The 922,746-nt window shown below is 58.6% G+C and carries 775 protein-coding genes, 7 tRNA genes, 3 rRNA genes, 72 pseudogenes and 2 riboswitches (1 of these 859 cut by a window edge); of the genes and pseudogenes, 412 read left to right on the plus strand and 445 right to left on the minus strand.

Annotated features, from left to right (window positions below):
* Window positions 1-255 precede the first annotated feature (255 nt).
* The 5 genes and pseudogenes from ACYZT3_RS14430 to ACYZT3_RS14450 all read left to right on the plus strand — a co-directional run bounded on the left by ACYZT3_RS14430 (window position 256) and on the right by ACYZT3_RS14450 (window position 6,556).
* Window positions 256-3,747 (plus strand): response regulator, encoded by a 3,492-nt coding sequence (locus ACYZT3_RS14430; protein ID WP_462030145.1) that lies wholly within the window; start codon window positions 256-258, stop codon window positions 3,745-3,747.
* Complete coding sequence (locus tag ACYZT3_RS14435) at window positions 3,747-4,580, plus strand: CheR family methyltransferase (protein ID WP_462030146.1); 834 nt, start codon at window positions 3,747-3,749, stop codon at window positions 4,578-4,580. Before ACYZT3_RS14430 ends, ACYZT3_RS14435 begins: the two co-directional genes overlap by 1 nt.
* Window positions 4,577-4,926 (plus strand): annotated as a pseudogene (locus tag ACYZT3_RS14440) (chemotaxis protein CheB). Before ACYZT3_RS14435 ends, ACYZT3_RS14440 begins: the two are co-directional and overlap by 4 nt.
* The gene (locus tag ACYZT3_RS14445; RefSeq protein ID WP_282377931.1) at window positions 4,920-6,101 is read left to right on the plus strand and encodes a hybrid sensor histidine kinase/response regulator; all 1,182 of its coding nucleotides are present in this window, start codon (window positions 4,920-4,922) and stop codon (window positions 6,099-6,101) included. Before ACYZT3_RS14440 ends, ACYZT3_RS14445 begins: the two are co-directional and overlap by 7 nt.
* Window positions 6,102-6,178: 77 nt before the next feature.
* Window positions 6,179-6,556, plus strand: a complete 378-nt coding sequence (locus ACYZT3_RS14450) for a response regulator (RefSeq protein ID WP_008146959.1) — start codon at window positions 6,179-6,181, stop codon at window positions 6,554-6,556.
* 35 nt (window positions 6,557-6,591) lie between these two features.
* Here the strand turns inward: ACYZT3_RS14450 and ACYZT3_RS14455 are convergent, their stop codons facing one another.
* The 7 genes from ACYZT3_RS14455 to mexE all read right to left on the minus strand — a co-directional run bounded on the left by ACYZT3_RS14455 (window position 6,592) and on the right by mexE (window position 18,098).
* On the minus strand, window positions 6,592-7,506 hold the full coding sequence (locus tag ACYZT3_RS14455; protein ID WP_282377948.1) for a halovibrin HvnA: 915 nt from the start codon (window positions 7,504-7,506) through the stop codon (window positions 6,592-6,594).
* Between the two features lie 205 nt (window positions 7,507-7,711).
* Complete coding sequence (locus ACYZT3_RS14460; protein WP_462032370.1) at window positions 7,712-9,364, minus strand: ATP-binding protein; 1,653 nt, start codon at window positions 9,362-9,364, stop codon at window positions 7,712-7,714.
* Window positions 9,365-9,378: 14 nt separating this feature from the next.
* Entirely contained in the window at window positions 9,379-10,881 is a 1,503-nt protein-coding gene (locus ACYZT3_RS14465) for an ATPase domain-containing protein (protein ID WP_462030147.1), read from the minus strand.
* 115 nt (window positions 10,882-10,996) lie between these two features.
* A complete protein-coding gene (locus ACYZT3_RS14470) occupies window positions 10,997-12,052 on the minus strand; it encodes a tetratricopeptide repeat protein (RefSeq protein ID WP_282377952.1) in 1,056 nt (351 codons plus the stop codon).
* A 179-nt stretch (window positions 12,053-12,231) separates the two neighbouring features.
* On the minus strand, window positions 12,232-13,653 hold the full coding sequence (locus ACYZT3_RS14475; protein WP_462030148.1) for an efflux transporter outer membrane subunit: 1,422 nt from the start codon (window positions 13,651-13,653) through the stop codon (window positions 12,232-12,234).
* Complete coding sequence (locus ACYZT3_RS14480) at window positions 13,650-16,829, minus strand: efflux RND transporter permease subunit (protein WP_462030149.1); 3,180 nt, start codon at window positions 16,827-16,829, stop codon at window positions 13,650-13,652. The genes ACYZT3_RS14475 and ACYZT3_RS14480 overlap by 4 nt, the downstream gene beginning before the upstream one ends.
* 15 nt (window positions 16,830-16,844) lie before the next feature.
* On the minus strand, window positions 16,845-18,098 hold the full coding sequence (gene mexE / locus ACYZT3_RS14485) for a multidrug efflux RND transporter periplasmic adaptor subunit MexE (protein WP_462030150.1): 1,254 nt from the start codon (window positions 18,096-18,098) through the stop codon (window positions 16,845-16,847).
* A 368-nt stretch (window positions 18,099-18,466) separates the two neighbouring features.
* Between mexE and ACYZT3_RS14490 the strand changes: the two genes are divergently transcribed.
* Both ACYZT3_RS14490 and ACYZT3_RS14495 read left to right on the plus strand, forming a co-directional pair.
* Window positions 18,467-18,784 carry a helix-turn-helix domain-containing protein gene (locus ACYZT3_RS14490; RefSeq protein ID WP_282377961.1) on the plus strand — a complete coding sequence of 106 codons (318 nt, stop codon included), beginning with the start codon at window positions 18,467-18,469 and terminating at the stop codon, window positions 18,782-18,784.
* Window positions 18,777-20,036, plus strand: coding sequence for a type II toxin-antitoxin system HipA family toxin (locus tag ACYZT3_RS14495; protein ID WP_282377963.1), 1,260 nt, complete (start codon window positions 18,777-18,779; stop codon window positions 20,034-20,036). Before ACYZT3_RS14490 ends, ACYZT3_RS14495 begins: the two co-directional genes overlap by 8 nt.
* Window positions 20,037-20,141: 105 nt before the next feature.
* Here ACYZT3_RS14495 and ACYZT3_RS14500 read toward each other — a convergent pair whose 3' ends face one another.
* Window positions 20,142-20,285 (minus strand): hypothetical protein, encoded by a 144-nt coding sequence (locus ACYZT3_RS14500; protein ID WP_282377965.1) that lies wholly within the window; start codon window positions 20,283-20,285, stop codon window positions 20,142-20,144.
* 253 nt (window positions 20,286-20,538) lie between these two features.
* On the opposite strand from ACYZT3_RS14500, the pseudogene ACYZT3_RS14505 reads away from it, so the two are divergent.
* A pseudogene (locus tag ACYZT3_RS14505) lies at window positions 20,539-20,670 on the plus strand (Arm DNA-binding domain-containing protein); the annotation flags it as partial.
* Between the two features lie 244 nt (window positions 20,671-20,914).
* Here ACYZT3_RS14505 and ACYZT3_RS14510 read toward each other — a convergent pair.
* Complete coding sequence (locus tag ACYZT3_RS14510; protein ID WP_282377967.1) at window positions 20,915-21,829, minus strand: LysR family transcriptional regulator; 915 nt, start codon at window positions 21,827-21,829, stop codon at window positions 20,915-20,917.
* A 267-nt stretch (window positions 21,830-22,096) separates the two neighbouring features.
* Between ACYZT3_RS14510 and ACYZT3_RS14515 the strand changes: the two genes are divergently transcribed.
* The 4 genes from ACYZT3_RS14515 (at window position 22,097) to pgm (ending at window position 28,413) form a co-directional block, all read left to right on the plus strand.
* On the plus strand, window positions 22,097-23,128 hold the full coding sequence (locus tag ACYZT3_RS14515; RefSeq protein WP_282377969.1) for a zinc-dependent alcohol dehydrogenase family protein: 1,032 nt from the start codon (window positions 22,097-22,099) through the stop codon (window positions 23,126-23,128).
* A 569-nt stretch (window positions 23,129-23,697) separates the two neighbouring features.
* On the plus strand, window positions 23,698-25,188 hold the full coding sequence (locus ACYZT3_RS14520; protein ID WP_282377971.1) for a hypothetical protein: 1,491 nt from the start codon (window positions 23,698-23,700) through the stop codon (window positions 25,186-25,188).
* A 67-nt stretch (window positions 25,189-25,255) separates the two neighbouring features.
* Complete coding sequence (locus ACYZT3_RS14525) at window positions 25,256-26,656, plus strand: aminotransferase-like domain-containing protein (RefSeq protein ID WP_282377972.1); 1,401 nt, start codon at window positions 25,256-25,258, stop codon at window positions 26,654-26,656.
* Window positions 26,657-26,766: 110 nt separating this feature from the next.
* The gene (gene pgm, locus ACYZT3_RS14530; protein WP_462030151.1) at window positions 26,767-28,413 is read left to right on the plus strand and encodes a phosphoglucomutase (alpha-D-glucose-1,6-bisphosphate-dependent); all 1,647 of its coding nucleotides are present in this window, start codon (window positions 26,767-26,769) and stop codon (window positions 28,411-28,413) included.
* Window positions 28,414-28,482: 69 nt separating this feature from the next.
* On the opposite strand, the gene ACYZT3_RS14535 is transcribed toward pgm, so the two are convergent.
* Entirely contained in the window at window positions 28,483-29,178 is a 696-nt protein-coding gene (locus ACYZT3_RS14535) for a pirin family protein (RefSeq protein ID WP_462030152.1), read from the minus strand.
* Between the two features lie 279 nt (window positions 29,179-29,457).
* Here ACYZT3_RS14535 and ACYZT3_RS14540 point away from each other — a divergent pair, with 279 nt between their 5' ends.
* Window positions 29,458-31,932 (plus strand): UvrD-helicase domain-containing protein, encoded by a 2,475-nt coding sequence (locus ACYZT3_RS14540; protein ID WP_462030153.1) that lies wholly within the window; start codon window positions 29,458-29,460, stop codon window positions 31,930-31,932.
* 64 nt (window positions 31,933-31,996) lie between these two features.
* Here the strand turns inward: ACYZT3_RS14540 and ACYZT3_RS14545 are convergent, their stop codons facing one another.
* Entirely contained in the window at window positions 31,997-32,269 is a 273-nt protein-coding gene (locus tag ACYZT3_RS14545; RefSeq protein WP_033054957.1) for a DUF1652 domain-containing protein, read from the minus strand.
* 264 nt (window positions 32,270-32,533) lie between these two features.
* On the opposite strand from ACYZT3_RS14545, the gene ACYZT3_RS14550 reads away from it, so the two are divergent.
* From ACYZT3_RS14550 to ACYZT3_RS14615, 14 genes are all read left to right on the plus strand, one after another.
* Entirely contained in the window at window positions 32,534-33,349 is an 816-nt protein-coding gene (locus tag ACYZT3_RS14550) for a helix-turn-helix domain-containing protein (protein WP_282378179.1), read from the plus strand.
* Between the two features lie 50 nt (window positions 33,350-33,399).
* Window positions 33,400-34,803: an NAD(P)/FAD-dependent oxidoreductase gene (locus tag ACYZT3_RS14555; protein WP_462030154.1), complete on the plus strand. Its 1,404-nt coding sequence runs from the start codon at window positions 33,400-33,402 to the stop codon at window positions 34,801-34,803.
* A 43-nt stretch (window positions 34,804-34,846) separates the two neighbouring features.
* Window positions 34,847-35,188, plus strand: a complete 342-nt coding sequence (locus tag ACYZT3_RS14560; RefSeq protein ID WP_449645508.1) for a cupin domain-containing protein — start codon at window positions 34,847-34,849, stop codon at window positions 35,186-35,188.
* 60 nt (window positions 35,189-35,248) lie between these two features.
* Window positions 35,249-36,334, plus strand: coding sequence for a polyamine ABC transporter substrate-binding protein (locus ACYZT3_RS14565; protein ID WP_462030155.1), 1,086 nt, complete (start codon window positions 35,249-35,251; stop codon window positions 36,332-36,334).
* Window positions 36,335-36,426: 92 nt separating this feature from the next.
* Window positions 36,427-36,885: an REP-associated tyrosine transposase gene (locus ACYZT3_RS14570; RefSeq protein WP_282377994.1), complete on the plus strand. Its 459-nt coding sequence runs from the start codon at window positions 36,427-36,429 to the stop codon at window positions 36,883-36,885.
* Window positions 36,886-37,366: 481 nt separating this feature from the next.
* Entirely contained in the window at window positions 37,367-38,824 is a 1,458-nt protein-coding gene (locus ACYZT3_RS14575; protein WP_462030156.1) for a serralysin family metalloprotease, read from the plus strand.
* A gap of 68 nt (window positions 38,825-38,892) precedes the next feature.
* A complete protein-coding gene (locus ACYZT3_RS14580) occupies window positions 38,893-39,315 on the plus strand; it encodes an AprI/Inh family metalloprotease inhibitor (RefSeq protein ID WP_462030157.1) in 423 nt (140 codons plus the stop codon).
* A 157-nt stretch (window positions 39,316-39,472) separates the two neighbouring features.
* Window positions 39,473-41,248 carry a type I secretion system permease/ATPase gene (locus tag ACYZT3_RS14585; protein ID WP_462030158.1) on the plus strand — a complete coding sequence of 592 codons (1,776 nt, stop codon included), beginning with the start codon at window positions 39,473-39,475 and terminating at the stop codon, window positions 41,246-41,248.
* 11 nt (window positions 41,249-41,259) lie between these two features.
* Window positions 41,260-42,594 (plus strand): HlyD family type I secretion periplasmic adaptor subunit, encoded by a 1,335-nt coding sequence (locus tag ACYZT3_RS14590; protein WP_462032371.1) that lies wholly within the window; start codon window positions 41,260-41,262, stop codon window positions 42,592-42,594.
* Window positions 42,595-42,596: 2 nt separating this feature from the next.
* Window positions 42,597-43,961 carry a TolC family outer membrane protein gene (locus tag ACYZT3_RS14595; RefSeq protein WP_282378006.1) on the plus strand — a complete coding sequence of 455 codons (1,365 nt, stop codon included), beginning with the start codon at window positions 42,597-42,599 and terminating at the stop codon, window positions 43,959-43,961.
* Between the two features lie 195 nt (window positions 43,962-44,156).
* Entirely contained in the window at window positions 44,157-47,120 is a 2,964-nt protein-coding gene (eprS, locus tag ACYZT3_RS14600) for an autotransporter serine peptidase EprS (RefSeq protein ID WP_462030159.1), read from the plus strand.
* 221 nt (window positions 47,121-47,341) lie between these two features.
* Window positions 47,342-50,389, plus strand: coding sequence for an autotransporter domain-containing protein (locus ACYZT3_RS14605; protein ID WP_462030161.1), 3,048 nt, complete (start codon window positions 47,342-47,344; stop codon window positions 50,387-50,389).
* Between the two features lie 23 nt (window positions 50,390-50,412).
* A complete protein-coding gene (locus tag ACYZT3_RS14610; RefSeq protein ID WP_462030162.1) occupies window positions 50,413-52,101 on the plus strand; it encodes a polyurethane esterase in 1,689 nt (562 codons plus the stop codon).
* 96 nt (window positions 52,102-52,197) lie between these two features.
* On the plus strand, window positions 52,198-54,051 hold the full coding sequence (locus ACYZT3_RS14615) for a polyurethane esterase (protein WP_462030163.1): 1,854 nt from the start codon (window positions 52,198-52,200) through the stop codon (window positions 54,049-54,051).
* A gap of 53 nt (window positions 54,052-54,104) precedes the next feature.
* Here ACYZT3_RS14615 and ACYZT3_RS14620 read toward each other — a convergent pair whose 3' ends face one another.
* Window positions 54,105-54,329 carry a YgdI/YgdR family lipoprotein gene (locus ACYZT3_RS14620; protein WP_449645517.1) on the minus strand — a complete coding sequence of 75 codons (225 nt, stop codon included), beginning with the start codon at window positions 54,327-54,329 and terminating at the stop codon, window positions 54,105-54,107.
* A 207-nt stretch (window positions 54,330-54,536) separates the two neighbouring features.
* On the opposite strand from ACYZT3_RS14620, the gene ACYZT3_RS14625 reads away from it, so the two are divergent.
* The 5 genes and pseudogenes from ACYZT3_RS14625 to ACYZT3_RS14645 form a co-directional block, all read left to right on the plus strand.
* A complete protein-coding gene (locus tag ACYZT3_RS14625) occupies window positions 54,537-56,204 on the plus strand; it encodes a VRR-NUC domain-containing protein (RefSeq protein ID WP_282378018.1) in 1,668 nt (555 codons plus the stop codon).
* A complete protein-coding gene (locus ACYZT3_RS14630) occupies window positions 56,201-58,480 on the plus strand; it encodes an ATP-dependent DNA helicase (RefSeq protein ID WP_462030164.1) in 2,280 nt (759 codons plus the stop codon). The genes ACYZT3_RS14625 and ACYZT3_RS14630 overlap by 4 nt, the downstream gene beginning before the upstream one ends.
* A gap of 126 nt (window positions 58,481-58,606) precedes the next feature.
* Window positions 58,607-59,515 carry a zeta toxin family protein gene (locus ACYZT3_RS14635; RefSeq protein ID WP_282378024.1) on the plus strand — a complete coding sequence of 303 codons (909 nt, stop codon included), beginning with the start codon at window positions 58,607-58,609 and terminating at the stop codon, window positions 59,513-59,515.
* Between the two features lie 82 nt (window positions 59,516-59,597).
* A pseudogene (locus tag ACYZT3_RS14640) lies at window positions 59,598-60,640 on the plus strand (PAS domain S-box protein); the annotation flags it as partial.
* A pseudogene (locus ACYZT3_RS14645) lies at window positions 60,628-60,900 on the plus strand (hypothetical protein); the annotation flags it as partial. The pseudogenes ACYZT3_RS14640 and ACYZT3_RS14645, both read left to right, overlap by 13 nt.
* 58 nt (window positions 60,901-60,958) lie before the next feature.
* On the opposite strand, the gene ACYZT3_RS14650 reads toward ACYZT3_RS14645, so the two are convergent.
* From ACYZT3_RS14650 to ACYZT3_RS14665, 4 genes are all read right to left on the minus strand, one after another.
* A complete protein-coding gene (locus ACYZT3_RS14650) occupies window positions 60,959-61,435 on the minus strand; it encodes a hemerythrin domain-containing protein (RefSeq protein ID WP_282378026.1) in 477 nt (158 codons plus the stop codon).
* Window positions 61,436-61,689: 254 nt separating this feature from the next.
* Window positions 61,690-61,986 (minus strand): hypothetical protein, encoded by a 297-nt coding sequence (locus tag ACYZT3_RS14655; RefSeq protein WP_282378182.1) that lies wholly within the window; start codon window positions 61,984-61,986, stop codon window positions 61,690-61,692.
* 188 nt (window positions 61,987-62,174) lie between these two features.
* A complete protein-coding gene (locus ACYZT3_RS14660; RefSeq protein ID WP_282378027.1) occupies window positions 62,175-63,518 on the minus strand; it encodes a cation:proton antiporter in 1,344 nt (447 codons plus the stop codon).
* A 46-nt stretch (window positions 63,519-63,564) separates the two neighbouring features.
* The gene (locus tag ACYZT3_RS14665; RefSeq protein ID WP_462030165.1) at window positions 63,565-64,176 is read right to left on the minus strand and encodes a Yip1 family protein; all 612 of its coding nucleotides are present in this window, start codon (window positions 64,174-64,176) and stop codon (window positions 63,565-63,567) included.
* 311 nt (window positions 64,177-64,487) lie between these two features.
* Between ACYZT3_RS14665 and ACYZT3_RS14670 the strand changes: the two genes are divergently transcribed.
* Complete coding sequence (locus tag ACYZT3_RS14670) at window positions 64,488-65,006, plus strand: hypothetical protein (protein WP_282378033.1); 519 nt, start codon at window positions 64,488-64,490, stop codon at window positions 65,004-65,006.
* A 7-nt stretch (window positions 65,007-65,013) separates the two neighbouring features.
* Window positions 65,014-65,463: a DUF421 domain-containing protein gene (locus tag ACYZT3_RS14675; RefSeq protein WP_282378035.1), complete on the plus strand. Its 450-nt coding sequence runs from the start codon at window positions 65,014-65,016 to the stop codon at window positions 65,461-65,463.
* On the opposite strand, the pseudogene ACYZT3_RS14680 reads toward ACYZT3_RS14675, so the two are convergent.
* Together ACYZT3_RS14680 and ACYZT3_RS14685 are read right to left on the minus strand one after the other, a co-directional pair.
* Window positions 65,444-65,554, minus strand: a pseudogene (locus ACYZT3_RS14680) (SDR family NAD(P)-dependent oxidoreductase); the annotation flags it as partial. The gene ACYZT3_RS14675 and the pseudogene ACYZT3_RS14680 sit on opposite strands and share 20 nt — an antisense overlap.
* Before the next feature lie 41 nt (window positions 65,555-65,595).
* Window positions 65,596-66,750 (minus strand): MalY/PatB family protein, encoded by a 1,155-nt coding sequence (locus tag ACYZT3_RS14685; RefSeq protein ID WP_462030166.1) that lies wholly within the window; start codon window positions 66,748-66,750, stop codon window positions 65,596-65,598.
* Between the two features lie 220 nt (window positions 66,751-66,970).
* On the opposite strand from ACYZT3_RS14685, the pseudogene ACYZT3_RS14690 reads away from it, so the two are divergent.
* Window positions 66,971-67,082, plus strand: a pseudogene (locus ACYZT3_RS14690) (hypothetical protein); the annotation flags it as partial.
* Window positions 67,083-67,130: 48 nt separating this feature from the next.
* Here the strand turns inward: ACYZT3_RS14690 and ACYZT3_RS14695 are convergent.
* The 5 genes and pseudogenes from ACYZT3_RS14695 to phbB form a co-directional block, all read right to left on the minus strand.
* Window positions 67,131-67,473 (minus strand): annotated as a pseudogene (locus tag ACYZT3_RS14695) (RES family NAD+ phosphorylase); the annotation flags it as partial.
* Window positions 67,470-67,880: an antitoxin Xre/MbcA/ParS toxin-binding domain-containing protein gene (locus tag ACYZT3_RS14700; RefSeq protein WP_462032372.1), complete on the minus strand. Its 411-nt coding sequence runs from the start codon at window positions 67,878-67,880 to the stop codon at window positions 67,470-67,472. The pseudogene ACYZT3_RS14695 and the gene ACYZT3_RS14700, both read right to left, overlap by 4 nt.
* Before the next feature lie 332 nt (window positions 67,881-68,212).
* On the minus strand, window positions 68,213-69,916 hold the full coding sequence (phaC, locus tag ACYZT3_RS14705) for a class I poly(R)-hydroxyalkanoic acid synthase (RefSeq protein WP_282378039.1): 1,704 nt from the start codon (window positions 69,914-69,916) through the stop codon (window positions 68,213-68,215).
* A gap of 95 nt (window positions 69,917-70,011) precedes the next feature.
* Complete coding sequence (locus ACYZT3_RS14710; protein ID WP_282378041.1) at window positions 70,012-71,190, minus strand: acetyl-CoA C-acetyltransferase; 1,179 nt, start codon at window positions 71,188-71,190, stop codon at window positions 70,012-70,014.
* Between the two features lie 64 nt (window positions 71,191-71,254).
* Window positions 71,255-72,001 carry an acetoacetyl-CoA reductase gene (gene phbB / locus ACYZT3_RS14715; RefSeq protein WP_282378043.1) on the minus strand — a complete coding sequence of 249 codons (747 nt, stop codon included), beginning with the start codon at window positions 71,999-72,001 and terminating at the stop codon, window positions 71,255-71,257.
* Window positions 72,002-72,320: 319 nt separating this feature from the next.
* Between phbB and ACYZT3_RS14720 the strand changes: the two genes are divergently transcribed.
* Entirely contained in the window at window positions 72,321-73,358 is a 1,038-nt protein-coding gene (locus ACYZT3_RS14720) for an AraC family transcriptional regulator (protein ID WP_348775352.1), read from the plus strand.
* Window positions 73,359-73,381: 23 nt separating this feature from the next.
* On the opposite strand, the gene ACYZT3_RS14725 is transcribed toward ACYZT3_RS14720, so the two are convergent.
* Window positions 73,382-75,811, minus strand: a complete 2,430-nt coding sequence (locus ACYZT3_RS14725; RefSeq protein ID WP_462030167.1) for a DUF3141 domain-containing protein — start codon at window positions 75,809-75,811, stop codon at window positions 73,382-73,384.
* A 254-nt stretch (window positions 75,812-76,065) separates the two neighbouring features.
* Between ACYZT3_RS14725 and phaP the strand changes: the two genes are divergently transcribed.
* On the plus strand, window positions 76,066-76,632 hold the full coding sequence (phaP, locus tag ACYZT3_RS14730) for a TIGR01841 family phasin (protein ID WP_282378049.1): 567 nt from the start codon (window positions 76,066-76,068) through the stop codon (window positions 76,630-76,632).
* 93 nt (window positions 76,633-76,725) lie between these two features.
* On the opposite strand, the gene ACYZT3_RS14735 is transcribed toward phaP, so the two are convergent.
* From ACYZT3_RS14735 to ACYZT3_RS14780, 10 genes are all read right to left on the minus strand, one after another.
* Window positions 76,726-78,747, minus strand: a complete 2,022-nt coding sequence (locus ACYZT3_RS14735) for a nitric oxide reductase activation protein NorD (protein ID WP_462030168.1) — start codon at window positions 78,745-78,747, stop codon at window positions 76,726-76,728.
* Complete coding sequence (locus ACYZT3_RS14740) at window positions 78,748-79,563, minus strand: CbbQ/NirQ/NorQ/GpvN family protein (RefSeq protein WP_282378054.1); 816 nt, start codon at window positions 79,561-79,563, stop codon at window positions 78,748-78,750.
* Window positions 79,563-80,933, minus strand: coding sequence for a cbb3-type cytochrome c oxidase subunit I (locus ACYZT3_RS14745; protein WP_282378056.1), 1,371 nt, complete (start codon window positions 80,931-80,933; stop codon window positions 79,563-79,565). The genes ACYZT3_RS14740 and ACYZT3_RS14745 overlap by 1 nt, the downstream gene beginning before the upstream one ends.
* A 15-nt stretch (window positions 80,934-80,948) precedes the next feature.
* The gene (locus tag ACYZT3_RS14750; protein WP_282378059.1) at window positions 80,949-81,806 is read right to left on the minus strand and encodes a c-type cytochrome; all 858 of its coding nucleotides are present in this window, start codon (window positions 81,804-81,806) and stop codon (window positions 80,949-80,951) included.
* 378 nt (window positions 81,807-82,184) lie between these two features.
* Window positions 82,185-82,700 (minus strand): polyhydroxyalkanoate synthesis repressor PhaR, encoded by a 516-nt coding sequence (gene phaR, locus ACYZT3_RS14755; protein WP_282378061.1) that lies wholly within the window; start codon window positions 82,698-82,700, stop codon window positions 82,185-82,187.
* 112 nt (window positions 82,701-82,812) lie between these two features.
* Complete coding sequence (locus ACYZT3_RS14760) at window positions 82,813-84,081, minus strand: OprD family porin (protein WP_462030169.1); 1,269 nt, start codon at window positions 84,079-84,081, stop codon at window positions 82,813-82,815.
* A 128-nt stretch (window positions 84,082-84,209) separates the two neighbouring features.
* The gene (locus ACYZT3_RS14765) at window positions 84,210-85,982 is read right to left on the minus strand and encodes an acyl-CoA dehydrogenase C-terminal domain-containing protein (RefSeq protein ID WP_462030170.1); all 1,773 of its coding nucleotides are present in this window, start codon (window positions 85,980-85,982) and stop codon (window positions 84,210-84,212) included.
* A gap of 70 nt (window positions 85,983-86,052) precedes the next feature.
* Complete coding sequence (locus tag ACYZT3_RS14770; protein ID WP_462030171.1) at window positions 86,053-87,723, minus strand: cation acetate symporter; 1,671 nt, start codon at window positions 87,721-87,723, stop codon at window positions 86,053-86,055.
* On the minus strand, window positions 87,723-88,049 hold the full coding sequence (locus ACYZT3_RS14775) for a DUF485 domain-containing protein (RefSeq protein WP_461971771.1): 327 nt from the start codon (window positions 88,047-88,049) through the stop codon (window positions 87,723-87,725). The genes ACYZT3_RS14770 and ACYZT3_RS14775 overlap by 1 nt, the downstream gene beginning before the upstream one ends.
* A gap of 131 nt (window positions 88,050-88,180) precedes the next feature.
* Window positions 88,181-89,803 (minus strand): acyl-CoA synthetase, encoded by a 1,623-nt coding sequence (locus ACYZT3_RS14780; protein ID WP_282378074.1) that lies wholly within the window; start codon window positions 89,801-89,803, stop codon window positions 88,181-88,183.
* Between the two features lie 230 nt (window positions 89,804-90,033).
* On the opposite strand from ACYZT3_RS14780, the gene ACYZT3_RS14785 reads away from it, so the two are divergent.
* From ACYZT3_RS14785 to ACYZT3_RS14810, 6 genes are all read left to right on the plus strand, one after another.
* Window positions 90,034-92,310, plus strand: a complete 2,277-nt coding sequence (locus tag ACYZT3_RS14785; RefSeq protein ID WP_462030172.1) for a PAS domain-containing sensor histidine kinase — start codon at window positions 90,034-90,036, stop codon at window positions 92,308-92,310.
* A 4-nt stretch (window positions 92,311-92,314) separates the two neighbouring features.
* Window positions 92,315-92,950: a response regulator transcription factor gene (locus ACYZT3_RS14790; protein ID WP_282378080.1), complete on the plus strand. Its 636-nt coding sequence runs from the start codon at window positions 92,315-92,317 to the stop codon at window positions 92,948-92,950.
* Window positions 92,951-93,028: 78 nt separating this feature from the next.
* The gene (locus ACYZT3_RS14795) at window positions 93,029-94,129 is read left to right on the plus strand and encodes an AI-2E family transporter (protein WP_462030173.1); all 1,101 of its coding nucleotides are present in this window, start codon (window positions 93,029-93,031) and stop codon (window positions 94,127-94,129) included.
* Window positions 94,130-94,195: 66 nt separating this feature from the next.
* Window positions 94,196-94,660: a MaoC family dehydratase gene (locus ACYZT3_RS14800; RefSeq protein ID WP_282378085.1), complete on the plus strand. Its 465-nt coding sequence runs from the start codon at window positions 94,196-94,198 to the stop codon at window positions 94,658-94,660.
* A 102-nt stretch (window positions 94,661-94,762) separates the two neighbouring features.
* A complete protein-coding gene (locus ACYZT3_RS14805; RefSeq protein ID WP_462030174.1) occupies window positions 94,763-95,947 on the plus strand; it encodes a patatin-like phospholipase family protein in 1,185 nt (394 codons plus the stop codon).
* Window positions 95,948-96,077: 130 nt separating this feature from the next.
* On the plus strand, window positions 96,078-96,674 hold the full coding sequence (locus ACYZT3_RS14810; RefSeq protein ID WP_462030175.1) for a flavin reductase family protein: 597 nt from the start codon (window positions 96,078-96,080) through the stop codon (window positions 96,672-96,674).
* On the opposite strand, the gene ACYZT3_RS14815 is transcribed toward ACYZT3_RS14810, so the two are convergent.
* Entirely contained in the window at window positions 96,658-97,527 is an 870-nt protein-coding gene (locus ACYZT3_RS14815) for a LysR substrate-binding domain-containing protein (RefSeq protein WP_462030176.1), read from the minus strand. The two genes, ACYZT3_RS14810 and ACYZT3_RS14815, sit on opposite strands and share 17 nt — an antisense overlap.
* 132 nt (window positions 97,528-97,659) lie before the next feature.
* Between ACYZT3_RS14815 and ACYZT3_RS14820 the strand changes: the two genes are divergently transcribed.
* Together ACYZT3_RS14820 and ACYZT3_RS14825 are read left to right on the plus strand one after the other, a co-directional pair.
* Window positions 97,660-98,274, plus strand: a complete 615-nt coding sequence (locus ACYZT3_RS14820; RefSeq protein WP_282378097.1) for an urea carboxylase-associated family protein — start codon at window positions 97,660-97,662, stop codon at window positions 98,272-98,274.
* An 85-nt stretch (window positions 98,275-98,359) separates the two neighbouring features.
* Window positions 98,360-99,301 carry a LysR family transcriptional regulator gene (locus tag ACYZT3_RS14825; protein ID WP_282378099.1) on the plus strand — a complete coding sequence of 314 codons (942 nt, stop codon included), beginning with the start codon at window positions 98,360-98,362 and terminating at the stop codon, window positions 99,299-99,301.
* Here the strand turns inward: ACYZT3_RS14825 and ACYZT3_RS14830 are convergent.
* Together ACYZT3_RS14830 and ACYZT3_RS14835 are read right to left on the minus strand one after the other, a co-directional pair.
* Window positions 99,272-100,633 carry an amidase family protein gene (locus ACYZT3_RS14830; RefSeq protein WP_462030177.1) on the minus strand — a complete coding sequence of 454 codons (1,362 nt, stop codon included), beginning with the start codon at window positions 100,631-100,633 and terminating at the stop codon, window positions 99,272-99,274. The two genes, ACYZT3_RS14825 and ACYZT3_RS14830, sit on opposite strands and share 30 nt — an antisense overlap.
* Before the next feature lie 36 nt (window positions 100,634-100,669).
* Window positions 100,670-101,338 (minus strand): FMN-dependent NADH-azoreductase, encoded by a 669-nt coding sequence (locus ACYZT3_RS14835; RefSeq protein ID WP_282378104.1) that lies wholly within the window; start codon window positions 101,336-101,338, stop codon window positions 100,670-100,672.
* Window positions 101,339-101,670: 332 nt separating this feature from the next.
* Here ACYZT3_RS14835 and ACYZT3_RS14840 point away from each other — a divergent pair, with 332 nt between their 5' ends.
* From ACYZT3_RS14840 to ACYZT3_RS14850, 3 genes are all read left to right on the plus strand, one after another.
* Window positions 101,671-103,101 (plus strand): purine-cytosine permease family protein, encoded by a 1,431-nt coding sequence (locus tag ACYZT3_RS14840; protein ID WP_462030178.1) that lies wholly within the window; start codon window positions 101,671-101,673, stop codon window positions 103,099-103,101.
* A gap of 52 nt (window positions 103,102-103,153) precedes the next feature.
* Complete coding sequence (locus ACYZT3_RS14845) at window positions 103,154-103,705, plus strand: VOC family protein (protein ID WP_462030179.1); 552 nt, start codon at window positions 103,154-103,156, stop codon at window positions 103,703-103,705.
* Between the two features lie 89 nt (window positions 103,706-103,794).
* Window positions 103,795-104,574 (plus strand): creatininase, encoded by a 780-nt coding sequence (locus ACYZT3_RS14850; RefSeq protein WP_282378111.1) that lies wholly within the window; start codon window positions 103,795-103,797, stop codon window positions 104,572-104,574.
* Between the two features lie 12 nt (window positions 104,575-104,586).
* Here the strand turns inward: ACYZT3_RS14850 and ACYZT3_RS14855 are convergent, their stop codons facing one another.
* Both ACYZT3_RS14855 and ACYZT3_RS14860 read right to left on the minus strand, forming a co-directional pair.
* On the minus strand, window positions 104,587-105,261 hold the full coding sequence (locus ACYZT3_RS14855; protein WP_462030180.1) for a LysR family transcriptional regulator: 675 nt from the start codon (window positions 105,259-105,261) through the stop codon (window positions 104,587-104,589).
* 38 nt (window positions 105,262-105,299) lie between these two features.
* The gene (locus tag ACYZT3_RS14860; protein WP_282378114.1) at window positions 105,300-105,431 is read right to left on the minus strand and encodes a LysR family transcriptional regulator; all 132 of its coding nucleotides are present in this window, start codon (window positions 105,429-105,431) and stop codon (window positions 105,300-105,302) included.
* Window positions 105,432-105,537: 106 nt separating this feature from the next.
* Here ACYZT3_RS14860 and ACYZT3_RS14865 point away from each other — a divergent pair, with 106 nt between their 5' ends.
* On the plus strand, window positions 105,538-106,365 hold the full coding sequence (locus ACYZT3_RS14865) for a DMT family transporter (protein ID WP_282378116.1): 828 nt from the start codon (window positions 105,538-105,540) through the stop codon (window positions 106,363-106,365).
* Window position 106,366: 1 nt separating this feature from the next.
* Here the strand turns inward: ACYZT3_RS14865 and ACYZT3_RS14870 are convergent, their stop codons facing one another.
* Window positions 106,367-106,780 (minus strand): ester cyclase, encoded by a 414-nt coding sequence (locus ACYZT3_RS14870; RefSeq protein ID WP_462030181.1) that lies wholly within the window; start codon window positions 106,778-106,780, stop codon window positions 106,367-106,369.
* 225 nt (window positions 106,781-107,005) lie between these two features.
* Here ACYZT3_RS14870 and ACYZT3_RS14875 point away from each other — a divergent pair, with 225 nt between their 5' ends.
* The gene (locus ACYZT3_RS14875; RefSeq protein ID WP_282378120.1) at window positions 107,006-107,278 is read left to right on the plus strand and encodes a type 2 periplasmic-binding domain-containing protein; all 273 of its coding nucleotides are present in this window, start codon (window positions 107,006-107,008) and stop codon (window positions 107,276-107,278) included.
* A 36-nt stretch (window positions 107,279-107,314) separates the two neighbouring features.
* Here ACYZT3_RS14875 and ACYZT3_RS14880 read toward each other — a convergent pair whose 3' ends face one another.
* From ACYZT3_RS14880 to gfa, 9 genes are all read right to left on the minus strand, one after another.
* Complete coding sequence (locus ACYZT3_RS14880) at window positions 107,315-107,962, minus strand: MliC family protein (RefSeq protein ID WP_462030182.1); 648 nt, start codon at window positions 107,960-107,962, stop codon at window positions 107,315-107,317.
* Between the two features lie 130 nt (window positions 107,963-108,092).
* Window positions 108,093-108,875 carry an alpha-amylase family protein gene (locus ACYZT3_RS14885; RefSeq protein ID WP_462032373.1) on the minus strand — a complete coding sequence of 261 codons (783 nt, stop codon included), beginning with the start codon at window positions 108,873-108,875 and terminating at the stop codon, window positions 108,093-108,095.
* Between the two features lie 77 nt (window positions 108,876-108,952).
* Entirely contained in the window at window positions 108,953-109,942 is a 990-nt protein-coding gene (locus ACYZT3_RS14890; RefSeq protein WP_462030183.1) for an alginate O-acetyltransferase AlgX-related protein, read from the minus strand.
* On the minus strand, window positions 109,939-110,592 hold the full coding sequence (locus tag ACYZT3_RS14895; RefSeq protein WP_282378128.1) for an alginate O-acetyltransferase AlgF: 654 nt from the start codon (window positions 110,590-110,592) through the stop codon (window positions 109,939-109,941). The genes ACYZT3_RS14890 and ACYZT3_RS14895 overlap by 4 nt, the downstream gene beginning before the upstream one ends.
* 8 nt (window positions 110,593-110,600) lie before the next feature.
* Window positions 110,601-113,144, minus strand: a complete 2,544-nt coding sequence (locus tag ACYZT3_RS14900) for an NfrA family protein (RefSeq protein WP_462030184.1) — start codon at window positions 113,142-113,144, stop codon at window positions 110,601-110,603.
* Window positions 113,141-115,255, minus strand: coding sequence for a glycosyl transferase family protein (locus ACYZT3_RS14905; protein ID WP_282378132.1), 2,115 nt, complete (start codon window positions 115,253-115,255; stop codon window positions 113,141-113,143). The genes ACYZT3_RS14900 and ACYZT3_RS14905 overlap by 4 nt, the downstream gene beginning before the upstream one ends.
* Window positions 115,256-115,267: 12 nt before the next feature.
* Window positions 115,268-117,481 carry a hypothetical protein gene (locus ACYZT3_RS14910; protein WP_282378133.1) on the minus strand — a complete coding sequence of 738 codons (2,214 nt, stop codon included), beginning with the start codon at window positions 117,479-117,481 and terminating at the stop codon, window positions 115,268-115,270.
* Between the two features lie 42 nt (window positions 117,482-117,523).
* Window positions 117,524-118,762 carry a non-hydrolyzing UDP-N-acetylglucosamine 2-epimerase gene (wecB, locus tag ACYZT3_RS14915; protein WP_462032374.1) on the minus strand — a complete coding sequence of 413 codons (1,239 nt, stop codon included), beginning with the start codon at window positions 118,760-118,762 and terminating at the stop codon, window positions 117,524-117,526.
* Window positions 118,763-119,430: 668 nt separating this feature from the next.
* Window positions 119,431-120,009 carry an S-(hydroxymethyl)glutathione synthase gene (gene gfa, locus ACYZT3_RS14920; RefSeq protein ID WP_282378134.1) on the minus strand — a complete coding sequence of 193 codons (579 nt, stop codon included), beginning with the start codon at window positions 120,007-120,009 and terminating at the stop codon, window positions 119,431-119,433.
* 466 nt (window positions 120,010-120,475) lie between these two features.
* Here gfa and ACYZT3_RS14925 point away from each other — a divergent pair, with 466 nt between their 5' ends.
* On the plus strand, window positions 120,476-122,197 hold the full coding sequence (locus tag ACYZT3_RS14925) for a type I secretion system permease/ATPase (protein WP_462030185.1): 1,722 nt from the start codon (window positions 120,476-120,478) through the stop codon (window positions 122,195-122,197).
* On the plus strand, window positions 122,190-123,560 hold the full coding sequence (locus tag ACYZT3_RS14930) for an HlyD family type I secretion periplasmic adaptor subunit (protein WP_282378136.1): 1,371 nt from the start codon (window positions 122,190-122,192) through the stop codon (window positions 123,558-123,560). The genes ACYZT3_RS14925 and ACYZT3_RS14930 overlap by 8 nt, the downstream gene beginning before the upstream one ends.
* Before the next feature lie 90 nt (window positions 123,561-123,650).
* Here ACYZT3_RS14930 and ACYZT3_RS14935 read toward each other — a convergent pair whose 3' ends face one another.
* The 10 genes from ACYZT3_RS14935 to ACYZT3_RS14980 all read right to left on the minus strand — a co-directional run bounded on the left by ACYZT3_RS14935 (window position 123,651) and on the right by ACYZT3_RS14980 (window position 137,577).
* On the minus strand, window positions 123,651-129,017 hold the full coding sequence (locus ACYZT3_RS14935; protein WP_462030186.1) for a putative Ig domain-containing protein: 5,367 nt from the start codon (window positions 129,015-129,017) through the stop codon (window positions 123,651-123,653).
* A 564-nt stretch (window positions 129,018-129,581) separates the two neighbouring features.
* The gene (locus tag ACYZT3_RS14940) at window positions 129,582-130,811 is read right to left on the minus strand and encodes an MFS transporter (protein WP_462030187.1); all 1,230 of its coding nucleotides are present in this window, start codon (window positions 130,809-130,811) and stop codon (window positions 129,582-129,584) included.
* Window positions 130,812-130,927: 116 nt separating this feature from the next.
* Window positions 130,928-131,182, minus strand: a complete 255-nt coding sequence (locus tag ACYZT3_RS14945; RefSeq protein WP_282378140.1) for a heavy-metal-associated domain-containing protein — start codon at window positions 131,180-131,182, stop codon at window positions 130,928-130,930.
* A gap of 189 nt (window positions 131,183-131,371) precedes the next feature.
* A complete protein-coding gene (locus tag ACYZT3_RS14950; RefSeq protein ID WP_282378142.1) occupies window positions 131,372-131,869 on the minus strand; it encodes a TPM domain-containing protein in 498 nt (165 codons plus the stop codon).
* Between the two features lie 2 nt (window positions 131,870-131,871).
* Window positions 131,872-132,708 (minus strand): TPM domain-containing protein, encoded by an 837-nt coding sequence (locus tag ACYZT3_RS14955; protein WP_282378194.1) that lies wholly within the window; start codon window positions 132,706-132,708, stop codon window positions 131,872-131,874.
* Between the two features lie 5 nt (window positions 132,709-132,713).
* Window positions 132,714-133,346 (minus strand): LemA family protein, encoded by a 633-nt coding sequence (locus ACYZT3_RS14960; RefSeq protein WP_282378144.1) that lies wholly within the window; start codon window positions 133,344-133,346, stop codon window positions 132,714-132,716.
* Window positions 133,347-133,518: 172 nt separating this feature from the next.
* On the minus strand, window positions 133,519-135,948 hold the full coding sequence (locus ACYZT3_RS14965) for a heavy metal translocating P-type ATPase (RefSeq protein ID WP_282378146.1): 2,430 nt from the start codon (window positions 135,946-135,948) through the stop codon (window positions 133,519-133,521).
* 245 nt (window positions 135,949-136,193) lie between these two features.
* Window positions 136,194-136,841, minus strand: coding sequence for a methyltransferase family protein (locus tag ACYZT3_RS14970; protein WP_282378149.1), 648 nt, complete (start codon window positions 136,839-136,841; stop codon window positions 136,194-136,196).
* A gap of 2 nt (window positions 136,842-136,843) precedes the next feature.
* Window positions 136,844-137,113 (minus strand): DUF2933 domain-containing protein, encoded by a 270-nt coding sequence (locus tag ACYZT3_RS14975; RefSeq protein WP_282378151.1) that lies wholly within the window; start codon window positions 137,111-137,113, stop codon window positions 136,844-136,846.
* 74 nt (window positions 137,114-137,187) lie between these two features.
* The gene (locus ACYZT3_RS14980) at window positions 137,188-137,577 is read right to left on the minus strand and encodes a DUF305 domain-containing protein (RefSeq protein WP_282378154.1); all 390 of its coding nucleotides are present in this window, start codon (window positions 137,575-137,577) and stop codon (window positions 137,188-137,190) included.
* A gap of 678 nt (window positions 137,578-138,255) precedes the next feature.
* On the opposite strand from ACYZT3_RS14980, the gene ACYZT3_RS14985 reads away from it, so the two are divergent.
* From ACYZT3_RS14985 to ACYZT3_RS14995, 3 genes and pseudogenes are all read left to right on the plus strand, one after another.
* A complete protein-coding gene (locus ACYZT3_RS14985) occupies window positions 138,256-138,588 on the plus strand; it encodes a DUF2790 domain-containing protein (protein ID WP_462030188.1) in 333 nt (110 codons plus the stop codon).
* A 199-nt stretch (window positions 138,589-138,787) separates the two neighbouring features.
* A pseudogene (locus ACYZT3_RS14990) lies at window positions 138,788-139,094 on the plus strand (OprD family outer membrane porin); the annotation flags it as partial.
* 368 nt (window positions 139,095-139,462) lie between these two features.
* Window positions 139,463-139,980 (plus strand): annotated as a pseudogene (locus tag ACYZT3_RS14995) (group II intron maturase-specific domain-containing protein); the annotation flags it as partial.
* Between the two features lie 662 nt (window positions 139,981-140,642).
* Here ACYZT3_RS14995 and ACYZT3_RS15000 read toward each other — a convergent pair.
* From ACYZT3_RS15000 to ACYZT3_RS15015, 4 genes are all read right to left on the minus strand, one after another.
* Window positions 140,643-143,801 (minus strand): efflux RND transporter permease subunit, encoded by a 3,159-nt coding sequence (locus tag ACYZT3_RS15000; RefSeq protein ID WP_462030189.1) that lies wholly within the window; start codon window positions 143,799-143,801, stop codon window positions 140,643-140,645.
* Entirely contained in the window at window positions 143,798-145,273 is a 1,476-nt protein-coding gene (locus ACYZT3_RS15005; RefSeq protein WP_462030190.1) for an efflux RND transporter periplasmic adaptor subunit, read from the minus strand. The genes ACYZT3_RS15000 and ACYZT3_RS15005 overlap by 4 nt, the downstream gene beginning before the upstream one ends.
* The gene (locus tag ACYZT3_RS15010) at window positions 145,270-146,526 is read right to left on the minus strand and encodes a TolC family protein (RefSeq protein ID WP_462030191.1); all 1,257 of its coding nucleotides are present in this window, start codon (window positions 146,524-146,526) and stop codon (window positions 145,270-145,272) included. The genes ACYZT3_RS15005 and ACYZT3_RS15010 overlap by 4 nt, the downstream gene beginning before the upstream one ends.
* A 100-nt stretch (window positions 146,527-146,626) precedes the next feature.
* Complete coding sequence (locus ACYZT3_RS15015) at window positions 146,627-146,968, minus strand: hypothetical protein (protein WP_282378163.1); 342 nt, start codon at window positions 146,966-146,968, stop codon at window positions 146,627-146,629.
* A gap of 94 nt (window positions 146,969-147,062) precedes the next feature.
* Between ACYZT3_RS15015 and ACYZT3_RS15020 the strand changes: the two genes are divergently transcribed.
* The gene (locus tag ACYZT3_RS15020; RefSeq protein WP_462030192.1) at window positions 147,063-148,283 is read left to right on the plus strand and encodes an MFS transporter; all 1,221 of its coding nucleotides are present in this window, start codon (window positions 147,063-147,065) and stop codon (window positions 148,281-148,283) included.
* A 14-nt stretch (window positions 148,284-148,297) separates the two neighbouring features.
* Here the strand turns inward: ACYZT3_RS15020 and ACYZT3_RS15025 are convergent, their stop codons facing one another.
* The 6 genes from ACYZT3_RS15025 to ACYZT3_RS15050 all read right to left on the minus strand — a co-directional run bounded on the left by ACYZT3_RS15025 (window position 148,298) and on the right by ACYZT3_RS15050 (window position 153,139).
* Window positions 148,298-148,765, minus strand: coding sequence for a DUF411 domain-containing protein (locus tag ACYZT3_RS15025; RefSeq protein ID WP_282378167.1), 468 nt, complete (start codon window positions 148,763-148,765; stop codon window positions 148,298-148,300).
* Window positions 148,755-149,570, minus strand: a complete 816-nt coding sequence (locus ACYZT3_RS15030; protein ID WP_462030193.1) for a c-type cytochrome — start codon at window positions 149,568-149,570, stop codon at window positions 148,755-148,757. Before ACYZT3_RS15030 ends, ACYZT3_RS15025 begins: the two co-directional genes overlap by 11 nt.
* A gap of 9 nt (window positions 149,571-149,579) precedes the next feature.
* Window positions 149,580-150,620 (minus strand): copper resistance protein B, encoded by a 1,041-nt coding sequence (locus tag ACYZT3_RS15035; protein WP_462030194.1) that lies wholly within the window; start codon window positions 150,618-150,620, stop codon window positions 149,580-149,582.
* Entirely contained in the window at window positions 150,592-150,864 is a 273-nt protein-coding gene (locus tag ACYZT3_RS15040; protein ID WP_282378171.1) for a hypothetical protein, read from the minus strand. Before ACYZT3_RS15040 ends, ACYZT3_RS15035 begins: the two co-directional genes overlap by 29 nt.
* 12 nt (window positions 150,865-150,876) lie before the next feature.
* Window positions 150,877-152,712: a copper resistance system multicopper oxidase gene (locus tag ACYZT3_RS15045; RefSeq protein ID WP_462030195.1), complete on the minus strand. Its 1,836-nt coding sequence runs from the start codon at window positions 152,710-152,712 to the stop codon at window positions 150,877-150,879.
* 220 nt (window positions 152,713-152,932) lie between these two features.
* Entirely contained in the window at window positions 152,933-153,139 is a 207-nt protein-coding gene (locus ACYZT3_RS15050) for a co-regulatory protein PtrA N-terminal domain-containing protein (RefSeq protein ID WP_282378177.1), read from the minus strand.
* A 182-nt stretch (window positions 153,140-153,321) separates the two neighbouring features.
* Here ACYZT3_RS15050 and ACYZT3_RS15055 point away from each other — a divergent pair.
* Window positions 153,322-153,560, plus strand: a pseudogene (locus ACYZT3_RS15055) (hypothetical protein); the annotation flags it as partial.
* Between the two features lie 213 nt (window positions 153,561-153,773).
* On the opposite strand, the gene ACYZT3_RS15060 reads toward ACYZT3_RS15055, so the two are convergent.
* The 9 genes from ACYZT3_RS15060 to ACYZT3_RS15100 form a co-directional block, all read right to left on the minus strand.
* Window positions 153,774-154,958 carry an FAD-dependent monooxygenase gene (locus tag ACYZT3_RS15060; protein WP_462030196.1) on the minus strand — a complete coding sequence of 395 codons (1,185 nt, stop codon included), beginning with the start codon at window positions 154,956-154,958 and terminating at the stop codon, window positions 153,774-153,776.
* A complete protein-coding gene (locus ACYZT3_RS15065; RefSeq protein WP_462030197.1) occupies window positions 154,958-155,476 on the minus strand; it encodes a MarR family winged helix-turn-helix transcriptional regulator in 519 nt (172 codons plus the stop codon). Before ACYZT3_RS15065 ends, ACYZT3_RS15060 begins: the two co-directional genes overlap by 1 nt.
* 250 nt (window positions 155,477-155,726) lie before the next feature.
* A complete protein-coding gene (gene tnpC / locus ACYZT3_RS15070) occupies window positions 155,727-157,232 on the minus strand; it encodes an IS66 family transposase (RefSeq protein ID WP_462032375.1) in 1,506 nt (501 codons plus the stop codon).
* 131 nt (window positions 157,233-157,363) lie between these two features.
* Entirely contained in the window at window positions 157,364-159,109 is a 1,746-nt protein-coding gene (gene ltrA / locus ACYZT3_RS15075) for a group II intron reverse transcriptase/maturase (RefSeq protein WP_462030198.1), read from the minus strand.
* Between the two features lie 795 nt (window positions 159,110-159,904).
* Complete coding sequence (tnpB, locus tag ACYZT3_RS15080; protein WP_462030199.1) at window positions 159,905-160,240, minus strand: IS66 family insertion sequence element accessory protein TnpB; 336 nt, start codon at window positions 160,238-160,240, stop codon at window positions 159,905-159,907.
* Window positions 160,179-160,553: an IS66-like element accessory protein TnpA gene (tnpA, locus tag ACYZT3_RS15085; protein WP_462030200.1), complete on the minus strand. Its 375-nt coding sequence runs from the start codon at window positions 160,551-160,553 to the stop codon at window positions 160,179-160,181. The genes tnpB (ACYZT3_RS15080) and tnpA overlap by 62 nt, the downstream gene beginning before the upstream one ends.
* A 472-nt stretch (window positions 160,554-161,025) precedes the next feature.
* Window positions 161,026-161,664 carry a transmembrane anchor protein gene (locus tag ACYZT3_RS15090; protein ID WP_462030201.1) on the minus strand — a complete coding sequence of 213 codons (639 nt, stop codon included), beginning with the start codon at window positions 161,662-161,664 and terminating at the stop codon, window positions 161,026-161,028.
* Window positions 161,665-161,676: 12 nt separating this feature from the next.
* Entirely contained in the window at window positions 161,677-162,414 is a 738-nt protein-coding gene (locus tag ACYZT3_RS15095; RefSeq protein ID WP_282378476.1) for a HupE/UreJ family protein, read from the minus strand.
* A gap of 48 nt (window positions 162,415-162,462) precedes the next feature.
* A complete protein-coding gene (locus ACYZT3_RS15100) occupies window positions 162,463-162,825 on the minus strand; it encodes a hypothetical protein (RefSeq protein ID WP_282378474.1) in 363 nt (120 codons plus the stop codon).
* A 106-nt stretch (window positions 162,826-162,931) separates the two neighbouring features.
* On the opposite strand from ACYZT3_RS15100, the gene ACYZT3_RS15105 reads away from it, so the two are divergent.
* Window positions 162,932-163,225, plus strand: coding sequence for a metal-sensing transcriptional repressor (locus ACYZT3_RS15105; protein ID WP_102599664.1), 294 nt, complete (start codon window positions 162,932-162,934; stop codon window positions 163,223-163,225).
* 57 nt (window positions 163,226-163,282) lie between these two features.
* Complete coding sequence (locus ACYZT3_RS15110; protein WP_462032376.1) at window positions 163,283-163,639, plus strand: TraX family protein; 357 nt, start codon at window positions 163,283-163,285, stop codon at window positions 163,637-163,639.
* A gap of 42 nt (window positions 163,640-163,681) precedes the next feature.
* On the opposite strand, the gene ACYZT3_RS15115 is transcribed toward ACYZT3_RS15110, so the two are convergent.
* Window positions 163,682-164,989, minus strand: coding sequence for an MFS transporter (locus ACYZT3_RS15115; RefSeq protein ID WP_282378471.1), 1,308 nt, complete (start codon window positions 164,987-164,989; stop codon window positions 163,682-163,684).
* Window positions 164,990-165,386: 397 nt separating this feature from the next.
* On the opposite strand from ACYZT3_RS15115, the gene ACYZT3_RS15120 reads away from it, so the two are divergent.
* Window positions 165,387-165,470, plus strand: coding sequence for a YHYH domain-containing protein (locus tag ACYZT3_RS15120; RefSeq protein ID WP_462032377.1), 84 nt, complete (start codon window positions 165,387-165,389; stop codon window positions 165,468-165,470).
* An 80-nt stretch (window positions 165,471-165,550) separates the two neighbouring features.
* Here ACYZT3_RS15120 and dmeF read toward each other — a convergent pair whose 3' ends face one another.
* Window positions 165,551-166,495, minus strand: a complete 945-nt coding sequence (gene dmeF, locus ACYZT3_RS15125; protein WP_462030202.1) for a CDF family Co(II)/Ni(II) efflux transporter DmeF — start codon at window positions 166,493-166,495, stop codon at window positions 165,551-165,553.
* Between the two features lie 72 nt (window positions 166,496-166,567).
* Here dmeF and ACYZT3_RS15130 point away from each other — a divergent pair, with 72 nt between their 5' ends.
* Entirely contained in the window at window positions 166,568-166,843 is a 276-nt protein-coding gene (locus ACYZT3_RS15130; protein ID WP_282378468.1) for a metal/formaldehyde-sensitive transcriptional repressor, read from the plus strand.
* 51 nt (window positions 166,844-166,894) lie between these two features.
* On the opposite strand, the pseudogene ACYZT3_RS15135 reads toward ACYZT3_RS15130, so the two are convergent.
* The 5 genes and pseudogenes from ACYZT3_RS15135 to ACYZT3_RS15155 all read right to left on the minus strand — a co-directional run bounded on the left by ACYZT3_RS15135 (window position 166,895) and on the right by ACYZT3_RS15155 (window position 168,799).
* Window positions 166,895-167,094 (minus strand): annotated as a pseudogene (locus ACYZT3_RS15135) (heavy-metal-associated domain-containing protein).
* A gap of 9 nt (window positions 167,095-167,103) precedes the next feature.
* Window positions 167,104-167,300, minus strand: a pseudogene (locus tag ACYZT3_RS15140) (heavy metal-binding domain-containing protein); the annotation flags it as partial.
* A 124-nt stretch (window positions 167,301-167,424) separates the two neighbouring features.
* Complete coding sequence (locus ACYZT3_RS15145) at window positions 167,425-167,676, minus strand: DUF2933 domain-containing protein (protein WP_282378466.1); 252 nt, start codon at window positions 167,674-167,676, stop codon at window positions 167,425-167,427.
* 97 nt (window positions 167,677-167,773) lie between these two features.
* A complete protein-coding gene (locus ACYZT3_RS15150) occupies window positions 167,774-168,310 on the minus strand; it encodes a cupredoxin domain-containing protein (RefSeq protein ID WP_462030203.1) in 537 nt (178 codons plus the stop codon).
* 165 nt (window positions 168,311-168,475) lie between these two features.
* The gene (locus ACYZT3_RS15155) at window positions 168,476-168,799 is read right to left on the minus strand and encodes a co-regulatory protein PtrA N-terminal domain-containing protein (RefSeq protein ID WP_462030204.1); all 324 of its coding nucleotides are present in this window, start codon (window positions 168,797-168,799) and stop codon (window positions 168,476-168,478) included.
* 123 nt (window positions 168,800-168,922) lie between these two features.
* Between ACYZT3_RS15155 and ACYZT3_RS15160 the strand changes: the two genes are divergently transcribed.
* From ACYZT3_RS15160 to ACYZT3_RS15195, 8 genes and pseudogenes are all read left to right on the plus strand, one after another.
* Entirely contained in the window at window positions 168,923-169,618 is a 696-nt protein-coding gene (locus ACYZT3_RS15160) for a heavy metal response regulator transcription factor (RefSeq protein ID WP_282378461.1), read from the plus strand.
* On the plus strand, window positions 169,615-170,991 hold the full coding sequence (locus ACYZT3_RS15165; RefSeq protein ID WP_282378459.1) for a heavy metal sensor histidine kinase: 1,377 nt from the start codon (window positions 169,615-169,617) through the stop codon (window positions 170,989-170,991). The genes ACYZT3_RS15160 and ACYZT3_RS15165 overlap by 4 nt, the downstream gene beginning before the upstream one ends.
* Window positions 170,992-171,231: 240 nt before the next feature.
* Complete coding sequence (copC, locus tag ACYZT3_RS15170) at window positions 171,232-171,615, plus strand: copper homeostasis periplasmic binding protein CopC (RefSeq protein ID WP_282378456.1); 384 nt, start codon at window positions 171,232-171,234, stop codon at window positions 171,613-171,615.
* Window positions 171,616-171,618: 3 nt separating this feature from the next.
* Window positions 171,619-172,590, plus strand: coding sequence for a copper homeostasis membrane protein CopD (gene copD / locus ACYZT3_RS15175; RefSeq protein WP_462030205.1), 972 nt, complete (start codon window positions 171,619-171,621; stop codon window positions 172,588-172,590).
* Window positions 172,591-173,019: 429 nt separating this feature from the next.
* On the plus strand, window positions 173,020-173,412 hold the full coding sequence (locus tag ACYZT3_RS15180; RefSeq protein ID WP_282378498.1) for a proline racemase family protein: 393 nt from the start codon (window positions 173,020-173,022) through the stop codon (window positions 173,410-173,412).
* Between the two features lie 131 nt (window positions 173,413-173,543).
* A pseudogene (locus ACYZT3_RS15185) lies at window positions 173,544-174,483 on the plus strand (GlxA family transcriptional regulator).
* Between the two features lie 159 nt (window positions 174,484-174,642).
* Window positions 174,643-175,143, plus strand: a pseudogene (locus ACYZT3_RS15190) (EamA family transporter).
* Between the two features lie 94 nt (window positions 175,144-175,237).
* Window positions 175,238-176,017 carry an SDR family NAD(P)-dependent oxidoreductase gene (locus ACYZT3_RS15195; protein WP_462030206.1) on the plus strand — a complete coding sequence of 260 codons (780 nt, stop codon included), beginning with the start codon at window positions 175,238-175,240 and terminating at the stop codon, window positions 176,015-176,017.
* A gap of 78 nt (window positions 176,018-176,095) precedes the next feature.
* Here ACYZT3_RS15195 and ACYZT3_RS15200 read toward each other — a convergent pair whose 3' ends face one another.
* From ACYZT3_RS15200 to ACYZT3_RS15210, 3 genes are all read right to left on the minus strand, one after another.
* Entirely contained in the window at window positions 176,096-176,512 is a 417-nt protein-coding gene (locus ACYZT3_RS15200; RefSeq protein WP_462030207.1) for an SDR family NAD(P)-dependent oxidoreductase, read from the minus strand.
* Window positions 176,437-176,724 (minus strand): SDR family NAD(P)-dependent oxidoreductase, encoded by a 288-nt coding sequence (locus ACYZT3_RS15205; RefSeq protein WP_462030208.1) that lies wholly within the window; start codon window positions 176,722-176,724, stop codon window positions 176,437-176,439. The genes ACYZT3_RS15200 and ACYZT3_RS15205 overlap by 76 nt, the downstream gene beginning before the upstream one ends.
* Before the next feature lie 84 nt (window positions 176,725-176,808).
* A complete protein-coding gene (locus ACYZT3_RS15210) occupies window positions 176,809-177,756 on the minus strand; it encodes a LysR substrate-binding domain-containing protein (protein ID WP_282378442.1) in 948 nt (315 codons plus the stop codon).
* 151 nt (window positions 177,757-177,907) lie between these two features.
* Here ACYZT3_RS15210 and ACYZT3_RS15215 point away from each other — a divergent pair, with 151 nt between their 5' ends.
* From ACYZT3_RS15215 to ACYZT3_RS15250, 8 genes are all read left to right on the plus strand, one after another.
* On the plus strand, window positions 177,908-178,666 hold the full coding sequence (locus ACYZT3_RS15215) for an alpha/beta fold hydrolase (RefSeq protein ID WP_462030209.1): 759 nt from the start codon (window positions 177,908-177,910) through the stop codon (window positions 178,664-178,666).
* 73 nt (window positions 178,667-178,739) lie between these two features.
* Entirely contained in the window at window positions 178,740-180,287 is a 1,548-nt protein-coding gene (locus ACYZT3_RS15220; RefSeq protein ID WP_282378440.1) for a GMC family oxidoreductase, read from the plus strand.
* 60 nt (window positions 180,288-180,347) lie between these two features.
* A complete protein-coding gene (locus ACYZT3_RS15225; RefSeq protein ID WP_282378437.1) occupies window positions 180,348-181,277 on the plus strand; it encodes a LysR family transcriptional regulator in 930 nt (309 codons plus the stop codon).
* Between the two features lie 118 nt (window positions 181,278-181,395).
* Window positions 181,396-183,033 (plus strand): GMC family oxidoreductase, encoded by a 1,638-nt coding sequence (locus ACYZT3_RS15230; RefSeq protein WP_282378435.1) that lies wholly within the window; start codon window positions 181,396-181,398, stop codon window positions 183,031-183,033.
* A gap of 19 nt (window positions 183,034-183,052) precedes the next feature.
* On the plus strand, window positions 183,053-184,510 hold the full coding sequence (locus ACYZT3_RS15235) for an aldehyde dehydrogenase family protein (protein WP_462030210.1): 1,458 nt from the start codon (window positions 183,053-183,055) through the stop codon (window positions 184,508-184,510).
* A gap of 59 nt (window positions 184,511-184,569) precedes the next feature.
* A complete protein-coding gene (locus ACYZT3_RS15240) occupies window positions 184,570-185,679 on the plus strand; it encodes an alkene reductase (protein ID WP_282378433.1) in 1,110 nt (369 codons plus the stop codon).
* A 114-nt stretch (window positions 185,680-185,793) separates the two neighbouring features.
* Window positions 185,794-186,723 (plus strand): catalase family peroxidase, encoded by a 930-nt coding sequence (locus tag ACYZT3_RS15245; RefSeq protein ID WP_462030211.1) that lies wholly within the window; start codon window positions 185,794-185,796, stop codon window positions 186,721-186,723.
* Window positions 186,720-187,268 carry an antibiotic biosynthesis monooxygenase gene (locus ACYZT3_RS15250; RefSeq protein WP_282378428.1) on the plus strand — a complete coding sequence of 183 codons (549 nt, stop codon included), beginning with the start codon at window positions 186,720-186,722 and terminating at the stop codon, window positions 187,266-187,268. The genes ACYZT3_RS15245 and ACYZT3_RS15250 overlap by 4 nt, the downstream gene beginning before the upstream one ends.
* Before the next feature lie 197 nt (window positions 187,269-187,465).
* Here ACYZT3_RS15250 and ACYZT3_RS15255 read toward each other — a convergent pair whose 3' ends face one another.
* Complete coding sequence (locus ACYZT3_RS15255; protein ID WP_282378426.1) at window positions 187,466-187,705, minus strand: tyrosine-type recombinase/integrase; 240 nt, start codon at window positions 187,703-187,705, stop codon at window positions 187,466-187,468.
* An 88-nt stretch (window positions 187,706-187,793) separates the two neighbouring features.
* Here ACYZT3_RS15255 and ACYZT3_RS15260 point away from each other — a divergent pair, with 88 nt between their 5' ends.
* Entirely contained in the window at window positions 187,794-187,967 is a 174-nt protein-coding gene (locus tag ACYZT3_RS15260) for a hypothetical protein (RefSeq protein WP_462030212.1), read from the plus strand.
* Window positions 187,968-188,312: 345 nt separating this feature from the next.
* Here ACYZT3_RS15260 and ACYZT3_RS15265 read toward each other — a convergent pair whose 3' ends face one another.
* The 5 genes and pseudogenes from ACYZT3_RS15265 to ACYZT3_RS15285 form a co-directional block, all read right to left on the minus strand.
* Window positions 188,313-189,851 (minus strand): cryptochrome/photolyase family protein, encoded by a 1,539-nt coding sequence (locus ACYZT3_RS15265; protein WP_462030213.1) that lies wholly within the window; start codon window positions 189,849-189,851, stop codon window positions 188,313-188,315.
* A 25-nt stretch (window positions 189,852-189,876) separates the two neighbouring features.
* Window positions 189,877-190,182 (minus strand): DUF6482 family protein, encoded by a 306-nt coding sequence (locus ACYZT3_RS15270; RefSeq protein ID WP_282378423.1) that lies wholly within the window; start codon window positions 190,180-190,182, stop codon window positions 189,877-189,879.
* A 14-nt stretch (window positions 190,183-190,196) separates the two neighbouring features.
* Entirely contained in the window at window positions 190,197-190,907 is a 711-nt protein-coding gene (locus ACYZT3_RS15275) for an SDR family NAD(P)-dependent oxidoreductase (RefSeq protein ID WP_462030214.1), read from the minus strand.
* Between the two features lie 40 nt (window positions 190,908-190,947).
* Window positions 190,948-191,382, minus strand: a complete 435-nt coding sequence (locus ACYZT3_RS15280; RefSeq protein WP_282378494.1) for a GTP cyclohydrolase I — start codon at window positions 191,380-191,382, stop codon at window positions 190,948-190,950.
* A 108-nt stretch (window positions 191,383-191,490) separates the two neighbouring features.
* Window positions 191,491-192,018 (minus strand): annotated as a pseudogene (locus tag ACYZT3_RS15285) (thiol-disulfide oxidoreductase DCC family protein).
* 367 nt (window positions 192,019-192,385) lie between these two features.
* On the opposite strand from ACYZT3_RS15285, the gene ACYZT3_RS15290 reads away from it, so the two are divergent.
* Window positions 192,386-192,937: a chalcone isomerase family protein gene (locus tag ACYZT3_RS15290; protein WP_282378421.1), complete on the plus strand. Its 552-nt coding sequence runs from the start codon at window positions 192,386-192,388 to the stop codon at window positions 192,935-192,937.
* Between the two features lie 19 nt (window positions 192,938-192,956).
* Entirely contained in the window at window positions 192,957-193,475 is a 519-nt protein-coding gene (locus tag ACYZT3_RS15295) for a DUF3833 domain-containing protein (protein WP_282378420.1), read from the plus strand.
* A 117-nt stretch (window positions 193,476-193,592) separates the two neighbouring features.
* On the opposite strand, the gene ACYZT3_RS15300 is transcribed toward ACYZT3_RS15295, so the two are convergent.
* The 3 genes and pseudogenes from ACYZT3_RS15300 to ACYZT3_RS15310 form a co-directional block, all read right to left on the minus strand.
* The gene (locus tag ACYZT3_RS15300; protein ID WP_462032378.1) at window positions 193,593-193,922 is read right to left on the minus strand and encodes a DUF2878 family protein; all 330 of its coding nucleotides are present in this window, start codon (window positions 193,920-193,922) and stop codon (window positions 193,593-193,595) included.
* A 53-nt stretch (window positions 193,923-193,975) separates the two neighbouring features.
* Window positions 193,976-194,179, minus strand: a pseudogene (locus tag ACYZT3_RS15305) (SAM-dependent methyltransferase); the annotation flags it as partial.
* 130 nt (window positions 194,180-194,309) lie between these two features.
* Window positions 194,310-194,533: pseudogene (locus tag ACYZT3_RS15310) on the minus strand (DUF1365 family protein); the annotation flags it as partial.
* A gap of 331 nt (window positions 194,534-194,864) precedes the next feature.
* On the opposite strand from ACYZT3_RS15310, the gene ACYZT3_RS15315 reads away from it, so the two are divergent.
* A complete protein-coding gene (locus tag ACYZT3_RS15315; protein ID WP_462030215.1) occupies window positions 194,865-195,170 on the plus strand; it encodes a hypothetical protein in 306 nt (101 codons plus the stop codon).
* Between the two features lie 157 nt (window positions 195,171-195,327).
* Here the strand turns inward: ACYZT3_RS15315 and ACYZT3_RS15320 are convergent, their stop codons facing one another.
* Entirely contained in the window at window positions 195,328-195,852 is a 525-nt protein-coding gene (locus ACYZT3_RS15320) for a transporter suffix domain-containing protein (protein WP_282378381.1), read from the minus strand.
* A 118-nt stretch (window positions 195,853-195,970) separates the two neighbouring features.
* Between ACYZT3_RS15320 and ACYZT3_RS15325 the strand changes: the two genes are divergently transcribed.
* The 3 genes from ACYZT3_RS15325 to ACYZT3_RS15335 are packed head-to-tail and all read left to right on the plus strand — an operon-like array spanning window position 195,971 to window position 199,677.
* Window positions 195,971-197,527: an efflux transporter outer membrane subunit gene (locus tag ACYZT3_RS15325; protein ID WP_462030216.1), complete on the plus strand. Its 1,557-nt coding sequence runs from the start codon at window positions 195,971-195,973 to the stop codon at window positions 197,525-197,527.
* Window positions 197,520-198,659 carry an HlyD family secretion protein gene (locus ACYZT3_RS15330; RefSeq protein ID WP_282378377.1) on the plus strand — a complete coding sequence of 380 codons (1,140 nt, stop codon included), beginning with the start codon at window positions 197,520-197,522 and terminating at the stop codon, window positions 198,657-198,659. The genes ACYZT3_RS15325 and ACYZT3_RS15330 overlap by 8 nt, the downstream gene beginning before the upstream one ends.
* On the plus strand, window positions 198,649-199,677 hold the full coding sequence (locus ACYZT3_RS15335; RefSeq protein ID WP_462030217.1) for a DUF2955 domain-containing protein: 1,029 nt from the start codon (window positions 198,649-198,651) through the stop codon (window positions 199,675-199,677). The genes ACYZT3_RS15330 and ACYZT3_RS15335 overlap by 11 nt, the downstream gene beginning before the upstream one ends.
* On the opposite strand, the gene ACYZT3_RS15340 is transcribed toward ACYZT3_RS15335, so the two are convergent.
* Window positions 199,662-200,117 carry a YMGG-like glycine zipper-containing protein gene (locus ACYZT3_RS15340; protein ID WP_282378372.1) on the minus strand — a complete coding sequence of 152 codons (456 nt, stop codon included), beginning with the start codon at window positions 200,115-200,117 and terminating at the stop codon, window positions 199,662-199,664. The genes ACYZT3_RS15335 and ACYZT3_RS15340 overlap by 16 nt on opposite strands.
* Before the next feature lie 151 nt (window positions 200,118-200,268).
* Here ACYZT3_RS15340 and ACYZT3_RS15345 point away from each other — a divergent pair.
* Window positions 200,269-200,889 (plus strand): annotated as a pseudogene (locus ACYZT3_RS15345) (mechanosensitive ion channel family protein); the annotation flags it as partial.
* A 77-nt stretch (window positions 200,890-200,966) separates the two neighbouring features.
* On the opposite strand, the gene ACYZT3_RS15350 reads toward ACYZT3_RS15345, so the two are convergent.
* Entirely contained in the window at window positions 200,967-201,869 is a 903-nt protein-coding gene (locus ACYZT3_RS15350) for a helix-turn-helix domain-containing protein (RefSeq protein ID WP_462030218.1), read from the minus strand.
* Window positions 201,870-202,030: 161 nt separating this feature from the next.
* Here ACYZT3_RS15350 and ACYZT3_RS15355 point away from each other — a divergent pair.
* From ACYZT3_RS15355 to ACYZT3_RS15400, 10 genes and pseudogenes are all read left to right on the plus strand, one after another.
* A pseudogene (locus ACYZT3_RS15355) lies at window positions 202,031-203,388 on the plus strand (glutamine synthetase family protein).
* 129 nt (window positions 203,389-203,517) lie between these two features.
* Window positions 203,518-204,606: a polyamine ABC transporter substrate-binding protein gene (locus ACYZT3_RS15360; protein WP_282378366.1), complete on the plus strand. Its 1,089-nt coding sequence runs from the start codon at window positions 203,518-203,520 to the stop codon at window positions 204,604-204,606.
* On the plus strand, window positions 204,603-205,904 hold the full coding sequence (locus tag ACYZT3_RS15365; RefSeq protein WP_282378364.1) for an NAD(P)/FAD-dependent oxidoreductase: 1,302 nt from the start codon (window positions 204,603-204,605) through the stop codon (window positions 205,902-205,904). The genes ACYZT3_RS15360 and ACYZT3_RS15365 overlap by 4 nt, the downstream gene beginning before the upstream one ends.
* A 137-nt stretch (window positions 205,905-206,041) precedes the next feature.
* Window positions 206,042-206,638 carry a paraquat-inducible protein A gene (locus ACYZT3_RS15370; protein ID WP_282378362.1) on the plus strand — a complete coding sequence of 199 codons (597 nt, stop codon included), beginning with the start codon at window positions 206,042-206,044 and terminating at the stop codon, window positions 206,636-206,638.
* Window positions 206,635-207,291, plus strand: a complete 657-nt coding sequence (locus tag ACYZT3_RS15375; RefSeq protein WP_282378360.1) for a paraquat-inducible protein A — start codon at window positions 206,635-206,637, stop codon at window positions 207,289-207,291. Before ACYZT3_RS15370 ends, ACYZT3_RS15375 begins: the two co-directional genes overlap by 4 nt.
* Window positions 207,272-208,927: a PqiB family protein gene (locus ACYZT3_RS15380; protein ID WP_282378357.1), complete on the plus strand. Its 1,656-nt coding sequence runs from the start codon at window positions 207,272-207,274 to the stop codon at window positions 208,925-208,927. Before ACYZT3_RS15375 ends, ACYZT3_RS15380 begins: the two co-directional genes overlap by 20 nt.
* A gap of 16 nt (window positions 208,928-208,943) precedes the next feature.
* Entirely contained in the window at window positions 208,944-209,504 is a 561-nt protein-coding gene (locus ACYZT3_RS15385) for a PqiC family protein (RefSeq protein ID WP_282378355.1), read from the plus strand.
* Window positions 209,505-209,647: 143 nt separating this feature from the next.
* The gene (locus ACYZT3_RS15390) at window positions 209,648-210,661 is read left to right on the plus strand and encodes an iron ABC transporter substrate-binding protein (protein WP_462030219.1); all 1,014 of its coding nucleotides are present in this window, start codon (window positions 209,648-209,650) and stop codon (window positions 210,659-210,661) included.
* Window positions 210,662-210,664: 3 nt separating this feature from the next.
* Window positions 210,665-212,263 (plus strand): ABC transporter permease, encoded by a 1,599-nt coding sequence (locus tag ACYZT3_RS15395; protein ID WP_282378351.1) that lies wholly within the window; start codon window positions 210,665-210,667, stop codon window positions 212,261-212,263.
* Window positions 212,260-213,330: an ABC transporter ATP-binding protein gene (locus tag ACYZT3_RS15400; RefSeq protein WP_282378349.1), complete on the plus strand. Its 1,071-nt coding sequence runs from the start codon at window positions 212,260-212,262 to the stop codon at window positions 213,328-213,330. Before ACYZT3_RS15395 ends, ACYZT3_RS15400 begins: the two co-directional genes overlap by 4 nt.
* A 10-nt stretch (window positions 213,331-213,340) precedes the next feature.
* Here the strand turns inward: ACYZT3_RS15400 and ACYZT3_RS15405 are convergent, their stop codons facing one another.
* Window positions 213,341-214,279, minus strand: coding sequence for a site-specific integrase (locus tag ACYZT3_RS15405; RefSeq protein WP_462030220.1), 939 nt, complete (start codon window positions 214,277-214,279; stop codon window positions 213,341-213,343).
* Window positions 214,280-214,610: 331 nt separating this feature from the next.
* Between ACYZT3_RS15405 and ACYZT3_RS15410 the strand changes: the two genes are divergently transcribed.
* From ACYZT3_RS15410 to ACYZT3_RS15420, 3 genes and pseudogenes are all read left to right on the plus strand, one after another.
* Complete coding sequence (locus ACYZT3_RS15410; RefSeq protein WP_282378346.1) at window positions 214,611-215,990, plus strand: UDP-glucose dehydrogenase family protein; 1,380 nt, start codon at window positions 214,611-214,613, stop codon at window positions 215,988-215,990.
* Between the two features lie 3 nt (window positions 215,991-215,993).
* Window positions 215,994-216,351 (plus strand): annotated as a pseudogene (locus ACYZT3_RS15415) (glycosyltransferase); the annotation flags it as partial.
* 112 nt (window positions 216,352-216,463) lie between these two features.
* On the plus strand, window positions 216,464-216,958 hold the full coding sequence (locus ACYZT3_RS15420; RefSeq protein WP_282378344.1) for an Hcp family type VI secretion system effector: 495 nt from the start codon (window positions 216,464-216,466) through the stop codon (window positions 216,956-216,958).
* A 510-nt stretch (window positions 216,959-217,468) separates the two neighbouring features.
* Here the strand turns inward: ACYZT3_RS15420 and ACYZT3_RS15425 are convergent.
* Window positions 217,469-217,739, minus strand: a pseudogene (locus tag ACYZT3_RS15425) (LysR substrate-binding domain-containing protein); the annotation flags it as partial.
* Here ACYZT3_RS15425 and ACYZT3_RS15430 point away from each other — a divergent pair.
* From ACYZT3_RS15430 to ACYZT3_RS15445, 4 genes and pseudogenes are all read left to right on the plus strand, one after another.
* Window positions 217,729-218,399: pseudogene (locus ACYZT3_RS15430) on the plus strand (MFS transporter); the annotation flags it as partial. The pseudogenes ACYZT3_RS15425 and ACYZT3_RS15430 sit on opposite strands and share 11 nt — an antisense overlap.
* 161 nt (window positions 218,400-218,560) lie before the next feature.
* The gene (locus tag ACYZT3_RS15435; protein ID WP_282378342.1) at window positions 218,561-219,268 is read left to right on the plus strand and encodes an HPP family protein; all 708 of its coding nucleotides are present in this window, start codon (window positions 218,561-218,563) and stop codon (window positions 219,266-219,268) included.
* 143 nt (window positions 219,269-219,411) lie between these two features.
* The gene (locus ACYZT3_RS15440; RefSeq protein ID WP_282378339.1) at window positions 219,412-220,518 is read left to right on the plus strand and encodes an enoyl-CoA hydratase/isomerase family protein; all 1,107 of its coding nucleotides are present in this window, start codon (window positions 219,412-219,414) and stop codon (window positions 220,516-220,518) included.
* A 3-nt stretch (window positions 220,519-220,521) separates the two neighbouring features.
* Window positions 220,522-221,673 (plus strand): acyl-CoA dehydrogenase family protein, encoded by a 1,152-nt coding sequence (locus ACYZT3_RS15445; protein WP_462030221.1) that lies wholly within the window; start codon window positions 220,522-220,524, stop codon window positions 221,671-221,673.
* A 99-nt stretch (window positions 221,674-221,772) separates the two neighbouring features.
* On the opposite strand, the gene ACYZT3_RS15450 is transcribed toward ACYZT3_RS15445, so the two are convergent.
* From ACYZT3_RS15450 to ACYZT3_RS15475, 6 genes are all read right to left on the minus strand, one after another.
* Window positions 221,773-222,546: an enoyl-CoA hydratase gene (locus ACYZT3_RS15450; RefSeq protein ID WP_282378487.1), complete on the minus strand. Its 774-nt coding sequence runs from the start codon at window positions 222,544-222,546 to the stop codon at window positions 221,773-221,775.
* 28 nt (window positions 222,547-222,574) lie between these two features.
* Window positions 222,575-223,702 (minus strand): acyl-CoA dehydrogenase, encoded by a 1,128-nt coding sequence (locus tag ACYZT3_RS15455; RefSeq protein ID WP_282378334.1) that lies wholly within the window; start codon window positions 223,700-223,702, stop codon window positions 222,575-222,577.
* A gap of 9 nt (window positions 223,703-223,711) precedes the next feature.
* The gene (locus ACYZT3_RS15460) at window positions 223,712-224,905 is read right to left on the minus strand and encodes an acetyl-CoA C-acyltransferase (RefSeq protein WP_462030222.1); all 1,194 of its coding nucleotides are present in this window, start codon (window positions 224,903-224,905) and stop codon (window positions 223,712-223,714) included.
* 12 nt (window positions 224,906-224,917) lie between these two features.
* Window positions 224,918-225,679: an SDR family NAD(P)-dependent oxidoreductase gene (locus ACYZT3_RS15465; protein WP_282378330.1), complete on the minus strand. Its 762-nt coding sequence runs from the start codon at window positions 225,677-225,679 to the stop codon at window positions 224,918-224,920.
* A 16-nt stretch (window positions 225,680-225,695) separates the two neighbouring features.
* The gene (locus tag ACYZT3_RS15470; RefSeq protein ID WP_462030223.1) at window positions 225,696-227,360 is read right to left on the minus strand and encodes an AMP-binding protein; all 1,665 of its coding nucleotides are present in this window, start codon (window positions 227,358-227,360) and stop codon (window positions 225,696-225,698) included.
* A 151-nt stretch (window positions 227,361-227,511) separates the two neighbouring features.
* Window positions 227,512-228,528 carry an AraC family transcriptional regulator gene (locus ACYZT3_RS15475; RefSeq protein ID WP_462030224.1) on the minus strand — a complete coding sequence of 339 codons (1,017 nt, stop codon included), beginning with the start codon at window positions 228,526-228,528 and terminating at the stop codon, window positions 227,512-227,514.
* 154 nt (window positions 228,529-228,682) lie between these two features.
* Here ACYZT3_RS15475 and ACYZT3_RS15480 point away from each other — a divergent pair, with 154 nt between their 5' ends.
* The 5 genes and pseudogenes from ACYZT3_RS15480 to ACYZT3_RS15500 form a co-directional block, all read left to right on the plus strand.
* Window positions 228,683-230,386 carry a molecular chaperone HscC gene (locus tag ACYZT3_RS15480; RefSeq protein WP_462030225.1) on the plus strand — a complete coding sequence of 568 codons (1,704 nt, stop codon included), beginning with the start codon at window positions 228,683-228,685 and terminating at the stop codon, window positions 230,384-230,386.
* A complete protein-coding gene (locus ACYZT3_RS15485; protein ID WP_462030226.1) occupies window positions 230,383-232,062 on the plus strand; it encodes a J domain-containing protein in 1,680 nt (559 codons plus the stop codon). Before ACYZT3_RS15480 ends, ACYZT3_RS15485 begins: the two co-directional genes overlap by 4 nt.
* Window positions 232,059-233,066, plus strand: a complete 1,008-nt coding sequence (locus ACYZT3_RS15490; RefSeq protein ID WP_462030227.1) for a DUF3829 domain-containing protein — start codon at window positions 232,059-232,061, stop codon at window positions 233,064-233,066. The genes ACYZT3_RS15485 and ACYZT3_RS15490 overlap by 4 nt, the downstream gene beginning before the upstream one ends.
* Window positions 233,067-233,183: 117 nt before the next feature.
* A pseudogene (gene efeU, locus ACYZT3_RS15495) lies at window positions 233,184-233,948 on the plus strand (iron uptake transporter permease EfeU); the annotation flags it as partial.
* Window positions 233,940-234,520 (plus strand): annotated as a pseudogene (locus tag ACYZT3_RS15500) (imelysin family protein); the annotation flags it as partial. The pseudogenes efeU and ACYZT3_RS15500, both read left to right, overlap by 9 nt.
* 93 nt (window positions 234,521-234,613) lie before the next feature.
* Here ACYZT3_RS15500 and pssA read toward each other — a convergent pair.
* On the minus strand, window positions 234,614-235,957 hold the full coding sequence (gene pssA, locus ACYZT3_RS15505; RefSeq protein ID WP_462030228.1) for a CDP-diacylglycerol--serine O-phosphatidyltransferase: 1,344 nt from the start codon (window positions 235,955-235,957) through the stop codon (window positions 234,614-234,616).
* A 215-nt stretch (window positions 235,958-236,172) separates the two neighbouring features.
* On the opposite strand from pssA, the gene ACYZT3_RS15510 reads away from it, so the two are divergent.
* The 3 genes from ACYZT3_RS15510 to ACYZT3_RS15520 all read left to right on the plus strand — a co-directional run bounded on the left by ACYZT3_RS15510 (window position 236,173) and on the right by ACYZT3_RS15520 (window position 238,171).
* On the plus strand, window positions 236,173-236,736 hold the full coding sequence (locus tag ACYZT3_RS15510) for a TetR/AcrR family transcriptional regulator (RefSeq protein ID WP_462030229.1): 564 nt from the start codon (window positions 236,173-236,175) through the stop codon (window positions 236,734-236,736).
* Window positions 236,737-236,792: 56 nt separating this feature from the next.
* Window positions 236,793-237,269 carry a nuclear transport factor 2 family protein gene (locus ACYZT3_RS15515; RefSeq protein ID WP_282378309.1) on the plus strand — a complete coding sequence of 159 codons (477 nt, stop codon included), beginning with the start codon at window positions 236,793-236,795 and terminating at the stop codon, window positions 237,267-237,269.
* A 122-nt stretch (window positions 237,270-237,391) separates the two neighbouring features.
* Window positions 237,392-238,171, plus strand: a complete 780-nt coding sequence (locus ACYZT3_RS15520) for a TSUP family transporter (protein ID WP_462030230.1) — start codon at window positions 237,392-237,394, stop codon at window positions 238,169-238,171.
* Here ACYZT3_RS15520 and nudC read toward each other — a convergent pair.
* Both nudC and ACYZT3_RS15530 read right to left on the minus strand, forming a co-directional pair.
* A complete protein-coding gene (nudC, locus tag ACYZT3_RS15525) occupies window positions 238,139-238,969 on the minus strand; it encodes an NAD(+) diphosphatase (RefSeq protein ID WP_462030231.1) in 831 nt (276 codons plus the stop codon). The genes ACYZT3_RS15520 and nudC overlap by 33 nt on opposite strands.
* A gap of 6 nt (window positions 238,970-238,975) precedes the next feature.
* On the minus strand, window positions 238,976-239,788 hold the full coding sequence (locus ACYZT3_RS15530; protein WP_462030232.1) for a crotonase/enoyl-CoA hydratase family protein: 813 nt from the start codon (window positions 239,786-239,788) through the stop codon (window positions 238,976-238,978).
* 562 nt (window positions 239,789-240,350) lie between these two features.
* Between ACYZT3_RS15530 and glgA the strand changes: the two genes are divergently transcribed.
* From glgA to ACYZT3_RS15615, 17 genes and pseudogenes are all read left to right on the plus strand, one after another.
* The gene (glgA, locus tag ACYZT3_RS15535; RefSeq protein ID WP_282378300.1) at window positions 240,351-241,937 is read left to right on the plus strand and encodes a glycogen synthase GlgA; all 1,587 of its coding nucleotides are present in this window, start codon (window positions 240,351-240,353) and stop codon (window positions 241,935-241,937) included.
* 13 nt (window positions 241,938-241,950) lie between these two features.
* A complete protein-coding gene (treZ, locus tag ACYZT3_RS15540) occupies window positions 241,951-243,750 on the plus strand; it encodes a malto-oligosyltrehalose trehalohydrolase (protein ID WP_282378297.1) in 1,800 nt (599 codons plus the stop codon).
* Window positions 243,743-245,821: a 4-alpha-glucanotransferase gene (gene malQ, locus ACYZT3_RS15545; RefSeq protein ID WP_462030233.1), complete on the plus strand. Its 2,079-nt coding sequence runs from the start codon at window positions 243,743-243,745 to the stop codon at window positions 245,819-245,821. The genes treZ and malQ overlap by 8 nt, the downstream gene beginning before the upstream one ends.
* On the plus strand, window positions 245,818-248,604 hold the full coding sequence (locus tag ACYZT3_RS15550; protein ID WP_462030234.1) for a malto-oligosyltrehalose synthase: 2,787 nt from the start codon (window positions 245,818-245,820) through the stop codon (window positions 248,602-248,604). The genes malQ and ACYZT3_RS15550 overlap by 4 nt, the downstream gene beginning before the upstream one ends.
* Window positions 248,605-248,625: 21 nt before the next feature.
* Window positions 248,626-248,946: a DUF2934 domain-containing protein gene (locus ACYZT3_RS15555; RefSeq protein ID WP_282378291.1), complete on the plus strand. Its 321-nt coding sequence runs from the start codon at window positions 248,626-248,628 to the stop codon at window positions 248,944-248,946.
* Between the two features lie 114 nt (window positions 248,947-249,060).
* The gene (gene glgX / locus ACYZT3_RS15560) at window positions 249,061-251,220 is read left to right on the plus strand and encodes a glycogen debranching protein GlgX (RefSeq protein WP_282378289.1); all 2,160 of its coding nucleotides are present in this window, start codon (window positions 249,061-249,063) and stop codon (window positions 251,218-251,220) included.
* 1 nt (window position 251,221) lies between these two features.
* A complete protein-coding gene (locus ACYZT3_RS15565; protein ID WP_462030235.1) occupies window positions 251,222-252,208 on the plus strand; it encodes an acyl-CoA dehydrogenase family protein in 987 nt (328 codons plus the stop codon).
* Window positions 252,205-252,963, plus strand: a complete 759-nt coding sequence (locus ACYZT3_RS15570) for a PIG-L deacetylase family protein (RefSeq protein WP_282378284.1) — start codon at window positions 252,205-252,207, stop codon at window positions 252,961-252,963. Before ACYZT3_RS15565 ends, ACYZT3_RS15570 begins: the two co-directional genes overlap by 4 nt.
* The gene (locus ACYZT3_RS15575; protein WP_462030236.1) at window positions 252,960-253,559 is read left to right on the plus strand and encodes an SAM-dependent methyltransferase; all 600 of its coding nucleotides are present in this window, start codon (window positions 252,960-252,962) and stop codon (window positions 253,557-253,559) included. The genes ACYZT3_RS15570 and ACYZT3_RS15575 overlap by 4 nt, the downstream gene beginning before the upstream one ends.
* Window positions 253,556-254,215, plus strand: coding sequence for a glycosyltransferase family 2 protein (locus tag ACYZT3_RS15580; RefSeq protein ID WP_282378280.1), 660 nt, complete (start codon window positions 253,556-253,558; stop codon window positions 254,213-254,215). Before ACYZT3_RS15575 ends, ACYZT3_RS15580 begins: the two co-directional genes overlap by 4 nt.
* 120 nt (window positions 254,216-254,335) lie before the next feature.
* Window positions 254,336-255,094: a PIG-L deacetylase family protein gene (locus tag ACYZT3_RS15585; RefSeq protein ID WP_282378277.1), complete on the plus strand. Its 759-nt coding sequence runs from the start codon at window positions 254,336-254,338 to the stop codon at window positions 255,092-255,094.
* Window positions 255,095-255,342: 248 nt separating this feature from the next.
* The gene (locus ACYZT3_RS15590) at window positions 255,343-256,143 is read left to right on the plus strand and encodes an endonuclease/exonuclease/phosphatase family protein (protein ID WP_462030237.1); all 801 of its coding nucleotides are present in this window, start codon (window positions 255,343-255,345) and stop codon (window positions 256,141-256,143) included.
* Window positions 256,144-256,346: 203 nt separating this feature from the next.
* A complete protein-coding gene (locus ACYZT3_RS15595) occupies window positions 256,347-258,914 on the plus strand; it encodes an autotransporter family protein (RefSeq protein ID WP_462030238.1) in 2,568 nt (855 codons plus the stop codon).
* Window positions 258,915-259,237: 323 nt separating this feature from the next.
* The gene (locus ACYZT3_RS15600) at window positions 259,238-260,311 is read left to right on the plus strand and encodes an autotransporter domain-containing protein (RefSeq protein ID WP_282378270.1); all 1,074 of its coding nucleotides are present in this window, start codon (window positions 259,238-259,240) and stop codon (window positions 260,309-260,311) included.
* A 231-nt stretch (window positions 260,312-260,542) separates the two neighbouring features.
* A pseudogene (locus ACYZT3_RS15605) lies at window positions 260,543-260,812 on the plus strand (tetratricopeptide repeat protein); the annotation flags it as partial.
* Between the two features lie 54 nt (window positions 260,813-260,866).
* Window positions 260,867-261,364, plus strand: coding sequence for a sigma-70 family RNA polymerase sigma factor (locus tag ACYZT3_RS15610; RefSeq protein WP_462032379.1), 498 nt, complete (start codon window positions 260,867-260,869; stop codon window positions 261,362-261,364).
* The gene (locus tag ACYZT3_RS15615; protein ID WP_282378268.1) at window positions 261,361-262,137 is read left to right on the plus strand and encodes an anti-sigma factor family protein; all 777 of its coding nucleotides are present in this window, start codon (window positions 261,361-261,363) and stop codon (window positions 262,135-262,137) included. Before ACYZT3_RS15610 ends, ACYZT3_RS15615 begins: the two co-directional genes overlap by 4 nt.
* A 61-nt stretch (window positions 262,138-262,198) precedes the next feature.
* On the opposite strand, the gene ACYZT3_RS15620 is transcribed toward ACYZT3_RS15615, so the two are convergent.
* Window positions 262,199-263,500: an ATP-binding protein gene (locus ACYZT3_RS15620; RefSeq protein WP_282378266.1), complete on the minus strand. Its 1,302-nt coding sequence runs from the start codon at window positions 263,498-263,500 to the stop codon at window positions 262,199-262,201.
* Window positions 263,501-263,504: 4 nt separating this feature from the next.
* A complete protein-coding gene (locus tag ACYZT3_RS15625) occupies window positions 263,505-264,206 on the minus strand; it encodes a response regulator (protein ID WP_282378264.1) in 702 nt (233 codons plus the stop codon).
* 169 nt (window positions 264,207-264,375) lie between these two features.
* Between ACYZT3_RS15625 and ACYZT3_RS15630 the strand changes: the two genes are divergently transcribed.
* The 4 genes from ACYZT3_RS15630 to ACYZT3_RS15645 all read left to right on the plus strand — a co-directional run bounded on the left by ACYZT3_RS15630 (window position 264,376) and on the right by ACYZT3_RS15645 (window position 270,011).
* Window positions 264,376-265,533 carry an efflux RND transporter periplasmic adaptor subunit gene (locus ACYZT3_RS15630; protein WP_462030239.1) on the plus strand — a complete coding sequence of 386 codons (1,158 nt, stop codon included), beginning with the start codon at window positions 264,376-264,378 and terminating at the stop codon, window positions 265,531-265,533.
* A 15-nt stretch (window positions 265,534-265,548) separates the two neighbouring features.
* Window positions 265,549-268,647 carry a multidrug efflux RND transporter permease subunit gene (locus tag ACYZT3_RS15635; protein ID WP_462030240.1) on the plus strand — a complete coding sequence of 1,033 codons (3,099 nt, stop codon included), beginning with the start codon at window positions 265,549-265,551 and terminating at the stop codon, window positions 268,645-268,647.
* A gap of 95 nt (window positions 268,648-268,742) precedes the next feature.
* On the plus strand, window positions 268,743-269,384 hold the full coding sequence (locus ACYZT3_RS15640) for a DUF1345 domain-containing protein (RefSeq protein WP_462030241.1): 642 nt from the start codon (window positions 268,743-268,745) through the stop codon (window positions 269,382-269,384).
* 147 nt (window positions 269,385-269,531) lie between these two features.
* Window positions 269,532-270,011: a hypothetical protein gene (locus ACYZT3_RS15645; protein WP_462030242.1), complete on the plus strand. Its 480-nt coding sequence runs from the start codon at window positions 269,532-269,534 to the stop codon at window positions 270,009-270,011.
* Window positions 270,012-270,081: 70 nt separating this feature from the next.
* Here the strand turns inward: ACYZT3_RS15645 and ACYZT3_RS15650 are convergent, their stop codons facing one another.
* From ACYZT3_RS15650 to ACYZT3_RS15660, 3 genes are all read right to left on the minus strand, one after another.
* A complete protein-coding gene (locus ACYZT3_RS15650; protein WP_462032380.1) occupies window positions 270,082-272,319 on the minus strand; it encodes an autotransporter outer membrane beta-barrel domain-containing protein in 2,238 nt (745 codons plus the stop codon).
* A 222-nt stretch (window positions 272,320-272,541) separates the two neighbouring features.
* Window positions 272,542-274,560: a hypothetical protein gene (locus ACYZT3_RS15655; RefSeq protein ID WP_462030243.1), complete on the minus strand. Its 2,019-nt coding sequence runs from the start codon at window positions 274,558-274,560 to the stop codon at window positions 272,542-272,544.
* A gap of 1 nt (window position 274,561) precedes the next feature.
* Window positions 274,562-275,452, minus strand: a complete 891-nt coding sequence (locus tag ACYZT3_RS15660; RefSeq protein WP_462030244.1) for a hypothetical protein — start codon at window positions 275,450-275,452, stop codon at window positions 274,562-274,564.
* A gap of 222 nt (window positions 275,453-275,674) precedes the next feature.
* Between ACYZT3_RS15660 and ACYZT3_RS15665 the strand changes: the two are divergent.
* Window positions 275,675-276,402: pseudogene (locus ACYZT3_RS15665) on the plus strand (LacI family DNA-binding transcriptional regulator).
* A 94-nt stretch (window positions 276,403-276,496) separates the two neighbouring features.
* A pseudogene (locus tag ACYZT3_RS15670) lies at window positions 276,497-276,598 on the plus strand (AP endonuclease); the annotation flags it as partial.
* Here the strand turns inward: ACYZT3_RS15670 and tnpB (ACYZT3_RS15675) are convergent.
* From tnpB (ACYZT3_RS15675) to ACYZT3_RS15695, 5 genes are all read right to left on the minus strand, one after another.
* Window positions 276,573-276,722, minus strand: a complete 150-nt coding sequence (tnpB, locus tag ACYZT3_RS15675) for an IS66 family insertion sequence element accessory protein TnpB (RefSeq protein WP_462030245.1) — start codon at window positions 276,720-276,722, stop codon at window positions 276,573-276,575. The pseudogene ACYZT3_RS15670 and the gene tnpB (ACYZT3_RS15675) sit on opposite strands and share 26 nt — an antisense overlap.
* A 308-nt stretch (window positions 276,723-277,030) precedes the next feature.
* A complete protein-coding gene (locus ACYZT3_RS15680; protein ID WP_462030246.1) occupies window positions 277,031-277,504 on the minus strand; it encodes a DoxX family protein in 474 nt (157 codons plus the stop codon).
* Between the two features lie 33 nt (window positions 277,505-277,537).
* Entirely contained in the window at window positions 277,538-278,302 is a 765-nt protein-coding gene (locus tag ACYZT3_RS15685) for an HvfC/BufC family peptide modification chaperone (RefSeq protein ID WP_462030247.1), read from the minus strand.
* Window positions 278,299-279,153: an MNIO family bufferin maturase gene (bufB, locus tag ACYZT3_RS15690; protein WP_282378237.1), complete on the minus strand. Its 855-nt coding sequence runs from the start codon at window positions 279,151-279,153 to the stop codon at window positions 278,299-278,301. The genes ACYZT3_RS15685 and bufB overlap by 4 nt, the downstream gene beginning before the upstream one ends.
* A gap of 27 nt (window positions 279,154-279,180) precedes the next feature.
* Window positions 279,181-279,486 carry a BufA1 family periplasmic bufferin-type metallophore gene (locus ACYZT3_RS15695; protein WP_462030248.1) on the minus strand — a complete coding sequence of 102 codons (306 nt, stop codon included), beginning with the start codon at window positions 279,484-279,486 and terminating at the stop codon, window positions 279,181-279,183.
* A 231-nt stretch (window positions 279,487-279,717) separates the two neighbouring features.
* On the opposite strand from ACYZT3_RS15695, the gene ACYZT3_RS15700 reads away from it, so the two are divergent.
* The 3 genes and pseudogenes from ACYZT3_RS15700 to ACYZT3_RS15710 form a co-directional block, all read left to right on the plus strand.
* Window positions 279,718-280,290: a sigma-70 family RNA polymerase sigma factor gene (locus ACYZT3_RS15700; RefSeq protein ID WP_282378233.1), complete on the plus strand. Its 573-nt coding sequence runs from the start codon at window positions 279,718-279,720 to the stop codon at window positions 280,288-280,290.
* Entirely contained in the window at window positions 280,287-280,928 is a 642-nt protein-coding gene (locus ACYZT3_RS15705) for a DUF1109 domain-containing protein (RefSeq protein ID WP_462030249.1), read from the plus strand. Before ACYZT3_RS15700 ends, ACYZT3_RS15705 begins: the two co-directional genes overlap by 4 nt.
* A 141-nt stretch (window positions 280,929-281,069) precedes the next feature.
* Window positions 281,070-281,237, plus strand: a pseudogene (locus tag ACYZT3_RS15710) (NAD(P)-dependent oxidoreductase); the annotation flags it as partial.
* Between the two features lie 77 nt (window positions 281,238-281,314).
* Here the strand turns inward: ACYZT3_RS15710 and ACYZT3_RS15715 are convergent.
* From ACYZT3_RS15715 to ACYZT3_RS15730, 4 genes are all read right to left on the minus strand, one after another.
* Entirely contained in the window at window positions 281,315-282,502 is a 1,188-nt protein-coding gene (locus ACYZT3_RS15715; protein ID WP_462030250.1) for a pyridoxal phosphate-dependent aminotransferase, read from the minus strand.
* 41 nt (window positions 282,503-282,543) lie between these two features.
* Window positions 282,544-284,169: a methyl-accepting chemotaxis protein gene (locus ACYZT3_RS15720; protein WP_462030251.1), complete on the minus strand. Its 1,626-nt coding sequence runs from the start codon at window positions 284,167-284,169 to the stop codon at window positions 282,544-282,546.
* Window positions 284,170-284,514: 345 nt separating this feature from the next.
* Window positions 284,515-285,657 carry a glycerate kinase gene (locus ACYZT3_RS15725; protein WP_462030252.1) on the minus strand — a complete coding sequence of 381 codons (1,143 nt, stop codon included), beginning with the start codon at window positions 285,655-285,657 and terminating at the stop codon, window positions 284,515-284,517.
* A gap of 269 nt (window positions 285,658-285,926) precedes the next feature.
* Complete coding sequence (locus tag ACYZT3_RS15730; protein WP_462030253.1) at window positions 285,927-287,057, minus strand: sugar diacid recognition domain-containing protein; 1,131 nt, start codon at window positions 287,055-287,057, stop codon at window positions 285,927-285,929.
* Between the two features lie 168 nt (window positions 287,058-287,225).
* On the opposite strand from ACYZT3_RS15730, the gene ACYZT3_RS15735 reads away from it, so the two are divergent.
* The 3 genes from ACYZT3_RS15735 to rarD all read left to right on the plus strand — a co-directional run bounded on the left by ACYZT3_RS15735 (window position 287,226) and on the right by rarD (window position 290,658).
* Complete coding sequence (locus ACYZT3_RS15735; RefSeq protein WP_462030254.1) at window positions 287,226-288,536, plus strand: MFS transporter; 1,311 nt, start codon at window positions 287,226-287,228, stop codon at window positions 288,534-288,536.
* 95 nt (window positions 288,537-288,631) lie between these two features.
* Window positions 288,632-289,645 (plus strand): aldo/keto reductase, encoded by a 1,014-nt coding sequence (locus tag ACYZT3_RS15740; RefSeq protein WP_462030255.1) that lies wholly within the window; start codon window positions 288,632-288,634, stop codon window positions 289,643-289,645.
* A 125-nt stretch (window positions 289,646-289,770) separates the two neighbouring features.
* Window positions 289,771-290,658 carry an EamA family transporter RarD gene (gene rarD, locus ACYZT3_RS15745; protein WP_282378212.1) on the plus strand — a complete coding sequence of 296 codons (888 nt, stop codon included), beginning with the start codon at window positions 289,771-289,773 and terminating at the stop codon, window positions 290,656-290,658.
* A 63-nt stretch (window positions 290,659-290,721) separates the two neighbouring features.
* Here the strand turns inward: rarD and hppD are convergent, their stop codons facing one another.
* Window positions 290,722-291,798, minus strand: a complete 1,077-nt coding sequence (hppD, locus tag ACYZT3_RS15750; RefSeq protein WP_282378210.1) for a 4-hydroxyphenylpyruvate dioxygenase — start codon at window positions 291,796-291,798, stop codon at window positions 290,722-290,724.
* Window positions 291,799-292,050: 252 nt separating this feature from the next.
* Window positions 292,051-292,995 (minus strand): DMT family transporter, encoded by a 945-nt coding sequence (locus ACYZT3_RS15755; protein ID WP_462030256.1) that lies wholly within the window; start codon window positions 292,993-292,995, stop codon window positions 292,051-292,053.
* A gap of 79 nt (window positions 292,996-293,074) precedes the next feature.
* Here ACYZT3_RS15755 and ACYZT3_RS15760 point away from each other — a divergent pair, with 79 nt between their 5' ends.
* From ACYZT3_RS15760 to ACYZT3_RS15770, 3 genes and pseudogenes are all read left to right on the plus strand, one after another.
* Window positions 293,075-293,947, plus strand: a complete 873-nt coding sequence (locus tag ACYZT3_RS15760; protein ID WP_282378206.1) for a LysR family transcriptional regulator — start codon at window positions 293,075-293,077, stop codon at window positions 293,945-293,947.
* A 112-nt stretch (window positions 293,948-294,059) separates the two neighbouring features.
* Window positions 294,060-294,443 (plus strand): annotated as a pseudogene (locus tag ACYZT3_RS15765) (CSS-motif domain-containing protein); the annotation flags it as partial.
* Window positions 294,444-294,789: 346 nt separating this feature from the next.
* Window positions 294,790-295,155, plus strand: coding sequence for a histone-like nucleoid-structuring protein, MvaT/MvaU family (locus ACYZT3_RS15770; protein WP_282378204.1), 366 nt, complete (start codon window positions 294,790-294,792; stop codon window positions 295,153-295,155).
* A gap of 176 nt (window positions 295,156-295,331) precedes the next feature.
* Here ACYZT3_RS15770 and ACYZT3_RS15775 read toward each other — a convergent pair whose 3' ends face one another.
* A complete protein-coding gene (locus ACYZT3_RS15775; protein ID WP_282378479.1) occupies window positions 295,332-295,856 on the minus strand; it encodes a DUF4946 domain-containing protein in 525 nt (174 codons plus the stop codon).
* Window positions 295,857-296,001: 145 nt separating this feature from the next.
* Here ACYZT3_RS15775 and gloA point away from each other — a divergent pair, with 145 nt between their 5' ends.
* Window positions 296,002-296,523, plus strand: a complete 522-nt coding sequence (gene gloA / locus ACYZT3_RS15780; protein WP_282378202.1) for a lactoylglutathione lyase — start codon at window positions 296,002-296,004, stop codon at window positions 296,521-296,523.
* A gap of 115 nt (window positions 296,524-296,638) precedes the next feature.
* On the opposite strand, the gene ahpF is transcribed toward gloA, so the two are convergent.
* The 3 genes from ahpF to ACYZT3_RS15795 all read right to left on the minus strand — a co-directional run bounded on the left by ahpF (window position 296,639) and on the right by ACYZT3_RS15795 (window position 299,993).
* Entirely contained in the window at window positions 296,639-298,201 is a 1,563-nt protein-coding gene (gene ahpF, locus ACYZT3_RS15785; RefSeq protein WP_282375769.1) for an alkyl hydroperoxide reductase subunit F, read from the minus strand.
* A gap of 138 nt (window positions 298,202-298,339) precedes the next feature.
* A complete protein-coding gene (ahpC, locus tag ACYZT3_RS15790; RefSeq protein WP_192408334.1) occupies window positions 298,340-298,903 on the minus strand; it encodes an alkyl hydroperoxide reductase subunit C in 564 nt (187 codons plus the stop codon).
* 145 nt (window positions 298,904-299,048) lie between these two features.
* The gene (locus ACYZT3_RS15795) at window positions 299,049-299,993 is read right to left on the minus strand and encodes a site-specific integrase (protein WP_462030257.1); all 945 of its coding nucleotides are present in this window, start codon (window positions 299,991-299,993) and stop codon (window positions 299,049-299,051) included.
* A 178-nt stretch (window positions 299,994-300,171) separates the two neighbouring features.
* Here ACYZT3_RS15795 and ACYZT3_RS15800 point away from each other — a divergent pair, with 178 nt between their 5' ends.
* Window positions 300,172-301,191, plus strand: coding sequence for a DNA-binding protein (locus ACYZT3_RS15800; RefSeq protein ID WP_462030258.1), 1,020 nt, complete (start codon window positions 300,172-300,174; stop codon window positions 301,189-301,191).
* Here the strand turns inward: ACYZT3_RS15800 and gorA are convergent.
* Window positions 301,188-302,546, minus strand: coding sequence for a glutathione-disulfide reductase (gorA, locus tag ACYZT3_RS15805; protein ID WP_462030259.1), 1,359 nt, complete (start codon window positions 302,544-302,546; stop codon window positions 301,188-301,190). The genes ACYZT3_RS15800 and gorA overlap by 4 nt on opposite strands.
* 132 nt (window positions 302,547-302,678) lie before the next feature.
* Entirely contained in the window at window positions 302,679-303,518 is an 840-nt protein-coding gene (gene galU, locus ACYZT3_RS15810) for a UTP--glucose-1-phosphate uridylyltransferase GalU (RefSeq protein WP_282375774.1), read from the minus strand.
* 266 nt (window positions 303,519-303,784) lie between these two features.
* Between galU and ACYZT3_RS15815 the strand changes: the two genes are divergently transcribed.
* Both ACYZT3_RS15815 and ACYZT3_RS15820 read left to right on the plus strand, forming a co-directional pair.
* Window positions 303,785-303,973, plus strand: coding sequence for a hypothetical protein (locus ACYZT3_RS15815; RefSeq protein WP_282375775.1), 189 nt, complete (start codon window positions 303,785-303,787; stop codon window positions 303,971-303,973).
* Between the two features lie 141 nt (window positions 303,974-304,114).
* Window positions 304,115-304,396, plus strand: a complete 282-nt coding sequence (locus tag ACYZT3_RS15820) for a putative periplasmic lipoprotein (protein ID WP_282375776.1) — start codon at window positions 304,115-304,117, stop codon at window positions 304,394-304,396.
* A gap of 277 nt (window positions 304,397-304,673) precedes the next feature.
* On the opposite strand, the gene ACYZT3_RS15825 is transcribed toward ACYZT3_RS15820, so the two are convergent.
* The 4 genes from ACYZT3_RS15825 to ACYZT3_RS15840 form a co-directional block, all read right to left on the minus strand.
* Window positions 304,674-304,907 carry a hypothetical protein gene (locus tag ACYZT3_RS15825; RefSeq protein ID WP_282375777.1) on the minus strand — a complete coding sequence of 78 codons (234 nt, stop codon included), beginning with the start codon at window positions 304,905-304,907 and terminating at the stop codon, window positions 304,674-304,676.
* Between the two features lie 424 nt (window positions 304,908-305,331).
* Window positions 305,332-305,607, minus strand: coding sequence for a type II toxin-antitoxin system RelE/ParE family toxin (locus tag ACYZT3_RS15830; protein WP_282375778.1), 276 nt, complete (start codon window positions 305,605-305,607; stop codon window positions 305,332-305,334).
* A complete protein-coding gene (locus ACYZT3_RS15835; RefSeq protein ID WP_277528272.1) occupies window positions 305,607-305,879 on the minus strand; it encodes a CopG family ribbon-helix-helix protein in 273 nt (90 codons plus the stop codon). The genes ACYZT3_RS15830 and ACYZT3_RS15835 overlap by 1 nt, the downstream gene beginning before the upstream one ends.
* Before the next feature lie 153 nt (window positions 305,880-306,032).
* Window positions 306,033-306,473, minus strand: a complete 441-nt coding sequence (locus ACYZT3_RS15840) for a hypothetical protein (protein WP_282375783.1) — start codon at window positions 306,471-306,473, stop codon at window positions 306,033-306,035.
* 177 nt (window positions 306,474-306,650) lie between these two features.
* Between ACYZT3_RS15840 and ACYZT3_RS15845 the strand changes: the two are divergent.
* Window positions 306,651-307,542: pseudogene (locus tag ACYZT3_RS15845) on the plus strand (Tn3 family transposase); the annotation flags it as partial.
* 45 nt (window positions 307,543-307,587) lie between these two features.
* Here the strand turns inward: ACYZT3_RS15845 and ACYZT3_RS15850 are convergent.
* The gene (locus tag ACYZT3_RS15850) at window positions 307,588-307,818 is read right to left on the minus strand and encodes a hypothetical protein (RefSeq protein ID WP_282375784.1); all 231 of its coding nucleotides are present in this window, start codon (window positions 307,816-307,818) and stop codon (window positions 307,588-307,590) included.
* Between the two features lie 72 nt (window positions 307,819-307,890).
* Window positions 307,891-308,247 (minus strand): hypothetical protein, encoded by a 357-nt coding sequence (locus ACYZT3_RS15855; protein WP_282375785.1) that lies wholly within the window; start codon window positions 308,245-308,247, stop codon window positions 307,891-307,893.
* Window positions 308,248-308,459: 212 nt separating this feature from the next.
* Between ACYZT3_RS15855 and ACYZT3_RS15860 the strand changes: the two genes are divergently transcribed.
* From ACYZT3_RS15860 to ada, 6 genes and pseudogenes are all read left to right on the plus strand, one after another.
* The gene (locus tag ACYZT3_RS15860; RefSeq protein WP_282375786.1) at window positions 308,460-308,762 is read left to right on the plus strand and encodes a DUF1883 domain-containing protein; all 303 of its coding nucleotides are present in this window, start codon (window positions 308,460-308,462) and stop codon (window positions 308,760-308,762) included.
* Between the two features lie 29 nt (window positions 308,763-308,791).
* Entirely contained in the window at window positions 308,792-308,968 is a 177-nt protein-coding gene (locus ACYZT3_RS15865; protein WP_282375787.1) for a hypothetical protein, read from the plus strand.
* 126 nt (window positions 308,969-309,094) lie between these two features.
* Window positions 309,095-309,244, plus strand: a complete 150-nt coding sequence (locus tag ACYZT3_RS15870; RefSeq protein ID WP_282375788.1) for a hypothetical protein — start codon at window positions 309,095-309,097, stop codon at window positions 309,242-309,244.
* Window positions 309,241-309,872: pseudogene (locus tag ACYZT3_RS15875) on the plus strand (2OG-Fe(II) oxygenase). The gene ACYZT3_RS15870 and the pseudogene ACYZT3_RS15875 overlap by 4 nt, the downstream one beginning before the upstream one ends.
* A complete protein-coding gene (alkB, locus tag ACYZT3_RS15880) occupies window positions 309,862-310,542 on the plus strand; it encodes a DNA oxidative demethylase AlkB (RefSeq protein WP_462030260.1) in 681 nt (226 codons plus the stop codon). Before ACYZT3_RS15875 ends, alkB begins: the two are co-directional and overlap by 11 nt.
* An 85-nt stretch (window positions 310,543-310,627) precedes the next feature.
* Window positions 310,628-311,692, plus strand: coding sequence for a bifunctional DNA-binding transcriptional regulator/O6-methylguanine-DNA methyltransferase Ada (gene ada / locus ACYZT3_RS15885; protein WP_462030261.1), 1,065 nt, complete (start codon window positions 310,628-310,630; stop codon window positions 311,690-311,692).
* Here the strand turns inward: ada and acuI are convergent, their stop codons facing one another.
* A complete protein-coding gene (gene acuI / locus ACYZT3_RS15890) occupies window positions 311,693-312,676 on the minus strand; it encodes an acrylyl-CoA reductase (NADPH) (protein ID WP_282375792.1) in 984 nt (327 codons plus the stop codon).
* A gap of 189 nt (window positions 312,677-312,865) precedes the next feature.
* Between acuI and ACYZT3_RS15895 the strand changes: the two genes are divergently transcribed.
* The 5 genes from ACYZT3_RS15895 (at window position 312,866) to ACYZT3_RS15915 (ending at window position 317,744) form a co-directional block, all read left to right on the plus strand.
* Window positions 312,866-313,930 (plus strand): NAD(P)H-dependent flavin oxidoreductase, encoded by a 1,065-nt coding sequence (locus ACYZT3_RS15895; RefSeq protein WP_282375793.1) that lies wholly within the window; start codon window positions 312,866-312,868, stop codon window positions 313,928-313,930.
* A 166-nt stretch (window positions 313,931-314,096) separates the two neighbouring features.
* Entirely contained in the window at window positions 314,097-314,864 is a 768-nt protein-coding gene (gene modA, locus ACYZT3_RS15900) for a molybdate ABC transporter substrate-binding protein (protein ID WP_462030262.1), read from the plus strand.
* A complete protein-coding gene (gene modB, locus ACYZT3_RS15905) occupies window positions 314,865-315,545 on the plus strand; it encodes a molybdate ABC transporter permease subunit (protein WP_462030263.1) in 681 nt (226 codons plus the stop codon). It abuts the gene before it with no gap.
* A gap of 3 nt (window positions 315,546-315,548) precedes the next feature.
* A complete protein-coding gene (gene modC / locus ACYZT3_RS15910) occupies window positions 315,549-316,628 on the plus strand; it encodes a molybdenum ABC transporter ATP-binding protein (RefSeq protein WP_462030264.1) in 1,080 nt (359 codons plus the stop codon).
* 75 nt (window positions 316,629-316,703) lie between these two features.
* On the plus strand, window positions 316,704-317,744 hold the full coding sequence (locus ACYZT3_RS15915; protein ID WP_462030265.1) for a DNA topoisomerase IB: 1,041 nt from the start codon (window positions 316,704-316,706) through the stop codon (window positions 317,742-317,744).
* 33 nt (window positions 317,745-317,777) lie between these two features.
* Here ACYZT3_RS15915 and ACYZT3_RS15920 read toward each other — a convergent pair whose 3' ends face one another.
* Window positions 317,778-317,999, minus strand: coding sequence for a hypothetical protein (locus ACYZT3_RS15920; protein ID WP_462030266.1), 222 nt, complete (start codon window positions 317,997-317,999; stop codon window positions 317,778-317,780).
* A 164-nt stretch (window positions 318,000-318,163) separates the two neighbouring features.
* Between ACYZT3_RS15920 and ACYZT3_RS15925 the strand changes: the two genes are divergently transcribed.
* The 3 genes from ACYZT3_RS15925 to ACYZT3_RS15935 all read left to right on the plus strand — a co-directional run bounded on the left by ACYZT3_RS15925 (window position 318,164) and on the right by ACYZT3_RS15935 (window position 319,967).
* Window positions 318,164-318,394, plus strand: coding sequence for a hypothetical protein (locus tag ACYZT3_RS15925; protein WP_010460746.1), 231 nt, complete (start codon window positions 318,164-318,166; stop codon window positions 318,392-318,394).
* Window positions 318,395-318,701: 307 nt separating this feature from the next.
* Complete coding sequence (locus ACYZT3_RS15930; RefSeq protein ID WP_282375799.1) at window positions 318,702-318,986, plus strand: hypothetical protein; 285 nt, start codon at window positions 318,702-318,704, stop codon at window positions 318,984-318,986.
* 771 nt (window positions 318,987-319,757) lie between these two features.
* Window positions 319,758-319,967, plus strand: a complete 210-nt coding sequence (locus ACYZT3_RS15935) for a hypothetical protein (protein WP_282375800.1) — start codon at window positions 319,758-319,760, stop codon at window positions 319,965-319,967.
* A gap of 77 nt (window positions 319,968-320,044) precedes the next feature.
* Here ACYZT3_RS15935 and ACYZT3_RS15940 read toward each other — a convergent pair.
* From ACYZT3_RS15940 to ACYZT3_RS15950, 3 genes are all read right to left on the minus strand, one after another.
* Window positions 320,045-320,131: transfer RNA gene (locus ACYZT3_RS15940), tRNA-Leu, on the minus strand.
* 195 nt (window positions 320,132-320,326) lie between these two features.
* A tRNA-Cys gene (locus tag ACYZT3_RS15945) sits at window positions 320,327-320,400 on the minus strand.
* Between the two features lie 204 nt (window positions 320,401-320,604).
* Window positions 320,605-320,826, minus strand: a complete 222-nt coding sequence (locus ACYZT3_RS15950) for a DUF3079 domain-containing protein (RefSeq protein ID WP_282375801.1) — start codon at window positions 320,824-320,826, stop codon at window positions 320,605-320,607.
* A 205-nt stretch (window positions 320,827-321,031) separates the two neighbouring features.
* Between ACYZT3_RS15950 and ACYZT3_RS15955 the strand changes: the two genes are divergently transcribed.
* The 5 genes from ACYZT3_RS15955 to ACYZT3_RS15975 all read left to right on the plus strand — a co-directional run bounded on the left by ACYZT3_RS15955 (window position 321,032) and on the right by ACYZT3_RS15975 (window position 324,580).
* Entirely contained in the window at window positions 321,032-321,379 is a 348-nt protein-coding gene (locus tag ACYZT3_RS15955; RefSeq protein WP_282375802.1) for a hypothetical protein, read from the plus strand.
* A gap of 93 nt (window positions 321,380-321,472) precedes the next feature.
* Entirely contained in the window at window positions 321,473-322,003 is a 531-nt protein-coding gene (locus tag ACYZT3_RS15960) for an iron transporter (RefSeq protein ID WP_282375803.1), read from the plus strand.
* A complete protein-coding gene (locus ACYZT3_RS15965; protein ID WP_282375805.1) occupies window positions 322,004-322,336 on the plus strand; it encodes a cupredoxin domain-containing protein in 333 nt (110 codons plus the stop codon).
* Window positions 322,337-322,358: 22 nt separating this feature from the next.
* Entirely contained in the window at window positions 322,359-323,213 is an 855-nt protein-coding gene (locus tag ACYZT3_RS15970) for an FTR1 family iron permease (RefSeq protein ID WP_462030267.1), read from the plus strand.
* The gene (locus ACYZT3_RS15975; RefSeq protein ID WP_282375807.1) at window positions 323,201-324,580 is read left to right on the plus strand and encodes a 4Fe-4S binding protein; all 1,380 of its coding nucleotides are present in this window, start codon (window positions 323,201-323,203) and stop codon (window positions 324,578-324,580) included. Before ACYZT3_RS15970 ends, ACYZT3_RS15975 begins: the two co-directional genes overlap by 13 nt.
* A 39-nt stretch (window positions 324,581-324,619) precedes the next feature.
* Here the strand turns inward: ACYZT3_RS15975 and ACYZT3_RS15980 are convergent, their stop codons facing one another.
* From ACYZT3_RS15980 to ACYZT3_RS16040, 13 genes and pseudogenes are all read right to left on the minus strand, one after another.
* The gene (locus ACYZT3_RS15980; RefSeq protein WP_462032381.1) at window positions 324,620-325,681 is read right to left on the minus strand and encodes a methyl-accepting chemotaxis protein; all 1,062 of its coding nucleotides are present in this window, start codon (window positions 325,679-325,681) and stop codon (window positions 324,620-324,622) included.
* A 30-nt stretch (window positions 325,682-325,711) separates the two neighbouring features.
* Window positions 325,712-326,242 (minus strand): annotated as a pseudogene (locus tag ACYZT3_RS15985) (MCP four helix bundle domain-containing protein); the annotation flags it as partial.
* A gap of 94 nt (window positions 326,243-326,336) precedes the next feature.
* Window positions 326,337-327,032: an anaerobic ribonucleoside-triphosphate reductase activating protein gene (locus ACYZT3_RS15990; RefSeq protein ID WP_462030268.1), complete on the minus strand. Its 696-nt coding sequence runs from the start codon at window positions 327,030-327,032 to the stop codon at window positions 326,337-326,339.
* A complete protein-coding gene (gene nrdD, locus ACYZT3_RS15995; protein ID WP_017338867.1) occupies window positions 327,029-327,196 on the minus strand; it encodes an anaerobic ribonucleoside-triphosphate reductase in 168 nt (55 codons plus the stop codon). The genes ACYZT3_RS15990 and nrdD overlap by 4 nt, the downstream gene beginning before the upstream one ends.
* Window positions 327,197-327,228: 32 nt before the next feature.
* Window positions 327,229-329,244: a ribonucleoside triphosphate reductase gene (locus ACYZT3_RS16000; RefSeq protein WP_462030269.1), complete on the minus strand. Its 2,016-nt coding sequence runs from the start codon at window positions 329,242-329,244 to the stop codon at window positions 327,229-327,231.
* A gap of 309 nt (window positions 329,245-329,553) precedes the next feature.
* Complete coding sequence (gene moaA / locus ACYZT3_RS16005) at window positions 329,554-330,546, minus strand: GTP 3',8-cyclase MoaA (RefSeq protein ID WP_282375814.1); 993 nt, start codon at window positions 330,544-330,546, stop codon at window positions 329,554-329,556.
* A 24-nt stretch (window positions 330,547-330,570) separates the two neighbouring features.
* On the minus strand, window positions 330,571-331,530 hold the full coding sequence (locus tag ACYZT3_RS16010; protein ID WP_462030270.1) for a peptidylprolyl isomerase: 960 nt from the start codon (window positions 331,528-331,530) through the stop codon (window positions 330,571-330,573).
* 10 nt (window positions 331,531-331,540) lie between these two features.
* Window positions 331,541-332,221, minus strand: coding sequence for a respiratory nitrate reductase subunit gamma (narI, locus tag ACYZT3_RS16015; protein ID WP_282375816.1), 681 nt, complete (start codon window positions 332,219-332,221; stop codon window positions 331,541-331,543).
* The gene (gene narJ, locus ACYZT3_RS16020) at window positions 332,214-332,969 is read right to left on the minus strand and encodes a nitrate reductase molybdenum cofactor assembly chaperone (RefSeq protein WP_462030271.1); all 756 of its coding nucleotides are present in this window, start codon (window positions 332,967-332,969) and stop codon (window positions 332,214-332,216) included. The genes narI and narJ overlap by 8 nt, the downstream gene beginning before the upstream one ends.
* A gap of 2 nt (window positions 332,970-332,971) precedes the next feature.
* The gene (narH, locus tag ACYZT3_RS16025; protein ID WP_123366640.1) at window positions 332,972-334,510 is read right to left on the minus strand and encodes a nitrate reductase subunit beta; all 1,539 of its coding nucleotides are present in this window, start codon (window positions 334,508-334,510) and stop codon (window positions 332,972-332,974) included.
* A 1-nt stretch (window position 334,511) separates the two neighbouring features.
* Window positions 334,512-338,285 (minus strand): nitrate reductase subunit alpha, encoded by a 3,774-nt coding sequence (locus tag ACYZT3_RS16030; protein ID WP_462030272.1) that lies wholly within the window; start codon window positions 338,283-338,285, stop codon window positions 334,512-334,514.
* 69 nt (window positions 338,286-338,354) lie between these two features.
* The gene (locus ACYZT3_RS16035) at window positions 338,355-339,752 is read right to left on the minus strand and encodes a NarK family nitrate/nitrite MFS transporter (protein WP_282375821.1); all 1,398 of its coding nucleotides are present in this window, start codon (window positions 339,750-339,752) and stop codon (window positions 338,355-338,357) included.
* On the minus strand, window positions 339,730-341,034 hold the full coding sequence (locus ACYZT3_RS16040; protein WP_282375822.1) for an MFS transporter: 1,305 nt from the start codon (window positions 341,032-341,034) through the stop codon (window positions 339,730-339,732). The genes ACYZT3_RS16035 and ACYZT3_RS16040 overlap by 23 nt, the downstream gene beginning before the upstream one ends.
* Window positions 341,035-341,338: 304 nt before the next feature.
* Between ACYZT3_RS16040 and ACYZT3_RS16045 the strand changes: the two genes are divergently transcribed.
* From ACYZT3_RS16045 to ACYZT3_RS16060, 4 genes are all read left to right on the plus strand, one after another.
* Window positions 341,339-343,141 carry a HAMP domain-containing protein gene (locus ACYZT3_RS16045; protein WP_282375823.1) on the plus strand — a complete coding sequence of 601 codons (1,803 nt, stop codon included), beginning with the start codon at window positions 341,339-341,341 and terminating at the stop codon, window positions 343,139-343,141.
* Window positions 343,138-343,785, plus strand: coding sequence for a two-component system response regulator NarL (narL, locus tag ACYZT3_RS16050; protein WP_282375824.1), 648 nt, complete (start codon window positions 343,138-343,140; stop codon window positions 343,783-343,785). Before ACYZT3_RS16045 ends, narL begins: the two co-directional genes overlap by 4 nt.
* A gap of 86 nt (window positions 343,786-343,871) precedes the next feature.
* Window positions 343,872-344,546 (plus strand): Crp/Fnr family transcriptional regulator, encoded by a 675-nt coding sequence (locus tag ACYZT3_RS16055; protein WP_282375825.1) that lies wholly within the window; start codon window positions 343,872-343,874, stop codon window positions 344,544-344,546.
* A gap of 74 nt (window positions 344,547-344,620) precedes the next feature.
* On the plus strand, window positions 344,621-345,019 hold the full coding sequence (locus ACYZT3_RS16060) for a putative zinc-binding protein (protein ID WP_282375827.1): 399 nt from the start codon (window positions 344,621-344,623) through the stop codon (window positions 345,017-345,019).
* Between the two features lie 107 nt (window positions 345,020-345,126).
* On the opposite strand, the gene ACYZT3_RS16065 is transcribed toward ACYZT3_RS16060, so the two are convergent.
* The 3 genes from ACYZT3_RS16065 to ACYZT3_RS16075 all read right to left on the minus strand — a co-directional run bounded on the left by ACYZT3_RS16065 (window position 345,127) and on the right by ACYZT3_RS16075 (window position 349,439).
* Window positions 345,127-346,425, minus strand: coding sequence for an NAD(P)/FAD-dependent oxidoreductase (locus tag ACYZT3_RS16065; protein WP_282375829.1), 1,299 nt, complete (start codon window positions 346,423-346,425; stop codon window positions 345,127-345,129).
* A gap of 52 nt (window positions 346,426-346,477) precedes the next feature.
* Window positions 346,478-347,968 (minus strand): aldehyde dehydrogenase, encoded by a 1,491-nt coding sequence (locus tag ACYZT3_RS16070; protein WP_282375831.1) that lies wholly within the window; start codon window positions 347,966-347,968, stop codon window positions 346,478-346,480.
* Between the two features lie 94 nt (window positions 347,969-348,062).
* Window positions 348,063-349,439 carry a glutamine synthetase family protein gene (locus tag ACYZT3_RS16075; protein ID WP_282375832.1) on the minus strand — a complete coding sequence of 459 codons (1,377 nt, stop codon included), beginning with the start codon at window positions 349,437-349,439 and terminating at the stop codon, window positions 348,063-348,065.
* A gap of 280 nt (window positions 349,440-349,719) precedes the next feature.
* Here ACYZT3_RS16075 and ACYZT3_RS16080 point away from each other — a divergent pair, with 280 nt between their 5' ends.
* From ACYZT3_RS16080 to ACYZT3_RS16100, 5 genes are all read left to right on the plus strand, one after another.
* A complete protein-coding gene (locus tag ACYZT3_RS16080; RefSeq protein WP_462030273.1) occupies window positions 349,720-350,481 on the plus strand; it encodes a gamma-glutamyl-gamma-aminobutyrate hydrolase family protein in 762 nt (253 codons plus the stop codon).
* Between the two features lie 207 nt (window positions 350,482-350,688).
* Entirely contained in the window at window positions 350,689-351,831 is a 1,143-nt protein-coding gene (potA, locus tag ACYZT3_RS16085) for a polyamine ABC transporter ATP-binding protein (RefSeq protein ID WP_282375836.1), read from the plus strand.
* 29 nt (window positions 351,832-351,860) lie between these two features.
* Window positions 351,861-352,742, plus strand: coding sequence for an ABC transporter permease subunit (locus tag ACYZT3_RS16090; protein ID WP_282376079.1), 882 nt, complete (start codon window positions 351,861-351,863; stop codon window positions 352,740-352,742).
* Window positions 352,739-353,623, plus strand: coding sequence for an ABC transporter permease subunit (locus ACYZT3_RS16095; protein WP_462030274.1), 885 nt, complete (start codon window positions 352,739-352,741; stop codon window positions 353,621-353,623). Before ACYZT3_RS16090 ends, ACYZT3_RS16095 begins: the two co-directional genes overlap by 4 nt.
* A gap of 59 nt (window positions 353,624-353,682) precedes the next feature.
* On the plus strand, window positions 353,683-354,780 hold the full coding sequence (locus tag ACYZT3_RS16100; protein WP_462030275.1) for a polyamine ABC transporter substrate-binding protein: 1,098 nt from the start codon (window positions 353,683-353,685) through the stop codon (window positions 354,778-354,780).
* Between the two features lie 243 nt (window positions 354,781-355,023).
* Here the strand turns inward: ACYZT3_RS16100 and thpR are convergent, their stop codons facing one another.
* On the minus strand, window positions 355,024-355,563 hold the full coding sequence (gene thpR, locus ACYZT3_RS16105) for an RNA 2',3'-cyclic phosphodiesterase (protein ID WP_282375840.1): 540 nt from the start codon (window positions 355,561-355,563) through the stop codon (window positions 355,024-355,026).
* A 59-nt stretch (window positions 355,564-355,622) separates the two neighbouring features.
* Between thpR and ACYZT3_RS16110 the strand changes: the two genes are divergently transcribed.
* On the plus strand, window positions 355,623-355,817 hold the full coding sequence (locus tag ACYZT3_RS16110) for a hypothetical protein (RefSeq protein ID WP_449643609.1): 195 nt from the start codon (window positions 355,623-355,625) through the stop codon (window positions 355,815-355,817).
* 13 nt (window positions 355,818-355,830) lie between these two features.
* Here ACYZT3_RS16110 and ACYZT3_RS16115 read toward each other — a convergent pair whose 3' ends face one another.
* The 8 genes from ACYZT3_RS16115 to ACYZT3_RS16150 all read right to left on the minus strand — a co-directional run bounded on the left by ACYZT3_RS16115 (window position 355,831) and on the right by ACYZT3_RS16150 (window position 364,491).
* Window positions 355,831-356,184, minus strand: coding sequence for a DUF1428 domain-containing protein (locus tag ACYZT3_RS16115; RefSeq protein ID WP_462030276.1), 354 nt, complete (start codon window positions 356,182-356,184; stop codon window positions 355,831-355,833).
* A 2-nt stretch (window positions 356,185-356,186) separates the two neighbouring features.
* On the minus strand, window positions 356,187-357,272 hold the full coding sequence (locus ACYZT3_RS16120; RefSeq protein WP_462030277.1) for a hypothetical protein: 1,086 nt from the start codon (window positions 357,270-357,272) through the stop codon (window positions 356,187-356,189).
* Window positions 357,273-357,504: 232 nt separating this feature from the next.
* Window positions 357,505-358,452 (minus strand): NAD-dependent epimerase/dehydratase family protein, encoded by a 948-nt coding sequence (locus ACYZT3_RS16125; RefSeq protein WP_462030278.1) that lies wholly within the window; start codon window positions 358,450-358,452, stop codon window positions 357,505-357,507.
* Window positions 358,453-358,455: 3 nt separating this feature from the next.
* Window positions 358,456-359,571: an HlyD family secretion protein gene (locus ACYZT3_RS16130; protein ID WP_282375850.1), complete on the minus strand. Its 1,116-nt coding sequence runs from the start codon at window positions 359,569-359,571 to the stop codon at window positions 358,456-358,458.
* A 6-nt stretch (window positions 359,572-359,577) separates the two neighbouring features.
* Complete coding sequence (locus tag ACYZT3_RS16135; RefSeq protein WP_462030279.1) at window positions 359,578-360,426, minus strand: hypothetical protein; 849 nt, start codon at window positions 360,424-360,426, stop codon at window positions 359,578-359,580.
* A gap of 1 nt (window position 360,427) precedes the next feature.
* Window positions 360,428-361,756, minus strand: a complete 1,329-nt coding sequence (locus tag ACYZT3_RS16140; protein ID WP_282375852.1) for a glycosyltransferase family 2 protein — start codon at window positions 361,754-361,756, stop codon at window positions 360,428-360,430.
* 6 nt (window positions 361,757-361,762) lie between these two features.
* Window positions 361,763-363,100, minus strand: a complete 1,338-nt coding sequence (locus tag ACYZT3_RS16145) for a TackOD1 domain-containing metal-binding protein (protein WP_462030280.1) — start codon at window positions 363,098-363,100, stop codon at window positions 361,763-361,765.
* 500 nt (window positions 363,101-363,600) lie between these two features.
* Entirely contained in the window at window positions 363,601-364,491 is an 891-nt protein-coding gene (locus tag ACYZT3_RS16150; RefSeq protein ID WP_282375855.1) for a LysR family transcriptional regulator, read from the minus strand.
* A gap of 134 nt (window positions 364,492-364,625) precedes the next feature.
* Here ACYZT3_RS16150 and ACYZT3_RS16155 point away from each other — a divergent pair, with 134 nt between their 5' ends.
* Complete coding sequence (locus ACYZT3_RS16155; protein ID WP_462032382.1) at window positions 364,626-366,056, plus strand: MFS transporter; 1,431 nt, start codon at window positions 364,626-364,628, stop codon at window positions 366,054-366,056.
* A gap of 13 nt (window positions 366,057-366,069) precedes the next feature.
* Here ACYZT3_RS16155 and ACYZT3_RS16160 read toward each other — a convergent pair whose 3' ends face one another.
* The 4 genes from ACYZT3_RS16160 to ACYZT3_RS16175 form a co-directional block, all read right to left on the minus strand.
* Entirely contained in the window at window positions 366,070-366,510 is a 441-nt protein-coding gene (locus ACYZT3_RS16160) for a cupin domain-containing protein (protein ID WP_462030281.1), read from the minus strand.
* Window positions 366,511-367,046: 536 nt separating this feature from the next.
* Window positions 367,047-368,450 (minus strand): MFS transporter, encoded by a 1,404-nt coding sequence (locus ACYZT3_RS16165; RefSeq protein WP_462030282.1) that lies wholly within the window; start codon window positions 368,448-368,450, stop codon window positions 367,047-367,049.
* A gap of 464 nt (window positions 368,451-368,914) precedes the next feature.
* On the minus strand, window positions 368,915-369,349 hold the full coding sequence (locus ACYZT3_RS16170; protein ID WP_462032383.1) for a DUF1801 domain-containing protein: 435 nt from the start codon (window positions 369,347-369,349) through the stop codon (window positions 368,915-368,917).
* A gap of 42 nt (window positions 369,350-369,391) precedes the next feature.
* Complete coding sequence (locus ACYZT3_RS16175; RefSeq protein ID WP_282375862.1) at window positions 369,392-369,628, minus strand: hypothetical protein; 237 nt, start codon at window positions 369,626-369,628, stop codon at window positions 369,392-369,394.
* A 169-nt stretch (window positions 369,629-369,797) separates the two neighbouring features.
* On the opposite strand from ACYZT3_RS16175, the gene ACYZT3_RS16180 reads away from it, so the two are divergent.
* From ACYZT3_RS16180 to ACYZT3_RS16200, 5 genes are all read left to right on the plus strand, one after another.
* Complete coding sequence (locus tag ACYZT3_RS16180; RefSeq protein ID WP_282375863.1) at window positions 369,798-371,561, plus strand: L-lactate permease; 1,764 nt, start codon at window positions 369,798-369,800, stop codon at window positions 371,559-371,561.
* 230 nt (window positions 371,562-371,791) lie between these two features.
* Window positions 371,792-373,291: a glycolate oxidase subunit GlcD gene (gene glcD, locus ACYZT3_RS16185; RefSeq protein WP_462030283.1), complete on the plus strand. Its 1,500-nt coding sequence runs from the start codon at window positions 371,792-371,794 to the stop codon at window positions 373,289-373,291.
* Complete coding sequence (gene glcE, locus ACYZT3_RS16190; protein WP_282375865.1) at window positions 373,291-374,355, plus strand: glycolate oxidase subunit GlcE; 1,065 nt, start codon at window positions 373,291-373,293, stop codon at window positions 374,353-374,355. The genes glcD and glcE overlap by 1 nt, the downstream gene beginning before the upstream one ends.
* A 3-nt stretch (window positions 374,356-374,358) precedes the next feature.
* A complete protein-coding gene (gene glcF, locus ACYZT3_RS16195) occupies window positions 374,359-375,576 on the plus strand; it encodes a glycolate oxidase subunit GlcF (protein ID WP_282375866.1) in 1,218 nt (405 codons plus the stop codon).
* 20 nt (window positions 375,577-375,596) lie between these two features.
* Window positions 375,597-375,998: a heme-binding protein gene (locus tag ACYZT3_RS16200; RefSeq protein ID WP_282375867.1), complete on the plus strand. Its 402-nt coding sequence runs from the start codon at window positions 375,597-375,599 to the stop codon at window positions 375,996-375,998.
* A 75-nt stretch (window positions 375,999-376,073) separates the two neighbouring features.
* Here the strand turns inward: ACYZT3_RS16200 and ACYZT3_RS16205 are convergent, their stop codons facing one another.
* The 7 genes from ACYZT3_RS16205 to ACYZT3_RS16235 all read right to left on the minus strand — a co-directional run bounded on the left by ACYZT3_RS16205 (window position 376,074) and on the right by ACYZT3_RS16235 (window position 384,585).
* Entirely contained in the window at window positions 376,074-377,603 is a 1,530-nt protein-coding gene (locus tag ACYZT3_RS16205; protein ID WP_462030284.1) for an MFS transporter, read from the minus strand.
* Between the two features lie 93 nt (window positions 377,604-377,696).
* The gene (locus tag ACYZT3_RS16210) at window positions 377,697-378,569 is read right to left on the minus strand and encodes a prephenate dehydrogenase dimerization domain-containing protein (RefSeq protein WP_462030285.1); all 873 of its coding nucleotides are present in this window, start codon (window positions 378,567-378,569) and stop codon (window positions 377,697-377,699) included.
* A complete protein-coding gene (gene pabB, locus ACYZT3_RS16215; RefSeq protein WP_462030286.1) occupies window positions 378,566-380,635 on the minus strand; it encodes an aminodeoxychorismate synthase component I in 2,070 nt (689 codons plus the stop codon). The genes ACYZT3_RS16210 and pabB overlap by 4 nt, the downstream gene beginning before the upstream one ends.
* Window positions 380,632-381,030, minus strand: coding sequence for a chorismate mutase (locus ACYZT3_RS16220; protein WP_462030287.1), 399 nt, complete (start codon window positions 381,028-381,030; stop codon window positions 380,632-380,634). Before ACYZT3_RS16220 ends, pabB begins: the two co-directional genes overlap by 4 nt.
* Window positions 381,011-382,282 (minus strand): aminotransferase class I/II-fold pyridoxal phosphate-dependent enzyme, encoded by a 1,272-nt coding sequence (locus ACYZT3_RS16225; protein ID WP_462030288.1) that lies wholly within the window; start codon window positions 382,280-382,282, stop codon window positions 381,011-381,013. Before ACYZT3_RS16225 ends, ACYZT3_RS16220 begins: the two co-directional genes overlap by 20 nt.
* A gap of 21 nt (window positions 382,283-382,303) precedes the next feature.
* A complete protein-coding gene (locus ACYZT3_RS16230) occupies window positions 382,304-383,155 on the minus strand; it encodes a HemK/PrmC family methyltransferase (protein ID WP_462030289.1) in 852 nt (283 codons plus the stop codon).
* Window positions 383,152-384,585 (minus strand): NAD(P)/FAD-dependent oxidoreductase, encoded by a 1,434-nt coding sequence (locus tag ACYZT3_RS16235; RefSeq protein WP_282375874.1) that lies wholly within the window; start codon window positions 384,583-384,585, stop codon window positions 383,152-383,154. Before ACYZT3_RS16235 ends, ACYZT3_RS16230 begins: the two co-directional genes overlap by 4 nt.
* 546 nt (window positions 384,586-385,131) lie before the next feature.
* Between ACYZT3_RS16235 and ACYZT3_RS16240 the strand changes: the two are divergent.
* Window positions 385,132-385,269: pseudogene (locus ACYZT3_RS16240) on the plus strand (YghX family hydrolase); the annotation flags it as partial.
* Between the two features lie 190 nt (window positions 385,270-385,459).
* Here the strand turns inward: ACYZT3_RS16240 and ACYZT3_RS16245 are convergent.
* A complete protein-coding gene (locus ACYZT3_RS16245) occupies window positions 385,460-385,732 on the minus strand; it encodes a DUF2790 domain-containing protein (RefSeq protein ID WP_462032384.1) in 273 nt (90 codons plus the stop codon).
* A 366-nt stretch (window positions 385,733-386,098) separates the two neighbouring features.
* Here ACYZT3_RS16245 and napE point away from each other — a divergent pair, with 366 nt between their 5' ends.
* The 5 genes from napE to ACYZT3_RS16270 are packed head-to-tail and all read left to right on the plus strand — an operon-like array spanning window position 386,099 to window position 390,163.
* On the plus strand, window positions 386,099-386,266 hold the full coding sequence (gene napE / locus ACYZT3_RS16250; protein ID WP_008032067.1) for a periplasmic nitrate reductase, NapE protein: 168 nt from the start codon (window positions 386,099-386,101) through the stop codon (window positions 386,264-386,266).
* 32 nt (window positions 386,267-386,298) lie between these two features.
* Window positions 386,299-386,559, plus strand: coding sequence for a chaperone NapD (locus ACYZT3_RS16255; RefSeq protein WP_033059994.1), 261 nt, complete (start codon window positions 386,299-386,301; stop codon window positions 386,557-386,559).
* The gene (gene napA / locus ACYZT3_RS16260; RefSeq protein ID WP_282375876.1) at window positions 386,556-389,060 is read left to right on the plus strand and encodes a nitrate reductase catalytic subunit NapA; all 2,505 of its coding nucleotides are present in this window, start codon (window positions 386,556-386,558) and stop codon (window positions 389,058-389,060) included. Before ACYZT3_RS16255 ends, napA begins: the two co-directional genes overlap by 4 nt.
* An 11-nt stretch (window positions 389,061-389,071) precedes the next feature.
* Complete coding sequence (locus ACYZT3_RS16265) at window positions 389,072-389,557, plus strand: nitrate reductase cytochrome c-type subunit (RefSeq protein ID WP_282375877.1); 486 nt, start codon at window positions 389,072-389,074, stop codon at window positions 389,555-389,557.
* Between the two features lie 9 nt (window positions 389,558-389,566).
* Window positions 389,567-390,163 carry a cytochrome c3 family protein gene (locus ACYZT3_RS16270; RefSeq protein WP_282375878.1) on the plus strand — a complete coding sequence of 199 codons (597 nt, stop codon included), beginning with the start codon at window positions 389,567-389,569 and terminating at the stop codon, window positions 390,161-390,163.
* A 25-nt stretch (window positions 390,164-390,188) separates the two neighbouring features.
* On the opposite strand, the gene ACYZT3_RS16275 is transcribed toward ACYZT3_RS16270, so the two are convergent.
* On the minus strand, window positions 390,189-390,506 hold the full coding sequence (locus ACYZT3_RS16275) for a carboxymuconolactone decarboxylase family protein (RefSeq protein ID WP_282375879.1): 318 nt from the start codon (window positions 390,504-390,506) through the stop codon (window positions 390,189-390,191).
* A gap of 196 nt (window positions 390,507-390,702) precedes the next feature.
* Between ACYZT3_RS16275 and ACYZT3_RS16280 the strand changes: the two genes are divergently transcribed.
* From ACYZT3_RS16280 to ACYZT3_RS16295, 4 genes are read left to right on the plus strand one after another with little or no spacing between them, the layout of a single operon-like run.
* On the plus strand, window positions 390,703-392,076 hold the full coding sequence (locus ACYZT3_RS16280; protein ID WP_282375880.1) for a glutamine synthetase family protein: 1,374 nt from the start codon (window positions 390,703-390,705) through the stop codon (window positions 392,074-392,076).
* 7 nt (window positions 392,077-392,083) lie between these two features.
* Window positions 392,084-393,475 (plus strand): aldehyde dehydrogenase family protein, encoded by a 1,392-nt coding sequence (locus tag ACYZT3_RS16285; protein ID WP_462030290.1) that lies wholly within the window; start codon window positions 392,084-392,086, stop codon window positions 393,473-393,475.
* 3 nt (window positions 393,476-393,478) lie between these two features.
* Window positions 393,479-394,639 carry an iron-containing alcohol dehydrogenase gene (locus ACYZT3_RS16290; protein WP_462030291.1) on the plus strand — a complete coding sequence of 387 codons (1,161 nt, stop codon included), beginning with the start codon at window positions 393,479-393,481 and terminating at the stop codon, window positions 394,637-394,639.
* 58 nt (window positions 394,640-394,697) lie between these two features.
* A complete protein-coding gene (locus tag ACYZT3_RS16295) occupies window positions 394,698-396,263 on the plus strand; it encodes an amino acid permease (protein WP_282375884.1) in 1,566 nt (521 codons plus the stop codon).
* A 67-nt stretch (window positions 396,264-396,330) separates the two neighbouring features.
* Here the strand turns inward: ACYZT3_RS16295 and ACYZT3_RS16300 are convergent.
* Window positions 396,331-396,618, minus strand: a pseudogene (locus ACYZT3_RS16300) (DUF6124 family protein); the annotation flags it as partial.
* Between the two features lie 14 nt (window positions 396,619-396,632).
* Between ACYZT3_RS16300 and ACYZT3_RS16305 the strand changes: the two are divergent.
* Window positions 396,633-396,860 (plus strand): annotated as a pseudogene (locus ACYZT3_RS16305) (GNAT family N-acetyltransferase); the annotation flags it as partial.
* A gap of 92 nt (window positions 396,861-396,952) precedes the next feature.
* Here ACYZT3_RS16305 and ACYZT3_RS16310 read toward each other — a convergent pair.
* The 8 genes from ACYZT3_RS16310 to ACYZT3_RS16345 form a co-directional block, all read right to left on the minus strand.
* Window positions 396,953-398,476 (minus strand): FAD/NAD(P)-binding protein, encoded by a 1,524-nt coding sequence (locus ACYZT3_RS16310; RefSeq protein WP_462030292.1) that lies wholly within the window; start codon window positions 398,474-398,476, stop codon window positions 396,953-396,955.
* Window positions 398,477-398,642: 166 nt separating this feature from the next.
* The gene (locus tag ACYZT3_RS16315) at window positions 398,643-399,830 is read right to left on the minus strand and encodes an aminotransferase class I/II-fold pyridoxal phosphate-dependent enzyme (RefSeq protein ID WP_282375885.1); all 1,188 of its coding nucleotides are present in this window, start codon (window positions 399,828-399,830) and stop codon (window positions 398,643-398,645) included.
* 23 nt (window positions 399,831-399,853) lie between these two features.
* Complete coding sequence (locus tag ACYZT3_RS16320) at window positions 399,854-400,732, minus strand: acetaldehyde dehydrogenase (acetylating) (RefSeq protein WP_282375886.1); 879 nt, start codon at window positions 400,730-400,732, stop codon at window positions 399,854-399,856.
* 16 nt (window positions 400,733-400,748) lie between these two features.
* The gene (dmpG, locus tag ACYZT3_RS16325; RefSeq protein ID WP_462030293.1) at window positions 400,749-401,756 is read right to left on the minus strand and encodes a 4-hydroxy-2-oxovalerate aldolase; all 1,008 of its coding nucleotides are present in this window, start codon (window positions 401,754-401,756) and stop codon (window positions 400,749-400,751) included.
* A gap of 38 nt (window positions 401,757-401,794) precedes the next feature.
* Window positions 401,795-402,829, minus strand: coding sequence for an AbrB family transcriptional regulator (locus tag ACYZT3_RS16330; RefSeq protein ID WP_282375888.1), 1,035 nt, complete (start codon window positions 402,827-402,829; stop codon window positions 401,795-401,797).
* 87 nt (window positions 402,830-402,916) lie between these two features.
* A complete protein-coding gene (locus tag ACYZT3_RS16335; RefSeq protein ID WP_282375889.1) occupies window positions 402,917-404,158 on the minus strand; it encodes an ATP-grasp domain-containing protein in 1,242 nt (413 codons plus the stop codon).
* Window positions 404,159-404,323: 165 nt separating this feature from the next.
* Window positions 404,324-405,154, minus strand: a complete 831-nt coding sequence (locus tag ACYZT3_RS16340) for a hypothetical protein (protein ID WP_462030294.1) — start codon at window positions 405,152-405,154, stop codon at window positions 404,324-404,326.
* A 39-nt stretch (window positions 405,155-405,193) separates the two neighbouring features.
* The gene (locus ACYZT3_RS16345) at window positions 405,194-406,363 is read right to left on the minus strand and encodes an MFS transporter (protein ID WP_282375891.1); all 1,170 of its coding nucleotides are present in this window, start codon (window positions 406,361-406,363) and stop codon (window positions 405,194-405,196) included.
* Between the two features lie 107 nt (window positions 406,364-406,470).
* Between ACYZT3_RS16345 and ACYZT3_RS16350 the strand changes: the two genes are divergently transcribed.
* Both ACYZT3_RS16350 and ACYZT3_RS16355 read left to right on the plus strand, forming a co-directional pair.
* On the plus strand, window positions 406,471-407,370 hold the full coding sequence (locus ACYZT3_RS16350; protein ID WP_282375892.1) for a LysR family transcriptional regulator: 900 nt from the start codon (window positions 406,471-406,473) through the stop codon (window positions 407,368-407,370).
* A 160-nt stretch (window positions 407,371-407,530) separates the two neighbouring features.
* Entirely contained in the window at window positions 407,531-407,893 is a 363-nt protein-coding gene (locus ACYZT3_RS16355) for an OprD family outer membrane porin (RefSeq protein WP_348775345.1), read from the plus strand.
* A 644-nt stretch (window positions 407,894-408,537) separates the two neighbouring features.
* Here the strand turns inward: ACYZT3_RS16355 and ACYZT3_RS16360 are convergent.
* Window positions 408,538-409,271, minus strand: a pseudogene (locus tag ACYZT3_RS16360) (transposase); the annotation flags it as partial.
* A 74-nt stretch (window positions 409,272-409,345) separates the two neighbouring features.
* A complete protein-coding gene (locus ACYZT3_RS16365; RefSeq protein ID WP_462030295.1) occupies window positions 409,346-409,942 on the minus strand; it encodes an eCIS core domain-containing protein in 597 nt (198 codons plus the stop codon).
* A 353-nt stretch (window positions 409,943-410,295) separates the two neighbouring features.
* On the opposite strand from ACYZT3_RS16365, the gene ACYZT3_RS16370 reads away from it, so the two are divergent.
* Window positions 410,296-411,330 carry a sensor domain-containing diguanylate cyclase gene (locus tag ACYZT3_RS16370; protein WP_282375894.1) on the plus strand — a complete coding sequence of 345 codons (1,035 nt, stop codon included), beginning with the start codon at window positions 410,296-410,298 and terminating at the stop codon, window positions 411,328-411,330.
* Window positions 411,331-411,458: 128 nt separating this feature from the next.
* Here the strand turns inward: ACYZT3_RS16370 and ACYZT3_RS16375 are convergent, their stop codons facing one another.
* The 3 genes from ACYZT3_RS16375 to ACYZT3_RS16385 are packed head-to-tail and all read right to left on the minus strand — an operon-like array spanning window position 411,459 to window position 417,208.
* Entirely contained in the window at window positions 411,459-411,674 is a 216-nt protein-coding gene (locus ACYZT3_RS16375) for an EAL domain-containing protein (RefSeq protein WP_462030296.1), read from the minus strand.
* A gap of 33 nt (window positions 411,675-411,707) precedes the next feature.
* Complete coding sequence (locus ACYZT3_RS16380) at window positions 411,708-412,658, minus strand: PleD family two-component system response regulator (protein ID WP_282375896.1); 951 nt, start codon at window positions 412,656-412,658, stop codon at window positions 411,708-411,710.
* Window positions 412,658-417,208: a PAS domain-containing hybrid sensor histidine kinase/response regulator gene (locus tag ACYZT3_RS16385; RefSeq protein ID WP_462030297.1), complete on the minus strand. Its 4,551-nt coding sequence runs from the start codon at window positions 417,206-417,208 to the stop codon at window positions 412,658-412,660. Before ACYZT3_RS16385 ends, ACYZT3_RS16380 begins: the two co-directional genes overlap by 1 nt.
* Before the next feature lie 589 nt (window positions 417,209-417,797).
* Between ACYZT3_RS16385 and ACYZT3_RS16390 the strand changes: the two genes are divergently transcribed.
* Window positions 417,798-426,467, plus strand: coding sequence for a GH36-type glycosyl hydrolase domain-containing protein (locus ACYZT3_RS16390; protein ID WP_462030298.1), 8,670 nt, complete (start codon window positions 417,798-417,800; stop codon window positions 426,465-426,467).
* 212 nt (window positions 426,468-426,679) lie between these two features.
* Here the strand turns inward: ACYZT3_RS16390 and ACYZT3_RS16395 are convergent, their stop codons facing one another.
* Window positions 426,680-428,218, minus strand: coding sequence for a J domain-containing protein (locus ACYZT3_RS16395; RefSeq protein WP_462030299.1), 1,539 nt, complete (start codon window positions 428,216-428,218; stop codon window positions 426,680-426,682).
* A 343-nt stretch (window positions 428,219-428,561) separates the two neighbouring features.
* Window positions 428,562-429,608 (minus strand): AraC family transcriptional regulator, encoded by a 1,047-nt coding sequence (locus ACYZT3_RS16400; protein ID WP_462030300.1) that lies wholly within the window; start codon window positions 429,606-429,608, stop codon window positions 428,562-428,564.
* A gap of 452 nt (window positions 429,609-430,060) precedes the next feature.
* Here ACYZT3_RS16400 and ACYZT3_RS16405 point away from each other — a divergent pair, with 452 nt between their 5' ends.
* Complete coding sequence (locus tag ACYZT3_RS16405) at window positions 430,061-430,495, plus strand: hypothetical protein (RefSeq protein ID WP_462030301.1); 435 nt, start codon at window positions 430,061-430,063, stop codon at window positions 430,493-430,495.
* A gap of 256 nt (window positions 430,496-430,751) precedes the next feature.
* Here ACYZT3_RS16405 and ACYZT3_RS16410 read toward each other — a convergent pair whose 3' ends face one another.
* The gene (locus ACYZT3_RS16410) at window positions 430,752-431,117 is read right to left on the minus strand and encodes a histone-like nucleoid-structuring protein, MvaT/MvaU family (protein WP_282375904.1); all 366 of its coding nucleotides are present in this window, start codon (window positions 431,115-431,117) and stop codon (window positions 430,752-430,754) included.
* Window positions 431,118-431,579: 462 nt separating this feature from the next.
* On the opposite strand from ACYZT3_RS16410, the pseudogene ACYZT3_RS16415 reads away from it, so the two are divergent.
* Together ACYZT3_RS16415 and ACYZT3_RS16420 are read left to right on the plus strand one after the other, a co-directional pair.
* A pseudogene (locus ACYZT3_RS16415) lies at window positions 431,580-431,880 on the plus strand (hypothetical protein).
* Window positions 431,881-431,986: 106 nt separating this feature from the next.
* Window positions 431,987-432,117: pseudogene (locus tag ACYZT3_RS16420) on the plus strand (hydrolase); the annotation flags it as partial.
* Window positions 432,118-432,335: 218 nt separating this feature from the next.
* Here the strand turns inward: ACYZT3_RS16420 and ACYZT3_RS16425 are convergent.
* The 8 genes from ACYZT3_RS16425 to ACYZT3_RS16460 all read right to left on the minus strand — a co-directional run bounded on the left by ACYZT3_RS16425 (window position 432,336) and on the right by ACYZT3_RS16460 (window position 437,692).
* Window positions 432,336-432,551, minus strand: coding sequence for a hypothetical protein (locus ACYZT3_RS16425; RefSeq protein WP_462030302.1), 216 nt, complete (start codon window positions 432,549-432,551; stop codon window positions 432,336-432,338).
* A 225-nt stretch (window positions 432,552-432,776) separates the two neighbouring features.
* A complete protein-coding gene (locus ACYZT3_RS16430; protein WP_462030303.1) occupies window positions 432,777-432,899 on the minus strand; it encodes a hypothetical protein in 123 nt (40 codons plus the stop codon).
* A 266-nt stretch (window positions 432,900-433,165) separates the two neighbouring features.
* Window positions 433,166-433,241 (minus strand) — tRNA-Gly (locus ACYZT3_RS16435).
* A 62-nt stretch (window positions 433,242-433,303) separates the two neighbouring features.
* Entirely contained in the window at window positions 433,304-433,864 is a 561-nt protein-coding gene (gene pgsA, locus ACYZT3_RS16440) for a CDP-diacylglycerol--glycerol-3-phosphate 3-phosphatidyltransferase (protein ID WP_282375906.1), read from the minus strand.
* A 32-nt stretch (window positions 433,865-433,896) separates the two neighbouring features.
* The gene (uvrC, locus tag ACYZT3_RS16445) at window positions 433,897-435,720 is read right to left on the minus strand and encodes an excinuclease ABC subunit UvrC (RefSeq protein WP_282375907.1); all 1,824 of its coding nucleotides are present in this window, start codon (window positions 435,718-435,720) and stop codon (window positions 433,897-433,899) included.
* A 2-nt stretch (window positions 435,721-435,722) separates the two neighbouring features.
* Entirely contained in the window at window positions 435,723-436,364 is a 642-nt protein-coding gene (gacA, locus tag ACYZT3_RS16450) for a response regulator transcription factor GacA (protein WP_008015884.1), read from the minus strand.
* A gap of 126 nt (window positions 436,365-436,490) precedes the next feature.
* A complete protein-coding gene (locus ACYZT3_RS16455; protein WP_282375908.1) occupies window positions 436,491-436,934 on the minus strand; it encodes a GNAT family N-acetyltransferase in 444 nt (147 codons plus the stop codon).
* Window positions 436,934-437,692, minus strand: coding sequence for a carbon-nitrogen hydrolase family protein (locus ACYZT3_RS16460; protein WP_282375910.1), 759 nt, complete (start codon window positions 437,690-437,692; stop codon window positions 436,934-436,936). Before ACYZT3_RS16460 ends, ACYZT3_RS16455 begins: the two co-directional genes overlap by 1 nt.
* Window positions 437,693-437,852: 160 nt before the next feature.
* On the opposite strand from ACYZT3_RS16460, the gene ACYZT3_RS16465 reads away from it, so the two are divergent.
* From ACYZT3_RS16465 to ACYZT3_RS16520, 12 genes are all read left to right on the plus strand, one after another.
* Entirely contained in the window at window positions 437,853-437,981 is a 129-nt protein-coding gene (locus ACYZT3_RS16465; RefSeq protein WP_282375912.1) for a hypothetical protein, read from the plus strand.
* A gap of 336 nt (window positions 437,982-438,317) precedes the next feature.
* On the plus strand, window positions 438,318-439,382 hold the full coding sequence (locus tag ACYZT3_RS16470; RefSeq protein ID WP_282375913.1) for a 3-deoxy-7-phosphoheptulonate synthase: 1,065 nt from the start codon (window positions 438,318-438,320) through the stop codon (window positions 439,380-439,382).
* Window positions 439,383-439,693: 311 nt separating this feature from the next.
* Window positions 439,694-440,575 (plus strand): lipase family alpha/beta hydrolase, encoded by an 882-nt coding sequence (locus tag ACYZT3_RS16475; RefSeq protein WP_282375914.1) that lies wholly within the window; start codon window positions 439,694-439,696, stop codon window positions 440,573-440,575.
* Between the two features lie 108 nt (window positions 440,576-440,683).
* Window positions 440,684-440,965, plus strand: coding sequence for a peptidylprolyl isomerase (locus tag ACYZT3_RS16480; protein WP_462030304.1), 282 nt, complete (start codon window positions 440,684-440,686; stop codon window positions 440,963-440,965).
* A 136-nt stretch (window positions 440,966-441,101) separates the two neighbouring features.
* Complete coding sequence (locus ACYZT3_RS16485; protein ID WP_282375916.1) at window positions 441,102-442,970, plus strand: extracellular solute-binding protein; 1,869 nt, start codon at window positions 441,102-441,104, stop codon at window positions 442,968-442,970.
* On the plus strand, window positions 442,970-444,031 hold the full coding sequence (locus tag ACYZT3_RS16490) for a microcin C ABC transporter permease YejB (protein ID WP_462030305.1): 1,062 nt from the start codon (window positions 442,970-442,972) through the stop codon (window positions 444,029-444,031). Before ACYZT3_RS16485 ends, ACYZT3_RS16490 begins: the two co-directional genes overlap by 1 nt.
* A complete protein-coding gene (locus ACYZT3_RS16495; protein ID WP_462030306.1) occupies window positions 444,031-445,053 on the plus strand; it encodes an ABC transporter permease in 1,023 nt (340 codons plus the stop codon). The genes ACYZT3_RS16490 and ACYZT3_RS16495 overlap by 1 nt, the downstream gene beginning before the upstream one ends.
* Before the next feature lie 27 nt (window positions 445,054-445,080).
* Complete coding sequence (locus tag ACYZT3_RS16500; protein WP_282375920.1) at window positions 445,081-446,664, plus strand: ABC transporter ATP-binding protein; 1,584 nt, start codon at window positions 445,081-445,083, stop codon at window positions 446,662-446,664.
* Complete coding sequence (locus ACYZT3_RS16505) at window positions 446,661-448,076, plus strand: sigma-54 interaction domain-containing protein (protein WP_462030307.1); 1,416 nt, start codon at window positions 446,661-446,663, stop codon at window positions 448,074-448,076. Before ACYZT3_RS16500 ends, ACYZT3_RS16505 begins: the two co-directional genes overlap by 4 nt.
* Window positions 448,077-448,371: 295 nt before the next feature.
* Entirely contained in the window at window positions 448,372-449,763 is a 1,392-nt protein-coding gene (locus ACYZT3_RS16510) for a GntP family permease (RefSeq protein WP_462030308.1), read from the plus strand.
* 7 nt (window positions 449,764-449,770) lie between these two features.
* Window positions 449,771-450,556, plus strand: a complete 786-nt coding sequence (locus ACYZT3_RS16515) for a 3-hydroxybutyrate dehydrogenase (RefSeq protein ID WP_282375923.1) — start codon at window positions 449,771-449,773, stop codon at window positions 450,554-450,556.
* 140 nt (window positions 450,557-450,696) lie between these two features.
* Window positions 450,697-452,652 carry an acetoacetate--CoA ligase gene (locus ACYZT3_RS16520; protein WP_462030309.1) on the plus strand — a complete coding sequence of 652 codons (1,956 nt, stop codon included), beginning with the start codon at window positions 450,697-450,699 and terminating at the stop codon, window positions 452,650-452,652.
* 7 nt (window positions 452,653-452,659) lie between these two features.
* Here the strand turns inward: ACYZT3_RS16520 and ACYZT3_RS16525 are convergent, their stop codons facing one another.
* Window positions 452,660-453,769: a PilT/PilU family type 4a pilus ATPase gene (locus ACYZT3_RS16525; protein ID WP_462030310.1), complete on the minus strand. Its 1,110-nt coding sequence runs from the start codon at window positions 453,767-453,769 to the stop codon at window positions 452,660-452,662.
* Between the two features lie 117 nt (window positions 453,770-453,886).
* Here ACYZT3_RS16525 and ACYZT3_RS16530 point away from each other — a divergent pair, with 117 nt between their 5' ends.
* A complete protein-coding gene (locus ACYZT3_RS16530; RefSeq protein ID WP_282375926.1) occupies window positions 453,887-456,424 on the plus strand; it encodes a PAS domain-containing hybrid sensor histidine kinase/response regulator in 2,538 nt (845 codons plus the stop codon).
* A gap of 65 nt (window positions 456,425-456,489) precedes the next feature.
* Entirely contained in the window at window positions 456,490-456,765 is a 276-nt protein-coding gene (locus tag ACYZT3_RS16535) for a peptidylprolyl isomerase (protein WP_007898282.1), read from the plus strand.
* Between the two features lie 12 nt (window positions 456,766-456,777).
* On the opposite strand, the gene ACYZT3_RS16540 is transcribed toward ACYZT3_RS16535, so the two are convergent.
* The 8 genes from ACYZT3_RS16540 to ACYZT3_RS16575 all read right to left on the minus strand — a co-directional run bounded on the left by ACYZT3_RS16540 (window position 456,778) and on the right by ACYZT3_RS16575 (window position 463,499).
* Complete coding sequence (locus ACYZT3_RS16540; protein WP_282375927.1) at window positions 456,778-457,713, minus strand: sugar kinase; 936 nt, start codon at window positions 457,711-457,713, stop codon at window positions 456,778-456,780.
* Window positions 457,714-457,873: 160 nt separating this feature from the next.
* Window positions 457,874-459,091, minus strand: coding sequence for an amino acid deaminase (locus ACYZT3_RS16545; protein ID WP_462030311.1), 1,218 nt, complete (start codon window positions 459,089-459,091; stop codon window positions 457,874-457,876).
* A 39-nt stretch (window positions 459,092-459,130) separates the two neighbouring features.
* Window positions 459,131-459,895, minus strand: a complete 765-nt coding sequence (locus ACYZT3_RS16550; protein ID WP_282375929.1) for an IclR family transcriptional regulator — start codon at window positions 459,893-459,895, stop codon at window positions 459,131-459,133.
* A gap of 161 nt (window positions 459,896-460,056) precedes the next feature.
* Window positions 460,057-460,446, minus strand: coding sequence for a RidA family protein (locus tag ACYZT3_RS16555; protein ID WP_462030312.1), 390 nt, complete (start codon window positions 460,444-460,446; stop codon window positions 460,057-460,059).
* A 30-nt stretch (window positions 460,447-460,476) separates the two neighbouring features.
* On the minus strand, window positions 460,477-461,268 hold the full coding sequence (locus ACYZT3_RS16560; RefSeq protein WP_282375931.1) for an amino acid ABC transporter ATP-binding protein: 792 nt from the start codon (window positions 461,266-461,268) through the stop codon (window positions 460,477-460,479).
* Window positions 461,265-461,927 (minus strand): amino acid ABC transporter permease, encoded by a 663-nt coding sequence (locus tag ACYZT3_RS16565; protein WP_282375932.1) that lies wholly within the window; start codon window positions 461,925-461,927, stop codon window positions 461,265-461,267. Before ACYZT3_RS16565 ends, ACYZT3_RS16560 begins: the two co-directional genes overlap by 4 nt.
* An 8-nt stretch (window positions 461,928-461,935) precedes the next feature.
* Entirely contained in the window at window positions 461,936-462,598 is a 663-nt protein-coding gene (locus ACYZT3_RS16570) for an amino acid ABC transporter permease (RefSeq protein WP_282375933.1), read from the minus strand.
* 52 nt (window positions 462,599-462,650) lie between these two features.
* A complete protein-coding gene (locus ACYZT3_RS16575; RefSeq protein ID WP_282375934.1) occupies window positions 462,651-463,499 on the minus strand; it encodes a transporter substrate-binding domain-containing protein in 849 nt (282 codons plus the stop codon).
* Window positions 463,500-463,865: 366 nt separating this feature from the next.
* On the opposite strand from ACYZT3_RS16575, the gene ACYZT3_RS16580 reads away from it, so the two are divergent.
* Together ACYZT3_RS16580 and ACYZT3_RS16585 are read left to right on the plus strand one after the other, a co-directional pair.
* Window positions 463,866-464,327 (plus strand): YccF domain-containing protein, encoded by a 462-nt coding sequence (locus ACYZT3_RS16580; protein ID WP_282375936.1) that lies wholly within the window; start codon window positions 463,866-463,868, stop codon window positions 464,325-464,327.
* Between the two features lie 185 nt (window positions 464,328-464,512).
* Window positions 464,513-464,944, plus strand: a complete 432-nt coding sequence (locus ACYZT3_RS16585) for a thioredoxin family protein (RefSeq protein WP_282375937.1) — start codon at window positions 464,513-464,515, stop codon at window positions 464,942-464,944.
* A 168-nt stretch (window positions 464,945-465,112) separates the two neighbouring features.
* On the opposite strand, the gene ACYZT3_RS16590 is transcribed toward ACYZT3_RS16585, so the two are convergent.
* The 6 genes from ACYZT3_RS16590 to cobW all read right to left on the minus strand — a co-directional run bounded on the left by ACYZT3_RS16590 (window position 465,113) and on the right by cobW (window position 474,604).
* Window positions 465,113-465,982: a LysR family transcriptional regulator gene (locus ACYZT3_RS16590; protein WP_462030313.1), complete on the minus strand. Its 870-nt coding sequence runs from the start codon at window positions 465,980-465,982 to the stop codon at window positions 465,113-465,115.
* A gap of 380 nt (window positions 465,983-466,362) precedes the next feature.
* Window positions 466,363-468,009: a phospholipase D-like domain-containing protein gene (locus ACYZT3_RS16595; RefSeq protein WP_462030314.1), complete on the minus strand. Its 1,647-nt coding sequence runs from the start codon at window positions 468,007-468,009 to the stop codon at window positions 466,363-466,365.
* A gap of 25 nt (window positions 468,010-468,034) precedes the next feature.
* Window positions 468,035-468,691, minus strand: a complete 657-nt coding sequence (locus tag ACYZT3_RS16600) for a vWA domain-containing protein (protein ID WP_462032386.1) — start codon at window positions 468,689-468,691, stop codon at window positions 468,035-468,037.
* 2 nt (window positions 468,692-468,693) lie between these two features.
* Window positions 468,694-469,692 carry an ATP-binding protein gene (locus ACYZT3_RS16605; RefSeq protein WP_282375940.1) on the minus strand — a complete coding sequence of 333 codons (999 nt, stop codon included), beginning with the start codon at window positions 469,690-469,692 and terminating at the stop codon, window positions 468,694-468,696.
* Window positions 469,693-469,765: 73 nt separating this feature from the next.
* Window positions 469,766-473,539, minus strand: a complete 3,774-nt coding sequence (cobN, locus tag ACYZT3_RS16610; RefSeq protein WP_462030315.1) for a cobaltochelatase subunit CobN — start codon at window positions 473,537-473,539, stop codon at window positions 469,766-469,768.
* Window positions 473,540-473,542: 3 nt separating this feature from the next.
* Entirely contained in the window at window positions 473,543-474,604 is a 1,062-nt protein-coding gene (cobW, locus tag ACYZT3_RS16615) for a cobalamin biosynthesis protein CobW (RefSeq protein WP_462030316.1), read from the minus strand.
* A gap of 102 nt (window positions 474,605-474,706) precedes the next feature.
* A riboswitch (cobalamin riboswitch) is annotated at window positions 474,707-474,919 on the minus strand.
* A 106-nt stretch (window positions 474,920-475,025) separates the two neighbouring features.
* Window positions 475,026-475,254, plus strand: a riboswitch (cobalamin riboswitch).
* A gap of 120 nt (window positions 475,255-475,374) precedes the next feature.
* Between cobW and ACYZT3_RS16620 the strand changes: the two genes are divergently transcribed.
* The 4 genes from ACYZT3_RS16620 to cobM all read left to right on the plus strand — a co-directional run bounded on the left by ACYZT3_RS16620 (window position 475,375) and on the right by cobM (window position 477,537).
* On the plus strand, window positions 475,375-475,578 hold the full coding sequence (locus ACYZT3_RS16620; protein WP_282375943.1) for a CbtB domain-containing protein: 204 nt from the start codon (window positions 475,375-475,377) through the stop codon (window positions 475,576-475,578).
* Between the two features lie 11 nt (window positions 475,579-475,589).
* Window positions 475,590-476,297, plus strand: coding sequence for a CbtA family protein (locus tag ACYZT3_RS16625; protein ID WP_282375944.1), 708 nt, complete (start codon window positions 475,590-475,592; stop codon window positions 476,295-476,297).
* Complete coding sequence (locus tag ACYZT3_RS16630) at window positions 476,294-476,707, plus strand: cobalamin biosynthesis protein (protein ID WP_282375945.1); 414 nt, start codon at window positions 476,294-476,296, stop codon at window positions 476,705-476,707. The genes ACYZT3_RS16625 and ACYZT3_RS16630 overlap by 4 nt, the downstream gene beginning before the upstream one ends.
* Window positions 476,708-476,790: 83 nt before the next feature.
* Entirely contained in the window at window positions 476,791-477,537 is a 747-nt protein-coding gene (cobM, locus tag ACYZT3_RS16635) for a precorrin-4 C(11)-methyltransferase (protein ID WP_282375946.1), read from the plus strand.
* Between the two features lie 53 nt (window positions 477,538-477,590).
* Here the strand turns inward: cobM and nfuA are convergent, their stop codons facing one another.
* Window positions 477,591-478,175, minus strand: a complete 585-nt coding sequence (gene nfuA / locus ACYZT3_RS16640; RefSeq protein WP_007898222.1) for a Fe-S biogenesis protein NfuA — start codon at window positions 478,173-478,175, stop codon at window positions 477,591-477,593.
* A gap of 238 nt (window positions 478,176-478,413) precedes the next feature.
* Window positions 478,414-480,711, minus strand: a complete 2,298-nt coding sequence (locus ACYZT3_RS16645) for a fatty acid cis/trans isomerase (protein ID WP_462030317.1) — start codon at window positions 480,709-480,711, stop codon at window positions 478,414-478,416.
* A 154-nt stretch (window positions 480,712-480,865) separates the two neighbouring features.
* Here ACYZT3_RS16645 and metH point away from each other — a divergent pair, with 154 nt between their 5' ends.
* On the plus strand, window positions 480,866-484,576 hold the full coding sequence (metH, locus tag ACYZT3_RS16650; protein WP_282375949.1) for a methionine synthase: 3,711 nt from the start codon (window positions 480,866-480,868) through the stop codon (window positions 484,574-484,576).
* A gap of 178 nt (window positions 484,577-484,754) precedes the next feature.
* A complete protein-coding gene (locus ACYZT3_RS16655) occupies window positions 484,755-484,973 on the plus strand; it encodes a DUF2970 domain-containing protein (RefSeq protein WP_282375951.1) in 219 nt (72 codons plus the stop codon).
* On the opposite strand, the gene ACYZT3_RS16660 is transcribed toward ACYZT3_RS16655, so the two are convergent.
* Window positions 484,970-486,043, minus strand: coding sequence for an ABC transporter substrate-binding protein (locus tag ACYZT3_RS16660; protein WP_282375952.1), 1,074 nt, complete (start codon window positions 486,041-486,043; stop codon window positions 484,970-484,972). The genes ACYZT3_RS16655 and ACYZT3_RS16660 overlap by 4 nt on opposite strands.
* A 521-nt stretch (window positions 486,044-486,564) precedes the next feature.
* Between ACYZT3_RS16660 and ACYZT3_RS16665 the strand changes: the two genes are divergently transcribed.
* Together ACYZT3_RS16665 and ACYZT3_RS16670 are read left to right on the plus strand one after the other, a co-directional pair.
* Complete coding sequence (locus tag ACYZT3_RS16665; RefSeq protein WP_282375954.1) at window positions 486,565-488,223, plus strand: nitrite/sulfite reductase; 1,659 nt, start codon at window positions 486,565-486,567, stop codon at window positions 488,221-488,223.
* Window positions 488,207-488,701 (plus strand): DUF934 domain-containing protein, encoded by a 495-nt coding sequence (locus ACYZT3_RS16670; protein WP_282375956.1) that lies wholly within the window; start codon window positions 488,207-488,209, stop codon window positions 488,699-488,701. Before ACYZT3_RS16665 ends, ACYZT3_RS16670 begins: the two co-directional genes overlap by 17 nt.
* Before the next feature lie 51 nt (window positions 488,702-488,752).
* On the opposite strand, the gene ACYZT3_RS16675 is transcribed toward ACYZT3_RS16670, so the two are convergent.
* Both ACYZT3_RS16675 and sohB read right to left on the minus strand, forming a co-directional pair.
* A complete protein-coding gene (locus ACYZT3_RS16675; RefSeq protein WP_462030318.1) occupies window positions 488,753-492,673 on the minus strand; it encodes a leucine-rich repeat domain-containing protein in 3,921 nt (1,306 codons plus the stop codon).
* Window positions 492,674-492,863: 190 nt separating this feature from the next.
* Window positions 492,864-493,886: a protease SohB gene (gene sohB / locus ACYZT3_RS16680; protein WP_282375960.1), complete on the minus strand. Its 1,023-nt coding sequence runs from the start codon at window positions 493,884-493,886 to the stop codon at window positions 492,864-492,866.
* 204 nt (window positions 493,887-494,090) lie between these two features.
* On the opposite strand from sohB, the gene ACYZT3_RS16685 reads away from it, so the two are divergent.
* The 6 genes from ACYZT3_RS16685 (at window position 494,091) to ACYZT3_RS16710 (ending at window position 500,772) form a co-directional block, all read left to right on the plus strand.
* The gene (locus ACYZT3_RS16685) at window positions 494,091-494,801 is read left to right on the plus strand and encodes a histidine phosphatase family protein (RefSeq protein WP_282375962.1); all 711 of its coding nucleotides are present in this window, start codon (window positions 494,091-494,093) and stop codon (window positions 494,799-494,801) included.
* A gap of 64 nt (window positions 494,802-494,865) precedes the next feature.
* Window positions 494,866-495,180 (plus strand): SCP2 sterol-binding domain-containing protein, encoded by a 315-nt coding sequence (locus tag ACYZT3_RS16690; RefSeq protein WP_462030319.1) that lies wholly within the window; start codon window positions 494,866-494,868, stop codon window positions 495,178-495,180.
* 308 nt (window positions 495,181-495,488) lie between these two features.
* Window positions 495,489-497,336 carry an amidohydrolase gene (locus ACYZT3_RS16695; RefSeq protein ID WP_462032387.1) on the plus strand — a complete coding sequence of 616 codons (1,848 nt, stop codon included), beginning with the start codon at window positions 495,489-495,491 and terminating at the stop codon, window positions 497,334-497,336.
* Window positions 497,337-497,570: 234 nt separating this feature from the next.
* Entirely contained in the window at window positions 497,571-498,434 is an 864-nt protein-coding gene (locus tag ACYZT3_RS16700; protein WP_282375966.1) for a LysR family transcriptional regulator, read from the plus strand.
* Between the two features lie 107 nt (window positions 498,435-498,541).
* Window positions 498,542-499,687 (plus strand): SRPBCC family protein, encoded by a 1,146-nt coding sequence (locus ACYZT3_RS16705; RefSeq protein ID WP_462030320.1) that lies wholly within the window; start codon window positions 498,542-498,544, stop codon window positions 499,685-499,687.
* Window positions 499,684-500,772, plus strand: coding sequence for an SMP-30/gluconolactonase/LRE family protein (locus ACYZT3_RS16710; protein ID WP_282375970.1), 1,089 nt, complete (start codon window positions 499,684-499,686; stop codon window positions 500,770-500,772). The genes ACYZT3_RS16705 and ACYZT3_RS16710 overlap by 4 nt, the downstream gene beginning before the upstream one ends.
* Before the next feature lie 199 nt (window positions 500,773-500,971).
* Here the strand turns inward: ACYZT3_RS16710 and ACYZT3_RS16715 are convergent, their stop codons facing one another.
* The gene (locus ACYZT3_RS16715) at window positions 500,972-501,214 is read right to left on the minus strand and encodes a hypothetical protein (RefSeq protein ID WP_282375974.1); all 243 of its coding nucleotides are present in this window, start codon (window positions 501,212-501,214) and stop codon (window positions 500,972-500,974) included.
* Between the two features lie 217 nt (window positions 501,215-501,431).
* Between ACYZT3_RS16715 and ACYZT3_RS16720 the strand changes: the two genes are divergently transcribed.
* Window positions 501,432-501,953, plus strand: a complete 522-nt coding sequence (locus ACYZT3_RS16720) for a DUF4142 domain-containing protein (RefSeq protein ID WP_282375976.1) — start codon at window positions 501,432-501,434, stop codon at window positions 501,951-501,953.
* 52 nt (window positions 501,954-502,005) lie between these two features.
* Here ACYZT3_RS16720 and ACYZT3_RS16725 read toward each other — a convergent pair whose 3' ends face one another.
* On the minus strand, window positions 502,006-502,194 hold the full coding sequence (locus ACYZT3_RS16725) for a hypothetical protein (protein ID WP_282375978.1): 189 nt from the start codon (window positions 502,192-502,194) through the stop codon (window positions 502,006-502,008).
* 174 nt (window positions 502,195-502,368) lie between these two features.
* Here ACYZT3_RS16725 and ACYZT3_RS16730 point away from each other — a divergent pair, with 174 nt between their 5' ends.
* On the plus strand, window positions 502,369-504,312 hold the full coding sequence (locus ACYZT3_RS16730) for a response regulator (protein ID WP_462030321.1): 1,944 nt from the start codon (window positions 502,369-502,371) through the stop codon (window positions 504,310-504,312).
* A 7-nt stretch (window positions 504,313-504,319) separates the two neighbouring features.
* Here the strand turns inward: ACYZT3_RS16730 and ACYZT3_RS16735 are convergent, their stop codons facing one another.
* The 3 genes from ACYZT3_RS16735 to ACYZT3_RS16745 form a co-directional block, all read right to left on the minus strand.
* Entirely contained in the window at window positions 504,320-506,938 is a 2,619-nt protein-coding gene (locus ACYZT3_RS16735; protein WP_462030322.1) for an excinuclease ABC subunit UvrA, read from the minus strand.
* A gap of 87 nt (window positions 506,939-507,025) precedes the next feature.
* Complete coding sequence (locus ACYZT3_RS16740; RefSeq protein WP_282375985.1) at window positions 507,026-509,137, minus strand: hybrid sensor histidine kinase/response regulator; 2,112 nt, start codon at window positions 509,135-509,137, stop codon at window positions 507,026-507,028.
* 233 nt (window positions 509,138-509,370) lie between these two features.
* On the minus strand, window positions 509,371-510,060 hold the full coding sequence (locus ACYZT3_RS16745) for a GntR family transcriptional regulator (RefSeq protein ID WP_282375987.1): 690 nt from the start codon (window positions 510,058-510,060) through the stop codon (window positions 509,371-509,373).
* Window positions 510,061-510,200: 140 nt separating this feature from the next.
* Between ACYZT3_RS16745 and ACYZT3_RS16750 the strand changes: the two genes are divergently transcribed.
* The 7 genes from ACYZT3_RS16750 (at window position 510,201) to ACYZT3_RS16780 (ending at window position 517,586) form a co-directional block, all read left to right on the plus strand.
* Window positions 510,201-511,286 (plus strand): ABC transporter ATP-binding protein, encoded by a 1,086-nt coding sequence (locus ACYZT3_RS16750; protein WP_462030323.1) that lies wholly within the window; start codon window positions 510,201-510,203, stop codon window positions 511,284-511,286.
* A gap of 1 nt (window position 511,287) precedes the next feature.
* Window positions 511,288-512,205: an ABC transporter permease gene (locus tag ACYZT3_RS16755; protein WP_282375989.1), complete on the plus strand. Its 918-nt coding sequence runs from the start codon at window positions 511,288-511,290 to the stop codon at window positions 512,203-512,205.
* Window positions 512,202-512,990: an ABC transporter permease gene (locus ACYZT3_RS16760; protein ID WP_461964514.1), complete on the plus strand. Its 789-nt coding sequence runs from the start codon at window positions 512,202-512,204 to the stop codon at window positions 512,988-512,990. The genes ACYZT3_RS16755 and ACYZT3_RS16760 overlap by 4 nt, the downstream gene beginning before the upstream one ends.
* Window positions 512,991-513,022: 32 nt before the next feature.
* Complete coding sequence (locus tag ACYZT3_RS16765; protein ID WP_282376089.1) at window positions 513,023-514,075, plus strand: extracellular solute-binding protein; 1,053 nt, start codon at window positions 513,023-513,025, stop codon at window positions 514,073-514,075.
* Window positions 514,076-514,230: 155 nt separating this feature from the next.
* Complete coding sequence (locus tag ACYZT3_RS16770; protein WP_462030324.1) at window positions 514,231-515,427, plus strand: amidohydrolase family protein; 1,197 nt, start codon at window positions 514,231-514,233, stop codon at window positions 515,425-515,427.
* Entirely contained in the window at window positions 515,424-516,911 is a 1,488-nt protein-coding gene (locus tag ACYZT3_RS16775; RefSeq protein WP_282375992.1) for an amidohydrolase family protein, read from the plus strand. The genes ACYZT3_RS16770 and ACYZT3_RS16775 overlap by 4 nt, the downstream gene beginning before the upstream one ends.
* Window positions 516,912-516,923: 12 nt before the next feature.
* Window positions 516,924-517,586: a flavin reductase family protein gene (locus ACYZT3_RS16780; RefSeq protein WP_282375993.1), complete on the plus strand. Its 663-nt coding sequence runs from the start codon at window positions 516,924-516,926 to the stop codon at window positions 517,584-517,586.
* A 20-nt stretch (window positions 517,587-517,606) separates the two neighbouring features.
* On the opposite strand, the gene ACYZT3_RS16785 is transcribed toward ACYZT3_RS16780, so the two are convergent.
* The 5 genes from ACYZT3_RS16785 to ACYZT3_RS16805 all read right to left on the minus strand — a co-directional run bounded on the left by ACYZT3_RS16785 (window position 517,607) and on the right by ACYZT3_RS16805 (window position 524,426).
* Window positions 517,607-520,705 (minus strand): error-prone DNA polymerase, encoded by a 3,099-nt coding sequence (locus ACYZT3_RS16785; protein ID WP_462030325.1) that lies wholly within the window; start codon window positions 520,703-520,705, stop codon window positions 517,607-517,609.
* Window positions 520,681-522,096 carry a Y-family DNA polymerase gene (locus ACYZT3_RS16790; protein WP_462030326.1) on the minus strand — a complete coding sequence of 472 codons (1,416 nt, stop codon included), beginning with the start codon at window positions 522,094-522,096 and terminating at the stop codon, window positions 520,681-520,683. Before ACYZT3_RS16790 ends, ACYZT3_RS16785 begins: the two co-directional genes overlap by 25 nt.
* Before the next feature lie 7 nt (window positions 522,097-522,103).
* The gene (gene imuA / locus ACYZT3_RS16795; RefSeq protein WP_033061610.1) at window positions 522,104-522,721 is read right to left on the minus strand and encodes a translesion DNA synthesis-associated protein ImuA; all 618 of its coding nucleotides are present in this window, start codon (window positions 522,719-522,721) and stop codon (window positions 522,104-522,106) included.
* Window positions 522,721-523,338 (minus strand): transcriptional repressor LexA, encoded by a 618-nt coding sequence (lexA, locus tag ACYZT3_RS16800; protein ID WP_462030327.1) that lies wholly within the window; start codon window positions 523,336-523,338, stop codon window positions 522,721-522,723. Before lexA ends, imuA begins: the two co-directional genes overlap by 1 nt.
* Before the next feature lie 146 nt (window positions 523,339-523,484).
* Window positions 523,485-524,426: a LysR family transcriptional regulator gene (locus ACYZT3_RS16805; RefSeq protein WP_282375997.1), complete on the minus strand. Its 942-nt coding sequence runs from the start codon at window positions 524,424-524,426 to the stop codon at window positions 523,485-523,487.
* A 103-nt stretch (window positions 524,427-524,529) separates the two neighbouring features.
* Here ACYZT3_RS16805 and ACYZT3_RS16810 point away from each other — a divergent pair.
* Both ACYZT3_RS16810 and ACYZT3_RS16815 read left to right on the plus strand, forming a co-directional pair.
* Window positions 524,530-526,272 (plus strand): annotated as a pseudogene (locus tag ACYZT3_RS16810) (amidohydrolase).
* A 105-nt stretch (window positions 526,273-526,377) separates the two neighbouring features.
* Complete coding sequence (locus ACYZT3_RS16815) at window positions 526,378-527,115, plus strand: TorF family putative porin (protein ID WP_282375999.1); 738 nt, start codon at window positions 526,378-526,380, stop codon at window positions 527,113-527,115.
* 275 nt (window positions 527,116-527,390) lie between these two features.
* Here the strand turns inward: ACYZT3_RS16815 and ACYZT3_RS16820 are convergent, their stop codons facing one another.
* Together ACYZT3_RS16820 and ACYZT3_RS16825 are read right to left on the minus strand one after the other, a co-directional pair.
* Window positions 527,391-528,359, minus strand: a complete 969-nt coding sequence (locus tag ACYZT3_RS16820; protein ID WP_282376001.1) for a Gfo/Idh/MocA family protein — start codon at window positions 528,357-528,359, stop codon at window positions 527,391-527,393.
* A 16-nt stretch (window positions 528,360-528,375) separates the two neighbouring features.
* Complete coding sequence (locus ACYZT3_RS16825; RefSeq protein ID WP_282376002.1) at window positions 528,376-529,263, minus strand: Dyp-type peroxidase; 888 nt, start codon at window positions 529,261-529,263, stop codon at window positions 528,376-528,378.
* Window positions 529,264-529,442: 179 nt separating this feature from the next.
* Between ACYZT3_RS16825 and ACYZT3_RS16830 the strand changes: the two genes are divergently transcribed.
* Entirely contained in the window at window positions 529,443-529,742 is a 300-nt protein-coding gene (locus ACYZT3_RS16830; protein WP_282376003.1) for a hypothetical protein, read from the plus strand.
* 345 nt (window positions 529,743-530,087) lie between these two features.
* On the opposite strand, the gene ACYZT3_RS16835 is transcribed toward ACYZT3_RS16830, so the two are convergent.
* Together ACYZT3_RS16835 and ACYZT3_RS16840 are read right to left on the minus strand one after the other, a co-directional pair.
* On the minus strand, window positions 530,088-530,783 hold the full coding sequence (locus tag ACYZT3_RS16835) for a tRNA (adenine(22)-N(1))-methyltransferase (RefSeq protein WP_462030328.1): 696 nt from the start codon (window positions 530,781-530,783) through the stop codon (window positions 530,088-530,090).
* A 669-nt stretch (window positions 530,784-531,452) separates the two neighbouring features.
* Window positions 531,453-542,330: a peroxidase family protein gene (locus tag ACYZT3_RS16840; protein WP_462030329.1), complete on the minus strand. Its 10,878-nt coding sequence runs from the start codon at window positions 542,328-542,330 to the stop codon at window positions 531,453-531,455.
* 681 nt (window positions 542,331-543,011) lie between these two features.
* Here ACYZT3_RS16840 and ACYZT3_RS16845 point away from each other — a divergent pair.
* The 3 genes from ACYZT3_RS16845 to ACYZT3_RS16855 are packed head-to-tail and all read left to right on the plus strand — an operon-like array spanning window position 543,012 to window position 547,428.
* The gene (locus ACYZT3_RS16845) at window positions 543,012-544,751 is read left to right on the plus strand and encodes a type I secretion system permease/ATPase (protein WP_462030330.1); all 1,740 of its coding nucleotides are present in this window, start codon (window positions 543,012-543,014) and stop codon (window positions 544,749-544,751) included.
* Window positions 544,752-544,757: 6 nt separating this feature from the next.
* A complete protein-coding gene (locus ACYZT3_RS16850; protein ID WP_282376009.1) occupies window positions 544,758-546,098 on the plus strand; it encodes an HlyD family type I secretion periplasmic adaptor subunit in 1,341 nt (446 codons plus the stop codon).
* A 1-nt stretch (window position 546,099) separates the two neighbouring features.
* Window positions 546,100-547,428: a TolC family outer membrane protein gene (locus ACYZT3_RS16855; protein WP_282376011.1), complete on the plus strand. Its 1,329-nt coding sequence runs from the start codon at window positions 546,100-546,102 to the stop codon at window positions 547,426-547,428.
* A gap of 27 nt (window positions 547,429-547,455) precedes the next feature.
* Here the strand turns inward: ACYZT3_RS16855 and ACYZT3_RS16860 are convergent.
* Together ACYZT3_RS16860 and mqo are read right to left on the minus strand one after the other, a co-directional pair.
* Window positions 547,456-547,629 (minus strand): annotated as a pseudogene (locus tag ACYZT3_RS16860) (gfo/Idh/MocA family oxidoreductase); the annotation flags it as partial.
* Between the two features lie 137 nt (window positions 547,630-547,766).
* Window positions 547,767-549,413 (minus strand): malate dehydrogenase (quinone), encoded by a 1,647-nt coding sequence (mqo, locus tag ACYZT3_RS16865; RefSeq protein ID WP_462030331.1) that lies wholly within the window; start codon window positions 549,411-549,413, stop codon window positions 547,767-547,769.
* A gap of 386 nt (window positions 549,414-549,799) precedes the next feature.
* Here mqo and ilvD point away from each other — a divergent pair, with 386 nt between their 5' ends.
* Entirely contained in the window at window positions 549,800-551,482 is a 1,683-nt protein-coding gene (gene ilvD / locus ACYZT3_RS16870) for a dihydroxy-acid dehydratase (RefSeq protein WP_462030332.1), read from the plus strand.
* 4 nt (window positions 551,483-551,486) lie between these two features.
* Here ilvD and ACYZT3_RS16875 read toward each other — a convergent pair whose 3' ends face one another.
* The 3 genes and pseudogenes from ACYZT3_RS16875 to ACYZT3_RS16885 form a co-directional block, all read right to left on the minus strand.
* On the minus strand, window positions 551,487-552,350 hold the full coding sequence (locus tag ACYZT3_RS16875) for a methyl-accepting chemotaxis protein (RefSeq protein WP_462032388.1): 864 nt from the start codon (window positions 552,348-552,350) through the stop codon (window positions 551,487-551,489).
* Window positions 552,345-553,100, minus strand: a pseudogene (locus tag ACYZT3_RS16880) (HAMP domain-containing protein); the annotation flags it as partial. The gene ACYZT3_RS16875 and the pseudogene ACYZT3_RS16880, both read right to left, overlap by 6 nt.
* A 164-nt stretch (window positions 553,101-553,264) precedes the next feature.
* A pseudogene (locus tag ACYZT3_RS16885) lies at window positions 553,265-553,640 on the minus strand (phosphatidate cytidylyltransferase); the annotation flags it as partial.
* A gap of 52 nt (window positions 553,641-553,692) precedes the next feature.
* On the opposite strand from ACYZT3_RS16885, the gene ACYZT3_RS16890 reads away from it, so the two are divergent.
* From ACYZT3_RS16890 to ACYZT3_RS16905, 4 genes and pseudogenes are all read left to right on the plus strand, one after another.
* Window positions 553,693-554,094, plus strand: coding sequence for a GFA family protein (locus ACYZT3_RS16890; protein ID WP_282376018.1), 402 nt, complete (start codon window positions 553,693-553,695; stop codon window positions 554,092-554,094).
* Complete coding sequence (locus ACYZT3_RS16895; protein ID WP_462032441.1) at window positions 554,034-554,207, plus strand: hypothetical protein; 174 nt, start codon at window positions 554,034-554,036, stop codon at window positions 554,205-554,207. The genes ACYZT3_RS16890 and ACYZT3_RS16895 overlap by 61 nt, the downstream gene beginning before the upstream one ends.
* Window positions 554,208-554,250: 43 nt before the next feature.
* A complete protein-coding gene (gene msrA, locus ACYZT3_RS16900) occupies window positions 554,251-554,757 on the plus strand; it encodes a peptide-methionine (S)-S-oxide reductase MsrA (RefSeq protein ID WP_282376019.1) in 507 nt (168 codons plus the stop codon).
* 170 nt (window positions 554,758-554,927) lie between these two features.
* Window positions 554,928-555,065 (plus strand): annotated as a pseudogene (locus tag ACYZT3_RS16905) (peroxiredoxin); the annotation flags it as partial.
* 61 nt (window positions 555,066-555,126) lie between these two features.
* On the opposite strand, the gene ACYZT3_RS16910 reads toward ACYZT3_RS16905, so the two are convergent.
* From ACYZT3_RS16910 to ACYZT3_RS16930, 5 genes and pseudogenes are all read right to left on the minus strand, one after another.
* The gene (locus tag ACYZT3_RS16910; RefSeq protein WP_282376020.1) at window positions 555,127-556,635 is read right to left on the minus strand and encodes a tripartite tricarboxylate transporter permease; all 1,509 of its coding nucleotides are present in this window, start codon (window positions 556,633-556,635) and stop codon (window positions 555,127-555,129) included.
* 24 nt (window positions 556,636-556,659) lie between these two features.
* Complete coding sequence (locus tag ACYZT3_RS16915) at window positions 556,660-557,154, minus strand: tripartite tricarboxylate transporter TctB family protein (RefSeq protein ID WP_462030333.1); 495 nt, start codon at window positions 557,152-557,154, stop codon at window positions 556,660-556,662.
* Entirely contained in the window at window positions 557,151-558,128 is a 978-nt protein-coding gene (locus ACYZT3_RS16920) for a tripartite tricarboxylate transporter substrate binding protein (RefSeq protein WP_282376022.1), read from the minus strand. Before ACYZT3_RS16920 ends, ACYZT3_RS16915 begins: the two co-directional genes overlap by 4 nt.
* Before the next feature lie 554 nt (window positions 558,129-558,682).
* Window positions 558,683-559,770 (minus strand): annotated as a pseudogene (locus ACYZT3_RS16925) (polyamine ABC transporter substrate-binding protein).
* A gap of 54 nt (window positions 559,771-559,824) precedes the next feature.
* Window positions 559,825-561,069 carry an NAD(P)/FAD-dependent oxidoreductase gene (locus ACYZT3_RS16930; RefSeq protein WP_462030334.1) on the minus strand — a complete coding sequence of 415 codons (1,245 nt, stop codon included), beginning with the start codon at window positions 561,067-561,069 and terminating at the stop codon, window positions 559,825-559,827.
* Here ACYZT3_RS16930 and ACYZT3_RS16935 point away from each other — a divergent pair.
* Window positions 561,063-561,644 (plus strand): annotated as a pseudogene (locus ACYZT3_RS16935) (LysR substrate-binding domain-containing protein); the annotation flags it as partial. The gene ACYZT3_RS16930 and the pseudogene ACYZT3_RS16935 overlap by 7 nt on opposite strands.
* Here ACYZT3_RS16935 and ACYZT3_RS16940 read toward each other — a convergent pair.
* Entirely contained in the window at window positions 561,641-561,862 is a 222-nt protein-coding gene (locus tag ACYZT3_RS16940) for a hypothetical protein (RefSeq protein WP_282376025.1), read from the minus strand. The pseudogene ACYZT3_RS16935 and the gene ACYZT3_RS16940 overlap by 4 nt on opposite strands.
* Window positions 561,863-562,035: 173 nt before the next feature.
* On the opposite strand from ACYZT3_RS16940, the pseudogene ACYZT3_RS16945 reads away from it, so the two are divergent.
* From ACYZT3_RS16945 to ACYZT3_RS16955, 3 genes and pseudogenes are all read left to right on the plus strand, one after another.
* Window positions 562,036-562,403 (plus strand): annotated as a pseudogene (locus tag ACYZT3_RS16945) (alpha/beta fold hydrolase); the annotation flags it as partial.
* A gap of 226 nt (window positions 562,404-562,629) precedes the next feature.
* Entirely contained in the window at window positions 562,630-563,814 is a 1,185-nt protein-coding gene (locus ACYZT3_RS16950) for an acetyl-CoA C-acyltransferase family protein (RefSeq protein ID WP_282376026.1), read from the plus strand.
* A 576-nt stretch (window positions 563,815-564,390) separates the two neighbouring features.
* Entirely contained in the window at window positions 564,391-565,815 is a 1,425-nt protein-coding gene (locus ACYZT3_RS16955) for an undecaprenyl-phosphate glucose phosphotransferase (protein WP_462030335.1), read from the plus strand.
* A gap of 58 nt (window positions 565,816-565,873) precedes the next feature.
* On the opposite strand, the gene ACYZT3_RS16960 is transcribed toward ACYZT3_RS16955, so the two are convergent.
* From ACYZT3_RS16960 to ACYZT3_RS17020, 13 genes are all read right to left on the minus strand, one after another.
* Window positions 565,874-566,995, minus strand: coding sequence for a glycosyltransferase 61 family protein (locus ACYZT3_RS16960; protein WP_462030336.1), 1,122 nt, complete (start codon window positions 566,993-566,995; stop codon window positions 565,874-565,876).
* 84 nt (window positions 566,996-567,079) lie between these two features.
* Window positions 567,080-568,222 carry a hypothetical protein gene (locus ACYZT3_RS16965; RefSeq protein ID WP_462030337.1) on the minus strand — a complete coding sequence of 381 codons (1,143 nt, stop codon included), beginning with the start codon at window positions 568,220-568,222 and terminating at the stop codon, window positions 567,080-567,082.
* A gap of 197 nt (window positions 568,223-568,419) precedes the next feature.
* Window positions 568,420-569,154 carry a WecB/TagA/CpsF family glycosyltransferase gene (locus tag ACYZT3_RS16970; protein ID WP_282376032.1) on the minus strand — a complete coding sequence of 245 codons (735 nt, stop codon included), beginning with the start codon at window positions 569,152-569,154 and terminating at the stop codon, window positions 568,420-568,422.
* On the minus strand, window positions 569,154-570,341 hold the full coding sequence (locus ACYZT3_RS16975) for a glycosyltransferase family 2 protein (RefSeq protein WP_282376033.1): 1,188 nt from the start codon (window positions 570,339-570,341) through the stop codon (window positions 569,154-569,156). Before ACYZT3_RS16975 ends, ACYZT3_RS16970 begins: the two co-directional genes overlap by 1 nt.
* The gene (locus tag ACYZT3_RS16980; RefSeq protein WP_282376034.1) at window positions 570,338-571,540 is read right to left on the minus strand and encodes a glycosyltransferase; all 1,203 of its coding nucleotides are present in this window, start codon (window positions 571,538-571,540) and stop codon (window positions 570,338-570,340) included. The genes ACYZT3_RS16975 and ACYZT3_RS16980 overlap by 4 nt, the downstream gene beginning before the upstream one ends.
* 75 nt (window positions 571,541-571,615) lie before the next feature.
* Window positions 571,616-572,551, minus strand: a complete 936-nt coding sequence (locus ACYZT3_RS16985; RefSeq protein ID WP_462030338.1) for a DUF535 family protein — start codon at window positions 572,549-572,551, stop codon at window positions 571,616-571,618.
* Between the two features lie 7 nt (window positions 572,552-572,558).
* Complete coding sequence (locus tag ACYZT3_RS16990) at window positions 572,559-573,536, minus strand: glycosyltransferase family 2 protein (protein ID WP_282376036.1); 978 nt, start codon at window positions 573,534-573,536, stop codon at window positions 572,559-572,561.
* A 43-nt stretch (window positions 573,537-573,579) separates the two neighbouring features.
* On the minus strand, window positions 573,580-574,104 hold the full coding sequence (locus ACYZT3_RS16995; protein ID WP_282376037.1) for a serine O-acetyltransferase: 525 nt from the start codon (window positions 574,102-574,104) through the stop codon (window positions 573,580-573,582).
* A gap of 8 nt (window positions 574,105-574,112) precedes the next feature.
* Window positions 574,113-575,069, minus strand: coding sequence for a glycosyltransferase family 2 protein (locus ACYZT3_RS17000; protein WP_282376039.1), 957 nt, complete (start codon window positions 575,067-575,069; stop codon window positions 574,113-574,115).
* Window positions 575,062-575,679: an acyltransferase gene (locus tag ACYZT3_RS17005; protein WP_282376040.1), complete on the minus strand. Its 618-nt coding sequence runs from the start codon at window positions 575,677-575,679 to the stop codon at window positions 575,062-575,064. The genes ACYZT3_RS17000 and ACYZT3_RS17005 overlap by 8 nt, the downstream gene beginning before the upstream one ends.
* A gap of 133 nt (window positions 575,680-575,812) precedes the next feature.
* Window positions 575,813-577,279: an FAD-dependent oxidoreductase gene (locus ACYZT3_RS17010; RefSeq protein WP_462030339.1), complete on the minus strand. Its 1,467-nt coding sequence runs from the start codon at window positions 577,277-577,279 to the stop codon at window positions 575,813-575,815.
* The gene (locus ACYZT3_RS17015) at window positions 577,276-577,470 is read right to left on the minus strand and encodes a hypothetical protein (protein WP_462030340.1); all 195 of its coding nucleotides are present in this window, start codon (window positions 577,468-577,470) and stop codon (window positions 577,276-577,278) included. The genes ACYZT3_RS17010 and ACYZT3_RS17015 overlap by 4 nt, the downstream gene beginning before the upstream one ends.
* Before the next feature lie 140 nt (window positions 577,471-577,610).
* Window positions 577,611-578,987, minus strand: a complete 1,377-nt coding sequence (locus ACYZT3_RS17020; protein WP_462030341.1) for an oligosaccharide flippase family protein — start codon at window positions 578,985-578,987, stop codon at window positions 577,611-577,613.
* A gap of 95 nt (window positions 578,988-579,082) precedes the next feature.
* On the opposite strand from ACYZT3_RS17020, the gene ACYZT3_RS17025 reads away from it, so the two are divergent.
* Window positions 579,083-580,606, plus strand: coding sequence for an O-antigen ligase family protein (locus ACYZT3_RS17025; protein WP_462030342.1), 1,524 nt, complete (start codon window positions 579,083-579,085; stop codon window positions 580,604-580,606).
* A gap of 5 nt (window positions 580,607-580,611) precedes the next feature.
* Entirely contained in the window at window positions 580,612-583,236 is a 2,625-nt protein-coding gene (locus ACYZT3_RS17030) for a glycosyl hydrolase family 5 (protein WP_462030343.1), read from the plus strand.
* A gap of 75 nt (window positions 583,237-583,311) precedes the next feature.
* Here the strand turns inward: ACYZT3_RS17030 and ACYZT3_RS17035 are convergent, their stop codons facing one another.
* Window positions 583,312-584,958, minus strand: a complete 1,647-nt coding sequence (locus ACYZT3_RS17035; RefSeq protein ID WP_462030344.1) for a phosphoethanolamine transferase — start codon at window positions 584,956-584,958, stop codon at window positions 583,312-583,314.
* A 200-nt stretch (window positions 584,959-585,158) separates the two neighbouring features.
* Here ACYZT3_RS17035 and galE point away from each other — a divergent pair, with 200 nt between their 5' ends.
* Window positions 585,159-586,136 (plus strand): UDP-glucose 4-epimerase GalE, encoded by a 978-nt coding sequence (gene galE, locus ACYZT3_RS17040; RefSeq protein ID WP_462030345.1) that lies wholly within the window; start codon window positions 585,159-585,161, stop codon window positions 586,134-586,136.
* A gap of 44 nt (window positions 586,137-586,180) precedes the next feature.
* On the opposite strand, the gene ACYZT3_RS17045 is transcribed toward galE, so the two are convergent.
* The 5 genes from ACYZT3_RS17045 to ACYZT3_RS17065 all read right to left on the minus strand — a co-directional run bounded on the left by ACYZT3_RS17045 (window position 586,181) and on the right by ACYZT3_RS17065 (window position 591,124).
* Window positions 586,181-586,912: a CpsD/CapB family tyrosine-protein kinase gene (locus ACYZT3_RS17045; RefSeq protein ID WP_282376091.1), complete on the minus strand. Its 732-nt coding sequence runs from the start codon at window positions 586,910-586,912 to the stop codon at window positions 586,181-586,183.
* 68 nt (window positions 586,913-586,980) lie between these two features.
* The gene (locus tag ACYZT3_RS17050) at window positions 586,981-588,549 is read right to left on the minus strand and encodes a GumC family protein (protein ID WP_282376048.1); all 1,569 of its coding nucleotides are present in this window, start codon (window positions 588,547-588,549) and stop codon (window positions 586,981-586,983) included.
* A gap of 20 nt (window positions 588,550-588,569) precedes the next feature.
* Entirely contained in the window at window positions 588,570-589,625 is a 1,056-nt protein-coding gene (locus tag ACYZT3_RS17055) for a hypothetical protein (RefSeq protein ID WP_462030346.1), read from the minus strand.
* An 86-nt stretch (window positions 589,626-589,711) separates the two neighbouring features.
* Complete coding sequence (locus tag ACYZT3_RS17060) at window positions 589,712-590,269, minus strand: polysaccharide biosynthesis/export family protein (RefSeq protein ID WP_282376050.1); 558 nt, start codon at window positions 590,267-590,269, stop codon at window positions 589,712-589,714.
* A gap of 384 nt (window positions 590,270-590,653) precedes the next feature.
* Window positions 590,654-591,124 (minus strand): hypothetical protein, encoded by a 471-nt coding sequence (locus ACYZT3_RS17065; protein ID WP_282376052.1) that lies wholly within the window; start codon window positions 591,122-591,124, stop codon window positions 590,654-590,656.
* A gap of 247 nt (window positions 591,125-591,371) precedes the next feature.
* Here ACYZT3_RS17065 and ACYZT3_RS17070 point away from each other — a divergent pair.
* Window positions 591,372-591,593, plus strand: a pseudogene (locus ACYZT3_RS17070) (cytochrome C); the annotation flags it as partial.
* Between the two features lies 1 nt (window position 591,594).
* Here the strand turns inward: ACYZT3_RS17070 and ACYZT3_RS17075 are convergent.
* Entirely contained in the window at window positions 591,595-592,248 is a 654-nt protein-coding gene (locus ACYZT3_RS17075; protein WP_282376053.1) for a peroxiredoxin, read from the minus strand.
* Between the two features lie 255 nt (window positions 592,249-592,503).
* Between ACYZT3_RS17075 and ACYZT3_RS17080 the strand changes: the two genes are divergently transcribed.
* Complete coding sequence (locus ACYZT3_RS17080) at window positions 592,504-593,220, plus strand: glycosyltransferase family 25 protein (RefSeq protein WP_462030347.1); 717 nt, start codon at window positions 592,504-592,506, stop codon at window positions 593,218-593,220.
* A gap of 96 nt (window positions 593,221-593,316) precedes the next feature.
* Here the strand turns inward: ACYZT3_RS17080 and ACYZT3_RS17085 are convergent, their stop codons facing one another.
* Window positions 593,317-593,646, minus strand: coding sequence for a hypothetical protein (locus tag ACYZT3_RS17085; RefSeq protein WP_347806046.1), 330 nt, complete (start codon window positions 593,644-593,646; stop codon window positions 593,317-593,319).
* A 184-nt stretch (window positions 593,647-593,830) separates the two neighbouring features.
* Between ACYZT3_RS17085 and potE the strand changes: the two genes are divergently transcribed.
* From potE to ACYZT3_RS17100, 3 genes and pseudogenes are all read left to right on the plus strand, one after another.
* Entirely contained in the window at window positions 593,831-595,240 is a 1,410-nt protein-coding gene (potE, locus tag ACYZT3_RS17090; protein ID WP_282376055.1) for a putrescine-ornithine antiporter, read from the plus strand.
* Window positions 595,237-597,522: an Orn/Lys/Arg family decarboxylase gene (locus ACYZT3_RS17095; protein WP_282376056.1), complete on the plus strand. Its 2,286-nt coding sequence runs from the start codon at window positions 595,237-595,239 to the stop codon at window positions 597,520-597,522. The genes potE and ACYZT3_RS17095 overlap by 4 nt, the downstream gene beginning before the upstream one ends.
* 70 nt (window positions 597,523-597,592) lie before the next feature.
* Window positions 597,593-598,129 (plus strand): annotated as a pseudogene (locus ACYZT3_RS17100) (hypothetical protein); the annotation flags it as partial.
* 10 nt (window positions 598,130-598,139) lie between these two features.
* Here the strand turns inward: ACYZT3_RS17100 and ACYZT3_RS17105 are convergent.
* Window positions 598,140-598,520 carry a RidA family protein gene (locus tag ACYZT3_RS17105; protein WP_462030348.1) on the minus strand — a complete coding sequence of 127 codons (381 nt, stop codon included), beginning with the start codon at window positions 598,518-598,520 and terminating at the stop codon, window positions 598,140-598,142.
* Between the two features lie 148 nt (window positions 598,521-598,668).
* A complete protein-coding gene (locus tag ACYZT3_RS17110; RefSeq protein ID WP_282376058.1) occupies window positions 598,669-598,809 on the minus strand; it encodes a hypothetical protein in 141 nt (46 codons plus the stop codon).
* Window positions 598,810-598,995: 186 nt separating this feature from the next.
* On the opposite strand from ACYZT3_RS17110, the gene ACYZT3_RS17115 reads away from it, so the two are divergent.
* From ACYZT3_RS17115 to ACYZT3_RS17125, 3 genes are all read left to right on the plus strand, one after another.
* Window positions 598,996-599,397, plus strand: a complete 402-nt coding sequence (locus tag ACYZT3_RS17115) for a hypothetical protein (RefSeq protein WP_282376059.1) — start codon at window positions 598,996-598,998, stop codon at window positions 599,395-599,397.
* Between the two features lie 240 nt (window positions 599,398-599,637).
* On the plus strand, window positions 599,638-599,919 hold the full coding sequence (locus ACYZT3_RS17120; RefSeq protein WP_282376060.1) for a DUF3303 domain-containing protein: 282 nt from the start codon (window positions 599,638-599,640) through the stop codon (window positions 599,917-599,919).
* A 151-nt stretch (window positions 599,920-600,070) separates the two neighbouring features.
* Window positions 600,071-600,745: a DUF3313 domain-containing protein gene (locus ACYZT3_RS17125; RefSeq protein ID WP_282376061.1), complete on the plus strand. Its 675-nt coding sequence runs from the start codon at window positions 600,071-600,073 to the stop codon at window positions 600,743-600,745.
* Between the two features lie 94 nt (window positions 600,746-600,839).
* Here the strand turns inward: ACYZT3_RS17125 and ligD are convergent, their stop codons facing one another.
* The 3 genes from ligD to ACYZT3_RS17140 are packed head-to-tail and all read right to left on the minus strand — an operon-like array spanning window position 600,840 to window position 605,846.
* Entirely contained in the window at window positions 600,840-603,446 is a 2,607-nt protein-coding gene (gene ligD, locus ACYZT3_RS17130; protein ID WP_462030349.1) for a DNA ligase D, read from the minus strand.
* Complete coding sequence (locus ACYZT3_RS17135) at window positions 603,443-604,450, minus strand: methyltransferase (RefSeq protein WP_462030350.1); 1,008 nt, start codon at window positions 604,448-604,450, stop codon at window positions 603,443-603,445. Before ACYZT3_RS17135 ends, ligD begins: the two co-directional genes overlap by 4 nt.
* Before the next feature lie 10 nt (window positions 604,451-604,460).
* Window positions 604,461-605,846, minus strand: coding sequence for an iron-containing redox enzyme family protein (locus ACYZT3_RS17140; protein WP_462030351.1), 1,386 nt, complete (start codon window positions 605,844-605,846; stop codon window positions 604,461-604,463).
* 194 nt (window positions 605,847-606,040) lie between these two features.
* On the opposite strand from ACYZT3_RS17140, the gene ACYZT3_RS17145 reads away from it, so the two are divergent.
* Entirely contained in the window at window positions 606,041-606,493 is a 453-nt protein-coding gene (locus ACYZT3_RS17145) for a cupin domain-containing protein (protein WP_282376065.1), read from the plus strand.
* A 46-nt stretch (window positions 606,494-606,539) separates the two neighbouring features.
* Here the strand turns inward: ACYZT3_RS17145 and ACYZT3_RS17150 are convergent, their stop codons facing one another.
* On the minus strand, window positions 606,540-606,860 hold the full coding sequence (locus ACYZT3_RS17150) for a hypothetical protein (RefSeq protein ID WP_462030352.1): 321 nt from the start codon (window positions 606,858-606,860) through the stop codon (window positions 606,540-606,542).
* A 148-nt stretch (window positions 606,861-607,008) separates the two neighbouring features.
* Here ACYZT3_RS17150 and ACYZT3_RS17155 point away from each other — a divergent pair, with 148 nt between their 5' ends.
* The 4 genes from ACYZT3_RS17155 (at window position 607,009) to ACYZT3_RS17170 (ending at window position 609,420) form a co-directional block, all read left to right on the plus strand.
* A complete protein-coding gene (locus ACYZT3_RS17155; protein ID WP_462030353.1) occupies window positions 607,009-607,434 on the plus strand; it encodes a GNAT family N-acetyltransferase in 426 nt (141 codons plus the stop codon).
* 246 nt (window positions 607,435-607,680) lie between these two features.
* Window positions 607,681-608,400, plus strand: coding sequence for a phosphatidylcholine synthase (pcsA, locus tag ACYZT3_RS17160; protein ID WP_282376067.1), 720 nt, complete (start codon window positions 607,681-607,683; stop codon window positions 608,398-608,400).
* Window positions 608,401-608,476: 76 nt separating this feature from the next.
* Window positions 608,477-608,863, plus strand: a complete 387-nt coding sequence (locus ACYZT3_RS17165) for a DUF488 domain-containing protein (RefSeq protein WP_282376068.1) — start codon at window positions 608,477-608,479, stop codon at window positions 608,861-608,863.
* Window positions 608,864-608,946: 83 nt separating this feature from the next.
* Complete coding sequence (locus tag ACYZT3_RS17170; protein WP_282376069.1) at window positions 608,947-609,420, plus strand: GNAT family N-acetyltransferase; 474 nt, start codon at window positions 608,947-608,949, stop codon at window positions 609,418-609,420.
* A 4-nt stretch (window positions 609,421-609,424) separates the two neighbouring features.
* On the opposite strand, the gene ACYZT3_RS17175 is transcribed toward ACYZT3_RS17170, so the two are convergent.
* Window positions 609,425-610,300 (minus strand): alpha/beta fold hydrolase, encoded by an 876-nt coding sequence (locus ACYZT3_RS17175; protein ID WP_282376071.1) that lies wholly within the window; start codon window positions 610,298-610,300, stop codon window positions 609,425-609,427.
* Between the two features lie 389 nt (window positions 610,301-610,689).
* Between ACYZT3_RS17175 and ACYZT3_RS17180 the strand changes: the two are divergent.
* Window positions 610,690-610,884: pseudogene (locus ACYZT3_RS17180) on the plus strand (hypothetical protein); the annotation flags it as partial.
* A 43-nt stretch (window positions 610,885-610,927) separates the two neighbouring features.
* Here ACYZT3_RS17180 and ACYZT3_RS17185 read toward each other — a convergent pair.
* The 4 genes from ACYZT3_RS17185 to ACYZT3_RS17200 form a co-directional block, all read right to left on the minus strand.
* The gene (locus ACYZT3_RS17185; protein ID WP_462030354.1) at window positions 610,928-612,163 is read right to left on the minus strand and encodes a saccharopine dehydrogenase family protein; all 1,236 of its coding nucleotides are present in this window, start codon (window positions 612,161-612,163) and stop codon (window positions 610,928-610,930) included.
* Between the two features lie 27 nt (window positions 612,164-612,190).
* Window positions 612,191-613,288 (minus strand): carboxynorspermidine decarboxylase, encoded by a 1,098-nt coding sequence (gene nspC, locus ACYZT3_RS17190; protein ID WP_282376073.1) that lies wholly within the window; start codon window positions 613,286-613,288, stop codon window positions 612,191-612,193.
* A gap of 246 nt (window positions 613,289-613,534) precedes the next feature.
* Window positions 613,535-614,308, minus strand: coding sequence for a ParA family protein (locus ACYZT3_RS17195; RefSeq protein ID WP_282376074.1), 774 nt, complete (start codon window positions 614,306-614,308; stop codon window positions 613,535-613,537).
* Window positions 614,309-614,414: 106 nt separating this feature from the next.
* Complete coding sequence (locus ACYZT3_RS17200) at window positions 614,415-615,350, minus strand: Ppx/GppA phosphatase family protein (protein WP_282376075.1); 936 nt, start codon at window positions 615,348-615,350, stop codon at window positions 614,415-614,417.
* Window positions 615,351-615,658: 308 nt separating this feature from the next.
* Here ACYZT3_RS17200 and ACYZT3_RS17205 point away from each other — a divergent pair, with 308 nt between their 5' ends.
* The 3 genes from ACYZT3_RS17205 to ACYZT3_RS17215 all read left to right on the plus strand — a co-directional run bounded on the left by ACYZT3_RS17205 (window position 615,659) and on the right by ACYZT3_RS17215 (window position 617,913).
* Window positions 615,659-616,333 carry a polysaccharide lyase family 7 protein gene (locus ACYZT3_RS17205; RefSeq protein ID WP_282376076.1) on the plus strand — a complete coding sequence of 225 codons (675 nt, stop codon included), beginning with the start codon at window positions 615,659-615,661 and terminating at the stop codon, window positions 616,331-616,333.
* A gap of 527 nt (window positions 616,334-616,860) precedes the next feature.
* The gene (locus ACYZT3_RS17210) at window positions 616,861-617,058 is read left to right on the plus strand and encodes a hypothetical protein (RefSeq protein WP_282376077.1); all 198 of its coding nucleotides are present in this window, start codon (window positions 616,861-616,863) and stop codon (window positions 617,056-617,058) included.
* Window positions 617,059-617,199: 141 nt separating this feature from the next.
* Window positions 617,200-617,913 carry a metallophosphoesterase gene (locus ACYZT3_RS17215; RefSeq protein ID WP_282376078.1) on the plus strand — a complete coding sequence of 238 codons (714 nt, stop codon included), beginning with the start codon at window positions 617,200-617,202 and terminating at the stop codon, window positions 617,911-617,913.
* A gap of 101 nt (window positions 617,914-618,014) precedes the next feature.
* Here the strand turns inward: ACYZT3_RS17215 and ACYZT3_RS17220 are convergent, their stop codons facing one another.
* Together ACYZT3_RS17220 and ACYZT3_RS17225 are read right to left on the minus strand one after the other, a co-directional pair.
* Complete coding sequence (locus ACYZT3_RS17220; RefSeq protein ID WP_126366556.1) at window positions 618,015-618,212, minus strand: YbdD/YjiX family protein; 198 nt, start codon at window positions 618,210-618,212, stop codon at window positions 618,015-618,017.
* 14 nt (window positions 618,213-618,226) lie between these two features.
* On the minus strand, window positions 618,227-620,284 hold the full coding sequence (locus ACYZT3_RS17225) for a carbon starvation CstA family protein (RefSeq protein WP_462030355.1): 2,058 nt from the start codon (window positions 620,282-620,284) through the stop codon (window positions 618,227-618,229).
* A gap of 243 nt (window positions 620,285-620,527) precedes the next feature.
* Between ACYZT3_RS17225 and ACYZT3_RS17230 the strand changes: the two genes are divergently transcribed.
* From ACYZT3_RS17230 to ACYZT3_RS17240, 3 genes are all read left to right on the plus strand, one after another.
* The gene (locus ACYZT3_RS17230; protein WP_282382430.1) at window positions 620,528-621,895 is read left to right on the plus strand and encodes a cache domain-containing protein; all 1,368 of its coding nucleotides are present in this window, start codon (window positions 620,528-620,530) and stop codon (window positions 621,893-621,895) included.
* Between the two features lie 32 nt (window positions 621,896-621,927).
* Window positions 621,928-622,560, plus strand: coding sequence for a response regulator (locus tag ACYZT3_RS17235; protein ID WP_282382431.1), 633 nt, complete (start codon window positions 621,928-621,930; stop codon window positions 622,558-622,560).
* A gap of 86 nt (window positions 622,561-622,646) precedes the next feature.
* Window positions 622,647-623,468: a DeoR/GlpR family DNA-binding transcription regulator gene (locus ACYZT3_RS17240; RefSeq protein WP_462030356.1), complete on the plus strand. Its 822-nt coding sequence runs from the start codon at window positions 622,647-622,649 to the stop codon at window positions 623,466-623,468.
* Between the two features lie 52 nt (window positions 623,469-623,520).
* On the opposite strand, the gene otnI is transcribed toward ACYZT3_RS17240, so the two are convergent.
* The 5 genes and pseudogenes from otnI to ltnD all read right to left on the minus strand — a co-directional run bounded on the left by otnI (window position 623,521) and on the right by ltnD (window position 628,688).
* The gene (gene otnI / locus ACYZT3_RS17245; RefSeq protein WP_462030357.1) at window positions 623,521-624,303 is read right to left on the minus strand and encodes a 2-oxo-tetronate isomerase; all 783 of its coding nucleotides are present in this window, start codon (window positions 624,301-624,303) and stop codon (window positions 623,521-623,523) included.
* A 39-nt stretch (window positions 624,304-624,342) separates the two neighbouring features.
* Window positions 624,343-625,632, minus strand: a pseudogene (locus tag ACYZT3_RS17250) (GntT/GntP/DsdX family permease); the annotation flags it as partial.
* Window positions 625,633-625,821: 189 nt separating this feature from the next.
* On the minus strand, window positions 625,822-626,460 hold the full coding sequence (gene otnC / locus ACYZT3_RS17255; protein WP_282382434.1) for a 3-oxo-tetronate 4-phosphate decarboxylase: 639 nt from the start codon (window positions 626,458-626,460) through the stop codon (window positions 625,822-625,824).
* The gene (gene otnK, locus ACYZT3_RS17260; RefSeq protein WP_462030358.1) at window positions 626,457-627,755 is read right to left on the minus strand and encodes a 3-oxo-tetronate kinase; all 1,299 of its coding nucleotides are present in this window, start codon (window positions 627,753-627,755) and stop codon (window positions 626,457-626,459) included. The genes otnC and otnK overlap by 4 nt, the downstream gene beginning before the upstream one ends.
* A gap of 27 nt (window positions 627,756-627,782) precedes the next feature.
* Entirely contained in the window at window positions 627,783-628,688 is a 906-nt protein-coding gene (ltnD, locus tag ACYZT3_RS17265; RefSeq protein ID WP_282382437.1) for an L-threonate dehydrogenase, read from the minus strand.
* Window positions 628,689-628,897: 209 nt separating this feature from the next.
* On the opposite strand from ltnD, the pseudogene ACYZT3_RS17270 reads away from it, so the two are divergent.
* The 5 genes and pseudogenes from ACYZT3_RS17270 to ACYZT3_RS17290 form a co-directional block, all read left to right on the plus strand.
* Window positions 628,898-629,203 (plus strand): annotated as a pseudogene (locus ACYZT3_RS17270) (amino acid synthesis family protein); the annotation flags it as partial.
* A 14-nt stretch (window positions 629,204-629,217) separates the two neighbouring features.
* Window positions 629,218-629,560 (plus strand): annotated as a pseudogene (locus tag ACYZT3_RS17275) (flavin reductase family protein); the annotation flags it as partial.
* Between the two features lie 32 nt (window positions 629,561-629,592).
* On the plus strand, window positions 629,593-629,976 hold the full coding sequence (locus ACYZT3_RS17280) for a carboxymuconolactone decarboxylase family protein (RefSeq protein ID WP_462030359.1): 384 nt from the start codon (window positions 629,593-629,595) through the stop codon (window positions 629,974-629,976).
* A gap of 88 nt (window positions 629,977-630,064) precedes the next feature.
* Entirely contained in the window at window positions 630,065-630,817 is a 753-nt protein-coding gene (locus ACYZT3_RS17285; protein ID WP_462030360.1) for a GntR family transcriptional regulator, read from the plus strand.
* 55 nt (window positions 630,818-630,872) lie between these two features.
* Window positions 630,873-631,378, plus strand: a pseudogene (locus ACYZT3_RS17290) (NUDIX domain-containing protein).
* Between the two features lie 109 nt (window positions 631,379-631,487).
* On the opposite strand, the pseudogene ACYZT3_RS17295 reads toward ACYZT3_RS17290, so the two are convergent.
* Window positions 631,488-631,853 (minus strand): annotated as a pseudogene (locus tag ACYZT3_RS17295) (IS110 family transposase); the annotation flags it as partial.
* Window positions 631,854-631,913: 60 nt separating this feature from the next.
* A pseudogene (locus tag ACYZT3_RS17300) lies at window positions 631,914-632,174 on the minus strand (short-chain dehydrogenase); the annotation flags it as partial.
* Window positions 632,175-632,352: 178 nt separating this feature from the next.
* Between ACYZT3_RS17300 and ACYZT3_RS17305 the strand changes: the two are divergent.
* The 5 genes and pseudogenes from ACYZT3_RS17305 (at window position 632,353) to ACYZT3_RS17325 (ending at window position 636,034) form a co-directional block, all read left to right on the plus strand.
* Entirely contained in the window at window positions 632,353-632,547 is a 195-nt protein-coding gene (locus tag ACYZT3_RS17305) for a hypothetical protein (protein ID WP_282382445.1), read from the plus strand.
* Window positions 632,544-632,824 (plus strand): annotated as a pseudogene (locus ACYZT3_RS17310) (low molecular weight protein tyrosine phosphatase family protein). The gene ACYZT3_RS17305 and the pseudogene ACYZT3_RS17310 overlap by 4 nt, the downstream one beginning before the upstream one ends.
* 55 nt (window positions 632,825-632,879) lie before the next feature.
* Window positions 632,880-633,041 carry a DUF2986 domain-containing protein gene (locus ACYZT3_RS17315; RefSeq protein WP_282382450.1) on the plus strand — a complete coding sequence of 54 codons (162 nt, stop codon included), beginning with the start codon at window positions 632,880-632,882 and terminating at the stop codon, window positions 633,039-633,041.
* Window positions 633,042-633,484: 443 nt separating this feature from the next.
* Entirely contained in the window at window positions 633,485-634,972 is a 1,488-nt protein-coding gene (locus tag ACYZT3_RS17320; RefSeq protein WP_462032389.1) for a M15 family metallopeptidase, read from the plus strand.
* A gap of 318 nt (window positions 634,973-635,290) precedes the next feature.
* Entirely contained in the window at window positions 635,291-636,034 is a 744-nt protein-coding gene (locus tag ACYZT3_RS17325; RefSeq protein ID WP_282382453.1) for a hypothetical protein, read from the plus strand.
* A gap of 42 nt (window positions 636,035-636,076) precedes the next feature.
* Here ACYZT3_RS17325 and ACYZT3_RS17330 read toward each other — a convergent pair whose 3' ends face one another.
* Window positions 636,077-636,880, minus strand: coding sequence for a hypothetical protein (locus ACYZT3_RS17330; RefSeq protein WP_282382518.1), 804 nt, complete (start codon window positions 636,878-636,880; stop codon window positions 636,077-636,079).
* Window positions 636,881-637,081: 201 nt separating this feature from the next.
* Between ACYZT3_RS17330 and ACYZT3_RS17335 the strand changes: the two genes are divergently transcribed.
* The 14 genes from ACYZT3_RS17335 to ACYZT3_RS17400 all read left to right on the plus strand — a co-directional run bounded on the left by ACYZT3_RS17335 (window position 637,082) and on the right by ACYZT3_RS17400 (window position 651,115).
* Window positions 637,082-637,753 (plus strand): GntR family transcriptional regulator, encoded by a 672-nt coding sequence (locus ACYZT3_RS17335; RefSeq protein ID WP_282382455.1) that lies wholly within the window; start codon window positions 637,082-637,084, stop codon window positions 637,751-637,753.
* 114 nt (window positions 637,754-637,867) lie between these two features.
* Window positions 637,868-638,800: a 4-hydroxyproline epimerase gene (locus ACYZT3_RS17340; RefSeq protein ID WP_282382456.1), complete on the plus strand. Its 933-nt coding sequence runs from the start codon at window positions 637,868-637,870 to the stop codon at window positions 638,798-638,800.
* On the plus strand, window positions 638,797-639,912 hold the full coding sequence (locus tag ACYZT3_RS17345) for an NAD(P)/FAD-dependent oxidoreductase (RefSeq protein ID WP_282382457.1): 1,116 nt from the start codon (window positions 638,797-638,799) through the stop codon (window positions 639,910-639,912). Before ACYZT3_RS17340 ends, ACYZT3_RS17345 begins: the two co-directional genes overlap by 4 nt.
* Window positions 639,905-640,141, plus strand: a complete 237-nt coding sequence (locus tag ACYZT3_RS17350; RefSeq protein WP_008157207.1) for a (2Fe-2S)-binding protein — start codon at window positions 639,905-639,907, stop codon at window positions 640,139-640,141. Before ACYZT3_RS17345 ends, ACYZT3_RS17350 begins: the two co-directional genes overlap by 8 nt.
* Window positions 640,138-641,394 carry an FAD-dependent oxidoreductase gene (locus ACYZT3_RS17355; RefSeq protein ID WP_462030361.1) on the plus strand — a complete coding sequence of 419 codons (1,257 nt, stop codon included), beginning with the start codon at window positions 640,138-640,140 and terminating at the stop codon, window positions 641,392-641,394. The genes ACYZT3_RS17350 and ACYZT3_RS17355 overlap by 4 nt, the downstream gene beginning before the upstream one ends.
* Window positions 641,395-641,468: 74 nt before the next feature.
* Window positions 641,469-642,218 (plus strand): AraC family transcriptional regulator, encoded by a 750-nt coding sequence (locus ACYZT3_RS17360; RefSeq protein ID WP_282382520.1) that lies wholly within the window; start codon window positions 641,469-641,471, stop codon window positions 642,216-642,218.
* A gap of 249 nt (window positions 642,219-642,467) precedes the next feature.
* Window positions 642,468-643,286: an ABC transporter substrate-binding protein gene (locus ACYZT3_RS17365; protein ID WP_462030362.1), complete on the plus strand. Its 819-nt coding sequence runs from the start codon at window positions 642,468-642,470 to the stop codon at window positions 643,284-643,286.
* Between the two features lie 10 nt (window positions 643,287-643,296).
* Window positions 643,297-645,075: a cis-3-hydroxy-L-proline dehydratase gene (gene lhpI, locus ACYZT3_RS17370; protein ID WP_462030363.1), complete on the plus strand. Its 1,779-nt coding sequence runs from the start codon at window positions 643,297-643,299 to the stop codon at window positions 645,073-645,075.
* Window positions 645,068-645,733, plus strand: a complete 666-nt coding sequence (locus ACYZT3_RS17375) for an amino acid ABC transporter permease (protein ID WP_008157202.1) — start codon at window positions 645,068-645,070, stop codon at window positions 645,731-645,733. Before lhpI ends, ACYZT3_RS17375 begins: the two co-directional genes overlap by 8 nt.
* Before the next feature lie 10 nt (window positions 645,734-645,743).
* Window positions 645,744-646,394: an amino acid ABC transporter permease gene (locus ACYZT3_RS17380; RefSeq protein WP_462030364.1), complete on the plus strand. Its 651-nt coding sequence runs from the start codon at window positions 645,744-645,746 to the stop codon at window positions 646,392-646,394.
* Window positions 646,387-647,109: an amino acid ABC transporter ATP-binding protein gene (locus ACYZT3_RS17385; RefSeq protein ID WP_282382482.1), complete on the plus strand. Its 723-nt coding sequence runs from the start codon at window positions 646,387-646,389 to the stop codon at window positions 647,107-647,109. The genes ACYZT3_RS17380 and ACYZT3_RS17385 overlap by 8 nt, the downstream gene beginning before the upstream one ends.
* A 9-nt stretch (window positions 647,110-647,118) precedes the next feature.
* Window positions 647,119-648,147 (plus strand): trans-3-hydroxy-L-proline dehydratase, encoded by a 1,029-nt coding sequence (locus ACYZT3_RS17390; protein WP_462030365.1) that lies wholly within the window; start codon window positions 647,119-647,121, stop codon window positions 648,145-648,147.
* Window positions 648,148-648,284: 137 nt separating this feature from the next.
* Window positions 648,285-649,202 carry a dihydrodipicolinate synthase family protein gene (locus tag ACYZT3_RS17395; RefSeq protein ID WP_030132201.1) on the plus strand — a complete coding sequence of 306 codons (918 nt, stop codon included), beginning with the start codon at window positions 648,285-648,287 and terminating at the stop codon, window positions 649,200-649,202.
* Between the two features lie 332 nt (window positions 649,203-649,534).
* Entirely contained in the window at window positions 649,535-651,115 is a 1,581-nt protein-coding gene (locus ACYZT3_RS17400) for an aldehyde dehydrogenase (NADP(+)) (protein WP_462030366.1), read from the plus strand.
* A gap of 34 nt (window positions 651,116-651,149) precedes the next feature.
* On the opposite strand, the gene ACYZT3_RS17405 is transcribed toward ACYZT3_RS17400, so the two are convergent.
* Both ACYZT3_RS17405 and ptrR read right to left on the minus strand, forming a co-directional pair.
* A complete protein-coding gene (locus ACYZT3_RS17405) occupies window positions 651,150-652,016 on the minus strand; it encodes an Ldh family oxidoreductase (RefSeq protein ID WP_462032390.1) in 867 nt (288 codons plus the stop codon).
* Between the two features lie 42 nt (window positions 652,017-652,058).
* Complete coding sequence (ptrR, locus tag ACYZT3_RS17410; protein ID WP_282382493.1) at window positions 652,059-652,943, minus strand: putrescine utilization regulator PtrR; 885 nt, start codon at window positions 652,941-652,943, stop codon at window positions 652,059-652,061.
* Between the two features lie 100 nt (window positions 652,944-653,043).
* Between ptrR and ACYZT3_RS17415 the strand changes: the two genes are divergently transcribed.
* Together ACYZT3_RS17415 and ACYZT3_RS17420 are read left to right on the plus strand one after the other, a co-directional pair.
* Entirely contained in the window at window positions 653,044-654,435 is a 1,392-nt protein-coding gene (locus tag ACYZT3_RS17415) for an aldehyde dehydrogenase family protein (protein WP_462030367.1), read from the plus strand.
* A 75-nt stretch (window positions 654,436-654,510) separates the two neighbouring features.
* Window positions 654,511-654,708, plus strand: a pseudogene (locus ACYZT3_RS17420) (glutathione S-transferase N-terminal domain-containing protein); the annotation flags it as partial.
* On the opposite strand, the gene ACYZT3_RS17425 reads toward ACYZT3_RS17420, so the two are convergent.
* The gene (locus ACYZT3_RS17425; protein ID WP_282382496.1) at window positions 654,707-655,651 is read right to left on the minus strand and encodes an aldo/keto reductase; all 945 of its coding nucleotides are present in this window, start codon (window positions 655,649-655,651) and stop codon (window positions 654,707-654,709) included. The pseudogene ACYZT3_RS17420 and the gene ACYZT3_RS17425 sit on opposite strands and share 2 nt — an antisense overlap.
* A gap of 73 nt (window positions 655,652-655,724) precedes the next feature.
* Between ACYZT3_RS17425 and ACYZT3_RS17430 the strand changes: the two genes are divergently transcribed.
* Window positions 655,725-656,513 carry an alpha/beta hydrolase gene (locus ACYZT3_RS17430; protein WP_462030368.1) on the plus strand — a complete coding sequence of 263 codons (789 nt, stop codon included), beginning with the start codon at window positions 655,725-655,727 and terminating at the stop codon, window positions 656,511-656,513.
* Window positions 656,514-656,565: 52 nt separating this feature from the next.
* On the opposite strand, the pseudogene ACYZT3_RS17435 reads toward ACYZT3_RS17430, so the two are convergent.
* Both ACYZT3_RS17435 and ACYZT3_RS17440 read right to left on the minus strand, forming a co-directional pair.
* Window positions 656,566-656,860 (minus strand): annotated as a pseudogene (locus tag ACYZT3_RS17435) (epoxide hydrolase); the annotation flags it as partial.
* A gap of 4 nt (window positions 656,861-656,864) precedes the next feature.
* Window positions 656,865-656,948: pseudogene (locus tag ACYZT3_RS17440) on the minus strand (peroxiredoxin); the annotation flags it as partial.
* Window positions 656,949-657,510: 562 nt separating this feature from the next.
* Between ACYZT3_RS17440 and ACYZT3_RS17445 the strand changes: the two are divergent.
* Entirely contained in the window at window positions 657,511-657,825 is a 315-nt protein-coding gene (locus tag ACYZT3_RS17445; RefSeq protein ID WP_462030369.1) for a c-type cytochrome, read from the plus strand.
* Between the two features lie 69 nt (window positions 657,826-657,894).
* Here the strand turns inward: ACYZT3_RS17445 and ACYZT3_RS17450 are convergent, their stop codons facing one another.
* From ACYZT3_RS17450 to ACYZT3_RS17480, 7 genes are all read right to left on the minus strand, one after another.
* Window positions 657,895-658,407 carry a nitrous oxide reductase accessory protein NosL gene (locus tag ACYZT3_RS17450; protein WP_282382503.1) on the minus strand — a complete coding sequence of 171 codons (513 nt, stop codon included), beginning with the start codon at window positions 658,405-658,407 and terminating at the stop codon, window positions 657,895-657,897.
* 25 nt (window positions 658,408-658,432) lie between these two features.
* The gene (locus tag ACYZT3_RS17455; RefSeq protein ID WP_282382508.1) at window positions 658,433-659,263 is read right to left on the minus strand and encodes an ABC transporter permease; all 831 of its coding nucleotides are present in this window, start codon (window positions 659,261-659,263) and stop codon (window positions 658,433-658,435) included.
* Window positions 659,260-660,183, minus strand: coding sequence for an ABC transporter ATP-binding protein (locus ACYZT3_RS17460; protein ID WP_282382511.1), 924 nt, complete (start codon window positions 660,181-660,183; stop codon window positions 659,260-659,262). The genes ACYZT3_RS17455 and ACYZT3_RS17460 overlap by 4 nt, the downstream gene beginning before the upstream one ends.
* Window positions 660,180-661,478 (minus strand): nitrous oxide reductase family maturation protein NosD, encoded by a 1,299-nt coding sequence (locus ACYZT3_RS17465; protein ID WP_462030370.1) that lies wholly within the window; start codon window positions 661,476-661,478, stop codon window positions 660,180-660,182. Before ACYZT3_RS17465 ends, ACYZT3_RS17460 begins: the two co-directional genes overlap by 4 nt.
* A gap of 38 nt (window positions 661,479-661,516) precedes the next feature.
* Window positions 661,517-663,436 (minus strand): TAT-dependent nitrous-oxide reductase, encoded by a 1,920-nt coding sequence (nosZ, locus tag ACYZT3_RS17470; RefSeq protein WP_462030371.1) that lies wholly within the window; start codon window positions 663,434-663,436, stop codon window positions 661,517-661,519.
* 60 nt (window positions 663,437-663,496) lie between these two features.
* On the minus strand, window positions 663,497-665,614 hold the full coding sequence (gene nosR, locus ACYZT3_RS17475; RefSeq protein ID WP_462032391.1) for a transcriptional regulator NosR: 2,118 nt from the start codon (window positions 665,612-665,614) through the stop codon (window positions 663,497-663,499).
* Between the two features lie 460 nt (window positions 665,615-666,074).
* Window positions 666,075-667,406, minus strand: a complete 1,332-nt coding sequence (locus ACYZT3_RS17480; RefSeq protein ID WP_282382722.1) for an aminotransferase-like domain-containing protein — start codon at window positions 667,404-667,406, stop codon at window positions 666,075-666,077.
* A gap of 83 nt (window positions 667,407-667,489) precedes the next feature.
* Here ACYZT3_RS17480 and ACYZT3_RS17485 point away from each other — a divergent pair, with 83 nt between their 5' ends.
* Window positions 667,490-668,380, plus strand: a complete 891-nt coding sequence (locus ACYZT3_RS17485; RefSeq protein WP_462030372.1) for a DMT family transporter — start codon at window positions 667,490-667,492, stop codon at window positions 668,378-668,380.
* A gap of 102 nt (window positions 668,381-668,482) precedes the next feature.
* On the plus strand, window positions 668,483-669,343 hold the full coding sequence (locus ACYZT3_RS17490) for a CAP domain-containing protein (RefSeq protein WP_461979167.1): 861 nt from the start codon (window positions 668,483-668,485) through the stop codon (window positions 669,341-669,343).
* 16 nt (window positions 669,344-669,359) lie between these two features.
* On the opposite strand, the gene ACYZT3_RS17495 is transcribed toward ACYZT3_RS17490, so the two are convergent.
* The 3 genes from ACYZT3_RS17495 to ACYZT3_RS17505 all read right to left on the minus strand — a co-directional run bounded on the left by ACYZT3_RS17495 (window position 669,360) and on the right by ACYZT3_RS17505 (window position 671,881).
* Window positions 669,360-669,989 carry a Vgb family protein gene (locus tag ACYZT3_RS17495; RefSeq protein ID WP_462030373.1) on the minus strand — a complete coding sequence of 210 codons (630 nt, stop codon included), beginning with the start codon at window positions 669,987-669,989 and terminating at the stop codon, window positions 669,360-669,362.
* A gap of 35 nt (window positions 669,990-670,024) precedes the next feature.
* A complete protein-coding gene (locus ACYZT3_RS17500; RefSeq protein WP_462030374.1) occupies window positions 670,025-671,245 on the minus strand; it encodes a helix-turn-helix domain-containing protein in 1,221 nt (406 codons plus the stop codon).
* A gap of 129 nt (window positions 671,246-671,374) precedes the next feature.
* Window positions 671,375-671,881, minus strand: a complete 507-nt coding sequence (locus ACYZT3_RS17505) for a GNAT family N-acetyltransferase (RefSeq protein ID WP_462030375.1) — start codon at window positions 671,879-671,881, stop codon at window positions 671,375-671,377.
* A gap of 324 nt (window positions 671,882-672,205) precedes the next feature.
* Between ACYZT3_RS17505 and ACYZT3_RS17510 the strand changes: the two genes are divergently transcribed.
* The 4 genes from ACYZT3_RS17510 to katG all read left to right on the plus strand — a co-directional run bounded on the left by ACYZT3_RS17510 (window position 672,206) and on the right by katG (window position 678,817).
* The gene (locus ACYZT3_RS17510; RefSeq protein WP_282382741.1) at window positions 672,206-673,504 is read left to right on the plus strand and encodes a sialidase family protein; all 1,299 of its coding nucleotides are present in this window, start codon (window positions 672,206-672,208) and stop codon (window positions 673,502-673,504) included.
* Window positions 673,501-674,115 (plus strand): hypothetical protein, encoded by a 615-nt coding sequence (locus ACYZT3_RS17515; protein WP_282382744.1) that lies wholly within the window; start codon window positions 673,501-673,503, stop codon window positions 674,113-674,115. Before ACYZT3_RS17510 ends, ACYZT3_RS17515 begins: the two co-directional genes overlap by 4 nt.
* A 32-nt stretch (window positions 674,116-674,147) precedes the next feature.
* Complete coding sequence (locus ACYZT3_RS17520; RefSeq protein ID WP_462030376.1) at window positions 674,148-676,184, plus strand: LTA synthase family protein; 2,037 nt, start codon at window positions 674,148-674,150, stop codon at window positions 676,182-676,184.
* 377 nt (window positions 676,185-676,561) lie between these two features.
* Entirely contained in the window at window positions 676,562-678,817 is a 2,256-nt protein-coding gene (katG, locus tag ACYZT3_RS17525; RefSeq protein WP_282382747.1) for a catalase/peroxidase HPI, read from the plus strand.
* Between the two features lie 346 nt (window positions 678,818-679,163).
* Here katG and ACYZT3_RS17530 read toward each other — a convergent pair whose 3' ends face one another.
* Window positions 679,164-679,556 (minus strand): GFA family protein, encoded by a 393-nt coding sequence (locus ACYZT3_RS17530; protein ID WP_282382749.1) that lies wholly within the window; start codon window positions 679,554-679,556, stop codon window positions 679,164-679,166.
* A 181-nt stretch (window positions 679,557-679,737) separates the two neighbouring features.
* Here ACYZT3_RS17530 and ACYZT3_RS17535 point away from each other — a divergent pair, with 181 nt between their 5' ends.
* A complete protein-coding gene (locus tag ACYZT3_RS17535; protein ID WP_462030377.1) occupies window positions 679,738-680,409 on the plus strand; it encodes a class I SAM-dependent methyltransferase in 672 nt (223 codons plus the stop codon).
* Window positions 680,410-680,458: 49 nt separating this feature from the next.
* Here the strand turns inward: ACYZT3_RS17535 and ACYZT3_RS17540 are convergent, their stop codons facing one another.
* A complete protein-coding gene (locus tag ACYZT3_RS17540; protein WP_462030378.1) occupies window positions 680,459-681,577 on the minus strand; it encodes a glycosyltransferase 61 family protein in 1,119 nt (372 codons plus the stop codon).
* A 71-nt stretch (window positions 681,578-681,648) separates the two neighbouring features.
* A complete protein-coding gene (locus tag ACYZT3_RS17545; protein ID WP_282382757.1) occupies window positions 681,649-682,803 on the minus strand; it encodes a GNAT family protein in 1,155 nt (384 codons plus the stop codon).
* A 241-nt stretch (window positions 682,804-683,044) separates the two neighbouring features.
* On the opposite strand from ACYZT3_RS17545, the gene ACYZT3_RS17550 reads away from it, so the two are divergent.
* The 3 genes from ACYZT3_RS17550 (at window position 683,045) to ACYZT3_RS17560 (ending at window position 686,069) form a co-directional block, all read left to right on the plus strand.
* Window positions 683,045-683,170: a bacteriocin immunity protein gene (locus ACYZT3_RS17550; protein WP_462030379.1), complete on the plus strand. Its 126-nt coding sequence runs from the start codon at window positions 683,045-683,047 to the stop codon at window positions 683,168-683,170.
* Window positions 683,171-683,355: 185 nt separating this feature from the next.
* Window positions 683,356-684,981: an NADP-dependent glyceraldehyde-3-phosphate dehydrogenase gene (locus ACYZT3_RS17555; RefSeq protein ID WP_282382759.1), complete on the plus strand. Its 1,626-nt coding sequence runs from the start codon at window positions 683,356-683,358 to the stop codon at window positions 684,979-684,981.
* A gap of 68 nt (window positions 684,982-685,049) precedes the next feature.
* On the plus strand, window positions 685,050-686,069 hold the full coding sequence (locus ACYZT3_RS17560; RefSeq protein ID WP_282382790.1) for an FUSC family protein: 1,020 nt from the start codon (window positions 685,050-685,052) through the stop codon (window positions 686,067-686,069).
* A gap of 7 nt (window positions 686,070-686,076) precedes the next feature.
* Here the strand turns inward: ACYZT3_RS17560 and ACYZT3_RS17565 are convergent, their stop codons facing one another.
* The gene (locus ACYZT3_RS17565; RefSeq protein ID WP_282382761.1) at window positions 686,077-686,970 is read right to left on the minus strand and encodes a DMT family transporter; all 894 of its coding nucleotides are present in this window, start codon (window positions 686,968-686,970) and stop codon (window positions 686,077-686,079) included.
* A gap of 135 nt (window positions 686,971-687,105) precedes the next feature.
* On the opposite strand from ACYZT3_RS17565, the gene ACYZT3_RS17570 reads away from it, so the two are divergent.
* Window positions 687,106-687,543, plus strand: coding sequence for an Lrp/AsnC family transcriptional regulator (locus tag ACYZT3_RS17570; RefSeq protein ID WP_282382763.1), 438 nt, complete (start codon window positions 687,106-687,108; stop codon window positions 687,541-687,543).
* Between the two features lie 65 nt (window positions 687,544-687,608).
* On the opposite strand, the gene ACYZT3_RS17575 is transcribed toward ACYZT3_RS17570, so the two are convergent.
* A complete protein-coding gene (locus ACYZT3_RS17575; RefSeq protein ID WP_282382766.1) occupies window positions 687,609-688,280 on the minus strand; it encodes a Bax inhibitor-1/YccA family protein in 672 nt (223 codons plus the stop codon).
* Window positions 688,281-688,403: 123 nt separating this feature from the next.
* Here ACYZT3_RS17575 and ACYZT3_RS17580 point away from each other — a divergent pair.
* Window positions 688,404-688,491, plus strand: a tRNA-Ser gene (locus ACYZT3_RS17580).
* Between the two features lie 155 nt (window positions 688,492-688,646).
* Window positions 688,647-689,027 (plus strand): hypothetical protein, encoded by a 381-nt coding sequence (locus tag ACYZT3_RS17585; protein ID WP_462030380.1) that lies wholly within the window; start codon window positions 688,647-688,649, stop codon window positions 689,025-689,027.
* Window positions 689,028-689,238: 211 nt separating this feature from the next.
* Here the strand turns inward: ACYZT3_RS17585 and ACYZT3_RS17590 are convergent, their stop codons facing one another.
* The 4 genes and pseudogenes from ACYZT3_RS17590 to ACYZT3_RS17605 all read right to left on the minus strand — a co-directional run bounded on the left by ACYZT3_RS17590 (window position 689,239) and on the right by ACYZT3_RS17605 (window position 692,680).
* Entirely contained in the window at window positions 689,239-690,252 is a 1,014-nt protein-coding gene (locus tag ACYZT3_RS17590) for a GlxA family transcriptional regulator (protein WP_282382770.1), read from the minus strand.
* 205 nt (window positions 690,253-690,457) lie between these two features.
* Window positions 690,458-691,093: pseudogene (gene map / locus ACYZT3_RS17595) on the minus strand (type I methionyl aminopeptidase); the annotation flags it as partial.
* A 31-nt stretch (window positions 691,094-691,124) separates the two neighbouring features.
* Window positions 691,125-691,715: an EAL domain-containing protein gene (locus ACYZT3_RS17600; RefSeq protein WP_462032392.1), complete on the minus strand. Its 591-nt coding sequence runs from the start codon at window positions 691,713-691,715 to the stop codon at window positions 691,125-691,127.
* 38 nt (window positions 691,716-691,753) lie between these two features.
* Window positions 691,754-692,680: a diguanylate cyclase domain-containing protein gene (locus tag ACYZT3_RS17605; protein ID WP_462030381.1), complete on the minus strand. Its 927-nt coding sequence runs from the start codon at window positions 692,678-692,680 to the stop codon at window positions 691,754-691,756.
* A 354-nt stretch (window positions 692,681-693,034) separates the two neighbouring features.
* Between ACYZT3_RS17605 and ACYZT3_RS17610 the strand changes: the two genes are divergently transcribed.
* Entirely contained in the window at window positions 693,035-694,714 is a 1,680-nt protein-coding gene (locus tag ACYZT3_RS17610) for a thiamine pyrophosphate-binding protein (RefSeq protein ID WP_462030382.1), read from the plus strand.
* A gap of 219 nt (window positions 694,715-694,933) precedes the next feature.
* On the plus strand, window positions 694,934-695,110 hold the full coding sequence (locus ACYZT3_RS17615) for a hypothetical protein (protein WP_282382779.1): 177 nt from the start codon (window positions 694,934-694,936) through the stop codon (window positions 695,108-695,110).
* A gap of 115 nt (window positions 695,111-695,225) precedes the next feature.
* On the opposite strand, the gene ACYZT3_RS17620 is transcribed toward ACYZT3_RS17615, so the two are convergent.
* From ACYZT3_RS17620 to ACYZT3_RS17640, 5 genes are all read right to left on the minus strand, one after another.
* Window positions 695,226-695,999, minus strand: a complete 774-nt coding sequence (locus ACYZT3_RS17620) for an L-iditol 2-dehydrogenase (RefSeq protein WP_462030383.1) — start codon at window positions 695,997-695,999, stop codon at window positions 695,226-695,228.
* Between the two features lie 66 nt (window positions 696,000-696,065).
* Entirely contained in the window at window positions 696,066-697,163 is a 1,098-nt protein-coding gene (locus ACYZT3_RS17625; RefSeq protein WP_462030384.1) for an ABC transporter ATP-binding protein, read from the minus strand.
* 33 nt (window positions 697,164-697,196) lie between these two features.
* Window positions 697,197-698,027, minus strand: a complete 831-nt coding sequence (locus tag ACYZT3_RS17630; protein ID WP_462030142.1) for a carbohydrate ABC transporter permease — start codon at window positions 698,025-698,027, stop codon at window positions 697,197-697,199.
* A 10-nt stretch (window positions 698,028-698,037) separates the two neighbouring features.
* Window positions 698,038-698,937, minus strand: coding sequence for a carbohydrate ABC transporter permease (locus ACYZT3_RS17635; RefSeq protein ID WP_282383457.1), 900 nt, complete (start codon window positions 698,935-698,937; stop codon window positions 698,038-698,040).
* Window positions 698,938-699,015: 78 nt separating this feature from the next.
* Window positions 699,016-700,323 carry an ABC transporter substrate-binding protein gene (locus tag ACYZT3_RS17640; RefSeq protein ID WP_462030385.1) on the minus strand — a complete coding sequence of 436 codons (1,308 nt, stop codon included), beginning with the start codon at window positions 700,321-700,323 and terminating at the stop codon, window positions 699,016-699,018.
* A 293-nt stretch (window positions 700,324-700,616) separates the two neighbouring features.
* Between ACYZT3_RS17640 and ACYZT3_RS17645 the strand changes: the two genes are divergently transcribed.
* From ACYZT3_RS17645 to ACYZT3_RS17655, 3 genes are all read left to right on the plus strand, one after another.
* Window positions 700,617-701,567 carry an AraC family transcriptional regulator gene (locus ACYZT3_RS17645; RefSeq protein WP_282382275.1) on the plus strand — a complete coding sequence of 317 codons (951 nt, stop codon included), beginning with the start codon at window positions 700,617-700,619 and terminating at the stop codon, window positions 701,565-701,567.
* A gap of 72 nt (window positions 701,568-701,639) precedes the next feature.
* Window positions 701,640-702,545 (plus strand): carbohydrate kinase family protein, encoded by a 906-nt coding sequence (locus ACYZT3_RS17650; protein WP_282382274.1) that lies wholly within the window; start codon window positions 701,640-701,642, stop codon window positions 702,543-702,545.
* 144 nt (window positions 702,546-702,689) lie between these two features.
* Complete coding sequence (locus ACYZT3_RS17655; protein ID WP_282382272.1) at window positions 702,690-703,130, plus strand: hypothetical protein; 441 nt, start codon at window positions 702,690-702,692, stop codon at window positions 703,128-703,130.
* Window positions 703,131-703,170: 40 nt separating this feature from the next.
* Here the strand turns inward: ACYZT3_RS17655 and ACYZT3_RS17660 are convergent, their stop codons facing one another.
* Window positions 703,171-704,244, minus strand: a complete 1,074-nt coding sequence (locus ACYZT3_RS17660) for an NAD(P)-dependent alcohol dehydrogenase (RefSeq protein ID WP_282382270.1) — start codon at window positions 704,242-704,244, stop codon at window positions 703,171-703,173.
* A 156-nt stretch (window positions 704,245-704,400) separates the two neighbouring features.
* On the opposite strand from ACYZT3_RS17660, the gene ACYZT3_RS17665 reads away from it, so the two are divergent.
* On the plus strand, window positions 704,401-705,327 hold the full coding sequence (locus tag ACYZT3_RS17665) for a universal stress protein (protein ID WP_282382268.1): 927 nt from the start codon (window positions 704,401-704,403) through the stop codon (window positions 705,325-705,327).
* A gap of 103 nt (window positions 705,328-705,430) precedes the next feature.
* On the opposite strand, the pseudogene ACYZT3_RS17670 reads toward ACYZT3_RS17665, so the two are convergent.
* A pseudogene (locus ACYZT3_RS17670) lies at window positions 705,431-705,933 on the minus strand (class I SAM-dependent methyltransferase); the annotation flags it as partial.
* Window positions 705,934-706,021: 88 nt separating this feature from the next.
* On the opposite strand from ACYZT3_RS17670, the gene ACYZT3_RS17675 reads away from it, so the two are divergent.
* Window positions 706,022-706,231, plus strand: coding sequence for a helix-turn-helix domain-containing protein (locus ACYZT3_RS17675; RefSeq protein WP_462032393.1), 210 nt, complete (start codon window positions 706,022-706,024; stop codon window positions 706,229-706,231).
* A 24-nt stretch (window positions 706,232-706,255) separates the two neighbouring features.
* Here the strand turns inward: ACYZT3_RS17675 and ACYZT3_RS17680 are convergent, their stop codons facing one another.
* From ACYZT3_RS17680 to ACYZT3_RS17690, 3 genes are all read right to left on the minus strand, one after another.
* Entirely contained in the window at window positions 706,256-707,467 is a 1,212-nt protein-coding gene (locus ACYZT3_RS17680; RefSeq protein WP_462030386.1) for a cytochrome c biogenesis protein DipZ, read from the minus strand.
* Between the two features lie 73 nt (window positions 707,468-707,540).
* A complete protein-coding gene (locus ACYZT3_RS17685; protein WP_462030387.1) occupies window positions 707,541-707,753 on the minus strand; it encodes a hypothetical protein in 213 nt (70 codons plus the stop codon).
* 48 nt (window positions 707,754-707,801) lie between these two features.
* A complete protein-coding gene (locus tag ACYZT3_RS17690) occupies window positions 707,802-708,065 on the minus strand; it encodes a DUF2790 domain-containing protein (RefSeq protein WP_282382258.1) in 264 nt (87 codons plus the stop codon).
* Between the two features lie 305 nt (window positions 708,066-708,370).
* Here ACYZT3_RS17690 and ACYZT3_RS17695 point away from each other — a divergent pair, with 305 nt between their 5' ends.
* Both ACYZT3_RS17695 and ACYZT3_RS17700 read left to right on the plus strand, forming a co-directional pair.
* A complete protein-coding gene (locus ACYZT3_RS17695) occupies window positions 708,371-709,111 on the plus strand; it encodes a response regulator (RefSeq protein WP_282382256.1) in 741 nt (246 codons plus the stop codon).
* The gene (locus tag ACYZT3_RS17700; protein WP_462030388.1) at window positions 709,108-710,415 is read left to right on the plus strand and encodes an ATP-binding protein; all 1,308 of its coding nucleotides are present in this window, start codon (window positions 709,108-709,110) and stop codon (window positions 710,413-710,415) included. The genes ACYZT3_RS17695 and ACYZT3_RS17700 overlap by 4 nt, the downstream gene beginning before the upstream one ends.
* Here the strand turns inward: ACYZT3_RS17700 and ACYZT3_RS17705 are convergent.
* Together ACYZT3_RS17705 and ACYZT3_RS17710 are read right to left on the minus strand one after the other, a co-directional pair.
* A complete protein-coding gene (locus tag ACYZT3_RS17705) occupies window positions 710,412-711,161 on the minus strand; it encodes an HvfC family RiPP maturation protein (RefSeq protein WP_462030389.1) in 750 nt (249 codons plus the stop codon). The two genes, ACYZT3_RS17700 and ACYZT3_RS17705, sit on opposite strands and share 4 nt — an antisense overlap.
* On the minus strand, window positions 711,154-711,993 hold the full coding sequence (locus ACYZT3_RS17710) for an HvfB family MNIO-type RiPP peptide maturase (RefSeq protein WP_282382247.1): 840 nt from the start codon (window positions 711,991-711,993) through the stop codon (window positions 711,154-711,156). The genes ACYZT3_RS17705 and ACYZT3_RS17710 overlap by 8 nt, the downstream gene beginning before the upstream one ends.
* Window positions 711,994-712,312: 319 nt before the next feature.
* Between ACYZT3_RS17710 and ACYZT3_RS17715 the strand changes: the two genes are divergently transcribed.
* Window positions 712,313-713,359, plus strand: a complete 1,047-nt coding sequence (locus tag ACYZT3_RS17715; protein ID WP_282382245.1) for a class I SAM-dependent methyltransferase — start codon at window positions 712,313-712,315, stop codon at window positions 713,357-713,359.
* Window positions 713,360-713,438: 79 nt separating this feature from the next.
* Window positions 713,439-714,281 (plus strand): NAD-dependent protein deacetylase, encoded by an 843-nt coding sequence (locus ACYZT3_RS17720; protein ID WP_282382243.1) that lies wholly within the window; start codon window positions 713,439-713,441, stop codon window positions 714,279-714,281.
* 134 nt (window positions 714,282-714,415) lie between these two features.
* On the opposite strand, the gene ACYZT3_RS17725 is transcribed toward ACYZT3_RS17720, so the two are convergent.
* Entirely contained in the window at window positions 714,416-715,318 is a 903-nt protein-coding gene (locus ACYZT3_RS17725; protein WP_282382241.1) for a LysR family transcriptional regulator, read from the minus strand.
* 150 nt (window positions 715,319-715,468) lie between these two features.
* Here ACYZT3_RS17725 and ACYZT3_RS17730 point away from each other — a divergent pair, with 150 nt between their 5' ends.
* The 3 genes from ACYZT3_RS17730 to ACYZT3_RS17740 are packed head-to-tail and all read left to right on the plus strand — an operon-like array spanning window position 715,469 to window position 718,059.
* Window positions 715,469-716,167 (plus strand): CoA transferase subunit A, encoded by a 699-nt coding sequence (locus tag ACYZT3_RS17730; protein WP_074875602.1) that lies wholly within the window; start codon window positions 715,469-715,471, stop codon window positions 716,165-716,167.
* A gap of 33 nt (window positions 716,168-716,200) precedes the next feature.
* On the plus strand, window positions 716,201-716,866 hold the full coding sequence (locus tag ACYZT3_RS17735; RefSeq protein WP_282382231.1) for a CoA transferase subunit B: 666 nt from the start codon (window positions 716,201-716,203) through the stop codon (window positions 716,864-716,866).
* Window positions 716,867-716,877: 11 nt separating this feature from the next.
* Window positions 716,878-718,059 (plus strand): acetyl-CoA C-acetyltransferase, encoded by a 1,182-nt coding sequence (locus tag ACYZT3_RS17740; protein WP_282382229.1) that lies wholly within the window; start codon window positions 716,878-716,880, stop codon window positions 718,057-718,059.
* 266 nt (window positions 718,060-718,325) lie between these two features.
* On the opposite strand, the pseudogene ACYZT3_RS17745 reads toward ACYZT3_RS17740, so the two are convergent.
* Window positions 718,326-718,712, minus strand: a pseudogene (locus ACYZT3_RS17745) (NADPH-dependent F420 reductase); the annotation flags it as partial.
* Between ACYZT3_RS17745 and ACYZT3_RS17750 the strand changes: the two are divergent.
* From ACYZT3_RS17750 to ACYZT3_RS17765, 4 genes and pseudogenes are all read left to right on the plus strand, one after another.
* Window positions 718,696-719,052: pseudogene (locus ACYZT3_RS17750) on the plus strand (LysR substrate-binding domain-containing protein); the annotation flags it as partial. The pseudogenes ACYZT3_RS17745 and ACYZT3_RS17750 sit on opposite strands and share 17 nt — an antisense overlap.
* A 268-nt stretch (window positions 719,053-719,320) precedes the next feature.
* Complete coding sequence (locus ACYZT3_RS17755; protein ID WP_449645556.1) at window positions 719,321-720,115, plus strand: hypothetical protein; 795 nt, start codon at window positions 719,321-719,323, stop codon at window positions 720,113-720,115.
* Between the two features lie 58 nt (window positions 720,116-720,173).
* A complete protein-coding gene (yddG, locus tag ACYZT3_RS17760) occupies window positions 720,174-721,085 on the plus strand; it encodes an aromatic amino acid exporter YddG (protein WP_282382223.1) in 912 nt (303 codons plus the stop codon).
* Window positions 721,086-721,257: 172 nt separating this feature from the next.
* Complete coding sequence (locus ACYZT3_RS17765; protein WP_462030390.1) at window positions 721,258-721,845, plus strand: DcrB/PsbP domain-containing protein; 588 nt, start codon at window positions 721,258-721,260, stop codon at window positions 721,843-721,845.
* A gap of 3 nt (window positions 721,846-721,848) precedes the next feature.
* Here ACYZT3_RS17765 and ACYZT3_RS17770 read toward each other — a convergent pair whose 3' ends face one another.
* From ACYZT3_RS17770 to ACYZT3_RS17780, 3 genes are all read right to left on the minus strand, one after another.
* Window positions 721,849-722,565 carry an alpha/beta hydrolase gene (locus ACYZT3_RS17770; RefSeq protein WP_282382218.1) on the minus strand — a complete coding sequence of 239 codons (717 nt, stop codon included), beginning with the start codon at window positions 722,563-722,565 and terminating at the stop codon, window positions 721,849-721,851.
* Window positions 722,566-722,647: 82 nt separating this feature from the next.
* Window positions 722,648-723,760: a succinylglutamate desuccinylase/aspartoacylase family protein gene (locus ACYZT3_RS17775; protein WP_282382216.1), complete on the minus strand. Its 1,113-nt coding sequence runs from the start codon at window positions 723,758-723,760 to the stop codon at window positions 722,648-722,650.
* 98 nt (window positions 723,761-723,858) lie between these two features.
* Complete coding sequence (locus ACYZT3_RS17780) at window positions 723,859-724,638, minus strand: ABC transporter substrate-binding protein (RefSeq protein ID WP_282382214.1); 780 nt, start codon at window positions 724,636-724,638, stop codon at window positions 723,859-723,861.
* Between the two features lie 250 nt (window positions 724,639-724,888).
* Between ACYZT3_RS17780 and ACYZT3_RS17785 the strand changes: the two genes are divergently transcribed.
* Window positions 724,889-725,530, plus strand: coding sequence for a type 1 glutamine amidotransferase (locus ACYZT3_RS17785; protein WP_462030391.1), 642 nt, complete (start codon window positions 724,889-724,891; stop codon window positions 725,528-725,530).
* Here the strand turns inward: ACYZT3_RS17785 and ACYZT3_RS17790 are convergent, their stop codons facing one another.
* Window positions 725,531-725,965 carry a rhodanese-like domain-containing protein gene (locus ACYZT3_RS17790; protein ID WP_282382208.1) on the minus strand — a complete coding sequence of 145 codons (435 nt, stop codon included), beginning with the start codon at window positions 725,963-725,965 and terminating at the stop codon, window positions 725,531-725,533.
* A gap of 101 nt (window positions 725,966-726,066) precedes the next feature.
* Here ACYZT3_RS17790 and ftrA point away from each other — a divergent pair, with 101 nt between their 5' ends.
* Window positions 726,067-727,041: a transcriptional regulator FtrA gene (gene ftrA, locus ACYZT3_RS17795; RefSeq protein ID WP_462030392.1), complete on the plus strand. Its 975-nt coding sequence runs from the start codon at window positions 726,067-726,069 to the stop codon at window positions 727,039-727,041.
* A 109-nt stretch (window positions 727,042-727,150) separates the two neighbouring features.
* Here the strand turns inward: ftrA and cobF are convergent, their stop codons facing one another.
* Window positions 727,151-727,906, minus strand: coding sequence for a precorrin-6A synthase (deacetylating) (gene cobF / locus ACYZT3_RS17800; RefSeq protein WP_282382204.1), 756 nt, complete (start codon window positions 727,904-727,906; stop codon window positions 727,151-727,153).
* Window positions 727,906-728,478, minus strand: a complete 573-nt coding sequence (locus tag ACYZT3_RS17805) for a histidine phosphatase family protein (protein WP_282382203.1) — start codon at window positions 728,476-728,478, stop codon at window positions 727,906-727,908. Before ACYZT3_RS17805 ends, cobF begins: the two co-directional genes overlap by 1 nt.
* A 341-nt stretch (window positions 728,479-728,819) precedes the next feature.
* On the opposite strand from ACYZT3_RS17805, the gene ACYZT3_RS17810 reads away from it, so the two are divergent.
* The 8 genes from ACYZT3_RS17810 to ACYZT3_RS17845 all read left to right on the plus strand — a co-directional run bounded on the left by ACYZT3_RS17810 (window position 728,820) and on the right by ACYZT3_RS17845 (window position 737,049).
* On the plus strand, window positions 728,820-729,674 hold the full coding sequence (locus tag ACYZT3_RS17810; protein WP_462030393.1) for a MurR/RpiR family transcriptional regulator: 855 nt from the start codon (window positions 728,820-728,822) through the stop codon (window positions 729,672-729,674).
* Between the two features lie 2 nt (window positions 729,675-729,676).
* On the plus strand, window positions 729,677-730,321 hold the full coding sequence (locus tag ACYZT3_RS17815; RefSeq protein WP_282382198.1) for a cysteine hydrolase family protein: 645 nt from the start codon (window positions 729,677-729,679) through the stop codon (window positions 730,319-730,321).
* Complete coding sequence (locus ACYZT3_RS17820; protein WP_282382195.1) at window positions 730,318-731,649, plus strand: glutamine synthetase family protein; 1,332 nt, start codon at window positions 730,318-730,320, stop codon at window positions 731,647-731,649. Before ACYZT3_RS17815 ends, ACYZT3_RS17820 begins: the two co-directional genes overlap by 4 nt.
* Window positions 731,633-732,385 carry an N-formylglutamate amidohydrolase gene (locus ACYZT3_RS17825; RefSeq protein ID WP_282382192.1) on the plus strand — a complete coding sequence of 251 codons (753 nt, stop codon included), beginning with the start codon at window positions 731,633-731,635 and terminating at the stop codon, window positions 732,383-732,385. Before ACYZT3_RS17820 ends, ACYZT3_RS17825 begins: the two co-directional genes overlap by 17 nt.
* 57 nt (window positions 732,386-732,442) lie before the next feature.
* Complete coding sequence (locus ACYZT3_RS17830) at window positions 732,443-733,792, plus strand: APC family permease (protein ID WP_282382188.1); 1,350 nt, start codon at window positions 732,443-732,445, stop codon at window positions 733,790-733,792.
* Between the two features lie 119 nt (window positions 733,793-733,911).
* A complete protein-coding gene (locus ACYZT3_RS17835) occupies window positions 733,912-734,928 on the plus strand; it encodes an arginine N-succinyltransferase (protein WP_282382185.1) in 1,017 nt (338 codons plus the stop codon).
* 61 nt (window positions 734,929-734,989) lie between these two features.
* The gene (gene astA, locus ACYZT3_RS17840; RefSeq protein ID WP_282382182.1) at window positions 734,990-736,024 is read left to right on the plus strand and encodes an arginine N-succinyltransferase; all 1,035 of its coding nucleotides are present in this window, start codon (window positions 734,990-734,992) and stop codon (window positions 736,022-736,024) included.
* A gap of 155 nt (window positions 736,025-736,179) precedes the next feature.
* The gene (locus ACYZT3_RS17845) at window positions 736,180-737,049 is read left to right on the plus strand and encodes an isocitrate lyase/PEP mutase family protein (RefSeq protein ID WP_282382179.1); all 870 of its coding nucleotides are present in this window, start codon (window positions 736,180-736,182) and stop codon (window positions 737,047-737,049) included.
* A gap of 78 nt (window positions 737,050-737,127) precedes the next feature.
* Here the strand turns inward: ACYZT3_RS17845 and ACYZT3_RS17850 are convergent.
* The 3 genes and pseudogenes from ACYZT3_RS17850 to ACYZT3_RS17860 all read right to left on the minus strand — a co-directional run.
* A pseudogene (locus ACYZT3_RS17850) lies at window positions 737,128-737,418 on the minus strand (hypothetical protein); the annotation flags it as partial.
* A gap of 200 nt (window positions 737,419-737,618) precedes the next feature.
* Window positions 737,619-737,987 (minus strand): annotated as a pseudogene (locus ACYZT3_RS17855) (M20/M25/M40 family metallo-hydrolase); the annotation flags it as partial.
* A 28-nt stretch (window positions 737,988-738,015) separates the two neighbouring features.
* Window positions 738,016-739,089: a diguanylate cyclase gene (locus ACYZT3_RS17860; RefSeq protein WP_282382176.1), complete on the minus strand. Its 1,074-nt coding sequence runs from the start codon at window positions 739,087-739,089 to the stop codon at window positions 738,016-738,018.
* A 193-nt stretch (window positions 739,090-739,282) separates the two neighbouring features.
* On the opposite strand from ACYZT3_RS17860, the gene ACYZT3_RS17865 reads away from it, so the two are divergent.
* From ACYZT3_RS17865 to hglS, 3 genes are all read left to right on the plus strand, one after another.
* Window positions 739,283-740,737: a flavin-containing monooxygenase gene (locus tag ACYZT3_RS17865; protein WP_462030394.1), complete on the plus strand. Its 1,455-nt coding sequence runs from the start codon at window positions 739,283-739,285 to the stop codon at window positions 740,735-740,737.
* Window positions 740,738-740,759: 22 nt separating this feature from the next.
* A complete protein-coding gene (locus ACYZT3_RS17870; protein WP_282382171.1) occupies window positions 740,760-741,701 on the plus strand; it encodes an alpha/beta fold hydrolase in 942 nt (313 codons plus the stop codon).
* A 253-nt stretch (window positions 741,702-741,954) separates the two neighbouring features.
* On the plus strand, window positions 741,955-743,340 hold the full coding sequence (gene hglS, locus ACYZT3_RS17875; RefSeq protein ID WP_462030395.1) for a 2-oxoadipate dioxygenase/decarboxylase HglS: 1,386 nt from the start codon (window positions 741,955-741,957) through the stop codon (window positions 743,338-743,340).
* Window positions 743,341-743,495: 155 nt separating this feature from the next.
* Here hglS and ACYZT3_RS17880 read toward each other — a convergent pair whose 3' ends face one another.
* A complete protein-coding gene (locus tag ACYZT3_RS17880) occupies window positions 743,496-744,173 on the minus strand; it encodes a type 1 glutamine amidotransferase domain-containing protein (protein ID WP_282382167.1) in 678 nt (225 codons plus the stop codon).
* A gap of 447 nt (window positions 744,174-744,620) precedes the next feature.
* On the opposite strand from ACYZT3_RS17880, the gene ACYZT3_RS17885 reads away from it, so the two are divergent.
* Window positions 744,621-745,139 carry an Hcp family type VI secretion system effector gene (locus ACYZT3_RS17885; RefSeq protein WP_095131286.1) on the plus strand — a complete coding sequence of 173 codons (519 nt, stop codon included), beginning with the start codon at window positions 744,621-744,623 and terminating at the stop codon, window positions 745,137-745,139.
* A gap of 163 nt (window positions 745,140-745,302) precedes the next feature.
* On the opposite strand, the pseudogene ACYZT3_RS17890 reads toward ACYZT3_RS17885, so the two are convergent.
* The 10 genes and pseudogenes from ACYZT3_RS17890 to ACYZT3_RS17935 form a co-directional block, all read right to left on the minus strand.
* Window positions 745,303-745,819: pseudogene (locus ACYZT3_RS17890) on the minus strand (hypothetical protein); the annotation flags it as partial.
* Window positions 745,820-745,948: 129 nt separating this feature from the next.
* On the minus strand, window positions 745,949-746,530 hold the full coding sequence (locus tag ACYZT3_RS17895) for a hypothetical protein (protein ID WP_462030396.1): 582 nt from the start codon (window positions 746,528-746,530) through the stop codon (window positions 745,949-745,951).
* Window positions 746,531-746,676: 146 nt separating this feature from the next.
* The gene (locus ACYZT3_RS17900; protein WP_462030397.1) at window positions 746,677-747,069 is read right to left on the minus strand and encodes an Imm50 family immunity protein; all 393 of its coding nucleotides are present in this window, start codon (window positions 747,067-747,069) and stop codon (window positions 746,677-746,679) included.
* Window positions 747,070-747,076: 7 nt separating this feature from the next.
* On the minus strand, window positions 747,077-759,859 hold the full coding sequence (locus tag ACYZT3_RS17905) for a hemagglutinin repeat-containing protein (protein ID WP_462030398.1): 12,783 nt from the start codon (window positions 759,857-759,859) through the stop codon (window positions 747,077-747,079).
* Window positions 759,860-759,884: 25 nt separating this feature from the next.
* Entirely contained in the window at window positions 759,885-761,591 is a 1,707-nt protein-coding gene (locus ACYZT3_RS17910) for a ShlB/FhaC/HecB family hemolysin secretion/activation protein (protein ID WP_462030399.1), read from the minus strand.
* A gap of 160 nt (window positions 761,592-761,751) precedes the next feature.
* Window positions 761,752-762,144, minus strand: a complete 393-nt coding sequence (locus ACYZT3_RS17915; protein WP_462030400.1) for a VanW family protein — start codon at window positions 762,142-762,144, stop codon at window positions 761,752-761,754.
* Window positions 762,145-762,491: 347 nt separating this feature from the next.
* Window positions 762,492-762,734 carry a hypothetical protein gene (locus ACYZT3_RS17920; RefSeq protein ID WP_462030401.1) on the minus strand — a complete coding sequence of 81 codons (243 nt, stop codon included), beginning with the start codon at window positions 762,732-762,734 and terminating at the stop codon, window positions 762,492-762,494.
* Window positions 762,735-762,796: 62 nt separating this feature from the next.
* Window positions 762,797-763,861 (minus strand): lipocalin-like domain-containing protein, encoded by a 1,065-nt coding sequence (locus tag ACYZT3_RS17925; protein WP_462030402.1) that lies wholly within the window; start codon window positions 763,859-763,861, stop codon window positions 762,797-762,799.
* Window positions 763,851-766,322 (minus strand): ABC transporter permease, encoded by a 2,472-nt coding sequence (locus tag ACYZT3_RS17930; RefSeq protein ID WP_462032394.1) that lies wholly within the window; start codon window positions 766,320-766,322, stop codon window positions 763,851-763,853. Before ACYZT3_RS17930 ends, ACYZT3_RS17925 begins: the two co-directional genes overlap by 11 nt.
* A 1-nt stretch (window position 766,323) precedes the next feature.
* Window positions 766,324-766,992, minus strand: coding sequence for an ABC transporter ATP-binding protein (locus tag ACYZT3_RS17935; RefSeq protein WP_282381227.1), 669 nt, complete (start codon window positions 766,990-766,992; stop codon window positions 766,324-766,326).
* A 240-nt stretch (window positions 766,993-767,232) separates the two neighbouring features.
* Here ACYZT3_RS17935 and ACYZT3_RS17940 point away from each other — a divergent pair, with 240 nt between their 5' ends.
* On the plus strand, window positions 767,233-767,541 hold the full coding sequence (locus ACYZT3_RS17940; RefSeq protein ID WP_282381225.1) for an addiction module antidote protein: 309 nt from the start codon (window positions 767,233-767,235) through the stop codon (window positions 767,539-767,541).
* Here ACYZT3_RS17940 and ACYZT3_RS17945 read toward each other — a convergent pair.
* Window positions 767,522-768,367 (minus strand): class I SAM-dependent methyltransferase, encoded by an 846-nt coding sequence (locus ACYZT3_RS17945; RefSeq protein ID WP_282381223.1) that lies wholly within the window; start codon window positions 768,365-768,367, stop codon window positions 767,522-767,524. The two genes, ACYZT3_RS17940 and ACYZT3_RS17945, sit on opposite strands and share 20 nt — an antisense overlap.
* Window positions 768,368-768,546: 179 nt before the next feature.
* Here ACYZT3_RS17945 and ACYZT3_RS17950 point away from each other — a divergent pair, with 179 nt between their 5' ends.
* Window positions 768,547-768,933, plus strand: coding sequence for a hypothetical protein (locus ACYZT3_RS17950; RefSeq protein WP_462030403.1), 387 nt, complete (start codon window positions 768,547-768,549; stop codon window positions 768,931-768,933).
* 2 nt (window positions 768,934-768,935) lie between these two features.
* Here ACYZT3_RS17950 and ACYZT3_RS17955 read toward each other — a convergent pair whose 3' ends face one another.
* The 5 genes from ACYZT3_RS17955 to ACYZT3_RS17975 all read right to left on the minus strand — a co-directional run bounded on the left by ACYZT3_RS17955 (window position 768,936) and on the right by ACYZT3_RS17975 (window position 777,399).
* Complete coding sequence (locus ACYZT3_RS17955) at window positions 768,936-770,366, minus strand: sigma-54-dependent transcriptional regulator (RefSeq protein WP_282381219.1); 1,431 nt, start codon at window positions 770,364-770,366, stop codon at window positions 768,936-768,938.
* Window positions 770,335-771,831, minus strand: coding sequence for a sensor histidine kinase (locus ACYZT3_RS17960; protein WP_282381217.1), 1,497 nt, complete (start codon window positions 771,829-771,831; stop codon window positions 770,335-770,337). Before ACYZT3_RS17960 ends, ACYZT3_RS17955 begins: the two co-directional genes overlap by 32 nt.
* A 103-nt stretch (window positions 771,832-771,934) precedes the next feature.
* Window positions 771,935-772,945 (minus strand): SCO family protein, encoded by a 1,011-nt coding sequence (locus ACYZT3_RS17965; protein WP_282381215.1) that lies wholly within the window; start codon window positions 772,943-772,945, stop codon window positions 771,935-771,937.
* A gap of 17 nt (window positions 772,946-772,962) precedes the next feature.
* A complete protein-coding gene (locus ACYZT3_RS17970; RefSeq protein WP_462030404.1) occupies window positions 772,963-775,767 on the minus strand; it encodes a multicopper oxidase domain-containing protein in 2,805 nt (934 codons plus the stop codon).
* Between the two features lie 183 nt (window positions 775,768-775,950).
* Entirely contained in the window at window positions 775,951-777,399 is a 1,449-nt protein-coding gene (locus tag ACYZT3_RS17975) for a sensor histidine kinase (RefSeq protein ID WP_462030405.1), read from the minus strand.
* Window positions 777,400-777,676: 277 nt separating this feature from the next.
* Between ACYZT3_RS17975 and ACYZT3_RS17980 the strand changes: the two genes are divergently transcribed.
* The 4 genes from ACYZT3_RS17980 to ACYZT3_RS17995 are packed head-to-tail and all read left to right on the plus strand — an operon-like array spanning window position 777,677 to window position 783,234.
* Window positions 777,677-779,023 (plus strand): hypothetical protein, encoded by a 1,347-nt coding sequence (locus ACYZT3_RS17980; protein WP_462030406.1) that lies wholly within the window; start codon window positions 777,677-777,679, stop codon window positions 779,021-779,023.
* A 35-nt stretch (window positions 779,024-779,058) separates the two neighbouring features.
* Window positions 779,059-781,305: an Ig-like domain-containing protein gene (locus ACYZT3_RS17985; RefSeq protein WP_462030407.1), complete on the plus strand. Its 2,247-nt coding sequence runs from the start codon at window positions 779,059-779,061 to the stop codon at window positions 781,303-781,305.
* Between the two features lie 60 nt (window positions 781,306-781,365).
* Window positions 781,366-781,827 carry a curlin gene (locus ACYZT3_RS17990; protein ID WP_282381205.1) on the plus strand — a complete coding sequence of 154 codons (462 nt, stop codon included), beginning with the start codon at window positions 781,366-781,368 and terminating at the stop codon, window positions 781,825-781,827.
* 27 nt (window positions 781,828-781,854) lie between these two features.
* Window positions 781,855-783,234 (plus strand): curlin, encoded by a 1,380-nt coding sequence (locus tag ACYZT3_RS17995; protein WP_462030408.1) that lies wholly within the window; start codon window positions 781,855-781,857, stop codon window positions 783,232-783,234.
* Between the two features lie 101 nt (window positions 783,235-783,335).
* Here the strand turns inward: ACYZT3_RS17995 and ACYZT3_RS18000 are convergent, their stop codons facing one another.
* Window positions 783,336-783,692, minus strand: coding sequence for a DUF6124 family protein (locus tag ACYZT3_RS18000; RefSeq protein ID WP_282381201.1), 357 nt, complete (start codon window positions 783,690-783,692; stop codon window positions 783,336-783,338).
* Window positions 783,693-784,265: 573 nt separating this feature from the next.
* Here ACYZT3_RS18000 and ACYZT3_RS18005 point away from each other — a divergent pair.
* Genes ACYZT3_RS18005 through ACYZT3_RS18020 form a run of 4 tightly spaced genes read left to right on the plus strand, consistent with a single transcriptional unit; the run spans window position 784,266 to window position 785,980 of the window.
* Window positions 784,266-784,631 (plus strand): hypothetical protein, encoded by a 366-nt coding sequence (locus tag ACYZT3_RS18005; protein ID WP_462030409.1) that lies wholly within the window; start codon window positions 784,266-784,268, stop codon window positions 784,629-784,631.
* Between the two features lie 7 nt (window positions 784,632-784,638).
* A complete protein-coding gene (locus ACYZT3_RS18010; protein WP_462030410.1) occupies window positions 784,639-785,070 on the plus strand; it encodes a hypothetical protein in 432 nt (143 codons plus the stop codon).
* The gene (locus tag ACYZT3_RS18015; RefSeq protein ID WP_282381195.1) at window positions 785,070-785,603 is read left to right on the plus strand and encodes a hypothetical protein; all 534 of its coding nucleotides are present in this window, start codon (window positions 785,070-785,072) and stop codon (window positions 785,601-785,603) included. The genes ACYZT3_RS18010 and ACYZT3_RS18015 overlap by 1 nt, the downstream gene beginning before the upstream one ends.
* Window positions 785,600-785,980: a hypothetical protein gene (locus ACYZT3_RS18020; protein WP_462030411.1), complete on the plus strand. Its 381-nt coding sequence runs from the start codon at window positions 785,600-785,602 to the stop codon at window positions 785,978-785,980. The genes ACYZT3_RS18015 and ACYZT3_RS18020 overlap by 4 nt, the downstream gene beginning before the upstream one ends.
* A 735-nt stretch (window positions 785,981-786,715) precedes the next feature.
* On the opposite strand, the gene ACYZT3_RS18025 is transcribed toward ACYZT3_RS18020, so the two are convergent.
* The 20 genes from ACYZT3_RS18025 to ACYZT3_RS18120 all read right to left on the minus strand — a co-directional run bounded on the left by ACYZT3_RS18025 (window position 786,716) and on the right by ACYZT3_RS18120 (window position 809,154).
* Complete coding sequence (locus ACYZT3_RS18025; protein ID WP_282381193.1) at window positions 786,716-787,582, minus strand: CsgG/HfaB family protein; 867 nt, start codon at window positions 787,580-787,582, stop codon at window positions 786,716-786,718.
* A 31-nt stretch (window positions 787,583-787,613) separates the two neighbouring features.
* Entirely contained in the window at window positions 787,614-788,033 is a 420-nt protein-coding gene (locus ACYZT3_RS18030) for a curli assembly protein CsgF (protein ID WP_282381191.1), read from the minus strand.
* Window positions 788,030-788,422: a curli production assembly/transport protein CsgE gene (gene csgE, locus ACYZT3_RS18035; RefSeq protein WP_282381189.1), complete on the minus strand. Its 393-nt coding sequence runs from the start codon at window positions 788,420-788,422 to the stop codon at window positions 788,030-788,032. The genes ACYZT3_RS18030 and csgE overlap by 4 nt, the downstream gene beginning before the upstream one ends.
* On the minus strand, window positions 788,419-788,964 hold the full coding sequence (locus tag ACYZT3_RS18040; protein WP_462030412.1) for a type II secretion system protein: 546 nt from the start codon (window positions 788,962-788,964) through the stop codon (window positions 788,419-788,421). The genes csgE and ACYZT3_RS18040 overlap by 4 nt, the downstream gene beginning before the upstream one ends.
* Complete coding sequence (locus tag ACYZT3_RS18045) at window positions 788,939-789,313, minus strand: type II secretion system protein (RefSeq protein ID WP_282381185.1); 375 nt, start codon at window positions 789,311-789,313, stop codon at window positions 788,939-788,941. The genes ACYZT3_RS18040 and ACYZT3_RS18045 overlap by 26 nt, the downstream gene beginning before the upstream one ends.
* A 4-nt stretch (window positions 789,314-789,317) precedes the next feature.
* On the minus strand, window positions 789,318-789,791 hold the full coding sequence (locus ACYZT3_RS18050; RefSeq protein ID WP_282381183.1) for a type II secretion system protein: 474 nt from the start codon (window positions 789,789-789,791) through the stop codon (window positions 789,318-789,320).
* A gap of 2 nt (window positions 789,792-789,793) precedes the next feature.
* On the minus strand, window positions 789,794-791,623 hold the full coding sequence (locus tag ACYZT3_RS18055; RefSeq protein WP_282381181.1) for a secretin N-terminal domain-containing protein: 1,830 nt from the start codon (window positions 791,621-791,623) through the stop codon (window positions 789,794-789,796).
* A complete protein-coding gene (locus tag ACYZT3_RS18060) occupies window positions 791,620-792,138 on the minus strand; it encodes a hypothetical protein (protein ID WP_282381178.1) in 519 nt (172 codons plus the stop codon). Before ACYZT3_RS18060 ends, ACYZT3_RS18055 begins: the two co-directional genes overlap by 4 nt.
* Window positions 792,138-792,686: a GspMb/PilO family protein gene (locus tag ACYZT3_RS18065; RefSeq protein WP_462030413.1), complete on the minus strand. Its 549-nt coding sequence runs from the start codon at window positions 792,684-792,686 to the stop codon at window positions 792,138-792,140. The genes ACYZT3_RS18060 and ACYZT3_RS18065 overlap by 1 nt, the downstream gene beginning before the upstream one ends.
* Window positions 792,673-793,218: a PilN domain-containing protein gene (locus tag ACYZT3_RS18070; RefSeq protein ID WP_282381173.1), complete on the minus strand. Its 546-nt coding sequence runs from the start codon at window positions 793,216-793,218 to the stop codon at window positions 792,673-792,675. Before ACYZT3_RS18070 ends, ACYZT3_RS18065 begins: the two co-directional genes overlap by 14 nt.
* Before the next feature lies 1 nt (window position 793,219).
* Window positions 793,220-794,023 (minus strand): hypothetical protein, encoded by an 804-nt coding sequence (locus ACYZT3_RS18075; protein WP_282381171.1) that lies wholly within the window; start codon window positions 794,021-794,023, stop codon window positions 793,220-793,222.
* Window positions 794,004-795,710 carry a GspE/PulE family protein gene (locus ACYZT3_RS18080; protein ID WP_282381169.1) on the minus strand — a complete coding sequence of 569 codons (1,707 nt, stop codon included), beginning with the start codon at window positions 795,708-795,710 and terminating at the stop codon, window positions 794,004-794,006. The genes ACYZT3_RS18075 and ACYZT3_RS18080 overlap by 20 nt, the downstream gene beginning before the upstream one ends.
* A gap of 84 nt (window positions 795,711-795,794) precedes the next feature.
* On the minus strand, window positions 795,795-796,322 hold the full coding sequence (locus ACYZT3_RS18085) for a response regulator (RefSeq protein WP_282381167.1): 528 nt from the start codon (window positions 796,320-796,322) through the stop codon (window positions 795,795-795,797).
* Window positions 796,323-796,544: 222 nt separating this feature from the next.
* On the minus strand, window positions 796,545-797,498 hold the full coding sequence (locus ACYZT3_RS18090; protein ID WP_462030414.1) for a peptidylprolyl isomerase: 954 nt from the start codon (window positions 797,496-797,498) through the stop codon (window positions 796,545-796,547).
* Window positions 797,499-797,513: 15 nt separating this feature from the next.
* The gene (locus tag ACYZT3_RS18095; protein ID WP_462030415.1) at window positions 797,514-799,064 is read right to left on the minus strand and encodes a cytochrome c/ABC transporter substrate-binding protein; all 1,551 of its coding nucleotides are present in this window, start codon (window positions 799,062-799,064) and stop codon (window positions 797,514-797,516) included.
* Between the two features lie 9 nt (window positions 799,065-799,073).
* Window positions 799,074-799,700, minus strand: coding sequence for an SCO family protein (locus ACYZT3_RS18100; RefSeq protein WP_282381161.1), 627 nt, complete (start codon window positions 799,698-799,700; stop codon window positions 799,074-799,076).
* Complete coding sequence (locus ACYZT3_RS18105) at window positions 799,697-800,353, minus strand: SCO family protein (RefSeq protein ID WP_282381160.1); 657 nt, start codon at window positions 800,351-800,353, stop codon at window positions 799,697-799,699. Before ACYZT3_RS18105 ends, ACYZT3_RS18100 begins: the two co-directional genes overlap by 4 nt.
* 12 nt (window positions 800,354-800,365) lie before the next feature.
* Complete coding sequence (locus tag ACYZT3_RS18110) at window positions 800,366-802,318, minus strand: YncE family protein (protein ID WP_282381158.1); 1,953 nt, start codon at window positions 802,316-802,318, stop codon at window positions 800,366-800,368.
* Window positions 802,319-802,354: 36 nt separating this feature from the next.
* Entirely contained in the window at window positions 802,355-808,174 is a 5,820-nt protein-coding gene (mnxG, locus tag ACYZT3_RS18115) for a manganese-oxidizing multicopper oxidase MnxG (protein ID WP_462030416.1), read from the minus strand.
* A gap of 371 nt (window positions 808,175-808,545) precedes the next feature.
* Window positions 808,546-809,154, minus strand: a complete 609-nt coding sequence (locus ACYZT3_RS18120) for a lytic transglycosylase domain-containing protein (RefSeq protein WP_282381154.1) — start codon at window positions 809,152-809,154, stop codon at window positions 808,546-808,548.
* A gap of 195 nt (window positions 809,155-809,349) precedes the next feature.
* Here ACYZT3_RS18120 and gspG point away from each other — a divergent pair, with 195 nt between their 5' ends.
* From gspG to ACYZT3_RS18135, 3 genes are all read left to right on the plus strand, one after another.
* Window positions 809,350-809,784: a type II secretion system major pseudopilin GspG gene (gspG, locus tag ACYZT3_RS18125; protein WP_461964671.1), complete on the plus strand. Its 435-nt coding sequence runs from the start codon at window positions 809,350-809,352 to the stop codon at window positions 809,782-809,784.
* 14 nt (window positions 809,785-809,798) lie between these two features.
* Window positions 809,799-810,986: a type II secretion system F family protein gene (locus ACYZT3_RS18130; protein ID WP_282381150.1), complete on the plus strand. Its 1,188-nt coding sequence runs from the start codon at window positions 809,799-809,801 to the stop codon at window positions 810,984-810,986.
* Between the two features lie 146 nt (window positions 810,987-811,132).
* On the plus strand, window positions 811,133-811,648 hold the full coding sequence (locus tag ACYZT3_RS18135) for a hypothetical protein (RefSeq protein WP_462030417.1): 516 nt from the start codon (window positions 811,133-811,135) through the stop codon (window positions 811,646-811,648).
* Window positions 811,649-811,689: 41 nt separating this feature from the next.
* On the opposite strand, the gene ACYZT3_RS18140 is transcribed toward ACYZT3_RS18135, so the two are convergent.
* Window positions 811,690-813,504 carry an ABC transporter ATP-binding protein gene (locus ACYZT3_RS18140; protein WP_462030418.1) on the minus strand — a complete coding sequence of 605 codons (1,815 nt, stop codon included), beginning with the start codon at window positions 813,502-813,504 and terminating at the stop codon, window positions 811,690-811,692.
* Window positions 813,501-814,520: an AraC family transcriptional regulator gene (locus tag ACYZT3_RS18145; protein ID WP_282381144.1), complete on the minus strand. Its 1,020-nt coding sequence runs from the start codon at window positions 814,518-814,520 to the stop codon at window positions 813,501-813,503. The genes ACYZT3_RS18140 and ACYZT3_RS18145 overlap by 4 nt, the downstream gene beginning before the upstream one ends.
* A 165-nt stretch (window positions 814,521-814,685) precedes the next feature.
* Here ACYZT3_RS18145 and ACYZT3_RS18150 point away from each other — a divergent pair, with 165 nt between their 5' ends.
* The 3 genes from ACYZT3_RS18150 to ACYZT3_RS18160 all read left to right on the plus strand — a co-directional run bounded on the left by ACYZT3_RS18150 (window position 814,686) and on the right by ACYZT3_RS18160 (window position 816,740).
* On the plus strand, window positions 814,686-815,537 hold the full coding sequence (locus tag ACYZT3_RS18150; RefSeq protein ID WP_462030419.1) for a 3-hydroxybutyryl-CoA dehydrogenase: 852 nt from the start codon (window positions 814,686-814,688) through the stop codon (window positions 815,535-815,537).
* On the plus strand, window positions 815,524-816,126 hold the full coding sequence (locus tag ACYZT3_RS18155; protein ID WP_282381139.1) for a TetR/AcrR family transcriptional regulator: 603 nt from the start codon (window positions 815,524-815,526) through the stop codon (window positions 816,124-816,126). Before ACYZT3_RS18150 ends, ACYZT3_RS18155 begins: the two co-directional genes overlap by 14 nt.
* 200 nt (window positions 816,127-816,326) lie before the next feature.
* Entirely contained in the window at window positions 816,327-816,740 is a 414-nt protein-coding gene (locus ACYZT3_RS18160; RefSeq protein WP_282381137.1) for a VOC family protein, read from the plus strand.
* A 249-nt stretch (window positions 816,741-816,989) separates the two neighbouring features.
* On the opposite strand, the gene rrf is transcribed toward ACYZT3_RS18160, so the two are convergent.
* From rrf to ACYZT3_RS18190, 6 genes are all read right to left on the minus strand, one after another.
* Window positions 816,990-817,105: ribosomal RNA gene (gene rrf, locus ACYZT3_RS18165) — 5S ribosomal RNA — on the minus strand.
* A gap of 173 nt (window positions 817,106-817,278) precedes the next feature.
* Window positions 817,279-820,170, minus strand: a 23S ribosomal RNA gene (locus ACYZT3_RS18170).
* A gap of 248 nt (window positions 820,171-820,418) precedes the next feature.
* A tRNA-Ala gene (locus ACYZT3_RS18175) sits at window positions 820,419-820,494 on the minus strand.
* A gap of 30 nt (window positions 820,495-820,524) precedes the next feature.
* Window positions 820,525-820,601 (minus strand) — tRNA-Ile (locus ACYZT3_RS18180).
* Window positions 820,602-820,763: 162 nt separating this feature from the next.
* A 16S ribosomal RNA gene (locus ACYZT3_RS18185) occupies window positions 820,764-822,302 on the minus strand.
* Together the 16S, 23S and 5S rRNA genes with 2 tRNA genes alongside form the textbook arrangement of a ribosomal RNA operon.
* A 729-nt stretch (window positions 822,303-823,031) precedes the next feature.
* Window positions 823,032-824,194 (minus strand): IS3 family transposase gene (locus ACYZT3_RS18190; RefSeq protein ID WP_462030420.1). Its coding sequence is split into 2 segments (ribosomal slippage): window positions 823,032-823,939 and window positions 823,939-824,194, totalling 1,164 coding nucleotides; the frame shifts between segments, so codons are not numbered across the junction.
* 38 nt (window positions 824,195-824,232) lie between these two features.
* On the opposite strand from ACYZT3_RS18190, the gene ACYZT3_RS18195 reads away from it, so the two are divergent.
* A complete protein-coding gene (locus ACYZT3_RS18195; RefSeq protein WP_462030421.1) occupies window positions 824,233-825,297 on the plus strand; it encodes a tyrosine-type recombinase/integrase in 1,065 nt (354 codons plus the stop codon).
* Between the two features lie 87 nt (window positions 825,298-825,384).
* Here ACYZT3_RS18195 and ACYZT3_RS18200 read toward each other — a convergent pair.
* The 9 genes from ACYZT3_RS18200 to thrS form a co-directional block, all read right to left on the minus strand.
* Window positions 825,385-825,461: transfer RNA gene (locus tag ACYZT3_RS18200), tRNA-Pro, on the minus strand.
* An 89-nt stretch (window positions 825,462-825,550) separates the two neighbouring features.
* Window positions 825,551-825,907, minus strand: a complete 357-nt coding sequence (locus tag ACYZT3_RS18205) for a MerR family transcriptional regulator (RefSeq protein WP_003179985.1) — start codon at window positions 825,905-825,907, stop codon at window positions 825,551-825,553.
* Window positions 825,888-826,190 carry an integration host factor subunit alpha gene (gene ihfA, locus ACYZT3_RS18210; RefSeq protein WP_002553164.1) on the minus strand — a complete coding sequence of 101 codons (303 nt, stop codon included), beginning with the start codon at window positions 826,188-826,190 and terminating at the stop codon, window positions 825,888-825,890. The genes ACYZT3_RS18205 and ihfA overlap by 20 nt, the downstream gene beginning before the upstream one ends.
* A 3-nt stretch (window positions 826,191-826,193) precedes the next feature.
* Window positions 826,194-828,575 (minus strand): phenylalanine--tRNA ligase subunit beta, encoded by a 2,382-nt coding sequence (gene pheT, locus ACYZT3_RS18215; protein WP_282376641.1) that lies wholly within the window; start codon window positions 828,573-828,575, stop codon window positions 826,194-826,196.
* Window positions 828,576-828,601: 26 nt separating this feature from the next.
* Window positions 828,602-829,618, minus strand: a complete 1,017-nt coding sequence (pheS, locus tag ACYZT3_RS18220; protein ID WP_462030422.1) for a phenylalanine--tRNA ligase subunit alpha — start codon at window positions 829,616-829,618, stop codon at window positions 828,602-828,604.
* A gap of 109 nt (window positions 829,619-829,727) precedes the next feature.
* Window positions 829,728-830,084, minus strand: coding sequence for a 50S ribosomal protein L20 (gene rplT, locus ACYZT3_RS18225; protein WP_047275143.1), 357 nt, complete (start codon window positions 830,082-830,084; stop codon window positions 829,728-829,730).
* A 27-nt stretch (window positions 830,085-830,111) separates the two neighbouring features.
* Window positions 830,112-830,306, minus strand: coding sequence for a 50S ribosomal protein L35 (gene rpmI, locus ACYZT3_RS18230; RefSeq protein ID WP_008145659.1), 195 nt, complete (start codon window positions 830,304-830,306; stop codon window positions 830,112-830,114).
* A 60-nt stretch (window positions 830,307-830,366) separates the two neighbouring features.
* Window positions 830,367-830,918 (minus strand): translation initiation factor IF-3, encoded by a 552-nt coding sequence (gene infC, locus ACYZT3_RS18235; RefSeq protein ID WP_176469887.1) that lies wholly within the window; start codon window positions 830,916-830,918, stop codon window positions 830,367-830,369.
* Complete coding sequence (gene thrS, locus ACYZT3_RS18240; protein ID WP_462030423.1) at window positions 830,918-832,840, minus strand: threonine--tRNA ligase; 1,923 nt, start codon at window positions 832,838-832,840, stop codon at window positions 830,918-830,920. Before thrS ends, infC begins: the two co-directional genes overlap by 1 nt.
* A gap of 374 nt (window positions 832,841-833,214) precedes the next feature.
* Here thrS and ACYZT3_RS18245 point away from each other — a divergent pair, with 374 nt between their 5' ends.
* Both ACYZT3_RS18245 and ACYZT3_RS18250 read left to right on the plus strand, forming a co-directional pair.
* Window positions 833,215-833,517 (plus strand): hypothetical protein, encoded by a 303-nt coding sequence (locus ACYZT3_RS18245; RefSeq protein ID WP_282376638.1) that lies wholly within the window; start codon window positions 833,215-833,217, stop codon window positions 833,515-833,517.
* A 290-nt stretch (window positions 833,518-833,807) separates the two neighbouring features.
* Window positions 833,808-834,020, plus strand: a complete 213-nt coding sequence (locus ACYZT3_RS18250) for a cold-shock protein (protein ID WP_007905882.1) — start codon at window positions 833,808-833,810, stop codon at window positions 834,018-834,020.
* A 71-nt stretch (window positions 834,021-834,091) separates the two neighbouring features.
* Here ACYZT3_RS18250 and ACYZT3_RS18255 read toward each other — a convergent pair whose 3' ends face one another.
* Both ACYZT3_RS18255 and ACYZT3_RS18260 read right to left on the minus strand, forming a co-directional pair.
* The gene (locus tag ACYZT3_RS18255; protein ID WP_282376637.1) at window positions 834,092-834,412 is read right to left on the minus strand and encodes an I78 family peptidase inhibitor; all 321 of its coding nucleotides are present in this window, start codon (window positions 834,410-834,412) and stop codon (window positions 834,092-834,094) included.
* Window positions 834,413-834,577: 165 nt separating this feature from the next.
* Window positions 834,578-834,883: a hypothetical protein gene (locus ACYZT3_RS18260; RefSeq protein ID WP_282376636.1), complete on the minus strand. Its 306-nt coding sequence runs from the start codon at window positions 834,881-834,883 to the stop codon at window positions 834,578-834,580.
* 132 nt (window positions 834,884-835,015) lie between these two features.
* Between ACYZT3_RS18260 and ACYZT3_RS18265 the strand changes: the two genes are divergently transcribed.
* Window positions 835,016-835,222 carry a hypothetical protein gene (locus tag ACYZT3_RS18265; protein ID WP_282376634.1) on the plus strand — a complete coding sequence of 69 codons (207 nt, stop codon included), beginning with the start codon at window positions 835,016-835,018 and terminating at the stop codon, window positions 835,220-835,222.
* Window positions 835,223-835,260: 38 nt separating this feature from the next.
* On the opposite strand, the gene ACYZT3_RS18270 is transcribed toward ACYZT3_RS18265, so the two are convergent.
* The 8 genes from ACYZT3_RS18270 to ACYZT3_RS18305 form a co-directional block, all read right to left on the minus strand.
* Window positions 835,261-836,289, minus strand: a complete 1,029-nt coding sequence (locus ACYZT3_RS18270; RefSeq protein WP_282376632.1) for a nucleoside hydrolase — start codon at window positions 836,287-836,289, stop codon at window positions 835,261-835,263.
* A 43-nt stretch (window positions 836,290-836,332) separates the two neighbouring features.
* Complete coding sequence (gene rbsD, locus ACYZT3_RS18275; RefSeq protein WP_462030424.1) at window positions 836,333-836,737, minus strand: D-ribose pyranase; 405 nt, start codon at window positions 836,735-836,737, stop codon at window positions 836,333-836,335.
* The gene (gene rbsK / locus ACYZT3_RS18280) at window positions 836,734-837,651 is read right to left on the minus strand and encodes a ribokinase (protein ID WP_282376630.1); all 918 of its coding nucleotides are present in this window, start codon (window positions 837,649-837,651) and stop codon (window positions 836,734-836,736) included. Before rbsK ends, rbsD begins: the two co-directional genes overlap by 4 nt.
* Window positions 837,652-837,708: 57 nt before the next feature.
* A complete protein-coding gene (locus ACYZT3_RS18285; protein ID WP_461964687.1) occupies window positions 837,709-838,728 on the minus strand; it encodes a LacI family DNA-binding transcriptional regulator in 1,020 nt (339 codons plus the stop codon).
* A gap of 3 nt (window positions 838,729-838,731) precedes the next feature.
* Complete coding sequence (locus ACYZT3_RS18290) at window positions 838,732-839,709, minus strand: ABC transporter permease (RefSeq protein WP_282376628.1); 978 nt, start codon at window positions 839,707-839,709, stop codon at window positions 838,732-838,734.
* Window positions 839,706-841,259: a sugar ABC transporter ATP-binding protein gene (locus ACYZT3_RS18295; RefSeq protein ID WP_282376626.1), complete on the minus strand. Its 1,554-nt coding sequence runs from the start codon at window positions 841,257-841,259 to the stop codon at window positions 839,706-839,708. The genes ACYZT3_RS18290 and ACYZT3_RS18295 overlap by 4 nt, the downstream gene beginning before the upstream one ends.
* A gap of 56 nt (window positions 841,260-841,315) precedes the next feature.
* Entirely contained in the window at window positions 841,316-842,272 is a 957-nt protein-coding gene (locus ACYZT3_RS18300) for a sugar ABC transporter substrate-binding protein (protein ID WP_282376624.1), read from the minus strand.
* 196 nt (window positions 842,273-842,468) lie between these two features.
* Window positions 842,469-842,927: a hypothetical protein gene (locus ACYZT3_RS18305; RefSeq protein WP_282376623.1), complete on the minus strand. Its 459-nt coding sequence runs from the start codon at window positions 842,925-842,927 to the stop codon at window positions 842,469-842,471.
* Window positions 842,928-843,277: 350 nt separating this feature from the next.
* On the opposite strand from ACYZT3_RS18305, the gene ACYZT3_RS18310 reads away from it, so the two are divergent.
* From ACYZT3_RS18310 to ACYZT3_RS18320, 3 genes are all read left to right on the plus strand, one after another.
* Window positions 843,278-844,366 carry an asparaginase gene (locus tag ACYZT3_RS18310; protein WP_282376622.1) on the plus strand — a complete coding sequence of 363 codons (1,089 nt, stop codon included), beginning with the start codon at window positions 843,278-843,280 and terminating at the stop codon, window positions 844,364-844,366.
* 221 nt (window positions 844,367-844,587) lie between these two features.
* Window positions 844,588-844,827: a DUF1654 domain-containing protein gene (locus ACYZT3_RS18315; protein ID WP_282376621.1), complete on the plus strand. Its 240-nt coding sequence runs from the start codon at window positions 844,588-844,590 to the stop codon at window positions 844,825-844,827.
* Window positions 844,828-844,831: 4 nt separating this feature from the next.
* Entirely contained in the window at window positions 844,832-845,521 is a 690-nt protein-coding gene (locus ACYZT3_RS18320; RefSeq protein WP_150658867.1) for an endonuclease, read from the plus strand.
* Window positions 845,522-845,621: 100 nt separating this feature from the next.
* On the opposite strand, the pseudogene ACYZT3_RS18325 reads toward ACYZT3_RS18320, so the two are convergent.
* The 7 genes and pseudogenes from ACYZT3_RS18325 to ACYZT3_RS18355 form a co-directional block, all read right to left on the minus strand.
* Window positions 845,622-846,651 (minus strand): annotated as a pseudogene (locus ACYZT3_RS18325) (reverse transcriptase domain-containing protein); the annotation flags it as partial.
* Between the two features lie 411 nt (window positions 846,652-847,062).
* Window positions 847,063-848,805: an ABC transporter substrate-binding protein gene (locus tag ACYZT3_RS18330; protein ID WP_282376619.1), complete on the minus strand. Its 1,743-nt coding sequence runs from the start codon at window positions 848,803-848,805 to the stop codon at window positions 847,063-847,065.
* 47 nt (window positions 848,806-848,852) lie between these two features.
* Window positions 848,853-849,125 carry a DUF2160 domain-containing protein gene (locus tag ACYZT3_RS18335; protein WP_282376618.1) on the minus strand — a complete coding sequence of 91 codons (273 nt, stop codon included), beginning with the start codon at window positions 849,123-849,125 and terminating at the stop codon, window positions 848,853-848,855.
* A gap of 10 nt (window positions 849,126-849,135) precedes the next feature.
* A complete protein-coding gene (locus ACYZT3_RS18340; protein ID WP_017339615.1) occupies window positions 849,136-849,936 on the minus strand; it encodes a carbohydrate ABC transporter permease in 801 nt (266 codons plus the stop codon).
* A gap of 8 nt (window positions 849,937-849,944) precedes the next feature.
* A complete protein-coding gene (locus tag ACYZT3_RS18345; protein WP_282376614.1) occupies window positions 849,945-850,811 on the minus strand; it encodes a carbohydrate ABC transporter permease in 867 nt (288 codons plus the stop codon).
* Complete coding sequence (locus ACYZT3_RS18350) at window positions 850,808-851,905, minus strand: ABC transporter ATP-binding protein (RefSeq protein ID WP_462030425.1); 1,098 nt, start codon at window positions 851,903-851,905, stop codon at window positions 850,808-850,810. The genes ACYZT3_RS18345 and ACYZT3_RS18350 overlap by 4 nt, the downstream gene beginning before the upstream one ends.
* Entirely contained in the window at window positions 851,905-852,999 is a 1,095-nt protein-coding gene (locus ACYZT3_RS18355; RefSeq protein ID WP_282376612.1) for an ABC transporter ATP-binding protein, read from the minus strand. Before ACYZT3_RS18355 ends, ACYZT3_RS18350 begins: the two co-directional genes overlap by 1 nt.
* A gap of 426 nt (window positions 853,000-853,425) precedes the next feature.
* On the opposite strand from ACYZT3_RS18355, the gene ACYZT3_RS18360 reads away from it, so the two are divergent.
* Window positions 853,426-855,258 (plus strand): sigma-54-dependent Fis family transcriptional regulator, encoded by a 1,833-nt coding sequence (locus ACYZT3_RS18360; RefSeq protein WP_282376611.1) that lies wholly within the window; start codon window positions 853,426-853,428, stop codon window positions 855,256-855,258.
* A gap of 213 nt (window positions 855,259-855,471) precedes the next feature.
* Here ACYZT3_RS18360 and cysS read toward each other — a convergent pair whose 3' ends face one another.
* A complete protein-coding gene (cysS, locus tag ACYZT3_RS18365) occupies window positions 855,472-856,854 on the minus strand; it encodes a cysteine--tRNA ligase (protein ID WP_462030426.1) in 1,383 nt (460 codons plus the stop codon).
* Between the two features lie 21 nt (window positions 856,855-856,875).
* Window positions 856,876-858,573 carry a glutamine--tRNA ligase/YqeY domain fusion protein gene (locus tag ACYZT3_RS18370; RefSeq protein ID WP_282376606.1) on the minus strand — a complete coding sequence of 566 codons (1,698 nt, stop codon included), beginning with the start codon at window positions 858,571-858,573 and terminating at the stop codon, window positions 856,876-856,878.
* A 276-nt stretch (window positions 858,574-858,849) separates the two neighbouring features.
* On the opposite strand from ACYZT3_RS18370, the gene ACYZT3_RS18375 reads away from it, so the two are divergent.
* Together ACYZT3_RS18375 and lpxH are read left to right on the plus strand one after the other, a co-directional pair.
* Window positions 858,850-859,353, plus strand: a complete 504-nt coding sequence (locus tag ACYZT3_RS18375; RefSeq protein WP_131062340.1) for a peptidylprolyl isomerase — start codon at window positions 858,850-858,852, stop codon at window positions 859,351-859,353.
* Window positions 859,350-860,093 carry a UDP-2,3-diacylglucosamine diphosphatase gene (gene lpxH, locus ACYZT3_RS18380; RefSeq protein WP_462030427.1) on the plus strand — a complete coding sequence of 248 codons (744 nt, stop codon included), beginning with the start codon at window positions 859,350-859,352 and terminating at the stop codon, window positions 860,091-860,093. The genes ACYZT3_RS18375 and lpxH overlap by 4 nt, the downstream gene beginning before the upstream one ends.
* Window positions 860,094-860,200: 107 nt before the next feature.
* Here the strand turns inward: lpxH and ACYZT3_RS18385 are convergent, their stop codons facing one another.
* From ACYZT3_RS18385 to ACYZT3_RS18415, 7 genes are all read right to left on the minus strand, one after another.
* Complete coding sequence (locus tag ACYZT3_RS18385) at window positions 860,201-861,730, minus strand: DHA2 family efflux MFS transporter permease subunit (RefSeq protein WP_282376603.1); 1,530 nt, start codon at window positions 861,728-861,730, stop codon at window positions 860,201-860,203.
* Between the two features lie 65 nt (window positions 861,731-861,795).
* The gene (locus ACYZT3_RS18390) at window positions 861,796-863,001 is read right to left on the minus strand and encodes an HlyD family secretion protein (protein ID WP_462030428.1); all 1,206 of its coding nucleotides are present in this window, start codon (window positions 862,999-863,001) and stop codon (window positions 861,796-861,798) included.
* A 15-nt stretch (window positions 863,002-863,016) separates the two neighbouring features.
* Window positions 863,017-864,486: an efflux transporter outer membrane subunit gene (locus ACYZT3_RS18395; protein WP_462030429.1), complete on the minus strand. Its 1,470-nt coding sequence runs from the start codon at window positions 864,484-864,486 to the stop codon at window positions 863,017-863,019.
* The gene (locus tag ACYZT3_RS18400; protein ID WP_282376600.1) at window positions 864,483-864,956 is read right to left on the minus strand and encodes a MarR family winged helix-turn-helix transcriptional regulator; all 474 of its coding nucleotides are present in this window, start codon (window positions 864,954-864,956) and stop codon (window positions 864,483-864,485) included. The genes ACYZT3_RS18395 and ACYZT3_RS18400 overlap by 4 nt, the downstream gene beginning before the upstream one ends.
* Before the next feature lie 247 nt (window positions 864,957-865,203).
* Window positions 865,204-868,878: a translocation/assembly module TamB domain-containing protein gene (locus ACYZT3_RS18405; RefSeq protein WP_462030430.1), complete on the minus strand. Its 3,675-nt coding sequence runs from the start codon at window positions 868,876-868,878 to the stop codon at window positions 865,204-865,206.
* The gene (locus tag ACYZT3_RS18410; RefSeq protein ID WP_282376598.1) at window positions 868,875-870,602 is read right to left on the minus strand and encodes an autotransporter assembly complex protein TamA; all 1,728 of its coding nucleotides are present in this window, start codon (window positions 870,600-870,602) and stop codon (window positions 868,875-868,877) included. Before ACYZT3_RS18410 ends, ACYZT3_RS18405 begins: the two co-directional genes overlap by 4 nt.
* Window positions 870,603-870,667: 65 nt before the next feature.
* Window positions 870,668-871,318, minus strand: coding sequence for a GNAT family N-acetyltransferase (locus ACYZT3_RS18415; protein ID WP_282376597.1), 651 nt, complete (start codon window positions 871,316-871,318; stop codon window positions 870,668-870,670).
* A gap of 176 nt (window positions 871,319-871,494) precedes the next feature.
* Here ACYZT3_RS18415 and xthA point away from each other — a divergent pair, with 176 nt between their 5' ends.
* Together xthA and ACYZT3_RS18425 are read left to right on the plus strand one after the other, a co-directional pair.
* Entirely contained in the window at window positions 871,495-872,307 is an 813-nt protein-coding gene (gene xthA / locus ACYZT3_RS18420) for an exodeoxyribonuclease III (protein WP_282376596.1), read from the plus strand.
* Window positions 872,308-872,388: 81 nt separating this feature from the next.
* Window positions 872,389-873,729 carry a substrate-binding domain-containing protein gene (locus ACYZT3_RS18425; protein WP_462030431.1) on the plus strand — a complete coding sequence of 447 codons (1,341 nt, stop codon included), beginning with the start codon at window positions 872,389-872,391 and terminating at the stop codon, window positions 873,727-873,729.
* A 405-nt stretch (window positions 873,730-874,134) separates the two neighbouring features.
* Here ACYZT3_RS18425 and ACYZT3_RS18430 read toward each other — a convergent pair whose 3' ends face one another.
* The 3 genes from ACYZT3_RS18430 to ACYZT3_RS18440 form a co-directional block, all read right to left on the minus strand.
* Window positions 874,135-875,193, minus strand: coding sequence for an IS110 family RNA-guided transposase (locus tag ACYZT3_RS18430; RefSeq protein ID WP_282383495.1), 1,059 nt, complete (start codon window positions 875,191-875,193; stop codon window positions 874,135-874,137).
* Window positions 875,194-875,342: 149 nt separating this feature from the next.
* Window positions 875,343-875,861 carry an ankyrin repeat domain-containing protein gene (locus ACYZT3_RS18435; RefSeq protein ID WP_201112685.1) on the minus strand — a complete coding sequence of 173 codons (519 nt, stop codon included), beginning with the start codon at window positions 875,859-875,861 and terminating at the stop codon, window positions 875,343-875,345.
* 111 nt (window positions 875,862-875,972) lie between these two features.
* Window positions 875,973-877,811 (minus strand): long-chain-acyl-CoA synthetase, encoded by a 1,839-nt coding sequence (locus ACYZT3_RS18440; RefSeq protein WP_462030432.1) that lies wholly within the window; start codon window positions 877,809-877,811, stop codon window positions 875,973-875,975.
* Window positions 877,812-878,155: 344 nt separating this feature from the next.
* On the opposite strand from ACYZT3_RS18440, the gene ACYZT3_RS18445 reads away from it, so the two are divergent.
* Window positions 878,156-878,434: a DUF3509 domain-containing protein gene (locus ACYZT3_RS18445; RefSeq protein WP_008146103.1), complete on the plus strand. Its 279-nt coding sequence runs from the start codon at window positions 878,156-878,158 to the stop codon at window positions 878,432-878,434.
* 241 nt (window positions 878,435-878,675) lie between these two features.
* On the opposite strand, the gene ACYZT3_RS18450 is transcribed toward ACYZT3_RS18445, so the two are convergent.
* The 4 genes and pseudogenes from ACYZT3_RS18450 to aroC all read right to left on the minus strand — a co-directional run bounded on the left by ACYZT3_RS18450 (window position 878,676) and on the right by aroC (window position 881,629).
* On the minus strand, window positions 878,676-879,221 hold the full coding sequence (locus tag ACYZT3_RS18450; protein ID WP_462030433.1) for a 1,2-dihydroxy-3-keto-5-methylthiopentene dioxygenase: 546 nt from the start codon (window positions 879,219-879,221) through the stop codon (window positions 878,676-878,678).
* Window positions 879,222-879,241: 20 nt separating this feature from the next.
* A pseudogene (locus tag ACYZT3_RS18455) lies at window positions 879,242-879,337 on the minus strand (methylthioribulose 1-phosphate dehydratase); the annotation flags it as partial.
* Between the two features lie 20 nt (window positions 879,338-879,357).
* Entirely contained in the window at window positions 879,358-880,503 is a 1,146-nt protein-coding gene (locus ACYZT3_RS18460) for an MFS transporter (protein ID WP_462030434.1), read from the minus strand.
* A gap of 34 nt (window positions 880,504-880,537) precedes the next feature.
* Window positions 880,538-881,629, minus strand: a complete 1,092-nt coding sequence (gene aroC / locus ACYZT3_RS18465; protein ID WP_462030435.1) for a chorismate synthase — start codon at window positions 881,627-881,629, stop codon at window positions 880,538-880,540.
* An 83-nt stretch (window positions 881,630-881,712) separates the two neighbouring features.
* Here aroC and ACYZT3_RS18470 point away from each other — a divergent pair, with 83 nt between their 5' ends.
* Window positions 881,713-882,723, plus strand: coding sequence for an alpha/beta hydrolase (locus ACYZT3_RS18470; protein ID WP_462030436.1), 1,011 nt, complete (start codon window positions 881,713-881,715; stop codon window positions 882,721-882,723).
* A gap of 99 nt (window positions 882,724-882,822) precedes the next feature.
* Window positions 882,823-883,614 carry a hypothetical protein gene (locus tag ACYZT3_RS18475; RefSeq protein WP_282376570.1) on the plus strand — a complete coding sequence of 264 codons (792 nt, stop codon included), beginning with the start codon at window positions 882,823-882,825 and terminating at the stop codon, window positions 883,612-883,614.
* A 51-nt stretch (window positions 883,615-883,665) separates the two neighbouring features.
* Here ACYZT3_RS18475 and prmB read toward each other — a convergent pair whose 3' ends face one another.
* Window positions 883,666-884,574 carry a 50S ribosomal protein L3 N(5)-glutamine methyltransferase gene (gene prmB / locus ACYZT3_RS18480; RefSeq protein WP_282376569.1) on the minus strand — a complete coding sequence of 303 codons (909 nt, stop codon included), beginning with the start codon at window positions 884,572-884,574 and terminating at the stop codon, window positions 883,666-883,668.
* 239 nt (window positions 884,575-884,813) lie between these two features.
* Between prmB and ACYZT3_RS18485 the strand changes: the two genes are divergently transcribed.
* The 5 genes from ACYZT3_RS18485 to ACYZT3_RS18505 all read left to right on the plus strand — a co-directional run bounded on the left by ACYZT3_RS18485 (window position 884,814) and on the right by ACYZT3_RS18505 (window position 887,586).
* On the plus strand, window positions 884,814-885,404 hold the full coding sequence (locus ACYZT3_RS18485) for a cysteine hydrolase family protein (protein WP_282376568.1): 591 nt from the start codon (window positions 884,814-884,816) through the stop codon (window positions 885,402-885,404).
* A gap of 131 nt (window positions 885,405-885,535) precedes the next feature.
* Window positions 885,536-885,856: a hypothetical protein gene (locus ACYZT3_RS18490; protein ID WP_282376566.1), complete on the plus strand. Its 321-nt coding sequence runs from the start codon at window positions 885,536-885,538 to the stop codon at window positions 885,854-885,856.
* A gap of 76 nt (window positions 885,857-885,932) precedes the next feature.
* Window positions 885,933-886,490 carry a Smr/MutS family protein gene (locus ACYZT3_RS18495; protein ID WP_008146127.1) on the plus strand — a complete coding sequence of 186 codons (558 nt, stop codon included), beginning with the start codon at window positions 885,933-885,935 and terminating at the stop codon, window positions 886,488-886,490.
* Between the two features lie 77 nt (window positions 886,491-886,567).
* Window positions 886,568-887,113 (plus strand): GTP cyclohydrolase I FolE, encoded by a 546-nt coding sequence (gene folE / locus ACYZT3_RS18500; protein WP_003204506.1) that lies wholly within the window; start codon window positions 886,568-886,570, stop codon window positions 887,111-887,113.
* 101 nt (window positions 887,114-887,214) lie between these two features.
* Window positions 887,215-887,586: a glutathione S-transferase N-terminal domain-containing protein gene (locus ACYZT3_RS18505; RefSeq protein ID WP_282376565.1), complete on the plus strand. Its 372-nt coding sequence runs from the start codon at window positions 887,215-887,217 to the stop codon at window positions 887,584-887,586.
* An 84-nt stretch (window positions 887,587-887,670) separates the two neighbouring features.
* Here ACYZT3_RS18505 and ACYZT3_RS18510 read toward each other — a convergent pair.
* A pseudogene (locus ACYZT3_RS18510) lies at window positions 887,671-887,862 on the minus strand (PLP-dependent aminotransferase family protein); the annotation flags it as partial.
* A gap of 59 nt (window positions 887,863-887,921) precedes the next feature.
* On the opposite strand from ACYZT3_RS18510, the gene ACYZT3_RS18515 reads away from it, so the two are divergent.
* The 3 genes from ACYZT3_RS18515 (at window position 887,922) to ACYZT3_RS18525 (ending at window position 890,593) form a co-directional block, all read left to right on the plus strand.
* Window positions 887,922-888,311 carry a MarR family transcriptional regulator gene (locus ACYZT3_RS18515; RefSeq protein ID WP_462032395.1) on the plus strand — a complete coding sequence of 130 codons (390 nt, stop codon included), beginning with the start codon at window positions 887,922-887,924 and terminating at the stop codon, window positions 888,309-888,311.
* A gap of 240 nt (window positions 888,312-888,551) precedes the next feature.
* Complete coding sequence (locus tag ACYZT3_RS18520; RefSeq protein WP_462030437.1) at window positions 888,552-889,901, plus strand: NCS2 family permease; 1,350 nt, start codon at window positions 888,552-888,554, stop codon at window positions 889,899-889,901.
* Window positions 889,902-889,966: 65 nt separating this feature from the next.
* Complete coding sequence (locus ACYZT3_RS18525) at window positions 889,967-890,593, plus strand: LysE family translocator (RefSeq protein WP_462030438.1); 627 nt, start codon at window positions 889,967-889,969, stop codon at window positions 890,591-890,593.
* A 190-nt stretch (window positions 890,594-890,783) separates the two neighbouring features.
* Here ACYZT3_RS18525 and uraH read toward each other — a convergent pair whose 3' ends face one another.
* Window positions 890,784-891,137 carry a hydroxyisourate hydrolase gene (gene uraH, locus ACYZT3_RS18530; protein ID WP_282376563.1) on the minus strand — a complete coding sequence of 118 codons (354 nt, stop codon included), beginning with the start codon at window positions 891,135-891,137 and terminating at the stop codon, window positions 890,784-890,786.
* A 431-nt stretch (window positions 891,138-891,568) separates the two neighbouring features.
* Between uraH and puuE the strand changes: the two genes are divergently transcribed.
* The 7 genes from puuE to ACYZT3_RS18565 all read left to right on the plus strand — a co-directional run bounded on the left by puuE (window position 891,569) and on the right by ACYZT3_RS18565 (window position 898,280).
* Complete coding sequence (gene puuE / locus ACYZT3_RS18535; protein ID WP_059404690.1) at window positions 891,569-892,495, plus strand: allantoinase PuuE; 927 nt, start codon at window positions 891,569-891,571, stop codon at window positions 892,493-892,495.
* Window positions 892,492-893,004 (plus strand): 2-oxo-4-hydroxy-4-carboxy-5-ureidoimidazoline decarboxylase, encoded by a 513-nt coding sequence (gene uraD / locus ACYZT3_RS18540; protein ID WP_282376561.1) that lies wholly within the window; start codon window positions 892,492-892,494, stop codon window positions 893,002-893,004. The genes puuE and uraD overlap by 4 nt, the downstream gene beginning before the upstream one ends.
* 89 nt (window positions 893,005-893,093) lie before the next feature.
* The gene (gene alc, locus ACYZT3_RS18545) at window positions 893,094-894,089 is read left to right on the plus strand and encodes an allantoicase (protein WP_282376560.1); all 996 of its coding nucleotides are present in this window, start codon (window positions 893,094-893,096) and stop codon (window positions 894,087-894,089) included.
* Window positions 894,090-894,228: 139 nt separating this feature from the next.
* The gene (locus tag ACYZT3_RS18550) at window positions 894,229-894,732 is read left to right on the plus strand and encodes an ureidoglycolate lyase (RefSeq protein WP_010456681.1); all 504 of its coding nucleotides are present in this window, start codon (window positions 894,229-894,231) and stop codon (window positions 894,730-894,732) included.
* Between the two features lie 50 nt (window positions 894,733-894,782).
* Complete coding sequence (locus ACYZT3_RS18555; RefSeq protein ID WP_282376559.1) at window positions 894,783-896,075, plus strand: urate hydroxylase PuuD; 1,293 nt, start codon at window positions 894,783-894,785, stop codon at window positions 896,073-896,075.
* A gap of 257 nt (window positions 896,076-896,332) precedes the next feature.
* Window positions 896,333-897,118, plus strand: coding sequence for an outer membrane protein OmpK (locus ACYZT3_RS18560; RefSeq protein ID WP_462030439.1), 786 nt, complete (start codon window positions 896,333-896,335; stop codon window positions 897,116-897,118).
* A 376-nt stretch (window positions 897,119-897,494) separates the two neighbouring features.
* A complete protein-coding gene (locus tag ACYZT3_RS18565; protein WP_462030440.1) occupies window positions 897,495-898,280 on the plus strand; it encodes an outer membrane protein OmpK in 786 nt (261 codons plus the stop codon).
* 87 nt (window positions 898,281-898,367) lie between these two features.
* Here the strand turns inward: ACYZT3_RS18565 and ACYZT3_RS18570 are convergent, their stop codons facing one another.
* Together ACYZT3_RS18570 and ACYZT3_RS18575 are read right to left on the minus strand one after the other, a co-directional pair.
* Window positions 898,368-899,522, minus strand: coding sequence for a patatin-like phospholipase family protein (locus ACYZT3_RS18570; protein WP_462030441.1), 1,155 nt, complete (start codon window positions 899,520-899,522; stop codon window positions 898,368-898,370).
* A gap of 35 nt (window positions 899,523-899,557) precedes the next feature.
* Complete coding sequence (locus ACYZT3_RS18575; RefSeq protein ID WP_282376555.1) at window positions 899,558-900,490, minus strand: lipid A biosynthesis lauroyl acyltransferase; 933 nt, start codon at window positions 900,488-900,490, stop codon at window positions 899,558-899,560.
* 118 nt (window positions 900,491-900,608) lie between these two features.
* On the opposite strand from ACYZT3_RS18575, the gene minC reads away from it, so the two are divergent.
* From minC to ACYZT3_RS18615, 8 genes and pseudogenes are all read left to right on the plus strand, one after another.
* Window positions 900,609-901,346 (plus strand): septum site-determining protein MinC, encoded by a 738-nt coding sequence (gene minC / locus ACYZT3_RS18580; protein WP_282376554.1) that lies wholly within the window; start codon window positions 900,609-900,611, stop codon window positions 901,344-901,346.
* Between the two features lie 200 nt (window positions 901,347-901,546).
* Window positions 901,547-902,359, plus strand: coding sequence for a septum site-determining protein MinD (gene minD / locus ACYZT3_RS18585; protein ID WP_282376553.1), 813 nt, complete (start codon window positions 901,547-901,549; stop codon window positions 902,357-902,359).
* Window positions 902,359-902,613, plus strand: a complete 255-nt coding sequence (gene minE / locus ACYZT3_RS18590) for a cell division topological specificity factor MinE (protein WP_007898843.1) — start codon at window positions 902,359-902,361, stop codon at window positions 902,611-902,613. Before minD ends, minE begins: the two co-directional genes overlap by 1 nt.
* Window positions 902,614-902,794: 181 nt before the next feature.
* Window positions 902,795-903,430 carry an RluA family pseudouridine synthase gene (locus ACYZT3_RS18595; protein ID WP_282376552.1) on the plus strand — a complete coding sequence of 212 codons (636 nt, stop codon included), beginning with the start codon at window positions 902,795-902,797 and terminating at the stop codon, window positions 903,428-903,430.
* A 158-nt stretch (window positions 903,431-903,588) separates the two neighbouring features.
* Window positions 903,589-904,431 carry a protein kinase family protein gene (locus ACYZT3_RS18600; RefSeq protein ID WP_462030442.1) on the plus strand — a complete coding sequence of 281 codons (843 nt, stop codon included), beginning with the start codon at window positions 903,589-903,591 and terminating at the stop codon, window positions 904,429-904,431.
* Between the two features lie 106 nt (window positions 904,432-904,537).
* On the plus strand, window positions 904,538-905,827 hold the full coding sequence (locus ACYZT3_RS18605; RefSeq protein WP_282376548.1) for a M18 family aminopeptidase: 1,290 nt from the start codon (window positions 904,538-904,540) through the stop codon (window positions 905,825-905,827).
* Between the two features lie 139 nt (window positions 905,828-905,966).
* Window positions 905,967-906,143, plus strand: coding sequence for a hypothetical protein (locus tag ACYZT3_RS18610; RefSeq protein ID WP_282376547.1), 177 nt, complete (start codon window positions 905,967-905,969; stop codon window positions 906,141-906,143).
* Between the two features lie 16 nt (window positions 906,144-906,159).
* A pseudogene (locus tag ACYZT3_RS18615) lies at window positions 906,160-906,255 on the plus strand (hypothetical protein); the annotation flags it as partial.
* Window positions 906,256-906,493: 238 nt separating this feature from the next.
* On the opposite strand, the gene ACYZT3_RS18620 reads toward ACYZT3_RS18615, so the two are convergent.
* Window positions 906,494-908,167: a DEAD/DEAH box helicase gene (locus tag ACYZT3_RS18620; RefSeq protein WP_462030443.1), complete on the minus strand. Its 1,674-nt coding sequence runs from the start codon at window positions 908,165-908,167 to the stop codon at window positions 906,494-906,496.
* A gap of 422 nt (window positions 908,168-908,589) precedes the next feature.
* On the opposite strand from ACYZT3_RS18620, the gene ACYZT3_RS18625 reads away from it, so the two are divergent.
* A complete protein-coding gene (locus ACYZT3_RS18625) occupies window positions 908,590-909,381 on the plus strand; it encodes a crotonase/enoyl-CoA hydratase family protein (protein ID WP_282376546.1) in 792 nt (263 codons plus the stop codon).
* 134 nt (window positions 909,382-909,515) lie between these two features.
* On the opposite strand, the gene ACYZT3_RS18630 is transcribed toward ACYZT3_RS18625, so the two are convergent.
* Window positions 909,516-910,271 (minus strand): spermidine synthase, encoded by a 756-nt coding sequence (locus ACYZT3_RS18630; protein WP_282376545.1) that lies wholly within the window; start codon window positions 910,269-910,271, stop codon window positions 909,516-909,518.
* A 152-nt stretch (window positions 910,272-910,423) separates the two neighbouring features.
* Between ACYZT3_RS18630 and ACYZT3_RS18635 the strand changes: the two genes are divergently transcribed.
* On the plus strand, window positions 910,424-911,770 hold the full coding sequence (locus tag ACYZT3_RS18635; protein ID WP_462030444.1) for a class II 3-deoxy-7-phosphoheptulonate synthase: 1,347 nt from the start codon (window positions 910,424-910,426) through the stop codon (window positions 911,768-911,770).
* Between the two features lie 69 nt (window positions 911,771-911,839).
* Here the strand turns inward: ACYZT3_RS18635 and ACYZT3_RS18640 are convergent, their stop codons facing one another.
* Together ACYZT3_RS18640 and ACYZT3_RS18645 are read right to left on the minus strand one after the other, a co-directional pair.
* Window positions 911,840-913,069 carry a winged helix-turn-helix domain-containing protein gene (locus ACYZT3_RS18640; RefSeq protein WP_462030445.1) on the minus strand — a complete coding sequence of 410 codons (1,230 nt, stop codon included), beginning with the start codon at window positions 913,067-913,069 and terminating at the stop codon, window positions 911,840-911,842.
* A 64-nt stretch (window positions 913,070-913,133) separates the two neighbouring features.
* A complete protein-coding gene (locus tag ACYZT3_RS18645) occupies window positions 913,134-913,349 on the minus strand; it encodes a DUF1127 domain-containing protein (RefSeq protein WP_282376540.1) in 216 nt (71 codons plus the stop codon).
* Between the two features lie 96 nt (window positions 913,350-913,445).
* Between ACYZT3_RS18645 and ACYZT3_RS18650 the strand changes: the two genes are divergently transcribed.
* Window positions 913,446-914,300 carry a LysR substrate-binding domain-containing protein gene (locus ACYZT3_RS18650; protein WP_282376539.1) on the plus strand — a complete coding sequence of 285 codons (855 nt, stop codon included), beginning with the start codon at window positions 913,446-913,448 and terminating at the stop codon, window positions 914,298-914,300.
* Here ACYZT3_RS18650 and ACYZT3_RS18655 read toward each other — a convergent pair.
* Complete coding sequence (locus tag ACYZT3_RS18655) at window positions 914,290-915,024, minus strand: sulfite exporter TauE/SafE family protein (RefSeq protein ID WP_462032396.1); 735 nt, start codon at window positions 915,022-915,024, stop codon at window positions 914,290-914,292. The two genes, ACYZT3_RS18650 and ACYZT3_RS18655, sit on opposite strands and share 11 nt — an antisense overlap.
* A gap of 127 nt (window positions 915,025-915,151) precedes the next feature.
* On the opposite strand from ACYZT3_RS18655, the gene ACYZT3_RS18660 reads away from it, so the two are divergent.
* The 3 genes and pseudogenes from ACYZT3_RS18660 to ACYZT3_RS18670 form a co-directional block, all read left to right on the plus strand.
* Window positions 915,152-916,108, plus strand: a complete 957-nt coding sequence (locus tag ACYZT3_RS18660; RefSeq protein ID WP_282376537.1) for a LysR family transcriptional regulator — start codon at window positions 915,152-915,154, stop codon at window positions 916,106-916,108.
* Window positions 916,109-916,161: 53 nt separating this feature from the next.
* Window positions 916,162-916,509: pseudogene (locus ACYZT3_RS18665) on the plus strand (organic hydroperoxide resistance protein); the annotation flags it as partial.
* Window positions 916,510-916,521: 12 nt separating this feature from the next.
* A pseudogene (locus ACYZT3_RS18670) lies at window positions 916,522-916,641 on the plus strand (alpha/beta hydrolase); the annotation flags it as partial.
* 66 nt (window positions 916,642-916,707) lie between these two features.
* Here ACYZT3_RS18670 and ACYZT3_RS18675 read toward each other — a convergent pair.
* Both ACYZT3_RS18675 and earP read right to left on the minus strand, forming a co-directional pair.
* Window positions 916,708-917,277: an elongation factor P gene (locus ACYZT3_RS18675; protein ID WP_032626910.1), complete on the minus strand. Its 570-nt coding sequence runs from the start codon at window positions 917,275-917,277 to the stop codon at window positions 916,708-916,710.
* Window positions 917,278-917,325: 48 nt separating this feature from the next.
* Window positions 917,326-918,468 carry an elongation factor P maturation arginine rhamnosyltransferase EarP gene (earP, locus tag ACYZT3_RS18680; RefSeq protein WP_282376535.1) on the minus strand — a complete coding sequence of 381 codons (1,143 nt, stop codon included), beginning with the start codon at window positions 918,466-918,468 and terminating at the stop codon, window positions 917,326-917,328.
* Window positions 918,469-918,592: 124 nt separating this feature from the next.
* Here earP and ACYZT3_RS18685 point away from each other — a divergent pair, with 124 nt between their 5' ends.
* Window positions 918,593-919,003 (plus strand): hypothetical protein, encoded by a 411-nt coding sequence (locus tag ACYZT3_RS18685; protein ID WP_462030446.1) that lies wholly within the window; start codon window positions 918,593-918,595, stop codon window positions 919,001-919,003.
* Between the two features lie 14 nt (window positions 919,004-919,017).
* Window positions 919,018-919,500 carry a GreA/GreB family elongation factor gene (locus ACYZT3_RS18690; protein ID WP_282376533.1) on the plus strand — a complete coding sequence of 161 codons (483 nt, stop codon included), beginning with the start codon at window positions 919,018-919,020 and terminating at the stop codon, window positions 919,498-919,500.
* A 9-nt stretch (window positions 919,501-919,509) separates the two neighbouring features.
* Here ACYZT3_RS18690 and cysB read toward each other — a convergent pair whose 3' ends face one another.
* The 4 genes from cysB to ACYZT3_RS18710 form a co-directional block, all read right to left on the minus strand.
* The gene (gene cysB, locus ACYZT3_RS18695) at window positions 919,510-920,484 is read right to left on the minus strand and encodes an HTH-type transcriptional regulator CysB (protein WP_282376532.1); all 975 of its coding nucleotides are present in this window, start codon (window positions 920,482-920,484) and stop codon (window positions 919,510-919,512) included.
* A 272-nt stretch (window positions 920,485-920,756) separates the two neighbouring features.
* Window positions 920,757-921,260, minus strand: coding sequence for a universal stress protein (locus tag ACYZT3_RS18700; RefSeq protein WP_282376531.1), 504 nt, complete (start codon window positions 921,258-921,260; stop codon window positions 920,757-920,759).
* 94 nt (window positions 921,261-921,354) lie between these two features.
* A complete protein-coding gene (locus tag ACYZT3_RS18705; RefSeq protein ID WP_282376530.1) occupies window positions 921,355-922,260 on the minus strand; it encodes a 5'-nucleotidase in 906 nt (301 codons plus the stop codon).
* Window positions 922,261-922,285: 25 nt separating this feature from the next.
* On the minus strand, window positions 922,286-922,746 hold the 3' end of the coding sequence (locus ACYZT3_RS18710; protein ID WP_282376529.1) for a putative 2-dehydropantoate 2-reductase. The gene runs 496 nt beyond the window's last position; only the last 461 of its 957 coding nucleotides appear in the window; its start codon lies off the right edge, out of view — the gene reads right to left on this strand; it ends in the stop codon at window positions 922,286-922,288.

Consider the following 922,746-nt stretch of genomic DNA (forward strand, 5'->3'; position numbering starts at 1 on the left):
GGCTCTCAAAGGTTGAATTCACGGTTGCCGGTCGATCGAAATCGCCGGGTTCTTGCTTGAGTAAGTGACGGAACCCGACAAGTTCCCACGCGGTAGAAAAAAGAATAGCCGCACGCGTGCCGGCAAGGATAACCGCTCCTTCGCGCCGGAGCAGTGGAATGTAGGATTTTGCGCGAAAAGGTGTCAGAAAATTGGATCAATGTGCCACTTTTGGGGCAAACTCCGTGGTTTTCGACAGTTCGACAAGGCTCCCCCATGACATCCGCGTCTTCGGTTGATGAGCAACGATTCCGTAAACTCCTGAGCCGCAACGTCAGCCTGCCGTTGGGTGTCGGCGTGCTCAGTGCAGTGTTCTTTGTCTCGCTGATCACTTACCTGTTGTCGGTGATCCAGTGGGTCGAGCACACCGACCGGGTGATCAATAACGCCAATGAAGCGATCAAGCTGACCGTCGATCTGGAAACCGGTATGCGCGGCTTCCTGCTCACAGGCAACGAGCAGTTCCTTGAACCTTACGAGACGGCCAAGCCGCGAATCATTGTCTCCCTCAACACCTTGCTCGAACTGACTGCGGACAACCCGGTGCAGACCGACCGCCTGCACCGACTCCAGGCCTTGCAGGATGAGTGGGCCACTTACGCAATAACAATGATCGATTTGCAACGTGCCAGCGGCGATTACCGCGGCGCGGTCAAGGCTGGGCGCGGCAAGCGGCTGACCGATGAGATCCGCAAGCAATTCGAAGACGTGATCGCCATGGAGCAGCAGTTGCGCACCACACGTAACGAGGACGTGCGCCGCACCACGATCTGGAGCATCAGCCTTTATCTGTTGTTCATCGCCGGTATCAGCGCATTGCTGGCCTACATTGGCCGTCGGGATTTGCTCAACCTTTCGCAGATTTACAGCGCCAACCTCACTGCGCAAGAGGCCAGCGCCCATCGTCTGGAACAGCAGGCCTGGTTGCGCAATGGCCAGACCGAACTGGCCGAGCAAGTGTTGGGGCAACTGTCGCTTAATCTGCTGGGCCGCAACATTTTGCAATTTTGTGCGCAGTACCTTGGCACGGCCGTGGCGGCTATGTATGTTCGTGAAGAACACGGTGGCCTCAAACGCACTGCATCCTACGGTTTCTCCCGCGAGCAGGAAGCACTTGATCAGCAGATTTACAGCGATGAAGGCATTGTCGGCCAGGTAGCGAGCCAGGCGCGCTTGATCCGTCTCGATAACGTACCGAGCGATTACTTCAAGGTCAGCTCCGGCCTGGGCGAAGGTCTGCCGCATAGCGTGCTGGTCGTGCCGACCAGTGACGACGATCGGGTCAACGGTGTGATCGAACTGGGCTTCTTGCGCCCGCTGACTGACCGCGATGTCGAATTGCTTGAACTGATTGCCGGCAACATCGGCACGTCCATCGAGGCCGCTCGCTATCGCCAGCGCTTACAGGAGGTGCTGGCCGAAACCCAGCAGCTCAATGAAGAGCTGCAAGTTCAGCAGGAAGAACTCAAGACCGCCAACGAAGAGCTGGAAGAACAGTCGCGGATTCTCAAGGAGTCCCAGGCGAATCTGGAAACCCAACAGGTAGAGCTTGAACAAACCAATGAACAGCTCGCCGAGCAGGCCGGGATCCTGGCCGAGCAGCGCGACGCGATGGACCTGAAGAACACCGAGCTCAATCAGGCCCAGACCCAGCTCGAAGAACGCGCCGAAGAGTTGCAGCGCTCGAGCAAGTACAAGTCTGAATTCCTCGCCAACATGTCCCACGAGTTGCGCACGCCGCTGAACAGCTCGTTGATCCTGGCCAAGTTACTGGCGGAAAACCCTCAGGAAAACCTCAGCGCCGAGCAGGTCAAGTTTGCTGAGTCGATCTACTCTGCCGGCAATGATTTGCTCAACTTGATCAACGACATTCTCGACATTTCCAAGGTCGAGGCCGGCAAGCTTGAGATACGACCGGAGAACACCAGTGTCGCGCGTCTGGTGGATGGCTTGCGCGGGATGTTCCAGCCATTGGCTGCCGACAAGAAGCTGGATTTCCAGGTCGAGGTGCAGGCCGGTGCGCCGATGATGATCTTCACCGACCGCCAGCGCCTGGAGCAGGTCATCAAGAACCTGCTGTCCAACGCGGTGAAATTCACCGAAAAAGGCACCGTCAGCCTGACAGTCGCCAGCCAGCCCGGCGACGGTATCGCTTTCATCATTCGCGATTCGGGGATTGGCATTGCCGAGGATCAGCAGGACAGCATTTTCGAAGCCTTCCGCCAGGCCGATGGCACCACCAATCGCCGTTACGGCGGTACCGGCCTGGGCTTGTCGATTTCCCGTGACTTGGCCACCTTGCTGGGCGGTTCCATCAGTGTCACCAGCGAGCCTGGGCAGGGCAGTGTGTTCACGCTGGTTTTGCCGCAGCAATACGTTGAACCGGGCGAAGAGCCGGTCGAGCCGATGAGAGCCACGCCGGTGGCCATTGCGCCGAGAATGCCGACCGCCGCGCGGGTGCCGCTGATTGCCGACGTTGATATCCCGCGTTTCGACGACGATCGCACCCAGGCGCCATTCGCCACTCGGTGCATTCTGGTGGTGGAAGACGAGCCGAACTTTGCGCATATCCTTTACGACCTGGCGCATGAACTGGGTTATCAGTGCCTGGTGGCCCACGGTGCCGACGAAGGCTACGACCTGGCCGTAGAGTTCATCCCCGACGCCATTCTGCTGGACATGCGTCTGCCGGATCATTCCGGGTTGACTGTGTTGCAACGCCTGAAGGAGCACGCTGAAACCCGGCACATTCCGGTGCATGTGATTTCGGTGGAAGACCGGGTCGAGGCCGCGATGCACATGGGCGCCATCGGGTATGCAGTCAAGCCGACCACTCGCGAAGAACTCAAAGATGTGTTTGCCCGTCTTGAAGCCAAGCTGACCCAGAAGGTCAAACGCATCCTGCTGGTCGAAGACGATGATTTGCAGCGCGACAGCATTGCCCGGCTGATCGGCGACGATGATATCGAGATCACTGCCGTTGGCTTGGCACAGGATGCCCTGAACTTGCTGCGAACGACGATTTTCGACTGCATGATCATCGACTTGAAGCTGCCGGACATGCTCGGCAACGACCTGCTCAAGCGCATGTCCACCGAAGATATCTGCTCGTTCCCACCGGTGATCGTCTACACCGCACGCAACCTGACCCGAGACGAAGAGGCCGAGCTGCGCAAGTATTCGCGCTCGATCATCATCAAGGGGGCGCGCTCGCCCGAGCGTTTGCTGGATGAGGTGACACTCTTTCTGCACAAAGTCGAATCCAGGTTGTCCCATGAGCGGCAGAGGATGCTCAAGACCGCGCGCAGCCGCGACAAGGTTTTCGAGGGGCGCAAGGTATTGCTGGTGGACGACGATGTACGCAACATCTTCGCCCTCACCAGTGCCCTGGAGCAAAAGGGTGCAGTCGTGGTCATTGGTCGAAACGGCCGTGAAGCGATTGAAAAGCTTAATGAAGTCGAGGACATCGATCTGGTGTTGATGGACGTGATGATGCCGGAGATGGATGGCTACGAAGCCACCATCGAGATCCGCAAGGACCCGCGCTGGCGCAAGCTGCCGATCATTGCGGTGACGGCCAAGGCCATGAAGGACGATCAGGAGCGCTGCCTGCAAGCGGGCTCCAATGATTACCTGGCCAAGCCCATCGACCTGGATCGCCTGTTCTCGCTAATTCGCGTGTGGTTGCCGAAGATGGAACGCATTTAATGGAACGCATTTATTCAGTGGAGCGAAATAGCGAAATCGAATTGCGCTTGTTGATCGAGGCGATCTACCTCAAATACAGCTATGACTTTCGCGACTACTCCGGCGCTTCGATCAAGCGTCGTGTCAATCACGCGTTGAGCCAGTTCGAGTGCGCCACTATTTCGGCGTTGCAGGAAAAGGTCCTGCACGACCCGACGGCGTTCATGCAATTGCTGCAATTGCTGACGATCCCGGTCAGCGAAATGTTTCGCGACCCTTCGCATTTCCTGGCGATCCGTCAGGAAGTGGTGCCACTGCTCAAGACTTACCCCTCGATCAAGATCTGGATCGCCGGTTGCAGCACGGGGGAAGAGGTCTATTCGATGGCCATTCTGCTGCGCGAAGAAGGCTTGCTCGATCGCACCATCATCTACGCCACCGACATCAATCCACGCTCGCTGGATAAAGCCAAGCAAGGGATTTTCTCCATGGAGAATGTCCGCGCCTACACTCATAACTACCAGCAGGCAGGTGGCCAGCGTTCGTTCGCCGACTACTACACGGCGGCCTACGGTTACGCCATTTTCGACAAGACGTTGTGTGAGAACGTGACCTTCGCCGATCACAGCCTGGCGACCGACAGTGTTTTCTCAGAAACTCAATTAATTTCGTGTCGTAATGTTTTGATTTATTTCAATAAAAAGCTTCAGGATCGTGCTTTTGGTTTGTTCCGGGAATCCCTTTGCCATCGTGGAATTCTGGTGTTGGGCAGCAAGGAAACACCGGATTTTTCTGCCTACGGGAACCAGTTCGAACCGTTGGTCAAACAAGAACGGATTTACCGCAAATCATGAACAGTGCAGCGGATTTGCCTTCTATAGAGGCTATCGTGATCGGCGCCTCGGCCGGCGGTGTAGAGGCGCTGCTGAATATTCTCAGCCCACTGCGAGAAGGCTTCACGCTGCCGATGCCTACGGTTCAGCCCTGGCCGCAGTGTTGTTGACCGGCGCCAACCGCGATGGCGCCAGCGGTCTGGCCCAGGTCAAATACCGTGGCGGCATGGCCATCGTCCAGGACCCGGACGAAGCTCAGGTTGCAACCATGCCCCAAGCTGCACTGGATATGCACCAGCCAGACCCTATCCTCCCTTTACGCGGCATCGGCCGTCTGCTTGTCGAGCTGGAACGAATCGCATGTTAAGTACTATCCAAGCCAAACTGCTGATCGTCGACGATCTGCCGGAGAACCTGTTGGCGCTCGAAGCGCTGATCAGGCGCGAAGACCGTATCGTCTACAAAGCCTTGTCCGCCGACGAAGCCTTGTCGCTGTTGCTGCAACACGAATTCGCCATGGCCATTCTCGACGTGCAGATGCCCGGGATGAACGGCTTTGAGCTGGCCGAGCTGATGCGCGGCACGGAAAAGACCAAGAACATCCCGATCGTGTTCGTCAGTGCGGCCGGCCGTGAGCTGAACTACTCGTTCAAGGGCTACGAAAGCGGTGCCGTGGATTTCCTCTACAAGCCGCTGGATATCCACGCGGTCAAGAGCAAGGTCAATGTGTTCGTCGAACTGTTTCGCCAAAGCAAGGCGATGAAACAGCAGGTCGAAGAGCTGGAGCAGAGTCGCCGTGAGCAGGAAGCGCTGCTCACGCAGTTACAAAGTACCCGGCTGGAACTGGAGCAAGCGGTGCGCATGCGCGATGACTTCATGTCCATCGTTGCTCATGAAGTCCGCACGCCGCTCAATGGCCTGATCCTCGAAACCCAGTTGCGCAAGATGCACCTGGCTCGGGATAACGCTGCGGCGTTCGCTCTGGACAAAATGCACGCGATGGTCGATCGCGACGAGCGGCAGATCAAAAGCCTGATTCGCCTGATCGAAGACATGCTCGATGTGTCGCGAATTCGTACCGGCAAGTTGTCGATACGACCGACGCGCTTCGATCTGTCGGCGCTGGTTCGCGGCTTGTTGCAGAACTTCGCCCCGCAGATCACTGCTGCCGAGTGCTCGGTAACGCTCGACGCCGAGCAACCGGTGGTGGGCAACTGGGACGAATTTCGCATTGAACAGGTGATCTCCAACTTGATGACCAATGCTCTACGATACGGCGCCAAGAGTCCGATCACCGTTAAGGTGTACAGTGAGAGCGGTCAGGGTCGGGTGGACGTGCGCGATCTTGGGATCGGCATCAGCGAAGAGAACCAGAAGCGTATTTTCCAGCAGTTCGAACGAGTCACGGCCAAACACGCTGTCGCGGGGTTGGGCCTTGGATTGTTTATTTCCGAGCAGATTGTGGCCGCCCATGCCGGTTCCATTACCGTCGAAAGCCGGATTGGCGAAGGCGCCTTGTTTCGCGTTTGTCTGCCGCTGTAGGAAAACAGCCCGATAAACGCAACCTCTGATCGACCCCACGGTCGTATCAGCAGCTATTGACCGAACAAAGGCTTCCCATGAGTGAAGATGCACAAGACGTCGTATTGATCGTCGAAGATGACCCCTCGATTTTGATGGTGCTATCGGCCTATCTGTCGGGTGAGGGCTACCGGGTATTGCAAGCCGAAAACGGCGAGCAGGCCTTCGAAATTCTGTCGAGCAAACCCCACCTGGACATGATGATCACCGACTTCCGCCTGCCGGGCGGAATTTCTGGCGTCCAGATTGCTGAACCTGCCGTGAAGCTGCGACCGGAGCTCAAGGTGATCTTTATCAGCGGTTATCCGCAGGAGATCCGCGAGACGGACAGCCCGATCACCCGTAAGGCGCCGATCCTGGCCAAGCCGTTCGATCTGGATGTACTGCAAGAGCTTATGCAGGAAATGCTGTCTTGATTCTAGGCGTTGATCAACAGTCAACGTTCTCGCCGTCAGGGCACGACTTGATCCCCGGGTACATACGTGAACGTCGCATCGGCAGCAGGCTTCGCGGGCAGTATAAGCTGCACGATCGGTTTCACTATGCCGCCACTTTTATTGTAGAAATCCCTCTGATCATGTTGTGCACCTGCCAGGCCGCCCGGGGTGTAGAGATAGAAGAACGCCTCGATGGGCAATTCTTGAGGGATATTCTGCGGCCAGGTCGCCAGGATCAGTTCGTTTTGTTGAGGGAACCAACTTGCGCCGAGCATATTCCTCGTGCGTATGGATTGGTAAAAGGAGTCGGCCGCCAGGTGGTTCATGGCGTCACGCACGTCAAAACTGCATTGATAAGCCTGGGCATTCGACGGAACAGGGGCGCTTTTCCAATGTGCCATCCATCGTTCGGCCGTCGTGATGCTCAAAGTTTGGCAACGCCGGCTTTCCAAAGGGTAATAGGGGTGACCGCCGCACCCCGGCTTGTCTCGAAGCTGACTCCAGCCGTCGATGGGGTAGCTGCACAGCACCTCGATCTGCCGGATGCCAGGCGGGTAGGAAAGAACCGGATAGAAAATAAGCCCGTTGATCTGGCCCAACACCAGATCCCTGAATTTCGAATCCTTGCGCAGAAACGAGAACGACACACCACCACTCTGCTGCGAATGCGGGCTGGGATTCCAACTTGAGTATTGCGTGGATGGCACCGTCGAGCGCAGCACAATGCCTGAGCACAGAAACGCCGGCATCGAGGCCTGGCCGCAATCGGCGCGGGTGTCTTGATAACGTCTGGTCAGTTCGCCCGCAACCGCCGCGCCATTGGCGGTAGCGCTGCGGGTTGGCAAAGTGCTCCCCGCACCTTGTTGTTCCTCTCGAACCTGACAGCCAGCCAAAGCAACCATCAGTATCAGCGCGATGATTTCCTTCATTGCCTATCCCTCCCTTGTGACCTGCGCGTGGCAATCGGGCGCAGAGCACCTCAACAGAGGCCTTGCTGCGGACTTCAGAGGAGATTTAATCAAGGAAGAACTACACTGAATAGCTGACAGAGTTGACAGCTGACAGGCTTAAAGTCGCGGTCTATGCTGAGCGGTTGTGCCGTTTGGTCAGTAGCGTGATTTTCCGGATAACGCATTAGACCCGAATCATCTCCCTTACCTTCGCCGTCAACAGGTCGAAGGTGAAAGGCTTGGTAATCATCTGCATGCCTGGGTCAAGGAACCCGCCGCGCACCGCCGCGTGCTCGGCATACCCGGTGATGAACAACACCTTGAGCTCGGGCCGGTACTGCCGGCCGATTTCCGCCAGTTGCCGGCCATTCATGCCCGGTAACCCGACGTCGCTGATCAACAGATCAATACGCTGCGCGGAATCAAGAATCGGCACCGCGCTGTCGGCATCGCCTGCCTCGACGAGGGCATAACCCAGCTCACTCAAGACCGTGCTGACCAACACGCGCACCGCCGGATCATCCTCGACGATCAGCACCGTTTCGCCGTTCTGTGCGACGGGGGCGTGCTGAACGCCTATAGGGCTGTCCGGGGGCACGTCACCGCCGAAACGTGGCAGAAACAGACTCACCGTGGTGCCTTCGCCCACTTCACTGTGAATGGCGACGTGGCCGCGCGATTGTTTGCTGAAACCATAAATCATCGACAGTCCAAGGCCTGTGCCTTGACCGATTGGCTTGGTGGTAAAGAACGGGTCAAAGGCTCGGTTGATGGTGCTTTGCGGCATGCCACACCCGGTGTCCGTGACGCTCAGCACCACATAATCACCCGGTTGAAGGTTGCTCTGGGCCTCGGTGAACTCAATGTCAAGATGTTGATTGCTGGTCTTTACCACCAGTTTGCCGCCGTCGGGCATCGCATCCCGGGCATTGATCACCAGATTGAGCAGGGCGCTTTCCAGTTGGTTGGGGTCGGCCTCGGCCACCCAGAGTTGCTCGTTCAGTTGCATGTCCAGCTGAATGCTTTCGTTGATGCTGCGTTGCAGCAGTTCGCCCATGGAAACCACCAGTGCGTTCATCTCCACAGGTTTGGAGTCCAGCGACTGACGCCGGGAAAACGCCAGCAGGCGGTGGGTCAGGCCTGCCGCGCGGTTGGCTGAAGTCACACCCAGGTCGATAAGGCTGTCCAGATCGTCGGTGCGCCCACGGGCCAGACGCCGGCGTAACAGCTCAAGGCTGCCGATGATGCCGGTCAGCATGTTGTTGAAGTCGTGGGCAATACCGCCGGTGAGCTGGCCGACCGCTTCCATTTTCTGCGATTGGCGCAGGGCTTCTTCATTGTGTCGTAGCTGGGCGGTGCGTTCCTCGACCTGCTGTTCAAGCGTTTCGAGGGTGTTTTGCAATCGCAGCTCGCTTTGACTCAAATCGATCAGCCGGTCCCTGGCTTCGTACTGTCGTCGGCGTCCGCGCAACGCGGTGGTCACCAGGCTGATCAATGTAACCGGGTGAAAAGGGCGCTCAAGAAAGGTCACGTTCCCCAACTGAGGGCCGTAGCGCGACGCCGGGTTTTGTTCCGGGCCGCCATGGTAGGTCATCAAAACAATGGGAAGGTCGGACCAGGCCGGCTGTTGCTCGATCAGACCGAACAGCGGTTCAAGATCACCCCCCGACAAGGCCTCGGAAGAGATCAGGAGCAATCCTGCTCCTTGCTCCAGTTCGCGGCACAACGCCACCAGATCTCGAGTAATCACCCCGTCGTAACCCGCTTCGTTGAGCATCATCAGCGCAATTTGGCTGTCGCGACCCAGCGGCGCGAGAATGATCGCGCGCTCGGACATTGCTTCCTTGGCAATCACGGGCTTTCTTCCTGAAGCAAGGGTTTGCTGGCACCCAGATAAGTAGGGACGCCGCTCAACACCCCCTGAAACGCATCCAGTGGTTCACCAATGGTGATGCCCTGAGCGCTGATGCGGTATTCACGAATGGTTGACTCATGGCTGCCCGTGCGTTTCTTGATGATCGAGATCGCCCGGCGAACCTTGCCCAGTGCCTCGAAGTAGCGCAACAGGATGACCGTATCGGCCAGATAAGTGATGTCGACGGGGGCTTGCATGTCACCGACCAGTCCATGCTGAGCGACCGTCATGAAGGTCGCGGCACCCTGGCGATTGAGGTACAGCAGTAGCTCGTGCATGTGCAGCACCAGCGCGCTTTCTTCGGGCATCGCCGCCTGATAGCCGTTGATGCTGTCGATCACCACGGTCTTGATATTGCCCTCATCGACGCAGCGACGAACCCGGTAGGAAAACTCTCCGGGAGACAACTCGGCCGCGTCGACTTGCTCGATCAGCAGGTTGCCAGTGTCTTGCAGCGCCTTGAGGTCGATGCCGATGTTCTTCATGCGCTCGATCAGTAACCCGAGCTCTTCGTCGAAAATGAACAGCGCGGCTTTTTCGCCACGGGCCACGGCGGCAGCGGCGAAGATCATCGAGATCAGCGATTTGCCGGTACCGGCCGGGCCAAGGATCAGCGTGCTGGACCCGGTCTCGATACCGCCGCCGAGCAGGGCGTCCATTGCTGTGATGCCGCTGGACAATTGCTGGCGGACATAGCAACCGCGATGTTCGGCGGCCACCAGGCGCGGAAATACATGCACGCCATCACCCATGATGGTGAAGTCGTGATAACCGCCACGGTATTTCTGGCCGCGGTATTTCAACACGCGCATCCGTCGACGCTCGGCGCCATAGTGGGGGGTCAGTTCCTCAAGGCGAATGACGCCGTGGGCCACACTGTGTACGGTTTTATCGAGGGATTCGGTGGTCAGGTCGTCCAGCAACACCACCGTGGCGTCATAGTGCACGAAGTAATGTTTGATCGCGAGGATCTGGCGACGGTAGCGCAGCGAGCTTTGGGCCAGCAGACGGATCTCGGAAAGACTGTCGAGCACCACGCGGGTAGGCTTGACCCGTTCGACCACTTCGAAAATCTGCTGGGTGGCTTCGCCCAGTTCAAGGTCCGAGGAATACAACAAACTCTGTTGATGCTCGGCATTGAGCAGGTTTTCCGGGGGTGTCAGTTCGAAGATGTGGATGTTCTCATCCAACTCCCAGCCGTGGGACAACGCTCCCTGCCGCAGCTCGCGCTCGGTTTCCGACAAGGTGATGTACAACGAGCGTTCGCCGGCACGAGCGCCGGCCAACAGGAAATGCAAAGCGACGGTGGTTTTGCCGGTTCCGGGCTCACCCTCCAGTAAAAACACATGGCCGCGGGACAATCCACCGACCAGGATGTCATCCAGACCTTCGATGCCGGTGGCGGCTTTTGCACTGATCAACTCGTTAGATGTAGACAAAAAATGCCCTCTCATGACTAGGGGAAGCGAGGCAGCAGGCCGTAAGCCTGAATGGACTGCCTGCTCACTTGACCCTTGGCCGAGACGACGAGTTCAACGAGATTTTTTGCTGTTGTTAAAGCCCTTGCTGCAACGCAGGGTCGTCGGGATTGAGTTGTTCAAGTTGCGCCAACAGAATCTGCACGTTTTGCAGCTGTCCGCTTTCCTTCCAGTAGTTGATCAGCAATACCCGGGCCTTGCGGTCGGCCGGGTGGCGCTGGACGATCTCCTGCAACTGTTTTTGCGCCGCTTCCAGCTCCTGTTCATCGTGAAGCGTGGTAGCCAGGTCGTAACGGTATTCCTTGTTATCCGGCTCCAGCTCCACGGCTTTGGAAAGGCCGAGCAGGGCGAATTCACTTTGCCCGTGATGCAGCAACCAGAGCCCCAGGGCATGTTGCAGGTAGGCTGAATCGGGTTGAGCCTTCAGCTGCTTGGCCAACAGCTGCCGGGCGGCATCGTTTTGGCCCTGTCGATCCAGCACTTCGATCTGCATCACCAGCGCCGGCAGATTGCCGGGCGCAAGACGCAAGGTGTTCTCCAGTGCTTGCCGCGCCTCTTTCAATTCGGCGTTGTGCAGATGCAGTCGAGCCAATTGATAGTGGTTGTCGGCGCTCTCCGGCTGACGCTTCAGATCCTGTTCCCAGGCATCGATGGCTTGCTCCAGCGGCCCGAAATACAAACCGAGATCGTCCGGAGAAAGCCCCAACAAGGCGTTGACGGCGGCATAGCGGACGCGCTGTTCGCTGTCATCGAGTAACGGGCCCAGCAGCAGACTGCGCTGACCGCTGGGCACCAGACCGCTGATGCTTTTGATCGCCGCAATGCGCACGTCTGGCGATTCATGCTGCAAGTCCGCATCGGCCAGTTTCAGCGCCACGGAGCTGGGGTAGTTGGGCAGTTCGGCATGCAACCAGACGCGGCGTTTGGCCGATATATCAGAGCGGCCCAGTTGCTGGTAGAGAACCCGCGCTGCACCCGGTTGGCCTGCGCGCGCCTGGTTCAGCGCTTCGCTGTAGCCACGCTTGATCGCCTCCGGCACTGCGGGGGTGGTGCTGCGCAGGAAAAACCAGGCAAGGCCTATGGCAAACAGGACACAGAGGCTGATGAGCAGGTAGCGACGGGACTGGGGCATGCAGGAATCCAGGAGCTGGCAAGCTGTTGCAAGGTTGCCAGCTTCGGTCAGGCAGGGCTGTGAGTCAAACCCGGTGTTGGGGGGACGTGGCGAGCAGACAAAAAAAGCCCCGCGACCGAATGAGGCGCAGGGCAAAGGAATTGGTTGGTTGCGGCCAACCAAAGGAGCTCGTTAAAACATTACTGGCTGGCGACCGTCTCTGGTTGCCAGCCACCGCCGAGGGCTTTGTAAATCGCGACAATGCCGCGGAAAAGATCGACTTCGGCCTGGGCCTGGGTGTCTTCAGCCGCCAAACGCTCGCGCTGGGCGTCGAGCAGGACGAGGAAGTCCGCCGTGCCTTCGCGGTAGCGAATGTCGGCCAGGTCGGCCGCGGCGCGGCTGGATTCACTCTGACGAATCAGCGAGATCAGGCGTTGTTGACGTTTGCCGTAGTCGCTAAAGGCGTTTTCTGACTCTTCCAACGCCAACAGTACTTGTTGCTCGTAGGTCGCCAGGGCGCCTTCGGCATCAGCATCGGCGCCACGTAAACGGGCGCGCACGCTGCCAAGGTCAAACGCAGCCCAGGTAATACTTGGGCCCAGCGCCCAGGCGTTGGCCGCCGAGGAGCCGATTTGCGAACCGCGCCCGGCAGTGAAGCCAAGGAAGCCGCTGAGGCTAACCCGTGGGAACAAATCAGCCTTGGCCACGCCGATACGGGCAGTGGCGGAAGCCAGTTTGCGCTCGGCGCTGAGAATGTCCGGGCGACGTTGCAGCAGTTCACCCGGATCACCGATCGGCAGGGCCTTGGCGATCGCCGGCAACTCTTTTGGACTCAGGTCGACGGTCAGCCTGTCCGGACGTTCACCCAGCAGGGTGGCGATGCGGTTGCGTTGACGAACCTGTTCGGCCTGCAACTGCGGCACGCTGGCTTCGACGGAGGCCAGGCGTGCATCGGCGCGGACCACATCGAGCTGATCGCCGACGCCGGCATCACGCAGACTTTCGGTGATCTTGCGCGATTCCTGTTGGTTGTTCAGGTTGGCCAGGGCGATCTTTTCCCGCAGCTGCGCTCCGCGCAGTTGACCGTAGGCGTCCACCAGTTCGGCAATCATGGAGACTTGCAGTTGGTACAGATCGGCTTCGAGCGCCTGCTGTTCGGCGTCGGCGGACTCCAGGTTGCGCTGGATACGGCCAAACAGGTCGATCTCCCACGCCATGTCCAGGCCCAGGTCGTAGCGTTCGCTGTTAACCCGTTTCGTGGTCTGGCCCGGGATCTGACCCTTGGCCAGGTCACTGCTGGCCCGGCTGGTGATGGTCGGCATGGCGTCATTGCTGACGTCGTCGCGAATCGCCCGCGCCGCTTTCCAGCGGGCGAAGGCCACGCGCAAATCACGGTTGCCTTGCAACGATTGAGTCACCAAGTGGTTGAGCGTCGGGTCTTCAAACTGCTGCCACCAGATGCCTTCGAAACGCGCGCGGTCGAAGTTCTTCTGACCGGCGCTGCCATCGGTGGCGGTCGTGATGTTGGCCGGCTCAGTGGCTGGAGCCTTGTAGTCCGGGCCGACGGCACAGGCACTCAGGGCCAGTACCAGAAGGCTCGGCAGGAAGGCTTTCAGGCTCATTGTTGCGCCTCCAGTTTCAGGGCCTTGGCCGCTTTGCGCGCTTCACCGCGCTCCACAAAGTTACGAATCAATACGTAGAACACTGGCGTCAGCAACAGACCGAAGAAGGTCACCCCGAGCATCCCGGAGAACACCGCCACACCCATGGCATGACGCATTTCGGCACCGGCACCGCTGGAGAAGACCAGAGGCACAACACCCATGATGAACGCGAAGGAGGTCATCAGGATCGGCCGCAGACGCAGACGGCAAGCTTCGAGCACCGCCGCCAGCGGGCTCATGCCTTCTTCCTGTTTATCCTTGGCAAACTCGACGATCAGAATCGCGTTCTTACAGGCAAGTCCCACCAGTACGATCAAGCCGATCTGGGTGAAGATGTTGTTGTCGCCACCCGAGGCAATCACACCGGTGATGGCCGACAGCAGGGTCATCGGTACGATCAGAATCACCGCCAGTGGCAGGCTCCAGCTTTCGTACTGTGCCGCGAGTACCAGGAACGCCAGCAGGACGCAGAGCGGGAACACGAACAGTGCAGTGTTGCCGGACAGAATCTGCTGGTAGGTCAGGTCGGTCCACTCGTAGGTCATGCCGTTTGGAAGTTCTTCCTTGAGCAGTTTCTCGATGGCTTTTTCGGCCTGGCCGGAGCTGTAGCCGGGGGCGGCTGCACCGTTGATTTCAGCGGTGATGAAACCGTTGTAGTGCATCACGCGATCCGGGCCCGAGGTGTCGCTGACCTTGATGAAGGTCGCCAGCGGGATCATCTCGCCTTTGTTGTTACGCACTTTCAGCTGACCGATCTGGTCCGGTTCGAGACGGAACTGCTGCTCGGCCTGAACGTTGACCTGATAGGTACGACCAAAGCGGTTGAAGTCGTTGGCATACAGCGACCCCAGATAGATCTGCAGGGTGTCGAAGATGTCGCTGACGGCCACGCCGTGGGTCTTGGCTTTTTCCCGGTCGATTGCCGCATCGACCTGTGGCACGTTCACGGTGTAGCTGGTGAACAGGGCGGCCAGTTCCGGCACGTTGTGGCTTTTGTTAATGATGTTCATGGTTTCTTTGTACAGCTCGTCATAACCCAGGTTGCCCCGGTCTTCGATCTGCAGGCGGAAACCACCGATGGTGCCCAGGCCTTGTACGGGCGGCGGCGGGAAGATTGCCATGTAGGCTTCCTGAATCCCGGCGAACTGGCCGTTCAATGCACCGGCAATCGCACCGGCGGACATGCTCGGGTCTTTACGCTCATCGAACGGTTTGAGGGTCACGAAGACGATGCCGGCGTTAGGGCTGTTGGTGAAGCCGTTGATCGACAGGCCTGGGAACGCGACGGCACTGTCCACGCCAGGCTGTTTCAGGGCCAGGTCGGACATGCGTTTGATCACGTCTTCGGTACGGTCCAGGCTCGAGGCATCCGGCAGTTGAGCGAAGGCCACCAGGTATTGCTTGTCCTGGCCAGGTACGAAACCGGTCGGGGTGTTGGCGAAACCGAAGAAGGTCAGCACCATCAGGCCTGCGTACACTAGCAGGGCGATACCGCTGCTGCGGATAACCCGGCCCACGGTGCCGACATAACCGTGACTGGCCTTGTCAAAGAAGCGGTTGAACGGACGGAACAGCCAGCCACCAAAGATCTTGTCGAGGACCTTGGAGAAACGGTCCTTCGGCGCGTCATGGCTTTTGAGCAACACAGCAGCCAGGGCAGGCGACAGGGTCAGCGAGTTGAACGCCGAGATCACGGTCGAGATCGCAATGGTCAGGGCGAATTGCTTGTAGAACTGCCCAGTCAAACCGGAGATGAAGGCCGCCGGGATAAACACCGCACACAGCACCAGCGCCGTCGCGATGATCGGGCCGGTCACTTCACGCATGGCTCGTTTGGTGGCTTCGACCGGTGTGAGCCCCAATCCGATATTTCGCTCGACGTTTTCCACCACCACGATGGCGTCGTCCACCACGATACCGATGGCCAACACCAGGCCGAACAGTGACAGGGCGTTCAGCGAGAAGCCAAACAGGTGCATCACGGCAAACGTACCGATCAGCGAAACCGGCACCGCCACCAACGGAATGATCGAGGCGCGCCAGGTCTGCAGGAACAGGATCACCACCAGAACTACGAGAATCAGCGCTTCGAAGAGGGTGTGAACCACCGCTTCGATGGAGCCGCGCACGAAAATCGTCGGGTCATAGACGATGCTGAAGTCCATGCCTTCCGGGAAGTTCTTCTTCAGCTCGGCCATCTTGCCGCGCACTTCGTTGGAGATTTCGATCGCGTTGGAGCCAGGGCGCTGGAAGATCGGGATCGCCACGGCCGGCTGGTTATTCAGCAGCGAGCGCAGGGCGTACTGGCTGGAACCCAATTCAATCCGAGCGATGTCTTTCAGGCGCGTGATTTCACCGTTGTCGCCGGAGCGAATGATGATGTTCTCGAACTCTTCTTCAGAAACCAGACGGCCTTGCGTGTTGACCGACAGCTGGAACGCGGTGGCATTCGGTGCAGGAGGTGCACCCAACGCACCGGCAGCCACCTGACGGTTCTGTTCACGGATGGCGGTCACGACGTCGGTGGCGGTCAGGTTACGCGAAGCAGTCTTGTTCGGATCGAGCCAGACACGCAACGAGTAATCGCCCATGCCGAACAACTGCACGTCACCGACACCGCCCAGTCGCGCCAGCTCATCTTTGATGTTGAGCAAGGCGTAGTTGGACAGGTAGAGCATGTCGTAGCGTTTGTCCGGCGAGGTCAAGTGCACAACCATCGTCAGGTCGGGCGAAGCCTTGTCCACGGTGATACCGATTCGCGTCACTTCTTCTGGAAGCTTCGGCTCGGTCCGGGTCACGCGGTTCTGAACTTGCACCTGAGCGTTGTCCAGGTCAGTGCCCAGCGCAAAGGTGATGGTCAGGGTGATCTTGCCGTCCGCGGTGGACTGCGAAGACATGTACAGCATGTTCTCGACGCCGGTGATGGCTTGCTCCAGCGGAGCTGCCACGGTTTCACCGATGACTTTTGGGTTGGCGCCCGGGAAGTTGGCACGGACCACAACGGTCGGCGGAACCACCTCCGGGTATTCGCTGATCGGCAACTGGAACAGCGAGATGGCGCCGGCGATCAGGATCAGCAACGAAAGCACCGCTGCGAAGATCGGTCGCGAAATGAAGAATTGGGAAAAATTCATCGGAGTTATCGTCCCTTAACCGCGTGGAGTCGCAGCAGCCAGTTTCACAACCGAACCCGGCGCGACCTTGGCAGGTGCGACTTGGGGCAGGTTGCTGGCTTCCAGCGCTTGTCGTTGTTGAGCCAGAGCGGCGAGGGTTTCCTTGGTGGCCATCGGGATCACTTCAGGGGTGACCGGCGAACCAGGACGAACCCGTTGCAGCCCCTTGACGATGACGGTGTCATCCTTGTTCAGGCCGCTGCGCACGATGCGTAGGCCTTCGATCTTCGGACCCAGCTCGACCGAGCGATACGCCGTCTTGTTGTCGGCATCCATCACCAGCACGAACTTTTTACCCAAATCGGTACCGACCGCTTCGTCGTTGATCAGCACGGCGGAATAGGTGCCGCTGCCGACCAGTTTCAGACGGGCATACAGGCCGGGGGTGTAGGTGCCGTCGCTGTTATCGAACACCGCACGACCGCGGATGGTGCCGGTTTTCGGGTTGACCTGGTTGTCGACGAAGTTCATCACGCCTTGGTGCGGGTTGCCGTCTTCATTGGACAGGCCAAGATAAACCGGGGTGGTTGCTCCGCGTTTGCCTTGGCGAGCGAGCGCGGTGTACTTGAGGAATACACGCTCGTCGGCGTCGAAGTAGGCGTAGACCTTGTCAGTGGAAACCACACTGGTCAGCGCGGTGGTGTCGGCGGTCACCAGATTGCCGGCGGTGATTTCCGCACGGCTGACACGGCCGCTAATTGGCGCAGTAACACGGGTGAAACTCAGGTTTAGTTTGGCCAGGTCCAGTTGCGCCTGGAGGGCACCAACCGCGGCGCGGGCTTCTTGCGAAGCGCTGGTGCGCGAATCGGCCAGTTCGGCGGAAATAGCATTGCTGGTGCGCAGACGCTCACCGCGCAGGGCTTCATTTTCGCTGCGGGTGGCGTTGGCGCGCGACTGGGCAACCAGGGCTTCGAGGCGGCGAACCTCGGCCTGGAATGGACGCGGGTCAATCTGGAACAGCAGGTCGCCTTTTTTGACCAATGCGCCTTCAGTGAAGGCCACTTCGTCGATCTGGCCGGAGACCCGTGGACGAATTTCTACGGTTTCCGGCGCTTCGAGGCGCCCGGTGAATTCGTCCCATTCATTGACCGGTTGTTCAATCACCTTGGCCACGCTGACTTTGGCTGCGGGCATAGTGGCGGCCGTGTCCGGAGTCTTGCCGCAGGCGCTCATCACCAGCACGGCCAACAGGGCCAACGGGAAGCGCAAATGTTTGAGTGATTGTTCCATGGATGCATCCGCCAATGTATTGAGAATGGACGGATGATGCTCGGCGAGGATGTATCGCACGAATCGAATGAGGCAAAGGTAACTATCATTCGGAATGATATAAGGCCCAAGCAGGCTCTCTAGCCTGCACCTTTCGTTAGGCGGCTATCAATTAGAGTGATCGGCCGCGGTTGCTCATCGTTTAGGCCGGAAAGGTGCTGCCAGCAGGGCGAATCTTCCCAAAAATAGAATTAATTCCAATAAGTTGTGGGTGCAACAGGAAATGCCCAAATAAAGCACAAAATTAGGGAATTACGCGCCTTGAACAGAATTGTGGTTAATTCTATAATTTTGGGTATTAAGCGGTGTGCAGCGACGGGAGACACGTTATGTTGGATTTAAGTTTCAGTAAGCCGAGTGAGATCCTCAAGCGACTCTGCGATCGCCTGCGCACGGAGCGGCTGGCTCTGCAGATGACGCAAGCCGATGTGGCCGGTCGCGCCGGTGTCGGGACCAATACCGTGTCCAACCTCGAAGCTGGGCGCAATGTCGGGTTCGAGAATGTGGTCCGTGTGGCTATGGTTCTTGGACGAACCAAGGAGCTCGAAGGACTGTTCTTGCCAAAGCTGGACAGCCTCGAAGACATTCGCCGATACGAAAACAGTGTCAATCGTCATCGTACCAAGAGGAAGTCCGACAATGCTTGAGCAAGTTGACGTCTACTACGATGGTTGGGGTGAGCGTTGGCTGTGGGGCACGCTGGTGTCTACGACCGCCATCACCGGTCGTCCGCAGATTGTGTTTGAGTACAGCAATGAAGCAAAGAGTAGAGGCCTGGAGCTGTCGTCCTACACACTTCCATTGGAGGGACCCCAGTTACGTCGAGGCTTTCCGTCCCACCAGTTAGGCCTGCCAGGGCCTGTCTATGACTCGTTACCTGACGGTTGGGGCATGCTGCTGATGGACCGGTTGTTCAGGCGCCGCGGCCTCAACACAGCACGCATAGGACCTCTGGAGCGGCTGGCCTATATTGGCAACAATGCCATGGGGGCACTGTCGTTCGAGCCCATGGCGCCCGAGGGGCAGGAGCCGCAAACGCATATCCCCCTTGAGCTGCTTGCGGCTGAGATTCAGGAAGTTCTCAATGGTGAAGGTGGGGAATTCCTGCAGACGTTGCTGCTGGTGGGGGGCTCGCCTCAAGGCGCCAGGCCAAAGGCGTTGGTCTATCGCGATCCTCAAACTGGAGCCTTTACCACCGCCGCCAAGCCGGGCTTTGAAGCCTGGCTGATTAAATTCCCGGCAAAAGAAGAACATCCTGAGGTGTGTGCTATCGAAATGGTCTATGCCAAGTGCTTGCGCATGTGCGGCATCCAGACCCCGGACACGCAGCACTTTAGTCTGCCCAACGGGCTGGCAGCCTTCGCGAGTAAACGCTTTGATCGTATAGACGGTAAGCGCGTGCCCATGCAAAGCCTTGCAACCTTTACCGGGGCCGACTACAAGTCACCGGGGTCCTTGGACTATGTCAACTTCTTGCGTGCGACACAGATGTGCACCAACGATGTACGAGAGAAAGCTATCGCCTTCGAGCGTGCCGTTTTCAATGTCGCGTTCAACAACCGAGACGACCATCCCAAAAACTTCGCCTACGTCATGTCGCCGTCCGGTGTATGGCAGCTGGCGCCGGCCTACGACGTGACTTTCTGCGAGGGACCGGGCGGTTATCACCAGATGGACGTGATGGGCGAGGCCTTGGAGATTGACCGAGATGTGATGCTCAGACTTGCAGACGAAGCAGAGGTCTCAGTGGCGACTGCTGGCGGCATCATTGACAGAATTTGCCACGTCGCTAGCCAGTTTGCGGCCTTCGCCGAGAACATGTACCCACGCGTGATCACCCAAAACACTCTGGATACCATTCAGGGCCGAATCGACGAGAACATCAATCTGCTGCGCTAACGCCACTGCTCGCCTACAACTTCAAACGGGGTGTTGAACCTGCTGGGCGGTAACGCCCTGATGGCGGCGATGAAGGTCTGAGGCGCAGTTGATGGTCCTCTGTACTCATCGCAGGGGATGACGGAAATCTTCATCGAGAGCAAGCTTATCGCTGGAGTTGCTGCCCGGGTCTGCCGCAAAAAAAACCACCGTGATTTTTTCTGGAAGTGCTTTCAATCGCTCGATTTCAAGTGCTGTTTCATCATGCATCCTTTCACGTCTAGATAGCCCTTCATCCAAGTCGCGAAGCCGCCCAGTCTGTTCATCGGTAGCCCGCTGCTGCTCTATCCACTGCATCTGGGGGCATAATCAGGGCTGATTTCTTTTTTTCGAAGAAGGATGCCCCAACTATGATTGAGAATCTTGAAGCCTTTGCGAGACGTAAGCTTAGCGACGCTCGCGTGAGGTCGGTATCAGAGCCAGGCAGTGCACTGATGGCGAGGTGCCTGGGCTGTATCTCGAAGTGGGCAAACCGCGGAAAGGTAGGAAACCTGGCTCCAAGCTATGGCGTTTGAAGTACCGCCTGCATGGAAAGGAGAACCGTTTTGCGATCGGTGCTTATCCTGTGGTCGGTTTGAAGGAGGCTCGCGAGATCGCTTGGGCAGCCAAGAGAGATATCGCCAACTGCATTGCCCCGTTTAAAGCCAAGACGGCAAAAATCGAGGCGCAACGCCTCGACGAGTCTCGAACATTCCAGCGAGCAGCTGAGCTTACCGAGGCGGAGCGTCGCCTAAGCAGTGAGATTAAACATAAAGCAGATGTTGACGGATGGCACTGGAATGTTGGAAGGGATAATACCGAGCAATTCCGGGCCTCTAAGTGGCTTTTCCCAAGCATCCTCAGAGGCTATCCGGATCCCCAAAAAACATCTGAATCCGCGATCTTAACCACCGTTCACCCGGATCATTATCCTGCGACCCACGCCAGGCCATGTGCAGCTCGAAGCTGCGCGTCGGCAACGGTGGATCTTCAGCCCGCACACCGCCGGCCGCCGTCAACGCTTCAGCCGTGTAATCAGGCACCGTCGCGACAATATCGGTCCCGCTGATGAGCGTGCTGAGTCCGTTGAACTGCGGCACCGCGAGCACCACATGTCGTTTGCGCCCGAGCTTTTGCAGCTCTTCATCTATAAAGCCACTGAGGTCGCCCGCGAAGGACACCAGCGCATGAGGCCGCGCGCAGAAATCATCCAGGCTCAACGGCCCTGGTACCGTATCGGCCCGCAACAGCTTCGGCATGCTGCGGCGCAGCACCTTGCGTTTGGCGTTGGCCGGCAGGTCGGCGGTATAGCTGACACCGATGGAAATCTCGCCCGAGGCCAGCAGGCTTGGCATCAGGATGTAGTTGGCCCGACGCACCACCAGCACGATCCCCGGTGATTCGGCGCGCAGACGCTTGAGCAGCATCGGCAGCAGGGCAAATTCGACATCGTCCGACAGACCGATGCGAAACACTGCCGTGCTGGTGGCTGGGTCAAATTCCGCGGCACGGCTGACCGCGGTGGAAATCGAATCCAGTGCAGGCGAGAGCAGGGCGAAGATTTCCACCGCTCGGGCGGACGGTTCCATGCTGCGGCCGGTACGCACGAACAACGGATCATCGAACAACCCGCGCAGGCGCGAGAGTGCCGCACTGATGGCCGGCTGGCCGAGGAACAATTTCTCCGCAGCGCGGGTCACGCTGCGTTCGTGCATCAATGTTTCGAAAACGATTAACAGGTTCAGGTCGACACGACGCAGGTCATTACGATTCATCTGGAGTCCTGGCAGAGTCATCAAGCTTGACGAAAGCGGCCATATGGGAACAATGGCCGGCATGAATACTAAGGGGAAAGGCTGCTACTCTGCACCGAGTAATTCAGTTTTACTGAAAAGGCTGCTTCGGTATCACGGCATTTGACGATGTCGCCGGCGCTGCGGAATCAATGACAGGCATGTCGACTATTAATAGCCACTGATAGTCTTGGGTAGAAAGCCCAGATAGAGTTCAGGGCATTAGAGGTTTCTTTGACGAGGTTTGCGATGTCCCGCACGATCCGTTTTCACAAGTTTGGTCCAGCCGAGGTGCTCAAATGCGAAGAGCATGCGGCCGCTCTCCCTGCGCCGGGCGAAGTGCAGGTGCGCGTCGAGGCGATTGGCATCAGCTGGTACGACATTCTCTGGCGCCAGAACCTGGCCTCGTCCCACGCTCGTCTGCCTTCAGGCCTTGGCCATGAAATGTCCGGCGTCGTCACGGCGGTCGGCGAGGGCGTCGATGATCTGGCGGTCGGCGACAAGGTTGCCAGCTTCCCGGCTGAAAGCCCGAACGACTATCCGGTCTACGGTGAGCAGATTGTTCTGCCGCGCACGGCACTCACCCGTTACCCGGACGTGCTCAGCCCGATCGAAGCCAGTGTGCATTACACGCCGCTGCTGATCGCCTACTTTGCTTATGTCGATCTGGCACGGGTCAAACCGGGGCAATTCGCGCTGGTGACCGACGCCAGTCACTGTGCCGGTCCTTCCTTCGTCCAACTGGGCAAGGCGCTGGGCATTCGGGTGATTGCCGCCACCAAAACCGCGGAAGAACGTGAATACCTGCTGTCCCTCGGCGCCGAGAAAGTCATCGTCACCGAAGAACAGGACCTGCTGATGCAGATCAACAAGATCACCGACAATCGCGGCGTGGACGTGGTGTTCGATGGTCTCGGCGGTCCACAGATGTCGTTGCTCGGCGATGTGCTTGCACCTCGCGGTAGTCTGGTACTGTACGGCCTGCAAGGTGGCAACCAGACGCCATTCCCGGCCTGTGCAGCGTTCCAGAAGAACATTCAGTTCTTTGTGCACTGCATCGGCAACTTCACCGGCAAGCCGGAGCTGGGCATCATCCAGGACCAGGTCGCACTGCAACGTGCCTTGCGCGACATCAACCAGCTGACCGCCGACCGCGTGCTGCTGCCGCTCAAGACTCGGGTCTTCCCGTTTGCCGAGTTTGTCGAAGCTCACCGCTACATGGACGAATGCCCATGCCGCGAACGGGTCGCCCTCCAGGTCCAACCTGCATCAGCCCTTTAGATAAGCCCCTCTGCAAGAGTCCGTGCCCCCGCGGACTCTTTTGCATGCGTCATCTGCCATAAATGAGACCTTCCATTGACCGGTCAATGGGGCAGTTCAGCAACTGAACTGGTTTTTGCTTTCAATCTGTATCTTCTAATCATCATATAAGCCTTGATAATTGAATGATTAATTTCATCTCAAGGAATGAGTCATGGCTGGGTATCTGATTGATACTTTTCAATACACACTGTTAATACATATCCGACAAATAGCGCATCGTTGCGCAGTTGCCGACACAACATGGGCGACTTCTTTCTTTATTTCTTGTGCTAAATGTCTGTGGGACGCTGTCGGACATTTCCTAGGATGTTGCGCGCAGTCGCAAGAGGCTGACTCTGCAGGGGCTCGCGGCAACCTGTCTCTGGCCGGAGCAGGGGTGGCGTCCAAACATTTCAAATAATTACCAAAAACTTAAGTGTTAGCATTTGGCAATAGCGTCCAGTACTTCAAACGTGGCAGGCAACCCATTGCGCAGTGCATGCCGTTGTTAGTGCGATATCGAACTTACAAGCATCAGGTAAATAAAGATGACCAATATCCATGATCAAGCGATGAACTATGTCTATCAGCAAGTGCTGCAGCGATTGTTGAGTTTCTTCTCTCGCGCCGAACGCACGGCATTGCAGCTTATGATTCAGCGCTTGGTGGTCGCCGCCGGGGGCATGGAGCGTATTGGCGAGTACAAGGTCCTGGCGATTCAGTCCGGGTCCCGCGACAGTTGCTACACCTTGGCGCTGCTGCGTGCTGCACAACTGAGCATCGCCGGCCGGGCGCCTGCGACGTTCCGGTTGCGAGTGGCTTCCTTGCGTTTGAACGGCACAAGCTCTACGGTCCTGGAAAATATCCATCGCAGCTACAGTGCCTTGTTCCTCTACGACGATCCTCGGGTCGAAGTGTTGATGGTCGATAACCGGGAAGTCCTGCCGTTCAACCACCTGACACCGATCTCCGAAGCCGGCCGCGAGTCGAATCGGCTCAATCTATTGATGGTTGGTCATCGCCGCGCCTGGAATGGGCTGCTTGATCTGTGGGACGACGGGTACCTGGCCACCGGCGAGTTCTATGGGCAAATCGCTCGTTGGAACAGCGGTGTCGATGCATTGGTCAGTAGCGACACACCTCGCCAGCAGAAACAGTTTCTCGACGGATTGAAACGTGCCGCCGCCAAAGCCGGGCTCAAGGCCTCCAATCACCACGAAAGCGGTTACGAGGAGCTATTCGCGCTGCTCGATGAGTTGGGCAGCGACTGCTACCGCGCTTTTAATGCTGAGCATGACCAGGCAGTGTGGCGTCCGGCCGAACAATTTGAGGCGTGTCGCCGCGCCACCTACATCGACATTCACGACATGCTGGTCAGCAACCTCGAAGAGCGCTGGCCACTGCTCACCGAGTTTCTTGGATTTCAATCTGATGAGCCGGCGACACAGCTCAGCGACAACGAATACGTCAGCTTTTCTATCTGCGCACACGTTCGGGGTTTGCAGTCGTGCTTCGTGTACGGCCGGAGCTACGAGAGGGGCGTCGCCGAGTACCTGCAACGGGCATTGGTGATGATGCGCCGCAAAAGATTGGCTGAACGTTTGTGCGTACAAGCGGTGGAGGTGTTTGGCAACCCGGCAACGTGGGCCGAGCAGCGAGTTCTGGCAGCGGCCGAGGCGCAAAAAGACCTTGGCCTGAGCGAGGCGCAACTGGTGTGCCTGCTCTATTCACCGTTTGTCGAGAATGGCGCGGCGCTTGAGCGTTTTCTGCGTCAGTGCCACCCCGGCATGCTCGTGGCGATGCCTGATTTGCACCGGGCAATGCAGGGCAATCCGGTGCCGGAGCAGGTTCTGCAATGGATGACCGACGTCAGTGGGTTGCCTGTCGCCCTGATCGGTAGGCTTTACTGCATGGGGCCGGTGTCTGTGGGTGAGGGTAGGGCAGGCGTCCCGGAAATCGTCGGCGCAGGTTTGCAAGCCGAAGCAGCCGACTATGACGACGACACGGCTGTGGCAGATGAATGGTCTGCGGGGCGCTGAATGTGCCTGGTTTGACGGACTTATTGACGATGCATGATCACGTTTACATGGCATTCGGCCTTTGCCCATGAAAGGGCCACGAGAAACCGACTTTGCGTATCAGGCGGTGTACCGATACCTGACCAATCTGATCAATGAGCCGGTGGGTGACACGCGCATCCGTCTGCCTTCGTTACGACAGTTGGCGGACCGTCTGAGTGTATCGATCTCGACCATTCAGTACGCTTACTCGCTGCTGGAGAAGGAAGGGCGCGTTTACTCGGTCGCCAAGTCCGGCTATTACGCGTTACCGGTGTCCTCCATCAGCGCACTCAGCAGCGGCAATGACCTGCTTGAAACCGTCTATGTCAACGCCAGGCGCCCAGGAATGCTGGTCTTGAGCGCCGATGAGCCGGCGCTGCTACAGCCGCTCGACAGCCCGCTGTTACTGCTGGAGCGAGAACTGCTGCGCCAGTATCCGCGTCAGCCGCAACCGTCATCGCAACCGTGTGGTGAGCTGGAGCTGCGCATCGCCCTGGCGGCGCGCTACACCACCTCGCCGCAGCGCTGCTGGCACGCTGACGATGTCTATATTGGCGCCGACCTGCGCGGCGTGCTGGAAATACTGATCGCGGTGCTGAGTCTCAAGGACGCCACGGTGCTGGTCGAGTCGCCGTGCGACTGGGCGATTCTGCGGTTGCTCCAGGCTGCGCAGGTGCGAGTGATTGAGCTGGCGGTGCAATCCAGCGGCGGCCTGGACGTCGAGTGGCTCAAGGAGTTGCTGGAGACCGAGCCGGTGCGGCTGGTGATGGTTTCATCCGGGCTGAACATGCCGCGAGGCAGCCTGGCACCCGAGGCCAACCGACAAGCTGTTGCGCAATTGCTGGAGCGACATGGCAGCTGGGTGTTGGAAAACGACTGCTACGGCGAACTCGGATTCGAACCGGACAACCAGCGGTTTCGCGACCTGCTGGACCCCGATCGGCTGATCGTGTTTTCCACGTTCGAGAAAATCATCGGGCCTGAGGCGCCATTCGGCTATCTGCTTTCGCGGCATTTCAGCGCTGAACTGCAACGGCAATTTCTTCTGCGTTCGTTTCGCCTGTCACCAATTCGTCAGAAAGCCATCGCTCGCTTGTACAGCAACGGACGTGTCGATCAGCACCTTCAGGTATTACGGCGAATGCTCAAGGATCGCAAGGCGCAGATGACTCAGCTGTTGCAGGAGCGTCTGGGCGATGCCTTGCGCTACGTCGAGCCTCAGGGTGGCGCAACCATCTGGGTCCGTTCGCTGCGCCGGGTCGATGTACGTCGGGTGTTCCATCGCCTGCTCAAGCACCAAGTGGTGATCGCACCGGGAGAGCTGTTCAGTCTCCAGGGTTTGCACGCGCAACACTTGCGCCTCAGTCACACCTTCGTCGGCGACCACGACTTGGCCGCGGCACTGGGCCTGTTAGGGGATGCCTTGCGTCTGGAGTCGATCGATTGAACGGGGCCACAAAACATCCCTGACACTCGTGGATTGATCCCATCGCGTTGCGGTCAAACTGCCAGTAAACTGCGTCCTATTCCTGAACCACTCTCTTTCAGAGGTTTTGCATGACACTCAGTCCTTTTGCGGGCAAACCGGCACCGGTAGAACTGTTGGTCGACATCCCGCGACTGGTAACGGCCTATTACACCGGCCAGCCCGATGCCGCCCTCTCGACCCAGCGCGTTGCCTTCGGCACGTCCGGGCACCGAGGCAGCTCGTTCGACTTGAGTTTCAACGAATGGCACGTTCTGGCGATCAGCCAGGCGATCTGCCTGTACCGCGAAGCCCAGGGCATTGACGGCCCTCTGTTCGTCGGCATCGACACCCACGCGCTGTCCACCCCGGCCGGCGCCAGCGCCCTTGAAGTGCTGGCTGCCAACGGCGTGACGGTGATGATTGCCGAAGGTGACGAGTACACCCCGACACCGGCCATTTCCCACGCGATTCTCTGCTACAACCGCGGACGCAGTTCGGGCCTGGCGGACGGCATCGTCATCACGCCGTCGCACAACCCGCCGCAAAGCGGTGGCTACAAATACAACCCTACCAACGGTGGCCCAGCCGATACTCACATCACCAAGTGGATCGAAGCCAAGGCCAACGAGCTGCTCGGCAACAAGCTCGCCGGCGTCAAGCGCATCAGCTATGAGCAGGCGCTGAAGGCCAGCACGACCCATCGTCACGATTACCTCAATACTTATGTCGCTGACCTGATCAACGTGATCGACTTCGACGCTATCCGCGATGCCAAGCTGCATCTGGGTGTCGATCCGCTGGGCGGAGCAGGCGTGCGCTACTGGTCAGCGATCGCCGAGCATTACCGACTGGATCTGGAAGTGGTCAACAAACAGGTCGATCCGACCTTCCGCTTCATGACGGTCGACTGGGACGGCCAAATCCGCATGGACCCATCGTCCAGCCACGCGATGCAGGGCCTGATCGGTCTGAAAGAGCGTTTCGACGTAGCGTTTGCCTGCGACCCGGACCACGATCGCCATGGCATTGTGACGCCGTCCGGTGGATTGCTCGCGCCGAACAGCTACCTCGCGGTATCGATTGACTACCTGTTCCAAAACCGTCCGCAGTGGCGCGCCGATGCCGCCGTGGGTAAAACCGTGGTCAGTAGTGGCTTGATCGATCGCGTTGCAAAACGTCTGGGTCGTCGCCTGTACGAAGTGCCGGTCGGTTTCAAGTGGTTTGCCGACGGCCTGTTCGACGGCTCTTTGGGTTTTGGCGGCGAAGAAAGTGCCGGCGCTTCGTTCCTGCGCAAGGATGGCGGCGTCTGGTGCACCGACAAGGACGGCTTGATCCCGGCACTGCTGGCTGCAGAAATGACCGCCCGCACCGGCCGTGACCCAAGTCAGGCCTATCGCGCCTTGACCGACGAACTGGGCGAACCGTTCTCGGTACGGGTCGATGCCAAGGCCAACCCTGAGCAGAAGGCACTGCTGAGCAAATTGTCGCCGGACCAAGTCACCTCAACCCAACTGGCGGGCGAAGCGATCCAGAGCATCCTCAGTCATGCGCCGGGCAACGACCAGGCGATCGGAGGGCTGAAAGTCATGACCGAGAACGGCTGGTTCGCGGCACGTCCGTCGGGCACTGAAGACATCTACAAGATCTACGCTGAAAGCTTCGTCAGTGACGACCACCTCAAGCAATTGGTGGCAGAAGCGCAAACACTGGTGGATGGTGCAATTGCTGCGAAGTGATTGAGTGCAGCAGAAAATAAAATGGGCGGCCATGACGGTCGCCCCTTTTTTTGTCCCGCGTTTACACGATCAGGCCAAGTCCACCAGAACAATTTCACTGTCCTCGATGGCGGTCACCCGCAACACCTGCTCATTGGCAACGGCGATACCGTCTCGAGCTTGTGCACGCAAGCCATTGACTTCAATGACACCGGTGGCCGGAACCAGATAGGCGCGACGGCCATTGTCCAGACGATACTCGACGGACTCACCGGCCTTCAGGTTCGCCGCCACCAGTCGCGCATCGGCTCGGATCCGCAAGCTTTGATCGTCGCCGGCCTTGCCGCTGGCGAGGGTCACGAAACCTTCGCGCTGGCCTTTGGGAAAAGGCTTGGCGCCCCAGGACGGTGCTAAACCGGACTCGTTCGGGATGATCCAGATCTGGAAGATCCTGGTCTCGGTCGCTTCCAGGTTGTATTCGCTGTGGGCGATCCCGGTGCCGGCGCTCATGACCTGAACGTCACCTGCTTCGGTGCGGCCCTTGTTGCCCAGGTTATCTTCGTGAGTGATTGCGCCTTCACGCACATAAGTGATGATTTCCATGTCCCGGTGCGGGTGTTTGGGGAATCCGGTGCCAGAGGCAATCACGTCGTCGTTCCACACCCGCAGGTTGCCCCAGTTCATGCGTTTTGGGTCATGGTACTCGGCGAACGAAAAGTGGTGATGAGCATCCAACCAGCCATGGTGGGCGCCGCCCAGGGAGTTGAAAGGTCTGAGTTCAAGCATGATCGTCTCCTGAAAAGGTTCGTCATGGGGCAGAGCGCCTGAGCCACGAAACGTGAACCGGTGGTTGATGGCCAGCATCATCTATCAGGTATCAATCGATAAAAAGCGTAAAAAATGCCTCAATACAATCGAATAAACTGATATCGAATAACCTCGAAAGATTCTCATCGAACCTTCACTTCACTGCATAAGCCAATGACCTGTAAGCATTTCACTAGAACTGAACGGCAAATGCAGACACCATAGCCGCAACAGCCTCACACCCTGGAGTCAGCCCGCGTGCCGCAACACACCCCCGATCTTCCTCCTGAACTTCGTCCCTTGGCCGAGATGCCACTGCTCAAGCGTCTGGCCGCCCGTTTTTTTGGCCATGGCCTGACGCGGCTGCGTGCACAGCATCGTGCGTCCTGGCTGCACGGCCAGGCGGATGGCTTTCGCAGTGGTCACAGCGCCGGCGTGGATTACGGCTATAAAGAAGGCAAGCTCGAAGGGTTGGAACAAGGTCGGCAAGTGTTGCTGATTCGCGACTCGCGCTCCACCGCGCACCGGCCGCCCAACGTTGACGACCATCTGTTCGACGATTGGCGTCTGCCGTTGAGCGCTGAGTTGAAAAAGCGCATGAAGACGGATGTCGCTCGACTGCTGCCACCGCACGCGCAGCCCAGCGCCGCGCAGTGGAAAATGATCTTCAGCGACACGCCCTCGACCTCGGTGATTGCCGGGGCGGGGGCGGGCAAGTCGACCACGTTGGTGTTGCGGATTTTGCTGCTGACCCATTATCTGGGGTTCGAGCTGAGTTCGATGACGGTGGTGACCTTTACCCGTGAATCGCGCAAAGACTTCATCAACAAACTGATTGAGCTGTTTGCACTCTGGGGCCGGGTGCTCAGTTTCAAAGAGGCGCGTGATCTGGTGCGCACCTTCCATTCGCGAATCCTGCCGATGGTTCGCAGTCTGCCGGGCTTCGAGCGACTGCAAGCCTTCGAAAGCCTCAGTCACCGTCCGCAGAACGGCGATGAGGAGGCTGACAGCAATCCTTTCGACTTGCGCATCAACGATGCCCAGCGCCAACAACTTAACGCTTGCTATCACAGCCTGCACACTCGCAATGAACGCTTCCGCGAATTGATCAAGCCATTGTCCCGTCACGCGCTACAGCTCAAGGAATTGGAACGCGATCACCCTGACGTGCAGAAGCGCATGGCCGTGACCGAACTGGCCGCCAAGCGTGATGAAGAGCTCTGCGATGCTGTTGAAGATCTGTGGTTTCGGGCGGGGGCCTGGCCGATCACAGGCATCGAGCCGAATCGCCAGACGTTCGATATCAACGGCTCAACGTTTCATTGTCATGGCTATATTCCGAGCCTTGACGCTTGGGTGCTGCTGGGGTTCGATCCTCGGGAGAACCCGCAGGTCAGCCGCCCGAATGCCAAACTGACCGTCCGGGCAGAATGGGCGGTAAAACGCACCCTGTTTCAAGCTTTCTGTCGTAAGTCATTGATATGGATAGATAGTTACGAATCTTCAAAGCGTGTACTGGCTTCTCTTGCCGGTGATGCCAGTGCTGGTCCGGGTTTCGATTACAAGGTCAAGGGCGAACTCGGTTCTGCGCCGTTGCTGGACTGTTTTGTCGCTGCGGCGGGGTTTATCGAGAACCTCGGCCTGGATGTGCCCAATGCCGTGGGTCAGATGAGTTTTGCCAAGGACGACCCGGATCGATTTTTCTTCGAGGCCTTGAGTTTGTACTGGCGAGCGCTGGAAGATCATCTGCTCGATCAGAAGCCACCGGTGATGACCTACAACCGGATGTTCGCCTTGTTCAGCGAACATTCTCCAGAAAACCTGAAGCTGCTGAGCGATGAGCTGCTCAGGCCAGTGTCACACTTGATGATCGACGAATTTCAGGACGTATCGCCGCAGATCGTGTCCTGGATCCGCGCGAGCCTGACCGAAATCCGCAGTCGCGGACCGGCCATGCACGTGGGGCGCGGCGCACAACGTTCGTCATTGCTCTGTGTGGGTGATGACTGGCAGTCCATCTATGGCTGGCGGGGCAGTTCACCGACGTATTTCATGGAATTCAACAAGGAATTCCCTTCACCGAGCACGACCAAAGTCATGCTCAGTGACAACTACCGCAGTCACCAGCACATCATCGATGCCGCCGAACATATCGTTCGTGCGGCGCCCGCGATCGCTGGCAAGAAAGCCAGGGCAAGTGGCGAGCCGAAGGCGTTACTGCCGGTGAACGTTCTCGATCGCGACGATCAAGGCATGGCCGAACGCCTGATGGAGCATTACAGAAAGGGCGATTCAATCTTGATGCTTTATCGAAAAAGTAGCGATAAGTCATTGATAGAAGAGCATATCCAGTCTGTAGTTAATGTGGATTCTAGCTTGCCGTACGAAGCACGACGGCTGAAGCAACTGACTTATCACAGCGCCAAGGGGCTGCAGGCTGACGCCGTTTTCCTGCTGGGTGATTGTCAGCACTTGACCCGTTCACCTTACAAAAATCAGGTCTACCGCATGGCAGGTCTGGGAAAGGCTGGCGACAACGAAGCGTACGACAACGCACAGAAAGACGAGACCCTGCGGCTGGCATACGTCGGCATTACTCGGGCGGTGAGTCATTGCTACTGGTATGTCGATGGGCAAGACACCCAGGCGGCCAACCTGCCTAAAGCTTCCGATCGGATTGGCAAGGGCAAGGCGTTCTTTGCCGATCACCGACAGGGCAAGACATTGGCGTGAGCCATAAAATCTTGCGCCACAAAAAAGCCCACTTAACGTGGGCTTGTTATTGAGTGTTCTGCCTTCAGGCATAGCTCCTGAGGGCGACTGGCGGAATGAAAGCCTCAAGCTCATCTTCCACCGCTTCGATAATTCGCTCTACATCAGCAGCATTCATGACCGTCGCGCAAGGAATACCCGCGATGGCGATCATGGTCTCGCCACTGGCACGGTCAAATAGACGGGCAATCATGCTGCCCGGCGCGTCCATGCTCGCCTCGAAACCCATAGGATGAAAATGCCAGCGCATCAGCTGGCAGGCGTTTGGGAAGGTGACTTTACTGAACCCTTTATTCATGTGTTGCCCGCCTTATTCATCGAGCGCTTCCTTTAGCTCATGTTAGGAGGGAAGAGCCTTCAATGGCTCAACCGGTGACTGCCTTTAAAAGTAGCATCCAGATGTGAAACTAATGTGGATTTTTCAGTCCGTTTAGCGATTGCTTCAGTTTTTTTGATGCAGGTCACGAGAACGGTGGGTTTCCGGCAGTTGGTTACCACTGGTTGGCCATTGAAGCTGACGCAGAACTTCGGCAAGCTCGGCTTTTTTCTCGCCGAGTCCTTTATGCAAGCCGATGATGATGGTCCGCTGCAAACCCAGGCCACGGGCGACACAGTGATGCGTTATCACTTGCGTTGGAAACACCGGGATCTGGACGGGGTCATGGCGCTCTATCACCCAGAGATTCAGTACAGCGATTTTTTCCAGAACCGTGTGATGGGCCTGCCTGAATTACGTGAGTACGTGCGCAGCAGCATGCCTCGAGATCCCGATGAAGCCCTGGAGCACTCGGACCGTATTCGCCTGGACGGCAACACGGCGTTCATTCAGTACCGCATCACCCTTCGCGGCGGTGAAGGCCTGGTGTCGTTCCGGGCCAGCGAGGCGATTACCGTCCGTGACGGACTGATCTGGCGGGTCAACGAGTACGCCTCGCTGGTGCATGAGCAGCCCGTCAGCAAAGCCGCCAGCAGCCAACGCCCAGCGGTCAGTCGGCTCGGGCTGTCTGCGCGCCAGCTGAGTTTCATGGCTGAAGACTTGCAGCAGTATTTTCAGCGCCAGCAGCCTTATCTCGATCCCGAACTTGACCTGCAACGGGTGGCGAACGAGTGCGGGTACAGCCGCAATCAGATTTCCTATTTGCTGAATCAGGTGCTTGGCCAGAGCTTTTATCGATACGTCAACCAGGCGCGCCTGCAGCATTTGCTCGCGGCACTGGAGAGCGCCACGCTGCCACTGCGTATTGACGAACTGGCGTTTGCCGCCGGGTTCAATTCGCTGTCGGCGTTCTATAGCTGCTTCCGTCAGCACACCGGCCAGTCGCCCAAGGCCTACGTAAAACAAATTTCTTTGCGTGCACGCGCGCAAGACAGCCTCTAAGTCCACGCACTAGGATCGACGCCATCGAAGTTTGAGTGGCGGAGTCTTGCATGCCGGCGTGGCGCACTATCAGTTTGTGGATGGATCAACTCGACGAGCCATTATTGGCGCGTCCCTCGTTGGAACAGGATCTGGACGTCGACGTCGCCATTATTGGCGCGGGGTACACCGGGCTCTGGACCGCGTACTACCTCAAGCGCCTGGCGCCTGACCTGAGCATCGCCATCGTTGAAGCGCAAACCGCCGGTTTCGGAGCCTCGGGGCGTAACGGCGGCTGGCTGATGGGCAATGTGCTGGGCGAAGACCGCTTGCTCGCCGACTTGCCGCCCGAACAGCGCCGAGCTTCTTTCGATCTGCTGCACGGCATCCCGGATGAAGTAGGGACAGTCCTCGAACGTGAAGGTATCGACTGCGATTACCGCAAAGGCGGGGCGCTGTATTGCGCCGCACGCTATCCAGAGCAGGAAGCCAGTCTTCGGCACTCTCTCGACAAGCTCTACAGCCAGGGATTGACCGAAAGCGATTACCGCTGGCTCAGCCCCGAGCAGTTGGCGCAACAGATCAGAATCGCCAAACCTTATGGCGGTATCTATGCACCGCACGTCGCGACCATTCACCCGGCAAAGTTGGTGCGAGGTCTGGCTCGGACGGTGGAGAAAATGGGTGTCAGGATTTACGAGAACAGCCCGGTCACCCAATGGCAATCGGGTGGCCTGCGCACGGCGAAAGCCTCGGTTCGCAGCCGCTGGATCGTACCGGCGGTAGAAGGTTACTCGGTCACCTTGCCGCCTTTGGGACGTTATCAGTTGCCGGTGCAAAGCTTGATAGTGGCCACCGAGCCGCTATCCGCTGCCACGTGGGATGAAATCGGCCTGAGTCGCGGCCAGGCCTTCAGCGAAAGTAGCCGCCAAGTCACTTATGGTCAGCGCACGGCTGACAACCGTTTGGTGTTTGGTGCCCGGGGCGGTTATCAGTTCGCTGGCAAGTTACGCCATGACTTTGACCTGAGCACCAGCGAAGTTGAGCTGCGGCGCTATCTGTTCGGCGAGCTCTTCCCGCAACTCAAGAACGTGCGGATTACCCATGCCTGGGGCGGCAATCTGGGAATGTCCCGGCGCTTCAAGCCGCACATGCTTTGTGATCAAGCGAGCGGCATTGCGATTTCCGGCGGCTATGGCGGGGAGGGCGTTGGTGCCAGCAACCTGGGCGGCCGGACCCTGGCTGATTTGATTCTGCAGCGCGACACCGAGCTGGTTCGCCAGCCGTGGGTCATCCAGGGTGGTCTCGACGCGCTCAGGGCGTGGGAGCCGGAGCCCTGCCGCTGGCTCGGTTACAACGCGATCATCCGCAGCTTCGTCCACGAAGACCAGACCCTGGCCAACCCGGCCACCGCACCCTGGCGTCGCAAACTGGCCAGCGGTATTGCCGGCTTCATGGAAGGTTTCATGCAGTAAACGGCGCGCTCTTCATCTATAGGCTCAATCGACAGGTACTCCCATGAGCATCACGCAATTCAAGAACACTGCAACCCTGAAGCTGGAAGCGTCGAACCCGGTCGCCGTACCACTGGGCATACCCGTGGCGGTGGCCTCGACCACCAGCGTTGAGCGCGACGATGGCGTCGAAACCGGCGTCTGGGAATGCACACCCGGGCGCTGGCGGCGACAGATCATCGCCCAGGAGTTCTGTCACTTCATCCAGGGGCGCTGCACCTTTACCCCGGATGACGGTGAAACCCTGCACATAGAAGCCGGCGATGCACTGATGTTGCCAGCCAACAGCCTCGGCATCTGGGATATCCAGGAAACCGTGCGCAAGACCTACGTTTTGATTTTTTGATCCTCTGATTGCCTGCCAGCTCTCCAATAAAAAGAATACAAACCAAACAGGAATCGACTCATGATCCGAAAGACACTGACTTTGGCTCCACTGGCGCTCATCGCGTCCCTCAGCCACGCGACCGAGACCGTCAAGATCTACAACTGGTCGGACTACATCGCCCCGGACACCACCAAAAACTTCCAGAAAGAAACCGGCATCGCGTTCAGCTACGACGTCTTCGACAGTAACGAAACCCTCGACGGTAAGTTAATGACCGGCAAATCCGGGTACGACGTGGTATTTCCGTCCAACCACTTCATGGCGCGGCAGATTCAGGGGGTGGCGCTGAAGAAACTCGACAAGAGCCAACTGCCGAACTGGAAAAACCTCAACCCGGCGCTGCTCAAAGCGTTACAGACCAACGATCCGGGCAACGAACACGGCTTCCCGTACCTTTGGGGCAGTACCGGCATCGGTTACAACATCGCCAAGGTCAAGGCGGTGTTGGGTGATAACGCGCCAGTGGATTCCTGGGACTTGATTTTCAAACCCGAGAACATGAAAAAGCTGCAGAAGTGCGGCGTGGCGATCCTCGACAACGGCCCCGAGCTGTTGCCGGCAGCACTGAACTACCTGGGCCTGCCGCATCACAGCAAAAGCCCTGAAGACTACAAAAAAGCTGAAGCGCTGCTGATGAAAGTCCGCCCGTATATCAGCTATTTCCACTCGTCCAAGTACACCAGCGATCTGGCCAACGGCGACATCTGCGTGGCCGTCGGCTTCTCCGGTGACATTCTGCAAGCTGAAAACCGCGCGAAAGAAGCTAAGAACGGCGTCGACATCGGCTATTCGATTCCCAGGGAAGGCGCCGCCATCTGGTTCGACATGGTGGCCATGCCGGTAGACGCCCCGGACGAAAAGGCCGGCTACGCCTTTATGAACTACCTGCTGCGCCCGGACGTCATGGCCAGCATCAGCAACTACGTGCACTACGCCAACGGTAACGAACAGGCCGACAGCTTGATCGACCCGGCGATCAAGAATGACACCAAGGTCTACCCGAGCCCGGAAATGATGGGGAAATTGTTTGCGCTGGAGGCGATGCCGCTGAACATTGACCGAGTGCGCACACGGGTGTGGAACAAGATCCGGACCGGGAGTTAAGGGTTCATATTTTGTAGTCATTGGGTGCCCGTCGGGTCGACTGGCACGCTGTAGATTCCAGGCCTCCTTTCGATGGATCAGGAGGCAATGGAATGCCTGTTTATACAAACGCGGGCCAGCTACGCGTTGGTCGCTTCTCTGAGTCAGGGCGTATTTATCTGCTAACGGTTGTCGTTGATCAGCGACAGCCGTTTTTTGCTGATTACCGATTGGGGAGGTTGGTTATTCAGCAATTGCGTATGGCGCAGGAGGAAGGTTGGGCCGATTTTTTGACGTGGGTTGTGATGCCGGATCATATGCACTGCCTGGTACAGCTGCACGACAAGACGCTGGCGGAGCTGATGTGCCGAATAAAATCCCGGAGCAGCTTGGCGGTCAATCAGGCGTTAGGGCGGCGAGGGCGCCTCTGGCAAAAGGGGTATCACGATCGTGCTGTTCGACGGGAGGAGGACGTGAAGGATCTTGCTCGATATGTCGTGGCCAACCCAATACGAGCAGGACTGGTGACACGCGTTCATGACTACCCACTTTGGGATGCGTGTTGGTTGTGAGTATCTGACGACTGCTTCGCAGCCGAACGCAGCCTCGCGGGCTCGGCAGCTGCTACAGGTTTCGCGTACGCCGCAATCCTTGTAGCAGCTGGCGCAGCCTGCGTTCGGCTGCGAAGCAGTCGCCAAGATTTCAAGCCTTCTACAAATCCGTCTGATATCAATCCACTGGCACTCATATTGATAAGTCCGAAAAAGTGAGACGCCCTCGTCAAAAAAAACTTACCCATATTTAATATTTAAATACGTAATTGTCAGACAACTAGTCCGAAACCCTCAACTTAAAACAATATTTCGACAGCACAGTCATTGTTTCCGGGTACTTGCTGGAACATCACAATTTGACGTCAAAAAAAATGTAGACGTTTGATTTCAAATTGTGTCAGTTTTCTTTCGCCTTCATTGGGCGAGTGATAGGACGATCTCGCCAGAGATTGTCGCTATCTAAAAAAACTGTTCCATAGCAAAACAAGGAAGTGTGTTTATGTCGAAAGTAAAAAACAACGCTATTGATTCCGCCGAACAGGCGTTTCAGCCACTGCACGCATTGGCGGCCTCCAGTTCTGCGTTCAACCAGATCAATAGCTTCAGCCATCAATATGATCGGGGTGGCAACCTCACGGTCAATGGCAAACCCTCCTTCTCCGTCGACCAGGCAGCGACCCAATTGCTGCGCGATGGCGCTGCCTACCAGGACAAGGACGGCAGCGGCAAAATCGAACTCACCTACACGTTCCTGACCTCGGCCTCGTCGAGCACCATGAACAAGCACGGGATTACCGGGTTCAGCCAGTTCAGTACCCAGCAGAAAGGCCAGGCGGTGCTGGCCATGCAATCCTGGGCCGACGTGGCCAATGTCACATTCACCGATAAGGCCACGGGCGGCGACGGTCACATGACTTTCGGCAACTACAGCGGCGGCCAGGATGGTGCGGCGGCCTTCGCCTATCTGCCTGGCACGGGCGCGGGTTATGACGGTACTTCCTGGTACCTGACCAACAGCAGCTACACGCCAAACAAGACGCCGGACCTGAACAATTACGGCCGGCAGACCCTGACCCACGAAATCGGTCACACCCTGGGCCTGGCCCACCCTGGCGACTACAACGCCGGCGAGGGCGCTCCGACCTACAACGACGCTTCCTACGGGCAAGACACCCGCGGTTACAGCGTCATGAGCTACTGGAGTGAAAGCAATACCAATCAGAACTTCAGCAAGGGCGGCGTCGAAGCCTATTCGTCAGGTCCGCTGATGGACGATATCGCGGCCATCCAGAAGCTCTACGGTGCCAACACCACCACCCGTACCGGTGACACCACTTACGGCTTCAACTCCAACGCCGGTCGCGACTTCCTGAGCGCGTCTTCGTCGTCGGACAAGGTTGTGTTTTCGGTGTGGGATGTGGGCGGCAAGGACACGCTGGACTTCTCCGGTTTTACCCAAAACCAGAAGATCAACCTCAATGAAGCCTCGTTCTCCGACGTTGGCGGCCTTGTGGGTAACGTGTCTATCGCCAAGGGCGTCACCGTCGAGAATGCCATCGGCGGTTCGGGCAACGACCTGCTGATCGGCAACAGCGTGTCCAACGAACTGAAAGGCGGTGCCGGTAACGACATCCTCTTCGGCGCGGGCGGTGCGGACAAACTGTGGGGTGGCGCCGGTTCGGACACCTTCGTGTTCGCGGCCAGCAGCGATTCCAAACCGGGTGCCGTTGACCAGATCCTCGATTTTGTCAGCGGCCTGGACAAGATCGACCTGACCGGCATCACCAAAGGCGCAGGCCTGCATTTCGTGAACTCGTTTACCGGTGCGGCAGGCGATGCGGTGTTGACCTCTTCGGGCGGTAACAGCCTGTTGTCGGTGGACTTCTCCGGGCACGGCGTGGCTGATTTCCTGGTCAGCACTGTGGGCCAGGCGGCTTACTCCGACATCGCTGCGTGATGTGAGGTGAAAAAGGAGGGCAGCGCAGATGCGCTGCTCTCTGCCCCTTGAGATGAGTAAAGCGCCTTATGATCCATAACGGCTTCACCTGCAGAACAACCGTGTGGCTACTGGCGACGTTCATGATGATTTTTGGAGATTTAGCCATGGCGAGCAGCCTGAAATTAGCAGACCCCTCGGAACTGGCCGGCAAATGGCTGGCGACCCTGATCGCCAAAGAGGACGCGCCAGCGTCCCAAGCGTTGCAGGACAAACCGTCAAACGTCTGCACCCTCGACCTTCAAGCGAACCAGACCCTGGGTGAGGGCGCCGAGTGCCTGAGCGCCTGGCTGGGCGAGCAAACAATCGGGTGGTTTACGGAGCCTGACGGCATCGCAATCACTGGGCCTGAAGGCTCAAAAGTGCTGTTTTTAAGCCGGCATCGTGATGGGTTTTATCAAAGCACGTTGAAATCCGGGTTGACCATTACGCTCCAGCGAGAAGTGCATTAAGTCCAACGACCGTCAACAGCGTTATATGCCGCAGATCAATAATCGAAGCGCTTTGTCGACGACAAAGAGTTGTTATTGAAGTGCAAGCGGCACTTGCAAAAAAAGATTAAACAGACCTCGCCAGGTATGGCGAGGGATAACACCTCAGGAAGAACCCATGAAGATGGCAAAGAGCCCGGCCACCGCACCTTTAATCAAGGCCCTGGGCGACTATAAGAGCATCCTGATCAGCGTCGGTTGTTTTACCGCATTGATTAACGTGCTGATGCTGGTTCCGTCGATTTACATGCTCCAGGTCTATGACCGCGTATTGTCGTCGCAAAACGAAACAACGCTGGCCATGTTGTCATTAATGGTCGTCGGGTTCTTTGCCTTCATTGGCTTGCTGGAGATTGTGCGCAGCTTCATCGTCATTCGCATCGGCAGCCAATTGGAGCGCCGCTTCAATTTGCGGGTCTATCAGGCCGCCTTCGAGCGCAACCTGTTCAAGGGCGAAGGCAACGCCGGACAGTCGTTGGGGGACCTGACCCATATTCGTCAGTTCGTTACCGGCCCGGCATTGTTTGCCTTCTTCGATGCGCCGTGGTTTCCGGTCTATCTGTTCGTGATCTACCTGTTCGATGTCTGGCTCGGCGTGTTCGCGACGGTGGGCGCGGTGCTGTTGATTGGCCTTGCTTGCCTCAACGAGACCCTGACCAAAAAGCCCTTGGGCGAAGCGGCAGGGTTTTCCCAGAAATCCAGCCAACTGGCCACCAGTCACCTGCACAATGCCGAAACCATTCAAGCCATGGGCATGCTCGGGGCGTTGCGTAAACGTTGGTTCCAGGTTCATTCACGTTTCCTCGGCCTGCAGAATCAGGCCAGTGACACCGGTGCCGTCATCAGCTCCCTGAGCAAAACCCTGCGGCTGTGCCTGCAATCGCTGGTGCTGGGTCTTGGCGCCTTGCTGGTGATCAAGGGTGATATGACAGCCGGGATGATGATCGCCGGTTCCATCCTGATGGGACGCGTCCTGAGCCCTATCGATCAGTTGATCGCCGTGTGGAAACAGTGGAGCGGCGCCAAACTTGCCTACCGTCGTCTCGACGCCTTGCTGCAAGCCTATCCGCCCAGTGACGAAGCCATGGCGCTACCCGCGCCCAAAGGCCAGATCAGCTTCGAGCAAGTCAGTGCCGGCCCGCCGGGGCAACGCGCGGCGACCCTGCACCTAGTCAATTTCAGCCTCAGCGCGGGAGAAGTGATGGGGGTGCTCGGCGCTTCCGGTTCCGGTAAGTCGACGCTGGCCCGGGTGCTGGTTGGCGTCTGGCCAACGCTTGGCGGGACGGTGCGGCTCGACGGCGCGGACATTCATCGCTGGAACCGCGACGACCTCGGCCCCTACATCGGTTATCTGCCGCAAGACATCGAACTGTTCAGTGGCAGCATCGCCGAAAACATCGCCCGGTTTCGCGAGGCGGATCCGCAAAAAGTCGTTGAAGCAGCGCAGCAGGCCGGCGTTCACGAACTGATCCTGCGCATGCCTCAGGGCTATGACACTGTGCTCGGCGAGGACGGCAGTGGACTGTCCGGTGGTCAAAAACAGCGTGTGGCCCTGGCGCGCGCCCTGTATGGCAATCCGAGTCTGGTGGTGCTGGATGAACCCAACTCCAACCTCGACACCGTAGGCGAATCGGCACTGGCTGGCGCCATTGCACACCTGAAAGCCCGGGGCACCAGCGTGATTCTGGTCACCCATCGCTCTTCGGCGCTGGCCCAAGCCGACAAATTGCTGGTGCTCAGCGAAGGGCGTTTGCAGGCCTTCGGCCCGAGCCAAGAGGTGCTCAAGGCACTCTCTGGTGCCCAGGAACAACAACGTGAAAAAGCGGCGCCGGCACCGGGCGGGCTTAGCATGAGTCGGCAGTATCAGGCCTCCACAGGGAATTCGGGTGTATGAGCAGCGCACAGATGGACAGTCAAAACGAAGCGACCATGGAACACGACTACATCGCTGAACGCCCTGAACGCGACGCGGGATTTTTCGCGCGCATGGGCTGGATACTGGCGATCGTCGGCGCCGGCAGTTTCTTCACGTGGGCCAGTCTCGCGCCTCTTGACCAAGGCATTCCCGTGCAAGGCACGGTCGTGGTGTCGGGCAAACGCAAAGCCGTGCAATCGATGAGCAGTGGCGTGGTCAGCCAGATTCTGGTGCGCGAGGGCCAAGTGGTAAAGCAGGGCCAGCCTTTGTTCCAGCTCGACCAGACGCAAGTCGCCGCTGACGTGCAATCACTGCAAGCGCAATACCGCATGGCCTGGGCCAGTCTGGCACGGTGGCAGAGTGAACGGGACAACCTCAAGCAGGTGAGTTTCCCCACTGAACTGAGCAACGATCCCGACCCACGCCTGGCACTGGTCCTCGAAGGCCAGCGGCAGTTGTTCAGCAGTCGCCGTGAAGCGTTTTCCCGCGAACAGGCCGCCTTGCGCGCCAGCATCGAAGGCGCCAGCGCGCAACTGGCGGGCATGCGCCGCGCCCGCACTGACCTGACTGCCCAGGCCAGCTCTCTGCAACAACAACTGAGTAACCTTCAGCCCTTGGCAGATAACGGCTACATCCCGCGCAATCGGTTGATGGAGTACCAGCGTCAGCTGTCGCAAGTTCAGCAACAATTGGCGGAAAACACCGGCGAAAGCGGCCAGGTAGAGCAGGGCATTCTCGAATCGCGGCTGAAACTGCAGCAGCACATCGAGGAATACCAGAAAGAAGTCCGCACCCAACTGGCCGATGCGCAATTGAAAAGCGTGACGCTGGAAGAGCAACTGACCTCCGCCGGGTTCGACCTGCAACACAGCGAGATCATCGCCACGGCCGATGGCATCGCGGTCAACCTCGGGGTTCACACCGTGGGCGCGGTGGTGCGTCAGGGCGAAACCCTGCTGGAGATCGTGCCTCAGGGGACGAGTCTGGAGGTGGAAGGGCACCTGCCAGTCAACCTGGTCGACAAGGTCGGCACGCACTTGCCGGTGGACATTCTGTTCACGGCGTTCAACCAGAGCCGCACGCCGCGCGTGCCCGGCGAAGTCAGCCTGATCTCCGCCGACCAGATGATCGACGAAAAAACCGGTGCGCCGTATTACGTGCTGCGCAGCAGCGTCAGCGATCAGGCCATGGAAAAACTCAACGGCCTGGTGATCAAGCCCGGCATGCCAGCGGAAATGTTCGTGCGCACCGGTGAACGTTCACTCCTCAACTATTTGTTCAAACCGCTGCTCGACCGGGCAGGCTCCGCGTTGACCGAGGAATAAGGATGTTCGGCTGTATGAATAAGCTTTCCATGCTCGCCTCGACCCTGGCGTTGCTGACCTGCAACAGTGTGCTGGCCATGGGGCCGTTCGACGTCTACGAACAAGCGTTGCGCAACGATCCGGTGTTCCTCGGCGCCATCAAAGAACGCGATGCTGGCCTTGAAAACCGCGTCATTGGCCGCGCCGGGCTGTTACCCCGGATCGGTTACAACTACAACAAGGGGCGCAACTCCTCCAAGGTCACCTCCCTCAACGAGCGCGGGCAAAACCGCACCGATGACCGCAACTACAGCAGTTACGGCTCGACCCTGACCCTGCAACAACCGCTGCTCGACTACGAGGCTTACGCGTCGTATCGCAAAGGCGTGGCGCAGTCGCTGTTCGCCGATGAGAACTTTCGCGGCAAAAGCCAAGAGCTGCTGGTTCGGGTGCTGGAGAACTACACCAAAGCATTGTTCGCTCAGGATCAGATCGACATTGCCTTGGCCAAGAAAAAAGCTTTTGAGCAGCAGTTCCAGCAGAACGAGCAGATGTTTCGTCAGGGCGAGGGCACGCGCACCGACATTCTTGAGGCCGAGTCGCGCTATGAGCTGGCCACCGCCGAGGAAATCGAGGCCCGCAACGAACAGGATGCGTCCTTGCGGGAACTGGGGGCGCTGATCGGCGTGCCGGCCATCGACATCGCCGATTTGACGCCACTGGACCCGCATTTCCAGACGTTCACCCTGCAACCGGCCAACTACGACACTTGGCACGAGATCGCGGTGGCCAACAACCCGAACCTGGCCTCCCAGCGCCAGGCGCTGGAGGTGGCGCGCTACGAGGTTGAACGCAATCGCGCCGGGCACCTGCCGAAAGTCAGCGCTTACGCCTCCGTGAGGCAGAACGAGTCGGAAAGCGGCAACACCTACAACCAGCGTTACGACACCAACACCATCGGCATCGAAGTCAACGTGCCGCTGTATGCCGGTGGCGGGGTCTCGGCCTCGACGCGCCAGGCCAGCCGCGCGATGGAGCAGGCCGAATACGAACTGGACGGCAAGACCCGGGAAACGCTGATTGAGCTGCGTCGGCAGTTCAGCGCTTGCCTGTCGGGCGTGAGCAAACTGAGGGCCTACCAGAAAGCCCTGGCCTCCGCCGAAGCGCTGGTGGTGTCGACCCGGCAAAGCATCCTTGGCGGTGAACGCGTCAATCTCGATGCGCTGAACGCCGAACAACAACTTTTTACCACCCGCCGGGATCTGGCCCAGACACGTTATGACTACTTGATGGCCTGGACCAAGTTGCATTACTACGCCGGAACCTTGAGCGAGCAGGACCTCGCCAAGGTTGACGAGGCGTTCGGCCAAGGCCCAAGGATCCAATGATGAACTTGTAGCAGCTGGCGAAGCCTGCGTTCGGCTGCGAAGCAGTCGTAAAACCTGACAACGTGGTTTGTCAGACAGACCGAATGGCGACTGCTCCGCAGCCGAACGCAGGCTTCGCCAGCTGCTACAGGGAGATGTGTTGCTGCCCCTAATGGGGGAACCAGCATTCTAAAAACGCCAAAAAAGCGAGAAGTCATGAACACGGACGTACAGATCAAGCCGAGTTCGGTCGGCACGTTACTGCTCTGGATTTCATTAGCGCCAGGTTCGGCCCACGCGCTTTATCAGGAAACCGGCACCCTCGGCGATGCCGCCAGTTGGCGCACCGCAGAATTTCAGCGCGACTGGGGCCTTGCCCGCATGCAGGCCGATCAAGCCTATGCCGCCGGCATCACGGGCAAAGGCGTGAAAATCGGCGAGCTTGATTCAGGCTTCGATGCTTCCCATCCAGAATTCGCTACCGACCGTTACCACGCGGTGCTGGCCAGCGGCAGTTACGTCGATGGTTCGTCGTTCAACGTCGACGGCACGCTCAACCCCAACAACGATTCCCACGGCACGCATGTCGCCGGCACCATCGGTGCCTCGCGCGACGGCATTGGTATGCACGGCGTGGCCTACAACGCGCAGGTCTACGTCGGTAACACCAACAAGAACGACAGCTTCCTGTTCGGCCCCAATCCTGATCCACGCTACTTCAAAGCGGTCTATAACGCGTTGGCGGATGCCGGTGTGCGAGCGATCAACAACAGCTGGGGCAGCCAACCACCGGATGTCAGCTATCGGACCCTCGACGATCTGCATGCGGCCTATGCCCAGCACTGGAACAAAGGTACCTGGCTCGACGAGGCAGCCGACGTTTCCCGACGCGGCGTGATCAACGTGTTCAGCGCCGGTAACAGCGGTTACCCCAACGCCAGCGTGCGTTCAGCCTTGCCCTATTTTGAGCCGGACCTGGAAGGCCACTGGCTGGCGGTGTCAGGGCTGGATCAAAGCAATCAGCAGAAGTACAACCAGTGCGGGATCGCCAAGTATTGGTGCATCACCACCCCCGGCGCGAAAATCGACAGCACCGTTCCCGGCGCAGGCTATGCGATCAAGTCCGGCACCTCCATGTCCGCGCCACATGCCACCGGTGCCTTGGCGCTGGTGATGGAACGCTATCCGTACATGAGCAACCAGCAAGCGCTGGAAACCCTGCTGACCACCGCTACCCAACTCGACGGTTCGATCACCGAGGCGCCGAATACCCGCGTCGGTTGGGGTGTGGCCAACCTTGATCGGGCGATGCGCGGGCCGGGGCAATTACTCGGGCGTTTCGACGCCAATCTGGGGGCAGGGCAGAGCGATGTCTGGAGCAATGACCTCTCGGACAAAGCGCTGATCCAGCGTCAGAGCGAAGACGCGGCGGAGCACAGTGCCTGGCAACAGACACTGAAGACCAAGGGTTGGGAGAATGGTGTGCCGGTCGGTGCCAGCCAGCAGGATCAGACCGACTATGCGGTGGGCATGGCACGCAATCTCGCCGCCACCACTCGGGTCTACGAAGGCAGCCTGATCAAGTCCGGTGCCGGACGCCTGATGCTGACCGGCGACAATACCTGGCGCGGGCCGACCACGGTGAATGGCGGTCTGCTGTCGGTCAACGGTTCGTTGGCATCGAAGGTGACCGTCAATGACAGCGCCACGCTGGGTGGTTCGGGGCGCGTCGGCGCACTGACCGCCAACCGCGGCGCTACGGTTGCGCCCGGCAATTCCATTGGCACCTTGCAGGTCAGCGGCGATGTCACCTTTGCGCCGGGTTCGACCTACGCAGTGGAGCTATCGCCGACCGAGAGTGACCGGATCATCGCGGGCGGCACGGCCACGGTCGGCGGCGCGACCGTCAGCCTGTCACTGGAAAACAGCCCGACCTTGCTCAGCGCTCAACACGTGCAAAGTCTGCTCGGTCATCAGTACAACATCCTGCAAGCGGCCGGCGGCATTCAAGGTCAGTTCGGCGCCGTGCTGCCCAACTATCTGTTCATCGGTGGCAGCCTTGATTACGCCGCCACCGGCATTCAACTGAGTGTCGAACGCAACGACACGACCTTCGCCAGCGTCGGCCAAACGCCGAACCAGCGCTCCGTTGCCTCCGCCGTGGAAGGGCTTGGGGCGGGTAATCCGGTTTACGAAAGCCTGCTGCTGTCGCCCACCGCAACGTCCGCCCAACAGGCGTTTCAGCAGTTGTCGGGGGAAATCTATCCGGCGCTAGGGTCGGTACTGATCAACGACAGTCGTTACCTGCGTGATGCCGTCGGTGAGCGACTGGTTGACGCCCGAGGTGCTCAAAGCAATGGCTGGATCAAGGCGCTGGGCGCTTGGGGCAAGACCGATGACCGCCATGACACCGCCGGTTACACCACGTCGATTGGCGGCTTGCTCGCCGGTGTCGACGGGTCGCTCGATGAGCAAACCCGGATCGGTCTGGTCACCGGTTATAGCGACAGTTCGGTGAGCATGGGCTCCGGCACGCATTCATCGGCCAAGGTCGACAGCTATCACCTGGGCGCTTATGCCGGCCACGAGTCAGGTGCCTGGCGCCTGAGTGCCGGCGGTGCCTACAGCTGGCATCGAGCCGACGTCAAACGCGACCTGCAATACGGCGACGTCAGCGCCAAACAGAAAGCCAAGGTCGATGCCGGGACCACCCAAGTGTTCGGTGAAGCGGCGTATCGCCTGAACCTGCAACCTCTGGCGCTCGAGCCTTTCGCGAACCTGGCTTACGTGCACCTCGACACCGAAGGTTTCACCGAGAAAGGTGACGCCGCCGCACTGAAAAGCAGTGGCGACCCGCGTGACGCAGTGCTCAGCACGTTGGGCGTGCGCGCGTTGAAAACCGTGAACCTGTCCGGCCAGCAACGACTGGACCTGAGCGGCAGCCTCGGCTGGCAGCACAACCTGAGCAACACCGACTCCGAGGAACATCTGGCGTTTGCCAGCGGCAGCACAGCGTTTTCCGTAGAAAGTTCGCCCATGGTGCGTGATGCGGCGCTGGTGGGCGCCCATGCCAGCCTGGCCCTGAACCGGGACATTCGCTTGAACCTCGATTACACCGGCCAACTGGCCAACCGCGAGAAGAGCCATGGCGTCGGGCTCAGCCTCAATTGGCAGTTTTAACGCGAACCCTGTAGCAGCTGGCGCAGCCTGCGTTCGGCTGCGCAGCAGTCGCAAGATCAGACTCTGCGGTCCGTCAGTTACACCGTGCATTCAGGGTTTACGACTGCTGCGCAGCTGACGCAGGCTTCGCCAGCTGCTACAGGGATCGTGCTTCACAAATATAAAAACAGGTGCTTTCAAGGCCCAGGAATTTTGGCAACACAACTAAGGACGGTAGCTGGATGAATAACAAGTACAACAACCTTGCCTTTCTCTGCGCATTGGCCACCCTCGGTACCGCGCAAGCGGCGCCCTACGTGGAAAACGGCAGAGCGGGTGATCCCAACAGTTGGCGCAGCGCTGAATTCAATGCCGATTGGGGACTGGGAGCGGTCAACGCACAAGAGGCCTACGCCGCCGGTTACACCGGTAAAGGCGTGAAACTGGGGATCTTCGACCAACCGGTCTACGCCGCGCATCCGGAGTTTTCCGGTCCCAACAAAGTGATCACTCTGGTCACCAGCGGCATCCGGGAATACACCGACCCGTACATCCCGGTCAAAGCGGGAGACGCTTTTCGCTACGACGGTTCGCCCTCGATCGGTTCCGACGGCAAGCTCGGTGCCCACGGTACCCACGTTGGAGGGATCGCTGCCGGCACTCGAGATGGCGGCCCGATGCATGGCGTGGCGTTTGGCTCGCAGATCATCAGTGCGGACAACGGAGATCCGGGCCCAGAGGACGGCATTATTCGCGGCAACGACGGAGCGGTTTACAAGGCCGGTTGGGATGCCTTGATCGCCAGCGGCGCGCGGATCATCAACAACAGTTGGGGCATCGGCATCACCGATCGCTTCGACCTCGGCGGACGCAACCCCGCATACCCGCATTTCACCGTGCAAGACGCGCAATTGCAGTTCAACGAGATCCGTCCGTTGCTCGGGACCAAACCGGGCGGAGCCTACGACGGCGCCATCGCGGCGGCTCGCAGCGGTATCGTGACGATCTTCGCGGCCGGCAACGACTACAACCTCAACAACCCGGACGCCATCGCGGGCCTGGGTTATTTCGTCCCGGACATCGCGCCGAACTGGGTCACCGTGGCGGCCTTGCAAAAGAACCCGGACCTCAACAGCCCGGACCTCTACAACATCAGCACCTTCTCTTCACGCTGCGGCTATACCGCAAGCTTTTGCGTGTCTGCACCGGGCAGCAAGATCTACAGCTCGATCATCAGCGGTACCAACGCCGGCAACCTGACCACCGGCTACGCCAACTACAACGGCACCTCGATGGCGGCGCCGCATGTCGCCGGTTCCATGGCAGTGCTGATGGAGCGCTTCCCGTACATGACCGGCGCCCAGGTCGCCAGCGTGTTGCGCACCACAGCCACCGACCTCGGTGCGTCGGGTGTCGATTCGCTGTATGGCTGGGGCATGATCAACCTGCGCAAAGGCATCGATGGCCCGGCGATGTTCGTCACCGAGCAGGACATTCCCGAAGAATTTCGCATTCAGGGGGCCTACGGTTCGAGTCAGTTTGTCGCGGATTTGCCAGGCATCGGCGCGATCATCGACGCGGGTAAACCGACCGAACGCGTCTGCAATGACGTGCACTGCGGCCTCGACACGTGGCGCAACGACATTTCCGGGCACGGCGGTTTGACCAAGCAAGGCATCGGCACGTTGGTCATGACTGGCGCCAACACCTACACCGGCCCGACGCGGGTCAATCAGGGCCGCCTGGCCATCAACGGTTCGCTCGCATCAGCCGTCACGGTCAATGACAGCGGCATCCTCGGGGGTAACGGTCGCATCAGTGCGCTGACCGCCAAAAGCGGCGGCACCGTGGCGCCGGGCAATTCCATCGGCACCTTGCAGGTGGCGGGCGACGTAACCTTCGAGCGCGGGTCGACCTATGCCGTGGAATTGTCGCCCACCCGCAGCGACCAGATCGTGGCGGGCGGTAAAGCCGTGATCGACGGCGCTACCGTCAGCCTGTCCCTGGAAAACAGCCCGACCTTGCTGACCACCGGCGAAGTGAAATCCCTGCTCGGCAATCAATACAACATTCTGCAAGCGGCCGGCGGGATCGAAGGGCGTTTCGGCGCGGTGCTACCGGATTACCTGTTCATCGGAGGCACACTCGACTACTCGGCCAATGGCATCCAACTGGCGGTAGAGCGCAACGCAGCGTCCTTCACCAGCGTCGGCCAAACTCCGAATCAACGCGCCGTCGCCGCGGCCGCCGAGCAATTGGGCGCCGGCAATTCACTCTATGAAACCTTGCTGTTGTCGCCGACCGCGGCGGTCGCGCAACAAGCCTTTCAGCAGCTCTCCGGTGAGATTCACCCGGCGATCGGCACGCTTCTGATCAACGACAGCCGCTACCTGCGCGATGCCGTCGGCGAACGCCTGCGTGAGCGTGATCTGTTCAATGCTGCGGCACCGACGGATGACCGTAGCAACGCCTGGGTCAAAGTCCTCGGCGCCTGGGGCAAGAGCGATGGCGGGCATGACAACGCCAGTTCCAACAGCTCCATTGGCGGCTTGCTGGCCGGTGTCGACGGTCTGATCACTGAAGATACGCGGCTGGGTTTCGTGACCGGTTACAGCGACAGTTCGTTGAGCATGGGCGATGGCACGCATTCGTCAGCCTCCGTCGACAGCTACCACTTGGGCGCCTATCTGGGCCATGAAATCGATGCGCTTCGTCTGAGCGTCGGCGGCGCCTACAGCTGGCATCGCATCGACGTGAAGCGTGATCTGCAATTCGGCGACGTCAGCGGCAAACAGAAATCCAAACGCGACGCGACAACCGCACAACTGTTTACCGAAGCGGCGTATCGCCTGGACCTGCAACCGCTGGCACTGGAGCCGTTCGCCAATCTGGCTTACGTGCACCTGAACAGCGACAGCTTCACCGAGAAAGGTGATGCCGCGGCACTCAAGGGTGGCGAAGACACCCGCGACGCCGTGCTCTCGACCCTCGGTGTGCGGGCGAGCAAAGCGATTGCCCTGTCGGACAAGCAGCAACTGGAACTGTCCGGCACCCTGGGCTGGCAGCACAACCTGAGCAACACCCGTTCCGAAGATCACCTGGCCTTCGCCAACGGCAACACCGGGTTCAGCGTGCAGAGCGTTTCCCTGGATCGCAACGCCGCCGTTGTGGGTGCGAGCGCCGGTCTGGCGGTAGCGCAGGATGTGCGGGTGAGCCTGGATTACAACGGACTGCTGGGCTCCAACGAGAAAGACCATGGTGTGGGTCTGACGCTCGACTGGCAGTTTTGATTTAACGCAAAGGAAGCAAGCATATGGGACTTTTTGACTACAAAAATGCCGACGGCAAGGCGCTGTACTCCGATGCCATCGCGCTGACGCTGTATGCGTACACGCCAACGGGGCAGCCGCTGCCGGCGACCGGATGGGCGCCGATTGGCGCTACGCAGTTGGGTTATCAGGGCAAGGTCGGCGCTCTGGGCACCTTTTATGGCGAGAAGGATGGCTTCACCAGCGCCGAAGCCGAAGTACTCGGCAAGTACGACGCCGCGGGCAAGCTGATCGGTATCGGTATTGCCTTGCGTGGGACCGGCGGCCTGGGTTACAGCGACACCTTCGGCGACATGAAAAACAATTTGCTGGCCGCTGTCGGCCCAGTGGATTACGCGACGAACTATGCGAAAAACGCCTTCGACACCTTGCTCAAGGACGTTGCCGCGTTTGCTATCGCCCATGGCCTGAGCGCCAGAGACGTAATGGTCAGTGGTCATAGCCTGGGCGGGCTGGGGGTCAACAGCCTCGCGCAATTGAGCGGCAGCCACTGGGGCGGCTTCTTCAAGGACGCCAACTACATCGCCTTCGCCTCACCGACCCAGAGCGCCACCGGCAGCAATGTGTTGAACATCGGCTACGAGAACGACCCGGTGTTTCGGGCACTCGACGGCACCACGTTCAGCAGCGGTTCCCTGGGCAAACACGATGGTCATCAGGACTCGGCGACCAACAACATCGTCAACTTCAATGACCAGTACGCGTCCACCTCGCAGAACCTGGTGCCGTTCAGCATCCTCAACCCGTTGAACTGGTCGGCTCACGGCTCGCTGGGTTATGCCGAGGGGTTGAACCGGGTGATCGACTCGCGTTTCTACGACCTCACCGACAAGGACTCGACGCTGATCGTTTCCAACCTGGCGGAATCGTCCCGGGGCAAAACCTGGGTCGAAGACCTTGGTCGCAGCGGCGAACCTCACACCGGCAGCACCTTCATCATCGGCACCGACAGCAACGATCTGCTCAAGGGCAGTGCCGGTAATGACTTCATCGAAGGCCGCGACGGCAACGACCGGTTCCGCGATGACGGCGGCTTCAACATCCTGCTGGGCGGCAAGGGCAGCAACACCTTCGAATTGCAGAAGCCGTTGCAGAACTTCAGCTTTGCCAATGACGGCGACGGCACGCTGTACGTGCGTGATGCCTATGGCGGCATCAGCATGACCCGCGACATCGGCGCGCTGGTCAGTAAAGAGTCGGGTTCATGGTGGGGGAGCAAGGAGGTGACTTACAGCGTCATCGCCAACGGTTTGCTCAACGGCAGTGAACTGACTCAGTACAACCACTCGCTCAACGGTGACGCCTACGGCAACACCCTGGCCGCCAGCGTCGACGGCGACTGGTTGTTCGGCAATGCCGGCGATGACCTGCTGCGCAGCGACAAAAGCCAGGTGACGTTTGTCGGTGGCGCGGGCAATGACGTGATGCAGGCCTCGGGTGGCAACAACACGTTCCTGTTCAGCGGCGCCTTTGGTTTCGACGCGATCAATGGCTACCAGGGCGGCGACAAACTGCTGTTCATGGGCGTTCAGGGCGCGGGGCAGGGGTATGACTACCAGCAACACGCTTCGCAGTCGGGCCATGACACGGTGCTGAAGGTTGGCGACTTTGCCGTGACCCTGGTGGGGGTGGGACTGGATAACCTGTCGGCTTCAGGCATTACGTTTGCCTAAAGGCTGCATGCACTAGATGCTCCGGGGCGCCTTGTGATTGAGGCGTCCTGGTTGTGAGCTATCTCTGACAATTCCAACAAAAAGAGAGGCAATACCATGGGTGTGTACGACTACAAAAACTTCGGTACAGCAGATTCCAAAGCGTTGTTCAACGACGCCATGGCAATCACGCTGTATTCCTATCACAACCTCGATAACGGCTTTGCCACCGGCTACCAGCACAACGGCTTCGGCCTTGGATTGCCGGCGACACTGGTCACGGCGCTGATCGGCGGCACCGACTCCCAGGGTGTCATCCCCGGCGTTCCGTGGAACCCCGATTCGGAAAAAGCCGCGCTGGACGCGGTGCAGAACGCCGGCTGGACGCCCATCACCGCCACACAACTGGGCTATGACGGTAAGGTCGACGCACGCGGAACGTTTTTCGGCGAAAAGGACGGCTACACCAGCGCTCAGGTAGAAATCCTCGGCAAGTACGACGCGCAGGGTCATCTCAGCGAAATCGGTATCGCCTTTCGCGGCACCAGCGGCCCCCGGGAAACCCTGGTCAGTGATTCAATCGCAGACGTGATCAACGATCTGATGGCGGCGTTGGGGCCGAAAGATTACGCCAAGAACTACGTCGGCGAAGCCTTCGGCGACCTGCTCAGTGACGTTGCGGCATTTGCCCGGGCCAATGGCCTGTCGGGCAAGGACGTGCTGGTCAGCGGCCATAGCCTCGGTGGGTTGGCGGTCAATAGCCTGGCGGACTTGAGCAACGACAAATGGGCCGGGTTCTACCAGGATTCCAACTACATCGCCTACGCCTCGCCGACCCAAAGCGGCACGGACAAAGTGCTCAACGTCGGATACGAAAACGACCCGGTGTTCCGTGCCCTCGACGGCTCATCGTTCAATCTGTCGTCGGTGGGCGTACACGACGCCGCCAAAGACTCGGCGACCGATAACATCGTTAGCTTCAACGACCACTACGCCTCGACAGCGTGGAATGTGCTGCCGTTTTCCATCCTTAACATCCCGACCTGGATCTCGCACTTGCCCACCGCCTATGGCAACGGCATGAACCGGGTGATCGAATCGACGTTCTACAACCTCACCAGTAAAGACTCGACGATCATCGTCGCCAACCTGTCGGACCCGGCGCGCGCCAACACGTGGGTTCAGGATCTGAATCGCAACGCTGAAACCCATAAGGGCAGCACCTTCATTATCGGCAGCGACGGCAACGATCTGATCCAGGGTGGCAAGGGCAACGACTACCTGGAAGGCCGCGATGGCAACGACACCTTCCGCGACGGTGGTGGCTACAACATCCTGTTGGGCGGCAAGGGCAACAACGTGCTGGACGTGCAACAGTCGGTGAAAAACATCGACTTCGCCAATGACGGTGCCGGCAATCTGTACCTCCGCGACGCCAAGGGTGGCATCAGCATCACCCGCGACATCGGCAGCCTCGTGACCAAGGAGCAGGGGTTCCTATGGGGACTGTTCAAGGATGACGTAACCCACAGCGTCACTGCCGAGGGCCTTAAGGCGGGCAACAACCTGACTCAGTACGCCTCAACGGTGAAGGGTGGCGCTGGCGCCGATACGCTCAAGGCTCACGCTGGCGGCGATTGGTTGTTGGGGCTGGGCGACAACGATCATTTGATCGGCGGCAAGGGTAACGACGTGTTTGTCGGCGGGGTGGGAAATGACCTGCTGGAGTCGGGAGGCGGGATCGATACCTTTTTGTTTAGCGGCGCGTTTGGTCAGGACCGGGTGGTTGGCTACCAGGCTGACGACAAACTGGTGTTTCTCGGGGTTCAAGGGGTGACGCCAAATGACGACTATCGGGCGCATGCCACGGCGGTGGGGCACGACACGGTGCTGACGTTCGGGGGGGATTCGGTGACATTGGTCGGGGTGGGATTGGATAGTTTGTCGGGTGCGGGGATTGTTATTGCCTGAGGGTGATGTGACGCTTCATCGCGAGCGAGCTCGCGATGAACGATACGCGCAATTCAGTCTTCCTGCCGAATCGTGGTCACTTCATCGGCCTTGACCTTCACTTTTGCCCCGGAAATATCTTCGAACTCGAAGAAGCCATCCTTGGTCTTGGTTTTCGGTATGTCCTTGGTCAAATACTGGGTGCCGTTCTGCAGCGTCACTACCGTTGGCGTCGAGCAACCGGCCAGGACCAGAAAGGCCGCTACCGCCAGGGGCAAGCCCAGAGTCTTGATATTCATAACCACCTCTTATACTTCAAAAAATCAGCGCGACTGTCGCGAACGAAATCAATCGTCACTGCACCTCTAACGCGGTTGGTGCGATGGATCGGCAGAAAGTTCATAGGCACCCGAAAAATTACCGAAAAGCGCCGCCGCTTATCCTTTTCCGTTTGCGCCGGACAGGGCACAGCTGGTATCTGTACGCATAACCAGTACTCGCTCGCCATGGCCTTTTTTCCTGTGACTGCAAATCCTCTCGACGATCCGTTCTACTACTTGAACAACTTCATGCAAGTGCTTGATTGGCTTGAGCATCGCTATGCCGATGTGTTGAGTGTCGAAGAGCAACACTTCATCCGCGAGTTCAATCGGTTGCCCCTTGAGTCCAGGGCGCTGTTGGTCAGGATGGTAATGCGCAAGGGGAATCACTTCAGGGCGAGCAAGCTGCACTACCTCGAAATCGGCGACACCGCCATTGCCGCCGGCCCATTGCTGGCGCTGGGCTGGATCGATGAGCAATTACCGTTGTCGATCGATGCGCTGTTCGAGGTGTTGCTCAAGGCAGAAATCCTCCAGTGTTTTAGCACCAGCATCGACCAGCCCAAGGGAAAAAAGACCGATTGGCTGCCGGTACTGAGCGAGCGGTTTCTCCAGGCTCAACGCTTCGGCCAGTGGTGCCCGTTGCTGGATGACCGATTGTTCAGCCTGACCATCATGGGCCTGTGCGACCGGCTGCGTTTGATGTTTTTCGGCAATCTTTACCAGGATTGGTCCGAGTTCGTGCTGGCTGACTTGGGCATCTTCACCTATGAAAAAGTCGAGTTCTGCGCCGATTCCCGAGGCCTGCGCAGCCGTGACGACGTGGATGCCTGCCTCTTCCTTCATGAGTGTCAGCAGCATTTCGAGGCCGGCGTGCCCGTGGAAGGCATTGTCGAGCAGATCAACGGACTGGCGCTGAGCAATCCCTGGCTGCAACGACGTCGCGGCAAATTGTTGTTCCAGATCGGTCAGCATTGCGAGCGCATGGCGGATTTCTCGACTGCCCTGATGATCTACCGCGAGTGTGCCTATCCCGGCGCGCGCCTGCGGTTGATTCGGGTGTTGGAGCGCTGCGGTGAATACCAGTTGGCCATGGACCTGGCCGTCGCGGTGGAGCATTCGCCGGAAAGTGCCGCCGAGCAGCAACAATTGCTGCGTGTGCTGCCCAGACTGCGGCGCAAGCTTGGCGGGCCGGTGACCAAGCGCGTATCAACACGGGAGATGCTGCGCCTGGACCTGCAACTGCCCAGAACCGACCCGGCGTTGTCCGTGGAGTATTACGTTCAGGCGCATTTGGCGGAAGATTCGGCACCGGTGCATTACGTCGAGAACAGCCTGGTCAACTCGCTGTTCGGTCTGCTGTGCTGGCCGGCGATCTTCGCACCGTTACCGGGGGCATTTTTCCACCCGTTCCAGCGTGGGCCGGTGGATCTGCTCAATGAAGACTTTCACGCGCGCCGCGCGGGGCTGTTCCAGGACTGCCTGGCTGAACTCGATGACGGGCGTTACCTGCAGACGATTCGTGAACGCTATGCCAGCAAGTGGGGCGTGCAGTCGCCCTTTGTGTTCTGGGGTGTGCTGAGCGAAGAGTTGCTGGATCAGGCACTCGATTGCCTGCCGGCCGAACACCTCAAGCACTGGTTCAATCGACTGTTGTTGGACATCAAGGCCAATCGCGCGGGGATGCCGGACCTGATCCAGTTCTGGCCGCAGGACAAAACCTACCGGATGATCGAAGTCAAAGGGCCCGGTGATCGCCTGCAAGACAATCAATTGCGCTGGCTCGAGTTCTGCCATGAACACCAGATGCCGATTGCCGTCTGTTACGTGCAATGGGCGGAGCAGAGCGTGTGAGCTACAGCATCGCGGTGCGGGCGCTGTGTGAATTCACCGCCAAGGTCGGTGACCTCGACCTGCGTTTTACGCCCTCGCCGACGGCGCTGGAAGGGATTGTCGGGCACCGTACGGTGGCGTCCCGACGTAACGAGGGCTACCAGAGTGAAGTCGCGCTTGAAGGCTTGTATCAAACGTTGAAGGTGAAGGGCCGGGCCGACGGCTACGACCCCGTGCAAAATTGCCTGGAAGAAGTCAAAACCTATCGCGGAGACTTGAGCAAGCAACCCGCCAATCATCGTCAGCTGCACTGGGCGCAGGCGAAGATTTACGGCTGGTTGATGTGTCAGAAACTGGAGCTGGCGCAGATCAATCTGGCCCTGGTGTACTTCGACATCGTCAGCGAAAAGGAAACCTGCCTGGTCGAGGCGTTCAGCGCCGTCGAGCTGGGGCTGTTCTTCGAAGACCATTGCGCCTTGTTTCTGCACTGGGCCGAACAGGAAATGGCTCATCGCGCAGGGCGTAATCGGGCCGCGCAACACCTGGCGTTTCCCCATGCCGACTTTCGCCCCGGGCAACGGCATCTGGCAGAATCGGTGTTCAAGGCCGTCAGCACCGGTCGTTGCTTGATGGCCCAGGCGCCCACGGGAATCGGCAAGACGGTCGGCACGTTGTTCCCGATGCTCAAGGCCCTGGCGCCGCAGCAACTGGACAAGGTGTTCTTCCTCACGGCGAAAACCCCGGGGCGCAAACTGGCGCTGGACGCCGCGCAGGTGATCCTTGAGAGCGCCGACGCGCCGCCCTTGCGGGTCCTCGAAATGATTGCCCGGGACAAGGCCTGCGAGCATCCGGACAAAGCCTGTCACGGTGAATCCTGCCCGCTGGCCCAGGGCTTTTATGATCGCTTGCCCTCCGCTCGCCAGGCGGCCAGCGAATTGAGCCTGTTGAACCAGCGCGCATTGCGCCAGGTTGCTCTGGAACACGACGTCTGTCCCTACTACCTGAGCCAGGAAATGGCCCGCTGGGCAGACGTGGTGGTCGCCGATTACAACTACTATTTCGATTTCAGCGCGCTGCTGTTCGGGCTGGCCCAGGCCAATAACTGGAAAGTCGCAGTGCTGGTGGACGAAGCCCACAACCTGGTAGAGCGCGGTCGGCAGATGTACAGCGCCAGCCTCGACCAATCCACCCTCAACGGCGTACGAAAAACCGCGCCTGAGGCGTTGAAAAAACCCTTGCAGCGGGTCAACCGTGAGTGGAATGCCTTGCATAATCTGCAACTCGGCGCCTATCAGGCTTATGACAAGGCTCCGGAAAAATTGCTCCAGGCGTTGTCGTCGTGCAGTGCAAGCATCGGCGACTACCTGAACGATCATCCGCAAGGCTTGGACGGGGCGTTACAGACCTTCTATTTCGACATGCTGCAATTTTGCCGCGTGGCCGAACTCTTCGATGAACAGTTCCTGTTCGACATCAGCAAGCGCGACCTCGACCGCAAGCGCAACCTGTCGCAACTGTGCCTGCGCAACGTGGTGCCCGCCGGCTTCATCCGCCCGCGCTTGACGGCTGCACGCAGTACCGTGCTGTTTTCCGCGACCCTGAGCCCTCGCCACTACTATGCCGATCTGTTGGGTACGCCAGCGAACACGGTGTGGATAGACGTCGAATCGCCGTTTCATGCCGACCAGTTGCAAGTGCACATCGTCAGTCAGATCTCTACGCGGTTCGTCCATCGCCAGTCATCTCTCGCGCCGATCGTCGAGCTGATTGCCCGGCAGTTCAGACAACGTCCCGGCAACTACCTGGCGTTTTTCAGCAGCTTCGATTATTTGCAGCAAGTGGCGCAGTTGCTGGCCCAGAGGCATCCCGACATCAATCTGTGGTCGCAGTCCCGGGGCATGGGGGAAGGGCAGCGTCAGGACTTTCTCGATCAGTTCACCGCCGACAGTCAGGGCGTTGGTTTTGCGGTGCTGGGTGGGGCTTTCGGCGAAGGCATCGACTTGCCCGGTGCACGCCTGATCGGTGCGTTCATCGCCACCCTTGGGCTGGCGCAACTCAACCCGATCAACGAGCAGTTGAAACAGCGCATGGCGGCGATTTTCGGCGCCGGTTATGACTACACCTACCTGTTTCCCGGTGTGCAGAAAGTGGTGCAGGCGGCGGGGAGGGTGATTCGTACTCAGCAGGATCAAGGGGTGGTGATGTTGATCGACGACCGGTTTGACGATAGCAAGGTCAAGCAGTTACTGCCGCGCTGGTGGTCAATTGCCCCGAGGCTTTTTCACTCAGTCGAGTAGGATTTTTACTTTAAAAACATCGACATATCTTGAAAGACACGCCTATTTGAAAAAACAGCGAATGCCCGCTTTATTCAAAGGGCGAGTCATCACATTCAAACCAATCTTTGATAAGGAAATCAAGGTATGTCAGCAGCACCGAAATACACGTACACCCCTGAGCAGGTCACCGCAGCATTCGATGAAATAAAAGCGAGGCTGTTCTGCGGCATCACGGTCGAGGCAATCCCCAAAATGCTGGTCGTTGCCGGGCTGCAAGGGTCAGGTAAAACCTATCTGCTGGAAAAGAATCTGCTGCCTTCAAAACGCTACGACAACTATGTTCGTCTGTACCTGCCCGACTACCGCAAAAAACACCCCCAATACCCAGAGATGATCAGACTCGGCGTCTTGCATGCGTATGAGCATACCGAGGCATTCGTCCGAGAACTCAGCGCGAAGATCTTTACGCAGGTCTTCACCGGCAAATACAACATCATTATGGAATGTGCGTTCGACAGTATCGAATTCGCGGCTTTTCCACCGACGGCAACAGCCCAGGGTTATCAGTTCGAGACTCACATCGTTGGCTGCACTCAAGAGTTTGCTCATGTGTCGAGTATTAAACGAGCACTCAAAAGCCTTGAAAATCAAGAAATGGAAAGGTTTCTCACGGTGTCAAAACTGAATACCAGCATGGGTTACGCACAAGCGATCATCCTGGCTTTCGAGACGGCTGCAAAGGCAGTCAGCGGTTCGCAAATCACTGTGTACGAACGTGGGTTCGGTGTGTTGAACGAGCGGACGGTGCGTGCTCAGAGCACCTACACCAAAGCTGCCGACGGCTCGGTGACTACAACGACGACCCTGAGGCCTTTTGAGTACATCGTTTACTCGCGCATTACGGATAACCACGTTTTCGCGGTGAACGGCCACTACGAAATTGTCAAAGAATGCCATCTGGCATTGCTCAAGGCCGGGACGCATGCCTCCTATGTCCCAGCCTTTGTCTACAACGACCTGTACACCTACATCGCCAAATACGTGATCCGATAACACTTTACGTCGAGAGGTGCTTTGGGGCTTTCCAAAATCCCGGCTTGTCGCATACTCCAGAAAAACAACAGTGACGTGAGGGATCAATGAGCGCGGCCGGACCAAAGCCAGCGCCATCGAGGACAGTCGTTTTCGCCTGTTGATCGATGCTGTGATTGACTACGCGATCTACATGATTGATCCCGATGGAATCATCACCAGCTGGAACGCTGGCGCCAAGCGTTTCAGGGGGTATGAGGAGGCCGAGATTCTCGGCCAACACTTCTCGCGCTTCTATACCGAAGAGGACCGCCGTGCCGGTTTACCCCATCGAGCACTGGACACGGCGATCAGGAAGGGGCGTTTTGAGGGGGAAGGCTGGCGGGTTCGCAAGGACGGCACGCATTTCTGGTGCCATGTGGTTATCGATCCGATTCTCGACCCGTCGGGCACGTTACTCGGGTTTGCCAAGATCACCCGTGATATCACCGAAGTCACACAAGCCCAGCAGGCCCTGGAACAAACCCGCGAAGCGCTGTTTCAGGCGCAGAAGATGCAGGTCATCGGGCAACTCGGTGGCGGTATTGCCACGACTTCAACAATTTGCTGACTGTCATCCTCGGCAATCTGAAAATCATCCGCAAACGCGTCGGGGGCATTCGAGAATTACCCGATTGGTGGACAACGCCACTCAAGGTGCCTTGCGTGGCGTCACCCTGACTCAGCGCATGCTGGCGTTTGCCAGGCGCCAGGCGCCAGGCGCCAGGCGCTCAAAGCCGAACCCGTCGAAATCCCGGCGCGGGTGCAAGGGATCACAGGACCGTTGCGCAGCTCCCTCGGACCTTCCGTGGTGCTCGAAACGTGTTTTTCACCAGAACCCAAACCGGTTGTCTGTGCGTGTTGGTGGTGGACGACGACAGCCTGGTTTTGACGAGTACCTGCCTGTTGCTCGAGGACCTGGGGCATCGAGTGATCAGTGCAGCGTCCGGTGCACAGGCGCTGGCAATGTTCGACAGCAAACAGGCGATTGATCTGGTTATCACGGACATGGCCATGCCGCAGATGAATGGCGCGCAACTGGCGCAGGCTATCCGGGTCATGAAGCCGAGCCTGCCGATCATTCTTGCCACCGACTGCTCAGTTCGCTCAACGCCTGGCCGGGGATTCGCGCGGCATACGACATCATCGATCATTGGCATTTCAAGCAGAGTCAATTGCTGCGCAGTGAGCCCTTGATGGGGCTTGCTTACGATGATTCGCCGCTGTTCAGTGAGATGGAATCGTCCCATAAGGGATATCGCAAGTCGTTGTTATTTTCCGTGCGTACGCCGTGGATTTTCGCCACGTTCTGGGTGCTGCTGGGCAGCTATGCGTTTTACATCCAGGTGACCAACCCCGGCGCGTGAACCGAACAACCAAGAAGGCCCGGCATATGCCAGGCCATTTGCTGTCCCGCCACCTGCATCAAGCCGCCAGATTGGCTGCACTCATTTCTTTCTTGTACTGGGCCTTCAAACTTTCCATTTGCGCGCCCAATTCTTCCAGGGTGGCTTTACCCAGCAGTTTTTTGGCCTGAGGAAACATTTCCGTTTCCTCTTCTTCGATGTGGTGCTCCAGCAGTTCCTTGACCACTTTCACGCGACCGGCGAATTCCGGGGTGGACGGGTCGGTGACTTTCAGGTCTGGTAGCACCAGCGAATCAACGGTGCGATGTTCTTCCTTGGCTTCGTAATACATGATGTCCTGCTCCTTACCCCCGGCTTTCTTGTACGCCGGGTACAAGACTTCTTCTTCGAGACGGGTGTGAATGGCAATCTCCATTTCGAGCTTGGCCAGCAACTCGCTGCGCTTTTTCACACCACGTTCGGTGGATTCGCTTAACTGGGTCAGGATGCCTTTTACACGTTCATGGTCGGCTTTCAACAGGTCAATGGCGTTCATGGTCGAATCTCTCCAACGAGTCAGGGGTGAGCGCGAACGGTCTCAAGGCCGAAAGTCGCTCATAGTCCTTGAGCATTTGTCGTGCCGATTATCCGGTGCGATAACTTGCTTATAAAACAATAGTTTGAAGTGACTAATGGCAATCTGCGGTCATGCAGCCTGCATGAGTCTGGACATTGACTCATGCAGTTCGCAGTGGAGCATTGATGTCCCAGACAATAAAAAGCCCGGCGACTATGCCGGGCTTTTCAGGTTCATGTTCTGGGTTCGAGCGGCGGGTGCAAACGATGAGCGTTTTGTGTGGACAGCGAGACAGGTGGGAAATCCTCGTTGAGCACCCGCAAGTGCTCGATCGCCTCCTGGAACGTAAAGTCGGCTTTTCTGCGCATGGCCTGATAGCGATCAAACAGCTCCACGTCCATGTCACTGCCCTCGAGTAATGCAAAAGCGCTGCGGCTCAGCGCCTGGGCCTCTTCAAACATCTGACGATTACGTTCCAGGGCGAATGCCCGGCAGGCTTTGATTTCATCGGAGGTGGAATAGTGAATCATGACCAGCACCTGATTTTCTCGAGGTCTCTTTTGATAGGCATCGACGCCACAGGGGAACCGAACCTGGCAAGTCCCGCCGTGCAAAAGCCGGGAGGGATTAAGGTTGTGACCTCCAGGATCGCAAAAGGATTTCAATTTTATGAGCGTTAAAATTCGATAGTTCCGGCCCTAAACGCACAGACATAAAATCAAACATCCTGTTTTTTTTGCCGTTCATATCGAATCAGGAGCGGTTGAGTGCTGAGCCCGTGGATGAGGATGCTTAGGGCGACCACCGACAAGGTCAGGTCGATACAGAGCGTTGACATCGACTGGCCCAACCCATGATTAAGGGCATAAAACAAGTAATACAGACTGCCGATACCGCGTATGCCGAACCAGCCAATCAGCATTCGCTGGCGACTGTTGAGCAACCCCCCCCAGGGCATGGCGACGACGCACAGCGGTCGAATCAGGCAAAACAACACGCCGGCGATCGGCAACGCGCGCCAGTCCCAGTGCGCCATCAGCACTACGCCGAGCAGTGTCACCAGAAATACTTCCATGGCCCGTTCCACCAGGCTGCCGAAGGCGAGCATGTCGCCCATCATGATGCCCGCGGCGACCTGAGTGTCTTCAAGGCTTGCGGTATCACCATGAACGGCATGCTGCGGCTCGACGTTCTGATGACCCACAACAGGCTGAACCAGATGCTCGGCGGGAAGCTCGTCATCGCCCGTGGATTTGACTTCTTCGTGGCGCAAACCCAGTCCGGCGGCGAACACCGACAGAAAGCCGTAACCGTGAATCGACTCGGCCCCGACATACGCCAGGGCGATCAAGGCGAGGGCGAGGTAATCATTAGGGGACAGGGTGCTGTCGTCATTCTTGATGCGCATTAACAAGGTCAGGCGGCCAATACCGCGCCCCATCCAGTAACCAGTGAGCAAGCCGGCCGGGACTGCCCACAACAGACTGCGCAGCACCCAATCGCTCAGCCAGCCGGGGTTGCCGTCGTGTTGCACCAGGAGCAGTCCGAGGATCACAAACGGGAAGGCTATCCCGTCATTGAGCCCGGCTTCACCCGACAGCCCGAAGCGCACGCTGTCATCATCCCGGGCATCGTTGACTTGCACCAGGGCGGCGAGTACCGGGTCGGTGGGCGCCAGAATCGAGCCGATCAACACGGAGGCGCCCCAGGACAGTTGGAAGCCGTAATGCAGCAACAGGCTGACGCCAGCAATGGTCAGTACCATGACCGGGCCGGCCAAGCCGTAGGCGATGCGCCAGGTTTTATCCTTGAGCGGCAAGCGCAACTTCAAACCGCAGACAAACAACGAAAAGAGCACCGCGACTTCCGTCAGGTGCTCCATCCAGGTGGACGCATTATCGGTGTCCAGTTTCAACAGCCCAAGCCCCGCGGGCCCGATGGCCACACCCAGCACCAGACACACCGCCGACGTGGTCACCGGCATCCAGCGCAGGTACGACGACGTCAGCGCCAGCGTCATCAGCACCGCACCCAACACCGCCACCCATACAATAAAACTCATGCTCTGTACTCGCCGGGTGCGTGCCGCGATGAAGGGCCTTTGGCAATCAACCGACGGTCGCGCGCAGGTATTCCGGTGTCAGTACGTTGAACCACAGCAGGATCATTGAAATCAGCATGGTGGCCAGCACCAGCAATCCGACGCCCCAGACGCAAGCAGCATTCAGCAGGCCTTGTTCCTTGCGCTCGTGCATAAAGGTCGGCAAGCCGACAAACAGCAGAAACGTGGAATAGATCGCCGCCGCCCCCAGCACCAGGATCGCCAGCCAGCGGCTCGGGTATAAACCAGCGAAGCCTGCAAGGAAAAACGGCGTCACGGTGTAGGCCACAAATCCGATGCATTGATTGACGGTCGGTCGCGTGTCAAAGGTGCGCGACATCCAGCGGATGAACAGCCCCATCAGCGCAACGCCAGCGACGATGGTCACGTACAGCAACACGCAAAGTTGCAATGCGCTGGCGGTGCTGAGCTTGACTGTTTCATTCGCGGCCAGGCTCCAACCAACATAGGTGGTCCCGACAAACAGGCACACGCCGGGGATCAAGGCGAGCAGCAGTAAATGAGCGAGGTAGTGGCGTGGATGCGCTTCCTCTTCCTTGCGGATATCCGTCCACGCGAAGTTCGGTTGGGTAAACAGCTTGATGATAGGTGCGGACATGATGACCTCCTGATCTGGAGCGGCCCATAGCAGGTGGCCCTAAACGTATTGAGGAGCGAGTTCTGACAGGGTTCACTTTTTTATCCCTGAACCGAGCGTGGTCCGATAAAGGGAATGTTTGGAGACGACGAAGGTCAACCGAGCAGCTCTCCTTTCTGGATGATTTGCCATGAGCATCAGCCAATCCGTGGTCGAGTACTTGCGTCAAAACAACTTGCTGCTGACCACCGCCGAGTCTTGTACGGCGGGGGCATTCCGGCCGGCACCATTTGTTTCGTCTGGGCCTGTCAGACCGGGCAGGGGTGCATCCGATGAACGATGAATCCGGCCATACCGATTACCACAGCCGCGACTATCCGGTGCGCGAAGACATGACGCATCAGGTCAAGGTCTGGCGATTCGAACGTTGGGGCTGGTACACCCTGGTGCTGTTGGTGTTGCTGGCGCTGCTCGGGCTGTTTTCACGCGGGCCGCTGAGCACCCGGGATGTTCACGGTGACGACGGCAAGGTCCGGGTGCAATACGAGATGTTCCACCGCCACGGATCGTCCAACCCGATGCAGATCAGCGTGAGCGGTGCGCCCAATGCCACCGTTGAGCTGGAACTGACCGGGGCACTGCTGGACGGTTTCAACATCGAAACCCTGCAACCGCAACCCCTGCGCGCCATCAGTGGCGGGCAGGGCATGACGCTATGGGTGCAGACCGACGCTCAGGGCCAGGCAACCCTTTATCTGACGTTGCGCGGCGATGGGCTGGGACTGTTTCGCAGCCGCATTGCATCGCCCGGCGCCATGCCCGTGAACCTCGATCAATTCATTTTCCCTTAGGTGACCTATGGACTCGGTATTGCGCGCGGCCGCGATGTATCTGGCGCTGATGGTGCTGTTCAAGATTGCTGGCCGGCGTTCTTTGGCCGAGTTGACGACATTCGATTTTTTGCTGTTGATGATCATCGGTGAGGCGACGCAACAGGCGTTGCTGGGCGATGACTTTTCCCTGACCAATTCGATGTTGGTGATCGTCACGCTGATTGTCATCGACGTCGGCCTGTCGCTGCTCAAACAGCGTTCGCAATGGATATCACAGCTGATCGATGGTGGGCCGACGATCATCGTCGAGAATGGCAAATTTCTACACAAACGCCTGCACCACGCGCGATTGATCGAGGCCGACATCATGGAAGCCGCACGCTCCAGTCAGGGCATCGAGACTCTTGATCAAATCAAGTTTGCGATCCTGGAGCGCAACGGCAAGATATCGGTGATTGCTCAAGAGCGGTCGTGAAGTTGGCAATCGCGCCCTTGGTGGTGGCGTAAGGCAGGAGGGTAGGTTTGGGCATGTCCGAATTGACCGAGCGGGTGTTGATGATCGAACTTGATTGTTCCCACGCGGGAGTGGGAACAATCAATCAAAAGGTTAGGCCTTTCGATTGAGCAAACTGCGCTCCATCCGCGCGATGCCTTCTTCCAGCAACGACCGTGGGCAGCCGAAATTCAGGCGAACGAACTGTTTGCTGTCGTCGCCGAATTCCAGGCCCGCGCTCAACCCGACTTTGGCGTGTTCAAGGAAGAACTGCTGTGGGTTGTCCAGCTCCAGCGCCGAGCAATCGAGCCACGCCAGATAGGTACTTTGGGGCACGTTCATAGTGACACCCGGCAATCGGGTGCGAACGGCGTCGACCAGGTAATCGCGGTTGCTTTGCAGGTAGGCCATCAGCTCGACCAGCCATGGCCCGGCTTCGCGGTAGGCGACGCGGGTGGCTTCCAGGCCCAGCGGGTTGACGCTGTCGACCAGTCCGCAGCGCGCGTGGTTGACCCGCTCGCGGATGGCCCTGTCCTGAATGATCATGAACGACGTTTTCAGCCCGGCGATGTTGTACGCTTTGCTCGCCGACATCAGCGTGATGGTGCGCTTGGCGATTTCCGGGCTCAACGTTGCGATCGGCACATGCCTGCGTCCGTCGAAGCACAGTTCGGCGTGAATCTCGTCGGAGATAATCCAGGCGTCCTGTTCCAGGCAGATGTCAGCCACCGCTTGCAGTTCTTCCCTCGGGAAGACCTTGCCCAGCGGGTTGTGTGGGTTGCTCAGCAGCAGGGCGCCGCCACCTTCCAGGGACTGGTGCAAGGCGTCGAGCAGCGAGGCATACGTACCGTCCGCCAGCGCGTCGAAATTCAGTTCGACCTTGTTCAGCCCCCAATGGCCCGGCGCATGGCGCAGCGGCGGGTAGTTGGGCGCCTGGACCACGACGTTCTGCTGCGGCTGGACCAGCGCATGCAGGGCCATATTGAAACCCGACTCCACGCCTGGCAGAAAAATCAGCGCCTGAGGCTCGACGCGCCAGGCGTACTTGTTCCAGAGGTCGGCGACGATGGCATCGCGCAAGTCATCCTGGGCCACGCTGTAGCCGAGCATCGGGTGCTCCAGACGTTTTTGCAGGGCCTGGATGATCACCGGCGGTGCGGAGAAGTCCATGTCGGCCACCCACATCGGCAACACGTCAGCCGGGTAACGGCTCCATTTGGTACTGCCGGTGTTGTGGCGGTCGAACACCTGGTCAAAATCGAAAGTCATGCTCAGTCTCATAAAAGGCGTGGTTGAACGTGGGGCAATGATAAGCGCCAGTTTGATCCGTGGCGACAGAATGAGCCGCAGCGCCGCCGACGGTCGGTTTTCACACAATACGCTGATGCAGTGTCTACAGCTTTAAGTGTCGGCAGCCAGACTGCCGCCACCGTGATTGTCCAGAAGAACCCGATAAAAGCACCGGGTTTCCACCTGACAGAAGTGCACGATGGACCTCAACCGTCGTCAGTTCTTCAAGGTCGCCGGTATCGGCCTTGCGGGCTCGAGCCTCGGCGTGCTGGGCATGGGCCCCGGCGCCAGCCTTCGCCGAGCAGGTGCGCCCCTCAAGGAAGGCAATAGCGCCCGGTGGCGCGGCCGGGCTTCAAACCCGGGATGAGCAGAAAGGGATGCTCGGCCAGCAGCTCATCAGCAAACAGCTGCTGATTGGGCGAGAGTTGAGACGGGATGAGCCAATTCGGGTTCGGCGCATCTTCGGGCTGAACAATCTTGATGAAATTCGAATCCAGCACTTCGAAGCACGTCAACACGTGAGGCACCCTATCGAGCGTATCGAAGCCTGCGTGGGCCGCGACTTCCAAAATGGCAGTGGACGGGAGGGTTCCATCGACCACTGGATTGCTGCGCACCAATGCCACTGTCCCACGTGTCCTTGAAGACCTCGTGGTCAAGGCGCCAAGCGTGCCGCTTCCCATCCCAGGGCAAAGGATTCATTGATAAACCCCGTGTCCAATCCGGGTCAAATAGTCCTCGACTACCTGGAAGCCAAGCGAGTTGTCGATCAGCTCCAGCGGGATATTTCCGTCCAGGTATTTGCAGGGTTTCTTCAACCAGTCCTCAGCCAACAGCTGATTGCCAAACACGTTGATGGCGTGCTCCAGGGCCTGCGCATACTGGAAGGCGACTGTACTTTGTTGTTGGTTTAGCCGCACTGGTTTGGTCTCCTTCGCTAAGCGCTGGACGGTCCTGAGGGACTTCCCTGTAATGCGCTGAACAAGGCCGTGCGCCATGTAAAGATCGGATATAGAAAGCGTGTCCCTGACGTCGCTCTGGTCAAAGCCTTCCTGTGTGTATCGGATGATCAACAGGCGCGTATCACCTTTGCGGCCATGTAACAGCACCTCAGTCGGCTTTCGGGTAACACTCTTTGTCTCCGTCGCTACGACTGCTTTCCCTGTGGATTTGACGGCAGGCTTGTCTGCTTGATGGCACTGGATCAACTCGACCCGTCTGAGTAGCCACTGCCTCTGTGGCGAGGGGGCTTGTCGGAACGCCGCACCGCCCCTTTCGACCCTGTAGCAGCTGTCGAGCTTGCGTTCGGTTGCGCAGCCGGACGCGGGCTTCGCCAGCTGCTACAAGGTATGCGTTACTACTGAAATGGCATTACCACAACGCCCAAGTTTTTCGCGCTCGGCATCAGCACGCAATAGAAGTTATGGCGCGGGGCTGCCTGTCATTGCATCACATAACGCCCCGGTGCCGACTCTATCGCCGGGTATTGCGTGTTACCGGTGTGCAGCACGGAAGGCTGGCGTTCGCCGGACTGTTCAGCCAGCCAGACGAACCAGTCATTCCACCAGCTACCGGCATGTTGCTCGGCATTCTTGAACCAGGTTTCAGGGTTTTTAGTGACCCGATTGTTGGTCCAATAGTGGCGCTTTTCCTTGGCCGGTGGGTTGATCACTCCGGCGATATGCCCCGAAGCGCCCAGCACAAAACGCTTGGTCCCGGAGAGCAACTCGGTGCTGGCGTAAGCGCTTCTCCACGGCACGATGTGATCGTCATGGGTGGCGAGGATGTACGCCGGAGCATCGATGGCGCGCAGGTCCAGCTTGACCCCGCAACAGTCCAGCTCACCGGATTTCAAGTCGTTCTGCAGATAGGTGTGACGCAGATACCAGCAGTACATCGGGCCTGGAAGGTTAGTGCTGTCGTTGTTCCAGAACAGCAGGTCAAGGGGGATCGGTTTCTGGCCCTTGAGGTATTTGTCGACGTTGTAGTTCCACCACAAGTCGTTGGGGCGCAGCAGCGAGAAGGTGTTGCCCATGTCCTCGCCCTTGAACAGGCCGATGGGACCATCCAGGCCGCCGATGGTGCGCTCGCGGTAGGCCACCAATTGTTCGTCGACGAAGATGTCGATGGGGCCGGTATCGAGGTAGTCGAGGAAGGTGGTTAATAGGCTCACGCTGCCGATCTCGCGGTCGCCGCGCGCCGCCAGGACGGCCAGCGCCGAGCTCAACAAGGTGCCGCCGATGCAGAAACCGACGCAATTGGGCCGCTGCTCGCCGCTAATCTCGCGGGTCACTTGCAGGCCTTTGAGGATGCCGGTTTCGATCAGGTCATCCCAGGTGGTGCCAGCGTGTTCCTGGTCGAAGTTGCGCCACGACATCAGAAACACCGGGTGTCCTTGTTTCAACAGATGGCCCACCATCGAGTTGTCCGGGCGCAAGTCGAGAATGTAGTACTTGTTGATTGACGGCGGCACGACAAACACCGGGCGCCGATACTGGGTTTCGGTTTGCGGGTAATACTGAATCAGCTGGAAGAGTTCGTTCTCGAAGACCACTTCGCCGGGGGTGTTGGCGAGGTCGACGCCCACTTTGAAAGCGCCGGCGTCGCACTGGCGCATCTTGCCTTCTTGCAGGTCGCTGGCCAAGTGCAACAGGCCAGTGAGGAGGCTGCTTCCCTGAGTATCGACGACCCGTTGCAGCGCATCGGGATTACTGGCCAGAAAGTTACTCGGCGCCCCGGCAGCAATGGCTTGTTCCACCAGATACAGCAGACGCTGGCGCGGTTTTTTGTCCGGGATCGCTAACTTTTCCAGCAGCTTGAGCAGAAACCCGGCGTTGAGCAGGTAAAAGGCGGCGAGGGAGCCGAACAGTGGCTGGCTCCAGTTGCCGCTGGCGAAACGTCGATCGTCGAAGGTGAAGGGCTGACCGGTCAGCAGACGTTGGCCGAGTTCGCCCCATTGCTGCTGGTAATCCGATTGAAGGCTGTCCAGGGTACCGCGCGGCAGGTCAAACCACTCGTTGTATTCTTGTCCGGTAAACCACGGATTGGTGCTGACCCAGAGACGTAATTGTTGCACTGCATAGGAGGCAATGAACGGTACCTGGCCTGACCAGAAAGTGTTGAAGGTATGCGCGTTGTTGTCCATGGAACTCCTTGCCCACTTACGTAAACCGAGCGAAAAAAAGCCGCGGCGCCGGACTTCGGCGCCGCGTCAGCCACTTAAACGAACACTCCTGTGTTCTAGCGCTCGATCACCAGGCTGACGCCCTGGCCGCCACCGATGCACAACGTGGCCAGGCCTTTTTTGCCGTCGCGACGAATCAGCTCGTGCAACAGCGACACCAGAATCCGCGCGCCCGATGCGCCGATCGGATGACCGAGGGCAATCGCGCCGCCGTTGACGTTGACCTTGCTGGTGTCCCAACCCAGTTCTTTACCGACCGCCAGTGATTGCGCAGCGAACGCTTCATTGGCTTCAATCAGGTCGAGGTCGTCCAGGGTCCAGCCGGCTTTCGCCAGTACCAGGCGGGTGGCCGGTACCGGGCCGATACCCATGATCGAGGGGTCCACACCGGCACTGGCGTAGGCCGTGATGCGTGCCAGCACCGGCAAGCCGAGGGCCTTGGCCTTGGCGGCGCTGGCCAGCAACAGCACGGCGGCACCATCGTTGAGGGTCGACGAGTTGCCGGCCGTCACGCTGCCGTCTTTCTGGAACGCGGGTTTGAGGTTGCTTAATGCTTGCAGCGTGCTGTTCGGGCGCGGCTGTTCATCGGTGTCGAAGGCCAGCGGCTCACCCTTGCGCTGAGGGATCAGGATCGGGGTGATTTCACGCTTGAAGTAACCCGCTTCGATGGCCGCAGCGGCTTTCTGTTGCGAGGCGGCGGCGAAAGCGTCCTGCTCTTCGCGACTGAGGTCGTACTTCTGCGCCAGGTTCTCTGCGGTAATGCCCATGTGGTAGTCGTTGAAGGCATCCCACAAACCGTCCTGAATCACGCTGTCTTGCAATTGCGCATGACCCAGACGCAAACCGGTGCGTGCCTTGGGCAGAACATAGGGCGCCAGGCTCATGTTTTCCTGACCGCCGGCAATCACCAGTTCGGCGTCGCCACAACGGATGGCCTGGACCGCAAGCTGGACCGCCTTGAGTCCCGAACCACAGACCTTGTTCAGGGTCAGGGCAGGGGTGGTATGGGGCAGGCCGGCCTTGATGGCCGCCTGGCGTGCGGGGTTTTGCCCCGAGCCTGCGGTGAGTACCTGACCGAGGATCACTTCATCGATCTGCGAGCCGTCCAGACCTGTCTCTTCCAGCAGGCGGCGAATGACCGCCGCGCCCAGTTCGGTGGCTGGAATCGCGGACAAGGCGCCTTGAAAACTGCCAACGGCGGTACGTGTAGCGGCAACGATTACGACTTCGTTCATGCGTGACCTCATAAAAAAGACAACATTCGTCTAGCGCGAGCAGGGCGCCCTTGCCCTGGCCGGTCTACTGCATGTTCATGCCGCCGTTGACCGAGAAGTCCGCGCCGGTGCTGTAGCCCGATTCATCGGAAGCCAGCCAGGCCACGATGGAGGCGATTTCTTCGGGTTGGCCAAGGCGCCCGACCGGTGTGGCTGCGATCATGGCGTCGAGAATGTCTGGACGGATGGCCGCGGTCATACTGGTCTGGATGTAGCCTGGGGAGACGGTGTTGGCGGTCACGCCCTTGCCGGACACTTCCCGGGCCAGAGCCATGGTGAAGCCATGGATGCCGGCCTTGGCCGCGCTGTAGTTGGTCTGGCCGAACTGGCCGCGCTGACCGTTGATCGACGAGATGTTGATAACCCGTCCCCAACCTTTGGCCAACATCCCTTCAATCACCTGTTTAGTGGTGTTGAACAGGCCAGTCAGGTTGGTGCCGATGACTGCATTCCAGTCTTCCGGAGTCAGTTTGCGAAAGGACGCATCGCGAGTGATGCCGGCGTTGTTGACCAATACATCGATGGGGCCGAATTGCTCACGTGCCATCTCGAACGCTTTGCGCGTTGATTCCCAATCGGTGATGTCGCCATAGATGCATTCGAATTGATAACCCGCCTCCAGTTGGCTCGCCATCCATTCGTTCTTGCGGGCGGAGTCAGAGCTGCAGCCCACGATGACCTTGAATCCTTCCTTGTACAGGCGTTGGCTTATCGCAGTGCCAATCCCACCCATACCACCCGTGACCAACGCAATTCGACTAAGCGACTTCATACACTCTCTTCCTTTTTGTGTTTTGCGCTGCAAGATGGGTGGATTGTTCGGTATTGGCGGGGTGTGCGGAAGTGTTGAGAGGTGACTGTGTGGTGTCCAACGGTGCCATGCATGGAATGAAACTGAACTGTTCACTGCTGTTGGCATCGCCAAGCGGCTGCTACAGGGCGACGAATGGCGTGAAATAGTGGCTAAAAATCAGGACTACCTATACTGGGATCAATATTGGCCACTAAACACCCCGTTAGCATTTCGATTCAACGCAGATCAGTTATGGCTCCGGACAGGATGTTCGGTTCCACAGGTCATTGAGGACGCCATGTATAGAATGAGTTCAGGCTATGCCAGCGTGCTGGTAAATACGCTCTCGGCTCAAGGACTGGATGTTGCCAGTCTGTGTCGGGAAGCTGGACTAGACATTAATCTCGCGAACACACCAGGAGCGTTTTGCGAGCGAAGGAATATCTATCGATTATGGGAGCTGGCCGCTCAGGCCTCGGGCGATCCGGACATCGGCTTGAAGGCCTATGGAAGTTTCCACCCCGGCAGCTTTCAGATCGTCGGCTACACCATGATGTCCAGCCTGAATCTGAAAAAAGCCCTTGAGCGCCTGGTCCGTTTCAGTCCGTTGATTGGCACCGGTTTCAGCCTTTTCTTTACATCGGAACAGCAGAATTACCGGCTGTCCGGGCTCGATCATCAACAAAAAGGTTCGGTCAAACCTCGCCAATACACCGATGCAGCGCTGGCTTCATTGCTGGGTTTCTGCCGTAAGCTGGCGGGCGGCAATTCACCGCACCCCTTGAGCGTGGGTTTCACTTATCCCGAACCTGAAGACACCTCCGAGCATCGACGGCTGTTTGGCTGCGACCTGCATTTCGACGCGCCTTACGACAGCATTTTGTTTGACGAGCAGGAGCTGCTACGTCCGTTGAGCATGGCCAACGAAGCGTTGGCGGTGCTGCACGACAGTTTTGCCGAGGCTCAACTGGATCTGCTGTTTGGTTTCTGCATTGTCGGCACGGTTCGCGCGTTGATTACCGAGCGCTTGAGTCAGGACCAGGGGCAGTGCGATATGGAGTCGATCGCGACAGCATTGAACATGAGCAAGCGGACGCTGCAACGCGCGCTGGAAAAGGAAGGGACGCAATTCAAGGACGTGCAGAACGATGTGCGCCGGCAATTGGCCGATTTCTACCTGCGCCATTCTCACTTCAACATGAAGCATGTCGCGTATCTCCTTGGTTTTCATGATCACAGCAGTTTCAATAAAGCCTGTAGCCGCTGGTTTGGCATGACACCCGGTCGGTACAGGGCCGATGAACCGTTTGAAATCGAGGAGGCCGCGCCGGTGTGACGCAGTTCTCCTCAACGTAAACGTTATTTCACCGGAGGTTTTTTTACGCCTTTCTTGCCCTTGGCAGGTTTGCGCGTTGGACTCGCAACTTTGGCCATGGGGTGAGGGGTCACTGCTGGGGTTTTCTGCTTGATCGGCTCTGGGGTTGCCGTCGGGATTTTCTCCTCGATGGCATCGGCCTCACCGGGTGGTTGGGTCAGGCTGAAACCTGGCAGGGGGACGTCGAGCAGCGTGTGCAGCTCACTCCAGAATGGGTTGTCTGCGCCGCTGGTCAGCAGTTCCGGCAGCAAATTGGCGACGGCCGCCAGCACTTGTTGACGCTCTTCGACCTCAACCAGCATCAAGGGCAGGCTGTGCAGGCTTTCTTGCGGGTGGGTGGCGACCAGCAGTTTTTGCAGGCGCAGGGTTTCGCGCAGATCAAGTGGCTCGGCACTGTCGTCCTGGAGCAGCACCTGCAGTTGCAGGATCAATTTTTCCACGCTTTCCTTGCCCGACTTGTCGCTGTCACGGCCCAGCAGGAACAGAATCCGTGTCAAGGCTTCCATCAGACCGCCAAGGGGCAGGGCATCCTGCAGGCGCTCGATCAGGACCTTGTCGTGTTGCTTGGCATGTTCCTGGAGATTTCGCCCGGGTGCATTGCCGGCGAGGCTGTTGAGTACGCCATACACGCCGTAGAAACACATTTCCTGGGCCGCATCACGCAGATCCCGATAGCCGTTCAAGGCGTCCTGCATCTGGTTGGAAAACAGTTCCTGCCAGGCCAGCAACGGGTTGTTTTGGCTGGCGGGGTGACGATCCTTGCTCACTAGGGCCGCGCTTCCTGCCAGCCACCACAACGCCGGGTTCAAACTGCTCCAGGCCACTTGCTGCTGATGGAAAGGGTGTGCCCGGCGCAGCAGTTCTGCGCTGGGTTCGTTGATCAGCTGGCGCAACCATGGGCGTATGAATTCGTCGTACACACTGTTGTTGATGTCCGACGCGCGCTGGACCAGCGCGAATTCGCGATCGTCATCACGAGGCTTCTGCACTTCGCCATGGATGTCGGCGATACGCCGGGGCTCGAAACGCACGTCATAGGGCGTAGCCGAGTTCTCCGGCAGGTCTTCGATCAGCATTTCATACAGCCCGGCTGGCAGCGCATTGATTGCATCGACCGCACCGAGTAACTCTCGATGTTCACGCCGCGCCACTTCACCGGACACGAAGATGCCCAGATGACCAATGCTCGCGTGCCGTAAGTAAACGATGGTGCGTCCGGCATTGTGCAACGCGAGATCGCTGGGATAGACGTCGGTGATCCAGTCCAATGCCTGCTGCGGGGAGGTGATGTTGTCGCCATACGAGCAGAACACCACCACCGGCACTTCAATCAGTTTGAGGTCAAGCCCGCTGCTCTTGCGACCGAGGCCGCCGGACAGCTGATTACCGATGAACAGGTCGTCGACAATCATCTCGATCTCTTCGCCATTGAGCAGGGTCGGGCTGCCCCACCAGCGTTCGAAATCCAGAAAACGTGCGGCCTCGCTGTCGACTTCACTGAACAGGTGGTAGTACTTGCCCCAATAGGTGTTGGCCGGGTCCAGGCTTTCGAAATTGCTGACCAGCCAGGTGCCGTCGAAACGGTCATTACCCAGGTCGCTACCGAGGCGTGCCATCCAGCCACCGCCCAGCAAACCGCCGGTGTAGCGCATCGGATTGCGGCCATTGACGCCGGCCCAGTACGACAGCGGCGCACCATTGACGATGATCAACCCTGGCAACTTCGGCCGGGTGGCGGCCAGGCCCATTAACGCCCAGCCCGCCTGGCAGTTGCCAATGACGACAGGTTTGGCGCTGTCTGGATGCCGGGCGCTGACGACTTCGATGAACCGCGCCTGGGCTTCTGTGATATCGGCGAGGGTTTGCCCAGGGCGTGGCGAGTGACTGAAGGAGATGAAGTAGGTGGGGTGGCCGGCTCTCAGGCTTTCGCCGATGACTGAATCCTGTTTGAAACCGCCGATGCCCGAGCCGTGACCGCCGCGTGGGTCAATGATGATCACCGGCTGTTTTTTGCTGTCGAGCTGCTGCCCGGGGCCCGCGAGGATTTGCAACAACGAATAGTTGACCGGGCGAGGCAGGTCTTCACCGGCGACCAGCGTTGCATGATTGAACTTGAGCAGCAGCGGATACCCGGCGCGTTCGTGGGACAGGGTGTTGTCGCCGCGCTGGCGCAAGGTGTCCCAGAACAACACGCTGCGCTGGCCAAGGTCCGTGAAGTATTCCTGCCAGTCAGCGGGCGTCGGCTGCCTGAGCTGCCCAAGGCTTAAAGGCGCGAAGGTTTTTGCCTGGCGCTTCTGCACGGCGTCGAGGACGTTGCGGGTATTGAGGCGTTGCAGATGATTCAGGTGTTCAAACAAACCGACGGGTTCGAAGAGCTCTTCATCTTGCAGCGCAATATTCACTTCCTGACCCATCGTGATCTCCTGACGCTCTACATGGGAACCTGCGCATCTGAACCCTTCGTTAACGAGGGTTAGGCTGGTCGTTCGACAGACTGGAGTTTATAGCGAATAGGGAGGGCTTGAGCAAAGTTTATTTTGCACCGCACAAAAATAGACGTTGCCAAATGATTTTGTGCACTGCAATATCAAGGCTAACGCGATGACTGGCCGGATCGCTATCGCGTCTTCAGGTCCATCAGGGCCTTCCAGTACCAGGAGATTCAAGCATGTCTTTTTTCAATTCGGAAAAACTGCAAACCGCTCAGAAAGCCAATCTCGATCTTTTGCAGCAAATCAGCGGCAAAGTCTTCGCCAGCGTTGAACAGCTCAGCCAGTTGCAGTTCAAGGCACTGCGCGACTCCACCGAAGAGCACTTCGAAGGTGTTCGCAAGCTGCTGGCCGTCCGTGATCCACAAGGTTTTGCTGAGCTGCAGGCTTCTTTCACCCAGCCGAGCGCGCAAACCGAACGTCTGGCCGAGTTCAACCGTCAGGTTCAAGCACTGATCGTCGGTACTCAGTCGGACATCGCCAAACTGACCTCGAGTCAGGTCGAGGCTGGCACCCAACAGGTGCAAGAGTTCGTTGAAGCGATCAGCAAGAATGCACCGGCCGGCTCCGAGCCTGTTGTGGCAGCGTTCAAGTCGAGCCTGGCGAATGCCGGTACTGTGTTCGAAAGTGCACAGAAAGCCGTAAAACAGGCTTCCGATGTGGCTCAGAGTAGTTTCGACGCAGCGACTGCCGCGGCCACGAAAGCTGCCCCAGCAAGCGCCAAGGCTACCAGCGGTAACAAGTAAGTCACGTCAAACAAGCGGCACTCATGGCGGTGGGATCATTCCCCATCGCCATTTTTTGTGTGCCGCGAAAAACCTTGGCAGGAAGGCTCTGGTTCACGCTGATACCAGTCGTCTGATCCAGTCCAGCAGTACGCTGGGTAACAGTTCTGGTCTGTGCAGCAAGGCGTATTGCCGCGATCCGAATACCGCCGGCAGGTAATTCGCCGCCTGACGGTCGATGGTCAAACAGAAGGGATAGATGCCTTGGAGCTTGGCTTCGGTCACGGCCTGACGCATGTCTTCGACACCATAGCGGCCTGCGTACTGGTCAACATCGTTCGGCTTGCCATCGGAGAGCAATAATAGGAGGCGGTGGGTGGAGGCTTCGCGCATCAGCAACGTGCTGGCGTGGCGCAGGGCAGCGCCGGCCCGGGTATAGCGTTCCGGTTCGAGTGCGGCAATGCGCCGACCGACTTCATTGCTGTAACGCTCATCGAATGCTTTCAGGGTGCGGATCGTGACCCGCTGCGGCCCTTCGCCGGAAAACGCCAGCACGCTATAGGGCTCGCCCAGGCTCTCAAGCGCCAGACAAACCAGCAGCAACGCCTCGCGCTCGACATCAATGACCCGGCGATGGTGGGACAGCCAGCTGTCAGTGGAGCCGCTGACGTCGATCAGCAACATGATCGCCATGTCGCGTCGGCTACGGCGCTGGGTTTGATACAGCGCCTGCGGCATGCTCAGGCCGGCCCGGGCCTCGGCGCAACCGTCGATATACGCCTCCAGATCGATATCGTCGCCCTCCCATTGTTTGCGCAGCCTGACACGCTGCGCCCGCAGGCATTCGAATTGCCGGCGGATGGCATCGAGCACTGGGCGGTGAGCCTCAAGGGTTCGCTCGACCCACTGCTGCGGGCCTTCCTGGGCGGGACACAGTTGCAGGGTTGTACCCGGAACACGGTAGATCTGGCTGCGGTAATCCCACTCGGGGTAGCTGACTGCGTTGCTGGGAATGTCCTGTGCACCGCGCTGGACGCGGGTCTGTGGCGGGTCGTCAGACAGCAGCACTTCGTTCGGGCGGCCTGCCGTGACCACCAGTCGCGCTTCGTTGAGTTCGGACAATGACTCTGCAAAATCAGCGGCCGGGGTATCGGTATCCCGGTCGGCAGGGCGCTGCATCCCCATGGGGTCTTCGGCCTTTTCCAACGGTTCGGCGGGTTGCACCATCCACAAACCTTGATCCTGATCGTCGTCTTCATCGGTACGGGCCTCGCGCGCAGTGGGCTGGCGTACGAGGCGGGCGCTACGTGGCAGGGTATCGGTGGTGTCGATTTCGCCAGGCAGGGGCGGCGTCTTCACGCCCGCCAACGGCTCGCGCAGGTCGCCGGTCCAGGCATCGAGCAGCAGCAGATGAGCGTCGAGCCTGGGCAGTTTTTCGACGGACATGAGACGTTGTGCGAGGGTTTCTGATTGTTGCAGCGAGTCGGCCGTTTTGGCGGGTATCTCCAGCCCTTCCAGAGGTTTGCCGCATTCGCTGCGCAGCAGTAAACGCAGCAAGTTTTCCAGGGGCTGTCGCTGAATTGGAAAGGCGTGAAGAGGCGGGCGGGTCATCAAGGCATGATGGCGCAAGCCATGGATCGATGGCGCCAACCCCGGCAACAGTCGTACCAAGTCCGAATCAGCAGCCCAGGCTTCGAGGAGCCGATAGACACTGCGCTGCATCGGGTTGTCGAGGGCTGATAGCGCGGTGGCACTGCCTCGCTGGGCGCGCATCGCCTGTTGCAAAGCCAGGGTTTTATAACGTTCCAGCGTGAGCGGACCCTCGTCGCCGCCCAGGTTCTCCGGCAGCCATATAGACACGCCATCGGTCGCCGGGACGGCGCTTTGCCCACACGGCTTTTCGTGACGCAGCAAGAGCTTTTTCAGTAGCGTGGGGGGCGAGGGTGGTTGCGCGACGCGCAGCGAATAGTGGGTGTCGAACACCGCCTTGATCAGCAAATCGAGGTGTTGTGCGACATCCCCGAGGGTAACGATTTTTGCAGTGTCCGAGGGGCCCTGGTGACGTCGCCACAACGCCTGTGCATACACCGTTGCGTGGCGTGCGACATCGGTGATGAGGTCCTCCGCTTCGGCCATTTAGATAAACGTCAGGTCAACGAGGTCGCGCATGGCAGCCACCAGCACGACGTCATCGGAGAGCGGCGAGATCAACGCGACCCGGCACGCGATGGGCGCAGCAATGCCGCGGGTGATCAGCCGAGCAGTGGCGATCAGCAGACGGGTACTGGGGACTTCCGCCAGGCCCCGGTCTTGCAAGGCGCGTAGCCGCTGGGCGAGGGTGACCAGCGCATGGGCGGTGGCGTAGTCGGTTCCACCCTCATGGATGACGATGGCGATTTCGCGCTCGGCCGGCGGGAAGTCAAAATCCAGCGCCACGAAGCGCTGTCGGGTACTCGGCTTTAAATCCTTGAGTATTCGTTGGTAGCCGGGGTTGTAGGACACCACCAGTTGAAAGTGTGGTGAGGCTTCGAGGATTTCGCCGATTTTGTCCAGAGGTAGAATGCGTCGGTGGTCGGTCAGTGGGTGCAGGACGACAATCGTGTCTTGCCGCGCTTCGACCACCTCGTCCAGGTAACAGATAGCGCCTTCGCGCACCGCACGGGTCAGCGGGCCTTCCGTCCAATGGGTGCCCTGGTGACCGATCAGGAAACGCCCGACCAGGTCGCTGGCGCTCAGATCGTCATGGCAGGAAATGGTGATCAACGGGCGCTTGAGACGCCAAGCCATGTGTTCGACAAAACGGGTTTTGCCACAACCGGTGGGTCCTTTCAGCATGATTGCCAGTTGCTGTGCATGGCATTGCTCGAAAATCGCTACCTCGTCGCCGCAGGGTTGGTAATAAGGCTCAGCTTGCAGCGTCGCAGGTTCGGCGTGCATCAGCGAACGTTCCATCACAACGTCGCGCTTGAGGCTTGAGGTGTGGCCAGGACCGGATCGGCTTCATCGACATTGAAGTCCGGTGCATGGCGGAAAAAATCGTAGATGAACAGCCCCGCACCCAGGCTGAACATCGACGCCGTTGCCACCAGCATCAGGAAGTGCACCTGAATCTTCAGCTGCACGTCCAGGTAGCCCAAACCGAGAATGCGCTCCAGGTACACCTGACCAATGCCCGCCGTGGCAAATGACAGGGTCATGCCGAACATGCCTCCCAACTGCAGCCAGAATGCCCAATAACCGATGCTGCTTTCCTCAACGGGACGACGGGTTATGCCGGGTAGCGCATAAGTGATCATCGCCAGGACAATCATGGCATAGGCTCCATAAAAGGCCGCATGGCCATGCATGGCGGTGATCAGGGTGCCATGGGTCCATTTGTTGACGTCGGGAAAGGTGTGGGCCAGCCCCAGGAGGCCGGCGCCAAACATGGTGAACAGGGCGCTGCCCATCGTCCAGTGTAAGGCCAGTTTGTTGGGGTGAGAGAGGCCGGAGCGGCGCATCGCGTTGTAGGCATAGATCGCCATGCCGACCAGCGCCAGGGGCTCAAGTGCACTAAAGAAGCCGCCCAATGGAAGCCAGTAATAGGGGACACCGATCCAGTAATAATGGTGGGCGGTGCCAAGGATGCCGGCAATGAAAACCAAGCCGACAATCACGTACAGCCACTTCTCCATGACCTCGCGATCGGCACCGGACAGTCTGATCAGCAGATAGGCAAGAAAGCCGCCCTGGATCATTTCCCAGACACCTTCGACCCACAGGTGAATCGTCCACCAGCGGTAGTAGATCGACACCACGTAGTTTTCATAATGCAGCAGCGCCGGCAGATAAAGCACAGCGGCACTGGCCAGACCCAACAGAAGAACGCCCTCGGTGGCAGTGAAACGCCCGGCTTTCTTGATCGTCATGCCGATGTTGTAGAGGAACATCAGCATGCAAATCACGATCACGATCTTGTGCGGCAGCGGTTGTTCGAGCAGCTTGTTCCCGGTGCCATAACCGAACAGGTAACCCAGAACGGCGGTGACACCCATGGCCGTCCACAACCCGAGCTGAATGTAGGCCAGTCGGGTGCTGTGCAACTCACCACGGGACTCATCCGGCACCATCCAATAGGTCGCCCCCATAAACCCGGTCAGCACCCAGACGATCAACAGATTGGTGTGTATAGACTTGGTGACATCGAATGGCAAAAGGTCCAGCAGCGGATCCGGCCCGAGGTATTTGGCCGCCGACAGTAGGCCGAACACCAGTTGCAGGCCGAACAGCACCATGGCAACGGCGAAATACCAGTAGGCGACGGATTGAGATCTGTAGCGCATGGTCATCCCCTGCGGTTACTGGAACGACGCCAGATAGGCGACCAGTTGATCGATCTGTTCAGGCGTAAGCGATTTGGCGAAGGTGTCCGGCATGAAGGACATGCCGTTGGCGGAAAACATGTCGCCCGGATGCAGGTAGGCACTCGGCGTGACGATGGATTCGCGGATAAAGTCTTCGGCGTCCTTGGCCTTGCCCTTGTAGTCAGGCGAGGCGATGACCTGCTTGGCCCGGCTGGCCAACCCGGCCAGGGACGGCCCGGCGAGGTTGACGCCCGGCGCAATCGAGTGGCAAGCGCTGCACACCGGGGTGGCGGTTGTTCGAAACAGCGCCTCGCCCAGGGCGATCGGGTCTTCCTTGCCGGACACTGGGCGTGCGGCGGGTGGCTGGTTGCCGCCGGCGACGTTCTGTTGCGCAACGGTGAGGTCCATGCCGGGAATCGACGTGCCGGTCACCAGAATTGGACGCGGTGGCCAGCCTTGGTTGTCGACCTTGCTCACCCAATCCATAAAGGCGATCAAGGCAGCGATTTCTTCGTCAGAAAGATTCAGGTTCGGCATCAACCGGCGATGGCGTTGCTCGTCATAGAACTTTGAAGGGTCTTTGAGAAACGCAGTGAGATAAGGGGCGCCGCGCTGTTGGGTGATTTTCGTCAGGTCTGGGGCGTAATAAGCACCCTCGCCGAACAAGGTGTGACAATTAATGCAATTGTATTGGTGCCAGACATCTTTGCCGCGAGTGACCTGGGGCGTGATCTGTTGGGCATTGGTCAGTGTGGGAAACTGCCGGTGACTATCAACGGTCATGCCCAGAAACACCACGGCAGCAATAGCCGTTGATATCAGCGCGAACGAGCGTGTCTGGCGTTTGTTCATTGCGAACTCCCTATACGCCGATGCCGGTCCAATAGGTGATGCCGATCACTCCGGCATAGACGACCGCGCTGGCCATCAGCACGAGCACCGCATAGCTGACGAGCTTCAAGACTGTTTGCACGACTGCCTCCCAATGTGAAAGTGCAGGTGGAAAGTGCCTGGTCATTCGCGTTGCACATTGAGTATGAGTGCGCGCGAAAGAGCGTTAGCCCGCTGCACTGACGATTGCTTGAGGTCTGCATTCGAACAGCTGCGAGCAGGCGCTAAATATTGACGACTTCACCACGCCTTGCATTCAAGTGCTGTGGTTCAGTGGGGGCGTCAGGATGACTGTGAGCCTAGTACACGTCGCGCTACTGTCAATGACTCGGGAGTACTTCATTCACCGTCTTTTTTCTTTGCACCATCAGCGTCAGGCTTGCCGCCAAACATGCCAAACAGGTTCTGGGTGTTCAGATAAAGCGCCTTTGACTGGTCGACATATTGGCGCATCAGATCCTGCATCACCGGGGCCTGTTGATGCATAAAGTCGCTCCAGGCCTCGGACGACTGCGCGCCGGTTTGGGACTGAATGTCGATGACGGTCTGAATGCTCTTGTCCAGGTAGCTGCCGAGTACGCCCTGATAAGGGCCGTAGAACTGGATAATCCCCATCAGCATCTCGGTGGTGAAAATGGGCTCACCACCGCTTTCGGCTTCCAGAATCACTTGCAGCAGGATGCTGCGCGTCAGATCCTCGCCGCTCTTGGCATCGACCACCTGAAAGGCAATTTTGTCGACCACCAACTGGCGTATGTCCGCCAGCGTCAAATGACTGCTGGTGTGGGTGTCATACAGTCGGCGATTGGGGTACTTCTTGATCAGGCGGGGAGTGTTCCGACTGTTATCTGGCATACGGGGCATCTCGTGGCAAGCCTGGTTTGCAGGCATCTTATCCTACTCTGGCCACTGCCGCGGATGATCGTTCCCACACTCTGCGTGGGAATGATCTGCGGGAAGGTTTTGCTTACCAGATCGGCAAGGTGTAGCTGACGATCAGGCGGTTTTCATCCAGATCGCTGCCGAAGTTAGTCGAGCGCACCGTCGCGTTCCGCCACTTCACCCCGACATTTTTCAGCGGGCCGCTCTGCACGATATAACCGATGTCGGTATCACGTTCCCATTCCTTGCCTTCCGGGCGGTTGTTGCCCAGATCGATATCGGAGCCGGTGATGTAGCGGGTCATGAAGGTCAGACCCGGAACGCCGATGGCCGCAAAGTTGTAGTCGTAGCGAGCCTGCCAGGACTTTTCATCTTTGCTGGCGAAGTCGCCGATCTGCACGAAGTTCACCAGAAATGCATCGGTGCCGTTGACGTAGGCGTAGCCGGTGTCGCCGCTCATGCCTTGATAACCCAGGCCCAACGCATGCCCACCGAGGTTGTAGGTGAACATCGCGCCAATGGCATTGTTATCGACATTACTGCCACCATCATCCGTGGAGCGGGCGAAGCGCAGATCCGTCTTCAGCGACTGGCCGGTTGTGACCGGCAACACGTAGGTCAGGTTGACCAAGTGCTGGCTGTAGAAGTTGTCGAGATGGCCGTAGCTGTAGCCGGTGGCGAGGTTGCTGGTCCATTTGTAGTTCAGGCTGGCGAAATCGAAGCTGTCGCTGTCGACATGACGCGTGGTGATGCCCTTGGCACCGGTCCGGGTGATGCCCATGTCCTCGTAGTCCGAGGAGTCACGCTGATTGACCTGCGTCAGTCGCCCGGCATCCACGGTCAGGTCTTCGATTTCCAGCGACGTCAACTGACCGCCCTTGAAGGTTTGTGGCAACAGCCGTGAATCGTTGGCCAATACCGTGGGCAGCTTCGGCAGCAGGGTGCCGAGTTTCAGCGTACTTTTCGAGGCCCGCACTTTGGCGGTCAGGCCCAGTTCGCCGTACTCGTCCTGAGCACCTTTGCGGGTATCGCTATGGCGTTTGAGCAGACCGGAACCCGCGCGATCAGGGCTTGAATCCAGCTTGACGCCGACCAGTCCAATGGCATCGAAGCCGACACCGATCAACCCTTCGGTAAATCCCGACTCATAGCGCAGCAGGAAACCCTGCGCCCATTCCTCTTGTTTGGATTGGGGGGCGTTGTCCTGGCGATAGTCTCGATTGAAATAGAAGTTGCGCAGCTCAAGGCTGGCCTTGCTGTCTTTGACAAAGTCAGCGGCGGCGGGGGCCGAGAGGCTGATGACGCCGCCGGCCAGCAACAGTCGGGTAGCGCGGGTGTGGGTGTTGCGGTCCATGGTGAAGCCCCTTTGTTTTTATTATGGAAAGACAGGTCCCGCGGCCCTCGCCAGATGGGCGAGGGCTTATCAATAAAAAACGCGAACGCCGAAGAGATAGGAGCGTGGCGCCGCGTGCGGTTCAATCGTTAGAACTGTTCGGCGCTCAGGCCAAACAAGGAGGCACTGCCCGCGCGAATGGATTGCTCCAGACTCAAAATGCGTGGCAACAGGCGGTGGATGTAGAAGTCGGCGGTGGCGATCTTCGCGCCATAAAACCCTTCATCTTCACCGCGCTTTTGTTGGGCAACCTGTGCCATGCGCGCCCAAAGCCAGGCGTAGGCGACATAACCGAACAGGTGCAAATACTCCACCGAAGCGGCACCGACTTCGTTGCGATGGGTCGCGGCCTGATCCTGCAACCAGTCGCTCAGGTCCTCCAGACGCTGCACGGCATCGAACAGTTGAGTGGAGTAGGGCGCGCCGGGCTGATGGGCGAAGCGGCGAATCTCGCCGGTGAACTGGCGCAGCGCGACCCCCTTATCGGCGAGCACTTTGCGTCCGAGCAAATCCAGGGCCTGAATGCCGTTGGTGCCTTCGTAGATCTGCGCGATGCGCACATCACGGACCAATTGTTCCTGGCCCCACTCGCGGATGTAGCCATGGCCGCCGAACACTTGCTGGCCGTTGATGCAGCTTTCCAGACCGGTATCGGTGAAAAACGCCTTGGCCACGGGGGTGAGCAGCGCGACCAGGGTTTGGGCAATGTCCCGTTCCTTGCCGTCATCGGAAAACTTCGCCAGATCGAGTTGCTGACCGACATAACTGGCGAACGCGCGACCGCCTTCGGTCATGGCTTTCATGCTGAGCAGCATGCGCCGCACATCGGGGTGGACGATGATCGGGTCGGCCACTTTGTCCGGGGCGATGGCACCGGTCGGCGCGCGGCTCTGCACACGTTCGCGGGCATAGGCGACGGCGCTCTGATAGGACGCTTCGGCGCAGCCAATGCCCTGAATGCCGATGGACAAGCGCTCGTAGTTCATCATGGTGAACATCGCTGCCAAGCCTTTGTTGGCTTCGCCGACCAACCAACCGTTGGCGCCGTCGAAGTTCATCACGCAGGTGGCCGAGGCCTTGATGCCCATCTTGTGTTCGATCGAACCGCAACTCACGGCGTTGGCCTGGCCGAGGGAACCGTCGACATTGACCAGCACTTTGGGGACGACAAACAGCGAGATGCCTTTGGGCCCCGCAGGCGCGTCCGGCAGTTTGGCCAACACCAGATGGACAATGTTTTCGGTCAGGTCCTGATCACCCCCGGTGATGAAGATCTTGCTGCCGGAAATGCTGAAGCTGCCATCGGCCTGAGGTTCGGCACGGGTGCGGATAATCCCCAGATCGGTGCCGGCGTGGGCTTCGGTCAGGCACATGGAACCGGCCCAGCGGCCTTCGTACATCGGCGGCAGGTAGAGGTTTTTCAGGGTGTCGCTGGCGTGGGCATCCAGCGCCAGACAGGCACCGGAACTCAACGCGGAATAGAGTGCAAAACTTGAGTTGGCGCCGTAGAGCATTTCTTCGAATTGCACGGCGAGCATCTTCGGCATGCCCATGCCGCCGAAATCAGCGTTACCGGACAGACCCACCCAGCCGCCTTCAATGTAGGTGGCATAAGCCTGTTTGAACCCGATCGGCGTGCTGACCTGGCCATCGGCCCACTGGGCACCTTCCTCATCGCCGCTGCGGTTCAACGGCGCAATCAGGTACGAGGTGACTTTCGCCGCCTCTTCAAGAATGGCGTCAGCGGTGGCGGCGTCGACACTGTCGGCCAGGGCCGGCAAGCGTGCCCACAGGGCCGGGGCGTCGAACACTTCATGCAGCACAAAGCGCATGTCGCGCAGCGGGGCGTTGAATTCGGGCATAACGTGAACCTCAAAGGGACGGTTGTACAGTGGGCACGGCGCCGCAACGGCGGGCCGTGCCCTTTTTCAATCAATGGCTGGAAGCGCTGGCGGCGCCGAGGCCGGTCTGGGCCCGAACGAACTGGTCGGCGTAAGCGTCACGCTCCTTGTCGGCCCGCACGCTGCGGTCGAGTTTCGACACCATGACGATCACGAAGAACGCCAGCGGCATGGAGAACAGCGCCGGGTGGTCGTACGGGAAAATCGCGTGAGCATGGCCGAGCACAGTGACCCAGACCGCTGGCGAGAGGATCACCAGCACCAGCGCGCAGAGCAGGCCGGCGAAACCGCCGATGATCGCGCCTTTGGTGGTCAAGCCTTTCCAGTACATGGCCATGATCAACACCGGGAAGTTGGTCGACGCGGCGATGCCGAACGTCAGGCCCACCAGGAACGCGACGTTCATTTTCTCGAACAGAATGCCCAGCAGAATCGCGATGATGCCCAGGCCAACCGTGGCCATGCGGGTCACGCGCATTTCCTGTTTCTCGCTGGCTTTGCCCTTCTTGAACACCGTGGCGTAGAGGTCATGGGAAATCGCCGAAGCACCGGCCAGAGCTAGCCCGGAGACCACCGCGAGGATGGTGGCGAAGGCTACGGCCGAGAGGAAACCGAAGAACAGGTTGCCACCGACCGCTTTGGCCAGGTGCATGGCGACCATGTTGCCGCCACCCATCAAGGTGCCGCCGACTTCGCCATTGACGTAGTACTGCGGGTCGGTGCCGATGATCACCATCGCGGCGAAGCCCAGGGTGCACACCACCAGGAAGAAGAAGCCGATGAAACCGGTGGCGTAGAACACCGATTTGCGAGCCTCTTTGGCGTTAGGCACGGTGAAGAAACGCATCAGAATGTGCGGCAGGCCGGCAATCCCGAACACCAGGCCCAGCGACATCGACGCGGTGTTGATCGGGTCGGCGAGCATCGAGCCGGGGCCCATGATGTTCCAGCCACTGGCATGAGCCTCGACGGCTTTGGTGGCCAGGGCTTCGTAGCTGAAACCGAATTGCGACATGGCCATGACCGCCAGGGTCGTACCGCCGGCAAGCAGCAGCACGGCCTTGATGATCTGTACCCAGGTGGTCGCGATCATGCCGCCGAAAATCACATACACCAGCATCAGTGCGCCGACGATCACCACCGCAACCGGGTAGTCGAGACCAAACAGCAGCTTGATCAATTGACCCGCACCGACCATCTGCACGATCAGGTAGCAGCACACCACCGTCAACGAACCGAAGGCGGCAAAAATCCGCACTTTGTTCTGGTCCAGTCGATAGGACACGATGTCGGCAAAGGTGTAGCGCCCCAGGTTGCGCAGGCGCTCGGCCATCAGGAAGGTGATGATCGGCCAGCCGACGAAGAAGCCGATGGTATAGATGAAGCCGTCGTAGCCCTTGGCAAACACCAGGCTGGACAGCCCCAGCAAGGTGGCGGCGGACATGTAGTCACCGGCAATCGCCAAACCGTTCTGGAACCCGGTGATGCCACCGCCCGCGGTGTAGAAGTCTGAAGTGGATTTGGTTTGCCGCGCGGCCCACCAGGTGATGGCCAGCGTGCCTAAAACGAACACAAAGAACATGCCGATCGCATGCAGGTTGAGCGGTTGTTTTTCCACCGCACCCAGCGCGGGCGCAGCCAGCACAACGGAGGCCGGCAACAGTCCGGCAGCGGCGAGGATAAGTTTACGGAGCAGGTTCATTACTTGCTCTCCTCGAGAATAGCGGCGCCCAGGGCATCGAAGCGCGTGTTGGCGCGGTAGACATACCAGCCGGTGAGTAACCAGGAAAACACGATGATCGCCGCGCCAACCGGCATGCCCAGGGTCAACATCCGATGCTCGGCGATTGGCGCATGCAGCCATTGCGGGGCAAACGCCACTACCAGCATGAACGCGTAGTAAGTGACTAGCACCGCAGCACTCAGCGACCAGGCCAGGCGCGAACGGCTGCTCACCAGTTGAAGGAATTTCGGGTTGGACCGAATGCGTTCACAGCGTTGGGTATCGGTTGAATGGATGTCGATCATGGTGGCTCCACCTTGTTTTTGTTATCGATGCTTTTGGTATTCAAGGGCGGGGCAGGGCCGATTTCGGCCTGCACGAGCCCGAAGCGGCCAGTAAAAACACCGGCCGCTTGACGGGTACAACGTCGATTCGGTTAGAGCGCTTTGGCCCTGTCGCGCAGAACGTACTTCTGGATCTTGCCGGTCGAAGTCTTCGGCAGCAGGGTGAAAATCACCGTGCGCGGGACTTTGAAGCCGGCCAAATGTTCGCGGCAGAAACTGATGATGTCGGCCTCGCGAACGTCCTGGTGATCAGCTTTCAATGTAATAAAGGCGCAGGGCGTTTCGCCCCACTTCTCATCGGGACGGGCGACGACGGCTGCTTCCATCACACCCGGATGGCGATAGAGCACACCTTCCAGTTCGATGGTGGAGATGTTCTCGCCGCCAGAAATGATGATGTCCTTGAGTCGGTCCTTGATCTCCACATAACCGTTCGGATGACACACCGCCAGGTCGCCGGTGTGGAACCAGCCGCCTTCGAACGCTTCGGCCGTGGCGGTCGGGTTCTTCAGGTAGCCCTTCATCACGGTATTGCCGCGCATGAAGATCTCACCGATGGTCTGACCGTCACGCGGGGTGGGTTCCAGCGTCTTCGAGTCGCCGACCATCACGCCTTCGAGCGTCGGGTAACGCACACCCTGACGGGATTTGATTTGCGCTCGCTCTTCCAGCGGCAACTCATCCCATTCGGCATGCCAGGCGCAGAGCGTCACCGGACCATAGGTTTCGGTCAGGCCATAAACGTGAGTGACCTTGATGCCCATTTCTTCCACGGCACCGATCACTTTGGCCGGCGGCGCGGCGCCGGCGACCATGGCGTTGACCGGGTGATCGATCGCCGCTTTTGCCGACGCCGGCATGTTGACCAGCGCGTTGAGCACGATCGGTGCAGCGCACAGGTGAGTGATCTGATGCTCGCGGATCAACGTGAGGATTTTCTGTGGATCGACACGGCGCAGGAACACATGCACACCGGCCAGCGCGGTGATGATCCACGGGTAACACCAACCGTTACAGTGGAACATCGGCAGGGTCCAGAGGTAGACCGGATGGTTGCCCATGGCCCAGGTCATCTGGTTGCCCAACGAGTTCAGGTAAGCACCGCGATGGTGGTAGACCACGCCTTTCGGGTTGCCGGTGGTGCCTGAGGTGTAATTCAGCGAAATGGCGTCCCATTCGTTCGTCGGCCATTGCCAGGCGTAGGCCGGATCGCCTTCGGCCAACAGCGCTTCATAGTCCAGATCGCTGACAGCCTGGCCTTCGCCGTATTCCGGATCATTAACGTCGATGACCAGTGGCGGGTGATCCAGCATGCCAATCGCTGCGTGAATCACATCATGGAACTCACGGTCGGTAATCAGCACCTTGGCTTCGCCATGCTGCAGCATGAAGGCAATGGCTTCGGCATCCAGACGCACGTTGAGTGGGTTAAGCACCGCGCCAATCATCGGCACGCCGAAATGCACTTCAAGCATCTCTGGAATGTTGGGCAGCATCACCGCCACCGTGTCGTTCTTGCCGATACCACGACCGGCCAGTGCCGAAGCCAAGCGTCGGCAGCGGGTGTAGGTCTGCGCCCACGTGCGGCGGATAGAGCCATGGATGACGGCGGGGTAGTCCGGATAAACGCTGGCGGTACGCTCGATGAAGCTGAGCGGAGACAAGGCAATATGATTGACAGCCGCAGGGCCTAGCCCTTGTTCATAGATCGACATGTACGGGTACTCGGTGGCTGATTGTTAGCTCTATAGGTGACCTTGCAGCGTAGCCGCTGAGGTCGCCTTTTATGTCCGGTCTGCTTTATATAACATTCAGCTACAGATATGGAAGTACAACCTATGTCATATAGGATATGTACTATATTTTATTCTGGCAGGTCTAAATGAATACAGTGACACCGCCGAGGCCGGTATATCCTTGGCTTCCCCAACGAAGCGGACCTGTGATGACCCTGACTCCCGTTCGATTGCACAGCTGGTTGCGCCTGCAGCGCGAGGGTGTGTCGCTGGCCGCCCGGGCTGATGCGTTGTGCCGTGCATTGCAGGAATGTCCCGAGGTGCGCCGGGCGGTTTATTTGAGTTGGCAACCCACTGCGCGGATTTACAGCCACGAGGGCGCCGCCCAGCATTTCCCTCCGGGCCTGGGTGACCCGTCGCTGGCCAGCGATCAGTTGCTGTTTGATCGATTGGTCGAGGCGGGGCGCCTGGATCTGGCGCAAGTACGGCAACTCGATTGCTGGTTGTCCGGTCGATTGCGTCGGGCCGCCATCAGCCATGGCCAGGTGTTTGATCTGGCCTTGCAACCGGGGCAGCCGGGGTTATTGCTGGTGGAAGTGTGCGAGGGCGTGAGTCTTGATTGGCTGGGTTGGGTGCAGGACTTGCTGACGACGTTGCTGAGCAGCGTCAACGGTATGCTGCGCGGCTCGCCGCTGTTGGGCCACGATCCGCAACCGAGTCTGTTGCTCGATGCGCAGGGCCGGCCGCTGGAGTTCAATGCCGCGCTGTTGGCACTGCTCGCCGAAAAGCCGCTGACCGATGTGCTGGGCTTTTTGCCGGTCAATCACCGGGTGCTGGTGCGCGCCTGCCTTGACCAGCAACGCGCTATCGAGGGGGTCGAAGCCCAGTTCGAAGCGCAGATATTGATCTGGACGTTTATCCCCGATCCCCAGGACAACCGCGTGCTCGCCCGTTGCCGCGATGCCACGGCACAAGTGCTGGCCGAGCGTGAAGCGGCCACGGCACGGCGGCTGTACCGGCTGATCATCGAGAACACCACCGACCTGATTTCCCGGCACACACCGGACGGGCGTTTTCTCGATGCTTCGCCGGCGTCCTGGACATTGCTCGGCTACTGGCCGGAGGAGTTGCGCGGGCAAATGGCCCAGGGTTTGTTCCATGGTCAGGACCTGGCCAGCCTGGTGCAGCGTGCGCGGGATGCCCTCGAACAGGACGGTTATCACACGATGACGTACCGCATTCGCCATCGAGACGGGCATTACCTGTGGTTCGAAACCGCGAGCCGGGCGATTCGTGAAACCTACACCGGGACGGTGGTCGAAGTGGTCAGCGTCTCCCGGGACATTACCGCCAGGGTGCAAGCCGAGGAGAACAAACGGCGGCTGGCGGAAGTCGTCGAAGCCAACACCGATCCGGTGTTGTTCATCGACCCTGAAGGGCAGGTCACTTACCTCAATCCAGCGGCACGACGCATCCTCGGGATCGACGAGCAACAACCGATGCCAGCCCTGGCGCAATTGTTCGCCAGCAGCGACCTGGCACGTCTACAGCGAGATGGCTGGAGCAGCGCCGAACGCGACGGTATCTGGAGCACCGAGGCGCGGTTGCAGCCACCGGGTGGCGGCACTTCCGTGCCGGTATCGCTGGTGCTGCTGGCGCACCGTTCGGCCGGCGGTGAGCGCTATTACTCCTTGGTCGCACGGGACATGACCGAGCGTGAACTGCGTGAGGTGCAACAGCGCCGTCATCAGGACGAACTGGCACACACCGCGCGGTTGGTCACCCTGGGTGAATTGGCCTCGGGCATCGCTCACGAAATCAACCAGCCGTTAGCGGCGGTGGTCAATTACGCCAACGCCAGCCAGCGCTACTTACAGACGCTGGATTCCAATCCCCAGGCCGCCGAAAGAGTGGCGCAAGGGCTGGAACGCATTACCCATCACGCCACGCATGCCTCGGAAGTGATCAGACGTTTGCGGGCGTTTCTGCGCAAGGGACAACGCCGGATGCAGGCCCTGAACTTCACCGACGTCGCCCGCGAGGCCGTGCGTTTGTGTGCCTGGGAGGCGAGCAATTGCCAAGTGACAATCGAGGATCGACTGCCGGATAATCTGCCGCCGATTTACGCCGACCGGGTGCTGCTGGAGCAGGTCCTGCTCAATCTGTTGCGCAATGCCATCGATGCCAACCGCGAACGACACCCGGGGCAGCCGTCATTGATCGTGATGGCTGCGGGGCAGGGCGGTGGTGCAACCGTGGAAATCAGTGTGCAAGACCAGGGGCCAGGCGTCAGCGAGCCGGAACTGGAGCAGATATTTACCCCGTTCTATACCAGCAAGGCCGATGGTCTGGGACTTGGCTTGTCCATGAGCCGCAGCATCATCGAAGGTTTCGGTGGCGAGTTGCAGGCCCGACGCCAACCTGTCGGGCTGCTGATGTGTTGCCGTTTGCCGCTGGCCGGCCCAACAAAACAACAACAGGAATAACGTAATGGCAGGTGTGACGGAGCACGTGGTGTATGTGGTCGACGATGACCAAGGCATGCTCGATTCAACGGTCTGGTTATTGGAGTCGGTAGGGCTCAAAGCCTTGCCGTTTACCAGTGGCGTAGCGTTTCTCAGTGCCTGTGATGCCACGCTCGATGCCTGCGTGCTGCTCGATGTTCGCATGCCCGGCATGGGCGGTTTGAACGTGCAGGAAGAAATGCGCGTACGTGAGCTGAACCTGCCGATCATTTTCGTCAGCGGGCACGCCGATGTGCCGATCGTGGTCCGCGCTTTCAAGGCAGGCGCCCATGACTTCATCGAGAAACCCTACAACGAGCAATTGCTGCTGGACAGCGTGCAACAGGCGCTCAGCAACTGCGCGGCCAGCCGCTCAGGCAATCAGGGACACGAAGAACTGCAGGCCCGTTTGCTCACACTGACCCCACGGGAGCGCGATGTCTTGCTGCCACTGGTGCAGGGTTACACCACCCGTGAAATCGCAGAACAACTGGGCGTGAGCGCAAAAACCGTCGACCTGTATCGCTCGCGGGTGATGAAACGCATGCAGGCCAATACCTTGCCGGATCTGGTGGGCATGGCCATCGCCGCTGAACTGGTCGATCCGCTCAAGCTGCGGTGATTTCTCGCGTTTTCTATTGAGCGTCTATGCTGGGCTAACCGATCTCATACCTTTGCAGCGATCTGCAGGGAGGCAGCAATGGTGCCCACGTCCAGCTCCGAGAAGGCGTTCACTCGCAGCCTGCTTGACGTCCTGATTCGTGCCGGGCTGATCGCCATTCTGGTGCTTTTCTGCTTCGAGATATTCAGCCCGTTCCGCGACCTGATGCTGTGGTCGCTGATCCTGGCGATCACCCTTTATCCCCTGCAAGAGCGGCTCAAGGGGCCGTTGGGTCAGAAAGAGGGGCGTATTGCGACGCTGATTGTGCTGGTCGCCATCGTTATTCTCATGGTGCCGATCTATCTGTTGGGCACCTCGATTGCCGACTCGGTCGAGCACGCGATAAGCGTGGTCAAGGACGGCGGTTTCCATATTCCGCCACCGGCCGATTCAGTCGCCGATTGGCCATTGGTCGGCAAACCCCTATCAGGCTTCTGGCTGCAGGCTTCAACCGATCTTCCCGGTCTGACGGAGAAGTACGTACCGCAGATCAAAGGCGTCAGCCTGACATTGTTGGGCAAGCTTGCCGGCGTCGGCATGGGCTTCCTCACCTTTATCTTTGCGCTGATCATCGCCGGCGTTTTCATGGCCCATGGCGCGAGCGGCAGCCGCAGTGCGGTCGAGATCGCGACCCGCGTCAGTGGTCCGGGCAAGGGGCCGAAAATCGCCGAGCTGTGTACCGCGACGATCCGTGCGGTCGCGCTGGGGGTGGTCGGCATTGCCTTCATCCAGATGCTGCTGGTGGGCCTCGGTTTCGTGCTCAAGGGTGTTCCGGGTGCCGGTCTGCTTGCCTTGGGGGTGCTGCTGCTCGGCATCATGCAATTACCGGCAACGCTGATTACGCTGCCCGTGATTGCGATTGTATTCGCCACCGAGGGTGCCAGCACGGCGACCATCGTCTTCGCCATCTATGTCTTCGTTGCCGGCCTGGTGGATAACGTACTTAAACCGTTGCTGTTGGGGCGCGGTGTCGATGTGCCGATGCCGGTGGTGTTGATCGGTGCCTTGGGCGGCATGGTCACCAGCGGCATCATCGGACTGTTCATCGGCCCGGTGGTGCTTGCGGTCGGCTATCGGTTGTTCTGGCAATGGGTGCGGGATCAGCCGCAGGACACACCGAACGTCCCGCCGACGTTATGACTGCCTGGGCTTGCGCTAGCATGAAAGATGTTCAGGCCGCTCGCCCTGACGAGAGAGGGTTGAATCATGACCATCCATGCCTGGGAAAAACTCTACCTCGATGACCTGAGCCTGGGTCAGGTGTTCGAAAGCGACACCGTTCGAGTCGAACGAGCGGCGATGTTGGCCTTTGCTCAAGCGTACGATCCGCAACCTTTTCACCTTGATCCCGAGGCCGCCGGCTTGAGCCTGTTCGGTGCGCTGGCCGCCAGTGGCTGGAACACGGCGGCGTTGACCATGAAACTGCTGGTTGCCAGCGTACCGCTGGCGGACGGGATCATCGGCCTGGGCATCGAGTTGAGCTGGCCGACGCCGACGTACCCGGACGATCTATTGCGTCTGCAATGCACCGTGCAGGCCATCGAACCGTCCAGCTCCAAGCCAGACCGGGGCGTGGTAACCCTGTTCATGGAAACACTCAATCAGAATGACAAGGTCGTGCAGCGAGCAACCGGCAAACTGCTGGTATTCAGAACACCGCCGCCTGATTGAGAGGCTAATCATGGGTGTGTGGAGCGCGCATGATGGGTGAGGCCATCTCACTGAATAGATGAGCGCGTTCTCTGTCGATTGCAGGGACCCGGAGGAGGCGTCTTGAAACCATTCCTGCTCAGACCTAGTGCCTCAACGCTGAACATGTTGCGTCAAGCGTGCCTGCAACGCCGTGATGCTGTGCCGCCGACGTTAACCGAAAAAGCGCTCATCCCCGGCATTCCAGATGCTCGCTACTGGCTGGACCAGGACCTGACTCCGTTCATTCGGGATGTGAGTCAGGCCAATCTGCGAGAGGCCGAGGCGCTCGCCAGCGCAGGGCTGCCGAACGATACCCTGCCGCTGGCAAATATGCTGGCCGTTTCGGGGGGCGGTGACGCGGGCACATTCGCGGCGGGAATAATTACGGGATGGACTGTGCATGGGACTCGACCCGTGTTCAAGATCGTCACGGGCATTAGCGCTGGTGCCCTGGTTGCCCCGTTCGCGTATCTGGGGCCTGAGTATGACGGCTTCATTCTGCGTATCTGCCACGCAATCGGTCCAAAAGACGTTTTCCGTTCGCGCAATGTGCTGACCCGTCTTGCCAGCGACGGCATAGCGGACAGCAAGCCCCTGTCGCGACTCATTGCAAAGTACGTCACTGCCGAGACGCTGGCGGCGATCGCGCTGGAATACGCCAAAGGACGACTCCTGATGATCGGCACAACCGACCTTGATTCAGCGCGGCCCGTCACGTGGAACATGGGCGCTATTGCCGCAAGCGAAGCACCAGGAGCGCTTCACCTGTTTCGCAACATCATGGTCGCGTCGATGAGTATTCCCGGCGCCGTCTCACCGGTCATGATCGATGTGGACGTTGACGGCCAACAGTTTCAGGAAATGCACGTGGACGGAGGCGTCCTTACTCAGGTGTTCCTTTACCCTCCAGGCACCGTGATGGCGCTGAACCGCGTGACCGGGGCGCGTTTGCGTGATGAACGGCATTTCTATGTCATTCGCAACGGCAAACTGGAGCCGCAGTGGTCTGGAACGAAGCGCCGCACCTTGAGCATCGGCGGTCGAGCCATCAGCGCATTGATCCAGACTCAGGGGATCAGCGATCTGGATCGTATTTACCGAATTGCGCAGCAGGATGGGGCGGACTTCAATTTGGCGTACATCGGCGCCGATTTTGATATTTCTCGCAATCATAAATTTGATGGCGAATACATGAAGCGCTTATTCGATTACGCCTTTCAACTCAGCGCGAAAGGCTATCCGTGGCATAAATCGCCGAATACGTGAGAGAGGCGCAGTCCGACTTCTAAGCCGAACGCGTATAGATTTCACTTATAGCCACAGCAAGATTCAGTATTATTTTTTCGCAAAGGAAGGTGTTCCACTCCCGCTATCAGTACACGCGGGAGGGCGATTTATGTTTCTTGTGACGGGGCAGGATGATGAGCAAATCAACAAACACTGGATGAGTTGTGTGGTACCGAGACCGATCGGCTGGATTTCCACACTCAGCAAGGACGGCGTACCGAACCTGGCGCCGTACAGCTTCTTCAATGCGCTGTCGGAGAACCCGCCGATTGTCGTTTTTGGCTCCAATGGTCGACATGCTCACGGCGCAAAAGATACGGCCAGAAACATTCTCGATACCGGTGAGTTCGTCGTCAACATGGCCACCTATGACCTGCGCGTTGAAGTACGGGCATCCAGTGAAGCAGCACTGCCTGAGGTCAATGAGTTTGATCGGGTGGGACTCGAATGTGAGGCGTCTTCGCTGGTAATGCCTCCGCGCGTTAAAGCATCGCCTATACACATTGAGTGCGTGTTGCTGAAGGCTATCGAGCTACCCTCGGAGATTGAGGAAAACCTGCTGATCATCGGCCGGGTTGTCGGCCTCCATATCAACAAAACCTGCCTCACCGAAGGACGTATCGATCTCTCCAAAGTCCGACCATTGGCCCGGCTCGGTTACGGCCAGTTCTCAACGATCGGCGAGCCTGTTAAAGGCGTTGCCTGAGGAAGTGGGCAAATTCTCGCGCCAGCTGCGAGGGCTCTTCCTGGGTGGGAAGCAGTAGGGCGATCTCGTATTTGATCACCGGCGAGAATGGCTTCAGGACCAGATTCCTGGTGAAGGGCAGGCTGACTACCGGGTCGATGATCCCGACGCCCACTCCGGCGCAGACCAGTTCGCAGGCCGTGGAGAAGAACTCTGTCTCGGCCACCACGTTCCAGGATGCCCCGCACGCCGAAAAAGCCATGGCCAACTGCTGGTAGATCGGGTCACCCTTGAACAGCGAAACGAAAGGCATGCCATCCAGGTCAGCAGGCGTAATCACGTCCAGTTCTGCGAGGGGGTGGCCGATCGGCACCATGCACTGACATTCGTATGAAATCACCTCCATGTTCGAGGACGGGTAGTCGAGGGGCAGTTCGGCGATGGCCAGGTCGAATTGCTGCGTCGACATCAGCTCACGAACAGACTGGGAGTTGCGAGTGATGATTTTGAGCTCAAGCCCCGGACGCTCTTTCGCGAATTCGGCCATCAAGCGTGGCAACAGGTTGATCGAGATACTGGCGTAGGCGGCAATTGCCAGGTGACCGCGTTTCCCGGTCCGAATCTCCTTGGCGATGCGATTGGTTTTCTCCACCGCCTCCAGCGCTCGTTCCGCCTCGACAAAAAATAGCCGGGCTTCGGGGGTGGGTTGCAGTCGACCGCCTTTGCGCACGAAGAGTTTCAGGCCGGTCTCGTGCTCCAGATTGGCAATGGTGCTGCTAATGGCCGGTTGAGAAATGCCCAAAAGCTCCGCAGCACGGGTCATCGTCCCGTGGATCATCAAGGTTCTGAAGCACTCAAGTTGCCGAATTCGCATGGGCCACCCTATAGATTTCACTTATACAGGGGCGACTTTATATTATTGGTTTGAGGTTTTCCTCTGTGTTTTCCTTTACGGCAGGTACCCGGCCTGTAGGCCATCAGCCCTGCAAGAGGAGAACAACACAACATGACTGCAATTACGTCCGTTTATCCTGGTGAACTGGTCCGCTTGCCTGCCCGGCGTGGTGTAGCGATCCAGTTGAAACGGGGTCAAACCATCAAGCTTATCAACACCCATGGCAAGCAGGTCGTCGACACCTGGGCATTCAACCCGGACGACCTCTGCGAGGCCATGTCGATGGAGCACAGTCGTCCCTTCTGGTTGAAGCTCAATCCTCGGCAAGGTGACAGCCTCGTCACCAACAAGCGCCGGAAAATCCTGACACTCATCGAGGACACCTCACCGGGTATCCACGACACGCTGGTGGCCGCTTGCGATCCGACGCGCTATGAGCAACTGGGCGTTATCGGTCATCATGACAGCTGCAACGAAAACCTGTTTCTGGCCCTGGATGCCATCGGCCTGGTGACGCCTGAAACGCCGAGCCCGCTGAACCTGTTCATGAATGTGCCGGTGCATCAGGATGGGCGCATTGAGTTCGCGGCGCCGGTCAGTGAACCTGGGCAATACGTATCCCTCAAGGCTGAAATGGATGCGATCGTGGTCTTTTCCGCCTGTCCGCAGGACATTACTGCTGTCAATGGAATGCGGCCCCAGGACGTTCACTACAGCGTCACCTGACGCCAGACAACGCCTGCCGGTGGATCGTGTCTGCCGGCAGGACACTGAATCCGTCGCTATCAAAGACGGGTACCCGGAGTAAGCCATGCGCAAAATACCCCCATTGAATTCCGTGCGCGCGTTTGAGGCGGTCGCACGGCACCAGAGTTTTTCTGCGGCGGCCAACGAACTCTCTGTGACGGTCGCTGCGGTCAGTCATCAGGTCCGGCAGTTGGAAGAGGGGCTGGGACAGAAGCTCCTTGAGAGGGGCCGGACGGTGACTCTCACCCCTGCCGGTAAAACGATCTATCCGCTATTGCGCGACGGCTTTGACCAGATTGCCCAGGCGTTTGCCCTGATAGGTGCGCCCAAGGAGGGGAATGCCATTCAGGTCTCCACCACGCGCGCGTTTGCCGAGCGATGGCTGATGCCTCGCCTGGCTAAGTTCAACGGGATTTATCCAAACATCGTGGTGCATATTCATGCCTCGGAGAAGATCGTGGATCTGCGATCCGAGACGGTCGATCTGGCCATTCGGTACGGGCCGAGCGAGGCAGACAGGCAGGGGCCGGTGTTGTTCGACGATGAGTACATCGCCGTGGCGGATCAAAGCATTTGTCCCGTCGACCGCCATCCAACGATCAGCGACTTTTACAACCGCTCCTTGCTGGCGTTCAAATGGAAGAATCAGGCGCTGCAGGCACCTTCCTGGTCCGCGTGGCTGGCCCGGGTCGAGCACGATACAACCCGGGATTTCCGCATCTCCTGGTACAGCGAAGAAACACTGGCCCTGCATGCGGTAGAGCGGGGATTGGGGCCGCTGCTGTGCAGCAATGTGTTGATTGACGATGAGCTTCGCTCGGGTCGTATGCGTCGAGTGGCGGGACCGACCTTGCCAGGTTTCACTTACCACCTGATAGAGGACACAAGGACCAATCCGCGCCGCAGTCTTTCGTTGTTTCGGGACTGGCTCCTGAGTGAAGCGAAATCGTTTAGGGAAACGGCTCTGAATGACCATTCAGGCAGTCGGCTGGCGCTCACTTCCTGACAGGGCCGCCTCTATCGCCAGACAGGCACTGAGCAGTTTATCGTCGCGACCTCGCGTTGTGGAAAACAGGGTTGAGGTGGCAAGACCGACGCTATCCTTGCCAGACGGAATGGCCACCCCCGGCATGTCCAGCAAACTGCCAATCATGGTGAGCGACAGAGTCTCGAGATTGACGGCAGCAAACAACTCGTCATCGTTTTCCAGAGGAGCCATCGGCGGCGCGACGTGTTTCACCGTTGGCATGACCAGGATGGCGCCCTCAAGCTCATGCTCCATCGCAGACATCAACTCAAGGCGCAGACTTCGAATCCTGGCTTCGGCCTCAGTATCGATAAGCTTGGCCGAGCGAAGACGAGCACGCACGCGTCTGTCCATCCGGGAACCCAATGGGCCTTCCACGACCTCGCCCAAGAGACGCCAGGCTTCTATCGCCCCCAACCAACCCGTTCGGGCAATCAGCTCGCGTGTGCGAGTGACGGCGGCGACCGGACGGCGCTCGACATGTGCTCCAATTACACGAAGCAGCGACATCATCGATTGCAGATTTTGTCGTACCGCTGGCTGTAACGCTGGATCAGACATCACGCCGTCGTCGACGACAAAGCGCAGGCCGGTAAGGTTGGCGGACTGGATGGCCGCTTCTTTGAGACCCCGCATCGCTGCGTCGAACGCCACGCAATCCGCCACGGTATGGGCAAAAGGACCCAGACTATCGAGCGTAATAGCGAGAGGGTGCACACCCGCCATGCTGTAACGTCCCGTCGATGCCCTGTAGCCAACAAGGCCATTGAATGCCGCCGGGATACGAATGGAACCCGCTGTGTCAGTGCCGATGGCGCTGGTGACGATACCCCTCTGAACCGCGATCGCCGAACCTGAGGAGGAACCACCTGGAACCCGGGCTTCGTCGACCTGAATGTCAGCGGTTGGCGTACCGAAATGAGGGTTCAACCCCAGGCCCGAATACGCGAACTCAGTGAGGTTGGTTTTACCGATCGGAATCATCCCCAGTGACGCCAGCGCGCCGATGACCACGGCATCCTCAAGCACGATCGGCGCGTCGATCCGGGTGATGGAGCCTGCGGTTGTCCGGCTACCGGCAACATCCAGCAGATCCTTGGCGGCGTAGGGTATGCCGTCAAAAGGGCTCAGGGTCGCACCTTGACGCCAGCGCTCGGTCGACGCTTTGGCTTCACTGATTGCCCGTTGATCGATGACGGAAATGAACACGTGTTCCGAGGCCCTGGCCGCGGCCAACGCGGCCTCGATCAACTCATCAGGTGTCGTGAGGCCTTGTTTCAATCGCTTGGCGGTTTCCAGCATCGTGATCATGGTTGCTCCGATTGGGTGGGCGACTGTACCTGGCAGTCAAGCGGGCGACAGCTCGCTTTGACGCTCTTCAATCAACTGCTTGACCAGCACTGGAACGGCATCGAACGCATCGGCGATGGAGGCCTCATGGCGAGCGTCACCAAACTCTTGGTAGTCGATGGAGATGACGTGGGTCTCATTCACGCCAAGATAATGCGCGCAGGTCTGGATGTGCGTGTCCAGGTGGTTCATCTTTTCGCGAACGCCGCCCGGGCCAAATCCAAACTCGCCCCGAGAAGACAAAATCACCAGTTTCTTGCCGCTCATGATGGGTTCCAGGGGGTAGTCGCCGCGAGCCAGATCAAACGTGAAGGTCTTGCCGATACGAATCACTTTGTCGAACCACGACTTGAGGGAGGCTGGCATACCGTAGTTGTACATCGGGGCGCCCATCACGATGACATCGGCCCGATCGATCTCATCGATCAACTCGTCCGAGAGCCGGGTCTCCTCGCGCTTTTCGGGCGTCATGTGCGCCTCGGGTGTAAAGACCGCGGCAATCCAGGCCTCAGTCACGAAAGGGGGAGGGTTGTGCCCTACGTCGCGGACAATGACTTGGCTCTTGTCATCTTGTTCAATCCAGGCCTCGACAAATGCTGTCGACAGTTTGCGGCTCAGGGATCGATCGGTTCGTGCGCTGGCATCAATGTGAAGAATAGTGGTCATGGGACGCTTCCTGTTAAGCCAGAGGCGGGATTACCTCGGCGACTGAAACAAGTGGGCCACGAGCACCGATGATTCAGCTATTGATATTTATTTGAGCTGTGTCAAATAAAACTCAACAAGCGAGTTTTATTTGTTAATGAGACTTTAAAGTTGTTTTGTTTGATGTTCGGGGAGGATGTTACATGTCTCGGCAAGCTGCACAATTTATGTTTTCTCAACATCACAATATTTCTAAAACGTCTTTTAGTTATTATCAATTACGTAAAAGTACGTAGCTCGCTTTAATGGTTCGGGGCGATACAAGTGGTCGCCGCTCAGCGAGGAAAATAATAATGTCAACGCGTCGTGATTCTGAAAATAGCGTAATGAACGAGGTCAATTATGATGCATTGGGCATTGAGCCAGTGCCTGATAGCCATCGTACTTCAAGCCCGTTGGACCAGTTCTGGATCTGGGCTGGAGCGAATGTGGCGCCCATCAATTGGGTGCTGGGTGCCATTGGTATCCAGTTGGGCTTGAGCCTGATTGAAACCCTGCTGGTAATAGCGGTCGGCAATCTGTTGGGCGCCGCATTGTTTGGCGGCATCTGCCTCATGGGGCACCGCACGGGGGTGCCGCAAATGGTGCTCTCGCGGTTGGCGTTCGGTCGGCGCGGCGCCTACCTGCCCACTATCATGCAAGTGCTGATGCCCATGGGATGGGTGGCCACAAACACCTGGATCGTCCTTGATCTGGCGGTTGCCGCCCTGGAAAAAATCGGTATTAGTGGTGGAATGGAGCTCAAGTACGGCATTGCGTTGGTCGTGATGTTTATCCAGGTCGGCATCGCTGCCTGGGGCTTCAACGCCATCAAGTGCTTCGAGCGCTACACCATGCCGGTGATACTGCTGATCATGGTCGTAATGACCGTGCTGGCCTTCACCCACGTGGACATCCAATGGCACGCCTCGACTACCGCAGGCATCAGCAAACTTTCGGCAATGAGCAGCCTCATGACCGCGATAGGCATTGGATGGGGCATTTCGTGGCTGGTATACGCTTCGGATTACACCCGTTTTACCCAGAGCAAACTGTCTGACGGCCAGGTATTCCGGTCGACCTTCCTTGGCATGTTCCTGCCCACCGTCTGGTTGGCATTTCTCGGCGCTGCCATCGCTTCTGCGGGTGGCGGCTCGGACCCTGCGCAACTCATCATTGCGGTGTTTGGCACGATGGCGCTGCCGGTACTCCTTGTGCTGTTACATGGCCCGGTCGCTACGAACATCGTTGTCATCTATTCGGCAGCACTGGCAACGCTGTCTCTGGATATCCGCGTTCCACGCTGGGTTGTTTCGATGGTCTCCGGGGTGGTCGCACTGTTCATCCTCTACCTGTTCCTGCAATCCGGCGAGTTTGTGCATGCCTTTGAAAACCTGATGGTCTTCTTTGTGGTGTGGATCAGTCCGTGGGCCGGTATCACTCTGGTCGATTTCTTCCTGATTCGTCGTGGTCAAGTCGATCTGAAATCGCTTTATTGCCATCACTCTGAAAGTGCCTGCAGCGACGTCAATTGGCGAGGCGTGTTTGCACTTGCAATAGGTGTGCTGGCGGCGTGGTTGTTTCAAGTGGGAACCATTAAATCGCTGCAAGGGCCACTTGCCATGGCACTGGGTGGGATTGATTTGTCATGGTTGGCGGGATTTGCTGTGGGAGGTGGCGTTTACTACCTGTTGCACCGCTCACGGCGAATAGAAGTTACCCAGTCATCAGTCCTGGTGAAGTAAAAATAATTGATGTGTTGGTTAACTTTTAATTAATTTAAAGAGGTCACAGCAAATGTCTCATCTTGAACAATTAAATGTCCTGACGGCGTTGACCGCTGGAGCTGAAGTCGATGCGTTCCTGGGTAACGTCGTCGAGATTGCGATTGTGACGCGTGATCACAAACGGACCATGGATGGTTTGCTCAAGTTGGGTATCGGTCCATGGCGTGTCTACACCTTCAGCCCGGAAAACACCCAAAACCAGACCTATCGTGGCGAGCCTGCCGATTTTGTTCTGAAAGTTTGCTTCGCCCAGTCGGGAAACATGGTCTGGGAGTTGATGGAGCCCGTTTCGGGACCGACGATTTTCGCTGATTTCCTGGACAAGCATGGCGAAGGCATTCAGCACGTCGCTTATGACTGCAACAACATCCCGTTTGAAGAGCGTATCGCCGAGCTGGAACGACGCGGCTATCAGTGCGTGCAGTCAGGCTCCTGGATGGGCGTGAATCATTTCGCGTTCTTCGGCACCGAGGCTGATACCACCACCGTGTTTGAAACCTATGCATTTCCCGCGGATTGGGATTACCCGGAACCGGAGCAGTGGTATCCGCCGCGGGCATAAAGCAACGGCGGCAATGTCTCAGCGCCTGCGGTATGCAAGCCTGGCGCTGAGGCCTTCACCACAGAGAACGACGCCCGGAGTACAACATCATGAACACCGTTCGTATGGATAACATCAGTTGGGTCGACTACGAGCGCCGAGTGCAATCAGGCGCCGTGGTTTTTCTGCCGATTGGCGCGACCGAACAACACGGCCCTCACTTGCCCCTTGGAACCGATGCATTGCTTGCCAGTGCAATCAGTGAAGACGTGGCCAGAGAAATCGACGGGATCGTCGCGCCAGCCCTATCCTATGGGTATAAATCCCAGCCGAAGTGTGGAGGAGGGCAGCACTTTTGCGGAACAACCAGTGTGGATGGTGCGACCCTGATCGCGATGGTCCGGGACGCCGTACGTGAGTTTCATCGCCATGGCGTGAAGCGTCTGGTGCTGGTGATTGGTCACTACGAAAATCAGTGGTTCGTGACCGAAGGCATTGAGCTGGCAATGCGTGATATTGGCGAGAACTCCGGTTTGGAAGTCATGCGTCTCGAGCATTGGGAGTTCGTAAAGTCACCGACGCTCGACAAGATCTTTCCCGACGGTTTTCCGGGTATCGCGCTGGAACATGCCGCGGTCATCGAGACGTCGATGATGCTGCACTATCACCCACAGATGGTTTCTCTGGACAAGATCCCGGATCACGGGCCCGCTGAGTTTCCGGTTTACGACATGTATCCGACCCGGACCGAATGGGTGCCGGTGAGTGGCGTGCTGTCCTCTGCACGGGGATCCAGCGCAGACAAGGGGAAACTGCTGGTGAATGATGTCATCAGCGGGATCGTCCAGGCAGTACGGTTCGAGTTCAGGCTCGATCACACCTTGCGGTAATCCACGTCTGATTCAGCTTTCAAAGCAGGACACCCGGAAACTCATCACCGCCTGGACGGACGGGGTATGGCGGATGTCGCTGTGAACCACCAGCCACACATCCCGCGCAAGGTCCGCGCTGACGCTTTCCATCGCCTGCAAGCCGTAGCGGTCGCCCAGAAAGTAGGGCAGCGCAGCGACACCGCCGCCTGCTTGAGCAATGGTGGCCTGGATATTCAAGTCATTGCTGCGCAGCAGGATCGGTCGATCACCCGCTTGCGCCTTGAGCCAGACCTGTTGCGGGCTCTGTTCCATGGTCTCGTCGTAAGCGATGAACGCCAGATCTTCCGGTGCCGTTTTGGACACATAGTCCGCCGAGCCATACAGGTAAAACGGTATCGTTTCGACCTTGCGGGCCACCAGGTCCGGCTCCTTGGGGCGACTGAGGCGCACGGCAATATCGGCTTCGCGCCGCGACAACGAGGCGCTGCCCAGGCTGCCAATCAACTGCAAGGACAGCTGCGGATGTTGCGCCCGCAATACATTGATTCGGGGCGCTATCAACGCACACGCCAACGCCGGCGGGGCACTGACGGTGACTTCGCCGGTGTAGCTTTCCTGCCCGGCCAGCGCTGTGCGTTGCACCGCGAACGACTCGCTTTCCATGCGCCGTCCTAACTGGGCGATACGTTCCCCGTCTTCGGTCATGACATACGAGCGAGGGCGCCTGTCCACCAATTTGAGGTTCAGCGAACCTCCAGGGCGCTGATGCGTCGCGCCACGGTGGCATGGTCGACCTTGAGCTTGCGTGCCGCCCCCGATAAAGACTGTTCGTGGGCGAAAACGATGAAGTAGCGCAGATCCTCCCAATCAAACATGGGCGTTTTCTCATAGATGAGGTGAATAAATAGGGAATTTTTCCCCAACGGCAAGCCTGCAAGAATCGTTCAAAACCTGACAAGCAGGTTGGAAGCATTCAGCGGTTTGATCAGCGCTTCTATTGAGCGTTTTGCCATTTCTACCCTGTTGCTCGTACTGATTTTTGGTCTGGCCGGCAAGTTACGGCTCAGTACCCTCAAGAACAATCTGGTGGCCTTTATCGGCCTGGGCCTGCTGGGATTTACCGCGTTCAACCTCGCTACATTCTTTGGCCTGCAAACCACCACGCCCATCAACGGCGCGCTGATCCTGGCGACCACGTTGTGGACGATGATCTTCGCGGTGTTGCTTGAAGGAGAACGCATTGATCGCGGCCTTGCCATCGGCCTGGTGTTGGGCTTGCTGGGTGTTGGCCTGGTGATCAATCGCGGGGATATCCAAGTGTTGCTCGGGCTGAAAGTGGCCACCGGTGACGCGATGATTCTGGCTGGCAGCATGGCCTGGGCGGCCGACATGGTCGGCACCCGACGCTTCGTCAAAGACGCAACCCCGTTGGAAACCACCAGCTTTTCCATGTTGTTCGGTGTCATTGGCCTGATCGTGCTGGGCTTCCTCTTTGAAGACCCGATAGCCAACATCCGTAACGCTTCACTGTCCGTACACGGAGCCGTCGTCTACCTGGTGGTCTTTGGTTCATTGATCGCTTACTTGCTGTGGTTCAAAGGCATCCATGCCATTGGCGCGGCGCGGACATCGATCTTCTTCAACCTGGCGCCGGTATTCACCATGCTGGTTTCTTCGATACTGGGTGTGCTACCCAATGTCTGGCAACTGCTCGGTGCCGGCGGTGTCATCCTTGGGGTGGTGTTCGCATCGGGACTGGTGTTCAGCCCGGCTCGACCTTCGCAGGTCCAAGGCGCACAGGCCAGGTAGATCATAGACCGATCATGTCGCGGTGAACTTCCAGGGAATTACGCTCCACCCAATTGTGCGCCAGCAGACCGTCTGGACGAACTTCCCAAACCGCGGTACCGAGCATTTCAAAAGCGCTGTAGCAGGATCGGCCACCGATGAAACCGTTGTTCTTTCCGGACAGTTTCCAGCGTGAAGCGACCCGAGAGCCTTCTGCATTCTGAAACGTTTCGATGCTGGCGAACTCGAAGTCTTCGATTTTCGACAGGAACACACCTATCCAGTGAATGAAGGCTTCTCGGCCGACAGTATGGATGCCGCCGGACGTGATAACGAAGTCTTCGGCCACGAAGCGCGCCGCCGCTTGCGGGTCTTTTGCCTGCCACACTTCGCGCCAGAAGCGTTCGACAATCTCTACTGCTGTGTTGCCTGACATTTGGAACTCCTCGCATTCAAGGGCTTTCAAGGCCCGCTCATCACGATGTTCGGAGTTTGCGATCCAGAACTCAAACGCATAAATTTAATGGCATCCAGTTGATAGGTGAATTGATCATGCGAGCCAGCGACCTCGAGATGGATCTGCTGCGAGCGTTTATTGCGGAGGCGGAGACAGGCAGTTTCACGGCCGCCCTGCGCGTACCGGGCAATCATGATCGAGGCCTTGGCTACCGTCCGGCGGGAATGGACTTCAGCGTGCCTGGCCAGCAATTTGATTGGCGTTCAGGCTGCAGTCGTCGGCGGGCTGGGCATTACCGCATTGGGAACGTCGTTTCTGCAGGAAGGCATGCGGATTCTGGAACCGTCTGAAAAGTTGCCGACGTTACCGAGCACTGAAGTGGCGGTGATGGGTGACGACGTCCGCACTCAGCATCTCGTCCAGCCGTTGGTATCGCTGCTGACGGAAGGGCTTATGTCGGGCACCCGTCTGACCTGAGAAGAATGAAGTTATGCCGTACTTGTGCCTGAGCAATCAGCCGACCGGCTCGGCCGTACAACTCATTTCTCCTGAGCCCGGCTTCTGGAAAAGGACAACGTTGCCGTCTTGCCAGAACCGGTAGTTCCCCTGGTCATCCTTGCCAGTGTATTGGGTTCCCGAATCACTCGGCACCTGGCTCAGGGTGATCGAGGTGTTCGCCCATTTCAGGTACACGACACCCGGCTGCGTGGTAAAGAAGGTGGCAGCAATCAGCGCGTCAAACCCAATACAACGAAAAGCCAGGGGGCCTTCGGTGAGTCGGTATGGATCCTTGGTTCTCACAATGGCCGAGCCTTGGCGCAACTGGTGCGCGCGTTCGGCATAACTTCGGATCGTGCACATCTTGGGGTCCGGCTCGGAGGCACACTGATTGCGGGCGTCGATCCAGAACTGCTGGTCGATCATGACTTTGTCTGGACGCGGTACTGAATGTTCATCGGTGAGCGCCAGGCGATAAAGACGCGTCAGTTCGATATCCATCTGCGCCAGTTGCGGATCGCGACAGATAAGCTTTTCGACGGATACCCTTGCCTTGGAGCAGTCGAAGCTGGTCTCGAACGACGCAGCATTTGCGCAGGGGCTCGTCGCCGCGCACACACTGGCAGCGAGCAGACAGGTGAAAAGGGCCGTAACCGTTTTCATATTGGCTTCACCCAGATCATTACGTGATGCCCGGATTGCCGTGGGACCTACCGGTCCGTTGAACAGTCATTCATTCGCATTGGGTGTATCGCAGTGTAAGTCAGCGTTCAAAACTTGCCACGATTTCGCTTTATCGCAGCAATTCCTCGACCAACTCAGGCGTCACGTAGTGCGGCCCGTCGAACAGGTAGAGCGGATAACCGTCATAGGCCGCCAGTTGCGGTTTGAGCTCGGCAGCGGTCGCGGGGCGGAAGCCGCCGCCGAAGTTGGGGCGGAAGGCTTCGACGATGATCCGCACACGATCTTTGCCCAGACGCTGGCGCATGGCGTCGGCGTAGGTTCGGGCGACCGGTGCGGTGCGGGCGTAGACGCCGACGCCGTCCTGGAAGAACACACCGATGTCGTCCGGCAGCCATTGCTTGAGCCATTCGGCCGTGGCGACGGGGCCGATATTGGCGCCATCATAAACGCTGATCCACAACGGTCGAGGCAGCTTGGCCAGCAGAGCGGGCAGGTCTCTGGCGCGGGTCCAGCTGGGGTCGACTTCGGCCGGGAAATACCATCCAGTCACGTGTAACGGCGTAGGCAATTTGGCGATCCGTTCCGAGACTGTGGCCAGTTCCTCGATGTTGTCCCGTGAGCGGTTCTCGCTGAAATAACCCGCCAACCCAAGGATGACATCCTGCGCCCAGGGTGCCTTGGCGATGCGCGCCCAATCGGGCAGGACCGGTACGACGGGCAGGCCGGTACCGGGAACGAAGGCCTGATCGTCCACGACGGTCCATTGGACCAGCAGCTCACGCGCTCCCAGTTTTTCCCAGTGTCCGCTGATACCGACGGTCTTGTTGTCCGGCTGCCAGACGATGCCGACAATCCCCGGGGCCAGGGCCTTGGTCTTCGTCACGTAGAACATGCCGGTACCTGCACCGACGGTGACGGCAAACAACAGAGCAGCAACGGTCGCGCGACTGGCGGTGTAGCCGAAAATTTTCACGGCAGTGCCTTTTTGATGCGTTGATGCCATTGGCTCAGTGAGGTGACGCCTTTTGCGTTCCAGTTGGCTGCCGCATCAGGGCCAAGGTGGAACTGACCCTCGTTGAATTGCCAGACAATCACTTGTGGCTTGTGTTCGGCAAAATCCGCCGACTCCAAGTATTGCAGCAGCGTCGCCCACGGACCGACGTCACCGGGGTTCCATGTCAGTGCGACGGGACGGTCCAGGGCATTTGAGAGCTTCTGCGTAAAACCCAGGTAAGGCTGGACAAAGCTGTTGCCGATCACCTGAACCGGCGCCGGCGTGTCATCGATCAGCAAGTCTTTCTCTACCTGATGGCGAACGGTGTAGAGGTCGCGACCAATCACCTTGCGCTTGATCGCTGGCAGGAAATTACTGGCCAGGTCGCCGAACGCGCGCCTGTCGAACCATTGGCCCAGCACCGAGCCCCCACCGGGGTCACCTTGCAGGCGGTAGCGCTCGGTAATGAGTTGCGCCGTGGAGTCGGCGGTGTTTTCGGCGCTCCAGGCTGTCCAGTGGTAGTCGGCGCGATAAAAGGCGGTCTGTTTGCCTTGCTCGGTCCGTTGCAGGATCGGCTTGATGTTCAGCGTGGTCAGGCCTGCTTGGCTCAGGTCGCGCTGCAAATGGTCGTAGCGCTGCATGACGGGCGCGCTCAAGGGTTGATCGGCGGGCAGGCGCTGAGCATAAAACGGCGCTTTCATCGGCACCATCAGCACGACCAGCCCGATGTGTTCGCGTTCAAGTTGCTGCTGGAGTTCTTTGACCAGCGCAATGTTGCGGGCAGTGCCGGTGTTGTCGACCTTGCTCAGGCTTTCCCAGGCAGGGAATAACCAGCCGCCGTTGCCGGTGATCACCGCCGAAGCCGCTTGAACGACGGTGCCTGACAGGCTCGCCAACAGGACGGCGATCATGGCGGGCATCGACAATCGACGGATAAACCGTTCGGGTTTGAATTGAAGGTTCATGGGGCGCTCTGGTCGACAAGGCCGATCAGGCGTGGCGCCTGTCGAGAGCCGATCAGGAATAGGCTATAGCGATCACCGGCCTTGAAGGGCGCCAGTTTCAGCGGCGGGCTGGCGATTTCATTGCAGCTGACAACCAGCGTCGCTTGCACCGGGTTGATCGTGCGTTGGGCTTGTCCATTGAACGGCAGCTGGCTGAATACCGGGGCGCCATTGGCCAGTTTGACTTCAGCCTTTTCGCAACCGTTGCTCAGGTTATAAATATTGAGTTCGGCGCGCAGGTCTTTACCGCGCAGCGGCGGGTCGATGACCAGGCGTGGCGCCCGTGCCGGGTCACTGTCCAGAATCAGGGTCACCCACGCACTTTTCGGTGCGCTCAGGCCCTTTATCTCGCGGCCATTCACGGTCACCTGTAGTGGCTGTCGCGAGTCCACGACCTGGAAGGGGCTGGCCACCGTGCTCTGGGCGGAAAGGCTGAAGCTTGCGCTTTGGCCCACCTGGACCTGCATCGCGGTGTCGGCCGGATTGACCACCCGCACATACGCGGAGCCTTCGGGCAATTTTGGTGCGTACAGCTGGGCGATTTCCGGGGCGGCTTGTGCGCCTGTCGAGAGCAGGCCAAGACCCAGCCACACACAGATTCGAACGTTCATGTAAGTCCTCAATAGGAATAGGTCAGGCGAGCGAAAACGCCTTCGGCACGGTCATCGCCCAGCACCTTGACGCGGTACTGCAGGGAAAAGTCGACGTAGGAGCGGGGCGCGTTGTACGCGTCTTCGCGGAACCAGTACCGGACGTTGTTACCGACACCCACCCCGCCGGCCTTGCCGGATGATGAGTCCGAACTGCCGTCGGCATCTGTGCCGCTGTTCATCTTCGAGTCGTAGTCGAACGCGGCCACGACATGCGGGAAGCTCACCCATCGTGAGCCCGCGCCACCAATCGCATAGCTGCGACCGACCTGCCATTCGCTGTTGAAGTAGTTGCGCGAGTCGTTGACGTAATGACCCGCTTCCGCGAACAACTGCGAGGTCCACCAGCTGGAGGCATCGACGCGCAGGTCAGTGCCGACGCTTGAGCCGTAACCCAAACGCAGCAGCCAGTCGCCGTCAACGTCCGACGATCCCAACGGGAATGTGCGCTCGACGGCGGCCATCACGTTCAGAGCGGTGAAGGGTTTGACCCGTACACCCACGGCGCCTTGCAGCGCATCGAAACCGGTGTCCGAATCGCCGTTCTTGCTCCAGAGCGTGTCGGTGACACGGCCATAGAGTTCGACGAAGCGTGCATTGCGATAGCCCAACGGACGCCAGGACAGTTCGGTGCTGTTTTGCAGGCTGTCATTGCTGCTACTGCCGCTGCTCGGCGCTGAACTCAGTCCACTGTTGGAACTGTTGCCACGATAACTGGTGGTGCTGGTCAACCCCATTCTGCGCGAGACATCGCCCACCGCACGGCGGGTGTCGAACAGTTGCTGCGCAGGCATGTCCAGTTCACCGGCATGCTGCGCGTCGATGACGCGCTCGAAGTAGCCTACGGCTTGCTGGTCTTCGTTGGCGCGCATCGCGGTGTAGGCCGCATCCTGAGTCGCTGTCGGGGAGAGTCGGGTGTCGGTCTCGGACTTGCGGAACGCCCCGAGGGCGGCGTCATCGTCACCGGCCTGGACCGACAAATACGCGATCTGCAGGTCACTCATCGATTCCAGCTCGCCCGTGTCCCGCGCTTGTTGCAGCCGTTCGCGGGCGGTGCGGCGCTGGCCGAGGGCGGCATACAGACTGGCCTCTTCGTAAGCGGGCAGGCTGCCGAGGGCCAGGGCTTGGGTGAAGTCCTTGCGCGCCCCGGCATCGTCGCCGGATTGCTGGCGCAAACGACCGCGCTGGGCCAGCAGCCGCGCGTCATCGCCATTGAGCTTTAGACCTTCGCTGGCGGCCGCGATGGCTTCGGGCGCATGTTTCTGGTCGCTCAGAGCGCTGACCAACAGACGCCGGTACGCCGGATTTTGCGGCGCGCGGCCGATGGCTTCGTTCGCGAGGGCAACCGCTGTCGCGGGGTCCTTGCGGGTCAAAGCAGCGTAGGCTTGGGCGGCCATGTCGGTTCCCGCATCGCGCTGGTTGCCCGGCCAGATATCACAGACCAGGCCGAAGGCACTTTCCTGACAGTTCAAGGCCGGTGCCGGAAAGTGAGCAACAGCGTTCAAGCCGTTGTTTTTCTGCCGCAGCGCCATTCTGGCGGCGGTACGTCGGCGGGCCACTTCGCCGCCTTCATCGTGGGCCAGTGGCTGCAAATGATCGAGCGCTTGCTGAGGCTCGCCATGGGCCAGTGCGGCGTCCGCGGCGAAGAAACGAATGTCACGAATTTCCGCTTCCAGCAGGCCATCGATGGCCAAAGCTTGATTCAGGTCAGCCTGGGCGGCCTGAGTCTTACCCTGACGATCAAGGGCGTAGCTGCGCAGAATCCACGGTGCGATTTCCCCATCGTCCTGAGCCAACGCGCCTGACGCGGCCTGTTCGGCGCCAAGGTAATCATGGGCAGCGAGCAGGGCACTGATCAGCAGTTGCTGATTGGCGCCGATTTCCGGCGCCCAGGCGACGGCTTTTCTGGCCTGGTCCACGGCCAGGGACACCTTGCCTTGCTCCAGGGCGCGATAACCCTGAACCGCCAGCGGCGCCGCCAGTTGACGACGAATCGCTTCGCGACGCATCAACAACGTATCGTCGTCCGGGAACACGGCCAGTGCCTGGGTGGTGGCTTGATCCGCATCCTGCAGATGCTGTTGGCGTTGCAACGACTCGATCAGCAGCAGTCGATAATCCATGCGTTTGGGCGCTTGGGCGATGGCTTTGCGTGCCGCTTGGGCAGCCGCGCCGAAGTCATCGCGATCATAGGCCTTGAACGCCTGGGCAGCGGCGCCGAAGCCCGGTGCCTGAAGTGATTGCGGGTAGCGCTTGGGATGGTCTCGCTGTTCCTTGTCGCGTTGCGCCAGTGCAATCAAGGTGTTCAAGCGCGTGATATCAGCCCGCTGACGCAACGCTTCGCGGGCCTTGGCGATGGCCAGGTCGTAGTCTTTACGCTCGTACGCGCTGTACGCCTCGTTGGCCGTTTCAAAGGCCGGGCCGGTCAACGGCAGGGGCAGCGTCTCGGCATGAGCAAGCCCAGGTAACAGGCTTAGCCCCGTGGCCATGAGGGTCAGGAAGGGGCGGTTCATGTCGCAAGCTCCGCAGGGTAGTGGCTGTGCTGACGCGCCACGGCCTTTTCGATGGTGGAGCGGGGCAGCACGCCGCTGTCGACCAGATAGTCGCCAATGCGTCCGTGATGCTGCGGGCGGTACTGCAACATGGAGCGGCTGAACACGTCGCGATCCAGCAGCCCCATTTCGATCAACAGGTCGCCCAGCAGTGGCGCACGGGCATCCGGCACGGATTGGCCTTCGCGCACGTTCTGTTGACGCAATTGCGCGACGATTTCGCTTTCACGGGCAATCAGCTGCACCGGTTCGCTGCCCAGTTCATCGCTGACCTGCAGCAGACCTTCGGCCGGAAGAGGGCTGGCGACGGCGACTTGCGCGCGGCCGTCGGCATTCAAGCCAAGCGGCACCACGCGCCAACGCAGGGCGAACTCATCGTCCAGCGTCAGGATCGAGTCCCGTGCCTTGGCGGCCACATCGAACACCCGTGGCAGATCGTTCTGGAAGGCGATGGCTTCCGCCAGCGTCTCGTCGTCCAGCCAGCCGTTGCTGAGCAAAATCCGCCCCAAAGGCATGTGCCGGGTTTTCTGTTCGGCGAGGGCGCTTTGCAGGTCAGCGTCGTTGATCGCCTGCCAGGACAGCAACACGCTGCCCAGCTTGCGCGGTGCGACAGCCACCAGGTCGGTGGACGGGAAGTCGTGCATGGTCTTGTCCCACACCAGCTTGCGGTTCAGCGCCTTGCCGACCAGGAACATGCGCCAGGCGCGTGATGCGGCCATGAAGTTGACGAAGTTGCCCACGACCATGCGCGGGATGGACAGCAAACCATGCTGCCAGCCGTACAGCACGGTGGTGAAGTAGCAGCGGTGGGCGATACGCCAGGCCAGCGCGATACCGTTGGCCAGTAGCAGGGTTTGGATAAAGCCATTGGTTTCAAACGGTGTCGGGAAACTCACGTCCCACAGGCCACTCTGGCGCAGGATGATCAGACCCAGCAGCTGCACCAGAATCACGTAGGCGATGATGCTGACGAACGCCGTCACCACACCTTTGCGGTCACGAAACAGCAGATAACGATTGGCCAGCGAACCGTTCCAGCCCATTTGCTCCCAGCCTTGCAGGCCAATGCCCAGCGTCCAGCGGGCTTTCTGGCGGAACGCGGTACGGAAGGTGTCGGGAAAGAATTCCCGCACGCACAACGGCATCTTCAGAGTCGATTCGTAAGGCTTGCGAAACCATGATTTACGCAACACGCGAAACTGCACCGGGAAGCGCACGAAGATCGCATTCATGCCGACCTTGGCCAGGCGTGCGCCGACGTCGTAATCCTCGGTGAGGCTGTCAGTGTTAAACGGCTGGTTCTGGGTTTCCCCGGCCAGTACGCGCAGGGCACGATGGGAGAAACAGGTACCGACCCCGGCAGACGGCACCGTGTCGGTCATGCTTTCACGCACCACCAAATCCTTGCCATGCCATTCGGCGAATTCGTCCATGTAGGTGCCGGCCACCCATTCGTACCAGTTGCGCTCCAGCGAAACCACGGGCAACTGGATCATGTCCTTGCGCGGCAGCAAGTAGTTGAACAGGCGCAATTCCATCGGGTGCAGTACGTCTTCGCTGTCGTGCAATACGACGCCGGCGAAGGTCATGCCGTGGGTTTTCTCGTGCAGGAAGATCGCCTGGATCACCCAGTTCAGACAGTCGGCCTTGCAGGTCGGGCCGGCATGCGGGACTTCCACGCGATGCAGCTGCTTGTAGCGCCGGCGCATGCGTTCCACTTCATCGATGGTGCGTTGGTCATTGATGTAGGTGCCGACGAAGACCACATAGTTCTGGTAATCCAGGGTCGACACCATGTTCTCGATCATCGGTGCGATGACGTCATATTCCAGCCAGGCCGGGACCATGATCGCCAACGGCTGTTCATCCCGGGCCATCAGTTGCTCGGCGGTCAGCGGCCGGTATTTGCGATCCACGGTGAACTTGCGAAACAGGCGGCGAGACCAGTACCACAGGTCAATGAACAGATCGTCCAGGCTGGAGATCAGGATCAGCACTGCGACCACGATGGTCGAGATCTCAAGGAAGCTGTAGTAGTGGGCCAGCCAGTAGGGCCAATAAAGCGACGTCATCGAAAGTTTCCGTTACTGGCGATTGCGACGGGCGCTACGGCCAGCCAGCAACAGGATGAGGAGCAACAGGATGCCACCCGGAATCAGCCACAACAGCGACGGCTTGCGCCAGGCGTCCAGGCCCTTGGGTTCTTCTTTGTCGATCAATTGGCTGCCACTTGGATCCTGGGTGTCGAAGGTGGTCAGTACACCGTTGTCACCGAGGATGGCCACATCGCCGCGGGTCAGCAGAATCTGTTTGGCGAAGCGTGGCGCGTCATTGCCCAGGGCGCGATAGACCAGACCCTGCTGGCCGCCGGCGTCCACCACCTGCAACGAGGCCAGGTGGTTGAGGGGATGGATGTCCAACAACATCTGATCCTTGTGGTTGATGCGCAAGCGACCCTGATCATCGACCTGCACCGATTCCTTGCTGTCCTTGATCGGCAGCTCGAAGGCGAGGAAGGCCTTGTCCGGCGTGACCGAAACCTTTGGGTCGGCGCTGACGTTCAGTTGCGCCCGCAGCGGCGAAACACCGGCGGCGTCAGCCACCGAAATCACCTGCGGCAAGCTGCTTGCCGGATGCTCGAGGTAGGCCTGTGGAACGAGGATTTGCGTGTCCATGGCAAAGCGCGCAGCCATGCCCGAGAAGTCATCATCCAGCGCGGTTTTTTCCAGCACGATGTGGCTGGTCGGCCGCACCGAGACCGGGAAGGCCTGTGGCGTTTCCAGGCAACGATCGCTGACCGGCTGACGCTGGAACGACACGCGCAGCACGTTCTTCGAACCCAGGGCGTAACGCGGGATACGTGCTTCGATGCGTTGCTGTTCACCGTTGGCCACGAGCTGTTGCGCGCCAATCAGGTAATCGTTGAGAAACAGCGAGGCCACCGGCGCGGTGTCCGAGGCACCGGGGGCGGCAGACACATCGATCACCGCCTTCACCGGCAGGCGACCGTCGTAGGCCACACTGCCCAGAGGGAACGAGGTGCTCCAGTCGGATTTGGCCAGCACGTCGATGGCGCCGGGGTTGCCGCCCAGGCGTGACAGGGCCACGCGGCCGTCGGCGCTCAATGGCATCTGTGCTTCGCTGACCGTCAATTGGCGGCTACGTGCGAGTGTGTTCCAGGCCGAGCTGAACAGGGCCAATGCCTTGCCGGTCGCTTGCGGCGCGATCATCAGCACCGGACGTGTGCCCAGCAATGCCAGACGCACGTTGTCAGTGCCGGTGGCGGCCAGACCTGCATTGATATGCCGCTCACGCCATTGCGTGAAGGCATTGGCTGCCGTCGCGTCGAGACCCTGAATCTGACTCTGCAGCGCGTCCAGCGATTCATTGACGGCTTTGAGCAGTTGCGGGTCGTTGATGGCCAGATCCGCCTGGACGTTCGGCGTCTGCCCCAACATCAACAGTGCACCGATTTGCGCCGGGGTCGCCAGAACGTGCGAGCCTTTGCCGTTAAGGCTGGCGAACGCTGGAATAGTCTGCAGTTCGGCCGGGATGCGCAGGCCAGTCAGGTCAACGCTGTCTTGCACGGCGGGGAAGGGCAGGATGCGGCTGTGCTTGCCAATCCGCTCCAGTGCCACACCGAGACGCCAGGCCGCATCGTAGCTGTCGGCGGATAAGGTACCCGGCGCGACCATGATCCCCGGTTTGCCAGGCAATGCCGTCCAGGCAGCACCGACGTCCTGTAACTGGCTGGCGTCGTAGCTGTAATTGAGGCGGGTGTCCGGTTCGATACGCAACACGTTGCCGATGGCACGCTCGTCTTCGCACAACACGCGGGACACGATCGACGACCAGGCAATCCCCAGGCGTAGCGAGCCGCTGTCACGCGCTTGCTTGTCCACGCCCAGCGTGGCGCTGGCATCACCTTGGGCTTCGCTGAGCCCTTCGGCGCGTACCGGATAGCCGTCCAGCGACAGCAACAGCGTGTTGCGTCCGCCTTCGCCATTGAGGTAACTGGCGTCGAAATTCAGGGTCGCGTCCGTCAGTGGCACACCCGCCGGCACCGGCAGATACAGGTCGCGTCGGGCATCGGTGGAGCCGAGGATGATCGGTGCATCGATCCCCAGATCGCTCAAGCGGATCTCACGCTCTTGTCGGGTGTCGGCGTTGAGCCGGTTGATCGCCTGGGTGAGCGGGCTGTCCGCGGCCAAGGCAAAGGTCGGCATGAGCGCGAGCAGGCTCACGCCACAGGCAAGGGCGCTGAGCGCACCCGTATGGATGGCAACGGAAGACTTCATTCAGGTAGATCTCGAGCTGATAAGGGAGAGGATCGGTTTGGTTTATTGAGAGGTAAAAGCCGGGCAATTTTTCTCGGGCACAGGCACCGCTGACGGGTAGTTCAGGAATTTGGGCAAGGGCTGTCCGGCCACGACGAAATCATCGACCGGGCGCCCCATCAGGGCATCGACGATGCGCGCACTGGCCTTGCCATCGCCGTAAGGGTTGGCAGCCTGGGAGCAGCGACGCCACAGCAGGTCGTCATCGAACAATGCGTTGACGCCAGCGATGATCGAGTCCGGCGAGGTACCGACCAGACGCACAGTGCCCGCCGCGACAGCTTCGGGGCGCTCGGTCACTTCACGCATGACCAGCACGGGCTTGCCCAGGGAGGGCGCTTCTTCCTGCACGCCACCGGAGTCGGTGAGGATCACATGCGCACGTTGCATCAGGCGCACGAAGGCCAGGTAGTCCAGCGGCTTGATCAAGTGCACGTTCGGCAGATCGCCCAGCTGCTCGGTGACCGGGCCAATGACATTGGGGTTCAAATGCACCGGATAGACGATCTGGATATCAGCGCGCCGCGCCAGATGGCTCAAGGCCTTGCAGATATCCAGGAATCCTTCGCCGAAGTTTTCCCGGCGATGCCCGGTCACCAGCAGAACCTTGCGACCGGTTTGCAGGAACGAGAACTGCCGGTCCAGGCTTGCACGCAGGTCAGCGTCTTGCTCAATGCGCCGCGCCGTCATCTGCAACGCGTCGATCACCGTATTGCCGGTCACGAAGGCGCGACCTTGGAGGCGTTCGTCGAGCAGGTTCTGGCGCGACTCGTGGGTCGGCGCAAACAGCATGTCCGCACCGAGGTCGATGCAGCGGCGGTTCATTTCTTCCGGCCACGGGCTGTAGATATCACCGGTTCGCAGCCCGGCTTCGACATGACCGACCGGAATGCGTCGATGGAACGCCGCCATTGAGGCAACCATGGCCGAAGTGGTGTCGCCATGTACCAGCACCCGGTCCGGGCGGGTCATTTCCAGCACGGGGTCAATCGCCCCGTAAAGCGCCGCGGTCAAGGAGTTGAGCGACTGGTGCGGCGTCATCACATCGAGGGTGTAATCGGCCTTGAGGTCGAACAGATCCAGCACCTGTTTAAGCATGCTTTGATGTTGGCCGGTGATGCAGATCTGCGATTGAATGCCAGGTTCTGCAGCGAGGGCTTTGACTAAAGGCGCCATCTTGATGGCTTCTGGACGGGTACCGAAGATTGAAAGGATTTTAACCCTTGAATGATGGCGAGCGATGATGTCTTCCTTGCGCAGTTTTAGTGCGCCCACAACAGCGGCCCAAGTTTTATTGAAACTTGAGCACGCCAGCGTTATTTGAATGTAGTAAAGACCGGGACATCAGCGTGAGATCAGATATTCACTTCAATGTGAGGTGGTGCGTCGCCTTCAACCCGGAACCGGCCGGATTATTAGCATCGATGGTGAATGTTTTAAAGAGTTATATGCGTTATTTTTTTTAATGATAAGGGTTTGAAACTTTTATTTTTGTAGCCGGTCTTTTCTAGTTTTTTGTAAATCTTGGAAAGTTTGTCTTGATTGTTGTGGCGATCTTAACGTCATGGTTTATAACGATATTATTTATGTTTATATCCATTCGTCGGCGCGAATGAATTACTCATTGGTTATATCGGTCGCGCTTTGCGTGTTAAAGGCCTGGTTTTTCAGGAGTGAGGGTTATGATAGTCACTGAAATGACGCCTGTATATTGTCATGATGCAATAAGTGTTTCTTTTAGGAGTAATTGAACTTTCTTTCTATCTTCAATATTTAATAATCCTTCAACCTGTGCTGGTTCGGGAGGTGACTCAGAGAAGGGTGCCTTCGAGTACCCATAACAGCGGCGTTTTACATGTTGGTGGTGAACCGGGCCGCGGTCCGGCGAAGAAACCGCGGCGGCCGATCAATCAAGCGGCGGGGAGCAGGCCTTTCTGTTTGGCGACATGAGTCGCCAGTGCGTCCATCAAGTCCGGGGACAGGCAATCATAGGGCTCCAGGCCGATCGAGCGCAGGCGCTCACGGATAGCCTTCATTTGCGCTGGCGGTGTGCCGGTTTCGATGATGGAGGACACGAACGCTGCGAAGCTCGGCGCAGCCCATCCGCTCTGGGGAGAGAGCTCGGTGTGGACGAAGTCGAGGCCATAAAACGCATGGTCCTTGTTCTCGATGCGCCCGAAGAGATGGGTGTGGCACTGCTTGCAGGCGTGGCGCTGGATGGCGGCGCTTTCGTCGACAATTGCCAGTTTTTCGCCGTGGGCAGTGACGCTGACCTTATCCCGAGGTACTACGGCAATGACGGCGAATGTCGCGTTTTGCGGTTTCCAACATTTGCTGCAGCCACACGCGTGGTTATGCAGGGTTTGTGCGTCGATCTTGACCTCGACTTTGTCGGTCGCACACAGGCATTGCAGGGTACCACCTGTGAAATTCGCGGCGGCGGGTTGGATACCATTGTCCAGTGCGGGGTGAAGTTTCAAGGTGCTCACGTTGGCTTCTCCGTTTCAGGGTGTCAGACGAAAGTGCCTGGGGCCGTGCACCAGGCCGGTAGATCATTCGCGCCAGCGGCATGGCGTGAGTGACGAAGGGCGCCCATTCAAGCTCGCCATTCATCGCATCCTAGACCCTCTTCAGCAACTGAGGGCGGTGTGAGCATCTGGAAGGGACGGGCGGACTCCAATGCATCATTTAACGTATGAGCAATGTTGAATGTTCATGAGATTTCGTGCCCCATTCCGAATGAATGCAACATTCCCGCCCGTCACCCACATGAAACCCCAGCCCGTCGAACCAGCACTAACCCGTGGTCACGTTGTCAGTAATTGGCGGTAGCGACGTGGTCGTCTCTGATAGCGGCACGTCAGCCTACGTTTAGTGTTTTCTCCAATGCCTCAGGGCAAAAGCTCGCGATGGATTGCGTCTTCGACCGACTATTCCATTTGCGAGCGACACTCTATGGGTTTGCTTCTCGATCCGCGTCATGACATTGATGCCGCTTTATTAAGCTATCGCCGGGTGTTCTGGTCGCTGGCGCTGTTCAGTGGCGCGATCAACCTGCTGGTGCTGGTGCCTTCGCTCTACATGATGCAGGTGTACGATCGGGTCCTCACCAGCCGCAATGAAACCACCTTGTTCATGCTCACCTTGATCGCCCTGGGACTGTTCATGTTCAGCGCCCTGATCGAGTGGGCACGCGGCGAGGTGATGATTCGCATGAGCGCGGGGCTGGACGAGGCCTTGGGCGAGCGGGTTTTCGACGCCGCCTTCGCCCGCAGCCTGCGCGAGCACAACGCCAACCCGGCGCAGGTGCTCACCGATCTGGCGACGCTGCGGCAGTTGATCACCGGCCAGGGCCTGATCGCCTTGATGGATGCACCGTGGTTGCCCATCTTCGTGCTGGTGGCGTTCATCTTTCATCCCTGGTTCGGCGTGCTGACGCTGGTTCTGGCGCTGGTACTGATCGGCCTGGCGCTGTGGGGCGAGTTAGCGACTCGCACGCGCCTGGGCGAAGCCAATCGCCTAGGCGTGCAGTCGTCGATCTATGTAAACAGCACGCTACAGAATGCCGAAGTCATCCAGGCCTTGGGCATGCTCGGGCCGTTGCGCCAGCGCTGGAGCCTGCTGCAGCAACGCATCATTGCCGCCCAGTCCCATGCTAGCGACCGCAGCGCGCGTATCACTTCGACGACCCGTTTTGTGCGCATCTCCGGACAGTCGCTGGCCCTGGGCCTGGGGGCGTTGCTGGTGCTGGAGGGCCAATTGTCGGCGGGCATGATGATTGCGATGTCGCTGCTGCTGGGGCGTGCCTTGGCGCCCGTGGAAATCGCCATTGGCTCGTGGAAGCAATTCAACTCCGGCCGCCAGAGCTACCAGCGCCTGAGCCAACTGCTTGCCCAGCATCCGCGCGAGCGCCTGCGCATGGCTTTGCCACCGCCCACCGGCGCGGTGCGCCTGGAGCAGGTGTATGTCGGCCCGCCCGGCGCTTCGCAACCGATCCTGCGGGGCATTAATTTCAGCCTGGTCAAAGGTGATGTGCTCGCCGTCGTCGGCCCCAGCGCCAGTGGTAAATCAACGCTGGCCAGGGCGCTGGTCGGGGTATGGCCGGCCATGGGCGGGTCGGTGCGCCTGGACGACGCCGAGATCAGTCAATGGTCCCACGACGCCCTGGGCCCGCACCTTGGATACCTGCCGCAGGACATCGAGCTGTTCGACGGCAGTGTGGCCGACAACATTGCTCGCTTCGGCGAGCAGGACGCCGACAAGACCATCGCCGCCGGGCGTCACGCCGGCATTCACGAGATGATCCTGAAATTCCCCAAGGGTTACGACACGCCGCTGGGCCCCGGCGGGCTTGGCTTGTCCGGTGGACAAAAGCAACGCCTCGGTCTGGCTCGCGCGCTCTATGGGCGCCCGTCGCTGATCGTGCTCGATGAGCCCAACTCCAATCTCGATGAAGCCGGAGAGCTGGCGCTGGTGCAGGCCATCAATGCGCTCAAGGCTGCTGGCAGCACCGTGGTGCTGATTACCCACCGGCCTAATGTGCTGGCGGTGGTCGATCACATCCTGGTGCTCAAGGACGGCACTCAACATGCATTTGGTCCAAGGGATCGGGTGCTCAAGGCATTGAGGCCGGGGCCAAGACCGGCCGCGGTCAGGGAGGCTGGCAGAGATGCGTGATCTGACCACAGAGGCACAAACGTACAACGAGCAGGGACTGAGTGTGCGCGGCACCACACTGCAGCCCCGCGCCAGTACCGACGCCGGGGGGGCTGCTCGCTATGGCGTGGCTTTCCTGGTCTTGACGCTGGGCGGCTTCCTGCTCTGGGCAAGCCTGGCGCCGCTCGACCAGGGTGTCGTGGGCAGCGGCACCGTGGTGGTGGCGGGCGAACGCAAGGCTGTGCAGTCGTTGGTTGGTGGGGTGGTGGAAAAGCTGCTGGTCAGCGATGGCGACCGCGTCACCCAAGGGCAGTTGCTGGTGCAGCTCAATACAGTGCAGGCACAGTCGCAACTGGACGTGACCTTGGGTAAGTTGCTCAACGATCGCAGCGTCGAGGCGCGGTTGATGGCCGAGCGCTTGGGCTCAGCCGAGATCCAATGGCCCGCTGAACTGCTGGAACGCGCCGACGAGCCGCGGGTCAAGGCTGCCATGGCCTTGCAGAGCCAGTTGTTTCTGACCCGCCGTGCAGAGCTGGGCAGTCGCTTGCAGATCATCGAACACGAAGCCGCGGCATTGCAGCAGCAATTGCTCGGCTACGAAGGCGTCAAGCGTAACTACGATACGCAGATGCGCTTCCAGCAGCAGGAGCTGGAAGGCCTGCGTAATTTGGCCCTTGAAGGCTACATTCCGCGCAACAAACTCTTCGAGGCCGAGCGCAACGCTGCCCAATTGGCTGGACAGATTTCCTCTGGAGTGGGCGATGTCGGCAGGACTCGCCAGGCGATCAACGAAAGCCGGCTCAAGGCTTTGCAGGCGCAGCAGGAATTTCGCCGCGATGCTGAAACCCAGCTCAGCGAGGTCTCTGCCGAGGCGGCAGGTTATGCCGATCAGATTCATGCCTTGCAGTTTCAAGTCGACAACGGTGCGATCCGTGCGCCGGCGTCCGGGCAGGTCATGGACGTGAGCATTCATACGGTCGGGGGCGTTGCGCAGGCCGGCCAAACCCTGATGCAGGTGGTGCCGCTGGATGCGCCGATGGCGATCACCGCGCGTTTCGAGCCGCTGATGGCCAATAAGTTGCGCCCGGGTCTGCCGGTGCATGTGCATTTCACCGCGCTGCAACGGGTGGATACGCCGACCGTCACGGGCACGGTGACTACGGTGTCGGCGGACCAGTTGATCAATGAACAGACGCACCAGCCGTATTTTTCCGCCAAGGTCGAAATTCCCGCCGACACCGTCGCCTCGCTGCAGGCCGCCGGCCTGCTGCTGCGCCCCGGCATGCTCGCCGATGTCACGGTGGTGACGGGGGAACGCACCTTGATGAATTACCTGATGAAACCTTTGCGTGAACGCTTGCTTGCGGCCTTCAAAGAGGAATGAGCATGCCCCACCGTTGCCGCTATGGTTCGGTGTGCATCCGGGTTTGTGTACCCGCTGTGGCGAGGGGATCAATCCCCTCGCCTCATCAGGTCAGGCTGTGAAATCGCTGGCCTGCAGCTCCTTGACGCCCACCACTTCGAATTCGAACTCGGGGGTGGCGTCGGCGTTGACGCTGCCGTAGAGGATGCCATCGGCAAAGCGTATTTGGCCGGTGGCGTTGGTGGGGTCGAAGGCGTTGCTGCCGATGAACATGAAGGCGTCGAGGGTGGCGGTCAGCGGATTGGCGTCCAGACTGGTGAAATCCAGATGATCACCCTCGGCGGTTTTGAAACCGCTGATCACATCGCGTAAAGCCCCGACGCCCATGTCCGACAGCGCACCAAACGCGTAGGTGTCCGCGCCAGTGCCACCGGTGAGGTTGTCGGTGCCGGCACCACCCACCAGCCGATCATCGCCCGAACCACCCACCAGCGTGTCGTTACCGGCACCTCCGTTCAGGATGTTCGCGGCGCTGTTGCCCGACAGACTGTCGGCGTAGGCGCTTCCCGTCACGTTTTCGAAGAATTTCAAGGTGTCGAGCCCAGACCCGGCGGTGTTTTGTTGTGCGGACGTCGAGAGGTTTACGGTAACGCCGGCCAAGGCACGCTCGAAGGACACCGTGTCATTGCCATCGCGCCCGTCCAGCACGTTGTTGCCGGCACCGGCGAACAGCGTGTTGTCCAGCGCGTTGCCCGTGCCATTGGCGGCGCCAGCGCTGTCGACATACAGATTCTCGACGTTGTTGCCGAGGGTGTAGGCCGCCAGGCTGCTGTGCACGCTGTCGATCCCTCCGGGCACCGCATTGCTGTTGGTCTCGATCACGGTGTCGTCGGCGTTGTCGACATAGTAAGTGTCGCTGCCATCGCCACCGGTCATGGTGTCGGCGCCCAGGTCGCCATCCAGTGTGTCGTTGCCCGAACTGCCCACCAAGGTATCCGCCTGATCAGTGCCGGAAATCATCCCGCCCTGGTTCTGAGCGTTGTCGAAAATGGCCTGCACGCTGTTGTTGTCATTGGGGTTGCCCTGGAAGCCAAGGTCATTGGCAATGTAATCGGCCAGGCGCTGGCCGACGATTTCCGCCGATTCCTCGTGCAGGTGCCAGACGTCGTCCGGGTACACCAGCGGATCAACCTCGTAGCGCAAGGGCAGGTCGGTGTAGTCCACCGCCAGCTTGACGTCAGCACGCTCGGCGGCGATGGCCTCTTGGGTGGCGCGGACATAGCCGACACCCTCGACGATGGAGGCGATTTTCTCTTCCGAATAACCACGGGCACGCGCCGCGTCCTGCTCGTAGTGACCGGTTTCCATCATGTACACGCTGAAGTTGCCGAACTGGGCATGCAGGTAATCAAACACGTTCAGGGTCGCGGCCTTGTACGCCGCTGCTGCCGCCGGTTTGTCCGTGGCGCGGGCGATCTCCTGGGCGGCTTCCTCGCCCTGGCCCCAGATGATGCCCATGGTGACGTTATCAATGGATTTGAGTTCGGTGAGCTGCTCCTGCAGCAACGCCACGGCACGCAACAGCGCAGGCCCGGGTTGGTTGGTGTCGGTCAGCCACCAGCACAACTTGAGTTGCTCGGCGCCCAGGGTCGACAGGCCATTGACCGTGCTGCCACCCACCGCGATGTCAATGCCATTGCCATCGGCGTCGGTGAACTGGCTGCGCACGTCATAGGGGGTGTAGCGGTCCAGGTCTTTGACCAGCATCGAGGTGCCGGACTGATCGTCGTCCTCCGTCATGCGCAGCAGGCGCGCATTGGATTGGCCGAGTGTGGGTAGGTAGAGGATGTCTTGCTGGGCGCGCTCGCCGAACACGAAATCACTGGCGGTCAGGGTGTTGAGGTAGTTGCCGTTGAGGGCGATTTCGAAGCGATTGCCATCGGCGTCGGCCTCGGCGGATTTGATGTAGGTCTTGTCGCCGGCCGCGTTGAGGGTCATGTACAGCGTGCCATTGCTGCCATCGCCGAGGCCGAGAAAGCCCAGCGCTGAAACGTCGATCTTGTCGACGCCCGCGGTGAAGTCGTAGACCGTGTCGGTCGCCGTGACACCGCCGGTGTCGTAGTCGCGGTAACTGTCGAGTACGTTGGTGTAGCGGAAGGTGTCGGCACCGTCGTCGCCGTACAGCGAATCGCGTCCAGCGCCGCCGTCGACGATGTCCGCGCCGGTGCCGGCTTTGATTGTGTCGTTGCCACCGAGGCCGAGGATCAGGTCTGCGCCCGCCGTGCCGTTGAGGCTTTCGGCGTTGTTGGTGCCGGTGATGGTGTTGGCGGGCGCATCGGCCACCGCCAGGGCGAAGCTGTCGCTGACCGACGCACCTGAAGGATCGGCGGCCTTGACCAGTACGTTGTAATTACCGGACGCCGTGCTGATCGGCGTGCCGGTGAACGTCAGGCTGGTGGCGTTGAAACTCAGCCATGCGGGCAGGGCGCTGCCGTCGGCGAGGGTCGCGGTGTAGGTCAGCACATCCTGGTTGGCGTCGGTGAAGCTGTCGTGGGTCACAGCGTATTTGAACGGCGTGCTTTCGGTGGCGTTCTGGTCGAGGAGGGGGATGGCCACCACCGGCGCTACATTGCTGGGGGTGTTCTGGTCGGCGAAGACAAAATGACTCGCCGTCAGGCTGTTCACCAGGTTGCCCGCCAGCGACACTTCGAAGCGGTTGCCGTTGGCGTCGACGGTGAGATCCTTGAGGTAGGTGCGGTTGCTCGAAGCGCTGTAGGTCACTTGCAGCGTGCCGTTCAGGCCATTGCCCAGGCCCGTGTAGCCGAGTGCCAAGACATCGATCTTGTCGACAGCCACATCGAAATCGAGGATCTGGTCACTGGCACTGGTGGACCCGGTGCGGTAGCTGTCGAGTTTTGAGGTGTAGCGGAATACGTCGGCACCCGCGCCGCCGGTGAGTTTGTCCGCGCCGGTGCCGCCGACCAGAATGTCGTTGCCGGCGCCGCCATTAAGGGTGTCGTTACCGGCGCCACCGAACAGTTGTTCGTTGGCAGCGGTGCCCGTCAGCGTGTCGTTGTTCGGCGTGCCATTGATCACAGTGGGTGCGGCGGGTACGTCCTGTACGGCCAGGGTAAAGCTGTCGTTGACGGTTGCATTGCTGCCATCGGACGCGGTGACCTGTATGGAGTAAGTGCCCGATGCCGTGTCGCTTGGTGTGCCGCTGAAGGTGCGGGTGGCGGCGTCGAAGGTCAGCCAACCGGGCAGGGCGCTGCCATTGGCCAGTTTGGCGGTGTAACTGAGGCTGTCGTTATCCGGATCGGTAAAACTGGAGGCCGGCACCACGTAGCTGAACGGGGTGTTTTCAGTGGCGCTCTGATCCAGCAACGCCGTTGCCACCACCGGCGCATGGTTGACCGTTGGCGAAGTGGCAAAGACGAAATTGGCGCTGGTCAGCTTGTCGAGGTAATTGCCATCCAGCGCCACTTCAAAGCGGTTGCCACTGGCGTCGGCAGTCAGGGTCTTGATGTAAGTCTTGGTGCCGGCCGTGTTGAGCACCAGGTACACGGTGTTGTTTTTGCCGTCCCCCAGGCCGGTGAAACCCATGGCCGAGAGGTCGATCTTGTCGGCGGTGATATCGAAGTCGGTGATCAGGTCGCCAAGGTTGGCGCCGCCGGTGTTGTAGTTGCGATAACTGTCCAGGCGGTTGGAGAACACAAAAGTGTCCGCTCCGGTGCCACCGGTGAGGGTGTCCATGCCGGCGCCGCCGTCAATTTTGTCGTCGCCCGCGCCGCCACTGAGGCTGTCGTTGCCCGCCAGGCCGAGCAAGGTGTCGGCCGAATCACTGCCCAACAGCGAGTCGCTGCCGCTGGTGCCGGTGACCACCCGATTGAAAATGAAGTTGTTGGCGGTCAGGGTGCTGGTCAGGTTGCCCGAGAGAATCAGCTCGAAGCGATTGCCGCTGGCGTCGGCATCATAGTCCTTGATGTAGGTGCGGTCGTTGCTGGCGCTGTAGCTGACCTGCAAGGTGCCGCCACGGCCATTACCCAGGCCGGTGAAGCCGAGGCCGGCGAGGTCGATCTTGTCCTGGGTGACGTCGAAGTCGGTAAGGGTGTCATCGAAGCTGGCGGTTGCGTTGCGGTAACTGTCGGACTGGGCGATGAAACGGAACGTATCGGCACCCGTGCCGCCGGTGAGTTTGTCGATGCCTGCACCGCCCACCAGAATGTCGCCACCGGCCCCGCCATTGATGGTGTCGTTGCCGGCTGCGCCGTAGAAAATCTCGCTGGCGGCGCTGCCCAACAGGGTGTCGTTGCCAGCCGTGCCTTGCACGGTGGTCATCGGCGCTGTGGCGCTGACGTAGCTACCGTCGCCATAGACCAGCGTGGCACCTTTACTGGTGTGACTGATGGTGTTGCCGATGATGGCGTTGCGATCGGTGCCGTCTTCATTGCGCTCTGCAACACCGTAGGTCGACAGGTCGCTGCCGCTGATGATATTGCCCTGGATGAGGTTATCACTGCCGTTGAAGTACCTGCCGGACACGCCCAGGGTGTCGTCGTAGGACTGGATGATGATCTCGGGTACAGCGCCGCCCAGTGAGTTGTTGTTGAGCGTGTTGTCGATGATCTCGACGTGGTTGCTGCCGTAGATGCGGATCCCGGCGCTGGCGTTGTCGTGAATGTCGACACCGCTGACGGTCACGTCGCTGGACAGTTTGACCAGCACCCCTTCGGCGCCGTTGCCGTACACCTCGCCACCGGTGATGGTGATGTTGCTGGGGGAGGGGATGTCCTCGCTGCCGCGCTGCACCACGATGCCATTGCCACCATTGTTGTAGGCAACGTTGTTGGTGAGGGTGAAGTCGTGGGTGCTGGTGACGACGTTGAAACCGTGGCGGTCATTGTCGTAGGCGACGTTGTTTTCGAAGGTGCTGTCGCTGAGGAAGTCAGCAACAAAGCCGTCCAGGCCATTGCCGTGGGACACGCTGTTCTTGATGACCATGTTGACGGTCTGCTCGTGGGGGTCGAAACCGTACCCGGAGCAATCCTTGATCTCGACGCTGTCGAGGGTGACGTTGGAGTCGTAGCCTTCTTCGCCGGGAATGTAGCCGTTGAACCAACCGTCGATCTTGCCCGTGGTGTTGTCACGGTTGCCGTCGATGGTGAGGTTGCTGACGCCAAAATCGTGGGTTTCTTCGCCATAGGCCGAGCGGATGACACCCGTGATCTTGGTGTCGGAGCCGTCAGCCACCTTGACGGTGGTTTCGCCCATGCCGTCGCCGTACAGGTAGACGTTGCTCTTGAGCATCAGGCAGCCGTCGGAGGGTTCCTCACCTCCCGAAACGATGTAAGTTCCGGTCGGCATATACACCTGCCCACCGCCTGCAGCGGACGCCGCATCAATCGCACTTTGTATCGCCGCCGTGTCGTCTGTGATGCCATCTCCTTTGGCGCCAAAATTTTGCACATTGAAAATCATGAGCTTATCTCCGCATTAGGCTAAAAACTCGCTAGACGCCAATATTCCATCGACGACCACCGTGTTATGACCCACCGGAGCGCAAAAGTTATGACCGCGTATCGGGGAAGTGTCAAAAAAATCGGACTGACTGATCAGTGGTTGTGAAGTATTTCGAAAAAGTAACGTTCTGTTGACGCTCGCTCAGGTGGCGAGCGATGCCCCTGCTGGGCGCACGCGCGGCGCAAGTTCGTCGAGGCGAAGCTACGAGCACAGCCTGCCGGTGCTGGCCCAGTTGAAAAGCTGGATGGAAAAGACGCGGCCACAAGTCACGGCTCCGCCGGCATCATCCAGCTGAGCACGCCACCCATTTTGAAGTTGGTGGGGTTTATGGAGCGCTTACGTTGATCTTCGGCTTGCCCACGGTTCGAATTGTTTGAAACGGCGCATGAGTAGAAGCAAGACGTAGCCGTTGAGAGACTCGCGGAGCAGCCAAGGCTGCCTAGCGCCCTCTTGCAGAACGACTAAAAGGAACTCTTTCATCCGTACTTTTCATCCCTCGAGAAATCTAACGCTCTATATTTCTCATTTTTGCTTGCTCGATCCCTCGGATATCAAACAAGAGAATAAATTAGGAAGCATTAGTAAATGCGGCAACCCAAGGCTTAGCAAGAAGCCAAGCGCTGTGAGGCTCGCGCTCAGAATGAAAGAGGCACCAGGCAGAAAGTCAGTACTGTAGAGGATTCCACCGACCGCCGACCCTAAGGTTGTCCCAAGACTGGACGCTGCCGTTTGCTTGCCGAGTTCCCAGCCTTGCGCGCTGCCAGCCTTGGCTGAGATCCAGTAAGTGAGGATCGGCGACAGGATGCCGGCGCTGACAGCGACCGCACCGATCACGACCAGCATCAACATAAAATTAGATGCCCAAGGGACGAGGAGCAATCCAGCTGCCAGCACGGAGAGGGCGGGTGCGATGAGCCAGCGGGTCGTGGCCGGCTTAAACCAGGGTGAGAATACGATTGCTTGCACCCCAAACATGACCAAGCTGCACTCGGTGAACATCAGCGCAATCTGATATGGACTCAAACCTAGTTCCTGTTTGCCACGCAGTGCGAGCCCGACCTCGAAGGCCCCGACGCCGACCGAAACGATGAAAGTGAGGATGAGGAGTTTTGGAACAAGCCATGCTTTTTGATTGGCCGAGGTATTAGATGTCTGCTTTGACCGACCAAGTCCTTCGATACTTGGTACTGAAAACGCAACTGCAGCGGCCACTAGAAAGGCGAACAGTCCCGTCGCCGCGAGCGGAACCGCGATCGATCCTGCCGGCAAGGCGAGGCTGAAGGTATCGGCGGCAAAACGCGTTACGAACACGCTCAGCATTGGTCCAAGCAGGAAGCCGCTAATCCCTGTCATGCTGACGAACGCAAGCCGACGGGCCCGTCCCTGCTCGGTCGTCGTGACGTTGCCGAATACAGCCGCTGCTACGGGCGTCACCGCTGCGGCAAACATACCGCTTATGAAGCGCTCGGCGTAAACAGCGACGAGACTCTCAATAAAAGAGAAAACCAACATGGTTACGCCAACGCCGAGAAGTCCAACAAGTAGTACACCACGCGGGCCGCGCTGGTCGGAAAGTCGGCCCCACATGGGCGCAAACAGAAAAAGTGAGAGAGTGTAGACAGCAGTCAGTAACCCGGTGTGCTGGGAAACTAGCGCTGCATCACCTTCAGCTCCCAACAGCCGCTCAATTAGGTAGGGTAAAAGCGGAAGCACGATGCCGAAGCCAACCGACACAGTGAACACGCTGAGCATAAGCGCGGCCGTAGTCGCTACGGGCAAATGTGCTGAGCGCGCGCTAGTGGCCCTCATGTAGCCGCAGGCCATCGAGTCATGCCTGCGGTCCGACGTCTGAGCATCATAGGGGCGAGTTAACTGCAGCAACCGCCCTTGGGTTGATGATTGGGCGTGGCCTTGGCCGCATTCACTCCATAGCCCGCGCCTTTCACGGCCGATTTCAGTTGGTCGAGAGAGGTGAGTTGCTCGTCATAACGCACGGCAGCCTCGCCGGTCGAGAGCGACACTACTACGTCATCAACTCCGGGAATTGCTTTCAGCGCGTTCGCCACATTGCTGGCACAGCCGCCACACGTCATACCGGTTACATTCAACGTTTCACTTTGCATGGTGATACTCCTTTTCATGATAGGGAATACAAACATCGTTGTAATACGTTCTTAGTCTCCCGTCAGTGGCTCACATTTGTATGCAGATCAGTTTGCTCCGGATTACTTGATTCGGGGATTGCTTTGGATCTAACCACGTCATCTGAGCGTGCTTGAGTTTTTTGGTCGGCACTCAACGATAAGGGCTCCTCAGAGAACCATTGGTTTATCTGGTAATTCATTCTGGTCACCGCCGGCAGCGGGAAAGTGTTTCGTCAAATGCTGTGTAACCGCCTGAACACCGCTGACTACGCCGCCTTCGTAATTGGATTGTTTGAAGGCGGCTTCCATCTGGAGGCAAATGCTTTGCCATTCTTGAGTGCCTGCTTTCGCGTGTATCCCGCGATCGGCAACAATCTCCACGTCCCGGTCAGCGAGCAATAGATAAATCAGCACACCGTTATTGCAAGCGGTGTCCCATACACGCAACTGCGAAAAAACATCGACAGCGCGCTCGCGCGCGGACTGGCCCTTGAAAAGCGGTGTGCTATCCAGGGCGCCCTCAACAACGAAACGGACTTCTCCGGTGTGTGCAGCCTCACTGGCTTTGATCGCTTGTTCGATCACGATCAACGTTTCGCGGGGAAATGCCCGATTGACCTGCCAGTGGGTCATAACAAGATGGTTCAGAATGCGTTTGATATTCATGTTTACCATCTCCCCGATGCGCCGCCACCGCCAAACCCGCCTCCGCCTCCGCCGAAGCCACCACCGCCTCGACCGAATCCTCCACGATGCCCCCCCATGCCGTATCCGCCCATACCGCCACCGACCAACGTGAACAAGAGTGCCATCACTCCCGCACCCAACGCGATGAACAGTGCGCCGGCCACCAACCAAGCGATAACGGCCACAACCCCTCCAGTGACTAGCGCGCCTGGAAATCTGCCCAAAACGGGGCGCAGAACACTGCCGATCACGAGCGCAAGAATAAAAACGAGCGGCCCATACTGCTGAATATCTGTAACACCGCCGATAGTTTGTGCGTCGGGGGCAGGCAGCGGTTCGCCATCAATTACCCGGATCATCTGGTCGAGCCCGGCAGCAATGCCCCCGTAGAAGTCTCCTTGCTTGAAGCGCGGGGTGATAATCTCGCTGATTATGCGCTTGCTGGTGGCGTCATTGAGTGCCCCCTCAAGCCCGTAGCCTACTTCAATGCGAAGCGCACGGTCGTTCTTGGCGACGACCAGGATTGCGCCGTCATCCACTTTTTTTCTGCCTAACTTCCATTGCTCCGCAACGCGCAAAGCGTATTGTTCAATTGTTTCCGGCTGGGTGCTGGGGACAATGAGAAGTGCAATCTGGCTGCCTTTTTTGGCTTCAAACGCCCGTAAAGTTTGCTCTAGACCAGCCAGCTGCTCTGGGGTGAGCGTAGCGGTCTGGTCGGTAACCCGCCCGGCCAGAGGAGGTACTGCGACTTGAGCGCCCGCGAGGAAAGACCAGCAAAGCACAAAGGCGAACAATGCCGCTGCGCTTGTCGTGCGCATCGTCGTCACTTGACTGCTCCCTGAGATCCGCTTGGGGGAACAGCAGGCGCCGACCCAAAATCTACTGCGGGCGGCTTAGCGATTTCTTTTTCGTTTTCTACCGTGAAATTAGGCTTCTCTTTGTATCCGAATGCCATCGCCGTTAGATTGGAGGGGAACGAGCGTACCGTGACGTTGAATTCCTGCACTGACTTGATGTAGCGGTTGCGCGCCACGGCAATGCGGTTTTCGGTACCTTCCAGTTGCGCCTGCAAATCGCGAAAACCGGCGTCAGCTTTTAGTTGTGGATAGTTCTCACTCACTGCCAACAATCGGGACAACGCTCCGGACAGCTGGCCTTGCACAGCCTGAAACTTGGCAAAGGCGGCCGGATCGCTGAGAACCTCCGGCGATATCTGTATGGCGCTCGCCTGAGAGCGGGCTTGCGTCACTTGCGTCAACACTTCTTTTTCATGTGAGGCATAACCTTTGACGGTATTGACCAGATTAGGTACCAGATCCGCCCGCCGTTGGTACTGGTTTACTACCTCAGACCAGCTCGCTTTGATTTGCTCGTCGTTGCTCTGGAAGGTATTGTAGCCGCAGCCATTTAGGTTTAGAGCAACCAGCGCTGCCAGGATGACCCATAATTTGCGCATTTTATTTTTCCACGTTAGCGGGTTGTTAAACCGGGCAACATTGTGACTGTTGTGTCTTTCGGCAATATTCTTGCCATGTTTGGGTTGCGATGACTAAGGGGTACTTATTAGACTTCGGTAGTTCGTTTTACCTCCTTGCGGCATAATCGGCCCGTGGAACAGATCGACTGGTTTATAACGAGACGCCGAGGGAAGGCTGCGCGCCGGCCGTAGGTACAATTTTTTGTGGCCGTACACGCTTGATACCGGCGAGCTTGGTCCGTTTGAGTAGCAGAGCGTTGATTGCCACGACGGCCGAACTGCCCGACATCGATAATGCTGCAATTTCTGGCGATAAAGTAAACGGGTAGAAGACGCCGGCTGCCAGCGGGAAGGCGATCAGATTGTAACCAACCGCCCACCACAGGTTCTGATGCATCTTGTGCAGGGTGGCACGTGACAGTTCTATAGCACCGACGACATCGTACGGGTCGCTTTTCATCAAAATGACCTGCGCGCTTTCCATAGCTACGTCGGTGCCGGCACCGATCGCGAAACCCACATCGGCCTGGGTCAGGGCTGGTGCGTCGTTGATGCCATCGCCTACCATGCCAACTTTGTGCCCCTGCTCTTGAAGCGCCTTAAGCCTGGATGCTTTCTCACCTGGAAGCACGTCGGCCAGCACTATATCAATGCCGAGTTCCTTGCCGATGCGATCGGCCGTGGCTTGATTATCGCCGGTAATCATCGCCACCTTTACGCCGCGCTCCTGCAACTTGGCGATCGTCGCCCTGGAGGTTGGCCGCACGGCATCGGCGATCGCGATTAGGCCGATCAGCTTTGCGGCGCGAGCGACATATACCACGGTGCGGCCCCCACCCTGGAGTCGGATGGCTTCTGTGGCCAAAGCCTGCAATGGGATGTCTTCGGACTCCATCAGCTTGAGATTGCCGAGCAGTACCTTCTCACCGCCGATCATAGCGTGAGCACCCTGACCATCAATGTTGGTAAATCCCGTCGCGACCTCGGCCTGGGAGGTCCCCAATCTTTTGAGCACCGCCAACGCCAAGGGATGCTCCGAGAACTTCTCTACCCCCGCGGCGGTAGCCAGCAACTGAGCCTCGGTGACGTCCTGGGCGGTGACCATCTCTACCACATCAGGTTGCCCGAGTGTGAGAGTGCCAGTCTTGTCGAAAACGATGATGGTGAGCTTGGTCGCGTTCTCAAGTGCGGCGGCGTTTTTGAACAAGATACCGTTCATAGCGCCGAGCCCCGTACCTACCATTATGGCCATCGGGGTGGCCAGGCCTAGAGCGTCGGGGCAGGCAATGACGAACACTGTGATCGTTAGCGTCAACGCGAACAGCAGTGGCTGGCCCAGGACCCAGAACCACACGCCGAAAGTGAGCAAACCAATGACAATGGCTGCCAGAACCAACCACTGCGAGGCTTGATCAGCGAGTAGCTGCCCTGGCGCCTTGGAGTTTTGGGCTTCCTGAACGAGTTTGACGATCTGGGCCAACGCCGTGTCGGCACCAACCTTGGTAGCCTTGTAGCGGAAGCTACCGCTCTTATTGATCGTGGCGCCAATAACGGCATCACCAAGAGTCTTCTTCACGGGCATCGATTCGCCGGTCAGCATAGACTCATCGACCTCAGAGGTACCTTCGATGATTTCGCCGTCAACCGGAAGCTTGTCGCCCGGCTTGATAATGACCGTCTCGCCTGTCAGCACCTCCAAGGTGGCCACCTCGGTCTCTACGCCAGCGCGTAGCACCGTGGTCATCGACGGGGCCAGATCCATAAGGGCGCGGATCGCATCTGAGGCACCCGCGCGTGCACGCATCTCAAGCCAGTGGCCCAGTAGAATGAAGACCAGCAGCACGGCTGCCGCTTCGTAGAACACCTCACCTTCGTAGAGGAAGGTGGCCCCCACACTGAACACATACCCAGTGCCGACCGAGAGTAAAACCAGGGTCGCCATGTTGACCACCCGGTTGCGCGCAGCACGCCAGGCTGCGATGAAGAAAGGCCAACCCGGATAGGCGATCGCGCCAGTGGCGGCGACGAACAGAAACACCTTCCGATTGAGGTCGAACGGAGTTTCGAAATCGCCAAACATTGTGCCCATCGGCGAGTATAGGAAGACAGGAATCGCGAACAATAGGGCAACGAAGAAGCGATTACGCATATCGTCGGCCATGTCCTGAATCGACATGCCGGGTGCATGCCCCATATCGTGCGTCATGTCGCTCATCGGTTGCGCGGGTTTGACGCTGTGGCCGGCACGGGGATCACTTCCCGGGTCCATTTCCTTCGGCACATGTCCCTTGCTACCACCCTGCGCCATGTAGCCTTTATGCGCGTCTGCGGTCTTGTGATCTGTAGGCTCGCAGAGGTGAGCGGGAACGAGTTCACCCCGGCAATGGTAGCCGCAGTCAATGATGCGTTGGCGGATCTCTTTATGCGACGTTTTCGCTTCGTCAAAGTGCACGGTGGCACTGCCGGCCACATAGTTCACTTCGACATGATGAACACCCGATAGCATTGCGATCTGTCGGTGGACGCCGGCCGCGCTCAGGGTGGAGATTAACTCCCCCACTTCGAAGGTGCTTGTTTTCATGTTCGCTCCTGAGGGGCAGACATCAGCGCGCCAGTTTCCCCGCGTCGACGCAATGGGGCGTGAATTCGAATACGATGTCCCGATCCGGCTCGACGAGCTTGTTCTTCTTGCCCGAGTAATATAGTCGCGATGAGGAAGTTGCTTGCCTGCATCGTTGAACCTGCTAATGCAATTCAGGTGTTGATCCATAGCCGCCGGATAAACGGAGTTAAAGGAGTGCCCGCGTGCTTTCAGGCAACATCGCTTCAGGTGGCCGATAGCCGCTTGCGCGGCGACGGCAGAAAGCGTGGCGTCCTCGCCGCATAATCTTCGAACTCCGCGCCGAACTGCTTACGCATCTGGGCCTCCTCTGTGATAGCCAGTCGCGCATACATCACTAGCAAAATAGGGAACATCAACAAGGTCAGCAACGTCGGCCACTGGAACAGAAAGCCCAGCAGAATAAGCACGAACGCAACGTACTGCGGATGGCGGATGTGCGCGTACGGGCCCGAGATGGCGAGACTGTTGCGCTGCTGCGCGTGGTACAGGACATTCCACGCGCTGGACAGTAAATAGAAGCCGAAGCCGAGGAAGACATAGCTGGCGATGTGCAGCACACCGAAGTGCGGATCGCCTTTCTCACCAAGTAACGTCGACCAGAGATGGCCGGTATTGTGGGACAGTAGGTCGAGGCTCGGAAACTTCGTCTGAAGCCAGCCCGACATCAGGTAGATGGTCAACGGAAAGCCGTACATCTCGACGAACAGAGCGACTATGAAGGCTGCGAACGCCCCGAAAGTGCGCCAGTCGCGCGCGGTCTGAGGCTTGAAGAAACTGAACGCGAACATGATGAAGATAGCCGAATTGAGGACGACGAGCGTCCACAGTCCGTAGTCCGGGGTGTCGTGCATGGCTAATCTCCAATCTTTGGCGGCTGCGATGATCCTGGGGGGGCTTTGGTCGACGGGTCTCCGTGATCGTGACCATGGCCGCCGTGCATGAAGAAATGCATCAGCGGGCACGCCAGCAACAGCAGAAACGGTAATGCTCCGAAGAAATGGGCACGATGCTCGCGGAGCAGGAAATACGCAGCAATGGCGCCAAAAACGATCAGACCTATCAAGTAGCGCGAGCTCCAGAATCCAGGTGGCTCGGAGTTGTGCTGGAGGTGGTCGTGCTTCACTAGATTCTCCTTCAACCGGCGCGGGTGTTTCTGTCAAAAATGCAGCGCACTGATAGACTTTGGCATCACCATAGTCATGGTTTTTTATTCGCTTTAATCCACTGGTCGAATACGGCGATTTCCTTCTTCTGTGCGGCAATTATGTCCTTGGCCATACGAAGCATCTCCGGATTTTTTCCGTTCTTGAGTTCGGCTTGCGACATCTCAACTGCCATCTGATGGTGCATGCGCATGTTGGCCGCGAAGTCATAATCTACATCGCCGGTCATGGACATGCCGCCCATTTGTTTCGTCATCTTCGATTGATCCATCTGCTCGGAAGGCATCGGCATCGTTTCGTTTTTCGCGGGTTCTGCGGCATTGGCCAACGTCGGCGCTGCTGCCATTACCGCGACAACCATCGCTACCGCCCTCATCAACAAAGTGAACCGGCTAGAACTGTTGTGCTTGATAGACTGTGACATTGTGAATCTCCTGTTAGGGGCGGAGGGTTGGCCATTGCCCCCCGAACACGGAAACTGTTATTTCTGAACCGCATGGGGGCTGACCAACCCTGAGTGCCAACCATTTCTCGGCAACGCTGTGCGCATTCACAACAGGCCCTGACGCAATCTTTCATACCCCCCACCGACCGTTCGCAACTCTTGGCGCAAACCCCGCACACGAGGTAGTAGAAACGGAACCGCTCAACAAAAAACTGGCCGACGTCTAATAGATTTTTCGGCGCAGTTGATCCAGTTGATCATTAGGCGAAAATGTTCGGCCTCAAGGTGTTTGCCCCAAGCCCCAAGCCCCAAGCCTACCAAGCGTAATTCGAGCAAAATGCTGTATCACAACGCTCAAATAAGCACATACCCAGAGGCACACATTTCACCCTAGACCACGTTTGACGGACAGTCGACTGAAATTAAGATTACATTCCTGTCAGCTTCTAGTTGGTTAGCATTTCGTTGCGCACGGGTGTGAAGCACCATTCGAGCCTATATAGCTGACGAAGCGTAAACCACAACAGGGGAACTGTCAGGAGAGACATTGACAGCGCGAATATCATGCCTGACACATAAGTAACGTTAGCGGCAGCTTTTTGACAGGCATCACTTGCTACTATCTAATTACAAGTTAGTTATTTCAAGGAGAAAATCATGAAGATATTGAGTGCAGGCATCGCTATTGCAATAGCGGTAGCTTCCTTCGCAGTCAGGGCTGAAGGCGGAGGGGATCGCGTCTACAATCGGACGATGCAAGAGAACCAGCACGCAATGGAGCAATATGCCATCAACAACGGTAAAGATGCGCCTGAAATTGTCCACTATAAGTATGGGTTGGACCTTGATGTTGTAAAAATGGTTAACAGGACTCCAGCCACTAATTATTGTGGGCTGGTCCGTTCTCGCATGACTTACGAAGACTCCAATGGCAAGCTCAACACCATCGAGTACCAAGTGTTGGGCAGCAACTGTCCTCATGGTAGCTGATCGCTTAAAAGCCAAACACCGGAAACGAAAAAGGAAACTAGTTGCAGATCCAATGCGCCTTACTTATCGCTGACAAAAAAGTAATTTTCAGGTCACGCTACAGTTATCTTTCATGTGGAATTATCGCCGACGGAACGTCTCTTTCCCTTATTGCCCTTGGCATGAATATGGGGCAGGTTGCAGTGGCCGTTGAGCAAAAACCATAGGCATTGAGGGGAGTGGTTTTAACACTCTCTACCGCAATCTCTACTTCAACCGCGACTTCCGCAACGGTCAGTCCAGGCACTCGAATGCAAACAGCGTCTATATACGCCGAGAAGCTGATGGCGCCATTGCAAGACCAGAAGCGTTGGGAGCATGACGTCGAGGCTAAATACATCATTCAAACCGGCTCTCTGAAAGACATGTCATTCCGCGAGCACCCAGCAACGACACGGGCCACCGACGTTGAATCTAATTTGGATGAGATTCGTCTGATTGTGGAGCACCCACTGCAAATTCTCTAAATCGAGCATTAGCAATGCTCGCTCACCAGGTACAACCCGTCTCCTTGTTACTCCTTTGGTGGGAGGCGGCTTAGGCGCCCTTGTGGCGCCTTTTTTTATGGTGCGCCAGGCATGGCGCGTTGCGCGCAAGCGCAACCAGTTTGGCTGTGGTGGCCACGCTGGTGAGTTGGAGGTGAAAGTCCTCTACACACCCGGCAAGGGGAAGTGTTAGCCAAAGGCAAGGGTGTCGCGGGTGACTGCGAATCTGAAGGAAGCCCGAGGCAAAATGCTGACCTGACGAACAGGAAGCGGATGAGGCGGCGTAGCGGGGTAAGACGGCCATAATCGTCAAAGCCCAATACTTGCACGGAACGCTACGTCGTAGGGCGCCGCAAGGCGGCCCGCTCTCGCCGTTGCTGTCGAACATCCTGCTCAACGAACTCGGTTGAGCGCTTCCTGAATCAGCGCCTGAAACTGACGCTGAACCGGGACAAGAGCCGAGTTGCCGGGTCTTGGAAGTGTGCTTACTTGGGTTACGGGATGAGCTGGCATCAGCAACCGAAGCTGAGAGTGGCGACGATGAGTCTAGGTCGCTTGCGCGACCGACTCAGAGAGCGGCTACGTAAAGCGCGGGGCCACAAGATGGCGAATATCATCGAGCGGATAAACCCCGTGCTGCGTGGTTGGGCGGGCTACTTCAAGCTGAGCCAAAGCAAACGGCCACTTGAGGAACTGGACGGCTGGGTGCGTCACAAGCTTCGTTGTGTCGTCTGGCGTCAATGGAAGCGGCCCATGGTGGAACTCGGGAGCGCCTCATATGAATCAGGCGCTGCCGAAGAAGCTGTGGGACCGACTCGGGCTGGTCTCGATACTGGATACGATAAATCGGCTTAGCCGTGTAACCTGAACCGCCGTATACGGAACCGTACGTACGGTGGTGTGAGAGGACGGCGGGTGTAATCCGCTTCCTACTCGATTGCGCCCAGCATGGGCGCACGCGTTTCTGATAGGCGTATCGCTCCCCCCAGCCTGGGCCTTGGCCGCGCAAGGCACTGAAGGACCCATGCCCCGAGCTCAGCAACCAGCCGTCAATGTCGAAGAATTTGATAAGGCAAGCAGCAGATGATGATCGATCAGCTGATGCAGCGCCAACACCCAATGGACATTCAGCGGCGTTAACCAGTGCCACAGCCGCCTGAAAGGCACTGACCAGTACCTTTTTGATTTTACACTTTGAACTCAGTACGCACCCTAGGGCTGCGAGATTGGCAAGTTCATTGCGATCTTGGAAGTAGGTTCGGATCTGAAAACTCTTTCTCGGCAGGGGAACGTCAATGAAGAGGGAACCCGGCGGCTGAAGTTCTTGAAGTAGGCTCTGCTTAAAGCCAATCCTGCACCCCAGATGTTGGCGCTTGGAGCGCTTGGCAACACGCCTGGGTCAAGCACAGCAATGTGCGGTGGTTGCACAGCGCTGGATGCGAAGATCACGTGCTGGTGATTGGCGATAGACCGCTGGATGATATTGCGCATGCAACCAGGAGCCGTGTAGCAGTGGTGAACACGATCACGTCATAGTCCGCTTCCTTGCGAGAGTGTGGATTCAACAGCGAGGCGCCGGCGGCGCATCAAGCGGTAAGCTGCCGGGATGACAAACAGGGACAACAAGGGCGCGGTGACCATGCCACCGACCATGGGCGCAGCGATGCGGCTCATTATTTCGCTACCGGAACCGCTGCCCAATAGGATCGGTAATAGGCCAGCAATGATGACCGCCACCGTCATGGCCTTGGGTCGCACCCGCTGCACGGCTCCTTCGCTAATTGCTGCGATTAGCCCACGCTCGGTACTGTCGCCGGCCTCTACACGTTCGGCCCAGGCGTTTTTCAAGTAGAGCAGCATGATCACGCCGAATTCGGCAGACACACCCGCCAGAGCAATGAAACCGACGCCGGTGGCCACCGACAGGTTAAAGCCGAGTAGATAGAGGAACCACGCCCCACCGGTAAGGGCGAACGGCAAGGTAGCCATGATCAGCAACGCCTCGTCGAATCGGGAAAACGTCAGGTACAGCAGCACGAAAATAATCAACAGAGTGGCTGGCACCAACAGCTTGAGCCGTGCGTTGGCTCGTTCAAGAAACTCGAACTGCCCTGAGTAACTCAGGCTCATGCCTGGCTGCAGCTTGACCTGTTCACTCACAACCCGACGTAGATCAGCAACCACTGAGGCAATGTCCCGGCCACGCACGTCGATATACACCCATCCGGAAGGTCGGGCATTTTCGCTCTTGAGCATCGGCGGGCCTTCACTGACCTTGACCTTAGCCACCATCCCAAGGGTGATCTGGCTCCCCAACGGGGTGTAGATCGGCAGTTGCTCCAGTGCGCCAAGCGAATCACGCCACTCTCGGGGATAACGCACATTGATTGGGAAGCGGGCGAGACCTTCAATGGTCTCACCAACGTTTTCACCACCAATAGCACCGGCGACGATCGACTGCACATCCGCGATATTTAACCCGTAGCGGGCTGCGGCTTTGCGGTCGATATCCACATCGATGTAGCGGCCGCCCGTCAATCGTTCAGCCAAGGCCGAACTGACCCCGGGCACGTCCTGGGCCGCGCGCTGGACCGCTTGGGTGGCCACATCGATCTCCGTCAAGTTGGTGCCGGCAATTTTCACTCCGATCGGACTCTTGATCCCGGTGGCGAGCATGTCGATGCGGTTGCGGATCGGGGGTATCCAAATATTAGTCAGCCCAGGGACGCGCACCACTCGATCCAGCTCCTCCACCAATTTTTCCTGGGTCATACCAAGACGCCACTGCTCGCGTGGTTTGAACTGGATAGTGGTCTCGAACATCTCCAGCGGCGCTGGGTCGGTCGCGGTTTCGGCACGACCAGCCTTACCAAAAACGTGTTCGACTTCGGGTACCGTCTTGATCAAGCGGTCGGTCTGTTGCAGCAGCTGCGCCGCTTTCTGCGCCGACAACCCCGGCAGAGCCGAAGGCATGTAGAGCAAATCGCCCTCGTCCATCGCAGGGAGGAACTCGCCACCCAAGCGAGAGATCGGCCACAACGCACTGAGGAAAACCATTAACGCGATCAGTAGGGTGACTTTGGGCCGATGTAACACCGCATCCAGGGCCGGTTGATAGATCCTGATCAACCAGCGGTTCAGCGGGTTCTGGTCCTCTTTGGGGATCCGACCACGAATCCAGTAGCCCATCAGCACCGGCACCAGTGTTACCGAAAGCCCGGCCGCCGCTGCCATGGCATAGGTCTTGGTGAAGGCCAATGGGCCAAACAAACGACCCTCTTGAGCCTCCAGGGTGAACACCGGGATGAACGATAGGGTGATGATCAGCAGGCAGAAAAACAGCGCCGGTCCCACCTCCGCCGCCGCTTCGGTTATCACATGCCAGTGACGTTCGCCCTTCAACTCCTCCCCAGGATGGGCCACATGCCAAGCCTCGATCTTCTTGTGAGCGTTCTCGATCATTACCACGGCGGCGTCGACCATGGCGCCGATGGCAATGGCAATCCCGCCAAGGGACATGATGTTGGCGTTGATTCCTTGATGCCGCATGACGATGAAGGCAATGAGCACCCCCACCGGCAAAGAGATAATGGCCACCAGGGAAGAACGCAGGTGCCAGAGAAATATCCCACAGACCAACGCGACGACGATGAACTCCTCGAGCAGTTTGTAGCTGAGGTTTTCCACTGCGCGGTCGATCAGTTTGCTGCGGTCGTAGGTGGTGACGATTTCCACCCCGGCCGGCAGGCTGCTTTTCAGGTCGTCAAGTTTGGCTTTGACCGCGGCAATGGTTTCGCGAGCGTTCTTGCCGCTGCGCAGAATCACCACGCCGCCGACGGTCTCGCCTTCGCCGTCGAGTTCAGTGATACCGCGACGCATCTCCGGCCCCAGCTGGATCGTCGCCACGTCGCCGAGGGTCACTGGTACGCCACCCGCACCCAGCTTGAGCGGAATCGCACGAAAGTCGTTGAGTGTCTTCAGATAACCGGAAGCGCGCACCATAAACTCGGTCTCCGCCATCTCCAGTAACGCACCACCGGTTTCCTGATTGGCCTTGCCGATAGCTTCGGTCACCGCTGCTTGAGTGATGCCCAGGTTGGCCAGTTTCAGCGGATCGAGCTGCACCTGGTACTGCTTGACCATGCCGCCCACGGTGGCCACTTCCGCAACGTTCGGCAGGGTCTTGAGTTCGAACTTGAGGAACCAGTCCTGCAAGGCGCGCAGTTGCGCCAGGTCGTGTCCGCCACTGCGATCCACCAGTGCGTACTGATAGATCCAGCCCACGCCTGTGGCGTCGGGTCCCAAGGACGGTTTGGCGGAAGCCGGCAGGCGGCTTTGGACCTGACTCAAGTATTCCAACACCCGCGAGCGGGCCCAATACAAATCGGTACCGTCTTCAAACAACACGTACACGAAGCTGTCGCCAAAAAAAGAATAGCCGCGTACGGTCTTGGCCCCCGGCACCGAGAGCATGGTGGTAGCCAACGGGTAGGTCACCTGATTCTCAACTATTTGCGGCGCTTGTCCCGGATAAGGGGTGCGGATAATCACCTGAACATCGGAAAGGTCTGGCAATGCGTCGATGGGAGTGCTCTGAACCGACCAAACGCCCCAGACCGTGACGAAGATCGTGGCCAGCAGTACCAGAAAACGGTTGGCGACTGACCAGCGGATAAGGGCGGCGATCATGGCTGGCCCCCTAGTTTTTCCAGGCGTTCAACGCGCAATCCATCATCGGTTTGGCTCACCGCAACCCGAACCTTGTCGCCCGCCTTGAGTCCTTGCTTGAGAGCAGGGTCAGCCAATGGGAAGGTCATAGTCATACCAGGCATGCCCAGCGTCTTGAACGGACCAAGGGCGATTGTTACGTCTTGGTTGTTGATCTCGACGATCTGCCCATCCGCCTCATGAAAGCTGGAGGCTGCTGCGCTGGGTGGTGACATTTCCAGCGCGCTCGCAACAATGCCCTTGAGACTGGCCTCAGAGTCGAGCAGGAACTGTCCAGAGCTGACTACCTGCTGACCTTCTTCCAACCCATTCAACACCACCGTCTTGCCTTCGTTTTCCTGCCCGAGTTGCACCTCTACGGGTCGGTAGCGACCAGCGTCTTCGGCGAGCATCACCAGGACCCGTCGGCCGGTGCGAATGATTGCCTCGCTCGGCACCCACAGAACGCTTTGTTCGGTCGAACGATTCAGGTGCACCTGGGCTGTCATACCCGGCCTGAGTCGCCCATCAGGGTTGGGGAGTTCGACCCGAACACGCACAGTTCGGCTGTCGGGATTGGTTTCGGGCAGAATCGAGCTGACCGTGCCCTTGAGCACTGTTCCTGGAAAGGCTGGCAGACGTGCTTCGACCGCTTGCCCCATGTTGATCGATCCAGTCTCCGACTCTGGAACGGCCACTGCCAGCCAGACGCTGCTCAAGCCATTGACTCGAGCCAGAGTCTCGCCGGCCGCAACGGTCATACCCGAACGTACATTCAACTCTTGCAGCACACCGCTTATGGGGCTGGTGAGCGTCAGGACCGGCTGGGTCTTGCCGCTTCGCTCCACTTGAGCAATCAACGTCGCTGGCATCCCGGTCAAGTGCAAGCGTTGGCGTGCTGCCGCCAGCAAGTCCGCATCGCCACTGCGTTTGAGTGCGAGAAACTCTTCCTGAGCAGCGGCCCACTCCGGGACCAGGATATCGGCCAAAGCCGCATTGGCTTTGAGCACATCGCCTGGAGCACGGGCATACACCCGCTCCACAAAGCCAGCAGTACGCGATTGAATCACCGCGACATCCCGCTCGTTGAATGCCAGCACACCGACGACGTCCAGACTGGAAGCAAGCACGCCGCGAGTGACGGTGGCCAGACGCACGCCGAGATTCTGGGTCAGGCTTGGGTCGATACTGATGGCCGCACTGTCCGCTGCAGCATCAGCGTAGCGGGGCATCAACTCCATATCCATGAAGGGGGATTTGCCGGGTTTATCGAACTTCTGCTGCGGGGACATCGGGTCATACCAATACAGTACTTTGCGTTCGTCTTGGGTTTTAGGGGCCTGTTCGGCTGTGCTATCAGGCACGCGCTGTTGAGCGAACCAGTAACCGCCGGCCGCGCCCAAGGCAATCGAAAGTCCTGTCAGCAAAGCCCCTTTCCAGATTTGAGAGCTCATTGATTGGTGTCCCCATAAGCAAAATATAGGCGAGCACTGGTGAGGGCTTGCTGTTCTTCGAAGTCGACCTGTTTGAGGCGGGTCTCGATGAGTTCACGTCGGGCAGCGATGACAGCCGCCAAGTCGCTTTTACCGGCGCTGTAGCTGGCCATGGTCAGCCCGACCTTTTCCTTGGCCAGGGGTAACAGGCTTTCCTGGCTGCGGTGCACGGCACGGTTCAGACGCTCGTATTCGGCCAGATCGTCCTCCAGTTGCTGGGTATGTTCACGTACGAGAGCTTCGCGCTCGGCCTCCAACTGATTCAGTTCAGCGTGTTTGGCGGCGATCTTCGGGTTCTGTCGGGAGTCGGGGAACAGTGGCAGGTCGAACGTGAACTGCACGCTGACCATGTCGCCGAACTGACGGCCGCGGCGCTGGTAATCAAGCTCCCAACTCCAGTCGGACTGCTTTTCCGCCTTGGCTTCACGGACCTTGGCCTGCGCTTCGCGAGTCATTGGCGTGAATGCCGCCAGTGCGGGGTGATGTTGCAGCTTATGAGGGTAACCCGAGGCATCGATGGGCCATTCGGGCAAGCTGCCAACGGGTTGATCATTGGCGGCCGGACCTATCCAGCGCCTGAGAGCCGCTCTGGCTTGGGCCCGCAGGCGGACCAGATCGTCTTGTTGTTCCGCCAACTGAGCCGCCTCCTGTTTCGGCGTTACTGCATCGGCAGGTTGAGCACGACCACCGGCGATCTGCGCCCGTACGGTTTCGGCCAACAGACGATTCTCCCGGTAAAAATCCTGAAACAGCGCCTCTTTACGCTCGACGGAGTAGCTGCTGATCCAGGCCAATGCCGTGGCCTGACGAACGTTCAGTCGCTCGACACGGCTTTCGGCCGCGGCGCGATCTACGGATGCCTCGGCCACTTCGATTCGCGCCCGTCGCTTGTCACGGTTGGGCACCTCCTGCATGACGCCGACCATCTGCATGGTCATGAAATCCTGTTCAAGGCGCCAGCGGTCAGGGCCGCCGATGGGATAGTTTTGTACGCCCAGCAGGAGCTTCGGGTCGGGTAGTTCGCCGGCTGGAATGGCGGCGCTGCTGGCGGCTTGCAGTTTGGCCGCTTGGGCGGCCAGCGATGGGGCATTGCTTTCGGCCAACCGCAAGGCTTCATCGAGTGTCAGCGGCGCAGCAAGGCTCGGCAATGCCAGCACGCTTGCCGCCAGGGCAGCCACGAGGGGCCAACCGGTGCAGTAGCACTTGGAGTTCATGTTCACGATTCCTGTGATGATCCACTGCGCGCCTCTTGGGCTCGCGCGCAGATATGCCATCCCGCGCCAGGGCGGGATGAGGCTCAGTGTGGTACAGGAATCAAGCGCGAGGCGGTCGCCATACCCCGGACGGGGCCTGAGTAGGGAGGAGGACGCTGAAGATTGTCAGCATTTGCTGGCTGGACAAACGGGCGGCAGGTTTTCCAAACGACACTTGTAGCAGACTGGCGCTCCTGCATTCCTGGCCAGGTTTGCAGGTTTTGCCGTGATCGGTGGAGCTGCTCATCTCGTGACAGCAGTCCTGGTTCATATCACCCATCATGGTCATGCCCGTCGTTTTAATCGGGCAAGGTTCTGTTGGTGACTGAATGCCCGCCATCCCGCTCAGGGGAAGCGCCAGGCTAATCAGAAAAATAAGGCAACACCGCAGATAGCGTTTCATGCGAGGGAGTCTAGTCGCTGGTAATGGGCTATACAATTACGAATCTGTCAGGTAGAACCCGGCAGATGCGGGCGATAGCCAAGGAAACTGGAATATGTCCCAGACAATTGCGACACGTAGCATCCCCCGTACGGTCTGGGCGTTAGGATTCGTCAGCCTGTTCATGGACTTGTCTTCAGAAATGGTTCATAGCCTGCTGCCGATGTATCTGGTGGGTTCTCTAGGCGTCAGCATGATCACCCTGGGGCTGATCGAGGGTATTGCGGAGGCGACGGCCCTGATCGTTAAAGTCTTTTCAGGCGCCATCAGCGATTATTTCGGACGACGCAAAGGCCTGCTGTTGCTCGGTTACGGACTGGCAGCACTCACCAAACCGCTCTTTCCGCTGGCCCACTCCGCAGAAATGGTGTTCACCGCACGCTTTCTGGATCGGATTGGCAAAGGTATTCGCGGCGCTCCACGTGATGCCCTGGTCGCTGATGTATCGCCACCGGAGATCCGTGGCGCTTGCTTCGGCTTACGTCAATCCATGGATACGATAGGGGCCTTCCTCGGGCCAGCAGTAGCCATCGGCCTGATGTATGCCTTCAGTGAAAACATTCCACTGGTGTTATGGATCGCGGTGATACCGGCGTTGGTAGCGGTCAGTCTGATTTTTGTTGGCGTCGATGAGTCCGAACATGAGCCGTCAGCTCAGCGCTTTCGTTCACCCATACGGCCACAACTGCTCTACAGCTTTTCGCCGGCTTATTGGTGGGTGGTGATAATCGGCGCATTGTTCACCCTGGCACGTTTTAGCGAGGCCTTCCTGGTCTTGCGCGCTCAGCAAGCAGGACTGTCTGCAACCTGGGTGCCGATAGTGATGGTGGTGATGGCCTTGTTCTACACGCTCTCGGCCTACCCTGTGGGGAAGGTCTCTGACCGTGTCAGCCGCACAAGTCTTCTCGGGGTCGGGTTGATATTGCTGATCCTGTCCGATCTGGTTCTAGCCAGCGCCGAGTCCGTCTCAATGTTGATACTCGGCGTCGCCCTATGGGGACTTCATATGGGATTCAGTCAGGGATTACTGGCTGCCCTTGTCGCTGACACGACACCGGCAGAACTAAAAGGAACCGCTTTCGGGATTTTCAACCTGGTGAGTGGTGTATCCATGTTGCTGGCAAGCGGGATTGCGGGGTTACTTTGGCAAACTTATGGTTCAGCAATGACGTTTTATGCCGGAGCAATTTTTTCTGCGGTAGCGCTCATACTGCTGATAGCACAACGTAGTAAGAGCACACGTTGTTTGCATGATCACGGACCACGCAAGAATTAAGGAAAGTTTGAAAACTAGTTTGCCGGGTACTCAGCGATCACTTGGTCGGTACCTGCTTTGCTCAGACCGATGACCTGATAAGCATCCTGCTTGCCACCGACCTCCATACCAGGCGAACCTGCCGGCATGCCCGGCACAGCAATCCCGAGAAGGTCATCGCGTTTGCTCAAAGCAACTATTTGCTCAGCAGGCACGTGGCCTTCAACAAATTTTCCGTTGATCAACGCGGTGTGGCATGACGAGAGACGCGGAACAACACCCAGGTCCTGCTTGACCGCGCTCATGTTGGTTTCTACATGATCAACGACGGTGAAGCCGTTGGCTTCAAGATGCTGCATCCACTTCTTGCAGCATCCACAGTTAGCATCACGATGGACGTCGATCGTCAGCGAATCTGCTGCATGACCAGTTGAACTGATCAACAGAGCCGCGAATGCAGCAAGGTGAAGTATCCGTCCGGGCCGATAAATGTTATTTCGCATGGGTATGCTCCTTCCCATCAGCATGGGGATGAGTTTGTGGTTGCGCGACAGGAGTTGTAGAGGCGTCATGTGAAGCCTTGGCACCCTGAGAATGGGCGTGTTCGGGACTTTCATCCTGAAAAGGCGCTGCGGCAACCTCATGGGCGTGGGCGCTGTTCCTCTCGTCATGATGGTCGCCTGCGTCGGCAACTTCTTCGGCTGCCCCCGCATCATGATGTGCAGAGGCTGCCCCCTTTTGACCCTCATGCTCACCTTCATGGTTATGCATTTTGCTCTCGCCGCCGCCGTGTTGATGACCACCACTGCTGACTGCTAGAGCGGTGTATTGCTCTGCATTCAGGGTGGGAAGTTGCTTAAGAAAAGCGACCATTCCCCAGATGTAGGGATCGGCCATGCTTTTACCCCAAGCGGGCATGCCTGTGGATTTGATTCCATGCTTGATGATCCAGAAAGCTGCAGCAGGGTTTCCATCAACCCCCAGTTTTGAAAGATTGGGGGGGGCAGGGTAAAGGCTATTGCTTAACTCGGTTCCTGCGACACCCGGAGCGAGGTGGCAGCCAATGCACATTGAGTTGTAGTTACCCGCACCTGCACGAATAAGAGTTTCATCGCTCAGGTCGGGAACTTCAATGTCGCGTGAGCGCACTGCTATCGAGCGATCCCGAGCAGTGGACAGAAGTGCGTAAACGGGTTCGGAATGCGGATCATCCGCCCCAACATTAATCACACCAAAATACACCACGCCGGCACCTACTATTGCGGCGACCGCACCGGCAGCAGTCAATGTTTTCAATGTTCTTTTCATGTCAGGTACTCAAAACCACATCCGAATACCGGCGACAAATCGCGCCTCGTTCGTATCTTCGCCTTCATCGCTAGCGAGGTCGGCGGTCTTGCCGTAGGAGCGACTCCAGCTGACCCCGATGTAGGGAGCAAACTCCCGGACAATCTCGTAGCGCAACCGCAAACCCACTTCGGTATTGGCCAAACCAGAACCAATGCCGCGTTGACGATCGTTTTTCCCGTAAAAGTTCATTTCGGCTGTCGGCTGCAAAATCAGGCGATTAGTGAGCAGAATGTCGTAGTCGCCCTCTAGCCGAGCGGCGGTCTGGCCGTTCTCACCGATGAAAGCGGTGGCTTCAGCGTCAAAGTTGTAGAGGGCCATGCCCTGGATGCCGAAGGCGCCCCAAGTCTGCGGCGAGCCTGGTTTAAAATCCTGACGCACGCCGGTTACAACATCCCACCACGGGCTGATCGAGTGCCCCCAAAGCGCTTGGAGTTCGGCGTCTTCAGTCACACCGTTGGTACGCTCCCCCTCAGACCGCAGCCATAAACGATCAATGTCGCCACCCATCCAGCCTTTTGCATCCCAACTCAGGGCGCTGCCGTTATCAGCGTCCTGATACTCGAACTGATCAAGGAGAAAGAACGTGTTGAGGCTTTTGTCATGAACACCATGGCCTGCCACAGGCGGAAAAGCAGCTTTACGATCAGCATCTGTTAATACGGGAATGGGAGTTCGACTCGTGCTGGTCGCCCCGGCATCCATATTCATTTTGCTGTGATCCATGCCTTCCATTTGCCCATGATTCATTTTGCTATGGTCCATAGACTCCATAGAACCATGGTCCATCTTGGAATGATCCATCTGGCCGTCTTTGGCGGGCATCGACTTTTGAGGCACCGCCGGTTTCGACTCCGTTCCCGAGGACATGGTCATCGACGGGTCCATCACTTCAGCGGCGTTGGCCCAGCCAACAAAAGCGGTGCTGACTGAAACCGTCAGCGCCATCAGGGTCGGACGTAAAAGCTTGTTGGTCATGATCTCAATCCGCTTTTTTGGTTTTTTTGTCATGATCCATCGACTCATTACTCATCTTGCTGTGATCCATCGAACCATGGTCCATGGAACCGTGATCGGTTTTGGATTCATTGGTCTTGGACTTTTGCGTTGGCTCTGGCTTGTCCGTTGATGATGCAGGAGCGGGATGGGAATGCTCACCGCTGCTTTCTCCTGCCAGTGCAAACGGCACTCCACCCAACAGGCCAATGGCAAGGGCGCAACCGATCAGCGACTTACGATTCAGATATGTACTCATAACCCGTCTCCTTTACTCATCAACCCGTACTTCACGGAACATGCCCATTTCCATGTGAAATAGCAGGTGGCAGTGATAGGCCCAGCGCCCCAGCGCATCAGCTGTTACTCGATAGCTGCGCTTAGTGCCAGGTGGCATGTCGATCGTGTGCTTGCGCACCATGAAGTTTCCGTCCTCATCCTCAAGGTCACTCCACATGCCGTGGAGGTGGATGGGGTGGGTCATCATGGTGTCGTTAACCAGGGTGATACGCAGCCGCTCGCCATACTTGAGGCGCAAAGGCTCAGCATCAGAGAACTTGATGCCGTTGAATGACCAGGCGAACTTTTCCATATGACCGGTAAGGTGCAGTTCAATGGTGCGATTGGGCTCGCGGCCATCCGGGTCCTGGAAAGTGCTCTTAAGGTCTGAGTAGGTAAGCACGCGACGGCCGTTGTTGCGCAAGCCAATACCTGGGTCGTTCAGCTTCGGCGCTGTGCTCATGGCTTGCATATCGACTAACGGGTTGTTGGTTTCGGAAGCCGGATGAGACTGCATTGCTTCTGTGCCCATGCCTGCCATCTTGCTGTGATCCATGCCGGACATATCACCCTGATCCATGCCGGTCATCTTGCTGTGATCCATGCCAGACATATCGCCCGGTTTCATGGTGCTGTGGTCCATGCCGGCCATGTCGCCCGGTTTCATGGTGCTGTGGTCCATACCGGCCATGTTGCCGTGATCCATTCCACCCATTCCCATATCATCCATGGTGACGAGGGGGCGCGGGTCGATCGCCGGGACCGGCGCCTTCAATCCTTCACGCACGGCCAGGGTTCCGCGGGCATATCCGGTTCGATCCATGGACTGGGCGAAGATGGTGTAAGCCTCTTCGCTGACAGGCTCCACAATCACGTCATAGGTTTCTGCCACAGCGATGCGGAATTCGTCGACGCTGACCGGGTTGACGTGCTGGCCGTCGGCGGCCACCACGGTCATTTTCAAGCCTGGGATACGGACGTCGAAGTAGCTCATGCCCGAACCGTTAATAAAGCGCAGGCGCAGCTTCTCACCCGGTTTGAAAATCCCGGTCCAGTTACCGTTAGGGGCCTGGCCATTCATTAGATAGGTGTAGGTATCCCCACTGACGTCGGCGAGATCGGTGGGGTTCATTTTCATCTCGGCCCACATCTTCCGATCCGCCACCGTCGCGGCCCAGCCTTTTTCGCTCACATCGTCGATGAAGTTGCCAACGGTGCGTTTGTGGTGATTGTAGTAGTCCGACTGTTTCTTGAGCTTAGCCATGACCCGACCAGGATCTTCATCAGTCCAGTCGGTCAGCATCACCACGTAATCGCGGTTGTATTGGAAAGGCTCAGGCTCTTTCGAGTCGATCACGATGGGCCCGTAGACACCGGCCTGTTCCTGAAACCCCGAGTGGCTGTGGTACCAGTAAGTACCATTCTGATGGACTTTAAATTTGTACTCATACATGCCATCGGGCGCGATACCGTGAAAGCTCAAGCCTGGCACACCATCCATGTTGGCCGGCAGGAGGATCCCGTGCCAATGGATGGAGGTGTCCTGGTCCAGGCGGTTCTTCACCCGCAGCGTGACCGTTTCCCCTTCACGCCAGCGCAGCAGCGGTCCCGGCAAAGAGCCATTGATGGTCATCGCCGTGCGCGCCGAGCCGGTGATGTTCACTGGGGTTTCGCCAATGAACAAATCAAATTCATTGCCGGTCAGTACGTTCGGAAAACCGGGACTGGTTACTGCCCAAACAGGGGTACGCCACAGGCCAAGACCGCCGAGAATGCCACCAGCGGCCAGGCCTTTGACGAATGTCCGCCTAGAGGTTTTGCAATGCATGCCGTTTATGTCCACTCAGTCAAAAGGAAGCCGTGCGAAACACTTTGCGCGTTTTGCTTACCGGAGGGGGGCAACTTCTCTGGAGTTCGTCTCGAATCCCCCTGAGCCTTGCCCGCCGCCGCAAATGACAAAACTCATACGGCAGACGAGCTCAGAAATTGCCACACTTTAACTATCAGGGTGATTACATTTCTGTCAGCTTGGGAATGCGCCAATCGTTTCAGCACTTAGCGTGGCCGGCTGCGTTTCCTTTGCTCTCTGCTACGGGGGATTGAGTGCCTTGCTTTTGGGCGATTTGGTACGATTCCATCGAATCCTTCCTGGCCGCTTCCGTACGCGCAAATGTCCGGTCACCACCGCCTTCGGCCATAGCCAGAGAAGAAACGGTCAACGCTGCAAGAACAAATAGGGTTTTCATGGATTTCATTTGGGTAGCCTCGGATAAGTATTTGGTTGCCCCGTAGAATCCACATCAATAGATGATTCTGGGGGTTGAGCTCTAGGCTCGATGCCACCTTAACCATCATTCCCTGTCAAAAGCCTTAGGTGAAAATTACAGTTGCGTCAGGTTGCGCTTCCCTCCTTGTACAACCGTTTGCGTAACATCGTTTTGTAATAACCGAATTCGGTGGCGTCATCGGTATCCTCACCATGACCGATATTCTCGAGTCCTTCGCTGAGAGATGCCCGCTGTCAGCGAAGTCGAAGACCCAAATTTTTTTTGAGAGTGGCGGATTCATTGTTAGTGGTGCTCTGAATCTCAAGCGCGTGAACGAACCGGTTTTCAGGCTAAGTCGACCGAAAGCTACCAGACTCTGGCGGGGCTCGTCACGAGCCTGTTGGATCGTGGTAAGCGTCCGCTTAACACACCTTGCCTAATTAACGGGCGCCTATCTGCTGCAGGATTACACTCCAGTTGACCAACCGCTTGCATTCGACCTGACCTGTCATTTGCATGAGCTCTGACCATCGCATCGGATTGTCCAGCATGCTTTCCAACCATGAGCGACAGAGAACGGCTGGCCAGGAACGGTCATACGAGTTTACATCCGCTTTTAGCCTTAATAACTCGGCAGCTTGATGGCGTCAGCTTTCGGCGAGAGGATTTTCCCGAATAAGGTCTTTAAACCCGGTGCTGTGGCGATCCTCAACACCGCGTGGCCAATTGCGATGCCAAGTCGCGAATGCGGTGATGCCAATCTCGGCGCGAACTTGGGTACGCTTTGCGCCTGAGCGACGTATGGGCGCATGAGCTTTTCGTAGGCCGCGAACGCGTTGGCGTGGTCGGCGTGACGACTCAGTTCGCCAGCCAGGACGTAAGCGCCGCACAGCCCCAAGCTAGTGCCCATGCCGCTGATGGGCGATGCACAATATGCTGCATCACCTACTAGCGCGATGCGCCCCTTAGACCAACGGGGCATTTTGACCTGACCCACCGCGTCGAGGTAAAGGTCGCTTGCTTTCTCCAACGCGTCGAGTACGCGAGGTGTCTCCCAACCGGCGCCGGCAAACATCTGCTTGAGTAAGCTTTTTTGTTCGTCCTGCGTGAGCTTCTCGTACCCGCTCGGTGCCTGCTGAAAAGATAGAAAGGCACGCGTGGTGCCTAGGTTATCCGGACGCAAACAGACACAGCGGCCGCCGGGAATGTTGTACCAGCGCATGACCTGGCCATCGCTCGGCTGCCATGGCACGGTGAAATAGGCAGTGTAGAGGTCAAGAGGTCGGCGCTGGACTTCGTTGCCGAATACCCAATTGCGCGTCGTCGAACCAATACCTTCAGCCACGATCACCAGATCGTAAACATGCTCGCCTCCCTGCTCGAAGCGCACATGAACCTGCTCGCCCTTGTCGTCCATGGTTTCAATGCTGTCGCCGAATCGGTAGCTGACCCGATCCTGGCTATGCTGGATCAAAAGCTTTGCAAGTTCGCCGCGCAGGATTTCCAGTTCAGCTATCGGCCCCTCACCGTCGAAAGCATTTACATCGATAAAGGCTTTGGTGCGATTGTCTTGGTCGACAAAGGCGATACCCTGCTCGCGGGTTGTGTTCGCCTGAACCAGAGCTTCCAACCCCATACACTGAACGACGACGCGACCGGCGCCCCGTACGTCAATAGTTTGCCCGCCGTCGCGAAACGCGGGCGCTCTCTCGACCACGGTAACATCCATGCCATAGCGGGACAGCCAGTAAGCCAGCGCTGGCCCGGCGATACTTGCTCCGGTCACAAGAACTTTTTGTGCTTTCATTACGCGTCCTGATTTTCACGGGTAGGGTTAGTGCTGACTGGCAAAGTGCTGCGATAGACCTCGATCACCTGTCCGAGAAATGTCTCGACAACTGCGCGATCCTGACCGTCGAGTGTGCGGAGGACAGCGCCCAGACCATGGAGCATCGGCGCGATATGCCGATAAGCCTGCGCCACCGAGTCGGCTACAGGGCACACCAGTACACGGCGTTTGTCAGTGAGCTGTCGCTCACGAACCACATGTCCGGCGCGCTCCAACCGGTCGATAACCTGAGTAACGCCTGCGGTAGTCACTGAAAGACGCGCTGCAAGCTCGGTCGGCGGCAAAGGCCCATCGGTGATCAGGTGCTCCAGTGCCGCCACGTCGGTCTGATTAATGCCCAATGCTGTGCCCAGATTGCTGGCAGCTTTACGCGTCAGGATGGCAATTTGTTGCAACTGCTGGCCGATGGGATCACTGGCAATTTGCAGGCTTCGTGGATCCTCGGATGGATATGACGGAAATGAAGGCGACTTCATGCGTAGGGGCTGTCCAGAATTTAAGGCCGAGTGTTATGAGGACAGCTAAACTAGCATATAGCTAACTTGCTTAGCTAGCTTTCAAGGCTTTGGCGAAAAGCCGCAAGCGTTGCACGCGCGCATCAATTGTTTATAAGGGTCGAATCACAGCATTTAGGGCCGCCTTGGGTGGTTATCTGCCGGCCATGTCAGCGAAGCGTGCTGCTCAAACCCGATGAAAAGGACTTCTCGGGTCGAAGCAAACAGGTGGTCAACTCTGTGCAATTACCCACCTGTGCGGCAACAGCTCGGAAATCCCGCTCGCCCGCTGGGTGGGCAAACGAGTCAGTACGTCCTTCAGGTACGCATACGGATCATGCCCATTCATGCGCGCCGACTGGATCAAACTCATGATCGCCGCCGCCCGCTTGCCGCTGCGCAGCGATCCAGCAAACAACCAGTTCGACCGTCCAAGCGCCCACGGCCGGATCAAGTTCTCGATCTGGTTGTTGTCGATGGGCACAGCCCCATCCTCCAGGTAGCGCGTCAGCGCTACCCAACGCTTAAGACTGTAATCCAGGGCCTTGGCCGTAGCCGAGCCCTCGGGCACAAGTTCGCGTTGGGCCAGCATCCACTCATGCAGTTTTTCAGCGATGGGCGCCGCCGTTTCCCGACGTAATCGCCAACGGTCTTCGTCGCTCATCTCCTTGGCGTGGCGCTCGACTTCGTACAGCCCGCCAATCGAGTGAAGCGCCTGCTCCGCCAACTGGCTTTTATTCGCCACGTGCAGGTCGAAGAACTTGCGGCGCGCATGGGCCATGCAGCCGATTTCTGTGATGCCTTGTTCGAAGCTGGCCTTGTAGCCTGCGAAGTCATCGCAGACCAGCTTGCCGTTCCAGGCGCCCAGGAAGTTACGCGCATGTTCGCCGGCACGGCTGGGGCTAAAGTCGTAGACCACGGCTTTTATTGCCGAAAACGGCGTAGAGCTGTAGGCCCAAACGTAAGCGCGGTGGGTTTTCTTCTCGCCGGGCGCCAGCATTTGTACCGGCGTTTCATCGGCGTGAACCACGCGCTGGGCCAGCACCACTTCGCGCAGCGCATCGACCAGGGGCTGAAGCTGCACGCCGGTTTGACCCACCCACTGCGCCAGTGTCGAGCGCGGGATGGCCAGGCCGGCACGGCCGAAGATCTTTTCCTGTCGATACAGCGGCAGGTGGTCGGCGAATTTGGCCACCATCACGTGCGCCAGCAGGCCGGCAGTGGGGATGCCCTTATCGATCACCTGCGACGGCACCGGCGCCTGAATCAGTGTTTCGCACTGCCGGCAGGCCCATTTCCCACGAACGTGCTGCTCAACCGTGAACACGCCCGGCGTGTAGTCCAGCTTCTCGCTGACGTCTTCACCGATGCGCTGAAGCTGGCAGCCGCACGCGCACTGGGTGTTGTCCGGCTCGTGATGGATAACAGTGCGTGGGAACTGCGGTGGCAACGGCGCACGCTTAGGTTGCTGGCGTGGCTCTGCCTGCGCGGGTGCGGGATGAAGTGCTTTTAACTCGGCCTCAATGGCTTCGAGGTCGGTATTGAGCAGGTCATCGAGCAAGCTGCCTTGCGCCGGGCTGATCTGCTCACTGCGCTTGGCGAACTTGTGGCGTTTAAGGATGGCGATCTCGTGAGTGAGCTGCTCGATGATCGTTTCATCACGATGGATCTTTCGGCTCTGGGTGTCGACCTTGGACATCAACTGCGCAGCCAGTGTGCGCAGTTGTTCGGGGGTCATTTGGTCGAGATCGGGCAAGGAAGTGTCGGGTAGCCCCAGATCATTACTGATCCGGGGCCCCCTTAGAACCGTACGTGCGAGTTTCCCCGCATACGGCTCAAGCTTACGAAAGCCAGTCTATTACTGGCCGGTCACGCGGAAGGTGGTTTTTGCAAACCGCTATGCTTAAGTGGCTCCTTGAATCCCTGCTTGTGGCACTGTAAGTGGCAGTCGGGATGGAGCAGTACACGGTTATTTAGTTTATCCGGGCCGCCATCCACCCGCCTGACAATGTGGTGATCGTGCCAGCCGGTATCCTTGCTGATGGCATGCCCGCATAAAGCACATTTACCCTGTTGCCGCCTGAAAAGACTCAGTATCTGCCGCCGATACCGGAGCTTATGTAGCATCCGTTGAACCCTTAACGCCTCCCACTTAAACTCCTGTTCTGCATCGTACGGCTGATACGCACCCGGCAAGCGCTTGTGACGAACGATTACGGTATCCGCCAGCATGTATAGCTGGCGAAACTTCACTGTCCCGTCGATCCCCTTTACTGGGTATACAAATGCCCGGTGAATTCTGGAACAGTAATATCGCCGTTTAAGCCAACCAACAGACTTCCTCGGATGCCGACGCTTTGCCCACCTCAAGATCCGCCAGAAGATAAGGTTGTCCAGCTTGTTAAAGGTGGCTTTCGCCACAACCGGGGAGTGATATTGCGCCCACCCTCGCAGCACTGGGTTCAGTCGCCCCATCAGTGCACCCTGAGTAAGGGTTCCGCTGTTTTTTATAATATCTCGCACTTTCCGATAGAACGTTGAAACATTCTTCTTCGCAGGCTTGATAAACAGCTTTGCCTTTCTGTGCGGCGACTTCGGGACGTACTTCCTAAAATTCCACCCAAGAAAATCAAAGCCTTGATGGATGTGTGCGATGCGCGTTTTTTCTTGCGATAATGCAACCCCGCGTACAGACAGGAATTGCTCTATCCAAGGCTTGATTTCGTTTTCAAGCAACTCTTTCGAGTTTGCCAAAACCACAAAGTCATCTGCATAGCGCACAACCTGAACCTTGGTTTTCTTCGCTTCTATGGTGCCAAAGCGCTTTTTCAAGTGATCTTTCAGCAAAAGCTCCAAACCATTCAAGGTGGCGTTTGCCAGACAGGGAGAGATGATACCGCCCTGTGGCGTGCCTGCCTCCGTAGCAACAAATTGCCCCCGGTCAACAACCCCGGTTTTCAGCCATTTGCGCAGTATCGTCTTATCCATTGGGATATTTTGACAAAGCCAATCATGGCTGATGTTATCGAAAAAACCTTTGATGTCCCCTTCCAGAATCCAGACAGGGGCTACTTGGGGGGCCAGCAAATGAAACAGCTCTACCATTGCGTCGGCCGTCGAGCGATCCGGTCGGAAGCCGTAGCTTCGGGGGTCGCTCTGGCTCTCTACAACAGGTTCAATTGCCAGCAGATGAAGCGCTTGCATGGCCCGGTCCAACATCGTGGGAATTCCGAGTGGGCGTTTCTCCTGTTTGCCAGGTTTCGGTATCCATACCCGCCTCAACGGTTTAGAACAGTAACCCCGCTTGATCGATAGACACATCACCCCTCGAAGTTTGGCTTGGGGCGTCTCCCACGTTTCGCCATCGACCCCCGGCGTCCTGCGACCCCGGTTCTCCGTGACTCGCCGCACAGCTAAGCATCGCCCATGAAACGAGTGAGTTAGCATGCGTTGCAGGCGCTTCACCTTTCGCCAGTCGGCCTTCCTTGTTGCCTGCGCAATTTTCAACTGTGTTTTCCGAACGGAGGTTTGAATTCTGGCCCAATCGAGACCGTACCAATTCATGGCCCCATCCAAGGACGCAGACGTAACCGAAGTCGGTGGTTGCGTATTCATACAGTCCTGCTCGAAGTTAGAAACTGTTTGCACAGGATCTCTTAGCGTGTACCCGTGCTAACTTCATAGTTCGACGGAATCAACAGTTGTATTTGCGCTCGTAAACCAGATGCACGTCAGCCAGGGTTGCCCCTGCCGGTAATGTTGAAACCGGTATGCCATCCGTTACAGACGGCCCTTTGCTTTTTGCATCCTCCTATTCCCCACACTCATCAACGTCCCTTGCGGAAAGTCTGCCTTGCCGATGTGGATGGTAAGGCGAGTGGTCGGGATTGCCACGTTCCCTGAATCGCATCAATTCCCCGTTTAGGCTTCGTCTATCCCCCGGCAGCGCTTCTAGTACCGCATCCCATTACATGACAGGAATGGCTGGCTGCAATGCCTTTTTTTTGGCTGGGGCCGATAATTGCCGTAGGCCCGTCAATCCTTACGAGGGTTCTGTCGACGATTCACATATGTTAGCCATGCGGGTTGGGTCACTAGTCCCCGTACTACCGTGCAATTCGGTTGTGCTGCGCATCCCGTTACCGGGTTGCACTCTCTTGCGGGAGGGACATTGTTGATCGGGCTTCACACCCCAAGATTGGCTCCTGACGCATGCCGATCTAGTGAACTGACGGATACACGTCAGGCTCGTTACTCCAGAAAGCGGAGTTGAGCAATGAGATCCAGAGCTTACGACACGTGTTTGACTGCTAACCTATTGAAGTTAAACAGTTGAACACGCGATCTCGTGTCGCACCATGGTGTGGATTTTACCAAAGCAGCCCGACTGCTTCTGCTAAAAGGCAGCATTTAAAGCAGTGTAATTGTGACGCCCGCACCGACTCGTTGCCAGGGTAACCCAAGTACCAGCGCCTGAAGTTGTTCGGGGTCGAGTTCGACCTCCCTCCCACGATGGATGCCTGGCCAGTAAAATTTGCCTTGGTTCAAGCGCCGCGCCGCCAGCCAGATACCGACGCCGTCGTGCACCAGGACTTTCATCCGGTTGGCCCGGCGGTTGGCAAAGAGGTAAGCGCAGTGCGGCTTCGCCGCACCGAACGCCTCGACCACTCTGGCCAATGCAGTCTCAGTGCCGGCGCGCATGTCCATGGGCTTGGTGGCGAGCCAGGTGGCATCGACGCGAATCATTGGGCCAGGCCACGATGAAACACGCGCAGCCGTCCGGATCCGAGGCTGGCCACTTTACCGTGATAGATTTATCACCCAAAGGCAGCGAGATGATCACCGTCTCTTCTGTTGCGCGCTTGGGTGCCGGTTTTACCGGAACGAAGGCCGGCAGGGTTGCAACTGATTGATCCCGGTAAGTCGGTAGCCACTTGCGGATAACGTTGGCGTTGATGCCGTGATGGATGGCTACGCTGGAAATCGTCGCTCCAGGTTGCAGGCACTCCTGGACGACCTGGGCTTTGAACGGTTTGGGGTAAGAGCTTCGTTGGCGCATGAAAATCCTGGCGATAAGGGCAATCGCGTCCGCTTAAAAATACGCGGACACCATCGCCCTTAATGCTGGAGTTCGGTAGGTGTGTTCACCATCCGCTTACGGATCGTGTGACGATCATCGGGAACAAGCTCGATTGGGAGGGGGGGAGCACGACGGTAGTTGGCGTTGAAGAGCATCGGATGACGAGGTTGCTGGTGCTTAAGGAATAAGGGCAGAAAAGCAAGACCGCATTTGCGGCCTCGCTTGTTTTCAAGGTATCACTCGTGCGAGTGCCCGTGCTCAGCGCTCTCGGAGGTTGTTTCTTTCTCGCCGCCGCTGCATGCAGTCATCAGGCCCAAAAAGCAGATCAAGAGCATCGAGCGGAACAACGTTGCTGAAGTTTTCATGGAAAAGTCTTTCCTAAAATCCTGAGGTTAAGCCTCTGTGGTCAGGTCGCCCCTGCCTTTTCGGCAGAAGAGCGGTCGTCTTTGGATTACTGTTTAACGCTCAGGTAATCACCGGTCGTTTTCAGTGAGATGGTCACGTCGCTGTTGCTGCGATTACGCCAGAACCAGCCATGGGTGCCGTCAAAAATGGCGGTGAACTCGCCCTTATCGCCTTTGACTTGCTTGCCTTTGGTGTAACTGTGGAAATAGCCCTTTTCTGCCTTGTAGGGCTCACCATGGGTGTCGTAATTCACAGGGCCCCCAGCCGTTGTCCACTCATAGCTGACGGTGGTGTTCTTCAACATTTCCAGCTTGATCTCTGTCCCTTCACCTGGCTTGAGCGTGACGGTCATCTGATCAGTCTTTGACGCAGGGCCGGCTACCACAGGTTCCGCTACCGGCTTTGCCGCAGGCTGAACTTGTGCGACTTGCAAAGCCGGAGCGGCCGCGACGGGTTGTGGTGGAGCGGCATCGGCCAGGGCCTCTTGTGCGAGGGTGATTTTTAGTTCACCCATTTGCGTCAGGCCCAATGCTCGGCCCACGCCTGTTGGATCAATGGCGTATTCCGAAGGCATGACGACCGTCACCAAAAGGCCGACTGCGGTGAGCAGCGCGATGACTGTCGAACGCACTAACTGGCGGCTGTTGGGTAATTCGTTAACGGTTGGAAGTGGAGTATTGAACATGGTCAGAATTCCTTACGCAGAGACAAACAGGCCGACTAGCTGGTAACCCATCAGCAGGAAACCGGCACTCATCATGGCGACGTTGGCGGCATAGGCGTGGCGCCAAAAACTGGCGGTGCGCCGCCAATACCCCATCAGAATGAGAATCGAGCTAAGGGCCAGCAATTGGCCTATCTCGACGCCGACGTTGAACGCAAGCAAGTTGGGAATCAGCCCGTCGGGCGAGATTTCGTACTCCTGGATCTTGGTTGCCAGACCAAAACCATGGAGCAGGCCGAAGACCAGCGTGGCCACCTTGGTATTGGGTTGGTAACCGAGCCAGCGCTGGAACGCGCCCAGGTTGTCGAGCGCCTTGTACACCACCGAGAAGCCGATGATGGCGTCGATCACGTAGGAGCTGATGCTTATTTCCGTGAGCACACCGAGCAGCAGCGTGACCGAGTGGCCCACAGCAAATAGCGTGACGTAGAGGCCTACATCCTTCAGGCGGTAGAGGAAAAAGATCACCCCGAAGAGGAACAGCAAGTGGTCATAGCCCGTCATCATGTGCTTGGCGCCCATGTAGATAAAGGGCAGCAACATGACGCCAGAACTTTCCTGGATGAAACCCTTGTCCCCCTCGGCAACGGCGTGAGCCAGCGCCTCGGGCATGCCAAAGAAGAGTGAAGCGATAAACAAAAACAGCAGCAGTAGCGGGCGACAGGAGGGCACAGTGAATGCGCCCACGCCGCTCATAGAGTGCGAATGCATGGATAAAATCCTACGTTGCAGTGATCTTGGGCCGCAGCGCGGCCATGGTCAGGATGCGAACGAAGGACGGGGTGGGCGCTTGATCAAGAATATCGGCGGACGGGGAACTGCATATTGCGGGGCATCAACCCGCACCGATAGCTTGGGTTGTTCGGCCAAAATCAACAGGGAAGTGAGCTGCGGTGTCTCGTGCTGGTGGTCTGGGGTCAGCGGCGAATGAAAGTGATCTGAACAGCTCGCGCAGGAAAGTGAGGCTTCTTGCTCGCCGTGGGAGTGGTAGGCGTCTTGCTTAATCTCCCAGGCAGGCTGTTTCGTCGCCACCGACAACGTATAGGTATGCCCGGCCCAAGCCATCAAAACGGCGAGAGCAAGCGCGAATACCACCGTTTTTGTCAGGGATCTACTGAGCATGTTGATCGTCTTTTAACTCGCTTTTTTACTGCGGTGATGCGTTTGACCTAACCCCCCTAGGGGGATAGCATGCCAGCGTAATTCATTGAGACCAAAGGCTCAAGCCATGGATGAACACAAACATAGCCATCCCCACACTCACCGAAGTCATGATGCCATTATCAAGCGCCTCAAGCGTGCGGACGGCCATCTACGCAGCATCATCACCATGATAGAAGAAGGTCGCGAATGCGTCGACATCGCCCAGCAACTGCATGCCGTTGAAAAAGCAGTGTGTCAGGCCAAGCGAACGCTCATCCAGGATCATATCGATCACTGCCTGGAGAATACCGTCTCAGCCTTAAACAATGGCGAGCGTGCACCGCTGGAAGCGTTCAAGCAAATCACCAAGTACCTCTAGGTCTGACATGCCCAGTTTCGCTGAACTCTTGTAGCAGGGCGGATCTAACCCTTGGATATGACGACCGCCAGTTCAACTCAACACAATCCATCCAGTAGCCGTAGCAGCAGCCTTGACCTGATCAAGTGGCTCGCGATGCTGACCATGGTGATCGATCACCTTCGGTTGCTGTGGCTAGACATGAGCAGCCTGTTCATTCCTGGAAGACTCTCTTTTCCCTTTTTCTGCCTCGCCGTTGCGGAGTTTGAGACCTATCCATTGCTGGCTTTAAGTATGGCTTTTACCGCTCCGCTGATCGGACTTTGGCTTCTGCGCCAGACGTTCACGTTCAAGGTATGGCCAGTGCAACACTGGGGTTACTGGTTCTATCCGGGTCACCTTGTCGCATTACAGGCCCTTCGTTTTCTAGTCTGAACTGTGGGTGATCAAACTCAGAAAATCATGAATGCCCTGTGATCAATACGGCCATCGACGATGCTGATCATCGATGACATAAGGGTGTTCGTGACTCGCTCCATCGTGACCTTCTAAATGAGTGTGGCCGTCCGGCAGATTCTGATGGGTGTGCCTAATAGACTCTTGGTCATGAGCAGGACGCCAAATCACGACGCTGACCACCAATGCTCCACCTGCCACGATGGCAAGTCCCACGAAAGAGGCAGTGAGGCTGATATTGGCGCCCAGCCAACCGGCCAGTGGATAAGTGATCAGCCAACAGGCATGGGAAAGTGCAAATTGCGCTGCAAAAAGGGCTGGACGATCCTCGGCATGCGACGACCGACGCAGCAGTCGTCCGCTGGGCGTTTGTGCCAAGGAATATCCCACACCGAGTACCAACCACAGAGGCAGCAGGAAGTTGTAGGTGCTCAGGTTGATGCCAACTGCCAAGCCCGCAACCAGGATCCCACCGCCAAACAGCATTGCTGTCCGGTCTTTTATGCCTTTCAGAAGGCGAGGTAAAATCAGTGCGGCGATCATAGATCCACCCCCAAAAGCAGCGAGCGCTAATGCGGTTGAACTCTGAGGCAAAGCGAATCGAGACTGTACCAACACAACGGTATTAACGATGACCATGGCGCTGGCCGCAGCCACCGTTAGATTAAGGGCTAGTAGTCCCCGCAAGCGCGGTGTGGCCAGAAATATGCGCAATCCTCGGGTGGTTCGCTCAAAGATACTGCGCCTTTGAGTCGTCTTCGCCTTTGGCAGTAATACCGTCGAGACCAGCGCTGCTGAGGCCAGAAAGCCAATCACCGTTCCGACGAATAGGTTATGGAAACTGATCACCGTCAGCAGTACGGCTGCGAGCATGGGGCTGGCGACACTTTCAAGATCGTAGGCAAGGCGAGATAACGACAAGGCGCGAGTGTAATCCTCTTCATCCGACAGTATGTCTGGGATGGTGGCCTGGAAGGTCGGGGTGAATGCAGCAGAGGCCGATTGAAGTACAAAAATCAGCACGTAGATTTGCCATACTTCCGTGACGAAAGGCAGGGCAAGCGCAACGAGGGCTCGCACCAAGTCCAGTGATACGAGCATCGCCCGTCGCGGCAGACGTTCCGCAAAAGCCGCCGCAATCGGTGCTACGCCAATATAGGCGGTCATTTTAATTGCCAGCGCGGTGCCGAGCACTGCCCCGGCCTGTGCTCCCGCAAGATCGAATGCCAGTAACCCCAGCGCAACAGTCGCGAGGCCTGTTCCGACAAGGGCAATCACTTGAGCCAGGAAGAGATGTCGGTATGTTCGGTTAGCCAGGATTTTCAGCATTTGAAGTCTCGGGCGGCCAAGCGCTTGGTCAGGAGGGTTTACGACGAATACTTATCACGACGCCGACGTCAAGGACCAAGCCCATCTTTGCCGAGAAAGGTTGCAGAACTTCTCAACCGCAAAGGACTAATGGCTTAGCTTTGAGCGAAGCATTCGTATCCTCCCCAGGGGGATATTAGGCGATCCTAAGCTATTGGCTGTGTTAGCTCAAGAAAAGGTCCTGTCACTTACCGCGTCGAATGCTGAGGGGACTAAGCAAGCACACTTGCTCAATGAAGGCACGTAGCCATACGCTGCAAGGCGTGAGAGTCCTCACCCTTCATAAAAACCTGAGCATGGAATTAGCCCAATGAAACTATCTGTCCTTCTGATCTCTGCCGTTATCTCGATTTTTTCCATGGCTGCCTTCGCGTATAGCGGCGGCACTGATTCAAAAGGTTGCCATCGCAACCATAAGACGAACGACTACCACTGCCACTAAGTCGCAAAAGCCCAGCCCTGGGCTGGGCTTCAATGTGAACAGGCCTCTTCACGCGTGCGGAGGCCAGTTACGCCTTTGCTTTAGGCCGCGTTAAGCTCAACAGTGATGTGAACCAGTTCCTCATGCACTGACAAGAGGTCTTTGAAGTAAGCCGGTGTCGCATTTTGGTCAGTCGTCAAACTCAGGATGCAGGCATATTTCCCTTTACCTACACGCCATACATGAAGGTCACTAATCTGTGCAGAAATGGGGCTGGAGGCGATGACTTCCCGGACCTCTTCGACGACAGGGGAATCCATTTCCGCATCCAGCAATACGCGGCTGGTTTGACGAATCAAACCATACGCCCAGCTCGCAACCAATCCGGCACCCACTATGCCCATGACTGGGTCAAGCCACGCCGCCCCCCAGAATTTGCCCCCGATCAACGCCAGAATGGCCAGCACCGACGTAGCGGCGTCCGCCAATACATGCATGTAAGCGGAACGCAGGTTCAAGTCATGATGCCCGTGCCCATGCCCATGCCCATGCCCATGCCCATGATCGTGGTCGTGATGTGTGTGGGCATGACCATCCTTGAGTAACCAGGCGCAGGCGATATTCACGAGTAATCCCACAACACCGATAGCGATCGCCTGGTCGTAGTGAATTGCAGAAGGGGAGATCAACCGTTCAATCGATTGATAGAGCATCAACCCCGCCACCATGATCAGCAGGATCGCGCTGGTGTAACCCCCTAGAACTTCCATTTTCCAAGTCCCGAAGGCAAAGCGGGTGTCATTGGAAAATCGTCTTGCAGCCGCATAAGCCAGGACAGAGAGTCCCAAGGCCAAGGCATGAGAGCTCATATGCCAGCCATCAGCAAGCAGTGCCATTGAGTTGTAGAACCATCCACCGGCAATCTCTGCAACCATCATCAATGCAGTTAGAATCATCGCTCGACGGGTGTTTTTCTCAGCTAAGGGGTTACCCTCGTCGAAAACGTGAGAGTGGCCCTGACCGTCGGAGATTGCTGGAGATGACATGGGTTGCAGTCCTGCTTAATGAGCAAAAATATACTATACCCCAGTATAGATACTTGAAGAAGGTACCGCCGCATGCCACATACCATTCACGACAAGAAACGACTGCTGACTCGTGTCAGACGCATCAAGGGACAAGCAGAGGCGCTGGAGCGTGCGCTGGAACAAGAGGTGGAGTGCTCCGCTGTTTTGCAACAGATCGCAGCGGTGAGGGGCGCGGTGAACGGATTGATGGCAGAGGTGCTTGAAGGGCATATCCGTGAGCATCTGGGGGCTGAAGCCGTCACACCAGAACAACGTCAAGAAGACCTGGATCAGGTCATCTCGGCCCTGCGCTCATATCTGAAATGAGCCCAAGAGAATTGTGCATGTGGGCGTTAACGCTGGAGCAGATCAGCGCACTCAGGCGCTGACCTTGGAAGGAAAACCCAACGCTTCAACAGCAGCGCGGACTCGCTCTGGGCTTTCAATGCTTCAACGTTGACCTTGCCGATAGCACGGTCGACCGAAACCGCTGCCTCGCTATCCAACGACTGAATGGCTTTGGTAATTTTGCTAACACAGCTACCGCAACCAATGCCCGATACGTCTAAGACAAACAAAGGAGTGTCCGCCATGGCGAGCACGGTCACGATTACGGTTAATGGCAACGACCACCAGAAGCAACGGGTGAAATCCTGAGCTCGGGGTTTTCCTCCGTTTCCAGCCTTGGCATCGCAGGTTCTAATTCCATGCCGCATTTAGGACAGCTGCCGGGGCCTGGTTGTCGTATCTCTGGGTGCATGGGGCAAGTGTATTCAGTGCCCAGCGGTGGCTCAGCCGCGGGCTCGGTGTTACCAGCGGGATTGGGACCCGACGGATTCGCAGCATCACGTGAGATTTTATCGGATGAACGTGATCATGACCTCGGTAACTCGTGGTGTTAGACATGACTAGTTCCCTTTATCGTCCTTGTTGGATTCCGAGCTCACGTGTCGACCATGACCGCCGTGACCGTGCCCGAAAAAATGCATCAACGGGCAGATCAACAGGATCAGATAGGGCAGATAAGGTGAAATGTGGCCGAAGTGTTCCCGGACGACGTAGAAAACACCGATCGCAACCAGCATGATCAGTACGACACCTGTTTTGCTCCTCCAGAAGGAAGAAGGCGAATGTCCAACCGAATGCGGATGGTTAGTCATGATGTGGTCCTCAGTGTCCTGGCAAGAGCTGCGGTGACGTCTGCGACTCAGAGTAGTCAACGCTCGCTCTGAGGCTGTGATATCGATCAAGCCGCGTTTACTTCACGTCAAACTGACCCACCATTCCCGACTGATAATGGCCCGGAACGTTGCAGGCAAACTCCAGGCCTGTGGTCTTGGAAAAGGTCCAGATAAGCTCTTTGGTTGTTCCAGGTTCGATCAGAACACTGTTCGGGTCGTTGTGCGCCATCCCGACCATCTTCATCCCCCCCATGCTGTGCCCCATATCGCTCATGACTTGCCCTTTTCCGGTAGGACTGAGCGTGCCGTTCTGGAGCATAGCGGCCATCTCTTTTTGATGCGCGGCATGAGCAGCTGCTTTGGCGATGTTGAATTCATGTAGCAGCGAGCCTTCGTTGCGCAGAACGAAGCGAACCGTCTCTCCAGGTTTAACATCTATGTTTTTGGGCTCAAAGGAGATATCGCCCATTTTCACTTCAACCGTGCGGGTAACCTCGGCCGATACTCCAGGCTGACCAATGTCATCTTTCCCGTGACCAACGCTGGCCATGGCTGTAGAACCGAGGAAAAAAGTTATTGCAGCGCAAACCGGGATAGCAAATTTCGCTTTCATAGAGACCTCAAAGTGAAAGTGAGTAGCAGGGGTTATGCTAAGGAGACTGAGTTGCCAGTTAACTGACCTGAACACTACTTTCGGTCAGTATCTGAAATAAAACTCGGCGTCTAAGCGACGCCGTTTGAACCTGATGAGGCACGGAAAACCATGAACATAGAGCCTTTACGGATGCTTCTCTGAAAGCATCAGTTTGTGCTCACGTTGCATTTGGCTCAGAACGTCATCGACGATTTTGTCGTGCTTCTCCATCCAGGCAAGATGCTGTCGAGGTGTCATCGACGCGTCGGGATGATCTTTATGAAGTTCGCTCATGAGATTGCTAAGCATGTCCATATGCTCTTTCATGTACGCAAGGCGTTGTCCCTCGGGGGCTTTTTCGGCTTGCACCAGAACGACTTCGGCTACATCCCGCATGTTTTCCATGCGTTCCATCACTCGATCTCCGCCGCCCTCAGCCCATACCGAGGCCGAGTTGAAAGTGCTCATGATCCAACCCTAGACAACGCTGGCTGACATCCACCTGAAGCCAGGATTACATTTCTGTCAGCTTCTGGTTGGCGGGACCTATTCAATGCAAACTCAGCCCATTATCACTTCGAGAGCCACCCCATGAGACTTCTGGTTGCTGAAGACGAACCGAAAATAGGTATCTATTTGCAACAGGGCCTGACTGAGGCGGGGTTTAATGTTGATCGTTTCACCAACGGCACTGAGGCCCTTCAACACGCCCTGAGCGAAGCATATGACCTGCTGATTCTGGATGTCATGATGCCGGGACTGGATGGGTGGGAAGTCCTTCAGAAGGTGCGTTTGTCAGGGAAGGACGTCCCGGTACTTTTTCTGACTGCGCGAGACCGTGTTGAAGATCGAGTCAAGGGTCTTGAGCTCGGAGCTGATGATTACCTAATCAAACCTTTCGCATTTTCTGAATTGCTGGCTCGGGTCAGGACGCTGCTACGTCGTGGTAATAACGTAGCCTCACCAACCCATATGAAATTGGCTGATCTAGAGGTAGATCTGCTCAAGCGCCGGGCTATTCGGGGAGGTAAACGCATAGATCTTACGGCCAAAGAGTTTGCGCTGCTGGAACTGCTGCTCCGGCGCCGAGGCGAAGTGCTGCCGAAGTCGCTCATTGCCTCGCAAGTCTGGGACATGAACTTCGACAGCGATACCAACGTAATCGAGGTTGCGGTGCGAAGGCTTAGGGCGAAGATTGATGACGAGTTTGAGGTCAAGCTGATCCAGACCTGCCGCGGCATGGGCTACATGCTCGATGCACCGGCTTCGGAATCGGAATCGGAATGAACCGTCTATCCCTGACTACACGCATGAGCCTGATGTTCATGCTTGCGGTAACGGCGGTGCTAACCGTCGCCGGGCTCAGCTTTAATAACCTCAGCCGGCATCACTTCTTAATGCTCGATCAGCAGGCCCTGAACGAAAAACTCCACTCGACCCAAAGAATTTTGGGAGAGCTGAATAGTATCGATCAATTCGACGAGTTAAAGCCCGAATTGCAGGCTTTGCTCGGAGCTCACCGTGATTTGACGGCCCTGATCCTTGACAGTGACGGGAGGCTGATTTTCGCTGATCCAGGGCCAGTAAATGTTCCGAAAGAGTTCATCTCGACGACAAACAACACTGTGTGGGAATGGCAGGACCAGGAGCAGATGTTCCGTGGTTTGACCGCACCAGCGACGGTCACCGGTCAGAACAAGCCGTTGACCGTAATTTTGATCTTTGATGTTACTCAACACATGTCCTTCTTCGAGACGCTCCAGCGATGGTTCTGGGTAGGGCTGGTGATCAGTGCGCTCGTCAGCGCCACTTTAGGCTGGATGGTTGCACGCAGTGGCATGCGTCCTATTCGTCAGGTGACCATGGTCGCGGCGTCGATGTCAGCCAAATCACTGAAAGAACGCATCCCCTTGGCGCTGGTCCCAAAAGAGCTGCAACAGATGGTGTCCTCGTTCAATGCGATGTTATCCCGGCTGGATGATGCTTTTGTCCGGCTATCAAATTTTTCAGCGGACATTGCTCACGAGTTGCGCACCCCGCTCAGCAACCTGATGACCCATACCGAAGTGGTGCTCTCTAGGAAGAGGGATACTGAGGACTACGAAAACAATCTGTATTCGAATCTGGATGAATTGAAACGTATGTCGCGGATGATTGATGACATGCTCTTCCTGGCGAAGTCCGATAACGGATTGATCAAGCCTGAGAACAAACCGATAGACCTACTGGACGTCGTGGAGAAACTGCTCGAATACTACCGCCTGCTCGCGGATGAGCGCGGTATCGAATTGACTGTTTCGGGAGCAGGACGTGTCCGGGGTGACGTGTTGATGTTGCACAGAGCCATCTCGAACTTGCTGTCGAACGCTCTACGTTACACCCCTGAGGGACGAACCATCAGGATCGACATCCAACAAAAAAACACATCGACAATAGTGACGGTCGAAAACCCTGGAGAGACCATCGCGCCCGAGCACCTTGAAAAGCTCTTCGATCGCTTCTACCGCGCAGATCCGGCCCGGCGCGAAGGAAGCCCCAGCAACGCTGGGCTGGGGCTCTCAATTACGCGGTCGATCATAGAAGCCCATGAAGGCAAGATCTGGTGTACCTCATTCAATGGAAAAACAGCCTTCCACATGGAACTTCCGAGTGCCGGATGACACCCTACAATTCTGGACCAGAGAGCACGCGCAAAGCTTACTGAAATGTAATCCAACAGTCGGCAGTCATGTGGCATCGTGTCCTAGCTCTATAGCGCGGTCACCCTGATCTGTTACCTAGCTTCAGTAGGCGACATACGCTTGGTATTCGCCTGTGGTTTTGAACCGGAATTGAGAAGTAAAAATTAGATCTACTCCACCAAACCTCGAACCAACAGCTTATGCTGTGAGGAGTCTTGCATGTCTTTCTTTAAAACTACTACCGTAGCTGTTGTACTTACCGCCGGTTTGCTCGTGAGCGCTATCGCCCAGGCGCATCCCAAGCTGGTGTCTTCTACCCCGGCGGAAGGCTCGACGTCTGCGGCACCTTCCAAGATCGAATTGCACTTCTCGGAGAACCTAACGACACAGTTTTCGGGGGCTAAGCTGATCATGACTGACATGCCGGGTATGCCAAATTCCCCCATGGGTGTTAAAGCAGGCGTCGCAGGTGGCGACGACCCGAAAATGATGGTTATCACACCCGCAGCTCCGCTAACCACCGGTACTTATAAGGTCGAATGGCGAGCGGTCTCTTCCGACACCCACCCCATCACAGGCAACTTCTCTTTTAAAGTGAAATGATTCATGAGCGACTCAATCAACATCGCCCTTCGCTTCGCTCTATACTTAGACCTGATGCTGCTGTTTGGATTAGCCATTTTTGGCTTGTATAGCCTCAGGGGCAAGGAACGGGTATCCGGCGCTGTCTTGAACTTTGAGTCGCTCCTTTTCGGTGCCGCATTTGTTGGTGTACTTCTGTCTCTTGCCGCTATGTTGTTACTTGCGAAAGCAATGAGCGGCGTTTCAGAATTTATGGAACTTCACCACCACATCTTCGAAATGGTTCTTACTGGCACCGACGTCGGGCTCACTTGGATGGTCCGAATAGCAGTACTTATACTGGCAGGTATTGCCGTCACACTTAACAAGCGCTTTCCAACACTCAGTCTATGGGCGGTTACCGTCTTCGGTGCTATAGCTCTCGCTACCCTGGCGTGGACAGGGCATGGCGCTATGGACGAAGGCAATCGTCGTTATATACACTTCACTAGTGATATCCTTCACCTTTTGGCTGCCGGCGGTTGGATGGGAGCACTGGCCGCATTCGCTTTACTACTGCGTGCGAAGGGACTAAACGGCGGACAGGAAGTACGGACTCTCTCCCGTGTCCTGACTGGATTTGAATCAGCTGGTGCGCTGATCGTTGTGATTTTAAGCATTACTGGAATAGCAAATTACCTTTTCATTGTAGGTCCAACCCTGGACGAGGTGATGCTCACTAACTATGGCATGCTTCTATTTCTGAAGGTTTTACTCTTCGCAGGGATGATCATATTGGCGACGCTAAATCGCTTCCATTTGAGCCCGCTATTAGCGCGCTCAATCAAGGAAGGGGACCACGTTGTCGCCGTCAACGCTTTACGACGTAGTATGACGCTGGAGTTCTCCGTTGCAATAGTGATAGTGTGCCTTGTCGCTTGGTTAGGAACGCTGAGTCCAGAAATGCAAATGGATATTGAAATGAAAATGGATATGAGCACAATGCAGAGTCAATAAATCGCATAGCTTGCCACTACCTGAATCACTGATACTTCAGACACAAAAAACCACACTCATCTCATCAATTTCCAGTCTTTGGCGACTTGACACTGGTCGCCGCATCCAAAATCCATGTTGCAAAGTAGCGAATCTCCGTGTAGGCGCTTGCTTCTCAGCGCCCATCAAATAAAATAAATCACCTGAGCGCTAGACGAACAAAATCCATGCCAGATGAGACTTTTCACTCCAGAGTTTCGCGATACCATTTTCTATCTGAAAGTCGAAGTGAGCATGAAACATTTATGGATTTATTCCATTCAGCGCGATTTCCTTTAAATGATGTAACTGATCACGGCTTGGCCGTAACCGTCCGGCCAGTACCCACCCTGAGACCCTCCAAAATCAGCAAAAATAGTGTCCATCATTTTTTAGCGGACACTATCTTGGATATCATCCCCCCAGTCCGTCGACCCGGTCGCCGCCCCAACTTTCCGCCAGTTCAAACGCAAAGTTGTCGAAGCCACGTTCCAGTCTGGCGCCTCCGTGTCGTTGATCGCTCGCGAACATGACGTCAATGCCAACCTGGTCTTTCGTTGGCGGCAGCGTGTCTCTGCCCGGATGGCTCAGCTCTTTGGAAAGGGGCGGCTGAACGTCGGCGACATTTACCGACTTGAAAGTCTGATCGGTACGATCTACGAAAGAAAGGTTGAGACGCCGGTAAAAGTCGGAACCTTCGACGGCATGAAGCCACGTGTCAGCGGCTGGGCTGACGTGATAGGTCACAACACCATTTTCGTTGATGACAAAGACCCTCTAACCCACGGGTTCCAGCTCGCATAAAGAGTTGGTCACGGCGTCAGCGGTTGATTCTTCGGATGCGCAGATTCAACCGTGGTTTGCACAATGGCTTAGTTCGTCAGTGTAAAGAAGCGAGGCGTAACGTGATCGAACGACGGGATTTCAGCGGGTGTATGAAAGGTAAAAACCTGCGCTATCTGGAAGAGACTCGGAGTGAGCCGGCGGCTCATGCTCGCGCAGGATTTTTACTGCTCGAGCACTTCTCGCTGCCTGCATTTACGCAGGAGCTCGATACGATGGTCACTGCCAACCTTTTGCGTCCTACGTTGTTCTCGTCACGCACCTTTGGATTGCAGGATGGTGAGGTAACGAGTGATCTCGGCCTGGTGATTCGACCGGATGCGCGTTTGGAGGTCGCAGCACCACCGCACCGAACTCAAAGTCAATCACGAGCTGATCAGCATCCTCCAAACAGCATCGGGACTTGGTATCACACTGGCCGGGGTGTGAAATGGAGCGTGGTTTTTGGGCGTGTCAGGTTTGCTTGAAGGGTATCGTTGTGCGATTCATACCGAGCACCGACCCGCACTCGCAGAAATTTCAAAAGTCACGCATGTCACCAGTGAAGCATTTGTCATGGATCGAGACAGGCTCACGGCTTCTAGGTGCTTTTCACAGGGCCTTGGAGTGGATCAAGGGGCTGCACGGCAAGGCGCTCGTCGAAGGCTTCGAAGACATTCTATCTTCGAAGAGTCGCGGTATCGGCGTATCAAACCGACGCAGAACATCTCGTTGAGCGCCCCCGTTAAAGAGGTGGTCAAGCTTATGGATGCCAATCTTGAAGAGCCGCTGCAAATGGATCAACTGGCGGTCTATGCCGGACGTTCCCGTCGACAGATAGAGCGCTTGTTCAAAGAACAACTGGGTACCACGCCGCAAAGGTATTATCTGGAAATACGCATTACCGAAGCACGGCGATTGCTTCAGCACACAGAGTTGTCTCAGGTTGACGTGCTGGTCGTATGCGGCTTTGTTTCACCGAGCCATTTCAGCAAATGCTACAGCTCGTATTTTGGTTACCGGCCTTCGAGAGAAACGCGGCTGGTGAAATAGAGAACCGGATGTTGCTGACATTTTATGGAGGAGGGCATGACCGAGGTGCGATTGAAGAGCGACCGAACAAAAAACACTCCGCACTTAACTACGCCCACCGTTGCCGCAAATCCTGGTGTCGTAAGGTCCCAACTCGGGGTTTTCCTCTGCCTGCTTTCAATGCTGATTTTTGCCAGCCAGGACGGTATAACCCAGGTGCTTGTCAAAGATTTCCCGGTTGCCCAACTGGTCATGGTGCGTTATTGGATGTTCGTCGTTTTTGCCCTCGGATATGCCGCCTACCAGGGTCGGGTCAAGGAATCGTTTCGGAGTAAGCACCCTTGGCTGCAAATCATTCGAGCGATGTTAGCCGTGGGTGAAACCCGGGTGTCGGTGCCCTGACGATCACATTTGCGGGGTTGCCAGCATGGGTTTCTCCGACTCCAGTCCGGGGCCTCTTGATGGGGATCCTGTCATTGGGGAGTAGTCGCTCAGATTCTCCTCATCCAAGCTCTGAAATACGCGACCGCATCCACCCTGCAGCCCTTCAACTATGCGCTTCTGGTGTTCGCCACTTTGATTGGTGTGATCGTTTTTGCCGAGCGCCCCGACACCTGGGTGGTTGTCGGCGCAGTGTTGGTGATTATCGGTGGGCTGTATGCGATCAAAGCGAAGACGTGAACATGTAGTACCACTCAGATTGGCTCAGCTGATTTCTCTCCCCTAGACTGCCATGGGTTTAGGGACTAATCCCGGACGACAGGAGCAAAAGACGATGGTTGCGGACTGGAGTGGTCAGGTAGCGCTTGTGAGTGGCGCCGGCAGTGAACGCGGAATTGGCATTGCGATTGCGAAGCGTCTGGGCAGCCAGGGCGTTAAGTTGATAGTCACAGGCAGCAGCGCTCGCATCCATGATCGGGTGGAGGAGTTACGTGCCGCAGGATTTGAAGTGCAAGGCCGTGCGGCGGACTTGAGTGAAGAGGCTCAAGTCCTTGAACTTACCACTTGGGCCGAATCGGTATGGGGACGAATCGATATTCTTGTGAACAATGCCGGCATGGCCGCGCAGGGTCATCCCGAGCCTTTTGCCGATCTGGCGGACATGAGTGTCGATAGCTGGAATCTTTCTATTGCTCGGAATCTGACAACCGCCTTTCTATTGACCCGTGGAATTTTGCCGGGGATGCGTTATAGACGCTACGGCCGTATCGTCAATGTCAGCTCCACGACTGGCACTCGAGCCGGTAATCCGGGTGAGGCGGCTTATGCCGCGGCAAAAGCCGGAATGGTGGGTATGAACATGAGCCTGGCCCTTGAGGTCGCGCGTTATGGAATTACTGTGAACTCGGTCGCGCCGGGCTGGATCGCGACAGGGTCAAGCACCCCAGAGGAAGTGAATGCAGCGAAGTACGTCCCGGTTGGCAGGGCTGGCCACCCGGAAGAAGTGGCTGCTGCCGTTACGTTTCTGGCCTCACCTGAGTCCAGCTACATTACCGGTGAGTTATTGGTGGTCGATGGTGGCAATTGCTTGATAGAGAACAAAGCGCCCAAGTAATCAATGCGTTGCCCGCCGCAAAATTTTGCAACGGAGGTGGGTAAGTGACTCCCTCCGTTGCAAGTCGGGCTGATTCGATCAAAACGGCAGTGGCAGTTTCGCCGTGCGACCCCCATCCACCACCAGCACCTGCCCGGTGATGAAGGCCGATGATTCGCAGGGCAGGAAAACGACTGTCCCGCCAACATCCGCCGGCAATCCGGTACGTCCGACCGGGTGAAGGCGCAGGAGTGCCTGGCGCGCCGCACGCGGATCAGCTTGAGCGGAGAGGTATGCATCACTCAACTCGGAATTGATCCATCCTGGAGCAATGGCATTGCAGCGGATACCGTCCCGGCCGAGATCGATTGCCAAGGCCCGGGTCAGCCCATGGATGCCGGCCTTGGAGGCACAGTGCGCGGCATGCTCCGGGTTGGCGCCTATCCCTTCGATCGAGCCAATGTTGATGATGCTGCCCCGCCTCGCTGACGCATCTGGGGCACTAACGCCTTGCACAAGAACGCTGGCGCCCGCAGATTGACAGCCATTATGCGATCCCAGTCCTGTTCGGTCATATCATCAATGGACTTCTCGAACATGAACCCGGCGTTGTTAACCAATACATCAATTCCGCCAAGCTGCTCCTGGGCGAACTGTGCAATCAAATTGGATGACTCCATCGAGGCGAGATCAGCCTCGACGAAATAGACTTGAGGGCGATTTTGCAAGTCGGCGTACCAGTGCCTGGCGTTGAGCGATCAACACGGAAGCTAGATAGATCTTCGGCACGGACACCGGGTCTTCTAATAAAGTTACCTTAATGGGCTAGCCCCCTCTGAAACAAAGTATCCTCGCGCCGGGTCATCCAGCGACTTGAATTGCGCTACCATGAAATCTATCAGCATTCGCATTGACGGCAACATCCCTTGCCTTGTTGCAAACACGGCGCAAATCATTTCAGTCCTCGGAGTCCAGTCGGGTAAAACCACGACCAATTCCCCTCGATCAATGTAGTCGTGCACAAGGGACATGGGCATCTGTGCGACGCCAACGCTATCTAACGCCGCGCACCGCAGCATTGGCAGTCCCTTGGTTACAAGTTGAGGACGGTGCTGAATAGTGAATTCCGCGCCATCTTGATGAAACAACGTCCAACTGTAACCACGTTGCGGGCTGCCGTGATGGACGCTGGGGAAGCGTGACAGGTCTTCTGGCCCTCGGGGGTCGCCTAGGCGGCGCAATAGCGCTGGACTCGCGACCAGACATTGTGGCCGCTGCGACATAACTCGGGTAACCAAGTCCGAGTCCTGAAGGGGAGGCGGGCGTACTCTCAGCGCAAGATCAACGCCCTCGGCGACCACGTCTACTTGACGGTCGCTTGCCTCCAAATGCACCTCGACACGCGGGTACATGGCCATGAATCGCGTGATCATGCCGCCTACGCACTCTTCCAGTAATACCGTCGGGCAGGTGACGCGCAGCAACCCGCCAGGTTCTGAACGGGTCATGGCAACAGCCGCTTCAGCGGCTTCAGCCTCCTTCAGCATTGAACGGCAATGGGTGTAATACGTCAGCCCTAACTCCGTCACCTTGAAACTCCGGGTGTTACGGATGATTAAGCGCACGCCCAATCTTTCTTCGAGCAGTGCAATCCGTCGGCTGAGATTGGATTTTGGAATGCCTAACGCGCGAGCAGTCGGCGCGAAGCCACCGTGGTCCACCACCATAACAAAGTACTGAAGGTCATTGAGATCTAACACGGGACGACATTCATTCGGCCAAAAGAAGCCAACTATACAAGAACGATCGTCCACTGTATGGGAAAGAGAAACCCACTATTCGGGACTGGTTCACACGGCAGTACCGAGGCTAGATTGCCGCCGGTCGGTTGGTTCACTAAAGGAGATACAGATGTTACGCAGGACGATTCTCGCCATGTCTTTGGGGTTGGCCACACTGGGTTCGGTGTACTACGCAAACGCTGCAAACGATCCTTCCGTGGTACTGGTGCATGGTGCGTTTGCCGACGGGTCTGACTGGGCGAAGGTGATCACTTTGCTGCAGGCCAAAGGTGTGAAAGTACGGGCCGTGCAGAATGGTTTGAATTCGCTGGCCGATGATGTGGCCATAACCCGTCGCGCTATTGAAACGGCACCGGGCAAAGTCGTGCTGGTCGGGCATTCGTGGGGCGGCAGTGTGATCACCGAAGCCGGTGCAAGTGACAAGGTAGCGGCGCTGGTCTACGTTGCCGCCTTCGCCCCTGACGTCGGGCAGACCACGGCCGAGGTTGGCAAAGACTATCCGCAGTCGCCGGGCATGCGCGAATTTGTGGCCGACAAGGCAGGGTATTTGTCGCTGACGCAACACGGTATGGAGCAGGATTTTGCCCCGGACGTGCCTGCTGCGCAGGGGCGGGTGATGGCCGCCACGCAAGGCGCCATCAATTCCAGAGCGTTCGACGAGCGCATCAGCGTGGCTGCATGGAAGCAGAAGCCATCGTGGTACATCGTCAGTGAGCGCGATCGCATGATTCCACCTGAACTACAGCGCGCACTCGCCAGGAAAATAAACGCAACAACGACGGCGCTGCCTACCAGCCATGTGCCGCATCAGTCTCGACCTGCCGATGTGGCCAAGGTCATTACGGAAGCGCTCAACACCACGCGCTGAACATGAACCTGCACCGTTGGATTTTGCGACCAGCGATACAAATAAAAGTCGCCACATAAATATGGATATAACGATGACTGTGTATAGCAAGGTATTCGACTTTGTCATTCTGGGTGGCGGTTCTGCCGGTGCCGTATTGGCGGCGCGTTTGTCGGAAGACAAACATCTAAGTGTTCTGTTGGTTGAGGCGGGTCGAGCCTTTGAACCCGATGAATATCCAGAAGAGATTTACAGTAGCAATATCATCGCCGCCAAGGCTGATAAACGTTTCGAGTGGGGTTACTTTGCAACTCCGGTAGATCAACCGCAAGCGGTATATACGCCGCGTGGAAAAGTACTTGGCGGAAGTTCCGCAATCAATGGCGCTGTTGCCTGTCGTGCTTTGCCCTTTGACTTTGCGCGCTTCACTGCCAAAGGCCTGAAAGGCTGGAGCTTTGAAGAGGTACTTCCCTATTACAAAAAAATGGAGAGTGCTCCGCACGGCGAGGAAAAATGGCACGGCCGTACCGGCCCGCTTCCAATTCACCAAATGTCATGGGAGTACATCACCCCTGTACAGCGTGCAATGGTCGAAGCGTCATGGGCTTGTGGGGCGAAAAAAGTTGACGATTTTAATAACCCAGAGGCCAATAATGGCGCTGGCCCTAATCCAATGAACGTGATCAACGGCGTACGCGTAAACACCGGGATGGCCTATCTCAATCGCGCAGTACGCGGTCGCCAAAACTTATCGGTCCTGGATAAAAGTATCGTAGACAAAGTGTTGATTGAAGACGGCAAGGTTCAATCCGTGCTATTGGCGGGAGGTGAAAAAGTTCACGGAAAAGAAGTTATTCTTAGCGCTGGCGCGTATGGGTCTGCTGCAATTCTACTACGCTCGGGAATCGGCCCTAGGACGGATCTTGAAGCATTGGGCATTCCCATGGTAAAAGATGCGCCGGTCGGTATTCGGCTGCTCGATCATGCTTTTTTCTGGATGAATTTCAGTGGGAAAGAAGAGCTGAAGGGGCAAGATCATCCGGTGGTAGGTTCCCAATTGTGGACCAATTCATCCTATGCAAGTTCGGTTAATGAACTTGACATTGGTATTTCTCCATCGCACTTGCTTGATCCGCAAACGAGCTCAACAGGCGTCGCGTTCTCACTTGGGTTGGAACTGATGCATTGCACGTCCCACGGTAGCCTGCGTTTGAAAAGTCGCAATCCAAAAGAAGCGCCTTTCATTGAGTTGAATCACCTGACCAGTGAAGATGATATGAACCGGATGATCGAATGCTTTCGACTGGCTAGAAAGTTGGCCAAGACAGAACCACTCAAGAGCATGATCGTGGAAGAGCTCTATCCAGGCTCATCCACCGACGACAGTGATGAGCAAATCCGCGCTGCGTTGGCAAAAGGCGTGGGCACTTTGCAGCACCCTTGTTCGACTGCCCCAATGGGGTTGCCGGATGATCCTGGCGCGGTGGTTGATGAGGAAGGTCGCGTGTATGGCGTAGAAGGACTACGCGTTATTGATGCTTCTATTTTCCCCGAGATCCCTCTGATTAACTTGAATCCGACCGTTATCATGATGGCGGAGAAATTGTCCGATGAAATCAAAAAATCCTGTCAGTTAACATAAAAACTTTAAGGGTGCATGCCAATGTAGAAAACATGCACCCAACTTTCTCTGGATTAAAACTTGAACAAACTGTCTGAGATGCATTCTTTCGTCATGGTGGCGGACACTGGTAGTATTTCCGAAGCCGCTCGGCATTTGGGTACAGTCAAGTCAATGGTCTGCCAGCGGATCCAGAAACTGGAAAAGCGCCTGGGTAGCATCTTGCTGGAGCGTGGTCGTCAGGCCCGTCTGACCGAGTCAGGCGAAGTATTTTACCGTTATTGCGTACGTATTCTGGCCGATGTCGAAGATGCTGAAGACGCCGTCCTGGCGTCTCAGTCGAGTTTGCGTGGGAGCTTGCGGCTCACAGCTCCGATGGCCTTCAGCATTCGCTACCTGGCGCCGATTCTTTCGTCCTTCGCTGTGCGTTACCCTGAACTGCGTCTGGATGTCGAGTTTGATGACCGCCACGTCAACTTACACGAAGAGACGTTTGACGCGGCCATCCGCATCGGTGAGTTACCTGACTCCTCATTGGTGGCTAAAACCATTACTCCCAACCGTCATATCATCTGTGCCAGCCCAGCCTACTTGGCCGCTCACGGTACACCGCAGATCCCACAAGAGCTGGCCCAGCATTTCGCCATGCTCTACGTGAATCGCGAACCACATGCCAGATGGGTGCTACCGGTGAACAACGCATTGGAGTCGTTTCCTGTGCGCTGTCGTATGCGCACTAACAACGGCCATCAACTCATGGAAGCTGCCAAGGCCGGTATGGGCTTAGCTATTTTGCCCACGTTCCTGGCCGCACAGGCCATTGTGGCCGGTGAACTTAAAGAGGTATTGGCGCCCTATGCCCCTCGTGGCGGCAACATCTCGGCGGTATACCGGCGATCCCAGAGAGCCTCGCCTAAGCTTCATGCTCTGATTAGTTTCCTCAGCGAACAGATCGGCAGCCCCCCAGTGTGGGATCAAATGCTGGTGGCTCACTCGAATGAACAGTGTTGATGCGTTCGAAAAAAACGAACCATGGATTCGTTTTTTGTCAGCTTATGAGTATCTGAACCCTGAGTTATGCTTTTTCCCAACAGGCGCATCACCTAGCGTCTGACAGGGAAGAAGACGGATGAAGAGTACCCTTAACAATCCCGCTCGCCGTGCTGTACTGGCAAGTGGCGTTGTGGTTGCCGCTACTTTAGCGGCGGGCAGTGGTTTGGCGCAGGCTCTGGAATCGAGCGGCAAAACCGGTAAGAGTGCAGGCCATGGCACCCCGGTCGATGTGATTATCATCGGCGGTGGTTCGGCTGGTGCGGTTTTGGCCCGCCGATTGAGCGAGAACAGTAAGCGTCAGGTGTTGGTGCTTGAGGCGGGGCATAGCTATGGCCCACGTAACTACCCCGAAATCATTGCTAGCAGCGACATCGTCGGTGCTAATGGCAACCCTGAGTTTGAATGGGGTTACAAGACCCGACCGGGCTACATCGACCACCCCATCGGCGCCTTGCGCGGTAAGGTGCTGGGGGGGAGCTCGGCAATCAACGGCGCGGTGGCCATCCGTGCGCGCCCTACCGACTTTAAGCGCTGGGATCTGCCGGGCTGGAGTTATGAAGAACTGCTGCCTTCCTTTAAAAAGCTGGAAACTCACAGCAGTGGTGCCAGCCAGCTACACGGCCATGAAGGGCCGCTCCCCGTGCATCAACTCAGTAATGCCGATGTGACCCCCATGCAGCGCGCCTTCATCGACGCCACGATCGCTAATGGCTACAAAGTGGTTACCGATTTTGACGGTGCTGACGCCAACGGAGTAGGGCCGTACCCGATGAATATCGTCAACGGTGTGCGAGTCAACACCGGCATGGCCTACCTCACCGATGAGGTGCGAGCCCGCGACAACCTGCATATCCGCCCCGACAGCTTGGTAGATAAAGTTCTGTTCGACGGTAAGCGTGTAATCGGTGTGCAACTGGCCAGCGGTGAAAAGCTCCTGTCTGGTGAAGTCATCCTTTCGGCTGGCACCTACGGTAGCGCTGCGATCCTGCTGCGTTCCGGCATTGGCCCGAGGGAGGATCTCCGTGCCTTGCAGATTCCACTGGTCGCCGAGCTGCCGGTTGGGCAAAACCTGGTGGATCACCCGTTCTACTACAACGCCTATGCCGCCAAGCCTGATGTGATTGGCAGCCAGTCGCCGGCCATTGGTGCAAAACTCTGGACTCACAGCACCACAGCCGAGAACGGTGATCTGGATATTCATATTACGGCCACCCACTTGTTTCCCCACGATCAGAGCCCGACCAAGGTTGGCTTCGTTCTCGCGGTAGCCCTGACTCGACCACTGTCCCGAGGCGAAGTTACGCTCGCTAGTCGCGATCCGTTCGTAGCACCGAACATCGATCTGAATTTTCTGGCTGAGGAAAAGGATCGCCAGCGTCTGCTGGATGGCATCCGCCTGTCCCGCAAAATCGGCACAACGGCGCCGCTCAATAAGTTGATTCATTCCGAGCTCAACCCTGGCCAAGGCAACGACACCGACGAGGCCTTGCTGGCCAGCGTCAAAGCCAGTCTCGATACCTATCACCACCCGACCTCGACTGCTCCCATGGGGCGGCCGGGCGATGCGCGAGCGGTGGTCGATCTGCAAGCGCGGGTTCTCGGCGTGCAGGGCCTGCGGGTAGTGGACGCTTCGATCTTCCCAGATGTGCCTTCGGTAGCCACCAACATCACTGTGATTGCCACCGCCGAGCACATTGCCCGTCTCTACGTTTAATTCTCAGGAATCTACCTCTATGAACAGCACTCCAGCTTTAAACTGGATCGACGGCCAATGGCTGGACTCCGGTGTTTACAAAGACTCCATCGACCCAGCGACCTATGAGCTGATTGGTCAATACGCCGAAGGCGGCTTAAACGAAGCGCAACAGGCAATTAAGGCGGCACAACGGTCGTTCGCTGAAACGCCTTGGAAAGACGATCGTAACTTGCGCGCCAAGGTATTGCTGGAGTTGGCGGATGCTTTCGAGCGCAACGCAGATGAGTTGATCGACACCCTGGCGCTGGAAAACGGAAAGATCAGACCCGAAGCCGAGTTTGAGGTCACTATGGTGCCCTCCAAACTGCGCTACTACGCTGCTCTTGCTCGCGCCGAATACGGCCGTGCGGCCGAGCCAAAGCCTGGCAAAATTTCCTTGGTGATCCGTCAAGCAGTGGGCGTAGCGGGCATCATCGTACCGTGGAACTCGCCAGTGGTACTGATGATTCGCTCCCTGGCACCTGCCCTGGCTGCCGGTTGCACCACAGTGATCAAAATGCCCGGGCAAACGGCCCAGACCAACTGCCTGGTAGCACGGATCATGAGTGAGGCGGTGTCGCTGCCTCGTGGCGTCATCAATCTGTTCAGTGAGCTGGGTGCGACCGGTTCCATACATCTGGTGGAGTCGCCCAAGGTTCCGGTGATCAGTTTCACCGGTAGCACAAGCACCGGTCGGGCGATTTCCGCTGCGGGTGCACAGCACCTCAAGCGCTTTGGCTTGGAACTGGGTGGGAAAACGCCAATGCTGGTGTTTAACGACGCCGACCTCGATGCCGCAGTGCCCACCCTGGTGAAAGCCCTGACGGTATTCGCTGGTCAGTTCTGCATGACGGGGTCGCGGCTGCTGGTGCAACGGGATATTGCCACGGCGCTGACGGAGCGCTTGGCCGCGCGGTTGGAAGCCGTGCGCGTGGGGCCGGCTGCGGATCCCGCCAGCGAAATGGGGCCGTTGATAGATAAACCTAACGTGCAGCGGGTCAACCAAGTGGTGGAGGAAGCGATCACCGACGGCGCTCAAATCATCGTTCGCGGCGGACCAATCACCGAGGGGCCATTGGCCAAGGGCGCTTTCTATCGCCCGACCTTGCTGCGCGTCACTGACCCTAATATGTCGATTGTCCAGCGCGAGACGTTCGGCCCGGTACTGACCCTACAGGTGTTCGATAGCGAAGCCGAGGCGATCGAGCTGGCTAACAACAGTGAGTTCGGCCTGGCGGCTGGCGTGTGGACTCGCGATGTCGACCGTTCTCTGCGGGTGGCCCGTGAACTGGAGGTTGGCACTGTATGGGTCAACGACTGGGCGGTGGTCTACGACGAGTTTGAGGAAGGTGGTTTTAAACAGTCGGGCCAGGGACGCCTCAACGGCGTAGCTGCCATGGATGACTTTGTCGAATACAAACATATCGCCCTCAATCCTGGCCTGCGCCAAGCTTAAATCCAATCAGTTCGCCTGCGCGCGTTGGTGCGTAGGCGACTGTACAGAGAATCATGTTCATGAATCGTACAAAAACCTTACTAGATCCTTTAAATGTCGGCCCATTCACCCTGGCCAACCGCGTGCTGATGGCTCCGATGACTCGTTCGCGCTCTGCCCAGCCCGGTGATATCCCCACAGCACTCAACGCCCGATACTATGGACAGCGCGCAGGTTCAGGGCTGCTGATCAGCGAAGGCATGCCGATTTCTCCCAGCGCCAAAGGCTACGCTTACACACCCGGGATCTATACCGAGGCCCAGCAAGCTGGCTGGAGGCAGGTGACTGACGAGGTTCATGCCAACGGAGGTCTGATCGCCGCCCAGCTGTGGCATGTCGGCCGCATTTCCCATCACTCGGTCTTGCCCCAGGGGCAGTCGCCTCTGGCGCCTTCAGCAATTCGTGCACAGGCCAAGATTTTCGCCTTCGACGATGAAGGTATGCCGAGTATGGTCGATTGCGACATACCAGAGGCGTTAAGCGAAGAGGGGATCGCGGCGGTCGTGCAGGAGTTTGTGCAGGCCGCACTGTGGGCCCGCGCTGCAGGCTTTGATCTGGTTGAACTGCAAGGCGCCAACGGTTTTTTGCTGGAGCAATTTCTCTCCGTTACCACCAACGAGCGCACTGACCGCTACGGTGGCTCGCTGGAGAACCGTGCACGTTTTGTCGTGGAAGTGGTGGACGCGGTCTCGGCTGCGATTGGCGCGGATCGGGTCGGCATCCGCCTTTCGCCATGGTGCCCACCCAGCGTCAACGATATGGACTTCAGCGTCGAAGCTCAGGACATTACTTTGTACCTCGCCGAGTCTCTCAGTCAGCGGCGCATCGCTTACCTGCATTTGTCCGAGTGGCCCGGTGTGGATTATCCCTCAGGGTTTCGCGCGCAACTGCGCTCGGCGTTCAGCGGTGCGATCTTCGTATGCGGCGGCTATCAGCAGGCCGACGCGCAACACATCGTCGCGCAAGGACTTGCCGATGCCGTGGCGTTCGGCAAACCCTTCATCGCCAATCCCGACCTGCCGCAGCGGTTCGCGCTCAACGCCGAGTTAGCGGAGCCTGATGGCAGCACCTTTTACGGTGGCGACGCCCGGGGTTACACGGACTATCCATCCTTTGCGGCTCAGAGCTGATCCCCGATGCGACTGCCCCGACTAATGGCAGGCGCGCTGTTGGCAGGGACGCTGACAGCGTCCTCTGCCTTCGCCGCCAACGAAGATAATTCTTCTCCCGTGAGAAACACCTCCATGCCCCAGGACAAACTCTACGACGCGTTGCTTGACGCTCTCTATGCGACCTTCGGGCATCATCCTGGGTTTCGCGTAACGCATGCCAAGGGCGTGTTGTTACGTGGCACCTTTACCGCCTCTGAAGCGGCTCCGGCGCTTACTCGAGCAGCTCATTTCCAGGGACAGCCAGTACCCGTATTGCTGAGGTTCTCCAACTTCAGTGGCCTGCCTGCCACCGAGGACGGTGACCCGATGGCCAGTCCCCATGGTCTGGCCGTTCGTTTTACGCTACCGGACGGTGAGTCCACGGATATAGTGGCGCACTCGTTCAATGGCTTTCCGGTGGCCACCCCCGAAGACTTCCTAAGCTTTTTGCGAGGCATTGCTGCCAACGTCGCCACACCGCCCGATCCTTTGCCACTGCAAGCATTTCTGGTCACCCATCCAAGGGCACAGCATTTTCTTGAGACGCCCAAGCCAGCACCGAGCAGCTACGTTAGTGCTGAATACTTTGGCGTCAACGCCCTAGTGTTCAGCAACCGTCAGAGTGAAGACCATGTCGGTCGCTATCGCATTGAACCGTTGCTGCCAGAACCTGTGTTGAGCGACGAGCAAGCCGCCTCGATGCCTGCCGATTACTTGCAGGACGAAATCGGCGCACGATTGACCAAGGGAGCGGTGAAGTTGCGATTGATGGTGCAACTGGCAGCCCCAGGAGATGCCATCGAAGACGGTTCGATTCCTTGGTCGCGCAACCATCAGGAAGTCGAACTGGGGATGTTGACCCTCGACGCTCTTGTTTCGGCAGAGGAACAACAACTCGCCCAGCAGCGGCTTGCCTTCAGCCCCGGACGCTTGCTCGACGGCATTAAGCCAAGTCACGATCCAATGATTCTCGCACGTCAAGGTATCTACCAGCGGGCGATGCTCAGGAGGCAACAACAATGAGCATTGACGCCGACATTGGCGTCAGTGTGATTGTGCATGAGGTCAATCCGCAGCATCAGGCCTTGTATGAGCAATGGATGAACAAAGCCATCGATGCCCATCAGCAGTTCCCTGGTTATTTAGCTACTGATGTCGTAAAACCCGTAGGATCGCAGCTGCGATACGCAATAATCCTGCGTTTTACCAGCAAGGGCCACGTCTTGGCGTGGCTGGGATCTGAAGTGCGCCAGGCATTGCTGCGTGAGTCGTTGCCCTGGCTGCGGCAGGATTACCATCGCGCCGACGATGATTCGAAATTCTGGTTTGAGCCGATGCAAGGACGGGCCACGGTTGCACGCTGGAAGCAATGGCTACTGTCTTGGTCGGTAGTCTTGCCATTGTCAGTTTTTATGCCGGGCTTTTTGGCGGTGTTACTTGAACTTTCTGATCTACACCTACCGATTTGGTTATTCAAGGTTGCGGTTGCAGGATTAGTGTCCTTCAATATGGTCTATTGGTTGATGCCCTTGACGACACGCCTTTTGTCACGCTGGTTGTTGCGTTGAGACCAGCGGTCGCCCCGCTAATGCTTGGGGCTGGAATAACGCTCCCGAAGCCCATCCTATAAAGGGGGCGTCTATGTGAGTGGCTGTTCCGGCGCATTAGCCGCTGGGGGTGACTCGGCGAGGTGGCACTGCACGAAGGCAGCGTGAACACCTTCCTGGCGGCAGGTGCCGAAGCAGCAGGGTTGTCGTAACCCCGGCTACAAGCTCTCTACCTGGGATGTCGGGGCTCGAACGGCGAGTCCCGCGAACGATGCTCCAGCGTCCACGTAACGCAAGGCAGACTTTACGTCTTTCCAGCCCACGTAACTCATCAAAGATTTGATGTCCCAGCCATTGGATGAGGCCCAGGTTGCAAACCCTCGACGCATGGAGTGGCTGCTGTACAGGTCTGCCGGGACAGCGGCCTGCTTGAAGATACGGCGAAGTATCGGGATCAAGCTGTTGGAGTTGATGCCGCCGTCGGCAAGATTGCCCCAGCGATGAGCATTTCACCCTCGTGCACTGAATTTAATCTAGAGGATGCCCATGAGTAAGTTTGAGGAGTTTTCCAACAGTGAAGTGGGCAAGAAGGCTATGCACGCTAGGCGAAAGCGTAAGCGCGTGATGATATGGATAAGCGACAAAATTACCCCTCAAAATTCAGGTTTGCAAATGGACATGCCTGCGCTTGGAGTAACGTCTGCTGCCCGCGCGCTTTGAAATACTTTTTAGATGATGCCGGTGAGCCGAGCGCCATGCTCGGCGCTTATAATTTCCTGGCAGGCATTGATGTGTATCAACTCAGCAGGACTCAACGAAAATGTCGAGCCAGATTTTGGAGTTATATTGTAGTTAGGGTGAATCTGAAGTAGGTAATCTCGCCTATGGAAAAAATCGAAGTGAGGCATTTCATCTATGAGCAAGCGAACCATGCAGCCTCTTGGCCTGTCGGGATAGAGCTGCTCAACGCTAGGCTTTGGCTTTCACACATCAGCATCCGCTGTCCTGACCAGCCGAGCGAGGCTTGGCCCGTTAGGCTGTCGGTCCTCCTCGATCGCGGTTCACTTATAGCGACTCCGCGGCATCCAGTTTGGCGAGCAGGATCTGGCCACGTTGCCAGAGTGCTCGCTGCTTGGATTCGGGCATGCGGTCGAGGTTTTTGTAAATCATGCCCATGCGTTGATTCCTGCGCAGGAGATCGCTGTGGCGCATCAGGAAATGCCAATAGAGCGCATTGAAAGGGCAGGCGTTGTCGGTGGTGCTTTCAGTCACCTTGTACGCACAGCCACGGCAGTAATCCGACATGCGCTTGATGTATTGGCCGCTGGCGCAGTAGGGCTTGGAACCCAGGTAACCACCATCGGCGTGCATGACCATACCCAGCGTATTGGGCAGCTCGACCCAGTCGAAGGCATCCATGTAAATCGCCAGATACCACTCACAAATCTGGCTCGGGGCGATGCCGGCGAGCAAGGCAAAGTTTCCGGTGACCATCAGCCGTTGGATGTGATGAGCGTAGGCATGTTCCAGGCTTTGACCGATTGCCTGGCGCATACAGTTCATTTGCGTTTTGCCGGTCCAGTAAAACTCCGGCAGAGGCCTGCTGTTCCCGAACGCATTGCCGTCGGCGTAGTCGGGCATTTTGAGCCAGTAGACACCACGGACGTATTCGCGCCAGCCGATCAGTTGACGGATAAAGCCCTCAGCGGCGTTCAGCGCGATACTGCCCGACCAATAGGCAGATTCCACATCGCTGCACAGCTGACGGACATCGAGCAGACCGATATTGAGCGCCGCGCTGATGCGGGCATGAAACAGGAAGGGTTCGTCGCTGGCCATTGCATCCTGGTAATCGCCGAACCCAGCCAGGCCAAAATTCAGAAAATATTCCCACAGCTCCTGGGCATCGGCGTGGGTCACCGGATAGTCGAACGTATCCAGGGAGCCGTAGTGGCTGGCGAAACGTTCCCGCACTAGCGCAATCACTTCCTGAGTAATCGAGTCCGCAGAAAAACGCGCCGGGTAGGGGGCTTTCACGCCTTTTGGCAACGCCTTGCGGTTGTCCGCATCAAAGTTCCAGGCGCCTCCGACCGGACTGCCGTCGCCGTTGAGCAACAGTCCACTCCTGCGGCGCATTTCACGGTAGAAAAACTCCATGCGCAGCTGTTTTTTGCCCTCGGCCCAGGCGGAAAATTCGGCGCGGCTGCACAGAAATCGAGTATCGGCATGCCACTGCAACGCTAAGCCGCAATCGTTGATCGACTGCTCTAGACGCCAGTCACCGCACTCGGTCAGGTGCAGCTCATCCGGTCGCAGCAACGCGTCCCAGCGCTGCAACTCGCCCGGCACCGAACCTGTATTGTGCGGATCATCAAGAGTTACGTACTGCACGCGGACGCCGCGCTGCTGCAACGCCTTGGCGAAATGACGCATGGCACTGAAGATCAGCGCGATCTTTTGCGGATGATGGGGCACATGGCTGGCTTCCTCCATCACCTCGACCAGCAACACCTTATCGCGCTCAGCATCCAGGTCCTGCAATGAGGCGAGGTCAAACGATAACTGGTCGCCCAGGACGAGGCATAGCCGGTGAATCTTATTCATTCGACAGTATCCGAAATAATGCAACTCACCAAGGTGTAGTCAATGAGAAAGGAATGCGCAACGACTCGATGGGCCCCTCACGTGAGCCGCACATCTCGTCGTGGACGCACTGCTGCACAAGCACGCAGGGAAAGGGCGGGACAAGCTTCAATAATTCGCGCAGGTGATTGATGGAGCGCAGGTGCATAGGCTTCGCTGTATCGTCCAGAAGGGTGAACTGGCCGCGGTCTAGCCTGACTCGCGCTAGATAAAACCCGCCCTCCAGTGACAGCAGCTCCAGCTCACGGATTTCGCCCTTTGAGGCTTGTTCGATCAACGCTTGCAGATTCAATGTGCACTCCTTGCCTACCAGGGTAGGCGTTCTCCGTTGTAAGCAAAGAAATTGCCGCTGTCGGCAGGCGCTAAGCGGTCAATCAGTGACAACAATTCTCGGGCAGCAAGGCTTGCGGGCCTCGCCGTAGAGGCACCCCGAAAGGGCTGTGACAGGCCTGAAATAACAGTGCCGGGATGAAGGCTCAGCAGACGGGTCTGAGGACGGGTGCGCGCCAGTTCGATTGCCGCCGTTTTAATCAGCATGTTCAACGCTGCCTTGGAGGCGCGATAGGCATACCATCCGCCCAGCCGGTTATCGCCGATACTGCCGACCTTGGCGGAGAGCATCGCCATCGCGCCTCGTGGATCAAGCAAGGGCAGGAAGTGACGCAACACAAGAGCAGGCCCGAGCGTGTTGACTTGGAATACCGTCTGAAACGCATCCGCTTCAATCGTGGAATAACTTTTTTCAGGCTTGATTTCGTTGCGATGGAGCATGCCAGCGGCATGCACAATCAACTGGTAGGGTGCTTCGGCCGCTAATTCGAGGGCGGCTCTGGCAATACTATAGGGCTCTTCTAGATCCAGACCTGGAACACTTTTGCGCGCCAGTTCACGAACGCCCGCACAGCGTGGGTCTGCATTTAGCCAATCACAAAAAGCCCCGCCGAGTCCTCCGCTGGCGCCGATCACCAAGGCACGGTAGCTATCGCCAAGCGAATTCATCGTGAAGGAATTGTTCATTTGCCTCTCCCGCAGAAAAAGCACGATTGCCGTCTGGGCGTTAATGGCGACACCCGATCAGTTGCAGGAACTCCTGACGCGTCGTGGATGACTCGTGAAAGGCGCCCAACATCACGGATGAGGTCATCACCGAATTTTGCTTCTCTACGCCCCGCATCATCATGCACATGTGCTTTGCTTCAATGACCACCGCCACGCCGGCGGCATCAGTGATGTGCTGGATGGCGTCGGCAATCTGCTTCGTCAGGTTTTCCTGAATCTGTAAGCGTCGGGCGAACATATCGACCACTCGCGCAACCTTCGACAGGCCCAAGACTCGTCCGGTAGGAAGGTAGGCCACATGAGCCTTACCATTGCATAGGTACCGCATCGCTTTAGCTGCGCGCTTGGGCGTGCCCAGCAGTCCTTCGCGCTCAGGGTTCTCGCCTACGCCGACGAGAATTTCACGGTAATGCTCAGCTAACCATGGGTTCACTTTGATGTTCTCAGCCATGCTGCATTTGATGAAAGGGACACTACTGTCAACAGGGGCGTGCTTGTCACTCAAGGTTTGACGCAGGTCACGCAGGCATCGCTAACGCTCCTATGGCCGAGGTTCTTCGTTGGGTGAATGACCGCGTGAAGGATTCCAAACCTGTTTTATTTTTAGTGCAGGTGGCCCGACTGGTGCCGAGTTTGGCTGCACCCCCGAACAGCGGTTGTCGCGACAGCGGCGGCTGCCATCCAACCATGCCAAATGCGGGCGTAAGCGGCAGAACAGGCGATAACCGACGGCAAGCAGCGGGCGGATCGCGCGCCATGTCAGTGGGGTGGCCCAGACACCCAGGCCGGCGGCTCGCCAGCTTCACAAGGTGGTGTCCAGGCCCGTCATCCAGCGGCCATCAGCGAATCTGGCATGAAGAGAAGACTGCATTTGCTCGAACGTGAACCCCAAGGCCCATGCGTCGAACTCTTCGCTACTGATGTCAAAAATCGCAGCCGGGCGTCTATGGCGCGCCAGGAACGTGATTTCCCGAGCGCAGAGCGGGCATTCACCGTCAAAGTAAAACGTGAGTGGCCAAAGCTCTTTCTTGTACGTGTCGGCCGTTTCTGTATAAGTTTTGTATAAGATAGGCCGAAAAAAACAGACTGACAATGTCGACTACTCCTGCGCAGGTTATCGGCGCGCAAACAGCGTGGGATACCCATTTCTCTTCCTGTGAGCTGAGTTCAACCACGGGAAGAGTCTAAGGTGCATTCGCCACCGGCAATTCAAGGACACGAATCGCCGCCATGAAGAATCCTCCAGATTTGAAACCACTCGCTCCGGAAGATCGACGCTCTTTGCAGCTCGCCAAAAACCTGCTTGTGAAAGCGCCAATGGCGCTCCATCTCTGCGGTTCTTAAGGGGAGAGTCCGGTTTTGAGGTATTAGCTGTACAAAAAAATAATTTGGTATAACTTTTAAAGGCGTCTATTGAGTCTTAACGAGGTCTTTGCATGGCTATGCAGACGGACCGCTTAATCCGCCACCTTATCTGTCTTGTTCTGATGCTCCCAAGTGCAGAGCTATTTGCTGATTGGCGCGAGGCGTTACCCGATGCTCGTCGGTTGGGTAGCGGGGAGATGCGCGTGTTCGGTTTCTCTATCTACAACGCGCAATTCTGGAGCCCTCGCCTGATTGCCGGTGAACCGCTGGATGCGGATGTGCCTTTTGCGTTAGAGCTGACCTACAGTCGCGCTATTAGTCGCGATGATCTGGTTGAGGCCAGCATCAAGGAAATCCGTCGCCTTTCGCCCAACTCCCTGAATTCAGAGCTGATGGCCCGCTGGGAGTGGGAGATGCAGCAGGCGTTTGTCGATGTGCGCGCCGGTGACCGCATCACCGGCGTCTATATGCCTGGAGAGGGCGCACGTTTTTACGTCGGCGAGAACCTACAGCATGTGGTGAGGGATGATGCGTTCGCCAAAGCCTTTTTTTCCATCTGGCTTGACCCCCGAACACGCAACCCGGAGCTGCGTGCCCAATTGTTGGGCGCAGCTAAACCCTGAGACCGTTGAGGAAATGCACATGCTGAAGATATGGATATTGCTGCTATGCATTGGCCTTGCAAGTTGCAGCCGGGTGGATGTGCACACCTACAGCCAAGAGACGCCCACGCTTGAGTTGCGCGAATTCTTCGAGGGGCGGGTCGAAGCCTGGGGTATGTTTCAAAAGCGTTCTGGCGAGGTCACGAAGCGCTTCCACGTGGAGATCAATGGCCACTCCGAAGGTAGCAGGCTGATCCTCGACGAATCATTTACTTACAGCGATGGTACTAAGCAAAAACGGGTGTGGACGTTAACTCCAGTTGGTTCTAGCCAATGGCGCGGAACCGCTGGCGACGTGGTAGGCGAGGCGCTTGGTGAGGTGGCAGGCAATACACTGCGCTGGAGATATGTGCTGAGCCTACCGGTGGATGGAAAGGAATATCAGGTTCAGTTGGACGACTGGATGTACCTAATGGACAAGAACACCATGATCAATCGCTCGTTCATGACCAAGTTCGGGGTGGAGGTAGGCCAGATCACCTTGTTCTTCCGCAAGTAGTCTTGAGTCAACGTGCATGCTGTCCGGCTATCCGGTGCAGCGCCGGCATCAACATCGCCCATATCAATGCGATTAGCAGAGCGCTAGGTCAAACACCTAGCGGTAGACCCACGTCTGCTAACCTAGCGCCGCCCAAATATGAGAGCGGCCCGCCAAAGGCCCCCAGTAGGCTGCCCATCCACCAAGGCCGCTTGTCCAGTTCAGGCTGTGACGCAAAGTGCTGGCGAAAAGCAGCCAAAGCATTGCCAGCCATAGCGGCAGAACAATAGTGGTATCTGAAAAGGAGAACAGCCCGAGGTGCACTAGAATACTGTCCAGGACCCAACCGCAGGTTGCCACCCGCAACAGAATGCGCCATTCATTTGGGTCGTTGGCAATCCAAAGCAGGTGTGTAGCTAGGCATGCGATTGCAATCAGCGCCGTCCAAGGCCGTTGCGCACCAAACACGCAGGCAAACCAACCGAGTTGGAACAGCCCTGCGTTCAGCAACAACCGGCCTCGCGTTTGAAGTAGGTGGGCAGGAAGCGGTGGCCGACTGCCTCGATCATCTCAATCGATACTAGCTTGTCGCATTTGCCCTTCAGGTCACGATAGTCCTGCAACAGCAGAGTAATGCGGTCTTGCAGACACTGCTCCTCAATTCGGCGCTTCGTGTACGCAAATTGCTCACGGGGCAGGGTGGTGGTTACCTTGCAGCCATATCGGGACTGCTCCAGTACTCTTGAATATAGGCCTCGCCAGCGCCAATTGAGCCATTCACCGCCACCATCGACCACAGGGTCGTATTATGCACTTCGATCTCGCCATGCAGAACAGCGCCAGACTCGCCGAAGCTCAGGCGCTCACCGTCGAGTATTCACCGCTGGCGGCTTCATGGGAAAACAGCGGCAGACGCTTAAGCAGCAGACGCAGGGCCTGCCAATAAATGCCGAGCAGGGTCTTGCCGGTCATCCAGGGGAAGTCCAGAAGGTGGCGGTGCAGGCTTTGGCGCGTCAGTTCGATGCGCTCCAGGCCCAGCCAGCTTCAAACATTTTTTGCTCGCCCTGCCAGTCCTGCATGGGATGGCGGCCGGACTGCCGTCAGATTCGAAGCAGTAAAACAGGCTGATCGGATTGAAGGACAGCCCCAACTGCGCGGCTGGAGATCCTTCCCTGCGGGCGCGCAGTTCCGCCTAAGTACATCATTTAACATAATATACATTATGCGTACCTACAGGATAATCAATGGCTTGCGTGGCCTTGCTATTTCACACAGCAGAAAGTCATCGTAAGCATCTGTGAAAAAACGAATCATCAGCACGCGCCATCGTATAGCCAGCATTTCTCGTGATAGCCTTTAAGCCGTTCGGTTCAACGAAGAACCCTAAACGCCCAGCCCAAGGAGCTATCAATGTCGAAAAAATTCATCACTACCTGGTTCTACAGCGCCCTAAAAACTAAAAAGGTATCCAGCGGGATTTTGGGAATGTCGAAAAAGGATGTCTACGACCCAAGAACGGTAGATGTCGACGAAATGGCCAAACAGCTCGAAGCTGTCTACAACGACTACGATGCCGAAGGCTATGATGTAGTAAACATCCTTCCGATTTCCCTAGGCACATCGGAAAGCTCTATAGCATCGAACGGCACCTACGTAGGTGACGTCGGATTCTCGATCAGCCGCGGCGCTATAGTCGTGGGAAAACGAAGAGACTAAAACAAGTTATTTTGAAAGCGGAATGTCCACGTTACCCTGCCCTACAAAAGCGGCGAAAAGTTATAACTAAACTAAATAGCTCTTTAGTAGAGCTAGTTGTTAGAGCCGGGACGCACCGTATTGCCCTCGCCCACAGCTGCTATGTCGATTTTTTTATTCACACCGCATTTGTGTTTGCCACACGAGCGGTGCGAATAAACAAGGCGCGCACCTTCTCCCAGAAATTTCCCCCCAGCACAAAAAAGCTGCCGATCAGCATTGCGTCGCCCAACGCTTGAAGCTGCCAGAGGTTGGGCCTGAGCCCTGGCCAAAGGCTGTCGACGTAGGGTTCAAGCAGCGATGAGATCAGCGGCAAACAAAACATGACGATGCCGATTCGATGACGAGCCGACCCTACTTCGAGATCTGCTTTGGGCGCGAGCGTGGACACGTAACCGAATACGCTGCGTTTGAGTTGCTGGAAGCCCGACTTGCCCATGATGGTGATGACAAGAATCAGCAGAACCTTGTTGCTGATGAACAGCACGCCGGTCAGCGCAGCGATCTTTGAGCCCGGTACACCGGCCGCTGCTGCGGCAGGCACCATCAGCCAGGACCCCAACATCAGGCAGATAATGGTTATGCCCACTTTGAAGCGCCAACCGGCTGAATGAGGTTCAACACTGCCCTGGGTGTTATTCATGATCGTCGTACCTTTTTAGCCGGTTGCAGCAGATGTGAAGGAGCTTGAAAAGCGTAGCAGCCGCCTGTCGATTTGGGCGGCTATGCTCCAGTGATCTTCGTTGGTCGGGAAAGGGTTAATGCATCCAAGTAGACCTCTGCTGAATCGGCCAGGCCAGCTCCTGCTGCTGGGTGTGTTCGGCCTCAGTGGTTGCGTACGGCTGGGTCCGGACTTCCAGTCGCCCAGCGAAGAATGGGTCAAGCACTGGAACACTCCTGCCCTCCAGCAATCCAGCCAACGCGGGCTTCACCCGGATCTGCGTCAGTGGTGGCAAGTCTTCGCCGATCCGGTTCTCGACCACCTGATTGCCGAATCGGATGCACACAACTCCAGCCTTAAGATCGCCGGCCTGCGCGTGATGGAAGCCCGCGCCCAGTTGGGCATCGCCCAAAGCGGGCTTTACCCGCAACTGCAGCAGGCCAGCGCCGATAGTCTGTACTTCAATCGAAGACAATCTGGCGGCAGCAATCCGCAGGACAGCCATTTCTGGCAATACAGTGCCGGTTTTGACATTGGCTGGGAGCTGGACTTCTGGGGACGCTTCAGTCGTGCCATCGAGTCGTCCGATGCCAGTTACTTCGCCGCCCAGGCCAACTATGAAGACGTGCTCGTGCTGTTGCGGGCGCAAGTGGCCGACACCTACTTCTCGCTGCGTACCACCGAAGCGCGTTTGCGTGTCGCCCGGGAAAACGCCAGGCAGCAAAAACGCAGCTTCGAGATCACCGATAAGTTGTTCAACAGCGGTCAGACTGCCGAGCTCGACCTGCAACAAGCCAAGACCCAGTACCTGGGCACGCTGAGCACGATCCCCAATCTCGAAGACCAATTGTTGCGCACCCGCAATGCGTTGGCCGTGTTGATCGGTCAGCCGCCCGGCGCGCTGCCGCAGTTGATCGAAAATGAAGGATATATCCCGCTGGTCGACCGTGCAGTGTTGCAGGATGTTCCGGCCAATTTGCTGCTGCGTCGGCCCGACGTGCGCGCCGCCGAGCTCAATGTCGCGGCCCAGTCGGCGCTGATCGGCGTGGCCGAAAGCGATTTCTACCCGTCACTGACCTTGTTGGGCAGTATCGTCTGGTCGGCCGACACGCTGAAGGGCACCTCCAAAAGCCTGGACCTGATCGGCGGCCCCAGTCTGCGCTGGAACCTGTTCGACCACGGCCAGATCAGCAACAACGTGCGCGTGCAGGATGCCCGTTTGCAACAACTGATCGAGGCCTACCGCGACAAGGTTCGTCAGGCTGCACGCGAAGCTGACGATGCCGCCAGCGGCCTGATCAAATCACTGGAGCGTGAACGAATCCTGCGTGAGGCCGAAGTGTCGGCCAAGCGTTCGCTGGTGTTGGCCAGTTCGCTGTACCGCGAAGGGTATTCGGATTTCCAGCGGGTGCTGGATGCGCAGCGCGCATTGTTCGAACAGCAGGACAACTACTTGATCGCTCGCAGCAACGCGGTGAGCAATGTGATTGCGCTGTACAAATCCCTGGGCGGCGGTTGGTACAGCGCCCAGCCGAACGTTGACTACCTTACCCGCAAGCAGATGGAAAAACGCACGGACTGGGGCGATATTCTGAGTGAGCCTACCGCTGCGCAGCCAGCCTTTCCCATCCCACAGAAGGTAAAAAAAGATGAGTGAAGCCGCGCAGCCCTCCCCCGACGCGCCCTCCTCCAAGGCGCCAGCGCCGGCCCCCGACTCGGCGAAAAAAGGCATCAAGTGGGTGTTGCTGTTGATCATCCTGAGCCTGGCCTGGTACCTGTTGGCGGACCGCTTCACACCCTATACGCAGCAGGCACGGGTGGGTGCCTTTGTGATTCCGGTGGCCGCGGAAGTGGCAGCCCGAGTGACCCGTGTAAACGTGCGTAACAACCAGGACGTCAAGGCCGGCGAAGTCCTTTTTGAGGTGGATTCTCAGCCCTATCAGATTGCCGTCGATCGCGCGCGCGCTGACCTTGAGTCGACGCGCCGGCAGATCGGTGCCAGCACTGCCGGAATCGCGTCGGCGCAAGCGTCCTTGCGTGCTGCTCAGGCCAACGAACGCAAGGCCCGACAGGACAATCAGCGTCTTGAAGGTTTGTATCGCGAAGACCCGGGCACCGTATCCGTGCGCCTGCTTGAAGTGTCCCGCGCCAACCATGAACAGGCGGTCAGCCAGGTGGCCGCCGCCCGTGCCGAAGTTCAGCGTGCGCAAGAGCAGGAAGGTGGCAGCGACGAAGAGAACGCCCTGCTGCGCAGCGCCGCCACGGCGCTCTCAAAAGCCGAACTGGACCTGGCCAATACGCAGATTCGCGCGCGCTCGGCCGGCCTGATCACGGACCTGCGCACTGACGTTGGGCAATTCGCAGCGGCCGGTACCCCGGTCATGACCCTGATCGCCATCCGCGATGTGTGGATCAGTGCGGACATGACCGAGAACAACCTCGGCCTGGTGAAGCCCGATACTGCGGTGGCGATAGTACTGGATGCGTTGCCAGGCCAGGTTTTCGAGGGCCGCGTGCGCAGTGTCGGCTACGGTGTCAGCGTGGGTCAGACGCCTGCGCCCGGCACGTTGCCCAGTGTGCAGAACAGCCGTGACTGGCTGCGTCCGGCACAGCGCTTCCCGGTGATTATCGAGTTTTCTACTGACTCAATAAACACTCTGCGTGAAAGTCACGCCATCCGGGCCGGTGGACAGGCCGAAGTCATGGCCTTCCCCACCCAGGGCAACCCGCTCAACCCGCTCGGTCGCGTATTCCTGGGACTGATGAGTTGGCTGTCCTATGCCTACTGAACGCCCCCCCCGGGTTCAACGCGCACTGCGCCTCGCCACCGGCACGGCGTTGTGCCTGGCGACCAGTTTCGGCCTGGGTTTGCCGATCCCGTTTATCGCGCCAGTGCTTTGCTTGCTGCTGCTGGCCACGCTCAATCGTGCGCTGCCATTTAAGGCTGGAGTAGTGCTCGCACTGACCGCGATGTTGACCACTGGCGTCGGCCTGTTATTGATCCCGATCCTACGTTATTACCCTTTCAGCGGCGTGTTACTGATCGGCGCCAGTCTGTTCCTGGCTTTTCGTTTTGGACTGCGTGGCGGTAACAATCTGATTGTCACTTTTCTGGTGATTGGCCTGACCATGATCTCTTCGGCCGGTGTGGCGGATTTCGATTTGGCCGCGATGGTCATCGATGCGTTGGTCAAGGGGTTGCTCCTGGCCGTCATAGTGCTGGCACTCAGTCATTGGCTGTTTCCCGAGCCGATCAATGCCCCGTCACCACCGCCTCCTCCGGTTCTACCGGACGAAGAAGTCGGTCGAGTGGCGCTGCGTGCCACCCTGATCGTGCTGCCGACATTCCTGCTGGCGCTGATCGATCCGGCCAGTTATCTGCCGATCATCTTGAAGGCGGTCAGCCTGGGTCAGCAAAGCTCGACGACGACCACACGCCATGCCGGTCGTGAACTGGTCGGTTCAACGTTGCTCGGTGGCTTGCTGGCCATTCTGTTCTGGTGTGCCCTCAGCCTGTTTGTACATCTATGGATGTTCTTTCTGTGGATGCTGCTGTTCGGCCTGATAGTGGCGCGCAAGCTGTATGCCCTGAATCCCACGCGATTGAGTCCGGGGTTCTGGCTCAATAGCCTGATCACGCTGATTATCCTGCTGGGCCAATCGGTTCAGGACAGCGCAGCGGGCAAGGACGTTTACACCGCGTTTGCCGTGCGCATGGGCTTGTTCATCGCCGTGACGCTGTATGCCTGTCTGATGGTTCATCTGCTCGATCAGCGGCAGCCAAATAATGCTCAAGGATTAACCTGATACCCCTTCCCTTGCAGGCAGCTTGTGTAGCCCGTTGAACTGGTCGCGGCACTGGTTTTCTGCTGTGCCCGGCGTTCCTGACGCTGGCGTGAGCCACCGACCACCGCGCCCGCTGTCGCGGTTCCTTTTGCCTGGTTCTGGCGATAGTCCTGCTTCACGTCATCATCGACGCGATCATAAAACTCGTCGTGCTGACGGCCGCGCACCTGCGCCCCCGCAGCCCCTGCGGCAGCGCCCACAGCGGCGCCCTTCAGCCTTCCACCGGCAGGAGGCGGTGCAGTCGAGGCGCTCTGACTGGCCGCGATGTTGTGGCAATCGGTGATGTCCACTTGGGTTTGTTGCGAACTCTGCCCTTTCATCGGCACGACCGTTTCCGCCCATCCCTGGGTCGAGGAAACCGACAGTGCGATGCACAGACTAATCGACGACAACGTTCTCATGATGACCTCCTAAAGAGCCCTTGCTACTCCACACACCGTGATTCTGAACCGAGTTCAACACAGAAGATTGTAGATCACCCCTCCTCGCCCCCCACTCCACGGGGGCTGTGCGGTCGAATAACAATTTTTCGCGGCGTGCAATTAAGGCTGGATACTCATATCGCTGGTACAAATAACCAATGCGACGGGGATGAGTTCGCAGGTGGTTCTCTTCAGCCGTGGTGTCGTGTCATTAGTCGTCATCTTGATTATTGGCGCGTTATTGCTACGCGTCAGTAAAACCCGCCGCGCGATGGTCATTGCCGGGGAAGCCCCTGAATCTGGTACTACGCTGGCGGGTGTGATTTATAGCGGCGTCAGCATCGCTGTTTTGATCTCGATTTTTGGCCTGCTGGTCGGTTACATGTCTTCATCGGGCGTCAAATGGACGAATCTGGCCTGGATCGTCAGTGCGTTGTCGGTGGGGATCGGCTTCGGCTTGCAGGAGATCGTCAAGAACTTCGTATCCGGGTTAATCCTGCTCACCGAGCGTCCGGTCAAGGTCGGCGACCTGATCAGCATCAGCGGGGTCGAAGGTGATATCCGGCGAATCAATGTCAGGGCCACCGAGATACAGCTCAGTGACCGCTCGATCTTGATCGTGCCCAACTCCCAGCTGATTTCCCAGAACCTTCCCAATGTGACCATTGGCGGTAGCGCCCAAGGGGTGTCCACACTCGAGCTGGTGTTCCCTCTGGATATCGACCCCGAACAAGTCAAAACCCTGCTGTACACCGCCTAATTGCAGATCCTGAAGCGATTGAGTGCGGCCGGCATCGAATTGGCCAAGCCTGTTCCTGCGCCATGACATTAACGACTGCGCTTCAGCGTTTCACTCGGCAATTCCTTAAATAACGCCCGATAACTGCTGGAAAATCTTCCTAAATGCCAGAACGACCAACGCATCGCGACATCTGCCACCGTGGTGTCCTTGGCCGTGCGGCTGAGCAGTTCTCGGCGCGCACTGTTGAGTCGGCGCAAGCGCAGCCAATGGGTCGGGGTCATCCCGGTATAGGCCTTGAACGCATGCTGCAATTGACGCAGTGAAACCCCGGCGACCTGCGAAAGCTCCAGCAGGTTCAGGGTTTCTTCCGGGGCATCAGCCGCCCACTCACCGATGCGTTTCATCACCGATCGCTCTTCGGCGCGGCGCTGTAGACCTCCGCGATCAAGGCACACACACGCGTTGTCGAGGATGTACAGGCAGTCTTCCACCAACTGCTGGGTCAACGCGTCCTTGCTCGGTGGATCGAGCGTCTGCGCCAGTCGGGTTAACGTCCCGCTGAGCCAGCGACTGAACAGCGCGTTCTGTCCCGAGTTCAGTGGCGCCATGAACAGGCCTTCGAGCCTGGCCACATTCAGACCGTGACGCTGAACGAACGCCGGACCGAACACCACGGCGATTTCCTGGTAGTTCTCCGGGGTGATCCAGATGTTGCGGCTTTCACCATTCAACACGTAGAGCGCGTTGTCGCTGCGATCGAAACAGAACGCCAGCGAGCCTTCAGGGGCGCTGAAACTCTGTTCGACCCGCGTGTTCATGTGTTCCTCGTAAATCTCCACGCCTTGCAGGTCCAGATAGCGCACCCTCCCTGCGAAATGTCCCGGCGACATTTGCTGATAATGCTGCACCCAACCCGGTGTGGCGCGGATTTGCTCGGCCACGTCGGCGGTGTTGAACGCTTGGACTTGTAAGGGGTTGCACGTTGTCATGGGTGACCTTACGCACTCGTTTGGTGCGTTTTGGTGCTGCTGAAAGTGGATAGATAGAACGTCAAGGCTCGCCCAAGATAGTCGTCAACGCGCCACAGGGGAAGTGTGTGGTGGATGAAACCCGCCTCCCCGGCGTTAATAAAACCAATAACGAGGTCTTTATGAATGTCCCTTTCGATCAGTTGCTCACGTGGCTGAAAGATCACAAGATTACCGAAGTCGAGTGTGTGGTCAGCGACTTGACTGGCATTGCACGCGGCAAAATTGCACCCACCAACAAGTTCCTGCATGAGCGAGGCATGCGCCTGCCGGAAAGTGTGCTGTTGCAAACGGTAACCGGGGACTTTGTCGATGACGACATCTACTACGACCTGCTCGACCCGGCTGACATCGACATGGTTTGCAAGCCCGTTTCCGACGCGGTTTACGTGATTCCATGGGCCATCGAGCCCACCGCTATCGTGATTCACGACACCTTCGACAAGTTCGGCAACCCGATCGAGCTGTCGCCGCGCAACGTACTGAAGAAAGTCCTGCAGCTGTACACCGACAAAGGCTGGCGGCCGATTGTCGCGCCGGAAATGGAGTTTTACCTGACCCAGCGCTGCGAAGATCCGGACTTGCCGCTCAAGGCGCCGCTGGGTCGTTCGGGGCGTGCGGAAAGTGGTCGCCAGTCGTTTCCATCGACGCCGCCAACGAATTCGACCCGCTGTTTGAAGACGTTTACGACTGGTGCGAACTTCAGGGTCTGGACCTCGATACCTTGATCCACGAGGACGGCCCGGCGCAGATGGAAATCAACTTCCGTCATGGCGACGCACTGGACCTGGCCGACCAGATCACCGTGTTCAAGCGAACCCTGCGCGAGGCGGCCCTCAAGCACAACGTCACCGCGACCTTCATGGCCAAACCGATTGGCGATGAGCCCGGCAGCGCCATGCATATCCACCAGAGCGTCGTGGACATCGCCACCGGCCAGCCGATCTTTGCCGATGCCGACGGGCAGATGAGCGAACTGTTTCTGCACCACATCGGTGGCCTGCAAAAGTACATTCCCAAAGTGCTGCCGATGTTCGCGCCCAACGTCAATTCGTTCCGCCGCTTCCTGCCGGACACTTCGGCGCCGGTGAACGTCGAATGGGGCGAAGAAAACCGTACCGTGGGTCTGCGTGTGCCGACCTCCACACCCGATGCGATGCGCGTGGAAAACCGTTTGCCGGGGGCCGACGCCAACCCTTATCTGGCCATCGCAGCGAGCCTGTTGTGCGGGTACCTGGGCATGGTCGAGCGCATCGAACCCAGCGCTGCGGTGCAAGGTCGCGCCTATGAACGGCGCAACCTGCGCCTGCCGATCACCATCGAAGACGCGCTGACGCAGATGGAAGAGTGCGAAACCATCGGCCGCTATCTGGGCAGCAAATTCGTCCGCGGCTATGTGGCGGTCAAGCGCGCCGAACACGAGAACTTCAAGCGCGTGATCAGCTCGTGGGAGCGTGAGTTCCTGCTGCTCAGCGTCTAGCACTTGATCGTTCCCACGCTCTGCGTGGGAACGCCTCACCGGACGCTCCACGTCCGTTTTGGGACGCAGAGCGTCCCGGGCTACATTCCCACGCAGAGCGTGGGAACGATCATTCGAAGAGGTGTCGATATGCGTCTATTGAAATCCGTGGTTCCGGTCGCACTGGCGTTGTTGTTCAGCGCCGTTGCGCAGGCTCAGCCAACGGTCAGCGTCTACAACTGGACCGATTACATTGGCGAGACCACCCTCGTCGACTTCCAGGCGAAAACCGGGACCAAGGTGATCTACGACGTGTTCGACTCCAACGAAACCCTGGAAGGAAAATTGCTCGCCGGCCGCACCGGGTATGACGTGGTGGTGCCATCCAACCACTTCCTCGCCCGCCAGGTGAAAGCCGGTGCGTTCCTGAAGCTTGATCGTTCGCAACTGCCCAACTTTAAAAACCTCGACCCGAAACTGCTGGCGCTGCTGGAGAAAAACGATCCGGGCAACGAGCACTCGGTCCCATACCTGTGGGGCACCAACGGCATTGGCTACAACGTCGACAAGGTCAAACAAGTGCTGGGCATCGATCACATTGATTCCTGGGCAGTGTTTTTTGAACCCGAGAATCTGAAGAAGCTCAGTCAGTGCGGTGTGTCGATGATGGATTCGGCCGATGAAGTGTTCCCCGCGATCCTCAACTACATGGGCATGGACCCGCGCAGTGAAAACCCTGAAGACTACAAAAAAGCCGAGGCCAAGTTGCTCAGCATCCGGCCTTACATCACCTACTTCCACTCGTCCAAGTACGTCTCGGACCTGGCCAACGGTGATATATGCGTGGCCTTCGGTTACTCGGGGGACGTGTTCCAGGCCGCGAATCGGGCCAAGGAAGCCAAGAACGGCGTGAACATCGCGTACGCGATTCCCAAGGAAGGCAGTAACTTGTGGTTCGACCTGCTGGCGATCCCCGCAGACGCCAGCAACCCGAAAGAAGCTCACGCCTTCATCAATTACCTGCTCGACCCGCAAGTGATTGCCAAGGTCAGCGCCTCGGTCGGTTACGCCAACCCGAATCCGGCGTCCAAGCAGTACATGGACCCGGAGCTGGTCAACAATCCTGAGGTATACCCACCGCAGGAAGTCCTCGACAAACTCTACATTTCGACCACTCCGCCCCAGGCAATCATGCGTTTGATGACCCGCTCCTGGAGCAAAGTGAAGTCCAACAAATGAATCAGTACAGCAACGAACATGCTCGCTCCTATTACGCGGCGTCGGCCTATGGCATGGCGCCCTACCCCTCGCTGGCCGCAGATCTTGAAGCCGATGTCTGTGTCATCGGCGGCGGCTTTACCGGCGTTAACACCGCGATCGAACTGGCTCAGCGCGGGCTCTCGGTCATTCTGCTGGAGGGCCAGCGGATCGGCTGGGGCGCCAGCGGGCGTAACGGCGGGCAGCTGATCCGCGGTATCGGGCATGACGTCAGTGGTTTCGCCCGCTACATCGGTGAGGACGGCGTGCGTTACCTTGAGCGTGCGGGCGTCGAATCGGTAGCGCTCGTGGGTAACCGCATTCGTGAACATGGGATTGATTGCGACCTGCGCTGGGGGTTCTGCGAATTGGCGAACACCAAAGCGCAGTTCGCGGCGTTCAAGGTTGAGCAGCAAGGCCTTGTCGAATCGGGCTACGCCCACGAAACCCGACTCGTCGGGCCGGAGCAAATCCGTCAGCAGGTGGTGAACTCCGGCGTGTATGCCGGCGGTCTGGTCGACATGGGTTCCGGTCATTTGCACCCGCTCAACCTGGTGCTCGGCGAAGCGCGGCTCGCCGAATCTCTCGGGGTGCAGATTTTCGAGCAAAGCCCGGTGCTGGAGTTGATCCATGGCAGCACCGTGCAGGTTCGCTGTGCCGGCGGCACGGTACGCGCCGGCAGCCTGGTGCTGGCGTGCAACGCTCACCTGGAAGAACTCGAACCGAAACTGAGCGGCAAGGTGCTTCCGGCAGGCAGCTACATTATCGCCACCGAGCCGTTGACGCCCGACGTTGCAGCGCAATTGATCCCGCAGAATCTGGCGCTCTGCGACCAGAAAATCGGCCTGGATTATTACCGGCTCTCGGCAGATCGACGCTTGTTGTTCGGCGGGGCCTGCCATTATTCCGGGCGTGATCCGGCGGACATCGAAGCTTATATGCGCCCGCACATGCTCAAGGTCTTCCCGCAACTGGCCAACGTGCGCATCGACTATCAGTGGGGCGGCAAGATCGGCATCTCGGCCAATCGCTTCCCACAGGTCGGGCGCTTGAGCCAGCACCCGAACGTGTTTTACGCCCAGGGTTACTCCGGTCATGGCCTGAACGTGACCCACTGGTGCGCGAAGCTGTTGGGCGAAGCGATCCATGTCGGACACAGTCAGGGCTTTGACGTGTTCAGCGCCGTGCCGCACATGACCTTTCCCGGCGGACCTATGCTGCGTTCTCCGCTGCTGGCGCTCGGCATGTTCTGGTATCGCCTGCGCGAACTCCTGGGCTGACCGCCCTCCACCCTCGCGGTGCCCTAGCGCACCGCCCCTACTTATCCCATTGAGCAGCCTTTTAATTTGCTCAATCGCGAGGCGCTTCTATATTGAGGAAGTGCTCTGACTTCCCTGTGTCCTCGCGAGTGCGGCCTATGGCTACGACTGACCCACTGATCATCTGCGAGCACTGCGACTGCGTGTATGAAAAAGTCACGCTCGCCAAACATCAGAAAACCCTTTGTATGCGCTGCGGCGGCGTGCTGCAGCGCTATAACGGCCTGTCGGTGGAGCAGCGATTGGCCCTGACCTTCACCGCCGCGGTGCTGTGGATTTTCGCCAATTTCTATCCGGTTATGAGCATCAGCCTCAAGGGCCTGAAAAACAGCGCGACGCTCTGGGATTCGGTGCTGGCCCTGAGTCATGGGCCGATCACGTTTATTGCCATGGTGGCGGCAATTTCTATCATCATCGCGCCCATTTTCCAGTTAGTCCTGCTGATCTGGGTCCTGAGCTTCGCGCTCGTGCAGCGACGCTCGCCCGCTTTCAGGTTCTGCATGCGCTGGCTGGAAATACTCCGGCCCTGGAGCATGCTGGAAGTGTGCTTGCTGGGGGCCATGGTGGCGGTGTTCAAACTCGCAGGTTTGCTCGACGTGCTGCCCGGGATTGGCCTGTTTGCCCTGGCGGTCCTCAGCCTGATGATGATCCGCCTTGCCGGACGGGATATTCGCGATCTGTGGGACATCCTATGAACGCGCCACCGACCGCCAACGAACTCAACCTCTGCCTGTGTCACCGCTGCGGCCTGGCCTGCGACATGACCCATGACCCCCATGAATGTGAACGCTGCGGTGCGCCGCTGCATCGGCGCAAAAGCAACTCCCTGACCCGGACCTGGGCTTACCTGGTGACATCGCTGGTGTTCTACATCCCGGCCAATCTGCTGCCAGTGATGAACACCACTATGCTCGGCTCCGGTGCCGACAGCACCATCATGAGCGGTGTGCTGGAGTTCTGGCAGCACGGCGCCTGGGACATTGCTCTGATTATTTTCATCGCCAGCATCGCGGTGCCCGGCGTCAAGTTTGTCGCCCTGACGCTGCTGCTGGTCACCGTGCAACGCGACAGCTCATGGGCGCGCAAAGAGCGTTCGAAGCTCTACCGATTCGTCGAGCTCATCGGCTACTGGTCGATGCTCGACGTGATTGTCGTCGCGCTAGTGGCAGCGCTGGTGAAGTTCCAGGCGCTGGGCGATATCGAGCCGCGCGTGGGCATTCTGTTTTTTGGCCTGGTGGTGGTGTTCACCATGCTCTCGGCCATGAGTTTCGACCCACGCCTGATCTGGGATAAAAAAGAGCGGCATCACCCAAACGAGGAGGTCAAGGATGAAGTCGCAAGCCACTGACGCGCCGCAAGTCCCCGGTCAGGCCCCTGTCAAAACCCGTCGTTTCAGCGTTTCGCTGGTATGGATCGTGCCGATCGTCGCGGTGCTGGTGGGGATTTCCCTGGTCGTACACACCATGATGCAGGAAGGTCCGACCATTACCGTCACGTTCAAAACCGGTAGCGGCCTGACAGCCAACAAGACCGAGGTCAAATACCGCAACGTGGTGATCGGCCATGTCTCGGACGTGGAACTGAGCAACGATCAGAAGAGCGTCAACGCCACCATCAAACTGGCCAAGCAGGCGGAAAGTTTCACCCGCGAAGACTCGCAATTCTGGGTCGTGCGTCCACGTATTGGCGCCGGCGGAGTATCGGGTATCGATACCCTGCTGTCCGGGGATTACATTGGTGCCGACATCGGCCAGTCCAACGCTCGCGCAAAAAACTTTACCGGCCTGGAAAACCCGCCGCCGATTACCTATGGCGAGCCGGGTAAGCGCTTCACCTTGCACACCCAGGACCTGGGTTCGCTGGACATCGGCTCTCCGGTTTACTACCGCAAGATTCCGGTGGGTCAGGTGGTGGCCTATGCCCTGGACGCCGACGGTAAAGGGGTGAACATCGAAGTGTTCGTCCACGCGCCCAACGACGCCTACGTCACTGAAAACACCCGGTTCTGGAACGCCAGCGGGATCGACGTGAATGTCGGCGCCAACGGCTTTTCGGTGAAAACCGAGTCGCTGTCATCCATCCTGGTGGGTGGCATCGCCTTCCGCGCTCCGGAATACAGCCCCAACGATCAACCGGCCACCGAGGAGAAAGCCTTCGATCTGTTCGAAGACCAACTAACCGCCCTCGCCCCGCCCAGCGGCAAGGGACAATTCTTGAGTTTGCGTTTCGATCAGGCCTTGCGCGGGCTCAAGGTCGGTGCGCCGGTGGAATTCCTTGGCACAGAGTTCGGCAGAGTCGTCTCGGTCAATCTGGATTTCGACGCGAAAAAGAGCAGTTTCCCGGTCAATGTCGGCATCGTGATCTACCCGCAACGACTCGGCCAGGCCCACACTAAAATGCTCGAGGCCTTGAAGCATGACCCCAACGACGAAGCCGCAGGCGTACGGCTGATGGGCAGCTTCATCAACAACGGTCTGCGGGCCCAGGCCCGTAGCGGCAATCTATTGACCGGTCAGTTGTACATCGCGCTCGACTTCTACCCCAAAGCGGAGAAAGTCGTGTTCGATCCGACCGCCCGTCCTGTCTCTATCCCCACCATTCCTGGCAGCCTCGAGCAGTTGCAGGAAAAACTGGAGGGCATGGTCAACAAGATCAACCAGCTGCCAATCGAGCGCATTGCCGGCAACCTCGACAGCAACCTCGTCGAACTGCGTAAAGGCCTGGCGCAATTCAACGCCAAGACCCTGCCCGGCGTACAGACGACGCTGGCGGACGTCAGCAAGACCTTGCAATCGGCCAGTTCGACCTTGGCTGAAGACTCGCCGCAACGCGAACAATTAGGCCAGACCCTGGACGAACTCGGACGCATGTCGCGCTCCTTGCGTGAACTCTCGGATTACCTGGGACGCCATCCGGAATCGCTGATTCGCGGCCGTCCCGACAATGCCGCGCCGATGGACCTGCAGGGGCCGCCGCGCAAATGACCACAGGAGCATCACCATGGCTTTTCCGTTGAAGATCACCTTGGTCACCGCGTTGTTACTGCTCACGGCCTGCCGCAGTGAGCCGATCCAATTCCACACCCTGACCCCAGCCCAACCGAGTAGCAACTCAAGGACCAGCGCTGCGGATATCCAGATTGAGGGACTCAGCGTCCCTCCCCAGGTCGACCGCCCGCAGATCGTCATTCGTCAGGGCAACAGCGGCCTGGCCATCCTCGAAACCGAATGGTGGGGCGCGAGCCTGTCGGATGAGTTGCGAACGGCCCTGATCGATCAACTGGTCAACAGCAATCCCCAGCGCAAGGTATCGGTGCGGCTGGACGTGCAACGTTTTGACTCGATCCCCGGCCAATACGCGCTGATTGACGTCAAATGGCGTCTGCGCAATCTCGGCGAAAGCGATAACACGCTGGTCACTTGCCGCAGCACGTTGCAGACACCTTCAGGGCCTTCCATAGATGAACTGGTAGCGGCTCAGCAGAACAACGTCAAACGCCTGGCCGCGCTTATTAACCAGGCAGCGGATGGAACACAAAAAGGTTGCCCGGCGACACAGTGATTTGACGTTTTTTTCTCATTCTGCGCAGTACATTTGCCGCCGCCTCAATCCTGCAAATGATTCGTATTGACCTACAATAATTGACGACCGTCCCGGTTGAATCTACGCGCATGATTTTAAAAAATAACAGGAGCTGCCAACGCATGAATGCCCATTTCCCTTCTTTCCTGAAAACAGCACTGCTGACCACCGCTCTGCTGAGCGCCAGTCACGTGTCTGCAGCCGATACCGATGGCATCGTGGTCTACAACGCCCAACACGAAAGCCTGACCAGATCCTGGATCGAGGGTTTTACCAAGGAAAGCGGCATCAAGGTCACCGTACGCAATGGTGACGACACCGAAATGGGCAATCAGATCGTGCAGGAAGGCGCCGCCTCCCCCGCCGACGTGTTCCTGACCGAAAACTCCCCGGCCATGGTGTTGGTCGACAACGCGGGACTGTTTGCACCGGTTGCGGCGGCGACTCTGGAGCAGGTCGGCGATGCTTACCGCCCGGTCCATGGTAAATGGGTGGGGATCGCCGCGCGCTCCACGGTGTTTGTCTATAACCCGAGCAAACTGCCCGAAACCGAGCTGCCCAAGTCGCTGATGGACCTCGCCGACCCAAGCTGGAAAGGTCGTTGGGGCGCGTCGCCGGCCGGTGCCGACTTCCAGGCCATCGTCGCTGCCGTGCTGGCACTCAAGGGTGAAGCTGCCACTCTGGATTGGCTCAAAGGGTTGAAGGCCAATGCCACGATCTTTCGCGGCAACAGTGCGGTACTGAAAGCGGTCAACGCCGGGCAGATCGACAGCGGCGTGATTTACCACTATTACAGCTTCGGCGACCAGGCCAAGACCGGCGAAAACAGCAAGAATACCGTCCTGCACTACTTTAAGCACAAGGATCCCGGCGCGTTTGTCAGTGTCTCCGGCGGCGGCGTTCTGGCGTCCAGCCAACACAAGGAACACGCCCAGGCGTTCCTCAAGTGGATTACCGGCAAAGAGGGCCAAGCCGTCCTCAAAACCGGCAAATCGTTTGAGTACGCCGTGGGCAAGAACGCTGAATCCAACCCCAAACTGGTGCCTTTGCAGCAACTCGACGCGCCGACAGTCGATGCTTCAAAACTCGACAGTAAAAAAGCCGTGGAGTTGATGACTCAGGCCGGACTGCTCTAATTGATGCCTGAAACCTTGCCGGCGGGTGTCGCTGAGGCGATACCCGCGAACTTGCGACGACGATCCCGCGGTATTTTCGCGGGGCGCGGCGGCGCGTGGGTGATCGGTTTGTCGGTGCTGGTGTCGCTGCTGTCGTTGCTGCCGATAGCCTTCGTTATCGGCGTTTCGTTTCAGACAGGCTGGGCGACCCTTGTGCCGCTGGTATTCCGGCCGCGGGTCGCTGAACTATTGATCAACACGGTTTTACTGGTCGTGATCACGATTCCGTTGTGCGTCACGTTAGGCCTGTCTCTGGCCTGGCTGACAGAACGCACCAACCTGCCGGGGCGGCGCTGGTGGTCGTTGTTGGCGACTGCACCGCTGGCGGTGCCGGCCTTTGTTCACAGCTATGCGTGGGTCAGTCTGGTCCCACCGATTCACGGGTTGTTTGCCGGCGTTCTGGTGTCGGTCATCGCCTACTTCCCGTTCCTGTACTTGCCGATTGCTGCGACGCTGCGTCGTCTCGATCCGGCCATCGAAGACGTTGCCGAATCGCTCGGTCTCAAACCCTGGGCGATATTTTTCCGCGTGGTGCTCCCACAACTGCGCCTGGCCATCTGCGGCGGCGCCTTGCTGGTGGGCCTGCACCTGCTGGCCGAATATGGCCTGTACGCGATGATCCGCTTCGACACCTTCACCACGGCAATTTTCGATCAGTTCAAGTCCACCTTCAACGGACCCGCCGCCAACATGCTGGCCAGCGTGCTCGCCCTGTGTTGTCTGGTGATGCTCACCGCAGAATCCGCCGCTCGCGGCACAGCGCGTTACGCCCGGGTCGGGTCGGGAAGCGCTCGCGAGCAGCGGGTTGTGCGCCTGAAATCCGCAGCCACCCTCCTCGCGCTGACACTGCAAATCTCGACCTGCGCGCTGGCGCTGGGCGTGCCACTGGTAACCTTGGGGCACTGGCTGGTCGCCGGCGGTACGCAGGTCTGGCAGATGGCCGAACTTCTGCCGGCGCTGGAACAGACACTGCTGTTCGGTGTTGCGGGTGCCGCCCTCACCACCTGCGCCGCCATCCCGATTGCCTGGTTGTCGATTCGTTCTCCGGGCCGGTTGCAACGTGTGCTGGAAAGCTGCAACTACATCACCAGCTCGTTGCCTGGGATCGTTGTTGCCCTGGCATTGGTGACCATCACCATCCATTTTGCCCGGCCGATTTACCAGACGACGATCACGGTGTTGCTGGCGTATCTGCTGATGTTTCTTCCGCGCGCCCTGGTGAGTTTGCGCGCGGGTATCGCCCAGGCGCCGGTAGAGCTGGAAAACATGGCCCGCAGCCTCGGCCGCTCACCCACCCGGGCATTGTGGCTGATCACCCTGCGCCTGGCCGCGCCCGGCGCTGCAGCAGGCGCCGCGCTGGTATTTTTGGCGATTACCAATGAGTTGACCGCCACCCTGCTGCTCGCCCCAAACGGCACGCGCACCCTGGCCACCGGATTCTGGGCCATGACCAGCGAAATCGATTACGCCGCCGCGGCGCCCTACGCCCTGTTGATGATCCTGCTGTCGCTTCCGTTAACCGGACTTCTTTACCACCAATCCAAACGAACGGCTGGCCGATGAACGCTCTTGAACTCCATTCCATATCCAAGTCCTACGGCGCCCATCAAGCGCTGGAAAGCATCAACCTGTCGGTGCCCGCGGGCAGCCGAACGGTCATCGTCGGCCCGTCCGGCTCAGGAAAAACCACGCTGTTGCGGATGATCGCCGGCTTCGAATTCCCGGACACGGGCCGTTTATCACTCAATGGCCAAACGCTCGTCGACGACACCCACGAAGTCCCGGCGCATCAGCGTTTGATTGGCTATGTTCCCCAGGACGGCGCCCTGTTCCCGCACATGACCGTGGCCGCCAATATCGGTTTCGGGCTTTCGATCAAGGGCGGCGCAAAACAGGAGCGAATCGCGGAGTTGATGGACAGCGTGGCGCTGGATGCAAACATGGCCAACCGTTGGCCCCATGAACTCTCCGGCGGCCAGCAACAACGCGTGGCGCTGGCGCGGGCGTTGGCACAACAGCCGCGCTTGATGTTGCTGGACGAGCCGTTTTCGGCCCTCGACACTGGACTTCGGGGCGCCATGCGCAAAATGGTCGCACGGCTGCTGACAGACGCCGGCGTGACCACCATTCTGGTCACCCATGACCAGAGTGAGGCCTTGTCGTTTGCCGATCAGCTGGCGGTGATGCGCGACGGTCGGCTGGTGCAGTCAGGCCATCCGCTGGATCTTTACCGCTACCCCGACGATGAACAAACCGCGCTGTTTCTGGGGGATGCCGTGGTCATGCCCGCCAGAATCGAAGCCGGCTGGGCTCATTGCGATCTCGGCCGTATACCGGTGAACAACCACCGGAACAACAGATCAGCGCAAATCATGCTGCGCCCCGAGCAACTGCAACTCATCAGCCTCCAGCCCAGCCCGACGAAGGCTGCCGGGTGCCGCGCCGTCGTGACCGAGCGTGATTTCAGCGGCAATACCTGCACGTTGACGGTGGAATTGGAGTCTTTGGTTTGCGGAGAACAGCCTGGTCGATCATTAATGGTGCGCAGTTCGGGCCTGTATGCGCCACCCGCTGGCAGTGCGGTTCACGTCTCGACGATCGGCCATGCCCACGTACTGCGCGAACCTTGAGTCCCGTCCATCAAAGATCGAACCGGTCCACTGCCCGACGCCGTTCGTTGTCATCGCGCACATCGTAGTTGGCCGTCGTCTGGATGTTGCTGTGATGGGCGAGTTTCTGGGCGATCGACAAGTCATGCTCCTCAATCACTCGGGTAATGAACGAACGCCGAAAATCATGCGGCATGATTTTCACCCCGACCTGTGCACCCCGTTGTCGGGCAATGTAATAGATCGCGTGCTTGGTGATGCGCTCGCGGGTGATGTGACTGCCGCGACGAATGCGGTTGAACAGGAACGGATCGTCCGATTCACCCTCCTTCAGCAGTGAGCGCCGCAGTTCCAGCCAGTCATTGAGTTTGGCGAACGCCCAGGCCGGTGCGTACTTGATCAATTGCTTGTTGCCCTTGGCGGTCACACACAGGCTACGCTCGGTGAAATCGATCTGGTTCAGGTCCAGGTTCACCGATTCCGATTTGCGCATCCCCGAACCGTACAAAATCCCGATAATCGCCGCGTCCCGCAGACCTTGTGGTCGTGGATCGGCGGCACAGACCGCCATCAACTCCTGGATCAGCGTGCGCTTGAGGTTGCGCCCCTGGGACAGCCGCGTCCCGGCAATGCCCTTGACCGAACGCATTTTCAGCAAGTGTTCCTGACTGATCAGGCTCATGCGCCACGCTTCGTTCATCACCCCGCGCACCGCGTTGACGTACAGCGAGGAGGTGTTCGGCGCGTAGCCGTCCGAGCGCAAGGTTGCCACTAACGCGATGACCGCTTCAGGTTGCAGGTTGTGCCAGGGAATCTCCTCGACGTTCATGTCTTCGAAGCCCAACCGGTCAGCGGCATCTTGCAAAACGTAACGCATGGTCAGTTGGCTGGAGGGCGCCAGGCGCGCCAGATACAGGGTCAGCGGGTTGGTCTTTGTGGGGATTAAGTCAGTAGCGGGTAAGTCAATCAAACGAAACGGCCTTGAGTAGAAACAGCTCATTAAACAACGAAGGATTGAAACATCCTTCCTATAAAGCGGAACACTTCTGTAAGACTTTCTACCAAAAAAAACTCGATGAACGGCAGAGGTCAGAACAGTGGCTGTATGACTTTCAGAATAAACAGAGGTGTTGGGCCTGGCGTATGAAGCGCCCGGACGTGGCGTTATACAACACGATAGGCGAATTGAAATATGGCCTTGCCTATTCTGATAGTGCACGGCTGCCCAGGGATGGCAAGCGCCTCGGTGTCGTCATCATCAACTCTCGCCCTGCTCGCGCGCCCGAACTCAGGAGTGCCCCATGAAAATCAGTGTATTTGGTAGCGGTTACGTTGGCCTGGTGCAAGCGGCTGTCCTGGCTGAAGTCGGTCACGACGTGGTCTGCATGGACATTGATGAGAAGAAAGTCGAGCTGCTGCAACAAGGCCACGTGAGCATTTTCGAACCGGGGCTGGCCAGCCTGGTACGCGAAAGCCTGGAAGCCAAACGTCTGCAGTTCACCACCGACGAAAAACTCGCGGTGCAGCATGGCCAGGTGTTGTTCATCGCGGTCGGTACACCGTCCCGGGATGACGGTTCGGCGGATCTGCGGTATGTGCTGTCGGTGGGCGAAGCCGTGGCGCGTCATCGTGAACAACCGGTGATTCTGGTGGAGAAATCCACGGTACCGGTGGGCACGGGTGACACCTTGCGCGCGCACATCGACAAGTGCCTGATCAAGGTAGGCCGGTTGTTGCAGTTCGATATCGTGTCTAACCCGGAGTTTTTGAAAGAAGGCTCGGCCGTGGCCGATTGCCGGCGCCCGGACCGAATCGTCATCGGCTGCGAACGCGATGATGTGCGTGATGTCATGCGCGACCTTTACGCGCCCTTCAACCGCAACCATGACCGGATCATGTTCATGGACCTGCGCAGCGCCGAGCTGACCAAGTACGCCGCCAACTGCATGCTGGCCACCAAGATCAGTTTCATTAATCAGATCGCCGAATTGGCCGAACACTTGGGCGCCGACATCGAATCGGTGCGCCTGGGCATCGGCGCCGATTCGCGCATTGGTTACCACTTTATCTACCCCGGTTGCGGTTATGGCGGTTCGTGCTTTCCCAAAGACATGCGCGCGCTGATCCACAGCGCCGAAGAGGCTCATTGCTCCAGCGATCTACTGCAAGCAGTGGAAGCGATCAACCAGCGTCAGAAGCACAAGCTGTTTGAGCGCATCAACGCGTTCTACAAGGGCGATTTGCGCGGCCGGACCTTCGCCGTGTGGGGGCTGGCGTTCAAACCGAACACCGACGACATGCGCGATGCGCCGAGTCGGGTGTTGCTGGAATCGCTGTGGGCCGCCGGGGCTAACGTCCGTGCGTTCGACCCGGAAGCCATGCAGGAAACCCAGCAGCTGTATCCCGATGAATCCAGACTGATGCTTATGGGCACGCCGGAATCGGTATTGTCCGGCGCCGATGCATTGATCATCTGCACTGAATGGCAGCAGTTCAAGGCACCGGATTTCAATCTGATTCAGCAGCGGCTCAACGCACCGGTGATCTTCGACGGACGCAACCTGTACGACGCCGACCGCCTGGCTCGCGCCGGGTTCATGTACTTCCCGATGGGCCGCGGTGAATCGCGCAATCTGCCGATTCCGCACCAGCAATGGCCAGTGGCTTCGGTTGTTGCTTGATTTGCGCTTTGGTCGTTTTACATTCTGGTGTTCGAACCGATTGAGCGTCGGCACTACGACACTCAGTCTTTCAACCGCGCAGCGTTAGCACGGGTGCAGAAAGAGCCAGCGCCACTGGTGCTGCATGGCATGGGCAAGGACGCCGCGGCGATCAAGTTCATGGTCAATATCGATCAGGACTTACAGCCAGTGTTCACCGAATCAATCCACGAACTGGAAAGTCTTCAGGGCCGCAGTGGCTGATGATGGATAAAAGTGACTACCGCACCCTCTGCAGGGCACGCCTTTGGGAGCGTTGCTGCCCGTGTTGAGCGGGCGCTTCGACAAAAACGATTACGTGTTGCTGCATTCCACTCTGTAGCGCGTTACGCCCGCAGATTCGCTCTCGTCCTACCGGATACCCGGAAACGCCCTACATATACCCGAAGACGTTTTCAATAAGGTGCCCCATCGACAAAAGGAGCGGCACCTACATGGCTAATCACGGCTATATGACCATCACAGGAAAGACTCAAGGACTGATATCGGCGGGTTGTTCAACTCAAGATTCAATCGGCAATAAATGTCAAACAGCGCATACCGATGAAATCATGGTGCTGTCTTACAGTCACAACATGTCCAATATAGGAAACATTAATAAGCCTACACACTGCCCGCTCGTCATCACAAAAAATGTTGACAAGTCATCTCCTCTACTCGCGCAAGCGCTATCAAGTAGAGAGGAAATTAGCTGTGCGATAAGTTTCTACCGAATTTCTTCGTTCGGTCTTCAGGAGAGATTCTTCAGTATTGAAATTGAAGGCGGCATTATTGCCGACCTGACACTTGATATGCCCCACGTAGTTCTACAGAACGATGTCGAGCCTCAAGAGCACGTTGCTATTCGTTACCGAGAGATTACATGGAGGCACCATCTGGCAGGAACCAGCGGATACGCTTCATGGGGAAATAACGAATGGGACAATTAAAGAATCGCTGCGAGTCAAGTAGTTGTGATTATTGGGCAGTTAGTAAGGCGGCGGGCAATTTGACCAATCAGGCTTGCACACTGGCTTCTCGACACCTAAAAGATGGCACGTTGCGCTTACAGTTCAATCGCGAAGTTTCTTATTACGCGAGAGGTATTGTTAATGATGTAGCACAGGGGCGGAAAAGTGCTGGGCAGGGTCTCAAGGAAATCAAGAACGAACAGAGTAGTTTGCTGAGCCAGTACTATCTAGAAACTCGGACGGTTATATGTTTGCTCTCGAAAAAATAGTTTCTGCTGCGAGGATGTATATTTTTATCATTGCCTGTTCCTGCTTTCATACAATCTGGATCGCTCTTTTGATTATTGAATTTTTTGAGTTGGATTTCCTCCGGGCTAGAATAGTGGGTGTTATTTGCTTTGTGACTGTGTCTGGATATGCTTTGAAAGTCATGCCAAAAGAGCTACGAAAACTTGAAGGAAAATAAAAAATTTTTCTCCATATGGCCTTTCAACCCAATGCCCTCAAATCAACCTTCAACGCCTGGGCAAACGCCTTCACCAGCGGACTGCGCACGGTGTTGTGGCGAAGGATCAGATTGAACCGGGTGACGATGTGGATCAGGTCCGGGCGCACCGCGCGAAATTTGCCCCTGAGCCACCATCGACGCGGCGAAATGTTGCGGCAGGAAACCCACGAAACGCCCGGGCCTGATCAACAGTGCCACCGCTTCGACCTGGGTGGCTGAGTCAGAAAAGCTGTCGGAGTGGGCGAAATTCAGTATTTTCTTGATGATCGGGATATCGAAGGACTCGGCCCAGGCACCCGCGATCGGCCAGCCCCAGAGTTTTCTCAAGACGCTGGTCACCCTGAAGAACGACCGCACGCTGATCATGTTCACCTGCGACTGCCTGCTCAGTACCGTGGTCCACGGCCGTTTTACCCTATACCTGTCGCCATACCTGCTGGTGACCCACGATTCCAAACGGGCACTGAAAACCATGGCCGCCCTGCTCGCCTGCAACGCCATCAGCGTGATCCTGCTGCAATACCAGATCGGCCGTATCCTCAAGCGTGAACAACTGCGTTACTGGATCGCGAGCGGTACCAGCCTGTTCATCGTCGGCCTGATCGGGTTTAGCCTGGCCGACAGCCTGGTGTCGTGGTGCGTGGCAATGTTCATCTTCACCCTCGGTGAAATGATCATTTACCCCGCCGAATTCCTCTTTGTCGACACCCTGGCCCCGGAAGAACTGCGCGGTAGCTATTACGGCGCGCAAAACCTCGCTGCCCTCGGCGGTGCCCTGAGCCCGGTGATTTGCGGTTTCCTGCTGATGCCCCCCCCGCGCCAACGATGTTCTATGCCTTGAGCGCGCTGGCTGCCATGGGTGGTTCCCTGTGTTTCATGAGTGGTTGTCGAGTGGCATTACAGCAAAATTAATGCACTGAAACTGCATTAATATGAATTTGTCAGCATCAGGAATCAACGGCACACTGCGCCTCGTTCCTCCCCCAACAGTTGGAACTACTTCAAGGGCTTTCTGGGTATCCCAGCTAAGCCTTTTTTTTTGCATAGATTTTTGCCAACGGATTGTCTGCCTCATGTTCTCTCGCTGGTTTCCCGCCGCCATCAACACTCGCCCTTCCGAATGGAGCCGGGCCGCCATCGGCATGTCCCTGGGCACACTGTTCAGCGTCTGGCTTTGCAGCCAGGTATTTGGCATGGCAGTGGCGCAACACCTGATCGGTCCGCTGGGCGCATCGGCCGTGTTGCTGTTCGCAGTGTCCTCCGGCGCCCTCGCCCAGCCTTGGTCGATTCTTGGCGGCTACCTCAGCGCCGGGGTGGTTTCGCTGCTGGTCGCTCACGTGCTCGGACGAACCCTCGGCAGCGCTAGCCTGGCGGCCGGCATGGCGCTGATTCTGATGTGCTGGCTGCGTTGCCTGCACCCACCGGCCGGGGCCTTGGCGCTGCTGTTGGTGTTGGCAGACCCGGCGACCATTGCTCTGGACTGGAAAGCCCTTGGCCCGGTGATGCTTGGCGCATCGACCCTGCTGCTCAGCGCCCTGGCCTACAACAACCTGACGCGCATTCGTTATCCGAAACGCGCCAGTGAACCGGTGGCCGTGGTGCCGGCGGACCATCCGCCCACCGACAGCCAGGCGATCACCACCCAGGACCTGAAACTGGCGCTGGCTGACATGGAGGCGTTCTTCGACGTTACGCCTGAAGACCTCGAACAGTTGATTCATGCCAGTGAACTGCATGCTAAACGCCGCAGTATTGGTGATGTGTTTTCCAGAAAAGATTGAAGATAAAAAGTTCGCTCCAAGGCAAAAACGCAAACTAACCCTGCACATATCCCGGTTGTACAAGGCAAATTTGCACTGTTACGATCCAGCATCGCTCGCGCGCGGGCTTCTCTATAAAGAACAATAAAAGCAGGGAGTTAGTGATGACTGCTCAGGTTTCTTCTCCGGGGACTCAGCCCATGGATGCCACGCAAAACGAAGTGCTGGCCGAGGTTCGCAACCACATCGGTCACCTGACCCTCAATCGCCCCGCCGGCCTCAACGCCATTACCCTGGACATGGTGCGCAATCTGCAGCGTCAACTCGACGCCTGGGCGCTGGATCCGCACGTGCACGCGGTGGTGTTGCGCGGTGCTGGCGAGAAGGCTTTCTGTGCCGGCGGCGATATTCGCTCGCTGTATGACAGTTTCAAAAACGGCGACACGCTGCACGAGGATTTCTTCGTCGAGGAATACGCCCTCGACCTCGCAATTCACCACTACCGCAAACCTGTGCTCGCCTTGATGGACGGTTTTGTCCTTGGCGGTGGCATGGGCCTGGTGCAAGGCGCCGACCTGCGTGTAGTCACCGAGAAAACCCGTTTGGCGATGCCGGAAGTGGCGATCGGTTATTTCCCGGATGTCGGTGGCAGCCACTTCCTGCCGCGCGTTCCCGGTGAACTGGGTATTTACCTCGGCGTCAGTGGCGTGCAGATCCGCGCGGCCGATGCGCTCTATTGCGGCCTGGCCGACTGGTACCTGGAAAGCGACAAATTGGGCACCCTGGACGAGCGACTCGATCAGCTCCAATGGCATGAGACACCGCTGAAGGACTTGCAAGGTCTGCTGGCAAAACTTGCCGTGCAGCAATTACCCGATGCGCCACTGAGCAAGCTACGCCCGGCCATCGATCACTTCTTCGCCCTGCCCGATCTGCCGAGTATTGTTGAGCAACTGCGTGAAGTAACGGTCGCCGACAGTCACGCGTGGGCCACGACCACCGCCGACCTGCTGGAAAGCCGTTCACCGTTGGCCATGGGCGTGACCCTGGAAATGCTCCGTCGTGGTCGGCACTTGAGTCTCGAAGACTGCTTCGCCCTGGAGCTGCACCTGGACCGTCAGTGGTTCGAGCGCGGCGACCTGATCGAAGGCGTGCGCGCCTTGCTGATCGATAAAGACAAGAGCCCGCGCTGGAACCCGCCGACCTTGCAGGCACTGGACGCCGAGCACGTCGCGAGTTTTTTCACGGGTTTTGAGCAGAGCGGGAGCTGAGCCATGCACGATATCGAATTGAGCGAAGAGCAAGTCATGATCCGCGACATGGCCCGGGATTTTGCCCGCGGCGAAATCGCGCCCCACGCCCAGGCCTGGGAAAAAGCCGGCTGGATCGATGATGGTCTGGTGGCGAAGATGGGCGAGCTGGGGCTGCTGGGCATGGTGGTGCCCGAGGAATGGGGCGGCACCTATGTCGACTACGTCGCCTACGCCCTGGCGGTGGAAGAGATTTCTGCCGGCGATGGCGCCACGGGCGCGCTGATGAGCATTCACAACTCCGTGGGCTGCGGTCCGGTCCTCAACTACGGCACTGAAGAACAGAAACAGACCTGGCTGCCGGATCTGGCGAGCGGTCAGGCCATCGGCTGCTTCTGCCTGACCGAACCCCAGGCCGGTTCCGAAGCCCACAACCTGCGCACCCGCGCTGAACTGAGCGATGGCCAATGGGTCATCAACGGCGCCAAGCAATTCGTCAGTAACGGCAAACGGGCGAAGCTGGCCATCGTGTTCGCGGTGACCGATCCGGACCTGGGCAAGCGCGGCATCTCGGCGTTCCTGGTCCCGACCGATACCGCGGGTTTCATCGTTGATCGCACCGAACACAAGATGGGCATCCGCGCTTCCGACACCTGCGCAGTAACCCTGAGCAACTGCACGATTCCCGAAGCCAACCTGTTGGGTGAGCGCGGCAAGGGACTGGCGATTGCCCTGTCAAACCTTGAAGGCGGCCGCATCGGCATTGCGGCACAAGCGTTGGGCATTGCTCGCGCGGCATTTGAAGCAGCGCTGGCGTACTCGCGGGATCGGGTGCAGTTCGACAAGCCGATCATCGAGCACCAGAGCATCGCCAACATGCTGGCCGACATGCACACCCGATTGAATGCTGCACGACTGTTGATCTTGCATGCCGCACGTTTGCGCAGTGCCGGTAAGCCGTGTCTGTCGGAGGCTTCACAGGCCAAACTGTTTGCGTCGGAAATGGCCGAGAAGGTGTGTTCGTCGGCGATGCAGATTCATGGGGGGTATGGGTATCTGGAAGATTACCCGGTGGAGCGTTATTACCGGGATGCGCGGATTACACAGATTTATGAAGGGTCTAGCGAGATACAGCGGATGGTGATTGCTCGGGAACTGAAGCACTACTTGGTGTGAAGCCCAAAAAGCTTCGCGGGCAAGCCTCGCTCCTACAAGGATACGTATTACCCTGTAGGAGCGAGGCTTGCCCGCGAAGGCGTCGGTGAGGACGCTACATTACTTACCCTGGAACTCGGCTTCACGCTTACCAATAAACGCCGCCATCCCTTCCTTCTGATCCTGTGTCGCAAACGCCGCATGGAACACCCGACGCTCAAAGCGCACACCTTCCGACAGGCTCACTTCAAACGCGCGGTTGACGCTTTCCTTGATCATCATTGCAATCGGCAACGACTTCTTGGCAATCAGCGCCGCGACTTTCAACGCTTCTTCCAGCAACTCATCCGCCGGGACAATCCGCGCGACAATCCCGCAACGCTCCGCTTCCACCGCATCGATCAGTCGGCCGCTGAGGCACATTTCCATGGCCTTGGCCTTGCCCACCGCGCGGGTCAGGCGCTGGGTGCCGCCCATGCCTGGCAGTACGCCGAGGTTGATTTCCGGTTGACCGAACTTGGCGTTGTCGCCGGCCAGGATGAAGTCGCACATCAGCGCCAGTTCACAGCCGCCGCCCAAGGCAAAACCGTTGACCGCCGCGATGATCGGCTTGCGGCGGTTGGCCACGCGATCGCTGTCGCTGAACAGGTCGTCGAGGTAGATCTGCGGGTAAGTCAGCTCGGCCATTTCCTTGATGTCGGCGCCCGCGGCGAAGGCTTTTTTCGAGCCGGTCAGCACGATGCAGCCAATGTTCGAATCGGCTTCGAGGCCATCGAGGGCCTGGTTCAGTTCGCTGACGATCTGCGCGTTCAACGCGTTCAAGGCTTGCGGACGGTTCAGGGTAATCAGGCCTACACGGCCATGGGTTTCCAGCAAAATCGTTTCGTAACTCACAGAGCTCTTGTTCATAAATCAGTCCTTCTCAAAGATTGCGCGAAATAACCATGCGCTGAATATCACTGGTGCCTTCGTAGATCTGGCAGACCCGCACGTCGCGGTAGATCCGCTCCAGCGGGAAATCGTTCAAGTAACCGTAACCGCCGAGGGTTTGCAAGGCAGCGGAGCAAACCTTCTCAGCCATTTCCGAGGCGAACAGCTTGGCCATGGAGGCTTCGACCAAGGCCGGTTTACCACTATCTCTTAACGCCGCCGCGTAATGCACCATCTGCCGGGCGACGGCGATCTGGGTTGCCATATCGGCCAGGCGGAACGCTACGGCTTGATGCTCGATGATCGGCTTGCCGAAGCTTTCACGCTCACGGGCGTAGTCGCGGGCCGCTTCGAACGCTGCGCGGGCCATGCCCACCGATTGCGAAGCAATGCCGACACGGCCGCCTTCGAGGTTGGCCAGGGCGATCCGGTAACCTTCGCCCTCCTCGCCCAAGCGGTTGGCCACCGGCACCTTCACGTCTTCAAACAGAATCTGACAGGTGTCGGACGCGTGCTGGCCGAGTTTGTCTTCGACCCGCGCGACTGTGTAGCCCGGCGAATCGGTCGGCACGATCAGCGCTGTAATGCCCCGCTTGCCGGCACTCGGATCTGTCACGGCGAACACGATCACCACCCCGGCGTTCTGCCCGGAGGTGATGAACTGTTTGCAGCCGTTCAACACGTAATGATCGCCTTCCAGACGGGCACGGGTTTTCAGGCCGCTGGCGTCCGAGCCAGCCTGCGGTTCGGTCAGGGCAAAGGCCCCCAACATCGAGCCGCTGGCCAGCGGTTTGAGGAAGCGTTCTTTCTGGTCGTCGTTGCCGTACTTGAGGATCGGTACGCAACCCACCGAGTTGTGCACGCTCATGATGGTCGAGCAAGCGCCGTCGCCGGCCGCAATTTCTTCCAGGGCCATGGCGTAGGCCAGGTAACCGGTGTCGCAACCGCCCCACTGCTCCGGCACCAGCATGCCGAAGAAGCCCAGTTCAGCCATCTCGCCGATGGCTTCCTTGGGGAAGCGATGCTCGCGGTCCCACTCGGCGGCGAACGGTTTCAGCCGTTCCTGGGCAAATTGCCGGGCCGCGTCGCTGATCTGAAGTTGTTCGTCAGTCGGGAGCATAGTGATTCCTTAATACAGGCATTCAACGGCCATGGCCGTGGCTTCACCGCCGCCGATGCAGATCGCTGCAACGCCGCGTTTCAAGCCTTTCTGGCGCAGGGCCGAGAGCAAGGTCACGAGGATCCGCGCGCCAGACGCACCGATCGGGTGACCCAGGGCGCAAGCGCCGCCGTGAACGTTGATTTTCTCGTGGGGGATTTCCAGTTTGGTCATGGTGACCAGACTGACCACGGCGAAGGCTTCGTTGACTTCGACCAGATCGACTTCGTCCAGGGACCAGCCAGTTTTCTTCATCAGCTTCTCGATCGCGCCCACCGGTGCCACCGGGAACAGGCCCGGGGTGTCGGCAAACGCCGCGTGGCCGTGAATCATTGCCAGCGGTTTCAGGCCGCGCTTTTCAGCTTCGGAACGGCGCATCAACACCAGTGCGGCGGCGCCATCGGAGATCGAGCTGGAGTTCGCCGCCGTCACTGTGCCGCCGTCGCGGAACGCCGGTTTCAAGGAAGCGATCTTGTCCAGTTTGGCTTTTGGTGGCTGTTCGTCGTTGCTGATCAGCACTTGCTCTTTACCGACGGTCACGGTGAGCGGCACGATCTCGTCTTTGAAGCTGCCGTCCTTGATCGCCTGCTGCGCGCGGGTGGTCGAGGCAATGGCAAAGGAATCCTGGGCTTCACGGGTAAAACCGTTGGTTTCAGCGCAATCCTCGGCGTAGGTGCCCATCAGACGGCCCTTGTCGTAGGCGTCTTCCAGGCCGTCGAGGAACATATGATCGAGTACGCGACCGTGGCCCATGCGGTAACCACTGCGGGCGCGGTCCAGCAGATAGGGTGCGTTGGACATGCTTTCCATGCCGCCGGCGACGACTACTTCGGCGCTGCCAGCCACCAGCATGTCGTGGGCCAGAATGGCCGCTTCCATGCCCGAACCGCACATTTTGTTCAGGGTGGTGCAGCGGGTCGATTTATCCAGCCCGGCGCCCAGTGCAGCCTGGCGTGCCGGGGCCTGGCCAAGGCCGGCGGACAGGACGCAACCGAACAGCACTTCTTCAACCGAGTCTGGCGCCACGCCGGCGCGTTCGACGGCGGCGCGGATCACGGCGGCACCGAGTTGGGGGGCGGTCAGGCTTTTCAATTCGCCCTGGAAACCACCCATTGGGGTGCGGACGGCGCTGACGATAACAATGGGATCGTTGGACAGAGTCATGACAAATTCTCCTTACTTGGCGGCCATGCGCAAGGCGCCGTCGAGACGGATCACCTCGCCATTGAGCATGCTGTTTTCAATGATATGCCTGACCAGCCCGGCATACTCGCTTGGTTTACCCAGACGCGGCGGAAACGGCACGCCAGCCGCCAGGGACGCGCGGACTTCCGGGGTCATGCCGGCCATCATCGGTGTTTCGAAAATGCCCGGGGCGATGGTCATCACTCGAATGCCGAAGCGCGCCAGTTCACGGGCGGCGGGCAAGGTCAGGCTGACGATCGCGCCTTTGGACGCGGCATACGCGGCCTGGCCGATCTGGCCGTCGTACGCGGCGGCCGAGGCGGTGTTGATGATTACGCCGCGCTCGCCGTCGGCATCCGCTTCGGTTTCAGCGATTGCCGCGGCGGCAAGGCGCAGCATGTTGAAACTGCCGATCAGGTTGACGTTGATCACCTGGCTGAAATTGGCCAGCGCGTGCGGGCCGTTTTTGCCGAGGATCTTCTCACCCCGCACGATGCCGGCGCAGTTGACCAGACCATTCAGGCCACCGAAGGCCTTGACCGTCGCCTGCACAGCGGCTTCGGCCGCGGCTTCGTTGCTGATATCCGCCACCACGCTTTGCGCGCCGAGTCGTTCAGCCTGGGCCGCAACGGCCTCGGCGTTCATGTCCACCAGCATCACTTTGGCGCCCGCCGCGACCAGCATTTCAGCCGTGGCCGCACCGAGGCCGGACGCACCGCCGGTGACGAGAAAAACCTTGTTTTCGATCTGCATCATTGTTTCCTTGGATTCAAGCTGAAAGGTTCTTCGCGGCGGCCTCTTGAGCCTTGGCGATTTCCTGGTTGCGCAAGATAAAGCGCTGCAATTTGCCGCTAGGGGTTTTCGGCAACTCGCTGACAAATTCAATTTCACGGGGGTACGAGTGCGCAGCCAGCCGTTTGCGCACGTGTTGGCGCAGTTCTTCGGCCAGTTCCGGCGCAGCGCGGTATTGCGGGCTGAGCACAACAAAGGCTTTCACCAGCTCGGTGCGCTCCGGATCGGGTTTGCCGACTACGGCCGCTTCGACCACGGCGGGGTGTTCAATCAATGCGCTTTCCACGTCGAACGGACCGACGCGATAACCGGAGGTGGTGATCACGTCGTCGCTGCGTCCGACGAAGCTGATGCTGCCGTCCGGGTTCCATTCGACGGTGTCGCCGCTCAGGTAATAGTTGCCGACGAAGGCCTTGGTCGGTGCGCCTTCGTAACCGACGAACCAGCACATCGGCGACTGGGTGCGATCAATGGCCAGAATGCCCGGCTGGCCGACGCTGAGCTCTTTGTACTCGTCGTCCAGCACCACAATGCGGTGGCCTGGCGAAGTGAAACCTGCGGCGCCCATGTGGATCGGATGCTCCAGGCCATGGTGATTGCACAGGACCATACCCAGTTCGGTCTGGCCGTAATGATCGTGAATGACCACGCCGAGGTTGTCAGCGAACCAGCGGATCACTTCCGGATTCAACGGCTCGCCGGCGCTGCTGACAATGCGCAGCTTGCCCTTGATCGAGCGGGCGAATTCGTCGCCTCCGGCGATCAACAGACGATAGGCTGTCGGCGAGCCGGTGAGGTTGGTGATCCCGTATTTGTTGATCACCCGGCAGGTGCTTTCGAGGGTGAACGGGCCATCGTAAAAGGTGATCGGATGCCCCATGGCCATCGGACCGGTGACACCGAAATAGATGCCATAGGCCCAACCTGGATCGGCGACGTTCCAGAAGGCGTCTTCAGGGCGCAAGTCCACGGCGTCACGGGTGTAGCTCTGGAAGGCGACGATAGCCTTGAGCGGAACGGACAGCGCTTTCGACGGGCCGGTGGTGCCCGACGTGAACATCAGCAGGAACGGGTCTTCGCCGGTCAGCAGGACCGGTTCGCACACGGGAGAATAATTGGCCAGTTCGGCCCAAAAGCTGTAATCGCCGCGGACGATGCCTTGGCCTTTTGGACCGGCGACGGTGACGATGGTCGGGCAGTCCGCGACTTCAGTGAGTTTGGAGCGATTGCCCGCGTCGGTGACCACCACTTTGGCGCCAGAGCAGCTGAGGCGGTGCTCGATGGCTTTTGGGCCGAAGGCCGTAAACAGCGGTTGATAGACCGCGCCGATGCGCCAGGTGGCGAATACGGTGATCAACAATTCGATATTACGTGGCAGGAGACCGGCCACCTTGTCGCCTTTTTTCACGCCCTGGGCCAGCAGGAAATTGGCGAAACGCGCGGCTTTGTCCTGCAAGTCGCTGAAGGTGTACGTCGCGCTGTCGCCGTCGCGGCCTTCCCAGAACAGCGCGATGCGCCCCGGCAAGGCATGCCGGTCGCAACACTCGACGCAGGCGTTGAGGGCACTCAAATCGCCGGCAAGCGCGGCGTCGACGGTGTGCTGATAATTGAACTGTGATGTCGCAGACAAATAATCGCGCATTGCCAGAATCCCTCTGTATTTTTATTAGGTTGGGGGAACCGTAATTAACAGGGAAATACTCGCTCTGCGCGGGGCGCGGGACAATGGTCAAAGCTATCAAGTTGCGTGACTGGTTTGGCCAAGATTCGAGAGGTGCGCCAATGATCGGTGCCTAGCTGGCTTCGTTGAGGATCAGGCTCCGGTAATGCCCCGGATTAGACCCCGACCACTTGCGAAACGCCTTGTAGAACGAGCTGGTGTCGGCAAACCCTAAACGCGTGGCGATCTCGGCAAAGCTAATCGCAGGCTCGGCCAGCCAAACAATCGCCAACTCCTTGCGCACGCTGTCCTTGAGGCCTTGGTAAGTCTGGCCTTCTTCAGCCAGGCGCCGACGCAACGTCGAAGCCGACATGCACAGCTGTTGTGCCAGAGGTTCGGTTTCCGGCCAGTGTTCGGCGGGCAGTTGCCGCAAATCGTGCTTGATCCGGCTGGCCAGGCTCTCCGGATCGCGGTACTTGACCAGAATATTGGCCGGCGCATGGGCCAGGAAACGCTTGAGTTCTTCCGCACTGCGCTTGATCGGCAAATCCAGGCACTCGGCCGAGAAAATCATCCGCGTGCGCGGCCGGTCGAAACGCAGGTTCTCGGAGAACATCACCTGGTAGTCATCGCAGAAGTCTGGTGCCGGACAGCGCAACTCGATGGCCAGGATAGGAATCCGTCGCCCCGCCAGCCAGCAGGCGACGCCGTGGACGATCATCCAGTACGTGAAATACGTGAAGGCGCGGCGCGGGTCCTGGTCGTCCTCGAGCAGGACGATTTCCGCCAGACTTTGCTGGCGAACCAACTGCGCGGGCATGTACTCGAGCATCAACGACAAAAAGCTCAAACCCGAGGTCAGACCGGCGGCCAGGCTCGGCTGGACCATGGCGCAGCGACAGAGAAACGCCAGACTGCCGGATTTGAGTTTGCGCGGGTCCATGCCAAAAAACTCATCGTCCCGGCGCCGGGCCAATAAACGCCACAACCTTGCATAAGCCGTGGCCGGCACACGGGCGGCGGGGGTTTTCAGCAGCGCCGGATCGATGCCGACCTTGTTCAACACCTCTTCGGTGGTGACGCCCGGGGCGCAACTTTGCAATAGCGCTTCACGCACCAGTTGAATGGAGATGGTGTCTTTTTCCGACATAAACGTCACTCGGGTGCACTGATTAATCTGTCGGCCATCTTAGGCAGCACGGAGTAAAAAGCCAGTCTTGCGCAAAAGCCGGCTCAATTAACTGACCCTGTGGCCGATAGGCTGTTGCCTGGAATTCCCGAATAGACATGGAGTTGCAAACGTTATGATCGTCGGCATTGATTTGGGCACCACCAATAGCCTGGTTGCCGTTTGGCGCAACGGCGCGCCCGAGCTGGTTCCCAACGCCCTGGAAAGTCTGCTGACCCCAAGCGTGGTGGGCCTTGACGAGGAGGGTCGAGTGCTGGTCGGTCAGGCTGCAAAGGAACGTTTGCAGACTCATCCACAGTTGACGGCGGCATTGTTCAAACGACACATGGGCAGCGCTCATGAACTTCGCCTCGGCCCCCGATCGTACCGACCGGAAGAGCTGTCGGCACTGGTGTTGCGCAGCCTGAAGGAAGACGTCGAACGCCTCTACGGAGAAAATGTCACTGAAGCGGTGATCAGCGTACCCGCCTATTTCAACGACGCTCAACGCAAAGCCACGAAAATCGCTGGCGAATTGGCCGGCCTCAAGGTCGAGCGACTGATCAACGAACCGACTGCCGCGGCCCTCGCTTATGGACTGCATCAACGCGACAGCGCCAGTTCGTTTCTGGTGTTCGATCTCGGTGGCGGCACCTTCGATGTGTCGATCCTCGAACTGTTCGACGGCGTCATGGAAGTACGCGCCAGCGCTGGCGACAACTTTCTCGGTGGCGAAGATTTCGACACCGTGCTGGTTCAGGCCTTTGTCGCCGCACACGCCAACCGTAGCGACATGCCCTCACTGACGGAACCGAATATCGCCCATCGCCTGCGCCGCGAAGCCGAGCGCGTGCGACACGCCCTTGGCCAGGCCGACAGCGCGACCTTCGTCCTGCGCCATGGCTCCGGCCAATGGGAGCAGACGTTCACCCAGACACAGTTGGCCGAACTCTGCGCGCCGCTGCTCCTGCGTCTGCGCACCCCGATCGAAACCGCGCTACGCGACGCGCGCATTCGGCCATCGGCGCTGGACGAAGTCCTGCTGGTGGGCGGCACGACCCGCATGCCGATGATCCGGCGGATGGTGGCAGGGTTGTTCGGTCGGTTCCCTTCGATTGCGCTTAACCCGGACGAATCGATTGCGCTGGGCGCAGCGGTGCAGGCGGCCCTGAAGGCACGGGATGCAGCCCTCGAAGAGGTGGTGTTGACCGACGTTTGCCCCTACACCCTTGGCATCGAAATCGCGATCAACGTCGGCGAAGGTGCGGAAGCGGGTCATTATCTTCCGATCATCGAGCGTAACTGTGTAGTGCCGGTGAGCCGGGTCAAAACGGTCTCCACCCTGCGCGATAGTCAGCGCATTGTGCAGCTGAAGATCTATCAGGGTGAAAGTCGTTGGGTAAAAGAAAACATTTACCTGGGTGAAATGGAAATTGAAGTGCCAGTGGCGCGGGCTGGTGAGATCAGCATCGACGTCCGCTTCACTTACGACAACAACGGCCTGCTCGAAGCGGAGGCGCTGATACAGCGCACCGGCGAGCGCCGGACGCTAGTGATCGAAAACAATCCCGGCGTACTCGCCCCTAAAGAGATTCAGCAACGCCTGGCTGCGCTGGCCAACCTCAAGGTTCATCCGCGCGAGCAACAGGTCAACAGCCTGCTGACTGCGCGCCTTGAACGGCTGTATCAGGAAAGTCTCGGCGATTTGCGCCAACGGCTCGATCACATGGCCAACCGTTTCCAGCAGATGCTCAACACCCAGGACGAACGAGCGATACGCGAACTGCGCTTGCAACTGACGCAACAGCTCGATGAACTGGAACAGGGGCTGTGGCGGTGAATTGCTGGGCCATTCTGGGGCTGGAAGCCGATGCTGACTCACGCAGCATCAAACGCCAATACGCAACGCTGCTCAAAGTACACCGCCCGGATGAAGACCCGAGCGGTTTTCAGCGCCTGCGCGAAGCCTACGAGCAGGCGATGGAGTGGAGCCGCCGCGAACCCAAGGTTGAACGACAGACTCTCGCTCCGTCTCTCGAAGCGGGGCTCAGTTTCGAGCTGGAACATGTACGGCTTGAGCAGTGCGCCGGAGCGCAACAGGCCGAGCAGTTACTGGCAGACGTTACAGTAGAGCGGCTCGATGAACGTCTGGCGCAGGCACGGGTGTCTCACTGCGCCCGAGAGTTCGAAGATCAGTTGTTGATGATGTGCCTGTCACCGCGCGACGACGGGATGTTGCTGGCCGCCTGGGGGCTGGTGCAGTTCAACTGGCTCAGTGCCTGGCAACGCCTGGATTTATCCCCGCAAGCGCTGGAGTTGCTGCTTCGCGCTTACTGTAAGCATGTGGAAAAGGACTTGCGCGAGTTGCTTGACGCGGGCCAGGTCGACGCGTTCATCGAGCGCTTTGTGGCGCTCAAACAGGCCGACTGGTTGCAGCCGTTCGAACGCCACGACTGGTTTAATGAAACCCTGGCCCGTTTACTGGTGGATTCGAGCTTCTGGTCGGTCCACGTGTTCGAAACGCTGTGTTCACATCAGCACTGGTACGTCGCCGCGAACGAAGCCGAAATCGAAGGGCGTTGCCCGCCACCTTATTGGACGGCACTGTTGCAGCGCCGAGATGACCAGGTTTTTGTTGAAACCCTGGAACGTCTGGCCGACCTGAATGATCGTGAGCCCCAGAGCCGCGCAGCACGCTTGTTACTGACGCCAATGACCGACACCGAGCGAAGCGCCTTCGCCCGGAGGTTTTTTGAAGCGGACTGGAATGCCTGCCGCACCCTCAGCGAGAAGCTCCAGCGCCTGGGCCCGGCCCGATGCCGCCAAATGCCAAACGGCGATCCATTTTTCTGGAAGCCCCTTGTGCAGCCCCGCCAGGCCTGGCCCATGTTTGCCGGGTTGCTGGGGGCATCACTTACCTGGGCAGCCGGTGAATACCTCAGTGATAAATCGGGTATCGGCGCAAGCTTTGCCGCGATGCTGTTCTGGCTGTGCGTGTTGGCTACGCCGAGCGCGGCATTGTTGTGGGTCTGGTGCCCGATGGCGGACCGGTTCTGGTCATTGGACGTGCGTTTGAGTCGCGCTGTTTCGCCTCGACTCAGCCTCAGACGCCCTGCGCCGCTAGTGCTGCGCGAGTTGCTGCCCTGCTGGTTGATGGGGGCGCTGACATGGGCCTGTTGTGGCGCGGCGGCATTTGCCAGCTACACCGTGGTGCTGCTAGCGCTAGGAGGATTGAGTCGTATCGCCTGGCCGGAAACGCTGCACATCAAGCCTCCCAAGGTTCGGCTGCCCGCTTTGGGACGCGCACCGTCGATTGCTCTGATGATTGGGGTCATTGGTCTGACGCTCCTGTTTTACACCATTGCCAGCAGTCAGTTGATGGGCCCGGACCAAGGATTACAACCTTTTTCAAAACGCAGTTGCAGTGGGCCCCTCGACAGCCGTCAGGAATGCCGGATCGCCCCCACGCAGGAGCAATGGTATGGGCAATCACGCACGCAGGAGGGTCATCGATGAACAAACGCGTTAAGGCAATCGCAATTACCGCCGTGCTGACAGTCACCTTTCTCGGTATGTTGAGAGAGCATCAAAGCACCCTCCTGACCCCGATTCAGCGCTGGATCCATGAAGCCGACCTCGCCGAGCGAGAAAAGTCCATCGCCCTTCGCCCGCTGATTGCCTGCCTCAATTCAGTCGACAGCCGCTGGCGTCACGCCTACGCCAACTACTTGAACCGGGACCACAAAGTCGACCCGACCCTGAAAGAACGCTTTCCCGAGGACTTCGACCAGATGATCGGCATCCGCGAACGGCTCAATTACCCGAGCGTCCACGATGCTTATTCCTGTCAGTTGAACGCGTTGCAAAAAAACAGCCTTCAGAAAACGGTACCTGAGTTGCTAGCGATGCAAAATCGCTTCGAAACGTCTCTGCGGGCCGCCAACGAAGCAGCCGGGCGCTTCGATTTTTTCAGTCCCAGGCCGACCTATTCGCCCAGCCCTGCGGACAAGGCCGAGCGCGACGGCCTGTTTATCCCGTTAGTCAATGACTACCTCAATGCTTCTGACCAACTGCGTCGCGAGCTTGATGCCGAGGACCTGGGTTTGCGGCAGATTCAGCTCGAGCAACTCAAGACCCGGGATCAACTCAAGTACGCGCACATCCTCACCTACATGCTGGAAGCACGAACCCTCATGCGCAAGCTCGACAGCCGTGTGCGTGAGCGTACCTTCACCGCCAGTGATCTGAGCGACGCGACACTCATGCTGCAACAGGCCTGGGACGACGGCAGCCGTTATCTGCAAGCCAACCCGGCAACCAGCAACGCCGATTACCCGGAAAACATCTGGAACTATGTGCGTTCACCCGGCAAGAACTATCTGGATGCCGTTAACAGGCTGCGCGACGACTGGGCGGCCAACGCCTCGCCACAACAGCTGAGTGATGACTTCGAGCGGATCGGCCGCCGCTATGATCAGTTGATCGAGGTGTACAACGATCGGGTGAATCCGCTGTTTTGACGACGCATTGAACAATGCGTTCAGGTTAGGCTCAGGTAAATGCCAATGAATGCCATTTGGGAATTAGTGTCATTATGTTGCAAATTAGCACCCTATCTAATGACGCCACGGTGCTGAATGCTTGTTCCTTTTCTGATCATGTTGCGCGAAGGCATTGAAGCCGCGCTGATTGTTGGCATCATCGCCAGCTACCTCAAGTAGACCGGCCGAGGCCAGTGGATGCCGGCGGTGTGGATCGGCGTATTCCTCGCCGCGGCCCTGGCCCTGTTGGTCGGTGGTGGCCTGGAACTGGTCAGTGCCGAGTTCCCGCAGAAGCAACAGGACCTGTTTGAAGGGGCGGTCGGCGTGGGCATTCTCAGCGCCATGGTGTTCTGAATGCGCAAAGTCGCGCGTTCGATCAAACAGTCGCTGCACGTTTCTCTCGATCACGCGCTGACCGGTTCCAAACACCAGGTCACGGCGCTGATCGCCATGGTGTTTTTCGCCGTGGCCCGAGAAGGTCTGGGAACGGTGTTCTTCCTGCTCGCCGTGTTCCAGCAGAGCGAAGGCCCGGCAGCACCGATCGGCGCCCTCCTCGGCCTGATCCTGGCGATCATCGTCGGCTTCCTGATCTACACCGGCAGCATGCGCCTGAACCTGGGTGCGTTCTAGCGCTGTTCCGGGTTGTTCATTCTGGTGGTCGCTGCCGGGATCCTCGCCAACTCGGTGCAAGCGCTGCATGAAGCCGGCGTGTGGAATCACCTGCAAACCGTGCTCTTCGACTTCAGCGCGACGCTGCCGATGGATGGCCCGCTGGGCTCGGTGTTGGCCGGGATGTTCGGGTACCAGGACGCGCCGACCGTCAGCACCCTCGGGGCGTACCTGATTTATCTGGTGGTGGCCTTTGCCGGCCCACTGTCGGAATTCCGCGTTTACCTGAGCACTCAGAGCAGCGCACTGATCAAAGCCGTCACCGTCCTTGAACACGCCATCGAAGCCGGCGACCTCAACCAGGCGCAAGCCTTGTATGTGCCGGCCCTCGCCGCGTATCAACGGATCGCCCCGGCCGCCCAGCGTCTGGCCGAGCTGGACAACACGATCAACGCCCGCGCCATTACTTCGACAAACGCGAGCAAGATCCGGCCTTCGTCGGCTTCCACCGGATCGAATACGCACTGTTCCAGCAACGCAACCTCGACGCACTGACGCCAGTCGCCCAACGTCTGATCGCCGATGTCACCACGCTCAAACAGCAACTGCTGGCCCAGTCACTGCCGCCTGAACAACTGGTGAGCATTGTGGTGCGCAATCTCAACAGCCTCGCCGATGTGCGCGCCAGCAGCGGTGAATAAGAACGCTACAGCCACACCGACCTGAACGGTTTTGCCGCCAATCTCTTTGCCGCCCGCAAAGTCGTCGACCTGTTCCGTCCGCAACTCGAAAAACAGGACGCGGCCTTCATTGCCAAAGTCGACAAGAACTTCGCTACGGTGAACAAGACGCTGGCCAAGTACACAACCAAAGACTGTGGTCTTCGACACGTTCGGACGATCTTTTGCTTTTAAGCCTCACAGAATGCGATAGAGCAACCGCTCAATCCGCACCCGACTCACGCGTTTGAGGAACTTGGCCACGGCCGCCGGGTATTCCAGCAGCGTGTCCAGGTCCTGGTAACGCTCGATGCGACGGGTGTTCTCGAAAATCTCCGCCAGCTCTTTACGACGCGGCTCCAGCAGCTCGCCTTTCGGATCATCGATCAGCAAGGCGTTTTCCAGATCGAGACGAAACGCCCGCGGGTTGAGGTTGTTACCGGTCAGCAAGGTGTAGCGCTGATCGATCCACATGCCCTTGAGGTGATAGGTGTTGTCGCCGTCACGCCACAAATGCAGGTTTAACTGGCCGCTGTCGACGCTGCGATGATGCCGCTTGGCGAAACGCCGAAGGCTGATCTCGTAAAGGTACGGCAGCGCCGAAATCACCTTGAACGGCTCGCTCGGCGGGATGTAGAAATCGTTGGCCGTCTTGTCGCCGACGACGATGTCGATCTTCACGCCCCGCGCCAGTGCCCGGTTGATTTCCCGGGTCACGGCCAGCGGCAGGTTGAAGTACGGGGTGCAGATGGTCAGTTGATGTTGAGCGCTGGCGATCAACTCGCAAATCACTCGACTGAGCGGATTGTTCTTGCCGACACCGAGCAATGGGCTGACCGACAAACCGCCCTTGTCCGTTGTACCCGTCGTGGTGTCGTACGCCGCGTGCTTGAGGCGGCTGCGCAAGTCGCCAATGTCGTTGCGCAGACTGCGGGTGGTCGGCAGGTTCGGCAAATCGAGACGATGCACCGCTTTAGAGGCGATCAGGCCGTGCTGTATCAGGTGCTGCATCGAATCGGCCAGGGCGTGGTTGTGCAGCAGGTGATAACGGTCGTAGCGGTACTTGTCGAACTTGTGCAGATAAACGTTGTTCAGGCTCGCGCCGCTGTAGATCACACAGTCATCGATCACAAAGCCTTTCAAATGCAGCACGCCAAACAACTCTCGGGTCTGCACGGGAACGCCATACACCGGGACTTCACTGGCATGAGTCCGGGTGGTTTCCTGATACCAGGCCGAGTTGCCCGGCTGCTTGCCGGCACCGATCAAGCCGCGCTGGGCGCGCAGCCAGTCAACGACCACCACCACGTCCAGTTCAGGACGCGCCAGCTTGGCCGCGTGCAAGGCATCGAGAATTTCCTGGCCGGCTTCGTCCTGTTGCAGATAGAGCGCGACGATATAGATGCGCTGGGTGGCGCTGGCGATCTTTTCCAGCAGGCAACGGCGGAACTCGGCAGCGCCAGAAAGGAGAGTGACGGCATCGGCGGTCAGCGGAAAACTGCGCAGTTTGGGCAGCAGAGAGCGTTTGAAAAGCGACGGCATAGGGCTCGCAATGGGTCGAATCCGAAGAACCCGAGAGCTTACACCATGGATCCGCTTGGGTCTTGTTAGCGTCTGTAGAGGCCCCTTCGCGAGCAGGCTCGCTCCCACATTGAAATGCATTCCCCTGTGGGAGCGGGCTTGCTCGCGAAGGCGATTTTGTAGGCAACGGAAATATCCTGTTGGCCATGAAGAATGATCGTTCTACTGTTCGCCGCATGAACGAAATAACCAGCAACGACACACGCGACATCATTCTTGATGTCGCCGAAAAGTTGATCTACAAAAGTGGCATCGCGGCCACCGGAATGGACCTTCTGGTGAAAACCGCCGGCGTCTCCAGAAAGAGTATTTACCGCTACTTCGCCAACAAGGAGGCGCTCACCGTCGCGGCCCTGCAACGGCGAGACTTGCGCTGGATGCACTGGTATAGAAGCGCAGTCGACCAGGCTGAAACCCCGGCCGACCGGCTGCTCAACCTGTTTACCGTGCTCAAGGCCTGGTTCGCTTCCGAAGGCTTCCGTGGCTGTGCATTCATTAACACCAGCGGCGAAACCGGCGATCCGCAAGACCCGGTTCGCCTGGTCGCCAAAGACCACAAACAGAAGCTGCTCGACTACGTACGCGAGCTCTGTACCGAATATGGCGCAACTGCCCCGGAGACGCTGGCCAAACAGCTGCTGATCCTGATCGACGGCGCCATTACCGTGGCGCTTGTCATGGGTGATCACAGTGCCGCCGATAATGCGCAATGCATGGCGCGAAAGTTATTGGACCTGTAACACTTCAATCAAGCCCGACACCGTGTTTGAACTTTAATTTTATAGGGAGACTATCAATGTCTAACGCCGAAGTTCGTCCGCCATTACCACCATTCACTCGTGAGTCGGCCATCGAAAAAGTACGCCTGGCCGAAGACGGCTGGAACTCTCGCGACCCGGAACGCGTGTCGCTGGCCTACACCCTGGACACGAAATGGCGGAACCGCGCCGAGTTCGTCTATAACCGTGAAGAAGCCAAAGGTTTCCTGACGCGCAAATGGGCAAAAGAGCTGGATTACCGCCTGATCAAAGAACTCTGGGCCTTTACCGGCAATCGCATCGCCGTGCGTTATGCCTATGAATGGCACGACGACTCGGGCAACTGGTTCCGTTCCTACGGCAACGAAAACTGGGAGTTCGACGAGAACGGTTTGATGGCCCATCGGTTTGCCTGCATCAACGACATGCCGATCAAGGAAAGCGACCGCAAGTTCCACTGGCCGCTGGGTCGCCGGCCTGACGATCACCCAAGCCTGTCCGACCTGGGTCTGTAAACCAACACTGCTCGTTCCCACGCGAGCGTGGGAACGAGCAGCTGTAAGAGAATAACTTTATAGGTAAGATATCGGCCCTTCCCCGCAGCCCTGTTCTGCACCCCGCCGAATAAGCCGACTCCATGCCTTTCGAACTCAGTGTTGACCTCACCACCCTGGCCATTCTGGCCCTTGTCGCTTTCATTGCCGGTTTCATCGACGCCATTGCCGGCGGCGGTGGTCTGTTGACCACCCCGGCGCTGCTGACCGCAGGCCTGCCGCCGCACCTGGTGCTCGGCACCAACAAACTCAGTTCGACATTCGGCTCGGCCACCGCCAGTTTCACCTTCTACCGACGCAAGCTGTTCCATCCCAGGCAGTGGATGCACGCCATTGTCGGCACGCTGGTGGGCGCGCTGACCGGCGCCGTGGTCGCTCACTACCTGCCAGCAGAGTGGCTGAACAAGATGCTCCCGGTGATCATTTTCGCCTGTGGCCTCTACCTGTTGTTTGGCGGCACGCCGAAAGCGCCGCTGGACAGCGACGCACCGATCAAGAAAAAGTGGCAATCGACGCAAGGCTTCGGCCTCGGGTTTTACGACGGCGTGGCCGGCCCCGGCACGGGTGCGTTCTGGACCGTCAGCACGATGCTGATGTACCCCATCGACCTGGTGAAGGCCAGTGGCGTGGCGCGCAGCATGAACTTCGTCAGCAACATTGCGGCACTGTCGGTGTTCGTGTTTTCCGGGCAAGTGGACTGGATCATCGGCCTGAGCATGGGCCTGTCGGTGATGGTCGGGGCGTTCTTCGGGGCCCGCACCGCCATCAGCGGCGGTGCGAAGTTCATTCGTCCGGTGTTCATCGCCGTGGTGCTGGGCTTGACCGTGCGGTTAGCCTGGCAACACTGGTTCAGCGTGGCCTGAGCGCCGCGCCACATAGACGTCGATCAGGTACCGGGCAATCGAGCGTGCCGCCGGCAACGGCGGCAAGTCGCGCACGTTGAACCACTGGGCATCTTCGATCTCGTCTTCCTGACACACGATCTCGCCACCGGCGTATTCGGCGTGAAACCCCAGCATCATCGAATGCGGGAACGGCCAGCACTGGCTGCCCATGTATTGGATGTTCTTGACCTCGATCTGCACTTCTTCGCGAACCTCACGAATCAGGCAGTCTTCGGCCGACTCGCCCGGTTCGGCAAACCCCGCCAACGTGCTGTAGATCCCGGTGACAAAGCGCGGCGAACGGGCCAGCAGGACTTCATCGCCACGGGTCACCAGCACAATCATGCTCGGCGATATGCGCGGGTAGCTGCGTAAATCACACGGTTCGCAATACATCGCCCGTTCCCGGGTCACTTGGGTCATCGCCTGCCCGCAGTTACCGCAGAAGCGGTGTTCGCGGGCCCAGGTGCCGATTTGCGCGGCATAACCGAGCACCTTGAACACCGTATGATCGCCTTCAAGCATGAACGCCCGCAGGCCTTTCCAGTTGCAGCCCGGCACATCGCTGTGACTGCGCAGTTCCAGCAGGTAGACCGGTTCGCCATCCAGATGGCCGATGCCATGTTCAGCGAGAATCGACAAATCCTGGCGCTTGAGCCATTCGCGAGAGAACAGCGCGCCATTGTCATCGAACAGAAAACCTTCGGGGCTGCGGGCCACGGCCCAGCCGCCGGGTTGGTTGGTGTCCAGTACTGCGGTGGTCCAGCGTGAAATCATTTTTAATCAATCCAGAAATTCGGGTTTCTGTTTGCTCATATGGGCGGCCATGGCCACGCGCAGATCAGTGGATTGCAGCATGGCGGCGTTCCAGGTGGCGACGTATTCGAGGCCGTCGTCGATGCGATGGTCGCGCATGTAGCTGATCATCTCTTTGGTGCCGGCGATCGCAATCGGTGACTTGCTAGCGATCTCGCGGGCAATGCCCATGACACCTTCTAGCAGGCTGGCCGTGTCGCTGTAAACGCGATTGACCAAGCCCATACCACGCGCTTCTTCGGCTCCGAAAGTGCGACCAGTGTAAGCCAGCTCACGCAGCATGCCGTCACCGATGATCCGCGGCAAGCGTTGCAGAGTGCCAACGTCGGCCGCCATGCCGATGTCTATTTCCTTGATCGAAAACTGCGCGTCTTCGGCGGCGTAACGCATGTCGCAAGCAGCAACAAGGTCGATGGCGCCGCCCAGGCAATAACTCTGAATCGCCGCCAGAACAGGTTTGCGGCAATGGTCGACCGCATTGAAAGACGCTTGAAGGGCGAGGATCTTCCGGCGCAGCAGGCGCGCGTTGCGACCCACGTCTTTGCCCAGTTCATTGGCCACGCCGGCCAGCATCATCAGGTCGATGCCGGAAGAAAAATGCTTGCCCGCACCACTGAGGACCACCACCCGAACTTCGTCAGTGTCGTCGACCCACTGGAAAATCTCGATGATCTCGCTCCAGAACGCGGCATTCATCGAATTGATTTTTTCCGGCCGGTTGATCTGCACATGGGCGACTTTATCGGCCAGTTCGACGGTGAACGCGGTGTACTGAGACATGGCAGTGATCCTTTTACCGGGCAGAAAATGAGGCCCGAACTATAACAAGGCATCCAGGCCGGCCGTAAGGTAGCGGTTCGGCCAAAAACGGGACTTGCCAGTTGCGCACCATACCAGTGCGCAAGCATCGCCGCGTTTCGCACATTTATGTGACGTTCTGGATATTTCTTGAGGCTGAATCGAAAAAAAACAGGCCCTTCGTCGGTGCGTTTCACCCTCCAAACGGTACGTCCGTACCTCTTTAAACCGATTGTCGAACAATTTTGCCATCCGGCCTCCCCCGCTCTAAGTTCTGGCCTAGACTCACTTCCGCGGGGCGAAACCGGCGGGTCACAAAGCGGAAAAAAGTCGAAACTTTTGCCGCTCGTGACGAGTCAGGTTAAAGGTAGGTGCGTTGCGACTGGTGCAATCCTTGCAGCGTCTACTCCAGCCATTCTGTTTCAACGCATTGGCAGCGCTTGCTCTCCGATGCGTAGCGCGTTTGCGCCCGGCCACAGGAATTGGCCACGAAATACCGTTTGTGCCAGACCTAAGAATTAGATCAACAACACGGGAGATTCATATGATCAGTGCGGCTTTAGATATTCAGGGAGAATGTGCTCATCAGCAGGTCGGCGAAACGAGCACTGTGAGCGCGCCAAGTCACCAATCGGTCAGCGTCCCAGGCACCAGGACGCTGTCACCAGTGGCCAGTCAGAACCCCAACAAGAAGAAAGTGCTGTTCGTCACCTCGGAGATCGCCGACCTGGTGAAAACCGGTGGTCTGGGCGACGTTTCCGCCGCGCTACCGCGAGCCATGGCGCATCTGCATGATGTGCGTGTGCTGATTCCCGGTTACCCGGAAGTGCTGAACAGCGAAAACCCGATTCATATCATTGGTGAGCTCGGTGGTCACGCCGCGTTGCCCCCCTGCAAGATCGGGCGCATGGACATGCCCGACGGTCTGGTGATTTACGTGTTGATCTGCCCCGAACTTTACGAGCGCGAAGGTTCGCCTTACGGTGCCAACAACGGCCGCGACTGGCCGGACAACCACATTCGTTTCGCCCGCCTGGGTCTGGCGGCCGCCGACATTGCCGCCAATCTTGCACAAATTCACTGGTGCCCGGACCTGGTACACGCCCATGACTGGCCTGCCGGTCTGGCGCCCGCTTACATGCACTGGCGTGGACAACGCACGCCGACGCTGTTCACGATTCATAACCTCGCCTATCAGGGCGTGACCAGTCTTGGGTCCTGCCCGGAACTGGGTATTCCCATGCATGCCTTGCAACAGGAAGGCATGGAGTTCTACGGCAAGATGTCATTTCTCAAGGCCGGCATGGCCTATTCGAGCCACATCACCACCGTCAGCGCCACCTATGCCCAGGAAATCACCACCCCGGCCTTCGGCTGCGGTCTCGACGGTTTTCTCGCCGCCAAGACCCAGCAAGGTCTGCTCAGTGGTATTCCCAATGGCATCGATGAGAGTTGGGACGCGGCCACCGACACGCACCTGTTTCGCCCGTTCAGCATCGGCGACTGGGATGGCAAAGCGGTCAACGCTGCCCACGTTCGTGAGCTGTTTGGTCTGGACGATAGCGAAGGTCCGTTGTTCGCCGTGGTGTCGCGACTGGTGTATCAGAAGGGCCTGGACCTGACCGAAGCTGTCTCCGACTACATCGTCAAATCTGGCGGGCAGATCGCAATCATCGGTCGTGGCGAGCCGGAAGAAGAACAAGCCATGCGTGAACTGGCCCTGCGCTTTCCAGGCCAGATCAGCGTGCGCATCGGTTTCAACGAAACCGACGCCCGTCGCATGTTCGCCGGCAGTGACTTCCTGCTGATGCCTTCGCGTTACGAGCCTTGCGGCTTGAGCCAAATGTACGCCCAGCGTTTCGGTTCGTTGCCGGTAGCACGCAACACCGGCGGTTTGGCCGACACCATTGAAAACGGCGTGACCGGTTTCCTGTTCGACGAATCGACGGCCGAGAGCTATCAGGAAGCCCTGAGCCGGGCCTTCAAGGTGTTTGCCTTCCCCGACCTGCTCAACGCCATGCGTTGCCGCGCCATGGCGGCGCCTTTCAACTGGTGCAAAGCAGTCGAACCGTACGCCGAACTCTATGAAAAGCTAGTCACTAAGGCATTGGGTAAATCGAGCAAACATTAAGAGGTTTTCATAGATGCCGTTACGGACCCTTGAGACCTGGCCCCACGGCGCAATCATGCTGGACGCAGAACACACGCGTTTTGCCTTGTGGGCGCCAGATGCGTTTTACGTCAGTGTCGAACTGGAAGATGGACCATCCTTGCCGCTAGTGCCTCAGGCCGATGGCTGGTTCGTGATCAAGACCCGCTGCCCCGCCGGCACGCGTTACCGCTACAACATCGATGGGGAGCTTGCGGTGCCCGACCCGGCCTCACGCGCGCAGGCCGGCGATATCGATCGCCACAGCGTGGTGGTCGATCCACTTGCTTATCAATGGCAACACAGCGACTGGCTCGGTCGGCCGTGGAATGAGGCGGTGATCTACGAATTGCACGTCGGTGCGCTCGGCGGCTTCAGTGACGTCGAGCAGCACCTGGCGCGCCTCGCGGAGCTGGGCATCAGCGCAATCGAATTGATGCCGCTGGCGCAGTTCCCCGGTGATCGCAATTGGGGTTACGACGGGGTTCTGCCCTACGCCCCCCAAGCCTCATACGGCACTCCCGAACAACTCAAACACCTGATCGACACCGCCCACGGCCATGGCCTGGCGGTGATTCTCGACGTGGTCTACAACCACTTCGGCCCGGACGGCAACTACCTGCATCGCTACGCCAAGGGCTTCTTCCGCGAAGACAAGCACACGCCTTGGGGTGCGGCGATCGACTTCCGGCGGCGCGAGGTGCGGGACTTCTTCATCGACAATGCGTTGATGTGGTTGCTGGAGTACCGCTTCGACGGTTTGCGCCTGGATGCGGTGCACGCCATCGAAGACCCGGACTTTCTTCAGGAACTGGCGCAGCGGATCCGGCAGCAGACCGATCCGGCGCGGCATGTGTGGCTGACGGTCGAGAACGAACACAACCAGGCCAGCTTGCTGCAAGAAGGGTTCGACGCGCAGTGGAACGATGACGGCCACAATGCCTTGCACGTGCTGCTGACCGGCGAAACCGACGCCTATTACGCCGACTATGCGCAAAACCCCACTGAGCAACTGGCGCGATGCCTGAGCCAGGGCTTTGTGTTTCAGGGCCACGTGACCCGTCACGGTACAACCCGTGGCGAGCCCAGCGGTCATTTGCCGCCCAGTGCTTTCGTGTTGTTTCTGCAAAATCACGACCAGATCGGCAATCGCGCATTTGGCGAACGACTGCACCAACTGGCCAACCCCGACGCGCTAAAGGCAGCCACGGCATTGCTGCTGTTGTCACCGATGATCCCGCTCATGTTCATGGGCGACGAGTTCGCCGCCGAGCAACCGTTCCTGTTCTTCACCAGCCATCACGGTGAACTGGCGGAGTTGGTGCGCGAGGGGCGACGTAACGAGTTTGCCGCGTTCAGCGCCTTTACCGACCCTCATAAACGCGAACAGATCCCCGATCCGAACGCGCAACAGACCTTTGAAGCGTCCCGGCCCAAACTGACAGCCACTCGACAATCGCCCATGCAAGACCTGTATCACCACCTGCTGCGGATTCGCCATGAGCAAATCGTCCCCTATCTGCCCGGTGCTCAGGCCTTGGGTGCCGAGGTACTGGCCGAGGGTGCTGTGACTGCACGGTGGCGACTGGGCAACGGCAGTGAGCTGCGCATTGACCTGAACCTCAGCGACAAGCCTGTGGTCCATTCCCCACAGGCCGGTGCTTCGTTGTTGTATGAACATCCCTCGAAGTCCGCCGACCTGCTGGATCAGGGCACCCTTGCTCCGTATTGCGCGCTAGTCAGCCTCACGGCCGCGGCCCCTATGCTACCCCGGATGGAGAGCGCCAATGAGTGATGCGCAACTGGAAATACTGGCCAGCCGAGCTGGCCTGGCTGTCGACTGGATCGACGCCAATGGCCGCCCACAGAAAGTCGCTCCATCAGTGTTACGCAACGTCCTTACCGGACTCGGCCACCCGGCCGGCACCGCCCAGGAAATCGACGTCAGCCTGCTGGAACTGCAACAGGTGCAACAGACCCGGCATCTACCGCCGCTACTCACCGCAGATTTCGGCGTCGGCCTCAGCCTGGCGCATTACTTTGAGCCTGAAACACCGTGCGAGATCCACCTTGAAGATGGCTCGCGGCTCAACCTAAAACTGGATGCCGAGGCGATTCTGCCCGGCCTGGTCCCGGTCGGTTATCAGCACGTCAACATTGATGGACAATCATTTACCTTGGCCGTCGCGCCGACGCGCTGCTACAGCGTCGGCGATGCCGTCGACAGTCCGATCCCGCGTGCCTGGGGCCTGAGCGTGCAGCTGTACTCACTGCGTCGCACCGGCGATGGTGGGTTCGGCGATACCCAGGCGCTGGAAGACCTGGCCCGTGTGGCCGGCGAACGCGGTGCCGAAGCGTTGGCGATCAGTCCGTTGCATGCGATGTTCAGCAATGACACCCAGCGTTACAGCCCTTATTCGCCGTCCAGCCGTTTGTTTCTCAACAGCCTTTACGCCGCACCGGGCGCCATCCTGGGCGAACGAGCGTTGCGGACCGCGATTGATGCAACTGGCCTGGCGGCAGAACTCCAGCACCTCGAAGCATCGCCGTTGATTGATTGGCCGGTGGCGGCCGAAGCCAAACATCGACTGTTACAGGCGTTGTACGAAGGGTTTGTCCAGGGCGAACACCCGTTGCATGAGGACTTCAGCAGCTTCCGCCATGCTGCTGGCGAAGCCCTGGAAAACCACTGTCGCTTCGAAGCCGTTCAGGAGGCCCGCGCCGCCAAGGGCGAAAACCTCGACTGGCGGCAGTGGCCCGAGCAATGGCAAGACCCGCGCAGCGCTGCCCTGGCCGAATTCGCCGAAGAGTACGCCGCACGCATCGGCTTCTTTGCCTTCTGCCAATGGTTGATCACGCGCTGCCTGGAGCGCGCACAAACCGCCGCTCGCAGCAGCGGCATGAGCATTGGTCTGATTGCCGATCTGGCCGTCGGTGCCGATGGCGGTGGCAGCCAGGCCTGGAGTCGCCAGGACGAATTGCTCGTCTCGCTGACCGTGGGGGCACCCCCGGACATCCTCAACCGCACGGGTCAGGGCTGGGGGATTTCCGCGTTCTCGCCCGAAGGCCTGGTACGCAACGGCTTTCGCGCATTCATTGAAATGCTCCGGGCCAACTTCGCCCACGCCGGTGGCCTGCGCATTGATCACGTCATGGGCCTGCAACGGCTGTGGGTGATTCCCAATGGCGCGTCACCCGCCGACGGCGCCTACCTCTATTACCCGGTGGACGACCTGCTGCGTTTGCTGACCCTCGAGTCCCATCGTCATCAGGCCATCGTCCTCGGTGAAGACCTCGGCACCGTGGCGGATGGTCTGCGAGAAAAGCTTGTCGCGCGTTCGATCCTTGGCATGCGCGTGCTGCTGTTCGAACAGAACAACGCGCACTTCAAAACGATTCTCGACTGGCCGGACAACGCCCTCGCGACCACCAGCACCCATGACCTGCCGACGCTCAATGGCTGGTGGCATGGCCGCGATATCGACTGGACCGCCCGACTGGGTCTGGTCGACGCCCCGGCTGAAATCGAATGGCGCCACCACCGCGAACGTGAGCGCGAAGGCCTGCGTCGGGTGTTGAGCGAGGATCCGCAAAATTTTCGCGAAGAGTCCCATGAAACCGATCAGGTGCTCGACGCCGCGATACGTTTCCTCGGTCATACCCGAGCGCCGCTGGTGTTGCTGCCGCTGGAAGATGCCTTGGGCATCGAACAGCAGGCCAATTTGCCCGGCACCACCGACACGCACCCCAACTGGTCCCGACGTTTGCCCGGCAACAGCGAAGCCTTGCTCGACGACCCGGACGCCGCCCGACGCCTGGAACTGCTCGCCTGTGCGCGACTTCAGGCGGCCGAGCGTGACCAATGAATCAAACGGTTATCCAACCGCTGCGGGCGACGCAGCGGCTGCAATTTCATAAAGGCTTCACGCTGGACGATGCGGTGCCGCTGGTGCCGTATTTCGCCAGCCTCGGCATCAGCCATGTCTACGCGTCGCCACTGCTGAGCGCCCGCGCCGGTTCCATGCACGGCTACGACGTCGTCGACCCGACCACCGTCAACCCGGAGCTGGGCGGCGAAGCGGCGTTGCGGCGTTTGGTCAGTGCATTGCGCGAACAGAACATGGGGCTGATCCTCGACATCGTCTCCAACCACATGGCCGTCGGCGGTGGCGACAATCCCTGGTGGCAGGATTTGCTGGAATGGGGACGTCTGAGCCCCTACGGCGAGTTCTTCGATATCCAGTGGCATTCGCCCGATCCGTTGATGACAGGCCAGTTGCTCTTGCCCTTCCTCGGCAGCGACTACGGCATCGCCTTGCAAGACGGCACCCTGCCCTTGCGCTTCGATGCGCAGAAGGGCGCGTTTTATGTCGAGCACTATGAGCATCACTTCCCGATCTGCCCGACCCATTACGGTGAATTGCTCAGGACCGATGACCCACTGACCGCCGAAGCGCTCAAATCGTTGGCAGACCGTTTCAGCACCCTGAGCTACCAGACCGACGCCCATAGTCTGGCGATACCGCTGAAAGCAGAGCTGCGTGAACTGGCCAGTGATCCGGCGATGCTGCAAGCCATCCAGCAAAACCTCAGCGCTTACGACTCGCTCACCGCCGACGGTTTCCACCGTCTGCACGTGTTGCTTGAACACCAAAGCTATCGCCTGGCCAGTTGGCGCACAGCGGCTGATGACATCAACTGGCGGCGTTTCTTCGATATCAACGAACTGGGCGGCCTGCGCGTCGAACGCCCCGCCGTGTTCGAAGCCACTCACGCGAAAATCTTCGAACTGGTGGCCGATGGTTTGGTCGACGGTCTGCGCATCGACCACATCGACGGCCTCGCTGACCCTCGGGGTTACTGCCGCAAACTGCGGCGGCGGGTCGACAGCCTGTCGCCGGATCGGCACCTGCCGATCTACGTCGAGAAGATCCTCGGCGAAGGCGAAACCCTGCACCGTGACTGGTCGGTGGATGGCACCACGGGTTACGAGTTCATGAATCAGTTGTCGCTGCTGCAACATGCTCCCGAAGGTGCCCACACCTTGGGCGAACTGTGGAATCGATACAGCGAACGGCCCGCCGATTTCCGTCAGGAAGCGCAACTGGCCCGCCAGCAGATCCTCAACGGCTCCCTTGCCGGAGATTTCGAAAGCGTCGCCCAGGCCCTGTTGCAAGTGGCCCGTGATGACCTGATGACGCGCGACCTGACCCTCGGTGCGATTCGTCGGGCGTTGCAGGAACTGATCGTGCATTTCCCGGTGTACCGCACCTATATCAGCCCCCGTGGCCGCTCGCCTGAAGACGATGTGTTTTTCCAGCAGGCCATGGACGGTGCCAGGCTTACCCTCAGCGAGGCCGATTGGCCGGTGCTCGATTGCCTGGCCACCTGGCTGGGTGGCGAATCATGGCGCAAACGTCCGTTGGGCGGGCCGCGCAAGATGCTCAAGCATGCCTGTGTACGTTTTCAGCAACTGACGTCGCCGGCGGCGGCGAAGGCCGTGGAAGACACCGCGCTCTATCGCTCAGCGACGTTGCTGTCGCGCAATGACGTGGGGTTCAGCACCGAGCAGTTCAGCGCGCCGGTGGCCGATTTCCATGCGGCTTGCGCCAATCGCCTCGAAGCATTTCCCGATAATTTGCTGACCACTGCGACCCACGACCACAAACGCGGTGAAGACACCCGTGCGCGCCTGGCGGTATTGAGCGAGCGCAGTGCCTGGTACGCCGAGCAAGTACCGCTCTGGCAGGCCCTCGCCCGGCCTCTGCGCGACGACGACCAAATGCCGACGACGGGTGATGAGTTGATCCTCTATCAAGCGATCCTCGGCAGTTGGCCGCTCGATTTGCGCAGTGACGATCAAGCAGCGCTTGAGCACTACACTCAACGTGTGTGGCAGTGGCAACAGAAAGCCTTGCGCGAAGCCAAGTTGCAAAGCAGCTGGAGCGCGCCGAACGAGGCTTACGAACAAGCGGTTCAGCAATTCTTGCAGCGACTATTGCTGAGCCCTGAAGGCGAACTGTTGCGCGCGGCCCTATGCAAAGCGGCCAAAAGCATCGCCGTCCCCGGCGCACTCAATGGATTGGCGCAAACCTTGCTGCGCATGACCGTGCCGGGGGTGCCGGACCTTTATCAGGGGGCCGAGTACTGGGACTTTTCGCTGGTCGATCCGGACAACCGCCGGCCGGTGGATTACGCCAGCCGTCAGCAGTCCATGCGGGCGCCGTGGGAATTGTCTGAGCTGCTGACTGACTGGCGGGACGGGCGCATCAAGCAAACCCTGATCGCTCGTACGTTAAACCTGCGGCTCGAGCACACCGAGCTGTTTCGGCGAGGGACGTATCAAGCCCTTGAAGTCGTCGGCAGCCAGGCTCATCGGGTGCTGGCATTTGCTCGCTCGCTGCAAGGAAAACGAGCCATCGTGATCGTACCGATACGCTGCGCCGAATGGCTGAAAAACAGTGCCGAACCACGGATTGACGCGCCGCTGTGGGGCGATACACGGGTCAAATTACCATTCACCACCCCTAATGAAAGTTTGAAGGGACTTTTTTCCAGCGTGGCAGTCACACCCCACAGGGAGCTGGACATCAGCGCCGCGCTGGGGGATTTCCCGATCAATCTTTTTATCCAAACCACCCCAACTTGAGTTCAGTTCAGGAGCATTGCGATGAGTACCGACGATAAACGCATCCGCGAATTTGCCTATCAGATCTGGGAATCGGAAGGAAAACCCGAGGGTCACGAAGCCCGCCACTGGGAGATGGCCCGCAAACTGGCTGAAGCCGAAGCCCTGGCACCGAGCAAGGCGCCAAAAGCCGCTGGCAGCAAAACCGCCGGCGCCAAGGCCCCAGCCAACAAATCCAGCAATGGCAAGGCTGCCGAGCCAAAAGCCAAAACCAAAGCCGCCGCGGCATCGAAGGTGATCCCGCCGGGCGGAAAAGCCACCGAAAAAAAGCCTCGAGCAGCGCGTAAACCGCCCGCTGTCTGACGCCTTTCACCGTTGACCCGATTGAATTCGTGGTGAGCCCGCTCGCCACCGAGGGCTCGCTCGCCCTCAAAAAAAACCAGAGCCAAGAACTGTCCCCCCTTTGCAGGAGCACCTATGACCAGTCCAAAAATAGCCGCGCCAGAACCTCACGTCGAGGCCTCGCGAATCCGTGAAGGCTTGCCCTTCCCGCTGGGCGCGAACTGGGATGGCCTAGGGGTCAACTTTGCCTTGTTTTCCGCCAACGCCACCAAGGTCGAGCTGTGCATCTTCGATGATGCCGGCGAGGTCGAACTGGAACGTATCGAACTGCCGGAATACACCGACGAGATCTACCACGGCTACCTGCCCGACGCCCATCCCGGGATGATCTACGGCTACCGTGTCTACGGCGCGTACGACCCGGTCAACGGTCATCGCTTCAACCACAACAAACTGCTGATTGACCCCTACGCCAAACAATTGGTTGGCCAGTTGAAATGGTCCGAAGCGTTGTTCGGCTACACCATCGGCCACCCCGACGCCGACCTCAGTTTCGATGAACGCGACAGCGCCCCGTTTGTACCCAAGTGCAAGGTGATCGACCCGGCCCACACCTGGGGCCACGACCATCGGGTCAGCGTGCCGTGGGACAAGACGATCATTTATGAAACTCACGTACGCGGCATCAGCATGCGTCACCCTTCCGTCCCCGAGAATGTGCGTGGCACCTTCGCCGGGTTGATGGTCGATGACGTGCTGGAACACATCCGCAAGCTCGGCGTGTCGACGGTGGAACTGCTGCCGATTCATGCCTTCGTCAACGACCAGCATCTGTTGCACAAAGGCATGACCAATTACTGGGGCTACAACAGCATCGCGTTCTTCGCCCCCGACCCGCGCTACCTGGCCAGCGGCAAGATCGCCGAGTTCAAGGAGATGGTCGCGCACCTGCACGAAGCCAATCTTGAAGTGATCCTCGACGTGGTCTACAACCACACCGCCGAGGGCAATGAGCAAGGCCCGACCCTGTCCATGCGCGGCATCGACAACGCCTCCTATTACCGCTTGATGCCCGACGACAAGCGCTTCTACATCAACGATTCCGGCACCGGCAACACCCTGGACCTGAGTCACCCGTGCGTGCTGCAAATGGTCACCGATTCCCTGCGCTACTGGGCTTCGGAAATGCACGTGGACGGTTTCCGCTTCGACCTGGCGACCATTCTCGGGCGCTACCACGATGGCTTTGACGAACGTCACAGCTTCCTCGTCGCCTGCCGCCAGGACCCGGTGCTGCGCCAGGTGAAGATGATTGCAGAAGCCTGGGATTGCGGCCCTGGTGGTTATCAGGTCGGTAACTTTCCGCCGGGCTGGGTTGAGTGGAATGACAAATTCCGTGACACCGTGCGTGCGTTCTGGAAAGGCGACGACGGCCAACTGGCGGACTTCGCCAGTCGCATGACCGCTTCCGGCGAGATGTTCAATCAGCGGGGTCGGCGGCCGTATGCCTCGGTCAACTTCATCACCGCCCACGACGGTTTCACCCTTAACGACCTGGTGTCGTACAACGACAAACACAACGAAGCGAACGACGAGGACAATCAGGACGGCAGCAACAACAACCTGTCCTGGAACCACGGCGTCGAAGGCCCGACCGACGATCCCGAGATCAATGAGCTGCGTCAGCGGCAGATGCGCAACTTCTTCGCCACGCTGCTGCTGTCCCAAGGCACGCCGATGCTGGTGGCCGGCGACGAATTCGCCCGTACCCAGGAGGGCAACAACAACGCCTATTGCCAGGACAGCGAAATCGGTTGGGTCAACTGGGACCTGAGCGAAGACGGCAAGTCCCTGCTCAAGTTCGTTAAGCGCCTGATCAAGTTACGCCTGGCTTACCCGATCCTGCGTCGCGGGCGGTTCCTGGTGGGCAATTACAACGAGGACATCGGCGTCAAGGACGTCACCTGGCTCGCGCCGGATGGCAGCGAAATGTCCATAGAGCAATGGGAGGAAGGCCATGGCCGCTGCCTCGGCATGCTGCTCGATGGCCGCGCCCAGGAAACCGGTATCCGCCGCAAGGGCGCCGACGCCACCCTGCTGCTGGTGGTAAACGCGCATCACGACATCGTCAATTTCCTTCTGCCAGAAGTACCCGACGGCGGTTTCTGGACCTGCATGATCGACACCAATCAACCGTCGATTCGGGGCCAGGAACGCTTCGAGTTCGGTCACGAGTATTCGGTCACCGGCCGTTCGCTGCTGCTGTTCGAATTGCAGCGTGAGGAAGAAGAGTGAAATGGACCTTCAGGGATTTCTCCAGCGTCAGCCAGCGGATTACGCCGACACTCAAGCCTTAGGCCGGTGCCTGCGCGCGCTGGTGAAGGCGGGTCTCGATCAGCTTCCGATGCCCGGTGGTGGCCAGACACTGGAGCGATTTCAGCGTCTGGCCGAGGTCGGGGGTCATGATCTGGGGTTGTGCAAGTTGTACGAGGGCCATACCGACGCCTTGGCGATCATCCAGCAACTCGGCGGTTCGCCGACGCCTTCCAGTACGTGGGGCATGTGGGCGGCAGAACCACCGCAAGCGCGAGTGCGGGTCAGTCAGGGTCAGAGGGTGGCGTTGAATGGGCGCAAAGCCTGGTGTTCGGGTGCTGCGGTGTTGAGTCACGCCTTGCTCACGGCGTGGGATGAACACGACCGACAACAACTGGTCGCGGTGGCGCTGGACCAACCCGGCGTGACGTTCACTGATCAGGGCTGGCAAGCCGTGGGCATGAGCGCCACCGCCAGCGTCGAGGTGCTGTTTGAAGGCGCTGAAGCGCGAGCCATTGGCAACCCTGGCGACTACCTGCAACGGCCAGGCTTCTGGCAAGGCGGGATCGGTATTGCCGCTTGCTGGTACGGCGCAGCGCAGAGCATCGCCGAGCGCCTGCGCCGTCACTGCGCACGCAGTGAAGAACCCCACGCCCTCGCTCACCTGGGCGCGGTCGACAGCGCGTTGCATGCCGCCGCCCAAGTGTTGCGGACCAGCGCACTGACCATCGACGCCGCCCCCCTGGGCGACGCCGAACGTTTGGCCCGCCGCGCCCGCGCGGTGGTTGAACAGTCCGCCGAACAGGTCATCCGGCATGTCGGCCGCGCGCTCGGAGCCGGCCCCTATTGCAAGGACCGACAGTTCGCCCGACTGATCGCCGACCTGCCGGTATTCCTGCGTCAAAGCCATGCCGAACGGGATCTCACCGCGCTTGGGCAGCAGGTTCTGACGGAGACATGGATGTTATGAAAACCAACCCCATCGTCGGCCAGGGAACGCCTCTGCATTTATGGCAAACCTCACACCATCTGGCGCAGTTGCCAGTGACTGACATCCTGACACTGGTACCGCAAGGCTCGCGTGCAGTGATCATCGCCCCCCACCCGGACGACGAAGTGCTGGGGTGCGGCGGCTTCCTGCAGTTACTCGCCGCGGCTGGTCGGCCGCTGCAACTGATCTCCGTCACCGATGGCAGCGCCAGCCATCCCGGTTCCGAGCGCTGGCCGGTGGAACGCTTGAGCGTGGTCCGTCCGCAGGAGTCGGCCCAGGCTCTGCGTCGACTCGGCCTGCCGCTGCACAGCCTGAAATGGCTGCGCGGTGGTTTTGCCGACAGTCAGGTGGCGGCACGGGAAGTCGAGTTGTGCGAGTTCATCGAACGTCATCTGCGGCCCAACGATGTGGTCTTCACCACGTGGCGCGAAGACGGCCATTGTGATCACGAGGCTGTGGGGCGTGCCAGTGCCGAGGCGGCAAAACGGGTGGGTGCGATGCTGCATGAACTGCCCGTCTGGACCTGGCACTGGGCGACCCCCGAAGACAGTTTCGTGCCTTGGCACCGGGCGCGGAAGATTCTGTTGGCCCCAGCGCTGGTGGCGCGCAAACGGCACGCCATTCATGCCTTCGCCAGCCAACTGGAGGGCGACCCGCACATCGGCTTGCCACCGGTGCTGGCGCCCTATGTTTTGGACCGGTTACTGCAACCGTTTGAAGTGGTGTTTCTATGAGCGTCGAGGATCGCTATTTCGACGGTTTGTTCGCCGGCAACGACGACCCCTGGGCTTTCCGTCAGCGCTGGTACGAACAGCGCAAACGCGCCATAACGTTGGCCGCGTTGCCCCGGCCGCATTACCGCGCGATCTTCGAGCCGGGTTGCGCCAACGGGGAGTTGAGCGCTGATCTGGCCACGCGCTGCGATCGCCTGTTGTGTTGCGATACCGCAGCCGCCGCCGTGGCGCTGGCTCGGACGCGGCTGAGCCTGTTCGACCACGCCGAAGTCCGCCAAAGCCGCGTGCCGGGAGATTGGCCAAACGAACAGTTCGACCTGATCGTGCTCAGCGAAGTCGGCTATTACCTAAACGCCGAAGACCTCAAGTGCCTGATCGAATACGCCACCCGGTCACTGACCGCCGACGGCCAACTCCTGGCCTGCCACTGGCGCCCACCGATCGATGGCTGCCCGCTCAATGCCCGGCAGGTCCATGACTTACTCCATGAACAGTTGTACTGGCCGCGCTTGGTCCTGCATCAGGAGTCCGATTTCCTGTTGGAACTCTGGAGCCGGGAACCGCGCTCCGTGGCCGCTCTGGAGGGCTTGCGATGATTGGCATTTTGATCCCGGCGCATAACGAAGAAGACTTGCTCGAAGAGTGTCTGCAAGCCGCTCTGCTCGCAGCGCAACATGAGTTGCTGAACGGTGAAACGGTCGAAGTGCTGGTGGTACTCGACAGTTGCACCGATCGCTCATCAGAGATTGTCGGCAGCTATCCGGTGCACAGCCTCAAGATCGAGGCGCGTAACGTCGGCCAGGCCCGCGCCGCCGGTGCGCGGTTTCTACTGGATCGAGGGGTGCGCTGGATTTCCTGCTCCGATGCGGACAGCCGGGTTGCCCATGACTGGCTGGTGGCTCAATTGGCCCTCGGCGCCGACGCGGTGTGTGGCACGGTCACGGTGGATGCGTGGCACGCGTCATTCGATGAGTCGGCGCAAACTCGCTATCACCAGCACTATCAGGCACGAGAAGGTCATCGGCATATTCACGGTGCCAATCTGGGGATTAGCGCTGACGCTTACCGGCGTGCCGGTGGCTTCGAACCGCTGGCCAGCGACGAAGATGTGCAACTGGTGCGGCAACTCGAACGCTGCGGGGCGAAGATTGCCTGGAGCCAACGTCCACAGGTGCTCACCAGTGCCCGACTGGACAGTCGTGCTCGGGGGGGATTTGGCGATTTCCTGCGAGACAGGGTGCAGGTCGGATAGAAAACGTACTGGATGGAACATCGAGGCGACGAATAGCCCTACATGAGCAATACTCTGCTCGCGGCAATCCAGGGTTTGGAGCGCTGCACATTGCGATCAACGAGAACAAGGACGTCGCCCATGAAATTGGTTTCCATCAGCGAAAGCAGCCTGCCAGCACAGATCTGGAACAGCGCCCCACAACTGGACAACATTCCTGTCATCAGCACTCAGACCCTGGTTCCCGCCGGCGCTCGCGCTGTGGTGATAGCCCCGCATCCCGGCGATGAAGTCGTGACCTGCGGCGGCCTGCTGCAGTTACTCAGCTCCCTGGGTCATCCTCTGCAATTGATCTCGATTACCGACGGCAGCGCCAGCCATCCGGGCTCGCAACAGTGGTCGGAGAAACGCTTGAGCGTGTTCCGCCCCCAGGAAAGCCTCGAAGCCTTGCGCCGGCTCGGGTTGCCGATGCACAGCCTGAAGTGGATTCGCGGCGGCTTCACCGACAACGCCCTGGCCGAACGGGAGTTTCAATTAACTCAATTCATTGCCCGTTATTTACGCCCCGGGGATGTGGTGTTCAGCACCTGGTGCAAGGATGGCAATGTCGACCATGAAGCCGTCGGCCGGGCCAGCGTCAAGGCCGCGGCCATGGTCGGCGCGTCGTTCAACGAAGTACCGGTCTGGGCCTGGCACTGGCCAACTCGTGAACGAGGGCTCATCCCGTGGCATCGTGCGCGCAAGGTGCGCCTGGATACCTGGACCGTCGCGCGTAAAAGCCACGCCACCCACGCCTACGCCAGCCAGCTCGACGGCGAACCGGCCATCGGCCTCGCCCCACTGCTGCCCCCGGTGCTTCTGGAGCGGATGCGGTTGCCTTATGAAATTGTCTTCGTCTGACATAGCCCTGTAGCAGCTGTCGAGCTTGCGAGGCTGCGTTCGGCTGCGCAGCAGTCGTCATCCAGAACATGCAGTTCGCCTGACACACCGCATTGCCGGGTCTTACGACTGCTGCGCAGCCGAACGCAGCCTCGCAAGCTCGACAGCTGCTACAGCTTTCAGTGAACGGTTATTACGACGAATCGCGCTGAACTGCCCGCCCCCGTATCAGTCGCATACATAAGCAGCCCTGATTCAGAGGAGTGAACGTGACCAGTGATTCCAAGTGGCAGGCCGTCGAATCATCTCCATTGAACACGCCCCCGGCGATTGATCGACTGAGAGTGCTGACAGTCAACACCCACAAGGGCTTTACCGCACTTAACCGACGTTTCATTCTCCCGGAACTGCGTGAAGCGGTACGCAGCACGTCGGCGGATCTGGTGTTCCTGCAGGAAGTCGTCGGTGAACACGACCGCCATTCCTCTCGCTACAACGAGTGGCCGCAGACCTCACAGTACGAGTTTCTGGCCGACAGTATGTGGAGCGACTTCGCCTACGGTCGCAACGCGGTCTACCCCAACGGCCACCACGGCAATGCCCTGTTATCGAAATACCCGATCCGCGAACACCGTAACCTAGACGTCTCGATCACCGGCCCCGAACGTCGCGGCCTGCTGCATTGCGTACTGGACGTACCGGGCCACACCGAAGTCCATGCGATCTGCGTTCACTTGAGTCTGCTGGAAATCCATCGCCAACTGCAGCTCGAGCTACTTTGCCAACTGCTCGAATCGTTACCCGACGATGCGCCAGTGATTATCGCCGGCGACTTCAACGACTGGCAGCTGCAAGGCAACACAGCCCTCGCCCGACGTGACTACCTGCATGAAGCCTTCGAGCGTCACCACGGTCGCCCGGCGAAAACCTATCCAGCACGCTTTCCGCTGCTGCGCCTGGATCGGATCTATCTGCGCAATGCCAGCAGTCATGAGCCGCGAATACTGGGGCACAAGCCGTGGACGCACCTGTCGGATCATTTGCCGTTGGCGGTGGAAGTACACCTCTGAAGTACTTTTTTCGACAGACCACTCGTCAGCAACGCCACCCCGGGCGAAAAACACGTCTACACCTTAAGCAGCTGAAGGAGCAGTTGATTCAACTCGTTAGGATGCAGGTCTCACGCAGTTTATGAACTTCACTTGATGGCTTGATTGAAGATCCGGCGAACGATTCAAGGATGATTTCCCGAAAAATTCGGTAGGGATACACTATGAATCGTTACGCCCGATTGCTGCAGGCATTGCCGCAGATACTCGCTGTACCCACTTCGTTGCTGATGTTCGTCAGCCCTCCCGTTTCCGCCGCTTGCACCTTGATCGCAGGGCCCGGAAACGATGCATTCACCTGTGACAGCGGCACCAGCGCTGCACTCACGGACCTGTCGGGCAATAACAGCCTGACCTTCCCCGCCAGCGGCACTGGCCGTATCAATGGCAACGTGACGTTCGGCGCGGGCAGCGACACCGTCGAGATGAATTCCGGCACACTCGCCGGCGCACTGGACCAAGGAGCCGGCGCCGACCGCCTGCTTATCACAGGCGGGTTGATTACCGGCGCCGTCAGCCAGGGCAATGGAATCGATGATTTTGTGATGACTGGCGGCACTATTCAGTCCCTCGCTCAAGGCGACAATCGCGATACCTTTCTGATGACCGGCGGTACCATCGTCGGCGCCTTCGAGGATGGTGACGTCGCCCGCATGATGGGCGGGACCATCGGCCGGGTCGACATGAAACTCGACAACAATATTTTTAACCTGTCGGGCGGCCAGATCCAGGGCAATCTGGTCACCGGTTTCGGTACCGACACCATTACCGTTTCTGGCGGACGGATTGGCGGCAACATCAGCGTCAGCGGCGGCAACGACAGCATTACCGTGACGGGCGGCGAAATCATGGGCGAGATCCGCGCCAGTACCGGCAATGACACGCTGGTCTGGGACGGTGGCGGCATCATCCGCTCGGCGATCCTGTTGGCCGAAGGCAACGACCGTGTGACCCTGCGCAATCTGAGCGAAAGCACCCTCGCCCTGACCCCGGGCATCGACGGCGGCAGTGGCAACGATGTGCTGATTTTCGATCATGTCAGCTCAGCCACCCCTGCCCGCTATATCAACTGGGAGACGGTCAATCTGAACAATGGTTCGCAACTGGACCTCGCCGGAAACTTTATTCTGGGCGACGCCGCCAGCGGCACCGGGGTGTTCTCTATTGATAGCAGCAGTACACTGACATCTGCCCAAGGCAGCATCACGCCCGCTGTGGCGGGCCAATTTGCGACCTTGAACAACGCCGGGGTGATCGACCTGAGCAGCGGCAATACCCGCACCAATGACACCCTGACCGTGCAAGGCAATTACGCGGGCAACGGCGGCCAGTTGCTGTTGCAGAGCGTGGTGGGAGACGACAACTCGCCCAGCGACAAACTGGTGGTGAACGATGGGACATTGACTGGTAGCACATTGATCACGGTCACCAATCTGGGCGGAACCGGCGGGTTGACGCAGCAGAACGGTATTGAGTTGGTGCAGGCTCAAGGCACTGCTGTCAGCACCCCCGATGCGTTTGCGCTCAAAGGTCCGATATCTGCGGGTGCCTTCGATTACTACCTGTTCAAGGGTGGCGTTACCGCAGGCAGCGAAAACAGTTGGTATTTGCGCTCTGCCGTTGTGGCCCCCGCGACCGTCACCCTCCCAAACCCGGATCCGGCCTTGCCACCGATTGTCGTCCCGGTCGTCGCATCGCCAGTGGCCGCACTCGCTCCCGCCGGCAGTCCACCGTTACCGGTTTTACCGGCAGCCGTACCGGGCGCATCACCGATTCCGCTGTACCGCCCCGAGGTCCCGACCTGGTCGGTACTGCCACCCGCTGCCGCGCAACTGACCCTGAATGCACTCGGCACTTTCCATGATCGCCAAGGCGATCAGCGCCTGCTCAACGAAACCGGGGCCTTTGGCGCTGGCTGGGGCCGGGTCTACGGCAAGAACGTCGATCAGACCTGGGCCGGCACCGTAACGCCAAGGCTCGACGGTTCGCTCAGCGGTTTCCAGGTGGGTAACGATGTGTACAGCTCACAGACTTCCAATGGACAGACCCAGCGCATTGGTTTTTTTGTCGGGCATACGCGTTTGCAGGGTGATGTCGACGGTTTCAACCAAGGCTTTGAAGACAAGCGCGCTGGCAAAGTGGAACTTGAAGGCGACAGTTATGGCTTGTACTGGACGTTGACCGATCCCAAGGGCTGGTACGTCGACACCGTCATCATGGGCACCCGGCTCGACGGTGACAGCCACTCCGAACGCGGCCTCAAACTGGATAACCGAGGCCACGCCTTGACTGTTTCGGCGGAAACCGGCTATCCGATTCAAGTGACGGGCAACTGGGTGGTTGAACCCCAGGCGCAGGTCATCCATCAAAAAGTCTCGCTGGACAGCCAGGACGACGGCATTTCCCACGTCTCATTCGACTCCGACGGTGCCTGGACCGGTCGCCTCGGCGCTCGACTCAAAGGCCACTACCAAGTCAGTGGACGACCACTGGAACCTTATATACGAGCCAATCTGTGGCACACCCTTTCCGGGACCGACTCGGTAACGTTCGACGGCGCGGACCGGATCGATACCGAGCAAAAATCGTCATCGGCCGACCTCGGTGTCGGCGTTGTGCTTAGCCTCGCGAAAACCGTGAGCGTGTATGGCGGAGTCGGCTACACCAGTAATATCGACAGTAATCAGCGGCGCGGAACGGCTGCAAATGTCGGTGTCAGGGTGAGTTGGTAGACCGGTAGCCCACTATCAAAACCGCTCTGGAACGCGGTTTTTTTGACGATTTTTCGAACAAACAAGAACTTAGATGTATGGCGTAAATCAGTCACTTGCGAGTCTTAAAAAACACATACCATTTATCGGCCATTTTCTTGACGCGATGTCAAGGGTCTTCTTAGCTACACGTTACTACCCCCGGAAATACACCAGGGGCAAACCCCAAGACACCCGCAAAATCGGGTGGTCAGTGGATTGCCCCACTACATTCGGTCGCCCCTCATTCGGGGTAGGAGAGACGCCAGAGCGAGATACGGCATGCGATTGCAAGGTAGACCCCCATGAGAATTTCATTCACTCAACAAGAGATCAAAGTCACTTTTTGCACTGTCTCGAGTTCACTCCTTCTGTGCTCATCCATGGAAGTACAGGCAGGACCGGCAGAGGATGAAACCACGTCCTGGTACCGCCAGGATGTTCCGGTCATGACCTTGCCCGCCGTCACGATCACCGCCCCCTACCCCGGCCATTTCAGCGCCGCCTCCGATACACGAAGTTCACGCTTGACCATCGAAGAGGTCGCACCTTTGGCCTGGGATCAGGTGTATGGGCAGGCTTCGCGGCAGGCGCAAACCGATGTTCTGGCTCAGGGATTTGCTATCCCTGGCAGTAGCGAATTCAAAGGTCCGGCGATCCTGACCCTGCAAAGCGGTAGCGGTCATACCCAGCGGGTCGGACTGGTCGGCGGCATGACTCAGTTACAAGGCAACAACAACGGGCTGCTGACCAGTCGTGCCCTCGCCGACCCCGCCAATGACACCCTCAACCTCGAAGGCCAGAGCCTCGGCGCCTACTGGAGCCTGATCGGGCCCCAAGGCTGGCACGTGGATTTGACGGCCAGCGGCGGTCGGGTAAACGGCTATACCCGCAATGACCAGGGCGCCCGACTGGCGACCGAGGGCAGCGCGGTGACGCTGTCGGTGGAAGGTGGTTTCCCCATTGGTCTGAGCGATAACTGGGTAGTTGAACCTCAGGCGCAGTTGATCAATCAACGCATTACCCTGGACACCCCCTATGCAGGGTCAGGCAATGCCTCGTCCAGCGAGCTGACGTCCTGGAGCGGTCGGGTCGGTGCACGGTTGAAAGGGAGTTACGACATCAACGGCCTGGGGGTCGAACCCTATGTTCGAACCAACTTGTGGCACACGGTGTACACCGGCAACACCGTGAACCTCGATCAGGTCGAGAAGATCAGCAGCAGCCGCTATTCATCGACCGTCGAAGTGGGCTTGGGCTTGGTGGCCAGAGTGACACCTGCCGTGAGTCTTTACGTCAGCGCCGACTACAGCAGTGCGGTGGATGAAAATGATTTGAACGGGTTGATCGGCAGCTTGGGTGTGCGGATGCGCTGGTGAAGATCCGGCTTGAAGAAATGTTTTATCAGGGCTGATGCCATCGCGAGCAAGCGCGCGATTGGCCTCACCCCCCATCTGACTACCCCTCACCGCCACAAATGCCGCATTTGAGTTTTCCTTGCAAAGACCGCCTGAAAGAAATGAATAATTGTTCACCCTGTGGTGTTCACTTCTCATCGCCCATGAGAATTGCCCATGAACAACCCAAGCCTGAACTCGCCGACACGTTACGACCGCACCGATTACGCGTATCGTCTGGCCAGCGGCTACGCCACGCGTAAACTGGGGCGAACCGACGAAGGCATCGGCTATTACCTGCAATCGGTCAAACTCGACCCGCACTACGCGCAGGTTCGCGAATACCTCGGCGAAGCTTATGTCATCAAAGGTCGACTGGATCTGGCGCAGGAACAGTTGCAGCAGATCAAATCCATCTGCGGCAACACCTGCGAGGAATACCAGGACCTTGCCGAAGCCATCAACGATTCATCGAAAACCTGACACACCGAGCAGACGGAGGTCGCCATCGCCAGCGATCAGGCAATACGGGCAGAACTGGGCCAGCATCTGGCGCGACTATGGCGCTACGGCCTGCTGTTGTCCCGGCAACGGCATGTCGCCGAAGACCTGGTGCAGGCGACCTGCGTGCGGGCACTTGAGCGTGCCGGGCAGTTTGTCCCGGGCACCCGTATGGACCGCTGGTTGCTGAGTATTCTGCATTCGATCTGGCTCAACGAAGTTCGCGCCCGAAGGGTGCGTCATGGACAAGGGCTGGTGGATGCCGACCACGCCTTATCGTTCGACGGCGAATACGCGGCGCAAACCCATGTCCTCGCGGCTCAGTTGATCCGGCGTGTGGATGCCTTGCCCGAAACCCAGCGGGAAACGGTGTTTCTCGCCTACGTCGAGGGCTTGTCTTACCGCGAAGTGGCCGAAGTGCTGGACGTGCCCATCGGCACTGTCATGAGTCGCCTGGCCACTGCACGCGCGAAACTGGCCGAGTACCCGCCCTTGCACACCGTGCCGAACCCTTCCACTGGAGAACGTCGATGAACGACCACGTACGCCCGACGACACCCTCGGATGAGCAACTGGTGGCCTACCTCGACGACCAGCTCGACACCGAACAGCGCACCCGCATCGACACAGCTATCGCCGAGGACCCGACGCTCAACCTGCGCCTGCAATGGCTGGCCCGCAGCAGCCTGCCGTTCAAGGAGGCCTACGATGAATTGGGGCGACAGGCGCCCATGGATCGTTTGCAGTCCATGCTCGACACCTTGCCTTCGCCCGAACGCCCAACCATGAATCGGCGTTGGTTCCTAGCGGCGGCCGCTGGCCTGGTGGTGAGTGGCGTGGTGGCAGATCGGCTATTCCTCGGTTGGCAGGTGAGTCAGCAAAATAACAACTGGCGCGGGTTGGTGGCCGACTACATGTCACTTTACGTGCCGCAAACCCTGGACCACTTGCCCAGTGACGAAGCCGCTCAGCGGGCGCAACTTCGGACCATCGATGCGCGTCTGGGCCTGAACCTTGTACCGGCGCAACTGACCTTGCCACGGTCCGAGTTCAAGCGCGCGCAAATTCTCGAGTACGACGGCGTCGCCATTGCCCAGATCACCTATCTGGACCCGGCGCACGGCCCCATGGCGCTGTGCGTCACCCGCTCCAACAGCGGCAGCCGGCATTTCGCCCAGGAGCGTCGGCACGGGATGAACATTGTCTATTGGGCTGACATGGAACATGCCTGGATGCTGATCGGGCATAACCCGGCGGCGGAATTGGAGGACATGGCGAAATTGCTGAGACGTCGGCTGAGCGCGTGAGCGGAAGGTTTCGATCGCTCCCACGCTCCAGCGTGGGAATGCATCAAGTGATGCCTAGGCGTCAGGTAGGGGCCGGCAACCACAACCGAAACCGTGCGCCGCCCAGCGGCGATGCGTCAACGGTCAGCGTACCGCCCTGAGCCTCCAGCGCCCGCCGACTGATCGCCAACCCCAGGCCAAACCCGCCAGTCGCCCGATCCCGACTGCGATCCAGCCGATAGAACGGTTCGAAAATCCGCTCCCGCTCCTCATCCGGAATACCGATCCCATCGTCTTCGACCCAGATCTCACATCGCTTCGAGCACACCCGCACACCAATCTGAATGCGTTTTCCGCAGTAGCGCATCGCATTGCGCAGCAGGTTCTGGAGTGCGCGGGCAGTCAGGCGTGGGTCGAGACTGAAGCGTTCGAGCTGGCCGTGGAGCAGCACGTCGATGACGATGTCTGGCGACTCCAATTCTTCATCGACACTCCCCAGAATGCTGTCGATGAACTCATCCAGCGACACTTCGACCTGCTCTGGCAGCCGTGCCGGGTTTTGCAGACGGCTGTAGGACAACAGTTCCAGCACCAGTTCGTCCAGCTCGCGAATGTGCGCGACCAGACCTTGCAGACGCTCGCGACTGGCGGCGGGCAAATCGTCGGACAGCGCCAGCGCCAGGCCGAAATCCAGTCGTGTCAGGGGCGTGCGCAGTTCGTGAGAGACGGCATTGAGCAGGTCGCGTTGCTGGTTGAGCAGGTTTTCGATGTCGCCGGCCATGGTGTCGAAGACATTGGCCAGGCTGCCGATGTTGGAGCTTTGGGAAATCTGTGTACGCTCGCTCAAATGCCCCTTGCCGAAACGTTCAGCCGTACCTTTGAGGCGTTCCAGATCACGCCAGTGCGGGCGCAGCCACAGCAACAGGCAGGCGAGCATGGTCGCGCCGATCAGAACGTTGATGCTCCAGTACAACAGGCTGACGTCCATCGGGTCCGGCGGCACGACCATCTCCACCACCGTCTGCCCGTTCAGCGGCGACACCGCCAGGGTGCGCCAGCCCCAGTCGCCTATTCGCACGACATTCTCGCCACGCTGCAAACGTTGCCGTTCATCAGGGGTGAAATCGGCATCGTCGTAACCGGTCAAGACAATGTGCAGCGGCTGGAATTCCTCGTCCATCTCAGCGGCCAGTGCAGGCCATTGTTCCGGGGGCACGGCATGAAACTGTTTGACGATGAGGGTTTGCAACCCGCGGGAGTAATCGAGGTTGTAGGTGACAAAGCGCTCGTGGAAGACCTTGATCACCAGATCCGGCACCAGGTAGATCGCCGCGCTGAACGAGACGATGGTCACCAGGTAGAGGCGAAACAGGATTCTGAACATGACGTCAGCATTCCCACTCGGAACGGCTGAACAGGTAACCCTTGCCCCACACGGTCTTGATCTTGCGCGCCTCGCCGGCGTGGTCGTCAAACTTGCGCCGCAGCTTGGAAATCGCCACGTCCACCGAGCGGTCGGTGCCATTGAATTCGATTCCGCGCAGGCGTTGCAGAATCTGGTCGCGACTCAGCACTTCGCCGGCATGCCGAGCCAGCACCACCAGCAGGTTGTACTCGCCGCTGGACAGCTCGACCAATTGCTCGCGCCAGGTCACGGTGCGCTCGGAAAGGTCGATGCACAGATTGCCCATCAGAATGCGGTCGTTGGCCGTCTGTGGTTCAGCAAGGCTGCTGCGCCGCAGCAAGGTCCGCACCCGGGCCAGCAACACGCGCGGTTCGCAGGGTTTGGTGACGTAGTCGTCAGCGCCCATTTCCAGGCCTAGCACCTGATCGTGACTGTCATCGCGGGCGGTGAGCATCAGAATCGGCAGCGTTGCCGAATCGGCGCGCAGCAAGCGGCAGACTTGCAGGCCGTCGAGCCCCGGCAGCATCAGGTCGAGGATTACCAGGTCCGGCGGATTGACCCGCGCACGTTCGCGCACAGGGTCGCCACGGCTAATCACGCTGACCGAATAGCCGTTGCGTTCCAGATAGCTGGCGATCAGTTCGGAGAGCGCGGTGTCGTCTTCGACCAGGAGAATGTTGGGCATGGGTGTTTCCAGAAGGTGCTGTCGCAAAGTCATCAAGCCGCCAAGGATATACGCCCTCACCCATGCCTGAGTAAAACCCTTACACAATTTCACACAGCGCCTACAAAGCTTCACCGCTACCCTCGTCGCCTCCCCGTAGGATGCCGGGGGTCATTATTGGGGTGTTTACATGTCAAAGAATCTGCTTGCCAGGCTCAGCCTGATTGCACTGGCGCTGACGCTGAGCGCTTGTGACAAGTCCTCCATTGCTGAAGAACAGGCGCCTCTGGCCACGGTTCGCATAGAAACCCTCTCAGCCCGGCCCCTGTCGATCACCAGCGAACTGAGCGGGCGGATTGCTGCGCCACGGATTGCCGAAGTCCGCGCCCGGGTTGCCGGCGTGGTGTTGCAGCGGGCCTTCCGTGAAGGCAGCGATGTGAAAAAAGGCGATGTGCTGTTCCGTATCGACCCGGCGCCGTTCAAGGCAGACCTGGACAGCGCTGAAGCGGCGTTGCGCAAGGCCGAGGCCAATGCGTTCCAGGCACGCTTGCAACAGCAGCGTTACGCGCAGTTGATCGAAGGCAACGCCGTTAGCGGCCAGGACTATGACAACGCCCGGGCCAGCGCCCGGCAAACCGCTGCCGATGTAGCCGCGAACAAAGCCGCCGTGGAGCGGGCGAAACTCAACCTCGGTTACGCCACCGTCACAGCACCGATTTCCGGACGCATCGGCCGCGCACTGGTGACTGAAGGCGCACTGGTCGGGCAGAACGAAACCACACCACTGGCGTTGATTCAGCAGCTGAACCCGATTCATGCCGACCTTACCCAATCGACCCGCGAACTCAACGACCTGCGCCGGGCGTTCCGTTCCGGCCAGTTGCAGCAGGTCGGTCAGGACCAGGCCAAAGCCACGCTGATCCAGGACGACGGCAGTCTCTATCCGTTGCCCGGCAAGTTGCTGTTCGCCGACATCACCGTTGACCCGGGCACCGGTCAGATCATCCTGCGCAGCGAATTCCCCAACCCGGACCTCGACTTGCTGCCGGGCAGCTTCGTTCGCGTGCGTCTGGAGCAGGCGGTCAATCAGCACGGCATCAGCGTGCCGCAACGGGCCATCCAGCGTGACAGCGCCGGTATCGCCCACGTGTTGTTGCTCGACGCCGAACAGCGGGTCGGCCAGCAACCGGTTGAACTGGGCGCCGTGCAGAACGATCGCTGGATCGTCACCGGCGGCCTCAAGCCCGGTGATCGCATCGTCACTGAAGGCCTGCAGCACGCCCGTCCCGGCGAACTGGTGCAGATCGACGACACCCCTCTTCCACTTGCCCAGGCTTCTGGTCAGTAAGCAGGACGCTTATTTATGCCGCAGTTCTTTATCGACCGTCCGGTGTTCGCCTGGGTGGTTGCCCTGTTCATCCTGTTGGCCGGCGCCCTGGCCATTCCACAGTTGCCGGTGGCGCAATACCCCAACGTCGCGCCGCCGAAAGTCGAAATCTACGCCGTGTATCCCGGTGCCTCGGCGCAGACCGTGGACGAAAGCGTGGTCAGCCTGATCGAGGAGGAACTCAACGGCGCTGACCACCTGCTGTATTTCGAATCCCAGAGCAGCCTCGGCAGCGCCATCATCACCGCGACGTTTCAGCCGGGCACTGACCCGGAAATGGCTCAGGTCGATGTACAAAACCGCCTGAAGGTGGTCGAGTCGCGCCTGCCTCAAGCGGTGACGCAGCAGGGTTTGCAGGTAGAAAAAGTCTCCGCCGGTTTCCTGCTGCTGATCACCCTTACGTCCAGCGACGGCAAGCTCGACGACGTGGCGCTCAGCGATTACCTGGCGCGCAACGTGATGAACGAGATCAAGCGTCTGGACGGCGTCGGCAAAGCGCAGTTGTACGGTGCCGAGCGGGCAATGCGGATCTGGATCGACCCGCAGAAGCTGATCGGTTTCAACCTGACCCCAGCCGACGTCAACGCCGCCATCGTCGCCCAGAACGCACAAGTCTCGGCGGGTAGCATCGGCGACCTGCCGACCCGCACCACCCAGGAAATCACTGCGACCCTTCTGGTCAAAGGTCAGCTGTCGACCCCTGAAGAGTTCGCTGACATCGTGTTGAAAGCCAATCCCGACGGCTCTACCGTGCGCATCGGCGATGTAGCGCGAGTCGAAATCGGCAGTCAGGAATATCAGTTCTCCACCCGCTTGAACGGTAAACCGTCGACCGCCGTCAGCGTGCAGTTGGCGCCGGGCGCCAATGCTTTGAGCACCGCGACCCTGGTGCGGGCAAAGATGGACGAACTGGCGCGCTACTTCCCGGCAGGCGTCGAGTACAAGATCCCGTACGACACCTCGCCCTTCGTCAAAGTCTCGATCACCAAGGTGGTTTACACCCTCGGCGAGGCGATGTTGCTGGTGTTTGCGGTGATGTTCCTGTTCCTGCAAAACATCCGCTACACGCTGATCCCAACCCTGGTGGTGCCGGTGGCGCTGATGGGCACCTTTGCGACCATGTTGGCGCTGGGGTTCTCGATCAACGTGCTGACCATGTTCGGCATGGTGCTGGCGATCGGCATCCTGGTGGATGACGCGATAGTGGTGGTGGAAAACGTCGAGCGGATCATGGCCACCGAGGGCCTGTCGCCCAAGGAGGCGACGCGCAAGGCGATGAAGCAGATTACCGGCGCGATCATCGGCATCACGCTGGTGCTGGTCGCGGTGTTCATTCCGATGGCGTTCATGCAGGGTTCGGTCGGGGTAATCTACCGGCAGTTCTCGCTGTCCATGGCCACCTCGATTTTGTTCTCGGCGTTCCTCGCCCTGACCTTGACCCCGGCGTTGTGCGCGACGCTGCTCAAGCCGATTGCCCAGGGCGAGCATCACGAGAAACGTGGGTTCTTTGGCTGGTTCAACCGGCGTTTCGAGCAACTGACCGCGCGTTATCAGGGCTGGGTCGCCTATGCGTTGAAACGCACGGGCCGTTACCTGTTGATCTACGGCGTGCTGCTGATCGGATTGGGCGTGTGCTTCAGTCGCCTGCCCTCCTCGTTTTTGCCGGTAGAGGATCAGGGCTACACCATCACTGATATCCAATTGCCACCGGGTGCGAGCAAGAACCGCACGGTGCAGGTGGTCGAGCAGATCGAAGCCCACAACGCCACTGAACCCGGCGTTGGCGACAGCACGGTGATTCTCGGCTTCAGTTTCTCCGGTAGCGGGCAGAACGCCGCGTTGGCGTTTACCACGCTCAAAGACTGGTCTGATCGGGGCAGCGACGACTCGGCGAGTTCGATTGCAGACCGCGCCAACATCGCGTTGAGCCAGATCAAGGACGCCGTGGCCTTTGCGGTTCTGCCGCCACCGGTGGATGGCCTCGGCACGTCCAGCGGTTTCGAATTCCGCTTGCAGGACCGTGGCGGCCTTGGCCATGCCACGTTGATGCAGGCGCGCAGCGAGTTGCTGGCAGCCGCCGAGAAAAGCCCAATCCTGATGAACGTGCGCGAAAGCGCCCTGGCTGATGCGCCGCAGGTGCAGCTGGAAGTCGACCGCAAACAGGCCAACGCGCTGGGCGTGTCCTTTGCCGACATCGGTAACGTGCTGTCCACGGCCGTCGGTTCGGCCTATATCAACGACTTCCCCAATCAGGGACGGATGCAGCGGGTGGTGGTTCAGGCTGAAGGCGATCAGCGCAGTCAGGTCGCCGATCTGCTGAAGATTCACGTGCGCAACAACACCGGGAAAATGGTGCCGCTGTCGGCCTTCGTCCGGGCCAAATGGACCCAGGGCCCGGCGCAATTGACTCGCTACAACGGCTACCCGGCGATCAGCATTTCCGGCGAACCGTCACCCGGTCACAGCACCGGCGAAGCCATGGCCGAAATCGAACGGCTGGTGGCGCAAGGCCCGGCGGGGTTGGGCCAGGAATGGACCGGGTTGTCATTGCAGGAACGCTTGTCAGGCAGTCAGGCGCCGATCCTGCTCGGGCTGTCGCTGTTGATCGTGTTCTTATGTCTGGCGGCGCTGTATGAGAGCTGGTCGATTCCGACCTCGGTGCTGCTGGTGGTGCCGCTCGGCGTACTCGGCGCGGTACTGGCCGTGACGCTGCGCGGGATGCCCAACGACGTGTTCTTCAAGGTCGGGCTGATTACCATCATCGGTCTGTCGGCGAAGAACGCGATCCTGATCATCGAGTTCGCCAAGAGCCTGTACGACGAAGGCCACGACTTGATCGACGCCACGCTGCAAGCCGCGCGCCTGCGGTTACGGCCGATCGTGATGACGTCGCTGGCATTCATCCTCGGCGTGGTGCCGCTGGCGATTGCCACCGGGGCCAGTTCGGCGAGCCAGCAAGCGATCGGCACCGGGGTGATTGGCGGGATGATTTCCGCGACGTTGGCGGTGCTGTTCGTGCCGGTGTTTTTTGTGGTGGTGATGAAGCTTGTGCGCAAGCGGCATAAGAAAATCTAACCCACACCACATTCGATCTCATCGGCCTCACCTTGATGGTCACAACGGACTGCGCTGGGCTAAGGTGTTTGCATACCCAGGCCCATCGAGTTCACATGCCCTTCCTCGCCCGCACCCACCCTCGCCTGTCCGCCGCTGCCACGCTCGGCGTCGCAGTAGGCATTCTGGCTCCGGCCGATTCAATCATCAGCAAAATCCTCATCGGCTGGAATGCCGGGGTCTGGACTTATCTGGTCCTGATGCTCTGGCTCACCGCGCGCGCCAAAGCGCCGGACGTGAAGCGCATTGCCGTGGTAGAGGACGAAAACGCCGGGGTGGTGCTATTCGTTGTGTGCATCGCCGCGATTGCCAGCCTGGCAACCATCACCTTCGAACTGGCCGGCAGCAAGGACCTGGAAACCACTCGCAAGCTGCTGCATTACGGTTTTACCGGGTTAACGGTGATCGGTTCGTGGCTGCTGATCGGGATGATTTTCAGCGTGCACTATGCCCGTCTGTTCTACACCTGGGACGGCAAAGATCCCGCACTGCGTTTCGCTGAAGGCCTGACAACGCCCAATTACTGGGACTTCCTGTATTTCTCGTTCAGCATCAGCGCGGCGGTACAGACGTCCGATGTCGGTGTAGCGACTCGCGATTTACGCAAGATTGTGCTGGCACAATCGTTGATCGGCTTCTTGTTCAACACGGCGATTCTCGGGCTCTCGATCAATATCGCGGCGGGGTTGTTTGGCTGATGGCAGTCGGTTAAAGATCACATCTTTGCCACCTTGTAAACTGGCATGTATGACAGTTTACAACGCAGACCTATAAGCGCTTTTATACGTCATCCCGGAAGTTTTTTTACCAGGATACCTTTCCTCATGACAGTGGAGACCGTATTGATGAACTCGATCAAGAACAGTGAGAAGCAAACCGGCAATAGCTGTATCGGAAGAATTGGCGATGTAGAGTTCAACGCAGGCCGGGTAGAACTGACTACAGAAATTTTTCCGCCAGAACATGGCGAGGCTCATGTGATGCTTGCCCGGCATCGCAACCCGGACCACAGCCTAAGACATATCACGCTGTCGTTTAAAAAACTATTGGCGGCGGGTTCCTACGAGTTGAAGCCGGACTCCGATGAAGTGCGGCTGAATCTCGCTGAACTCAGCACTGCGTCAACGGTTCTATATTCGCAAATCAGTGGAACAGCCAAAGTTGCATTCGATGACGGCATTTTCTCAGGCACGCTGGAGGATGCCGTCGTAGAACACGAAGAGGAAGATGGAGGCAAAAAAACGTTAACTATCAATATCGAATTCAGCGCAATGAGTGATGTTGCGCTTGCCGGCAAGTTTTACAATCGTACTCAAGCCGCCTGACAGGCGAGTGAACTGCTGAATAAAAAAGGAAGCCTTGGCTTCCTTTTTTAATTCAGTTCAGACCTTAATTCTAAAAGCCGTATCGAACGCCAAAATTCGCACCGATCGGCCGCTCGATATTTTTGCCGTTGCTGTAATCAACATCCACGTGCATCTGCAGACTGTCCGTGAGCGCTACTACGACACCGGTAGCCACTTCACCACGCGTTCCTGACAGGTCGTTGTTGAAAACGTTGTTGTTAACGCTGACTTCATTATTTTTGGCGAACTCATGAGCCAGCGCGGCACGCACGTAGGGTTGCACCTGCATGTCGTTTAGCGTGAAATTGCGCCCGACGGTCATCCCCGCTTCCCCCAGCAACGAGCGCGTACGATCGCCGTCGGCTTGCAAGTCATTGTCCAGGGAAAATGTTTTGCCCTGAATAACCACTGCAGACCATTTGGTATACGGTTCGATGAAATAGCCGTTGTCGAGTTTGATGTGTCGACCGACCTCGACAGAGCCGCCCAGGCCGGTATTGTCATAGTCACCTTTGGCTCTGCGACCATCGCTCAAACCGACCTTGGCGTCATTTCGGAAACGGTTGACCTTCACCACGCCATCAAAGTAGTAACCGCTCTGTGCATCAATCCAGGTGGCGTAAGTGCCAAGGTAATAACTGGTGACCGTGCCCGAAGTGCCGCCATGGAGATTCAGGTCGGATTTGCTATGCCCGGCCATCACGCCCACCAACCATTGACCGTCACCGATCGGTAGCGGCGCATCGGCGCCAAGGGTGAAGCCTTGCTGGGTTTGTTGATACCCGACACCCGAACCATCGGCCACATTGTATTTGTTGCCATAGGTGCGGCCCCAGGCGCCAGCCTCAGCGCCATTGAAACGCAACTCCCCCATGCGCGAACGCAACGACGTGAGCTCGCCATACCATACCGTCGGCGCCGTGTTGAACAAGGCCAAAACCGAGCGAGCGCCCGGGCTGACCGTACGGGTACTCGGATCCAGAATCCAGTCGCCGCCACTTTTCGCTAAACTGTAGGAAAAGGTTCCGAGATCCACGTCTCTCTCCAGATAGAATTGCGCATCGCCACCTGCCGTCTGCACCACCCGGACAGGTTGGCCGGCGGCCGGATCAACGCCGCTGCTGCTGATCAACAGCTCATGTCGCCCACTGGCAGACCCTGTCACGTTTAGCAGATCGGTCTGGCCGGTGGCGAAATCCGTGCCCAGCTCGAATCGACCGTTCCCCGAAAGCTGATTCACATTCAGTTGATAGAAAGCGTTATCGGCCCCGAAGCGTACCGTCCCGCCATTCAGGGTCAACTTATCGATCTGACTGTCCCCGACCAGCACCCAGCGGGCGTTGTCGTTGATGGTCGCGCTGGAGACATTCTCCAGACGACCGGTCAACACCGAGTTGTTTTGCAAGGTCAGGTCGAGGGTACTGCCCGCTTCATTGACGATATTGCCAGTCAATGTGCTGTTGTTGACAGCGATCGAGGTGTTGGCACCCCCACGGACATCCAGCAGCGTTTCGTTACCGGCCAACAGTCGAGAATTGTTCAGGCCGATGGTAGCTGTGGAAGTACCTGCATTGGCAAAGTCGACCCGGATGGCCGAGCCGGTTTGTCCCTGAACGGTCGTATTGTCCAGCGTCAGCGTCACCGGTTGAATCGCGGTCGGGTCCAAATCGAGCGTTATGCCATTTTGTCCTCCAATGATGGTGCTGTCAGTGGCGGTGGCTTGAGCACTGCGCAATCTCAACCCATAGCTGGTAGCACCGGTGCCCTGAATCGTTGAGTCGTTGACGTTCAGTCTGCTGAGTGCACTCACCAGAGCCCCACCCGTCACACCGCTGATCGTGCTTTTACCCCTCACGGTCGCCGTGGAGCCGGTTTGCGTATTCACTTCACGCACGACCTGGAGCCCTACGCGATTGCCGGTAATGGTGCTGTTGTCGATATCGGCTCGACTGTTGCTAAGCACAACAGCCGCCAGACCGCCAACACCCGAAACGTTCGCACCGCTTAAATTAACGTTGGAGCCGTTGCGGGCCGTGATCTGCTGGGTGGTACTCCCGGCATTGACGTTGAGAGTCGAACGGTCAGAGTTAATGAACAGCGTTTGTGCACCGTTAACGTTCAATGTGGCGTTCGAACTGAGATCCCAGCTTTCCGGTGTTCCACCAGTAATGGTTACGTTGCCGCCAACAATGGGTGCGGCTGTGGTAATTGGGCTGGAGAATACCAGGATGGGTGAACATAGGAGAGCACAACGAAAGGGGACGTTTAACGAAAACTTGCTTCGCATAGTAGACACCTGCTTCAAGAAACCGGATTGCTGCCACTCGCGGATTGGAAGGCCAGCCAAATAAGGGTCGCTAGGCTAGCGTGTAATTACGCATAGTTATGTAGGATTAATCCTAATTCAAAGGGTGAAAAATCGCCTGACAAGATTACTTTCTCTATAACAAAACAAGAGTGAAACAGTGCGGCGAACACTATTTTCGCCGCACTTTTCCAACAGCTATTTTTATGGAGCTGGAATTGGGTTGACCTCTTCGCAGTACTGCGCCTCACTGTTTGTCAGCAGCACAAAATGTTTGGCTACCACTGAAGGAGGGGTTGGCGCAATACCCGTCCGGGTAATGGTATAGCTGAGGTGACCATTGGCCCGGTTCGCCGGTTTTAAGTGAGTTTCATAAGTACCGATGTAGATCGGTTCGCCTATATCGGGAAACGTGCCGTTGATCTTAAAATCAGCAGTAGTTTCCGTACCAGGAACAAGCTCAGGCTGCTCTGCACTGGTGTACGCTGCCCATGACAAAGTAATGGTTTCACCGTCAACCGTGTAATCACTTTTCGGAATACGCACACTTAAGTTACGTCTGTTCGAGCCATCCCCAGGAGGAACGAAGTTCAATGTAGAACAACCGATCCTTCTAAGTGGACCTGCAAGGTTCAACACCTCGGGCATAGGCGTTTCGATGGGAAATGCGTCTACCGGGATGTCTTTAGGAGGAGCCTTTACCGGATTAGGATTTGCCGCGGTATAGAGCACCCAACGCAACACCTTTGTCCCGCTTTGCTGATCAAAAATCGTTTTCCAGGGAAGTGTTCGTGTAAGCGTTGTGCCTTCTTGCCCACCGGTCAAACGGATGGTTTCGCCTACCTTGACGTCATCATAAAATATATCAATTAACCATCCTTCTTCAGTGGCGGGCGGTGCGAAAAGTTTGATTGAAATCTCTGCATCTTTGCCATAGTCCGCTTCCACAATTTTATCAACCGAGCTGTCTCCGATTTTCAGTACAGCAGGATTTAAAGCATCGTTTACAGGGTCGGGTTCATTCGGGTTTACCGGGCCAATATAAGCAATATTGACCTTGACATCCACGTCATTGCCACCGATAACTCGGGGGCCTCTGAACATCTTATAGCTAATGTTTGTTTCTTCATCACCATCGGTGTTGCCATAAACTTGTTTGATAATCGAAAAATCAACGTTATCCCACGTCAGCTTGCCATCGACACTGGCATCTACTCTCTTTTCGCCGAGCTCCACTGTTCCCCAGTAAGCCATAATGGTGTCCGAAGCTGCGTTCGGCGTGGGTACATCGATGACGATGTCGACACCCTGCTTGCAGTCGGCCAAGTCAATCAAATCATCGCCGTCAACACCATTGGCCAGTGGCACCACAGGTGACGCAAATACGGTAGGGTCATCGATGCGTTTGACGATGCGATAACTGGGATTGGATGTTTTCCCTTTGTTACCTGCAAGATCCGTCACGACATAAATAAGTGTATTCAAGCCTTCACTGGAATTTACAAATACATCAATGGGCACGATGACTTCATACGATGGTGGCAGCAAGCCTTCAAACACGGGCTGGTCGCCAACAGCGGGGGCTATGCCCCAGAAAACCTTGATCACATCAGTGTCGTGATAGTTGCTATAAGTCGCGGCCTTGATCGTGATACCGCCCGGATTATTGCCGATATAGGTTTCATCGATTGGATCGTTTGGCCCAAGATCAGCAGGAAACGAAGCCGCCCCCGGGGATCGGTTAGACGCCGGGGTTTTCACTTTATAGGGCGCGGTACGGTCGATGGCGTACGTAGTAATCTCCGAGTTCCCTTCATTCGTTGCACCGTACCAATAGATATACTGAACTTCATATTCGGTAGGTGTTTCCGGAGTGCTTTCTTCTGCCAGGTACCGCAAGGGAATTTGACACGGCAACGGCCAGACCCGATCAGCAATAGTCCCTAACTCCAAAAATGGTTCAATCTCTTGCCAGTTGGTTTGTCCTTTTTTCCGGATCTTGAACTCGATCAAGTCATCCGGGTCTTCAGGCTCTGTGGGTTTGGGAATCGTATAGAGTAGCGGCGCGGAGAGAGCTGCCACGGGAATCCGCAAATCGTTTTCAAGTGTTTGCGCTGGAATGATGACGGGGCCGGGATTTGCGAGCACACCGCCAGATTTTCCGTAACTTTTTTCAAGTACTGCTCTTCGGGACAACTTGGCTTTTTCAACGATTGCGTTCATTTTACCGCCTCCATATGTTAACGATTGATTGCCATACAATTTGAAGAAGGTTGTGGCCTCTTCGTACAACTTTTCCAGCCTCCATACTCATGTTTGCGGGAGGCTCGCATGGAAACTCTTCGCCAGGTTCAATCCTGTCTATTTTTACTGTCGCAGTTTTTGATTTTCCTACACGTTTCGCGTCGCGATAGACGGTATAAACAACGGTGGCGGACGCGTTTTTCACCATCGGTTTTATATGAGTCTCGTAAGGCTCGATAACCACGGAAAATCCTTCATGGATGTCTTGTTCACTTAAAGCCGGACGAATAACAGTTTTTTTAGCACTGATGAACTCTGAGCCACTGCCGTTCAGAGTGGAGAACCCTCGCCAGAGCACTTCACAGCGGTCTCCGACGTTAAATCCCGCCAGTGCAGGGATGTTGACCGTGACACCGTCCCACAAGGGAGGAACAGTGTCGCAATTCAGATAGCCCCACTTGGTGGCGTGCACAAAGTCAGCTTCCTCGAGAGTGCCCGGATGATCAATAGTCAGTCGCCGTGGAAATGAATTGGATGGATTGTCGGCAATATTATGAACTTCATACCACAACGCCCCGACATCATTAATCTTTAAATATTCCGGACTGAGATGAATAATGAATTCGGGTTTCATATCGTCCGGCTCGTACGTATTCTGAATGGATACTAGAGGCTCTCCGGGTTGTTCAAAGGAAACTGTCAGAATGTCCCTTTCACCTGGATCTTTCGCTGGTTCGGGCCACAAAGGAACGACTACATCAATTCCTTTGAGCAGTAACTCAATCGGAATATGCCCCTCCGGGTCAACGTCTGGATCAGCGACACCTAGAATTTTCGGCGCATCGAATGTCAGTGGTTTATTGAGCGCCATATTGCAAGTCCTTTGATGGTCGCAGAATTATTCTTTGGTACTGAAAATTAAACGCCGAGTTCAGTGGTGTGGCTACTGTCATATCTGACAGGTATCGCTACCGCTTGTCGGGTTTTTCCTACACGTTGGGCTGTCGCTTGCTTGATGCGTTTTGGTTATGGTTTCTTCTGAAACCGGTTTCAAAGCCAGTCAGCACAAACTTCAATAACAAGGTTAAAAACCGTGAACGACTTCTCCGCCGCCCAGCGCAGCCGCGTGTCCATGCTCGATGTCGCCGAACACGCTGGCGTTTCCAAGGCCAGCGTGTCGCGCTTCATCGGTGACGACCGCGCCCTGCTCTCCGATGCCATTGCCTTGCGCATCGAGCAGGCAATTGCCGAACTGGGCTATCGCCCAAACCAGATGGCCCGTGGTCTGAAACGCGGGCGCACTCGTCTGATCGGCATGCTGGTGGCCGATATCCGTAAGCCTTATTCGATTGCCGTGATGCACGGGGTGGAAACCGCCTGCCGTCAGCACGGCTAAAGCCTGGTGGTGTGCAACACCGATCGCGATGATGAGCAGGAGCGTCAGCACCTGGCGTTGTTGCGCTCGTACAACATCGAAGGCTTGATCGTGAACACCCTTGGTCATCACCGCGACGAATTGCGCGAACTGCATCGGGAGATGCCGCTGGTGTGGTGGATCGCAAGGTCGAGCAGCTCGAGAGCGATCTGGTCGGGCTGGACAATCCTGCCACCGTTGAAATGGCCCTCACCCTCGATGATCTGAATTGGTACCCACTGGTAGGCAGCGGCATTACCGCCCTCGCCCAACCGACGGCCGAGATTGGCGCGGGGGCGTTTGAGTGTTTGCTCAAACGACTGCGCGGGGATGTCGGGCCGGTGCGGATACTGGATTTTTCTGCGCGGTTGATTGTGCGTGGGTCGACTCTTGGAAATTGTCGGTGACTGGACTGGCCCGCGAAGAGGCCCGAAAGAACAACACATCAACCACTGATATTATTTTGTACAAAAATGAAACCGGTTTCAGAGGTATACAACAATGAGTAAACCACCCGTTTCCATCAGTCTGTCGAGCTACGGCGCTGACCTTGTTCGCGAGCGCGGACAGGGATCGTTTATCGACGTGTTGGCCGCCGCCGGGGATCGAACACGGCGACCTTGATATCCAACTCCACCAGGGCTGCGAGGCCGTCGATGGATTTTCGGAAGTCCACTGGCTTGGGGTAGAGGTAGACCTTTTCGACTTTGGCGTCGGGACGCATCATGATTGCGGACTCCTGATGGATATCGGGAGCACAGCATCAGGCTTCAACTGACAGCTTTGAATGTGTACACAGTGGATCGCTTACGGTTTAAACGCTTGCCAGCAAACATCGTGGGTCTTCACCGTATAGGCAACCACTGTCATCTTGAAAGTTCGTTGGATGTGTCGGCCTTTTTACCGATGGTGCCGAACTCGATAGGCGCAGAAATTTCCTCAGCCTCCAGACGTTCAAACAAACGAGCGCGTCCACTTTTTCGACCATCATGTCGCCAAGAGGTGGCTATCCGAGACTGTATAGCAGTCAAAGCATCACTTGATGCCAAGTGGTCGATCCAGCGACATTGCACCTCCACCACGTGCGACGATGAGCAGTAGCAGGCCCGCCCAGGAAAAGTGCGTTGGCCAGGCGTCAGGGTAGACAAACACCTGGATCACAAAAGTCATGCCCAGTAACGCGAATGCTGATAGTCGGGAGAACAGGCCCAGCACAAGAAGCAGTGGAAACAAATGCTCACTGTAGGTAGCGAGATGCGCGGCCAGTTCTGGAGAGAGGAATGGCAGTGAGTATTCTGTGCGGAACAGCTCATAGGTACTGGGTTTGACCGTCAAAAATCCACTGACTTTGGTGCGTCCTGACATAAAGAAAATGGCCGCGATGGATAGGCGAGCAACCAGCACCAATAGCGAGTCACCAATCATTAAGCCAAGTCGGTCTGCAATGCGGTTCCAAATGCCACGCAGAGATTTGTCGGCGGTGGACGAAGTATTTCGTATCACGCCCATGATGTGCTCCGTTGGTAAGTTGGTGTTAAGTCTTCACAAAGAGCGATGGGTGTTTACAGCGACGAACGCGTCGGCTCTGAACAAGCGGACAATGAGGTCTTCCAGATCTAAATCAGGCTGAACTTCAAGGGTTTTTTCTGCGGCCAGTTCAAGCGGCAGGTGTGCCGCGCAGGCGTCTAGAAACGTGCAATCCGCAGCACTGGCGGCCTCCCAACAAACCCGGCCTTGCTTGCGCGTCAGAAGCGCACCTTCGCCGCGCCAGTCGAGTTCGTCGGGCATGTCCCGCTGTTCGCGATTGAAGCGCCAGAGGGTGTAGGCCGGGTGGTCTGGGAACCAAGCCCAACGGGAAGCGGCCCTCGGTGTGAGCCGGCTACGCGCCAAGTCCTTTTGGGACAGGCTCGCAAATGCGCGCGGATCAATGTCCGGCTCATCTTTAGCGCAATGGACTTTCGTCCAGAGCAGATCCAGGCGGGCGACGTCGCCCAGATAAGACATTTCTCGCGCATGCTCAAAAGCGTCGAGAAAATCCGGGAAGTCAGCGCCGTAGTGCAGCAATCGGGAATCCGTCGGTGGCGACTGCCGGGCATAGATCGCTGCAGCGGCCTTGAGCCACTCTGTACCGACCAAGCGCTCTATTGTGGGAAAGTTCGCGAGTAATGCGTCCGTCGATCCTTTCAATACAGTATTGCGGTACACCCTAAAACCGGGCTGTTCGATTAGAGCAGTCATTCCGATCGAATTTCGCTCATATAACGCATCGACGAATGCATCCTGAAAGCTTTCGAGTGATGTGTTCATATCGTCACTTCCGATGGTTGCTTCTTCCCGATGCTCAACAGAGTCTGCGCTCTGTCTCGTTCAGCCAGCAAGACGTCGAATCCTGGGATATTGTCGTCGCGCTCGATCAAGGTCGGGCGCATGCCGATCCTTTCGATAACGCGTTGATACAGCAACCAGACGTCGTCAGCGATGGGAGCATCGTGAGTGTCTATCAGCAACCGCGTATCCCCCGGATCCACTGCGTGGCCTGCCAAATGGATTTCCACAATCGCCTTGGCCGGGAAGGCATCCAGATACGTCGCCGCATCGAAGCCTAGGTTATGCGCGCTGATGTGTACGTTATTGACATCCAGTAGTAACCCACAGCCAGTTCTCACGCTCAGCTCGGTCAAAAAGTCGAGTTCGCTAAATTCATGACCATCCAGGCGTAGGTAATGGGTGGGGTTTTCAATTGCGATATGACGTCCTAGGGCGTCTTGTGTACGTTGGATATTGCTTACGATGCGCTGCAATGCCTCGACCGTACGAGGGAATGGCAGTAGGTCAGGATGATACTGACCACGCCATGCTGACCAGGCTAGGTGTTCGGAAATCAATGCGGGCTGAACGTGATCGGCCAGTGCTTTTAGGCGCTTCAGATGCTTTTCGTCCGGCGGACAATCGGCGGCAAGTGAAAGTGAAACACCGTGCAGCGAAAGCGGGTGTTGGCTCCCAATCGCCTCCAACCATGCGAGACGGGGGCCACCACCTACCATGTAGTTCTCCGGATGAACTTCGAACCAGAGACCCTCAGCCGTGCAGTCAAGCGCGTCTGGGTAATGGTTCGGTTTCAGGCCGAGTCCGGCCCCCATCTGGAATTCAGCTTTCATGATTGGTGAGCCCCCGTGGTATTACGATTACATAGGCGCGAGAGAGCCCGTACCTTTTGGTGTTTTGATGGAGGTACAAGTACCCGCAGGAACGTTTTTCCAGGCATTAGGCTGGTAGTCCACTTTGGCGGTGCCTGCACAGGTGGTACCTGCGCCCGCCTTGCAATCGTTCTTACCGGCCAGGGAAATGCCGTAACATTTCTCCATGGTGCCTGCTGCGGCGGGAGTTCCTGCGGTTGTGGCGCCCGCTGCGGCAGGAGTCTCTGCGGCCATAGCACCGGCAGCAAACGAAGAGAAGGCAACGGCGAGGGCGGCAAGTTTGAGATTGTTCATAGTTATGTCTCCGGGTGATGGGGGTTGGTCGCCGCATCAGCGCTTGGGCACTGTGTTTGCGACCCAAAAGGTAGTTCGATGGCTTTTCACATCCGGTTACAGCGACCGCAAAATATTTCTAAGGCCAGCAAAAATGATTCGCCTGTTACCTTATGCCGGGAAACCGCAGATCCACAGCCCGTCATTAGCAGGAACGAGATATTTTTACCCTTCGTGTAACCCGAGCGAACGATGGAACGAACTACACATAACGACGCTTTGCGCAGCCGAGAGCTCCACCTTCAGGCTCTGTTCCTCGCAGGTCTGGACGGAGACGAACGGGCTTATCGCACGTTTTTATCGGAGTTAAGTGGTCATCTTCGCGGCTTTTTACGCTCGAGACTTCAGCAGCGACCTGGTGAAATCGAGGATTTGCTGCAAGAGGTTCTGCTGGCCGTTCATAATGCGCGCCAGACGTATCGGGCAGATCAACCGCTGACGGCGTGGGTTTTTGCCATTGCGCGCTACAAGCTCACCGACTTTTTCCGAGGGAAGTCACGTCATGACGTGTTCAACGATTCCCTTGACGATGCGGCAGAGCTATTTGCCGAGCCGCATCTTGAACCTGCGCAGGCCAGTCGCGACCTCAGCAGGCTGCTTGAGCAGCTACCTGAACGTCAGCGTCTACCTATCGTGCACGTGAAACTAGAGGGGCTGTCTGTTACTGAAACCGCTCGGGTGACGGGGTTATCTGAGTCTGCGGTAAAGATAGGCATACACCGTGGGCTTAAAGCACTGGCGTTAAGAGTTAGAGGTGCACGATGAATACTGATGATTTTATTTCCATGCTCGCGTCGGGTGTGGCCCCGGTTGACCATAGGACGCTCGCTAAGCGATTCAGCGGCGCTGTGCTGGCCGGCCTCTTGGGCGCCACTTTGCTCGTAATGGTAATAATGGGCGTTCGTCCAGATCTGGATCAGGTCATAGCAACACCGATCTTTTGGGCGAAAATCGCCTTTGCGCTTTGCCTGATGATCGGTGCGCTGAGCATGCTGACGCGGCTGGCAAGACCGGGTATGGCTCCGGGCTCCGGGAAGCTGCTGATCATTGCCGCAGTCGCAGCGGTGGGGGTCGGCTCCATCTATGTACTCATGGTGGCCGCACCTGACGTCCGCGTCGCGATCATCCTCGGCAATACCTGGCAAGTATGCGCACTCAATATAACCTTGCTGTCGATTCCAGGATTTATTGCCGTGTACTGGGCATTAGGCGGTCTCGCACCCACTCACCTGAAACTGGCGGGTGCCTGCGGCGGACTACTCGCCGGTGCAATGGCGACGATTGCATACTGTCTGCACTGCCCCGAGATGGAAGTGCCATTTTGGGGAATATGGTACTCACTGGGTATGTTGGTGCCGACTATGATAGGTGCGTTACTCGGACAGCTCTGGCTGCGCTGGTAGACAGTCAGGATAACGACAACAATAGTTAGGCCGGTTGCCATAAGCGCCCCGCAGAAAGTGAGGTGTTGTCTTGACTTTGGTCGCTCTGCCGCCGTCAGAAGTCAGTATCGAGAAGTACCTTCAGCGGGTCTATCACTCCAATCGGCGTTCTTTGCCCTGATGCGCCCGGAGAGCATCTTCATCAACATTTCACGGGGCAAGGTCGTGGACGAGGCGGCGCTGATTCAGGCCTTGCGCGACGGGCAGATTCGCGCTGCGGGACTGGATGTGTTCGAACGTGAACCGCTGAACCTTGACTGGCCGCTGTTGCCTGGTGAACACACAAGCGTGGAATGCCTGAGCCGATGATCGTTCCCACGCGGAGTGAGAACGATCTGTCTCTGGAATCAGGCCCGGCGCGCTTCCAGAAGGTCCGCCGCACACAACGCAATCCGCTCGCACGCATCCGCCAGCTTCAACTGATCCACCACCAACCCCAATCTAATATGCCCCGCCGCACTCGGCCCAAACGCTTCACCGGCCAGCACCGACACGCCGTAACCTTCCAGCAGCCTCTCGGCAAAACTCTGGGCACACAACCCGGTCTGGCGCACATCGACCATCACGAACATCCCGCCATCAGGTCGAATCGGTCGGATGCCCGGGCAATCACGCAGACTCGCGCACACCAGGTCGCGACGCTGGCGGTACTCCTCGCGCATTACCGCCACTTCCGGCAAGTCCTCATCGAGCGCCAACTGCGCAGCATTCTGAATAAAATCCGGAATGCCAAACAGCATGCACAACGAGAGATGCTCCAAGTGGTCATTCAAGGGTTTCGGGCCGATCACCCAGCCCACTCGCCAACCGCTCATGGCGTGGGATTTGGACAGGCTATTGATGGTCGCCGTGCGCTCGGCCATGCCCGGCAGACTCGCCGGGCTGATGTGCTCGCCTTCGTACAACAGATCGCTGTAAACCTCGTCGCTGATCAGCCACAGGTCGTGACGAACACAGAGCGACGCCAGCTCCTGCCAGATCATCAGCGGCAAACTGGCGCCGGAAGGATTATTCGGACTGTTGAGCAAAATGGCGCGGGTTTTAGGCGTGATCAGCGCCGCGACATCCGCCGGATCGACCCGAAAGCCATTCTCGGGGCGCACCGCCACCGGCACCACTTTGGCTGCGCAGGCACCGAATACACCTTCATAGGTCACGTACATCGGTTCGGCGACGATCACTTCATCGCCCGGATCGAGCAGGCATTGCGCGACCGAATACACCGCACATTGTGCGCCCGGCAGCACAATCACATGGTCGGCATCCACGACTTGACCGCTGCGGCGTCGATGACGGTTGGCGATGCTGTTGCGCAATCCCTGACTGCCGCGTACTGCCGGGTAGTGGGTATCGCCGGCCAGCAAGCTGTCGATGCACGCCTGAATGATGGGCTGCGGCGTATCGAAGTCGGGATCGCCGATCGATAGCAGCAGCACATCAACGCCCTGCTCACGTAGTTCCAGTGCTCGGTCATGAATCTGCCAGGCCGCAGCGCCGTCACCGGCGATTCGTTTGGTCAAGGCTGAGTAGCGCATGTACTTCTCCAGTCGCGCGGGTTCCAAGCCTCAACCCTATCTCAAATCACGAAACGCGCCACCATGGCATTTAAATCCACGGCCAGGCGCGACAGTTCGTGAGTAGCGGCGCTGGTCTGGTTGGCGCCGGCGGCGGACTGGGTGGCCAGGTCGCGGATGTTTACCAGATTGCGGTCGACTTCGCGGGAAACCTGGGCCTGTTCTTCCGAAGCGCTGGCGATCACCAGGTTGCGTTCGTTGATCAGTTGGATCGACTGCGTGATTTGCTCCAGCGCGACACCCGCGGCGCGGGCCATTTCAAGGGTGCTTTGGGTGCGTTGATTGCTTTGCTGCATCGACGAAACCGCTTCGCCGGTGCCGTTCTGGATGCCAGCGACCATTTTTTCGATTTCCTGGGTCGATTGCGCGGTGCGATGGGCCAGCGCCCGGACCTCGTCCGCCACCACCGCAAAACCACGCCCGGCTTCGCCGGCACGGGCGGCTTCGATCGCGGCGTTCAGCGCCAACAGGTTGGTCTGTTCGGCGATGGCGCGGATCACGTCCAGCACCTTGCCGATGTCACGCCCCTGAGCGGCCAAGCCTTCGATCATCACTGAGGTGTTTTGCACATCGTGGGTCATGGTCTGGATCGCGCCGACGGTTTCCACCACTCGGTCGCGACCTTCACGGGCCGCCTGGGTCGACTGGTTCGAGGCTTCGGACGTCGACACCGCGTTGCGTGCCACTTCTTCCACGGCGGCGGTCATTTCGTTGACGGCAGTGGCCGCCTGTTCGATTTCGTTGTTCTGCTGTTGCAGACCGCGGGAGGCTTGTTGGGTGACCGTGCTGAGTTCTTCAGCGGCGGCACCCAGTTGGGTGGCGGAACCAGCGATCTGTTCGATGGTTTTGCGCAGGTTGGTTTGCATCGTGGACAAGGCACCGAGCAAACGGGCGGGTTCGTCCTTGCCGTCGATGTCGATGGTTTTAGTCAGGTTGCCGCCCGCAATGGTTTCGGCCGCCTGGAGCGCACGGTTGAGCGGCGAGACGATGCTGCGGGTCAGCAGCCAGGCCAGCAGCACGGTCATCAGCGCCGCAATCACCGCCACTGCGATGATGCCGGTCACGGCGCTGCTGTAATGCTCGCCCGCTTCGGCCGAGGCGGTTTTCGCATAGGTGTTGTTGAACGCTACCAGTTTGTTCAGCTGCTCGCCCATCTGGTCCGTACCGTCCTTGATCCGGGTGTTGATCAGCGTGCGCATCTCATCGAGTTTGTTCTGCCGCGACAGCTCCAGCATCTGATTCTGGTCTTGCATATAGCTGTCCAGTGTTGTCGTGAACGTCTCGTACAGCGCGGTTTCTTCCGGGGTGGCCGGCAACGCTGCATAACTGGCTTGTGCGCTGCGAACCTTGTCGACCAGCACGCCGATGCGCGTCTGCGCTTCCTGCAACGCGTTCGGATCACGGTTGACCAACACCCGGAAAGAAAGAATGCGCAGGCGCAGGATGTTTTCTGTCAGGTTGCCGAGAAACACGATGCTGGGCAGCTGCGTGGTTGCCATGTCGATGGAGGCTTGGCGGATCGTCGACATGCGGTTCACGGCAAACACACCCAGCACGATGACGAGCAAGGCAATGAAGGCAAAACCCAGGAAGGCTCGGGGCGCGATATTCAGATTACGCAATGACATAGGATGATTCTCGGGTGATTGAAGCTGCGAGCATCCTTGCCGTGATCGCTGAATGGCGGGCGATGGCGCGCGCGTTTTCAGCTTGGCGCCACTGTTGGAGTTGGTTTGTGTGGGCCTATTGGCTGTATCGGCTGGGGATGAGGTTTCCTGCGGGGATTGGAGAAAAATATTTCACCGAATTACATGTAGCAGCTGCCGAGCCTGCGAGGCTGCGTTCGGCTGCGAAGCAGTCGTGAATTCATGCGGCGCGGTGTGTCAGGAAAAACCGGTTGCCGGATTTACGACTGCTTCGCAGTCGAACGCAGCCTCGCAGGCTCGGCAGCTGCTACAGGTGATCGTACGGTTTCAGGCTTTGCGGGCGGCCACCCGCCAAACCCGCGCAACATCACTGGCCCGCTCCCGCAACAACCGCGGGGCCTCGGCGCAAGCCTGCTCCAGCGTCATCGGCCCACTGGCCAAGGCAAACGCAGCATCAATGCCATGTTCGTACAGTGCCTGATAACCCTGACCCAGTGTCCCGGCGATGACGATCACCGGTACGCCATGCTGACGAGCGATACGCGCCACACCAAACGGTGTCTTACCCCGTAGTGTCTGCGCATCGAAACGGCCTTCTCCGGTGATCACCAAATCGGCGCCCTTGACCGCATCGTCGAGGCCGACCAGTTCAGCGACCACTTCGACGCCGGCCTTGAAGTGCGCACCCAGAAACGCTTTGGCGGCAAAGCCCAGCCCTCCCGCCGCTCCGCTGCCCGGTTCGTCACGTACGTCGTTATTCAGGACCTGGGCGCACCGTTCGGCAAAGTGTCCGAGCGCGTTATCCAGTTGCTGGACTTGCTCGGGCGACGCGCCTTTCTGCGGGCCGAAAATCGCTGAGGCACCGTGAGGGCCGCACAGTGGGTTATTGACATCGGCGGCGATGTCGAATCGCACCTCGGCCAGACGCGGGTCAATTTCACTCATGTCGATTCGCGCTAACTGCGCGAGCGCCAGACCTCCCGGTGCAAGCGTCTGGCCCTGTGCGTCCAGCAGTTTCACACCCAAGGCTTGCATCGCCCCCGCACCGCCGTCGTTGGTGGCGCTGCCGCCAATCGCCAGAATGACCCGTTGCGCTCCCGCGTCCAGCGCGGTGCGGATCAATTCGCCGGTGCCGAACGTGCTGCTGAGGCAGGCATCACGCTGGCCCGGCGGAACCAGCTGCAGGCCACTGGCCTCGGCCATTTCGATGATCGCGGTGTGGCTCTGGGGCAACCAGCCCCAAGCGGCCTCAACCGCTGCGCCGAGCGGCCCGCGGACTTGGGTTCGGCGCAGTTCGCCCTCGCACGCCGCCAGAATCGACTCGACGGTCCCCTCCCCGCCGTCAGCCATGGGGCATTTGACCAGTTGTGCGTCGGGCCAGACCTCCGCCAATCCTTGGGCAATGGCATCAGCCACACCTTGGGCACTCAGGCTGTCCTTGAACGAATCGGGGGCGATGACGATTTTCATTCGAATTCTCCAGTTCCAATGCCCTCATGCTGCCAGCAGGCAAGAACAATAACGCCGGTCCGCTGCACAAGCGGGCATGCCGATTATTGTTCATTCCCACAAAACCCTCGGGTTGCACTGTTTGTTGTAGCAGCTGCCGAGCAGCGCGAGGCTGCGTTCGGCTGCGCAGCAGTCGTGAAATCATGCGGTGCGGAGTATCAGGTAAACCATGCTTGCAGGATTGACGACTGCTGCGCAGCCGAACGCAGCCTCGCGCTGCTCGGCAGCTGCTACGGGTGGGTGTTCGGCAATTCAGTCTGTGGGAGGAGCTGCACGCCCAAATAAAGCGCGAGCATCCCGTCCAGCCTTAGCGGGTCGACGCCGCTGAGCTCGGCAATTCGCTCCATTCGATAACGCAGGCTGTTGCGGTGGATACCCAGTGCATCGGCACAGGCCTGGCTCTGGCCGTCGTGATCGCACCAGCAGCGCAGGGTTGCCAGCAATTGGCCGTTGCCATCCTTGGCGATCACTTGGCGCAGCGGTTTGAGCAACTCGTCCAGCGCGTCGTCGTTGCGGTGACGCCAGAGCATCACCGGCAATCGGTAACGGGTGAGCGTCAGCAAACGGGAGTGCGGCAACACATCTCGTCCATAGGCCAGCAAGTCGCCGACGCGGCGGTAGCAGCGGCGCAGTCCCGACAACCCATCGGCCTGCCCACCCACGGCGATGCGCAGGATGTTCCAGCCCAGGCCGTCGAGTTTCTCCAGCAGCCGATCATTCTCGATCGCCTGGCTGGCCGGCCGGCACCAGAGCAACGAGGACTTGGCCGAACTCACACACCAACTGTCAGGGTAGCGCGACATCAGCCAGGCGCTGAGCGCTTCGACGGTTTGCCCCGGACCGTGTTCCATCCCTAACTCGAACAGATACGGCACCCGCGTCATCTGCGGCTTGAGCCCAAGCTGTTGCGCTTCATCGATCAGCCGCGGCGATTCCCCGGCCTCAGTGAGCAGCAACGCCAGCAGATCGTCGCAACGCTGACGCCGCCATTGCTGTTCGGCCTGCTGATTGCGCTGGCCGACCAGCATCTCGGCGGTCATCCGCACCAGTTCGGCGTAGGTGCGCAATTGCTCGGGTTCGCCGGTGATGCCCAGCACGCCAATCAAGCGCTGATCGAGCAACAGCGGCAAGTTGATACCCGGCTGCACACCTTTGAGATGAATCGCTGTTTGGGCGTCGATCTCCACCACTCGCCCGTTGGCCAACACCAGTTGCGCGCCTTCATGACGGGTGTTGACGCGCTCCGGTTCGCCGCTGCCGAGAATCAGTCCCTGGCTGTCCATGACGTTAACGTTGTACGGCAGGATGGCCATCGCCCGGTCGACGATGTCCTGGGCCAGGTCGTGATCGAGTTCGAACATAGCGGTGATCCTTGAAAGCGTGATGAGCGGATTGTTCACCCGCACAGGCCTTGGTTGCAAACCCTGTGCTCAGGCACAAAGACAATGACCCAAGGGTTGGCCGAGACTCGTTGGGCGATCAACGTTACCCTTTGCATCGCAAAAAATCATAATAAAGAGAGAGCCGCCATGTCACAGAGCGCCGCCGCTACCCAGGCCATCGTTGACGAGAAAAACGCCGTCTACAAACGCATCACCCTGCGTTTGATTCCCTTCATCTTCATCTGCTACCTGTTCAACTACCTCGACCGGGTGAACGTTGGATTTGCCAAGCTGCAGATGCTCGACGCACTGAAGTTCAGCGAAACCGTGTACGGCCTCGGGGCCGGGATTTTCTTTATCGGCTACGTGCTGTGCGGCGTGCCGAGCAACCTGGCCCTGACCAAATTCGGCCCGCGCCGCTGGATCGCGCTGATGATGATCGTCTGGGGCTCGCTCTCGACCTGTTTGCTGTTCGTCACCACACCGACCGAGTTCTACACCCTGCGCCTGTTCACTGGCGCGGCCGAAGCCGGGTTCTTCCCGGGTGTGGTGCTTTACCTTTCGCAGTGGTTCCCGACCTTCCGCCGTGGCCGCGTCATGGCGCTGTTCATGTCGGCGATCCCGGTGTCCGGCCTGCTCGGCAGCCCGTTTTCCGGCTGGATCCTCAACCACTTCGGCGCCGGGCAAGGTGGCTTGGCCGGCTGGCAGTGGATGTTCCTGCTGCAAGGTATCCCGACCATCATCCTCGGCGCGCTGGCGTACTTCCTGCTCAGCGACAGTTACGCGAATGCCAAATGGCTCACGCCGTTCGAGCGCTCGGTGCTGGAAGCCGACCACGCTGAAGACCTGGTCAACAAACCGAAAACCACCACCGACTCGCTGCTGGCGGTGTTCAAGAACCCGGCGATCTGGGCATTTGGCCTGATCTACTTCTGCATCCAGAGCGGCGTTTACGCGATCAATTTCTGGCTGCCGTCGATCATCAAGAACCTGGGCTTCAGCGATAACCTGGTGATCGGCTGGCTCAGTGCGATTCCGTACCTGCTGGCGGCGTTGTTCATGTTGATGGTCGGCCGCTCCGCCGACCTGCGAAAAGAGCGCCGCTGGCACTTGGTGGTGCCGATGCTGATGGGCGCGGTGGGCCTGCTGATCGCCGTGAACTTCGCTGCCAACCCGGCCATCGCCATCCTCGGACTGACCATCGCCACCATGGGCGCCCTCACCGGCCTGCCGATGTTTTGGCCAGTGCCGACTGCGCTGCTCAGCGCCGGTGCGGCGGCGGGTGGTTTGGCGTTGATCAACTCCATGGGGCAGATGGCGGGTTTCCTGAGTCCGTATCTGGTGGGTTGGGTCAAGGACAGCACCGGGTCGACTGATGCAGCGCTTTATTTACTGGCGGGTGTGATTGTATGCGGGAGCTTGTTGGCGTTGCGTATGACGCGGACGTTGCGGGTTTAAGGTTGATCGGCACGGGGTGTTCAATATTTCAGTTTGCCCCGTGCGGTTGTTCTGGTATTTGATTGAGCCTTTCCCACCGGTAAAAGGATTTCGTCATGAGCTATCGCACGCTGGGTCATTCGGGTTTACAAGTGTCGACCCTGACCCTGGGCACCATGATGTTCGGCGAACAGACCAGCACCGAAGATTCCCTGCGGATCATCGACAAGGCCTGGGACCAGGGCATCAATTTCATCGACACCGCAGATGTTTACACCAACGGCCGCTCTGAAGAGATCGTCGGCGAAGCGATCTCCGGTAACCGCCACGAGTGGGTGCTGGCCACCAAGGTCGGTTTCGGCCCGGTGGACGGCGTGCCGAATCGCAGCGGCCTGAGCCGCAAGCACATTTTCAATGGCATCGACGCCAGCCTGACGCGCCTGGGCACCGACTATCTCGACATCTATTACCTGCATCGCGAAGACCACAATACGCCGCTGGAAGTCACGGTGTCGGCCATCGGTGATTTGATCCGCCAGGGCAAAATCCGCTACTGGGGCCTCTCGAACTACCGTGGCTGGCGCATCGCCGAAGTGATTCGTGTGGCCGATCAACTGGGCGTCGACCGGCCGGTCATCAGTCAGCCGCTGTACAACATCGTCAACCGTCAGGTGGAAACCGAGCAGATTACCGCCGCGCAAAACTATGGCCTCGGCGTGGTGCCTTACAGCCCACTGGCGCGCGGCGTACTCAGCGGTAAATACGCGCCGGACGTGAAGCCGGACACCAACAGCCGCGCGGGTCGTCAGGACAAACGCATTCTGGAGACCGAATGGCGCGTCGAATCACTGCGCATTGCTCAGCAGATCCAGCAGTACACGCAAGGGCGTGGCGTGGGCATCGTCGAATTCGCCATCGCCTGGGTGCTGAACAACAGCGCTGTCACCTCAGCCATCGTCGGCCCGCGTACCGAAGAACAATGGGATGCCTACACTAAGGCTCAGGCGGTGAAGATCACGGCGGAGGATGAAGCGTTCATTGATTCGCTGGTGACGCCAGGGCATGCGTCGACGCCGGGGTTTAATGATGTGAGCCACTTTGTGTCAGGACGAAAACCACGCAATAGCTAAATGAATACACGGTCCATGTGGGAGCTCGCTCCCACAGTGGGTCGGTGTTGATCGATCGGACAATATTCAACGAGAAAACCACGTATCCTCCGCCCCCGTTTAACGTTCAACTTCGCGAGGACAGTTTGTCTAAAGGTATCGCTCTATCGGTTTCAGCCTCGGTGCTGTTTGCCGTCATGTATTACTTCACCTCGCTGCTCACGCCTTTGAGCGGCGTGGAAATTTTCGGCTGGCGGATGCTGCTGACCTTACCGTGCATGACCGTGTTCATGGTGGTCTCCGGTGAATGGAAACGCGTAACCGCCCTTTTTCGGCGGCTGGTTGGCCAACCAAAATTGCTCGCCGGCCTGATCCTTTCCGCGACGTTGCTTGGCCTTCAGCTCTGGTTGTTCATGTGGGCGCCGCTCAACGGCTATAGCCTCGACGTGTCACTGGGCTATTTCCTGCTACCGCTGTCCATGGTTCTGACGGGGCGGATCGCTTATGGCGAGCGGTTGTCCTACCTGCAAAAGGTTGCCGTGTTTTTTGCTTCCCTCGGCGTGCTCAACGAGCTGTATCAGGTCGGCGGTTTTTCCTGGGCAACCTTGCTGGTCGTTGTCGGTTATCCGCTCTACTTCATCCTGCGCAAACGACTGACGACCGACAACCTCGGCGGCTTGTGGATGGACATGGCCTTGATGCTGCCGGTGGCTTTCTGGTTCGTTCAGGGCGGTGAACAGGGTTTCGGCGTGTTCGATCAACATCCGTGGCTGTCGCTGCTGATCCCGTCGCTCGGGGTGATTAGTGCTTCGGCGCTGGTGGTCTACATCATCGCCAGCCGGCTGTTGCCGTTCAGCCTGTTCGGGTTGTTGAGCTATGTCGAGCCGGTGCTGTTGCTCGGCGTCGCGTTGCTGCTGGGGGAAAGCATCAAGGCCGGTGAATGGCTGACCTACATCCCGATTTGGTTGGCGGTGGTTGTTCTGGTGTTCGAAGGGTTCAAACACCTGGTCCGGCATCGACGAAAATCAATGTAGGACCGGCACGAAAAAGCCCGGCCAGCATTGCTGCTGACCGGGCTTTTTTACATCCGAAACGGCTTAGTCGGTGGAGAGCACGCCACGACGAACCTGGTCGCGTTCGATGGATTCGAACAACGCCTTGAAGTTGCCTTCGCCGAAACCATCGTCGCCTTTACGCTGGATGAACTCGAAGAACACCGGGCCCATCAGGGCTTCGGAGAAGATCTGCAGCAGCAGACGCTTGTCGCCCGACTCGGACGAACCGTCCAGCAGAATGCCGCGCGACTGCAGTTGATCAACCGGCTCACCGTGATTCGGCAGGCGGCCTTCGAGCATTTCGTAATAGGTTTCAGGCGGCGCGGTCATGAAGCGCATGCCAATGCTTTTCAAATGATCCCAGGTCTTGATCAGGTCATCGGACAGGAAAGCAACGTGCTGGATGCCCTCGCCGTTGAACTGCATCAGGAACTCTTCGATCTGACCGGCACCCTTGGACGACTCTTCGTTCAACGGGATGCGAATCATGCCGTCCGGCGCGGTCATGGCCTTGGAGGTCAGGCCGGTGTATTCGCCTTTGATGTCGAAAAAACGGATCTCGCGGAAGTTGAACAGCTTCTCGTAGAAGTTGGCCCAGTAGGCCATGCGACCGCGATACACGTTGTGGGTCAGGTGGTCGATGATCTTCAGGCCGGCCCCGACAGGGTTGCGGTCAACGCCTTCGATGAACACGAAGTCGATGTCGTAGATCGAACTGCCTTCGCCGAAACGGTCGATCAGGTACAGCGGCGCGCCGCCGATGCCTTTGATCGCTGGCAGGTTTAGCTCCATCGGGCCGGTTTCGATGTGAATCGGCTGGGCGCCCAGTTCCAGGGCCCGGGAAAACGCCTGCTGGGCATTCTTGACGCGGAACGCCATGCCGCACACCGACGGCCCGTGCTCGGCCGCGAAGTACGAAGCGACGCTGTGAGGTTCGTTGTTGAGGATCAGGTTGATCTGGCCCTGGCGATACAGGTGCACGTCTTTGGAACGGTGGGTCGCGACCTTGGTGAAGCCCATGATCTGGAAGATCGGCTCCAGGGTATTCGGGGTCGGCGATGCAAACTCGATGAATTCAAAGCCCATCAGGCCCATTGGGTTTTCGTATAAATCTGCCATGGTTGGCGCCTCATCATTTTCTTATCAATTAACGGATCGTTAGTTGCTAGCAATGCTGAGACCGGCGGGTGGTGCGCAGGAGATGCCCCGCACGCTGCGGGCGAGGAAGTCACCGTAGATTAATTGAAACCCAAAACTCTTCATTGTCGACCCAAGGCTCTTGCGGGCGAGGCTTCTGCTGCCAGAAGACGATTATTCTTATATGCGTAACCCGATTCTACACAGCGTAAATCGGTTTGTCCGCCTTCTGTATCAAATCCTCTTTCTCCCTGCTCGCGCAAGGGGTTTGTTGCACAGGAAAATCCCCGCGAGGATCAGCCCTCCTCCCAGGCACATCGTCAGGGTCAACTGCTCGCTCAACAGCAGCGCACCGAGGATCACCGCGGTCAGCGGGTTCAGGGCGATGAACACGCCTGAGCGCGTCGCGCCGATTTTGCGAATGCCGTCGTAATAACCGATGTAGGCCAGCGCCGAGCCCACTACGCCTAGGTACATCAGGCTCAACCATTGCTTTGGCCCGAGGCTGGCAACTGCAGCAACACTCAACTCACCGCAAACAGCACTGGTCACCCACAGCATCAGCGTGCCCAACAGAATTGAGTACGTCACCGTTTGTACCGGGCCTAGCGTCTGGTTCAGATCTTTGGAGAACAGCGAATAAACGCCCCAGCCGAGAACACAGCCAAATATCAAAAGATCGCCTATCCAGGCATCGGGATTGCCGGCCAACAATTGCGGGTTACGGCTAACGATCACCAGGCTCGCTCCAGCAATACAGATCGCAATCCCGATGACTTTTGCTCGACTCAAGCGTTCCTTGAATAACAACCATGATGCCAGGCCGATCACCGCTGGATTCAACGCCACAATCAATGACGCCCGTGAGGCATTGATGTATTGCAAACCATAAAAGAAGCACAGGTTGTAGAAGAAGATCCCGAAAAAACCCAGCAGCGCCAATTGCAGCCATTGCCTTGGGCGGGGTCGGGCGAGCGGCACGCGGGCCAGTAGTAGAAACAGCAGCAACGCCACGCTGGCCAGCAAGAATCGCAGGCTGGCGGCAAACAAGGGGCTGAGGCTATCAGACAGAAACCGCCCGGCGACAAAAGTGCCGCCCCAGATCATGGTGACTGCAGCCAGTTTCAGATAAACCGGCACATCCGAAGGGTTGGACAGGCTCTGCTCACAGGTTGTCATAGGTTTCCAGAACGAGATATCGGGGAAGATGACGTATCATCTAGCTAATACCTTGTCATCGTAAAATGAGTAAACAGTCATGACCCTTACCCAACTGGAGATTTTTTCTCTGGTCGCCGAGCTTCACGGTTTTACCGCGGCAGCCAATCGCCTGGGGATTTCCCAATCCGCGGTCTCTCACGCCCTCAAGTCGCTGGAACAGGAATTGGGCGTGGAGCTGCTGCGTCGGCATCAATCCCAGGTCGAACTCAGCGACATCGGCCAACAGCTTTTGCCGCGCGCCCGGGCGATGCTGGGCCTGGCTAACACCTTGCGCCAGGAAGCGGCCGATGCTCGCGGAATGAAACGCGGTACCTTGCGCATCGGCTCATTCGGCCCGACCTCATCAATCAAACTGCTGCCGCTGATCCTGCAGCATTACCGCGCGGCTCATCCGGGCATCGAGGTCCACATAGACGAAGGCCCGGACCGGCAGGTGATCCAGTGGCTGGAGGAGCGGCGTATCGATATCGGCTTCGTGGTGTTGCCTGAGGATCGATTCGACACCTTTGCGCTGATCAAAGACCAGATGGTTGCGCTGCTGCCCGTCAATCATCCGCTGGCCCGTCGAGACAGCCTGAGCTTGAGCGATTTGTGTCACGACCCCTTTGTGTTGACCGAGGCCGGTTCTTCGGAACTGGTGTCGCGACTGTTCAGTGCCGCCCGGCTGACACCGAACGTCCGTTATCGCTGCTCGCAACTCCTGAGTACACTGGATACCGTTGGCCGAGGCGATGCGCTGACGGTCATCGCCGAAGGCTCATTGCCCCACGACCTCGACAGTCGCTACGTGAAAAAGCCACTGTCGCCTCCGGTCGCACGTCAGGTGGGTCTGGCGGTGCTGGACCAGCGCCAGTCATCACCTGCAGCGCTGGCCTTTATCAAATTGGCCGAGGGTCTGAACTACCGCTGAGCGGCACACGCGCCAAGAGCCATCTATCATGGCCTTTACCTGAACTCTTTTTGGAAGGCGTCCCGTCCTGCCAGCATTTGAGAGCCCTATTTCATCGTTACAGGTTTCGCAAATGCCGCTGAACGTCAAAACCCGCCGCAAACGCAGCGTCAGGATGGCTGTGACTTTACTGAGCGGAGTACTCCCGGTGCTGCTGGGGTTCGCCATTCTCTATATGCAGGCTGAACGCGCACTCAAACACAGCACCGAGCAGACCGCCGAAGAAGCCATGCGCCAATTCGAATTGATGCTCGACAACGCCGCTCAGGCCGCGCACGAATTGCTGCCACTGGCCGGGCAAAATTGCAACGACGTCTAGCTGGCCCCGCACCAACAGGTCACCCGCCGTCCATTCGTGCGCTCGACCAATCCGGTGCAGGACAACAACCTTTATTGCAGTTCGCTGTTCGGCGACTATCAGGAAAAGGTCAATCCCGGCGACTACCCCAAGGGGAAACCGCGGAGCAAGGTGATTATCTGAACGCTCACGGCGTGAACTTCCTGCAAGGTTATCTGTTCGGCCGGCCGATGCCCGGCGCAGAGTTCATTAACGCATTAAGTCACCATTAACTAGCGGCTCTAATCGACGAGACAAGGAGACCGCGCACCCATTTGATTCAAAAGACTACTGTTGTTACATGAAGAAAAAGACAGGATTTACTCTTGATCAATTAACTACTACAATTTTTCATGCCTGCGCAAGATTGGCAGGTGAGCCATTATCACCGAGTCGCCTCAAGGCTCTTGGCTTATAGCTTTGTTTGCGGTTGGTATCAGCCAAACACACTATTGGAGTAAAGATATTGTCCAGACTCGCTGAATTTCGTGCAGCTGAAAAGGCCCTTCAAGAGCAGCTTAAACAGCTGGAGTCCCTGAAGAACGATGCCGGGCTCAAGAAAGAAATCGAATTCGAAGAAAAGCTCCAGGGGCTGATGAAGACCTACGGCAAGAGCCTGCGCGACATCGTCTCTATTCTCGATCCGAACCCGGCAAAATCCGGCCTGCTACAGGCAACTGCGCCTAAAACCCGCCGCGCACGCGTGGTCAAGGTTTATCAGAATCCGCACACCGGTGAACTGATTGAAACCAAGGGTGGCAACCACCGCGGCCTGAAAGCCTGGAAGGAACAATACGGTGCGGCTACCGTTGATTCCTGGCTGCGCGGCTAAGCACTCGCGGTGACAAAAAAAAGCCCTGCCACTGCAGGGCTTTTTCATGGACGCCTTCTAAATGCAACGATTGGCGTCGATCAACTCACTACTTGTTGAGTAACTTTGGGTTTAATCCCTTTGGGTATCTAAAAATTTCAGAATGCGCTGAAACCGGCAGCCATTGAAATCCTTAACTAAAGTTTCAAGCTGTTACGGGCGGCCTCTATTTCATCCTGACTTGCCTTATAAGCCTCTGCCTGCCCCGCGTAGGAAAGAACATAGGCCTTATCGGCATCCACGGCGGCAACCAATGTTTGAGAGAGCACATGCCTTCCGTTCTGCGTGATCGTGCAGGTAGTTTCCAGCGCGGATAAGCGGCTCAAGGTCGTCGGGTGAATCTTGTTGCAGACACTTTGATAGCCGCCTTGAAAGAAGTCCTTCTGCACCGACTTGCGCATCTCCAGCAACACGCCTTGCAGATTCACCTGATGACCGCTTTCCACCTGAGTCATGGTCAACTCCATCACCATCACCGGCGTGCCGCCCTCATCGTTTTTCACCGCGCGCTGGCGGAACACCTGAGCGTTGGCGTCATCGTGCGGGACGGCTTCGACCTCCCAGCCGTTGGGCCAGGTCATGATTGGCTCGTCTGCGTGAGCGCAGGCAACCGCTGAGAGCACGCCAATCAGAACGAAGGAGGATTTACAGAATCGAATCATTGCGATGAACACCCACGGATAGAACCGTAAAGTTTGAGCCTCGCCCGTCTGTCAGGCAATAGCCGACGGTTTGGGTTTGGTGATGTCCGAGCCCTTGCGTATGATTATCGCCATTCGTTAGCCCCACTTATTTTCCGGAGGGCCCATGAGCCTGCACGAATTGAACACCTTCCCAGGCGTGACTGCCCAACCTGACACCGCCACCCAGAAGTTCGTCTTCAACCACACCATGCTGCGAGTCAAGGACATCACCAAGTCCCTGGATTTCTACACGCGCATTTTGGGTTTCTCGCTGGTAGAAAAACGCGACTTCCCGGAAGCCGAGTTCAGCCTGTACTTCCTGGCGCTGGTTGATAAAAACCAGATCCCGGCCGACGCCGCTGCTCGCACCGAGTGGATGAAGTCGATCCCCGGCATTCTGGAGTTGACCCACAACCACGGCACTGAGAACGACGCGGATTTCGCCTACCACAACGGCAACACTGACCCGCGCGGTTTTGGCCATATCTGCATCTCGGTGCCAGACATCCGCGTTGCCTGCGAGCGCTTCGAAGCGCTGGGCTGCGATTTCCAGAAACGCCTGAATGACGGTCGCATGAAGAGCCTGGCGTTCATCAAAGACCCGGATGCTTACTGGGTTGAAATCATTCAGCCAGCCCCGATGTAACACTCACCACAAATCTCCTGTGGGAGCGAGCAAGCTCGCTCCCACATTCCGAATGTGCGAAGTACAAAAAAACCCCATGATCGCTCATGGGGTTTTGTGTTTTCAGCGTCGGGTTTTATGCCGGGGCCGACGTCCGGATCAAGTGATCGAATGCGCTCAGGGAGGCTTTGGCGCCCTCGCCTACCGCAATCACAATCTGCTTGTACGGCACGGTGGTCACGTCACCGGCAGCGAACACACCTGGCATCGAGGTTTCACCACGGGCATCGACGATGATCTCACCGCGAGGCGACAACTCAATGGTGCCTTTGAGCCAATCAGTGTTGGGCAACAGACCGATCTGTACGAAGATCCCTTCCAGCTCGACGCTACGCAGCTCCTCCGATTGGCGATCCTTGTAACGCAGGCCGTTGACCTTCTGACCGTCGCCCATCACCTCAGTGGTTTGCGCACTGGTGATGACGGTGACGTTCGGCAGGCTGTGCAACTTGCGCTGCAAGACCGCATCGGCGCGCAGCTGTACATCAAACTCCAGTAGCGTTACGTGGGACACGATACCCGCCAGGTCGATGGCCGCTTCGACGCCGGAGTTGCCGCCGCCAATCACCGCCACGCGCTTGCCCTTGAACAGCGGACCGTCACAGTGCGGGCAATACGCCACGCCTTTGTTGCGGTATTGCTGCTCACCCGGGACGTTCATTTCACGCCACCGCGCACCGGTCGCCAGGATCACTGTCTTGGCTTTCAGGGTCGCGCCGCTGGCGAAGTGGACTTCGTGCAACTCGCCGTTTTTACCCGGCACCAACTTGTCGGCGCGTTGCAGGTTCATGATGTCGACGTCGTATTGCTTGACGTGCTCTTCCAGCGCCACAGCCAGTTTTGGCCCTTCGGTTTCCTGCACGGAGATGAAGTTCTCGATGGCCATGGTGTCCAGCACCTGCCCACCAAAACGTTCAGCCGCCACACCGGTGCGAATGCCTTTACGGGCTGCGTAAATCGCGGCCGAAGCACCGGCCGGGCCACCACCGACGACCAGTACGTCAAACGCTTCTTTGGCGCTGATCTTCTCGGCCTGACGCTCGATACCGCTGGTGTCGATTTTGGCGAGGATTTCCTCCAGGCCCATGCGGCCCTGGCCGAAGTTCACGCCGTTCAGGTAAACGCTTGGTACGGCCATGATCTGACGATCATCGACTTCGGCCTGGAACAGTGCGCCGTCGATAGCGACGTGGCGGATGTTCGGGTTGAGCACGGCCATCAAGTTCAACGCCTGGACGACGTCCGGGCAGTTCTGGCAGGACAGCGAGAAGTAAGTCTCGAAGCTGAACTCGCCTTTGAGCGAACGAATCTGTTCGATCACTTCAACGCTGGCTTTCGAAGGGTGGCCGCCGACTTGCAGCAACGCCAGCACCAACGAAGTGAATTCGTGGCCCATCGGGATGCCGGCGAAACGCAGGCTGATGTCGGCACCCGGGCGGTTGATCGAGAACGATGGCTTACGCGCATCGTCACCGTTGTCGAGCAACGTAATCTGGTTGGAAAGACTGGCAACGTCTTTCAGAAGTGCGAGCATTTCCTGGGATTTCGCACCGTCGTCGAGGGAGGCAATGATCTCGATCGGCTGGGTGACCCGTTCCAGGTATGACTTCAACTGGGCTTTAAGATTGGCGTCCAACATACGGGCGATTTCCTTGATTTTGTAAAAAGTCGATTCGAAAAAAAACGCCCGAGCGAATCTCGCCCGGGCGTTTTTTAAAGGGCGGTTGCAGCTTACTTAGGTGCGGAAACCCGCCCTGGTGATGCTTTTGTCACAGACTTAGATCTTGCCGACCAGGTCCAGAGACGGAGCCAGAGTGGCCTCGCCTTCTTTCCACTTGGCTGGGCAAACCTGGCCTGGGTGAGCAGCGACGTACTGAGCTGCCTTGATTTTACGCAGCAGTTCGGAAGCGTCACGACCCACACCGCCGTCGTTCAGCTCGACGATTTTGATCTGGCCTTCAGGGTTGATCACGAAGGTGCCACGGTCAGCCAGACCTGCTTCTTCGATCAGCACGTCGAAGTTGCGGGAGATGGCGTGAGTCGGGTCGCCGATCATGGTGTACTGGATTTTGCCGATGGCTGGCGAAGTGTTGTGCCAGGCAGCGTGGGCAAAGTGGGTATCGGTGGAAACGCTGTAGATTTCGACGCCCAGCTTCTGGAATGCGTCGTAGTTGTCAGCCAGGTCTTCCAGTTCGGTCGGGCAAACGAAGGTGAAGTCGGCTGGGTAGAAGAACACCACAGACCACTTGCCTTTCAGGTCAGCGTCCGACACTTTTACGAAGTCGCCATTTTTGTAGGCGTCAGCTTTGAACGGTTTAACTTGGCTGTTGATGATAGGCATCGATGACTCTCCGTCAGGGTTGAAAAGTTTGGTTGAGAAGTTGATGGAGTGGATCCTACCCACTCAATCGCCGGATGGCTCATTGGCAAAGCTCATGCTGCTCATTGGTTTTCGCTATTAGCCGAACGTATTAATAGAAGAAAACTTACTTAGCAGCGCCAATGGTTTTTTCCGCGAGGGGCGTCATCCCGAGAAACGGGCTGGGTTCAACATAGCGCATGGCGGACTTCATATCCTTCCAGCCCACGTAACTCATCAACGACTTCAAGTCCCACCCACTCTGATGGGCCCAGGTGGCAAAACCGCGCCGCAAGGAGTGACTGGTGTAGTGCTCGGCCGGAATGCCGGCGCGCTCCAGCGCCTGGCGCAGTAACGGGATCACGCTGTTGGCGTGCAGCCCCTCCTCGCTCAAGTTGCCCCAACGGTCGATGCCCCGGAATACCGGTCCACGGACCAACGCTGATTCAGTGATCCAGTCGATGTACGCCTGCACCGGGCACAGGCGCTGCAACGCTGGTGTCTGGTACGTTTTGCCGAGGTTTTCGCGGTCGCTTTTGGTTCGCGGCAAATAGAGCGTAATGCCTGAGCCGACAGCGGCTTGAACGTGCTCGATCTGTACCCTGCACAACTCATCGCTACGAAAGCCGCGCCAGAAGCCCAACAGGATCAGCGCCGTGTCTCGCCTGGCCCGCAGGAGTGCAGGTTGATCATTTTGAACCTTTGCTTCTGTAGCCTCCCGCTCCAGCGAGGCAACCACCTGCTCGAGATGCTGAAGCTGCAATGGCTGGGCCTGTTTCTCCTGAGCCGGGTGTAGCGCGCGAATGCCCTTGAAGACTTGGCGCACCACCGGCGCCTTGGTCGGGTCGGGAAAACCCTGGCTGTTGTGCCATTGCGCCAGTGCTGACAAGCGTAACTTCAAGGTATTGATCGACAGCACGCCCGCGTGAGCCACGAGGTAGCGCGCCACACTGTCGCTAGTCGCGGGCAGGAAGCCGCCCCAACTGACTTCGTAATGCTCGATAGCCGCCCGATAGCTGCGACGGGTGTTGTCGCGCGTGGCGGCCTGCAGATATCGATCCAGCTCACTCATCGGCTCAACTCTCTAAAACGTACCGCTTTGGCGGGTGAAAACGCGCTACAGCACTTATCACACGGGGTAATACCAGTATATCCCGTATCAAAAACTTACATTTTTTATCTTTCTTCATAGAATGGTACACTGTGTACCTTAGTGGTATGTACCACAGTACGAAATCGTAGGAGAAAACATGGCTCGCGGCGGCGTTAATAAAGCAGTAGTGCAAGCGGCACGTTTGGCGATCCTCGCCCGAGGCGAAAACCCCAGCATCGACGCGGTACGGATCGAGATGGGCAATACCGGCTCAAAAACCACTATCCACCGCTATCTGAAGGAGCTGGATGACGGCAGCGAGTGCGCCGAAACGCCTTCTGAGCCCATTGATGATGAGCTGGCAGGCCTTGTCTCACGCCTGGCGCAACGCCTCAAGGAGCAGGCGCAAGAACCCATCGACCAGGCACGCGCGCAGTTCGATCAGCAGCGAAAAGAGTTGGAAATACAGCTGACCGAAGCCCAACAAGCCAATACCGAATTGCATCAGCAATACGAAATTCAAAGCCTGGCACTGACTCAGGAATCCGAGGCACTGCAAGAAACTCGCTCCATGCTGCAGACCGAGCAAACCCGCAACGCCGGACTGAACCAGGCATTGGCCGATTTCGAGTTACGCTTGAAAGACAAGGACGAGCAGATCCGCTCCCTTGAAGAGAAACACCTGCATGCTCGCGACGCACTGGAACACTACCGCAACGCTGTCAAAGAGCAGCGCGAGCAGGAGCAGCGCCGCCACGAAAGCCAAGTGCAGCAGATTCAGATGGAATTGCGCCAGGCCCAGCAGAGCGCATTGGTGCGCCAGGATGAGATTACGCAACTGCACCGCGACAACGAGCGCTTGTTGACGGAGAACCGTGGCACCTTGAGAGAGCTGAGTCTGCTGCAGGATCAACTCAAACAAACCAATGCTCGACAGGATCAGTTGCTGGAACAGGTCAACCGTATTGACAGCGAACGCACCCTTCTCCAGGAACGCTTGCGCGCGGCTCTGCTGGAAAGCCAGTCGCTGAAGCAGAGCGTCGACGAGCAGTCGCAGATAAATAAAGGGTTGGCAATTGAGTTGCTCAAGGCTCAGGCGAGCCTGGATGAGAGCGTGCGCCTGGCGGCCGTCATTGAGACAGCGCCAGAAGCATCAGCGCCCCAAAAGGACGATTAACCCGCGACCGGCGTGCGCAGGGTGACGAACTCTTCGGCGGCGGTGGGATGCACGCCAATGGTTTCATCGAAATCGCGCTTGGTGGCGCCCGCCTTCAAGGCAATTGCCAGGCCTTGAACAATTTCCCCGGCATCCGGACCCACAATGTGGCATCCCAGAACCTTGTCGGTCTTGGCGTCCACCACCAGTTTCATCAGGGTGCGCTCCTGGCATTCGGTCAGGGTCAGCTTCATTGGACGGAAGCGGCTTTCGAAGATCACCACCTCGTGCCCGGCCTCCCGGGCCTCTTCCTCGGTCAAGCCGACCGTGCCAATGTTCGGCAGGCTGAACACCGCGGTCGGAATCATCTTGTAATCCACGGGGCGATATTGCTCAGGCTTGAACAAACGTCGCGCCACGGCCATGCCTTCAGCCAGCGCGACTGGTGTCAGCTGAACCCGGCCGATCACATCGCCAAGCGCGAGGATCGACGGTTCAGCAGTCTGATACTGCTCGTCGACCTCGACGAAACCTTTCTTGTCGAGTTTGACGCCGGTGTTTTCCAGCCCAAGATTGTCGAGCATCGGGCGTCGACCCGTGGCGTAGAACACACAATCCGCCTCCAGCACACGGCCATCCTTGAGGGTCACCTTCAGGCTGCCGTCGGACTGCTTGTCGATACGTTCGATATCGGCGTTGAACTGCAGGTCCATGCCGCGCTTGGTCAGCTCTTCCTGCAAGTGCTTGCGCACAGCACCGTCGAAGCCACGCAGGAACAGCTCACCGCGATAAAGCAACGTGGTCTCGGCACCCAGACCGTGGAATATCCCGGCGAATTCGACAGCGATGTAACCACCACCCACGACCAGAACACGCTTTGGCAGCTCTTTGAGGAAGAACGCCTGGTTGGAACTGATCGCGTGCTCGTGCCCCGGAATCTCCGGAATCTGCGGCCAGCCGCCGGTAGCAATCAGGATGTTTTTGGCGGTGTAGCGCTCGCCATTAATCTCGACCTGGTGCGGATCAACGATTTTGGCGTGGCCTTCATGCAAGGTCACGCCGCTGTTAATTAGCAGGTTGCGATAGATGCCATTCAAGCGATTGATCTCGCGATCCTTGTTGGCGATCAGCGTCGCCCAATCGAACTTCGCTTCGCCCGGCGTCCAGCCAAAACCTTGCGACTGCTCGAAGTCTTCGGCGAAGTGCGCGCCGTAGACCAACAGCTTCTTCGGTACGCAGCCGACATTCACACAAGTGCCACCCAGGTAGCGGCTCTCGGCCACAGCCACTTTCGCGCCAAAACCGGCAGCAAAACGCGCAGCCCGCACACCGCCGGAACCGGCGCCAATCACATAAAGGTCAAAATCGTAGGCCATTTTTTCAATCTCCTCGGCAGTCCACAAGCATACCCGCAGACATCCGTTGGGCAAGCACTGCAAACGATATGGGGACAGAAAATGAAAAAGCCACCCGAAGGTGGCTTTTCAATACAAGTGGGTCAGAGGCTATCAATAAGCCTTGCCAGTCTTGTAGAAGTTCTCGAAGCAGAAGTTGGTGGCCTCGATGTAGCCTTCAGCGCCACCGCAGTCAAAACGCTGGCCCTTGAACTTGTAGGCAATCACGCAACCGTTTTTCGCCTGCTTCATCAGGGCGTCGGTGATTTGAATCTCGCCGCCTTTGCCTGGCTCGGTTTGTTTGATCAGCTCGAAAATATCCGGGGTCAGGATGTAACGACCGATGATCGCCAGGTTCGACGGTGCGTCTTCCGGGGCTGGTTTTTCGACCATGTTGCGAACGCGATACAAATCATCAGCGATCAGCTCGCCGGAGATCACGCCGTACTTGTTGGTTTCCTGCGGATCCACTTCCTGGATCGCAACGATGGTGCAGCGATACTGCTCGTACAGCTTGACCATCTGGGTCAGGACGCCGTCGCCTTCGAGGTTGACGCACAAGTCGTCCGCCAGCACTACCGCGAACGGTTCGTCACCGATCAGCGGGCGGCCAGTCAGGATCGCGTGGCCCAAGCCTTTCATTTCGGTCTGACGGGTGTAGGAGAACGAGCACTCGTCCAACAGTTTACGGATGCCGACCAGGTATTTTTCCTTGTCGGTGCCCTTGATCTGGTTTTCCAGCTCATAGCTGATGTCAAAGTGGTCTTCCAGCGCGCGTTTGCCGCGACCGGTGACGATGGAGATTTCGGTCAATCCAGCGTCCAGTGCTTCTTCGACGCCGTACTGGATCAGTGGCTTGTTTACCACCGGCAGCATTTCTTTGGGCATGGCTTTAGTCGCTGGCAGGAAGCGAGTGCCGTAACCGGCTGCTGGGAACAAGCATTTCTTGATCATATAAGTCCTTGAAAGGGCTGTGTGTACGAGTTTCGGCGCAGTCTAATCAGGCGGCGAGCACCTTACAATGCCCCGCACTGGCTAACCAATGCCATCATAGAGAAATATTCTCGCGGATAGTTCCCGAGATAGCTCCGCAGCCTTTATAGATAGCACAGACCACCAGATCTGCACGGCTGCGAATCGCACCACCCTACACCATCAGCCCCCGTTGAGTGCATTTGGCGCTATCATTGCGCAATTGAACCAGCCAACGAGGCAGATAGATGTCGGTAGCAAAAAGTGTCAACGGGTTCCTGATCAATCAGGCGAAAGACGGGCAATGGTGGGTAGACAGCGCCAGCGGCGAGAATATCGCCGGACCTTTCCCTACCGAAGCGTTGGCGATTGAAGTGGCATCCGTATTGGAACTAGAACACCCAACCGTCAAACGACGCGGCAAAGATAATACTTGATCTGAGTCCAACTCTTGACCAAGCCCTGCTGTAACGCAGGGCTTTTTTGTGATTACCTGCAAAGAAGTGGCCATTCGCTATAACCTTTTGATGCCAGCGCTGTCACAGGCTTAGCCCCATCATCCTGACGACGACAACGACATGAATAAATTTTTGCCACTGATTGCGGTACTGACCCTGAGCGGCTGCGCCACTTCCGAAACGACCTACCTGAACAACGGCGAGCAAGCCCTGGCCATCGACTGCTCCGGGGAAGCCAACTCCTGGGCGACCTGCTACGAAAAAGCCGATGCCTCTTGCGCCGGCACCGGCTATCGAATCGTCGGCACCGACGGCACACCTTCGACCAAGGAAAGCGACAAGACACTGGGCGTCGACGTCGGTAACTACAAGAACCGCAGCGTCGTGGTGGTCTGCAAGTAAGGGGAGCCCGCAGGATTCGGAAAAAATCGTACGCTAAAACTTTCGGACGCTAGCGGCGGGACATATTCAAGGCTGTCTTGACCGTATCGATGAGGGGCCAACTCAGGTTGTGAATGCCCATGTCTCACGGGTGATGGCCGTGATGGTGACAGCCAAGGCCTCGGACGGGCCTCCCGCGACTAAGCAACGTTGCCATGGATCTGCCTCAACAACGGCGTTTTTGCCGTCGCTCGCACGACCACGAAGGCTTTGAAACCAGGCGGTGACTCTTCGATTTTTACATCCACTCATAACTGGACGGCAAACCACGATAGCGTAGCGACAGCAGCCGGATCGCATCGTCCAGCTTTTGCGTGGGCTTGAGTTGCTGAGACTGAATCCCCAGCAATTGAGCGATCTTTCGGTCTAACAGGTCGGAACCACCCTTGTTCTCTCCACGGGCCAGCTCCTTGAGTAGATCGTCCAGTGCCCAGCGTGTTTCAGCGTTCGGTGTACAACGAGCAGTCGTCACCTCCCGGCCTGCCAAGTCGCGACCATCGGGTGGCAAATCCCAGTACCAGACGGCAGTTGGTAGTCGATCTACTTTGATGCATGCCGTCTCTGTAGCCAGGGAATTTAAGTGTGGTGATATCGACCAGCACTTGCACTACCGCCCCGAAAAAGAAGCCCCCCGCGATGCTGATCATAATCGTGCGACTCATTTCTGCGGTGGTGGCTGTCAACAGAAATTGCCGCATGCTCTCGTAGTCACCAAGGGCACCAACCAGCAACAAGCCAAACGGAGTCCAGGGCGCGAGCCTGCCCCCTCCAACCATCCCCTGGTGAAGGACCAGGTGAAGTGTTGGACGAGTCCACCGGGGCTCGATTTTTTGCCTTGTGCTTACTCAGGATGCCGCTCACTGCTGCGTTGAGTTTTTCTATGTCCAATCCACGCATTATCGATCCTCGCGTGTGTGCCACAGACGTAGCAGATAGATGGTGGAACCCTGTATCTCGTAACGCAACTCGTAGTGGCCGATAATAATTCGGCGCACATCCCGCGGCTCAAACTCTTCAAGCCTTTCGCCAATGCGTGGATTGGTCAGCAACGTACTTGGAGCAGCCGTGAGCTGTTGAACCGTTTGCGCGGCGGCAGGTTGATTCACTGTGGCCAGAAACTCGTACAGCCGGGCAATGTCGGAAAGCGCCTTGCTTGTCCACTTCAACTCCATCAGCGCGGCACCGGCAGCGGGGACTCTGTACTTAGGCTGTCGGCCCAAGCCTGGACAGCTTGGTGGTCAATTACCCGACCGGCGTCCACATCAGCCAAGGCCTCGCGGGTCAGGCGACTGCGTTCTTCTTCTTGGTCAATCCAAGCAGAAAGGGCTTGCTTGACGATCCAGTTCTTGGAACGCTCCAGGCGCTCAGCCATCAAATCGACCTTCTCAGCCAGTTGCACAGGGACGTGAGCCGTGACGGATCGGGTCTTGGCGGTAGTGGCCATGATAATTACTCCAATGCTGCGAAATGCTATTTGTGTGCACTTGGGCGCCAAACGGGCGCGGCGTTCGCAAGCGTCATAGACCGTTGCTTGGTAAACCAAGCATGCCTATCAATTTCAGAGGCAAGCCGCGCAATCTCCAGGTGGACAAGCTATTTAAACCAATGCGGGGCTCGGGTAAACAGGTCGCCGGCATTCTTGATCAAGGCATGAACCAATTGATCCTCGAATCGTATTGACGAAAAGCTCATCAACCAATGCTCCGGTTCTTCCTGAGCATTCATGCAACGACGTTTTCAGCCGCTCAGCCCGACTGGCCCCACCAAAGAAATAAATGACATCCTTTGCAGGCATCAAGACGTTGGTTTTAACAGGCGAGGCCCAAAAGCGGGGTGATGGAACCCCATGTAGTAACCTGGCGCAGCGGGTACCTGAGTATGGTTTGCTTAGCCACACATCTATCTGCACCTCATCTTTCCAATTACCTGCCTTGGTCAACGCGTCTTGGGCTGATATGAGTAAGTCGTCCAGAGTGCCGAAAACCTTTGAGGCAGCCCGTTCGAGCAGCATGGCTTCGGTCTGATTGAAGCGAGTCATCAATGACTTGTCCTTGCCTTTGTGGCGCCGGTCAATATTTTGAATCGCAACGCATCACTACGATCTAAATCTAATCATAGTTAATAACCTCGGGTCGTCAAGCCTTGATGTCAGATTGGGCTACACCCTAACTTGATGTCAGGCTGCCAAGCGTTTTTCAAGGCAGTTGTCGCGTCAACCGCGGGGCACGTCAACCCGAAGTACGGCAATGAACCTGGACGGCTGTTCTATACCCATATCTCCGACCAGTACGCACCGTTCAGCACCCGCGTGGTGAATGTCGGTGCGGGATTTGACCTACGTGCTCGATGGGCTGCTGTATCACGAGTCAGATCTGCGGATCTAGGAGCACTACACCGACACGGCGGACTTCACCGATCACGTCTTCGCGCTGATGCACCTGCTGGGGTTTCGCTTTGCCCCGCGCAGCCGTGACCTGGGCGAAACCAAGCTGTATGTGCCACAGAGTGTTCAGGACTACCCGATACTTCGGCCAATGATTGGCGGCACCCTGAACATCAAGCATGTCCGCGCTCACTGGGACGAGATTCTGCGTCTGGCAGCATCGATCAAGCAAGGAACCGTCACCGCCTCGCTGATGCTACGCAAGCTGGGCAGCTATCCACGCCAGAACGGCCTGGCCGTGGCCCTACGGGAGTTGGGCCGGATCGAGCGCACGCTGTTTATCCTGGACTGGCTGCAAAGCGTCGAGCTGCGCCGTCGTGTGCATGCCGGGTTGAACAAGGGTGAGGCGCGAAACGCTCTGGCCAGGGCGGTGTTCTTCAACCGCCTCGGCGAAACCAGGGATAGGAGCTTCGAGCAGCAGCGATACCGGGCCAGCGGTCTCAACCTGGTGACCGCCGCCATTGTGCTCTGGAACACGATCTCTCTGGAGCGGGCAACCCAAAGGCTGACTGACGCCGGAAAGCCGGTGAATACCGACCTGTAGCAATACCTGTCTCCGCTGGGCTGGGCGCACATCAACCTGACCGGCAATTACGTCTGGCGGCAGAGCCGCAAGCTGGAAGACGGGAAACTCAGGCCGCTACGGCAGGTTGGAAAACCTTAGCGTACGATTTTTTCCGAATTCTGTAGGCTCCCACGGCGCCCTGCCCTACATGTGAATTTCGGCGAACTTGATCCCGAGGCCGCGCACCGTCTCGATCAAATCGTCGAGACGACTGAAGGATTCGACTTCATCGTTATCATCGACCAGAAAATAACTGCGCCCGGCGCTCTTCTTGAAAAACACGATCCATTCTCCCGAGTTCGCCGGATTTTGAATGACGTGGGTGGCAGAAATGTGACCCTCTGTATGGCACTCCCGTACCTGCTCTCGCTTCATGCTCGACTCCAGAAATGACAATGCCGCCAAAGCGCTGCTTTGGCGGCATCGGTGCTGACTCGCGACAGTCTATCAGCCGGAAATGCACGCAGTAGCGGCATTGCGTACATCCATTGGGCGCAACGGCACATTGGAGATGCGCTCATGCAACTTGATGCTGCTGCCAGTGGAGCGGTCTTCGATATCAAATACCGCGGCCGGGCCCGAGGAGAACTTCTGCGGCACGATGACTCGCACACCGTCCTTCTGCGGCTCGACTTGCAGGGCTCCCCGGCTGCTGGACAGTTTTTCGGTCAGGCATTGCGCGTATTCATGAGGCTTCTTGCCTGAAATCACGCTCATGGTGGGCAGCGTCTGATTGATCTCAGAGACACTGGCACAGCCACTCATCGCTATCGCCATAGGCAGGACCAGCACACCCCACTTCATACAACACCTCCGATAAAGACACTCCGACAGTACAAATGCTGTTTTTCTCCGAGGCTTACTGCGTTTATCGCTCATAGAATTCCGTATAACTGTTTTTAATTGTCAAAGCGGACCCCGACGACCGGATAATAACCCGTTCGGGCTGATAAACTGCGCCAATCGCCCATGCTATCGTTTTGATTTTGTAGAAAAAGCCCTTCTGGAGGCGCCTCATGAAATTTATCCACCAACGCGAGCACCTCAACGAAGACGACATCGTCGTCATTCAATGCTCCCAAACCTGCAACATCCGCTTGATGAACGACGCCAATTTCCGCAGCTTCAAGAATGGCGGTCGCCACACTTACCACGGCGGAGCATTCGACACTTTCCCGGCGCGGATTACTGCACCGAGCACCGGTTTCTGGAACATCACCATCGACACGGTCAACCGCCGGCCGATCAGCGTGACTCGCACACCGACCCTGACTCACACCATCAAGATCATCCGCCGCTCCAGCACGAAACTGAGCTGAGTGACACCCAGCACGAGAACCAGGCAGCTATGACCGTGGCCCAAACGACCAAATACGTCATCAAATACAAACTCAACGGTGAGCGTCGCTTCGAATTTGCCCAGCTTGAAAAAGGCACCGAAGAAGAAGCCAAGGCCGCGCTGGACGCCATTCATGGTTCCAGTGAAGACGTCATCAGCGAAATCAGCGTCAGCAAAGCGCTGTAACGGGATCCGGAGCGACAACAAGGACGTCTGCTCCCCCATCTGAAATTAGACCGCAAGCGCCGGAGTGATCTCCCACTCACCGCGCCCTAGACTGGCCACCTCAACCTTTGGTTAAGGAGTCAGAACATGTCTACTTCCTCGATTCGCTTCATCAACGGCACTTCCAGCCTTGGCGTCTTGCTGCTCGCGTACAGCGCCGAGGGTCTGTGCGCGCTCTCGATGGACTGGACTGGGCCACACTGGAACAGCAACTCGATCAGGATGGCTGCGCGATGATCAAGTCGCTTTTAAGCCACAAGACGTGCGATGAAATCAGCGCACTGTATGCCCGCCCCGAACCGTTTCGCTCGCAAGTGGTCATGGCTCGTCACGGCTTTGGCCGTGGCGAGTACAAATATTTCAGGTACCCGTTGCCGGATGTCGTCGCCCATTTGCGCAGGTCGCTCTACCCTCGACTGGTGCCGATAGCCAATCGCTGGTGCGAGCACATGGACCTGCCGACCCGCTTCCCTGAAACGCATGAAGCGTTCCTCGAACGCTGCCATGCCGCCGGTCAGGAACCCCCGACGCCGTTGTTGCTGCACTATGGACCGCAGGACTACAACTGCTTGCATCAGGATCTGTACGGCGAACACGTCTTCCCGCTGCAAGTGGCGATTCTGCTGTCAGAGCCGGATGACGATTTCACCGGCGGCGAGTTCGTGCTGACCGATCAGCGCCCGCGGATGCAGTCGCGCCCCAGGTCATTGGCCTGAAGAAAGGCGACGGGCTGATCCTTGCCGTCAATCAACGACCGGTCAAAGGCGTTCGTGGCTGTTACCGGGTCACCCTGCGCCACGGCGTGAGTCGCCTGCACAGTGGAAAACGGCATACCCTTGGAATCATCTTTCACGATGCGTTATGACCCCATGAACCCGACCACCTTCGACTTGTTTGCCGACGCGCAACCCCAGCAGCCACCCAGGCTCGATCGGATCGGCGAACAATCCTGCGTCCTCAGAGGCTTTGCCCTGCCCTGGCTGGATCAGTTGCTGCCCGCACTGGACGCGGTTCTGGCGGCTGCACCGTTTCGACAGATGATCACGCCCGGGGGCTTTACCATGTCGGTAGCCTTGAGCAGTTGCGGCGCGCTGGGTTGGACCACCAATCGCAGCGGTTATCGCTATACCCGCAATGATCCGCAGACCGGTCAACCCTGGCCGAAAATGCCCGACGTGTTTCTCGAACTGGCACAAGCGGCGGCGCGGGAAGCGGGGTTTGCGGATTTCGTGCCTGATTCCTGCCTGATCAACCGTTATGTTCCCGGTGCCAAGATGTCGTTGCACCAGGACAAGGACGAAGTTTCCTACGCTGCACCCATTGTTTCAGTGTCGCTGGGATTGCTGGCGATGTTCTTGTTCGGTGGTTTCGAGCGCAGCGATAAAAGCCAGCGGGTACCGCTGTTACATGGCGACATCGTGGTCTGGGGCGGTGTGGATCGCTTGCGTTATCACGGCGTCTTGCCGATCAAGGACGGCCAACACCCGCGAATGGGCGAACAACGGATCAACTTCACCTTTCGTACCGCTGGATGAAGCTTTCGAATTCGACCGCAAGGCCCAGGGTGCAGCAACCCCGTCGGCTGGTTAATCTGAATGAAACAGGTCAGGACATGAAGCCATGACAAGCCATTCGACAAAGATCGCCACCGAGAATGATCCTCGCTGGGCCGCCGTCGTTGCGCGTGATCCCCGCGCAGACGGACAGTTTGTGTACGCGGTGAAAACGACCGGTATTTACTGCCGCCCCAGCAGCCTGGCGCGTTTGCCGAAACCGCAGAACGTCGAATTCTTCGACACCGCCGAGCAGGCGCAGGCCGCGGGTTATCGCCCCAGCAAACGAGCCGCGAAGGATCAAAGCGACGTCGCCGCGCAACATGCCGCGACCGTGGCCGCCGCGTGCCGCCAGATTGAAACCGCGGAAAATCTACCTGTACTGAGCGAACTGGCCTTCGCTGCCGGCCTCAGCAGCTTTCACTTCCATCGGGTGTTCAAAGCGGTTACCGGCCTGACGCCCAAGGGTTACGCCACCGCCCATCGTTCACGCAGGGTCCGTGAGCGCCTCGCGGACGGAGGTTCAGTGACCGACGCGCTGTATGACGCTGGCTTCAACTCCAACAGTCGTTTCTATGAAGCAGCCGATCAACTATTGGGCATGAAACCCGGTGATTACCGCGCAGCAGGCCAAAACAACGACATTCGTTTTGCCGTCGGCCAATGTTCCCTGGGGGCGATTCTGGTGGCGCAGAGTGAACGGGGAGTTTGCGCGATCCTGCTGGGAGATGATCCGCACCAACTGGTCTGCGATCTGCAGGACAAATTTCGGCGTGCGAATCTGATTGGCGCCGACCACGCGTTCGAGCAACTGATCGCCAAGGTGGTTGGTTTTATCGAAGCGCCGGCCCTGGGCCTGGACTTGCCGCTGGATGTTCGCGGCACCGCTTTTCAAGAGCGGGTCTGGCAAGCCCTGCGGGAGATTCCTGTTGGCTGCACCGCGAGCTACGCCGATATCGCCCAGCGAATCGGCGCGCCAAAAGCGATGCGCGCGGTGGCTCAAGCCTGCGGCGCGAACACTCTGGCGGTGGCGATTCCGTGCCACCGCGTGGTTCGCAGCGACGGCAACCTGTCGGGCTATCGTTGGGGTGTGGAACGCAAACGGCAATTGCTGGAGCGTGAAGCCCAGTAATCAGCGATTCACATCCACCACAACCCGCCCGCGCAATTGCCCCGCAAGCAACCGCGGAGCGGCGTCGATCGCTTCACTCAAACCGATTTCGTGGCTGATCAGCGGCAGCAAAGCGAAGTCGAGATCCTTGGCCAGACGATTCCAGGCCAGTACTCGCTTGGCTTTCGGCTGGGTCACGCTGTTGATCCCGGCCAGGGTCACGCCACGCAAAATGAACGGTGCGACTGAAGCCGGGAAGTCCATGCCTTGCGCCAGGCCACACGCGGCAACAGTGCCGTTGGCCTTCGTGCTGGCACAGGCATTGGCCAGGGTGTGGCTGCCGACCGAGTCGATAACCGCCGCCCAGCGCTCCTTGGCCAAGGGTTTGCCGGGCTCGGACAGCGTGGCGCGGTCGATGATTTCGCTGGCGCCTAGTTGCTTGAGGTAGTCGTGCTCGCAGGTTCGGCCGGTGGACGCGACCACCCGATAGCCGAGCTTGCTCAGCAGTGCGATGGCGAAACTGCCTACACCGCCATTGGCGCCGGTGACCAATACTTCGCCCTGATCGGGCGTCACGCCATTATGTTCCAGCGCCAGGATGCTGAGCATCGCCGTGTAACCCGCCGTGCCGATGGCCATCGCTTGCGCCGCGGTGAACGCCTTGGGTAGCGGAATCAACCAGTCACCGTTCAAGCGAGCCTTCTGCGCCAGTCCACCCCAATGTCCTTCGCCAACACCCCAGCCATTGAGTACGACCTGATCACCGACCTTGTAGTCCGGATGCCCACTGACTTCGACAGTGCCTGCCAGATCGATCCCCGGCACCATCGGGAATTTTCGAACCACCGGGCTCCTGCCGGTAATCGCCAGGCCATCCTTGAAATTCAGCGTGCTGTACGCCACACGCACCGTCACATCGCCCTCGGGCAGTTGATCGTCATTGATCTCTTGCAGTGTGGCCCGGTACCCGCCGTCGTCTTTGTCGATCAAAATGCCTTTGAACATCGCTGCCTCCTAATGGAATCACTCAGTTGTGGTGCAGTGGAAATAGCACATAGCAACATTTCGTCGTACTCGACTTTAAGCCAAGAGTGGCACAGAAACTGAAAACTCGACTGGCCCCGCGCCCGTCATTGCTGATACAAATCCGGTGCTACCGTCCCTGCCCAGTTATGACGTCGGAGAACCTTTCAAATGAGCAAATGGCCAGACACTCGCATTCTTGACCTGCTTGGCATTGAGCTGCCGATCATCCAGGCGCCCATGGCTGGCGCAAACGGTTCGGCCATGGTTATCGCAGCCAGCAACGCCGGCGGCCTGGGTTCGATGCCCGCCGCCATGTTGAGCATCGATCAGTTGCGCGAGGAGCTGAAAACGATTCGCCAACAGACTCAGCGCCCGATCAACGTCAACTACTTCTGCCATCAGTCACCCGCCGCCGATGAGCAACGCGCTCGAGACTGGAAGAATCTACTGGAACCTTATTACCGGGAACTTGGCGTGGACTTCGACGCACCGACGCCGGTGTCCAATCGAGCGCCGTTCGATAACGCGGCCTGCGAAGTGATCGAAGAGTTTCGCCCGGAAGTCGTGAGCTTCCACTTCGGACTGCCGGAAAAATCCCTGCTGGATCGCGTGAAAGCCACTGGAGCGAAAGTGCTCTCGTCGGCCACCACCGTCGAAGAGGCCGTTTGGCTCGAGCAACATGGCTGTGACGCTATCATCGCTATGGGGTATGAAGCCGGTGGCCATCGGGGCATGTTCCTCAGTGATGATCTGAGCAGCCAAGTGGGGATCTTTGCGCTGGTGCCCCAGATCGTCGATGCCGTGAAAGTGCCGGTGATTGCTGCCGGCGGTATTGCCGATGCACGAGGCGTCGCGGCAGCTTTTCTGTTGGGCGCTTCGGCGGTGCAAGTGGGCACGGCGTACTTGTTCACGCCGGAGGCCAAGGTCAGCGCGTCTCATCACAAGGCGTTGCGCACCGCCAAGGAAAGTGAGACAGCCGTCACTAACATTTTCACCGGACGCCCGGCGCGTGGAATTCTCAATAGGGTGATGCGCGAACTCGGGCCGATGAGCGCTAAAGCACCGGCCTTCCCGTTGGCGGGTGGTGCGCTAATGCCATTGCGGGCCAAGGGAGAAGCGGATTTCAGCAATCTGTGGGCGGGTCAGGCATTCACGCTGGGCGTGGAAATGACCACGGCTGAATTGACCCGGCGTCTGGCTGAGGAAGGATTGGCCAAGTTGGTTCGTCGGTAACGTATGTTCTTGTAGCAGCTGCCGAACGCAGCCTTCGGCAGCTACAGGTTCATGCGTGGCCTCAATAACGCGCATCCAGCACGTTCCGTTTACAGGCTATTCGCTATATATTCCGCTATATAGCGCTTACCCCCCGCTTTGCACTTGCCTACCACGGAGCCGTTTTATGCCCATTCCTGCCTCACGTTTTGCCCCAACCTGCCTGGCAACCCTGCTCGCAGTGTTCGCTTTCGGGTCCGCCCAGGCGAATGAAGTCCTGGTTGCCGTCGCCGCCAACTTCACTGCGCCGATTCAGGCGATCGCCGCCGATTTCGAAAAAGACACCGGGCATAAACTGGTCGCTTCCTATGGTGCCACCGGGCAGTTCTACACCCAGATAAAGAATGGCGCACCGTTCGAAGTGTTCCTCTCGGCGGACGACACCACCGCGCAAAAACTCGAAACCGAAGGCGACACGGTCAAAGGTTCGCGCTTCACCTACGCCGTCGGCACTCTGGCGCTGTGGTCGGCCAAGGAAGGTTACGTCGATGCCAAGGGCAAAGTGCTGAGCGACAACCCGTATCAGCATCTGTCCATCGCCAACCCGAAAGCGGCGCCTTATGGCCTGGCCGCCACTCAGGTGCTGGCCAAGCTGGGCCTGACCGACAAGGTCAAAGCCAAGCTCGTTGAAGGCCAGAACATCACCCAGGCCTACCAATTCGTCTCCACCGGCAACGCCGAACTCGGTTTTGTGGCCTTGTCGCAGATCTACAAAGACGGCAAAGTCACCAGCGGTTCGGCCTGGATCGTTCCGGCCAACCTGCATGACCTGATCAAACAAGACGCGGTGATCCTCAACAAAGGCAAGGACAACCCGGCCGCCGAGGCACTGGTTGACTACCTCAAAGGTCCAAAAGCCGCCGCTGTCATCAAATCCTATGGTTACCAACTCTAAATGACGCTCTCGAGTGCCGACTTTTCCGCCATCTGGCTGACCCTGAAACTGGCGTCACTGACGACGGTTATCCTACTGATCATCGGCACTCCGATTGCGTTATGGCTGTCGCGCACCCGCTCGTGGTTGCGCGGCCCGGTCGGGGCAATCGTCGCCCTGCCCCTGGTACTGCCACCGACGGTGATTGGCTTTTACCTGTTGCTGGCGCTCGGCCCTAACGGGTTTGTCGGCCACTTCACCCAGTCACTGGGGCTCGGCACCCTCACGTTCAGTTTTGCAGGGCTAGTCATCGGCTCGGTGCTCTACTCGATGCCGTTCGTGGTCCAGCCACTGCAAAACGCTTTTTCTGCCATCGGTACTCGCCCATTGGAGGTGGCCGCGACGTTACGCGCCAATCCCTGGGACACGTTTTTTAGCGTGATACTGCCGCTGGCCCGCCCCGGTTTCATCACCGCTGCGATTCTCGGTTTCGCCCACACCGTCGGTGAATTCGGCGTGGTGCTGATGATCGGCGGCAACATTCCCGACAAAACCCGCGTGGTCTCGGTGCAGATCTACGATCACGTTGAAGCGATGGAGTACGCCCAGGCCCATTGGTTGGCCGGGGCGATGCTGGTGTTCTCCTTTGTTGTGTTGCTGGCGCTCTACTCCAGCCGTAAAACCAAATCGGGCTGGAGCTGATCGATGATTCATACGCGTCTGAAACTGAGGTATTCGGGGTTCACCCTGGAGGTGGATTTGCAATTGCCCGGCCGCGGAGTCACTGCACTTTACGGTCATTCCGGTTCGGGCAAGACCACCTGCCTGCGCTGCATCGCCGGCCTGGAGAAGGCCGAGCAGGGTTTCATCCAGGTCAACGATGAAGTCTGGCAGGACAGCGACAAGAAAATTTTCGTACCGCCACACAAACGTGCGCTGGGTTACGTCTTCCAGGAAGCCAGCCTGTTTCCCCATCTGTCGGTGCTGGCCAATCTGGAGTTCGGCCTCAAGCGCATTCCTCGCCAACAGCGCCAGGTCGACATGGCTCACGCGACTGAACTGCTCGGGATCGGCCACCTGCTGGATCGCCCTCCGCAGAATCTTTCGGGCGGTGAACGCCAGCGCATCGGCATCGCCCGGGCCCTGCTCACCAGCCCCAAACTGTTGCTGATGGACGAGCCGCTGGCAGCGTTGGATAGCCAGCGTAAAAACGAAATCCTGCCGTACCTGCAGCGACTCCACGATGAGCTGGACATCCCGGTGCTGTACGTCAGCCACTCCCAGGATGAAGTCGCGCGGCTGGCCGACCACCTCGTCCTGCTCAGTAACGGCAAGGCGCTGGCCAGCGGCCCTATCGGTGAAACCCTGGCCCGTCTTGACCTGCCCTTGGCGCTGGGCGACGACGCCGGCGTGGTGATCGAGGGGCGCGTCAGTGCCCATGACGCCGACTACCAGTTGCTGACCCTGCAACTGCCCGACACGACCCTGAACATTCGCGTGGCTCACTCACCGATGGCCCTGGGTCAGGCGCTACGGTGCAAGGTTCAGGCGCGGGATGTCAGCCTGAGCCTGCAAAGCGTCGAGCAAAGCAGCATCCTCAATCGCCTCCCGGTCACCGTGATCAGTGAAATGGGCGCGGACAACGCCGCCCACGTGCTGATCCGTCTGGACGCAGGCGGTACACCGCTGCTGGCGCGGATTACCCGCTACTCCCGGGACCAATTGGGCGTGCACCCCGGCCAGCAACTCTGGGCACAGATCAAGGCAGTGGCGGTGCTGGCATAAATTCGCTGGCACGACTGCAATGGCGTGCGGTCAATGGCTGTAACGGCCCCTGACCCGTTGCCAAGGACTATCGCCATGTCCGATATCGTGCTACCCGATGTGCTGCCATCCGACCTGCATTACGTCGATGACGCCCAGCCCGGCATCACCCGCAAGAAACTGCGCGGCACGTTCTGTTATTACGACCCTGCGGGTCAGCGCATCACCGACCAAGATGAGATCAAACGCATCAACGCCCTCGCGGTGCCCCCGGCCTACACCGATGTGTGGATCTGTGCCGACCCGCGCGGACATCTGCAAGCCACTGGCCATGATGCCCGAGGTCGCAAGCAATACCGTTATCACCCGCGCTGGCGAGAAGTGCGCGATGCCGACAAATACTCGCGCCTGCGGGACTTCGGCCAGGCCCTGCCGAAACTGCGCAAACAGCTTGAAGCACTGCTGGCGGCTCCCGGCTTCAGCCGCGACAAGGTCATGGCCACGGTCATCACCTTGCTCGATGCGACGCTGATCCGGGTCGGCAACACGCAGTACGCTCGGGATAACCGCTCCTACGGCCTCACTACCCTGCGTAACCGTCACGTCGAGGTCAACGGCAGTGCGATCCTGTTCCAGTTCCGCGGCAAGAGCGGCGTCGAGCATCAGATCACCGTGAAAGACCGGCGCCTGGCGCGGATTATCAAACGCTGCCTGGAAATTCCCGGGCAAAACCTGTTTCAGTACCTGGATGAAAACGGTGAGCGGCACACCGTCAGTTCCTCCGACGTCAACGCCTACCTGCAAACCCTCACCGGCGCCGACTTCACTGCCAAGGATTACCGCACCTGGGCTGGCAGCGCGTTGGCATTGGCGGTTTTGCGGGAACTGCAGTGGGAACCCGAGTCGGATGCGAAGCGGCATGTGGTGGAGATGGTCAAGAACGTCGCCAAACAACTGGGTAACACCCCAGCAGTCTGCCGCAAGTGCTACATCCACCCGGCGGTGCTTGATGGTTTTCTTCTGGGTGCATTGTCTGAGCTGCCCAGGCCACTAGCGCGCAAAGGGCTCAGGGCAGAGGAAGTCGGGCTCGCGGTGTTTTTGGAGATGAGGGCCGCAATGGCTGAGGCGACGAACTGACCCGTCTATTTTTTGCACGATCGCAAATGGCTTCTATAGTTGTTCTGAACACGAATTAGCTGCGGTGACGCCATGGAAGACATTTTCGTTGTGAAGCGTTGCACCAAGATCATCATTCATGGCCGCCGAGCCGGAGAAACCAGCCATCCACCACCAGACGCCGCCTTCTGGTATCGCATCGCCGATACTCGAACCCATGGCTTCATCGGTGACGGTTTCGATCGTGAAGAAGACGCTCAACATGAATGCTGGCATTTAAATGCCAGGTCACAAGTGACGGCCCGACAAGGCTAAGGTCACCTGCCTTTTACGGGTCTATACTGAGAAAGCTGAAGGAACAGCGACCCCATCGGCAGAAAGCTCGCTCCCAGCGGGCTTTTTGCTGCCAAATACAGGTTTCTTGAACGGAGGTGTTTGCCATGTCCGAAAAAGAGTCCATCACCACTCTGCTCACCCTGCTCGACTCCCGTCAGGCTCGCCTGGCAGCGGCGTGCAAGGAAATCGCCGACTGGGTCGATCATCAAGGCGGTCACCCGACGGCCCTCAGAATTCGTGATCGTCTGAACGACATCGAGAAAGACGCGCCACTGATTCGCAATACGCTGTCGTCACTCAAACCTGTCGACCCGCCCCTGCCGCGGTTCAGATGATTCGATCTGGACACCTTCAAGGACACGGCCTGATTCAGGACGCATGAACGGCGACCTTGTCGTCACCGTATGCGTCCTTGCCTGATCGCTTCCTGCTACATCCCCAACCCGGCCTGGCGCTGGGCTTTTTTATGGCTAAGCAGTCTATTTCACACGGCGTTCACAACTCAGGCTCTACATTGACCGGACTCCTTTGAAGAATCCCCTGGCCCGCACGCACGCGGGTCTTTTTTTGCCCATGACGCAGACAACGAACGTCACCGAACGCCGGAGGTCAAACGATTACACGTCACCAAGGAGGCGTCTGATGGTTACTCACTTCAAAGTCGGCGGGCATCTGGCCTGCGGTCACAAAGGCAGCAAACTCGTCTCAACCAGCGAACTTACCCGGGTGAAATGCAGAAGCTGCCGCGAAACCGACGCGTTCAAGGATGCGCGCAAAGACCAGCGCAACGCTGCACGCCGCGCCGCACGCAAAGCCAAAGTTACGCACACTGCCATCGACTGGCGTGCGGCTTGGGTCGAACGGCTCACCGCCATGGATGGACTGCAACGATTGCCTCGTGGTTTTACCGGTCAGCCTTTCGTTTAGCTGACAGCTTCGGCGGCTGAATCGAACTCACTCGATCCGGCCGCTGACGCCATGAGCTGTATGTCTGCTTATATCCCGATACCAGATATCACGCACCGCCCCGATTGAGATAACGGGTGTGCATTAGTTAGACGATGTTCAACTAATGCACACTGAATTTGTTGTTAGTTATCCTGTTGTTTTCATCTACTAACCAAGCCGAAACACCGTCGCTGTGCACGGTATTGCATTCCTTCCCATATTGCTGATACGTCACGCAAATCACATCATTCGCAATAGTCCAGCCTCCCTTCTGCTCGGAATCTTTAGCAATTTGTATTACCGCCATGCCGTCAGGGCTCAGGGCTCAGGGTTTCCCAGAAAGGCTGCCCCTTGGCGGTCTCGCTTTGGAGCTTACGACCAACCAAAATCTGGTGAACCTCATCTACACTCAATTGCTTCACACCTTGAGGTGCGGGAGTATGGGCATCATTGGAAGTCTGAGGCCCGGAAGAACATCCAGACATGAATAACACTACAGCAATGGCAGTCACTGCCTTACTCACAACTTCCACCTATTTATTATTTTTTATATTAAGACAACGCAATTTTGAAGATTAGATAACCCCAAACTGATCAATATATTATTTGATTCTAAGCTCGATAGCGGCGTCAGTGAGGTGCGCACCTCGCCCTGCCATTTTTTGGCGGTAAACAGATTCCTCGACTAGGGTTCTATCGATCCAACATTGCGCCGACGGTGGTGGCCGCCACTCATCAAGGAGGGGACAGATGACATCAATTCGTAAAACCGAGCAAACCTATCGCGCCTGGTCCAGCCCAATCTTGCTTGAACTCAAGGAGAGAGAACACCAGCTGGACGCTGCTGCTCGCCAGGCCCTTCAAAATGTCTTGGTAGAGAGAAGGCTTGTCAATACCGGCAACCCTTCTGGCGAAGGCCGACGCGAGGCTGATCCAGCGACTAACAACCGCCATCAATAGCTGTGGCCAACAAAATAGCCGGCCAGAAACAAACAAGGGTTTGCATCAGCTTTCGCTCGCAAACCCTTGATTTAAGATGGTGCCCGAAGCCGGAATCGAACCGGCACGCCCTTACGAGCGGGGGATTTTAAGTCCCATGCGTCTACCAGTTTCGCCATTCGGGCGGTAGCGCGGTGAAGCAGTCTGAAGACTGTCAGATAACGATCTGGCAGTTCTGACGCTTGTGCAGCAGAGGGGGAAATATATACATCCCGTCTCGGCGAAGCAAGTTCGCGACTGTCCTTTTCAAGACTAAATCTTGCAGGACAGTGAAAATAAAAAAGCTCCGTAAATCATAGATCTACGGAGCTCGTTTAAAGTGGAGGCCGAGGTCGGAATCGAACCGGCGTAGGTGGATTTGCAATCCACTGCATAACCATTTTGCTACTCGGCCTCAAACATCTGATGTCATGTAGCACAACATCAAACGCGTACAAACTTGGAATCAGATACGCGATCTAACTCCTTGAAAACATTGAGCTTTTTCAGCAGTCAGTGCTTTCGATGGCGTGAATTATGTACTGATTTCCCGAGGCTGGCAACCCCTTGATTTCAAAAAAAATTCTGTCAGGCGGTTTCTATGTTTCAACGGGGTTGCTCAGCCCTCCCGGCTGGGATCGTCCGTTACATCTTTTACCGCGATCAACGGTTCAATGCCCCAGTCCCCATGCAGATACCAATCGTCTCCGATCATTTCGGCAGGATGCATTGTCCTGTCGGAGCCATTGCCGCACGCCAGGGAATTGGCTGGGCAGTATCTGTCGCAGCCCCAGCAAATGCGCTCGGGGTGCTTGGGGCTGATGGGAAAATTCTTGGCCATGTCGATCCCCTGTTCGCCTCTAGGATGTGCCTCCAACCTACATCGTTTGCGCAAAAATGCCCTTGATACGGATCAAGACTGAAGTCGAAAGCTCGCACTCAATGTCAGTCTTACAGCTAAGCTTCATCCTGCCGGGAAATCGGCTACGTCATAGCGCTTTTCCGGCCCCTGGGCAGCCACATAAAAACACCTGGAGATGCCTCTTATGCTGGGTAAAAAACCACCTGCCGGAGAACAGAGCCCTGTCCAATTGTCGACCTGGGATGATAAAGGCGCGAAAAAATCACTCGATGCAGAAGCATTTTCCTCTCCCCCCGACTTGACCAACGCAGAACTGGTACACCTTCGTGTCCGGGTGATTGCCCTGGAAAATCTGGTCATTGCATTACTGACACAAGGTTCGGATAAACAGATAGCCGTCGCCCGCGAAATGGCCGCCTACATTTCACCCAGACCCGGTTTCACCCAGCATCCTCTAACGATTCACGCGGCGGCTCAGATGAGCGACAGCGTTGACCGCGCGGAGCGATTTCGAAAGCGTTCCGAGTCATAGCCTTAATCACTGCAAACTTGATAACAATCATTATTATTCGTAAGAAAGCTTCCTACACTCGGGCTCCTACTCGTTAGTGCCCAGGAAGACATCATGCGTACGACCTTTTCGCTGTCACTCGCCCTGCTCTTGCTCACACCGTTGGCTCAGGCCAAGGAATACCCGATCGGCGAACCACAGCTGTGTCCGGGGCTGGAAGTCGGGGCCGTGTATTTGCAGCCGATCGAGATGGCACCTGCCGGAATGATGCGGGCCACTGCAGATTCCGATGTGCATCTGGAAGCCGACATTCGCGCCACGGCGAACAATCGACAAGGCTTTCAGGAAGGCAGTTTCGTGCCGTACCTCAATGTCTCGTTCAATTTGAAAAAACAAGGCAATGAGAACCAACTCAAAGGCGATTTCCACGCCATGGTCGCCAACGACGGTCCGCACTATGGCGACAATGTAAAGCTGCTCGGCCCAGGTAAATATCAGCTGACCTTCACCGTCCTGCCACCCGGCGGTCATGGGTCCCTTGGCCGCCATACCGATAAGGAAACCGGCGTAGCCCCCTGGTTTGAACGCTGCGAATTGCACTATGAGTTCATCTACGCCGGCATCGGTAAAAAAGGCGGCTATTGAATGAAGCGCTTGCGCATTGCCTGGCTGATGCTTGCCACAGCAGTGGTGCCATTGACGGCTTATGCCGAGTTACCCAGCTATGAGCTGAGCCTGCGCGATGGCCACTTCTCCCCCGCCTTGCTGGAGGTTCCGGCCGGACAGCGCTTCAAAATCATCCTGAAAAATATCGGTCAAGGGCCAGCCGAATTCGAGAGCACGCCATTGCGGGTTGAAAAAGTACTGTCGCCGGGAGTGACAACCTTCGTGGTTATTCATCCCCTCCGGCCTGGTCACTATCCCTTCTTCGACGAGTTCAATCCGCAACTGCCCGAGGGCGGCATCCTCGCGAAATAACCCGTTCAAATACGGAGCTTCCATGAATCAATCAATGTTCATTGTCTGGCGCGAAAGCGTCGAGGCGCTGCTGGTGATCGGCATTCTCCAGGCGTGGGTCAGCCAGCAGCATCAGGGAGATCGACTCACGAAGTACGTGTGGGCCGGTGTCGTGCTGGGGTTGATGCTTTCGGGCCTGCTGGCGGTGTTGATTCTGTTTGCCGGTGAGGCCATGAGCGGCTCAGCCAGTGAGTGGTTCCAGGCCGCACTCGCGCTGGTTGCCAGCCTGCTGATTGTGCAGATGGTCGGCTGGATGCACCGCCACGGGCGCACGCTCAAGCACGATTTGCAACGACACGCCGATAGTCACCTGGCCCGGCAAGGTGGCACAGGTCTGTTACTGCTGGCCATGCTCGCCGTCAGCCGCGAAGGCAGTGAAACGGTGGTCTTTCTCTATGGCGCCGGTGCTCAGTTACGAGGTCCACAGCTCGGTTTGTTTGCCGCCGGCGGCGCATTGGGATTGGCGTTGTCGGTGCTGACGATTGCGCTGCTGCACAGCAGTCGCCGGTTTATTTCGTGGCAGCAATTCTTTGCCATCAGCGAAGCTGTTTTGCTGATGCTCGGCGCGGCATTGCTGGTCAGCGGCACCGAGCGAATCGGCGGTCAATTACTCGCCCTGGATTTGCCGGAGGTGATGTACAGCCTCGTTGGCGAAGCGCTTTGGGACAGCAGCGCATTACTCAGCGACAGCCATGGACTGGGTGGTTTTCTTGCCGGTTTTGCCGGTTATCGCGCGACGCCCAGCGGCATGACGTTACTGGTGCTGGCAAGTTATTGGCTGGCTGTCGGCGGTTGGCTGCGCCAGCGTGCTGCGGAAAAAGTCCCATGCCTGAGCTGAGTCGTCGCAATCAATGGCTGCAGCGCATGGGCGATGGAATGCGTCGCCATGCGCGGGTCATTCGTGCCGTGCAGTGGGCCGTTGTACTGTTCTATGCGTTGCTGTTGGTGATCCCGGCGGTGTTGCCGCTGCCGGACAGCCAGGCACGACTGCTCGACAACCTGACCCTGTTCGCGCAGTTTTTGTTCTGGGGTATTTGGTGGCCGTTCGTGCTGCTGTCGATCGTGCTGTTCGGCCGACTCTGGTGTGGCGTTCTGTGTCCGGAAGGCTCACTCAGCGAATGGGCCAGCCATTACGGCAAAGGTTTGGGTGTACCGCGCTGGTTGCGCTGGGGCGGCTGGCCAACCTTGGCGTTCTGCCTCACAACCCTTTACGGCCAATTGATCAGCGTCTATGACTACGCCCAGGCGGCGTTATTGATTCTGGGTGGCTCGACTGTCGCGGCGGTTGCCGTCGGTCTGCTGTTCGCCCGAGGCAAGCGAGTCTGGTGTCGTTACCTATGCCCGGTCAGCGGCGTCTTCGCCCTGCTCGCCCGCCTGGCGCCCATGCATTTTCAGGTAGACGAACAACGCTGGATAGAAAATGCCGCGCCGCGCCTGCCGCCGCCCAACTGCGCGCCCTTGCTCGACATCCGTCGACTGCAAGGCGCCAGCGACTGCCACGCCTGCGGACGCTGCAGTGGACAACGCGGCGCCGTTCAGCTGATCGCCCGCTCCAGCAACCAAGAGATTCTTCACGCGACCGCGCAGACGCTTTCACCGTGGGACGCGCGTTTACTGCTGTTCGGTGTAATTGGCCTGGCGATGGGCGCGTTTCAGTGGACGGTCAGCCCCTGGTTTGTCGCCCTCAAACAAACCCTTGCCCAATCGCTGGTCGAGCACGACCAACTCTGGGCGCTGCAGGACAACGCGCCCTGGTGGCTGCTGACCCATTACCCGCAGCTCAACGACAGCTTCAGTTGGCTCGATGGTTTCAGCATCGTTGCTTACTTGAGTTTGAGTTCGATGGTGTTGGGCACGGCGTTGATGATTCTTCTGCGCCTGACGGCTCGACTGGCGCAAGACCGCGCACTGTATTGGCCAATGGCACTGACCCTCACGCCCCTGGGTGGTGCAGGATTGTTTCTCGGGCTGTCGGCCACAACGGTGAAATTACTGCGCTATGAAGGGTTGCTGCTGGAATGGGTACAACCGGCCAGAGCTTGTTTGTTAATAGCCGTGATGGGCTGGAGCCTGTTGCTGGGGTGGGAACGGCTGGACCGCGAAGGCATTTCCCTGGCTCGACGCTGCGCTGGCAGCACTTGCCTGTTACTCGGCATCAGCTTGGTAGGGTTTGGCTGGTGGTTGCAATTCTGGGGCTGGGCTTGATCGCCTCAGCGCCCTCCTCCAACCACCAGGCCGGAACCCTCAGACTTTAAAACGTGCCACTGTCTGGTGCAGCGCCCCTGCCATCTGCGCCAGATCGTGACCCGCGGTGTGAGTATGTTGGGCACCCAACAAGACCTGCTCGGACAAGTTTCGAATCCCCATCAGATTGCGATCCACCTCACGCGCCACCAACGCCTGCTCTTCCGTGGCGCTGGCGATCATCATGTTGCGCTCATTGATCTGCGAGATTGACCGGGTGATTTCATCCAATGCAACGCCCGACCGTTGCGCCACTTCAAGGGTGGTCCGAACCAGGTTGCTGCTGCTTTGCATGGCCGTTACCGCATGGCCGGTATCCAGACGAATGTTGCCAATCATCTGCTCGATCTCTTGGGTGGACTCTTGGGTGCGATGGGCCAAGGCGCGCACTTCATCGGCGACCACGGCAAAACCGCGTCCGGCATCCCCGGCGCGGGCCGCTTCAATGGCCGCGTTGAGGGCCAGCAAATTGGTCTGCTCGGCGATGCTGCGAATCACATCCAGGACCTTGCTGATGTCCTGCACCCTGCCCGCCAGTTGCTCGATGCGTTGCGAGGTATCGGTGACGCCATTCGCCAGTTCGCCGATTGAAACCACGGTTTCCTGAACCTGTTCACGCCCGCGCTGCGCGGTTTGTTCGGACTGCCGGGAAGCCTCGGAGGTGCTCACCGCATTGCGCGCCACCTCGTCGACCGCAGCGGTCATCTGGTTCACAGCGGTAGCCGCCTGCTCGATCTCCAGCCCCTGCAATTGCAGATTGCTGCTGGTCTGGCTGCTGACCGCACTCAGTTCTTCGGAGGAACTGGCCACCTGGTCAACCGAGGCCGCGATGTGTCTGACCATGGCATTGAGACTTTGCTGCATCTGATGCATGTTCATCATCACGCTGCCGCCGTCACATGAGCTCACGGGCACCTGAATCGTCAGGTCGCCCTGAGCCATTTGACTCAAAAACCGTGCGGCATCATCCGGCTCGCCACCCAGTGGCCGGGTCACACTGCGCGTGACGATCACCGCGGCGGCGATGACCAGCGCCACACAGAACAAAAATAACCCGAGCATATTGCGCCGGGCATCGCTGTACAGTGCCTGCGCCGACTGTTCACGGTCGGCGAATATTTTGCCTTGCAGCGCCATCAACTCATCCAGGCTTCGATAGACCTGGAGTTCGGCCGGCACGACTTTTTGTTTCAGCTGTGCCATAGCGTCATCGAAGGCCCCTTGCCTGATCAACACCTGCACTTGAGTGAACGCCGCAACGTAGGCTTCGCGATTCTTTTTCAGCGCGGCATAAGCGGTTTTGCCCTCTGGCAAATAGAACAACGGTTCAAGCGTTTCGAGCGCCTGAGTGATCCGTTTCTTGGTGGCGTCGATCGACTGCTGCACTTGCTGATTGTCTTTATCGATCAGCAAATCCCGGGTGTTCCTGGCGTTATCGCGCACGCCGGTGGCGATGACCATGATCGGGTCGATCTTCGGCCAGTCCTGCTTGACGATGACCACCGCCTGCTCCTTGAGCGTGGCCAGATCGTGCAATGCGTAAAACGCCATGCCCATCAGCGCCAGCGGTGCGATTGCAAAGCCGATGACGATACGATGTGCCGTACTTAATAATTTGGCCATATCAAATGCTCCCCGTTTGATACCTGCCCGATAGGCAGCGCATTTGAAAACCTAATGGTGGATGTCACCGCTAAACGTTAAACCTCAGCCTCGGTTACCCCCGTAACACGAAGGCTGGAAACAACTCGCGCATGGCCTCCCACAGCTCAGATAGCAAGGCTTGTGCCGAAACACTCGGCAACAGCGGATCGAACATCCGTTCAGTGCGAACCAGCTGCACGGCGAAGCGTTTGACGCCGAGCTCGTTCAGACGCTGTGCCAGGATCAGCAGACGCGCCGGCTCGAACAGATGCCAATGCACGGTGGTGCGACATTCATAGTCGACACCGCTGGCCAGCAGATGCTCAAGGCTGCGCCAGTTGGCGGTTCCGCTACCCTCGACCCGAGTGATGGCCTGGCAATCCTCGGGCAACGCCTTCACATCGAAGCCGACCCAATCGGCCCCGGTCAGTGCCTTGGCGAACGCTGCGGGTTTAATGCCGGCGCTGTGTAAACCGATGCGAAACCCCATCGCCCGCACCTCATCCATGGCGCCGAGCAAACCGTCTTGCAAGGTGGGCTCGCCGCCACTGAACACCACCGCATCGAGCAGGTCCTGACGCCGTTGCAGAAACGCCAACACCCGCCGCCAATCCACTTCGTCTGTGCCTCGAGGCGGGATCAACTGCGGGTTATGGCAGTAACGACAACGCCAGGCGCAACCCTGGCAAAACAACACGCAGGCAAGCTGTCCCGGATAGTCGATAGTGGTCAGGGGCACCATGCCCCCGACCCGAAGCGTTCGACTCATTGGCGCCCGGCCAGCGCCGCGCTTTCAGTGAAGTGCACCCGCTCGCGGTGCTCCGACTGTTTACCCGGATTGAACGCCGACACAGGACGGTGATAACCCATCACCCGGGTCCAGACTTCGCAGCGTTGACGTTGAGCCTGAGGCAGTGTTTGCGATGCAGTCATGGTGAAGCTCCTTGCAGTTGAGTGGATCGAAATCAATGAACGGTGCCGAGTTTCTGTTCTCGCAGCAGCAGTGCTTCGTCGCACTTTGGGCAGAACTCATGCTCGCCATCGAGGTAGCCGTGCACCGGGCAGATGGAGAACGTCGGGGTCACGGTCAGGTAAGGCAGGCGGAAGCGGCCAAGGGCCTTGCGCACCAGTTGCTTGCAGGCCTGAGTCGAAGAAATCCGCTCGGCCATGTACAGGTGCAAGACCGTGCCGCCGGTGTATTTGCATTGCAGCTCGTCTTGAAGTTCCAGCGCCTCGAAAGGGTCTTCGGTGTAGCCCACGGGCAGTTGCGAGGAGTTGGTGTAATACGGCGCTTGCATGCTGCCGGCCTGGAGAATGTCGGGGTAGCGCTTGAGGTCTTCCTTGGCGAAGCGGTAGGTCGTGCCCTCGGCCGGTGTCGCTTCCAGGTTGTACATGTGGCCGGTTTCTTCTTGAAAACGCAGCAGCGTGGCGCGCACATGGTCCAGCATCTTAAGGGCAAACTGCCGACCGTGGTCGGTGTGCATGCCCTCCTCGTCACCGGTGAAATTGCGCAGCATTTCATGCATGCCGTTGAGGCCGATGGTGGAAAAATGGTTGCGCAGGGTTCCCAGGTAACGCTTGGTGTACGGGTACAAACCGGCATCCATGTGGTGCTGAATCACCTTGCGCTTTACCTCCAGGCTTTCCATCGCCAGTTCCATCAATGTGTCCAGACGCTGCAGCAAACCGCTGGTATCACCCTTGAACACATAGCCCAGACGCGCACAGTTGATGGTCACCACGCCGAGCGATCCGGTCTGTTCCGCCGAGCCGAACAAACCGCCGCCACGCTTGAGCAACTCGCGAACATCCAGCTGCAAGCGGCAGCACATCGAGCGCACCTGATTGGGCTGCAGATCCGAATTGAGAAAGTTCTGGAAGTACGGCAAGCCGTAACGCGCGGTCATCTCGAACAGACGGTCGGCGTTTTCACTGTCCCACGGAAAGTCATGGGTGATGTTGTAGGTCGGGATCGGAAAGGTGAACACCCGCCCTTTCGCATCACCGGCCTGCATCACCTCGATATAGGCGCGGTTGAGCAAGTCCATTTCGACCTGCAGGTCGCCGTAGGCAAACGGCATTTCCTCACCGCCGATGCAGGGAATCTGCTCACGCAAATCCTGCGGACAGACCCAGTCGAACGTCAGGTTGGTAAAGGGCGTCTGAGTGCCCCAGCGCGAGGGAACGTTAAGGTTGTAGATGAACTCCTGAATCGCTTGGCGCACTTCCTGGTAGCTCAGCTTGTCCTGACGCACATAGGGCGCCAGGTAGGTGTCGAACGAGCTGAACGCCTGGGCGCCTGCCCATTCGTTTTGCAAGGTGCCGAGGAAATTCACCATCTGCCCCAGGGCGCTGCTCAGGTGTTTCGGCGGGCCGGCTTCGACACGCCCCGGCACACCATTGAGCCCTTCGTGCAACAGGGTGCGCAGCGACCAGCCGGCGCAGTATCCGGCGAGCATGTCCAGATCGTGCACATGCAAATCCGCCTCGCGGTGGGCCTTGCCGATGGCCTCGCTGTAGACCTCGTCCAGCCAATAGTTAGCGGTGACCTTGCCCGACACGTTCAGCACCAGACCGCCCAATGAGTAACCCTGATTGGCATTGGCCTGGACGCGCCAGTCTTCACGGTCCAGGTACTCGTTCATCGAGGTCGCCACCTCGACCATGGTCCGACGGTCGCGACGCAAACGCCCGTGCTGTTCGCGGTAAACGATGTAGGCACGCATAGCGAGGAAAAAACCGGCGTCCATCAACACCCGTTCAACACGGTCCTGGATTTGCTCGACATGCAGCCTCGGCAAACCTTCAAGTCTGGCCAATACCGCGTGAAGCAACCCTTCGACCTCAACCTCGCCATACTCCCCCGTCGCCTTGCCGGCGGCGATCAATGCCTGACGGATTTTGTCGGCATCGAAGGCGACCTGACTGCCATCGCGCTTGTGCAAGCGGTTACATCCTACTGCGATCAGCGTGCTCTGCATTTGGCCTCCAGACACTACATATAGATGTTTAACTGAAAATAGACACAACATGCGGTGAAGGCTACGGACAAACTGCAGATATGCAATTGATCGATATCAAGATTTACCGGCAAAAAAAACCGCCCAGATGCGGGGCGGATAAAAAATACTTTGGTCAGCGACGATCCAATGTGGGAGCGAGCTTGCTCCGGGCGGCGTTCCGACGATGACTGCAGTACATTCAACATTGATGTTGGCTGTTCTACCGCTATCGCGAGCAAGCTCGCTCCCACATTGGTTCTCGGTGTTTTACAGAATGCACAGATCAGCTCAACCGCCACTCATGTTCATGAATCGCACAATCTGCACCTCCCCGTCGGGGCTGAAGTCATGGCGCAGTGGTTTGCCACGCAGCGCTCTCTGCACCGCGTTGATCACGGGTTGGTCATCCAGCGGATAACGCCGCAGCAATCCGCGTAAATCCAGGGCATCGTCCTGGCCCAGACACAGCAACAGCTTCCCTTCAACAGTCATCCGCACCCGATTACAGCTGCCACAAAAGTTGTGGCTGTTGGGCGAAATGAATCCGATCCGGGTCTCGGCATGGCGTTCCAGACGCACATAGCGCGCCGGTCCGCCGCTGTTTTCGGTGCTGTCGAGCAACCGATGCTGGCTGGCGATCAGCGTGCGCACTTCGTCGCTGGAACAAAACGACTCGCCCCGGGAACGACCGACGTCGCCCAAGGGCATTTCTTCGATAAAACTGATATCGATGCGCTGATCGATGGCGTATTGCACCAATCCCAGGACTTCATCGAAATTGCGTCCTTTCATCACCACACAGTTGAGTTTGATCCGCTCAAACCCTGCGTCCCGCGCCGCTTCGATGCCGTTGAGCACTTGATCGAGGTCGCCGTTACGGGTGATCGCCCGAAACTTCTGCCCGTCCAGGCTATCGAGGCTGATGTTCATCCGCTTGACCCCGGCGTCGACCAATGGCCGGGCCAGACGGCCCAGCTGCGAGCCGTTGCTGGTCATTACCAGTTCGCGCAAACCGGGCAAGGCAGCGATGTTGCGGCACAGTCCGACAATGCCGGGACGGATCAGCGGCTCACCGCCGGTCAGACGGATTTTGCGCACACCCAGGCCGACGAACAGTGTCGCCAAGCGCTGCAATTCCTCCAGGGTGAGCACCTGCTGACGCGGCAGGAAGGTCATGTTTTTCGCCATGCAATACACGCAACGAAAATCACACCGGTCCGTGACCGACATCCGCAGGTAATCGATCTGCCGCCCAAAACCATCCTGCATCACAACGTTCATCACTTCTCCCGGTTTACGCAATGCTCACTGCACCAGCGGTGAGTCGGCGCCCTGTAAGTGGATGCCGCGAATGTCGGCCGCACCGATCAGGGTTTGCAGGTATTGCACCAGCGCTTTCTGCCACACGCCTTGCTGCAACTGCGTGCGGATCGCCGTCGACACCACTTCATAGGGTAATGGCATGCCTTCGATCCGCTGATCGACACTGACCACATGCCAGCCGTAACGGCTTTCCAGTGGTTTGCTGGCCAGGCCCGGAGCCAGGGTGAACAGCTGACGTTCCAGTTCGGGCACGGTCTGGCCCTTGCTGATTTGTCCCAAAGAACCGCCTTGAGCCTTCGACGGGCAGGCCGAATATTTCACCGCCAGCTCGGCAAAACTACCGGGGAATTCTTCCAGGCGCTGCAGCAGGATTTGTGCCTGATCATGCGCCAGCTCGCGGGCCTCGACATCGTCCGGTGCACATTCGAGCAGGATGTGCCGCACCGCCAGCAACGGCGCGCTGTGGAAGCGTCCGCGATTGTTTTCGTAGTAACGAAGACTCGTTTCCTCGTCGCATTGAGGCACTTTCACCTCACGTTCGAGCAGCAAGCGAGTAGCCGCTTCCTCTTCATTCTCACCGGCGCCGATCTCCAGCGACACACCGAGCTCGGTGATGCGCTGCTGCAACAACTCGCGGATCACCAGTGCCCTGGCGGCCAGGTAGACCGCCTCCTCACGGCTTTCGGCCGGGTGGTATTGCAGCTCCTGGGCCATCGCCTCCGGGGTGATCGACACCTCGTTGACGCTGATGATCGGCCATTCCTGTTCACTGCTGGCGATCAACTGCGCCGGGGCGTCATTGGCCGCGGCGGGCTCAACCGGCAGTGCTTCAAACTGCGCCTCTGCGACCGGCGCGATGTCGAAAACGTCCTCGGCTTTTTTTGAAGAACCGCAGCCACCGCTGCCCCCGTTACCACCACCACATCCACATCCACCTGACATGATTGTCTCCTCAGTACTTCTGACGAACGATTTGATAACGACGGCCCAGGTACCAGATCGGTGCACTGATCATGTGTACGAGACGGGTGAAGGGGAACAGCACGAACAGGGTCAAACCGAGAAACACATGCAACTTGTAGATCAGCCCGACCGGCGCGATGGACGCCGCCGCTTCCACCGGACGCAACAGCACGGTGTTCTGCGCCCAATCGGCGAGCATCACCATCACCGAGCCGTCCATGTGCCCGGTGGACGCAACGATGGTCAGCAGACCGAGCAGCAATTGCGCCAGCAGTACCAACAAAATCAGGATGTCCGAAGGACTGGAGGTGGCGCGTACTCGTGGGTCGGTGAGGCGCCGGTTGACCAGCATCAGCAGGCCAATCAGGCACAACAGACCGAAGAACCCGCCGGAAACCATCGCCAGCAACTGCTTGTTCTCAGTACTGATCACATGGTGATAAATCGATGCCGGGGTCAGCAGGCCGACGAAGTGCCCGGCCAGCACGAACAACACACCGATGTGGAAGAAGTTGCTCGCCACGCGCATACCGCGCTGGTTGAGCATCTGGCTCGAACCTGCCTTCCAGGTGTACTGCGACAAATCGAAGCGCGCCCAACTGCCAATCAGGCAAACCGCCAGGGCCACGTAGGGATAGACCCCGAACAACAACAGGTTCCATTTAGACATTGCCCACCTCCTTGGCTGGCACGGCGGCCAGCCCTTCATGCTGAAAATCCACCCAGTGCAACGGCACCGCGCTTTCTTCCCGGGCCTTGCCCGGTGCGCTTGGCAGCGAACTGCAACGGTCCTGCTGTTCGGCCTGGAGAAAGTCCACGGCCTCCTCTTCCCAGATCTTGTCGAGGGCTTCGAGGGAGTCATCGCGAGGTTCCGCCGCGACCTGCGCCCGCAGGTCGGCCACCGCTTGATGCGGCTCAGCCCCGGCAATTTGCAGCAGCGCCCGGAAGCAGCTGGCATAGGCGCTCTCGCGCTCTTCCAGACGTGCGGCGAGCAAGGCCAGCAAGTGCGAAACATCCGCCAGGCCCTCGCGGGCCTCGATGTCTGCGCGGGTGGACAGGAACTCCAGGTACAGCGGGATGTAATCGGGCAGCTCTTTGACGCCGATGGCAAAACCGGCTTCTTCGTATTGCGCCATCATGTCGACCATCGCCTGGCCACGGTCGCGGGATTCACCGTGCACATGCTCGAACAACAGCAGCGACAGTGAGCGCCCCCGACCGAACAGCGCACCGTAGTGCTCCTGCCCATCCATCAGGTCATTGGCGCAGATCAGCTCGAGCAATTCGAACAACGCACCGCGCTGCGTCGGGCTGATTTCCCGTGACTGGATGATCGCTTGCTCCAGCTCGTCGCGACCGCCAATCAGCGTCTCGGTCGGGTAATCGAGCAGCAGCGAAATCACTTTGAGAATTTGCATGCTCATTCCTCCCACAACTGGACGGTTTTCAGGATGTCGCGGCGGTTGGCTTTCTTGGCGCCGAACATGTTGGTGTCGGAGCTGCCGCTACAGCCGCTGCCGAAACTGAAGCCACACCCGGAACGCTCAGCGAAGGCGTCGCTCATGGCGTCTTCACGGTGGGCGCTCGGTACAACAAAGCGGTCTTCGTAGTTGGCGATTGCCAGGTAGCGATACATCTCCTCAACCTGGGCCACGCTCAGGCCGACATCCGCCAGCACTTGCAGGTCTTGAACACCGTCGACTTGCTCGGAACGTTTGTAGGCGCGCATCGCCAGCAAGCGTTTAAGCGCACGCTTGACCGGTTTTTCATCGCCCGCCGTCAACAGGTTGGCCAGGTACTTCAATGGAATGCGCAGGCTGTCGACGTCCGGGATCACCCCGTTCATGCCCACGGTGCCAGCGGTGGCCGCGTTCTGGATCGGCGACAGCGGCGGTACGTACCAAACCATCGGCAAGGTGCGGTATTCCGGGTGCAGCGGCAGTGCGAGTTTCCAGTCCACGGCCATTTTGTAGACCGGCGAACGTTGCGCGGAGTCGATCACCGATTGCGGGACGCCATCTTCCAGAGCCTGACGAATCACCGCCGGGTCATTCGGATCGAGGAAGATCTCCAGTTGTTTCTCGTACAGATCCTGCTCATTGGCGGTGCTCGCCACTTCGCTGATGCGGTCGGCGTCATACAAAAGCACACCAAGGTAGCGGATGCGCCCGACACAGGTTTCGGCACAAACGGTCGGCATCCCGGCTTCAATACGCGGGTAGCAGAAAATGCATTTCTCGGACTTGCCGCTTTTCCAGTTGAAGTAGATTTTCTTGTACGGGCAGCCGCTGATGCACATCCGCCAGCCACGGCATTTCTCTTGGTCAATCAGGACGATGCCGTCTTCTTCACGCTTGTAGATCGCCCCGCTCGGGCAAGCCGCTGCACAAGTGGGGTTGAGGCAGTGCTCGCACAGGCGCGGCAAATACATCATGAAGGTGTTTTCGTACTCGCCGTAGATGTCCGCCTGAATCTTGTCGAAGTTCTTGTCCTTGCGGCGCTTGGCGAATTCGGTGCCGAGGATTTCTTCCCAGTTCGGGCCCCACTCGATTTTTTCCATGCGCTTGCCGGAGATCAGCGAACGCGGGCGCGCGGTAGGCTGATGCTCGCCCAGCGGCGCGGTGTGCAGGTGCTGGTAATCGAAGTCGAACGGTTCGTAGTAGTCGTCGAGGCTCGGCAGGTCCGGGTTGGCGAAAATGTTCGCCAACACGCGGAATTTACCGCCGATGCGCGGGTTGATCGTGCCATTGGCATTGCGGATCCAGCCGCCCTTCCACTTGTCCTGGTTCTCCCATTCTTTCGGGTAGCCGATCCCGGGTTTCGATTCGACGTTGTTGAACCATGCGTATTCCATGCCTTCGCGGCTGGTCCAGACGTTTTTGCAGGTGATCGAACAGGTGTGGCAACCGATGCATTTGTCCAGGTTCAGAACCATGCCGATTTGTGAGCGAATCTTCATCTCAGTTCTCCTCGATATCGGTCGGCAGGGGACGCGGCAGGTCATCGCCGGACGAACCATCGAGCCAGTCGACTTTGGACATTTTGCGCACCACGACAAATTCGTCGCGGTTGCAACCGACCGTGCCGTAATAGTTGAAACCGTAGGCTTGCTGGGCGTAGCCGCCGATCATGTGGGTCGGCTTGAGCACCACCCGGGTGACCGAGTTGTGGTGGCCGCCACGGGTCTTGGTGGTTTCCGAACCGGGCACGTTCACGATCCGTTCCTGAGCGTGGTACATCATCACCATGCCGTCCTTGACCCGTTGGCTGACCACCGCGCGGGCGGTCAGTGCACCGTTGATGTTGAAGCACTCGATCCAGTCGTTGTCCTCGATACCGGCGCGTTTCGCATCGTTCTCCGAGAGCCAGACAATCGGCCCGCCACGGCTGAGGGTGAGCATTAGCAAGTTGTCGCTGTAGGTGCTGTGGATGCCCCATTTCTGGTGCGGGGTGATCCAGTTCAGGACGATTTCGATCTCGCCGTTGCTGCGCTTGCCTTTCACCCCTTCGATGGTGCGGGTGTTGACGGGCGGGCGATAACTCATCAGTTGCTCGCCGAACGCCTGCATCCACGGGTGATCCTGGTAGAACTGCTGGCGACCGGTGATGGTGCGCCACGGGATCCCTTCGTGAACGTTGGTGTAGCCGGCGTTGTAGCTGACGTGATCGTCTTCGAGACCCGACCAGGTCGGGCTGGAAATGATCTTGCGCGGCTGTGCCTGAATGTCGCGGAAGCGGATCGCTTCGTGGGCCTTGGACAGCGCCAGGTGACTGTGGTCGATGCCGGTGAATTCCGACAGCGCGGCCCAGGCTTTGACGGCGACCTGGCCGTTGGTTTCCGGCGCGAGGGACAGAATCACTTCAGCAGCATCGATCGCCGTGTCGATTTTCGGCCGACCCTGGCTGATACCGGCATCGCCTTCTTTGTGATTGAGTTCACCGAGGAATTTCACTTCGTCTTCGGTGTTCCAGTTGATGCCTTTGCCACCGTTGCCGTGTTTCTCCAGCAATGGTCCGAGGGACGAGAACTGTTTGTAGATGTTCGGGTAGTCACGCTCCACCACGTGCAGGTTCGGCGCGTTTTTGCCTGGCTCCGGTGCCACGCCGGCGCTTTTCCAGTCGATGCCGCCAAACGGTTGGGCCAACTCGCCGACGCTGTCGTGCATCAACGGGATCGTTACCAGGTCCTTCTCAACGCCCAGATGCCCTTCGGACATGCTGGAAAACGCCTTGGCGATGCCTTTGTAGATTTCCCAGTCGGAACGCGATTCCCACGCCGGGTCGATGGCGGCCGACAACGGGTGAATGAACGGGTGCATGTCCGAGGTGTTCATGTCGTCTTTTTCGTACCAGGTTGCCGTCGGCAGCACGATGTCGGAATAGACGCAGGTCGAGGACATGCGGAAGTCCAGCGTGGTGACCAGATCGAGCTTGCCAATGGCACCCTCGTCCACCCATTCGGCTTCTTCCGGTTTGCAGTCGCCGACCTGGCCGATGTCTTCGTTCATCACCCCGTTCTTGGTGCCGAGCAGGTACTTGAGCATGTACTCGTGGCCCTTGCCCGAGGAGCCCAACAGGTTGGAACGCCAGATAAACATGTTGCGCGGGAAGTTGACCGGGCTGTCCGGCTGTTCGCAGGAGAAGCGCAGCGAACCGTCCTGCAGCGACTTGACCACGTAGTCTTTAGGGTCCATGCCGGCCGCCGCCGCGTCGCGGCAGATGTGCAAAGGGTTAGTGTTGAGCTGCGGTGCGCTGGGCAACCAGCCGGCGCGTTCGGCGCGGATGTTGTAGTCCAGGGCATGCTCGGGGAACTGTGATTTATCGGCCAGCGGCGAGAGCACGTCGTGCATGCTCATTTTCTCGTGACGCCATTGCGAACTGTGGGCGTAGAAGAAGCTGGTGCCGTTCATTTGGCGAGGCGGACGGTTCCAGTCCAGGCCGAACGCCAATGGCAGCCAGCCGCATTGCGGACGGAGTTTTTCCTGACCGACGTAATGCGCCCAACCGCCACCGGTCTGGCCGACACACCCGCAGAGCATGAGCATGTTGATCAGCCCGCGGTAGTTCATGTCCATGTGGTACCAGTGATTCATCGCCGCGCCGACGATGATCATCGAGCGGCCCTTGGTCTTGTCGGCGTTGTCGGCGAACTCACGGGCAATCTGGATGGCTTTCTCGCGGCTGACGCCGGTGATCTGTTCCTGCCAGGCCGGAGTGCCAGGCACCGAGGCGTCGTCGTAATCCTTGGCCACGTTAGCGCCGCCGAGGCCGCGATCGATCGCCAGGTTGGCGGCCGACAGGTCAAACACAGTGGCGACTTTGGCCACGCTGCCGTCCGCCAGCACCACGTTGTGCACCGGCACGCGGCGGTATTGCACGGCATCGCCGGCCACGTGCTGGAAGTGCTCGTGGGACTCACCGGCAAAATACGGGAAGGCCACTTCGGCGACGTCATCACCGATCAGGCTCAGCTTCAGATCGATCTCACGGCCTTCGCCACCTTCACGGGGAAGGATGTTCCACTTGCCCTTCTCGCCCCAGCGATAACCGATGGAACCCTGAGGGGAGACCAGTTCGCCACTGACATCCAGGGCGATGGTTTTCCATTCCGGATTGTTTTCCTGGCCAAGGTTGTCGGTCAGGTCACTGGCGCGCAAAAAGCGGTCCGGCTGATAACCGGCGCCCGGAGCCTTGTCGACCATTTGCTTGAGCAGCACCAGCACCGGCAGATCTGTGAAGCGCTTGGCGTAGTCGGTGAAATAGGCGCTCGGTTTGTCCAGGTGAAATTCTTTGAAGATCACATGGTTGAACGCTTGGGCCAGCGCCGCATCGGTGCCCTGCTTGGGGTTCAGCCACAGATCGGTGAGCTTGGCGACTTCCGAGTAGTCCGGAGTGATCGCGACCGTCTTGGTGCCCTTGTAACGGACTTCGGTAAAGAAGTGCGCATCCGGGGTGCGGGTCTGCGGGACGTTGGAGCCCCAGGCAATGATGTAGTTGGAGTTATACCAGTCGGCCGATTCCGGCACGTCGGTCTGCTCGCCCCAGACCATCGGCGAGGCCGGTGGCAAGTCGCAGTACCAGTCGTAGAAACTCAGGCAGGCGCCGCCGATCAGTGACAGGTAACGCGAGCCTGCGGCATAGCTGACCATCGACATGGCCGGAATCGGCGAGAAACCGACGATCCGGTCCGGACCGTATTGCTTGATGGTGTAGACGTTGGCCGCGGCAATGATCTCGTTGACTTCCTCCCAGTTGGAACGAATGAAGCCACCCATGCCGCGCTTGCTTTTATAGGAGTCGGCCTTGGCCTTGTCCTCGACGATGCTGGCCCAGGCTTCGACCGGCGCCATGGTCTGCCGCGCATCGCGCCAGAGTTTGAGCAATGGCTTGCGAATTTTCGGGTACTTGAGCCGGTTGGCGCTGTAGATGTACCAGCTGTAACTGGCACCACGGGGACAGCCACGGGGCTCATGGTTAGGCAGATCGTTACGGGTACGCGGGTAGTCGGTCTGCTGGGTTTCCCAGGTGATCAGGCCGTTCTTGACGTAAATTTTCCACGAGCAGGAACCGGTGCAGTTCACCCCGTGGGTGGAACGCACGATCTTGTCGTACTGCCAGCGTGAACGGTAGACGTTCTCCCAGTCGCGAGACTCTTTGCGGGTCTCGCCATGACCGTCGGAAAACTCGTTTTGCTTGCGATTGAAAAACTTCAGTTGATCCAGTAAATGACTCACGGTGTAGTCCTCTCAGGCTTGCTGCGGGGTTCTGTGCCCCGCCCACGCAATGGTTGGATTCGGGTCGTCTTAGCAGGGTGTCGCCGCGCCTTTGCGCGCGTACCACCACCAGGTCACCACGATGCAGCTCAGGTAAAAGCCGACGAACATGTAGAAGGCCATCTCGGGGCCGCCGGTCTGGGCCATCGAAGTACCGAAGGATTTGGGAATGAAGAACGCACCGAAGGCGCCCATGGCGGAACTGAAGCCCAGGACGGCGGCCGACTCTTTGCCGGCGTTCTTCAGTGCTTGTTCACGTACAGCGGGTGGTTTGCCGACACAGGCTTTTTCATGCTGTGTGCGGAAGATCACCGGGATCATGCGGAAGGTGGAGCCGTTGCCGATGCCAGTGGTAATGAACAGCAGCATGAACATGCCGAGATAGCCGTAGAAGTTGCCGCCCGAGCCGTTCTGCGGCAGGAAGTGCATGACGCCGAAGACCATCACGATCATCGCCACGAAGTTCCACAAGGTCACCTTCGCGCCACCGAGCTTGTCCGCCAGCCAGCCGCCCAATGGGCGCACCAGCGCGCCAACCAACGGGCCGAGGAAGGCGAATTTCAAGGCGATGACGTCAGGGAAGGAGGTTTTGATCAGCAGCGGAAACGCCGCGGAGAAACCGATAAACGAACCGAAGGTCGCCAGGTACAACCAGCACATCAGCCAGTTGTGTTTGCGTTTGAAGATCACCGCCTGTTCGCTGAACGAGGCCCGGGCACTGGACAGGTCATTCATGCCGAACCAGGCCAGCACCGTCACCAAGACAATGAACGGCACCCAGATGAAACCGGCGTTCTGCAACCACAATTGGCCGCCATCCGGCAGTGCTTGCGGCGAGCCGCCCATGAAGCCGAACACACCGAAGGTGATCACCAGCGGCACACAGAACTGCATCACCGAGACGCCCAGGTTACCCAGCCCGGCATTGAGACCAAGGGCTGTGCCCTGCTGCGACTTGGGATAGAAGAAGCTGATGTTGGACATGCTCGAGGCGAAGTTGCCGCCACCAAAACCGCAGAGCAAGGCAATCAACACGAACACGCTATACGAGGTGCTCGGGTCCTGCACGGCGAAGCCCATCCAGATCGATGGCAACAAAAGCGACGCGGTGCTCAGGGCAGTCCAGCGACGGCCACCGAAGATCGGCACCATAAAGGAATAGAAGACGCGCAAGGTCGCACCGGACAACCCCGGCAACGCCGCCAGCCAGAACAGCTGGTCGGTGGTGAAGCTGAAGCCGATGGCGTTCAAACGTACAATCACCGTGCTCCAGACCATCCACACCGCAAAGGCCAGCAGCAGCGCAGGAATGGAAATCCACAAGTTGCGCGTGGCAGTCTGTTTGCCGCTACTTCCCCAGAACGCTGGGTCCTCGGGGCGCCAGTCATGAATGACCGGGCCTTTTTCAGGCTTTTGCAGAACGGACATGTTCTTCTCCTAGGGCAATGCTGGAAATCGGGGATGGGGTCAGCAGCGGCGCTTTACCCAGCACCGGGCTTTTGCGTATTTCGCTGAAGTACATCCAGGTGAGGGAGACCCAGACCACGCCGTACATCAACATGAAGCAGGAAGAGCGCACGCCGGTGAGGTCCACCAGGGCGCCGAACAGGATTGGCAACACGAAACCGCCCAAGCCACCCGCGAGGCCGACGATGCCGGACACGGCCCCCATGTTTTTCGGGTAGTCATTGGCGATGTATTTAAAGACCGAGGCCTTGCCGAACGCGAAGGCGATGCCCATGACGAACAGCAGCACGGTGAACAGCGCGGGATTGAGGCCGATGTGGAAGTCCACTGGGCCGTTGATCGTTTGCACTTGCAGTTGGGTCTGGGGATACGAGAGCAGGAACAGGCAGAACCAGCTGACCCACAACACCCACCAGGTCACACTTTGCGCACCCCAGCGATCCGACATCCAGCCGCCGACGGCACGCAGCACGCCACCGGGCAGGGAAAAACAGGCCGCCAGCAGCGCCGCGCTTTGCAGACTGAAACCGTACTCCTGCACGTAGTACTTGGTCATCCACAGCGCGAGGGCGACATAACCGCCGAAAACGATCGAGTAGTACTGGCAGTAGCGCCACACCGCGGGATCCTTCAGCGAGCTCAATTGCTCACGCAACGTGGCGCCGGTGGCACTGCGGTGGTCCTTGTTTTCGGCGCTGAAGAACCAGAACAACAGCGCAGTAATAAAGAGGATCGCGCTGAAGACTTTCGGCACCAGCTGCCAACTGCCGGCAGCGATCAGTGCCGGGGCGAGAAACTTGGTCACCGCGGCCCCGGCGTTACCGGCGCCGAAGATGCCCATCGCAAAACCCTGATTCTCCTTGTCGAACCATTTGGCGACGTAGGCAATCCCGACCGAAAACGAGCCGCCAGCGAGGCCGACGAACAAGCCCAGCACCAGGAACTGCCAGTAAGCGGTGGCGTGACTGATCAGGTACAGCGGCGCCACGCAGGCCAGCATCAGCAGGAAGAACACACTGCGCCCGCCAAAACGGTCGGTCAGCAGACCCAGTGGCAAACGCACCAGCGAGCCGGTCAGTACCGGGGTCGCGGCCAGCAGGCCGAACTGGGTTTCGTTGAGCTGGAGCAGATCCTTGATCGGCACCCCAAGCACGGCAAACATCATCCAGACCATGAAACAGACTGTGAAGGCCAGCGTGCTCATGCCCAGCACCAAGCCTTGTCGTACTTGCGGTTGGTTCACAATGCTCTCCAGTCAGTTAGCCATGGCGGCAGACTAGAGAGGCCAACCCCGCAAAAACTTGATCCATGTCAACGAAGCCCATGGGCGCATAGGCCTATGCTTGTGCGGTCTACCTCTAAGGAGGTAGTTCAACGAAACCCTGAAGTTGTTTGTTTATCAGCGTCTTAGGGATTTCTACCAATGTTTTTGCTGACAAGGATCAGTCGACAACTCTTTAGAGGTAGCGCGCCCGGGATCGGCGGCAAAACCCCACCCTGGAGCTCCACGTGCTCTGTTTTCCTGATTTTTTCCCGGACCTGCGCTGATGATGCGCTGGTTACGCAGCTCCTTGCCCGCTCGCGCCGGGGTGGCGGTGATCCTGATCGCCGTGCTCGCCCTCGCCAGTTCATTGAGCGCCGGACTGATCGCCTGGTTCAGCCAGGGCGATGCCGCCGCCATCAACACCGCAGGCTCGGTGCGCATGGAGACCTACCACCTGAGCTGGAAACTGGCGGCTGGCGCCACCGGCGAAGAAATTGCCGCCGTCACCGACAGCCTGCAAACCCGACTCAACAGCCAGTCACTCAAGGCGGTGCTGGAAGATGGCCCGACCACCGCGCTGCAAATCAGCTATGGGCAAATCCAACAGCGATGGAACGAGGATTTGCGCCCGGCACTTGAGCGCGGCGATGCCGCCTATTTTCAGGTCCAGGCCCTGCCCTTCGTTGAACAACTGAACCAGTTCGTCAACCTGTTGCAGCGCGAAAGCGAACAAAAGCAAGGCTGGCAACAGGTGATCCAGGGCCTGGCCTTGTTCACCACCATGATTGTCCTGCTGCTTGGGCTTTACGAGCTGCAGTGCGGCGTAATCACGCCCTTGAAAGAGTTGGTGGACGCGACCCAGCGCTTTCGTCGCGGCGATTTCAAGGTGCGGGTCAACCATCAGTCCCAGGACGAACTGGGCCAGTTGGCCACAAGCTTCAACGCCATGGCCGAGACCATCGAAGACTCGCACCGCACCCTGGAGAGTCAGGTCCAGCAAAAAACCCTGAACCTGCAACAAGCCAATGCCGCTCTCGAACTGCTGTACCAAAGCAGTCGAAGCCTGGCCACACGCCTGGCCAATGCCGAAGGCTTGGATGAGTTGATCCGGCGCTTCCAACAACGCCTGCCTGGCTTGCGCCTGTCGCTGTGTCTGCAAGGACAATTGCAGGCACCGGCCCAGCAGCTGCTCGCCTTGCATGGCGCGAACATCCGGGAAGTCTGCGCCAGCAGCGACTGCGCCACGTGCCAGAAACACCATAAAGCCAGTCCACAAACATTCAGCATCAGCAATCAGGGCAGCGAACTGGGCGAACTCAAGGCGCATTTTGTCGACGGACACCCGACGCAAGCCTGGGAAACCCAACTGATCCAGGCCCTGGCCAACCTCATCGGCACGTCGCTGTCGCTCAAACGTCAACGGGAACAGGACCATCGCCTGCTGTTGCTCGACGAACGCACCATCATTGCCCGGGAGTTGCACGACTCACTGGCCCAGGCCTTGTCCTACATGAAGTTGCAAGTCAGTCGCCTGCAGACCCTGATGCGCCGTGGCGAACCGGTTGAAATCCTGGAAAACGTCACCGCCGAATTGCGCGAAGGGCTGAACAATGCCTACCGCCAGTTACGCGAGTTGCTGACCACCTTTCGCTTGCAGATTCACGACGCGGGACTGGTGCAGGAACTCAAGGACACCGCCGAGGAGTTCTCCCGGCGCGGGGAATTTCAGGTGCACCTGCACGTCGACGCGCTGGCCTTTCAGTTATCGGCCAGCGAACAAATCCACATTTTGCAGATCACCCGCGAGGCGCTCTCCAATTGCCTGCGCCACGCCCACGCACAAAACGCCTGGCTCGAACTGCGTCAGGACGGTGAAACCGTCAGGCTCATCGTCGAAGACGACGGGCGCGGGTTCAGCGGCAACGTCGACCAACGCGAACACCATGGCTTGAACATCATGGATGAGCGGGCCCGCAGCTTGCGCGGCCAGCTGCAGATATTTTCCAGGGAGCCGCAAGGCACCCGCGTCCAGCTGGAATTCCAACCGGAGTTTCTCGGGCAGCAAACAGAAGGTAGCGTCACATGAACCCGTCCCCGCAACACACAATCCTGCTGGTCGACGACCATCCGATGATGCGTCACGGCATCCGCCAGATGCTCGAACTCGAAGATGATTTCCTGATCGTCGGCGAAGCCGGCAACGGTGAAGAAGCACTCATTCTGATCGAGCCGTTGAAACCGGATCTGGTATTGCTCGATAACAACATGCCGCAGATGAATGGCATTGAGACCCTGCGCCAATTACGGGCGATGCACTACACCGGCAAGGTGCTGCTGTTCACGGTCTCGGACGCTGAAGACGATATTCGCGACGCACTGCGTCTGGATGCCGACGGCTATCTGCTCAAGGACATGGAGCCCGAACTGTTGGTTCAGTACATCCGCGATGCCTTGAACGGCGCACTGGTGATCAGCCCGGGCCTGACCCAAGTCATGGCCCAGGCGCTGCGCTCACCGCAACGCCAGACCGTGGTGGAACTGACCGAGCGTGAGCGTCAGGTGCTGAAAACCATCGCCAGCGGTTTCAGCAACAAAATCATCGGGCACAAGCTGGGCATCACCGAAGGGACGGTCAAGGTTCACGTCAAAAACCTGCTGCACAAACTCGGCTTGCGCTCGCGGGTAGAGGCGGCCGTGTGGGCCATGGAGCATCTGCGCAATGCGGGCTGAGGGGCATGCCTCTTTGGAGGTAGGCCGGCAGAGGCATAGGTCATCCGGCCGGCGCTCTCTACTATGAGCGTCAGCGGAGGTACGCCATGCTGACCCACCCTTCCATCGTTTTAACATTGCGCCGTCATCATCTGTTCAGCCAACTGCCGGAGAAGATCTTCGAGGAAGTCTGCGGCCTGGCCATGCTCAAGCGTCTGACCTGTCACAACACGCTCATGCATCAAGGGGATCCGGCCAAGCGATTTTTCCTGCTGGTCAGCGGTCAGATCAAGTTGTACCGCCTCACGGGCGAAGGTCAGGAGAACCTGGTGGAAATCATTCAGCCGGGCCAGACCTTTGCCGAAGCCTTGCTGTTCAGCCAGGCCCGTCTCTACCCGGTGAGCGCCACGGCGCTGAAGGACAGCGTGCTGGTGAGTATCGAGGGCAACCATTACCGCAATGCACTCGAAGACCAGCCGAAGGTTTGCCTGGCCATTCTGGCGAGCATGAGCGTTCACCTGCACCTGCGTCTGCGCGACATCGACACCTTGACCATGGCCAGCGCGAGCCGTCGGGTGATCAATTTTCTGTTCCAGGAGCGCAACCCGATCAGCGGTTTGATTGTCTTGCAGGTGTCCAAGCGCCTGGTCGCCTCGAAGCTGGGTATTCAGCCGGAAACCTTTTCGCGGATCTTGCACCGTCTGGTGGACAGCGGCCTGATCGCCATGGAACGACGCAATATCAGCATCCTCGCCGAAGAGGATCTCGCGGCGTTCCAATAGACTGAATTGACCGCAGTCAATGCGCATCGCCACCGGCCTTGCACACTGAAGAAGTCCATCCATGGAGAGTGCTCATGCCCCGTTCAACCTTGCCTCTGATTTACTCCTGCTCGGGCTGCTCCAACGTCGCCCAACTGGCCAATACCCTGGCAGTGCGACTGGATCGCAGCGGACTGGCCGAGATGTCCTGCATCGTCGGCGTCGGCGGGCATGTGGCGGCGCTGGTCAACAAGGCGCGTTCGGGACGACGGATCTTCGCGCTGGACGGTTGCCCGCTGGAATGCGTCGAGAACTGCCTGAAGCAACAGGGTCTGCATGCGGATGTGCACTTGATTCTTAGCCATTACGGGCTGCGCAAACGCAATGGCGAGGACTGCACGGAGGCGCAAGGTGATGAGTTGTTTGAAGCGATCAAACAGTTGATTGCGAGTGATGCTCGGCAGCATGAAAGCCTGCAGGAAACGATGGCCTGAGGAACAACGAAAACCCATTGTGGGAGCGAGCCTGCTCGCTCCCACAGAGTGTTGCAGTGTTCAGATCCGGCGGCAGCGTTTTGGAGTGGCTGCCGGGTGGATTCAACTTAGATGCCGAACCGGTCACGCAGCGCGTAGTACGCGGCGCCCATGGCGGTGAGTGGGGCCTGGAAGGTGCGGCCGCCGATCATGGGCATGTGTGGCAGGGAGGCGAAGGCGTCGAAGCGTTCGGCGTCGCCGCGGATCATTTCCGAGATGAGTTTGCCGGCCAGGTGCGAGCAGGTGACGCCGTGGCCGCTGTAGCCTTGCATGTAGTAGGCGTTTTTCTCGATGCGGCCGAACTGCGGCATGCGTGACATGGTCAGCAGGAAGTTGCCGGTCCAGCGGTAGTCGATCTTCACGTCCTTCAGTTGCGGGAAGGTTTTGAGGATTTTCGGTTTGATCAGTTGCTCGATGTCGTCCGGTTCGCGGGCACCGTAGACCACGCCGCCGCCGTACAGCAGGCGGTTGTCGGCGGTGAGGCGGTAGTAGTCGAGCAGGTAGTTGCAGTCTTCGACGCAGTAGTTGTTTTTGATCAGGCTGCGCGCAACTTTTTCGGACAACGGCTCGGTGACGACGATTTGCGAACCGCACGGCATGCTTTTGCGCGTGACTCGGTTGTCGAGGTCTTGAGGCAGGTAGGCGTTGCCGGCGATCAGCAGGTACTTGGCGCGGACCAGGCCTTTGGCGGTGCGCACGGTGATCGGCTCGCCGTAGGTGATTTCCACTGCGGCCGATTGCTCGTAGATTTTGCCGCCGAGGCCGATGATCGCCGAGGCTTCGCCGAGGGCCAGGTTCAGCGGGTGGATGTGGCCGCCCTGCATGTCGAGCAGGCCGCCAACGTAGTTGTCGCAACCGACTTCGCGCTGGATGTCCGCCGCGTCGAGCATTTTCAGGTTCTTGTTGCCGTAACGTTCCCAGTTGCTTTTCTGCTCGGCCAGGCCTTTGAGCTGCTTTTTGTTCAGCGCGGCAAAGATGCCGCCCGGACGGTAGTCGCACTGGATGTCGTAGTGCTGTATGCGCTGACGGATGATGTCGGCGCCTTCGAAGATCATGCTGCCGAGGACTTCGGCGGTCTTGTCACCGTAACGTTCTTCGATGACATCGACGTCGCGACTGTAGGAGTTGACCAGTTGACCGCCGTTGCGACCGCTGGCGCCGAAACCGACTTTGGCGGCTTCGAGCACGGTGACGCTGTAGCCTGCTTCGGCGAGGAACAGTGCCGAGGACAAACCGGTGTAGCCGGCGCCGATCACGCAGACGTCGCAGTCCACCGCTTGTTCGAGGACCGGGAAGTCGCCGGTGAAGTTGCGGGTGGCGGCGTAGTAGCTGTTTACATGATTTTGTTTAACAGAGCTTTGTTTCATAGGTTTCTCCGATGGCCGCTGGCACGTGCCGACGGCCGCCGTTGTAGAGGTGTTAGAGCTTGATCCAGGTCGCTTTGAGTTCGGTGTATTTGTCGAACGCATGCAGCGATTTGTCCCGACCGTTACCCGACTGCTTGAACCCGCCGAACGGCGCAGTCATGTCGCCGCCGTCGTACTGGTTGACCCAGACGCTACCGGCGCGCAAGCCGCGAGCGAAGGTGTGGGCCTTGCTCAGGTTGCTGGTCCAGACGCCCGCGGCCAGGCCGAAGATGCTGTCGTTGGCAATCGCCAGCGCTTCTTCCTCGGTGTCGAAGGTGATCAGCGACAGTACCGGGCCGAAGATTTCTTCCCGGGCGATGGTCATGGCGTTGGTCACGCCGTCGAAAATCGCCGGTTCCACGTACAGGCCACCGGTGCTTTCGAGGGTACGGCTGCCGCCCGCGATCAACTGCGCGCCCTGGTCTTTGCCGACCTGGATGTAGCGCAGCACGTTGTCCAGTTGACGCTGATCGACGACTGCGCCGACGGTGGTTTCTGGATCGAGGGCGTGCCCCGGTTTCCAGGCTTGCAGTGCTTCCACCAGCAGCGGGATGAATTGCTCGCGAATCGAGCGCTCCACCAGCAAGCGCGAACCAGCGGTGCAGACTTCGCCCTGGTTGAAGGCAATCGCACCGGCCGCCGCTTGTGCTGCCGCGCGCAGATCCGGCGCGTCGGCGAACACCACGTTTGGACTCTTCCCCCCTGCTTCGAGCCAGACGCGTTTCATGTTGCTTTGCCCGGCGTAGATCAGCAGTTGCTTGGCAATCACGGTCGAGCCGGTGAAGGCCAGCACGTCGACGTCCATGTGCAACGCCAGCGCCTTGCCGACGGTGTGACCGTAGCCTGGCAGAACGTTGAACACGCCTTTCGGGATGCCCGCCTCCAGAGCAAGCTGGGCGATGCGGATGGCGGTCAGCGGTGACTTTTCCGAAGGCTTGAGGATGAACGAGTTGCCGGCGGCCAGGGCTGGGGCGAACTTCCAGCTGGCCATGATCAACGGGAAGTTCCACGGCACAATGGCGGCGACCACACCGGCAGGTTCGCGGGTGATGAGGCCGAGTTGGTCGTGCGGTGTGGCGGCGACTTCGTCGTAGATCTTGTCGATGGCTTCGGCGCTCCAGCGGATCGCGTTGGCGGTCGCCGGGATGTCGATGTTCATCGAGTCGCTGATCGGCTTGCCCATGTCGAGGGTTTCGAGCAGGGCGAGTTCTTCCTGGTTGGCCAGGATGAGATCGGCGAAACGGATCAGGATACGCTTGCGCTCGGCCGGGGCGAGTTTGGCCCAGATGCCGGATTCGAAGGTGCGGCGCGCGACGGCGACTGCCGCATTGGCGTCGGCTTCGTCGGTGCTGGCGACGTTGACCAGGAAGCGGCCGTCGACCGGGCTCATGCATTCAAAGGTGTCGCCGCTGAGTGCCGAGCAGTATTGGCCGTCGATGAATGCACGGCCTTCGATTGTTAAGGACTGAAAGCGTTGCTCCCAGTCGCTGCGAGTGTTTGTCATTGTTGTGACTCGACGCAGAAAATTAGTGATCGTTGGAATGAATGCCCCTGTAGGAGCTGCCGAAGGCAGCTTCTACAGGGTTACTCACCAGCCGTCAGACTGTGTGCAGATACCAGTTGTACTCAAGGTCCGAGATGGAGTTCTCGAACTCGGCCAGCTCGCTTTCCTTGCACGCCACGAACACGTCGATGTACAGCGGGTCGATATAGCGCGACATGACTTCGCTGTCGGCCAGCTCGCGCAGTGCATCACGCAGGTTGTTCGGCAGGCTCTGCTCATTCTGCTCGTAGCTGTTGCCTTCAACCGGTGCGCCCGGCTCGATCTGGTTGGTCAGGCCGTGGTGAATACCGGCCAGCACCGACGCCATCAGCAAGTACGGGTTGGCATCAGCGCCCGCCACGCGGTGTTCGATACGCACGGAGTCCGACGAACCGGTCGGCACACGTACCGCGACGGTACGGTTGTCGATGCCCCAGCTCGGCGAGTTGGGCACATAGAACTGTGCGCCGAAGCGACGGTACGAGTTGACGTTCGGGCAGAGGAACGCCATCTGCGCCGGCAGGGTCTCGAGCACACCGCCGATCGCGTGTCGCAGCGCGGCGTTCTGCTCGGGATCCTCGCTGGCAAAGATGTTGTTGCCTTCTTTGTCGAGAATCGAAATGTGCACGTGCAAACCATTGCCCGCCTGGCCCGGATACGGCTTGGCCATGAAGGTGGTGTCCATCTCGTGGTCGTAGGCGATGTTCTTCACCAGACGCTTGAGCAACACCGCGTAGTCGCAGGCCTTGATCGGGTCATTGACGTGATGCAGGTTCACTTCAAACTGCGCCGGGGCGCTTTCCTTGACGATGGCGTCAGCAGGAATGCCTTGCTCTTTCGCGCCTTCGAGGATGTCTTGCAGGCAATCGACGTATTCGTCCAGGTCGTCGATCAGGTAGACCTGAGTCGACATCGGACGTTTGCCCGACACCGGCGAGCGTGGCGATTGCGGACGACCGTTCACGTTGTCCTGGTCGATCAGATAGAACTCGAGTTCGAACGCGGCGCAGATGGTCAGGCCCATTGCATCGAACTTGCTCACGACCTGACGCAGCACTTCGCGAGGGTCAGCGAAAAACGGCTGGCCTTCGAGTTCGTGCATGGTCATTAACAGTTGCGCGGTTGGGCGCTTCTGCCATGGCTCGATGCTGAGCGTATTAGGGATGGGAAAGCAGATTCGGTCTGAGTCGCCGATGTCCAGACCCAGGCCGGTGCTTTCCACCGTAGAACCGTTGATGTCCAGAGCAAACAGTGACGCCGGGAGGTTGATGCCTTTTTCGTAAACCTTATGAAGACTGGTGCGCTCGATGCGCTTACCGCGCACCACACCGTTCATATCCGCAATCAGAAGGTCGACGTACAAAACCTCAGGATATTTCTTAAGGAATGCGTTTGCTTCGTTGAGTTGAACGGCACGCAGAGGGACCGACATGATGCACCTATTAGCTGTTAATTATTATGTTCACTACCCTTTCACGAGCCCAGTCAACCCGAACGGCAAAGTGAAGTCAATAGCGAACACTTGGCCTTTCAACCTTTATTTTCTGGCCTTTTTAGGGCACGAGAGTGCCAGACAAGTCTTGCACGCCGCATAAACCCTCAAGATCAGACGGGCAGCGTTTAGAATTTTTTACATGAGAGTTGTTAATTAAAATCAACAAGGCTAAGCTCCGGAAAAGCTCGTTCAAGTGTGAAACTTCGAGGTGATAAAAATGGCACTCAAGCCATTAATCGGCGTTACAGCGTGCGTCAAACAGATTGGCCTGCACCCCTACCATGTCAGCGGCGACAAGTACTTGCGTGCTGTCAGCGTCGCGGCGTTGGGGCTGCCGGTCGTCATTCCTTCATTAGGCGAACTGACCGAGATTGAAGATGTGCTTGCGCATCTCGACGGTCTGCTGCTGACCGGCTCGCCCTCGAATGTGGAACCCTTCCACTATCAAGGCCCCGACAGCGCCCCCGGTACGGATCACGATCCGCAACGGGACGCCACCACCCTTCCCTTATTGCGTGCGGCCATTGCGGCCGGCGTGCCGGTGCTCGGCATCTGCCGCGGCTTTCAGGAAATGAACGTGGCGTTCGGGGGCAGCCTTTATCAAAAGGTCCACGAACTGCCCGGCATGCTTGATCACCGGGAAGCGAATCATCCGGACCTGGCCGTGCAGTACGCAGCGGCTCACCCGGTCAACGTGCAACCGGGCGGTGTGTTCGAGGCGCTGGATTTGCCGCAGGTGTTCCAGGTCAATTCGATTCACAGCCAAGGCATCGACCGGCTGGCTCCCGGCCTGCGCGCCGAAGCTGTCGCGCCGGATGGCTTGATCGAGGCGATTTCGGTCGAGCACAGCAAGGCTTTCGCCGTCGGCGTGCAATGGCACCCGGAATGGCAGGTGCTTTCGAACCCTCCTTATTTGAGTATTTTCCACGCGTTTGGCGAGGCGTGCCGGCAACGGGCGGCGCTTCGTAATACGCGCTGACTTAACACTCGATTAATCAATTTACTGCCCCCGTGAGGGGCTGGCGCGCCGTTGTGCGCCAGTCCTTCACGACAACAACAAACGCGATAACAACAAGTACGAACAGGCAGCCAGGACGGCGGCGCCGAATAAGCCCGACCGGGCTTGCAATCCACTATTAAGTCAGGCCGCGTTGGCCCGACGACTGAAACCTGTTGGGAGTTTCACATGGCAAACGCCTCCAGCATCTACAGGAAGGCTCTTGAAGGTCACCAGTCACCGAAAAAGGTACTGGTGAAAGTCGATCGCGTCACCAAGAAATTCGACGAAACCACCGCTGTTGACGATGTCTCGCTTGAGATTCATCAAGGCGAAATCTTCGCCCTGCTCGGTGGTTCCGGCTCCGGTAAATCGACCCTGCTGCGCATGCTCGCAGGCTTCGAGCGCCCGACCGAAGGACGAATTCTGCTCGACGGTGTCGACATCACCGACATGCCGCCGTACGAACGGCCGATCAACATGATGTTCCAGTCCTACGCCTTGTTCCCGCACATGACGGTGGCGCAGAACATCGCCTTCGGCCTGAAGCAGGATCGGCTCTCCAACAGCGAAATCGACGCTCGCGTTGAAGAGATGCTGCGGCTGGTGCACATGACCCAGTACGCCAAGCGCAAGCCGCATCAACTGTCTGGCGGTCAGCGTCAACGTGTGGCATTGGCTCGCTCCCTGGCCAAACGTCCGAAGCTGTTACTGCTCGACGAACCGATGGGCGCGCTGGATAAAAAACTTCGCTCGCAGATGCAACTGGAGTTGGTCGAGATCATCGAGCGCGTTGGCGTGACCTGCGTGATGGTGACCCACGACCAAGAAGAGGCCATGACCATGGCCCAACGCATCGCCATCATGCACCTCGGCTGGATCGCGCAGATCGGCAGCCCGGTGGACATTTATGAGGCGCCGGTCAGCCGCTTGGTCTGCGAATTCATCGGCAACGTGAACGCCTTCGACGGCACCGTTGTGGAAGACCTCGAGGGGCACGCGATCATTCACAGCCCGGATCTGGAGCAGAAGATTTACGTCGGTCACGGCGTCAGCACCTCGGTGCAGGACAAGTCGATTACTTACGCGATCCGCCCGGAAAAACTGCTGGTCAGCACGACTAAACCCGATACCCGCTACAACTGGTCCGAAGGCAAAGTGCATGACATCGCCTACCTCGGCGGTCACTCGGTGTTCTACGTGGAATTGCCTGGCGGCAAGGTCGTGCAGTCGCTCATGGCCAACGCCGAACGCCGTGGCGCCCGTCCGACCTGGGACGACAAGGTCTACGTGTGGTGGGAAGACGACAGCGGCGTGGTACTGCGCTCATGAAAACACTCAATCAGCAGTTTATGCGGCTGATGCCGAGTGGTCGAAAGCTCGTCATCGGGATTCCTTTCCTGTGGCTGTGCCTGTTTTTCCTGTTGCCGTTCTTCCTGGTGATGAAGATCAGCTTCTCGGAAGCGGCGCTGGCCATTCCTCCTTACTCAGAGATCTACACCTTCGCCGAGCAGAAATTTCAGCTATTGCTCAACATCGGCAACTACTCGCTGCTGACCCAGGATGAGCTGTATATCTCGGCCTACTTCGGCTCGTTGAAGGTCGCGTTTTTAAGCACGCTGATGTGCCTGGCGCTCGGTTTCCCGATGGCCTACGCGATCACCAAGGCCAACAAGGAAACGCAAAACGTTCTGCTGTTGCTGATCATGATGCCGACCTGGACCGCGATCCTGATCCGCGTGTATGCGTGGATGGGCATTCTCAGCAACAACGGTTTGCTCAACGGCTTCCTGATGTGGACCGGGCTGACCTCGCACCCGATCGAGATCCTCAACACCAACACCGCTGTGTACATCGGCGTGGTGTATGCATATCTGCCGTTCATGGTTCTGCCGCTGTACGCCAACCTCGTCAAACACGATCAAAGTCTGCTGGAAGCAGCGTCGGACCTGGGGTCGAGCAACTTCAACAACTTCTGGAAAATCACCGTACCGCTGGCCAAGAACGGGATCATCGCTGGCTGCATGCTGGTGTTCATTCCGGTGGTCGGTGAGTTCGTGATTCCGGAACTGCTGGGTGGCCCGGAGACGCTGATGATCGGTCGTGTGCTGTGGCAAGAGTTCTTCAACAACCGCGACTGGCCGGTGGCATCTGCCCTGGCGGTGGTGATGCTGTTGATCCTGATTGTGCCGATTCTGCTGTTCAACCGTAGTCAGGCCAAAGAGATGGAGGGTCGGGGATGAAACGCTTCGGATTTTCAAAGTTCATGCTGATTTTCGGCCTGTCGTTTATCTACCTGCCGATGTTGATTCTGGTGATCTACTCGTTCAACGCCTCGAAACTGGTGACGGTGTGGGGCGGCTGGTCGGTGAAGTGGTACGTCGGCCTGCTCGACAACTCCCAACTGATGGGCTCGGTGGTGCGCTCGCTGGAAATCGCCTGCTACACCGCGATTGCCGCTGTAGCGCTGGGCACGTTGGCGGCGTTTGTGCTGACTCGCGTGACACGCTTCAAGGGCCGTACGTTGTTCGGTGGTTTGGTGACGGCGCCGTTGGTGATGCCGGAAGTGATCACCGGTTTGTCGCTGTTGCTGCTGTTCGTGGCCATGGCGCAGTTGATCGGCTGGCCGATGGAACGTGGCATCTTCACCATCTGGATCGCCCACACCACGTTTTGTGCCGCCTATGTAGCGGTGGTGGTTTCGGCGCGTTTGCGTGAGCTGGACCTGTCCATCGAAGAAGCGGCGATGGATTTGGGCGCGAAGCCGTTCAAGGTGTTTTTCTTGATCACCATTCCGATGATCGCGCCGTCACTGGCGGCCGGCGGCATGATGTCGTTTGCCTTGTCGCTGGATGATTTGGTGTTGGCGAGCTTCGTGTCCGGTCCGGGTTCGACGACCCTGCCGATGGAAGTGTTCTCGGCGGTACGTCTGGGTGTGAAGCCTGAGATCAACGCCGTGGCCAGCCTGATTCTGTTGGCGGTATCGATCGTGACCTTGATGGTCTGGTATTTCAGCCGCCGCGCCGAAGCCACCCGTAAACGCGCGATCCAGGAAGCGATGGACCAGACCGCCAGCGAATCCTGGCAGCAACCAAAAAAGCAAATGGTAGAAGCGACGGCCTAGGCCGTCGCGTTTCACAGCTTTGCGTTTTGATTTGAATAAAGAGAATTGGAGTTGTACCGATGAAAATGTTTGGCAGGACTCTGCTGACACTGTCCTTATTGGGCGCGATCGCCACTGGCGCCCAGGCCAATGACAAGGTACTGCGCGTCTACAACTGGTCGGATTACATCGCCCCGGACACCGTCAAGAAGTTCGAAGACGATACCGGCATCCGCGTGACCTACGATGTGTTCGACAGTAATGAAACCCTTGAGGCACGGCTGCTCGCTGGCAAATCCGGTTACGACATCGTCGTGCCGTCCAACAGTTTCCTGGCTAAGCAGATCAAGGCTGGCGTCTATCAGGAACTGGACAAGTCGAAGCTGCCGAACTGGAAAAACCTCAGCCCGGTCCTGCTGAAAAACGCCTCCGCCAGCGACCCGGATAACGGTCATGCCTTCCCGTACATGTGGGGCTCGATCGGCATCGGCTTTAACCCGGACAAGGTCAAAGAAGTACTCGGCAGCAACGCGCCGACCAACTCCTGGGACTTGCTGTTCAAACCGGAAAACGCTGAAAAACTGAAAGCCTGCGGCATCAGCTTCCTTGATTCGCCGACCGAGATGCTCCCGGCCGCCCTGCACTATCTGGGCTATCCGGTGAACTCTCAGGACAAAGCGCAGATCGCCGAAGCTGAAGCGCTGTTCATGAAAATCCGTCCTTCGGTGGCGTACTTCCATTCGTCGAAATACATCTCGGACCTGGCCAACGGCAACATCTGCGTGGCGGTCGGTTACTCCGGCGATGTGCTGCAAGCCAAGGCTCGGGCCAAGGAAGCCGGTGACACGGTAAAGATCGACTACAGCATTCCGAAAGAAGGTGCCGGCAGTTTTTATGACATGGTCGCCATCCCACGGGACGCGACGAACGTCGAGAACGCCTACCTGTTCATGAACTTCCTGATGCGCCCGGACATCATCGCCGAGATCACCAACAACATCGGCTACAGCAACGCCAACGCGGCCGCGACGCCACTGGTGGATGAAGCGATTCGGGATGATCCGGGTTTGTATCCGTCGCAGGCTGTGATGGCGACGTTGTATGCGATTCCGGACATGCCGATCGGCGTTCAGCGGGTGATGACTCGCGGATGGACGCGGGTGAAGCTCGGCAAGTAATTCACTCAGTACTGATCGTTCCCACGCTCCGCGTGGGAATGCAGCCCGGGACGCTCTGCGTCCCCTCCAGAGCCGAACGCAGAGCGTCCGAGGAGGCATTCCCACGCAGAGCGTGGGAACGATCGGTGTCAAAGATTTCCGTTCACGCAGCGCCTTACCACCGCTGCACTCCTATCTGCAGAACGGCCTCACCTGGCTTCCTCGGTTAAGGTGAATTTGGGCGCCCTCCTCGGGCGCCTTTTTTTATGATGGAACGAGCGGCCACTCGGCCAGCGCTCGGTAGCGGCCCTTATGGGATTCGAACAAGGTGAAGTGATCGGCCCGCAGGTAAAACTCGGGCGGCGTCGCGGACTCAGGCACCGGCACTCGGTAGTCGCGCATCAAGGTCAAATGCGGACGGAATTCCTTGGGTGAATCCTCAAAGCCAAACGGCAGCATTGCCTGCTCCAGGGCATACACCAGACGAAGCAACTCCGGTGATGCCTGCTCAGGCGCGAGCACCAACACCCCTGCCCTGCGCCAGACATCCAGCCGATCAAGCGCAACCCTCAAAGGCATGCCCGGCGTTCGAACATTCGCGGCGGCCGTGCAGATATCGGCAATCTGTGCCACGCCAACCGCGCCCAAAAACATCAACGTCAGGTGAAAGTTTTCCGCCGGCACCGGGCGTCCGCTCCTGAGCCCAAGTGCGCTGCGCCACCGGGCAATGGCCCGACGTTGCTCGGGTGCGCAGTTGAGGGCAAAAAACAGTCGTTTTAACGGCTCACGGGATTCGTCGCTCATACCTGGCACCTCCTGACATCCACGTTATAGTTCATGCAAACGATTCAACTGGAGGGGCCATGCGAGAGATCATCAGCAAGGAACCATGGTGGGCCGTGCCACCGAAACCCGGTCAGGATGAGTCCGAGCTGGAATGGGGTTGGCTGGTTCATTACAACGAAGGTGAGCCGCGCTTCGAGTTCGTCAAAGAGCGGCCGACAGACAGCGAGATTCGTCATCGCAAGAGTTGCAGGACCACCCCGACGCCGGAGTGATCCTGGCGTTAGCTCAGGCTTTGACGATCATTTCGAAACCGCCAAAGATCAACCGCTGGCCATCGAACGGCATCGGGTTGACGTCCTGCTGCATGCGCGGATCAGTCATGAGTTTTTCCATGCCTGCATCGCGGGTGGCTTTGTCCGGCCAGACGATCCAGGAAAACACGACGGTTTCGTCGTCCTTGAGTTTTACCGCCATCGGAAACGAGGTCACTTTGCCGTCAGGTACGTCGTCGCCCCAGCATTCAGCGAGGCTGAGGGCACCGCTTTCCTTGAAAATGGAAGCGGCTGTTTCGGCGTGTTTCTTGAATTTCTCACGGTTGGCGGTGGGTACGGCTGCGATGAAGCCATCAACGTAGGACATGGTCATTCTCCTGCGGGGGGTAGAGGGTCGATCTGCTGGTTAATCGATTCCGTCGGGCCCCAATCGACAGATCCGCTGGCCGAACTGACCGACGGTACTTCAGCGCTCCCCACCAGATTGCCCTCGATCTGCGCCGCCATGTACAACGTCCCGGCCATCACGCCGGTGGTCGGGTTCTGCACCAGCTTTAGCCAGGCCTTGTCGAACGTGTTGCCCAGACTGCTGCGAATCAGTGCCTCGCTGTCCGGCCGGTCGTTGGCCTGAATGATCGCGCGAATACCCGCCACACCCACGGAAATCAAGCCCCCGGCCAATTTGCCCGCGGCAGCGGCCACTGCACTGGCCGCACCTCGCGGGACCATTTCGGCTTCCATCCGCTGGCTCGCGCGCTTGGCCACCGGCGCCATGGCGGTGTCAGTCGAATCCACGCCTCGGTCGCCACCTGCCTTGTGGATCTTGTCGATCAGCGCCGCGTAGGCCGGCAGCGTGTTCAGCGGTTGCGTGTGCACGACCTGATACAGCGAGGCATTCCGGGCGGGCGGCGGGCCCAGGGCAATCGCCGGAATTTTCTGGATACGGCCGTTGAGCTGAGCCATCGGCACGCCGTGGCGCTGGGAGATTCGCTGCAGTTCTTCCTGAAGAATGTCCACATAGAACGCCGCTGCCAGGCCGAGAATCGCGTCGGGATCGATCTCCACCGCGACCGGCGCCAGCACGCGCTGTCGATATTGCTCCAGCAGATAGGCTGCCAGGCGCTTGGCCGAGGCATCCTGCTCGCCCTTGGCGCTGAGGGTGTACCAACTGACCTTCATCGATAGCCATTCCTGGGTCCAGTAGCTGCTGAACCATGGAATGAAGTTCTCTTCGGTCAGTTGATAGACGCGCGTGCGCCAGTAATCCATGGCACCGCGCGCGTAGATTTTGGTCTGCTCGGTGGCCGATTGCGATGCCGCGACAATCTCACGATCCACCCGCTGCCAGGTGCTTTGAGAAATCACTACCGGCGCCACTTCCACCGGGGCAGGCGCAGGCGTGACGCATCCCGCCAACACCACCAACACGGCGACGATCAGCGAACGCAGGTTCAAGATCGCGGTTTCCTACAGACTTGCCCGAACGGAATGTCCGGTACTCAAAGGCCTATTAATTTGAGTATAGGTGTCGGTGTTTGTTCGCTTGGGGTTGAGGGTGTTCTTTAAGAACACCCAAAAAACCGTCCATCACTTATGTCGCCTGACGGCCGTCACGCTGAGCGTATTTTCCTGGTACGTCCTGTCCGAGGAGCGCACGTCATGATGCTGGCGACTGAGCTCGCCTATTCTAACGCCCGCCGGAATCAATACTTCTGAGCAGTTGCCCCAGGCCCTCGGCAAAACAGGTCGGCGTGCTCGGGGAGAAGCACTGAAGCAGGCGGCTGTTGTCGGCGCGCGAATGCTTGATATCACCGGAACGCGGCGCGTCGTAGTTCAACGTCAGGGGCCGCCCGAGGAGTTCACTTAACGCTGCCGCCAGATCGTTAAGACTGGTAGATCGGTTAAACCCGATGTTGACCGGTCCGATGCTCGGTTTTGACGCTTTGACCGCTTGTACCAAGACCTTTACGAGGTCCTCTATGTAGACAAAATCCCTTGTTTGCTCCCCGTCACCGTAAACCGTGATGGGGAGATTTTTTTTGGCCCTTTCGCTGAAAATACTGATGACACCGGAATAAGGCGATGAAGGGTCCTGGCGCGGTCCGTAAATATTGAAAAAACGCAGAATGACCGGTTCGAGGCTGTGCTGGCGTCGATAGAAATCGAGGAAATGTTCGCTGGCCAGTTTGTCGGCGGCATACGGAGTCAGCGGATTCTTGGGCGTGTCCTCGGTAATCGCCATGCCCTCGCCATTATTGCCATAGATCGCCGCACTGGACGCGTAAACCACCCGTCTGACGCCTGTCTGACGCATGGCTTCGCAGATATTCAGCGTACCGACGAAGTTGCTTTGGTGAGTAGCGACCGGGTCTTCGACCGACGCCTGCACCGAGGCCACCGCAGCCAGATGAACCACCGCACTGCAGTCTTTCATCGCCCGCTCCACCGTCGGCGCATCGGCGACATCCCCCACTACCAAGGTCAAATGGCAGCGATCAATCGGCAGATTCGACAATTTGCCAGTAGAAAGATCGTCCAGCACCCGGACGCTATAACCATTTTCAAGCAGTGCTTCGACAAGGTGCGAACCGATGAAACCGGCACCGCCCGTCACAAGAATTCGATCTGCAGTCATGATTTATTTACTCCCCGGTGCGGTGGTGGGTGTTCGATCCATCGCAATGAAGTCCCCTAATTGCTCGATGAGTTCACGGCTGTCACTGAGCATTTGTTGCCAGTCGGTCGGAAAGCGAACATTCAACGGCAGTTGATCAATTCTCCAGCGCGGCGACAGGGGGCGATCAAACCGGGCGGCGACCTGCAAGCCCATTTCGCTGGCAGCGAACGGCCCACGCAACACCGTCGGCGTGCGACCGGCGCTGTCGACGGCCTGGACAACATGGGCCGCCAACCACTCGCCATCGGGCATGCGAACGCGCAACGGCTGACCAATCGCGGCGTAGCTGATGTTCAGCGGTTCGAGATAGATCCACAGCAGGGGCTCTTCCAGCCGCTCAAGGCGCATCAACAACGTACCGGCACCGACATTTTCGCCGGGGGTGACCAATACCTCCGCAACCCGACCGCTCTGCGCAGCCTTGACCGACAACGCGGCGAGGCGCGTTTTCAACCACTGTTGCTCGGCGTTCTGTTGAATAATCTCGCGTTCAACGCTCAACGGCGACTGACGAGCCAGTTGCTCGCGGCGCTCGAACGCCAACAGGTCCGCTTTAAATGCGTCGAGTTCGGACTGGGCGGCCAGCACTTCTCCACGAGAGACGGCGCCTGAAACAACGAGGTCTTCAAGCACCTGCACGCGTTGCTCCGTCCTGCTCACTCGGGTCCTGAGCAACTGACGCTCCCGAGTGTCCAGTTTGGTGTTGGTGGCGGGCACCGTTTTGTTCGGCATCGCGGCGAGCTGCAATAGCCGCGCACGCCATTCGGGATTGTCGAGACTGACCAACGGCTGATCGATCTGGACCTGCTCCCCGGCCATGACGAACAGCTGATCGACCCGACCGGCATCCCGTGCGCGCACCTCAAGAATCGGCAGGCGCAATTGCGCCGGCGCGTCGATCATCAGCATGCCGTAGGTCAGTTTTCCTCCCAGCCAGATCAAGGGGCTCGCGACCAGGAACAAGATCAAATACCAACGCACGCGAAACGCCATGCGCTTGCCCGGAGCGTAGAGCACACTCAAACCCTGTTCCTGAGTGGGGTTCAGTTCTTTACGACTATCGAATCGAATCTTCATGACGGCTCACCGTTTTGGAAAGTCTCGCCAGGCTTGCCAGTCAATGCCGGCAATTCCTCGTGGTTGCAGCTGTTCGCGCCAGGCACGGGTCTGGTGCTGCAACTGCTCAGTCGACGCGCCGGCCCAGGATTCCGTGGCATCCAATTGCGGCTCGGTGCTTTGCGCCAGGCGAAACTGCAGATCGGGCCAGCGTTGAGCGATCTGCTCTGCCATTCGTGCGCTGTTTTGCGGGTTGCGGGTGTAGATCATCAGGCTGACCTGACGCACGCCCGCGTCGGGCAGCGCGCACGGCAGACAGGTTTTTCCGGGTTTTGCCTCGGCGAACCAGCGATGATGGCTGGAAATCTCTACCGGCCAGGGGCTCGCTGCGGAGGCCGCGCGCAAGGTGTCGAGCAAGTCCTTCAAACGCTGATCCGGGACCGGTACGCCCAGCTGCTCGACTTCCAGGTCCAGGTGCAGGCTCGCGAATGAAACCCCCTTCAGCTTCGCCAATAAATCGGTGAGCTGATGGCGTTCCTGCGGCTCGATCCAGGCCGGATCGCCGAGCAACAGGCTGACCTGCACCCCCTCGCCGGCCGCATCCTGCAGCAATTGCTCCAGCCGTTGGCGCGTCGTGACAAGGTCTTTCAACTGGGCGGCCTTGAGGCCAAGGTAGATCTTGTCCATCCCGGCTTTACGCAGTTGCTCAAGCTCCGCTTTACGCTGATCGGGATCGAGCAATGCTTCGCTGTCCCAGACATAACTGGCCTGGGACCATTGGCTCGACTGCACCCCCGGCGCCTGAAGCGGCAGTGGTTGTGCGGCCATTATTGTCGTTGGCAACGACAGCGTCAGGAGCAGAAGTATCGATCGCATATCAAAACCTCGTGGCTCGTTTAAGCACCCACCACGGCGCCATGGAGGTTTCTTCATGGCCCCGACGAAATATCTCGTTGAGCATGGCCACTGCGCTCCAGCACCGCAGAAATAGCATGAACAGCGGAAAGAAAGGCACCAACAACCCCAGGATCATGTCCTTTCGAGGTCGGTCGGACACCATCAACAACAGGGCGCCGAACAACAGTGTGGTGATCATCAGGTACAGCGCGTAGATCAGTGCAAACAGAAACAACAGCGTCTTGCCCGGCAGAATAAATAACGCCAGCAAGGTGTAGCTGAAGATGATGAACGGCAGCACCAGCTGAAAAAAGAAGCCGCTGAGCAGGATCATCAGAAAGGTCGGCCAGCCCAATAAGTTCGGGTTAATGTTGTGGTTGTGCTTTCTGACGTACAGAAAAAACAGGTCGCCATCCCAGCGCAATCGCTGCATCAGAAACTGACTAAGCGTCGACGGTGCATCGGTGTGACCAATCGCTTCCGGCTCGAAGGGAATCCTCAAGTCATGTCGCTTGAAGTAACTTTTGATGCGCAACGTCAGGTCCAGATCCTCTGCGGTGTGCGTGTTCCAGCCACCGATTTTCACCAGAAAGCTGCGGCGGAATGCCCCGAAAGCCCCCGAGACGTTGTTGACCAGGTTCCATTCGGCCAGACCGATTTTCGACATGTGGATGGATAACAGGTATTCCAGCGCCTGCATCGCGGTGACCCAGGAACCCCAGACATTGCGCACACGCAGGCTACCGGCGACCGCAGGCACCGACGGGTCCTCGAAATGGCGCACGATGGAGCTGACCATGTTGTTGTCGAAGGACGTGTCACCATCAAGCGCCATCACGATGTCACCGCTGGCAAGCGACAGCCCTGCGTTCAATGACGACACCCGCCCGCCCCGCTGCCATTTGGCGATCGGGCGCAAATGACGCCTGGGGTACAACTGCGGATCCACCTTAAAACTGCGAACGGCGCTCAGCGTCGGCTGATTCACCGTGGCCCCGTCCACCACCGGAATCATCTCGATGTGGCCGGGGTACGTCTGCTCGCACAGGCTTAGCAGTGTGGTCTGAACATCCATCCCTTCGCTGTAGCAGGTAATGATGCAAGAGACCTTGGGGCGATAGACGCTGATCTTCGGTATACGAGTGCGTCGACGCGTAAACCAGCGCAATACACCCAGCAGCACCATGATCATGAGGGGCAATTCAAAGATCAGAAACAAGGGGAAAAGCATGAAAAACAATCGGCTCAATCCATCCGGCCCCATGAGCGCGCTGAGTGCGTTGAAGAGTTGCTCCATTAAGGGGCTCATGGCGTCTCACACCAACTCACTGGCCAGACGGGCCAGTAGTAATTCGCCATCTTCCTGATCGAGAAGATCGTGGGGCGCCGTGATGCTGACGACACGCAGTGAAATGTCACTGACCTCCGGTGCTGAAAACAACTCGGCGACCCGGCTCAAGCGTTGTTTGACGCTTTCCAGGCCCTTGCCATCGGTATGTGGAAGCATGATCCACAAGTACTCTTCCGTACTTCGAGAGCAGCGGTCGGTTTCCCTGACGGTTTCCTTCAAACGATCGGCCACACTGTCGATGAAGGCATGGCCGTGGTGTTCGCCCAGGCGAGACAACGTACTGGCCAGGTTGATGAAGCGCAGCCCGATCAGTGAGAAGGCAGGCAACGGATAGCGGCGCACGACTTGCATCTGCCAGGTCAGCAGATCATAAAAATCCTTGCCGCCTAACAGAGTGAGTCGACCGAAGTGATGAACCGATTGATCGCCGAACTCCTGGCGGCAGCGGAAACGTCCGGCCTCGGCCAGGCGGAAATCTCTGACCTCGCGTACTCGCAACTTGTCAGGCGTGTGTGACAGGCCGCAGTCCAGGCAGCGAGCCTGCACTTCGGCATCGACAAAAAATGCCTGGCATGACCGACAGCGATAATTCTCCATAGGGCGGTCGTAATCACTGCCGATATGGCGCAGCCGGTTCAAGCAGTTGGGGCACAACAACACCCCGTCTTTGAGAAAGGATTCCTGTGGCCCCACGTGCCCACAGGTAAAGCAGTGCAATGAAGGCTGCCGTGAAATGTCCAGCGCCTGACATTCGGCACACACATCAATGTAATTGAGCCGGCCCGAACCACAGTCCGAACAGAGGCGAACACGATCGACCAGAACCCCCTCTTCCAGCCAGTCCTGCTGCACCATCAAACTGAGCCAGACAAACGAATTGACTTGCTCGTTATCAGCCAGGGCGTCCAGCAACGGATAGCGATAATGCTGAGGCACCTCCGGGTCTCGCAGGGCATAGACGTGGGAGTTGTCGCGCAACCACAACCAGGAAAGCACCCGACTTTCAAAACGCTCGGGGGCGGAGCCCTGATTGAACAGCCGGTAGCGTTCTTGCCATACCCCCCAGAGGGTTTTTATTTCGCTGGATTCGACAGGGCACTCACCGTCACCCAAGGCTTCACACCAGTCATTCTGATCACGGCAACAAAAAATGAGGGTGTAGCGATAAGGGGGAATCGAGCGCAACTTTCGAAGCACCCGCCCGGAATAAGCCGCTGGCAGGTCCAGCAGCAAGACATCAAATGCGGGTGCAGCCAACAAGCTGCCCAAGTCGGCGAAGTGTTCAAGCTCAGGAAGATTCAAGCTTGGAACTTTATTACCGATTATCGCAATCCGTGGAGTTGGAGTCGGCATGTCGCACGGCCTCTGCGGACAGACAAGCGCGGTTAAAAGGAGTTACAAACACTACCACCGCGTCAGAAAAGCGCCAACATTATTGTGAAGTTATTTTTTGATAGGCCGAACGCCACTATTTTGTCATTAACTTATTCGTATTCTGTCTTTAGACACTGCGCTTCAATAAGACCGGAATCCATGACTATAAAAAGTAATAATTGTTAATATTTCAAACACTTACACGCAATTATCAATTAAACCATTACCACTACGCTCACTACTTTTTAAGTACCAGTATGGACAGCGCTGGACGCAGCCAAGACCGCTATCAAATTAATAGGTTCAATGGGTTTTTATATCAAATTCGCCAATCCATATAACAATAACAAAACAACGAAACTGAACAGTTACACGAGTGAAACATGCAGTGTTTCATTAATGAACATTCGCTCAAATCTGACAACTTTTTAATCAGCACAAACATCCCGAAGGCAGCTGCGCAACCAGCGATGCACCGGATCAGCGTCCAGCCGCGGATGCCAAAGCATGGCGACGGTGAACGCCGGCAGAGACAGTGGCAGCGCAAAGCTGTGCATGCCGGTGCGCAGGTTGGCGGTGTGCCGTTCGGGAACGCTGGCGATCAGGTCGGTGGCCCGGGCGAGTGCCAGCGCAGTGGAGAAGCCTGCGACGATTGTTGCAATCTGCCGCTCCAGCTCCAGGGGCTCAAGGGCCTCATCAATGGGCCCCTTGTCGAGCCCGCGCCGAGAGACACTGATGTGGCTGCCCGCCGCATAACGCGCAGGGGTTATCTCGCCCTGGCTGAGTGGATGTCCCCTTCGCACAACGCCAATAAAACGGTCCCGAAACAAGCCCTGCGTGCGCAACTCCGGACCAGCGGCCATCCCCACCACACCCGTTTCCAGATCGACCGTCCCGTCGCGCAGTGACGTGCTGTCTTTGTCGGGTTTGTGCATGAAGCGCAGCCGCGCGCCTGGGGCTTGCTCGGCGACGCGCGCAATCAGGTCCGCGCCAAAATTCTCGACAAAGCCTTCACTGGTGCGCAGCGTGAACGTGCGGCTCAGCTGTTTGAGATCGGGTTGCTCGGCAGGCCGAAGGACCGCTTCGGCGTCCTGCACCAGTTGACTGACCCGCTCGCGCAATTCGAGCGCTCGCGGGGTGGGCACCAGACCACGTCCGGCCCTGACCAACAGCGGATCGCCGGTGGTTTCACGCAGTCGCGCCAGCGCCCGACTCATCGCCGACGGGCTCAGCCGCAAGCGTTTGGCGGCGCGCGCCACGCTGCCTTCGGCGAGCAGCACATCAAGGGTGATCAGCAAGTTGAAATCGGGAGTGGACATGCATCGCCCCGCGGCAGAGTGATATGGCGTTGAACGCACGACTTAAGTGCAAATGGTGCGCCTTCCGCCATGTTAGGCCGAAGCGTAGATTTCTGATAGCTCCGCTTCGGGAGTGGCCAGAAATGAGGGACAGAATGAAATCAATCAGTGCAGTCGCAGAGCAAGCGCAACAGACACCGTCCGTTCGGTGGGTGTTGGCCAGTCTTTCGCTGTCGATGCTGCTGTCCTCGCTGGGCACCAGTATCGCCAATGTCGGTTTGCCGACCTTGGCCCTGGTGTTCAACGCCTCCTTTCAGGAAGTGCAGTGGATCGTCCTCGCCTACCTTCTCGCCATCACCACCCTGATCGTCAGCGTCGGTCGGCTCGGTGACATGACTGGGCGTCGGCGGCTGCTCTTGGCCGGCATCGGCGTATTCACGCTGGCGTCGGCGTTGTGCGGCTTTGCGCCCACGCTCTGGATGCTGATTGGCGCCCGGGCGCTGCAGGGACTCGGTGCGGCAATCATGATGGCGCTGACCATCGCCTTTGTCAGCGAGACGGTAGGGAAGGAGAAAATCGGCAGCGCCATGGGCTTGCTCGGGACGATGTCGGCAATAGGCACCGCGATGGGGCCGTCGCTCGGAGGCCTGCTGATTGGCGGGTTCGGCTGGCGGGCGATCTTCCTCATCACCGTACCGCTGGGCTTGCTGACGTGGGTGCTCGCACATCGCTACTTGCCCGCCGATCGCCAGAAACCCAAGACCGATCGTGCCGGCTTCGACCCGCTGGGCACACTGCTGCTGGCGTTGACACTCGCCGCTTATGCGCTGGCCTTGACCCTTGGGCGAGGCAGTTTCGGCCCGCTCAACATCGCCTTGCTGTTGGCGGCGGGCGTCGGCGTCAGCCTCTTTGTGTTCGCCGAGGCCCGCGTCACTTCGCCGTTGATTCGACTGGCGATATTCCGTGATCCGGTGCTCAGTGGCAGCCTCGCCATGAGCCTGCTCGTTGCGACAGTAATGATGGCGACGCTCGTGGTCGGGCCCTTCTATCTCGCGCAGGGACTCGGCCTCGATGCCGTTCTGGTGGGGCTGGTCCTGTCGGTCGGGCCGTTTGTCGCGGCACTGACGGGTGTGCCCGCAGGCCGTATTGCCGACCGCTTTGGCGCCCGACGCATGACCCTCGTCGGGCTCGCGGCCATGGCGACCGGCTGCTTCACGCTATCGGTGCTGCCGGAGACATTCGGCATCGGTGGCTACCTCTTACCCATGGTCGTGATCACTCTCGGCTATGCGCTGTTCCAGACAGCCAACAACACGGCGGTCATGGCGGATGTTCAGCCAGACCAACGGGGCGTCATTTCCGGCATGCTCAACCTGTCGCGCAATCTGGGGCTGATCACGGGTGCGTCCGCCTTGGGCGCGGTGTTCGCGCTCGCATCGGCCGCTGTCGACATTGCAACAGCGCAACCCGAAGCGGTTGCCAGCGGTATGCGAATCACCTTCGCCGTGGCGCTGGTGTTGGTCGCTGTCGCACTGGCCATCGCGCTGGGAAGCCGCGCGTTGGCAACGCGTCATAACCGCCGGTAACCCGACACGGCGATTATTTTTCCAGTACGACCAGTGGCGTGTCTTTCTTCACAATGTACGTCGCCAGCTCCGACGCTTTGTTCGCGCCGATATTCTTCGCGACGTGCGCAGTACCGGCGGGGATGTACAAGGAATCGCCAGCCTTGAGCGTTATCGGTGGCCGCCCCTCGAGCTGATATTCAAACGTGCCCTCAATGACGTAGGCCACTTCCACCCCCGGATGAGAATGCTTAGGGGATACCACACCCGGCTCGAAATCAACGCGAACCTGAATCACTTCACGCCCGGCGACGTCGAGATCCTGGCGCAGCAGATCGGTGCGGTGAAGACCCGCCTGCCAGCTTTTTACCGGAGGCGCCTCTTGAGCTTGAGCGAGGCCCGCAAAGGCGGTGAGTGCCGCGGCAACGGCGACGCCGAGCATGCCAGCGCTGATACGGTGGTTGAAACGGGACATGGCATTTCTCCAATATGTGCGCGGAAAGTCGCGCGCAGGTTGCCGCGGATGCGGTGGCTCTATTCAGAGGCCGCCGTGTATCGCGCATGTGTCGCCAATGCCCTGGATTTGTATGCGAAGTTAGCTGCAGCCGCGCTGGATACGTTCCGATACAAACGAATCCTGCGCACACGAAAAAGCCCGCACAAGGCGGGCTTGGAAATCGAGTAGGTGGCCGGTGCTGGTCTCCGGCTTACAAGGTTTATCAGGACTCCCACAGAACAGTTTTGTGCTGTCCTGCTTCACACGGCATAAGGGCTGGATCTCAGCGCGGAGATCTTTCTAACCGTGTACCCTTCGGAACGCGCCCCACGTTTCCTCGCCATCCGCTTGCGCATCAGTCTGCGTCTTCACCTACAACTTCAAGAGTAGTACAAAGTCCGAAGCGCAAGGTGGGCTTTTTTAGAACGATTTTGCCCTGAGGGAAGCGTGGCAGGATTGAAAGATGCTATCGCCAGTGACGCACCTCTGTGGGTCAAATGCCGAGCGCCAGCCGTTTACAGATCGGTGATTTCCTTATGGCGTGGCACCAGCGTCTTCATCACGCTCCACGCCACCAGATAGGCCACCGCACAGATGGCAAACATGATCATGTAGCCGGTATGAATATCGCCAATCAGTTTGTAATGGTCGATCACCCAACCGCCGGTCTTGGTCATCACTACGCCGCCCAAGCCGCCTGCCAAACCACCAATACCGACCACCGAAGCGATGGTTTTTTGCGGAAACATGTCGGACACGGTAGTGAAGATATTGCACGACCACGCCTGGTGCGCGGATGCGCCCACGCCGATCAGCAGCACCGGCACCCAGAAACTGAGGTAACCCAATGGCTGCGCCAGTAACACCAGCAGCGGGAAGAAGGCGATCACCAGCATGGCTTTCATACGGCCGTCATACGGCGCGTCGCCGCGTGCCATGAAATAGCTGGGGAACCAGCCGCCGCCGATGCTGCCCACCATGGTCATGCTGTACAACACGGCCAGCGGCAACACGATGGCCTGGCCCTTCATGCCGTATTGCGCTGACAGATAGGTCGGCAGCCAGAACAGGAAGAACCACCACACGCCGTCGGTCATGAATTTGCCAAAGGCAAAGGCCCAGGTCTGGCGGTAGGTCAGCAACTTGAACCACGATACTTTTTTGGCAGCGGCACCCGAGTCTGTGCGGGTGAGCGCCTGCGCGCCCTGATCACTGCGGATGTAGGCCAGTTCCTGCGCCGACAGGCGTTTTTGCTCCTCCGGCTTTTCGTACAGCGCAATCCATACGCCCAGCCAAACGAAGCCCAACATACCGACCACGATGAAAGCCGCTTCCCAGCCCCACAGGCCGGCGATCAGCGGTACGCAGATCGGCGCCAGGATCGCGCCCACATTGGCACCGGAGTTGAAAATACCGGTGGCAAAGGAACGTTCCTTCTTCGGAAAATATTCGGCGGTGGCCTTGATTGCGATCGGAAAGTTACCCGCTTCGCCTATCGCCAGCACGGCGCGCGACAGCATGAAGCCTGCGATCGAGACCGGGATGACGGCAATGCCGAGCGCGCTGGATATGGCGCCGATCCCCTCACCCATCGGCACCGCAAAGGCGTGCATTATTGCGCCGGTCGACCAGATGCCGATGGCCAACACAAAGGCGGTCTTGGTGCCGATCCTGTCGACCACACGGCCGGCGAACAGCATGGAAATCGCGTACACAAACTGAAAAACAGAAGCGATGTTGGCGTAATCGGTATTGCTCCAGCCAAATTGCGTCGATAGATCCGGCGCCAACAAACTCAGTACCTGGCGGTCCAGGTAATTGACGGTGGTGGCAAAAAACAGCAACGCACAGATAGTCCAGCGGTACTTGCCGACGGCCTGGCCGATGCGTTGCGGGTTGATGGGCTCGTTCAGATTCATAGCATCACTTTATTATTGGATTAGGCTCGAAAATGGGCAATCAATGCTCAGCGACCGGAGTTGGACGTATAGCAAGTGCTATCAGGCGTTTGGCGAAACAGCCGTATGTAACGCGCAAGACTGCGGGGATGGGCAAGCAGTCAAGGTCGAGCCATAAGAAGGGGCATTCAGGGAGGCGTGCAGGCGAGTTGAATTCATGATGGGGCCGATACTCTTTTTTATTTTTAGGGTTTAATCGTCGACAATTGTCTGTCGTCGTACAACTGTACCTTTTATATCGAGTTAACTCCTAGGCTGTCAATCTGAAAAATAGCCGTTCGTCTCAACAATGACCGCCTGTTAAGGGCATTAAGCGCAGGGTATGGACGATTGGTGATTGGGCATTGTTATACGACAACGCCTTTCACAAGCTCATGACGAGAGACATCGATAGCGGTCATCTCGTCAGGGTTTCGCAGGGCCGCTTATTCAGCCGATTGGGTGCGAGAGGCCGCTCGTGTCGAGGTGTTGAGCGCGACGGCGGCGAGAATGAGCGCCTTCAAGGCTTTCTCATCAGGCGTGTCGCCCTCATGCAAATCAATGGCACGTCGGGTGTTGCCGTCGAGACTGGCGTTGAAGAGCCCTGAAGGGTCTTCCAGCGAGGCGCCCTTGGCAAACGTCAGCTTCACGACCTGCTTGTACGTCTCACCGGTGCAGATGATGCCGGCGTGCGACCACACTGGAACCCCCCGCCACTTCCATTCCTCGACCACGTCGGGGTCAGCCTGCTGGATGAGCGTTCGGACCCGAGCGAGCGTCTCGCCCCGCCAATCTCCCAGTTCCTTGATTCTCGCGTCTATCCGCTGAGAGGCCGAATCTCCCCCCTCTTCTTCCTTTGCACCGACCTGCTCTTTCTTCATGGTGGGTGTCGTCTTCTTCATGAGGGTGTCCAAAACCGGGCTCTACAGCGTTTTTTGACTGTTGCCGAGGGTCTTTGCCTTTTCGATCCCCCAGTCAAAGGCAGCCTCCATGTCCAGCAGATGCGGTTTTGGATCGTGATCCTCAAAAATAGCCGTGCCGTCCGGCCGGTACACACCGATGAACATTTCCAGCGAGCCGTCCCTCAATATCTCGGCTTTGACCTCTATCTTGCATCCGTTCGACAGCGTTTCCTTGTGGACCATATGACGTTCAGTCATTGCTGCATTCCTCTCGTTTAAGTCCGAGTAGCGCATTTACCTATGGGCCATGTTAGCTCAGTGCGGCCCACTAAAAGGCCTGCCAGGACAGCGGCGTAATGCCACCTATACTAGAAGCCACCGTCCCCACGGGGTCTGCACGCCTAACAATAAAAAGCAGAGGTGGAACATGGTCTGGCAGCAAATCTACGATCCGTTCGGCAACCCGATACTTTCAACCCTCATGGCAGCAGTGCCGGTCGTGGTGATGCTGGCAGCCCTGGCGTTTTTCCATATCAAGGCGCATCTGGCGGCATTGATGGCCCTGGCCTCGGCGCTGGTGATCGCGATTTTCGCTTTCGGCATGCCGGCGAACATGGCCGGCTCGGCCGCCCTTTACGGCGCCGCCAACGGTTTGCTGCCCATTGGCTGGATTGTGCTCAACATCATTTTCCTGCATCGGCTGACAACCGAGAACGGCTCGTTCAAGGTGCTGCAGGATTCCCTGGCGCGCATCACCGACGACCGACGCCTGCAATTGCTGCTGATTGCCTTCTGCTTCGGTGCTTTCTTCGAAGGCGCCGCTGGTTTCGGCACGCCGGTGGCGGTGACCGGGGCGATTCTGATCGGGCTGGGCTTCTCGCCTCTGGCCGCGTCTGGCCTGGCGTTGATCGCCAACACCGCGCCTGTGGCGTTCGGCGCGCTGGGTACGCCGATCATCACCTTGGCCAAGGTGACCGGGCTGGATGAAATGGAACTGTCGATGATGGTCGGCCGGCAATTGCCGTTCTTCTCGGTGATCGTGCCGTTCTGGTTGATCTGGGCCTTCGCCGGATGGCGCAAGATGCTGGAAATCTGGCCGGCGATTCTGGTGGCGGGGGTCAGTTTTGCCGTACCGCAATTCGTGGTGTCCAACTACCACGGGCCGATGCTGGTGGACGTGATCGCCGCGCTGATTTCCATGGCCTGCCTGACCGGTTTCCTCAGGGTCTGGAAGCCGGCCACCGTGCATACCTCCGCCGCGCTGTCCGGGCGCGTCGACAACTCCAAAATAGCCGAAGAGCATGACGAAAAACCCGTCGCCAGCGCGACCTTTGCCAGCGATGCCAAACCTGCGGTGATGCGCGCGTGGATGCCGTGGATCATCCTCACGGTGTTCGTTTTCGCCTGGGGCACCCAGGGCTTCAAAAACATGTTCGATACCCGCCCGGCGATTGATCCGGCCACTAACTCGGCCAAGCTTGATCCTCAAGGCAAACCGATGCGCGAAGCGAACCCGATCTTCGCCCCGGTGTTGACGTTCACGACTATTCACCAGCAGATCGAGAAGGTCCCGCCCGTGGTGCCCACACCAAAAACCGAGGAAGCGGTCTACAAGTTCACCTGGCTCACCAGCACCGGTAGCGGCATCCTGCTGGCGGCGATTCTCGGCGGGCTGCTGATGGGCTATTCCATCCCGCAACTTATCCACCAGTACCTGCGAACGATCTGGGTCGTGCGTTACTCGCTGATCACCATCGTCGCGATGCTCGCCCTGGGTTTCCTCACCCGCTATTCAGGCCTGGACGCCACCATGGGCCTGGCCTTCGCCGCAACGGGCATCTTCTACCCCATGTTCGGCACCCTGCTCGGCTGGCTCGGCGTGGCCTTGACCGGCTCGGATACGGCGTCAAACGTGCTGTTCGGCGGCTTGCAACGGGTGACCGCCGAGCAGTTGGGGATTAGCCCGGTGCTGATGGCCGCGGCCAACAGTTCTGGCGGGGTCATGGGCAAGATGGTCGATGCCCAGTCGATCGTGGTGGCGTCCACCGCCACGCGCTGGTACGGCCATGAAGGGGAAATCCTGCGCTATGTGTTTTTCCACTCGATCATCCTGGCCATTCTGGTCGGTGGCCTGGTGACGTTGCAGGCGTATGTGGCGCCGTTCAGCAGTATGGTTGTGGGCGGGCATTGATTGACGTAAACCTGTCAGCCATGCCCGGGTCATCGCCGGGGCATGGCGGCAATGTTTCACTGTGTGGTGAGGGAGGCCCCGCCCCGTCTTCGACGCCGCGCTGTCGCGCAGCAAACTGGTTCGACCCGCCAACAACACATAGACAGTAGAACGCCCCAAGCCAATGATGCAAGTCAGTGGTAACCGGACACAGACCTCCAATAAAAACAACTGAGGGTCGTCAACCGACTATGAACATTCTCTACGATGAACGCGTCGACGGCGTCCTGCCTGATGTCGACAGAGCTGCCTTGCTGCAGGCGCTGCACACGCAGTGGCCGGATCTGGAAGTCCTGCACCAACAGGAAGAGCTCAAACCGTACGAATGCGACGGACTTTCTGCTTACCGCACCACACCCATGCTGGTGGTACTGCCGCGCCACATCGATGAGGTACAAGGCGTGCTTCGGCTCTGCCATGAGCGGCATGTCGCGGTGGTCGCCCGCGGTGCCGGCACCGGTTTGTCCGGGGGCGCATTGCCGCTGGAAAAAGGCGTGCTGCTGGTGATGGCGCGCTTCAATAATATTCTGCACATCGACCCCGCCGCCCGCACGGCTCGAGTTCAGCCGGGGGTACGCAACCTGGCGATTTCCCAGGCAGCAGCGCCGTTTGGCTTGTACTACGCGCCGGACCCCTCCTCCCAGATCGCCTGCTCTATTGGCGGCAACGTGGCCGAAAATGCTGGTGGCGTGCATTGCCTGAAGTACGGGCTGACCGTGCACAACCTGCTCAAGGTTGACATCCTGACTGTCGACGGCGAACACCTGAGCCTGGGTTCGCAGGCGCTCGACTCTCCGGGCTTCGATCTGCTGGCATTGTTCACGGGTTCCGAAGGCATGCTCGGTGTCATCACCGAGGTCACGGTCAAACTGCTGCCCAAGCCCCAGACCGCCAAAGTGCTGCTGGCGGCGTTCGATTCCGTCGAGAAGGCCGGTCGCGCGGTGGGTGACATTATTGCCGCCGGCATCATCCCCGGCGGCCTGGAAATGATGGACAACCTGGCCATTCGCGCCGCCGAAGACTTCATCCACGCCGGCTATCCGGTCGACGCCGAAGCCATCCTACTGTGCGAACTCGATGGCGTTGAAGCCGACGTTCATGATGACTGCGATCGCGTGCGCCAAGTGCTGGAACAGGCCGGCGCCACCGAAGTGCGCCAGGCCCGCGATGAAGCCGAACGCGTGCGTTTCTGGGCCGGACGCAAGAATGCCTTTCCGGCGGTGGGCCGCCTCTCACCGGATTATTACTGCATGGACGGGACAATTCCGCGCCGCGAGCTGCCCGGAGTGCTGCAGGCGATTGCCGCGTTGTCCGCCGAATACGACCTGCGGGTGGCCAACGTTTTCCACGCCGGTGACGGCAACATGCACCCCCTGATTCTGTTCGATGCCAATCAACCGAGCGAACTTGATCGCGCCGAAGCTCTGGGCGGCAAGATCCTCGAATTGTGCGTGAAGGTCGGCGGCAGCATTACCGGTGAGCACGGCGTGGGCCGGGAGAAGATCAATCAGATGTGTGCGCAGTTCAATAGCGATGAGCTGACCCTGTTCCATGCCGTCAAAGCCGCCTTCGATCCAAGTGGTTTGCTCAACCCTGGCAAGAACATTCCGACGCTGCACCGCTGCGCCGAGTTTGGCGCCATGCACGTTCATTTGGGACAGATGCCCTTCCCTGAACTGGAGCGTTTCTGATGCGCAGTGAACACGATCTCGACGACAGCGGCGCGCTGCTCGAGCAGGTCAACCAGGCGCTGCAAAACGCCACGCCGTTGCGCATTCAAGGTTCCAACAGCAAGGCGTTTCTTGGGCGCATCGTGGCGGGCGAAGTCCTCGACACGCGTAGCCACCGAGGCATCGTCAGCTACGACCCGACCGAACTGGTGATCACCGCCCGCTGCGGCACGCCGTTGACAGAGCTTGCTGAGGTGTTGGATGCAGCGCAGCAGATGCTGCCTTGCGAACCGCCCTCCTTCGGCGACGGCGCCACGGTCGGCGGCATGATCGCCAGCGGGTTGTCGGGACCACGGCGTCCCTGGTCGGGGTCCGTCAGGGACTTCGTCCTTGGGACACGCGTCATCACTGGTCATGGCAAGCATTTACGCTTCGGTGGCGAAGTCATGAAAAACGTTGCCGGCTACGACCTGTCGCGCTTGATGGCCGGCAGCTACGGCTCGCTTGGCGTGGTGACCGAAGTCTCGCTCAAGGTCCTGCCCAAGCCGCGTCAAGCCTTAAGCATCAGCCTGGAAATGGACAGTGATCGCGCCTTGCTTCGCCTCGCAGAATGGGGGCAACAACCGCTGCCGATCAGCGCCGCGTGCCACGATGGGCAGTGCCTGCACCTGCGACTTGAGGGTGGCGAAGGCTCGGTGGCTGCAGCTCATGAGCGACTGGGCGGCGAGTTGCTGAACTCCTCGTATTGGGTTGATCTCAACGAGCATCGATTGAGCTTCTTCGATGAGGACCAGGCACTTTGGCGCCTGTCCGTTCCTCACAACACGCCTCGACTTTCCCTGCCTGGCCGTCAGCTGATCGATTGGGGCGGTGCACAGCGCTGGCTCAAAACCGACGCAGACGCAACGTTCATTCGCTCGATCGTGGAAGAAGTCGGCGGGCATGTGACCTGCTACAGCCATGGCCTGATCGACAGCCCGTTTCAACCGTTGCCTGCCGCACTGATGCGCTACCACCGGAACTTGAAGCAACAACTCGATCCCCAGGGAATCTTCAACCCCGGACGCCTGTACGCGGAGCTTTGACCCATGCAGACCACCTTGAGCGAACGCGCACGCCAACTGCCCCGTGCCGAAGAAGCCGAAAGCATCCTGCGCACCTGTGTGCACTGCGGTTTCTGCAATGCCACCTGCCCGACCTATCAATTGCTGGGCGATGAGTTGGATGGACCGCGGGGCCGCATTTATCTGATCAAGCAGGTCCTGGAGGGCAACGAAGTCACGCAGAAGACCCAACAGCATCTGGATCGCTGCCTGTCTTGCCGTAATTGCGAAACCACCTGCCCTTCCGGTGTCGACTACCACAACTTGCTGGACATCGGCCGGGCCGTGGTCGATGCGGCGGTGCCGCGCCCACTCGGCCAGCGGTTGTTGCGCGAGGGATTGCGCAGCGTCGTACCCCATCCTGCGCTGTTCAAAGGACTGGTCAGCAGCGGCCAGGTGTTCCGGGCGTTGTTGCCCAACACCTTGAAAATAAAGTTACCCCGCCGTGTCTATCCAGCCAAGCCGCGCCCGACCACTCGCCACGCCCGGCAGGTGCTGATGCTCGAAGGCTGTGTGCAACCGAGTCTGTCGCCCAATACCAACGCGGCCGCCGCCCGAGTCCTGGATCGACTGGGAATCAGCGTCACCGCGACCCATGAAGCCGGATGCTGTGGTGCTGTGGATTATCACCTCGACGCTCAGGCGGCCGGCCTTGATCGCGCCCGCCGCAATATCGATGCGTGGTGGCCGAGCATTGAAAAAGGTGCCGAGGCCATCGTGCAAACCGCCAGCGGTTGCGGCGCTTTCATCAAAGACTACGGTCACCTGCTCAGCACCGATCCGGCCTATGCCGAAAAGGCTAGAACGGTCAGCGCGCTCGCCAAGGATCTGATTGAAGTGCTGCGCGACGAACCGCTGGAACAGCTCGGCATCCATAGCGACCAGCGCCTGGCGTTCCATTGCCCCTGCACGTTGCAGCACGCACAGAAACTGGGTGGCGCGGTTGAGGCGATTCTGACGAGTCTGGGCTTCAACCTCACGTCGGTCCCCGACGGGCACCTGTGCTGCGGCTCGGCGGGCACCTATTCGCTGACCCAACCCGAACTGTCCCGGCAACTGCGCGACAACAAGCTCAATGCGCTGGAAAGCGGACATCCCGAAGTCATTGTCACGGCCAATATTGGCTGTCAGTCCCACCTCGATGGTGCGGGCCGAACCCCTGTCAGGCACTGGATCGAACTGGTCGAAGCCGCCTTGCCATAACCGAGCACTGGAGAATTGCCATGAAAAGCAAAGCCGTACTGAGCCAGACCGAAGTCAGCCAAATCCTCGCGGCTGCACGCACCGAAGCGCAGAACAACCAATGGGCGGTAACCATCGTGATTGTCGATGACGGCGGCCACCCCCTGGCCCTCGAACGCCTCGACGGTTGCGCTCCGATTGGCGCCTACATCGCCACCGAAAAGGCCCGCACCTCGGCCCTCGGTCGGCGCGAATCCAAAGGCTATGAAGAGATGGTCAATGGCGGCCGCCACGCCTTTTTGTCGGCGCCATTACTGACCTCGCTGGAAGGTGGCGTGCCCATCATGGTCGACGGCCAGGTGATCGGCGCGGTCGGTGTATCCGGTGTCAAAGCCGAGCAGGACGCACAAGTTGCCAAAGCCGGCGCGCAATGCCTGAGCTGATCCGAGCTGAGCTGAGCTGAGCTGAGCGCTGAAACAGTCGGGCCGTGTGATAAACGGCCCGACGTTCGTTCTCGATCACTGCCCTTCAGCAAGTTCCGTCTTCGGTGTCCGCAGAGCGCGCCAGGCAATTAAAATTGCCATGAGTGCCAAGCCGAACGTCACCCACGAAACCAAATTAATTCCACCCTCGAATGCACTCCCCGCCTGCGTCATCAGCGCACGTGCTTGATCTCCCGACAACTGCACCGCCACATAATTAGCACCGGATAGCGTCTCACTCGCCAGCATCGTCTGCACCTCGCTCAAAAAACCCGGAAGCTGCAATGCACCGCGATAGTAGGCAGTGACGAGACCACCGAGCACTGTCGTCCCCAAAACCACACCCACTTCATAGGCTGTCTCACTAATGGCCGACGCCGCGCCCGCCTTTTCGGGCGGTGCGGCGGACAAAATCAGGTCGTTGGATACCGTCGCGATCGCGCCCACGCCAATGTTCAGCAAGGCAAAAGCCACCACCAGAACGAACAGGCTGCTGCCGATGCTGGCGACCAACAAAAACGCCGCCCCAACAAACGCCATCAGAATCGGCACCAGCACATGCACCTGTACTCGACGTGCCACAGGCACGACTGCCATTCCCACTACGATCGCCATGATCTGACCAGGTACTAACGCCAAGCTAGCCCTCAAGGGCGACATCTGAAGGACGATCTGTAAGAACTGAGTGGTGAAGAATACAAAGCCGACGAGGAACGCGAGGCTCATCAGATTGATCAGCACTGAGCCGCTGAAGGTGCCACTTCGGAACAGACTCAGATCCATCAGCGGCACAGGCAGACGTAACTGCCGACGCACAAACATCCACCCAGCAACCATGCCGATTACAAATGCTGTCAGTGCCAACCCGTCAACACCATTACTGGCGCTGTGTTTAATGCCGTAAACGATGGCACTGAGGGCAACCATCGATTCCAAGATACTGAGCGGATCCAATGGTCCTGAACAGTCTTGCTCGGACTCGGGCAACAACACCGGTCCCAATACCAATAACGGCACCAATACGGGTATTGCCAACAGGAAAATCGCCTCCCAGCTGAAAAATTCCAGCAAAACCCCACCGACCAAAGGACCGAGTGCCGATCCTACCGTCAGCGTTGTTGCCCAGATCGCGACAGCGACTCTCCGTTCTTCTCGATCCACAAATACCGAACGTATCAATGCCAACGTTGAGGGCATCAGCATCGCACCGAAAATCCCCATGCAAGCTCGCCCGGCAATCAGTTGTGTAGCCGTATCGGAGTAGGCGGTCAGCACCGACACAATGACAAAACCCAAAGACCCAGCCAGTAACAACTTACGATGACCGATTCGATCGCCCAGACTGCCCATCGACACCAGCAATCCCGCCAATACCAGCGAATAGGCATCGATCATCCATAACTGCTGACTAGCGCTCGGACGCAGGGCCTCGGCAATCTTGGGTAACGCGAATCCAAGCACCGTATTGTCCACGGTCACCAGTAGTACTGGCAGCATCAGCACGCTTAGGGCTGACCATCGTTTTGATTTTGCTCTGTGTTGTGCTGCCTTACTTACTAATGCCATCAGCCAAGCTCCTTATCACCCTCAAAAAATTCACAGGAGATTTTGCAATGCGCTGTGAAACGAACCCAGCACACTTCCATGTCGAGGACTCGGTTAGTTCAGTAATGAAAAAACGTGCTGACAATCGACAGCCCCCGAGTTCAAACGACTACCCAAAGCATTTGAAACGCCCTGTAAGTCGCGTCTGAACTCGTCATAATCTTGACTAGAGACATTATTCATCAAGCGTTCCATCCCTTCCGCCAGCGCGGCGCGCTGGTGGTTAGCCTGATCATTTTCTAGCTGTATATCCCAGTAGACTTCAGGCGGATTGACCAGAACCCGGGACAGCAACGCCATCATTGTCCGCATCGGAGGTGGCATCACCTCAAGAGCGCTTTCCAGATCAAGTGAAGACCTTGCCAACGCCAAGCCGAACCCGAGAATTGCGGCATGGGGCAACGCCTGACAGAGCGCCATGAGTTCATCGTGAGCCACGGGCGTCATTCGCTTTATCTTCATCCCCGCCTCCATCAAGTGTTGCTCGATGAAAGTCGAAGGCGAGTCGCCATCTTCAAGACAAATTGCGACGGTGCGTCCCTGAACGGAGAGCTTGGGTGAAAACATTGGGTTGACGCCGACGAAAGGCTGCTGGGACGAAGCATTTTTCAATGCTCTGTAAAATGGCTCCTGAACAGAACAAGTCGGTATGAATACAACATCGTTCGAAACGGAGCCAACAACCCAAGGTATTGCCCGGATAGCCACGCTTTCGGGCAACGCAAAGACCACTGCCACCGCTCCTTGGAAGATGTGCCCGGTATTGCTGAACGGACTTGTGACATCGACTTCATAGAAGCCACATTCCTGTTCGGAAGGCCTGCGATCCACCACCCGGACATCGTATCCATATTGCATAAGAATGCGGCTGATCAATGAGCCAACCAAACCCGCTCCCCCCAACACGACAACCGTGTCGCTCATCATGATTCGCTCCCTACGACAAAACTGTAATAAGGCACGCTAGCCTTGACCAAAGTTTCTTCAAGCTCTTGCTGTGGATCGGAGTGCGCAACAATCGCGCCACCAATTCCAAATTTCGCCTCGTTACCCTGGAGCACTGCCGTTCGGATGACAATACTCAGCTCCGCTCCACCACTGAAAGATAACCAGCCTAATGCGCCTGAGTAGACACCACGGGCGGAAGCCTCCAATACGTCAATAATTTCCATCGTGCGTTTCTTCGGAGCTCCCGTCATTGAGCCACCGGGGAAACAGGCTCGAATAGCTTCGATCGTTGAAATATCCGAGCGAAGGTGCCCACGAATCGTTGAGACAAGTTGGTGAACCGAAGAAAAGCTTTCCACTGAGAAAATCTCAGGGACATGAACGCTCCCTGGACGGCACACTTGATTCAAATCATGGCGCACCAAATCGACAATCATTAGGTTCTCGGCCCTGTCCTTTGCCGAGTTACGTAGCTCATCGCGCAATATTTGGTCCTCGGCGAATTGTTTACTACGCGGTCTGGTTCCCTTGATCGGTCTGGACTCGATCAATCCGCTGTCATCGATTCTGAGAAAGGTTTCGGGCGAAGCGCTTAATACTGAAAATCCTGCAAACGAGAGGTAAGCACCGTAGGGTACGGGGCTAGCCTGGCGCATTCGCCAATAAGCACTCAAAGGCGCACCGCTGTACGCCATTTTTGCCCTATTGGTCAGGCAGATCTCGTACGACTCCCCATCGGTGATGTACTTGAGAGATTGATTGATCTTACTGATGTAATCATCTGGCCCGTCCTCAAGCGAGAGCTTCAGCTGATCTACGGCACCTGGAATAAACGAACTGCAATGACCAGCGGACTCATCATTACGATGGAGAAAATCAGGTAAGGACGGCCAAACCACAGCATCGCCAGTCGCAGTCATCACGCATTCATAGGCCTTGTCTTCATGATGATCAAAGACAAAGAAATGCGGCGCAAACATGAATGAAGCATCCGGATAAACCGAACGGTAAATTTTTCGTCCACCCGCCAGTGCTTTCAATTCGTAACCGAGGTAGCCAACAAACCCACCCTTGAAAACAAACGGCAAGTACTGAGGGGTTGCCACATGCACAGCTTCGAAGATTTGGGCAATCAGTGTAAAAAAGTCTCCTTTGATGTTTTTTTTGCCCTTGGGGCCCTCAAGTTTCATGCACTCATCGTTGACATTGTATTCAAGCCTTATCGCTCCTTGCGCCTCCCCACTACCCATGATCGAGTAGCGGGCATTAGGTCTTTCTGACTTCTCGCTGTCTAGCCAAAAAGAAGAACGATCGTCTGCATAGAGCGTCGAGAATACTGCTAGTGGATCCGTGCATTCGGAAAACTCGCGGTAGGCAAGCTGCATATTCAGCATCCCCCCTACTGCGACGTAGGCATCTTTTGATGACGTACATTCCGTGTCGGACTCTAAGTGAGCTCTAGCACTGACGTTATGTTCCAGCGCCATGCGTACGAAGTTGCTCAATAGCGCATGGCCATATTCTGACTCGATGGATTCGGGGTGGAACTGGACACCCCAAACTGGTCTGGCGATGTGTTCGATTGCCATGACCACACCTTCAGACGTCCAGGCCGTACATTGGAGCTCTGCTGGTAGGCTTGTACACATTAACGAATGGTATCTGACCACTTCGAACTGCTCCGGTAAGTCTCGAAAGAGCCCTTTACCTGAATGAGTAATCCGACTGCGGTAGCCATGCACAGGGTTGGGAGCGTACCCCACCGTCCCCCCAAGAAATTGAGCGATTCCTTGGTGGCCTAGACAAATACCAAGCAACGGGACAGGCGAACGGAGGATGACGTCACCGCACACACCGAAATCCCCCTCCTGACTGGGGTGCCCTGGACCGGGCGACAGCACTACAGCGTCATATTTTTCGATGCCCAATTCATTGTACGCAAGTGTATTTTTGACTACATCCGCGCAAATGCCTGTCACCTCATACAAATACTGAGCGATGTTCTGGGTGAAGGAATCAAAGTTATCAATCAGCAATATTTTCATGAGGGTCGCCCCGGGGCCAGACACTGATTGATCAGGACGTCTTCCTGAGTACACGTCTCTTCTATAATCAGTTTGAATATCGACTCGGCATATTCCGGCCTCAATCCTACCGCCTCCGACCTAATCTTAATCATATCGAGCACGTAGGAAACTCGTCCGGGTTGCATCATCGCAATACCATGGATGGCTTTGAGCCGGGCAATGTCCATGCACACTTTCATTCGCTCAGAAAGCAGGTCGACAACTTGCAAATTTATCGAGTCAAGCCGCTCGCGCTGCGGCTGCAAAATGTTAGACGTGCCTGTCTGTGATAACTGTCCCTGTCGTTTCATCTTTTGCACCTCCGTTAGCCAATTTCTGGAAGAGAGTCGCCAGTCAGGCGTGATCCCGCTCATTGATAGCAGGCGTCCATATCCCCTTGCTCGTCATAGCCCCTAGAGCAGCCCCCAATAACCTGATGTCTTTGCCACTGTGGTCTGCTGAAATTGCAAAACGCAGCATCGCTTTGCCTTTGGCAATGATTGGGTAAAACACCGGAAAGAGCAGCATGCCTTGGTCACGCAGGATTCTCGCAGCCTGCAAGCCGGCCTCCTCTGTTTCAAAGAAGGCTCCTCTGACAGGTGACTGGATACCTGCGTTGAGCAACTGGTTGTCGGTGAGGGAATCTAAAAGGGCGACATTTTCCCAAAGTCGCCGTTGCAAAATATCGATCTCTTCACTGAGATGGATTTTCGCCGAGGCAACGTTCGCCGCCAACATGGGCACCATAATGGAATGACCAAATATCAGCGGATTCGCCAGGGTTCGGATAACTTCAACATCCCGTGGATCTGAAACCACGACAAAACCACCCGCGCCACCAAAGGCTTTGGAGAGAGACCCTGCCAGAATAATATTTGCAGGTAATGAGTGATCAACTGTTGAAAAGGCATATCCCGCACCATGTCGTCCGACGATCGAAATACCATGAGCATCGTCTACGTATAAGTATCCCTGTGCCGACTCTAGCTGCCGAGAGAGCTCAGCGATGGGTACAAGACCACTCATCGAACCAATTCCATCGATCAAGAGCACTGGAGTTTCACCTTTGTCGATGCAGTCTTTCAGCGCTGTGGTCATTGATTCTTGACTGGTGGACTCAACTCTAGAAACAGGTCCGAACTGGTCCAAAATCCCCCTAAGTACCTGCATCGAAGCATGGGCGGTTTTGTCCATCAGCCAATGGATTCGTCTTTTGACCGGATACCCACCCAACGAACCACTCCCCAGCAACGGTAAAACACCTAAATGGACACTGCTGGTAGAGGTAAACACCGCAACGCCGCTACCTCTGTAAATCTGAGAAAGCAACTCTTCCAGTTGAGGCAGGTAACGTGGGCGCATTGCACTTCGAGAAGACGACAGGTGCAATCCGGAAGTTTCCATAGCCTGGTGTGCGGCATCGATCAATGCCGAGTGGGTTTCCAAGCCCAAGTACGAACAGGAAACAAACTCTATGAATGTGCCTCCGTCCTGCAAGGTAATGTGCTTACCCGCACGACTCGCAACGGTAAAACCTGTCAGCCCTTCCTCGTAAGCCTGCGCCAGTGCACCAGTGGTGTTGCCGCGACGAATGCTCATCCAGTCTTGTCTAGTTTGCACATCCATAGCTAAACTCCTTTCTAAAAATCACTGAGATTTGCATCCGATGGTCATTACTGAGCTGCCCGAGGCGTCGGACGCTTCCTTATCGATTACAGTTTGTGTATTTGTCAGCTGACTCTGCTTGAACAGTTCGCGCACCGCTTTGGCCTGCTCCTCACCATGCTCAATGACTAGCCAACCTTCACGACTTAGTAACTGGTTCGCGAGCGAGATGATGTGCCGTATCAGTTCAAGACCATCGGTCCCGGAATAGACCGACACCCGTGGATGGTGATCGCTCCACTCAGGCAACAACTCTTGGAACTGTGGGACGTACGGAGGATTAGCGACAATCAAACCAACCTGATCTGTGAATCGCGTAAATGCCTGTTTGTCGCGAATGTCAGCCTGCAAGTGATTGACCTGCCCCCCCTTGCAGGCCAGTCGGTCGATATTGCGCTTGAGGTACTGCACCGCTATCTCATCAAACTCCACGCATGTCACTTTCAGATCCGGTCTACGTCGTGCGATCGCCAAGCCAATCGCGCCGCTTCCTGCACACAAATCGAGGACACTAGCACCCGGTCGCAGCACAGCACAGGTCTCCAGCCACTTGTGAATGATTTTGCTGTGAGGGCGGGGGATAAACACGCCGCTACCGACCACCAGCGGCATTTCGTCAAACTCCACCATGCCAACAATATGACCGAGAGGAATTCGGTTACAGCGCTCTTTAACCGCTAACATAAATTCATTGAGCGCACGACTTTTATCCACCCGTTCGATATAGCGATCTATAAGACAACTCAAATCTTCTTCCAAGTCCCAGACACCAGACGCTTGCAACATGGCCCGCGCTTGACTAATAGCAAGGTACTCACGATCCGTAAGACTCATGACCACTCCTTGTAATACTGCGCAAGTCTTTTCAAAATTGACTCATACAGATAGGAGAATGCGACCAACTCCGGCGGAGGCGTAAATGACGAGTGCAAATCATTTATAAGTTGTTCGTAATTGCGCGATAGCCCTTCATCCAGCAAAGGAAACCAGTAAGGTTTTATATCCCAACGATACTCATATCCTGTGGCAAACATCTGCTGTACCGTTTCCCTGACCGTATTTTCGCGGGCAAACCCGGATAACGGAGCACGTACAGGTTTGAAAGGGCTGAGATCTAGATCGGGAGTATCTATATCGGTAAGGCAATTAGCTATATACCGCGCCAACAATGGTGACTGGTGCAGGCCGTCTCGGTAGGTGCCTGTTGCAAGCCAAAGACCTTCGATGCCGCACTCGCCAATCAATGGAAAACCATCTGCCGGAATTGGCCTGTTGCCAACCTGTATGGAAATGATTTCAGCGCTATGAAGGTCCAGGTTCAGTTGATCAACAGCACAGTCAAGCAAAAACTGAACATCCGATATGAGAGCCTGTTGTTTAGGCCGCTCCGAAATTATATTAGTAGCTCCCAGATACAAGACTCCGTCCCCACGAGGGACACAGTGCAAGCCGCACGCAAAAGCACGATTTGGCGTCCGTATGACAGAACTCGGCAACTCAACCCCTTCTGGCATTTTCACGAGAATTGAAACGCCATATCCACTGAACAACGGTGGAATTTTCTTTACGAGCTCGTCGATATCACTAAGCAGGTCTAAAGATTGAACGCCTGCCGCAATCACAACTTTTCTTGCCCAAAGAACCTCTCCACTGCATAACTCAATGCCGGTGACTACCTCACCCTCAACCAACACGCGTTGGGCGTTCTCATTTTTCAGAGTGCCACCCTCTGAGACAAATGCAGCATCCAGTTTCTCCAGCAAAAGATGAGAATTCACGGAATGCTCGTTGGGTATGTACAACCCACGCAGAGGGCGAACCAGATGGTTGGGCTTCAGCCACTCCATTTTGCGCGGATCAACTATTTCAAACGGCTCACCATACTCACGAAGGGTTCTCTCGATGGTGTCGAAGTTAACGCTGTCCACCTCATCCATGCCGGCGGTGTTGAGCAGCACATGGGTCCCAATCGCGGTAAACAACGAACTAGAATCACCTGAAGAAATTGCCAAGCGCTCCGCCCAACTTGACCACAGGTGTTGAGCTTGTCGATCCATGTCTAATTTCAATCGACCAAAATCACTTGCCAGCAGGCCGCTTGTTACCTCCCCGAAACATCCATTCATCGCTCCGGCAGCCCTTGACGCAGCATTTGTACGATCAGTCTCACCGACTCGACAGACATTTAAACCTCGCGTGGACAACTCATACGCGATTGATCCACCAACTGCTCCTGCTCCTACAACAACGACGTCGAACTCCATGTTTTGACCTCAGACGATTGCCCGCAATGTAAGAAAATAAATTTTTCTCGTTGGAAACAGGAACATTTCTATAATTTCGTTACATTACGATTCAACCGACTATTTGTTTCATATTGTATCTTCGAAATAATTCTACACATATTGCAGCGGAGCTAAAAATCTGGACCTCTGCGCTTAAACCAAAGACTGTCCAGTTAACTTTTAAAAAACAGCAGCCTATGAAAACTTAGTTAAATTTACATAATTAGTAAAAACAAAAACTCAAAAAAAATCGACCATCACAGATTGCGTGAAAACTTAGCTACCCCCCTGACGATTCGAGCTTGGCCGTAGGTGAACTGATGGCGATTGATAGCGGTAAGTTCCAGGCAGCCGCGTCCTACCCCCAAAAGCAAGCGCCCCAAACAATCTCGGGCGTTTGCTTGAGTCACCTCTCCACGTTTTCACCCAGTCTTCGAGGCCTCTTTTTTTTGAGCGGCTACGCTCGATAGGTATCGCTCACGCTGTCCAGCCGACAGAGCAATCGGCCCAAGAGGAAGCGCACAGATGACCCGTCTCACTGCGAAAGATTTTGCCCCGGAATTGCTCGAACTGTACGACTACTACGCCCACGGCAAGATCAACCGGCGTGAATTTCTGGATCGAGCGGCGTTGTTAACCTTGGGTGGTTTGACCGCCAGCGCGCGCATCACCGGCGCCTTGATTCTGGCCACATCTTTGGCGTCTGGTCGCCAGGAGTTTCTTAAAAGTTATATCCCAGGTGTGTTGGCGTCCGATGAAAAAATCGTAGCTTCACCCAGAAAACGATAACAACGTTTTTAAAGTTCTAGCGCAGCAGGTATGGAGTGTCGACCCTCCACCGTCCGCACAGTACTCAACCATTTGAACAGCCAGTTCCCATGACTTGATACTGCAGGACATGCCGTTGACCCTGAGAGTCTTCATACGTCATGTGTGCAGGGACTGGCCCGCACTGGTCGGGAATATCGGTCACTGTGATGACTTTTTTGATATCCAGTTTCGTATCGTAAGTGTACGTTTCAACAGGCAGCTTGCTGTCCGCGGCAGTTGAATGACTCTCGCCTGCAAATGCCGGCGCACCTAAAACGCCAAGTGCAAGAAACATCACAAGTTTTGAAATTTTCATCATGTTCACTTATCGTCAAAAGTCAACCTCGTGAGCGAATGGATACTTACCTATTTGCTCACGAGGTAGAGACGATACTAGGTGTTTACCCCTCCCTCAAACAGCAGTCCACTGGACAAACACTGTTGGCAGATTTTGCATGAATGGACCGCTGGCGAAATGCCTCATCAAGAACAATTATTGAATGCGAACATCTATCAATACAGCGCACATTGGTAACCAGACGAAGTAACGATTCAAAGCGTTATAACCCTATGTAACACCCGAACAGGAATAATTCACCGTCGGTCGTTAAAAGCTCATGCCAGAAAACTTGCGAAAACTTCGTGATCTAGTCTGAGTGCAAGTTCGGCTGGAGAATGATTAATGCCCTTGGCTGAAGAACGCAAACCCGAGCGACGCAAGGAGACCCGGCTGTTTCTCTTTCTTGTTGTCTGCCTCTTTCCGCTGCTGTCGGTTGCTATCGTCGGCGGTTACGGCTTTATCGTCTGGTTTTTTCAGATGTTGTACGGCCCACCTGGACCCCCTAACTAATAGCCTTTCTAAAAGCCTATTGGAGCCAGCACATGGACGAAGCCCTGCATATTGCCAGTCTTGTAGTACTTGCCAGGCCTGAATTGTTCGACGCCGTTAAAGCCAACCTGCGTTTGCTGGACGGCCTGGAGCTGCATCAGGAAAGTGCTGCCGGAAAACTGGTGGTGGTCCTTGAGGCCGTGCACGAAAGCCAGATCCTTCAACGCATCGAACAGATCAACAACCTGCCGGGCGTACTCAACGCCGCGTTGATCTATCACGAACTCCTCGAACCCGAAGGAGATATCGAATGAGCATGTCGCGCCGAGCATTCGTCAAGGCCCAGGCCGCCGCTATCGCAGCCGCCGCTGCCGGGCTGCCGATTGTTACCTCCGCCAGTAATCTGGTGACCGAAGCGGACATGGTCACCCTGGACTGGAACAAAGCGCCCTGCCGTTTCTGCGGCACCGGTTGCAGCGTGATGGTTGCCACTCGGGATAACCGTGTGGTCGCCACCCACGGCGACGTCAAGGCAGAGGTCAACCGTGGACTGAACTGCGTGAAGGGCTATTTCCTTTCCAAAATCATGTATGGCGTAGATCGCCTGACCCAACCGCTTTTGCGCATGAAGAATGGCCAATACGACAAGCAGGGCGAATTCCAGCCGATCAGCTGGGAGAAGGCCTTCGACATCATGGAGTCGAAATTCAAGGAAGCCTTGAAGAGTAAAGGTCCCGAGTCGGTTGGCATGTTCGGTTCCGGGCAATGGACCGTGTGGGAAGGCTACGCCGCCAACAAGCTGATGAAGGCAGGCTTTCGCAGCAATAACATCGACCCCAACGCCCGCCATTGTATGGCCTCGGCGGTGATGGGTTTTATGCGCACTTTTGGCATGGATGAGCCGATGGGTTGCTACGACGACATCGAAGCCACCGATGCCTTCGTGCTCTGGGGCTCGAACATGGCCGAGATGCACCCGGTGCTCTGGAGCCGGGTCACCGACCGGCGCCTGAGCCAGCCTCACGTGAAAGTTGCAGTACTGTCCACCTTCGAACACCGCAGTTTCGAATTGGCCGATATCCCCATGGTGTTCACGCCGCAAACTGATCTGCTGATCCTTAACTACATCGCCAACCACATCATTGAAAGCGGCGCGGTGAACCAGGATTTCATCAGCAAGCACACACGGTTTGCCAAAGGCACTGACGATATCGGGTACGGCCTGCGCCCTGACGATCCACGGGAAATGAAGGCGAAAAATGCCGGCAAGGCCAATACCTGGACGGATATTTCCTTCGAACAATACGCAGCGTTCGTCAAACCTTACACGCTGGAGCGAACCGCCAAAGAGACGGGGGTCTCGGCTGAACGACTCAAGGCCCTGGCCGAGTTGTATGCAGACCCCAAGCGCAAGGTTGTGTCGTTCTGGACCATGGGTTTCAACCAGCACACTCGCGGCGTCTGGGCCAACAACCTGATTTACAACATCCATCTGCTCACCGGCAAAATCAGCGAGCCGGGCAACAGCCCTTTCTCGCTGACCGGCCAGCCATCGGCCTGTGGTACCGCACGTGAAGTCGGGACGTTCTCCCACCGGTTGCCTGCCGATCTGGTGGTGACCAACCCCAAGCACCGCGCCATCGCCGAAAAAATCTGGAAACTTCCAGCCGGCACTATTCAGGAGAAGCCCGGTTTTCACGCGGTGGAACAAAGCCGCATGCTCAAAGACGGCGTGCTCAACGTTTATTGGACCCAGGCCAGCAATAATATGCACGCCGGGCCGAACATCATGCAGGAAGTCCTGCCGGGCTGGCGCAACCCGGATAATTTCGTGATTGTCTCCGATGTCTACCCCACCGTTTCCGCGCAAGCCGCCGACCTGATCCTGCCCAGCGCCATGTGGGTGGAAAAGGAAGGTGCCTTCGGCAACGCCGAGCGGCGTACGCAATTCTGGCACCAGTTAGTGAGCGCGCCAGGGGACGGCAAATCGGACCTGTGGCAGTTGGTGGAATTTTCCAAGCGCTTCACCACCGATGAAACCTGGCCCGCCGAGTTACTGGCCAAGGCTCCTGAGTACAAGGGCAAAACCCTGTTTGAAGTGCTTTTCAAGAATGGCCAGGTAGACCAGTTCCCGGTCGAGCAAATGGAAGCCGGATACAAAAACGATGAAGCCAAGGTCTTTGGCTTTTACCTGCAAAAAGGCCTCTTCGAGGAGTACGCCCAGTTCGGTCGCGGCCACGGGCATGACCTCGCCGCGTTCGACCGCTACCACAGCGAACGGGGTCTGCGCTGGCCGGTGGTCGACGGCAAGGAAACCCGCTGGCGTTACCGCGAGGGGCTGGACCCCTACGTGGAGAAAGGCAGCGAGGTGCAGTTCTACGGCTACCCCGACAAGAAGGCGATCATCTTCGCCCTCCCCTACGAGCCGCCAGCCGAAGCCCCGGATGCCGATTACCCGTTCTGGCTGAGCACCGGACGCGTCCTGGAACACTGGCACACGGGCACCATGACCCAACGCGTCGAAGAACTGTACAAAGCGGTGCCGGACGCGCTGGTCTACATGCACCCCGACGATGCCAAGGCCTTGAAGGCCCGGCGTGGTAGTGAAGTGAAGTTGATCAGTCGACGCGGTGAGATCCGTGCGCGCATCGAGACCCGCGGGCGTAACAAACCTCCGCAAGGACTGGTTTTCGTGCCGTTTTTCGATGCCAACAAGCTGATCAACAAGGTCACGCTCGACGCCACCGATCCGATCTCCAAGCAAACCGACTACAAAAAATGCGCGATACGAATCGAGTTGATCAGCGTGGCCTGAGGAGAACCGTCATGCCTTTTCGAATCCTGCCATTGCTCCTGCTCGCTGGGATTGGTGTGGTGATCGCTGCAGAAGTCGACTACCCCCTCGATGCGTCAGGGCCGGATGGGCGCCGGCCCGGTGGCACCTTGACCCAGAGCATGCCGGCCCCGCCCATTGCCAACGAAGAAAACAAAGACCTGAAGCGCGAACGCAACTACCCGGACCAGCCGCCCACCATCCCCCATACCATCCTCGGTTATCAGATCGACAAGAACGGCAACAAGTGCCTGTCCTGTCACAGCCGGGCCAACAGCGCACGGACCCAGGCGACGATGATCAGCATCACCCACTACATGGACCGCGACGGTCAGGCACTCGCGGCGGTATCACCGCGTCGTTACTTCTGTAACCAATGCCACGTGCCGCAAACAGATGTGCTGCCTCTGGTGGAAAACAGCTTCGAGACCATCGACAAAATACTTCAAAACGATGCCAACGCCGCGCAGAAACCCTGAGGAGGCAACATGAAAGCACTGTTCGCCCTGCTTAGGGACTACTGGGGCATCCTGTGTCGTCCGAGCATCTATTACAGCCTGGGCTTTCTGACGCTGGGCGGCTTTGTCGCCGGGATCATTTTCTGGGGCGGATTCAACACCGCGCTCGAGCTGAGCAACACTGAGAAGTTCTGCATTTCCTGCCACGAAATGCGTGACAACGTCTTCGTCGAACTCAAGGACACGATTCACTACACCAACCGTTCCGGCGTGCGCGCCAGTTGCCCTGATTGCCACGTCCCCCATGAATGGACCCATAAAATCGCGCGCAAGATGCAGGCGTCGAAGGAGGTCTGGGGCAATATTTTCGGAACCATCGATACACGTGACAAATTTCTCACGCTGCGGCGCGAGCTCGCCGAACATGAATGGGCAAGGCTCAAGGCCAACGACTCTCGCGAATGCCGCAACTGCCACAACTTCGAGTTCATGGACTTTACCCGGCAGAGCAAGCGCGCCGCGGCCATGCACTCGACGTCACTGGCCAAGGGTGAAGCCACTTGCATCGACTGCCACAAGGGCATTGCGCACAAGTTACCCGATATGAGTGGCGTGAAAGGCTGGTAGGCGTTCTGCGTTTCAGCGAACTCGTTCACGTCTCAATCACATCATCCGTCCAACTGATGGCCGCAACGACGGTGGGGAAACCGATCGTGCTGGTAAGTGAGATCAGCGTGTGACGGATCTGTTCTGGTGTAGCGCCCGCCTCCAGTGCCCGTCGGGTATGACTGTGCACCGCGCCCTCAGAGCGAATGGCCGCCGCGGCACCGAGCTGGATCAGCTGGACAACGATCTCCTCCAGTGGGCCGGTGTGACGCACCGCCGTACCCAGGGCTTCCACTGCGGCCAAGTAATCCGGGTACTGCTGTTCGAGACGTTGGTAGGTGTTGTGCTCTCTCTTCTTTGCCATCTTTGTGTCCTCGCGTGGGAGGTGCGAACAGAATCATCAGCCTTCGATTTCCGAAACTTGCACTCTGCGGCAGTAGGCTACGCTTACATCAGCTCATTGCTCACGATGCTCGCGTCTGCAGGTTTTGGTTTGTTCTGGAGAGCGTCTGCAACAGCTATTTCAGACAGGCCCAAACAATTCACGCAGGACTGACGTGATGACCGAGCCCTTCCTCAGCTTAGCCGAACTCAAACGTGCCGCCGCCTCCGGCGAGATCGATACCGTGCTGGTGTGCATGGTCGATATGCAGGGGCGACTGGTCGGCAAGCGATTCCAGGTCGAGTTTTTTATCGACAGCGGCCATGAAGAAACCCACTGCTGCAATTACCTGCTGGCCGACGACATCGACATGGAGCCGGTGCCAGGTTACGCCGCGGCCAGCTGGAGCAAAGGCTATGGCGACTTTGTGCTCAAGCCCGACATGGCCACGTTGCGACGGGTGCCCTGGCTTGAATGCACGGCGCTGGTGCTCTGCGATGTGCTCGATCATCACCATCGACGCGACCTGCCACACAGCCCGCGGGCGATCCTGAAAAAGCAGGTCGAGCGACTGCGCGAGCGCGGCTACACCGGCATGTTCGCCTCGGAACTGGAGTTCTATCTGTTCGACGAGAGCTACGAGGCCATCCACGAGCGTAACTACCACAAGCCGAAGACGGCCGGTCACTACATCGAGGATTACAACATCCTGCAGACCACCCGGGAGGAACCGGTGCTGCGGGCGATTCGCAAGCATCTGCAGGCCTGCGGTATTCCCGTGGAAAATTCCAAGGGTGAGTGGGGCCCGGGCCAGGAAGAAATCAACATCCGTTATGCCGATGCCCTGACCATGGCCGACCACCACGTCATCATCAAGCACGCCTGCAAAGAGATCGCGCAACTGCAGGGCAAGGCGATCACGTTCATGGCCAAGTGGCGCTATGACGCCGCCGGTTCCAGCAGCCACATCCACAATTCGCTGTGGGACAAGAGCGCCAAAAAGCCGCTGTTCTTCGACGCCAAGGCGGAGTTTGGCATGTCGAAACTGATGCGCTCCTGGGTGGCCGGGCAGCTCAAATATGCCAACGACATCACCTGTTTTCTCGCGCCCTACATCAATTCGTACAAGCGCTTTCAGGCCGGCACCTTTGCACCGACCCGGGCGGTGTGGAGTCGGGACAATCGCACTGCAGGCTTTCGTTTGTGCGCAGAAGGCAGCAAAGCCATCCGCATCGAATGTCGCATCGGCGGTGCCGACCTCAACCCTTATCTGGCCTTCGCCGCCTTGATCGCTGCGGGACTGGCCGGTATCGACGAGAAGCTCACCCTCGCGCCGCCCTTCGAGGGTGATGCCTACGTCGACGAGCATTTGCCTGAAGTCTCGAAGACGCTACGCGAAGCCAGCGCCTCGCTCCAGGCCTCGACCATGTTGCGCGAGGCGTTCGGTGATGAAGTGGTCGACCACTACGTGCACACCGCCGAATGGGAGCAGAAAGAGTACGACCGGCGGATAACCGACTGGGAACTGCAGCGCGGCTTCGAGCGCTATTGAGACCACCATGACCTCGACCATTCAACTCATCTCACCGGTCGATGGCCGGGTCTACGCCGAACGCCGCTGCGCCGATGCTGCGCAGATTGACCAGGCGCTGGCGGCTGCCGAAGCTGCCCAGGCGCAATGGAAACGTCGGCCGCTGAGCGAACGCGCCGCCTTTTGCAGCGCCGCGGTGGACGCGATGTTGGCAATGAAGGCTGACATCGTGCCGGAACTGGCCTGGCAGATGGGCCGCCCGGTGCGTTTTGGCGCTGGCGAACTGCGCGGGTTCGAAGAGCGTGCCCGCCATATGATCGCCATTGCGCCTGAAGCGTTGGCAGCGCTTGAACCCACGCCTGTCGCCGGTTTTCGACGCTGTATCAAACGCGAGCCGTTGGGTACGGTGTTGGTCGTCGCACCCTGGAACTACCCCTACCTGACGGCGGTGAATACGATCATCCCGGCGCTGATGGCCGGCAACAGCGTCATCCTCAAACACGCGTCGCAAACGCTGCTGGTGGGTGAACGGTTCGCCGAGGTGTTTCGTCGTGCCAATCTGCCCGAAGGATTGTTCCAAAACCTGCTGCTAAGTCATCTCCATACCGCGATGATCATTGCCTCAGGACGCGTGCAGCAGGTGAACTTCACCGGCTCGGTCGAAGCCGGCAAGACCATTGAACACGCTGCTGTCGGAGGTTTCCTCGGCGTGGGCCTGGAACTCGGCGGCAAAGACCCGGCCTACGTCCGCGCAGACGCCAACCTCGAACACGCGGTGGAAAACCTGGTGGACGGCAGCTTCTTCAACTCCGGACAAAGCTGCTGCGCCGTGGAGCGCATTTATGTCGATGAAAGAATCTACCCCGCCTTTGTCGAACGCTTCGTCGCGCTGACTCGCCACTACGTGCTGGGCAACCCGCTGGACGAAGCCACCACGCTCGGTCCGCTGGTGACACCGAGCGCTGCTGAGTTCGTGCGTAGTCAGATCGCCGAAGCACTGACACAGGGCGCTCGGGCGCTGATCGATCCAAAGGATTTTCCTGCCGACGTGCCGGGCAGCGCCTACCTCGCGCCGCAGGTATTAGTGGATGTCACCCATCAAATGTCAGTGATGCGTGAGGAAAGCTTCGGCCCGGTGGTCGGCATCATGTCGGTCGCCAGCGACGACGAAGCCATCGCCCTGATGAACGACAGTGAGTTCGGGCTCAGCGCTTCCATCTGGACGCAAGACCTTGCCGCCGCCGAACACCTGGGCAACGAGATCGACACCGGCACCGTGTTCATGAACCGCTGCGATTACCTCGACCCGGCCCTGGCCTGGACTGGGGTGAAGAACAGCGGGCGCGGCGTCACGCTGTCGCGCCTGGGCTATGACAACCTGACCCGAGCAAAATCCTTCCATTTGCGCCACGAGATCTGAGCCATGAGCCTGACCGCGAACTGGAACTACCCCACCAGCATCCGCTTCGGTGTCGGCCGCATTGCCGAGCTTGCCGAGATCTGCCGCAGTCAAGGTATCCAACGACCGTTGCTGGTCACCGACAGTGGCCTGGCGCGTGCACCGATCACCACGTCAGCGCTGGATGCCTTGCGCGCCGCCGGCCTTGGCGTCGCGCTGTTCTGCGACCTTAAACCCAACCCCGTCGAAGCCAATCTGGCGGGCGGGCTCGAGGCCTGGCGCGCCGGCAAACACGATGGCGTGGTCGCCTTCGGCGGTGGCAGCGGCCTGGACATGGGCAAGCTCATCGCCTTCATGAGCGGCCAGACCCGCCCGGTCTGGGATTTCGAAGACATCGGCGACTATTGGACACGCGCCGACGAAAGCAGCATCGCCCCGATCATTGCGGTGCCGACCACGGCGGGTACCGGCTCCGAGGTGGGGCGTGCAGCGGTGATCATCGATGAGCGTACGCACACCAAGCGCATCATCTTCCACCCGAAAATGATGCCGCGCGTGGTCATCAGCGACCCGGCCCTCACCGTTGGCATGCCGGCAAAGGTCACCGCTGGCACCGGCATGGATGCTTTTGCGCATTGCCTGGAGTCCTATTGCGCCCCCGGCTTTCATCCCATGGCCGAAGGCATTGCGGTGGAAGGCATGCGCCTGGTCGCCAATGCCCTGGTGCGAGCCGTACATACACCCTCGGACCTAGAGGCGCGAGCGGAAATGCTCGCGGCGGCCGCGATGGGCGCTACCGCCTTTCAGAAAGGTCTGGGCGGGATGCACGCCCTCTCACATCCGGTGGGTGCCCTGTACGACACCCATCACGGCATGACCAATGCCGTGTTCATGCCCTATGTCCTGAAGTTCAATCGCCCGGCCATCGAGGAGCGCATCACCCGCCTCGCGGCTTATTTGCGTCTGCCCTCGCCCGGCTTCGACAGTTTTCTGGCCTTCGTCCTCAAGTTGCGCAAGGACATCGGCGTGCCCCACACGCTGTTTGAGCTGGGGGTGGATGATCGGCAGGCCGACCTGATCGCGGACATGGCGATTGTCGACCCTTGCGCCGGCGGCAACCCGCTGCCATTGACCCGAAATGGCGCGGCAGAAATTTTCGCAGCGGCTTACCACGGCCGTCTGTAGGAGCAGCCTAAGGCGGCTCAGTTCGGCCTGTACCAAAACCTGACAAGGGGCACACAACATGAAGCCAGCAAGCCAGCCCGGCACAAGCGCGCCGCAAGACGATGACGTCAAGGTGCTGCACAGCATGGGCTATGCCCAGCAGCTGTCGCGACGGATGGGCGTTTTCTCCAACTTTGCCATTTCCTTTTCGATCATCTGCATTCTCTCGGGTGGTATCAATTCACTCGCCCAGGGCACCTCGGGTGCGGGCGGTGCGTCAATCGGCATCGGCTGGCCGATCGGTTGCCTGATCTCCGGGGTCTTCGCCATGGCCATGGCGCAGATTTCCTCAGCCTACCCTACCGCTGGCGGGCTCTATCACTGGGGCTCGATACTCGGTAACCGCTTTACCGGCTGGCTGACCGCGTGGTTCAACCTGCTGGGGCTGGTCACCGTGCTCGGTGCAATTAACGTCGGTACCTATTACTTCTTTTTCGGCGCCTTCGGACCGGCTCTGGGGATGGAAGACACCACCACGACCCGGGTGATTTTTCTGGCGATTCTGACCGGCCTCCAGGCCTTGTGTAACCACCTGGGTATCGGCCTGACGGCGAAGCTCACCGACTTCTCGGGGTATCTGATCTTCGCCACGGCGCTCGCACTGACCATCGTCTGCCTGATATCGGCGCCCAGTTATGAGTTCGCCCGGTTATGGACCTTCAGCAACTACTCCGGCGAGGCGGGCGGCAGCGTATGGCCACAGGTGTCGAACGGCTGGATTTTCATGCTCGGCCTGCTCTTGCCGATTTATACCATCACGGGTTATGACGCCTCCGCGCATACTTCGGAAGAGACCCGAAATGCGGCCATGTCAGTGCCACGCGGCATGGTCATGTCGGTGGTCTGGTCGTTGCTGTTTGGCTGGGTCATGCTCAGTTCGTTTGTGCTGATGCTGCCGAACATGGATGAGGCGGCCAAGCATGGTTGGAGCGTGTTTTTCTGGGCCATGGACACTCAGGTGAACCCGACGGTAAAAACGGCGCTGTACGTGGCCATTTTCATCTCGCAGTTTCTCTGCGGGCTGGCGACCGTGACCTCGGTCTCACGCATGATCTTCGCGTTCTCCCGTGACGGCGGCCTGCCCTTCTCCAAAGCACTGGCCTCGGTCTCGCCTACCCTTCGCAGCCCGGTGGCGGCGATCTGGACCGGAGCCACCCTCGCGGTGTTGTTCGTCTGGGGATCGTCGGTGATATCGGTCGGTGAGACGCCGGTCTATACCATCGTGGTGTCCTGCACGGTGATCTTCCTGTTCTTCTCCTTCGTCATCCCCATCGTGCTGGGCCTGTTTACCTACGGGACTTCGAAGTGGCCCACCATGGGGCCGTGGAACATGGGACGCTTCTGGTACTCCGTGTTTGCCATCCTCTCGATCCTCTCGATGGTGATTATTTTCGTTATCGGCATTCAGCCGCCGAACGATTGGGCGTTGTATATCACCATTGGGTTTCTGGTTTTGACGGCTATTGTCTGGTTCGGCTTTGAAGCCCGACGCTTCCAGGGTCCGCCGATTGGCGACATGATCGTCAAGCGGCAGGCTGAAATTGCGGCGGCTGAAGCGGCGTTGAATAAACAGGCGGGAAGCTGATTGCTACAGCCTTGAACAGCAAACTGTGGCGAGGGGACTTGCCCCCGATCGCCACAGCGGACTGCAATTACGCAGGTGGGTCGATTTGATCCAGCACTCGTTTCGCCGTGATCTCTGCCAGCATGATGCTGTTTGAAATGCCCAGCAGGGCATTGCGCGCCCCACCGTCTAGATGATCCACCAAGTAATGGACCATGACGTCGACCGAGGACAGCGTCTCGCACAAATAAACCACCAGGGTTTCGGTGGTGGCCTCTGGGTCGACGAAAAACAGGGTGCTGGGTGCGCGCGAGGTGGCTTTGATGTCGGCAATCGACGGGAAGTGGAAATCGAGCGCCCGCTCGGCGGCATCGTGACCTTCCGCACTGGATGAAGTTTTTTGAACAACCCGGTCAGGTTGCCTTTATCGCGGCAGTAGGCCAAAAACCAGTGGGGTTCATCACTGCCGGCCTGTCATCCAGCAGCGGCTCGCTGATGCAGCCCCTCGATTCGGTGCGGATTGGGTCAGTGTGCGTAGACGAGCAGTTCTGGGGCAACGGTATCGGGCGCGAGCTTATACGACAGGTTCGAGACTGGGCCATCGAAAATGGCGCCGACGACCTGAAGCTCACCGTGTGGGCATTCAATGCACGGGCGGCGTCTGTATACAGAACTGGGATTCGAGACCCGTGCCTACCGTGCCCTATTTCTCAGACATGCTCTTCCACGCGCTCAACCCTGTGCGTTTCTTCGCGCCATTGCATCGCGTCCGCGCAACAGAAGGCGTGTCGCCCATTGATTTCCAGCGCAGAGGTGAAGAAGAACTGCCCCGCCGTTAGCTCGCCGACCGCATAAATCTGCCGTGCCAAGCCCGTCCGGCCCTGAATGCGGTAGGTATCCGGGTCGACGCAGATGCCACCCATCGGATGACAGGTGGCCGTGCCGTTCTTGATCAGCGAGCCCAGCAAGGTCGACTCAATGAGGTTCGCATCTCGAGGAAAGCCAGTTGCGTAGATCACCCGATCATAGACATGCTCCCAGCCAGCCCCGCGAATGCTCAGTCCCGGCACATCAACTGGCTCGGGCGCGGCGAACGCACCGGGGACGAACTCCAACTGGCCGCTTCGCAGGTAACCGAGGATCTTGCGCGCGTTTTCCGCCGGGATGGAGACGCGGTAAGCCATGAAGAAGCTGAAATACTCGCTCATGAACCTGGCTTGTGCAGTGTCGTCCAGCGCTTGCCAAAGGTGTTCGATAAAGCCGTTGGTTGCATAGAGGATGGCCTGCCAGATACGCGGAGCTTGCGAGACATTGATCTCGTTCTCGATGAAGCTGATGACGTCGGCCGGCGGTGCTGGCAGTGGGATCACGGCACTTGTCGAGGCCGGGTCGTGGGCGGCCAGTTCCTTGCGAAACAGTACGACCAGATCACTGATCTGCAACGGCCCGGTTTGCGCGACCAGCGCGCGAACGCCCTCGCGGGTCAGGTGCTTGAGCTCGACGCGCTCCTGGGTTCCGCGAACCACGGGGAAATAGCCGCTGCGCGAATGCATGCGAATCAACTCGCGATGCCCGCCTTCAATCAGCGCGATCACCGTGTCGATGGCGCTCAACCGCGCACCGATTACGGCCACCCGCTCGTCCGGGGAAATTGTCTTCAGCAGGCGCGCAACCGGATAGGGTGTCGCCAGGACGCGCTCGTCGTGCTTGTCGGGATCAATTTTCGTGGCCAACGGCCCGCAGAACAGCAAGACCTTATGCGCGGCGATACTCAGTCCGCATCGCGTCCATACGGTCTCCATTCCGTCAATCAGATTGATAGCGCAGACCTCGGCATTCATCAGCACCAATTGGCAGCCGAGCGAGGCGCCACGCAATACGATCTTCTTGATCTGGTCCTGCAGGTAAACGCCGAACAAGGCCCGCGGAGCAAAGCTCTCCGGGGTCGGACGAAACTCGGGAAAGGTATGCCGCCACGCCCCTGGATGGTCCTCCAGCCAGCGCTGGAAATGACCAGGGAGATGCGGATAGGGCGTAATGAAACCGGTCTTGGTATTGAGAATGTTGCTCTGCAGATCAGCCTCATAAGCCGCACCGCGCCCGAAGTCTTCGCGTTTTTCGAAGAGGTAAATGGTCCCGGCCGGTGCGTTGTATGCAGCGACGCGATCCAGGTGACGTTGCAGGAATGCGATAGCCGTCGCGCCGCAGCCGACGATTGCAAAGGCATTTTTCATCAAAGTACTTCCTTATATAAAACCGCTTCCCTTACGTGTGCTTCAGCCCGGCAGCAGACGTGAAGTGACCAGCCACTCCCCGCTCCAGAAGAACGCAGAGCAGCTCGCGGTTAGCCGAATCAGGTCACTTCAGCGTCGCCAAACCTCGCCCATGCCAGACCGGTAATCACGAAATGGCGGACAGGAACTCTCTCAAGCGCGCGGCCCCGGACCTGACCTGCTCGGCATCGCCGGAGTACGACAATCGCGCATGACCCGGTGTGCCAAAAAAGCTGCCGGGAATCAGCGCAACGCCGTATTCCTCCAGCAGCAAGGCGCAAAATGCCTCGTCATCGGCGATCAATCTGCCATGCAGGGATTTGCCCAGGGTCTGGCTGATATCCATGAACAGATAAAACGCCCCCGCTGGTTGGCAGAACCTCAGGTCTGGCGCCCCCTGCAAGTCGGTGAGCAATGCCTGGCGCTGGCTGTGCAAGCGGTCTCTTGCTGCGTAGGAGAACGCCTGGTCACCGCTGAAGGCCGCCGCTGCCGCTGCCGCCGGGATCGGTGGGATGTTCGAGATCGAGTTAGAATTGAGCGTGGTGACTGCCGCGGCAATCCGTTCACTGGCCGCCAACAGGCCGACCCGCCAGCCCGGCATCCCATAGAGCTTGGATACGCTGTCGATCTTGATGATGCGGTCGCTCAGATCCGGTGCGACCGAAAGCAGACTGGGGCAGCGATCCATGTCGTAGACGAATCGCTGATAGACGTCATCCGAAATGATCCAGACATCCTTTTTACGCAGCACCTCGGCCAACGCCGCGAGTTCCCCGGCGGAATACACGGCGCCGGTAGGGTTGCCCGGCGAGTTCAGCATGACCACCCGCACCTTGTCGGATAAGGCATCATCAAGGGCTTGCGCCGTCATCTTGAAATCGGTTTGCGCCGAGCAGGTGACGTTGACCACGCCCGCTCCGACCAGATCGGCAATGTCGAAATAGGTTGGCCAGCAAGGGGTGGATACGAGGACATCGTCGCCGGGGCGGATGATCGCGCGTAGCACGCTGAACAACAGGTGCTTGGCGCCGAGGCCGGCCACCAGATTCTGCTCGCGATAGTGGGTGAACCCCTGTCCGTGCAGGTAACCCAGATACGCGGCCAGCAGCGCTTCATCTCCGCGGCTCGAGCCATACCCGCCGGTGTGTTCGCAGGCAGCCTTGACGGCCGCCTCGACGATATGCGGCGCCGGAAGAAAACCCGGCACACCGACACCGAGATCGATCACTGGATGCCGCATTTCCCTGACCTTCTGAACGACACCCAGGATCGGGCAAAACCGTGCAAATTCGAGATCTGGCGAAAGAGTAGGCATAAAAGTCTCTCCGTTACGCTGAGTCAGGCTGCGCGTTCGGTCACGCGGCCCCGGGCCATGAGCGCGGCCATGTGGGTTGCGGTCGCAGTGATGATGTCGAGGTTGCCGGCGCTTGGATCGAGAAAGTCCCCTGCCCCTTCAACGCGCACCATGGTGAACAAGCGTCCCTCGCTGTAATGCAGATCGACGATCACCTGATACCCAGGCACGGCAGACTGCACCTGGGTCACGGCACGTTCCACTTCACGGCGGGTGGCGGCCAGATCAACCGTCTCGATCAGCGCCGAAATCGCGGTCTGCATAAAGACGTTCGGCTTGGCCGGATTGATGTTGAGGATCGCCTTGACGTCTTTGCAGCCGGTGAAATGGCTCAACGCATTCTCGGTGGTAGTGATGTAGTTGCTCAGGTTTCGCCGAGTGGCCGGGCCGGCGCTTTCGGCGCTGATCGAGGACACCACTTCGATGTAGCGCACGCTCGGATTAGCCCGGGCGATCGCGGCCGCAAGCGGGATAGAAGCCTGGCCACCACAGGTGATCATGTTGATATTGCTCGCCTCGATCAGCTCCGCGCCGTTGAGGGACGGCACGCACAATGCGCCCAGAGAGGCCGGGGTCAGGTTGATGATCGCTTTCCCGGCCTCGATCAGGCGCGGTGCGTGGGCTTCATGGTCGGCCGCCGAGGTGGCATCGAACACCAGATCAAATTCGTTGATCCGGGCAAACAGGCCGTCGATGCCGTCCGCGGTGGTGGCGACCCCGCGCTCGCGGGCGAACGCAAGGCCGGATGAGTGCAAGGAGCGACCGGCAACCAGCGTGCAATCCAGATCCGGATGGACGAGCACCTTGCACAGGATGTCGCAGCCGATATTGCCACTGCCGATGATGGCGGTTTTCAAAGTCATTTTTTCAGTTCCAGAGTCAGGCGACGACGGGTTGAGAAAGGCGGCTGGCCACCGAGATGATCAGGTCTTCCTGGCCGGCCACGGCGTTGCATCGCGCAAGCTCTTCATAGATTTTTCGCGGCTCGACGCGAAACTCCGCCGCCGCGCGCGCGACGTGCTTCTCGAACCCGCTGCAAACGCCGTAGAGGCCGCTGATCAGATTGGCAGTCTTCACCACCGTGGGAGTCCTGACCGGCGCGAAGTCCTCGAGGCTCTCGACGGCGCGGCAAAGGTCAAAGACCTTCACCCCGGTCTCGAACTTGTAGCGCTCGAGCACCGCGCACAGCACCTCCAGCTGGGTATTGCCGGCACCCGCGCCGAATCCGCGCATGCAGCCGTCAATGATGGTCGCCCCGGCCTGGGCGGCAGCCAACGAGTTGGCGACCGCCAGTCCAAGATTGTTGTGACCATGGAAACCCACGGGAATGGCGAGCTCCCTGACCAGTAGGCCGATCTTTTCGCGGGCGCTGTCCGGGTCAAAGTGCCCCGCCGAATCCATCAGAACCAGGGCATTGGCGCCATAGCGCTGCTGCTTCAATGCTTCTTCGAGCAGCGTCTCGGGACTGGCCATGTGGGTCATCATCAGCACGCCCTGGACGTACGCGCCCTTGGCCCGCGCATGTTCGATGTAGCTCTCGGTCAGGCTGGCCTCGGTGCAATGGGACGCGATGCGCAGCACGTCGACGCCGATCTGCAGTGCGGTATCGATGTCGCTCAGCCTGGAAAACCCAGGAATCATGTGGATGCCGAGTCTGGAATGCGTCAGGTTGGCTCGCGCTGTTTCGAGCATCTCGCTGTCTTTGTAGCGCGCAAGTCCGAGTTGCAGGGAGGACGCACCCAGGCCATTTCCGTGGCCGACTTCTACAACGCTGAGGCCGCAGCCATCGACAGCCTGGCAGTAGGAGGCAATATCCTCCAGGCTCAGCGAATGGGAGACAGCATGATTTCCGTCGCGCAGCGTTGGGTCGTGAATAGCAATACTCATCGAGATCAATCCTTGTCATTCGAAGTTTTTTGCAGCAATTACTGTTCAGGCTGCGGGTTTTCCTGCAGCAGCCGTTTGGGCAGGAACGCCGGCGAAATATGGATGATCGACATCCGCACCACGTGATTGAGCATCACGAAGGCAGGATCGAGCTTGAGTAGCAAAGCCGCTGCGGTCATCACCTCGACACCACCAGGAACCCACGACATGAACAGCGAAAGGAACGGCTTGCCGGTCAGCTTGCTGAACGCGAAGGCAACCAGCAGTGTCGTGCAGAACGTCAGGGCAGTAACCACCAGACCGGCGCGGATGTAGCGCACGAAATCCTTGAGCGTGATGTCCTTGAGGCGAATGCCGATCAGACCGCCGAGCAGGATCAGCGCAACGATCGCCAGTGGATCGGGAACATGCAGATGGACTTGAGGAAAACCGACGTTGACCGCGGCGGAGCAAATCAGCCCGGTCAACATGTAAGGCGCGGGAACATCGAAGCGCTCCAGCAGATAACCGGCGACCACAGCCGCGATCGCCGGAGGGATCACGCCAAGGTAATCATCAAACGAGCCCAGCACCGGCGCCGCGCTTTCGGCGTGCCCACCGGCAATGATCGTCACCACCAGCAACAGCGCGAGCAAACGCACAATGTGCACGAACGCGATGCGCCCGGAGGCCGGGCCCTCCTCTCCCGAGACCGTCATCACCGCCGCCATTGCGCCGGGAATGGACCCGAGCAGGCTTTCTAAATGCCCCCAGCGCTCCATGCGCCGCAGCCAGTTATAGCCGACGAAAATTTGCGTGGTCATGCAGATGAGCAGACCGACCAGAATGCTGAAATCCGTCAGCTCGTGCATCATCGAGGCGGTGACGATGGAGCCGACACTGACCCCTAGCAGCAACTGCACGGTAGCCACGAACGGATACGGCATGCGCATGCGCACACCCATTTTGCTGAGCGCCGTGACCAGGCAGATCGCGCCGATCAGCTCACCAAGCGCAAGCCCGGTCATGTAACCGAGCCATGCGCCCAGGGCCGCCACGGGAATCGGGATAAGGCTTTCGAACACAGTCTTCATTGGATATCCACTTTTCTGCGGGCGTGACGATTCCGTCCAGCTCAGGAAGGTCAGCTCAATTAATGTCGAAAGGTTGTGCGATAAGGTCTATGTCGCGGCGGCGATTTCGCTGCCCGACCAGTCGCAACTCTCGTGGAACCAGGCTTCGACCTGATGCAGCTTGTCGCGCAACTCGGCCTCATCCTGGCCTGCCACGATGGCGTTGAGGATTTCCGAGTGGGTGAATTCCATGCCGCCATAGGAGGTCATCTTCCTGGCGGAAATTCGGTACTCCAGGACACCGTTGAGCGGGCAGGTTTGCGGAACGTCGCGCAGCAGACCGACCCGCGGCGGGATGCTGATATGCCCGACCATCCGCAGCGGCGCGGCCATTGGCTCAGGGCGGTAGAACGGATCATGCAGCGCGCGCAGGAAGCTCATCCGCGGATCAATGCCCCAGGCGTGGGTCAGCTCCTGGTTGAAGAACACCCCGCCCAACCGCGAGGCGATTTCGCAGAGGACGATCTCGTCATTTCCATCCACGAAAAGTTCAAGATGAAACAGCATGGTCGGATCGGATGGCAGCACATCTTCGACCAGCGAACGCGCATAGCGAACCAGCCTGTCGCGCATCGGGTTGTCGGCGTCGAGCATGTGCAGGTCATGTGATTTGCCGCCGAGGAAATCCAGCGCCGAGGTCATGACCCGAACCGGTGAAACCAGGATCGGACGGCCATCGATGTACAGACCATTGACGATGTAATGGCTGCCACGCACATAGCTCTCGATCATCAGGTTGTGGAACGTGCTTGAAGTGCGCCCGGCCAGCCATTCCCGCAGCCGCTGCGAGTCGTCGAGTACCTCCACGCCGTTCGAGCCGCGGCCATCGCGAGGCTTGATGACCACCGGGAAACCGAAGCGCTCGCTGAAGCGAACCGCTTGCGTGGCATTGCTGATCGATGCCATTTCGGCGATGGCAAACCCGCAGTCCCTCGCGCGTTGCTTCATCAGGAACTTGTCCCGGTAAAACAAGGCGCGATCCTCGGCACCCAGCGTAATCCCGAGCCGATCATTGATGCGCGCCACCCGCAGCACATCGATCTCGGCCAGCGCCACACACAGCGGCGCATGGAGCTCCCGTGCAAGCTCATAGACATCGATCTCGACCAGCGCGCTGTCGTTAAAGTTGTCGAAGAGCTGGAAGCGAACGGTATGGCCCAGATGGGCCGCAATCTCTTGAGATCGCGAGGCGCAGCTCAACAGCATGCCTCCCTGGCCAAGCGCGGCAGACCAGCTCGCGGCAGAGTGCTGGAGAAGAATTTTCGGCGGGCAAAAAACAATGAGCTGCATACGGCTTTCCTTGCAATCTTCCATAGTTTGTAAATCTCCACCCCAGGCACATCAAATCCACGCCGGATCCGGAGCTTCAGTATCTTGATAAAAACCTGAAGTACAGGCCAATACCGATTCCGTCGTTATTGATACTTTCCCAAGCGCTGTTCAGGTCGTTGTCTGTCAGTCCAGGTATTGGCCGCACTCACGCATCACTGCAGCCTTGCGCTGCAGGTATTGGCCGAAGATTTCCTGGGCGGCGGACTTGACCACCTCGATGCCCATGACATCGACGAACTCCTCGACCCCTGCAACCGCGTGGGCGAAGTGATTGCTTTCGGTGCCGCCGGTGTGCACGGTGACCCAGGCAACAGTGGCCCGTACCTTCGCGGGCGGCACGCCCATGTCGCGTTCGAACCATAGCTTGAACAGCGGATGAATGAACTCCACTTCACCGTGGGTGTAGACCTCGTGAACCAGGGTGACCAACAGCCCCTGCAACAGGTCGCGGTCACGCAGGCGTCGCGCGTCCGTCCAGTCCTTGAAGGCCTGCGCCGACGGCAGGCAGTTGTCTTTCAGCAGCCACTGATCGTCACCGCAGATCGGCGTTGCCATGTTGTAAAAAAGCTCGGAATGCAGCGTGTTGCTCAGTGCGCCGAGGTCCTCGTCGGTGATCCGTTGCAGACTGCCGCAGACCCGGTAGAGCCGTTGCGCCGCTTCGCCCCACTGCTCGGAGCGCGCCAGCAGCGTGATGCGGTTGGCCAGGCCGGACACACTGGCGGCCGAGTTGTTGGTTTTCGACCAACTGCCAAAGAACTTGCGCAACTGCGGCGCAGCATGGCGGCGCGAGGTGAGCGTCTGGAACGTACTTTCGATGTCCAGCAGTTCCGATTCCTGGCTTCGAAACGCATCCACCAATGCTTGCTTCAGAACCCCGGCCGGCATCAGCTCCAGCACCGGCGCTATCACGTTCAACAACTGGCTTTTCAGCGTCAGCAGGTTACTCACGGCCATCTCACTTTTTTCCTTGTTGGATGATGATTTCAGGCGAATTCACGGGCGCGGGAGCGGCGATGACGGCAATGGGGAATACTTCCAACCACCCCGCACGATCAGCAGCGGCAGCAACTGGAAAACCGCGATCAACGCGATACAGCCAGGCCAGCCCCATTGCTCCCACAGCACGCCAGGCACAAAGGCGCCGAAGCTGCCGCCCAGGTAGTAGCAGGTCAGATACACGCCCACGGCGCCGGCCTTGTTTTGCCGGGCATGGGCGGTGATAAAGGCATTGGCCGCGGACTGGGCGAGGAATACGCCGGTGCAACTGAATGCCAGACCGACAACGATCAGCCACAACGATGGCCACAGGGTCAGCACCGAGCCGCTGACGCCCAGCCATACCGCCACCCTCACCAATTCACTGCGAGGCCGGGCCTTGCTCATGCGCCCGGCGATCGGCACCACCACCAGTGCCAGCAGGAACACCGCATAAATCGAACCGAGCGCAGCGGTGCCCAGCGCAAACGGCGCCCGACTCAGGTGTATTCCGACATAGGTAAACGTCGCGACCTGAGCGAACAGCACGCAGAAACCCACGGCGTAGGTGGCCAGCAACGGCCTGCTTAGCAATTCGCTGCGCATTGCCTGGCGATCGGCAGGCGTTTGTACGGGTGACCGAAGGTTGCGCGGCAACAGCAGGAAAATCCCCAGACCGATGATCAGGTTCAAGCCGGCCAGCACTGCCAGCGCCAGACGCCAATCATCGAACGCGGTCACCAGGCCGGTCAAAAAGCGTCCGCTAAAGCCGCCCAGAACCGTGCCGGCGATATACAGGCTGGTCATTTCCGTCACGTCACCGCCGCTCCAGCGCACGCCGATGTAGGCAACGCTGGTGGCAAACACCACCGGAATCAGCGTGCCTTGCACCGCTCGCCAGAGCAGAAGCTCGCTGAAACTGCCCGAGCAGGCCACCATCAGCGCAGGCAGTGCCAGCAATATCGCGGCCACGGCGACGACCCGGTGCTGCTCGCCCCGCGCAGTCAACCGGCCGACAAAGGGGGCGGTGATTGCCACGGCCAGGGTGGTGACGGTGATGCTCCAGCTCGCTTGCCTGGCGGAAATGTGAAACGCCGCGGCCAACTCGTTGAGCAGACCTTGAGTGGCATAAAGGTTGATAAAAGCGGCGCACCCAGCCAGAAACAAGGCAACTCGAGGACAACTCACGCAATGATTCCCAAGATTGATTGTAATTTTTTTAAACAACTTTATAAGATAGGCCGTCGAAAGGATCCAATACCTATTTCTGACCGATTGATACCTCAAGGATGACGATGATTGACCTCCGCCGCTTGCGCTACTTCCTGATCGTCAGCGACGAGTTGCACTTTGGCCGTGCCGCGGCACGCCTGCACATCGCCCAGCCGCCACTGACGCGGCAGATTTCGGCACTGGAAGCGGAACTGAGCTTTCGCCTGTTCGATCGCAGCACCCGCAACGTCACGCTCACCTCCGAGGGCCGGTATTTTCTGCCCTACGCCCGGGCGGTGCTGGAGCAAGTCGATCTGACGGCGAGCATTACCAGCAAGCTCGCGGCGGGTTCCGCTGGCCATCTGGCGGTGGGCTACGCCAGTTCGATTGCGCTGTCGGACATCTTCAGTCAGACCATTCAGGCCTTCTGCTCGGCGTATCCGGATGTGCAACTGACCGTGGAAGAAGGCGCGTCCAGCACCCAATCGTCGCAGCTCATCGAGGGACGTCTGGATATCGGCATGAGTCGTATGCAGCCGCCCGCCGAAGATGCCGAGATTCAAGCCATCTGCCTGGACAACGAGCCGCTGGTCGCGGCCATTGCCAGTGACAGCCCGCTCGCCCGGCAAGAACAGGTGACACTCGCCGAGCTGAGCGCCTACCCGTTGATCGCCTTCCCGACCGACTACGGTTCCGGATTGAACGAGATCATCAAGGCGCTATATCGGCGCCAGGCGCTGACCCCCCTGCCCGCACCGAAGGGCAAGCAGATCACCTCGATCATCGCCCTGGTCGCCGCAGGCCGTGGCGTCGCCGTAGTGCCCCAGTGCACCCAGACCTTGGTCAAGCGCGGCGTGACCTATCGGCCCTTGGCCGAACCCGGGGCCACCGCACCCTTGCTGGTATTGACGCGCAAACGCGAGCGCAGCCCGCTGGTCAAGGCATTTGTCGAAATCATCGAGCAGACCCTGCGAGCCAAGTGAATGATTTGAGTGGTGGATGCACGGCCGGACACACAATCACCGCCACTGGAAATCTGCGCTCACCGGACAAAATTGCCATCCCTCTTGCTCTCCTCTTTCGCGTTTTTCTTATCAGAGTCAACACGCCACAATACGTCCAACAACTCCCGTCAGATCACCCGTGCAGACGTTCACCATGGGACGGTGGGCAGGCGAACTGGAAGACGTCTACACGCAAAAACTGATCACCGGCGCCAAATTCGTGGATGTCGTCGCCTGCAACCTGTCCGGCCCCCTTAACTACACCGACACCGGCGAACAAGGTTCGGCGCTCGTCGGCCCGCTCGACAGCCTCCTGACGTCGGCCCTGGTCAGCGCCGCCTACGGCATGCACATAGTCACCGTGGGCTGCCAGTACAATGCGCGCGAAAATGCGCTGCCCTTCCTGCAGGAAACCGACCTGTCAGCAGTGGGTTACGCGATTGCCTCTCAATCATCGCTCAATACGGCGGTGCTACGGCACCAGATCTGTGGAAAAACCTGATCGTCGATGGCGCGTTCCCAAAGGTAGAACGACCAGATTTTGTAGCTCTGCTCATGTCTCTGGGCGAGAACGAGCTAATTGTCCAAGAGCGCTCGGGATTGCTGCTACCGGGTAGCGGCCATTCCCCCACGCCAAGGGCTGCTTCGGGTTGTGGGTTGAGCCAATCTGTTGCGTCGAAGAGTGGAATTCACAGCCGATGCCTGCCTGTTCTGCCCGGCAGTGATGGGTCGAATGCAGTCCTTCCTTTACCGACAGCTTTTGATACGGTCACTCGACAAATGCTTTAAGGCGCATCTCTAGATGGGTTTCGGTAAGCACGCATTTCTATCTGTTTTTAGGATTTACGTTAGGCGGGCATAAGCGTTAGCAGCCTTATTGATAGCAACAAGCCATGATGCGCAAGAAGTTGCGCAACTGTTTCGGTGAAAAGCCCTCCCGCAACGCTGGACGCCAGGTTTCTCAAGCCCTCCAGCCAAGTGCGCAAGCGATCTCTACCGAAATGCTCCGCGAGGTTTAAGAATCCACAACCAACTGATTTATATAGCCTTAACCGTTTCTGGCACGGACCTTGATAACAGTCAGGCACCCACCGGGCGATACCGCCTTCCGGGCACCCTCACTTATTTAGTAAGGAGAGCATCCTACACGTTGTAGCCGACGATTCCCGTGCCGCGCGTCATCATGGAACGGGCGTCTGGATCGGTCAGTGAGGCCTGTTTATCCGGCGACTCGTTGAGCTGAACTTCAATCGCTTGAAGCTCTTTCATTTGCGTCTTCAGCTTGGCGATTTTCTCTTCCCGCCGCACGGCGTTGGGCTTGGAGGCGGTGGGTTCTTGTCGATCGGCAGCATCGAGCACGGTCAGGCAACGGCTGATGCTCGATTCAATTTCTTCCATTCATCGTTTCAGTTTCGCGCTGGTGAAATTGCGGTCGAGGTTGTTGACCGCTTTGAACTTGCTGCCGTCGATGGCGACCAGATTTTCTCCAAACAGCCCCAACTGCTGACACAGCACGACGAACGGGCGACAGACGCCTCGGATGGCCTTGCTGTTGTCTTTTCGGAAGTTGGCGATGGTTTTGAAGTCCGGAATCAACCGCCCGATCAACCACATCAGCTCGACGTTGCGCTGGGCTTCTCGGTCCAGGCGCCGGCTCGACTGAATGCGGTTCAGATAGCCGTAGATATAGATCTTCAGCAGGATCGCGGGGTGGTAAGCAGGCCGGCCTGTGTCAGCTGGAATAGCGCCGGCAAAACCTAAGGAGACCAGGTCGAGTTCATCAACGAAGACATCGACTACGCGCACTGGATTGATATCGCTGACGTAGTCATCGAGGCTCTGCTTTGGCCTCGATGTTCACCTTGAATAAAGCGCTTCATGGGCGATCCCTGCGATGAAATCCTCAGAAATCATAGCAAGTGTTCGCGAAGGCGTTTTTACACACTCTGGGCCTTCAGTCAGTCCCTTCCCGCGCCAACCGTCTGACCTCAGCCTGTATGGCATAAGCCGGCGCCTCCACCGCATTGAAATCTTGCGTATAGCGCTGGGCAAATCCTTCTACCCCCCATTCCTGAAACTGCTGCACATGCTTTAGTTCGTGAGCCCAGAGCGCGGTGTTCTGTTCTGCGGTTTGAGCGTCCCGGAAGAGGATGATGTCAATCAGCGTCACGGCACCGACATCGGGGTTTTGCAACATGGCAGTGGCGGCACTGAATTGGCCGTTGTCGCTAACTTTGTAGTGCGCGGTATCGAGGATGCTGGGGTCGTACCAGCGCAGCAGTTGCTCCCGGATGTGCGGTGGAATGGGGTGGACGCTGGCGTTGGCTGCTTCAGCGCGGGCCTGGGTCAGCCACAGCGCCAGGGCAGGTGCCGCGATCTGGGAGATGCCATCAGGCAGGGGGCCGAGCATCAGTCCAAGGTCCGGCAGGCAGATGCAGCCATCCAGGCACACTTGTTTCTCGCCAGCTGGGCAGGCGCTGTTCTGGGCTGGCACTTCAAGAGTCAGGCAAAGAACAAACAGCGCCACCAGGCGCGTGGTGATGGGCGGCATTGGGCGCTCCAGGGACGGACGCAGCGCGAACAGTGGTTCACAATTGATCGACGACCCGCATAGCTTTAGCGTAGTCCCGAACTAAGCGGCCCCAGGATAATCGCAGGAAGCGACAGACTGCCTTTCCTGCGAATCCCCCACTTTAGTAGACATGCGTCCGCGGCAGCTCTTGGCTGGTAACAGCCCGTCGCGACAGGCAGCTATCGGCCAGAAGCGGACCGTTCCCACAAAACTTTCAGGTCCGCCTGAATACGCGAGCGCGCTGGCAGCCTCATTCAATTTGATGAAGCACTGTTCAGTATTCCGCCGATTAGTCGATAATTGAAACACTCCTTAGCTATCGGCACGCCCAGATGGATCAGATACTTTCTCTTCTCTCCGATACCATTCCCAAAGCCCAAACCCTAGAGCAGCTTACGCGTCCCTTGCTGACGCTGCTTAGCCAGGTAACCGGTATGGAGTCGACCTACCTTACGACCATTGATATCGACGAGGGTGTCCAGCGTGTTGAGTTCGCACGCAACATCGGTGACATGGTGATTCCTGAAGGGCTGGTCGTGCCTTGGACAGATACTCTGTGCAAGCGGGCGCTGGACGAGAATCGCATGTACTCGGATAACGTTGCCGAATGTTGGAGTGACTCGGAGGCCGCCGCGGCCTTGGGCATCAGAACTTACGTGAGCGCTCCAATCAGAGCCCAAGATGGGCAAGTACTGGGGACGGTATGTGCCGCCAGCTCGGATCAGGTGGCCCGCGCTCCTGAAGTGGAACCCTTACTGATGCTGCTGTCAGGGTTGCTGGGATATTCCCTTGAACGTGGGCTGCTGGTGGAGCGACTCCAGGCTGCCAACGCCGAGTTGACCAAGCTGGCCCTGACAGATCCGCTCACCGGCCTGTCCAACCGGCGTGCCATTCTAAACGACGCCGCGCGCCTGTTCGCCCTGGCCCAACGGGAGAACAAGTATGTATTAATGGGTGTCATCGATTTGGATGGGTTCAAGTCCATCAACGATACCCATGGTCACCTGGCAGGAGACCAGCTACTGCGCGGTGTGGCGGCCCAATTGCAGCATGGTCTTAGAACCAGCGACGTCATCGGGCGTACTGGAGGTGATGAATTCATCGTGATCGCCTTGGGTACTCCATCCGAACACTCGGACTTGGCAAAAGACATGCGACATGCCGCCGAACTACTTCAGGATCGCCTTTCCAAAGCGACTATAGGGCGCTATGAGCTGGGCCACGGTCTTGGTGATATTCACTATACCGGCGCGAGTGTTGGGGTAGTGGCGGTGATACCGGGCAGCATGACTGCGGACGAGGCCACAAAGCTGGCAGACCGCGAGATGTATGAGGTGAAACAGCAGCGAAACCGTCAACGGTTGTAGGAACGCCGAAGGTCAGCTTTGGGTCGATTTCAGCCCATCGTGACAGGCAGCAATCGGCCAGAAGCGTTCAATGGGCAACGGGATCGCTTGTCATCGGATGTATACAGAGTCGCTGAGAGGCTGTTGAGCTACTGGCGCTCTCGCTCTTCATACCACTGCATGAACGCTTCGGCGCTTACCAGTCGGCAGACGTGAAAACTCTGGGCCATGTCGTAGCGGTAACCGCCCAGCGCATCGAGCACGTCGGCTGTTTCTACGCCTTCGGCGATGACCGCCAAGCCAAGATTGTGACCACGATCGACAACGCTCCGTACGATTAGCTCGTTGGCTTGATCGCTTTGCATGGCCAGGGAACCGAGCTATTTACAGAAGCAGGATTAAAGATATTCATCGCTAAAGGATGAACATACCCTGGCCCTGCCAGTTTTCTTCGCCAAGTAAAGTTGCTTGTCCGCAGCTTCTATCAACGCCTGGAATTCAAAGTCGTCAGTGGGCGTCAATGTGGCGACGCCTATAGAAAGAGTCACCACACGATCTACATCAGAAGCAGAATGCTCAATACCCAGCGCCCGGATATGCTCTTGCATTTTTTCTGCAAGTTGGACCGCTCCGCAAAGACCTGTATTGGGTAGGATGCAGGCAAACTCTTCGCCACCATACCGAGCGACCAAGTCGTAGGGGCGTCTAACCGTTTCAGATAACGCTTGGGCAACAGATCTCAAGCAGCCATCTCCAGCCTGGTGACCATATTGGTCGTTGTAGCGTTTGAAAAAGTCAACATCCACCATAATGAGCGACAGCGGCTTTTGCTCTCGAAAGCACTGGCGCCAATCCGCCAATATGTCCTCATCGAATTTGCGTCGATTAGCCACTCCCGTAAGGCCATCCATTAATGCCATGGAACGCAGCAGATCGTTCTGTAGTTTCAGGGTCAGGTGTGTTCGCACACGGGCTCTAACAATGATTGGATTGATGGGTTTGCTGATGAAGTCGACCGCGCCAAGTTCCAGACCCAGTACCTCATCCGACTCCTGCTGCTGTGCGGTAATGAAGATGATGGGGATGTCCTGGGTCGCAGGGTCAGCCTTGAGTCGACGGCATACTTCATGCCCGTCCACGCCCTCCATAACCACGTCCAGCAGAATCAGATCGGGTAGTTGGGTCTGGCATACCGCGATCGCCTGCTCACCGCTGGTCGCCATGAACACATCACAGTCCTCACGAAACAACTCATGGAGTACCCGGATATTAATCGGCTGGTCGTCGACAATGAGGAGTTTTGGACGGTTATGGGGGTGTGGTAACCAGGTTTCCATCGATTGTTCCATCAGGCAAATCTCAACAGTTCACGACCCATCGGCATCGCAGCGGAAAAGTTTAGCGACTGCACCATGACAACCAGTTCGTCGAACTGTGGGCGCAGGGATTGCGGCGTTCTTGACGCCAATGCGTCTGCCAGCGCTATAGCTTGAAGGTTGCCCGCTTCCAGCAACAGCAAAATCTCCTCAAGGGATTCTCGCCATTGCGTGAGCGCCATCAATTCGGAGTCAACACAGACCTTTGCGATCGGGCTCTGACCAAAGTCGACATTCATCTGCTCAAGGCTTTGTTGCAGTAACCTGCTCAATTCATCAAACCATGTTGCGTCAGCAAAAATGCGCGCTACAGACTCTGCATCGCCGTGTTTTAGTGTGTGCTCCAAGTCGCCGGCCAGCAGCGAGAGCGCCTTGGCACCCATGGTGCCGCTGCTACCTTTAATTGTATGGAGCACAAAAGCTGCCCCAGATACGTCTTGCCGCTGGATCTGATCGTGCAACCGGCCAAGCAGTTTTTCTAGCTCGGGGCCAAAGTTACGCAGCACGTTGCGGATTAAATCGAGGTCACCTCCAAAACGATCAATGATCGATGCACGAGACTCGATCACGCCTTCTCCTGTATTGGCTTGGCCCGAGCCTGGAGATGCCTGGCGATCCTCAAGGCCCACTTGAAAAAGCAATGTTGCGACGAGTTGTTCCAGATCTATGGGCTTGCCGACATGCTCATTCATCCCCGCAGCAAGACAGGCCTCACGGTCGGTATTGGAGGCATTTGCGGTCATCGCCACGATCGGCAGCGCTGCAAAACGTGGATTCGATCGAATGCGACGGGTCGCCTCCAAGCCATCAATATCCGGCATCTGGATATCCATCAACACGGCGTCGAAGGGCACCTTCTCAGCCATCACCCTGCTCACACCTTCCAGACCACCTTCAGCCAGCGTCACTTGAGCACCTTCTCCTGTCAGTAACTCATCGGCAACCTGCCGATTAAGCATGTTGTCTTCCACCACCAATAGCCGCAGCCCAGCCAGGCGCTGCGGCCTGTCAACAGTTGACTTGGATGGGAGTGACTGCGCAAGGCCATTACCGTTGAGTGCTCGCTGAACAGCGTCGGCTAACTGCTTGGGCGTGACAGGCTTGGTGAGAAACCCCACGAAGGGAGCGTCTCCCATCTCGCTTGCGTCGGCCAACACTTCACGGCCGTAAGCGGTAATCATAATGATCATTGGAGGCGGTACGCCGTTGCCCTGCTGATGGATCAATTGCGCAGCGCTCAGCCCATCCATATCGGACATCCGCCAGTCCATCAGTACCACGTCGTAGGCTTCGCCTCTCGCCTGGGCGGTTTTCACCCATTCCACTGCTTGCGTGCCACCACTCACGTGGTCGGCCTCCCACCCTAATGCATGAACGGTTCGCAACAGCAATTCACCCGCCATGGCGTTGTCGTCGACGACCAGTATCCGTATGGACACATCGACTCCAGGACTGTCAGAACTCAGCAGCGATTTCGGCGCTACATCCAGAGTGATATCGAACCAGAAGCGACTTCCCATCCCCTGCTGGCTCTCCACCTGAAGTTCACCGCCCATCAAGCTGACCAACCGCTTACAGATCACCAAGCCCAGACCGGTGCCGCCAAAGCGACGGGTGGTTGAAGCCTCGGCCTGAGTGAATCCTTCAAAAATGCGCTGAAGTTGCTCCGGGCTGATACCGATACCTGTATCAGAAATGGCGATGCGCAAGCTCACAGTGTTTTCCGTGCGCATCAGTTGCTCGACGCTGACCACGATCTGGCCTTCCATGGTGAACTTGAGGGCGTTACCCGCCAGGTTGATCAGCACCTGTTGCAGCCGCAGGCTATCGCCTATCAGGTCGTTGGGTAGATTGGAGTCCAGGTCGAACATGACCTCGACTTCTTTCTGGCCCTGGTTGCCGGCCAGCACAACGGAGAGGTCACGCATGAGCGATTCGAGTTCGAATGGGTGCACATCGAGTTGCAGCTTGCCGGCCTCAATCTTGGAGTAATCAAGGATGTCATTGAGCAACCCCAGCAGTGATTTCGCAGCAGACTGTGCTTTGGTCACATAGTCGAGTTGGCGACCATTCAGGTCAGTGTTCTGCACTAACTGCAACATGCCCAGCACGGCGTTCATCGGCGTGCGTATTTCGTGGCTCATGTTGGCCAGGAACGAAGATTTGGCCGCACTCGCGGTATCGGCCTGTTCCTTGGCATACAGCAGATTTGACTCCAGCTCGCGCTGGGAGGTGATGTCCCGATTGATACCCGTCACACGCAAAGCCGCACCGCTCGGACTGCGTTCGACCTGCGCGCCTGCCTGTATGAAGCGGATCTGGCCGTCCGGGCGAACGACACGGAAAATGGTGTCGTACACACCCCTCCCCTCGACTGCGGCACTCAGCTTTTCAGCCGCTGCCACCGCATCGTCGGGGTGAACTCGCGAATACCAGTGCTGATAACCCAGACCATTATTGCGCAACGTCAGTGGCTGACCGTAGAACTCGAACATGCGGTCATTCCACTGCAAGGCATTGTCGGCCAACGTCCAGGACCAGATGCCCAGTTCGGCTACCTCAGCAGCCATCACTAACTGGTCGTGCACCGCCATCAGTTCACTACGTTGTTTCTGCGTCGTCTCCAGGCTCGCAGCCAGCTCCCTTTCCGCCGCTTTGCGTTCGGTGATGTCCACAGCGATGCCTAGATAGCCGCTCAATTCCCCGTCATCATCACGCATGGAGGTGACCACCAGCGTGACAGGAAGCCGCGAGCCATCCTTACGTATGTAAGTCCACTCCCGGGTTTCTGCACCTTCAAGCTCAGGTTTATAGGTAAACACACGGAAACCATCGATTGCCTGAGCGTACTCCTCGCTCAGTTCAACGCTACGAGCAGCGATTTCCGCTGGCACATGTATCGATTCAGGTGTGCGCTGACCCAGCAACTCATCGGCGTGATAGCCCAACAAATGCTCGGCGCCTTTGTTGAACACACGGATAACGCCATCGAGATCCGTCGCAATGATTGAGACCTCAGTGGCCGAGCGCAGCACGGTGCCTAACAATAGATTGAGATGCCGCAACTCGGAAGTTCGCTGCGCAACCTGCTCCTCCAGGTTTGAATTGAGTTCAAGAATTCGGGCTTCTGCTACTTTTTTCGCCGAGATATCCCTTAACGTCTTGGAGACTCCAACCACGCGACCACCCTCGCCATTAATGGGTGAGATGCTGGCGGAGATATCGATCAGCCGGCCATCTTTACGGCGGCGCTGGGTATCAAAGCCAGTGATACTCTCCCCGGCCCTTATGCGCGCAAGGATATGGGCTTCTTCAGCTACAAACTCCTCAGGAACAACCAGACTGACCAGCGTCTGGCCAACAGCCTCCTCGGCGGTATAGCCAAAAAGGTGCTCGGCCCCCTTGTTCCAGTTGGTGACGATGCCATCGAGTGTTTTTCCAATAATGCCATCGGCCGAGCTTTCGACGATGGCGGCCAGCCTTGCCTGTTCGGCCAATATCTGCCGCCGGCGTTGACGGCTGACACTCACGACACCCGCCAGAGTAGCCAGTAGAAGCGTGAGCAAACCACCCATCAACAGGACGACTGTTGGTGAAACCTGATGCAGGCGCTGGATGAACAACGGATGCGCGCCGAGTTCGATTTGCCATCGCCTCCCGTATACCTCGCGCTCCACCTGATGGTTCATCAGCGTTTCACGGCTGGCCGAATCGTCGGTGCTTTCATAAAACAGCTTCTCTTGCCCAGGGACAGTGATATCCCTTAATCGCAGATGCACCGTCTCGTTTTCTATGCACAGGTCTCTGAGTACCTCCTCTGTCCGCAACACGACATAGCTCCAGCCAAAAGCTGCGGCCTCTCGTTCAGCAGCGGTCGCCGGAGTCACACCGCCGCGAAAGATAGGCATCAACACCAGGAAAGACTGCTGCGGTTTCGCTGTACTCTGTATCAAAGTGATGGGCCCGGTTATCCGTGCCACACCGCTTTGTATCGAGGATAGGGCAGCCTCTCGCCGCGCAGTTTCCGACGCTATGTCCAAGCCAATTGCAGCCTGGTTACCCTCAGCCGGTTCGACATACTGGACAACGTAACGCTCGCCTGAATGAGGTGAGAATTGACGAATGGAGAAATCGGCTTTGCCATCGGCCCGAGCGTATTTGAGAAACTCGCGTTCATCGCGCTCCGATACTCGCCTGATAAAGCCCAAAGCACTTGCGCCGGGGAACTCGGCAGCGAGGTCGCGCGTTTGGTGATATTGACCAAAAACTTCGCGACTGATGCCATGCTCACCCGCTGTCAGCACCGCTCCACGAGCGCCACGCAATCCGTATTGGTAAAGATCGAGGCGAGTTATAACCAGCTCTGCCGCTTCTTCGGTAGCCGCGGCGATCGCCTCTTGGGCCTGCTGCTCGTTGATGCGTTCGAGGATCCAGCCACCCAGAATGCTTGCCCCTAACCCCACCACCAGAGTGATAGCTACGCCCCAACTCAATGCAAAAAACTTATGTTTTCTCACCCGCATTGTCCCATTGCAGAAGACCTTCAAGCCTTCAATATTAAAGTTTGAACCCTGTTGAGAGCGTCTGTAACTTAGTTCGTATGCATCACATTAACCATGAACCCCGTGGATAAAAATGTGCATATTTGAGTAAAGGGAACAGGACGGAAATATAGATAAACGTCTTGTCGCACATTCCTTCGGCCCTCGCAAATCCCTTGTATTTAAAAACAAAAAATCCTCGCCCGGCTTTTCTGCGGTGAGATGCCCTGTCGGTGTCCCCGAATGCGCTCAGGCCAGGCCCGCCCATCGTTGAAGTCTTTCGAGGTCCGCTTCAGGCTCTCCATTAGTCCTGCAGCCCTTAGCCCATCCTGAATAAGTCCGAAGGTTATCGGTGCTCATAAGTCAGGGTGGACATAAAATTCCGATCAGCCGCTGACGCAGCTATGCTCGCTAGGCATACAAACATAGATCAGCTCCTTTGGCAGACTCCAAGCCAGCCGTAGTGGTGCGCTGCAAGGTGCTCGTGACGCAGCCATCAGGTCAAGAACTGCGTCGGGAGTACTCCCACCCTCATCACTCCATTCGTCGAGGGCGTGTCATGCAAGGAAACATGGACAGTCATTGGACCCACGTCTTCTTCCGGTTCTGGCGTCTGCCTGCCATTTACTATCGCCAGTGGAGCGAATCACGTCGTAAATTCGAGTACGAATCACTGCTGCGCTCGGAGTTGTTCAGCGCCGAACAGATGGCCAGCCATGGAACGCTACTCGCCCAACAGCACCGTATTAGCAGCCGCACGACGAAAGACTCGCTGCTGGCGCGCTTGGCCGACAACGAGACGACGCTAGCCAGTAGCTGCAAGGCGCTCACTGCGGCACCGTTGTCCGCCCGGCGTGCAACACCGGCAGCGGAATGGTTATTGGACAACTATTACCTGGTCGAAGAACAAATCCGCACCGCCAAGTCTCACCTGCCCCGAGGCTACAGCCGTGAGTTGCCGCAATTGGCCGATGGCCCGTCGGCAGGATTGCCACGGGTCTACGACATCGCTCTGGAGACCATTTCACATGGCGACGGCAGGGTCGATGAGGAGAGTCTGAGCCGTTTTGTAGTGTTCTATCAGACGATAACACCACTCACACTCGGCGAATTGTGGGCGATTCCGATCATGCTACGCCTGGCTCTGATCGAGAATCTGCGGCGAGTAGCTTCGCGAGTCATGGCTAACTGGGATGACCGCAACCTGGCCAATGACTGGGCCGATCACTTGATCGAAACCGCCGAGCGCGATGCCAAAAGCGTGGTCCTGACGGTCGCTGACATGGCGCGCTCGGAGCCGCCGATGACCTCATCATTCGTCGCTGAACTGGCGCGACGGCTACAAGGGCAAAGTGCCGCGCTGATACTGCCATTGGCCTGGATCGAGCAGATGCTCAGCGAGTCAGGACTCAACATCGAGCGCCTGGTGCAGGTGGATGCCCAGCAGCAAGCCGCCGATCAGGTGTCCATCAGCAACAGTATCGCCAGCTTGCGTCTGCTGTCGGCCATCGACTGGCAGGAGTTCGTCGAACACCTGAGCCACGTCGAGCAAGTGTTGCGCACAGACCCGGCAGGGATCTACGCGCGTATGGATTTCGCGACCCGAGATCACTATCGGCATGTGGTCGAACGCTTGGCCAGGAATTGTGACCAGGCTGAAAATAGCGTCGCGCAAGCGGCCATCGCCCTGGCCGATACCCGGATAAGGCCTCCGCCCGAGGGTGATGTGGCTGGACATGTGGGTTACTACCTGGTGGGCCCCGGACTCAATCAGCTCGAGCATCGAATCGCCGCTCGAGTGCCCTTGGGCGAGCAATGGCCACGCCTGCTGCTTCGCGTACCGCTGACCTTCTACTTGGGTCTGGTGATGATCCTGTCAACGCTGTTCGCCTGGCCTTTCCTTGAGGCCGTTTATCGCGACGCAAGGCCTGGATACCTGCTGGTATTGCTCGCGATACCCACGCTGCTGATGTCCAGCCGCCTGGCCATCGGGCTGGTCAATTGGCTGATCACTCTCACCCTGCCCCCCAGCTTTGTTCCCCGGCTGGATTACAGCCAGGGTATCGCGCTGCAAGCGCGCACGTTGGTGGTCATTCCCACCCTGATAGCCCATTGCGTGGATGTCGAAGAGTTGGTCGAAGGCCTGGAAGTACGCTTCCTGGCCAATCGGGATGCCAATCTGCACTTCGCCCTGCTCACCGATTTCATGGACGCCCCCACCCAGGAGCTGGAGCAGGATGCGAGCCTGATGTTGCTGGCACGGCGGTTGATTGAAGGGTTAAATCAGAAATACCCCGACCCACACAATGACCGCTTTTTCCTGTTGCATCGACCAAGACGCTGGAACGAGGCCGAGCAGACCTGGATGGGCTATGAGCGCAAACGCGGCAAACTCGCCGAGCTCAATGCCCTGCTGCGAGGCCGGGGCCAGGAGTACTTTTCACTGATCGTGGGCAATATCCAGGCACTGACTGCCGTTCGTTACGTGATCGCCCTCGACACTGATACTCAATTACCGCGTGATGTTGCACAGCGATGCATCGGCGCGATGGAGCACCCGCTCAACCACCCCGTGTTCGACCCGCACAAGGGCCATATCAGCAGCGGTTATGCGATTTTGCAACCGCGAGTGGGCATCAGCCTGCCGAGCACTGCACGCTCTTCCTATGCCCGGCTGTTCGGAAACGATGCAGGCGTCGATCCTTACACCCGCGCTGTTTCGGACGTCTATCAGGATCTTTTCCAGCAAGGTTCATTCATTGGCAAAGGCATCTACGCCGTGGATGCTTTCGAGCACGCCCTGGAAGGATGTTTCCCGGAGAACCGCATCCTGAGCCACGACCTGATCGAGGGTTGTTATGCCCGCTCGGGGTTACTCAGCGACGTGCAACTGTTTGAAGAATACCCCGCCCGTTACAGCGCCGACGTCAAGCGCCGGCATCGCTGGATTCGCGGGGACTGGCAGTTGCTGCCTTGGGTCATGCCCTGGACGCCCAAGGCAGGTGGAGGGCTGGAGCGCAATCGTCTTTGCGCCGTGGCGCGCTGGAAAATTTTTGACAATCTTCGGCGCAGTCTGGAGCCGAGCGCTTTCCTGATAATGTTGCTGTGGGGCTGGCTTGGAGCAATGGAGCCTCGTTCGTGGACCTTCGCGGTGCTTATCCTGGTACTGATCCCACCGCTGTCGAGCGCCTTGCACGAGCTCATGCACAAAACCGTCGACGTTCCGATCGAGCAGCATTTGACCGCGGCCCTGGGCACCTCCAGCCAACACTTTATGCGGGCGGTCCTTCCTCTGGTCTGGTTGCCGTTCGAAGCGTTATACAGCCTGGATGCAATCGGCCGTACGCTGTGGCGCATGCTGATCAGCAAGCGTCGTCTGTTGCAGTGGAACCCTTCACGGGAAGTGGAACGCAGCGACAGCAACACGCTATCCGAGCTGTACCGCACAATGTGGATAGCCCCATTGCTGACGACGGTCCTTTTTGTACTGTTACTACCCACTCCGAACGTGCTCGCCTTGGCCGGACCATTTTTGCTGCTGTGGCTGACGAGCCCGGCTGTCGCTTGGTGGCTCAGCCGGCCTTCCCCCCGGGCGAAGTTCAATCCTTCAGCGCAGGAGCTGCGCTTCCTGCGCTCTCTGGCGCGAAAAACCTGGGCGTTCTTCGATCAATACGTCGGTCCGGCCGACAACTGGCTACCCCCTGACAACATCCAGGAGCAGCCCCACCTTGCCATTGCACACCGTACATCGCCGACCAATATGGGCATGGCGCTGCTGTCCCATCTGGCCGCGCACGATTTTGGCTATCTGAGTGGCGAGCGGCTACTGGAGCGCCTCGATCAGTCCTTGTCCAGTATGGCCGGCCTGGAGAGCTACCGCCGGCACTTCTACAACTGGTATGACACCTTGACGCTCAAGCCCTTGCCACCGCTCTACGTATCGACGGTAGATAGCGGGAATCTGGCAGGGCTGCTATTGACCTTGCGCCCAGGGCTGTTAGACCTGATTGATGCGCCACTGTTTGATCTGCGGGTGGTCAATGGGCTGATCGACACCCTGAATGTGCTGCAAGACACCCTACTCGCCGCGGGCCTGGACGACGCCGAGGTACGAACCCTGCAAGACGAAGCGCTCGGGGCGCAGGCCCGGATTGTTTCGAACCCTGACGACGCCCCCGAGACGCTCCTGACCTTGCTGGAGCGCATGAATGCACCCACTGCCCTCAGCGGCTTGGCGACGGTCGGTGAGGCCGCTTTCTGGCTCAAGGCATTGTGCGCGCAATGTCAGGATCTGCAGGCCGAGCTGCTGCGCTTTAGACTGCCGCCCGCCATCGACAGGACAGAGCCGTTGGCACTCAGCTGGCGCCAATTGGCGCAAATCGATGTCGCTCGCTGGTTGCCGGCTCAGCAGGCTCAAGTGACGTCCGCGCAGCGCCTGGCTGTGCAGCGCATTGCCTCGGTCACCCGCCTGGCCAATCTGGCCGACACCATGGCGAACATGGACTTCACTTTTCTCTATGATTCCCGGCGCAATCTTTTCGCTATTGGCTATAACGCCAGCGAGCACAAGCTGGATACGGGTTACTACGACTTGCTGGCCTCGGAGGCGCGACTGACCAACTATGTGGTTATCGCTCAAGGTCAGTTACCTCAAGAAGGCTGGTTTAGCCTTGGAAGACTGCTCACCAGCAGCGGCGGCATACCCGTGCTGTTGTCATGGACTGGCTCGATGTTCGAGTACCTGATGCCCATGCTGGTAATGCCCAACTACGAAGGTACCCTGCTCGACCAGACCTGCCGCGCGGCGGTCGCCTTGCAGATAGAGTACGGCAATCAGTTGGGCATTCCCTGGGGGGTTTCCGAGTCGGGTTACAACATTCAGGATGCTCACTTCAACTACCAGTATCGCGCATTCGGTGTACCAGGCCTGGGTCTCAAGCGAGGCCTTGGCGAAGACACCGTTGTCGCCCCCTATGCCAGCGCCCTGGCGCTGATGGTGGCCCCCGAGGCCTCGTGCCGGAACCTGCAGCGACTGGCCGCGCTGGGCCTGGCCGGGCGCTACGGCCTGTATGAAGCCGTGGATTTCACCGCGGCGCGCTTGCAACGCGGGCAGCGTTGCGCAGTCGTCTATTCCTTTATGGCGCATCACCAGGGCATGAGCCTGCTCGCGCTGACTTTCCTGCTACTTGACCGTCCGATGCAGCGACGTTTCGAATCCGACCCGCAATTCCAGGCGACCACCCTGCTGTTGCAGGAGCGTGTGCCGAAGACCGCCGCACAGTACCTGCACGCCGCGAGCGCGCCGGCTGCGGACCGGGCATCACGAATACATGAAACCAAGCTGCGAGTCTTTTCCGATCCTGACCGCAAACGCCCTGCGGTGCAGTTGCTCTCCAACGGCCGCTACCATGTGATGGTCAGCAGTGCCGGCTCAGGTTACAGCCGCAGCAACGAGATTGCTGTCACCCGTTGGCATGAAGACTTCACCTGCGACAACTGGGGTATGTTTTGTTACCTGCGCGATGTTGCAAGCGGCACGTTCTGGTCCGCTGCGCACCAACCGACGTTGCGCCATTCGGAAAGCTACGAAGCCATCTTCACTGATGCCCGTGCCGAATTCCGTGTGCGTGAGCAAGACTTCGACACGCATACCGAAATCGTCGTATCACCGGAGGACGACATCGAGTTGCGCCGCTTGCACATCACCAACCGCGCGCAAGCGCGCCGCAGTATTGAACTCACCAGCTACGCCGAGGTAGTGCTGGCTTCGGCCATCAGCGATGCGATGCACCCAGCCTTTAGCAATCTGTTCGTGCAGACCGAGCTGTTGCACCCGCTGCAGGCAATCATCTGCACGCGTCGGCCACGCTCCAGCCAGGAAACAGTGCCCTGGATGTGTCATTTGCTGGCAGCGCATGGTGTACATGTCGATGCGCTCTCCTACGAGACCGACCGTGCGCGCTTTATCGGCCGTGGGCGCAGTGTCGTGGCCCCGGCGGCAATGGACGATGAGGTCGAACATTTATCAGGAACCGCCGGCCCGGTACTTGATCCGATTGTAGCGATACGTTGTCGCATCACCCTGGACCCCGGTCAGACGGCGACCATCGACCTGGTGACCGGCCTTGCCGACAGCCGTGACAACTGCCTGCACCTGATCGACAAGTACCGCGACCGTCATCTGGCCGATCGCGTCTTTGACTTGGCCTGGACCCATAGCCAGGTGCTGCTGCGCCAGCTCAACGCTTCATTGAGCGACGCCCGTCTGTTCGAGCAAATGGCCGCGTCGATCATCTACGCCAACGCTGCATTACGGGCCGAGAGCAGCGTACTGGTGGCCAACCGGCGTAACCAGTCCAGCCTCTGGGGTCAAGCGATATCGGGTGACTTGCCCATCGTGCTGCTGCAGATCAGCGATCTGGCTAACATCGAGTTTGTGCAGCAGGTGGTCAAAGCTCATGCCTATTGGCGTCAGAAGGGCCTGTCGGTCGATCTGGTGATCTGGAACGAGGATCAGGCCGGCTATCGCCAGCAACTGCAAGACCTGATTATGGGACTGGTTACCTCGGGCAGTGAAGCGAGCCTGGTCGACCGTCCTGGCGGGATTTTTGTGCGCCAGGCACAACAGTTGTCGGGCGAGGACCGGACACTGATGCTATCGGTGGCCCGCCTGGTACTCAATGACGGCCACGGCAGCCTGGCCGATCAGGTCCATCGGCGCCGCGCGGACCCTCTGCTCCCCAGGCTCGAACCGAGTCTTGTACGAGTGGAACAACCACCTGTGGTTTGTGCCGCACAAACCGACCCTGCCTTGATATTGAGCAATCCCTACGGTGGCTTCAGCCCGGACGGTAATGAATACGTAGTGACCCTGCGACCAGGCCAACCCACACCCGCGCCTTGGGCCAATGTGCTGGCCAATGCGCACTTCGGCACGGTGATTTCCGAAAGCGGCGCCGCTTACACCTGGAGCGAGAATGCTCACGAATATCGTCTCACCCCTTGGCATAACGACCCAATCTCTGACCCCAGCGGTGAGGCGTTGTACCTGCGCGACGAAGATACCGGCCACTTCTGGTCGCCGACCCCACAACCCTGCCCAGGTAGTGGCCTTTACCGTACTCGCCATGGTTTCGGCTACAGCGTATTCGAGTATGAAGAGGACGGCATCCATACCGAGTTGTGGGTCTATGTGGCGCTGGATGCACCGATCAAATTCTCGCGCCTGAAAATTCGCAATACCAGCGGCCGGCCACGACGTTTGTCGGCAACGTGCTATGTGGAGTGGGTACTGGGGGATTTGCGGAGCAAGTCGGCCATGCATGTGGTCACGGAGGTGGACCCATTCAGTGGCGCGCTATTCGCGCGCAACGCCTTTTCGATCGAGTTCTCCGGGCGCATCGCCTTTCTCGACACGGACTCGACGGGGCGCAGTTTTAGCGGTGATCGTGCCGAATTTATGGGTCGCAACGGAACCCTGCAAACGCCTGCAGCACTGTCTCGTGCCCGACTGTCCGGACGGTGTGGTGGTGGTTTCGACCCGTGCGCAGCGATGCAGGTCGCACTGGAACTGGCGGACGGCGAAAGCCAGGACGTGGTGTTCCGTCTCGGCGCCGGGCAGGACGCCAAATCAGCCACCCACCTGGTGCAAAAGTACCGCGGCGCCAAGGCCACGGCAGGTGAACTGGACGCTGTGCGCTTGCATTGGCGCACGACCTTGGGGGCCATACAAATTCAGACGCCCGATCCAGCCATCGATGTGCTCGTCAACGGCTGGCTGATGTATCAGGTCATCGCGTGCCGCTTCTGGGCGCGTAGCGGCTATTACCAATCCGGCGGAGCCATTGGCTTTCGTGATCAATTGCAGGACAGCATGGCAATGATCCATGCCGACCCGGCTGCCGCGCGCCGCCACCTGCTGCTCTGCGCCGCGCATCAGTACCCCGAAGGCGACGTACAACACTGGTGGCATCCACCGCAAAGTCGGGGTGTGCGAACGGGCTGTTCCGACGACTTTCTTTGGTTACCCCTGGCAACCAGCCGCTACGTGTCCATCACCGGTGATCGTAGTGTACTGAGCGAAGTGGTGGGTTATATCGAGGGACGCGCACTGAATGCTGGCGAAGACTCCTACTACGATCTGCCCGGCACTTCGCAACTCCAGGAAAGCCTCTACCAACATTGCGTGCGCGCCATTGAGCATGGCCTCAAGCGCGGATCCCATGGGCTGCCGTTGATGGGGGGCGGGGACTGGAATGACGGAATGAATCGAGTTGGCGAGCAAGGCCTTGGTGAGAGCGTCTGGCTTGGCTTCTTCGGCTACGAGGTGCTGCTGCAATTCGCCAGTACTGCGCAGCTGGAAGGCGATAGGGTCTTCGCCCAGCGTTGTACCGACCAGGCGGCAACCTTGCGTGTGAGCCTGGAAAATCACGGTTGGGATGGCGCTTGGTACCGCCGCGCTTACTTCGACGACGGCCAGGTATTGGGCTCTGCGAGTAACGAGGAATGTCGTATCGACTCCATAGCGCAAAGCTGGTCGGTGCTCAGCGGGGCTGCATCGCAGGTACGGCGCCGAACGGCCATGGATTCACTGGATCTGCACTTGGTCCGGCGCGATACCGGCGTGGTGTTATTACTGGACCCGCCGTTCGACAAGGGTGCACTGGATCCCGGCTACATCAAAGGCTACGTCCCTGGTGTACGCGAAAACGGTGGCCAATACACGCACGCTGCTGTCTGGGCAAGTATGGCCTTCGCCCGTCTCGGCGACAGCCACAAGGCGTGGGAGCTGCTGCGCATGATCAATCCCGTCAGCCGTCGCAGCGCTGCACAAATCGAAACGTACAAGGTTGAGCCTTACGTGATGGCCGCCGACGTCTACGGGGTTGCGCCCCACACAGGACGCGGCGGATGGACCTGGTACACCGGATCGGCGGGCTGGATGTATCGCCTGATCGTCGAATCACTGCTGGGGCTGACACGCTGCGCCAACTCGCTGCGCATTGAACCGGTGCTGCCAGCCGATTGGCCGGGTTTCACCCTCCACTATTGGTTCGGCGCAACCCTCTACCACATCGAGGTGCGCCAAAACGAAGACGCAACACACACCCTCAGTCTGGATGGCAAGCTACTCAACGATGCGACGTTAGGATTGCTGGACGATGGGATAGAACACCGTATTTTGGTGACCTGCCCGAAATCTGCGGCAGTTAATGAGGGGCGCGTCACATCAACTTCTTAACGACCGTTGTAACAGGGGTTCTGAGCGTAGCGCACAGAGCCCCTGCTTTGGACTAGTCTGAGGGACAAAGTCATTCTCTGAACGGTGGCGTTATATGTTCGATGCATTTAGGTCACGACAGAACTATCGACTTGCCGCACTCCCTGTTATGGCACCGGAGTGATCTACCCCAAATCGAACAGGTCAAATGTATAGTGTCGGACACCCGATAATCAGAATTCATCTTCGGCAAGATTAAAGGTGGTCATAGTGCCGTTTTTGACTTTATACAGCGTCAGCGTGAGGTGACTGTATTGCGTACCTCGAGAAGTCTTTTTTTCTTCAAGCGTGAACTGTTCAGAGCGTGACAGACTGCCGGAAACTAGATCCCTATAGCGCACATCATAACCACCAGGTGTAACTGCTTTGACCGTAAAGCGTCCGTGTGCAGGAATGAACACGAAGCGGGCCGGCTTGTCGTGATTTCCGTCTAGGGATACTAGCTTTACAAAGACGTCCGAATTGTTCTTGCCGTTGTCGATGGTGACGGTCGAATGCCCCTTAGCGTTGGTTTGAGGGAACCCCTTCAAATAAGAGGCCAATCTCGGCCAAGGTTGCCCGTTTGGTGCTTTCGGTGGCCTGACCCAGGCTTGTTTGACGACCGGAGTGCCAGCGTTCGTCGAGTACGCCTGAGCCACAGGTTGGCGCGTTGAGCTTGTCCCCGCCGCATTCGGAGAAGGTATCCCGGCGGTTGAAGTCTGCTTGCCGTGGTCGACATTCGCCATAGCTTCAGCTACGTATAGCGTAGGGCCTCGCGGCGGAGCATAAGTGTTCGTCTGCGCGTTCAGTATCACTGAGGAGATGCCAGCGGCAATTACAGCGACTACCCCTAATTGCACAAAAAACCGACGCTGCGTGAGTTTCCACGCGTTCCTAAGGCGGACACTACTGCCGCTGGGCGCGTCTAAAAACGCTTCAATGTGTGCGCGTAACTTGGCCCCTTCGTCATCGACGTAACTACCGTCGGACTTTTTCTTGCGAGGAATTTTTTGCGCCAAGCTAAGCGCATCCAAGGCAACTGCGCGCGCCATATCGGGGCGGCCTGTGGCGGCGAAAAAACGGGCCTGATGGGCAGCCAATCGCGCGTTAGGCAACACCGGTCGCTTGCCTCCGAGCATATTGACCCATAGGGCCTGGATGGAATAGATCGGGCCCCACGGAAAACCCCACCACCCCAAGGCCCAGGTAATCGCGGTGGCCTGAAGTGCCTTTTTTTCGGCACAAGGGCTGCAAAAAACCCCTTGGGTCATTGAGCGTACTGTGAAAACCAGGAAGCTCTTGGCTTTTAAGAAAATCACGTAACGAGGCTGGGCAGAGACTTTGCCGCAACATGAGCAGACGATTGGCTTGGGCGCCTCGAAAGCTTCGGCGCAGACCTCCTCGGCTGCGTCGACCGACATCGTGTCATATTCGGCTCGAGACTCTGGTTCGGAGAGTACGGCGTAGGCTTCATTGAGGTGCTGAAATTGGCTGGTCGCGCCTGCTGACGCGCTCCGATCAGGATGTAGTTCCATTGCCCGACGACGATAGGCGGCTTTGATCAACGCGCCATCAGCGTCGTTATCTACCCTGAGAATGGCATAGTAGCCTTTCGGATCTCTACTCCCCATAGCTCTCGTCCCTATCTTATTCTCATGCTGCTTGCGTGCCTGATCTAACCATCTATTGCGTTCGGCTAAAATCTCAGCCTTTCGAGTGGTAACGTTTTTCAACGTTTACAAGGTTTCGGACTTCGCTTGCAACAACAGAACAGGCTAACTCTAGGGCAATACGCCACTATTCAGAATAGCAAATTCTATTCCCGTGCCATAAGCCCAATTCTGCGCAGTCTGCCAATGAGGAAGTGGCGCACACGCTTAGCGGTGGACATCCCTGTCTGACCTTCGCACCAACTACGCGATTGACCCAGCGAGCCCTTCGGGCTTGAGTAGGATCAAGGCAACCCGTGGTCATAACGTCACGACAGTGCCAGTCGTAAACCTCGGCTCAGATGGCGACTATCGTATGAAGTTCAACAGCCAGTTCTACCGAACCCACCGAGTCATCCGGCATGCCTTAGCCAACTAGACGAGGCTTGGCTTCCTTGACCTTTCGCAGGGATTCATCGACTCGATACTGACCGGGCGTCATGCCGAACCAGCGAATGCAAGCTTTGTGGAAACTGCTGTGGTCGTGGAACCCGAGCAGGTGAGTCACGTGCTTCATATTGAAATGGGAATGACGCAGGTAGAAGTCGGCCAACTGCCGACGCACGTCGTTCAGCACGTCCTTGAACTGGGCGCCATCCTTCTCGAGTGCTCGTTGCAACGTTCGCTTGCTGATGTTCAGCGCGGAGGCTATCGATTCCATATCACACTGCCCTTGCCCCTGACTCAGGCGCTCGGTGATCAGCCCACGAATTCTGCATACAATGGTGAAACCGTACAATAGGTCCAGCTGAGCTTCGGCAAAACTGTCATGGAGTACAGCCAACGCCTCGTTGGCCATGCTCAACGGACGCAGAAGCTCTTGGCCATCGAACAGGATGCTGTCATAGGCCGCACCGAAACGCAGCTCACAGCCAAACAACCGCTGATGCTCCGAGATGTCTTCAGGTTCGGGATAGGTGAACTCCACGCTTAACGGTTGCGGCAACTTGCCACCGGCCAGCCAACCACAGAATCCCAGCAGCGACGCGAGTCCGGCGTCGGTGTACTGCCGTGGCTTGACCGAGTCGCACTGGTGATCCAGCCCGGCCAGTCGATAATTCTGCTCTTCTTGACCCAAAAACAGGCTAAGTCCAGAGCTAATCAACGGGCTGAAACGCACGAGGCGTTCCAGCGCCCGCTTCAGATTCAAGCTGGACATCATCGTGTACCCTACAATCTGGAAGTTACCCGGGTGTACATGCCCGTAGGCTTTCAGACCAATATTCGAATCGCCAGACGCCTGCGCCGCCAATTCCCACAGACGGTAAATAACACTTCGTTTGTAGAAGGCTTGCTGCTGACTCAGCAGCATCATATCCAGCCCGGCTTCCCGGGATAAATTGATCACATCCAAACCTTGAGCCGAGAGCGTATTCACCAACACACTGGTATAGCCTGTACCCACTCTATACATGACAACCTCAAAGACCTGTTGAACCAAGCATCCTTTAGTGAGCCATTGCGAATTCGCTCTGAAATTCATACTAACGGCCATTCATTACAGGGTCGTTATGCATGCTATTAAAGACAATCCACGGCGAGCGTAGCCCCCGAGATCTTGCTGGCGTCTTCAAAGAAACGGGTGTAGCTCATTGGTTCAAAGCGGGGCACGGGTTCGCATGAAGCGAACGACACTCCTGCTACCGATTGGTCGTCCATGGTCGCGAACCGAACTTCCGGGCTGGGACAATGGCAGCCTGTCCTGACAGGCAGCAATCGGCCACAAGCAGTCAACCGTTTCACAACGTTGCATTCTCCTCAATGAGCTAGATATACATCCCGGTCCCGGTATGATTTTCCTCATAAGGCCATTGGCCTCTACGAATAAGCTACCATAGCTTAACCGTGTTTTTTCAGGAGAAGATTATGCATCGATTGGTGAAACCGTCGGATTATGTTCTTCAGACTGTGATGGACAAAATGGTTTACATTCTTCCTTGGGAACGACGACATTGTCCGGGAAATCCAACGGATGAACCCGAGCAAGGCGCTCTGCTCTATAACAAATACATCCTGAATTTCTTAAATGGTGTAACACCGCGAGCACCAAGCGAACGAATAATTGAAATTGCGCAATGGTGTCTGGCGTTAGCCGGAGAGCCTGCGAGGGCGTTGGCAGATGATTTGTCTGCGGCCTACCTGAGTCGATACAGCTTTGTGCTCGCTGACATTTCAAAATACGATGATGAATCGAAAGAATTCCGGGGGCACTTGGCGCTCTGTTCTGACGAAATTAAAAAACTGCCACCGAATCTCGTGATGGCTTTGCGGGCTCGAGCTGCAGGCCTTTTGTTACGCTGACGCCTGGGACAGTGGGATGATCCCTTTTCAACAGAGGATCCTCCGCCTTCTTGTGTCATTCATAGAAATGACGAGGTGAGAAATGAAAGCTGTCGTATTTCATGGCGTGGGCGACATTAGGTTGGATGAAGATTCTTTGACCATTCGCAAAAGCGGTCATACGTAAATCAGTGGGTGTTGCTCTGAGACCTAAAGCTCTGGAAATCCGATAACGGAAAGGGCTCTCGTAGGGCCCTTTGCTTGTACCCAAACCAAATCACTTGGTCAGCCAAGACTCGACAGTGTCGGAGCCGTATTTCGCTTTCCACTCTTTCAGAGTTTTGTGGTTGCCGCCTTTGGTTTCGACGACTTCGCCAGATTCCGGGTTTTTGTAGACCTTCACCTGACGTGGCTTGCGCGTGGCAGATTGCGACTGGGCAGCTGGAGCACGACGACCGGCCTGTGGATCAAGCAACTTAACGACGTCTTTCAAGCTGTAGCCGTACTTGGCAAGCAGGGCGCGGAGCTTGGTTTCGAATTCGATTTCCTGCTTGAGCCCGGCATCCCCCTTCAGTGCTTCGAGCGCTTGGAGCTGTTCGGCAAGGTGTTTTTCAAGTTGACGGAATTCGGCGAGCTTGGACATGGAAAACCTCTTTGTGATTAGTCTCCTAACGTTACACCAAAAACTCCGATTTGCCTGAAGTAAGCGTGTTTACTTTGCTCATTAAGTCGCATCAATTACAGGATTTGCACTTGCGCAAACGTCGATCAATCAACGTTTGACGACGAGAGAAGGTTCGTAAAATCACAACGGACATTAGGTGCGATGGCGCGGCCTCTGAAACTGGTGCGGAACGGAACTGAGCGCCAAGGTGTCATTTGTATTAGGCACCTAGGTGTCACACATCCCGTTGAGATAGAGAGGTCGTTTTTATGAACAATATCATCTACATCGTTGGGGCCGTTGTCATCGTCCTGGTTATCCTGTCGTTTGTCGGTCTTGTATAGACTGCCAGCTTAGAATCGTTTTGTGACCGGATGCGGTCTAGTACGAACCAAGCCACGGCACTTGAAATAACAAGGCATTTCCGACATGTAGGCAACAATCCCTAACGATAGCTACTTTGTCGTCAAAGGGCCGCTGTGGCGTTGCAGCAACCTCCCAACTGCAGATGCCCGGCAGCGTCTCGTCGACGAATTCATGGACGCGCGATGTGAGGTAAAGGCAGCGAAACCCCTGGCAACGCTACGCAGTTAAAGGCAGCCAGAGCATGCGTTCAAACGGCCAAGGTGCGCTTGGGGAGCGCGGGCCAGTTAGGTGGGACGACGGTTGCCAAGACTTCAACAGGTGCCGAGTGGTACCGCTCCTTGACCAACGAAATCTCCACAGGCATTGTCCCTCCTGAGTTGACAGTCAAACCGTTTTCACCCTATTTTTCCCCTTCTCGTAGATCATTAATCTGAGCCCATGTTGAACGACGCCTTTAACCCACTTCGATAAAGGATTTCACCATGAGCAACGCCCCTTACACCGCCCGAACAAAGACGACGCTATAGTCCTGATGATCGACCATCAGACCGGTCTGATCTCGCTGGTGCAGGACTTCGAACTGCCGACCATTCTCATCACCAGTTTCGAACAACGCAACCTGATGAACAGCGACTCGGTATTAGCAGCGCGCCCAGCTTAATTCGGCTTTGCAATTCCGAAAGCGCATGCAACAAAGCGCCCTCGAAGGACCCTTTTGTACTCAAACCAACATCACTGGACAGCCGAAACTCTACGTTGACGGAGCTGCCATGCGTACCGACGCCAAACATACGGTTAGTTCAACCAGCCCGCCAAGTCGCAGGCGGTCAGTCACGCGAACTTGATGGCACCGCCCTGAATGTCGTCGCGCGCCAATCGCAGGTCATCGGCGTCCTGATTGAGCCGGTGAACCAGGTTGAGCAAACGTTGCCGCAACACCTCGTCCGTAAGCTGCTCAGTTGCACGCATAACATCCAGCGCCGCGTGCTCATTGTTGGTCGCGACGGAGTCGAGCAGTTTGCGCATGCTTCTTGATGGCCGATTCATCTCTAGTACCTCGGATTCCAGTGAGGCGAATCATACGGCCAGATTATTTCGCCAATGTTTCAACTGCGAGGGCTGGCTCTGCGCCGCAGACACCGGCTGAGTTGTTGTTGGAAACCCTAAACCATTGGATCTAGCTAACGGTTTCAAAGCGATCAGCAGGGTAAATATGGTTTCCACATTGCGTTCAGGCCCGGACATCAGCGGGGTCACGTCCGCGCAGCGGCCCTAGATCATCGGCGAGCCACTGACCACACGCAGTGCCAATCCTTCATAGGCATCCAGCGTGATGGTGAATTCGCCCTCAGGCGTGAGATCGCCTTCGACCCGCTCATTGATAATGTCGACCACCGGCTCCCGCGTAGACCATGATCAGCACCCCGAGTGCTGGACATCCGGAATCAGGATTTGGCGACTGGCCGCGATATCGTAGGAGCGGCGAACAGCAAGGATTTTCTTCAGCTGCGAAGCAAACGAATCCGGGTCTTTCAACAGCCTTGACGGCCCGTCAGGAGAGAAAGACTGCAGCAAAGGAATTTTATACCGTGGCGCTGGAACTCCACTTTTCTCTGGACGAAAAAAATGGACCTCTTTTCAGAGATCCATTTTTTAATGCTTGGAGCGGGAAACGAGACTCGAACTCGCGACCCCGACCTTGGCAAGGTCGTGCTCTACCAACTGAGCTATTCCCGCGTCTTGGTGTGGCGCATTCTATAGAATCCAGAAGCCTCGTCAACACCTTGATTCAAAAAAGTTTATTTCTTTTCCACATCGGTCTTCAGGTGCGGCCAGGCAGCCCGCAAGTATTGGACCATGGACCACAACGTCAGGCCCGCGGATATCAGCAACAAGACGTACCCCACCAACACCCAGAACGTGAAATCCGACGGATTCGCCAGCAGAATCACCAAGGCCAGCATTTGCGCGGCGGTTTTCCATTTACCCAGGTTCGACACGGCGACGTGAGCGCGGGCGCCGAGTTCGGCCATCCATTCGCGAAGTGCCGAGACGACTATCTCGCGACCGATGATCACAGCGGCCGGCAGCGTGAGCCACAGATTGCCATGTTCTTGTACCAGCAATACCAGCGCAACAGCGACCATCAGTTTGTCAGCAACGGGATCTAGAAAAGCCCCGAACGGCGTGCTTTGTTCCAGTCGGCGGGCCAGATACCCATCGAGCCAGTCTGTGGCGGCAGCAAATGCGAAGACCGAGGCGGACGCCAGGTAGCTCCATTGATAAGGCAGGTAGAACAGTAATATGAAGATCGGAATGAGCAGGACGCGTAGTACGGTAATCAGATTAGGGATATTCATCGGCACAACTGGCTACGAGGTGAGGGGGCATTCTACTCGCTGTGCAGATTTGCATAAATCAACTCTGCGAGCTTTTTACTGATCCCGGGGGATTTGGCGATTTCTTCGATGCTGGCACGAGACAGCTCCTGCAATCCACCAAAATGTTTTAACAAATCGCGGCGACGGGTCGGTCCGACACCGGCGACGCCCTCAAGTGTAGACGTTCGACGGGTTTTCCCACGACGTGCGCGGTGCCCGGTAATCGCGAAACGGTGAGCTTCGTCGCGTATCTGCTGGATCAAATGCAGTGCGGGAGAATCGCCGCGCAAGGTAAACTCGTGGGCAGCATCGTTCAGGTACAGGGTTTCGAAACCGGCCTTGCGCGTGGCGCCCTTGGCCACGCCCAGCAGAATCAGGTCAGGCACCGCCAGCTCATTGAGCACGTCGCGGGCCATGGACAACTGCCCCTTGCCACCGTCTACCAGCAGAATATCCGGTAGTTTGCCCTCCCCGTCCTTCAGTTTGCTGAAGCGTCGAGTCAGGGCCTGATGCATCGCAGCGTAGTCATCGCCTGGGGTGACGCCTTCAATGTTGTAGCGACGATAGTCGGACTTGATCGGACCTTCGGGGCCGAACACCACGCAGGATGCCACGGTCGCTTCGCCGCTGGAGTGACTGATGTCGTAACACTCCAGACGCTGTGGTGGCTCGTCCAGGTTCAGCACTTCTGCCAGCGCATCGAAACGTGCGGCAACGTGCTGACGATTGGCCAGGCGTGCACCCAGCGCCTGTTCGGCATTGGTGACCGCCAACTGCTGCCAGCGTGCTCGCGTGCCACGAACCCGATGACTGATGGTCAATTCGCGACCGCGCAACTCTTCGATGGCCGCGATCAGGGTCGGGAAGTCTTCGTGAACCACGTTGACGATCAGTTCGCTCGGCAAGTCGCGTTCTGGACTGGTGATGAAATACTGGCCGAGAAACGCCGCCATGACCTCGGAAACGTCTTCGTCAATACCCACCTGCGGGAAGAAGTTCTTGCTCCCCAGCACCCGCCCGCCGCGCACACTGATCAAATGAACGCAGGCACCACCCGGATTGACAAACGCCGCGATCACATCGACATCGCCGGTCCCGCCTTCCATGCTCTGCTGGTCCTGAACCCGGCGCAGTAATGAAATCTGATCCCGCAACTCAGCCGCACGCTCAAACTCGAGGTTGATCGCCGCCTCTTCCATTCCTGCGGACAACTCATCCGTCAGTGCATTACTGCGCCCCTCAAGGAACATCACCGAGTGCCGCACATCTTCGGCATACACCTCGGGCTCCACCAACCCGACACAGGGCGCCTTGCAGCGTTTGATCTGGTATTGCAGGCAAGGACGCGTGCGGTTCTTGTAATAGCTGTCTTCGCACTGGCGAACGAAAAACGTCTTCTGCAGCAGGCTCAGGCTTTCACGAATCGCACCGGCGCTGGGATAAGGACCGAAATATTTGCCCTTGGCCTTTTTCGCGCCGCGATGGATGCTCAAGCGTGGAAACTGGCCGTCCGAGAGAAAGACGTAAGGGTAGGATTTGTCGTCACGCAGCAGGATGTTGTAGGGCGGACGCCACTCCTTGATCAGCGTCTGCTCAAGCAACAAGGCTTCGGTTTCATTGGCCGTAATCGTCGTTTCGACCTGAGCGATACGTGCCACCAGCGCAGCCGTCTTGGGCGCAAGACCGGATTTGCGGAAGTAACTCGACAGACGACTCTTGAGGTTCTTGGCCTTACCGACGTAGAGCAGGCGTGCCTCGCTGTCGAACATGCGATACACACCGGGACGCCCACTGACTGTCGACAGAAAGGCGCTGGGATCGAAGGCTTCAGTCATGTTCAGAGGCTAGCATCAACCATGCCGTGACGAACCGCCAACAGCGTCAACTCGACATCGCTGCTGATCGAAAGCTTTTCGAAAATGCGGTAACGGTAGGTATTCACTGTTTTTGGTGACAGGCAGAGCTTGTCGGAAATGATCTGGACTTTCTGACAGCCGACAATCATCAACGCGATCTGGATTTCCCGCTCCGACAAGGCGTCGAAAGGCGAATCATTGGTCGGCTGGAAGGATTTGATCGCCAGCTGCTGTGCAATCTGCGGACTGATGTAGCGTTGCCCGGCGAATACCAGGCGGATGGCCTGGACCATTTCCGGCAGCCCGGCACCCTTGGTCAGATAACCCGCGGCACCCGCCTGCAACAACCTTGTAGGAAACGGATCTTCTTCACACACGGTGACTGCGACGACTTTGATATCCGGATGGCTGCGCAATAGTTTGCGCGTGGCTTCAAGACCACCGATACCGGGCATCTTGACGTCCATCAGCACCACATCGGGTTTCAACTCACGCGCCTTGAGCAAGGATTCTTCCCCTGACTCAGCCTGGCCGACTACTTGCAGGCCATCGATGTCAGCCAGCATTCGTGTAATGCCTGTACGAACGAGATCATGGTCATCGACTACTAGCACCCTAATCAAGCAGACACCTCGCGATATGGTCTTATTGGGTTGCCGACACCTTAGCAAAAAGCGACTGGCAGACCTAGCGGCAAGCGTCATATAAAAAGTTTCAATACATCTTGAAAGGCTTGTCGTATGCGTGTTTCAGCCAGGCAAGGCATCGATATCGCGCTGCATTCTCAGGAAACACTCGTCCGTGCCGACTACCTTCAGGCCCTTTCTCTCATACAACCCTTGCGCGGGGTTGTTTTCAAAAACCGTCAAACGCAATGCCGGACGCCACTCCTTACACGCCATGGCAAATACCTGATCGATTGCCCAGGAACCGGCGCCCTGCCCTCGAAACGCTTCGATGACATGCAACTCGCGGATGTACAGGGCGTTGGCATCACGGCTCAGACTGACGTAGCCCAGCAAGGTCTCGTCGCGCACAATCAACCAGTTCTCTCGCCCTGCCCAGCCCACATCGAAACCTTCGTCCTGCCACAACAGATCGTGCTGGATGTAATAGCGCAGCATGTTTTGGCGGGTCAGTTCACGAGCGAAGTCGAGGTCCCGGAGCGTCGCCGGGCGTAATTCAAATGCCATCAAGCCTCCGCAACAGCCACTATTTGCCCCTTCCAACCGTCAGCATCGCGGCGAGCCACGACCAACAGGTTGCCTGTACCCGGTGCGGCCGCAATCAGCGAGCCGTCCGACGACCAGATCGCGCTGCGCCCTGCCGATTCCCAGCCCCCCGTTGCACCGCCATGGTTGGCCATCAGGACCGCCATCGAATGAGCGCTGGCGTAGCCCTTCAACAACGTGGTATCCGGGGCGTAGCCGTTTTCCGTGATTAGCACGCCCGCGGCATAGAGATCGGCGCCTTGCTGCGCCGCCGCGGCGGCATGACTGGCGTGAGAGAAATCCGCACACACCGCCAACGCGACAGTATCGGCACCCATGGCCAGGGTCGAACCGCCGGTGCCCGGTGCAAATGCCACTTCCTCGCCCGGATGCAGATGCTGCTTGCTGTAGATACCGAGCGAACCATCGACGCCCAATACCAGCGCCCCAATCAATACTGGCGAATCCTGCGACAGCCGAATCGGCATCCCGACGACAGCCGTCACACCGACTTCCCGCGCGAAATCCCGCAGCGGCTGCAGAACCTCGGCGTGCGGCACAATGGCCAATTCAGCCGCCAGTCCACGCTCGTACCCGGTCAGCGATAACTCAGGGAACACCAGCAATTGCACGCCTTCCTCTGCGGCAACGTGCATGAAGCGCTGATGCCACACAATGTTTGCGGCAAGGTCACCGGCGATGGAGATCGATTGAGCAGCGGCGATGATCAGTGGCGTCATGATTCGTCCTTGTGACGTTGTACGTGAGCGAAGCACAAAGTGTGTCACAACCGGCGACGCACTCAAGCGATAGAAAACGCCGCCGGTGATCGATAGCATTTTCTGATTGAATCCGCGTACCGGCCTCGAGTAAGCTCGGTTTATTCATCGGAGAAAGTCCATGCTCAACACCCTCTCACCGCTTCACACCGCCAGCGCCCTGCGCTCGGTTGCGGCTGCCCGGGTGAACGACATCGGTGCTCCGGTCAGCTTTTATTTTGGGTATTGGTTTAGCCACTGGCGCGCCTGATACCCACACGGCGCCCACTTTAAACGGGTCGCCACCAGAGAATTTTCAACCCCCGGTCGGCTTCCCGACCGGGGGTTTTGTTTTTTCAGCCCCGCACATTTTTAGCGACACGCCAGACAACCAGAGGATTCAAAAATGAACTACGCCACTTATTACCGTTACGACAGTTTTACCGCCTGGCGATTTACCAGCTTCCGCTCGGGACAGCCTGCCGCCTCCGATCGGTCACCTACAGGTGGCAAGCACACACACGCAGCCAATCCGGCCAATTGTCGAACACCCCAGTAGGGCCGAGTGCGCGGGAACGAACCCGCCGCCAGCCCAGGAAGCCCGAATATGAACTCGTCCGTCTCTGCTCTGCCGCTGTCCACCTTGAGCCCTGCCAATGAAGCACTGACCTTGCGTCTGCCCAGCTCATTGCAACTCAAACAGCAATTACCACTCAGCAACGCCCTGAGCCAGCAAGTCGCCGCCCACCGCCAAGCGGTTCGCGCGATCCTCAACGGTGAAGACTCCCGTCTGCTAGTCATCGTCGGCCCCTGCTCGATTCATGATCCAAAGTCCGCCCTCGAATACGCCGGCAACCTCGCCCGCCTCGCCGCCGACGTCAGCGATGAAGTGCTGCTGGTAATGCGCGCTTACATCGAAAAACCCCGCACCACCGTCGGCTGGAAAGGCCTGGTCTACGACCCCCATCTGGATGGCAGCGATGACATGGCGGGCGGTTTGACGCTGTCCCGCGAACTGATGCGTGAAATGCTTCGCCTGGGACTGCCGATTGCCACCGAACTGCTGCAACCGATGGCCGTCGGTTACTTCGACGACCTGCTGAGCTGGGTCGCCATTGGCGCTCGCACTACCGAGTCGCAGATCCACCGGGAAATGGCCAGCGGCCTGAGCATGCCGGTCGGCTTCAAGAACGGCACCGATGGCGGTGTCGGTGTTGCCAGCGACGCCATGCGCTCTGCCGCCCATCCGCACCGGCACTTCGGTGTCGATAGCCAGGGCTACCCCGCGATCATTCAGACCCCGGGCAATCCCGACACGCACCTGGTATTGCGCGGAGGCCATCGCGGGCCGAACTACGACCGCGCGAGTGTCGCCCAGGTGCACAGCGATTTGACCGAACTCAAGATCCCGGCACGGATCATGGTCGACTGCAGCCATGCCAACAGTGGCAAAGACCCGTTGCGTCAGCCGGCGGTGTTCAACGACGTGCTTGAACAACGCCTGCAAGGTGACCGATCGCTGATCGGCATGATGATCGAGAGCCATCTGTTCGAAGGCTGCCAACCGCTGAGCCCGTCAATGCGTTACGGCGTGTCAGTCACGGACGGCTGCCTTGGCTGGAGCGGGACGGAACAGCTGTTGCGCCAGGCAGCCGACCGGCTCAGAGCGTAGAACCGGGATCAACAACCGGCGTGAGCCACACCCTCGTCCAGTCCTCGATAGAGGACTGGAAGTCGGAATCGAGACACGATGAACAGGCAAAAGGTTTTCCCGAAGTAGGCCATCGCAGAAAAACGCTCTGTTACAGATAAAAAGATGTCCAAATATTCCGACCAAGAGCTCATCTACTTTCGAGCTTTCGTACATTTTCTATTCCGTTTTCATCAGGTTACAGCGGCTTTTTCATACAACGTCGAGCTGCTGGTGTGCTTTAGAGTGAGCCCATCAACACACCGCTGAACGACTGCGAAAAAGGAAAGAACATGCTACGGAATGCAACTACTCAATATCCGATCCTGTTGATCCACGGGCTCTTCGGCTTCGATCGCATCGGCAAGATCGAACTCTTTCATGACGTCAAGCAGGCCCTCAGAAGTGCAGGCGCAAGAGTGTTTGTCCCGCACGTGTCGGCTACCCATAGCAATGAAGTCCGCGGCGACCAACTCCTGGCGCAGATCGACCGCGTGCTGGAAGGCACCGGTGCGAGCAAAGTCAACTTGATCGGTCACAGTCAAGGCGCACTCGCCGCACGTTATGCGGCGGCGGTTGCACCGGAGGCAATCGCTTCGGTGACGTCCGTCAGTGGACCGAATCACGGCTCGGAGCTGGCTGACTTCCTGCGCAAGGCACTGACGCCCGGCCGCCTGCCAGAGCACGTCGCCGAGACGGTTGCCACCTTGTTCGCAGACTTTCTGTCATTGCTCAGTGGCAACCGCCAGCTACCGCAAAACGCTATCGCCGCGCTGAATGCCCTGACCACCGAAGGCGTCGGCGCATTTAACGACAAGTACCCCCAGGGATTGCCGAAAACCTGGGGTGGCAAGGGTCGCGAACGGGTCAATGGCGTACGTTATTACTCCTGGAGCGGCACCCTGCAGGGCGACATCCTCGACAAAGGGCTCGATGCCCTGAATCCACTGCATGGGTTTCTCCGCGCCTTTTCCCACTACTTCACCACCGAAGCCGAGCAGAACGACGGTCTGGTCGGCCGCTACAGCTCTCATTTGGGCAAAGTCATTCGTTCCGACTATCCGCTGGATCATCTGGACAGCCTCAGCCAGACCGCCGGCCCGTTGCGTAAGGGCATCGACCCGATTGCCCTGTATGTGCAGCATGCGGAGCGCCTGAGAAATGCCGGCCTATAAAGGCATGCCATACCGGCCTGCGCGGTCTGAACGGAACTTTGAGAAGAAATAGACCACTGAATCCGGTAGGCTCCGCATTTTACTGAACATTGAAAGGAGTATTTTCCCATGCCTAAAGCCACTGCCCGTCACATCCTGGTTGCCTCGGAAGCCAAGTGCAACGAACTCAAAGCCCAGATCGAGGGCGGCGTCGATTTCGCCGAAGTCGCCAAAGCCAACTCCACGTGCCCGTCCAGCCGCCAGGGCGGTGATCTGGGTACGTTCGGTCCAGGCCAGATGGTCAAGGAATTCGACACCGTGGTCTTCAGCGCACCGATCAACGTGGTGCAAGGCCCGGTCAAGACCCAGTTCGGTTACCACCTGCTGGAAGTGACCAGCCGCCAGGACTGATCAACCCTTACGTTTTCTGCACAACGGCCTGCCTTTTTGGTGGGCCGTTGTGTTTGGGATACGTGATACGGCTGGCGAGGGACGCGCCGCTAGCGTACAAATTGCGGTTATTGACCACCCGGCTCTAAGGCTGACAATGCGACTGGCTTTCTCTACTTTGTTGTTCACTGCCGTGACCCTGTTGTTGGGCGTCACCGGTGTGAATGCAGCACCGCAACATGCGTTGACCGTGTACGGTGAACCGGCGAAGTATCCTGCCGGCTTTAGTCATTTTGCCTATACAAACCCGCAAGCCCCCAAGGGTGGCACGATGCGCCGCTCGGCAATCGAAATCGGTCATTTCGATCATATGTTGCCTTACATCGACAAAGGCATTGGCGTCACACAGATAGACGGCCTGCTTTACTCCCCCCTCGCCCAGCGCTCGCTGGACGAGCCTTACACCGTGTACGGTCTGGTGGCTACGATGATGGAGCGCTCGGACGACGGTTTGTTCCTGCGTTTCTACCTGAACCCCAAGGCCCGTTTCGCCGACGGCAAACCGATCACAGCCGAAGACGTGCGCTACACTTTCGACCTGCTGATGACCCAGGGCAGCCTACGTTATCGCACCCAATTCGCCGACGTCAAAGGCGTCGAAGTGGAGTCGCCGCTGACGGTTCGGTTCGACTTGAAAAGTAATCAGAACCGTACCCTGCCCCTCGATATCGCGACCTTGCCGGTGTTTCCCGAGCATTGGTGGAAGACTCGCGACTTCGCCAATGGTGGCGGTTACGAGCCGCCGTTGGGCAGCGGCCCCTACAAGGTGAGCAAGGTTGACTCCGGTCGCAGCATCACCTTCGAGCGTAATGCCGATTGGTGGGGCAAGGACCTGCCGGTCAGCCGCGGCCTCTACAACTTCGATCGTTTCAGCATCGAGTACTTCGGCGATACCGACGTCGCCCGCCAGGTCCTGCGGGGGGGTGCCTACGACTACAACCGCGAATTTTCCGCCACCGGTTACTCCATCGGCTACGACAGCCCGGCCCTGAGCGACGGGCGCTTGCAAAAGGCGCATCTGGCAACACAAGCCCCCCAACCGGCCCAGGGTTTTGTGTTCAACCTGCAAAACCCGATGTTCCAGGACCGTCGAGTGCGCCAGGCGCTGGTCATGCTCTGGGATTTCGAGTGGAGCAACCGGCAGATGATGCGCGACATGTACATCCGCCAGCAGAGTTTCTTTTCCAACACCGACCTCGCCGCCCGACAACTGCCGGACGCCGGCGAGCTGGCGATTCTCGAACCGTTGCGCGGGCAGATCCCCGACGAGGTGTTCACCAAAGTTTTCGAAGCACCAAAAACCGATGGCAGCGGCCTGATACGCGACAAACAGCTGCAGGCACTCGACTTGCTCGAACAGGCCGGCTGGAAACCCGATGGCGATCAACTGGTCAACGCCGAAGGCAAGCCGCTGAGTTTCACTTTCCTGGTCAGCCAGAACGGCATGGACCGATTGCTGCTGCCTTATAAGCGCACCCTGAAACAGATCGGCATCGACCTGAACATCCGTCGCATCGACTCGTCCCAATACGTAAATCGCCTGATGAGCCGCGATTACGACATGATCGTCACCGGCTACCCGGTCACGACTTCGCCAGGCAGTGAACTGTTCAATTACTTCGGCTCGTTCTCGGCCAACGACCCTGGCGCCAACAACTACATGGTCCTGAAGAATCCGGCCGTCGACACACTGGTCACCGGGCTGGTTCGCGCCACCACCCAACCCGAGATGCTGCGCTACGCCCACGCGCTGGACCGGGTGCTGCAATGGAACTACTACTGGATTCCCAACTATTACCCGCCGGGCACCTCCACTGTGTGGTGGAATCGTTTCGGCAGGCCCAACGAGCAAGCGAGCAATGACGAAGCCATCGAGAGCTGGTGGGAAATAAGCACCACGCCATTGACCAACCAACAGATGACGGCTGAGCAAATCAACCGTGGCAAACCCGGAGGGCCGCGCTGATGTGGGCTTATATACTGCGGCGTCTGCTGTTGATCATTCCGACGTTGGTGATCATTCTTCTGGTCAACTTCATCATCGTCCAGGCCGCACCGGGCGGCCCGGTGGAACAGGCCATCGCTCGGTTGCAAGGCATCGGCGGGGCGAGCGTCGGCGGCGGTTCCGGCGAAACCATGTCCGGCACCTCCCGATCCAGTCGCGGCCTCGACCCGCAGCTGATCAAGGACATCGAAAAGCAATACGGCTTCGATAAGCCGGCGCACGAACGCCTGTGGCTGATGCTCACCCGTTACGCGCGCCTGGACTTCGGCAAGAGTTTTTTTCGCGGCGCGACCGTCACCGACCTGATCCTGGAAAAAATGCCGGTGACCATTTCCCTCGGGCTCTGGGCGACGCTGATCACCTACCTGGTGTCGATTCCTTTGGGCATCCGCAAAGCCGTGCACCACGGCAGCCATTTCGATATCTGGAGCAGCACCGCGATCGTCATCGGCTACGCCATGCCAGCGTTCCTGTTCGCGATGTTCCTGATCGTGGTCTTTGCCGGTGGCACCTCGCTGAACTGGTTCCCGGTGCGCGGGCTGGTCTCGGACAACTTCGAGTCGCTGTCGACCGTGGGCAAAATCGCCGATTACTTCTGGCACCTGGTATTGCCAGTCACCTCGCTGGTGATCGGCGGGTTCGCCACGCTGACCATTCTGACCAAGAACTCCTTCCTCAATGAAATCACGCGCCAGTACGTGGTCACCGCCCGCGCCAAGGGCCTGAGCGAACGCCGAGTGCTTTACGGTCATGTGTTTCGCAACGCCATGCTGTTGGTTGTTTCGGGGATTCCCCAGGCGTTTATCAGCGTATTTTTTGCCGGTTCCCTGCTGATCGAAGTGATTTTCTCCCTCGACGGCTTGGGCCGCATGAGCTACGAGGCCGCGGTTTCACGGGACTATCCGGTGGTATTCGGTTCGCTGTTCATCTTCACGCTGTTCGGCCTCTTGATAAAACTCGTCGGCGACCTCTGCTACACCCTCGTCGATCCGCGTATCGACTTCGCCGCGAGGAACGCCTGATGTTCAAGCTCTCGCCGTTAGGTCGTCGTCGTTTCGAGCGGTTCAAGAAAAACCGTCGCGGCTGGTGGTCGCTGTGGTTGTTTGTCGGCCTGTTTCTGTTGACCCTCGGTGGCGAGCTGATCGCCAACGACAAGCCGCTGATCGTCAGCTATCAGGGTTCACTCTACTTCCCGGCCCTGAAGCGTCATACCGAGCAGGAATTTGGCGGCCAGCTGCCGTTCCAGGCGGACTACCGCAGCGACTATGTGCAGAAGCTGATTCACAAGGACGGTGGCTGGATGCTGTTCCCGCCGATCCCCTTCAGCGACGACACGCCGAACTATGACCTCAATCAACCGACGCCCAGTCCTCCGACGAAGGTTAACTGGCTGGGCACCGACGACCAGGCGCGGGACGTGTTGGCTCGAGTGATTTTCGGTGCGCGGGTGTCAATCCTGTTTGCCTTGATGCTGACGTTTGTCAGCGCACTGATCGGCATCGCCGCCGGCGCCCTGCAAGGCTACTACGGCGGCTGGGTCGACCTGATCGGTCAACGGTTGCTGGAGGTTTGGTCGGGGCTGCCGGTGCTGTATTTGCTGATCATCCTGTCGGGTTTCGTCGAGCCTAATTTCTGGTGGCTACTGGGGATCATGGCGCTGTTTTCCTGGCTGGCCCTGGTGGACGTGGTGCGCGCCGAGTTTCTACGCGGACGCAACCTGGAATACGTCAAAGCCGCGCGGGCACTGGGCCTGACCGACCGCAAAATCATCGTCCGGCACATCCTGCCCAACGCGATGAACGCGACCCTGAGCTACCTGCCGTTCATTCTGACCGGGGCGATCTCGACCCTCACTGCATTGGACTTCCTCGGTTTCGGCATGCCCGCCGGCAGTGCATCGCTGGGCGAGTTGATCGGTCAAGGCAAGCAGAACCTGCAAGCGCCGTGGTTGGGGCTGACGGCGTTTTTCACCCTGGCGCTGATTCTTTCTTTACTGGTATTTATCGGGGAGGCGTTACGCGATGCGTTTGATCCCCGATCTTGATCCACGGTCTTTAAGTGGACGGCTGATATGAGTAACAACCTGATCGAAATCCGTGACCTCAGCGTGGCCTTCAGCGGCCAGACCGTGGTGCGCAACCTGTGCCTGGACATCCGCCCCGGTGAATGCCTGGCGCTGGTGGGCGAGTCGGGCTGCGGCAAATCGGTGACCGCCCACTCGATCCTGCAACTGCTGCCCGAGAGCGGCACCGAAACCACTGGCAGCATCCGCTATCGTGGCAAGGAGCTGGTCGGCGCTTCGGCCAAGGTGCTGCGTGAATTGCGCGGTAACCGCATCGCGATGATCTTTCAGGAGCCGATGACCTCGCTCAATCCGCTGCACAGCATCGAAAAACAGATCGGCGAAACCCTGCTGCTGCACAAGGGCCTGACCGGCAAAGCGGCGCAAGCGCGGATTCTCGAGTTGCTGCATCTGGTGGGCATTCAGAAGCCCAAAGAGCGGCTCAAGGCCTACCCCCACCAACTGTCCGGCGGCCAGCGGCAACGGGTGATGATCGCCATGGCCCTGGCCTGCGAACCGGAATTGCTGATCGCCGACGAACCGACGACAGCGCTGGACGTGACGGTGCAGCGCAAGATCCTGCTGCTGCTCAAATCCCTGCAACAGCGACTCGGCATGTCGCTGCTGCTGATCAGCCACGACCTCAATCTGGTGCGCAGCATTGCCCAGCGAGTGTGCGTGATGAAGGCTGGGGAAATCGTCGAGCAGGCACCTTGCGAAACACTGTTTACCGAACCGAAACACCCTTACAGCTGCGTATTGCTGAACGCCGAACCGGAAGGTGAAGCTCTGCCCCGGGACGAGCGCGAGAACGTGCTGGAAGTGGACAATCTACGGGTGCAGTTCGCCCTCGGTGGCGGGCTGTTTCAGCGCAAGACTTATCTCAAGGCCGTGGACGGTATCAGCCTGAATATTCAGCGCGGCAAGACGCTGGGCATTGTGGGCGAATCCGGTTCCGGCAAGTCGACGCTGGGTCAGGCGATCCTGCGTTTGCTCGATTCCGAAGGCAGCATTCGCTTTCAAGGTGAGGCGCTGGACGGTCTGACGCAGAAGCAGCTTCGACCATGGCGCAAGAAAATGCAGGTGGTGTTTCAGGACCCCTTCGGCAGCCTCAGCCCACGAATGTCCGTGGCGCAGATCATCAGTGAAGGCCTTGAGGTGCATAGCCAGTTGACCGCTGACGAATGCAAAGCCGAAGTGATTCGGGCATTGGAAGAAGTTGGCCTCGACCCGCAAAGCCGTCATCGCTACCCGCACGAGTTCTCCGGTGGCCAACGCCAACGCATCGCCATCGCCCGCGCGCTGGTGCTGAAACCGGCGCTGATCCTGTTGGACGAACCGACTTCGGCGCTGGATCGCACGGTGCAAAAACAAGTGGTCGCCCTGCTCCGCCAACTTCAGGAAAAACATGGCCTGACTTACCTGTTCATCAGCCACGACCTGGCGGTGGTGCGCGCACTGGCTCACGACATGATCGTGATCAAGGACGGCAAAATCGTGGAAAGCGGCGCCAGCCACGACGTGTTCGATTCGCCGCAGCATCCGTACACCAAAGAGCTGTTGGCGGCGGCGCATCCTGGGGCCGTTCGATGAACACCACCGACAGCCTCAAGGACTACCAACGCGTTCGCCTGCTGGCGATCCGTTCGTTGTTCGAGATCATTGAGCAGTCGAGTGAAGGCACGGTGATTGTCGACCGCGATGCGAACATCGTCTGGATGAACGAGCGTTATGCCCGACGCTTCGGCCTGGAATCGGCGGAAGTGGCCATCGGCAAGTCCTGCGAAAGCGTGATCCCCGGCAGTCTGTTGCGCGAGGTGGTGCGCACGGGGCGGCCGATTTTGCTCGACATGCAGGACACCCCCAAAGAGCCGCTGGTGGTGATGCGCCTGCCGATTCACGACGACGCCGGTGTGGTGATCGGCGCCATCGGTTTTGCGCTGTTCGACGAATTGCGCAGCCTCTCGCCGATGCTCAAGCGCTACATGAGCATGCAGGAAGAACTGGCGTCTACCCGCTCGCTGTTGCGAGCGCGGCAGACCAAGTACAACTTCGCCCATTTTATCGGCACCAGCGCCGCCAGCCTGGAAGTCAAACGCCGCGCCCGACGCAGTGCCAGCGCTGATTCACCGGTGTTGTTGCTGGGTGAAACCGGCACTGGCAAAGAGCTGCTGGCCCAGGCGATCCACGGCGCTTCGCCGCGCGCGCACAAAGCCTTCGTCAGCATCAACAGCGCGGCGATTCCCGAATCGTTGCTGGAAGCGGAATTTTTCGGCACCGCGCCCGGCGCGTTTACCGGCGCCGATCGCAAGGGCCGCGCCGGAAAGTTGCAGATTGCCCAGGGCGGCACGCTGTTCCTCGATGAAATCGGCGACATGCCGTTACCACTGCAAAGCAAATTGCTGCGGGTACTGCAGGAAAAAGAATTCGAACCCGTGGGCTCCAACGAAGTGATCCAGAGCGATGTGCGGGTGATCGCCGCGACCTCCACGGATTTGCAAGCCGCGATTAAACGCGGCGAATTCCGCGCCGACCTGTATTACCGCCTCAACGTACTGCCGATCCAGGTCCCGCCCCTGCGCGATCGACTCGATGACCTGCCAGCGCTCAGTGAAGCGATTCTGGAGGAGCTGCGCAGTCAGCACGAATTGAACCGTGAATCGCTGGAGCTGTTGGGTCAGCACGCCTGGCCGGGGAACATTCGCGAACTGCGCAACGTGCTGGAGCGCGCGGCATTGCTCAGTGATGACTTGATGCTGAATGCCACAGATATCCGCGCGGCGATTGGTACGTTCACACCGGTAGAGCGTGTCGCACCAGTAACGATTGAGCCGGTTGCGCAGGAGACTTTCAGTGCGGCTCGGGAGCGATTTGATCGACAGTTGATTGAGGTAACCCTCGCGCAATGCGGCGGGAAGGTTGTTGAAGCGGCGGCGCGGTTGGGGCTGGGGCGGTCGACGTTGTACAAGAAGATGGTGGCGTTGGGGATTGCCGAGTCTCTATAAAGAGACATCGATCTCTATTGGTAGATCGGGCCTCTTCGCGGGCAAGCCTCGCTCCTACAGGTCAGGGAGTTCGCGATTTATCGGCTGGCCACAAACCCGTAGGAGCGAGGCTTGCCCGCGAAGGCGTCCGCACGGCCACTAAAAATCTCAAAACAGAGACAAAAATACGCACCCCCACATTAAATACAAATAATTTATTTATATTTCAATGTCTTACACGGATGGCACGAAACTCGCTATAGCCCTCTCCCACAAAAGATTCACCCTACAAAAATAACAATCCAGGAGACACACCATGAGTGTGATCATTGCCTTGGCAGCCCTCACGCTGCTAATGCTCGCGGCCTACCGTGGCTACAGCGTTATCCTCTTTGCCCCGATTGCCGCCCTCGGCGCCGTTCTGCTCACCGACCCTTCCGCCGTCGCCCCTGCCTTCACCGGGGTGTTCATGGAGAAAATGGTCGGCTTCATCAAACTGTATTTCCCGGTGTTCCTGCTCGGTGCGGTGTTCGGCAAGCTGATCGAACTGTCAGGCTTCTCGCGCTCCATCGTCGCAGCGGCGATTCGCCTGCTCGGCACCCGTCAGGCGATGCTGGTGATCGTGTTGGTCTGCGCCCTGCTGACTTACGGCGGCGTGTCGCTGTTCGTGGTGGTGTTCGCGGTCTACCCGTTTGCTGCTGAAATGTTTCGCCAGAGCAATATCCCCAAGCGACTGATTCCGGCGACCATCGCCCTCGGTGCATTCTCGTTCACCATGGACGCCCTGCCCGGCACCCCGCAAATCCAGAACATCATCCCCAGCACCTTCTTCAACACCACCGCCTGGGCCGCGCCCTGGCTGGGTGTGATCGGCGCGATCTTCGTGTTCTGCGCCGGCATGCTGTTTCTCCAGCGCCAGCGCAACAAGGCGCAGCACGCCGGGGAAGGGTATGGCACCGATCTGCGCAACGAGCCGCAAACCGCTGCCGACATCAAACTGCCAAATCCGTGGATCGCTGTGTCGCCGCTGCTGGCCGTCGGCATTATGAACCTGCTGTTTACCCAGTGGATTCCGCAGTGGTACGGCAAGACCCACAGCCTCGCGCTGCCGGGCATGGCCGCGCCGGTGACCACCGACATCGCCAAGCTCACTGCGATCTGGGCGGTTCAGGCGGCCTTGCTGGTGGGCATCATCATGGTGTTGGTGTTCGGCTTCCAGGCGATTCGCGGCAAGTTGGCCGAAGGCAGTCGAAGTGCGGTCAGCGGTTCGTTGCTGGCGGCGATGAACACCGCGTCGGAATACGGCTTTGGTGCGGTGATCGCCTCCTTGCCGGGCTTCCTGGTATTGGCCGACTGGCTCAAGAGCATTCCCAATCCGCTGGTCAACGAAGCGATTACCGTGACCCTGCTGGCCGGCATCACCGGTTCTGCATCGGGCGGTATGAGCATTGCGCTGGCGGCCATGGCCAATGACTTCATCGCAGCCGCCCATGCCGCCAACATCCCGCTGGAAGTGCTGCACCGGGTGGCCGCGATGGCCAGTGGCGGCATGGACACCCTGCCGCACAACGGCGCGGTGATTACCTTGCTGGCGGTCACGGGCCTGACCCACCGCGAAGCCTACAAAGACATTTTCTGTATTACGCTGATCAAGACCCTGGCGGTTTTTGTGGTGATCGGTACTTTCTACGCCACTGGCATTGTGTGAGGTATTCATGACGACTCTTTCGGGCAAGACTGCACTGGTCACCGGTTCCACCAGCGGCATCGGCCTGGGCATTGCCCTCAGCCTGGCCAAGGCTGGCGCCAATCTGATCCTCAACGGTTTCGGTGATGCGTCCAAAGTGATTGCCGAGGTCGAGCTGCTCAATAACAAAAGCGGTGGCAAGGTTGGCCATCACCCGGCCGATGTCAGCGACCCGGCGCAAATCGCCGACATGATTGCCTACGCCGAGCGTGAGTTCGGCGGCGTGGACATCCTGGTCAACAATGCCGGCATCCAGCACGTGGCGTCGGTGGAGGATTTCCCGGTGGAGCGCTGGGATTCGATCATTGCGATCAACCTGTCGTCGGTCTTCCACAGCACCCGTTTGAGCCTGCCAGGCATGCGCGCCAAGGGCTGGGGACGGATCATCAACATCGCTTCGGTGCATGGCCAGGTCGGGTCGGTCGGCAAGGCGGCATACGTGGCGGCCAAGCATGGGGTCATCGGCTTGACCAAGGTGGTGGGTCTGGAAACGGCCACCACCAACGTCACCTGCAACGCCATCTGCCCGGGTTGGGTGCTGACGCCGCTGGTGCAGAAGCAGATTGATGATCGCATCGCCAAAGGGGTCGACCCGCAGCAGGCGCAGCATGATTTGCTGGCCGAGAAGCAGCCGTCCCTGGCGTTCGTCACGCCGCCGCAACTGGGCGAGCTGGTGCTGTTCTTGTGCAGCGAAGCCGGTAGCCAGGTACGCGGTGCGGCGTGGAATATTGATGGTGGGTGGTTGGCGCAGTAACCCACAGATGATCGTTCCCACGCTCTGCGTGGGAATGCAGCCCGGGACGCTCCGCGTCCCAAAGCGGACGCAGAGCGTCCATTGAGGCATTCCCACGCAGAGCGTGGGAACGATCTGATACCAACAAGAAGAGGCAAGCCATGTCCGACATTCTCTGGCAACCCAGCGCCAAGCGCATCGGCAAGACCCGCATGGAGGCCTTCCGGCGCTTCATCAATCAGCGGCACAACCTCCACGTCGACGACTACCCTGCCCTGCACCAATGGTCCATCGATCAGCGCGAAGCGTTCTGGCAGGCCATCGTCGATTTCTTCGACATCCGTTTCCATGATCAACCGGACGCTGTGCTGGTGGAAGGCGCGCAAATGCCCAGCGCCCAATGGTTTCCCGGCGCCACCCTGAACTTCGCCGAGCACCTGCTGCGCCGTCGCGACGATGCCGTGGCAGTGGTGGCCATCGGTGAAAACGGCCAACGCGAACAGCTGACCTGGGCCGAACTGGCGGAGCATGTCGCCGGTTTTCAAAATAGCTTGATCGCCGCTGGCGTCGTCGTTGGCGACCGAGTGGCCGCGTGCATGCCAAACACCTGGCAAACCCTGGTGGCCATGCTCGCCACCACCAGCCTGGGGGCGATCTGGTCCTGCTCTTCACCGGACTTTGGCACTCAGGGGGTAATCGATCGCTTCGGTCAGATCGAACCGACCGTGCTGATCACCTGCGCCGGTTACCGCTATGCCGGCAAAGAGATCGAGCAGGCCGCCAAGGTCAACGAGATCCTCGAACGCCTGCCGTCCTTGCGGCAACTGATCGTCGTGCCTTACGCCCGGCCACAGGCGCGCATCGAGGACTTCCACACCCGGGCCAACGTGACGCTCTGGGATGATTTCTACGACGCTGGCGGCGAACCGATTTTTGTGCCCGTGCCCTTCGCGCATCCGCTGTACATCCTCTATTCCAGCGGCACCACGGGCGTGCCCAAATGCATCATTCACAGCACCGGCGGCGTGTTGCTGCAACACGTCAAGGAACATGGCCTGCATTGCGATCTCGGCCCCGGCGACCGATTGTTCTACTACACCACGTGCGGCTGGATGATGTGGAACTGGCTGGTCTCGGCGCTGGCCGTGGACAGCGCGGTGGTGCTATACGACGGCTCGCCGTTTCATCCTGCCACCGAGTGCCTGATCGATCTGATCGACGACGAACGCATCAGCGTCTTCGGCACCAGCCCCAAGTACCTCGCGGCCCTGGAAAGCAATGGCGTCAAACCTCGCGAAAGCCATGACCTGAGCAGCCTCAAAACCCTGCTCTGCACCGGTTCCGCGTTGTCGCCCCAGAGTTACGACTTTGTCTACCGCGACCTCAAGGCTGACTTGTGCCTGGCCTCGATGTCCGGCGGCACCGACATTGTTTCGTGTTTTGTGAGCAGCAATCCGCTGCAACCCGTGCGCCGTGGCGAGATACACGGCAAAAGCCTGGGCATGGCGGTGGAAGTCTGGAACGACGACGGCCAGCCTGTGATCGGCGAAAAAGGCGAGCTGGTGTGCACCCGGCACTTTCCGGCAATACCCATCGGGTTCTGGAATGACCCTCAGCAGGAAAAGCTTCGTGCCTCGTATTTCAGTCAGTTCCCCGGTGTCTGGGCCCAAGGCGATTACGCTGAACAATTGCCCCATGGCGCGATGATGATCCACGGACGCTCCGACGCCGTACTCAACCCCGGCGGCGTGCGCATCGGCACGGCGGAAATCTACCGTCAGGTGGAGAAGGTCCCGCAGGTACTGGACAGCGTGGCCATCGGTCAGCAATGGCTGGATGACGTTCGGGTCGTGCTGTTCGTACGTTTGCGTGACGGTGTCGAACTCGACGAGGGACTGGAACAGCAGATCCGCCAGGTCATCCGCGCCAACACCACGCCACGGCATGTGCCGGCGAAGATTGTCGCGGTGACGGACATTCCGCGGACGATCAGTGGCAAGGTTGTCGAGTTGGCCGTGCGAAATGTGGTGCACGGGCAGAAGGTAAAGAATATCGATGCCCTGGCCAATCCCGAAGCGCTTGAACAGTTCCGCAACCGACCGCAATTGCAAAGCTGAGCGGGCCTCAGTCCATCAACCCCCATTCACCCGGTGGTGCATGGGGACCCGGTGATGCTTCGGCGTGCAGCTTTAGCCGCAAGCGCAAGTTGTTCACCGAATCCGCATGTTTGAGCGCTTCTTCCTCTTCAATCGCCCCCTCGACGACCAACGCGTATAACGCACCATCAAACGTCTGCATCCCCAGTTCCACAGACTTCTCCATGATCCCCTTCAGCTCTGAAAACTCATTGCGCCGGATCAGGTCGCCGATGGTCGGCGTCCCGAGCATCACTTCTACCGCCGCCCGTCGCTTGCCGTCGCGGGTGCGCACCAAGCGCTGGGAAACGAAGGCCTTGAGGTTGTTGCCCAAATCATTAAGCAGCTGCGGCCGGCGCTCTTCGGGGAAGAAATTGATGATCCGGTCCAGCGCCTGATTGGCGTTGTGCGCATGCAGGGTGGAAATGACCAGATGGCCGGTATCGGCAAATGCCAGCGCGTGCTCCATCGTCTCGCGGTCACGGATTTCGCCGATCAGCACCACATCCGGTGCCTGGCGCAGGGTATTTTTCAATGCAGCATGAAAACTGCGGGTATCGACGCCGACCTCGCGCTGGTTGATGATCGACTTTTTGTGCCGATGGATGTACTCGACCGGGTCTTCGATGGTGATGATGTGGCCACTGCTGTGGCGATTGCGGTAGTCGATCAATGCCGCCAGCGAAGTGGACTTACCCGAGTCGGTGGCGCCGACGAACAGCATCAGTCCTTGTTTGAGCATCACCGTCTCGAGTAGCACCGACGGCAGCTTAAGGTCTTCGAAACGCGGAATGTCGAGCTTGATGTTGCGCGCCACGATCGACACATCGTTGCGTTGTTTGAAGATATTGACCCGAAAGCGCCCGACACCTGGCAAAGAGATCGCCAGGTTCATCTCCAGCTCCCGATCGAACATCAGACGTTGTTCGGCGTCCATGATGGACTCGGCAATGGCCGCAATTTCTCCCGGTTTGAACGGCTGATCGGCCAATGGTTTAAGCACACCGTCGAACCGTGCGCTGGGTGGCGCGCCGGTGGACAGGTACAGATCGGAGCCATCCTGATTGGCCAGGAGCCTCAACAGCGAATCGATTTCCATGGCAAAAAGCACCCGCGAAGCATTCAATGAACAGAAATGACCCAAAATGGGTCATTCAGCGTCTACTGCCTTAGGATAGTTGACGCCGCCACACCGACTTAAGTGCAGGACATCTTGATGAACGCATCACCGACCGGCAGCGATGCCCAGGCCTTGATTGCCCGACTGGACTGGAGACGCAGCCCGCTGGGCGCGGCCAGTACCTGGCCGCAGAGCTTGAGAACCGCCGTGGACATCGTGATTCATTCGCCAATGCCCATGCTGTTGTTGTGGGGCCCGCAGCTCACGCAGATCTACAACGACGGCTTTGCCCTGCTGGCCGGCAGCAAGCATCCACACGCTTTCGGACAGCCGACGCACCTGATCTGGCCAGAGTTAAAGGAATTTACCGACCCCATTTACAGCGCCGTCCTACAAGGACAGGTACGGACCTACAGCGAACAGCGCTTCACCTTGCAGCGCGACGGCCATGATTCCGACTTCTGGCTGGACCTGACCTACAGCCCCATCCGCGATGAAAGCGCCCAGGTCGCCGGGATTCTGGTCACCGCCATCGAAACCAACGAACGCCGACGCATCGCCCTCGAACTCGAACAGCGCTCGGCCGCCAGCCTCAAGGCCCAGCACGAGACCGAGGAGCGTCTGCAACTGGCGCTCGCCGCCACCGACGCCGTCGGCACCTGGGACTGGGACATCGGCGAAGATCGCTTCATTGCCGACACCCACTTCGCCCAATTGCACGGCATCGACCCGCTGCTCGCCAGCCAGTTGCCCATCAGCGCCTACCTCCAAGGGGTGCACCCGGAAGACCGCGCCATGGTCACTCGCAGCATCAAGCACTCCATCACCCACGGCACCGAGTACGCCGAGGAGTATCGCCTGCTGCAACCCGACGGTCAGCTGCGCTGGGTGTTTGCTCGGGGTCGTTGCTACAAGGACCACCATGGCCGGCCGATTCGTTTCCTCGGCGCTGCCCTGGACCTGACTGAACGTAAACACACTGAGCAAGCCTTGCGGCAAAGTCAGACCGAGCTGCAACTGATCATCAACGCCATGCCGATCCTGATCAGCTACGTGGACAGCGAGGAGCGCTTTCGCCTGAACAATTCGGCCTACCTCGACTGGTACGGACTGACGCCTCAGGAGCTCTTTGGCAAAACCATCCGTGAAGTACTGGGTGAAGAGGCCTATGCCTTGCGCGCCGAACACATCGCCCTGGCACTGTCCGGCAGGTCTTGTTGTTTCAGCATCAGCACCCCGCACCGTGACGGCAGCATCCGCCATGCCCTGATGAACTACTTGCCGCGCCACGGTGCGGATGGTGCGGTCAATGGTTTCTACATCTTTGTGATTGACGAAACCGAGCGCAAACAAACCGAAGAAGCCCTGCGCAATCTCAACGAAACCCTTGAGGAACGAGTCGTCGCCCGCACCCAACAACTGGCCGAAGCCAACCAGCGGCTGCAGAACGAGATGTTCGAACGCGAGCGCGCCGAAGAGGCGTTGCGACATGCACAGAAGATGGAAGCGCTCGGCCAGCTCACCGGCGGCATCGCCCATGACTTTAACAATATGCTCACCGGGATCATCGGCAGCCTCGATTTGATGCAGCGCTACATCGCCGACGGGCGCGCCGCCGAGGTTGGCCGGTTCACCGAGGCGGCAGTGTCCTCGGCCAACCGTGCCGCCGCCCTGACCCATCGCCTGCTGGCGTTTTCCCGGCGACAGTCACTGGATCGAAAGCCGCTCAACGCCAATGATCTGATCCATTCCCTGGAAGACCTGCTCAGCCGGACCAAGGGCGACCACATCGAGCTCCAACTGCAACTGGCCGATGACGTCTGGCCGGTCAGCACGGACGTCAGCCAGCTGGAAAACGCCCTGCTCAATCTGGTGATCAACGCCCGGGACGCCATGCCCGATGGCGGTGAGTTGCGGATCGAAACGGCCAACGTTTACCTCGACAGCAGTGACATCAACACCCTGGAACCGGTCAAGGCCGGGGATTATCTGATGATCGCCGTCAGCGACAACGGTACCGGCATGACACCGTCGGTGCTGGCCAAGGCCTTCGACCCGTTCTTCACCACCAAACCCATCGGCCAGGGCACCGGTCTCGGGCTGTCGATGATCTATGGTTTTGCCCAGCAGTCGGGCGGGCATGTCAGCCTTTTCAGCTTGCCGGGCCAAGGCACCAGCGTGCGTCTGTACCTGCCGCGACTACACGTTTGCGAGCCGGTCAATACCCTGATGCCGGTCACGAGTGAGGCGCCGGCCGCCATTGCCGGTGAAACCGTGGTGTTGGTGGAGGACGATCCGGCGGTGCGCATGCTGGTGCTCGACCTGCTCAACGAGCTGGGTTACCACGCCCATGAAGCCGAAGACGCGAAGACCGCCCTGCCTCTGCTGGAATCCGATCTGCGGGTCGATTTGCTGGTCACCGACGTCGGGCTGCCGGGAATGAACGGACGGCAATTGGCGGAAATCGCGCGCCAGCACCGCCCCGAACTCAAAGTGCTGTTCATGACCGGTTATGCGGAAAAAGCCGCCGAGCGCCAGGGCTTCCTGGAGGAAGGCATGGACATGGTGGCCAAGCCCTTTTCAATTGACCTGTTGGCCAACAAGATTCGCGCGATGATCGGTCAACCGGACTGAGTTAAGGCATAATCGCGCGCCCCCCGCTGGCACCAACATAGCCACCACCGTTGCAAGGTACTGCCATGAAAGCTCAAGCCCGCCATATTCTGGTGAAAACCTCGGAAGAAGCCGAACAGCTCAAACAACGCATCGCCAAGGGCGAAGCCTTCGATGTGCTGGCCAAGAAGTATTCCACCTGCCCGTCCGGCAAACGCGGCGGCGACCTCGGTGAAGTACGGCCCGGGCAGATGGTCGGGGTCATCGATGCCGTGATCTTCAAAAAACCACTGCGCGTGGTGCACGGGCCGATCAAGAGCAAGTTTGGTTATCACCTGGTGCAGGTGTTTTACCGGGATTGATGCATCGTGTTTTCAGTTTCGGGGGATCAGTGCCCCAGGCACCTGAATCACCCGACTCGCCAAACGATGCCCCGCTTCAGCAGCCTCAACCGGACTGCCGCCCTTGAGTCGACTGGCCAGATACGCCGCATTGAACGAATCCCCCGCCGCCGTGGTGTCCACCACTCGCTCAACGACCTGAGCCGGCACTTCGAACGACTCCCCGTCACAGCGAATCAGACACGCCTCGGCGCCACGCTTGAGTACCACTTCAGGCGTGCCGATCTGCTCGTAAGCAGCAAACACCGCCTCGCAATCGGAAAAATGAAACAGCGCCTGCTCGTCATCGACGGTCAGCAACGCCAGGTCGACAGAGGGCAGAACGCTGCGATAGGCCACTCGTGCCTCTTCAACCGACGCCCACAAACGTGGCCGGTAGTTGTTGTCGAACACGATCCGCGCATCCCGCTGCCGGGCTTCGATCAGGGTTTCCAGCAATTTCTCTCGCCCCTGCACACCGAGTACCGCCAGGGTGATGCCGCTGAAATACAGCACATCGTAATCCGGCAGTGCCGCCAGGATTGGCGCGGCGGCTGGGGTAGTAAAGCAATCACGGACGGCCGCTTCATTGCGCCAATAGAGAAAACGTCGCTCACCGGCGGCGTCAGTCTGGATGCAATACAAGCCGGGCAAGCGACCGGGCAAGCGCTGGACCCTGCTCAGCCCGATGTTTTCGTCGGCCCAGCTCTGGCACATGGCATCGCTGAAAGTATCGTCGCCCAGGGCGGTGACGTAATCCACCGTGCCGCCCTCGCCCAAGGCCCGGGACAGGTAGACCGCCGTGTTCAAGGTATCGCCACCGAAACTCTGTTGCAGGCTGCCGTCGGCGCGTTGCTGCAACTCGATCATGCACTCGCCGATCAGGGCGATGCGCGGGGTGTTGGGGCCGAGGGTGCTGATGGTGTTCATTAATTGAATTCTCATGTTGACCCGCTCACGACTGCTGCGCAGCCGGACGTAGCCTTCGGCAACCGCTACAAGTGCGTGGCGAACGCGCTTTATGTAGCAGCTGGCGAAGCCTGCGTTCGAGCGCGAAGCGGTCGCAAAACGGCCGGACGCGAATCAAACCCTAGAAACAGGTTTCCATGGTTTCGATGACGTTCAGTTGCTCATCCACCAGGCACCCGGTGCGCCACTTGTCGAACGTGAGGCACGGGTGCGAAGTACCAAAGGAAATAATGTCCCCCACCCGCAACTCAACCCCCGGCGCCACGGTCATGAACGCATGCTGGTCCATCACCGCCGTCACCTTGCAGGCGCTGACGTCATCGCCCGTCGCCGGCACTACACCGGCCTTGTAGCGCAACAACGGCACCGGCAGACCGGCGTCGTAGGCCACGTCGCGTTTACCCAGGGCGATCACCGCAAACCCCGGCTCCGGCAACGACTGTACATGCGCCCAGACTTCCAGCGCCGGGCGCAAGCCCTCGTGCAGATCACTGCGGCGGTCCAGCACGCAGCATTGCGCTTCTTTGTAGATGCCGTGATCGTGCGCCACATAGCTGCCGGGACGCAGCACACTGAGGAACCGCCCACCGGCGTTCTGCGCTTCGAATGATTCAGCGATCAGGTCGTACCAGGCCGAACCCGACGCAGTGATGATCGGCTTGGGAATGGCGAACGCCCCGCTGTCCTGCAGCTGCACAGCCAGGCGCACCAAAGAAGCAGCGAACGCACGGATGCCGCTCTCCGCGTGATCACCGTGAATCACCCCTTCGTAACCTTCGATCCCGGTCAGCGCCAGGGCCGGTTGCGCAGCGATGGCCTTGGCCAGCGCAACCACTTCCTCTTCCGTGCGGCAACCGCAACGACCGCCGACCACGCCGTACTCGACCATCACGTTCAAGCGCACACCGCGCGAGGCGAAATACGCGCCGAGGTCAGTGACGTTGTCCGGGTGATCGACCATGCAATGGAAGTCGAAAGCCGGATCGGCCAGCAGATCGGCGATCAGCGCCATGTTCGGCGTACCGACCAATTGGTTGGCCATCAGCACCCGATGCACGCCATGGGCGTAAGCCGCACGGGTTTGCGTGGCGCTGGCCAGGGTGATGCCCCAGGCACCGGCGTCCAGTTGGCGCTGAAACAGCGCCGGGGTCATGCTGGTTTTGCCGTGGGGCGCGAGCTCGGCACCGCTGTTGCTGACGAACGCCTGCATCCAGCGAATGTTGTGTTCCAGTGCTTCGCGGTGCAGCACCAGCGCCGGCAGGCTGACGTCGCGCACCAGGTTGGCGCCAGCGTGGGCGAAGCCCTTTTCCACGGTGGCAGTGTTTTTGGCAGAAGACATGGTCGAACTCCTCACATTCGCGGCCGCAGGCAGCCGCTGTTACTCGTTGATGCGACGGGCCAGGTTGTTGGCGCTGTCGATCAGCACCCGGCGATAGTCGTTGTAGTTGCTCTTGGCATCGGCCCGCGGGGCAACGATGCACAGGGTCGCAATGACCACGCCGTTCGGGTCTTTGACCGGGGCGGCGAAGCAATGGGTAAACGTGTCGGCGACGCTATCGAAAGAGAAGAACCCATCGATACCGGCCTGACGAATTTCCTGGAGAAACTGTGCAAGCGGCAGGCGCTCGCCGCTGGGCAGGATGAAGTCGTCGTGATCGATCAGGTCGACGATTTCCTGGTCGCTCAGGTGCGCCAGCAAGAGGCGCCCGGAAGCGGTCCAGGGAATCGGCGCGTTCTCGCCGATGTCCGAGGAAATGCGGAAATGCCGCTCGCCCTCTTTCATCAATGCCACGGTGTATTTGCGTCCGTTGAGCAGGCACATCTGCGCGGTTTCGCGGGTCTGGCTGACGATCTCCTGCAAGGCGTGACCGGCCTCGCGGGTCAGGTCGAAATGGCGCAAATGCGCCTGCCCGAGGAAGTACAGCTGACGGCCGAGGTAGACGTGACCGTCCTTGCCCACGGGCTCGAGAATCCGCCGGTCCAGCAGGGAGGCAACCAACTCGTAGACCGTGGATTTCGGGCTGCCAATGCCGCTGGCGATTTCGTTCGGGCGCAGAGGCTTGCCGACTTCCTTGAGGAAATCGAGGATATCGAACGCCCGGTCCAGACCGCGAGCCCGGCGCTTGATGGTGTCTTCGGTCATGTCTTCAGGTTCCCATTCAAAGTGCCGGGAGTTTACCGCCAATGATCGTTCCCACGCTCTGCGTGGGAATGCAGCCATGGACGCTCTGCGTCCAAAAAGCGAACGCGGAGCGTCCGGTGAGGCATTCCCACGCGGAGCGTGGGAACGATCAGCGGTGTTGGTCAGGCCTTTTTCTTGTACGCGACACAGTCAATCTCAACCTTGCAATCGACCATCATATTCGCCTGCACACACGCCCGCGCCGGTGCATGTTCGCTTTTGAAGTACTCGGAAAACACCTTGTTGAAACTCCAGAAATCCCGCGGATCTTCCAACCACACGCCGGCGCGCACCACGTCTTCGAGACCATAGCCGGCTTCTTCGAGAATCGCGATCAGGTTCTTCATGGTCTGGTGAGTCTGCTCGACGATGCCGCCCACTATGATTTCGCCATCCAGCGCAGGCACCTGGCCGGACACATGCAGCCAGCCATCGGCTTCAACGGCGCGGGCGAAAGGACGGGGTTGGCCGCCACCGGCGGTGCTGCCGGTGCCGTAACGAGTAATGTTCATGAGGGTTTCTCCTGATTGAATAGTGATAGGTCAAAAGCGCGTGTTCTTGAGAAATTCCGCCAGTCGTGGCGATTGCGGGCGTTCGAACAGTTCCTTGGGCGGCCCCTGCTCTTCGATCCGCCCCTGATTCATGAACACGATCTTGTCCGAGACTTCGAAGGCGAAGCGCATTTCGTGGGTGACCAGCAGCATGGTCATGCCGTCCTCGGCCAGGCCCTTGATCACGCTCAACACTTCGCCGACCAGTTCCGGATCGAGGGCCGAGGTCACTTCGTCGAACAGCATCAGGCTCGGGTTCATCGCAATCGCCCTGGCAATCGCCACGCGCTGCTGCTGACCACCGGACAACTGACCGGGGAAGTGATCGCGCCGTTCCAGCAAGCCGACCCGTTCCAGCCATTTTTCCGCGAGGGCAACCGCTTCATCCTTGTGCAGCTTTTTGACCTTGAGCAGACCGAGGGTGACGTTCTGCAACGCCGTGAGGTGCGGAAACAGGTTGAACTGCTGGAACGCCATGCCGGTCATGGCCCGATGCCGGGCGATGACTTTTTCCGGGTGACGCACGCGCTTGCCGTTGACCTCGTCATAACCGATGGACTCGCCATCGAGCATGATCTGCCCGCCCTGAAACTCTTCAAGCATGTTCACGCAACGCAGCAGCGTGGTCTTGCCCGAACCGCTGGAACCGATCAGCGTCACGACGTTGCCGCGCTGCATCGTCAGGTCAACACCCTTGAGCACTTCGAGCGGCCCGTATTGCTTGTGCAGCCCGCGGATGTCCAGCAGCGCCTGATTCTGTATCGAAACTTGAGGTTGAGTCATGGCAAGGCCACCCGCTTTTCAATGTGCCGGCCGAGTAATTCGATGGCGTAGTTGATGACGAAAAACAGCAATCCGGCGAACAGGTAAAACTCGAGGGTCATGAAGGTCCGAGCGATGATCTGCTGGGTGCTGAGCAGCAACTCAGCCACACCAATCACCGACAACAGCGTCGAAGCCTTGACGATCTCGGTGGACGAGTTGACCCAGGTCGGCAAGATCTGCCGCAGCGCCTGAGGCAACAGCACGTAGCCGAGCGATTGATAAAACGTCAGGCCGATGGCCTTGCTCGCTTCCATCTGACCGCTGGGCAGCGCTTGCAACGCGCCGCGAACAATCTCGGCGACATGGGAGCCGCAAAACAGCGTCAGCCCCAACGCGCCGGCCTGAAACGCACTGATCTGCCAGCCCAGCGCAGGCGCCATATAGAAGCAGGCGAGCACCAATACAAACACGGGCGTGCCGCGAATGATGTCGACGTAAAAACGAAACGGCGCGCGCATCCAGAACTTGCCGTACGTCAGCACCAGACCAGCGACGATGCCGACTATCGTGCCCAACAGAATGGCCAGGGCCGAAACCTGCACACTGGTCAGAAAGCCTTGCCACAGGACTTCCCGCGCCACCCATAACTCATGCAACCAACTAGGGGATTCGTACATGTGGCCTCCTATCGGCGAAGCGCCAGACGCTGCTCGAGGTAACGCAGCATCATGGCAATGAGGTAACAGGCCGCCACATAGAGCGCTGTGGTCACCATCCAGGTTTCAATCACCCGGTAGCTCTCGACATTGATCTTGCGCGCGTAATAAGTCAGCTCCGGCACGGCAATCGCAGCCGCCAGCGAGGTGTCCTTGAACAGCGAGATAAAATTGTTCGACAAGGCCGGCAGCACATTGCGCAGCATCACCGGCACGGTGACGTAGGCCTTGACCTGCCACTCGCCCAGACCGATTGCCAACCCGGCTTCACGTTGTCCCTTGGGAATGCTCAACAACCCGCCGCGGAACACTTCGGTCAGATAGGCCCCGGCATACAGCGACAGCGTGATGATGAACGACGGGATCTTGTCCAGTCGGATCCCCAGGCTCGGCAAGGCGAAGTAGATCAACAGAATCAACACCAGAATCGGCGTGTTACGGATGACCGTCACATACACCGACGCCAGCACCCGCAACGCGCGGTGCTTCGACAACAAAGCAAACGCCATCAGCAGGCCGATCACGCAGCCGATGGCGATCGACACCAGCGCCAGCTCAAGGCCCAGACCAAGCCCCGCCAGCAAGGTGTCGAAATCGCGCCACACGGCGGCAAAGTTCAACTGATAGTTCATGGTCAGCAGTACCTTGACCGGGGCGTTTTATGACCGCCCCGCTCTCACGGGATCATTTGAATTCGACGGGAAAACCGATGGCCGGGGTTGGGAGATCGACACCGAACCACTGCTTGAACGACGCCGCATAGGTCGGGAACTCAACGCCGCTCATGGCTTCATGCAGGGCGGTGTTGACGAAGTTCAACCAGTCTTGATCGCCGCGTTTGACGGCGCACGCGTAGGTTTGCGGGCTCCAGGCGTAAGCCGGGCTGCGATAGCGACCCTGGTTTTGCACCATCAGGTATTTCACCGACGATTGATCGGTGGCAGCGGCATCGGCGCGGCCGGAGTTCACCGCCTGATACATCAGGTCCACGCTGTCGTATTGATCGACCTTGGCTTTTGGCAACGCTTGATGCACCAACTCTTCGGCGTACACGTTCTGCAGCACCGCAACGGTGACGCTGTCGTTGGCGGCTTTGAGGTCATCGATTTCCTTGTACTTGCTGTTGGCCGGCAACAGCAGGGCGACACCTTCGCGGTAGTACGGCAGCGTGAACGCCACCTGCTGCGCACGACTGGCGGTGACGGTAATGAACTGACAGCTCATGTCGACCTTGTCGGTCAGCAAGTTGGGAATCCGCGCATCGGACGACTGCACCACGAACTCGACCTTGCTCGGGTCGTTGAACAACCCTTGGGCCACCATCCGCGCGATATCGATATCGAAACCCTGCAACTTGCCGTCCGCCCCCTGGAAGTGCCACGGCGCATTGGTACTGCCCGTGCCCACAATCAGTTTCCCGCGGGCCAGCACGCTATCGAGCTTGCTGTCCGCCGCCTGGGCCACGCCCATGGCAGCAGCCGAAGCCGCAAGAACAAAAACACACGCTTTAAACAAGGTAGGTCGGTGATGCATGGCAAGCACTCCAGGGTGTTGTTTATTCCGCTATACCGGACGTTGGTATGTAACAACGGAATAGACAGCAGAAAGTGTGCCACAGGTCGACGGTAAAATCACAAAGCAACTGAAATTCGAACTGAATCAACGGGATGCAAATGCACGAAAAAAACGTCTCCCAACACAGCACAGCGCGAGCGCTACCGAAGGCCACGGTCGATGGGTAATTGGGCACCAATCGAGGGCGAGTGAGCACCATGGGTGACACGAAAACCGACAGCCCGTGGCGGCACTCGCTTTTCACTGTTGTTACACGGCACCCTGAACCGCTAGCATATGGCCACCAGCCCACCACTCCGGTGGGCCAAAATAGGGACGTTTTACATGAGTGCGATCGGCAATTTTCTCTGGTTCATTCTTGGTGGTGTGGTCATGGGCCTCAGCTGGTGGCTGTTGGGCGTCCTGGCGTTTGTGACTGTCGTCGGTATCCCGTGGGGCCGCGCGTGCTTTGTCATCGGCACCTTTTCGTTTTTCCCGTTCGGCAAGGAAGCGGTCAATCGCAAGGACCTGTCGAACAAAGAAGACCTGGGTACCAGCGGCCTGGGTGTGGTCGGCAATGTGCTCTGGTTCCTGTTCGCTGGCGTCTGGCTGGCCATCGGTCATGTGATCTCGGCGCTACTGTGCTTTGTCACCATCATCGGCATTCCATTCGGCATCCAGCATTTAAAACTGGCCGGCATCGCCCTGGCGCCAATCGGCAAAACCATCGTCAGCAAGGACTTGGCCGCCGCTTCGCGCAAACTCAATGCCGAAGAAATGGCCATGAAACTGCGTCAGCCAACCTGATCACCTAGGGAAAGGCCGGCAAGTGATCGTTCCCACGCTCTGGGAGCGATCAAACAAAGTGAATCAAAAAGATGCGCAAAACACAGGCAACAGCGCTCTACCTGTAATTTCTGACAGTAGACTGATCGCGGCTGACTCCTTTACCGTCAACAGGCACTCGATGCACTGTGAAAAAGGAGATTTCAATGAGCTCGAAAATCGCTCGCGAAGCGCTGGCCCCGGTCTATCACAAGGCCCTGAACACCTGGCGCCCAGTGATTTTGTACTTCAGCAGTCAACATTGTCCCGCCTGTGAAATGGCCGGACCGATCTTTCGCCAGATCGCTGAACCGTATCGGCATCAGGCCCAAATCTACATGTTGAACACCAGCGAATCGCCTCGGCATCCGGACGTCACCGGTACACCCACCGTGCTGTTTTACAAGAATGGAAAGCTGCTGAAGAAGCTCAAGGGAATTGGCACTGAACAAACCCTGCAGGAAGACTTCGCCAGTCACATTGGCCAGGTGAAGCCCATGTACGCAGCACGGAAACAAGGCCATGACCTGGCGTGGCTGCGTCGAACGCTACGGACCCTGTGCACTGTACCTCGGGCACGCACGTTGATCGGGGTTTGAGAAATCTACTGGTTGACAGACCGCTATCGTCGGAACGCCGCCCGGAGCAAGGTCGCTCCCACATAGACCGTGTCTGTCCGCCCACCCCTTCAAGTCTAAACATACAAGCGAGCTTGATCGCGATGGATTCTTGAGATCAGCGAAAAACTAGAAGATCTATTTTTCCGTTCACTCACGATTTTTGACCTGCTCGATATACCGGACTACCGCCGCGGACTTCTCGAATCGCCGATGGACTAACGACAACCAGGAGCTCGCCTCACACCCTTTGATCGGCCGGTACAAGACACCGGGCAGACTGACATGCCCGACCACCGATTCCGGCACGACCGCCACGCCCTGCCCCAACGACACCAGCGCTATGACCGCCACCAGCCCGCCCGGTTGCGCCCCCAGTTTCGGCGTAAATCCACCCTCGGCGGCGACTTGCAAAGTGCCGCTGATTTGCTCCGGCAGGATGAACGTCTCGTTCAGCAAATGTTCCGGGACAATCTCTGGCAGACGGCACAGCCAGGACTCGGCAGGCACCGCCAGCACAAAACCTTCTGCATCCAGGCGAATGGCGTCCAGGCCGTCAGGCAGGGTCATGGGTGAGCGGACATAGCCAATGTCGAAACGCCCCTCGACCACCATCACCGGCAATGACGCCATGGGACTTTCCCGTACGTTCAGGCTGACGTCAGGACACTCGCGACTGAAGGATTGCACCTGTTTCTGCAGCAAACCCGAATACACCGCCGAAGCCACGTAACCCAGTTCGATATGGCCAATATCCCCGCGTCCGGCACGCTGTGCGTTGTACTGAGCGTATTCGAATTGCCGCACCGTCGCCTCGGCCTCGATCACCAGCGCGGCGCCGGCCTCGGTCAGGCTGACTTCACGTGTTTGGCGCACGAACAATCGCGTGCCGAGTTCGTTCTCCATGTCCTGAATCTGTCGAGTCAAGGTCGGCGGTGCGATACCGAGTTGTTCGGCGGCGCGGGTGAAGTTGCCTTGCCGGGCAACGGCCAGAAAATAGCGGAAATGGCGAATATCCATCGGTGCGTTAGCTCAAAGGTCATGAAGTGACAAGGCGTGCCTAACAAAGAAAGCACCAACCCGCGATAAGCTGCACTGTCTTTTACAGTAGAGAAACGCTGCCATGTCCGTCGAACACAAGGTGAGCCCGCGACTGACGTTACTCACAGCCTCAGGGAATGCGCTGTTCCTCGACACCGCGGGCGATCAAGGGTGTCGGTGCAGCATTGCTGCTGACCTCGGCCCTCGCCTCCATCGGCCACACGTTTCACGATGAAGTGGAACGAGCCAAGGCTCTGATGCGTAATCCAATCCCCGTCCCCTCGACTGCTACCGTCGGCGTTAAGGCTTAAACGACGCCAATACACGCTCGACATTCGCTACCAGCCCCGCGAGTGTGTTTACCGTCCGGAAAAACGCAATCTGGATAGCTGACGCAAATTCCCGTCGAGGTAATAGTCATCGGTCCAGCTGTCATCCGCCGCCAACGGCTGGACCTGTTTGAGCGCGAGTTTCTTGGCGAAATAACGAAAGCGGTAATGCTCGTAAAACCGCAGCAGCTCCAGACCATAACGGTCCGCCAGATCGGTATTGCCGCGAATGATCAAGTAGTTCTCGTCATTGCCATTGCTGGCCGCGGCACTGAGGTTATGGCTGCCGCTGATGATTGTCGGCGCATCGCTGGTGAAATCTGTCACCACGGCTTTGGTGTGCACCAGCAGGTTGCCCTTCTGGCCTTTCATGTTCTCTCTGAGCCAGCCTTCCAGCCCGGTGTTGAGCAGCGCGGTGGCGGCGAATTCGGCGGTGCGGTCGGCGTGGAAACCGGTGATCCGGCTGACGGTGTTTTGCAGACCGTAACGCAAAATGTCGTCGTGGGGCTGGCCGAGCAAGGCGTTCAGGATGTCGTCGGGCAAGGCGAACGCGGTGACGAACAGCACGTCCTTTTTCGCGGCGCTGATGATCTGGACAAACTCACCCAGATCCCCTTTGCCCGAGCGCGGTGAGAACCCGGCGAACATCGGTTGCAGCGGATCCATCGGGTTGTTTTGCGTGAGCCAGTTTCGGGTGGCGCCGACATCCGCCGGGTTAGCCCAGACCTGCTCGAAGGTGCGCAGATAGCTGGCGCTGACTCGCGTGTCGTCCAGCACATGCACCACGTTGGCCTGGCGGTAGACGCCGTTGGGCGTGAAATTGGTGCTGCCGCAAAGCACCGCTTCGGGCTGCCGCTGTCCCGCTGCGTCGAGCCGGCTCAGCAGCATGAATTTGTTGTGGAAGATGTTATGGGTGACCCGTCCGCGCTTGTTCTCTGCCGGGATGTTTTCCAGGCTGGCCTCGTTCATGGTGGTGTCTTCATCGTCCGGCTGGGCGTGATACAGCACGCGAACGTTTACCCCACGTGCAAACGCCGCATTGACGGCATCGACGATGGCCTGCAATTCATACTCGTAGATGGCAATGTCCAGCGCCCACTGGCCATCTACCGCACGTTCGATAAAACCCAGCAGACGCCCGAGCAAACCGTTTTCCAGCCATTGCCGCGGGGCATCCGGCCAGGCTTCGATGGGCAGGTTCTTGTTGGCGGTGATCAACGCGTCGAGCTCGGGAAATTTACGCTGGAACGCCTGGCTGGCGGCGACCGCACGGTTGAAGATCACGCTTTGGTTATTCGGCAGGCCATTGTCGGAGGTGACCGTCACTTCCAGAAACTCACCCAGTTGCGGCGCATCAACGGTGCCGTAGGCCAGGTGGATTCGGTAATGGATCGTCATCCCCGGATTGACCGCGTAATCGGCCCAGCGAAATTTCTGCAACGGCGCGATATCGCTGGGGGTGGCGTGAAACTGGGGAAACGTATGCACCTTACCGGGGAAGGTCAGCCTGTTGAACAGGAACAGCCAGGGCTTGGGGCCTTGCTGTTTTTCGATGGCGAAACCCAACAGGCCTTTGCGGCGGGGCTCGGCCAGGTCCATGGCCAACAGCACGCCATTGGTGCCGGCGTAGGCCTTGACGCGGAAATCATCCTGATGGTTTACAGCTAGAACACGCATGCTTCACTCCTGTGATTTTTTCGGCTCACGCCATATCATCGATATGTCGATACTCGGCCTGCAACTCGGCAGCCATCACCTTAGCCCGTCCAAGCCGAATCGGCCCGCGTTCGATGTCGATCAGCAGCCCCGGACAATCAAGCGCCGACAACCTTGACCAGTCCTTCAATCGGCCATCGGTGACCAACAACAATCGCTGCTGTTCCGCCGGAAAGCGTTTTTGCCGTGCTGTCAGCCATTGCCCCGCCTCTCCCAGCGCCGCCAGTAACGGCGTACCACCCCCCGCTCCCAGGCCATCAAGCCAGTTGCGTAAACCGGCGGAGGCTTTCAACCCTTGCACTTGCCATTTCGGTAGATTGCCACTGGCGGTCAGCAACGCCAGGCGCGCACGCTGGCGATAGGCCTCGTCGAACAGCTGCGCCAGCAAGCCCTTGGCATCGCTCAACGCTTGATGGCGGCGGGTCGAGGCCGAGGCGTCGACGATCACCAGCCACAGTTCGTGGGGCGAACGGGTGCGCAAGTGAAACAAGACATCGTCGCGATGGCGCGGGCGGCCATTCAGCAATGTGCCGGGCCAATTGATCGAGCCGTTACGTGCCGCGTGACGTTTACCCTGTTTGCCATTGTCCAGCCGTCCGGCGCGGAGTCTGGCATTCGCCCCCGCGTCAGATCGAGGGCGAATGCCTAGGGCTTTTTTGGCCAGCTCGGCACCTCACGTCGTGCGCCGACCGGTAACGCCTGGGCGGGCATTTCCCCCCATTGGCCCTGGCCTTCACTCGGGTTGGTATTTTGGGTCGAGGGCGGCTGACTGTGTTGCGGCGCCGGTGGCGACGGCTCGCGGCGGCGATGGCGCAAGGCAAATTCGGCGACGGCGTCGATATCTTCCTCGGCGATTGCGCTCGCCCCGCGCCACGCTGCATGGGCACGCGCCGCGCGCAACCAGACCAGGTCGGCCCGCAAGCCATCGACGCCAGCGGCAAAGCAGCGCTCGGTAATCTGTGCCAGCGCATGATCGTCGAGAGGGACACTTGCCAGCGCGCTGCGCGCTTTCTGGCAACGTTCGCGCAGAGACTGCTGCTGGCTTTCCCACTCAGCGCAGAAGCTGTAGGGATCGCTGTCGAAATCCAGCCGACGGCGGATGATCTGACCCCGTTCGGCTGGTGCTGTGTGACCACTGAGGACGACGTTCAGGCCAAAACGGTCGAGCAGTTGCGGACGCAGTTCGCCCTCTTCCGGGTTCATGGTGCCGATCAGCACGAACTTCGCCGAATGCCGATGGGAAATGCCGTCACGTTCGATCAGATTGGTGCCGCTGGCGGCCACATCCAACAGCAGGTCCACCAGGTGATCGGGCAATAAATTGACCTCATCAACGTAGAGCACACCGCCGTCAGCCTTGGCCAGCACGCCGGGGGAAAACTGCGCGCGCCCCTCGCTCAGGGCAGCGTCCAGGTCGAGCGTGCCCACCAACCGTTCTTCGGTGGCGCCCAACGGCAATGTCACGAATTGGCCGCTGGCCAGCAGGTCCGCCAGGCCTCGGGCCAGCGTTGACTTGGCCATGCCGCGGGGGCCTTCGATGAGTACACCGCCGATTTTCGGGTCGATGGCGGTCAGGTAGAGGGCGAGTTTTAGATCGTCGGCGCCGACCACGGCTGAGAGAGGGAAATGGGGGGTGTCGGTCATGTCGGGTTTCTCATCATGGTCGGTAGCGGGATCGTTCCCACGCTCTGCGTGGGAACGATCAGCTAACGATCCGTTAGCTGTCTTCTTCTATGTCGAGCAACAAATTTTCTAGCGCTTCGCGATACTCACCCGGCTCCTTCCACATCCCCCGCTGCTGCGCCTCCAGCATCCGTTCAGTCATATCACGCAGCGCATGCGGATTATGCTCACGAACAAAATCCCGGGTCGCCGGGTCCAGCAAATACGCCTCCGCCAGCAATGCATATTGGTGATCGTCGATCAGCTGCGTGGTGGCGTCGAACGCAAACAGATTATCAACCGTTGCCGCCAGTTCAAACGCGCCTTTATAGCCGTGGCGCTTCACGCCGTCGATCCACTTCGGATTGGCTGCCCGCGAGCGGATCACCCGGTTCAGCTCTTCCTTCAACGTGCGGATCTTCGGCAAGTCCGGCTGACTGTGATCGCCATGGTAACTGGCCGCGGCTTCACCACTGAGGCTTTCTACGGCGGCGAGCATGCCGCCCTGGAACTGGTAATAGTCGTTGGAGTCGAGCAAGTCGTGCTCACGGTTGTCCTGGTTTTGCAGCACGGCTTGTACTTGGCTCAGGCGCTGAGCGAACTGCTCTCGCGCCGCAGTGCCTTCGTCAGAACCGCCGTAAGCGTAGCCGCCCCAGTTCAGATAAACGTCGGCCAGGTCATCGCGGCTTTGCCACAGACGACCCTCGATGGCGCCCTGCACGCCCGCGCCGTAAGCACCCGGTTTGGCGCCAAAGATGCGCCAACCGGCCTGACGCCTGGCTGCGTCTTCATCCAGCCCCGATTGCATCAACGCTTCGCGCTCGGCGCGCACCTTGGCGGCCAGGGGGTTGAGGTCGTCCGGCTCGTCGAGGGCGGCGACCGCTTGCACAGCGGCGTCGAACAGACGGATCAAGTTGGCAAAGGCATCGCGAAAGAATCCGGAGACGCGCAAGGTCACGTCCACGCGCGGACGGTCCAGCAGGCTCAGCGGCAAAATTTCGAAGTCGTCGACCCGCTGACTGCCCGTCGCCCAGACCGGGCGCACGCCCATCAGCGCCATGGCCTGGGCGATGTCATCGCCGCCGGTGCGCATGGTCGCGGTGCCCCACACCGACAGGCCGAGTTGGCGCAGGTGATCGCCGTGGTCTTGCAGGTGTCGTTCAAGAATCAGGGTGGCCGACTGGAAACCGATGCGCCACGCGGTGGTGGTCGGCAGGTTACGCACGTCCACCGAGTAGAAATTGCGCCCGGTCGGCAGCACGTCGAGTCGACCGCGACTCGGCGCACCACTGGGGCCGGCCGGCACGAAGCGACCGCTGAGCGCGTCGAGCAGACCGCGCATTTCCGCCGGACCGCAGGCGTCCAGCCGAGGAGCGACGACTTCACGCAGGCTGTCGACGATGGCTTTCACCTCTGACCAACATGATTCGTTCAGCAGCTCAACTTCAGCGCTCAATGCCTGCTCGATCAGTTGCGCCGCGAACAGTTCCAGACGTTCGCGGGTATCACCGGCTGTACGCCAGGCTTCATCGGTGAGGGTTTGCAGTTCAATCGGACGCGGCCCGGTCCAAGGTTCGGCGAGCGCGCAATCCAGCGGATCGAAGCCCAACGCGAACGCCTTGGCCAGCGCCCGCAGCAGACTTGATTGGGCGCCACGCCCATCGCCACGCGGAATACGCAGCAAGGCCAGCAAGGTGTCGATACGCAAACGCCCGGTCGGCGACTCGCCGAACACATGCAAACCATCGCGGATCTGCGACTCTTTCAAGTCGCACAAATACGTGTCCAGACGCGGCAACCAGATCGCCGCATCGGCATCACTGTCGAGCTTCTCGTCCAGTTGCAGTTCGCGGTCGATGTGCGTCTCGCGCACCAGTTGCAGGATGTCGCGCTGCAATTCCCGGGCACGGCGCGGATCGAGCAATTGCGCTTCGTAATACTCGTCGGCGAGTAATTCGAGGTTGCGCAACGGGCCGTAGGTTTCGGCGCGCGTCAGCGGCGGCATCAGGTGATCAATGATCACGGCCTGGGTGCGGCGCTTGGCCTGGGCGCCCTCGCCCGGATCATTGACGATGAACGGATAGATGTTCGGCAGCGGCCCGAGCAGCGCATCCGGCCAGCAGTTCTCCGACAGCCCGACGCCTTTGCCCGGCAGCCATTCGAGATTGCCGTGCTTGCCGACGTGGATCACGCCGTGGGCGCCATAGGTGTTACGCAACCAGAAGTAGAACGCCAGATAACCGTGAGGCGGCACCAGGTCCGGGTCGTGATACACCGCGCTCGGATCCACCTGATAACCGCGTGCCGGTTGAATGCCGACGAAGGTCAGGCCAAAGCGCAGCCCGGCGATCATCATTCGCCCGCCACGGAACATCGGATCGCTTTCGGGCGTGCCCCAGCGTTCCAGCACGGCTTGGCGGTTGGATTCGGGCAAGGCGTTGAACATCAGCAGATAGTCTTCCATCGCCAGGCTTTGCTGACATGGACGCTGGTCAAGGGTGTCGAGGTCGTTGCTGACGCCACCGAGCAATTGCTGGATCAACGCGGTGCCAGTGTCCGGTAACTCCGCCGGTAGCGGATAACCTTCGGTGTGCAGCGCACGGAGGATATTCAGCGCGGCGGCCGGGGTGTCGAGGCCCACGCCGTTGCCGATACGACCATCACGAGTCGGGTAGTTGGCGAGGATCAAGGCGATGCGCTTCTCGCCATTGGGCACGCGCGCCAGATCAATCCAGCGCCGCGCCAGTTCGGCGACAAAATCCATACGTTCAGGTTGCGGCCGGTAGCAGACCACGTCCGACTGGCTGCGCTCGCTGCGCCAGGCCAAGTCCTTGAAGCTAATCGGCCGGCTGATGATTCGGCCATCCAGTTCCGGCAGCGCGATGTGCATTGCCAGATCGCGTGGACCGAGGCCCTGTTCACTGGCGCGCCAACCGGGCTCGTTGTCCTGGGCGCAAATCGCCTGAATGACCGGGATGTTGCGACGAAACGGTCGCCGGTGCGGCGCTTCGGGGCTGGATTGAGCGAAACCGGTGGTGTTGAGAATCACGCCGGCGTCGACTTCATCCAACCAGTCCTCGACCGCCGTCAGGCAGCCGGGCTCTTTCAAACTGGCCAGCGCAATTGGCAACGGGTTCAACCCCGCCGCTTGCAAACGCTGGCAGAAAATATCGATGAAACCGGTGTTCGCCGCTTGCAGATGCGAACGGTAAAACAGCACCGCCGCCACCGGTTGATCGGCCTGCCAGTCGGCTTGCCAATCGTGAAGGGCTGCGGGGCTTTTTTGCGGATGGTAGATCGCCGTGCGCGGCAGAGTTTGCGGCTCGGCCCAGGCGTAGTCGCGATCCAGCCAACGATTGGCGAGGCAGCGGAAAAAATCCAGGGCATTGCTCATGCCGCCCTGACGCAAAAACTGCCAAAGCCGATCGCGGTCGCAGGCTGCCACGGTGCTGAGGTCGCTGAGTTCCGGGTCCGGGCGGTCATCGCCGGGTACCAGAATCAGCTGCACGCCGCGCTGGGACAACGCCACCAAGCGCTCCACGCCATAACGCCAATAGGCGATGCCGCCGTGCAGCGAGATCAGAATCACCTTGGCGTGGCGCAGCACTTCGTCGACATACAGGTCGACCGACGCATGATTCTGCACCTGCATCGGGTTGGCCAGGCGCACGCTCGGGTAATCGTCAGGCAACTGCTGCGCCGCTTCGGCGAGCAGCGCGAGGCTGGAGTCGCCACTGCACAGGATCACCAGCTCGGCGGGGGTTTGTCCAAGGTCGGCAATGTTGTCATCCGACACGAAACCGCCGGGTTGGGTCCTGAGCAGGTGCATGGCTTAAACGCTGAGCGCAGCGCGCAATTGCGTTTCGAGTAGAATTCCGTCCAGTTCCTGGCCGATCAATACCAGGCGCGTGGTGCGCGCTTCGTCGGCGCCCCACTGACGGTCGAAATGCTTGTCGAAACGTGTGCCCACGCCCTGGATTAACAGGCGCATTGGTTTGTTCGGGATGGCGGCGAAACCTTTGACACGCAGGATGCCGTGCTGAACCACCAATTGAGTCAACGCGTCCAGCAGCAGGCTTTCGTCTGCCTGGGGCAGTTCGATGGAGATCGAATCGAAAGCATCGTGATCGTGATCGTCCTCACCTTCATGGTGGTGATCGTGATGGCTGTGGCGGCTGTCGATGTGTTCTTCGGAACCGGCGCCGAGGCCGATCAGCACGTCCAGTGGCAGACGACCGCTGCTGGCTTCGATGACTTTTACGGCAGGCGGCAACTCTTCGGCAACTTCCAGGCGCACACGGGCCAGGTCTTCAGGGCTGATCAGGTCGGCCTTGTTGAGGATCACCAGGTCGGCGCTGGCCAGTTGGTCGGCGAACAGCTCGTGCAGCGGCGATTCGTGGTCCAGGTTCGGGTCGAGTTTGCGCTGGGCATCGACCTGGTCCGGGAAAGCCGCGAAGGTGCCGGCGGCGACCGCTGGGCTATCGACCACGGTGATGACCGCGTCAACGGTGCAGGCGCTGCGGATTTCTGGCCACTGGAAGGCTTGCACCAGCGGTTTTGGCAGGGCCAGACCCGAGGTTTCGATGAGGATGTGGTCGAGGTCGCCGCGACGGGCGACCAATTCGCGCATCACCGGGAAGAATTCTTCTTGAACGGTGCAGCACAGGCAGCCGTTGGCCAATTCGTAAACGCGGCCGTTGGCTTCTTCTTCTGTGCAGCCGATGGAGCACTGCTTGAGAATTTCGCCGTCGATGCCCAGCTCGCCGAACTCGTTGACGATCACCGCGATGCGGCGGCCCTGAGCGTTGTCGAGCATGTGCCGCAGCAAGGTGGTTTTGCCCGAGCCGAGGAAGCCGGTAACGATGGTGACAGGGAGTTTGGCCAGTGTTTTCATCGGATGCCCTTTGGCAAGGTGGCGGGCATACGGGACGACGACCGGCAACGCGGACGCGCGTGCCTGAAGAGTTCGCCACCGGATCACCCCGCCCGGTTGAAAGTGAGAATCTGTGTCGAGGCAGGTCTCCTGGCTGACGGCTTGCCAGTCGTTCGACTGACGTTGGCTGCGCCTTCCCGCGGGCCCGATAGACAGGGCTTACAGTGGCGTGGCAGCCAACAGAACCGTTCACAGTTGCGGGGGCAGCCGCGGCATCGACCGCGTTCCCTTCTTAGCTTCGGCAGACGCCGAAGAACCTCGAAAGCGCAAGGCTACGCATCGTCTCGGGGCGGGTCAATGTTCACTTGAGCTCGCGAAGGGCGCGACTCGGTATCCAAGTGAGAACCCTTGCCAATTGACGCCCAACCCCCGCCCATGCTCTCCTACACGCCTTGTTACGGGTGCCCTTCACAGGGTGAAACGGGAAACCGGTGAATCATGTGCTTTACTCTAAAGCCATGTCAGTCCGGTGCTGCCCCCGCAACGGTAAGCGAGCGAAGCGTCAGATCCACTGTGCCAGCAGTTCGGCATGGGAAGGTGATGTTTGCAGGTCAAGGCGAAAGCCAGCGCCCCTCGTGAGCCCGGAGACCGGCCCGCAACACAAAGTGACCATTACGATCACTGAATAACAAACCCGCGGTGGGCGGGCGCTGTTTGAACCCCTGCGCGCCCGACTCGCAGGGGTCTTCCATGCGCTCTATTCACCCGCTGACAGACCAGAGGGAAGCGCCATGTCGATCATCAGCAGTACCGGCAGCAACACCGATAAGAGCACCGCCAGCACCACCACGCCCCTGACTCAACGCCTGACCGCCGCTGTGTGTGCGTCGATCCTTGGCGCTAGCCTGGTGTATTTCGCCGGTTTCTCGCACATCGAAGCGGTGCACAATGCCGCGCACGATACCCGCCACAGCTCTGCATTCCCGTGCCATTGAGACCTGTTTACATGATCAAGCGTATTGCGCAAACCGCAGGGTTCACCGGGCTGCTGGCCGCCCTGTTGCTGACCGTGCTGCAAAGCTTCTGGGTGGCTCCGCTGATTTCGCAGGCCGAGACTTACGAAAAGTCCGAGCCCGCCGCTGTTGCCGTTCACGAACACGCAGCAGGTGTTGTCGCTGCTCACACTCACGACGCCGGAGCCTGGGAACCGGAAGACGGCTGGCAGCGCGTGCTGTCGACCACGGGCGGCAACCTGGTGGTAGCGGTCGGTTTCGCCCTGATGCTTGCCGGTCTTTACACCTTGCGCGCGCCGACTCGTACTTCCCAAGGCCTGCTCTGGGGCCTGGCCGGTTATGCGACGTTCGTGCTGGCACCCACCCTCGGCCTGCCACCTGAGCTGCCGGGCACTGCTGCTGCCGATTTGGCGCAACGGCAGGTCTGGTGGATCGGCACAGCCGCCTCCACGGCGGTCGGCATCGCCTTGATCGTGTTCAGCCGCCACTGGTTGATGAAAGTGCTCGGCGTGGCCATTCTGGCCGTTCCTCACGTGATCGGCGCACCACAACCGGAAGTCCACTCGATGCTGGCTCCAGAAGCCCTGGAAACTCAATTCAAAATCGCTTCGCAACTGACCAACGTGGCGTTCTGGCTGGCCCTGGGCTTGATCAGTGCCTGGTTGTTCCGCCGAAAAAGCGATGGTCAATCCCACGCATGACTGACACCAGCGCAGCGCCGACCCTGGTAGTTGGCCTGGGCTGCCAGCGCGGCTGCCCCGTCAGCACGCTGCGGGCGCTGCTCGATCAGGCGTTACAGGCTCATAAAATCGAACTTCACCAGATCAAGGCTCTAGCCAGCATCGACCTGAAGCGCGAAGAACCTGGTTTGATCGAATTGGCCGAACAGCTAGCACTGCCACTGATGTACTTCAGCAGCGAACAACTGGCCGGCTATCAACCGCAACTCAGCCACCGCTCGGACATCGCGTTCGAACGCACCGGCTGCTACGGCGTCGCGGAAAGTGCCGCCCTGGCCCTGGCCGAACAGTTGGCCCAGGCACCGGCAAAATTGCTGATTTCACGACAAAAATATGCCCAAGCCACCTTGGCATTGGCCTGCGTCGCCTGAAATCCTCAATAATCCCCGTCTTTGATCATGAGCAATCTTCATCTGAAGCTTTGTCCAGCCCCTTTTTCTCACAGGAACCGACGATGACCGTCTACTTCATTGGCGCAGGTCCCGGCGACCCGGAACTGATCACCGTCAAAGGCCAACGGCTGATTCGAAGCTGCCCGGTGATCATCTACGCCGGCTCCCTGGTGCCCGCCGCCGTGCTGGAAGGCCATCGCGCCGAACACGTGGTCAACAGCGCCGAACTGCATCTGGAACAGATCATCGAGCTGATCAAGACTGCCCATGCCAAGGGCCAGGACGTGGCTCGTGTACATTCCGGTGATCCGAGTCTTTACGGTGCCATTGGCGAGCAGATTCGTTACCTGCGCGAACTCGACATCCCTTTTGAGATTATTCCCGGCGTCACGGCCACGGCGGCCTGCGCGGCACTGTTGGGCGCCGAACTGACGTTACCCGATGTGTCGCAAAGCGTGATCCTGACCCGCTACGCCGACAAGACCGCCATGCCCGCGGGCGAAGAACTGGGCAGCCTGGCGCAGCATGGGGCGACCATGGCGATTCATCTGGGGGTCAATCATCTGCAGAAAATCCTGGTTGAATTGCTGCCGCACTACGGCGCGGACTGCCCAATCGCGGTGATTCACCGAGCGACCTGGCCGGATCAGGATTGGGTGGTGGGGACGCTTGAAGACATTGCCGCGAAGGTTGAAGCCAAGGGGTTTCGGCGCACGGCGTTGATTTTGGTGGGCCGAGTGTTGGGCAGTGATCACTTCAGTGAGTCATCGCTGTACCGCGCTGGGCATGCGCATTTGTATCGCCCATAAAAAAACGGCACTCACGGGGCGCCGTTTTTTTATGTTTGCAGCGAACACCTTACTTAGTAGTAGGCGTTTTCTTTCTGCGTGTGGTCGGTGACGTCACGAACACCCTTGAGCTCGGGAATGCGCTCGAGCAACGTGCGCTCGATGCCTTCGCGCAGGGTGACGTCTGCCTGGCCGCAGCCTTGGCAACCGCCGCCGAACTTCAGTACGGCGATGCCGTCTTCGACCACATCGATCAGGCTGACCTGACCGCCGTGGCTGGCCAGCCCCGGGTTGATCTCGGTTTGCAGGTAGTAGTTGATGCGCTCGTTGACCGGGCTGTCAGCGTTGACCATCGGGACTTTGGCGTTTGGCGCCTTGATGGTCAGCTGGCCGCCCATGCGGTCGGTGGCGTAGTCGACTACCGCATCGTCCAGGAAAGCTTCGCTGAACGAGTCGATGTAAGCGGTGAAGCTTTTCAGCCCCAGCGCCGTGTCTTCAGGTTTTTCTTCGCCCGGCTTGCAGTAAGCAATGCAGGTTTCGGCGTACTGAGTGCCAGGCTGGGTGATAAAGACGCGGATGCCGATGCCTGGGGTGTTCTGCTTGGAGAGCAGATCAGCCAGATAATCGTGGGCGGCGTCGGTAATGGTAATAGCGGTCATGGAAACTCCTCGCAGGCTTGGGCGCAGTTTACGCCAATCATCGCGCCGCACAAAGTCCTAGTATTTTTGTCGGGAAAGATGCGCCTGTCGATGAACATCTGATCACCGCAACCCCTGTAGGAGCGAAGCTTGCTCGCGAAAGCGGTCTGATAGTCGACATCTATGCTGAATGTCAGCCCCCTTTCGCGAGCAAGCTTCGCTCCTACAGGGGTTCGGCGGTGCGTGTTCAGGCTTTCAATCAAAGATTCTCGTACCGGTTCATGTCCAGCACGCCCTCTTCCACCGGATCGGTCTCGTGGACGTACCGGCTCAGGTCATGGAAGTAGAACCAGAACTGCGGATGGCTGCGGCGAATACCCCAGCGCTCGACGATTTTTTCGAAGCGATGGGCGTCTTTGGCGTTTTCCATCTCGCCCACAAACTCAGGCACTTGCTCCGCCGGGATGTTGAACATGAAGTTCGGATAGCTGCTGAGCACACCCGGGTAAATGGTCACGGTGTCGAGCCCTGGCTGATACCGCAGCGACTCACCGAGCAGGAACGCCACGTTACTGTGCGCGCGGTTGCGCAGCAGGCTGTAAACCTCGCGTTTGCCGCTCTGGGTTTCGATGCGCAGCAGGGTCGCTTCCGGCAACTGATCAATGACCTTCAATCCGGCCGCCGGACGCGAAGTCAGGCGACTCAAGGCCTGCTCGGCGCTCTGCAATGCCGGATCGATGTTCGGCCGCGAGCAATAAGCGCCGTCACACCGGTTGATCGGATCAGGCTTGGCGTTGAGGTCGCCGTAACGGGCCAGCAACTGCATGGCGAAATCGCGTTTCGGGTCCTTTTGGTCCAGCACCAGCGCCGTCTCTTTGTCGTTATCGATGGACTCGTAGTCCAGCCACATCTTGAATTTCCCGCCGCTCTGGTACCAATCGTCGAGGTAATCATCCCGCGAATCGGCGGGCATCAGACGCAGGAAGTTTTGCTCGGCGCCGTTGCGAATCAGGTCGAAGTACAGGCGCGTTTGCGCCTGATGGGAGACGTTGCCGAACACGTCGAAGTTAACCGCCAACTGATAATAAGTGCGCTCCAGCAGCGGGAAGTCGAACAGCCACATCGTTTGCGGCACGTCACCGATCAGGCCCTTGTTCACCGAGGCGCTGTCGAAATGCCGGAAAATGCTCAGCAGCGCGTTGTCGTTGCCGGCCCACAAGGTCGACCAGCTCGGGGCTGGCGTATCGGCGTAACTGTCACGGCGCAGCGCCTCGTACTCGTTACGCTTGTCGCGATATTCATGCCACAGGCTCAGGACACTGCCGACATCATCGTTCTGCCCCGGCATCGCCAGCAACGGCGTGGCCTGGCCGCGATACTTCGGATCGATGATGTAGAGGTCGTGCTCTGGCGCCTGGAACAGTGCCCAGAAGTTATCGCGGATCACGTCGGTGGCGATCTGACCGCGGCACACCGGGCCGCGAATGAAGGTGCGCACGAAGTATTCGGCGTTATCGAGCATGAACTGATAACGCGCCTGGGCCGGGATCGCCTCGAACGTGCTGAACGGATTGGCCCGACGCTCCGGCCCATAGCCTGGCAACGCGTTGACCTGCCAGTTGCCGTTGTAGAAGAGGCTTTTGATCCGCGCCATCTTCGCCGCGCTCAACGGGTAAGTGATGTGGGTCTTTTGCACAATCACGCCTTGCACCGGCCACAAGCGGTAATACACCTGAGTACCCGGATCGTCATTCGGGCGGCGTGTGTTGATCAGGTCGATCGGCTGGCCGGTCGGCGTGCGTGAACGTACCCACTGAAAGAAATGCCCCGGCTCGCCGTCCTTGAAATAGAGATGAGCGAGAAACCAATGCTCGAACAACCAACGCCCCACCAGGCTCTGTCGCGCGCCCGGTGCGTTGAGCAGGTTTTCCCACTGCACCACCTGCAACGCTTCTTTGGCACTCGGCACAAGGCCTTGCTCGTCAATCGGCGCGCCGGACGCCAGCCAGCGTTGCAGCGTCTGGTATTGCTGATCGGTCAGGCCTGTGACCGCCAGCGGCATGCCCTCTTTGGGATGTGAATGGGCGTAGCCGTCGAACTCGGCCGGCATGGCGCACCTGTTTTCCCGGTTCAGACCGAGGACGATGTCTTCCGGCAACTTGGCATTGGGTTGCAATGGGATTTTGTGGCCCTGCTCCAGCATCCGCGCCATCAGCGATGCTTGGCTGCCTTGAGCGTCGAGCACCGAATAGAAGTCCTTTTGCTGCCAGGCACGTTTACCGAAAGCGTCATAAAACAGCCGGGTCGGCGCGGCAGCCTGGCTGCGTTCGCCGTCGTAGACCGGAACCTTGGTCGCGCCCCGAGCAGCCCCTTCACCACTGCCCAGAATGAGCTGACAGGCGGAGTCATAGCAGGCGTGGCAGGCCACACACTTTTCGGTGAAGATCGGTTGGATGTCGCGGCTGTAGGAAATCGCAGAGGAAATCACCGGACCTTGCGCGGCGGCGTCCCAGCTTAAAAGCAGCATAAACAGGCTGGTGATGACGCGATTCGACATGTCCCTGGTCTCAATCATGAAAAGCGTCGCGATTCTACCGGTCTGGCCCCCACACCATCATGAGCGATATTCATGCAAAACCGGGACATGCTCTAAAACCACGCAGGTTTGCTATTATCCCGCCCCTTCGTCATGGTCTTTCCGAGTAGTTCAAATGTCCGATCGCAGTGTTCGCCTTCAAGCTCTCAAGCACGCCCTCAAAGAGCGCATCCTGATTCTCGATGGCGGCATGGGCACAATGATCCAGAGCTACAAGCTCGAGGAGCAGGATTACCGGGGCAAACGCTTCGCCGACTGGCCAAGTGACGTCAAGGGCAACAACGACCTGTTGATCCTGACGCGCCCGGACGTGATTGGCGCCATCGAGAAAGCCTACCTGGATGCCGGCGCCGACATTCTGGAAACCAACACTTTCAACGCCACTCAGGTTTCCCTGGCCGACTACGGCATGCAGGGCCTAGCGTACGAGTTAAACGTAGAAGGCGCTCGGCTGGCGCGCAAGGTGGCCGATGCCAAGACCCTGGAAACACCGGACAAGCCGCGGTTCGTCGCTGGCGTGATCGGGCCGACCAGCCGCACCTGCTCGCTGTCGCCGGACGTGAACAACCCCGGCTACCGCAACGTGACCTTCGATGAACTGGTGGAAAACTACACCGAGGCCACCAAAGGCCTGATCGAAGGCGGCGCCGACCTGATCCTGATCGAAACCATTTTCGACACCCTGAACGCCAAAGCCGCGATCTTCGCCGTGCAAGGCGTGTTCGAAGCGTTGGGCATCGAACTGCCGATCATGATTTCCGGCACCATCACCGACGCCTCCGGCCGAACCCTGTCGGGCCAGACCACCGAAGCGTTCTGGAACTCCGTGGCTCACGCCAAACCGATCTCGGTCGGCCTGAACTGCGCCCTCGGCGCCAGCGAGTTGCGCCCGTACCTGGAAGAGCTGTCGAACAAGGCCAGCACCCACGTGTCGGCGCACCCGAACGCCGGCCTGCCGAACGAATTCGGCGAGTACGACGAACTGCCATCAGAAACAGCCAAGGTCATCGAAGAATTTGCCCAAAGCGGTTTCCTGAATATCGTCGGTGGCTGCTGCGGCACCACGCCGGGCCACATCGAAGCCATCGCCAAAGCCGTGGCCGGTTACGCACCGCGCGAGATTCCGGAGATTCCCAAGGCCTGCCGCCTCTCGGGCCTGGAGCCGTTCACCATCGATCGCAGCTCGCTGTTCGTCAACGTCGGCGAGCGCACCAACATCACCGGTTCCGCCAAGTTCGCCCGCCTGATCCGTGAAGACAACTACACCGAAGCCCTGGAAGTCGCCCTGCAACAGGTCGAAGCCGGTGCCCAGGTGATCGACATCAACATGGACGAAGGGATGCTCGATTCGAAGAAGGCCATGGTGACCTTCCTCAATCTGATTGCCGGCGAACCGGACATCTCCCGCGTCCCGATCATGATCGACTCCTCCAAGTGGGAAGTGATCGAAGCCGGCCTCAAGTGCATTCAGGGCAAGGGCATCGTCAACTCGATCAGCATGAAGGAAGGCGTCGAGCAGTTCATTCATCATGCCAAACTGTGCAAGCGCTACGGCGCCGCCGTGGTGGTGATGGCCTTCGACGAAGCCGGACAGGCCGACACCGAAGCGCGCAAGAAAGAGATCTGCAAGCGCTCCTACGACATTCTGGTCAACGAAGTCGGCTTCCCGCCGGAAGACATCATCTTCGACCCGAACATCTTCGCCATCGCCACCGGCATCGAAGAACACAACAACTACGCTGTGGACTTCATCAACGCCTGTGCCTACATCCGTGACGAACTGCCCTACGCGCTGACTTCGGGCGGTGTGTCCAACGTGTCGTTCTCGTTCCGTGGCAACAACCCGGTGCGCGAGGCGATTCACTCGGTGTTCCTGCTGTATGCGATTCGCAACGGCCTGACCATGGGTATCGTCAACGCCGGTCAACTGGAGATCTACGACCAGATTCCGGCCGAACTGCGTGACGCCGTGGAAGACGTGGTGCTCAACCGCACGCCGGAAGGCACCGACGCCCTCCTCGCCATCGCCGACAAGTACAAGGGCGATGGCAGCGTCAAGGAAGCCGAGACCGAAGAGTGGCGCGGTTGGCCCGTCAACAAGCGTCTGGAGCATGCACTGGTCAAGGGCATCACCACGCATATTGTTGAAGACACCGAAGAATCCCGTCAGTCGTTCACCCGGCCGATCGAAGTGATCGAAGGCCCGCTGATGTCCGGCATGAACATCGTCGGCGACCTGTTCGGCGCCGGCAAAATGTTCCTGCCGCAGGTGGTGAAATCCGCCCGCGTGATGAAGCAGGCCGTGGCCCACTTGATCCCGTTCATCGAACTGGAAAAAGGCGACAAACCGCAAGCCAAGGGCAAGATCCTCATGGCGACGGTAAAAGGCGACGTCCACGACATCGGCAAGAACATCGTCGGCGTGGTGCTGGGCTGTAACGGCTACGACATCGTCGACCTCGGCGTGATGGTGCCGGCCGAGAAAATCCTGCAAGTGGCCAAGGAGCAGAAGTGCGACATCATCGGCCTGTCCGGCCTGATCACGCCTTCGCTGGATGAAATGGTCCATGTGGCCCGTGAGATGCAGCGTCAGGACTTCCATCTGCCGCTGATGATCGGTGGCGCGACCACCTCCAAGGCGCACACAGCGGTGAAGATCGAGCCCAAGTACAGCAACGACGCGGTGATCTACGTCACCGACGCCTCTCGCGCCGTGGGCGTGGCGACACAGTTGCTGTCCAAGGAATTGAAGCCGGCCTTCATCGAGAAGACCCGCCTGGAATACATCGAAGTCCGCGAGCGCACCGCCAACCGCAGCGCCCGCACCGAACGCCTGAGCTACCCGGCGGCGATTGCGAAGAAGCCGCAGTTCGACTGGAGCACGTACGAGCCAGTGAAACCGACCTTCACCGGCGCCAAGGTGCTGGAGAACATCGACCTGAAGGTCTTGGCCGAATACATCGACTGGACGCCGTTCTTTATCTCCTGGGACCTGGCCGGCAAATTCCCGCGCATCCTCACGGATGAAGTGGTCGGTGAAGCCGCCACGGCGTTGTACGCCGACGCCCAGGAAATGCTTGCCAAACTGATCGACGAGAAACTCATCAGCGCCCGCGCGGTGTTCGGCTTCTGGCCGGCCAATCAGGTGCGTGAAGATGACATTGAAGTCTATGGCGATGACGGCAAGCCGATTGCCAAGTTGCATCACCTGCGCCAGCAGATCATCAAGACCGACGGCAAGCCGAACTTCTCCCTGGCCGATTTCGTGGCACCGAAGGACAGCGAACTCACCGACTACGTGGGTGGTTTCATCACCACCGCCGGGATCGGCGCCGAAGAAGTGGCCAAGGCCTATCAAGATGCCGGCGACGACTACAACTCGATCATGGTCAAGGCACTGGCCGACCGCTTGGCCGAGGCTTGCGCCGAGTGGCTGCACCAGCAGGTTCGTAAAGACTACTGGGGTTACGCCAAGGACGAGACACTCGACAACGAGGCGCTGATCAAAGAGCAATACACCGGCATCCGCCCTGCCCCGGGCTACCCGGCCTGCCCGGATCACACCGAAAAATCCGCGCTGTTCAAGTTGCTGGACCCTGAAGCCGCAGAAATGAAAGCCGGCCGCAGCGGCGTGTTCCTTACCGAGCACTACGCCATGTTCCCGGCGGCAGCGGTCAGCGGTTGGTACTTCGCTCACCCGCAGGCGCAGTATTTTGCCGTGGGCAAGATCGACAAGGACCAGGTGCAGAGCTACACGTCGCGCAAGGGTCAGGAGTTGAGCGTGACCGAGCGGTGGTTGGCGCCGAACCTGGGTTACGACAACTAATAGAGGCAACTCGGTCCGATCGTTCCCACGCTCTGCGTGGGAATGCAGCCCGGGACGCTCCGCGTCCCAAAAGCGGACGCAGAGCGTCCATTGAGGCGTTCCCACGCAGAGCGTGGGAACGATCTATCGCTGCAATATTGTCTATGCTTACGGCTCACACATACGTGACGAGGGGTTTATGGACGATCCAGTCGACAACAAACCGCCGACGTTCTGGCAGATGCTGCACAGCATCATGGCCGCGGCGTTCGGGGTGCAAAGCGGGAAGAACCGGGCCCGGGACTTCACGCACGGCAAGCCGAGTCATTTTGTGATTCTGGGGATTTTGTTCACCGCAGTGTTTGCATTGACGCTGTTCGGCATCGTGCAGCTGGTAGTGCACTTGGCCGGGGTTTAGCGCATCAAGGTTTGCAGAGTGAACGGATAGCGATACGACGCCGGCTGGCCCTTGGCTGAAAGACGACGGAAGTTCACACCGTAATCCGGTGATGCACCCATGGCCAGCAATCGCTTGGCCTGTGCCTTGTCGATCAGTTGCAACAACGGGATCTGCCGGTCACGGCCGCCGTACTGGCTCAGGTCCACGCCCTGCTCAAGGTCATGCAACGCCACCAGTGCCCAGCCGCCCAACGTGAAGTGCCCGCCCAACAACACGCTTATGCGTCCGTCGACCGTCGCCTGCAACGCTGCTGGCGAGGTGTTGACCGCACTGAACAACGCGTCCTTGCCGGGCATCCCGCCCATCTCCGAATACGCCTGCATGGCGCCAAACGCCATTTCGTCATTGGCTGACCACACCAACGAGACCTTCGTGTAACGCCGGAACAGCAGTGTGGCCTGTTCATACGCCCGATCCCGGGTCCAGCCGCTGTAAACCAGCTGGCGCAAGCGCACTTCAGGGTGCTCGGCCAAGGCCCGCATCATGCCTTGCTCGCGCAGTTGCGCCGAAGGTGTGATCTTCAGGCCGGAAAACGCCAGCAACTCGATGACCTGACCGGGGGCCACGGGCGGATGCTGGCGAATCAGTTCCTTGAGCATCAGGTAGCCGCCCTCCTCATCGTTGGGCACCAGGCTGCCCAACCGATCAGCGCGATCCCCCAGCAGACTCAGCTGATTGGCCGTCAACGAAGCGTTGACCATAAACAACTTCACCCCGCTGCCCTCGGCCAGACGCAGGATTTGCGGCGCGACGTACTGTTCGTTGACGAAAACCAGATAGTCCGGACGATTGTCACCCTGCAGCGCCAGGCGAGCTTGCGCCAGCGTGAGCTCGGGCATGCGCTGGGAATAAAGAATCTGTAGGTCAATGCCCAGATCCCTGGCCGCCGCCTGCATGAATTGCGAATAGCTGACCCAGAAAGCTTCCTGAGTGGCTCCGGGATTCAGGAACAGCACTGATTCCGCCCGCGCACCGGGTCCGTAAACCGCGCCGCACATCAGCAGGAATGAGTAGAAAAACTTCAACATTGATCGTCCGAGCCCCCGGCAATTCGCCGCGCATTATAGCCAGCGAAGTCCCGGAAAACGCTTTTATTCGGGTTATTGTCCGACAATCGTCGGAATCGGGTCCGGACGGGGTCGGTTATTGATGGCTGACCCAGAATACCGCTGTGCCCACGACCAGAATGATCAAAAACAGAATGGCCCAAGCATCGACCGTGCTGTCAGGCTTTGAAACTTTGGAAGGGTTGCTCATTGCATCGCCTCTTGTCGGTTTGATCGGTGATTGCAGAAAGACTCGAGCACAGTTAAGACGATGATTGCCCGCACCACAAATGTGGGTTTTACCGTGTTGCTCCTCATTAGTCGTTTTGGTTCTTTACATATACTCAAACATCACTTTTGCGCATAACTGCAAACTGGTATCTTGCCCCGGCTCCGTTGGGAGTGCGCGGCCGTGCGCGCAGAATTGCCGAGGCAGCATCGGAGACTTCTAGGCGAAAAACGCAACTGGATCCGACCGGCCCAAGCCTGAGAACAGGACTTATATGTACGTATACGACGAGTACGATCAGCGGATCATCGAGGACCGCGTCAAGCAGTTCCGTGATCAGACCCGACGCTATCTGGCAGGCGAGCTGAGCGAAGAAGAATTCCGCCCCCTGCGCCTGCAAAATGGCCTTTATATCCAGCGCTTCGCGCCGATGTTGCGGGTGGCGGTGCCTTACGGCCAGCTCACTTCGCGCCAGACGCGAATGATGGCCAGGATTGCCCGTGACTATGACAAAGGCTATGCCCACATCAGCACCCGGCAGAACGTACAGTTCAACTGGCCGGCGCTGGAAGACATCCCGGACATCCTTGCCGAACTGGCGACCGTGCAGATGCACGCGATCCAGACCAGCGGCAACTGCTTGCGCAACGTCACCACCGACCAGTTCGCCGGTGTCGCTGCCGACGAGTTGATCGATCCGCGCCCATGGTGTGAGATCGTCCGTCAGTGGACCACGTTCCACCCGGAATTCGCTTACTTGCCGCGCAAGTTCAAGATCGCCATTAACGGTTCGACGTCCGACCGTGCGGCCATCGAAGTCCATGACATCGGCCTTGAGCCGGTGCACAACGCTGCGGGCGAGCTAGGCTTCCGTGTGCTGGTGGGTGGCGGTCTCGGCCGTACCCCGGTGGTGGGCGCATTCATCAATGAATTCCTGCCGTGGAAAGACCTGTTGAGCTACCTCGACGCCATCCTGCGGGTCTACAACCGCTACGGCCGTCGTGACAACAAGTACAAGGCGCGGATCAAGATTCTGGTCAAGGCCCTGACACCTGAAGTCTTCGCGCAAAAAGTCGACGCAGAAATGGAACACCTTCGCGGTGGCCAGACCACGCTGACCGAAGCCGAAGTGCATCGCGTGACCAAACACTTCGTCGACCCGGACTATAAGGCTCTGGACAACCAGACCGCTGAACTGGCCGAGCTCGACAAACAGCACCCGGGCTTCGCTCGCTGGCGCTCCCGCAATACCCTGGCCCACAAGAAGCCAGGTTATGTGGCCGTGACACTGTCCCTGAAGCCAACCGGTGTTGCACCGGGCGACATCACCGACAAGCAGCTCGATGCCGTTGCCGACCTGGCCGATCGTTACAGCTTCGGTCAGCTGCGCACCTCTCACGAGCAGAACATCATTCTGGCCGACGTTGAACAAAGTCAGTTGTTCGCGATGTGGGGCGAGTTACGTGAACAGGGTTTCGCCACGCCGAACATCGGCTTGCTGACCGACATCATCTGCTGCCCGGGCGGCGACTTCTGTTCCCTGGCCAACGCCAAGTCGATCCCGATTGCCGAATCAATCCAGCGTCGCTTCGAAGACCTGGATTACCTATTCGATATCGGCGAACTGGACCTGAACATTTCCGGTTGCATGAACGCCTGTGGTCACCACCACGTCGGCCACATCGGCATCCTCGGGGTGGACAAGAAAGGCGAAGAGTTCTACCAGGTTTCCCTGGGTGGCAGCGGAAGTCGCGACGCCAGCCTGGGTAAAATTCTCGGCCCGTCCTTTGCCCAGGACGTCATGCCTGATGTGATCGAAAAGCTGATCGACGTGTACATCGAACAACGTACCGAAGACGAGCGTTTCATCGACACTTATCAGCGTATTGGCATTGACCTCTTCAAGGAGCGCGTCTATGCAGCGAATCATTAAGAACAACGAAGTCGTCGACGAAACCTGGCACCTGTTGCCCAAGGATTTCAACATCGACGAAATCACCAATTGCGACGACTACATTGTCCCGCTACAGCTGTGGCGCGAACACAGCCGTATGCTCAAGGCCCGCGACGGCGGGTTGGGTGTGTGGCTGGACGCTGACGAAGAAGCCGAAGAAATCGGTGAAGACGTGGCAGACTTCAAGGTGATCGCCTTGAATTTCCCTGCCTTCACCGACGGCCGCAACTATTCCAACGCCCGTTTGCTGCGCGACCGTTACGGTTTCAAAGGCGAGCTGCGGGCGATTGGCGATGTGCTGCGCGACCAGCTGTTTTACCTGCATCGCTGCGGTTTCGACGCGTTTGCCATTCGCGCCGATAAAGACCCGTACGAAGCCCTTGAAGGTCTCAAGGACTTCTCGGTGACCTATCAGGCCGCCACAGACGAACCGCTGCCGCTGTTCCGTCGCCGTTGATCGTGATGCCTTGAACCTCCACCCGGAGGTTCAAGGCGTTCTCCCCTCCCGTCAAGGCACTGGATGCTCTCCTAGCGGAATTGGCCGTCCCATGGCTATCCAGTTGCTGTAAAGGCGCGCCCGATCTTCCAGCACGGTAAACAACCTGAACGGATTCTCCGCATCGGCGAGTGTCGTTTCGACACATTGCCGCAGCCAGCCCCACAACTCCTCTGAAGCATCCGCTTCACGCAGCAATCGCCATACCCGGGCTTGCAGCAACCAGTAACCAACGCGGAAATCCGCCGTCAGGCTTAACCCGTCCATGCCCCGCAGAAACGCAGCACCCGAGGGTTTTGCCGCGAACCGCTGCCAGATCTCCTGCCGGGATGTCCGCAATAGCTCGTCACCTTCCTCCAGCCACGGTATCGCGCTGCCATAATCAACGCCCGGCTCGCTCAGCCAGAGATTGATGCCGGTGCGCTCCCGATGTTCGACCAGTCGTATCAGCGTATCCTCATCCGTGAGCGGGTTGCCCCAAAGCCGTATCCGATCCTTGGCGACAGCCTGATTCAGTATCGCGTCGGGAACCCGAGTGATCCGGTTGTCGCGCAAATCCAGCGAAGTCAAATACGGGTCATTGGCAATGCCCACCGGGCATCGGGTAATACCGGTGTTTCTCAGGTTCAGAGCTCGCAATTCGTTCAAGCCCAGCACCACAGGCGGGACGGCCAACGGATTATCACTCAGGTCCAGCGTTTGCAAACTGAGCAGATCGCAAAAATGCCCGGCGGTGTCTTCTTTGAACGCTAGAAACGTGGCGTTGAGATTCAGTGTTTCGAGCCGGGGCATTCGCCGAATCGTCGAGGGCAGCTCACCTTCCAGCTCGCCAGCGGGGTTGAGGCGGCGCAGGTCGACATTTTTCAGATTCAGGGAATGCAGGTTCGGGAAACTCTCCAGAAACGCATTCAGGCTCTCGCGCTCGAGCAGGTGCAATCCGTGCATCGACAGTTCGATGACCTCGTCGAAACGAACGTTCATCGCCGGCAAACGGTGATAGTCCTCAAAATCCAGATTGAGTTTGTAACCGGCAACCCCTTCGCCAGAAAGGACGCGATCGGTGTCAGCCGAACGCTTTTGCCAGATGGCGATCAATTCGTCGGCCAGTTCGTTGCGGGTTTGGCGTTCGTAGTCGATCACGTGCTGCAACATTTCAACATTGTGCGCCGCCACCTGTTGAGCGTTCATGCCTGCAGCGTCTTCATCGCCCAGCGTGAGGAAGTCCAGATCCATATCATCGACATCCAGCAACGACTGATCGACCCAGTAGCGCAGATCAATGCTCAATTGCTGCAACTGTAACTTCAGACTGTCCAGAAGCGCTTGAGCCCCAACGCCCGCCGCTCGAAGCAGTTCATCAGCTTGGGCGTTGGTGAAATCCGGATAAAGATCCTTGACCTGCAGCCGCATCATTTCATGGGTCAGCGCCGCAGCTTGCGGGGTGTGCGGAAATCCGCCGCCGCGCAAACCCTGGGATTCAAAAGGCAATCCGCTATCCATTCGATTCAACCCGAGCATCAGCTCGGAACGTGTGATCGCCTGCTCACCGAGGCGAAGCCGTAATTCGCCGGCCTGATCCAGCGAGCGCAAGGACAACGCCTCGCGCTCCTCGGCAGACAACGCACCGAGTAGCGCGCAAAACAAATCCGACTTTGCGGTGGCGGTATCCGCCGCTGCAGAATTTCGATAGCGGTTACCGGTCTTGATCAACCGACGGCAGTCCGGCGAATCGAGCGGGCCGCAGCGATCCAGTACCCGGCCACTGATCGAACCCTCAAGCACTTCGATTCGCAAGCGCCTGGGCCAACCGGGTAAGCGCCCAAGTGAATGCAGGGCGAGGATATCGGATTCGGGGTGATCGATCGAGTGCAAGTAAAGACTCTCATAGGCGCGATTGAGCCTTACGTGGCCTTGATACTGTCGGGCCTTGCCGTCCAGGCGCTTGAACACCTGAAGCGCCTCGACAGCATCGACCGGCCGCACGATTTCGACGCCCGAGCGGTCCAGGATCTGCTCCACGACGGCTTTCGGCAAACCGGGATACTCCCGTTGAAACAACCGAACCCATTCGTGCTCCGACTGCTGGAGTGCCTGATAACGCGTATTGAACAATTGCGCTCGCGCTGCCGGGTCGACAATCGCTTCAAGCGCCTGATCGAGCTTGAATCGGCTGATGGTGTCGACCAGCAGCGGAGTCGGCGCACGCCCGACCTGCGTCAGGCGCAACATGTCGTCGACGGTACTGATTCTGGCGATTTGGCCCAGCACCTCATCACTGAACGAAGCAAACGGGGCGCACACACCACGGATCAGCTCCAACCGTGTCAGCACCGACGGTGGCGCTTGCCCGGGTGTGAGGAGAGCCGTCGCGTCGGGCAGAAGCTCGGTGCTCGGTTCGCTGACGGGCTCCGAGGACTCGTGGAGTGTTTCAGCCACTCTGCCCGCGCTTGCGCCTTCGCCCTTGAGAGCCGCGACAGCCCCGGCCAACGGTAGCGCATTGAGCAAGCCGAACACGGTGCGCGTCACGCCTTCGGAACGTTTTTCGGCGGTTTGGCCGTTGACTGCCTGATTGATGCCGTAGCCGGCATCGATGAGCCCGGCCAGCGCCAACAACCCTTCGCCACCGGGAACAAACAGTGCCAACGGACCAAACTGGTTGATCCACCGCACCAGCGGTTCAACTACCGCACTCAGATTGTCTCGATTGACCTGAGCATCGTCACGGATGGATTTGACGCTGGCCATGGCCGCCCGCTTCATGGTCAACACCAGTTGCGCAAACGGATCGACTGCGGCAGACGCACGCTCAACGTCGATGTAGTCCTGCGGCTCCCAATAGCCGTCATCGTTGAAGAAACCGGCGTTCTTTGTCAGCCTGTGCTTTCTCGGGTAGATCGCCATCCCCTCCAATGCAGTCAAGACACCCGCATGAAAGGTGCCGTCCTCACGGTCATCATCATCAAAGTGCGCGGCCAGGGCTTGTTTTGTGTCAGCCCCCTTTGCTTGCGCCACGACCCATTCGCGCAAGTGGTGGACGTCGACAAACTCATGCAACGGCGAAGAGTTCGCCGGGATGTACAACAAGATCCTGGTGCCCGCGCGTTGGCGAAAGCACCAGATATCAGTCGAGGTGTGGCGATAGATCGTCAGGCGACTGGCCTCGACTTGCGCACTGACGCGGGTCGGGGTTTGCAGGTCGGTGGTGGTCAACGCGCTCCAGGCTTGATCCGCCGGCAATCCGCTTGCCTGCATCGCCAGCGCCAGGCCCTCATGGCTCAGACTGCCTTCCTGATATTGCAGGCAGGCACTCATGATAAACGCTGCCTTGACCGACGTTCTCAGCGCGTACGGTTCGGCCCGCACGATCCGCTCATCAGCGGGCCAGGCAAGATCGAGATAATCCTGAAAGTGAGTCTGCAGATCCATTGTCCACACCCACCGCTTGAAATCGGCTGGTCTGAGGGCGATTTGCGTGGTGGGGCCGAAGGCTTGTGGCACCGTCTGACGGTAGATGCCTTCGTAGGTTTCGTGGTTGCCGCTGCCGTGGTAGGCAAACTCATCGACATTGGCCACGATGTGGACGCAAGGGCCGATGTCGGGCGGCGTGTACAGGCCGAATGCGGTTTCGCCGAAACGACCGTCGCCGACGGTTTGATAGTTGGACAGCAGCGCCTGTAACAGTGTCTGCGAGTTTACCACCCGACCTTGCTGGCTACCGTCCTGATAGGGATGCCCATGGTAGTTGTAGTCGAGCGTTACCAACAAAGTCGTCTGCGGCTCAATGCCCGGCCCCCATTTCTCCTTGATCAACTGTGCGCCGAACTGTTCGGGAGATTGCGGCAGCGCTGTGTTCACTGTCGACCTCAGTTCTTCACCCATCGGCAGGACGGGCGAACTCGGCACACTAACGTTGTCACGCAAATGGTCATTCATATGCATTCCATTGCAAACATAAGGAATAGCACCATAAGCCGCTATTTTTGGATCGGCAGCAGGAAGGATCGTCTGCGCACTTAGGAGAATTCGCTGATGGTTGAGGGCAGGGGGTAATTCGAAGATGACAGGACAAAAAAACCGCGGCGCACGCCACGGTTTCATTTGTTTACGGACGCGCAGTGAAGCTTTACCAGAAGCGTTGTTGAGTCAATCGACTCCACCCGCTCAGCAGCACGCGATCCACCGAGCCACTGGCCGCCATGCCGATGCGCTCTTGCAAGCTTTTGCGTTCGGCGTAGTGCAGGTGATAAAGCTCGGATTTTTTCGCCCGTTCGGCGAGGTACTCATCGCTGGTCTTGAGTTCGTCCACCAATTGCTTGTCCAGCGCCGCGACACCGAGCCAGATTTCACCGGTGGCCACTTCGTCGATGGCCAGTTGCGGGCGATAGCGGGAAACGAAGTTCTTGAACAATTGGTGAGTAATGTCCAGGTCTTCCTGGAACTTCTCGCGGCCCTTCTCGGTGTTTTCGCCAAACACCGTCAGGGTGCGCTTGTATTCGCCGGCGGTCAGCACTTCGAAGTCGATGTCGTGCTTCTTCAGCAGGCGGTTGACGTTAGGCAACTGCGCAACGACACCGATCGAGCCGAGGATTGCGAACGGCGCACTGATGATCTTCTCGCCGATGCACGCCATCATGTAGCCGCCGCTGGCCGCGACCTTGTCGATGCACACGGTCAACGGCACGCCGGCATCACGGATGCGCGCCAGTTGCGAGGAGGCCAGGCCGTAGCTGTGAACCATGCCGCCGCCGCTTTCCAGGCGCAGCACCACTTCATCCTTGGGCGTGGCGAGGGTCAGCAGCGCGGTGATTTCATGACGCAGGCTTTCAGTAGCGGATGCCCTGATGTCGCCGTCGAAATCCAGCACGAACACCCGAGGTTTGGCTTCAGGTTTTTTCTTTTGCTTTTTCTCGGATTTAGCCTCGACCTTGCGCAGCGCCTTGAGCTGGTCCTTGTCGAGCAAGGTTTGCTCCAGGCGTTCGCGCAGCCCTTTGTAGAAATCATTGAGTTTGCTGACTTGCAACTGGCCGACCGACTTGCGCCGACCTTTGCTGCGCAACGCCGCGAAACTGGCCAGGACCACCAGAATGGCGATCACCAGTGTCACGGTCTTAGCCAGAAAAACTGCGTACTCGGCAAAAAACTCCACAGGGACTCCTTTAATACGATGCGCTGCAAAAACGCGCGCGGGATTACCTCCAGCATACCCATGCACCGGCTCGGCGGCCAGCCGTGAAACCTCTGGCAACATGCCTGTAACGGGCATTTCAAACAAGCGTATGTTTTTTCATTGACAGCTCACCGTCATCCTCATAACCTCGCCGAACCTTCAACGTACCGGGATGACGCGGACGTGGGCAGTATCTATTTGATTCGACATGGCCAGGCCTCCTTTGGTGCAGACGACTATGACGTCCTGTCGCCGACCGGTATTCGCCAGGCAGAAGTCCTCGGCCAGCACCTCGCTGAGCTGGGTATCAGCTTCGATCGCTGCCTTTCGGGCGACCTGCGCCGCCAGCAGCACACGGCCAACAGCGCACTGGAACAGTTCGCTGCCGCAGGCCTGCCGGTTCCAGCCCTGGAAATCGATTCCGCTTTCAATGAGTTCGACGCCGACGCGGTGATCCGCGCACTGCTGCCGGCCCTGTTACCGGACGAACCCGAAGCGCTGCACATCCTGCGCAATGCCGCACAAAACCGCGGTGAGTTCCAGCGCATCTTCGCCCTGATCATCGAGCGCTGGCTCGCCGGCACCTATGACACACAGGGGCTGGAAAGCTGGCTGGGCTTCGTCGAGAGAGTGCAAGCCGGTCTGCAGAGAGTCCTCGAAAGCGCCGACAACACCCAGAAAATCGCCGTGTTCACTTCCGGCGGCACCATCACGGCCCTGCTCCACCTCATTACACAAATGCCAGCAAAGCAGGCGTTTGAACTGAACTGGCAAATCGTCAACACCTCGCTCAACCTGCTGAAGTTTCGTGGTCGCGAGGTGGCTCTGTCTTCTTTCAACAGTCATGCGCACCTGCAACTGTTGAAGACCCCGGAACTCATCACGTTTCGCTGAGTCCGGACTATTGTGACCCTGGCTGTATTCACCCAGCTCTAATTACCCAAGAAAGGATCGAACCATGACCTCCGTAGCTGATGCCGTACAAGCAATGAAAGCCAAGTTCAACCCAGCCGCTGCTGCCGGTCTGGACCTGGTATTCGGTTTCCGCATCGACGACACCCAGAACTTCTCGCTGATCGTCAAAGACAGCACCTGCGAGCTCAAGGAAGGCGAAAACCCGGACGCCCAAGTCACTCTGGTGATGGACGGCGAAACCCTGAAAGGCATCGTCGACGGTTCGACCGACGGCATGCAAGCGTTCATGGGCGGCAAACTGCGCGCTGAAGGCGACATGATGCTGGCCATGAAACTGTCCGAGCTGTTCCCGGCCTAAGCGCGCCGCTCCCGGCCTTCGGGGGCACGTCTGGCTGCAAACGAATCCCGCCTCTCGAGGCGGGATTCGTCGTTTTTCGGTCTCGGAAAACAGCTACCTGTGGATTTGCCGTCTATATTCCTTCTGGCCGCCTGCGTCAGACATCGGCTGTTTGCCCTCGCTTCTTTTGTGAAGAGCCTTTGCGCGGAGCACTGCCCATGAGCCCACCTGACGACCACGACGGAATTAATCGCCGACGTGTATTGCAAGGCCTTTCGGCAGGTGCCGTCGGTGCCTGGATCAGCCCGCTACCTGCAGGGAGTAAAACCATGCCCGACGCCCCCGCCGACCTCATCCTGTACAACGGACGCCTGCACACCGTCGACCGCAAAAAACCTCAGGCCAGTGCCGTCGCGATCAAAGACGGACGCTTCGTGGTGGTCGGCAGCGATGCCCAGGCCATGGCCCTGCAGGGCCCTGGCACACAGATTATCGACCTGCACGGTCGCACGGTGATTCCCGGCCTTAACGACTCGCACCTGCACCTGATCCGTGGTGGCCTCAACTACAACCTCGAACTGCGCTGGGAAGGCGTTCCCTCACTGGTCGATGCGCTGCGCATGCTCAAGGACCAAGCCGATCGCACACCCACACCGCAATGGGTGCGGGTGGTCGGTGGCTGGAACGAATTCCAGTTCGCCGAAAGACGCCTGCCGACCCTCGACGAACTGAACAAGGCTGCGCCGGATACCCCGGTGTTCGTCCTGCACCTCTACGACCGTGCCCTGCTCAACCGTGCGGCGTTGAAAGTGGTCGGGTATACCCGCGACACGCCGAACCCGCCGGGTGGCGAAATCCAGCGCGATGCCAATGGCGACCCGACGGGCATGCTGATCGCCCGCCCTAACGCGATGATTCTCTACTCGACCCTGGCCAAAGGGCCGAAACTGCCGCTGGAATATCAGGTCAACTCGACCCGCCAATTCATGCGTGAACTCAATCGCCTCGGTGTCACCAGCGCCATCGATGCCGGCGGCGGATATCAGCATTATCCGGACGACTATCAAGTCATCCAGCAACTGGCTAAAGACCAACAGCTCACGGTGCGCATTGCCTACAACCTGTTCACGCAGAAACCCAAGGAAGAGCTGACCGACTTCAAAAACTGGACCAGCACCTCCCACTACGGTCAGGGCGATGACTTTCTACGGCACAATGGTGCCGGGGAAATGCTGGTGTTCTCGGCGGCAGATTTCGAGGACTTCCTCGAGCCACGCCCCGACCTGCCGCAAACCATGGAGCAGGAACTGGAACCGGTGGTCCGCCATCTGGTGGAACAGCGCTGGCCGTTCCGTTTGCACGCCACGTACAACGAATCCATCAGTCGCATGCTCGACGTGTTCGAGAAGGTCAACAGCGACATTCCGTTCGATGGTTTGCCGTGGTTCTTCGACCACGCCGAAACCATCACCCCACAGAACATCGAACGGGTGAAAGCCCTCGGCGGCGGCATCGCGATACAGGATCGCATGGCATTTCAGGGCGAATACTTCGTCGAACGTTACGGCGCCAAGGCTGCCGAAGCCACGCCGCCCATCGCTCGTATGCTCGCCGAAGGTATACCGGTCGGCGCCGGCACCGATGCCACGCGTGTGTCCAGCTACAACCCCTGGACCTCGTTGTACTGGCTGGTCAGCGGCCGCACCGTCGGTGGTCTGGCGCTGTACCCGCAAGGCTTGAGCCGCGATACGGCGCTGGAACTCTTCACCCACGGCAGCGCCTGGTTCTCCTCCGAGCAAGGCAAAAAAGGCCAGATCAAGGTCGGACAACTGGCGGACCTGATTGCGCTGTCGGCGGACTACTTCCACATCGAGGATGAAGCCGTCAAATGGATCGAATCGGTACTGACCATCGTCGACGGCAAGATCGTCTACGGCAGCGTCGAGTTCGAAAAACTCGGGCCACCTCCAATACCGGTGGTGCCTGAGTGGTCGCCAGTGGCCAAAGTACCAGGCCATTGGAAACCACTGGCGCCGCTGACGGCGCAGGTTCATCAATGTGTCGGGGCTTGCGCGGTGCATGCCCATCGCCATGAACGGGCGCGGTTGTCGTCGGCGCCGGTCAGTGACTTCGCCGGGTTCTGGGGGGCCTTTGGCTGTTCGTGTTTTGCGTTTTGAAATGAGCCGCTAAAAGATCGTAGCCTGCGGCAGCTCCTCGATCCCTGTAGCAGCTGGCGAAGCCTGCGTTCGGCTGCGTAGCAGTCGTAAAATCGGCACATGCGGTGTGTCAGGAAGACCGTGCAGCAGGATTCACGACTGCTGCGCAGCCGAACGCAGGCTTCGCCAGCTGCTACATGAACTGATCCGGCGGTATCCGTTTACAATGCCTGCACTTCCCCCTCCGGCTGCCCCATGGACATCGATCTCGCCCGCACCTTTCTGGAAATCGTCCGCCACGGCAGCCTTGCCGCCGCCGCCGAAAAACTCCACGTCACCCAGACCGCGATCACAGCGCGCGTGCAGAAACTCGAGAGTCAACTGGGCAGCACGCTGTTCGTGCGTAATCGGGCCGGCGCCCGTCTGACGCCTAACGGTGAAGCCTTCGTGGTCTACGCCAATCAACTGGTCGAAACCTGGGAAGCGGCGCGACGGGACTTGCCGTTGCCCGAGGGTTACCGCGACGTGTTGCACATCGGTGGCGAAGTCAGTCTGTGCAACCCGCTGATGCTCAGCTGGGCTGGCGAGTTGCGCGAGAAGATTCCCAGCCACGCACTACGGATGGAAATCCGTGACGGTGAAAACCTGCTGCGCCAACTGGAACTGGGGGTTCTGGACGCGGCGCTGGTCTACCAGCCCGAGTATTGGCCGCGCCTGCAAGTCGAGCAGGTACTGGAAGAAAAACTCGTCCTCGTCCGGCTGGCCGCACGTCCCGATCCCTACGTGTACATCGACTGGGGCCCGGACTTCCGCCGCCAGCACGATGCGGCCCTGCCGGAAAAAGCCAAAGCTGCGTTGAGCTTCAACCTCGGCCCACTGGGCTTGCAGTACATTCTGGAAAACGGCGGCAGCGGCTACTTCCGCACCCGGGTGGTCCAGAGTTATCTAGAAAGTGGTGTGCTGGAGCAAGTGCCCAAAGCCCCGGAATTCAGCTACCCGACCTATCTGGTTTACTCCCGCGACCGCGATTCGGCGACCCTGCAACGAGCCTTCGACTTGCTGCGAGAAGTGATCAAGTCCGACGATGACTGGTCGCAGCGCTGGAACCCGCTGACCTGAGTCCGGTTTGCACCGGATCATGGCGCTTGCGACCTGCTGGTTCGGCCCGCCTGAAACGTCGGGATCGTCTAATCTGCTGGAGATAACAATAACCACAGGTGAACGCAGTGAGGCAGACCACCGAAGCATTCCGCGCTCGCTACCGCGCAGACATTCATCCGCTTTACAACCCATGGCTACACGGCGCCTTTGTGCTGCTGTTCGGGTTGCTGGCCATTGGTGGATTCTGGAGCACCGTGCATCAAGTTCAGCCATTGCAATGGCTGGCAATGCCGCTGTCCCTGCTGTTCTTCAACTTTGGCGTTTACAGCGTGCATCGGCACCTCGGGCATCACAAAAAAAGTTTCGCGCGAATGTTCTACGCCCGCCACGCGGGCGATCACCACAGTTTTTTTGCCCCCGGTCACATGACCTACGACAGCGCCCGCGACTGGCGGGTGATTCTGTTTCCAGCCTGGCTGATTGTATTGCACACGGTTGTCATCACCCTGCCCATCTGGTGGCTGCTTAAGCAGTTCGATGCCAACGTCGCCGGAATGTTCGGCGGCTGCCTGGTCCTCGGTTACCTGACCTATGAAGTGTTCCACGCCTGCGAGCACTTGCCACCCGCGAACCCCGTCACACGTTTACCGTGGATCCGCCAGATGCGCCGCCTGCACGAACTGCATCACCGTCGTGAGCTGATGCAGGAACGCAATTTCAACATCGTTTTCCCGCTGATGGACTACCTGTTCGGCACCCTCTATTGGGAACCGGAGCCGACCGACCTGCACCTGACGAGAACGCCCATGACGCGCATGCAGCATCAGATCGACATCGCTGGAAACCCGATTGACGTGCTCGCCTACGCCAGCACCGTGACCCGTTGGCCGGAGTGGCATCCATCGTCGCTCAAGGTTGATGGCCAGAACGGTCCGCTGCATGCCGGGGCGCGGTTTGAGGAAGACATCAAGGCTGGCGGGCGTGAGGGACACTTGATCTGGGAGGTTAACGAATACCTGCCAGGACGCCGCTGGAGTGCCTGGGCCCGAGGCGATCACGGGTTGTCTTTAGTGGTGACTTACGAGTGCGAAGCCTTGGGCGACAGCACACGTTTTGTCCGCACCCTGGAGTATCAGTTCAGCGGCCTGGCGATGCGCCTTGCCAACCGACTGCTGCTCAAGCGGCGCATCGATCGTGAGTCGGCAGCGTCGATGCTGGCGTTGCGCGAAATGGCGCAAAAACAGTGGGCCCCGGCAGGAGTCAGCGCGTGAGTCGAACCGTCAAGTTTCGCCATGTGGTGTTGCTGGTGATCGTTGCCATCGGTGCCTTTCTGCTGCTGATGCCGACCAAGGTTCAACCGGTGGCCTGGGCCCCGCCGCCGGCGCCCTCCCTCACCAGCGGAATCTACGCCGACAATCAGCGACTCAAAGGTGTGGAGCGCGTCGGCGCTACGGATATCGACGGGCCGGAAGCGTTGCTGCTGGAGGAAAACGTCCTCATCACGGGTTTGCATGACGGCCGACTAATACGTACAAGCCTCGACGGCAAGGTCACCAAGGTCCTGGCCGATACGGGCGGCAGACCCTTGGGCCTGGCCCGTCACCCCAACGGTCTGCTGGTAATTGCAGATGGGGTCAAGGGCTTGCTGTCACTGGACGCTCAGGGCCGATTGATTCCATTGACCACGACAGCCAATGGTGTGCCTTTCGGTTTCACCGACGACGTGGCCATCGACAAGTCTGGGCACTATGCCTATTTCAGTGATGCTTCCAGCCGCTTTGGCTATGGCAGGGACGGAGAGGCGATCATCGAGCACGGCGGTGACGGCCGCTTGCTGCGTTATGACTTCCAGACCGGCAAGACGGCGGTCTTGCTGGATAGGCTGGAGTTCGCCAACGGCGTGACCCTGGGACCGGACGATGCCTTTGTGCTGGTCAACGAAACGGGTGCCTATCGCATCAGTCGTTACTGGCTGAGCGGGCCGAAAACCGGCACCCACGATCTGTTCATCGACAACCTGCCAGGGTTGCCGGACAACCTCGCGTTCAATGGCCGCGACCGCTTCTGGGTGGCGCTTTATGCACCACGCAACGCACTGCTCGATGCCACCGCGCCGCATCCATTCGTGCGCAAGATGATCGTGCGAGCAATGACTGTCCTGCCTGAACCGGTGGAGAAACGCGCCTTCGCGTTGGGCCTGGATCTGGACGGTAAAGTGATCGCCAACTTGCAGGACGGCAGCCGCGACAACTATTCGCCGATCACTACTGTTCGCGAGTATGGGGAGTGGTTGTATTTCGGGTCGTTGAAGACCAAACATATGGCGCGATTGCCGTTGAGCAAGGCATTGCAATAAATGCAGGAGCGAGCGATTGCCATTACCGCGAATCCACCCTGCTCTTCACTGGAGAACTTTTCTTTGCCGGGGATGAGTGGATCGGTCATGGGGCACCTCGCATGGAGCCGTAAATTCGGACTCTGAACATTCGAGGTGCCGGTATTTATCGCCGTTCCAATTGTTCAGTCACCGATCGTCGGTGACCAGACAGGGCGCGTCAGGACGGCGTCTGGAGCCGATCAACGATCTGTTGCTTAACCAGCACGCGCTTCTCCTTGAGTTTCTTCAGTGCGTCATCGCTGGGCGCATCCGATTGGGCGGTTTCGCCCTTTACGACCTCGGCGTCCGCCTGCGAATACTTGTTGATCAGTGAATCCAGTAACGGATCCTTGGTGCGTTTTTGCTGGATATCTTCCTTTGAAAGTTTGAGATCCTGATAAAGGTCGTGTGGCACCGGCATGGAACACCTCCGTTTGTTGATCGGAGGCAAACGCGATCAATGGCGTTCACCAACCATCAGAATGGCCTTGGTTAGCGGGTTCTGTCGACCGCCTATCAGACCAGCGGTGCCCGTTCGTCGCCCTACCGCAAACGCAATAAAACCTTTGCCCACTCGTCGGCCTCCACAGATTAACGATCACTCGATCACCCATGAAAACCTGTGTGGAGAATAACCAATGGACGGATTTACCCTGCGCCACCTCACGTTGGCCGTTGCCTTGAGTACCAGCATGGGCACGGCTTTCGCTGCCACTTCCAATGACTTCGTCGACAGCGCGGCCGCGGGCGGTATCGCGGAAATCGAAACGAGCCGATTGGCCCTGGAAAAAAGTTCATCGGCGGACATCAAGAAATTCGCCAACATGATGATCACCGACCATTCCAAGGCCAACGATGAACTGGCGGCGCTGGCAAAAAAAAATGACATCGAAGTGCCGGACAACACCACGCTGGTCAAGCAGGCGAAAGAGAAAATCCTCGACATGCGCGATGAATCCTTCGATGCGGCGTACGCCAACAATCAGGTGAAGGCTCACGAAGACACCATCGAGCTATTCAAGAAAGAAGCCAATACGGTGACAGACGACAAAACCAAAGGCGCCACGGAGCTGAAAGGTTTCGCGCAAAAAATGCTGCCGGCGCTGGAGAAGCATCTGGATATGGCGAAAAAGCTCCAGGCTGCGCACCCCAGCAAATAACGCACCCACAAAAAAGGCCGCATCGTTTGATGCGGCCTTTTCAATGGCTTGACTAGCCGCCATCAGTGTCGATATCGGCATCGGTCTCATCCCCAGATTTTGGCCGATCGGGACTCGGCTTGAAACCCGGACTGAACTCATTATCGTTATCCGTGTGGATATTCTTCTGGTCAACCGCTTTGTCTGCGCTTTCGGGTTCGGCGGTTTTTGCGTCTTCTTCAAGACCACGGTCATCGTTCATAAGTACCTCATTCGTCACTGCAAATGCGCGGCTGAAACAGTCGCGCTTTGTAGATTCGAAACCTCCCCGGGGACAGGGTTCCATCGCAAAGGAAATTCAAGGTCAAAAGCCGCAACCCTTTGACTATGCTCAAGTGACGGACACTGACTGATCATCTCACCCTGGAGCCCGTCGATGAAGCGTGACATCCGTTTGCTGATCGTCGACAACAACGTCGCTACGCGCTACGCCCTGCGCCGGCGCCTGGAGCGCTACGGCTATGAAGTGCTCGAAGCCGGCACGGGTAGCGAAGGCCTGGAGCTGATCGAAAGCGTAGCGATCGACGCGCTGATCCTCGACGTCAATCTGCCGGACATGAGCGGTTTCGACATCGTGCGCAAACTGCGCGCCGAACCCGCCACCGCCCTGCTACCGGTGATTCACGTATCGGCGGCCTCGATCCAGACCGGCGACATCATCACCGGCCTGGACGCGGGTGCCGATGCCTACCTGATCCACCCGGTGGATGCGGATGTACTGCTCGCGACCTTGCGCACCTTGCTGCGGGTGCGTGAAACCGAAAATGCCCTGCGCGAAAGCGAGGCGCGGTTTCGTGAAATCTTTGTCAATGTGTCGGCGCCCATCGCGGTGCTGGACGCTGAGTTAAAGGTGCACGAATGCAACCATGCCTTCACGCAGCTGATTCAGGACAACCTCAACCCGGACGCCCTGCGCGAGTGCTTTGCCGAAGACCAGGACGCCGTCATCGAGGAACTTCGCCTGCGTCTGGCCTATGGCGAGCGCTGGAAAGGCACGCTGAGCATGCGGGTCCACGGCGAGGCTCGCGAAACCGAGTGGCAAATTTCGCCGTACCGCACGCCGGAACTGAGCCTGGTGTTTGTCGAGGATGTCACTGAACACCGTCACCGCGAACGCTCGCACCTGGCCCGGCTTGACGACGCCACCACCCAGTTGGCCAAAGAAGTCGCCGAGCGGGCGCGAACCGAAGCTCAGCTGCTGCAAGTGCAGAAAATGGATGCACTGGGCAAGCTGACCGGGGGCATCGCTCACGACTTCAATAACTTGCTGACCGGCATCATCACCAGCCTGGAATTGATTCTGAAACGGATCGCCGCCTCACGCACCGACAAGGTTCAGTTTTACGCCGAAGCCGCCTTGAACTCGGCCATGAGTGCCGCGTCCCTGACCCATCGCCTGCTCGCCTTCGCGCGCCAACAGCCACTCGATACCCGGCCCGTGGACATCAACGAGCACGTGCGTTCCCTTGAGGAACTGCTGGTGCGCACCATCGGCGAGCGCATTGCCCTGAAACTCGAATTGACCTCTAAACCCGCCATCGCCCTGGTCGACCCCATTCAGCTCGAAAGCGCGATGCTCAATCTGGTGATCAACGCTCGCGATGCCTTGCCCCAGGGCGGCAACATTTGGGTCAGCACCTATGCCGCCTATTCCCATGGCGACCCCAATCTGGCCGACGGTGCGTATGTCGCGTTTTCTGTGCGCGATGACGGTACCGGTATCGAACACAGCGTGATCGACAAAGTGTTCGACCCGTTTTTCACCACCAAGCCGCTGGGCCAGGGCACAGGACTGGGGTTGTCGACCCTCTACGGTTTCGCCCGGCAATCGGGTGGCGATGCGCACATCCGCAGCGTCGCCCGGCGCGGCACCGAAGTCACCCTCATGCTGCCGGCCAGTTCCGACCTCACGGCCGACGACGCCGAGTCAACCACCGTCGATCATCAGGGTGACGGCCAACATGTGTTGATCGTCGAGGACACGCCGTCGGTGCGCATGTTTGTGGCCGAAGTGTTGGTGGATGCCGGTTACCGTTGCACGCAGGTGGGCGACATCGAAAGTGCCCTCGAACGCCTGCAACACGACGACTCCATCGACCTGTTGCTGACCGACGTCGGTTTGCCACGCATGAGCGGCCGCGAGTTGGCCGATGTGGCACGGGGCTGGCGCGAAAAGCTGCCGATCCTGTTCATGACCGGTTATGCCGAAACCGCGATCAACCGTCAGGTGTTCCTCGGCAATGGCATGGAAATGCTGATCAAGCCGTTCCAGATCAATGAACTGCTGGACAAGGTTCGACGCACGCTGGACGGTTCGTGACCGATCATCAACCGAGGGTTCTGGCCAAAAACGGTGCGGTCCGGCTCTTCTTGCTTTTGGCGACTTTCTGCGGCGTGCCTGCAATAACAATCTTCCCGCCCTGATCCCCCGCCCCCGGGCCAATGTCGATCACCCAGTCACTCTGCGCAACCACGCGCATTTCATGTTCGACGACGATCACCGTATGCCCCGCCGTCACCAGCGTATTCAACTGTTCGAGCAAGCGATCGACATCCCTTGGGTGCAATCCGGTGGTGGGCTCGTCGAGCACATACAGCGTGGCCCCACGCTGGTTGCGTTGCAGCTCGGTGGCCAGTTTGATCCGTTGGGCTTCGCCGCCCGACAGCTCGGTCGCCGGCTGACCGAGGCGCAAGTAACCCAGGCCGATATCGCGCAGCACCTCCAGCGAGCGGTGAATACCCGGTTGTTCGGCGAATACCGTAACCGCTTCATCCACCGTCAACTGCAACACCTGGGCGATGTTCAAGCCTTGCCAGACGATCGCCAGCGTCTCGGGGTTGTAGCGCGCGCCGTGGCAGGTCGAGCATGGCGCATAGACGCTGGGCATGAACAGCAACTCGACGCTGACAAAGCCCTCACCTTCGCACGTCGAGCAACGGCCCTTGGCAACGTTGAAGGAGAACTGACCGCCGTCGTAACCCTCGGCCTGCGCCTCGGGAGTGGCGGCGTACAGTTTGCGCACGTTGTCAAACAGCCCGGTGTAAGTCGCCAGGTTTGAGCGCGGTGTGCGGCCGATGGGTTTCTGATCGACTTGCACCAGACGCTTGATCGATTCCAGCCCCGTCGTGACCTGACCGCCGCTGACTTGCGGTGCGTCGTCCTCAAGGCTCAACGCTTGCGGCTCGCTGTCACTTGCCGCGCGCCCGAGATGAGCGCCCACCAGCTCCAGCAACGCCTGGCTGACCAAGCTCGATTTACCGGAACCCGAGACGCCCGTCACCGCGGTAAAACAGCCCAGCGGAAACTCGACGCTGAGGTTGTTCAGATTGTTGCGAGTGATGCCATCCAGCCGCAGCCATTCGGTCGCCTTACGGCTGGCTCGGGGCCGGGTGGCCTGCTCGGCGAACAGATAAGCACGTGTCTGCGAGTTCGTCACATCAGCCAAGCCTGGCGGCGGTCCGCTGTACAGGATCCGGCCGCCATGCTCGCCAGCCGCCGGCCCCACATCGATCAACCAGTCGGCGCGGCGCATGGTTTCCAGGTCATGCTCGACCACGAACAAGGTGTTGCCAGCGGCTTTCAAGCGTTGCAGGGCTTCGAACAGCGCTTCGCCATCCGCCGGGTGCAGACCGGCCGACGGCTCATCCAACACGTAAATCACCCCGAATAACTGCGAACCCAACTGTGTCGCCAGGCGCAGACGCTGCAACTCACCGGACGACAGCGTCGGCGTGCTGCGGTCAAGCGCCAGGTAACCGAGCCCCAGATCAGTCAACGTACTGACCCGTTCCAACAAGTCTTGAGCGATCCGTTGCGCGGCCAGGCGTTTCTCCACTGACAGATTCGGTGTGTGGCGCACATCCGGCGCGTTGGCGTGGCCACTGGCGCCGTGGGCCACACGCTGCTCACGAGCCTCGCGGGTTTGGCTGTGCGTCAACACCTCGCCCGCCTCGTCGGCCTGTTCGAGGTAACTGTGGGCCGCCACCGGTTTCAACACCTGCGCCACTTGCAGCAACGGCATCTGCGACAACTCGCCAATGTCGTAACCGGCAAACGTCACCGACAACGCCGTGCGCTTGAGCCGTTTGCCGTCGCACAGCGGGCACGGGCCGCCGAGCATGAATGGCGAGACGCGCTTCTTCATCAGCGCGCTTTGGGAATGGCTGAAGGTGTGCAGGATGTAGCGCCGGGCGCCGGTGAACGTGCCCTGGTAACTCGGCTCCATCTTGCGTTTGAGCGCGACGTTGGTTTCTTCGGGGGTGAGCCCGGCGTACACCGGCACCGTCGGTGTTTCTTCGGTGAAGAGAATCCAGTCGCGCTGCTTTTTCGGCAGATCGCGCCAGGGTTTGTCGACGTCGTAACCCAGGGTCACCAGAATGTCGCGCAGGTTTTGTCCCTGCCAGGCGGTGGGCCAGGAGGCGACCGCGCGCTGGCGAATGGTCAGGCTCGGGTCCGGGACCATCAGGGCTTCGGTGACTTCATAAACCCGTCCCAACCCATGGCATTCCAGACACGCGCCCTGGGGCGTATTGGGCGAAAAGTCTTCGGCATACAGCATCGGCTGCCCCGGCGGATAACTGCCGGCCCGGGAGTAAAGCATGCGGATCAGGCTCGACAACGTCGTCACGCTGCCCACCGAAGACCGCGTGCTCGGCGTGCCCCGTTGTTGTTGCAGGGCCACCGCCGGCGGCAAGCCTTCGATGGAGTCGACGTCCGGCACCCCGACCTGATCGATCAGGCGCCGCGCATAAGGTGCCACGGACTCAAAGTAGCGGCGTTGCGCTTCGGCGTAGAGGGTCGAGAACGCCAGCGACGATTTCCCCGAACCGGACACGCCGGTGAACACCACCAGGGCATCCCGGGGAATGTCGACATCGACGTTCTTGAGATTGTGTTCCCGGGCGCCGCGCACCCTGACCATGCCTGAGGGAGGGTTGGAAGTCATGGACCTGCCTTGGTTAAATAGCGGAAAGAACTCTGACGTTTGATCGTTCCCACGCTCCGCGTGGGAACGATCAACGATCAAATCGGGTTAGCCATTGAGCACCGTGCGGACCATCTGTGTGAGCGCCTCGGGACCATAAGGTTTGCTCAGCAGCCAGGTGTCGGGGCTGAGTTGGTGATTGCGCGAAATAATGTCACGGGTGTGGCCCGAGGTGAACAGCACGGCCACCGGCGGCGTCTGCACCTTGGCCCAGGCGGCCAGGTCCGAGCTTTTGATCAGGCCGGGCATGACCACGTCGGTGAAAATCAGGTCCACTGCCGCGCCCTCCAGCAACATCTGCATGGCGACGTCACCGTTGGCAGCCGTCAGGACTTGATAACCTGCTTCGCTCAGTAATTCCACCGCAGCGCTGCGCACCGCCTCGTTGTCCTCGACCACCAGAATGGTTTCGTGTCCGCCTCGTTGTTGCGGATCGTGAAGTGTCGTTTCGCTCTGCATCGGACGCAGGCTGCGCGGGAAATACAGTTGCACCCGAGTGCCCTGCCCGACCACGCTGGAAATCTCGATATGCCCGCCACTCTGCTTGACGAAACCGAACACCATGCTCAATCCAAGCCCCGTGCCCTGGCCGTCGGCCTTGGTGGTAAAAAACGGTTCGAAAGCCTGTGCGAGTACCTGCGGCGACATGCCGACACCCGTGTCAGCCACCGCTGCACAAACATAGTCACCGGCGACGATGCCCTTGCCTGCACAAAACTTGCTATCCAGGACAATGTTCTCGGCGCTCAGGTTAATGGTCCCCTCGCCTTTCATGGCGTCCCGGGCATTGATCGCCAGATTGAGGATGGCGTTTTCCAGTTGATTGCGGTCCACGTAGATGTGCCAAAGGGCTTCATCTGCGCAGACATTGATCTGGAGGGTTTCCCCCAGCGCTCGCTGCAACAATTCACCGAGCCCGTCAAAGACCTGCCGCAGATCGCAGACTGCTGGCGACAAGGGTTGACGACGGGCGAACGCGAGCAATTGCGAAGACAGTTTGGCGCCGCGCTCGACCGCGGCAATCGACGCACTGACCCGGCGCTGCACGTTGGCGTTGTCCGGTTCATGCCGCGCCAGCAAGTGCAGGTTGCCGGCGATCACCTGCAAGAGGTTGTTGAAGTCATGGGCCACGCCGCCGGTGAGGCCGCCGATGGCTTCGAGTTTCTGGGATTGACGCAGTTGTTCTTCAGCGGCCAGCCGCGCTTCGACTTCGTCGGCAACGCGTTGCTCCAGGTTGCGGGTGAACTTGAGCAAGGATTCTTCGGCGGTCTTGCGTTCGTGGATGTCGATCAACACCCCGGGAAAACGGAACGGTTCGCCCTGTTTATTGAACTCGCAGCCACCACTCGCTTGCACCCACAGATAACTGCCACCAGGGCGCTGGACCCGATACTCGGCGTTAAAGGGTTCGCCGGTTTCCACTGATTGATTGATCTGTTCCTGCACCCAGCTGCGGTCATCGGGATGGATCTGTGCTTCGGCGATATCCGTTGGCAGGTCGGTCAGGTTTTGCTCGGGCGGGTAAGAAAAGGTGCGGGCGAAACGCTCATCGCCGGAGAGCACATTACCCTTGATGTCCCAGACGAACGAGCCGAGCAAAGCCCCGGCATTGAGCGCCAGGCGCACCCGTTCGTTGTCGGCGTGATAGGCGTCCTCGGCGGCCTGACGACGGCGTTCGGAAATCACATGCTCGGTGGTCTCGACCACCATCGCCATGACCCCGGCCGGTTTCCCCTCATCATCAGCCACCGGGCTGTAATAGAGGTCCAGCCAGACGTCTTCGGGTATGCCGTCCCTCAAAAGCACAAACTCTTTATTGCGATAGGACAATGTGCCGCCGGCCAGGCAGGTGTCGACCACATGCCGATTGAACTCGGCGACTTCCGGCCAGCCCAGTTCCACCGGGGAGCCCAACAGGTAAGGATGTCGGCCACCGGCAAACGTCGAGTACGCATCGTTATAGATCATGTAACCCGCACGACCCCACAGCATCACCATCGGCAGTGGGGACGCGAGCATCAACTGCACCGCGCTGCACAGGCTTGCGGGCCAGGTGTCCATGCCCCCCAACTCAGTCACGCTCCAGTCGAACGCGCAGATACGCCTGGCCATTTCACCGTTCCAGCCGGCACACCTGTGGCTATCGTCTAGAAACTGCATCGACTGATTGTGTATCCCTGTAGATGAGCTGGCTTGAGGGATTGCAACGGCATGTGGACGGTGCGTGCCCGTTTGTTTCGAGCATTGCGGTCGCCAATGGTTTCATAGAGGTTAGCTGATTCTTCACCAGCAGATTTTTGTGGATTTTCCTGAGGAAAACCCTGTAGCAGCTGCCGAGCCTGCGAGGCTGCGTTCGCAGCCTCGAGGCTCGGCAGCTGCTACGGATCCCACCCTCACACCTCGATCAGGTGCTTGAGCGGGTGGTAGCCGGTTTTCAACGTGGCGGCGACGTCGAGGATCGCTTTCTCAATGCCATTCAAATGCATGCAAGTCAGTTCGATCGCGGCACTTTGATTGCCCGCTTCGATGAACTCGATCAGCCGCAAATGTTCATCGTCGCGGCAGGCTTCGTGACTGTCGTCATCCAGCGCGGCGGCGTACAGCGAGGCGCGGGATATCAGCTTGCGGAACCAGTCCAGCAGCACCGGGTTATTCAGGCTTTGCGCGAGTTTGATGTGGAACTCGCCGAGCAGATGAATCAGCCGCTCATGGTCGCCACTGCGGTGCGCTTCATCCTCCAGCAGCAAGTGATCACGCAAGTCCTGGGTCACGGCGGAATCACGCCGGCGGCAGAGTTCGGTGACGATGCCGATTTCGATCAGACGCCTGGTTTCGAACAACGAACGGATTTCTTCATCACTCGGCAACGACACCGACGCGCCTTTGTTGGGTTCGGTGGTGACCAGCCCGTCGGCCTCCAACTGTTTGAGTGCAGCACGAACCGACGTCCGGCTGACATTAAAAAGTTCGGCCAATGACGCTTCGCCAAGCTTCATGCCGGGACGCAATGAACGTTTGCTGATCGCCTCGTAAACCCCTTGGTAGACACGGTCGACCGTGGTCTCCAGTTTTTTCTCGGACATCTGAACACTCCTATTGCGAGAAACAACCGCCCCCTGGCGATGAGCAGCCATTGAAAAAGGGGGTTGCACGAACAGATTAATCCGGGTATTTCTAAATTGCATCCAGATATTGCATACAATAATTAGAGGAATGCACCATTATGGGTCGTCCAGTCGCAATCGAAGTGCGTAATGTATCTAAACGGTATTCCGACGATCCGGGGCTGGCTCCAGCCCTCGACAACGTTTCAGTCGACATTACCGACAACGAATTCTTCACCCTGCTCGGCCCTTCCGGCTGCGGTAAAACTACCTTGTTACGCACCATCGCCGGTTTCGAACAGGTCAGCGAGGGCGAGATTCGTCTGGCCGGCGAACCGGTCAATGACTTGCCGCCGTTCAAGCGCCGGGTCAACACAGTGTTCCAGAGCTACGCGCTGTTTCCGCACATGAGTGTCGCGCAGAATATCGCCTTCGGCCTCGAGATGCAGGGTCTTGATCGCAAGCTCATCGCGCAACGGGTCGATGAGATGCTGGCACTGGTACAAATGCAACACCTGGCCAAGCGCACACCGGCCGAGTTGTCCGGTGGCCAGCAGCAGCGCGTGGCGCTGGCTCGGGCGCTGGCGCCGAAACCCAAAGTGCTGTTGCTGGATGAACCGCTGTCGGCGCTGGACCTCAAGCTGCGCAAGGAAATGCAGGTGGAACTCAAGCGCGTGCAGAAGGAAGCCGGGATCACGTTCATCTTCGTGACCCACGATCAGGAAGAAGCCCTGACGCTCTCCGATCGCATTGCCGTGATGTCCGCCGGCAAGATCCTGCAGATCGGTACGCCCAACGACATTTACGAACGCCCGCAGCATCAGTTTGTCGCCCAGTTCATTGGCGACATCAACTTTCTCCCCGGCCATCTCAAGCGCGGTCAGCAGAACGAAAAGCTCTTCGTGCCCAATGGCATGCCGGTGGAAATCCCCTGCCCGGCCCAAGGCTTCGACGGCGCGGCCGTGCAATTGGCCTTCCGCCCGGAGCGTTCGCAACTGGTCGACCCTACGCAACCGCATCACCTGCGCGGCGTGATTGAAGCGGTGTTGTATGTCGGCACCGCGACCCTTTACCAGTGCCGGTTGAACAACGACATCAAGGTCATGCTGCGCGAGAACAACGAAGGCCTGAACCGCGGCCGGGAGATCGGTGATCGCGTCGCGGTCAACCTGCCGCCCCACGCCTGCCTGTTGATGGAGGCCTGAGATGAGCGTCAGCAGCACTTCTCCCGCCCTTAACCGTGCGCTGTTGCTCAGCCCGGTGGTTTTGACTTTGCTGGCGCTGATTGCCATTCCGCTCGGCATCATGGGCTACATCAGCCTATTGCCACGCAACGTTTACGGTGGCGTCGACTGGCAGGCCAACTGGCAATTGCAAAGCTACGTGCAGCTGTTTTTCCAGGAAGGTTTCGACGGTGAACTGGAACTGAACTGGGTCTACGCCCAGGCGCTGTTGCGCTCGGTGTTCCAGGCCGGTGGCACCACGTTGCTGTGTTTTCTGTTTGGCTTCCCGGTCGCCTTGTGGATGTCGAGCCTGACCCCGCGCCGGCGCAACCTCATGGTGTTGCTGATCACCATTCCGTTCTGGACCAACCTGCTGATCCGCAATTACGCCTGGCTGATCATCCTGCGCGAACACGGCTGGGTCGCCCAAAGCATTAATGCACTGTTCCCCCAGGCCGGTGGCATCACCCTGCTCTACAACGACTTCGCCGTCAGCGTCGGGCTGGTCTACAGCTTCCTGCCGTTCATGATTTTGCCGATCTACTCGACCCTGGAAAAACTCGACTGGCGTCTGGTGGAAGCCGCTTACGACCTCGGCGCCAATCGCTGGCACGCGTTGCGGCGGATCATTCTGCCGCTGTCGATGCCCGGCGTGATTGCCGGTGCGCTGCTGGTGTTCGTGCCGAGCCTCGGCGCCTTCATCACCCCGGCGATTCTCGGCGGAGGCAAGACGCTGATGATCGGCAACCTGATCCAGCAACAGTTCGGCACCGCGCGCAACTGGCCGCTGGGCAGTTCGTTGTCGTTCCTGCTGCTGGGGATTCTGCTGCTGTCCCTGGTGCTTTACGCCCTCTATAGCCGCAAGGCCGCCAAGAACCTGCGTCGGGGAGCCACCGCATGATCGCCCTGCACTTGAAAAAACTGCCACTGACCCGTGAATTCAGCCTGTTGATCCTGGCCTACCTGTACGTGCCGATCTTTGTGCTGATCGCCTACAGCTTCAACGCCAACCGCTCGGCAACGGTGTGGACCGAGTTCTCCTTCGCCTGGTACGGACGGATTCTGGCGAACCCGTCGATCCAGACCGCCGCGTTGAATTCGATCATCGTCGCCAGCATCGCCACGGTCTGCGCCACGGCCATTGCGTTGCTCGCAGCGCTGGCGACCTATCGGCCGTTTTACGGACAGAAGATGGTCGAGGGCGGGATCAACCTGCCACTGATCCTGCCGGAGATCGTCACCGCCGTGGCCACCCTGCTGCTGTTCATGGCGCTGGGGATCAAGCTCGGTTTGCTGACGGTGATTGTCGCGCACATCGGCTTCTGCATTCCCTTCGCGTACCTGCCGATCCGCGCGCGGCTCAATGACCTGGACAAGAGCTTGCTGGAGGCGGCGAACGATTTGTACGCCAACCCGTGGCAGGTGTTTCGCCGGGTCACCTTGCCGCTGCTGTGGCCAGCGGTGTTGTCCGGGTCGGTGTTGGCGTTCGTGGTCAGCCTCGACGATTTCATCATGACCTTCTTCGTCGCCGGCCCCGGTTCGACAACGTTGCCGGTGTACATCTTCTCGGCGATCAAGTCCGGTGTCACGCCGGAGATCAACGCGATCTCGACCCTGATGCTGGTGATTTCCATCGTGCTGGTGGTGCTGGCCTTCTGGCTGGGACAGCGCGGCAAAAACCAATGAGTCTGGAGCCTGCTGTTATGAATAGAAAGCCTATGAAACTGAAAAGCATGCGTTACGGCGTCGCCGGTCTGGCCCTCAGTTGCTTCACCGTTTTCACCGCACTGGCCGCCGAGCCCAAGCAATTGTTCTTCTACAACTGGACCGACTACTACCCGGTGGAACTGCTGGCCAAGTTCGAAAAGGAGACCGGGATCAAGGTCACCATGGACGGCTACGACAGCAATGAAACCTTGCTGGCCAAGTTACAGGCCGGTGGCGCGGCGTACGACGTGATCGTGCCGTCGCAGTCGATCATGCGCACGTTGATCAACCAGGACCTGCTGCTGGAAATCGACGCCGCGTCCCTGCCCAACTTCCAGTACGTCAAACCGGCGTTCCGCAACCCGAGTTTCGACCCGGGCCGCAAATTCTCCGCACCGTACCTGTGGGGCACCACCGGGTTTTCCTATGACAGTGCGCGGGTGCCCGGCGGCAGGCTGGACGATTCGTGGAAAGAATTCTTCGAACCGCGCAAGGAACTCAAAGGCCAACTCGCCGCACTCGACACCTCCAGCAGTGTGATCAACGCGGCCAGTCATTACCTGAACGTCGACGAATGCAGCGAAAACCCGCAGGACGCCAAGCGCATTCTGGAGCTGCTGCAAAAACAGAAACCGCACTTGAAGATGTACAGCTCGGACAACACCGTCGACCGCATGGCTTCCGGTGAGGTGATCATGATGCAGAACTGGAACGGCTCTACCGCCCGGGCCACGTTGCAAAAAAGCACCATCAAGTACGTGTACCCGCGCGAAGGCCTGGCCATGTTCCAGGACAACTTCGCCGTGCCGAAAAGCGCCCCGCACCCTGGCAACGCGAAGATCTTCATCGACTGGATGATGAAGCCGGAAAACGCCGCGGCCGTGTCCAACGCCATCGCCTACGACAACGGCATTCAAAGCGACAAGTTGATCGACGCCAAATGGCGGGTCATGGACGCCATCAACATGCCCGACGAGTTTGCCTCGCGCCTGCGCCCGGAAAAAGAGTGCAGCAACAAGGCGCGTGAGCTGCAGGATCGGATCTGGTCGAAGCTCAAGGGTTGATTGACTGGCTTGAGACCGAGTCGCGGCCTTCGCGGGCAAGCCTCGCTCCTACGGGATTCGGGTTGAATCACAACGTTGTGATCGACAACGAACTGTAGGAGCGAGGCTTGCCCGCGAAGAGGCCAGCGAATACACCACCCAATTTGAGGCTTGATATGACCCAACCCCGCTGGCTGCGCAATGTGCGGCCCTACGGTTCAACCGCCAAAGACCTGCTGATCGAAAACGGCCTGTTCAAGCAACACCGCCCGGCATCGACTGCGGTCCTCACCGCCACCGACATCGACGGCCAAAACCAGCTCCTCACCCCTGCCCTGGTTGAAAGCCACATCCACCTGGACAAAACCCTCTGGGGCCAACCCTGGCGTGCGAACAGCGCCGGGCCGACGCTCAAGGATTACATCGCCAACGAGCGCCGCGTGCTGCGTGAAGTCGACGCGCCCATCGCTCAACGCGCCGGCGCGCTGCTGGAAAACTGCATCGCCCGTGGCTCGCTGACGATGCGTTGTCACGTCGATATCGACCCGGAATTCGGCCTGCGCCATGTCGAGGCCATGCAGCAACTGCGCGAAAGTTACCGCGACCTGATCGATATGCAACTGGTGGTGTTCCCGCAAACCGGCCTGATCAGCCGCCCCGGCACCGCCGAACTGATGCGCGAAGCCATGGCCCTGGGCGTAGAAAACGTCGGTGGCCTCGACCCTTGCGGCATCGACAACGACCCGATCGCGCAGCTCGACTTCGTGTTCAAACTGGCCAGCGAATTCGAGCGTGGCGTCGACATTCACCTGCACGACAAGGGCGAACTGGGCCTGTGGCAGATCGCGCGGATCGCCGATTACACCGAGCGCTTCGGGTGTCAGGGCCGGGTGATGATCAGCCACGCCTACTGCCTTGGGATGTTGCCGTGGAGCCAGGTTAAACCGGTGGCCGGGCGTCTGGCGGCGCTGAACATCTCGTTGATGAGCTCTGCGCCGGCCGATTGTGCGGTGCCGCCGTTCCTCGCCCTGCGCGAGGCCGGGGTGAATGTCTGTCTGGGTTCGGACGGCATTCGCGATGCCTGGTCGCCCATGGGTAACGGCGACATGCTCGAACGGGCGATGCTGCTGGCATTTCGTTTCGACTTGAACAAGGACGATGAACTGGCGGCGGCGTTCGAAGCGGCGACGGTGAATGGTGCTCGGGCGTTGGGTTGTGAAGGGTATGGGGTGGAGATCGGCCAGCCGGCGGACTTTTTGCTGATGCCGGTGCAAACGCTGGGTGAGGCGGTGGTGTCGCGGCCGGTGCGCCAGGTTTATCGCGGCGGCGAGCTGATCGCTTCCGGCGGCCAACTCCTGGACAGTCGCTTGTGAAACGGATTGCTTTGAAAGCCCGCTGCGTGGTCGGGTTCGACGGCACACAGCATGTGCTGTGGCGCGACGGCGAAGTGGTGTTCGAAGGTTCGCACATCGTGTTTGTCGGTCGTGATTATCCGGGCCCGGTGGATCAGTGGATTGATTACGGCAACGCGTTGATCGGTCCGGGTTTTATCGATCTGGATGCGCTCGGGGATCTTGATTCGACGGTGCTGACGCTGGACAACGGCGATGAACGCGACATGGGTCGGATGTGGTCCGAGGACTATCTGGCGAGCGGTCCGCGGGAGAGTTACACCGCGGATGAAGAAGTCTTCAAGTACCGCTATGCCTTCACTCAGTTGATCCGCAACGGCATCACCACCGCCATGCCGATCACCTCGATGTACTACCGCGAGTGGGCCGAGACTTACGACGAGTTTTCTGCGGTGGCCGGTGTCGCTGCCGAGTTGGGGCTGCGAACTTACCTCGGTCCCTGCTACATGAGCGGCATGAGTTACTGGCGCGCTGACGGAACCTTGGGGCACCACTGGGATGAAGCGCGTGGAATGGCCGGGCTCGATGCGGCTGTTCGGTTTTTCCATGACTTCGACGGTGCTCACGAGGGTTTGATTCGCGGCGCGCTGCTGCCGGACCGCATCCAGACCTGCACCCCGGCCCTGCTGCAACGCACCGCTGCGTTGAGTCGGGAACTGAACGCGCCGATGCGTTTGCATTGCTGCCAGGGGCTCGGTGAAGTGGCGATGGTCGAGCAACTGCGCGGCGTATCGCCCCTGACCTGGTTGCAGCAACTGGACCTGTTGACCCCGCGCAGTCTGTTACCCCACGGCATCTACACCTCTGGTGATGACGATCTGCAACGCGTGGTGGATGGCGGCGCGAGTCTGGTGCATTGCCCAGTGGTGTTTGCCCGTGACGGCGAGGCGCTGAACTCTTTCGGTCGCTATCGGGCCAAGGGCGTCAACTTCGCCTTGGGCACTGACACTTGGCCGGCGGACCTGCTGGAGAACATGCGCCAGGGTCTGAACATCGCGCGATTGATGGAGGGCGATGGTGCTTTGACCAGTACGTTGGACTTTTACAACGCCGCCACGCTCGGTGGCGCCAAAGCCTTGGGCCGAGACGATCTCGGCCGTCTGGCGCCGGGGGCCAAAGCCGACATCACGGTGTTCAGCCTTTGCGGCCTGCATTTGGGGCCGCTGTTCGACCCACTGAAAAACCTGGTATTGGCCGGGCGCGGTGACGATTGCATCGCCAGCTACATCGACGGCCGCTGCGTCATGCAAAACGGTCAGGTTCAAGGCGTCGACTACCCCGCCCTGCAACGCCAGGCCCAACAACAATTCGAAAAACTGATGCGCAGCCACAGCGACCGGGCCTTCGGCCAACCGGACTGGAAAGGCCTGTTCAAACCGGCCATCCCGTTCGCTGATGACTACAGCGCACACGCGCCGCTGAGCGCGATTGATCCACTTCTTTAGAGAGTTCTGCCCATGCAAAGCTTCGACTTCAGCCAATTGAGTCCGCGAGACAAGTACAAGATTCTGATCGGCAGCGTGGTGCCACGGCCGATTGCCCTGGTCACCACCATCGACGGTGAAGGTCGGATCAACGCCGCGCCCTTCAGCTTCTTCAACGCCCTCTCGGCCGACCCGCCGATCCTCGCGCTAGGCGTGGAAAACTACGGAGACCAAAGTCCCAAGGACACCACTCGCAATATCCAGCTCAACCAGGAATTCACCGTAAACATCGTCAGCGATGCCCTGGTGGAAGCCATGAATGTCTGCGCCGTGCCGTTTGCCCCCGGTTTCGACGAGCTGACTGCCGCCGGCCTTACCGCCATTCCCGGCACCACGGTCAAATGCCCACGAATCGGCGAAGCACCGGTGGCTCTGGAGTGTCGGCGGATGATGGCGCTGTCCATCGGGCAGTCGCGGGAGATTATCTTTGGCGAAGTGCTGATGGCCCATGTGCGGGATGAATTGATCGACCCGAAAACCCTGTATATCGATCAGCTGGGGCTGGATGCGATTGGGCGGATGGGTGGGCATGGGTATGCGCGTACTCGGGATTATTTTGACTTGCCGACACGGTCGTTGCAGGCGTGGACGGATGCCCCGGGGGGTGGGGAGCGGTTTTGGCCTTTGGGTAAATGAGGGCGTGATCGTTCCCACGGTTAACGAAAATCCCGGCTGCGCACACTGATGCCGTCGAGCAATGGACTCAGGTCGCTCAACCGTCCGGCAATCAAATGCCGCACCTCGCCTTCCTTTTCCCAGCGCCCATCAACCTTGAGCAATTGCGAGCCGACCAACACCTGGCGCTGCCGGTCGGCCAAGTCGCGCCAGACCACCACGTTGACGTTGCCGAACTCATCTTCAAGGGTGACAAAGGTCACGCCACTGGCGGTACCCGGACGCTGCCGACCGGTCACCAGCCCGGCGACGCTGACCGGTCTTCCATGCTCGACATCCAGCAGCTCCTTCGAACTGCGGCAACGCCGGGCCTTCAATTCACCCCGCAACAACGCCAGCGGATGCGGACCGAGCGTGGTGCCGACACTGGTGTAATCGGCTAGCAGGTCCTCGCCCACGGTGGGTTTGGGTAACGACACCGCGCCCTCCTCCTGACTCGGCAGACCGGTAAACAAGCCGAGCTGTTTCTGTACACCCGCCACTTCCCAGCGCGCCCGATGACGGTCGCCGGCCAGCCCACGTAGCGCACCGGCATCGGCCAGTTGCTCCTGGGCGCGGGCATCGAGTCGTGCCCGCTCGCCGAGGTCGGCAATGTCGATAAACGTCCCCTTCGACCTCGCCGTTTCGATGCGCCGGGCATCGTCCTCGCGAAAACCCTTGATCATCCGCAACCCCATGCGAATCGCCGGCTGGGCACCGGTGATCGGTTCGAGGCTGCAATCCCAGTCACTGGCGCGCACGTCCACCGGGCGAATCTGCAAATGATGCCGGCGCGCGTCCTGCAGAATCTGGTCCGGGCTGTAGAAACCCATGGGCCAGCTGTTGATCAGCGCACAGGCGAAGGCCGCCGGCTCGTGGCATTTCAACCAGCAACTGGCGTAAGTCAGCAAGGCGAAACTGGCGGCGTGTGACTCGGGAAAACCGTAACTGCCGAAGCCTTTGATCTGTTCAAAAATCTGCGCGGCAAACTCGGCCGTGTAGCCGTTTTTCTTCATCCCGGCGGCCAGGCGATCCTTGTGCGGTTCGAGCCCGCCGTGGCGTTTCCAGGCCGCCATGGAGCGGCGCAACTGATCGGCCTCGCCGGGGCTGTAGTCGGCGGCGACAATCGCAATCTGCATGACCTGTTCCTGAAACAGCGGCACGCCCAGCGTGCGCTTGAGCACGACTTCCAGTGCCGGGGACGGATAGACCTCGGGTTCTTCCTTGTTTCGGCGTCGCAGGTACGGATGCACCATTCCGCCCTGAATCGGCCCCGGACGGACGATCGCCACCTCGATCACCAGGTCATAGAAGGTCCGGGGCTTGAGCCTCGGCAGCATCGACATCTGCGCCCGGGACTCGATCTGGAACACGCCGATGGTGTCCGCACGGCCGATCATGTCGTAGGTTTGCGGGTCTTCGGCCGGGATCGTCGCCAGGCTCAGGTCCCGATGGCGATGGCGGCGCAACAGATCGAAACAGCGGCGGATCGCACTGAGCATGCCCAACGCCAGAATATCCACCTTGAGCAGCCCGACCGCATCCAGATCATCCTTGTCCCACTGGATGATGGTGCGCTCGGCCATGGCGGCGTTTTCCACCGGGACCAGGCTGTCCAGAGGCTGCTCGGAAATCACGAAACCGCCGGGGTGCTGGGACAGGTGTCGGGGGAAACCGATCAACTGCCCCGTCAGGCTCAGCACCCGGCGCAATACCGGGCTTTCGGGATCGAACCCGCCTTCAAGCAGGCGTTCCACGGGCGGTGTTGTATCACTCCAGTGGCCACAGCAATCGGCCAGGGCGTTGATCTGATCCGGCGGCAACCCCAAGGCCTTGGCCACATCACGCACCGCGCCGGCCGCGTGATACGTGCTGACCACCGCCGTGAGCGCCGCGCGGGTCCGGCCATAACGCTGGAACACGTACTGCAAGACTTCTTCGCGACGCTCATGCTCGAAATCGACGTCGATGTCCGGCGGCTCGTTGCGTTCCCTGGAGAGAAAGCGCTCGAACAACAGCGTGGTGCGATCCGGATCGATTTCCGTGATGCCCAAGGCAAAACACACCGCCGAGTTGGCCGCCGAACCACGGCCCTGACACAGGATTTTTTGCTCACGGGCGAAACGCACAATGTCGTGGACCGTCAGGAAATAGCTTTCGTAGCCCAGTTCGGCGATCAGCTCCAGTTCCTTGTCGATCTGCGTCAGCACCTTGGCCTGCGGGTCTTTTGACCAACGCCACGCGATGCCCTCTTCGGTCAAATGACGCAGCCAGGACGTGGCAGTCTGGCCTTGTGGTACCAACTCCCGGGGATATTGATAACGCAACTGACCGAGGTCGAAGGTGCAGCGTCGGGCGATGTTCAGCGTTTCGTCGAGCAATGCTTGCGGATAGATCGATTGCAGCGCATCGAGACTGCGCACATGCCGCTCGCCATTGGGATGAAGACGCAACCCGGCCTCCGCCACCGGCACGTGATGACGGATCGCAGTCATGGTGTCCTGCAAGGCGCGCCGGCCGCGAGCGTGCATGTGCACATCGCCGCTGGCCACTGCCGGGATTCGCAGTTCGCCCGCCAGGGTCAGCAGCGCAGCCAGCCGTCGTGTATCGTCCTGGCCGCGATGTAGCTGGACGGCCAGCCACAGGCGTTCGGCGAAGGTCTGCTTCAGCCAGTGACCCTGTTCAACGTCATCGACAGCGTCCGGCACCCACAACGCCAACAGCCCCGGCAAGGGTTCGCTGAAGTCTTCCCGCAGCACTTGATACTGGCCTTTCTGCGTTCGGCGTCGGGCTCGGGTAATCAGTCGGCACAGGGTTTGGTAACCCTCGAGGTTTTCCACCAGCAGCACCAGTTTCGGGCCGTTCTCGATCCGCACTTCGCTGCCGATGATCAACGGCAGCTCCACGGATTTGGCCGCTTGCCAGGCGCGGACGATACCGGCCAGGGTGCATTCATCGGTGATTGCCAAGGCCTGATAGCCCTGTTTTTTCGCCCGTTGAAACAGTTCGAGGGCACTGGAAGCACCGCGCTGGAAACTGAAGTTCGACAGGCAGTGCAGTTCGGCGTAATCGATGCTCATGCGAACCACCCCTGCAGCCACAACGGGCCGTCCTCACCGACCGCACGATAGGCCCAGCCCTGCTGGCCGGAGCGGGTTTCGATCAGGAAGTAATCGCGGCGCACATCGTCACCGTCCCACCACCCGGACTCGATGCGTTCCGGCCCCATCAGGATGCGTGTCGAACCTTCGTGCACCGCCAGCGGTTCAGTCAGCAGCCAGCCCGGTCGTTGCACTGCAGGCAGCCCGCCACAGCGCTGACTGTCGACACTGGCCTGCCACGCGCATTCCGGCCGGTGATCGGCCTGGAACCGCAAACCCTGCACCGCGCCATCTCCCAACCGCGCCCGCAAGCGTTCGCGCAGTTGCTCCCAGGGCAAGGACTGCTGCGGACGGTCGTCGAACAGCTCCTGATACTGGGGAACGAAGGCCGGCAAGTCTTCGGCGCGCAGACGAAAACCGCGCACCGGGGCCTCGACCTGAACCTGTTCCAGCCGCCCTCGGGCCAGTTCGAAGAGCATCGCCGGATCACGTTCGGCGCTGAGCAGGCCGACCTTGATGAGGGTGTCCGGCAACCCGGCATGCTCCAGGTGCAGGTCGAAACGCTGCACGCCGCTGTCCCGCCCGCAAAGAAACGTCGACAGATCGCCGGTCAGCCGGCGTAACGGAAACAGCAGCGCCTGATGGGACTGCACATCGAAGTTGAGCTCGATGCGCACATCGAAGCGGTCCGGCGGCAGGTAGAACGTCAGCGCCAGCCGCCGTAACCCGAGCAAGGTGTCCAGATGCTTGAGCACCTGGGCCTCGAAACGCCGGGCCAGACTATGGCGAGGCAACGCCTGAACCTGACTCAAAGTGCGCAGCCCCATGCGCGACAACGCCGTGGCGACGCTGGTCTCCAGCCCGATCCGGTCGATGGGCAACTGCCCAAGATGATGGTGCAAGGCTTGATCGTCGGGCACCACCAGACCGTCATACGCGTTGGCCAGCACCCGCGCGGCCGCCGGGTTGGGCGCGGCAACAATCCGATGGCGAAACCCCAGTTCGCCGAGCTCGGTCCGTAACCGCGCCTCGAATTGCGGCCAGGCGCCGAACAATCCCAGGCTGGACTCGATTTCAAACACCACCGCACGCGGGTAATGCACGCTGACCTGAGCGCTGAAGCGGTAGGCCCATGCAGCCAGAAACTGCTGCCAGTGTTCGATCTCGGCGGCATCGTATTCGGCCGTGGCAAACCCTTTGCTCAGCGCCTGCGCGGCGGTCATCGACTGGCCGGGACGCAAGCCCAGCGCCCGCGCCGAACCGTTGACCGCCTGCAACATCCGCCGCTGGGCCGGGCCGGTCAACAGCGCCAGCGGCGCATCGGGATCGGAGCGCTGACGCAGTACCGCGTCCAGCGCCAATTGCGGGAAAAGAATGCAGACCCAGCGCATGGCAACCTCAATGCCCCACGGGAAAGGCAATCGGCGCCGAGCGCGCCAACCCGCCCCGGCACTTGAGCACTCGCAATTGCGCAGGCCTGGCGTCGATGGCGATGCGCAAAGCGGCTGGCGAAGGGTTGATGGCTTCATTGATCGAGCGATAGGCGAACGCCAGGGTCGAGCCGGTTTCCGCCGCCACCTGCAAGCGCCGCAGCGCCCGGTCATCAGCCTTGTGCGGCCAGCACAACACCGCACCGCAACTGCCCGAACGCAGGCATTGTTCGGCCGCCCACAGCGCATCGCGCTCGCTGGCCTGGATGATCGACAACTGGCGCAGATCGACCCCGGCGTTCTGCCAGGCCTGGGGATACGGCACGTAAGGCGGTGCCACCAGCACGATGCGCTCGCCCGCGGCCGACAACCGCGCCAACGCCGGCCACACCAGTTGCAATTCACCGACGCCCTGCCCGGCCAAAAGGATTTCGGTCAGCGCCGCTTCCGGCCAACCGCCAGTAGGCAACGCCGCATCCAGCGCGGCATGCCCGGTGGGTTGCGGGCTGACGGCCGGTGGCGCAGGCCGGCCCTTCCAGACCTGGCCGCCATTGAACAGCGTATCCAGCGCAACGACGGCGCCCATCATCCTTGCCTCACCAGGCCGCAGAACACCCCTTCGATGGCCAGGTCCTGATCGGCGTCGACGATGATCGGCTTATAGGCCGGGTTGCGCGGCAGCAGTCGGACAACATCGCCGACTCGCTCGAAACGTTTGATGGTGACTTCGCCGTCGAGTCGCGCGACGACGATCTGGCCGTTGACCGCCTCGGGATTGCGGTGCACGCCCACCAGATCGCCGTCGAGAATGCCGTCCTCGATCATCGAGTCGCCCTGGACCCGCAGCATGTAATCCGGCACCCGCGAGAAGATCGACGGGTCGAACAGCAAGCGGCTGTGAACCTCGGCATCGGCACCGATCGGCGCACCCGCCGCCACCCGACCGAGTACCGGAATATCCAGCAGCTCGGGCCGCGCCGGTTGCCCGAGCAAACGAATGCCCCGGGCCTGATGCGCATTGACCTCGATGAAACCGGCTTCGGTCAGCGCCAGCACATGCTTGCGCGCCACGCTGCGGGAGGCAAAACCGAACGCCTCGCTGATTTCAGCGAGGCTCGGGGACTGACCGTGTTCAGCGATTCGATCGCGGATAAACGTCAGGATGGCGGTACGGCGGGGAGTTAAAGTCGTCATGGAGTACATTTGTACTCTTTTGCTTTTTTCCTGACAAGGACTTGTAGGAGCTGTCGAGTGAAACGAGGCTGCGATCTTTTGATCTTGCCTTTAAAAATCAAAGTCAAAAGATCGCAGCCTCGTTTCACTCGACAGCTCCTACAGGGGGAGCCAGGTCAGTGACGAGAGTGGCCGGCGTCATCATTCAAGTCACGAGACGCCAGAAAACCTGCGATGTAATCGATGAAAGCCACCACTTTGGCGGTCGCCCGCCGATGGCTCGGGTACACCGCCAGAATGTGCGCGCCAAAGCTGTCCGGATCGATGTCGTAGTCGGCCATCACCCGCACCAGTCGACCGTCGGCCAGATACGGCGCGGCACTCCACAGCGGCGTGTGCAGCAACCCGCGCCCCGCCAGCGCATTGGCCAGCAGCAGGTCGTAATTGTCGCTGCGCAAGCGCGGCGCCTGCGGTTGCGGCAGGCTCAACCGCTGGCCGTCGCGCTCGGCCCACCAGAATTCGCGGCTGAGCAACGGATGGCGATACAGCAACCATTCGTGGTCATCGAGGGTTTGCGGAGTCACCGGCAGCCCCTTGCGCGCCAGATAAGCCGGGCTGCCGCACAACGCCAGACGGTTACTGCCGACGACGCGGGCGATCAACCCCGGCAAGTCGTCATGACCTTCGCGCAACGCCAGGTCGTAGCCACTTTCCAGCAGATTGACGAACTCATCGCACAGGTCCACTTGCAGATTGATCTGCGGGTATTGCTCCAGAAATCCACCACACACCTGATCAAGAAAGGCCTGCCCATAGGCCAGCGGCGCGGTGATTTTCAGACTGCCGCGCAGGCCATGCTGCATTTGCTCGATTTCCTCGCCGGCCTCCTCCAACCGTTGCAATACCTGACGCGCGGTTTCCAGGTAGAGCCGCCCCACTTCCGTCAGCAGAATTCGCCGGGTACTGCGCTCGAACAGCCGGGCGCCAAGCTCGGCTTCCAGGTGATTGACCGCTTTGGTCAGGGCCGAAGGCGTCTTGCCCAGTTGCTCGGCGGCGCGGCTGAAACTGCCCAATTGCGCCGTGACCACGAACATTTTCAATGCACCCAACTTGTCCATTCTTTTTCCATTCAGGCAAAAACGTTTTTCGTGAGCGAGGCGTTCTGCTTGCCGTGACAAGCCACTAATCTGGCCATCAGACGCAATAACAAGGAAACATTCAATGAAAAAATTCATCCCGAATCTATTGATGGTGGCAGTGTGTTTTGCCTCGTTGGAAGCCATGGCAGCGACCGATCTGGTGTTGCTGAACGGCAAGATTTTCACCGCCGACCGCAGCCAGCCCAAGGTTCAGGCGTTGGCGGTGCAGGACGGCAAAGTGTTGCAGGTCGGCAGCGATGCGCAGATCAAGGCCTTGATCGAGTCGGGAACCAAAGTCATCGATCTGGGCGGCAAGACCCTGATGCCCGGCCTGATCGACAGCCATTCCCACGCGATTTTCGGCGGTCTGGAAATGGCCTCGGCCAACATGGGAGACGAGGTGGTCGACCTCGTTGAGCTGGAAAAACGCCTGCGCGCCTGGCGTGACGATGGCAAAGCGAAACAGGGCGATGTGCTGAGCGTGGCCGGCATGAGTTCCGCTTACTGGGCCCAGGCCGAGGCCTTCGGCAAGACATTCAACACAGGGGAATGGGCCGAAGTGCCCGTAGTGTTCACCGGCAGCGACCACCACACTGCGTGGGCCAACGACGTCATGCTCAAGCGCGCCGGCGTTGATGCGGCGCTGCTGAAAAACCTGCCGGACGCCGAAAAAGACACCATCGGCAAGCGCGCCAATGGCAGCCCCAACGGGTTCCTGGTGGACGCCGGCTGGGATCGCGTCGCGTCAAAAATGCCCGTACCGAGCGCCGCCGACATGCTGAAGGCCGCGCAAACCGCGGTGCGCTACAACAACAGCCAGGGCATCACCGCGTGGATGGACCCCGCCGCCAACGCCGCCCCCGGCGAGCCGGTATTCGCCCTCACTCCCACGGAAAAAACCGTCGGCGTGCTGCCGGTGTACAAGGCGCTGTCGGAAACCGGTGGCATGACCGCTCACGTCGCCGCGCTGCTGGTGGCCAATTCGAAAAGCGTACCGGCCGACCTCGACACCCTGGACAAAGTCCGCCAGCAATTTCAGGGCATCCCCAACCTGACCCTGCCCGGCATCAAGATCTTCGCCGACGGCGTGATCGAATACCCGGCCCAGAGCGCGGCGATGATCGATCCCTACACCAACTCGCACAAACAGGGCGAATTGCTGATCGATCCTAAGCATTTCGGCGAACTGGTCAGCGCCATCGATCAACGCGGCTGGCTGGTGCACATCCACGCCATCGGCGACCGCGCGGTGCGCGAATCGCTGAATGGCATCGCCCAGGCGCGCAAGGATCGCCAGAGCGGCGTGACGCATTCGATCACGCACCTGCAAATGGTCAACCCGAAAGAGTTTGCGCGGTTCAAACCGCTCAACGTCATCGCCTCGATGCAACTGCTGTGGGCCAGCGCCGACGAATACACCCTGGACATGATCAAGCCGTATGTCAGCGCACTCGCCTTCCGCTATCAGTACCCGGCGCACTCCTTGCTCAAACAGGCCGCGACCATCGCGGGCGCCAGTGACTGGCCGGTGTCCTCGCCCAACCCGTGGAACGCCATGGCCCAGGCCATCACCCGCGACGGTCCGCTGGGTGTGCTGAACGCCGATGAACGCATCGACCGCGAAACGATGTTTTACGCCTACACCCTGAACGCTGCCCGTACCATCGGGTAAGAGAAGCAAATCGGTTCGTTGAGCCCCGGCAAGCAAGCTGATTTCATCGTGCTGGACCGTGACGTGTTCAGCGTCGACAACAAAGCCCTGCACGACACCCAAGTGCTGCAAACCTGGTTCGCCGGGCGCGAAGTTTACGCACCGACTTTCTAAGAACAATCACCTGAAACCACTGCCCGCCCCGCGCTCATCGCCGGGGCTCGGCAAGCCTTGCCCAAAAAAACTGCCCATAACAATCACAATAACGGGACGCACCCCATGAAAGCTTTCACCCTGTTCGCCCTCGGTTCTTTGAGTTTGCTGCCTTTGAGCAGCCAGGCGATGCCCTTGAATGACGATTTCTCCGTGCTGGTCGACCTGACTCTCGCCAGCGACTACCGCACCCGCGGCATTTCGCAAACTCAGAACGACCCCGCCGTGCAAGCCGGCGTAACCCTGGCCCACAGCACTGGCTTGTACCTGGGCGCATGGAGTTCAAACGTCGACTTCGGTGGCGGCCTGAAAACCCGGCAGGAAATCGACTACTACGCCGGTTGGCTCTGGCAAGCCACCGACGCCGTCAGCCTGGACGTCGGCTACCTCAAATATGCCTACTCAAAAGAAGGCCAGTTCAACCAGAGCGAGGTCTACGGCATTCTCAACGTCTATGGCGTGAAACTCGCGGCCTATTACTCCGCTGATGCGCCCGGTATCGACAGCAAACAGAGTTCGCTCTACCGCTACGTCGGTTATGAAACTGAATTGCCCTATGGGCTGGGCCTGAAACTGCGTTACGGCGAAATGGATTTCAAAGACCCGCGCCTGTACTCGTCAAACGGTCACGCCGAGGACGCGTACCACGAATGGGAGGCGAAATTGACTCATGATTTGGCCGGCGTGTTGGTGGGCCTCAGTTACATCGATACCGATTTGTCGAAAAGCCAATGCATCAGCAACTACGGGTTCGGCGACGTCTGCACCGCGACGGTGGTGGCGAGTATCAGCAAATCCTTCTGACGACCACTAACCATTGTGGGAGCGGCGATGCGGCGATCCGGTCCCACTGGATGAGCAGGCGTCTCTGGTTTTGATCAACGCATCGAGGGCCGGGACGTAACGCAAACGACCGAGGCTGCGGGTGGCTGCGCCAGCAGTCGTATACCCTGCATGCAAAGTTACCCTGACACACCGCACTACCTGATTTCACAACTGCTGCGTCCGAACGCAGCCCGAGCCGAACGCAGCCTCGCGGGCTCGGCAGCTGCTACATCGGCGGGGCATTCAGCCATGCGTTAATCGCGCTTGAGGATCTGGTCCATCACCCAATCGGTTTTCAATGCCTGTTCGGCCACGGCCGGATGCTGCGCTTCACCCCGAATGTGCGCGTTCATGCCCAACACGTGATGCCACTGAATGTGCGGGTGATTGTCGATGTGCAGGCTGAGTTTTTCATCGGCTTCAAGCTGAACCGGATGTTCATCGAATACGGAAAAGGTAATCCGGCCTTTGCTACCGATCAGTTCGACCCGATCTTCGCGGCGATCTGCAACAAAAATCCAGCAGCCCATACCCAAGGCCCCGCCAGCAAAACGCCAACTGGCGCTGACGGCGTCTTCAGCGGCATACAAACCGGCTTGCCGAGCGGTAAATCCGGCGACTTCGACGATGTCACCGAGCAAGTACTGGAACAGGTCGAAGCCATGGCTGGCCAGGTCGGCGAAATAACCACCACCAGCAATCTCCGGGTCGGTACGCCAGTTATCGGTGCCATCCTGATCCGCCGCCGATGGCGCTTTCGTGAGCGTCCAGGTCAAGTGCCGGACCTCGCCGATCCGCCCCTCTTCCAGCCATTGCCGCACCTGCTGGAAGCGCGGCAGTGAGCGACGGTAGTAAGAAACAAACAGGTGCAGCCCGGCATCGGCAAAGACCTTTTGCATTTCACGGCTTTGCCCGGCATTCAGCGACATGGGTTTTTCGACGCAGCAATGTTTACCGGCGGCGGCCACCCGCAAGGCGTAAGCGTGATGACTGTCAGGTGGTGTGGCGATGTACACCGCGTCCACTTCGGGATCGTTGATCAGCGCTTCGACATCGGTGTGGACCCGAGCGATGCCGTGGCGCGCGGCGTAATCCGTCACCGCTTCCAGACGCCGGCCCATCACCGCCACCAGCGCCGAGCCAGGCACCTTGTAGAAAGCCGGCCCGCTCTTGCGTTCAGCGACGCTGCCACAACCGATCATGCCCCAGCGCACCACGTTCATATTCACTCCCTGATGGTTAGCCGACGCCCAGTGCGCGCAGGTCAAGATGGCCGTCCTTGAGCGGCGGGCACCAGTAGTAGCCGCCGGTGATCGGTCGGCTGATGCGGTACAAACCGTCGGTGATGCCGTCTTCCAGACCGCTCATGCGCCGCAGTTGAGCTTCGAAGGCGTCGAGGGAGAAACCGAAGGCCAGGAACATCAGGCCGGCGCGGTCGCCTTCGATCCAGGGCATGGAACGGCGCACCACGAATGCCTCGGGGGCAAAGCTTTCCTGGGCGGTGCGTTTGACGTGCGCGGAGATCGGCGCGTCGTCGATCTCTTCGTTGTCGCTCAAACGACGGCCCATGATGTTGTCCTTCTCATGGGACGGCATCGCGTGGAAGCCCTTCAGGTCGTGCTGCCACTGTTGGATCGCGGCGAAGCTGCCGCCGACCCTTCCGTCAGCGCCGTCACTTACCAGCGCGGCGGCGACCGCGGCTTCGTCGTGAGGGTTTTCGGTGCCATCTTCGTAACCGGTCAGGTCATGGCCGGTGAGGTGGCGGAAGGTTTCGTTCATCTCCACCAGGCGCAGGGCGGGTGCCAGCGCGGCTTCGATGGCGTTGCTGCGATTGAGCAATTCGCCACGGTCGACACCGTGCAACCAGCACCACAGGGCGTGCTGGGTCGACGGGTTGTCAACGCCGACACCGGTCAACGCTGGAAAGGTGCGCAGGCCTTCGATTTGCCCTTTAAGGGCCTTGACCAGGGATTCACCGAAACCGGCCACTGCCGACTTCCCGTCTACCAGCCCCTGCAGATTTTCCAGCGCGGCCGGCAATGCAGCGGCGGATTGAAGTGCGAAGAACATATGACGGGCTTGAGGCGGTACTGGGGTGGCGAGAATGCCCGGCTGGTAGTAACTCATATGAACTCCTTTAGAAAGAGCGCGAAGTTTAACCGCAGCATCAGCCGTTGTGTGTTTTAAGGCCCTGCCCAAATGCGCTAAATCCGCTAAACCGACCCAAGGGCAGGCGCAACACGGTCTAATCTGAGTGGAACACGACCACAAACACGCCTCTAGCCTCTTGATAATGGGGAAATGGGATGACCGGAAAAACAGCGCGCCAATGCTCGTCATGGTTCCTACCCTCCCTGCTCGCCATCAACCTGGCGCTGACAGCAGGATGTACAGGCAAAGCTGCCACGACTCGCTATTTGGCCCCAAGCACAGGCTCAAGCTGCTTTGCAAAAGCGCTACCCACTGCTGGCGAGGGCGGCCTGGCTTGGGGCTCCACCTTGAACATGGCTCGCAAAAAATCCCTGGATAATTGCATACGCTACGCCGGCCGATCCGGCGGCACGCCGAATACCTGCAAAGTGGTGTTGGCGGAGTGCAGAAATTAGTAGAGCGCCAGTGAGGCGGACGCCCACGTCAGGGAAAATCGAACACAAACGAGGAACAAAGTGGCCTTCGAACCTATGCAAATCCGAGGAACGACAGGATAACCACGACGACCACAACTAAACCGACGATGTAGATGATGTTGTTCATGAAATCCACCTTTCAACCAGAACAGGTTTGCGGCACGAGGGCGTTACAAATACAAAGTACTGCACCTTTGCTCGCAATTCCATACGGCAACACGCAGAGCCCCATTCCCTCATTCGCAATCTTCCCCAGGGCACAAACCCTCAGATGTGTCTACGAATCTGAGGGCGATTCATATTGGCCCTCGCTTCGTCTCAGGCTCAAGCCAGCAGCTCGGTGATCCACCGGGCCTGTCGGGCGACGTCCCGCACCTTCTCCTCGGGCACGGCCTGCCGCGCCCGGGCGAAGTGGGTCAGGGTCTGCTGCTTGTGGCGCAGTATGCGCTGCCACTTGACCAGGAACGCCGGGCTGCGTGCCTGCATCTGCAGCGGGCCGAAGTACAGCTCCTCGGCGGTGTACATCACCGGCCCGGCGCGCTCGGCGACGATGATTTCGTAGTCGAAACGGTTTTCCCGCAGCACTTCCTCGCAGAGGATGCGGTAGCCATTTTCCATTAGCCATTGGCGCAATGGCTGCTCGCCGCCGTTGGGCTGCAGAATCAGGCGCTCCTGGCCGCGCAGGTGCGCCTTGCCGCTGTCGAGGATGTCGCGGATCGTCTCGCCGCCCATGCCACAGATACTGATCGCCGTAATCCCGTCTCCCGGCTCGATCGCCGCCAGGCCATTGGCCAGGCGCACGGTGATCCGTGGGTCCAGGCCGTTCGCGCGCACGGTACGTTCGGCCGAGCGGAACGGCGTCAATGCCACCTCGCCGGCCACCGCCGCCGCGATGGCGCCACGGCGCATCAACGCCACCGGCAGGTAGCCGTGATCCGAGCCGATATCGGCCAGGCGCGCACCTGCTGGCACATGCGCCACCACGCGCTCCAGGCGCATGGACAATGTCTGTTCGTTCAACTGCCGTTCCTTTTTCAGTGTCCACATCAGGTCAATATCAGCAGGTCGCGAAAGGCGCAAGCACGTACCCCAGCCGTAAGCGGACAGAGCGCGCCAGAACCGGCCTCCAATAACAACTTGAAGTTCCCTGTGATTTTGCCACGCCCACGTTAAGAGAAATCCCCCATAAATGGGCTGTATGACCCGCATCCTATTTCAACTTTTTTGCTGGAGCACTGGCCACAGAATCAGGCTGCCCCGCAAGCGGGGAATTATAGGCTGTTCAATTTTTTGGCATAGAGAATGCTGTGCGTTCACTAGCGCATTAATTGCGAGTTTGAAGCTGTTACCACTGGAAAAACAGCTTTCCTGGGGCACTCCTTGTACAGGCAACCGTTGCCTTGAAAAACACCTGCGCCGAAGATCAGGCGCGCATTGCTAGCCCTTCTGAGGAGTCACTTTCATGCGCATCGAGCCGCTAATCCTCACGCTGGTTCTCATTCTTTTCATTTTTTCGATAGGGGCAGCCTGGAGTCTTATCGGCTTGTTCAGCAGTTAAGAGTCAGTGGGAAGCATTCATCACGTTTGGGTGACAGGCGGCGGGTGTGTCGAAAACCGATTAAAAAAAGGGAGGGCGTCCATGCCCTCCCCTCCGCTTTCCAAGCGTCTGCAACAGTACTGATCAGGACCTCAAGTGGCGAGAATGAAGTCTGCGGCAGTGACGGTTGTTGCATCGGCCACACCGACCAGGCGGATGGAGTCAGGTCCTGCGTAGCTGAGCAAGGTATCCGCACCGACATCGGTGATGATGACGCTGCCGGCAAAGGTCGCAGCAGTGACGCCGAACGCGGAAATATCGAGCCGGTCCTGGCCTCCCACCGCGTCGGCATCGAAGCCGATGATCTGATCGGTCCCGAAGCCCGCTGCGAACATGAAGATATCGTTGCCACTGCTGGCAACCATCATGTCGTTGCCGGCACCGCCAGTGACCGTATCGTTGCCAGTACCGCCATCGATAAAGTCATTGCCAGTGCCACCGTTCAGGGTATCCGTGCCAATGCCACCGAACAGTTGGTCGTTGCCGCCGCCACCATTGAGGGTGTCATTACCCACCCCGCCGGTGATGACGTTGTTCAACCCGTTACCGTTACCGACGAAGTTGCCGACTCCGGTGTAGGTCAGGTTCTCGACATTACCGCCCAGCGTGTGGCTGGCCAGCGAAGTCTGCACGGTGTCCGTACCGCCACCCGCCACCTCGACCACCACGTCTAAGGCTGCATCGACGACGTAGGTATCGTTGCCGGCGCCCCCCAGCATCCGGTCAGCACCTGCACCGCCATTGAGGAGGTCGTTACCCACCCCGCCGGTGATGATGTTGGCCTGCGCGTTACCGGTACCGGTGAAGTTACCGGCGCCCGTATAGGTCAGGTTCTCGACGTTGGCACCGAGCTGGTAGCTCGTCAGGCTGGTTTGCACCAGATCGGTACCACCACCCAGCGCCTCGGTGACAAGGTCACCGACGTTGTCGACCACAAACGTGTCGTTGCCAGCACCGCCGTTCATGGCATCCGCGCCGAGCCCACCGTTGAGGGTGTCGTTGCCGTCCTCGCCATTGAGGACGTCGTTGTCGTCTCCGCCGTTGAGGATGTCGTTGCCAGTGCCGCCAAACAACTGGTCGATACCGGCGAGGCCATTCAGCGTATCGTTCCCGCCCAGGCCAAGCAGCACATCGTTTCCTGGGGTGCCGGTGAGGGTGTTCGCCAACTCGTTGCCCTGCAGCACCACGCCCAGTGCCGCAACCGCCACCGTCGCCGCTGAGGTCACCGACTCCAGCGTACCGAAGCCATCGGTGTAGCGCACGATCACTCGCAGTTGCAGATTGACCTGCGCCGCACCAGGGGTGAAGGTCGCAGCGGTGGCGCCGTTGATGTCGGTGAAGGACGCGCCGACACCTTGCTGCCACTGGAAGCTGAAGGTGCCCAGCCCATCCGGATCGGCAATCCCAGCCGTCAGCGCGGTCAGCACCTGCCCTTGATCCGGTGTCGTATCGCTGATCAGCAACGCGCCTGTCGGTGCATCGTTGACGTTGGCCACTGGCCCCAGGATGTTGGAGGAAACGCTTTCGGCCGCACCGAAGTCATCCACGTAACCGACCACCACGCGCACTTCCTGCCCGACCTGAGTCTGGCCAAGCGCGAACGTGCTACCGGTAGCGCCGTCGATGTTGACGAAGCCAAGCCCGTTGCTCGCCTGCCACTGGTAGGTGAACTGCGGATTGCTCAGGCCATCAATGTCGATGATGCTCGCCGGGTCAGCGGTCAACAGCTGGTTCTGCACTGCAAGCCCAGTTACGGTTGGCCCTTCAGTCGGTGCATCGTTGACGTTGTCCACCGGCCCCAGAATGTTGGACGAAACGCTTTCGGCCACACCGAAGTCATCCACGTAACCCATCACCACGCGCACTTCCTGGCCGACCTGAGCCTGGCCAAGCGCGAACGTGCTAGCGGTAGCGCCGGCGATGTTGACGAAGCCAAGCCCGTCGTTCGCCTGCCATTGGTAGGTGAACTGCGGATTGCTCAGGCCATCGAGGTCAATGATGCTCGTCGGGTCAGCGGTCAACAGCTGGTTCTGCACGGCAAGCCCGGTGACGGTCGGCCCTTCAGTCGGTTCGCTGTTACCAGACGAGTCGACGATCTCCAGCGTACCCTTGGCATCCTGGTACACCGCCCGAACGCGGATGTTCAGACCTGCCACATCGTCCGTCACCCGGTAGGTGGTGCCGCTCGCCCGCGATGCCTCGCCAGCGGCGACGAAGGTGATGTCGTCATAGATGCCCGAGCCGGCAATGGTTTCGACCTGCCAGTAGTAAGCCACCCCACCGGTCACCGCGCCGGTCGGATTGGTCACGCTTTGGTTGTCCGCGTCGTGTACCGCCCGATCACTGACGCGCAACAACTGGCCAGCAACCGGCGTTTCGTCACGCACACCGGTGGCAGCATCGAGGATTGCCAGATGACCCGAGGGGTCGTTGTTTTGCGCGGTCCCCACTCCGGACAACTGCGCAACGTCAGCGAACTGCAGTCGCTCGATGCCCGTCAAGCGATCGACGCCATCACGCCCCGCCACCGAGTCGGTCACAATGACCGTGTCGCCATCGATCTCGACGCTGTATTCCCCTGCATTACCGGAGAACAACGCAGTGTCGAAGCTGTCATTGCCGGTCAGAATCTCCCGCACGATGACCAACTGGCCCGGGTTGTAAGTACCGTTCAGCATAAACGGCACCAGTGGCTCCATGCTGTTGAACGTGGCGATTTCCGCGCCAGTGCCGTCAGCGTTCGCCCGTACGCTGATGCGTACGTTCAGCCACTTGTCACCGTCGATGATGTCGTCACCACCGCGACCTTCGATCAGGTCGCTGCCGCTACCGCCGAGGATGATGTTGCCGCCGTCGAAGAACGTCGCTCCGGCGGGCAGCAGATCAGCCAGGCCGTCGATCAGGTCAATGTTGGTCAACACACTGCCGGTTGCACCCGCAGTGGGCAGCGAGGTGGCATCTTCGTTATCACCGCGCAGGAAGTCACCGTGCGATGACCCCGACAGACCTTCCATGATGTCGAAACGCACCTGCGCCGAAGCACCCGAACCCGGCAGCGGCGGAACATTGAAAAAGCGGTCGGTGAAATCGATGGTCACGCCCTGGGCGAGCCCCTTGAAGGTTGCCCAGTCATAGCCGGAGCCGCCGATATAGCGGTCACCGAAGCCGAGACTGCCGACCATGATGTCGTCGCCGCCTTCGCCGTTGAACTTATCGTTCTCGTTACCGCCGATGAACACATCGTGGCCGATGACAGGGTCGTTGCCGAGCGGGTCGAAGTTGTCGCCAGGTGCACCGTCCGAGGTGCCCTTCTCGATCCAGTCGTCGCCTTCGTTGCCCATGTCCTGTTCGTTGGCTTTGCTGCCCAGAATGAAGTCGTTGCCGTGGCCACCAATGGCCTCGGAAGCGTCTTCACCGGTCACGATGAAGTCATTACCGAACCCGCCAATGATCAGGTTGACGCCATTGCCACCGTGCAGCACGTCGTTGCCGTCGCCACCCTGGATGTTATCGTCGCCACCGCGGTCGGTGATGATGTCGTCGCCGGCGCCACCGCGCAGTTGGTCGTTGCCGTCACCCCCTTCGATGCGATCGTTGCCGCCGTCACCCCAGACCGTGTCATCACCTTCACTCGAAACGAGGATGTCTGCGCCGTTGGTACCGCCTAGCACGATGTGCTCTTCACCCGAGTACCGGATGTAGTTGGCGTCCGGCCCCGCCGTCAGCGGGTTGTCGCGGAACACCACCTGCTCGCCATTCTCGCCAAGCGGATCGGCGTTGCCCAGGCCATCGTTGTACTGCTTGCTCTGGTCCCTTTCCAGATAGAACCCTGGGTCCGAGAACACCAGCCCCGGCAAGTGCGTGGCCGAGGTGTTGGCCATGATCAGCTTGGCGAACGAGTTGCTTTCCAGTTCGGCATTCATCGACAGGCCAGCGGTACGCTCCAGATAGTAGAAGCGGTCACCGTCCTGCAGTTTTTCCAACTGGTTCTCGAACACGAAGTTGAAGGTCGAGCCGAGCATGCCGCCGAACGGAGTTTTCTCTTCGGCCAGGCCGCCGATCCAGAGGTCGATGGCATCGACGCCCGTAACGGTCACACCTCTCAGATCGTCGGCAGTCCCCAGCAGCCCATCCTTGCCGGCCCGCGTCACGTTGGCCCAAGTGCCAGTGCCGTTGAGGAAGTCCAGACGGTCAGCCGGCGCACCCGTACCACCCAATACCAGCGCCAGGGCTGCAGCGCGTTTGCCTTCCAGCGTGGTCGCCGCCGTGATCGTGTCATGAGTGCCATAGGCCGCGATGAAGTTGATCAACGACTCTGGGTGTTTGAGGTGCTGCACCAGGTCGACCCAGCTGGTGTACGGCTTGAGTTGGGTATCACCGGTTTGGCTGTAGATGTCGCGGCGGACCGCATTGAGCGAAGGAATCCCCACGTCGCGGCCACGGGCGATATTGATCGCCGGCAGGTCAAGCGGCAGGCCGAGCAGGTTACTGCGCAGCGCCTCGGTGACGAATTCGTCGATTTCGTTACCGGCTTGCCGAGTCATCCCACGCACGATCGCACTGGTCGCATCCTCGGGCGTTACGCCACTGGCGGCGTACGCCAACGGGTTGAGGAACGCCGCGATCAGGCCGAGTTGCTGATCAGGATTAGCACTGTTCGGATCACCGACCACGTTGAAATCGACGTCGAAGCGATCGACGGTCTCGGTCAGCATCGAGTGGCCAAACCGGTACACGGTGTGGGCGAACTCGGCGACGATCGAGGCATCGAGGTCAACGTCATAGACCTGGGTCGGTGCAAAGAACAGGTCGACGTTAGGCTGGATGGTCCGGGCAAACTCCTCGAACACCAGATGCTGATACTGCATCTCGGTGCCGAACTTGGCAGCCTGGAACAGGCGCTCGCCATTCCACACCAGCGCATCGATCTCCGTCTGGTTGGCGGGTAAACCGCTCACCGGGGTCAGCAGCCACTCGTTGAGGAAGGCCAGGTCACCCGAATCGAGCACGGTGTCCTTGGTCTGCGCGACCAGCCGATTGTGCTCGGAGTGGAAAATCGCATGGACCGCGGTCAGGCCAATGTTCTCGTTGACCCGGCCGTCGCCAGCGATGTAATGCGCATCGAGCAACTCGTTGTCGTAGGCCAGGTTGGCCCCGGTGTGCGGATTGGCCGGCACTGCGTTGCCAATATCGGAATCCGCGTCAGGCACGAGCACGCCACTGCTGAACACCGGCGCTGCATTGTGGGCAATGTCGGCGAGGAACTGGTGACCGGTGCGCACCGCATTGGTCAGGCTAATGGGGGAAAGCGGATTGCCTTCGACCAGAACGTCATCAGCCGTGCCGCCCAGACCGTCAACCCCCTTCATCACGACCATCGGGAAGCCGTTCGGCCCCTTGATGAAATTGCCATAGGCGTCGGTCGCCAACAGCGGCGAGTTATTGACGTCGGCATCGGTCAGGCGGATACCCAGGATGTCGTTGGCCTGCGCCTTGACCACCTTCCAGGTCGCCATACCACCGATTTCGCTGTCGTCTGCAGTCCCAAACTTGCCATCCGCCCCCAGGTCACGGTTAGTGATCAGTCTGCCGGTCGCGATGGGGCCGTTGTCGGTCAGCTCATAACCGCGCAGGAACACCTGGTGCGACGGGTGCGAGCTGTAGGTCTGGTTTTGGTCCACGAATGGCGACGTGGTGTTGGTGTGTTCATGGATGTCGTCGGCCGTGCCGAGAACGCCGTCCGCCCCTGGCAGGTTGGTCGCGCGGGTCAGCACCATGAAGTTGGTGTGGCCACCTGGCACATACAGCGGATCATCCGGTTGCAGCGGGATGAAGATGGTGCCCGAACCGCCTTTGGTCAGCAGGTCCAGACCATGATCGAAGAACTGCCCGAAGAAGGTCATCCAGGCGTTGAACGGCGCGGACAACCCTGCATCCGCCGTGGTGTTCTCGAACAGGTACACATCGTGGTCGTCGGCAGTACCGAACTGACCATCCATGCCGGGGCTGGCGACTATCCGTGTGCCATCCTTGAGCACGTCGTCGTTATCCTCCGCGCCGAAGTTGAGCACACCGTCCGCACCCGGGTCGTAAGCCGTGGCGTAGGCCGCCGGGTTGTTCGACGTCTGGTCGACGATCAGATTACTGATGGTGCGCGGTTGCGAGTCAAACACGTAGCCGCTGGTCTGCTGATACGACGATCCCGGAATGGCCGGCGAGCCGGGGCCGAAGAAGCCGGCAGGCGCACCTTCCGCGGGATTGAAGACCGGATCGGTCACGCGCGGAAAGACGTTATCGGCGGCACCAAACTCGGTGTTGTTGATGCCGTTGAGGTTCATCAGGTTGTTGTTCGAGCCATCGACCGCACGCAGGCCCAACGGCGCGCGGATATTCGGGATCAGCGAAAGGATGTCCTGACCCGCCGCGTTCGCCTCGGCAATCTTGATCTGATCAAGGATGAAGTTGAGGTCGGAGCGGACCATGTGAAGGCCCTCGCCGCCCTCGGTGGCGTTGACGACGGGTGTCTGGGCCGTCGGCACAACCGGCGCGCCGGGTTCCACCACGGCAGTCGGCTGCGAGAACAGCACTTCAGTCGTGCCATGACCATCCTGATAGATCGCCTTGACCCGCAGTGACAGCCCGGCAAGATCAGGCGAGACCTTGAAGGCGGTGCCGTCTGCGCTCTGGAATGCCAGGTCACCGGCAGGCAGCAGAATGATGTCTTCGAAAATGCCGGTGCCCGGGTCGGCTTCGAACTGCCAAAAGTAGGACACCGAGGCGTTGTTGATAAAACCCTGCAGATTACCCACCGCGATGTTGTTCGCATCGCGCACCCCGGCCACGTTCACCGTCAGCGTATCGCCCACTGTGATTGCGCCGCCGTTTGCATCCGTGACGGTTGGCCTGCCGAGCGGTTGTGCATTCAGCCCCGGCACCAGCACTTGCTGGGTATCGGAAAACTGCAGGCGTTCGATATGCAGCAAGGTATCGGTGCCGTCGCGACCCACTTCGGTATCGGTCACCGTCCAGACATCGTCCGCTACATCGGCCGTGCCGCGGGTGTCACGCGTCACCACATACTCGGATTGAAGCCCGGAGAAAATGGCGGTGTCGAAAGCCGCCCCGCCCGTCGAGCTGCCCGGCAGGATTTCCCGCACGGCCTTGAGCTGACCCGGGTTATACGTGCCATCGATCATGAACGGAATCATGTCGACCATGCTGTCGAAGGTGGCAATCTCGGGGCCGGTATGATTGACGTCACCGGCGTCATAGACCGCAATCCTGACGTTGAGCCATTTGTCGCCATCAATCAGATCATCACCACCGCGGCCCTCAATCAGGTCACTGCCATTGCCACCCAGGATGATGTTGCCCGTGGCAAAGCCGGTGGTCGGCAAACCGGCGTCGGCCAGAAACTGCTCCAGTCCGCGGATCAACGCCACATTGGTCAGCGCACTGCCCGTGGTGCCACCGTGGTCGACGATAGTGACCGCATTAACATTATCGCCCTTGAGCACATCGCCGAATTGCGAACCAGACAAGCCTTCGACCTCGGCAAAACGGTCGAGGATCGAGGCCGGCGACGCGCCGACCGGGTTGAACGGCCCGTTGTTCTGGTTTGGCGCGTTGCCGTGTGGCTGCGCCAGCGCGGCCATGGTCAGGTCAACGGTCACGCCGACCCTGTCATTTTTGTGGGTTACCCAGTCGAAACCGGACATGCCGTCCATATTGTCCTGGGCATCGCTGCCGACAAAGATGTCATCGCCACCCTCGCCGATCATTTCGTCGAAGCCACCACCACCGACAAAGATATCGTTGCCGATCGTCTCGTCATTGAGCAACGGCGAGGCGTTATCGCCAGGTGCACCGTCCTGGGTGCCCTTCTCGATCCAGTCATCTCCTTCGTTGCCGGTGGCTGGCAGGTTGGTCTTGGCGCCGAGGATGAAATCGTCACCCTGACCGCCGAAGGTGATGCTGACGTCTTCGGTGGTGATGATGAAGTCCTGGCCATCGCCCCCCAGGATGAGGTTGCCTCCCACCAGCATGCTACCGGCGACGATCACATCATTACCGGCGTTGCCTTCCAGACGGTTGTCGCCGAACGAGTCGGTGATGATGTCATCGCCCGCGCCACCCAGTACCGCATCGTTCCCGGCGCCGCCTTCGAGGCGATCGTTGCCGCCGTCGCCGTAAAGGGTGTCATCGCCATCACCGGAGACAATGATGTCATTGCCGGCGGTGCCGCCGAGGACGACATGGTCTTCACCGGTGTACTGCAGATAATTACTGTCCGCGCCAACAGTGTTGGGGTTGTCGCGGATCACCAGCGCCACGATTTCCACGCCGTTGATCATCAGGCCGCCCGTCGGATCGGCTTTGCCGCCCGCGCCAAGGTTTGTGAACTGATTGGTCTGATTCACTTCCAGGGTGTACGTCGGCGTCAGGAACACGGTGTTCGACAAGTGAGTGACATCGGTGTTGAGCATGATCAGCTTGGCAAAGGAGTTGTTTTCCAACTCGGTGCCGAAGTTCAGCCCCGCGACGCGCGATAGATAGTAGAAGCGGTCGCCGTTCTGCAACGCCTCCATCTGGGTCTCAAACACGAAGTTGAACGACGAGCCGAGCATCCCGCCGAACGGCATCTTCTGCTCGGCGAGGCCACCGACCCAGAAGTCGATGTCGTCGACGCCCGTGATCGTTACACCCGTCAGGTCGTCTGCGGTACCCAGTACCCCATCCCTGCCTGCCTTCGTTACGTTGGCCCAGGCACCGCTGCCGTTGAGGAAGTCCAGGCGGTCAGCCGGCGAACCGGCACCACCGAACACCAGCGCCAGGGCAGCATCGCGTTTGCCTGCCAGCGTAGTCGCGGCCGTAATGGTGTCATGCGTGCCATAGGCCGCGATGAAGTTGACCAACGACTCGGGGTGCTTGAGGTTGTCCGCCCAGTCAGCCCAACTGATGTACGGCTTGAGCTGGCTGTCACCGGTTGATTGGTAGAACTCACGCCGCGCCTCATTTAACGTGGGGATGCCAGTGTCGCGACCACGCGCCAGGTTCAGGGCCGGCAAATCGAGGGGCAGACCGAGCAGATTGTTGCGCAACGCTTCGGTGACGAACTCGTCGATCTCGTTGCCGAGCTGGCGGGTCACACCGCGAATGATCGCGCCTGCCGCTTCGTCCGCGGTAGCCCCGCTGCCGGCGAACGCCAGCGGGTTGAGGAAGGCCGCGATCAGACCGAGTTGCGAGTCCGGGTTGTTCGGGTCCGTGAGGAGCGGATTGAATTCGGGGTCGAAGCGATCGACAGTCTCGGTCAACATCGAGTGACCGAAGCGGTACACCACGTGGGCGAACTCGGCGAGGATGGCCGGATTGATCGAGGTGTCATAGCCGTTGGGGGCAAGGAATTCGTCGATCTGCGGCTGAACGGTCCGCGCGAACTCCTCGAACACCAGGTGCTGGTACTGCATCTCGGTGCCGAACTTGGCGGCCTGGAACAGCCGTTCGCCGTCCCACACCAATGCTGCGATTTCGGCGAGTGTAGTCGGTATCGCGGCAACGTCGTCGACCAGCCACTCATTGAGGAACGCCAGATCGCCAGCGGCCAGGATGGTTTCCTTGGATTGCAGGACCAGGCGGTTGTGCTCGGAGTGGAACACATGGTGCACGGCGGTCAGACCGATGTTCTCGTTCGCCCGGCCATCGCCGGCAATGTAGTGAGCGTCGAGCAGTTCGTTGTCGTAGGTCAGGTTTTTGCCGCCCGCGCCAACGGGCTGCGCATTGCCGATATCGGCGTCGGCATCTGCCTGCAGAACCCCGCCGACGACTACCGGCGCGGCATTGTGGGCGATGTCGTCGAGGAAGCCATGCCCGGTGCTCACGGCGCTGGCCAGACTGATCGGAGCATCCCGGTTGCCTTCGACCAGTTGCGTGACGTCATCAGCCGTCCCGGCGATATTGTCAGCGCCGTTACTGATGCGCATCACCACTTGCGGCATACCGTTCGAGCCCCGCATGAAGTTGCCATACGCATCGGTTGCCAGCAGCGGCACGTTGTGCACATCGGCGTCGGTCAGGTTGATGCCGAGAATGTCACGGGCCTGGGCCTTGACCACTGCCCAGGTCGCCATGCCACCATTTTCGGCGCCGCCATCATCGGCAGTGCCGAACTTGCCATCGGCGCCCAGATCGCGGTTGGTAATCAAGCGCCCCGTTGCAACAGGGTCACCTGCCGCGTTGAGGACGTACTCGCGCAGGAACACCTGATGCGACGGGTGCGAGCTGTAAGTCTGGCTCTGGTCTACGAACGGCGAGGTGGTGTTGGGCTGGCCATCATCGGCAGTGCCGACAATTCCGTCCGCGCCGGCCGTACGCACTGCCCGTGACAGCACCATGAAGTTGGTCGGGCTGCCCGGCACGAACAACGGATCGTCCGGCTGCAACGGAATAAACACAATGTCGGTACTGCTCTTGCTGAGCAGGTCGAGGCCGTGGTCGAAGAACTGGCCAAAGAAGGTCATCCACGAGTTGAAGCCGGCGGTCAGACCAACGTCCGGCGACTGGTTGGGGATGAAGAACACTTCCTTGTCGTCGGCCGTGCCGAACACACCATCGAAACCTGGGCTGATCACCGCGTCGGCACCGCCGTTCGCCGCAACCGCGGCCGGGTTGCTGGCGGTCTGATCATTGATCAGGTTACTGATAATCCGTGGCTGCGGGTCGATCACCGACCCGGTCCCGGCATAGGCCGCTCTATAAGAGGCATCCAGCAGGCGCAGGAAAGAATTGTCCGCGGCGCCAAATTCGGTTTGCCCGGCGACCAGGTTGTTGTAGCTGCCATCGACGGTACGCAGGCCGAATGGCACCTGACTGTTGGGTAGCAAATCACTGAGGCTGGCGCCGTCGGCATGGGCTTCTGCGATGAAGATTTGTTTGAGGATGAATTCCAGGTCCGACTTGTTGAAATTGGCCATTTAGATTGCCCTCGATCTCTGTGGGGAGGACACGGGACGATAAGAATCCTCCCGCGCCCAGCCAGGTGCTGGCTTGCGCAGTGTGTTGGTTGTTTTTTTTGGCGAGAGCTGGCACGGGATGGCAGAGCCGTTACACGGCCCCCCCGGGATGCGCGCCTGGAATTCGCGAAAGAATGGCTCGCTGAGCGTTTAGGCAGAGCGAATCCGAGCCCTGGGTGGGCCATGGAAACTTGAAGAAAAGGCGAATTCCCGGAACAGCCCCTTCACTCTGCAGAAGAACGAAATAATCGACATGGTGTGCTCCCTCGGGAAAATCATCGCGCCTTGCGTTGCCAAAAAGTTGACAGGCTTCAGGCGGGTGGTTCCCTCAATGGATAAGACTAAAGGTGCATAGTGAAAAATTGTCAATTTTACGACGCGCAAACCAGACGATTGGTAATTGACCTCTCAACTAACTGTTTTTTAAAAACTTATAGGCAGTTCATTGCAGCATTAGAGCGAAATGTTATTTCAGATTGTGTCGCCGCCACCTACGCTGCTGCCTAGGAAAAGTTCCGCAGAGATTTGCAGGAGATTCGCCCTAGAGCGACCACCCTGCGTATCGATCAGCTGCCTGCGGATCTACATCTGTTAGCTGTTGCGCCGCAAGGGCAAACGGCTTTTCGAAGAGGGGTCACCCAAATGCACAAACAGTCGAGCAGTCGCCGATCCGAACTGGCTGACGCGCTTTTTCGACTTCGCCGCAGTTTTTACTCGCTGGCAGGGTTCAGCGGCGTCATCAACGTCATGATGTTGACGCCTGCCGTGTACATGCTGCAGGTTTATGATCGGGCGTTGGTCAGTCGCAACGTCACAACGTTGACGATGTTGACCATTCTGGTGATAGGCCTGTTCTTGCTGATGGCCACGCTGGAAATGTTCCGCACCCGCGTGCTGATCCGGGTCGGCAACTGCCTCGACATGGACCTCAATCGACGCATTTTCACCGCAGCATTCGAGCGCAACCTGAACCGCGCCGGAGGTAATCCGGCCCAGGCCCTGCAGGATCTCGCGCAGGTGCGTCAGTTCCTCACCGGCAATGGCCTGTTCGCTTTCTTTGATGCGCCATGGACGCCGATCTACCTGCTGGTCGCCTATCTGATCCACCCGCTGCTCGGACTGATCACGCTGATCGGCTCGCTGATTCTGGTGGGCCTGGCTTATCTCACCGAGAAGGCGACGCAAAAGCCGCTGGCCGAAGCCAATCAGGCCGCCCTCTCCTCCGCCAGCTACGCCAACAACAACCTGCGCAACGCCGAGGTCATCGAGGCCATGGGCATGCTGCCGTCGATCGGCAAACGCTGGTACCAAAGCCATTTGCGCATTCTGGAAATGCAGACCCTGGCCTCCGACCGTGCCGCCCTGATCAGCAGCACCGGGCGCTTCGTGCGTATCACATTGCAGTCGCTGATCCTCGGCGCCGGCGCGCTGCTGGCGATCGAAGGCAAGATCACCCCCGGGATGATGATTGCTTGCTCGATCCTCACCGGCCGCGCGCTGGCCCCGGTGGAACAAGTCATCGCGTCGTGGAAGCAGCTGCTGGGTTGCCGTTCGGCTTGGGGCCGGTTGAACGAGATGCTGAACGAGTATCCGCGCCGGCCACCGAGCATGTCGCTGCAGCGGCCGCTGGGCATGCTGGCGGTGGAGAATGTATATGCCGGTGCCCCCGGCACCAGCAACACGATTCTGCGCGGGGTGAGCTTCAATCTTTCCCCCGGCGAAAGCCTTGGCATTATCGGTCCATCCGCCTCGGGCAAATCCACCCTCGCCCGCCTGTTGGTCGGCGTCTGGCCGGCACAGGCCGGCAAGGTGCGCCTGGACGGTGCGGACGTATTCACCTGGAACAAGGGCGAACTTGGCCCCTGGCTCGGTTACCTGCCACAGGACGTGGAGCTGTTCGAGGGCACCATCGCCGACAACATAGCGCGCTTTGGCGAAGTGGACAGCGACGCGGTCATCCGGGCCGCCAGGACGACTGGAGTGCACGAGATGATCCTGCGTTTAGCGCAGGGTTATGAGACCCGTCTGGGCACCGATGGCAGCCCGCTTTCCGGTGGCCAGAAGCAACGCATCGCCTTGGCCCGCGCGCTGTATGGAGAACCCAATCTGATTGTGCTGGATGAGCCGAACGCCAACCTCGACGACGTCGGTGAAAAGGCCTTGGTCGATGCGTTGGCCCAACTCAAAAATCGCGGCGCCACCGTCATTCTGATTTCCCACCGTCCCAATGTGCTCTGCGCCGTCGATAAGGTGCTGATGCTGCGCGACGGCGGCGTGCAGATGCTCGGCACTCGCGACGAAGTATTCGCAGCGCTGCGCAAGGCCACTGTGATGCCTGCAGGCGCGTCGACTCCGCTGGCCTCCGTCAAAGCACGGGAGTGACTGATCATGCAAATGAGCCAACAAACCGAGATGATTCAGATCGATCCCAGGAACGAGGTGGATCTGGACGTCGGTAAACCCGTGCGCTGGGGCATGTTGCTGGTGCTCGCTGGCTTCGGCGGCTTCCTCCTGTGGTCCTGGCTGGCGCCGCTGGATGCCGGCGTGGTAGCGACCGGCACGGTCAAAGTCACCAGCAATCGCAAAGCCGTGCAGCATCTGAGCGGCGGCACCGTGGAGGCCATTCTTGTTCGCGAAGGCGATGCCGTGAAAAAAGGCCAGGAGGTGGTCCACCTCGACTCGCTGCGTGCCGTTGCCGAACAGGGTGCGGTCAGCGCCCAGTACATCGTCAGCAAGACGGTGGAAAACCGCCTGGAAGCGGAACGTGACGGCCGGGATGTGGTGAACTACGATCCTGAATTGCTCAAGCGCTTCGGGAATGACCACCGCCTGGTGGCCGCCATGGATCTGCAACAACGCCTGCTGGACACCCGGCGCGCCGGCCTCGCTGGCGAAATCAGCATCCTGCAGGAAAACCTCGCGGCGTCGGCGGTGCAGCTCAAGGGACTGCAGCAGGTCTATGGCTCCCGCGCCTCGCAGATCAACTTCCTCAACCAGGAACTGAAAGGCACCCGCGTGCTGGCGGCCGAAGGCTATGTGCCGCGCAACCGCCTGCTTGAGCTGGAACGCAGCAATGCCGACCTCTCCGCCGGCCAGGCCGAGAACCTCAACAACATCGCTCGCGTACGTAGCCAGACCACCGAAATCAAGCTGCGCATCCTGCAGCGCCAACACGATTACCAAAAGGAAGTCGAATCGCAGCTCACCGACACCGCCAAGGAAAACACCACCCTGGCCGACCGCTTGCGTGCGCTGGACTATGAAGTGACCCACACGGTAATTCGCTCGCCGATCGATGGCATGGTCCAGTCCCTGAGCATTGCGACCATCGGCGGAATCATTCAGCCCGGCTTCAAGATCATGGAAATCGTTCCGGACAATGAACCGCTGCAGGTCGACGCGATGATTCCGGTGCAGGCGATCGACAAGATGGTCCCCGGCCTGGCCGTGGACATTGCCTTCCCGGCCTTCAACCATTCCCAGACGCCGAACATACCCGGCCGCGTGAAAACCGTTTCCGCCGACCGCCTGCTCGACGAGGAAAGCAAGGAACCGTTCTACCTGGCTCAGGTAGAAGTCACTCCCGATGGTATGAGCCTGCTTGGCAGCAATCACATTCGTCCCGGCATGCCCGCCAGCGTCACCATCAAGACGGGCGAGCGCAACCTGATGAGCTATCTCCTCAAACCAATGCTCGAACGTGTCGACAGCTCCTTCAAGGAACAATGAAATGGACCGTCATTGCCTGTTCTTCTGCCTGCTGGCGCTGTCCCTCCCGGCCAGCGCCATGGACCTCAAACAAGCCTGGGATCTGTTGCAGTACCAGGGCCCCGTCTACCGCGCCGCTGTGCATGAAAAAGACGCCGGCCTGGAAAACCGCGCCATCGGCCAGGCCGGCCTGCTACCGCAGATCAGTGCCTCGGCCTACGACAACAAGGTCAATGGTACCCAGCGCCAGAGCGGCGTCGAAAGGGATCTCGACTACGACTCCAAGGGCGCTAACGTGCGCTTGCGCCAGCCACTGTTCAACAAACAGAAAATGGCCGAGTACCGCCAGGGTAAACAGCGTGCGGACTACAGCGTCGCGGTGTTCGATGCCAAGAGTCAGGACGCCGCGGTGCGCCTCGCCGAAAGCTATTTCGACGTGCTTTTGGCCAGCGAAACCATCGTCCTCGCCAAGTCCAAGCTGAGCGCCTTCGATGAGCAACTCGCCTCGGCGAAACGGCGCATGGAGCTGGGGGCCGGCACCGTCACCGACATCGACGAGTCGGTCGCTCGCCGCGACCTCGCCGCGGTTGAGCTGATCGAAGCGCAGGACAACCTGGTCAACGCGCGCCGCAAGCTTGAGGAATATATCGGTGAAACCCCCGAATCCCTGACCACCTTGCGTCCGAGCTTCAATACGCCACCGCTGCTACCGAGCAACCTGCAGGACTGGTTGGTCAAAGCCCAGAGCGACAGCCCGCTGATCCATGCGCGCCGTCATAGCAGCGACCTCGCCGAAGAAGAAGTGAAACGCGCCAGGGCCGGCCACTGGCCAACATTGGATTTCGTTGCCGGCTACACCGCGGGCGATAGCCAATCAATCTCCGAGCTCAATCAACGCAACCGCTACGGCTCAATCGGGCTGGAAGTAAACTTCCCGTTGTACAACGGTGGTGGCACCAGCGCGTTGACACGCCAGGCGAGTGCCAATAGCTATAAGGCCCTGGACGAACTCGACGCCACGCGCCAGGAAGTCATCTCCGGCACCACCCGTGAGTATCGCGGCGTACAGAGCGGCGCCACACGTATTCAAGCGCTGGAGAGGGCCGTGGAGTCCAACGAACGCTCGCTGACTTCGACACGCAAAGGCTTCAAAGAAGGAGGCACCAGCACCAACTCGGATGTCCTCAATGCCGAAGAGCTGCTCTTCGTTGCGCGCCACGATCTGTTCGAGGCCAAGCTGCGCTACTTGATGTCGCGCCTGCGCCTGGCCTCTTCGGTGGGCAGTCTGGGCGACGACGATATCGACCACATCAACGACTACCTCGGCCCGGAACTGTTGGTCACCCACTGACGTTCACAATCTCAGCATGAGACCTGGGCCGTTTTCGAGCAGCTCGCTCAGGGACTGAAAGTTCGCTACCACGGCGCAGGGCTGCCCTTGCGTTGCGACAGATACCAACAGGATCGCGGAGTTGGCGTTGATTGCTGGAACGTGTTGATCCTGGGCGATCTTGCCGTTGCCCACCAGACCGAGACGGATCGGTTGCTTCAATGACTCGCGACCGATCAGCGCAGTCGTCAATCGCCCAGACAATCGCGGATTTGCGCGGCCAACACGTGCTGAATACCAGACACAAAAAAGCCCACTGACCGCTACCGGTTCAGTGGGCTTTTCGATTACGCCTCTAGTTACAGAGCCATATCACGAGCAGCATTAGCCTTTGGCGCCTTAGGCGCTTCAGCCGGAGCAGTAGCCGGGGCCACCGCCCGACCCATCACCGGCGGCGGAGTCAGCTGCAACACCTTGGCGGTGTAAGCCCACTCCTGTGCAACCTTCTCAGGACTGCCATTGAGCTGAGTGCCATAACTCGGCACGATCTGATGCAGCTTTTCCTGCCAGGCAGGCGATGCAACCTTGTCCTTGAACACTTTCTGCAGCACGGTCAGCATGATCGGTGCAGCAGTCGAAGCGCCCGGCGATGCGCCCAGCAAACCAGCAATGGTGCCGTCTGCGGAAGCAACGATTTCAGTACCCAACTTCAGCACGCCACCGGCAGCTTCATCACGCTTGATGATCTGCACGCGCTGGCCGGCTTGCCACAGGCGCCAGTCTTCAGCCTTGGCGTTCGGGAAGTATTCTTTCAGGGCGTTGAGGCGGTCTTCGTCAGACAGCATCAGTTGGCCAGCAAGGTACTCGACCAGCGGGTATTCCTTGATGCCGACTTTGGTCATTGGCCAAACGTTGTGCGTGGTGGTGGTGGTCAGCAGGTCCAGGTACGAGCCTTCTTTCAGGAACTTGGTGCTGAAGGTCGCGAATGGGCCAAACAGAATGACGCGCTTGCCGTCCAGAACACGGGTGTCCAGGTGCGGAACCGACATTGGCGGTGCGCCAACGGAGGCTTTGCCGTAGGCCTTGGCCAGGTGTTGTTCGGCGAGTGTCGGGTTTTCAGTGACGAGGAACGAGCCGCCTACCGGGAAGCCTGCGTATTCCTTGGCTTCAGGAATGCCCGACTTCTGCAGCAGGTGCAGTGCACCGCCGCCCGCGCCAATGAACACGAACTTGGCGTCGGTGTCGGATTTGCTGCCGTCTTTCAGGTTTTTGTAGCTGACGCGCCAGCTGCCGTCGTCGTTCTTGGTGATGTCTTGCACTTCGCTGGACAGTTTCAAGTCGAACTTTGGCGTGGTCTGCAGGTGCGCAACAAACTGGCGGGTGATCTCGCCAAAGTTGACGTCGGTACCGACCGGACTCCAGGTGGCCGCGATTTTCTGGTTCGGGTCACGCCCTTCCATCATCAGTGGAACCCACTGCTTGATAACAGCCGGGTCTTCGGAGTACTGCATGCCGGCGAACAGCGGGCTCGCTTGCAGGGCTTCGTAACGCTTTTTCAGGAACTTGATGTTGTCATCGCCCCACACAAAGCTCATGTGCGGCGTGGAGTTGATGAACGAACGCGGGTTTTTCAGCACGCCCTGCTGAACCTGCCAGGCCCAGAACTGACGGGAGATCTGGAAGGCTTCGTTGATTTCAACGGCTTTCGGGATCTGAACGTTACCCTTGTCGTCTTCCGGGGTGTAGTTCAGCTCGGCCAGGGCGGAGTGACCGGTACCGGCGTTGTTCCAGCCGTTGGAGCTTTCCAGGGCGACGCCGTCGAGGCGCTCGATCATTTCCATCGAAGTGCCGGGTTCCAGCTCGTTGAGCCAAACACCCAGGGTCGCGCTCATGATGCCGCCGCCGATCAGCAGCACATCGACTTTCTTTGCCTCTTCCGCGTGAACGGACGTGATCCCCATCGACAAAGCCAGCCCCAGCAGGGCCGTGTTCATTTTTTTAAACATGTGTAGCACCTATGATAAAACGCCATCCGCCCTTCCATCTTCACTTACGAGCCCCTTGTTTACGGCATTCAGGCAGGATGTCGTGGGTTCTCGCACATGACGATTGGAGGGTGGGCACACAAGGCCGACGTGTCTCCATCGACCTCAGTTTATATGTCCCTACTGAACTGACTTTTTATCATTATTGGCTTCAGCTACTTGAGCGACAGTGATTCTGTTGGCGCGTCTCAAGGACGCGCAAACTGAATAGGTCAAAGCAAGTTGAGGCGAAGAATATCACGACCGGACAAACCCGCGCGTCTGTTGCCGACTTGATAGTCCGGGCACGGGCGCCGGGTCCACTATACTGATTCTGATTTTTCTCGATGAGCCGGTGAGGAGCAGTCATGAGCGACAAAGACGATTTGCGCAAATATTCCTCCCAAGTGGTCGACGGCGTGGAACGCGCGCCCGGCCGCGCGATGCTGCGGGCCGTGGGTTTCACGGACGAAGATTTCAAAAAACCGCAGATCGGCATCGCCTCCACATGGGCGATGGTCACGCCCTGCAACATGCACATCGACAAGCTGGCCATTGAAGCCGAAAAAGGCGCGAATGCCGCTGGCGCCAAGGGCGTCATTTTCAACACCATCACCATTTCCGACGGCATCGCCAACGGCACCGAAGGCATGAAGTACTCGCTGGTGTCGCGTGAAGTGATCGCCGATTCCATTGAGGTCGTGGCCGGCTGCGAAGGCTTTGACGGTCTGGTGACCGTGGGCGGTTGTGACAAGAACATGCCGGGCTGCCTGATCGGTATGGCGCGGCTGAATCGCCCTTCCATCTTCGTCTATGGCGGCACCATCCGGCCGGGCGCCGGCCACACCGATATCATCTCCGTGTTCGAGGCCGTGGGCCAACATGCACGCGGGGATATCAGCGAAATTCAGGTCAAGCACATCGAGGAAGTGGCGATTCCCGGCCCCGGTTCCTGCGGCGGCATGTACACAGCCAACACCATGGCGTCCGCCATTGAGGCGTTGGGCATGAGCCTGCCCGGTTCCAGCTCTCAGGACGCCGTCGGCAGCGACAAGGCCTCGGACAGCTTCCGCGCTGGCCAGCAGGTGATGGAGCTGCTCAAGCTGGACCTCAAACCGCGCGACATCATGACCCGCAAGGCCTTTGAAAATGCGATTCGGGTGGTGATCGCCCTCGCCGGTTCGACCAATGCCGTGCTGCATCTGCTGGCCATGGCGCATGCGGTGGATGTCGAGCTGACGCTGGATGATTTCGTCGAGCTGGGCAAGGTTTCCCCGGTGGTGGCCGACCTGCGCCCCAGCGGCAAATACATGATGAGTGAACTGGTTGCCATCGGCGGCATCCAGCCGCTGATGAAGCGCATGCTCGCCGCCGGCATGTTGCATGGCGATGCGCTGACGGTCACCGGCAAAACGCTGGCCGAAAACCTGGAAAACGTACCCGATTACCCCGAGGGTCAGGACGTGATCCTACCCTTCGACCAGCCGATCAAAAAGGACTCGCACTTGGTGGTGCTGCGCGGCAACCTCTCGCCCACCGGCGCGGTGGCCAAGATCACCGGCAAGGAAGGCCTGCGCTTTGAAGGCACGGCTCGTGTGTATCACGGCGAGGAAGGTGCGCTGGCCGGCATTCTCAACGGCGAAGTCAAGGCCGGCGATGTGATCGTGATCCGCTACGAAGGCCCCAAGGGAGGGCCTGGCATGCGCGAAATGCTTTCGCCAACGTCAGCGGTCATGGGCAAGGGGTTGGGCAAGGACGTTGCGCTCATCACCGACGGCCGTTTCTCCGGCGGTTCACATGGGTTTGTGGTGGGGCATATCACGCCCGAAGCCTTTGATGGCGGGCCGATCGCGCTGATTGAAGACGGCGATAAGATCACCATCGACGCCGAAACACGGCAGATTACGGTCGATGTCTCCGACACCGAACTGGCCGAGCGCAAAACCCGCTGGGTGCGCCCGGAATCCAAGTACAAACGCGGGGTGTTGGCCAAGTACGCGAAGACCGTGTCCAGCGCCTCGGAAGGCGCCGTCACGGATAAATACCTCTAACGCCTCAAAGCCGAAACCGATCCACCGACTGCGAGAGTTTGCCCGCCAGGGTGGACAGCTCATCGGTGGTGGTGGCGGTCCGGCCAATGACTTTGCTGTTGCCTTCGGACATGCCGGCAATCATTTCGACCTGATGGGCGATTTCATTGCTGGCCAGGCTCTGCTCACCAATCGTGCGGGTGATGTCATTGACCAGTTGAGTGGTGTTCAGCGTGGCGTCGAGGATTTCGCGGATGGCGCGCTCGACGTTGGCGGTCACGGCCATGCCTTTGTCGACCTGCGCCACGCCCGCCTCCATGCTGGTCACCGCCTCGCGGGTGCTTTGCTGAATGCGTGAAACCATCGTGGCAATTTCCTGGGTGGAGGCGCTGGTGCGTCCCGCCAGGCTCCGTACTTCATCGGCCACCACGGCAAAACCACGCCCTTGCTCACCGGCGCGAGCCGCTTCGATCGCGGCGTTGAGCGCCAGCAGGTTGGTTTGATCGGCGATGCCCTTGATCACCTGGATGATGCTGAAAATCCCCTCGGACTCCTTGTCCAGCGTGCGGATCACCTGGGCCGATTGCTGCGCCGAACGCGCAATACCGTCCATGTCGTTGACCACCTGATGGATCACCCGACCGCCATCCTTGGCCAGTGCCTCGGCCTGATTGGCCATGTTCAGCGCCCGCTCGGCATGCCGGGTGATTTCCTCGATGCTCGCGGTCATTTCGCTGGCTGCAGCGGCCATGGTGCTGGCCGCTACGCTTTGCTGCTGGCTGCTACCGGCCACTTCGTGACAGCCACTGCTCAATTGCTCACTCATGCCACTCACGCCGTGGGCGTTGCTGCGCACGACTTCGATCATGCCGCGCAGGTCGCGCTGCATGGTCGCCAGGCTGCGAATCAGGGCGCTGGCTTCGTCCTGCTGAGTCGGCTCGACAATCGGTTCGCTCAGGTTGCCATGGGCGATGCTGTTGGCGATGCGGCTGGCGGTCTGCAACGGGCCCATGATGCTCAGAATCACCCAGCGGCCTTGGGCGAGCAGCAGTAACAGGCTGGCGATGAGTACGCTGCCAAGGGTGAAGTTGGCGTTGCTGATGACTTTTTGAGTGCCGGCGCTGGTCTGTTGGGTGTTGGTTTCGATCAGTTCACTGAGGGCGGCCATCTGGTCTTCCAGCTGGCTGAACGCAGTATTGAAGGTGCCCAGATCTTTTTGAGCAGCCTCCGGATTTTCCAGCGCCAACCCGACGATCCGTTCGGCTGCGCTGATGTAGTTGTCGAGGCTTGGCTTGATCTTGTTCAGGCCCGTTTTGATGGTGTCGTTGACCGGCAGTTTGAGGTTTTCACCGAGCATGTTACGAAAGTGCGCCGCATGTTCCTCGATGGAACTGCGCACCTCGGCTTTGCTGCTGGTGCTTTTGCCCAAGCCCACCACCATCGCGGACAGCACGTCGGCGCGTAACGCGTCGTGCATCATGTCGGCTTCGAGGTGATTACGCAGCGCAGTCATGCTGACCTCGTTGTCATTCACCGCTGCAGCCATCTGGGTGTTTCCCAGATAACTGACCAGGCTCATGATCAATGCGGTGAGCAGGCCGGTGCCAATCAGCAGAATCAAACGTAATTTTATGGACACTCTGTGGATCCTCTCTCGGCACGTTTGTCAGTTGCGTAATGCCAACTGCGGATTGGTTTGCTGAAGAGGCTATCGGCTGGCGCGAGCGGTTATTTAAGCGAATTTCCATACGCGCATGTCTTTACGACATGCGGTATTTCTTGCCGGTTTTGATTGCCCCCTGATCAAGCAGCAGAGAAGAAGTATCGCGTGAGGTGAAAGAAGATCGGCGCCGCGAAGCAAATCGAGTCCATCCGGTCGAGCATGCCGCCGTGGCCTTTGATCATGGTCCCCCAGTCCTTGGCGCTCAAACTGCGTTTGATCGCCGACATGACCAACCCACCCAGGAAACCCATCACAACGATGACGAACGACATCATCAGTGACTGCCAGGAGCTGAAGGGGGTCATCCAGAACATGCACCCGCCAATCAGTGTTGCAAGACAGGCCTCCACCCACCAGCCCCTCCACCGTTTTTGACGGACTCACCAGCGGCGCGACCTTGTGCTTGCCGAAGAGCTTCCCAAACACGTACTGCAACACGTCACTCAACTCGCCAACCCCCGCACCAGACCGCTACAGTGACGCGACCGACACCTGAGAAACGATGAACATGGATGGACTTCACCAAGGAAGTTGCCTGTGCGGCGCAGTAAAATATCGTGTGGCCGCCGAGCTGAAAGCGGTTACCCATTGCCATTGCAGCAAATGTCGCAAGGGCCACGGGGCAGCGTTCGCAACGTATGCAAGCGCGCTCAGGTCAGCGATTACGGTCATTTCGGGCGTCGAAACGCTGAAAACCTATCACTCGTCTGAAGGCGTCGCCCGACAGTTCTGTAGCGACTGCGGCTCTTCGCTATTCTGGTCTGATTCCAAGGGCGCATTTTCGGAGTGGATGTCAGTGGCTATAGGCACGCTGGATACGCCGTTTTTGAGTGAGAAACAGAAACACGTATGTGTCGATTCAAAAGCGCCGTGGTACGCAATCGAAGATCAGTGGCCCAGGACGGGGTGAGCGCATCAGCCAATCAGCTCAGGGGTTATCTGCGGGCCCTCGACACGACCTGGGTGTTGGGCATGGCTGATTGGGAAGCGCTGGACCGCCGTGTTGCTGAATCGTGGTTATGATCAATGCGGCGAAGCTAAATTCACTGATGGGAGGGACCGTACTATGACGACGCGAACTGAAACTGCCATCCTGGCCGGTGGTTGCTTCTGGGGCATGCAGGATTTGCTAAGACGCTACCCCGGCGTGGTGTCCACGCGGGTAGGCTACTCGGGCGGTGATGTGCCCAACGCGACTTACCGCAACCATGGCACACACGCGGAAGCGATCGAGATCGTGTTCGATCCGGACCAGATCACCTATCGTCAGATACTCGAATTTTTCTTCCAGATCCACGATCCGACGACGAAGAATCGTCAGGGTAACGATGTGGGTATGAGCTACCGCTCAGCACTCTTCTATCTCGACGACGAACAGAAACAGGTGGCCGAGGACACGGTGGCCAACGCTGATGCATCCGGCCTCTGGCCCGACAAGGTCGTCACTGAAATCCTGCCCGCAGGCCCGTTCTGGGAAGCAGAGCCGGAACATCAGGACTACCTCGAACACTATCCCAACGGTTACACCTGCCATTTCATTCGGCCAGACTGGAAACTGCCCAAACGAGGGTGATGGTGAGGTCAAAAGCGGTCCCGCCGACGGCTGTCGGCGAGACCGTTGCTGCCCCGGGTGATTTGTAACGCTCTGTATTTTCGTTGGCGATCTTACACAGCGATACATAACCCCCGGATCAGGACACATACGCAGTACATGAAGGTGAAAAAGTGGGTGGCGTCGCAAACCTGCAGGCGCGCCTCAATGTAAGCCTTCCGGGCCTGGACCCTGCTGTCGCACGGGCGGTGGTGGATGGCGCCCACCAGAGGTGCCCGTACTCCAAAGCGACCCGTGGCAACATCGACGTCACGATCACTCTGGTTTAACCAAAACACCCTGTGCGGCCTGCCTTCCCGGCAGGCTGTGCTGGCAATTGCTGCAAGCCGCTCAGTCGTCCTCATGCAACTTGATACCGCGAGCGTGAAGCAGATGCGGGACCACCAGCACCAGCAGCGTTAGCGCGAGGAACGAGGCTGCAATGGGTTGCGTCACAAATACCAGCCAGTCTCCCTCGCTGATGGACAAGGCGTTGCGCAGCTGCTTCTCAGCCATGGGCCCGAGCAGCATGCCGACGATCACGGGCGCGACGGGAAAATCGAAACGGCGCATCAGCACGCCGCCCCAACCAATCGCCAGCATCAGCAACAGATCGAAGGAAGAATGGCGCATGCCGTACACGCCGATGGTGGCAAACACCAGAATGCCGGCGTTCAGGTACGGCCGAGGAATTTGCAGAAGCTTGACCCAAAGGCCCACCAACGGGAGGTTCAACACTAACAGGATCACGTTGCCGATATACAGCGAGGCCAGCAGGGTCCAAACCAACTCCCCCGACGTCTGGAAAAGCATCGGCCCCGGTTGCAGGCTGTAGTTCTGGAACGCGGCCAACAGAATCGCCGCAGTGGCGGACGTCGGTATGCCGAGCGTCAGCAGCGGTACCAAAGAACCCGTCGCGCTCGCGTTGTTGGCCGCCTCGGGACCGGCAACCCCCTCAATCGCGCCCTCGCCCTTGCTGCCAGCAAACTCTTTCGGGTATTTGCTCAGTTTGCGTTCCGCCGAATAGGACAGGAACGTCGGAATTTCAGCGCCACCAGCCGGAATCGAGCCGAATGGAAAACCGATCAACGTGCCCCGTAGCCAGGCGGGAACCGATCGTTTCCAGTCAGAGCGCGTCATCCACAGCGAGGTCAAGCGGTGCCGACCGGTCGCTTCTTCCTTTTGATAAAGCAGGCTGTACAAGGCCTCGCCCACTGCAAACAACCCGACCGCCACGAGCACGACTTCGATGCCATCAACCAACTCCGGCACCTCCAAGGTGTAGCGGGCAATGCCCGAGGTCGAGTCCAGGCCAATCAAGCCGATGGTCAATCCAATCCCGAGCGAGGCGAAACCGCGCAGCATTGAAGCGCCGAGTACCGCAGACACCGTCGTGAAGGACAGCACCAGAATCGCGAAATACTCTGCAGGACCAAACTTGAGCGCCAGCGTGGCGACAATGGGGGCAAACAGGGTCAGCAACACCGTCGCGATGGTGCCGGCCACAAATGAGCCTATCGCAGCCGTTGCCAAGGCCGGCCCCGCCCGACCATTGCGGGCCATGAGATTGCCTTCCAAGGCCGTGACCATGGAGGAAGATTCACCGGGCGTATTGAGCAGAATAGAGGTGGTGGAGCCGCCAAACTGCGCGCCGTAATAGATACCGGCGAACATGATCAAGGCGCCCGTTGGATCGACCTTGGCGGTAATCGGCAGCAGCAGCGCAACGGTCAGCGCCGGTCCAATACCCGGCAAGACACCAATGGCGGTGCCGAGCAAACAGCCGATAAAGCCCCACATCAAATTGATCGGTGTCAGCGCAGCGGAAAAACCAATGGCCAGGTTCGCGAGAGTTTCCACCTTGTTGACCTCCTTCGGCCCGGGTCAGATCCAGGCGTTGACAAGGGGCGGCAGGGAAACCCCTAGCCCGGCGTTGAACAGCCAGTAAATCGGCAGGGTCAAGGCCATGCCAATGGCGAGGTCGCGCACCGGACGGCGACTGCCAAAACCCCGTGCCGAACAGGCGAACAGCAGCGCGGCCGCCAAGACGAACCCGATGAGGTTGATCAGCATGGCCACCCCCACAAGCCCCGCAGTTACCCAGGCTGCGCCGAGTTTGCCGCCGGGCAGCGCTTTGGCAGATTCGTCGCTGTGGTCTGCCAACTCGCGCAAACCACCGGTGATTGCCTGATAACACAGCAACAGACCGACGCCCCCCAGGAACACCGCGACGGCGTACGGATAGACGTGGGCCCCCAGGATGACGAACCCCATTTCGGGAGGAAACCGAAACGCGCCGAACGCCAACATTGCGCTGATGGCTATCACTGCGGCGCCGATCGCCAGTTGTACCGGCACTATTGCGCGAGGCTGGGTCATTTCGAGATCAGCCCGACTTCGACCAGCATCGCACGCAGCCGCACGTGCTCTTCGTCGACAAATTTGCCGAACTCATCGCCGGTCAGAATGTTGGGTGACCATTTGTTGGTGTCGATATTTTCTTTCCAGACCTTGCTGTTGGCAGCGGCCACGACGGCGTCGGTCACTGCTTTGCGCTGCTCAGGCGTGAGATTCGCGGCACCGTAAACACCACGCCAATTGCCGATGGTCACGTCGTAGCCTTTCTCCTTGAGGGTCGGTGCATCGATGCCTTCAATGCGTTCCGGCGCGCCGATGGCGAGTACACGGAACTGGCCGTTTCGGATGTATTGGCCCAGCTCGGCATAACCACCGGTGATTACCTTGATCTGCCCGCCCAAGGCCTGAGCAACGACTTCACCCCCACCCGCGAAGGCGACGTAATTCACCTTGTTGACCGGAACACCGATTTTAGCGGCCAACTCGGCAATACCGATGTGATCGATCGACCCCTTGGAGCCACCACCCCAGGCGATACTGGTCGGCTTGTCTTTGAAGGCTTTCAGCAAGTCCTCCAGGGTTTTGAACTCAGACTCCTTACGGACGGCAATCACGTTGTATTCGGTAAAAAGCCGGGCAATCGGCGTCACGTCCTTCAAGGTAATTGGCGGCTTGTTCTGTTCAATGGCAGCGACCATGATCGCGCCGACAACGAGCAGCGCATCCGGATCGCCCTTGGTGCTGTTGGCGAACTGCGCCAGCCCCAACGTCCCCCCTGCTCCGCCCTTGTTCTCGAAGGTCGTGGATTTGGCCGCGTTGGCCTCGATCAAGGCTTTCCCCAGGACCCTGGCGGTCTGGTCATAACCGCCACCCACAGAACCTGGGGCCATGAATTTGACGGTGTCCAGCGCAAAGGCCGGTGTCACGAGCGCAGCAACGGTAACGGTAACGGCCGTTGCGATGCAGCGGCTGAATCGACGGAACAAAGCGGACATGAGTTGTCTCCCGATTGCATTGTTTTTATAGGTGCCGGGGGAACGTCGATCAGGAAAAAAAACCTGCTCAATGAACATTGGCCTGCGGATAAGCGTAGGCCATGGTTAGGGAGACGGCATTCTACGAATTCGCTATCGTCATTCGACTATAGAACCGGACCCGTTCAAACCAGGAAGGCGAGTACATGGCCAACACTTATGCCAATGACCGCAGCAGCGCGTGGTCGGTGTTTCTCATCTTCCTGGACCTCACCTGAGCCACTCATACCCAAGGATGAGGCGTTAATACCTAGATGTTCGCGTAAACAACCTTCGCATAAGTGACGGGAGTTTTGAGCCCATTAAGACGCCGCATCGCCCCGTTGGCGCGCGAAGCGCCCCCCCCAAAATCTGCCACCAAGGTGTGCCTGATACACCGCATGCAATGGTTTTACGACTGCTGCACTCGAGCGCGGACCGGCGAACGGGGGCAAGCCCCCTCGCCACAGGATGTTCACCAGACTCAAGATCTACGTTAGCGGACTGGAATCAGCCACCCAGCGCACCCTCAGTCATCAGGTATTGGTTTTCAACTTGGTCCACAGACGGGTAGTCAACCGTGCAATGGCAGCGGGGAGTTCCTCGACGGTGAACAACTTGTCCAACACATTCGTCGGCGGGTAAATCGCCAGGTCCTGCTTCACGGCCGGAACAACATACTGATCCGCCGCAAGGTTGGGGTTGGCGTAATGGATGCTGTTACTGATGTTGGCAATGACTTGAGGCGTCAGCAGGTAGTTCATGTAGGCGTAGCCATTCTTCTCGTGCGGCGCGCTCTTTGGCATGACCACCATGTCGAACCACAGGGTGGACCCTTCGTCCGGTATCGAATAGGCGATGTCGATACCGTTGTTGGCTTCCTTGGCGCTGGCCGCCGCTTGCACGACGTCGCCATTGAAACCAATCACCGCGCAGACATTGCCGTTCGCCAAATCGCTGATGTACTTGGAGGCGTGGAAATACTGCACGTAAGGTCTGATCTCAAGTAACGCCTGCTCGGCTTTCTTATAATCTGCAGGCTCATGGCTGTGGGGAGGCAGGCCCAGATAATTGAGGGTGATCGGCAGGATCTGCGTAGGGTTATCGATAATCGCCACACTGCACTGGCTCAGTTTTTTAATGTTGTTTTCATCAAAAAACAGATTCCAGGAATGGGTGACATCGGTGTTGCCGAAGATCGCCTTGATCTTCTCGACGTTGTAGCCAATACCCGCCGTGCCCCACATGTATGGATAACGTATTGGTTGCCCAGGTCATTGACCTCGAGTTTTTTCATCAGCACCGGGTCAAGGTTTTTCCAGTTGGGCAGCTGGCTTTTATCGAGCTTTTGAACGGCCCCGGCTTTTATCAATCGCGACAGAAAATGGTTCGAAGGGCTCACCACGTCATAGCCGGTGTTGCCAGTCATCAGCTTGGATTCCAGCACTTCGTTGCTGTCGTGAATGTCGTACGTTGCCTTGATCCCCGTTTCCTTGCTGAACGTGGGCAGGGTGTCGTCGGCGATGTAGCCGTTCCAGTTTGAAATATTGACGACTTCGTCGGCGTAAGCGGCTGCCGAAAATGTTGCCAGCACGACCATCAGGGAAATGTTATTGACGCGCATGTTCAATCACCGTGTGTTTGATGAGTTTTTATTGTTTTTTGATCGCCGGGGTTTCTAGATTTCTGTTTTGGCCCTGACCGCCTCCACGCGCATTCGAAGCATGGCACCGATATCGAGCAAGGGACGCGGCGGCAGCCAGCCCGGCTGAGCCCTGCGCATCACCGATTCGAGGATGGACGAGCTGGCACCCGACGCCAGTTCGGCGAGCAAGCGCCCCCAAAGGGTGCCGCGTGCAACGCCCGAACCATTGCAGCCGGCCACCGCAAACACGCCTTCGTCGACCTTGGCAAAATACGGTTGCCCGGTGCGCGAAGCGCTCAAGTGTCCGGTCCAGGTGTATTGAATGTCCTGCTCGGTCAACCACGGAAAACGGCGTTGCAAGCCGAGCACATGGTGTTTGCGACGGTGCAGAAGCTCACTGTCGGATAAATCCCGAGAGCGGTATTCCGCGGTGTTGCGGATCATCACGCGGCGGTCCGGGGTCAGTCGCACCGTGGCGCCCAGTGGCCGGGTGGACAGCACGCCCCAAGGCTCAACTGCACCGAAGGACTTGAACTCCGCATCGCTGAGTGGTCGTGTGAGGCTGGCGCTGAGTTCCATCGGGAACGTCCCGCTGTCCTCTATCCCTGAGCGCGGGATGAACGCGTTCAGGCACACCAGGACTTGCCTGGCCTCAATGCTTCCATCGATGCCATTGGCGCGAATACGCCCTTTGCCCAACCGCTCCAGGCCGGTGATATCGGTGTTCTCAAAGAGGGTTACCGTGTCCGGCAGCGTATCCAGCAGGCCCTTGACGTATTTCGCGGGTTGCAGCAGTGCGTTGCCATTGCCGCACCAGATCGCGACCCGATAATGCTCGGTGCCCAGTTTTTTGCTCAGCGGCTCACCTTCCAGAAAGTCCGCAGAGGCGCCGACAGCGCGTAGCGTTGCCAATTTCGCCGCGACATCGGTCAACTTGCCGGGATCGTTGACGGCGAAGAAGTAGCCCGATTCCCTGAATTCACATTCGATGCCGAGACGAGCAATGCGCCGGCGCACTTCGTCACTGGCGGCACGGGAAATCGAGGTATCGACTTCAAAACCGGCAAACCCCGGGTTGCCGATCAACTCATCCTTGACCGGATGTTCGTGACCCACCACGAAGCCTGAATTGCGCGCCGAAGCCCCCTGTGCAGCCCGTTGCCTGTCGACAATCACGATCCGCGCCTGAGGATGCATTTCCGCGAGTGTGTGAGCAGCGCACAGCCCGGTGATACCAGCACCGACAATCAGCCAATCGGCTTTTTGCGGGCCTGCCAAAGTTGAGCGAGTTCTATCGAAGTCATCCGCAGGTTTCGCTGTCGATCGAAACCGTGGCCACGGAAGTGGTCGAGCCGGCCATCGACAGCGACGCCTACATCCTCTATCTGCCCGAGCCGTCCAGCGATCCTGACTGCCTGACTTTGTTCGAGGAGGCGCTGGTACCGGTGTGCGCCCCCGGCCTGGGCAACACGGCCCAGCCGTTGGAGTCGGTGGCAGACCTCGTACGTTTCCCGCTGTTGCATCGCTCGGCGGACAAGCACGACTGGGTCCAGTGGCTGTCAGCCAATGGCGGCAAGTCACTCGAGGACTACCGCCACATCCCTTTCAACCTTGACGAGTTGGCGCTCGATGCCGCGGCGCGAGGGCTGGGCGTTGCCATGACTGACCTGACCCTGGCAGGCGAATCAATCGAACGAGGCGTGCTCGTCGTTCCGTTCGGCAACCCCTTGAAGACCCGGGGTATTTACGCCTTGAACCTGCAACCTTCCGCCACCTCTCATCCAGCCTGCTCGCTGATCATGCAGTGGTTCGCCCAACAGGCCGAACAGCAAGCCAGAGAAGTTGAGCACTAGGTCCCTCGTCCCAACCCTTCTGTCGCATTTGCAAAAGCCGCGCTCGCCGCTTGAACCAGCTTGCGCCATTCAACGCTGTTGATGAGTCCGGTACGTTCCATCTCATCGGCGGCCTTGAGCAATTCGTCGTACTGCTCTTCAGCATCCATCCGGATTTCGGGCTCTTTCAGGAGCTGGTACCAGGCCGCCAGGGCTTCCCTCTTTTGATCATCACTCATGCTCGAACTCCCAAAGACAGTCTTCGTTTGGAAGTTTTCTCATGGGTGGCCGTTCCTCGATTCCGACGTACGGCAGTCATGCAAACACGCGAGCCATGCATTACAACCGTGTCGTTGCGTTGTCAGCGTAGCCAGCACCCTTACTTCCTCTGCCTGATCCCGCCAGCCTGTTGATGCTGGGCACCGGTTCCGCCATGGCCAGCAGCATCGCGCCGGTCAAGGCCAACAACGTCATTCTGGTGTACGGTTCCTGGGCCGATGGCCCGAGCTGGTCGGACGTGATCACCCGGTTGCAGGCCGCCGGCTTGCACGTCACGGCGGTGCAAAACCCGTTGACCTCGGTCACCGACGACGTCGCCGCCACCCAACGCGTACTCGATCAACAAGACGGCCCGACCGTGCTGGTCGGCCACTCCTACGCTGTCACCGTGGTCAGTGAAGCCGGGGTCATCCGAAAGTCAGCTCATTGGTTTACGTCGCGGCCCGGGCACCGGACGCTGGCGAGGACTTCGTCGCGCTGTCGGCCAAATACCCGCGAACGCTCGGTCCACTCCAATGGCCTGGGCCTGTCGATCGTGGCGACAATCATGCAGCTGCACAATGCGGTGTTCAGGTGGATCTAAAATCTACTTCATCTGAAATGGCAAAAAACACCACCCCCCTTGAGCAGTTTTGGCATAGGCCAATAACGTTGCCGACTCTAGACTCGCCCTACAATAAACGTACTGAAACACAATCGAATCCAGGACTGTTCCAGGGGAACCCGCATGAATCCATCCGACATTTTTGTTATCAGCGCCGTCCGCTCGGCCATCGGCAGCTTTGGCGGTTCGCTCAAAGATGTACCGCCCATTCAATTAGCGACTGACGTTTGCCGCGCCGCCATTGAACGATCAGGGTTGGCCCCTGAACACATCGGTCACGCAGTGATGGGCCATGTGATCCCGACGGAAGCACGTGACGCCTACATCTCGCGCGTGGTGGCGATGAACGCCGGCCTGCCGAAAGAGACGCCAGCCTTCAACGTCAACCGCCTCTGCGGTTCTGGCTTGCAGGCGATTGTCAGCGCCGCGCAAAGTTTGATGTTGGGTGATGCAGGTGCTGCATTGGCCGGTGGCGTCGAGTCCATGAGCCGCGGCGCGTATCTGTTGCCGCAGGCACGCTGGGGCGCACGGATGGGTGATATGCAAGCCATCGACTACATGCTCGGTGCTCTGCACGATCCGTTTGCCGGTTTCCATATGGGTATCACCGCGGAAAATATCGCCGAACGCTATGGCATCACTCGCCAGGCCCAGGATGAACTGGCGCAGGTCAGCCAACAACGGGCTGCCCGGGCCATTGCCGAAGGCCGGTTCATCGAGCAGATCGTGCCGATCGAAGTGGCGTCTCGCAAAGGTACTGTAACGTTTGCGACGGACGAGCATGTCCGGGCAGATGTCAGTGCCGAGCAATTGGGCAAGATGAAACCTGCGTTCAAAAAAGACGGCAGCGTCACCGCCGGCAACGCGTCGGGACTAAATGATGGTGCCGGCGCACTGATCATGGCCACAGGTCAGATGGTTCGCGAGCACGACCTCAAGCCGATGGCCCGACTGGTCGGTTACGCCCATGCCGGTGTTGAGCCTGAACTGATGGGATTAGGACCGATTCCCGCGACCCGCCTGGTCCTCAAACGCGCCGGCCTGACCATTGCCGACCTGGATGTCATCGAGTCCAACGAAGCATTCGCTGCCCAGGCGTGTGCCGTGGCACAGGAACTGGGCTTCGACCCGGAGAAGGTCAACCCCAATGGTTCGGGGATCTCGCTGGGGCATCCCGTGGGTGCTACCGGCGCGATTATCGCCACCAAGGCCATTCACGAACTGCACCGTGTTCAGGGCCGTTATGCTCTGGCGACCATGTGCATCGGCGGCGGCCAGGGCATCGCCGTGTTGTTCGAACGCGTCTGATCGACCCAAACGCTGACGGCGCCCATTGCGGGCGCCGTCTCGTTTTACCACGATGGAATCAGTGCGCAATGCACACCGATTCCAGCTCGGTATAAGCCTCAATGACCGCACGCCCACGGGCAGGGCTATTCGGTTAGGTTGTGCGCAAGTTAATAGACCGGTGACACCACCAAACGCTTTTAAACAAGCACTCCCGAACACCCAGTGATCGCTGCGCGCCCAGCCTCTCTGCGAATAATCCCGACCACTGACAGAGCACTGACGGCAGACGCCGCGGTGGGCCTTGCCCATTGTCTTCTCAAGCGTTAGCGACAGTCTTGAACTCTGGCGTCAAGCCCCAGCAGCTCGACGTTTCGCAGAAGGTTGACTGAAACCGTGTCGATTGAGTGAATGATTGCACAGTGGTGCTAAAGTGAGAGCACGTCACCAGATTCTCCCAAGTCTGCTAATTTCGATGGTGAAGGGGCTTATCAAAAGTATGAGTAGCTTGCCGGTGACGATAACGCTATCAAGCGTGGGCAATTCAACTGATTCTCTTCATCATTGAGCGCGAGGGAAAGCAAATGAGGTCTGAAAATGATTTTTGAGCCCAACAGTACCCGTTCCGTTCTCCAGCGAAGAAGCAGTACCAGTATCGTTGTTCAGGCCGGTCTCGATTGCGTTGCGGTGACCGGTGTTGCGTGGTTTTTGATCAATTATCATATCGGCTTTATCACGCAGGACTACGTCATCCTGCTCCTGTTGCTGCTTGGGGCGTTGGCCGTGGTGTACGACCACTATGCTATTTACCACAGTAATGTTGGATTTACCGTCAAGGCCTTCAAGCTTTTAAAGGCTTGGACTGCCACATTTGGTTTTCTAGTTGCCATGGCCTTTCTTACCAAACAAAGCGAACAGTATTCGCGTTTGTTGGTGGGGGAGTTATTTGTTATTGGATATTTTGCTCAGCTGCTTTTGCACCTGGCAACACGCGAAATGCAGAAGAAGTTTTTGGCCCACCCGACGCAATTGGAAAATTCGCTTATCATTGGTTCGGGCGAGTTGGCCAACTATCTTCACAAGAAAATAAGCAACAATCCCTGGCTGGGTGAACGTATCGTCGGTTGTGTGTTGATTGGCGCGGACGATGATCGAGGAAAGGAAGTTGTGGAAGGCGCACAACGCCTGGCGATACTGGGTGATATCTCAGACCTTGATGACTTAGTCATCAAACACGCCATTCGTACCGTCTATTTCGTGACCCCTCTGGGCGGCTCAGAGGTTATCCAGGATGTTTATTTAAGGCTGTTCGATAAACACATTTCTGTTAACTGGGTGCCTGATATTTTCTCGTTGCGCCTGATCAACCACAGTGTTCGCGAAATTGCCGGCATTCCCGTGCTGACCTTGTCTGAAACTCCGCTGATGGGGATGCGTCTGTTTTTGAAGAATCTCGAGGACAAAGTCCTGGCCTTTCTCATTTTGGTTCTAGCGACGCCATTTCTGGTAGCAGTCGCCATTGCCATCAAAGTCGATAGCCCCGGGCCCGTGTTCTTTCGTCAGAAACGCATGGGATGGAGTGGAGAAGCTTTTCGGATATGGAAGTTCAGAAGCATGGTCGACCATCAGCCGGAAGACGGCATCGTCAAGCAGGCGCAAAAGAATGATCCGCGCATGACCAGGGTGGGAGCCTTTATTCGGCGAACCAGCCTGGATGAGCTACCGCAGTTGTTCAACGTTTTGATGGGGGAAATGTCTCTGGTGGGGCCTCGCCCGCACGCTATTCAACACGACGTACAGTACTCGCCCGACGTCTCGGGCTACTTTGCGCGTCACAACATTAAACCGGGCATCACGGGCCTGGCTCAGGTACGTGGCTATCGTGGTGAAACGAGGGATATAGATCAGATGATCCGGCGTGTTGACTCGGACATTGAATACATCAACAACTGGTCGCTGTGGCTCGATTTCGTCATTCTTGTACGGACTGTGTTTGCCTTCTCCGGCAAACATGCTTACTAGCCCGACATTACTCAGAACACCGGGGTGGCATGCTGCCCCGGTATGAATTCAATAGCTGTCATGACGGAAATAGATCTAGCGTACGTTCAACCTCATCGGGGTCGATACTAAAGCCATTGCCCTCTGGCGTACCGACCACAAAACCAAAATTTTGGTGATCGCGATCCGTTAGATATTTGAAAAAACAGAGGAAGCGATTAGGGGGCTGTAACACTAGCAGCGAACCTCCTGGCCGGAGCACATTAACGCCGTGTATAAGATGACTCCCCTCAATCCCTACCACGGTTCTTGCGCCGGCACAGGCCGCCACGATAGTCGGAACATCGGATTTCGCAGGATCGATAATGCGAAAACCTCTGCGCTCACGCAGACGTTCTGCAAGTTCTATTTCATTGCGTAATAATCGCAATTCACCCGTGCCACCCCGCAGAATGAACACGCCTGGGTGATCGCAAACTTTTACGTGTGAGAGCAACTTTTCACCCATCACACGAAAACGCATGTGCTTATGTCGGTTTTGACATAGATCGTCAAAGATCACGAGCTCACGAAAAAATGCGTTACGTAAACGAACCGGCGTCATACCAAGCAAGTCCTCATATCCGGGGGCGTGAAGTATGCCGGTTGTAACGGTGGAAACAAGGTTGGCAGACAGTGCCGTCGTCACCGGAACGCCTTCGTCGCATGCTATTGGATAGGTTATACAATCATCCATTAACCACGAGCCAAACCATTTGTTCCCTCCCGCCGTACAGTACATCGCACCGCGATCAATTTCGTTTTCTACACGAATCTTTGGTAACCATCCAGCTCTAGGCGACAACGAAGATTTGGCAGTACCTTTGTAGAGAGTGCCATCAATTAACCAGACATCTTTAAGCAGGTAGCCTCGTGTTGGCCCATGTTCAACACACCCGACTCCTTCCATTGTGCGACGGGGATGCTCGTAAGGATAAAAAAGCTCCCCTGCCCATCCCGTCACACGTTCGAGCTGATTGGGAAGGAAAAAAGCGGGTGGAGCCATCGAGATTTCGCCTGGAGCAATTTCCCACGCTTTCACGGCTAGACTTTGCAGCGTTAACGACGGTTTCCGTATAAGTCGTGTTTTAAGAATGTGTTTATACGCAGCAAGGCTCCACTGTGATTGGCCGCCACGGGGCAATGCATTAAATTCCGACATATCCACCCCGCCATAATGTGGTTATACAGAAATAGCGTTCAAGGCCAAACACGTCAACCGCACTTCTTTAAATCAGCAACCTATTCAGGTGGATACAATAGTTTCCAGGACAGGGAGTAATGTCAGATGAGCGTAGCGGCTGCGCAAGGTGTCGAGAAGTACCTCTTCCGGTTGTCTGGAACAATGAAGGTATATTTTGAATAGTCCACCAAAACCCATTTCACGATATCGCCCCGCGACCTCCTCATCACTCGGCCCGTCCGGTAACCCAAGATGAAGTGTCAGCTTTTTGCCTTCGACAGCAAATAGAGGTGTCTCCCAAAGAAATTGGGCTGCGCCCTCCTTGGGCAGTCGAACAAAGAAATAGCCGTGGTTGCCCAGCGTATCTACATTACCGCCACGCCGTCTTTTCCACTCGAGAAGTCCGTCGTCCGGGCGTGCCAGGCAAGTTCCGATATCATAATAATCAAAACCATTTTCTATCGCCCACTCAAGCGCCATGAACGTGGTAATCGAGTTAATTTCACGTAACTTTTTAGCATCTGAAAATACAACATCGGGATAGCCGAAACGGACCGTGCTCCAGTAGCGTTTTCCTGCCCGGGTAATTACGCACCCAAGATGGCACGCAACAATTTCATCCTCCAACAGAACTAGATCGAGCCGCCCGGCATTTTTTGCCACCCTTTGAACCTCATGCGATTCAATTTGAGAGGCGGATGCTCCATGCCTGGCGCTGGCATAGGGCTTAAGCATTTCCCGATCTGCGATTTCAATTTCGTCATCGTTCAAGGCCTGTTTCATACGATAGCGCAGCCGATTCTTGCGCAGATTTCGACGTAACTCGGTATTGTACCTGGCCGTAATATCCTCAATTGACCTGCTCAGCGGAACGACAGCACTCAAATATTGAGGGACATACAATGCACCCAAGGTCGGCATTTCACTGACCCACACCGTCCGGTCTGAGTTATCCAACTTGAACGGGCTATCAACCGCTTGAGATTCAGCGCCCAGTAGAACCTTCACAAATTCCCGCTGTGTTTTCCTGCCCACATAGAGAATGTCATGGGTGCTGTCTTCTCGCAGTTTGAACCTGGCAACTTCCCAGCGCCAAAAACATGCCCTCCCACGTATATCTCGCAGCCAGGCGACAGCTTTCCTTAGCTCAAAGCGAATTGAAGGAGATATTAACTTACGCATGAATGCTGTTATGTATTTTTTCATTTGGTTATCAGTACAATTCAAGGAAGGGCCATTTGAGTTTACAAATCAATAACCTAACTACTCGAAATGAAAGCTCGACAGCTGAGTACCCGTCAAGTCGATAATTCCAACCTGAGTAAAGGTGCAACGCCGGGGTTTTGCAAGATACTTCAGACGTGTTTTTTAAGGCGCCAGCCAGGCGTCAAATACCTGTAACGTCAGGAATCCCTGTAGATCAATGTGCGCAACAAGAACATCGGATTACCCACCACATAGCGACTGAATAATCGCTTTGGTTCACCGATTAGCCTGAACACCCACTCACAACCGAGACGACGCACCCATTGCGGAGCACGAGTCACCTTGCCGCCGAGAAAATCCAGAATCGCCCCTCCGCACACGACCAGACATGGCACGCCGCTGGCGGCTAACCTGGCAGCAACAGCTTCTTGCTTGGGCATGCCCATCCCCAGCACCACCAATTCTGGCTGCAACTGCCGGGCAAGGTTTATGTAGGCATCCACCTCAGCAAAACCATGGTGAGCAGAGACGACATTTACCGCAAATATCGCTTCGCTACGCTGCACCGCATTGGCGAGAAAGGGCTCTTCAGTACCCCAGAAAGCCACGCGCCGGCCCTTGAACGCTGCCAGTAATTTGGGGATGAAATCGGTGCCATTCATATTTAGCCCCGGCGCTAAGCCGAATCGACGAAACAGGATCGCCATGCCAGAGCCATCCCGTAATAACACGTCAGCAGCCGACAGCGCGTTATAGTAATCAGGGTTACCCGCCACCAAGTTCATGGCATGGGCATTGACGAATCCAAGCACCGTCGTCGACTCAGTCTTGGATAAAGCGTCAATCAATCCTTGTTCATCACCCACATCACTGACCACCCTAAGTTTCTGGATAATCGTTTGCCAGTTGTGCCGCCAAGCCAAAACGCGCATTAAATGTCATCTCGCTTGGACCGCACCCATTCAACTTGGCGCTTAAGCACAAAACCTATGTACAGAGGGATTTTCTTCAGCGCGTAGAACGGCGCATACAACAAGGCCGAAAAAGAGATGATCCCGCGACCAAATTGGCTCCAGGCCAACAAGATAGTCACGCTCAATATTGCCACCCCGACAGAAGCTATCAATGCGGGCACCAAAGCACCGCCGAGCATAAATACTAGCCATGACAGGCTAAAGAACGCCCCCAACACTAAAGTCAGTAAGGCCAATGGAGGGACCCATAAATCCACCGTCATAGCCAGCAGGCTCCAGTTACGCCGAGTAATCGACTCTACTACCAGCTTTGGCGCATCACCAAGAATGACCCCTAGATGACCATGTTCCCAGCGCGTACGCTGAGTAGTTAAGCCTTCATCGCTGCGCGGAAAATAACTGGTCACCAGAGCATCGGGGCAAAAAAAAGGCGGCTTGCCGCTTCGGCAAAAATCCAGGCCCATCTTCAAATCTTCAACAATGTGGCCACTGGCTAAATTGATCAAAGTCAGATCCCGCCAGACTAAAGCCATTCCCGTGCCCATTAACTGACAGGGCAAACCAAGCCTCGTCCAACCATGCGGCCGCACCCGATTCTTCACACACCAGGCAAACTCGGCAAGCCGGACTTTTAACCCGGAACCTGCTGGAGCACGCATTAAATTAAGTGCTTGCGCTGGCCGCCCTGAATCGATGCAACAGATTGCCAAACGCTCGATAGAACCCTCAGCCACCTGGCAATCCGCATCGATAACAATCATGACGTCCGGCGCGTCGCTCGCTAAATGATGCACCCCACAGTCCAGCGCATAACCCTTGCCACGCTGCTGATCATTGCTGCGCTCCACCACTTCGGCGCCCGCCGTGCGGGCCAGCGCGGCCGTGTCGTCAGAACAATTATCCGCCACCACCAATAGTCGATCACCCAAAAGCAGCTGCGGCCGAATGCTGTTTAATGTCGCGACGATGATCGAGGATTCATTGTGTGCCGGTATCAACACCGCCACCCGAGGTCGCGATCCTTGCGCCGACGAGCGCGATCGCGCAGGCAGGCAGGCCATCAGCACCTGCACAAACAGCACCAACACCGGCAGGAGGATGAGTATCAGCAGTGAGCTGAACAGCCAACTAAGTAACGTGATCATGCTTGCGCCCTAAACAAATTAGCCAACTTGGCCACTTCAGTATCGATGTCGTGGCGCTCCAGCACTCTCTGATAAGCCGCCTCGCCCATCCGCTGCAACACCTCGACAGGTTGCGCGAGGCAGTTCGCCAGCGCCGCCGCCAACTCATCGACAGCTCCAGCGGGAAACAACCAACCGTTCTCACCCTGTCGCACTAACTCGGGAATGCCCGCCACATAGCTCGTCAGCACAGGTCGGCGCAACGCCATGGCTTCCATGATGACCACCGGCAAGCCCTCGGCGAAGCTTGGCAACACCAAGGCCCGCGCCGCAAGAATTTCCGCACGCACCTGTTCGCTGCTGATCCAGCCGGTAATTCGCACCTGCGCCTGCAAGCCATGCTGTGCAATCAGGGCTTCGATTGGCGCACGCATTTCCCCATCGCCGGCCAGTACTATCTCGAACTCCACGTTTTGCGCTGCCAGGATGCGGGCGGCCTCAAGCAACAACAGTTGTCCCTTCTGCTCACACAAACGACCCACGCAAACCAACCGCGGCGCGGATGGGACGGCAACGGCCGGCACATCGTGAAACGCCCGCTCCAGCCCACAGTGCACCACCTTTACCCTTGGCCAGTGCGCGTGAGCCACCCAGCGAAACAGCTGGCTGCGCCCATAAGAACTGATCGCCGCGACAAAAGCCGCGCGCCGGACTTTCTCGCCCAAATGAATGAACTGTGGTTTGTCGAACTCTTCCGGGCCGTGCACGGTAAAGCTGTACGCTGGCCCGCCGAGTGCATTGGCCAGCATCACCACCTCGGTTGAGTTAGTGCCGAAATGCGCGTGCACATGCTCGGCGCCGAACGCCTGCAACCAAGACAGCACGCGACATGCCTCAAACAAATAGACCACATGGTACGGCCAGGGTCGATCGGCACGCCGGCCCATGCGTAGCGCCAGCCACAGCGCCGAAAAAAAGCGTCGCGGCTGGGCGCGCAGCACCTGCAGCGCAGGCACTAACAGGCCTTTGACTCCGCCCTGCAGCACATAACACGTTTTACTGCGTTCGGACACGTCCTCGGCATCCACCAACTCGGCATCCCAGCCACGCAGAGCAATGCGCTGCACCACAAAGCCCAGACGCTCTAACGCCAAAATCTCGCGACGAATGAAGCTATGGCTGACCTTGGGGTATTGATTGATGAAATACGCGATACGCATAGGAACCAAGCTTAGTTGTCGTTGCGGTGGATTATTACTGCAGGTAATCCCACAGCAGTACAGGTAACACGAACATCAATTCGCAACACGGTGGCTGCTATAACTGCCTACCAACACGTTGTCTATTTTCTTAAAAGTATCATCTAGAAGTTCGTAACGTCTGCGGTACATGGCGCGTTTTTTTGAAGGAATACTTTCAAGCGCCTTCTTGGACGGGACCATGGGAATCTCAAAAAAATCTTCGCGCTCTGACGGAGTCGCTCCATGCTCCAGCCAGATCAAATCATAATTGGCCGCAAGCTCTTTAGCTTTTTCAGCACCGAAGTACGGATGACGATGATGACGATACCCATCCCCTACCGCATAAATCCTCCCAACACCAATATTGATTGCAATATATTTAATCACTTCAATCAGAAAACTTCTTGGCCGAAGACCTTCAAAATCTTTTGTCAGGTCCCTATAAATACTCAAGGACCGATCACTCTCCACGCCTTTGTGTATTCCTTGAACTGCACCGATAAAAATGCACAACTCAGTGTCCGTGCGACACAAGGTGAATGCTATTGATGCAATACGTAAATCGCCCTGAAACAGGTTCAACACCAACTCCCCTTCACGCATGAACCATACCGGACGATCCAGAACCAAGGAACAACCCGCCGCGAACGCCGATAAATCGCTCAACATCAAACTTTCATTTCGCCCCAGCAGCAACAGCTGCGGACAGCTTTTGGTGACGACTTCGTAATGCGAGGCTAATACGCTAAGTTTATTCTGAGAACTCCAGCTTCTACTGATGTATGGCCAATGAACAACACCCACACAATCCCCGCCCAACTGCTCAACACCGGACTTCCCAAGAGCGTTTGACATGCGCCAGAAAAACAATTTTAGTTCAGACCAGTTTTTTACAACTAAAATCAGCATTTTAAACTTATTATTCAACGCTCTTAACGAATACCCTGCATGTAAAAACAATACGCTTTTTAATATCACCCAATTATTCATCGCAGTCTCACTTGTATTCGATCAACGCCGTCTTGCCGGCGCCGAATCTGTTCAAAAGAAACTTGACTTGCCCGAGCATCTCGGGAAATTTCCCCAGCACGAGAAAGAAAGCCCGCAGCCAGTTTTCGCGCGTGGATCTATCGCCCCTGCGGGCCAAGCGCGCGACCTGCAATGGATAGACCAGCAGCAGAGGCAGCCCAAACCACCCCAACATCAAACTCGCGATAACAGTCGCCAGCGGGACACCTAATCCCCAGAACCAGGCACGGCGCGACTCACGTAACCAATGCTGCTCTGGTGCCGCCCCATGCAAAAATGCGCCCTCGGCATAGGCGTAACCACCGCGCAGGGTACGCTGCCACCATTGGCCGAACCGGGTCATGGTGGCATCGTGCAAAGTCATTTCCTCACCCAGACGCCAGACCTTCCATCCATTCCTACGCAGACGTATACACAATTCAGGCTCTTCCCCGGCAATGAGATCCGGTCGAAACCCGGACGCTTCGGCGAAGGCGTCAGCCCGCATCAGCGCATCGCCACCACATGCCCTGGCCTCACCTACCGGCGTATCCCATTCGAGATCACACAGTAAGTTGTAAACCGAGTGCTGTGGAAAACGTTCGCGGCGCCGTCCACAGACCACCGCGACGTCAGGATGTGTATCAAGAAAGGCCTGTGCCTGGGGCAGCCAGCCACCGACAACCTCGCAATCACCATCGACAAACTGCACATAACGCATCGCTGGCAATAAGCGTTGCACACAGGCGAATCCTTCATTGCGCGCGCGCGCAGCCGTAAAGGGAATCGTCATATCCAACTCGACCACGGCGACCCCAAGCGCCAAGGCAATCTGCACTGAACCATCCGTTGATCCAGAGTCGACATAAACGACCTTCTGCGCCGCACCGACCAGTGAAGCCAGGCAACGTTCCAGACGTGGACCTTCATTGCGACCGATAACAACGACACCCATACCCGTAGCCATGGCGTTCACTCAGCGACGCAATTGAAGTAACCCATCCGGTGGTTCATGTGCATTCCCTCGCTTCTGCGTACTTCCTTTTCTTGATAGTCGCAGGCACACCCACTGCCACCGAGTCGTCTGGCACATCGGTCAGCACCACAGCATTGGCACCAATCACGACATTGTTACCAATGCGGATATTGCCCAGCACCTTGGCCCCTGAACCGATATCAACATTGTTACCCATCACCGGGGCAATCGGCTCATTCACATTCTTAAGGCCCACGACGACGCCATTGCGAATACGGCAATCATCGCCAAACTGCGCATAGCCACTGATCACGATTCCGCCGAAATGATCGATGACGAAGTTACGCCCGATCACAACCTCACACGGCAGCTCGATACCCGTGACGATCTGCACCAGTTTGAAGAGCACTTTGTATATAAAGGAGAGCAATTTACGCAACAGCGCTGGGCGCACACCGTAGCGCCAGCGCCCAAAACGATAAACCACCATCACCCAAAACCCCTGAGCCCCCCAATCTCCCGCGTAGGCACGCAAGTCAGCACGTATGTTTTCGAACATAAATTGCTCTACCGTGTGGGTTGGCTAGCGAATTTGGTATCACGCAGCAACGCCCAGGTCACACGAGCATGCTGCCAACACGCCCCTATGGCAGCCCAGTCGTGGCCTTTCACTATCGCCTTGAGCGCCAAAATCAGATCACCCAGACTCACCAACACCATATGTGCGGCCAAACCCACTAGACCGTGGTGCTTGCGGAAGTACAAAAGCTCACTTTCGATTTGTAATGTGGGCAGCTGGTGACAAATCGCATTGAGTTTGTCAACAGACTTGGCACTTTCACCGCCGATATGCACCACCGTGGTATGCGGGTAGTAAACCACCTTCCAGCCCGCCTGTTTAACGCGCTTGCAGTGATCTACCTCCTCGAAATAAAGGAAGTAGCGCGGATCGAACAAGCCAACCTGGTCGATGACTTCACGGCGGATCAGGTAATAGCACCCGGGCACCCAGTCGCACTCACGCACCGAAGCATGATCCCAAGCCATGTCGTCGACCCTCTTCACCCCAGGGAAAAAGCGCTCAAGCCCTGTGCGCGAGAGGAAGACATTCAACGGCGTCGGAAAATAGCGGCAGGAGGCTTGCAAATCTCCCTCTCGTCCAACCAACCGAACGCCCAGGACACCACAATCAGGATGAGTCTCCATATAGTCGAGGGTCGTGCTCAGCGTATCCGCAGCAACGAAGGCATCGGTATTGAGGAGCAACGCATACTTGCCCTGCAGGTGTTCAACCAATTGATTGTTGGCACGCCCAAAGCCAACATTATTTTCATTGGCCAGCTGCAACGCTTCTGGACAAATAGTTGCCAGACACTCCAGCGAATTATCGGCAGAGGCATTGTCCACCACCAAATAGCGTGTGCGGCCCACACTATGAGACTGGCGTAACGCATTAAACATCGGTTGCAACAGAGCCGCTGTATTGTAATTAACGACCAATACATCAAGGGGAGCACTAACCATTGGGCTGCTCGCCAAAAAAATGTTGTACTCTCATTGCTTTAAGCTTTGGTTCAACTTCCGGGTCATATAAACCATTGCGCTGCCTGATGAGGTCAATCCACGGATAAGTGGCGCAGCGCTCTTCGACTTTCGCCAACAGCTCTTCCAATGTACAGATAACCTTGGCTGGATTTCCCCCAACCACTACCCCAGGCGGAACATCTTTTACTACTACAGCACCGGCGGCGACAATTGAATCTGGACCAATAGTCACACGCGGCATGATGATAGCGCCATAACCGACAAAACAATTATCACGTATGTCGATAGGGCCGACAGAGTCAAGTTTTGTACCAAAGCGTACATCGAGCAAGCCGACTATTCCATCGTGGCCGAACAGCGTGCAATCAGATAAACCTACATTATTTCCGAGTCGCACTAGCGTAGGATCAGTTATGTTGCACCCAAGATTGATCCATACGCCTTTGCCGATGGAGTGCAGAGATCCCCATCGAGCGAGGTGCTTAGCCCATTCATACCCGTCCGGTTTACAGAATTTTTTATAGAGCGAGGTTCCACGCCCCGTGGTTTTGGCAATATGAGCAATAGTACGCTTTAGTAGACCAATCATCCTGTCAGCCTCAATAATTCAGCGATATACATCTGTGCCAGGGTTAGATACACCCTGATTCTTGATTACCACTACCCTAAGCGTAGACGTCTCCCTGAAATTCAACACTCAAAAAAACCACAAATGCGTCCACTCAGGAATACCTGCCCACCACCGGGCCCATTTGATGGTTAAGATAATCCGCCAGCCGTAGAGCAAGCTGCAAAAGAGGCATCGTGGGGTTACAGGCACCGCCTGTAGCGAAGACACTGCTGCCCGCAACGTAAAGATTCTCGACACCGAACACTTTGCAGTTCTCGTCGACAACGCCAAACTCAGGCGACGTCGACATCCGTGTGGTCCCCATATGATGAGCATGGGGATTGACCTTCAGGCGCAAATCGACGTCATACACGCATTCTTCCAACTTGACAAAGCCCAGCCCTGTGTCAGCAAAACACTTTGCCACTTCGAGCCCGATGGACTTGATGGTATTTCTGTCTTCGGGGCTTAGTTCCCAATGAACGTTTACCTTTCTCATCCCTAACGCATCTCGCTCGTCCAGCAACGAGAGGCGGCTATTGGGGTTGGGAAACTGCTCGATCAGCGTGCCGAGCACCCCATCCCCAGGGCAATTGAACTTGGCAATAAATTCAATCTTGTGCGCCGCACCCACTTCGCAGACGAGGTTCTCGAAAAAGCTCTTGATGGCAGCCATTCGCCCATAGGATTTCACTTCAGCTACAAGCGAGGCCGTCACATTCCCTTTACCTGACCTGTGCTCCATCACGAATGCATCGGTCGTGAAGTACTGTCGAGCATCGGTACCCTGCCCGTCTTTCAGGATGAAGGTACCCAGATCGACGTTCAGGTGTTCCATGAAACATCTACCCGCGTAACCATCCTTGCTGACGATACCGCCAGCTGCCAGGGACTCACTGTTGAGCAGTTGCCTGGCATTCTCGATCGCGCCCGTCGCCAAAATGAATTGTTTTGCCGTGACTCGCTCTCGATGCAGTTCGTAGTCCGAGACGACCACTGTCGCTATGCTGCCGGTCTTGCTGTCAAACTCAAGATCGACACAGTTGCAATTGATGAAGACATCAAGCCCCTCGGTCTCATTAAGTTCCTTGGCATATTTTTGTGCAAATCGCGTCGGCGGGCTTAGCAGGAAACGATCAGCTTCAAATTCGACGCCGTCCAAAGTCGCATTGATAGCCTTGAATCCAGAGAGCGGCGGAAGATCTACAATATCCATGGCCGCCGGCAGATTACGCTCCATCTCGGAATACGCGATGGGCCAACCGGGTAAGCGCACCGGAGGGCCCACGGTAAAGTCGGACGGTTCAAAGGGACGGCATCGCCCGGCCCAGTGATTGGAGGTCCCGCCAAGAAAGCGCAAGCGTGTTTCCTCAGCGTAGACCTCGAGGCCTGACGATGAGACCTTGTAGAGGTTTTGCGAGGCCGGTGAATACTCGTGCCCACCGCCCTCGACAAGCACCACACGCCGACCATTACCGGCTAAACGCAAGGCCAGCGTAATGCCGGCTGGGCCCCCACCGATGACGCAGACGTCATAGTGGTCGCGGAGCTCTTTCTGCGATTGGTAGTCTTTGATCATGCTTGTGTTTGCCGAAAATGCTGGGCAGGCAGCACCCATCCGTTGATTACAACAAACTCGGATTTAGCAGCAGAAGGCCGAGCAACGGCTTTGGAAAAGCCGAACATAAACCCCCCAAGACTCAACAGGACAAATGCCTGGAGGAAGCCTCTGCGACCGTTCACAGAGGTATTCAAATCAGTTTCTCTCATGATTCAAAGCTCCACGACATCGAGATTACGCTGGAAATTTCAACTGCACATCAAGGTCACATTTTTTTGGCGGCCGCCATCAACACCTCAATGGCGACGCTGTGCCACAGCTTTGGAAACATCAAGAGAAATAGATCAAATCAAAGCCAGTTAGCAATACTCGTCAACAACTCCCCACACAAAGCCCCCACCGCCAGCATTGGCAGTACTACCAGTTCACGCTTGAGATTGAACAGCCCCAGACGACAATTGACATAAAAAACCAGGATAAGCGTAGGAAACGTATATAAGGCTGCGCCCCAAATCGCATATTCGACCCCGCCAATCGCCAGCAGCAGAGGCAGCAGCACCCACAACGCGACCGCGCGAATAATGTTATCCATGGCCTGGTATTTTGTGTGCCCCAAGGCAATCCAGACCTGATGCGCCAGCATGTAGCGCATTGTGAAAAAAGAGAGTGAAAGAATGGCCATCATGTTCCCGGCCTGGGCGTAACGCTCATCGTACAAAACGCTGATGAGCAGTGGACTGCCAGTCAAGAACAGTCCACATAAAAACAGACAGGCAAGATCGATCATCAATTTCAAGCGGTAGTACAAAGCCTGGAGCCGTACGGTGTCATTAGTTCTTGAGGCCTCACTGAAGGCCGGCAAGGCCACGGCCCCGAATATCTTTTGCAACCCAAGCTGAACAGCTCCCAAGATCAGCACGGCAATGGAGTAAACGCCCAGTTCACTGGTCGTCATGCTGCCGCCGAACCAGATACGATCACCGTACATGGCCAATACGCCCACTGCCGACGACAACAGTATCCAACGGCCGAAGCCGACTAATTCCTTGAGCGCAGAACGTTCCCACTGCAGACGGTTAGGCGGGCCCTCGAACCAGAAATGCCCCACCAGCGTGCTGACCATCGCTGAGACCAGACCCGCAGCCACCAGTGACCAGATGGACCTGGTGAAGTAACCGATGCCCAGCATCACCAACAGCCCGGTGAGCTGGGACGCAAACTCGGTGAGTACCACTTTCTTTTGCTGGAAAGCGCGCACTGCCAGGTCGATTTTCGTCGACTGAAAACCAGTGATGATTGCCGAGAAACTGGTCACGGCCAACACCAGCGGCAACTCGGGTGCGGCGTAGGTGGAATTGACCGGCCACAGATTGTGGGTCTGTGCAAACCAGGCGAGGGCCGCGAGGAGAAGTGTCGAAGCAAAAAGGATAAAGCCGCGCACGATCTGCACGGTCCAGATGGTATTGAGAAACACCGGATCGTCGCCACGCGGACTCTGAATAATGTTCTGGCGCAAGCCGACGTCGGAAAGCAAGTGCAGAACCAGCGAAACGGTGATGGCGATCATCATGATGCCGAACATCTCCGGCATCAGCAGACGGGCCATTATCAGGTTGCCGCCCAAGCGAAAGGCTTGAGACGTAACCAGCGCCCCGAGATTCCATGCCCCAGCAGAGATCGCTCGCTTACGAAGGCCCAACGATGGCGACAAATCAACTAACGACATAACATCATCCCCGGACTCAATGGCTCAAAAGGAACTATAGTCGCCTTTGGCCATTCCACTAGCCGTCGCTCATCAATCAATAAGTCCAATCATCCATGCCTGAGCACTTCCGAGCGTTAATCGTCATTCTGGTCCTTGCCGGCATCGTTTTTGCCATGGCACGTCGACCAGCAGCAGACCTGATTCCCGACCGTGATTTCACTCGTCGGCGCAATCTGTGGTTCGTATTGACGCTACTGGCCTTTGTTTCGCACAGTTTCTGGGTGTACGCGGGCATTGCCGCGATCGTTTTGACCTTCGCACGAAAAAGCGAACGCAATCCCGTGGCGCTATTTTTCCTTCTGCTGTTTCTCATCCCGCCGGCCCCGGCAGAAATTCCCGGCTTCGGCCTGATGAACTATTTTTTTACCCTGAACCATGTTCGTCTACTGGCACTGTGTGTGTTGCTTCCGGCTTTTTTCGCTCTGCGCAGGCGAGCAGACACGGTCCCTTTCGGGCGCACCTGGCCTGACAAGCTGTTAGCCGCCAACATCGTGCTGACGAGCCTGCTTTACCTGCGAGACACCACGGTCACCGACACCTTGCGCCAAATGCTCTACCTGTTCATCGAAGTTTTTTTGCCTTACTACGTTGCCAGCCGGGCGCTGAAGAACCTCAGCGACTTCAAGGACGCTCTGTTCGGTTTTGTACTCGCCGCCATGGTGCTGTCGCTTATAGGTCTCTTCGAATTTTCCAAGCACTGGCAGCTGTACAGCGCGGTTGTCAACGCCATGGGCATGCAATGGGAGTCCGGCTACTTGAGTCGTGGTGGCTCATTGCGCGCCAGCGCCACCACCGGCCAGGCCATTGCGCTGGGCTTCGTCATCAGCGTGGCCATCGGCTTTTACCTGTACTTGCAGGAGGATGTACGTAGCAAATTGCAGCGCAGCCTCGGCGCGCTGTTGCTCGCCGGTGGTCTGTACGTGCCGCTGTCGCGTGGACCCTGGGTCGGCGCAGCCGCCATGATCGTCGTGTTCATCGGCACCGGCCGTAAAGCGGTCAAACGCCTGATGCTGCTGGCGGCTGCCGGGGTGCTCGCCCTTCCCTTGCTGGCCGTCGCGCCGGGCGGGCAAAAAGTGCTTGATCTGCTGCCGTTTATCGGCACGGTGGAAGTAGAAAATATTACCTACCGGCAGCGCTTGATTGATAACGCCGTGATCGTTATCCAGCGCAACCCTTGGCTGGGTTCTTTCGATTACCGCAGCACACCGGAAATGCAGTCCTTGACTCAAGGCCAGGGGATCATCGATATCGTGAACACCTATATCGGCGTAGCGCTGTCGTTCGGTTTGATTGGTTTGACGCTTTTCGTGGTTTTTTTCGTCAGTGTTCTGCAGGGCATCCGCAAGGGGATGCGTTCGTTCCCCAACGAAGACGATGAGGCACGCCGACTCGGACGTGCACTTCTGGCGACGCTGGCCGGGATCCTGATCACCATCGTTACCGTTAGCAGTATCACGGTGATCCCTGTGGTGTATTGGTCGGTGGCTGGACTGGGAGTTGCCTATGCTCAGATGGCGCGCAGGCTCAAGCACACTTCAACTGCAGTCACTGCGAGTGCCAACCTTCAACTCAGGTAATTCCAATGACCACTCTGTTTCGCCGCACTCCTATGCAGCTCCTGGTTCTCCTGTGCCTTGTTGTTTGGCCGTTCAGGACCTGGGCGTCGGACTGGGTCGTCAGTGTGGATGAGCGCAACGGCCTGCCAATGCTGGTGCGTGGTGGCAGTCCGGTAGTTGCTACGACATTCTCGTTCTTTGGGAAGAGCTGGGACTGGACGTATTTGCAGACCGAATTCAAGGTCAACACCCCTTATCGATACTCCCTTGCAGGCAAAAACAAAGCGCTGGATTTCGACTTGACTGCGCAGATTCAGAAGCAAGACGAGCATAAGTTGACCTGGAACTTTACCCTGGATGCACACAGCATGAAGTGGGGCGTGTCAGGTGGCGGCATCGTCTTCACGTTCGACCCCGCCCTTTTCGCTGGAGAAATGGGCGAGCCCACTTTGCTACCCGACAACCGCGGCTGGTCCTGGGGCAGTGCACAAGGGCGACGCATCGAAATGCGCTTCGAGCCCGCACTGGCGAGTGTGTACTTCGAACCGGGCGATAAATCCGAGGTGCGTGCTTTTTTCTACAAGAACACGATCAAACCAGGCCGCCAGGATTTCACAGCCACCTTGAGCGTTTCTGGCGATGTGGCGGTCGGCCCAACCAGTACCGAGCGCTTCGGGCTGTCGGACCCAAAGAGCTGGCCGACTGACAAGCTCGACTGGAAAACCTCGCCGGTCGACCTGTCCTTTCTCAACGCTCAGGAAAAACCTGCAGGCAAGCGCGGCTTCATCAAAGCCTCCGGCGAGCAATTGTTATTTGCGGACAACACTGCGGCGCGTTTCTGGGGCACCAACCTTTCGGCCTACACGCTGTTCCTCACGCCAGACGATGCAATCAAGCAGCAGGCCAAACGCCTGTCGGCACTGGGCTTCAATCTCGTACGACTGCACCACCATGACTCGCCTTGGGTCTTCCCGAACATCTTTGGCGACGGCAGGCTCACGCGTAACACCCAGCAACTGAGCCCGGAATCGCTGAAAAAAATCGACTGGTGGATCAAGTGCCTGAAAGACGAAGGCGTTTATGTGTGGCTTGATATGCACGTCCAGCGAGTCTTTACTGAAAACGACAACATTTATGGCTTCGATGAATTGCCAAAAGAAGAGCAAAATTTTGCCTATCTCAAGGGCTATTCCTATGTGAATCTCACCATTCAGAAAGCCATGAAGCGCACTACCGAAGCCTACATGACCCATGTAAACAGCTATACCGGTCTCGCCTACAAAGACGACCCGGCGATCGCCGCCGTACTGATAACCAACGAAAACGACGTCACCCGCCACTTTGGCAACGCCCTATTGCCAGACAAGAACGTACCAAAGCACAACAAAATCTACATGGCCGAGGCCGAGGCCTTTGCCAAGCAGCACAATCTATCGGCAGACCAGACCTGGCGCGCCTGGGTGCCAGGCCCCTCCAAGCTGTTCCTTAACGATCTGGAGCGACGTTTCAACGTCGACATGATTCAACACCTGCGTGGAATAGGCGTGAAGGTCCCCATCGCCACGACCAGCAGCTGGGGCGGCGATAGCCTGAACTCCTTGCCGGCCCTTACCGCCGGCGACGTAATCGACGTCCATAGCTACGGGGGCTCGGGACAGATAGAGAAAAACCCGCTCTACAGCGAGGGCATAGTGAATTGGATTGCCGCCGGCCAGGTCACCGGCAAACCCTTGACCGTCACCGAGTGGAACAATGAGCCCTTCCCGACACCAGACCGTCACTCGCTGCCACTCTATATCGCCGGCACCGCCCGCCACCAAGGCTGGGATGCACTAATGCAATATGCCTACAGCCAGGAGCCACTGGGGGGCGAAGGGATGAGTGCCGACAACTGGCACGCCTATAACGACCCTGCAATGCTGGCCACTCTGCCCGCCGCCGCCTTGCTTTACCGCCGTGCAGACGTTCGCGAAGCAACAACGACCTACGTCTTCGCGCCGACGCCAAGCACCCTGTTCAACCACATGATCACACCGGCCAACTCTGCTCTACTGCGCACAGCCATGGAGAAAGGCAAGCTGGAAATCGCGATGCCACAGACGCCGGAATTGCCCTGGTTGCAACAGAGCGTTATCCCAAGCAATGCACAGGAATTTCATGACCCTGACCAGTCGCTGCTGGACGCCAATGCCAGCGAGTCCACGACAGACACGGGTGAGCTAAAGCGCAACTGGAAACAGGGCATCTACACCATCAATACACCGCGTACCCAGGCCGCTACCGGCTGGATCGGCGGTGAGTCGATCAGCATTGGCAACATTCAGGTTCAAGTGAAGACCGCCAACGCCAGTGTGGTAGTTCAGAGTCTGGACGACGCGCCTGTGGGCCGATCGCACGATTTACTGATTTCGTTAGGCACCCGTGCCATCCCCCAAGACGACAAAAAAATACCTTTTTACGTTGAGCCCCTCGAGGGCACGCTAACCATCCAGGCGCCGCAAGGCTTGACACTGTTCACCCACGGCATTCTGGGACAAATGAAGAAGCTGCCCGCGACCTACCTTGATGGCCGCTATACAATCAAGTTCGACGGCTTGCAGGCGTCGAACTGGTTGTTTTTGAAAAAAGGCGTCACGCAAGCACAACCTTAGGCGACGCGCAGCCGACCCCTGCCAATACAGCATCATCACGCACGCCGGCGAGCCAGTAACTAGCCCGAGGGTTGCTTAATAGGTGTCAAAATCAAACGATGGAACATAGCCTGCGCCGAGCAGATGTGGACATTTCGACGATACAAAATCATCACTTAATAAATCATCCGAACTTTTATACTTGCTCGTGAAAACCCCTGTGATATTTAAAAGAGTATGAGGCAAGGATGATATGCTGATTTTCTGACTTTCTCTTTCCCTCAGCTTTAAAAGCTTGAGCGATTGCGGGCTTGAAATATTATTGGATGCCCAGATAAATGCCGAAACCGGGAGGTCATATTTATTGCCAATTCCATGACCCAAGAGCCCTCGACTGTCATCCATCATGTTTTCACCATGATCCGACGAATAAAACAAGACAGATGGTTTTTTGCTTGACTTCAACTGATCAATAATTGTGCTCAATAGCCAGTCCGTATACAAAATACTATTATCATATTCCGCGGTGATTTTGTCTTTGAAGCTGTTTGTTGACGGCTTGAATTTATCGAAATGTTCTGGATACCGGCGTGAATACTCGAAATGACTACCCTTGACATGAATAAATATGGCTTTCTTTTCTGTATCGCTTTTCTTTAGTATTTTTTTATATTCTGAAATCAATGCTCCATCATAGCTTCTCTCAAAATATTGACGGTATTGTGCCTCTGCTGCTATTTGTGGAATTATTCCGCCAAAGCTATCAACCTCCTGTACAGACAACCAATAGGTCATGTACCCGGCTGCGCGATATATACTCACCAATGATTTGGTTGACGCAATGGCGTCCCAATCCGATATAGGCTCAAGGCTCAGCATTGAAGGAACCGCGAACGAGGTATAGGGGGCTGTCGTGCAGATATTATTAAACTTGAAAATCCCCGCCTGCTTACCGAGATTCGGGGTTGTTTCCTTGTTATAACCGTAGAGGGACCAGTTGTGCGGCCGTGATGACTCACCGATCACAAAAACAATGGTTTCTATATTTGATTGATTCGACAGGCTGGTTATTTCTACATTAGATTCTCGACGGCGCTTGATAAGTTTCTCCGTCCCCAAATACAAGTCTGCAGTCAGGCCAATTTGCGATAAATAGCCTATTGGCGTGCTTTGATCTTTTGCAAGGAGATCCATGACTGCAGATTTCCCGAAAGAATTAAGCTTGACGGTTTTATAAAAATACGCCCCATACCCCACTAGCAAGGCGCTAACAACCAGAACAAAAATACCTTTGTTTTTATATAATTCGCGCTTATGCAGGCCTATTAATCCAGCCCCATAGCAAAATATGAAAATCACCAAAACGATACTGATGGACCGCCAGTAGGTCGGTAGAAACTCGCTTGCCTCCTGATGGTTTGTCAAGCCAATAAACATATAGGCAGCTGTTAATCTCGAATCAAAATTTAAAACCAAAAAAAGATCAATAGTTGCTGCCAAATAGAACGGCAGTAGAAGGATGTGAACCTTGAATTGATTGGATGAAATAAATCTAATTGCCAAAAGCCATAACACCGACATGCCAAGGGTGTAAAAGACTAACAAATCAATTTTAGAGTATTGATAGTTTGTTAGCGTTCTAACAGTCAACGGTGATAGCAGATATGACCACAATACTAAATTTGGCCATTCTGCTTTGAATATTTTCAATGAGTAATCGATAATTTTGGTGGAGTTTTTCATTTGATCGTTATTCTCGCAGGATACCCATATGCTTCCTCAAGGGTAGCTCCAATTGGCGCGCTCGCTGTATCTTGTTCAAAATATTCTCTCCTTTGGCGTTCCAAACGTAGCGAGTCTCGGCTATTAATGGTCAGGCGGATCGCACTGACGTTGCAATTTGGGCTTGCACAGCAATAGTGTCCAGGAAATCGGAGATCAGGATGAAATTTTTGGTGGTGGGTGGCGCGGGCTATATCGGCTCGCACATGGTTAAGCAGTTACTGCGCGCAGGTCACGACGTGGTGGTGGCAGACAACTTTTCCACAGGCCATCGCAGCGCCTTGGCGGGCGGAAAATTGGTCGAACTAGACATAGCCGACGCGCAAGCCCTGGACGCCTTGTTTGCCTCGCAACACTATGATGCCGTGTTTCACTTCGCCTCCTTTATACAGGTGGGCGAATCCGTGACTGAACCTGCCAAGTATTACCAAAACAACTTCGCCGCCACCCTGACGTTGCTACAAGCCATGGTTCGTGCGGGCGTTAAAAACTTCATTTTTTCCTCGACCGCCGCCGTCTACGGTGACCCGGTGTACGTACCGATCGACGAGGAGCATCCCAAGGCCGCGATCAACCCTTATGGACGCAGCAAGTGGATGGTGGAGCAGATGCTTGAAGATTTCGACCGCGCATATGGACTGAAATCGGTCTGCCTGCGCTACTTCAACGCCGCTGGAGCAGACCCTGAAGGACAGTTAGGTGAACGCCATGAACCGGAAACCCACCTGCTACCCTTGATCCTCCAAGCAGCCTCCGGACGGCGCGCAACCGTCACCGTCTATGGCCGTGATTACGACACGCCCGACGGCACTTGCATTCGTGACTACGTCCACGTTGTCGATCTCGTTGCAGCTCACGCACTTGCCGTGGATTATCTGCTGGCAGGGGGTGCAAGCACGGCGTTTAACCTCGGTAACGGTCAAGGTTTCTCAGTACAGCAAGTGATAGATAGCGCGCGCTACGTGACCGGCCGGGATATCTCTGTCAGCGAAGCGCCCCGCCGCGCTGGCGACCCACCACGCCTTGTGGCCAATCCCCAGAGGGCCACCACATTACTTGGCTGGCAACCGCAGTTTGGCTCACTTGAACAGATAGTGGCGCACGCCTGGAGCTGGGAGCAGAAGTACCCTTGGCAATGAAAGTCGGCGCTAGTCAATAGCGCCGATCTCCTGAGGGTGATGCTCTAGTAGTAAGAGCGGTTTTCGGGCTCGGCTTTGTTTAACACCGTGCCAATCAGATTGGCTGTCCCAAGATGATGCAGACTTTCCTCGATCTCTTTCTTGCTGTTCAATCCATTAGCGACCACGAGCAGGACGCAGTCGAACTTGGGCAGGACGTTAATCACATCATCCGAGCTCAACAACGGCGGCAAGTCGAAAATCACGATGCGTGAGTTGTAGCGCTCACGCAGATCAGCAATCAAATGGCTCACTGCGGGCGATGACAGCACCTCGGTGGAGAGAGGAATCGGCTCACGCGTCGGCAGGACCACAAAGCGCGGCAAGGTCGGATTGACCAGTACATCTTGCAGATCAGCTTCATCTGCCAACAATTCATTAAGCGATTTATCCATCGGCAGACCCAGATACTCACCCACCTTCGGACGACGCAAGTCGAAGTCCACCAGTAACGCCGTCTTGGTCGTGTGATGCGCGATACTCATTGCCAGGTTTATAGCCAACACCGTCTTGCCTGCCTCCGGAGTCGGCGAGGTGATGGCGAGCGTGCGCCAGCCATTTTCTTCCATGATTTTTAGAACTTGTGTACGCAGCAGATCGAAAGCCCCGCCCATAGTCGAGTTCTTGTTGTAAGCCACAATGCGGTTGCGCTCAAGGTGCTCTGGCCGCAAGGGTACAACCTTGGTTTGCACATAACTGAGCGCATTCAGACCTGTGGACTGCGCGGTCGGTGTCATGGCTTTTGACGAGGTCTGTTGCTCGGCTTTTTCGGTATCGGGCTTGATTATTTCCATGGCTATATTCCTTATGCAAACCGGCCCAGAGCTTTAAACATCAGAAGATCCAGAGGCATGTAGAGCACGTGCAGGAGCACCAGAAAGATCGCGATTATCGCGACTCCACAGACGATCAATAACGTTCGCCACTTCCTGCGGCGTGCCAGTTCAGCCTTGGTCTGAATATAGGGAATGGAAACCAATACGCGTCTGCCCAGCACGCTGGCCAAGGCCGCGGCACCACGCACACGCTGACTCATCATCTCGAGGAACATCACCAGTGCGCCAGCACCCACCGGGGCAAGCAGGAAGCCCATGGCAACCACTTTTTTTCGGTTCGGCCGTACCGGCTTTTCGGGCATCAGCGGTAACTCTAGAACAACAAAACGCTCGGCTTTGTTTTCTTGCTCCAGGCTTTCTGAAATTTTCGCACCCATTTCCTTCGTGCGAATCTCCTCATATTTTTTACGCGCGTTTTCATGGTCACGCATCACCGTGACCAAGCCGCGCTCGACTTGCGGCGTCTCAAGAATCTGCGCCTCGTAGTCGGCTATTTTGTTGAGTATTCCCTGCTTTTGATCGGCCAGCGACTTGATACGTGCTTCTGCTGCGAAGATCCGCGCCTGGGCCTTTGCAACGTCCAGACTGACCGAAGCCGCTGCACCACCAGCACCAACACCTTTGCCAGCCCGAAGTGCAGCAATTTTGCGTTTGACGGCACGCACGTCGGGGTGAGCTTCCGTATACAGCAACAGCAACCTGGTGTACTCCGCTTTGAGGCTACCCAGATCCTGTGGTTTATCAACTGCCGCACCGGGCGCTCCAGGCTTGGTCGCTAGCCCGGCATTCGCGGCGGAAAGCTCCAACTCATTGAAGCGCAACTCCTCACGGGCAGTTTTGTAGTCACGGTCGACCTCTTTAAGCTCGGTTTCGGCGCGCGACAACATATTCATGCGCAGCTCCTGATGCTCGGGCAGCGCGTTGCTGTGTGCCTGCTTGAAGTCCGCCAACCGGTTCTCCAGGGCTTCCAGCTCCACCCTGAGCTTGTCCGCCTCCTGCGTCAGAAACTCTGTGGTTTCACTGGCGCGTTCGGTGCGCTGCTTGATGTTTTCATCCAGAAACAGCGTTACCAGCTCGTTGGCAACTTTGTTCGCAATCTCTGGCTGCCTGTGCTCAAAGCCAAGACGGAAAGCAATCGTCACCTCTCCGCGCCCCTTAACGACAGCACTGACCAGGGAGACTGTAATCGCATTGCGCATTTCATCGATCTTCTCGGTAACGCTCAGATGCCGGCTTTGCGTAGCAAAAAGATTGTATTTGTCGATGATCCCTTCCAGATGCTCACGGGTCATCACGCGCTGACGAATGACTTCGATGCGCTCATCGGCAAAGGTATTGTTGTTGGCCGCCACCAAGTCGGGCGAAATCTGCTGAGACTCCACCAGAATCGTGCCGGATGACTCATAGGTAGGTGGGAGAGATATCGCGACCGCTATGCAAACGCCGAGTATGACCACGAAACTCAGGATCAACAGCAGCGCATGGTGCTTGATGATAGCAATGTAGTCGTTGACCGACATTTCGTATTCAGAGGCCATATTTCTCACACACCTGAATTTCAGAGACCGGGATAACTATAAGTCACCGTCAACCCGACGACGTTTGCAGTGGCATCCGGCAAGCCATCTTGCTGGCGTTGTTTGTATGTGTAGGATAGGCGCGCAATCCAAAAAGGCGAGAGTTCTTGGCTAAACCAGGCACTGTAATTTTGCAGGGTATTAGGCGTCTGGCCTTTGGCGTCTTGCCAGGAGGCATCGAAGCCGAGGCGTCGGGTCTCGTCGACGGCATAACTCCATGTACCCCTCAGGGCATCAACCTCGACGAAACCACCGTCCCCGCTGGCGAGAGTGCTACGACTGGCGTCGATGCTGGTATCAATACGCTCACCGGCATATTGCAACGCAACACCGCCCTGGCCTTTGGGGCCGCTACCTGTGCCGGAGACTTGATTGAGACCCGCGTAGACTGTCCCCCTAAACCGCTCGGAGAGTTGGAAATTCAAGCCCGCCGTGGGGGTGTAGCTGTTTGAGGAACCCACCGCAGCCCCCTCCTCCGGTTCATAGCGCCTCACGCTAAAACGGGTGAACAGCTCGACCTGCTCACTCCATGCATAGTTCCAGCTAAAGCGGGTCGCCAGCTCGTCATAGTCGGTCAGTGAATCAACATCGTAAGTGACATGAGTGTAGTCAGTCTCGTTAACCAGGGTACTTCGCTCGCTGAGAGCAGTGCTCCAGTTGCCGCCCAGCAAATACATCTTTTGCGTGCCATCGGAGGCAACTACGCCGGTTTCCTGAACCACCGTGGAAAGCGTAGAGTTTTCTTCATATCTCGCCGTTAGCCCAAAAGCTCCCGTTTCGGTCTCGCGCTGCCACCCTAACTTTAATCTGGGGTCTTCACGGTCCGAAACGATGGACGTATCCGACGAACGCACGATATTTAACCCGAGACCGAACTGGAACTCATCCCGCCCGGAAGTACCCACGAGGCTGTAATCGGGAGCGATGATGGTACGGGTCACGCCCTTCTCGCCACTTGTAAGAAGCGTCGGGTTGCTGTCGTACTCGACCGTCGAAGGTACCGCTATTGCTGATTTCCAGGTGGCAGCATAGGCCATGTGCGAATACGACAAAGCCAGGATTGCCGTAGCAACCCCGGTCGTTCGAAATCCAAGCAAGATAATCCCTAGTGCCTCGCGCAAGGCTACGGCACGACCAGCGTATCGCCGGCCTTAAGTAGAAAATTGGTGGACATGTCATCCCCTGACATCAACTTGCTGTAGTTGACGTGCAGGATCTCCTGTTTAGTCCCATTGAGTCGCACGACCTTGATGTCATCCGTGTCGGCGAATTTGTCGAGCCCGCCCGCCATGCTTAATACCTGCAGCACTGACGTTTGACCTGGCATATGCACGGTGCCGGGTTTCGCCACTTTACCCTGAACGTAGACGAGATTACCTTCGGTGCCTGTAACGACAACGCTCACTTGCGGATCAGGTATAAATTTCTCAAGCTTGGCAGCGATTTTCTCCGCGACAGCGGTGGTATCAAGCCCCTTAACATCGACTTGCCCTGCCAGCGGGAAGGTAATGCTGCCATCGGGGAGTACGCGCACATCCTGTTTGAGCTTGTCTTCGCCCCAAACGGAAACAGAAAGATTATCACCCGGACTCAGCCGGTAAGTCGCGTCGTTTTCGACGGCACTGGAAAGGCTGGGCCAAACGGCCAGCGTGCAGAGCACAGGTATCAATGAACGGAACATCGGAATCCCTCCGCCTAAGTAGCCATGCAAGGAGTTTAGAACAAAAAACCGAGCCAAATCACTCTATCCTAATTTCACCCCAAAGAAACGACTAAACAACAATCACCTAGAGCGTCTGGGCGGCCCATTCCGCCAACGCAACTCACCCGCAACCAGCAGGGCACCCATGACAGCAGAAAAACGTTATTTAACAATAGCTTGGATTAAACAAACCGCGCCCAATGCTTACCGCGCCAAAGTTAACTACATCATGCCAGTTAGAACTGACTCAGCCAAAACACTGCGAACCTATGATCGCTGCCGATGCCCGCACAACTAACCGGCCTCAATAATTACCAACTAAGCATCATTGCAAGACAGGCAAACATCCGCAAAAAACGCCCCCTATACCTTCCGCCGGTTGGCGACCACAATAAAACCAAACAACGCGGAAGAAAATAACCATGCTGCTGCCTGAAGCGGTACGGCATTCGGCTGATTGATATAAGAATCAGATCCACCAGCCAACTCTTTATCCACTAACGGGTCACTGGTAACCGCTGCCATTAAACCGTCGCACGAAAAAGTATTGACGGTACTACCTGCACCCGAGCCAGCATCCATCATGCTGTTGGGCTGGTCCTCATCCAAGATAGCGGCGATCGAAGAAGCCAACCGTAGGCCACTTCCAACCGTTAACGGCGCGCCACTCGGGTGCTCTTCGAGAGCCTTGCCAAGTTGAGAGCCGACCCCTTCGCAAGCTTTGCTTATGCGATTAATTTCATTGGGCAAACTGGTCGCCTGAACACTAGCAACGGCCGTGCCATTGAGGATCACAGAAAACAACACGAATTTAATGACAAGTGTTGGGCGCATAACACCGCCTCCTTGCGTAGGGGGGTTATTCTTCTGTCGGGTGAAGGAATCTTTATCGGCTAAAATGAGCCTATGTGCACATCGCCATTACGTCAATAGCTCGTCACCATAATAAATCGAAATTTAATTTTACGGAGGATGGCGTCAAAATAGCGACACACCAAACACGCTAGTTAAGTAAATCTATCCGTATGAAATAGCTCGCCTCCGACCTGGCGCAGCGCCATGCACCGGGCGATGAAGCACCGTCGGCAACGTTCTGAAAGCACCCGGCGGGTGAGATTTTTTTTGGTGCGGGTTCCCGGCATGTCGCAGTCCGTGCTGAAGAATGCGTAACTGGCCTTACAGCGCCGAAGAAGTTTCGGCGCTGCACCAGGAAACCCTGCTTAATCTCCCAGGCACCCGCGCCGAGCGGATCAAGGCAAGGCGCGCAAAAGGCATCACGCTTGAAGACGGGATGAATGACTGACTTACTTCGGTTGCGCCACCGTGCGCAAATAAGGTTTCACCGTCTTGAAGCCATCCGGGTATTTCTTCTTTGCGTCCTCGTCGGAGACCGACGTAGGAATGATCACGTCCTGACCCGGACGCCAGTTCACCGGGGTAGCGACAGTGTGCTTGGCGTTTAGCTGAATAGCGTCGAGCAGCCGTAACACTTCATCGAAGTTGCGCCCGGCACTCATCGGGTAGACCAACATCGCCTTGATCTTTTTGTCCGGGCCGACAATAAACACCGACCGCACCGTGGCGTTGTCCACGGCAGTACGAGCGCCCCCACTGGCATTCGGGTGAATCATGTCGTAGAGCTTGGCCACCACCAGGTTCTCGTCACCAATCATGGGGTAGTTGACCGCATGACCCTGTGTCTCTTCGATGTCTTTGGCCCAGGTCTGATGGTTACCGACGGGGTCGACGCTGAGGCCGACAATCTTGGTGTTGCGTTTGTCGAACTCTGGCTTGAGCCCGGCCATGTAACCGAGTTCAGTGGTGCAGACAGGGGTGAAGTCTTTCGGATGCGAGAACAGGATGGCCCACTTGTCGCCGATCCATTCGTGGAAATGGAGCGTGCCTTCGGTGGTTTCGGCGGTGAAATCCGGTGCTTCGTCGCCAATACGAATGGTCATGTGCGTTCTCCTCGTTGTGAAGGGTAGGAAACTCTCGGAACGAACCAGTATAGGAGACCTTGAAGACTTCGCTCTGCACCCCGCCGTAGGGACGCGCGCCGATTTACGAGACCAAAACCTCTTCAGGAAATGCTGCTCTATACTGCAATCCGGGGTCGATACCGCCTGTCGGCAGTGCATACCGTACGATTTTTTCCGAATTCTGCGAGCTCCCCAATCCAACCGCCCTGATTGTCTGCGCTGAGGACCTGACAGATGAATGTGATCGACTATTTTGATGGAGCAAGAATCATCAATATTTCATCAAGAAAGGATCGCCGTTTAGAAACAGTAGAAGAATTCGCTCGCTACGGCTTTCACATTGATGATGAAAAAATAGGCTTTTTTGAGGCTGTTACGCCCAGTGAGGAAAATGGCTTCCCGAGCGTCGGGGCCAGGGGCTGCTTTTTGAGTCATCTGGGGGTGCTGGAAGAGGCAATGCGCCTGAATCTGAAAAATATCTTGATCATGGAGGACGACATACAGTTTTCCAGACGCATTTCTGAATATGGGAGACAGGCCATCGAGTCTCTGGAAGGTATGGAGTGGGACATCGTCTATTTTGGGCATCCGTTTGAAGGAAATTCAAACTTGCCCGATTGGAAAGTAGTCGACCGCCCCATACATTTGTCCCATTTCTATGCTGTAAACGGGAAAAGCATTGGGAAACTGAGGGAATTTTTATTACAGATTCTGGAGCGGCCGCCGGGACATCCTGACGGAGGTCCGATGCATTATGACGCTGCTCTCAATACGCTTATTCAAAAGAATAAAGAGATTGTGGCTTACTATTTCACCTGGAATTTCGGCTACCAACGGCCCTCGCGGACGGACCTGCATGAACTTTCCATCTTTGACAGGACGCCTCTCCTGCGGCCGGTAATGGATATGCTTAGGAAATTAAAGGCAAAAAACCTGAGAAGAACTCGATAGTGTTCTGTTACTGCTCTCTCCTTAGGGAAGGTCTGATGTATTTACCCGGCACGGCGCAGGAGCCGTGTCCGGGTGATGGTAGCGGACCGCACCTCGTCATTTGCGCGCCAACTTATACCGGACACATTCCTCATAAAAACTCTCGCGCAGGGCTGCGGGCTTCATCCGCGAATGACTGTCATAGGTCTGCTCGGTAATGCCCATTGCCATCATGTGCATCCACGGCTTGCTGAACTTGTAGGTATGTAACTTCTGCCGTGCTGCATACAGTGAAACCCCGGACAGTTTGAGTTCCTGGGCTCTCGCCGCGGTACCTGCGCCCCAGCTGCAGAGGTAACGATCATTCGATGCCAGTTCTTTGGCCTGGACAGAGGCGGCAACGCTCGCCAGGCCTAACGAAATCAGCGCAACCATCACATTCCGCATTTGCATTCGATCCCAACCAACTGAAAATAAATTGATTTTGGTCAAAAGTTTTAAACTTCGGGGCCAGCAAAATGCCTTAAGTGAGCTATAGCCTGTTTTTCTCAGTGCCTTGCGGACATTTCTTGCGGCATATCAATCCTTTGCTATAGCTAACTCTTCTCAATGCATCCAGTGAGGCAACGGAATGTCAGTCGCAAAGAAAATGACGGTGGGCCAGCTGACGATGTTGACAGCCGTCAACATGTTGGGCTCAGGCATTGTGCTGCTACCCACAAAACTCGCCGAAGTCGGCGGTATTTCCATTCTTTCCTGGCTGATCACGGCCACCGGCTCCCTGGCGCTGGCCTATGCCTTTGCGCGCTGCGGGATGCTCAGCCGAAAGACCGGGGGCATGGGCGGCTATGCCGAGTACACCTTCGGCAAGGCGGGCAACTACATCACGAACTACACCTATGGGCTCTCGCTGTTGATTGCCAATGTGGCGATCAGTATTACGGCGGTCGGCTATATCCAGGAACTGTTCCACATCAAGCTTGATTCACTGCAAGTGGGTCTGGCGACCATCGCTCTGCTGTGGATCACCACGTTCGCCAACTTCGGCGGCGCACGGATTACCGGCCGGATCGGTGCGATCACGGTTTGGGGGGTAATTGCGCCGGTGGTGCTGGTGTCCACCATAGGCTGGTACTGGTTCGACAGCAGTGTCTACGCCGCCGGCTGGAACCCGCACAACATGGGCTGGTTCGAAGCCGCAGGCGCTTCGGTGGCGATCACCCTGTGGGCATTCCTGGGTCTGGAGTCGGCGTGCGCCAACACCGACGCTGTGGAAAATCCGGAGAAGAACGTACCCATTGCGGTACTTGGCGGCACCCTCGGCGCGGCGGTGATCTACATCGTCTCCACCAACGTCATCGCCGGTATTGTCGATAACCCTGCACTGGCCGCCTCCACCGCCCCCTTCGGCCTGGTCTTCGCCAAGATGTTCACCCCGCTGGTCGGCGACATTGTGATGGCCGCGATGGTACTCGCCTGCATCGGTTCGTTGCTGGGTTGGCAGTTCACCATTGCTCAGGTGTTCAAAAGCTCGGCGGACACCGGTTACTTCCTGTCGATCTTCGCCAAGTCAAACAAGGCCGGAACGCCGATTGTCGGCATGTTGGTGCTGCTGGCCGCGCAGACGGCACTGGGCTTTCTCACCATCAGCCCGGACCTGAGCAAACAGTTCGACACCCTCGTCAACCTCGCGGTGGTGACCAACCTGGTGCCGTACATCCTGTCCATGGCCGCCTTGATGACCATGCAGAAGGTGTCCAACGTACCGGCAGGCAAGGCGCTGGTCACCAACATCATTGCGTGGGTGGCGGCGTTTTATAGCTACTTGGCGCTCTACAGTTCGGGCGAGCAAGCGTTGATGCTCGGCGGCGTGGCGACCATCTTCGGTTACACGCTGTTCGGCTTCGTCAACAACCGCCTGATCCGCCTCGAAGCGCTCAATAACAGCGTACCGACGCAGACCGTCAGCGCTCAGCACCTCACGGGCAAACCGGTGCCGGTCAACAACTTGCAAGCAGTCACAGTGGAGGCTCAATCATGACGGAACATCGACATACGCTCGGGATGCTCACGCTGTTGGTCAGCAGCCCGCCGGACAAACGCACCGTCTTTGGTCGCGCCCTGAACCAGTTGGTCAACGATGTGGAGGAACGCGCCGTCAGGGTGCTGGCGTCGGAAACCTTGAGCGACGCCACGTCGATCCTGCGGTCGGACCCGGCCATTCAATGCGTGCTGCTCAGTTGGGAAATGGATAAAAGCGAAGGCCACGAGGAATGCATCAAATTGCTGGTCAGCCTGCGTGCGCGCAACACTCGGGTGCCGGTCTTTTTGATCAGCGACCGCAGCACTGCGGCGAGCATTCCGCTGGTGGTCATGCAGCATGCCGACGACTTCATCTGGCTGCCCGAGGACACCAGTCGCTTCCTCAGCGGGCGCATCCTGGCGGCCATTGAACGCTATCGCCAAGCCGCGTTGCCCCCCATGTTCGGGGCGCTGGTGAAGTTTTCCCGGACCTATGAATACTCGTGGCACACCCCCGGCCATGCTGGCGGCACGGCATTTCTCAAGAGCACAGCGGGCCGGGCATTCTACGAGTTTTTCGGAGAAAACCTGTTGCGTTCCGACCTGTCGATTTCGGTCGGAGAACTCGGTTCCCTGCTCGATCACAGTGGCCCCATCGGCCAGGGCGAGCGCTACGCCGCCAAGGTCTTCGGCGCGCACCGTACCTATTACGTCACCAACGGATCGTCAACCTCCAACCGTGTCATCCTCATGGCCAGCGTCACACGCAATCAGATTGCCCTGTGCGACCGCAATTGCCACAAATCCGCCGAGCACGCGATGACCCTGTCCGGGGCCATTCCGACGTACCTGGTGCCGACCCGCAATCGCTACGGCATCATCGGCCCGATCCTGCCGCAAACCCTGAGCAGCGATGGCGTCAAAGCCGCCATCGCCAACAACCCCTTGGTCAAGGAAGGGATCGACCCGACACCGATCCACGCCATCATCACCAACTCCACCTACGACGGCCTGACCTACAACGTCACCCGCGTCGAAGAGCTGCTGGGCCAGAGCGTCGACCGCCTGCATTTCGATGAAGCCTGGTACGGTTATGCGCGTTTCAACCCGTTGTATCGCGAGCGCTTCGCCATGCACGGCAATCCGGACGATCACGATGACTCGAAGCCGACCGTGTTCGCCACTCAATCGACGCACAAGTTGCTGGCAGCCCTGTCCCAGGCATCGATGATTCACGTGCGCAACGGCCGTAACCCGATCCATCACGGGCGTTTCAACGAGTCGTTCATGATGCACGCCTCGACCTCGCCCAACTACGCGATCATGGCCTCCTGCGACGTCAGCTCGGCGATGATGGAAGCGCCCAGCGGCCAGATTCTGACCACCGAATCCATCGAAGAAGCCATCAGCTTCCGCCAGGTCATCTCGCGCATGCACAACGAGATGCTGAGCAAGGATGAGTGGTTCTTCACGTGCTGGCAGCCACCGTCGGTACCGGTTGGCGCGGTGTCAGTGCCGTTCCATGAAGTAGATCCGGTGCTGTTGAAGACCGAGCCGAACTGCTGGGTGCTTCACCCCAACGAGGTGTGGCACGGTTTCGGTGACATCGAAGAAGGCTACTGCATGCTCGACCCGATCAAGGTCTCGGTGCTGAGCCCCGGCATGGGCGACGACGGCAACCTGCTCGACTCGGGCATCCCCGCCTGCGTGCTCACGGCGTACCTCGGACGTCAGGGCATCGTCGTCGAGAAAACCACCGATTTCACCATTCTGTTCCTGTTCTCGATCGGCATCACCAAAGGCAAATGGGGCACCCTGGTCAACGCGTTGCTTGACTTCAAACGTGACTATGACGACAACGTCGACCTGGAGCTGTGCCTGCCTGACTTTCTAAGCGCCAACCAGCAGCGCTACGCCGGCATGGGCCTCAAGGACCTGGCCGACGATATCTTCGCCGCCATGAAACAACACAAAACCACCGCCACCATGGCCCAGGCGTTCGGCATGCTCCCGCAAGCCGAATTCAGCCCGGTGGAAGCCTACGAAAAGCTGGTCAAGAACGAAATCGAACGGGTCACACTGGAAGAAGCCGCCGGGCGGATCGTTGCGACCGGGATCGTGCCCTACCCACCCGGTATTCCACTGTTGATGCCGGGTGAAAACGCCGGGCCAGCGGACGGTCCGTTGCTGGCCTATCTCAAGGCGCTGGAAAGCTTCGACAAATCCTTCCCGGGTTTCACCCATGACACCCATGGGATCGAAAGCGAGGGCGGGGTTTATCGCTTGCTGGTGTTGAAGTGAATTAAAACCTGTCCTCTATGGCCGTCCATCACGGTGATGTGACGGCCGTTGGTAGTTATGATCCCGGCATTACCGCGGCCGCATGGACGTCGCCCTGGCGATCACCGCCACGGAGCCACCCAATGTGTTCAACCATAACCTGGAGACCGTTCCGCGCCTGTACTAAGCCTCGCGCCCGGGGTCGGATTTCGAGTGGTCGCTGGTTCTGCTGCTGAAGTTCAAGTTATTGGTCCCGCGTGTACCGACCAAATCCGGCCTGATGCTGGGCCTTGGCGAGACTGGCGAGGAAGTGATCGAAGTCATGCAGCGAACGCGTGAACACGATGTCGACATGCTCACCCTCGGCCAGTACCTGCAACCGTCGCGCAGCCACTTGCCGGTCCAGCGTTTCGTGCACCCGGACGTGTTCGCCTGGTTCGCCGAGGAAGGCACCCGGATGGGCTTCAAGAACGTTGCATCCTGTCCTCTGGTGCGCTCGTCCTACCATGCTGATCAACAAGTTCAAGGGGTAATTGGAAAGACCTGGCGAGTCTGTCGTTGTTGCATGAGCCAAACGCTCGGCAGCCCGCCCAGTGGCGGCCGCTCGTTGAGCGGGACCGCCGGATAAGTCTGCAGATTCAGCCCTTGGCCGCCATCGCGGTGACTTCCACGCGCATGCCTTCGACCGCCAGGGCGGCGATGCCAACGGCGGCGCGAACCGGCCAGGGCTTGGCGAAGAAGCGCTGGTAGACTTCGTTGAAAGCGGCGCGGTCAGCCATGTCGGTGAGGTAGATGGTCAGATGCAGAACCCGGTCCATGGAACTGCCGGCGTGCTCCAGCGCTACCTTGAGCGCCTGCAGGGTGCACTCGCTTTGCTCGATGATGCCGCCCAGTTCCAGGCTGCCGTCGGCGCGGGTGGGGATCTGAGTGGAGACCAGCAGGCTACCGAAACCGGCGACGTCGGAGGAGATGGATTCCGGATCGGGGTCGGGGAGGAAGGTGATGTCGTGGTTTGCCATGGGGATCTCTTGCTTGAGGGGGTAAAGGGGGTCGTCGAGTATAGAGCGGTCGGCCCGACATGTTTAGCAGGCTGGGCCAGCCTTACGGTCCTTTGCATCGACCATGACTGACCCGACTTCGCCGGATTTGTACTTAAATCCCCCCGACTCAAGGCGCATTGACCACGACATAAGTCACATCGCTGCCCTGATACTGCGGTTGATACCAGGTTGAACCGCCTTGCATGTACGCCGTGTTGTATTGGATGACTTGCACGCAATGGGTGGGCAGTTGCGCAGGCGTGAACATGCACCCGACCACCGCCGTGGCGATCGGATGGTTTGGCTTTCATTGATCCCGCTCCTGGCCTGTGCACGTGCTTAACGCCCCGGTACCAAGGCTGATTATCAAGCCTAAACGCGGCGTGACCCATTCGCCAGAAGGGCAAAAAACCCTATGGGCAAACCCGAGCGGAGCACTCTATGATTGAAGCCCATGACGACCACCCCTCCGATTCGCCAACCCTGCCCGCCCGGCGCCTGCGATTGCGGGCGTGACCCGCTGCTGGAAACACCGGGTGCTGACGTGCGCATCCTGTTTCTGACTCGTTCAGAGGAAAAGCGCCTGATCGAACGCCTGGAAAACCTCCAGAGCCTGAGTGACCTCGAGCGTCTGCAACAGCGGATGTACGAGCAGTTGGGTATCCGCGTGAGCATTGCCCCCGGTTTCAACGAAGTACGCACCATGCGTGGTATCGGTATTAACCTCGGCGAACAACCGGGGTTATGCCGCAGAACCCGTCAGTCGATCCCGGCCGCGATTCGCCGCGCACTGGAGAAGCGTCCAGAGATTGCCTACGCGCTGCTCAATGCCAACGACCTGTTGCGCGATGCGTGAAATCAGCCCGATGAACCTTGTTTCGCGGGTGAAACACGTGTCATCCACGACCCTGTACAAAAGCAACGAAACAGGATCAGCGGTCATACGCGGAGTCTGAGCCGCTGCTATGCCTTCTCATGGGAGAAACGGTTTCAAGCCAGTCAAGGATGAAGCTGGAAATACACGCGTGACCGTGGTCCCGGCGCCAGCCAGGTGCGCGAAGAGAAACAGGTGCCAATCCGTAGCAGGAGGTGGCAAATGTTATTCATGGTCAGTTGGTCCATCAGTCCGGAAAATCGAAACACCGTGATCAAGCGCTTTCTCGAAACCAAAGGTGCTCCACCCGAAGGCGTCAAGATGTTGGGGCGCTGGCATGCCGTCGGTGGTTCGAACGGTTTTGGCATCGCGGATGCCAGTGATGCCGTACAGATTCAGAAGTGGGTACTGCAATGGAACGACCTCATGAACATGGAAGTCCATGCAGTGTTGACCGATGAACAGGCGGCGCCGCTGCTGGCCGCTGCTGTCGGCAAGCAATAGTCGTTGGAGCGGCGAGCCAGCTCGCCGCTCCATGCCTGCGTATTGGCAACCGAACGTTTACCGTGCCCATGGGCGAATCCTGGCGTTGCGGCCGGAGCCACCTATGCTCTGAACCGGGGTACCGACATCAATCCATGGAGCACACACCACAATGAACCTGTCCCGAAAACTGTTTATTGGCGCTACGCTGGCCAGCCTGCTCCTCGGCGGTTGCACCTCGAAAGTCACCGAGCGTGAGCAGTATTCCGGCTTCCTCTCCAACTACAACAACTTGCAACAGGTCACCACCACCAGCGGCGAAACAGCCATGCGCTGGGTCAGCCCGTCCTGGAATCCTGATGCCTATAACACCGTGACCTTCAACAAGCTGGAGCTCTACCCGGCGCCCCAGCCCAATGAGCGGGTCAATCGGCAAACCCTGGACGAGTTACAGAGCTACATGACCAGCAAGGTCAAAGGCGTGCTGGGCCAGAAATACCGGGTGGTGTCGAGCGCAAAGTCAGCGCCGGCCGGTTCAAAAACCTTGATCATGCGCGCGGCGATCACCGGGGTGAATGCCGAAAACGAGGGCATGAAGTGGTATGAAGTGGTTCCGGTCGCCGCTGTCGTGGGGGGTGTTTCCGCTGTCAGTGGCCATCGCGATCAGGACTCCACACTGTTCATCGAGGCTGAGTTTATCGACGCCAGCAACAACCAGACTGTGGCCAAAGTGGTGCGCAAAGTCTTTGGCAGCACACTGTCAAACGCCAGCCAGAAGATCACCACCAAGGATTTCAAAGCGGCGATCGATAAACTGGGCACCGATTTGCAGGCGTTTATCAGATAGTCCGATTGCTTTTTGTAGGCGCACGGCTTGCCGGCGATGACGTTCTCAAGGGCGCTTTCGCCGGCACGCCGTGCTCCTACAAAGGTGTGTATGGCTACTTCTTTATCCCTACCCGTCGCCGCATCTCGGCGGTGATCGACTGCCGGGTTTGCTTCAGGTCCGCCCAAGGTTTATCACCGACCTCGGCCAGGCGTTCATGCACAGTGTGCACGTTCCATTGATTCCCTCCCTTGAGCTCACCCACCTCCTCCCGAAAGATCGGCACTGACACCGGCAGTCCTTCCCGGGTGCGCGCGGCGTAGGCGCAGATGGTCGTGGCGCCCAGACCGTTGCGCAGGTAATCGATGAAGATCCGCCCTACCCGGTTCTTCGGTCCGGACACAGCGGAAAAACGCTCCGGCAGCAACTTGGCCATGTGGCTGACAATCGCGTGGCTGAAGTCCTTCACCTCGTCCCAACCGAGCTTGCGGGTCAGTGGCACCACCAGATGAATCCCTTTGCCGCCGCTGGTCTTGAGGAACGCCTTGAGCCCCAACTCATCGAGTACCGACAGGGTCAATTGAGTCGCCTCCACCATGCTTTTCCAGGGCAGCGCCGGGTCCGGGTCGAGGTCGAGGACGAAGCGGTCGGGTTTGTCGAGGTTGTCCGAGGTAGCGTTCCAGGTGTGCAGTTCAACGGTACTCATTTGCACGGCACCGATCAGGGCTTCGGCATTATTGATGATCATCACCGGTTGGCCGGTGAGTGCCTTGTCCAGGGTGGTGATCCCCGGAATGGCCAGGCGCTCGGCGTTTTTCTGGAAAAACAGTTCGCCGGCGATGCCGTCCGGGGCGCGAACCAGCGCCACTGGCCGGTCCTTCAGTTCGGGCAAAATCCATTCGGCGACGCTGGCGTAATACTCGGCCAGTTGCACTTTGGTGGTGCCGCTGCTTGCATCGATCACCCGGTCCGGGTGAGTGATGCGCACCTTGCCCGCGCCGAGGCCGATTTGTGATGGCGCGGGTGCGGGTGCGGCTTGGGTGGTTTTCTTTTTGGTCGCGGCAGAGGGTTTTTCTGCGGGGGCTTTTTTAGCGGCTTTGGGCTTCACGGCTTTTGGACGCTCCTCGGTAATGTCGTCGGCAGGTTTGTCGTCACGCAGACCATGGAACACCGCATGGCGGACTGAACCTTCTTTGGTCATTTCGGCAAAAGCCACCTCAGCCAGCAGCGTGGGTTTGAGCCAGTGCACACCCTTGGCGTCAAAACCGGTCGGTGGATTGACCACTGAACTCTTTTTGGTTTGCAACGGTTTCAGTTGCTCGTAGATGCGCTTGAGCGTCGTCTCGTTGAACCCGGTGCCGACCTTGCCTGCGTAACGCAACTCACCGCTGTCGCGGTCATGCAGTCCCAGCAGCAGCGCACCAAAGGCATTGCGCAAACCTTTGGGATCTGTGAAGCCAACGACGACGAACTCCTGCCGATGCTTGCACTTGAGTTTGATCCAGTCGCCGCTGCGCCGTGAAACGTAAGGCGAGCCCAGACGCTTGCCGATCAACCCTTCCATCTGCATTTGGCAGGCACTGTTGAGCAACGCTTCCGGTTCTTCACTAAAGGCATCGGAAAAGCGCAGCAACGGGTCTTTATTGGGGGTGAGCACCGTCGACAGCGCAACCCTTCGCTCCTCGACAGGCACCTCGCACAGGTCCACACCGTTGAGGTAAGGCATGTCGAACAGGTAGTAAACGATGTTGCCGCTGCGGCCCGAGTCGAAGGCGTTTTGCAAGGACTGAAAGTCCGGCACGCCCAGCTCGTCGGCGACCACCATCTCACCGTCGAGCCAGGCGGATTCGAGACCCAGCGAAGCCAACGCCTCGGCTTGTTTGAGCAGTTTGTGGGTCCAGTCGTAACCGTTACGGGTGAAGAGTTTGACCTCGTCGTGGTCGATGCGGGCCATGATCCGATAGCCATCGAATTTGATCTCATAGCTCCACTCGCCGTCCGGGGCTTTTTCGACCAGCGTCGCCAGTTCCGGTTTGAGCAGGTCCGGCAATTTGGCTTTGCGGGCGCCCGTCAATGGCGCCGACTGTTCCTTGCGCGCCGCGGCGGCGGGTCTTTTGATGGGTTTGGGTGTGGCAGCGGTCTTCGGCTTTTTGGCCACGATGGTCCGATCACTGAGCACGCTGTCGGGCTCGGCGGCGACCACGTCGTAATCGCTTTCGGGTTTGGCTGCGCCGTCCTGATGCTTGATCAGAAACCATTGTTCCTGCTTGCCCGGCATGTGCGTGCGCACCAGGTTCCACAGGCCGCCGAGCTTCTCGCCTTGCAGCTCGAACTTCAGCTTGCCCTTGGCGTACGCCTTGGCCGGGTCGTCCTGAGGAATCCACACCCCTCGGTCCCAGACAATCACATCACCGGCGCCGTAATGCCCCTCGGGAATGCTGCCCTCAAAGGTCGCGTAATCAATCGGATGGTCTTCGACATGGACCGCCAGGCGCTTGACCTTGGGGTCCAGTGACGGGCCTTTGGGCACCGCCCAGCTTTTCAGCGCGCCATCGAGTTCCAGGCGAAAGTCGTAATGCAGGCGCGAGGCGTCGTGCTTCTGGATACAGAACTGCAAGGCATGGTCTTTCGCTTTTTTTTTGACCCCGCGTTTGGCGGCGGCCGGTTCAGAGGTCGCCGAGAAGTCGCGCATGCGATTGTAATCGTCCAGGCTCCTGGTCATGGCGCACCGGCTGATGACGTAACGGGTCCCCCGATACCTGCGCCGATACCTGCGCCGATGCGCGTGACGATCAGGGCGACGACGGCAATTCGTTCCACCCGCTGATAGCCAGGGGTCAACAGTTCTTCGCCGAACACATCAGGGTCTAGTTCGTGGTAAGTCCAGCCGAACATCGGCGATTCCAGACGCGGCGTCACCGCGTCCAGAAAAGGATCGAGACCGTCAATCATCGCCACGCCGGTGTACAGCACCAAAGAGCCACCGGGGGCCAACCGATACAGGGCTTGCTCGACAATGCGCAACGACAATTGCGCGCCGAGCGCCCCGCCGCCATGCCGGTAAGCACGCTCGGCCGGGTCGGCCATGTAGGGTGGATTGGCGACGATCAGGTCGAAGTTGCCGTCGACGTCCTGCAGCACATCGCTGGCCTCTATGCTGACGTTAGTCACCTCGGCGAGCGCGGCGTTGACTGCCGTCATGCGTAACGCCGAAGGGTTGATGTCCACGGCCAGCACTTCGGCTTCACGGCGAGCGCGGGCGATCACAATCGCCCCAACGCCCGCACCGCAGCCGATGTCCACGGCGCGCCTGATCGGCGCGAGGCTCTGTTGCAGATGGGCGTGAATCAGCCGGGCAAAACGGTAGGTGTCAGGTCCGAAGAACACCGCATCAGCGGCATCGGTGGGGTAGCCCGAATGCACGAACAGCAGGTCATCGAGGCTTGACCAGCGCACATGACTTCTCAGTCGACCATTGCTTTCCCCGAGGACGCCCGCCTGTTGCAACTGCCGCTGTTCATCCACCGACAACAGATCGGGCTCAAACGGCCGCGACCAGCCGAATACTTCGCGCAGGGTCCGGGCGCTTTGTCCGAAGGCGCGATCATTGACCCGCTGGTGGGTCAGCGGCGTTGGCGTAATGAATCGGTAACCGTCGGCCTGCAAGCGGCGCCCCAATTGCAGTAAGGCCAGGTCGGCAGCGCTAAGCTGTTCTTCCTGATTCATGAGGGGCTCCCTATCGAAATCCGGATTTGAGTTCGATGAACCGTCGCGTGGCCATCAGACCAGCCGGGTGAGCGTGCCGATGGGCAGACAGCCATGGGATCAACACTTGCATTTGCTCGTCGGAGGAAAGCCCATTAAGTGTAGCTTGCAGGCGTTGGACATCCGGGTCATTGGCGGGCACTGGCGGTTCGGTCGCGACGCTGGTGCCACGTCGAACCGCTGCCGGCGATCGCTCAGGTCGCCAGTCTCCGGCGATCCAGTCGTGCAGCAGCTGTTTTTCGTAGGGGCTGAACACCCCGAACATGCCCGCGCCGTCGCCATCGATCAGTTGCCAGAAACGGCTGGCGTGCGGGTCCTGATGACGTTTGATCCAGCCCTTGTTTTCCAGGGCGCTAAGGAAGCCCGGCAACTGCTCCGGCGACGACAACCATTGATTAACGGTATTGCCTTCAAACCGGCAGTAATCGGAATGCATGTGCTGACCAAACGGGCGCTTGCGTTCAAGCATGTTCAGCAACTCGCCGTACACGTCGAACGACTCGATGATCGCGCGACTGCCCTGCCCCAGATCGTTGAGACGATAACCCAACGCGACCCTGCGCAGAAAATCTTCACGGTCGGCTTCCACTGGCAGCAATTGCAGCACCGACTGCACGGCCTTTTGTGCGTGGCCAGTGCTGGCATTGTCGATGGTCACGTGCAGGGTGAAGTAATACGGATCGATACCCAGCTCGCTGAGTTCATAGGCGCTGATCAGCAAATGCAGCGGCAGCTGTTCATAGCCGAGGTTGTAGCCGATCACCTCCGGCAAAAAATCGTCGCTGCAATAACCGAGCGCCAATTGCACCGCACCTTGCAGGTAACGCTCGTCTGCGATGAAGCCGTTGTCTTGCAAACCATGCTCGGCGAGCAGCTTGCGGTAGATCACCACATGATTTTGCGCCGGGTTGCCGTCGCCCAACTCTTCCAGATAGGTGCAAATCAGGCCTTCGAAACGAGGGTCATGCCAGTGCTGCAACAGGCCATACAGCCATGCTCCGTCGACCAGTTTGGTCGGGGCAACGGCTTGCAGGAAAAACAACGCGTGCGCCTTGTTAGTGAAGAACTGCCGAGGCCCGCCGTCCTTGCGTTTTTGCAGGTAGTCGGCGTATTGGCGAGCGACCTCGGCGCAGTGCTGTTCGACAAAGATTTGCAGTGCCGACAGGTCTTGCGGTATGTCCGCGGGCAGGTCCGCTGCGTGCGCAAGTTGAGCCTCGAGGAAGGTTTTGCCGAGTGCGCGCTGGTGTTCGGTATCGCCGCTCAGTAATAACTGTTCATAGATAAGCTTCATGCTGCCGGCGGTCGGAATCGAGCGTTCGTGGGCCGGCTGGGATTCAATTCGTGTCAGGGCAGTCATGGGTACGTCTCTCGGTCTGAGGCCAGTGGCAGGACGCTGAATCAGCACGTCTCTTCATCAGCAGAGCGACACGCCCGGAAAAAAATTCCATCGGCGTTGAAATCGCCCAGACAGACGGGCTAGTGGCGCGGCACCCGGCGCCACATCAAGTGAATATACTCAGCGGGTGTTGACTCATCCTTCGGAGAGCAATCATGCGCACGGTTCATGTCATCGAGCCCGAAAAAACCCCCGACCCGGTCAATGTCGTGGGTGAGACCATCACCATTCTCGCGGGCGGGGATCTGAGTAAACCTTTTGAAATGCATATCCAGGAGGGCGTGCAAGGGGGTGGGCCGCCCCCGCATTTTCACCCTTGGGACGAGGCGTTCTACGTCATTGACGGGCAGGTGGAAGTAACGGTTGCGGGCAAGTCCACCACCGTTTCGCCTGGGGGTTATGTGCATATCCCTGGTGGGTCCATTCATGCTTACAAGAACGTCAGCGCCACCGCGAAAATGATCGGTGTGGTGTCTGATCCGCGCGGTGGTCAGTTCTTTGCGGCGGTGGATCAGCTCAAAGTGCCGGAGGATCTGCCGCGGATACTGGAGATCGCCGAGAGCTTCGGGGTTACGTTTCTGGTGCCGAAAGCCCCTGAAGCCCGGTAGAGGCCAGGGTTTCAGCAGCTTCAGTCAGTGTGATGGCGAGCGATCATTAGGCCACGCCACCTTGGGCCTGTTGCTCCAGGTGCACTCGCAGCTCTGGATCGATACTCAACGCCGCAGCCAGTTCATAGTTGGTGCCACCACCTGACCGGGTCTGGGTCGAACCGCCCACGACTGAGCCACCGCCCAGCAGACCACCGAGCAAACTACCCAGGCCGCCGGCCCCGGCACTTGAACCGGCGCCACCGCCCAACAGGCCGCCGAGCAATCCACCGAGGCCGCCTTGGGCCGACGCGCCCCCGCCACTCTGTTGCGCCATTGAGCCTTGGCCGGCTCGCAGAAGTTGTTCGAGCAGATCGCTGGTGTTCATGACGATGTCCTCATCAATGGGAGTGATCCAGTCAGGCAACAATAGTCCTCGCCGGCAAATGCGCCACCACCGTTTGGCTGACCCTGATGACCATCGGCTGCGAGTGTTCTACCCTCGCTAACCCGATGCCCACAGGATCAACGAACACATGGACCGCACTCAGATTGTCGTCAGCGACGTTATCGAACCTGAAGTCGAGCAAGTACTCAGCGCCGGGTTGAGTGCCTTCAATGATCAGATGACCGGAATCAACGACCGCCAGTCGCTGGCGGTAACCGTCCGCGACCCGGAGACCCATCAGGTGCTGGGCGGTATTACCGGGCGTACGTCACTAGGCCTGCTGTTTCTCGATCTTTTCTACTTGCCCGACTCACTGCGTGGCTCCGGGCTCGGCTCTCGACTGCTCAAGGCGTACGAAGACGAAGGTCGTCGTCGCGGTTGCCGCTCGGCGGTGCTCTATACCCTCAGTTTCCAGGCCCCGGAGTTCTATGAAAAAAACGGCTGGCAGCGATTCGGGGAAGTGCCGTGCGACCCGCAAGGCACGAGTCGGGTGTTTATGAGCAAGGTTCTGTAAATGAGCCTGTCTGCACCGGGTCAATCCGGAGATCGCCACGTTTGAGTAAAAAGATCGCCCTGCGCCGATGTTTCATTTAACACCCCGAATTTATCCAGAGTATTTTTTTGCCGCCCAGCTAAGATTTACAGTTGGTGAACCTTATCCCCGGATACCCGGTCGATACATGCAACCTGACTTGGTTTGCCGACACCCCCAACTGAAGGGGTGATAACAGGCTTGCTTCACTTTCTGGAGAACGCCCCCGTGATATCGACCCTACACATCGCCAGACTCAAAGCATGGGGCGCCCATGGTTTTACCGCCACTGGCGTGGTCACCGCCTTCCTCGCAACACTCGCCTTGCTGGAAAACCAGGCCACAAACTGCTTGCTGTGGCTGGGCGTCGCCCTGATTGTCGATGGCCTGGACGGCGCGTTGGCGCGCAAGGTCAATGTCCAGTCGGTGCTGCCAGGTTTCGATGGCTCAATCCTCGATCTGGTCATCGACTACCTGACGTATGTGTTTATCCCAGCGCTATTCATCTATCGCTACATACCTCTGCCGGACTACACGCTGCTGCTGACCGTGTCGCTGATTCTGGTCTCGTCGCTGTTTTGCTTCTGCAACGTCAACATGAAGAGCAAAGACAACTACTTCCAGGGCTTCCCCGCCGCCTGGAACGTGGTAGCCCTGTGCCTGTACATCATCGCCCCGTCGCCGTGGATCACTTTTCTCACCGTCATCGGCCTGGCGCTGTTGACCGTGACCCGGATGAAGTTCCTCCACCCGTTCCGCGTGCGCAAGTTCATGCCGATCAACATCGCCGTGACGGCGATATGGCTGCTGTGCAGTTTGTCGCTGGTGGTCAACCATCCGGTGATCAACCCGATGGTGATGGGGCTTTGGCTGCTGATGTCGGCTTACTTCCTGGGGATCTGCATCTGGCGCACGGCGCTGGAGTGGTTCGAAAACTCGCGCAATTAAAGGCTCCAGAGCGTGGCCGACTGCTCCCGCACACCGCAGAAGTCGGCCATACAGGCTTGAGGGGAACACATCCACCATGCCCATCCATATCGTGCAACTCGGCTCACCGCGCGCCGCCAATGAAGGCCTGCGTCTGGGTACGGTACGTCGCCCGCCGCGTGGCGTGCCGAAGGCCGAGTTTGCCAGTCGTGATTTTTATGACGTGTGGCAGCCGCTGCTGTCTCCCAGTGCAGAGTTGGTCGCAGAAGCCAAAGCGGCGGAAGACGCCAAGGCGTGGGAAGCCTTCAAGCGCAAATTCAAGACTGAAATGAACCACCCGGCGCCCAGCCAATTGCTCGATTTGTTGGCTGCGTTGTCCCATCAAACATCAATGGCCATTGGCTGTTATTGCGAGGATGAAGAGCATTGCCATCGGTCGGTATTGCGGAAGTTGTTAACGGCGCGCGGGGCGCAGCTCAAATAGAAGCTGGCGCAGGTACTCCGACATTGACCGCTCAAGATCGGGCTAAAGGATTGCGGTAAGGACACAAGGATTGGGGTCTTCAAATGAATAACCAGATACGACTCGCCACCCCAGACGATGCGGCAGCAATAAGCCAGGTCATCATTCAATCGCTGCGCAAGTCCAATGCCCTGGACTACCCGCCCGAAGTCATCTCGCAGGTAGAGAAAAGCTTTTCTGCCGAGGCCATCCGCGCGTTGTTGAAACAACGCTCGGTATTTGTCGCAACCATCGATAAGCGCGTGGTCGCCACGGCCAGCCTAGATCAAGACGTTGTGCGCAGCGTATTCGTCGAGCCAAGCCATCAGGGGTGCGGGCTCGGCAGGCAACTGATGGCGATGCTTCAATCTGTCGCCCTAGGCGCAAAAATCGAGGTACTGCGCGTCCCCTCCTCCATTACCGCAGAAGCCTTTTACTTCAAGCTGGGCTATCGAAAAGTCCGCGACGAATTTCACGGTGCCGAGCGCACGATCATCATGGAGCAGCGTCTGACACCCATTGTCGACGCCTCGAACTAATGGCTCATACGTGATTGACCTGGATATCTGAGGCAACACGGCCCTGCGTCCTGGAAGCTGGCTGCAGAAAACCGAGCAAGGCCTGCCGAGTGTCATGCCAGGCCGCCGGGTGTTCCATATCGAGGAAGTGCCCGGCATTCTTGATGGTATGGAACTGGGACTGAGGGGCATGATCGGCAAAAAGCCAGGCGTCTTCTACTGAGGTGTACTCATCCCATTCGCCGTTGACAAACAGCAGCGGGATGTCGATGGCCCCGGCACAGGCGACGTAGCAATGGGTGTCTTGGGTCAGCACCTCATTGACGTGGAAATGCATCTGCCTGTACTCGTGTTCGGCCAGACTGCGGATATGGCGGTCATTAAAGCGTTTGAACAGCGATGGCAGGTGCTTGCCGATCGTGCTGTTGATCAAGCGACCGACATTGAGGCGGTCGCAGGCCTGGAGATGACTCAGGCCGCTTTCCAGGTAATCGCGCATCGGCGTATTGATCCGCGCTGCGAATGAATTGATCACCGCCTTCTCGATTCGTCGCGGCCGCTGGGCCAGCGCCACCAAGGTAGCCGCGCCGCCCCAGGAAAAGGACAGCACGTGGTGCACACAAAAGTGTTCGATTAATTCCAGCAGTATCGCTGCCTCGTCTTCCTTTCGGATCGGTTGGCCGTGGAGATTGTGTTGCCTCGACTGACCGGCGTAGGGCTGGTCGTAGAGAACCACATTGAATCGCGGCTGCAGATAACGCACCGTTTGGGCAAAGGATGCGGTTGTTGCCAGCGAGCCGTTGACCAGAATGATGGTCTTGTCAGCTGCAGTGTTGAGATAGTGCTCGGTATAAACCTTGTACTTCCCGCAGATCTCGACGATGGCAGTTTTCGGCATCATGTCATTTTCTTCCTTGAACCCATTGGACTAAGCGCACAGCGTGAGGGATGCCCACAGGGCCCTATCGCAGAAAGCACAACACGTGGACCTGACAGTGAAGTGCCAAGCCAATACATTAATAACTCAGGGTGGTTTTCAAGCGTCAACGCATAGGCCTCCTCGGGCTTAACCTGGCAACACGAGCAAGCAACAACAGCGTAAGGGTGCTCCGATGGCTGACGTGACCAATGAGTCACTGACTGACCATCGATTCAGAGTTAAGCAGGGATTTCTCCGTCTGCAAGAACGCAGACGAGTTATTGCGTCGGCCCCTAGGCCCTGAACGGGCTCAGATCCCGGAATTACAGTTGCAAAAAAACCGCCCGTAGGCGGTTTTGGCCGTGTGCCCTGTTGCAGAGGCGTTGGAGCGCGGACAACGGGTCAGAGCCGGTGGCCGCGAGTGGAGCACGCAGCTTGAAATACGCTCCTGCTGTGCCAAAACCAATCAAAACCCGACCATGTTGAAGCTATGGAAAACCCTGGAGATAGCTTCAAATTACGCACAAACCAAAACGCCGCTCAAAGAGCGGCGTTTTGGCGTATAGAGCGGGAAACGAGATTCACCTGTTGTTGCGAGCCTCAGGTGTTTCAGCTCCAGGGACGGTCTCCATTCTCATCCTTGATGCGGGTTGGCAGGCCCATCACGTCCAGCGCCTTGAGGAACGGCTCAGCCGGCAGCTCTTCGACGTTGACCATACGCTGCACGTCCCACTCGCCACGGGCGACCAGCAAGGCTGCAGCCACGGGCGGCACGCCAGCGGTATAGGAAATGCCCTGGCTGTCAGTTTCTGCGTAGGCGTCCTCATGATCGGCCACGTTGTAGATGAACACCTCGCGCGGCTGACCATCCTTGGTGCCCTTGACCAGATCACCGATGCAGGTCTTGCCGGTGTAGCCGGGGGCCAGCGAGCTCGGATCAGGCAGCACGGCCTTGACCAATTTCAGCGGCACGACTTCCAGGCCTTCAGCGGTCTTGACCGGTTGCTCCGAGAGCAGGCCAAGGTTCTTGAGTACGGTGAACACATTGATGTAGTGCTCGCCGAAGCTCATCCAGAAACGCACGTTGGGCACGTTGAGGTTCTTCGACAGCGAGTGAACTTCATCGTGGCCGGTCAGGTACAGGTTCTGCGCCCCTACGACCGGCAGGTCGTCAGTGCGTTTGACTTCGAACATCGTGTTGCTCGTCCACTGGCTGTTCTGCCAGCTCCACACCTGACCGGTGAATTCGCGGAAGTTGATTTCCGGGTCGAAATTGGTGGCGAAATACTTGCCATGGGAACCGGCATTGACGTCGAGAATGTCGATCGAATCAATGCGGTCGAAATACTGTTGCTGCGCCAGCGCTGCATAGGCGTTGACCACACCCGGGTCGAAACCCACACCGAGAATGGCGGTGATGTTCTTCTCTTTGCACTCCTCGAGGTGGTTCCACTCGTAGTTGCCATACCAGGGCGGCGTCTCGCAGACTTTACCCGGTTCTTCGTGAATGGCGGTGTCCAGGTAGGCCACGCCGGTATCGATGCAAGCACGCAGCACCGACATGTTGAGGAAAGCGGAACCGACGTTGATGACGATCTGCGATCCGGTTTCGCGGATCAGCGCCTTGGTCGCTTCGACATCCAGGGCGTTCAGCGAGTAGGCCTGGATATCAGCGGGCACTTTGAGGCTGCCCTTGGCCTTGACGCTGTCGATGATGGCCTGGCACTTGGAGATGTTGCGCGACGCGATAGCAATACGACCGAGTTCATCGTTGTGCTGCGCGCACTTGTGGGCCACCACCTTGGCGACACCTCCTGCACCAATGATAAGCACGTTCTTCTTCAATTTTTCTCTCTCTCCTTCTCAGCCAGCTTACGAAAGGCTGGACATGTAGTCGTTATAACCAAACTCACGAACCACCTCGACACTACCGTCGAGTTGTTTCACCACGATGGATGGCATTTTCAGGCCGTTGAACCAATTCTTCTTGACCATGGTGTAACCCGCGGCGTCGATGAACGACAACCGATCGCCGATGGCCAGCGGGCGATCAAATTGATACTCACCGAAAATGTCTCCGGCCAGGCAGGATTTGCCGCACACCATGTAGGTGTGCTCGCCTTCGCTGGGCGCCAGCTTGGCATTCAGGCGATAGATCAGCAGATCGAGCATGTGTGCTTCAATGGAGCTGTCCACGACCGCCAGGTGCTTGCCGTTGTAGAGGGTGTCGAGCACGGTGACTTCCAGCGACGCGCTCTGAGTGATGGCGGCTTCGCCCGGCTCCAGGTAGACCTGCACGCCGTATTTCTGCGAGAAGGCCTTGAGGCGCGCGCAGAATTCGTCCAGCGCATAGCCTTCACCGGTGAAGTGGATGCCGCCACCGAGGCTGACCCACTCGACCTTGTGCAGCAGATGACCGAATCGCTCCTCGATGGTGCACAGCATCTGGTCGAACAGGCCGAAGTCGCCGTTCTCGCAGTTGTTGTGGAACATGAAACCAGAGATCTGGTCGATGACCTGCTCGATCTTCACCGGGTCCCACTCGCCCAGACGGCTGAACGGCCGCGCCGGGTCGGCCAGCAGGTAATCCGAGCTGCTCACTTGCGGATTGACCCGCAGACCGCGCACCTTGCCTGCTGACGCCTCGGTGTAGCGCTGCAATTGGCCAATGGAATTGAAGATAATCTTGTCGCAGTTCTCGAGCATCTCCTCGATCTCGTCGTCGGCCCAGGCCACGCTGTAGGCGTGAGTCTCGCCCGCGAACTTCTGTCGACCGAGTTTGAGCTCGTAGAGCGACGACGACGTGGTGCCGTCCATGTATTGCTGCATCAGGTCGAACACCGACCAGGTGGCGAAGCACTTGAGTGCCAGGAGGGCCTTGGCCCCGGACTGTTCGCGCACATAGGCGATCTTCTGCATGTTCGCCAGCAGCTTTTGCTTGTCGATGAGGTAGTACGGCGTTTTGATCATTTCGAGGCGCCTCCGGCAAGGCCAACCAAAAAAGGATGCGCATTGTGCCTTCACTGACTGCATATCGAAAGAGCAGAAAGCCCAGCTTGCAGAGTCAACCTGAATGGGACTGAGGAGCATGTTGCACTGTGGGGCGTCGAACAGGGCGCTGCCTTTGCCATTGAACCCTCTCCAGAGGGCATGACGAAAAGACTCATGCCTCTCAATGGTGGACTAGTAATCTTAGCCGACGGGTAGCCGCTCTGTTCAGGCCTGGCTTTCAAGCAAACTGAACAGCTTTACGAATTGCCGGGTCAGCTTGTGTTGCGGTTCCAGATAGATCAATGGCTTGCTGGCCTGGTGTGACTCACGCATCTTCACCGAACTCATCAGATACGCAGGCAACACCGGCATGTTCTCGGCGATCAGTTCGTCGAGCAGTCGTTGCGGCAGTGCGTTGCGAGCCTGGAATTGGTTAACGACGATGCCCTCGACCTCCAGCCTCTCGTTATGATCACTTTTGATCTCCTCGATTTCTCTCAGCACACCGTAAATCGCTTGGCGAGAAAAGCTGTCGCAATCGAAAGGGATCAAACAGCGGTCAGCGGCAATCAACGCCGACACACTGTAAAAATTCAGACCCGGCGGCGTATCCATATAGATCCGCTCATAGTCTTCATCGAGCCTGTCCAGCAGCTTGCTGAGTTTCTGAATTTTGTAGCGTGTCTCGAGCTTGGATTGCAGATCACTCAGCTCCGACGAGGCCGCGATTAAATGCAAGTTGTCGAAGGGAGTTTCATGGATATTGGCTTGCGCCTTCTTCGATGCCGGGCCTGGGAACAGTGTCTGTTTGAAGAAGTCGGCGATCCCGAGGGGAATATCTTCGCCGCTCAATCCCGTCAAATAGTGAGTAGCATTGGCTTGGGCATCCAGATCTATCAACAAGGTGCGATAGCCCTCGGAGGCACTAATGGCGGCGAGGTTACACGCGATACTGGATTTACCAACGCCACCTTTTTGGTTAAAAACCACACGTCTCATGAAATGTCCGAAAAATTAGCAGTGGTGGACATCATGTCTTCCCTGAGTTTTATACACTGACGCTCTGTAAAGCGGGTTCCTGCTCTGCAAGGTTGCCATGGGTTGATCAGTGTTTACACATCAGTCCATGAAGAACACCGAACCTCAAGCCCGGCTCGGAAGGCGTCATATGCGAGACACCAAACACCTTGAATGCCGCCAGCATGAGCACCAGACCGCCAGGCAAGATGCTCAGTCGATGGCTTTGCAAACCTGCCAGTCTGAGCTGTTTGACATGCCCCACTTCAAGCAGGCGCAACGACAAACGTAACAGGCCGCTGTAGGTGATGCCGCTTTGGCCATAGTCGTTCAACCCGTTGGCCTTGAGTACTTTGGCCAGCATTCGTGCGGTGCCTGAAGAGCCGATAACCTGCTGCCAACCCACCGCACGATAACGACGCGCCACTTTTTCAAATTGCAGAGTGGCTACCCGCTCAGCCTCCAGAAGCGTCTGAGCCGTGATACAGCCCCCCTGAAAGTAACGCGCGCCGAAGGTGCCGCTGCCGATGGCAATACTCTCGGTCAACAGGGGTTGAGCGCCCTGCCCCAGAATCAATTCGGTGGAGCCGCCACCGATATCCACGACCAGTCGCCTGTTTTCTGTACCGGGTATCGTATGGGCAACACCGGCGTACACCAGTCGGGCCTCTTCATGCCCAGAGATAACGTCAATACGAAAACCCAGGTGCCGCTCCGCGCTGGCTAAAAACAGTTGAGCATTGTCGGCTTCGCGCACGGCACTGGTCGCCACTGCCCGCACACGACCGGCCTCGAAACCGCGTAACTTTTTGCCAAATCGCGCGAGCGCTTGCCATCCCCGATCCAGAGCCAACTCGTCTAGCGCTCCGCCTTGAGCCCCTTCCGCCAAACGGACAGGCTCACGCAAGGTTTTTACTTCCTGGATCACAAATCCCTGATTCCGTCTGACTGACTGGCCGATCATCATGCGAAACGCATTAGAACCAAGATCAATGGCTGCAAACAGGGAGGCGTCTCCTTTCATAGGGATTCCTTGCAAATTCATCAACCCGCAGGTGGAAACCTGCTGAGCGCTCTAGACGGTTTGCGAGGATCTTGCCATGGGTTCGATGACGCTAAGATGACGCCCTCTACCCTTTACTAACTATTATGGACGCGTACTCAGCCCGTTTTGCCCCTTCCTGCGGCGCCCCGCCGACCAAACACATCTACAAAACGATACAACCCCTCGCCGACCCCTTGCCCAATAGTCACGCCTAGACTACTGTACATCCAGACAGTATTAAGGTTCAACAGAGCAACACCCGACATCAATGGACTGAGGCAAAAACCATGACTGTAGACATCAGCAACTTCACCATCGCTACCCCGCTTCCAATCTCCGACACCAACCCGATTGCGCTTGAGCTCATTGGTTGGCGGGCGCTAATCGAATGCCCCGATGTCGTCAAGATGCTTGACGATGGTTCGCTGCAGATGACGGCGCCGACACTCGGTGCCTCCAGCAAAAGCACGAAGCGGACTCGCTGTGAATGGAAGGAGCCGGGGTACTGGCTGTTCTCCAGCGCTGCAGACCACTGGAATCGCCAAGAAATGCGGCTGACGAAGGTCAACTCGCTGCAGAAGGTCGTAATCGGCCAGATTCACGTGAAAGATTCAGAACGACCGCCTGTGAAGGTTTTCTGGAACAAAGGCAAAATCACCATGGGGTTCCGGTCGAGCTACCTGCAAGACAATCCGGTGAATTCCACAGTGCTGGAGAACGTGCCCCTCGGTGCACTTTTCAAAATCAATATTCACGCCAATTCGAGCGGCGCTGTCTCCGTATCGGCGAGCTGTAACGGCGTCAAATCGACTTCGGCGATCATGCGCCTCGACAACACTTGGGACACGAAAACACTCGCCTTCCACGGTGGCGTGTACAACCAGATCGATTACTCCGAAACCACGGACCCGGAAGACGGTTCAGTCTGCGTCATCAGCGATCTGTCCATCACTCACGCCTGATACCACGTACTCGGCCTGACTAGCGACACAGGTTGCAAGGAAGCAAGGGTGTAGCGGGATGCGGAAAGGATCAGCCTGCGGAAACGAAAGGGGATCAATGAGCCCAATGCCTTGGTGCGCGAGCAGTTGGCCAAAGTCGCTGTTACTTATCCCTGTATCGGCAATCAGACTCATTGATCGTTGCCCAGCGCAATGTTGGGCGATTTCCATTTAACTGAAATGGCGATGCATTGGCGCGTAAACAGCAGCCATGCACTATTTTTTTAGCAAAACAACGGCTGCACGTCTAATCACCTTTTCCCCCGGCCTTATAGGCTCAGGAAATATCCGAGCTAAAGGAGGCGAAAGCCAATGGCAACCATTCGTCGCATGAGAAACGCGGCGCGAATTTATTGACTATTCCTGGCGTAAGGATTGCAAAAGACGCTCGCAGCGGCCCCAGAGCGACGTAATTCTGACGCGGCGGCACTTTAATTAACGCTTAAGGACTCCAGCGAAGCGCTTGGTCAGTCACCGGGGGATGTAACGTGTCAACTCTCAATGAAATCGCAGCGAACCACGCGAGAATGGCTAAGGCTCTTGCAGAAGAGTCGACCGGGCTGAGTGAGCGCCACACCCAAATAGTGGAAACTTTCGAAGTCCCATCCATTGATGCGCAACACGTGCCCCTGCACCTCATCGCCGGCGTGCAGGACAACCACTTCGGGCAAGCAACTGGCTACTGACACTCACCGCGCTGGATCCGGGAAGCCTGTCGCGCAGGCGGTAAGAGTCTTCTTGCCGTCGCGGTAGTCGTCGACCAGCACATCCTGGCCTAAACTCAACTGACTACCAGCCCGTTGGGGAGCTGCGGGAGAGGTATTCCCATGCTCGAAGCTATCGAGATGCCGCGCGTGAAGCGCTTCGCCGCAAACGTTGCCGGCCGAGATTTCGTGGTCGGTGACATTCATGGCCATTTCACTCGGTTGCAGGCCGCTCTGGATGCAGTCGGGCTCAATCCCTCAGTAGATCGCCTGTTCAGTGTTGGCGATCTGATTGACCGTGGACCCGGGTGCCGTGACGCGCTCGACTGGCTGGACAAACCATGGTTCCACCCGGTGCGGGGCAACCATGACGACTACGTGGTGTGTTTCGACACCTGCGACCTCGACAGCTGGATCGGCAACGGCGGTTCATGGTTCACGGACCTGTCGCCGTTCGAGAAGCAAACATTCGCGGCGCAGTTCGCCAAGCTCCCTATCGCGATCGAAGTCGAAACAGCACACGGCCTGATCGGCATCGTGCACGCCGACTGTCCATTTCCATCATGGGAACAGTTGCGTAAGGAACTGGAATCGCCAGAAAGCAACGAGCAGCTGCAGGCGGTCCAGCACGACTGCATGTGGTCACGAAGGCGGATCGATCAGATGCAAAAGCATGGCGTTGATGGCCTACGCGCACTCGTCGTAGGGCATACGCCGCTTCTTATGCCGGTCAGCCTTGGCAATGTGATTCACATCGATACGGCTGGCTGGAGGCCGGACCGTGGCTATTTCACCCTGTTGAATCTCGAAACGCTCGAAACCATCCCCGCCTCCTGACTCAATACGGATCGGCCAATGGAGTTCACTTAATAAAAAACCCGGCCTCATCAGCCGGGTTCTTTAATTTGCTATTTAGATGGCATCACTGCCACCGACCCTCAACAGCACTTCGGCCCACCCTTGCCACCGTAACGAGCCTCCTGGCGTTCCCGGAAGAACATCTCGTAGCTCATCACCGGTTTGTCCGGGTGTTTGCTTTGCATATGCTCGACGTAAGTGTCGTAGTCGGGCATCCCGACCATCAGGCGCGCGGCCTGACCGAGGTATTTACCGAGGCGACTCAGGTCATTGAACATGGTGCAATCCTCGATTACGCGTCCGGCAGAGCCTGGAATGGCGCTTCTTTATCCGTACGTTCTTTGGTGCCCCAAGCGGCGATACCGACCTTCAGTGCAAAGAACAGGATGCTGAAGACCACCAGCAAGAACATCGCCGTCAATGTTGCGTTGGTGTAGGCGTTGTAGATCACGTGCTGCATCTGCTCGATACTTTTGGCCGGGGCGAGGACCTGACCATTGGCCAGGGCATCGCTGTATTTCTTGGCCAAGGCCAGGAAACCGATCGCCGGATTGGCATCGAACAGCTTGATGAAACCGGCGGTGGTGGTGCAGATCAGCAACCACACGGCTGGCAACATGGTGACCCAGACGTAGCGTTGGCGTTTCATTTTGATCAGTACGACGGTCGCCAACATCAGCGCGATACCGGCCAGCATCTGGTTGGAGATACCGAACAGCGGCCACAAGGTGTTGATGCCACCCAGCGGATCGATCACGCCCTGGTACAACAGGTAACCCCACATCGCCACACATCCTGCAGTTGCGATCAGGTTGGCGGTCCAGGAATCAGTACGCTTCAGCGCCGGCACGAAGGAGCCGAGCAGGTCTTGCAGCATGAAACGTCCGGCACGGGTCCCGGCGTCCACCGCTGTGAGGATGAACAACGCTTCGAACAGGATCGCGAAGTGGTACCAGAACGCCATGGTGTTTTCACCCGGCAGGACACTGTGCAGGATCTGCGCGATACCGACCGCCAGGGTCGGCGCACCGCCGGCACGGGCCAGGATGGTGGTTTCCCCGATGTCCTTGGCCACCGCTTGCAGGGCTTCCGGCGTAATCGCAAAACCCCAGCTGCTGACGGTTTGTGCCACAGCCACCACGTCACCGCCGACGATCGCCGCCGGACTGTTCATGGCGAAATACACGCCAGGCTCGATCACCGACGCGGCAACCATGGCCATGATGGCCACGAAGGACTCCATCAGCATGCCGCCGTAACCGATGTAACGGGCATGGCCTTCGTTAGCCAACAGTTTCGGCGTGGTCCCGGAAGCGATCAGCGCATGGAAACCCGACACCGCGCCACAGGCGATGGTGATGAACAGGAACGGGAACAGCCCGCCCTTCCACACCGGTCCGGTGCCATCGATGAACTGGGTCAACGCCGGCATTTTCAGGTCGGGCATGGTGATCAGGATGCCGATCGCCAAGGCCACGATGGTGCCGATCTTCAGAAAGGTCGACAGGTAGTCACGCGGCGCCAGGATCAGCCACACCGGCAATACCGCTGCGACGAAACCGTAGCCGATCAGCATCCAGGTAATCTGGATCCCGGTGAAACTGAAGGCCTTGGCCCACACCGGATCAGCGGCAATTTGCCCGCCCAGCCAGATCGAACCGAGCAGCAGCAACACGCCGACCACGGAGATTTCGCCGATGCGGCCCGGGCGGATGTAGCGCATGTAGATGCCCATGAACATCGCGATCGGGATGGTCGCCATCACCGTGAAAATCCCCCACGGACTCTCGGCCAGGGCCTTGACCACGATCAGCGCCAGCACCGCGAGGATGATGATCATGATCAGGAAGCAGCCAAACAGCGCGATGGTCCCGGGGATGCGGCCCATTTCCTCACGAACCATGTCGCCGAGGGAGCGGCCGTTGCGGCGGGTGGACATGAACAGAACCATGAAGTCCTGAACGGCACCGGCCAACACCACGCCGGCAATCAGCCACAGCGTACCGGGCAAATAGCCCATCTGCGCCGCCAGGACCGGACCGACCAGCGGCCCCGCGCCAGCGATGGCGGCGAAGTGGTGACCGAAGAGTACGTGTTTGTTGGTCGGCACGTAGTCCAGACCGTCGTTGTTGACGACAGCGGGCGTGGCACGATTGGGGTCGAGTTGCATCACCTTGTTGGCGATGAACAGGCTGTAGTAACGATAAGCGACGAGATAGATAGCGACTGCTGCGACTACGATCCAGAGGGCGTTGATCGCTTCGCCGCGGCGCAGGGCCACGACACTCAGCGCAAACGCTCCCAGGACAGCCACGGCAAACCAGGCGAGGTGTTTAGCCAGACGGGGCATAGCGAGTCTCCTGCCGACAGCCAGTGGGCTGCGGCGGTAATTTTTATAATTGTGTCCGCTGTGCGGAGCTGGCCCAATATCCCCGCATGCCGTCTACAAATAAATCCGCGTTACTACGTACGCCGTGTCTACGTAGTTCTACGTAGACGGTTGGTCATCCCGTCCAGCACCGCTACTGGACGCGCGTATCTTTGGCATATGATGCCGGGCCTTCGCCTTCCCTCGGTCCGGACAGGAGCAGAGATGCAGCTCAAACATAAAATCGTCGCGCTCGGGATTCTGCCGCTGGTGTTGGCCATCGCCGTCATCTGCGCGCTGGTGATTTCGATGAACCGTCAACTGGGTGAACAACAGGCGCAACTGATCGAAGACAGCATTCTGGCGAGCAAGCGCGCAGAACTTAAGAACTATGTCGAAATGGCGCAAAGCTTGATCGAGCCGCTGTACGACGACGGCCACGGTGACGAACACGCACAGCAACAAGTCCTGGAAGAACTGCGCAAGCTCAGCTTTGGCATCAATGGCTACTTCTTCGTCTACGACCACGAAGGTCGCAGCCTGATGCACGCGCGCCAGTCGGAGTTGGTGGGCAAATACCTGTGGGACATGAAGGACCCTCACGGTTTGCCAGTGATCCAGGCGTTGCTCAAAAGTGCGCAATCAGGCGAAGGCTTTCAACGCTACGCCTGGAACAAACCCTCTTCCGGCCAAGTGACCGACAAGCTCGCCTATGTGGTGATGCTGGATCGTTGGGGCTGGATGCTCGGCACCGGCATTTACCTCGAAGACGTTGAGCGCGCGACCCAACAGGCGCGTGACGAAGTGGCCCAGGGCATTCGTAAAACCATGCTGGCAATTGCCGCGGTGGCCCTCGTGGCGGTGTTGTTTGTCTTCGCCAGCGGCATGACGCTCAACGTCAGCGAGCATCGTCTGGCCGACAAAAAGCTTCAGCGCCTGACTCAGCGTATCGTCAGCTTGCAGGAGGAAGAGCGATCCCGGGTTTCCCGTGAACTGCACGACGGCATCAGCCAGCTGCTTGTCTCCATCAAATTTCAGTTCGAACTGGCCAGCCATCTGCTCGAGAACGGGCAAGCACAGGACAAGGGTTTGAGCACGCTGAGGGACGCCACGGAACGCCTGGGGGAAGCGATTGGTGAGGTTCGCAGCCTCTCTCACGACCTGCGCTCGTCGCTGCTCGACACCCTGGGCCTGCCGGCGGCGATCGGTCAACTCGCCGCTGAATTCGAGCAACGCAGCGGCTTGGTGGTGACCTACAACGACAACGAATTCGACTGTCATTGGGTCGATGGGGCAGCGGTCGCGCTGTTCCGCATCGTGCAAGAAGGTCTGACTAATATCGAACGACACGCCCAGGCTAAAAACGTCTCCATTACCCTGCACGGGTCTGAGGAGTCCGTACGGTTGACGGTGGTCGATGACGGTATCGGTTTCAACGTCGCTCAGGTCGAACGTCGTCATGCGGGCATTGGCCTGCGTAATATCCGTGAGCGTGTCGAGCATTTTGGTGGACGATTCGACCTGATCTCGATGCCGGGAAGAAGTGAGCTGGACGTTCTGCTACCGATGAAAGTGCCCGGCGCAAAACGCTGACGCGCCCCACAACAACTAGAGTGAATGCCGCGATGAGCCTGCCCTACCCGATCCGCGTCGCCCTGGTCGACGATCACGCCCTGGTCCGCGACGGCATCAAAGCGCTGCTGGCGGTCATGGCCCCCCTGGAAGTGGTGGGCGAAGCCGAGAGTGGCGCGCAGGCCATTGAAATGGTCGGGCGCTGCCAGCCGGACCTGTTGCTGGTCGACATTAGCCTGCGGGACATGAACGGGCTTGAGCTGACCAGGGTGTTACGCAGCCAGTACCCGTCGCTCAAGGTGCTGGTGCTCAGCATGTACGACAACAATGAATACGTGAGCGAGTCCGTTCGCGCCGGTGCCAGCGGCTATGTACTGAAAAACTCACCGTCGCGGGAAATCATTGCGGCGATCGAAGCGATCGCCAGTGGCGGGACGTTCTACAGCGCCGAGATCGCCCAGCGGCTCATCGCCGATAAAGGTACCGACAACGAGCTGACACCGCGCGAAAGCCAGGTGTTGTACAAGATGGCTCAGGGGCTGAACAACAAGGAGATGGCCCGCGAACTGGACATCAGCGTTCGGACGGTAGAAACCCATCGCCTGAGCATCCGTCGCAAACTCAACATCGACAAACCGGCGGCCCTGGTCAAATACGCGATTGATCACGGGATCATCTCTCGGTAGCAGGCACTCCTCGTTCCTTTACCGTAGATTCGCTACTATGTTTGCCCGCGTTCCTTGTCTGCGGATTCCTTCATGCTGGAGCTCGAATGCCTAGTCAAAAGGACATCGCCGCCGAAAGCGGCGCACCGATGATTCCTGAACAGCGCCGTGAATTGATGTTGCGGCAGTTGCGCAAACATCAGGTGCTGAGCGTTCATCAATTGATGGACATGTTCGACTGTTCGCACATGACCATACGCCGCGATATCGCGTTGCTTGAACAGGAAGGACGTGCTTACTCGGTAACAGGTGGGGTGCGAATCGCCAGCCAGCTTCACAGTGAGCCCAGCCATCAGTTCAAGGCGGTGGTCGAGTTGCCGCAGAAGCAGGCCATGGCCAAGCTCGCCGCCCGGCTACTGCATGCCAATATGACGATTTACCTGGATGCGGGAACCAGCACGCTGGAAATCGTCCCCTACATTAAGGCGCTGTCCGGCATGACCGTCGTGACCAATGATTTCGGCATTGTCCAGGCACTGATCGAAGCCCCCCAAGTCACGGTGATTCATACCGGCGGGCAGCTGGATCACTCCAATCAATCGTGCGTGGGCAGTCTGGCGGTTGCCACCTTGCGTCAGGTCGTCACCGATATCGCCTTCATATCGACCAGCTCCTGGGATTTGCGTCGCGGCCTCACCACGCCGTCGGCGCTTAAGGTGGAGGTCAAGCAAGTCGCGATGCAATCGGCCTCGCAAGTAGTGCTGGTGGCCAGCAGTTCGAAGTACGGCACGTTCAGCATGTACAGGATCGCCGGGCTCGAACAGTTCGACATCATCCTCAGCGACGACGCGTTGACCCCTGCGGCGGCCGACAGCATCCGCAAGCAGGGGGTCGAGCTGTTGCTGCCGTCTGACAATCCCCCGGCGTGAAACAACGGGCTCCTGCATCCAGCAGAGCCCGTCGCTCCCTCTTCTGTTGCGCTTAGCGCGCCTTCCAGTCACGCAACCACTGCAAGCCGGCCGAGGTGTTGCCACGCGGTCGGTATTCGCACCCTACCCAACCGTCATAACCCAACTGGTCGATCAGTTCGAACAGATAGGGATAGTTGACTTCTCCCTGGTCCGGCTCATGTCGGTCCGGCACGCCGGCGATCTGGATGTGGCCGATACCGTCGAAGTCCCGACGCAGTTTAGTGGCCAGGTCGCCCTCGACGATTTGGCAGTGGTAGCAGTCGAACTGAACCTTCAGGTTACTGGCGCCCACTTCCTTGCAGATGGCCTGGGCCTGATCCTGCCGGTTGAGGAAAAAGCCCGGCATGTCCCGCGTATTGATCGGCTCAAGCAATACCGTGACACCTGCCTTGGCCGCCTGGGCGGTGGCGTAGGCGAGGTTGTCCAGATAAATGGCGTGATGCCGTGCCCGATCACTTTCGGAGGGCAGCAGGCCGGCCATGACATGGATCCGTGAGTTGCCCAGTACGCCGGCGTATTCCAGGGCGCGATCAAAACCGCTACGAAATTCACGCTCCCGACCCGGCAACGACACCGTGCCCCGCTCGCCCGCCGTCCAATCACCGGGCGGCGCGTTGAACAGCGCCTGCACCAGGCCGTTGTCGCTCAAGCGTTGTTTGAGTGCTTCAGCGCTGTAGTCGTAGGGAAACAGATACTCCACCGCTTCGAAACCATCAGCAGCCGCGGCGGCAAAGCGATCCAGAAACGCATGTTCCGGGTAGAGCATGCTGAGGTTGGCAGCAAAACGAGGCATGGTAGCTCCTGAGATAAAGAGTTAGACAAAGGGCCAGATCAGCAGGGCCATATGGTTCGGGGGGAGATTAAGGGTCGCAATCAGCGGGCTGATGATGCCGGCAGTGGTCACCAGCGCCACCGTGGTCGAGCCCTGCACCGCGCGCAACAGCAGGGTCAGGAGAAAGCCCAGCGCCAGCACCGGCAGACCGGTGGTGCGCAGCATATCGGAGACCACGGCACCGATTCCGGTATCCACCAGCACCTTGCCAAACACCCCGCCGGCACCGGCAATCAAGATCACCATGGCCACACCGGGCAAGGCCGAACCAATCACGTCCGACACCTGAGTGCGACTCCAGCCCCGACGCGAACCCAGCAACCACGCACACAGCAAGGTGTCGATCAGCAGTGCCACCAGCGGCGCGCCGAGCACGGTCATGATGCCGCGCAGGATCGATTCGGCAGGCAGCAACGAGGTGGACAGAGTCCCCAGCAGAATCAGAATGATGGGTAGCAGGATCAGGCTGACGATCAGGCCAAACCCCGGTGCGGGTGCCGGCGGCAACTTGGAAACGATGCTGCTGGCGGACTCTTCCAGGCCCATGTGCGACACGGCCACAGCCGCTCGCTCACTGCGCTTGTCGTTGCCATTGGACCAGGCGGCCAGATCATTGTTGGTGACATGCGGGCCATAGACCTCGGCACGAATATCGTCGGTCATCGGGTACACCCGACGGGTCATGCGTGCGGCCACGCGGTAGCCGACATAGCAAAGGAACGCAGTGATGGGCAGACCGAACATCAGCACGCGGCCCAGGTCCGCGCCCAATTGACTGGCCGCGGCCACTGTGCCCGGGTGCGGCGGCAGAAAAGCGTGTACGGTCAACAAGGCAGCGCACATCGGCAGCGCAAACACCAACAACGGCTTACGCGCACTGCGCGCACTGCGCGCAATACCATAGGCCAGCGGCATCAGGATGATCACGCCGACCTCGAAGAACACCGGCACCCCCACCATGAAGCCGGCAATCGTCAACGCCAGCGGCGTACGTCGGTTGCCGAAACGAGTAATCAGCGACTTGGCCAGCGCCTCGGCACCGCCTGAGAGCTCGATGATCCGCCCGATCATCGCGCCCAGGGCAATGATGATCGCAATATGACCCAGGGTCTTGCCCATGCCACCTTCGATGGTGGCGACCAGATCGGCCGGCTTCACCCCGGCCACCAGCGCCACCAGAATGCTCACCAGCATCAAGGCCACGAATGGCTGAAACTTGTACTTGAGCACCAGGAACAACAACAGAGCGATCCCGAGCCCCGCGGTAACCGGCAGGATTAACGGGCTCATTTCCCACACCCTCCACGCCGGGTGAACGATAGGGTTGCGCCACTGGATCTGAACATGCCGCAATGAAGATGAGTCATGCTTGGTTTAACTCTTGTTATTGTATTTTTTGGCAAGCCTCGGCCATCGAGAGTCGCTGCGCGTCTCCCGGTCAGGGCCTGCGTTATCGGTCTGTCGTGTTAAGCCAACGCCTCACCAGTGCGCACCAAAAGTCTCTCGCAGCTCGTCCAGCGCTGCCTGATCGAGCGGTTCAGGCTTGGGATTGCTCATCAGCCAGAGCCGCGCGGTTTCCTCGAGTTCCTCCAGGGCGTAGCTGGCCCTGGATACCGAACTCTCCCAGACCACCGGGCCAAGTCGTTCAAGCATCACGCCACGAACGTTGTTGGCCAGCCGGGCAACCTGTTCGGCAACCGTCGGCGAGCCGGGTCGCTGGTAGCTAATCAACGGGATATGCCCGACTTTCATGACCTGATATGGCGTCAGCGGCGGCAGAATGTCGTCCGCCTGCCAGACACCTGCCAGCGTCAACGCCACCAGATGGGTGGAGTGGGTATGCACCACGCCGCCGACATTCGGGTTGCGGTCGTAGACCTGGCGATGCAGCGCCAGGGTCTTTGAAGGCTTGTCACCGGACACCCATTCGCCGGCGAGGTTGACCTTGGCGATGGTCGCCGGATCGAGGCGTCCGAGGCAGACATCAGTCGGCGTGATCAACCAGCCGTCGTCCAGGCGCGCGCTGATATTGCCGGCGCTGCCGACGGTGTAACCGCGCTGGTAAAGGCTGCGGCCGACCTCACAGATTTCTTCGCGCAGGGCGTTTTCGTTACTCATTGCGCACCTCCGGCCTGGGCGAGTTGGTTCAAGGCTTTGCTGAAGAAGTCGCGACCACCGAAGTTGCCCGATTTGAGTGCCAGCGCCAAAGGTTCGTCAGTAGTGCTGACGGTCGCCGGCACACCCGGATCGATCTGCGCGCCGATCTGCAGCAGCTGTACGCCCAACGCCTGAACAACAGCGCCCGAGGTTTCTCCGCCAGCGATCACGAAACGGCGCACACCGCTCTGGCGCAGACCTTGTGCAATGTCGCCAAAGGCTTTTTCCACCAGACTTCCAGCCTGCTCGACACCCAGTTGCTGTTGCACCGACTTGACCTCATCCGGTGAGCTGGTGGCGTAGATCAATACGGTTCTTTCGTTATCACGGGCGAAGGTCAAGGCTTGCGCCACCACCGGTTCACCCGCAGCCAAGGCCAACGGATCAATCCGCAGGGCCGGTCGGCCGGCTTCGAGCCAGGCAGCCACTTGCCCATTGGTGGCGATCGAAGCACTGCCGGCCAATACCACTTCCCCACCGAACACCGCCGGGAGTTTCGACGCGTCGAGGTCGCGCAGCTTGCCGGCACGACGGAAATTTTCCGGCAAGCCCAAGGCCAGGCCCGAACCACCGGTCAACAACGGCAGATCGGCACAGGCGGTACCGAGGGTGTGCAGATCGCTGTCCGACAAGGCATCAGCGATGGCCATGCCGACACCTTGAGCCCGCAACTCGGCGATTCGCGCACGCACCTGATCAGTGCCGCCGGCAATGGTGTCGTAGCGCAACAGGCCGACATTCAGGCGGGTCTGCGATTGCAGGACCCGAACCAGATTGGCATCGGTCATCGGCGTCAGCGGGTGATGCTGCATGCCCGACTCGCTGAGCAGCTGATCCTGCACAAACAAGTGGCCGCGATAGATCGCCCGGCCATTCTCCGGGAACGCCGGGCAGGCCAGAGTGAAGTCGCTCCCCAGTGCGGCCAGCAGCGCTTCGCTGACCTGGCCGATATTGCCGGCCGCAGTGGAGTCGAACGTCGAGCAATATTTGAAGAAGATCTGCTCGCAACCTTGGTCACGCAGCCAGGCCAGCGCTGCGAGGGACTGCTCGACCGCTTCGGCCACCGGCGTGGTACGCGATTTCAGAGCAATGACGATCGCATCGGCGTCAAGCCCGGCGGCAACTTCCGAGCTCGGGATACCGATGCTTTGCACGGTGCGCATACCGCCGCGCACCAGCATGTTGGCAAGGTCCGTGGCACCGGTGAAATCGTCGGCGATGCAGCCCAACAGCGGGCGTGCGGTGGAGGTAGTCATGGGGTGTTCCTCAAACGGGCTCGGGCTTCAAACGGACTGGGGCTTGGCAGTCGGCAATTCGATGCCCGGAAAAATCTTGATCACTGCCGAGTCGTCCTCACGGCCGAAGCCGGCACTGGACGCCTGCATGAACATCTGGTGAGCGGTGGCCGACAGCGGCAGCGGGAATTTGCTGGCCCGGGCGGTATCCAGCACCAGGCCCAGGTCCTTGACGAAAATATCCACCGCGGACAACGGTGTGTAGTCAGCCTTGAGAATGTGCGGTACGCGGTTTTCGAACATCCAGGAGTTACCGGCGCTGTGGGTAATCACCTCATACAAAGCATCGGCATCGACCCCTTCACGCAGGCCCAGCGCCACGGCTTCGGCAGAAGCAGCGATGTGTACCCCGGCGAGCAACTGATTGATGATTTTGACCTTCGAACCCAGGCCATGGACGTCACCCAGGCGATAAACCTTGCCGGCCATGCCCGCAAGGATCGCTTCGGCCATGGCATAAGCGTCAGCCGGGCCCGACGTCATCATGGTCATCTCGCCGGCGGCAGCCTTGGCCGCGCCACCGGAGATCGGTGCGTCCAGATACAGCAGGCCTTGCTCGGCCAGACGCTGACCCAGGTCCACGGCGTAGGTCGGGGCCACGGTGGCGCAGCCGATCAGCAGACTGCCAGGACGCAAAGCGGCAACGGCACCACCCTCGCCAAACAATACGGTCTGCGTCTGCTCGGCATTCACCACGACCGTAATGATCACATCGCACTCGGCGGCCATGTGCGCGGGCGAAGCGCATGCCACGCCGCCCTCGCTGGCAAACTGTCCCGCCACCGCCGCTCGCACATCGCAGGCATACACATTGAAGCCGCTACGCAACAGCGAGCGGGCAATGCCCAGGCCCATCGCGCCCAGACCGACTACACCGACATTCTTGTTATTCATGGGGCACTCCAGAGGAAAGCAGCGGCTATTTTCAACGCCAGCAAGGCGCGTGCAGGTTGAGCAGATAATCCTCCAATGATCAGAAAATGTGAAGTTTTTATATTAATATCATTTTTTAACATCGCTCTTGAACGGCCGCTCGGATGTATAGACGGTATTATGGTATACCATCAGACGCACAGACACTCTTACCCCACACAGAGCAGCTCATGAGTTTCGAAATCCGCAAGATCGTCAGCTACGTCGAAGAAACCTTTATCGAAGGCGGCAAGGCCACCAATACGCCCGTCACCATGGTCGGTCTGGCCGTCGTGATGAAACACCCTTGGCTGGGCCGCGGCTTTGTCGAAGACCTGAAACCGGAAATTCGCGCCAACTGCTCCGACCTCGGCGCACTGATGGTCGAGCGTCTGGTGGGCATCATCGGCGGCGCCGAGAAGATCGAGGCTTATGGCAAGGCCGCTGTAGTGGGCGCCGACGGCGAAATCGAACACGCTGTACAAGCGGCGCAGACGGCTTTCGACAGCGCGGTCTGACCGCCAGCGCCTTCAGTGCGCTGTCGATCGATCCGGCACTGGTGCTGTTCTGCCCCAACTATGCCTCTGACACTTACCCGATCCTGCGCGACAGCAAGCAGTTTGCGATTCACTTGCCACAACGCCAAGAATATCGAATGGCACCTCAGCGCACAGGGCAACCCGCTGCTGGGCAAAGCCACGGCGATCATCGAGTGCGAACTGTGGCGCGAGTAAGACGGCGGTGACCACGCGATTATCGTCGGCGCGGTGAAGAATCTGATTCTGTCCGACCCGCCGGTGACGCCGATGATCTATCACAAAGGCAAGCTGGGCCCCCTGCCCGCCCTGGCCTGACAGGATTATTCAAAACCTGTGGGAGCATAGTGATGAGCACTGAGAAGTACGAAAAAGGCCTGAAAATCCGCACTCAAGTGCTGGGCGTAGCCTACGTGAAACGCGCCATCGAAAACGCCGACGACTTCACTCGGCCGCTTCAGGAAATGGTCACGGAGTACTGCTGGGGCCATGTCTGGGGCCGTGAGGGTTTGTCGCTTAAAGAGCGCAGCATGATAAAGTTGGCCATGATTTCGGCCCTCAATCGGCCTCACGAACTCAAGCTGCATGTGCGCGGCGCCTTGCGTAACGGACTGACTCGTGAACAAATACGCGAAATTCTGCTTCAGGTCGGTGTTTATTGCGGTGTCCCCGCTGCCGTAGACAGTTTCCGGCTCGCCCGTGAAGCGTTCGCCGAGGCCGAGGCCTCCAGTTAACCCTTGGCTGTTTGATCTGACCGAGCACGGAGATTCTTGCGATCGAAGTGCTCTTTTTGCATGGACAGCCACACTCAGAGCGGACCCCATGAAACGCCTGCCACTCGACGACAGCTTCAAGGTCAATCGCAACCCCGTTACCCTGCGCGAAATCGTACTGGATAAACTGCGAAGCGCCATCATGAACTTCCAGCTTCTGCCGGGAGACCGTCTGGTCGAGCGCGATCTGTGCGATCGCCTGGGCGTCAGTCGCACGTCCGTACGCGAAGCGTTGCGTCACCTGGAATCCGAAGGCCTGGTGGAATTCGCCGACGCCAAGGGCCCACGGGTTGCGATCATTACCCTGTCCGATGCCGGCGACATCTATGAGCTGCGTTGCGTGCTCGAAGGCCTGATCGTCCAGCTGTTCACCCTGCGCGCCAAGGCCAAGGACATCAAGGCCCTGGAAAAAGCCCTCGAGGAAAACCGCAAGGCCCTCAAGGACGGCGAGTTGCAACAGGTCATCGATTCGGTTCAGGGTTTCTACGATGTACTGCTCGAAGGCTCCGGCAACCATGTCGCGGCCACTCAGCTGCGTCAGCTGCAGGCACGAATCAGCTATCTGCGGGCGACGTCGGTGTCCCAGGAAAACCGTCGCGGCGCGAGCAATCAGGAAATGGAACGCATGGTCGAAGCGATCAAGAGTGGCGATCCCCTTGCCGCCCACCATGCTTGCGTCGACCACGTGCGCGCCGCCGCGACAGTCGCTCTGGACTATCTCAAGCGCAAACAGGAAGAGACCGGAAAAATCCCCGACATCACCCTGCCGATCGCGCTTAAAGAACCACGCATAGGTCGCTAAACATGTTCAGTCGAGCTTTTGTCCGAAGTGCGGTGGCAATGACCTCAGGCTTCAGCTGCCGCCGGGCGATACGCACAAGCGCCTGATGTGCTGCGGTTGCGGCTACATCCATTACATCAATCCAAAAATCATCGCCGGCTGCATCATCGAGCAGGACGGCAAGTAGTTGCTGTGTCAGCGCGCGATCCCGCCGCGTCCTGGCACCTGGACGCTGCCGGCCGACTTCATGTAAGGCGGCGAGACCACCGAGCAGGCGGCGCTGCGAGAAGTCTGGGAAGCGGCGTGCGCGCGGATATTCTCTCGCCGTACTCGATCTTCAGCGTGCCGAAGATCAGCGAGGTGTACATCATCTTCCGCGCCATCGCGTTGGAGATCACCGGCCAGTGCGGGCCGGAAATCCTCGACTACAAATTCTTCGCACCCGAGGACATCCCTTGGGACAGCATCTACTACCCGGCGATCCGGCAGATCCTCGAACGCTATATCGAGGAACGCCAGGCCGGAGTTTACGGCCTCTACATCGGCAACGACGATACCGGCAAGATTCACTTCATTCGCTAGCTGGCTTGTTGGTGATGGTGGCTCTTTTTTTGATTGTGTACATATCCGTTGTTGCGGTAACGGCGACTTAGGGTTCCGCCCTTTCGTTCGGTGCCTCGAGGAGGTGGAGCATCAAGCGAGCAGCCAGATCATCTCCAGCGGCTTGCCATTCCACGTCCTTGTCCCGCTTTTTGACCTGCCCGTCCAGAAAGTTGAAGTGCTCATGCAGCGTCGTCAGAATTTTCTTGATGGGCTCAGGAACTGCACTCGTCTCAAGCAGCGCCGGTAGATCGTTGATTGATTTGAAGCCTGGGGTCAGGCTGACGCCAACCTCCAGAAGGGCGGCGACGGTACAAGGTTCCAGGTTCGCCAGGTGTTGAGTGAGCGTCACGCGAGTAACCTTTTTGCAGTAAAGCTCATGACCACGATCATCTTGCGCATGCAGATGGAAGGTGTGTTTTCCCAAGTCGATGGCGGCAATAGCTACTTTGTTCATGGCAACGGTTTCCGATGAGCCCCCTGCGAAAGCTTAGTGGGCGATCGCAGGGAGCGGCGGCGGGAGCCATTTCATTATTGGTGTGAGGATGGCCGCCGGATGAATCGAGTTGCACCGAACGTTGAGACCTTGCTCGGCGCAGTAGAGAGCCCCCGTTTTTGTGTGATTGCGAACTGCGCCGCGAATGGCGTACTTGCAACCGAGCAATACGCCGTCGAGATTGGTTTGATCCACTGCGTGCCAGTCCACCCGACGCGCATGTTCCGGGTCGTGCCGCACGGCGCTTTGCTCAAATCCGGTAATACCTGCGTTGTTCACTAAGGAAACTCTGAAAAAGACTTCCAGATTTGGTGAAATACGCACCTCACATGAACAGAACGTGTCGAGTCCCGATGAAACAGATGTCCTTCGCCGATGCCGAGTATGCCAGCAGGCGTAAGCAGACCCGCCGCGAGCGCTTACCGCGGCTGCTGAACCCGGTACTGACGAGGAGATGACCATGGAAAGAACCCGCGCCTGGAGATGCACACAGGCCCGAAAGCGCGGCAATGACAAAGCGGTTCGTCCGCTGAAATTCAAGCCGGAAAAGGACTGGAAGCTGATGTACACCCGTGCCGACAAGCTTGTCAGGGCACGCCAACTCGGCATGAGCTATCCCATCCGCACCACCCGCCAACTGTTGGATCAAGAGTGACAAACCTCCTGTTTGTCTGCAGTCGTAACCAATGGCGTAGTCCCACGGCGGAAGCGATCTGGACGCACGCAGACCCATCGGCCCAGCGGATATTCGCTGGGCCGATGTCATTTTTGTCATGGAACGCAAACACCTGAATCGTCTGCAGGCCGAGTACGCCCGTCTGCTTGAACACAAGCAGATTCACTCTCTGGATACTCCCGACCACTTTCGCTACATGGATCCTGAGCTGGTGGACATGCTTGAAGACGCCGTGAACCCCTCTCTCACTACCTAGGCTTCGTGCGCAAACCTCTGTCATCATTCAAGAACGCACAAGCCGAGTAGAAAATATGAATCGTCGTAAAAAAATAAAGCAGTTATTAAAGGCTCACGCAAAAAAGGCCAGTGCCAAATTGGCACCGCCAAGTAAGTCTAAATACATTAGTAAAGCTGACCGATTGAAACTAGCTGCTGAACCCAGTCTAGACTCGATCATTACCCCTGAGAGCTGATCTGTGTATCTGAAACACCACCAGAATTTACAAGTCTGTTTGGCCTAGGTATTCCGACGGCACGTACCGCGGGACGCGGCCTGACAATGCACTCAACGACGCTCTCTTTAGTTGCTGGACGCTGCGCGATAAAGCCGCGTAGCACCGACTAGCTCTACGTTATCCAATGCCTGCAATGGGTCGAATGCGGCCCTTCGCGACGGGCCGCAATCGCTCAACAGCGGACATACGCTAGTGCGTCGACCAACGTCAGCTCTGCATACATATTCGTCCAAAGTTTCATGGCTCTTTCAAGTCATGCGAAGGGATCCTCAGCCCCACCCTCAAACGGGTGACTGAAACGGGGTTAGGCTCTGCGGGTGCAGCGGGCCGTGCGTTGCTACTGTCACTGACTCAACCCATCGCCTGATCTGGCTTGAGAGCCAGCCTCTTTGGAGCATCGCATGCGCCCTCTCTGCAACATCCTGCCCCTGCCCTCCTCGACACTGTTTTCGCTTCGTTCGCGCAGCCTGCTCGAGCGGCCCTGGCTGCAATTGGCCCTGTGTCTGAGCATTGTCGTGCCCTGCATGGCCGGTGCAGAGACACGACCCAAGAACATGGTTTATTTGCGTACGATTGATCCGGGCATCGAGCAAGACATTCGCTATGCCAGCGCGCACAACTTCACCGGGCACCCACTCGACGGTTACACCGCTGGGGAGTGCCTGTTATCGCTGGACGCTGCCAAGGCCCTCGCTCGGGTACAAAAGGCATTGCAGGCGCAGGGCTATGGTTTGAAGGTGTTTGACTGTTATCGACCCAGCCGTGCCGTTGCCGATATGGGGCGCTTCGCGACGGAGCCGGGTGACCCACGCAAGGCCGAGTTCTATCCGCGCGTAGACAAGCAGGACTTCTGGCGTCTGGGTTACGTGGCGCGGGTGTCGAACCATTCCAAAGGCTCAACCGTGGATTTGACACTGACCGGTCCGGATACGCTGCCCGCCGATGTCTGGACACTTTCAGCCAAGCAAGTCGATTGCACGGCCCCCTATGGCCAGCGTTGGCGCGACGGCGCACTCGATATGGGCACCGGTTTCGATTGCTTCGATGAGCGAGCGCATACCGACAACCGGATGATCAACGCTGCCGCCAGGGACAATCGCCAGACGCTCAGCAGGGCCATGGAGAAAGAAGGGTTTACCGGGTACTCGAAGGAATGGTGGCACTTCACATACAGTAGAGAATCAACGAAGAACATCATGGACTTCCCCATCGTGCCGCTGGGTGCAAGCGACGTTCTCGACATCAGCCATCAGCTGATTGTGGTCACCACCAAAAACTGGACTGACATCCAGGGCACTGCCCAGCGCTATGAACGGCACGGAAACACCTTTCGAAAATACGAAGCACCGTTTTCGGTGGTGGTCGGCAAGAGCGGGCTGGCGTGGGGCAAGGGTCTTGGCAGCGTTGAACAACGCGAAGGTCCGGTCAAACGTGAAGGCGATGGCAAAGCACCTGCCGGGGTATTCAAGCTTGGAACGGCTTTTGGCTACGACGGCACGGCCGACACCCAACTGCCTTACCTTGCGCTGACATCGACCATCGAATGCGTGGATGACAGCCACTCCGCACGCTATAACCAGCTTGTCGATGGCGCGACAATTTCGAAAGATTGGAACAGCTCCGAACGTATGCGTCGCGATGACGACATGTACCGAAATGGTATTTTCATCGAGCACAATACGCCGGCGTCCCCCGCCTCGGGCTCGTGCATTTTCTTCCACATTTGGCGTGGCCCCACCTCGCCGACGCTGGGTTGCACCGCCATGGATTCAGCGAATATTTCTCGTTTGTTCCATTGGCTGGATCCTCGCCAGTCCCCTCTGCTGGTTCAAATGCCCGAAGCGCAATACGAGAAAATACGCGAAAGTTGGACCCTCCCCGAACGTTGATAGCGTCGACGCCCACCTGCGCGATGGCTGGCAGACGGTCGCCCCGATTGATACAACACCGTTACGCGGGCTGTTACTTCATGGTCTGCACCGGTGCCAATAACCTTCCTGACTGTAACGCCAAGACACTTCGCCGCGCTGCGCGACCCGCCTACCGTAAAGCCGTCAATGTGCGTACAGGGTCGTGACACATCATCGGCACCGCCCGCCTCCCAACGGGAGGCACGGAAGAACGTCACGGGTGCAGCCGATCGCTGGTCGGATTCGAAGCCCGCTGCCCATTGATTGCCCAACACTCAACCAAGGAAGAGGGAAACCATGAGTCAGTCAAACGCAGTAAGCAAACAAAGCCAGCAACTGCACAAAGACGTGCAAGAGGCATTCAAGTCGTTCCAGAACGTCGCCCCAACGGCCCTGAAAACCACTGACTACAGCAAGGTGCTGACGTCGACCCTGGCGGCCACCCAAAAGTCGGTCAAGATCCAGATCGCCACCGGTGATCTGACCCTGCTCAAACAATCAGGCTACAAGCTGTGCTTTGCCAAGAAGGTCGGCAATGAAGCCTACAACGTGGTCTGGCAGTCTTACGTCCAGTACCTGAGCAACAGTACTTTCAGCTGGACGCCCCAGTATCAGTTGTTCGGCGCCAACTCTTTCCAGGCCAACGTGCAGGTAGATGTGTCGACCAATATCGTCAATATCGGGCTGGGCCAACAGTCGATACTCGACAATGCCGGCCTGCTGGGTTCGGCGACAAGTGGTGGCCCCGACACTTCCATCACCCTGGTGAACAACTACGGTGCGATCCACCCCGGCATCAGCCAATTGTCCACGGGCATCGATGGCAAGCAGATCAGCACGGCCATCTACGTGGCCTCGGCACAAGTAGTCACCGGCCAGACCGTACTAACCCCCGTCGAGACCATTCTGGTGTGGTTCGAACAGAACGTGCAGACCAGCACCATGTTCAGCACCTCGCGGTCCCAAGCGGTCGAAGTGGACCTGACCTTCGATAACAGTGCGACCCGCCTCTACTCTGGCGGTAGCTGGACTGTCGTGTAACGCCAGCATCCAGGGGCAACCTTGCGGTTGCCCCTCTGCTCATCAATCGTCACTGTCACCCCGGGCGAAATACCCCGTCAACGACTGACAGATGGACTCGGCCAGATCTTCCTGAGTGGCGATGCCATACGGTCGATTGCGATCAAACTGCTCTGACCAGCGAATGCGACCCTGAGCGACATCAATCAGGCGTACCGAGGCCCGGACACGAGCCGGCTCCACCCGCACGCTGCCTTCCAGCGAATAGCTGCCTCGCCCCGTCCGCCCCTGGGCCAGTGTTTTCACGCTGCTTCGCGGCACCTTCATCAGCACATGACTGGCGCGGGTTTGCGTCTGTTCAAACGACTCGAACAGCCTGCAGCTCAACTCTTCGCACAAGCCCCGGGTAAAGTCGTCGCCGTCGCGGGTGATGCAGGTAAACGGCTGGAGTTGCAGGACAGGATGGCGAATAGCGATGCCTTTGAGTCTGAGTCGCTGGTACGCCAGCCGATAACAACCGGCCGGGATGCTTAGACGCACCGGATCCTGTTGGCCAATCGTGGCGTAATGACTGGCGAGCTTGCGCCGCAATCGGCCTATCTGCACCCGCACTACCGGATCATCGCCGGTGCAGTAGACCGCCGGATCACGGCGAAACACCGCGATGCCGATGGCGTGCTCGGTAAGGGGGATGTCCGAGAACTGAAGGTCGTGCTCGACCATAAAGCGCAGCAAGCTGCTCATCCGCCTGGACTTGGCGAACAGCGGGCTGGCCAATAACAGCGCGAGCACCCGCCCCACCTCTTCCCGAGCGAGAGGCTCGGGAACGATGTCTGCACTTGCATTGCCAATGTGCTTGATCACCACAGCCTGCCTCCTTGCAGGTAACCGCCTGTCGCCCGCCACCTCGATGGCCATGAACGACTCAAGCGCTGCCAGAACGTAGCGTAGCAGTTGCAATCGGATCGGGAAGATATTGCAGTGGCTGGAGATCCTGGTCATCGACGAAGGAACACCCAAGGAAAATTCGTATACCCTATCTGCAAATCATTGCGAACGATCACGACCGTGGCCCTGACTAAACTCAACGCTCCCGACCTTGGCAATTCGCCTTCGACGTCGGAAATCATCACCCGTCATCTGCGTGACGCCATCGTCGCCGGGCATTTCGCCGAGGACGAGCCGATTCGCCAGGACGACATCGCCCGCCAGTTCAACGTCAGCAAGATTCCGGTGCGCGAAGCCCTCAAGCGCCTGGAGGCCGAAGGCCTGGTGATGTTCCAGCGCAATCGCGGGGCGATGGTCACGCGGGTTTCCGATGCGGAACTGGCGCAGATGTTTGAAGTGCGCATGCTGCTCGAAGACAAGGTGCTGCGCCTGGCCATTCCCAACATGACCGAAGACACCTTCGCTCGCGCCGAACGCATCTGCCAGGAGTTCATCGGCGAAGATGACGTGGGGCGCTGGGCCGAGCTCAACTGGGAATTGCACGCCTGCCTCTATGAACCGGCGCAGCGACCGTTTCTGGTCAGCCTGATCCGCTCGGTCAACGACAAGCTGGAGCGCTACCTGCGCATGCAGATGAGCCTTTCGGCCGGCAAGGATCGCGCCGACCACGAACACCGGGAAATCCTTGCGGCCTGTCGCGCCGGTGACGTGGACCTCGCGGTGAAGCTGCTCGACGAGCACATTGCCGGCGTCTGCAAGACCCTGTTCGAACACCTGCCTCACAGCCACTGACCGCTCAAACATCTGTGCCGATTTCGTCATCGGCACTGGATAAAACCATCAAGCCGGCAAGCCCCCGCACCAGCCACTCTTGCGTTCACTCATCTGAACGGACGTGGCCCTCCCATGAAACGCATCACCGTGATCGACTCCCACACCGGCGGCGAACCGACCCGCCTGGTGACCGCCGGTTTTCCTGACCTGGGCAGCGGCAGCATGGCCGAACGTCGACAGCGGCTGGCCGAACAGCATGACCACTGGCGCGCTGCCTGCGTGCTCGAACCACGGGGCAGTGACGTGTTGGTCGGCGCCCTGCTCTGTGAGCCGGTGGACCCGTCCGCCTGTGCCGGTGTGATTTTCTTCAACAACAGCGGTTACCTCGGCATGTGCGGCCACGGCACCATTGGCCTGGTGGCCTCGCTGGCGCACTTGGGTAAAATCGGCCCTGGCGTGCACAGCATCGAAACCCCGGTCGGCACGGTGCAGGCGACGCTGCACGAAGACCATTCGGTCAGCGTACGCAATGTGCCGGCGTACCGTTATCGCAAAGCGCTAGCGCTGCAGGTGCCGGGTGTCGGCCAGGTGGTCGGCGATATTGCCTGGGGCGGTAACTGGTTCTTCCTGATCGCCGAACATGGCCTGGACATTGCCGGCGACAACCTTGAGGCGCTGACCGCTTACACCTTCGCCGTGCAGCAAGCACTGGAAGTTCAGGGGATCCGCGGCGAAGACGGCGGCTTGATCGACCATGTCGAGCTGTTCGCCGATGACGAGCAGGCTGACAGCCGCAACTTCGTCCTCTGCCCCGGCAAGGCCTACGACCGCTCGCCCTGTGGTACCGGCACCAGTGCCAAACTGGCGTGCCTGGCGGCCGACGACAAATTGCAGCCGGGACAGATCTGGCGTCAGGCCAGTGTCATCGGCAGCGAGTTCGAGGGTTCCTATGAGCTTCAGGGCGAGCGTATCGTGCCGACCATTCGCGGCCGCGCCTTTATCAGTGCCGAAACCAGCCTGATCATTGAACAGGACGACCCGTTCGCTTGGGGCATTCGCCCGTGAGCGAGGGCCGGGTGGCCGATGTGATCGTGATCGGCGCCGGCATCATCGGCGCTGCCTGTGCCCAGGCGCTGGCGGGTCGCGGCTTGCGCGTGCTGGTGCTGGACGCAGGCCTGCCGGGCGCTACGGCAGCGGGCATGGGCCACTTGCTGGTCCTCGATGACAATCCGGCCGAACTGGCCCTCAGTCAATATTCCCTGCAACGCTGGCGCGAACTGGCGCCGGCCCTTCCCGATGGCTGCGCGTATCGCCGCAACGGCACGCTCTGGCTGGCGGCCAATGCCGAAGAAATGGCCGTCGCCCACCGCAAATACCTGAATTTGCAGGCCCTAGGCGTGGCCTGCGAATTGATCACCCGCAGCGACTTGCGCCAGCGCGAACCGCAATTGCGCGAGGGTCTGGAAGGCGGCCTGCTGATCAATGGCGACGGCATTCTTTATGCCCCGGCGACGGCTAATTGGATGCTCGACACACCGAACATCAGCCAACGCCGGGCACGGGTCAGCGAAGTCGACGGCAACCGCGTGCGGCTCGACGACGGCCACTGGCTAAGCGCCGAAGCAGTGATTCTGGCCAACGGCATCCAGGCCAGCGCGCTCTGCCCCGAATTGCCGATCGAGCCGAAGAAAGGCCACTTGCTGATCACCGACCGCTACCCCGGCAAGGTCACCCATACCCTGGTGGAACTCGGTTACGTCACCAGTGCCCACAACGCCAGCGGTCCTTCGACGGCGTGCAATATCCAGCCCCGGCCGACCGGACAGTTGTTCATCGGCGCCTCGCGACAATTTGGCACCACCGACCCACAGGTCGAGGGCTGGATGCTGGCGAAAATGCTCAGACGCGCCACCGAGTACATGCCGGGGCTGGCTCAGCTCAACGGCATCCGCGCCTGGACCGGTTTTCGCGCCGCCAGCCCCGACGGCCTGCCGCTGGTGGGTCAGCACCCGCGACGCAAAGGCTTATGGCTGGCGGTCGGTCACGAGGGCCTCGGCGTGACGACCGCCCCCGGCACCGCCGACCTGCTGGTCGCGCAATTGTTCGACGAAGTGCCGCCGCTGGCCGCGCAACCGTATCTGCCGCAACGTTTTCTCGGAGAGCCCGTTTATGCCTGAATTGATGCTGGACGGACGTGCCCTGCGGGTTGCCGAGGGCACCAGCGTCGCCGCTGCACTGGCCCTGAGTGGCGACGGTTGCACTCGCACATCGGTCAGTGGCCAACGTCGCGCCCCGCTGTGTGGCATGGGCATTTGCCAGGAATGCCGGGTGACCATCGACGGTCGCCGGCGTCTGGCCTGCCAAACGCTCTGCCGTGACGGCATGCACGTGGAGACTCAAGCATGACCGAATACGCCGACCTGCTGATCATCGGTGCCGGCCCCGCCGGCATGGCCGCCGCGCTCGCAGCGGCGCCAAGCGGTGCACGCATCGTCCTGCTCGACGACAACCCATTGCCGGGTGGGCAAATCTGGCGTGACGGGCCTAAGGCCAACCTGCCGAACCCGGCGCGTCAGATGCGCGAGCGACTCGAGGCGTGCAGCAACATCTGCCGCCACTCCGGCACTCGGGTGATCGCCTGCGCCGGACCGAAACAACTGCTGGTAGAAAACCCCGATCATGGCTGGTTGATCAGTTACGACAAACTGATTCTGTGTACCGGCGCCCGCGAGTTACTCCTGCCCTTCCCCGGCTGGACGCTGCCCGGCGTGACGGGGGTCGGCGGCCTCCAGGCACTGATCAAGGGCGGCCTGCCAGTGCAGGACGAGCGCGTTGTGATTGCTGGCAGCGGACCGTTATTGCTCGCCAGCGCCGCCACCGCAAAACATAACGGCGCCCAAGTGCTGCGCATCGCCGAACAGGCCTCCACAGTCGCCGTCGCCAGATTCGCCGCTCGACTGCCTCTCTGGCCCAACAAACTGATGCAGTCGGTCACGTTGTTCGACCACCATTACCGTACCGGCACCCATGTACTGGCCGCCCTGGGCAATGGGCGGTTGGAAGGTGTGCGCCTGCAACAGCAAGGAAAAATCGTCGAATTGGAATGTGATCGCCTGGCCTGCGGTTTCGGTCTGATCCCCAACACCCAACTCGGCCAGGCCCTGGGCTGCGACCTCGACGGCCAGGCGCTCGCGGTCGATACCTGGCAGACCAGCAGCCGCGCCGACCACTTCGCGGCGGGTGAATGCACCGGTTTCGGCGGCAGTGAACTGGCGTTGGTCGAAGGGTCGATCGCGGGACATGCCGCGGTCGGTGACGTTGATTCGGCCCGAGCATTGTGGCCTCGTCGGACGCGCTGGCAGGGTTTCGCCAACGCCCTGAGCAAGGCATTCACCCTCGACCCGCAACTCAAGTCGCTGGCGCAACCCGACACCCTGGTGTGCCGTTGTGAAGACGTGCCTTACGGGCTGCTTGCCGGGCACGTTGACTGGCGCGAGGCCAAGTTGGCCAGTCGCTGCGGCATGGGCGCGTGCCAAGGCCGGGTGTGTGGCGGCGCATTACAGCACCTGTTCGGCTGGCAACCTTCGGCACCACGCCCGCCCTTCAGTCCGGCGCGGATCGAGACTTTGTTGTGCCTGGACGACACCCCACCGGCCTGAATGCCGGCCCGGGGCTTTCGAGTCCGCTGCCGAGTCTCTATGATCCGGGGCATTGCCACCAGACGCCCAGCGCCATGTATGCCTCGCTCACTACCTTCAAACCCTGCGACCTGCCGACCCTGCTAAGCAGTCTGCAGCCGATCGCGGCGTTGCTCGATACCCTGTCGGACGTGGTGTTTTTCATTAAGGACAGCGAGGCCCGCTACGCCTTCGTCAACCAGACCCTGGCCCGGCGCTGCGGCTTCAAACACACTGACGAGTTGCTCGGGCGCACCGCCGACAGGGTCTTTCCCGAGCGCTTCGGCCCGCTGTACACCGAGCAGGATCGGCGGGTGCTGTCCACCGGCCGCGAGCTGGCTGATCAACTCGAACTGCACCTGTATTATGGCAACCAGCCGGTTTGGTGCCTGACCCACAAACTCGCGCTGCGCGACCTGCAGGGTCATGTGGTCGGCCTGGCCGGTATCTCCCGCGACCTGCAACTGCCACAGTCCAGCCATCCGGCCTTTCAGAAACTCGCGGCGGTGGACGCGCATATCCGCAGCCATTTCGCCCGGCCCATTAGCCTCGCCGAACTGACTGCGATCGCCGGGCTTTCCGTGGCGCAACTGGAGCGCCACTGCAAACGCGTGTTCCAACTCACCCCACGGCAGATGATTCATAAGGCGCGTCTGGAAGAAGGCTCGCGGCTGTTGCTGCACACTGACCTGCCCATCACCGAGATCGCCCTGCGCTGCGGTTACACCGATCACAGTGCCTTCAGCCGACAGTTCCGCGCCTTGACCAGTCTGGCACCCAGTCAGTATCGCGAAAGCCGTCGCTGAACCCGGGCGAGTGTTCCTTTAAGGGGCGCCCGGCGTCCCCACTGCTCCCTTCTGTAACATCGCCTGATACAGGTCATCGAGGCGTTCTTCTCCGCGCCCTATTCCCACCCTCTTGCAAGACGTTTAACTCAAGGCTCGGCGAATAATTCTCGCCGCTGTTCGGAAACAGGCACGCTCATTGCTAATCTAATATCGTATACGAAATTCTCAATACGCTATCTAACAGCACTTTCCGACCACGAGGCCTCTATGAAAAACCCCGCATTTGCCGTAGCCCTCAGCGCTGTTCTCAGTACTTCCTTCATCGCCACCGCCCAGGCCGACAAGCTCGACGAGATTATTGGTTCGGGCAAGCTGCGTTGCGCCGTGACCCTGGACTTCCCGCCCATGGGTTTTCGCGATGAAGGCAACAACCCGGCCGGTTTCGACGTGGACTATTGCCGCGACCTGGCGAAAATCCTCGGGGTCGAGGCTGAAGTGGTTGAAACGCCGTTCCCCGATCGAATTCCAGCGCTGGTCTCGGGGCGCGCCGACGTGATCGTCGCCTCCACGTCCGACACGCTCGAACGGGCCAAGACCGTCGGCCTCACCGTGCCGTACTTCGCCTTCCAGATGGTGGTGCTGACCCGCGACAACACCGGCATCAACAGCTTCGCCGATATCAAAGGCAAAGCCCTGGGCAACACCAGCGGCACCTATGAAGCCATCGCTCTGGAAAAAGACGTGAAGAGCTGGGGCACCGGCACCTTCCGCGCCTATCAGTCGCAGAACGACACGCTGCTGGCGGTCGCACAGGGCCACATCGACGCCACCGTGGTCACCAACACCGTGGCCGCCGCCACGATCAAGTCGGGCAAATACAAGAACCTGAAAATCGCCGGTAACGCGCCGTACACCATCGACTACGTGTCCCTGGGCGCCAAGCGCAACGAATATGGCCTGCTCAACTACCTCAATCTGTTCGTCAACCAGCAGGTGCGCAGCGGCCGTTATAACGAGCTGTTCACCAAATGGGTCGGTACCGAGATTTCACCCTCCGACCTGACCGTGCCTAAGGTCTATTACTGAGGTGTCCGGCATGCCTAGGCCAACCTCTCTGACCGGTCGCAGCCTGGTCGCCGGCGCCGCACAAGGCGCCCTGCTGTTTGCCGATGTGGCCTTGAGTTTCTGGGGCGGGGTCGACCCGTTTAGCGGCGAGGTCATCGACCGTCACCACCCGCTCAGCGGCGAATACCTGGCCGGCCGGGTGCTGGCCATTCCCAGCGGCCGCGGCTCGTGCACCGGCAGCAGTGTGCTGATGGAATTGATCAGCAACGGTCATGCACCGGCCGCACTGGTGCTGACCGAACCCGATGAGATCCTGACCCTGGGCGTGCTCGTGGCACAGACCCTTTTCGAGCGTTCCCTGCCGGTGCTGTGCATCGGCCGGGAGGCCTTCGCCACCTTGCGCGAAAAGGCCTTTGCTCGGGTCGAAGCATCAACGGTAACCGTGTTCGAACGCCTGCCGGGTGATGCCTGGCAGGCACTCGACAGTCCGTTGCAGACAGAAGAAAAAATCACCTCTATCGACCTCACCGAACACGATCGGGCGCTGCTCGAGGGCCAACTGGGCAAGGTCGCCCAGGTCGCCATGCAGATCGTCCTGCGCATGGCGCAATTGCAAGGTGCGCGCAACCTGGTGGATGTCACCCAGGCACACATCGACGGTTGCATCTATACGGGACCTGCGAGCCTGCGCTTCGCCGAACAACTGGTGCAGTGGGGAGCAAGAGTACGGGTGCCGACCACGCTCAATTCGATTTCCGTCGACCAGCGCCGTTGGCGCGAGTTGGGCATTGATCCGGCACTCGGTGTGCCGGCCAGCGCTTTGGGCGATGCGTACATGGCGATGGGTGCACAGCTGAGTTTTACCTGCGCGCCCTACCTGCTCGACAGCGCGCCGAAGGCCGGCGAGCAAATCGTCTGGGCCGAATCCAACGCCGTGGTTTATGCCAACAGCGTGCTCGGCGCACGCACCCTGAAATACCCGGACTACCTGGATATCTGCATCGCCCTGACCGGCCGCGCGCCTCTGATCGGCTGCCATTTGGACGCGCAACGTAAAGCGAGACTGCAAATCGAATTACCGGTTTTGCGCGAGTTGGATGATGCCTTCTACCCCCTGCTCGGTTACCACATCGGTGCCCTGGCCGGCAGCCGGATTCCGCTGGTGCTGGGGCTGGAACACAGCACGCCGAGCCTGGATGACCTGAAAGCCTTCGGCGCTGCTTTCGCCACCACCTCCGCCGCGCCGCTGTTTCATATCGCCGGGGTGACGCCGGAAGCACTCGACCCGACGCAGGTGTTGGAGGCGGATGCCGATGTGCCGGTGGAAAAAATCCGCCTGAACGATTTGCTGCTCAGCTGGCGTGAGCTCAACAGTGCCCGCGACAACCGGGTGGATGTGGTTTCGCTGGGCAATCCACATTTCTCTCTTAGCGAATTCGCGCATCTGGCGCGGCTGTGTCGGGGGCGGCACAAACACCCCGAGGTCGTGCTCGCCATTACCTGCGGTCGCACGGTGCTGGAGCTGGCCCGTGAGGCCGGACATATCGCGGTGATCGAAGCCTTCGGCGCGACCCTGGTCACCGATACCTGCTGGTGCATGCTCGGCGAACCGGTGATCCCGCTGGCCGCCAAAACCTTGATGACCAACTCGGGCAAGTACGCCCATTACGCACCCGGCCTGGTGGGCCGCAAGGTGCACTTCGCCAACCTCGCTGAATGCGTCGACGCCGCCTGCAACGCCACGGCCAGCGGTCGTTTGCCGGCCTGGTTGCAATCGGCCGCCTCTCTGGAGAGCCACGCGCATGTTTGATTACACCTTCCAATGGCGCGCGACCCTGCGCGCCCTGCCGGACATGCTGGCCGGCGCCTGGGTCACCTTCGAGACCGCTGCGCTGTCGATGATCTTCGGCGTGCTGATCGCCCTGGCCCTGACGGTGATGCGCGAAACCAAACAACCGTTGTTGCGCGGCATCGGCAACGGCTGGGTGTCGATCGCCCGCAACACCCCGTCGCTGTTCCAGATCTACGTCCTCTACTTCGGCCTCGGCTCGCTGGATTTGCATGTCAGCTCATGGTTCGCGCTGCTGGCCGGGATCACCTTCAACAACGCCGGTTACCTGGCGGAAAACTTTCGCGGCGGCCTCAAGGCAGTGCCCGGCACACAAGTGCGCGCCGCGCGCTCGCTGGGCATGAGTGCCTTCCAGGCCTACCGGATGATCATCGTTCCGCAGCTGTTGCGGATCGTGTTCTACCCGTTGAGTAACCAGATGGTCTGGGCGGTGCTGATGACGTCGCTGGGGGTGATCGTCGGGCTGAACAATGACCTCACCGGCGTGACCCAGGATTACAACGTCAAGACGTTCCGCACCTTCGAATACTTCGCCATCGCCGCGGCGCTGTATTACCTGATTGCCAAGGCAATCGTCGCCGTCGCCCGGCTGATGGCCTGGCGGCTGTTCCGTTACTGAGGAGGTGACCATGTTGACCACCAGTTTTTCCGGGAATGACCTGCTATTCCTGCTCAACGGCGCCTGGGTCACGCTGCAACTGACGTTCTGGTCGATCATCCTCGGCTCCTTCGCCGGGATGCTGTTCGGTTTGCTGCGGGCGCTGTTGCCGCGTGCCAGCCTGCCACTGGCCTGGGTGCTGGACGTGTTTCGTAGCGTGCCGCTGCTGATCCAGTTTGTCTTGTTTAACTCGCTCAAGAGCATCGTCGGTTTGAACATCAGCGCCTTTAGCGTTGGCTGCATTGTGCTCGGGGTCTACGCCGCCGCGTACTTCACCGAGATCGTGCGCAGTGGGGTGCTTTCGGTGCCGTTCACCCTGCGTCGGGCCAGTCGTTCGCTGGGCCTGAGTTTCCTGCAGGACCTGCGCTGGATTGTCCTGCCGATGGCCACCCGGGGGGCCTTTCCCGGCTGGCTGAACCTGGTACTCAGCGTGATGAAAGACACCGCGCTGGTGATGTGGATCGGCATCGTCGAACTGCTGCGCGCTTCGCAAACCATCGTGACCCGCATTCAGGAACCGCTGCTGGTGCTGTGCATCGCGGGCCTCATCTACTACGTCATGAGCCTGGTGGTCGCTCGCCTCGGCGCTCGTCTGGAAAGAAGGTGGCAAGAAAATGATTGAGATCGACAACGTACACAAATCCTTCGGCGACCTCGAAGTGGTCAAGGGCGTCAACCTGACGGTGAGCAAGGGCGAGGTGGTGTCGATCATCGGCGGCTCCGGCTCGGGCAAGTCGACCCTGCTGATGTGCATCAACGGCCTGGAACCGATCCAGAAAGGCAACATCCGCGTCGACGGTGTGGAGGTCCACCACAGCGCCACCGACCTCAATCGCCTGCGGCAGAAGATCGGCATCGTCTTCCAGCAATGGAACGCGTTCCCGCACCTGACCGTGCTGGAAAACGTGATGCTGGCGCCACGCAAAGTGCTGGGCAAGAGCAAGTGCGACGCCGAGGAACTGGCGGTGAAACAACTGACCCACGTTGGCCTGGGAGACAAGCTCAAGGCCTTTCCCGGCAAGCTCTCCGGCGGCCAGCAACAGCGCATGGCGATCGCCCGTGCCCTGGCCATGTCGCCGGACTACATGCTGTTCGACGAAGCCACTTCAGCCCTCGATCCGCAATTGGTGGGCGAGGTGCTGGACACCATGCGCATGCTTGCCGAAGACGGCATGACCATGGTCCTGGTGACCCACGAAATCCGCTTCGCCCGCGATGTGTCCGACCGCGTGGCGTTCTTTCGCAATGGCCTGGTGCACGAGATCGGCGCGCCCGACCAGGTCATCGGCAACCCGGTGCACGCGGAAACCGCGGCCTTCCTCAAGTCGGTCAAATAGGAGCAGACAATGCGCTCATCGAAAGTCATCCATGTAGTCAGCTGCCACGCCGAAGGTGAAGTCGGCGACGTGATCGTTGGCGGCGTCGCGCCACCGCCCGGGGCCACCGTGTGGGAACAGTCGCGCTGGATTGCCAAGGATCAGACCTTACGCAACTTCGTCCTCAACGAACCTCGCGGCGGAGTGTTTCGCCACGTAAACCTACTGGTGCCGGCCAAGGATCCTCGAGCGCAGATGGCCTGGATCATCATGGAACCGGCCGATACACCGCCGATGTCCGGCTCCAATTCGCTGTGCGTGTCCACCGTGTTGCTCGACAGCGGCATCCTGCCGATGACCGAACCACAAACCCGGCTGGTGCTCGAAGCACCGGGCGGGTTGATCGAAGCGGTTGCCGACTGCCGTGACGGCAAGGTCGAACGGGTGGAAATCAAGAACGTGCCCTCCTTCGCTGACCGCCTCGATGCCTGGATCGAAGTCGAAGGCCTCGGCTCATTGCAGGTCGACACCGCGTACGGCGGCGACAGTTTTGTGATCGCCGACGCCAAGCGCCTGGGCTTCTCCATTCGTCCTGATGAGGCGGCTGAACTGGTCGAGGTCGGGCTGAAAATCACCCGCGCGGCCAACGAACAATTGGGCTTCGTCCATCCGCTGAACCCCGAGTGGTCGCATATTTCTTTCTGCCAGATTGCCGCGCCCATCGTCGTTGAAAATGGCATCGCCACCGGGGCCAACGCGGTGGTGATTCAACCCGGCAAGATCGACCGTTCACCGACCGGCACCGGTTGCTCGGCGCGTATGGCGGTGCTGCAGGCCAAGGGCTTGATGCAGGTCGGCGAGCGTTTTATCGGCCGTTCGATCATCGGTTCCGAGTTTCACTGCCGCATCGACTCACTGACGGAAGTGGCCGGACGCCCGGCGATCTACCCATGCATTTCCGGCCGGGCCTGGATCACCGGCACCCACCAATTGCTGCTCGACCCTAGCGATCCCTGGCCGCAAGGCTATCGACTGTCTGACACCTGGCCTGGGGCCTGATCACAGCCTTACAAACCATCGCTAAAAACGCTGATAAACGGCTGGCAAAAAAACCTACGTAACTGAAAAAAGTATTGGCCGAGTGTTGTCACTTGCAATATCGTATACGAAATACAATTACTGAACCGGAGGCAACAATGAGCAAGCGCATTAACTGGAGTGGCGTCTTCCCCGCGGTGACCACTCAATTCAACGACGACTTCACCATCAACCTGGAAAAAACCCACCAGGTGATTTCCAACGTGATCCGTGACGGCGTGTCGGGCCTGGTGGTGTGCGGTTCGGTGGGGGAAAACACCTCGTTGACCGCCGAAGAAAAAATCGCCGTGACCGAAGTCGCGGTCGACGCCTCCCGCGGCCGCGTACCAGTGATCTGCGGTGTGGCCGAATTCACCAGCGTGCAAGCGGCCAAGGTCGCCAACGCCGTGCGCCGGGTGGGTGTCGACGGGGTCATGCTGATGCCGGCGCTGGTCTACGGCTCCAAGCCGTTCGAGACCGCCGAGCACTACCGCTACGTGGCCAAGAATGCCGATGTCCCGCTGATGGTTTACAACAACCCGCCGATCTACAAAAACGACGTCACCCCGGACATCCTGATTTCCCTGGCCGACTGCGACAACGTGGTGTGCTTCAAGGATTCATCCGGCGACACCCGGCGTTTCATCGACGTGCGCAATGAAGTCGGTGACCGCTTTGTGCTGTTCGCCGGTCTCGACGACGTGGTGCTGGAAAGCATCGCAGTAGGCGCCGAAGGCTGGGTCTCGGGCATGTCCAACGTGTTCCCGAAAGAAGGTGAAACCATCTTCCGTCTGGCCAAGGCCGGTCGCTTCGCCGAAGCCATGCCGATCTACGAATGGCTGATGCCGATCCTGCACCTCGACGCCCGTGCCGATCTGGTGCAGTGCATCAAGCTGTGCGAAGCCATCGCCGGTCGCGGCAGCGCACTGACCCGTCCACCCCGTCTGGCCCTGCCGGAAGCCGATCGCGTCTTCGTCGAGCAGATCATGGCCAAGGCCTTGGCCAATCGTCCGGAGCTGCCGGACGTCGGTCTCTGAGTGATTGCCGGGTGGGTCTTGGAGGACCCGGCCCGGCTGCCTGTCTTTGCGCCTCTACAGGAAACGTCAGCATGCCCAATCCTCACAGCATCTCCCCGCAACCACACCTTCGGGACTCAATACGCGACCTGTAGCAGCTGCCGCAGGCTGCGTTCGAGCGCGTAGCGGTCGTCAATACTGGCGACACGGTGTGACTGAGACACCGCGTTGCGGTTTTACGACGGCTTCGTCCGTACGCGGCCCGCACCGAACGCAGCCTTCGGCAGCTGCTACGGGTCATGCGCTGCAGTCTGGCAACGTATTTGGCCTCACATTCCGACAGGAGTTTTTTCATGCCCCACATCATCGGCCACCACTACATCGGCGGTGCGCGCAGCGCCGCCGGCAACATCACCGTGCAAAGCCATGACGCCAGCACCGGTGAAGCGCTGCCCTGGTCGTTCATGCAAGCCACCGTTGAAGAAGTCGACGCCGCTGCCCAGGCCGCCGCGGCAGCCTACCCGGCCTTCCGCAACTTGCCGGCGAGCCGGCGCGCGGAGTTTCTCGAGGCCATCGCCGCGCAACTCGATGCGCTGGACGATGAGTTCGTCGCCCTGGTAACCCGCGAGACGGCGCTGCCGACCGGGCGCATTCAGGGTGAGCGCGGTCGCACCAGTGGTCAGATGCGCCTGTTCGCCCAAGTCCTGCGCCGTGGCGATTTCTACGGTGCACGCATCGACCGGGCCATGCCCGAGCGTCAGCCGCTGCCACGGGTCGATCTGCGTCAGTACCGGATCGGTGTCGGCCCGGTCGCGGTGTTTGGCGCGAGCAATTTCCCGCTGGCGTTTTCTACCGCCGGTGGCGATACCGCAGCGGCCCTGGCCGCCGGTTGCCCGGTGGTGTTCAAGGCCCACAGCCGGCATATGGTGACTGCCGAGCTTGTGGCCGATGCGATCCTTCGCGCCGCCGAGCACACCGGCATGCCCAAAGGCGTGTTCAACATGATCTACGGCGCGGGGGTCGGTGAAACGCTGGTCAAGCATCCGGCGATCCAGGCAGTGGGTTTTACCGGCTCGCTCAAGGGCGGTCGCGCCCTCTGCGACATGGCCGCCGCGCGGCCACAACCGATTCCGGTATTTGCCGAAATGAGCAGCATCAATCCGGTGCTGGTGTTGCCCGAAGCCCTGAAGTTGCGGGGCGAGAAAATCGCCCGCGAACTTGCCGCGTCAGTGGTGCTCGGCTGTGGCCAGTTCTGCACCAACCCCGGATTGGTGATCGGTACTCGCTCCCCTCAGTTCAACGCATTCATTGAAACGCTAAGCGCAGTCATGTCTGAACAGCCGGGGCAAACCATGCTCAACGCCGGCACATTAACCAGCTACGCCAAGGGCGTGCAGGCCTTGCGCGCGCATCCGCAAATCACCCACCTGGCCGGCCGCGAACAACAGGGCAAGCAGGCCCAGCCGCAGCTGTTCAAGGCCGACGTCAGCCTGCTGCTCAACGGCGACCCGCTGCTGCAGGAAGAAGTGTTCGGCCCCGCCACGGTGCTGGTGGAAGTAGCCGACAAGGCTGAACTGCAACGAGCATTGCAGCGCTTGCACGGTCAACTCACGGCCACGCTGATTGCCGAAGCCGGTGACCTGAAAACCCATGGCGAGCTGCTCTCGCTGCTCGAACAGAAAGTCGGCCGGGTACTGTTCAACGGCTACCCGACGGGCGTCGAAGTCTGCGATGCGATGGTGCATGGCGGACCCTACCCGGCCACCTCCGATGCCCGTGGCACCTCGGTCGGCAGCCTGGCCATCGAGCGTTTCCTGCGCCCGGTGTGCTACCAGAATTGCCCGGATGCGCTCTTGCCCGAGGCGCTGAAAAACGCCAATCCGCTGGGCATCGCTCGTCTGGTCGACGGCAACAGCCATTGCCAACCGCTGTAAAGCCAAACGGGCGCCACTGGCGCCCGTTTTCACTTTAATCCAGCAGTGCCTTCAAGTCGTTGTACAAGGCTTCGGGAATCTGCATGCCTTCCACCAGACTGCGTGCTCGCGCCTCGTAACGCCGTTGCGACGGCAAGCGCGCGCCCTGCCCTTGTATGCTCTGGAACATCACTTCGGCACGGGCCAAGTGCTGCTCGGTGCCCTCGCCAAGAAAGCGCCGCGGATCGAGGGCGATGGGATTAGTCCCGAACACCGGCTGACTGCCTCCCGCCGGCGCGACCCAGGCATGGCTGGGATTACACGCCAGCGCCACCAGACCGGCAGCGGTCAGCTGCTCTATCTCGACCCACAGGGCGGAAAAATGCACACAGCGATTGATTGCTAACGCCGCAATCCCGTTTGCCCGGGTTTTCTCCTCCAGCAGTGGCAGACCCGCCTGGAACGCCAACTGGGAGAAACCACCCGCCGCATCGACCCGCACGATCGAAGGCGCCAGGTCGATCACCCGCGGCTCGGCATCGGCCACCCCCTTGCCAGCCCGGAGCGAATTCACGCAGCCCAACACCTCCCCGGCTTTCGTCGACTTGATGAGATTGTTGCGCAGCTTCACGATCGCCTGCTGCATGTTGGTGAACTCGTCGAGCGTGAGGCCCGTCGCGTCGGAGAGGCCCATTTTCGGTTGGCCTTCGCGCAGCTGTCGACCGTTCTTCGTCAAACTGATCCGTACCTGGCGCTCGTCTTCGGGATCGCGCTGCCTTTGCAAAAAGCCCATCGCTTCCAGCTTCTTCAGGATCGGGGTGAGCGTGTTCGATTCGAGAAACAGCTTTTCGCCCAGGCTGCCGACGGTCTGATTGTCTTCCTCCCAGAGCGCAACGATGGTGATGTATTGCGTATAGGTCAGGGATTGAGCCTGCTAGCGAATCTGGACATTTTCGCGCGCGAACTAGCGCAACGCCTCATCCCGCACCACCCCGCGCTCTTCAAGCAAGCGCACAAACATGGTCAGACTTTGTGAGACCGTCCCCCGGCGCCACACCAACCAGGTGTGCAAATAGCGGAACGATTCCGACAACGGCCAGACGCTCACCGTGGTGCATCCGGGCATGCTGTCGAGCATGCTGCGGGGCATCAGCGCCAAGCCTGCACCGGCGCTGACGCACGCCAGCATGCCGTGATAGGACTCCATTTCGAAAATCTTGCCGGGCACCGCCGCGTCCTTGGCGAACCAGCTTTCGAAGTGGTGGCGGTAGGAGCAATTGGAGCGGAAGGCATAGATGTTTTCACCATTAACATCCCCCGCGCGATGGATCGGGGAATGGTTGAGCGGTGCGATCACCACCATTTCTTCCTCAAACGCCGGCACGCCTTCCAGTGCCGGGTGCAGAACCGGTCCATCGACAAACGCTGCCGCCAGTCGGCCAGACAACACCCCGTCGATCATGGTCCCCGAGGGGCCGGTGGACAGGTCCAGCTCGACCTTGGCGTGCTTCTGGTTATAGGCGGCCAGCAGCTCAGGGATACGCACCGCAGCGGTGCTCTCCAGTGACCCTAAGGGAAACGATCCCTGCGGTTCTTCGCCCGCCACGGTGGCGCGGGCCTCCTGGACCAGATCGAGGATGCGCCGTGCATAGTCCAGGAAACTCCAGCCGGCCGGCGACAAACGCAGGCGGCTCTTCTCGCGGATAAACAGGTCAACGCCCAGATCCAGCTCCAGCTGCTTGATCCGCGTCGTCAGGTTCGAGGGCACCCGGTGGATGTGCTGAGCGGCCGCGCTGATGCTGCCGTGCTCGGCGACGGCTTTGAAAATTTCGAGCTGAACCAGATCCAAGTCATTCTCCAAACGTGAACGATATGCTCAGTATTATTCAGTTTTCAGAAAACAAACACCACCGTAACCTGAGCGCACTCCCACCTCGCAGGACGGTGCCATGACCCAAGTTTCCAGCCTTACCCATGCCATTTCGATCAACCCCGTCAACGGCGAGCAGATCGGCCACTACCCTTTCGAATCCGCATCGGCACTGGACGCCGCCCTTGCCCGCGCCGCTGCCGGGTTCCGCGTCTGGCGCAGCAAACCCGTTGACCAACGCTCGCAGCTGTTGATCGCCCTGGCTCAGGCATTGCGCGACAACGCCGCAGCAATGGCGAACATGATCACCCTGGAGATGGGCAAGCCGATCACTCAGGCGCGCGGCGAAATCGAAAAGTGTGCGCAGCTCTGCGAGTGGTATGCCGAGCACGGCCCCGCCATGCTGAGCGCTGAACCGACGCTGGTTGAAGGTGGAAAAGCGCGCATTGAATATCGCCCGCTCGGTCCGATTCTCGCCGTCATGCCGTGGAATTTCCCGATCTGGCAGGTCCTGCGCGGCGCCGTTCCAGCGCTGATCGCCGGCAACACCTACGTGCTCAAACATGCGCCAAACGTGATGGGCAGCGCTTATCTGTTGCGGGAAGCCTTCAATCGCGCCGACTTTCCCGAAGGTGTGTTCGAGGTCATCAATGTCACGCCGGACGGCGTCTCCACCGCAATCGCCGATCCACGCATCGCGGCGGTGACCCTCACCGGCAGCGTGCGAGCCGGCATGGCCATCGGCGCTCAAGCCGGTGCGGCGCTGAAGAAGTGTGTACTGGAACTGGGTGGCTCCGACCCCTTCATTGTGCTCAACGATGCCGACCTCGACGAAGCGGTCAAAGCCGCCGTGATTGGTCGTTACCAAAACACCGGGCAAGTCTGCGCGGCCGCCAAACGCCTGATTGTCGAGCAAGGCATTGTCGAGGAGTTCACGCGCAAGTTCGTCGACGCCACGCGCAAACTGGTGGTCGGTGATCCACTGGCCACCGACACCTACATCGGCCCCATGGCCCGCTTTGATCTGCGTGATGAACTCGATCAACAAGTGCGCGACACCCTGGAAGAAGGCGCGACGTTGTTGATGGGCGGGAAGAAGGCTGAAGGCCCCGGCAACTTTTACGAGCCTACGGTCTTCAGTGATGTCACTGACCAGATGACCTCGTTCAAACAGGAACTGTTTGGCCCGGTGGCGTCGATCATCACGGCGCGAGATGCAGCGCATGCACTGGAACTGGCGAATGACAGTGAATTCGGCCTCGCCTCAACCCTTTACACACGCAACGTCGAGCTTGCCCAACAGATGGCCGGTGAGTTGGAAACCGGTGGCGTGTTCATCAATGGTTATTGCGCATCCGACCCGCGTGTCACCTTCGGCGGCGTGAAGAAAAGTGGCTTTGGCCGTGAGCTGTCGCATTTCGGTGTGCGCGAATTCTGCAATGCCCAGACGGTGTGGCTGGATCGGCGCTGATCGCATCAAGCTGCCTGGGAGTCTTGGGCTCCCAGGCGCTCGCGCTCTATTCGTTCAAGTAATACAGCTCTGAAGATGTCGCTGACGCTTTACTACAATCCGCTGTCATCGTTCTGCCACAAAGTGCTCATCGCGCTCTACGAAAACGCTGTTGAATTCGAAAAGCGGATCATCGATCTCGCGAACGATGCAGACAGAGCAGCGCTGCAAGCGCTATGGCCGATCGGCAAATTCCCGGTCATCCACGACCACGCTCGCCAGCGCAACGCGCCTACCCCACCACGTCAATCAACTGCTCGCGTTGCGCCCCCGTCAGCATCGGGCCGAACCCCGCACCGGCATTTTCCGCCATGTAACGCGGGTTGCCGGTCCCGGGGATGACGCAAGTCACCGCCGAATGAGACAGCAGGAACTTTAACGCCAGTTGCGGCCAGCTATTGACCCTCACATCCGCGGCCCAGCGCGGCAATGGCTTGCCCTTCAAGCGGGCGAGCAAATCACCGCCGCCGAATGGCCGATTGCAGATCACCGCCACGCCCCGCTCACGACACAGCGGCAGGATGCGTTTCTCGACACCGCGATCGTCCAGTGCATAATTGATCTGCAAAAAGTCCAACGGCTCAGCCTTGAGCACCGCTTCCACCTCGTCATACGCCGACGCCGTGTAATGGGTGATGCCGATGTAGCGAATGCGCCCTTCTTCTTTCCATTTGCGCAGCGTGGGCAAATGGGTTTTCCAGTCCAGCAGGTTGTGAATCTGCATCAGGTCGATACGGTCGGTCTGCAACAATTTGAAAGACTGTTCCATCTGCGCGATGCCTTCTTCGCGGCCACGGGTCCACACTTTGGTGGCCAGAAAGGCTGGCGAGCGCGGCTCATGAATCGACAGCAGTTCACCGGTCGTCTGTTCGGCGCGACCGTACATGGGCGAACCGTCGATCACCGTCCCGCCCTTCTCGAACAGCGCACGGAGAACAGCTGGCAGCTGCTTGTAGGCGGGACTTGAAGGCTCGACATCAAAGCCGCGATACGTGCCCAGCCCGACGATCGGTAATGGCTCGTCGCTGGATGGAATGGCCCGGGTCAGCATGTTCTTGCCTCCTGTTTCCGTCGACGGCGTGGATGCTGCAAAGGCCGGATCGAAGGTGAAAACCGCCGAAACACCGGCAACCAGCGTGAGTATTCTGCGACGCGTGTACCCATCAGTGTGGCTCATGGAATTGCCTGCTATCGGTCTACTACACTCTGACAGCGATCAAGCGATAGCCGTCTTCCGGCCAGAGCCGCCAATGCCACCCACTAAAGTTAGCCGAATGTCACGAACACTGGTGTCCCTCGTCGTCATCATTGCCGCGGTGTATCTGGTGCTGTGCGCTGCGCTGTTCATCTTCCAACGCACCCTCATCTACTTCCCGCAACCCCGCGCTGTCGGCACATCGGCAACGTTGCTCACGCTGTCGGTCGCCGACGCGCAGGTGCTGGTATCCGTCAGACCGCACGAGGGGCCCAAAGCGTTGCTCTATTTCGGTGGAAATGCCGAGGACGTCTCCCGGAGCCTGCCTTCGTTTTCCAAAGCCTTTGCCAATCACGCCCTCTACTTGCTTCACTACAGAAGCTACGGTGGCAGTTCCGGATCGCCCTCCGAGGAGATGATTTCGCGCGACGCCATGACCTTGTTTGACCAGGTCTACGCCACCCATCCACACATTACGGTTGTCGGTCGCAGCCTGGGCTCGGGCGTCGCGGTGCGCCTCGCCAGCCAACGCCCGGCGGCGCGTCTGGTGCTGATCACGCCCTACAACAGCCTTGAAGAACTCGCCGCCCGGCAGTTCCCCATTTTCCCGGTGAAGTGGTTGCTCAAGGACACCTTTGAATCCTGGAAGTACGCCGCCCACATCACGGTGCCGACGCTCTTGATCGCCGCTGAGCACGACGAAGTGATACCGCGTACCAGCACCGAGCGGCTCTTCACGCATTTCGCCAACGGGGTGGCGTCGCTGAAGGTCATACCGGGAACGGGGCACAATTCGATATCCGAGAGTCCCGAGTACCTCAAGGTGTTGGGCGATGGTTTGTAAGTGGCCGCTTTTCGGCCACGCGAGTGAAAACCGCAAGTGCGCGCCTTGCGACTTAGCGCATCGATCGGAACGCCGCGCGAAGTTCCTCGGTAAAGAGCTGAGGCTGTTCCCAAGCCGCGCAGTGGCCGCCCTTGTGGGCCTGGTGGAAGTAGATCAGGTTGGTATAGGCGCGCCGGGCCCATGTTTCTGGGGCAGTAGACATCCTCTGGAAGCACGGTGACGGCCACCGGCAGCGAAATCTCGGTGGTCTTCTGTGCGACCGAAGAAAGCGGGCTTCGCCCCCTGTTCTCCCAGTAGAGCCTTGCTGCGGAGGCGCCGCTATTCGTTAGCCAGTACAGCGTGATGTCAATGGAGACGTCCATCATCGCTGCGTGATGCGCCATCCCGCCCACCCGAGGTGTGAACTTTGGCGGTGTACAGTACTTTTTCGATCATGGGTCATGATGATCTCCTGATTGAAAATGCTGGATTAAAAAGATTGCCCTCCGTGAGCGTATCGACCAGGCAAGCAAGCATTGGGATGTACGAGCTGATTGTTGGCCCCATCTAACACCCGGATTAAGTCAACTAATTAGTTCTCCAATGGTTAAATCAACAACTCCCAAACTACTATTTAAATCATTAAATTCAGCCCGCTATATTATTAATACCTGATCAATTCAGACAGTATTTCAGCCCGAAAAGCGACCGATTACGTTAGCGACCGGTTCCCTGAATGCAACCCAATCAACAAAGAGCCAATAACTTTTACGCTCGATCATTAACATCGCGCTTCCCCATGCGTGCTAATAAAGTGAACGTTTACTGAAAATCAATCCTCCAACAAAAGCAGCACACCTGTTTTTCAACAAAACCGATGACCGACTAAAATAATCAACTGTGCAGTGATGAGTTTTGCCTGAACGACAAATTCAAACTTCATAATATTCAACACGATGCCTGTTGGATAAACCGGGGCGGGTCATTCGAATCTGCTTCTTTGTCTGAGGAGACACTGATGAAAAGTATTCTTGTTCCACTGCTGGCCTTGGGTGCCGCGCTGACTTTGCAGTCAGCTCAAGCCATTGATGGCGAGGCGCTCTTCAAGAGCAAAGCTTGCGTGGGCTGCCATATGATCGACGCCAAAATGGTCGGTCCAAGCTACAAGGAAGTTGCCGCCAAGTACGCCGGCCAAGCCGATGCATCCACCACGCTGACCAAGAGCATCAAAGAAGGCAGTACAGGCAAATGGGGGCCAATAGCAATGCCGGCCAACCAGGTGACCGACGAAGAAGCAAAGACCTTGGCCGACTGGATCCTGACGCTGAAGTAAGATTGCCCAAATAAAAACACCCACACCGCAGAAGCGAGCCCGCTCTCTTCTGCGAAACGGGTCGCTCGGCTACATCGTCGGGGTTTGCTGTAAAAGCGTCAGATCGATTTCCTCAAAACGCAACACCCTGCCGCCCTGCTCACTGGCCAGTTTGCGTGCGGTGGCCTCCTCGGAAAATGACGCCAGAACAACACCCATGGAACCTTTAAGCCGAGTGCCGACGACATAGTAGGCTTTGGTTGCGTCAATCAGATAATGGTCGTCGGGTTTCTCCCAGGCACTTTTCCCCATGTCGTGCACATACAATTTCGCATCCGTGTGGTGATTCTCCGGTTGAAGCCACCACCCGAGCATTTCCGCGGTGGAGCAGAACTTCTTGACCGTGCCTTTTTCCACGACCTGACCTTTGGGCCCCGGAAAGTCGGCGATGACCATCCCACAGACATGACATTCGTCACTTTGATGGAAGGCCACGGGCCCAAGGGTTGGCTTTTCCTCTGCGCGATCGTTGCACGCCGCTAACCCCAAACAAGTAATGATGACGACCAGGACACGGGCCCCGGCCAGGTACAGAGTGTTCATATCAATTGTCCCGAGCGTAAAAAAATCAAGTCAGCCGACCGCGAAACATCCAATAAGCCAACAGCAGCGAAACCCCTACCCAGAGCAGCAAACAGAGCCATAGCAACGAAGCCGGCACCGGTAAATCGCTGCTCAATGCCATAAGGCCGACGGCATTACCGCTGCCTTCGAAACCGGAGAGGTTGATCAAGCGATAAATGTCGGTCGGGTTGAGCAGCAGCAACCACGGCAATAGATCCGGGTTGAACGTGCCTTTACTGAGCACAAGCAACGCCAGCAGCGCCAGGTCGAATACCAGCACGAAGAGAAACCACACGCCCAAGGCCATCCCGGCTGCGCTGGATTTTTCGCTGGCCTTGCTGCTCAGCACGTAGGCCAGGGCCAGGAATACCCAGCCCAGCAGCGTGGAAGACACCATGAAGCGGCCGAACGCCCAGAGCAGCATTCCCACATCGACATCATCGACCAGCAAGGCAATGGCCACGGCGGCACAGCCAAACCCGATCAGTGTGGCCAGGGCCAGGATCAGACCATGACCGACAAACTTGCCCAGCAGGATTTGGCCACGGCCCAGCGGATAGGTCAGCAATAGCATCAGCGTGCCGCCCTCGTCCTCGCCAACGATGGCATCGTAGGCCAGCAGCAGCGCAATCAGCGGCATCAGGAACGTCGCCAGGCTGGCCAGACTGGCGATGGTTGCCGGGATGGAAGTGAAACCCACTTGCCCGGACGCCGCCGCGCCGAGCCAGGCGATACCCACCGCCAGAATGGCGAACAACAGACTGATTGCCAGCAGCCAACGATTGCGCAGCCCGTCACTGAATTCCTTACCGGCGATATTCCAGATCTGCATCATGGATGAATACCTTCTGTGCCGGTGGTCGCACGACTCATGTAATAGCCGTAGAGGTCTTCGAGGGACGGTTGCAGTATCTCGATATCCTGCGGTTGATCCTCGTGGAACAACTGGCGTAGCAGATCAACTTTGTGGCCATTGACAGCCATCACCTCGACCCCGTTGCCGCCCATGGCCGTGGCGGTGTGCCCGGCGGCATTCCAGCGCTGCAACCACTGCTCGCGTCGGCAAAGACCACTGGCCCGGATCCGCGCCGGCAAGTCGGCGTCTTCACGCAGTCTGGACAGACTCCCGATCGCCTGTAAGCAGCCATTGGCCAAGATTGCCGCACGGTTGATATGCGCTTCGACGCCTGCCAGCACATGGGAGCAAAGGATGATGCTCGCGCCCTGTTGGCGCAGACGGTCGATCAACAGGTAAAGATCCTGGGTAGCGATCGGGTCCAGCCCGACAGTGGGTTCGTCCAACAGCAGCAGACGCGGCTGGCCGAGCACCGCCTGAGCCAGGCCCAGCCGCTGGCGCATGCCCTTGGAATAGGTTTTCACCCGTCGGTCTGCGGCCCCCGTAAGCCCGACCTGGTCGAGCAATTCGTCCGCTTGCGTCAGTGCGGCTCCCTTGAGGCGGGCGAAATACCGAAGGGTTTCGCGGCCACTGAGTTGCGGGTAGAACGTCACGTTTTCCGGCAGGTAACCGAGTTGGCGACGCACGTCGGCTTGTGCGGGTCGGCAACCGAGTACGCGCACCTGACCAGCGCTGGCATTAAGCAAGCCAAGGATCAGTTTCATCACCGTGGTTTTGCCCGCACCATTGTGGCCAAACAGTCCCAACACCTCGCCTTCTCCCAGACTCAGTGTCAGATCGTGCAACACGGTCATGCTTGCGTAACGCTGGCTTACCCCTTCGATCTCGACGGCGTTCATAAGGTCGGCCGCTGTGTCTGAGGCATCGCCGGAAGGTTCATCAACGGGTAACTGTCTTTGACCCCCGGCGATTTCGTCACGGGGAAACTGCTCTGAACCCAACGCAGTAATTGAATGCTCGGGCTATTCATCAACAGACGGACCTGTGGGTACAGCCACAGCAGACGGTCGACGTTGTCGTTGGGTTCGTAGATCACGTCGCCCACCGCATCGTTATTGCGATCCCAGCCCAGGTAATCGCTCCAGTAATTGCCCCGCCCCTCGGCTGACCATTCCTGTAAGCGGGTGGCGACGTATTTGACTTGCTGCTGATTGTCGACGAAGGCGTTGTCGGCGATCCGGTTGTCTTCGGAGCCAGCGGTAAGGTGAATACCCACGGCGCTGCGCTCGAAGTGATTGTGTTCAATGACATTGAACAGCGAGTTGTAGATGAACAGCGCCTTACCCTCGGCACCGCTGACCATACCGCCATCGGCGGAACCGCTGCGCACGTCGCTGACGACGTTGTCGCGAAGCTCGGAATAGGTAATGTAGTTCATCAGGATGCCATAGCTCTCGTCCTGCTCGGAACGGTTGCCAATCACCGTCAACTTGCGGCTCTGCATCAAGGCATAGCCGGTGCGTGTACGGCGGGTGGTGTTGCCGAGCAACTGGTTGTCGTTGGCGTACATGTAATGCACGCCGTAGCGCAGGTCTTCCAGGGTATTGCCCTGCAGCAAGTTGCGGTTCGAGGTGTCGATGTAGATCCCGTCGCGGGTCTGTCGCACGTGATTACCGATCACCTGGGCGCCGTGCACGGCAAACAGATGAATCCCATTGCCGCGATCCTGGGAGCGAATGCTCGGGTCGCCTTCGATGTCATTGTCAATCAGGCTGACGTCGTGGGTGCTGTCCACCCAGATGCCGAAACCTGGCCCTTTCATGCGGTTGTCGCGTATCACCGCCCCCTGGGCTTTGGGACCGATGAAAATCGCTGCGTTCATAGCCGTCATGTCCCGCCCCCAGTCGAGCAATGTGCAGCCCTCGATCCGCACGTCGGGGGCGCTGATGAACAGAGCGTTGCCCTGCCCCTGCGCATTGATGACCGCACCTTTCTCGCAATCGATCTGCATCGGCTGATCGACACTGAACTGCCCTTGGTACTCTCCGGCCGGCAGCTTCCAGTGGTGATCGCCATCGGGTTGCAGGGGCAGCTCGGTGATGGGCCGTGGCGACGCCTGGGCGAATGCCGATAGAAACACCAATACCAAAAGTGCCGTGCCGTGTAGTGAGTCATTTGCCAGGGGTCTGAACACTGCGTTCACCTTTTCGCGGCCCTGATACGCCCAGCCGCTCAAGCCTTCTCGACGAGCATTCGGCCGACCATTTCCATGTGCAACGCATGACAGAACCAGCTGCAGTAATACCAGTGCAACCCCGGCTTGTCGGCGACAAAGGTGATCGAGGACGTCTGCTGCGGGCTGATTTCCATGCTCACGCCGTGGTTAGTCATAACGAACCCGTGGCTCACGTCCTCCACCTTATCGATGTTGGTGATGGTCACGGTGACTTCATCACCCTGCTTGACAGTGAACTCCGTGACACCATAGACCGGGGCCATTGAGGTCATGTAGACGCGCACTTTCTTGCCGTCGTGGATGACCTTGTTGTCGGTCTCCAGCTTGATCCCGTCTTTGGTGGCGATCGCCACGGTCTCGGCGAAAAACGGATCGTCGCGGTCCCAGATCTTTTTGGTCCGAATCTGGTCACGACGGGCCATGACGCAATCGTGAGGTTCGGCGAAGGCCGGGCCGTCGTGCACCAATTTCATCTCGTCGCCGGAAATATCGATCAGCTGATCGTTTTCCGGGTGCAGCGGACCGGTCGACAGGAAACGGTCCTTGGAAAACTTGCTGAGCACCACCAGCCACTGGCCGTCAGCCTCACTGGTTTCGGTCAATGATGCATGGTTGTGGCCCGGCTGGTAATGCACATCGAGTTTCTGCTTGATGTAGTTGACCTTCTCGCCGGTGTAGGCGCGTACGGCTTCATCGACGTTCCATTTCACCACCTGACTGTCGATGAACAAGGTGGTGTAGGCGTTACCGCGACCATCGTAGGTGGTGTGGAGCGGCCCCAGCCCCAGTTCGGGCTCGCCGACCACCACGTCGCGCGGGTCTTTGAATTTGTCGTCGAACAGATCATCCAGCTTGGCGGTGGCGATGATCGTGCAGGTGGGCGAGAGTTTGCCGGCGGCGATGAAGTACTTGCCATCGGGCGACATATTGATCCCGTGAGGGTTCTTCGGCACCGGGATATAGCGCGTGAACTCGCTGTCCTTGCCCTCGCTTTTACGACCGTCGACCACCGGCGACTTGGCGTCACCCACCGTGATGAACTTGCCGGCCTTGATCGCCGCTTCGATGCGCTGGATGTTGAACACCACCACCCAGTCGCGTTCATTGCGCATCATGCCGCCCAGGTCATAGGCCCTCTCCGAGTTGTAGCAGGTAGAGGCCGCATACTTGCCGGTGTAATCGGCGTCGGTGTTATCGAGGTTGCCGTCGACGATGACCTGGAAGGCCATCTCCATTTTTTCGGCGTCAATGACGTTAAACATCGTGTAGCTGTTCTTGTCCTGCAGGTCGAAGGTGCTGCCGTCATTGGGGTGCGGAATGACGAACTCGGAATTGGCAAACACATATTGGGTGTGGGGCATTTTCTGCAGACGCAACCCGTGAATGGCCTGCACGTTCGGCACGGTGAGCATCTTGTCGCACTTCATGATGTCCAGACGGATACGCGCAACGCGGCTGTTGGCCTTGTCATTGATGAACAGGTACTTGCCGTCGTACTTGCCGTCGGTCATGGACAAATGCGGGTGGTGGCAATCGCCATTCTGGAAATGGGCGCTATCGCCCATGACCCGTTTGCTTTCGTTGGTCAGGCCCCAGCCGGTGGCGGAATCGACGTTGAACACCGGAACACGCAACAACTCGCGCATCGACGGAATGCCCATGATCCGCACTTCACCCTGATGGCCGCCGCTCCAGAAACCGTAGTACTGATCCAGTTCGCCCGGCCCCACATGAATTTTCGACTGCGCGTCCTTGACCGCCGCGGCCCAGGACTCGCGGCTGAATACCGCGCTACCCAACGCCGTACCACCCGCCAGCGCAACGCCGGTCAGGGCTGAGACACCCAGAAAACCGCGTCGGTTAAGGCCTGCGCCATTCATTGCTTCATCATCGTTTTTCGACTTTTTATCGCTCATGGGTTTTGCTCCATCGGGGGCAGATATGAGTAAGCTCGGTCAATCGATGCTTGTTCCGGGTCAGGGCTCAAACACTTGCACAACCGGAATCAGGTCGGGGCTTTGAGGGAAAGGCGCTGGCTTGTCCCGCGTCTTGCGCTTGTTCTTGAGCACCAGTGGCGGGCACTTGTTTTCGTTGTGGTAGGTCATCTGGCAATCGAGGCAGTAATGGCACTCGTTGGCGTTGATGTGGCCATCCGGGTGGATCGCCTGGATCTCGCATTCCTTGGCGCACAGCTGGCAGGGCGTGCCGCATTCCTTGCGGCGTTTGAGCCAGTCGAACAGACGCAGCTTGCTGGGGATAGCCAGCGCGGCGCCCAACGGGCAGACGTAGCGGCAATAGACTTTGCGCGTGAAGATGTTGATGACCAGCAGCGCCACCGCGTAGGCCACGAACCACCACTGGCGATCGAACTTGAGGGTGATGGCGGTCTTGAACGGTTCCACCTCGGAAAATTGCTCGGCGGTGGTCATCGACTCCAGGGAGATGCCGAACAACACCAGCAGAATGATGTACTTCACGGCCCACAAGCGTTCATGCAACGCGAAGGGCAATTCAAATTGTGGAACTTTGAGTTTGCGCGAGGCTTCGTTGATCAGTTCCTGCAAGGCGCCGAAGGGGCATAACCAGCCACAGAACACGCCACGGCCCCAGAGCAGAATGCTGGCGGCGGTAAAGGTCCAGAGGATGAAAACAATCGGGTCCGTCAGAAACAGTTCCCAGCGGAAGTTCTCAAACAGGGCATGGGCGAAGGTCAGGACATTGACCACCGAAATCTGCCCCAGGGCATACCAGCCGATGAACACCACGGTGAAAACCAAATAGACGCGACGCAGCCAATGCAGGAAGCGCGGGTATTGGGTGAAGGTGTCCTGCAGGAACAAAATCACCATCAACACAGCAAGGGCCGTGCAAAGGATCCCGATCTGAAACGCTTTCTGGTACCAGATATTGACCCACGCCGGTCTGTTGGCAACCTCGATGGCGGCCAGTTCTTCGGCGCTGGGCGGTGGACGCAAAAGGTATTGTTCGGGCAGTTGGTACGACAGCTCGAAGCTACTGAACACGCCGTTGACCGCGCCGGTCTGGCGACGCACCAGTAACTCCATGGACCAAGGCGATCCTGGGTCAAACCGGGCCGGTTCGCGCACGATGAAAATCGACATTTCAGTAAACTCCGGCATGCCCTTGGCAAACACGTCGGAGAGCCGTTGATGGTCCATGTCGCGAAAGCTGATGACGTTGCCGAACTGGCGCAATTGCACCCGATCGAAAATCCCGCCGCGCACATAACCCGAACCTTTATAGGAATACAGGCCACGCCCCAGTACTGCGATGGCCTGCTCGCCGGGTTTGAGATCCTGCATAAGGAAACGGTACTGATTGTCACCCAGCAAATTGCGACCGATGGCTGGCGGGTTCAAATCGGCGGTGTAGAGCTCGATAAAGGTGTCATCAACTTGATCGACAGCGGCATTGTCGAGATCCTCGGCCTCCGTACCTTTGAAGGCGGCGTCGACCTGACCACGGGTCAAATTCAACCGGCGGATGGCGCCGTTGCCGGTCAGTTGCTCCCAGGTGGCGGGTTCGTAAAAGTCCTGGCGCACGGTGGCGGGCTTCTGTGCTGCGCCGCCCTTGTCCTCAATCAGTTTCAGCGATACGGCCACCTTGTGCGCAGCGCGCATGATGATCTCATTGACCACCATGACGGTTACCGTCGCTCCAGAAATACCGTCGACTGTCACCGCCTCTGGATCACTGGAGTGACCGACGACCACCCTTTGGCCGGCCTTGATCCCTTTATATTTGGCATCGAAGGCATGAAGCTTTTCCACGGGAATGCCGATCAGCAGAATCGGCTCATGGTGTTCCAGTACGTAGGCATCCTGGATGACACCGTGGGTATCGAGGATGACCTGCATGTTAATCGGCTTGCCCGAATAGGCCGGAATATCCACCACGTCCTGACTCTGGAACACATAACCGAGTAGCGTTTTTCCGGTGCTGATGGTGCGAACCTTGAACTCGCCCGTAGGCTCGGAAAGGTTATCGCTGTCAGGAAAGGGTTTTTCTATCCGCTGCTGCTCCAGTCCGCCGTACTCCTTCGCTTGTAATCCAAAACAGCCACAAAACAACATGACCAACAGAAGTATTTGCCCATATTTGAATGGGCGCAGGACACTGAACTTTGAACACGCAGGAATAATCATGGGTTCGCTGAGCGATTGATCTCTATTGGATGACCCGCAGGGAAACATTTACGCTCCGACGCCTCTTTATTGGACTTATTTCTTCAACACGCCTCCTTCGTCACGGACATAGCAAACATATTCCGCCACTCGCCTGCGAAAACTTTCAATATAAGATATCTCAAATAGTTCAATATAAATTTAACAGAGACCCAACAACGCCTTGTGCACAAACAATCACCCATCTACTCAATCCGTATTATTTCTGGCCACTTCAGGAGAATCTACGGCGCGATAATAATCCACCCTCTTCAACGAACATAGAGATCTAATAGCTATCGCCTACTGATTATTGCTTACAGCGAACATTGGAGAACGCCTGCAATGGGTCAAAGCGACCCTCTTCAGGCTATGAATAAGCACCAATCACCCACTTAACTTTTTCAAGCGCCTCACGCAGTGCGCCCATCTCCGCTGACCCCAGCGCCAAGCGGATCGCATGCGGTACATGAGCAGAAGTAGCAAAAGGCTCAGCGGTTGAAACCGCCACTTTTTCACGCATCAGCGCCGCGGCAATCTGGTCAGCTCTTGCATCTTCAGATAAAGGCAGCCAAAGAAAATACGACGACGGGTGACGAACGCACGCAAGCCCCATCAGCACTTCTGTGGCGATGGCTTGCCTGGCCTGCGCATCCCGGCGTTTTTCAGCTTCCAACTGCATGACCGTGCCATCGTCGAGCCACGTGCTCGTGATCGCCGTCAGCACGCCCGGGGTATTCCAGGTGGTCGCCCTGATCGTTCGCTCCAAGGCAGGCACTTTTTCGGCGGGGGCTGCGACGAAACCTACGCGCAATCCGGTGGCCACACTCTTGGAGAGCCCTGAAACGTAAACGGTCCGCTCGGGGGCGAGTTGCGCTAACGGTGCCGGCGGGTCCTCGGCAAGGAAGGCATAAGCGGCGTCCTCGATGATGAGCAAGTCATGCCGGCGCGCAATCGTCACCAGCGACTCGCGCTGATCGGCACTCATGACCCACCCCAGCGGATTGTGCAGCGTCGGCATCGTGTACACCGCCCGCACGCGGCGACGAAGGCACAGGCGGTCCAGTGCCTCCAGATCAGGTCCATGCTCGGTCACGGGAATGGGCACGATTTCAAGGTGCAAGGCTTCGGCCAGCACGATGAATCCTGAATAGGTCAGCGCATCCGCTGCAATCACATCACCGGGTTGCAGCAGCGCCATCATCGTCACGGCCAGTCCATGCTGAGCACCACTGACCACTAACACTTGCTCGGCATCCACCGTCAGTCCTCGGGCGAGCAAATGGCGCGCCACAGAGGCGCGCTCATGCGCACGCCCGGCGTGTGGCTGGTAGCGCAACAGCGACTCCAGATCACCGCCCGACGCGAGCTGGCGCAGCGCATTGCGCAAGAGTTCCGCCTGCCCTGGCAGCGAGGGGTAGTTGAAGTTGAGGTCGGTCATTCCGACGGCAACGTTTTTCTGGTCGATACCCAAGCCAGGCGGCAACGAAGTCTCCCTCACGAACGTTCCTCGCCCCGTCTCCCCACTGACCAGGCCCATGGCTTCGAGCTCTGCATAGACCCGAGTGGCGGTCACCAGCGCCAGCCCTTCTGTCGCTGCAAGCTGACGATGCGTTGGCAATCGCGTGCCCGGCAACAATCGTCCCGACCGGATGTCAGCCGCAAAAGCATCCACTAATGACTTGTACCGTGAGCGAGGCATGTCGAGATGTATCCATGACAATTTTTTGATTGTAGTGACCGTCGATCATACGATGGATCTCTGCAAATTGAGAGTGCCCTCACATGGAACGGATCCTGCAAAACCCAACGACGGAAAAGACCGCGAGCGGATGGCTCAACGGGTTCATCGGCGTGCTGATTTTCAGCGGCTCGCTGCCAGCCACACGGTTGGCCGTGCTGGAATTCGACCCGGTCTTCCTGACCGTTGCCCGAGCGGCGATTGCCGGGGTTCTGGCGCTTTGCATGCTTGTGCTGTTTAAAGAAAATCGTCCCGCCAAGCGTCAACTTCTGCCCCTGATGATCGTGGCGATGGGCGTTGTAGTCGGGTTTCCGCTGCTGACGGCGCTGGCGCTTCAGTACGTGACGTCGGCGCATTCCATCGTCTTCGTTGGCCTGTTGCCGCTCGCCACGGCGGTGTTCGGCGTATTGCGCGCAGGGGAGCGTCCACGGCCGGTGTTCTGGTTCTTCTCGGTCCTGGGAAGCGCGTTGGTCGTGGGGTTTGCGGTCTCTCAAGGCCTGACAGCTTCTGCGACAGGCGACATCCTCATGCTGCTGGCCATCCTCGCCTGCGGGCTGGGCTATGCCGAAGGTGCGAAGCTTTCCAGAACACTGGGTGGCTGGCAGGTGATCTCTTGGGCCTTGGTGCTGTCGCTGCCCGTCATGATCCCGCTGACCGGGTTATTGGCGCCTGCTTCGTTCTCGGGAATTACGACACCCGCGTGGATTAGCCTGGCTTACGTATCGATCTTCAGCATGCTGATCGGTTTCGTCTTCTGGTACCGCGGGCTTGCCCAAGGGGGGATTGCTGCCGTCGGCCAGCTTCAGCTGCTACAGCCGTTTTTTGGCTTGGCGCTGGCGGCCACGCTGCTTCACGAGCAGGTCAGCATTGGCATGCTGGGGGTTACCGTCGCGGTGATCCTTTGCGTTGCCGGGGCGCGAAAGTTTTCGAAGTGAACGGGCGCGACAAATAGATCCCTTGCGTTAGTGAACCTTGTGTTGAAGCGCCAGTCATAGCCGAGCCGTGAAATCCACTTGCCCGCTCAGAGCTGTCCATCCATGCGCCAAACCCTCCTGTCCTTTCGCGTTGCCTCGCTCTGTTTCATTCCTCTGTTTTCCCTGTTCGCCAACCCCGCCCACGCCGGTGCCGAAAGGCAATTGGTGGAAGCCATCAACGATTACCGCGCTCACCCCGATCGCTGCTCGGGGCGCGCGGGTCGAGCGTTATCGCCGCTGGCGTTGAAGTCGAACCTGGCCTTGCCGATCGGCTATGGCGGCGGATTGCGCGATAGATTGAAAGCGTCCGGCTATCAGGCGGTGACGGTGCGCACCCTACGTGTGGTCGGTGCGCGGGATGCCGATGAGGCCTTCGACATGCTTCAGAGCGATCACTGCGCGGCGTTGCTCGATACCCAGTTCGCCGACATTGGCGTCAGTCGCGCCCGGAGCGAGTGGCAGATCGTGCTGGCGCGGCCGGTGCTCGACAATCAGGTGGGCGATACGCGAGCGGTCAGCAAGGCGTTGCTGGCACAGGTCAATGCGGCACGTTCAACGCCACGCCTCTGCGGTCGTCAGCGCTTCGCCGCCGCACGGCCATTGGCCTGGAACGCAGCCTTGGGCGCTGCGGCGCAAGGGCACAGCAAAGCGATGGCCTACGGCAACTACTTTGCACACCAAGACCCCGACGGTGAGATGCCCGCGGACCGAGCGCGAGCTGCTGGTTTCCGTGGCCGGCAGATCGGCGAGAACATCGCTGCTGGTCAGGGTTCACCCGGCAAGGCAATGTCGGGTTGGCTGGCCAGTCCAGGGCATTGCGCCAACTTGATGAACCCGATGTTTACCCAGATGGGTGCGGCCTATGCAGCGGACGCACGCAGCGATGAGGGGGTTTACTGGACGATGTTGTTTGGGGCGCCTTGAGTGATTGAGCGGCGCCTTATTTGGGGCGCCGCACCGCCCTCACCTTTCCACTGCCACCGCCGCCGCAGAAGAACTGATCGCCACCGTCCGATTCAAGCCCCGACACCCCAACGCCGGCCGGCAGCTTCACGCTCTCCAGCACCTCGCCGGTCTTCGCATGAACATGGCGTAACTCACTCTCATCGCCTTCCCACGTACCATGCCACAGCTGCCCATCGACCCAGGTCACCCCGGTGACGAAGCGGTTGGATTCGATAGTGCGAAGAATCGCGCCGGTCTCGGGATCGATCTGATGAATCTTGCGATCCTGATACTCACCAACCCACAACGTCCCTTCCGCCCACGTCAGCCCTGAGTCACTGCCGCCAGGCGCCGGGATAGTCGCGAGTACACGGCCGGTCTGCGGGTCAATTTTGTGGATGCGGTCGTCGGCGATCTGGAACAGGTGCTGGCCGTCGAAGGCGGTGCCGGCATGGGCAGCGACGTCGATTGAACGCAGTGTCTTGCCACTCGATGGGTCCAGGGCATTGAGTTTGTCGCCGGTTGCAAACCAGACGTGCTGGCCGTCCCAGGTGACGCCATGCACCTTGTTGACACCGGCAAAGGGTCCATATTCGCGAAGGATTTGAGCGGCTGACTGTTTCATGTTGGCTTCCTCGTCACGGGTGGGTGGCGTTCATCCTAGTCACCCGGCAGTGGCACCGGGAGTAACAAGGTCGTCGCGAAACCTGGCACCGGCGGGGTCATCCAGCGACGTGCCCGGCCGCGACCGAACGACTGCACCTTGCCCGCGCAGGCCAGTTCGTCGAGTGCCCGTTGCACCGTCCGCTGGCTGGCGCCAACGGCCAGTGCCAGGGCGGAGCTCGACCACGATTCACCGTCGGCGAGGAAGGCGAACACCCCCGCATGTTTCTCTTCGACGGGTTGCGCCAGCACCACAACGTCGGAGGCAACCAGCGAAATCAGCGTAAAACCACGTTGGGTTGCAGTGACGCCGGCCAAGGGTTTAAGCGCCGCACGCAGCCGCCCGACTTCGACCCTCAACCGCGCGCGAAGGGACTCATCGGCGAGCTTCAAACGAAAGGCCCGGGCAATCAGCGTTTCCCTCGACACGTCAGCCGGCCAGGCTTCGGCCAGTGCCCGTGCGAGGGCGAACAATACCGGTCGTGTGGCGAGGGAAACCGACATGCCGGCGCCACGCACGACGTAGCGACACGCGTCCACGACCAGCGACGTTGACCCGAGCAGCGCTTCAACCTCATCCAGCAACAGAGGCCGTTCTTCGCCACGGGCAATCAGCCGCGCGACAGGCGTGTTCAGGGCAAGGACAGCGTTTTCCACCTCGGCTGTCAGCGCAGGAATACCGGCATCGTGTGCGGCGTGCTCGGCCCTGGAGAGTGCTGATCGCGCCTTCTGTGTCTCGAGTCGCCGCATCGCGACCCCCGCTACGACCAGTGCGTGGGCGGCGCGTAATGCCGGCGGTAATGGCGCGGGGTCAAGCTCAGCGAGCAGTACGTCGGCCTCATCGAGATGCCCGATCAGCAGCAAACGCCGAATCTGCAGATACCGCGCATGAGCGGCGTTCACTCGATCGCCGTGCGCCTCAAGCGTTACCCGCGCCGAGTCGAGTGCCTTCACCGACCAGCCCAATTCCCGGGAGGCCAGCGCGATTTCGGCTTCAGCGACCACACACCGCGCCCGAGCCAAGGCCTCCTTCGGACCGAAGGCCCGTGCTGCTTTCTGCACCAGCGCCTTGGCCCGAGCCAGATCGCCGAGTTGCGCCATCGCGATACCGCGCAACGCCAGCGCCGGCGCATCGTCGCGCAACGCGACCCGGTTCAGCGCGCCAAGCGGATCGCCCGCTGCCAGCGCCTGTGCTGCAGCCGTGATCAGCGAGTCCATCTGAATCCCGCCACCGTTGTCACTCCCACCGTCGGATGTTCGGTGTTTAGTCTAATTCACGATCTTCCACCAGGCTCTTCCAGAAGCGCTCGCAACTCTTGTTTCTCAGCACGACGGGGCACGCTTTATCTACGCAAAGGGGATTTCCATACTGTTCGCTTCGGTAAGTAACCGCATGTTTATCAGCGCCACCCGGCGCCCGTCCGGCGCCAACCGCTCCTCAACCCCATACGGCACAAACCCAAGCTGCGGATACAAAAGCAGCCCCGCCGTATTCTCGTTGAAGCACGACAGCTGCACCTCACGTGCCCGATGACGTTCAAACGCCAGCCCCACCATCGTCTGCACCAAGAACTTCGCGACCCCTTTCCCCCGAGCCTTGGGCGACACGATCACATTGCCGATCGCGCAAACGCCATCGCGCTCAAAGGTATAAAAATTCGCGAAACCCATAACAGAACCATCCTCCTCAACCACCGTTGAATCGGAACGTTGAGCAATCGATGCCTGCAGTTGATATTCCGTCAGCGGGTATTGCGCCTTCGGGAACATAAAAAACAGTTCTTGGGGATTTTGAGGAAAGTCGCAAATTGCCAGAACATCTTCAGCGCTGACGGGGCGATGGGTCAGGTGCATGGTTTGGATCCATCCAAGTGTCGGTGTGACAGATTACTTTTTGCGGGTGATGGATAGAAGCGTGGGATCAACTTCCTTTTCTGTTTCGCGCCGCTCATGTCCATTTTTTGCGACCAACGGCTAGAATGACCCGTCATTCCCGCTGGTTCGAATCGATATCCGTCTAGTCCGGTAGTTTCAGCTTGCCCATTGAGTGTTGTTCATAGACATAGCAGCGCACTACAAACAATTGCTTACAAAATCGAAAATCATTAAACCCGATTTTGTACTAGCGAATGTTAACTTGAGCGCTTTATCGGGCCATGAGATGCCAAAGCCTTAATTATGCGCATCAAACTTCCCAGCATTCCTGCCCTCGGTGCATACCTTGCACTTTCCTGCCTGTTTGCGGCCGCGTGGTTCGTCAATCCGTCCAATACGCACTCTTCCTTTGCCCTGATCAGTCCAGTGATGGCAGTGGCCGGCCAAGTGGCCAAGCCCATCTATACCAGCCGTTTCGCCTCGTCCGGGCTGGTGGATTTCGTGCATTCCTCGGCGGTCACCGCCTTGCCCGACGGCAGCCTGATGACGGTCTGGTTCGCCGGCTCCCGCGAAGGCGCAGCCGATGTGCAGGTGCGCTCCGCCCGTTACGACTCGAAAACCGGCGAATGGGGGGCTGAACAGGTATTGGCGACTCGGGATTCGACCCAGCAGGGCACTCGAAAATACATTCGCAAACTGGGCAATCCGGTGGTTGCACTCGCGCCGGATAATCGCCTGTGGTTGTTCTACGTGTCCGTGTCCATGGGTGGCTGGGCCGGTAGCGCGGTGAATGTGATGGTTTCAGACGACTTTGGTGAACATTGGTCCGCTCCTCGTCAGTTGATCACTTCACCCTTTCTGAACATCAGCACCCTGGTCCGGTCGGCACCGGTGTTTCATGCCGACGGCTCCATCGGTTTACCGGTCTACCACGAGTTTCTGGGCAAGTTTGCCGAGTACCTCTACTTGAGCGCAGACGGCGATGTGATCGACAAATTCCGCATCAGCTATGGCAAGAATTCATTGCAACCCGCGGTGGTTCCTCTGGACGGGCAGCGCGGCATCGCCTTGCTGCGCTATGCCGGCAACACCCACCACCGTGTTCTGGCGACCCGCACTGAAGATGCCGGACAAACCTGGAGTGAGCCCTATCCGCTCGACCCTTCGAACCCCAATTCCTCGCTGGCAGCCGTCGCAACGCCCGAACATGGGTTGCTGGTAGCGCTCAACGACCTGCAGGAGGGGCGCTTCAAGCTGAGTCTGTATGGGACCGACGCAAAAATGGACGATTGGCGCTCGTTGCGGGACCTGGACAAGTCACCTGATCCAGAGGGCGCTCCGTTTTCACCCGAGGCCTACAAGGAAATCATCGGTAAAGAGTTCCGCGGTTCCAGTGGTGCGCTTCGCCAACCACTGGAGGCGCAGTTCCTGGATAACCTCGACACCCGTGTCTGTAAAAGCCAAGGGTGTGAATTCGAATATGAATACCCTTACTTCATCCGCAGTCCCGACGGTATGTATCACTTGGTTTATTCCTGGAACAACACCTTCATCAAGCACGTCACCTTCAACGATGCCTGGCTCAACGAGCGTCTCAAATGATCAGCCTGTGGCAAGCCCATGCCAGCTTCGCAATGATCATCTTCCTGGTGCTGCCTGCTTTCGGCTTGCCCAGGACCTCGCGGATCGCACTGTTGGCCGCGTTGTTGGCCGCCAGTTTCATACCGCTGGGCGGGTTGTCGCTGGCCGCGTACCTGCGCAGCTACATTGATGACCTGGCGATCACCTCCATGGTGTTCATGGCGTGGGGCTGCTTGCGTCGGCTGGACCTCCTGCCACCTGCGCGGGGTAAAACCAGCGTATTGATCCTCTTCGCCGCGATGGCCCTGGTGCTGTACCCGGCAACCCTGGGCATGAGTGATCTGGACCCTTATCGGTTTGGCTACAGCCCGCGCCCCCTGTTGATTTTCATCGCCGCGCTCACACTGGGCCTGTTTTACCTGCGCAACGGCCTGGCCGTCGTAATGCTGGCCAGCGCGACCCTGGCGTTCATCGCCGGGATAAAGCCTTCGCAAAACTATTGGGATTACCTGATTGATCCGCTGCTGGGTCTGTATTGCTGCGTGGCATTGCTGATGCTTGCCATGCGCTGGGCGTATCGCCGGGCAATCGAGCGGCGCGGTGCAATGGGCGACGTACCCAAATCCGTTTGAGATTTAACGACTTTATTAACAGGGGAACATGGATGGGTTGGCTGCAATCGAGACGTTTGCATTACTGGCTGGGCGCGACAGCGATTACGTTTGCGCTGTTTGCACTGCTCAGGGTGGTGTTCTTCTTCGGCTTTTCCGGTTTCGACGCCAACGCCCTGATCGGCGGAAATGCTGTCCTGGAAACCTTGGGGATCGGCTTTCGCTTCGATCTGCGCCTGGCCATCCTGGTGATGTTGCCGTTGGCGTTGCTGGCCTGGATTCCTCGTTGGAACCTGATCGGCAGCCGCCTGCTTCGCCGGATCGCACGCGTGTATCTGCTCGTTGCCCTGAGCGTCCTGCTGCTGATTTACATCATCGACTTTGGCCATTACGCCTACCTGGGCGTGCGAATCAACGCCACCGTGCTGCGCTTCATCGAGGATGCGCAAATATCCCGCGATATGGTCTGGCAGACTTACCCGGTTATCTGGATTTCACTGGGTTGGCTGGCAACGGTCGCGCTGGTGACACGGGCTCTGGTGCGTCTGGAGCGCGTAACGCTGGACCGCCCGCGCAAAGCCATTCACCCGCTCTCTGCGACATGGGGCGGCGCGTTGATGGTCGTGGTGGTGCTGCTGGGCATTTTAGGTCGCGTTGAAAACATGAACCTTGAAAACCCGGTCCCGTTGCGCTGGAGCGATGCGTTCTTCTCGGGCAGTAACCAGGTTGCCGCGTTGGGCCTGAACCCGGTGTTGTTCCTCTACGACACGGTCAAAGTCGGCCAGTCACGCTATGACGAAGCGCAGGTGCGCGAACACTATCCGGTGATGGCCAACTACCTGGGGGTGGACAAGCCCGACCGGCAAACCCTTGATTTCGTACGTCACCAGGCGCCACAACCTTACAAAATACCGGGCTCCCGGCCGCCGAACGTGATGTTCGTCATGCTTGAATCGCTGGGCACCAGCGCCGTCGGGGCCTACGGCAACCCGATCAATCCGACGCCCAATATTGATCGCCTGGCCACGCAAAGCTGGTTCTTCGAGCACTTTTATGTGCCGGTGACGGGGACCGCAAAAACTGTCTGGGCCAGCATCAGCGGGGTGCCTGACGTCACCCGCCAGGAAACCGCGACGCGTAATCCGCTGATCACCAAGCAAAACACACTGATCAACGCCTTCACCGATTACGAGAAGATCTACACCATCGGCGGCAACTCCGGTTGGGCCAACATGAATGCCTTGATTCGGCAAAGCATCGACGGCGTTCGTTTGTTCGAAGAACGGGACTGGAAATCTCCGGTGGTGGATGTCTGGGGAATTTCAGACTTGGATCTGTTCAAGGAAACCGACCAGATCCTGCAAGCGCTGCCCAAGGACAAACCGTTCTTTGCGTATGTACAGACGGCTGGCAATCACCGTCCTTTCACAATTCCCAAGAGCAACGATGGATTCGAGGTCAAGCACCCTACCCTGGCGGAAGTCCAGGCCGCAGGGTCGCGCAGTGTCGAGCAGTACAACGCCGTGCGCTTGCTGGACTTCAATCTCGGACGCTTGATGGAAATCGCCAAAGCGGGCGGCTACTACGAAAACACCATTTTCGTGCTGTTTGGCGACCATAACACCCGTATCGCCCAGATCCCTTTCCTGGCACCGGCCTACGAGCAACTGGGCCTGGAAAGCAACGCGGTGCCGATGATCATCCACGCGCCGGGCTTGCTCGGGACGCGCAAGGTCAAAGAAGCGGTCGGCCTGGTGGACTTGCTGCCGACCGTGGCGGGCATGGCCGGCCTTGAGTTTCGCAACAGCGGCATGGGCCGTGATATCCAGCAGCCAGCGCCCGAGGGTGAGCGTGTGGTACCGCTGGTATTACGTGAGGGCACGTTCCCGCTGATTGCCGGCGTTACTCAACACTACATGGTGCAGATGGAGCACGACGGCAGCTCGCCAACTCTCCATGACCTGGCCTCACCGACGCCACTGGACAACGTCGCCGAGAAAAACCCTGAAGAGTTCAAACGCCTGTCACAGCTGACCCGCGCCATGCATGAAACCTCAAGGTTGATGCTGTACCAGAACGTGCGAAAGTAACGGCTTCCCCCGCGTCTATGCTGCAAATAGACGCGCCCCCCCCAGATGCCGGTAAAAGACTCTGCCTATCGCGACCCAATACTCCACCTATTAGCTGACTTCCCAACTGGGGTCTAACCTTACTCGAGCGCTGGCACCCTAGCCGGCCGGTCAAGAGCTGATAAGGAGATAGGAATGGGTCAGAAGCCTGACTAAACCTGCCGTAGGCCACCGTGCAGGCAACTCGATTGCCACTGTTCAGAATTCCCGTGTGATCAAAACAATCAGTTGATCAAACTGCTGGCCCTGCAGCCTGTGTCATTGGTTTCGCTCGTTGCTATTTAAACGCCCACGCTGGGCCGGATAGCCGGATGAACACGACCAAAGGTAGCTCACACATGGCAAATGAATCGAAATGCCCGTTCAATCACGCCGCTGGCGGTGGCACGACGAACCGCGACTGGTGGCCGAACCAACTGAATCTGAAGATACTCCATCAGCACTCGTCCCTGTCCGATCCCATGGACGAGGATTTCAACTACACCGAAGCCTTCAAAACCCTGGACTTTGAAGCGGTCAAAAGAGACCTGACGGCGTTGATGACCGATTCGCAAGACTGGTGGCCGGCGGACTTCGGTCACTACGGGCCGCTCTTCATTCGCATGGCCTGGCACGCCGCCGGTACCTACCGCACCGGTGACGGCCGTGGTGGCGCCGGTTCCGGCCAGCAGCGCTTTGCGCCGCTCAACAGTTGGCCGGACAACGTCAGCCTCGACAAGGCGCGCCGGCTGCTCTGGCCGATCAAACAAAAATATGGCCGTAACATCTCCTGGGCTGACCTGATCGTCCTCACCGGCAACGTCGCGCTGGAGTCCATGGGCTTCAAGACCTTTGGCTATTCCGGCGGTCGTCCGGACGTATGGGAACCGGATGAGGATGTTTACTGGGGCTCGGAAAACAAGTGGCTGGGTGGCGACACCCGCTATGGCAAAGAAAATGAGCCCATGCAAGAGCCCGGCGAAGGCCCACTCGTTGCTGAGCCTGGAGAAAATGAGGAGAGCCGTACCGAGCAAGGGCGCAACCTGGAAAACCCGCTTGCTGCGGTGCAAATGGGCCTGATCTATGTGAACCCTGAAGGCCCGGAAGGCAACCCGGACCCGGTTGCCGCCGGGAAAGACATCCGCGAGACCTTCGCACGCATGGCGATGAATGACGAAGAAACCGTGGCACTGATTGCCGGCGGCCACGCCTTCGGCAAGACCCACGGCGCCGGACCTGCCGACAATGTCGGCGCCGAGCCCGAAGCCGCAGGCCTGGAACAACAAGGATTTGGCTGGAAGAACAGCTTCGGCACCGGCAAAGGGCCGGACACCATCACCAGCGGCCTGGAAGTCACCTGGACCACCACGCCCACCCGGTGGAGCAACAACTATCTGGAGAACCTGTTCGGCTTCGAGTGGGAACTGAGCAAAAGCCCCGCGGGTGCGAATCAGTGGATAGCGAAAAACGGCGCCGGTGCCGGCATCATTCCAGACGCTCACGACCCTTCCAAGCGTCGTAATCCGACCATGCTGACCACGGACCTGTCGCTGCGATTCGACCCGATCTATGAACCGATTTCGCGGCGTTTCCTGGAAAATCCGGACCAATTGGCCGACGCATTCGCCCGCGCCTGGTTCAAGCTGATCCACCGAGACATGGGCCCCCTCTCCCGCTACCTCGGCCCGGAAATGCCGAGCGAAGAACTGCTGTGGCAAGACCCGATTCCAGCGGTCGACCATGCCCTGGTCAACGACAGTGACGTGGCCGCACTCAAGAGCAAATTGCTTGCTTCTGGCCTGTCGGTCTCGCAGCTTGTATCAACTGCCTGGGCGGCGGCTTCCACCTTCCGTGGCTCCGACAAACGCGGCGGTGCCAACGGTGGGCGTTTGCGTCTGGCCCCGCAAAAGTTCTGGCAGGCCAACCAGCCTGAGCAACTGGCGAACGTGCTGGCGAAACTCGAGAGCATTCAGAGCGAGTTCAACAATAGCGGCAAGAAGATCTCGCTGGCAGACCTGATCGTGCTGGCTGGTAATGCTGGCGTTGAACAGGCGGCAAAAAATGCCGGCCACAGCGTGACGGTTGCGTTCACACCGGGACGGATGGACGCCTCCCAGGAACAGACGGATGTGGAGTCGTTCGGCTTCCTCGAACCCATCGCCGATGGCTTCCGTAACTACCTCAAAGGCAGATACAGCGTACCGGCCGAGCAGCTGTTGATCGACAAGGCGCAACTGCTGACACTCACCGCGCCAGAAATGACCGCGCTCATTGGCGGCATGCGCGTGCTGAACACCAACGTCGGGCAAACCAGACACGGTGTGTTCACGCTGCAGCCGGAAGCGTTGACCAACGACTTCTTCAAGAACCTGCTGGATATGAGCGTGGAATGGAAACCGGTCTCGGAGGCTAATGAGGCGTTCGAAGGGCGCGATCGCAAAACCGGCGAAGTGAAGTGGACAGGCACCCGTGTCGACCTCGTCTTCGGCTCACATGCGCAGTTGCGAGCGTTGGCTGAAGTCTATGCAACCGCTGATGCGAAGGAAAAGTTTGTTAAAGACTTCGTGGCTGCCTGGACCAAGGTGATGAACCTGGATCGCTTCGATCTTAAGTAACGCGAGCGGTAGTGCTGAAACTGCAACGCCTCCCAATGGGGAGGTGTTGTGCTTTTTGCTGATTGGAGGAAGTGACTAAACGGGAGAAATCGTGGCAAGGGCACCGATCAAAATGGTCAACACCAGAAATCCACCCAGGAAAATTGCCATCTTGCCCATTGGGCCTCCTACGTTATGAGTTTGCAGTACAGCGGTTGCCGCAACTGCGGAGCATGCTGTCATTGTGAGCCGCCGCCTGTGTGCGTTACAGATGCAGGTAGCAAAGGAAAATACGGATCAGAACAAAACCCGCCCACGTAAAAGCCCGCTGACCATCACTGGTTCAGCGGGCTTTTTACTGCGCGGCCTACTCCTCGAAGCGCCCCGTCACGTCACGATCGCGCTCGTATCGTCTCGTGAGCGGAAACGATGGTAACCAACACTCGCGACGGACGATCCAGCTTTCGTAGGTTGGCATCAGCTGGTCAGGGGCATCCAAGGACCCCAGGTTCACTTCGATTTCGTCGGCGGTGCGCGCGAAAATGGACGAGCCGCAGCGAGGACAGAAAAACCGCCCGGCATAGTCGCGTGTTTCACCAGTGATCGTCACCGCACTCTGAGGGAACACCGCGGAGGCGTGAAAAAGGGCCCCATGATGCTTGCGGCAGTCGAGACAGTGACAAACGCCGACCCGGTATGGGCGTCCCGAAGCCTCAATTCGGACGTCGCCGCACAGGCAACCGCCCGTGAATCGTTCCATACTGCGTCTCCTCTAAAATCAAGCGGTCGGAATGTTTGCAACGCACAGCCGGTTTTCCCGAGTGACGACCTCGCAAAGGCCATTGTCGGTGATTATGACGCAGGTAAAGCGTTACCGATAAGGTCCGATCCACCAGCACATGTCCTATCCTTCCATCCAACCCACAACTGCGGAGATCGAAATGCCCGCCTCCGAATCTACCCTCCTCCAAAGTTGGCACCACAACGCCCAATCCTGGATCGAAGCCATTCGCACCGGCACCATCGAAAGTCGCCTCAAGGTCACCGACCAGGCAATCCTGCTGGCGGTACTAAGCCGCCAGCCCGAGCGTGTGCTCGACCTGGGTTGCGGCGAGGGCTGGCTGTTGCGTGCGCTGGCTGAACGGGCCATCAAAGCGGTCGGTGTGGATGGCGATGCGACGCTGGTCGAGGCGGCGCGGGCGGCGGGCTCTTCTCAGGTGCATTTGGCAAGCTATGAAGCGTTGGTGGAGGCGAAGGTGGACATCGGCAGCGCCTACGACCTGATCTGCGCCAACTTCGCTCTGCTGCACCAGGACATCATCCCTCTGCTCGCCGCCATGAACGCCCTGCTCGCCCCTGGCGGCGCGCTGGTAATCCAGACACTGCATCCATGGACCTCGGCGGCGGGCGACTATCAGGATGGTTGGCGGGAAGAGACCTTCGCTGGGTTCAAGGGGCAGTGGCAACCCATGCCGTGGTACTTGCGCACCTTGTCCAGTTGGCTCACTGCGCTGGACATGGCCGGTTTTCGGCTGGCCAGCCTGCAGGAGCCGCAGCACCCGCAAAGCCCTGCGCCGCAGTCGTTGCTGTTGGTGGCCGAGCAACGGGGGTGAGCCCCACACCCGGTTATTCACGCCCCTGGCCGACTTTTCTAGGCGGCCGTCATGATGGGAACAGGTCCAGTGTGCGCTCAAGCTCTTGAATGTCGATTTTAAAGCCATCGCCCTCTGGCGCTCCGACCACAAAGCCAAAATTCTGGTGGTCGCGATCCGTCAGGTACTTGAAGTAGCTGACGAAACGGTTCGGTGGCTGCAGTGCCAGCAACGAACCACCCGGCTGCAGTACATTGACACCGTGTACTAACTGGCTCCCTTCGACCCCAACCACGGTCTGCGCCCCGGCACACGTCGCCACTATGGTCGGGACATCGGTTTTCAAAGGATCGATGATGCGAAACCCCCTACTCTTGTGCAGATGCTCAGCGAGCTCAATTTCATTGCGCAAAAAGCGCAAGTCACCGTCGCCACCCCGGAGAATGAACACGCCAGGGTGAGACTCATAGCTCACGTGCGACAGTAGCTTTTCACCCATGGTACGGAAACGTAAATGCCTGCTTCGATTGTTGCTCAGATCGTCGAATAGCACGAGTTCATGAAAAAACGCACCGTTCAAGCGAACCGGTTTCATGCCAAACCAGTCCTCATACGCGAGGGCCTGAGTAAATAGGGGAAACCTGGCGGATGGCGCGGTGGTGACCGGGACGCCTTCGTCGCAGGCCAACGAATAGGTCGGGCAGTCTTCCATCAACCATGTGCCAAACCATGTATTTCCATTTTGCGTACAGTAGACGGCCCCGCGCTCGATCTCGTTTTCCACGAGAATTCGCGGAAACATACCCGGTTTGAGAGACAACCACAGACTTGCATTGTCCTTGTAGAGCGCGCCATCGATCAGCCAGACATCCTTGACCAAGTAGCCACGTGTCGGGCCTTGTACCACGTCACCCAGCCCTTCCATGGTGCGAGCGGGATGCTCGTAAGGATAAAAGCGCTTCGCCTCCCATCCTGTCACACGTTCCATTTGACCAGGCAGGAAGATAGCCGGCGGCGAATGCGATATCCCACCCGGCGCAATATCCCAGCTTTTCACCGCCAGGCTTTTCAAGTTGATCTCCGCCTTCCGTGCCAGTCTTTTTCTCGCCATATTCCTGTAGGCGGCAAGGGTCCATTTTTTTCGATTGCCAGCAGTCGCAGTGCTTATTTCCGAGACATCGCTTTCCATGAAAAGTCCTCCCTGCGGGACAGGGTCAATAGTCAGGCGCGAAGCGCTGTAATTTCAGTTCTGAAAATGGCTCAGCTGGAGGCAATCCTTTGCATGATGGGTGGGGTCTGCAGACTGGCATAGCGACTGCGCAAGGTTTCGAGGAACTGTTCGCCAGAGCTCTGTGCGCAATAGAGATAAATTTTGTGCAGCCCGCCAAAGACCATTTCATGATAGCGGCTGGCGACCTCCTCATCGCTTGGCCCGTCCGGTAAGCCAAGGTGGAGGGTCATTTCCTTCCCTTCGACAGCGAATAGCGGCGTGTCCCAGAGGAATTTGGCTGTACCTGTCTTGGGCAGCCGGACAAACATATAAGCGTGGTTTCCCAAGGAATCAATATCACCGCCGCGCCTTCTTTTCCATTTCAGAAGTCCGTCATCCGGCCGTGCCACGCAAAGACCGATGTCGTAATAATCGAAGCCATTATCGATCGCCCATTCAAGCGCCATGAAAGTGGTGATCGAATTGACTTCGCGCAGTCTTTTGGCATCTGAAAAAATCGCCTCGGTATAGCCGAAACGTAGTGTGCTCCAGTAGCGCTTTGCGCCCCGGGTTATTACGCAGCCAAGGTGGCACGCAACAACTTCGTCCTCCAGCATAATCAAGTCGAGCCGGCCCACAGTCTTGGCTATCCTCAACACCTCCTGCGTGGCAAATTGCGCAGCGTGGGTGCCTTGCCTTGCCGTGGCATAAGGTCGAAGCATTTCCCTGTCTGCCTTTTCAATGTCTTCATCCTGCAGCGTCTGAATCATTCGGTAGCGCGGTCGGTTCTTGCGTATATTTCGCCGCAACTCGCTATCGTATTTTGTGGTGATCTCCTCGATGGAACGCCCCAGTGGTACGACGGCACTCAGATACAAGGGTACATACAAGGCCCCCGAGGTCGGCATTTCACTGACCACTACCACATGATTCGACGCGGCAGGTTCCGCTTCGCCGTCGGCCATAGGGGTATTCCCTTGGGACTTCCCCCCAATGAGAAGCTTCGCCATCTCCCGCTGCTTTTTCCTTCCGATATAGAGGAATTCGTAAGGACTTTCGCTCTGCAGTCTGAACCTGACTATCTCCCAGCGCCAGAAACACGCACGTCCAAGGATGTCTCGCAACCAATTTGAAGTATTTCTTATCTCATACCGCATCGAAGGAGAAATGAGTTTTCGGATAACTGCCGCCAAGTTCCCTTTCATTTCTTCGTCATCCTTCGAGTTTTCTGGTGGTAGATCAGAAAACGATCCACGCGGAACTTCAAGAGGCGGGCTTAAACCTTATTATGAAAGACATATTTGATGAGGCGATGCTCTGATGTTCCGTAACAGTAAAGATACGAGGCAGAGGCTTTGCAAGCGACGTACGGAGGGCATCAGTCGTATATTTTATGACGAAATATTTCCTATCAGAGCCGGTCGAGCTGGGGCTCCATGTTGAAACGTGAGCGAGCACCCTGCTGGTTCCGACCTGATTTTCTACCGTGACGATGGAGCTGATGATTCAGCAGTGGAGGCCACTTCAGTTAATCGAGAATGTCGGGGTTGCTGGTGTCGCCCGCGTGAATGATCCGTTCACAACCCTGCAGGGCATCTACGCTTGGGGACACGAGATCCAGACCATCACCCCTCTGCTCTGCCCATTTGCGGTTGATTGCAGTTAAAAAATCGAGTCATTAAGGCGTATAACCTTTCAAGTGAATTGCGAACTGCACGCCGCTAGCGCATGGCTTACACCACACACGGGGTAGCGACATGACCACAGCACACATCCTTGGCAACCTGTTTCCCGACTCCACCGACATACCGGAAAAATACCGCCTCGACGGCCAGACCGAACAGCGTGAATACCTGGTCGACGGCGAGCTGAAAACCTGGTCCGGGCCCCTCGCCCAAGTCCGCAGCCCGGTGTACCTGACCGGTGAAAATGGCGATGAACAAGTGATTCTTGGCAGCACGCCACTGCTCGATGCCGACACTGCATTGACCGCCCTCGACGCCGCCGTCCGCGCCTATGACCGAGGCCAGGGTTTATGGCCGACGATGCGCGTGGCCGAGCGCATCCAGCACGTCGAAGCCTTCCTGGGGCGCATGCGTGAACAGCGCGAAGCCGTGGTCAAGCTGCTGATGTGGGAAATCGGCAAGAACCTCAAGGACTCGGAAAAAGAGTTCGACCGCACCTGCGACTACATCGTCGACACCATCAACGCGCTCAAGGAGCTCGACCGCCGCTCCAGCCGCTTCGAACTGGAACAGGACACCCTCGGCCAGATCCGCCGCGTGCCGCTGGGTGTGGCGTTGTGCATGGGACCTTACAACTACCCGCTGAACGAAACCTTCACCACGCTGATCCCGGCGCTGATCATGGGCAATACCGTGGTGTTCAAACCGGCCAAGCTGGGCGTGCTGTTGATTCGTCCGCTGCTGGAAGCATTTCGCGACAGCTTCCCGGCCGGGGTGATCAATGTGATCTACGGCAGTGGCCGCGAGACCGTCAGCGCGCTGATGGCCAGCGGCAAGATTGATATCTTTGCATTCATTGGCACCAACAAGGCCGCCAGCGACCTGAAAAAACTCCATCCAAAACCGCACCGCTTGCGCGCGGCGTTGGGCCTGGACGCGAAAAACCCCGGCATCGTGCTGCCGGAGGTGGATCTGGACAACGCGGTCAGCGAAGCGCTCACCGGCTCACTGTCGTTCAATGGTCAGCGCTGCACCGCGCTGAAAATCCTCTTCGTCCATGAAGACGTAGTCGACGCTTTCATCGAGAAATTCAACGCCAAACTCGCCAGTCTCAAACCCGGCATGCCGTGGGACAGCGGCGTGGCGCTGACACCCTTGCCGGAAGCGAGCAAGGTCGATTACCTGCACTCGCTGGTCGCGGATGCCGTCGGCAAAGGCGCCACCGTGGTCAACCCCAACGGCGGTGAAGCCCGCGCTTCGTTCTTCTACCCGGCCGTGCTGTACCCGGTGACGCCGCAGATGCGCATCTATCAGGAAGAACAGTTCGGCCCGGTCGTCCCGATCGTGCCTTACCGGCATCTGGACACGGTGATCGATTACGTCCTGGAATCGGACTTCGGCCAGCAGCTGAGTATCTTCGGCACCAACCCGGTGGCGGTCGGCCGACTGGTGGACACCTTCGCCAACCAGGTCGGGCGGATCAACCTCAACGCCCAGTGCCAGCGCGGCCCGGATACCTTCCCGTTCAACGGCCGCAAGAACTCCGCCGAAGGCACGCTGTCGGTGCATGATGCGCTGCGGGTGTTTTCGATCCGCACACTGGTGGCGACCAAGTTCCAGGAAACCAACAAAGAACTCATCAGCGAGATCATCAGCGGACGCAGTTCGAGTTTCCTGACCACCGATTACATCTTCTGAGGAGACCGAGCCTGAGCACATTCAGAGCCAATCGACTGCCACCGCTATTGCGCCGACTGCTGCGTCCATTGCTGGACCCGTATCGGCGCTATCGCCACGCCAGAGTGATCCACGCGGTGCGCGTGTCGCTGGGGTTGCTGGCAACAATCCTGCTGACCACCGGCATCCACCTGCCCCACGGTGAGTGGGCGTCGGTGACGATGCTGGTGGTGATTGGCGGTTTGCAGCATCACGGCAACATCGGCAAAAAAGCCGCCGAGCGCGCCATCGGCACCTTGATCGGAGCCGGCGTCGGCTTGCTGCTGGTGGCGCAACAGGCCTGGCTCGGAATGCCGTGGCTGACCTATTTCGCGATGGCGGTGGTCTGTGGGGTCTTCTCATACCACGCCATTGGCAAGGGCGGTTACACCGCGTTGCTCTCGGCGATTACCGTGTTTATCGTCGCGGGGCATGGCGACAATCCAATCACCGACGGGTTGTGGCGTGGTGTGGACATCCTGATCGGCATCGCCCTGGCCCTGGCATTTTCGTTCGCCCTGCCGCTCTACGCAGTTTATTCCTGGCGCTATAACCTGGCCGATGCATTACGCGACTGTGCAACGATCTACGGGCGCATCATCAATGGCCAGTCGGTCACCGATGACGAACACCATAAGCTCGTGGGCCGCCTCAACACGGTGATGGTGCAACTGCGCTCATTGATGCCGTCGGTGTCCAAGGAAGTGCGGATCTCCATGACTGAACTCGATGCCATTCAGCGCCACTTGCGAATGTGTGTCAGCACCCTGGAAATCCTCGGCAACATCCGACCGGATGCCAGTGACGCGGACGCCATGGCCCATTTGCAATCGGCTTTGAAAGCCGAACATCGGTTGATCCGGGTGCAACTGATCGGTATGGCCCGGGCGCTGAAATCCGGTGCGTCCCAGCGGATTAATCGGCCTGTCGAACTGCCATCGGATTCAAGACTGGCCGCACCGGTTTACAGTCCTCTGGATGGTTACCGGTTATTGGTCCGACAGTTGGCCAGCAACATCGGCGAGATGCGCCAGCGACTGGCCAAGACTGCGCCGCGATGGAACATCTGACGCCGGTTTATTGCGTTGCCGCTCGACGAAACTTTAGGCTCCAGCCTTGTTGCATGCCGGCAGCGGCCAACAGAATCGCGGCGACACCGATCCATTGCAGCGGCTCCAGGCGATGGCCGAAAGCGAACCAGTCGACGAAAATCGCCGCAATCGGGTAGATGAATGACAGCGCACCGGTCAGCGCCGTCGGTAGTTTTTGAATCGCGCCGTAGAGCAGCACGTACATCACGCCGGTGTGGACGATGCCCAGGGTTACCAGACTCGCCCACGCGCTCGGCGCTTGCGGCACTGCCGAAAAGTGCGCGAATGGCGCCAATAACAGCACGCCGGTGAGCACCTGAATCAACGCGATCAGATGCGGCGGTGTGCCGGTCAGGCGTTTGATGATCAACGCGGCAATCGCGTAAAGGAATGCCGCCCCCAGCGCCAGAGCGATGCCCATCAGGTAATCATTGCCGCTCTCGCCCTGCCCGCCATGAGCGCTGACAATCGCCAGCATCCCGAGAAACGAGATGCCTAGCCAGAACAGTTTCTGTAGGGTGATTTTCTCGTTGAGGAACAACGCGGCCAACCCCACCAGCATGAACGGTTGAACGTTGTATACCGCCGTGCCGATGGCAATCGAGGCACGGGAGTAAGAAGCAAACAACAGCACCCAGTTGCCGACAATCGCCACGCCGCTGAGCACGGCGAGCAAGAACGTGGTGCGAGTCAAAATGCCCGGGCGCAGGAAGCCGAATGCCGCGCAGATCAGCAACAACGTGCCGGCGCCGAACACGCAGCGCCAGAACACCACGTCCAGCACCGGTTGCCCGGACACCAGCACGAACCAGCCGATGGTCCCGGAAATCAACATGGCGGCGGTCATTTCGAATGACCCGTGACGTACTGTTTTGTCCATCATAAGACTCCTGTGTTTGAGCCCAAAGTATGCCAATCCGCCGGGGGGGTTCTCCAGCGCAAAAAGCAGGCTAAACTCGGCATCTGCCTTTTTTATCAAGGTGGTTTGAATCAATTGCCTAACAGGGGTTTCGCCATGACCGACGATATCGACCAAGTGCTGATCACGGCCTTGATGGAAGACTCACGCCGCTCGCTCAAGGCCCTGGCGCAAATCAGCGGCCTGTCCTCGCCCAGCGTCGCCGAGCGCCTGCGCCGCCTCGAAGAGCGTGGTGTGCTTAAAGGCTATACCGTCGAGATCGACCCAAAATGCTTCGGTTATCAACTTCAGGCGATCATCCGCATTCGGCCGCTGCCGGGCCAGTTGCAGGAAGTGGAGCGGCAGATCCAGGCCATCCCTGAATTCACCGAGTGCGACAAGGTTACTGGCGACGACTGTTTCATCGCCCGTCTGCATGTGCGTTCGATGGAGCAACTGGACACCCTGCTCGACCGCCTCAACACCCACGCCGAAACCAACACGGCGATCGTCAAGAAAACCCCGGTCAAACGCCGGTTGCCACCGATGGCGTGAGCCTTTACTCAAATCGCAGACAAGAAAAAACCCGCCGAAGCGGGTTTTTTCCTCAAGGCAGACGATTAGTCATCGCGGCTCATGATACCGAACAGCTGCAACAAGCTGATGAACAGGTTGTAAATCGATACATACAGGCTGATGGTCGCCATGATGTAGTTGCGCTCGCCGCCGTGAATGATGGCGCTGGTCTGGAACAGAATGCAGACCGAGGAGAACAGCACGAAACCTGCGCTGATCGCCAGTTGCAGACCGCTGATCTGGAAGAAGAAGCTGGCAACTACCGCGCCCAGCAACACGAAGAAACCCGCAGTGATGAAACCACTGAGGAAACTCATGTCCTTGCGGGAGATCAGCACATAGGCCGACAGACCACCGAACACCAGCGCAGTCATTGCGAATGCCGAACTGACCACCTCGGCGCCGCCCTGCATACCCAGGTAACGGTTGAGGATCGGGCCGAGCAGGAAACCCATGAAACCGGTCAGGGCAAATGCCGACACGAGGCCCCAGGCAGAATCACGGAGTTTGTTGGTGAGGAAGAAAAGGCCGTAGAAACCGATCAGCACCACAAAAATATTCGGGTAGCCGACACGCATCTGCTGAGCGACAAACGCCATCACGCCGCTGAATGCGAGGGTGAGAGCGAGTAAGCCGTAAGTGTTGCGCAGGACGCGGCTAACCTCTAGCTGCTCAACCTGCACGCTGTTATTAACTGCGTAATCCTGTTCGCGCATGGCGACACTCCTGTTGGTTTGAAACGTTCAGTCGCAAAGATCATAACAGACGCTCTGTAACAAGCTACGCAGAGAGTTTGACAGTGTGTTTCATTCAGGTATTATGGCGCCCGCAACGCAAACGGAGGTGTGGCCGAGTGGTTTAAGGCAACGGTCTTGAAAACCGTCGACTGTAACAGGTCCATGAGTTCGAATCCCATCGCCTCCGCCATCTTTATACGACAAAGCCCTGATAATTCAGGGCTTTGTCGTTTCTGGCTTCTGTAAAAACCCACCAGCCATACCTTGGCCCTTGGTTTTCCGTTGTTATACGTGGCTGGCATCTTTTGCGGTGGTTAGTGGGCAACCGCGACGAAGGATCCGGCAATGGAGGTGGCCATCACGGCGGCAGTAGCCGGAGCAGTGGTCACATCGCCCGCCCCCACAGTGATGGGCATTGCAAAAGGCGTAACTCAGGATATTCATCTTCTGGACGCTCTGGCATCCACACCAAATCCCTATGTTGTTAATGGTGCCCAAAGTAGGGGAAACGCTCCGCGCGTTAATCAAAAAAAATCTAACAAGGGAAATCCAACCTTGAAAATTTCAACAATCTGCGTCGCAGGCAATCTTTTGGTTTCGGTCGCTGCTTCTGCTACAGGGATTATTCCCGTCATCGACCTGGACTTTACTAGGTCAGCGCTCTGGAAGTATCAGGCTGTAGATCTGAAACAACAGGCGGCGATCCAGAATGGTGAAAAGCTATAAACACGCTGCGCTTTCGGCTCCCCGCTTGCAGCGATTGACCGAATCCCCGCCTCCACACAATTCAACGGTAAAGGCGTTTGGAGCGTTTGGTATCGCCGCTAGCATGGCACTCGTTTACTTCGGCTACATAGGGTTTTGAACCGGACTGTAAATTGCCCCCCCATTCCGCGGCTCGCACTCTCCGCGCCACGTTGACCGTGTGCCGCCGCCCTTATTTGACGAGTCGCGTTTCCTTGGAAGGTCTGTATCCGAAGTACGAGCTATAGCACTTGCTAAAGTGGCTGGGCGATACAAAGCCACAGGCAACCAACACGTCCACCTGGGACAGCTCTGTGTGCTGGAGCAGCCGACGCGCTTCGGTAATCCGCAATTCCATGTAATACCGTTGCGGCGTTGTGCCCAGTTGCTCCTTGAACAAACGCTCGAGTTGTCGACGCGAACGGCCTGCGTAAACGGCCAACTGCTCCAACTCCAGAGGCTCTTCGAGGTTGGCATCCATCAGTTTCACCACCTCGCGTAATGGCGCGCTCACGCAGACATTTTCAGTCGGTTTTATGCGCCGATAACGAGACTCCTCGAAAGCCAGGATGTCCTCGATACCCTCGACAAGTGCTTTGTCGTGCAGCCCTTTGATCCAGTCCAACGCCATGTGGAACGCCCCCGAGGGACTGGAAGCCGTGAGCCGGTCTCGATCAATGACGTAGGGCTCACTGGTGACATGCGTCGCCTTGGAGATTTCCGCGAGTGCGGGGCGATGTTCGGGGTGAATCGCGCAACGATATCCGTCAAGCAAGCCTGCCCTTCCCAGGAACCATGCGCCATTCCACAACCCGGCCAGACTGACACCCTGGTCTGCCGCCGCTCTCAACAGGCTGATGAAATCATCACTCGCCTTCAGTTCTGTTCGGTAGCCGCCACAAATGACCAGCAAATCCAGGTCTTGGATCGCTGAACAATCGATGCGGGCATCTGGCCGAATGACCAGGCCCAGGTCACTGACGACTTCCCCATCGGTCAAGCCAAATGTTCGGGAAGAGAACAACAGGGGTCGCAGTAGATTCGCGGTGACAATCGTATCCAGTGCTTGCGTGAATGCGGGCAGCGAGAAATGCTCGAGCAACAGAAATCCTGCCCGGATCATTTGAGTCTTCTCGTTGGGGCTCTCATTCAGATAGCGGAGATTTTTCCCCTTCATGCCTCCGCTAAATTGGCGTCGCTCGATCAATGTTCGATCCACTCGGTTACGTTAACGACCCTGTCGTTGGGTGCGTTGATAACGCGCATGCTAACCGCAAAAGTTTCAAAACCACTAGCGCCATTATGCGATTGATCAGGCAAGCTGAAAGCCGTGACGAAGTGGGTCTTTATCATCGACAAAGTGGTGTTGTGGCCAGTAATCCTGGCCCACTCGAGTGTGATGGACGACGCGCCTAAACGATAGCGGGATACCCATCGACACTATCGGGCCAACGGGTCAGAACCTCGAAGGCGTCATCAGTGACAGCGATCATATGCTCCCATTGAGCCGAGAGCGAGTGATCCTTGGTGACCACGGTCCAGCCATCGTCCAGCGTTTTCACATGGCGTTTGCCAGCGTTCAGCATGGGCTCAATGGTGAAGATCATGCCGGTTTTCAGTGTCAGACCCTGGCCTGGGTAGCCGCAATGAAGGACCTGCGGCTCATCGTGATAAACCTTGCCGATTCCGTGACCGCAGTATTCGCGCACGACGCTGAATCCGTCTCTTTCGGCCACGGTCTGAATGGCATGGCCAATGTCGCCCAGCGTAGCGCCGGGGCGGACGACGCGAATACCGGCACACATCGCTTCATAGGTCGCCTTCGCCAGGCGTCGAGCATCCGGGCCGGGCTCACCGACGAAGTACATGCGGCTGGTGTCGCCGTACCAACCCTCCTTGATAACGCCAATGTCGATATTCACGATATCGCCATCCTTTAGTGCGTTGGCCGAAGGGATGCCATGGCAGACCACCTGGTTGACCGATGTACACACGGTTTTCGGGAAGCCGGGATAGCCGACATTGCCTGGTATGGCTTTTTGCACGTTGAATCGAGGCCGCCCGCCAGTTCGGCACGAATCAGCAAACGGTGCGCTTACGCTCTTTATACCACTGCATGAACGCTTCGGCGTTTACCGGTCGGCAGACGTGAAAACCCTGGGCCATGTCGCAGTGGTAACCACCCAGCGCATCGAGCACTTCGGATGTTTCTACGCCTTCGGCGATGACCTCCATGCCAAGCTTGTGACCAAGATCGACAACGCTCCATACGATTAGCTCGTTGGCTTGACCGCTTTGCATGGCCAGTACAAAGGATTTGTCGATCTTGAGTTCACTGATCGGCAAATCCTTCAACTGAGCCAGACTCGTATAGCCGACGCCGAAATCATCGATGGCGATATGGATGCCCAGCGTATGTAACTGCCTCAGGAGGGTACGAGCAGCATCGGAATCGAGCATGATGGCGGACTCGGTCACTTCGAATACCAGCATATTTGGGGTCAATTTGTGCTGTTCAAGCAGATCGACAATCTGAAACACCAACTTGTCGTCCTGCAGGTTGCCTGCAGAAATGTTCACGGCAACCGGTACGCATATCCCGGCGTCGGCCCAGGCCCGCACTTGAGACAGCGCGAGGTTCAGCACGTAATGAGTCAGGGAGCCGAGGATCCCGGTGAGTTAGGCAAACGGAATGAACTCACCCGGATTCACGAGGCCAGACCTCGCCGCAGTTCGCCGAGCATTGCCAGGCGTTCCGGAGAGCGCCGATCCGCTCCCGGATTATAGGCGAGTATGCCCTTGCTCTGTTTCTTGGCTGCATACATGGCGATGTCGGCGCGCTGCATGAGCGTCGCAGGATCGTCACCGTGCAGACCCAAAACCACTACCCCAAAGCTGGCCTCGACATCCAGTGCGACCCCATCGATTTCGAACGATGCGGTAATCGCGGCGTGCAGCCCTTGCGCTGCTTTCAAAGCCCCCTGCAGGCCTTCGACGGAGGGAAGCAGAATCGCAAACTCATCACCTCCCAACCGGGCGACCGTGTCGATTTCCCGTACCTCACTGATCAGCCGCTTGCCGACCTGGTCGAGCAGGCGATCCCCGTAGTGGTGCCCCAGGGTGTCGTTGACTTCCTTGAACCGGTCAAGGTCGATCAGCAACAGGCCCGTGGTTGACCCCTGGCGGCGCCCCAGGCGCAGTGCCTGCTCGAAACGGTCAGCCAGGAGCGTCCGTTTGGCCAGCCCGGTGAGCTTGTCATGCAGCGAAGCGTGCAAGGCGCTCTTGCGTTGACTGTCGAGTTCGAAGCGCGTGCGCCGCATTACTTGGGCGAACAGGCCGGCGAGAAGCAGCCCGGCGATAAAAACGACGGGAGTGGTACTGACGTTGAAGGACTCCCGTGCGCGCAGCCTCTCCAGCACCACGATAGACTCCTCGTGGTGCTGGGCCGCTGCTAGCAGGACGACTTTTTCAATCTTTTCGAACCGTGGGTCGCCCTCGTCATTGTCGATACGGCGCACTTCGGCATCATTCCCACGGTCAACGGCCTTGAACAACTTATTGACGCTTTCCAGGTAAGGCGTCAGGGAGGTGCGAACATCCTCGACAAGGAGGTGGTCGGCAGATTGCGCGCCCACTTACTGGGAATTGTGTTGCTCCAGCGCATAAGCTTGGGTACTGCGGTCTGCTGTACAAAGGCTTCAGGATGCTCCGGATTCGCTGGCGGTAAATTGCTCATGCGCTACCTCATGTAAACGTGGCTGCTTCCATTCTTACTGGCAATGCCCGCTAAAAATTGAGCATAGTCGAAAATGATAGGCCAAAGACGAGCCACACCTCTAACGCGTGCTCAAGCGACTTCAATAGCTGAGGGAATGAAGTGCTGAGCAATCATCGTTTGTACCCCTACTCGATGATGCTCAAGATTCGAGCCCTGAACGGAAAACCAAATTCGCCTCTTCACACCGCACTATTCGACTCAGGAGATAACAATGAATAAAGCCATTTCTCGTCGTAGCGGAGGTCAGATACTGGTGGATGCCTTACGCATCCATGGCGTCAAAAGGGCTTTTTGTGTTCCGGGAGAAAGCTACCTCGCGGTTCTCGACGCATTGCATGACGTGCAAGAAGAAATCGATCTGATCGTATGCCGCCAAGAAGGTGGGGCGGCTTATATGGCAGAAGCCTATGGCAAGCTGACGGGAGAGCCAGGCATCTGTTTCGTCACACGTGGCCCGGGGGCAACAAATGCCTCTGTTGGCGTTCACACAGCGTTCCAGGATTCATCGCCGATGATTCTGTTTATTGGTCAGGTAGCTCGCGATCAGCAGTATCGCGAAGCCTTTCAGGAAATTGATTTTCGCCAGATGTTTGGCCCCTTGGCGAAATGGGTCGTACAAATAGACGACACCAGCAGAATCCCCGAACTGATCAGCCAGGCGTTCCACCGAGCGGTCAATGGCAGGCCAGGGCCAGTCGTGGTCGCTCTGCCAGAAGACATGCTGACCGAAATGGCGGAAGTCAGTGATGCCGGGGCTTTCAAACGTGTCTTGATGACGCCGGCAGCCGAGCAAATAGCCGCCATGCAGCAACTGCTTGAGCAATCGGAGCGTCCATTGATGGTGCTGGGTGGCAGCGGCTGGGATAACGAGTCAGTGCACGACATTCGGCTTTTTGCTGAACAGCAAAATATCCCGGTGGCAGCCTCCTTTCGCTGCCAGGACCTGTTCGACAATCGACACCCTAACTATGCCGGCGATCTTGGATTCGCGGCGTCAGCGCAGCTGTCGTCAGCTGTGAAAGACGCCGATCTGCTCCTGGTCGTAGGCTCCCGAATGGGAGAGGTTTCGACGGGGGGATACGCCACTTTGGATATTCCCGTTACCAAGCAAACCTTGATTCACATTCACCAAGGCATTGAGGAACTGGGGCGGGTCTACCAACCGGCGTTGGCTATAAACAGCAGCATGTCGAGCTTTGCGAAATTAGCAGCACGACTCCCGGCTGCAACCACCCAAAGAAGCAGCGAGTGGACGCAAACGCTGAACAACAACTACCAACAGAACCTGGAACGTACAACCTCCCCTGGCCCAGTCCAAATGGCCGACATCATTGAATGGTTGAATCGCAGACTTCCGGATGATGCGATCCTGACCAATGGTGCCGGAAACTATGCCGTCTGGCTTCAACGTTTCTATCAGTTCCGCCATTACCGCACCCAGTTAGGACCTACCAACGGCTCGATGGGCTACGGCGTTCCTGCTGCTGTGGCCGCCAAACTGACTTGCCCGGATCGAGTGGTGGTTTCGTTTTCCGGGGATGGCTGCTTCTTGATGAACGGTCAGGAGATCGCGACTGCAGCACAATATGGGGCCAACGTGATTTTCGTTGTGGTCAACAACGGAATGTACGGAACAATCAGAATGCACCAGGAACGCAATTACCCTGGACGCGTGTCAGGAACTGATTTGCACAACCCGGATTTCGCAGCACTTGCCCAAGCCTATGGACTGCATGGCGAGGTGGTCACAACGACGTCGGAATTTGCGCCTGCGTTTGAACGCTGCCTTGAAATGTCCCGGCCATCTTTGATTGAGGTCAGAGTCGACCCTGAAGCATTAACACCTCGACTTAGCCTGACTCAGATCAGAGAGCAATCCAGCAAAAAGTAAGCGGCCATTTCTTCTTTCTTTCCTCTCTACAGACAAAGGAGCGACTACTCCTCGGACGGTGTATCGCCATCAGGGATAAATTCGTGCGGTCTGACCGCCGGTACATTTCGTTGCTCAAGGTTTACAGATCGTCGACGGTCACTGGGCACGCCGACAAAAAAATCTCGAACTCCAGCCATAGCGTTGAATCCAATGTTCAGGTCAATGGAGGTAAGCGATATGAACAACGATGACAGTGTTAACGACGTCGAAGGAGATCTTGAGGACAGGGACCCTGACGCCAAAGGTGTGGATGAAACCATTACGCCCTCTTCAACCCCAACCAAGGAGCAGGACGCTGAGGCGCTCAGTCGAAAAATAGCTGAGATAGAACGCAAGGTGGCGGACGGCAATTAGCCAGATGCTTGACGCTGGCTGGCGTCGAAAGCGGCCATAGACCAGGGTCGAGTTGGCCGCTTTTTCGTACTGATGGGGACGATTAACCGTTGCAATTGCCTGTGATACTTTGAGGTCAACTCATCCAGTTTCCACCGTCGACATTGTAGGTCTGAGCCACCACATAGTCGCTTTCGGACGACGCGAGGAATATCGCCATTCCCGTCAGATCATCAGCGGTCCCCATCCGCCCAAAAGGCACCTCTTGACCCACGAGCCTTTTCTTTTCGCCCAATGGCCGATTTTCATATTGAGCGAACATCGCATCGACGCCATCCCAGTGCTCGCCGTCAACCACGCCTGGCGCGATGGCATTCACATTGATCCCATGCTTGATCAGGTCCAGACCTGCTGATTGAGTAAGGCTGATCACAGCCGCTTTCGTCGCGCAATACACACCCACGAGCGCTTCCCCTCGCCTGCCTGCCTGGCTGGCCATATTGATGATCTTGCCGCCATGCCCCTGCCGGATCATCTGACGAGCAGCGGCCTGAAGGGTGAACAGTGTTCCGGCGACATTGATCGAAAACAAACGCTCGAAGCTGTCGCGGGTGATGTCGACAATGGGGGCAAGATCGAAGAGCGCAGCGTTGTTGATCAAGATATCCAACTTGCCTGTCTGTGCGATGACGGCAGCCATCGCGTCCTCGATAGACACTTGGTCAGTAACGTCCATCTCGACAGCGTAGGCGTTTGACCCGAGCTCTTCAGCCGTGGCCCGGGCGCGTTCAAGGTTGATGTCAGCGATGGCTACCCTTGCGCCTTCATTCACGTAGGCCTGAGCAAAAGAACGGCCAATGCCTCGGGCGGATCCGGTGACAAGCGCGCTTTTACCTTCTAGTCGTTTCATTGATTGTTCATCCGTTTTCTTGAATGTCGGGTACGCCCTACCGAGGGCAGTGGAGAGGCTTGAAGATCAGGCGGCGAGACGCACCAACGGGGCGACAGCCTTCCCGTGCTCGTCGAACAAATGGCAATGCGCAACGTCCAGCGCGACCCACCTCTGCTCTCCATATGCGACATTGCAATCGCCGTTGACTCGTACGGTGAGTGCTTCACCGGACTTGGCGACGACGTGGCAGAAGGTGTCGCTGCCCAGGCGTTCGGTGACGTCTGTGGTGATGGGCAGTTGCCCTTGATCATCCAGGCTGAGGTGTTCGGGACGTATTCCCACGGTGACTTCGTTACCCTTACTCAACGTGCTTCCATCACGAGGGATAAGCAGACGTCGACCGGAGGTCAGCTCGACCTCTACGCCCTGATAACTGTTGGCAACCACTGTGGCCTTGAGGAAGCCCATTTTCGGGGTGCCCAAAAAGCCTGCCACGAACAGATTGGCAGGCTGGTGATAGAGGTCGAGCGGTGAACCAATCTGCTCTATTCGACCGCCGTTGAGCACCACCACTTTGGTGGCGAGCGTCATGGCTTCGACCTGGTCGTGGGTCACGTAGATCATCGTCGCTTGCAGTTCCTTGTGCAGTCGCGACAGCTCCAGACGCATCTGCACACGCAGGGCGGCGTCGAGGTTGGACAGCGGTTCATCGAACAGAAAGATTTTCGGATTGCGCACGATGGCGCGGCCGATGGCTACGCGCTGACGTTGACCGCCGGACAGTTGCTTCGGCTTACGTTCCAACAGGCGTTCCAGCTCCAGGATCCGGGCGGCCTCAGTCACCTTGCGCTCAATGTCCTGCTTGTTATCACCCGCCAGATCCAGCGCGAAGGACATGTTCTTGCGCACCGTCATGTGCGGGTACAAGGCATAGGTCTGAAACACCATCGCCAGGTCGCGCTTGGCCGGACTGACTTCGGTGATGTCGCGCCCATCGAGCTCGATGGTGCCACCGCTGACCTCTTCCAGGCCGGCGATCAGGCGCAGCAACGTGGATTTGCCGCAGCCCGACGGGCCTACGAACACCACGAATTCTTTGTCGTTCACCTCCAGGTCGATGCCCTTGATGATGGAAAAGCCTTCGAAGCCTTTTTGCAGATTCTTGATTGTCAGGTTGGCCATGGTGGCGCTCCTTTTGTGCTTATGCTTTGAGGGCTATTTCACGGCGCCGAACGACAGGCCGCGGACCAATTGTTTCTGGCTGATCCAGCCGAAGATCAGGATCGGCGCGCAGGCCAGCGTCGACACCGCCGACAACTTGGCCCAGAACAGACCTTCGGGACTGGAGTAGGAGGCGATCAACGCGGTCAGTGGCGCGGCTTTCGACGAGGTCAAATTCAGCGACCAGAACGCCTCGTTCCAGCACAGGATCAGCGACAGCAGCACCGTGGACGCCAGGCCACCCTTGGCGATCGGCAACAGCACCCGGAGCATTTCCTGCCACAGCGTGGCGCCGTCGAGGCGCGCGGCTTCGAGGATGTCTTTGGGGATGTCTTTGAAGTAGGTGTAAATCATCCAGACCACGATCGGCAGGTTGATCAGCGTATAGATCACGATCAGCGCGATGCGCGTGTCGAGCAGGCCCAAACTCTTGGCCAGCAGGTAGATCGGCATCAGCACGCCCACCGGTGGCAGCATTTTGGTGGAGAGCATCCACAGCAGCGTGCCTTTGGTGCGCTGGGTTTCGTAGAACGCCATCGAGTACGCCGCCGGCACCGCGATCAGCAGGCACAGAGCCGTGGCGCTGAAGGAAATCACCACCGAGTTCCAGGCGAAGCTGAAGTAATCGCTGCGCTCGTTGATGTGCAGGTAATTCTCCAGCGTCGGGGTGAAGATGAACTGCGGTGGCGTGGCGAACGCGTCGATTTCGGTTTTGAAACTGGTCATCACCATCCAGAAAATCGGAAAGAAGATCAGGATCGCGATGGCCCAGGCCAGGGTGCCGAGCAGCAGGCTTTGCAGACGGCGGGATTGTTGAAGGGTCATGGCGCAGGCCTCAGGCTTTGTCAGTCAGGTTTTTGCCGATCATGCGCACCAGCACGATGGCCGCGATGTTGGCGATCACCACCGCGATCAAGCCGCCGGCGGACGCCATGCCGACGTCGAACTGCACCAGCGCCTGGTTGTAGATCAGGTAGGCCAGGTTGGTCGAGGCGTAGCCGGGGCCACCGTTGGTGGTGGTGAAGATTTCGGCGAACACCGAGAGCAGGAAGATGGTTTCGATCATCACCACCACCGCAATCGGCCGCGCCAAGTGCGGCAGGGTCAGGTGCCAGAAGATCGCGATCGGTCCGGCACCGTCGAGGCGCGCGGCTTCCTTCTGTTCCTGGTCGAGCGACTGCATGGCGGTCATCAGGATCAGGATCGCAAAGGGCAGCCATTGCCAGGAGACAATGATGATGATCGACAGCAGCGGGTAATGCGCCAGCCAGTCCACCGGCTGCGCGCCGAACAGTTTCCAGACGTACGCGAGGATCCCCGAGACCGGGTGGAAAATCAGGTTCTTCCAGATCAGCGCCCCGACGGTGGGCATGATGAAAAACGGCGAGATCAGCATCACCCGCACGATGCCGCGACCGAGAAACTCACTGGCCTCCAGCAGCGCACTGATCAGCACCCCGAACACCACACTGATCAACAGCACGCTGCCGACCAGCAACAAGGTGTTGGTGGCGCCGGGCAGGAACCCCGAGTCGCTGAGGAAGTAGCTGAAGTTCTCCAGCCCGACGAACTGGTTTTCACCGGGGTAAAGCAGGTTGTAGCGGATCAGCGAGAAGTAAACGGTCATGCCCAGCGGCACGATCATCCACAGCAGCAACAACGCCACCGAGGGGCTGACCAGGAACCAGCCGGGGTTGGCCAACCGGCTTTTACGCACCGGCTGGGGAATGTCCATGTGAGCGTTGGCAGTTGAAATATTCATGGCGAATAACCGATTAAGAACAGACAAATGAAGATCAACTGTGGGAGCGGGTTACTTGGGATAACCGGCGCGCTTCATTTCACGTTCGGTGGAGGTCTGTGCGGCGGCGAGTGCTTGATCGACCGACATCTGTCCAGTAAGCGCCGCCGAAACCAGCTTCCCGACGGAAGTGCCGATCGCCTGGAACTCGGGAATGGTGACGTACTGGATACCCACGTAAGGAACAGGCTTGATCGAGGGGTGCGCAGGATCGGCGTGCTGCATCATCTGCAAGGTCACTTGGGCGAAAGGCGCGGCCTTCAAATAGGCCTCGTTGTAGGTGGACTGTCGAGTACCTGGCGGCACATGGGTGATGCCGTCTGTTTTAGCGACAAGCTGAATGTATTCTTTCGACGTTGCCCACGTGATAAAGGCCTTTGCGGTGTCTTTGTGCGTGGAGGTTGCCGGTATCGCCAGCGACCACGCATACAGCCACGACGAACCTTTGTCGGTCACCTCAGTCGGTGCAGGCGCAAAGCCCACACTGTCGACGACCTTGCTCTGCTCTTTATCGGTAGTGAACGAGCCCGCGACGCTGGCATCCACCCAGATGGCGCATTTTCCGCTGTTGAACAGGGCCAGGGTTTCGTTGAACCCATTGCTGGATACACCTGGCGGCCCATACTTCTTGAGGGTATCAACGTAGAAGTGCGCCGCTGCTGTCCACTCTGGGCTGGAAAGTTCCGGCTGCCACTTTTCATCGAACCAACGGGCACCAAAGGCGTTGGCCATGGTGCTCATCAGTGCGATGTTCTCCCCCCAACCGGCCTTGCCACGCAGGCACATGCCGTACTGTCCTTTGTCAGGCTGGTGGAGCCTGGACGCAAATTCGCCAAGCTGCGTCCAGGTCGGATGCTCCGGCATGCTCAGGCCTGCTTGCTTGAACAGATCGGTGCGGTAATAGGTGATCGTGCTTTCGCCATAGAAAGGCAACGCGTAGAGCGTGTTGTTGACCGACAGGCCTTGGCGTACCGAAGGGAAGATGTCTTCCAGGTCGTACTCCGGTGGCAGCCCGGTGATGGGCTCGAGCCAACCCTTGGCCCCCCAAAGCGGCGTTTCATAGGTACCAATCGTCAGCACATCGAATTGGCCGCCTTGTGTGGCGATATCGGTGGTCAGGCGCTGACGCAGGACGTTTTCTTCCAGCACCACCCAATTGAGCTTCACATCAGGATGCTGCTGTTCAAAAATTTTGGAGAGTCGCTGCATCCGGATCATGTCGCCATTGTTGACGGTGGCAATGGTCACTGTTTCAGCGGCTTGACTGACAAGGGCGAAGGATAGGCCTGCGGAAAGGAAAAGCGCTTTCGGGATTTTCATCGTAGTGCTCTCCGCTCCGCGCCTTGGACGACGGGAGCTCTTATTTTTGTTGTTAACCACCGCTGATCAAATACGTCTGGCCGGCAATGGTGGACGACTCGATTACAGCAGCTTAAAAAGGCCCGGACAAACGCATAGCGGATGCTCATCTGATACTTTTTTAACCGACCGCAGCCTGGCTGCCAGAGATCAAAAAAGTATCAGTTGCAGGCAATACGTGAGCTAGCAGGTGCCGGCCGAGAAGGCGTATGTTGGTTGCATTCGAAGAACAAATAATTAAAAAGGGGCATGACATGCCTGATACCCGAGCAGCCCTGTTCGAGCAGCGACCCGCCGAGTTGGAGGTTATTCTTCCCGAGCCCGATCATAGCTTTCGCTGGTACGAACACGATTACCCCTACTCCCTGGCTCGCTGGAATCATCACCCAGAATTCGAAATTCATCTGATCCGCCAAGGCAGCGGCAAGCTCGTCGCAGGCGATTACATCGGTGCGTTCGGTGCCGGACACGTAGCGCTCATCGGCCCCGACCTTCCCCATGACTGGATTGGGGATCTCGCGCCCGGTGAACACCTCGCGGGGCGCGATGTGGTGCTGCAGTTTGATGGCGCAGCCATCTTGGCCTTACGCGCAACGATGCCTGAGCTGGGGGAGCTTCAACACCTTTTTGAACAAGCGCGTCGTGGCCTGGAATTCACTGGGGCAACGGCTCTACAGGCAGCGCGACTGCTGGAGGAGATAGGCCACGCGCAAGGTCTCGAGCGTTTGATTCTGTTTCTGCAATTGATCAACGCGCTGATGAAAGCGCCCGCGCATGACGTCCACTTGCTCGCCAGCGCTTGCTACGCGCCCACCCTCGACGCCCGCAGTTCCGAGCGAATCAACAAGGCCTTTGACTATCTACTGACTGAGCTCACCGGCGACATTCGCCTATCAGTTATCGCTCAGCGCCTGGAGATGAGCGAGCCAGGTTTTTCGCGCTTCTTCAAAAGGATTACCGGCCACGGCTTCATCGATCTCATGCGCAAACTCAGGGTTCAGCGCGCCTGCAGGCTGTTGTTGCAAACAGAGATGTCGGTGGCTGACATCTGTTTTGAGGTTGGCTATGAAAACCTTTCCAACTTCAACAGGCACTTTCGCATCGAAATGGAACAGACACCGAGCGAGTATCGTCGCGAAACGGCGATGACGTTGTTCAATCGCAACGGTGCTCACCCTTCCCTGCCTTTCACCCGAGCCCATTGAGTGAGTGATGCCCGGTGGTCGACTCTGATCAGCCAGCAGCAATCCCTCTTAGAAAATATTGAGGAAATGACGATGGTATTGCCTCGCGCAGTCGTATTTGGCGAAGCCCTGACCGACCTTGTCCAAGGCACTCCCGGACAGTGGAAAGGCTATCCCGGCGGTGCGCCCTGGAATGTTGCACGAGCGCTAAGTCGCTTGGGCGTCAGCAGCGCCTTCGCAGGCTCAATCAGTACGGACTCTCTGGGCGACGAGATAGCCAGGCAATCAGAGCTGGCAGGTCTGGACAGGCGATTTATCCAACGAGTAGACCAAGATCCCTTGGTGGCCATCGTTCCATCGAGCCGTCCTCCACGGTACTTTTTTGCTGGAGATGCCGATCAGTTTTTCGATCCAGGCCTGATGCCGCAAGGATGGATTGAGCATGCCCAAGTGTGCCATTTCAGCTGTATCAGCCTGGCGCGCCAGCCGCTTGGCGACAGATTGGTAAAACTCGCTCAGCAGGCCAAAGGCGCGGGTAAACGCATTAGCTATGATCCGAACTGGCGCAATTTAATGGACAGCCGTTATCGGGAGCAGACGTTCCCGACGATGACCGCCCTGGCCGACATGATTAAGCTTTCCGACGAAGACCTTCGGCACATTTATCCGGGGCTGACCGAACACCAGGCATTGGGTGAGCTTCGCGCACTTAATCCAGAGGCTGAAATCCTGTTTACTCGAGGTGAATACGGCATGGTTCTGTACACCCCCGACGACCGGTACGAGCAGCCAGCTATCGCCGTAGACGTGGCCGATACGGTAGGTGCAGGAGACGCTTGCATGGCCGGTTGGCTGGCATCGGGATTGCTCGGAATGACCGATTTTTGGGATCGTTTGCGATTTTCAGCAGCCTGCGCATCCCTATCCTGCCACCATGCCGGGGCCCATGCTCCAACGCTGGCCGATGTGAAAGGTTTACTTAATGCGCCATATTCTTGAAGACACGCCGCTCCTTTACCCATGTATTTGCATTGATGTTGGACGAGGCTAGGCCTGCTCCGGTGCTACGCTTTCATTTCCTCGAATAGAGAACGAAGCGATGTCCACCGAACCCTCAATCCTCAGACGCTCACGACTGCAGCCATGAAGCGGATCCTGATCGGTGGTATCACCGTAGCGATTATCGGCACGATGACGTATGGATTTTTTCAATGGAAAGTCGCCGAAAACCACAAACATGACGTTCTGTGTGGAGAGGCCAAGCAGGCTCTGAAAGGCGTGGAAATCCGAGCGCGGGCGTTGGCTGCCGGACTGTCCGTAGACGCCTATGGCAAGGCTGAAGAAGACGAAGTGGCGACACTCATTGGTGCTCTCGACGCCGCCACCAGTGACGCTGAGGTTGACTCGGTCATCGAAGCGCACGCCGCCGCCATAGAAGCGGTGGATGCTGCAATTGACGCTGAGGTTGATACTAGAGGCGATCAGACATTCCTCGAGCAGCGACTCGTGAAACAGCGGATACCTGTCGATGTTAAAAAAGAACTGCAACGCGCCGCGAAGGCCGTCAGCGTCACGTGTAGTTAGCCCCTGCAGTCGATATCTGCTGCAAGCCCTGAGGACAACCTCAAGGCGTAATTGCAACCTTCATCACCCCGTCCCTCTGATGCGCAAACAACTCATAGGCGGCTTCGATGTCGTCGAGTTTGAAGCGATGCGTCACCAGCGGCGACAGGTCGACGCCACCGCTTTGCACCACTGCCATCAACCGTCTCATGCGTTCTTTACCGCCGGGGCACAGGGTGCTGACGATGCTGAAATCCCCGAGCCCCGCAGCAAAGGCTTCAAGGGGAATGCGCAGATCACTGGAATAAACCCCCAGGCTGGACAACCGACCACCGGGGCGCAACACCCTTAACGCGGACTCGAAAGTGCCTTGGGTGCCCAGCGCTTCGATGGCCACGTCGACACCTCGACCGTCGGTCAGGGCCATGATCTGCGCGACCACGTCGCCGTCCTTGAAATTGACCACGTGGGTCGCTCCCAACTGCCGGGCGACGCTCATTCGTTCAGCGACGGTATCGATGCCGATAATGGTGCTGGCGCCCTTGAGGCGCGCGCCGGCCACGGCACACAGGCCGATCGGCCCGAGGGCGAACACCGCGACGGTATCGCCAATCTTGACCTCGCCTCGCTCTGCCCCGGAAAACCCCGTGGACATGATGTCCGGGCACATCAGCACCTGTTCGTCGCTGAGGCCGTCAGGAATCGGGCACAGGTTGGCCAACGCATCCGGCACCAGCACGTACTCGGCCTGGCAGCCATCGATGGTGTTACCGAACTTCCAGCCACCGGCGGCGCGAAAGCCATGGCGGGTGGCCGGGCCATCCTGTGAGCTGCAACCGCACAGGCAGGCGTAACTTTGCCCGCTAGGGGTGATGGCCCCGGCAATCACCCGTTGTCCTTCGACAAAACCACGCACCTGCGAGCCCAGCCGCTCGATGATGCCCACCGGTTCGTGTCCGATGGTCAGCCCTTTGGCCACCGGGTATTCACCCCGCAGGATGTGTACGTCGGTGCCGCAGATCGTCGTGGTGGTAATACGGACCAGCGCATCCAGTGGCCCGACCTCGGGGATCGGTTTGTCATCCAGTACGATGCGGTTTTTCTCAACGAATATCGCAGCTTTCATGGTTGCCATTGGGGCTCTCCTGAGGATTATCGTGCGCTTGAGTTCAGCACGAACCTCAGCCTGCGCCCGGTTTACGGACGAGAGGTTGATCATGGTCAATACTTAGAGACTGGATGTACGTCGCACGAGCCGCACGTCGGGCGGCTAATCCACGGGAGGTTCGTCATGTCTGGTCAATCCCGCTTCATGCTAGTTGCATCACCGCTGATGGAACACAGCCCCGCTTTCGACAGGGCCGCTGCGCTGGCCAAGGCCGAAGACGCGGCACTGCACATCGTCGCCTTCGACTATCTTGAAGGCCTGGCAACCGCCAGTCTGGTCAACGAAAAGGCCCTGGAACAGATGCGCCTGGGCTACGTCGATCGCCATCGTCAATGGCTTGAGGAACAGGCCCGCCCCCTGCGCAAAATCGGTGTGCACGTCACCACCGAAGTGGCTTGGGTCGAACGCCCATTGGAAGAAATCCTGATTCACCTCAAAGAACAGCCGATGGACGTGCTGATCAAGGCGCTGGAACACGAATCGCTGCTGTCGCGGCTGATGTTTACCCCGCTCGATGTGCATTTGCTGCGCGAATGCCCGGTGCCGCTGCATTTCGTGAGCCACGCCGTGCACGCCTTGCCGCGAAAGATCGTCGCGGCGGTCGACCCCTTTCATCGCGATGACCATTACAAAACCTTCAACGACCGAATTCTTCACGAAGCGGTGAAACTGGCGAGCGCCTGTAATGCCGAGCTCGATGTGGTCTACGCCTATGACCTTTCATCCATCAGCGCCGATGAGTTCGGCTTCGACAACGGTTCGGCGTTCTTCTCGTCGGGCAAGGCCAAGACCGTGTTCGATTACCAGGAGGATGCCTTCAACGAACTGGCCGAGCGCAACGGCATCGGGCCGCAGCAACGGCACATGATCATGGGCAACCCGGCCAAGGTCCTCACCCGCTATGCCGATGCTTATGACGTCGACGTGATTGTCATGGGGCGGATCGGCCATCGCGGCATGGGCCGACTGATCGGCAGTACGGTGGAGCATCTGCTGTACAAAATGCCGTGCAGCGTTTGGGTGGTGTACACCGAGCGACTGGACGAGTGATGGATCTACCGGACAACACAAAATCCTGTGGGAGCAAGCTCGCTCCCACAGGGGTTTTGTGTTGCCAGGTCAACGCCGGGTGATCACCACCTCAAGGTACTGGCGGTGGCGGTAGGTGGCGACCGAGGGTCTTGAACATCTGGCCGACGAAACCTTCGGGCGTCCAGTTCGCCAGGCCGATCCGGCCTCCGGGACGACAGACCCGTGCCAGTTCCGCGGCGGCCTTGGGCTGGTCTGGCGTAAACATCACACCGAAAGTCGACAGCACGGCATCGAAGCTCGCATCCTCGAACGGCAATGCTTCAGCGTCGGCCACTTGAAACGTCACTTCCAGGCGTTCTCCCTGGCCCGGTCTTCGCCGCGTTCAAGCAGCACGGCCAAATAATCGGTAGACGTGACGTGGCAACCACGGCGCGCAGCGGCGAGTGTCGCGTTACCGTTGCCGGCGGCCATGTCGAGCACGCGTTCATCGCAAAGCAGATCGCAGGCCTCGGCCAGTTGCTCACCGACAATCTGCAAAGTGGTGCCGATCACGGCATAGTCGCCACTGGCCCAAGAAGCCATCTGACGGTTTTTCAAGGCAGTAAGATCAATGGGTGTACTCATGGAATCCGCTCCGTTGCGGGTTGAAACGCAGCCCCGGCTTATTCGGCCGTGGTCGGATCGATGATGGCCGTGACCTGGGCCCTGTCCGATCGTCCGGAGATTTCACGGTCTGGCGCGACAGGCGCACAATCAAGCTCACCATCAAAAGCAGCCCGCCAACACGTTGATGCGGATCGCCGAAGAGGTGGGTTACCAGACCGACACGGCGTTCAGTCGGGCCTTTCGTCGAGAGTTTGGAGCGCCACCGGCGGCGTGGCGGCGCAGTCAGGAGAAAAAACCAATGGCCCACGGCGCGTAGCCTGTGAGCCATTGATTTGATGCATTACGCAGCGGGCGCTTTAGCCTCTTCCAGCAACTGCTGGATCATCTTCTCCTGGGTTTCATATCGACCTTCACCAAAGTGGGTGTAACGCACCTGGCCCTTGGCATCGATCAGGTAGTGAGCGGGCCAATACTGGTTGTCAAAGTTGCGCCAGATCGCGTAGTTGTTGTCGATGGCCACCGGGTAGGTGATGCCGAGCTTCTTCACCTGATCCTTGACGTTGCCGATGATGCGTTCGTAACCGTATTCAGGGGTGTGCACGCCGATCACGACCAAGCCGTCCTTCTCGTATTTCTTCGCCCAGTCCTTCACGTAGGGCAAGGTGTGCTGGCAGTTGATGCAGTCGTAGGTCCAGAAGTCCACCAGCACTACTTTGCCTTTCAGTGAATCATTGCTCAGCGCCGGCGAGTTGAGCCATTCGACCGCACCGGACAGCGACGGCATGGCGCCTTGGGCGTTGTCCATGGACGAATCTGCCTTGACCTTGCTGACGAAGTAATCGACGACTTTCGGTACGGTTTCCAACACCTGTTTTTCAACCGTAGTAACGCCTTCGGACGAGGTGCCGGCCAGCAGTGTTTTGTCGGCACCGGTGGAGATCACCGCCGCAGCCGCCAGCACTGCAACACCGGTGCCGCGACGCAGCCAACCGGTGACAGGGATCGACGATTTCAAGCGATTGACCAGACCGCGTCCGGCGAAGATCAAGGTGCCCAGGGACAATGCGCTGCCCAAGCCGTACGCCACCAGTAACAGGCTGGTTTGAGCGTTTGCACCTTGCAGCATGGCGCCCGTAAGGATGACACCGAGGATCGGCCCGGCACACGGTGCCCAGAGCAGGCCGGTGGCAACACCGATCATGACCGAACTCAACGGGCCGGACATTTTGCGGGTGTCGGGGTCGATGCGATTGCCCAGCGCCACGAAAGGACGGGCCAGCCAGTCACCGACACGGGCGGAAATCAGCGACAGGGCGAACAGCACCATCACGATGAGGGCTACATGACGGCCGGTGTTGCTGGCGTGTATCACCCACTCGCTGCTGACCACGGCCAGGCTGGAGATCAGGGCAAAGGTCAGCACCATGCCGCCGAGGGTGAGCAGGATCGAGGAACGTGAACGTTTAACACCGGCGAACAGGAACGGCACGACCGGGAGGATGCAGGGGCTGAGGACGGTCAATATGCCGCCCAGGAAAGCGATGATAAACATGGGATCACCTTGAAATTATGGAGGGCGACTCACCACACTCGATCGGTGGTGTTCACAGATCAGTGGTCTGGCCTCAGGCCGTCTGGTTTTCCAGCTGCTGCCCCTGCGGCGTCCGGCTCGATCCATCCTGCGCCAGAAAGTCGTTCCCACCCTTCTGCGCCACCGGCGTCAGTTGGAAGCAAGTAGCGCTGCCACAGCTTTTTTGTTCAACAGCAGCGTTAGCATGGGCAGCGGCGCCGGCTACGGAGAAGGCAATGGCCGTCAAAAAGCGGCTTAGGTTGTTCATGATGTTCTTCCTGTTTCAAATGGGCGTGGCGTTGGGCGGCCGAAGCACTCAGTTGTCTGAGTTGCAACTGTCAGCCACTTTGCGGTAGTCCAGAACCTGGGTTTTGTTATGGGAATCCAGGTAGGTCAGCTGGGCATCCACAACCCCACAGGAAGGCGAGGCGTCCTGTTTCAGCGAAACCACTTTCTTGATGTCCAGGTGCGTTCCGTAGGTGTAGGTTTTAGGCGTGACACCAGCTTCGGCGCGGGCCGACAAGGTGCAGATGTTCAGGGCGGCAAACAGGCAAGCGGCGCAGACGGCTTTGGTGTTCATGGTGGTTTCCTCAAGGCTTCAACAGGTCAATCGTTTAGTGGGCCGAGGCGGCTTGGCTTGCCTCGATAGAACCTATTAAATGCCCGCGAGGTATCCCGTATGTGTCGGGAACAGGCGCGTGTAAATCGGTACGTATCAAAGCTGCCCCCTGATACACAGCGATACAAACCCCCTGAAAATTCGGGTTTTTGCGTCCGCGTGTATCCGTCGACACGCCAGATACACTGCAATACAAAGGGCGGCGGGCGAGCGGGCCAAGGCTCGATAGACTGCGCGACATCCCCCATCTACAGAGGCTTGGCCAAATGGAACACGTCGATCACATTCTCATCGTGGACGATGACCGCGAGATCCGAGAGCTGGTAGGCAACTACCTCAAGAAAAACGGCCTGCGCACTACCGTCGTGGCGGATGGACGGCAAATGCGCGCCTTCCTGGAGTCCACTCCGGTGGACCTGATCGTGCTCGACATCATGATGCCGGGCGACGACGGCCTGATGCTTTGCCGTGAGTTACGCGCCGGCAAACACAAGGCCACGCCAGTGCTGATGCTCACCGCGCGCAACGATGAAACCGACCGCATCATCGGCCTGGAAATGGGCGCCGACGATTATCTGGTCAAGCCGTTCGCTGCTCGTGAATTGCTCGCGCGAATCAACGCTGTGCTGCGCCGCACGCGGATGCTGCCGCCCAACCTGGTGGTCACCGAAAGCGGTCGCCTGCTGGCCTTTGGGCGCTGGCGACTGGACACCTCGGCCCGGCACTTGCTCGATGAAGACGGCACGATGGTCGCGCTCAGTGGCGCGGAATATCGGCTGCTGCGGGTGTTCCTCGATCACCCTCAGCGGGTGCTCAATCGCGATCAATTGCTAAACCTGACCCAAGGCCGCGACGCCGACCTGTTCGACCGTTCCATCGACTTGCTGGTGAGCCGTTTGCGCCAGCGCTTGCTGGACGATGCCCGCGAACCGGCCTACATCAAGACCGTACGCAGTGAAGGCTATGTGTTTTCCCTGCCGGTGGAAGTCCTCGGGGCGCCCTCATGAAACGCTCGACTCGTTGGCCTCGCACCCTGGCCTCGCGACTGTCGCTGATCTTCCTGATCGGCTTGATTCTCGCGCAGGCACTGTCCTTCGGCGCGCAGTACTACGAGCGATACGAAAGCACGAAGAACACCATGCTGGGCAATCTGGAAACTGACGTCTCGACGTCCATCGCCATCCTCGACCGCTTGCCGGCCGAAGAACGCATGAGTTGGCTGCAACAACTGGATCGACGTAACTACCGCTATTTGTTGAACGAAGGCTCGCCGGGCACGCCCGTGCGCGATTCGCCAATAGCGATGACTTCGATCAAGGAGGCCATCGGCAAGGATTACCCGATGACTGTGACCGACATCCCCGGGCCGAATAAACATTTTCAGGTCCACCTGAAACTGGCGGACGGCAGCCCGGTGACCATCGACGTGCGACCCTCGATGGTGCCGTTGTCGCCGTGGTTACCCATCGTGTTGCTGGGACAACTGGCATTGATGATCCTCTGCACCTGGCTGGCCGTAAGAATCGTCATTCGCCCCCTCACCCGCCTGGCTCAGGCCGTGGAGACCCTGGACCCCAACACCCATGCTGTGCACCTGGATGAAAAAGGCCCGACCGAAGTCGCGCATGCCGCCAAGGCGTTCAATTCGATGCAGGCGCGCATCGCCGCTTACCTGAAGGAGCGCATGCAGCTGCTGGCGGCGATTTCCCACGACCTGCAAACCCCAATCACCCGCATGAAACTGCGCGCCGAATTCATGGATGACTCCGCCGAGAAAGACAAACTCTGGAATGATCTGGGCGAGATAGAACACCTGGTGCGCGAAGGTGTGGCCTATGCCCGCAGCGTTCATGGAGCCACCGAGGAAAGTCGCCGCACCCATCTGGATTCATTCCTCGACAGCCTGGTGTTCGACTATCAGGACATGGGCAAAGACGTTCAGCTCGGTGGCAAAAGTGACGCGGTGATCGAAACCCGACCGCACGCCTTGCGGCGGGTGCTGGTGAACCTGACGGACAACGCACTGAAGTTCGCCGGTGCCGCCGAATTGTGGGTAGAAGCGAAGGCTGACGGCAGTTTATCGGTGAAGGTGATGGACCGCGGGCCAGGGATCGCCGAGGAGGAATTGGCTCAGGTGATGGAACCGTTTTATCGCGTGGAGAACTCGCGTAACCGCAGCACCGGCGGGACCGGGTTGGGCTTGGCGATTGCGCAACAGTTGGCGTTGGCGATCGGGGGATCGTTGACGTTGAGTAATCGTGAGGGGGGTGGGTTGTGTGCGGAGCTCAAATTACCGACTCATGCTACCTAGCCCAAAACCCCTTCTGCATGCATCTGCCGCAACAACCCCGCCCCACTCTCCATAAACGCCGGCGACCCAGCCATCCCCGCCTCCACCGCCAACCCTTCCAGCTGCGCACGTCCATCCAGCTGCGGAAACGCCTCAATCCGCTGCAACAACCGCCACGCCAACGGACTTAACTCGGAGAACTTCACACTCCAGTCCTCAACCCGACGGACCAACAACAGCGTCGGCTGAGCCGGCGTCGTCTCCGGTCGATAATCCGGCCCCACCAACTGCACCGGCCAGGCATACGCCAACGGCCAGGCCAGCGGCGACACCGGCAAAGGTCGGTCCAACAACAACCCGGCGTCGCTCAGGGGCAACGGCTCGGCTTCGGATTGTTGCAACGCCATCTCAACCCACTCGTAATGCGCCAGCTCCACCATGAACGGCGGCCACGGCCCATCGCTCAACGCTTGCGGTTCTGAGGCCAGGAACTCGACGAATTCCTTGGCGATCTCGCCGAATTTCGGCGTGCGCGCACGGTAGTCCCGCAGGAATATCCGCACCAGCGAACGCCAGCCATCATCACCCAGAATCTTCACCAGCACCGCAAAGGTGCCGCTGAGCAGCGATGACAGGTTGGAGAACACCAGGTCGCGGTAAACCTGCGCCCGTGCCACGTCCATTTCAGCCGGTGGCGCGCAATGATCGGGATCGCGCAGGTAAAGGCCCAAGGTGTTTTGCTGCTGAAACAGACTCGGCTTATCCACGGTTCAACCCCTCGGTTTGCAGGCGGCGAATGGTCTGCAACTCAGCCACCAGTTCGGAAAATGCCGGAAAGTGGAAGTCCCGCTCCAGCAATGTCGGTTGCGCACCGAATCGAGCGTAAGCCTCAGCCAGCAACGACCAGACCACCGGTTTTACCGAGGCGCCGTGGGTGTCTATTTTCAACGTGTCGGACTCATCAAAATGCCCGGCCACGTGCATGGCCACCACCCGGCCTGAATCGATGCCGGCCAAAAAACGCTGCGGATCGAAACCGTGATTGATCGAGTTGACGTAGACATTATTGACGTCCAGCAGCAGGTCGCAATCGGCTTCGCGCAGCACCGCGTTGGTGAAGGTCAGTTCGTCCATGTCTTGCTGTGGCGCGGCATAGTAGGAGACGTTTTCCACCGCCAGGCGCCGACCGAGAACGTCCTGGGACTGGCGAATTCGCGTGGCGACGTGGTGCACCGTTTCTTCGGTAAAGGGCAACGGCAGCAGGTCGTACAGGTGGCCGTCATCGCTGCAGTAGCTCAAGTGCTCGCTGTACAGCGGCACGTTGTATTGATCGAGGAAACCCCGGACTTCCTGCAGAAACCCGACGTCCAGCGGTGCCGGGCCGCCCAACGACAGGGACAAGCCATGACAGGACAACGGATAACGCTCGGCCAAGGCACGCAACGCATGGCCATGCGCGCCACCGATGCCGATCCAGTTCTCCGGCGCGACCTCCAGAAAATCAAAATCGCCGGTGTGGGCGGCTTGAAGGTCCGTCATTAAACCGCGACGCAAGCCGAGCCCAACGGTCGCTTTCGCTGAGAGGGTGGGAGTTTGCATGATGTCGATCTCAATGATTGTCAGAACGGAATCACAGTTAATCGAAACGGTGTATCTCGTCTGTGTTCGGCAGTGTCCTGGTGTTGGGGGGAACTGTATCGGGACGGGGGTTGGATACAGTGGGATACACGGTGGCAGTCAGGGAAATGTGGTCCGCAGGACTTTCGTCGCTCCGAGCAGCGCTGTACGGACCCCGGACTAAACTTACTGCACGCAGGGCGCGCTTATCGTCCTGTTCATTCCCACGACCACCGCCCAGAAGTGAACGCCTCGAAAAACAAGGCTTCTGGACCGTGATCCTGCTGAAGGAGCACACGTAATGGACGAGGCCAGACTCAATGATTTCATGGGTAAACTGGTGAACGACATGGGCGGCGCGGCGATGCTTGCCAATGTCATCCTCGGCGAAGAGCTTGGACTGTACCGGGCCATGGCCGACAGTCAGCCAGTCACCCCTGAAGCCCTCGCTGACAAAACCGGCTGCAACACCCGCCTGCTGCGCGAATGGCTCAGCGCCCACGCCGCTTCCGGCTACATGGAACACACCAACGGTCAGTTCCGCCTGCCCGAAGAGCAAGCCCTGGCGCTGGCGATCGAAGATTCGCCGGTCTATATAGCGGGTGGCATCGGGGTAGTCGCATCGTTTTTCCATGACAAGGACAAACTGGTCAACGCCATGCGCGGCGATGGTGCCCTCGCCTGGGGCGATCACCATCCGTGCATGTTCAGCGGCACGGAGCGGTTCTTCCGGCCCGGTTACAAAGCGCACTTGGTCGCCGAATGGCTGCCGGCACTCGAAGGCGTGGTCGCCAAACTGGAGGCTGGCGCCAAGGTGGCCGATATCGGCTGCGGGCATGGCGCATCAACCGTGATCATGGCCCAGGCGTTCCCCGATTCGCGGTTCGTCGGTTTCGACTACCACGCGCCCTCTGTTACGGTCGCCACCCAGCGCGCCGAAGCAGGTGGCGTGTCCGGGCGGGCGCGGTTCTTCCAGGGCACGGCAAAAAGCTACCCCGGCAACGACTATGACCTGGTCTGCTACTTCGACTGCCTGCACGACATGGGCGACCCGGTGGGTGCAGCGCGGCACGCTTATGACTCGCTGAAACCGGACGGCACGGTGTTGCTGGTGGAACCGTTCGCCAATGACTCGCTCGACGACAACACCACCCCCGTTGGTCGGTTGTTCTACGCCGCCTCGACCTTCATCTGCACACCGAACTCGCTGTCCCAGGAAGTCGGCCTCGGGCTCGGCGCCCAGGCTGGCGAGGCGCGACTGCGCAAAGTCTTCACCGAGGCGGGGTTCAAGACGTTCCGTCGGGCCACGGAAACACCGTTCAACCTGATTCTGGAGGCGCGCAAGTAACTACCGTCAGTTATTGTAGGAGCTGCCGAACGCGGCCCAAGCCTTCGGCAGCTCCTACAGGCCCTGCGGAGTGTTGAACATGCCATGCAGCCCCATTCGCGAACAACTCGACCGCCTCCAGCAGTTAATGGCTGACCAGCCGTTTGTGGTCCTGACCGGTGCCGGCATCAGCACCCCGTCGGGCATTCCGGACTACCGCGACAACCAAGGCGTGCGGCGTGGCCGGCAGCCGATGATGTATCAGGAATTTCTCTCGGCACCCGAATCCCGGCGGCGCTATTGGGCGCGAGCGATGCTCGGTTGGCCACGGGTGCGCCAGGCTCAGCCGAACGTGGCCCACGAGGCTTTGGCCAGTTTGCAAAGTTCGCAGCAGATCAGCGAGCTGATCACTCAAAACGTCGACACCCTGCACGACCAGGCCGGCAGCCATGACGTCATCGAACTCCACGGAAGCCTGCACCGGGTCCTGTGCCTGGACTGCGGGAAGCGCAGCGAACGGGATTCGATCCAGCAACTGATGGAAGTGCAGAACCCGTATCTGGCCGGGGTGGACGCGGTGCAGGCACCGGATGGCGATACCCTGCTCGACGCGGCTTTTGAAGCGCGCTTTCAGGTACCGCATTGTCCGCACTGCGCAGGGGAACGGATGAAGCCGGACGTGGTGTTTTTTGGCGAGAACGTGGCGCAGGCGACGGCGGCCAAGGCAATGGCGGCGGTCGAAAAGGCGGCGGGATTGTTGGTGGTCGGGTCTTCGTTGATGGCGTATTCGGCGTTTCGGTTGTGCCGGGCGGTGGCGGATCAGGGGAAGCCGTTGATTGCGATCAATTTGGGGAAGACTCGGGCGGATGAGATTCTGGATATAAAAATAGAGGCGCCGTGCGAACAGCTTTTGCCCTTACTGGCCCAAAAACTGTCCACTTGAAAACTGACGAAACCCAACTCCTGTGGGAGCGAGCCTGCTCGCGAGCTCGGTATCAGGCGACATCGATATCGAATGTGCCAGCCTCTTCGTCGGATCGCCGCCCGGAGCCGGCTCGCGCCCACAAGTGACCGTGTTCAAGGCATAGAAACTTGTTGGCCGAGGTTTTCGGCTTTAAGAATATCGAACAACGCCTGAGCCGCCGCCGACAATTCCACCCCAGGCTTCGTCAACACCCCAATCGCCCGTTCCACCACCGGGTCCCGCAAGGTAATACACCGCGCACCCAGCTCCCGCATCTGCCCGGCGCACAACGCCGGCACTGCACTCACCCCCAACCCGCTCGCCACCATCCGCCCAACCGTCGCCAATTGATGGCTTTCAAACTCCACCGGCAATTTCATACCCCGCGCCTGCAAGTGCTCCTCCAGCATCACCCGCACCGTCGACGGACGCTGCAAGGTAATAAACGGCTCCTTGAGCAAGGTCTGCCAATCGATGTCTTCCAGTTCGGCAAAAGGAGAATCCTTCGGCACAACGGCAACAAACCGATCCATGTACAACGGCGTGAATTCCAGCGACGAACTCTGAGTCGGCTCAAACGCTACCCCCAGTTCGACCTGCCGATCACGCACCATCTCTAGCACCTGCTCGTTGATCACGTCATTCACGGTGACGTTGACCTTGGGATACCGCGCGCGGAAGGTTTTCAGGATCGGCGGCAGCAAGTTGCCGGCAAACGACGGCATTGCCGCCAACGTCACGCGACCGCGCTGAAGCGTAAAACGCTGCCGCAGTTCATCCTCGGCATTGTCCCAATCAGCAATCAGCCGCCGAGCCAATGGCACCAGCGACTCGCCTTCAGCCGTCAACGCCACATTGCGTGTATTGCGGGTGAACAGACGCCCGCCCAGCCCCTCCTCCAACGCCTTGATGGTCAGGCTCAACGCCGATTGCGACAGGTGCAACCGCTCGCAGGCCACAGCAAAACTCAAACTCTGGGCCACGGCCAGGAACGCGCGGATCTGCTTGACTGTCATGACCGGTGTCTCCAACGTAGTACGGGGCGGGTGATTGGTGAGTTTTATCTATCAATCAACCTTAAAAATCAACTTAACAAATGAATTCACTGACGAGACACTCAACCCCTACGGCTAGCCAGCCGCCCACAAAGAATAAAAGAGGTGCATATGGCAGGTTTCGACAAGCGCGTGAGTTCCTATGAGGAAGCTCTGGCAGGTCTTGAAGACGGCATGACCGTGATCGCCGGCGGCTTCGGTCTGTGCGGGATCCCGGAAAACCTCATCGCCGAAATCAAGCGCAAAGGCACTCGCGACCTCACGGTGGTTTCCAACAACTGCGGCGTCGACGGTTTCGGCCTCGGTGTGCTGCTGGAAGACCGGCAGATTCGCAAGGTTGTCGCTTCGTATGTGGGCGAGAACAAGATGTTCGAAGAACAACTGCTGAGCGGCGCCATCGAAGTGGTCCTGACCCCTCAAGGCACCCTGGCCGAAAAAATGCGCGCTGGCGGTGCCGGCATCCCCGCTTTCTTCACCGCCACCGGCGTCGGCACTCCGGTTGCCGACGGCAAGGAAGTGCGCGAATTCCACGGTCGCAAGTACCTGATGGAAGAATCCATCACCGGTGACTTCGCCATCGTCAAAGGCTGGAAAGCCGACCATTTCGGCAACGTGATCTATCGCCATACCGCCCAGAACTTCAATCCCCTGGCCGCCACTGCCGGCAAGATCACCGTGGTCGAAGTCGAAGAAATCGTCGAACCCGGCGAGCTGGACCCGGCGCAGATCCACACCCCTGGCATCTACGTCGACCGGGTCATTTGCGGCACGTTCGAGAAGCGCATCGAACAGCGCACCGTGCGTAAGTGATCCCCTGTCCCCGGACCTGAAGGAATAACAACAATGGCACTTTCCCGCGAACAAATGGCTCAACGCGTCGCCCGCGAAATGCAGGACGGTTTTTACGTGAACCTGGGCATCGGCATTCCGACCCTGGTCGCCAACTACATCCCTGAAGGCATGGAAGTCATGCTGCAGTCGGAAAACGGCCTGCTGGGCATGGGCCCCTTTCCTACTGAAGAAACCATCGATGCCGACATGATCAACGCCGGCAAACAAACGGTGACCGCACGTATCGGCGCGTCGATCTTTTCCTCGGCCGAGTCCTTCGCGATGATCCGCGGTGGTCATGTCGACCTGACCGTACTCGGTGCGTTTGAAGTGGACGTGGAAGGCAACATCGCCTCGTGGATGATTCCCGGCAAACTGGTCAAGGGCATGGGCGGCGCGATGGACCTGGTAGCCGGTGCAGACAACATCATCGTCATCATGACCCACGCGTCCAAGGACGGTGAGTCCAAGCTGTTGTCCAAATGCAGCCTGCCGCTGACCGGCGCCGGGTGCATCAAGCGTGTGCTGACCGACCTCGCCTACCTGGAAATCCAGGACGGCGCGTTCATTCTCAAGGAACGTGCACCGGGCGTCAGCGTTGAGGAGATTGTCGCCAAGACCGCCGGTAAACTGATCGTGCCGGATCACGTTCCAGAAATGCAGTTCGCTGCTCAGTGAGGAATCATTCCATGCAAGAAGTCGTCATTGTCGCCGCCACCCGTACCGCCATCGGCAGTTTCCAGGGTGCCCTGGCGAATGTTTCCGCCGTTGACCTCGGCGCTGCGGTGATCCGCCAGCTGCTGGCACAAACCGGTCTGGATGTTGCTGAAGTCGATGAAGTGATCATGGGCCAGGTGTTGACCGCCGGCGCAGGACAAAACCCAGCGCGCCAGTCAGCGATCAAGGCCGGCCTGCCGTTTACCGTGCCGGCGATGACCCTGAACAAGGTCTGCGGTTCGGGCCTCAAAGCGCTGCATCTGGCGACCCAGGCGATTCGTTGCGGCGATGCCGACGTGATCATTGCGGGCGGCCAGGAAAACATGAGCCTGTCCAATTACGTCATGCCCGGTGCGCGCACCGGTCTGCGCATGGGTCACGCGCAAATTGTCGACACCATGATCAGCGACGGCCTGTGGGATGCGTTCAACGATTACCACATGGGCATCACTGCCGAAAACCTGGCTGACAAGTACAACCTGACCCGCGAACAGCAAGACGCCTTCGCCGCGGCCTCGCAGCAGAAAGCCACGGCCGCCATCGAAGCCGGGCGTTTTGCCGACGAGATCACGCCGATCCTGATTCCTCAGCGCAAAGGCGATCCGGTTGCTTTCCAGGTTGACGAACAACCCCGAGCAGGTACCACCGCTGAAGCGCTGGGCAAACTGAAACCCGCCTTCAAAAAAGACGGTTCGGTAACCGCCGGTAACGCCTCGTCCCTGAACGACGGCGCCGCCGCCGTGATCCTGATGAGCGCCGAAAAAGCCAAGGCCCTCGGCCTGCCAGTGCTGGCGAAAATCGCTGCGTACGCCAACGCGGGCGTCGACCCGGCGATCATGGGCATCGGCCCGGTCAGCGCGACTCGTCGTTGCCTGGACAAGGCCGGTTGGTCCATCGACCAACTGGACCTGATCGAAGCCAACGAAGCGTTCGCTGCGCAATCTCTGGCGGTGGCCAAGGACCTGGAATGGGACCTGAACAAAGTCAACGTCAACGGCGGCGCCATCGCGCTGGGTCACCCGATCGGTGCATCGGGTTGCCGGGTGCTGGTGACCTTGCTGCATGAAATGATCAAGCGTGACGCCAAAAAAGGCCTCGCCACCCTGTGCATCGGTGGTGGTCAGGGCGTGGCACTGGCGATCGAACGGGCGTAAAGCGTTCAACAGACGGCGCGGGGACCCACGAAGATCCGTTCGCCGTCTGGCAAAACACCCGGTGCGATTCACATCGCACTGGGTCCTACAGTCAGTCATAAATCTACGCTGCGCCGCATACTTTGTAGCAGCTGGCGAAGCCTGCGTTCGGCTGCGAAGCAGTCGTGGAATCAGGCAGTGCGGTGCATCAGGAGTACCGCGTGTTCAGGTTTGGCGACTGCTTCGCAGCCGAACGCAGGCTTCGCCAGCTGCTACAGGTTGCGTCGTCAGGCAAATTTCACCAGATTCAGCACCGGCAGCGGACCGCCTGGAAACTGCATCAGCCGCGCCCCGACGCTCAATTCCCCAAGGTCGATCCCGAAGAAGCCCAGCTGTTCGATGAGCGCTGCCACTTGAGCTTTCGCATCGGCATCATCACCAGAGAGAAACAGCACTCGCCGCGCACCCTCCGCCGTCGGATCGCTCTCCAGAGAACGTGCCTGAAGGTGATTGAACGCCTTCACCACCCTCGCACCGGGCACCCATTCGGCAAACACTTCGCTGGAGGTGCGGCCCTGCAAATCCACCGCTTTAAACGACGGCGCCTCGATTGAGTTGTTGGCGTCGATGACAATCCGCCCACCAAAATTCTCCAGACCGGCGGACCTGTCCGGACACACCGGCATTGTGATGCGCGGCACCCGCACCGGGCGGATTCGCCACTGGCTGATGCACGATGGCGCGGGCAATGAAGCATCTGCCAATCTGAACGAAAACATTGTGCTCAATGATCCGGCCGCCATGCGCGAAACGGCGATACTTGGCTTGGGCGTGCCACTGCTGGTAATGCCGGATGTGCGGGCGAATATCCAGCGTGGCGAATTGGTGCGCCTGCTGCCCGATTGGCACGCCGACGCGGGGCCGATTTCGCTGTATTACCCGAGCCGGACGTTGATGCCGGCCAAGACCCGGGTGTTCATAGACTTTGTGGTCGAGGCGTTTTCACACCACTGACAGACTGATCGTTCCCACGCTCTGCGTGGAAATGCAGCCCGGGACGCTCCGCGTCCCTGCCGAAGCGGACGCGGAGCGTCCATTGAGGCATTCCCACGCAGAGCGTGGGAACGATCAGCACCCGCATGGGCCTCACGCTTTTTGGCGTACACGCAAACCCCGTGTCGATTGCGGCCCTGATATTTGTATACAAAATCACGACATCTATAGAGCAATCACTCACCCGCAATGCTAACGTTGCCGCCTCACTCAGGTCAGAGGTGCGTGTGTGCTGATGCTCAAACTGCTGGTCATCCCAGGATTTCTCTTGTTGATTTCCCTGGCCGGTAAACGCTGGGGACCGAGTGTCGCCGGTTGGTTGTCGGGGTTGCCGGTGGTGGTTGGGCCGATTCTGTTCTTTCTCGCCATCGAACAGGGCCAGGTGTTCGCCGCTCAATCGGCGACGGCAGCACTGTCTGCGATGTTCGCGATGATTGCCTTTTGCGTGACCTACGCTCAGGTTGCACAACGCGCGAGTTGGCCGTGGGCGCTGGTGATATCGCTGTCGGTCTGGGCCACGGCGGCCGTTGTGCTGTCGTTGATTCCACCGTCCCTGGTGTTCTCGGTGATCGCCGCCGCGACTGCCCTGCTGGCGGCGCCGTATCTGTTTCCCTCGGTACAGCCAATCGTTTCAGGTCCGGTGCCGAAGTCCGACAAACTGCTGTTGCGCATGATTGCCGGCGCCCTGCTCACCCTCGCGGTCACGTTGTTGGCCAGCACCGTCGGCGAACGCTGGAGCGGCCTGCTTGCCGTGTTCCCGGTGCTGGGCAGCGTGATGGCGGTGTTCTCCCAGCAAACCCGCGGTCCGGCGTTTACCGCTGCTTTGTTGCGGGCGACGGCGACCGGAATGTATTCGTTCGCGGCGTTTTGCCTGGTGTTGGCGTTGGCGTTGCCTGGCATGGGTCTGACCGCGTTTGCCCTTGGCGTCGCGGTGTCAGTGGGCATGCTCGGAGTGACCAAGCGCTTGCTGGCAAAACCGATGAGCCCGACGGCGGACGCTGGACGTACGGCAATCAAACGCTAAGCTGCTCGATGTCATCGGGCCAGGATAGTCGCCCGCTCATCGCACTGAAGGAACAGACATGACTCAGCTCCGAAACAGCCACAGCGCTACGGCCGTCGGCGTGATTGCGATAGTGCTCTGGTCTTCCCTGGCCTTGCTGACCACCCTCACCGAAGGCATTCCACCGTTTGAGCTGCTGACACTGGGTTTCGGCGCGGCGTTCGTGGCGAGCCTGGTGATTCTGGGCCGACGCGGGATCGCCGGGTTCAATAGCTGGCGCCAGCCCTGGGCCGTTTGGGCGACCGGGTTCGTCGGGATTTTCGTTTATCACGCGCTGTACTTTTTCGCGCTCAAAGCCGCCCCGGCGGCCGAAGCCAGCTTGATCAATTACCTTTGGCCGCTGTTGCTGGTGTTGCTGTCGGCGTTCTCAGCCGGCGAAAAGCTGCACAAACGGCAATTGCTCGGCGCACTGCTGGGCTTGGCTGGCACCGCTTTCATCATGCAGCAGCGCGCCCCGAATGCGGGTGCCGCGATGCCCATCGCCGGTTATCTCGCGGCGTTTGGCTGTGCGCTGATCTGGTCGGTTTATTCGGTGATCAACCGCCGGTTCAGCGAAGTACCGAGCAGCATCATCGGCGGAATCTGCGGCCTGGTCGCCGTGGCCGGACTGGTCTGTCACCTGGCCTTCGAAACCACGGTACAGCCCGACTTCAGCCAATGGACCGCGATTGTCGTCCTCGGTCTGGGGCCGGTCGGACTGGCGTTTTTTGCCTGGGACCACGCCACCAAACACGGCAGTCTGGCGACGCTGGGTGCGCTTTCCTACCTGGCGCCGCTGATGTCCACGTTGTTGCTGATCACCGTCGGGCGCAGCCATGCCAGCCCGATTCTGATCATCCCTGCGCTGCTGATTATTGCCGGTGCAGCCATCGCCACCTCGCGATCAACCACCAAAGTGCCGATAACACGTTCGATAGTTTCGAACGAGTAAAGCAAAAAGCTCGTACGTCAATCTAACGGGTTTCGCCCACCACCAGCCTCAGTTCAACACTCCGTGGCGAGCCCCCTCGCCACAGAAGCTCTTTCGATACAACGCGCTGGAATGCGTCACAACCTCCATGGGATGATCGCCCTCAAAGCGCGACCATCCCCTGGAGTTTCCGATGTCATTGTTAAGTAAAAAAGCCGTTGTCCTGTTGCTGACGGCGGTTGCCAGTCTGGGAGCGCTGAATACGCAGGCCGCCAAGGCCACGGCCAGCGATACCGCGCCAGCACAAAAAGTCTCGATGCTCGGCGGCAAGTTCAAGTTCACCCTGCCCAAGGGCTTCGTCGCCAACCCGTTGCCCGCCGGCGACGCGGCCACCGGTACCGCCGGGGCAACGGGCACCATGTACACCAATCAGGCCACCAAAACCGTCGTGATCGCGGCTGAAAACACCCTCCCCGGCGGCCTCAACGTCAAAGACAACGACGGTCAGTTCCTCGACTCGGCGGCCTCCGACTTCGCCACCGAACAAGCCAAGGCGCTGCCGGACTTCACCAAGCTCAGCGAAAAAAGCCTGACCCAGAAAGGCACCGGTCTGGGCCTGCGGCAGATCGACAGCACCGCGACCCAGGGCGGCGGTAAAACCCTCGACACCACACTGATGGCCGCGTCCAACACACGCATGGCGATCGTTCAGGTGATTTCCCGCCTCAGCGACAATGCTGGCCACGAGACGCTGGTCAAACAGATCGTCACCGGCAAGTAAGCATCAGCGATTGAGGTGCTGCAACCAGGCGCTCAAGTCCTGCATCTCGGCAGCACTGATGCTGTGACCGACGCCAGGGTAGGCATGAAATTCAGGCTTGAGTGACAGGCTCTGCAACAGGCTGTTGGCGTCCGTGCCGTCATTGTAGGGAAGGCGTTTGTCTGCAGTGCCATGACCGATGAAAATCGCCAGCTTCTGGCGGTTTTCATCCGGTTTCAGTTCGGACTGGAGCACCGGCAAAATCCGCCCGCTCAACGCTGCGATCCCGCCCACCGCCTTGGGATGACGCAGCGCCACCTCGTAGGACATGATCGCGCCCTGGCTGAAACCCACCAGGAAAACCTTGTTCGGTTCGGTGTGATATTTCTTCGCGGCCTGTGCGACGAAATCCAGCAACACCTGGCCGCTGGACTTCAGATCATCCGTCTCACCGTTGTAGGCAGCGTTGCCCTTCTCGCGAAACCACTTGTAACTACCCTCCTCCATCACCATCGGTGCGCGTACCGACAGGAAGTTGTATTGCGCGGGTAACTCAGCCTTGATGTCGAACAAGTCCTGCTCGTTACTGCCGTAACCGTGGAGGAAAATCACCAACGGCTGATTGCGCGATTCGGGGTTGGCCTGCTCCAGGTACTTGAGCGGCAGATCAGTTTGCAGCGGGGTTTGAGCGTGGACGGCGGCGGACGCCAGGAGTGTCAGCAGAGCGAAAAACTTCAACATAAACCTTCCTTCACAAGTGCAGGATTCGGGGCAGAGCCTAACATCTCTTTCCGGATACGCCGCCCTAACGGTCGGGAAAACCTCAATCGTTGATGAGTTTCCCAACCCGAATCGGCTCACGCCCCGCCACCTTCGCCTGCCAAGTGCCCGGCTGCGTATAGCGCCCGCGATCGATGGCAAACATCACGCCGCTGGTCCCGGCGCAAACGGTGGTAACCCGGTCGCTCAGTGGGTCAACCACTTCAAACAGGGCATCGCCCTTCTCCACCCACTCACCCGAATCGCGCAGGAAACTGACAACCCCGTGATGCGGCGCGAACAGGTATTGGGTGCCTTCGAACGGCATGCCTTCACAGCATTCGCTCGGTGCCGCAGGCCAAGTGCCTTTGATGAAACCCTGCTCGGCGAGGAACCCGAGAATCGCCTCGCAATTGGCTTGAGCCTGATCGACCCGCGTATCTCCCATGCTGCCCAGCTCCAGCGTCGTCGCCAGGTTGGCCGGCGGGATCGCGGCCTCAGGGAAAGCCCTTGCCAGGCGTAACCACGGCGATGAACACGATTCATCGAATGAGCTGCCGCCGGAGTCTTCGCAGAGCAATGCAACCCCAGCCTTCAAACGCGCCGCCAGGGATTGCCACTGCGGCCAGTGTTGCGGCAAGGCATAAAGATGAATCGCCGCGTCGAAATCACAATGCAGATCGAGGGTGATGTCGGCATCGCAGGCGTGGCGCAGCAGCAAGCGGTGCATGGCTTCAAGTTGCGAGGCCGGTGTCGGTAAGCCGTCGAGTACCAGGCCCATGGTCTGGCGGATCAGCGCAATGTTGGCAGCCGCATCACTGCCCAACCGATCGCCGATCAACTCGGCAACCGGTGCGCTGAGTTCAACGAAGGAGCGGTTGAAGTTCTTGCCGCTGCCCAGCTCGAAGCGACCCATGTGGCTGCCTTGCAGGTGCTGATCGAGGCCAATGGGATTGGCCACCGGGACCAGTTCGATCACACCCTGCAACTGACCTTGGGTGTCGAGTTCGGCCAGACGCTTCTTCAGCTCCCACGCTGTGCGCATGCCCGGCAGTTCATCAGCGTGCAGGCTGGCCTGAATATAGACCTTGCGAGTGCCCACGCCATACCGAAACACGCTGAGGGTGCGTTCGGTGCCCAGGTGACTCCAGGGCAGTGAATGGTCGATGCGTTGCATGGCGTGCTCCTGTATTCGTGATCTGCGCAGAATAAATCATGAAGGCATAAAAAAAGTGGCAACCGCGTCAACGGTTGCCACTTGTTTGAACCGCGTGATTACTGGCCGTAAACGTCAAAGTCAAAATACTTGTCTTGCACTTGTTTGTACTTGCCGTTGGCGCGGATTTCGGTGATGGCGGTGTTGAATTGGTCCGCCAGCTCTTTATCACCCTTGCGCACAGCAATACCGGCGCCGCCGCCGAAGTACTTGGCGTCTTCGTAAGTCGGGCCCACGAAAGCGAAGCCTTTACCGGCATCGGTTTTCAGGAAACCGTCATTCAGGTTGACCGAGTCGGCCAGCATCGCGTCGAGACGACCGGCGACCATGTCCAGGTTGGCTTCCTGCTGGGAGCCGTAGCGGACCAGATTGATACCGGCCGGCACCAGCACTTCAGTGGCGAAGCGGTCGTGGGTACTGGCGCGCAGCACACCGACTTTCTTGCCTTTGAGCTCAGTCAGCGGGTCTTTGACGTCGGTGTCTGCCTTCATCACGAAACGCGCCGGGGTGTGGTAGTACTTGATGGTGAAATCGACGTTCTTTTTGCGATCGTCGGTGATGGTCATGGACGACAGGATCGCGTCGATCTTCTTGACCTTCAGGGCCGGGATCAGGCCGTCGAACTCTTGCTCGACCCAGGTGCACTTCACTTTCATCTGCTCGCACAGCGCGTCGCCGATGTCCACGTCGAAACCAGTGAGTTTGCCGTCAGGGGTTTTCATCGAGAATGGCGGGTAACCGGCTTCGATACCGAGGCGGATCGGCTTGGCGTCTTCGGCCACGGTCGTCAGGGACAACATCGACAGTGCCAGGGCACCGAACATCACTAGCTTCTTCATTTATAACTCCTGTGTGCGGAGGCTTTTTATTGGCAGCATTCGGTAGGCTGCGTCCGGTTGGAAAGCACCGAAGTGGCCGGCAGTCTAGAGCGGCTTCAGGAGGGCAAATTGTGTTTAAGCGACAAATTCTTATAGAAAAGTGGCCGGCGAATTAAACCTCCTTGAAGCGTGCGCCAAGCCGGTGCAAAGACGGTAGGACAAGCCCTTTTTTCAGAAAAAACCTACAAGCAAAAACTACAAGTGAGCCCTGATGCCAACGTTGAATCTGATCCAGCACCACCCCGCCGAAGGTCCTGGCGCCATTGCCGACTGGGCCAAGTCTCGAGGACTGACGCTGAACGTCTTTCGCGCCGACCTCGGCCAGTTGCCACCAGCGAGTGCAGCACCCGTGATCCTGTTAGGCGGGCCTTATGAGTCCACCGGCGGGCCGGCCTGGCTGGAAGCGGAGCGTCGGTGGCTGGCGGGCAGTCTGGATCAAGGCGCGGCGGTGTTCGCGATTTGTCTGGGGGCGCAGCTGCTGGCGCTGAGTCTGGACGGGAATGTGCGGCGGATGGACCGCACCGAAACCGGATGGACCCGCGTGACGTTCGTTGATGGCCAGAAGCTGAAGGTGCTGGAATGGCACGAAGACGCGATCGACTTGCCGCCCAACGCGCAGTTGCTGGCCAGCAGTGATCAGTGCGAGCAGCAGATGTATCGCGTCGGGCCGACGCGGGTGGGTTTGCAGTTTCATCCAGAATGGAATGCTGAATCAGTGGCGACGCTCAATGCGCATTTTGCCGATGAGTCACCGCTGCCTCGGGATCAACAGGACAGCGCCGCCTACGCAACCGTGTTCGAGTGGTTGCAGGCGACGCTGGATGGGTGGTGGGAGGCGCAGGCTACCGCCTGATCAGCACTCGCAACCGATCACAGCATTCACCGGCCGTTGCACCGCAGTGCTCAACTCAAACCCTTCATCCACCCACCCGGTCACCCCGCCGATCATTTCCTTGACCGGGTAGCCCAGCGCCGCCAGTTTCACCGCAGCCTTGTTGGCACCGTTGCAGTGGGGCCCGGCGCAATAAACCACGAACACGCTGGTTTTCGGGTACGCCGCCAGACCTTCAGCGGTCAGCAGTCGCCCCGGTATATTGATCGCTCCCGGCACATGGCCACGCTCGAATGCGAGCGGACCGCGCACATCCACCAAAACAAAATCCACCTCGCCGGCCTGTTGGCTGCCATGGACGTCGGAACAATCGGTTTCGAAGGTCAGACGGTTGCTGAAATGCATCAGGGCGATGGCCGATGGGGCGGCGGGAATCTCGCGGACCAGGCTGTTCATGGGCTGTACTCCAAAGTCTCGGTGGGTGTGAGAAGACTTTATCCGCTCGACGCTTGTGGCTACAGTGGCGCACAAGACACTCACCGGGAACTTTCCGCCAAATGCAGCCCACCCCTGGATTAGTTGCGATTCTGGCCTACGACGGCCTCTGTACGTTCGAGTTCGGCATCGCCGTGGAGATCTTCGGCCTGGCACGTCCGGAGTTCGACTTCCCTTGGTACGAGCATCGGATCGCTGCTGTCGATCAAGGCCCGATGCGCGCCATGGGCGGTATTCAGGTGCTGGCCGATGGCGGCATGGAACTGCTCGAGGACGCCCGGACCATCATCATTCCCGGCTGGCGTGATCGCAGTGCCCCGGTGCCTGAGGCACTGATCGCGTCCCTGCGCCAGGCCCATGCACGGGGCGCGCGGCTGCTGTCGATCTGTTCGGGCGTGTTCGTGCTGGCGGCCACCGGTTTGCTCGACGGTCGCGGCGCCACGACGCACTGGCGCTACACCGCTGAGTTGGCCGAGCGTTTTCCGAACATTCTGGTGGACCCGGACGTTCTTTATGTCGATTCAGGTCAGCTGATCACCTCGGCCGGCAGCGCTGCCGGTATCGATGCCTGCCTGCACTTGGTGGCGCGGGACTTCGGTACGCAAGTGGCCAACTCGGTGGCGCGGCGGCTGGTGATGTCGCCGCAACGCACCGGCGGACAGGCACAGTTCATACCGACACCGGTCAGTCCTACGCCGCGTAGCGATTTGTCCCGCGTCATGCAGTGGGCGCGGGAGCGTTTGCATGAACCGCTGGAGGTTCGCGAACTGGCAAGTGAGGCGGCCATGAGTGAACGGACGTTTCTGCGCCGGTTCACTGAAGCCACCGGCATGCCGCCTAAAGCCTGGTTGCAGCATGAGCGCCTGGGCCGGGCCCGCGAGCTGCTAGAGAGCACGAATCAGAACACCGACCAGATTGCCCAACGCTGTGGGTATCGCTCAGTGGAGAGTTTTCGGGTGGCGTTTCGTAGCGTGGTCGGCGTGCCGCCGTCGGTGTATCGGGAGCGTTTTGGGCGTGAGGTTAAAGCAATTTCTTAAGGTGAATTTGAAGGCCCCTTCGCGGGCAAGCCTCGCTCCTACAAGAACACTGCCGTCCCTGTAGGAGCGAGGCTTGCCCGCGAAGGCGTCAGCCCAAACACCAGTTTTCTCAAGGCTTACGCAACAGATACGTATCCATGATCCACCCATTGGCTAACCGAGCCGCCTTGCGCACCCGTTCGATCTCATCCGCCACCTCCCTGAGCTTGCCGCTGATCAGGATTTCATCCGGCGTCCCGAGGTAGGCCCCCCAGTAAATCTCTGTCTCCTGATCCACCACTTGATGGTAGGAATCCTCCGCATCCAGCATCACCACCAGGCTGTCGGCATCACTCACCTGCCCCGCCGCCAGCCGCCGGCCCGTGGTGATTTCAATCGAGCGGCCAATTCGGTTCAGTGGCACCTTATGCTGCGCCGCCAGCGCCTGGACACTGGTGATGCCGGGGATCACTTCGAACTCGAAGACGCACCGGCCTGAGGCCAGAATCGCCTGCAAGATCCGGACAGTGCTGTCGTACAGCGCCGGATCGCCCCACACTAGAAAACCGGCGCACTGGTCGTCAGTCATTTCCTCGTTGATCAGCCGTTCGAAGGTCTGCTGCTTGGCCAGGTTCAAGTCTTCCACGCTGGCCTTGTAGTCCACATCACCACGCTCGCGCTCCGGGCTGTGGGCTTCGACAAAGCGGTAGTCGCGATCGGTGATGTAGCGCTCGCAGATCTCGCGGCGCAGGTCGATCAGTTTGTCTTTGCTCTGGCCCTTGTCCATGAGGAAAAACACATCGACGAGGTTCAGCGCTTTCACGGCTTGCATCGTGATGTAATCGGGGTTGCCGGCACCGATGCCGATGACCAGAAGTTTTTTCATCAACGTGTTCCCTCGGGGTCAGTGCCCAGCAAGCGTAGGCGCCAGCGGCCGTTGAACCGCAACTCGAGGGTCGACAGCGGTTCGACGTCGATCAGGTTGAACGAAGCGCCTTGCAGCACGTACGTCAGGGCGGCGCGAATGACAAACGGATGGGTGACAGCAACGATGTGCCCCTGTATGGCCTCCAGAGTTTTCAGCCACGCGACCACCCGCTCAGCGAGTTGCGCCACCGACTCGCCACCGTGGGGTGCCGAATTCGGGTCATCGAGCCAGATCTGCAGCGTATCGGCTGCGGATTTTTGCAGATCGTCGATCCGCGCGCCTTTCCAGTTCCCGAAATCGCAATCCCTCAGTGCGCAGACAACCTCCACGTCGCTGCCGAACAGCTCGGCGGTTTGCCGGGTTCTCAGTTCAGGTCCACACACCAGTCGTGGCGTCCCTTTGAACTGAGCACAACGAGATCCCCTTGCCGATTGCCAATCCATTTCCAACGGCTCATTCGTAGGAAAACGCGCCAATTTCTGTGCGACAGTTCGAGCGTGGCACATCAGGGTCAAACGGGTTGCCTGCACGAAGGATCACTCGGCCGATGGGAACGGAAAACGGCGTCACGCCGCGACAATTGCCCAATTGTGCCGCAAGAAGCGCGATCCAGGGCGTTTCGTTTGATCCAGTCATACACGATCGAAAACTTATTTCACCTCAAAGAATCGGCGATATCCGACACCACTATGGGCGATGACCTACGAGCTCAGTCGACATCCAAGTAGCCCAAGGCCCACGGGCTTTTCGCCCCAATTTGCGGTTCCAAAAAAACATGGAAAAATTCACTAGACATGTTGAGTCCACTACATAAATACTGTTTTAGCAATTTGTGAAGCGAAACCGACATATCCATCCAGCAGGAGCCCGGATGCCTTCTCTCAGAGACCTGATCACCGATCCCGGCCTGGAACTTACGCCGTCGGAACGCAAAGTCATCCGTGCCTTGCTGGACCAGTACCCGCGTAACGGACTGGGCCCGATGTCACGGTTGGCCGAACATGCCGGTGTCAGCGATCCCACCATCGTGCGACTGGTGAAAAAACTGGGCTTTAGCGGTTACGCCGATTTCCAGGATGCCCTGCTCAGCGACATGGACCACCGCCTGCGTTCCCCCAGCGCCCTGTTGCAACCTCGTTCTCATCTTCAGAAAGGCGACGCCTGGAGCCATTATCTGGCGGACAGCCATCGAGCGCTGGTGGACACCCATGCCCTGACCCAGCCCGAAGATGTACGGATTCTGGTGGAGTGGCTGCTCGACACCCGCCATCAGGTGCATTGCTTCGGTGGGCGCTTCAGCAGTTTCCTCGCCAATTATTTGCTCAACCACCTGCGCCTGCTGCGTCCGGGCTGTTTCGCCCTGGAAGACAACGCGCAACTGCCAGACCGATTGTTCGACGTGCAGCGTCAGGACGTGGTGCTGGTGTTCGACTATCGCCGCTACCAATCACAGGCTCTGCGCGTGGCCAATGCGGCGAAAAATCGATATGCACACGTGGTGTTGTTCACTGACATCTATGCTTCACCGCTGCGAGAAATGGCCGACCTGATTATCAGTGCGCCGGTGGAATCGGTGTCGGCCTTCGACTCCCTGGTCCCGGCGCTGGCTCAGGTCGAGGCGCTGATTGCCTGCCTGACCCTGCGCAGTCCTGATCTGGCCGATCGCCTGGAAGGCATCGATACCCTGCGGACCGACTTCGACACTCACCTGCTGGAGGAAAAATAAGGATGTTCACGCTCCCCCACCACTCGCCTCGGAATTTACCGTTCGTCACCGATCACACCGCGCTATTGCTGGTGGACATGCAACGCGCCTGGCTTGAGCCGCAGTTCGACCCGCACCTCGACGGGCCGGACGCCGAGTACTTCCTGACCCGCACCCGCCTGCAGGTGGTGCCCAATCAACGCCGGCTGCTCAGCGCCTTTCGCAGCGCCAGGCAAAACGTGCTGCACACGATCATCGAAAGCCTCACCGCTGATGGCCGCGACCGCTCGCTGGACCACAAACTCTCGGATATGCACTTGCCCAATGGCAGCCCGCAAGCGCGGATCATCGACGACTTGACCCCGGTAGAAAACGAAATCGTGCTGCCCAAGACCTCGTCCGGGGTCTTCAACTCCACCAATATCGACTACGTGCTGCGCAACCTCGAGACGCGGCACCTGATCATCGCCGGCATCGTCACCGACCAGTGCGTGGACATGGCCGTGCGTGATGCCGCCGACCGCGGTTACTTCGTGACGCTGGTGGAAGATGCCTGCGCGACTTACACAGCCGAGCGGCATCAGGCCTGCCTGAATGCAATCAAGGGTTACTGCTGGATCACCGACACCCAGACCGTGCTCGGCCGGTTGCAGGAGATGCAGCCATGAGCGAGCGCCTGCTGCCACTGCCCATGACCACCCTCGTCACCACCGACCTGATTGGCGTGACTCGCGGGCGCTCCTTTCCCACGGACGAACTCGAGCACTATCAAAGGGCGGGGTGTGGCTGGGTGCCGGCCAACAGTGCCCTGACCCCACAAGACATCATCGCCTCCACAAATCCTTGGGGCGCTTATGGTGATTTGCGGCTGATGCCCGATCTGGCCAGCCGAGTGACGGTCAATAACGGCCCGGATCCCGACGCCCCGGCGCTGGATTTTATTCACAGCGACATTCGCGAAACCGATGGACGCCCTTGGGGTGCTTGCCCGCGTACGCTGTTGCGCAACGAGGTAGAGCGTTATCGCGCCGAGTTGGGTTTGCAGGTCAATGCTGCATTCGAGCATGAGTTCAACATGAACACCGGCGAAGTTGAACACCTGGCGTTTTCTCTGCAAGCCCAGCGTCAGGGTGCCGAATTTGGTGGTTGGCTGCTCAGCGCCTTGCGCGCGGGTGGCGTCGAACCGGAAATGTTCCTGCCCGAGTACGGCAAGCATCAATACGAAATCACCTGTCGCCCGACCCTTGGGGTGGCGGTTGCCGACCGCGCGGTGAACGTTCGTGAAATCACCCGCGAGATCGCCCGGCAAATGGGCCTGGATTTGAGCTTCGCGCCCAAGCCCTCGGAGCAGGCGGTGTGTAACGGCGTGCACCTGCACGTCAGCCTGCTGGACCTGGCCGGCCAACCGGTGATGTACGACGCCGGCACCACCAATGGCTTGTCGACCCTCGGCCAGCACTGGGCCGCTGGCATCCTGCATTACTTGCCTGCGCTCTGTGCGTTTACTGCACCGACGCCGGTGTCTTACGAGCGTTTGCAGCCCCATCACTGGAGCGCGTCCTACGCGTGCCTCGGGCAGCGCAACCGCGAAGCGGCGCTGCGAATCTGCCCGACGACGAGCCTGGGCGGCAAATCGGTGGCGACGCAATTCAACCTGGAATTTCGCGCCATGGACGCCACGTCCTCGCCACACCTGTCCATGGCCGCGCTGCTGATTGCCGGTCGGTTGGGCATCGAGCAACGCCTGGCCTTGAACGCCATCACCGATGAAGTCCCCGACTCCCTGAACGAAGAACAACGCCAGGCGCGCGGCATCGTCGCCCTGCCCGCTTCCCTTGCCCAGGCCCTGGACTGCCTGCGCAACAGCGAGGCACTGATCGAAGCCCTGCCGAGCGCGTTGCTGGACACCTACTTCGCCCTTAAAACCGAGGAACTGACACTGACGGAACAGCTGTCGCCCGCCGAACGCTGTGAGCACTATGCGCGCCTGTACTGAACCTGCTGAACTCGGTCTTTTTACCGAGCCCGCGTACACCTTGAGCCGGGAAGACTCCGAGCACCCGTTGATTCTGGTGTGCGAGCACGCCAGTCGTTTTATTCCGGCCGGGTTAAATGACCTGGGCCTGAGTCACGAGGCGGCCCGCGAGCACATCGCCTGGGACATCGGTGCCCTGGCGCTGGCCGAGGGTTTGTCGCAGGCACTGTGCGCAACGCTGTTGGCGGCCAACTATTCGCGACTGTTGGTCGACCTCAACCGACCGCGCCAAGCCCCGGACAGCATTCCGGCGCAGAGTGAAATCTATCAGGTCCCGGGCAACCGGGATCTCGACGAAGCCACCCGCGAGTACCGTCGGCAATCCTTGTTCGAGCCCTTTCATGCTCGACTGCACACCTTGATTGACCAACGTGTCGTTCAAGGGCGGCCTGTACGGGTGGTGGGCATTCACAGTTTCACGCCGGTCTATCACGGCCAGCCACGCATGCTGGAAATCGGCGTGTTGTATGGGCAAGCCACGACCTATGCCCAGCGTTTGATTGACGGTTTGAGCCAGCACCCTTTGAAGGTTGCCGGTAATGAACCGTACAAAATCAACCCGCTGGGCGATATGACCGTGCCGGTCCACGGCGATGCACGAGGCCTGGAGTCGGTGTTGATCGAGGTACGCAACGACCTGCTGCGCACGCCTGGAGACATCAGTCGCTGGACCGAATACCTGGCGCCGCTGCTGTAAAGGAATCGCTTCAAACTCGCAGCTTGCAGCTGCTTTCATCCCTAGGAGAATGGCTTCATGGAATTAGAAGAATTCGGCTATAAGCAAGAATTGAAACGCAGCTTGTCGCTGACCGACCTGGTGGTGTACGGGATGATCTTCATGATCCCCATCGCACCGTTTGGTGTTTATGGCTACGTCAACGCCGAGGCACCGGGGCTGGTACCGCTGGCCTACATCATCGGCATGGTGGCGATGCTCTTCACTGCCCTGAGTTACGGCAGCATGGCTCGGGCCTTTCCGATTGCTGGCTCGGTTTACTCCTACGCCCAGCGGGGCCTGAACCAGCACGTAGGGTTTATCGCCGGTTGGCTAATGCTCCTCGATTACCTGCTGATTCCGCCGCTGTTGTATGTGTACGCGGCCATGGCGCTGAATCATTTGTACCCGGACATTCCGAAGGTCGGTTTCATCCTGGCCTTCCTGGTCAGCGCGACCTTCGTCAATCTGCGGGGCATCACTTTCACCGCGCGAATGAACATCATCTTTCTGCTGGCGCAGCTGGTGGTGCTGGGAATCTTCCTGTTCTACGCCTGGAACGCGCTGCACAGCGGCGGCGGTAACGGTCAGCTGACACTGGCGCCGCTGTATAACCCCGAGACGTTCAACTTCGCCCTGCTGATGCAAGCGGTGTCGATTGCGGTGCTGTCGTTCCTCGGGTTCGATGCGATTTCCACCCTCGCCGAAGAGGTCAAGGGTGACCCGGGCCGCAGCGTCGGTAAGGCCGCGCTGATAACGCTGGTGGTCATGGGCGTGATCTTTGTCGTGCAGACCTGGATTGCGACGGATCTGGCGGCCGGCATGGGTTTCAAATCAGCTGACACGGCGTTTTATGAAATCGCTGAAATCGCAGCCGGCAGCTGGCTCGCCACCCTGACCGCCGTGGCTACGGCCCTGGCCTGGGGCGTTGCGGTGGCAATCACCTCTCAAGCGGCGGTGTCTCGTCTGCTGTTCGGCATGGCCCGAGACGGCAAGCTGCCGAAAGTACTGGCCAAGGTTCACCCCAAACACAACACGCCGTACGTGAGCATTTATCTGGTGGCCGTGCTGTCGCTGGTGATCTGCTACCTGTTCATCAACTCGGTGGACACCCTCACCTCGCTGGTGAACTTCGGCGCACTGAGCGGCTTCATGTTGCTGCACCTGACGGTCATCAACTACTACTGGCGTCGGCAGAAATCCGGACAGGTGATCCGTCACCTGATCTGCCCGGTGATCGGCTTCATCATCGTCGCGGCCATCATGTACAACATGGGCGTCGATGCACAGAAACTCGGCCTGATCTGGATTGCCCTGGGCCTGGTCTACCTGTTTGTACTCAACAAATTGGGCACCGGTACGGTACTGCCCGACCCGAGCAACGGCTGACAACAAAAAGAGCGGCGTCTGACAAAAATTCAGGCGACCGCCGACATATCGCGTGGAAACCGACAGTGATAGTCAGGTTCGGTGCTAACCGCCGAACCCTTTGATACAGGAGTGCATCCATGCTGGTCTTACGCCCAGTCGAGTTAACCGACCTGCCCCAGTTGCAGCAACTGGCTCGCGACAGTCTGGTAGGCGTCACGTCCTTGCCGGACGACACCGAATGCCTGCGCGAGAAGATTCTCGACTCCTGCGCCTCATTCGAAAAAGACGTTGAGGGTCAGGGTCCGGAGAATTATTTCTTCGTGCTGGAAGATCTCACCCGAGAGCGTTTGGTGGGCTGCTCGGAGATCCTTGCCACCGCCGGTTTCAGCGAGCCGTTCTACAGCCTGCGCAACCGGCATTTCACCAGTGCCTCGCGGGAGCTGAACATCGAGCACGGCGTGCCCGCGCTGTCGTTGTGTCACGACCTCAGTGGCCATACCTTGCTGCGAGGTTTTCATATTGACGCAGCGCTGGTACGAACACGGTTCTCTGAACTGCTGTCCCGGGCGCGGCTATTGTTCATCGCCGCGCACTCGCGGCGCTTTGCCGAAGCCGTCATCACCGAGATCGTCGGCTTCAGCAGCGATGAAGAGCAATCGCCGTTCTGGGACGCAGTGGGAAAGCATTTCTTCGACCTGCCCTACGCCGAGGCCGAGCGGCTTTGCGGTCTGGAGAGCCGAACCTTTCTCGCCGAACTGATGCCGCAATACCCGATCTACGTGCCGATGCTGCCCCAGGCTGCGCAGGACTGCATCGGCCGTATTCACCCCGATGGCCAGGAGGCCTTCGATATCCTCGAGCGCGAAGGGTTCGAGACCAACAGCTACATTGACCTGTTCGACGGTGGTCCGACGCTGTATGCGCGCACCCCGGGTATCCGCTCTATCGCCCAGAGCCAGACCGGCACGGCTCGGTTGGATTTGTCCATCGACGCACGCGGCAGCTTTCTGGTCAGCAACGATTCGCTGACAGACTATCGCGCCATCGTCGCCGATCTGGATTACCAGACCGGGGAACCTGTGGGGTTGAGCGCCGAGATGTGCGCCGCCCTGAACGTGACCGAAGGCTGCCCGATCCGGTTGATCGCCCTGTGAGCATCACCCGGCCCCGTGCCCAACGACAGCGCCCGAGCAGGCGTGCAGAAGGAGTTGCATCATGATTGTCCGCCCGGTTCACGTCACCGACCTGCCCGCCTTGCTGAATCTGGTGCACCAGGCAGGCCCCGGCTTCACAACCCTGCCGGCCAACGAAGAACGCCTGACCCACCGGATACGCTGGGCGCAACGAACCTTCGCCGAACAGGTCGAACGCGCCGATGCCGATTACCTCTTCGTGCTCGAAGACGACGATCAGCAACTGGTGGGCGTCAGCGGCCTGGCGGGCGCCGTGGGCCTGCGCGAGCCCTGGTACAACTACCGGGTCGGGCTCACGGTCAGTTCGTCACCGGACCTGGGTATTCAACGGCAGATTCCGACGTTGTTCCTGAATAATGAAATGACCGGCCAATCGGAGATTTGCTCGCTGTTTCTGCGACCCGATCAACGCCGGGGCAGTAATGGTCGATTGCTGTCGTTGGGGCGTTTGCTGTTTGTTGCCGAATTTCCGCACCTGTTCGGCGATAAACTCATTGCCGAACTGCGTGGCAGCGCAGACGAAAAAGGCTGTTCACCGTTCTGGGACAGTCTGGGCCGGCACTTCTTCAAGATGGATTTCAGCCATGCCGATCACTTGTCGGGGCTGGGCAGCAAGTCGTTCATCGCTGAACTGATGCCGCGCCAGCCGCTTTACACCTGTCTGCTCACCGAACAGGCTCAAGCCGTGATTGGCAAGGCGCACCCGAACACCGAGCCGGCCCTGAAAATCCTCACCGCCGAAGGCTTTGCCCATAAGGGTTACATCGACATCTTCGACGCCGGCCCGGTGATCGAAGCCCCGGTCTCGACTATCCGTACCGTGCGCGACAGCCAACCGCTGGTGCTGGCCATCGGCACGCCCGACGAGCAGGCCCCGGTGTGGATGATCCACAACCGTCGCCTGGAAAACTGCCGCATCACCGCCGCCCAGGCCAGACAGGTGGGCAACAGCCTGATTGTCGACCGCCTCACCGCCAAACGCCTGCAACTGCAACCCGGCAACTCGGTACGCGCCGTGCCGTTGCTCAATCAACAGCAGCAAGCGGTGGCGGCGTGATCGGTCTTTAAAACCCTCGCGCACAATGGTGTTTTCATCGCACCACCTGCAAATTCGTCATCATCCTTCCCTCGCCCACGTGATAGCCTTTTACTCCTTCGGCGTTGACACTTTTGCTCAAGCCCTTCCATTCCCATTGCAGTGGTGGAACTCATATGTCCAGGCTTTCTCATCAAGATTTACGCCGTAACTTTCGCAAGCTGTTCGCTTCCAACGCCTGCTATCACACGGCGTCGGTCTTCGACCCGATGTCGGCCCGTATTGCCGCTGACCTGGGTTTTGAAGTGGGAATCCTGGGCGGTTCGGTCGCGTCGTTGCAGGTACTGGGCGCCCCCGACTTTGCCTTGATCACCCTCAGCGAGTTCGCTGAGCAGGCCACCCGCATCGGCCGTGTTGCCCAATTGCCGGTCATCGCCGACGCCGACCACGGCTACGGCAACGCACTCAACGTCATGCGCACCATCGTCGAACTCGAACGCGCCGGCGTGGCGGCCCTGACCATCGAAGACACGCTGCTGCCGGCCCAGTTCGGCCGCAAGTCCACCGACCTGATCGGGGTGGCGGAAGGCGTCGGCAAAATTCGTGCGGCGCTGGAAGCTCGGGTCGACTCGGAGATGGCGATCATTGCCCGCACCAACGCGGGGATTTTGCCGATCCAGGAAATCATCAGCCGCACAAAGCACTACCAGCAGGCCGGTGCGGATGGGATTTGCATGGTGGGTGTGCAGGACTTTGACCAACTGGAACAAATCGCCGAGCACCTGAGCGTTCCGCTGATGCTGGTCACCTACGGCAATCCACTGTTGCGCGACGATAAACGCCTGGCTGAACTGGGTGTGCGGGTCACTATCGATGGTCACGGCGCCTACTTTGCCGCGATCAAGGCCACATACGACAGCCTGCGGGAACAACGGCAGATCTTTACTCAGGCGTCAGACCTGAGCGCTACCGAGTTGACCCACACCTATACGCAGCCTGAGGAATACATCCGTTGGGCGGAAGAGTTTATGAGTGTGAAGGAGTAATGACGGCGAGAGTGTTTTGCCTGTGCCGAGGGAGCTTGCGCCCTCGACACAGTACTCACTCGCCTGTCCGGCCGGAGTCTTGAACTCCACCTCCCGCTGCAACGCCCGCGCCTGAACCACATCCAGCATCGCGCAGCCTTCGCGCATCAACAGATGAACCGCCCGGGTCACGCGCGTCAGATCGCAATCGGAAATGTCTTTGAGGTTCAGGCTGGACAAGGTGTCCGCCAGATCGCGAACCACGGTGAAGCGATGCGCAGCGCAAGCGGCGATGTCGCTGAGTTCTTTGTGGGTGTTGATGAAGAGCACCGGGGTTTCGGCGTCGTAGGTGTCGATGGGGAGGTAACGAGGCATGACTTGGTCGAACATGGAAATATCTCCTGACTAATAAGGATTCCAGGGATTCGACCGGCCAAAATCGTCGCAGGATTGACCGCGAGCCGGGATCATAAAGGGCCAACTGCAGCACCGCAACGAGCAGTTCTGTGGGAAACGTCTTGGAAAGTTGTGCGCCACAAGTTGATCGTTCGCACGCTCTGCGTGGGAACGATCGGCAGGGGCTGTGCGGCTTATTTCTTGGCGAGTTTCATAATCATCCGCGACAACAAATAAATCCGCGGCGCCACACTCTCAACCTCTGCATATTCCTGCGGCGTATGAATATTGCCGCCGACAATCCCGAACCCATCCAGCGTCGGCGTACCCACGCCCGCGGACAAACTCGCATCCGCCGCCCCACCACTGCCTTCTTCCGTCAACTTACGGCCAATCTCCCCGTAAATCCCCTGAGCCATGGCCATCAACCGATCCGATTCCGGCGTTTGCGGCATCGGCGGCATCGGCGGCAATCCGCGTTGAAGTGTGGTGGTGACTTCCGTCTCGGGAATCAGCTTGTCCTTCGAAACCCGCGCCAGGTCCTTCTCGATCCGGTCAAACTCCACGCAGGAGCGTGGCAACGATCACCGTTCACACCGAATCAAGCAATTCATGATGAAGACTGCCATCGCCGCAGCAGATGACGCGGTTACGACCGGTGGCTTTGGCTTCGTAGAGCGCCTGGTCGGCGTCGTTGAGCCACAGGGTCGCGTCGGTGTGGGCCGGGTTGAAGGCGGCCAGGCCAATGCTCAGGCTGACTTTCAGCGTCGGGCTCTGCTCGTAGCCCAAGGTGGCGAAGCGATCACGCAGGGCATCCATGACGGCCGCAGCGCTCGTGAGCGGAAGGTCCGGGAGGATCACGCAGAACTCGTCGCCACCGTAGCGCCCGGCAACATCAGCCGCGCGCAGGTTCTGCTTGAGCATTTTGCTCAACTGACGCAGGACGATGTCCCCGGCAACGTGGCCGTACGTGTCGTTGATGGTTTTGAAATGGTCGATGTCGATCAGCGCAATCGCCCCGCCCTGCTGTTGACGTTTGCAACGCTGGAATTCGACTTCCAGTTGATCCTTCCAGGCGCCGTGGTTCAGCAGACCGGTGAGGCTGTCGGTGCGACTCAGGGCCAGCAACTCACGCTTTTGTCGGCCGAGGGTGTGAGCCTGGCGGAAGCAGATCCAGCCCAATGCCAGCGGATACAAACACATTAAGGGTAGGCAGGCATACAGCTGCATTTGGCTGGTTTGCGGGATGAATGCGGGGGTGAAAATCAGCAGTCCGACACCTATCCCGAGAATCTGCGCCACGGTTCCCGCCAACAGGAAACGCAAACCGCCAATGGCCACATTGTTCATCGCCATCATGGCCAGGGTCGTCGCGCTGGGCAGCGGATTGAACTGCATGGCAGCGACCCAAAAGCCGCCGAGAAAGGCGTCTACCAGCAGGTTGCGGTGTTCGGCGTGATAAGGCACTTGCGCGCGGCGCGCCCATTGATAAGCCAGGTGCGGCCAGAGTACGGCGTTGAGCAGCATCACCACCCAGACCCACGGTGCCGGGTTGAGTGGATACATCGCCGCGCTCACGAGCAACAATCCCAGGGCCAAACCCAAGGTTCGCGATGTATAGAGCCTCCTGGCCAGTGAAAGTCCTTTTCCTCCCGTTTTTCCCATAGGAGCCTCTGCGCCACAGAACGGAACCTGAAAACACTAGGGTTTCAAGTGTGGTGAGAGTCTATCAGGGCAACGGCAAATAGCCATCACCGGCTGGCGGTCTGAATACCGAGGCATAGCCATGAGGCGAGCGCCTAATGTTTTGCTATACATGAAAGGAGGGTTCGATCAATAACGACAAAAAAGGAGGCCCATGCAGACTTTTCAAGTGTTGATCATCGGCAGCGGTTTTGGCGGCCAGTGCGCGGCAATCAATCTGCTCAAGGCAGGCATCTGCGATTTCCGCCTGCTGGAACGGCGTGACTTTTTCGGTGGCACCTGGTGCCAAAACACCTACCCCGGTGCGGCGGTCGACGTACCCTCGCCGCTCTATTCCCTGTCCTTCGCCCCCTACCGCTGGACGCAAATGTTCGCCGAACAGGCCGAACTGCACCACTACACCCAGTACGTGGTGGAGCACTTCGGCCTGCGAGAAAAGGTGGAACTGCAAGCCAATGTCGAGCGCATCGAATGGGACGACGACAGCAAACGCTGGGCGGTGCACACCGCCAGCAAAGGCACGTTCCATGCGCAGTTCCTGATCAACGCCACCGGGCCGCTGAGCCAACCGGTGGTCCCACACTTCGAAGGCCAGGAGCGGTTTCAGGGCAAGACCTTTCACACCAACAACTGGGACCACGCCTACGATTACCGGCAAAAACGCGTGGCCATCGTTGGCAGCGGCGCCAGCGCGGCCCAGGTTATTCCGACGATTGCCCCAGACGCTGAGCATTTGCATGTGTTCCAGCGCACGCCCCACTGGGTATTGCCTCGGGCCGACCGCGCCTTTGGGCCTTTGCAGCGTTGGCTGCTGGGGCTCAAACCGGCCTACAAACTGTTGCGCTGGCTGATCTACTGGCAGTTCGAAACCCGAGTGATTGCCTTCAAATACTCACGGCCGGCAATCCGTTTGGTCCAGCAACACGCACTGCGCGTTCTCGAACGGCAAGTGCCCGATCCGGAACTTAGGCGAAAACTGACGCCGGATTACGCAATCGGCTGCAAACGGATAATCATCTCGAGCACCCTGTACCCGGCACTCGGTCGCAGTAATGTGACACTACACAGCCGCGAGCAAGGCATCGTTTCCATCGACGAAACCGGCATCGTCACCCAGGACGGCCAACACATCGACCTGGACTTGATCGTCTGGTCCACCGGTTACGACGCCACCGATGGGGTGATTTCTTACCCGGTCACCGGAAAAAACGGCAAGCAACTCAGCGATTTCTGGGCGCAGTACCCGCGGGCCTATCTCGGCACCAGCCTGCCGGACTTCCCCAATCTGTTTATCGTCACCGGCCCCAACACGGGCATCGGCCACACCTCGGCGCTGTTCATCATCGAATCACAGATGAATTACATTCTTGATTGCATCCGCACGTTAAAAGAACACGGTTTGCGCAGCATCGAAGTACGCCCCGAAGCAGAACGTACCTACACTGAAATGATCCACCGGGAGATGGAACGCACCGTATGGAAGTCCGGGGGCTGCCATAGTTGGTATCAAAGCAAGAGCGGTCATGTGATTGCGATGTTTCCGGGGTTCAGTTTCAGCTATCACCGCTTGACGAGGACGCTGAAACCCGCTGATCACATTCTGTCCTGATCACGTAAAAGGAAGATGCCTGATGCTTGTGTTGGTTGTCGCTATCGCAGTTTTCGTGGCCTGGAGCTGGTTGAGCTACCCGGCCATCGGTCATTGGCTCTATGACTTGAACATGTCGATAGAGGCCAAGCTGTATCGAATGCACAAAATCGTCGTGCCGATCGCCGAAATGACCGTTTCGACCTGGCAAGGCGGGCCGTACGAAGCGTCCAGCAGTGTGCTGATGCTCCATGGTTACAGTGCCGACAAGAACATCTGGCTGCGTTTTGCCCGGCACTTTGTCGGCAACCATCGGGTGATCATCCCCGACATCGCCGGCCATGGCGAAACCGGTTTCAAGGCGGGCGGCGGCTACGACATTCCTTTGCAGGCCAAGCGGATGATCCAGTTGCTCGATGTCTGCGGCGTCGAGAAAGTCCATGTAATCGGCAACTCGATGGGCGGTTACATGGCGGCGTGGCTCGCGGCCACGTATCCCGATCGCATTGTTTCGGTGGCCCTGATCGACCCGGCGGGTGTCACCGCCCCGGAAACCAGCGACCTGGAGCGGCATTTGGCCAAGGGCCACAACCCGTTCCTTATCCATTCAAGGGAAGAATTCCAGCGCTTCTATGCCATGACCATGGCCGAACCACCGTGGGTACCCAGGGTAATGCTGGACGCCATCGCTCAGCGCTATGAACAGCAATGCGAGGAGCTGGAAGAAATCTTCAGAGACTTGCGCGCCAGCCCGCCGATGGAGCCGAAACTGCCCGACATCAAGTGCCAGGCGCTGTTGCTGTGGGGGCGCAAGGACCGTTTGATCGATGTCAGCAGCGTGGCGATCTGGAGCAAAGGCATCGACGATCTGCGAGTGGAAGTCTGGGATCACACCGGGCATATGCCGATGGTGGAACAACCCACAAACACGGCTCGGTTGTACCGGGAGTTTTTGGCATCACTGCGCTCGGAACTTCCCGTGTAGCAGCTGTCGAGCCCCAGCGAGGCTGCGTTCGGCTGCGAAGCAGTCGTAAAATCATCCACCTCGGTGTGTCAGGTGGACCGTACCGCCAGGGTTTACGACTGCTTCGCAGTCGAACGCAGCCTCGCAGGCTCGTCAGCTGCTACAACCAGCAGTCCTTTGCAGAATGAAGTTCGTAAGATTCTTCGTTTGCCGGCGCCGCGCAAGGCTGCGATCTTTTCCCGCATCCTTTACGTCACTGCACCAGGAATTTTTCATGAGCCACCCGAACTTCGTCAGCCCTGACCTGATCCGCCAACGCTTCTCCAAAGCGATGTCCGACATGTACCGCGAAGAAGTGCCGCTGTACGGCACGCTGATGGAACTGGTGGAACAGACCAACCGTCACGTGCTGGACAGCAACCCGAAGATCGCCCGGCAGTTGAACAGCACCGGCGAAATCCAGCGCCTGGACCTGGAGCGGCATGGCGCGATCCGCGTCGGCACTGCCAATGAACTGGCGACCCTCGCCCGTCTGTTTGCGGTGATGGGTATGCAACCAGTGGGTTATTACGACCTGACCCCGGCCGGCGTGCCGGTGCATTCCACGGCTTTTCGCGCGGTGCATGAGGCGGCGTTGCAGGTCAGCCCGTTCCGGGTCTTCACCTCCCTGCTGCGCCTGGAACTGATTGAAGATCTGGAACTGCGAGCGTTCGCCCAATCGGTGCTGGATAAGCGTTCGATCTTCACGCCCACCGCGCTAACCCTCATCGATCGCGCTGAAACCCAAGGCGGCCTCACCGAACAAGAGGCCCGGAACTTCGTCGAGCAGGCGCTGGAAACCTTCCGCTGGCACCACAGCGCCACCGTCACCGCCGAGCAGTACCGCAAACTTATTGCCGAGCATCGCCTGATCGCCGACGTGGTGGCGTTCACAGGCCCGCATATCAACCACCTGACGCCGCGCACCCTGGACATCGACATCGTCCAGGCGCAAATGCCAGCCCACGGCATCACCCCCAAAGCGGTGATCGAAGGCCCGCCCCGCCGTCAGTGCCCGATCCTGTTGCGCCAGACCAGTTTCAAAGCCCTGGACGAACCTGTCTCCTTCACCGATCAAGCCGAGACTCGCGGCAGCCACAGCGCCCGTTTCGGCGAAATCGAGCAACGCGGCGCCGCACTTACCCCCAAGGGCCGGACGCTTTACGACCGCTTGCTCAATGCGGCCCGAGACGAACTCAAGGACTTCCCCAACGAAGCCAACGCTGCGCGCTACAACGCGCTGATGGCGCAGCACTTCAGCGAATTTCCTGACACCTACGAAGGCATGCGTCAACAGGAACTGGCGTACTTTCGCTACTTCGTCACGGAAAAAGGCTTGGGGGCCGATGAGCTGAAATCGTTGTCGCTGGAGGATTTGCTCAGCGGCGGGTATTTGCGGGTTGAACCGTTGGTGTACGAAGATTTCCTGCCGGTTAGCGCGGCGGGAATTTTTCAGTCGAACCTGGGGGATGCGGCGCAAACCCACTATGGGGTGCATTCGAACCGGCAGGTGTTCGAGAAGGCCCTGGGGCGATCGATGATTGATGAGCTGGCGTTGTATGCCGAGACGCAGCGCCGCTCGATCGAGGAATGTTTCGCCGCGTCGAGCCTCGCTGTCTGAGGCGTGGCACGAACGTGTAGCAGCTGGCGAAGCCTGCGTTCGGCTGCAAAGCAGTCGTTGTATCAGCCGCCGAGGTCTTCAGACAAACCGTGTTTGCCGGTTTTACGACTGCTGCGCAGCCGAACGCAGGCTTCGCCAGCTGCTACACGTCATATTTAGCGGAGCTTCGCCAACAGTTCTTGTGCCGCTGCCTCAGACGACGCTGGATTCTGACCGGTTATCAGCATCCCATCCGTGACCACATAACTCGCCCAATCCGCCTCCTTGGAATAAATACCCCCCTTCTCCTGCAGCATGTCCTCCACCAAAAACGGCACGACGTCCGTCAGTTGCACAGCCTCTTCCTCAGAGTTGGTGAAGCCCGTCACACGCTTGCCTTTGACCAGCGGCTGGCCGTCCGCGCCCTTGACGTCACGCAACACACCCGGTGCGTGGCAGACGGCCGCGACCGGCTTGCCCGCCTTGTAAAACGCCTCGATCAAGGCAATCGAAATTTTGTCTTCGGCCAAATCCCACAGCGGGCCATGGCCGCCCGGGTAGAAAATCGCATCGTAATCTTCAGGTCTCGCACTGCTCAGCAGAGCGGTAGACGCCAAGGCGGACTGGGCGGCGGAGTCTTTACGAAAGCGCTCAGTGGCCGCGGTTTGCGCGTCCGGCTCGTCGCTTTTTGGGTCCAGCGGTGGTTGGCCGCCCTTGGGCGAGGCCAGGGTCAGCTGAGCGCCAGCGTCCTTGAAGGCGAAATACGGTGCGGCGAATTCTTCCAGCCAGAAGCCGGTTTTCTTACCCGTGTTACCCAATTGATCGTGGGACGTTAAAACCATCAGGATTTTCATCTCGTTCTCCTTGAGTTCGCAAATGTTCATTCATCTCGGCGCTGAATTTGACCTCCAGGCGGCACTGTTCGTTGCACCTGTCACCCTAGCGGTTCTGCTAAAGGTTTTCGGCCAATGAGACGATGGGTCACCCGAATGATGGCCAACCGCCTTGATGCGCAACAAGTTGCGCACTCAACGCCGCGAAAGACCTGGCCGGGTCGCTGATCGCCCGGCCAGTCAGGCGCTCCAGCCAAGTGCGCAAGAAGTTGCGCAGTACTGCGCAACTTCTTGCGCACATTCACAGCGATCTTTGCAAAAAACTCTTCGCGAACGTTGGAAAAAATCTTCAACCACCTGATTTATATAATGTTTCAAGTTTATGGCACGGACTTTGATAACAGTCAGGCACCCACCGGGCGATACCGCCTCCCGGGCACCCTCACTTATTTAGCAAGGAGCACATCCATGGCTACACCAGCGTACATGTCCGTTACTGGCGAGAAACAAGGTCTGATCACTGCCGGCGCGTTCACTGCCGACTCGGTTGGCAACACCTACCAGGAAGGTCACGAAGACCAGGTCATGGTTCAGGGTTTCCAGCACGAAGTGATCATCCCGCGTGACCCGCAGTCCGGCCAACCTACTGGTCAGCGCGTTCACAAGCCGGTTGTAATCACCAAAGTGTTCGACAAGGCGTCCCCACTGCTGCTGGCTGCCCTGACGTCGGGCGAGCGCATGACCACTATTGAAATCAAGTGGTACCGCACCTCAGCTCAAGGCACCCAAGAGCACTACTACACCACCAAACTTGAAGACGCGATCATCGTCGACATCAAGGACTACATGCACAACTGCCAGGACCCGGCGAACTCGCACTTCACCCACCTGGAAGACGTGCACTTCACCTACCGCAAAATCACCTGGACCCACGAAGTATCCGGTACTTCGGGTTCCGATGACTGGCGTTCCCCGGTCGCTGGCTAAGTTTGGCCGACCGTTTCAAGCATCGGCCAGCTCTGCTGGTCGATGTTGTTTTCGCCCTTCCAGAATTTTGCGTCTGCTGATTCCTTTTTCCGGCATTGGCAACGCCGCAGCACTGCACGAGGAACAAGGGATGTTCGCGCCGGCCAATCAAACTCACTTTGAAAGTCAGGCGACCGGCGTTGTTCAGTTGGCCGCGGACATTGAGTCTGGTGTCGCTACCGCCGGCGATGCTGTAACTAACGCTATTGAGGCTCACTTGCGCGGCGCTCAGGCCAAGGGTCTCCTGGCTGCTGAGACGACCAGCGCCCCAGTAAGCACCGCCCAGGCTCAGGCTGAGGCTGCCATCACTGGCAACCAACCTTCGTTGTACCAATTGACACCGCTACCGACGAAACTGTCAGAGGCCAGCAACTGACCGCGGGCGGCTGGCTGAAGTTGTAGACGTTGACGTTCAGGCGTCCGGCCTGGATCACGCTGCTGTTGGTCCAACTGTCGGCGTTGAGGGTCAAGCCACCACGGGTCACGATGGAGCCGCCGGCCCCCGTGACGTTGGCGGTGGAAATGTCGAAGGTGCCGGTGCCGACGTGCAACAGGCTGCCGCCGACATTGAGGAAACCACCGACAGCCAGACTCAGGTCCGTGTTGGCGCTTTCCTTACCGAAAAGGGGACTAATCGAAAAGGGGTGTCCCCTTTTCTCTAAAGAAGTGCTGAACCACACCGGTGGCGAGGGAGTTTGCTCCCGCTCGACTGCGCAGCAGCCGCAAAACCGGTTAATGCGATTACCGGATCCGCCGCATCTGTGGGATGTCTAGCGCGAAGGAATATCCCTGATGTCGGACACGATATATTTCGGCAAGGTACGGATATAGAAAGGCTCCACGTCCGAATTATCCTTGTGAGTCAGCGCCGCCACCATCGTCTTCATATTGCGAAGCTGGCCAAGTGCACCGCCAGGCTGCAGCCCCTCGCGAGCATGGGAGAAATGCAAGACTTCGGCGCCGGCCTTTTTGACCTTGACCTGATAACTGAAATCGACACTGGCAAGGATCGTATCGTCGTCGACGATGATCGACACCAATCCGCCATTCGAGTTGCCGATCCGGCGCTTGTAGACGGTGTTCACATCCAGCAGGTAGTCGGCACTTTCCTTGCTCGCTGCATAGCGATTAGCGCTCGACAATTGATTGATCAGCTCAACGCTGAGCTGCTCGCGCAACGTGTCTTGCGGCAGAAACCGCTCATTCTTGCCGATCAGTTCAACGTCGAAGGTATCGATCCAGTAGGTAGCGGTCGCCGGGATCTGAACCGGCGAGGGGGAGATGTAGTAATCCGGCTTCGAGGCGCAGCCCGACAAAAATAAGATTGCCAACAGTAAAGCCAACACACGCATGTCAATTCGTCCTTGTGGAAGGTTATGTTAATTTAAGAGCGATATTTTACGAGATTGGGGGGATGTTCAAGTTATTTAAGGAAACAAAGGGGGGGTTACTGCTTTGGCTCAAATAAATTCGCCCCTTCCCTCTCCCTCTGCTTCTTTTATGTAGCTCGATAGGCACTTACGCCATCAAAAACCAAAAAATCAGCAACAATTTTTATTTTAACCAACTCACTTTCAACACGCAGTTCAACAGAACCGCCACAAGAGCCAACAACAATATTGCCCTTGCACTCCGAGCACCACCCGTCAACAAAAAATTCACGAATTCCTATTGCCACTAACTTTAGTTGTACGCAGTTATACCCAGCCTGCACCCATTTCTTGGGGGAGGTTAATGGAAACTCTGATAAGTCAAACCGCAGCACCACTCTTGGACCATCCCTATGCATTATAACCTCATGCAGATCGACCTGATTCAGAGTAGGTAATTCATCGCCAAAAATCGCCTGCAGACCGGCGGCATCAGTCAGAAAATCAGTCCAATTACTCATTTCAGTCCTATTCAAAATAATAGTGCTCTTCAGTACCAGGCACCGTGCCATTGCGGGTATTTTCAGGTGGTCGTACGTTGAGGTGAGGTCCTTGGTCTCCAACACCACCCTGGCCAAACTCATGGCCTGCCGAGTGATCTTGAATAACTACTTTGCTCCCATCTGGGCGTGAGTACGTGTACTCACGAGTCATAATTGGTTTATGGTCAGAACCGAGAATTTTTTCACCATTTCGAGTCATCGGAACACGATTAACGGCATCAGGATGCTGTGAGCGTGGAATGCCTAAGTCTCTCTTTGCAGCATTTAAGGCCCCCGGTCTGCTTACTACCTTCGGACCGTTCAGGCCATCAAGTTTTACCCTATCATTTCCTTCGAAGCTAATTTTTCTACCCGCACTGATAGTCTTGGCCCCACCAGCTACGGACGCCCCAATCAGCAGGGTAGCCATGAGCTTGCCGCCCCCGACAACCCAGGCGTCGTCTGCGTTATTCAGCTTATGCTCTTTCCCATCCAGGCTGTCGGCTATCAGCTTCCCAACTTTCTCCGTTGCTGTATTTTCATACTCAGCAATAGCCTGGCCTGCGGAAGTAGCACCTAGCGCTTTTTGGGCCGCTAGTAAAATCAATCCCTTGGGACCTTGAGCAGCAGCTAGAACGTACTCCACAGCCTCTGCTTTATCGGGATTATTCTGGATGTATTCGCTGATGGTGGCAGCGCCATACACAATGCGCTGATCCAAGGTAAAGGCTTTGCCCTTAACCACGATATTTTTTTCACCAGTGATCGGCTCAAGAGCAGCTTTTGCATCAGCAATCGAGCCAGGATCCTGACCTACCAACGAGCTCAACTGCAACAGCACTTTGCTCTGGAAATCCTTATCCTCCAGTAGTGCGCGTGCATCTTCACGATCAATACCAGCTTCAAGAAGTCCGGATAGTGCTTGCGCCGCGATCTCGGCACCACCAGCCTCGATTGCTTCTGCGCCCGCGCCTGGATGCTCCAGAGCGTCTAGTTGATTCCCAATGATTTGGCCCGCCAGTTCAAAGTTGGCAAATGCAGTTTTGTCATAATTGACAAGACTTGTGGCCCACTCCTTGGCTGTCTTGATCGGTTCAGAAGCCGCTTTTAAAGACGTATCACTGACATACAATTCCGTCCGATGTTCATCATCCCGAGTGATCTCATAGGCCTTATCCAGATCCCGGTTCAGGCCAGCAGTCGAGTCCTTGCCCGTGACTTTATCGTCACGCACGATGATGTCACCGGCACCCACAGTGGCGCGGACAATCTGCTCGCGATCCTTGTTGTAGTTGTAACCTTCGACGGCCCAGCTGCTCTTGTCCTTACCTTCCATGCCCTTGTTCGGCTTGTCGGTCTGCGCACCGCCGGAAGATCCATAACTGCCACTGACACTGAGGTAGTAACCGTGCTCTTTGTCTTTGCCGATGATGTCGCGTGTACCCAGCGTGTCGGTGTCGAGTTTCAGGTTGCCGCTGTCAGAAGACAGCACAGCACCGTCCAGTTGGGTGTGTTTCTCGGTACGGATATCGACTTTGCTTTTGCCGCTAATGACGCTCTGGTTTTCGACCCAGTTGGTTTTACCAGTGGTCTGGCCATAACCCAGAGAACCGCTGACGGTGGCGCCGATGCTGAAGGCCACGGTGAGGCTGGCATCGAACTCTTTGCCTTCGACCTTGCCGGTGTTGGGCACTGACGTCACGGTGAGGTTGCGACCGACATCACCAATCACTTCGTCGCCACGTAATGTGGCGCCGGCAATGGTGGTATCACGACCGCTTTCGAAGTTCAGGCTATTGCCCGCGTACAGGTAGGCTTCTTGCTGCTGAACACCCTGTCGTTTAAGGTCACCAAGACCGGCGTTGACGGAGCCATAGAAGCCAAACCCGTCCTGTCCGGCAATCACGCCCCCTTCAGCGCCCCAACTGCGACGACTGTTTTCACTGCTCGACGCATTTTGCGCCGACAGGATATTCAAGTCGTTGCCGGCCTTGAGCTTGATATCGCGTTCAGCGATGGCTTGGGTGCCGATCAGTGTCAGGTCGTTTTTGGCATCCAGATTGATGCTGCCACCAGCATTGAGATGTGTTGGTGTGGAGTTGCCTTGAGTCGACTCATCCTGGCTTCCGGCATTGCTGATGCCGACCCCGAGCTTGAAACCACCGGTTGTGCCGCCCTTGAGGCCGCCCTTGCTCTGGGTCTGATTTCCGTCACCGCCTTCCGCACCATGAGCGACATCGAGCGTAATGTTGCGACCCGTGATATTGATGTTGCGCCCCGAATCAAACTGACTCCCGTGCACGCTGACGTTGTTGCCGGCTTCCAGACTGATGTCATTGCCCGCCGAAAGAGTCGAAGGGCGATTAGTAACAGATGTCTGCGTCCGAGTCTGGCTGGTACTCGAAGCCCCCACATGGCCATCGAACTTGGGCCCGCTGAAGAATTGATCGAGGGTATCGACCGCCTTCAACACACTTGATCCTTTGCTAACCCCATCCTCACCTTTACCGGTGCCTTTGAGGCCATCGATCGTGTTACCAATGTTGTAGGCAACCGTAGTCGTGGTGCCGTTACGCTTCACGCTGTCCCAGGTAGTGATTGCACTGGCCTGCTCTGCGGCGTCGATATTGATGTCGCGCTCGGCTTTCAACTTCAGATCGATACCCGACTGCAAGTCCGAGCCCTGCAGATTAACGTCGCGACCAGCGTTGACCTTCAGGTTTTGCCCGGCAGAGATCGAGCTACCTGCTGCGGTGTGACCGCTGCTGTCGACCCCGTGCTTAATGGTTTCATTACCAACAAACGTGCTGAACCCATTGTTATCGATCGTTTGCTTGATGCCGTAGCTCTTATCAGTTTCCCAACTGCTGCTGCGCTGCTGATCGGTACTCGCCACTACGTTCACATCACGGCCCGCATCAATGTTCGCGTCGTGACCGGCGTTGATACCGCTGCCGATGATGTTGATATCCCGAGTGGCTTTCAAAATGGCGTCGTTGCCGGCATTGATCTGACTGCCAACACTGGTGGAATTGACGACTTCGCGTCCGCCCTTGTGCGAAGCATTCAGCGTGATGTCAGCGCCCGCGCCCGGTGTGCCCGCGAACAGACCTACAGTGTCTTTGAGCGATAAACCAAGCTTTTTCTTGAACTCTTCGGCACGACTGTAGGCTTCGTTGTCAGCGGAAGAGAGATTGATGTCACCGGTTTTATCCAACAGTCCGGCATGCAGTTCTGCATTGTTGTCGGCGTTGATGACACTGGCATTCAAATTCACATCACGGCCACCAATGATGACTGCATCATTACCGGCAGTGAGCTCGCTACCGACTTGGGTAACGTTGGTCTTGAGCTGGCTGCTGCCGCTCGACGACATCCCGAACAACCCTGTTTTGGTTTTTTTGTTGTAGGAGCCGCTTTCTTCGATACCTGAAAGTATCGAGACGTCATTCGTGGCACCCACTACCAAATCATCACCGGCCTTCAGTTGACTGCCGATGATAGTGACATTGCGCCCTCCGTTGAGACTGACACTGCCGTCTTCGTCTTTTCTGGTGTTGACGGTCAGATCCTGGCCTGCGTCGATGACCGAAGCGACGTTAGAGCTGTCGTAGCTCTCGCTCTGAGTGGTTTTACTGCGCCCGAAGGAACCATTTTTCTTCTTGTAGTAGTAAGAAGAGTTTTCATTTTGGGCTGAAGCGACAATGATGTCCTGCTCAGCACCGAGACTGATGTCCTCCTGGGACTTGATTCGGCTGGCGATAATGCCCAGATCATTGCCCGCATAAATCGCAATATCCCGCCCTGAGTTCAGCACTGTGGCCTGTTGGCTGATGCTGTGGCTCTCCTGCGCCCTTTTCTTGCTGCGAGATACGTAATCGCTCTCGTTGGCCGCAGAGGCCAGGAGAATGTCATTGCCCGCGCTCAATTCAACATCGAGTTTGGCATCCAACCGACTGGCAATGGCGGTGATGTTGCGGTCGGCACGGATGGTTAGATCCCGGCCAGACGTCACCTCAGCAGCATTCTGGGTAATGGTCTGGTTGAGAAAATGGCTGCCACGCGCATTGGTGCTGCGATCCTGGACCGAGGTGATGTTGACGTCACGATCGGCAATGAGCTCAAGATCACGCCCGCTTTGCAAAACGCCACCAATGTTGTTGATGTCTCGACCGGCATTAATGCTCAGGTCATTGGCCGCCTCGATCCGTGCCGCGTTATCGAGATAATCGCGATGGAGCAGATTTCCACCCCGACGGACATCAACACCGGTCACGTCACGCTGGTTGATCACATCGCCATTGGTGGCAGTCAAGGTCACGTCACGACCGGAAATGATCCCGCCCGATTTGTTGACGATGTTGTTGCCCGCCTTCAGCGTCAAGCGATCACCCGCCTCGATCAAGCCGGTGTTCGTGAGGTCGTTGCCAGCCTCGGCCGAAAGGTTGTTAGTGGCGCGCAGGGTGCCGGCGTTGTTCAGGTCCTGGCCGGCGATCAGGGTCACATCGCCGCCTTGGATCAAGGCGCCATTGGGTGCCAGACGATTGTTCGCCTGGGCCAGGTAAAGCACCGGCACCAATACTTTTTCGCCATTCACCACATGCTCTTCGAGCCAGACAATGTCGTGGGTCAGCGCCGCAACTTGCTGTGCGGTGAGAGTTACGCCCATGGACAAGTTCAGTTGATCCTTGCTGGCGATAGCGTTGTTCATCAGGTATTTGAACATCGCTTCGTCAGAGGTCTGACCGTCGAGGAAGCGCTGGCCGGTGCGTGCGACGATCGACTGCTGAACCAGGCGTTGCTCGAACAAACCATCGCCCAGGCGTTTGGCGCTGGTATCCGGGTTGTAGCCGAGGTTCGCCAACAGGTAGTCCGAACTCATGAACTGCTTGAGGTTGGTCAGTACCGGGTTGGTTTCGATCAGGTATTTGTGCGGGTTGGAGCGCACGCTGGTGTCGGGCAGCCCCTGCACACGCGGCACGTTGAAGGACACGTTCCCGCTATTGGACAACAGCACACCGACCGGACCGTCACCGGCGGCGGCATTGACGTTGACCTGAGCGGTCTTGTCGTTGAGATTCACCGACGGGCGACTGGCCAGGGCCAGCTCGCGATTTTTGACCGAGACCGGATCGTTCTTGTCGAACTGGAACTCGGTGGCTTGCCTGACAGGCATGCCGTCCGAGCGCTGCGTGTTACCGGCTGAAACGGAACCAATAGTCCAGCTCTGTCCGGGTAGGATCGTCTGCTCGGTGCCGCCTTTACCGCTAAGGCGGAACAGGCCGTTGTCTCCCGTTGGCAGGGTGAAGCCAGGCAACGTCAGCGGGTTGACTTGTTGTTGGGCCAGGTCCGGTGGCAACTGTGGATTCAGAAAGATGATGGTCGGTTTAGCGGCGTTTTTAACGCCGGTATCAGCCGTACCCTTGGTTGTACCGCCAAAACTCGTGTATGGATTGAGATTACCGTTGGTGATGGTGTTTTTAGCGTTGATCGCTATCGCTTGCCCGGCTTGAACGATGGAGGACACGCTGCCGCCGCCATTGGTGAAGACCCTGACATCGTTTTTTAGCTCGCCGGACAGAATTCGCGCAGGCACCGCTATTTCAGGCCCCATACCGTAATTCGGGTTGATTGTGTTGGTTAGCTGCTTATTCAGATCAACATATTCCCAATTCGTCCCGCCCTTATCAAGCTCATGCCAGAATCTTGAATACTTATAAACATAGATGGAGTTTCTTTTTGCATAAGCCCGCAGATCCGTGCTTGTCCAACCATCCTCGCGATCTGGAAGACCTGCGAGTTTGAAAGTGCGCGAGCGGGTGAAACTGCCCGACTGCAGTCCAAAATTATCGAAGGTGTCCACATCCAGCTTGATATTTTTGCCGGCCGAAATCTGCGAAGCAGTATTGGTGAAGGCCCCCACATTGCCGGTCAGGTTTCCCGCCACGGTGAGCGACGCCTGGGGACCGGTGATCGTTGATTGCGATACAAAGTTTTCATTTACGTAAAAAGTAGCGGAATTCGGATCAAACGTAATATCTCCGGACAGGAGCTTCTCTTCGCCAATGACGCCCTCGGTTTTATTATTGAAACTATTGGCCGACAGTGAAAAATCACCATCAACATTAATCGATGCAGCCAAGTTATTAACAGTATTGGCTCGACCGCCATCGCGCCCGGCAATCGTCAGATCCCCGATGCTATAAACATCCCCATTCTGGTTGGTGAAGTCATTGAGCAGCAGGTTCATATTGCGGCCGCTGAAGATCAGGCCGCGGTTGTTCACCAGGCTCGATGTCTTGATCGTCAGGTCTTGTGCAGCCCCTAACGTGCCTGTGTTGCTGACACTGCCGGCATTGATCGTCAGTCCGCCATCAGAGGTCAACCGCCCGGCATTCGTCAGTTGCCCACCAATATTGAAAGTGGTTTGCGCGCCCCCGCCAATGCTGGTCGCACTCGACAAGCCGAGTTGCGCGGCAGTCAACGTCAGATTGCCCAGACTGGAGAGCCGCCCGTTACCGGTGTAAGTGCCGCCCAGATTGAGATTCAAGCTGCCATCACTGGCAATCAACCCGTCGTTGGTCCAATTTACGCCTCGCCCTTCCAGATGACTGGAAGCCAACAATTGACCACTCGTGGTCTGCGTGAAATTGTTGACGTTAACTTTCAACCGCCCCGCCTGAATCACACTGCTGTTAGTCCAGCTATCGGCATTCAGCGTCAGCCCGCCACGCGTCACCAGCGAACCGCCGGCATTCATGACGTTGGCTGTCGAAATGTCGAACTCACCCACGCCCACATGAGTCACGGTACCGCCAGCGTTCAAGAAGCTCGGCGTCGCGAGGGTCAGGTCGGTGTTGGCCGTTTCCAGCAGACCATTGCGGTTATCGAACAGGCTGCCGATCTGGAAGTTGGTTTTCCCACCGATACCCAGCGCGCGCAGTTTGCCAATCTGGTTATCGAGGCTGGCGGCACGCACTGCGAGGGTGCCGGCGCTTTCAATCAGGCCCCCGCGGTTGGTTAGATTGCTATCGAGAACGACGTCGATACCATCGCCGCTGATCTTGCCGGCGTTGTTGTTCAGCGAGTTGCCAATAACATTGACCAGGCCTTTGGCATAGACCCCGCCGTTGCTGTTATCGACTGCGGCATTGCCAGCGTTGAGCAAGATATCGCCGGTGTTGGCGGCGATACGTCCGCCATCGCTGTAGATCCCGCCCAAGGCTTGCAGGTCGAGACGACGGCCTTCGATCTTGCCGCCCTGGCCGTTGCGCAATACGCCAGTGAGGCGGGTTTGCAGTAAACCTTTGAGACTCGAGAGCACACCGCTGCGGCTGTCGAGATTGGCGGCGGTGATGTTCAGGTCGCCGTTTTGAGCGATGATTTTTCCGCTCTGGTTATCGATTTCACCGCCGGTCACGTCCAGGGTCATTGCGCCCAGGCTTTGCAACGCACCGCCAGCATTGTTGAGGGAGGCCGCTTTGAAATTAACACCGGCATCACGGCTGTAGATCAGACCATCGGCACTGTTGCGAACACTGCCGGTGGCGGTGAGGTCGAGTTGTCCATTGGCAGAAACGGTGCCGTGCTGGCTGTTGTTCAAATCGCCAGTCAACAGAGTTAACAGGCTTTGACTAAGCAACTGGCCGCCTTGGTTGTCGATGCTGCCGGAACGTTTGATCACCAGCGGGCCGGTGCTGCCGAGCGCACCGTTGGTGTTGGTCAGCGCACCGAGTAAGTCGAGGGTGACGCTGTCGTTGCCGACCAGGCTGCCGTTGCTGTTATCCAGGCTAATACCCGTGAAAGTCAGGGCTTTTTTGCCAGTGATTTTCCCGGTGCGGTTGTACAGGCTCGACGCATTGATATCCAGGGTGTCGCCACTTTCGATCACGCCGCCCGCGGAGTTACTGATCGGGCCTTGGGTCATCGTCAGGGTTTGCTTGCCATTACTGCTGACAACGCCATTGCTGTTGTCGAGACTGGCTGCGGTAATGGTGACGTCGCCGTTGGCACCCATGCCGCCCTTGCCGGTATTGATCAACGCGCCGCTGAGGTTGATGTCCAGATTACCGAACTGACTGGAGACTGCGCCTGCCTGACTGTTATCGAGACTGCCGCCCGTCACGGCCAGTTTGTTCCAGCCGGAAACCAGACCGCCCTGGTTGTTCAGACTGGCGGCGTTGAGCGTCAGCTGATCATTGCTGATGAGGTTGCCGCCGCGGTTATCCAGTTGGTTGCCGCTCAGGTTGAAGCTGTGGACGCTGGAGATTTCGCCTTTCTGATTATTCAGGTCGCGCAGGTGAGCGATGCTCAACACGCCTTTGGTGTTGATCAGGCCGTCCTGGTTATTCAGGTCGGCCGATACGGTGCCCAGATCGATACTGATGCCGGTGCCACCGAACAGGTTACCGCCCAGGTTGTTCAAGCCGTTGCTGTTGAGAGTGAGTTGCCCGGTCGCTTTAATCAGACCTCTGGTCAGGTCCTGGTTCTGGTTGGTCAGCAGACCGTCGACGGTGATTTGCATGTCGCCATCGCTGAGCATTTTGCCGGCGCTGGTATCGAGGCTCGCGGCACGAACCTGCAAGGTAGCGGCGGCGATTTTGCCTTTGACCGAGGTCAGCGCATTGTCGATTTGCAGGGTAAGTTTCTGGTTGCTGAGCAGTTGACCGTCGCTGTTGTCCAGTTGCTTGGCCGCCAGTAAGAAGGCCTCTTCGCTGGAGATTTCGCCGTTGCGGTTGTTCACGTTGGCAAGGTTTTTCAGCAGCAATTGGCCCGGTGCGCTAATGAAACCATCCTGGTTATTCAACGCCCCGCCGTTCAGGTCGAGGCTCAAAGTACCTTTGCTGAACAGCCTGCCACCCTGCTGATCAAGACCTGTGATGTTAGCGATCAACCCGGTGGCCGCGTTGAGGCTGCCCCCGGTATTGGTGACTTGCCCGGCGCTCAGGTCCAGACGATCGCCTGCGTAAATCGTTCCTTGGTTGCTGTTATTGAGCGCGCCGGTGCTGATGCTGGAGTTGCCTTTGCTGCTGATCGCACCTTTTTGCTGGTTATCCAGGCTGGTGCTAGTGAGGGTCAGTGTGGTGTCGGTCAGCAGTTTTCCGCCTTGGTTGCTGACTGCGCCTTTGCTATCGATTGTGAGCGTCTTGGCGCTGGAAATCGTGCCGCCGTTGTTGCTCAGGCTCTGGGCATTGATCGCCAATTTACCCTCGCTGACGAGGCTGCCCTGATTGTTGTCCAGATCCGAAGTGAGGTTCACCGTGAGGTTGTTCAGCGTGGTCAGCCGACCGTTGTTTTCCAGGGTTTGCCCGGTCAGCGTCAACCCGGCGTCGCCGGACAGCAGGCCTTTGTTGCGGCTGATAACCTTGTCCACGGTCAGTGCCAGGTTGCCACCCGCCAGGATGTAGCCGGCGTCGCTGTTGTCGAGTTGTTGGCCAATCAGCGTCACGTCCGCCTTGCTCGACAACTCGCCGCTTCGGTTATCGAGGTTGTCGACGGCCAGTTTCAGCGCTTTTGTCGCCCCCACCAAACCCTTCTGACGGTTATCGAGACTGGTGGTTTTCACGGTCAGGCCGTCATCGGCGATGACCACCCCGGCCTGGTTATCGAAGGCATCGGTGACCGTCAGATCAACCTCGCCACGACCACGGATTTCACCGTTGTTGTTATTCAGGCTCGCACTGCGACTGGCGAGGCCGGCAGACTTGATCAGGCCATGGATGTTGCTCAGTGCGCGGTCGATGACGAGAGTGAGTTTTTCATTGCTCAGCAGTTTGCCGTCATCGTTATTCAGGCTTTTGGCGTTAATGCTGTAGGCCTTGGCACCGGAGATTCCGCCGCCGCTGTTGTTCACCTCCTTGAGGTTTTTCAACAGCAACAGACCCGGTGTATGGAGGTTGCCGCGCTGGTTGTTCAGCAGGCCGTTGTTCAGGTCGAGGGTCAGGTCGCTGTTGCTGAACAGCTCACCGCCATCTTGATCCAGGCTCGTGACCGAGACGTTCAACTGCTGCTGACTGCCAATTTGCCCGGCCGAGTTATCCAGGTGTTTGGCGGTCAGGTCGAGAGTGCCGTCAGTCGCCAGACTGCCGCCCTTGCTGTTGATGAACTCACCGGTCGTGACGGTCGATGCCGCCTTGGCGCTGATGATGCCTTTGTCGCTGTTATCGAGACTGGCGCTGGCCAGTACCAGACCTTTTTGCGAAGCGATCAAACCACCCTGGTTTTGCAGGGCTGCCGCTACGTCGAGCGTCATGGCTTCGAGGCTCGAGAGCTTGCCCAGACGGTTGTCCAGACTGCCACCGCTGAGCACCAGTGTGCCATCGCTGCTAATCAACCCCTGCTGGTTGTTCTTGATGTCGTCGAAGGTCAACGCGAGGTTGTTCTGGCTGACGATCTTGCCGCCCGAGTTGTCGAGCCCGACGCCACTGAGCGTGTTCGCGCCTTTGCTGAAAATCAGCCCAGAGGTCTGGTTGATGATCTGATCAACCTTGACCACCAGGGTCGTGTCGGACAGCACTTTGCCGCTGTCGCTGTTGTTCAGGCTCGCACCGTTGATGTTCAGGTCGGTCTGGCTGGACAGTGAGCCGCCACGGTTGTCGATCTGATCGACGTTGACCGTCAGCGATTTGAGCGACGCGACCAGGCCGTCTTTACGGTTGTCCAGCGTCTTGCCGGTCAACTTCAGATTGCCTTCGGCAATCAGTTCGCCAGCCTGCTGGCTCAAGGTATCGATACTGGCTTCGATGTCACCCTTACCGGAAATTCGACCGCCATCGTTGGCGACTTCTTTGGCTGTGAGGATGAGCGGGCCGCTGGCCGTCAGCAAACCACCGTTGCGGTTGTCGAGTTTGTTACCTTCAAAGGTCAGTGCAGCCTTGCTTTCGAGGCGGCCTTTGTCACGGTTGTCCAAGTCAGTGACCAGCAGCTTCACCGCCTGATCGGCACGAATCACGCCGTTGCGGTTGTCGGTGTTATTACTGCTGACGTTTAGGGTGTTCAGGCCGGAAATCTTGCCGTTCCGATTGTCTAGGCGCGTGGCTTGCACATCCATCGCGCCGTTGGCCTGGATCAGCCCTTTACTCTGGTTGTTCAGGAGACCGCTGACTCGGGTGGTCAGTTGGCCTTCGCTGCTCAGCTTTCCTTGTTGGCTGTTGTCGAGGTTTTGTGCGCGGACTGTCAGAGCTTGTTTCGCCCCCAGGGTGCCGCCGATGTTGTTGATGCCGCCACTGGCGGTGATGTCCAGCAGGCGACCGGTTGTCATAAGGCCGGCGACGTTATCCAGCGAGGTTACGTTCAGGACAACATCAGCCAGGCTGCTCAGTTCGCCGCTGTTGTTGTTCAGCCGGCCGATGTTGCCGGAGAGATTGCCGGTGCTGTTGATCACGCCTGTGACGTTGAGCACCTGGTTGGCATTGAGGTTTAACGTGCTATTACTCAGCACCCGTCCGTTGTTCTGATTGTCCAGAGTTGCGGCGGTAATGCTGGTGGTTTGCCCGCTGAGCGTGCCGCCCTGGTTGCTCAAGGTCTGTGCGGTGTTGATGGTGAGGTTGCGGCTAGCCACCACGCTCTTGCCAGTGTTATTGAGGTTCTGCGCGCTCAGGCTCACATCGCCCGTGACATTGCGGCTAGTGTCGGCATTAACCCCGGCCTCAATGACGCCGCTGTTGGTCAACTGGCCGCCAGCGCTCAGCGCGATGCTGTCACGGGCGGCGAGGGTTTGCTGGTTGCTCAGGTTGCCCAGGGTTTGCACGTTTAGCGCCGTGCCGGCGTAGACCGGGCCGCGCGCATCGAGGCTGGCGGCTTTGACGTTGACTGCGCCGTTTGTGGCCGAGGTGTCGACCAGGCTCAAGTGCCCGTTGGCATCGAGCTGAATATCGCCACCGCTGGTAATCAATTTACCGTCAAGTTTCACCCCGACCCCGGCTTCGGTACCCACCAGTTTGATCGCCCCGGCGTACATACCGCCCAAGGCCGAGGAGTCGATAGCCAGCCCCGGCTTGGCGCTGCCGTCATCGGCGCGGGCCGTGGCGTTGAGGTTGTCGGCATTGACGTCGTTGCGCCCGGCGATGAGGGTCAGGTTGTTCGCCTGAATCTCGGCATTGATCTTCGCGCTGCGGGTGATGATTTCGAAGCGGTCGACGTTGTTGGCGTTCAGTCCGGCGCCGTCGATGGAGACGCTGCCCTGATCGACCTGAAAACGATCCAGACGACCGCCGCCGTCGAGCACGGGTTTGCCGGTGGTCAATGTCACGCGCGGGGTGTTGATGAAACCGCAACCGTTGCAACTGATGCCATACGGGTTGGCGACGATCACGCGCGCCGACTGTCCCGCCACTTCGGTGTAACCGCGCAACTGGCTTGGGCTGCCGCCGACCACTTCGTTCAGGATGGTCTGCGCCGCGACCCGGTTGGTCATGTTGGGGTTGCCGATGATGATGCCGCCCAACTGCGTCGCACCGGTTTGCGCGGCGACGTTGTTGAGGATCACACCCTGGGCGCCGACGTTGTAATCGTGAAACTGGTTATGCGACAGCCCGCTGCCATTGGGCGTGGCGATGTTGACGATCGGCACGCCATTGCCCGCCTGACCGAGACTGGTGCCCGGCGTCGCCACGACGATCCCCTCGGCCTGGGCCCACATCGGCTGCCAGAACATGACGTTGGCCAACAGGAACGCCAATCCTCGCTTGGGCATGCCCCAGAAGTGTTCACGGGTTTTTACGGCAGCAGCAGGTTGGCTGGCCAGAAAGGCCAGTTGGCGAACGTCCATGATCGAATCTCGTTTAAAGCAGAATTTAGAGGAAGACATCCACGCGGAAATAGATCGGCGCTTCGCGCTCGGTCAGGGTGTCCGGGCGTTCCAGGGAATGGGCAAACGTCACGCTGGCGGCCACCTGCTGACCGCGCGCAAACAGCTCCAGCGAGTTGCTGGACATGCGTCCGTGTTGATCGCCGTTGTAGCGGTCGCCCCGAATCACGCCCTGGTCGTAGCCGAGGCTGGTGCCGTATTCGGCGAACACCGGGCGCAGCCATTCCAGCGTTACCGGGCGGTTCCAGCGCAGGTCGTTGCGCCAGTAGCCGCCGCTGTCGCCGGACAAGGATTGATCCTTGTAACCGCGAATCGACGACTGCCCGCCGAGGCTGGTGCGCTGCGGGCTGAACAGCACGTCTTCGCTGCGTTGGCCGGTCATCAGGCTGGTGAAACTGAAGGACTCGCCCCACACCTTGAACGGCTGCAGGTAACTCGCGGTGGCGGTGTACTTGCGGTAGCGCGCGTCCGGTTCGCCGGGACCAGGATGGCCATTGCTCTGGGCGTCGAACGCGCCGATGCCTTGCTGCATACCGAGGTCGAGGTTGACGAACGCACTGCCGACCCGTCGACCGTGATTGATGCCGAACTGTGCTTCGCTGAGGCGGTTGCTGCTCAGCTTGAGCTTGCTGTCTTCGATGAAATTGTTGGTGCGCAGGTACGAGAGCCCGGTGCTGAGGGAGGTCTTGCTCACGGCATCGCGGTGGATCACTCGTTCGGCGCGCAGCTGATGGTTTTGGCTGTCGCCGGTCTGCTTGAAGTTGAAGCCGTTAGCTTGAGCTTGCGAGCGGTACTCGCTCTGGCTGTAGGTGTAACTGACGTTCCACCAGCCCCACGGCAGGTTGTAATAGAGCAGCGCGTTGTTGGACGTGTGCTGGTGATCGGTTATCGCGTCGTGACCACCACGCAGCATCAACTGATCGGCCAGGCCCAGCGGGCTGTCCCAATCAAACGTCGTGCCCCACTGCTGCTCGCCGGTGCTGCGCTGGCCATCGTTGTTGCGGGACAACCCGGCACGCCAGGGCTTTTGCGGGGTGTTCTTGACCAACACCTCGCTGCCACCGACGTTCTTGCCCGGCGTCAACTCCATCTGCGCCTGGTTCGACGGCAAGCGGTTCAGTTGATCGACCAGTTGCTCGATTTCCCGCAAATTGACCAGGTCACCGGTCTTGCCGGGAAACGCCATGGCCAGTTCACGGTCCGACAGCTTGCTGTCGTCTGCGCCCTTCAAACCTTCAAGCCGCCCCTCGACCACCAGCACCTTCAAATGCCCGCCGGACAAATCCTGCTGCGGCAAGTAGGCACGGCTGGTGACCAAGCCTTTTTCGATGTAGTGGTCGGTGATGACTTTCAGCAACTCGTTGAGCTGCGTGACACCCAGGCACTGGCCGATGTAAGGCTTGAGCAGACGAGTTTTCTCGCTCTCCGAGAGACTGTCGGCGCCTTTGAGTTCGATGCCCTTGATCGGAAAACAACGGGCGTCGGCCGGGGCCGTCGGTTGCGTGGGTTTGGCGGCCTTGCCGGGCAATTCCTTGAGCTCTTCGAGACGCCGACGCTGCTCTTCGAGCAGGCGATCCTGACGTTCGCGGATCAGATCGGTTTCACCGGGGGTGGGAGCGGCGTGAGCAAGATCTAGCGGAGAAAGGCACAGCAAAGCCAGGCACAACCTCGCCACGAGGGCGGGTGGGTACATGTTCGATCCCTCGAAATGGAAGGTGATAGCAAAATAGTGGCGCGATGTTAGATGGTCACTATTCTGGCGTCAATTAATGATTCGACTCCCTCGACGCCCACGACGCCCACGCATCCGCGCCGTCAGCGCCCCAATCCGCAAAATCAATTCAGGCTCAGATTTAAAAGACAAAAAAACGGGCGATCTTAAGATCGCCCGTCTTTTTATATTTCAACCAGCACTTCAAGTAGCGCCTCATCAACCGCGTACTTAACCAACACCCGAAGCTTATAAAGCCGCTCACTCGTTGATAACCGTGATACCGAAACTCTCTCATCTGATCGCACAACAACTCCCCTTCCAACTGTTGCTGGGCGACATTGTCGACATAACCGCGTTGACAAGTGGTTCGGCCAACCAGGCGGCAGAAGGAAAAGTATTCTTGAGGTCCGATGATGACGCCGTCGATGCTGGCCACCACCAGTTTCAGGTTGATGACTTTGTTGTGCTGCAGGGCGAGATTGTATACCACGTCGAGAAGGTGTTCGCCCAGTGTAATGGCCTGGCAATCCATGCACGGGTAAAGAGCCCTGACACTGGGCGAACGGGAAGTATTTTAATTGAAGTTTTCGATTATGTCCGCTTATACGAACATGAAATTTATCGAAACAACATTGATTAAATGTCGGCCCAAATACTATTTCAACAGCCTGCTTAAACTAATCGATCCGACCCTTAAAGCTGATTGCTCTTGTACCAAAATTTGTACAAGAACAATCAATATATATAGAGCTAATACTCAACTTTCGTGCTGACGGGTCATTTTCAATATATCGGTGTAGGTCACCACAAAGCTCTGCCCTACTTGCAGATGAGCATAGACGCTGATCCGGGAGCGATCGCAGTTTCTTGGGGTTCTCCTCATGCGTCGGGATCGTCAACCTCATGGGCGACGTTCACGGCAGGCGAGTCTTTATGGGATTGATCGGCCTTGGCTTTCAAGGCTTGCCACTGTTCCAGGTCGATGGCGCCCTGCCCCAGCAAGTCATCGGCCACCCGCAACAGTTCGGCGTAATGAGCGTCGGGGGACTGCTGCCAGTAGGCCTTGTCGTCGAAAAGGCGCTGCCAGGAGGCAAGGTCAGGTGGTTTGAGGTCGTCGCTCATGGCGGGCTCCTGTGTACCGGTGTCTTAACTTAGGAGGCTGTCGCCCAACCGAGAGTTCCGACTCAATACCCGGTCATTTCCAGATAACCCTGCCCACCGTGGCTGCCGCTCAATCGCACCGGACCTTCCCAATAGGGAATGCGCAACGCCATCCACGCATTGGGGTTGAGGGCGCTGATCGTTATGTCGAGGTGTTTGTCGGGGATTTTGATCGACCAGCGCACCGGCATCGAACGTCCGGCGACTGTGGCGGTGTCTTGCGGTGTGAGGCTGATGTCGGCGGCGTTCAGCAACTGTGTCTGGCCCTGAGCGTCGATCCAGGTGCCAGTGAGGTATGGCGCGCCGTCCTTCTGCCGCATGCGGTAGAGCATCACCTGTTCGCCGCTGTCCAGATGCAGGGAAAACCAGTCCCATCCCGTCTGGTTGGCGGTCAGGGGTTGGCTGCTCCACTCGCGGTCGAGCCAGGCCGGGCCGCTGACTTGATACGTTTTGCCGTCGATTTCCAGCGTGCCGCGGGCCTGAAAAAACGGCTGGCTGTAGTAGTACGACGCCTGCCCTTGTTCGGATTTCTGACTGAAGCCGTTGTCTCCCTGAAGCACCAAAGGACGTGTGGAGGTCAGCCGCAGTTGATAGCCAAAATCCTTGTCCCGGGCGCTGAGTTGAAGATCCGCCAAAGGATCGGAACCCTGACTGCTGAAACGCCAATCATCGATCCACGCGTTGAACGGCGCGAGACTTACGCCAGCCTGACCTACGCCACCACGGGCATAGCGCTCAGCGGCGTGATGCACCGTCGCCGATGTTACGGCCGCGTGACCAAGCCAGATAATTTGATTGCTCCAGCCAGCGATCTCGGGCGTCGCTTTCAGCGCGCTGCGAAACAACGTCCACTGCGCGCCGAACTCGCGACCCTGATCGTCCTTGAGGTTGGCGGTGACGTACCACCATTCAATGCGAAAACCGTCATGAGGACCGTGATCCGCCGGAAAGCTGAACACCCGACCGGGCACCACCGGCGTAAACGCAGAGGCCTGATGACCTAGACCCGCGAAGCCTTTTTCAACAGACGCCGAGTTATCGCAGCCGCTCAATAGAGCCAATAGCAACACGCCGACCTTAATCTTCATGAGCAAAGGACCTCAACAGATCCGCCGGTTGCGAGCGATACAGCGAGTACAGCGGCCACGCCGACGCCAGTAACGTCGCCAGCAGTGCCAACCCCATCAATTGCAGTAACTGCATCGGAAACACCCGCAGGGGCAAGCGCCAGCCGAAGGCCTGGACGTTGATCACCGTGTCCAGGCACCACGCCAGCGCGATCCCCAACGGCAACGCCAGCACCAGGGTCAGCACCGCCAGCAACCAGGTTTGCCCGAGATTGAGCAGCATCAATTGCCGGCGAGTCACACCCAGCGCCCACAGGGGGGCGAGTTGTCCGAGGCGGCTCTGACTTTGGGTCAACAGGCTGATGAACAGCGCCACGCCCGCCACGCAGAGGGTCAGGCTGTTGAGCGCGGCGGTCGCGGCAAAGGTGCGTTCGAACACTTGCGTGGACCAACCCTTTAGCCGGGCCTGGTCGACGATGCGGCTGTCGTCCAGCGTGAAGCGGGATTGCAGCGCGGTCAGGAACGCGGGGATCAACGTCGGGTCGATGCGCAGGTTGAAACGGCTCGGGGTCAGCTGCGGCCAGCCGCGCAGCAGATGGTTGAAGTTGACCAGGATGTGGCCTTGGGGATTGCCGTAATCGGCGTAGATGCCGACGATCCGTGGCGACCAGGCGCCGTTCGGTGTGGGAATCGTCAAGTGATCGCCCAGGCGCACCTTGAGCCGACGGGCCAATTGTTCGCTGATCATCACAGCATCGTCCTTGGCCAGTCGGTCCCAAGGGTTGTCGCCCAAGGCTTCCAGCAGCGGCCAATGCTGGCGATACGTCGGATGATCGATCACGCCGAAGACTTCCGCAGGCCAGCCTTGCAACTGGATCGACACTTGCCAGTTGGGCAGCACTGCCGTGAGTCCGGGTTGCTGCTTTAGCCAGGTTTGCAGCGCTCTGGCCTGGGCCGGATTTCGCGGATTAACGTACAGTTCGGCGGTCAGGCGTTGTTCGAGCCAATCGCTGAAGGTCTGACGAAATCCGGCCGTCATGCTGCCCGCACCAATGTTCGCCGCCAGTGCCAACAACAGCGCCATCAGCGCCAGGCTCAGGGCCGGCAGTTGCTGACGGCAGTCAGCGAGAAACCATTGGCCGAGCACCGAACGACTGCGATGCAGCACCAGGTTCAACACCCAGTTGAGCACCACCGGCAACGCCAGTGCGGCGCCGATCAACAGTGCCGCCATCAGCACGAATCCACTGCTCAGGCTGTCGCCAAAGATCAACGCCAGCAGCGCGACCACCCCGGCAATCACGGCGACCCAACCCTGGCGCCGCAACCAGCGCGCGTGAGCCTGATGCCAGGCTTGCGGATCGGCCAGGGCCAGCAAAGGCAGACGCGCTGCCCGCAACAAACTGTTGGCACCGGCCAACAACGCACCGAACAGGCTCAGGCCGACGCCGCTGAGCCACCACCACGGACTGAGGCTCAACTGCCCCGCCACTTCGGCGCCGTACAACCCGCGCAGACTGGCGGCGACGTCCGGCAACAGCACGCTGGCCAGCAGGTAGCCGCTGGCGACCCCGGCCAGTCCGCCGATCAACGCCAAGCCACCCAGTTCAACCGCCAGACAGGTAATGAGCATTCGCGCACTGACGCCACAGGCACGCAGGGTTCTGAGCAAGCCACGGCGTTGTTCCAGCGCCAGGCCGATCGCAGCGTGGACGATGAACAGGCCGACCACGAATGACAGAAAACCCAGAGCATCGAGGTTCAAGTGAAAACTCTCGGTCAGGCGCGACAAATTGTTCTCTTCGCCGCGGGTCTTGAGCTGCAGTTGTCCCTTGAACTGATCAGGCAGGGTCGCGGTGAAACCCTTCGGCAGCAACAGGCGCGACAGCTGATCCGGCAGGCCGAGAATCTGCTGGGCGAAGCCGATGTCCACCAGCAACACACCGGGCGCCATATCGGACAGAGCATGCAGCGGCGGCAAGGCCTGACCACTCGAACTCTCCGGGCGTTCGCCCTCGTGCAGACCCAGTGCCTGCAACGTCTGCGGCGAAATCCAGGTACTGCCCGGCGGGCTGAAAAACTCGACAATCTGCTCAATCGCCAACGCCTGCCCGGCCACTGCGGAACCCGCGGGCAGCGACACCGGCTCGATCCCCATCAGCTGCAATCGTTGGTCGTCATGCCCCTTGAGCGTCACCCGACCTTGCAGGACCGGCGACACCGGCCAACCCGCACGGCGCAGGTCGACAAACACTTGCTGGGAGAAGGTCGCGCCACTGGGCGCACTGAGGCTGGCCTGGGGTTCGCCGCCAATCAACTGACTGGCCCGGGCATAACTTTCACGCGCCTGGCTGTTCAGCGCCTGCACACCGGTCAGCAGGCTGGTGGCGAGCCAGAGCCCGGTCAGCACACTGAAAAACTGCACCGGATGCTGCCACCAATGACTGAGCAGCGCCCGCAGCGTCTCGCGAAAGACCCGCACCTCAGCGCTCGTCCGCGCCAGCCAGACGGCCACCGTGGAGCACCACTTTTTCTGCAAGCCGCGCGGCAACCCGTGGGCTGTGAGTGACCATCAATAAAGTGGTGGGACTGTCGTCGAGCAACTCCAGTAATAGCGTCAAGACCTCATCGCTGGTGGCTTCATCGAGGCTGCCGGTGGGTTCGTCGGCCAGCAGCAGTTTTGGCTGGGACGCCAGGGCCCGGCCCAAAGCGACCCGTTGCTGCTGGCCGCCGGACAGCTGTTCCGGATAACGCCGCAGCAAATCAGCCAACCCCAGACGGTGCACCAGATGCGCCTGCCAGCGCGGATCATGCCGCCCCGCCAGTCGCGCCTGGAAGGCCAGATTGTCCTCCACGCGCAAACTGCCGATCAGGTTGAACTGCTGAAACACCAGGCCGATTTCGGTCCGCCGCCAGTTCGCCAGTTGCCCTTCGTTCATCTGTTCCAGCCGATGCTCGCCGCTGCGGATACTGCCGCGATCGACCTTGTCCAGCCCGGCAATCAGGTGCAGCAAAGTGCTTTTGCCACTGCCCGACTCACCCATCAGCGCCAGGCTGCTGCCGGGTTTCAAGGTGAGGTCGACACCTTGCAGAACCGGTAATGGGCCCTGAGGAGTGGCGTAGCTTTTGAAGACGCCTTGGACCGATAGCATGGGGAAAACCGTTCGATGTGCGTGGAGCAAGGATAGCGGACGGCAGCAGTACCGCGAATAGGCCGGTTCAGAGACCCCATAGCCCACACACTTTAGGGAAAAAACATACATGACCAAGGAAATGTCTGACTGTTCATTTGTATCCATATGGATACATTTGAGCAATGAATTATCTTATTCAACAAACCGCAAACCGCAAACCGCAAACCGCCGACATCAGGCGGGCGAGGAGGTTTAAACATGAGCCAGACTTTGACTACTTTCGATATCGCGACTCTGTTGGACAGTGACGAAGCCATCAGCCATTACCTTTCGCAAGTGCTCGCAGACGGCGACAACGAAGAATTTCTTCGCGCTATCGGCCACGTGGTGAAAGCGCGTGGAATGACACAGATTGCCAAGGATTCGGGTATGGGCCGCGAAAGCCTGTACAAGGCCTTCGCACCAGGTGCAAAACCACGTTTCGATACGGTTCTAAAGGTCGTACATGCCCTTGGCATTGATCTCTGCGCGCAGCCGGGTCATTTAATCAATCACTCGACTCACTGAGAGTCTCTTCTGACTCGACTGCTCGCTTCACTGCCACCCACGTAAAACACAACGGCAGCTGCGCGGTTTGCTGCTCATATCGATCATAGAGTTCCTCGCGGTTGGAATGCGGGTACTCCTTGAAGTGGCTGATCTGCAATCCGGCCTCGATCGCCCCCGTGAAGATGGCGCCCAGGGTGTGGACGAACCAGTAGGACGAAGGCGCCGGCTGGTCGACTTTGCCTTCGTAGACGATCGGCTGATCCTGCACGAAGGGTTCACTGCGAAAGTACGAGCTGTCCGGCCGATACGGATCGGCTGACTCGGGGTCGAACATTTCCAGGAAAGGGTGGGTTTCGTACACCACCAGGCTGCCACCGGGCTTGAGGGTTTGTGCGACATGGCGGAAGAATTCGGCGATGTCCGGCATCCAGTTCAACACGCCAATGGTGATCAGCGCCACGTCGAAACGGCTGTGAAGCTCCAGCGGCAGATGATGAATATCAGCCTCGATGAACTCAGGCGCATGGGGCGAGCGTGACGCCAGCTCACGCGCCTGATCGAGGAAGGCCTCGGACTGGTCGACGCCCACGACGCGGTGGGCACCCAACGCAAACAGCGAGATACTTTCGCGCCCGTTGTTGCAGCCCAATTGGACGACGTCCTTGCCGTCGACACCCACATGCTCCAGCAAACTTCGGAGGGTGTCGTCCAGACAGCAAAAATCCCCATAACCAACAGCTGTCAAACGGGCCTGCCATTCAGGGGTGTCTTTGTGGTGTCGGGCGGAATCATTCCAGGCATCGCGGTTGCTGGCGATGGCTTTTTCTTTTGACGGCATTTCCATTGCGCGCTCCAGACTGGGATCTTGATTGACCGGCACGAGTCTAGATCAGGGTTTCGAAGAACCCCATCGAGTCTTTGTTCAAATCTTGTAATCCCGGCATCGCCAACGCGTCCCCGTACGGCAGCTATAGTTAATGACCTTGGGGAAATGCGGGAACAACCGATTTCGCAGGTGTCGCCATGAAAAAAACCGATCTGACGCTACTGTTCGCCCTCTGCCTGACCGCCACAACCGGTGCTCACGCGGACGACAGCCTGACCCCCACTAGCGATTACAGCAGTGAGTTCAACTATTACGGGGCCGACCAACCCTTTGCTCACCCCGTACCTCCGTCCCTGAGCACGGAGCCCCCCGGGTCCTACATCCCGACCGCCCCCCAAGATTTCATCCCCATCTCGAGCCAGCATGAGTTCTACGACTCAAGATTGCCGACGGTAGCGGATGCCACTGTTCGCGTGTTCGTCCGCTCTTACGATCAGGAACGCGGTGTCTACGTGAACGAAGAAGTCCTCGACCCCACGTGCCTGCTCGCGTGTCTCAACCGTCACGGGCCATTGATGCAATAGGCCTACCACTGGCGTCTGTCCGGGCGCGCGAGGCCGAGTTTTTCGATCCGGTAACGCAGCATGTCGCGGCTCAGGCCCAGCAGTCGTGCGGATTTGGTGACGTTCCAGTCGGTCCTGTCCAGCATCTTGCGCACCATGTCGCGCTCCACTTCCGGCAGGTTCATGGACTCGGTGCCGTTGTAGACCGGACGCGGCTCGCTGTATTGCGGCTCTTGCTGAAACACCAGCGGCTCATCCACCAGGCTCAGGCACACATTCAACTGATGGGCGGCGATGGTGTCGCTCTGGGCCAGCAGCACGGTTTGCTCAAGCATGTTACGCAACTCGCGCACATTGCCCGGCCAGCTGTAACTGAGCATCAACGCTTCGGCCTGGTCGCTGAAATGCAGGTTCGGTTTGCCATAACGTTTGCCGTGGGTCGCCAGGAAGTGCCGGGCCAGCAACAGAATGTCTTCGCCACGGGCATACAGGCGCGGCACCTTGATCGAGATGATCCGTAAACGGAAGAACAGGTCGCGGCGGAATTTACCCTGCTGGACCATGTGTTCGAGGTTGCAGTTGGTGGCGCTGATCACCCGCAAATCGACCTTGCGCTCCTTCACCGAGCCAACCCGGCGGATGGTCCGGTCCTCCAGCAACTTCAGCAGTTTGGCCTGCAGCAACAGGTCCATCTCGCCGACTTCATCGAGAAACAGCGTTCCGCCATCGGCCGCTTCCACCAGCCCGACGCGGCGGTCCTTGGCGTCGGTGAAGGCGCCCTTCTCATGGCCGAACAGTTCCGACTCCACCAGGTTGGACGGAATCGAGGCGCAGTTGAATTCGATGAACGGGCCTTTGGCACGCGGGCCATCGAAGTGCAGCGCCCGGGCCACCAGTTCCTTGCCGGTGCCGGTCTCGCCTTCCACCAACACCGGCGGCAGATCGGTATTGGCCATGCGCCGTTCGGCGTCGAGTAACTGGCCAATGGTGCTTTTGAGGTACTGCATCGGTGCCGATTCGCCAATCAATGCCTGCACCCCTGACTTCTGCGCTTCGCGCTCCTGATAGAACGACAGCGTGCGTTCCATTCGGTCGGTGGCCAGGGCCTTGTCCAGCAGCAGTTTGAGCTCCGGCAAGGCCACCGGTTTGGTGACGTAATGGAAAGCGCCCTCTTTCATCGCCACCACGGCGTCTTCGACGTTGCCGTAGCCGGTCATCATGATCACTTTCAGATCCGGCGCGCTGATGCGCAGCTTCTGGATCAGGTCGTGACCGCTCATGCCCGGCAGCGAGTTATCGGTCAGCACCACGTCAGGGACGAAAGTGCCCAATTGCTTTAGTGCATCCTCAGCCGAGTGGCAGACCGTCACCTCGAAGTCCTTGCGCTCCAGGTAGGTCTGAATATTCTCGGCGAGGAGTTCGTCATCCTCGACCAGCAGAATGCTGTGCTCCATATTCCCCTCCCGTTGCCACTTTAAAATTGAGACAGACCCGGGTTCCTTCCTGCTCGCGGCTGGTCAGTTCGACCGAGCCTTCGAAACGCTCCATTATTCTTTTGACCAGGGCCAGGCCCACGCCCAACCCTCCTTGTTTGGTGGTGAAAAACGGCTTGAAGGCCATTTGTTGCTGCTGTTGGGTCATGCCCTTGCCGGTATCACTCAGGGTCATGCGCACACTCCCGGGCTGCGGCGTTCCGATATCGATACTCAGCACGCCGCCCTTGGGCATGGCTTCCAGGGCATTGGAAAACAGGCTATTAAGAATTTGCGTGAGCAGCACCTGTTGACTGACGACCGGCGGACAACTGTGAGGTGTGAAACGCACTTCGACGTTGGAGCGTTTAATCAGCGCGTCGAACGCACTCAGCGTGTCGTCGATGACCAGCACCAGGTCTACCGTTTCGTAGTCGTCGTTCATGGGTCGCAATGACACCAGCAACTCGCGAACCCAGCGCGACATGCGATCGACCTGACTGATGATGTCGCCGATGTTCTTCTGCGCGCTCTGACTGGCGATTTCCTGAGCCAGTTCGGCGCTGGAACGAATGTTGGCCAACGGATTGCGCAAGCTGTGAGCCACTGCCGAGGACATTTCCCCCAGCGCCACAAAGGTCTCATTGTTGATCAGCTGTTTCTGCTGGCTCTGCAGCAGCCTTGCCGCACGCCGCACAATCCAGAACAGCCCGAGGTAGATGGCCAGACCGCCGAGCAAGGTTGCCAGCCAGATAGACTTGAAGCCGCGCTGAATGCGTTCCACCAGGTCCACGGGTTCCTTGTAGATCTCCACCATGGCGATCACTTTGCTCTTGTCGGCATTGAACATCGGGATGTAGTTCTCGATGAACAGGTATTCAGGCTCACGCAGCAGTCTCTGCTCGGGACGCTCCTCATCGATTTCGTGGTAGCTGGTGGACACTAGCGCCTTCATTTCGAAAGATTCGTCCAGTTCTTGGTCATCTTGAATGCGCACGCCAATCAGCTCCGGGTTGGTCGACCAGACCACGGTGCGGTCCAGGGCGTACACCGTGGCCAACAGAATGTCCGGCAGATGCTTCACATGATCGAGAAACTCGATGCGCGAAGCCGCGCGGGAGGCTGGGTTCACGTCGGGATAGGCGTTGTCCTGGCGCGGGTCGAGCATTTCACCCATGGTTCTGTTCGGGGCAATCGCGGCATGGCGAATTTCGGCATCACCAATGGCCTGGATGAACTGCGCGGTCAGCATCGAATCGCGCTCGATGCTCTCGTCGACCACGAAGCGCGTGGAAATGTAGCCCAACCCCAGCGCCACGGCGGCGATGATGAAAAAGCTGCCCAGGGAAAACCAGCGCAGCAAGTTGAACTGTCCTCGCCAGCCCTTGCCTACTGCTGCCGACGTAACCGGCGCAGGTACTTTTTTTTGTTGTCCTGGTATCTGCATAGGACCTTCCCGGATGCCTTGCATCAAGCCTTTTCAGCCGTGTGTCGGATCAGTGTAGGTGGCATTGATCGAGACTGACGGCGCCAATGATAGTATTTCGCCGCTATTGCGTTTGCGCTGCCTGTAGCGGTTGCTGACGATCGGTTTCTTCTTGCAAAAATCCCATAATTGACTGCGCAGCGTTCTCATCGAGACGCAGGTTGGGCATGGGGATTTTGTCGAAACGTTCAAACAGCTCCATCGCGATCGGGTCCTTTTCCGCCAGCATGCGGTCCGGCTCGCGAATCCAGCGACTCAGCCATACCGGATCACGCTGGCGAGTGACGCCGATCAGGTCCGGGCCGATGCTGCGCATGCCGATGCCCTGCCCGTCCATCGGACCCAGGCTGTGGCACGACGCGCAACGGGTGCGAAACAACTCTTCGCCATTGCTCGGCGGACGGATCTCGGGCGCATCGGCATAACTTTCTTCAATGCTGGGCTGTTTCCAGTTCTGCAGCGTGTTGGCCAACTGATCGGCCAGAATCCACGGATTTTCGAAAGGCGAAGCTTTCATCCAGCGGCCTGTGGTCTGGTTGCCGACGATCAGGCTCAGGTTGTGATCCTTGCTGCGGCCGTTGTCGACGCCTTCGATGAACAGACCGAGCTTTTTGCGCAGGTCGGTGACGGCATCGAACTCCCCGGTGAGGAACTGCCAGCCTGGCCCGACCTTGTAGCGCTGCGCGTAGGCTTTGAGCACTTGCGGTGTATCGCTCAACGGGTCGATGCTGATCGAGTAGAAAAAGATGTCTTGGCCGACCCGGTCCCCCAGCAACTGTTGCACCTGGCGCAGGCGCGCGGTTTCCAGCGGACAGGAGTCGCTGCACGTGGTGAAGATGAAGTTGATCACCACCACTTTGCCCTTGATCAGGTCATCGAAAAAACGCACCTGCCGACCGTCCTGATCGGTCAGCAAGGTGTTGGGGAAGTAATCGCCGCCCCAGGGTGTCGCCGATTCCGTCGACGACGGTGAACCTTCATGAGCGAGTAGCAGCCAAGCGGCCAGCACACAGGTGACCAGCGGCAAAATCAGGTGCATGCCCAGGGCGCGGGAGCGCGGCGTACGTGATGTCATGTCGGCTCCCCTGCGGATCATGGTGTGACCTCTGCTTTGGTGCCGTGGCCGTCGCCGGTGCGGAAGGTTGGCAGCGCGGCGGAGTTCACGTAGCGCACGCCATCCCAGCTCGGCAGCGGAACCGGCATCAACTGCAGTTGCCCCGGTTTCTCAATGTCCCACCGCAACAACATGGAGTTGTCCTCATGTTGCGTGTTGTGGCAATGCTCCATGTAGGTGCCGGCGAATTCGCGAAATTGGATCGCAATCTCGACATTGTCCGTACCATCCTTTTCCGAACCGACGCGATACACGTCCTTGCGTGCCCATTTTTCCCATTCCGGTGGTGGCTTGCCGCCACGGCTGAGGATGATCCCTTCCTCGAAGTGCACGTGCACCGGGTGGCCCCAGCCCGTGTCATTGCCCTTGATGAGCCACACTTCCAGCGTGCCGAAACCCGTGACGCCGGCGTCGGTCGGACCGCTGGCCAGTTTGGTCGAAACGTTCAGGCGGCGCGGGTCCATGCGATACCCGAAACCGCCGTCGGTCTTGACCGTCCAGGGCGCTTCATCGGTGCCATCGGAACGGCCGAAGGTAAAGGTGCGGTGGCGGGCTTTGGCCAGCAGCGCCTTGTCGGCAGCATTGTCGCGGTGAATCTTCAGCGGGATCATAAACAGGCCTTCAGCCTTGCCCGGTTTGGCCGGCTCATAAGCGGCCGGGTCCATGGCCAGGTCCTGACCGGTGTAAGCCTTGACGTTGAGTTGCAACACCTTGCCTACCGCCGGATCACCATCCTCCCACTTTGGCCCCTTGCTGGTTTGCTTGATGATCGCCCGGTATTTCTCGGACAGCACGTCAGCCAGGGCGACGGGTTCTTCCGGACCCTTGCCGTCTTCGTGCACCAGCAGGTTGACGAAGAACAGCTTGTCGCCCGGTTTGATCCCGTTTTTCGAGAAGTTAACGATGATGTCGTGACGCTCGGCGATGCCCAGGGTTGGCAAAATCGCGTTGTGGTTCTGTTTGTCACCGTCGGCATCCAGGTCCATGCTGCCGTCGAACGGTACGCTGTGTTCCATGATATTGCCGTCGTTGGCAATCATGTGGAACGGCACCCGGGCATACGACACGCCCGACCCGGCAGGCCCTTGGAACTCACCGGTGGTGCCCTTGATCTCGCGCACCAGCGCCAGTTTGAAGTAGCGCGACACGGAACCATTGAGCATGCGCAAGCGATAGCTGCGGGCGCGCACATCCAGGGTCGGTTTCCACTTCCAGTTGACCAGCACCTGGTCACCGAGGAAGCCGTCAGTGTTGAAGGGGTTGAACCACAGTTGACCGTTCTTATCCCACGCCTTGTCCGAAAACATCAGGTTGACGTCGTAGTCGCGGTTACCCCAGGGCAAGGCGCTGCCGCTGGGGAGGCGCAGGTTGACGCCGTCATTCACCGATTCATTGCCGCGGTCCAGGGCGCTGTAGTAGTTCATCGCCGCCGCGTTGCCCTTGTAGACATTCTGTGCGGTGAAATCGAGCATGTGGTCGTGGAACCAGTGGGTGCTCATGGTTTCGCGCCAGTCGCCGCGGATCTTGATCGTGCCGTTGTTGCAGGTCTTGCGGCTGGGGTTGAGGTCGTTGGTCCACAGGGTTTCGCCCGGCGAGCACGGAAACGCTGCACGCGGGTCTGCAGCCGTGGTGTTGATGCTGTCGTAGCCCGCCAACTGGATCGGCCAGCGATAGTCGTAAAATTGCCCCGGAAAGAAAAACGCGTTGGCATAACCGTCGCTTTCCGCCGGCACGTGGCCGTTGTGTTCGTGGGTGGTGATGGTGTGCAAGCCAAACCCCATGTTCGCCGACGGGTCGATCGGCAAGCCGTTGTAATGGCGCATCAACAGTGGTTGCCCATAACGCACCATGAGCAATTTGGGCGGCAGGGTGCCGTCGAAGGTCCACAGGGAATTGTGTTTCTGCACCGGCATTTTCGGGTGCAAACGCGGTTCAACGCCCTTGGCGGTGCCAGCGGTCGCCGGCACGCCTGCCACATTGTAATAGAGGCCATTGGGGCCAAACTCGCCCATTGCATAGCGGTGCATCTGACGACTGTCACGCAAACCGGTATTCACCCGTGCGCCGGTTTGCACGGTCTTGTAGGCCACCTGCGGGTAAAACTCGTTCCAGCGCTGGTGCGACCAGCCTTTTCCTGGCGGACGGCCTTCCGCCGACGAGCCGATACGGCGGTTGAGGAAAAATTCAATCTGCTTCTGCCAAGGGTTGCGGTCGACCACGTTGGAATACTGGCTCGGGAACGGGGTCAAGCCCGGTTGACGCAAGAACGCGTCGAGCGCCGCACTTGGCGGGGCACTGCGAGCGACGCTGGTGGGGTCTTGTTGCGGTAGCGGACCGATGGCGGCGGGTGGAAACGGCAACAGTGCCGCCGGTGTCGTGGGGTCGAGTTTTTCCAGACCGAATTCTTCGAACAGCATCAGCGGCTGAGTGAACGGCAGCGCACCGTACAGTGGGCTGGGTTTCCCGTTACTAGGGTAATTGAAACTGGTCTGTAGCGCTGGCGGCAGGATGTTTTCCTGGAGCGGGGTTTTTCGGGTGCCTTTGACGCCACCCGGCAAATCGAAGGAATCCAGGTTAGCCGGGGGCATGGTCAAAATAGCGTTCAAGGCGCCTGCTTTGTCAGCCGGTTCGTCGTGGTACGCCGAGGGGTCGGACGGTTCGGGCTGTCGCTCATCGTCGATCGGGCTGGCCTGTAGAGTCGCTGTGCCTAGCGTCATAGACAGAAGGACGCTCACACGCGTCAGGTCGAACCATCTGAACGGATACCGCGCTTTTCTGTCCATTACCAGCCGCCTCAAAGTCGTGAAGGGGTAATGGGGCTCGTGCAAGGACCTCGCCAGATTTGTAACGGTTTTGTACAAAAGCATTAAGACTAATAAAACAATGGCTTATCAACATCAATTTGCCATGACCGGGGAAACGACTGGGGAATGGCACCCGCTAACGGGGAAAGTTTACCCCCGTTTTCAGGGGACCAAATTGAACGATAGACGGACACTCGTGCCCTCGCCTTCACGGCTTTCCAGGGTCACCGTACCGCCGAACCGCTCCATAATCCGCTTGACCAAAACCAGCCCAACGCCGAGCCCGCCGTGCTTGGTGGTGAAAAACGGCCGGAAGGCCATGCTGCGCTGTTCTTCGTTCATGCCTTTGCCGGTGTCGCTCACCACCACGCTGATGCCATGGGAATCGGTCGGCTCCAGCGTGATGGTCAACGTGCCGCCCTTGTCCATGGCTTCCAGTGCATTGGCCAGCAAACTGTTGAGGATCTGCGTCAACTGCACCTGCTGGCTCAAGACCATCGGCGTCAGCTGCGGGTCGAACACCACGTGGACCGAGGCTTTTTCGATTTGGTGCTCGAAAGCCATCAGACTGTCATGCAGCGCCGCCACCAGATTCACAGGCTCAGCCTCGTCGTTGAGCGGGCGCAAGGACTGCAGCAGCTCCCTCACCCACTTCGACATGCGATCCACCTGGCCGATGATGTCGTTGATGTTCTTGTGGGCCGGGCCGCTGTCGAATTCCAGCGTCAGTTCGGCACTGGAGCGGATGGTCGCCAGCGGATTACGCAAACTGTGGGCCACCGCCGACGACATCTCGCCCAGGGCGACAAAGGTTTCGTTGGTGATCAGTTGCTTTTGTTGCGCTGCCAGCAGAATGGCCGCCCGGCGTACGATCCAGTACAGCCCCAGAAAGATCAGCCCGCCGCCCAGTGCAGTGGCCAGCCAGATCAGGACCAGACCGCGCTCCATGCGGCTGATCAGGTCCTTGGGTTCCTTGTAGATCTCGACCATCGCCGTGACTTTGTCGCCGTCGGCATCGAACAGCGGAATGTAGTTCTCGATGAAGATGTATTCCGGGGGCGTCACGAACTTCTGTTCCATGCGGTTCTTGTCCACATCGTGATAACTGGCCGACACCGGAATTTTGGAAGCAAAGGCTTGATCCAAGTCTTCGTCGGCATGGATCGTAGTGCCCATTAACGCCGGGTTGGTCGACCAGATCACCCTGCGGTCGGGGGCGTAGATGTTGGCCAGGATCACGTCCGGCAAGTGCTGGATATGGTCGAGGAATTCGCCTCGGGCATCGGCTCGGGCCAGCGGGTCGACGTCGGAAAAGTCCTTGTCTTTGCGCGGATCGAGCAGTTCACCCATGGTCCGTACGTTAGGAATCGACACATGACGCACCTCGGCCGAGGCAATCGCCTGAATGAACTGGGACGTCAACAATGCATCGCGCTGCACGCTCTCGGTAATCACGAACCGGGTGGACACCGCCCCCAACGCCACCGCCACCGTGCCAATCACCGCCAGGCTGATGAGCGAAAACCAGCGCAGTAAATTGAACGGTGGCTTGCGCGAGCGCAGGTGAATATCACCCTCCTCGTACTGGAGTGTTTTAGTAAGCATGTCCATGGACGTATCCCGGCGATTCCCCTATAGGGTTATAGCCCACTCATGGCCGTTTGCCTGACGTTGGGTCTTGTCCCTCCACTTCCCCTTATCCCCATCTACCCCCAATGCTGGGGACAGTGGCCCGTTCCCAAAACCCGCAATCTGAAGCCGTTAGTGCGTGACACGCCCTGACTCGGGCCTCTGCCGGCCGTAATTCGCCGGTTGGTATGGAAGTTGCCGAACGACCTCTCAACTGACCCGTCTCCATGGGCAGGCATTTTGATAGAGGGCTTAACTCATGCACCCTTTACTGTCCAAAACCGCGGCCGCCCTGGTCGTTAGCGCACTGGCCCAAAGCGTCGCACAAGCGGCGCTTTTTGCCGTAGACCCCGGCCCCTATGTACCCGCCAACGGCTCGTTCGCCGCCTGGTATCAGGACACTCACGGTCGAACCCTCGACCTTTGCCTGTCCAAGGCCGTCAGCTCGCGAGTGCCCAGCGCACCGGGCGCGCCGTCGTACATGTGCAATTTGCTGCCGGCTCCCGGGGTTTTCGACGACACACAACCGCTCGTCTTCCCGACCAACTTCCCCGATGAGGCGTTCTGGTTCACCGGCGACGGCACCATCGTCGACGCAGCCCGAGGTATCGACCTGACCTATGTCAGCGCCGTTGAAGCCGCCTTCAGCGGTGGCGACCCCGTCGAAGGTGACCAGATCAGCTTCGCCCGCATACGCATGCGTATCGATGTACCGACCGCGGGCACCTACGTCATTACCCACCCCTACGGCGTCGATGTCTTCAACGTCGACACTCCAGGCCGGAGGGCGATCAACATGACCCGAGACATCGGCATTGGCGTGCCGAAGACCTACGACGGCGCGCTCAAAGGTGACATTGGACCGTTCCTGCGCAGCGTCAACGGGCCCTACACCGAAACCAATCCGATCACCGGCTCAGCCGAGCAATTCGTCGGCGATCCGAACGTGGTGGAAGCCTTCACCGGCAGCCCTTTCAATACCAACTACATCCGCATTGAAGGACCCAACGGGCTGGATTTGCGCACTACGGTGATGGCCATCTCCGGCAAGTTGTCGACCGTGGCCCGGCCGACACCCATGATCGCCCAGCGCAGCACCTACTCGCGTAAACCCGGCGCCAGCGCTCCGGTGGCCCAGCAAGACGTGTTCGTCCTGGCCCCGCCGCCACCGGCCAAAGTGACCCTGGACAGCAACAACCCCGTGTTGAACTTTTCCGAGGCCGACACCACCGGCAACTGGTACGCGCAGTCTTCGACCAACCCGAGCTTGCCGAGCACTTTGCAAGTGACCGCCGACAACCATTTGGCCATCGCTGGCAGCACGCCGACCACCTTACCCATGCCCCTGACTGACATGGTGGTGATTTCACGTGTCGAGTACAGCCTCAGCACCGGGCAAATAACGGTCGTGGCCTCGACCAGCGACGAAACTTCGCCACCGGTGCTCACTGCCACCTCTGGCACGGGTGTCGCCATCGGCGCCCTCAGTGGCGACGGCGCGGTGAAAAGCCTGGCCACCGGCATCTCACCTATTCCGCCGGCCAAGGTTCGGGTGACGTCATCCAATGGCGGCAGCGATACCGAAGAAGTGGTCATCGTGCAATGAACGCTCACATGCCCAGATCCTCATCAGGAGGCATCATGAACAATTGGCCACGCCTGGCACTTAACGCCTTGGGACTGACTCTATCGCTGTCCGGCAGTGCTTACGCGCAACTCGCTGCCGTCGACCCAGGTCCTTATACCTTTGCCTCGGGGAAATTCCCGATCTGGTATCAGGACAACAATCTGCTGTCGATGGAACTGTGCCAATCCCGAGCCACCAGTTCGCGGGTACCGGCTGCCACGCCACCGGCCTACATGTGCACCCTGCTGCCGGCACCGGGCATTTTCGACGACACCCTGCCGATGGTGTTCCCGGATAACTGGCCAGACGAAGCCTTCTGGTTCCTCGCCGGGACGAACATTCCCAACAATGCCGCTGGCTATGGAATGGACGCCTACGTGGCCGGGATAGAAGCAGCTTTTGCCGGCGGGAATCCGCTCGATGGCGATCAAATCAGCTTTGCGCGGATTCGCATGCGGATCAATGTGCCCGTCGCCGGGACCTACACCATCACTCACCCTTATGGCGTGGAAACGGTCAACGTCACCACCCCCGGTCGTCGCGCAATCAACCTCACCAGAGACATCGGCGTCGGTGTGCCGGGAGTTTTCAACGGGGCATTGAACGGTGCTATCGGACCCTTCCTGCGCAGCGTCAACGGCCCCTACACCGAAGTGAACCCGGACACCGGCGCGATCGAAACCTTCGTCGGCGACCCGAACCTCACCGAACAAGTCACCGGCAGCCCCAACAACACCAACTTTGTGCGCATCCAGGGCCCGGCCGGGACGATCGAGAGCAACCTGTTCACACTGGCCGGCAAAGTCCTCGACAATCGTGCGCAAACCCATATAGACCTTAGCCGTGCAACCTACCGCCGCACTGCCTCGGGCACCGGTACCAGCACCCGGGTCGAAGTCTTTGGCAAAGCGGACAACAGCTCTACCTTGTGCTTCCGCGAAACCGTCGCCCTTGTGCCAGGCCCACCGCCTACGCCATGCCTGACCAACATGGTGGGTGACGGCACAGGGTTGTACTTCGGCCAGCGTCTGTTCAGCGGCCTCGTGCCTCCGGTCGTGGTGCTCACCGCCACCAACCCGGCCGGTACCACTCGCCCTACGGCGGTATCGAGCAAGCTCACTGACGTGGTGAAAATCCAGACTGCTCACTACAACTGGAGCAATCACAGCCTGCTGATCGAGGCGACCTCCACTGACGAAGTGGCAGTGCCAGACATGGTCGCGCAGGGTTACGGACGTCTGTCGAAATCCGGCACCTTGCAACGCCTGACCATCGCCGACCTGACTCAGCCACCGGCCAGCGTCACGGTCAAATCCGCGGCGGGCGGCAGCGATACCGAGCTCGTCGTAGTTGTCGGGACCGCACCGGATACCGGCGAGAACCAGGCGCCGATGACCGTTGCCGATACCGGCAGCACCAGCTTCGGGGTGCCCATCACCCTCAACCTGTTGGCCAACGACAGTGACCCGGACGGCAACACGCCACTGAGCATTACCGCGCTGACCCAACCGGCCGCCGGCCAAGGCACCGTGGCATTGAACGGAGCGGCATCGGTGGTCTATACCCCACCCGCCGTGGTCAATGCACCGCTGACCACGACCTTCACCTACAAGGCTCAAGACGTCAAAGGCCTGGCCTCGACCGCTGCGGCGACCGTGACCATTACCGTTGCGCCTAACCAGTCTCCGGCGGCGGTCGCCGACAGCATCGCAACCCTGGGCGTGGCGGTTCCGATCAACGTGTTGGCCAACGACACCGACCCGGAAGGTAACGTGCCTCTAGCGGTCGCCAGTTTCACCCAACCACCGGCAGGTCGCGGCACCGTCAGCAGCAACGGCACGGTGATCACCTACACCCCACCGGCCACGGTCACGACGGCCTTCACCACGACCTTCACCTACATCGCCCGGGACAGCTTCGGCGCCCTGTCGACGTCACCGGCCACGGTCACGGTGCAAGTCTCGCCAAGGCCTGCTGCGGAAACTTTTGCGGTGACCACGGCAACGGTGTCGGCCCGCTCCAATAACCGCTTCACCTGGGACTTTGCGGGCACCTCATCGGTGACCACCGGTAACACCATCACCGTGCAGGTCACCACCCCGACCGTGCTGGTAACCCTGGGCACCACCACGGTGCCGGTGACCGGGCGCTGGCGGTTGACGGTGAGCAACAGCACCACGGTGATTCCGTCGGCTAACCCGACGGCGACCATCCGCTCGTCCCAGGGCACCGTGCGCACGGTGTCGGTGATCTCCAACTGAGCCCTTGCCCCACCCGCCGATTCGGTGGGTGGGGCCGGCCTCTTCCTAAAGGACGCAGCCATGAAAACGTCGACCGCCGCCCTGCTCTGCCTGCTTCTGCTCTGCAGCAGTGCGGGCGTGCGCGCCGACGATTTGATGGAGAACGACGACCTGGCCCCCGGCGCCGACCTCGGCGAGTTACCCCCACCGATTGGCCAGCAAGCACTGATCGATCAGAACGGCCAGGCCAACGTTGCGCTGCTGCAACAGAACGGCCAGTCGCTGCTCGGTCGCATCGTCCAGTCGGGCAGTAATCAGGAAGCCTACATCCTGCAACAAGGCAGCGACCTGATGGCAATGATCACCCAGCAAGGTTCCGGCAACGCCGCCTCGATCACTCAGACCGGCAGCCACAACCGCGCGCAGATTTCCCAGAACGGCAACAACAACGACGCCAGCATCGACCAGGCCGGTACGGGGCTTTCAAGCGCCGTGACCCAGTCCGGAAATGGCATGAGCGTTTCGGTCAAACAATACCGCTAAAGCACTGCACCATTTGGAGGTTTCATCATGTTTAAACTGACGCCCCTCACCGCCGCCATCCTGGTCATTGTCAGTGCCCAGGCGATGGCCGACGACAGCGTTTCCACCCAGGACCAGCTCGGTACCGCCAACGTCGCTGATGTGAAACAGACCGCGGCTCCATTCAGTACCGCCACCCAGCAACAACTTGGCCAGGGCAACGATGCCGCGGCGGTGCAAGACAACGCCACGGGCACCATCACCCAAGATCAACTCGGCGACTACAACGCCGGTTACGCCGAGCAACTGTTCGAGAACGGCAGCACCATCACCCAACAACAGGTCGGCAGCGGCAACTCCAGCCATGCCAGCCAGTCGATCGGCATGGGCGGCAACGAAGCGCTGCAACAACAGCAAGGCACCGGCAACTTCTCGTTCATTTATCAGGACAGTCAGGAAGGCACCTCCGGTCAAACCTTCCAGTTTGGTGACAGCAACGAGGCCAATATCGAACAGATCCAACTGGGCACTGCCAACGCAGCAGTGATCATCCAGTACGGCACCGCCAACTACGCCACCGCCGAACAGATCGCCCACATGGGTGGCCAGATCAATCTCAACCAGGCGGGCGAAGGCAACTACGCCTATGGCGACCAGCGCGATGGCAACGGCGGCACCGTGACCATCAACCAGTTCGGCGACTTCAACGGCGCCGAAGTCTGGCAAGGCGGGCAAACCGCCAGCGAGGCCACCGTCAACCAGTACGGGCAAACCAACGAGACCGTGGTCGACCAAAGCTTCGGCGAAAACAACAATGCCCAGGTCCTGCAAGTCGGCGACGTCAACGCGATCTATGCCGACCAGTTCGACTCCGTCGGCTCGGTCCTGGCGCTCTATCAACAAGGCACCGGCAACGTGCACTTCACCTATCAGAGCGGCGACAGCCATGTGCTGAACGCCACCTCCGTGGGGACTGAAAACAAGGTCTACGCCAGCGACTGGAAAGGCCCGCAACTGGGCGGCCAATTCGGCAGCAGCCAGCGCGCAACCATTACCCAGGCCGGCAACAACAACACCGCCAGCTTCAAACAAGACGGCGTCGGCCACATCATGACCACCAGCCAGACGGGCACCGGCAACAAAACCACGGTCAAACAGGCTGAAAATTACAACGAGCTGTACTTCGACCAGAACGGCAGCGACAACATCCTCATCGCCGACCAGCGCGGCACCACCAACCTGGCCCAGGGCACTAGCACCGGCATCGGCAACACCACCAACTTCGACCAGTCCGGCACCATGAACGTGGCCTACGTCACTCAGGGCGGCACCGGCAACATCGCCAGCGTCACTCAGAGTGGCATGACCCAGACTGCGACCGTGCAGCAGTTGGGTGCTGACAACAAGGCGACTGTGCTGCAGCAATAATCGCGCTGCATAAAAAACCGCGGCCCTTGGAGGGTCGCGGTTTTTTGCCTGTCCCGGTTGATCGTTCTCACGCTCTGCGTGGGAATGATCGATGGTACGGCTTACGCCTGCGGATCGATGTTATCCAGCGCCCGATTCACCGCCAGGTCGGCCAGCATGATGACCTGCTGGATGCCCAATAACATGCTGCGCTGTGGCCCCTCCACAAACACCGCGAAATCACTGGCCATGACACTCGCCGAAGCCAGCGATTCACAGGCGTGTGCCAACAGGCTTTCGGTGTCGATGTCCGGGGCGATGACGAACATCGTCCTCGGTTTGCGCTCGGGTATGTCTTCGTGGGGATTGAGGTAATGGTCGAGGGCGCGGTCGGCGGCTTCGTGGAGTTTTTTTGAATCGGGTGACGCGTAGGGGGAAACGGTGTCGGTTCCTGGGGGATTGGGTGTGGCTTTGAACATGGTGAAGCTCCTTTGGAAAATAGCGCCACCAGAACCTGTCGCTAAACAAGTAAGGGTGGCGACTGTATGCAGGTTAGCGAACCGGCCAAAGGCACCCGGTAGACCCGAAGATCTCCCGCATACAGCCACCATAACGTAATTGCAGACATCAAAAGTCAGCAAGAAAGTCTGGAACGCTGATGCACTTTGAATAGTCCGGGTCGCTAAACCCGGCCGCTGAATTCAGCGGCCCGGAAACGATAAAGACCAGATACAAAGCGTACAAGCCGGCGGATTCTGGCGTAGTCGTAGGCAACGGCGCAAGGATCTGTAGCTTTCAGGAAGTAACGCTAAACGCCATTAAACACGCCCCTCGAATCAGCACATATTCCCTGTTGGACTGGGTCCATCTGCAAGAGACTGGTCGGCTGTCAGGCCGCAATCGCAGGCAGGCCAATAACCTACTGACAAACCACCCTCCCCCAAACACCGAGAAAAATTCGGACTTCCCCTACAAGCCAAACCGAATCCCCCGGCATCCACCATTGAGCCCTATCGCCAAAGTGCCCCGTTTCCAAGGACCGGGCACAAAGCGTGACCAAACTCATCCCCCAACACCAACTCGCCGGCCAGAGCGGCCAAGTACTCGACAACCATCAAGCTGCCGATGCGCTTCGTCAGGCCCTGAACTACCCATACGACTTACAAGGCTTCGACGACCTGCTGAATGCCGTGGGCGCCAACCGCTCCAACTACATGCAAACCGCCCACCAGCAAAAACTGATTCAGGCCGTGAGCAACGGCGATTGGGCGATAGTCACACCTCGCGTCAATACGGATAACGGAGGCGGATCATGGAACGGTTTCAAAACCAAACCCGCCCCCCCCGGCGCAACATCTGGTCGAAGATCACGCCTTCACGCAGCCCAAACCGGCCGAGTCGGGCTTTCATATTGTTGAAAAGGCCATGAGTCTTGAGTCGTCGGAACGCTCACTTTACGAGAGTTCGCCAAGCGATGCGTTACGTCGCGAATTTCGTTCGCTCAATCGCCATCTCGGCGAAAGGGTGAAACCGGGGCAAATGGTGATCTTCAGCGATCCACGGCACTACATGTGCCGGCGTGAAGAGGCGCAGATGATGATTGCTGCCGAGAAGGTCAACGAGGCGCTCAATGATCTGAGTGATGAAGAGGCTTCGTTTATGGTTGAACACCATGAGGTTATAGAACCGTTTCTAGGTATCTCTTCAGGTGGACTAGGCGTGGCGTCGTTTATGGTCGGTCGTCACTGGAAGACCTCGGAGACACTCTCAAAGAATTGGAGCGCTTACATCAAGAGCAGTACCGACAACATCGTCATCTTCATTCACCAGAGTTTTTTGCTCGACGCAAACGCCTGATGGCGAAACTGGACGCCGGTTTCGGGCCTTTGGTGCGTAAGGGACTCGGGCTCGCAGATCATCCTAAGCTCAAAAGAGCGTTGGGGCTTTCGTCTCGCAAAACTATTCATCATTGGAACAAAGCAGGTTCTCCAACGCAGTTACCGGGTTACGCAACGAACATCTCGGCAGTCTCTCAAGCCGCTAAATATATGAAGGTAGGTGGTTACGTGGCGATTGCTCTGGGTGCAGGTTCAGCCGCAATGAAAATTAGCGAGACTTGCCGCAGTGGGCGCGAAGAGGAATGTCGTCAGGTGAAGTTTGTGGAGGGCTCGAAATTGTCTGGCAACGTTTTGGGTGGCATAGCGGCAGGCCGACTGGCCCCGATGGTTGCCCCTGCAACATGTGCAGCCATTGGCGCTGGAACGGCAGGGCTAGGTGGACTCGTTTGTATGTTGGTGGTGAGTGGGGCTGTGATCGCCGGTACTGCAGACGGGGGGGCAGTTCTCGGTGAAGTTGCCGGCGAAATGCTTTATCAGGTTACCGCTCCATGAGTCGGCATGACTGGGCGTTTTTGGCATCTTGTTTACTTTGGGCGGCAGTGATGTTGGTGAACACAGCGGTATCGGTATACGCCGCCTACGTCAAAGCGGAGGAATGCCAGGCGCACTTTGTGAAATCGAATCTGGTCGAGCAATACCGATTTAAACCGTCCGGCAGTTTCTTGAGCCGGCTAGGAAGTATGGGAATGGTCTATTCCCTATTGGTATTCAAGTATCAGCGCCGTTTAGATCCCGTCTCAATTGAAGAAGTGAAGACGTTTCCTGCACATCTGCGGCCTTGGATCGTAATTCCTGGTCATATCAATCTATTCTGCGTTGTCTGGATGTTTGCAATGTGTGGTTGGGCCAGATACACGGGCCTGGTTTAGCCGAGCCTAGGTGAGGGAACTGACCGAGGTGTTTAAAAGAAATTTAACGACCTGCAATTACGAATCGAATTCAGGTTTTGAAAAGCACAAGATCAACTCCCTCTCCCTCTCCCCCTCGCCCCTATGGGCCGGTCCGACGTTTCGGGAGGGATCGACGGGCGGCGTTCCGATGAGGGGTGGATTTAAAGCACAACACAAACCCACAGCCGTAATCCACCACTCAACAGGCCGAGCGTTAGCTCGCCTGCAGCTCTTGATCTTGATCTGCCCGCCCCTTCGGGAGGCTGAGTGGAGGTGTTCATCTGGGGGCAGGCGCGCAGCGCCGTTCGACGCAGTCGAACACATCGAGAGGAGGTTGAAGCGAAGCCAACCGGAGGCGATGCCCCCAGATGAATGCCGGAACGAAGGAACGCCGAGCCTAAGCGAGGGACCGAACGCTGGGGCGAAGCCTTTTGGTTCCTTTTTGGCGTTTGAAAAAGGGACTCGCTGTAAAAGCGAAACCATTAGCGGCCGTTACCGCAGAAATGGATATGTACACCTGAAAGAAATAGGTCGGCAATCAGGTCGCCATCGCAGGCAAGCCAGCTCTCACAGTTTGGTCAGGTTACATCTGCCAGAGCTTGGTCGGCTATCAGGCCGCCAAGATCAAAAGATCAAAAGATCAAAAGATCAAAAGATCAAAAGATCAAAAGATCAAAAGATCAAAAACCAGGTCGGCCCGAAGGCCGCCTCGGTTCACTCTTCCTCACCCTCAGGCACAACCTTGTTCTGAGCCAGGTAGCGGTCAAGCGTCGCATTGTTGTCAGCCGAAGAATTATCCCCCGCCACCTGCCACAAATTCCGCTCAATCCCCTGCGCCAGCAAATGCCCAACGGCCGCCTCGATCGCCGACAACACACACAACTGCGCCGGTTCGTTCGTGGTGTACCCCACCTCAGCCTCCAGCAACTTCTTGAACTCGATAAACTTGAACACCCCGGCACTGCGCCCAACAGAGTAGATAGTCTTGCTCGTCATCACATTGGCCAACACCTGCCCACTGCGCACATCCACGGCACGAAGGTTCACCGACACCTGATCCACCCGATACTCCCGGGAAATGTCGATCCCCAGATACCGCGCCCCTTCCCCGCCACTGCGCACGTTGGTGTCATAGGCAATAATCCCGCCCTCCAGCATCAAATTGGCAGCCTGCAACGGCGGCAACTCGCCCTGGATATTCACCGGCGTATTGGGCTTTTTCTGCGAGGCGCGAATGATCTTGCGTTCGGTCAACAGGTTCTGCAGCCCTTCCCGTTCCAGCACCACAAACCAGCCACTGGCCTGCAACGCATCCATCAACATGCTGGCCGCGCCCTGGGTCACGCTGGTGGAAAACGAACTGGCCGGGGTCGGTTTGTACTGCCCGGTCTGATCCCGGAAGCCATACACCACCGCCATCAACCGGCCCTTGGGTCGTGGCATGTTCAGCAAGTCGTAATAGGTCGACGCCCGAGGTGTCAGGGTCGGTGATTCGGTGTCCTGCTCGGCCCCCATCGGCTCGCGCAAACTGCACCCTTGTAATGCCGCCAACATCAGTCCTAGCGCAATTATTTTTTTCATGTCCTTAACTCCCCATCGACCCAAATCCCCGTCAAGGGGCCAGGCCATTCACCTGGATTTCGGAAACTTCACCGGTCGCTCGGTCGGTCACTTCAATAGTCAGTGCGCCGGAGTCATCGATGACGTTCACAACAAAAGCGTCGGTGGTCAGGCTCCCGGCATTGCCCGCGGAGATGTTGTCCATCAACTGGCCTAGCAGTCGTGATTGCAGCTGGCTGGTGAAACGCTCCAGGGCCGAAGCGCCGGCCACGGATGCACGGTCCTTCAAGTCCGGGTCGTCGTAGTCGTTCTGCGCCTGGGCGTTGTTGAGCAACCAGGTCCCGTTCAACGGGTTGCCGCCAAACGACGGGTTGATGGGTGTGTAGACCAGCTCCGTGGCCTGGACCAGCCCACAGCTGCCCAACCCTAGTAACCACATGCCCGTGCGTTGCGAGAAAGCTCCAATGTTCATAGTTCGTCCCTCTCAAGGTCGGTGGTGTCCTGCAACAAGGCTTCCAGCTTGCGCTGGACGATCTGCACGCGGACGAGATCGGCAGCCTCATAGGCCTCGTCCTTCAACTCCACGGTGTTCGGCGGCAGGAAGCGCCGATAAACCAATCGTTGCTGATATTCCACGGTCACCAGGCTGCCCCAGCGTGCCGAAGGACGTTCGCGCACCACCAGGTTGAAGTCCATCGGGCTGGTGGCGCGCAGGCGTTCACTGAACGAGTAATAAAAGTCGTGGCCGATGTGCGAGATCGTGTCGTCGACGATAAAACCCAACATTTCGTCCTCTTCAGCGGCCGACACGAAGGACGTCATCAGCATCAGAACCAGGGCCGGTAGCCAGTGTCTGTTCATGGCATCACCGCCCCAACGCCTGAGGCGTTTTTGGAGGGGCCTTTCGGCGCGGACGCACCCTCGAGGAAGGCCTTCTCGGCGACGAACTGCCAGTCCTTGTAACTCGCCATGCCGGTGAAGTCCGACCATTGCGTGGGGAAATCCGCCTGCTTGAGCGGCGTGTCCGTGGAGGGGCTGTTGAGGCCGGTGATGCGCCCGTCGAAACCGCGCATCAGCGTCCATTCGCCACCCCCGATCGGGTCCGGGTACAGGTTGCGCAAGTGGTGTTTGGGCGACGGAAAACGCTCGTCCTGCAACAGGTCCGCCAGTTCTTTTGGGTACTGAGCCACGCCAGGTGAACTGCGGTAGTAGCTGCGCAATGCCTGGGCATATTGAGTACCGACCCAGAGCAACTGGCGTTCACGATCACGGCGCGAGGCGGTGGACCACAACTCGCCAGCGCTGGCCAGGCCCAGGCCCATCAACATGATCAGAAACAGCACGCCCAGGTAAGTGAAACCGGCCTCGTTCGAAGGCTTACCACTCCGAATACAGGCTGCCATCACGCGCCCTCCCTATGGCTCCGCTTTTGATATCGGCGACCCCACCCGAGACGCCGTCAGGCGGCGCCACCAGCACCCAAAGGTCTTTGCGTTCAGCGATCGGGTCCATCGGCGGGTTACGCAGGTAACGCTGCTCGACCAGCTGCTCGATGGAATCGGGATAACGCCCGGTGTCGCCGTAGTAGTGATCCAGTGCTTCGCGCATGGCCGACAGGCTCTGGCGCAGCGTGGTCTCTTTCGAGACCTCGAGGCTGTTGAAATAACGTGGCAACGCGATGGTCATCAGGGTGGCGATGATTGCCATGACCACCATCAGTTCCAGCAGGGTAAACCCCTTTTCCCGACGCATAATCTCACCACTCCCGGTAGGCGATGCCGTTGAGACCTTTGCCGCGAGCCTTGGAGTAAACGTCAAAGACGTCTTCGCCTTCGCGCGGGTTTTGAGCCGTACTGTCGTAGGAGCGCACGCCCCAGCCACCGTCGTCGTCACGCTTGACCGGCGCCAGCGGGTCATGGGGCACGCGCCGTAAAAAGAAGAACTTGGCCCCCTTGGCGCTGCGTACATCACGCACACCGTCCACCAGCACTTGCAGGTTCGGCGGGTAGCCGCTGCTGTCCAGGGATTTCTCGATGTAGCCGGCGTCGAAAGCACGTTTGTAGGCGTCGATGGCATCGCGAATCTGGTACAGCGCTGCGCGCAGATCCTGCTCCTTGCCCCGGCGCACCACGGTCTCGGTCAGCGGCGCGGCCATGCCGGCCAGCAAGCCGATCAGGGCCAGCGTCACCACGACTTCGATCAGGGTAAAACCGCGTTGCGAGGCGTTCATGATCAAGGCTTCTCGACGACACCGTGGGTGGAGGCAACCGGAGCACTGAGGGTCTCTGAGCGAATCGCCGAGTCCATCCCGCGCTCCGGTGCCTGAATGTGCATGCTGGTTTCGGTACCGGTGGTGAACTCCATGTCCGACGGGCTCTGGTACGGTAGGTTGCGCACGATCCGCGGGGTGATGGAGAGCACTAGCTCCGACTTGCCGACGGTGTCCTTGTTGCTGCCAAACAAGCGGCCCAGGCCGGGAATATCGCCAAGGCCGGGGATCTTGTTGCCGGTGGCGCCATGGTCGTTGCGCATCAGGCCGGCGAGGATCTGGGTTTCGCCGTCATGCAGACGCAAGGTGGTCTGGGCGTTGCGGGTATCGACCTGGACCGGAATGGTGCCCTGACGGGTCGGTTCCAGTGGCGTGGCGTTACTCACTTCCAGAGCAATTTTGATCGCCACTTCGTTGTTCAAATGCACGGTCGGCTGCACTTCGAGCTTCAGACCGACGTCCAGGTAGGTGACGCTTTCAGTGATCACCGGGCCTTGAGTCGAGGGCACCGAGGTGGCGCTGATGATCGGCACGCGCTGACCGATGTGGATGCGCGCCTGTTCGCGGTTGCTGACCCGAATCACCGGGCTGGCCAGGGTGTTGATGTCGTTGTCCTGGGCGTTGATCTTGGCCTGCGGCGACGGCGAGATGGAGATCCGGCTGGAGTTGATGCCTTTGAGTTGATCGAGCAGGGTCACGGCCGAGCCGTCGCTGTTGACCACGCCGAAGGTGTTCGGCCATTGCAGGCCAAGGTCGAGAATCCGCTGAGTCGCGACTTCCATCACCTCCACTTCCAGCACCACTTCAGGGTTGGACTGATCCTGCGATTGCAGGAGTTTTTCGGCCATGCGGATCGCGTCTTCAGAGTCGCGCATGGTCAGGGTATTGAGGCGTTCATCGACGAACACGTCGCGGGTCTTGAGCATGGTTTTGATCATGTTCAGCGCGGTGTTGGCATCGATGCTGGTCAGGTAGAAGGTGCGCATCACCAGCTCTTGGTAATCCTTGAGCTTCTGCGGCGAGTCCGGGTAGATCAGCAAGGTGTTTTCGTTCACCACCTTCTGGTGCAGCTGGTTCTGTTGCAGCAGCAATTCCACGGCGTCTTCGATGCGCACGTCACGCACGAAGATCGTGGCTTTCATGTCCGGGCGCAGGTCCTTGTCGAAGATGAAATTCAAACCGGCGACCTGCGACAGCACTTCGAAGATGGTTTTCAAGTTGGCGTCGCGAAATTCCAGGGTCACCGGACGGTCGAGACGGGTCCGCAGTTGTGGATACGCAATCACGTTGCGGCTTTGCACCAGGCGGACGTTGCTTTGCAGCTCCAGCGCCCCTTCATTTTTAGGGTCCAGATCGAGGATTTGTTTCACCTGACGGTCGGCACCGTAGATGTCGCCGCGACGCAGGTCGCCACGGGCCAATTCGAGTTTTTCATCCAGGCTGCGCATGTGATCGAGCTGACGCAGCGCGTCCTGGGCACGGCGGTTGTTCGGTTCGACGGTCAACACCCGGCCGTAATTCAGGCGGGCGGAAGCGAAATCACGCTGAGCGCGATCCATGTCGCCCTGGGTCAACAGCGCCGTCACTGCACGAGCACGGCTGCTGTTCAGGGCCAGGTGCAGCTCGGTGTTGCGAGGGTTCTCCTTCAGCCCTTCCTGGATGCGGGCCAAACCGGCTTCGTACTGTCCCGACTCCATCAGGTCGGTCGCCTCTTGCTTGGCGACCTGCGCGGAACTGCACGCGGCCAACCCTGCACAAAGGCAAAGGCTCAACAGCAAACGGGATCTGTTCATTGCGTGCTCCCCACAGACAAAGTCTGAGACAAATGCAGAGGCAGGTAGACAAAACTGAGTTCCACATCGGAAATCCCTTCTATCCGCCAGGTTTCGTCGATCACATCCCCCTTGCGTACGACGTATATTTTTTCGCCGTTCTGCAAAAACACTTGCAGGTCCGAACGGTCACTCAGCTTGCCAATGAACTGGAAAGGCATCGGTGGTGCGCTGGGGGCTTGCACGACCGGGGTCAGGTTGACGGGTTGTTCGGTGACAGTGGCAAGCTGCTGCGCAGCCTTCCAGTTGCGGGCGGCGAACAGGTCGCCAGCCGGGCCCAGGTCCTTGACTGCCGCCGCAGTTTTACCGGCTGCCGTGGCGGGCAGTGCACCGCGGATTTTGCTTTTAGCCGGGGTAGCCAGGGCGGCAACCGAAGCATCGCCCTCCTGCGACGACGTGAAATATTCAGGCAGCCAGGTCAGCGCCACCGCCATGCCGAAGAACGCCACCCAGCCCACTACGCGTTTGGTATTCATCATGACCTCGACAGGTAAAGGGTCATGCGGATCCGCCCGGTGAGGTCGGTGTCGGCGATTTTTTTACGCTGGAACTCCACGTCTTCCACCACCACCGCCGGCAACTGGCCGAGCAAGGCATGCAGGAAGCGCCGCAGTTGCGGGTAGCTGCCGCGCACCGGCAGCAGAATCTGATACCGGGCCAGGTGCGTCTTGGGGTCGATGCCCAGGGAATATTCACCACGCGCCAGGGTGATGTGTTCCTGGGCTGCCAGCGCGTAGATCTTGTCGATGGCCACGGTGGCCTGAGGCTGGGACGGCAACTTGCTGCGGAAATCGTCGAGCTGACGTTGCGGCACCACCGGAGCGGCAACCGTGCCGTCTTCGACGTTGGCCAGGTATTCGCCGGCTTCGCGAGTCTGCTGGCTGAGCGTTTGCAGCGACTGCCAGTCAGGCATCAGGCCGACCAGGCCATACACCAGCGCCAGCAGCAACATCGCCAGCCCTGCCAGGCCGGGAATGCCCAAGCCTTGCAGGTATTCGTGGACGATCAATCTAGGGATTTGCATCGCCAATCTCCCAGGTAGCCGACAGGTTGAATTGCACCGGGTGTTCCGGCACGTTCGCGACGATTTCGTGGCTGAGCAGCGACACATCGGACAGCTCGTCGCTGGCTTCGAGGCTGCGGTGGAAGTCGAGCATGGCTTCCAGGTCCCGCGCTTCGGCGCTGATTCGCACCTGGCCTTTGCGGGCATCCGGGGTCAGGGTCAATAAAGCAATGTCGTCCCGGGGCATGGCTTCGAGCATGGCGAACAGGCGCTCCCAAGGCCGGCGCAATTGCTGGGACACCTTGCGCATCTCGGCCAGGTTGTGCGCCTGTTCGCGGGCTTCGGCCGGGGTCAGGCTGACCTTGCTGCCGGTGTCGCCGGTGAGACCGCGCTGGGTGGTTTGCAAATGGCCTTGCTGTTGCGCGGCCTGTTCACTGAGGTGCTGCTGAACCAGCAAGCAGGTCAGCGTCAGCACCACGCCACCGGCCAGCAGGCTCCAGCCCAAAGGGCCCGAGCGGCGAGGCGGCTGGAAATCGAGCATCAGGGCGCGCATATCAGGCCACCGCGCGGGACATGACGTACAAGCCATCGCGTACGGATGTCCGGTCTTCTTCGAGGGTGCGCAAGTGCACGCCGGGTACGTCAGGGTGCGAGTCAATGCGCGCCGGCGCATGAAGATAAACGCTCAGCGGCCGGTCGCTGGTGGACGCCTGCAATTGGTTTTCACGACCGATCAATGCCGTCAGTGCGGCGTCGCTGTCGCTGCTGCCCACCGAACGCACCGATGTCCAGCGCCCTTCCCGGGCCAGCAGCAAGACGCTGCGCACCGGCTCGGCGACCACGAACAGGAAGTCGTCGGCGTCGAAGCTTTTATCGAAATGATTGAACGCCGCCATCAGGTACGGCTGCACCGAACGCAGGCGCAGGCCACGAGCGGCGACCTGCGTGCGCAGCTGCGTCAGCAAGTCTTGCGGCAGTGCGGTGGCGACCCGGTCGTAGCCCGCCGGTTCAGCCGACAGCACCATGCTCCAGGGTTGAGTCGGCACACCGTAAAGGTCTTCGAAACACAGTTGGGCAAAACCGAGCAATTCGGCAGGGCTGCTGATCTGTTCGCTCCAGGGCACCAGACAGAAGCGGCTGAAGTGCCCCGAGATCACCACACTCAATTCGTCACCGGGACGGGTGTGTTCGGCCAGCAGACGGTCGAGGGTTTCCAGCGCCACCGCCCAGGCATGGAAGCCTTCGTCGATAAAGCCGACGCTGCCCAGCCACAGGGTTCCACTGCCGCGGCGCTGGCCCAGACCGACACCACTGGCGCCGAGCACGGCGACAAAACGATCACGAGATAAAAGTGACACGATTGATCTCCTCGAGCGTGGTCCGCCCATTTGCAACCAGCTCCAGTGCCGACTCGCGCAACAGGCGTAAGCCACGGCTGCAAGCCAGGGCCTTGATTTTCGAAATGGGTTGGCGCTCGACGATCATTTGCCGCAGCTCGTCGTCGAGGTGCAGCAGTTCAGCAATCGCCGTACGCCCGCGATACCCGGTGCCCCGGCAATGGCCGCAGCCCTTGCCGTGGACGAAGTGGTAGTGATCAACCTGTTGCGGATCGAGGCCCGAAGCGCGCAGTTCTTCGTCAGTCGGGTTGCTCGGCGCGCTGCAACTGGCGCAGACCAGTCGGATCAAGCGCTGGGCCAGCACGGCATTGAGGGCGGAGACGAGGCTGTAAGGGTCGATTTCCATCTGGGTGAAACGACCGATCACGTCGAACACGTTGTTGGCGTGAATGGTGGTGAACACCAGGTGCCCGGTGAGCGCCGATTGCACGGCGATCTGTGCGGTGTCGGGGTCGCGGATTTCACCGACCATGATTTTGTCCGGGTCATGGCGCAGGATCGAACGCAAACCACGAGCGAAGGTCAGGCCTTTCTTTTCGTTGACCGGGATTTGCAGCACGCCCGGCAATTGGTATTCCACCGGGTCTTCAATGGTGATGATCTTTTCCACGCCGTGGTTGATCTCGGTGATCATCGCGTACAGCGTGGTGGTTTTGCCGCTACCGGTGGGGCCGGTCACCAGCACCATGCCGTAAGGTTCGGCCGCCAGCCGACGCAGATGGCGCAGGGTTTCGTCTTCGAAGCCCAGGGCTTGCAACTGCACGCCGCAGACCTTGTCGGCCAGGTCCTGTTTGTCGAGGACCCGCAACACTGCGTCTTCACCGAAAATGCTCGGCATGATCGAGACCCGAAAGTCGATCTGCCGGCCGCTGATGCCGATCTTGAAGCGACCGTCCTGGGGCACGCGCTTTTCGCCGATGTCCAGTTCGGCCATGACCTTGACCCGGGAAATCACTTGCTCGGCGAATTCGCTGCCCTGGATTTTGCTGATGTTGTTCAGCACACCATCGATCCGGTACTTGATCACCAGGCCGCTGCCGGTGGTGCCCAGATGGATATCGCTGGCGTGCATTTTCAGCGCGTCGTAGAGGGTCGAGTTGACCAGTTTGACCACCACGCTGGCGTCTTCGCTGATGCTGGTCAGGGACAGGCTTTGCAGGGTATCGATTTCGATATTGGCGTCGGCCTGGGCGTTGAGCGATTCCACGGCGTGGAAGCTCTCTTCGTGGCGTGCCAGGTAGGCCTTCAGGTCGTCGGCATGCACCAGGTACAGCGACGCGCCGTGCAGGCAGTCGTCGATCCAGGCCAGGCGAGTCGTGTCGAACGGGTCGGCAAACACACCAATGACCGCATCGTCGTGACGCAGCAGGATGAATTCGCGCTTGAGGCATTGGGCCAGGGTGACCCGATCGAACACCGGGGTGGCCTGAAACAAGGCGTCGGTGTCGAGCACCGGATAATACAGGGTAGCGCCCAGGCACTGGATGAAAGGCATGGGGGCCAGTTCGCACAACACCCCGAGGGCTTCCAGGATACGTTCGCCGGAACGGGTGGCCCTGGCCCTGGCCTGGGCCAGTTGCTCACTGGAAAATCGAGACGGTACACAGTCCAACAGCGCCGGTTCGACGGCAAGGGATAGACGGTCCATGGCATGCTCTCCAACGCCGGGGGCTTTGAGCCCTGTCGACGCGGCAGGCCATTGCGGCGGATGCCGGAACGTCTTGTCGCGCCACTACTCCCCGGTGAGCAATTGTTCGTCGTCTGGTGCCATGGAGGTCGATAGACTTCGTCGACGATCTGCCAGCACCCAACTGCCGTCGTACAACTGCAGCGGGAAACTCTCGGTCCTGCTCTGGCGTCGTTCGACGAATCCCTCGGACATGCTCGCTCTGGGTCCGCGCTCCATCCCCAGAAGGTCGCAGACCGCTCGGGCCAATTCCGCCAATGGAAACGGTTTGAACAGGATATGGCTGACGCCCAGTTGCCGGGCCCGCTCACAGACTTCAGCGGTTGGGTGCCCGGTAATCAGCACAAAATGACACTTCCTGTTCTGGCGGACAGCATCGAGCACCTCAAAGCCTTCCATGTCGGGCAAGCGGTAATCGAACACCATCACATCGGGTAAAAAGCGTTCGGCTTCACCGATTGCAGATTCACCGTTGTGAGCTATCCGGACTTCCAGCGCTTGCGCCTGCAGGTAACCCTGAAGGTTTTCCGCCAGCAGCTGTTCGTCTTCGACAACCAGTACTTTGTTTAACAAGGTCGACTCCTTGAAACCGCAGGTCCGATGTTCCAGCCCTGGGAGTACGCGCCTTCAATGGGGCTAACGCACACTTCATGCCAGGCTGAGCGCCGGTTTTTTTACCGTTGCACGTCTTTGATTTTCATGAAAAAACCATTTCGTCCAGAATCTCCATCCCCCAAAGGCGGGGAAGCGCTCGGATATCCCTGGAAGCTTTCCCCCACTATTGGGGGGGAACCTTCAATCATCGTCAATCCGTTCGATTCGATTGCTTGATCGCAGCTGCGCGAGCACCTGTAGACGAGCTTGAGCCTGTTGCTGTCGGGCAAGGTAAGCCCTGACCATTTCAAGCCCTTGCACCTCTGAGACATCGGTCGCCTCCAAGTGGTTCTGTAGGTAGATTAAATGCCAGCCCAGCGGTGTTCGCACCGGTGTACTGACAGCCCCCGGTGCCAGGGCAAAGGCCACTGCTTCGAATTCCGGCATCATCCGCCCGCGAGGGAAATAGCCCAGATCACCGCCCTCGCTCGCAGAAGCGTCTTCGGAACCGGCCCGGGCCACGCTGGCAAAGTCCTCACCCTGACTGATTTTCACCTGCATCTCCTCTAAGCGTAGCCGGGCTGCTTCGACTGTGGCGGAATCAGCGCCTTGAGGCACTTTGATCAGAATGTGCCGTGCCTGGATTTCTTCCGGCCGGCTCATCTCGGCGCGATGCTCGTCATAGAACGCGCGGACCTGTTTTTCGTCTGGCCCGGCGACCTTGGCGAGGTCGGCAAACACCTGCTGGGCCGCAAGTTCGCGGCGGGTGTACTCGGTATACGCGGCCTCGTCGAAACCGGCGTCTTCCATGCGCCGGGTGAACACGTCGGCACCGCCCATGGCTTGCCGGGTCTGATCGACCTGGCTTTGCACCACCTCGTCACTGATCACCACCCCGCGCTTGACGGCTTCCTGCCACAGCAATTCTTTGTCAATCAAGGCCCTCAGTGCCGCCTGACGCAATTGCTTGTAGGCCTTGGGATTGCGGAGGCTGCCCAGCGCCCGGCCCTGGTCCTCCAGGTACTCGGCGAAATAGCGCTCCAGGCGGAACTCGGAAATTTCCTCGCCATTGACCCGCGCGGCGGCCGGGCCATCGCTACAGAACGCCACGGGAACCCACATCGTGAGCAGGAGCAGCAGAGTCTTGAACGTCATGATCGAGACCTCCAGTCAGGGTGTAGCAGCAATAGGTTTGTAGGGTGCGACCAGATAAAAGCGCTGGTCGGGCAAGTCCACGGTGACGATATGCGCGCCACTCAAGCCCAGGCGGCGGCCCGGGCCGAAGCTGATCGGCGGGGTCAGCCCGGTATCGAAGTCGCGCAGGCCTTCCAGCGCACTGATGAGTTTCTCGCGGCTGGCGTCGCGCCCGGCCTGTTTCATGCCTTCGCTGAGCAGCAACATCGAACTGAACGCGCCGACTTGCAGCACTGCATGCTGACCGCCGAGCCCCTGGTGCTTGCGCAATTGGGTCAGGGCCAGGCGTCCGGCCAGCGTCCAGTCACTGGGTACGAACGGATAAGCCAGAAACACCCGCCGGGAAAAAGCACTGGGCACCTGCAACAGATCACCCGCCACCTGGTTCGACGCGGCGAACAGGTAAGGCACTTGCCCCGCCTCCTGCAAGCGCTCGGCGAGGCGACTGAAACCGCCGCCGCTGCCCAGGTAAAACACCGAACGCGAGCCCAGTGGCAGTTCATCCTGCGCCGAGTCGTAGGTTTTCAGACTGACCTTTTGCCAGGCGTGATCTTGCAGGTACTGGCTGAGGTTCTGCGCTGCCAGCCGTTGACTCGGCTCGTCCGGATAGAGGATCAGCGTCGGTCCCTGGAGCACCCGCAAATTGTCGGTGGCGTAATCGGCCAGGGCGATCAGTTGCTCGCGCAAACCCGGCAGCGGCTCGAAAATCTGCCGACTGGCCTGCGCCGTGCCCAGCAACGACAGCGGTCCGATCAGCGGAATGCCGGCCCGCTCCAGGCGCGCGGCCAGGTCCAGGTCCAGTGCCGGTGCCAGCGGCGCGATCAGGGCGAACACCTGTTCCTGCTCGATCAACTGATCCAGCGCCTGCTCGGCACTGGCTCGGTCCGGGCCCGGATCGACGATGGTCAGGCGCAACTGCCGGCCATGAACCCCGCCCGCTTCGTTGATTCGCGCGACGCTGCCCTTGAGCACCGCCGCCACCGTGGCACCCTCCTCGCTCAACGGTCCCTGGCGTGGCAACAACGTGCCCAGGTGCAGACTGTCGGGGGTCAGGCCGGGGTCGCGGTCATCGGCCACGCGTTTGAGGTAGGCCGTGAGGTTGCGCTGATCATTCGTCGACAGGACGAATCGCGGCATCGCCGGATCGAGCCGATTGTTGCCCGGATCACGCCCTTCCTGAATGGCACGCGCCAACGTACCTTCGGTATACGCCGGGTAATGACGGCCATTGATTTGCTGCTGACCGTAAGTGCTGGTGAGCCGCGACCAGCTGAGATCCGGCGGTCGCACCCCGCCTTCGGGCCGCCCGAGGCCATCGGCGCCGTGGCAGTTGGCGCACGGCAGGCTGGTGGCCGGCAACAGTATGTCCGCCGCCCCGACCCGCGCCATGATCGGCTCGCCAGTGCCGGACACACCCTCGCGATACAGCCGTTTACCGGCGCTTTCGTTGGGGCTCAGCGGCAACGCTTCGGCGGCGAAATGGAGACCGCTGAGCAGTAACAGGCCGAGGATGAGTGAGGTTTTCATGGCGCAGGCTCAACGGCCGGCCACAGGCATTGTCAGCAATTGCAAGCGCTGGGCAATGGCGGCGGCCGGGGCATCGGGACGGATTTTGCTCCAGCGTTTGTTGGCCACGTCACCCACGATCAGTTGTGTTGAATGCTGCTCGGGGGTCGGCACGATCTGGCCGATGCGCCCCAGTACCAGGTCCATCTGCGCCTTGTCGCCAGTAAGAAAAAGCCAGTGGGGACCATCGACGCCCTGCTTCAAGGTGTAAGCCTTGAGTACCGCCGGGGTGTCCCGCAGCGGATCACTGGTAAGGGAGATAAAAGTGATGCCGTCAGCCTTGTCGCCCAGCACCTCACGCACTTCCTTGAGCTTGCGGGTGATCAGCGGGCAGGCATCGTTGCAACTCGTGAAAATCACATTGAGCAGCACCACGCGGTTCTGCAGCGCGTCGCTGTAGAACCGCAGGGTCTCGCCGTTCTGGTCCTGCAACGGCGTGTCGGTGAACCAGGTTTTTGCATCGCGCGTGCCGCTGGCTGGCGGTGCGGCAACGGCGGCCACCGCCGGTGCCGGCTCTTCGTGCCCTTCGTGGGCGAGCGCCAGCGAACTGAACATGCAAAAGCAAACCGTCAGGGTGATCCAGTCGAGGGCTCTCATGGCTTCTGCTCCATCGCGATGGCCGTGTGCTTGGCGTGGACGTTGCGCTGACCGCTGAGTTTCTCCACTTCACGGGCCAGCACCTTCGGGTCGGTGAAGCCGTAGTAGCGGGTCCAGTGGCGGCTGTTGCCATCCCCCACCAGAATCAATGGCTGATGGCTTTTGAAGTCCCCGCTGAAGGCGCCCAGTCCCTTGAGGGTTTCGTTGATCGACTGCGAGCTGCCGGTCAGCCAGCTCCAGCCCGGGCCGTTCTGGAAGTTGCGGGCGTAGTCGTTCAGGCGTTTGGCGTCATCGCGCTGCGGGTCGATGCTGATCGACACCAGCTGCACCTCGCTGCCGACCCGGGCACCCAGCTGTTTTTGCACCTTGCCCATGATCGACGACACCACCGGGCAAACCGTGGTGCAACGGGTGTAGATGAAGCTCATGACCACGATCTTGTTGGTGACCAGGTCTTTTTCCAGGCGCACTGGTTTGCCGTTCTGGTCCACCAGCGCCACATCGGCGAACTTGACCTGGGCGCTTTCCGAACGGGCGCTTTTGGCCGGCATTTCGTGACCGGCGTGCTCATCCGGCGAGTGGGCCAGGGCTTGACCGATGCCGGCGGCCAACAGGCAGAACGTCAGCAATCCACGGTGTGCGAATCGGTTCATGTCGAACTCCTTTTAGTGGGCATCGCCGGGCAGGACCCGAACGCTGGCAAAAGTCTTGTCGTCGAAACTCGCGCCCAGCGACGCCGCGCGCACGTGCAGGTACCAGGCGCCGTTCTGGTCGAGGGTCACCGGGGCTTCATAAACGCCGTCGCCCACTTCCAGCGCGGCAACTTGCCGGGCCCGGGACGTCGGGGCCCGGAAGTAGCGCACCTGAACGTCCTTGACCCCGCTGCGCTGGACCTTCTGTTTGCCCTGAACGATGCGAAAGCGCACCACGTAAGGACTACCAAGGGCGGCCGTGGACTTGTCGAGCATGAACTCCACCTTTGGCACACCCGGGTGCTGGCTGAGGTTTTTATCCGGCTCAACCAATGCCGTGAAGCAATGGATGATGTTCGGCTGGTTCAGCAGGAAGGCCACGTCGAAACGTCCGGCGGTGGGCAGTTTGATCCGGGCGCTGTACAGCCCCGGCTCGACTTCGCGCAGACTGCGGTCGATGACCATCGCCGCCCGCGCCACTTGCCCGCGATTGGGGTAGCCGGACATCGGCGCGTTCATGCCTTCGGCGTAGAAGTAGGTGGTGTTGTCCACCGGGTTGACCACAAATACCGCGTTGTCGTCCCGCGACACGGCCAGGCTCGATGCCAACGGCAAATCACCCGCCAACCGTGGCGCCTGAGGCCCGGCTTCAAAACTCTGGCTGATGGGCGTGCGGCCCTCGCCGAGGGATGACAGGTTGATCATCGTGACCTTGGCCGAGGCCAGTCCGCGAATGTAGGCATAGGCCTTGGTGAACACCACTTGATAGGGTTCGGTGGACACGTTCAGTTCATGGATCAACGAATCGGTGGCCGCGTCGATCACCGAGGCCTGGTTCTCCAGGGTGTTGAGCACGATGCCGAAACGACCGTCAGCACTGAAGCCCATCGGGCCCAGGCCCTGTTTCATTTTGATCACCCGCCGTACCGCGAGGCTTGCGGTGTCGACCACGGTCACCGTGCCGTCCTTGCCATCGGCGACATACACCGCCTGGGACAGCGGCGAGTGCGCCACTGACAACGGGTGCGAGCCGGTTTGCAGTTGCTGGCTGATGGTCAGGCTGGCGATGTCGATGAGGCTCAGCGTCCCATCATCGCGGTTGGTGACGAAGGCAAAACGGCTGTCCTTGCTGAAGGCGATTTCGTGATGCCCGGCACCGGTGGCCAGGTGCTTGAGAGTCTTGAGGCTGCGCGTGTCGATCACCGTCACCCCGGACTCCTCGGTCGACTTCGCGTTGTTGCCGACCCACAGCAGACGCTCGTCCGGTTGCAATGCCAGCCGCACCGGGTTGCTGCCAGCGGCAACCGAGTCGATCAACTTGAATTGCTCGCTGTCGATCACCGCAATCTCAGCGGCCGTTGGCATCGAAACGAACACCCGCTTGTTGTCACGGGGCGTCACCCAGTCCATTGGCGGCTGCTTGATATCAATCCGCGCCATCGTGCTGGTGATCCCGCCCACCGACACCGACGGGTCGACCACCGAGACGCTGGCATCGCGGTTCATCACCAGCAGGAAGTAGCTGTTCAGGTCGAGCAACGGCCGCGCGCCAATGCTTGATTTCAGAAACACCCCGACCCGGGATTTGCAGCTGTGCTCCCGGCCCTGAGCCTGGTCGGCGGCAACGGTTTCCGGATCGAGCCAGGCCCCAGGGTTCACGCCCGACAAGGGTTGGCCCGAAGCGCTGTCAGTGACCCGGAAACGTACGTCGGCGAATCCCCCCTCGCGCAGCACGCTGTCCTCCGCCAACGGCCGCACCTCGAGCGCCACCGACACCCCGTCGCGCTCAAGCGTGTTTTTGCTCCAGGTTCTCGGCAGTGTCACGTCGCTGAGCATAATCGGCTGCAACGCGCGCCATACCCCCAGCCAGATCAGCGCCAATCCTACAACCAGCGCCCAAACGGCCACTATGATGGTCCTGTTCATAATGCTTCTCCCCTTCAGATCTGTGTCTGCTATGGCTCAAGGTGCCGGAGCCGGTTCAGGTTCGTTGGTCACCCGCAGCAATCCCCAAAGCCCGGCGGTGTTGCCGTAAGCGCCGTAATCACGAAACAGGTAATCGCCCGGTATCGCGTTGCTGCCCCCGGCGCTCGGGTGCATGAAACTGAAGTGCGCCGCCGGCAGGATGCTTTCGTGGGCGCCGATGTACATTGACATCGGGTTGAAACCGAACCGCACCGAACCCACCCCTGGCGTACTCATCGGATAGCCACCGGCATCGCTCTTTTCCGACTGGAACGGGTTGACCGACCAGACGTGACCGTCAAGCTGGAAGGTCGTGCCGCGACTGCCGCCGGTGGGCATCATGATGTGGGTGCGGAACGGTTGCCCCGGTTTCACATACAGCACCGGCGTCTGCGGATCGCCCCCCACCAGCGCATTGCTGTAAGCCATGTGCGCATTAGGCACGTCGCCGTAACCTGAGCCGCCTGCATGACCGAACGGCGCGTCCGGCGCCAGCCCGAAGCGGTACCACAGTGGCTCGGCCTTGTAGTTGATGGCCATGCTGGAGTTGTCCTGTGGATCGGTCGGCACACCCAGGCCTTCCGCCGCAATGCCTTCCACCGGCCGGCCATTGGCCCAGCGAATGTTCAAGGCTTTCTGCCAGACCATCGCAAAATCGCGGTAGGTGGTCTGCCCTGGTGCGGTGACGGTCGCTGTCACTTTGCGTGCATCGTCAACCCAGGTGGCGCCAATCGGCAGGATGCTCATCGCCCCGCCCAGGCCTTTTTGCGGCTGTTTGATGACGTCCGCCGGGGTGAAATTCAACCCTCCGAACTCCACCGCCGTGGCGTTGATGTTGTCGACACTGCGGCCCAGTTGCGTGATCGGCTTGCCTTCACGCTCCAGGTGCCCGGCGTAGTATTGATAGGTACGCGTCGGGTACGCGCCGACACTGCCAACACGCGGCGGCACGGTCTGGATCGGGTTGGCGCCAACGTTGGTGCCGTCGGATTTGGTGATGTCGTACGCCAGCAGTTGCGCGTGCAGGCCAACGTGGCTGGACGGCCGCATCAGGTTGTTGCTGAAGGTGGTCGCACCCAGGCCGCTGTTGCGATCACGTTTGACCATGCCTTGCATCACCGCCGTCTGAGTCAGGTCCGGCATGACGATAGGCAGACGGTTTTCCAGGGTGATGTTGATGCAGTCACCGGCCGTCGCGCGCAGCACCAGCGGTTCGACTGGCACACCGGGGTGGAGCTTGCCGGTGATCGGATCGAGGTCGCCCTTGCGCACATAAAGGATCGCTGTCGGGTCATGCAGTGGCCCGCTTTGCCCGCCGATGGTGAAGGTCTCACCGTTTTCAGGATCGGTCACGGTAACCTGCGCAATGCTCACAGTCCGCGAGTTGAACACCAGGGTGCCGCCCGCCGGATTCAATGGCCCGCCGACATGCTGACCCATCCCCGCCGGATCACCGATGGACAGGTTCAGCGGATTGCCAAGGATGTCGTTGGCCAGCGCCGCGACCACTTCATAGTTGCGTTTTGGCGTCGGCCGGGTGCCGATGCCGTTAGGGTTGGCGCCGTACCGTGGGCAGATACCATCGAACGCCACGGTGTTGCGCATGCCGGCCGGTTTCGCGTTGTTCGGCAGCGCAAACAGGTCGCTGCGCTGGGCCGTGTAGTTGCGCATCACGCCCCAAATCCCGCTCCAGTAACCTTCCAGGGAGGCGTCCATCGAGTACAGGTAATCCCCGGTGGTCGCGGCTGAGCTGGAGATCATCGAGACCGGCGCATTGAAGCCCATCTGCTCGGAGATCCCGACCATCTGCGACGAACGCCAGCCCGAGTTGGAGCTGTTGCCGTAACCGGAACCGCTTTGCAGCCACTTCACGCCGTGCAGGGTCACGTTGTGCTCTTCTTCGTAACCACCGGCATGCACCCGCAGCCGCACGTTGTCCCCGGTGTAGGTGCGCAGCATCGGGGTGAACGGATCACCCGGTTCTGCGCCGCCACGGTTGATGTGTGGCGGGAACACCGTGGTACCGCCGGTTGGACCGGTGGCCGCGGTCACCAGGTTCGGCGCCAGGTTCATCGCCGGGATCGCACGGTCGGTGCGGCTTTGCATGGCGTACGCCAGGTCGCCGCCGAGGCCGTCGGCCTGCATGCCGCGCTTGCCGTCCGGGCCGACCTTGTTCGGGTCGTACACCCGCAGGGCCAGCGGTTCGTTGCGGTAATTGACCACGAACATGCCAGGGTCATCGACCGAAATCGCTTGTGGGCATGGCCGGCTTGGGCAACCAGGAACTTGCCCGCCTTGCACTTCAACGATCCCTTCCAACAAGGTGCTGGCGTTATTGCGCACCGGCGGGTTGATCGCGTAACGGAAGCTGTCAGCGGTGGCCGGGAAGGCGTGCGGATCAGGCACGCCGTTGGGGCCAGCGCCAACGTACACACCCGCTTCATAGGCATGCTGGAAGTCGCTGTATTCGAGGAAGAACTCACGGAAGCTGTCGTTCTTGCCGTCCCCGTCCAGGTCACCGGTGGACACCACCGCTTGCCACGAAGTCGGCCCGCCGTCCTGCCGCGCGCCGCTGTACAACGGCTCGCCGGTTTCGGCGTGGAACCAGGTGGAACCGGCCGGTTCTGCCAGCACGGTGGCGTACAGACCAATCTGTTGGTGAGTCGATGGGCCGAGGTGGTCATGGGTGAAAATGGTCCCCAAACCACGGTCGACGCCTTTGCTGTTGATCACCGGATCGACAAACCAGCGCTGCATCGCTGTACGCGCCCCGACCCAGTCGGCCCGGCCGTATTGGCCGAAGAACGGGTGAGCTTTGGCTTTCGGGCAGGCCGGCGTGCCGTCACGCGGATCGGTGCCTTCGCACTGGTTGAACTCGCGAATCGCGCGGATGCGTTCTTGCACTGCCCCCGGGGAAAGGACGCCGTCTTCGTAGTTCCAGCCGTTGGCCGAACCATCGGCGGCCGTCAGGTCCCATTTCGGCAGGTGAATGTGTTGACCGATCACGTCGGTTGGCGTGCGCACCTGATAGTCGTCCATTTCATAGGTGGACGGCACCAGGTTGGTTTGTTGGTACTGCACGCAGTCGAAGGTGTTCATGCGCATCACCAAAGGCTCTGGCGGACGCTGCTTGGTAATCACCGGCCAGGCGTCTTCCCACAGCGCGAGAATGCGCGCTTGCGGGAAGTGGTAACCGACCTTGTTGTAGACCGCGTCGAACTGGATGTTTGCGGCTTTGTAGACGCGTGGACGGTCGGCGGTGAACGTCGACGTACCGGTGAAGGACATGCCGTCGATCCGTTCGCCACTGACAAACTCGCCGGTGCCGGCGCTGCTGGTCAGGCGTTTTTGCCGATCATCCATGCACGGTTCGTAATACGGTGCGCCCGCTATCGGCAAGGCACCGTTGGTGCGGAAGTTGCGCGCCACGACTTGATTGCCGGGGAGCACGGCGAAGCTCGGATGGTCTTTTTTGGCGTGGAACGCCATGGCCGTCTGTTCGACTTCGGTGCCCTCTTCCGGCATGTAAATCGGCTTGGCCCGGGTCACTTTCTTGGAGAAATCCAGGGACGTGGTAATGGTTTGCGCCTGGCCACCGGAGGAGAAGCCGTCCAGCGTATGGCGCCCCAGACCGCCGTCCCAGCCACCGGACTGAGCCGGGTCAAGGTTGGCCCACAAGGCGTTGCCGCTGGTTTTCAAGGACTGAGCCTTGGCAGCGTCGAGCATGTCCAGCGGTGGGGTCGGTGGGCGTTGGCCGACCGAGCTTTCCATGCCGCCGATCCAGAACGGATAGCCAGGGTTTTTCAGGCTGCCGTCGGCATTGCGGTTGGCTTCGCTGCGATCCACCAGGGCCAGGGAACCGATGGCTTGGCCGCCGCCGTTACCGCTGTGATGTCCGCCGTCGTCGTCATCTTCGTCATCGCCACCGGCCACCAGGGTTTCGCCGATTTTCGGCACGACCGCGACGTTGCCCGGCATCGGTGCCATGGCTTTGCCGGGCAGCGGCACTACGGCTGGAATCGGTGTGCCGGCAACGATCTCGCCATCGGGCAAGGCCCGGGCGCCTGCAGCCGGTTTACCGCTGCGCAATGCATAAGGTTCGCTGTGATAACCGTCGGCGCCCTGCTGGGAAACCTCGAGTTTGGTGCCTTCTTCAAAGACGTCATGCACCCGCCACATGCTCCACATGCCTTGGGTAAAGTGCGGATAGAAGTGGCAGTGATAGATCGCATCGCCCGCGACCCGGTTGCGGTTGCCCGAACCACCGTTGGCGATTTCGTAGGTGTAGCCGGCGCCTGGACCAATGCCTTGGGCGTCCACATAATCGGAGTTGTCATCGTTGGGGTTGAACAACCACTGATGCCCGTGCAGGTGGAAGATGTGCTGCTCGTGGCCGTTGTGGGTGTTGCGAAATTTGATGAAGTCACCGATGTAGCTGTGGTTGACGTTGGACGGCTCGGACGGATACAGCGCCATGGTCGCCTTGACCCCGACCTGATCGGCCCTCGGTACTTGACCGGGGAGAATGCCTTCCAGGCCGGCGTTGGCGGGCACGTCCACCAGCATCGCCACATCGCCGACGGTGTGGGAACTGAGGAAGAATTCTTCATAGGCGCAGGACAGGCAATCGTGCATCGGCCCGACGCCCAAACGGTTGGCGACCACTTCGGCGCCCATGCCGCCGGAGCCATAGTTGATCATGAACGAGTCGCGGGTCGGCTCCAGCACGTGAGCCATCACCGGGTCTGCCCAGTAAGCGGGGAACGCCTGAGTCGCGGCGGTTTCATCCTGGAACTGCGAGGCGAAATCGCGGAACGGTTCCAGACGATTCGGGATCGCCGGATTGCGTTTGCCGATGGCTTCCAGCGGATAGGTAGACGGCGGGAAGCTGCCATCGGCGTTGCTGCCCATCACAACCGCGTCGCTCTCGCTGGAAATGATTTCATTACCGTCGACCATGCTGATGATCGGCAGGCCGGCCTTGCCTTCACGGATCCAGGGTTCGCGCTGCGGGTAGCGCGCCTGGTAATCAACGATCGGTTGACCGGCCGGGGTGCGACCGGAGCTGGCCAGGCGCATTTCTTCTTCGGTCACGGTGTTGCGATAGGTGCGGCCGCCCTTGGGCACCACTACAACCTGGCCGAACAGTCCGTTGGCCACGTTGCCCGCATCCCCTTCACCACCGAAGGTCGCGCCGCGGCTGCTGGCGGCAAACGCCCCTTCGCGCTCGGCGTACAAGGTGTAGGAACGGGTGGCACTGGGAGGAATCAAGGTATTGGCGTTGCGTCCGGTATAGGACGCAATATCGTCGATGCTGTTGACCGCTTGCAGGCCATTGACCTGGAAGCCGACGTGGCGGTCAGCGACCTGTTCATCCACCTTGAAGTTGCCTGCGTTACCGATTTCTACTTCACCTTCAGTATCGCCCACCGCCCCGCTTTCATGGCTGCCGGGGTTGGCCTGGTAGGCGAGCAGGTTCTGCAGGTTGATGGTCAGGCAGTCACCGGCGGCGACGCGCAGCACCAAAGGACGCGGACGCTTGTCGGGCCGCAGCGACACCTTGCCCGGCACCGCCGTTCCGCCCTGGGCCAGGGACATGTCATGGTCGTCGACCACATCACGGCGCAGGGCAAACATCATGCCGTTGGCGTTCTGCGCGCCGAGGCGGTTGAACATCAGCGGCTGATCCAGCGCCACGACGTTGGCCACCAGATTGCGCTCGCAGCGCACGGCCGCCTCAGCCAGCTCAATGCCAAGCATCGACACCACCAACAGCAGCAAGTTAAAAACGAACGTCGTGTTGGGTATGCCGGTCATGATCACGGGCCTCGCTGTGGGTGCTCACAGGGAATAGTTCTCGACAAATCCCTTGAGCAATCCGCATGCCATAAATAATTTATATGTTTTTCAGTCACTTACGTAAACGACTTAATAACTCGGGGGATATTCCCCACCCATTTCCCCCACTTCTTCGACCTGGAGATAACTTCCCCCAAAAAGCACATCCCGTAGCAGCTGCCGAGCCTGCGAGGCTGCGTTCGGCGGCGAAGCAGTCGTGAATTCAGACGACGCGGTGTTTCAGCAATACCTCGCGCTCAGGTTTACGACGGCTTCGCCGCCGAACGCAGCCTCGCAGGCTCGGCAGCTGCTACAAATGCGTTGCCCCACTATTGGGGGGAAACCCCCAATCACAGCGGCGCATCCGCGGCCAGACCCTGCAACCGCCGGTATTGGCGCAAGACACTGGGCACGTAACGCTGGGTTTCGGCGAACGGCGGGATCACCCCGCCACGGCTGAGCACCGCTTGCGGCCCGGCGTTGTAGGCCGCCACGGCGAGGCTGATGTCGTTATCGAACAGGGTCATCAGGCGCTTCAGATAACGGGCGCCGCCCTGGATGTTGGCTTTGGGGTCATAGACGTCTTTCACCCCCAGTTCCCGCGCAGTGTCGGGCATCAACTGCATCAACCCCCCAGCACCCTTGGGTGACGTTGCGCCAGCGTTGTAGCTGGACTCGGCCTGAATCACTGCATGCAACAGCGCCGCCGGTAACTGATTGGTCGCGGCCGCGGCCGAAACCAGCTCGGCATAGGGCTGCCGGGCAATCATCTGCGGTTGTTGATCCATGCTGATCCTGGCGGATTCGGGCTCGTGAATCACCCGTTCATAGGTGCGGCCGGGACGGTGGACATTGGACAGAACGTAGCGGCCCTTGGTGTCCACGAAAACGAACACATCGGCCTGTACGACGCCGGTCAGCACCAGCAGACCGAACAGTCCTGTGGTGAGTGTTTTCATAATTTCGCCTCCCCTGCCCGACCCCGAAAAATGGGGCTAATGCCCCAATGGCCGGTAGTAAACCAGCCATACGCAAGCACTGTGCCGGATGCGCGAAGGCCCGCAATTCAGGGGTTGCAGAAGGATGTCCGAGCATGTGCATGGCAATTGCATAACCCTTCACGGCGACCCTTCTGCCAACTGTGTGAGGTCATCATGAATCAGCGTTTGCGTTCCACCCCGCGTACTCAAAGCGGGTTCACCCTGCTCGAACTGTTGGTGGTGTTGGTGGTGCTGGGGCTGTTGGCCGGCATCGTGGCGCCGAAGTATTTCGCCCAATTGGGCCGCTCCGAAGTGAAGGTGGCCAAGGCGCAAATAGAAGGCCTGGGCAAAGCATTGGATCTGTACCGCCTGGAGGTCGGTCACTACCCGTCGACCGAACAGGGTTTGCAGGCGCTGGTCACCGCGCCCAGCGATGAAACCCGCTGGACCGGCCCTTACCTTCAGAAAAAACTGCCGCAGGATCCGTGGGGCCGTAACTACGCCTATCGCTACCCCGGTGAAAACGGCGAATACGACTTGCTGTCCATGGGCAAGGACGGCCAACCCGGCGGCGAAGGCGAAAACGCAGAAGTCACCAGCTGGCAATGACGGGAGTGACGACCATGCGATTTCATCTCAAAGCCGTTGGCAAGGCCGGCGTAGTCTCGATGACCGTCGAGGCGCTCGGCCACAGCGAAGCCCGGCGCATCGTCGAAGACCAGGGCTATCGGGTGGTGAGCCTGTACGCCGAGCGTCACTGGCGTGCGTTGCGCTTACGACAGCGCGAGACCTTCAACCTGGTGCTGTTCAGCCAGGAACTGACCACGTTGCTCAATGCGGGCCTGCCGCTGATCGATGCGCTGGAAAGCCTGGCGGAAAAAGAGAACGCGCCCCAGGCCCGCAAAACCTTGAGCGAACTGGTGCGCCTGCTTTACGAAGGCAAATCGTTCTCCCAGGCACTCGGCCAGTTGTCGGCGGTTTTCCCCCCTCTCTATGTTGCGCTAGTACAGTCCAGCGAGAAAACCGGCGCCGTGGGCGATGCCCTGGGCCGATATGTCAGCTATCGCCAGCGCATGGACGAGGTCCGGCAAAAAATCGTCAGCGCTTCAATCTACCCCCTGCTGTTGCTGGTGGTGGGAAGTGGCGTGGTGTTGTTTCTGATGGGCTACGTGGTCCCGCGCTTCAGCCTGGTGTTCGAAGGGCTGGGCTCGAACCTGCCGTGGCTGTCGCAGATCCTGATGAGCAGCGGGATGTTCCTCCACGCCCATCAGGGCGAATTATTCGGCGCATTGCTGGCGATCATCATCGCCCTCGGCTTCCTCCAGCACCAACCAGCCTTTCGCCGGGGCGTCGACCGCGTGATTGAAAAACTCCCGGCCGTCCATCAACGCATCTTCATGTACGAACTGGCGCGTTTCTATCGCTCGCTGGGGATTCTGCTGCAAGGCGGCATACCCCTCGTCACCGCCATGGGCATGGTTCGCGGCCTGCTCACCGTCGCCTCCCGCGTGCGCCTGGACCAGGCCTGCGAACGGGTGCGCGAGGGTCAGTCGCTGTCGGCCGCGCTGGAGCTCAATCAGCTGGTGACCCCCGTGTCCCTGCGCTTGCTGCGCGCCGGTGAGCAGTCCGGCAACCTCGGGCAAATGATGGAGCGCAGCGCCGACTTCTACGACGAAGAAATCAGCCGCTGGATCGAATGGTTCGTGCGGTTGTTCGAACCCTTGCTCATGACCTTCATCGGCCTGCTGATCGGGCTGATCGTGATCCTGATGTACATCCCGATTTTCGAACTGGCCTCGAGTATTCACTGAGCCGTGGAACAGGGTCGAGATGGACGTTTTAGAGATCATCGACATTACGACTGAATAAGTTCGTACGTTGAGGTGTTTACCCACTGAATCAAGCAGCAAGTTGCATTCATCAACGTTCCAATCTGAATAAGAAGACGGAGAACGATATGCACGTCAAAAAGCTTTTGCTCACAGTTGCTATTGGCGCAGTTCTGTCGGCATCCACCGTATTGATTCCGGACAGCTTGTCCGGTGTGTCGAGTGCTCAAGCCAAAGACGGAGGCAGTGGCGGTGGCGGTAGTGGAGGAGGTGGTGGAGGCGGCGGCGGCGGTCACGGTGGAAGCGGCAGTGGCGGCAATGGTGGTGGTCACGGTGGAAGCGGCAGTGGCGGCAGTGGCGGCAGTGGCGGCAGTGGCGGCAATGGTGGTGGTCATGGTGGAAGCGGCAATAGCGGCAATAGCGGCAGCGGCCACAGTGGCAGCGACCATGGCTCGGGGCATTCCGCCAACTCAGCCTCATCCTCCTCCGGGCGCAGTGGCACTCACGCTGAACCTGGGGATGATCACGGCGTTCATCGTGCCGGTGAAGTGGGCGATGACCACGGTGTGCATCGCTCGGGTGAAGTCGGTGACGACCACGGCGTGCATGTCGGCGGTGAACCGGGCGATGACAAAAGGAACTGACAACCCCGGCGGTGACTCGGGTTTCTCGGGAGTCTTGAGATCTATCGGTAACCGCGGGCCTGCAAATCAAACAGCTGTGCATAGCGCCCACCCGCCGCCGCCAGACTGTCATGATCGCCCCGCTCAAGGATCGCGCCCTGATCCAGCACGATGATGTGATCCGCATTGCGCACGCTGGAAAACCGGTGGGAAATCAGTAACGTCATGCGGCCTTCGGTGTGCTCACTGAAATGCTCGAACACCGCCGCTTCCGCCGCCGGGTCGAGTGCCGAGGTCGGTTCATCCAGAATCAGGATATCGGCGTTGCGCCGCATGTAGGCGCGCGACAACGCAATCTTCTGCCATTGCCCACCGGACAACTCCTGCCCCCCGGCGAACCACCGCCCTAATTGCGTGGCATACCCTCGATCCAGTCCCTCGATGAAGGGGGCGGCCATGCCCTCAGCGGCGGCTTCCTGCCAGCGCTGCTCATCATGGAACGCCAGCGTGTCACCCACACCAATGTTCTCGCCGACGGAGAATTGGTAGCGGATGTAGTCCTGAAAAATCACCCCGATGCGCCGACGCAGCGCGTCTTCTTCCCACGCCTGCAGATCGCTGCCGTCCAGCAGGATGCGGCCCTGATCAGGACGGTACAGCCGAGTCAGTAATTTGATCAACGTGGTCTTGCCCGAACCGTTCTCCCCCACCAGCGCCAGACTGTGTCCGGGTACCAGGTGAAGATCGATGCCGTCCAGCGCGGCGCGACTGGCGCCCGGATAACGGAAACCGACGTTTTCGAAACGCAGGCCATCGCCGGGTATCGCGCCCACGATGAGATGGCCGGTATCCACCACAACAGGCTCGGCCAGGTATTCATAGAGACTGGAGAGGTAAAGGCCATCCTCGTAGAGACCGCTGATCGCACTCAAACTACTGCTGACCGCCGTCTGCCCCTGCTTGAACAACACCAGGTACATGGTCATCTGCCCGAGGCTGATGTTGCCGTGGACGGTATCGACCACGACCCAGGCATATGCCAGATAAAACGCGCCGGTGCCCAGTAGACCGAGAACAAATCCCCAGCCATCTCGACGTAGTGTCAGGCGCCGGTCTTCGGCATAGAGACGTGCGAACGTGTCGCGGTAACGCTTCAACAGCAACGGCGCGAAGCCGAACAGTTTGACTTCCTTGATGTAGCCCTCGTGGGAGAGCAGCGTCTCGATGTAGTTCTGTTGTCGACTCTCCGGCGCGCGACGCGTGAACAGCCTGAAAGCATCACCAGAAAAATGCGCTTCGGCGAAGAAAACCGGTAACGCGCCGACCACCAGCAACACCAACGCCCACGGCGAAAAATGCACCAGCAACACACCGAAACTGATCAGCACGATCAGGTTCTGGATCAGCCCCAACGATTTCATCACCAGCGCCAGCGGTCGGGTCGAGGCTTCGCGCCGCACCCGAACCAGCTTGTCGTAGAACTCGGAATTCTCGAACTGCACCAGCGATAAGGTCTGGGCCTTTTCCAGAATCATCGTGTTGACCTTCTGCCCCAACTGCACCCGCAACAGCGATTGCTGGACTGACAGCGCACGCTGGGCCCCGGACAACAACGCGAGCACGCCCGCTTCGAATAACACGTAACGCACGACCGGCCACAACGGCGCACTGCCCTGTTGCGCGTGCAACTGCATGGCGCTGACCACTGCATCGACAATCCGCTGCCCCAACCAGGCCGCCAGTGCCGGAAGCACCCCGGCGATCAGCGTCGCCAGCACCAATCCCAGAAACAGTCCGCGAGACGTTGCCCAGACCAGCAGCAAGGCGCGTCTCGCCTGGTCGAGCAATGAGGTGAAGCGATCAAGAACAGGGTTCACTCCGCAAGCTCCCCCTGATACCTGGCCCGATACCGTCCCGGACTTTCCCCCGTCCACTTCTTGAACGCCCGATGGAACGCACTCGGCTCCTGAAAGCCTAGCTGCTCGGCAATATCGCAGATACTCGCCTTGCTCTGACGCAGTTGCTCGAACGCAACACCGCGCCGCACCTCGTCCTTGATCTCCTGATACGAACACCCTTCACGCTCCAGTTTTCGGCGGAAGGTGCTGGGGCTCAGGTGCTGTTCCAGGGCGAAGGCCTGCAAGGTCGGCCACTGGCTGTAATGGCTGCTACGCAGGCGCTGATGGACCTGCGACGCCAGGCCGTGCTGATTACGAAAACGGATCACCAGCCATTGCGGCGCGGTGCGCAAGAACACTTTCAGCGACGTCAGGTCCTGGACCACCGGCAGACGCAGGTAGTGGCTGGCGAATTCGATTTCAGTGCGCTCTGCACCAAAGGTCAGGTTCGGTCCCCAGAGCAAACGGTCATCGCTGAGCGACACACGCTCATGGCGAAAGTCTGCGCGATCGATGGGGATGCGCCGCCCACCCAGCCAGCACAGCAGACTGATCATCAACACCAGAAACGTCTCCTCGCCCAAACGACTGACGTCGCAGTTTGGCGAGTGGTTCTGCAAGCTGATCACCGCGCGTTTGCCGCGCACCGTCAGCGTGCCGCGAAAGTCGTGGAGGAACAGCGCGAAATTGGCCAGGCACTGGCGCATGGCTTTGTGCAGGTCAGGTTCCTGAATCAATGCCCGGCAGATCAGGGCGAAACTGCCCGGTGGCATGCCATGGGAGTCGAGCCCGAAGAATTCATCGTTCAGTTCGCGGATCTGTATCAACCACAACGCGGCGAACGCGCTCGCCGGCACACGCGCAGTGGGCTGCTCCATCAACGTCGGGTCGATGCCCGCCTGTTCAAGCGCAACCCTCAGACGCTGCGGATCTTCCCCCAGCCCATGGATCATTGCCTGCACGAAGTAGGCGGCAACCGAGTCCTTTTCCCGCATGTGAACGCTTCTCTCCCCATCACCCGAATGGCAAAAAACACCAGTGCCGTTGAACAGTTTCGGCATAGGACAACCGCCCTGCCGGCTCTAGACTCGCGGCCAATAGTACGCCTTCGGCCACTACGGCGGCCAAGGTATCGCGGGGTTTGATCGGAAGGACGGAACATGAATCTGCAAAACATTGGCGTAATCGGCGCAGGCACAATGGGCAACGGCATTGCGCAAGTCTGCGCCTTGGCCGGTTTCAACGTGACCTTGCTCGACATCTCCGAGAGCGCCCTGCAAAAAGCCATCGCGACGGTGGGCAAAAACCTCGATCGGCAGATCGCCAAGGACACGCTGACGCAAGAGCAAAAGCTCGACGCCCTCGATAAAATCCACACCAGTACCGACTACAACAGCCTGCAGAACGTGCAAATAGTGATCGAAGCCGCCACCGAAAACCTCGACCTGAAACTGCGCGTGCTGCAGCAAATCGCCGCGCAGGTCAGCACCGAGTGCGTGATCGCCTCCAACACTTCGTCACTGTCCATCACCCAGCTCGCTGCCAGCGTGAGTCAGCCTGAGCGCTTCATCGGTCTGCACTTCTTTAACCCGGTGCCGGTGATGGGCCTGATCGAGGTGATTCGCGGTTTGCAAACCAGCGACGCCACCCACGCACTGGCGCTGGACATGGCGGCAACACTCGGCAAAACCGCGATCACCGCTGGCAACCGTCCGGGTTTCGTGGTCAACCGGATTCTGGTGCCCATGATCAACGAAGCAATTCTGGTGTTTCAGGAAGGCCTGGCCAGTGCCGAAGACATCGATGCCGGCATGCGCCTGGGCTGCAATCAGCCGATCGGGCCGCTGGCGTTGGCGGACCTGATCGGTCTGGACACCGTGCTGGCGATCCTCGAAGCCTTCTACGATGGCTTCAACGACAGCAAATACCGCCCTGCTCCACTGCTCAAGGAAATGGTCGCCGCCGGCTACCTGGGGCGCAAAACGGGGCGTGGCTTCCATGCCTATGCCTGAGCGTTGCTCGCGCTTTGCCGAGTACCGGGACAAGGTGCTGGAGCTGTTCGCCAGCAAGGGTTTCGGCCAAGTCGGCATGCGTGAGCTCGCGACCTGCCTGGGGCTCGCCCCCGGCTCGTTGTATCATCATTACCCCAGTAAACAGCACTTGCTGCTCGACCTGATCGAGGAGTTCTACGAAGAACTGCTGGCAACCTTGGGGCGCATCGAGCAAAAGGCCCCGGCAAAACGTGACAAACTCCATGCCGTTATCCGAGCGCATTTGAACCTGCATCAGGAGATGCCCTGGCATTTTCGTCTGGCAGAGCGTGACAGCGGCTGCCTGAATGAAGAGCAGCAGGAACGGGTTCGGCAATTGCGCGAGCAATATGAGCGCAAACTGTTGCTGATGCTCGGGGCCCGGTCCCACTTCAGTGAACAGGGTCTGCTGGCCGCCGGACATGCAATCGCCAACTTACTCAACAGCGCACCCGGCTGGCTGGCGCAACATTCGTTGGATGAGCAAGAGCGCGTTGATCTGTTGGAGAGTCTGGTGAGTGGAGCCATCGAACGTTTGCTGCGTCCCTCGGTGCCACGCGCAGTGGCCTGAGGGACCAGGACGATATCCCCGTAATTGGGGATTGACCCGTGAGTGCCGGAAGCCATAAGCCACGCCACTTCAATAGAGAAAACGTCTAAACGATTCCTGCCAATCGCGCCATATAACGCTTAGCTAATGGGGGCCCAATCACTGCGGAGCCGGAGGTGAATCCAGCCTCCCTCCGCCACCTTCGATACCGGAAGCCAAAAATGAAAATCAATCCCTACCTGATCTTCAACGGCGACTGCAAAGCCGCATTCACCTTCTATGCCCAAAGCCTGCCAGGCCAGATCGAAGTCATGATGACCTTCGGCGATAGCCCCGCGCGCGAGCACTTTCCGGCGGACTACCACAACCTGATCATCCACACCCGCCTGCTGGTAGGCGATCAGGCGATCATGGGCTCCGACACAACACCTGACCGTCCAACTGACGAAATGAGCGGTTGTTCGGTTTCGCTGAACGTCGACAGCATTGCTGAGGCAGAGCGGGTGTTTTCTGCGTTGTCGGACGGCGGCAAGGTGGACATGCCACTGGAAGCCACGTTCTGGGCGGCTCGCTTCGGCATGCTGGTTGATCGGTTTGGTGTGTCGTGGATGGTGAACTGCGAAAAGGATCAGTGAAACTCACTTTCTCAAGGCAGCGGATTGTTCGGAGGAACCCCACTATGCCTGCCCATGACGTGCCTTGGTTCAATCGTTTCACGTAAAAACCATCGAGGGTCGGAAACTCAAAGGGATTGTGATCAAGTACCGGTAATCTCCGCTCGCCCCCTGAAGACGTCGACAGCGGAGGTTGAACTTTGTACGAACTTTCCTGCGGACAAAACAAAACCCCTACCTGCATACGCAGATAGGGGTTTCGGAATTTAATCTTGACGATGACCTACTCTCACATGGGGAAACCCCACACTACCATCGGCGATGCATCGTTTCACTGCTGAGTTCGGGATGGGATCAGGTGGTTCCAATGCTCTATGGTCGTCAAGAAATTCGGTAGCCAGGTCGTGGGCCTTTTCAGGTTCACGCTCCAGCGAATGGGTAAGTGATAGTTTGGTGTTTTGTGAGTATCTCGAACTTTCGGTTCGTTTCGTCTTCACACACCGCAATCTGATGCTCTTTCGCTTTTCAGCTCAAAGCCTGCAAATTGCTTGGGTGTTATATGGTCAAGCCTCACGGGCAATTAGTATTGGTTAGCTCAACGCCTCACAGCGCTTACACACCCAACCTATCAACGTCGTAGTCTTCGACGGCCCTTCAGGGGACTCAAGGTCCCAGTGAGATCTCATCTTGAGGCTAGTTTCCCGCTTAGATGCTTTCAGCGGTTATCTATTCCGAACATAGCTACCCGGCAATGCCACTGGCGTGACAACCGGAACACCAGAGGTTCGTCCACTCCGGTCCTCTCGTACTAGGAGCAGCCCCTCTCAAATCTCAAACGTCCACGGCAGATAGGGACCGAACTGTCTCACGACGTTCTAAACCCAGCTCGCGTACCACTTTAAATGGCGAACAGCCATACCCTTGGGACCGGCTTCAGCCCCAGGATGTGATGAGCCGACATCGAGGTGCCAAACACCGCCGTCGATATGAACTCTTGGGCGGTATCAGCCTGTTATCCCCGGAGTACCTTTTATCCGTTGAGCGATGGCCCTTCCATACAGAACCACCGGATCACTAAGACCTACTTTCGTACCTGCTCGACGTGTCTGTCTCGCAGTCAAGCGCGCTTTTGCCTTTATACTCTACGACCGATTTCCGACCGGTCTGAGCGCACCTTCGTACTCCTCCGTTACTCTTTAGGAGGAGACCGCCCCAGTCAAACTACCCACCATACACTGTCCTCGATCCGGATAACGGACCTGAGTTAGAACCTCAAAGTTGCCAGGGTGGTATTTCAAGGTTGGCTCCACGCGAACTGGCGTCCACGCTTCAAAGCCTCCCACCTATCCTACACAAGCAAATTCAAAGTCCAGTGCAAAGCTATAGTAAAGGTTCACGGGGTCTTTCCGTCTAGCCGCGGATACACTGCATCTTCACAGCGATTTCAATTTCACTGAGTCTCGGGTGGAGACAGCGCCGCCATCGTTACGCCATTCGTGCAGGTCGGAACTTACCCGACAAGGAATTTCGCTACCTTAGGACCGTTATAGTTACGGCCGCCGTTTACCGGGGCTTCGATCAAGAGCTTCGCGTTAGCTAACCCCATCAATTAACCTTCCGGCACCGGGCAGGCGTCACACCCTATACGTCCACTTTCGTGTTTGCAGAGTGCTGTGTTTTTAATAAACAGTCGCAGCGGCCTGGTATCTTCGACCGGCATGGGCTTACGCAGTAAATGCTTCACCCTCACCGGCGCACCTTCTCCCGAAGTTACGGTGCCATTTTGCCTAGTTCCTTCACCCGAGTTCTCTCAAGCGCCTTGGTATTCTCTACCCAACCACCTGTGTCGGTTTGGGGTACGGTTCCTGGTTACCTGAAGCTTAGAAGCTTTTCTTGGAAGCATGGCATCAACCACTTCGTCACCCAAAGGGTAACTCGTCATCAGCTCTCGGCCTTAGACTCCCGGATTTACCTAAGAGTCCAGCCTACCACCTTAAACTTGGACAACCAACGCCAAGCTGGCCTAGCCTTCTCCGTCCCTCCATCGCAATAACCAGAAGTACAGGAATATTAACCTGTTTTCCATCGACTACGCTTTTCAGCCTCGCCTTAGGGACCGACTAACCCTGCGTCGATTAACGTTGCGCAGGAAACCTTGGTCTTTCGGCGTGGGTGTTTTTCACACCCATTGTCGTTACTCATGTCAGCATTCGCACTTCTGATACCTCCAGCAAGCTTCTCAACTCACCTTCACAGGCTTACAGAACGCTCCTCTACCGCATCACCTAAGTGATACCCGTAGCTTCGGTGTATGGTTTGAGCCCCGTTACATCTTCCGCGCAGGCCGACTCGACTAGTGAGCTATTACGCTTTCTTTAAAGGGTGGCTGCTTCTAAGCCAACCTCCTAGCTGTCTAAGCCTTCCCACATCGTTTCCCACTTAACCATAACTTTGGGACCTTAGCTGACGGTCTGGGTTGTTTCCCTTTTCACGACGGACGTTAGCACCCGCCGTGTGTCTCCCATGCTCGGCACTTGTAGGTATTCGGAGTTTGCATCGGTTTGGTAAGTCGGGATGACCCCCTAGCCGAAACAGTGCTCTACCCCCTACAGTGATACATGAGGCGCTACCTAAATAGCTTTCGAGGAGAACCAGCTATCTCCGAGCTTGATTAGCCTTTCACTCCGATCCACAGGTCATCCGCTAACTTTTCAACGGTAGTCGGTTCGGTCCTCCAGTTAGTGTTACCCAACCTTCAACCTGCCCATGGATAGATCGCCCGGTTTCGGGTCTATTCCCAGCGACTAGACGCCCTATTAAGACTCGCTTTCGCTACGCCTCCCCTATTCGGTTAAGCTCGCCACTGAAAATAAGTCGCTGACCCATTATACAAAAGGTACGCAGTCACCCAACAAAGTGGGCTCCCACTGCTTGTACGCATACGGTTTCAGGATCTATTTCACTCCCCTCTCCGGGGTTCTTTTCGCCTTTCCCTCACGGTACTAGTTCACTATCGGTCAGTCAGTAGTATTTAGCCTTGGAGGATGGTCCCCCCATATTCAGACAAAGTTTCTCGTGCTCCGTCCTACTCGATTTCATGACTAAGAGATTTTCGCGTACAGGGCTATCACCCACTATGGCCGTACTTTCCAGAACGTTCCGCTAATCTCAAAGCCACTTAAGGGCTAGTCCCCGTTCGCTCGCCACTACTAAGGGAATCTCGGTTGATTTCTTTTCCTCAGGGTACTTAGATGTTTCAGTTCCCCTGGTTCGCCTCTTAAGCCTATGTATTCAGCTTAAGATAACCATCTTATGATGGCTGGGTTCCCCCATTCAGACATCTCCGGATCAAAGTCTGTTTGCCGACTCCCCGAAGCTTTTCGCAGGCTACCACGTCTTTCATCGCCTCTGACTGCCAAGGCATCCACCGTATGCGCTTCTTCACTTGACCATATAACCCCAAGCAATCTGGTTATACTGTGAAGACGACATTCGCCGAAAATTCGATTCTTGCTCATAAAGAGCAACTCACAAATTTTACCTTAGCCTGATCCGTTACCAGTGAAAGTAACGTCCAGTCTATCTTTCTATCACATACCCAAATTTTTAAAGAACGATCTAATCAAAGACTAGAAATCAACATTCACCATCGTACAATGGAATGCTCATTTCTAAGCTCTCAACAACAGAAGCAGTTAGTGGTGGAGCCAAACGGGATCGAACCGTTGACCTCCTGCGTGCAAGGCAGGCGCTCTCCCAGCTGAGCTATGGCCCCGTATTTCTACAGGCGTTTCCCACACAAAATTGGTGGGTCTGGGCAGATTCGAACTGCCGACCTCACCCTTATCAGGGGTGCGCTCTAACCAACTGAGCTACAGACCCAATTTCGAGCTATAAGGCCGACCTCACCCTGCTCTCTACCACAGAGCATGGGGTGCGCTCTAACCAACCAAGCTACAACCCCTCAGGGCTGCTTCTTTATCGTCTTCTTCAATGAATCAAGCAATTCGTGTGGGAACTTATGGAGCAGCTGATGTCGTCGATTAAGGAGGTGATCCAGCCGCAGGTTCCCCTACGGCTACCTTGTTACGACTTCACCCCAGTCATGAATCACACCGTGGTAACCGTCCTCCCGAAGGTTAGACTAGCTACTTCTGGTGCAACCCACTCCCATGGTGTGACGGGCGGTGTGTACAAGGCCCGGGAACGTATTCACCGCGACATTCTGATTCGCGATTACTAGCGATTCCGACTTCACGCAGTCGAGTTGCAGACTGCGATCCGGACTACGATCGGTTTTCTGGGATTAGCTCCACCTCGCGGCTTGGCAACCCTCTGTACCGACCATTGTAGCACGTGTGTAGCCCAGGCCGTAAGGGCCATGATGACTTGACGTCATCCCCACCTTCCTCCGGTTTGTCACCGGCAGTCTCCTTAGAGTGCCCACCATGACGTGCTGGTAACTAAGGACAAGGGTTGCGCTCGTTACGGGACTTAACCCAACATCTCACGACACGAGCTGACGACAGCCATGCAGCACCTGTCTCAATGTTCCCGAAGGCACTCCGCTATCTCTAGCAGATTCATTGGATGTCAAGGCCTGGTAAGGTTCTTCGCGTTGCTTCGAATTAAACCACATGCTCCACCGCTTGTGCGGGCCCCCGTCAATTCATTTGAGTTTTAACCTTGCGGCCGTACTCCCCAGGCGGTCAACTTAATGCGTTAGCTGCGCCACTAAGAGCTCAAGGCTCCCAACGGCTAGTTGACATCGTTTACGGCGTGGACTACCAGGGTATCTAATCCTGTTTGCTCCCCACGCTTTCGCACCTCAGTGTCAGTATCAGTCCAGGTGGTCGCCTTCGCCACTGGTGTTCCTTCCTATATCTACGCATTTCACCGCTACACAGGAAATTCCACCACCCTCTACCATACTCTAGCTCGACAGTTTTGAATGCAGTTCCCAGGTTGAGCCCGGGGATTTCACATCCAACTTAACGAACCACCTACGCGCGCTTTACGCCCAGTAATTCCGATTAACGCTTGCACCCTCTGTATTACCGCGGCTGCTGGCACAGAGTTAGCCGGTGCTTATTCTGTCGGTAACGTCAAAACACTTACGTATTAGGTAAATGCCCTTCCTCCCAACTTAAAGTGCTTTACAATCCGAAGACCTTCTTCACACACGCGGCATGGCTGGATCAGGCTTTCGCCCATTGTCCAATATTCCCCACTGCTGCCTCCCGTAGGAGTCTGGACCGTGTCTCAGTTCCAGTGTGACTGATCATCCTCTCAGACCAGTTACGGATCGTCGCCTTGGTGAGCCATTACCTCACCAACTAGCTAATCCGACCTAGGCTCATCTGATAGCGCAAGGCCCGAAGGTCCCCTGCTTTCTCCCGTAGGACGTATGCGGTATTAGCGTCCGTTTCCGAGCGTTATCCCCCACTACCAGGCAGATTCCTAGGCATTACTCACCCGTCCGCCGCTCGCCACCAGGTACAAGTACCCGTGCTGCCGCTCGACTTGCATGTGTTAGGCCTGCCGCCAGCGTTCAATCTGAGCCATGATCAAACTCTTCAGTTCAAACATCTTTGGGTTTTTAAGAAACCCTAAACTTGGCTCAGCAATCGTTGGTTACATCTTTGATTTCTCGCGGAGTAACTTGTGATGCTGATAATCTTGTTGACTATCAGTCTGACTCCACAAGCACCCACACGAATTGCTTGATTCAGTTGTTAAAGAGCGGTTGGTTAAGATCTTTCGTCTCAACCGAGGCGCGCATTCTACAGCAGCCCCTGTTACTGTCAAGCGGTTATTTTAAGAAGTTTTCAAAGTTTCCTCTGCAACTTCAACCACTTGCACTTCCGATCTCTCGTTAGCGGGAGGCGAATTCTACAGCGTTACTCGCTGCTGTCAACACCTCTTTTACACCGCTTTCGACCGAGAAGATCGAACCGTTAAAAGAGCCAAACAACCCCGCTCTTTCAACTCCTTCTGGGCTTCGATGACCTGAAGCAACTCACTGTCGAAAACTACGTAACTCATTGTTTGCCAAGGAGTTTACCGTTTCGACTGCGCCGGAAGTGGGGCGAATTATAGACGTCCAGAATCTGCCGTCAACCCTTAATTGCGCTTTTCTATCAATCACTTGTAGAAAGCCGGAAACAGCCCGCTCCCCTCTATATCGGAGAGCAAAACCAATCCTTCTATATAGAAGGACAGGCGATCCTGATTCCTGTATTTGCCTCGCGGCACAATCCTCAAGCGAGCCATGCGCGACGCCGCGATCTATCAAGACTGGCGGTGTAGTGGTCAACTAATCCCGGACACGACGTTAAGTTTTTCTTCCGCGCGAGCTGGCGCCAGCCCATCGTTGAATTGATAGGGTCGAATCCAGTTGTACCGATGCATCAAGAAATGGCTGATATCGCGTTGGGCTTCTTGAGCAGTTCTGTAAACCGTGGTCGGTATCCATTCAGTTTTCAAGCTGCGGAACACGCGCTCCATCGGCGCGTTGTCCCAGCAATTTCCCCGGCGACTCATGCTCTGGCGCATTCGATAACGCCACAGCCGCTGGCGAAATAAACGACTCGCATACTGTGACCCTTGATCCGAGTGAAACAGCAGGCCCTGAGGCCTTCCTCGTTGCTCGTAAGCCATGTCCAGCGCCTTGATAACCAGCTCGGCATCCGGCTTTTCCGACAGCGCCCAGCCCACCACCCGGCGAGCGCAAAGATCCAGCACGACTGCCAGATAGTGCCATTTCCCCTGGGCCCAAATGTAGGTGATGTCGCCGCACCACACCTGGTTGGGTGCCGAGACATCGAACTCCCGATTCAAGATGTTCGGGATATCCAACCGTTCAACCGTCGCTCGTTTATAGGCATGAGAACCTGGCTGTTTGCTGACGAGGTCAAGCTCACGCATCAAGCTGCGCACTTTGAACCGACCGAGTTGCTCACCATCGTCACGCATCAACGAGAGGATGCTACGGCTACCGGCAGCACTGCGACTTTGTGAAAATAACTCGCTCACCCGGCTGCGCAACCGAAGCCGTTCGACATCCGGCGTTCGGTGCTTGAGGCGGTGGGCGTAATAACTTGATCGATTGATCTCAAACACTTTGCACAGCCAATCAATCGGCTCATGGACGCTCAGCTGATTGATCAGCGCGTACGCTCGTGATCTTCCGACATCAAGAGCGCGGTAGCCTTTTTTAATATCGATTTTTCCCGTTCAAGGCGGGTAATTCGGGCTTCCAACTCCTGAATTTTTTGCTGTTCCGGTGTCAGCGCTTTGCTCTGCGGGGTGACTCCTTGGCGTTCCTGCTGAACTTGGTCGACCCAGCGGCGTAGTGCCGACTCGCCGACGCCGAGTGAGCGGCTGGCTTCGATGTAGCTGTAGTTTTGCTTGAGCACGAGGTCGGCAGCCTCGCGTTTGAATTCAGCAGAAAAGAAACGGCGTTGTTTGGTCATCTGACACCTCGATCTGGCGAGCATTCTCGCCTAAATGGGTGTCCGGTTTCATTAGACCACTACACTATCGCTACCGCCGACCAACCGACGGGAAGTGGTTTCCGTTCGGTGCCGACCGCATAAAAGCGATCGACGCCGCGAAGCAGTTGAATCTGGAGTTTATGCGCGGTGCCGACCTGGTCGGCGCGGTGCTGAACAACGCCTCAGAAACATTCGCCGGCTTCCTCGACAAGTACGAAGCCGACGTGTTGCCACCTCGCGAGCTGGCCAAGGGAACCCTGGGCTTGTACGCCGTACACTTTCGGCGCTTTCGCAAGCAGTTCGAGGGGAAGGCAGTGGACCAGATCACGATCCGCATGATCGCGGAAATGCTGGACGCTCTCACCCCGCGCACGGCGAACCAGTGTCGCGCGCTGCTGACCGACATATTCAACCACGCTGCAGCCAAGGGCCTGTGCCCGGACAACCCCGCGGCGAGTACGATCAATCGCATCGAGAAGAAACTGCGCAAGCGCCACACCGTCGAGGGGCTCAAAGCCATCAGGGAGAAGTCGCCTGAGTGGTTGAAGAGCGCAATCGACCTGGCATTGATCACCGCCCAACGTCGCACCGATATCCTCGACATGCGCTTCGATGGAGTTCGGGAAGGATTTCTATATGTCGTCCAGAAGAAAACGGCCAAGGCCAGCGATGCTGCATGGATACGCTTTCGAGTGACGCCAGAGTTGCAGGCGGTCATCAGCCGGTGCCGTGACAATGTCGCCTCGCCGTACCTGGTCCACCGCAAGCCCGATCGTAAAAAGCAAAAGCAGGCGGAGACCAAGGCTCACTGGACGAAGGTTGAAGAGAGGTATTTGACTCGAGCATTCAAGGACGCCCGGGAAGCGGCAGAATGTTACAAGGGGTGGAAGGAAGAAGAGATGCCGGGCTTCCATGAAGTCAGAGCGCTGTCACTGCACCTGTACAAGAAAGCCGGTAAGGATGGGCAGAAGATCGCCGGTCACGCCAGCGAAGAGATGACGAAAAACTATCAGAAGGAGCACGACGAAGTGATCTGGTCCGATGCGATTCCGGACCTGAATATCAGCGAAATCACTGGGTAGTTTTGCGCCAGTTTTGCGCGGGTTTTGCGCAAGTCTGAAACGAGAAAGGGGATCAAGCCGCTAAGTGCTTGATCCCCTTACGAAATATGGTCGGGACGGAGTGATTCGAACACTCGACCCCTAGCACCCCATGCTAGTGCGCTACCGGACTGCGCTACGCCCCGACTAGGCGTGAATCTCGTTCCTCATCTCGAAGAACGCTCAAGAATATATCGCAAGCTTTTGAAAACTGAAAGTATTCAATCGCATGAGTTTATTTCTTGAGCACCACCAGCACATCTTCCAATTCGGCAATCATCTGTCGAATCATCTGCTTGTATTGAGTGGTATCGTCTTTGGCTTCATCGCCGGACAAGCGCAAACGTGCGCCGCCGATAGTGAACCCTTGATCGTAAAGAAGTGCGCGGATCTGCCGGATCATCAGCACGTCTTGTCGCTGATAATACCGGCGGTTTCCGCGGCGTTTGACGGGGTTGAGTTGAGGAAACTCCTGCTCCCAATAGCGCAGCACGTGCGGTTTTACGGCACACAGCTCGCTGACTTCACCGATAGTGAAGTAGCGTTTGCCTGGGATGACGGGTAGCTCGTCGTTATGACTTGGTTCCAGCATAAGCCTCAACTCGGGCCTTCAACTTCTGCCCTGGACGAAAGGTGACCACACGGCGAGCAGTGATCGGGATTTCTTCACCCGTTTTCGGATTGCGGCCAGGCCGCTGGCGTTTGTCCCGAAGGTCAAAATTGCCGAAACCGGACAATTTGACTTGTTCGTTGTCTTCAAGAGCGTGCCTGATTTCTTCAAAAAACAGTTCGACCAATTCCTTGGCTTCCCGTTTATTCAGGCCCAGCTCTTCATACAGACGTTCCGCCATCTCAGCTTTCGTCAGAGCCCCCATACGTCACTTCCTTAACGTGGCGTTCAACCTTTGTTCGAGCGAGGTGAGGATGTTTTGCGTCGTGGTATTCACCTCATCGTCATTAAGAGTGCGCGATGGATGCTGCCAGGTCAAGCCGACTGCAAGGCTTTTTCTATCAGGATCAATGCCTTTACCCTGATATACGTCAAATAGCCTGAGGTCTGTCAGCCATTCGCCTGCATTTTCACGGATTACGTCCAGTACGGCACTGGATGCAACGTCCTTGGCCGCAATCAGTGCCAGGTCACGACGCACTTCAGGAAAGCGCGATAACTCCTGGAATTTAGGCATTTTACCCCATGCCACTTCAGCCAGAACCAGCTCGAAAACGAAGACCGGACGGTCGAGACCGAGGGTTTTCGACAATTCTGGGTGAATAGCGCCGACGAAACCGACCAAGCGGCCTTCACGCTCGATGCGCGCGGTTTGACCCGGGTGCAGCGCTGGGTGTTTGCCCGGCACGAAGGTGAATGAATCCAGCGCACCGGCGAAGCCCAACACCGCTTCCACGTCAGCTTTGACGTCGAAGAAGTCCACGACATCGCGACCTTGTGCCCAGCCTTCCGGCAGGCGGCTACCGCAAACAACACCCGCCAGCATCGGCTCTTGCTTCAGGCCTTCCAGCTGACCGACGAAACGCAGGCCACTTTCGAACAAACGAACACGATCCTGCTGACGGTTCAGGTTGTGCTGAAGTGCCTTGACCAGACCAGGCCACAGGGACGAGCGCATGGCGGCCATGTCGTTCGAAATAGGGTTGGCCAACAACAGCGGTTCGACACCTGGATTAAACAGCTCGAATTGTTTCGGATCGATGAAACTGTAGGTGATCGCTTCCTGATAGCCACGGGCTACCAGCAGACGGCGCAGCTCAGGCAAATCGCTACGCGCTTCAGCCTTGGCTTGCGGCGCCAGACGAGCTTGCGGGTAGCGAACCGGTAGACGGTTGTAACCGTACAGACGGGCCAGCTCTTCGATCAGATCAACTTCCAGACTGATGTCGAAGCGATGGCTTGGCACTTCAACGCGCCACTGCCCCGCCCCATCGGCAGAAATCTTCAGGCCCAAGCCGCTGAGCAGTCGCTCGACTTCGGCCGAATCCATTTCCATACCCAGCATCTGGGTGATGCGTTGCGCACGCAGGGTAACCGGCGCAATCGACGGTAAATGCTGCTCGCTGACGGTTTCGATAATCGGGCCGGCTTCGCCGCCAGTGATTTCCAGCAGCAGGCCAGTGGCGCGCTCCATGGCTTCACGGGCCAGCTGCCAGTCCACGCCACGCTCGTAGCGGTGCGACGCGTCGGTATGCAGGCCGTAGGAACGAGCTTTGCCAGCAACAGCAATCTGGTCGAAGAACGCGCTTTCCAGGAATACGTCGCGAGTGGTCGCGGTGTTGACACCGCTGTGCTCACCGCCCATGACGCCGGCGATAGCCAAGGCGCGGGTGTGGTCGGCAATCACCAGCGTATCGCTACGCAGGCTGACTTCCTGACCGTCGAGCAGAACCAGCTTCTCGCCTTCTTCGGCCATGCGTACGCGGATGCCGCCATTGATTTCGGCGAGATCGAACGCGTGCAGCGGTTGACCCAGTTCCAGCATCACGTAGTTGGTGATGTCGACGGCAGCGTCAATGCTCCGCACGTCGGAACGACGCAGACGCTCGACCATCCACAGCGGCGTTGGCTTGGACAGGTCGACGTTACGGATCACCCGACCGAGGTAACGCGGGCAAGCGGCGGGCGCCAGCACTTCGACCGAGCGCACTTCGTCGTGCACGGCTGGAACGGTAGCAACGACCGGACGGGTGACTTCGGCGGCGTACAGCGCGCCCACTTCGCGGGCCAGACCGGCCAGGGACAGGCAGTCGCCGCGGTTCGGGGTAAGATCGACCTCGATGCTGGCGTCGTCCAGGCGCAGGTACTCACGAATGTCCTGACCCACCGGCGCATCGGCCGGCAATTCCATCAGGCCGTCGTTGCCTTCGCCGACTTGCAGTTCGGCCTGAGAGCACAGCATGCCGTTGGATTCAACGCCGCGCAGCTTGGCTTTCTTGATTTTGAAGTCGCCCGGCAGTTCGGCACCGATCATGGCGAACGGGATCTTCAGGCCCGGGCGCACGTTTGGTGCACCGCATACTACCTGGAAGGTCTCCGAGCCATTGCTGACCTGGCAAACGCGCAGCTTGTCAGCGTCCGGGTGCTGCTCGGTGCTCAGCACCTCGCCCACGACCACGCCATTGAATTCACCGGCGGCCAGCGTAACGCTATCGACCTCAAGACCGGCCATCGACAGACGAGCAACCAGCTCGTCGCGACTTACCTGCGGGCTTACCCAGCCACGCAGCCATTGTTCACTGAATTTCATCCTGCTCTCCTAAGAATTCGTTACGACTAGCGAAATTGCGCGAGGAACCGCAAGTCGTTGTCGAAGAACAGACGCAAGTCGTTCACGCCGTAACGCAGCATGGCTAGACGCTCAACGCCCATGCCGAAGGCAAAGCCCGAAAACTCTTCCGGGTCGATCCCGGACATGCGCAGCACGTTCGGGTGAACCATGCCGCAGCCCATCACTTCCAGCCAGCCCGTCTGCTTGCAGACACGGCAGCCTTTACCGCTGCACATCACGCATTCCATGTCGACTTCAGCGGATGGCTCGGTGAACGGGAAGTAGGAAGGACGGAATCGCACGGCCAGTTCTTTTTCGAAGAACACGCGCAGGAACTCTTCGATGGTGCCTTTCAGGTCGGCGAAGTTGATGTCGCGATCGACCAGCAGGCCTTCGACCTGGTGGAACATCGGCGAGTGGGTGATATCGGAATCGCTACGGTACACACGGCCCGGGCAGACGATGCGGATCGGCGGCTGTTTCGATTCCATGGTGCGGACCTGTACCGGCGAGGTATGGGTGCGCAACAACATGTTGGCATTGAAATAGAAGGTGTCGTGCATCGACCGGGCCGGGTGATGGCCTGGGATGTTGAGCGCTTCGAAGTTGTGGTAGTCGTCTTCGACCTCAGGGCCTTCGGCGATGCCGTAGCCGATGTGGGTGAAGAACTGTTCGATACGTTCCAGAGTGCGGGTAACCGGATGCAGACCACCCGAGGTCTGGCCACGGCCAGGCAGGGTCACGTCAATGGACTCGGCGGAGAGTTTGGCGGCTAGATCCGCCTCTTCAAACAATACCTTGCGCGCATTGAGAACCTCTGTGACACGCTCCTTGGCAACGTTGATCAAAGCACCGACTTGCGGACGCTCTTCTGCCGGCAAATTCCCCAGGGTCTTCATCACCTGAGTCAATTCGCCCTTTTTGCCAAGGTAGTGAACCCGGATTTGCTCCAGGGCATTGATATCTTCAGCGCTTTGCACAGCCTCTAGTGCTTGAGAGACGAGCGCATCCAGGTTTTCCATGTACAGACTCCAGATACAAAATAGGGGAAGAGCTTGAAGGCTCTTCCCCTATTTATGACGTTTAACACCTGGCCCCACAGAGGTGAGGCTGGGTGACTGTCGGGGGTACTTAAGCCAAGGTGGCTTTAGCTTTCTCGACAATCGCAGCAAACGCCGCTTTTTCGTTCACTGCCAGATCAGCCAGAACCTTACGGTCGATCTCGATGGACGCTTTTTTCAGGCCGGCGATGAAACGGCTGTAGGACAGACCGTTAATACGTGCACCAGCGTTGATACGAGCGATCCACAGAGCGCGGAACTGACGTTTTTTCTGACGACGGTCACGGTAGGCGTATTGGCCTGCCTTGATTACCGCTTGCTTGGCAACACGGAACACGCGCGAACGAGCGCCGTAGTAGCCTTTGGCAAGTTTCAGAATTTTTTTGTGACGTTTACGGGCAACGACGCCACGCTTTACACGAGCCATGAGTTACTTCCTCTATTCTTGACTAAATTAACGAAGGCGCAGCATGCGCTCGACTTTTGCCACGTCACACGGTGCCAGCAAGCTGCTACCGCGCAGTTGACGCTTACGCTTGGTCGACATTTTAGTCAGGATGTGGCTCTTGAAAGCGTGCTTGTGCTTGATACCGTTAGCAGTTTTCAGAAACCGCTTAGCAGCACCACTTTTAGTTTTCATTTTTGGCATGTTCGGATACTCCGCATTCAGTTGATAAACATAATCAGAAGGCCTGCCGTGCCCTATTGATTACTTCTTCTTTTTCGGGGCGATGACCATGATCAGCTGGCGTCCTTCCATCTTAGGATGCTGTTCGACCGAACCGTACTCGAGCAAGTCACCTTCAACTCGCTTGAGGAGTTCCATCCCCAGCTCCTGGTGGGCCATCTCACGGCCGCGGAATCGCAAAGATACCTTGGCCCTGTCCCCATCACTCAGGAAACGTACCAGGTTGCGCAGTTTTACCTGGTAATCCCCTTCCTCCGTCCCTGGACGAAACTTGATTTCTTTAACCTGAATCTGCTTCTGGTTTTTCTTGGCCGCGGCAACCTGCTTCTTCTTCTCGAAGATCGATTTGCCGTAGTCCATCAGTTTGCAAACAGGGGGTACTGCATCGGCGGAAATTTCCACCAAATCCAGTTTGGCCTCTTCAGCCTTAAGAAGCGCGTCTTCAATTGACACAATCCCAAGCTGTTCACCTTCAGCCCCAATTAACCGAACCTCGCGTGCCGAGATATTCTCGTTGATCGGGGCTTTCGGTGCAGCTCGTTTATCTTGTCTCATTTCACGCTTAATAGTAATTACTCCGAATCTGGGCGACCACGCCGGGAAACCGCTTGCGCGAGAAACTCAGCGAACTGGGCGACGGGCATCGAGCCCAGGTCAGCACCTTCACGAGTACGCACAGCGACAGTCTGCATCTCGACTTCCCGATCTCCAATAACCAAGAGATAAGGAACCTTGAGCAAAGTATGCTCGCGGATTTTAAAGCCGATCTTTTCATTTCTCAAGTCAGACTTGGCACGAAATCCGCTTTCATTGAGAATTTTTTCAACCTCAGCGGCAAAATCGGCCTGTTTATCTGTGATGTTCATGATCACTGCCTGGGTCGGAGCCAGCCACGCAGGGAATGCACCCTCGTAGTGCTCGATCAGGATTCCGACGAAACGTTCGAAGGAGCCGAGGATCGCCCGGTGCAACATCACCGGGTGCTTGCGACTGTTGTCTTCGGAGACGTATTCGGCTCCCAGACGGACAGGCAGGTTAAAATCGAGCTGCAGGGTACCACACTGCCAGACGCGGCCGAGGCAATCTTTCAGCGAGAACTCGATCTTCGGACCGTAGAAAGCACCCTCGCCCGGTTGCAGATCGTATGGCAGGCCAGCGCTATCAAGGGCTGCAGCCAATGCAGCTTCGGCGCGATCCCACAGCTCGTCGGAACCGACACGTTTTTCCGGACGAGTGGACAGCTTCATTTCGACTTCTTTGAAGCCGAAGTCGGCGTAGACGTCCATGGTCAGCTTGATGAATGCTGCGGATTCGGCCTGCATCTGCTCTTCGGTGCAGAAGATGTGGGCATCGTCCTGAGTGAACGCACGCACACGCATGATGCCGTGCAGCGCCCCCGATGGCTCATTGCGGTGGCAGGCACCGAATTCGGCCAGACGCATCGGCAACTCGCGGTAGCTTTTCAAGCCCTGATTGAACACTTGCACGTGGCAAGGGCAGTTCATCGGCTTGATGGCATAGTCGCGGTTTTCCGACTGAGTGGTGAACATGTTGTCGGCGTAGTTGGCCCAGTGCCCGGATTTCTCCCAGAGGCTGCGGTCAACGACCTGCGGAGTCTTGATCTCCAGATAGCCGTTGTCGCGCTGAACCTTGCGCATGTACTGCTCAAGCACTTGATACAGAGTCCAGCCGTTCGGGTGCCAGAACACCATGCCCGGCGACTCTTCCTGGGTGTGGAACAGGCCCAGACGCTTGCCGATCTTACGGTGATCGCGTTTTTCAGCTTCTTCGATGCGCTGGATATAAGCCGCCAACTGCTTTTTGTCGGCCCATGCGGTGCCATAAACGCGCTGCAATTGCTCGTTCTTGGCATCACCACGCCAGTAGGCGCCGGACAACTTGGTCAACTTGAAGGATTTCAGGAAGCGCGTGTTCGGTACGTGCGGACCGCGGCACATGTCGACGTATTCTTCGTGATAGTACAGACCCATGGCCTGTTCGTTCGGCATGTCCTCGACCAGGCGCAGCTTGTAGTCTTCACCACGGGCCTTGAACACTTCGATCACTTCGGCGCGCGGAGTGACTTTCTTGATCACGTCGTAATCTTTTTCGATCAGCTGCAGCATGCGCTGTTCGATGGCGGCCAGATCGTCCGGGGTGAAAGGACGTTCGAAGGCGATGTCGTAATAGAAGCCTTCGTCGATGACCGGACCGATGACCATTTTGGCCGCCGGGTACAGCTGCTTGACCGCATGGCCAACCAGGTGGGCGCAAGAGTGGCGAATGATCTCCAGCCCCTCTTCATCCTTTGGCGTAATGATTTGCAGCGTAGCGTCGCTGTCGATGATATCGCTGGCGTCAACCAGCTTGCCATCGACCTTGCCGGCCACAGTGGCTTTGGCCAGACCGGCACCAATGGATGCGGCGACCTCAGCTACGGAAACCGGATGATCGAATGAACGTTGACTGCCGTCGGGAAGAGTAATAGTTGGCATGGCGCCTCCTCTCCTAGTGGTGACCCCTACCAAAGGTCACGTGGGTTGGGATGAGCCAGTACAAGATCCGATTCCAGGCCATTCAATAACGAACGCCTGCCTTACAGCGGCAGGAGCCTTGCGGCCAACCGGAAAACCGAACCAGAGTGACTGGGATTCAAATCAGGGTTATTCGCGCTGTTGCCGCCACCGGGACTGAAGGTCATCCGGAGCTTGCAAACGCCCGAGCGGGGCATGCTAGCACAGATGAACGGTCGTCGATGCAACGACGCTTTGTGCTGGGGCAAATCATTCAATTTATGCCAGAGTGCTGAACTTGAACCCCGCTTTACCCCTCAGATAACAAGACATTGACCCACAAGGAGCATCCCAGCATGCATCTGAATCGTTTGTTCGCAGTAGTCGCCCCCATCGTTCTGCTGCTGCCATTGGCCGCCCACGCCGATTGGCCGAAGGGCGAGCGCGATAAATACATGGCTCAGTGCACAGAAGCGGCCACCCCGCAGATCGGTGCTGCCGCAGCGAAGGCTCACTGCGCATGCGGAGCCGATTCGATCAAGTCTTACCCGGCGGCTGATATTCAAGCATTGATGGACAACAAGGCCAGTCCAGACTTGCAACAGAAAGCACTGGGCCAGATAGCCAAATGCAAGGCCAATGTACCGGCGAAAAAGTGAGAAAAAAGTCCTTTTGACTCGGCTCAACGCTGATAAAAAGTGATGTATTTGAGCTTTTTCGTACAATTTATGCAGGTTTTACAGGTTTTTTTATTGTCTTTACTTTTGGTTGAAAGCCTTTTAAAACGGGGCTTGCAGCCAAACAAAGCAGCAAACGGAACGCGACTGCAGGGCAAACAGCGCGTCCGGGGGGCTCCCAAAGCGAACATTTCGACTATGATACCCCGGTGTGCCCAGTTGGCCTGAGCAGCACAGCACTACTGAAAATATATGTTTCTTGGAGATACACCATGTCTAATCGCCAAACCGGCACCGTTAAATGGTTCAACGATGAAAAAGGCTTCGGCTTCATCACTCCTCAAGGTGGCGGTGACGACCTGTTCGTACACTTCAAAGCTATCGAAAGCGACGGTTTCAAAAGCCTGAAAGAAGGCCAAACCGTTTCCTTCGTGGCTGAGAAAGGCCAAAAGGGTATGCAAGCTGCACAAGTCCGCGCTGAGTAATTTTCAGCCGCACTAAAAAAACCCCGTCCATGTGACGGGGTTTTTTATGGGCGAAACAAAAGCCTGAGTGATCAGCCGCAGTTGACGCGGATCACAATCCGACTGGCATCGGTGTTCAGGTTCAGCCGATCGGAACGGTACTCCAGAGTCACCATGTCGGTGGGCAAGAGGAACCGCGCATTCTGCGCGCCTGCGCGGGTACGCGCCTGCTCCAGCAGTTCAGGCGAAGCCTTTTTGCCGATGGTGAATTCGGCAGCCTTGGCTTCACATCGGCTGTGACCCGTATCAGTCGTCGTGACAGGGTCTGTTGTCGACTCGGTGGAGGTAGTGCTACAACCGGCCAGCACGGCAACGGCCAACAAAGTACCCAATGACGCGAGCTTCCAAGGCATGAAGCCTCCTTTTTTCAATAGTTAAGCTGAGATCGTGCGACAGCCAATCTGGCGTTTCGTTTCACATGGAGTACTAGCACCCCGCCCTCGATCTGGACACGCGGCGAGTTTGCCTGAGCATTCCCTGCCGTTCATCTCGCAATCGTGACTGAATATGAACAGCGCTCAATAGACGTCAATGTAGTCGAACGGTGGATTCGGCCAATTTTCCTTGAGCGCATTGAAAATCTGCATCACCCAGACTTCGTCGCTGGCCGCGACCAATCCTACATAACCGGAACCCTTGGCCCACGTCTCCAGACGAAACAGAAGCCTGCTGGTATCAGTGCCGCCCACTACCCCTGACGAAATGTAGGCGATGCCGCCCTTGGACACCCGCAATTGAGTGTGCTCATCGTCGCTGGCGGAAGCCAGCAGCTGACGCACAGCCTCAAGGGTCAAGCCGTCAGGAACGTTTAAATCGATCTGCACAGCACAGTCCTTGTAAATTCGTCAAAGACCAAGTGTCGCATAGCCCTCCCCTCATGCCTAAGTCGGAGTGTCAAAAGCCGCGCAAAATGGTTAACTCGACACTCAGACTTTCCCGACTTCACGAGCGCCATCATGACCACCGTAAGCATCGACGCCGACATCAAAGCCAAGTGGCCACAGGGCCACAGCTCTTACAGCCCGGGCAGCCCTGAAGAGTTGGCAATCATTGGCATCGATCTATTGGTCAAGGAGCTCGGGACGCAAGCCGCCCAGACATTCATCGCACAAATATTCGAGAAGTACCCCCTCAACTATAGGGGCCTGACAGATAGCGAGTGAACGTAAAACCCGCAGGCTGACACCTGCGGGTGTATGGCTTACTTCAGACGAGCCAGACGCTCGGTCAACAGGTCAAAGAAGCCCTGGGCGTCACCACTTTCAACCCAGAAGGCATTCTTCGGCGCTTTAAGGCCGTCATACCAGTCGACGATGGTTTGGCCGAACGTCGGGCCTTCGCGGCTATCAACGACCACATTGACCGAACGACCAGTGAATAGCTCAGGCTTGAGCAGGTAGGCGACGACGGTTGCGTCATGCACCGGACCACCCGGAATACCGTAGTGCTCCATGTCGCCTTTGACGTATTCGTTGAGAATATCGCCTACCAACTTGCTGGCATTGTTGTTGATTGCCGCGATCTGCTTCAAGCGCGCTTCGCTGGTGAGGATCTTGTGGGTCACGTCCAGCGGCAGATAGGTCAGCTTCACGCCACTTTTCAGCACCACTTCCGCAGCCTGCGGGTCAGCGAACAGGTTGAACTCGGCCACCGGAGTGATGTTGCCACCATTGAAGTGCGCACCGCCCATGATCACCACTTCCTTGATGCCCTGAACGATTTCAGGCTCCTGGATCAGCGCCAGGGCCAGATTGGTCTGCGGACCCAGCATGGCAATGGTGATGCTATGGGGCTTGGCGGCTTTCAAGGTATCGATCAGGTAATTGACCGCACTGCCTTCGGCCAGGCCTTTCTTTGGCTCATGTACGGTGACGCCCGACAGACCTTCCTTGCCATGGATGTTCTCGGCATAAATCGGCGTACGCATCAGCGGCTTTGGCGCACCCGCGTAGACTGGCACCTCCTCGCGCCCCGCCCACTCGCGGGCCAGCCGCGCATTACGCGAAGTCTTGTCCAGACGCACATTGCCGGCGACGGTGGTCAGCGCACGAATGTTCAGCTCTTCCGGCGACGCCAGGGCAAACAGCAAGGCGACCACGTCGTCGGCACCCGGATCGGTGTCGATGATCAAGTCGATTTTTTCCGCCGCCTGGGCGCTTGTTGCGGTAATCAGGGACAAAAGCAGCAAACTCCGGAGCAGGTGGTGCAGTTTCTGAGCATAGCGGTGCATAGCGCACTCCTTGTGCGTGGGACAGCAGAAAGACAACAGCGAGTTAGAACGTGACCCCCGCCACCAGCACGATGTTGCAATACGGCTGACATTCGCCTGTACGAACAATCGCCCGCGCCTGCCGACTGAGGACTTTGAATTGGTCATGACTGAGCAGCTCACGCTGACCTAGCGCACCTTCAGCATTCAGCTCATCGAGCGTCGCCAACGCCGAAGGTTTCTTGTCCAGGATCTCCTGGGCCAGCACATGGCTCTCGACCTGCATTTCGCTGAGCACAACCTTCAACGTACTGACGAAATCCGGGATGCCATGGGTCAGGGCCAGGTCGATCAGTTCAACGCCTGGCGGCACCGGCAGACCGGCGTCGCCGATCACCACCCTGTCGCCATGGCCCAGGGATGCAATCAGCCGCGACAGCGCGACGTTGAGCAAAGGTGTCTTTTTCATGGTGTTTTAAAGGCCTGTACGTCGGACAAGGTGGGGATCGAGGGTTGGGCGCCAGCACGGGTCACCGACAGCGCCGCGGCGACCTGACCGAAACGGATCGCTTCGGCTTCGCTTTTGCCCGCCGCCAGTGCTGCGGCGAAACCACCGACGAAGGTGTCGCCAGCCGCCGTGGTATCGACAGCTTTCACCTTCGGCGCAGGGAAATGCTCGAAGCTTTTGCCGTCGGCAAACAGCGAACCCTGAGCACCCAGGGTGATGATGACTTTTCCGGCGCCCATGGCGATCAACCGGTTCGCGGCGGTTTCGGCAGATGCCAGAGAATCCACTGGCAAACCACTCAGGGCCGAGGCCTCGCTTTCGTTGGGAATCAGGTAATCGATGGACGCGTACCAGTCCGCCGGCAGCGGGCGGCTGGCCGGTGCCGGATTGAGAATCACGGTCTTACCCAATTCACGGCCGCGCTTGAGCGCATGACCGACAGTGGCATCCGGCACTTCCAGCTGACAGATGATCACGTCGGCCGCCTGCAATACTGCAGCGAAACGGTCGATCACCGCTGGCGTCAGCGCGCCATTGGCACCGGCAACGATCACGATTGCGTTCTGGCTGTTGTCATCGACCACGATCAACGCTACGCCGCTGGAATCGTCGACGGTGCTGACCGCCTGGCAATCGATCTGTTCGACCAACAGCGCCCCGCGCAGTTCTTCGCCGTAGGCATCGCTGCCCACGCAACCGACCATTGATACCTGCGCCCCCAGCCTCGCCGCGGCAACCGCCTGATTCGCGCCCTTGCCACCGGAAACCGTGGCAAACGACTCGCCGATCAGCGTCTCACCGCCACGGGGCAGCCGTGACGCCCGGGTGACCAGGTCCATGTTCAGGCTGCCTATAACCACTACTTTTGCTGGCATACATCACTACTCATCAATTCTGTTTCGGCGGTGCTTTTGATTTAGCGGCTTTCCATTTCAACGGAACTGGGCGAACACGCCGGCCAGCGGCGCAGTCGACTCCCGCAGGACAATACTGGGCGTCACGATCCGTTGATCGGTGGCCATATCCGGTGTGGCGATTCTTCTTAAAAGCACTTCGGCTGCCATCTCACCGAGTTGCAGAATCGACTGCCCCACGGTGGTCAACGCCGGGTACACATAGCGGCTCATCTGAATATCGTCGAAGCCAATCACCGACAGCTCCGTCGGCACACGAATATTGCGCTCGGCCGCCGCTCGCAGCACACCGATGCCAATCATGTCGTTACCGGCGAAGATCGCGCTCGGCGGGTTCTTCTCCAGCAGGATCGCGGCGGCGTTGTAACCGCCGGTGCTGGTGAAGTCGCTTTCAAGCATGCGCTCGCGGGGCACTTCGACACCCGCCTCTTTCAGGGCACGGCAATAACCGGCCAGACGCATCTGCGCCACGCTGGTACTCGCCGGCCCACCAATGGTGGCGATGTCCCGATGCCCCAACTCCAAAAGGTGGCGAGTCGCCAGATAGGCGCCGTATTCGTGATCGATGCGCACCAGATCGGCATTGACACCTTCCAGTCCACGGTCAACGATCACCATCGGTGTACGCACGCCTGCCAGGCCTTCTGCCAACCCTGCATCACCGCCGGCCGAAGCGACGATCAGCCCGTCGATGCGTTTTTCCAGCAGTACGCGCAGGTAGCTGCGTTGCTTGTCCGGGTTGTCGTCGGAATTACAGAGGATCACGCAGTAGCCGTTACGCTCGCAGTAATCCTCAATGCCTCGCGCCAATTCGGCGAAGTACGGGTTGAGGCTGTTGGGCACCAGCAGACCGATGGTCGCCGTGGTTTTGGCCTTGAGGGACCGGGCCACGGCACTGGGCACGTAGTCGAGGGTTTTGATCGCGGCCTCGACCTTGACCCGTACCTCTTCACTGACCGGCCGGGTCTTGTTCACTACGTGGGAAACCGTGGTGTAGGAAATTCCCGCGAGCGCTGCCACATCCTTGATTGTTGCCATGACTCAGGTCCGCCGGCTTGCGCGCTGACTGCGATAGGTATCAAGCACCACCGCCACCACGATGACCGCGCCGGTAATGATGCGTTTGGTAGGTTCGGTCGCGCCAATCTGCGCCAGACCGGCCGCCAATACGGAAATGATCAAAACCCCGAAAAAAGTGCTGATGACGGAACCGCGCCCGCCCATCAGGCTGGTACCGCCGATCACCACCGCGGCGATCACTTGCAGTTCAAGCCCGGAGCCGGCATTCGGATCTGCCGCTTCCAGACGGGAAATCTGGAACAGCGCGGCAATACCGGCCAGCAATCCCATCAGACTGAACACCAGGATCTTGTAGGGCTTGGGATTGATTCCTGCCAGACGCACGGCTTCTTCGTTGGTGCCGATGCCGATCAGGTAACGCCCGAACACGGTGCGCGTCAGCACCGCCTGGGCAATGAAGATGATCAGCAAGGCAATGATGAACGACGGCGAGATGCCGAAGGCGATCGGGTTGGACAACCAGGCAAAGGCGTCACCGATATAGGCCGTGCGCGATCCGGTCATCTGATACGCCACGCCGCGGGCCATTTCCAATACGCCGAGGGACACGATGAACGACGGAATTCGCCACGCGACGGTGATCGAACCGGTGATCGTCCCGGCCAGTGCCGCCGCCGCCATTCCGAGCAGCGCCGCAGGCAGTACGCTCCAGCCCCAACCGAGAATGGCCACGCTGACCGTTGACGCCGCGAGCGCGAGCACCGAACCCACCGACAAATCGATGCCACCAATGATCAACACGAACGTCATGCCGACCGCCAGCACCATCAAGTCCGGAATCTGGTTGGCCAGGGTGCTGAAAGTGTCGTAGGACAGGAAATGGCTGCTCAGAACCGAGAACAGCGCGACCATTGCCAGCAAGGCACCGGCCAGGCCCAGATAGGTGCCGAGGCCGTAAAAGTTACCACTACGTTTGCCGGCAGACACTGCAGTATTCATGTGAGATCCCTAGGCGCTGCTTCATTGAGCAACGCATCACGTTTTTGGTAGCCGGCGAACGCCGCGGCAAGCAAATCATCCTGGGTCCAGCTATCGCGCTCAAAGGTGTCGATCAGACGCCCCGCCGAGAGCACGCCGATCCGGTCGCAGATCAACATCAGTTCACGCAGGTCGCTGGACACCACCACCAGCGCTTTGCCTTGACGGGTCAACTCGCCGAGCAAGGCATAGATGTCAAACTTGGCGCCGACGTCGATGCCACGCGTGGGCTCGTCGAACAACAACACTGAACAATCGCGCTCCAGCCAACGGCCAATCACGACTTTCTGCTGGTTGCCGCCGGAGAGTTCCGACACCAGTTGTGTCGGGCTGGAGCTGCGGATGCGCATGGCGTCGATCTGACGCTGGGCCAAGGCCATCTCGTCACCGTTGTTGACGAAGCCACCGCTGGAAATCACCGGCATGTTGCCCAAGGCAATATTGGCGCTGATCGATTGAGTCAGCAGCAGGCCTTCGCCCTTGCGGTCTTCGGTGATCAGGGCGATGCCATGACCGACCGCATCAGCCGGTGACCGGATACTGACAACCTGCGCCGGCGAACCGAGCGCAACAGTGCCGCTGTCTGCAATGTCAGCACCGAAAATCAGCCGCAGCAGCTCGGTGCGCCCTGCCCCGATCAAACCGGAGATCCCGTAGATCTCGCCGGCGCGTACTTCGAAGGATACATCGCGAACCTTGTCGGAACGGGTCAGCCCTTTGACCGTCAAGGCTGGAGCACCAATCTTGCGCGAGCCCATGTCGATGTGTTCGCCGAGTTCACGACCGACCATCAGCGTAACCAGTTGCTCGCTGTTGTAATTGGCCATCGGCTCGACGCAAACCAGGTTGCCATCGCGCAGGACCGCAATACGCTGGGCAACCCGCGCCAGCTCTTCGAGACGGTGCGAGATATAGATGATCGACACGCCGCGAGCTTGCAGACGAGTGATTTGCTCGAACAGCATCTCGACTTCGCGGCTCGTCAACATCGCGGTCGGTTCGTCGAGGATCAGCACGTGGCAATCGCCGATCAGGTTGCGGGCGATCTCCACCATTTGCTGGTGACCAATGCCCAATTCGCCCACCAGCGTGTCCGGGTCAATCGCGTCGAGGCCGACCTGGGCCATGGCTTCGATCGCAGCCTTGCGCAATTGCTTGCGACTGATCCAGCCGCCGTTGCTGGGCAGGTTATCGAGAAACAGGTTTTCCGCCACCGACAGGGTCGGCAACAGATTGAGTTCTTGCATCACCATTCGGATGCCCAGGTCTTCGGCCTGCGTGCGGCTGCCGGGGCGGTATTCCTGACCCTGGAATTGCATCTGGCCGGTGGTCGGTGTGACCAACCCGCCGATGATTTTCGACAAGGTGCTTTTGCCAGCGCCGTTTTCGCCGGTCAGCGCCAGCACTTCACCGCGCATCAGCGTCAGGTCGATGCCGGTCAGGACGGGTTGGGCGTAGGTCTTACCGATACCGCTGACCGAGAGGACAGCGTTCGGGGCGGAAACTGACATAAAAACTCTCCATGCGCTCGCCCCGACGGGCGAGCACCGTTGTGTCGCCAGAAGGACTACTGGGTGACCAGCTCTACCGGAGTTTCGATGACGCTATTGGCGCCGCTGTCGACTTTCTCACCTTTGATGATCTTCAGCGCAGTCTCGATGCCAAACACGGCTTGCCTGGCTGCAAACTGGTCAGCGGTGGCCAGGACACGGCCATCCTTGAGCATCGGCTTGATGGCGTTGATGTTGTCGTAACCGACCACTTGCACCTTGCCAGCCTTGCCCGCGGCGCGAACAGCGGAAACAGCGCCGACGGCCATGCTGTCGTTGCCGGCCAGCAGGGCTTTAACTTGCGGGTACTCGCTGAGGATCGAGGCAGCAACCTTGTTGCCCTTGTCGATTTCCCAATCGCCGGACTGTAAGGACACAACCTTGATCTGGGCTGCTTCCATCGCATCCTTGAAACCTGCGGTGCGCTGCTGGGCGTTGGTGGTGGTGGACACGCCTTCGATGATGCCGACTTCGTCACCGGCCTTCAGTTGCTTGGCCAGGTACTCGCCCACCAGACGCGCGCCTTTGCGGTTGTCCGGGCCTACGAACGGTACGGTGATGTTCTTGCTTTTGACGACCGCCGGGTCCAGCTGGTTGTCGATGTTGATCACGGTGATACCGGCATCGATGGCTTTCTTGATCACTGGAACCATGGCCTTGGAGTCAGCTGGCGCGATGACCAGCGCATTGACCTTGGCCAGAATCATTTGCTCGACGATGCGCGTCTGGCCAGCCGTGTCGGTTTCGTCTTTGATGCCGTTGGAGATCAGCTCGAAATCGCCGGAGTGGTCTTTCTGATAGGCCTTGGCGCCGTCTTCCATGGTCAGGAAGAATTCGTTGGCCAGGGATTTCATGACCAGCGCGACTTTTGGTTTTTCAGGGGGCTCGGCGAAGGCCGAAGAGACAGGCAACGCGGCGGATGCGGCAGCCAGCATAGCGACTGCGAGAAGACGTCCAGCGAATGGCAGCTTCATGGGTTCACTCCGATCTTATGATTATTGTGAGCAACGCTTGCGTTGGCGTAGGCTTCACTGCGCTCTCCAATGGATCAACCACCGGGAGTGCCGCGCAAACGTTTGCGTAGACCGAACTATGCGAACCCTGCCGGGATTTGTCAACGAGCAGAAAAGCTGTTTTGCCGGGGCAACCCGCAAAAGCAGGGTATCCATGTCATGCCGTCGTGTTAACCACCGATCCAGCACCGGAGCCCTTGGCCATTTCCTTGTACAGGCTGTTGGCCGTTTCCAGTATTGCAGCAGTGGTATCAGCCATTTGTCCCTGAATCGCCATCACGACTGTGGTCTTGGCTTCAGGCGTCGGGTAAGACGCTGCTTGGGCTGCCGCCAATTGTTGCTGCTGTTGACGCAGTTGCTCTTGCAGCTCTTTCAGACGCTGCAGCAAAACCTTTTCCGCGACAGAGGCATTGTCGGCGCCATTCGTTTCAGTCGACTCCGCACTTTTCCCCAGGCCCACAGCACCGGTTCTGACTTGCTTGCTGTCGCTTTCCTTCGTACCCAACGCTTGATTCGCGGCATCGGCCGCCTCATCGCTTAACGCTCGAATCGTAGCGGCGGACTTACCGCCGATGGTGACGCCTACGGCATTTTGGATACCAACAGATAACGACATGTCAACTCCTGAAAAAGAAAGGTCCTTTAAAGAGGCATCGACCTACGCGCGGGTTTCTTTAGCACTGATTCACAATCTGGCAAGGCGGTTTGCTCTACAGAGGTCGTAGTACTTTTCGGAGAGCCGAACACAAATGCTTAACACGTTCGGAAACCCGGACATCCGACGGTGTAACCACTTCACCAACTCACACAAATTCTGATAAAAATCATCAGGTTAAAAATTTTTCTCATTCAAAGTACGACTGGTACAGATCCTGCTCTTCTCCTGCACCCCAAGCGTTCAGATCAGCTTGGGGCGTATCTAGATGAACCTGCATCAGCACCGTCTCACTACTAGAGAGAAAAATAATGACATCTGCTTTCAAGACCTTCGTTCCGGGCGCTTTGGCCCTCTTGCTGCTCCTGCCCACCGCCGTTCAGGCAAAAGAAGTCGAAACCCAACAGAAACTGGCGAACGTGGTGATCCTGGCCACCGGTGGCACCATTGCCGGCGCGGGCGCCAGCGCGGCTAACAGCGCGACCTATCAAGCGGCAAAAGTCGGCATCGAACAATTGATTGCCGGGGTCCCGGAACTCAGCCAATTGGCTAACGTTCGTGGCGAACAGGTGATGCAGATCGCGTCGGAAAGCATCACCAACGACAACCTGCTGCAACTGGGTCGTCGCGTGGCTGAGCTGGCCGACAGCAACGACGTCGACGGCATCGTCATCACCCACGGCACCGACACCCTGGAAGAGACCGCCTACTTCCTGAACCTGGTGGAAAAAACCGACAAGCCCATCATCGTCGTCGGTTCCATGCGCCCAGGTACCGCAATGTCGGCCGATGGCATGCTGAACCTGTACAACGCGGTGGCCGTGGCCAGCAGCAAAGATGCACGCGGCAAAGGCGTACTGGTGACCATGAACGATGAAATCCAGTCGGGTCGCGACGTCAGCAAAATGATCAACATCAAGACCGAGGCGTTCAAAAGTGCCTGGGGCCCACTCGGCATGGTGGTCGAAGGCAAATCCTACTGGTTCCGCCTGCCGGCCAAGCGTCACACCATGGACTCGGAATTCGACATCAAAACCATCAAGAGCCTGCCTGACGTAGAAATCGCCTATTCCTACGGCAATGTCAGCGATACCGCCTACAAAGCGCTGGCGCAGTCCGGCGCCAAAGCCATCATTCACGCCGGTACCGGCAATGGCTCAGTCTCGTCCCGTGTAGTCCCATCGCTGCAAGCCCTGCGCAAGGACGGCGTGCAAATCATTCGTTCGTCCCACGTCAACGCCGGCGGTTTCGTACTGCGTAACGCCGAACAGCCGGACGACAAGTACGACTGGGTTGTGGCGCATGACCTGAACCCGCAAAAAGCCCGCATCCTGGCCATGGTCGCACTGACCAAGACCAACGACAGCAAAGAGCTGCAACGGATGTTCTGGGAGTACTGATTCGCCCTCGCCTGACCGGTTCCAGTCGGGCACCGCTTTCACCACTCGCCAACCCAGGCGAGTGGTTCACGCCTCCTTCCGATACTCCGATAAAAATTTTCTCATGGTCCTACACCAAATGCGGAAAACCGCTGTCAGAGGATTTTCTTGGATTTTAAGCAGTTGCGAAAATGCCTACAGTTAAATACTGTATGCACGTACAGCTTAATAAGGATAATTCCATGGCCAACACCTCTGCCTCTCCTGACTCCTATGAACGCATGGGTATGCGCGTTCAGAAAATCATCAATTCCCCCACCGCCCAAAAAGCCAAAGCCGCATTGATCTTCCGTCTACCGGACGAACCCGTGGACGAGTGGGAACAATTGCTCGAAGAAATTGACGAGAACGACAACGTCACCCTCGCCTATCGCGACGATGGCGGTGTGCAGATTTTCTGGGTTGTGCCGAAGGAAGATTGAGTCAATGAGTGTTCGCTGGTTTGCTTTGCTGTTTCTGTTCATCACTCTCGGTGCCCAGGCTGGCGCCCCCCGCACCTTCAACGAAGCCAAAAAAGTCGCCTGGAAGCTCTACGCACCGCAATCCACGGAGTTCTATTGCGGGTGCAAATACACCGGCAACAAGGTCAACCTCGCAGCCTGCGGTTATGTACCGCGCAAAAACGCCAAGCGCGCTTCCCGCATCGAGTGGGAGCACATTGTTCCGGCCTGGCAGATCGGCCATCAGCGCCAGTGCTGGCAAGAAGGAGGGCGCAAGAACTGCACGCGTTACGATCCGACCTATCAGAAGGCCGAAGCCGACTTGCACAACCTGGTGCCGAGCATTGGTGAGGTGAATGGCGATCGCAGCAACTTCAGTTTCGGCTGGTTGCCGGTGCAGTCGGGCCAATACGGTTCGTGCCTGACCCAGGTCGACTTCAAGGCGAAGAAGGTCATGCCCCGCCCATCCATACGCGGCATGATCGCCCGGACGTATTTCTACATGAGCAAGCAGTACGGTTTGCGCCTGTCGAAACAGGATCGACAACTGTACGAAGCCTGGAACAAAACCTATCCGGTAGAGGCCTGGGAACGTCAGCGTAACCAGAGTGTGGCGTGCGTCATGGGACGTGGCAACGAGTTTGTCGGCCCGGTCGATATGAAAGCCTGCGGTTAAGCGCTCGCTGAAATCGGCATAGGGGACGGCCTTCATAGGCCGCTCCCCTGCCACACCACCCGGCATGCGGGTCCGCACCGGGCGGTTCGAGAGATTGAGGTTATGAGAGTCGCACCAGTCCCAGCCTGTCGAACCATGCCACATCCAACACTCGATTCCGCTCAAATCGGCTGTTACGCCACCCGCTATTCGAGTTGGCCGCCACTTTCCGGGCCGTTTGACTGCTGGCTCCCAGCACCCTCAGTTCGCGGTAGATCGTCGGTCCACGCCGCCACTGCTTAAGCGGGATCGCTCGCAGTCGGTGTCGTATCCATTCGTCCAGCTCTCGCCAGATTTTCGGTGTTTGTGACAACCCAAAGTAAGTTTTCCAGCCCAAGAGATAAGGGCGTAGATTGGGGGCGACGCCCAAAAGGCATATCCAAGAAACTTGCGACCAAACGCACTCGCCACCGCACTCTTGCTCGCGTTGACACTCAAGTGCAGCTTTTCATACAGACGCTTCAGCAAAGCCCTTACCCGCTGCCCAGCCCTGCGGCTGCGAACATACACATTCGCATCGTCGGCATAACGTACGAAGCAATGACCTCGACGTTCAAGCTCCCGATCCACTTCGTCCAGCAGCACATTCGCCAGCAACGGCGACAGCGGGCCACCTTGCGGCGCCCCGCAACGGCTTTTCTCGACCACGCCATCGATCAGCGTTCCCGCATCCAGATACGCCCGAATCAGCCGGATAACCGCCCGATCCGCAATCCGCTTGCGTAAACGATCAATCAAAATATCGTGGTCGTCCCGGTCGAAGAACTTCTCCAGATCAACATCCACCACCACTCTGCTGGATCGAGTAATGGCTGCAAGACTTGCAGCAAGGCTTGCTGGATCAAACGGTCGGTGACCCTTGGGCTACCCAACTCGCGTTCACCGCCGTCAGGTTTGGGAATGGCCACACGGCGTACCGGACTGGGCCGGTAGGTACCGGATAGAAGTTGTTCACGAATCTTCGGCCATTGAGTCAGCAGATGTTCGGCGGTCTGTTCAATATCCAGACCGTCGACTCCCGCTGCACCTTTGTTGGCTTTGACCCGCTTCCAGGCCCGCTTCAGGTTTTCTCTCGCAAAGACCCGATCCATTTTCTCTCGTTCGGCCCTTCGTCAAAAAAAAGACTACTACGGCCTCTGCTGACTTCTCGCTCCGGCTGGCGCCGTCGCCCTGTCAGGCACAAGGCAAGATCTCCCCAGGTAAGAACGCAATCCCCCCGCACAACCGCCGGATTTACGCTGCCTGACCCTTGACCGCTAGAGCTTCGCGGTTTGCTGCCCGCTGGCCCTGATCGGCATCGCCTTGTATCCGGTTCTTGTCCATCGGCTCACGGTTTCGATTCACGCTTCCTCCCCACACTCGGTCGCCCTCATGCAGTTGCGCTTCACTTCGTTCGCTGTGGTCAGCTCACGGTGGGACTTTCACCCACAAGATTGCGCCCATGCTGGGCGCACAACAAAAACGGCACCTTCCGGTGCCGTTCGCGTTTCACAGTACAGCTATTATTTACGCGCGTCCGCCCACGACTTCAGCAGTTCGTTGTAGTTCACGGTTTCACCCTGAGGCTTCTCGTTCGCCAGTTTGGGTTTCGGTGCACCCGGCTGGTCAAACCAGTATTGCGCATCGCGCTCCGGGTTCATCTTCGGTGCGCAAGTGGCTTGCGCCTTCGAGCGTTCCAGACGGGACATGATCGCGTCCTGATCCTTGGCCAGACCGTCGAGAGCCTGTTGTGGGGTTTTCTCGCCACTCGCGGCTTCGGCAATGTGGCTCCACCACAGTTGCGCCAGACGCGGATAGTCCGGCACGTTGGTCCCCGTCGGCGTCCATTGCACGCGGGCCGGGCTGCGGTAGAACTCCACCAGGCCACCGAGTTTCGGTGCCAGTTCGGTCATCGCTTGTGAGTTGATGTCCGACTCGCGGATCGGGGTCAGGCCGACGATGGTTTTCTTCAGCGAGACGGTTTTCGAGGTCACGAACTGCGCATAGAGCCAGGCTGCGAGTTTCTGTTTCTCAGGCGTGGACTTCATGAAAGTCCAGGAACCCACGTCCTGATACCCCAGCTTCATGCCCTCCTCCCAGTACGGTCCGCGCGGTGATGGCGCCATGCGCCATTTCGGCGTGCCATCGGCGTTCATCACCGCCAGACCCGGCTTGGTCATGTCGGCGGTAAATGCGGTGTACCAGAAGATCTGCTGGGCGATATTGCCCTGGGACGGCACCGGACCGGATTCGGAGAAAGTCATGCCCGCCGCTTCGGGTGGTGCGTACTTCTTCAGCCAGTCGACGTACTTGGTAGTGGCAAACACCGCCGCCGGGCCGTTGGTGTCGCCGCCGCGGGTTACGCTGGAGCCGACCGGGTGGCAGTCCTCGACGCGAATGCCCCACTCGTCCACCGGCAAACCGTTGGGGATGCCTTTGTCGCCGGCGCCGGCCATGGAAAACCAGGCGTCGGTGAAACGCCAACCCAGCGACGGGTCTTTCTTGCCATAGTCCATGTGCCCGTAAACGCGCTTGCCGTCGATTTCCTTGACGTCTTCGCTGAAGAACTTGGCGATGTCTTCATAGGCCGACCAGTTCACCGGTACGCCCAACTCGTAGCCGTACTTTTCCTTGAACTTGGCTTTCAGGTCCGCGCGTTCAAACCAATCGGCGCGGAACCAGTAGAGGTTGGCGAACTGCTGGTCGGGCAGCTGATAGATCTTGCCGTCCGGCGCCGTAGTGAACGAGATGCCGATGAAGTCTTTGATGTCCAGGGTCGGCGAGGTGTAGGCCTTGCCTTCGTTGGCCATCAGGTCGGTGATCGATTCGGTTTTGCCGTAGCGAAAGTGCGTACCGATCAGGTCCGAGTCGTTGACCCAGCCGTCATAGATATTCTTGTCCGATTGCATCTGGGTCTGCAGCTTTTCCACCACGTCGCCTTCCTGCAGCAAGTCGTGGGTCAGCTTGATCCCGGTGATCTCGGTGAAAGCCTTGGCCAGCACCTTGGATTCATATTCGTGGGTGGCAATGGTTTCCGAAACCACCTTGATGTTCATCCCGCGAAACGGCTCGGACGCTTTGATAAACCACTTCAGCTCTTCGAGCTGCTGGGCTTCGGTCAGGGTGGACGGTTTGAACTCGCTGCCAATCCATTTCTTGGCGGCGTCTTCATAGGCTTCGGCCCAGGCCGCAGCGCTCAACCCGCTGAGTGCCAGCAAGGCTGCCAATGAAACGCTATGTCGCAGCTTATTGTTTTTGTTGAACATAGAGACCTCCTTATTGAGTTTCGGAGCAACTTTGCCGAGCGATTCGACTAGCCCCAACGCATCACAGCCAACAGCCACACCAGGGACAACGCGGACGCCATCCAGATGCTCCAGTCGGTGACGCCGATTACCAGCAAATGCAGGTAGGCGCTGCCGAGAAGACCGATAAACAAGCGATCGCCACGGGTGGTGGCAATCGGCAACAAACCACGCCGAAGCATGCTCGGCGAACGCAATTCCCACGTCGTCATGCCCACCAGAATCAGGCCAATGACGATAAAGAACGCTGCTGTGGGGGTGGTCCAACTCATCCATTCCATCATCAGCTCCTCAGACCCGGCCCAGGGCAAAGCCCTTGGCCACGTGGTTGCGAACAAACCAGATCACCAGCATGCCCGGCAGGATGGTCAACACCCCCGCCGCCGCCAGCACGCCCCAGTCAATGCCAGACGCCGAGACCGTGCGCGTCATCACCGCCGCAATCGGTTTGGCATTGACCGACGTCAGCGTTCGCGCGAGCAGCAGTTCGACCCAGGAAAACATGAAGCAGAAAAATGCGGTGACACCGATCCCGGAGCCAATCAGCGGGACGAAAATCTTCACGAAGAACTTGGGGAAACTGTAGCCATCGATGTAGGCGGTTTCGTCGATCTCCTTGGGCACGCCGGACATGAAACCTTCGAGGATCCACACCGCCAGCGGCACGTTAAACAGGCAGTGGGCCAAGGCCACAGCGATGTGGGTGTCGAACAAACCAATCGAGGAATACAACTGGAAGAACGGCAGCAAAAACACCGCCGGTGGCGCCATGCGGTTGGTCAGTAGCCAGAAGAACAGGTGCTTGTCGCCGAGGAACCGATAGCGCGAGAACGCATACGCCGCCGGCAATGCCACGCTCAGCGAAATCACCGTGTTAAGGCTCACGTAGTACAGCGAGTTGAGGTAACCGGTGTACCAGGCCGGATCGGTGAAGATCACCTTGTAGTTGGCGAAGGTAAAATCCTGCGGAAACAGGGTCAAGCCACTGAGGATTTCGGTGTTGCTCTTGAAGGACATGTTCAGCAACCAGTAGATCGGCACCAGCAGGAACAGGATGTAGATCAGCAATGGGATCAGCTTTCTTTTGCTCATGGCGGACCTCAGCGGTTGGCGTCAGAGTGAGTCATGGCGGTGTAGAACAGCCAGGACACCAACAGGATGATCAGGAAGTACACCAGCGAGAAAGCCGCCGCCGGGCCGAGGTCGAACTGCCCGATCGCCATCTGCGTCAGGGTCTGACTGAGGAAGGTCGTGGCATTACCCGGCCCGCCACCGGTCAACACGAATGGCTCGGTGTAGATCATGAAACTGTCCATGAAGCGCAGCATCACCGCGATCAGCAGAACGCTCTTGAGCTTGGGCAACTGGATGTGTCGGAAAACTGCCCAGCTTGACGCCCGATCAATCCGTGCCGCCTGGTAATAGACGTCTGGAATCGCCCGCAGACCGGAGAAACACAACAGCGCCACCAACGACGTCCAGTGCCAGACGTCCATCACCAGCACCGTGACCCAGGCATCCATGGTGTTGGCCGCGTAGTTGTAGTTCAGGCCCATGGCCTTGAGGCTTGCGCCGAGCAAACCAATGTCGGCCCGACCGAAGATCTGCCAAATGGTGCCGACCACGTTCCACGGAATCAGCAATGGAATCGCCAGAATGATCAGCACCAGCGACGACCAGCGGCCCTTGGTCGGCATGGTCAGGGCGATGGCGATACCCAGCGGGATTTCGATCAGCAGCACACAGCCCGAGTAGATGAACTGGCGCAGCAACGAGTCATGCAGGCGCGGATCAAGCAGCACTTGCCGGTACCAGTCGGCGCCGACAAAGTAGCGGCTGGACTGGTCGAAGATGTCCTGCACCGAGTAGTTGACCACGGTCATCATCGGGATCACCGCACTGAACGCCACCAGCAAAAACACCGGCAACACCAACCACCAGGCCTTGTTGTTCTGCACCTTGTTCATGGCTGCGTCTCCAGCAGGTAATCGTCGGCATACACCATCAACCACTGGGCCGGGAAGCTGATGTAGGCGGTTCCCTCAGGCACTGGCTTGTCTTCGGCCAGGCGCACTTTCAGCGGCGCACCGTCGAGGTTCAGGGTCATGATCTTGTAGGTCCCGAGGTCTTCGACGTGTACGACTTGCGCCTGCATCGCGTCGTCAAAGGGTTCGTCCCACACATGGACGAACTCCGGACGGATACCGACCTTCAAGGTCTGCCACTCGGATTCGGCGATGCGTTGCTGTTGGGCGTCCGACAGCGGCAAATGGGTCGATGCAAAACCGACACCGCCTGGCTGCGGCTGAACTTCGATCAGGTTCATCCCCGGACTGCCGATGAAATAGCCGACAAAGGTGTGGCTCGGTCGCTCGAACAGTTCTCGCGGCGTACCGAATTGCACAATCTGCCCGCCGTACATCACCGCGATCTTGTCGGCGAAGGTCGAGGCTTCGAGCTGATCGTGGGTGACGTAAACCATGGTGATGTTGAACTGCTCGTGGATCTGCTTGAGCTTGCGCCGCAGCTTCCACTTCAGGTGTGGGTCGATCACCGTCAGCGGTTCATCGAACAGGATCGCCGAGACGTCATCGCGCACCAACCCACGGCCCATGGAGACTTTCTGCTTTTCATCCGCAGTGAGGTTGCGCGCCTTCTTGCTCAGCAACGCCTGGAGGTCGAGGACTTCGGCGATTTCCTGCACCTTGCTGTGAATTTTCGCCTCGGCCATGCCCTGATTGCGCAGCGGAAAAGCCAGGTTGTCGAACACCGTCATGGTGTCGTAGACCACCGGAAACTGGAAAACCTGGGCGATGTTGCGCTTCTCCGGGGTCAGGTCATTAACCACTTTGCTGTCGAACAGCACTTGGCCCTGGGACGGACTGAGCAGTCCGGAAATGATGTTGAGCAAGGTCGACTTGCCGCAGCCCGATGGCCCGAGCAAGGCATAGGCACCGCCCTGTTCCCAGACGTGATCCATCTCGCGAATCGCGTAATCCTCGGGGCCGCTCGGCGTGCGGGTGTAACTGTGGGCGAGGTTTTGCAAACGAATTTCGGCCATCAGGCAACCCTCGCGATACGGCGACCGGGCGCCTGGATCAGCCGCCCCTGCCTATCGAACACAAACAGTTTATGGGTCGGGATATAGATGCGAATCGGCGCATCGACGTCGTATTCGTGGACGCCCGGCAGGTGCAGCACCAACAGGAAATGCTCGTTGCGCACATGGAGGAAGGTTTCCGAACCGCTGATCTCGGCCACCTCGACAGTCACCGCCAGTTCCAGATCATCGTCGTTGCTCGGCACCAGCGAAATATGGCTGGGCCGTACGCCAAAGCGGAACTCGCCCTCGCCCACCGGCCGCAGATCGACGTTCAGCGGGAAGTGCACGAAGTTGGCGAAACTGACTTCGTTGCCGGCGATACGCCCCGGCATCAGGTTGATCGGCGGCTCGGAGAACAACTCCGCCGCCAGCACGGTTTGCGGCTGGTGATAAACCTCGGAGGACTTGCCGCTCTGAATCACCCGGCCCTCGTGAAGAATGGTGGTGGTGCCGCCCAGGGCCAGGGCTTCATTGGGTTCGGTGGTAGCGTAGATGGCGATGGTGTGGTGAGCCTTGAACAGCTCGCGCATTTCCTGACGCAGTTCTTCGCGCAGTTTGTAGTCGAGGTTCACCAGCGGCTCGTCGAACAGGATCAGCTCGGCGTCCTTGACCAGCGCCCGGGCCATCGCCGTGCGCTGTTGCTGACCACCGGAGAGTTCGAGGGGATGGCGCTGGAGGAACTTCTCGATGCGCAACATCTTCGCGGTTTCCAGCACTTTGCTCTGAATCAGCTCATTGGACACACCGCCCTGGCGCAACGGCGAAGCGATGTTTTCGAACACCGTCATGGTCGGGTAGTTGATGAACTGCTGATAGACCATCGACACGTTGCGCAAACGCACCGGGCGCTGGGTAACGTCGACGCCGTTCATCAGGATTCGGCCGCTGTCGGGCTTGTCCAGACCGGCCATCAGGCGCATGAGACTGGTTTTGCCGGACAGCGTGCGCCCGAGTAAAACGTTGAAGGATCCGGCTTCGAAACTCAGGCACGCATCGTCGATCCAGGTCTGGCCCTCGACGGTGCGGCTGACGTGCTCCAGGGTTAATGACATGGCTCGGCCTTTTTATTATTGGAGTCAAGCGACCGGAGCTACAGAGCGACATTCGTGCCAGAAATTGCAAGCCGTTGATCCGACTTGAAAATCCTTCTAATGGAGGATCAACCGCGTTCGTTGCTGAACAGAAATGAACAACGGTGACTGAACAATTGAACAGTCCGCCGGTTGACATTGAACAATAGTGAACAACACTCTACGGATGCTTTAACTGCGGAAAATTCTGAATTGCGCACGCCCTTGTAGCAGCTGCCGAAGGCTGCGTTCGACGACGCAGTCGTCGTGAAATCAGGCGGAGCGGTGTATCAGGAAAACCGCACGTAATCGTTTTACGACGACTGCGTCGTCGAACGCAGCCTTCGGCAGCTGCTACAGGATCGCGTTACTTATAACAAAAATAATAATGCTCAGAGATCGACTGCCATGGCCGCACCCGCCTTGCCGCTCTCCCACGACGCCATCATCCAGGACTCCTGGTCCCGTTGCCGCGCGTTCGGCCTCAATCATCAGAGCACGCCGGCGTTCGATCAGCTGCCGGCCGAGGGCATCGCGCAATTGCTGGAGAACCAGCATTCACTGGTGCAAACCACTCACCAGGAAGTCCTGCCGTATTACGAAAACATCCTCAGTAACTCAAATTGCCTGATCATGCTCGCCGACAACCAAGGCCAGGTGCTGACAACCTGGGGCACTCAGCGCTTTATCGAGCCGAGCCTGACCCGCGGTTTCAGCGCCGGCGCCAGCTGGATGGAGCGGTGCAGCGGCACCAATGCGATCGGCACCGCGCTGGCCTGCGAGCAGGCGGTGCACATCGAGCACGATGAACATTTCCTCAAGGCCAACCGTTTCATGACCGGTTCCGCCGCGCCGATTTTCGATGCCGAACGCAAGGTGATCGCGGTGCTGGATGTGTCCAGCGACAGCTACCTGCCGCCGTCGCACACCCTGGGCATGGTCAAGATGATGAGCCAGACCGTGGAGAATCGGCTGATCCTCAACCTGTTCCATGGCCAGCATTTCCAGCTGACCTTCAACACCGGGCTGAATAACCTCGACAGCCAATGGGCCGGGTTGCTGATCTTCGATGAAACCGGCCAGGTGCTGTCGGCTAATCGCCGGGCCGACAACCTGCTGGGCATCAGCCTGTCACGGGTCAGCGTCGAAAGCCTGTTCAAAGTCTCTTTGCTGGAACTGCTGAACCAGCCGGACGGCCTGCCGTTTGCCCTGCAAGCCTCGGGGCGCAACCGCTTCCAGTGCCTGTTGAAACGGCCGAAACAGGCTGTGATTCAGGCGCGGGTGTTTGTCGAACCTGCCGTTTCGGCTCCGGCGGCGATCAGCCTGAACACCCTGCATTTTGGTGACAGTCGCGTGGAAAAAGCCGTGCGCCAGGCTGAGCGTTTGCTGGAAAAAGACATTCCGTTGTTGATCCACGGCGAAACCGGGGTTGGCAAGGAGGTCTTCGTCAAAGCCCTGCATCAAGCCAGCTCTCGGAACAAACAACTGTTCATCGCCGTCAATTGTGCAGCGATCCCCGCCGATTTGGTGGAGTCCGAGCTGTTTGGCTACGAAAAAGGCGCATTCACCGGCGCCAACCAGAAAGGCAGCATCGGACTGATCCGCAAGGCTGACAAAGGCACCCTGTTCCTTGATGAAATCGGTGACATGCCGTTGCCGACACAGGCTCGACTGCTGCGAGTGTTGCAGGAGCGTTGTGTGCAACCGGTGGGCAGTAGCGAGTTGTTCCCGGTGGATATTCGCATCATCTCGGCAACCAACCGCTCGTTACGCGAGCAGGTTCAGCTCGGGCGGTTTCGTGAAGATCTCTATTACCGGATTGGTGGTTTGACGCTGGAGTTACCGCCGCTAAGGGAACGCAGCGATAAACAAGCACTGTTCAAGCGCTTGTGGGAGCAACACCGTGAGCCGAGCCAGTGGGCCGGGCTGAGCCGAGAAGTGCTGGAGTTGTTCAGCCGTCATCCGTGGCCGGGGAATCTAAGGCAGGTCAGCAGCGTGATGCAGGTAGCGTTGGCCATGGCCGAGGAGCAGCCGGTGCGGCCGGAGCATTTGCCGGATGATTTTTTTGTGGATCTGGAGATGGAGCCGGTGGATTCGCCGGAGCCGCTGGCGGTGGATTTGAATGATGCCGAGGATTTGAATCGGCAGTTGCAGGCGGCCGGAGGCAATATCTCCCATTTGGCCCGGCGGCTCGGGGTTAGCCGAAATACTCTTTACAAGCGGCTACGCCAGGCCGAGTGACGAGCGATCCGCTCTGGCGGTGTTGGGTTTGAGAACATTCGCGGGCAAGCCTCGCTCCTACGGGACCGCGTTGTTCACAATATCGGCGAACGACGCAGCCTCTGTAGGAGCGAGGCTTGCCCGCGAAGGCGTCAGCCGGGGCACCGCTACACTTGCCCTCCTCAAAAACAAAAACCCGCACAAGGCGGGTTTTGTTTGTAGCAAACGCAGCGATCAGTCAGCCAGACGCCAGGTCGTCCCACCCTTCCCGTCTTCCAGCACTACGCCCATGGCGGTGAGCTGGTCGCGGATACGGTCGGACTCAGCCCAGTCTTTACCAGCACGAGCCGCCAGACGCGCAGCAATCAGCGCATCAACCTCAGCCGCATCAACCCGCCCTTCGGCACCGGCCTGCAGGAAGTCCTCAGCGTCGAGCTGCAACACACCCAGCACACTCGCCAATTCCTTCAAGCGCGCCGCCAAACCTGCCGCCGCATCAAGATCGCTCTCACGCAAACGGTTGATCTCGCGAACCATCTCGAACAGCACCGCGCAGGCTTCCGGCGTACCGAAGTCGTCGTTCATCACCTGGGTGAAACGCTCGACGAACGCTTCGCCACCGGCCGGCGCCACCTTTGGCAGGCCTTTCAGCGCGTGGTAGAAACGCTCGAGTGCGCCTTTGGCGTCCTTGAGGTTGTCTTCCGAGTAGTTGATCGCGCTGCGGTAGTGGCTCGACACCAGCAGGTAACGCACGACTTCCGGGTGGTACTTTTCCAGCACGTCGCGAATGGTGAAGAAGTTGTTCAAGGACTTGGACATCTTCTCGCCATTGATGCGAATCATGCCGCAATGCATCCACGCGTTGGCGTAGGTCTTGCCGGTGGCCGCTTCGCTCTGGGCGATTTCGTTTTCGTGGTGCGGGAACTCAAGGTCGCTGCCGCCGCCATGAATGTCGAACGTCTCGCCGAGGCAGCAGGTGGACATCACCGAGCACTCGATGTGCCAACCCGGACGCCCATCGCCCCACGGCGAAGGCCAGCTCGGCTCACCCGGCTTGGCGCCTTTCCACAGAACGAAGTCCAGCGGGTCCTGTTTCGACTCGTCGACTTCGATCCGCGCGCCGATGCGCAGGTCTTCGATTTTCTTGCGCGACAGCTTGCCGTAGCCCATGAACTTGGCGACGCGGTAGTACACGTCGCCATTGCCCGGGGCGTAGGCGTAACCCTTGTCGATCAAGGTCTGGATCATGCTCAGCATGCCAGGGATATGATCGGTGGCCCGCGGTTCCATGTCCGGCTTGAGGATGTTGAGGCGCGCCTCGTCCTCGTGCATCGCGGTGATCATGCGCTCGGTCAGCACGTCGAATGGCTCGCCGTTCTCTTTGGCCCGATTGATGATCTTGTCTTCAATGTCGGTGATGTTGCGCACGTAGGTCAGGTTGTAACCGCTGAACCGCAACCAGCGGGTCACCAGGTCGAACGCAACCATGCTGCGGCCGTGGCCAATGTGGCAGTAGTCGTACACGGTCATCCCGCAGACGTACATGCGCACATTGTTGCCATCCAGCGGCTTGAATACTTCTTTGCTCTTGGTGAGCGTGTTGTAGATCGTAAGCACTGAGTGCTCCTTAACGCTGAATCACTGGCCCCACGAATCGCGCAGGGTCACGGTACGGTTGAAGACCGGAGAACCTGGTTTCGAGTCCTTGATATCCGCGCAGAAGTAACCTTCGCGCTCGAACTGGAAACGGTCTTCCGGCTGTGCATTGCCCAGCGAAGGCTCGGCACGACAACCGGTGAGGACTTGCAGCGAGTCAGGGTTGATGTTGTCCAGGAAACTGGCGCTGTCTTCAGCCTTCTCAGGGTTGGCCGAACGGAACAGGCGATCGTACAGACGCACTTCGCACTCGACGCTGGCAGCGGCCGGCACCCAGTGCACGACGCCTTTGACCTTGCGGCCTTCAGGGTTCTTGCCGAGTGTTTCCGGATCGTAGGAGCAACGCAGTTCGACGATGTTGCCATCGGCGTCCTTGATCGCTTCGTCGGCACGGATCACGTAGCTGCCGCGCAGGCGCACTTCGCCATTCGGCTCCAGGCGTTTGTAGCCTTTTGGCGGCTCTTCCATGAAGTCTTCACGGTCGATGTAGATCTCACGGGCGAACGGCAGAACGCGCACGCCCATGTCTTCTTTCGGGTGGCACGCCAATTCGAGGTTCTCGACTTGGTCTTCCGGGTAGTTGGTGATCACGACTTTCAGCGGACGTAATACACACATGGCGCGCGGGGCGCTGTGGTCGAGGTCGTCACGGATGCTGAATTCCAGCATGCCGAAGTCGACCACGCCGTCGGAACGGTTGGTGCCGATCATGTCGCAGAAGTTGCGGATCGATTTCGGCGTGTAGCCACGGCGGCGGAAGCCGGACAGCGTGGACATGCGAGGATCATCCCAACCGAGAACGTGCTTTTCATCGACCAGTTGCTTGAGCTTGCGCTTGCTGGTGATCGTGTAGTTCAGGTTCAGACGGCTGAACTCGTACTGACGCGGTTGCGCCGGCACGGGCAGGTTCTCGAGGAACCACTCGTACAGAGGACGGTGGCTTTCGAACTCCAGGGTGCAGATCGAGTGGGTGATGCCTTCGATGGCGTCCGACTGACCATGGGTGAAGTCGTAGTTCGGGTAGATGCACCACTTGTCGCCGGTCTGATGGTGGTGAGCGTGGCGGATGCGATACATGATCGGGTCGCGCAGGTTCATGTTCGGCGAGGCCATGTCGATCCTGGCCCGCAGCACGCGTGCGCCATCCTTGAATTCGCCGGCCTTCATACGGGCGAACCAGTCGAGGTTTTCTTCCACGGAGCGGTCGCGGAACGGGCTGTTCTTGCCCGGCTCGGTCAGGCTGCCACGGTATTCCTTGGCCTGTTCGGGGCTCAGGTCATCGACGTAGGCCTTGCCGGCCTTGATCAGTTCAACGGCCCAGTCATGCAACTGGTCGAAATACTGCGATGCGTAGCGCACTTCACCGGACCATTCGAAGCCCAGCCATTTGACGTCGCTTTCGATCGCGTCGATGTATTCCTGGTCTTCCTTGGCCGGGTTGGTGTCGTCGAAACGCAGGTGCGTGACGCCGCCAAATTCCTGGGCCAGACCGAAGTTCACGCAAATCGACTTGGCGTGACCGATGTGCAGGTAGCCGTTGGGCTCAGGCGGGAAACGGGTGACGATCTGCGTGTGCTTACCCGAGTCCAGGTCCGCCTGGATGATCGGGCGCAGGAAATTGACCGGCACGGCAGGGCCGGTCTTGGAATTCGAGGTAGGGTCGACAGTGGGCTTGCTCATAGGATCCTTGAACGTACAAGTGCGCGGCCAGTAGGCCAAATCAAAGCGGCGGTTAAATCAAAGGGGCTTATCATAGCCGATGCTGTCAAGCCGCTGACAGAGCAGGCCAAAAAACGCCTGCATTTAATCGGATGCAAATGAAAAACAGCCTCGAAATTGGCGCCCGGCACGCTAAACTGCGCACCTTGGCCAAAATTGGCCGGACCGGTTGAGGGCTTCAAAGCCCGAAACCCACGAATTCCCAGAAAACGCATCTCCTGAAAAGAGTCCCCAATCATGACCCAAGTCAAATTGACCACCAACCATGGCGACATCGTCCTGGAACTGAACGCTGAAAAGGCACCGCTGACCGTTGCCAACTTCATCGAGTACGTCAACGCCGGTCACTACGAAAACACTGTTTTCCACCGTGTCATCGGTAACTTCATGATCCAGGGCGGCGGTTTCGAGCCAGGCATGAAAGAAAAGAAAGACAAGCGCCCAAGCATCCAGAACGAAGCCGACAACGGCCTGCCGAACGAGAAGTACACCGTGGCCATGGCTCGCACCATGGAACCGCATTCGGCTTCCGCCCAGTTCTTCATCAACGTCGCTGACAACAGCTTCCTGAACCACAGCGCCAAGACCACTCAGGGCTGGGGCTACGCGGTATTCGCCAAAGTTGTTGCCGGCACCGACGTAGTGGACAAGATCAAAGGTGTTTCCACCACCATGAAATCCGGCCACCAGGACGTACCTGCAGAAGACGTGATCATCGAGAAAGCCGAGATCATTGAGTGATACTGCTGATTTCAGACTTACATCTGGAAGAGGAGCGCCCGGACATCAGCCGGGCGTTTCTGGATTTGCTCGCCGGACGCGCCCGCTCGGCGAGTGCGTTGTACATCCTGGGCGACTTTTTCGAGGCGTGGATTGGCGACGATGCCATGACGCCCTTTCAGCGTTCCATCTGCCAGGCCCTGCGCGAACTCAGCGACAGCGGCACGGCCATTTTTCTGATGCACGGCAATCGCGACTTCATGCTCGGCCAGGCCTTCTGCAAACAGGCCGGCTGTACGTTGTTGAAGGACCCGAGTGTCGTGCAGTTTTACGGTGAGCCGGTACTGTTGATGCACGGCGACAGCCTGTGCACCCGCGACGAGGCTTATATGAAGCTGCGTCGTTATCTGCGTAACCCCATCACCTTGTTCATCCTGCGCCACTTGCCCTTGCGGACTCGCCACAAACTGGCGCGCAAGCTACGCAGTGAAAGCCGTGCGCAGACGCGGATGAAGGCCAATGACATTGTTGATGTCACACCGGAAGAAGTGCCGCGGATCATGCAGGCCTTTGGCGTGAAAACCCTGATCCATGGGCATACCCATCGCCCGGCCATTCACAAGTTGCAGATTGGCGAACAGGCGGCCAAGCGGATTGTGCTGGGAGATTGGGATCGTCAGGGGTGGGCGTTGCAGGTGGATGAGCAAGGGTTTGCGTTGGCGCCGTTTGATTTCGGAACCCCGCGCTCAACCGTTGAATGAGATTCCAGTAGGAGCAAGGCTTGCCCGCGAAGGCGTTGTATCAGTCGACATCAATGTTGAATGATACGACGCCTTCGCGGGCAAGCCTCGCTCCTACAAGGATTCGCTTAATGGCCGGAGGCCGCGGGCCCGGCCTTCGCCGCAAACGGCGGTTTCGCCAGCCACACCAGCAGGATTAACCCCATAAACCCCCACCCCAGCAACGTGAAGTAATCCACGGTGGAGAGCATGTACGCCTGACTGGTCAGCACATGATCCAGCTGCGCATACGCCGGGTTGCTCGCACCGCCCAGCGCATTCAGCGCCTCGCGGGTCGCGGGTTCATAAGTGCTGATGCTTTCGCTCATATAGGCATGATGCTGATCCGCCCGGCGAATCCAGATCCACGTCGTCAATGACGCCGCAAAACTACCGCCCAGGGTTCGCAGAAACGTCGCCAGGCCCGCGCCGTCGGCGATCTGGCTCGGCGGCAGGTCCGACATCAAAATGCTCAAGGTCGGCATGAAGAACAGCGCCACACCAATGCCCATGAACAGCTGCACCAGCGCGATGTGCTGGAAGTCCACTTCATTGGTAAATCCGGCGCGCATGAAGCAACTCAGGCCGATCGCCAGAAACGCCAACCCAGCCAGCAGCCGCAGATCAAACTTGTGCGCGTACTTGCCGACAAACGGCGACATCAACACCGGCAGAATCCCGATCGGCGCCACCGCCAGCCCCGCCCAGGTCGCCGTGTAACCCATCTGGGTTTGCAGCCATTGCGGCAGGATCAGGTTGATCCCGAAGAACCCGGCGTAACCCAGCACCAACACAAGGGTACCGATGCGGAAGTTGCGGTAAGCGAACAGCCGCAGATTGACCACCGGGTGTTTGTCGGTCATTTCCCAGATCACGAACACCGCCAGTGCAATCACCGAAATGGCCGCGCCGATGAGGATGAAGTTCGACTCGAACCAGTCCAGGTCGTTGCCCTTGTCGAGGATCACCTGCAATGCGCCGACGCCAATGATCAGCGTGATCAAACCGACGTAATCCATCGGCTGGTAGCTGGTTTCCACCGGCCGCGCCTTGAGCTGCGAACGCACCACCATCACCGCGAAAACACCGATCGGCACGTTAATAAAGAAGATCCACGGCCAGCTGTAACTGTCGGTAATCCATCCGCCGAGGATGGGACCTGCAATCGGCGCGACCACCGTGACCATCGCCAGCAACGCCAGGGCCATGCCGCGCCTCGCGGGCGGATAGATGGCAATCAGCAGCGTTTGAGTCATCGGGTACAGGGGACCTGCCACCAGACCTTGCAGCACGCGGAAGCCAATCAGCTCCGGCATCGAAGTCGAGATACCGCAGAGAAACGAGGCGAGCACGAACAGGACTGTCGCCCAGAGAAACAGCTTCACCTCACCAAAGCGCCGACTGAGCCAACCGGTCAATGGCAGCGCAATCGCGTTGCTGACGGCGAATGAAGTAATCACCCAGGTGCCCTGCTCCGAACTCACGCCCAGGTTGCCGGAAATCGTCGGCAGCGCCACGTTGGCGATGGTGGTGTCGAGCACCTGCATGAAGGTCGCCAGCGACAATCCGAGGGTGCTGAGCAGCAGGCTGGGCGGCGTGAAAGACGCGTTATTACTCATCGCAAATCCTTTAAAACTGGGCTGGCGCGGCGCCTTTTAACGGGCGCCGCTGAGGGATTGGCGAATCAGCGTTGAACGGTTTTGCTGACCGCGGCGCTGTTGTCGTGGATCAATTGAGTGATCATCGCGTCGGCCTCGGCCAACTGATGGTCGTAAACGTTGGTGCTGAACGAGGCCTTTTGCGGCGGCTGTTGCGCCAGCACCGGACCGCTCTGGTCACGCAGGTTCACATCGACCTGAGTCGACAGGCCGACGCGCAACGGGTGCTTGGCCAGTTCTTCGGCGTTGATGTGAATCCGCACTGGCACACGCTGGACGATCTTGATCCAGTTACCGGTGGCGTTCTGCGCGGGCAGCAAGGCAAACGCGCTGCCAGTACCGGCGCCGAGGCTGTCGATGGTGCCGCTGAACTTCACGTCGCTGCCGTACAGGTCGGCTTCGATGTCCACCGGTTGACCGATGCGCATGTCACGCAGTTGGGTTTCCTTGAAGTTGGCGTCGATCCACAGCTGATCCAGCGGAATGACCGCCATCAGCGCGGTGCCCGGCTGCACGCGTTGGCCCAGTTGTACGGAGCGTTTGGCGACGTAACCGGTGACCGGCGCGATCAAGGTGCTGCGGGAGTTGTTCAAGTAGGCCTGACGCAATTGCGCGGCGGCAGACATCACGTCCGGGTGCGACGACACAACGGTGTCATCGACCAGCGCACTGGTGGTTTTCAGTTGTTGTCTGGCGTTGGCCAGGGCGTTTTGCGCCGAGGTCAGGTCGTCGCGAGCGTGGGACAGTTCTTCCTGGGAAATCGCCCCGCCAGCGGCGAGGTTTTTCCGCCGATTGAAGTTGTCCTGAGCTTTTTGCACTTCGGCCTGCTGAGCGTTGACCTGGGCTTTCATGCCGTCGACGTTGCTGTACAAGCCGCGAACCTGACGCACGGTGCGGGCCAGATTGGCTTGGGCACTTTGCAGACCGACTTGGGCGTCGTTCGGGTCGAAGTTGATTAGCACCTGACCTTCGTGAACCAGATCGCCATCGTCGGCACCGATGCTGACCACCGTGCCCGTGACCAGCGGGGTAATTTCCACCACGTTGCCGTTCACATAGGCGTCGTCGGTGCTTTCATTCCAGCGACCGTAGAATTCGTGATAACCCCAGACGCCGACACCGCCGAGGATCACCACGATCGCCAACACTACCAGCATGATTTTGCGTTTGCGCGGGTTGCTGGTGTCTTGAGCGTTGTCAGGGGTTTGTGTTGTCGTTTCGGCAGTGGCCATGACAAGTACCTTGAATTAGTTGTGCTGCGTGGCTGAGGTTGCGTTGGCTGCGGCCAGGGTTTCGCCCTGGAAGCCACCGCCCAGCGCCTGCATCAGTTGGATCGACAGGTCGATCTGCTCGGCATTCAGGTTGGCCAGTTGACGCTGGGCCTGGAGCAATTGCTGCTCGATGCTGAGCACGTCCAGGTAATTTCCGATGCCGGAACCGTAGCGCTGGACCACGGTGTTGTAAGAATCCTGGGCAATGTCGGTGGCGTGCTGCTGAGCGCCGAGCTGCCGGCCGATATCGCGCAACTGGTTGATGGTGTCGCTGACATCACCCAGCGCTTTCACCAGGCTTTTGTTGTACTGCGCCACGGCGAGGTCGTAATCGGCGTCGCGGGAATCGAGGTCGGCACGCAGGCGGCCACCGTCGAAGATCGGCACCGAGATCGTCGGCGCAATGTTGAAGAAGCGACTGGCCGAACCGAACATTGCATCGCCCAGCAACGACTCGGCACCGGCCGCAGCGCTCAGGTTGAGGTTGGGGTAGAACTGGGTTTTACCGGCGTCAATGTTCTTGCTCGCCGCCTCGACCCGCCAGCGTGCGGCCACCAGGTCTGGACGACGACCCAGCAACTCGGCCGGCAGCACCGAGGGCAACGCGACGGCGCTGGCCTGAAGGATTTTCGGCCGGGCGATTTCATTGCCGCGATCCGGGCCTTTACCGAGCAGCACGGCCAAAGCGATTTTTGCGCTTTGCAGGCGTTTCTCGGCGTCGATCAGACTCGCTTCAGAGCTGGCTTCCAGGCTTTCGGTCTGCTGGAACTGGTATTGACTGTCGATGCCGGAGCTCAGGCGACGCTGGCTCAGATCGAGCATTTGCCGGGTGCGCTTGAGGTCTTCATTGGCAAGGTCATAGACGATGTGCGCCTGACCAAGGTCGCTGTAGGCGCGAGCCACGTCGGCGGACAAGGTCAGCTGAGCGGCTTGTTGATCGACTTCGGCAGCACGGGCCTGGCCCAGTGCGGCTTCCCAGGCGTCGCGCTGACCGCCCCAGAGGTCGAAGTTGTAATTGAAACTGGCGCTGATGTTGCGCACGGTGGAATAAGTCCCGCCCTGCCCGCTCGGGTCCTGATCCCGGGCCAGACGCGAACGGCTGACGCCAGCGCTGGCATCGAGGGTCGGCATCCGCGCGGCATCCGCTGCATAGGCGGCGGCACTCGCTTGGTGGGCGCGAGCATCGGCGATTTGCATGTCGGGGCTGTCGTGCAGGGCTTCGCGGATCAAGCCGTCGAGCTGTGGGTCGCCGAGGCTTTTCCACCAGTCAATTTTCGGCCAGGCCGCGGGTGAGAGGGTCACGCCATTGAGCGATTGCCCGGCCTTGAGGTTTTTCGCATCGAGGCTGACGCCTTCGGTGGTCAGGCCGCTGTAACTGGCGCAACCGGCGAGGCTCATGGCCAACAGGACCAGGCTCAGTCCGGTACGCAGGGTTTTGCTGCTCATTTTTTACCTACCCGCAGCAGGGTGATCGAGTCACCGGCTGCCACCAAAATTTTCGTCAGGATCAGTTCCAGGGTTTTCAGTTCTTCAGGGGTGATCGCGCCTGCCAGCTCATTCATGGCGTCGGCGCCGATCTCCGGCAGGCGGTCAGTCAACTGCTGGCCTTGCTCGGTCAGTACCAACTGAACCTGACGGCGGTCCGCCTCGGAGCGTTGGCGGGCGAGGAATCCTTTTTGTTCCAGACGATCGAGCATGCGGGTCATCGAACCGCTGTCCAGCGACAGGTGACGGCACAGCTCGGCCGGGGTATCGACGCCGAACTGGGCCATGATGATCAGCACTTTGAACTGCGCGGCGGTGATGCCGTGGGGTTCCATGTGCGCGTCGATGATCCGGTCCTTGAGCAGCGCAGCGCGCCCGAGCAAAAGGCCGAGATGGCAATTATGGAAATCGTATGAGGTGAAATGTTTCATCTGACCACCAATTAGCTGCCTAGGCAGAGAATGTATGACGAGATGTTACTGCCTAGGCAGCGAATGTCAACGCAATAGTTAGGATGCTTTGTATTTAGCTGATAAATGGCTCACGACTGATCGTTCCCACGCTCTGCGTGGTAATGCAGCCCGTGACGCTCAGCGTCACATTCGGAAGCGGACGCGGAGCGTCCAGTGAGGCATTCCCACGCGGAGCGTGGGAACGATCAGGCGAAGAAAGGTGGGGTTAGAAATCCCGCTTGTAGAAGATGTCCAGCGAACTGGCCACGCCGCCGGCGGCTTCGAGGTAGACCTTCTTGCTCAGCTTGTAACGCAAGGCGATGGTGTTGGCCGGTTCGAACACGCCCACGCCATAACGCAAGCTGAGTTTCTCGGAGATATTGCCGCTGGCCACTACGCTGGTTGCGTTGCCACTGCCCTGAGTGTCGAGCTGGAAGTCTTGAATACCCAAGTCCTTGGCCAAGCCGCTGGTCACCCCCGAGCTGCCCATCAACCCCAACCCCAGCGCGGCTTGAGCGAGCATATTGTTGTCCTCACCGCTGGTGCTCAACGGGCGCCCCAACACCAGATAGGACAACGCCTGCTCCTGGCTCATGGCCGGCTCCGAGAAGATTTGTGTCGTCGGTTGCTCGGCGCTGCCGCTCAGGCGAATGCCGGCGATCACGTCGTCAGTCTGGCGAATCGCTTCGATGTCCAGATACGGCTGATCGATGGGACCTGCAAACAGCAGCCGCGCACGGCGCACCGTCAATCGCTGACCGTAGGCACGGTATCGCCCATCGTTGAGCCAGAGTTCGCCGCGGGTGTCCATGTTATCGCCGATGTGCACGTGACCTTGCAGGTTGGCAGTCAGTCCAAACCCGGCAAAGCTGAGCTTGTCCTGCCCAACCACCACATCGATGTCCATGGCCATGGCCATCGGCGGTTTGCCCGCTTCGGTCTGCTGGCCGACGATCACCGTGTCATCGGACACCTTGACCGTCGACGGCGGCAGCTCACGCACGGTGATCTCGCCTTTTGGCACCAGCACCTTGCCGGCGATCGCCAGTTTGTCGTCCTTCATCGAGATCTTCAGGTCCGGCGCCATTTCCAGCTTGGCGTACGGCTCGAGAGTAACGGGCAATTGCGTGCCTTTGAGCGCCAGATCCACCACCAGTGCCTGACCCCAGGCGATGTTGCCGCTCAAGGTGCCCTGCCCTGTCTTGCCGCTTTTCCAGCCGCCGTTCAATTGCACGGTTTCGCCGGCAATCACGGCTTTAAGTTGCAGCGCTTCGATATCCATCGGCAGTTCAGGCCCGGAAATCTCGCCGTCGCTGAGTACCAGGTTGCCGTTGACCTGCGGCGCCAGCAGCGTACCTGCAAGCGTGCCGCTGCCATTCAAACGACCGGTCAGCTTCTCGACCATCGGCACAAACGGCCGCGCCACGGACAGGTCCAGACCACTCAAGCGGAACGAGCCGGTCAGTGGTTTGTCCTTCGGCAACGGATTGATCTGCACCTGGAGCATGAGCTCACCGAGCTTGCCGCCGACAAAGTTGAGGTCAGTGTCGATGCGCTTGGGGGTGAGTTTGCTGTTGAGTTTCAGGGTCTGGTACGGGAAGTCCAGCCACTGGTCTTTCTCCTTTATGCGCAACGTGCCGCCGCTGGCATCGACGCTGATCTGGCCGTTCGGGCCGCTGGCCGGCAGGTCCAGTTGCAGGTCGGCGTTGAGCCGGCCCTTCCAGGCGAAATCTTTCGGCAACCATTGCGCGAGGCTGTCGATCGGGAACTGTTTGAGGTGATAACGCAGCTTCGGCTCAGGCATCAGGCGCTGATCCTCACCGCACAGGCTGGCCGGGCCGGACGTCCAGCAGTGGGCGCCTAAATTGACCTTGCCGTCCGCCAGCCGCGCAAGCTTCGCCGGACCTTGCAGCTTCCAGTCCTGACCGCCGGCCTGGATGTCACCGCTGGCCAGCCGCCCACGCCAATTGCCTTTATCCAGATTGCCATCGAGACCGAGGGCCAGTTTCAGCTTCGGTCCTTGCAGATCGAGGGCGAGTTTCTGGTTTTTGATATCGCCCTGGCCGCTGGCAGTCAGCGTCCCCAGTGACGTCTCACCGGCCTGAATGCCACTGCCCTTGAGATCGATTTTCGCGCGCTGCGCACTGTCGAGGGTTGCCTCCAGGTTCAGGCTTTGCAGGCGATTGTCTTCGAACGCCAGTTGCGTGCCTTGCAGCCCGAGCTTGCCTTGCGGCGCCTTGAGCGTCCCGGCGACATCGACGCGACCATTGAGTTGACCGCGCAGTTGCGGCCAAAGCTGGGCCAGGCGCGGCAGCTTGATATCGATCTGGCCGGCGAGTTTCTGTTGCAGGCTGCCTTTGCCATTGATGCTGTTGTCGCCCAGACGAATCTGTAGCGCGCTGAGGTTCCATTGCTCGCCGCCGCCATCGGCTTTTGCTTGCAGAACGGCCGGTTGGCCGCGCAATTTGCCTTTGAGATCGAGGTCGGCGGTGAGGCTGAGTTTTTCATTCTTCATCTCGCCTTTGCTGCGCAACGGTCCGGCCAGCGTGCCCGGCAACTCCGCGACCCAGTACGCCGGGTTGATCGCCGACAGGTCCAGCGCGGTGTCCCAGGCAATGCCCTCGGCGAATTGCAGGTTCAGGTGCCCTTCGGCCTTGCCTTGCCCTGCTTCGAGTTGAATGTGTTGGAGATAGATTTTCGTCAGGTCGCCGCTGAACGGGCTGGTCAGGCTGAACGCTCCGGCCGGGCCGTCGAGTGCGGCTTTGAAGCTGCCGAGGTACTTGCCGTCGGTGTAGGAAACTTCACCGTTGAAGCTGCGCAACGCCACTTCTGGCTCGTCGATCAGCGGATAGAGGCGATGCCACGGAAAATCCTGCCAGTCGATTTTCGCTTCGGCACTCAGGCCTTTGCTCCAGTCCAAAAGCCCTGTGAGTTTGAGGCTTCGCTTGTCGTTGGCCGTGAGGTCCAACCCGGCGATCTGAGCGCCGTTGGCGTCGACCTTGCCTTGCAACAACAGCGCAACCGGGCCCAGTTCTGCGGGCAACGTGGCTTTGCCAAGCAACTGGTAACCGTTTTTCAGGTCGCCGTCGCCGGTCAGTTCCAGTTGATTGAGTTGCAGGGTGTCCGGCAGATCGGCACTTGGCTTGAAGCCGTCAGCGGTGATCCGCACCTTGGCCGGCAGGTTGTCCACCAGCGGTTGCAGTTCACCGGTCAGTTGACCGTTCAGGTAACCGCTGCTGTCGGCTTTCAGGTTCAGGGTTTTCAGCAGATCGCCGTCGACCTTCAGGGCCAGCGTCCAAGGCTCGGTGCCAGGCGCCGGCAGGGTCAGTTTGCCTTCGGCGGTCAGCGGCCAGTTGCCGCTGGGTTGCAGCAGGCCTGAAAGATTCAGGCTCAGCTCATCCCTTTGCAAATGAACAGAGTCGATCTGCAAGCCTTTGGCCGTCCAGTGCGCCGCCAGTTGCAAACCCTTGAGTTCTTCGCTGCCGTTGAACAGCAGGCTGCCGACCTGGACATCGCCCAGCTCGATGGCCAAGGGCAACTTCAGATCCGGGAGACTGATCGGCCCGCTGCCTTCTTCTTCCGTACCGGGCGGGAATTGCAGGCTGACCTGATCGGCTTTCAATTGCGAGATACACAGGGTCATACGCGTCAGGCACAACGGCGACCAGGCGAAAATCGCCTTGTTCAGCTCAACCCGGCTGCTGTCCTGCTGCCACACCAAATGGTCGGCACTCCACTGTCCGCCCAGGCGACCCTGGAAATTGTCCACGGTCAAACCCGGCACAAACCCCAGCGCCCATCGGTTGCCCGCTGCAGTTCCCAGCACCGTGGCCAGCGCCAGGATGGCCAGCATCAACAGCGCCGAAATCGCCGACAGCGTTATTTTCAAACCACGATTCACAGCTCAGGCCCCATGGAAAAGTGCAGTCGAATGCCGCCGTCGTCGTCCATCGCATGGGCCAGGTCGAGGCGTATCGGCCCCACCGGGGAGACCCAGCGCACGCCGATACCGACACCGGTCTTGAGGTTCGGCAGTTCGAGGGTGTTGAAGGAGTTGCCTTGGTCGATGAAAGTCGCTACCCGCCATTTTTCGGCGACGGAGTACTGATACTCGACGCTGCCGGCGATCATGTAGCGGCCACCGATGCGGTCACCCTCGGAGTTTTCCGGGGACAGGCTCTGGTAGTCGTAGCCGCGCACGCTCTGATCGCCACCGGCGAAGAAGCGCAACGACGGCGGCACCGATTTGTAGCCGTTGGTGGCGCTGCCGCCGACCTGCACCCGACCGAGGAAGCGGTGCTTGTCGAAGACCGTGGTCAAGCCTTTCACCAACGCGGTGCCATAGACCAGATTGGTGTCCGAGCCCACACCTTCCTTGGCCACTCTGGTCTCGAATTCCAGGCGATAACCGTTGTGCGGGTCGATGCGGTTGTCGCTTTTCAGGTAGGAATAGCTGACGCCAGGCATCAGCAACGTGCTGAGCCCCGAGTCGTCGCCGAGCCTGTATTCCTCGCGCTGCCACTTGAGCGACACCACCCGCTGCCAACCGCTGGGCAGCTTGCTGTGCCACTCCGGGCCGACGGTCAGCAGTTTGCTGAGGGAGTCCTTGTCGGCGATTTCTTCGTTCTGATAGCCGCCGGCGAACCGCAGTTTGTCGGTCAGCGGCGGGTCCAGTGGAATGTCATAGAACACACCGACGTTCTGTCGTGGTGCCGAGACTTCGGTCTCCCAGCCATAGCTGTGCCCCTGAGGGTTGACCCAGTGCCGGGTCCAGTTGGCCTTGACCCGAGGGCCGACGTCGGTGGAATAGCCCAGCCCCAGGCCCATGGTCCGTGGTTTGCGGGTTTCGAGTTTGACGTCTACCGGGATCACATCGTTCTTCGACGCTGTCGGCGCCGCATCCACCCGCACACTGTCGAAATAGCCGCTCGATTGCATGGCCTGATTGAGTTCGGCGATCAGTTCGGAGTCATAAGGCGCGCCGGCCTTGAACGGCACCATGCGTTGCAGCAGGTCTTCGTCAAACGGCGTATCACCCTCGAAACTGACCTTGCCCAGTGAATAGCGCGGGCCGCTGTTATAGATCAGTTCAATGTCGGCAACGCCGGCTCGCGGGTCGACCGATAATTTCTGGCTACTGAAGTGCCCGCTGAAAAAGCCATAGCGCGAGGCCTGGTTCTGAATCAGGCGCTTGGCGTCTTCGTAATGGCCATGGTTGAGCACTGCGCCGGTTTTCAGCGCATTGCTTTTGGGTACACGAAAGGATTTGAGGGAGGCGGCCGGGCCGTCGATGCGAACAGTGACATTGCGCAGATGGACAGGCTCGCCGGGATCGATGGTCAGCACTAGGCGCGGCGTCTTGCCACCCTTTACATCCGTGTCGATCTGCGGCTGGTAATAACCCAAGGCCTGGGCGGCCTTGCGCGCCTGTTCTTCGGCGCCACGACTGAAGCGCAGCAAGGCTTCCTCGTCACGATCGCCGAGGCTGCCGATATAGCCCTCTATATTGGCTTTCAGTTCATCGTTGGACGGTTTGATCCGAACATCCAATTCACTTTGCGCCAGCGCCGCGCAGCTGGTAATCAGCATCAGCACGCCGCTGGTAATTCTTCCTGGAAACTTCATAGGCGCGGATGCTATCACGAGCTTGGGAGCGTGATAGAGCCTGGTGTGCCGTGAAAGTTCTACCTTTATGCCGTTGCTGTTTGTAACACCTGCGGGTTGGCGTGAAAAAACACGTGCTCGCGAATCGGTCCTACGGCGACCTCACCGATTTCCTCATAACCCTGACGCTTATAGAAATCCAGATAACGAGGATTCCCGGTATCGAGAATCACGCCCTCGGAGTGCTCATCCACCGCGCACCAGTTGTGCACCGCTTGCAGCAATTGTTCGCCGAAGTGTTTGCCCTGGAATTGCGGATGAACCCCCAGCAACGGCAGCACGTGCACCGAGTCGGACGGCACGCAAGCCATTACGGCATCGTGATACTCAAGATAGCGACGGGTGCAGCGAAACCCGGTGCTGAGCACCATGCGCAGACGCCAGGCCCAACTTTCGGTGATGCCCAGGCGACGTTGCGGCGGCGCGATCAGCGCGATGCCGATCAACCGGTCGTTGACCAGCAGGCCGATGGCCGGCAAGTCCTGAAGAAAGTGTTGTTTGACCAGCTCACGCACGGTGGCGCGGACCCGCTGTTCATAACCGGGACGTTCCGCTTCGAACAGGTAGCCGAATGTCGGCTCATGCCGGTAAGCCTGGTACAACAGCGAACGTGCTTCGCGGGAATAACCGTTGTCGAGCATGTGGATATCGGCGATGGCGGTCGAGGTTTCGGGCATGACGGTAGATCTCCCCTGGGCGAGGCTCAAAAAGGCCTCGTTCTTATTGGTACGAGCCTTGCGCAGTCGCGATCGTTCCCACGCCCCCAGACATTAGCAGCGCATTCGGACTACTGCCACGCTGGCCCCATTCCTACATGTCAGCTAGCATCGCCCTTTTGCCAGGACTGCCGACCATGAAGATCGTCTCCTTCAACATCAACGGGCTGCGCGCTCGCCCCCATCAGCTGGCGGCGCTGATCGAAAAGCATCAGCCAGATGTGATCGGACTGCAGGAAACCAAGGTCCACGACGACCAATTCCCGCTGGCTGAGGTTCAGGCGCTGGGTTATCACGTGTATTTCCACGGGCAAAAGGGTCACTACGGCGTCGCCCTGCTCTCGCGTCAGGAACCGATTGCCTTGCACAAAGGTTTCGCCACCGATGAAGAAGATGCACAGCGCCGCTTCATCTGGGGCACTTTCTCCGACGCCAATGGCGTGCCGGTGACCATCATGAACGGCTATTTCCCACAGGGTGAAAGCCGCGATCACCCCACCAAGTTCCCAGCCAAGGAACGTTTTTACAGCGATCTGCAGCAACTGCTGGAAAGCCAGTTCAGCAACGATCAGCCGGTGGTGGTGATGGGTGACGTGAACATTTCCCCGCAAGACTGCGACATCGGTATCGGCCCGGACAACATGAAGCGCTGGCTGAAAACCGGAAAATGCAGCTTCCTGCCAGAAGAACGCGAGTGGATGGCCCGCTTGAAGAACTGGGGCCTGGTGGACAGCTTCCGTCACTTGAACCCGCAGGTGACCGATCGTTTCAGCTGGTTCGACTACCGTAGCCGCGGTTTTGAGGATGAGCCCAAGCGCGGGCTGCGGATTGACTTGATCATGGCGTCCCACGGGTTGTTGCCTCGCGTGAAGGATGCGGGGGTGGATTACGAACTGCGCGGGATGGAAAAACCGTCGGATCACGCGCCGATCTGGCTTGAGTTGAGCTGATCATCTTTTTGATCTGTCATCTTTCAGAAACCTTACTGACTTATTCTCCCGGCACTCCCTTTGGCTTTATAAGGTGCCGGTATGACGCTGCGCGTGTTGTTCCTGTTGATGCTGTGCGCCTGGCTGCCGCGGACGGCTTCGGCTGGCGATTTGCCGACGCCCGAACACGGCCCGGTGCTGCGCATCCAGGGCTCCAATACCATCGGCGCGGCATTGGGGCCGGCGCTGGTTGAGGGGTTGATGCGCGAACAGGGCCTGCTCAAGGTTCACAGCGAAGCCCCAGACACAGCCAACGAACTGCGCGTCGTCGGCGAAACCGTTCAGGGCCGCCGGGTCGTGGTGGACGTCGCGGCCCACGGTTCCAGCACCGGTTTCACCGCCCTGAAAACCGCCACGGCCGATCTTGCCGCCTCCTCACGCCCGATCAAGGACAGCGAACGGGTGGACCTCAAACCCTTGGGCGACTTTAAAAGCCCCGGCGCCGAGCAGGTCATCGCCATCGATGGCCTGGCGATCATCCTTCATCCGCACAATCCGTTGAGTGAACTGAACACCGAACAACTGGCGCGAATCTTCAGCGGCGAGGCGAAAACCTGGGAAGAACTCGGCGGTACCGGTGGGACGATTCATCTCTATGCGCGGGATGACCAATCGGGCACCTACGACACGTTCAAGGAATTGGTCCTCAGCCGTCGTGGGAAAACGCTGAGTAGCGCTGCGAAACGTTTCGAATCCAGCGAGCAATTGTCCGACGCGGTCAGCCTCGACCCGCAAGGCATCGGCTTCATCGGCCTGCCTTATGTGCGTCAGGCCAAAGCCGTGGCGATTGCCGATGGCCCATCCCAAGCCATGTTGCCGCTCAACAGCCTCATTGCCACGGAAGACTATCCGTTGTCCCGCCGGCTGTTCTTTTACCTGCCGCCCAACGGGAAAAATCCCTGGGCCGAAGCCTTGGTGGCGTTCGCCCAAAGCAGCAAGGGTCAGGCGATTGTCGCCGCCAATGGTTTTATCGCCCAGACCGTCCAGGCCATGACTGTCACGCCGAATGCGTTGATGCCGGAGGGTTATCAGGCGCTCAGCCGTCACGCCCAGCGATTGTCAGTGAATTTCCGTTTCGAAGAAGGCAGTGCGATGCTCGACAACAAGGCCCGGCAGGACCTGTCGCGGGTGTTCGACTATATAAAGCAGCGTGACAAAACCAATCGGCAGGTGACGCTGGTGGGGTTTGGCGACGCCAAGAGTGATCCGGCCCGGGCCGATCTGCTGTCGAAACTGCGAGCCATGGCGGTGCGGCGGGAACTGGTGAAAAGCGGCGTGGTGTTTCGCGAGATTCGTGGTTTTGGCGCCGAGATGCCAGTGGCGGCCAATAGCGCGGATGAGGGGCGAATCAAGAATCGGCGAGTTGAGGTTTGGGTGTATTGACGGTGTGTGTAGCAGCTGTCGAGCTTGCGAGGCTGCGTTCGGCGGCGAAGCCGTCGCAAACCCTGCACACGCGATCTACCTGAAAGACCACATCGCCTGATTTCACGACGGCTTCGCCGCCGAACGCAGCCTCGCAAGCTCGACAGCTGCTATGTATGGACTCGCCCCCACTGTCTACCCGCTTTTGAAAAACCGCCGCCCCGTTGCATCTATGTATTAGGCCTATTCGAGGAAACCGTCTTCGGCTTCTGGCCAAAATTGGAAGAGCTCGTGGTATGCCGATTACAGTCAGGCCTCGAAGGCCAGTAGCAGCTAAGGCATCAATCCACGCCGGTCTTACCTGGGGTCAATTTTTTTTCAGCAAAGGGCCGGACAGTTAGTACCTCGGTGGCAGAACTCTGTCGCTCAGTGGCTCATCGTCGCTTGCTGGCCATCACCAGCCTGGCGACGATAAGTCTGGTCATTCTGTAGAAGCACCCAGACGATTCGCAGGTTGCGGTTGGCTAACCTGACCGCAGCCTCCTTACGGCCCAGTCGGCTCATCCAGCGCAACAAGCGGCGGTCATCGGGTTGCTGGGAATCAGGTCGTAGTTGTTGCAGTACCGCATGAGCTCCCTGGATCATCAGGCTGCGTAAATAAACATCGCCTCGCTTGGTCATGTCCCCCAGCCGGACCGTCTGCCCGCTGCTGTGCTGGTCAGGCACCATGCCAAAGTACGCGGCAAACTTGCGGGCATTGGGAAATCGCTCAGGCTTGGTTTCCTTGGCCACCAGTGCCGTGGCAGTGACTGGGCCGATGCCGCGCACAGTCATCAGTCGCTTCGCCGTCATGTCGGCGTTGGCGGCCACTTCCAGGCGCCCCGTCAGCACGCTGATGCGTTCGCCCAAATGGCGCCACTCGGCCAACAGTTCGTCGATCAGTTCACGCAGCAGGCCCGGCACCGGCTGGGTGGCATCTTCCAGTACCCGCGGAATTTTCTGGCTGATCGCAACATCGCCCTGCGCCAAGGCCACGCCGTGCTCGAGCAGCAGGCCGCGCATCTGATTACTCACCGCCGTGCGTCGACGCACATAGCCTTGGCGGGCGCGATGCAACGCCTGCATTGCCAGCGCCGCAACGCTTTTGACCGGCACTGCGTAGATCTTTTCATCGCGACCAGCCCGCAGAATCGCCAGCGCATCGTTGCGATCATTTTTAGGCCCGCTGCGATGGGTGGCCACCAAACCGGCTGGAAGAATCCGCGCCAGATTGCCTTGCTCTTGCAACTGCCGGGCCCAGGCTTGAGCACCCGGACCGGTCTCCATCAGAACCACGACATGAGGCGGCAACTGGCGGAGAAACTCATAAAACGCCTCGCGCGACTTGATCCGTCGCTCGTAGTGCACCTGGCCGAAGACGTCTTCACCGGCGACCTGAAAGACCTGCTTGGCCAGATCGACCGCCACAGTTGTGCAGGCCGACAAATCGGAAGAAGACAGGGATTGATCAATCGAAGTATGCTTTTTCATGGACTCGCCCTCGCTGTCGTTGGCTGTTTAGACTGCCACCGTGGCGCATTGACGCCTCGGCTTGGGCGAGTCCATCCAATTACACGGCGGCTACAGGGTGCAAATCAGCCAAGCAATTTCTCAAGCTGCGCCGTGGTGTCCACCGCGCCCATCGTCTTGGCGGCATCCAGCGCCGATACACCATTGGCGTCCTTGGCTTTCGGGTCGGCGCCTTTGCTGATCAGGTAGTCGACGATTTCGACGCGATTGAACATCGCCGCCATCATCAGCGCGGTACGGCCATCGAAGGACGAGCCCTCCACTTGCGCGCCACCTTCGACCAGTGCCTTGACCACCGCCAGATCACCCTTGAACGCCGCGCCGGCAATCGGGCTCTGGCCGTTGTCGTTGCGGATTTCCGGATCAGCCTTGTGTTCGAGCAGGACTTTTACCGTCTCCACATGGCCGTGGTACGCCGCCAGCATCAGCAAGGTATCGCCTTTGTGGTTGCGCAGGTTCGGCGGCAGGCCCTTGGTCAACAGCGCAGCCATCATGGCCGCATCGCCCTCGCGCGCTTTGTTGAATACCTGTTCGGCAAATTCAGCGGCTTCTTCGGGGGTCATCTGGCGGCTTTGGTCTGACATTGGGGACTCCACTTTCTGTTAATCGCAAAGCCGACAGTTTCCCGAGCCGCTCCGAGGCTGTCACTTCTTTTTTCTCATGGACCGCCATAGCCACATTCAATAGCGCTGCATTCAATAACGAAAAGCGCCGCCGTGAATATCCGCCAGCAACTGCGGAGTGACCTGCACGTAAGTCTGGGTCCCGGGCAGCCAGGCATAGATTGGATCGTCGCCGGTTTTTCCGGGGTCGAAGGCTTCATCCTTGAGGCGAGTCTTCTGGTATTTGAAGGTCCCGGTGGTCTCCATTTTCACTTTCACTCGCAGGAACAAAGGCACCGCATAAGCGGGCAATTGCTCACGAGCGAAAGCCAGCAACTCACTGAAATCCAGGGTCGCCAGGGACTCGGCCGGCGTAATCGCCGCCATCCCGGCACGCCCGTTGGTGTTCTGGATCTCCACACCGTAGGCCACGGCCTCGGAAATATTCGGGTGTTGCAGAAGGATGTTTTCGACTTCGGTGGTCGAGACGTTTTCGCCCTTCCAGCGGTAGGTGTCACCCAAACGGTCAACAAACTGAGCGTGGCCAAAACCGATGTTGCGCAGCAGGTCACCGGTATTGAAGTAGCGGTCGCCCTTCTCGAACACGTCGTGGAGCACAACCTTTTCGGTCTTTTGCGGATCGGTGTAACCGTCGAGCGGTGCCTTATCGTCAATCTTCGCCAGCAACAGCCCTTTCTCGCCTTTGGCGACTTTGCGCATGAAGCCCTTGGCATCCCGAATCGGCGCGCCGCTGTCGTGGTCGTAGGCCGCCAACTCCCATGACATCAGGGAAAAACCGACGGTGTTATCAAAGTTCAGGATGTTGGTGAAACCGATATTGCCGTCGCTGGCGGCGTACAGCTCGCAAATATGGTTCACACCGAATCGCGTCTTGAACTCGCCCCACGCGCCGGGGCGCAGGCCATTGCCAATCATCTTCGTCACGCCGTGCTTGCTGTCGTCGACACTGGGAGGTTGATCCACGAGGTAGCGGCACAATTCGCCGACGTAACCGAGGGTGGTCGCGCGGTACTGGCGCACATCGTTCCAGAATTGACTGGCGCTGAACTTGCGGCGAATGGCAAAGCCCGAGGCGCCACTGATCGCTGAACCCCAGCATACGCACAGCCCGGTGGCGTGATAGAGCGGCAAGGTGCAATAGACGACATCTTCCGGGCGCATATCCAATGCGATCAGCCCGAAGCTTGCGCAGCTGCGCATCCAGCGGCCGTGCTTGAACACCCCGGCCTTGGGCAAGCCGGTGGTGCCCGAGGTGTAGATATAGAAACAAGGGTCGTCGAAGAAAATCTGTTGGCTGCTGGCGGGATTGTCGCTGGAAGCGTCAGCACTGGCCGTCATCAGGTCAATGAACCCGTCGGGCGCAATGCCCGGTTGAGTGACGGTGTCTTGATCGGCGACGAACCAGGTGCGCGCCGCCTCGATCGACACCCGTTCGCGCACCGCCGAAAACGCCGGGACCAGCTCTTCTCCGACAATGACCGCCGCGGGTGCCACCAGGTTGAGGCTGTGAGCCAGGGTATCGCGGGTTTGCGAGGTATTGAGCAAGGCACTGATCGCACCGACCTTGGCCACCGCCAGAATCGTCACCAACAGTTCCGGGCGATTTTCGATAAAGATCGCCACCCCATCGCCCTTGCGGATGCCTTGGGCAATCAGATGATGGGCGATGCGGTTCGCCCACTGGTTGACCTGAACATACGTCAGCGCCCTCTCGCCCTGCAGCAATGCCGGGCCATCGGGATTGCGCAACGTCGCTTGCTCGAAGCACCAGCCCAGGCCACACGGTTGGGTCGGGTCCTTGACGTTGGCAACTTTCATGCCCTTCACCACTCGAGGAATGGCCCTGGCAATGGAAGGCAGCTTGCGGAGCATCATGCCCCAGGTAATCGTGTCGTTCGGCGTGCGGCTCATGGTTGCTCCCGGTCGATCTTTTTATTGTTCGGGCGGCGTTGATTGAGGCCGAAAATACGTCAGCGGTTCCTGAGCTGTACACGCGGTTTTTGAAATGATTTGTATCCACGGCTGCGGCATTCGAAATCGTGAGCTCGCGCTGGGCAATTGGTTCCATCGAATCGATGTCGACCACGCAAAATGCAGGATGCACGATGGCCATTCATGCAGATTGCACGAAAGTGCAAAAACACTGAAAAACTAACTAATTGATATGTAAGGATTTTTAAAAAATCAGGTGCTGGCACAATCACTGCAACTACCTCTGCATGCTTGCCATTCAAGAGCTAACGGAGCTGATAGACATGAACCTGATCCAAGAAAAATTTTCGTCCCTGTTCTCCAACTTCGAAGTAACCACCCAGCCACGTCCCGACGGTGGGATTCTGCTGACCTTGAGCAGCACCGACGGCAAAGTCTTCAAACGTTCGATTTCCTACCAGCAATTGCATGCCGGTGATCAGTTGTCGTGGGTGATCAGCGCGATTCGCCGTGACATTGCCGAACAGGCCAGCGAACTGCCGCAGATCTCTATGCTGCAAAGCCAGCAGCGGTTTGCCCTGCCGACTTATCACTCGGTATAAAACCGTATCGACGCTGTAAACGATCAGGCCGTGAGAGCTTTCGCTTCACGGCCTGAATTATTTGTGGAGTTGCGCAATCCCTGTAGGAGCAGAGCTTGCTCGCGAAAGCGGTGTGCCATTCCATATTGCTGTTGCCTGATATACCGCTTTCGCGAGCAAGCTTCGCTCCTACAGAGTATGACCAATGGCTTGGGTAATACGCCCTTCGATATCGGTGAGAATCGCTTTGACCGGCATGGGCTCAGTCCTCGAGACGCGGGAAGCGGCTGGCAATGTCTTCGCCGGTGAAGTTGGCCACCCAGCCTTCGGCGTTGTTGAACAGACGGATCGCGACGAAATGCGGATGCTCGCCCATGTCAAACCAGTGAGGGGTACCGGCAGGGACCGAGATCAGGTCGTTTTTCTCGCAAAGCACCGCGTAGACGTAATCGTCGATGTGCAGGGTGAACAAGCCACGGCCGGCGACGAAAAACCGTACTTCGTCTTCGCCATGGCGATGTTCGTCGAGGAACCTGGCGCGCAATTCAGCTTTTTGCGGGTGATCGCTGTTCAGGCTGATCACATCGACGGTGATGTAACCACGCTCGGTCATCAGCGTGTCGATTTGCTCCTGGTACGCGGCGATCACTTCTTCGTGGCTGGCGCCGGGCTGGATCTTCGCCGTGGCTTGCCAACGGTCGAAACGCACGCCCTGTTCGGCCAGAGTCGAGGCGATGTCTTCGAAATGCGTCAGCACCTTGTTGGGCAAGTCAGGGCTTGAGACGTGGTAAACGGACAGGCTGCTCATCAGGGCAACTCCTTAACGGTTCATGCTTTACGGTTCAAGAGCGAGCGTGTCTTCAGCTCGCACTCGAACAAAAATTCAAAGGCTTCGATCTGCCGCAGTGCATCGCTCATGCGCGCGAGCTGTTCACGGGTAAGGCTCATGGCCTGTCCTCTTGCATACGCGTGGCAATGATAACGGCTGCCGCAAAGGCTGCGAGGCTGGCAATACTAAAGGTCAATGTGGCGCCGAGTACATTCCAGCTATAGCCGGAATACAACGCGCCCAGCGCACCGCCGGTGCCGGCCAGTGCGGCGTACAATGCCTGGCCCTGCCCCTGTTGGCGCGCGCCGAAGCTACGTTGCACGAATTGGATGGCAGCCGCGTGAAAGCTACCGAAAGTCGCCGCGTGCAGAACCTGGGCAAACAACAGCACCCAAAGGAACTCAGCGAACGAACCGAGCAACAACCAACGCAGCGCTGCCAGCAGAAAACTCGCCAGCAACACCCGTCGCACGGAGAAACGCGCAAGGATCTTGCTCATGGCCAGAAACATCAAGACTTCGGCGACCACGCCGACCGCCCAGAGCATGCCGATCAGCCCACGACTGTAACCGAGTCGCTCCAGGTGCAAGGTCAGAAAGGTGTAATAAGGACCGTGGCTCACCTGCATCAGCGCCACACAACCGTAAAACGCCAACACTCCGGGACTGCGCAACTGTTTGAGGAAACCGTCCCCCGCCGGTCGCTCACCCTGAACCGGTTGAGCGTTGGGCACCCACAGGCTGCTGACGACAATGCCAGCCATAATCAGCACCAGCGCCAGAGGATAAATGTCGAGGCTGAGCCATTCGAACAGCCTGCCGAGTGCAACCACGGTGATGATGAAACCGATGGAACCCCACAGGCGGATCTGGCTGTAACGGTGAGTCTGGCCCTGCAAGTGCGCCAGCGTGATGACTTCGAATTGCGGCAACACCGCGTGCCAGAAGAACGCGTGCAAGGCCATGACCATCGCCAGCCAGGCGTAGGTCTTACTGACGAAGATCAGTGAGAACGTCAGCAGCGTACAGACCGCACCGAAACGCACGATCGCCAGGCGCTGGCCGGTGTAATCGCCGAGCCAGCCCCAGATGTTCGGCGCCACACAGCGCATCAGCATCGGGATCGCCACCAGCTCGCCGATGCGTGCGCTGGAAAAGCCCAGGTGATCGAAGTACAGCGCCAGAAACGGCGCTGTCGAACCCAGCAAGGCGAAATAGAACAGATAGAAACTGGAGAGCCGCCAGTACGGGAGCGCCGCCACAGTCGTCAGACCGCAGCGGCTATGAGGTCAGCCATTAGAGCTGACCCAGCACCGGCGTGCTCACGCGCACGTCCAGGTTCTGGCCACGGTGACGCAGCAGGTGATCCATCAGCACGATGGCCATCATCGCTTCGGCGATCGGCGTGGCGCGGATGCCAACGCACGGGTCGTGGCGCCCTTTGGTGACGACTTCCACCGGATTGCCATGGATGTCGATGGAACGGCCCGGCGTGGTGATGCTCGAGGTTGGCTTGAGTGCCAGGTGCGCGACGATCGGCTGACCCGACGAAATGCCGCCGAGAATCCCGCCGGCGTTGTTGCTGAGGAACCCTTGCGGGGTCATTTCATCGCGGTGCTCGGTGCCGCGCTGGGCAACGCTGGCGAAACCGGCGCCGATTTCCACGCCTTTGACCGCATTGATGCTCATCAGCGCATGGGCCAGTTCGGCGTCCAGGCGGTCGAAGATCGGCTCGCCGAGGCCCGGCATCACGCCTTCAGCGACCACGGTGATCTTCGCGCCCACCGAATCCTGGTCGCGGCGCAACTGGTCCATATAGGCTTCCAGCTCCGGGACCTTGTCCGGATCAGCGCTGAAGAAGGCGTTCTCTTCCACCGAATCCCAGGTCTTGAACGGGATTTCGATCGGGCCGAGCTGGCTCATGTAGCCACGAATGACGATGCCCTGAGTGGCCAGGTATTTCTTCGCAATCGCACCGGCGGCCACGCGCATGGCCGTTTCACGCGCCGAACTGCGACCGCCGCCACGGTAATCGCGCTCGCCGTATTTGTGATGGTAGGTGTAATCGGCGTGGGCCGGGCGGAACAGGTCCTTGATCGCCGAGTAATCCTTGGACTTCTGGTCGGTGTTGCGGATCAACAGGCCGATGGAGCAACCGGTGGTGCGCCCTTCGAACACGCCGGAGAGGATTTCGACTTCGTCGGCTTCCTGGCGTTGGGTGGTGTGGCGGCTGGTACCGGGTTTGCGGCGATCCAGGTCACGCTGCAGATCCTCCAGAGAGATCTCCAGGCCCGGCGGGCAGCCGTCGACAATGGCGACCAACGCCGGACCATGGCTTTCGCCCGCGGTGGTGACAGTGAACAGCTTGCCGTAGGTATTGCCGGACATGCAGGACGCTCCGTGAAATCGAACCAAATACGTAATGCGCGCCAGTATACGCAGGCTACCCAACTAGTTCATCCTCGAACCTTATGGGTGCCTGCGAGTCCAACCGGCATCTTGTTCATGATGGCGTGATGATGCTGCGAGTTATAGCCTTGAGCCTTACCCTGTTTACCGGCCTGCTCTCCAATGTAGCCCAGGCCACAGTCCTGCAACGTCCCATCACTTTAGACACGGGCACCGGCGAGCTTTTCGGCTCGTTATTGCTGCCCAAGTCCGACACGCCGGTACCGGTTGTCCTGATCATTTCCGGCTCCGGTCCTACGGATCGTGACGGCAACAACCCCGACGGCGGACGCAACGACAGCCTCAAGCGTCTCGCATGGGTACTGGCTAAACACAACATCGCCAGCGTGCGTTATGACAAACGCGGCGTGGCGGCGAGCCTTGCGGCGACCCCGGACGAACGCAATCTGTCGGTTGAAGCCTATGTGGCCGACGCCGAGGCCTGGGGCCGGAAGCTCAAAACCGACCCGCGCTTTGGCCAGTTGATCCTGCTGGGCCACAGCGAAGGCGCCTTGATCGCCAGCCTCGCGGCGCCGAGCCTTGACGCCGCCGCGGTCATTTCCATGTCCGGCAGCGCCCGGCCGATCGATCAGGTGCTGCGCCAACAATTGAGCAATCGCCTGCCGCCACCGCTGATGCTGCGCAGCAATGAACTGCTCGACAGCCTCAAGGCCGGCCACACCGACGACAACGTGCCGCCGCAGTTGCAGGTCATTTTCCGCCCGAGCGTGCAGCCGTATCTGATTTCACTGTTCCGCCAGGACCCGGCAGCGGCGTTCGCCAAGTTGAAGATGCCAGCGCTGATCATCCAGGGCAGCAACGACATCCAGGTCGGCGTCGGTGACGCCAAAATGCTGAAAGCCGCCAAACCGGATGCCGAACTGGCGCTGATCGAAGGCATGAACCACGTGATGCGCATCGTGCCCAACGATGTAAAACGGCAATTGGCCTCTTACAAAGATCCGCAATTGCCACTGGCGGCCGAACTCGGCACGCGAATCCTCGGGTTTATTGACGGACTTCGCGCCCGTTAAGGGCTGTTTGCCCTCCAGTTCGGAAAAAAACGGCCGATAAGCCTTTGTCGCCAGCGTTATGACTGGCGGCAAGCAGAGCTTGGACAGGATCTCGCCGTTATGACTGATACCCAGACTTCACCCGACACCACCGCTGAAAAAGACGCACCACCAGTGGTAGAGCTGCCGTGGGCGGACGTCCACGTCGAGCACCACAAGATGCTCCGTCTGGCGCCGTTGCAGACCGACCGCAACACCGGTGGGCGGCCATTGCGCTTTGTTGAGTTCGGTTACGCCGAACGCAATAACAAGGAACGCAGCCTGATGCGCATGAGCATCAAGTTGCCCGGACAGCGCGTGCGCAAGGAACAGAATCATCTGGATGTGTGGGTCGATCACACCACCAAGCGGGTGCACTTCGGGCCTGACAGCGGTTTGCAGATCGAACCGATGAACCGTGGCATCGGTCGCTTCATGGCCGCTCAGGGCATTACCTGGGCGAAAAAGAGATGGCCCGGTTACACCGTCGACGGCACCGACTTGAACAACAAGGACGCGCTGAACGAAGACACTCGCCTGCGTCGCGATCACTTTTTGCGGATGCATGGTTTCGATGTGGTCTATGCCGACCCGCAGCATTTGAAGGGCAGCGTCAAAGAGGTGCAGGTCGGCGACCTGCTGGCTGACTGGAACACGGAAAAATTGCAGGTCGTGGAAATTCTTGAGGCGGCGCAGATGCTCCAGCAAGCCGAGCAAAATCTGGCCGAGCAGGAAGTCAAACTCAAGAAGCACGAAGAAAAGGTCAGTAAGTACAAGCGCGAAGACGCCGGGCTGCGCTTTACCATTACCTGTCTGGTGGCGTTTGCGGTGTTTCAGGCCGGGTTGCTGATCTGGATTGCGACACAACGTTAACGGCTATTTGTGGCGAGAGGATTTATCCCCTCGCCACAGATGCCAGTTCAGTCAGACGCGGGAAGCGAACAGTGCCTGATGACCGCGGCACTGCTCCGCCGTCAGCATGAACACGCCATGTCCACCGCGCTCGAAATCGAGCCAAGCGAAGTCGACTTCCGGGTACAGCGCCTCAACGTGAACCTGGCTGTTGCCCACTTCGACAATCAGCAAGCCCTTCTCGGTCAGGTGATCCGCCGCTTCGGCGAGCATCCGGCGCACCAGGTTCAAACCGTCATCACCGCAGGCCAGGCCCAGCTCCGGTTCGTGCTGGTATTCGTCCGGCATGTCGGCGAAATCTTCCGCATCAACGTAAGGCGGGTTCGACACAATCAGGTCGAAACGCTGCCCCGGCAAACCATCAAATCCATCGCCCTGCACCGTGTACACCCGCTCATCGACGCCATGGCGCTCGATGTTCTGGTTGGCCACTTCCAGCGCTTCGAACGATAGATCGGCCAGCACCACTTCGGCGTTCTGGAACTCGTAGGCACAGGCGATACCGATGCAGCCGGAACCGGTGCACAGGTCTAGAATCCGCGCAGGGTCGGTACCCAGCCACGGCGCAAAACGCTTTTCGATCAGCTCGCCGATGGGTGAACGCGGGATCAGCACCCGCTCATCGACGATGAACGACATGCCGCAGAACCAGGCCTCGCCCAGCAAGTATGCGGTCGGAATGCGTTCTTCGATACGACGCTTGAGCAAGCGTTGCAGATTGACCAGCTCATCTTCTTCCAGATTGCAGTCCAGATAGCTGTCGGCAATTTCCCACGGCAGGTGCAGCGCACCCAACACCAGTTGACGGGCTTCGTCCCAGGCGTTGTCGGTCCCATGGCCGAAAAACAGATCCTCCCCATGGAAGCGGCTGACGGCCCAACGGATGTGGTCGCGCAGGGTACGAAGTCGGGAAGTGATCACGGGGGCAAACTCCAGAAAAAACGACTGGCGATTCTAACAGCCAAAACGCGTCACGACGACGCGGGAAAAACACCGGATCAGATGTAGGACTTATCTATTTTTTCAGTTGGCTATTGAACAGAATGAGTATCTTGACAAGGCTACAAGCCAGCAACGACGGTGCCTACGATGGTAGCGATTCACAGAACCGCTCAGCCAGAGGACAATGTCGCAAAAGCCCCACTCCAAGGAGCCCCAGAATGTCCGTTCCACAAACGATGTTTCAACTCAGCGGTCGCGGTTATCCGGCGGCCAAACTGAGCCAAGCGACGCTCATCATCATCGATGCTCAGAAAGAATACCTCAGTGGCCCGTTGGCCCTGAGCGGCATGGATGCTGCCGTCGCGAACATCAAGCAACTGGTGGCCGCTGCCCGTGCAGCCGGCCGACCGATCGTACATGTACGTCACCTCGGCACCGTCGGCGGGCTGTTCGATCCCCAGGGCGAGCGCGGCGAGTTCATTCCGGGCCTCGAACCCCTGGGCGACGAAACCATTATCGGTAAACTGCTGCCGAGCGCGTTCCACGGTACGCCCCTGTACGATCGTCTGCAGGATCTTGGTTCACTGGACCTGATCGTCTGCGGTTTCATGAGTCATTCCAGCGTCAGCACCACAGTGCGGGCGGCGAAGAACCTGGGCTTTCGTTGCACACTGATGGAAGATGCCTGTGCCACCCGCGACCTGCCTTACAAGGGCGGGGTACTCAGCGCCGAGCACGTTCAGCAGACCGAAATGGCGATCATGGCGGACAACTTCGCCACCCTCGCCCTGACCCACGATCTGATCTGATCGACTTCAGATGAGCGGTTCATGCCGCCGCTCATCCGCAAAATCCTCTCATTTGCTGCAATTGCCCTAGCCTCAGGAACATCCCGGTCAACTCCCGGTCGAAGGGCCGATACCCATTGAGGAAGGTCGGAATGAAGTTATCCGATGGTTTTGACGCACGCCGCTTGCGGCCCAAAGGCCAACGCAACTGGCGTTTTCGATTCGGCGCAGCCTTTGCCGCCCTGCTGGCGATGTGCGGTGTGTTGCTGGCGATGGCCGGTGCTGCCAGCCTTCTCGGCCACGCACCTGCCTTGGGCGAGCTGAATGCCAGCCCGGCCGGGTCGGCAGTGATTCTGGCGGTTGGCCTGTTCGTGCTGTACATCGGCGTGTGGCTGTGGCGTCACTGCCGTCGTCGCTCGCGTCAGTCGCGTGAACTGAACATCTCCCCGCACCTGATGAAAAAACACGACTGAGCCGTACGCTTCGCGTTTTCTCGCGCCCCGATTCGTCTCGAGTTGGGTAAACTGGCCGCCCTTCGCGGAGGCTGACATGCAAGACGACGATTTTTCCCTGTTCAAAAGCGCGATCCAAGGCGTCAAGCCGATCAAACACGATCGCGCCGAAACCGGCAAACCCAAAGCTGACCGCGCACAAATCGCCAAACTGCGCCAGGCCGCCACCGTGCGCACCGATGCCACCACCGTTGACGGACTGTCCGATCAGTTCGTCATTGATGTAGGCCCGGAAGACGAGCTGATGTGGGCGCGTGACGGCGTTCAGGAAAGCCAGATGCGCAAGCTCAAGATCGGCCAGATTCCGTTCGAAGGCAGCCTCGACCTCCATGGCATGAGCGTGGAAAAGGCCCGGGAAACCCTCTGGGCGTTTCTGGCCGAAGCGACCAAATTCGAAATCCGTTGCGTGCGCGTCACCCACGGCAAGGCTGTGCGTCTGGACGGCAAGCGACCGATGATCAAAAGCCACGTCAACACCTGGTTGCGCCAGCATTCACAGGTGCTCGGCTTCACCTCGTGCCAAGCGAAACACGGCGGTGCCGGCGCGGTGTATGTGATGCTCAAACGGACCATGATGGAAGGTCGCGACGAGTAAAGCTGTCGCTTCACGCTTGCAGCGCCGTGTTTGCCACCGTACCCTTGCCCTTTGCGAAAATCCCCACAGGTAGTTTCATGTCCCTGGAACAGAATTACACGGCCATCCTTGGTCAACTTGGCGAGGACGTCTCCCGCGAGGGCCTGCTCGACACGCCAAAGCGTGCCGCCAAAGCCATGCAGTACCTTTGCCGCGGCTATGAACAGACACTGGAAGAAGTCACCAACGGTGCCTTGTTCAGCTCCGATAACAGCGAAATGGTGCTGGTCAAGGACATCGAGCTTTACTCGTTGTGCGAACACCATCTGCTGCCGTTCATCGGCAAGGCCCACGTCGCCTACATCCCTAGCGGCAAGGTGCTAGGGCTGTCGAAAGTCGCGCGGATCGTCGATATGTATGCGCGCCGCCTGCAGATCCAGGAAAACCTCAGCCGCCAGATCGCCGATGCGGTCCAGCAAGTCACCGGCGCCCTGGGCGTTGCCGTGGTGATCGAGGCCAAGCACATGTGCATGATGATGCGCGGTGTGGAGAAGCAGAATTCGTCGATGATCACGTCGGTGATGCTCGGTGAGTTCCGCGAAAACGCGGCCACGCGCAGCGAATTTCTCAGCCTGATCAAGTAATTCGCAGCACGAAGAAAACCGGCATTCATCGCCGGTTTTTTTTCGCCTGCAAAAATCAGGTAAGCTGCGCGCCTTCGTTTGCCCCCTGTGAGGCTTATACCGTGTTCGTAAAAGCGCTTCGTGTCGGCCTTGGCCAACTGATCATCTTCATCGACTTCATCACCCGCCCCGGCAAAAAGCAGCGCCCTGCCGAGGTTCAGGCTCAGGTCAACACGGCTGCCAAGGGCTTGACCCTGTATCAGTTCCACGCCTGCCCATTCTGCGTGAAAACCCGCCGCACCCTGCGCCGCTTGAACGTGCCAGTGGCATTGCGCGATGCGAAGAACAACGAACAGGATCGCCAGACCCTGCTGGAACACGGCGGCAAGATCAAGGTTCCGTGCCTGCGCATCGAAGAGAATGGCCAGACCACCTGGATGTACGAGTCCAAGGTGATCATTGATTATCTGGACAAGCGGTTTGCCGCTGCCTGAAGCAGGCTCAGATTTCAAACAATAATAAACCGGCTCATTGGCCGGTTTATTCGTTTTTACCCCTCCCCTCTCTCACCAGCAGCCTCAGGCCGCTTGCGCTGCCTGGGCCTGGCGAACCACCCCTGCCAGCCGTTTGAGCCCTTCGTCTAGTCGTGGCGGGTCGATGTCGCTGAAGTTCAGTCGCAGATGCCCTGGATTGTTGTCGGGCTCGGGGAAGAATGGCTCGCCCGGCATGAACGCCACATCCGCTGCCAGTGCAGCCTTGAGCAACACTCGACCTTCGGCAGCATGACTTCGGCCGGCAAGCCACCGGCGAACGACATCACTTCCGGGCGCTGGGCGGCGGCGAGGATTTCACCGCGAAGGCCGACGAAATGCTCGAGCGTCGTGGCTTGAGCCGGGTGCATCAACGCATCGTGTTTTTCATCGCCCGCTACCCGAACCTGAGCGTCAAGGAACTGCTGGCATTGCTCGGGGTGACGAAGCAGGCGCTGAACATTCCGCTGCGGCAGTTGGTGGAAATGCATCGGGTGGACAGCGTCGCATCCGAGACCGACAAGCGTAAGCGCTTGCTGACCGATGATGGTGCGCGGCTTGAGCAGTCGTTGCGGCGTGAGCAGGTGAAATTGCTCGAGCGGGTGTTTGCCGAGGCCGGGGAGACGGCGGTGAACGGGTGGTTGGCGGTGAACCTGGCTTTGGGCAAAACCCAAGTGCCAGCCGAGTAACTCTCGTTCCCACGCGCCGGCGTGGGAACGATCATCCCTCGGCGATATACTCCTATTGCCAAACTTTTCGTCTACAAAATCAAAAACATTATTTGCTTTCTTTGTATACAAAAGCATAATCCACTTCGTACGAGTTCCTGACCAAGCGGTCAATAAATTCGCAAGTGCCTCAAAGGGTCGCTGCCACCCTCATGGGTCCGGCCCTGGAAATAACAATAAAACTCTTGAGGAGTATTCGCTGTGGAAAGCCGCAAATCCGAAGCCCCGACGCTGGAACTCTCGCCGCCGTTACGCAATGGCTGGCTGGAGCGCATCTTTAAACTCAGCTTGCATGGCACCACGGTGAAGACCGAGCTGATTGCCGGTCTGACAACCTTCATCACCATGGCTTACATCATCTTCGTCAACCCCAACATCATGGCCGACGCCGGGATCGATCACGGTGCCGCGTTCGTCGCCACCTGTATCGCCGCCGCGCTGGGTTGTCTGTTGATGGGCCTGTACGCCAACTGGCCAGTCGGCCTCGCGCCAGGCATGGGCCTGAACGCCTTCTTCACCTACACCGTGGTCGGCACCATGGGCTACAACTGGGAAACCGCTCTGGGTGCAGTGTTCGTTTCCGGTGTGTTGTTCATGTTCCTGACCTTTTCCCGGATCCGCGAATGGCTGCTCAACAGCATCCCGGTCAGCTTGCGCTACGCCATGGGCGCCGGTGTGGGCTTGTTCCTCGGGCTGATCGGTTTGAAAACCGCTGGTATCGTCGTCGATAGCCCGGCCACCCTGATCAAACTCGGCTCCCTGCGCGAGCCTGGCCCGCTGCTCGCCGCCATCTGCTTCCTGATGATCGCCGTCCTCAGCTACCACAAAGTGTTCGGCGCGATTCTCATCAGTATCATCACCGTCACCCTGGCCGGTTGGGGCCTTGGGCTGGTGCACTACGAGGGGATCATGTCGGCCCCGCCGAGCCTGGCTCCGACCTGGATGGCCATGGATGTCGCCGGCGTGTTCAACATCAGCATGATCAGCGTGGTGCTGGCCTTCCTCTTCGTGCATATGTTCGACACCGCCGGCACCTTGATGGGCGTTGCCCAGCGCGCCGGTCTGGTGAACGCCGATGGAAAGATCGAAAACCTTTCCCGCGCCCTCAAAGCCGACAGTGCATCCAGCGTGTTCGGTGCGGTGGTCGGTGTTCCGCCGGTCACCAGCTACGTGGAAAGTGCCGCAGGTGTTGCCGCGGGTGGTCGGACTGGTCTTACCGCTGTGACCGTAGGTGTGCTATTTATTGCCGCAATGTTTTTCGCTCCGCTGGCTGGCATGATCCCCGCTTACGCAACCGCCGGTGCGCTGATTTATGTGGCGATGCTGATGATGGGCGGCATGGCTCACATCGAATGGGACGAAGCGACCGACAGCATTCCGGCGATCGTCACCGCGATCATGATGCCCCTGACCTTCTCTGTCGCCGACGGCATTGCGCTGGGCTTTATCACTTACGTGGTACTGAAGGCCTGTACCGGTAAGCACAAGGAAATTTCCATCAGTCTGTGGGTGCTCTGCGCGATCTTCATCGCCAAGTTCGTTTTCTTGTAAGCCGTACACGCTTCAAAACAGCCTCACCCGGTCGGGTGAGGCTTTTGTGCAAATGGAGGAAAGTGATGAGTCTGGAAACCTGGCTGCTGTTCAGTGGCGCTGCGCTGGTGGTGATCCTGATCCCTGGGCCACTGTCTTTGCTGATGATCAGCAACAGTCTGAATTACGGTTTGCGCCGTTCGTACCCGGCGTTTCTGGGAGGCGTGATTGCGTCGATCTGTTTGCTCAGTGCTTCGGCGCTGGGTTTGGGCGCCTTGCTGCTGGCGTCGGAACAGCTGTTCAGTGCCCTGAAGATCGTCGGTGCGCTGTACCTGTTTTACCTGGCCTGGCAGAGCTGGCAGCAATCGCGTCAGCCCTCCCACGGCGCTGAAGTGCCCCAGGCTGCACCGGCTCCACGCTTTCGCGCACTGTTCGGGCGCGCGTTTGTGCTGGGCGCGAGCAACCCGAAAGACATTCTGTTCTTTGCTGCTTTCCTGCCGCAGTTCCTCAGCGCCGAGCAACCGTTCCTGCCGCAGTTACTGGTGATGATAGTGACTTGGACCGTGCTGGATCTGCTGTGCAAATTGGGTTATGGGCTGGGTGCCCACGGGGCGGCGCGGTATTTGCGCAGTGGCAAGGGTCAGAACTGGTTTAACCGGATCAGTGCGGGGTTGTTCAGTGGTGCGGGCGCGGCATCCTTGTTGAGCCGCTGAAGAGCAAAAGCATCGCGGGCAAGCCCGCTCCCACAGGTTCTGTGAACGCCACAGCTCACTGTGTGTGTGCGGGCTTGCCCGCGATGGCGCCTGACCTGGCACCTACTTTCTCAAGGACGAAAAAAAGCCCGCAGTGTGAGCGGGCGAAAGACCAAAGAAGCTATATGCGCAGGATTTTGGGGGGAAAGTCCTAGCTTCCTCTGTAGGTCGAATAGCTGTAAGGCGAAATCAGCAACGGCACATGGTAGTGATCCTGTTCGGCAGAAATGCCGAAACGCAACACCACCACATCCAGGAACGCGGGTTCCGGCAGCTGAACGCCACGGGCGCGGTAGTAGTCGCCCGCATGAAACTGAACCTGATAGACCCCGGAGCGGTAGTCATCGCCTTGCAGCAGCGGTGCATCGACACGGCCATCGCTGTTGGTCATCGCAGTGGCGACCCATTCCAGCTGCGAACCTTCAACACGGTACAACTCGACCTTGATCGAGCTGCCCGGGCAACCGTGTGCAGCGTCCAAAACGTGTGTAGTCAAACGTCCCATTGATTCTGCGCGCCTGCCCGCCGGAGCAGTCAGACCTCGCGCCTCCCGAAGTCAGGTGAAAAGGAGACCGCACCGATTCGGAACACGAAAAGCTGCGGCGAGCGACTGATTAAGACACTTTTCAAAAAAATTGTACACAATAAAAATCACATTTTTACGGCGATGTACGCTACTCATGGATTCGTACCGAATCTGGCGTCGAACCATAGGATCAAAGGACCTTCCATCCATTAGCTGACCAATCAGGCAGGTTTCTTGCAATAACATGCGAAGATGATAGTCAGTGAAAAATGCAAAAAATCAGGCTTACAAAGTGGATATAAAGTTGTATACAATCAGCCCATCGCTGTGACGCCAGCCTGTCATCAAACTGCAGGCCGCCACACAACCCTGACCTTGAACAAGTCGAACGAATAAGAAGGAAGACTGCAGTGAGCGCTGACTACCCACGCGACCTGATCGGTTACGGCAGTAACCCTCCTCACCCCCACTGGCCGGGCAATGCTCGCATCGCCTTGTCCTTCGTGCTCAATTACGAGGAAGGTGGCGAGCGCAATATCCTGCACGGCGATAAAGAATCCGAAGCCTTCCTCTCGGAGATGGTCTCGGCGCAGCCGCTGCAAGGCGCGCGCAACATGAGCATGGAATCCCTTTACGAGTATGGCAGCCGTGCCGGCGTCTGGCGGATTTTGAAACTGTTCAAGGAATTCGACATCCCGCTGACCATCTTCGCCGTGGCCATGGCCGCCCAGCGTCACCCGGACGTGATCCGCGCGATGGTTGATGCCGGCCACGAGATCTGCAGCCACGGCTACCGCTGGATCGACTACCAGTACATGGACGAAGCGCAGGAACGCGAGCACATGCTCGAAGCGATCCGCGTCCTCACCGAAATCACCGGCGAGCGCCCACTGGGCTGGTACACCGGCCGCACCGGTCCGAACACCCGTCGTCTGGTGATGGAAGAAGGCGGCTTCCTCTACGACTGCGACACCTACGACGACGACCTGCCCTACTGGGAACCAAACAACCCGACCGGCAAGCCGCACCTGGTGATTCCGTACACGCTGGACACCAACGACATGCGCTTCACCCAGGTTCAGGGTTTCAACAAGGGCGACGATTTTTTTGAATACCTCAAAGACGCCTTCGACGTGCTGTATGCCGAAGGCGCCGAAGCACCGAAGATGCTCTCGATCGGCCTGCACTGCCGTCTGATCGGCCGTCCGGCGCGTCTGGCCTCGCTCAAACGCTTTATCGAGTACGCTAAAAGTCATGAACAGGTGTGGTTCAGCCGTCGCGTCGACATCGCTCGCCACTGGCACGAAACCCACCCGTACCAAGGGGCCGCAAAATGAGCCACTTCCAAACCCTGAAGCCCTCGACCCTGAGCCGCGATGCCTTCGTCGCCGCCTTCGCCGATATCTACGAACATTCGCCATGGGTGGCCGAAAAGGCCTTCGACCTGGGTCAGGCTTCGATCGACGAGATCGAAACCCTGCACCAGCGCATGAGCGACATCCTGTTGAGCGCCGATCACGAAAGCCAATTGGCACTGATCAACGCTCACCCGGACCTGGCCGGCAAAGCCGCCGTCCAGGGCCAGCTTACCGCAGCCAGCACTCAAGAACAGTCTGGCGCGGGTATTCACCAATGCACGGCCGAAGAGTTTTCTCGCTTCACCGAGCTGAACGATGCCTACAAAGCCAAGTTCAAGTTTCCCTTCATCATGGCGGTAAAAGGTAGCAACCGGCATCAGATCCTCGCGGCGTTCGAAACGCGCATTCACAACTCGGCGGATACCGAATTCAAATGCGCGCTGGCGGAGATCAACAAGATTGCGTTGTTCCGATTACTGACCCTATAAGCGAGCCTGGCCCGAGTGCTCTTAAACGCGAAAAATACCCAGGGCCCTGCAAGCATCCCAAGCCAACTTATTAAAGGCAGACAAGAAGAATGAAAGCTCACGCCGTACCTTTCGAGAAGTTCGTCAACCTGGCCGACGCCCGTCTGGGCACCAAAATCATCTCGGTCACCGATGACTGGTTCGCTGATGCCAACCGCCTGTTCCAGCCGACCCCGGCTGTGTGGAAAGAAGGCGTGTTCGATGACAACGGCAAGTGGATGGACGGCTGGGAGTCGCGCCGCAAGCGCTTCGAAGGCTACGACAGCGCGGTAATCCGCCTGGGCGTTCCAGGCTCGATCAAAGGCGTGGACATCGACACTTCATTCTTCACCGGCAACTTCCCGCCGTCGGCCTCTCTGGAAGCGTGCTTCCTGGCCTCGGGCGAGCCGGACGAAAGCACCCAGTGGACTGAAGTGCTGTCGGCCGTCGAGCTGCAAGGCAACAGCCACCACTTCCACGAAATCAACAACGACCAGGCCGTCAGCCACCTGCGCTTCAACATCTACCCGGATGGTGGCGTGGCCCGTCTGCGTGTTTACGGTATTCCGTTCCGCGACTGGTCCGCTGTTGGCGACAACGAACAGGTTGACCTGGCTGCAGCGCTGAACGGCGGCCGCGCCCTCGCCTGCTCCGACGAACACTTCGGTCGCATGAGCAACATCCTCAACCCGGGCCGTGGCATCAACATGGGCGACGGCTGGGAAACCGCACGTCGTCGTACCCCTGGCAATGACTGGGTCATCGTCGCGCTGGGTCATCCGGGCGAGATCGAGAAAATCATCGTCGACACCCTGCACTTCAAAGGTAACTACCCGGATACGTGCTCGATCCAGGGCGCCTTCGTCAAGGGCGGTACTGACAGCCAGATCGAAACCCAATCGCTGTTCTGGCGCGAATTGCTACCGGCGCAGAAACTGGAAATGCACGCCGAACACACGTTCGCCGAGCAGATCAAGGCACTGGGTCCCATCACCCACATCCGCCTGAACGTGTTCCCGGATGGTGGTGTGAGCCGCCTGCGGGTTTTGGGCAAGGTCGCGAAGTAACATCCGATCGTTCCCACGCTCTGCGTGGGAATGCATCACCGGACGATCTGCGTCCGCATTGGATGTGACGCGGAGCGTCACGGGCTGCATTCCCACGCGGAGCGTGGGAACGATCAAACTCAACGAAAAGAAGACCAGCATGCGCACATTGACGATTGAACCGCTGACCAAAGAAGCCTTCGCCCCTTTCGGTGACGTGATCGAAACCGACGGCAGCGATCACTTCATGATCAACAACGGTTCGACCATGCGCTTTCACAAACTGGCGACGGTGCAAACCGCCACGCCAGAGGACAACGCGATCATCAGCATTTTCCGCGCCGACGCGCAGGACATGCCGCTGACCGTCAGCATGCTGGAGCGTCACCCGCTGGGCAGCCAGGCTTTCATTCCGCTGCTCGGCAACCCCTTTCTGATCGTGGTCGCGCCACTTGGCGATGAACCTGTATCAGGCTTGGTCCGCGCCTTCGTTACCAACGGCAGGCAGGGCATTAACTACCATCGCGGCGTTTGGCACCATCCGGTGCTGACGATCGAAAAGCGGGATGACTTCCTGGTGGTTGATCGCAGTGGCACAGGCAATAACTGCGATGAGCATTTTTTCAAAGAGGATGAGCGTTTGATCCTTGCCCCCCACCAATAAGAGAAGGTCTGATCACTCGACGACAGAGTGACAGGCGAGAGGTAAAGACTGTGGAAGCACATCTGTTGGAATGGCTGAACCTGAGCGTACGCTGGGTTCACATGATTACTGGCGTGGCCTGGATCGGTGCGTCGTTCTATTTCGTCTGGTTGGAAAACAACCTCAATCGGGTCAACCCGAAAAGCGGTCTGGCGGGCGATCTGTGGGCGATCCACGGCGGCGGTATCTATCACCTGGAAAAATACAAACTGGCTCCACCGACCATGCCGGACAACCTGCACTGGTTCAAATGGGAAGCCTATTTCACCTGGCTGTCGGGGATCGCGTTGTTGTGCGTGGTGTTCTACTCCAACCCGACGCTGTACCTGCTCGCACCGGGCAGCAGCCTGACCGGCCCTGAAGGAGTTGCCCTGGGCATCGCCTCGCTGTTCGTCGGCTGGTTCGTCTACTCATTCCTTTGCGACTCGGCCCTGGGCAAACGCCCTGCCTTGCTCGGCTTCATCCTGTTCGTGCTGATCATTGGTGCCGCTTACGGCTTCAGCAAAGTGTTCAGTGGTCGGGGTGCGTACCTGCACGTCGGCGCGATCATCGGCACCATCATGGTCGGCAACGTGTTCCGCATCATCATGCCGGCGCAGCGCGCATTGGTGGCGGCGATTGCCGAGAACCGCACGCCGGACCCGGCGCTGCCGGCCAAAGGCTTGCTGCGTTCGCGTCACAACAACTACTTCACCTTGCCGGTGCTGTTCATCATGATCAGCAACCACTTCCCGAGCACCTACGGCAGCCAATACAACTGGCTGATCCTGGCCGGGATCGCGGTATTGGCGGTGTTGGTGCGTCACTACTTCAACACCCGCCACGACAGCCACAAGTTCGCCTGGACCATGCCCGTCGCAGCAGTGGGCATGATCTGCCTGGCGTACGTGACTGGCCCGGCGCAGATGTCCAGTGCACCTGAAGTAGCCAAGGCACCTGGCACCATCGAGTACCAGCCGCTGCCGGAAACCGCCCTCGGTGGAGGTGCCAAACCTGCCGCCGCGAAGCCTGCTGAAGCGCCGGTTCAGGCTGCGAACGCCGGACCGAGTTACGACAAGGTGCACAGCGTGATTCAGGAACGTTGCTCGGTTTGCCATTCCGCCAAACCGACCAGCCCGCTGTTCAGCGCTGCACCGGGCGGCGTGATGTTCGACACTCCCGAGCAGATCCGTCAGAACGCCGCACGCATCCAGGCTCAAGCCGTCACCAGCCAGATCATGCCGCTGGGCAACATCACCCAGATGACCCAGCAGGAACGTGACCTGATTGGCGCGTGGATTGTTCAGGGAGCTCCAACCAACTAAGCAACAAAGCTTCGCGGGCAAGCCTCGCTCCTACAGGATTTGTGTTGTTCCCGTAGGAGCGAGCCTGCTCGCGAATGGCCGCACCGCGGTCAACCTGATACAAAAATCACAAGAATAAAAAAGATCCGAGGTCGGCCATCAACGACTGCCACGCCCACCCGCATTGACACACTAAAAGCCATACAACCTGTGGGAGCAGTTGCTCCCCCAGTGGCCACACCTGCGCCTCAAACAATAAAAACAAGAGGGAGCAACAGATGATTCGGACACAGACAAACATGCTGTTGGGCGGTGGTCTTTTGGCCGCCAGCCAAGCCATGGCCGGCGATTTACTGCTGTGGCAGACCAACAGCCTGAGCTATTTGTACGGCAAGAACTTCGCAATCAACCCGTCGATCCAGCAGACGGTGACGTTCGAGCACGCCGACAAATGGAAGTACGGCGACAACTTCCTGTTCGTCGACAAGATCTTCTACAACGGCCAGGAAGACCGAAACAAAGGGCCCCACGCCTTCTACGGCGAGTTCAGCCCACGCCTGTCCTTCGGCAAAATCCTCGACCGCCGCTTCGAATACGGCCCGATCAAGGACGTACTGCTCGCGATGACTTATGAGTATGGCGAAGGCGACAGCGAGGCCTACCTGATCGGCCCGGGTTTCGACCTCGCGGTCCCGGGCTTCAACTATTTCACCCTGAACTTCTATCGTCGCCAGACCGAAGGCCCGCGCCCCGGCGATGGTGTCTGGCAGATCACGCCGGCCTGGTCCTACAGCATTCCATTGGGCAGTTCAGACCTGTTGTTCGACGGCTACCTGGACTGGGTGGTCGACAACGATCAGAACGCCCGCGGTACCTACCACGCCAACCTGCACATCAATCCGCAGCTCAAATATGACCTCGGCAAAGCCCTGGGCTGGGGCCATAAACAGGTCTACGTCGGCACCGAATACAGCTACTGGAAGAACAAGTACGGGGTCGAAAACAGCTCGAACCTGGACACTAACCAAAACACCGCCAGCCTGCTGGTGAAGGTGCACTTTTAAGATGGCCCGCAACCGCGCTCCAAACCTGCTGTCGGTGCGCTGTTGCGGGGCACTTGAGACCTGGCCAAGGAGTCAGTATTCTCCGCGGCCGCCCGAATCCGGACTAAAAAAAAGCCCGGATTTAATTCCTGACCAGAAAGCCAACTTATCCCGGCACTGGACGGTACCAAGGCACTCAAAAACCACTCTCAATCGACTGCTCTTGAGCCGCCGAACGGGAGTTTTTTGGCTTTTCAAAAGCCTTGGCGCAGCTCTTGCTAACAGCACTGAAGCTGACCGATTGGATGATTTTTTACAGCTACAGGAAAAGGCGCCACACCAGAGCGCAGACCTTAAAACAATAACGTGGAACCACCTACTTTTTGGGAGCAACCGAATGAAACGTACGTGCACTAGCCTGATGCTGGCGGGATCTTTGCTGGCCGGGGGCCAAGCCATGGCCGGCGACTTGCTGCAATGGCAGAACAACAGCCTGACCTACCTGTATGGCAAGGACTTCCAGGTCAATCCGCGCATTCAGCAGACCGTGACTTTCGAACACGCCGATGGCTGGAAATATGGGGATAACTTCTTCTTCGTCGACAAAATCTTCTACAACGGCGACAAGGATTTCAACGTCGGCCCGAACACCTATTACGGTGAGTTCAGCCCACGAATTTCCCTGGGCAAGGTCCTCGACCAGAAAATCGAATTCGGCCCGGTCAAAGACGTGTTGCTGGCCATGACGTACGAGTTCGGTGAAGGCGATACCGAGTCCTACCTGATCGGTCCTGGTTTCGACCTGGCGATTCCGGGCTTCGACTACTTCCAGCTGAACTTCTATCAGCGCCATACCGAAGGCAGCCGTGCGGGCGACAACGTGTGGCAGATCACCCCGGTCTGGTCCTACACCATTCCCGTTGGCGATTCGAACATCCTGATCGATGGTTTCATGGACTGGGTGGTCGACAACGACTCCAACTCCAAAGGCGACTACCACGCCAACCTGCACTTCAACCCACAGGTCAAATACGACTTGGGCAAGGCGTTGAATTTTGGTGAGAAACAATTGTATGTGGGTGTGGAGTACGACTACTGGTCGGACAAGTACGGGATCAAAGACAGCCAGTACTTCAAGACAGATCAAAGCACCACGAGCTTCCTGGTGAAGCTCCACTTCTGATGTAAAACCAAAAGATTGCAGCCTTTGCCAGCGCCTATGGACGTGCGCATCCGGGATAGGTGCTGGCGCAGGCTGCGATCTTTTGCTTTATGACAATCCCAAAAACCGGGACAACTCATCCCGCTTGGCCAACGCATCCCGCCGGCCTAGATCAATTAGCTCGCTGCAATACCCCGCCTCGAACAGGAGATAACTCAGCACCCCCGCCCCGCTCGTCTTGGTCGCACCCGGACCGCGCAGAAACAGGCGCAGCGCCGCCGGCAACTCCTGCCGATGCCGCGCCGCAATCTCATCGATCGGCTGACTCGGCGAAATCACCAGCACCTCCACCGGCGCTACACCCAGCGCGCGTGTCGGCGTGCCATCGGGCAGCAGATGACTGAACTGATTGAGTCGCTGCAGCAACTCGATGTCACTTTCCAGGCTGTCAATGAACGTACTGTTGAGCATGTGCCCGCCGATCTGTGCCAGGGTGGGTTGCTGACCGGAGTAAGCACGCAGCAGCGGTTGTTCCGGGTCGACACCGCGGGGGTTGCCGCTGACGCCCACCACCAGCACTCGGCTGGCGCCCAGGTGCAGCGCCGGGCTGATCGGCGCCGACTGGCGTACCGCGCCGTCGCCGAAATACTCTTCACCGATTTTCACTGGCGCGAACAGCAGTGGGATCGCTGAACTGGCCAGCAAGTGATCGACGGTCAATTGCGTGGGAACGCCGATTCGCCGATGGCGCAACCAGGCATTGATGGTGCCGCCGCCCTGATAAAAGGTCACGGCCTGACCGGACTCGTAGCCGAACGCGGTCACCGCAACCGCCTGCAACTGCTTCTGTGCAATGGCCTCGGCAATCCCGCTCATCTGCAGTTTGTCATCGAGCAATCCGCGCAGCGGCGAACTGTTGAGCAAGGCCACCGGCACCTGAGCGCCAATCCCCAGCAAACTGTGGCTGACAAAACGGCTGGCCTGATGGATCACGCCCGGCCAGTCGCTGCGCAGCACCAGATGACTGCGGAAGCCCTGCCAAAAGGCTGTCAGGCGTTGAATCGCACCACGGAAGTCTATCGCCCCACTGGCGAGACTGACCGCGTTGATCGCGCCGGCCGAGGTGCCGACGATCACCGGAAACGGATTCGCCGCGCCCACCGGCAGCAGCTCGGCAATCGCCGCCAGTACACCGACCTGATAGGCCGCCCGAGCCCCACCGCCGGAAAGAATCAACCCTGTAACCGGTTCAGCAGGACTCATCGCAACACTCCATGGTGCTTATAGGGGTCGGTGGTTCAACCGCGTTTTGCGTACAACTTGGGTTCGCCCGGTGGGCGGCTCTTGAAGCGGCGATGAGCCCAGAGGTATTGCTGCGGACATTCGCGCAAGACGCCTTCGATCCACTGATTGATGCGGATGCAATCGGCCTCTTCGGTCTCGCCGGGGAAACCCTCGAGCGGCGCATGAATCACCAGTCGATAACCGCTGCCGTCAGCCAGACGCTCCTGAGTGAACGGCACCACCAGCGCCTTGCCCAACCGTGCAAACTTGCTGGTGGCGGTGACGGTCGCGGCCTGAACTCCGAACAGCGGCACGAAGATACTTTGCTTGGCGCCATAATCCTGATCCGGCGCGTACCAGATTGCCCGGCCGGCCCGCAGCAGTTTCAGCATGCCGCGAACGTCGTCGCGTTCCACCGCCAGCGAGTCGACGTTGTGCCGCTCGCGACCCAGGCGCTGGACGTAGTCGAACAACGGATTCTTGTGCTCGCGGTACATGCCGTCGATGGTGTGTTGCTGGCCGAGCAACGCCGCGCCGATTTCCAGCGTGGTGAAATGAATGGCCATCAGGATCACGCCTTTGCCGTCGCGCTGGGCCTTTTTCAAATGCTCCAACCCTTCGACATGGGCCAGTTTCGCCAGACGCTCGCGAGACCACCACCAGCTCATCGCCATCTCGAAAAACGCGATGCCCGTGGAAGCGAAGTTTTCCTTGAGCAGGCGCTTGCGCTCGGCCACGGTTTTTTCAGGGAAACACAGTTCGAGATTGCGCTTGGCAATGCGCCGTCTGTCGCCCGCTACTCGATACATCAATGCGCCCAGGGCGCGACCGATCGTCAGCAACGCCGGATACGGCAACTGGACAATCAGCCACAACAGCCCCAAGCCACACCACAGCGGCCAGAAACGTGGAGAAAGAAATGCTGTTCGAAAACGCGGGCGATCCATTAAAGGTTCCGGAAAGACGATGGCCGCGCATTCTACATCGTTCGACCCGGCTTGCGGCTCGCGGGCGTTCTCGTTATAAGTCTCGGCACTTTTAGTGACAAGTCGTTGTATGCCGACCATGAGCCAAACCGAACCGTTAGACCAAGATCCCGTGTTCCAGCTGAAAGGCAGCATGCTCGCCATTACGGTGCTGGAACTGGCCCGTAACGACCTCGAGAACCTTGATCGTCAACTGGCCGCCAAAGTCGCCCAGGCGCCTAACTTCTTCAGTAACGCGCCACTGGTGCTGGCCCTGGATAAACTTCCGGCCAGCGAAGGCGCAGTTGATCTGCCGGGTCTGATGCGCGTCTGCCGCCAGCATGGCCTGCGCACCCTGGCGATCCGCGCCAGCCGCATTGAAGACATCGCTGCGGCCATCGCCGTCGACCTGCCGGTGCTGCCACCGTCCGGCGCCCGGGAACGTGCGCTTGACCCGCACGAAGGCGTTGTTGCGAAAAAACCGGTAAAACCGCCGGAACCGACCATCAAACCAACGAAGATCATCACGTCGCCCGTACGTGGTGGCCAGCAGATTTATGCCCAGGGCTGCGATCTGGTCGTGATCTCGTCGGTCAGTCCGGGGGCGGAACTTCTCGCCGATGGCAACATCCATGTATACGGCCCGATGCGCGGTCGTGTGCTGGCCGGCGTCAAAGGCGACACGAAAGCCAGGATTTTCTGTCAGCAAATGAGCGCTGAACTGGTTTCCATCGCAGGCCACTACAAGGTTTCGGAGGATCTGCGTCGCGACCCTATGTGGGGCGCGGGCGTACAGATCTGCCTGTCGGGCGATGTGTTGAACATCATTCGGCTTTAACGGATACTGCCGCATTTTCCAAGCATCTCTAAAACGTAGCGAAAACGGCTCAAACGAAGTAGGAAAATGGCCATAGGCAGCGTTTACCCGAGGTAAGCGCCGTTCTGGACCGGATTCCAGCCAAGGCTGTCCGACTGCAGTCGTTTTTCTAGAGATGTTTTTCAGGGGCTAAATGTCCTTTTCCTTAGGGGTGAAACACCTTGGCCAAGATTCTCGTGGTTACATCCGGCAAGGGTGGTGTGGGTAAGACCACCACCAGTGCTGCTATCGGTACCGGCCTCGCACTGCGCGGCCACAAAACAGTCATCGTCGACTTCGACGTCGGTCTGCGTAACCTCGACCTGATCATGGGTTGCGAGCGCCGCGTGGTGTACGACTTCGTCAACGTGGTGAACGGCGAAGCCAACCTGCAACAAGCCCTGATCAAAGACAAACGCCTGGAAAACCTCTACGTACTGGCCGCCAGTCAGACCCGCGATAAAGACGCGCTGACTGTGGAAGGCGTGGAAAAGGTGTTGATGGCGCTGAAAGAAGACTTCGAATTCGTGGTCTGCGACTCCCCGGCCGGCATCGAGAAAGGCGCCCACCTGGCCATGTACTTCGCTGATGAAGCGATCGTCGTGACCAACCCGGAAGTGTCCTCGGTACGTGACTCGGACCGCATGCTTGGCCTGCTGGCCAGCAAGTCCCGCCGCGCCGAAAAGGGCGAAGAGCCGATCAAGGAGCACTTGCTGCTGACCCGCTACAACCCGCAACGGGTCAGTGACGGCGAAATGCTCGGCGTCGAAGACGTCAAAGATATTCTGGCCGTCACCCTGCTGGGTGTCATTCCGGAATCCCAAGCGGTACTCAAAGCGTCCAACTCGGGTGTGCCGGTGATTCTCGACGACCAGAGCGATGCCGGTCAGGCATACAGCGATGCGGTCGATCGTCTTCTGGGCAAAACCGTGGAGCATCGTTTTCTCGATGTAACGAAGAAGGGATTCTTCGAGCGCCTGTTTGGAGGTAGATAATGAATCTTTTTGACTTCTTTCGTGCCAGCAAAAAGGTCAGCACCGCGTCGGTAGCGAAAGAGCGTCTGCAGATCATCGTGGCGCACGAACGCGGCCAGCGCAGTACACCGGACTACCTGCCAGCCTTGCAGAAGGAATTGGTCGAGGTGATCCGCAAGTACGTCAATATCGGGTCCGATGACGTGCACGTCGCTCTGGAAAACCAGGGCAGCTGCTCGATTCTGGAACTCAATATCACCCTGCCTGACCGCTAGTCGATCAGACAGGAGTCACGGCGGCTCAGACCTCCTGGCACTTCGTAGGAGCGAAGCTTGCTCGCGAAGCAGGCAACTCGGTGTATCTGATAGATCGAGGTGATGCGTTCGCGAGCAAGCTTCGCTCCTACAGGGTGTGGGGGCCTGAGCCGCCGTTGGCGTTTGTTACGAGGCTGTTTTAATGCCGTTGTCCAACATCCGCATCATCCATCAGGACGCCGCCGTACTGGTGGTGAACAAACCGACCCTGCTGCTCTCCGTCCCTGGACGGGCCGATGACAACAAGGACTGCCTGATTACCCGCCTGCAAGAAAACGGCTACCCGGAAGCGCGAATCGTCCATCGCCTGGACTGGGAAACCTCCGGCATTATTCTGTTGGCCCGTGACCCCGACACGCATCGCGAGCTGTCTCGGCAATTTCATGACCGCGAAACCGAAAAGGCCTACACCGCCCTGTGCTGGGGCCAGCCGGTACTGGACAGTGGCAGCATCGATCTGCCCCTGCGCTACGACCCGCCGACCAAGCCACGCCATGTGGTGGACCATGAATTCGGCAAACATGCCCTGACCTTCTGGCGCGTATTGGAGCGTTGCGGCGATTGGTGTCGTGTCGAATTGACGCCGATCACCGGCCGATCCCATCAGTTGCGCGTGCACATGCTCTCCATCGGTCACCCGCTGCTGGGGGACGGGCTCTACGCCCACGAGCAAGCATTAGCAGCCTGGCCACGGCTGTGTCTGCACGCGAGCATGCTGAGCTTCACTCACCCGCAAAGCGGCGAACGCTTGCGCTTCGAGTGTCCTGCTCCTTTCTAAGCAGCGCTGAACCAAAAAAAACGCCCTTCCATTGAAGGGCGTTTTTATTCCTTGTTCAAAACGACGTGAAAATGGCGTGAAAATGGCGTGAAAATATTGTCATAAATCTGTAATGAAACGTAAAATGCCGGCACTTTGACAGCAGGCAGGAAGCCCTCGTGCTCAGCAACATGACATTCCAAGATGATTATCCTTTCACCTTCTGCCTCTTCAACACCACGCTGCACCTTAGCGAGCAACCCTCAGCCGAAGCGCAGCAGGCACTTGAGCAACTTATTAACAAACGACGCGCCCGCAAACTCACCCGTGCGAGTGCGCCGCTCACCTACGGTGACACCCCGCTGTTTGCCAAGGTCCAACCGCTGGATACGTTAAAGGCAAAAGTGCGCGTAACGTTTGGCAAACCACAGCGCAATGGCCGATTCGACTGGCCGCTGGAAGAGCTGATCAACACGCTCGAAGCGCAGCGCCGTGGCGTACGAATGCCTTCGCTGCAAGGGTTCGGTTACACCAAAGACCGACTGGGACTGACCCAGGAGTATTTCATTATCACGCGCCTGCTCGACGATCATATCGACGGTGTGCAATGGCTTAAACGCAACCCGGATAACGTCGAAACATTCATTCTCGATGCCTTCCAATTGCTGAACTCCCTGTCGCGCAAGAACATCACGCACATGGATTTCTGGGCCGGCAACATCATGATTCCGCAAACGCCGCAAACCCCACTCAAAGCCATCGACTTTGAAAACTGCTTTGCCGGCCAGACAAACCATCCAAGCGAAACCCTGGGTTTTCAGCTGGGCTTCTTCTATCGCCGGGACATCTACAAGCTCATCACCGAAGCCGCCTATGACCGCCTTGTGGACGACTATGTTCGGGAGATCCCCGGTATCTCGATGGAAAAATTCAACGAGGTGTACCTCGCGAGCAAACATCAATATGTAGGCCGCAAGCAACGTCGCGAAGTATTCCTCAATGGCAATCTGATCACCGGTTGACTCATCCTCCTCGCCATCCAGCAGGCGACGCACACCGAACGGCATTGCCTCTGCAATGCCGTGAGCCAATACGTTAAACTTGCGCCACTGCTGTCTGGAGCTACTTATGCGCGAAGAGTTGAACCAAGGCCTGATCGATTTCCTTAAGGCCTCCCCTACCCCATTTCATGCCACCGCCAGCCTTGTTCAGCGCCTGGAAGCGGCGGGCTATCAACGCCTCGACGAGCGCGAGCCATGGACCACCGAAGCCAACGGTCGCTACTACGTCACCCGTAACGACTCTTCGATCGTCGCGTTCAAGATGGGCCGTCATTCGCCCCTGCATGGCGGTATTCGCCTGGTCGGCGCGCACACCGACAGCCCGTGTCTGCGGGTCAAGCCCCAGCCGGAACTGCAACGCCAGGGCTTCTGGCAGCTGGGCGTCGAAGTCTATGGCGGCGCACTGCTGGCGCCATGGTTCGACCGCGACCTGTCATTGGCCGGCCGTGTGACCTTCCGTCGTGATGGCAAGGTCGAGAGCCAGTTGATCGACTTCAAGGCACCGATCGCCACCATCCCGAACCTGGCCATTCACCTTAACCGTGAAGCCAACATGGGCTGGGCGATCAACGCCCAGACCGAACTGCCGCCGATCCTCGCGCAATTTGCCGGTGACGAGCGTGTGGACTTCCGTGCCGTGCTGACCGATCAACTCGCCCGCGAACACGGCTTGAACGCCGACGTGGTGCTCGACTATGAGTTGAGTTTCTACGACACCCAAAGTGCTGCGGTCATCGGCCTGCATAGCGACTTCATCGCTGGCGCACGCCTGGACAATTTGCTGTCGTGCTATGCCGGCCTGCAAGCCTTGCTGACCACCGAAACCGACGAAACCTGCGTACTGGTCTGCAACGATCACGAAGAAGTCGGCTCCTGTTCAGCCTGCGGCGCCGACGGCCCGATGCTCGAGCAAACGTTGCGTCGTCTGTTGCCCGAAGGTGATGAGTTCGTACGGACCATTCAGAAATCCCTGCTGGTCTCGGCGGACAACGCCCACGGCGTGCACCCGAACTACGCCGACAAGCACGACGCCAACCACGGCCCGAAACTCAACGCCGGCCCGGTGATCAAGGTCAACAGCAACCAGCGCTACGCCACCAACAGCGAAACCGCCGGGTTCTTCCGCCATCTGTGCATGGCCGAAGAGGTACCGGTGCAGAGCTTCGTGGTGCGCAGCGACATGGGCTGTGGCTCGACCATCGGCCCGATCACCGCCAGCCACCTGGGCGTGCGCACCGTGGACATCGGCCTGCCGACCTTCGCCATGCACTCGATCCGTGAACTGTGCGGCAGCCATGATCTAGCGCACCTGGTCAAAGTGTTGAGCGCGTTTTACGCCTGCAGCGAGTTGCCGTAACCCGTGTAGGAGCATGGCTTGCCAGCGATGGCGATCTTAAGGACGCCTTCGCTGGCAAGCCATGCTCCTACAGGTGTTCACCACCGTTCACCAAATGCCACCTAGACTTTAACTACCCCTTCCGACAAGGCAGTCGCTCATGATCTCGATGTCTTCGTTTCACTCCATGCTGATCCCGATTCTCGCCGGGATGATCATGCTGGCAACCGGTTTCAATTTTCGCGACAAGAACGCCGGCGTGTTCGCGATGTGGATCGGCATGTTGATGATCCTCGCCACCGTGATCTTCAAGATCCTCGCCAAACTCAACGAATAAATCCTCACCCCTGGCCATTGATGGCATCGTCCACACCTTTCCGTTCAGCGAAATCAAAAGCATCAAGAACTACTCCCGGGAATTCGGTTACACGATCTTCCGGGTGGCAGTGGGAAGTTTCCCGAGCCTTCAACCTGTCACTCAAGCGCCACCTGGACGAACCCGTCGTGAAATCAGGCGCCTTCGGTCTTTAAGACAAACCGCGGCAACTTGATAGGCGACTGCTCCGTCCGAACGCGGCCCGAACCGAACGCAGCCTCGCAGGCTCGACAGCTGCTACAAAACGCAGGCAAAAAAATCCCCGAACCAGTCGGGGATTTTTATGTTCGATCAATCAGCCCGAGAGCGGATCAATCTTCGCGATAGCGACGCAGCTTCAACTGCTTACCAGCAACGCGAGTGTCCTTCAGCTTGGTCAGCAGACGCTCCAGACCATCTTCCGGCAGCTCAACGAGGCTGAAGCTGTCACGTACCTGGATGCGACCGATTGCTTCGCGAGCCAGACCACCCTCATTGAGGATAGCGCCCAGCAGGTTCTTGGCAGCGATACCATCACGCGCACCCAGCGCGGTACGGCAACGAGCACGACCTTCGGCCAATGGAACCGGAGCACGACGCTCGCGATCACCACGGTCCGGACGATCACCGGTACGCTCTGGACGCTCGCCACGTGGTGCATTGTTCGGCACCAGTGGACGTTCTTTCTCGATCGCGGCCAGGGTCAGCGCCTGAGCGTTGGTCGCCTTGCGCAGCAGAGCAGCAGCCAGTGCACGCGGGGTGCAACCGATGTCGGCAGTCAGGCGATCCAGCAGATCACCGTGAGTCGATTCGGCATCAGCCACCAGCGGCGACAGGCTGTTGGTCAGTTTCTTGATGCGGGCATCGAGAACGGCCTGAGCGTCCGGCAGGCGAACTTCAGCAACTTTCTGACCGGTTACACGCTCGATCACTTGCAGCATGCGGCGCTCACGTGGAGTCACCAGCAGCAGTGCACGACCTTCGCGACCGGCACGGCCAGTACGGCCGATACGGTGAACGTAGGACTCTGGGTCGTACGGCATGTCAACGTTGAACACGTGAGTGATACGCGGAACGTCCAGACCACGAGCAGCAACGTCGGTCGCCACAACGATGTCCAGACGGCCATCCTTGAGGGATTCGATCACGCGCTCACGTTGGTTCTGAGCAATGTCACCGTTCAGCGCAGCGGCTTTGTAGCCTTTGGCTTCCAGGGCACTGGCCAGGTCCAGGGTCGCTTGCTTGGTGCGCACGAACATGATCAGGGCATCGAAGTCTTCAACTTCCAGCAGGCTCAATACAGCCGAGGTCTTCTGGTCAGCGTGAACCAACAGGTGAGCCTGTTCGATCGCGGTAACGGTCTGAGTCTTGGTCTGGATCTTCACGTGTTGCGGATCGCGCAGATGGCGTTCGGCAATGGCACGGATCGACTGCGGCAAGGTAGCCGAGAACAATACGGTCTGACGGGTGGGTGGCAGAGCCTTGAAGATAACTTCGAGGTCGTCCATGAAACCCAGTTTGAGCATTTCGTCCGCTTCGTCGAGCACCAGGTGGTTCACGGTCGACAGGACTTTTTCGTCACGACGCAGGTGGTCGCACAGACGGCCCGGAGTGGCGACAACGATCTGCGCGCCATTACGGATTGCTTTCAGTTGTGGACCCATAGGGGCGCCGCCGTAAACGGCCACAACGGTAACGCCCGGCATTTGCTTGGCGTAGGTTTCGAAAGCGGTTGCTACTTGCAGCGCCAACTCACGGGTTGGCGCCAGGATCAGGGCTTGCGGCTCGCGCTTAGCAGGATCGATGCGATGCAGAATCGGCAGGGCGAACGCAGCGGTTTTACCCGTACCGGTTTGCGCCTGACCAATCATGTCGTGGCCGGCCATGATGATCGGGATCGATTGATGCTGAATAGCCGAAGGCTCTTCGTAGCCAGTCGCGATGACGGCTGCAAGAATATTCGGATTAAGATTAAAAGCGGCGAAGCCGCCGGTTTCCTGGGTCATGGGTCTGCCTCTAAGTGCATCCGCAAAGACCCATGCTCCAAAGCTGCGCATGCCGTGTAAGACTCAAGAGTCGCCCTGGCTGCTTTGTCGGCGGGGATTTGCGAAAACGAATGAATGAAAAAGATTCGTCAAGGGAGAGTCCGCTGTACGGACGTGCAGCCGAAGCTGACTTCGGGAAATTGCGCTACCTAAACGCGGCCCGGTTAAAGGCCGGCGCGCACTATACCGGAATTAGCCCAAAAAGGGAGCTTTATTTGTCGGAAAACTGCCGCGCACAGCGTTCTGTCATACGCTTTGCGGATCATCGTGCAACGGTCTATTTTGCAAAGGCCCAGCCCTGCTGGCGATCGCGCTAAAACGGTTCACCCTTGTGACGCAGACCTGCGGTCTCACGTATCCCTTCCCGCCCGAGGAAATGCACCATGAATCAGCCCTGCTCCAGTCGTGTGAGCCGTGAACGGCACGGTCATGTCCTGATGATTGGCCTGGATCGGGTGGCCAAATGCAACGCCTTCGACCTCGACCTGCTCAACGAACTGAGCCTGGCCTATGGCGAGTTCGAGGCCGACAGCGAGGCGCGGGTGGCGGTGGTATTCGGCCATGGTGAGCATTTCACCGCAGGGCTGGATCTGGTCAGTGCCAGCGCGGCCCTGGCTCAAGGCTGGCAGGCACCGCCCGGCGGCTGCGATCCGTGGGGTGTATTCGCGGGCCCCAGGGTTAGCAAACCGGTGATTGTCGCCGCGCAAGGCTACTGCCTGACCATCGGTATCGAATTGATGCTGGCCGCTGATATCAACCTCTGCGCCAGTAACACCCGCTTCGCGCAGAAGGAAGTGCAACGCGGGATCTTCCCGTTCGGCGGCGCGACGTTGCGCCTGCATCAGGTCGCTGGCTGGGGCAATGCCATGCGCTGGCTGCTGACCGGCGATGAATTCGATGCCCATGAAGCGTTGCACCTTGGTTTGGTGCAGGAAGTCATGGCCAGCGAGGATTTGCTGCCACGGGCGATTGAGCTGGCTGAGCGGATTGCCCGGCAGGCGCCGCTTGGGGTTCAGGCGACGTTGATGTCTGCGAGGCAGGCACGTTATGAAGGGGAAACAGCCGCGGCGCAGGGATTGCCGGCGCTGGTGAAGAAGTTGTTGGCCAGTGAGGATGCCAAGGAAGGCGTGCGGTCGATGATCGAGAAGCGACCGGGCATTTTCAAAGGCTGCTGAAAGGTGTGTCGATGCGAAAATTGCTATCGCGGGCAAGCCTTGCTCCTACATGTTTTGTTCGTTCGCCGCAGAATGTGCACGACACAAAATCTGTAGGAGCAAGGCTTGCCCGCGAAGAGGCCCTAACTGACAACTCATGTAGCCGGGCGGATCGCCTTGATCAACGACTGCAACGAATACCCCAAACGCGGCCCCAAACCTTCGGCCCGGGCGTTCAAGCCTTCCATGTCCAGTTCCTGATCCAGCTCCGAAGGCACGATCAGAATCACATTGCCCTCCTTCACCGGCAGTTCCCAGTAATGCCGGTGATAGAGGCCGCGAAACAACGCCGCGCCTAACGGCTTGCCATCGTCGGTGGCCCACTGATTGATCACCAGCCAGCCACCCGGATTCAGGCGTTTCTGACAGTTTTCCAGGAAATTCCACGCCAGATGCCCGACACCCGGCCCGACATCGGTATAGAGGTCGACGAAAATCAGGTCCGCCGGTTCAGCGGTATCGAGCAACTCCAGCGCATCGCCCACCCGGATATACAGCCGCGGATCGTCATCCAGCCCAAGGTATTCAATGGCCAGGCGCGGCACGTCGGGCCGCAGTTCGATGGCTTCGACGTCTTCCAGCGGCAGAAACTTGAGGCAGGCCTGGGTCAGGGTGCCGGCACCGAGGCCGAGGAACAGCGCGCTTTCCGGCTGCTCGTGGCACAACGCGCCAATCAGCATCGCCCGGGTGTAATCGTATTCGAGCCAGCTCGGGTCAGCCGTGAACACGCAGCTCTGCTCGATGGCATCACCGAACTCGAGAAAGCGGTAATCGGCCACTTCCAGCACGCGAATCACGCCGAACTCATCCTGCACCTCGGCGAGCAGATGCTCGACGCGCTCCTCAGTCATTTCGTCTCCTGATCGTTACCGGGCCCCGGCAAACGCAATAAAACTGCTGGTACACAGCTGCAAAGGCGCGATTGTCCGCGAAGCGACGGGAACAGGTCACGCACTAATTGCTGATAACATGACCGTCCAAGCGTAAAACACTAGAGACCGTGATGAGCCAACCCTGGAGCCCTGACAGCTGGCGCGCCCTGCCGATCCAGCAACAACCCCACTACCCCGACGCAGCGCATTTGCTGCAAGTCGAGCAAACGCTGGCCAGTTATCCGCCGCTGGTGTTTGCCGGTGAAGCCCGGGAGTTGCGCCGTCAGTTTGCCGAAGTGACCCAGGGCCGCGCGTTTCTGCTGCAGGGCGGCGACTGCGCTGAAAGCTTCGCCGAGTTCTCAGCCGCGAAAATCCGTGACACCTTTAAAGTGCTGCTGCAAATGGCGATCGTCATGACCTTCGCCGCCGGTTGCCCGGTGGTCAAGGTGGGGCGCATGGCCGGGCAGTTCGCCAAACCGCGTTCGGCCAACGACGAAACCATCGACGGCGTAACCCTGCCGGCCTACCGTGGCGACATCGTCAACGGCATCGGTTTCGATGAAAAAAGCCGCGTGCCGGACCCGGAGCGCCTGCTGCAGTCCTATCACCAGTCCACCGCGACCCTGAACCTGCTGCGCGCCTTTGCCCAGGGCGGTTTCGCCGACCTGCATCAGGTGCACAAGTGGAACCTGGATTTCATCGCCAACTCGGCGCTGGCCGAGAAGTACAGCCACCTGGCCGATCGCATTGATGAAACCCTGGCGTTCATGCGCGCCTGCGGCATGGACAGCTCGCCGCAACTACGCGAAACCAGTTTCTTCACCGCTCACGAAGCGCTGTTGCTGAATTACGAAGAAGCCTTCGTGCGTCGCGACAGCCTGACCAACGATTACTACGATTGCTCGGCGCACATGCTGTGGATCGGCGACCGCACCCGTCAGCTGGACGGCGCTCACGTCGAATTCCTGCGCGGCGTGAACAACCCGATCGGGGTCAAAGTCGGCCCGAGCATGAACCCCGAAGACCTGATTCGCCTGATCGATGCACTCAACCCGGACAACGATCCGGGTCGCTTGAACCTGATTGCTCGGATGGGCGCGAACAAGGTTGGCGATCATTTGCCGGCGTTGATCCGCGCGGTGCAACGTGAAGGCAAGCAGGTGCTCTGGAGTTCCGACCCGATGCACGGCAACACCATCAAGGCCAGCAGCGGCTACAAGACCCGCGACTTCGCACAGATTCTTGGCGAGGTGAAGCAGTTCTTCCAGGTTCACGAAGCGGAAGGCACTTATGCCGGCGGTATCCACATCGAGATGACCGGGCAGAATGTCACCGAGTGCATTGGTGGCGCGCGGCCGATTACCGAAGACGGGTTGTCGGACCGGTACCACACCCATTGCGATCCGCGGATGAATGCCGATCAGTCGCTGGAATTGGCGTTTTTGATTGCCGAGACGTTGAAGCAGGTTCGGCGTTAAATCGCGTTAAGCCCTTCGCGGGCAAGCCTCGCTCCCGTAGGAGCGAGGCTTGCCCGCGAAGGCGCCAGCTCAGTCACCACCAATCTCCTTCAATGCCACCCGCAACCGCGCCGCACTCGCCCGCGGACAATTCAACTGAACCCGCTCAAGCCCCAGCCAATCCGCCATCTGCCGCAGATTAACCGCCAACGCCAGCATCCCCTCGTCATCCAGCCCCGGCTCTTCCTCATGCACAGCGTGCACCGCCAGTCTGCCCAGCGCCCGCTCGGCGCGCAGGTCCACCCGCGCGGCAATCCGTTCATTGTGCAAAAACGGCAACACGTAATAGCCATAGACCCGCTTGTCCTGCGGCGTATAAATCTCCAGCCGATAGCGAAAATCGAACAGGCGCTCAGTGCGGCTGCGCTCCCAGATCAACGAATCAAACGGTGAAAGCAAAGCGCTGGCCTCAACCTTGCGCGGCACTTTCGGATCCGGCAGACAGTAGGCCGGTTGCCGCCAGCCCTGGACTTCACAGCACAGCAATTCACCCGCCTCCACCAGTTCCGCCAAGCGCGGACGGGCATCACCGGGACTCAGGCGAAAATAATCGCGCAGGTCCTTTTCAGTCGCCACACCCAAGGCATTCGCCGCATGTCGCAACAAACCGCGCTGGGCCTCAGCTTCCGAGAGCAACGGTTGCTGGAGTATCGCCGAAGGAATCACCCGCTCCGGCAGATCATAAAGCCGTTCGAACCCACGCCGCCCGGCCACGGTCACTTCACCGGCGGCGAACAACCACTCCAGCGCATGCTTTTCCGCGCTCCAGTCCCACCAGGGCCCTGCCCGCTCCTGACGGGTCGATAGACTTCCGGCACCCAGCGCGCCCAGCGCCTGAACCGAGGCCAGCACCCGACGAATCGTGTCCTGCTGCTCACGACCGAAACGTGCCAGTTGCTGGTAGATATCTTCGCCCCGGGTCGCGCGCAGCATGCGCCAGCGCATCAACGGGTACATCGACAAGGGCAGCAACGAGGCTTCATGCCCCCAATATTCGAAAAGCGTGCGCCGCCGGCCCGAACTCCAAGCAGCCTGGTCGAGCAAGTCGGATGAATAATTGCCGAGGCGGGAAAACAAGGGAAGGTAGTGCGAACGCACCAACGCATTGACCGAATCGATCTGCAGAATACCCAACCGTTCAATCAGACGATTGAGCTGAACCGGTTTGATCGCCGCTGGCGGCTGGCGCCCGTTGAACCCTTGGGCAGCCAGCGCCAGACGCCGAGCCTGTTTGATGGAAAAGGACAGTGTTGCGGGCATGAGCATCTCCTTGTCTGCTCGCAACCTACCTCACCGGGAGACGGTTTGTGTAGTTGTGCTTTACTCATTTGTGCATCGGGTCATCCCAAAATGGGCGGATGGCTTCGTGCTCGACATCCGCACGACTGAGCCCGATGTCCTTCAACGCTTCATCACTCATGCCTGCCAACATTTCACGTTCACGGTGCAGTTCGTACCAGCGGTTAACTTTGTGCAGCAAATCGGATATCAGGTGGATGGAGTGTTTTTCTACGTCTGCATAACCTTTTTGACCTTTCATCGTGTTGCCCTCCGTTTGGGATGGCTCAAGTGTCGCGCCGGGGCTAAGATCAATCCAACGAATGTTTCTGATGTAACACATCTCGGAGATTGATGAATGTCTGCCTACCCGAGTATCGACACCGAAGTGCTGCGCACCTTTGTCGCCATCGCCGATCAGGGCGGCTTTACCCGTGCCGGCGAGTTGGTCAACAGGACCCAGTCCGCCGTGAGCATGCAGATGAAGCGGCTGGAAGAGGATGTGTTGCAGCGTCAGTTATTCCAGCGCGACGGACGGCAGGTGCGACTGACGGCTGAGGGACAGGTGTTGCTCGGCTATGCCCGACGCATCCTCAAGCTGCACAGTGAAGTGTTCAATACGCTGCGCGAGCCGCACATGGTCGGCATGGTGCGCATCGGCACGCCGGACGATTACGTGATGCGTTTTTTGCCGGGAATTCTGCGGCGATTTGCGCAGACGTATCCGCTGATCCAGATCGAGGTGCACTGCGAATCATCAAAACAATTGCTGCTGCGCCAGGACCTGGACTTGACCATCGTCACCCGCGAACCGGGCAACGAAATCGGCCAGTTGCTGCGCAAAGAGCGCTTTGTCTGGGCCGAGGCGCAATGTTTCAGCGCCCACGAACAAACGCCGCTGCCGCTGGCGATGTTCAACAGTGATTGCTTCTGCCGCTTATGGGCCTGCAATGCACTGGATGCCATGGGTCGCGATTACCGCGTGGCGTACAACAGCGACAGCCTGTCGGCAATCATGGCGGTGGTCAGTGCCGGCCTGGCGGTGACCGCGCAACTGGAAAGCCTGGTCACCCCGGACATGCGCATTCTCGGTGAAGCCGAAGACCTGCCGATCCTGCCAGAAGCCAGCATCATGCTGCTGCGCAACCTGCACAACCCCTCGCCGATCACCGAGTGCCTGGCCGAACACATCGTCGAAGGTTTCAAACTTTAAGGGCCAGCATTACCGCGCAGAGCACCAGGAAACCGCAGAACAGTCCGCGCAGCAGCCGCTCCGGCAGCGCGTGAGCGATCCTCACGCCCCAGCTGATGCTCATCAGGCCACCGACCGCCAAGGGCAGACCGATCATCCAGTCCACCTGATGGTGCACCGCGTAAGTCACCAGCGTGACACCCGTGCTCGGCAACGCCAGCGCCAGCGCCAACCCCTGCGCAACCACCTGACTGGTGCCGAACAGACTGGTTAGCACCGGCGTTGCCACCACCGCCCCGCCCACGCCAAATAACCCGCCCATGGTGCCGGAGGCGGCACCGAGTACGCCCAGCCATGGCCATGAATAATTCATCTGCGCAGACGCCGGCGCGTTGGCGCAGAACATTCGCACCAGGTTGTAGGCCGACAGAGCAACCAGGAACGCGACAAATCCGACGCGCATGGTTTGCGCATCAATGCCGACCGCCCAGATCGAACCGATCCAGGCGAAACAGAAACCCATCGAAGCCAATGGCAGCGCATGGCGCAATTCAATGCGATTACGCTGGTGATAACGCCACAGCGCCAGCATCACGTTGGGCACCACCATCACCAGCGCCGTGCCTTGGGCAACCTGCTGATCGAGGCCGAACAACACGCCCAGCAGCGGAATCGCGATCAAACCACCGCCAATGCCGAATAACCCACCGAGGGTTCCCAGGGCGGCGCCAAAGACCAGATACATCAAAAACTCACTCACAGGCGATTTTCCCTTTACGTCAGGCTACTCATCCTACGCAGTCGGCTCTGGCGGGGAAACGCACAGCAACGCACAATGGCTGTGCCAACTTCGCATAAGCGCGGATTACACCATGAACCCCAATCAATTGACCGAACAACTGGGCCTGTTCCTCGACGTGCTGGAAACCGGCAGTTTTTCCGCCGCGTCCCGCCGCCACCCACTGACCCCTTCGGCCGTGGCGCGGCGCATCGACAGCCTGGAAAACGCCGTCGGCAGCCAGTTGTTCATTCGCAGCACCCACGCGGTGCGCGCAACCCCGGCAGGTCTGGCTTTTGCCGAACGCGCGCGGCGTATCGTGGCTGAACTGCGGCTGGCTCGGGCTGAAGCGGTATCCTTGAGCAGTGCACCGGAAGGCTTGATTCGGATCGATGCACCGGCAGCGTTTGGACGGCGACATCTGGCGCCGGTGATTGCCGATTTTCTGATGCTCTACCCAGGTCTCGACGTGCAGCTGCACCTGATCGACAGTTTCGTCGACATGCAGGGTTTGAATCTGGGTAAGGTCGATCTGGTGCTGCGCGCCGGGCAAATGGCCGATACCCGGCTGGTGGCCACGCCGCTGGCGAGTATGGTGCGCATTGCCTGCGCCAGCCCCGAGTATTTGCAACGGCGTGGCGTGCCGACCGATCCGGCGCAGCTGATTGAGCACGATGGGCTCGACTGGGATGGCCTGGCCCCGCCGTTCGCCTGGCGTTTCGAACGGGGTGGGCAGATGCACTTGCACCGCCCGGCGCGGATTCGCATGAGCGCCAACAATGCCGAGGCGCTGGTCTGCGGCGCATTGGCCGGGCTGGGTATCGCGCACTTGCCGACCTGGCTGGCCAGCGAATACTTGCTGCGCGGCGAGTTGCTGCCACTGTTTTGCGAAAACGGCCTACCAACACCGGAGACCACCGGCATTTATGCGCTGCGCCTGGAGCAACAACCCAATTCCCGCAGTCGCTTGTTACTGGAATACCTGAAGACCCGCTTCAGCCCGATCCCGCCGTGGGATCTGGCGCTGCAAAATACCCTCGATCAGCACTAGGCTAAAATTGTCTGGCGCAGTAAAGATTCGCCCGCTAAATTCTAGAGATCACCATCCTCGACGTGAAACTCGCCACGCCCAAGGAACTCGGTGGTGCTGGCGGCGCAGCGACCAACCCTGAGCAACTGTTCGCAGCCGGTTACTCCGCCTGCTTCATCGGCGCGCTGAAACTCGTTGCCAGCCAGACCAAACGCAAACTCCCGGACGACGCCTCGATCACCGCTCATGTAGGCATCGGCCAGATCCCTGGTGGTTTCGGTCTGGACATCGACCTGCACGTCAGCTTGCCGGGTCTTGAACACGCCGATGCGCAAAGCCTGTTCGACGCCGCACACCAGGTCTGCCCGTACTCCAACGCCACCCGTGGCAACGTCGATGTGCGCCTGCACGTTACCGTCTGACGCTGATTCCCTGCAGTTCGCTACAACGGCATGATCCACGACTATGGTTTGCTTAACGTGGTGAGCCAGGTTCCAGCGGTGCGTTCGGCGATGTTGCAGGCGTCCGAAGAGCTCAAGCAACACCTCAAGTAAGTGGTAAATCGCAGGTACAAAAAAGCCCGACTCAATGGTCGGGCTTTTTCATTCCTGAAGCGGTGCTTATTTAGCACGGCCTTTGTAGGAACCGCCTTCGCGGGTATCGATCTCGATTCTGTCACCGATTTCGATGAAGTCAGCAACTTGCAATTCAGTACCGTTGCTCAGCTTGGCAGGCTTCATTACTTTGCCCGAAGTGTCACCGCGAGCGGAGCCTTCGGTGTAGTCAACTACGCGCACGATAGTGGTCGGCAGTTCTACGGAAACCAGACGTTCTTCGAAGAAGATCGCTTCGCAAACATCGGTCATGCCTTCTTCAACGAAAGGCAGAACGGCTTCGATGTCTTCGGCGTTCAGCTCGTACATGGTGTAGTCGGTGGTGTCCATGAACGTGTAGGTGTCGCCGCTGATGAAGGACAGGGTCGCTTCTTTGCGGTCGAGGATTACGTCGTCCAATTTGTCGTCGGCGCTGTAAACGATCTCGGTCTTGTAACCGGTCAGCAGGTTTTTCAGCTTGGTCTTCATGATCGCGCTGTTACGACCAGACTTGGTGAATTCAGCTTTCTGAACCAGCCAAGGATCGTTTTCGAGACGGATCACGGTACCGGGTTTCAGTTCTTTACCAGTTTTCATTGCGAATATCCGAATTTGGATGGGATTTACAAAAATCTAGGCCGCGTATCATATCCAATTTACATAAAACTGTACCAGCGCTGCGGCAAGATCATCCTGCAAGGCTTGTTCCAAACACCACGCTTCGGCGTGTTTTTGCAGTTCTGGCCAGTGTTTGCGGGTCGCCAGCCAGTGGTCGGACATTGTCTCACCGGCATTCCACGAATGCCAAAGACCGCTGATTGCCTCTCTGGCAGGCTCCGACAGTTCTTTTGTGTACAGAGCGAGGAAGGCCTCGAGCTTGTCCAGATGGATGTCTTCGTCCTGCTGATAGATGTGCCAGAGCAGCGGCCGGCCCGCCCATTGGGCGCGGACAAAGGAATCTTCACCGCGCACGGCGTTGAAATCGCAGCACCACAGCAACAGGTCATACTGGTCCTGTCGGACGAATGGCAGCACTTGCACGGTCAAGGCATCGCGCACATGCACGGCGCCGGCCACCAGACCGTCCACCCCGAGCCAACGCGCGACATCCCCAAGAACCCGACCTTCGGGCACCAGCAGATGAGTGGGCGTCGAGTCGGCAGCCATTGCATCAAACCAACTGGCCAGCCCTTTATTTTCGTAGGCAAACAGCGAGACCAACTGCGCACCTTGCGCGCGATCAATCCCTAAACCCTGCAGGAATTCTCGCTGGGACTCTGGGTTTTGTTGAAATTGCTGACGACGCTCAAGCAATCCGCTTTCACGCAACAAGCCGCCCGTGCCCTTCTGGAATCCTGGGAAGAAAAAGAATTTTTGTACGCTTTTGTACTTCACCGACGGCAAACCGTGGCAGCCGACGATCCAGTCCTCGGCACTCAGATAGTCGAGATTCATCCACAGCGGCGGTTTTTCCCGCTCGGCCATGGCGTCCATGTAAGCACCCGGCAATTGGCAGGCGAACGCGGCGATCACCACATCCGCAGCTTCCGTGGGCTGCCAGTTGGCCGTCCACTGACGCACTTCGACGCCCTGCTGCCATTGTTGTGAGGCGTTGATGTCGATGTCCGGGCACAAGCGCTCGAAGGCCCGCAGATCATCGACCCACAAGCGCACCGTCACCGAATGTTCGGCCACCAGTTGTCTGGCCAGACGCCAGGTCACACCGATGTCACCAAAGTTGTCGACCACTGTGCAGAAAATATCCCAGCGGGCTTTCATTTCAGGCATTCCAGGCTCCCGTTGGCAAAGGCGCCGATTGTCCTCATAAACTACCCCGTGCAGAAGAGCCGACGGCGATTAATCTTCATGCGACAATCGCCACTCGCCCGCGACCACCCGCCAGGAGGCAGCCATGCCCTACCGTCCAAACCCGCGCCGCCCGTTGCCGATCCAGCTCAGCGCCTTGCAACTGACCGGCAGCATTGCCCTGGGTGTGTGGCTGGGGTTTATCGCAATCGCGCTGACGTGCTGGCTCGCCTCTCGCCTACTGTTCAACGAGCCATTGGCGCCCGTGGCTGAGGCTTTACAACAACTGGCCAAACCGCCGGTGGTGGTGCAACCGGTGCCGGATAGTCCTCCGCAGAGCCCGCTGTTCGAGCAGTACGAAGAGAACCTGCACAAAAACGAGCAGCAGCAAAGGCTGGATCAGGCGCGCAGCAGCAGCCGCAACCTGTCGAACCCCAAATGCCAGTTCTGGTTGCAACAGGACCAGACTGCACCGAGCGAAAAAAGCCGCGCCAACGTCCAGCAATTCTGCGATTGATCATGAACCTGACCATGCACAAGCCTACCGTCCACCAACTGATACTCGACAAGCTGCGGATCGATCTCGACATCGCCGAGCGTGCCGCGCAAACCGCTTACGAAACCGCGACCCACGAAGAAAACATCGCCGAGAACAAATACGACACTCTGGGTCTCGAGGCGTCATACCTCGCGGCCGGGCAGGCGAAGCGGGTCGAGGAGATCCGTCATTCACTGACGCTTTGCCAGAACCTGACGTTGCGCCCGTATGACGATCAGCGCGGTATCGAAGTCGGCGCCCTGCTCGGTCTCGCAGACGAAAAGGGACGTGAACAATGGCTGTTCCTGGCCCCCGACGCGGCGGGATTGAAGGTCGATCTGGTGGGGCAATGGATCACCGTCATCACCCCCCGCTCGCCGCTGGGCAAAAGCCTGCTGGGCAAGTTCGAAGGGGACGGGGTGGAGATTCTGGTGGCAGGTGCTCGGCAACAGTTTGCTGTTACCGAGGTGGTGTAGAAAGGGAGATTAATGGACCGGCAGTTCGACGCCGTCGAACAGCTCTTCCAATTCCTGCTTGTTGTGGCACTGGATGGCTTTGGCCATGACTTCGCGGGTCAGGTGCGGGGCGAACTTCTCGATGAAGTCGCACATGAAGCCACGCAGGAACGTGCCACGACGGAAACCGATTTTAGTAATGCTGGATTCGAACAAATCGCTGGCATCCAGCACGACCAGGTCGCTGTCGAGTTTGGCATCGACCGCCATTTTCGCCACGATGCCCACGCCCAGGCCCAGGCGAACGTAAGTCTTGATCACGTCGGCGTCGGCGGCGGTGAACACCACTTTCGGCGTCAGGCCGCGATGGCTGAACGCTTCGTCGAGTTTCGAGCGGCCGGTAAAACCGAACACATACGTCACGATCGGGTATTCGGCCAGGGCTTCGAGGGTCAACTTCGACAGCTTGGTCAGCGGGTGGCCCTGAGGCACGACCACGCAGCGGTTCCAGCGATAGCACGGCATCATCACCAGATCACCGAACAGCTCCAGCGCTTCGGTGGCAATGGCGAAATCCACGGTGCCGTCAGCGGCCATTTCGGCAATCTGCATCGGCGAACCTTGGTGCATGTGCAGGGCGACGTCCGGGTATTGCTTGATGAAATTGCTGATCACCGGTGGTAATGCATAACGCGCCTGGGTGTGCGTGGTGGCGATCGACAGGGTGCCTTTCTTCTCGTTGGAGAATTCCTGGGCAATCTGCTTGATGCTTTCAACCTTGCGCAGGATCTCGCCGGCGGTGGTGATGATGCGCTCGCCGGCCGGGGTGACGCGTGTCAGGTGCTTGCCGCTGCGAGCGAAAACCTCGACCCCCAATTCGTCTTCCAGCAGGCGGATCTGCTTACTGATGCCCGGTTGCGACGTGTAAAGGCTTTGGGCTGTAGCGGAAACGTTGAGGTCGTGGTGCGCCACTTCCCAGATGTAGCGCAATTGTTGAAGCTTCATATGAATCCCTCAAAGCAGGTAGACGCCACGGGCATCAGCGACGGTATATAACTATATTAATGGTTTGAAGAATAAATCTAGAACTTTTTTATCAAACTGCCACTATTCGTGTTCTGTGTCCTGCCTCGTGAATACGCTCCTCTTTTGACGAGTGGCTGTTGCTGCCAGGCAAGGCGCCGCGACGAGTCATAGCCCGCTATGGCGAGGAGCGGCAACGCAGCATGGCAGAAACAGACGCCGTCAAAAAGGAACAGTATTTGCGAGGCAGGACACTAACGATCCCCTTGGCGACGACGTTCCACCAGCGGCACCAGATAGACCGGTACCCGAGACAGTTGCAACACCCGCGCTGCAGTCCGCCCCAAAGGCGTTTCCGCGCCAGCACCATGGCTATGACTACCTACGATCAACAAATCCACGGAGAGTTTCTGCGCCTGGTCGAGAATCACCTGCGACGGGTCACCCTGAAGCACCCGTACCGCTTTAATTCGTTCCAGGTCGTGCTCCCCTTCGCCCCCCAGCTCTTCACGAAAGCTGTCGAGTACCCGCTGCTCGATATTGGCGATCACCGTATTCAGGCCCTGGCTGTGAAACTCGTTCAACGCCTGCTCATCGAGGTAACTCTGAAGCACCGATTCGGCGAACAACCCCATCGGTTCAACGGCGTGCACCACGTAGAGGTCGGCATTGAATGTTCGAGCCAGCGCCAAGGCATGTTGCATCACCAACGGTGCATACAGGCCGAGGTCGGTGGCATACAGCATCGAATGAATCATATGACCTCCTCGAGTGCCAACATGGCCGAGATTGATTCAGCTTAGCAGTGCCTTGGCGAGTACGACGTCCCGCGTAACGCGTTGAACCGGGGGCTTAAACCTTCTGCTCGTTGCTTATGCCATGGGGCACGTGACCGGTGGCGACCACCTCGCGGGCCAGCTCGCAGTGACCAGCCTGATCGTCGAAAAACACGTCGGCGGCAAACGCTTCGAGAAACGCCGATTTGGTCAGGCCGCCGAGAAACAGCGACTCGTCCAGACGAATGTCCCATTCGCGCAAGGTACGAATGACTCGCTCATGGGCCGGCGCCGATCGCGCAGTCACCAGCGCGGTGCGGATCGGACAGGCGTCATCGGGGAACTCGCGCTGCAACAGATTGAGGGCCGCAAGGAAGCCTTTGAACGGCCCACCGCGCAGCGGCTCGCGGGCGGCTTCGCGCTCGCTGGCCTGAAACGCTTCCAGACCACCGGACTGATAGACGCGTTCCGATTCATCGGAAAACAGCACCGCGTCACCATCGAAGGCAATGCGCAATTCATCACTGGCCGCACGGCTGGCGCCACCCGACAGAATGGTCGCCGCGGCGAACCCGGCATCCAGTGCACTGCGCACGTCTTCGGCATGCGTCGAGAGGAACAGGTCGCAGCCAAACGCCTTGAGGTACGGATAAGGACTGCGCCCGCCGACAAACGCCGCGCGGGAAATCGCCAAGCCATAGTGGTGGATCGAATTGAACACCCGCAGGCCGGTGTCGGCACTGTTGCGTGACACCAGGATCACTTCGACCCGGGCGCGGCCGAGGCGGGTGTTCAAGTTGAGGAGTTTTTGCACCAACGGGAATGCATCACCGGGCTCGAGGATTTCATCTTCGTGTTCGATCTGATATTGCCGATAGGCCTCGACGCCGCTCGACAGATAGACCTTGTGGCTTTCGCTCAGGTCGAACAGCGCACGCGAAGAAATCGCCAGCACCAGTTTGTCGTCGATCGTTTTTGCCATGCCCTTCTCCCCAAGGTTGATCGACTCAAGTGTTACGTCGATCGATAAAACTCAAACTGCGATACAAGGCTTCGATTCGCGGCAATTCGCATCCTGCCGCTTTGGCCGCCGCCAGGGGCCGGGCGTAAATCGCCTCCAGCTCCAGCGGTCGCTTGTGCAGAAAATCGTGGTACATGCTCGGCCAGTAGTCGGGCATTTTTTCGGTCACCGTGAACAGATGGTCGGCATATCCGGCCGGTACGTCGTGACCGCAAGCGAGTGCGCCTTGAACCACTTCAGCCATCAGAGCCTTGATCAGCTCCCGACTGTCGGCATCGGCCATCAATGGCGCAGTGCTCGCCCCAAGCAGCACCGACAGACCGTTGTAAGGGATATTCCAGACCAGCTTTTGCCAGCGCGCCTGATGCAGATTCGCCATGACCTGGGAATCGATGCCGGCGGTGCGAAACAGCCGGGCGCCCTCCTCGACAATCGCCATGCGCGTCT

The organism is Pseudomonas sp. MDT1-16 (genome assembly GCF_054898115.1).

Excerpts from the sequence above, each read along its gene's own strand:
- ACYZT3_RS14965 (WP_282378146.1), bottom strand. The coding sequence starts at position 135,948 with ATGAAAACAAGCACCTTCGAAGTGGGGGAGTTAATCTCCACCCTGAGC.
- ACYZT3_RS15420 (WP_282378344.1), top strand. The coding sequence starts at position 216,464 with ATGGCTAATCACGGCTATATGACCATCACAGGAAAGACTCAAGGACTG.
- ACYZT3_RS17240 (WP_462030356.1), top strand. The coding sequence starts at position 622,647 with ATGCCTAGTCAAAAGGACATCGCCGCCGAAAGCGGCGCACCGATGATT.
- ACYZT3_RS18560 (WP_462030439.1), top strand. The coding sequence starts at position 896,333 with ATGATTCGGACACAGACAAACATGCTGTTGGGCGGTGGTCTTTTGGCC.
- ACYZT3_RS15955 (WP_282375802.1), top strand. The coding sequence starts at position 321,032 with ATGCTGGGTAAAAAACCACCTGCCGGAGAACAGAGCCCTGTCCAATTG.
- ACYZT3_RS17395 (WP_030132201.1), top strand. The coding sequence starts at position 648,285 with ATGAGCAAGCGCATTAACTGGAGTGGCGTCTTCCCCGCGGTGACCACT.
- ACYZT3_RS15840 (WP_282375783.1), bottom strand. The coding sequence starts at position 306,473 with ATGACTCGCTTCAATCAGACCGAAGCCATGCTGCTCGAACGGGCTGCC.
- ACYZT3_RS16400 (WP_462030300.1), bottom strand. The coding sequence starts at position 429,608 with ATGTATAGAGTGGGTACAGGCTATACCAGTGTGTTGGTGAATACGCTC.
- ACYZT3_RS14980 (WP_282378154.1), bottom strand. The coding sequence starts at position 137,577 with ATGTCACAGTCTATCAAGCACAACAGTTCTAGCCGGTTCACTTTGTTG.
- ACYZT3_RS18060 (WP_282381178.1), bottom strand. The coding sequence starts at position 792,138 with ATGAATACCAAACGCGTAGTGGGCTGGGTGGCGTTCTTCGGCATGGCG.
- cobN (WP_462030315.1), bottom strand. The coding sequence starts at position 473,539 with ATGCACCTGCTCAGGACCCAACCCGGCGGTTTCGTGTCGGATGACAAC.
- ACYZT3_RS18135 (WP_462030417.1), top strand. The coding sequence starts at position 811,133 with ATGCACGTCAAAAAGCTTTTGCTCACAGTTGCTATTGGCGCAGTTCTG.
- ACYZT3_RS16500 (WP_282375920.1), top strand. The coding sequence starts at position 445,081 with ATGAGTAACAACCTGATCGAAATCCGTGACCTCAGCGTGGCCTTCAGC.
- ACYZT3_RS17145 (WP_282376065.1), top strand. The coding sequence starts at position 606,041 with ATGCGCACGGTTCATGTCATCGAGCCCGAAAAAACCCCCGACCCGGTC.
- ACYZT3_RS15445 (WP_462030221.1), top strand. The coding sequence starts at position 220,522 with ATGCACGATATCGAATTGAGCGAAGAGCAAGTCATGATCCGCGACATG.
- ACYZT3_RS17700 (WP_462030388.1), top strand. The coding sequence starts at position 709,108 with ATGAAACGCTCGACTCGTTGGCCTCGCACCCTGGCCTCGCGACTGTCG.
- ACYZT3_RS17425 (WP_282382496.1), bottom strand. The coding sequence starts at position 655,651 with ATGAGCCACACTGATGGGTACACGCGTCGCAGAATACTCACGCTGGTT.
- ACYZT3_RS16525 (WP_462030310.1), bottom strand. The coding sequence starts at position 453,769 with ATGGAAATCGATTCGCTGTTGAGGCTCCTGGCCAATCAGGATGGCTCC.
- ACYZT3_RS15740 (WP_462030255.1), top strand. The coding sequence starts at position 288,632 with ATGAGCTATCGCACGCTGGGTCATTCGGGTTTACAAGTGTCGACCCTG.
- ACYZT3_RS15725 (WP_462030252.1), bottom strand. The coding sequence starts at position 285,657 with ATGAAAATCGTCATCGCCCCCGATTCGTTCAAGGACAGCCTGAGTGCC.
- ACYZT3_RS15400 (WP_282378349.1), top strand. The coding sequence starts at position 212,260 with ATGAACGCTCTTGAACTCCATTCCATATCCAAGTCCTACGGCGCCCAT.
- ACYZT3_RS16965 (WP_462030337.1), bottom strand. The coding sequence starts at position 568,222 with ATGAAAAAATACATAACAGCATTCATGCGTAAGTTAATATCTCCTTCA.
- ACYZT3_RS18375 (WP_131062340.1), top strand. The coding sequence starts at position 858,850 with ATGACCCAAGTCAAATTGACCACCAACCATGGCGACATCGTCCTGGAA.
- galE (WP_462030345.1), top strand. The coding sequence starts at position 585,159 with ATGAAATTTTTGGTGGTGGGTGGCGCGGGCTATATCGGCTCGCACATG.
- rpmI (WP_008145659.1), bottom strand. The coding sequence starts at position 830,306 with ATGCCAAAAATGAAAACTAAAAGTGGTGCTGCTAAGCGGTTTCTGAAA.
- ACYZT3_RS16665 (WP_282375954.1), top strand. The coding sequence starts at position 486,565 with ATGTACGTATACGACGAGTACGATCAGCGGATCATCGAGGACCGCGTC.
- ACYZT3_RS16805 (WP_282375997.1), bottom strand. The coding sequence starts at position 524,426 with ATGGACAAGTTGGGTGCATTGAAAATGTTCGTGGTCACGGCGCAATTG.
- ACYZT3_RS15290 (WP_282378421.1), top strand. The coding sequence starts at position 192,386 with ATGGCTATGCAGACGGACCGCTTAATCCGCCACCTTATCTGTCTTGTT.
- ACYZT3_RS17390 (WP_462030365.1), top strand. The coding sequence starts at position 647,119 with ATGCGCTCATCGAAAGTCATCCATGTAGTCAGCTGCCACGCCGAAGGT.
- ACYZT3_RS14775 (WP_461971771.1), bottom strand. The coding sequence starts at position 88,049 with ATGATCGACATCCATTCAACCGATACCCAACGCTGTGAACGCATTCGG.
- napE (WP_008032067.1), top strand. The coding sequence starts at position 386,099 with ATGCCCTTGGCTGAAGAACGCAAACCCGAGCGACGCAAGGAGACCCGG.
- ACYZT3_RS15240 (WP_282378433.1), top strand. The coding sequence starts at position 184,570 with ATGAATCGTACAAAAACCTTACTAGATCCTTTAAATGTCGGCCCATTC.
- ACYZT3_RS16135 (WP_462030279.1), bottom strand. The coding sequence starts at position 360,426 with ATGCGATCGATACTTCTGCTCCTGACGCTGTCGTTGCCAACGACAATA.
- ACYZT3_RS18290 (WP_282376628.1), bottom strand. The coding sequence starts at position 839,709 with ATGAATACTGCAGTGTCTGCCGGCAAACGTAGTGGTAACTTTTACGGC.
- rbsK (WP_282376630.1), bottom strand. The coding sequence starts at position 837,651 with ATGCCAGCAAAAGTAGTGGTTATAGGCAGCCTGAACATGGACCTGGTC.
- ACYZT3_RS15860 (WP_282375786.1), top strand. The coding sequence starts at position 308,460 with ATGAAATTTATCCACCAACGCGAGCACCTCAACGAAGACGACATCGTC.
- ACYZT3_RS17120 (WP_282376060.1), top strand. The coding sequence starts at position 599,638 with ATGTTATTCATGGTCAGTTGGTCCATCAGTCCGGAAAATCGAAACACC.
- ACYZT3_RS17920 (WP_462030401.1), bottom strand. The coding sequence starts at position 762,734 with ATGAGCGACGACCTCAAACCACCTGACCTTGCCTCCTGGCAGCGCCTT.
- ACYZT3_RS14780 (WP_282378074.1), bottom strand. The coding sequence starts at position 89,803 with ATGTCGATCTATGAACAAGGGCTAGGCCCTGCGGCTGTCAATCATATT.
- ACYZT3_RS17945 (WP_282381223.1), bottom strand. The coding sequence starts at position 768,367 with ATGGAAATGCCGTCAAAAGAAAAAGCCATCGCCAGCAACCGCGATGCC.
- otnK (WP_462030358.1), bottom strand. The coding sequence starts at position 627,755 with ATGACTACCTCCACCGCACGCCCGCTGTTGGGCTGCATCGCCGACGAT.
- ACYZT3_RS16845 (WP_462030330.1), top strand. The coding sequence starts at position 543,012 with ATGCACAAACAGTCGAGCAGTCGCCGATCCGAACTGGCTGACGCGCTT.
- ACYZT3_RS17940 (WP_282381225.1), top strand. The coding sequence starts at position 767,233 with ATGAGCCAGACTTTGACTACTTTCGATATCGCGACTCTGTTGGACAGT.
- ACYZT3_RS18610 (WP_282376547.1), top strand. The coding sequence starts at position 905,967 with ATGATCTCGATGTCTTCGTTTCACTCCATGCTGATCCCGATTCTCGCC.
- lexA (WP_462030327.1), bottom strand. The coding sequence starts at position 523,338 with ATGTACTCCATGACGACTTTAACTCCCCGCCGTACCGCCATCCTGACG.
- otnI (WP_462030357.1), bottom strand. The coding sequence starts at position 624,303 with ATGCCTCGTTTTGCTGCCAACCTCAGCATGCTCTACCCGGAACATGCG.
- ACYZT3_RS15260 (WP_462030212.1), top strand. The coding sequence starts at position 187,794 with ATGAGTAAGTTTGAGGAGTTTTCCAACAGTGAAGTGGGCAAGAAGGCT.
- ACYZT3_RS15115 (WP_282378471.1), bottom strand. The coding sequence starts at position 164,989 with ATGCTGAAAATCCTGGCTAACCGAACATACCGACATCTCTTCCTGGCT.
- ACYZT3_RS15650 (WP_462032380.1), bottom strand. The coding sequence starts at position 272,319 with ATGCGAAGCAAGTTTTCGTTAAACGTCCCCTTTCGTTGTGCTCTCCTA.
- ACYZT3_RS17025 (WP_462030342.1), top strand. The coding sequence starts at position 579,083 with ATGCCTGAGCACTTCCGAGCGTTAATCGTCATTCTGGTCCTTGCCGGC.
- ACYZT3_RS15155 (WP_462030204.1), bottom strand. The coding sequence starts at position 168,799 with ATGAGCACTTTCAACTCGGCCTCGGTATGGGCTGAGGGCGGCGGAGAT.
- ACYZT3_RS17445 (WP_462030369.1), top strand. The coding sequence starts at position 657,511 with ATGAAAAGTATTCTTGTTCCACTGCTGGCCTTGGGTGCCGCGCTGACT.
- ACYZT3_RS18425 (WP_462030431.1), top strand. The coding sequence starts at position 872,389 with ATGACGCTGCGCGTGTTGTTCCTGTTGATGCTGTGCGCCTGGCTGCCG.
- ACYZT3_RS14595 (WP_282378006.1), top strand. The coding sequence starts at position 42,597 with ATGTTCGGCTGTATGAATAAGCTTTCCATGCTCGCCTCGACCCTGGCG.
- ACYZT3_RS16755 (WP_282375989.1), top strand. The coding sequence starts at position 511,288 with ATGAGCGTCAGCAGCACTTCTCCCGCCCTTAACCGTGCGCTGTTGCTC.
- cobF (WP_282382204.1), bottom strand. The coding sequence starts at position 727,906 with ATGAAAAAACTTCTGGTCATCGGCATCGGTGCCGGCAACCCCGATTAC.
- ACYZT3_RS15520 (WP_462030230.1), top strand. The coding sequence starts at position 237,392 with ATGCCTTTCGAACTCAGTGTTGACCTCACCACCCTGGCCATTCTGGCC.
- ACYZT3_RS16155 (WP_462032382.1), top strand. The coding sequence starts at position 364,626 with ATGAAATCAATCAGTGCAGTCGCAGAGCAAGCGCAACAGACACCGTCC.
- ACYZT3_RS16955 (WP_462030335.1), top strand. The coding sequence starts at position 564,391 with ATGATTTTTGAGCCCAACAGTACCCGTTCCGTTCTCCAGCGAAGAAGC.
- ACYZT3_RS16535 (WP_007898282.1), top strand. The coding sequence starts at position 456,490 with ATGAAAGCTCAAGCCCGCCATATTCTGGTGAAAACCTCGGAAGAAGCC.
- ACYZT3_RS17955 (WP_282381219.1), bottom strand. The coding sequence starts at position 770,366 with ATGGAGCACAGCATTCTGCTGGTCGAGGATGACGAACTCCTCGCCGAG.
- ACYZT3_RS18575 (WP_282376555.1), bottom strand. The coding sequence starts at position 900,490 with ATGGATCGCCCGCGTTTTCGAACAGCATTTCTTTCTCCACGTTTCTGG.
- ACYZT3_RS16275 (WP_282375879.1), bottom strand. The coding sequence starts at position 390,506 with ATGGCAAAGAAGAGAGAGCACAACACCTACCAACGTCTCGAACAGCAG.
- alkB (WP_462030260.1), top strand. The coding sequence starts at position 309,862 with ATGCGTTATGACCCCATGAACCCGACCACCTTCGACTTGTTTGCCGAC.
- ACYZT3_RS16125 (WP_462030278.1), bottom strand. The coding sequence starts at position 358,452 with ATGACTGCAGATCGAATTCTTGTGACGGGCGGTGCCGGTTTCATCGGT.
- ACYZT3_RS18410 (WP_282376598.1), bottom strand. The coding sequence starts at position 870,602 with ATGAAGTTTCCAGGAAGAATTACCAGCGGCGTGCTGATGCTGATTACC.
- katG (WP_282382747.1), top strand. The coding sequence starts at position 676,562 with ATGGCAAATGAATCGAAATGCCCGTTCAATCACGCCGCTGGCGGTGGC.
- ACYZT3_RS17715 (WP_282382245.1), top strand. The coding sequence starts at position 712,313 with ATGGACGAGGCCAGACTCAATGATTTCATGGGTAAACTGGTGAACGAC.
- ACYZT3_RS17175 (WP_282376071.1), bottom strand. The coding sequence starts at position 610,300 with ATGATGCCGAAAACTGCCATCGTCGAGATCTGCGGGAAGTACAAGGTT.
- metH (WP_282375949.1), top strand. The coding sequence starts at position 480,866 with ATGTCCGATCGCAGTGTTCGCCTTCAAGCTCTCAAGCACGCCCTCAAA.
- ACYZT3_RS15370 (WP_282378362.1), top strand. The coding sequence starts at position 206,042 with ATGGCTACGACTGACCCACTGATCATCTGCGAGCACTGCGACTGCGTG.
- thpR (WP_282375840.1), bottom strand. The coding sequence starts at position 355,563 with ATGAGCGACGAATCCCGTGAGCCGTTAAAACGACTGTTTTTTGCCCTC.
- potA (WP_282375836.1), top strand. The coding sequence starts at position 350,689 with ATGGCAAACGCCTCCAGCATCTACAGGAAGGCTCTTGAAGGTCACCAG.
- ACYZT3_RS17165 (WP_282376068.1), top strand. The coding sequence starts at position 608,477 with ATGCCCATCCATATCGTGCAACTCGGCTCACCGCGCGCCGCCAATGAA.
- ACYZT3_RS16620 (WP_282375943.1), top strand. The coding sequence starts at position 475,375 with ATGTCGATCATCAGCAGTACCGGCAGCAACACCGATAAGAGCACCGCC.
- ACYZT3_RS15855 (WP_282375785.1), bottom strand. The coding sequence starts at position 308,247 with ATGAAGTGGGGTGTGCTGGTCCTGCCTATGGCGATAGCGATGAGTGGC.
- ACYZT3_RS15050 (WP_282378177.1), bottom strand. The coding sequence starts at position 153,139 with ATGAAATCCATGAAAACCCTATTTGTTCTTGCAGCGTTGACCGTTTCT.
- ACYZT3_RS16550 (WP_282375929.1), bottom strand. The coding sequence starts at position 459,895 with ATGACCGAAGACACCATCAAGCGCCGGGCTCGCGGTCTGGACCGGGCG.
- ACYZT3_RS17360 (WP_282382520.1), top strand. The coding sequence starts at position 641,469 with ATGTATGCCTCGCTCACTACCTTCAAACCCTGCGACCTGCCGACCCTG.
- ACYZT3_RS17520 (WP_462030376.1), top strand. The coding sequence starts at position 674,148 with ATGGGTTGGCTGCAATCGAGACGTTTGCATTACTGGCTGGGCGCGACA.
- ACYZT3_RS14650 (WP_282378026.1), bottom strand. The coding sequence starts at position 61,435 with ATGAACGCCATTGACCTGTTGAAAGCCGACCATGAACGTGTAAAAGGC.
- malQ (WP_462030233.1), top strand. The coding sequence starts at position 243,743 with ATGAGTGATGCGCAACTGGAAATACTGGCCAGCCGAGCTGGCCTGGCT.
- ACYZT3_RS15150 (WP_462030203.1), bottom strand. The coding sequence starts at position 168,310 with ATGAAAGCGAAATTTGCTATCCCGGTTTGCGCTGCAATAACTTTTTTC.
- nudC (WP_462030231.1), bottom strand. The coding sequence starts at position 238,969 with ATGATTTCACGCTGGACCACCGCAGTACTGGACACCAACCAACCCGGC.
- ACYZT3_RS17135 (WP_462030350.1), bottom strand. The coding sequence starts at position 604,450 with ATGAATCAGGAAGAACAGCTTAGCGCTGCCGACCTGGCCTTACTGCAA.
- hppD (WP_282378210.1), bottom strand. The coding sequence starts at position 291,798 with ATGGCAGATTTATACGAAAACCCAATGGGCCTGATGGGCTTTGAATTC.
- ACYZT3_RS16315 (WP_282375885.1), bottom strand. The coding sequence starts at position 399,830 with ATGCCTACTCTTTCGCCAGATCTCGAATTTGCACGGTTTTGCCCGATC.
- ACYZT3_RS17915 (WP_462030400.1), bottom strand. The coding sequence starts at position 762,144 with ATGGATTGCCAGGCCATTACACTGGGCGAACACCTTCTCGACGTGGTA.
- ACYZT3_RS14510 (WP_282377967.1), bottom strand. The coding sequence starts at position 21,829 with ATGAATCGTAATGACCTGCGTCGTGTCGACCTGAACCTGTTAATCGTT.
- ACYZT3_RS16270 (WP_282375878.1), top strand. The coding sequence starts at position 389,567 with ATGAAAGCACTGTTCGCCCTGCTTAGGGACTACTGGGGCATCCTGTGT.
- ACYZT3_RS18645 (WP_282376540.1), bottom strand. The coding sequence starts at position 913,349 with ATGAAAGGTCAAAAAGGTTATGCAGACGTAGAAAAACACTCCATCCAC.
- ACYZT3_RS16570 (WP_282375933.1), bottom strand. The coding sequence starts at position 462,598 with ATGAACTATCAGTTGAACTTTGCCGCCGTGTGGCGCGATTTCGACACC.
- ACYZT3_RS14560 (WP_449645508.1), top strand. The coding sequence starts at position 34,847 with ATGAGCATCACGCAATTCAAGAACACTGCAACCCTGAAGCTGGAAGCG.
- ACYZT3_RS16940 (WP_282376025.1), bottom strand. The coding sequence starts at position 561,862 with ATGAGTGATGATCAAAAGAGGGAAGCCCTGGCGGCCTGGTACCAGCTC.
- ACYZT3_RS18450 (WP_462030433.1), bottom strand. The coding sequence starts at position 879,221 with ATGAGCAGCCTGTCCGTTTACCACGTCTCAAGCCCTGACTTGCCCAAC.
- ACYZT3_RS15700 (WP_282378233.1), top strand. The coding sequence starts at position 279,718 with ATGGAACGAACTACACATAACGACGCTTTGCGCAGCCGAGAGCTCCAC.
- ACYZT3_RS14435 (WP_462030146.1), top strand. The coding sequence starts at position 3,747 with ATGGAACGCATTTATTCAGTGGAGCGAAATAGCGAAATCGAATTGCGC.
- ACYZT3_RS15550 (WP_462030234.1), top strand. The coding sequence starts at position 245,818 with ATGAATCAAACGGTTATCCAACCGCTGCGGGCGACGCAGCGGCTGCAA.
- ACYZT3_RS15815 (WP_282375775.1), top strand. The coding sequence starts at position 303,785 with ATGTCGGTAGCAAAAAGTGTCAACGGGTTCCTGATCAATCAGGCGAAA.
- ACYZT3_RS14525 (WP_282377972.1), top strand. The coding sequence starts at position 25,256 with ATGAAAGGGCCACGAGAAACCGACTTTGCGTATCAGGCGGTGTACCGA.
- ACYZT3_RS17790 (WP_282382208.1), bottom strand. The coding sequence starts at position 725,965 with ATGAACAGCCTGGTCCGCGAGATTCCCGCCGCCCCATCGGCCATCGCC.
- ACYZT3_RS16505 (WP_462030307.1), top strand. The coding sequence starts at position 446,661 with ATGAACACCACCGACAGCCTCAAGGACTACCAACGCGTTCGCCTGCTG.
- ACYZT3_RS15490 (WP_462030227.1), top strand. The coding sequence starts at position 232,059 with ATGAACAAACGCGTTAAGGCAATCGCAATTACCGCCGTGCTGACAGTC.
- ACYZT3_RS15830 (WP_282375778.1), bottom strand. The coding sequence starts at position 305,607 with ATGGAGTTGAAGTGGACAAGCAAGGCGCTTTCCGACATTGCCCGGCTG.
- uraH (WP_282376563.1), bottom strand. The coding sequence starts at position 891,137 with ATGGGACGTTTGACTACACACGTTTTGGACGCTGCACACGGTTGCCCG.
- narH (WP_123366640.1), bottom strand. The coding sequence starts at position 334,510 with ATGAAGATTCGCTCACAAATCGGCATGGTTCTGAACCTGGACAAATGC.
- ACYZT3_RS18010 (WP_462030410.1), top strand. The coding sequence starts at position 784,639 with ATGAGTCTTGAGTCGTCGGAACGCTCACTTTACGAGAGTTCGCCAAGC.
- ACYZT3_RS17820 (WP_282382195.1), top strand. The coding sequence starts at position 730,318 with ATGAGCGAGCGCCTGCTGCCACTGCCCATGACCACCCTCGTCACCACC.
- ACYZT3_RS14790 (WP_282378080.1), top strand. The coding sequence starts at position 92,315 with ATGGCAGGTGTGACGGAGCACGTGGTGTATGTGGTCGACGATGACCAA.
- ACYZT3_RS14855 (WP_462030180.1), bottom strand. The coding sequence starts at position 105,261 with ATGACCGAAGACGGGGAACGTATCGCCCAGTTAGGACGGCGCATGGAA.
- ACYZT3_RS17110 (WP_282376058.1), bottom strand. The coding sequence starts at position 598,809 with ATGTTCACGCCTGCGCAACTGCCCACCCATTGCGTGCAAGTCATCCAA.
- ACYZT3_RS15915 (WP_462030265.1), top strand. The coding sequence starts at position 316,704 with ATGTCCGATATCGTGCTACCCGATGTGCTGCCATCCGACCTGCATTAC.
- ACYZT3_RS18055 (WP_282381181.1), bottom strand. The coding sequence starts at position 791,623 with ATGAACAGATCCCGTTTGCTGTTGAGCCTTTGCCTTTGTGCAGGGTTG.
- ACYZT3_RS18565 (WP_462030440.1), top strand. The coding sequence starts at position 897,495 with ATGAAACGTACGTGCACTAGCCTGATGCTGGCGGGATCTTTGCTGGCC.
- msrA (WP_282376019.1), top strand. The coding sequence starts at position 554,251 with ATGACGACGCGAACTGAAACTGCCATCCTGGCCGGTGGTTGCTTCTGG.
- modC (WP_462030264.1), top strand. The coding sequence starts at position 315,549 with ATGATTCATACGCGTCTGAAACTGAGGTATTCGGGGTTCACCCTGGAG.
- rbsD (WP_462030424.1), bottom strand. The coding sequence starts at position 836,737 with ATGAAAAAGACACCTTTGCTCAACGTCGCGCTGTCGCGGCTGATTGCA.
- ACYZT3_RS14445 (WP_282377931.1), top strand. The coding sequence starts at position 4,920 with ATGTTAAGTACTATCCAAGCCAAACTGCTGATCGTCGACGATCTGCCG.
- ACYZT3_RS15715 (WP_462030250.1), bottom strand. The coding sequence starts at position 282,502 with ATGCGCTACTCAGCCTTGACCAAACGAATCGCCGGTGACGGCGCTGCG.
- ACYZT3_RS14450 (WP_008146959.1), top strand. The coding sequence starts at position 6,179 with ATGAGTGAAGATGCACAAGACGTCGTATTGATCGTCGAAGATGACCCC.
- ACYZT3_RS18090 (WP_462030414.1), bottom strand. The coding sequence starts at position 797,498 with ATGACGTTCAAGACTCTGCTGCTCCTGCTCACGATGTGGGTTCCCGTG.
- ACYZT3_RS15635 (WP_462030240.1), top strand. The coding sequence starts at position 265,549 with ATGCCGCAGTTCTTTATCGACCGTCCGGTGTTCGCCTGGGTGGTTGCC.
- ada (WP_462030261.1), top strand. The coding sequence starts at position 310,628 with ATGACAAGCCATTCGACAAAGATCGCCACCGAGAATGATCCTCGCTGG.
- ACYZT3_RS15350 (WP_462030218.1), bottom strand. The coding sequence starts at position 201,869 with ATGACAACGTGCAACCCCTTACAAGTCCAAGCGTTCAACACCGCCGAC.
- ACYZT3_RS16010 (WP_462030270.1), bottom strand. The coding sequence starts at position 331,530 with ATGTCAGGTGGATGTGGATGTGGTGGTGGTAACGGGGGCAGCGGTGGC.
- ACYZT3_RS14720 (WP_348775352.1), top strand. The coding sequence starts at position 72,321 with ATGTATAGAATGAGTTCAGGCTATGCCAGCGTGCTGGTAAATACGCTC.
- ACYZT3_RS17455 (WP_282382508.1), bottom strand. The coding sequence starts at position 659,263 with ATGATGCAGATCTGGAATATCGCCGGTAAGGAATTCAGTGACGGGCTG.
- ACYZT3_RS15705 (WP_462030249.1), top strand. The coding sequence starts at position 280,287 with ATGAATACTGATGATTTTATTTCCATGCTCGCGTCGGGTGTGGCCCCG.
- ACYZT3_RS14750 (WP_282378059.1), bottom strand. The coding sequence starts at position 81,806 with ATGAACAAACGCCAGACACGCTCGTTCGCGCTGATATCAACGGCTATT.
- ACYZT3_RS15530 (WP_462030232.1), bottom strand. The coding sequence starts at position 239,788 with ATGTCTCAGTACACCGCGTTCACCGTCGAACTGGCCGATAAAGTCGCC.
- ACYZT3_RS18205 (WP_003179985.1), bottom strand. The coding sequence starts at position 825,907 with ATGCTGGAACCAAGTCATAACGACGAGCTACCCGTCATCCCAGGCAAA.
- ACYZT3_RS15570 (WP_282378284.1), top strand. The coding sequence starts at position 252,205 with ATGAAAACCAACCCCATCGTCGGCCAGGGAACGCCTCTGCATTTATGG.
- ACYZT3_RS16320 (WP_282375886.1), bottom strand. The coding sequence starts at position 400,732 with ATGACTTTGAAAACCGCCATCATCGGCAGTGGCAATATCGGCTGCGAC.
- ACYZT3_RS17140 (WP_462030351.1), bottom strand. The coding sequence starts at position 605,846 with ATGACTGCCCTGACACGAATTGAATCCCAGCCGGCCCACGAACGCTCG.
- ACYZT3_RS15035 (WP_462030194.1), bottom strand. The coding sequence starts at position 150,620 with ATGACAAAAAAACCAAAAAAGCGGATTGAGATCATGACCAACAAGCTT.
- ACYZT3_RS18155 (WP_282381139.1), top strand. The coding sequence starts at position 815,524 with ATGCCTATGCCTGAGCGTTGCTCGCGCTTTGCCGAGTACCGGGACAAG.
- ACYZT3_RS16350 (WP_282375892.1), top strand. The coding sequence starts at position 406,471 with ATGATTGACCTCCGCCGCTTGCGCTACTTCCTGATCGTCAGCGACGAG.
- ACYZT3_RS15895 (WP_282375793.1), top strand. The coding sequence starts at position 312,866 with ATGAGCAAATGGCCAGACACTCGCATTCTTGACCTGCTTGGCATTGAG.
- ACYZT3_RS18675 (WP_032626910.1), bottom strand. The coding sequence starts at position 917,277 with ATGAAAACTGGTAAAGAACTGAAACCCGGTACCGTGATCCGTCTCGAA.
- ACYZT3_RS17215 (WP_282376078.1), top strand. The coding sequence starts at position 617,200 with ATGCTCGAAGCTATCGAGATGCCGCGCGTGAAGCGCTTCGCCGCAAAC.
- otnC (WP_282382434.1), bottom strand. The coding sequence starts at position 626,460 with ATGAGTAACGAAAACGCCCTGCGCGAAGAAATCTGTGAGGTCGGCCGC.
- ACYZT3_RS18625 (WP_282376546.1), top strand. The coding sequence starts at position 908,590 with ATGAATCAGCCCTGCTCCAGTCGTGTGAGCCGTGAACGGCACGGTCAT.
- ACYZT3_RS17815 (WP_282382198.1), top strand. The coding sequence starts at position 729,677 with ATGTTCACGCTCCCCCACCACTCGCCTCGGAATTTACCGTTCGTCACC.
- ACYZT3_RS15565 (WP_462030235.1), top strand. The coding sequence starts at position 251,222 with ATGGACCTTCAGGGATTTCTCCAGCGTCAGCCAGCGGATTACGCCGAC.
- ACYZT3_RS14760 (WP_462030169.1), bottom strand. The coding sequence starts at position 84,081 with ATGGACCGCAACACCCACACCCGCGCTACCCGACTGTTGCTGGCCGGC.
- ACYZT3_RS15390 (WP_462030219.1), top strand. The coding sequence starts at position 209,648 with ATGAATGCCCATTTCCCTTCTTTCCTGAAAACAGCACTGCTGACCACC.
- ACYZT3_RS14835 (WP_282378104.1), bottom strand. The coding sequence starts at position 101,338 with ATGACCACTATTCTTCACATTGATGCCAGCGCACGAACCGATCGATCC.
- ACYZT3_RS16850 (WP_282376009.1), top strand. The coding sequence starts at position 544,758 with ATGCAAATGAGCCAACAAACCGAGATGATTCAGATCGATCCCAGGAAC.
- ACYZT3_RS17095 (WP_282376056.1), top strand. The coding sequence starts at position 595,237 with ATGACGGAACATCGACATACGCTCGGGATGCTCACGCTGTTGGTCAGC.
- ACYZT3_RS15585 (WP_282378277.1), top strand. The coding sequence starts at position 254,336 with ATGAAATTGGTTTCCATCAGCGAAAGCAGCCTGCCAGCACAGATCTGG.
- ACYZT3_RS15440 (WP_282378339.1), top strand. The coding sequence starts at position 219,412 with ATGACTGCTCAGGTTTCTTCTCCGGGGACTCAGCCCATGGATGCCACG.
- ACYZT3_RS16975 (WP_282376033.1), bottom strand. The coding sequence starts at position 570,341 with ATGATCACGTTACTTAGTTGGCTGTTCAGCTCACTGCTGATACTCATC.
- ACYZT3_RS15960 (WP_282375803.1), top strand. The coding sequence starts at position 321,473 with ATGCGTACGACCTTTTCGCTGTCACTCGCCCTGCTCTTGCTCACACCG.
- glcF (WP_282375866.1), top strand. The coding sequence starts at position 374,359 with ATGCAGACCACCTTGAGCGAACGCGCACGCCAACTGCCCCGTGCCGAA.
- ACYZT3_RS15735 (WP_462030254.1), top strand. The coding sequence starts at position 287,226 with ATGTCACAGAGCGCCGCCGCTACCCAGGCCATCGTTGACGAGAAAAAC.
- copD (WP_462030205.1), top strand. The coding sequence starts at position 171,619 with ATGAGCGACTCAATCAACATCGCCCTTCGCTTCGCTCTATACTTAGAC.
- ACYZT3_RS16285 (WP_462030290.1), top strand. The coding sequence starts at position 392,084 with ATGACCTCGACCATTCAACTCATCTCACCGGTCGATGGCCGGGTCTAC.
- ACYZT3_RS18370 (WP_282376606.1), bottom strand. The coding sequence starts at position 858,573 with ATGAGCAAGCCCACTGTCGACCCTACCTCGAATTCCAAGACCGGCCCT.
- ACYZT3_RS16280 (WP_282375880.1), top strand. The coding sequence starts at position 390,703 with ATGACCGAGCCCTTCCTCAGCTTAGCCGAACTCAAACGTGCCGCCGCC.
- ACYZT3_RS15600 (WP_282378270.1), top strand. The coding sequence starts at position 259,238 with ATGAGAATTTCATTCACTCAACAAGAGATCAAAGTCACTTTTTGCACT.
- ACYZT3_RS17460 (WP_282382511.1), bottom strand. The coding sequence starts at position 660,183 with ATGAACGCCGTCGAGATCGAAGGGGTAAGCCAGCGTTACGCAAGCATG.
- ACYZT3_RS15005 (WP_462030190.1), bottom strand. The coding sequence starts at position 145,273 with ATGAGCTCTCAAATCTGGAAAGGGGCTTTGCTGACAGGACTTTCGATT.
- ACYZT3_RS16080 (WP_462030273.1), top strand. The coding sequence starts at position 349,720 with ATGGCACTCAAGCCATTAATCGGCGTTACAGCGTGCGTCAAACAGATT.
- ACYZT3_RS15720 (WP_462030251.1), bottom strand. The coding sequence starts at position 284,169 with ATGTCATTGCGTAATCTGAATATCGCGCCCCGAGCCTTCCTGGGTTTT.
- ACYZT3_RS17980 (WP_462030406.1), top strand. The coding sequence starts at position 777,677 with ATGCACCCTTTACTGTCCAAAACCGCGGCCGCCCTGGTCGTTAGCGCA.
- acuI (WP_282375792.1), bottom strand. The coding sequence starts at position 312,676 with ATGTTCAAAGGCATTTTGATCGACAAAGACGACGGCGGGTACCGGGCC.
- ACYZT3_RS15295 (WP_282378420.1), top strand. The coding sequence starts at position 192,957 with ATGCTGAAGATATGGATATTGCTGCTATGCATTGGCCTTGCAAGTTGC.
- ACYZT3_RS16000 (WP_462030269.1), bottom strand. The coding sequence starts at position 329,244 with ATGCAGAGCACGCTGATCGCAGTAGGATGTAACCGCTTGCACAAGCGC.
- ACYZT3_RS16530 (WP_282375926.1), top strand. The coding sequence starts at position 453,887 with ATGAACGCATCACCGACCGGCAGCGATGCCCAGGCCTTGATTGCCCGA.
- ACYZT3_RS14950 (WP_282378142.1), bottom strand. The coding sequence starts at position 131,869 with ATGAATATCAAACGCATTCTGAACCATCTTGTTATGACCCACTGGCAG.
- ACYZT3_RS16540 (WP_282375927.1), bottom strand. The coding sequence starts at position 457,713 with ATGAACACCATCAGCACCCTCGGCCCCAACACCCCGCGCATCGCCCTG.
- ACYZT3_RS16510 (WP_462030308.1), top strand. The coding sequence starts at position 448,372 with ATGAGTGTGATCATTGCCTTGGCAGCCCTCACGCTGCTAATGCTCGCG.
- nspC (WP_282376073.1), bottom strand. The coding sequence starts at position 613,288 with ATGATCAAAACGCCGTACTACCTCATCGACAAGCAAAAGCTGCTGGCG.
- ACYZT3_RS17985 (WP_462030407.1), top strand. The coding sequence starts at position 779,059 with ATGAACAATTGGCCACGCCTGGCACTTAACGCCTTGGGACTGACTCTA.
- bufB (WP_282378237.1), bottom strand. The coding sequence starts at position 279,153 with ATGAAAGCTGAATTCCAGATGGGGGCCGGACTCGGCCTGAAACCGAAC.
- ACYZT3_RS16890 (WP_282376018.1), top strand. The coding sequence starts at position 553,693 with ATGGATGGACTTCACCAAGGAAGTTGCCTGTGCGGCGCAGTAAAATAT.
- thrS (WP_462030423.1), bottom strand. The coding sequence starts at position 832,840 with ATGCCAACTATTACTCTTCCCGACGGCAGTCAACGTTCATTCGATCAT.
- ACYZT3_RS17305 (WP_282382445.1), top strand. The coding sequence starts at position 632,353 with ATGGAAAGAACCCGCGCCTGGAGATGCACACAGGCCCGAAAGCGCGGC.
- ACYZT3_RS15730 (WP_462030253.1), bottom strand. The coding sequence starts at position 287,057 with ATGTTCGAACTCGATCACGACCTGGCCCAGGACATCGTCGACCGGGCG.
- ACYZT3_RS17990 (WP_282381205.1), top strand. The coding sequence starts at position 781,366 with ATGAAAACGTCGACCGCCGCCCTGCTCTGCCTGCTTCTGCTCTGCAGC.
- ACYZT3_RS18265 (WP_282376634.1), top strand. The coding sequence starts at position 835,016 with ATGACCACCGTAAGCATCGACGCCGACATCAAAGCCAAGTGGCCACAG.
- ACYZT3_RS15685 (WP_462030247.1), bottom strand. The coding sequence starts at position 278,302 with ATGAACACATCACTCGAAAGCTTTCAGGATGCATTCGTCGATGCGTTA.
- ACYZT3_RS16565 (WP_282375932.1), bottom strand. The coding sequence starts at position 461,927 with ATGTACGAATCCCCTAGTTGGTTGCATGAGTTATGGGTGGCGCGGGAA.
- ACYZT3_RS17645 (WP_282382275.1), top strand. The coding sequence starts at position 700,617 with ATGCCTGATACCCGAGCAGCCCTGTTCGAGCAGCGACCCGCCGAGTTG.
- ACYZT3_RS14580 (WP_462030157.1), top strand. The coding sequence starts at position 38,893 with ATGATCCATAACGGCTTCACCTGCAGAACAACCGTGTGGCTACTGGCG.
- ACYZT3_RS16115 (WP_462030276.1), bottom strand. The coding sequence starts at position 356,184 with ATGTCCTACGTTGATGGCTTCATCGCAGCCGTACCCACCGCCAACCGT.
- ACYZT3_RS15010 (WP_462030191.1), bottom strand. The coding sequence starts at position 146,526 with ATGAACTCCAAGTGCTACTGCACCGGTTGGCCCCTCGTGGCTGCCCTG.
- ACYZT3_RS17510 (WP_282382741.1), top strand. The coding sequence starts at position 672,206 with ATGCGCATCAAACTTCCCAGCATTCCTGCCCTCGGTGCATACCTTGCA.
- ACYZT3_RS16950 (WP_282376026.1), top strand. The coding sequence starts at position 562,630 with ATGAATCCATCCGACATTTTTGTTATCAGCGCCGTCCGCTCGGCCATC.
- ACYZT3_RS15100 (WP_282378474.1), bottom strand. The coding sequence starts at position 162,825 with ATGCTCAGTAGATCCCTGACAAAAACGGTGGTATTCGCGCTTGCTCTC.
- ACYZT3_RS16110 (WP_449643609.1), top strand. The coding sequence starts at position 355,623 with ATGCGAGAGATCATCAGCAAGGAACCATGGTGGGCCGTGCCACCGAAA.
- ACYZT3_RS15620 (WP_282378266.1), bottom strand. The coding sequence starts at position 263,500 with ATGTTCAGAATCCTGTTTCGCCTCTACCTGGTGACCATCGTCTCGTTC.
- ACYZT3_RS15315 (WP_462030215.1), top strand. The coding sequence starts at position 194,865 with ATGTCGAAAAAATTCATCACTACCTGGTTCTACAGCGCCCTAAAAACT.
- ACYZT3_RS16875 (WP_462032388.1), bottom strand. The coding sequence starts at position 552,350 with ATGCAGCGCGACCTGCGCGGCATGATCGAAGTCGTGCGCAGCAACGCC.
- ACYZT3_RS15090 (WP_462030201.1), bottom strand. The coding sequence starts at position 161,664 with ATGTTCAATACTCCACTTCCAACCGTTAACGAATTACCCAACAGCCGC.
- ACYZT3_RS17280 (WP_462030359.1), top strand. The coding sequence starts at position 629,593 with ATGAGCACTGAGAAGTACGAAAAAGGCCTGAAAATCCGCACTCAAGTG.
- ACYZT3_RS16205 (WP_462030284.1), bottom strand. The coding sequence starts at position 377,603 with ATGGCATTAGTAAGTAAGGCAGCACAACACAGAGCAAAATCAAAACGA.
- ACYZT3_RS15695 (WP_462030248.1), bottom strand. The coding sequence starts at position 279,486 with ATGAACAATCTCAAACTTGCCGCCCTCGCCGTTGCCTTCTCTTCGTTT.
- ACYZT3_RS16825 (WP_282376002.1), bottom strand. The coding sequence starts at position 529,263 with ATGAGTTACTACCAGCCGGGCATTCTCGCCACCCCAGTACCGCCTCAA.
- ACYZT3_RS17765 (WP_462030390.1), top strand. The coding sequence starts at position 721,258 with ATGTCATTGTTAAGTAAAAAAGCCGTTGTCCTGTTGCTGACGGCGGTT.
- ACYZT3_RS17200 (WP_282376075.1), bottom strand. The coding sequence starts at position 615,350 with ATGAAAGGAGACGCCTCCCTGTTTGCAGCCATTGATCTTGGTTCTAAT.
- tnpA (WP_462030200.1), bottom strand. The coding sequence starts at position 160,553 with ATGCGCCAACGAAGCTCTTACCCCAAACCGTTCAAAGCCCAGGTCGTC.
- ACYZT3_RS16725 (WP_282375978.1), bottom strand. The coding sequence starts at position 502,194 with ATGAACGATGACCGTGGTCTTGAAGAAGACGCAAAAACCGCCGAACCC.
- ACYZT3_RS16715 (WP_282375974.1), bottom strand. The coding sequence starts at position 501,214 with ATGCCGGTGCCACACGACCTTTATCAGGATCTCAAACTTTCAAAGGAA.
- ACYZT3_RS18685 (WP_462030446.1), top strand. The coding sequence starts at position 918,593 with ATGCCCTACCGTCCAAACCCGCGCCGCCCGTTGCCGATCCAGCTCAGC.
- tnpB (WP_462030245.1), bottom strand. The coding sequence starts at position 276,722 with ATGATGCGTCCCGACGCCAAAGTCGAAAAGGTCTACCTCTACCCCAAG.
- pssA (WP_462030228.1), bottom strand. The coding sequence starts at position 235,957 with ATGCCGTCGCTTTTCAAACGCTCTCTGCTGCCCAAACTGCGCAGTTTT.
- ACYZT3_RS17950 (WP_462030403.1), top strand. The coding sequence starts at position 768,547 with ATGAAAAAAACCGATCTGACGCTACTGTTCGCCCTCTGCCTGACCGCC.
- ltrA (WP_462030198.1), bottom strand. The coding sequence starts at position 159,109 with ATGAATACGCAACCACCGACTTCGGTTACGTCTGCGTCCTTGGATGGG.
- ACYZT3_RS17490 (WP_461979167.1), top strand. The coding sequence starts at position 668,483 with ATGCGCCAAACCCTCCTGTCCTTTCGCGTTGCCTCGCTCTGTTTCATT.
- phaR (WP_282378061.1), bottom strand. The coding sequence starts at position 82,700 with ATGCCAGATAACAGTCGGAACACTCCCCGCCTGATCAAGAAGTACCCC.
- ACYZT3_RS14555 (WP_462030154.1), top strand. The coding sequence starts at position 33,400 with ATGCCGGCGTGGCGCACTATCAGTTTGTGGATGGATCAACTCGACGAG.
- ACYZT3_RS18385 (WP_282376603.1), bottom strand. The coding sequence starts at position 861,730 with ATGAGTAATAACGCGTCTTTCACGCCGCCCAGCCTGCTGCTCAGCACC.
- ACYZT3_RS14890 (WP_462030183.1), bottom strand. The coding sequence starts at position 109,942 with ATGAACCTTCAATTCAAACCCGAACGGTTTATCCGTCGATTGTCGATG.
- tnpC (WP_462032375.1), bottom strand. The coding sequence starts at position 157,232 with ATGACCCCCGAACAACTGCGCACACTGGCTGCGCAGTTGATGTCCAAG.
- ahpF (WP_282375769.1), bottom strand. The coding sequence starts at position 298,201 with ATGTTGGACGCCAATCTTAAAGCCCAGTTGAAGTCATACCTGGAACGG.
- ACYZT3_RS17565 (WP_282382761.1), bottom strand. The coding sequence starts at position 686,970 with ATGGACAAAACAGTACGTCACGGGTCATTCGAAATGACCGCCGCCATG.
- narL (WP_282375824.1), top strand. The coding sequence starts at position 343,138 with ATGAACCCGTCCCCGCAACACACAATCCTGCTGGTCGACGACCATCCG.
- ACYZT3_RS14860 (WP_282378114.1), bottom strand. The coding sequence starts at position 105,431 with ATGTTTGATTGGGAGGATCTGCGCTACTTCATCGTTTTCGCCCACGAA.
- ACYZT3_RS16920 (WP_282376022.1), bottom strand. The coding sequence starts at position 558,128 with ATGTCCGCTTTGTTCCGTCGATTCAGCCGCTGCATCGCAACGGCCGTT.
- ACYZT3_RS17995 (WP_462030408.1), top strand. The coding sequence starts at position 781,855 with ATGTTTAAACTGACGCCCCTCACCGCCGCCATCCTGGTCATTGTCAGT.
- lhpI (WP_462030363.1), top strand. The coding sequence starts at position 643,297 with ATGCCTAGGCCAACCTCTCTGACCGGTCGCAGCCTGGTCGCCGGCGCC.
- ACYZT3_RS14575 (WP_462030156.1), top strand. The coding sequence starts at position 37,367 with ATGTCGAAAGTAAAAAACAACGCTATTGATTCCGCCGAACAGGCGTTT.
- ACYZT3_RS17350 (WP_008157207.1), top strand. The coding sequence starts at position 639,905 with ATGCCTGAATTGATGCTGGACGGACGTGCCCTGCGGGTTGCCGAGGGC.
- ACYZT3_RS18110 (WP_282381158.1), bottom strand. The coding sequence starts at position 802,318 with ATGAACAGGACCATCATAGTGGCCGTTTGGGCGCTGGTTGTAGGATTG.
- ACYZT3_RS15950 (WP_282375801.1), bottom strand. The coding sequence starts at position 320,826 with ATGGCCAAGAATTTTCCCATCAGCCCCAAGCACCCCGAGCGCATTTGC.
- ACYZT3_RS14500 (WP_282377965.1), bottom strand. The coding sequence starts at position 20,285 with ATGCATGATGAAACAGCACTTGAAATCGAGCGATTGAAAGCACTTCCA.
- ACYZT3_RS18160 (WP_282381137.1), top strand. The coding sequence starts at position 816,327 with ATGAAAATCAATCCCTACCTGATCTTCAACGGCGACTGCAAAGCCGCA.
- ACYZT3_RS18305 (WP_282376623.1), bottom strand. The coding sequence starts at position 842,927 with ATGTCGTTATCTGTTGGTATCCAAAATGCCGTAGGCGTCACCATCGGC.
- csgE (WP_282381189.1), bottom strand. The coding sequence starts at position 788,422 with ATGAACAGACACTGGCTACCGGCCCTGGTTCTGATGCTGATGACGTCC.
- ACYZT3_RS17030 (WP_462030343.1), top strand. The coding sequence starts at position 580,612 with ATGACCACTCTGTTTCGCCGCACTCCTATGCAGCTCCTGGTTCTCCTG.
- mqo (WP_462030331.1), bottom strand. The coding sequence starts at position 549,413 with ATGTTTAAAAAAATGAACACGGCCCTGCTGGGGCTGGCTTTGTCGATG.
- modA (WP_462030262.1), top strand. The coding sequence starts at position 314,097 with ATGCCCATTCCTGCCTCACGTTTTGCCCCAACCTGCCTGGCAACCCTG.
- ACYZT3_RS16475 (WP_282375914.1), top strand. The coding sequence starts at position 439,694 with ATGCTACGGAATGCAACTACTCAATATCCGATCCTGTTGATCCACGGG.
- pgm (WP_462030151.1), top strand. The coding sequence starts at position 26,767 with ATGACACTCAGTCCTTTTGCGGGCAAACCGGCACCGGTAGAACTGTTG.
- ACYZT3_RS16375 (WP_462030296.1), bottom strand. The coding sequence starts at position 411,674 with ATGCAAAGCGATCAAGCCAACGAGCTAATCGTACGGAGCGTTGTCGAT.
- ACYZT3_RS17970 (WP_462030404.1), bottom strand. The coding sequence starts at position 775,767 with ATGGACAGAAAAGCGCGGTATCCGTTCAGATGGTTCGACCTGACGCGT.
- ACYZT3_RS15160 (WP_282378461.1), top strand. The coding sequence starts at position 168,923 with ATGAGACTTCTGGTTGCTGAAGACGAACCGAAAATAGGTATCTATTTG.
- ACYZT3_RS14665 (WP_462030165.1), bottom strand. The coding sequence starts at position 64,176 with ATGTCCGCACCTATCATCAAGCTGTTTACCCAACCGAACTTCGCGTGG.
- ACYZT3_RS16175 (WP_282375862.1), bottom strand. The coding sequence starts at position 369,628 with ATGACTGAACGTCATATGGTCCACAAGGAAACGCTGTCGAACGGATGC.
- xthA (WP_282376596.1), top strand. The coding sequence starts at position 871,495 with ATGAAGATCGTCTCCTTCAACATCAACGGGCTGCGCGCTCGCCCCCAT.
- ACYZT3_RS17905 (WP_462030398.1), bottom strand. The coding sequence starts at position 759,859 with ATGGACGTTCGCCAACTGGCCTTTCTGGCCAGCCAACCTGCTGCTGCC.
- narI (WP_282375816.1), bottom strand. The coding sequence starts at position 332,221 with ATGTCTAAATGGAACCTGTTGTTGTTCGGGGTCTATCCCTACGTGGCC.
- ACYZT3_RS17690 (WP_282382258.1), bottom strand. The coding sequence starts at position 708,065 with ATGAACACCAAAGCCGTCTGCGCCGCTTGCCTGTTTGCCGCCCTGAAC.
- ACYZT3_RS17680 (WP_462030386.1), bottom strand. The coding sequence starts at position 707,467 with ATGTTTATCATCGCTTTCCTGGGCGGCATATTGACCGTCCTCAGCCCC.
- ACYZT3_RS16225 (WP_462030288.1), bottom strand. The coding sequence starts at position 382,282 with ATGGATGTGCAAACTAGACAAGACTGGATGAGCATTCGTCGCGGCAAC.
- ACYZT3_RS17620 (WP_462030383.1), bottom strand. The coding sequence starts at position 695,999 with ATGAAACGACTAGAAGGTAAAAGCGCGCTTGTCACCGGATCCGCCCGA.
- ltnD (WP_282382437.1), bottom strand. The coding sequence starts at position 628,688 with ATGAATAACAAGAATGTCGGTGTAGTCGGTCTGGGCGCGATGGGCCTG.
- ACYZT3_RS16555 (WP_462030312.1), bottom strand. The coding sequence starts at position 460,446 with ATGAACATTACTCGTTACGGCACCGGCAGCACCGCCGGTGGCGGCCAA.
- ACYZT3_RS18620 (WP_462030443.1), bottom strand. The coding sequence starts at position 908,167 with ATGACCCAGGAAACCGGCGGCTTCGCCGCTTTTAATCTTAATCCGAAT.
- ACYZT3_RS15465 (WP_282378330.1), bottom strand. The coding sequence starts at position 225,679 with ATGCAGATCGAAAACAAGGTTTTTCTCGTCACCGGCGGTGCGTCCGGC.
- ACYZT3_RS14545 (WP_033054957.1), bottom strand. The coding sequence starts at position 32,269 with ATGAATAAAGGGTTCAGTAAAGTCACCTTCCCAAACGCCTGCCAGCTG.
- ACYZT3_RS15235 (WP_462030210.1), top strand. The coding sequence starts at position 183,053 with ATGAACAGCACTCCAGCTTTAAACTGGATCGACGGCCAATGGCTGGAC.
- mnxG (WP_462030416.1), bottom strand. The coding sequence starts at position 808,174 with ATGACCGGCATACCCAACACGACGTTCGTTTTTAACTTGCTGCTGTTG.
- ACYZT3_RS16695 (WP_462032387.1), top strand. The coding sequence starts at position 495,489 with ATGCCCGACGCCCCCGCCGACCTCATCCTGTACAACGGACGCCTGCAC.
- ACYZT3_RS15645 (WP_462030242.1), top strand. The coding sequence starts at position 269,532 with ATGAACTCGATCAAGAACAGTGAGAAGCAAACCGGCAATAGCTGTATC.
- uraD (WP_282376561.1), top strand. The coding sequence starts at position 892,492 with ATGAGCCACTTCCAAACCCTGAAGCCCTCGACCCTGAGCCGCGATGCC.
- ACYZT3_RS16670 (WP_282375956.1), top strand. The coding sequence starts at position 488,207 with ATGCAGCGAATCATTAAGAACAACGAAGTCGTCGACGAAACCTGGCAC.
- ACYZT3_RS18440 (WP_462030432.1), bottom strand. The coding sequence starts at position 877,811 with ATGAGCCGCACGCCGAACGACACGATTACCTGGGGCATGATGCTCCGC.
- ACYZT3_RS18655 (WP_462032396.1), bottom strand. The coding sequence starts at position 915,024 with ATGTATCTGGTCTTTGGCGCCGCCCTGGGAACCCTCGGTGGGTTATTC.
- ACYZT3_RS15375 (WP_282378360.1), top strand. The coding sequence starts at position 206,635 with ATGAACGCGCCACCGACCGCCAACGAACTCAACCTCTGCCTGTGTCAC.
- ACYZT3_RS15595 (WP_462030238.1), top strand. The coding sequence starts at position 256,347 with ATGAATCGTTACGCCCGATTGCTGCAGGCATTGCCGCAGATACTCGCT.
- ACYZT3_RS14535 (WP_462030152.1), bottom strand. The coding sequence starts at position 29,178 with ATGCTTGAACTCAGACCTTTCAACTCCCTGGGCGGCGCCCACCATGGC.
- ACYZT3_RS16165 (WP_462030282.1), bottom strand. The coding sequence starts at position 368,450 with ATGAATCTGAACGAGCCCATCAACCCGCAACGCATCGGCCAGGCCGTC.
- ACYZT3_RS17925 (WP_462030402.1), bottom strand. The coding sequence starts at position 763,861 with ATGAAGATTAAGGTCGGCGTGTTGCTATTGGCTCTATTGAGCGGCTGC.
- ACYZT3_RS17285 (WP_462030360.1), top strand. The coding sequence starts at position 630,065 with ATGAAACGCCTGCCACTCGACGACAGCTTCAAGGTCAATCGCAACCCC.
- ACYZT3_RS16425 (WP_462030302.1), bottom strand. The coding sequence starts at position 432,551 with ATGAATCGGCCATCAAGAAGCATGCGCAAACTGCTCGACTCCGTCGCG.
- ACYZT3_RS17710 (WP_282382247.1), bottom strand. The coding sequence starts at position 711,993 with ATGCAAACTCCCACCCTCTCAGCGAAAGCGACCGTTGGGCTCGGCTTG.
- ACYZT3_RS14460 (WP_462032370.1), bottom strand. The coding sequence starts at position 9,364 with ATGTCCGAGCGCGCGATCATTCTCGCGCCGCTGGGTCGCGACAGCCAA.
- ACYZT3_RS16770 (WP_462030324.1), top strand. The coding sequence starts at position 514,231 with ATGACCCAACCCCGCTGGCTGCGCAATGTGCGGCCCTACGGTTCAACC.
- ACYZT3_RS16330 (WP_282375888.1), bottom strand. The coding sequence starts at position 402,829 with ATGAAGACTGTGTTCGAAAGCCTTATCCCGATTCCCGTGGCGGCCCTG.
- ACYZT3_RS17900 (WP_462030397.1), bottom strand. The coding sequence starts at position 747,069 with ATGAGTAATTGGACTGATTTTCTGACTGATGCCGCCGGTCTGCAGGCG.
- ACYZT3_RS16780 (WP_282375993.1), top strand. The coding sequence starts at position 516,924 with ATGCAAAGCTTCGACTTCAGCCAATTGAGTCCGCGAGACAAGTACAAG.
- ilvD (WP_462030332.1), top strand. The coding sequence starts at position 549,800 with ATGAGCGACAAAGACGATTTGCGCAAATATTCCTCCCAAGTGGTCGAC.
- ACYZT3_RS17660 (WP_282382270.1), bottom strand. The coding sequence starts at position 704,244 with ATGGCAACCATGAAAGCTGCGATATTCGTTGAGAAAAACCGCATCGTA.
- earP (WP_282376535.1), bottom strand. The coding sequence starts at position 918,468 with ATGCCTGAAATGAAAGCCCGCTGGGATATTTTCTGCACAGTGGTCGAC.
- ACYZT3_RS16990 (WP_282376036.1), bottom strand. The coding sequence starts at position 573,536 with ATGGCTACGGGTATGGGTGTCGTTGTTATCGGTCGCAATGAAGGTCCA.
- ACYZT3_RS14895 (WP_282378128.1), bottom strand. The coding sequence starts at position 110,592 with ATGAACGTTCGAATCTGTGTGTGGCTGGGTCTTGGCCTGCTCTCGACA.
- ACYZT3_RS15360 (WP_282378366.1), top strand. The coding sequence starts at position 203,518 with ATGCGTCTATTGAAATCCGTGGTTCCGGTCGCACTGGCGTTGTTGTTC.
- ACYZT3_RS14820 (WP_282378097.1), top strand. The coding sequence starts at position 97,660 with ATGACTGCAATTACGTCCGTTTATCCTGGTGAACTGGTCCGCTTGCCT.
- ACYZT3_RS14635 (WP_282378024.1), top strand. The coding sequence starts at position 58,607 with ATGTCAGCAGCACCGAAATACACGTACACCCCTGAGCAGGTCACCGCA.
- ACYZT3_RS18310 (WP_282376622.1), top strand. The coding sequence starts at position 843,278 with ATGACATCTGCTTTCAAGACCTTCGTTCCGGGCGCTTTGGCCCTCTTG.
- phbB (WP_282378043.1), bottom strand. The coding sequence starts at position 72,001 with ATGAAGTCGCTTAGTCGAATTGCGTTGGTCACGGGTGGTATGGGTGGG.
- ACYZT3_RS15820 (WP_282375776.1), top strand. The coding sequence starts at position 304,115 with ATGAATAAATTTTTGCCACTGATTGCGGTACTGACCCTGAGCGGCTGC.
- cobW (WP_462030316.1), bottom strand. The coding sequence starts at position 474,604 with ATGAAAACACTGGCCAAACTCCCTGTCACCATCGTTACCGGCTTCCTC.
- ACYZT3_RS14830 (WP_462030177.1), bottom strand. The coding sequence starts at position 100,633 with ATGATCACGATGCTGGAAACCGCCAAGCGATTGAAACAAGGCCTCACG.
- ACYZT3_RS17055 (WP_462030346.1), bottom strand. The coding sequence starts at position 589,625 with ATGGCCTATGCTGCCACCTGGAAATCAGCAATAGCGGTACCTTCGACG.
- ACYZT3_RS14745 (WP_282378056.1), bottom strand. The coding sequence starts at position 80,933 with ATGCGCTACAGATCTCAATCCGTCGCCTACTGGTATTTCGCCGTTGCC.
- ACYZT3_RS16895 (WP_462032441.1), top strand. The coding sequence starts at position 554,034 with ATGTGTCGATTCAAAAGCGCCGTGGTACGCAATCGAAGATCAGTGGCC.
- ACYZT3_RS17205 (WP_282376076.1), top strand. The coding sequence starts at position 615,659 with ATGACTGTAGACATCAGCAACTTCACCATCGCTACCCCGCTTCCAATC.
- ACYZT3_RS16045 (WP_282375823.1), top strand. The coding sequence starts at position 341,339 with ATGATGCGCTGGTTACGCAGCTCCTTGCCCGCTCGCGCCGGGGTGGCG.
- ACYZT3_RS18335 (WP_282376618.1), bottom strand. The coding sequence starts at position 849,125 with ATGGAATGGATGAGTTGGACCACCCCCACAGCAGCGTTCTTTATCGTC.
- narJ (WP_462030271.1), bottom strand. The coding sequence starts at position 332,969 with ATGCAAATTCTCAAAGTGATTTCGCTGCTGCTCGATTACCCGACCGAG.
- ACYZT3_RS14765 (WP_462030170.1), bottom strand. The coding sequence starts at position 85,982 with ATGCCCGAATTCAACGCCCCGCTGCGCGACATGCGCTTTGTGCTGCAT.
- ACYZT3_RS14800 (WP_282378085.1), top strand. The coding sequence starts at position 94,196 with ATGACCATCCATGCCTGGGAAAAACTCTACCTCGATGACCTGAGCCTG.
- ACYZT3_RS16470 (WP_282375913.1), top strand. The coding sequence starts at position 438,318 with ATGAACTCGTCCGTCTCTGCTCTGCCGCTGTCCACCTTGAGCCCTGCC.
- ACYZT3_RS14685 (WP_462030166.1), bottom strand. The coding sequence starts at position 66,750 with ATGACTTTCGATTTTGACCAGGTGTTCGACCGCCACAACACCGGCAGT.
- nfuA (WP_007898222.1), bottom strand. The coding sequence starts at position 478,175 with ATGACCGCTATTACCATTACCGACGCCGCCCACGATTATCTGGCTGAT.
- ACYZT3_RS17610 (WP_462030382.1), top strand. The coding sequence starts at position 693,035 with ATGAATAAAGCCATTTCTCGTCGTAGCGGAGGTCAGATACTGGTGGAT.
- ACYZT3_RS18295 (WP_282376626.1), bottom strand. The coding sequence starts at position 841,259 with ATGTCAGTTTCCGCCCCGAACGCTGTCCTCTCGGTCAGCGGTATCGGT.
- ACYZT3_RS16200 (WP_282375867.1), top strand. The coding sequence starts at position 375,597 with ATGAAAAGCAAAGCCGTACTGAGCCAGACCGAAGTCAGCCAAATCCTC.
- ACYZT3_RS16335 (WP_282375889.1), bottom strand. The coding sequence starts at position 404,158 with ATGCAGCTCATTGTTTTTTGCCCGCCGAAAATTCTTCTCCAGCACTCT.
- ACYZT3_RS15065 (WP_462030197.1), bottom strand. The coding sequence starts at position 155,476 with ATGAAGTCGCCTTCATTTCCGTCATATCCATCCGAGGATCCACGAAGC.
- ACYZT3_RS14770 (WP_462030171.1), bottom strand. The coding sequence starts at position 87,723 with ATGAACCTGCTCCGTAAACTTATCCTCGCCGCTGCCGGACTGTTGCCG.
- ACYZT3_RS15990 (WP_462030268.1), bottom strand. The coding sequence starts at position 327,032 with ATGAGTCGAACGCTTCGGGTCGGGGGCATGGTGCCCCTGACCACTATC.
- glgA (WP_282378300.1), top strand. The coding sequence starts at position 240,351 with ATGATCAGTGCGGCTTTAGATATTCAGGGAGAATGTGCTCATCAGCAG.
- ACYZT3_RS17155 (WP_462030353.1), top strand. The coding sequence starts at position 607,009 with ATGGACCGCACTCAGATTGTCGTCAGCGACGTTATCGAACCTGAAGTC.
- ACYZT3_RS14885 (WP_462032373.1), bottom strand. The coding sequence starts at position 108,875 with ATGTTCTACGTGACGAAGACCAAGGCCCTGGCCCCGGGGATTGTCGGC.
- ACYZT3_RS18525 (WP_462030438.1), top strand. The coding sequence starts at position 889,967 with ATGAGTCTGGAAACCTGGCTGCTGTTCAGTGGCGCTGCGCTGGTGGTG.
- ACYZT3_RS16760 (WP_461964514.1), top strand. The coding sequence starts at position 512,202 with ATGATCGCCCTGCACTTGAAAAAACTGCCACTGACCCGTGAATTCAGC.
- ACYZT3_RS17740 (WP_282382229.1), top strand. The coding sequence starts at position 716,878 with ATGCAAGAAGTCGTCATTGTCGCCGCCACCCGTACCGCCATCGGCAGT.
- ACYZT3_RS17865 (WP_462030394.1), top strand. The coding sequence starts at position 739,283 with ATGCAGACTTTTCAAGTGTTGATCATCGGCAGCGGTTTTGGCGGCCAG.
- ACYZT3_RS17220 (WP_126366556.1), bottom strand. The coding sequence starts at position 618,212 with ATGTTCAATGACCTGAGTCGCCTCGGTAAATACCTCGGTCAGGCCGCG.
- ACYZT3_RS16480 (WP_462030304.1), top strand. The coding sequence starts at position 440,684 with ATGCCTAAAGCCACTGCCCGTCACATCCTGGTTGCCTCGGAAGCCAAG.
- ACYZT3_RS15060 (WP_462030196.1), bottom strand. The coding sequence starts at position 154,958 with ATGAAAGCACAAAAAGTTCTTGTGACCGGAGCAAGTATCGCCGGGCCA.
- ACYZT3_RS16590 (WP_462030313.1), bottom strand. The coding sequence starts at position 465,982 with ATGGATATTCGCCATTTCCGCTATTTTCTGGCCGTTGCCCGGCAAGGC.
- ACYZT3_RS17365 (WP_462030362.1), top strand. The coding sequence starts at position 642,468 with ATGAAAAACCCCGCATTTGCCGTAGCCCTCAGCGCTGTTCTCAGTACT.
- ACYZT3_RS14520 (WP_282377971.1), top strand. The coding sequence starts at position 23,698 with ATGACCAATATCCATGATCAAGCGATGAACTATGTCTATCAGCAAGTG.
- ACYZT3_RS14710 (WP_282378041.1), bottom strand. The coding sequence starts at position 71,190 with ATGAACGAAGTCGTAATCGTTGCCGCTACACGTACCGCCGTTGGCAGT.
- ACYZT3_RS16605 (WP_282375940.1), bottom strand. The coding sequence starts at position 469,692 with ATGACCGACACCCCCCATTTCCCTCTCTCAGCCGTGGTCGGCGCCGAC.
- ACYZT3_RS17535 (WP_462030377.1), top strand. The coding sequence starts at position 679,738 with ATGCCCGCCTCCGAATCTACCCTCCTCCAAAGTTGGCACCACAACGCC.
- ACYZT3_RS18485 (WP_282376568.1), top strand. The coding sequence starts at position 884,814 with ATGTCCGTTCCACAAACGATGTTTCAACTCAGCGGTCGCGGTTATCCG.
- ACYZT3_RS17400 (WP_462030366.1), top strand. The coding sequence starts at position 649,535 with ATGCCCCACATCATCGGCCACCACTACATCGGCGGTGCGCGCAGCGCC.
- ACYZT3_RS18315 (WP_282376621.1), top strand. The coding sequence starts at position 844,588 with ATGGCCAACACCTCTGCCTCTCCTGACTCCTATGAACGCATGGGTATG.
- ACYZT3_RS16660 (WP_282375952.1), bottom strand. The coding sequence starts at position 486,043 with ATGTTGAAGTTTTTCTACTCATTCCTGCTGATGTGCGGCGCGGTTTAC.
- ACYZT3_RS15025 (WP_282378167.1), bottom strand. The coding sequence starts at position 148,765 with ATGCGAAATAACATTTATCGGCCCGGACGGATACTTCACCTTGCTGCA.
- ACYZT3_RS16625 (WP_282375944.1), top strand. The coding sequence starts at position 475,590 with ATGATCAAGCGTATTGCGCAAACCGCAGGGTTCACCGGGCTGCTGGCC.
- ACYZT3_RS16150 (WP_282375855.1), bottom strand. The coding sequence starts at position 364,491 with ATGTCCACTCCCGATTTCAACTTGCTGATCACCCTTGATGTGCTGCTC.
- ACYZT3_RS16230 (WP_462030289.1), bottom strand. The coding sequence starts at position 383,155 with ATGAGTCTTACGGATCGTGAGTACCTTGCTATTAGTCAAGCGCGGGCC.
- potE (WP_282376055.1), top strand. The coding sequence starts at position 593,831 with ATGTCAGTCGCAAAGAAAATGACGGTGGGCCAGCTGACGATGTTGACA.
- ACYZT3_RS16405 (WP_462030301.1), top strand. The coding sequence starts at position 430,061 with ATGCATCGATTGGTGAAACCGTCGGATTATGTTCTTCAGACTGTGATG.
- ACYZT3_RS18345 (WP_282376614.1), bottom strand. The coding sequence starts at position 850,811 with ATGAACAAGGTGCAGAACAACAAGGCCTGGTGGTTGGTGTTGCCGGTG.
- ACYZT3_RS17495 (WP_462030373.1), bottom strand. The coding sequence starts at position 669,989 with ATGAAACAGTCAGCCGCTCAAATCCTTCGCGAATATGGACCCTTTGCC.
- ACYZT3_RS16730 (WP_462030321.1), top strand. The coding sequence starts at position 502,369 with ATGAAGCGTGACATCCGTTTGCTGATCGTCGACAACAACGTCGCTACG.
- ACYZT3_RS16575 (WP_282375934.1), bottom strand. The coding sequence starts at position 463,499 with ATGCATCACCGACCTACCTTGTTTAAAGCGTGTGTTTTTGTTCTTGCG.
- ACYZT3_RS17585 (WP_462030380.1), top strand. The coding sequence starts at position 688,647 with ATGGAGGTGGCCATCACGGCGGCAGTAGCCGGAGCAGTGGTCACATCG.
- ACYZT3_RS16390 (WP_462030298.1), top strand. The coding sequence starts at position 417,798 with ATGGACAGTCATTGGACCCACGTCTTCTTCCGGTTCTGGCGTCTGCCT.
- ACYZT3_RS18070 (WP_282381173.1), bottom strand. The coding sequence starts at position 793,218 with ATGCGCGCCCTGATGCTCGATTTCCAGCCGCCTCGCCGCTCGGGCCCT.
- ACYZT3_RS17125 (WP_282376061.1), top strand. The coding sequence starts at position 600,071 with ATGAACCTGTCCCGAAAACTGTTTATTGGCGCTACGCTGGCCAGCCTG.
- minE (WP_007898843.1), top strand. The coding sequence starts at position 902,359 with ATGAATCTTTTTGACTTCTTTCGTGCCAGCAAAAAGGTCAGCACCGCG.
- ACYZT3_RS18300 (WP_282376624.1), bottom strand. The coding sequence starts at position 842,272 with ATGAAGCTGCCATTCGCTGGACGTCTTCTCGCAGTCGCTATGCTGGCT.
- ACYZT3_RS16595 (WP_462030314.1), bottom strand. The coding sequence starts at position 468,009 with ATGCGTGTTCTAGCTGTAAACCATCAGGATGATTTCCGCGTCAAGGCC.
- ACYZT3_RS17735 (WP_282382231.1), top strand. The coding sequence starts at position 716,201 with ATGGCACTTTCCCGCGAACAAATGGCTCAACGCGTCGCCCGCGAAATG.
- ACYZT3_RS14660 (WP_282378027.1), bottom strand. The coding sequence starts at position 63,518 with ATGAGTTTTATTGTATGGGTGGCGGTGTTGGGTGCGGTGCTGATGACG.
- pheS (WP_462030422.1), bottom strand. The coding sequence starts at position 829,618 with ATGGAAAACCTGGATGCGCTCGTCTCTCAAGCACTAGAGGCTGTGCAA.
- ACYZT3_RS14970 (WP_282378149.1), bottom strand. The coding sequence starts at position 136,841 with ATGCACGACACCCCGGACTACGGACTGTGGACGCTCGTCGTCCTCAAT.
- ACYZT3_RS18045 (WP_282381185.1), bottom strand. The coding sequence starts at position 789,313 with ATGCGTCGGGAAAAGGGGTTTACCCTGCTGGAACTGATGGTGGTCATG.
- ACYZT3_RS14655 (WP_282378182.1), bottom strand. The coding sequence starts at position 61,986 with ATGATTCACTATTCCACCTCCGATGAAATCAAAGCCTGCCGGGCATTC.
- ACYZT3_RS15970 (WP_462030267.1), top strand. The coding sequence starts at position 322,359 with ATGAATCAATCAATGTTCATTGTCTGGCGCGAAAGCGTCGAGGCGCTG.
- ACYZT3_RS14610 (WP_462030162.1), top strand. The coding sequence starts at position 50,413 with ATGGGACTTTTTGACTACAAAAATGCCGACGGCAAGGCGCTGTACTCC.
- ACYZT3_RS17375 (WP_008157202.1), top strand. The coding sequence starts at position 645,068 with ATGTTTGATTACACCTTCCAATGGCGCGCGACCCTGCGCGCCCTGCCG.
- ACYZT3_RS17530 (WP_282382749.1), bottom strand. The coding sequence starts at position 679,556 with ATGGAACGATTCACGGGCGGTTGCCTGTGCGGCGACGTCCGAATTGAG.
- ACYZT3_RS15395 (WP_282378351.1), top strand. The coding sequence starts at position 210,665 with ATGCCTGAAACCTTGCCGGCGGGTGTCGCTGAGGCGATACCCGCGAAC.
- ACYZT3_RS18630 (WP_282376545.1), bottom strand. The coding sequence starts at position 910,271 with ATGACTGAGGAGCGCGTCGAGCATCTGCTCGCCGAGGTGCAGGATGAG.
- ACYZT3_RS16170 (WP_462032383.1), bottom strand. The coding sequence starts at position 369,349 with ATGAAGAAAGAGCAGGTCGGTGCAAAGGAAGAAGAGGGGGGAGATTCG.
- ACYZT3_RS15975 (WP_282375807.1), top strand. The coding sequence starts at position 323,201 with ATGCCTGAGCTGAGTCGTCGCAATCAATGGCTGCAGCGCATGGGCGAT.
- ACYZT3_RS17785 (WP_462030391.1), top strand. The coding sequence starts at position 724,889 with ATGCCAACGTTGAATCTGATCCAGCACCACCCCGCCGAAGGTCCTGGC.
- ACYZT3_RS14925 (WP_462030185.1), top strand. The coding sequence starts at position 120,476 with ATGGGTTTGCTTCTCGATCCGCGTCATGACATTGATGCCGCTTTATTA.
- ACYZT3_RS16055 (WP_282375825.1), top strand. The coding sequence starts at position 343,872 with ATGCTGACCCACCCTTCCATCGTTTTAACATTGCGCCGTCATCATCTG.
- ACYZT3_RS17885 (WP_095131286.1), top strand. The coding sequence starts at position 744,621 with ATGGCTACACCAGCGTACATGTCCGTTACTGGCGAGAAACAAGGTCTG.
- ACYZT3_RS17380 (WP_462030364.1), top strand. The coding sequence starts at position 645,744 with ATGTTGACCACCAGTTTTTCCGGGAATGACCTGCTATTCCTGCTCAAC.
- ACYZT3_RS15640 (WP_462030241.1), top strand. The coding sequence starts at position 268,743 with ATGCCCTTCCTCGCCCGCACCCACCCTCGCCTGTCCGCCGCTGCCACG.
- ACYZT3_RS14905 (WP_282378132.1), bottom strand. The coding sequence starts at position 115,255 with ATGACGTCGCTTTATTGGCCCTACTGGCTGGCCCACTACTACAGCTTC.
- ACYZT3_RS17505 (WP_462030375.1), bottom strand. The coding sequence starts at position 671,881 with ATGCACCTGACCCATCGCCCCGTCAGCGCTGAAGATGTTCTGGCAATT.
- ACYZT3_RS14985 (WP_462030188.1), top strand. The coding sequence starts at position 138,256 with ATGAAGATATTGAGTGCAGGCATCGCTATTGCAATAGCGGTAGCTTCC.
- ACYZT3_RS18650 (WP_282376539.1), top strand. The coding sequence starts at position 913,446 with ATGTCTGCCTACCCGAGTATCGACACCGAAGTGCTGCGCACCTTTGTC.
- ACYZT3_RS15105 (WP_102599664.1), top strand. The coding sequence starts at position 162,932 with ATGGATGAACACAAACATAGCCATCCCCACACTCACCGAAGTCATGAT.
- ACYZT3_RS15385 (WP_282378355.1), top strand. The coding sequence starts at position 208,944 with ATGGCTTTTCCGTTGAAGATCACCTTGGTCACCGCGTTGTTACTGCTC.
- ACYZT3_RS16210 (WP_462030285.1), bottom strand. The coding sequence starts at position 378,569 with ATGATGAGCGACACGGTTGTCGTGTTGGGGGGAGCGGGTTTGGTTGGC.
- napA (WP_282375876.1), top strand. The coding sequence starts at position 386,556 with ATGAGCATGTCGCGCCGAGCATTCGTCAAGGCCCAGGCCGCCGCTATC.
- ACYZT3_RS15275 (WP_462030214.1), bottom strand. The coding sequence starts at position 190,907 with ATGAACAATTCCTTCACGATGAATTCGCTTGGCGATAGCTACCGTGCC.
- ACYZT3_RS14515 (WP_282377969.1), top strand. The coding sequence starts at position 22,097 with ATGTCCCGCACGATCCGTTTTCACAAGTTTGGTCCAGCCGAGGTGCTC.
- ACYZT3_RS16995 (WP_282376037.1), bottom strand. The coding sequence starts at position 574,104 with ATGTTCGAAAACATACGTGCTGACTTGCGTGCCTACGCGGGAGATTGG.
- glcD (WP_462030283.1), top strand. The coding sequence starts at position 371,792 with ATGAACATTCTCTACGATGAACGCGTCGACGGCGTCCTGCCTGATGTC.
- ACYZT3_RS15320 (WP_282378381.1), bottom strand. The coding sequence starts at position 195,852 with ATGAATAACACCCAGGGCAGTGTTGAACCTCATTCAGCCGGTTGGCGC.
- gspG (WP_461964671.1), top strand. The coding sequence starts at position 809,350 with ATGAATCAGCGTTTGCGTTCCACCCCGCGTACTCAAAGCGGGTTCACC.
- ACYZT3_RS16815 (WP_282375999.1), top strand. The coding sequence starts at position 526,378 with ATGAAAGCTTTCACCCTGTTCGCCCTCGGTTCTTTGAGTTTGCTGCCT.
- ACYZT3_RS16065 (WP_282375829.1), bottom strand. The coding sequence starts at position 346,425 with ATGAAACAAAGCTCTGTTAAACAAAATCATGTAAACAGCTACTACGCC.
- ACYZT3_RS14910 (WP_282378133.1), bottom strand. The coding sequence starts at position 117,481 with ATGAAGTCTTCCGTTGCCATCCATACGGGTGCGCTCAGCGCCCTTGCC.
- ACYZT3_RS17730 (WP_074875602.1), top strand. The coding sequence starts at position 715,469 with ATGGCAGGTTTCGACAAGCGCGTGAGTTCCTATGAGGAAGCTCTGGCA.
- ftrA (WP_462030392.1), top strand. The coding sequence starts at position 726,067 with ATGCAGCCCACCCCTGGATTAGTTGCGATTCTGGCCTACGACGGCCTC.
- ACYZT3_RS14725 (WP_462030167.1), bottom strand. The coding sequence starts at position 75,811 with ATGGGTCAGGAAGTGAATATTGCGCTGCAAGATGAAGAGCTCTTCGAA.
- ACYZT3_RS18570 (WP_462030441.1), bottom strand. The coding sequence starts at position 899,522 with ATGAGTCCTGCTGAACCGGTTACAGGGTTGATTCTTTCCGGCGGTGGG.
- ACYZT3_RS17545 (WP_282382757.1), bottom strand. The coding sequence starts at position 682,803 with ATGAAAGGGAACTTGGCGGCAGTTATCCGAAAACTCATTTCTCCTTCG.
- ACYZT3_RS17385 (WP_282382482.1), top strand. The coding sequence starts at position 646,387 with ATGATTGAGATCGACAACGTACACAAATCCTTCGGCGACCTCGAAGTG.
- ACYZT3_RS16140 (WP_282375852.1), bottom strand. The coding sequence starts at position 361,756 with ATGAGCCCCTTAATGGAGCAACTCTTCAACGCACTCAGCGCGCTCATG.
- imuA (WP_033061610.1), bottom strand. The coding sequence starts at position 522,721 with ATGGGCGCCGTCGTTGCGCTGGATACGCTGTTCAATGGCGGCCAGGTC.
- ACYZT3_RS17105 (WP_462030348.1), bottom strand. The coding sequence starts at position 598,520 with ATGGCAAACCACGACATCACCTTCCTCCCCGACCCCGATCCGGAATCC.
- ACYZT3_RS14675 (WP_282378035.1), top strand. The coding sequence starts at position 65,014 with ATGGACTCGGTATTGCGCGCGGCCGCGATGTATCTGGCGCTGATGGTG.
- ACYZT3_RS17355 (WP_462030361.1), top strand. The coding sequence starts at position 640,138 with ATGACCGAATACGCCGACCTGCTGATCATCGGTGCCGGCCCCGCCGGC.
- ACYZT3_RS17500 (WP_462030374.1), bottom strand. The coding sequence starts at position 671,245 with ATGGACTCGCTGATCACGGCTGCAGCACAGGCGCTGGCAGCGGGCGAT.
- ACYZT3_RS15615 (WP_282378268.1), top strand. The coding sequence starts at position 261,361 with ATGAACGACCACGTACGCCCGACGACACCCTCGGATGAGCAACTGGTG.
- ACYZT3_RS14570 (WP_282377994.1), top strand. The coding sequence starts at position 36,427 with ATGCCTGTTTATACAAACGCGGGCCAGCTACGCGTTGGTCGCTTCTCT.
- ACYZT3_RS18640 (WP_462030445.1), bottom strand. The coding sequence starts at position 913,069 with ATGCCCGCAACACTGTCCTTTTCCATCAAACAGGCTCGGCGTCTGGCG.
- ACYZT3_RS18690 (WP_282376533.1), top strand. The coding sequence starts at position 919,018 with ATGCACAAGCCTACCGTCCACCAACTGATACTCGACAAGCTGCGGATC.
- ACYZT3_RS17825 (WP_282382192.1), top strand. The coding sequence starts at position 731,633 with ATGCGCGCCTGTACTGAACCTGCTGAACTCGGTCTTTTTACCGAGCCC.
- ACYZT3_RS17195 (WP_282376074.1), bottom strand. The coding sequence starts at position 614,308 with ATGAGACGTGTGGTTTTTAACCAAAAAGGTGGCGTTGGTAAATCCAGT.
- ihfA (WP_002553164.1), bottom strand. The coding sequence starts at position 826,190 with ATGGGGGCTCTGACGAAAGCTGAGATGGCGGAACGTCTGTATGAAGAG.
- ACYZT3_RS16630 (WP_282375945.1), top strand. The coding sequence starts at position 476,294 with ATGACTGACACCAGCGCAGCGCCGACCCTGGTAGTTGGCCTGGGCTGC.
- ACYZT3_RS14620 (WP_449645517.1), bottom strand. The coding sequence starts at position 54,329 with ATGAATATCAAGACTCTGGGCTTGCCCCTGGCGGTAGCGGCCTTTCTG.
- ACYZT3_RS16490 (WP_462030305.1), top strand. The coding sequence starts at position 442,970 with ATGTGGGCTTATATACTGCGGCGTCTGCTGTTGATCATTCCGACGTTG.
- ACYZT3_RS17075 (WP_282376053.1), bottom strand. The coding sequence starts at position 592,248 with ATGACCATTCGTATTGGCGACGAAGCACCGGATTTCACCGCCGAAACC.
- ACYZT3_RS18330 (WP_282376619.1), bottom strand. The coding sequence starts at position 848,805 with ATGTTCAACAAAAACAATAAGCTGCGACATAGCGTTTCATTGGCAGCC.
- ACYZT3_RS18320 (WP_150658867.1), top strand. The coding sequence starts at position 844,832 with ATGAGTGTTCGCTGGTTTGCTTTGCTGTTTCTGTTCATCACTCTCGGT.
- ACYZT3_RS17035 (WP_462030344.1), bottom strand. The coding sequence starts at position 584,958 with ATGAAAAACTCCACCAAAATTATCGATTACTCATTGAAAATATTCAAA.
- ACYZT3_RS16455 (WP_282375908.1), bottom strand. The coding sequence starts at position 436,934 with ATGGCATTTGAATTACGCCCGGCGACGCTCCGGGACCTCGACTTCGCT.
- ACYZT3_RS17975 (WP_462030405.1), bottom strand. The coding sequence starts at position 777,399 with ATGGACATGCTTACTAAAACACTCCAGTACGAGGAGGGTGATATTCAC.
- cobM (WP_282375946.1), top strand. The coding sequence starts at position 476,791 with ATGACCGTCTACTTCATTGGCGCAGGTCCCGGCGACCCGGAACTGATC.
- ACYZT3_RS16855 (WP_282376011.1), top strand. The coding sequence starts at position 546,100 with ATGGACCGTCATTGCCTGTTCTTCTGCCTGCTGGCGCTGTCCCTCCCG.
- gloA (WP_282378202.1), top strand. The coding sequence starts at position 296,002 with ATGAGCCTGCACGAATTGAACACCTTCCCAGGCGTGACTGCCCAACCT.
- ACYZT3_RS18095 (WP_462030415.1), bottom strand. The coding sequence starts at position 799,064 with ATGAAAACCTCACTCATCCTCGGCCTGTTACTGCTCAGCGGTCTCCAT.
- treZ (WP_282378297.1), top strand. The coding sequence starts at position 241,951 with ATGCCGTTACGGACCCTTGAGACCTGGCCCCACGGCGCAATCATGCTG.
- ACYZT3_RS16295 (WP_282375884.1), top strand. The coding sequence starts at position 394,698 with ATGAAGCCAGCAAGCCAGCCCGGCACAAGCGCGCCGCAAGACGATGAC.
- ACYZT3_RS15935 (WP_282375800.1), top strand. The coding sequence starts at position 319,758 with ATGACATCAATTCGTAAAACCGAGCAAACCTATCGCGCCTGGTCCAGC.
- ACYZT3_RS16970 (WP_282376032.1), bottom strand. The coding sequence starts at position 569,154 with ATGCGCGTTTTGGCTTGGCGGCACAACTGGCAAACGATTATCCAGAAA.
- glgX (WP_282378289.1), top strand. The coding sequence starts at position 249,061 with ATGACCAGTCCAAAAATAGCCGCGCCAGAACCTCACGTCGAGGCCTCG.
- ACYZT3_RS18700 (WP_282376531.1), bottom strand. The coding sequence starts at position 921,260 with ATGATTCATTCGATGCTGTATGCCACCGACCTCGGCCTGTATGCACCG.
- ACYZT3_RS17770 (WP_282382218.1), bottom strand. The coding sequence starts at position 722,565 with ATGTTGAAGTTTTTCGCTCTGCTGACACTCCTGGCGTCCGCCGCCGTC.
- ACYZT3_RS15580 (WP_282378280.1), top strand. The coding sequence starts at position 253,556 with ATGATTGGCATTTTGATCCCGGCGCATAACGAAGAAGACTTGCTCGAA.
- dmeF (WP_462030202.1), bottom strand. The coding sequence starts at position 166,495 with ATGTCATCTCCAGCAATCTCCGACGGTCAGGGCCACTCTCACGTTTTC.
- ACYZT3_RS14810 (WP_462030175.1), top strand. The coding sequence starts at position 96,078 with ATGTTTCTTGTGACGGGGCAGGATGATGAGCAAATCAACAAACACTGG.
- ACYZT3_RS16580 (WP_282375936.1), top strand. The coding sequence starts at position 463,866 with ATGAGTGCGATCGGCAATTTTCTCTGGTTCATTCTTGGTGGTGTGGTC.
- ACYZT3_RS18030 (WP_282381191.1), bottom strand. The coding sequence starts at position 788,033 with ATGAACATTGGAGCTTTCTCGCAACGCACGGGCATGTGGTTACTAGGG.
- ACYZT3_RS16655 (WP_282375951.1), top strand. The coding sequence starts at position 484,755 with ATGGACGATCCAGTCGACAACAAACCGCCGACGTTCTGGCAGATGCTG.
- ACYZT3_RS15575 (WP_462030236.1), top strand. The coding sequence starts at position 252,960 with ATGAGCGTCGAGGATCGCTATTTCGACGGTTTGTTCGCCGGCAACGAC.
- ACYZT3_RS17685 (WP_462030387.1), bottom strand. The coding sequence starts at position 707,753 with ATGAACAACCTAAGCCGCTTTTTGACGGCCATTGCCTTCTCCGTAGCC.
- ACYZT3_RS18390 (WP_462030428.1), bottom strand. The coding sequence starts at position 863,001 with ATGGCCACTGCCGAAACGACAACACAAACCCCTGACAACGCTCAAGAC.
- ACYZT3_RS15630 (WP_462030239.1), top strand. The coding sequence starts at position 264,376 with ATGTCAAAGAATCTGCTTGCCAGGCTCAGCCTGATTGCACTGGCGCTG.
- ACYZT3_RS16255 (WP_033059994.1), top strand. The coding sequence starts at position 386,299 with ATGGACGAAGCCCTGCATATTGCCAGTCTTGTAGTACTTGCCAGGCCT.
- ACYZT3_RS17640 (WP_462030385.1), bottom strand. The coding sequence starts at position 700,323 with ATGAAAATCCCGAAAGCGCTTTTCCTTTCCGCAGGCCTATCCTTCGCC.
- ACYZT3_RS15660 (WP_462030244.1), bottom strand. The coding sequence starts at position 275,452 with ATGGCGCTCAATAAACCACTGACATTCGATGCGCCGAAAATTCTAGGT.
- ACYZT3_RS16035 (WP_282375821.1), bottom strand. The coding sequence starts at position 339,752 with ATGTCCGTTCTGCAAAAGCCTGAAAAAGGCCCGGTCATTCATGACTGG.
- ACYZT3_RS15850 (WP_282375784.1), bottom strand. The coding sequence starts at position 307,818 with ATGAAGCGAGAGCAGGTACGGGAGTGCCATACAGAGGGTCACATTTCT.
- ACYZT3_RS18270 (WP_282376632.1), bottom strand. The coding sequence starts at position 836,289 with ATGCACCGCTATGCTCAGAAACTGCACCACCTGCTCCGGAGTTTGCTG.
- ACYZT3_RS15460 (WP_462030222.1), bottom strand. The coding sequence starts at position 224,905 with ATGACTCTGTCCAACGATCCCATTGTTATCGTCAGCGCCGTCCGCACC.
- ACYZT3_RS17870 (WP_282382171.1), top strand. The coding sequence starts at position 740,760 with ATGCTTGTGTTGGTTGTCGCTATCGCAGTTTTCGTGGCCTGGAGCTGG.
- ACYZT3_RS18145 (WP_282381144.1), bottom strand. The coding sequence starts at position 814,520 with ATGCGGGAAAAGGACTCGGTTGCCGCCTACTTCGTGCAGGCAATGATC.
- ACYZT3_RS17315 (WP_282382450.1), top strand. The coding sequence starts at position 632,880 with ATGAATCGTCGTAAAAAAATAAAGCAGTTATTAAAGGCTCACGCAAAA.
- ACYZT3_RS16370 (WP_282375894.1), top strand. The coding sequence starts at position 410,296 with ATGGATCAGATACTTTCTCTTCTCTCCGATACCATTCCCAAAGCCCAA.
- ACYZT3_RS16830 (WP_282376003.1), top strand. The coding sequence starts at position 529,443 with ATGACCGGAAAAACAGCGCGCCAATGCTCGTCATGGTTCCTACCCTCC.
- ACYZT3_RS15455 (WP_282378334.1), bottom strand. The coding sequence starts at position 223,702 with ATGCTCCCGACTGACGAACAACTTCAGATCAGCGACGCGGCCCGGCAA.
- ACYZT3_RS15335 (WP_462030217.1), top strand. The coding sequence starts at position 198,649 with ATGCCTACTGAACGCCCCCCCCGGGTTCAACGCGCACTGCGCCTCGCC.
- ACYZT3_RS15410 (WP_282378346.1), top strand. The coding sequence starts at position 214,611 with ATGAAAATCAGTGTATTTGGTAGCGGTTACGTTGGCCTGGTGCAAGCG.
- ACYZT3_RS14605 (WP_462030161.1), top strand. The coding sequence starts at position 47,342 with ATGAATAACAAGTACAACAACCTTGCCTTTCTCTGCGCATTGGCCACC.
- ACYZT3_RS18435 (WP_201112685.1), bottom strand. The coding sequence starts at position 875,861 with ATGTCAGACCAAAGCCGCCAGATGACCCCCGAAGAAGCCGCTGAATTT.
- ACYZT3_RS15930 (WP_282375799.1), top strand. The coding sequence starts at position 318,702 with ATGGTTACTCACTTCAAAGTCGGCGGGCATCTGGCCTGCGGTCACAAA.
- ACYZT3_RS16220 (WP_462030287.1), bottom strand. The coding sequence starts at position 381,030 with ATGAGCGGGATCACGCCTGACTGGCGACTCTCTTCCAGAAATTGGCTA.
- ACYZT3_RS14455 (WP_282377948.1), bottom strand. The coding sequence starts at position 7,506 with ATGAAGGAAATCATCGCGCTGATACTGATGGTTGCTTTGGCTGGCTGT.
- ACYZT3_RS15435 (WP_282378342.1), top strand. The coding sequence starts at position 218,561 with ATGTTCTCTCGCTGGTTTCCCGCCGCCATCAACACTCGCCCTTCCGAA.
- ACYZT3_RS17880 (WP_282382167.1), bottom strand. The coding sequence starts at position 744,173 with ATGAAAATCCTGATGGTTTTAACGTCCCACGATCAATTGGGTAACACG.
- ACYZT3_RS14585 (WP_462030158.1), top strand. The coding sequence starts at position 39,473 with ATGAAGATGGCAAAGAGCCCGGCCACCGCACCTTTAATCAAGGCCCTG.
- ACYZT3_RS14900 (WP_462030184.1), bottom strand. The coding sequence starts at position 113,144 with ATGAACCGCCCCTTCCTGACCCTCATGGCCACGGGGCTAAGCCTGTTA.
- cysB (WP_282376532.1), bottom strand. The coding sequence starts at position 920,484 with ATGAAGCTTCAACAATTGCGCTACATCTGGGAAGTGGCGCACCACGAC.
- ACYZT3_RS14470 (WP_282377952.1), bottom strand. The coding sequence starts at position 12,052 with ATGCCCCAGTCCCGTCGCTACCTGCTCATCAGCCTCTGTGTCCTGTTT.
- ACYZT3_RS15015 (WP_282378163.1), bottom strand. The coding sequence starts at position 146,968 with ATGAAACGCTATCTGCGGTGTTGCCTTATTTTTCTGATTAGCCTGGCG.
- ACYZT3_RS16465 (WP_282375912.1), top strand. The coding sequence starts at position 437,853 with ATGCTCAACACCCTCTCACCGCTTCACACCGCCAGCGCCCTGCGCTCG.
- ACYZT3_RS17065 (WP_282376052.1), bottom strand. The coding sequence starts at position 591,124 with ATGCGCCCAACACTTGTCATTAAATTCGTGTTGTTTTCTGTGATCCTC.
- ACYZT3_RS14550 (WP_282378179.1), top strand. The coding sequence starts at position 32,534 with ATGCAAGCCGATGATGATGGTCCGCTGCAAACCCAGGCCACGGGCGAC.
- ACYZT3_RS16180 (WP_282375863.1), top strand. The coding sequence starts at position 369,798 with ATGGTCTGGCAGCAAATCTACGATCCGTTCGGCAACCCGATACTTTCA.
- ACYZT3_RS18635 (WP_462030444.1), top strand. The coding sequence starts at position 910,424 with ATGAGCCAACCCTGGAGCCCTGACAGCTGGCGCGCCCTGCCGATCCAG.
- ACYZT3_RS18705 (WP_282376530.1), bottom strand. The coding sequence starts at position 922,260 with ATGGCAAAAACGATCGACGACAAACTGGTGCTGGCGATTTCTTCGCGT.
- alc (WP_282376560.1), top strand. The coding sequence starts at position 893,094 with ATGAAAGCTCACGCCGTACCTTTCGAGAAGTTCGTCAACCTGGCCGAC.
- pabB (WP_462030286.1), bottom strand. The coding sequence starts at position 380,635 with ATGAAAATATTGCTGATTGATAACTTTGATTCCTTCACCCAGAACATC.
- nosZ (WP_462030371.1), bottom strand. The coding sequence starts at position 663,436 with ATGAGCGATAAAAAGTCGAAAAACGATGATGAAGCAATGAATGGCGCA.
- ACYZT3_RS18015 (WP_282381195.1), top strand. The coding sequence starts at position 785,070 with ATGGCGAAACTGGACGCCGGTTTCGGGCCTTTGGTGCGTAAGGGACTC.
- ACYZT3_RS17450 (WP_282382503.1), bottom strand. The coding sequence starts at position 658,407 with ATGAACACTCTGTACCTGGCCGGGGCCCGTGTCCTGGTCGTCATCATT.
- ACYZT3_RS18605 (WP_282376548.1), top strand. The coding sequence starts at position 904,538 with ATGCGCGAAGAGTTGAACCAAGGCCTGATCGATTTCCTTAAGGCCTCC.
- ACYZT3_RS15510 (WP_462030229.1), top strand. The coding sequence starts at position 236,173 with ATGAACGAAATAACCAGCAACGACACACGCGACATCATTCTTGATGTC.
- ACYZT3_RS17575 (WP_282382766.1), bottom strand. The coding sequence starts at position 688,280 with ATGCGCGAACAGGATTACGCAGTTAATAACAGCGTGCAGGTTGAGCAG.
- ACYZT3_RS18000 (WP_282381201.1), bottom strand. The coding sequence starts at position 783,692 with ATGTTCAAAGCCACACCCAATCCCCCAGGAACCGACACCGTTTCCCCC.
- ACYZT3_RS17895 (WP_462030396.1), bottom strand. The coding sequence starts at position 746,530 with ATGCGTGTGTTGGCTTTACTGTTGGCAATCTTATTTTTGTCGGGCTGC.
- ACYZT3_RS14850 (WP_282378111.1), top strand. The coding sequence starts at position 103,795 with ATGAACACCGTTCGTATGGATAACATCAGTTGGGTCGACTACGAGCGC.
- ACYZT3_RS17965 (WP_282381215.1), bottom strand. The coding sequence starts at position 772,945 with ATGACATCACGTACGCCGCGCTCCCGCGCCCTGGGCATGCACCTGATT.
- galU (WP_282375774.1), bottom strand. The coding sequence starts at position 303,518 with ATGATCAAGAAATGCTTGTTCCCAGCAGCCGGTTACGGCACTCGCTTC.
- ACYZT3_RS16130 (WP_282375850.1), bottom strand. The coding sequence starts at position 359,571 with ATGAAGATTCGATTCGATAGTCGTAAAGAACTGAACCCCACTCAGGAA.
- ACYZT3_RS16960 (WP_462030336.1), bottom strand. The coding sequence starts at position 566,995 with ATGTCGGAATTTAATGCATTGCCCCGTGGCGGCCAATCACAGTGGAGC.
- ACYZT3_RS16740 (WP_282375985.1), bottom strand. The coding sequence starts at position 509,137 with ATGCAGTTTCTAGACGATAGCCACAGGTGTGCCGGCTGGAACGGTGAA.
- uvrC (WP_282375907.1), bottom strand. The coding sequence starts at position 435,720 with ATGACTGAAGCCTTCGATCCCAGCGCCTTTCTGTCGACAGTCAGTGGG.
- pgsA (WP_282375906.1), bottom strand. The coding sequence starts at position 433,864 with ATGAATATCCCTAATCTGATTACCGTACTACGCGTCCTGCTCATTCCG.
- ACYZT3_RS18250 (WP_007905882.1), top strand. The coding sequence starts at position 833,808 with ATGTCTAATCGCCAAACCGGCACCGTTAAATGGTTCAACGATGAAAAA.
- ACYZT3_RS18395 (WP_462030429.1), bottom strand. The coding sequence starts at position 864,486 with ATGAGCAGCAAAACCCTGCGTACCGGACTGAGCCTGGTCCTGTTGGCC.
- ACYZT3_RS15165 (WP_282378459.1), top strand. The coding sequence starts at position 169,615 with ATGAACCGTCTATCCCTGACTACACGCATGAGCCTGATGTTCATGCTT.
- ACYZT3_RS16160 (WP_462030281.1), bottom strand. The coding sequence starts at position 366,510 with ATGTCCCGTTTCAACCACCGTATCAGCGCTGGCATGCTCGGCGTCGCC.
- ACYZT3_RS17725 (WP_282382241.1), bottom strand. The coding sequence starts at position 715,318 with ATGACAGTCAAGCAGATCCGCGCGTTCCTGGCCGTGGCCCAGAGTTTG.
- ACYZT3_RS17150 (WP_462030352.1), bottom strand. The coding sequence starts at position 606,860 with ATGAACACCAGCGATCTGCTCGAACAACTTCTGCGAGCCGGCCAAGGC.
- ACYZT3_RS17570 (WP_282382763.1), top strand. The coding sequence starts at position 687,106 with ATGACCGACGATATCGACCAAGTGCTGATCACGGCCTTGATGGAAGAC.
- ACYZT3_RS18065 (WP_462030413.1), bottom strand. The coding sequence starts at position 792,686 with ATGCAAATCCCTAGATTGATCGTCCACGAATACCTGCAAGGCTTGGGC.
- ACYZT3_RS17655 (WP_282382272.1), top strand. The coding sequence starts at position 702,690 with ATGAAGCGGATCCTGATCGGTGGTATCACCGTAGCGATTATCGGCACG.
- ACYZT3_RS17720 (WP_282382243.1), top strand. The coding sequence starts at position 713,439 with ATGCCATGCAGCCCCATTCGCGAACAACTCGACCGCCTCCAGCAGTTA.
- ACYZT3_RS16410 (WP_282375904.1), bottom strand. The coding sequence starts at position 431,117 with ATGTCCAAGCTCGCCGAATTCCGTCAACTTGAAAAACACCTTGCCGAA.
- ACYZT3_RS17020 (WP_462030341.1), bottom strand. The coding sequence starts at position 578,987 with ATGTCGTTAGTTGATTTGTCGCCATCGTTGGGCCTTCGTAAGCGAGCG.
- ACYZT3_RS15230 (WP_282378435.1), top strand. The coding sequence starts at position 181,396 with ATGAAGAGTACCCTTAACAATCCCGCTCGCCGTGCTGTACTGGCAAGT.
- copC (WP_282378456.1), top strand. The coding sequence starts at position 171,232 with ATGTCTTTCTTTAAAACTACTACCGTAGCTGTTGTACTTACCGCCGGT.
- ACYZT3_RS18285 (WP_461964687.1), bottom strand. The coding sequence starts at position 838,728 with ATGGCAACAATCAAGGATGTGGCAGCGCTCGCGGGAATTTCCTACACC.
- ACYZT3_RS16585 (WP_282375937.1), top strand. The coding sequence starts at position 464,513 with ATGAGCTCGAAAATCGCTCGCGAAGCGCTGGCCCCGGTCTATCACAAG.
- ACYZT3_RS18415 (WP_282376597.1), bottom strand. The coding sequence starts at position 871,318 with ATGCCCGAAACCTCGACCGCCATCGCCGATATCCACATGCTCGACAAC.
- ACYZT3_RS14815 (WP_462030176.1), bottom strand. The coding sequence starts at position 97,527 with ATGCGAATTCGGCAACTTGAGTGCTTCAGAACCTTGATGATCCACGGG.
- ACYZT3_RS15215 (WP_462030209.1), top strand. The coding sequence starts at position 177,908 with ATGTTACGCAGGACGATTCTCGCCATGTCTTTGGGGTTGGCCACACTG.
- ACYZT3_RS14825 (WP_282378099.1), top strand. The coding sequence starts at position 98,360 with ATGCGCAAAATACCCCCATTGAATTCCGTGCGCGCGTTTGAGGCGGTC.
- ACYZT3_RS17845 (WP_282382179.1), top strand. The coding sequence starts at position 736,180 with ATGTCCAGGCTTTCTCATCAAGATTTACGCCGTAACTTTCGCAAGCTG.
- ACYZT3_RS15800 (WP_462030258.1), top strand. The coding sequence starts at position 300,172 with ATGGCTCGCGGCGGCGTTAATAAAGCAGTAGTGCAAGCGGCACGTTTG.
- ACYZT3_RS15755 (WP_462030256.1), bottom strand. The coding sequence starts at position 292,995 with ATGACAACCTGTGAGCAGAGCCTGTCCAACCCTTCGGATGTGCCGGTT.
- ACYZT3_RS14430 (WP_462030145.1), top strand. The coding sequence starts at position 256 with ATGACATCCGCGTCTTCGGTTGATGAGCAACGATTCCGTAAACTCCTG.
- ACYZT3_RS15340 (WP_282378372.1), bottom strand. The coding sequence starts at position 200,117 with ATGAGAACGTTGTCGTCGATTAGTCTGTGCATCGCACTGTCGGTTTCC.
- ACYZT3_RS15325 (WP_462030216.1), top strand. The coding sequence starts at position 195,971 with ATGCATCCAAGTAGACCTCTGCTGAATCGGCCAGGCCAGCTCCTGCTG.
- ACYZT3_RS18595 (WP_282376552.1), top strand. The coding sequence starts at position 902,795 with ATGCCGTTGTCCAACATCCGCATCATCCATCAGGACGCCGCCGTACTG.
- ACYZT3_RS16100 (WP_462030275.1), top strand. The coding sequence starts at position 353,683 with ATGAAAATGTTTGGCAGGACTCTGCTGACACTGTCCTTATTGGGCGCG.
- ACYZT3_RS16840 (WP_462030329.1), bottom strand. The coding sequence starts at position 542,330 with ATGGCCAATTTCAACAAGTCGGACCTGGAATTCATCCTCAAACAAATC.
- ACYZT3_RS17415 (WP_462030367.1), top strand. The coding sequence starts at position 653,044 with ATGACCCAAGTTTCCAGCCTTACCCATGCCATTTCGATCAACCCCGTC.
- astA (WP_282382182.1), top strand. The coding sequence starts at position 734,990 with ATGATTGTCCGCCCGGTTCACGTCACCGACCTGCCCGCCTTGCTGAAT.
- folE (WP_003204506.1), top strand. The coding sequence starts at position 886,568 with ATGTCCCTGGAACAGAATTACACGGCCATCCTTGGTCAACTTGGCGAG.
- minC (WP_282376554.1), top strand. The coding sequence starts at position 900,609 with ATGAGCCAAACCGAACCGTTAGACCAAGATCCCGTGTTCCAGCTGAAA.
- ACYZT3_RS14840 (WP_462030178.1), top strand. The coding sequence starts at position 101,671 with ATGTCAACGCGTCGTGATTCTGAAAATAGCGTAATGAACGAGGTCAAT.
- ACYZT3_RS16700 (WP_282375966.1), top strand. The coding sequence starts at position 497,571 with ATGGACATCGATCTCGCCCGCACCTTTCTGGAAATCGTCCGCCACGGC.
- ACYZT3_RS17485 (WP_462030372.1), top strand. The coding sequence starts at position 667,490 with ATGGAACGGATCCTGCAAAACCCAACGACGGAAAAGACCGCGAGCGGA.
- ACYZT3_RS17910 (WP_462030399.1), bottom strand. The coding sequence starts at position 761,591 with ATGTACCCACCCGCCCTCGTGGCGAGGTTGTGCCTGGCTTTGCTGTGC.
- ACYZT3_RS14870 (WP_462030181.1), bottom strand. The coding sequence starts at position 106,780 with ATGTCAGGCAACACAGCAGTAGAGATTGTCGAACGCTTCTGGCGCGAA.
- ACYZT3_RS18445 (WP_008146103.1), top strand. The coding sequence starts at position 878,156 with ATGAACCTGATCCAAGAAAAATTTTCGTCCCTGTTCTCCAACTTCGAA.
- ACYZT3_RS16060 (WP_282375827.1), top strand. The coding sequence starts at position 344,621 with ATGCCCCGTTCAACCTTGCCTCTGATTTACTCCTGCTCGGGCTGCTCC.
- dmpG (WP_462030293.1), bottom strand. The coding sequence starts at position 401,756 with ATGAGTATTGCTATTCACGACCCAACGCTGCGCGACGGAAATCATGCT.
- ACYZT3_RS16310 (WP_462030292.1), bottom strand. The coding sequence starts at position 398,476 with ATGAAAAATGCCTTTGCAATCGTCGGCTGCGGCGCGACGGCTATCGCA.
- ACYZT3_RS16720 (WP_282375976.1), top strand. The coding sequence starts at position 501,432 with ATGGACGGATTTACCCTGCGCCACCTCACGTTGGCCGTTGCCTTGAGT.
- ACYZT3_RS15925 (WP_010460746.1), top strand. The coding sequence starts at position 318,164 with ATGTCCGAAAAAGAGTCCATCACCACTCTGCTCACCCTGCTCGACTCC.
- ACYZT3_RS17340 (WP_282382456.1), top strand. The coding sequence starts at position 637,868 with ATGAAACGCATCACCGTGATCGACTCCCACACCGGCGGCGAACCGACC.
- ACYZT3_RS17050 (WP_282376048.1), bottom strand. The coding sequence starts at position 588,549 with ATGGCCTCTGAATACGAAATGTCGGTCAACGACTACATTGCTATCATC.
- ACYZT3_RS16365 (WP_462030295.1), bottom strand. The coding sequence starts at position 409,942 with ATGCCGCCCATCACCACGCGCCTGGTGGCGCTGTTTGTTCTTTGCCTG.
- ACYZT3_RS16075 (WP_282375832.1), bottom strand. The coding sequence starts at position 349,439 with ATGTCGGTCCCTCTGCGTGCCGTTCAACTCAACGAAGCAAACGCATTC.
- ACYZT3_RS15265 (WP_462030213.1), bottom strand. The coding sequence starts at position 189,851 with ATGAATAAGATTCACCGGCTATGCCTCGTCCTGGGCGACCAGTTATCG.
- ACYZT3_RS14955 (WP_282378194.1), bottom strand. The coding sequence starts at position 132,708 with ATGCGCACGACAAGCGCAGCGGCATTGTTCGCCTTTGTGCTTTGCTGG.
- ACYZT3_RS18355 (WP_282376612.1), bottom strand. The coding sequence starts at position 852,999 with ATGTCATTAACCCTGGAGCACGTCAGCCGCACCGTCGAGGGCCAGACC.
- ACYZT3_RS14625 (WP_282378018.1), top strand. The coding sequence starts at position 54,537 with ATGGCCTTTTTTCCTGTGACTGCAAATCCTCTCGACGATCCGTTCTAC.
- ACYZT3_RS14475 (WP_462030148.1), bottom strand. The coding sequence starts at position 13,653 with ATGAGCCTGAAAGCCTTCCTGCCGAGCCTTCTGGTACTGGCCCTGAGT.
- ACYZT3_RS15870 (WP_282375788.1), top strand. The coding sequence starts at position 309,095 with ATGTCTACTTCCTCGATTCGCTTCATCAACGGCACTTCCAGCCTTGGC.
- nosR (WP_462032391.1), bottom strand. The coding sequence starts at position 665,614 with ATGTTGTTTTGTGGCTGTTTTGGATTACAAGCGAAGGAGTACGGCGGA.
- ACYZT3_RS14785 (WP_462030172.1), top strand. The coding sequence starts at position 90,034 with ATGACCCTGACTCCCGTTCGATTGCACAGCTGGTTGCGCCTGCAGCGC.
- ACYZT3_RS15030 (WP_462030193.1), bottom strand. The coding sequence starts at position 149,570 with ATGAAAAGAACATTGAAAACATTGACTGCTGCCGGTGCGGTCGCCGCA.
- ACYZT3_RS18475 (WP_282376570.1), top strand. The coding sequence starts at position 882,823 with ATGACTGATACCCAGACTTCACCCGACACCACCGCTGAAAAAGACGCA.
- ACYZT3_RS15655 (WP_462030243.1), bottom strand. The coding sequence starts at position 274,560 with ATGAACGCAATCGTTGAAAAAGCCAAGTTGTCCCGAAGAGCAGTACTT.
- ACYZT3_RS17635 (WP_282383457.1), bottom strand. The coding sequence starts at position 698,937 with ATGGACATTCCCCAGCCGGTGCGTAAAAGCCGGTTGGCCAACCCCGGC.
- ACYZT3_RS17430 (WP_462030368.1), top strand. The coding sequence starts at position 655,725 with ATGCCACCCACTAAAGTTAGCCGAATGTCACGAACACTGGTGTCCCTC.
- tnpB (WP_462030199.1), bottom strand. The coding sequence starts at position 160,240 with ATGATTCGCGTCGATGCCACCTGGCTCGCCACCAAGCCCATGGACATG.
- ACYZT3_RS14490 (WP_282377961.1), top strand. The coding sequence starts at position 18,467 with ATGTTGGATTTAAGTTTCAGTAAGCCGAGTGAGATCCTCAAGCGACTC.
- ACYZT3_RS18550 (WP_010456681.1), top strand. The coding sequence starts at position 894,229 with ATGCGCACATTGACGATTGAACCGCTGACCAAAGAAGCCTTCGCCCCT.
- aroC (WP_462030435.1), bottom strand. The coding sequence starts at position 881,629 with ATGTCCGGCAATACCTACGGCAAGCTGTTCACTGTCACCACCGCGGGC.
- gorA (WP_462030259.1), bottom strand. The coding sequence starts at position 302,546 with ATGGCCTACGATTTTGACCTTTATGTGATTGGCGCCGGTTCCGGCGGT.
- yddG (WP_282382223.1), top strand. The coding sequence starts at position 720,174 with ATGACTCAGCTCCGAAACAGCCACAGCGCTACGGCCGTCGGCGTGATT.
- ACYZT3_RS16515 (WP_282375923.1), top strand. The coding sequence starts at position 449,771 with ATGACGACTCTTTCGGGCAAGACTGCACTGGTCACCGGTTCCACCAGC.
- ACYZT3_RS14945 (WP_282378140.1), bottom strand. The coding sequence starts at position 131,182 with ATGCAAAGTGAAACGTTGAATGTAACCGGTATGACGTGTGGCGGCTGT.
- ACYZT3_RS14740 (WP_282378054.1), bottom strand. The coding sequence starts at position 79,563 with ATGGAACGTTCGCTGATGCACGCCGAACCTGCGACGCTGCAAGCTGAG.
- ACYZT3_RS18130 (WP_282381150.1), top strand. The coding sequence starts at position 809,799 with ATGCGATTTCATCTCAAAGCCGTTGGCAAGGCCGGCGTAGTCTCGATG.
- ACYZT3_RS15130 (WP_282378468.1), top strand. The coding sequence starts at position 166,568 with ATGCCACATACCATTCACGACAAGAAACGACTGCTGACTCGTGTCAGA.
- ACYZT3_RS15515 (WP_282378309.1), top strand. The coding sequence starts at position 236,793 with ATGTCTAACGCCGAAGTTCGTCCGCCATTACCACCATTCACTCGTGAG.
- ACYZT3_RS16385 (WP_462030297.1), bottom strand. The coding sequence starts at position 417,208 with ATGCGGGTGAGAAAACATAAGTTTTTTGCATTGAGTTGGGGCGTAGCT.
- ACYZT3_RS18105 (WP_282381160.1), bottom strand. The coding sequence starts at position 800,353 with ATGAACCGATTCGCACACCGTGGATTGCTGACGTTCTGCCTGTTGGCC.
- ACYZT3_RS17325 (WP_282382453.1), top strand. The coding sequence starts at position 635,291 with ATGAGTCAGTCAAACGCAGTAAGCAAACAAAGCCAGCAACTGCACAAA.
- ACYZT3_RS17665 (WP_282382268.1), top strand. The coding sequence starts at position 704,401 with ATGTCTGGTCAATCCCGCTTCATGCTAGTTGCATCACCGCTGATGGAA.
- ACYZT3_RS15365 (WP_282378364.1), top strand. The coding sequence starts at position 204,603 with ATGAATCAGTACAGCAACGAACATGCTCGCTCCTATTACGCGGCGTCG.
- ACYZT3_RS14495 (WP_282377963.1), top strand. The coding sequence starts at position 18,777 with ATGCTTGAGCAAGTTGACGTCTACTACGATGGTTGGGGTGAGCGTTGG.
- rplT (WP_047275143.1), bottom strand. The coding sequence starts at position 830,084 with ATGGCTCGTGTAAAGCGTGGCGTCGTTGCCCGTAAACGTCACAAAAAA.
- ACYZT3_RS16735 (WP_462030322.1), bottom strand. The coding sequence starts at position 506,938 with ATGACTTCCAACCCTCCCTCAGGCATGGTCAGGGTGCGCGGCGCCCGG.
- ACYZT3_RS15865 (WP_282375787.1), top strand. The coding sequence starts at position 308,792 with ATGACCGTGGCCCAAACGACCAAATACGTCATCAAATACAAACTCAAC.
- ACYZT3_RS17615 (WP_282382779.1), top strand. The coding sequence starts at position 694,934 with ATGAACAACGATGACAGTGTTAACGACGTCGAAGGAGATCTTGAGGAC.
- ACYZT3_RS17015 (WP_462030340.1), bottom strand. The coding sequence starts at position 577,470 with ATGAGAGAAACTGATTTGAATACCTCTGTGAACGGTCGCAGAGGCTTC.
- ACYZT3_RS17060 (WP_282376050.1), bottom strand. The coding sequence starts at position 590,269 with ATGTTCCGTTCATTGATACCTGTGCTCTGCACGCTGGCCGTTTGGCCC.
- ligD (WP_462030349.1), bottom strand. The coding sequence starts at position 603,446 with ATGACCAGGAGCCTGGACGATTACAATCGCATGCGCGACTTCTCGGCG.
- ACYZT3_RS16495 (WP_462030306.1), top strand. The coding sequence starts at position 444,031 with ATGTTCAAGCTCTCGCCGTTAGGTCGTCGTCGTTTCGAGCGGTTCAAG.
- ACYZT3_RS16690 (WP_462030319.1), top strand. The coding sequence starts at position 494,866 with ATGACCTCCGTAGCTGATGCCGTACAAGCAATGAAAGCCAAGTTCAAC.
- ACYZT3_RS16460 (WP_282375910.1), bottom strand. The coding sequence starts at position 437,692 with ATGACGCCACTGATCATCGCCGCTGCTCAATCGATCTCCATCGCCGGT.
- ACYZT3_RS14960 (WP_282378144.1), bottom strand. The coding sequence starts at position 133,346 with ATGCGCAAATTATGGGTCATCCTGGCAGCGCTGGTTGCTCTAAACCTA.
- mexE (WP_462030150.1), bottom strand. The coding sequence starts at position 18,098 with ATGGAACAATCACTCAAACATTTGCGCTTCCCGTTGGCCCTGTTGGCC.
- ACYZT3_RS17540 (WP_462030378.1), bottom strand. The coding sequence starts at position 681,577 with ATGGAAAGCGATGTCTCGGAAATAAGCACTGCGACTGCTGGCAATCGA.
- ACYZT3_RS17835 (WP_282382185.1), top strand. The coding sequence starts at position 733,912 with ATGCTGGTCTTACGCCCAGTCGAGTTAACCGACCTGCCCCAGTTGCAG.
- ACYZT3_RS17830 (WP_282382188.1), top strand. The coding sequence starts at position 732,443 with ATGGAATTAGAAGAATTCGGCTATAAGCAAGAATTGAAACGCAGCTTG.
- ACYZT3_RS14795 (WP_462030173.1), top strand. The coding sequence starts at position 93,029 with ATGGTGCCCACGTCCAGCTCCGAGAAGGCGTTCACTCGCAGCCTGCTT.
- ACYZT3_RS16380 (WP_282375896.1), bottom strand. The coding sequence starts at position 412,658 with ATGGAACAATCGATGGAAACCTGGTTACCACACCCCCATAACCGTCCA.
- ACYZT3_RS14735 (WP_462030168.1), bottom strand. The coding sequence starts at position 78,747 with ATGGCCGAAGCGGAGGACCTCATCACCGATGTCGCACGCCACGCAACG.
- ACYZT3_RS14935 (WP_462030186.1), bottom strand. The coding sequence starts at position 129,017 with ATGATTTTCAATGTGCAAAATTTTGGCGCCAAAGGAGATGGCATCACA.
- ACYZT3_RS17010 (WP_462030339.1), bottom strand. The coding sequence starts at position 577,279 with ATGATCAAAGACTACCAATCGCAGAAAGAGCTCCGCGACCACTATGAC.
- ACYZT3_RS18660 (WP_282376537.1), top strand. The coding sequence starts at position 915,152 with ATGAACCCCAATCAATTGACCGAACAACTGGGCCTGTTCCTCGACGTG.
- ACYZT3_RS16340 (WP_462030294.1), bottom strand. The coding sequence starts at position 405,154 with ATGGCCGTGAGTAACCTGCTGACGCTGAAAAGCCAGTTGTTGAACGTG.
- ACYZT3_RS14880 (WP_462030182.1), bottom strand. The coding sequence starts at position 107,962 with ATGAAAACGGTTACGGCCCTTTTCACCTGTCTGCTCGCTGCCAGTGTG.
- eprS (WP_462030159.1), top strand. The coding sequence starts at position 44,157 with ATGAACACGGACGTACAGATCAAGCCGAGTTCGGTCGGCACGTTACTG.
- ACYZT3_RS18025 (WP_282381193.1), bottom strand. The coding sequence starts at position 787,582 with ATGAAAAAAATAATTGCGCTAGGACTGATGTTGGCGGCATTACAAGGG.
- ACYZT3_RS16790 (WP_462030326.1), bottom strand. The coding sequence starts at position 522,096 with ATGCGCTGGGTCTGCATTCTTTTCCCGCAATTGGCGCTGGACGCGGTA.
- ACYZT3_RS16265 (WP_282375877.1), top strand. The coding sequence starts at position 389,072 with ATGCCTTTTCGAATCCTGCCATTGCTCCTGCTCGCTGGGATTGGTGTG.
- ACYZT3_RS14940 (WP_462030187.1), bottom strand. The coding sequence starts at position 130,811 with ATGCTCAGCGTGTTCACTGTGTCGGTTGGCTTCGGCATCGTGCTTCCG.
- ACYZT3_RS17230 (WP_282382430.1), top strand. The coding sequence starts at position 620,528 with ATGCAGCTCAAACATAAAATCGTCGCGCTCGGGATTCTGCCGCTGGTG.
- ACYZT3_RS17320 (WP_462032389.1), top strand. The coding sequence starts at position 633,485 with ATGCGCCCTCTCTGCAACATCCTGCCCCTGCCCTCCTCGACACTGTTT.
- ACYZT3_RS17625 (WP_462030384.1), bottom strand. The coding sequence starts at position 697,163 with ATGGCCAACCTGACAATCAAGAATCTGCAAAAAGGCTTCGAAGGCTTT.
- ACYZT3_RS18120 (WP_282381154.1), bottom strand. The coding sequence starts at position 809,154 with ATGAAAACACTCACCACAGGACTGTTCGGTCTGCTGGTGCTGACCGGC.
- ACYZT3_RS18020 (WP_462030411.1), top strand. The coding sequence starts at position 785,600 with ATGAGTCGGCATGACTGGGCGTTTTTGGCATCTTGTTTACTTTGGGCG.
- ACYZT3_RS17045 (WP_282376091.1), bottom strand. The coding sequence starts at position 586,912 with ATGACACCGACCGCGCAGTCCACAGGTCTGAATGCGCTCAGTTATGTG.
- ACYZT3_RS16235 (WP_282375874.1), bottom strand. The coding sequence starts at position 384,585 with ATGGAGTTCGACGTCGTTGTTGTAGGAGCAGGAGCAGTTGGTGGATCA.
- ACYZT3_RS16560 (WP_282375931.1), bottom strand. The coding sequence starts at position 461,268 with ATGACTCAACCTCAAGTTTCGATACAGAATCAGGCGCTGCTGGACATC.
- ACYZT3_RS14615 (WP_462030163.1), top strand. The coding sequence starts at position 52,198 with ATGGGTGTGTACGACTACAAAAACTTCGGTACAGCAGATTCCAAAGCG.
- phaP (WP_282378049.1), top strand. The coding sequence starts at position 76,066 with ATGTCTTTTTTCAATTCGGAAAAACTGCAAACCGCTCAGAAAGCCAAT.
- ACYZT3_RS17935 (WP_282381227.1), bottom strand. The coding sequence starts at position 766,992 with ATGCTATCGGTCCAAGGCGTCTTCAAAAGCTACGCCACTCCTCAGGGC.
- ACYZT3_RS15920 (WP_462030266.1), bottom strand. The coding sequence starts at position 317,999 with ATGCCAGCATTCATGTTGAGCGTCTTCTTCACGATCGAAACCGTCACC.
- ACYZT3_RS15625 (WP_282378264.1), bottom strand. The coding sequence starts at position 264,206 with ATGCCCAACATTCTCCTGGTCGAAGACGACACCGCGCTCTCCGAACTG.
- ACYZT3_RS17650 (WP_282382274.1), top strand. The coding sequence starts at position 701,640 with ATGGTATTGCCTCGCGCAGTCGTATTTGGCGAAGCCCTGACCGACCTT.
- nrdD (WP_017338867.1), bottom strand. The coding sequence starts at position 327,196 with ATGACTGCATCGCAAACACTGCCTCAGGCTCAACGTCAACGCTGCGAA.
- ACYZT3_RS15095 (WP_282378476.1), bottom strand. The coding sequence starts at position 162,414 with ATGCATTCGCACTCTATGAGCGGCGTGGGCGCATTCACTGTGCCCTCC.
- ACYZT3_RS18050 (WP_282381183.1), bottom strand. The coding sequence starts at position 789,791 with ATGAACGCCTCGCAACGCGGTTTTACCCTGATCGAAGTCGTGGTGACG.
- ACYZT3_RS16765 (WP_282376089.1), top strand. The coding sequence starts at position 513,023 with ATGAAACTGAAAAGCATGCGTTACGGCGTCGCCGGTCTGGCCCTCAGT.
- ACYZT3_RS18340 (WP_017339615.1), bottom strand. The coding sequence starts at position 849,936 with ATGAGCAAAAGAAAGCTGATCCCATTGCTGATCTACATCCTGTTCCTG.
- ACYZT3_RS16820 (WP_282376001.1), bottom strand. The coding sequence starts at position 528,359 with ATGAACGTGGTGCGCTGGGGCATGATCGGTTGTGGCAGCGTCGCTGAA.
- ACYZT3_RS17630 (WP_462030142.1), bottom strand. The coding sequence starts at position 698,027 with ATGACCCTTCAACAATCCCGCCGTCTGCAAAGCCTGCTGCTCGGCACC.
- glcE (WP_282375865.1), top strand. The coding sequence starts at position 373,291 with ATGCGCAGTGAACACGATCTCGACGACAGCGGCGCGCTGCTCGAGCAG.
- ACYZT3_RS17775 (WP_282382216.1), bottom strand. The coding sequence starts at position 723,760 with ATGCAACGCATCGACCATTCACTGCCCTGGAGTCACCTGGGCACCGAA.
- ACYZT3_RS15220 (WP_282378440.1), top strand. The coding sequence starts at position 178,740 with ATGACTGTGTATAGCAAGGTATTCGACTTTGTCATTCTGGGTGGCGGT.
- ACYZT3_RS15245 (WP_462030211.1), top strand. The coding sequence starts at position 185,794 with ATGCCCCAGGACAAACTCTACGACGCGTTGCTTGACGCTCTCTATGCG.
- ACYZT3_RS17080 (WP_462030347.1), top strand. The coding sequence starts at position 592,504 with ATGAATGTGATCGACTATTTTGATGGAGCAAGAATCATCAATATTTCA.
- ACYZT3_RS16915 (WP_462030333.1), bottom strand. The coding sequence starts at position 557,154 with ATGACCCAGCCTCGCGCAATAGTGCCGGTACAACTGGCGATCGGCGCC.
- ACYZT3_RS14565 (WP_462030155.1), top strand. The coding sequence starts at position 35,249 with ATGATCCGAAAGACACTGACTTTGGCTCCACTGGCGCTCATCGCGTCC.
- ACYZT3_RS16980 (WP_282376034.1), bottom strand. The coding sequence starts at position 571,540 with ATGCGTATCGCGTATTTCATCAATCAATACCCCAAGGTCAGCCATAGC.
- ACYZT3_RS18400 (WP_282376600.1), bottom strand. The coding sequence starts at position 864,956 with ATGAAACATTTCACCTCATACGATTTCCATAATTGCCATCTCGGCCTT.
- ACYZT3_RS18245 (WP_282376638.1), top strand. The coding sequence starts at position 833,215 with ATGCATCTGAATCGTTTGTTCGCAGTAGTCGCCCCCATCGTTCTGCTG.
- ACYZT3_RS15965 (WP_282375805.1), top strand. The coding sequence starts at position 322,004 with ATGAAGCGCTTGCGCATTGCCTGGCTGATGCTTGCCACAGCAGTGGTG.
- ACYZT3_RS16545 (WP_462030311.1), bottom strand. The coding sequence starts at position 459,091 with ATGTCTTCTGCCAAAAACACTGCCACCGTGGAAAAGGGCTTCGCCCAC.
- ACYZT3_RS17000 (WP_282376039.1), bottom strand. The coding sequence starts at position 575,069 with ATGGTTAGTGCTCCCCTTGATGTATTGGTCGTTAATTACAATACAGCG.
- ACYZT3_RS14670 (WP_282378033.1), top strand. The coding sequence starts at position 64,488 with ATGAACGATGAATCCGGCCATACCGATTACCACAGCCGCGACTATCCG.
- ACYZT3_RS18360 (WP_282376611.1), top strand. The coding sequence starts at position 853,426 with ATGGCCGCACCCGCCTTGCCGCTCTCCCACGACGCCATCATCCAGGAC.
- ACYZT3_RS15475 (WP_462030224.1), bottom strand. The coding sequence starts at position 228,528 with ATGTCGGAAAAAGACACCATCTCCATTCAACTGGTGCGTGAAGCGCTA.
- ACYZT3_RS15145 (WP_282378466.1), bottom strand. The coding sequence starts at position 167,676 with ATGACTAACCATCCGCATTCGGTTGGACATTCGCCTTCTTCCTTCTGG.
- ACYZT3_RS15040 (WP_282378171.1), bottom strand. The coding sequence starts at position 150,864 with ATGAGTACATATCTGAATCGTAAGTCGCTGATCGGTTGCGCCCTTGCC.
- ACYZT3_RS17085 (WP_347806046.1), bottom strand. The coding sequence starts at position 593,646 with ATGCGGAATGTGATGGTTGCGCTGATTTCGTTAGGCCTGGCGAGCGTT.
- ACYZT3_RS15110 (WP_462032376.1), top strand. The coding sequence starts at position 163,283 with ATGACGACCGCCAGTTCAACTCAACACAATCCATCCAGTAGCCGTAGC.
- ACYZT3_RS18490 (WP_282376566.1), top strand. The coding sequence starts at position 885,536 with ATGAAGTTATCCGATGGTTTTGACGCACGCCGCTTGCGGCCCAAAGGC.
- ACYZT3_RS16290 (WP_462030291.1), top strand. The coding sequence starts at position 393,479 with ATGAGCCTGACCGCGAACTGGAACTACCCCACCAGCATCCGCTTCGGT.
- ACYZT3_RS17225 (WP_462030355.1), bottom strand. The coding sequence starts at position 620,284 with ATGCCCCGTCTGGCTAAACACCTCGCCTGGTTTGCCGTGGCTGTCCTG.
- ACYZT3_RS17170 (WP_282376069.1), top strand. The coding sequence starts at position 608,947 with ATGAATAACCAGATACGACTCGCCACCCCAGACGATGCGGCAGCAATA.
- ACYZT3_RS16070 (WP_282375831.1), bottom strand. The coding sequence starts at position 347,968 with ATGACAAACACTCGCAGCGACTGGGAGCAACGCTTTCAGTCCTTAACA.
- ACYZT3_RS18495 (WP_008146127.1), top strand. The coding sequence starts at position 885,933 with ATGCAAGACGACGATTTTTCCCTGTTCAAAAGCGCGATCCAAGGCGTC.
- ACYZT3_RS16985 (WP_462030338.1), bottom strand. The coding sequence starts at position 572,551 with ATGAATAATTGGGTGATATTAAAAAGCGTATTGTTTTTACATGCAGGG.
- ACYZT3_RS15680 (WP_462030246.1), bottom strand. The coding sequence starts at position 277,504 with ATGGGCGTGATACGAAATACTTCGTCCACCGCCGACAAATCTCTGCGT.
- ACYZT3_RS16645 (WP_462030317.1), bottom strand. The coding sequence starts at position 480,711 with ATGTCGAATCGCGTCATCACCAGCCTGTTTATGCTGCTTTTAAGCTGG.
- ACYZT3_RS17555 (WP_282382759.1), top strand. The coding sequence starts at position 683,356 with ATGACCACAGCACACATCCTTGGCAACCTGTTTCCCGACTCCACCGAC.
- ACYZT3_RS17695 (WP_282382256.1), top strand. The coding sequence starts at position 708,371 with ATGGAACACGTCGATCACATTCTCATCGTGGACGATGACCGCGAGATC.
- ACYZT3_RS17810 (WP_462030393.1), top strand. The coding sequence starts at position 728,820 with ATGCCTTCTCTCAGAGACCTGATCACCGATCCCGGCCTGGAACTTACG.
- ACYZT3_RS14845 (WP_462030179.1), top strand. The coding sequence starts at position 103,154 with ATGTCTCATCTTGAACAATTAAATGTCCTGACGGCGTTGACCGCTGGA.
- ACYZT3_RS15045 (WP_462030195.1), bottom strand. The coding sequence starts at position 152,712 with ATGCATTGCAAAACCTCTAGGCGGACATTCGTCAAAGGCCTGGCCGCT.
- ACYZT3_RS14590 (WP_462032371.1), top strand. The coding sequence starts at position 41,260 with ATGGACAGTCAAAACGAAGCGACCATGGAACACGACTACATCGCTGAA.
- pheT (WP_282376641.1), bottom strand. The coding sequence starts at position 828,575 with ATGAAATTCAGTGAACAATGGCTGCGTGGCTGGGTAAGCCCGCAGGTA.
- ACYZT3_RS15250 (WP_282378428.1), top strand. The coding sequence starts at position 186,720 with ATGAGCATTGACGCCGACATTGGCGTCAGTGTGATTGTGCATGAGGTC.
- ACYZT3_RS18080 (WP_282381169.1), bottom strand. The coding sequence starts at position 795,710 with ATGGACCGTCTATCCCTTGCCGTCGAACCGGCGCTGTTGGACTGTGTA.
- ACYZT3_RS15555 (WP_282378291.1), top strand. The coding sequence starts at position 248,626 with ATGAGTACCGACGATAAACGCATCCGCGAATTTGCCTATCAGATCTGG.
- ACYZT3_RS15775 (WP_282378479.1), bottom strand. The coding sequence starts at position 295,856 with ATGATTCGATTCTGTAAATCCTCCTTCGTTCTGATTGGCGTGCTCTCA.
- ACYZT3_RS17515 (WP_282382744.1), top strand. The coding sequence starts at position 673,501 with ATGATCAGCCTGTGGCAAGCCCATGCCAGCTTCGCAATGATCATCTTC.
- ACYZT3_RS17005 (WP_282376040.1), bottom strand. The coding sequence starts at position 575,679 with ATGATTGGTCTACTAAAGCGTACTATTGCTCATATTGCCAAAACCACG.
- ACYZT3_RS16485 (WP_282375916.1), top strand. The coding sequence starts at position 441,102 with ATGCGACTGGCTTTCTCTACTTTGTTGTTCACTGCCGTGACCCTGTTG.
- ahpC (WP_192408334.1), bottom strand. The coding sequence starts at position 298,903 with ATGCCTATCATCAACAGCCAAGTTAAACCGTTCAAAGCTGACGCCTAC.
- ACYZT3_RS17480 (WP_282382722.1), bottom strand. The coding sequence starts at position 667,406 with ATGCCTCGCTCACGGTACAAGTCATTAGTGGATGCTTTTGCGGCTGAC.
- ACYZT3_RS18470 (WP_462030436.1), top strand. The coding sequence starts at position 881,713 with ATGGGTGCCTGCGAGTCCAACCGGCATCTTGTTCATGATGGCGTGATG.
- ACYZT3_RS15980 (WP_462032381.1), bottom strand. The coding sequence starts at position 325,681 with ATGCTCGGGTTATTTTTGTTCTGTGTGGCGCTGGTCATCGCCGCCGCG.
- ACYZT3_RS15020 (WP_462030192.1), top strand. The coding sequence starts at position 147,063 with ATGTCCCAGACAATTGCGACACGTAGCATCCCCCGTACGGTCTGGGCG.
- ACYZT3_RS15380 (WP_282378357.1), top strand. The coding sequence starts at position 207,272 with ATGAAGTCGCAAGCCACTGACGCGCCGCAAGTCCCCGGTCAGGCCCCT.
- ACYZT3_RS16520 (WP_462030309.1), top strand. The coding sequence starts at position 450,697 with ATGTCCGACATTCTCTGGCAACCCAGCGCCAAGCGCATCGGCAAGACC.
- ACYZT3_RS15195 (WP_462030206.1), top strand. The coding sequence starts at position 175,238 with ATGGTTGCGGACTGGAGTGGTCAGGTAGCGCTTGTGAGTGGCGCCGGC.
- ACYZT3_RS16090 (WP_282376079.1), top strand. The coding sequence starts at position 351,861 with ATGCCGAGTGGTCGAAAGCTCGTCATCGGGATTCCTTTCCTGTGGCTG.
- ACYZT3_RS15000 (WP_462030189.1), bottom strand. The coding sequence starts at position 143,801 with ATGATCGCCGCCCTTATCCGCTGGTCAGTCGCCAACCGTTTTCTGGTA.
- ACYZT3_RS14930 (WP_282378136.1), top strand. The coding sequence starts at position 122,190 with ATGCGTGATCTGACCACAGAGGCACAAACGTACAACGAGCAGGGACTG.
- ACYZT3_RS17115 (WP_282376059.1), top strand. The coding sequence starts at position 598,996 with ATGACGACCACCCCTCCGATTCGCCAACCCTGCCCGCCCGGCGCCTGC.
- ACYZT3_RS17780 (WP_282382214.1), bottom strand. The coding sequence starts at position 724,638 with ATGAAGAAGCTAGTGATGTTCGGTGCCCTGGCACTGTCGATGTTGTCC.
- ACYZT3_RS15330 (WP_282378377.1), top strand. The coding sequence starts at position 197,520 with ATGAGTGAAGCCGCGCAGCCCTCCCCCGACGCGCCCTCCTCCAAGGCG.
- ACYZT3_RS15760 (WP_282378206.1), top strand. The coding sequence starts at position 293,075 with ATGACCCTTACCCAACTGGAGATTTTTTCTCTGGTCGCCGAGCTTCAC.
- ACYZT3_RS16095 (WP_462030274.1), top strand. The coding sequence starts at position 352,739 with ATGAAACGCTTCGGATTTTCAAAGTTCATGCTGATTTTCGGCCTGTCG.
- phaC (WP_282378039.1), bottom strand. The coding sequence starts at position 69,916 with ATGGACAACAACGCGCATACCTTCAACACTTTCTGGTCAGGCCAGGTA.
- ACYZT3_RS17235 (WP_282382431.1), top strand. The coding sequence starts at position 621,928 with ATGAGCCTGCCCTACCCGATCCGCGTCGCCCTGGTCGACGATCACGCC.
- ACYZT3_RS18100 (WP_282381161.1), bottom strand. The coding sequence starts at position 799,700 with ATGAGAGCCCTCGACTGGATCACCCTGACGGTTTGCTTTTGCATGTTC.
- ACYZT3_RS15480 (WP_462030225.1), top strand. The coding sequence starts at position 228,683 with ATGATCGTCGGCATTGATTTGGGCACCACCAATAGCCTGGTTGCCGTT.
- ACYZT3_RS17860 (WP_282382176.1), bottom strand. The coding sequence starts at position 739,089 with ATGGGAAAAACGGGAGGAAAAGGACTTTCACTGGCCAGGAGGCTCTAT.
- ACYZT3_RS18150 (WP_462030419.1), top strand. The coding sequence starts at position 814,686 with ATGAATCTGCAAAACATTGGCGTAATCGGCGCAGGCACAATGGGCAAC.
- ACYZT3_RS16675 (WP_462030318.1), bottom strand. The coding sequence starts at position 492,673 with ATGAATGACCATTTGCGTGACAACGTTAGTGTGCCGAGTTCGCCCGTC.
- ACYZT3_RS16745 (WP_282375987.1), bottom strand. The coding sequence starts at position 510,060 with ATGTCCGAGAAAAAACTGGAGACCACGGTCGACCGTGTCTACCAAGGG.
- ACYZT3_RS18350 (WP_462030425.1), bottom strand. The coding sequence starts at position 851,905 with ATGGCCGAAATTCGTTTGCAAAACCTCGCCCACAGTTACACCCGCACG.
- ACYZT3_RS14480 (WP_462030149.1), bottom strand. The coding sequence starts at position 16,829 with ATGAATTTTTCCCAATTCTTCATTTCGCGACCGATCTTCGCAGCGGTG.
- ACYZT3_RS18040 (WP_462030412.1), bottom strand. The coding sequence starts at position 788,964 with ATGGCAGCCTGTATTCGGAGTGGTAAGCCTTCGAACGAGGCCGGTTTC.
- ACYZT3_RS16245 (WP_462032384.1), bottom strand. The coding sequence starts at position 385,732 with ATGAAAATTTCAAAACTTGTGATGTTTCTTGCACTTGGCGTTTTAGGT.
- ACYZT3_RS17960 (WP_282381217.1), bottom strand. The coding sequence starts at position 771,831 with ATGCAGATACCAGGACAACAAAAAAAAGTACCTGCGCCGGTTACGTCG.
- moaA (WP_282375814.1), bottom strand. The coding sequence starts at position 330,546 with ATGAACGTTGTGATGCAGGATGGTTTTGGGCGGCAGATCGATTACCTG.
- modB (WP_462030263.1), top strand. The coding sequence starts at position 314,865 with ATGACGCTCTCGAGTGCCGACTTTTCCGCCATCTGGCTGACCCTGAAA.
- ACYZT3_RS16750 (WP_462030323.1), top strand. The coding sequence starts at position 510,201 with ATGGGTCGTCCAGTCGCAATCGAAGTGCGTAATGTATCTAAACGGTAT.
- hglS (WP_462030395.1), top strand. The coding sequence starts at position 741,955 with ATGAGCCACCCGAACTTCGTCAGCCCTGACCTGATCCGCCAACGCTTC.
- ACYZT3_RS15835 (WP_277528272.1), bottom strand. The coding sequence starts at position 305,879 with ATGGCCACTACCGCCAAGACCCGATCCGTCACGGCTCACGTCCCTGTG.
- ACYZT3_RS18255 (WP_282376637.1), bottom strand. The coding sequence starts at position 834,412 with ATGCCTTGGAAGCTCGCGTCATTGGGTACTTTGTTGGCCGTTGCCGTG.
- ACYZT3_RS15120 (WP_462032377.1), top strand. The coding sequence starts at position 165,387 with ATGGCTGCCTTCGCGTATAGCGGCGGCACTGATTCAAAAGGTTGCCAT.
- ACYZT3_RS15795 (WP_462030257.1), bottom strand. The coding sequence starts at position 299,993 with ATGAGTGAGCTGGATCGATATCTGCAGGCCGCCACGCGCGACAACACC.
- ACYZT3_RS15470 (WP_462030223.1), bottom strand. The coding sequence starts at position 227,360 with ATGCGCGATTATTTGTCTGCGACATCACAGTTCAATTATCAGCACACC.